The sequence below is a fragment of the Arthrobacter sp. Y3224055 genome, from assembly GCF_059090825.1.
The window spans coordinates 1-906,515 of record NZ_JBNHGB010000001.1 but is presented as its reverse complement, the minus strand read 5'-3'; the positions used below and the strand labels follow the sequence as shown (position 1 = coordinate 906,515).

Genomic DNA, 906,515 nt, shown 5'->3' with positions numbered 1-906,515 from the left:
GTGCGCGTTCCAGCGCCGGGTGGATCTGGGTGAGCAGACCGCGGATCCGGTTGCTGGTCGCAGTGATCTGGGCGGCGAGGTCGTCGTCGAAGCCGCAGAGCACGCCGAGTTCGGCAATGGCTTCATCGCCGAGCGCGATCGAACGCAGCGTATGCGGCATTGTTCGTGCTGCGTCGGCGATGATCGCCGCATCGCGGGCATCGGTCTTGGCTTGTCCCGGATGCAGGTCCGCGATCCGGCGCATCGCCAGGCCGGGCAGATAACCGACCGTTGCGCCCATCTCCCGTGCGACGGCCACGGGCAGCGCGCCGATCGTGGCAGGCTGGTCGACGACGAGCAGGACCTTGCCATGCCGGCCGAGGCCGGTGAGGATTTCACGCAGTCTGGTTTCATCGTTGGGCAGGGTTTTGTCGTATAGCCGTTTGCCGGATCGGTTCAGGGCGACGGCGTGGTGATCGGATTTTCCGACGTCCAGGCCGACGAAAACGTCGATGTCCTGCTGGTCAAGAAGCACTGCGTACCGCCTTCCGAAGAGCCGTCATCTGCTGCCTGTGCCGGCCGGACCATGGCGGCAGCCGTCGGCATCCACGTTACGAATGACCCGCAAACCGTGCCTCTATCAGCGATCAACTCCCGCCGCGCCGGTCCCGGTGACAACACCCCCTGATCATGAAACGACTGGGGGCAACAACCATGCCGGGACCAGCCGGCCAGCACACCCTAAATCCTGCAACAGGAACGGGCTACGAAAAAGACATCTGATGGGACTAAGAGGTCAAGCAGCGGCCATCGCAAGGGTGTTGGGGAAAGCGGCTGATTCGTCGTATTCCGAGGCAGGGGCCGGTGGGCGTGGCGGTCGGTGCGCAGGATGTTGGCCAGTGCCGCGGCGTCTTGGGCGTCGGATTTCTTGCGGGAGACCGTATGCCGTTCGCGGTACCGGGCCACAGCCATCGGGTTGATGGCGTAGACCTCCCGGCCGCTTGAGCGCAGAGCTGCGACGAGGAGGTCGCGTGTGGTTTCGATGGCCACCGGAACCCGGTCGCCGGTTGGTCTCCATGGGTGCAGAGCAGGTCCAGCAGTTCCGCCAGACCAGCCGCCGTATCTTCAATTCTTCGCGAGGCCAGCAAGCGGCCCTGTTGGTCCACGAGTGCGATGTCGTGGTGTCCCTCTGCCCAGTCAATACCGCAGAACACTTCCGTCATTTGGCTGTTCCTTCCCCTGTCATCGGTAGCTGCAAAGGACCGTCTCGACTTGGGACAGTTGCGACCTAATGGAAGAGCTCGACGGCTCGACATCTGATTGGCATTCACGTCCCTGTCGGATGCTGCCGGGGCCGGGTCTTAGTGTGAGAACTCTGGGTTCGCGTTCCTGGTCGAGACGTTGGCCGGCAGCAAGCCCCCGGAGGTCAACCTACGTTCCGTGGTGTGAGGGAGCCAGAGGGACTATCTTTTTCGACGGCTCCAGGCCACGGTGACGGGAAGTCCTCATCTGGCTACCTCACGTCCCATTAGGTAACGGGGGAACTAGTGAGGCCAGCCCCACCCCGGTCGGGAGCCGGGTACTACAGTGGGTGCATGGCTGCCAGCCGCAATCCGCTCGACGACCTGCGCGAAACCATCGGCCATCTGGCCGATCAGCTCAAGCTGCACGGTTCGGAGCGCGTCGACGACCTGGTCGGCGATCGCATCGGTGCGAGGCCCGGGCCAGCCCGGCCGCTGTCCGAAGTGCAGGCCGAGCTCGACACACTGGTCGGACTGGGGACCGTGAAGGAACAGGTGCGGGCCCTCGTCGCACTGCTCCAGGTCCAGGCCCGCCGTAAGGCGCACGGCCTGCCGGAGGTGGCCACATCACAGCATCTGGTGTTCCTCGGAAACCCGGGCACGGGCAAGACCACCGTGGCGCGGCTCCTGGCCGAGATGTACCGTGCGGTCGGTCTTCTGCAGAAAGGCCACCTGGTCGAGGTCGACCGTTCGGGCCTGGTGGGGCAGTACGTCGGCGCCACCGCCATCAAGACGGACCGGGTGATCCGGCGTGCGCTGGACGGCGTCCTGTTCATCGATGAGGCCTACGCGCTGGCCCCGGACGACGGCCGGGCCGACTTCGGCCCCGAGGCGATCGAGGTCCTGCTCAAGCGGATGGAGGACCACCGCCACCGCCTGGTCGTGATCGTGGCCGGGTACCCGCAACTGATGGAGTCCTTCCTGCTCTCGAACCCCGGACTGCGATCCCGATTCGCCCGCGAGATCACGTTCCCCGACTACTCCATCGACGAACTCCTGACGATCTTCCACCGGATGCTGGCCCAACACGAGTACACACTGGAGCCGGGTGCGGACCAGATGCTGCGCCGCATCTTCACCGGGCTCCACGCGGGCGAGGACTCCGGCAATGCACGGTTCGCCCGCACGTTGTTCGAGCAGGCGCTCAACCGTCAGGCGCTGCGGCTGTCGCTGGACGGAGAACAAAGTTTCGATGCGCTCGATCGTGAGGCCGTCATGACGCTCACCGAGGACGACATCGTCGAGGCCGCGCTGGCCTTGGGCGAGGAGCCGGAGCCGGAACCAACGCCGGAACCGGAGCAATCACGCTGGCGGCGCTGGCTGGCCTGACCGGATCTGCGGCGGCTGCCAGACAAAATTCCGCACCAAAGGTAGACGGAAGGCCCGCGACGTTGCGGGCCTTCCGGGCGTAACTACTTCCCATGAATACCGAGGCGTCCTTGCCTCGGGTCTGCTGTTGTGGCCAAGGCCGGCTATCCTCCCGGGTGTACCGGCGGTGGTGGGCGGCCGCTGAGCCGCCTCACCCTGGGTGTCAGCCGCCGAAGAGCGGGGCGACCGACTTGACCAGCTGCTGGATACCGAGAACGCCGAACAGCAGGGCACAAATGCCCAGCGCGATGTTGGTATGCAGGCGGTTGGCCCACGCCTTGGGCACGCGGCTGCCGTTGAGCAGGCCGAGCAGGGTCAGGGCAAGGAACGGCATGAACAGCGAGCCGAGGACGCCGTAGGCCAGGATCAGCGCGATCGGCTTGCCCATGATGAACAGCAGCATGGGCGGGAAGGTCAACCAGAGCACATAGAACTTGAAGTACTTGCCCCCAATGCGGGTGTCCGGATGGCCGGAGGGCTTCTTGCGCATGTGGCCCCAGAAGTCGGCAAACATCAGGGACACACCGTTCCAGACGCCGATGATGGAGGAGAACGACGCCGCCCAGAAGCCGATCAGGAAGGTGGTGCCGACGACCTCGCCGTAGCGATCGTTGAGGACGTTGCCCAGATCCAGCAGGCCTTCATCGCTCCCGCTGATGGAGACTCCGGCCGAGCGGACGACCTCCGCGCCGACGATCAGCATGGCAATGACGAAGATGCCGGTCATGACGTAGGCCATGGAGTTATCGATGCGCATGACACGCATCCACTTGGGGGTGTACCAGCCCTTTTCACGCAGCCAGTAGCCGTAGGCTGCCAGCGTGATGGTGCCGCCGACGCCGCCGGCGAGGGCCAGGGTGGACAGGAGGCCGCCTTCGGCCGGGATCGAGGGGATCAGCCCCTTGAGCATTTCGGGGATGTTGGGAACGGCAATGATGGCCAGGCCCACGACGGTGACGAACATGATACCGACCAGCACTGCGGTGATTTTCTCGAAGGTGGCGTACTTGCCGAACCAGATCATGACGAAGCCGGCCAGGCTATTCAGGATGGCCCACGCCCATAGCGGGAGCACCGGGAACATGGCGGCCAACGGCAGCGCTGCCGCGGAGGTGGCGGTGGCGCCGTAGACGAAGCCCCAAATGATGATGTACGGGCCGAAGTACCACGTGGTCCAGCGGCCGAGCGTCAGCCAGCCTTCGAAGATGGTCTTGCCGGTAGCCAGGGTGTAGCGTCCGGCGCCTTCGACCAGGACGATCTTCATGACGACACCGACGATGACGGCCCAGAAGAGCTGGTAACCGAATTGGGTGCCGGCCACCAGGGTGGCGACCATGTCCCCTGCCCCCACGCCGGTGGCCGCTACGACGAGCCCGGGGCCGACAATTTTCCATTTGGCGGGCTTGCCGCCGTCGTCGTCAATCCGGTCGGCGTGGTTCACCGCTCCGGTTGGCGCGTTGTACTCAGACATTTGGATTTCCTGTTCTTGGAAGAATTGGTGCAATCGACGTGAGGCTTGTTCCGTCAGGGCAGCCTCTGGTTCTTTCCCCTTTCTCGATCGGGCTCGCAGCGGGCAGGTGTCAGGACGCCTGGGGTTCCAGCCGCCGGCAGAAAAGAGCCATCAGGAGAACCAGGGCGGTGGGAACGGCGAGGGCCGTGAGGCCGGCAAAGGGTACGACGGCCGCACCGACGATGGCGCCGCCCAGCATGCTTCCCACGGCTGCCAGCTGGCGTGCCGAAACACGCCGTTTGCGCCAGGTTCGGCCCGCTCCGGCCTCGGCGAAGAATTGCGAGAGGGTGGAGGTGACGACCACGGTGTTGATCTCGGGGACCGCCAGAAGTCTCGCGGCGAGGCTCTGGCAACCCATGGCCACCCCGATGAGGGCGGTGATGACCAGTCCCAAAGACCCGCTCCCATTCATGAAAGCGAGGGCGGTGCTCACGGCCAGGAGCACCCCGGTGGTGAGGAACAGCATCCGTGGGGCCGGGGATCCCCGCTTCCTTGCCTCCAGCAGCCTGTTGCACAAGCCCGCCACCATGCATCCGACGCAGAACGCGAGGAGGGCGACCAGCGGGTGGATCAATTCGGCCCAGTCCCCGCTCAGTCCGATCCCCACCAGAATCAGGTTTCCGGTCATATTGGCACCGAAAATGCGGTCCAGTCCGAGGTAGGTCAGGGCATCCAGGAAGCCCGTGCCGAACGAGAGCACCGTCAAGAGGAGCGGATCGGGAAGCAGCCAGGCGCGCCGGGCACTCTTTGCCGGGCGCCTTTCCGTCAGCGTCATCCGAGCTGTCCGTAGCGTCCGGATCCGTCCGATCGGGGATCGCTGGCCGCCACCGGAGCGCCGGCGGAATCCACCGTGACCAGCTGCATGTGCCCCAGCCCGTCGGTGAAGTCCGGCTCCATGCGGGTCCGGCCGAGACTATCCGCCAAGTGCTCCCGCGTCCCGGCATCCACGGACTGCTCAATGACAGCAACATCGGCACCCTGGTCGTCCTGCACGATCATCCAGCGCGGGCCCAGCAGCGCAGACGCCGGCGATTCGCCCGCCCACTGCCTCAGCAACACCTGGGCGTGGATCTGCGGCTGCGCTTTGCCGCCCATGGTCGACTGGATGTAGCGGATGCGTTGCTGCTCGTCGGTCACCATGACCGGCATCAGCGTGTGCGGCGGCATGGCTCCGCCCCGGAAGGCGTTCGGCTGCGAGTCGTTCAGCGAGAACATAGAGCCCCGGCACTGCAGGATGACGCCGGTAGCCGGATCCATCAGGTACGAGCCGAAGGCCGAGTACAGGCTCTGGATCCAGGACACGCTCAACCCCGTGCTGTCCACGCACGAAATTCCGACCGTGTCTCCGTCGGCCCGGGCCGAGGCGAGTGCGGGAGTTCCGGATGACGGAAGGTCCTCCAGGCCGTAATCGCGGTAGAAGTACGGTTCGGAGTCTTCGCTGAGGATGTTGTCCCGGAGGTGGTTGCAGATCCGGGCATTGACCTGCATGGCCTCGACGACATCCGGCGAGGTCACCGCGTGGCCCGTGGCCGCGGACAGGTTCTCCAGCAGCCGGATCAGTGCGAAGCCCTGGGTGGGCGGCGGGCTGGTGTACACGGTGTGGCTTTCGCCGCGGTGTGACAGCGGCGCGGCGGTGACCGGGACGACCGATGCGAAGTCGTCGGCACTGAATTCGGCGCGGTGGCCCTGCATGAACGAGAGCAGTGACTCGCCCGTCGTGCCCCGATAGAACTCCTGAAACCCCTCCGAACCCATGCGGCGCAGCGTTTCCGCCAGCGCCGGGTTCGACACGCGCTTGCCCGGCTCAAACGAGGAACCAAACAACGCGGAGACCAGGTCGGCACTTATTCCGCCGGCAGCTGCTGCTTTGACCGCTGCCATCGTCACCGACCGGGACAGCTGATAGCCGCCGGCGAGTTCCGCCGCCTTTTCGAGAAGGGTCGAGGGCGCCAGCCGTCCGTACCGCTCATGCAGGTGCTGCCAGCCGGCGGGGGCTCCGGGAACCGTGAGGGTCGCCGGTCCCCGGGCAGGCATCTTCTCGCCAAACCGATCCCTCATGTCCGCCAGGCGGCCGGCACCGGGGGCTCGGCCTACGGCAAGCACGCACTCGGGCTTTGCATCGGGTTCCTTCACCAGCGCCACCAGATCGCCGCCGATGGAACAGTTGTGTGGGTAGACGACGGACAGGACGGCGGCCGCGGCGATCGCCGCGTCGACGGCGCTTCCGCCTGACTGAAGAACGGCCCACCCCGCCTCCGTGGCCAGGTGGTGCGGCGTTGAGATTGCTGCTTGATTCATTGCTGGGGCTTCCTCTGCTAGTTCACAGAACCGGTAGGGTGGTTGGACCACTTTGGGTAGCATAGTGAGGTGAGTCACTAAACCACAAGGTGTGGCACCGGGAAATACACTTTTAATTGCCGGAACTTTTGCGGTCAGGGGGAAACCCGCTCACCGGTACCCACAGAGAGGACGAATATGCGGAGCCTGAGGCAGGAGCCCTTATTGGTATTCAGCGATCGCGTAGACGTCCTCGCCGAGGCAATTCGGACCCGGATTGAGGACGGTACCCTGAGCCCCGGAGCTAAACTTCCGAGCGAACGGGAAATTGCCGAGAATTACCGCTTGTCCAGAAATACGGTGCGGGAAGCCCTGCGCGAGCTCGAGGCTGTCGGCCTGCTGTACCGCCGCCCCGGCAGCGGCACCTACGTAGCCGACGAACCGCTTTTGGCCTTCGGCTCCTCGTCGCTGACCGGTAGCACCGGTGCCGGAGACCCGATGAATCACGTCATGGACCTCCGCCTTGTCATCGAACCGGGGATCGCCAAGCGGGCGGCCATCAGGGCACGGGGCCAGGTGTCCAAATTGCGGTCGATCCTCGATGCCGCCACCAAAGAGGCGGCCCGCCCCCAGCCCTCGAACGCCGAGCTGAGAAAACTCGACTTGGATTTCCACGCGGAACTGGCGCGGCTCTCCTTGAATCCACTGCTGACCGAATTGTTGGCGATGTCCAATGACCTGATGGCACCCTCGCGTGCCGACGAATTCCTGACGTTGGAACGCGTCCGGAGCTCTGTGATGTGGCACGGCCGCATTTTTGAGGCTGTTTTGGCGCGCGACGGAGACGGGGCCTTTAATGCCATGGAGGAGCACCTGATCGACATCAAGGGCCATACCGAAAAGGGACAGTGAATACCGGGCAAGACCGCCGCCCGTGGATTGTCGCCGGATCGGGATGCGCCTAGCATTCGACGACGTTGACGGCCAGGCCTCCCATCGCGGTTTCCTTGTACTTGGAGCTCATGTCCTTGCCGGTTTCGCGCATGGTGATGATGACTTCGTCCAGCGAGACGCGGTGCGTCCCGTCGCCCCAGAGCGCCATCTTCGCCGCGTTCACGGCCTTGGCGGCGCCGATGGCGTTGCGTTCGATGCAGGGGATCTGCACCAGGCCGCCGATCGGGTCGCAGGTCAGCCCCAGGTTGTGCTCCATGGCGATCTCGGCGGCGTTTTCCACCTGCGCGGGGCTGCCGCCCATCACCTCGGCCAGTCCCGCTGCAGCCATCGAGGACGCGGAACCCACCTCGCCCTGGCAGCCGACCTCGGCGCCGGAGATGGAGGCCTGCTCTTTGTAGAGGACCCCGACGGCGGCGGCAGCCAGCAGGAACTTGACAATGACGTCTTCCTTGTCCGCCTGCGTCGCCTTGTCCATGCCCGGCGCGTAGTGGGTGGCGTAGAACATGACCGCGGGGATGATGCCGGCCGCGCCGTTGGTCGGTGCGGTGACGACGCGGCCGCCCGAGGCGTTCTCCTCGTTCACGGCCAGGGCCACCAGGTTGACCCATTCCTGCCAGTATTTGTGGTCCCGGTCCTTGTCTTCCTTGAGCAGCCGCTCATGCCAGTCGGGGGCACGGCGCCGGACGTTCAGCCCGCCGGGCAGAACACCTTCGCGCTTGATGGCGGAGTCCTTGCATTCCTCCATCACCTGCCAGATGTGGAGCAGGCCTGCGCGGATGTCCGCCTCGGAGCGCGAGGCCTTCTCGTTGAGCATCATGATGTCGCTGATGCCAAGGCCGGTGTTGCGGCAGTGTTCGAGCAGTTCCGCCGCCGTCCGGAAGGGGTAGGGGAGCTCGTCCTTGCTGGCATCCAGGTCTTGGGCTGCCGCACCTTCCTCGCCGTCGCGGACCACGAAGCCGCCGCCCACGGAAAAGAACGTGGCCTCGTGAAGGACCGTGCCGGCGTCGTCGGTCACCTGGAATTTCATCCCGTTAGTGTGCCGGGGCAGCACGGTAAGCGGGTGCTGCACCATGTCCTCGACCCGGTAGTCCAGAACCCGTCCGGCCGAGCCCTCGACCCGCGCGCACAACTGCAGCTCGCCGGTCGAGGCCATCTCCGCCAGCCGGGTTTCGACGTCGTCCGGCAGGATCTGCTCGGGTTGAAAGCCTTCCAGCCCGAGCATCACCGCCGTGAACGTTCCGTGGCCGCGGCCGGTGGCCGCGAGGGACCCGTACAGGTCCACCCGCAGGCCGGCGACCCGATCCAGCACGCCGGTTGACACCAGTTCCCCGGCAAAGACCGCGGCCGCCCGCATCGGGCCGACGGTGTGCGAACTGGAGGGACCGATGCCCACGGTAAAGAGGTCGAAGACGCCTACGGCCATGATGGCTCCTCAGCGCCCTTCGGTGGGCGTGGAAACCGGTGCCAGGTCCGGGTAGAGCGGGTGCGCCTCGGCCAGTGCTTCCACCCGGGCCTTCAGGCCGGACAGGTCAGCGGCCGGCCCGGCGATGAGGGCCTCGGCGATGATGTCCGCGACCTGGCGGAACGCCTCGTCGCCGAAGCCGCGGGTGGCCAGCGCCGGCGTGCCGATGCGCAGGCCGGAGGTGACCATGGGCGGCCGCGGGTCGAACGGCACCGCGTTGCGGTTCACCGTGATGTCGATGGCGGCCAGAAGGTCCTCGCCCTGCTGGCCGTCCAGCTCCGAATTGCGCAGGTCAACCAGGACCAGGTGCACGTCCGTGCCGCCGGTCAGCACCGTGATGCCCTTCTCCGCAACGTCCTGCTGCGACAGCCGCTCGGCCAGGATCCGTGCGCCCGCCAGCGTACGCTGCTGGCGGTCGGCGAATTCCTCGGAGGCGGCAACCTTGAACGCCACGGCCTTGCCCGCGATGACATGTTCGAGCGGCCCGCCCTGCTGGCCGGGGAACACCGCGGAATTGATCTTCTTGGCGATGTCCGCCTCGTTGGTCAGGATGATGCCGCCGCGCGGACCCGCCAGCGTCTTGTGCGTGGTGGACGTGACCACGTGGGCGTGCGGCACCGGGCTGGCGTGCAGGCCGGCGGCCACCAGGCCGGCGATGTGTGCCATGTCCACCATCAGGTACGCCCCGACGTCGTCGGCGATCCGGCGGAATTCCGCGAAGTCGAGCTCGCGCGGATAGGCGGACCAGCCGGCGATGATCAGCTGCGGCTGGTGCTCGTGCGCCAGCCGCTCCACCTCGGCCATGTCGACCCGGTGGTCCTCCTCGGAGACGCCATAGGCGGCCACGTTGTAGAGCCTGCCGGAGAAGTTGATCTTCATGCCGTGGGTCAGGTGTCCGCCGTGGGCCAGGTTCAGTCCCAGGATGGTGTCGCCGGGCTTGATCAGGGCGTGCATTACCGAGGCGTTGGCCTGCGCGCCGGAGTGCGGCTGGACGTTGGCGAAGCCGGCGCCGAACAGCTCCTTGACCCGGTCGATGGCCAGCTGCTCGATCACGTCGACGTGCTCGCAGCCGCCGTAGTACCGGCGCCCCGGGTAACCCTCGGCGTATTTGTTGGTTAGCACCGAGCCCTGGGCCTGCATGACGGCGACGGGGGTGTGGTTCTCGGAGGCGATCATTTCCAGCCCGGACTGTTGGCGGCGCAGCTCGTTGTCGATCTGGGCGGCAATTTCCGGATCGAGGACACCCAGGTCCGCGTTCAGGCTGGTGCTGGCGACCGCCGTCATTGCCGCGCTCACGCTACTTCACCACCGTTGGCGGAGGCGTACTCCTCGGCGGAGAGCAGCGGGCCCTCCTCCGACACCTGGACGGTGAACAGCCAGCCGGCACCGTAGGGGTCATCGTTGATCACGGCGGGGTCGGCCACGGCGTCGCCGTTGACTTCGATGACCTCACCGGTCACCGGGGAGTAGAGGTCCGAAACGGACTTGGTGGACTCGATTTCACCGCAGGTCTCGCCGGCCGTCACGACTGTACCGACCTCGGGGAGATCCACGTACACGATGTCGCCCAGCGCCTCGGTTGCCACGGCAGAAACGCCGATTTTGGACGGGCCGGAACCGTCGGCGGCCACCCACTCGTGCTCCGCGGAGTATCGTAGTGCGGCGTTGACTTTGCTCACTGTGATGCCTTTCTTAAACACGCTTTTTTGTTGAGGAGATGAGAGGAGGTCGCCTCGGCCCCTGTAGTGCACCCGTTTTGTTCGCCTTGACGCTTCGTGGGCGGAAGCACGTGCGGACGGCGATCATGGCTTCGATGAAGCTGTGGATGGCGGCCGGATCCCCGGACTCCTTGGCTCGAGGATCAGGGCGCCGGGCACCGGGGAACGACGGGGCGGGAATTAAGGTGGGGCCAGGGCCGGCAACCAAGTCTTTGAGCGATGGCTGCGGAGGACGCGCCGCTGCAGGTCAGAAGTCATGAGGAACTCCAAGATTGGGCCGGCGCGAGGGCTCGGCTGGGATTTGGGTTCCTCCCCGCTCTGTATTTGACCTGAGAGATTCCGCGGAGTGTGTTCCGCTTGCACCGTCGGTGAGCCAGGCTGCTGCCTGACTGCTTTCCAGAGTTGCCTAGCCGCGGCGGTACATGAGCCTGAGAGATTCCTGGGGAGGATTTGCTCCTACGGCGCCTGCCCGGATGGTGTGCGGAGAGGACTCTCCCGCCACGGTTCGAAAGGCATTCAGTTGTGGGTGATTCGCCTCACACCCTACACACAGTGCCGGTGGGATCCCAAATTCCCGCCGCCAAACATCGGGCCCCTTCGCCGCTCAAGGGTTGCGCCGGCCGCCAATTCAGGGCCCCGTCCCGCCGACCGTTACTCTCCGGTCCCGGCGGCCGCCACTCTCCGATCTCACCGGCCGCCGCTCTCCGGAAGTCCAGCCGGCAGTCACTCCCCGTCCCGGCACGTCCAGGGCCAGTCCGCCGCTGCGCCTGCGGCCGAAACGCTGGCGCCTACACAATAAATGGATTCATCAGTATGCTTTGCGTTGATGTCGCCGAGAGGAAGGCTGATGACCGAGGCGCCGGTACCGCCGGGCCGTTGACAAGAATCGACAGGTTTCGACAACGGGTTGGAACGAAAGGCGCTTTGCGCCGGAGACGGAGATTTTGATGAGCAACGACATGGGACGCACCCCGCTTTCGCCGGAGGAACTCGAATCCCAGTCCGGGACCGCGCTGCCGGACAAGGAAGTCGCGTCCATCCTGGATCTAAACGCCGATCTCGACCTGGCCATCGACGCGGCCGCGCCGATCGACCTGGCCGTCGCGGCCAACGCCAACGTGGCGGCCCCCATTGATGCCGCCGCCTCGGCCAACCTCCTCTCGTCCGGCTCCACGGCGCAGGCCCTGTCCGACCAGGGAGTCATCATCAATCAGGGCATCACCGCCGACGCGACCGCCGAGTCGACCCAGGACAGCACCATCGACCAGGGCAATGACACTGTGGGGGACGCCGGGGCAACGGCCGGTTCCGCTGGCGCGACGGGTGCCGCCGTCGGCGATTCCGGCCTTGCCCAGGAGGCCACCGGGCAGGAGGCAACTGCTCCGGCGCTGCTGCCCGACGGCACCCTGCCGGACGGGACCCTGCCGGACGGGACCCTGCCCGACACCGGATCCGTCACGGAAGGCCTCGGGTCGACCCTCGACGGAAACCTGCTCAACGTCAACGTCGATCTGGCCGCGGACGCCGATATTGCCGCCCCGATCAACGGCGCCGTGGCAGCCAACGCCAACGTTGCCGCGCCGATCGACGCCGCGGTGGCGGCGAATATCGGCTCGATCGACAGCAACGCCGTCGCGGTGGCGCAGCAAGACGCCATCATCAACCAGCAGATTGACGGCAGCGCCGAGGCCAGCGCCGGCCAGCAGTCCGATCTCGAACAATAGCCCCTGAATGAGCATCAGCCCGAGCCGGCCGCCGGCCACGAGTGACCCGCTGCCCGGCGGCCGGTCGGCTGCCCCTTTGATTGACGTCCCGGCGCTGGCCGACGGGGTGCAGCTCCTCGGACCGGCGCGGGGATCCGGCTACCGGGAGCCGCCCGCGCTGGTCCGGCGCGCGGACGGCCAGACGCTCCAGCTCACCCCGCTCCTGTATGCCATTCTGGAGGGCGTCGACGGCTCCCGGAGCCTCGACCAGATTGCCGAGCACGCCGGCGAGAAGTCCGGCAGGCTGATCACTGCCGGAAACGTGCAGACCCTGATCGACAAACAGCTGCTGCCGCTGGGCCTGCTGCGGCTCGCCGACGGCTCGCAGCCCGACGTCAAAAAGGCGAGCCCGCTGCTGGGCATGCGCTTCCGCTACACGGTCACGGATCCCGCGCTGACCCGGAAGCTGACGGCTCCGTTCGCCGTCCTGTTCCATCCGCTGATCGCCCTGCCCGTGACCCTGACCTTCCTGGCGGCGTGCTGGTGGGTGCTCATGGTCAAGGGCCTCGGCTCGGCAACCCATCAGGCCTTCGCCAACCCCGGGTTGCTGCTCCTGGTTTTCGCCATCACCATTCTTTCGGCCGGCTTCCACGAGTTCGGCCATGCGGCCGGGGCGCGCCGCGGCGGCGCAACGCCGGGAGCCATGGGCGTGGGCCTGTACCTGATCTGGCCGGCCTTCTACACCGATGTCACCGACTCCTACCGCCTGGGACGCGGTGGCCGGCTCCGCACGGACCTGGGCGGCCTGTACTTCAACGCCATCGTCGTGGTGGGCACGATAGGCGCCTGGTGGCTCACCGGTTTCGACGCGCTGCTGCTCGTGGTGGTGACCCAGATCCTGCAGATGGTGCGCCAACTGCTGCCCCTGGTCCGCTTCGACGGCTACCACATCCTCGCCGACGCCACCGGGGTTCCCGACCTGTTCCAACGGATCAAGCCCACCCTCCTGGGGCTGCTGCCCTGGCGGTGGTCCGACCCCGAACCCAAGCTGCTCAAGCCCTGGGCCAGGGCCGTCGTGACCGCCTGGGTCCTGATTACGGTGCCGCTGCTCCTGTTTTGCCTGGCCATGATGGTGGTCTCGCTTCCCCGGGTCCTGGGGACGGCCTGGGCCAGCATCATGGACCAACACAGGCTGCTGGCCGATGCCGGTTCGGACGGCGACGTCGCCGGCATGGCCGTGCGTGTCCTGGCGATCACCGCCGTCGCGCTTCCCGTTCTCGGGATTGCCTACATCCTGCTGCGCCTGGCCCGCCAGCTTGGCACGGCGGCCTGGGCGAAAACCCGTGGCCGGCCGCTCCGGCGGGTGACCGCCATGGCCGCCGCCGCAGCCGTTCTGGCCGGCCTGGCCTGGGCCTGGTGGCCCGACGACGGCGCCTACCGCCCGGTGCAGCCCTACGAACGCGGAACCCTGTTCGATGCGGCGGCTTCCTTCGCCCCGATGTCACCGCCAGGGCTGGCAGAAGGCGGCGCAGGACAAACGGTGGCGGCATGGCCCTCCGGCACCGACCTGCCCACGGCGGAGGAACCGCAACTGGCGATGGTCCTCGTTCCCCGCGAGCTGCAGGCCGGGCACCAGAAGACCGCTGCGGCGGACACCGCCGAGGATTTACAGAACGACGGCGGTTCCGGCACCACCGTTACTGAGGCCGGCGCCGGCACACCACCGGCCTGGGTCTTCCCGTTCGACCGGCCGCTGGCCCCCGAGGAGGATGGTAACCAGGCCCTGGCCGTGAACGTTGAGGACGGATCCGTGGTCTACGACGTCGCCTTCGCCCTGGTGTGGGCCGAAGACGGGCCGGTAGACGCCACGAACGAGGCCTACGCCTTCGCTTCCTGCCGGGGCTGCACCGCCGTCGCCGTCGGCTTCCAGGTTGTCCTGATCCTCGGCCAGGCCGACGTCGTCGTCCCCCAAAACCTTTCGGCGGCGGCCAACTACAACTGCGTCGAGTGCCTCACCTACGCCCTCGCCAGCCAGCTTGTCCTCACCCTCGACGGTCCGCTCAGCGACGCAGGCATGGAGAAACTGGCAACCCTGTGGGAAGAGATCGCGGCCTACGGCCGGTCGCTCGAAGACGTTCCCCTGGACGAGATCCAGGCCCGCCTGAACGACTACAAGGTGCGCATCCTCGGCATCATCGAACAGGACGCCGCCATCGGTGACGGCAGCGCCGACACAGGCACCGACGCGGCGTCCGAAACAGACGAGACCGCCGACACTGGCTTGTCTCCCGAGGCAACACCTCCGGCGGACACCGGCAGCGGATTGCCACCCGCCCCGGCAGAGGCACCCGCCGGTGAGCCCGAGCCCGGAACGGCGACGACATCCCCGGCACCGATGGCCACCGGCACGCCGCAACCCGAACCCGCCCCCGTGCAGGAACCTGCCCCCGCACCCACTCCCGCCGACGAGCCCGCTCCGGCGCCGAGCGGGTGACACCGGGCAGGTTGCCGCCATAACGTGGCGAGCGGCTACGGCCGGGGCCCCGCAGCGCTTGATTACCGCCGGTGCCCCGCTGCGCCTGGGTAGCCCCGGGGCAGCAGGGTCACCGGGTGGCGCCGGACGGTTCGTCCTCGAGGTCCTCCGGCGCCCGGAGGTCCATCTCAAGCAGCGGCACCATCTTGGACTTGGTGATGAAGCGGTGGGCCAGCCATAGGGCGATGAAGACCGGCAGCCCGATGTAGGAGGAAAGCACCTCCATGCCCCGTCCGGCAAGCACGGCCTCGTAGTTCTGTCCGGCGATCACCAGGACCAGCATGGCGAAGGCCAGCAGCGGGCCGACGGGGAACAGGGAAGCCTTGTACGGCAAGTCGCTGACCTTGTTGCCCTGCGCCAGAAAGCCGCGCCTGAAGCGGTAGTGGGAGATGGCGATTCCCGCCCACACGATGAAGCCGCACAGGCCGGACATGTTCAGCAGCCAGGAGTAGGCCGCGCCCTGACCGACGATCGCTGAGAGGAACCCGAAGAGTCCCACGGCCGCGGTGGCCAGGAGCGCCGGAATCGGCACGCCGCGCGCATTGGTACGTTGGAAGATTTTCGGGGCCTTGCCGTCATGGGCCATGGCGTAAAGCATGCGCGTGGAGGCATACAGTCCGGAGTTGCCCGCCGAGAGGATGGCGGTCAGGATCACCGCGTTCATCAGAGCCGCCGCGAAGGCAATCCCGGCGCGCGAGAAGACGAGCGTGAACGGGGATACTGCGACATCGGCCTCGCCGGAGGCCAGCAGACTCGGATCGGTGAACGGGATGAGGCAGCCGATGATGAAGATGGCGCCGATGTAGAAGAGCATGATGCGCCAGAAGACCGTGCGGATGGCCTTCGGCACTTCGCGGCGCGGGTTCTTGGCTTCGCCCGCGGCCACGCCCACCAGCTCGGTGCCCTGGAAGGAGAACCCGGCGATCATGAAGACCGAGATGATCGAGACCCAACCGCCGTGGAAAACTTCATCGCGGTTTTCCCAGTTGCTCAGGCCTGGGGAATTATCCCCGAGGATGCCGAAGATCATCAGCACGCCGGCGATCAGGAAGAGCACGACTGCGGCGACCTTGATCAGGGAGAGCCAGAACTCCGACTCCCCGAAGGACTTGGCGGAGAGGGCGTTGAGCCCGGTCAAGACGAGCAGAAAGATCCCGGCCCACACCCAGCCCGGGACTCCCGGGAACCAAAAGTCCATGATGATTCCGGCGGCGACCAGCTCAGCGGCCACCGTGATGGCCCAGTTGAACCAGTAGTTCCAGCCGATCGCGAACCCGAAGGACGGCGAGACAAAACGGGTGGCAAAGGTCTGGAAGGAGCCGGCGACCGGAATCTTGGCCGACATTTCGCCCAGCGACTGCATCAGCAGGAACACCATCAGTCCGACCAGCGCATAGGCGGCCAAGGCTCCGCCGGGACCCGCTTGGGAAATCGTGCCGCCCGAGGCCACGAACAGCCCCGTGCCGATCGCACCGCCGATGGCGATCATTTGCAGGTGGCGGCTGCTCAGCCCGCGCTTGAGTTCGTTGTCGGCCCTGCCGGAGGTGCGGCCCGCCCCTGACCCTGGAAAGGATCCGCGTCGTGTTTCTGCAGCTGGTGTGGGCGCCACAGCACTGTCGTCTGTATGCGTGGGGGAGCTGAGTCCCATTGTGCCTCCGGAAGGTAGCAGCGGTGGTTCAGCTTTCCGGGCGGGCCGCCGGAAAGGACGGTGATCAAGCTAACACGCGCAGAAAATGAGTCGTTAAGCAGGGCGGATGTTGCTGACAAGAACTTCAAAATCTTACGAGTACCGGCGTCCCCCGCACGAAAAGCAGCAGAGTTGCTAATCCGGTCGCGCTTTTGGGTAGATGTCTCTTGTTCATCTGGTAGGGGCCGTGCTGGATGCCCGGTGGCTGACATGCAGGTTCAGCGGCGTCCTTGGAAGGCTTGCCATGTCAGCTCGGCCAGTGCGGCCTGGCCGGCGGGGCCGGGGTGGAAATAGTCCAGTGTGCTGATCTCGTGGGCGGAGAACTTGTAGGCGTACACGGCGCCCCGGTCCCAGTGGCAGTTCCCGTACCGTGCACACGTCTCCGCGAGGATCTCATTGAAGGCCCGCTCGCGGGCAACCACTTCCTGCCGCTGGTTCTCGGTGAGCTCGGCGCCAAGCACGGAGGGGCAGGTTCCATTGGCCGCCCAGACCCGTCTGGCCTCCTGATCGGTGCGCAAAACGGACCACAGGCGATGAAGGTCGGGAATGCTGCTGACGTAGATGCGGGCCCGCGGCAGCCCGCGGTGCAGCGAATTGAGGGCAGCCGCGACGTGCCTGGCGAAATCGGCGGTGGACGTCATCGCTGATGCCGACGAGGCGCACAGGTCGTTGGCTCCGATGAGCAGGGTGATGTAGTCCGCCTTCTGGGCCACGGCCATGGACGCCTGTCCAGGAAGATCTGCCGCCTTGGCGCCGCTTGCCGAGTCGTTGAAGTTGTTGTTGTTGATCTGGGGGTGCAGCGCCGCCAGCCGCTCGTAGTGGCTGCGGATGTCGTCGGACCGCCCGTCGCCGGTTGACCAGGACTTGGCCGGGTAGTTGCCGGGCCGGCAACAGGTGTTTGCGGCCTGGGTAATGGAATCTCCGAGTCCCGCAATGGCACTTGGATACGTTCGCGGGGCGACGGATCCAGGCAGAGCAAGCAGCGCCAACAGCATCAGCGGCAGGATCAGGAACCGGACGGTGCTGCCCACGGAACCCCTTCCATGTCGAAGACTCTAACCACCGGCAGCGACTGTCGCCATAGAACCGGGACGGTAGATGAACATCCCGAGCGTGACCGAAGTTGAGCAGGCCGGCACCAAGCGGCAGATGGCGCGTGTCTTGGCACCGGGAGCGGCCTGTCCACGTAGGGTCGAGTCATGGATGGGCACCAAGCGACCGAACTGGAAGGGCAGACGACGATCAACGAGTTGCTTGACGAGCCGGTCGGCGTTGCACCGATCCAAATGACACTGCCGATCTATGTCCAGCTTGCGGCGGGAGAGTTCCGCCGCCTTTCCTGAATTCCTCACGCCGTCTGAGTGCTATCGACATCGGCTAGGTCCAGCGCGAAGCCGCCGGCCGGCGCCGCCAAGCACTGATCAAAAGCCAGATACTCCAGACGAGGCTCGCCGCGATGCCAACCAGGGTCGGCAGGGCGTTATTCGGCGAAAATCCTTCGGCACCAATGACCCAACCCTGCACCAGGTAAGCCAAACCGGTCAGCCCCAGCAAGGAGCCCACGAACCTTGATACCCGGCCGCTCCAGATAATAGCGACGGCAAACAGCACAAACGAGAGCCCCAGCAACAGACTTTGGTAACCGCGGGCGCCCCATTCCAGCCAACGAATCCCTTCCGCGACATCGAAGCGGGCGGCCTTCTCCGCCTCCGGCGCGGCTGCCCAGGCATCCACCGCCTGCTTCAGGGCAACGCCGTCAACGGCTTGAAGGACCGCATAAAGCGGCAGCGCCGCTGCCGCGGCGACGCCGGCAAACCGTGACACCCAGGAAGCCGCGCCGCGGTGGATGTCCAGGGCCGCGAACAGGACCAGCAGCCCGGCAATCAAGATTGTCATTCCCACGAACTGGCCCACATGAATCCCGGTCCAGGCAGCACTGTTCGCGTACTCGGAGAAGGCTGCTGCATGATCATTGGCGTTGGCAGCGCCAGGGTGGAATATTCCGGCCAGCAAGGAGACCAGCACCCCGGCAAAGAGCAGAGTTGCGGCCAGCCGCAGCCGCGAGCGGGTGGGCACTGGTGAATCCTGCTCATCTGCGCGAGTGGGCCGGACGACGCCGTCTTGATCCATGATCCGCCTCCCGACGGCGGCCCGGCTGCGTCTGCTGTCTTGAGGGGTCTGCCTTGGGCCGCCACTATGCAACGGGGTAAAGCCCTCGTATTGCCAACAGTGTGCTCCGGACTTCGGCACTTGTCGAGACGGCGGGAGCGGCAGCGGTAGGGTGCCCGCAAGGGACGTTCAGAGGGCCACAGGGCAAGCCGGGTCGGCATCCGCTGCTCTACACTCGGGGCCGCTACACTGGCGCCATCGACGGTTGCCGGCGGGTCTTTGGTGCCGACGGCGGCGCCCGGACGTCGCCGGACGAGCAGGGCACCGCCGTCGCGATGGTTTTGACGAAGTGAGGCGGACGGCGCGATGGCGATGGACAAAACGGCACTGGTAACCGGAGCGTCTTCCGGCATTGGGGAACACACCTGCCGGGAACTGGCACGCGGCGGCTTCACCGTCTACGCCGCCGCGCGCCGCGTGGAGCGGATGCGCCCGCTGGAAGCGCACGGGATCCGCGTCCTCGAGATGGACCTGACCGACGACGCGTCGATGGTGCGCGGGGTGGAGCAGATCCTGTCGGAGCAGGGACGGCTGGACGTGCTGGTCAACAATGCCGGGTACGCCTCCTACGGCGCCATCGAGAACGTGCCGCTGGAGGACGCCCGGCAGCAGTTCGAGGTGAACCTGTTCGGGCTGGGGCGGCTTATCCAACTGGCGGCCCCGGCCATGCGGGCCCAGGGCAGCGGGCGGATCATCAACGTCTCCTCGATCGGCGGCGTCTTCTACGAACCCCTCGGCGGCTGGTACCACGCGGCGAAATTCGCGGTCGAAGGTTTGTCGGACTGCCTTCGCGTGGAGCTCAAGCCCTTCGGCATCGACGTGGTGATCGTCGAGCCCGGGCCGATCCTGACCGAGTGGGACGCCATCGCGGTGGAGAGTCTGCAGCGGAGTTCCGAAGGCACGGCGTATGCGCAGCAGGCGGAGAGCGTGGCGCGGGCGATTGGCGGGGCCTACACGGAACGCACGGGAACGCGGCCGGAGGTCGTTGGCCGCCGCATTGCCCGGGTGGCGGGCGCGCGGCGCACGCGCAGCCGGTACCCGGTCGGGAGGGGCGCGCGGACGATCATGGGCGCCCGCCGGCTGCTGCCCGACCGGGTCTTCGACGCCGTGCTCGCCAGAATCTACCAGCGCTGAGCCTGCGCCTCGCAGCCTTGGGTGGGGGATGCGGACCGTTACTGCTCTGCGGGGAGCATGCTGCCCGTCTCCACGAAGCGCTGGTGCCACGACAAGGCCTCCCCGAGCAGGTGCGGGGTGTGCTTGCCGAAGCTGTCCCGGCAGGCGCGGTCGAAGTAGTCCTGCAGCATCGGGCGGTAGTCCGGGTGCGCGCAGGTCTCGATGATCTTGCGCGCCCGCTGCTTCGGCGCGAGGCCGCGCAGGTCGGCCAGCCCCTGCTCGGTGATCACGATCATCGTGTCGTGCTCGGTGTGGTCGACGTGGCTGGCCATCGGCACGATGCTGGAGACCTTCCCGCCCTTGGCCATGCTGGGGGACATGAAGACGGACAGGTAGCTGTTCCGGGCGAAGTCGCCGGAGCCGCCGATGCCGTTCATGACCTTGGTGCCGGCCACGTGCGTGGAGTTGATGTTGCCGTAGATGTCCGCCTCGATCATCCCGTTGAGTGAGATGCAGCCCAGTCGGCGGACCAGCTCGGGGTGGTTGGAGATCTCCTGGGTGCGCAGGATGATGCGCTCGCGGTAGTAGTCGACGTTGGCGTTGAACTCCTCCAGGCCCGTGCGGCTGAGCGAGAAGGACGTGGCGGAGGCCATGCGCAGCACACCCTCCTTGAGCAGCTGCAGCATGCCGTCCTGGATGACCTCGGTGTAGGCGGTGAGGCCGCGGTAGCCGCCGGCCGCCAGGCCCTCCAGCACGGCGTTGGGGATATTGCCGACGCCGGACTGCAGCGGGAGCAGCTGCTCGGTCAGGCGCCCGCGCCGGACCTCGTGGTCCAGGAAGTCCAGCAGGTGGCCCGCGATCTGCTGCGACGCGTCGTCGGGCGGGTTAAAGGGGGAGTTCCGGTCCGGCGCGTCGGTGTGCACGACGGCCACGATCTTGTCCGGATCCACCTGCAGGTAGAGTTCGCCGATCCGGTCGTCGGGGTGCTCGAGCGGGATCGGCCTGCGCTCCGGCGGCAGGGCGGTGCCGTAGTAGACGTCGTGCATGCCCTCGAGACCCACCGGCTGGGCGTTGTTGATCTCCACGATGACCTGGCTGGCCTGCCGGAGCCAGGTCATGTTGTTGCCCACCGAGGTGGACGGGATGAGCCGTCCGTCCTCGAGGATGCCCACCGCCTCGACCACGGCCAGGTCGACGTCGCCGAAAAACCCGAACCAGGTGTGCTGGGCGACGTGGCTGAGGTGCATGTCGATGTAGTCCAGCTCGCCGGCATTGATCCGTTCGCGCAGCGCCGGGTCCGACTGGTAGGGCAGGCGCAGCTGCATCCCGTCGACCTTGGCGAGGGCGCCGTCCAGCTCGGGGGCCGTCGAAGCGCCGGTGAGTACGCGGATTTTGAACTGCTCCCCGGCCGCGTGCGCGGTTTCCATCCGTGCCGCGAGCGCCTGCGGCACCGCCTTCGGATAACCGGCGCCGGTGAAGCCGCTCATGGCCACGGTCATCCCGGGTTTAATCAGTTCAGCCGCCTGCTCCGCGCTCATCACGCGCTCGAGCAGGCGGGCGTTGCGAATGCGGTCTTGCATCGTGCCCCTTCGTCTGGATCTCCCCCTCCACTGTAGGGGCCGGGCACCGCTGCCGGGGCTCGGGGCCGAGAAAACGGCGCCTTTGGCGGCGGGCGGAGGCGCCGCGCGCGGCAGGATTTCCGGGCGCGGGGCTAGTGCTGCCGCAGCTGTTCCCGGGCGGTCTGCCGAACGCAGGCAGTCAGTTCGTCCAGGACCGGCGAGCTGATTTTCCAGCGCTGCCAGTACAACGGCACGTCCACCGGCAGGTCGGGTGCCAGTTCGTGCAGCGTCCCGTCGCGGACGTCCGCCAGGCACTGTTGCTCCGGCAGCAGGGCCCAGCCAAGGCCCAGCCGGACCGCAGCGGCAAACTCCGCCGACGCGGGCAGATAATGCCGCGGCGCCCCCAGCGTAACGCCGGTCAGTTCCCGGTAGAAGCGCTCCTGCAGGTCGTCCTTGCGGTCAAAATCCAGCACCGGCGCGCCCGCAAGCCACGCCAGGTCGTCGTGCCCGGTCCCGGCTGGCCGCCAGTGCTCCAGGTAGGCCGGGCTCGCCACCGCCCGGTAGCGCAGCGCGCCGAGGGCCTCCACCGAGCAGCCCTGAACCGGTTCCGGCGTCGCCGTCACCGCCGCCGTCACCCGTCCGGCCCGCAGCAGGGAGGTCGAATGCTGCTCGTCTTCGCGGTGGACTTCGAAAAACACGCCCCGCTCGCGCGGCATGCGGGCCAGCGCGCCCAGGAACCACGTGGCCAGCGAATCCGCGTTCACCACGAGCGGCAGGGCCACGCCGTCACCGTCGCCGCCGAGTTCGCGCTGCGCATCGTCCTGCAGGACCCGCACCTGCCGCGCCAGCCGCAGCACCACGTCTCCGGCCGCAGTCGGCCGCACCGGAGCGGTGCGCTGCAACAGGACCTGCCCCGCCGCTTGCTCCATCGCCTTGATCCGTTGGGACACCGCCGAAGGCGTCACGTGGAGCACGCGGGAGGCGGCATCGAAGCTGCCCTCCTGAACGACGACGGCGAAGGTCGCCAAGTGGTCGAATTGGAAGGGCTGCATAAGGCTAGCTTATGTAACGCAAGTTTCTTTAGCTGTACTGATGCTCGGGTTGTCAGTAGCGTCGACTGTTGTGACCACCGCTATTGCTCCCACCGTTATGTTGGGCCTGGGAACCGGGCTGGCCCTGATCGTCGCCATCGGGGCGCAAAACGCCTTCGTGCTGCGCCAGGGCATCCGCGGCGAGCACATCGGCGTCGTCGTTCTCATCTGCGCGGTGTCCGATGCAGTGCTGATCACCGCCGGCATTGCCGGCATCGGTGCCGTGATCCGTGCCGCTCCGGCGGTTGTGGACGTCATCCGCCTGGGCGGGGCGGCGTTCCTGCTGGCCTACGCGGTGTTCGCCGCCAAACGGGCGATCAGGCCGGGGGTGCTGACCGCCTCGGCCAATCGCTCCGGCGGGGGACTAGCCGCAACGGCTGCCACGGCGCTGGCCCTGACCTGGCTGAACCCGCACGTCTATCTGGACACGGTCCTCTTGCTCGGTTCCATCGCCAACACCCAGGGGCCGGAACTGCGCTGGTATTTCGGCGCCGGCGCCGTGGCGGGCAGCCTCATCTGGTTCGGCGCCCTCGGCTTCGGCGCCCGGCTGCTGCGGCCCTTCTTCGCCCGGCCCGGCTCCTGGCGCCTGCTCGACGGGCTGATCGCCGTCGTCATGCTGGCGCTCGGGCTGCGGATGGCCTTCGGCCTCTGACCCGATATGCGAGGATGCCGGTATGGCCACCTCATTGCTGCTGCTGGCGGACACCCACGTGCCGAAGCGGGCGCGGCACCTCCCGGACCAGGTGTGGGACGCGGTGGAGACGGCCGACGTCGTCTTCCACGCCGGCGATTGGGTCACCGCCGGGCTGCTCAACGACCTGGAAGAGCGGAGCCGGCGGCTGGTCGGGGTGTACGGCAACAACGACGGCGATGACCTGCGCGCGCGGCTGCCGGAGATTGCCCGGGCGACCATCGCCGGGATCCGGTTCGCCATGGTGCACGAAACCGGGGCGGCAAAGGGGCGCGAACAGCGCTGCCAAGCCCGCTTCCCGGATGCCGACGTGCTGGTGTTTGGCCACAGCCACATCCCCTGGGACACCACGGCGCCCGGCGGCCTGCGGCTGCTGAACCCGGGTTCGCCCACGGACCGCCGCCGCCAGCCGGTCTGCACGTACATGACCGCGACGGCCGACGGCGGCCGCCTCTTCGACGTCGAGGTGGTGCCGGTGGACAGGGCTGCCGGCCGAGGGCGCTAGTTGCCGGCTACCGCTTTGCTGACCTCGGCCGGGCTTTCGTACTGCTTGTCGGGGAGATTCTTGAGCGCCGAGAGGACGTCGTCCCCGGCTCCGGATTGTTCCGCCTTCTTCACCAGGTCGGCGGCGGATGCCGGGTAGTCCACGCCGCCCAGCGCCTTCTGGATGTCAATGGGACTGGGATTTTCTGCCATGGGAAAACCTTCCGATCGAATAGGAATCCCCACGCTACGTGCTGGGCCGGGCAGTGGGAAGGGCCCATAGGGGCGCGGGCGCGCCTAGCCGTAATTCGAGCCGCCGCGCGCACCGACACGCTGGTGGCAGATCACGGTTTTGCAACGTTGGTTACTTTACGGTAACGTGCAGTTCGTGCGCGGGCGAGATGACCGTGCCAGGGGATGCCGGAACTTCCGGCATGAACTACCCATGGAATGCCCGGACGCTGCCCACGCCTTTCGCCGTCAGAATGGCAGACGTCCACATGACCTCGATTATGCGAGTGGCTGACGGCGGTGCGGAGACGTTCGGGGACGGACTGAGCACAAGGCGGCCTCAACGGAGCATTGTGAATCCAAACAAAAACCTGAACCTCAGCCGTGCCCTGCGTGGCGGCCTCGCCGCCGTCGCCCTGACAGGAGCCAGCGTTGCGCTGGTCGGACCGGCCGCGAACGCCGCCGACGGGGCAACCTGGGACGCACTGGCCCAGTGCGAATCCGGCGGCGACTGGAACATCAACACCGGCAACGGCTACTCGGGCGGCCTGCAGTTCGCCCCGGGGACGTGGGCGGCTAACGGCGGCAGCGGTTCTGCCGCTGATGCAAGCCGCGCCGAGCAAATTGCCGTGGCCGAGAACGTCCTGGACAGCCAGGGCTGGGGCGCTTGGCCCGCCTGCTCGTCCAAGCTGGGCCTGGCCGGCGGCGGCGGAGGGTCGCAGGTGAGCAGCCAGTCGGCCCAGATCCAGCAGGCACCCGTCCAGCAGGCACCGGTCGCCCAGGCGCCGGTCCAGCAGGCCCCGGTCGCCCAGGCTCCGGCCCCGGCACCGACCGCACCCGCGGTCCAGGCACCGGCGGTCAGCGGCGAAACCTACACCGTGCAGCCCGGCGACACCCTCGGCAAGATCGCCGAGAACATGGGCCTTCAGGGCGGATGGCAGGAGTTGTTCGCCGCCAACGCGGACACCGTTTCCGATCCGAACCTGATCTTCGTGGACCAGGTTCTGCAGCTGCCCGCGCAGTAATCCGGCATGTACCAGCAGCGCCCCGTTCTCCGTCAGGAGGGCGGGGCGCTGCTGGTTGGGCCCAAAAGACGCGCCCTAGACTGGTAGCAACCGAGTGAGAGGACGTGTCACTGCTGTGTCCACCGTTGAGAATCGCCCGTGGCTGCAGAACTACCAGCCAGGCGTGCCGGCCGAGATCGACGTACCGACCGAATCCCTGTCGCACATGCTGGAAGACTCGGTCCGCCGGTTCCGGAGGAAGACGGCCCTCGACTTTTTCGGCGCCACGACCAGCTATCGGGAACTGGGCCGGCAGATAGACCGGGCGGCGGAAGGCCTGCGCCGGCTCGGCGTAGGCCCGGGCAGCCGCGTGGCCTTGATCCTGCCGAACTGCCCCCAGCACGTGGTGGCCTTCTACGCCGTGCTGCGTCTGGGCGCCGTCGTCGTCGAACATAATCCGCTGTACACCGAGCGCGAACTCCGCCACCAGTTCGAGGACCACGGGGCGACGGTTGCCGTTGTCTGGAACAACGTGGTGGCCAAGGTGCAGGCGTTTCCGCCGGACATCGAGGTTAAGGCGATCGTGTCGGTGGACCTCGCCCGGGCGATGCCCCGGGCCAAGCGCCTGGCCCTGCGGCTGCCCGTCCCGGCGGCCAGGACCGCACGGAAGGCGCTGACCACCCGGGTTAAGGGAACTGTGACGTGGGAGAGGCTGCTGCAGGCCAGGCCGCTGAAGAAGTCGCACCCCCGGCCGGCGGTGACCGACCTGGCGGCCATCCAGTACACCTCCGGCACCACCGGCAAACCCAAGGGCGCCATGCTCACGCACCGGAACCTGCGGGCCAACGCGGAGCAGGGCCGCGCGTGGATGCACGGCGTGTCCGAGGGCAAGGAGGTCATGTACGCGATCCTGCCGATGTTCCACGCCTTCGGGATGACACTGCACCTGACGTTCGGGGTGCTCATCGGCGCGCGGGTGGTCCTGTTTCCCAAGTTTGACGTGGATCTGGTGCTGGCAGCGGCGAAGAAGACCCCGCCCACCATCTTCTGCGCGGTGCCGCCCATCTACGAGCGGACCGCCCGGGAGGCCAGGAAGCGCCGGGTGGATTTGGGGTCCGTGCGGTTCGCCATCTCGGGTGCCATGAACCTGCCGCAGGCCACCGTGGACCTGTGGGAGGAGACCGCCGGCGGCCTGCTGGTGGAGGGTTACGGGATGACGGAGACCTCGCCGGTGGCCCTGGGCAACCCGTTCGCGCCGACGCGGCAGAACGGCACGATCGGTGTCCCGTTCCCCAGCACGGAGATGCGGGTGGTTGACCCGGAGGACCCGGCGCGCGACGTCGCGCGGGGACAGCCGGGCGAACTCCTGATCCGCGGCCCGCAGGTCTTCCAGGGGTATTGGGGCAAGCCGGAGGAAACGGCGGAGGTCCTGCTCGACGGCGGCTGGGTGCGCACCGGCGACATCGTCACCGTGGACGCGCAGCACAACGTCCGCATCGTCGACCGGGTGAAGGAACTGATCATCACCGGCGGCTTCAACGTCTCGCCGTCCGAAGTCGAAGACGCCCTCCGCTCACACCCCGACGTCGTGGAGGCCGCGGCGGTCGGCCTTCCGCGCCCGGAGGGCGGCGAGGAGGTGGCGGCCGTCGTCGTGCTTCGCCCCGGAGGCGCCGTCCGGCTGGACGAACAGGGGTTGCGGGACTACTGCCGCGGCCGGTTGGCCGCGTACAAGGTCCCGCGCCAAATCGTCGCGGTTCAGGAGCTGCCCAAGTCGATCCTGGGCAAGGTGCTGCGCAAGCAGGTCAAGGAGCAACTCGCCGCCCGGTGAGGGCGAGTGCTGGCGGGCCCGGCAACAAGGGGGCGACGACGAGCAGAGTGGGTGGCGTGAACCAGCGGGGGCGGGGGTGACGCGAACAAGGGGTGACGCGCGAACCAGTGGGGGCGGGGGTGACGCGAACAAGGGGTGACGCCAACAAGTGGGTGACGCGTCACATTTCGAACGCGCGGCAGGCGTGCGGTGTGAGCCGTGACATAGTGGTCCCCGGTGGCAGCGCAAGGACCGCGCTCTCCGGTTGGGGGAGATCCGCGGGCACTGTCACTTGATTTTTTCGAACTGAGGAAGTGACATGAAGCGAACATTCCTGACGCTGCTGGCCGGTGTCTCCGCGCTTGGCCTGGCGGCTTGTGGATCCGGATCGCCCAGCGGCGGCGGAGGCAACGAGGCCGGGGGGAACGAATCCGCCGGCGCCGGCGACCTGACCAAGGTGACCGTTGGCGTGATCCCGATTGTGGACACCGCCCCGCTGTGGCTCGGTGACTCGAAGGGTTTCTTCGAAGAAGAGGGCCTGGACCTGGACATCCAGAACGTCGCCGGCGGCGCGGCGGCCATCCCCGCCGTGGTCAGCGGCGGGTTCGACTTCGCCTTCGGCAACGTCGTCTCGGTCATGGTTGCCAACGACAAGGGCCTGGACATCCAGCTGGTGGCCAACGGCAACTCCACCTCGGGAGACACCTCGCACGACTTCGGCGGGGTGGTGGTGAAGGGCGATTCGGACATCAAGTCGCCCAAGGACCTGGCCGGCAAGACCGTGTCCGTGAATACCCTCTCCAACATCGGCGACACCACGATCCGCAGCGTGATCGAGGCCGACGGCGGCGACCCCGAGAGCGTGAAGTTCGTCGAGATCGGTTTCCCGGACGCCCCGGCCGCGCTGGCCAACGGTCAGGTTGACGCCGCGTGGATCCTGGACCCGTTCCTGTCCCAGTCCGTCGAGGACGGCGGCCGCGTGGTCTCCTACAACTTCGCCGACTTCGACAAGAACCTGGACATTTCCGGCTACTTCGCTACCGGCGAGACGGTCTCCGGCGATCCGGAGCTGGTCAAGAAGTTCCAGGCCGCGATGAACCGCTCGCTGGAGTACGCGCAGGAGAACCCGGACGAGGTCCGCGAGATTGTGGGCACCTACACCAAGATCGACGAGGACGCCCGCGCGGAGATGGCCCTGCCCACGTTCCGCAAGGACTTCAACATGGAGGCGGCGCAGAAGCTCGCCGACGCCGCCCTGAAGTACGGCACGCTGCAGAAGCCGGCGGAACTGGACAAGTTCTTCCCGTAGGCTTCAACGTCTTACCCCGGTACGACGGCGGGACCTCCCGGCCGTCTGCTGCCCACGACAGCGCCTCTCCCGGACGGGAGGGGCGCTGTCTGCATTCCGCTGAGGCCGCTAGATGCGGCTGCGCTCGCCGGGGTCCCGCCACTTGCGCACCGGCGGCGTCCAGTCCTCGATGGCGTCCAGCAGTTCGGCGGCGGAGCCTGCCACGATGACCGCATCCCGGTAGTCCTGCTTGAGGAAGCCGCCTGCGACCAGGCCGTCGATGGTCGCCAGCAGCTGGTCCCAGAAACCGTTGATGTTCAGGAAGGCCACCGGCTTCTCGTGGATCCCGAGCTGAAGCCACGTCCAGGCCTCGAAAATTTCCTCCAGCGTTCCGATGCCGCCCGGAAGCGCCACGAAGGCGTCGGCCAGGTCCGCCATCATTTGTTTGCGCTCGTGCATGGAGTCCACCACGTGCAGGGTGCTCAGCCCGACGTGCCCCACTTCGGTCTTGTCCAACGATTCGGGGATCACGCCCACCACGTCGCCGCCGGCTGCCACCGCACTGTCCGCGACGACGCCCATCAGGCCTACCTGCCCGCCGCCGTACACGATACCGATGCCGCGCGAGGCCAGTTCCGTGGCGAACCGCTCCGCCTCCCGCGCGTAGACGTCGTCCCTGCCGCTGGCCGATCCCGTGAAAACTGCAAGTCGCATGCGGCCATTATTCCAGTGCCGCTAGACTCGCTGACCATGAGCGACGTGGACGAGCAAGGCCGCACCGACCCTCCGCTGGCGGCGGGGGAGGCGGAGACCCTGCTGGGTTTCCTGGAGTTCCACCGCGCCACCTTCGAATGGAAGTGCGCCGGCCTGGGTGCCAAGGAGTTGGCGGCGCGGCTGGCTCCGTCGAGCATGACGTTGGGCGGGATGCTCAAGCATCTGGCGTTCGTCGAAGACTACTGGTTCTCCGTACGGTTGCACGGGCAGGACCCGCAGCCACCCTGGGACACTGTGGACTGGAAGGCCAGCCCGGACTGGGACTGGCAGTCCGCGGCCGAAGACACACCGGAACAGCTCCGCCGCATGTGGAAAGCCGCCGTGGCACGCTCCCGCTCCCTGACCGCTGAAGCCCTGGCCGACGGGGGCCTCGACGGGGCCGGCTCGGCGGCCGGGTCCACTGCCGGGGTTCCCGGCCTGCGGTGGATCCTGGTCCACATGATCGAGGAGTACTCGCGGCACAACGGGCATGCCGACCTGCTGCGCGAGGCAGTGGACGGACTGGTCGGGGAGTAGCGGGCGGCGCGCCTTGGCCGCTCAGGGCCGATTCGGGTAACCGCTGCTACTCGGCTTCCCCGCGCGGATACTCGTCGTCCTCGTCGGACTTGACCAGTTCCAGCTGCTCCTGCAGGTCCGCCTCGTTCGCCTCCCAGGTGGAGGTTATCTCCGGGGATGCTTCGTGTTCCAGGTCGTCACTGCGGACTGGAAGGGCCTGTTCCTGCACGTCCGCCTCGTTGGCTTCCGTGATGTCTGCTTCGTGCTGGCTGTTGCTGGTCATCGGGTCCCTCCTCCAAGTTGCGGCGGCTATTGGTACACCATTGTCGGCTTAATCGTCGATCCTATCCACCGGCGACGGACTGGATAATCAGCAGTTCCTGGCCAGGTTCCACGAGCGTCGCCGGTCCCTGCAGCGTGCGGATGTCCTCGCCGTCGAGATACAGATTGACGTAGCGGCGGATGGCACCGGTTTCGTTGCGGACCCGGCGGTTGAAGACCGGGTAATCGCCGGCCAAGGCGTCCAGGATCTCCGCCACTGATCGGGGGCCGGATGCCGGCACGGTCAGCTCCCGCTGCTCGCCGGTCACCTTGGCCAGCAGGCTGGGCACGACGACGGTGACCGCTTTTTCTGCCACACCCACCACGGCATTCCTCCTTACAGGGTGGCCGCGCGGACGCACAGGACGTCCGGCAGCCCCGAGGCCACTTCCACGAAGACTTCGCCCTCGTCGGCACTGGCGTACACCGAGCCGCCGCGGGTGCCGAAGTAGACGCCGGCCGGATCGCCGGTGTCCACGGCGGCCGCGTCGCGCAGCACCACGTTGTAATCCTGGTCCGGCAGCCCGGTGGCGAAACGCGCCCAGGTGGCGCCGCCGTCGTCGGTCCGGTGCACGGCGAGATGCCCGTCCGGCGGAATCCGCTCGCCGTCGGCCTTGATCGGGACCACCCATGCGGTCCGGGACCTGCGCGGATGGGTGAGCATGACGAAACCGAAATCGGTGGGCAGCCCGTCGGCAATGGACTGCCAGTTGTCGCCGGAATCGTCCGAGCGGTAGACGCCGTGGTGGTTCTGCGCGAAGAGCGTGGACGGATCAGCGGCATCCCGGGCGATCTTGTGGACGCACTGGCCCACCTCGGGATTCGGATCGGGCATGAAGTAGGCGCTGATGCCGTGGTTGCGTGCCTGCCAGCTGGCGCCGCCGTCGGTGGTCCGGTACACGCCCCCGGTGCTCATCGCCACGTGCACGGTGTCCGGATCCTTGGGGCTCGGCAGGACCGAATGGACCGCCGCTCCGCCGTAACCGGCCCCCCACTGGTCCTTGTCCGGATGGTCCCACAGGCTGCGGTTGAGCTCGAAGTGCTCGCCGCCGTCGGTGGACTTCCAGACCGAAATCGGTTCGCAGCCGGCCCAGACAACGCCCGGCCGGTCCGCGGCGTCCGGCTGGATCTGCCAGATCCGCTCCACCGCGGCGCCGTCGTTGTCGCCGAAGCGGATGGCGCCGTTCTCCGGTTCGGTCCAGGTCTCGCCGAGGTCCTCCGAGCGGAAGATTGTGGGCCCCCAGTGTTCGGAGCGGGCTCCCACCAGCAGGCGGGTCGGGCCGCCGCGCTGGTCGATCCCGATGCTGGGGATCTCGTTCATCAAAAAGTGCGGGCCGGACAGGGACCAATTGGTCCGGTCGCGGCTGGTAGCCAGCCACAGCCCTTTCTTGGTCCCGATCGCCAGGACCGTCTCCCCAGTAGCCATGCCACCCATTCGACCACCGGGGCACCGGCTGCGCAACGGTTTTGCGACGAACGGCCGGGCGCGGGGCAGAATGGGGAGGCCGGCCGTACTTCAGGAACGAGGACATGAGCACGCATCCGCCGAACCAGCCCGGCTCCCGCCTCTGGCTTTGGGTCCTGATGGCGGCCGCCGTGCTGACCCAGACGTCCCTGAACGTGTCGCGGCCGGTGGTTTCGTACAAGCTGCTGGCCCTGGGCGGAGACGCGGCAGTCATCGGCGTGGTGACCGCCGTCTACGCCGTGCTGCCGGTGGTGGCGGCGCTGTGGCTGGGGCGGGTGAGCGACCGGATTCCGTCGCTCAAGGGCATGGTCGCGTTGGGTGCGGCCCTGCTGGCGGTGGCTACGCTGGGGCTGGCCTTGGCACAGGGGTTCGCGGTCATCGCGATCTCGATGGCCCTGCTCGGGGTGGGACACCTCGTGTTCACCATTGCCGGCCAGTCCGCCATCGGGCGCTATGCGCCGCTGAAAAAGATGGACAGCGGTTTCGGCTGGTTCACCGCAGCGTTTTCGCTGGGCCAGTTGGTCGGCCCGCTGTTGGCCGGGCTGCTGCTGGGCAGCGAGACCGCGGGAGTGGGGCCGAGCTGGCTTGGCGCCATCGACCTGACCCTGCTGCTGGCGGCCGGCATTGCCGCAGCCGGGGCGCCCGTGATGCTGATCGGCGCGCATCCCGGCGCCGCGGCCCGGCGGCTCCGCCGCGGCAAGAACGACGGCGGCGCCGCGCGGGAACCGGTGGTGAAGGAGCCGGTGAGCCAGATCCTGCGGCGGCCCGGCGTGGCCTGGAACATGCTCGCGTCCATGGCGCTGCTCTCGGTGATCGACATCCTGGTGGCGTTCCTGCCGCTGGTCGGCGAGGAACTCGGGGTGCCGCCGCTCTGGGTGGGCGTCCTGCTGGCCGTGCGGGCGGGCGCGTCGATCATCTCGCGGATCCTGCTGCCCTGGCTGGTGCACCGGTGGACCCGGATCCAGTTGCTGGTGGTTAGCCTGCTGGGCTCCGGCGCGGCGATCGCGGTGACGCCGTTCGTCCTGGAACCCTTCTGGGTGGCCGCGGCGGCGCTGTTCGTGGGCGGCTTCCTCCTGGGCCTGGGCCAGCCGCTGACCATGACGCTGATCAGCCACGCGGTGCGGCCGGAATCCCGGGGGTCGGCGCTGGCGCTGCGGCTGCTGGGCAACCGGGTGGGGCAGGTCGTGCTGCCGCTGGCGGCGGGTCTGGTGGCCGCCCCGCTAGGCCCGGGCGGCGCGATCTGGTTCTCCTGCGCGGTGCTGGGGGCCGCCGCCGCGGCACGGCTGACGGTGCGCACCGGCGGTGGCGGCGGCGGCCGGAAGCCGGCCGACTGAAGCCGGCCTGACTGCTCCGGTTCGGGCGCACGCTCCAATTCGGGCGACTGCTCCGGTTGTTTAGTGGAGCAGGCGCCCGAAACGGAGCGACGACGGCGCCAGCCCAGCACCGCCGTCGTGCTTGGAGTGTTGGGAAGTTTCCGGGATTAGACCCCGAGCGTCTCGCGCAGGCGTGCGACGTGGCCCTTGGCGTCCACGTCGTACTCGGCGTGCTTGATGGTTCCGTCGGGACCGATCACGAAAGTGCTGCGGAGCGTGCCGGTGAAGACCTTCCCGCCGAAGGTCTTGTCGCCGTAGGAGCCGTACGCCTTGGCCACGGCGAAGTCGGGGTCGGAGAGCAGCGGGAACGTCAGGCCCTCGGCGTCGCTGAACGCCTGGATGGCCTCGCGACCGTCCGGCGAGATGCCGATGACGTCGTAGTTGGCGGCCTGCAGGGAGTTGAGGCTGTCGCGGAAGTCGCAGGCCTCGGTGGTGCAGCCGGGGGTGGCGGCCTTGGGGTAGAAGTAGACCACCACGTTCCCGCCGGCGTAGTCGGACAGCGAGACCTTCTTGCCGTCGGCGTCGGAGAGGGTGAACTCGGGGGCGGACATGCCGGGTTGGAGCTGGGACAAGAAGATCCTCTTTCGTGGGAGGTAACAGTGGAAACTGTGGGTAACAGTGGAAACTGTGCCTTCGTCACCGAGTCTAATGGCGAGGCCGGCCGGAGCATGCTGCTGCCCCATCAATGCGTGAGGCATCGAGCGCTCCGGATGTATGGCCCGGTGTTAAACACCGGCCAGGGAGGGGCGGAAGCCCGGGGCCGGCTCAGATATCCAATACCAGACGCCTGCCCTTGCAGCGCGAGACGCAGATCATCATGGTGTCCCCGGCGGCGCGCTCCTCGTCCGAGAGCAGGCTGTCCCGGTGATCGGGCTCGCCGGAAATGACCGGGGTCTCGCAGGTGCCGCAGATGCCCTCGCGGCAGGAGTTAAGCACCGGAATGCCAATGTCCATCAAGGCCTGCAGGATGGTGGTGCCGGCGGGGACGGTGACCTCGGTGCCGTCAGCGGTCTCGACCACGAATTCGCTGTCTGCTTCCGCCGCGGCCGGCACGGGGGCGGGACCGGTAGCAAAGCGCTCGAAGTGGTACCTGCCCGGTTCCGCCCAGTCCGCTGTGAGTTTTTCGAGCGCGCCCAGCAGCGGACCGGGTCCGCACGCATAGACGTGGGCGGCGGCGTCGAGTTCGGCCAGCAGCGGTCCGAGCGGGAAGAGGCCGGACTCGTCGTCGGCGTGGAAGCGGACGCGCTCGCCGTAAGCGGCCAGTTCGTCCTGGAAGGCCATCGAGGTGCGGCTGCGGCCTAGGTAAACCAACGTCCAGTCCGCGCCGGCGGCCTCGGCCTGCCGAACCATCGCCAGGATCGGGGTGATGCCGATGCCGCCGGCGATGAACAGGTAGCTGCCGGCCGGTTCCAGGGCGAAGTTGTTCCGCGGGCCGCGCACCTGCAGCTTGGTGCCGGGCCGCAGCTCGTCATGGATCCAGGCCGAGCCTCCGCGTCCGGCCGGCTCCCGCAGCACGCCCAGGCGCCAGAAGTCGTCCTCCGGCCGGGAGCAGAGCGAGTACTGCCGCAGCAGTCCGTTGGGCAGCAGCACATCAACGTGCGCGCCGGCCTGCCACGCAGGCAAAGCCTCGCCCCGGGGATGCTGTAGCCGCAGCGCCACCACCGAGTCGGAGGCGGGCTCGATCCGGGTGACCTCGACGTCGAAGAAGCCGTCGTGCGGTGCGGTTTCCATAAAGTTTTCTCCTTGATGAAGCGGCCGGCGGATGCCGGTGGCTGGTGGTCAGGGCGCGGCAGGCGCCGGGATCTGTGTGGCCAAACCCGGGACGGCGTCGACGGCGGTGAGCACGGCCGCCGATGCCTCCCGGCCGGCGAGGGTGATGCGCACGCCGTCGCCGTCGAAGGCCCGGACTGACACGGACCTCTGTAGGCAGGCGGCCTCAAGTTCGCGGGCACGGGTGCCGGCGGGAATCCACACGAAGTTTCCGCCACTGTCCGGAACGAGGATCCCGCGCCCGCTCAGCTGGGCGGTCAGATCTTCCCGTTGGGCCACGATGTCCGCCACGGTCGCGGCCGTGCGCTCCGGTTCGGACCAGGCAGCCACCGCGGCCGCCTCAGCCACCCGGCTGAGGGGGAACGGCAGGGCGGCGCGCCGGAGCATCGCGGTGATCTCCTCGGATCCCGCCATATAGCCGGCACGCAGCCCGGCCAGTCCGTAGGCCTTGGAAAAGGTACGCAGGACGACCAGGTTGGGGAAGGCTGCCAGCAGCGACACGGCGTCGTGTTTCGGGAGGGAGAATTCGCGGTAGGCCTCGTCCAAAATGATCAGCACGTGCGGCGGCACCTGGTGCAGGAACTGCAGCATTTCGGCATCGGTGACAGTGGTGCCAGTGGGGTTGTTGGGGCTGCACACGATTACGGCGCGGGTCGCGGGGCCGATCGCGGCGGCCATGGCGTCCAGGTCGTGCCGGGCGGCGGCGTCGAGCGGGACCTCGACGGCTGCCGCTCCGGCGACCCCGGCGAGGATGGGGTATGCCTCGTAGCTGCGCCAGGCATAGACGACCTCGTCCCCCGGGCCGGTGTACGTGGACAGCAGCAGCTGCAGCAGCGCCAACGAACCCGCCCCGGCCAGCACCTGTTCGGGACCGAGGCCCAGCCGGGCGGCGACCGCACCGACCAGTTCATCCCCGGCCAGGCTCGGATACCGGTTGGCCGCAGCTCCTCCGGCGGCGATGGCTGCCTGCACCGCCGGCGACGGCGGCACCGGTGACTCGTTGGACGAGGCGATCCAGCGCACGGTCGCTTTCCCGGCCGACCGGGAGTATTCCGGCAGCGTGGCGATGCCCGGACGCGGTTTCGGGGCAATGGAGCCGTCCGGCGGCGCGAAGGTGTGCCGGGGACTGCCCATAGTTTCACTCACCCTGTTCCTTTCTCGGTTCATGGCCTGGCCGGGATCGGTCCGGGCGCCGGTACTTGGGGCGCGGCGGTCCCGGCTCCAAGGTCGAGCAACTCGGGGCCGCGCCGGCGCAATTCCGCGGTGCTGGTGACCCCCAGCAGCGCCAGCGTGCGTCGGAACTGGCCTATCAGCAGCTCGGCCAGGCGGACGACGCCGGGTTCGCCGGCGGCAGCGAGCGCCCACAGGTAGGGCCGCCCGACCATGGCCAGATCGGCACCCAGGGCGACTGCGGTCGCGATGTCCGCCCCGTGGCGGATGCCGGAATCCACGACGACGGCGAAGTCCTCGCCGACGGCCTGCCGAACCGGAGCGATCAGCTCGACCGGGGCAACCGTCTGGTCCAACTGCCGCCCGCCATGGTTGGAAAGATGCACGCCGTCCACCCCCAGCTCACGCGCCCTGAGCGCGTCGGCCGGCCCCACCGGCCCTTTCAGCAGCAGCTTGCCGGGCCAGGCGGCCCGCAGCTGGGCCAGGTCGGCCCACGTGACTGCCGGGTCGAACTGGGAGCCGATGTTCTCGATCGTGTAGCCGGATTCGGCCGGGCCGTCGGTGAGGTTGGCGAACTGCAACCCGGGGGCGCGCAGCATCTTGGTCCAGTAACCGGGCTTGGCCCCGATGTCCAACAGGCTGTTGGCGGTGAGCCGGGGCGGGATCGTGAACCCGTTGCGCACGTCCCGCAGCCGATTGCCGGAAACCGCGGTGTCCACGGCCACTTCCAGGACGCGGTAACCCGCGTCGGCCGCCCGGCGGACCAGTTCGAAGGTCCTGGCGCGGTCCTTCCACACGTAGAGCTGGAACCAGCGGTCGGCCGCCGGGTCCGCCGCCAAATCCTCGAGCGCTGTGGTGGCCATGGTGGAGAGTACGTAGGGCAGCCCGGCCCCGGCCGCCGCTCGGGCAACGGCGGGTTCGCCGTCCGGGCTGATCATCCGGGTGTAGCCGGTGGGAGCGAAGCCCAGCGGTGCGGCGACGTGCCGGCCCAGGACGGTGGCAGCGGTGTCCGGGGCGCTGACGTCCGCCAGCACAACCGGGGTGAACCGGCGTCGGGCGAAGGCCTCGGTATTGCCGGCCAGGCTGTGCTCGGCGTCGGCACCGCCGTCGATGTAGTCCAGCACGGAGCCCGGCAACCGGCGGGCGGCGAGCCGCCGCAGGTCCTCGACGGTGTGGCAGCGGGCGAGGGCACGCTCGCTCCGGGAGCCCTGCGGAATCTTGAACGAGACCAAGCCCAGGGCCTCGGTCAGCTTCACGGCAACACCTTTCCGGGGTTCCTGGTGTTGCCGTGAGGCCCCGCGACGCCGGGCCTCACAGGCGGTCCGGCGCCGCGGCACGGGCATAGGGCGGCCTCGGAGCGCAAGGGGGCAGCGCTCATGCCAGCACCTTGGACAGGAACGCCTGGGTCCGGGCCTCGCGGGGGTTCTCCAGCACCTGGCGGGGCTCACCGCTTTCGACCAAGCATCCATCGGCCATGAAGTGCACAACGTCCCCCACCTCCTTGGCGAAGCCCATTTCATGGGTCACCACGATCATCGTCATGCCCGACGCCGCGAGCTGCACCATCACCTCCAGCACCTCGCCAACCAGCTCCGGGTCCAGTGCCGAAGTCGGTTCATCGAAGAGCATGACCGAGGGCTTCAGCGCCAGGGCGCGGGCTATGGCCACCCGCTGCTGTTGGCCGCCGGAGAGCTGGCCCGGGTAGTGGTTGCGCTTCTCCGCAAGGCCCACCCGCTCCAGCAGGGCCATCCCTTCCTCGAGGGCGCGGGCCTTGGGCCGGCGCTGGACGATCGTGGGGCCCTCGATCACGTTCTCCAGCGCGGTACGGTGCGGGAACAGGTTGAACTGCTGGAACACCATGCCCACCGACGCCCGCTGCCGGGAGGTCTCGTGCTCTTTCATTTCGCGCAGACGGTTGCCGGTGCGCCGGTAACCGATTCGTTCGCCGTGTACCCACAGCTGCCCGCCGTCGATCTTCTCCAGATGGTTGATACAGCGCAGGAAGGTGCTCTTGCCCGAACCCGAGGGACCCAGCAGGCACGCAACCTGGCCGGCCTGCACGTCCAGGCTAATGCCCTTGAGCACCTCGACGTTGCCGAAGGACTTACGTACCCCTTGGGCGCTGACGATCGGATCATTCATTTCAGGGTCTCCAGTTCGACGGCGGGGGAGGCACCGGCCGGCACCAGTCCGGCAGGCTCGTTATGACGGGCACCCTTGGTCGGCCGGACCGGGGAAAAACCCCGCTCAAAGTGGCGTTCGACGTAGTACTGGCCGACGGAGAGCACCGCGGTGACGGCCAGGTACCAGATGGCAGCCACGATCAGCAGCGGGATGGTTTGGAAGGTGCGCGAGTAAATGATCGAGACCGAAGTCAGCAGCTCGCTGTAGCCGATGACGATCACCAGCGAGGTGTACTTGAGCATGCCGATGGTTTCGTTGCCGGTCGGCGGGATGATCACGCGCATGGCCTGGGGCAGCACCACCCGGCGCATGGTCTGGGTGCGTGACATGCCGATGGCCTTGGCGGCCTCGGTCTGGCCTTGGGGAATGGCCCGAATGCCGGAGCGGACGATTTCGCCCATGTAGGCGCCCTCGTTCAAGGCCAGCCCGAGCAGGGCGGCGGTGAAAGGCGAGATGACGGAGTTGGTGGCGATCTCGAAGAAGCTGGGACCGAACGGGATTCCGATCACGATCTTGGGCACCAGCGCGGCCAAGAAGAACCATAACAGCAGTTGGACCATCAGAGGCGTGCCGCGGAAAAACCAGGAATAGGCCCACGCCGCGTAGGACAGAATCGGATTCGCCGAGAGCCGACAGACGGCGACGGCGATGCCAAGCACGATGCCGATGGCCATGGACACCGCCGTCAGCAGCAGGGTCTTGCCCAGACCGGCAAGCACCGGCGGGGCGAACAGGTACTGGCCGACGACGTCCCACTGGAAGCGTTCGTTGGTGACCATCGAATACGCGACCAGCACGGCGCCGGCCAAGACCAGCCCTGCAGCCACCCAGCGGCCGGTGTAGCGGGCCGGCAGAACGGTCAGGTCCTCCTCCTGCGCGCCCGGCTTGGTCCCGGTCACTCGGTGACCCCGTTGATCGGGAACTCGTCCATGGCGTGGTCGGACATCTCGTACTTGGCCAGGATTTCCCCGTAGCTGCCCTCGTCCTTCATGGCGACCAGTGCCTTCTGCACGGCTTCGGTCAGCTGCTTGCTGTCCTTCGGGAAGACGATGCCGAAGGCCAAGTCCTGGTAGCGCGGTCCCTGGACCAGTTGGCCGTTGCTCTCGGCGGCAATCACCGACCCGGACGTGGAATCCACTAGGAAGGCGTCTACACGCCCGCTCTGCACGGCCAGCACAGCCTGGTTCTGGCCGGCGAAGATGGTGACCTGCAGCGGGTCCTTGCCGGCTGCCTTGCACTTCTCCGACTGTTCGGCGGCGTCGGCATCCTCGGTGGTGCCCTTGACGATACCGACCGACCTGCCGCACAGGTCGTCGAGGGTCTTAATGCTCTCGGCGTTGGCGGTGGCGGTCATAATGCCGCCGCCGGCGGAGAAGTAGTCGACGAAATCCACCTGCTTCTGCCGTTCCACGGTGTCGGACATGGCGGACATGGCCATGTCGTAGCGGGCCGAGACCAAGCCAGGGATGATCGCGTCGAAGGCGATGTTGTTGAATTCCAGCGTGACGCCCAGCTGTTTTTCAAGCTCGTCGGCGATCTCGCGGTCGATGCCGACGATGGTGGTGCCATCGGTGTCGAAGGACTCGAACGGGGGGTATTCGACGTTGCTGGCGACGTTGATCTTGCCGGCCTCTTGGATGGCTTCAGGCAGTTCGCCGAACAGGGGCGCCTTTGCCCCCGCGGCCGCGGCCGGTGTGGCTGCCCCGGTCCCGCCGCTGCCGGCATCGGCACTGCCGGCACAGCCCGCCAAGGCGAGGGCCGCGGACAGCCCCAATGCCGCCAGAAGGGGCTTACGTGGGGAGACTGTCGAAAATACCATTTTCCTACACTCCTGAAATAGTTGTATGGCTTGCTGCAAATGAATGGTAAATATTCGAAACCGTTCGGTAATTATCGGTTGCCCCCACAGCATAAGGAGAAGGTGGAGACTGATACAAGCCCTTTTATTCGTCCAATAAATCCCAGTAGCAAACGCTTTCGAAGCGCGGGCCGGCGGGGTAAACGCTTGTTTTTGAGCGCGGCAAAACAATCAAGATAATAGGCATTAAAACGCCTGTTATCGCCGGGCATTCCCATCGTTGACCAAAGGTTTATAGGGAGGAATACAATCCACGGCGATTCCCGCTCTCCGAAATAAAGTCCGGTTCCGGCGGCCTATTCCCACCGCCGGGCCGAACGGCTTCCCAACCTAGGCCGAGCCGGACAGCACCTCATTGACCGCAGTGACGACGGCGCCGCCGTGGACGAGTTCCCGGGCGGTGCGGACGCGCGGGTACATCACCACGTCCCTGTTGATGTGGTCCACCGCCCGGCCGTCGGCCGACCTGGACGAACGGACCATCTCCAGCACTGCCCGGCTGGCCGGTGCCAGCGTGGCGGACGCGGTCTCCGGCTTCGCCAACCGCAGTTCCAGGGCCTGGCAGGCCATGAGAAGTTCGATCCCCACCACAGTCTCGATGTTCGCCACGACCTGCCGGGCGTGCCTGCCGGCGTTGTTGGCCATGGAGACATGGTCCTCCTGGTTGGCGCAGGTGGGGATCGAATCCACACTGTCCGGATGAGAGAGGGTCTTCGAGTCTGAGACGAGAGCAGCGGCCAGGTACTGCGGAAGCATGTAGCCGCAGTCCATGCCGGTCTGCTCGCTGTCGATCAGCATGTCCGGCAGCCCGCGGTTGAGGGTGCCGTCGTCAAGCCGGAAGAGCCGGCGCTCGGTGATGTTCCCGATCTCGGTGACCACAATGGAGATAAAGTCCGCGGCGAAGGCCACGTATTCGGCGTGGAAGTTGCCGCCGGAGACTGCCTTGAGGGAGCGGCTGGCCGGAAGCGCCGGAAAGATCAGCGGATTGTCGGTGGCGGCGTTGATTTCGTTGCCGATGATCCCGGCAGCGAACTCCAAAGTGTCCTTGACCGGGCCGAAGACCTGCGGCACGCAGCGCAGCGAGTACGCGTCCTGGGGCGGCTGGCGCACAGGGTCGGCCTCGGCGCTGCCATCGACCAGGGAACTGCCGGCCAGCAGTTCCCGGATTCGGGCGGCCACCTCGATCTGGCCCTTTTGGCCGCGGGCTTCATGCAGTTCGGCGATGAAGGCGTCGCCGAAACCCATCAGCGCCTCGATGGTCATGGCGGCCGTAATCTGCGCGGTTTCCAGCAGGTTCTGTGCGTCGAACAGGGCAAGAGCCGCCTGAGCGCAGGAGAAGGAGGTGCCGTTGAGCAGTGCCAGGCCGTCCTTGGCACCCAGCGGCAGCCGGTCCAGACCGGCGGCGGCCATCGCGTTCTTGCCGCTGGTTATGGCGCCGTCCAGGAAAGCCTCGCCGGAGTCCAGTTCCTCGTCTTCGCCGGCGTGCGGGCGGGTCATCACAATGGCCACGTGCGCCAGCGGAATCAGGTCCCCCGAGGCGCCCAGCGAGCCGTACTCGGGGATGGCAGGGCAGACACCGCGGTTGAGCATTTCAGCCAAGGTGGTGACGATCTCCGCCCGGATGCCGGAGTGGCCCTGAACCAGGCTCACGATCCGGATGAACATGGTCGCCCGCACCACTTCCTCGTCCACATAGCGGCCGACGCCGGCGGCGTTTGACAGGACCAGTCGGCGGGACAGCTCCGCAGTGTCGGAAGCCTCGTCGAAGGCCCTGCGTCCGGCGAGGGAACCGAAACCGGTATTGATGCTGTAGATCGGCGCGGTAGGGTGGCCGGCTTCCATCTGCTCCACCACCGATCCGAGCCAGGCCCGGCTTGGTTCCATCCGGGCCAGCGCCTCGTCGGAGATCTCCACCGGCCGGCGGAACCGCGCCACCTGGATCACATCTTCGAGCGTAGTGCGGCTGATCCCCACTACGACGGGGGTTTCAGTGACGGTCTGGGTGTTCATCGGCGATCTCCCTGGTTGATTGAAAACTGGTCGTGGACTCGAGCGATTCGGTGAGGTTCCGGGCGGCGCAGCCCAAGGCGTTGAGCGCGGAATTGATCCAGGCTGTGGTGCCGCAACGGCTTTCGGGGCCGGCGACGTTGAGCGAACTAACCACCTCGCCGCGGCAGAAGACCGGCACTGCGACGGATACCGAGCCCGAATCGAGCTCGCCGCGTGAGACGGCGCGGCCCGCGGCGCGGATCTGCGGCAAGGCCGCCTGAACCTGCTCGGCCGTCGGAGTGTGGTCCGTGAACCGCGGCAGCTGGCGGTCCAGCACTTGGCGGACGACGTCCTGCGGCGCCCAGGCCAACAGGATCCGCTGCCCGGCCCCGGCATGCAGCGGCAGCATTTCGTTAATGGCGAAGGTGTATTTGAGCGACTTATCCGGCTCCACCCGTCGCAGGCACATGGCCTGGGTGCCTACCCGGATGATCAAGACGGCCGTCTCGCCTACCGCATCAACCACATCTTTGAGCACTGCCGTGCCCACCTCTGCGAGGTGGGACTGAACGTGGTGCCGCCCGGTGAGTTCCAGCAGGGCCCGCCCGGGCCGGTAGCGCCCCCCGTCTTCCTGGACGAAGCCGCGGTCCTTGAGCGTTTTGAAGTACCGGTAGGCGGTGCTTTGCGGGATGCCCAGCTTGGTGGCCACCGCGTCGATGGTGGCATCGCCGTCGGCAGCGACCTCGGCCAAAATGGCCAGTCCGCGCTCGAATGATGTCAACCCAACCTCCTCACAGACCTTCCGGCATCCAGGGCACTCCAGCGATGCTCCACCGAGGCTGGCCCCACCGGCAATTGCCATTCTCACAGTATGAGAATGGAATTCCGCTTCAGTCTCAAAACACCGCTACCTTGAGGCCATTCCCTGCCGCAACCTGAGTGAGGCCTTTAATGACAACCGACTTGCCGGTGGCAGCAGCCCCCGCCATTTCCGACGATCCGTATTCCGACCCGAACCTGACCGACCCGTATCCGCTGTTCGAGCGGATGCGACAAGCCGGACCTGGGGTGTGGCTGGACAAGTACGGTGTGCCGGCGTTCACCCGTTTCGGTGCGTGTAAGGACATCCTGGACGACCACGCCACCTTTATTTCCGGTGCCGGCGCGGGGCCGAAAAACCTGCACCACGAACCGTCATGGCGTCCGCAGGGCATCATGGAGTCCGACCCGCCCCTCCACACCGCCATGCGCCAGGCGATGGCCGGCGTGATCTCCCCCAAGGGGACCCGGGCGCTGCGCGGGCAGTTCCAGGAATTCGCCGACGAGCTGGTGGAGCAGGTGCTGCAGCTACGCGAGTTCGACGCCGTGACTGACTTCGCTCAGGTCTTCCCGCTGCGCGTATTTGGCGACGCGGTGGGAATTCCCCGCGCGGGGCGGGCCGAGAACCTGCTCGCGCTCGGTGCGATGAACTTCAGCACTTTCGGCCCGGACGACGAGCGGTCCAAGGAGTTCTTCCGCCTGGGCGCCGGCACTAATGACTGGGCCATGGCCAATACAGCCCGGGAGCGCCTGGCGGAGGGAAGCTTGGGGGCACAGATCTGGGACTACGCCGACCGCGGCGAGATCACCGAAGCCCAGGCCGCGCTGCTCGTGCGGGCCATGCTCTCGGCGGGGCTGGACACCACCATCTTCTCGATCGGCAATACGCTGGCTGCGCTGGCACAGCATCCGGGGGAGTGGGCCAAGGTCCACGAGAATCCCCGGCTGACCAAATTCGCCATCGACGAGGCCTTCCGGTACGAGTCACCCTTCCAGTCCTTCTTCCGCACCACCAGCCGCGATACTGTCTTGCACGGTCTCGAGCTGGCGGCCGACACCAAGGTGGCGGTCTTCGTCGGCGCGGCCAACCGCGATCCGGAGCACTGGGGACCCGACGCCCACGAGTACCGGATTGACCGGCAGGCCGGCGGTCATTTGGGATTCGGCATGGGAATCCACCAATGCGTCGGCCAGCCTATCTCGCGGCTGGAAATGGACGTGCTGCTGACCACTCTGGCCAAACGCGTGAAGACCATCGAGTTCACCGCCGAACCCGTGCCCTTCCTGCACAACACGCTGCGAGGCTGGCAATCCATTCCCGTGCGCATCATTCCGGCCTAAGGGGGCGGCTGCGGCGGACTGCAACCTCGGGAGGGGACCGTACAACTCCTGCCGGCGGTGGCCTCCGGCATAGCATCGAAGGCGTGAGCGACGCGGAACAAAACTGGGCAGGCCACCCGAAAGGCAGCCGGGGATACCGCAACATGCTCCTGGCGCTGCTCTTCGGCGGCTTCGCCACGTTCGCCCAACTGTATTCGGTGCAGGCGGTGCTGCCCGGCATCGCCCGAACCTTCCAGGTCAGCGCGGCCGATGCCGCGCTCAGTCTTTCCGCCGCCACCATCGGCCTGGCCCTGGCCGTCATGCCCTGGTCCGCGGTGGCGGACCGGGCCGGCCGCAAGCGCACCATGACGTGGGCGATCAGCGCCGCCGTGATCCTGGGCCTGGCGCTGCCGCTGGCGCCGAATTTTCCCGCCCTGCTGGCGCTGCGCTTCCTGGAGGGCGCCGCGCTGGGCGGCATCCCCGCCGTCGCACTGGTCTACCTGAACGAGGAGGTGCAGCGGCTGCACGCGGCGGTCGCGGCCGGCACCTACGTGGCGGGCACCACCGTGGGCGGCCTGACCGGCCGCCTCATCGCCGGGCCGGTAGGGGAGTGGGCCGATTGGCGCGCCGGCGTGCTGGCTGTCAGCGCCGCCGCCGCGCTCGCCGCCGTGCTGTTCGTCCGGCTGGCACCGGCCCCGCGCGGTTTCCTGCCGGTCGTGCGCGGACAGGGGCCCGGGCTGGGGCAGCGGATCCTGGCGAACCTGCGCTCGACGCCGCTACTGGCGCTCTATGCCCAGGGATTCCTGCTCATGGGCGGATTCGTCGCCGTCTACAACTACCTGGGCTTCCGGTTGGAGGCGCCGCCGTTTTCCCTGCCCGCGTCGCTGGCCTCCCTGCTGTTCCTGGCCTACCTGGCCGGCACCGTGAGCTCCCGGGTGGCCGGCGGCCTGACGGCGCGGACCGGCCGGCTGCCCGTGCTGCTGGGCGGGATCCTGGTCAGCATCGCCGGGCTGGCGGTCACCCTCGTCGACTCGCTTCCGTTGATCCTGCTGGGGCTGCTCGTGTTCACGGCCGGATTCTTCGCCGCCCATTCGGTGGCGTCGGGCTGGACGCCGCGGCTGGCGACGGTCGGCGCGGCCCAGGCGTCCAGCCTGTACAACCTCTTCTACTACGCCGGGTCCAGCCTGTTCGGCTGGGCCGGCGGCCTCTTCTTCGGCCGGTTCGGCTGGACCGGCGTCGTCGCGTTTACCGCCGCGCTCGCCGTCATCGCCGGTACGACGGCGGTGCTCGCCCTGCGTACGCGAGGCGCCGGATAACGGGAGCGCCAGGAAGCCTTGTACAAGTGCATGCATAATGCATGCACGGTGGCTAAGAGCTCCAGGGCCGCGTTGCCGGTTCGTCACGCCGGAATCCGGGCTGCAAGGGGCCTAAGCTGGTGGGCGTGAACCCGGAGAAGACAGCCGTACAGCGGCAGGGACGGAGCCTGAACCGGCAAATCCTTGCACTCGCCATCCCCGCCTTCGGCGCCCTGATCGCCGAGCCGCTGTTTTTGGCGGCCGATTCGGCCATCGTGGGACACCTCGGGGTGGCGGAGCTGGCCGGAATGGGGCTGGCCGCCACCGTGGTGCAGACCGTCGTCGGACTGATGATCTTCCTCGCCTACTCCACGACGCCGGCGGTGGCTCGGCTGCTGGGCGCCGGCCGGATGGCGGATGCATACGGGGTCGGGAGGGACGGCATCTGGCTGGCGCTGGCCGTCGGCGTGGTGCTGGCCGCCGCCGGCTGGGCTTTCGCCCCGGACCTGACCGCGGCCATGGGGGCCAGCGGGCAGGTGCAGGGGTTCGCGGTGGACTACCTGCGCTGGTCGATGCCCGGCCTGCCGGGCATGCTGATCGTGCTGGCGGCCACCGGGGTGTTGCGCGGCCTGCAGGACACCAAGACCCCGCTGCTGGTCGCCGGCATCGGCTTCCTGGCCAACATCGGCCTGAACTTCCTGCTGGTCTACGGGATGGGGCTCTCGGTGGCCGGGTCCGCCATGGGCACCAGCCTGGTCCAGTGGGCCATGGCGGCGGTCTACCTCGTCATCGTCTACCGCGGAGCCGTCAGCCACCGCGTGCGGCTGCGGCCCACCTGGGTCGGCCTGAAGGCCACCACGCACGTGGGCTCCTGGCTGATGCTCCGGACCCTGAGCATGCGGATCGCCTTGCTCGCGACGGTCTTCGTGGCCACCTCGCAGGGACCGGTAAGCCTGGCCGGCCACCAGCTGGTGATGACGATGTACAGTTTCCTGGCCTTCGCGCTGGACGCCATCGCGATCGCCGCGCAGGCCCTGATCGGGAAGGAACTCGGGGCATCGAACAAGGCGCTGGCACACTCGCTGACCCGCCGGATGATCGTCTGGGGAGTGGGATTCGGCGTGGTGACCGGCCTGCTGCTGGCGGCGGTGGCGCCGGTGCTCGGCTGGGTGTTCACGTCCGACCCGGCCGTCCATCAGGCGTTCACGGCCGCGATCTGGCTGCTGGCCCTGAGCCAGCCGATCTGCGGTCTCGTCTTCGTCCTCGACGGCGTGCTGATCGGCGCCGGCGACGCGCGCTACCTGGCCATTGCCGGCGTGGTGAACCTGCTGGCGTACGCGCCCCTGCTGGTGTGGGTGGCCACGGCCGGGCTGACCGGCACGGCGGGACTCGTCTGGCTGTGGGCGGCCTTCGGGCTCGGCTACACCGCGGCCCGCGCGGTCACGCTCGGCTGGCGGGTCCGCAACGATGCGTGGATGGTCACCGGGGCACACTAGGCTTGAACCGTGACGATCCCGAGTACTACCCAGGCGGCCGTGTTCTGGCAGCCGGTCCTGATCCGCGCCCTGGTGGCCGCCGCCTTTGGCGCCACCACCATCTTCTGGCAGGAACCCGACCGCACCGTGATGGCACTGGCCGGCGGGCTGTTCCTGCTGCTCAGCGGCGGGGCGGTCTGGCTGCTGGCGCGCAAGCCGGCCGCTGCGGCCCACCGCCAGCTGCTGCTCCTGCAGGCCGCCGTACTCGCGGTGGCCGGCATCCTGACCTGCGCCCTGCAGACGGTGCCGATGTTCACCGTGCTGGCCACCGCGGCGCTGCTGGTCTCCGGCGGGGCCGAGCTGATGCTCTGGTGGAGCAACCGCCCGACCGGCGGCCGCGAGGTTCCCGGGAACCCGGCGGCTGCCCCGCCCGCGACGGGTGAGGCCGGCTCCGTGCTGGCCCGCGACTGGCTGATCACCGGTGCCGTGTCCGTGGGCTTCGGCCTCGCGCTGCCCTTCTTCGCACGCCTGGGCCCGCATGCGCTGCTGGGGGTGCTGGGCGGGGCGGCGATCATCATCGCCGTCGTCCTGCTGATCGCCGCCCTCAGCCTGCGCCACGACGCCAGACAGCCCGCGGCCGGCTGAATACAGCCCGCGGGTGTGGTCCCCGCCACCGGCACCTGCGCGGCAACTTCTACAGTCGGTAGACTGGATGCAGGCTTTATCCGTCAGCAGGAGGAAATCATCGTGGGCAAGAACGCGTCTGGCCGTCCGGACGAAGGACGGATGTCCGTCAAGGGCCCGCTGATCTTCTCGGCGGTACTGGCCGTGATAGCGGGCGCACTGACCATGGTCTTTGCCACCGGCGGGTCCGGAAACCTGCTGCGCTGGGACCTCGGCGTGACCGCGGCCGGCATCGCCTTCATCGCTTCGCTGCTGATTGTGGCGGTGCTGACCATGTCCACCAAGGAGAACCCGAGCCACCTCAGCGAGGGCTCCGGGATCCATCGGGTCTCCTCGAAGATCCCCGGCGGCGCCGGCACCGTTCCGGCCCCGGGCACGCCGCAGAGCCGGGCCCAGGTGGAAGAACAGCAGGCGGCGGAGGCCGCCGCGAACCCCGAGGCCACCAACCGTCTCTCCGGGAACGACGACGACGGCGACACGCGCCGCTGATGCCTGGCGCCGGCGGGCCGGACCTGACGAGCGTGGCAGCATGACTTACGGCCAGCCTTCCCCGCACCTGCCCGTCCCGGCAGATCCCGGCGACACCGCGGCGACCGGCGGCGGACAACCGCCCGAGGCCAAGACCACGGTGGCCGCGGAGCTGTGGTACCGGTCGGATCCCCTGCTCTTCAGCGAGGAACTCCAGGCGCGGTTGGCGGAGGAATTCCCCGGCGCCTCCTTTTCCGACGGCGTAGCCCTGCTGCCGCACGCCGCGCACTCCTTTGACATCAACGGCGTCTCCGGCGTGAAAACGATCCGGCTGAGCACCGGAGTGGCCGTTCCCCGCGGGCCGCTGTCCGCGGCCGAGGCGCTGGCGGCAACCCCCGCGGACCAAAGCTGGTCCTGGCCCGCCGCCGAGCAGCAGGTTCCCGGCTGCACGCACCGCATCCTGGTCACGGAGGTGGTGGCCAGCGGCTTCGAACCCAAGCCGCGGGTCGAGTCTTTCCAGCGGGTGCTGCGCCTGCTGGCCGCCGAGACGCGGCCGGCGGCGGTCCGGTGGCTGCACAACTCGCACTGGCGGGACCCCCTGGAGCTTGAGGCGGCCCACCCGCTGGCGGGCCCGGTGAACATGCGGTTCTTCCTGGTCAGCAACGACGAGGGCGCCATGGTGGTGGACAGCCTGGGCATGTACCAGCTGGGCCTGCCGGACGTGCAGGTGCACTTCCGCGACAAGGATCCGAACCAGATGGTGGAACTGGCCTTCAACGTGGCAGCGTACCTTTACGAACACGGGCCGGTCATCGAATCCAACAGCCGGCTGAACGGCCCGGACGACCTGGTGTTCACCGCTAGCTGGGAAGATTCGCTGCTGCCGCCGCTGCGGACGGTCATCGACCTCGATCCCGGCCCGCCCTACTCCGCCGGCAGCCGCTAGTACCGTCCTCCGGTCAACCGTTGGCGGCCGACTTGCGGGCCCGATAGGCGGCCACGTGCGTGCGGTTGGCGCAGTTGCCGGTATCGCAAAAGCGCTTCGACCGGTTCTTCGACAGGTCCACCAGCACCGCGGTGCAGTCGTCCGCGGCGCAGGTCCGCAGCCGGTCCAGCTGCTTCTCGCGGATCACGTCCACCAGCGCCATCGCCGCCTCCACGGCCATACGGACCTCCAGCGGCGCGTCCGGGCTGGTGGCATGCAGGTGGTAGTCCCACTGGTCGTGCTTGACCAGCTGCGGGATGGCGCCGGCGTTGGCCAAGATCGTATTGACAACGACGACGGCGCGGTCCTCCGTCGCGGACCAGACCTCCTTGAGCACGGGGCGCAGGGCGCGGACCGCCTCCAGCTCCGCCGTCGTATGCGTGCGCGAGCCGGTGAAGCCGAAGTCCGCCACGAGGGCATCGAGATCCGCTACGCTGGCGAGGGTGTCCGGGAAGACCTCGGCCGTATTGATCAGCCGGGCCGCATCCACCAGCGAGTGCTCGGTGTCATGAGCAAAGACCACATTGACCCCTGACAGTGGCGGCGATATTGTCAGTAGTATACCGCTCATGACTCCTGACACACCTGTTCTGCGCCGGGAGCGAACCCGCACTTCCCCAAGGATCCGTCATGGCCTCCACCGCCGCCGAACAGCGTACCCAGACAGCCCCGCCGCGCCCCGGCTCCGCCGTGGCCGGCGTCGGCATCGCCCTGGCCTCTTCGGCGATCTTCGGACTCTCGGGACCCTTCGCCAAGTCGCTTCTTGAGGCCGGCTGGACGCCGGGCTCGGCGGTGGCGGTGCGCATGGTGGCCGCGGCGCTGGTGCTGTCACTGCCCGCCGCGTTCATGCTGCGCGGCCGGTGGGACCAACTGCGGCAAAACTGGAAGACCATCGGGCTGTTCGGGCTAATCGGCGTGGCCGGCTGCCAGCTTTTCTACTTCAATGCCGTTGCCAGCCTCTCAGTGGGGGTGGCGCTGCTGCTGGAGTTCCTGGCGCCCGTGCTGATAGTGTTGTGGCTCTGGCTGACCAGCCGCCGGCTGCCGCGGCCCGCGACCATCACCGGTACCGTGCTGGCGGTGGCCGGCCTCATGCTCGTCCTCGACGTCTTTGGGCCGGTCAAGCTGGACGTTGCCGGCGTACTGTGGGGGCTGGGTGCCGCCGTCTGCCTGGTGGTCTACTTCTTCATCACCGCCAAGCAAAACGACTCGCTGCCGCCGCTGGTGCTGGCCGCCGGCGGCCTGCTGGTGGGCGGTGTGGCCATCGTCGTCCTGGGCGCCGTGCAGATCCTGCCGATGTCCTTCAGCACGGCCGGCGTCGAGCTGGCCGGCTGGCAAACCCAGTGGTGGGTGCCGCTGGTCGGACTGGTGCTGCTGTCCACCGTGCTGTCCTATGTCACCGGCATCATGGCAGCCCGGGCGCTGGGTACCAAGGTGGCTTCCTTCGTCTCGCTGACCGAGGTGCTCTTCGCCGTCATCTGGGCCTGGCTGCTGCTGGGCGAGCTGCCCGCGGCCATCCAATTGGTCGGCGGCGCTCTGATCGTGGCGGGCGTGGTGCTGGTCCGGGCGGACGAGCTGCGCGGCCCTAAACCGGCGGTGAACCGGAAGTATCTCCAGCGGGCTGGCGAACGATCTTGAAGTTGAAGCGGGGCGTGCCGAGCGCGCTCCAGAGGCGGAGCCAGGCGGGCAGGAGCATTTCGGCGCCGCGGGCGGTAGTGATGTCGCCGAGGTCGATCACGTCCTGATGTCCGAAGGCCTTTAGGAGCTCGGTGACCGTGATCTTGGCGTTGGCGTCGTTGCCGGAAACGAAGACCGTTCCGGGGTCGGAGAGCAGCCCGGGGCGGGCCTGGAGGTCGGCGGTGAGCGTGTTGAGGGACTTCACGACGCGCGCGGCCGGGAAGGCACGCTGAATCTGTTCGCCGAGGGAGTCAGTGTCCTTGACGAAGAGGGTCGGGGGCATCCCGGTGCTGGGGTCCAAGGGGTTGGCGATGTCGAGCACGACTTTGCCGTCGAGGTTCTCGGCCCCGGCCTGGGTCAGCACGTCCAGGGAGGCGCTGCCGTTGGTGGCGTTGATGATCAGCTCGGCCCCGGCTGCGGCGTCGGCGAAGCGGGTGACTCCGATGCCGGGGTTGTTGGCCGCCCAGACGGTGAAGGGCGGGGTGCCCATGCCATCTGTCTCGGTCCTGGACAGCGTGGCTTCGGGATCGCGGGTTCCGATCGTGACGGCGTGGCCGAGCTCGACGAGGCGGGCCGCGATGGTTTGGCCGACCCTGCCGGTTCCGAGGACTGCTGTTTTCATGATGGTCTCCTGTCCAGCTCGGGTTGCCCCGGTCGAGTCTGACTCCCTACCACTTACTGTGCTCCTTCCGAGGGTGGCGGGCCAGTGGTCGAGGAAGCCGGAGGCGGTGCCCTGCCGGGGTGGTGCGATAACGCGGCGGGGGAGCAAACTGGAACCAGCCAGCATCCACGATCCGAACCGGAGGTTCGACATGTGCCGGAATATCCGCCAGCTCCACAACTTCGAGCCCGCCGCCACGAACGCCGAAATCGAGGCCGCCGCGTTGCAGTACGTGCGCAAGGTCAGCGGCAGCAACAAGCCGTCGAAGGCGAACGAGGAAGCATTCAACCGGGCGGTGCACGACATCGCGCACATCACCGCCCACCTGCTCGACGACCTGGTGACCGCGGCGCCGCCGAAGAACCGTGAGGAAGAAGCCGCGAAGGCCCGTGCCCGCGCCGCCGTCCGCTACGGGGCCGCCGTCTAGGCCCGGCGCCGGGAGGCGGCCCGCGGGGAGGCGGGTCCGCCGGGAGGCTGCTGAGCCGCCCGGCGGGTTGCCGCCCCCGCCCGCTACCGTCCGAAGCGGCGCAGGCGCAGGGAGTTGGCCACCACCAGCACCGAGCTGGCGGCCATCGCGGCCCCGGCGATCATCGGGTTGAGCAGCCCGAGCGCTGCCACCGGGATCCCGAGCGTGTTGTAGGCGAAGGCCCAGAACAGGTTCGACTTGATGGTGGAGAGCGTCCGGCGGCTGAGTTCGATGGACTGCACCACCTGGCCGAGGTCGCTGCCCATCACGGTCAGGTCCGCGGCCTCGATCGCCACGTCGGTGCCGGCGCCCATGGCGATGCCCAGGTCGGCCTGGGCCAGCGCGGCGGCGTCGTTCACGCCGTCGCCCACCATTGCCACCGTCTTGCCCTCGTCCTGCAGCCGCTTGATCGCGGCCACCTTCTCCTCGGGGAGTACGTCGGCGAAGACGTCCCCGGGGGCGATGCCGACCTCGGCGGCCACCTCGGCGGCCACCGCTGCGTTGTCGCCGGTGAGCAGGATGGGGTGCAGCCCCAGGTCCTTGAACCGTGCGATGGCGGCCGCCGAGTTCTCCTTCACGGTGTCCTGCAGGCTGACAATCCCGGCGATGGTGCCGTCGACGGCAACCCAGACCGCCGTGGACCCGGCCTGCTGCTGCTCCAGCAGGGTTCCGCGGTGGGCGTCGGTGAGGGCGATGCCGTTCTCGTCCATCCAGTTGTTGCGGCCGACGACGACGGTGCTGGCGCGTCCGTCGCGTTCGGTGATGCTGCCGCGGACGCCGCCGCCCGCCGTGCTGTGGAAGTCGGAGAGGGCGGGCAGCGCATGCTCGCCGGCCGTCTCGCCGGACGGCGTGGCGGTGCGGGCCGCGACCTTGCGGGCCGCTTCAACGATGGCCAGCGCGATCGGGTGTTCGGAGCCGGCCTCGACCGCGCCGGCCAGCAGCAGGACCTCGTCTTCGCCGCGGTCCGCCAGGGCCAGCACGCCCTCCACCGCTTGCCGCCCGGTGGTCACGGTGCCGGTCTTGTCCAGCACGATGGTGTCCACGTGCCGGGTGTCCTCGAGGATCTGCGGCCCCTTGATCAGGATGCCCAGCTGGGAAGCCCGGCCGGTGCCGGTGAGCAGTGCGGTAGGCGTGGCGAGCCCGAGCGCACAGGGGCAGGCAATCACCAGCACCGTCACGGCCGCGGTGAATGCCGCCTGGAGGTCGCCGGTGAAAACCATCCAGAGGATGAAAGTGACGACGGCGATGACCAGCACCACCGGGACAAAGACGGAGCTGATCCGGTCGGCCAGTCGGGCAATCGGGGCCTTGCCGGCCTGCGCCTGGCTGACCAGCCGGCCCATTTGTGCCAGCGTGGTGTCCGAGCCGACGCGGGTGGCACGGACCAGCAGGCGGCCGGAGGTGTTGATGGTGGCACCGGTGACCGTGTCGTCCACATCCACTTCTACCGGCACGGATTCGCCGGTGAGCAGCGACGCGTCGACGGCGGAGTGACCGTCCACCACGTAACCGTCGGTGGGGATCTTTTCGCCCGGCCGGACCACCATGATGTCGCCCGGGACCAGGTCGGCGGCCGCCACTTTCACCTCGGCGCCGTCCCGCAGCACGGTAGCGTCCTTCGCGCCCAGGTTCAGCAGCGACTTCAGGGCGTCGCCGGCCCGCTGCTTGGCGTTGGCTTCCAGATAGCGGCCCAGCAGCAGGAAGGTGACCACGACGACGGCCACCTCGAAGTACAGTTCGTGCTCGGACATGTTGCCGCCCACGTGTTCGGTCAGCATTGGATCCATGACCAATTGCCAGGCGGAGAAGAAGAAGGCGGCCAGCACGCCGAGGGACACCAGCGTGTCCATCGTGGAGGCGAAATGCCGGGCGTTGATCGCCGCGGCGCGGTGGAACGGCCAGGCCGCCCAGAACACCACCGGGATGCTGAGCGCGAAGGCCACCCAGCCCCAGTGCGGGAACTGCGCGCCGGGGATCATCGAAATGATGAAGATCGGCAAGGTCAGGACGGCGGCCGTCCAGAGGCGCGGACGCAGCTGGCCGGCGGTGCCGCCGTGGGCCATGTGGTCCTCACCCTCCACGTGATCGGCGTGGGCGGCGTGCTCGCCGTCGTCACCCCGGCCGGCGTCCCCGGAGTGGTCGTGGTGGTCCTGATCGCCGGGGCCGGTGCCGTGGTCCGCCTCCGGGTTCCCGTCGAGCCCGTGGCCCCTATCCCCGTGCCGTGGGGCGGGCGCGGAGTGCGGCTGCGGCTTCACCCGGGCCTTGTAGCCGGTGGCCTTCACCGTGTCCACCAGCTGCTGGTTCGTGACGCCGTCCGGGACGAGCACGACGGCGGACTCCAGGGGCAGATTGACGCTTGCCTGGACTCCTTCGATCTTGCCGAGCTTGCGTTCCACCCGGTTCACGCAGGAGGCGCACGTCATGCCCTCGATCGCCAGTTCGACGGTTCTGGTCGGGTTCGGTTTTGCTTCAGGATCCATGGTGCCGGGATGGGAGGACATCGGTTGGTTGTCTCAATTCTGCGTGGGACGGTGCGGGGGCAGCGCGTCCGCTGGTTCGCGAAAAAAGGGGGGGCCGACGGCGGCCGGAGGGCACCGTCGTCGCACTGGCCAAAGGCCGTCTGGCCTGAAGCGATCTGGAGCTAGGCGTTCTGCGCGACGACGGTGTACCCGGCCTCGGCGACGGCCTCGCCAATCTGGGCCGGGTCAAGATCCGCCTCGGAACTGACCGTCGCCGTGGAGATTCCGCCCTTGTTGAGTTCGATGCTGACGCCGCGGACGCCGTCGAGGGCCTGCAGTTCTTCCGTGACGGCGTCCACGCAGTGGCCGCAGGTCATGCCGTCGATGCTGATGGTGGTGGTGCTCATGACTGTCTCCTTGGGGTTGGGTTCGCGGGGAAGGTCAGCGCAGCAGCCGGCCGATGGCGTCCGAGGCTTCCTTGACCTTGTCCTCGACGATTTGCGGGTCGCCGCTGAGTTCGGATTCCTTAGCGGCGCCGATGACGCAGTGTCCGATGTGGTCTTCGAGCAGGCCAACGCTCACCGCGTGCAGGGCCTTGTTGACCGCGGCGACCTGGGTCAGGATGTCGATGCAGTACTTGTCGTCCTCCACCATGCGGGCGATGCCGCGGACCTGGCCCTCAACGCGCTTGAGCCGGCGCAGGTACGCTTCCTTGTCCGACGTGTAGGCGTGCCCGATGTGCTCGTCGGCGGGGGAGGTGACGGTTTCGGTTTCCGCAGGCAGTGCTGTGTGGCTCATGGCTTCCTCAATCGGTGGGCTATGCCACTAAGCTATACCCCCTAGGGGTATCACGCAAGGGCGCCGGCCGCGCCCCGAGTCACTGGTGCTGCGGGACGCGCAGCGTTCGGAAGGCGAGCCAGGCTGCCGCGACCATGAGAACCGCGGCCAGTCCGGCGGTGACGGTCACGCCGCTGTCGAAAGCATGGACCGCGGAATCCAGCAGGGCGGCCCCGGTGCGTTCGGGCAGCTGCCCGGCAACGGTGATGGCGCCGCCGAGGGTCTCGCCGGCGGCTTGCTGCTGTTCGGCGTCCAGCCCGGCGGGCAGGGCGATGTTCCGTCGGTAGGCACCGACCAGGATGCTGCCGAGCACGGCGGTCCCGAAGACAGAGCCCACTTCGTAGGCCGTCTCCGACACGGCGGAGGCGGCGCCGGCCTTGGCCGCGGGGACGCTGGACAAAATGAGGTCGTTCGAGAGCGTCTCGGAGGCGCCGACCCCGGCGCCGAGCAGCGCGAAGGCCGCCATCAGGGTCACCGCCGGGGCGTCCGGGGACGACGCCACCAGGGCGTAGGCCGCCGCGGACAGCAACAGGGCGCAGGCCACCAGCCGGTGCGGGGCAATCCGGCGCACCAGCGGCACCGCGAGCAGGCCGGCCGTTATGGTGACCGCCAGGCCGGGCAGCAGTACCAGGCCGGCCCGCAGCGGGCTGAGGCCGAGGACCAACTGGAGATGCTGGGAGACGAAGTACAGGAAGCCGACCAGGGAGAACACGGCCAACAGGTTGACCAGCACGGCGCCGGTGAAGGGGCGGTGGCGGAATAGCCGGACATCCAGCATCGGGTTCGCGCGGACCAGCTGGCGGCGGACGAACAGCCAGCCGGCCAGGATGCCGAGGGTGAACGTTGCTGCCGCAAGGGCGGGATTTCCGCCGCCGGCCAGCTGCTTGATGGCGTAGACCACGGGGAGCAGGGCGGCGACGGAGAGCAGGATGCTGGCCGCGTCGATAGGACCGGGCTCGGGATCGCGCGACTCGGGCACGAACGCCGGCGTCAGCACCAGCATGGGCAGCAGCATGGGGACCGCGAGCAGAAAGACCGAACCCCACCAGAAGTGCTCCAGCAGCAGGCCGCCCAGCAGCGGGCCGAGGGCGGCGCCGGCGGAGAAGCCGGCGGCCCAGATGGCGATCGCCAGGCGCCGCTGCGCCCGGTCCGTGAAGATGTTCCGGATCAGGGACAGGGTGGCCGGCATCAGCATGGCCCCGAAGATGCCCAGGCCGGCGCGTGCGGCAACCAGCAGTTCGGCGCTGGGGGAGAACGCGGCCAGCGCGGACAGTGCGGCGAAACCGGCCGCGCCGATCATCAGCATCCGGCGCCTGCCAAACCGGTCGCCCAGGCTGCCCATGGCCACCAGCAGGCCGGCAAGTACCAGGGGGTAGATGTCGATGATCCACAGGAGGGTGGTGCCGCTGGTGCTGAACGCCAGGGAAATCGCGGGCAGCGCGAAGCTGAGCACCGTGTTGTCGACGGCGACCAGCAGGACCGGAAGCATCAAGACCGCCAGGGCGGTCCATTCTCGGCGCCCGGCGCGCTGGGTGACGGTAAGCATGGTGGGTCTTTCGGAATCGGGGAAGTCGGATCTACTGTACCGTCTGGACGGTTTACCTGCAAAGCGGCAGCTCCGCGGGCGGGGGGGAGTCCTAGGATGGGTGAATGGCCAGTGCGAGAGACCGGATCCTCGACAACTTCGAGGACATCCTGATCAAAGAGGGCGAGCGAGCCGCCACGATGGACGCCGTCGCGGCGGCGGCCGGGGTGTCGAAGGGCGGGCTGCTGTACCACTTTCCGTCCAAGGAGGCGATGGTGGACGCCCTGTGCGAGCGGCTCTCCGCGCTGACCGCCGCCGACGCGGAGCAGATCATCAGTGCCCCGGAAGGAGCGGCCCGCTACTACGTGCGCACGTCCAGGTTCGTCGATTCGCCGCTGGACCGGGCCATCGTGGCCGTGGCGCGCCTGGTCCAGCAAGGCCACCCGTCCGCGGCGAGGACCTTTGCCGGGATCCAGGAACTCTGGCTGGATGCCTTGGAGCAGGCGCTTGGCAGCCGGCCGCTGGCGCAGGCCGTGAAGCTGATCGGCGACGGCCTCTACTACAGCGCAACCTTCTTCTCGCCGGATGCGCAGCAATACCAGTTGGCCGACGGCGAGATGGACGCCTTGCTGGAACAGGTCGACACGCTGGTGGGCCGGGGCTGATCCGCGGCCGCCGGACATAGGGTGTTCGGTGGGGACGATAAATCGTTTACGCACCCGATGAGAGGAACCACATGTCTACTCCCACTGGCCACGGGGAGCATCCCGAGCCCGCGGCTTCCCAGCAGCCGCAGTCCACGCAGGGCGCCTACCCCGCCCACCCGCAACAGGACGCCTACCCCGCCTACCCGCAACAGGGCGCCGGCCAGGCATACCAGCAACCAAACGAGCCTTACGGGTACCCGGGACAGCCCGGTCCCGGGCAACCCGTTCCCGGCAGGACCATGGGGATCGTCGGCTTTATCCTGTCCCTGCTAGGACCGCTGACGGTGGCAGGGCTGATCGTCAGCATCATCGGCATGGTGCAGTCCAAGCGCGCGGGTGCCAAAAACGGCTTTGCGCTCGCCGGCATCATCATCGGCGCCGTGGGCACGGTGCTGTTGATGCTGTTCATCATCATCGCGCTGGCAGGCGTCGGTTACCTCATGGAAGCCTGTGGCGAGCTGGGACCGGGCACGCACGTCGTGGACGGCGTCACCTACACCTGCAGTTAACGCGCCACCTGGCGGGGCCGGGAGCCGGGATGGACGGGCCGAATTTTGCCGTGTCCGTACCTGGGTCTGGTCAGTACACTGGAACGCATGACCGAGCAGGAACCGGGACCTGCCGGGGCCCCGGCTCACCAGGAGGGTGCGGGTCTTACCGCGGGGGCGGCCGGTACTTCGGTGCCGGTCGGGGACGGCGAAGCACCGAACCTCGTCGATCCAGCCGCAGTCGACACGACCCTGCGCAGCCCTGCACAGCGGTACCGCACGTTCATGGGGATCCTGGTGAATACGGCCTTGGCCAACATCACCACCAGCTACCTGTGGTTCGCGTTGACGTTTTGGGTGTACCTGGAGACGCGCAACGTCATCGCCACCGGAGTGATCGGCGGGGCGTACATGCTGCTGATTGCGCTTTCCAGCATCAGCTTCGGCACGTTCGTGGACCGCTACCGCAAGCTGGCCGTGATGCGCTTCGCCGCCGTATTCACCTTGGTGATGTTCCTTCTGTCCGGGGCCATGTTCCTGCTGACCCCCCAGGCCTGGCTGCTGGACCTCGCCCGGCCGTGGTTCTGGGTCTTCTCCCTGATCATTCTGATCGGCGCGGTGGTGGAGAACATGCGCAACATTGCCCTCTCCACCACGGTGACGATCCTCGTCGACCCGGAGCGGCGGGCCAATGCCAACGGGCTGGTGGGCATGGTGCAGGGCCTGGCCTTCATCGTTACGTCGGTGCTATCGGGGCTGTCGGTAGGCCTGCTCGGCATGGGCGGGACGATCGCGGTCGCCCTGGTGCTCACGGCGCTCGCCTTCCTGCACCTGCTCACCCTGCGCATGCCGGAGGAGGTGCGCGCGGCCGCCACGGACGCACGCGGCGGCTTCGACCTGCGCGGTTCCATCGCCGCCGTGCTGGCCATCGCCGGACTGTTCGCGCTGATCCTGTTCTCCACCTTCAACAATTTCATCGGCGGGGTTTACATGGCGCTCATGGATCCCTATGGGCTGGAACTGTTCCCCGTGGAGCTGTGGGGTGCGTACCTCGCGCTCGGCTCCACCGGATTCATCGTGGGCGGCGCGGTGATCGGCAAGTTCGGGCTCGGGCGTAATCCGCTGCGCACCATGCTCGTCGCGGTGATCGTGATGGGGGCCCTCGGCGCGGTGTTCACGCTGCGCGAGTGGGCCTGGCTGTACATTGCCGGGATCTGGCTCTACCTGGCGCTGGTGCCTTTCGTGGAGGCCGCCGAGCAGACGGTCATCCAGCAGGTGGTTCCGCTGCAGCGGCAGGGCAGGGTGTTCGGATTCGCCATGGCCTTCGAATCCGCGGCTGCGCCGATCACCGCGTTCCTGATCGCACCGATCGCGCAACTCTGGATCATCCCGTACGCGCGCTCGGGTGACGGCGCCGCCACCCTCGCACCGCTCCTGGGCGAGGGCACGTCCCGCGGCATCGCCCTGGTGTTCCTAGTGGCCGGGATCGTCATGATCGTGGCCGCCCTGCTGGCCTTCCTGACCCCGGTCTATCGTCGGATCTCGGCCTCGTACGCGGAGGCGGCGAGTGAGGCGCCTGCCGAGGCGCCGGGGACGTGAGCCCGGCCGCGGACAGGCTCCGGCATCCAGTCTGGCGTCCCCGTGCGGGCTCTTCTGCCGTGCGTGCTCTACTGCGCGTCCGGGTGCAGGGCCGGCTGCAGTTCTGACAGCAAGTGCTGGACCCGGTGCTTGATGTCGTCACGGATCGCCCGCACGCCGGCAGCGTCCCGGCCTGCGGGGTCGTCCACGTCCCAGTCTTCATAGCGCCGGCCGGGGACCACCGGGCATTCGTCGCCGGAACCCAACGTGACCACCATCTGCGCCTTGTTGACCGATTCGTGGGTGACCGCCGTGGGACGCACGGCGGACAGGTCGATGCCCTCTTCGGCCATGGCCTCGACGACGGCGGCGTCCAGCCGTCCCCTTGGCCGGGTTCCGGCCGACCGGGCCTCGATGCCGCCCTCGGCGAGCTGGGAGAGGTAGGCGGCGGCCATCTGTGAGCGGCCGGCATCCCGCACGCCCACGAACAGGACGGTCGGGCGGGTGGTGCCCGTTGTTGAGGCTGTCATGGCGGACCTCCGCGTCGATCGGCTCCCGGCCCGCTGCCGGTGCCGGCTGCTTCTCTTCACTGTGCCAGAACTTCGAGCCGACCCATAGGTTCGCCGGGCAAGAAAGCCGAGCGCCGGCAGCGGGAGCCAGCCGCCATCCCCCGGGCACTCCGCGCCCGGGGATAAATCCAGGACATTTTCGGGATGCGGCCGGCCGGCAGGGAAACCGGGCCGCGCGGAAGCTACTGCGCCCCGTCGGCGTTGCCCGCCGCGGCGTTCTGCTCCGCGACTGCCTGCATCGCCTCCGGTGACATGTGCATGATCTCCCAGACGTGTCCGTCCGGGTCCGCAATGGCGGCCCCGTACATGCCCGGCATCTCTTCTTCCGCCGGCCGGTAGATGGTCCCGCCGCCCGACGTCGCGTTGGCCACGAACCGGTCCACCTCCTCGGGCGACTCGGCGCTGAGGGCCACCAGCACTTCCTTGGCATCCGAGCCCAGATGCGGAGTGCCGTTCCGGAGGAACTTGCCGAAATGCTCCTGGGTCAGCAGCATCACCACGATTGTGTCGGAAATGACCACCGACGAGGCATCCGGCGAGGAGAAGTCCTGATTCAGCGTATAACCCAGCCCGGTGTAGAAGTCCGTGGCCTTCTTCAGGTCGCTGACGGGCAAGTTGATGAAAACCATGCGGTCCATTGGCTGTTCCTTCCAGGCGGGCCCGCGGCCGGCGCGGCGCAACGGGAGTGCGGACGAGGTCCACTGTGGCACTCCGGCCGGTACGAGCCAACAACTACCGGCAGAGGTAGTTGTCGCCGCTGCCTGCGGCACCCGCGTGCAGGCCTCCCTTGTCCGCGGGAAACCACACACCTACGGTGGAAGTAGTAGCGGCGAGATACAAGGAGGCGCGAGATGGCGGAATTGCGGATTGAACAGTGGTGGCTGAAGCTGCCAACCGGCCACAAGCAGTGGTTCCGGGAAAACCTGAGGGCAGACGTCGTGGACGCAGATGCGGCGGCGGCGGTCTACGAGGCGGGCGGCCCGGACCTGAAGGAAGCAACGCTGCCGGAAGAAGATTGGGAGTTCATCGAGACCCAGTCGGAGTTCGTGGACTGATAACGACGACGGCGACCCGCGGCTCCCGGCGGATCGCCCACGCGGCGGGTAAGTTGGTGTGAAACGGCCCACGTGGCCGCCAGACGACGTGCTCGAAGGGGTGGCCCGATGGCCGGAATCATCATCGTAGGAGTAGACGGCAGCGATACCGCCATGAAGGCGGCGCGCACCGCGGCTAAACTCGCCGCGTCGATGGGCGCCGAGCTCCGGGTGGTTACCGCCCACGAATCCGATGCGACCGAAGTCGTGGAGATCGGCAACGACAAGTGGTTCATCCACGAGTCGGAGCGGGCCGAGAAGGTAGCCAGGGACGTCGCGGCAGAACTGGGCGCGGAGGGCCTGAGGACCAGCTACACGGCGGTGCTCGGCAAGCCCCAGGACGCGCTGGTGGCAGAGGCGGAACGCGTCAACGCCCGCCTGATCGTGGTCGGCAACGTGGGCATGCAGGGGCTGGGCCGGGTGCTCGGCAGCGTGGCCAGTTCCGTGACCCACAAGGCCGCCTGCGACGTCTACATCGCCAAGACCGCCGGTACCGCCGGCTGATTCTGAGGATCGTGAACGAACTGCAGGTGGCCGGCCGTGCCCAGGTGCCGCCGTTCCAAGTGATGAGCATCCTGGACCGGGTCGCGCAGATGCGCGCTGCCGGCCGGGACGTGGTGTCGTTGTGCGCGGGGGAACCTGCGGGCGGCGCCCCGCGGGCAGTGTCCGAGCGGGCCGCCGAGATCCACGCCTCCGGCCGGCCGCTGACCTACACCAGCGCGCTGGGCATCCAGGAGCTGAGGGCAGCGATCGCGGGCCACTACCGGCGCTGGTACGGGTTGGACGTGGCGGCGGAGGAAGTGGCCGTGACCACGGGGTCATCCGGGGCCTTCATGTTGGCGTTCCTGAGCGCGTTCAATGCGGGCGACCGGGTGGCGCTGGCGCGGCCGGGCTATCCGGCCTACCGGAACATTCTGCGAGCGCTCGGCTGCGAGGTGGTGGAGATCGACTGCGGTCCGGAAGCCCGCTACCAGCCGACGCCGGAACTGCTGGCCGCAGCGGCGGCGGCCCATGGGCCGCTGGCCGGCCTCGTGCTGGCGTCGCCGGCCAACCCCACCGGCACCATGGTGTCGCGGAGCGAGCTCGCCGCGCTCACGGCCTGGTGCGCCGAGCATGGGGTTCGCCTGGTCAGCGACGAAATCTACCAGGGCATCACGTATCCGGCCGATCCCACGGAACCGGATGCCCGCGGAACCTGCGCCTGGGAACTGGACCGCACCGCCGTCGTTATTTCTTCCTTCTCCAAGTACTGGGGGATGACGGGGTGGCGGCTGGGCTGGGCGCTGATGCCGCGCGACCTCGCGCCGGCCTTCGATGCGCTCGCCGGAAACGTGGCGCTGTGCCCGCCGGCCCCGGCCCAGCTGGCGGCACTGGCGGCGTTCGAGGCGGACTCCTACAGGGAGGCGGAGGCCGCGGTGGCCGCGTTCGCCGAGGTGCGCGCCCTGTTGCTGCAGAACCTGAGCCGGCTCGAGTGGGGGAGCGCGGCACCGGCGGACGGGGCCTTTTACCTGTACGCCGACCTCGGGCGGCAGTTGGAGGGCTTCGCCGACTCGGCCGAATACTGCCGGGCGCTTCTGGAGGAAGAGGGCGTGGCACTGGTCCCCGGCGCCGACTTCGATGCCGTCAACGGCACGCGCTCCGTCCGGCTGTCCTTTGCCGCCGGTGCCGACGCCGTGGCCACGGCCATCGAGCGCATTGTGCGCTTCCAGGAGCGCCGGGGCCGCTAGCTGTATTGACCGAACACGTTGGCCGACCCCTTCAGGTTGTACGTGCAGTTCAGTTGGTTCGAGAAGCCGCTGACCGGATGGCCGTGGCGAGGTCGCGGGGACGGCTCCACATAGGCCAGTGCCCCGTCGGGAGGTCAAGGACGTCGAGGTGCTCGATGTTCGCGACTTCGGCAAACATGGCATGGCCTGCGCGGGCCAGTTCCAGCACCTGCGCGCTCGGGATCGAGCAGCACACCAGGGTGGTCCGGACCTTGCGGCGGGCATCGTTCGTGAGCTCGACGGGCTGACGAAGCACGGGTCCGGGCTCCGGGACGGCCCGGGCCTGAAAACGCTCGAGGACCTCGGGGCTCAGGCCTTCGAGGCTCGCCTGCTGTGCGAGCACGTCGAGGGGCGGCAGCGGAAGCTCCTTCAACTCCTCCGGGAGGTCCGGGGCGAAGGCGCTTCCCGTCGCCACGGGGCCGGAGTCGACCCACACCACTCGATGGACAAGCTCAGGGCGCCGGTCGAGGACGAGGCTGACGGGGGCGTTCGCCCCGCTGTGGGCGACGAGAGTTGCGGGCTGATCCTTGGAGACCCCGAGTTCAGTGAAGACGTCCAGGACCGCCGTGGCTTGATCGTCGAGAGTCTTCGCCGCACGCTCGGGATCGTCCCCGTCGAGACCGGGCAGCGTCATCGCGATTGCGCGGGAGCGGTCGGCCGTCAGGTGTTCAAGGACTTCATCCCACGCCCAAGCGCCCAGCCAGTGGCCGGCGATGAGAATGATGGTCGGAGTGCTCGTAGTAGTTGTCATGGCACTACCCTCGCAGGCGCTACGGACAAGGGTATGTCACTATTTATGTCATGATTTTGTCGGCGTCTGAACGGTGAAGCGAGTCGAGCGGCTCCATGCCCTGTCCGAGATGTTGCGCCGCAGCGGCGCACGGGGGGTTTCCGCCGACCGGTTGGCAAGAGAGTTCGCGGTATCCGTGCGCACTATTAAGAGAGACCTCGATGCGTTGGAGAACAGCGGTGCGCCTGTATGGTCTCGCCCGGGTCCCGGCGGTGGCTACGGATTGGCTACAGGCGCGTCGCTGCCGCCCGTCAGCCTGTCCCCGGCGCAGGCCGTGGCGCTTATGGCAGCCGTGTCCGCTGCACCCGATGCCCCCTACGCCGATCTGGCAGCAGCAGGTATCCAGAAGATCCTGGACGTCCTCGATCCCAAAACCCGGGCACGGGCCGACGAGCTGGCCGACCGCGTCTGGGTCAACGCGCTTCCCTCCTCGTCGCGCTCCATCAAGTCGGCACTGGAGGAGGCGATGGCCGAGCAGCGGGTGATCCGCATCCGCTACACCTCGAAAGACGAGACCACGACCACCCGCGACGTTGAGCCGGTGCTGTTCGCCTCCACGAACGGCCAGTGGTACCTGGTCGGGTGGTGCCGGCTGCGCAACGCCATGCGATGGTTTACCGTGTCACGCATCGAGCGGGCCAGCGTAACCAAGACGGCTTGCAGCGGCCATACCATCCACGAGGTCGGAGAACCCCCGGCAAACGCCAGGCCGGTGCACGGTCGGGGCGATTGAGTCACTCAATTAACCACTCCGCTCGATACAACTGGCCTCCGACTCGGCCATGTCCGGGCCGGCCGCGTTCACGCGGGCGGGCCGGAAGGCGTCACACCGGCCGTTCCCAATCCTCCACCGGTCCCTCGACCGTGGTGAACAGCGGATGCGGGTCGGGGACCCGGCCGGGGCTTTGCCGCTCCAGCCCCTGGTTCAGGACCACGGCGTGGGCCGGGTCCCGCACCGCGATTTTGGCGATCAGATGCCGCAGTTCGAAGCTGAGCTGTTCCGAATGGACCGGCAGGCGAGGCTGCCGCTGCCTTGCGGCGGCACCGGCCGCCGAGGTTCCCGGGCACCGGATCAGGCTGGTGTTGAACGCATATCCGCGGGCCGCAGCCTCGGCCGCCAGCCCCTCCAGATAGGCGCCGATGGCTGCCATCGGGTCCTCCGCGGCACGGAACCGCTGCAGTTGCGGGTGGTTGCGGTAGCCCTTGGTTTCGCCTGCGAGAACCTTTTGCGCCAGCAGGGCCTCCCGCCAGCAGGCCACCAGGCCCCTCCGGTCGAGCAGCCGGGGGTGCAGGCTCCATATCCGCATTGGACCAGAATAAGCACAGCTCGCCCGTCCGGGGCGGCGGCCGAGCGGCCGGCAGCAGCCGTGACCCCGGCCCGCCGGCGGCGGAGGGAGAACTATATCGTGCCTGTGAGACAATAGGTGGCAATGTCTTCGCAGATTTCTTCCCCCCAAAAAACTTCCGACCGGCCCCAGGTGCGTCCCGCCGCCGAGGGCTGGAACCAGGCCGTCACCAGCGAGGGCCGTCCGCTGCTGCAGTTCAAGTCCCCGCGGGTCACGCAGCCGCCGGTCCACCTGGCCGACATGACGCTGGCCGAGCGGCAGGACAAGATGAAGGAGCTGGGACTGCCGGCGTTCCGGGCCAAGCAGCTGTCCACGCACTACTTCCAGCACTACACCACCGACCCCGAGCGCATGAGCGACCTGCCCAAGGAGCGGCGCGCGGAACTGGCCGAGGCCTTTTTCCCCACCCTCCTCACCGAGGTCAAGCGCCTGACCACCGACAACGGTGACACGATCAAGTTCCTCTGGCGGCTCTTCGACGGCTCGCTGGTCGAATCGGTCCTGATGCGCTACCCGGGCCGGGTCACGCTCTGCGTGTCCAGCCAGTGCGGCTGCGGCATGAACTGCCCGTTCTGCGCCACCGGCCAGGCCGGCCTGACCCGCAACATGTCCACCGCGGAAATCCTGGACCAGATCGTTCAGGCCAACCGGGTCATCGCCGAGGGCGGCCTCGGCGGCAAGCGCAAGGACGCCGGCCCCGACGCGGGCCGGGTTACCAACATCGTCTTCATGGGCATGGGCGAGCCGCTGGCCAACTACAAGCGCGTGATGAATGCCGTGCACCGCATGGTGGACGAGGCGCCCGAGGGCCTGGGGATGAGCGCCCGCGGCATCACCGTCTCCACCGTGGGCCTGGTCCCGGCGATCAACAAACTCGCCGACGAGAACCTCCCCTTCACCTTCGCGCTCAGCCTGCACGCCCCGGACGACGAGCTGCGCGACGAGCTGATCCCGGTGAACTCCCGCTGGAAGGTCGACGAGGCGCTGGACGCGGCCTACGGCTACTACCAGCGCACCGGCCGGCGCGTCTCCATCGAGTACGCGCTGATCAAGGACATGAACGACCACGCGTGGCGGGCCGACCTGCTGGCCAAGAAGCTCAACAAACGCGGCCGCGGCTGGGTGCACGTCAACCCCATCCCGCTGAACCCCACCCCGGGCTCCATCTGGACCTCGTCCGACCCGGACGTCACCCGCGAGTTCGTGGCCCGGCTCAACGACGCCGGCGTCCCCACCACGCTGCGCGACACCCGCGGCAAGGAGATCGACGGCGCCTGCGGCCAGCTGGCGGCGACGGAGTAACCCCTCACAAACAACGACGGCGGCGGGCCGGGTCCTCGGACCCGGCCCGCCTACTGCATCCCTTCGGATTGAGCCTCGCGGAGCGCGGCCAGGCTGGTGGGGTCGCCCGTCGTGTCCGGTTCCGGGGCGCGGCCCCACAACCAGCGATAGATAGCTTCCGCAGACCCGCTGACCCTTGCCCCGACCGCGCCGCCGGACGTGAGAACGACGCCGGGCTTGTCGTAGGACGTTCCGGATTCACCCCTGCCTCTCCAGCGGCCGGGCTGCAGACGCCAGACGGAGGCATTGTCGGAGGCTGCCAGTTCAACCACATCCGCCACCGGCGTGAACTCGAAGCCGGGCAGGGTTCCCCACCAGGCCCACATCACCTCCACTGCATGGGCAATCCCGTCGGCGGCCATATGGGGATCGACCGGTGCTGAGTCTGCTCCGGTGGTGAGCTCGGCGTCGATGCGGTGCATCGTGGCCTCGTGAGCCTGCATGCGCCGAATGGAACCCACCGTTTTGGCCGGCTCCAGCCAAAACCATGCCGGATCACTGTCGCGGCGTTTGTGGAGTTCGGCGAGAAGATCGGCCGTGTGCTGCCCGAACAAGCCCAGTACGGCGCCACGGCTGCCGGGATGCTGCGGTTCCTGCGCCTCGAGGCGTTCGGAGTCGGCATCCGTCTGGGCCTCGTCGCGAAGTATTGCCGCCCAAAACGCATGCACCGTGGTCAGGTGCCACAACAGATCGTCCGAGGTCCACCCGGGGCACGTCGGCACCGCCGCATGCGGATCGCTGTTCCGCAGGGTGTCAATGAAGCGGTCCGACTCGTCGGCGATGACGTGCATGTAATCGGTCATGGCCGTCATTGTTCCACCGCATGCGGGGAACGAACAGGCCCGGATCCCCGCTGCCGGTTGTCCTCCACAGATGCGCGTTCGCTGCACCCGTCCGGAACTGTGCACCCGCGTTCCTTGTGCCGGTGCACCCGGCCTTAAGGGCTGCTGTCGGGTACCGAGTCCAGGTGCTGCCGGGGAACTCGGTCGCGGGTGTACGTGATCTCGGTGAAGCCGTGCGGTGCGGGCTGGCCGTCCTCGCCCAAATTCACGAACACGATCTTCTCGATGGTCAGGATCGATTGGCGCGTGAACATGTTCCGCACCTCGGCCCGCATCGTCAGGGACGTCCGGCCGAAATGCGTGGCCTTCAGGCCCATCTCGATCAGATCGCCCTGGCGGGCCGAGCTGACGAAGTTGATCTCCGACATGTACTTGGTCACTGCCTTGCCGTTGCCCAGCTGGACGATGGCGTAGATGGCCGCCTGCTCGTCGATCCACCGCAGCAAGCTGCCGCCAAAAAGGGTGCCGTTGGCGTTAAGGTCTTCGGGACGCACCCACTTGCGGGTATGGAAGGAAATGTCGTCGGTGCCCATGCAACGACTGTATCGGAACGGGGCCGGCGGCTCGTCGGGAGTCAATGGGCCGCCGAGACGCCGGCCGGCGCTCCTAGGATTCGTCGAGCTTCTCGACGTCGTCGGCCTTCTTGGGCACGTGCGGAATCGACTCGGTCGTCGGCGGCACCACGGGGGTGAGGACGGAGGCGTAGGCGTGTTCGCTGGAGTACTTGAGGAACGCCAGGTGCGCCTCGTACCGGTCGAGGACGTCGTTGATGACCTGTTGCTGGGTCAAACCCATGAGGTCGTAGCCCTCGCTGCCGGTCTGGGTGAACACCTCGAGCCGGTAGTACGTGTCGATCTCGCGGGGCATGCTGCGGCCGCCGAAGGTCGGAACGGGGGCCTCGACCGCGGCCACTTGGTAGTGGAAGTCGCGGTGGTCGTCCATATTCACCACGAGGATGTGCTCGTCGATGCCGGTCTTCGGGTTCGGCGTCGTCGTCATCTCTGCCTCGTAGCCGAGTTCGGTGAATTCCTTGGCGACGTCCTGCAGCGCCGGCTGCACGACCCGCTCGGCGAACTGTGCCACGGCCTTGTTCGACGGGTAGGACCGCAGCCGCGCCAGGCGCTGCCGCCAGGTCTTCTCCGGTATCTGCCCGCCATGGGCGGCAGCAGTGCGCCGTCGCAGCACCTGCCCCTCGCGCTCGGCCCGTTCCATCCTGAGCACCTTCGAGAAGGAGGCCATCACCAGATACGCGATGACGGTCACCGGCAACGCGAAGATCAGGGTTGCGTATTCCATGGTTGTCACGCCGCCGGCCACCAGCATGGCCACCGTGAGGAACGCGGTGACCAGGGCCCAGAAGATGCGCAGCCACTTGGCGCCGTCCATCGCCGGATCGGGGATCATGGAGGAGAAGTTCGACATCACCATCGCACCGGAATTGGCGCTGGTGAGGTAGAACAGCAGACCCGAGAGGGTGGCCAGACCGATCAGGAACGGGGCGCCCGGGAACATTTCCAGCAGCGCATACCACCCGTGCTCGGGGCTGTTGATGGCCTCCTGGGCAAACTCGGTATTGCCGGCGAGCACCTCGCTCATGGCGCTGTTGCCGAAGATTGAGACGATGAAGAAGTCGCAGAGGACCGGGGCGGTGATGGCCGCGATGACGAATTCCCGCAGGGTCCGGCCGCGCGAGATCCGTGCCAGGAAGAGGCCGACGAACGGGCCCCAGGCCAGCCAGAAGGCCCAGAAGAAGAGGGTCCAGCCGGCCATCCATGCCGAACCGTCCTCCTCGTAGGCCAGGGTCTGCAGGGTGCGCTCCGGCAGCGAGAAGATGAAGCGGCCGATGTTCTCGACCATGGCGTTCAGCAGGAACGAGGTCTTGCCCGTGACCAGGATGTAGAGCATCATCGCTCCGGCCGCCCACAGGTTCAGTTCGGAGATCCACCGGATCCCCTTGTCGACGCCGGAGGTACAGGCCGCCACGGTCATGACGACGGCGACGAGCACCAGGGCAATCTGCAGGGCCAGGCCCTCCGGCAGGCCGAACAACCAGCTGAAGCCGACGTTGAGCAGGACGACGCCGATGCCCATCGACGTGGCGACGCCGAAGACGGTGCCGACCAAGGCGAAAATGTCGATGACGTCGCCGGTCGCCCCGCGCACGCGCTTACCCAGCAGCGGGTAGAGCGCGGCCCTGATGGACAGCGGCATGCCCCAGCGGTAGGCGAAATACCCCATCGCCATGCCGAGAAGGGCATACATCGACCAGCCGGCCACCCCGTAGTGGAACATGGTCCAGACGACGGCGTCCTGCGCGGCTTCCGCCGATTCGGGCGCGGCGGTGGGAGGGTTGATGTATTGCGTGATCGGGCCGGTGACGGAGTAGAAGAGCATGTCGATGCCCACGCCGGCGGCGAAGAGCATGGCGACCCAGGTGAAGAGGTTGTACTGGGGGCGCGAGTGGTCGGGGCCGAGCCTAACGCTGCCTTCCTTGGAGAGGGCCACCCACAGGACGAAAAGAATGACCAGGGTGACGGTCAGGACGTAGAACCAGCCCAGGTTGGTGGCGATCCAGCCGACCATGGTGTGCATCGTGCCGGCCGCGTTGCCCGGGGCCATGATGGCCCAGATCGAGAACGCGAGGACGATCGCCGACGAGATGATGAAAACCCGCCAGTTGACCCGGGGGCCGCGGTTCTCGGTGAGTTCGGCGGGTCCCTTGCTCAGTTCCGTGCTCGATATGGGCGGGCGCTTGGCCTCGGAATCGGCATCGGCGGGCTTGCGCCGTTCCGCCACGCCGAAGCGACTGCGTTCGACGAGTGGTTTCAGCGCCTCATTGTTCGAGATGCTGTCGTCTTCGGCGTTAGCCATCGGATTCTCCTTCTCTCGCGGGCGGCGCCTGCCGCTTATGTCAGCGGCACGTCGCCCAAAAAACCGTGGCGGTGAACAGCGTAGACCTCCCAAGCCTGTCCGTGCCCACCTGCGGGGGAGCAATTTTTCCGGGCCCCGCCTCCGTCTCCCCGCCCGGACGCCGCTGGGGACAAACCCGCGGCGCGGCTCCGCCATGCGGTGCTCCTGGCCGCGCGCTGCTGCCCGCCGTTGGTCGGCGGCCGGGCTGCTGCCCGTGGTCGTTCGGGTCCGTCTTCGGGCGCTGCCAGCTGGTTCCGGGCTGCGCTCCGGCAGGGGAGTAGGCCAAAAAAGTGGGACCCCGGCCTGAAACAGGCAAGGGTCCCACTAGTAGTTGCGGGGGTAGGATTTGAACCTACGACCTCCGGGTTGTGAACCCGGCGAGCTGCCGAACTGCTCCACCCTGCGGCGTTTCTGACTGTAGACCCCCCAGTGGCCAAATGGCGAATTTGGTGAGGAGCGTCACCGCACGCTCCGGGGAAACCTGTGATTCAAGTGCGACGGCGGCCGTGCCACGTCGGCCCGGTGGTTCGGGTCTTATCGCATGGCGCCTTCGGTTACTGGAGCACTCCGAGGGTGCCCCGCGGCCGGGGTGTGCGCACTGGGTACCTGCCGAGGTGGTGGGCCCTGTGCCAGGGTCTCGGCGGAGGGGAACCAGCCCTTGTGCCGGACGAGGATCCGCGTGGCCGCCACGATGATCGCCGACGCGGTTCCGGCGATCAGGTCCGTCATGGTGTCGAAGTTGGTGATCTGGGCTTCGGTGCCGAGCACGGCATCGGAGGCGAACTCCGCGATCTCCCACAGCAGGGCGACGAAACCGCTGAACGCGACGATCATCACCGCTGCGAGCCAGGGCGGCATCGAGAACCCGTAGCGGCGGCCGGTGATGGCCAGGGCAAAAACGATCCCGAGCGCGACGACGAATCCGGAGTAGAAGTGCACGACCGTGTCCCACGGTGTCCAGATGGCGTAGAAACCCAGTTGGCTTCCCAGGTACGGGCCGCCGAGCAGCAGCACTGCGTAGAGCCCCTGTAGGCGTGCGGGGATTTCAACGCGCGCCCACCGCTCCACCAGCAGAACCGGGAACGAGGCCAGTAGCAGTGCGACGGGGATGACGGCTGCCGTGGGCTCGCCGCGCATGAGCGCGCTGAGTGCAGAGAATGCGAAGAGGGCTTCGGCCGCGATCAGTGGGGCGTGGCGCCTGAGCGTGCCGCTGGACGTCACCGTTTCTTGTATATCGTTGCTTTCACTCATTCAGTCAACCTTCACAAAGTTCATGGAGCAATTTGGGTGCGGTGCCGAAAGGCACGGCAGTGCCCTCCGGCGAGGACAGCAGTTTGAGAGCACGAAACACCTCCCCGACGCGAGTGGAAGACGTCGCGGAAATCTCGGCCCGGGGGGTTGCTCTAGGGGTTGGGGGTTCTTTCCGGGTCGTGGGCCGGAGGAATGTCGGAGGGGGCTGACGCGGTGTTTTGGAAGAGCCGGGGCATGGCGGCGGAGAGCTCGTTGGCGAAGCGGACCAGCATGGCTCCGAGGATTTCCCTGTCTTCCGGTGACCAGCTGGAGAGTATTTCATCGAACGCTGCCGCGCCGGCGGCGCCGATCTGCTGTTGCAGTTGAATACCGGCGGCGGATGTCTGTAGGAGGGTCGCCCGCCGGTCGGCGGGGTCCGGCCGGCGGTCGATCAATTCCCTGGCTTCGAGGCGGCGGATTTGCGGGGTCATGGTGGATTTATTCACTCCCCACTGCGCAGCCAGGTCGGATAGCCGCATCGGGCCGCTCCTGGTCAGGTATTCCAGCAGTGCCGTGTCGGTGGGCGAGAGGTCCTCGGCTTCGGGGCCGAAGACGTATCGGCGGATCTTTTTCCTGCTGGCCCATTGGAGCAGCAGAGCGAAGCCGTGGCGGACCTGCACCCCCGGTGTTGGCTGCTCGCCGCCAGTCTCATTGCCTCTGGAAAGATCTGCCATGAAACCAACCTAGCAAAATCAGTTCGGTTCGACTAACCGAACTGTTTTTCGTTAGGCTGGGGCTGCGCGGTCCTGAGCAGGCAACTCCAAACACTCCAGCCCCAGTATCTGTCCGGGCCCGTCGCGCAACCCGACTGGACAGGCTCCGCGCCGGATCTGCACCATCGAAAATATGGATGATTATCTCTACCTGATCCAGCCGGCGACAGTAGTGCTGATCGCCGTTGCCTCAGCACTGGTGATCACCGCGCTCTTGCGGGTTGCAGTGAACCAGCTGTTCCGGCGTGTGCCCAACATCCGGGATGTTTCGGCCCGCGGGCGCAGCCCCTTCCGGGCGGCGCTGGCCGTCATCGGAATCCGGGTGGGCCTGCGTATCACGTCCGCCGGTGAGCCGTGGCACGCCGCCGTGGACTTCGTCCTGATCGTGGTGCTCATAGCTGCGCTGGCCTGGTTCGCCGTCGTCGTACTCCTGGTCATTGAGGCGGCCATCCTGGCCAAGTACCGCACGGACACCAAGGACAACCGCCGGCTGCGCCGGCTCAAGACGCAGGTGATCCTGGGGCGCCGTGTGGCCGTGGCGCTGATCGTGACGATCGCGGTCGCGTGCGTGCTGCTGACCATTCCCCAGGTCCGGGCCCTCGGTGCAGGTATCCTGGCCTCCGCCGGCGTCCTGTCCGTGGTCGCCGGCCTCGCGGTGCAGAGCTCCCTGACCAACGTCTTTGCCGGCATGCAGTTGGCCTTCACGGATGCCATCCGGGTGGATGACGTCGTGGTGGTCGAGAACCAATGGGGCACGGTGGAGGAGATCACCATGACCTATGTGGTGGTCCACATCTGGGATGACCGGCGGCTGATCTTGCCCTCCACCTACTTCACCAGCACGCCCTTCGAGAACTGGACCCGCCGGACCGCCGCCCTGCTGGGAACGGTGGAGCTGGACGTGGATTGGCGGGTTCCCCTGGATGAGCTGCGCGCGCACCTCAAGGCCGTGGTGGAGGCGGCCGAGATCTGGGACGGACGCACTGCCATCCTGCAGGTCACCGACGCCGTCAACTCGCTGGTCCGCGTGCGCATCCTGGTCAGTGCCGGGGACAGCGGCACACTGTTCGACCTTCGCTGCCTGGTGCGGGAATCCATGGTTACCTTCCTGCAGCGCGAATACCCGCAGGCGCTGCCTCGGCAGCGGTGGGAAGCCGTCGGCCCGGCGGAGAGCGGCGAGGCCCCCGCCGGCCGCCGCCGTCCCGCGGCCCCGGCGATGGCCGGCGCGGGCGACTCTCAGCTGTTCACCGGCTCCATCGACGCCATCGAGCGCAACCAGGCGTTCACCGGTCCCGGCCACGAGGCCTACGAGGAACGCGAGCGAAAGGCGAACCAGGGCGGGTAGGCACACATCCTCGTCGCAGCTCCTGAGGGTGCGCCGGTTTGTCCGGCGCTGATGCGGGGCCCGCGGGCTGCGCGTCCATTCGGTGACCTTTCGTGACCTTGAGAACTGTTGCGTGTGTCACAACCGCTTGTGTCCGGGAGCTCCTCCGGACAGCCTTGGGCATCACCTCTTTTACCCACAGCGCCTTGGAGCGCATGGCCCAAAAGGAGCATCATCCATGACTGACGTTCTGTGGTTTTCCGAAGTTGGCCTGTCCGACCTTGACCAGGTCGGGGGCAAGAACGCCTCGCTGGGCGAGATGATCGGAAACCTGGCAACGGCCGGAGTAAAGGTCCCGGACGGCTTCGCCACCACCGCCGACGCCTACCGCCGCTTCCTGCGCGAATCCGGCCTGGAAGCCGGCATCGAGACAGTCCTCGCGGGCCTGGACAGCGACGACGTGACGGCCTTGGGTGCCGCCGGAGCAAGGATTCGGGAAATGATCCGCCAGGCACCGTTCCCGGCCGGTTTCGAGGAGCAGATCCGCGCCGCCTATACGCAACTGGCCGGCAACCACGGCGAGGACGTGTCCTGGGCCGTCCGCTCCAGTGCCACCGCCGAGGACCTGCCCGACGCTTCGTTCGCCGGCCAGCAGGAAACGTTCCTGAACGTGCGCGGCATCGGGAACGTGCTGGCCGCCATCCGGGACGTCTTCGCCTCGCTCTATAACGACCGCGCGATCGCCTACCGGGTCCACCACGGGTTCACCCACTCCGAGGTGGCCCTCTCGGCGGGCATCCAGCGCATGGTCCGCTCCGACGTCGGCTCCTCCGGGGTCATGTTCACCATGGACACCGAGTCCGGCTTCCGCGACGCGGTCTTCATTACCTCCTCCTACGGCCTGGGCGAGGCCGTGGTCCAGGGTGCGGTGAACCCCGACGAGTTCTACGTCTACAAGCCCGCCCTGGCCGCCGGCCGGCCGGCCATCCTCAAGCGCGGCCTGGGCGAGAAGGCCGTGCAGATGACCTACGCGGCATCCGCCGAGCCCGGCCGCACCATCGAGTTCGCCCCGGTGCCGGTTTCGCAGCGGCGGCGCTTCAGTCTCACGGATGCCGAGGTGGAGCAGTTGGCCCGGCACGCGGTGGCTATCGAGGCCCACTACGGCCGCCCCATGGACATTGAATGGGGCAAGGACGGCACCGACGGCCAGCTGTACATCCTGCAGGCCCGCCCCGAGACCGTCGAGTCCCGCAAGGCGGCCGGCACCCTCTCGCGCTTCACGCTCAAGGAGCGCTCCGCGGTGCTGGCCGAGGGCCGGGCCATCGGCCAGCGCATTGGCGCCGGCCAGGTGCGCGTGCTGACCTCGATCGACCAGATGTCCTCCTTCCAGCCCGGCGACGTGCTCGTGGCCAACATGACCGACCCGGACTGGGAACCGATCATGAAGAAGGCCGCCGCCATCGTCACTGACCGCGGCGGGCGCACCTGTCACGCGGCCATCATCGCCCGCGAGCTGGGCATCCCGGCCGTTGTCGGCACCGGCAACGCCACCCAGGTGCTCACCGAGGGCACCCCGGTGACCGTTTCCTGCGCCGAAGGCGAGGCAGGTCTGGTCTACGCCGGGCTGCTGGACTACACCTTGGAGGAGACCGCCCTCGACACGATGCCGGAAGCACCGGTGAAGATCATGATGAACGTCGGCACCCCCGAACAGGCTTTCAGCTTCTCGCGGCTGCCGCATCGCGGCGTGGGCCTGGCCCGGCTGGAATTCATCATCAACCGCCAGATCGGCATCCACCCCAACGCCCTGCTGGCCCTGGCCGGGGAAATCGAGCGCCCCGCCGCGCTGTCCGACTACACGGTGCAGCAAATCCAGGAGAAGATCGCCGCGTACGACGGGCCCCGGGATTACTACGTCCGCCGGCTGGCCGAAGGCATCGCCACGATCGCGGCCGCCTTCGCCCCTGAACCGGTGATCATTCGGCTCTCGGACTTCAAGTCCAACGAGTACGCCAACCTGCTCGGCGGCCCGGCCTTCGAGCCCGAGGAAGAGAACCCGATGATCGGCTTCCGCGGCGCCTCCCGGTATCTCTCGGACTCGTTCCGCCAGGCGTTCGAACTCGAGTGCGAGGCCCTGAAGCTGGCCCGCACGCAGATGGGCCTGTCCAACATCAAGGTTATGGTCCCCTTCGTGCGCACCCTCGACGAGGCCCGCGGGGTGACCGAGCTGCTGGCGTCAACGGGCTGGTCCGCGGCGAGGACGGGCTGGAAATCGTGATGATGTGCGAACTGCCGGCCAACGCCCTGCTGGCCGATGAGTTCCTGGAGTACTTCGACGGCTTCTCCATCGGCTCCAACGACCTGACCCAGCTCACTCTGGGTTTGGACCGGGACTCGGCCCTGGTCTCCGGGGGATTCGACGAACGCAACCCGGCGGTCACCAAGCTCCTGGAGATGGCGATCGGTGCCTGCCGCGCCCGCGGCAAGTACGTCGGCATTTGCGGCCAGGGCCCCAGCGACCACCCGGACTTCGCCGAATGGCTGCTGGCACAGGGCATCAGCTCGATCTCGCTGAACCCGGACGCCGTGACCGACACCTGGCTGCGCCTGGCCCGCGGTCGTGAGACCGCAGTCCGGGGATGAGCTTGCCCGGAACCGCACGGTGAGCGGAAACCTTCCCCGGAACACCACGGGGGCGGGCCACGGCCCCGGCCCCGTGGTGTTCTTCCTCTCCGACAGCACCGGCATCACGGCCGAGACGCTGGGCAACACGCTGCTGACCCAGTTCCCCGGGCCGCGGCTGGAGCGGCGCACCATTCCCTTCATCGGGACGGAGGAACAGGCGCGCGAGGTCGTCACCATCATCGACAGCGTCGCCGCGGCCGGGCAGCGGCCGATCGTCTTCTCCACCGCCGTCGGCAGCGACATCCGTGCGATCCTGGCCGGGAGCAAGGGACACTTCGTGGACCTGTTCGGTGCCCACATCGGCCAGCTCGAGCAAGCCCTGCAGGCCTCCGCCACCGGCGAGCCGGGCCGGGCGCACGGCGTCGGCGACGCCATCCGCTATCAATCACGCATGACCGCCGTCGAATACGCCATCGAGCACGACGACGGGCAGTCCATCCGCGCTCTGGAACGGGCGGAACTGATCCTGATCGCGCCCTCGCGCTGCGGCAAGACCCCGACGACGATGTACCTGGCGCTGCAGCACGGCATTTTGGCCGCCAACTTCCCGCTGATCGAGGAGGACTTCGCCCGCCGCTCGCTGCCGGAGCCGTTGCGGCCCTTCGTGCGCAGATGCTTTGGGCTGACATCGCTGCCGATCCGGCTAAGCCAAATCCGCCAGGAGCGCCGGCCGGACAGCACCTACGCCTCGCTGGCCCAGTGCAGCTTCGAGCTGCGCAGCGCCGAGGACATGTACGCCGTCAATGGGATCCCGTACGTCAACTCCGCATTCATGTCCGTGGAGGAAATCTCCGCGACCATCCTGCAGCGGATGCGGCTGCAACACTGACCCAGCAAGCACTGGCCCCTGCACAGCGGCCGCGAGTGCAGTTGCAGCGGAGTACTGAATCCAGCCAATAAGAAAGGCCCCCTGACCGGGATAATCCCTAGTCAGAGGGCCTTCATTCGTTGCGGGGGTAGGATTTGAACCTACGACCTCCGGGTTATGAGCCCGGCGAGCTACCGAACTGCTCCACCCCGCGGCGTAGTAATGACTCTAGACCCACCCATCACCAAACGACGAATTTGGTGAGTGGGGTCACTGATCCGGGCCATCAGCCATGGTCCTGCAGACGACGACGACGGCGGCGGTCGCCTTCCCCGCGGAAGGCGACCGCCGCCGTCGTCGGCAGAACCAGCGGAGGGTCAGTGCAGGTGGTCCACCAGCTTGCCGGCGATGCCGTTGTAGTTGGCCGGGGTGAGCGCGAGCAGGCGGTTCTCGGCGTCGGGGGAGAGGCCCAGGCCGGAGACGAACTCCTTCATGCGCTCGGCGTCGACGCGGTGGCCGCGGGTGAGGTCCTTCAACCGCTCGTACGGGTTCTCCATGCCTTCGACCCCGGCGATGGCTTCGGCGCGCATGACCATTTGGATGGCCTCGCCGAGCACCTCCCAGTTCTGGTCCAGGTCCGCCGCCAGCACCTCGGCGGGAACGCTGAGCCGGTCCAGGCCCTTGGCAACGTTGGAGATGGCCAGCAGCGAGTGCCCGAAGGCGACACCGATGTTCCGCTGCGAGGACGAGTCGGTGAGGTCGCGCTGCCAGCGGGAGGTGACCAGGGTGGCCGCCAGGGTGTCCAGCAGGCCGTTGGAGATCTCCAGGTTCGCCTCGGCGTTTTCGAAGCGGATCGGGTTGACCTTGTGCGGCATCGTGGACGAGCCGGTGGCTCCTTCGACGGGGATCTGGGCGAAATAGCCGATGGAGATGTAGCTCCAGATGTCCGTGCAGGCGTTGTGCAGGATCCGGTTGAAGCGGGCGATGTCGGAGTAGAGCTCGGCCTGCCAGTCGTGCGACTCGATCTGGGTGGTCAGCGGGTTCCAGGCCAGGCCCAGGCCCTCGACGAAGCTCTTCGAGACGGCCTGCCAGTCCGCCGAGGGAACAGAAGCGTAGTGCGCCGCATACGTGCCGGTGGCTCCATTGATCTTGCCCAGGTACTCGGTGCGGGCAATCCGGTCCAGCTGGCGGGTGAGGCGGTGGGCGATGACCGCCAGCTCCTTGCCGAGCGTGGTGGGGGTGGCGGGCTGTCCGTGGGTGCGCGAGAGCATCGGCACGTCGCGGTGCTCGCGGGCCATGGCCGCGAACTGCTCGACCAGGGCGCGGGCGGCCGGCAGCCAGACCTGTTCCACGGCCCCCTTCACTCCCACCGCGTAGGAGAGGTTGTTGATGTCCTCCGAGGTGCAGCCGAAGTGCACCATGGCGGTGAGGTTCTCGATGCCCAGCTGGCCGAGTCGGCGGCCGATGAAGTACTCCACGGCCTTCACGTCGTGGACGGTGACGGCTTCGATCTCCGCCAGTTCGCGCACGGCATTTCCGTCGAAGTCGGTGACGATTTTGCGCAGCGCCGACTGCTGCTCCCCGGTCAGCGGTCCCGCCCCGGGCAGTACGGACTGGTTGGCCAGGTGGATCAGCCACTCCACCTCCACATGCACGCGATCGCGGTTCAGCGCGGCTTCGGAGAGGTAGTCAACCAGCGGCGCAACCGCCTGGTGGTACCGCCCGTCCAACGGACCGAGTGCGATAGCGGGGGTGACTTCTGCCAAGGGAACACGGGAAGTTTCAGCCATGGCCCTATTCTTTCATGTCCCATGCCGCCGCTTTCCGTGCGACTTCGCCTGCACAGCGGCGCCGCGTTCTCCCTCATGCACATAGCCGGTCTGCGTCAGGCCCCGCGGACGACGCGGCCCTAGCCTCGGAGGAAGTCGAGGCGCAAAGGAGGCCAGGGTGATGTTTTGGCAAACGGCGACGGCGGAGGCCGGGCCGGGCGGTTCGGCGGACCCGGGATGGGGGCCGGCCCCCGGCCGGCTGCTTTCCTGTGAGCAGGAACTGCTGTCCGTGCGGGCGGACCTGGCCGGCGCGGCCGCGGCCTGGGTCTCGCCGGCCGGCAAGGCCTTCAGGGCGCGGCTGTACGAGTACCGCACCGGGATGGCGGAGGCGGCAGAACTGCTGAGGCTCGCGGCAGCGGCCGTCGGTGCGGCGGAGGCGGCTGCCGGCGCGGCCCAAACGGCGGCGGCCGCGATGTACGGCCCCCGGTCGTGACGTCCGGGATCCGGACGGCCTGTGCCGGAGATGCACGATGGCTGACGACGACTGGCTGCCCGGCGGGGCCCGGTGGTGGGAAGGCGGCACCGGGTCCCGCCGGTACGCCGGCTATCGGGTTGCCGGCGGCATCGGCGGCATCGCGTTTGAGTGGGAGGAGCTGGCGTCGGCAGCCGTCCGGCTGGAGTCGGCCGCCGCCACCATCGGCGACCTGTGGCGCGAGCTCCTGTCGGTGCAACTGCTGCTGGCCGATCCGCGCTGGACGCTGCTGCCGGAGCGGTGGGCGGCCGAAACGGCAGTCCAGGCCGCCGCGGGATCGTTGGCGGCCCTTGCGGACAGCGTTGGGGCTTTAGCCGGAAAGGTGCGGTTGGCACACGGGACCTATTTGGCAACCGAGCAGGCCGTCTCCGCCGCGCTGCAGGCGGTCGACTCGGCCACCTGGTGGGCGACGGTTCCGCTCGGCATGGCCGTCAACGAGGGGCGGCCGACCCGGGCGGGCGGCGAACGGCTGCTCGGCCAGTTTCCGGCAGCGGTGACAGGAGCGCTGGGCGGCCCGGCGGCTGGGATGCTGCTGCGGGACGGCCGGCAGGGCGGTCCGTGGAACAACCCGGCCACCGAACACCTGGCCCCGCTGCTGGTCGCCGCGGCGCGGCAGGCGGGGCTGCTCCGGGCCGACGCCATCAAGGTTGCACGCGCGGCCCCGGCGACCGAAGAGATCGGTCCCGCGCCGGCGTCCCTGGCCGGGCTGCTCCACCGGACGGCCAGCGCGGACGGCGCCGGTGACGGCACCGTGGAGGTGCTCGAAGTATCCGCCCCCGGCGGCCGGAAGCGGTGGGTCGTCGCGTTGCCGGGCACCCAGGCCGCGGGCTTGGCCGAGGCAACCGCCAACCCGTTCGATGAGACCGGCATCGCCGAAGCGGTCGCCGGCAGGAGCGCGTTCGTCTCGGCCGCCGTGTCGCAGGCCCTCGGGGAAGCCGGGGCCGGCGCAGAGGATTTGGTGATGCTGGTCGGATACAGCCAGGGCGGCATCCATGCCATGAACCTTGCCGCCGATCCCGCCTTCCTGGCCAATCACAACGTGGGCTTCGTCCTGACGGCCGGCTCGCCGGTGGCCGGCATCAACCCCGGCCCGGGCGTCCGGAGCGTTCACCTGGAGCACGCCCAAGACTGGGTGCCGGGCACCGACGCCAGGCCGAATCCGGACCGGCGCGAACGGGTCACCGTGACCCTGACCGATCCCGCGGCCACCCCTGCGGGCGAGGGCGCCGGGCTGGGACCCGGGCATGACCTCGGGAACTACGTGCGGGCGGCCCGCAACATCGACGCCAGTCCGGATCCGTCGGTGCGCGACGCGACGGCATTCCTGGGCGCTGCGCTCGCCGGCGGCACCGCCCGGCAGCATCTGTTCAGCCTGCGCCGGTCGCAGCTTGACGGGTCAAAGCCGTCCCGCGCCGCCATCCCGGGCCGCCGCAAGGGGCCGCCGCCGGCAGGCGGGGGCGGGCAGGGGTAGGTGCCGCCCCGGAGTCAGCGGCGAGTCAGCGGGTGCGGGTCAGGGTGCCCACTACCAGCGAGACCAGGCTGATGATCAGCGAACCGAGGATCGCCGTCCAGAAGAAGGAATCGACGACGAACTCGACCGGCGTGAAGCTGGACAGCCAGGCCGTCAGCACCAGCATCAGCGCGTTGATGACGATGGTGAACAGGCCCAGCGTCAGGATGGTGACGGGCAGCGAAAGGAAGGAAATGATGGGCCGGACAATAGCGTTGACCAGGCCGAAGATCAGACCGACGAAAAGGTAGGCCAGCACCGTGCCCAGGGACTCGTTGCCGGCGACGTCGGCCGCTGCGGAGGCCTCGATGGCCAGGCCGGGCAGGATCCAGCTCGCCACCCACAGCGCCAGCGCGTTGACGAGGACCCGCACAATGAACTTTCCCATGCGTGTATGCTGCCACATCCAGGCTGCAGCGGCGCGGAAAACCCGGTCAACGGCGCACGTATCCTTTAAGGCATGACTCCTCCTGAGAACCCCATCAAGGAAGCTGCGGTTCCGGCAGCAGGTGCGTCGGGCCAAATCCACCCCCGGCCCGTGCTCGACAGGCTGCCCAAATATGCTGCCGGCAAACCGCCGGCTGCGATCCAAGGACTGCAATCCTACAAATTGTCCTCCAACGAAAACCCGCTGCCTCCGTTGCCAGCCGTGCTGGAAGCCGTGAACGCGCAGACGACGGGCATCATGCGCTACCCCGATCCGTTGTGCACCGCGCTGCGGACCGAACTCGGCCGGTTCCTGAATGTCCCGGCCGACGACGTGGTCACCGGCGCCGGAAGCTTGGGCGCCCTGGTGCAGATCCTGCAGACGTTTGCCGGACAGCACGAGGACGGCACCGAAGACGAGGTAATTTACGCGTGGCGGTCCTTCGAGGCCTACCCGATCATGGTCGGCCTCTCCGGTGCCCGCAGCGTGCAGATTCCCAACCGGTCCGACGGCTCGCATGACCTGGACGCCATGTTGGATGCCGTGACCGACCGGACCAAGGTCATCCTGCTGTGCACGCCGAACAACCCGACCGGACCGGCCCTGACGGCGGCGGAAGTGGAAGGCTTTGTCCGCAGCGTGCGGGACGACATCATCGTGGTCGTCGACGAGGCCTACACGGAGTTCGTCCGCGACCCGGAGGTGGTGGACGGCGTGGCCATGTACAAGAAGTACCCCAATGTGGTGGTGCTCCGGACCTTCTCCAAGGCCCACGGTCTGGCCGGCCTCCGGGTGGGCTATTCCATCTCGCAGCCGGAGATCACCCGGCACCTGCGCGTGGCTGCCACCCCGTTCGCCGTATCGAGCCTGGCCGAGCATGCGGCCATCACCTCGCTGCGCCACTACGACGAAGTTGTAGAAAGGGTACAAAGCCTCGTCGACGAACGGGACCGCGTGGTCGCCGGGCTGAACATGCTCGGCTGGAAGATCCCGGAGACGCAGGGCAACTTCGTCTGGCTGCCGCTGGGCGATCGGGCGCAGGAGTTCGCGGAGCTGGCGGGCCGGCAGGCACTGTCCGTGCGGGCCTTCGCGGGCGAGGGCGTGCGGGTCAGCATCGGTGAAGTCGAAGCCAACAGCCGCTTCCTGGCGCTCTGTGAGAACTATACAAACGGCCCGGGCGTTTCCTGACGGTAATGTGACCGGTCCGCACGGCACCTGCCATTAGGCTAGGACGAGATAAACGACAGATATATGCCGGGTCAGGAATGTATTCCCGGCCCGGCATATATGAACAGCGAAGATCTCTGCCGCAGGGCAGCGGATCGGCGAGGAGTTCGTATGGGCGCTGAGCACCTGCCCGCCTCGGAATTCGACATCGAAGAACTGGAACAGTCGCTGGTATCCAGCGACCCCTCGGACGCGCCCGCGCTGGTGCAGCTGATGGCCCCAGACGGAACCGTCCGGGACGATGCGAAGTACAGCCCCTACGCAGCCCACCTCGACGGCGAGGCGCTTCGCGGCATGTACCGCGATATGGCGCTGGTCCGCCGGTTCGACCAGGAAGCCACCGCCCTGCAGCGGCAGGGCCAGCTGCTGCTCTGGCCACCCCTGCTCGGGCAGGAAGCGGCACAGATCGGCTCCGGCCGCGCGCTGCAACCGCAGGACTATGTGTTTCCGACCTACCGGGAGCACGGCGTCGCCCTCACCCGTGGCCTGGACCTGTCCCGCGTGCTCAAGCTCTTCCGAGGCGTCAGCCAGGGCGGCTGGGACCCGCGGGAGACGAACTTCCACCTCTACACGCTGGTGCTGGCCGCCCAGTCCCTGCATGCGGTCGGCTACGCCATGGGCATCCAGCGCGACGGCGACGACGGCGTGGCCGTTGCGTACTTTGGCGACGGGGCCAGCTCGGAAGGCGACGTCCACGAATCAATGGTGTTCGCCGCCTCCAACCAGTCGCCGGTGGTGTTCTTCTGCCAGAACAACCACTGGGCCATCTCCGTGCCGACGGAAGTTCAGTCCCGCGTTCCGCTCTCCAACCGTGCCACCGGCTACGGCTTCCCGGGCGTCCGGGTGGACGGCAACGACGTCGTGGCCGTCCACGCGGTCACCCGTTGGGCCGCTGAACATGCCCGCTCGGGCAACGGGCCCGTGCTGATCGAGGCGTTCACGTACCGGATGAGCGCCCACACCACCGCCGACGACCCGACCAAATACCGTGAGGCCGCCGAGGAAGAGGGCTGGCGGGAACGCGACCCGTTGCTCCGGCTGGAACGGTACCTGCGCAGCACCAACACTGCCGGCGACGAATTTTTCGACGAGGTCTCCGCCGAAGGCGACAAGCTCGCCGCAACCACCCGCGCCGACGTCCTGGCCATGGAGGCCCCGGACTTCGAGGACCACTTCGCCAACGTCTATGCCGATCCGCACCCGCTGGTCCGCGAGGAACTGGAATGGCACCGGCAGTACCAGGCCGGTTTCGCCGATTACGCCACCGAAGACAACGCCGCCGGGGAGGCCCGCTGATGACCACCATGACGATCGCGAAGGCCATCACCAGCGGGCTGCGCGAGGCCCTGGCCAATGATCCGAAGACGCTGGTCATGGGCGAGGACATCGGCAAGCTCGGCGGGGTCTACAGGGTCACCGAAGGACTCCTGGCCGAGTTCGGCGCCGACCGCGTGGTCGACACCCCGCTGGCCGAGTCCGGCATCCTCGGCACCGCCATCGGGCTGTGCTTCCGCGGCTACCGGCCGATCTGCGAGATCCAGTTCGACGGCTTCGTCTTCCCGGCGTTCAACCAGATCACCACCCAGTTGGCCAAGATCCGGACCCGCAGCTCCGGACTCCTGTCGGCCCCCGTCGTCGTCCGCATCCCCTACGGCGGCGGCATCGGATCCATCGAGCACCACTCGGAGTCCCCGGAGGCGCTCTTCGCGCATACTCCCGGCCTGCGCATCATCACCCCCTCGAACCCGCACGATGCCTACTGGATGACCCAGCAGGCAGTGGCCAGCCAGGACCCGGTCATCATCTTCGAACCCAAGCGCCGCTACTGGCTCAAGGGCGAGGTGGACACCGAATCGGCCGGCCGCGACGCCTTCAGCGCCCAGGTCGTCCGCGAAGGCACCGACGCGACGATCGTCGCCTACGGGCCGCTGGTACCGGTCGCCCTGGCCGCGGCGAAGGCGGCGGAAGAGGACGGCAACAGCGTGGAGGTCATTGACCTGCGCTCCATCTCGCCGATCGACTTCGAGACCATCACCGCGTCGGCGGAGAAGACCGGGCGCCTGATCGTCACGCACGAAGCCCCGACCTTCGGCGGCATCGGCGGGGAGATCGCCGCGCGGGTCGGCGAACGCGCCTTCCTGAGCCTGGAGGCGCCGGTGCTGCGGGTCGGCGGCTTCCATATGCCTTACCCGGTGGCGAAGGTGGAGGAACAGTACCTGCCGGACATCGACCGCCTGCTCGAGGCCCTCGACCGTTCGCTCGCCTACTGATATCGGAGTTTCCATGTCGAACACGCAGATTTTCAACCTCCCGGATGTCGGCGAGGGACTGGTCGAAGCCGAAATCGTGTCCTGGAAGGTCAAACCGGGGGACACCGTGGCGGTCAACGACGTCATCGTGGAGATCGAGACGGCCAAGTCACTGGTCGAGCTGCCCAGCCCCTACGCGGGGGTGGTGTCGGAGCTGCTCGTGCCGGAGGGGCAGACCGTGGAGGTCGGCACCCCGATCTTCGCCGTCGCCGCCGAAGGCGCCGCCCGGCAGTCGGCCGTCCCGGAGCGGCCTGCCGCTCCGGTGCGCCCCGCGGCCCCCGTTCCGGACCAGCCCGTGCCCGAGGCCACCGCCGAGGGCGGGCCGTTGGTCGGCTCCGGCCCCAAGGCCGATCCGGTCAGGCGGCGCCCGCGCCGCGGCAGCGCCTCCGCGTCCCCTCCCACTACGACGACGGCGGCGCGCCCTTCCGCGGCCCGCTCCGGCGGCGGGGACGTACCCGCCGCGGAGATCCATCTGCCCGAGCCGCACGGCCAGGCCCAGCACGTTCCGCCGGTTCCCGCCGACGACGACTCCGCGGTTCCCGGAGCGGCTCCCGCCGTCGGTGCCGGGCATGCCCGAGGCGAAGCCGTCCAGGCAGTCGTCACCCGGCTGCTGACCCGGGTGCTCGCCAAGCCGCCGGTGCGCAAGGCCGCCAAGGACCTTGGCATCAACTTGGCGGACATCACCCCCACGGGCAAGGGGGGCGAGGTCACCAAGCAGGATCTGCTCAGCTACCAGGCCCAGCGCGAGGCCGAGCAGGCAGCTGCGCCGACGTTCTGGGCCCCGCGCAAGGGACTGGACAACCGGATCGAGCGGGTCCCGGTCAGGGGCGTGCGCAAGGCGACCGCCAAGGCCATGGTCGAGTCGGCCTTCAGCGCCCCCCACGTGAGCATCTTCGTGGATGTGGATGCCTCGCGGACCATGGAGTTCGTCCAGCGGCTGAAGAAGTCCCGCGACTTCGAAGGCGTCAGGGTCTCGCCGCTGCTCATCCTGGCCAAGGCCGTCATCTGGGCCGCCGCACGCAACCCGAACGTCAACGCCAGCTGGGTGGAGACGGAGTCCGGCGACGAAATCCACGTCAAGCACTTCATGAACCTCGGCATTGCCGCCGCCACCCCCCGCGGCCTGCTGGTTCCGAACATCAAGGACGCCCAGGACCTCTCGCTCAAGGAGCTCGCGGTAGCCCTCAACGACCTGGCGACCACGGCCCGTGCCGGCAAGACCAAGCCCGCCGACATGCAGAACGGCACCCTCTCCATCACCAACATCGGCGCGCTGGGAATCGACATCGGCACCCCGATCATCAACCCGGGCGAAGTCGCCATCGTCGCGTTCGGCACCATCCGGCAGAAACCGTGGGTCGTCTCCGGCGAAGTCATTCCCCGCTGGATCACCACGCTGGGCGGATCGTTCGACCACCGCGTGGTGGACGGCGACCTTTCCGCCAGGTTCATGGCAGACGTCGCCGCGATCATGGAGGAACCGGCGCTGCTGCTGGATTGACGGTGCGCCGCGGCATGCTGGGTTAACGGCGCCGCCGCCGCATGCCGGAGGGACTCAGTCCCGCGCGCGGACGCCCGCCGGGCCGCGGTTGGTTATGATCGCGGTGTGGCGAGGAGGAGCACCATCAGGTGATTGAGACAGCGGGCAGCGCAGCGACCCACGGGGCAGAACCTACAGTGATCCCGACGGCGGACCTGTACGACCAGCGCGGCGACGAACTGGCGTCGCTGTCGCTCCAGTTCGGCAACTTCGGCGGCCGGGCGTCGTTCAGCGGGCCGGTCCGCACCATCAGGTGTTACCAGGACAACGGGCTGGTGAAATCCGTCCTCAACTCCCCGGGCCACGGCGCCGTGTTGGTGGTCGATGGCGGCGGTTCGCTGGAGACGGCCCTGATGGGGGACATGATCGCCGCGGCCGCCGTGGCCAACGGCTGGTCCGGGGTAATTATCAACGGGGCGATCCGGGACCGGGCGGCCCTCGCGCGGCTGCCGCTCGGCGTCAAGGCGCTCGGCAGCAACCCGCGGAAGAGTGCCAAGGACGCCAGCGGGGAAGCAGACGTTCCCGTCGAGATCGGTGGCGTGCTGTTCCGGCCGGGCGCCACGGTCCACGCCGACCTGGACGGCATCCTGGTCTGCGCCTGACCGCGGCCGTGGTGTCTCCTCGGAGGACGGCGTCCGGGATCCGCTCTGCAGCGATCAACGACCTCCTGCCCTGACGGACCGCCAAGGGTGGCGTTCCGGCTGTGAAAGACTGGGAGCATGAGTAACAACAGGCCCTCGGGTCAGCGCAACGACTCAGGCGTGCCCAGGATCGACTGGAAGGGCACCCTGTGGGCCATGGCGGCCGTCTTCCTGCTCAGCTACGTCATGATCTGGCTGATGCCGGGACTGCACCCCATCCTGCGGATCCTCATCGTGATCGGCCTGTATTTCGCCGGCCGCTACGCGTACTACCGCTATTTCAAGAACCGGCGCCGGCCATAGCCTTTGCGAGGACGGGCGCAAGCCGCCGCACGCCCTCGCGAATGGCCTCTTCGGGCACGGCGCTGAAAGCCAGCCGCAGCTGGCGTGACGGCTCCTCGGAGGGACTGAACGCCGCCCCCGGGATGAAGACCACGCCGGCCTCGATCGCGTCGTAGAGCAGCGGGTAGGTGTCGACGCCCTCCGGAAGGGTGATCCAGACGAAGAAGCCGCCGTCGGGTTCGGTCCAGGTGGTCCCGTCGGGCATGAATTCGTCCAGCGCCGACAACATGGCGGCGCATCGGGTGGCGTACAACCGTCGGTAGGTATCGATCTGCCCCACCCAGTCGTGTTCCTCCAGGTAAGCGGAAATCAGCATCTGGTTCAGGGTGGGCGGGCACAGGGTGACGGCCTCGTTGGCCAGGTAGAAGCTCCGCTGCAGGTGGTCGGGCAGCAGCGCCCAGCCGATCCGCAGGCCCGGTGCCAGAATCTTGGAAAAGGAGCCCAGGTAGACCACGTCGTCGGGATTGTCCGCGCGCAGCGGCCGCAAGGGCTCGCCGTCGAAGCGCAGCAGGCCGTAGGGATTGTCCTCGAGCACCAGGACGCCGGCCTCGCGGCAGATGTCCACGATCTGCTGCCGGCGCTCGGCGGCCAGCGTGATGCCGGAGGGATTGTTGAAGCTGGGGATGGTGTAGAGGAATTTAATGCTGCGGCCCTCGCCCTGCAGCTCTTCGATGCGGCGCTGGAGTTCCGAGGGGACGAGACCGTGTTCGTCCATTAACACCGGCTCCACCTGGACCTCGTAGGCCTCAAAGGTGTTCAGCGCGCCAACGTAGGTGGGATCCTCGCACAGCACCACGTCGCCGGGGTTGCAGAAGACTTTGGCGGCCACGTCCTGTGCGGACTGGGAACCCGCCGTGACGACGACGTTCTCCGGATCCACGCCGGTGATGCCTTCGTGCGCCATGACCTCGCAGATCTTTCGCCGCAGGTCCTGGGTACCCTGGCCGCCGCCGTATTGCAGGGCGGTCATCCCATGCTCGGCGATCAGCCGCTGCGCCATGCCGGCGATCTTCTCCAGCGGCAGGGACTGCAGGTAGGGGTTGCCGCCGGCCAGGGAAACCAACCCGGGGCGCATCGAGATGTCGAAGACGTCGCGGACGGCCGATTGTTTGATGTTGGCGGCGCGCTGGGAGAACAGGTGCTGGTGCCGGTGCGCCGCAGTGGCGCGTTCCAGCGCCACTTCCGTTTCGGTGGGCAGGGTTTCGGAAAGGTCTGCATCCTGTGAAGTCACTCACACAGGATAGCCCGGGACGTTACGGGATAGGAAACAGAAGTTTTCTATTAGTGCTGCCCGGGCTAGAGCCAGCCGGCGTCCCGGGCCTTGAGCGCGGCCTGGAATCGGCTTTCCGCGCCGAGCTGCTCCAGCATCCAGGCAATGTGGCGTCGGCAGGTGCGGACGCTGATGTCCAGCCTCCGGGCGATCACCTCGTCCGAGTACCCGGCGGCCATGGCGTTGAGGATGGAGTGCTGGATGCCGTTGAGATCCGAGGCGCCGTTTTCCTGCCCGTCCACAACGTAGGGATCGGCCAGCTCCCAGGCCACGTGGAACAGGTTGATGAAGACCTGGATCAGGTTGAAGTCGCGCACCACCAGCGCGCCGCGGTCTTCCGGATGCAGTTGGCGACCGATCAGGGCGAGGTTGCGGTCGAAGATCATGATCTTGAGCGGCACGTAAGGCAGGGTTCGGTACTCGCCGCCGGCCGGCGAGATCGCGGCGACCGCCTTGCGCGTGGGCACGTGGTCCAGGGTGCTGGCGTGGCTGATGTTCTTGCGGACGACCCCGCGGTTGAGGAGTTCGATGTCCTTTTGGATGCCCTCTTCGTGGACATCCGCGGAGGCACCGGAGCCCGGCTGGCTGATCAGCACCTGCTCGGAAACGTCCCGGCCATAGTCCACCAGCAGCTTGCGGATTACCCCCGGGTCTTCGAGGACCTCCACGGAGGAGTCCAGCGACACCCGTTTGCGGGCTGCCAGGTAGGTGGGCACGAGTGCCGCCATGTCCGCACGGTGGCCGCTGATCTTGGTGCGCAGGTCGATCAGCAGCCGCTCGTCGGAATCTACCAGTTGCGACAGGGCGACGTCGGGGGAGATGGCGACATAGCATTCGACATTCGGTGCCGGCTGCTGCAGCAATTGCCTGCTGACCAGCTCGCCGATGGCGATGTTAAGGTCGCGGATGGTGTAGCCGAGTGCCGTGGACATGCTTTCTTTGGTCCAGCCGGGGTGGGCCACGGCGTATTCATAGACCTCGAATGCCGTCCCGCTCAGCATAGGGCGCTCCTCCGGTTGATCCATTTACGTATCACGCAGGGCCTGCTGTTTCCTGTGCGGTGCGGCCGCTCTTTGGCCAGTCTAAAGCACTTCTTCGGCCCATCTTGCGTCCTTTATGACCGGCCACTTCCTGCCATGGCCACATTATGCCATCACCTCGCGGCCTTTGAGTGACGATCCTTGGGAGGCGCTCCTTTCCCCGGATTTCCGGGGCGGCAGGCGGTTTTGACTACCTGTCCGGAACGTGACAGCACAAGCCGTGAGGCACGATCATGGCATGTCCGGATGTTGCAACGAGTTTGGCTGGACAGGCGCAGCAGAAGCACGGAACTCTTGAACATGTCGGGGGCGAGCAACCCGGCTGGATTTGTCACTGTACGAACCTAAGGCATGTGAAGGGAATGACATGTTCAAGAAGATCGCAAGCATCGCGGCAGGTCTGCTGGTTGCTTTGGGGGCGGTCTCTGCGGCCACTCCGGCAGTAGCCGCCGATCTAGGACCGGTTCCCCATTCTGAAAACGCCACCGCTTCCGCCTATATCTGGGACTGGTAAAAAGCCGCCCCATCTCATCGGCATTGTGCTGATTCCGTAACCAGGATGACGCCGGCTATCCCTCCCCAACCACCAGCACATCGAACCAGGAGTAGCGCATGAGCCAGCTGACAGCCATCCGCCCAACAAGTTCGGTGAACGTTAAATCGTACTGGTGGGTTCTGTCTATTTACACGGGTAGGCAGGACGTAGTCGACGCAGTCATAGGAGAACTGGTTACACCGCTGGTCGCCCACGCTCGCCGCGAAGGCGTGGGCCGCTGGTACTTCAACCACAGTGCCGACCAGATGGGGCCTCACCTGAAGGTCCGGTTCCTGGGCCGCCGCCCAATCCTCGACAGCCTCCAAAGGTTCGAGCTGGCGGCCCGGGACCGGGTCCTCGACATCCTTCCAGGCATCACGACCCAGGAAAGCTTCGTATTGCCTTTCGGCAGCGGGGATTCCATTCAGTTTTCGCCGGCCGATGCCGCCGTCCCCGTACCCGAAGCGGACTTGGACCGTTTTGGGGGACCCGATGGGCTGGAGCTCGCGGAGGAGGTATTCGAACTTTCCTCCGAACTGGCCATGTGGGCCACGCAGCGTTTCAGCAAGGCCCAAGGACGTTCGGCGCTCGCCTCCCTGCTCCTCTGCGACGCGGCGTGGGCCATGATGTATGGGCCGAAGGCGCAACAGTGGCCGGACCGCGGCAGGCTGTCCTGGGACTACTGCTGGGACAACCATCTTCGCGTGTCCACTGCCGAGCTGGGCCGTTCGGCTCCCAAGGCGCGCCACAGCCTCACCGCAGGACTGGTTGCCCGCACCGCACCGATGCACCGCCTGATGGCAGCGACAGCGGACGAAAGCAGCGTCCAGAACTGGCGCCGCCGCTGGATCAGGACCCTTGACTCGTACCTGTACCGGGCGGACCGGGCGCGCGTTAGCCGCAGCGCGCAGCAATTGACGTTTTCCCAAGCCCACCTGCTGATGAACCGGTTGGGGTTCACGACGTGGGAAGAGGCGGCACTCGGCGTCTACGCCAGGGCCTGGTCGCCGGAAGTCGAATCCTCGTTGTTGGAGAAGAGGACAAAATGAGCCCGTTTGGTTTCTCGTCGATTGGACCCGAATCCATCAAGGATCCGGATGTCAAGAACGAAGGAACAGCATCATCACTGGATCAGGTCGGGGTGCTGGGTGCGCACGCCCAGGATGATGACCTCTGGAACCTCACCGGCAGCAACTACTCGCGCGACGCCGCGTGGGCAGACCAGGCGTGGCAATAGGTGAAAGCCCGCCGGCATCTGCGTCGGTGCCCACATCCTTCCTCCCCCAACAGGATCAGGCCGGAGCGACCCCCAACGCTCCGGCCTGATCCTTTTCTTCGCAATTCAGGGGCTGTTTCCACCCATCACGCCGTGATGCGGCGGGCAGGCCCGCATGCCCTGATCAGTTGTAGAGCATGCCGCCGTCCACCAGCAGCACCTGGCCGGTGACGTAGTCGGAGTCGGGGCCGGCGAAGAAGGACACGATCTTTGCCACGTCTTCGGGCGTCTCGATCCGGCCGAGGGCGATGCCCTCCACGTTCTCCTTGAGGTTCTGGCCGATCGGCTTTCCGTTGATCTTGCTGAGTTCCTTGTCGATGAGCTCCCACATGCCGGTTCCGACAATGCCGGGCGCGTAGGCGTTGACCGTGATCCCCTTGGGTGCCAGCTCCTGTGCCGCCGCCTGCGTAAAGCCGCGCACGGCGAACTTGGAGGCGGAGTAGGCGCTGAGGATCGGGAAGCCCTGGATGGCCGCGATGGAGGCAGCCGAAATGATCTTGCCTCCGTGGCCGAGCTCTTCAAACTTGGCGGCCGCAGCCTGGATGCCCCAGACCACGCTGTTGACGTTCACGTTGAAAATCTGGTCGAGTTCCTGCTCGCTAATTTCAAGAACTGGCTTGACCTGGGCAATGCCTGCGTTGTTAACGATGACGTCGAATCCGCCGAGCTGGTCGGCTGCCGTGTCGACAGCCGCGACGACGTCGTCCCTCTTGGCGACGTCGGCTGCCACGAAAACGGACTTGCGCCCGAGGCCTTCGATCTCCGCCGCGACAGCCTCGCCCTTGGCGCGCTGCGGCTCGATATCGGCGATGGCGACGTTGAAGCCGTCTTCGGCCAAACGAAGAGCGATGGCCCGCCCAATGCCTTGGCCGGCGCCGGTTACGAGAGCGACCTTGTCCTGCACAGTCATTAATGTCTCCTTTGTACTGCTTCCAGCCCGCCGTTGCGGTTATCCAGCGCCACGACCGGCTGCGGTGGACACCGTCGAATTACAACCGGTGTCACTAGGCGCAACACAGACCCGTCAGAATTCATTCCTTTGCATATTAATGCGTGCCGGTGCAGGCCAAGCCGAAGCAGCGCCGCCTAGGCCGTCCAGCGGCCGCCTAGTGGCCGAAAATGTCCGCGTCGGTGATGTCCGCGGTGCCCCGGTCCAAGGCGGAGATCCGGGCCAGTTCGCCGGCCTCCAGCATGAAGTCGAAGATGGCGAAGTTCTCGGCCAGCCGGTCCGGGTGCGCGGACTTGGGGATGGGCACATGCCCCAGCTGGGTGTGCCAGCGGAGCACGATCTGGGCCGGGCTCTTGCCGTACTTGCCGGCCAGCGACTGAACCGCCGGCTCCCGCAGCAGGTCCCCGCCTTTCCCGAGCGGGCTCCAGGACTCCGTGACGATGCCGCGCTGGCGGTGTAGCTCCACCAGATCCCCGCGGGTGTGCCGGGGATTCAGCTGAATCTGGTTGACCTCGGGTACCAGTCCGGCGTCGAAGAGCCGTTGCAGGTGCGCTGGTTTGAAGTTGGACGTGCCGATGGCCCGCACGCTCCCGTCCTCCAGCAAACGGGTGAGCCCCTCGAAGGCCTCTACGTAGCGGTCCTGCCCGGGGTTTGGCCAGTGGATCAGCAGCAGGTCCACGTAGTCGACGCCCAGCCGGCGGGCGCTGGCCTCGCAGGCCTGCCGCGCGCCGTCGACGCTATGCCACCGCTTATTGAACTTGGTGGTGATGAAGACTTCCGAGCGGTCAAGCCCGCTGCGGCGGAACCCCTCGCCGACGCCTTCCTCGTTCCGGTAATTTTCCGCGGTGTCGAACAGCCGGTAGCCCAGGTTGAGCGCAGTTTCGACCGTCCGGGCGGCTTCCGCATTGTCCAGGGGCCAGGTTCCCAGTCCCAGCAGCGGCATCTTGGCCCCGTTGCGGAGGGTCACGAGCGGAGCAAGCAGGTCGGCCACGGTCACAGTCTCCTCTGGTTGTCCTTCAGGACCCGGTCCCGGGCCCGTGGCACCCAGCCTAGGGGTGATCGTGTCGGCTGTGCACCCCGGGTGCCGGCCGCAGCCGGCGGCAGACGGAGAAGCGGATGCCGCAGGGCGCTGATTCCCCCGGGCCAAGCGGGAAGAGTCCGCTAACCCGCGGAGGCGGCGTCGGCAGAACCTGCGTCGCGTGCGGCGGTCCGGGTCTCCAGCCAGGCCAACACGTCGGAGAGCAGGATCCGCCGGTGCGTCCCGCGGTACTGGACCGGAATGGTCCCGGCGTCGGTCAGGCGGCGCATGTAGGTCAGCGACACGCCGGCCACCTCCGCCGCCTGCGAGGTGTTCAGCAGTTCGACTGCGGAGCTGACCATCACCGCATCGCCGTGGGCAAAGCGGCGGAGCATATCGACGACGGCGTCCGCGGCCTGGGCGGGCAGCTTCACCGTGGTGCCGTTCACGAAGACGGTGACGTCGGCGCTCTCGTCGAGCGCCCGCTGCAGCCGCTGCGCCTGGGCGGCCGGGAGGGCATCGGTGGTGCGGGGAGTCAGCTGGGCCATGGGGACAGCGTAAGACACTTCCCGGCCCGCACCGGGGAAGGCGTGCGGCGCCGTCGTTGTTGGCGTGGACGTGTCTGCCGGCAGCCGTTGGGATTCCCCGGCGGCCCGGCGGCGGGCGTTGACCTTCCCCCGACGACCCGGCTGCGGCCATGGACATTCCCCGACTACCCGGCGTCAGGTAAGCGTAAACTGCTGTTCGCGACGGACAGCGTGCGCCGTCCGCGGAAGTGAACATCCGCCGACTCCCGAGGAGACCATCGTGGGCAGACCGTTCTACGCCGGATTGAGGGGCGCTGCGCACGCCGCGCACCGGCCGGTGCCTGCGACCTGACATGGAGCACATCGCCAGCCTCCCCTTCGGATACGCGGTCAGCGCGCTGTTCGTGATCGTGATGCTGCGCGCCAACGCCACGTACTGGGCCGGCAGGGGAGTGGCCGCCGGCGGGCGGCACACCCGTCTGGTCCGGCAGTTGGATTCGCCGGCCATGCGCCGCGCGGAGGCTTTTATCGCCCGCTGGGGAGCCCTCGCCGTCGCGCTCTGCTTCCTGACGGTGGGCGTTCAGACCGCGGTCAACGCGACGGCCGGCCTTGGCCGGATGCCGCTGCGCAGATATTTGCCGGCCGTCGTGGTCGGCTCGGTGCTGTGGGCGGTGCTGTACGCCACCGTGGGCCTGGCCGCCCTCAACGCCTGGCTGGCCGCGGCCGCCGGGTCCCCGCTGGGCATGGCCGTCGTAGTGCTGCTGGCAGCAGCGGTGGTCGCCGTCATCGTTCTGGCCCGCCGGCGGCGCGGACGCCGCCCGGCTCTCTCTGACGGCGGTTAACCTCCGGCGCGGGCGCACGTGGCGCCTGCCTCATCGGCATTCGCCCCTGCATTGGTGGCCCCGGCGGCGGAAACATTAGGCTAGGGGTATGTCCGCTTTAAGAAACCGCCGTGCTGCCGCCCTTCCCGCAAAATTGTCTCGCTCCTGGCTTTTGGCTTCGGCGGCGGACGAAGCGAATTTCGGGCCGGCGCTCGCCTCTGAAGCAGACTCCGTCATTTTCGACATGGAAGATGCCGTGCCGGCGGAGGGCAAGGCCGCGGCGCGGGAACGGGTGGTGGAGGCCCTGTCCACCGGCATGACCGCCTGGGTGCGCGTGAACGGCATGGAAACCGACTACTGGGCGGACGACCTGGCCGCTCTGTCCAAGGCGCCGGGCCTGCGCGGCGTCATGCTGGCGATGACGGAAAGGCCCGAGCAGGTCACGCACACGGCCATGCGGCTGCAGGCCGGCACCCCGGTGCTCGCCCTGATCGAATCCGCCGTCGGCATTGAGAACGCCACCGACATCGCCCGCGCGCCGGGCACCTTCCGCCTCGCCTTCGGCGTGGGCGACTTCCGCCGCGACACCGGGGCCAGCGATTCTCCGATGGCCCTGGCGTATGCCCGTTCCCGGCTGGTGGTGGCCTCCCGCGTGGGCCAACTGCCGGGCCCCATCGATGGCCCGACCGTCGGCGCGCTCGGCGAGGAACTGCTGGAAGCGTGCAAGGTGACGGCGTCCATGGGCATGACGGGCAAGCTCTGCCTGCTCACCGACGCCGCCGACACCATCAACAAGGGACTCTCACCCAGCGAGTCGGAGATCAAGTGGGCGCACGAACTCCTCGACGCGCACGCCGCCGGCGCGGTGGTGGGCGACGGTTCCTACCTGCCGCGGCTCGCCCGCGCCGAAAAGATTTCATCGCTCGCGGACTCCTACGGACTCTGGAACGCCTAAGCTCCACGTTCACGCTCCACGTTCAGGGGCGCGCAGGGTTCCGGGCGCGGGCTTCCGGGCGGCACCGTCGGCGCCTGCCCGGGTGTTGGTTCAGTCGCGGACGCCGGTTCAGTCGTGCAAAACAGCTCCCGCAGTTCAGTCGCGGACGCCGAACAGCTCCCGCAGGCTCAGCGCCGGCCGCCCGGTGAGCAGGTCCACGTCGTGGGTCACCAGGTCCAGTTCCCCGGCGGCAATTGCCGTGTAGGTGCTGACCCAGGCATCCAGCTGCCAGTCCGGCGCGCCGTAGTGCGCCCGGCTCGCGTAGGCCTCCTCCACCGTTTCGTTGAGGAATGACGTCGGACGGCCCGTTGCCTCCGCGATGGCCGCCGCCGCCTCGGCCAGGGTCACCGACTCCGGGCCGGTCAGCTCATAGGTGAAGCCGGCATGGGGCATCGGTTCGGCCAGGATGGTCGCGGCCGCCCTGGCTACGTCCTCGCGGGCCACGAAGCCCGCCTTCCCGTCCCCCGCCGGACCACGAATCAGGCCCGATTCGTCGGCAAATGACGGCAGGACGTCTGCGTAGAAGTTGTTGCGCAGCAGCGTGTGCTTCAGGCCGGTTCCGCGCAGTTTCTCCTCGGTCGCGTAGTGGTCCCTGGCCAGCGTGAACGTTGCGTCCTCGGTCGCACCGATGAACGAGGTGTAGACAATGTGCTGCACGCCGGCGTCGATGGCGGCATCGATGAAGGTGAAATGCTGCTGCAGCCGGTCCTCGGCTTCGGCGGCAGACACCATGAACACTGTCTCGATACCTTGCAGCGCGGCGACGACGGCGGCCTTGTCGCCATAGCCGGCAGTCGCCGTCGTCGACCCGGGCAGCTGCGGTGCACGCGACGGGTCGCGGACAATCAGCCGCTGTGAAAGGTTCTGCTCCGCCAGCATCCTGGCGACCATGCCGCCCAGCTCGCCGGTGGCACCGGTGACGGCAATCGGGGTTTCCATGCGGGAGTCGGGTGTGCTCATGGCACCAGCCTAATAGGCGCGGCAACACCCCGGCGGGCGGGGAGCGGCCTGCTACCGTGGGGACGTGCCAGCAGCAGCCCAGAGTCCCGCCGGTCGGTTCGCGCCCAGCCCCTCGGGTGAGCTGCACGTCGGCAACCTGCGCACCGCGCTGCTCGCCTGGCTCTTCGCCCGCGGCACCGGCCGCCGCTTCCTCATACGGGTGGAGGACCTGGACCGTGCGCGGGCCGGGTTCGAGGCCCGGCAACTGGCGGATCTGGCGGCCATCGGCCTGGACTGGGACGGCGAGGTCGTGCGCCAGACCGACCGCGCCGCGGTCTACCGCCACGCGCTCGGACAGCTGGCGGAGGCCGGCCTGCTCTACGAATGCTTCTGCACGCGGCGCGAGATCGCCGAGGCTCCCAGCGCGCCGCATGCTCCGGAGGGGGCGTATCCGGGAACCTGCCGCAACCTCACCGACGCCGAACGCGAGGAACGCCGCCAACTCCGCCCCGCGGCGCTGCGGCTGCGAGCTTCCACCGCCAGCTATACGGTGCCCGACCGGCTGCACGGCGACTACACCGGCGCCGTTGACGACTTCGTGCTGCGGCGAAACGACGGCGTCCCCGCCTACAACCTGGCGGTGGTGGTGGACGACGCAGCCCAGGGCGTGGACCAAGTGGTGCGCGGCGACGACCTCCTGACCTCCGCCCCGCGGCAGGCATACCTCGCCTCGCTGCTGGGGCTGCCGCCGGTCGAATACGTACATGTGCCGTTGGTCCTCAACGAACGACGGCGGCGCCTGGCCAAGCGCGACGGCGCGGTGACCTTGGGCGCACTCGAGCTGGCCGGGCTGGACGCGGCCGCGGTGCGCGGCCTGTTGCTGGCCTCGCTGGGCTTGCCGGACGTCCCGCTGCCCAAGCTGCTGTCCGAGTTCCGGCCCGATGCCCTGCCGGTTGAGCCGTGGATCTTCGAGCCGCCGGAGCTGGTTCCCGACCCCAGCTGACGGCAGGCGGGAAACTGCCCGCTCGCCCGGGACTCATAACCGCGGACAACCTGGCCGGCACAGCGGCGGACTTCACCGCGTGTTTGCCGGTGCGTCGCCCGGCGCCGCTAGTCTTCGGCAGATGGGCGGACTATTCGTGGCGCTGGGCGACAGCTTTACCGAGGGCGTGGGGGACTACAACGCCAATTTTCCCAATGGCGTGCGCGGCTGGGCCGACCGGGTGGCCAAGCAGCTGGGCAAGCAGGACCCGGACTTCCGCTACGCAAACCTGGCGGTACGCAGCAAGCGGCTCCACCAGATCATCGCGGACCAGCTGGAACCGGCCATCGAGATGCAGCCAACCCTGGTCTCCTTTTATGCCGGCGGCAACGACATTTTGGAGCTTAAGCGGAGCATGCCGGAACTCCTGGCGGAGTACGAATCCGCCGTCCGCCGGCTGGCCGAAACGGGTGCGCGTTTGATCCTTTTCACCGGCTTTGAGGTCATGCTCCCGCCCGTCCTAGAGCCGATGCGGCGGCGCAACTGGGTGTTCAACGAGGCCGTCCGGGACCTGTCCCGGCGTTACGGGGCGGTGCTGGTGGACCACTGGGCGTTCGACCTCTATCAGGACCGGAGGATGTGGGACACGGACCGGCTGCATATGTCCGCGCTGGGGCACAAGTACATGGCGGCCAGGGTCTTGGAGGCCCTCGGCGTGGCGCACACACTCAGGCTGAAGCGGCCGGAACCTCCGGTGCGGGCGGGCTGGCGCGCGGCACTCCGGCGCGAGCGCGACTGGCTGCAGGAATGGGTGGTCCCGATGTTCGGCCGCAAGCTCAGGGGCGTCACGCTGGGGGACAATCTGGCGCCGCGCTGGCCGGAGCCGGTCCAGGTCTCGCACGGGCTGAAAAAGCTGGCCAGACAGCGTGCCGCTGCTTCCGCCGGCTGACGTCCCGCGCAGTCGTCAACCGGCCGCCGCAGGAGGGCGCAGGTTGCGCTCTCACGTGCCACGTCCTGGATATCAGCCGGCCACCGCTGCGGGTTACTGCCGGCAGCCGCGGCATGGTCTTACCGGCCGGCGCGGCGGCGGCTGTACGCTGTTGCAACAACAGGGACCGCGGTCAGGCCGCGCCGTCGGTGAGGAGGGTTGTCGCCATGTCCGTCCAGGAACCGCGCGATCCTGTGCCGGCGCTCGACCTTCCCGCGGCGTTCCGGGAACCCACCACCAAGGTCCGGCCCGGCTGGGTCACCGCCGTCGTGCTGACCAACCTGGGCATCAATGCGGCGTTCTTCGGCCCGCTGCAGGTGCTGCTGGCCCAGCAGTCGCAGGCGTTCGATGCCGTGAACAAGGAAGCCGTCCTGGCGATGGCCACCGGCTTCGGCGCCGCCGTGTCCCTGGTCGCCAATCCGATCTTCGGGGCGCTGAGCGACCGCACCACCTCCCGGTTCGGACGACGCGTGCCGTGGGCGCTGGCCGGCGGCGTCCTGGGCTTCGCCGCGCTGTTGCTGCTGTCCGGCGCCCCCAACATCGCGGTGATGGTGATCGGCTGGTGCCTGGTGCAGGCCGGGTGCAACGGCGCCTACGCGGCCGTTACGGCCAGCATCCCGGACCGCGTGCCGCGGCGGCAGCGCGGCCAGATCGGCGGGCTGGCCGCCATTGGGCAGACGCTGGGCATTGTGATGGGCGCGGTGCTGGCCAATCTGGCCGGCGGCTTCGTCCTCGGTTACATCTACTGCGCCGTTTTCCTGCTGGCCAGCATCATGCCGTTCGTGATTGCCGGCCGGGACACCCCGTTGCGGAAGGCCGACCGCCCGCCCTTCGCCTGGCCCGGCTTCCTGAAGGGCTTCTGGATCTCCCCGGCCAAGCACCCCGACTTCGGCTGGGCGTGGCTGACCCGCTTCCTGGTCAATCTGGGCAACAACATCTTCACCCTCTACTTGTTCTTCTTCCTCCAGGACGCCGTGGGGCATCCGGACCCGGCCGCCGGCGTGCTGCTGCTGACCGGAGTCTATGCGGCCATGGTGGTGGTGATGGCGGTCGTGGGCGGACCTCTGAGCGACCGGGTGGGGCGCCGCAAGCCGTTCGTCATCGCGTCCTCGGTCACCATCGCAACTGCATCGGTCATCGTGGCCATCACGCCCGCGTGGCCGGCCGTGGTCGGCGCGGCCATGGTCCTCGGCGCGGGCTTCGGCATGTTCCTGGCCGTCGACTTCGCCCTGCTCACGGAGGTGCTGCCGAGCGCCGCCGACCGGGGCAAGGATATGGGCGTCATCAACATCGCCGCCTCGTCGCCGCAGGTGATTGCCCCGTTGATCGCCGCCCCCACCGTGCTCTACCTCGGCGGTTACACGGCGCTGTTCGTGCTGTCGGCCGTGATCGGGCTGCTCGGCGCGGTCTTCGTGGTCAAAATCAAAGGCGTGCGGTAGCCGCGAGCGCACGTCGCTGGGCCGACACCGCCGCCTCTGCGGCCTCAGGCAGCCCCGCGCACGGGCCGATGCGCCGACACCGCCGCGGAGCGGCTAGTCGATGAAGGCTGCCTTCGAGCTGTACTCCTGATAGAGCCGCGCTGCGTCGCCCACCGGCAGTTGGCCGTACTTCAGGGCCGTCAGCAGCCCGTCGAGTTGCGCGCTGGCGGACTCGGCCGTCGAGATCTGATCCGCGCTGTTGCGGGAATTGGCAAGGCCGGACGCAATCGCGGCGGCAAGGGAGAGGATCGACGCCAGGATGCAGATGACCTGCCAGACGATCGACGTGCTGGATAGCGAGAAAGCGCCCGCCACCGCCGTGTTGAAATTGTTCTGGCCGAAGCCCGGGCCCGCCGTCAACGCGGCGACGACCGAGCTCCCGACGACGCTGACATTGGTCAGGCGGTTGCGTTTGGGACGGGCACGGCGAAGAAAAGCCCTGATCTCATCACGGCGCTGGTCGATTTGCCGGGTCAGGTCCTGGCGGTTCTGTGCGTCGTCCATGATGTCCCCGCGCCTTCCGTTAACCAGCCCCGCCCCTGTAGCCGCGAGGTATCGCTGCACCGTATATCAGATTGCCCGCCGACGGCTACGTTTTTCACGGACCGAGCAGAATTGGAGAAGCCCGCGCCCCCAAGCGGCTGCTACTGTCGGTCGTGATTCGTACAAGGGAGATCGAGATGAGCGCCAACCAGAAGTCCGATGCGGGCGGCTTCTCGGAGGCCGAGCGCGCCGCCATGAAGGAGCGGGCCCAAGAGCTGAAGGCGCAGGGGCGCAGCGGCCAGAAGAAGGCCGACAACGAGCGCGCCGTGCTCAACGCCATCGCCGAGATGCCCGACGCCGACCGCGTCCTCGCGGAACGCATTCACGCGCTCGTCACCGCGAACGCGCCCGGGCTTCTGCCCAAGACCTGGTACGGGATGCCTGCATACGCCAACACGGACGGCAAGGTCGTCTGCTTCTTCCAGGGCGCGGCCAAGTTCCAGGCCCGCTACGCGACCTTCGGATTCAACGATGCGGCCTCGCTCGACGACGGACCGATGTGGCCGGTCTCGTTCGCGCTAGTGGAGTGGACCCGGGCGGTGGAGGAGAAGGTCGGGGCGCTCGTCAAGGCCGCGACCGCCTGAGGGCCCTCTCCGACCGGCGGAAACCAGCGACGGCGGGTGGCTGCGTCAGGCGACCACCCGCCGTCGGATGTGAGGCAGGGTTACTCGACGACCTCAAAGGTGATGGTCTCGGTGAACTCGCGGCCGTGCACGTCGGTCGCGGTAACCGTGGCGGTGTGCTCGCCGACGGCCAGGTTGGCCGGGAGTTCGAGTCGCCACAGGTGGGAGGTGCGGTCGTGCAGGCCGCCGCCGTGCACAAACTGCTCGATGGTGGCGGTGGGATCGGTGTACTCGGCACCAATCAGCGGGACGTCGTCGGCGGTCATCGACTGGGTGCGCGTGGCTTCGGTGCTTTCGGCGCCGTCGATGGAGACCTTCACGTTGGAGCCGGTGGAGCCCATCCAGAAGTTGGTGGTCAGCCAGGTCTCCCCGAGTTCGCCCTGGGCCACCGCGTTCGGGTTCTCCGGGGACGGGGCTTTGCCACGCTGGTTCTTGTATTCGTCGAACCAGGCACGGTAGGCGGGGGAGTTGATGCCCAGAGCCATCTGGTCGGAGCCATCGTCGCCGGTGGCTGTGAAACGCTCGCGGACCTCCGTGTTCTTGATATCCAGGGTCAGGATGCCGGGAGGGGTCCCGTCACGCTGGATGGCGGTGGGGAAGCCCTCCGCGAGCACCCGGCCGTTGTACCAATGGCCGGACACTGCCGGGACGGTCAAGTGGGTGAACGGCAGCCCCGTGTCGCCGAGCTCGTCGCGCCAGCCGGCCATGAGGTCGCCCTCCCGGAGGTTCTCCGACATGTGGGTGTGCCCGCCCAGGGAAACGACTTCGCGGCCCTCGAGTATCCCGTAAATCGCCTGGAGCTGCTTCGTGGTGTGAGAGTCGCTGTAGTAGAACTCGAGCAGCGGGCTGTGGCCGGCCAGCACGATCACCCGGTCCTTGGGCACCTTCGCGATGTCCTGGCGCAGCCATTCAAGCTGGCGCTCGCCGAGGGCGTACGTGTAATTGCTCTTCTTCGCGGGGATCGCCGTCGGATATTCGATGTTGCTCAGGGCGACGACGTGGGCCTTGCCGGCGTCGTACGAGTAGTATTCCGGGCCGAACTGGCTGCGGTAAGTGTCAAACTCGTGCTCGCCGTCGAGGGCGTCGAAGTCGAGGTCGTGGTTGCCGGGCAGAAAGCGGGCCGGGCCGTTAAGCTTGGCGGTCAGTTCCCGGGTCTGCTCGAAGAGGGACAAGTCATCGCCCACAATGTCGCCGATGAAGAGCGCGCCGCAGCCGGCATAGTCTGAGCGGGCGGCCAGGTCGGCGAAGGCACCGTGCTGCGCGAACTCCACCTCTTTTTGGTTATAGGTTTGTATGTCGGCCCCGAATGAGCAGTGTTGCTCCGGGGACTGAGTGAGCTTGCTTTTGGCCAGCGGGAAGTTAACCTTGTCAGGCAGCGCCCCGGTCGGGGCGATGCCGCCGAACTTCAGGTCGGGGGATCCCTCCGGCAGGTGGTGGTAGAAGAACTGGGCGACGTTGTCGTCGTCCACCGGCACCTGGTAGCCGCGGGGCTGGGTGACGAAGACGGTCATGTTGTCGAACGCCGGCAGTTCGTAGCGGCCATGGCTGTCCGTGGCGACGACGTCGCGGCCGTTCGAGACGGTGACACCGCGCAGGCCCGGTTCGTTGACGTCTTGCTTGGAGTTCTTGTTCTTGTCATCAAAGACGGTGCCGTCGAGGGTCTGCTGGTCGGCATCCGGGGCATCAACGACGTCGATGCCTCCCCGGTAGGCCGAGGTAGCCCAGTCGGTGTCGACGGGGGCGGGAGCGGCGGTGGCGGCGGGGCCGAGCATGGAGCCGGCAGCCAGCAGGGCCAGAGCCCCGCCGGTCAGGCGCAGGGGCCGGGACAGCCAGGCTGGTTTCGGAGTTGGGGACGCGTGCACGAATTGGACCTCCGGTTGAATGATGGCCGGCCGTTGGAGGTGGCCGGCCCCTCAACTGTTGCCCGTGCGAATGAACGGGGATCGAAGGGGAAACGAGGTGCGCGCCACGTTTTAGTGACACACCCAGCCAGCCGCGCAAGCGCCGCCCACACGTGTGCCCGTCCGAATCCACCCGCCTACCCCAGTAGGCTGGGTGGGTGGAAGCCCAGATACTCGCGACCGTCTTTTGCGGCCTGCTCATCGCCGTCGGCATTGCCGGCATCGTCGTCCCCGTGCTGCCCGGCACCATCACCATCGGCATCAGCCTGCTGGTCTGGGCCATCGTCCTGCAGAGCACTTTGGGCTGGGTGGTCTTCGCGATCGGCATGGTTTTCGTGGCCGCCGGCATGCTGGCCAGCCTGGTACTCACCGGGCGCCGGCTGAAACAAAGGCAGGTGCCCAACTGGTCAATCCTGGCGGGCGTGCTGGTGGGTGTGGTCGGGATGTTCGTAATTCCCGTCGTCGGGCTGTTCATCGGGTTTGCCGCCGGGCTACTGCTCAGCGAATACGCACGACGGCGGGACTTTGGCCAGGCGGTCGGGGCCAGTTGGGCGGCGCTCAAGGCCGTGGGCCTGGGCATGCTGGTGGAGCTCGGCTGCGCCTTTGCCGCCGGCGCCGTCTGGGTGATCGGTGTGCTGGCGCATTTCTTCTTCTAGCTGGCCCCGGGCCGGCTATCCGAGCCACCGGCTCTTTTAGGCCGGCGCGGCGGTGCGGCGGTGCCGCTCTGGCTTCAGGCGATCAGTCCTGCTTTAACAGGCCCGTGGTGCGGTAGGGGATCACCTCGCGCAGGAACATCTGCGTGGAGGTGCGGGTGATGCCCGGGCAGAAGCGGATTTCTTCGCTTACCCGGTACAGATCGTCCGGGCTGCTGGCCACCACTCTGATCAGCAAGTCCGTATCGCCCGCAGGGGCGTGGCATTCCAGCACTTCCGGGATCTTCCTAAGCGCTTCCACCGCATCGTTGAGCTTGCTCTGATCCAATTCGGCACTCACCATGGCCATCACCCCGCGGTTCAAGGCTTCCGGCAGCACCCGGGCCGAGTGCGTGCGCAGACAACCAGAGGCCGCCAGGCGCTCCAGCCGTGAATGGACCGTGCCGCGGGCCAAGCCGAGCCGCTGGGCCAGCATCATCACCGGAATCCGCGGGTCCTCATCCAGCGCCAGCAGGATCCGACGGTCCGTCGCATCGAGTTGCTGCAAAATGACCACTTCCTGTCGAACGCCGTGCGACCGTTTGAACACTCTGATCAATTGTAAGCCCCACGCTTGCACGGATTGTCGGGAAGGTGCTCTGATACCTATCAGATCGGGCGAAGCCACAAGCTGCCAGTCCGTTGAGGTGCACGGTTCAGGCCCACGAAGCCGGAGCAGTGTCTGCGGGCCCGCGAAGCCCCGACCTTGTTGTTCACACAGCTGAAGACCCCTGCCAGTCCGGATGCCGGACCGCCAGGGGTCTTGCTGTTCGCCACGAAAACTTCAGGCCTTATCACCGGGCGACGGTAGTTCCCATTCCCAAGCGTCCTGCCCGTATACGGACATGACCAGTGTCCCCTGCGTTTTTGGAACATCGAGCAGGACCAGGCCAGTTGCCTACTCCGAAGCTAACGCCTACTGCAGACGTTTTGTCGTCCTCTTTGGTTACTGCGCGGAGCCGCGGCAGCCGGAGGAGGCGACGCCCACCTGCGGGGTCAGCTCCTCAAGGTCGGAATTGAACGTCTTGAGGCGGGCGCTGATGGACTCGATAGTGGCCACGTCGCCCTCCATGCCTGCCATTCCGGACTCGTAGATCATGCCCGGCAGCGGTGTCATAAGATCGATCGCTTCCATGGCAAGGTCCAGTGCCTCGATGCAGGAGTCCGGGGTGACCTCCACACGCTCGGTGATGGTTTCGGTGACGGGCTCAGCCTCGACGGTGACGGTGGGCCCGGGGACCTTGACCTCGACAGTCTCCGGGGGGCCGCCGGCGGCCGCGGAGCCCATCATGATGCCCACGACGCCGCAGGCAACGGGCAGCACCCACGCCTTCTTGTACCAGGGCTTCTTGGGCTTCTGCTCGGTCTGCTGCGGGGCGCCGAACGTGGTGGGCGGGGTGGGCTGCTGCGGGGTGCTGGAGGAGTAATCCATGGCCGGTTGTTCCTTTGCTGTTGGCGTGAGAACGGCGGGCCCCATGGTGGAGCCCGCCGGTGGTGCTATTCGGTTGGTCTTTGTTGATAATCGGCGTAAGTGCTGGGAATGTAAGCCAGCGCCCCGCGCCTCCTAGTAGCGGGTAAGCTGTTTGCCCGCCTTGAGGCGGTTCAGTTCGTGCGGGCGCAGCTTGCGGCACCGCTTCCAGTCCCGGCGGGCAACACCATGGTGGGCGCGTAGACGAAGCCGTTTTCGTCATGCTTGGCAATTGGCGCTGAGAAGTTGCTCGAGCTATTTCATGGAATGAATGAATTTGCGAAAGGTCGGACAAGGCTTTGCGAGGAAGACCAGCGATGAGAACCCCGGCCTGATTCTTCAGGCCGGGGTTCTCGCTAGTCGAGGTGGACCAGCAGTTTTACCAACTCGACGATCAAACGCAGTAACCGACGAGTAAGTGTCCACATGCTCGGGCACAAGGACGCCTCGGTTACGCTCAACGTCTACGCGGACCTGTTCGATGATGATCTGGACTCGGCGGCTAACACGCTCGACACTGCTCACCGGAAAATTCTGTGATCATTTGGTGCTCAGGCGGGCCGATGCGTTACCCTTACAGACGTGTGACTGCGCGTGAACTCGCGCATCCGGGGCTTTAGCTCAGTTGGTAGAGCGTTTCGTTCGCAATGAAAAGGTCAGGGGTTCGATTCCCCTAAGCTCCACTGAAGACGCGGGACTTCGACGCCCTTTCCACATACTTTGGCAGTGATAAGGGCCTTGAGGCCAACGTCCGCTCTAGCCGTCATGCCGCTAGATGAGGCATAGAAACCCGCTGGCGCACCGGTCGCGCTGGTGCTCGCAGCCGCCAATCGCGGCCCTGCGCATGTGCCGGAACCCGACCGCTTCATCGTACAGGGCTGCCGTAACGGCCCAGCCCCATACTGCGCATACCGCTGCATTTTGGAGATCGACGTTCGACGTTTCATGACCCGGTCCCTGCTCGCTCCAGCCCTTGACGGACGGCCCTGGGCGCTGTGGACTGGGCGGATGCGGCGGGGGCGCGGCCGCCAACGACGGAAGGCCGAAACATGGACAAGCACCATCAAATAGTGGTTGTCGGCGGCGGCAATGCGGGAATCTCGCTGGCCGCGCGGCTTCGCCGGTGGAAGGTCGAGGACATCGCAATCATCGAACCTCGGGATCAGCACTACTTCCAACCGCTGTTCTCCCATATAGGAGCCGGGGCTGCACGGATGGCCGAAGCGGTCCGACCCCAGGCAGATGTCATGCCGCAGGGGGTTGACTGGATCCGCGGGGAGGCGGCCGATGTGCGGCCGGAGGAGAACGTCGTCGTCCTGGCCGGAGGCGATCGTGTTGGCTACGAGCACTTGGTGGTCTGCCCGGGCCTGCAGTTGGACTGGGGCGATGTCCCGGGGCTGGCCGAGGCCATGGTTTCGCCGCACGGCTCGTCCAACTACGACGCCGCACTTGCCCCCAAGACATGGGACCTGGTGCGAGGGCTGCGCTCCGGCACGGCGGTATTCACCCAGCCGCCGGGGCCCGCAAAGTGCGCAGGCGCCGCCCAAAAAATTGCCTACATGGCCTGTGACTACTGGCGCCAACAGGGCGTGCTGAAGGACATCGACGTCCAAATGGTGGTCCCGACTCCTACCGTCTTCGGGATGCCGGAGGTGGACCGGGAGATGCAGCGCAAGATCGACGAGTACGGAATCACGTTGAGGACCTCCACCACCGTCGCCTCGGTCAACCCCGCGGCGCAGACACTGGTGCTGGACGGCGGGTCGGGGAACCGGGAGGTCCGGTACGACCTGCTGCACGCGGTTCCGCCGCAGTCGGCGCCGAACTGGTTGAAGGCCACGTCGCTGCCGCAGAAAGGGAGCAGTGGCGGCTTCGTCGAGGTGGATCCGGAGACCCTGCGCCATCCGCGATTTCCCAACGTCTGGTCCCTCGGCGACGCCGCCGGAACACGGAACTCCAAGTCCGGCGGGGCGCTCCGCAAACAGACCACGGTACTGGCGAAAAACCTCACCGCTGTTCTGGGCGGGCGCGCGCCTGACGCGCGTTACAACGGCTACTCAGTCTGCCCGTTCACGCTGAGCCGCCGCACCGCGTTCTTTGCTGAGTTCGACGACCAATATCGCCCCCAACCGAGCTACCCGGGCCTGAGGATGGCCAAGGAGCGGCGCTGGCAGTGGGTGATGGACCGGCGGATCCTCCCGCAGGTCTACTGGCATCTGATCCTGAAGGGACGGGCCTGAGTATCTCGCAGCGAGGCAGGATACAGGCGGCCGGACCGCTGCCGACAGGACGGAGCGGTTCTGGCCGGTTTTTGCGAGCCAGCCTCGTTATGACGTTCGGATAGAGCGCTTCGATAGCGGCAACTGGCACGCTTTCCCGAGATTCCTTACGGATGAGCCCTTACGTCCGATTGCATCCCTTAGCACCCGTGCCCGCATTCGCGCAGTGCGGCAGCACTATGAACGGATCCAGTTTGATGAAGGCCCTCATCCGCGCGCTCCTGGGAGCAGTCCTCGGGACGACTGTGCTCGCATCAGCCCTGGTTGTCAGCACTCCGGCCCAAGCCGCGGCACCGCTCAGCGCGACCTACCAGACCTACACCGCTCCAAACGGTGTCAGCAGCAAATACCACGTCTCCTCGAAGAAAATCCAACAGCGAATCACTGTAGGTGTAGGCGGCTGGAACGGCCTGAAGATCGGCTCCTAGCTGGGAGTGCCCCGGGCCCCGAGTCCCGGGCCGGCGACAGGCGGCTGCCGCCTGCAGCGAGATAAGAGGTGGGCCGGCCTATTTGGAAGCGCCGCTTCCCAGCGAGGCCAAGAGTTCGTCACAGGCGCGTTCACACCGGCGGCAGCCTCCGCGCAGACCTTGCAGTGTTCGTGCATCTCCGCGTGCTGCCCGCATTCGTCGGCGCAGGCCTTGCAGGCAGTCCGGCAGGCCTCCAGAAGTGCTTTGGTGATATTGGCGTCGTAGCCGGTGTGGCGCGAGAGGACGCGGCCGGTGGCTGCGCAGATGTCGGCGCAGTCCAGATTGGTGCGGATGCACTTGGTGAGGTCGGCAACCATGTCCTCCGAGAGGCACGGCTTACGTTACCTTGACAGATACCCCTGGGGGGTATAGCTTCAGTCTCACCGGAACAAGCGTCACGAGCCCGACAGGGCTTCAACGCAGTGAAGGTCCTCACCGGCTTCGGCGGCGGAGCGTCATTCCAAGGGTCTGGCGTTCCCACTTCCCGCAGCCAGCACCGATGATGTGTGAGGAGAACACCATGGCCGAGTCCCTAAACCGGGAACTGTCCCTGACCGCCAAGTCCGCCCAAGGATGCTCCTGCTGCGCCCCGACCGGCGTCTCGAAAGAACGGACCGCCCGCCGCGAGCCGGAAGCTTTGTCGATGGTGCCGGCCGTTCAGGCAGAGTACCGGGTGGCCGGCATGACCTGCGGACACTGCGCCTCCAGCGTTGCGGACGCGTTGGGCGCTCTCGACGACGTGAGGGACGTTCAGGTCGCCCTCGTTCCCGGCGGCATTTCCACCGTCACCCTTCTGGCGGTATCGCCCGCCAGCGACCCCGCCGTTCGGTCGGCCATCGCCGACGCCGGCTACGAGCTTATTGCCTCCTGAAGATCAGGTTTCCCGCGAAGGGCCGCCCCGACTTCAAAGGCAGGGGCGCCCGCGAAAGAAGAGCCATGAAAAGCGAGCATTCGCAGCACCTCGACAATTCAGGCCAGCACACCCAAAGACCTGGCCCGGAGCATCGGCATCAGGGCCAGGGTCCGATGATGACCGACCATGAAACGCACGGGCAGGCCATGCCGGACGGACCCGCACATTCGGCGGTGGACGAAGAACATGCCGTCCATACGCATGGCCAGCACGCCGGGCACAGCACGGCCATGTTCAAGAACAAGTTCTGGCTGTCCCTGGTCCTTTCGGTCCCGGTGGTGTTCTTCAGCCCGATGTTTGCCATGCTCCTGGGATACACCGTCCCGGGGTTCCCAGGGGCGGCGTGGATCCCCCCGGTACTTGGCACCATTATTTTCTTCTATGGCGGCACCCCCTTCCTGAAGGGCGCGGCGAATGAACTGCGGTCCCGGCAGCCGGGCATGATGCTGCTGATTGGGATGGCCATCACGGTCGCGTTCGCCGCCTCTTGGATCACGACCCTGGGCATCGGCGGGTTCGACCTGGACTTTTGGTGGGAACTGGCGCTGCTGATCGTGATCATGCTGTTGGGCCACTGGATGGAAATGCGTGCCCTGGGCTCCGCGCAGGGAGCGCTCGACGCGCTGGCTGCCCTGCTGCCGGACGAGGCGGACGTGGTCAACAGCGATGGAAGTGTCCGCACCGTGCCGGTCGGGTCCCTCGCCCCCGGCGATATCGTGCTGGTGCGCTCAGGTGCCCGCGTGCCCGCAGACGGGCGGATCATCGACGGCGGGGCCGAGTTCGACGAATCGATGATCACCGGGGAATCCAAAGCCGTCGGCCGGGCGACCGGCGATACGGTGGTCGCCGGCACGGTCGCCACGGACAACTCGGTGCGGGTCCAGATCACTGCCGTGGGCTCCGACACGGCGCTGGCCGGCATCCAGCGCCTCGTGGCCGAGGCCCAGGCATCGTCGTCCCGGGCGCAGGCCCTGGCCGATCGGGCTGCTGCCCTGCTGTTCTACTTCGCGCTGGTGGCCGGCATCATCACCTTTGGCGCCTGGCTGCTGCTCGGAAGTCCCGACGAGGCCGTCGTTCGCACGGTGACCGTTCTGGTCATCGCCTGCCCGCATGCGCTGGGCCTCGCGATCCCGCTGGTCATCGCTATCTCCACCGAACGCGCCGCCCGCTCCGGCGTGCTGATCAAGAACCGCATCGCCCTGGAGCGGATGCGCTCCATCGACGTCGTCCTGTTCGATAAGACCGGCACCCTGACCGAAGGCGAACACGCGGTCACCGCCGTCGCCGCAGTGGAGGGCGTGACTGAAGGCGAGCTGCTGGCCCTGGCTGCGGCCGCCGAATCCGACAGCGAACACCCCGTCGCCCGCGCGATCGTCCGGGCTGCTACCGAACACGCCGAGGCGGCACGACTGGGTCTGGCCGGCCGCAACTTCACCTCCAGCACTGGCCGGGGCGTGCGCGCCGTGGTGGATGAGGCCGACATCTCCGTGGGCGGGCCGAACATGCTCCGGGAGTTGCATCTGGCCGAGGCGGCGGACGTAGCCCAAGAAACCTCGGCCTGGATGGATCGGGGTGCCGGTGTGCTGCATGTGGTCCGCGACGGCAAGATTATCGGGGCGCTGGCCCTGGAAGACAGGGTGCGTCCCGAGTCTCGGGCGGCAGTCAGGGCCTTGCAGGAGCGTGGGCTCAAGGTCGCCATGATCACCGGGGACGCCCGCCAGGTCGCAAACTCCGTGGGCCGCGACCTGGGCATCGACGAGGTCTTCGCCGAGGTCCTGCCGCAGGACAAGGACAAGAAGGTCACCGAACTGCAGCAACGCGGCCTGAAAGTGGCGATGGTCGGCGACGGCGTCAACGACTCGCCCGCCCTGGCCCGCTCCGAAGTGGGCATCGCCATCGGAGCCGGCACCGACGTGGCGATGGAATCTGCCGGCGTCGTGTTGGCGGGCAACGACCCCCGGTCCGTGCTGTCGATGATCGATCTGTCCCGGGCCAGCTACCGCAAGATGATCCAGAACCTGATCTGGGCTACCGGCTACAATATCATCGCCGTGCCGCTGGCCGCGGGTGTGCTTGCCTTCGCCGGGGTCGCCATCTCCCCGGCCATCGCGGCGATCCTGATGTCCGTTTCCACCATCGTGGTCGCCCTCAACGCCCAGGTGCTGCGGCGGATTGACCTAAACCCGGAGCGAATACAGTAGCCAAAGCCTCTGCCTGCGCGGAAACGTGAAATAGGCCGAGCAGGAAGTGAAACAGGGTACCCGCAGGCCAAGGAACTGGCACACACCATCATCGAGGACCAAAAAGGCGAAACCCAGGAAATGCAGGACCTGTTCGCCAGCCTTTGACAGCTCTCCCGGCGGTGACCCATTGCCGCCCGGGACGGCTTGTGCAATTATCTGCGTATGAATGCAGATAAGAAGGGTTGCAGGCTCGACGTAGACAGCCAGTATGTTGAGCTGGCCGTCGAGGTCTTTGCGATGCTGGCCGACGCCACCCGCGTGCGCATCATCCTGGCCCTGCGGGATACCGAGCTGCCGGTGAACGAACTGGCCGAGACGGTGGGAAAGTCGCCGGCCGCGGTATCGCAGCATCTCGCGAAACTGCGCCTGGGGCGCATTGTGGCGACGCGGCAGGAGGGCACCAAGGTGTACTACCGGCTGGAAAACGAACATGCCCGGCAGCTGGTTGCCGATGCTGTTTTCCAGGCGGAGCATTCGCTCGGTGGTCTTCCGGCCCACCACAGCAACCCCCGGCCGCAGGCATCATGAGCGCGCATCCGCAGGCCGGACACTCTGCAGCCGGCGAGGCCGAAGAGGCAGCAGACGAGCACGGGCGCGACCACGGCGGTCACGGGCCCAGCGACGATGACCACGACCACGGCAACCACGGGCACGGCCAGAGCCACGGCGAGCACCCGCACAGCCACGACCACAGCCACCCGACGGGGCTGAAAGGGTTTTTTCACGGGCTTTTTGTCCCGCACAGCCACGACACCGCCGACTCCATCGACGATGCGCTGGAATCCAGTGCGAAGGGCATCCGCGCGGTAAAGCTGAGCCTCGCAGGGCTCGGCGCCACCGCCGTGCTGCAGCTGGTTGTCGTGGTGATCAGCGGCTCGGTCGCCCTGTTGGCCGACACGATCCATAATTTCTCCGATGCGCTGACCGCCATCCCGCTGTGGATCGCCTTCATTCTGGGGACGCGGCAGCCCACCCGCCGCTATACGTTTGGCTTTGGCCGGGCCGAGGACCTTGCCGGGCTGTTTATCGTGGCCATGATCGCGCTTTCGGCCCTGGGCGCCGGCTGGCAGTCCATTGACCGGCTGCTGAACCCGCAGCCCCTGCACAACCTGGGCTGGGTCCTCGCGGCAGGGCTCGTCGGTTTTGCCGGCAACGAGTTGGTGGCCATCTACCGGATCAGGGTCGGGCGGAGCATCGGCTCGGCCGCCTTGGTGGCCGACGGCATCCACGCCCGCACCGACGGCTTCACGTCGCTGGCCGTGGTTCTGGGTGTCATTGGGGTCTGGCTCGGTTTCCCGCTGGCCGACCCCATCGTTGGCCTGGTCATCACCGCCGCGATCATTGTTCTGCTCTGGGGCACCGCCCGGGACATCGGCCGCCGCCTGCTCGACGGCGTGGAGCCTGAGCTCGTCGACCGTGCCGAACAGATCCTGCTGGCCGAGAGCGAAGTCAGGGGACTGTCGGAGGTGCGGCTTCGCTGGAATGGCCATCGGCTCAATGTTTCCGCCACGCTTGTGGTGGACCCGGCCATGACCGTCGACGGTTACCATCTTCTCCGGCGACGCCTGACCGCCAGACTCCGCGAGGCGCTTCCCGGAATCGGCTATCTGTCCCTGACGCCTACACCCGCCGAAGCCCTCCGCCCGGGCTCTGGGTTCAGCGGGCAGGCGTAAATGAGTGTCGTCGGGAAGGAGCAGGGCGTGGGTTTCACATCGGCCGACCGCAGGTACGAGCCCTACGTCCGTCCAATCGATCCGTCGGTTGAACGGCGCGCAGAAACCTGGGCCTGGCGCGGGTGGGACGTACACGTGGAACACGTCGGGGCCCCTGAAGCGCCGGTGCGGATGCTTCTGGTGCACGGCGGGGGAGGGAACGCTGCCGCCATGTGGCCCTTTGCGGCGCATCTGTCGCAACTGGGAGCCGTCGTCACGCTCGTTGACCTTCCGGGCTATGGAGGTACGCGTCCCCGCGGAAGCGCGCACATTTCGTACCAGGATTGGCAGCGGCTTCTGGCGGACCTTGTGACGCGGATCGCCGACCAGAGGCCGCTGCTGCTCCTGGGCGCCAGTATGGGCGGCATGCTGGCGCTGGATGCGGCTGCCTTGAGCGGCAGGGGTGACCGGGTGATCGTGACGTGCCTGCTCGACGGCACCGACCCCGGCGTTCAATCGGCCGTCGTGCGTGCCCCGTGGATGGCCCGTCTCGCGGCGCCCTTCCTCAGGACCATCAGCGGGCCGCTTCAGCGGATACCTTTTCCGCTGCGGTGGGTCGCCCCGATGCGGAAGATTTCCAACGACCCTGGGCTATCCGCCCAGGTCCTGCGCGATCCGCGCGGCGGGGGAGGCTCCATGCCGCTGAGTTGGTTCCGGTCGTTCCTGGAGGCCGGCCCGGCAGTGCCGCCGGAGTCATACGGCGGACCGCCCGTCCTGCTGGTCCATCCGGGCGAGGATCGGTGGACCCCCTCAGGGATCAGCAGCCGGTTCCTGAGCCGGCTTGCCGGGAACCATCGGCTGGTCGAACTCGAGGGATGCGGACATTTTCCAGTGGAAGAACCGGGGTTCCAGAAGTTCCTCGACGTCGTCCGCGTGGAAGTCGAAACCGTGTCCGGGGCCTGACCCGCACCCGCCGCCAAGTAGTTCAACTGAGTTGACGCCGGAGGCCCAACAGCGCGGCAAGCCGCCGGTCGGTGTCGGCCAGCGCGGTCGTGTCGAAGGTGTTGGTGGTGACCATGAGCTCGTCGGCACCGGTCACCTCCAGCAAGCGTCCGAGCCGCCGGCCCACCTGGTCGGCGGTTCCGTGCACCGAGGCGGCCAGAGACTCGGCCACCACGCGCTCCTGCCGGGAGGTCATCGGAGCTGACCGGACGGAGTCGGCGGGCGCCAGCGGCGGGAACTCCCCGCGCGTGCGGGACTGCGCCATTGCCCACGCCTCCGGCAGCAGCAGGTCCCGCGCCTCGTCGGCGGTTTCGGCAACGGCCACGGTGGCGGAGGCGATCACGTACGGTTCGGGGCATGAGGCGGAGGGTCGAAAATTTTTCCGGTAGCGAGCCAGAACCCCGCGGGCCGGTTCCGGATTACTACCGGTAAAGGCAGGACCGCCCACCACGACGGCGAGGCCGGCCTGGGCGGCATTGTCCACCCCCTTGCCGGTGGCCAACACGAAAAGCGGCGTCGCACCGCCGTCGTACGGGCGGGCGGTGACGGCGGCGCTGCCGTCGAGATAGGCCATCAGTTCTGCCAGGTCCTCGCCGAAGCGGTCCGCGGCGCCCTTCTCCTGCCGCAGCGCCGAGCGTACCGCCGGCGTGAATCCGACGGAGCGTCCTATCCCGAGATCGATCCGGCCGGGAAAAAGTGCCTGCAGGGTGGCGGCCTGTTCGGCCACCACCAGCGGTTGGTGGTTGGGCAGCATCACTCCGCCGGAGCCGACGCGGATGCGTTCGGTCTGCGATGCCACCGCGGCCATCAGCACCGTTGGAGCCGAACCGGCGATCCCCGGCACACCGTGGTGCTCGGCCACCCAGAAGCGGTGGTAGCCCAACTGCTCGGCATGCCGGGCCCGGCGGATGGTGGCGCCCAGGGCCGCGGACGCCGAGGTGCCCTCACGGGCGTTGGCGCGGTCCAGGATGGAGACCGGAAGGGAGGCAGGCTGCATACCAGTCACAACGTGGCCGGCAGGCTGGTATTCCATCCCCGCCCGGTCCTGCCGCGCTCAGTGACGGCCCAGCCACCGGCCCCGGCGCATGACGCCGGTGACCGCCAGCGCCTCATCGATGATCACGAGGTCGGCCAACCTGCCGTGAGCGAGGGTGCCGACGCTGCCGGCCAGGCCGATGGTCCGGGCCGGGACCACGGTGGCCGACCGGAGGGCCTGGTCGAAGGGCACTCCGGCCTCGACGGCGTTCCGCACCACGTCCATCATGCCGGCGGTGCCTCCGGCGATGGCTCCGGAGGCCAGGCGGGCCACTCCCGAGTGCACCCGCACCTCCGCCGGTCCCAGGGAGTACACGCCGTCGGATAGTCCGGCGGCCGCCATCGAATCGGTGACCAGGGCGATGTTGTCCGCGCCCAGCAGTTCGAACATGGTCACGACGAGGTCGGGGTGCAGGTGGATGTTGTCCGCGATGAGTTCCACGACGGCGTCGCCGGCGCGGGCGGCTCGGAGGCACGCGCTCACGGCGCCGGGGGAGCGGTGGTGCAGCGGCTCCATTCCGTTGAACAGGTGCGTCACCGTGGGCACCGCCGGCCCCTCGCCAGGCCTCAGGGCGAGGGCAGTCCGTGCGTGGCGCAGGGAGCCGGCCGCGACCGCGGTCTCCGCCGCGGTGTGTCCCAGCGAGGGGACCACGCCGTGGCCGGCGAGCAGTTCCACGAGTTCGTCGGCGCCGGGCAGTTCCGGCGCGTACGTCATGGTGCGCAGGAAGCCGCGGCCGCCGGCGAGCAGCTCCCGTGCCAGGCCGAGGTCCGGTTCCAGCAGCCAGCGCGGGTCCTGGGCGCCGCAGCGTGCAGGTGACAGGAACGGCCCCTCCACGTGGATGCCGGCTATCTCGCCGTCCGCGGCGATCCGCGCGAGGACGTCGAGTCCGCCGAGCAGATCCCGGGGCGGAGCGGTCACCAGGCTCGCCAACAGGGTGGTGGTGCCAGCAGCTTGGATGCCGGCCGCCGCGCGGCGCGCGTCCGCTTCGGGAGCGGTGGTGAAATCGACGCCGAAGGCACCGTGGCAGTGCAGGTCGACCAGCCCGGGGATCACCCACTGACCGACGGGAACGTCGACGACCGTGTCCGCCTCGCCAGGCGGCAGGGCTTCCGCCGGCCCCACGTAGCTGAGCTCCGCGCCGGACACCGCAACGGCTCCGTCCCGCAGTTCACCCTCGCCGGTGTGGATTCTGCCCCTGAGGATTGTCCGGCCGCCCGGCCGCGGAGCACGTTCCGCCTCGCGGAACGGGACGGGGGAGCCGTTGGTGCTGCCGGCGCCGTGGCGTGTCATGGCGGGAATCGAGGCCTATCCGGCGGAAAACCGGAAGCCTGCCTCGACATCGGTGAGGACGGTGACGTCCGGATGCAGCTGGAGCACCGAGGCCGGGCAGTCCCGGTCGACGGGCCCGGTCAGCGCGCGGTGAAGGATGTCGGCCTTGTCCCGGCCCTGCACCAACAACAGCAGCCGCCTGGCATCCAGGATGGTGCCCAAGCCCTGCGTGATGCAGCGGGTGGGGACGTCGTCGAGCGACGGGAAGAACCGGGCATTCGCCCGGCGCGTCGTCATCGTCAGCTCCTCGACCCGGGTCCGGGAATCCAGGGCCGAGCCGGGCTCGTTGAAGGCCAGATGGCCGTTGTGGCCGATGCCCAGGATCTGCAGGTCGATCCCGCCCGCCGACGCGATGGCCGCTTCATAGTCCGCCGCGGCCCGGTCCACGTCGGCCCGGTCGGCGTCCGGCAGCAGGACCGACGCCCGGTCGAGCCCCAGCGGCCGAATCACTTCCCGGTCGATCACCTGCGCGTAGCTCTCCGGGTGCCCGGCCGGAAGTCCCACGTATTCGTCCAGCGCGAACCAGCGGACCCCGGACAGATCCAGGCGGCGCCGCGCCAAGGACTGATACAGCGGCAGCGGCGAAGAGCCGGTGGCCAGCCCGATGACGGGACGGGGCAGCTCGTCGAGGAGGCCGGCAACGATGTCGGCGGCCAGCGCGCCGATGTCTTCAGCGTCGTGGTGCGAAACCTGGAGCTTGCGTTCCTGCTCGGCCAACGGGGTCATAGGAGTCCTGTCTGTCGGATGAGTCCGCCTGGACGGATGCGCGCCGCGCTGCACGTGCTTTGCGGCAAGGGCAAGTCAAACTTCATGCGCTTTCCCTTGTGGGACGGGTCGGAGCCTCCGGGTGTGCCGTCAGGGCCTGCACCCCGGAGAAACGTTGGAGCAAGATTACCGGATGCCACCGGCCCAAACCGGTAGATGCGGGCGCACCATGCCGAGAGCGAATTCCAACGTGTGCGCACGGCGCATGTGTCAGAGCACGACGTCGAAGCCCGCCTCGGGCGACAGCGTTCCGTTGGCCTGCACTTGGACGAGGTGCCGGCCGGGGTAATGCACGCGCGTGGTCATCTGGCGGAAGGCGTGGGCTTTGCGGAACTGCCGGGCCTCGCCCGCGGCGAGGTCGGCCACCGCCAGCTTGAAGACCTTCGGAGCCAGCGAACCGTTGGCCTTAACGTAGTGGACCACATAGTCCACCGCCACGCGGGCCGGGGCGTCCGCTTCATTGCGGATCTCGACGGCGAAGCCGAGCTCCGCGGGCAGGTGGACAGTCTCCCGGTCGAGTTGCGGGACGGCCACCGAGAGGGCGTTGGAGGTGAAACCCAACGCTGCGAGCGCACCGGGATGGGCCTTCTTCACGAGCGTGCGCAGCCCGTGCCGTACGACCCGGGCGGTGTGGGCACCAGGGGCGGCGTTCCACCGGGCCGCGGTCGCCACCACGTCCTCCGGGGCGTGGCGCGAGACATCGTTCAGGTGGTTGGCCACCGAGCGGCGGACGGCGTCGCTCTCGTCCTGGAACAGCTCGTCGAGGATCGGCAAGGTGGATGCCGGCCGGTCGACGATGCCGGGTACCCGGACGGCCCACGGCAGGTACGGCCGTGTCCCTTCGCTGGCCAGCCGCCGCACCTGGTCATCCGGGTGGGCCGTCCAGTCCCGGATGATTCCCAGCGCCCGGTCCAGGTCTCGGATCAACAGCCGGCGGATGGCGAACTCGCTCGTCATCCGCGGAGTCAGTTCCGCGAGCAGCGCCATCGCGTCGTCGAAGGCCCGCTGACTCCCGTCTTCCAAGGCGCGGGTCACGGCCGCCTCACCCACCGGCCAGAGCATCCAGCCGGTGAAGGCGCCGTCGTCCAGCGCCGCGCGGATCACGGCGGCGGCCGGTTCGTAACCGGCAGCCAGGTCGACGAGGAGCGCTTCCGCCAGCACGTCGGCGCGGGCCCGCAGGGGCAGCGGCTCAAGCCGACCTCCCGCTTCCCGAAGCGCCGGCCACGCAGATTGGTCACCGGTTCCGGCCAGGCAAGTGCCCAGTTGCTCGACGGCGGCCGGCCCCAGCAGGTCGTTCATGATTCCCATGCGGTCCTCCGGGTCGGGCCAATAAGCTTTCCGAAGCCAGCCTATGGCTCTTCGGGCAGGCGGGCCGCCGCCGTGCTCCTCCGTGTGCCGTCTCAGGGACCGTGGCTGTCCTGAATTCCGCCTCAAGGGTGTTCGGGGTCACGGTCGGGCACTAGAGTCACCTGACATGGACATCATCCTGGTACCCGGATTCTGGTTGGACGCATCCTCGTGGGCGGAGGTGACCCCGCCGTTGGTCTCCGCCGGGCACCGGGTACACCCGCTGACCCTGCCCGGACTGGAAGCGCCGGATGCGCCGCGCGCGGGGATCGGACTGCGCGACCACATCGACGCGACCGTCAAGGCAGTGGACGGCTTGGACGGGCCGGTGGCCCTCGTGGGCCACTCCGGCGGCGGGGCCATCATCCACGGCGTGGTGGACCAGCGGCCGGACAGGATCGCCCGTGCCGTCTACGTGGACAGCGGCCCGCTGGGCGAAGGCGGCGTGATTAATGACGAGCTGCCCGCCGAAGGGGACGAGGTGCCGTTGCCGGACTGGAGCCTCTTCGAGGAGGAAGACCTGGTGGACCTCGACGAGGAGCTCCGCGCCGCGTTCCGTGCCCGGGCCATCCCGCAGCCAAGGGGCGTCGCCTCCGATCCGCAGCACCTCTTTGACGAGCGGCGTTTTAACGTGCCGGTCACGATGATCACCTGCGAGTTCACGCCCGAACAGTTGCAGGGCTGGATCGACGCCGGCGCACTTCAGGTGGTTGAACTGGCCAGAATCCGGGACGTGGAGTACGTGCACCTGCCCACGGGGCACTGGCCTCAGTTCACCAAACCGGCCGAGCTCGGCGAAGCCATCCTGGCCGCCGTGACCAAGACCGTTGAGGCAACCGGGGCGCAGTGAGCACGGCCAAACTGCTGCCCGCCGTCGAGGCAGCGCTCGCCGGGAACGGGCTCGCTTACGAGGTCCTCGACTGCGACCCGGATCTGGCGGACACGGCGGCGTTTTGTGCGCATTACGGCTTCGCCCTGGAGCAGTCGGCCAACACCATCTTGGTGGCGTCGAAAAAGGTGGAACCGGCCAGGTACGCGGTGTGCGTGGTGCTGGGGACCGCCCGGCTGGATGTGAACAAGACGGTCCGCGAACTGATGGGCGTCAAGCGCGCGTCCTTCGCCGACGCGGAGACCACGCAGGCGGTGACCGGCATGGAGATTGGGGGAGTGACAGCCGTCGGGACCTCCGGCCACCCGATCTACATCGACGCGGCCGTGCTGGACCATGAACGCGTGGTGATGGGCGGCGGCAACCGCTCCAGCAAGCTGCTGCTCAAGCCGGAGGAGCTGGCCAAGCTGCCCCTCGCCGTCGTGATTGAAGGGCTGGCGAAGCCCGGCGTGCCGCTCAGCGCCACCGACAGTTCAGGGAACGGGTAGCAGAGGCTTCCCTAATCTTGGCTTGCCTTACCTTGCTGGCGGGGATACAGGCCGGCGCCTAATCTGGTGCCATGGGACTCACAGGAAAACTCGCAGAAGCGTTTAACGACCAGGTCACGCTGGAACTCCAGGCCTCCGTGGTCTACCGCCAGCTCGCCATCGAGATGGATGCCATCGACCTGCCCGGGATCGCCGGCTGGTTCCGCGCCCAGGCCGAGGAAGAGGTGGTCCACGCGAACAAGTTCATCGAGCACATGATGGACCGCGGCGCCCACCCCAAGATCCAGGCCATCACGGCTCCGACAATTTTCGCCGAGACTGTACTGCAGGCGTTCGAAGCCTCGCTGGCACACGAGAAGAAGGTCTCCGAGTCGATCCGCGACCTGTACCGGCTCGCCCAGCAGGAGGGCGACATCGACTCCATCCCGCTGCTCAACTGGTTCGTCGACGAGCAGTTGGAGGAAGAAGCCACGGTCGGTGAGATCATCGGCCGGGTCAAGCTGGTCAACGACGACGGGCCCGGCCTGCTGCGCCTGGACGAGCAGCTCGGTTCCCGCACCGGCGAAGCCAGCAGCTAGCAAAGCGACAGGCGGCGTCGGTGCCCAAGCGGGCGCCGACGCCGCCTGCTCGTGTCTGCCATCAAACGTGCTGGTCGACGATGACCGGGTTGCCGTCCGGGTCCTGCAGAACAAAGCTGGCAGGACCGGTGGTTGCCTCGTCTGCTTCCGACAGGAATTCCACGCCCTCCGCTTTCAGCTGCCGCTGGAGGTCGCGCACATCTGCGAATGAGTCGAGGGTCTGGGCGTCCTGATTCCAGCCCGGGTTGAAGGTCAAGGCGTTCTTGTCGAACATTCCCTGGAAGAGCCCGATGACGGCCTCACCGTTTTTCAGGATCAGCCAGTTCTGCGTGATATCACCGCCGTGCTTGCTGAACCCGAGCTTTTCGTAAAACGCGGCGGAAGCCGCAATGTCCTTCACTGCGAGGCTGAGCGAAAAAGCGCCGAGTTGCATGTGTTGCTCCATTCTCCGAAATCCTGGACTTCTCGCATCATAGCCACGGGGTGTCCGGGGTGGAGCACATAGACGAACGGACCCCGGGCCCGGACAGCGGGAGCGACTATCCATGCTCCGGCAGCCCGGAGCTAGGGCTCCGGGTTGTGCCGGTGGTCCTTTCGGCCGCGGACACGCTGCTCGTGCTCCAGTCGGCGGTGTTCCTCGCGCTCGTGTTCGAGTGATATCAGCTCCGGATGGTTCAGCCGCGAATGCTGGCGGCCGTAGAGGAAGTAGATGGCGAAGCCGATAAGCAGCCAGACAGCGAAGCGCACCCACGTGAGCGTGGTCAGGTTCAGCATCAGCCAGAAGCACAGCACCGCGGAGAGGATCGGCACCACGGGCGAGCCCGGGACACGGTAGGCGCGGGGCAGATCCGGCCGCTTCCTCCTGAGCACGACAATGCCGATGCTCACCAGCACGAAGGCCGAGAGGGTGCCGATGTTGATCATTTCTTCCAGAACGTCCACGTTGGTGAAGCCCGCCACCAGGGCAACCAGAGCCCCGGCCAGGATCTGCACCCGCGCCGGGGTCTTTTGATGCTCGGTGGTGTGGCTGAGCCATCGCGGCAGCAGGCCGTCACGGCTCATCGCGAAGGCAACCCGGGCGAGGCCCATCAACAGGACCATGATGACGGTGGTGAGCCCGATCAGGATGCCCACCGAAATGACCTGTGCGGCCCAATCCGCCCCGACTCCGATGAACGCCGTGGCCAGCGAGGCCTCGTCGGCTTCCGCCAGCTCCCGGTAGGACACCATGCCCGTCAGGGCCAGGGTGACCAGGATGTACAGCACGGTCACGATCGCCAGGCCGCCGAAAATGCCCCGCGGCAGCGTCTTTTGCGGGTTGCGCACCTCTTCGGCGCTCGTAGCCACGACGTCGAATCCAATGAAGGCGAAGAACACCAGTGCCGCACCCGCCAGGATGCCCACCACGCCGTACTGCTGGGGCTCGGCGCCGCTGAGGAAGGAGAACAGCGACTGCGTCCAGACGTTCCCCCCGGCGCTCGCCGTGGCGACCGGCTCCGGCACGAACGGCGTGTAGTTTTCTGCCCGTACGTACGTGAAGCCGACAACGATCACGAACAGGACAATGGCAACCTTGATGATGGTGAAGACATTGTTTACCCGCGCCGACAGCTCGGTGCCAAGAACCAGCAGGGTCGTGAAGACAGCAACGATCAGCAGCGGACCCCAGGTGAGCTCCAGACCGAAGACATTCACCGTGGTCGGGACATTAATGTCGAAGAGCAGGAAGACGTTGCTGAGATAGATCCCCCAATACTTCGCAATGACGGCCCCCGCCGTGAACAGCTCCAGAATCAGGTCCCAGCCGATGATCCAGGCCAGCAGTTCGCCCAGAGTTGCGTAAGTATAGGTGTAGGCGCTGCCGGCCACGGGAATGGCTGACGCGAACTCGGCGTAACACATGATGGCCAGCGCGCAGGTGATGGCCGCCAGCACGAAGGACACGGTCACGGCCGGGCCTGCGTAGCTGCCGGCGGCCTTCGCGCCGACGGAGAAGATGCCCGCCCCGACGGCGACTGCCACACCGAGGACCATCAGGTCGAAGGTGCTCAGCGTGCGCTTCAGCTCCCGCCCTGGCTCCGTCATGTCCGCAATGGACTGCTCGATTGACTTGGTCCGAAAGAGGCTCATGGGACCAGTATTCTCAGGATGGACTACCCCGAAAACCCCACCCGGGGCTGAGGGGGCGAACAGCCCGGAGAACGGGTAGGGGATGGCGCCTCGGAGCCAATCCGGGCCGCCCACGACAGTGTTATGACGGGACGGTGTAGCGGCGCGCCATGAGGGCGGGACGCGGGTGAAGCAGGTCAGCCGACGGCCACCAGATCCGGCGGGTTCGCTGCCGCCCCGTCGGTCGGTGCCGGGAGGGCGGAGGCGCATGTTCCGGCAGCTGCGGCAACCAGCTCGGCAGGCACTCCGGAGGCCAGCGCCGCGGCTGTCTGCTCGTGGAAGACGGCCTTCGCCTGGTCCAGGGCCCATTCCGCCGCCTCGACCTGTCCCGCGCGGACAGTAACGGCCTCCAGCGCTTTCTTCTGCCCCGGGGTCAGGTCGGAAACTGTCTGGACCTGCCCTCCAGGCAGTGCCGCCGTTGCAGCTGGCCGTCCGGTATAGATCGTGGAGTCCAACTCCGCGATCGACAGGGGCAGCGTATTGGTATCGGTCACGGAATCCATCGATGTCCCTTTCCAAGGGAAAAAGGCAGCGCTTGGTCGCTCGGTGAGAGAGCGCGTGCTGCGTTCTGGAGACAGACAGACCTGCCTCCTAAATCGAAGCCTACAGCACCGTTGCAATACGACAGATGCCGGGGCCGGGCTTGGCCCGGGCAGAGCGGCTCCACGGCAACCTGACCGCGGCTTATCCTTCAGGGGTCGTACGGGTTGGCCTTTCGACGGGGCAGCGCGGTGCCGACTGGGTCGCCGGCATCGCGCTGGGCAGAAATAAAGGCCTATTCTGCTCTCCGCTGTGGATAAACCATTGACCTTAGGAAGATCAGTTTGCTTATAATTCTGCATGCCTGATCTATCCAAGTGGCACATGCCCCGGCTTCTCTCCACAGCAGCGAGGCTTGTCGAATACGAGTGGAACGAGCGGCTGGCCTCCCTCGGCTTGACCCATGCGGGTGCGACTGTCCTGGAGATCCTTGCCGCGGAGGGGGCGATGGCCCAAGCACAACTGGCGAAGCGGGTGCGGGTGCAGCCACAGACCGTGGGCAAGACCCTGGCACGGCTGGAAGCGACTGGTCACATATCCCGCGTCCGCGGCGAGAACGACCGGCGCGAGCAACGGGTCAACATCTCCGAACGCGGCAAGGAGACCTTCCACCAGGTGGTGAAATTGGGACAAGAGCTTCTGGGCGAGGACGACGAGACCGAGCAACTCAAGAATCAACTCATCGGTGTCGTCCGGGACCTCGGCAACGACAGGTTCGGCACCAAGAGGCCATTGCGCCCCGGCTAAACCGGCGGACCAACGACGGAACCTTTTCCGTGGCTGGTGTGGTTGGGCCTCCGATGATCTTGACCGATGGCCGTGGAGCAGGGACGCCCTCAGCCTGGCGGATTAGCTGAAGGGAATGGTCTGAATACCAGTTGAAAGCCGTCGTCGAACTGGAAACGGCTGACCCCGATCTTGTACACCGGCTCAAGGTTCTCCGGGACCAGCACCTCGGACGGTGTGCCGGCTGCGACCACCCGGCTTTCGTGGAGTAGCAGGACGCGGTCGCAGTAGGCAGCGGCGAGGTTGAGGTCGTGCAGGACCACGACGACGGCATGGTTGCTGGTCCCCGCCAGGTCGCGCACCAGCCTGAGGATCTCGTGCTGATAGCGGATGTCCAGATGGTTGGTCGGTTCATCGAACAGCAGGTGCGTCGCTTCCTGCGCCAGCGCCCGGGCGATCAAAACACGCTGCCGTTCCCCGCCGGAGAGCAGGTCGAAGCTCTGGTCCGCCCGGCCCAGCATGCCGACCCGTTCCAGTGCCCGGGCCGCGGCCTGTTCGTCCCGCGCCTTACGCCGGCCCAGCCGCGGTTGGTGCGGGGTGCGGCCGAGCAGCACCATGTCGGAAACCAGCAGGGGCAGGTCGCCCGGTGTCTCCTGCACGACCACTGAGACCGTCCGGGCGCGCTCCTGCGCGTTGAGCTGGCGCAGTTCCTTATGGTCCAGCATGACCGTTCCGGTGTGCGGGGCCAGCGATCCGTACAGGATCCGCAGCAGGGTGCTCTTGCCGCTGCCGTTCGGTCCCACCAGGCCCAGGACTTCGCCGTGCCGGGCGTGGAGGTCAACGCGGTCCAGGACGTCGCGGGAGCCGTAGGAGAAGGAGATGCCGGAGCCGGAAATCACTGGCCGAACCGCTCGACGATCCGCTCGAGTCCGGTGACCGACAGCGGTGACGGCGGCTCGGTGAAGTTGAACAGTTGCACGAGGATGTCGTCGTTGGCCACCGCGGTCATGGAGGAGGCTCCCTTCAAAGATGTGACGGCGTCGGCCACTCTGCTTGGGTCCCCGGCGGAGTGGAGCAGGATCAGGACATCGGGGTTGCGGCCGATGAGTTCCTCGCGGGTGACCTCGAAGACCCGCTGGTCGACGTCGTCGAAAACGTTTTTCAGCCCGGCGGCCTCCAACTGCGGTTGGGCCATGGACCTTGTGCCGTAGGCGTAGGTGCTTCCGCCGCCGACCGTCGGGTAAAGGACGGCCGCAGTGCGGCGGCCGGTGTTGGCCGTCTCGGAGGTGATCTGCTCCACCTGGGCCTTGAGCTCGCGGGCTGCTTCTTCGGCCCGTTTTTCGACGCCGAAGATCTTGCCGTAGGTGCGCAGCTGATCCGCAACGGTGCTGAATTCCGGGGTTTCCGAGGCGTTGGGGCAAAAGGACGGTTCCTGCAGCATGGGGATGCCCGCGGCGGCTAGTGTTTCACGGTTAAGGTTTTCGGCCGTGCCGAGGACCAGATCCGGTTGTTGCGCCAACACGACTTCCTGCGAAATCTGCAGGTGGCCCGTGGTGTCCAGGCGGTCGGTCAAGAGCGGAATGCGGGCGAGTTCGCCTTGCGTGGCCGGGTCGAAGTATTCGGCCGGGTAGACGCCTGCGCGGGCCACTACTGTGTCCATGACACCGAGTGCGGCCAAGTAGGAGACCGGTGAACTGTCCAGCATGACAACCCGTTCCGGCGGCGCGTCCAGGGTGACCGCGGCGCCGCAATTGGTGATGGTCAGCGGGTAGCCATCGGCCTCGGGTGCCGCAGGTGTTCCGGCGTTCCCGGCGTTCCCGAAAGTGTCGGCGCAGCCGGCCAGACCGAGGGCGAATGCCGCCGCGGCTGCAGCGGACAGCAGGTGGGCGGCAGCTTTCATGAATTCTCCTCGGGCTAGTGGATGTGGGCGATAACGCGGACGTGGGGTGACACTCAGCCCGCCGGGCGCATCCTGCGGATGAGGTAGAGCAGGAAGGGAGCGCCGATGAAAGCCGTGATGATCCCGATCGGCAACTCCTGCGGCTGCAGCAGCATCCGTGCGAGCAGGTCGGCCCAGATCAGGAAGATGGCACCGAGCAGGGCAGAGACCGGGATGACCCGGGAGTGGGCGGCACCGACCAGCCTGCGGGCGAGATGCGGAACTACCAGTCCAACGAAGCCGATAGATCCGGAGGCAGCGACGACCACACCGATGCACAGGGAGATGACGATCAGCAGCTGGGTGCGGAACCGGCCGGGTGCAACGCCGACGATGTGAGCGGTTTCGTCGCCGATGGCCAGCGCGTCCAAGCGCCTTCCGGCAAGGGTCAGCAGGCAGCTGGCAATCAGGACCACCACGACGACGATGGCCAAGGTGCTTCCCCACTGGGCCAAAGCCAGGGACCCAAGCAACCAGAACATGACGGACCGGGCGCCCTCTGCCGAGCCGGAGGCGAAGACCAGAAAGCTGGTCACGGCGGTCAGCGCGTATCCGATCGCAACGCCGGCCAGCAGCAGCCGCATTGAGGTCACCCGTCCGGCCGAGCGCGCGATAAGGAAGACCATCATCGACGCGGCCAGCGCGCCGATGAAGGCGCTGGCGGGCAGAGCGTGTTCGCCCACCCCCAGACCGACGCCGAACAGGATCATGGCTGCCGCACCGCTGGAGGCTCCGGAATTGATGCCGAGCAGGTAGGGGTCGGCCAGCACGTTGCGCACCATTGCCTGCAGCGCTGCTCCGCACACCGCCAATCCGGCACCTACGACGCATCCGAGCAGCACGCGAGGCATCCTGACGTCCCAGACGATCGTCGAGGCTGTCGGATCGGGCTGATACCCGGACGGCTGGCCCGGCATATGCGACAGGATCACTTGGACCACGGTCGCGGTATTCAGCATGACAGGCCCGGTCGCCACAGACAGCACCATTCCGGCGACGAGAAGCGCGGCCAGCGCCACTACCCAGAAGAGATGACGACGCCGGAGCCTTGCCCGCAGCAGCGGGTCCCCGCCGCGTGGGGTCTGGCCGTCGCGCACGTCGCGTGCGCGTGGGGTAGGGTCCGATGACGGAAAGATGATCAGTGCCTCCAACAAGGCTGGGTCAGTACTTGCGAAGATTCAGTGGTTGCTGGCCGAACCAGCGGTGGCGGAGCAGGTCGACGGCGGCGTGCAGCATGGCGTTCAGCGTGTCGGTGCTGCGGGACAGGGCGCGCAGGGCGAATCCGGGGCCGTTGAGCAGAGACAGGCCGAGCTGCCCGCCGGGATCCATGGGGGCCAACCGGTCCTGCAGCTCGCGCACCAGGTCGCCGTCCACCCGCGGGTCCACCACGAGCATCGAGCCCAGGTGCGAATAGTCTTCGAGGAAGAGCATGCTGGAGAGCGGCGCGTCCGGATCGCCGGGGCGGATCAGCAGGTTGTCCAGGGCGAGCAGGCGGCCGTCGCGGTAGATGTCGTTGCGGATGCGCACCTCCTCGTACCGGAAGGGCCTGCCGTCCGGGGACCAGCCGGGAGTGACCACGTCACACATCACCAGGGAGGAGTCCGCGGCGAGCTCGACGACGGTCTCCTGGCGGTAGGTGGCCTCCCGGTACGCGATGAGCTGGTCGGGCAGGTACTCCAGGCTGGCGCCGGGGCCGAGGCGGAACCGGGTGCGCTGCACGGCCGGTTCGCCCGGCGTCCGATAGATCTTGGTGGCGGACTGGGTGGTCAGCAACAGGCGGGCCTGGTCCTCGACCTGGACGTCGACCTCGTAGACATCCCCGCCAAGGTAGCCGCCGCCCGGATTCACGATCGTGTAAGCGACCTGCGCGGACGCGTCCAGGTAATGGGGTCGGATAACCCGCAGCGCGCCCTGGTGGTATTGCGAGGTGGCGACGCCGCGGCCGCCGCGCAGGCCCACCGTCAGGCGCAGCTCACCGGTGGGAAGCTGCACGCCCGCCGGCTGGGCCGCGCTCACTGCGCCAGGTCCTGCATGAGCACGTCGCGGCGCAGCCAGTCGATGACCTTGTCCAGGCCCTCGTCCGTCTTCAGGTTGGTGAAGCAGAACGGCTTGTCTCCACGGAATTCCTTCGAGTCGGACTCCATGACCGACAGATCGGCACCCACGTGCGGCGCCAAATCGGTCTTGTTGATGATGAACAGGTCCGACTTGATCATGCCCTGGCCGGCCTTGCGCGGGATCTTTTCGCCCTGCGCCACGTCGATGATGTAGATGGAGAAGTCCACCAGTTCCGGACTGAACGTCGCCGAGAGGTTGTCGCCCCCGCTTTCGATGAACACGACCTGCAGGTCCGGGTGCCGCTTGATCAATTCCTCCACGGCGGAGGAGTTCATCGAGGTGTCCTCGCGGATGGCGGTGTGGGGGCAGCCGCCGGTTTCGATGCCGATGATCCGGTCCAGCGGCAGCACGCCGTTGGCGGCCAGAATCTTCGCGTCTTCAATGGTGTAGATGTCGTTGGTGATGGCGGCCATGGAGATTTCGCCGGACAGGTGCCGGGTGAGGCGTTCGACCAGCTGGGTCTTGCCGGCGCCGACGGGGCCGCCGATACCGATCTTGATGGGTTCCATTGTCTTACTCCTTGTTCCGTGGGCCGGCCGCGGTGCGGCCGGGTCTTGTTGCGTGCGACGGCGGGTCAGGACATGAACATCCGGGCCCGCTGCCGCTCGTGGCGCATTTGGGCGATTTCCAGTCCCGGGGCGGCGGCGCCGAAGTCGCCGCGTCCCAGTTCGGCGATCCTCGCCGTTGCGACGGTGATCTCCGGATGGGCCTGGCGCAGCACCCGCTGCCCGGCGTCCTGGCCGATCGGGATGCCGCGGATGGCATTCTGCGTCAGCGAGGTCGCCGTCGAAAACAGGTAGGTGCCCAGCAGTTCCGGCAGCGGAACGTGCAGGCTTCGCCCGGCGATGGCGAACGCCAGCGCCGGATGTCCGCTGCATTCGCCGCTCTCGACGTCTTCGCGGTACTGCTCGATCTCGTCGCTGTCGAGGATGACCGAGGCAATCTGGAGCATCCGCGCACCCATTTTCACGCCCGCCTCGCGCACCTGCCGCGGCAGGGCCTGCGCCGCCAGCATCGCGTCCAGCTCCCGTAGTTCCGCCGTCGAGCGGGCTTCCAGGGCCAGCCGGATGGCAAGGCCGTCGCTGTACGTCAGCTGGGTGTGGATGAACTGGCCGAGCCAGACCGCAAAGGTCTTCTCGTCGCGGACCAGCCCGCGTGACAGGAACGTCTCCAGCCCGAACGAGTGGCTGAAGGCGCCCGTGGGCAGGGCGGAGTCGGCCAGCTGCAGCAGGGGCAGCAGGTACGACGACGGGTGGCGCCCGGGTGCCTCAGTGCGTGTGTTCGGCATGTCGAAACGGCACGGGCATGACCCGCTCCTGCCGGGAGTAGGGCACCTGCATGTGCTGCAGGTAGTCTTCGACGGTGTGGTCGTACTGCACCACCATGACCTCCGCCCGGTAGTCGCTTCCGGCGTCGAAAAATTGCGCCTGCAGGTGCCTGTTGCCCAGGCTGTGGGCCACCACGCCCATTTCCCGGATGGTGCGCGGGGCGATCACCAGCACGTCCGTGGGCAGGACGCTGACGACGATGACGTTCGACTCGTCACGGAACAGGATGTCGCCGTCGCGCAGGTCTCCCGGGGTGGCCAGGCGTATGCCGATTTCGCGGCCGTGATCGGTGGTCACGCGCTGGACGCGTTTGACCAGTTCGCTGCTGGGAAGTGCTACCTTCTCCTCGTGCAGGCCGGCAAGCTCCGTGTGCGGAAGATCGTGCCGGTTGGCGATGACGCGCTCAATGATCATTGACTACGTCCTTTCAAGGTATGGCTCGGTTTAGAACAGGAAGTAGCGCTGGGCCATGGGGAGCACGGTCGAGGGCTCGCAGGTGGCTACTTCACCGTTGACCGTGACGGTGTAGGTTTGCGGGTCGACCTGGATGTCCGGCGTCTCCCCGTTGTACTTCAGGTCTGCCTTGGTCAGGGTGCGGATGCCGTGGGCCGCGCGGACGGTCCGGCGCAGGTTCAGTCGGTCCGGGATGCCCTCGTCGATGGCGATCTTCGGCATGAACGTGATCGAGGACGAGTGCACGGCGCTGCCCAACGCCCCGAAGTTGTGCCGCAGAGTCCGCGGCTGCGGGGTAGGGATGGAACCGTTCGCATCGCCCATGATGGACTGCACGATTTGTCCGCCCTTGATCACCATTTCCGGTTTGACGCCGAAGAAGGCCGGGTCCCACAGCACCAGGTCGGCGAACTTACCCACCTCGACGCTGCCGACGGAGTCGGCGATGCCGTGGGCGAGCGCGGGGTTGATGGTGTACTTGGCGACGTAACGCTTGAGCCGGAAGTTGTCGCCGATTTCCGGGTCTTGCTCGAACTTGCCGCGCTGGCGCTTCATGGCATCCGCCACCTGCCAGGTCCGCAGCACCATCTCGCCGACGCGGCCCATGGCCTGGGCGTCCGAGCTGGTGATCGAGAAGACGCCGAGGTCGTGCAGCACGTCTTCGGCGGCGATGGTCTCCTTGCGGATCCGGGAGTCGGCGAAGGCTACGTCTTCGGGGATGTCCGGGTTCAGGTGGTGGGCGACCATGAGCATGTCCAGATGCTCGTCGAGCGTGTTGGTGGTGTAGGGCAGAGTCGGGTTGGTCGAAGCCGGCAGGACGTTGGGCAGCCCGGCGACGCGGATAATGTCCGGGGCGTGCCCGCCGCCGGCGCCTTCGGTGTGGAAGGTGTGGATCACGCGGCCGTCGATGGCGCGGATGGTGTCCTCCACGAAACCGCATTCGTTGAGGGTGTCCGCGTGGATGGCGACCTGCACGTCGAACTCGTCGGCGATCCGCAGCGACATGTCGATCGAGGAGGTTGTGGCGCCCCAGTCCTCGTGCACCTTGAAGCCGATGGCCCCGGCCCGGATTTGCTCGGCCAGCGGACCGCGCGCGCTGGCGTGGCCCTTGGCAAGCAGTCCGATGTTGATCGGCAGGTCGTCCACCGCCTGCAGCATCCGGCCGATGTGCCACGGCCCCGGCGTCACGGTGGTCGCCTTGGAGGCATCCGACGGCCCGGCGCCGCCGCCGATCAGGGTGGTGACGCCGTTCGCCAGGGCCACCGGCACCTGGTCGGGGCTGATGAAGTGCACGTGCGTATCGATGCCGCCGGCGGTGAGGATCTTGTGCTCCCCGGCGATCACGTCCGTCGCGGCACCAATGGTGATGTCGACGCCGTCGGAGATGTCCGGGTTGCCGGCCTTGCCGATCTTGAAGATGTGCCCGTCCCGCAGTGCCACGTCGGCCTTGTAGATGCCGCTGTAATCCAGCACGACGACGTTGGTGATGACCGTGTCCGGAATATCCTGGTCGCGGGTGCGCTGTCCGTTCTGGCCCATGCCGTCCCGGATGACCTTCCCGCCGCCGAAGACAACTTCCTCGCCGTAGCGGGTGTAGTCGTGTTCGATCTCCAGCAGCAGGTCGGTGTCCGCCAGCCGGATCGCATCGCCGGTAGTCGGCCCGTACATCTCCGCGTAGTGCCTGCGGTTCATCTCGAAGCTCATCGCTGTTCCTCCCCGCCGCCGTCGGTCTTCTCCGCGGCAGCTTGCCCGGTCTTCTCCGCGGCCTCGCCGCGCCCGCCCGCCTTCTTGGCGGCGCCGCCGGCCTTCGGGCCGCGGGATTCGTCAACCAGGTCCATGCCGTACGTGGTGTGGAAGCCGGCCGCCTCGACGCCGACGTTGGGCAGGTCGATGTCGTATTCGGCCGCCAGTTCGGGCTCGGCCTCGGCGTTGATGCCGGCGGTGCCGCCGATGGCGTCGGTGTAGGCCGGGGGGACGCTGGCGCCCAGCGACCCGTTCATGTGGTTCCGGAAGCCGTAGACCTCGCGGTTCCCGGCGATCTCCACCAGGTGCACGCTGCGCGCGTCACCGGGCTCGAATCGCACGGCCGTGCCCGCCGGAATGTCCAGCCGAAAGCCGCGCGCCGCGACCCGGTCCATATCGAGCGCCGGATTAACCTCGGCGAAGTGGTAATGCGAACCGACCTGAACCGGCCGGTCGCCCCGGTTGGTCACGTTCATGATGCGGGTCTCGGCGCCCTCGTTGCAGATGATGGGCTCGCCACGCAGGATGTATTCTCCCGGTTTCATGGGTCTCTCCTCAGGCTCAGCGGATCGGGTTATGGACGGTGACCAGCTTGGTGCCGTCGGGGAAAGTGGCCTCGACCTGCACATCGGCGATCATCTCCGGCACGCCATCCATGACGTCGCCGCGGGAGAGGATCGTGGTCCCGTAGCTCATCAGGTCCGCGACGGTCCGGCCGTCGCGGGCGCCCTCGATCAGTTCATAGGTGATCAGGGCCACCGCTTCGGGATGGTTGAGTTTCAGGCCGCGCTGCTGGCGCCTTCGGGCAAGGTCGGCGGCGACCACAATCATGAGTTTTTCGTGCTCACGGGGCGTTAAATGCATGTAGAACTCCCTAGTCCGTAACAAAAAGAAGTGTCCACCCGTTATCTACAACCGGTCAGAGACTAGACCGGGAGGCCCGTGGATAAGGCAAGGATAGCCACGGAGATTGCACCCGGCAAATTGGTGGGAATCCGGTGGCATCACCGCCTCACAATTGCTTGACATCGAGCTTCCCGGTGTCCTTCACACCCGGTCGGCTCGTCCTGCTGAAGCGACCGCGACCAAGGTCACACGGTCTCGGACCGGTAGCCCGGAGCAGGCGGGAGGGCTTCCGCCCCGTCCCACCAAGCGAGCGCGCGCGTGGCGTAGAACGTAAGCCACTTGGACGGCTCACCCGGCGGCACGTCGACGTCGAACCATACGCGGCCGGGGTGGCGGCGTTCCTGCAGCCAGGTGCTGTCCGGCTGGCGCGCGGCACGGATCACCTGCACGGCGTCGGCGAGCCGGGGATCGGGAGCCGTGCCGTCGTGGAGCGTGGCCGACCTGAAGTAATCCACGGCATTCAGTGCGCTGTAGAGCCAGCGGAACGGGTAGGCGAAATGCGCGGCCCAAGGCCCGACGAGTTCGCCGGTCGACCGGGTGTACAGCAGCCGGCGTTCCCGCAGGTATTCCTCTCCGGCGTGGCGGGCGGCGCGGAGATCGTCGGAGCCCCCGGCGACGGACTCGTAGTACAGCAGCCCTTTCAAGGTGTTGAGTGTGGAATGGAAGGACGAGCGGGTGGAACCTTCGATCCATTCGCAGTTCCAGCCGCCGTCGGGCAGTTGGTGCTCGATGAACCAGGTGGCGATCCCGCCCACGTCCGCACCCAGCCAGGCGCCGTTGGCCAGGGTGAAGGCGTTGATGCAGCAGTCCACCTCGCCGTCCCAGTAGGGCAGGTTCTCGTATTCCCAGCGGCTGTTGGCGGCGAGCAGGTCGGCCGTGCCGGCGAGCGCTGTTGCGTCGAGGCCCCAGTCCCGGAGGTAATTGAGCGACCAGGTGGTGGCGGTCCACGGCTGTCCGGCGCCCTCGGCCGCTTCCGGCCCCTGGAAGTCGAAGTCGCTGGGGAAATAGGCCCCGCCCGCCCACTGTCCATCGGGGTCTTGGTGCGCGAGCAGCCGCGCGCCGAAGCCCTCGGTGGCCACCTTCGCTTTTGTCGCGGCCCACCGTCCGGGGGGCGCATGTGCGAGGTCCCGTTCGACCTGCCAGCGCAGTGCCGGATCGGAGTCGAGCAGCCAGCCGACCAACGCCGCCTCGGGCTTCATGATCAACAGAGTAGCGGCCCCCGTAAAAGAACAACATGGCTTCGGTTCCCCGCGCCGCTCGGGGAGGGGAACCGAAGGACTGCGCTGGGCGGGCACGACGTCGTGGCCGGAGACCGCCGCCGCGGAAAAGTGGGCCAGAGGCGGTCACAATGGGTGAATGCGATCACAGAGGTGGGAGGCCCGGCCGGGGCAGCATGTTGAAGCCACCGTGGACAATGCGGGACGGTTGTCTCTCCAAACGGCGAACCAAGAGATCCCGGCTGCGCTGGTGCGGTACGCCCGTGGTTTTCTGCTCACCAATCGGTCGTCCGTGAAATTCCTGTACCGCCACCGGGGCCAGTGGCTGGCGGTGTCGCTGGAACGAGTACGCAAAGATGCCGGCAGGCAGGACCACACACAGCTCAGCTACGGGCCCACGGAACCACCGCAAGGCATCACGGCTCGCGAGTTGGAAGTCCTGACCTTGGTCGCCCTGGGATTGACGAACGCTGAAATTGCGGCGCGCTTAGGTACGCGCCCGCGTACAGTCTCGACCCAGATTGAACGGCTTTTGCAGAAGCTGGGCCAGGCCGGGCGGGCAGGTCTGGCCTCACTGGTGGTGGACGCCGACCTCATAGTCCTGCCAATCCCCGGCGGCATCTCCGGCGTCGCGCAAATTACCCCTGCGGCTGTCCAGGGATTTGCTCACAGTATGGACCAGACCCAGATATCAAGCGGGTTGCTGCAGGAGCTGTCGCCGCAGAAGCGGCCGTTCATCATCGGTACGCTGGCGCCCCTGTCCGGGCGTGCCGCCGCAGACGGCGAAGAATTGGTCCGCGGGGCCGCCCTGGCTATTGAGAATCTCAACAGCCAGGGAGGAATAGCGGGACGACGGCTTGAGCACGCGGTCGTCGACGCTGACATCTTTGACCCCGGCCGGGTCCGGGAGGCGATGGCGGAACTGTGCGCATTAAATGTTCAGGCCATCACCACCAGTTATGCCAGCGGTGAGAACCCTTTCCTGATCGAGATGGCGGCCGACTATGGCCGTCCTTTCCTGCACACGGCCACATTTGAAAAGCAGGTCGACATGGTGCGCAGGAATCCCACCAGATACGGAATGGTTTTCCAAACCTGCCCGTCTGAAACCTACTATGCCAAGGCATTTATCAGGTTTCTTGGAGAACTGGAATCGGCAGCGGCCTGGCGCCCCGACTTCCGCAAAATTGCGGTCGTTGAATTGGAATCCGACAGCACGAGAATTGCCACGACCGAGTTCGTGGACTCAGCAGCGAAGAACGATTGGGCTATTTCCTCCAACTTTTCAGTCCCTCTGGATAATCCCGCCTGGGAACAAATCGTGGAGCACATCAAGCAAGAGAACGTATCACTGGTATTGGTCGCCCACTTTATTCCAGAAGAAATTGCACGCCTTCAGGCGCTACTGCGGGCGAGCGGCTTCGACGGCCTTACCTATTACATCTACGGTGCTTCTATTCCCCGGTTTGCCGAACTGTTGGGCCCCCGCGCCGACGGGGCGGTCTGGAGTTCGGTCACGTCCCGCTACAACGATGCGTTCTCCGAAAACTTCCTGCGGGCATACACGCTGCGTTACGGAATCGAGCCGGGCCTTTCGCAGGCAAGCGCTGCCTACGACCAGGTACGGCTGTTGGCACTGGCATGGGCGGAGCTGGGCTCAGCCGACCCGAAACAGACTGCGGCGCTCCTGCGCACCAGCGCCTACCGGGGGCTCAACGGTATCTATTATTTCGGCGACGGCCAGTCGGCACAAAGCTATCCCGATGGGACGAACGATCCCACCCTGGGGCAGGTGCTGGTCACTTACCAGTTCCAAAACGGCGCATCGGTGGCCCTGACGCCCGCGCCCTACGGCGCCATCTCACGGTTCGTGCCGCCGCGACCGTCTTGACGCAATACGTCGAATGACGCATGACGGACGAGTCGGCGATCCCAAGAATGGGAAATCATCCGCGCGGCAATTGTCACCTCTGATCGTCAGGAAAAACATGTCCACTGCAACAAGCACCGAACAAGGGACGGGACTGAAGAAAGTCCTTCGCCTGCCTTCGGCCGTTCTGTTTGGTCTCGCGTACATGATCCCGCTGACCGTATTCACCACCTACGGCATCGTGAACCAGCTCACCGAGGGTCACATCGTTTCCTCCTATCTGGTCACTTTGGCGGCGATGCTGTTCACGGCGGCCAGTTACGCAAAGATGGTCCGGGCCTTCCCCCAAGCGGGTTCCGCGTACACCTACACGCGCAGGACACTCGGCGACAACGTCGGCTTCCTGAGCGGCTGGACGCTGTTGCTGGATTATCTGCTGATGCCGATGATCACCTACCTGGTGATCGGGATTTACATGAGCGCCAGTTTCCCGTCCATTCCGCAGCCCGTCTGGATCATCCTGTCCCTTGTCCTGGTCACGGTCCTTAACGTCCTCGGCATCAAATTCGTGTCCAAGACCAGTAGCATCCTGCTGGGCGTGCAGGCGGTCTTCCTCGTGGTGTTCGCCGTCATGGCGCTAAGCGCTGCGTCCGGGAATCCGATGCCGTCCATCGTGGATATGCTGATCGGCCAGGGCCCCGGTACGGCGGTCATCTTCGCCGGTTCCGCCATCCTGTGCCTGTCGTTCCTCGGCTTCGACGCGGTCTCCGCGCTGGCAGAGGAGACTGTCGATGCGCGCCGGGTCATCCCGAAGGCCATCATTCTGGTGACCCTCACCGGCGGACTGCTCTTTGTGGTCATATCGCTGATCGCCAATCTGGCCTTCCCGGACTGGAACGCTTACTCCAGCGTGGACTCCGCGGCCTTGGATGTCATGGCAGTCGCCGGTGGCAGCTTCCTCGAGGCGTTCTTCACAGCCGCTTACATAGCCGGCTGTTTCGGTGCGGTCCTGGCCTCACAGACGACCGTGTCGCGCATCCTCTATTCCATGGGGCGCGACGGACTCCTGCCAAGAAAAGTCTTTGGCTACCTTCACCCACGGTTCCGCACTCCGGTTTATGCCATTCTGATCGTCGGCGCCATCGGCCTGGTCGCACTGTTCATCGATCTGACGCTGGCGTCTTCGCTCATCAGCTTCGGTGCCTTGGCCGCCTTCACCACGGTCAATATCGCCGTCGTCAAACACTACTTTGTCGACGAACGCCGTCGTTCGGGATATGACGCCCTCCGTTACCTGGCTGCGCCGCTGGTTGGCGTCGCATTGTGCGCCTGGCTCTGGACGAGCCTTTCCGGTACGGCCTTCACCGTGGGCATCGCATGGATGATCGTGGGCGCCCTGTACCTGGCCGTCATAACCCGCGGTTTCCGCAAGGCACCGCCTGAGCTGGAGCTGGCTGAAGCCTAGGCCGGCAGGAACCATCACTGCTTTCCCATATTCACAGTGGCCTCACGGCCTCCGTGCCGCTCGAGCACGCCCAAAAAAATAAGGATCTTCATGTCTCCACACCCGTCCTGGACCGTCAGCATCGATGCCGGCGGAACTTTCACCGATGCCATCGCCCGCTCCTCCGACGGTGCCTCGCTTGTGGCCAAGACTGCCTCCACTCCCCAAGACCCGTCCCGGGGCCTGACCAACGCCGTGGCGGAGCTGGAGGCGCAGGGCCTGAACCTGGACGACGTCGCCCTCATCTGCCACGGCACCACCGTGGCCACCAACGCCACGCTGACCGGAAACCTGGCGAAGGTCGCCCTGATCACGACGAAGGGTTTTCGGGATGTGCTCGCCTACCGCCAAGGCAGCCGCCCGAACGTGTACAGTCTTTCCCCCGAGCGTCCCCGCGAACTTGTGGACCGCTTCTCGCGGTTTGAAGTCGACGAGCGGATCGGCAGCGACGGCAACATCCTGACCGCCTTGCGAGACGATGACGTCGCGGCCGTCGTCGACGCCGTGGCCCAAGTGGAGCCAGAAGCCATCGCCGTCAGCCTGCTGTTCAGCTACCTCAATCCGGCGCACGAGGAAAAACTTCTGGCCGCGCTGGCAGAACGGTTCCCGGACACCCCTATCAGCATTTCCAGCCACATCGCGCGTGAGTTTCGCGAGTACCCGCGAACGGCAACCACCGTGATCAATGCCGCGCTACGTCCCGTGGTGGCCGCCTACCTGCAACGCGCGGCCGACGCGCTGGCGGACAGGGGCGTCACGTCCCCGTTCCAGGTAATGCAGTCCAACGGAGGCTCCGTGCCCGCGGAACGGGCAGGACGCCAGGCGCACCGGCTGATTCTTTCGGGCCCGGCCGGCGGCGTGAGCGGGCTGATCCGCGCAGCAGAACAGCATGGACTGGCAAACGTCATCAGCCTCGACATGGGCGGCACAAGCGTCGACGTGTGCCTGATCCGCGACTCCCAGGCGCCCTACACGAGCATGCAGCATGTCCAGGACCACGTCCTGATCGCTCCCACCGTAGACATCCACACCATTGGAGCCGGCGGCGGCAGCATCGCCTGGGTGGACCGCGCCCAGCGCCTGCGTGTGGGCCCGCAATCCGCCAAGGCAGTCCCTGGGCCCGCCAGCTACGGCCGCGGCGGCACCGAGGCGACGCTTACCGATGCGCACGTGGTGCTGGGCACGCTGGGCACTGAAAGCCTGGCGGGGGACCTGCGCCTGGACAAGGCCGCCGCGGAAAGGGCGGTCAAGGAGATCGCCGGGCAACTGGGCATGGACGTGAGCGAGGCCGCCGAGGCAATCTTGGCCATCGCGCTGGCCCATATGGTTCGAGCGGTGCGGAAGGTCAGTGTCGAACGCGGACTGGACCCTCGCGACTTCACGCTTTTCCCCTTTGGCGGCGCCGGTCCGCTGCACGCGGGCATGCTCCTGCGCCATCTGGGGCTGGCCAGCGTGGTGGTGCCGTTGCAACCGGGGCTCTTTTCTGCAGACGGACTGCTCGCCGCCGGGCTGCGCGTCGATGATGCCCAGACGGTGCTTAAGCCCTTCGGCCCCGCGGCACTGCCGCCAATCGCCGACTGGCTGCAAGATCGGCGGCAGGCCCTGACCGCGCAGGTCGTCGAGGACGGGGCCTCCGCGGACACCGTCGAAGTCCTGGTGACTGTGGATGCCCGCTACTTGGGGCAGGGCTATGAACTGACGGTGAATTTGGAGGGCACGGACGTTGAGAGCCTCGCGCAGATCGCGGACAGGTTCCACCCGGCGCACCGTGAACTCTACGGTCACAGCTCGCCGGAAGAAACCGTGGAAATAGTGACCGTACGCATCGCCGTTACCGGCCGCTTCGAGCACCAGGAAGACGGCCCGGTTATCCCCGAGGGGCCCGAACAGCCCGAGCCGGACGCCGTCGTCGGGTCCCGGCTGGTCCGCCTGCCCGGCAGCGGAGAGATACCAACCGCCATTTTGGACCGGACCAAGCTCAGGGCCGGCAACGTCATCGCCGGCCCCGCCATCATCACGCAAATGGACGCCACGACCGTCATGCTCGCGGGGCAGACCGGCACGGTCGCCGCCAACGGCGACATCGTCATCACGGAGGACCAGAAGTAGCCATGACATCAACCAAGCAGCAGACAACAGTAGACACCGTGACTTTCGAAGTCATTTCCTCGGCGCTGCATTCCATCGCCGAGGAAATGGGGGTGATCCTCAAACGCTCAAGTTACAGCCCGATCATCCGCGACATGGACGACTTCTCCTGTGCCTTGTTCACCCCGGAGGGGGACCTCGTGGCCCAGGCGGACTATATTCCGGCGCAACTCGGCGCAATGTCGCTAGTGGTCAAGGCAATTATTGAGCGTTGGGAGGGGCGAATCAGCGACGGCGACGCGTTAATCTGCAACCACCCATTCCTGGGTGCCATGCACCTGCCCGACGTCAACGTGGTCACGCCGATTTTTATCGACGGCAAAATCGAAGGCTGGAGCGGCACGGCAGCACACCATATCGACGTTGGCGGGGTCAATCCCGGCAGCGAAGGCCCGGAACTGGAAGACATCTATGCCGAGGGCCTCATCCTGCCCCCGGTCCGGCTGTCGATCGCCGGAGAGGAAAACCCCGACGTCATCTCCATCATTACGGACAATATCCGGGATCCGCTGAGCACGGTCAGCGATCTGCGGGCGCAGCGGGCGGCTTGTGTGCTCGGATACCAGCGGCTCAACGAACTGGCGGATCAGTACGGCATGGAGGTTGTCTCCACCGTCATGGTCAAATCCCTCGACGTTGTCGAGAAGGCCGTGCGGAACTCACTGTCGGATCTGCCGGACGGTACCGGCGAGGCCGAGGGCTTCCTGGACGACGACGGGATCGACGGGCCACCCACCCGGATCCATGCAAAGGTCAGCAAGCGGGGCGACACCTTGACCATCGACCTGAGCGGCTCCAGCGCACAGGTCCGGGGAGCGATGAACGTTCCCTGGGCAAGCGCCCGCGCCGGCATCGTCTATGCTGTCCGCGCCGTTGTTGCCCCGGATCTGGGCGCCAATGACGGCTTGCTGCGGGCCGTGGAGGTGATCGCGCCCAAGGGCAGCGTGCTAAACCCGGAGGCTCCCGCAGCGGTGTCGATCCGCCACAACACATGCCAGCGCTTTGCGGACACGCTGATTCGCGCGCTGACCGATTTGTGGCCGGAGGAAGCCGTCGGCAGCAGCACTGTCAGTTTTTTCTGCATGAACGTGGGCAGCACGTCACCCGTCACCGGCCGCCCCGCGGTCATGGCTGACGTGGTCGGCGGCGGCACCGGAGCTACAAGATTCAGCGACGGCGTTGACGGCGTGGATACCTACATGTCGAATGTGGGCGTCATGCCCGCTGAGGTCGTGGAGACGAACTACAGGATCCGCATCCTTAAGAACGAGTTCGTGCCCGGTTCCCAAGGTACGGGCAAGTTCAACGGCGGCATGGGTCTGCGGCGCGAATATGAGATTCTCGACCATCCTCAGCGTGCCACCTTCTACGCGGAGCAGACCAACGGCAGCTTCGCCCCGGAGGGGGCAGCAGGTGGCTCGGCTGCCCAACCGACCCGCATCACCGTTGTCGCCCCGGACGGCACCGAATCTGTGGTCGGCACCAAAACCTCGACCACGCTGCAGGCAGGCACTATTGTCCGTGTGGAGACCGCCGGTGGCGGTGGCTTCGGACCGGCAGCCGAGCGGCCGGCCGAGCTGGCAGCGGCGGATGTACGTGACGGACGATTGGTGCAGGCATGACGGCCACCGTCACGAGCAGCCATCGGGCGGAGCGGTCCCTGGCACAGGCGAAGTATTCCTCCGTTTGGTTCGAGGGCGTGGAGGAATGCTCCGGGGAGAAGATGGTCGGACAGCACCGCTGCGACCTGCTGGTGGTCGGGGCCGGCTTCGGCGGGCTCTGGGCGGCGATGCGCGCGAGAAAACGGCATCCGGACTGGGCCATCACGGTAGTAGACACGCATAGCGTTGGCCATGCGGCCTCCGGGCGCAACGGCGGATTTGTTTCATACAGCATCACCCACGGCCTGGCAAACGCCCTTGCGCGCTGGCCGCAGGAAGCCGACGTGCTGGAACGAATCGGTCTGGAAAACCTCCGCGACTTCAAGGCGGAGCTGGACGAGGCCGGGATTGACGGCGGTCTGAGCACCGCCGGCAAGCTCCAGGTGGCCCTCCAACCACACGAGTTGCGGGACCTGGAGGCAGCCGTGGAGCCGGCCCGGCGCTTCGGCCGGCCGCTTCAACTGCTGTCCGCGGAGCAGACTCGGGAGCGGATCAACTCGCCGGTATTCATCGGCGGCGTCTTCGACCCGGTAGGAACGTATCTGGTGGAGCCGTACAGCTTGGCCCGCGGCATGCGGCAACACCTGGAAGGGGAGGGAGTGACGTTCTTCGAGCACACTCCTGCGGAGGCACTGACAGAGGCGGGCGACCGGATGGAAGTCAAAACCCCGTACGGCTGCGTGACGGCCGCCCGTGTCATCCTCGCCACCAGCGCCTTCCCGTCCCTGCTGCGACGCAACCGGCTCACTTCGGTCCCGGTGTACGACTATGCGCTGGCCACCGAGCCGCTGACCGGAGAGCAGTTTGAAGCTATCGGCTGGGCGGGGCGTGAAGGACTGACCGACGCGGCCAATCAGTTCCACTACTCACGTGTTACCGCGGACGGACGGATTCTCTGGGGTGGCTATGACGCGATCTATCACTACGGGAGCCGGATATCGCCGGAGCTGGAACGCCGTCCGGAGACTTTTCGGCTGCTCGCTGAGCAGTTCTTTCAGACCTTTCCACAACTGGACGTGAAGTTCAGCCACGCATGGGGCGGGGTCATCGATACGTCTACGCGGTTCTCCGCGGCCTACGGCACCGCCTGCGGACAGAAGGTCGCCTACGCCATTGGCCATACCGGACTGGGCGTCGGGGCCAGTCGCTTCGCGGCCGATACTATGCTGGACCTTTTGGCGAACATGCGAACGGAGCGAACCGAATTGAAAATGGTACGGCGCCCCGCTATTCCCTTCCCGCCCGAACCGGTGCGCGCCGCGGGGATCAACCTCACCCGGCACGAGTTAGCACGCGCCGACCGCAACGAAGGCCGGCGGGGCCTATGGCTGAAAACATTGGATGCGCTCGGATTGGGGTTTGATTCCTGATGAACACACTGATTCCCGGATTGCCGCTGAATATCACCGACCTGACACTGGACCATCTGCCCGTGCCGGCTGCCCAAGTGGCCGAGGGCGCGCCGACTACCGGCCTGCATGGCCTGGGCCGGCTGGGCGACCTCGGCGTTGGCGTCTGGGAAATGTCCACCGGCAGCATGAACGATACGGAAGCCGACGAACTGTTTCTGGTCGTCTCCGGCAGCGCCACCGTGGCGTTCCACCATGACGACGCCCACGACGCCGCCGGGACGGCGGTCCCGTTGGCCCCGGGCTCCCTGATGCTGCTGTCGGCAGGCATGCGCACCACGTGGACCGTGCACGAAACCCTGCGGAAGCTCTATCTCACACCAGAGCGGGAGTCATCCGAAGCAGAATGATGCATCCGACTGCTCCGTCCTGCCGGTCAGCTTCTCCGGAGATGGTCTTGAAGCAGTGTGCGGCGGCCGTCGGAGCCTTGCGAGAGAAGAAAGGCGACGTCGGTGCCCGGGTGAGCACCGACGTCGTCCCATAATCCCCGAAGCTACTTGACCTTGTCCTTGAGGAACTGCACGGACCGGCTCCAGGCCAGCTTGGCCTCCTCCGGACGATAGTTGCCCTGCGGGTTCTCGTCGTTGTGGAAGGCGTGCGGGGCGTCGTAGAAGTAGTAGGTCACTTCCGCGCCGGACTCGCGGCGGATCTGCTCCTCCTGCGCCTTGGCCTTCTCCACCGGGTAGGACTTATCCTGTTCACCGTAGTGGCCCTGGATGGCGGCGCGGACCCCTTCGTACGATGTGGGCACGCCCTGGCCGACGCCGTAGAACGGCACGGCCGCGCTGATGCGCCCTCCCTGCTGCGCGGCCAGCGCCAGCACAAAGCCGCCGCCCATGCAGAAACCGATGGCACCCACCGTGGAACTGGTGACTGACTCGTGGGCCAGCAGGTAGTCCACGGCGCCGGCCAGCAGCCGGGCGCCTTCCTCTTCCGGCAGCTTGGACATCATCGCGGCGGCTTCCTTGCCGTCGTGGGCGATGCGTCCGCCGTAGAGGTCCGGTGCCAGCGCGACAAAACCTTCGGCGGCGAGGCGGTCGGCAACATCGCGGATGTGGTCCACCAGGCCCCACCACTCCTGGATGACGATGACGCCGGGGCCCGACCCGGACTCGGGCACGGCCAGATAACCATGGGCCTCGGTGCCTGCTGATTCGAAGGTGACGTTCTGGTACGTCGGGTTGTCGGCCAAAGTCCTACTCCTGATCACTCGGGGGCATTCGTTGCCAGTCTAGGACAGCGGCGCATGTTGTCGTGCTTGCCGGGCGGCGGAGGGCCCGTGGCATGGCCAAGCCGGTTGTCGGGGCGGAGAATCGGTCTATGGAACAGCTGAGGAAGACTTTCACCGCCCTTTCGATTGCTGCCGGGCTGGCCGTTACAGTGTCGGCCTGTGACGCCACCGGAGACGACATATCCCAGCCCGAACCCGGCCAGGCCCAGCCGGCCGAAACCCCGGCCGGGGCCGGCAACCCGAGCCCTGGCGGCACCGGGTCTGCCATGCCCGGTGAACGCAATGCGCGGGCCGCGGTCGAAACCGCGGTGAATGCCGTCCGCGGCAGTTCCGCGATCGAACTCGACTACAGCGACCGGCTTCAGGCCTGGGAGGTGGACGTCTTCGACGTCGATGCCGAGCTCGAGGTGCAGGTCTCGCCGGACGGCAGCGAGGTGCTTGAGCAACGGGAATCCGGGGGTGCCGAACCGGAGCAGGCCCGAGAGTTGGAGCAAACCAGGGTTTCCATGTCCGAGGCCCTTGTCACCGCCGCGGAAGCCGAACCGGGGAACGTGGACGAAGTGACGCTGGGGGATGAGGACGGCCTCCCGGTGTGGGAGATCGAGATCGACCGCGAAGACGGCTCCAGCGCCGACGTGTTGATCGACGCCGTCACCGGTGAGCAGATCCGCTAGAGGGCGAACCTTTCGAAGGCCAATCGGGTGCATCATTGCCCTCGGGCCTTTTACCCGGGGCCGAATCTGTCGTGGTGGCCACCTCTTATGCCCATGCCTGCTGGCGGTAGTGCACGGCGCGTCCGCCCACCATGGTCATGGCGGCAGCCACGGTGTGCAGGTCTTCTGAAGCCAGATCGAAGGGCTGGCGGTCCAGTACCACCAGGTCCGCCAACGCGCCCACCCGGAGCAGGCCGCCCTGATCAAGGCGGTTCAGCCTTGCTGAACCGGAAGTATAGGCGGCCATGGCAATCTCCAAGGCCAGGGCCTCGCTTGGTATGAGAGGCTCTTCCCCCGACATTTCGGGGCCGCGGCGGTTGACGGCCACATGGATAGCCTGCCAAGGGTCGGGGGTGGAGACCGGCCAATCCGATCCCATTGCCAAAGCGGCGCCGGAGGAGACGAGGGAGTTGAAGGGGTATTGCCAGCCAGCCCTCTCGAGTCCGAGGATCGGCAAGGTCAACTCGGTCATCTGCTCGTCATTCTGCGCCCAGAAGGCCTGGGCGTTGGCTGTGACTCCGAGCCTGGCGAAGCGCGGCACATCCTGCGGGTGGACGATCTGGATGTGTGCCATATGGTGCCGTCTGGCGGTGCCGCCTGTGTTGGTGTTGCGGGCGTGCTCGATGGCATCGAGCCCGTCGCGCACCGCGCGGTCTCCAATGACGTGCATGTGCAGGTCAAAGCCCGCACCGTCCAATGCTGCGACCGCATCGAGGAGCACTTCCCTGGGCATATACGTCAGGCCGCGGGAGTCCGCTGCGCCGTGGTCGTTGGAACCTCCGGTGCAGGTGCACGGGCGCAGGTAGGGATCCAGCATCGCCGCTGTCTGATTCTCAGCCACCCCGTCCACCATGATCTTGGCGCTCGTGGTGGTGAAGCCCGCAGCTCCGTTCTCCCGTCGCCGTTCTTCGAATCCTTCCACCAGCTCGGCGAGGTTGCCCGACGTTGTGGTGCGCGGCACCCACAAAGCTCCTGTGGCCCGTGCGGTGAGCATGCCGTTTCCGGCCAGCTGCCGGTATATCCGGCTGACGTCCGGGTAGCCCGCATAGTCCCCAAGGATCGCTTCCTGCCAGCCCGTGACGCCTTGCGCGTGCAGGAATCGCTGTGCCTCGAGCAGTGCTTCGGCCAGTTCCGCATCGGTGGGTTCCGGCACCAGCTTGCCCACAAGGTCCATGGCGCCCTCATGCAGAGTGCCGGTGGGGTTACCGTCGCTGTCCCGCTCCAGCCGCCCATCAGCAGGGTCCGGTGTTCGGGCATCGATGCCGGCCAGCTGAAGGGCCCGGGAGTTGACCCAGGCCCCGTGGTGGTCTCGGTTAAGGAGAAACACCGGCCGGTCTGCAACGACCTCGTCCAACTGCTCCTTGCGAGGGGCGCCGCCGTGGAAGTCGGCCATTGACCAACCACCCCCGGTGATCCACTCCTTGTCGGGATTAGCTGCGGCGTATTCCCGCACAGTGGCGAGCGCGGCCTTTGCCCCTGAGACCTCCGACAGGTCACAGCTGAGTCGTTCAATCCCGCCGTAAACGGCGTGTACGTGGGCGTCGGTGAAACCCGGGCACAGCAGCCTTCCGCGCAGATCTACCGTTTCCGCCGCTTTGCCGGCCGCGGCACGCACCTCATCGTCCGTGCCGACGTCCGTGATCCGCCCGCCGGTCACGGCGACTGCGGTAACGTCCGGTCGCAGGCGCACCCCGTCGAAGATTCTGCCGGAGTGGAATACCCAGTCGGTCATGCTGCTCCTTTGCGGTCCTTTCCTGGCCGGCGGCTTTTCCTCGACCCGCTGCTCGTCTCCGCCGGGGATGGTGTCAGGTGCGAATGATGAGCAGGTGCACATCATAAGACAGGCAACAGCCGCAAAGTCAACACCGTTGACTCTGCTTGTCTTACACTCCTCGGGCCCGCGGCGCGCCCGGGGCGCAACTGTGATCCAGATCACAGCCGGGACTGTTGTGGTGAGGTGGGCCACTATGCCACTCTTCAGTCAGCGCCGTTGACAACGCCGTTGACTTTACCCACAGGTGTCGATCGCTCCACTAGCCATACCCCTCGAAGGGAAACACATGCTTCCGACCAGTTCCATCCCGCCTCTCACGCCCAGGGTAGTTATTGGATTTCTTGGCACCTGGGTGATGGCTCTGCTTGCGGCCAACCTTGTACCCGTGCTGATCGGGGCGCTCATTGCGGACCTCGGCATGTCCATCACTGCGGCCTCTGCGCTGGCCACGGCAATGTCACTGGGCACCGCAGCAAGCATTTTTGCCTGTACCAAGTTGGTCGCGAAGGGAGACCGTCCCAGAGTTGCCCGAATAGGCCTGCTGGTTATGGCCCTCGGTTTCGGTGCGGGTGCCGCGACTCTGAACGAGACCGCCGTTGGCATCGGTATTGTGCTTGCGGGCATCGGCGCCGGCACAGTGGTGGCTGCCGGTACCGCAGCTTCCGCTGCTACCCGTGATCCCGACAAGACCGTCAACATAGTCATGATCGTCAACCGCCTGGCTGCGGCGGCACTTCTGGCTATCGTGCCGGTCCTCGGCAGCGACCTCCGCACGATTCTGCTCATCCTGACGGCAGTAGGGCTGGTCGGACTGCTCGCCGCTGGAGGGTTGCCCAACGTGCCCATCGAGGTAGCCCAGAAACCCGTCTCGGGGCGCCAGTTCGGGATCAAGGCCATCATTTTGGCGTTGGTTTTTGGGCTTTGGAGCATGACCGAAGACCTCGTCTACGCCATCTCCGGTGTGATTGGCACTGAACATGCCGGGATGACACTCGAGGACCTTTCCCTCGTCCTTTCGCTCAGCGTTGTCGGCGGTCTCGCGGGCGCGCTGCTTTCCCCGCTTGCCCTGAAGCTCCTGGGCAGATCCCTGGCCATCGGACTGATAATCACCATCGGATCCATCTGCAAATACCTGGTCTTGACAGCCGACGGATCAGCCACACTGTCGACAGGACTTGTAGTGGCTGGAGCGATGTACGGCGCCGTGCTGGCGCTGGTCTTCGCGCTTGCCGCGCGGATGGATCTCTCAGGCCGCGTGGCAACCCTTGTCACCGGCGTTTACATCGTGGGCGTTGCACTGGGACCGGTCGTCGGCGGCAGCCTGATCGGCATCATCAGCACGGACGCTTTGGGGCTGGCCATCGGTATTCCCAGCCTCATTTTCGGAGCGCTGCTGTACGCAGTATCCCGCGCCAGCGGTGTTGCGGAGCGTGGTGGTGAAATCGTCGAGTCAGTGAAAACCCAACAGGACGCAGTCGTGTAGCCGGGGAACAGGGAACGGCGAGAATCCGTCTCCGCCCTCCTCCACCTGACACCACGGCATCCGATGTGCGAGGCTACAGGTGTGGCGCACATCTTGGGGCGGGAAACCTAATGGGGGCAGAGGCGGGACTCGCTAATCCCCGGCAGCGGGCAAAAGGGCTCAATCGCGAAATCATCATCGATACCTGCCTGCAGCTGACTGACGAGTCCGGTGCTTCCGCACTAACGTTCCGCCGCATCGGGCGAGCCCTGGGCGCGGACCCCACCGCACTGTACAGACACTTTAAAGACAAAGACGAACTGCTTCTGGCGCTGACGGACCGTCTGATCGGCGAAGCCCTCCGTGATTTTGAGCCAACCCAATCCTGGCGAGAGGACATCCGGGAGTTGCTCATTCGCGGGCGCAGGGCCTACCTGGCACATCCCCAAGTGGCTGCCCTCGCCGCCGTGCGTGTGACACGGCAAGAGTCCGAGATGCGCTTCGTGGAGACGATTCTCGCCACCTTACGAAAAGCAGGATTCGAGGGTGACGACGTTGTCAAAATTTACCGGGCTTGCGCCGACTTTATGCTCGCCTGGACAGGTTTCAGTGCTGCCCTGAAGTTACTGGGCGAGAAGTCGGCAACGGACGTTCGGGCTTGGGCAGAAGCCTACGCCCAAGCTCCGGCCGGCCGCTTCCCGAACGCTGCGGCTGCTGCAGCCTCCATGTCAGCTATCGACGACGACGAGAACTTCCTATTCTCGCTGGACCTGCTGCTTGACGGCATTGAAGCCCGCTTAGCCGTGTAGCGCCCTGCTCGTTCAGGATCCTGCGGGCGCCGCGAAACCCAGCGTCTTGTCGATGATGTTCTCCAACGGCTGCTGCCGGGTGTAGCGGGCGAAATTGTCCGCGAACTGCCCGGCCAGCTGGGGCAGCCAGCCACGGGCATCACCGCTGAGGTGCGGCGAAATGATCACGTTGTCCATCTTCCAGAGCGCGTGGTCGGCCGGCAGCGGCTCGGTTTCAAACACGTCCAGTGCGGCTCCGGCGATGGCGCCGGATCGCAGCGCCGCCACCAGGGCGTCGGTGTCCACGCACGCCCCGCGGCCCACGTTCACCAGCCGGGCCGTGGGCTTCATGGCCTCCAGCACGGCTGCGTCGACGAGGTGCCGGCTCTCTTCGGTCAGCGGTGCCACCATCACCACCCAGTCGAAGGTTCCGACGACGGCGGCGAGTTCCGACGACGCGTACACCTCGCCGAAGTCCGCGTCGTCGCTGCGGGCAGTGCGCCCGGCCCCGGCAACGTGCAGGCCGAGGGCCTTGAGCACGCGCGCGATCTCGCGTCCGATGGCACCGGTGCCCACGATGAGGGCGCGGCCGGACTCCAGTCGTTCGGTCTCACGGTGCCGCCAGGTGCGCTCCCGCTGCAAAGACAGCAGACCTGGCAGGTCCTTGGCGAAGGCGAGCATCCCGGCGAGGACGAATTCGGCGATCGGCCGGTCGAAGATGCCGCGGGCGTTGGTAACCACCACGCCTGAATCCCGCAGTTCCTGGAACAGGAGCTTGTCCACGCCGGCGGCGGCCACATGAATCCACTCCAGCGAGCCGGCCGCATGCCAGGCGTCCTCCAGTGCGGGGGAGAAAAAATCCCAGAGGAACAGCACCTGGGCGCCGTTCAAGGCTTCCTCCAGGTCGTCCGCGGTGGCGTAACGCACCTCCGCGGCGGCCTCCACGTCCTCCATGCCCGGCGGCAGGTGGTCTTTGTACAGGACGGTGACGACGGGTCTGGCCGCTGCGGCCATCAGGCTTCCGGCGCCTTGTTGCGCCGCGACTTCAGCGCGCCCAGCTGGTCGTCAACTTCCGTGCTGGCCTCCAGCCATTCGAAGGCCTCCTGCACTTGCGGCGAGTCCGGGTCCGACCATGCGATTTCGTTGCGGGCGGATGCCTCGGCCTCGATGCGACGGGTCTCCCGCTCGGCATCCCGGGCAGCGGACTGCATTCCGGTTGCGCTGCCGGCTGCCGCCGAGGCGGCCTGCTGCATGCCGAGCGTGGCCTGAGCGACGTTGTGGCGTGCCTGAAGGGTCTGGTACCGCAGGCGGCTCTCGTCTATCCGCGAGGACAGGCGGGCGAGCTCCCCGTCCAACCGGCGCCACTGATCGGCCATGCGCTCATATTGCCGGGCGAGGGTTTCCACGCGCTTCGACGCCGTAATGCTCCGGTGCAGGAACTCGCGGGCCCCGTCGTCGTCGCCGCGGGCCACGCACTCTTCGGCCTGGCGGTCGCAGTACGCCTGCTCTGCTTTGGCCTCATCCAACAGCAGCCCGATGCGGCGGCAGTCGGCCGCGATGTCCGCGACGCTGCGGCGGGCTTGGTCCACCGCTTCGGACTGCTGCTGCTGGCTGGCCTCTATGGCCGCCAGGGGATCGACCGGAGTCTCCCTGGCCGCGCGGTTGGCGCGGATGATGCGTCCAAGGCGGTGCTTGATGGACACGTTAGCTCCTCATGGGATCGGGCCGACGCCGCGCCGGGGCGGGCTGGCGGCGCGGCGGGCCGGACCGGGGGTGGGGCGGGACGGCGGGGCTGCGCCCGTCGCGGACACCGCGGTAGGCCGAGGACCATGCGTGCAGCGCCTCGATCTCCCGGGACAAATGCCGGCCGGCCAGTTCCAGCTGTTCGGCGTCGGCAGAGTACCCGGCTTCCACCAGGTGTTGCCGCAGTTGGCCCGACAGCCGGGTGAGTTGTTCGGTCCGCCCGCCCAGGCTGGCGGCGAGGGAGCGTTTGACCTCCGGGACCGGCTCGCCTTCCGCCAACTTCAGCTGTTCGTCCAGGGACCGGGAAGCCGTTTCAAGCCTGGCGGCCACCAGCGGCAGCTCCCCGACGGGGCGGCCCTCCGCCCGGGCGGAGGCGAGTGTCCGTTCCGTCGCTTCCGCCGAGCGCTGCAATCCGAGCCGCTGGCGGGCCAGGCGGCGGCCGGCGGCGTCCTTGCTGAAACTGCGGACGGTGAGCGACCCCCGGCGCAGCCCGTTCCGCAACCGGCGGGAGCGCCGGATCCTGCGGATCACCAGCCAAACGGTCACCGCCGCGGCCGTCCCGACGCACAGCACGGCGATGCCGGTGAACATCAGGATTTGCATGACCATGTCGGCCAAAAAGGTTCCGGTACTGGCGGGCACTGGTGTCAAGGGCATGCCTCAAGTTTGCCCCCGGATGAGCGATTCCTGCCAGTGGGAGTGAATTGCCGGGTAAAACGGCGGGGCAAAACAGCCGGGCACAACAATGGAGCCGGTTCCCGTACGGGAACCGGCTCCATTGGAAAAGACTAGAGCGGCGTTGCCGCTGCCGTCTTAGAGGCCGCGGATGTTGGCAGCCTGCAGGCCCTTGGGGCCCTGCACGGTTTCGAATTCGACCTTCTGGTCTTCACGCAGTTCGCGGTATCCGCCACTGTTCTCGATAGCCGAGTAGTGAGCGAAGACGTCGGCCGAGCCGTCGTCCGGAGCGATGAAGCCGAAGCCCTTTTCAGAGTTAAACCACTTGACGGTTCCAGTTGCCATTTTGTACTCCTCCGAGTATTTACACGGCCCGCGGACTTCACGGGTCGCTTGCAGCGGTGTTTTTCGTCCGCCGTTCAGAGAAGCACAAACCCTTCGGTGAAGGGCCTGTTGCTCAAAATCAAATGCGCAACACAACAACTACAAAAATTACTGTACAGGACTTTGGCCGGGAATCCGAACGGCGCTACCACGGCACCCCCTGTTCAGGGCGCGTTCAGGTTGTTATCGTAAAGTGATCTTCATCTACGGGGCATTCGCCCTATTCCGCGGCTGGGAAGTCGGACCCGAACCACTGAAGGCTGCATGAGCATATCTGTATCTCCACCGACAACTTCTACCCGTAGCAAGCGCGGTTCTTCCGCCGCCAGCGGCTACTCCCAGCTGTTGAGCACCGTGCGGGATGCAGGTCTGCTGCGAAAGCGCAGGGGGTTCTACATCAGCCTCTTTGTTGCACTGGCGCTGGGGCTGGCGGGCGCGGTCACCGGATTCGTACTGCTTGGCGACAGCTGGTTCCAGCTGTTGATTGCCGGCGCACTGGGCATCCTGTTCACGCAGTTGGCGTTCCTGGCCCATGAGGCCGCCCACCGGCAGGTCTTCGAAACCGGTCCGGCCAACGACCGCGCCGGAAGGTTCCTGGCCAACGCCGTCGTGGGCATCAGCTACCAGTGGTGGATGAACAAACACACCCGGCACCACGGCAACCCGAACACCATCGGGAAAGACCCGGACATCGAGCAGGACACCGTCTCCTTCCTGCCCGAACAAGCTGCCGAACGCCGCGGCCTGATGGCCTGGTTCACCCGCCGGCAGGGCTACCTGTTCTTCCCGCTGCTGATGCTCGAGGGCATCAACCTGCACGCCACCTCCATCAGGTCGCTGTTTGCACGCGGCCCCGTCAAGGGCCGCAAGAGGGAAATTTCCGTGCTGTTCGCGCGGCTCACTCTTTATATCGCGGCCATCTTCTTCTTCCTCCCGCCGGGCATCGCGTTCGCGTTCCTCGGAGTGCAGCTGGCCGTCTTCGGGGTCTACATGGGTGCGTCCTTCGCGCCGAACCACAAGGGCATGCCGCTGATCCCCAAGGACTCGAAGGTGGACTTCCTCAGCCGCCAGGTCCTGACCAGCCGCAACATCGTTGGCCGCACCCCCGGGGGAAGCGGCGCCATCAATGCGCTTATGGGCGGGCTCAACTACCAGGTGGAGCACCACCTGTTCCCGAGCATGCCGCGGCCCAACCTGGCCAAGGCCGCCCGGATCGTGCGCGAATACTGCGCCAGCCACAGCATCCCGTACACCGAAACGTCGCTGCCCAAGTCCTACGGCATCGTGGTCCGGTACCTGAACAAGGTTGGCCTGTCGGCGCGGGACCCGTTCGACTGCCCGATGGTGGCCGAGTACCGCCGGCTCTAGCGCTCAGCAGGTTCCCTACAGTTGCCGGTGTCCAACGCGGACACCGGCAACCGTCGTTCTAGAGCTGCGTGAAGGCGGCCGTGGCCGGGTCCGCGCCGATGCGACCGCCGGCGTCAAGCGCCGTGATCGCGGCCAGGTCCTCCGCATCGAGCGTGAGCCGTGCCGCGGTCAGGTTTTTCGCTATCCGGCCCGGGTTGGCGGACTTGGGGATCACGATGTTGCCGTTGGCCAGATGCCAGGCGAGCACCACTTGGGCCGGAGTCGCCAGATACTTTGCCGCGATGGCGGTGACCGTCCGGCTCTCCAAATCGGCGCCCTGGCCCAGAGGGCTGTAGGCCTCGACGGCGATGCCGTGCCGGCGGCTGAGCGCCGCCACTTCGCGCTGCTGGAAGGTCGGGTGGATCTCGATCTGGTTGACCGCCGGCACCATGCCTCCGGCGGCCAGCAGGGTCTGTAGATGCTCGGACAGGAAGTTGGAGACGCCGATGGCCCGGCTGAGGCCTTCGGCGTAGAGTTCTTCGAGCGCCTGCCACGCCTGCACGTACAGGTTCTGCGAGGGCACCGGCCAGTGGATCAAGTACAGGTCCACGAAGTCCAAGCCGAGTTCGCGCAGGCTGTTATCAAAAGCCCGGCGGGCGTCGGCCTGTTCGCCGTTGCGGAGCTTGGTGGTGATGAACAGTTCCTCGCGCGGGATCCCGCTGGATCTGATCGCCGCGCCCACGCCGGACTCGTTGCGGTAGGCGGCGGCGGTGTCGATGTGGCGGTAACCGGCCTCCAGCGCAGCTTCAACGGCCCGCTGCGTTTCAGCCGGTGGCACTTTGAAAACGCCGAAGCCCAACTGCGGGATGCTGACGCCGTTATTGAGATCGATCGCGGGCACTACGGCCATCGGGAATACTCCTTCGGTGCAGGGGGGGCGGAACTACTTCTTCGGGACCAGCACGCCGTAGACGCGCATCTCGGCCAGATGCTGGCCGTCATGGTCGTGAATGGAGATATCCACGATGTTGTTGCGGCCATAGCGGGTGCGTTCGACGCCGGTGGCCACCAGGCGGGCTTCGGCCGCGCCGGGCGCGATGTACGTTATTTCCGCCTGGCGGGAGACCGACGGCCGGCCCAGCGACTCGCAAACGAACGCGAAGCACGTATCGCCGAGCGTAAACAGGTAGCCGCCGTGCAGGATGTGGTGACCGTTCAGCATGTAGTCCTGGACGCCCATGGACATCACTACACGGCCTTCTTCGGCCTCCAGCACCTCGATGCCAAGGTGCTGCGACGCCTTGTCTGAGGCATAGCGGTGGCGGACAAGCTCCTCGACGGTGGAAAACTGCTCGTCGGTGGCGGGGGTAGTCAACAGAGCCTCCGGATGTGGCACGGATCATGGGCGTGACCAACGCTACCAATATCCACACCGGTCGATGCTCATCGGCGGGCTGCAAAACCGGTTTGCAGCGGCGCGGGGCGGGCTCAGTCGTCGCTGGAGTGTATTTTCCGCCGCGTGCTGAGCAGGTCCACGCCGGGGCGGTAGGCAATGTAGTTCTCGGCCGTGTCCAGCACCTGGACCACATGGGCCCGGTCGCCGCCTACCAGCCCGATGCCCAGTTCGGCCCGCCGGTAGAGGTTCTGTTGGCCGACTTCCGCCACTGAGACATCGAACCGCTTCCGGACCTCGGCGATGATCGGCCGCAGCACGGATCGCTTTTCCTTGAGCGAATGCACGTCGCCCAAAAGCAGGTCGAACTCAATCCAGCCGATCCACATGCTGACGAGTCTAGGGCAGGTGGTCCATCGCCTCACACGGGCTGGAGTTCGGCTGCGCGCGGTGGATTCCCATGGCCAACACCTCGACCAGGGCGGAAAGCGTGCGCACGTCCTCCGGCGACAGGCCGGAGAGCAGGTCCTGCTCGGCACGTGCGACGCGGACCTCGAGCTCCGAGAGTGCGGCGCGTCCCTGCGCGGTGGGAACAATTTTCCGTGCACGCCGGTCGTTCGCGGCGGGGACGCGCTCCACCAGCCGGGCGGCCACGAGCTTGTCGAGGATGTAGGTCAGGACAGTGCGGTCGATCGCCAAGTGCGACCCGAGGGCCTGTTGGTTCGGCGGGTCCCGATGAACGACGGCGGAGAGGATTTGGTAGCCGCGGATGCCTTCCGGCATGCCGGCGACGGCCTCCTCGAATTTTGACTGGTACCCGCGCAGGACCATGCCGAGGTTCCAGCCGAAGTCGCCGGGAACCGGGCTGTGCGTCCTGTCCGCTGTGGCGGCTCGTTCTCCTGTCATGACTCTCATGATAACGAATCATGCGAAGTTGCACAGATAATCTGTAATGAATATAGTCTGTCGGACAGCATATTTGCAGACTGGAGTTGGAATGAAGCGTGGCACCGTTGGCATCCTGGGGGCTGGCCGGGTGGGCACCGCCGTCGCGCGACAGGCGCTCACAGCCGGCTACCGGGTGAAGATCGCGACGTCCAAGCCGGCCGCAGACATCGCCTTGCTGACCGAAATCATCACGCCGGGGGCGGAGCCGGTCGACGCCGCGGAAGTGGGGGAGGCGGACCTGGTTCTCGCCGCGATCCCGCTGCACCGTTACCGCACGCTGGATCCGGGCCGGTTGGCCGGCAAGACCGTGATCGATGCGATGAACTACTGGGCACCGACCGACGGCGTGATCAGCGATTTCGAGAACGACCCGCGCGGCAGCAGCGAGGTCGTTCAGGATTTCCTGGCGGGCGCGCGACTGGTGAAAACCCTGAACCACATCGGGTACCGGGAACTCGAAGAGGAGGGCCGCGATCCGGGTTCCGCCGGCCGCCGAGCCTTGGCTCTTGCCGGCGATCACGACGACGCCAAATCCCTGGTCGCGGCCTTCATCGATCGCCTGGGTTACGACCCGGTCGATGCCGGCCCGCTCTCGGCCGGCCGCGCCTTCCAGCCGGGGACCCGCATTTTCAACGCCGCCCATGCCGCCGACGAGCTCCGCGGCCTCTTGGCGGAGGCCACCGAACCGGCGTGTCGATGACGGCATCAACAGGCAGAAAAGGACAAGACATGGAAATCGGTGCCTACAGCTTCGGCGACACGCAACTCAATCCGGACGGCAGCCAGCGGGAGACGTCGGAGGCCATCCGTAACCTCTTTGAGGCGATCCTCCACGCCGACACGGTTGGCTTGGATTACTTCGGGATCGGCGAGCACCACACCACCAGCATGCCCGCGTCCTCGCCGGGCGCGATCGTCGCCGCGGCCGCGGCCGCCACGCAGCAGATCCGGCTCGGGAGCGCCGCCAGCATCATCTCCACGGACGACCCCGTTCGCGTGTTCCAGCAGTTCTCCACGGCGGACGCGATTTCCGGGGGCGGCCGCGTCGAGATCACCGCGGGCCGCGGTTCCTCGGTGGAAACATTTCCGCTGTTCGGCTACGACCTGGGCGACTACGACGAGTTATATGCGCAGAAGCTGGATCTGCTGATGGCCATCAACAACAGCCGCGCCCCAGAAGTGACGTGGAGCGGATCCCGGCGGCCGCCCATCGCGGACCTGGCCGTCGTGCCGCGCCCTGCCGCCGGGCCGCTGCCCATCTGGCTGGCCACCGGGGGCAACGCCGGTTCTTCCGCCCGGGCCGGGCAGCTCGGACTGCCCGTCTCTTACGGGATTATCGGCGGAGCCCCGCACCGGTTCGCTCCACTGGCCGAGCTTTACCGGCGCACCGCGGCCCAGGCCGGCCACAGCGGTCCGCAGATCAAGGTTTCCGTTGCCGCCCTCGGGCTGGTGGCGCCGAGCAAGCAGGAGGCCCTCGACCGGTTCTACCCCGGCTGGCACAACCTCAACGTGGAAATGGGCCGGCTGCGCGGCTGGCCCGCGCCCGACAAGCGCGCTTTCCTGGCCCAAACCGAGGCCCCGGGCGCCTATTACGTCGGCGATCCGGACGACGTGGCCGAGCGGATTGCCCACCTGCACGGATACCTCGGACATGTGCGCCACTTCCTGCAGACCGACATCGGCGGGCTGCCGCACGAGCACCTGATCGACTCCATCACGCTGCTGGCCACCGAGGTCAAGCCGCGGGTTGAGCGGCTGCTGTCCCGGAAGTAGGCACGACACGCCGCCGGCGCGCCCCGCTGGCCTTATCTATCCGCGGCTCGAAGCGACGCCTCCGCCGCCGTCCTAAGCTAAGGGCGTGGATAAAGCGGTGGACAGACAAACGGACCAGGCAGAGCTGGCGGCAACAGTCATCCTGCTGCGCGACGGCCCGGAGGGACTGGAAGTCCTGATGCTGGAACGCCCCGGCGGTGGATCCTTCGCGGGGGCCTGGGTATTCCCCGGCGGCAAGGTGGACCCGGGGGACTACCGTGCAGCCGAAGCCGAAGCCGAAGCCGAAGCCGAAGCCGAAGCCGAAGCCGACGCCGAAGCCAAACCCGAACCCGACGCCGACGCCGAAGCGGGCACCGGCACAGAGGCCGGCGGCGCCGTCGAACGTGACCAGGGTCGGCAGCTGGCGGCGGCAAGGATCGCAGGGGCGCGCGAGACCTTCGAGGAGACCGGCCTGCGGATCGCCGGCCAGGACCTGGTACACCTGTCCAACTGGGTGCCCCGCCACAGCCTCGTCCGCCGCTTCCAAACATGGTTTTTCACGGCAGTGGCCCCGGTCGGCGAGGTCGTGCTCAACGACGGCGAGCTGGCCGGCTTCGCCTGGATGCGGCCCGGCGAAGCGCTCCGCCGGCATGAGACGGGGCTGATGCGGCTGGTCCCGCCGACCTGGGTCACCCTGCATGAACTGGGCCGCTTCAACACCGTGGCGGACGCACTGGAAGCCGCTCGGAACACGGAGCCTTTCGACTATGAGAGCCACGTGCTTGACGACCCGGCCAGCGGACAGGTCATCGTGTGGGCGGGCGACGCCGCCTACCCCGGTCCCGGGCCGGCGGCGGCCGCCGGGGCCAGGCACCGGCTCTCCACCGCCTCGCTGCCCTGGCGGTACGAAAGGAACCGTTAGTCCCCTGCGTCGCCGGCCCGGCACGCCTACACTTGAGGCACCTGCTGCCACAACCGACCGGGAGGCCGCCATGAAGAAAGCCATGAAGAAGAAGTCCTTGAGGGATTTGAGCGGGGGGCAGCGGCTGCGTGTCGCCACCATGGCCGGGCTGCAGCTTGTCTTGCAGACGGCCGCTCTGAAGGACCTGAAGAAGCGCCCGGCAGCCCTGGTCAACGGGCCGAAGCCGGTGTGGTTTGCCGCGTCCTTCCTCAACTTCATCGGCCCTGCGGCCTACTTCCTGCTCGGCCGAAAGCGCTGAGCTCCTCAGCACAAACCGTTGATCTATTCAATTCAGCGGTGCTAAAGACCGTCGCGCAGTGTTGCCCGCGTAACGATGGCTTAGAGTGTTTGACGTCACCAAGTGGCGTCGACCACACTTGAGCTAGTGAACGCATGTTCGGCTAGCGAACAGCGCGGTCTGTATCCCCGTTCTCCTCGGGGCAGAAGGAGTGGAAATGAAATGTGCGCTGCATAGGGCGCCGCACCTCGTCGGGATGCTCCCATGAGCGCCCCCGCGGTGACAACTGACAGCAAGGGGCCGGCGGCCAGCCGGTCCCGCCGGCGCCCGTCGAAGAAGCGTCCCACCAAGCAGCTGCTGGGCCTCGCCGGGATCCTTGCATTCCTGCTGGTGTGGGAACTGGTGCCGCGGGTGGGGATTGTTGAGGCCCGCTTCCTGCCTCCTGCCTCCGAGGTGCTCGCCGTGCTGTTCAACGATTTCGGCCTGGCGGCGTTCTGGCTCGCGGTGGGCGAAACCATGCTCGCGTGGTTCCTTGGCCTGCTGATGGCGGTGCTGCTGGCCGTGGTACTTGGCTTCATCATCGGTTCGTCAAACTTCCTGCGGAAATTCACGAACTCCACGGTGGAGTTTTTGCGCCCCATCCCGTCGGTCGCGTTGATTCCGCTGGCCGTGCTGCTGTTCGGCGTGAAGATCGAGTCCTCGCTGATGCTGATTGTCTACGCATCGTTTTGGCAGGTCTTCATCCAGGTGCTGTACGGAGTGGCCGACGTTGACAACGTGGCGATGCAAACGGCGAAGTCCTACGGCTTGGGCCGATTCGCCCGGGTCCGCCACGTGGTGTTCCCCACCGCCCTGCCGTACCTGATGACCGGGGTGCGCCTGGCCGCAGCGGTGGCGCTGATCCTGGCCATCACGGCCGAACTGGTGATCGGTTCCCCGGGCCTGGGCAGGGAAATCGCGCTGGCGCAGTCCGGTGGCGCGATCGCGGGCATGTATGCGCTGGTGCTGGCCACGGGGCTGATCGGCGTGCTGGTCAACCTGGTGATGCGCTTCATTGAGCGCAAGACCCTGTCGTGGCATGAATCCATCCGTTCCGAGGTGATCGCGTGAAAGTCCTGAAAAGCGTTGCCTACGCGCTGGCGCTGCCGGTCATCCTCGTGCTGATCTGGTGGGCCTCGACGCTGGGCGCGACAAACTTCTTCGTGCCCACGCCGGCACTGCTCGTCGACGCGTTTGCCGAGACCTGGTTCGGAGAACGGCTTTTGTCCGACGTGCTGCCCTCGATCGGGCGGCTGATCATCGGGGTGGCCGCGGCGATCATCCTGGGCATCGTCGCCGGCCTGCTGATCGGCTCGATCAAGTGGCTGCGTGACTTCACCGAGCCGGTGCTGGAGTTCTTCCGCGCCATCCCGCCGCCGGTGCTGATTCCGGTACTGATGCTGCTGATGGGCATCACCGACACGATGAAGATTGTGGTCATCATCTCCGGCTGCATCTGGCCGGTGTTGCTGAACACCATCGAAGGCGTCCGCGCCATTGATTCGGTGCTTTCGGACTCGGCGCACACCTACGGCATCGGCGGCATGGCCCGCGTGCGTCACCTCGTGCTGCCCTCTGCGGGTCCGCAGATCATGGCCGGCGTCCGCCAGTGCCTGTCGATCGGGCTGATCCTGATGGTCATCTCCGAGATGTTCGCCTCGTCCTCCGGGCTCGGCTTTACCATCGTGCAGTTCCAGCGTTCCTTCGCGATCCCCGAAATGTGGTCCGGCATCGTGGTGCTGGGCCTGATCGGTGTTGCCATGTCATTCATCTTCCAATGGACCGAGCGCAAGATCCTGCGCTGGTACCACGGCCTGCGAGAGGTAGAAAATGCAGCCTGAAACCACCCCGGTTCCGACCGGCAAAACCCTGCCCGAAGGGCAGGCCATGCTCTCGGTGCGCGGCGTCAAGAAGGTCTACCACACCGACGGCGGCGACATCGAGGCGGTGCGCAACCTGACCTTCGACCTGCGGGCGGGGGAGCTGGCCTGCCTGGTCGGCCCGTCCGGGTCCGGCAAGACCACCTTGCTCAAGTGCATCTCCGGCCTGCTGGCCCCAACCGAGGGTGAGGTGCTGCTGGACGGCGCCCGGGTGACCGGCCCGCCCAAGAAGATGGCCGTGGTGTTCCAGGAGTACGGCCGCTCACTGTTCCCCTGGATGCGGGTGCGCGAGAACGTGGAGCTGCCGCTGAAGAACGCCGGCATGGGCAAGGCCGAGCGCGACAAGCTCGTGGACGACGCCCTCGAGGCTGTGGGCCTGGACCACGTGCCGCAGTCCTACCCGTGGCAGCTCTCCGGCGGCATGCAGCAGCGCGTGGCCATCGCCCGGGCAGTGGCTTACCAGCCCGAGGTGCTGCTCATGGACGAGCCGTTCGCCGCCGTCGACGCCCAGACCCGGGCCGACCTGGAGGACCTGATCCGCACGGTCTGGAAGAAACTGGGCGTCACCGTCCTGTTCGTCACCCACGACATCGACGAATCGGTCTACCTGGGCCAGCGCGTGATCATCCTGTCCTCCTCGCCGACCGTGATCCAGGAAGACCTCGAGATCGACCTGCCCGACGAGCGCGACCAGCTCAACACCCGGGCACTGCCGCGGTTCACCGAACTGCGCCACCACGTCTACGAACAGATCCAGCTTGCCAAGCAGGGCCACCGCCCCGCCGCCGCCACCCAGGCCGGCAGCGCCGGCTAGCAGGAGGCAGTGGGGCGCCGGCCGCATCCTGGGCAAGGGGTGCGGCCGGCTCCGATTTTTAACCAGTGCGCCGGTCCCGCCCGCCCTCCGAGATCGACCGCTCAGATAACGCCCTCCTCAGCGCTGAAAAGGGCGTTATCTGAGTAGTCGAGGGGGTGGGGTTGAGGGAGGGGCTTGGGAAGAGGGGGTAGCCGGGCCTGCGGCGCCCGGTGCGCGGCGCCCGTCGCGGCCGGTTAGAAGGTGATGCGGCGCAGCAGGTCGCGCAGAACGCGGCGCCCGTCTCGGCCGGTCAGAAGGCGATGCGGCGCAGCAGGTCGCGCAGCGTTTCCCGTTCCTGTTCGTTCAGCCGGGCCAAGGACTCGTCCGACGCCTCGCGGATGATCGCTTCGGCCTGCTTGTACAGCTTCCGGCCCGATGCCGTCGCAACGATGACCTTGGAGCGGCGGTCGCGCGGGTCGGCTTCACGGGTGACGGCGCCGCGCCGCTCCAACTGGTCCACCAGGGCCACGATCTGGCTGGGGTCCAGGCTCAGGAAGTCGGCGAGTTCGCGCTGCGACGGGTTCTCCCCGCTGCACGCCAGCGACAGCACCGAGTAGGACCGCACCTTCAGGTCAAGCTCGGCCAGCATGTTGTTGGCCAGGCCGGACCCCAGCGAACGCGCCCGCGCCGTGAGGAACTCGATTTCGTTGGCCAGATGGGTGCCGTACAGCCGTTCAAGGCCGGCGGTCGCCGACGGGCGGACGGCCGTTGTTGCTGCGGACATGGTTCCTCGCTAGAAGTAGGTGCTGCCCAAAATGATTGACTTTTTCAATCATGTGGGTTGTCATGGGTTCTAGACCAGCATAAACCGCAACGCACCTCCACCGTGCGGGACGAAGGAGCAGCAGATGTCTTTGGCCGGAAAAACAGCGATCGTCACCGGAAGCGGCCGGGGCCTCGGCCTGGCCTACGCGCAGGAGCTTGCCCGCCAGGGTGCCTCCGTTGTGGTCAATGACGTGGACGCGCAGGTCGCGGAGGAAGCCGTCGCCAGTATTACCGGCGCCGGCGGCCAGGCCACGGCCGTCGTGGCCCCGGTGGGGCCCACCGAAACTGCCCGCCAGCTGGTGGCCGCCGCCGTCGAGACCTTCGGCCGCCTGGACATCCTGGTGACCAACGCCGGAGTGCTGCGGGACAAGTCGCTGCTGAAGATGACCGACGAGGACTTCGACCTGGTGATCAACGTGCACCTGCGCGGCACCTTCACCTGCGTGCGCGAGGCCTACGCCTACTTTAAGGAGAACGCTGTCGCGGGACGGATCATCACGATCGGTTCGCCTACCGGCCAGCGCGGCAACTTCGGCCAGACCAATTACGCCGCGGCGAAGGCCGGCATCGTCGGGATGGTCCGGACCTGGGCGCTGGAGATGAAGAAGGCCGGCGTCACCGCCAACGCCGTGATTCCGGTGGCAGCCACCGCGATGACGAAGACCGTGCCGTTTTTCCAGAAGGCCGTGGAGGCGGACGAGCGCGGCGAGGCCATGCCCGACTTCTTCCGCAAGGAGCTGGGCTTTGGAACGGCCGACGACGTTGCCGGGCTGGTTGCCTACCTCGCCTCCGATGCGGCAGCCAACGTGACCGGCCAGGCGATCGGGGTGGGCGGCGACCGGCTGCAGTTGTGGTCCCATCCGGAGCCCGTCGCCACCGAGTTCCTGGACGGCGGCTGGACCTACGAAGCGCTGAGCGAGCGCTTCCAGGACCTGTTCGGCGGCCGGCTGCAGAGCGTGGGCGAGACGTTCCCCGAGCTGCCGGCGGAACTGCAGCCCGAGTCGGCGGCGAAATAGCCATGCCTGCCACGCGTTACGAACCGGCGCTCGATGTCGCGTCGCTGGCGGCGATCGACATGCATGTTCACGTCGAGATCGACGGCCACGGACACCTCTCGCTGCCGCAGGAGCTGATGGACGCGTCGAGCGCGTACTTCAAGGCGGAGGAGCGGACGCCGTCGCTGGATGCGATCGCCGAAACGTACCGGGAACAGAAGATGGCGGCCGTGGTGTTCACCGTGGATGCCCGCACCCGCCTGAAGCACGAGCCGAACAGCATCGAGGACATCGCCGAGGGCGCCGCCCGCAACAACGACGTGCTGATCCCGTTCGGCTCCGTCGATCCGCTGACGGGTCCGGAGGCCATCGACCGGGCCAAGTCCCTGGCCGAGGACTACGGGGTGCGGGGCTTCAAGTTCCACCCGAGCCTGCAGGGCTTCAACCCGGCCCACGAGCGGTTCTACCCCCTGTGGGAAGCCCTGCAGTCGCTTGGCCTGCCGGCGGTGTTCCACACCGGCCAGAACGGCATGGGGGCCGGAACCCCGGGCGGCTCCGGAATTAAACTCGGCTACTCGAACCCGCTGCTGCTGGACGAGATCGCCGCCGACTTCCCGGGATTCCGGATCATCATGGCGCACCCCTCGGTGCCCTGGCAGGACGAGGCCAACTCGATTGCCACGCACAAGTCGAACGTGTTCATCGACCTGTCCGGCTGGTCGCCAAAGTACTTCCCGGAATCCCTGGTGAAACTCTCTAACTCCGTCCTGCAGGACAAGGTGCTGTTCGGCACCGATTACCCGCTGATCACCCCGCAGAAGTGGCTGGGCGCGTTCGCGGACCTGCCGATGAAGGACGAGGTCCGGCCGAAGATCCTCAAGGACAACGCGGTGCGCCTGCTCGGGCTGGGCGGTGGGCAGGCATGAGCACGGTGGCCCAAGAGAAGGCCGGCACCGCGGCCGGACCCTTCTATCCCTCCGACCAGTACGGCTACGCCGCGCTGCTGACCGACGCCGAACGCACCGTGCTCGGCCGGCTGCGCGGCGTGCTCGAGGAGCAGGTTCAGCCGCTGCTGGCGGACTACTGGGAACAGGGTGAGTTTCCGTATCAGATTGCCCAGCCGCTGTATGACCTGAACCTGATGGCGCCGGCCGAACTGACCGACGGCGGTGCGAAGCCCTCCGGACTCTACGAGGGCTTCCGCAACTTCGAGCTTGCCCGAACAGACGCCTCCGTCGCCACCTTCTACAACGCCCAGTCAGGACTGTTCCGCACGGCCGTGACTCTGGGCGGCAGCGCCGGGCAGGCTGCCGAGCTGGACCCGAAGATCCGCAGCTTCGAGTTGAAGGGCGTCTTTGCGCTGACCGAACCGGAACACGGATCGGACATCGCCGGCGGGCTTGAGACCAGCGCCCGCCGCGAGGGAGACGAATGGGTGATCGACGGCGCCAAGCGCTGGATCGGCGGGGCCGCCGCTGCCGACGTGCTCGCCGTCTTCGCCCGCGACCAGGCGGACGGACAGGTCAAGTGCTTCCTCGTCCCGACCGATGCCCCCGGGGTCGGCATCGCCAAGATCATGCGAAAGACCTCGCTGCGCATGATGCAGAACGCCGACATCGCCCTGGCCGGAGTCCGCGTACCGGACTCCGCGCGGCTGCAGAACGTCAACTCGTTCGCGGACGTGGCCTCGCTGCTGCGCAACATGCGCTCCGACGTCGCCTGGATCGCCGCGGGCGTCCAGGCCGGCGCCTACGAGGCTGCGCTGCGCTACGCCAAGGAGCGGCGGCAGTTCGGCAAGCCACTGGCCGGATTCCAGCTGGTTCAGGAGAAGCTGGCCACCATGCTCGGCAACCTCACGGCCTCGCTCGGGATGGCGGTGCGGCTGACCCAGCAGCAGGAGGACGGCATCTACAAGGACGAGAACTCGGCGTTGGCCAAGATGTTCTGCAGCGCCCGCATGCGCGAGACCGTTGCCCTGGCCCGGGAAGTCGTGGGCGGCAACGGCATCACCCTGGACACCGACGTCGCGCGGTTCCATGCCGACGCCGAGGCCGTCTATTCCTATGAAGGCACGCACGAGATCAACGCCCTGATAGTCGGCCGGGCAATCACCGGCACGGGCGCATTCCGCTAGAACCATCCATCTTTCCAAGGAGCCTCTATGAGCAACACCGTCGTCAACCTCGAAGAACTGCCCAACCTGGTCGGCAAGGACCTGGGCTACACCGACTACCGTGAAATTACCCAGGACCAGGTCAACACCTTTGCCCATGCCACCGATGACCACCAGTGGATCCACACCGACCCGGAAAAGGCCAAGGAAGGACCGTTCGGCGCGCCGATCGCCCACGGCTTCCTGACCCTGTCGCTGGTCATCCCGCTGTGGAGCGAATTGTTCGACGTGGAAGGCGTCACGACCAAGGTCAACTACGGCCTGGACCGCGTGCGGTTCACCAGCCCGGTGAAGGTCGGCTCCAAGGTGCGCCTGCATTCGGTGATTTCCGAGGTCACCGAGGTGAAGGGCGGGGTCCAGATCAAGACCAACAACACCATCGAGATCGAAGGCGAGGAGCGCCCCGCGGTCATCGCGGAGTTCTTGGCCCGCTTTTACGCCTGACGCCGGGCCGCTCCTTGTCCTGCCGGCTGCACAAATCCAACCTAACTGTTGATTTCTTCAACTATTGTATCTACATTGTATTTAGGTGTGGCGCCGATCACAGTCAGTCTCCCGACGGCGGGGGCGGCGGCGCCTAGGACCGCGAGGAGCATTTCATGAAGAAGCACTTGGCGAAGTTGTTGGCCGGTGGCGCGATTGCCGCGATGGCATTGACCGGCTGCGGCTCCGGTTCCCCCTCCGGGTCGAACGAAGCGCCGGCGGAACAGTCCGGCGCCGCCGGCTCCGGGCTCACCAAGCTCACCGTAGGCGTGCTGCCGATCGCCCCGTCGGGAGCCATGCAGTACGGCATCGATGAGGGCATCTTCGAGAAGCACGGCCTGGAACTGGAGTTGCAGGCCGGGCAGGGCGGCGCTGCCATGCTGCCCGCCGTTTCCACCGGCACCCTGAACTTCGCCGTCGGCAATCCGCTGTCGGTGATGACGGCGGTGGACAAGGGCCTGGATATGAATATCGTCACGGGCTACAGCAACTCCAAGGCCGAGGGCGAGGATATCAACGCCGTGATCGTCAAGGCTGATTCCGGGATCGAGGACTTCGCCGATCTGGAGGGCAAGACCACCGCCGTCAACACACTCAAGACCCAGGGCGACCTCACCATCATGGAATCGGCGGCGATCGACGGGGGCGACCCGTCCAAGCTGAAGTTCAGCGAAATGCCGTTCCCGGACATGGAAGCCCAGCTGGAGCGCGGAAACGTTGATGCCATTTGGGTGCCTGAACCCTTCCAGTCGAAGGCGTTGGCCAACAAGGACTACAAGCTGCTGGGCTACCCGAACCAGAAGGCCTTGCCGGGCCTGCCCACCATGGTGACCTTCACCAGCGGCAGCTACGCCGACCAGAACGCGGAGATCGTGGCCGACTTCAAGGCAGCCGTTTCGGAAACCCTGACGGCCGCGGAAGCGGATCCGGCCGGCGTCCGTGCCGTCCTGCCGGACTTCATGGGCATGCCCGAAGAAGTGGCGAAGGGCCTGAAGATGGAAACGTTCGACGCCGAGCTTCCGGTGGATGTTCTCAGCGACATGGGCGAGCTGATGGTCAAGTACGGGTACGTGGACAAGGCTCCGGACGTGCCGGCCATGGCCGTCCAGTAGCCTTCGTTCTTGGCCTCAGGCGGCGGGGCGGTTCCCGGGATGCGGGAGCCGCCCTGCGGCCTGTTGCAGGGGTTCCCGTCGTTGACGGCCTCCACTATGTCCGTAGATACTGTGACCTAAGGCACACTCTTGCTGCATGGGGCGGTGAGTGGGAGAGGGACCCGTGAAGAGAATTGGAACGGCGGTTGCGCTGGCGGCAGTGCTGGCGGTAACGGGCTGCGGTGGGGGCAGCCCGTCCGGTGGCGGTGATGCGGCCCCGACCGGCGGCACCGAAGCCGCCGGCGGAATGACTCCCATCAAGGTTGGGGTCATCCCGATCGTCGACGTGGCTCCCATCTATCTGGGCGACCAGGAGGGATTCTTCGAAGAAGAGGGGCTGGATCTCGAACTCGTCCCGGCGCAGGGCGGCGCGGCCATCATCCCGGCCATCACCAGCGGTCAGATGGATTTCGGCTTCAGCAATGTCACGTCGCTGGTGATTGCCCGCTCCAAGGGGCTGAACATGCAGATGGTGGCCAACGGCGCTTCAACCACCGGCAACCAGGATGAGGATTTCGCGGCCGTGATGGTCAAGCCGGACAGCGGGATCAAGGAGATTGCGGACCTGACCGGCAAGCGCATCGGCGTGAATACCCTGAACAACATCAGCGACTCGACGATCCGTGAGGCGGTGGAGCAGGCCGGCGCGGACTCGTCGGACCTGAATTTCGTCGAGATGCCCTTCCCAGACATGCCCGCGGCGCTGGCCAACGGCAATGTGGACGCGATCGCCGCCGTCGAGCCGTTCGTGACCATCGTCGAAGGCGATGGTGCGGTGCCCGTGTTCTCCAACTATGCCTATCCGGTGGAAAACCTCACGGTGGCGACCTACTTCACCTCGGACGACATTGCCGAGGAGAAACCGGACGTCACCCAGGCCTTTGTTCGGGCGATGAAAAAGTCGTTGGCGTTCGCCGACGAGAATCCGGACCGGGTGCGCGAGATCCTGCCCGAGTACACGCAGCTTGATCCCGCGGTCATCGAAAAGCTGACCCTGCCGAAATTCCCGCAGGAGGTCAATGCCGAGTCCATCCAGGAGATCGCCGACATCTCCCTGAAGAACGGCCTGATCGAGGAGATCCCGGACATGGAGGCGCTCCTGCCGCGGCAATAGGCGTCCACCGGCCTGCGTTGGCCGACGTGTTGCTGAGGGTCTGGCGGTGCGGCTAGGGGCGGGCCGTCGGCGGAAACGCCTCTCCGCGCTCGCGGAGGGGCGTTTCACTGTTCCCGGGCGGGTCGAACGGCTGCCTTTTGTGGCGGGACACCGCCGGTTGTGGTGCGGTGAAGGCCGATGGTACACCCAGATCTTCAACTATTGACTTTCTCAACTAAAACGCCCTAGGTTGGAGATGTTCGCTGTGATCTGATTCACCGCTGAGCCGTGAGTCCGGCCCCAGCCCGCGGGCTTGAGGGTCGGGGCCGCTCGCGGGGCTGTCCAGACCCGCTCGCCGGGTACGTCGGAAGGTATGTCACCATGCACAATCAAGGTCTTGGGGCCTGGATCCACAAGCGCCGCATGAAGTCCGCCGCGAAAACCGCCGTCATCAGCAGCGCGGGTGAACTGAGCTACGGGGAGTTCGCCGGGCGGGTGGACCGCCTGGCCAACGCCCTGGCGGACCGCGGCGTCGGCCGCGGTGACCGGGTGGCCTACCTGGGGGAGAACCACCCGGCGTTTTTGGAAACCTTCTTTGCGTGCGGGACCCTGGGCGTTATCTTTGTTCCGCTGAACACCCGGCTGGCCCCGCCCGAGGTCCAGTTCGCCCTGCAGGACTCCGGCAGCCGCATCCTGGTCCACGCCCGCAGCCTGCAGACGCTGGCTGACCGCGGCAGTGCGCTGCTGGGGCTAAACCGGCGGATCGTGGTGGAAGATACCCCGGCGGGAACCGTTGCCGAGGCGGCCGAGCCGGGCACCGTCGTCGAACTTTTGGAGGAAGTCATTGCCTCCGGCGGCACAGAACGCCGTGATGAGGCAGTGTCGCTGGATGACCCGGCCATGATTCTCTACACATCCGGCACCACGGGCCGGCCCAAGGGGGCGCTGCTCACGCACGGCAACATGACCTGGAACAGCATCAATGTGCTCGTGGACTTCGACATGGCCAGCACCGACGTGGCCCTGATGATCGCCCCGATGTTCCACGTGGCATCCCTGGGCATGGGCGTGCTGCCGGCCCTGCTCAAGGGGGCCACCGTGGTGCTGGAGCCCAAGTTCGATCCGGGGCGGACCCTGATGCTGATCGAGAAGTACAAGGCCACCAGCATCAGCGGCGTGCCGACCACCTACCAGCTGCTGTGCGAGCACCCGGACTGGGACAAGACGGACATCAGCTCCCTGAACAAGCTGACCTGCGGCGGATCGGCCGTGCCCATGCGGGTGCTGGAGGCCTACGAGGCCCGCGGGCTGTCCTTCACCAACGGCTACGGGATGACCGAAACGGCGCCGGGAGCCACCACGCTGGCGGCGGAGAAGTCCCGCCCGAAGGCCGGTTCCGCCGGGCTCCCGCACTTCTTCACGGATATCCGGATCGCCGATCCGCTGGGCGAGGTCCTGCCCCCGCGGGAGGTCGGTGAGATCCAGATTTCGGGTCCCAACGTCATCCGCGAGTACTGGAACCGGCCCGATGCCACGGCCGAGAGCTATGCCGACGGCGTATGGTTCAAGTCCGGCGACATGGGCTACGTGGACGACGAAGGCTTCCTCTTTATCTCCGACCGGCTCAAGGACATGATCATCTCCGGCGGCGAGAACATCTACCCGGCCGAGGTGGAGCAGGTCATTTTGGAGCTGGAGGCCGTCAGCAGCGCCGCGGTCATCGGCGTCCCGGACGAGAAATGGGGGGAGGTGCCGCGCGCGGTGGTCACGGTCCGCGAGGGCTTCTCGGTGTCCGCCGAGGAGATCCAGCAGCACCTGGACGGGCGGTTGGCCCGCTACAAGATCCCCAAGTCCGTGGTGTTCGTGGAGGACCTGCCGCGGACGGCCAGCGGAAAGATCCGCAAGGCCGACCTGCGGAAGGAATACTCGAACTAGACGGGGCTGCCCCCGGGCGCGGGCTACTTGCGGGCGCCGAACTGCCTGCGGGCCCGGGCTACTTGCGGGCGCCGGCCGGCTGCGGCGACTGCGGCTGCTGGACGCCCGGCTGGTCGGAAAGCCGGTCGATGAGCGCGAGGCCGCGGCGGGCCCAGGTAATCTCCTGTTCCGCACGGGCCACGAGCCCTTCATAGGTAAAGCGCTTGAAGGCCTTGACCCGCGTCCGTTCGCTCGCCGGGGTGCCAGCCAACCGGCGATTGAGCATCTCGCTGCTGTCGTCGTCGATCTCACGGATCCGCTGCTCCCACTGCTGCCGGAGCGCGGTGTGGTGCTCAATGTGCGCGCGCATCTGTTCGCGCGCAGCGTCCGGTTCGGCCCACTCAAGGTAGGCCGCCTTCAGGTGGGCTGGATCCCGCACCCGGGTGTAGTCGAGCGTGGTGTTCATCCACTCCCGGAAGGCCTGTAGTCCGGCGGCGGTGATGTGGTAGCGGCGCTTCCTCCCGCGCTGGCCCCAGATGACCTCCTCCCCGTCGAGCAGCCCTTCCTGCTCCATCCGCCGCAGCTCCGGATAGATCTGGGAGTCGGGCGCGTGCCACACATTCCCGACGGACGACTCGAATTCCTTGTAGAGGTCGTAACCGGTCATGGGTTCGACGCTGAGCAGCGCCAGCAAGGCGTAGCGGAGACTCACTGATTCAACTTCCTTTTCAGTGTTGTGTTGCCAATCACTATATCCATCGGTAGTCGGATGGCCACGCGAAAATCGATGTTGATCGTGGATCGTGGTCCCGAAACCGTTGTTTACGGGACGCCGGGCGCCCCGCCCGCCCGACCTCCGTGCCCCGCCAGCTCTGCGCCCGCCGGCTCCGCGCCCGCCCGGTCGTGTGGTCGGCCGCGCTAAGTGCGCGCCGGCCCCGCCGGTTCCAAAGTCCGGTCCAGCGGGTGCTCAAGCTCGTCCTTCAGCATTCCGCCGAAAATGAGCGCCAGCACAGCCAGGAGCGGCAGGGCGAGGCCGATCAGCAGGAAAATCAGCCAGATGGGCACGACTTCGCCCAACGGCCCGGCGAGCGCCATGGAGACCGGCATCAACGCCAGCGAGACGAAGAAGTCCAGGCTGGAGATCCGACCGAGCAGGTGCGGCGGCACGCGGCGCTGCAGCAACGTGCCCCAGATGACCTGGCCCGCGCTGCCGGTCGCGCCGACTACGAACAGTGCTGCGGCCATCCACCAAAAACTGCCGGTGAAGCCGATGACGGCGATCGGCAGGGCGCCGGCGCCCCAGAACAGCAGCATCACGGTCAGGTAGCGCCGGGGCAGCCGCAACGAGGCGGTGGCCATCGCCCCGGTGGCGCCGCCGATGCCGAAGATGCCAAGCAGGAAGCCAAACGTGCGCGAGTCCCCGCCCAGTTGGTCTGCAACCGCAAACGGCAGCAGTACCTCAATGGGGCCAATGAAGATGAGCACGCTCACGACGGCCCACAGCAGCGTCCAGAGCAGCCAGGGAGTCTTTAGCGTATAGGCCACGCCCTCGCGCAGATCCGCCAGCACGGAGCCGCGCTTGCCCGGGGGCTCGTCTGAAGCGGCGACCGACGCCGTCGTCCCTGCATCCGGAGCCAGTTCCTGTCCGAGGAAGTTCAGGATGATCAACGCGGACAGATGGCACAGCGTGATCCACCCGATGGCCGCCCCGGGGGAGAAGGAGGCGACGATCATGCCAGCTGCCGCCGGTCCGGCGGCCTGCTGCAGCAACGGCCGCATGGTGCCCTCCATGCCGTTGGCCGCCAGCAGGTCCTCGGCCGGCAGGATCCTCGGCAGGATGGCCGAGTAGGCGGGAAAAAAGAACGCGGCACCGACTCCCAGCAGGAAGGCGGCTGCGGCCAGGTGCCACAGTTGCAGCAGCCCGGTCATGGCCAGCAGGGCCACCGCGCCGATGGCCACCAGGTTGGCCGCCTCCACGCTGATAATCAGGCGGCGGCGCGGAAGACGGTCCGCCGCGATGCCGCCGAGCAGCACGAACGCCAACAAACCGACGCTGGCGCAGGTGGCGACGAGCGACAGCTGAATGGGTCCGCCGCCCAGGGCGATGACCTGATACACCATGGCTACGGCCCACATGCCGGCGCCGAAGACCGAGATGGCCAGGGCCGAAATGAGGATGCGGTAGTTGCGATGGGCGAAGGGCCGCAGCGCGCGGGGCGTGGACATGGTTGTTCCTGGGATTAGAAGGAAAGGCTCACATAGTATCCACCCAGTGATTGAGAAATGCAAACCACTTATCACCCCCTATGTTGGTAGTGGCTTTCCGGCTAGACTCGCTGCAGGTCGGTCAAGGGTGACCGGCACCACACGAGGAAGGAATTCCGACTATGGCCGACCCCAAGCACGCGCCGTCCCAGGCGGCCCGGACATTGCTCGACGACTTCTCGCTCGAGATGACCGGCAAGGATGTTCCCGCGCTGGAAGATGCCGCCGGCACGATTCCGGCGGGAACGCGGATCAACGTCACCTTCCTGGGAAACGAGGACCTGCCGACGCGGGTTGCGGCGGCGGCCGCCGTCAAACGGCACGGCTTCTTGCCGGTACCCCATGTCTCTGCCCGGCGGTTGGCGTCGCGGGCCGAGTTGGAAGACTTCTTGCAGGCGTTGTCCGCCGATGCGGCACCGGAGGACGTCTTCGTTGTCGGCGGCGACCCGGCCGAGCCGATGGGGCCTTATCCGGACTCGCTCGAGGTCATCCGCAGCGGGCTCCTGCCCCGGTACGGAATCCGCCGCGTGGGCATCAGCGGCTACCCGGAGGGGCATCCGGACATTTCCGGCGAGGTGTTGTGGAAGGCGCTGGAAGACAAGCATGCCGAACTGCAGCGGCAAGACCTTGAAGCGGTCATCATCACGCAGTTCGGCTTCGACACGGATCCCGTCTTCGACTGGCTGGCCGAGGCCCGCCGCCGCGGGATCCACGCGCCGGTGCGCATCGGCATCCCCGGGCCGGCCGGGGTCAAGAGGCTGCTGAACTATGCCAAGCGGTTCGGAGTGGCCTCGTCCGCCGGGATCGTGCACAAGTACGGCTTCTCCCTGACCAACCTGCTGGGGACGGCCGGGCCGGACAAGTTCCTGGAGGAATTCGCCGGCCGTTATGACCCATCGGTGCACGGCACGGTGAAGCTTCACTTCTACACGTTCGGCGGAATGAAGGCCACGGCGGACTGGGTCAAAGACTTCCGCGCCGGACGGTAGCGCTGCGCGAACGGAAGCTCATCGGGGACGGTGACTCCGCGCCGCGGCGATGCCCAGCCGGCTTCCGGGGGCTGCGCTGTCCACGTTCAGACGGAAGTGTCCATCTTTTGGTGCGCCATGGCGCCCTGACAGGGGACGATGCTTGAACAGGTTCTAATACTTGGGCAGCGCGGCTCCTGAGCGGCGCTCGCTCGCGGGAGTCAGGGCCGGATCGGGCCGCCGGCGTGGCCCCGCCCAGGTTGGCTGATGGAGCCCTTGAGAGCGTGGTGCGCGGTTCCCGGCCCTGTTGCGCGCCGCCGCTCTGTGATTAGGTGAAGACAGGGCGCACCAGCGCTTGAGGGAAGGAGATTCATGAGCGAGGAAATCAACAACCCGGACCGCTACGACCGTACGGAGCGCGAAGAGAACCAGGGCGGCGAAACCTCCCGGGACGAGGAATTGCTCCCGCCCGGTGAGTTGCCTGCGGATGCCAAGAAGGGTCTGGCCAACGTCTACGGCGATGCCGACCGGACGGCTATTGACGATCCAGTCAGCGCGCCCGGCCCCGAAGACGCCGCGGCGATCGAGCACATGGAGCAGCACTTCCGCGTCGGCGAGACCGAGTCGGGCGAGCGGTACATCGAAGAAACCGGCAGCCAGGAAAACAGCAGCTGACGGCGGTCCCGTCTGAGCGGCGGCGCCAGGAGAGCGGCAAACGGCGGGGAAAGTGCCACAGGCACTTTCCCCGCCGTCCGTCGTCGTGCTGCCTAGCGCGGCGGCTGGCTCAGGCCTTGCGGCCGGAGCGCCAGCCGCCGGGGTAGTCCTGCCGAACTGCCTGGGAGTACGGCACCGGGCTGACGACGGCGCGCACGTTCAGCTGCCGGTGCGACTCCACGGTGGTCTTGCGGGTACCGCCGTCGGGCTCGCCCCAGAGCACCGTGACCTCGGTGCCCTCCGGCACGTCGGCGTCCACCGTGGCCAGGGACAGCGCCCGGTTCTCGTTGGCGGAGTAGCCGGTGAACATGGACAGGCCGATCGTCTCGCCCGCGGCGTCGAGCACCGCGTCGTAATTGGACGAACCATAGTTGGCCAGCGGCAGGTCAAAGTACTTGTACGGCGTGCCCTCGGTGTCGAAGAGCGAGGCGAAGATCTTCGCCATGTCCTCGGCATTCCATTCGAGCGTGACCTTCTTGCGCTGGTCGGCCGGGTCGATCTTCTCCAACGCCTCGCGACCAATGAAGTCGTGGTCGAACTTCACCATGTGGCCGTACCCAAGCTCCCATGGGTTGAGATAGTAGTCCTCGATCTTGTCCGAAACGAAGCTGCCGGCGACCGCGTTGACCGCCTCGTAACTGTCGGCGCCGAGCCATTCGCGGTAGGGGCGCAGCTCCTCGCCGGTGTAGATGGCGGGCAGCGGGGAGGGGATCCAGCCCGATTCCAGGGTGTTGGACGGGTAGGCGCGCGAACCGACGGCCAGCAGGCCGAACTCCTGGCCGGCCTCCAGGATGGTGTCGCGGACCTGGTCGTACGTCTCGTACGGTCCCCAAATCTCCAGCCCCGGTGCGCCGGCCATGCCGTGGCGCAGGGTCTGGACCTGCCGGCCGGCGACCTGCATCTGGTCCATGTTGAAGAACTTCAACTGTTCAACCTGGCCGCCGTTGACCTTTTCGATGATCTTCCAGGCGTTCGGGCCCTGGATCTGGAAGCGCCAGTACTTGCGCTTCACCGGCTGTCCCATGGGCCGCGACGGTGAGCGCCGGTCCACCTCAATGTCCACGTCGTAGCCGCCGGTCTCACCGTGATAGATCAGCCAGTTGGCGGCGGGGGAGCGGCCCACGTAGACGTACTGGTCCTCCATTTCGTGGAACAGGATGCCGTCGCCGATGACGTGCCCGGCGGGCGTGGTGGGCACGTACTGCTTGGCCTTGTTCACGGGGAAATTGGCTACCGAGTTGATGGCGGTGTCCGAAATCAGCTTCAGGGCGTCCTTGCCCCTGATGAACAGGTTGTCCATGTGGTGCGACTGGTCGAACAGGACCGCGGACTCGCGCCAGGCGCGCTGCTCGCTGCGCCAGTTGGTGAATTCCGGGGCGACGACGGGGTAAATGTAGGCGCCGATCTGCGAGTTGCGCAGCATCTCGACGGTGTTGCCGGACTGGTCCAATACTTCCTGAAGATTCTTGGCGCTCATGGGTTCTTGTCCTCCTCGATGGCGGGCCGGAGTGTGACGCATTGCACATTTCCAAGATACTCCGACTCTATACCTATGGAGATAGTTATGTCGACCGTTGAGGGCGGAATTCTTGCTGAAGGCCCTACGGCTGCCGGCCGGCCGCTGGTTCTCGCCGGCGCTGGAAATCACGAGCCCGGGCGGCGGAGCGCCAGGCCTGCCGGGCAGCGCATGGTGTACAAAGCGAAAGGGTGCCCTTCCCGACGTCGGAAAGGGCACCCTTTGCAGTCCGTTGACCGGGAGGTGGGTCAGCGCTCTCCGGCAGCCACGAAGGGCTTCCCCGCGGTTGCGCGGCTGACGGCTTCGGCGAACTCTGTCTCGATGTCCGGCTGCGGCTTGTGCGTGAAGAGGCTGACGACGACGGCGACGGCGACGTTGAGGATGAAGCCCGGAACGATCTCGTACATGGTGGCCGAGAGCGCCGAGGTGCCCCAGATGAACACCGTGACCGCGCCGGCCAGCATGCCGGAGAGCGCGCCGGCGACGGTGAGCTTGCGCCAGAACAGCGACAGGATGATGGTCGGCCCGAACGATGCACCGAAGCCGGCCCAGGCGAAGGCCACGAGCCCCAGGATGGTGTCGTTGCGGCTCCAGGCCAGGAGGCCCGCCACGAGGGCGACGACCAGCACGCCCAGGCGGCCAAGCATCACCTGGGTCTTCGCCGGGGCGTCCTTGCGGGCGAAGATCTTGTACAGGTCCTCCACCAGGGCAGACGAGCACACGATCAACTGGGAGGAGATGGTGCTCATGATCGCCGCCAGCACCGCGGCCAGCACGAAGCCGGCGATGAACGGGTGGAACAGGATCTGCGCGAGGTCCAGGAACACCGATTCGGCAGACTTGGCGTCAGTGAGGGTGGCGCCCGGGTTCTGCTGGAAGTAGGCCACGCCCACCATCGCGGTGGCAACGGCGCCGAATACCGTCATGAGCATCCAGCCGATGCCGATCCGGCGGGCGGCCTTGGCCTCGCCGGGCGTGCGCAAGGCCATGAAGCGGACGATGATGTGCGGCTGCCCGAAGTAGCCCAGTCCCCAGGCCGCGGCGGAGATACCGGCGACTGCACCCCCGGTGAACAGGCTGAGGTGGCTCGGGTCCACCTGCTGGATGGATTCGACGGTCGCAGCCAGGCCGCCGGTGGCGAACACACCGACGATCGGAACCAGCAGCAGGGCCGCGAACATCAACAGCCCTTGGGCCACGTCGGTATAGCTGGCGCCGAGGAAGCCGCCGAACAACGTGTACAGGACGGTGACGCCGCCGACCACGAGCATGCCGACCCCGTAGGTAGAGCCGAAGGAGGATTCGAAGAAGACGCCTCCGGCCACCATGCCGGAGGAGACGTAGAAGGTGAAAAAGACCAGGATGATCACGCCGGAGACTATCCGCAGCAGCCGCGAGCGGTCCTTGAGCCGGTTCTCCAGGAAGCTGGGAACGGTGATGGAGTCATTGGATACCTCCGTGTAGGAGCGCAGCCGCGGGGCCACGAACTTCCAATTGAGCCAGGCGCCAATCGTCAGGCCGATGGCAATCCAGGCTTCGAACAATCCGCCGACGTAGAGCGCCCCGGGCAGGCCCATCAGCAGCCAGCCCGACATGTCCGAGGCGCCGGCGCTCAGTGCCGCGACGCCGGGCTTGAGGCCGCGGCCGGCAAGCATGTAGTCGTCCAAATCGCTCGTGCGCCGGTAGGCCCACCAGCCGATGGCCAGCATGCCTGCCATGTAAATCAGCATGGCGATGATTTGGAACATCTGGTCGTTCACGAGGTTTCCTCCGCCGTGTCTCGGTTTGGTGCGCCTCAGTCTTCCAGCGGGGTACAGGCGTGGCCAATTGCCGCCGCTTTGTGTCGCCCGGGACGAAGAACGGCAAGGGAACCGGCGGGCCGCTGAAGGCCGGGAAAGAAGTTCATCTGCCGTGGGTTACAGCGGCTCGGGCCAAGGTGTAGCCTCTATCTGGCCTCAATCCACCCTTTCGCCGAAAGTTGCGTCACGTCCCGATGCTGCTCCGCCTCATCCGCCATTACGGCCGTCCCTACCTTCCCTCCGTGTTCGCCGTGGTGGTGCTGCAGCTGATTGCGACCATCGCCGCGCTGTACCTGCCCAGCCTGAACGCCCAGATTATTGACGAGGGCGTGGCCCGGGGCGACACCGACTACATCTGGAACACCGGCGGCCTCATGCTGGTGGTCAGCCTTATCCAGGTGGCGGCCGCGATCGCCGGGGTTTATTTCGGTTCGAAGGCAGCGATGGCCATGGGCCGCGACCTCCGCCGCGGCATTTTCCACAAGGTCACCGGGTTCTCCGCCCGGGAGGTAGGACGATTCGGCGCGCCGAGCCTCATCACCCGCGGCACCAACGACGTCCAGCAGGTGCAGATGCTCGTGCTGATGGGCCTGAACTTCATGGTGATGGCACCCATCATGTGCGTCGGCGGCGTCATCATGGCGCTGCGCGAGGACCTGCAACTGTCGTGGTTGGTGTGGGCATCGGTGCCGCTGCTGTTCGTCGTCGTCGGTTTGCTGGTCTGGAAGCTGATGCCGCTCTTCCGCATGATGCAAACGAAGATCGACAACATCAACGGGGTGCTCCGTGAGCAGATCACCGGCATCCGCGTGGTCCGGGCGTTTGTCCGCGAGCCCTACGAGGCCAAGCGCTTCGAGAAGGCCAACCGCGAACTGACCGATGTCTCGGTCTCGGTCGGCAACCTGTTCGTTTTGATGTTCCCCTCGATCGGCATGATCCTTCACCTGGCCACGGCGGCGGTGCTGTGGTTCGGCGGACTCCGCGTGGACGCGGGCGAGATGCAGGTCGGTGCCCTGACGGCCTTCCTGCAGTACCTGCTGCAGATCCTCATGGCGGTGATGATGGGCACCTTCATGGCGATGATGATCCCGCGGGCCTCGGTCTGTGCCGAACGTATCGGCGAGGTGCTCGACGTCGAGCCCTCCGTGCATGAACCCGCCGAGCCGCAGCAAGCCCGGGAACCGGCCGGCGTCGTCGAGTTCCGCGACGTCACCTACTCCTATCCCGGCGCCGAGGAACCCGTGCTGCGCAACGTCAGTTTCACGGCGCGGCCGGGGCAGACGACGGCGATCATCGGCAGCACCGGCGCGGGCAAGACCACCTTGATCAGCATGCTCCCGCGGCTGTTCGACGCCGACAGCGGCGAGGTGCTCATCGACGGCGTTCCGGTCACCCGGATGGAGCGCACCGACATCACGGACCGCGTGGCGCTGGTGCCGCAGCGGCCGTACCTGTTCTCCGGCACGGTGGCACACAACCTGCGGTTCGGCGATCCGCACGCCACCGATGAAGAACTCTGGGAGGCGCTGCGCGTGGCCCAGGGCGAGGACTTCGTCCGCGCCAAGGACAAAGGGCTTCAGTCGGCGCTCTCGCAGGGCGGCACCAACGTGTCGGGCGGCCAGCGCCAGCGGCTGTGCATCGCGCGCGCCCTGGTGGCCAAGCCCAAGGTCTACCTGTTCGACGACTCATTCTCCGCGCTGGACGTGGCAACCGACGCCAGGCTGCGGGCTGCCCTCAAGGGGACCACCGGCGACGCGACAGTCATCATCGTCGCCCAGCGCGTCGCCACCATCATCGACGCGGACCAGATCCTGGTGATGGAGCACGGACAGATCGTGGCCCGCGGCACCCACGGGCAGCTGCTGGAGAGCTCGGAGACCTACCAGGAAATTGTTCAATCCCAGACTGCGGTGGAGGAAGCGGCATGACGCCGGACAAGGAAGCCCCGGCCGAGGTGGCCACCGGGCCGGACCCCGTGACGGCGCCAACGCCGGGAGCCGCCGCTGAAGCCGAGGCCGAGGTGTTGGACGAACAGTTCCAGCCGGGCGAGGCCGACCAGGACTTCATGACCGGGACGCCGGTCCGCAAGGCCCAGCACTTCTGGCCGTCCGCCAAGCGCCTGTTTGGGCTGCTGAAGCCGGAGAAGGCCGGGATCATCCTGGTGCTGGTCATGGTGCTGGTGGCAGTGGTGCTTAACGTGATTGCGCCCAAGGTGCTGGGCAACGCCATGGACGTCATCTTCAGCGGCGCGATCGGCGCGAACCTGCCCGCCGGCGCCAGCCAGGAAGAAGTCATCGCCGGGCTCCGCGCCCAGGGCCAGGACCAGTTTGCCGACATGCTCAGCGGCATGGAACTGGTCCCCGGCGTCGGCATCGACTTCCAACTGCTGGGCAACCTGATCCTGCTGGTGCTGGGGATGTACGTGGTCGCGTCGCTGTTCATGTGGCTACAGGGTTGGCTGCTGAACCAAATCGTCATGCGGGTGGTCTTCGGGCTGCGCCGCGAGGTGGAAGCCAAGCTGAACCGGCTGCCGCTGAACTACTTCGACACCCGCCAGCGCGGCGACATGCTCTCCCGGGTGACCAACGACGTCGACAACATCCAGCAGGCGCTGCAGCAGGCGTTCGCGCAGCTGATCATGTCCGCGCTGAGCCTGCTCGGCATCACCATCATGATGTTCATCGTCTCCTGGCAGCTGGCCCTGATCGCCCTGATCGCCCTGCCGCTTTCCGCCGTGGGCGCCGGCCTCATCGGCACCCGCAGCCAGAAGCTGTTCACCGCGCAATGGAAGAACACCGGAGCGCTCAACGGGCACATCGAGGAATCGTTCAGCGGCCATGATCTGGTCCGCGCCTTCGGCCGCGAGCAGCAGTCGGTGGAACAGTTCGACGAAAAGAACGAGGAACTCTACAAGGCCTCGTTCGGCGCGCAGTTCGTCTCCGGCATGATCATGCCGGTCATGCAGTTCATCTCCTACCTGAGCTACGTGGGAATCGCCGTGGTGGGCGGCCTGCGCGTGGCATCCGGCTCCATGACCCTGGGCGATGCCACCGCGTTCATCCAGTACTCGCGTGAATTCAACCAGCCGCTGGGCCAGATGGCGGGCATGGCCAACATGCTGCAGTCCGGCGTCGCCTCGGCCGAGCGCGTCTTCGAACTGCTCGACGCCGACGAGCAGGCCCCGGACACCGCCACCGAATCGCTGCCCGCCCAAACCGAAGGGCAGGTCCGGTTCCACAACGTCAGCTTCAGCTACAGCCCCGACAAGCCGCTGATCGAGGACCTCTCCTTCGCGGCGCGGCCGGGCGAGACGGTGGCGATCGTGGGGCCGACGGGCGCGGGGAAGACCACCCTGGTGAATCTGGTAATGCGCTTTTACGAACTGGATGCCGGCCGCATCACCCTCGACGGGGTGGACATCATCGCCCTCAGCCGGGCCGAACTGCGGTCCAAGGTGGGCATGGTGCTGCAGGACGCCTGGTTGTTCGGCGGCTCCATCTACGAGAACATCCGCTACGGCAACCTAAACGCCACCGAGGAAGAAGTGATGGCGGCGGCCAAGGCCACCTACGTGGACCGCTTCGTGCGGGCGCTTCCGGACGGCTATGACACGGTGATCGACGAAGAGGGCAACAACGTCTCCGCCGGTGAGAAGCAGCTGATCACCATCGCGCGCGCGTTCCTGGCGAACCCGTCCCTCCTGATCCTGGATGAGGCGACCAGCTCGGTGGACACCCGCACGGAACTGCTCGTCCAGCACGCCATGGCCGCGCTGCGCACGGACCGCACCAGCTTTGTCATTGCGCACCGGCTCTCCACTATCCGGGACGCCGACGTGATCCTGGTGATGGAGGACGGCAAGATCGTGGAGCAGGGCAACCACACGGAGCTGCTGGCGGCCGAAGGCCCGTACTACCGGCTCTACATGTCGCAGTTCGCGGCGGCCGCGGATCCGGTGTCCTGATCCCCTGAACGGGAGGACGACGACGGCGGCGCCCGCTTTGGCGGGTCCCGCACCGCGTGCGGGCCCGCCCGGAGGCGCCGCCCCCAGGTTCCAGGCGCAGGCACCGCCGCCAAGCGCCGCCCACAGGCCCCGCCCACAGGCCCCGCGCGCCGGCACCGCCGTCGGGCTCTTAGCGCGTGGCGCTTTCGGCGATCCGCTCCGCCGCGCGGCGCAGCAGCGGGAGGTGGCTGGCGATGGCCGTCTCCAACGTGTCGGGGGTGCCCAGCATATTGACGCCGACGGCGGCGAGCACCGTGCCGCCGCTATCCCTCACGGGCACGGACAGCGTGCGGTGGCCCTGCTGCAGTTCGCTGTTGTTGACCGCGTAGCCCTGCCGCCGGACCTGCTCGATCTCCTGGCGGAAACGCCAGGTGCTGTCGATGGTCTGCTCGGTCAGCCTGCTGAGGCCGCCGTCGACGGCGGACCGGAGGCCTTCCTCGGACAGCCCGGCCACCAGCACCTTGCCCATCGACGAGGCGTGCGCCGGAATCTTGGCGCCGACGGTCAGCCCGGCGCGGATCATGCGCGGCACGCGGGTGGCCGCGATGCAGATGACGTCGCCGCCGGCCAGCACGCCCGCCGTGCACGGTTCGTTGAATTCCCCGGTCAGCCACTGGACCGCCCCGCGGGAGGCCCGGACGAGCGGAGAGCCCGCGACGTAGCCGTGGCCCAGCTCCAGGGCCTGATGGGCCAGCGAGAACAGATCATCCCGGCAGCGCACATAGCCAAGGCTGACCAGCGTCCGGAGCACCCGCGCGGTAGCCGCACGGTTCAGGCCGGCGCGGGCGGCAACCTCGGCCGCCCGCATCTGCGGATGACCGTCATCGAAGACGCTTAACACCGACAGGCCGCGCGCCAGGGTGCGTGCGGACGGCTCTGTCAAGGCCCTGGCCGCGGGCGCGTCGGAGGTGATGCTCATCACCGTCGAGGATACCCGGCAGGCCGCCGGATCGTGACGGCGGCTGCCTGCGCAGCGCTACTCGGTGGCGCCGGACTGGTCCTCGAGGACGCCGCGGACGGAGGACTCGGGAACCCACATCACGTCCCCGTGCTCGGCGTTGGCCACCCGGGCCATCACGAAGAGCAGCCCGGAGAGCCGGTTGAGGTAGCGGCCGGTCTCGGAATTCACCACGTCGCCGTACTCATCCAGGGCCGCCCAGACCGCGCGTTCGGCGCGGCGCACCGCCGTGCGGGCCTGGTACAGCAGCGCAGCGGAGAGGGTTCCGCCCGGCAGCAGCATGCCGCTGAGGTCCTTGGCTTCCTGCCTGAAGTGGTCGATGGCGCGTTCCAGCCGCTCCACATGCTCGGGGATGATGCGGGCGTCCGCCGCCTGATTGCCGCGATACGGCACCAGCAGGTCGGCCATCAGGTCGAACAAGTCGTTTTGGACGCTGACCAGCATGGCGCTGACCTCCGGGGACACGCCCCCGCTCGCCATGGCCACGGCCACCGCGGCGTTGGCGGCATCCACTTCGGCATGCGCGACCACCCTCGGGTCGTTCTTGGACACCTCGCCGTGGCTGCCGAAGGCGGTGTACCCGGTGTCACCATAGTGGTCCATCCGCGTCTGATCATCGCTTTGAAAGTCGCCATCTCCACTCATGCCTGCCATCATACTGACGGGACGTTTGACATCGAAGAGCCGCAGCAAGCCCGGAACGCCGCACGCGTACAGCCGGTGACAACAGTGAGGATCAGTGATGAGCAGCGAATTTACCGGCCCCTTGCCGACTGTCTCCCGGGATACGGGTGATGACGGGCAGCGGGGCTGGAATACCGTCGACAAGACGGTTTTCTTCGTTTCAGGCAGCATTATTGTTGCCATTTGCCTGCTGGGTGTTTTCTTTACCCAGCAGGTGACCGAAGTAACCGGATCAATTCTCGGCTGGGTGACCAACTCCTTCGGTTGGTTGTTCATCCTCGGCGCCACCGGCTTCGTAATCTTTTCGCTGGTGCTGGCCTTCGGCCGGTATGGCAACATTCCGCTCGCGCAGGAAGGCGAAACCACCGAATTCTCCACGTTGTCGTGGATTGCCATGATGTTCAGCGCCGGCATGGGCATCGGCCTGATGTTCTTCGGCGTCTACGAACCGGTCACTCATCTGGCCTCGCCGCCGCCCTTCGTGGATGCCGCTCCGGGATCCCCCGAGGCCGCGAACAGCGCGATGGCCTACACGCTCTTCCACTGGGGTCTGCACCCGTGGGCCATCTACTCGGTGGTTGGCCTGGCCCTGGCCTATTCGACGTACCGGATGGGCCGCGGCAACCTGATGAGTTCGCCCTTCCAGGCGATCTTCGGCAAGGAGCGGATTGAGGAAAAGGGCTGGGGCAAGCCGATCGACATCCTGGCGATCATCTGTACGAAATTCGGTTCAGCGACCTCGCTGGGCCTGGGGGCGCTGCAGATTGCCGCCGGATTGGCGCTGCTGCGGACCGGCCGGTTCGAGGAGAACCCCGGCGTCGTGGCTCCGATCCTGATCATCTGCGTGCTGACGGTGGGTGTGGTGATTTCGGCGGCCAGCGGCGTTGCCCGCGGCATCAAGTGGCTGAGCAACACGAACATGGTGCTGGCCGCGGTGCTGCTGGTGTTCGTCTTCGTGGTGGGTCCCACCGTCTTCATCCTGGATCTGGTCCCCGCCGCGATCGGCGACTACCTGGCCAACATCGTCCCCATGAGCTTCCACTCGGCCGTCTTCGGCGGCACCGAGTGGCTGGCCAACTGGACCATCTTCTACTGGGCGTGGTGGATCTCCTGGACCCCCTTCGTGGGCACGTTCATCGCCAAGATCTCCCGCGGGCGGACCATCAAGGAATTCGTCCTGGGCGTGCTGCTGGTCCCCACCGCCGTGAGCGTGGTCTGGTTCTCGGTGTTCGGCGGTGCGGGCATCCACCTCCAGCTGGGCGGTGAAGATATTGCCGGGACCGGAGACGAGGCGGCCGGTTTCTTCGCAACCCTGCAGAACTATCCGTTCTTTTTCGGCGCGGCCATCGTGGTGATGGTGCTGACGGCGGTGTTTTTCGTCAGCGGCGCCGACGCCGGCGCCGTCGTGCTGGGAACGCTTTCCTCCCGCGGCCGAAAGGAGCCGTGGAAGCCGCTGGTCATCCTCTGGGGCGTTCTCACCGGTACCGTCGCGGCCGTGCTGCTGTTCGTCGGCGGGCTCGACGCGCTGCAGACGTTCACCATCCTGGCGTCAACGCCCTTCGTGCTGATCATGGTGGGACTCTGCCTCTCGCTGTACGTGGACTTGCGCCGGGATCCGCTGCGGCAGCGGCGCATGGGTCCGGTGCGCGGAGCCGTCAGCGTCCCCAGCACCGTGCCGTTCGCGGTGCCGGTGACGTCCGAGACGCCGGTCGTCCAGCCTGGCCAAGCCGGGCGCATCAATGGTTCCGGCGGCCCCGACCATCCCGCGGGCGGACTGCCGGAGGACCTCGGGGACGGCAAAAAACACGGACACCACGCGTAGCCGGGACTAGCTGGAAGGTGGCGGGACCGGCGCGGCTTAGCCGGTCCCGCCCGCCCGGCAAGTTACCACCGGGTAACATGGCGGCATGCACCTGATCTTCCGCACCCTCCTGCTGCTGCTGACGGCCCGCCGCCGTCCTGCCCTGGACATATGGGATTCGTCCACGCTGTCCCTGCGCGTGCTGCCCACCGACATCGACATCGCCATGCACGTCAACAACGGGATGTATTTCTCCCTGATGGACCTCGGCCGCTTCGAGCTGATGGTGCGCGCCGGCGTGTGGGACACCTTCCGCCGCAAGGGCTGGTCGCCGGTGGTCGGCGCGGAGACCATTTCCTTCCGTAAATCGCTCACACTCGGCCAGCAATACAGCATCGAAACCCGGATCATCGGATTTGACGACCGCGCCATCTTCTTCGAGCAGCGCATGGTGGCCGACGGCGAAATCCATGCCCGGGCCTACATCGCCACCCGGCTGGTTTCCAAGCAGGGACCGGTCTCCAATGAGGAGATCTTCGCCGCCGTCGGCCAGCGGCCGCCGGCGGACCTGGTTTTGCCCGAATGGCTGCACGAGTGGCGGGAGAACAACGCCCTGCCCAGCACCCGACGGCCCGCCCCGCACCGCTGGGTGCGCTGACTCTGGTCGGCCGCAGCCCGTTCCCCTAGGCTATGGGAAAGGAGGTGAGCGGTCATGATCGCAGCACCCGGAGACCGCATCGTCATCAGGGGCAGGACGGTGGACTCGGCTGACCGGCACGGCGAAGTCATCGAGGTCAGGGGCGACGGCGGAGCCCCGCCCTACTTCGTGAGGTTCGACGACGGCCATGAGAGTGTCGTCTTCCCCGGCACGGACTGCAGCATCGAGCACGCTGCCGGGTAAGAAGCCGCTGCCGGGTCAGAAGCCCGCTGCAGGTCAGGCCCGAGCCGGCTAAACGGCCAGCCGGCGGGCGCGCAGGACGCTGTCCGTGATCGTGGCGGTCTGCCCGTCCGGGCCCGTGACCTCGCGGGGGACGGAGTCGAGCGTGTCGAGGGCCCAGTCCGGGGAACCTAGTCCGAGTGCATCGGCCAGCTCCCCGGCCGTGGGCAGAGGTTCCTCGGGTTCCGGATGTCCCGACCAGGGCGGAAACGATTCGTGGCCGACAACCAGCAACGTGCCGCCGAGTGCTACCGCGCGGGCCGCCGTAGCGAGAATGGCGTTCCGCGGCAGCTCGACCGGCGAATGCAGGAATTGGGCGCAGACCAGATCGTAGCTTTCCTGTGGTTCCCAGCGGGCCAGGTCCTGTTGGAGCCACCGGATGCGGTCCGCAACACCGGCTTCGTCGGCGTGTTTGGACGCCCGTTGCAGCGCGAGCCCGGACATGTCGAGGCCGGTGACCGTCCACCCCTTGCCGGCGAGCCAGATGGCGTCCGCGCCCTCGCCGCAACCCAGTTCCAGGGCGGTGCCGGGCGGCAGGCCGGAGACCTCGCGGACCAACATGGCGTTCGGCCGGCCGCTCCACACCTGGTCCCGTTGGCTGTAAAAGGACTCCCAGAACTGGTCGGGCTCTTCCCGGCGGTCGTGATGATGCTCCATGCCTGGAGACTCTACGCCCGCGAGGTGACGGCGGCGACTGCCCGGCGCCGGCCCCCCACGGGCGGGGAGGGAAGAAATAAAGACGGGCACCGCCGTCGTTGTGCAGGATGTGTGCCCGCGGCAACCACCCCGGGCGTCCCGCGACGAAAGGCCCCGCCGACGTGAACGTACCTCTGTCCATCCTTGACCTGGCAACCATCGGCACCAACGAAACCGTGGGCGAAAGCCTGGCCGGCAGCGTGTCCCTGGCGCAGCGGGCGGAGGAACTGGGCTACCGGCGGGTGTGGTACGCCGAACACCACAACATGGCGTCGATCGCGTCCTCGGCCACCAGCGTGCTGATTGCCCACGTGGCGGCGCATACCAACAGCATCCGCCTGGGCGCCGGCGGCATCATGCTTCCGAACCATGCCCCGCTGACCATCGCCGAGCAGTTCGGCACGCTGGAGGCGCTCCATCCGGGGCGGATCGATCTGGGCCTGGGCCGCGCACCGGGCAGCGACCAGAACACTTTGCGGGCGCTGCGCCGTGATCCGATGAGCGCCGATTCGTTCCCGCAGGACGTGCTGGAGCTGCAGGGCTACCTGACCGGACAGTCGCGCATCAAGGGCGTGGATGCGACACCGGGCAAGGGCACCAACGTGCCGCTGTACATCCTGGGCTCCTCGCTGTTTGGCGCGAAGCTGGCCGCGGCGCTGGGGCTGCCGTACTCGTTTGCCTCGCACTTCGCGCCCAACGCGCTGCAGGACGCCGTGTCCGTCTACCGCCGCGAGTTCCAGCCGTCGGAGCAACTCGCCGAACCGTACGTGATCGCCGGTGTGAACGCCATCGCCGCGGACAGCAACGAGGAAGCGCAGGAGCAGTTCCGGATTGTCCGGCGCAGCCGGGTCTCGCTGCTGTTCGGCCGCGACCGGAGCTTTACCGATGAGGAAGCGGATCTCATCCTGGACTCGCCGCAGGGCCAGCACGTGGAGCAGATGGTGAAATACTCGGCGGTCGGGACGCGCGAGGCGGTGGCGGAGTACCTGGAAGGCTTCGCCAAGCATGCCGGCGCCGACGAGCTGATCGTGGCGTTCCAAGCCCCGATCGTCGCACAGCGGCTGCGCGCGCTGGAGCTGACGGCCCAGGCCGTCGGGCTGGCCGCCTGAGCCGCCGTCGTCGGGTTATTGTTTGGCCGCGATGTAGTAGGCGTTGAACGGGTCCTGCTCGACGTCCTTGACGACCGTTCCGGAAAAGCCCGCATCCGCCAGCATGGACAGGGCGAGCTGCTGGCCCCAGGCCGTGCCCAGTCCCGCACCGCCCTGGCCCAGCGAAACGCTCATGCAGTGCATCACCGAAATGGTGTAGAGGAAGCCCGCCCAGGGCAGCGACACGTTGTCCTCCACGTTGCTGGAGGCCTTCATATCCACCATCAGGAAGGTCCCGCCGGGCCGCAGGGCCGCGTGGACCTCGGCGAGCACGCGCGCCGGCTGGGCCTGGTCATGGACGGCGTCGAATGCGGTGACCAGGTCGAACCGTCCCGGTTCCTTCAGCTCGGCGACGTCCCGGACCTCGAACGAGGCATTCTGCAGGCCCATGCGCGCCGCTTCCTGCCGTGCCCGGGCGATTCCCTCCGGCGAGAAGTCGTAGCCGGTGAACCGGCTGGCGGGAAACGCCTGCGCCATCAGGTTGATGGCGTGCCCGCTGCCGCAGCCGACGTCGGCCACGTCGATGCCCCGGCGCAGGCGTTCGACCAACCCGTCGGCCAGCGGCAGGATCTCCTCGATCAGTCCGGCGTCGAAAACCGCCGAGCTTTCCTCCGACATCAGCTGGTGGAAACGCGGATAGTCGGCATAGGACAGCCCGCCGCCCTGGCGGAATGCGGCGACGACCCCCTCCTCCACGCCGCCGAGCAGGGGGATGTACTGAAGCAGCCGCGCTAGGTTGTCGGGGCCGGCGGCCCTGGTCAGCGAGGCGGCGTGTTCTGCCGGCAGCCGGTAGGTGCGGGAAACCGGGCCGTAGGCCACCACTTGCGACGCGGCCAGGCCGTTGAGCCATTCGCGCACGTAGCGCTCGTCCAGTTCTGCGGCGTCCGCGATCTGCTGGCTGGTGGCCGGCGGCAACGCCGCCAGGGTGTCGAACAGCCCGGTCTGGTGACCGATGCTGGCCAGCATGGCCAGCGCGCCGTCGTTCAGGATGGTCAGGCAGCGCTGCGCGAACGCTTCGGCGGCCTCGGTGTCGAACTGCCCGGCAGCTTCCTGGATGGTGGTCATGGCTTCTCCCGTGGTCCGGAAGCAGGCACCTGTTGCCTGCTGAATCTCACGGTAGGGAGCCGGCGGCACCGGGAACATCGGGCAAGGTCTGTGGGCTCGGGCGGCGCGGATGGGGCAAAAGATGCAGGCGTCAGGCTCGGGCCAGCCATGCGGGCGTCAGTGCCTGCCTCCGTTGCAGGCGTCAGGGTCTAGCCAACGATGCAGGCGTCAGCGCCGCGTCAAGGGAGCGGTAACGTCGTGCTCGTGGGCCCACGCGGCGGCCGCGGTGCGGGACGAGACACCGATCTTGAGGAAAATATTGGCCAGATGCCTGCCGACCGTCTTCTGGCTGATGAACAGTGCGGCTGCCGTTTCCTTGTTCGTGGCACCGCGGGCGATGCAGGCAAGTACCTCCGCTTCCCGATCCGTCAGGCCGCCCGGGGACCTTTGGCCGTCCAGGCGGCGCACATCCGGCTCCGCCCCGAGCTCCCGGTAGATGGCCAGGGCCGTCGCCTCTTCCGACGCCGCGGTCTCCGGCTGGCCCAGCTCGCGGTGCACGGCCGCGAGCAGTTCGTACACCCGCGCGGTGTCGTGCCGGTGATGCAGGGAACGATAACCCTGCAGCGCGGACCTCAGCACGGAGAGGGCCTGCGCGGCCTGGCCGCCGGAAAACAGCAGGACCCCGCGGGCATGCCGTGCCCAGGCCAGGAAACCGGGGCTGCTGAAGTCACCGGCAGATTGCTCCAGTTCGCGGCAGTATTCCTCGGCTTCCGCCGTCAACTTCAGTTGCACGGCGAGTTCTACCGCGGGGAGCAGCATTTGTGCCCGGGTCAGCCGATCGTTGGACTCCAGTGCTGCCGACAGGCCGGCCCACGCGGCGTCGAGATGTCCGCGCGCGGCCAGCAGTTTGGCCTCGCCGGGCTGTGGCTCAACACCTAAGTCCCGCGCCCTGGCGTAGGAGTCGGCGGCGCCCTGCAGGTCACCGCGCAGCCGCCGCAGCTCGCCGAGTTGGTAGTACCCTTCACCGGCGGCCCACACGTTTCGGTCCGCCAGTTCCGAGCTGCTTTGGGCAATCTCGCGTTCCACTCCGTCCCAATTGCCTTCTATGCTGCGGATTTGGAGCCGGTGGATGTGGCACACGCCGGAAAAGACCATGCCGCCCGCCAATTGCTCGCACCAGCGCTCGGTGGCTTCGGTCCATGCCCGCATCCGCGGCAGGTCGGCCAGCTGGTAGCAGGCGTGGAGTACCGTGCAATAGATGTCTCCCGACCAGGTTGGGGGCACCTGCCCGGCGAGGACCGGGAGCATCGCCTCGTCCAAGGCCGCGAAGCCCGAGGCCGTCCGCCCGGCCCGCAGATCGGCCAAACCTGTCAGGGTGAGGCTGAAGGAATGCAGCACGGGCGCGTTGAACCTCCGCCCCATCTGTTGCAGCTCCTCGGCGGCGGCCAAGGCCGGCTCCGGGTCTTCGGCAAACAGCAGCGCGTTGACGGTGTCCAGATACAGCAGGTAGCCGTGGACGGGGCTCTGCGGGGCATCCAGCAGCATGCGCCTGGCGCGGTTGATCCAGCCGGAGGCGATCATCAGGTCCCCGCGCAGCGTCCACAGCAGACCCAGATCCAGAGCCTTCATGGCGGCAGCGAGTTTTTCGCCGTCGTTCTCGTAGCGGTGGAAGACTTCCTCGGAGTCCATTACCGATTCGCGGACATCCCCCACCCACCAGGCGGCGTCGCCCAGCCGGGCCAGATCCTCCACGTCCAGTGGCGAGAGGCTGCGGGCCTGCTCGAATCCGTCATAGGCTGGGCGCCATTCACCGCGCGCGTAGGCATCGCGTGCAGTAGCCAGCAGTGTTTCGATTGGCTCCATAGCGCTCCTGCATTTCAGGGTAGTCCTCCCGCAGCCGGCAGGGAACTGCGTAATCATCGCCATAATCGGCTTTGCAGCGGAGGGCTGCCGGTACAGTGGTGCCGAAACCGGACCACAGTTTCCGCAAGGAAATGTCCCCGAGAAGGAGCAAACATGAGTTCAGCCGCCGTTGCGCGACAGGGTGTCCTGGCCGACGCCCTGGTCCCGAGCACCGCCTTGGCCAACACCGCGCTGGTTTTCGCCGGGGCAGGCCTGACCGCCGTCATGGCGCAGCTGGCCGTGCCGCTGTGGCCGGTCCCGATCACCGGCCAGACCCTGGCCGTCCTGCTGGTCGGCAGCACGCTGGGCCCGGTCCGCGGCATGCTGTCGATGGCACTGTACTGGGTGGCCGGCGTGGCCGGCATGCCGGTGTTCAGCGATGCATCCTCCGGCCTGGCCGCCGCCGTTGGCCCGACCGGCGGCTACCTGGTGGGCTTCATCGCCGCCGCGGGGCTGACCGGCTGGCTGGCCAAGCGCAACTGGGACAAAAAGTTCCTGGGCGCCACCGTTTCATTCTTGGCGGGCACCGTGATCACCTTCGTCTTCGGCATGGCCTGGCTGGCCATTTCCCTGGGCGCCGACCTGCAGCAGACGCTCGAGTGGGGCCTGTACCCGTTCATCATCGGCGGCATCGTGAAGTCGTTGATCGCGGCAGCCGCCATGCCGGCAGCGTGGAAGCTGGCGGCCCGACTGCCCAAGGACTCCGCCCGCGCCTAGCGGCTGGGTGGCTAAGCGCCTGGGCGGCGGGCGGCGGGCTTTCGCGCGCTGCAGCCTGACAACTTCACAGCGCGACGCCGGTGCCCGGGTGGGGATTCTTCCTCGCCCGGGCACCGGCGTCGTTGTCTGTGGTGTCGGCCGGCGGGCCGGGTGACACCGGTTTTCCCTCTCCCACGCCTGGTCCCACCAGCGTTCACCGACATGATTCCCATGCGCACTCGACACGCATTCCCGCGCACTGGGACACTTATTCTCCCTGCACACTCGAGTGGTGAGAAGATGCAGCGAACCGGGCCGTTTCGCTGCATCTTCCCGCCACTGGATGGTGAGCGATCCGGGTTCGCGGGTCCAGGTTCCACCGTCGCCTCGCTGATCGCATAGGTTGGGATGGTGACGGCGCAGCAGGAAATCAGGGACTTTGTGGTGCGGCTGGGGGAGTTCGAGACGGGCCCGGCGAGCCGCAACTTCTTCTCGGCATCGGTGCCGGCGAACGCACCGCGCCGGCACAACATCGCCAGGTACTTGGAACAGATGCTGGAACGCCGGCCCAAGGTCCTGCTGGTCGGGGAGGCCCCCGGGTACCGCGGCATGACGGTGACCGGAGTCCCCTTCACCAACAAGGCGCTGATTTCAGGGCGTGACCCGTTCGGCATGTTCGGCCCGGGCAACGGTTACGTGGTTCCGCCGGAGGTCCTGACCGTGCCGGCGGAGCCGACGGCAACGGTGATGTGGAACGTGCTGGCTGAACTGGACTTCCTGCCGCTGCTGTGGAGTGCCTACCCGTTCCATCCGCACCAGCCCGGGCGGCCGCAGTCCAACCGCACCCCATCGGCGCCGGAGATCGCGGCCGGCACGCTCTACTGGCAGGATCTGGCCCGGCTGTTCAGCATTGACGCAGTCGTCGCAGTGGGGAACATCGGGCACCGGAGCGTGACCGCCAGCGGGTTGGACGTGCCCAAGATCCGCCACCCCGCCCATGGCGGCAAGGAACTGTTCCGGCAAGGCCTGCAGGACCTGCTGGACACCGGCGTCATCCGGAGGAACCAATGACACCGTCGGCAGCTCCGGGCCCGGATGCTCTGCGGGCGCTCCGGCGCTGCGGTCAATGAATCGGCCGCCCGGGTGACGACCAAAAGGACTGCGCCGATCTGGCCCATCCAGGGCTTCCGGAAGGGCCAGATCGGCGCAGTCAATGGATGGGGGACTGCCGGTCGGGCTAGACGGCTTCGAGCACGCTGACGTAGTTGGCGATCGCCAGGCCGCCCATGTTGTGCACGGCCGCCCGCCGGGCGCCCGGGAGCTGCATGTCGCCGGCAGTGCCGGACAGCTGCATGGCGGCCACCACGTGCTGCGAGACGCCGGTGGCGCCGACCGGGTGGCCCTTGGCCTTCAGCCCGCCGGACAGGTTCACCGGCAGCTTGCCGTCCCGGTACACCCAGCCTTCCTCGATGGCGCGGCGGCCCTCGCCGGCCGGGGTCAGCCCCATGACCTCATACATGATCAGCTCGGCGATGGTGAAGCAGTCGTGCACCTCCGCCAGGTCCAGGTCCTCCAGCCCCACCCCGGCCATATCCAGGGCGCGCTGCCAGGCGGCGCGGCTGCCGGCGAAGGCGGTGGGATCGCGCTTTTCGGCCGGCATGAAGTCGTTCGCGTGGCCGAACCCTGCCAGCCGGACTGCAGCCGCCGCGGCACCGGAACGCGGCGACTCGGTGCTGAGCACCACGGCGGCGGCACCGTCCGAGACCGGAGAGCAGTCCGTGCGGCGCAGCGGCTCGGCGACCACGGGGTTCTTGTCCGAGACCGTCCGGCAAAACTCCTCACCGAGATCCTTGCGCAGCTGCGCGTAGGGGTTGGCCACACCGTTGCGGTGGTTCTTCGCGGCAATCGAGCCGAGGACGTCGCCCACCTCGCCGTAGCGCTTCTGGTAGTGCTTGGCGGTCTCGGCAAACAGGCCGGCAAACCCGGTGGAGCTCGGCTTGCCGGCGGCCTCGTAGTCGGCGCCCAGCAGGGCAGCGCCCACCACGTCGGCGCCGGCATGGGTCATCTTCTCGGCGCCGATCACCAGCACGTTGTGCGCCGTGCCGGCCAGCAGCGACTTGGCACCCTGCTGAACGGCCGCCGAACCGGACGCGCAGGCGTTCTCCACCCGGGTTGCCGGCACGTTCGCCAGATCGTCGGAGACCTGCAGGGCCAGCGAGGACGCAAAGCCCAGCGGCACCATGCCGGAGTTGAACTGGCCCAGGTAGATCTCGTCGATCTGCCCCGGCTCCAACCCGGCGTTGGCGATGGCCTCCCGGGCCACCCCGACAATCAGCGATTCCAGCGTCTCGTCGGCCAGCTTGCCGAAGGGGGAGTGCCCCCAGCCGGTCAGCAGGATGTCCCGGCCGAAATGTTGCTTCAGGCTCATCAGTGAGTTCCTTCCAGCGCTGTTTCCCGTGCGCCGGCCGGTTCGGCGGCGGCTTCGTCCAGTTCAGGGGCGACGGCGAAGTCCGGCTCGGTCTTCTCCCGCACCTCGGCCACGGTGACCCCCGGCGCCAGGCGGACCAGCCGCAGCGGGAGGGCACCGCCGTCGTCGTCAATGTCGAAGACGGCGAGGTCCGTGATGATCCGGTTGACCACCTTCACTCCGGTCAGCGGCAGCGAGCATTCGTTGACGATCTTGGGCGTGCCGTCCTTGGCGACATGCTCGGTGAGCACCACCACGCGCGGGGTACCGGCGACCAGGTCCATGGCGCCGCCCATGCCCTTGACCATCTTCCCGGGGATGGTCCAGTTGGCCAGGTCGCCCACGGCGGAGACCTGCATGGCGCCCAGGACAGCGGTCTTCACGTGGCCGCCGCGGATCATGCCGAAACTGGTGGCCGAATCGAAGATGGAGCCGCCGGGCAGCACCGTGACGGTCTGCTTGCCGGCGTTGATCAGGTCGGCGTCCTCGTCGCCCTCGTACGGGAACGGGCCCATCCCCAGCAGGCCGTTTTCGCTCTGCAGCACCACCCGCACGCCTTCCGGCAGGTTGTTGGCCACCAGCGTGGGGATGCCGATGCCCAGGTTGACGTAGTCTCCGTCGTTCAGTTCGGCGGCCGCGATGGCCGCCATCTCGTCACGTGTCCAAGCCATGATGTGCTCCTTCTGGTCTGAAATCTCAGGCGCCGACGGCGGCGGGGCGGGGGCGGACGGTACGCTGCTCGATGTCCTTGGCGCGGTCCGAGGCCTGCACGAGGCGCTGGACGTACACGCCCGGGGTGACGATGTGGTTCGGGTCCAGCTCTCCCGGCTCCACGATCACCTCGGCCTCGGCGATGGTGACGCGGCCGGCGGTGGCCACCACCGGGTTGAAGTTGCGGGCGGTGTAGCGGTAGACCAAGTTGCCGTCCGTGTCGGCGGTGTGGGCGTGGACGAGGGACAGGTCGGCTACGATCCCGCGCTCCTGCACGTAAAGCTCGCCGTCGAACTCCTCGTGCGGCTTGCCTTCGGCGATCACCGTGCCCACCCCGGTCTTGGTGTAGAAGGCCGCGATGCCCGCGCCGCCGGCGCGGAGGCGCTCGGCGAGCGTGCCCTGCGGGTTGAACTCGACCTCCAGCGTGCCGGCCAGGAACTGCTGGGCGAACAGCTTGTTCTCGCCCACGTAGGAGGCCAGCACCTTGCGGACCTGCCCGGCCTCGATCAGCACGCCCAAACCCTTGCCATCGACGCCCATGTTGTTCGAGACCACCGTCAGGTCCTTGACGCCGGAATCGCGCACCGCGTCGATCAGGTCCGCGGGGATGCCGGAGAGCCCGAATCCTCCCACCGCGATCGTCATCCCGTCATGCAGTACGCCGGCCAGCGCGGCGGCCGGTCCTGCCGTCAGTTTGGACATTGCTTCCTCCTCGTTGAGTGCCGTCCGCAGCCACTCGTCCTGACCTGGCGCGGAACTTGTCCATCTTGTGGACAGCTGTTATCCGGCAGACTAGTGGTGCCGCGGCGCAACCGTCAACGGGCGGCCAAGAACTGCATTCACAGTGTGGACAGCGGCGGGTAGACTGTCCACATTGTGGATCGGCGGGGCGGCATAACCGACCCGGCCCGGCCGCCAGACCGCCAGGAGGACAATTGCCGGACAAGCAGGTACAAGGAGCCCAAGTGGTCGGCCGGGTAGCCCGGCTGCTGCGGATCGTCGGACGCGCCCCGGAGACCGGCGCGGCCCTGGCGGACATCGTCCGGGCCTCGGGCCTGACCCGGCCCACGGTCTACCGGCTGCTGAACTCCCTCGCCGCCGAGGGCCTGCTGGACCATCATGCGGAGACCGGCACCTGGCATCTGGGCCCGGAGCTTTATGTGCTCGGGTCGGTGGCCGCTGGCCGCTTTGCGATCGAGGACCTGGCCCGGCCGCGCCTGCAGCGGTTGGCGGACGAAACGGGCGAGAGCGCCTTTCTGTCCATCCGGCGGGGCGACGAAACCGTCTGCCTGGTCCGGGTGGAAGGCAGCTTTCCGGTCCGCTCCTTTGTGCTGCACGAAGGCGTCCGCTTCCCGCTGGGCATCGCTTCGGCCGGGCTGGCCATCATGGCCTTTCTGGAGGACGGGGAAATCGACCGGCTGCTCGACGACGGCGGTGCCCGGGTTGAGCGCTTCGGCCCGGCGCATGCGCCGGACAAGATCCGCGCGAACCTGGCCGAAACCCGGCAGCGGGGCTATACCGTCAACCCGGGGCTGATCCTGGAGGGCAGTTGGGGGATGGGCGCGGCCGTCTTCGACCGGCACGGCCAGCCGGCCTGGGCGCTGTCGCTGACCGGCATCGAACAACGGTTCCGGTCCGACCGGCAGGAGTTCCTCGGCAAGCTGCTCCTGGAGGAGGCGCACATCCTCACGCAGCAGTTGCGTGAACAGCCCCAGGTCCGCCGTTAGGCTCGAGGCAGCCGGGCACTTTCGGCCGGCACCAGAACACCCTAGGAGCAACGATGGCCGGGCACCACCCGCTGCGCACCGCCGTGATCGGCTACGGACTCTCCGGCAGGGTCTTCCACGCGCCGTTGCTGGAGGCCGCGGGCGGGTACTCGCTGGACGCGATCGTCACGGCCAACCCCGAGCGGGCCGCACAGGCGGCGGCCGGGCACCCGCGCGCCCGGATCGTGGCAACGGCGGAAGAACTCTTCAACGCGCCGGAGCCGCTCGACGTCGTGGTGGTGGCCACCCCGCCGGCCAGCCACTACGCGCTCGCCGACGCCGCGATGGACCGCTTCCTGCACGTGGTGGTGGACAAGCCCTTCGTCCCCGCATCCGCCCAGGGCGACGCCCTGCTGGCCAAGGCCGGACGGGCCGGCGTGGTGCTCTCCGTCTTCCACAACCGCCGCTGGGATTCGGATTTCCTGACCCTGAAACAGCTGATCGGCGACGGCGAACTCGGCCGGGTCCACACCTTCGAGTCCCGCTTTGAGCGCTGGAAGCCGGAGGGTCTGCGGGCCTGGAAGGCAACGGCCGGCGTCGCCGGTGGCGGCGGCATCCTCTTCGACCTCGGCGTCCACCTGATCGACCAGGCGCTCACGCTCTTCGGGCCGGCCGCCACGGTCTACGGCGAAACCGCGCGCCACACCGCCCCCGCAGCATCCGCCGCCGACGAGGATGCCTTCGTCTCCCTGCTGCACGAATCTGGGGTGCGCTCGCGGTTGTCGATAAACCTCATCTCAGCGCTGCCCGCGCCGCGGTTCCATGTGCTCGGCTCGGCCGCCGCCTTCACCTCCTGGGGGCTGGACAGCCAGGAGGCCGCGCTGGCGGCGGGCGCGGTTCCCGGAGCAGCCGGATACGGCGAGGAGCCCGAAGAGCGCTGGGGAACCCTCGGCACGCCGGGCCACACCCGCAGGGTTCGCTCCGTCGCCGGCGCCTACCCGGAGTACTACCGGCAGCTGGCCGCGGCCATCCACGAGGGCGCCCCGGTTCCCGTCGAGCCCGCGGACGCCGTGGCAGCCATCCGCATCATCGAGGAGATCCACCGGCAAAACCGGACATAAGGGCGGGCAGCGGCGCCGACACAAGATGCCCCAGAGCGGCCGTGGGCCCCCAGCCGCGGCTTCCGTCCGGCCGCCGCGTGGGGCCAGGGCCGCCGCTTCCGTCCAGCCGCCGCAGCCGTCCCGCCGCGGCTTCCGCCCAGCCGCGGCTTCCGCCCAGCCGCGGCTTCCGCCCAGCCGCGGGTGTTCCCTGATCAGCCGTCGTCCTGCGGCAGGCGCGATACCGGGGCCGCGTGCGGAATGTGCCAGCCATAGTGCAGGGAGACCACACGGAGCCCGAACACCACCGCGGCCACGCCGACGGCGGCCAGCGTTCCGTAGACCCCGGCAAACCACAGCACCACCACCAAGGCCGAACCCAACATGGCGGGCACGGCATACAGATCGTCCGGGCTGAACAGTTGGGGCACCCGGTTGGCCACGACGTCACGCAGTATGCCGCCGCCCACGGCAGTGGTCAGGCCCAGCAGCGCCGAGGCGACAGGGTTCATGCCCAGGCTCAGGGCCTTGACCGTCCCGGTGATGCAGAACAGTGCCAGCCCGCCGGCGTCGAAGATCAGCAATGGACGCTGCATGCGTTCCACGCTGCGGAACAGGAAGAAGACCACCAGCGCTGCCACCACCGGCGGGACGAAGTACAGCGGATTGTTAAAGGCACTGGGGACGGTATCCAGAATTACGTCCCTGATGATGCCGCCGCCCAGACCGGCCAGGGAGCCAAGGAACACGGAACCGATGATGTCGAATTTCCGGCGGGCCGCCAACAGGCAACCGGACATGGCAAAAAAGAAGGTGCCGAAAAGATCCAGTACCAAGCCAACGGTCATGCCTGCCATCCAATCATTGCCCGCCCCTGTTCCTGCCTTTGCCCGCCGTTGCGCGGCCACAAAAACCAGTCCGGTGGTGCCCCGGACCGGCCGACGGCCCCGCCCTGAGTCACCCGGCCCGGCCGTAACGGTGCTCTGGGCGCCCGGTGCTGCCATAGCGCAAATGGATTTCGACGGCGCCGTCGTCCGCCAAAGCAGACAGGTACCGCTGGGCAGTGGCCCGGGAGATGCCAACCGTCTGCGCTACTTCCGCCGCGGACCGCTGCAGCCCGGGTGCCAACGACTCCAGTACGGCGGCCTCCGTGGCCGACCGGGTCCGGGCCGCCACGGCGGCCTCGGCCGGGTGCAGGGCGTGCAGCGCGCGGTCCACCGTATCTTGGTCCACGGCCGGCTGCTCAGCCAAGAGGCGGCGGTAGCGCGCGTAGGCACGCAGTTTTCTCGCCAGCTGCTCCGACGTGAACGGCTTGATCAGGTAGCCGAGCGCGCCGCGGCGCAGTGCTTTGCGGATGGACGCTGCGTCAGCTGCGGCGGTCAGCATGATCGTGTCCACGTCGACTTTCCGCAGCAGGTCCAGTCCCAACGCATCGGGAAGGTACACATCCAGCAGCATCAGGTCCGGTGCCTGGCCGTGAGCCGAGCGCAGCGCCTGCTCGGCGCTTCCGACAGGCGCCAGCGCGCTGAACCCGGGGACGGAATCAACGTATCCGGCATGCAGGCGCCCCACGTGAAAATCGTCGTCGACAATCAGCACCTGTAGATCAGTCATGGTTCCCTCCTGGTGGTACAGGTTCGACCGTGCCCGGCAGACTCGCGCAGAATACGGCTCCCGGCCCGAACGTGCGCCCTGGATCTGCCACCCAGACGTCCCCGCCGCGGCGCCGAGCCAGCCGGCGGCTCAACGACAGCCCGAAGCCTTGGCCGTGGATGTCGGGCAGGCCCGACACGTCGTCCGGCGGCGCGGTCTTGATCGATGGGTGGTCTCTCGAAGGGTCTGCCGTCGAGTAGCCCTCGGCGAAGATCTGGTCAATGCCGGCGGCCGCTTCTCCGGCGGCCGGGTGGTCGGCGGCGAGGCCGGACAGCCCGTCTCCTGAATCTGCCACCACCAGGTGCAGCGTTCCACCGTCTTCCGTTAACTCGTCCATGACCTCGACTTCCACCCAGCGGTCCGGGTTGCTCCCGAGCACAGCGGCCCGGACGGCGTTGTCCACCAGGTTCCCGATCACCGTGGTGACATCCTGCGGGTCGGTGACCCGGCCGCGCACCAGCGTCTCGGGACCGACCCGGAGCACCACGCCGCGCTCGGCCGCCTCCATGCTCTTCGCTCCGATGAAAGCCTGCAGGTAGGCGTCCCGCAGCAGGTCGGCCTGTTCGGCCGGGTAGTTCAGCGGTCCGGTCTGCATGATGGACGTGAGGTATTCCTGGGCGCGGTCCGGGTGCCCCGTGGCGAGCAGGCCGGAAATGGTGTGCAGCCGGTTGGCGAATTCGTGCCGCTGTGCCCGCAGCGCGGTGCTCAACGCGCCCACGGCGTCCAGCTGGCGGGTCAGCGACTGGACGGCCGTGCGGTCGCGCAGCATGATTACCCAGCCCAGTTCGGGTGCACGCGGAACTACGGCGCCGGTGCCCGTTCCGGGACGGTAGCCGCGCCTGCCCGGGGTGCGGCTGGCCTGGACTTCGCGCGCGGATAGGATCAGCACCCGGGAACCAACCACCAGCTCCACGGTGGGCGATTGCGGATCGGCGGCGTCCAGCAGCCCGGCCAAGGCATCGGGCAGCACAGATGCCCCGGCGCCGGGGATCTCCAGCTCGGCCAGCGGCCGGCCGACGAGGTCCGCGTCGATGGGAAAGCCCAGCAGCCGTTTGGCCTCGCGGTTGAACACGGTGATCCTGCGGTCCGCGGAAACACCGATGACGCCCTCGTCCACGCCGCGAAGCACCGCCTCCTGGTCCTGGGCCAGCGCCGCGATCTCCTCCGGTTCGAGTCCGAGAGTCAGGCGCTTGAGCCTGCGGCCCAGCAGCAGGGAAGCGGCCATCCCCAGCGCCAGAGCCCCGGCAGTCGTAAGCGCGATGGGCAGGATGCTCCGGGCCAGGGACTGCAGCACGTCCTGGCTGGAGAAGCCCACACTGACTTCGCCCACCACGGATGCGGACCCGGGAGCGTACACGGGAACCTTGGCCCGCGCGGAATGCCCCAGCGTGCCCTGTTCCTGTTCGGTGACCTCGCGGCCGGCCAGTGCTTCCGATGGGTCGGTGCTGACCATGCGGCCCAGCTCGGCCGGATTGGGGTGGGCCAGCCGCAGGCCTGTGTCGTCGGTGATCACAACGAACAGGGCTCCGGTCCGGAGCCGGACGTCCTCGGCCAGTGCTTGGAGCGGTCCGTTCTCCAGCGCCCTTGCGGACAGCTGATCGGGCCCGGCATCGACCAGCGCGGCGGTCTCGGCGCGGACGTCGCCGGACGCCGCGACGGCCCGTGCCGCGGCGAGGGCCTGGCCTTCGGCGTCTTCGCCCAGCCGCTGGTAGGTCAGCCAGCCCAGAACGGCGGCGGAGAGAAGGAGCACCACGGCCACGACGGCCAGTTGGAGGAACAGCATGCGGGCCGAAAAGCCCATCCGGGGCGGTCGCCTGCCCCCGTTCTCCATGGTGCCTCCCGGGTGCGGCCCTCGGCCTGTGAGCTAAATGAGCAAAACGTGCTCAATAAGCAGTATGCACCTGAAGGGCGTTTAACCGCCATTCGTGACCCGGACCACCCTAATGTCTGTAAAGCCGGTCACACCGGCTGCATTAGACAAAGGAGTTGCTGTGCTGGTTTTCCTCGGCTTCGCAATGATCGCGGTCTTTATGGCGCTGATCATGACCAAGAAACTGACGCCTGTTTTAGCCCTGATCATTGTGCCGACTGTTTTCGGCCTCTTCGCAGGGGCCGGCCTCGGCCTGGGCGACATGATCCTCGAGTCGATGAAGTCGTTGACATCCACAGCGGCGCTGCTGATGTTCGCCATCATCTTCTTCGGCCTGATGATCGATGTCGGACTGTTCGACCCACTGGTGCGCTTCATCCTGCGCACGTTGGGCAACGACCCGGCCAAGGTTGTGCTCGGCACCGCGGTGCTGGCCGCCGTCGTCTCGCTGGACGGCGATGGTTCCACCACCTTCATTCTGACGACGGCGGCCATGCTGCCGATCTACCTGCGGCTGGGCATGAGCCCGGTGGTGCTCACCTGCGTCGCCGGCCTAGCCAACGGCACCATGAACATTGTTCCATGGGGAGGTCCGACGGCACGCGCTGCTGCCGCCCTGGATGTCTCCCCGACCGACGTGTTTGTGCCGATGATTCCATCCCTGCTGGCAGGCATCCTTGTCGTGATGGTCTTCGCCTGGACGCTCGGTTTGAGCGAGCGCAAGCGGTTGGCGGGCGGCAATCCCAAGGCCACCGCCAAGGGCAAGCCCGATCTGTGGACGGATGCTGCCCGGGACGACGACGGCGGTGCCGGCAGCTCCGCTGGAAACTCCGGCGTTGGCAGGGGCCGCGGCAGGCGCGGAGCCGGGTCCGGGAAGCCCGTCCCGGGTACCTCGCCGGTCGGCGCTCCGGCCGGTGGCTCTGTCGCTGTTCTGGAGGCTCCAGAGGAAGGCCCGGTGGGCGGATCCCTGACCGACTCCGCCCTGGACCCCAACCGGGCCACCCTGCGTCCGCATCTGTTCTGGTTCAATCTGGCCCTGACCGTGGCCGTCATGGTGATCCTGGTGCTGGACGTCGTTCCGCTGGCCTACGTCTTCATGGTCGGGGCCGCCATTGCCTTGGTGGTCAACTTCCCGAACGTCAAGGAACAGGCCAACCAGTTGGTCGCGCACAGCAAGAGCATCGTCGCCGTCGTCTCCATGGTGATGGCAGCCGGGGTCCTGACCGGCGTGCTGAACGGCACCGGCATGGTCGACGCCATGGCAGCCTGGCTGGTGGACATCATTCCGGACTCGATGGGGCCGTTCATGGCCGTGATCACCGGGGTGCTCAGCATCCCCATGACCTTCTTCATGAGCAACGACGCCTTCTACTTCGGTGTGCTGCCGGTGCTGAGCGAAACTGCCGCCCACTTCGGCATCGCCCCCGCCGAGATGGCACGGGCCTCCATCACAGGCCAGCCCGTACACATGCAGAGCCCGCTCGTCCCTGCGATCCTGCTGCTGGTGTCGCTGGCCAGCGTGGAACTGGGCGACCACCACAAGAAGGTGCTGTGGCGTGCCACCGTCGTTTCGCTGGTGATGCTGGCCGTCGGTGTCCTGCTGGGCGCCATCCCCTGGGGCTGAGCCGCCAGGGAAATACGACGCGGCGCCGCCGTCTGGTTTCGACCACCGGACAGTGGGCGCCACCGCTCAACCTTGCAGAAAACCGGTCCCGATAATTGTCCGGAAAACCGGTTCCGCGGTCGCAATGAAGGAGGCCCCCAACCAAGAAAAGGAGAAAGCCGAGAAGTGGGCCGCTGTGACCACGGTGAAGGCTACACGGGCGTTGGCGAGCAAAGACCAGACGCAGCTGAGGTAGGGATCGCTGGCCTGGAGTGCCTAAGGTTCCGGCCCGTCTTGAGCCGCTGCTCGCCGACGCCGGGATAGACCAGACCATGACATCAAGGTCTATCCCGGCGCCGGCCGCGGCTTCCTCAACAACCATGGCCCGTCGGAGCTGACATTCGGGGACAAGGTGCTCGCCAAGCTGGTTGCCGCTGGCTATCACGAGCCGTCTGCCGAGGACGCGCGCAGGCGCATCCTCGCCTTTTTCCAGGAACGCCTGCACCCTGGCCTGAGGGGGGAAGCGCGATGACATACCGCAGCCTGAAGGGAGCGCTACGGGCAGCGCGGGCTGCAGCCGGTTTCACCGCCGGCTACCCGTCAGTTGTGCGGCCACGCCGGCTCCCCTTGGGTCATGCAGACCCGTCAGGTCTTGAACCTCCAACGCCTCGCCGAGTCCACGAGCGTCCGAGTTCCGCCGGAGGGCTCAGCCCAGCAGCAGGGCGACCAGCAGGACGGCGGGCAGCGAGAGCAGGGAGCTCAGGAAGATGATGTCCCGCACCAGCGTGGACTGCATGCGGAACTGGCTGGTGAACAGGAAGACGTTCTGCGCCGTCGGCAAGGCCGCCATGACGACCACGCCCAGCAGCGGGACGCCGCCGACATCGAACACGAAGTGCGCCAGCGCCCACGCGATGGCCGGCATCAGGGCCAGCTTGACCACGGAGCCCAGCGCGACGTCGGCCCGCAGGGCGCGCTGGGTCAGCGGCTTTTGCCCGCGCAGGCTCATGCCGAACAGCATCAGCAGCAACGGAATGGACGCGTTGCCGAGCATTTCCACCGGCGTCCAGAGCACTTCCGGCAGGCGCAGCCCGGTCACGGAGATGAGCGCCCCGACGGCGGTGGCGACGGTGACCGGATTGAGGATGGACTTGATCACGGTGCGCCAGAGCGGGACAGCCGCGGCAGCACCGCCGTCGTCCGGTGAAAGCTTTCCCGCAGCCGCCTTCCGCTGGCACCAGGCGAAGACGGTCAGGTACACGGGCGCGATGACCAGCAGCTGCGCCAGCAGCACCGAAACGACCGGGTCGGCGCTGCCCACGGCGTAGAGGGCGATCGGCACCCCGATGTTTCCCGCGTTGACGTAGGTGGAGGCCATGGCGCCACCGGCCGTCTGCGCTGCCGGGCGGCGCAGCACGAAGCGGCTGAACAGCGCATAGACCGCTCCCGCGAGGGCGGCGGTCATCAGCGCGATCGGAGTGTAGACGCCGACGACCGACGCGAGATCCGCCTCGGACAGCAGCACCAGCATCAGCGCCGGATTGGTGATGTAGTAGATCACCGGCGTCAGTCCGCGCTGCATCTCCGGCGCCTTCTGCGGGACGATGGCTGCGGCGGCAAAGCCGACGGCAACAATCACCAGCACCACGCCGAAGCCGAGCAGCACACCTTCCACGGAACCTCCAGAACTCACGGCTCTGCCCGGGCCGGCGCAAAACGCGCGGCCGGGCAGAGGTCAAACGGCGGGACACAAGAAGACCGCCCGCCCCGCAGGGTGCGGAGCGGGCGGCGGGTACTAGCGGACCAGGCAGGGGCGCTTGGGATCGAACTCCCAGCCGGGCACCAGGTACTGCATGGAGACGGCATCGTCGCGGGCGCCGAGGCCGTGTTCCAGGTACAGGGCGTTGGCCTCGGCCAGGCGTTCGCGGTCCAGTTCGATCCCGAGGCCGGGGGCTTGCGGGACTTTGATCTCGCCGTCGCGGATCAGCAGCGGTTCCTTGGTCAGGCCCTGGCCGTCCTGCCAGATCCAGTGCGTGTCCAGCGCGGTGATTTCGCCCGGGGCGGCGGCGCCGACCTGGGTGAACATGGCCAGTGAGATGTCGAAGTGGTTGTTTGAGTGCGAGCCCCAAGTCAGACCGAACTCGTGGCACAGTTGTGCCACGCGGACGGAACCGGCCATGGTCCAGAAGTGCGGATCGGCCAGCGGAATGTCGACGGCGTTGGTGCGCACGGCGTGCGCCATTTCGCGCCAGTCAGTGGCGATCATGTTCGTGGCGGTCTGCAGTCCGGTGGCGCGGCGGAACTCGGCCATCACTTCGCGGCCGGAGAACTTGCCTTCGGCGCCGCAGGGGTCCTCGGCATACGCCACCACGGCCTGCATGCGCTTGCCCAGCCGGATGGCGTCCTGCAGCAGCCAGCCGCCGTTCGGATCCAGCGTGATCCGGGCGTCCGGGAAGCGCTGTTTGAGCGCGGTCACCGCATCGACCTCCAGGTCCCCGGCCTGCACCCCGCCCTTGAGCTTGAAGTCCTGGAAGCCGTAGCGGGCCTGCGCGGCCTCGGCCAAACGGACCACGGCCTGCGGGGTCATGGCCTCTTCGCGGCGCACCCGTTCCCAGTCGTCCGCGCCGTTGGGCTCGCGCAGGTACGGCAGGTCGGTGGCGTCCGGGTTGCCCACGTAGAAAAGGTAGCCGAGCATCGGCACCGCGTCACGCTGTTGGCCGTCGCCGAGCAGTTCGGCCACGGGAACGCCCAGGAACTGGCCGTGCAGGTCCAGCAAAGCGGATTCGACGGCGGTCACGGCGTGCACGGTGGTGCGCAGGTCGAAGGTCTGCAGCCCGCGGCCGCCGGCGTCGCGGTCCGCGAAGGCCGCGGCGATTTCCCGCAGCAGGCTGCGGAAGCGGGCCACCGGGCGGCCGGTGATCAGGGCGCCGGCGTCTTCGATGGTGGTGCGGATTTTCTCGCCGCCGGGGACTTCGCCCAGGCCGGTGCGGCCGTCGGAGTCGGTCACGATGACCACGTTGCGGGTGAAGAACGGCCCGTGCGCGCCGGAGAGGTTCAGCAGCATCGAGTCGTGCCCGGCGACCGGGACCACCTCGACGGCGGCAATGGTGGGTTGGTTGCTCATGCCTGCCCTCCGGCCAGTTCCAGCGCGCCGTCGATCCGGCGGTTCAGCTTCCAGGGGTTCTCCTGCTGCACCGGTGCCGGCAGCAAGGCATCGGGAATGTTCTGGTAGGCCACCGGGCGCAGGAACCGCTCGATCGCCAGGGTGCCCACCGAGGTGGTGCGGGTGTCGGAGGTGGCCGGGAAGGGGCCGCCGTGGACCATCGCGTGCCCGACTTCGACGCCGGTCGGCCAGCCGTTGGCCAGGATGCGGCCTGCCTTGCGCTCGAGCACAGGCAGCAGCGGGGCCACGGTGGCGTGGTCCTCGTCGCTCATGTGCAGGGTGGCGGTCAGCTGCCCTTCGAGCCGCTTGGCCGCAGCCAGCAGGTCCTGGCTGGAGGTGTAGCGGACCAGCAGCGAGGCCGCGCCGAAGATTTCCTCGTGCAGCACCTCATTGGTCAGGAAGGTGCGGACGTCGGTGCCGAAGACCGCGGGCGCGGGGGCGTTCTGCGTGGCGCCGTCCTGGCCGCGGGCCACCAGGTCCACCCCGTCCTGCTTCCCGAGGGAGTCGACGCCGGCGGTCCAGGAGTCGGCGATGCCGCGGGTCAGCATGGTCTGGCCGGCGGCCGGGGCCAGGGCCCGTCCCACCGCGGCCGCGAACGCGTCCCCGGCCTCGCCGGCGGGCACGAAGGCAAGCCCGGGAGCGGTGCACAGCTGGCCGCTGGAACCGGTGACCGAGCCGACGTAGGCGGCGGCCAGCGCGTCCAGGTCGCCCTGGAGCGCGCCGTCGAAGAAGAACACCGGGTTGATCGAGCTCATCTCCGCGTAGACGGGGATCGGTTCCGGCCGTGCTGCGGCGGTGGCCACCAGGGCGGTGCCGCCGGAGCGGGACCCGGTGAACCCGACGGCCTTGATCGCCGGATCGGCGACCAGCGCCTGACCGATCTTGGCGCCGGGACCGTAGACCAGGGAGAACACGCCCGGATGCAGGCCGGCCTCGGCCACGGCGGCGGTGATGGCGTGGCCGACGATTTCGCTGGTGCCCGGGTGGGCGTTGTGGGCCTTGAACACCACCGGGCAGCCGGCCGCCAGGGCGGAGGCGGTGTCGCCGCCGGCGGTGGAGAAGGCCAGCGGGAAGTTGCTGGCACCGAACACGGCGACCGGGCCCAGCGGGACCTTGCGCTGGCGGATGTCGGCCCGGGGCATCGGCTGGCGGTCCGGCTGGGCCGGATCAATGCGCACGCCGCGGTGGTCGCCCTGGCGGATTACCGCGGCGAACAGGCGCAGCTGGCCGGTGGTGCGGCCGCGTTCACCGTTCAGCCGCGCGGCGGGGAGGCCGGTTTCGGCCATCGCGCGTTCGACCAGCTCTTCACCGACGGCTTCGATGTTGTCGGCGATCTTCTCCAGGAAGGCGGCATGCGTTTCCGGCTCCAGCGTGCTGAAGGAGGCGAAAGCTTCCTCCGCCGCGGCAGTGGCGGTCGCCAGCTGGGCCGCGTCGATCAGGCTGTAGGCCGGTTCGAGGACGTCATTGGTGGCAGGATCGAAACCGTTGACAGTGCCGCCGGTACCGGTCACGGCTTCGCCGGCGATGATCGAATGGCCTGTCAGAGTTGTCTGCGTGCTGGGCATCGGATGCTCCTTCTGGACTGGGGATGGTCTGCGGTGGCTGCTGGGCGGAAAGCGGCCGCCCCGTGGAGGGCGGCCGCTTCCCTGGCGCGGAACCTAGGCGTTCTGCCGGACGTCTGCCGGGCGGATGCCGGCGGCCTCAATCAGGGCCGACAGGTCGGCGATGTCCTTCTCGGTCAGGTCCTGCAGCGGCGGGCGGACGAAGCCTGCGTCGCGGCCGACGGCCTTCAGGCCGCCCTTGACGATGGATACACCGTATCCCTTAACCCGGTCGCGGATGTCCAGGTAGGGGAGCACGAAGCGGTTCAGCTTCTCGGTCACGGCATCGCGGTCTTGGTTGCGGACGTCGCGGTAGAAATCCAGGGCGAACTCCGGCACGAAGTTGTACATCGCCGAGGAGTAGGTGCTCATGCCCAGCTGCAGCAGCGGCAGGGCAAAGGTCTCAGCCGTCGGCAGCCCGCCCAGGTAGAACAGCCGGTCGCCGTTCTTGGCGTAGACCTTGGTGAGGTGCTCGATGTCGCCCAGGGCGTCCTTGAAGCCGATGAAGTTCGCGTGCCGGTCGGCCAGGGCCGCCACGGTGTCCGCGGCGTAGATGGCGTTCGCCCTGTTGTAGACGATGACGCCGATGTTGGTGGCGGCGCATACGGCCGAAACGTGCGCCAGCAGGCCGGCCTGGTCGCATTCGGTCAGGTACGGCGGAAGCAGCAGCAGGCCCTCGGCTCCCGCGGCCTCCGCGTCCTTGGCGTTCTGGATGGCTTGGGCGGTGGAGCCGCCGGCCGAAGCAAGCACCGGAACCCGGCTGCCGGCTTCCTCAACGGCCATCCGGACCACGCGGGCGGACTCGGCCGGAGTCAGGCTGAAGCCTTCGCCGGTGCCGCCGGCGGCAAACAGGCCTGCGACATCGAAGCTGGACTGCCAGTCCAGGTGGTTGCGGTAGGCGGCTTCGTCGATGTTCAACTCTGCATCAAACGCCGTCACTGGGAATGACAACAGCCCGTCCTTGAGCTTGTCTGCGAGTTCATGGGGCGTGTACTGGGCCACGTGCATCTTCCTTTGCGATGGTGCCGCGGGCGGCGGGTTGAATGCGTTGGCTCCACCCTAGGAAGACAACGTGATGCCTGTCCAAGCCCTCTTTTGTATGGATTGATGCACTAAGAGTATTGACGTTCGGAGGCGCGGTGGTGGTCGGCTGGCAGCTAGGAGGCTTTGGCCCACACGCTCTCCAGCATCCTGCGTAGCGCGGGATTGTGCGAGTTCCGGTTCCAAATGGCATGCAGTTCCACCGAGTCCGGCGCGAGTTCGGGCAGATGCAAGTAGCTGACGCCATCGACTCCCAGCAGTTGTGCCGATTCGGGCACGAAGGCCACACCTCGGCCGGCCGCCACCAGCGCCACCATGGTCAGGATCTGGCTGACGGTGTGCACGACGTTGCCGTGCTCGATCGGGATTTGGCGCACCACCAGATCGTAGAAATAGCGCGCCTTGATCGGTGAATGCATGATGAGCGGCACGTCTTTGAGGTCGGCCACGGCCAGCGGACGTGCCAGTTGATCCAGCGGGTGCCCGCTGGGAACTGCGAGCATCAGGTTTTCCGACAGCATCAGGTGCGATTCGAAGAGGTCTGTGTCGAAGGGCGGGCGGGCCAGCCCCAGGTCAAGGTCGCCGTCCATAATCGCCTGGACCTGCTCCCCGGTCACCAGTTCCTCGAGTTCGACGTCGACATCGGGCAGTTCCAGTGCAATCTCGCCGAGCAGGGGTCCGAGTACGCTGAAGGCGGTGGCGGCAGTGAAGCCGATCCGGATCTCACCCGCCCGGCCGGCGGCGATGCGGCGTGCCGTTCGGGGCGCCCGGTCTGCCGACACCACCAGCTTCCGCGCCTCGGAGAGAAAGGCGTGTCCGGCGGCGGTCAATGCCACCTTGCGGTTGTCCCGCTCCAAGAGTTCGACGCCGATGCTGCGCTCCAGTTTCTGGATCTGCCTGCTGAGCGGGGGCTGGGTCATGCTCAGCCGCTCGGCGGCTCGGCCGAAATGCAACTCTTCGGCGACAGCGATGAAACTTCGGGCCTGGTCCAGGGTGAACATGATGCCTTTCAAGTATCATTCAATGCACTAATGGGCTTGGACATGCATCATAGTCTCTTTCTAAGCTCGATGTCCGAGCCACTAGTGACCTGTCTCATATGAGTCGGGTCACGGCCGAGACCCGTTCGAACATCGCTGTTCATCGAGCAAGGAGCCCGAAGTGAAAGCACTCTCCATCCGCCGGACCGTTCTAGGTCTGACCGCTGCCTCTGCTGCGCTGGCGTTGACCGCTTGCGGCGGCAACGTTGGGGGCGGCACTGCCGCCGAGGGGGACAGCTTCCCCAACGGCCCCATTACTCTGACCGTCGGCCAGGCTCCGGGCGGGTCGACCGACCTGATCGCGCGCACCGCGGCCGAAGGTATGGCCGACGAGCTCGGCGTCGCTGTTCCGGTGGTGAACAAGCCCGGTGCCAACGGCGCCCTGGCAACGCAGGAAGTCGCGGCAATGGAGCCCGACGGACAGAACCTCGTCCTGCTGAATGCCTCGCTGATCACTATCACTCCGCTGGCAGTATCTGAAGACGAAGCCGTCAGCCTTGACGACCTGGATGTCATCAAGGGCCTCTCTCAGGACGACTACGTGTTGGTTGCCAGCGCCGAATCCGGTTTTGAAAACCTGGACGATATCAAGAACAGCTCCAAGAAGCTGACCTTCGGCACCACCGGCGTGGGCACCGGCTCACAGCTGTCCCAGGCCATCTTGTTCGCCCAGGCCGAGATCAAGGGCACCGCGGTGCCGTTCGATTCGGGTTCCCCCGCGCTGACCGCTGTCATGGGCAACCAGGTCCAGCTGGCCACCATCCAGCTGGGTGAAGCCAAGCCGCAGATCGACGCCGGCAAAGTCAAGCCGATCGTTGTCTTCTCCGACGAGCGCAACACCTTCCTGCCGGACGTCCCCACCGCCATCGAAGAAGGCTACGAAGTCCCGGTCTCCCAGTACCGCGCCCTGGCTGCCCCGAAGGGACTGCCCGAGGATGTGAAGGCCAAGCTGGTCGAGTCGGTCGAGGCCGCCCAGGCCACCGACACGTACAAGGCCTTCAACGAGAAGAACATGCTGACCCCCAAGGAAATCTCCGGCGAGGAAGTCGTCCAGCAGTGGAACGACTTGGCTGCCAAGTACAAGGAGCTCACCGAGAAGTACGACATCTCGCTGGCCGGCGAGTAGCAACACCCACGTGAGGCCGTCCGGCCTCCACAGCGAATCGAGTTAAACCATGACGCCCCACCGCGAGACGCCAGCAGAAGGCACTGAGTCAGTCGACGTCGTCGACGATGACCTGACACCGGAGGAATTGGCTGCCCAATGGGAAGCCGAGGCCGCGCCGCCGGCAGGGCCCATTGCCAACCTCGCATCATCCCTCGTGGTGCTCGCGCTGGGCGTGGCGGGGCTCGTCATGTCGCTCGGTCTGGGGCTGGGAACGCCCTCCCAGCCCCGGCCCGGCATGTGGCCGTTCGTGGTCAGCCTGATCATCGCTGTCCTCGCGCTCGCCCAACTGGTTGTTGGGCGGCGTGGGGGCCGCGACGGGGAAAAATTCTCCAAACTGTCCTGGCTTGCGGCCATTGGGTTTGTGACCCTGCTGATCATGGTGTTGCTGATGCCGCTGATCGGCTTCGAGGTCCCTGCACTGCTCCTCTGCCTGGTCTGGATGAAGTTCCTCGGCGGTGAATCCTGGCGTGGCGCCATCATCTACTCGCTGCTGATTGTTGCCGCGTTCTACGCCATCTTCATCCTTGCCCTGGGAACGTCGATTCCCCACCTGTTCTAGCGGGTTGTGCACTCCCACGGTGTCGGCTTTGCCGCCAACGTGGGACCCTCGCGCCCCACCCTCGCCCACTGATCCAAAGGTTCTCGCATGGATTTCCTGCAACCGGTCATGGACGGCTTCGGCGTCGTCCTAGAGCCCTCCAACCTGCTGTACTGCCTGCTGGGCGTTGTTATCGGCATGCTGATCGGCGTACTGCCTGGCCTCGGTCCGGCAGCCACCATCGCCATCCTGCTGCCGCTGACCTACGGGATCGAGCCCGTCACGGCCATCATCATGTTGGCGGGCATCTTCTACGGCGCACAATACGGCGGCACTATCACCTCGGTGCTGTTGCGACTTCCGGGCGAAGCCAGCTCCGTCGTCACCGTCTTCGACGGCTACCAGCTCGCCAGGAAGGGCAAAGCCGGAACGGCGCTGGGCATCGCCGCCATCGGCTCCTTCATCGGCGGCACGGTGGCCATCATCGGTTTGACCTTCCTCGCCCCGCTGGTGGCAGGCTTCGCATTGGACTTCGGCCCGCCCGAGTACGCAGCCTTGGCCATGGTCGGCATCCTGCTGGTCGCCACGATCAGCAACGGCGCCAAAATCAAGGCATTGATCGCCGCCGCCTTCGGACTTCTGCTGGCCACCGTGGGCCGCGACATTTTCACCGGTGCCGAACGCTTCACGTTTGGCAACCTGAGTCTGGCCGACGGCATCGACTTTGTCCCGGTGGCCATGGGCTTGTTCGGCGTCGGCGAGATTCTCTACAACCTGGAAGAACGCCACCGCGCGGCCCAAGCGCCGGCAACAGTGGCAAACGTTTGGCCGTCCAAGAAGGACCTCAAGCAGTCGGCCGGGGCTATCGGGCGCGGCTCTGTGCTCGGCTTCTTCCTGGGCATCCTGCCTGGCGGCGGCGCCACGATCTCCTCGCTCGCCGCCTACGCCGTGGAGAAGAAGCGCGCCAAGAACCCGGAACGCTTCGGCAAGGGCGCCGTGGAGGGTGTTGCCGGTCCGGAGACCGCCAACAACGCCGCGGCGACAAGCTCCTTTATTCCGCTGCTGACCTTGGGTATTCCCGCCAATGCCACCATGGCGATCATCTTCGGCGCGCTGCTCATTCAGGGCGTGACCCCGGGCCCGCAGCTCATTGTCGAGAACCCGGATCTGTTCTGGGGTGTGGTCAACTCGATGTACATCGGCAACATCCTGCTGCTGATCATGTCCATCCCGCTGGTCGGCTTGTTCGTCCGCATCCTGCGGGTGCGCGCCGCCATCCTCGCTCCGATCACCGCACTGATCACCTTGCTTGGCGCCTACACCATCCGCAACTCGATGTTCGACGTGCTGCTGGTGGTCCTCTTCGGCGCCGTCGGGTACCTGATGAAAAAATTCGGATTCGAGCCTGGACCGCTGGTGTTGGCCTTCGTGCTCGGTGCGCTGCTCGAGTCCAGCTTGCGGCGTTCGCTGTTGGTGCTCGACGGAGACGTCGCCGGATTCATGGGCCGGCCGATCTCCGGCACGCTGGTAGTTCTGTTCGTGCTGGTCGCTGTCTGGCCGATGGTCAAGTCCGCCATAGAGCGCCGGAAAAACTCCCGTACCCAAGCTCGCACCGAAACCAAGGAGAACGCATGAGCATCCTCGTCGGCTATGTACCCACCCCCGTGGGAGAGGCAGCCGTGTCCGCCGCCATCGCGGAAGCCAAGCTCCGCGGTGAAGACCTGCTGATCGTCAACTCCACCCGTGAAGGGGTGCTGGTGGATAAAACCGTGGCGTCGGAGAACGACCTCCTCCGCCTGAAGTCGGCAGCCAATGAGGCGGGCGTGGCCGCAGAAGTGCTTCGCCCCACCCACCGCGACGACCTGGCCGACGAGATCCTTGAGCTCGCCAGCGAACGCGAGGTCTCGCTCATTGTCATCGGTCTGCGCCAGCGCACGCAGGTGGGCAAATTCATCATGGGTTCGCACGCTCAGCGCATCCTGTTGCAGGCAGACCGGCCGGTGTTGGCCGTCAAGGCAGCCGAGTAGCCACAGCCGGTTCACCCCCGCAACAGCGAAGCGGCAGCAGACTTTGGTCTGCTGCCGCTTCCGTATCCGGACCCAGTGACCTTACGGCGGGTGCAGTTCCCGGGGTAATCAGTGCCCGGATTCGCTCTCCAACCGCAGCCGCGAATTGACCAGGTGGGTGCGCATGGCGGCAGCCGCGGCCAGTCCATCGCCGGCTTCCACTGCGGCCAGCACCGCCGCATGTTCGGACGCCACGGCCGAGAGACGGGACGTTTCGGCTTCGGATCCGCTGGCCTCCAGCCGGTAGCGGGGCATGGCAATCATGGCCGGGCCGAGGGCCGCGATCGCATCCCGAAAGTAGGGGTTGCCGCTGGCCTCGGCGACGGTGCGGTGAAACTCGAAGTCGTGGGATAAGGCCGCGGCCGGGTTGGAACCGGAGCGAGAGAAGTCAGCGTTTGCGGCGCGCAGGGCCGCCAACTGCTGGTCGGTCCGCCGGACGGCGGCCAAGGCAGCGGCTTCGCTTTCCACGCCGGTGCGGAACTCCACCAGCGCCCTCCGGTCCTCCAGAGTCCGCACGGGCCGGAGGCCGCGGGGGCCTTCCGCTTCCGCCGGTGGCGTCAGCGCGAAACTCCCGCTGCCGCGCCGGGTATGCACCAGCCCCTCCGCCTGCAGCCGGGTGATGGCCTCGCGCACCACTGTGCGGCTCACGCCGTGCTCTGCGATCAGCGTGTTCTCGCTGGGCAGCTTGTCGCCGGGAGCGATATCGCCGTCGACAATGCGCCGACGCAGGTCGTCAACCAAGGTGACCGTCAGGTTCGGTTTCAACAATCGCTCCCGTTTTCTCTAGGGCAGGGTGAGAGGGGAACGACGACGGTGCGCGGCACCGTCGTCGTCATGGGATAAGGCTAGGCGCGGCCGAACTCCACGCTGTCCGTGGTCCAGGCGCGCGCCTGTTCGCTGAAGGTGAAGCCGAGGCCCGGACGGTCCGGGACGATCATCCGGCCGTCGCGGGTCTCGAGGCGCTCGTTGAACAGCGGGTCCAGCCAGTCGAAGTGCTCCACCCAGGGCTCGCGCGGGTAGGCGGCGGCCAGGTGGAGGTGGATCTCCATCGCGAAGTGCGGCGCGAGGTCCAGCCCGGCCTGGTCCGCCAGCGTGGCCAGGCGCAGGAACTGCGTGATGCCGCCGACCCGGGGAGCGTCGGGCTGGATGATGTCGCACGCGCGGGCGGCGATCAGGCGTTCGTGTTCGGCCACCGAGGCCAGCATCTCGCCGGTGGCAATCGGGGTGTCCAGGGCAGCGGCCAGCGCGGCATGGCCTTCGGCGTCGTAGGCATCCAACGGTTCCTCGATCCAGACCAGGTCGAACTGCTCCAGGCGGCGGCCCATCCGGAGGGCGGTGGCCCGGTCCCACTGCTGGTTCGCGTCCACCATCAGCGGCACGCCGTCGCCGATGTGGTCGCGGACCGCGGCGACACGGCGCAAGTCCTCGGCCGAGTCCGGCAGGCCGACCTTGATCTTGATGCCGCCAATGCCGTCGGCAAGGGAACGGCTCGCGCGGTCCTTGACCTCGTCGATGGAGGCGTTGAGGAAGCCACCGGAGGTGTTGTAGGTCCGGACCGAGTCCCGGTGCGCGCCGAGGAACTTGGCCAGCGGGAGCCCTGCCCGCTTGGCCTTGAGGTCGTAGAGCGCTATGTCGAGCGCGGCCAGGGCCTGGGTGGCGACGCCGGACCGGCCCACCGACGCGCCTGCCCAAAGCAGCTTGTTGTAGAGCTTGGCGATGTCGTTGGGGTCCTCGCCGAGCATCGCCTCGGCGACTTCCGTCGCGTGGGCGTATTGCGCCGGGCCGCCGGCCCGTTTCGAATAGCTGAAGCCCAGGCCCTCGTGTCCCTGCACGGTGGTGATTTCGGCAAAGAGGAAGACGACTTCCGTCATGGGCTTCTGGCGCCCGGTAAAGACCTTGGCGTCAGAGATGGGCGTGGCCAGCGGCAGCGTGGCAGTGGAGAGCTTGACGTGCCGGATGGCATCGGCGGTGTAGGGCATGGCGGTCCTTACGCGGGGATGGCTACTGCGACTGATTGTACAAGTCGCGCACTTGTCATACAAGTATTGCTCCAGGGTGACGCTTGCCAGAGCCAACCCCGGTCTTACCCCGCGTCGAACCCCCCCCCGGATTTCCCGGCGCCGGGCCGGGCACGGGGTTAGCCGATCGGGGTTACCAACGAGCCGTCGCGCAGGTAGCTGCGCAGGTTCTCCAATGTCAATGCGGCCATGTCGGCGCGGGTCTCACGGGTGCCGCTGCCGATGTGCGGTAACAGGACCACGTTCTCCAGCTCCATCAGTTCGGCCGGCACATGCGGTTCGTCGGCAAAGACGTCCAGCCCTGCGCCCGCCAGGCGTCCTCCGGCCAAGGCGGAGACCAGGGCATGTTCGTCCACAATGGTGCCGCGAGCGATGTTGATCAGGTAGCCTCCCGCGCCGAGCTTGGCCAGCACCCCGGCGTCGACCAGGTTCACCGTCTCCGGTCCTCCGGCAGCCGCGATGACGAGCACCTCGACGGCCTCGGCCAGTTCGGCGGGGGAGGAGTGGAACGCGTAGCCCGAGTCTTCGACGGCGCGGCGGCTGTGGTAGTGGATCTCGCAGTTAAACGCTTCCAGTCGCTTGGCGATGGCCTGGCCGATCCGGCCCAGGCCGAGGATGCCGACCTTTCTGCCGGAGGCCCGCGTGGTCAGTGGGTAGGACGTGGTTGAGGCCCATCCGCCGAGGCGGACGAACCGGTCGGCGGCGCTGGTTCGGCGCAGTACATCCAGATAGAGGGCCAGCGCGGTGTCGGCCACGCAATCGGTGAGCACATCCGGGGTGTTGCTGACGTGGATGCCGCGTTCGTTTGCCTGCTCGACGTCGGTGGCGTCGTAGCCGGCGCCGAAGTTTACGATGGCTTCGAGGTTCGGCAGCCGGCGCATCAGGTCGGAGCCGACACCATGGCGGCCGGAGCACACCGCCACGCGGATGCCGGGGGCGTGCCGCAGCAGGAAATCGCCGCGTTCCGGGCCGTCCGGGAGCAACAGTGCGCCGAACTCATCCGCCAAGGCGGCGGTGACAACGGGGTTCACCGGTCCAACCTGAAGGACCTGCCGGCCGTCGGAGGGTGTGGGAGCAGCGGCGCGCACGGCCGTACGGGTGGTCATGCCAGAAGAGTAAGGACCTTCGCGGAGGCGCGTCCAACACGGATACTGCATGGACCGATACCCGGCGGGACACGTTCCATCCGTCCCGCGGAACCGCCGGCCGTTTTCGCGGGCGGGCCTTTAGGGAACAAGGGGCCCCGTCGCCTGCTTCGCCGGCCGGGTGTCCGGCTGGGCCGTATGAGCGGCGGCCCGGCGCGATGCCGTCCGGAACCACGCCAGGGGGCCAAGGATGGGCACCGCGAGCACCAGCAGGGACCAGCCGGCTTTCGCCGACCGCTGCCGTTTGCTCCGCCCGATGCTGACCAGCGCTCCGACCGCCAGGAAGAGGGCAAATGGACCGGCACAGACGGCAGCCGATATCCACGTGACCGAGTCGAACAGCATAGGATCCCCCTTCCTTGGCCGTGACCGGCCGCCGGCCATAACAAGGCCGCAACAAACACGAGTCTAGAATCGCACCGGCGCCGCGGCTATCCGCCGGGAGGATGAGTTCGGGCGGTTCCACTCCTCCCCCGGTAGCAGGGGCCGCCTCAGCCCTCCGTGCGGAACCTGGCCAGCATCTTGTGCAACGTGTTGAGGTTCCTGGTGGTCGTCACCGGCTTGTACATCGTTTTGGCCATTTGCTTGGACAGTTTGGACTCCAAAGTGTTGCCTTTGGGCACCTCCCAGTACAGGACGTCGCCCCCCGGAGACGCCCGTTCTTCGGGCGAAAGTTCCGGGCAGTCCTCGAGCAGTTGTTCCACAACATCCTCACCCGTGGTGAGCACCGCGTAAGCGTGCCGGGGAACGCCGTCGTCGGCCGGGGTGAACGGATAGCCCTCGACGATGGCGGCCAGCTCGCTGGGAGTCTTGACGATGACCCAGGCGTCGTAGCCGAAAGCCGTCCGCAAGCTCGCTTCGACTCTTTGCTTGACCACGCCGGGGTCTTGGGTCTCCGCGCGCAGCACGACGTTGCCCGAGGCGAGGACGGTCTCCACCTGCCCGAAACCGGCTTCGGTGAGGACCCGCTGCAAGTCCTTCATGGCAATCCGGACGCCTCCAACGTTGATGCCGCGCAAAAACACGCCATAAGTCCGTAAGGAACCGGATTCGCCGTATTTATTTTTCATGGTGCTCCGGGGTCGGATGGACAGGAAATCATTGTATGCACCGGCCGTGATCGCTTCACGGTCTACCCATTCAGGGACTAGGCGAGGCAAGGTACGCGACTTCGCATATGTATCACCAGGGAGCTGCAAAATCGAGGAAATAGGCCGTCGAAGGACTAAACCATTCACCAAATTTTCGTGTTGCTCATGCCTGTTAAACGGGGGATCCATTCCCTTGTCTAAGCACGTCACCCCTCCTAGGCTGAATGTAACGGAACGGCTTTCTGAAGGACGCCGGATCCAAGTGTGGGGAACTGCGGTTGGCGGCGGCTGAGGGCGTCATTTAGCAGCGGCTTCATGGGGACACGGGCGGATGGATACCGCCCGCCTAGGGGGAATCAGAGCATGACTCTGGAGACAGTATAAAGAAGCGGTGTGGGACGTTCCTTGCTGGACGTACCTGAGGGGATTCATGGCTTATGTACTGAGTGTCGATGTCGGCACAAGTTTCACGGCAGCAGCGACAGCGCGATACGGGAGCGGAGACCGAAAGCCTCAGCAGCCGCAGGCTGTCCACTTGGGTTCACGTGCGGCGGCCGTGCCGTCGGTGATCTATGTAGGCGAAGACGGCGCAGTTCTGGTCGGAGAGGCAGCCGAACGGCGGGGCACGACGTCCCCTGACCGGGTGGTTCGAGAATTCAAGCGGCGGATCGGCGACTCGGTGCCGATGATGGTCGGAGACCTGTTTGTCGCACCTGAGGACATTTTCGCCGCCGTGGTCCGGTGGGTCGTAGACCGCGCCCAGGAACGTGAAGGCGAAGCTCCGGAAGCCGTAGTGGTGTCGCATCCGGCCAGCTGGGGTGACTACAAGACCGGACTGATCCGTGACGCCTTGGCCGGCGTAGGGCTCGCCGACGTCATGTTGTTGAGCGAGCCGGAAGCAGCCGCGCTCCATTACGCCTCCCAAAACCGCGTGGGAACGGGGAGCCTGGTCGCCGTCTATGACTTCGGCGGCGGTACCTTCGACGCGGCAGTCCTGCACAAGGGTGACGCAGCCTCATTCACGCTGCTGGGCAAACCGGAAGGTTTGGAGCGGGTGGGTGGAGCTGATGTCGACGACGTCGTCTTCGCGCACGTCGTCGCCAGCCTGGACGGCGGGCTGAGCGCGGTGGATCCCACCTCGACGCAAGCACGCGTGGCGCTGGACCGTATCCGGCGGGAATGCGTGGAAGCCAAAGAAGCGCTTTCGGCCGATTCCGAGGCAACAATCCCTGTGTTGCTGCCGGAGCTGCAGACAGGCGTCCGCCTGGTGCGGTCCGAGTTTGAGGGCATGATCGAGGAGCTGGTGCGGGACACGCTCCACTCCCTGCGCCGGGCCCTCGACACAGCGCAAGTGGCTGCCGAGGACCTCACCGCCGTCCTCTTGACCGGCGGCTCGTCCCGCATCCCCTTGGTTGCCCAATTGCTGTCCGCCGAACTGAACCGTCCCCTCGCGGTGGATGCGGACCCGAAGGCCGCCATCAGCCTGGGGGCCGCGTACTTCGCGGCCCGAAACAGGCTCGCGCTGCCATCCGGACACGCTGAGGAGCGGGAGCCCCGGCCGGTGCCGGAAGCCGTCGCGGCCGAAGGCCGCGCCTTTCCGCAACCACACTTCCACGCCCACGCCGCGTCCGCGGTGGAAGGCGCCGGCACCGCACGGAAACCCGTGCTGGCCATGCGCGCCGCTGCCATAACAGTGGCGGTCGCGGCCCTCACGGCGTTGACGGCAACCGCCGCCCAGAGCCCTCACGAATTCGGTTTGTTCGGTTCCCAACCGGGCGTCGCGCAAGGCAGCGCCGCGGAGCGGAACGGCCACGTACCCGGGGGAGCTCCGGAGGAAAGCGAAGGGGCCGGGCCGGCCAATTCCGTGATGGCGGCTGAACCGGCGCAGCCTGGCATGAGTCCCGTGGTCTTTTGGGAGAACTCAGCTGCAACGTCCTCCGGCACAGCGGCTCCGAGCCCGGAAGGCTCACCGGGCTATGGCGGCACCGCGGGCTTCGCTCAGGAGCAGGTGACCTACGCGCAGGACCGGGCGACGACGACGACGCCGAACGGCCAATCGTCGACTCGCCCGGGGGGCGTGTCTACGCCGGCCGGTGATTCCGGGCAGGGCCCGGGATCGAAGCCGGACAACGGCATCAACACTCCTGCCCCGGGACCCACGGGAACCCCCGAGCCGCCCGCGGCTCCCCAGCCAGGCACCACTCCCCAACCTCCCGCCCCCGAGCCGGAACCGAGTGTTCCGGCTGTGCCGACAACGACACCGGAACCGGATCCGGTGCTGCCGCCTCCGGCCACCGACCCCGCGCCGCCTCCGGCCCCCGACCCGGCGCCGGAACCTGTTCCGGAGCCCGTGCCGGAGCCCTCATCAACACCGTCAGAGACGGTGGTTGTCGATCCTCCGCCGACCGCGCCAGCCTGGGTGGAACCGACGCAGCCGCCGGCACCGCCGGGTGACGCCACCGATGCGCCTGCTCCGGGGCCGGCATGACAGGTGCGACACCGGCGCAGCCAGCGGCACGCCGTTTGGTGAACCGGGATGCCGCGCAACTGCTGACGGAAGCCGCGACGGAACCCGCGTCGCGTTTACTGGCTACCGTGTCCGGTCCGGGAGGATCGGGCAAGAGCCTGCTGCTGGAAAACTTGGCGGCGGCCTATGAGGAAGCAGGCGTCCCCGTCAGCTCGGGCAGGCACGCACTGGGGAAAGACCCTGTGGACGAAGGAACCACGGTACTGATCGACGACGCCCACCAGTTGGACGACGCCGAACTGGAGCGCGTCCATCGGTTGGTCGACGGGCAGAACGTGAACCTCGTGGTCGCCTACCGGTCGTGGCCGAAGTTGCCGGCGTTGCAGCGGCTGACGGCGGTGTTGGAGGCGCACCGGCGGCCGGTGTTGTTGGGGCCCTGGACCCGTAACGATATTGCCCGGCACGCAGCAGCTGTCCGCTCTGACCGGCTTCCTGCTCCCGTCCTTGATCAGGTCTTCCGGCTGACCGGGGGCCTGCCTTGGCTGGTCCAGCATGTGTTGGAAGCGATCGACGATGCCCGCCCAATACCGTCAGATCCGGTGAAGTTCGGCGGGTTGGTCAACCATGTGGGCCACGAGCTCGACCGGCTGGAACCCAACCTTCGGGAGCTGCTGCTGGCCCTGGCCATCGGTTTCGATCCAGCCGGGCCGCTGCCTTCCGGACTGCGGGAGCTGCCCGGCGGAATCGGGCCGCTGATGTCGCAGGCCACGGCCGCAGGGTTGGTGTTGCCCGAGGGAAACCTTGCTCCGCTCATGCGCAACGTCCTGCTTCATGTCACCCCGCAGCACCACGTCCGGGCCTTCCAGCGGGCCCTGGCCGACTGTTTAGCCAACAACACCGCATCGGCGCCCGTGGACGTGGCCCGCGGACTGGTTCGGGGCGGACTCCAGGATCCACGCGTGGCCCGCGTCCTTGAAGACGCCGGCGACGGCGCCCTGGCTTCCGAGCCCCGGGTGGCCGCGACACTGTACGGTGAAGCGGCGGCAGCCGGCGCCGACGAAGCGGCAACGGCGGCGCGCCGGGCCCAGGCGGCACTGGCCTCCGGAGACCTCGAAGCAGCCGGCCGCATCCTTGACCGTCTCCTGGCCCGGCCGGAGGCACCGGACAGGCTCCGTGCAGCGGACGTGGCGGCGTCGCTGTGGGCGCAGCGGGGCATGCTGGCGCGCAGCGCCCAGGTCTACCGGTGGCTCGGATCACCCGCCACGGAGGCGTCCAGGGCTCTGGCCGCCGTCGTCATGATCGGTACGGGTGACCCCGACCAGGCTCGAAGCCTGCTTGCCGGCAACCACGCCGACAACTCGCCAACCCTGACGAACGTGGCCGTCTCGTTGATGGGACAAGGCATCGTCGCGTCGATCGGCGAGCACACCGAGCAGGCGCTGCCGGCCCTAGTGCGGGCTTCCGACATGCTCACGGCCTCCGGCGCCGCCATTCCGCTGCCGGACAGCCCTGCGGCCCTCGCGGCCTTGGTGGCCCTGCACAGCGGTGAGCTCCCCGTAGCGGCAGCCGTCCTCGACGACGCTCTGCGCGGCCGCCAGGGAGGCCCGGCCGCCCGCTTGAGGCTGCTGCTCCTGCGGGCCTGGGTCGCCATGCTGCAGGACCACCCGGACAGCGCCGGGGCTGCCATCGCAGAGGCGACCGCCAGCGGAATCCGTCCCACCCCGCGCGACGAATTGTTGCTGGACGCCCTGCAGGTCGGGCTGGCGCGGCGAACCGATGACACCGCTGCCTTGGTGCGCGCCTGGGACCGGGCGCGGGGCCGGCTGCTGCACGTCGCCGTCGATCTCTACAGCCTTTTGCCGCTCGGCGAACTGGCAGTAGCCGCTGCCCGCCTGCGTGATTCCGCGAGGCTGCAGCCGCATTTGACGGAGGCTTGGGCGCTGCTGGGCAGATTGGGCGAACCGGCGCTGTGGTCTACCTCGCTGCATTGGTATGCGGTCCAGGCGGCCCTTTTGGCGGACAGCCCCAGCGAGCTCGCCCCGCATGCCTCGGCGCTGGTCCGGGCCTCGGGGACGTACCGACTGGCGGGCGTGCTCGCGGCGGCCGGCCGGGCGTGGGTAACGGTGCTGGCCGGCAGGATCGATCCGAAGCTGGTGGAGGAGTCCGCCCGGGCGCTCGCATCCGTCGGCCTCACCTGGGACGGGGCGCGCCTCGCCGGGCACGCGGCAGCGCACGCGGACGAGCGCAAGGACATGAGCCGCCTCTTGGCTTGCGCCAGGGACCTTCATCCCGGCACGCGCGGGACCATGGACGCGCCAGCCGACGTCACCGTCACCGAGCCCGGCGGGCAGGCAGCGGTCCCCGCCGGAGCAGCACAGGGACAAGAAAGCGCCGTCTTGAGCGAGCGGGAGCGCGAAGTCGCCCGGTTGGTGCTGGAGGGCAAGACGTACCGGGAGATCGGGGCCGCGATTTTCATTTCGCCGCGCACCGCCGAGCACCACATAGCGCGTATTCGACGGCGGCTAGGGGCTTCGAACCGTGCCGAACTCCTGACCCAGTTGCGGCTTGCGCTCGGCGAAGACAGTTCCCCGCAGTAATTCCGCGTACTTCCGGGCTTAAGGCCCCTCCCTACCTAGTCCCCGTCCACCGCGATCCCCCTGGAGGGGGCGGGCGGCGGGGGAGGAAGCCCCGATGCGGGCGACAGCAGCCCGGCCGTAGCTTTGAACCAAGCCAAGCAACTCAGCTCGGCGGGCCACCATCCATAATTTTGGCCAGATCCAGTAGGAATAAGAATGGGGATTCACATAATGCCTACGCTCGCAAGCTCTCTACTCGAATTCATCATGAATCTGCTCCGTGATCCGCGCGCAGCCGCCGAATTCCAGGCAGACCCGGAGGCCGCCCTCGCCGAGGCCGGCCTGGGCGACGTGTGCTCCGATGATGTGGACGCCATCATGCCGGTCATCCTCGACTACGCTCCCGTGGATGCCAGCTCGTCCTTCGACCGCGAGTACAACACCGGCGGCAACCACTCCGGCGGCGACACCGGCGACTGGTCCAGCGACAACTCCGGCAACAATGGCGGTGGCTGGGGCGGCGGCGGCCACGGTGGCGGGGGCCACGGTCACGACGGCGGCCATGGGGGTGGCGGCCATGACGACGATGACCACGGTCACGGCGGCGGCAGGGGCAACGATCATGATGACCACGCCCACGCTGTGCAGCAACTGACGCACATCGTGAACAACTACTCGTACACCTCTACGATCGACGATCGGGACACCATCACGGATCAGTCTGTCAACCAGAACATCTGGGCCGACGGCGACGTGAACCAGTGGTTCGACAACGACGCCGTGATTGCCTCGGGCGACGACTCTGTTGCGGCTGGCGGGGACGCCACCGTGGATAACTCGACGGATAACTCCAACGACTACTCGAAGGATTACTCGACCGACAACTCCACCACCGTGACAACCGGTGACATTGAGGGCGATGTGACCGTCGGGGATACCGACATCTCCGTCGAGGACTCCTTCAACGTCGAGGACTCCTACAATGAGGATTCCTACAACGAGGACTCTTACAACGAGGACTCCTACAACACGGATGTCGACCTGGACGTCGAGGTGGAAGACTCCTTCAACGACAACTCCGACCATTCGAAGGATTACTCGACCGACAACTCCACCAACGTGGAGATCGAGGACTCGTACAACGGCAATACCACCGAGATCGAGGTCGAGGACTCGTTCAACGAGGACAATTCCACCACCGACATCAATGTGGAGGATTCCTTCAACGAGGAGGTCGAGATCGAGGATTCGTTCAACGAGGTCGAGGTGGAGGATTCGTTCAACGACAGCTCCACGAACACGGACGTGCAGGTGGACGACATCAACGCCGAGTTCACCGACAACTCCGTCAACGACTCCGTCATCGTCGCGGACAACGAAGTGGACATCGAAGACAGCGTTGTTGCCGAAGAGGTCGACTTCTAACCGACCCGATAACTGAATCACGACAGATCAGCTGTCCAGCAGGAGGCCGGGGACCTCCTGCTGGACAGTGTCACGGTCCGGCCGCGGGGCCGGAAGTCAAAAGGGGATACGGTGGTCGAGCTCGTCAAGCTGGTGGATCAGGGCCAGGAATTGGCCAAGAAGGGTGAGCGCGCAGACTTGCAGCGGCGCCTGGAACAGACCCGCAAGCGATTGCAGGATCCGACCACCCGGGTGATCGTCGTCGGTGAATTCAAGCAGGGTAAAAGCCAGCTCATTAACGCCCTGGTAAATGCGCCGGTTTGTCCCATCGACGACGACGTCGCCACCTCGGTGCCGACGGTGGTCAAGCACGGGGAGCCTGCCTCAGCCGTGATCCTGGTTCCGAAGGAACGCGCCGACTCCAGCGACGGGGACGTTGAACTGGAGCGTCGCCCGGTCGCCTTGGACGAGCTCGCCGAGCACGTCTCGGAACGGGGGAATCCGGGTAACGAGCGCCGGCTGGCAGCCGCGGAAGTCTCCCTGCCCCGGAAGGTTCTGCACGGCGGACTCGCCCTGGTGGATTCGCCGGGGGTCGGGGGACTGGACTCGGCCCATACCCTCACCACGCTGACGGCATTGCCGACGGCGGACGCCGTGCTGTTGGTCTCGGACGCATCCCAGGAGTTCACCGAACCGGAGATCCGGTTCCTGCGGCAGGCGCAACGGATTTGCCCCAATGTGGCCGGCGTCCTGTCCAAGACGGATATGTACCCGCAATGGCGGCGCGTGGCCGAACTGGACAGGGGCCATTTGAAGCGGATCGGGGCAGACATGCCGCTGATTCCGGTCTCCTCGGAACTTCGCCTCCGGGCGGCCGAAATGCGTGACAGCGAACTGAACGCCGAATCGGGATTTCCGGAGCTGGTGGCCTACCTCCGGCAAAAGATCCTGGGCCAGACCGAGCGGCTCCAGCGGCGGTCCGTGGCGCAGGACCTGATTTCGGCCATGGACCATCTGCGGCTGTCGCTGAAGTCCGAACTGAGCGCGCTGGAGAATCCGGACGGCACCCCGGAGATGCTGGCCGAGCTGGAAACGGCCAAGGAACGCGCCGACGAGCTCCGCCGTCGTTCTTCCCGCTGGCAGGTCACGCTCAATGACGGCATGAGCGATCTCATCGCCGATATGGAATACGACTTGCGAGACCGGCTGCGCAGCATTTTGCGGGACGCCGAGCAGTCCATTGATGCCGGGGATCCCGGTCCGCAGTGGGAACAGTTTGTGCACTGGCTGGAACAGCGTGTGGCCGCGGCCGTGTCCGACACCTTCGTGTGGACGAACGAACGGTCGTTGTGGCTGGCGGAAAAGGTCGCCGAGCACTTCAACCAGGACGACGTGACCCTGCCGTTGCTGCAGGTCGATTCCACGGAGAACGTGCTCGACCCGGTCGAGGAAATCCCGGATCTGGATGCAGGACGCCTTGGAACGGTCCAGAAAATACTGATTGGCATGCGGGGTTCGTACGGCGGTGTGTTGATGTTCGGCCTCCTCACCGGGATCGCGGGCATGGCGCTGATCAACCCGATCTCGGTCGGCGCCGGCCTGCTGCTGGGAGGCAAGGCCTACCGCGAAGACAAGGAAGCCCGGTTGAAGCGCCGCCAATCGGAGGCCAAGGCCCTGGTCCGGAAACAAGTCGATGAGGTCGTGTTCCAGGTGGGCAAGCAGCTCAAGGACCGGCTCAGGATCGTCCAGCGGGCCACTCGCGACCACTTCACCGAACTGGCCGAAGAGCACCATCGCTCGCTGGCGGATTCGGTACTGGCGGCACAGAAGGCGGCAAGCCGGTTCCACCAGGAACGCGACCTGCGGATCAAGGAGCTTAAGGCGTCCCTTGCACTCGTGGAGTCGCTGCGCCAGCAGGCGTTGGCGCTGGACGCTGCACCGCAAGTGGCTGGACAGGCATGAATACCGCGGCAGCCGGAGCGGACGTCGAAGCGGCGCGCGGGCTGGTCCAGGAAGCGATTGCAGCCTACCGCGACGAACCGGCCGTGTGTCAGGTGTTGGAGGAGTATGCGCGCCGCCTCGAGGAGCCGCTGCGGATCGCCATTGCGGGCATGGTCAAAGCGGGCAAGTCAACCCTGCTCAACGCCATTATCGGCGAAGAGATTGCCCCGACCGACACGGGAGAGTGCACCCGGGTGGTCACCTGGTACCGCTTCGGCGACACTCCGCGGATTACCCTGCACCCGCGTTCTGGAGCGCCCCGGGACCTGCCGACCAAGCGCACCGACGGCCGGTTGGTGTTCGAGCTCGGCGGGGTCCAGGCAGAGGACGTCGACAGGCTCGTGGTGGACTGGCCGTCCCGAACCCTGCGGGACGTGACGTTGATCGACACGCCGGGCATTGCCTCGCTCTCCCGGGACGTGTCGGCCCGCTCCACCGATTTCCTGACGCCGGCCGACGCGCCCTCGGAGGCCGACGCGATCATCTACCTGCTGCGGCACCTGCACGCGTCCGACCTGGGTTTCTTGGAGTCCTTCCGTGATACCGCGGCCGGCCAGAGCGGTACCGTCAACGCACTGGCGGTATTGTCCCGTGCGGACGAGGTTGGGTCGGGCCGGATCGACGCCATGCTCTCCGCCCGGGACATCGCTGCGCGGTACCGCCGTGACGGCGCGTTGCGTTCACTGGCCCTCGGGGTAGTGCCGATCGCCGGCCTGCTGGCCCAGTCGGCGCGCAGCCTGCGGCAGGCGGAATACGCCGTCCTCGTCGAGCTCGCTTCCTTGGACAGGCGGGAACGGGAGCTGCTCCTGCTGTCCGCCGACCGCTTCGTCCGTCCGGGAGGCCCGCTGTCCGCCACGCCGGAAGCGCGGGCCAAGTTGCTGGACAGGTTCGGGCTCTTCGGGCTCCGGCTGGCAGCCGCGCTGCTCCGTGGAGGCATCTCGGAGCCGACCGCGCTGGCCCACGAACTGGCCCGCCGCAGCGGGCTGGACGAATTGCTGGCCGTGATGACCGGGCAGTTCCAAGCCCGGGCCGGACAGTTGAAAGCCCGGACGGCCCTGGTCGGCGTCGAAAAGCTGCTGAACGATCACCCCCGCCCGGGCGCCGCGGGAGTCGCGGCCGGCTTGGAACGGCTGCTCGCCAGCGCCCACGCCTTCCGTGAACTGCGTCTGCTGGCGGCCGCCCGCACCACCGGGCTGCCGTTGGAGCCGGAGTTGGCCGCCGAAGCTGAACGGATGATCGGCGGCGAAGGCGTCTCGGCGCCCGAACGCCTGGGGCTTCCGCGTGACGCCCGGGGCGAGGTCCTGCGGGAGCACGCCGTGGCGTGCCTGAGACGTTGGCACGCCGTGGCCGGCGACCCGCTGCGCGGCCGTGCCGTCGCCGAGGTCTGCCAGACCGTCATTCGCAGCTGCGAGGAACTGTTGGCCGGAATGCAGCCTGCTTCAGGCAGGCGGCCTGCCTCGCCGCCCCTGGTGCTCGGCACGGAACCATTGGTTGGCCCCGCTCAGGACGCTGGCGATTACCGCCGCGCCGGCTAGCACCAGCTGCAGAACCAGCATGATCCTGATGCCCAATTCCTGATCGCCGGGAGCGGCCAGGAATTCGTCGGCCAGCAGGGTCACCGCCCCGTGGACGAACAGCATGGCGAGCAGCACGAAGCGCACTTTGCCATGCCGGCGCATAAGGGCCCGCAGCAGCACGGCCTCGATCAGCATGACGAGCGCCAGCACGCCCAGGGTTCCCCAGAAAACCACGACCGCGAGCGCTTCCACGGTCTCCTCGTCGGCGCCCTGCTCCAAACCGTCGATGAGCCCGCGCAGGTGCTTGAGGATCTCCTCCTGCGCGAAATACGCGAAGATCCCCGCAATCAGTCCCGAAACAAAACTGAGGATCCACAAGGCGCGGACCCTCTTGACAGCAGGCGGCGGCACCAAAGTCCCGATGATCGGAGGCGGCGTGAGGTCGGACATCTGCGGACGCGGTGGCGCGGGACGTTCCGGTTCGCCGGACATTCCCCCGGTTCCCTGAGCTCCAGGCGCCCCCATCCCTGGTTCCTGAGACATGGAGATAATCTAGCCGCCACCCAAAGCGACCGCAATGCTCGTGCCCGGGCGTGACCGCCCTCCGGCCGCCGTGCCCACGACGACGGCGGCGTGCGGCATCTCAGCGGTCAGGGCGGGCTTCCGCCGCCGCTATCCGCCCACATGGATCCCGGGCCGGTGGGCAGGGTCAGGCTCATTCTGCCTGATGATTTCGCGCACTACGGGAGCCGTGTCTCCCTCTCCCAGGAGCAGATAGCGGAAGAGGTGGCCGAGCGGATTGCCTTCAGACCATTCGAAATAGGCATGGGGGCGAACACCCGTTGCGTCCCGCACGGCCAGGAGGATGGCGGCAATAGCATTCGGGGCCGCGGGGCTTTCCGCACGAAGCACCCGGTACCCGCCGACGTCGATGCCGCGGACGCGAAGCACCTTGGCGAAGGCCGAAGGGTCCACGATGTCGATTTCGAGGAACAGGACGTCCGCCGTCCCCGGGACCGGATTCATGTGCCGCTGCGCGTCTTCCTTGGCACTGTAATCGTCGTGGTTGCCGGGCCGGCGCTTGGCGATGACGTTCAGCGAGCCGTCGTTGTCCAAGGAATCGCTGATGAACCGCCGGGCAGTCTGGTCGAATTCGATACGTTCGGCGCGGAGTTCTATGGTGCGGGCGACGCGGGAGACGAGCGAGACGCCGACCATGCCGACGATGAACAGCCCGCAGATGCCGATGCCCTCGGGTTTTTCCAGGACGTTGGCCAGCAGTGCGTAGAGCAGCACCAAACTGAGGGCGCCGTACCCGGCAGCGGTGCGGCGTTTGTGGCGGCGTGCAGTCGTGACGGCGACAGCGACGGCCGCCGACACCATCATGGCCAGGATGCCTGTGGCGTAGGCTCCGGCCTGGGCGTTGACATCCGCCCCGAAACTCACGGTGAGCAGGATGCTGACCCCGGTGTAGACCAGGACGACGGGCCGGATCGCACTGGTCCATTCGGGGGCCATTCCGAAGCGCGGCAGGTAACGCGGGACGATGTTGATCAGCCCGGCCATCGCCGAGGCTCCCGCGAACCACAGGATCAAGACCGTTGCCGCGTCATAGATCGTGCCGAACCCCTCGCCGAGCAGTGCGTGCGCAAGATAGGAGAGGGCCCGGCCATCCGCGGGGCCGCCTGCGGCGTAGGCCTCGGGCGGGATGAGGACGGCCGTCACGAAGCTGCTGCCCATCAGGAAACCGCTCATAACAGCCGCAGCACACGTCAGCATCTTCCGCGTATTGCGGACCCGTGAGGCGAGGCGTTGTGCGGGAGTGTGCCCCTCGGACGCCACGAGCGGCATCATGCTCACGCCGGTCTCGAATCCAGACAGGCCCAGGATCAGCAGAGGAAATGCCAGCAGCAGGGACAAGGTTAGGTTGCCGGGGCCGGGGCTGGCAACGGCCATGGCCTGCGCCCAGTCGCTGATGCGGCCGGGGTCCTGCGCGATGAGCGACAGGCCGGCCATGATGACGGCCGCATTCAGGATCACAAACGCGGTCACCAGGGGCACGGCAATGGCTACAGCCTCGCCGAATCCGATCAGGAAGATGCCCCCGAGGACCAACAGCAGCACGACGGTGACTGGAACCGGGTGGCCCTGCAAGAAGCCGGGAGAGTAGGGATTCTCGAGCAAATGCACCGTTGCGTCGGCGGCCGAGAGTGTGATGGTGATGATCCACGATGTGGCAACGAAACCGAGCAGGACGAGGATAACAACCTTCCCCTTCCAAAACGGCAGGAGCCGGTCGAGCATGGCCACCGAGCCTTCGCCGTGCGGGCTCTCCGCCGCCACGCGCCGGTAGAGCGGGAGCATTCCCAGCAAGGTGAGCCCCACAATGAGCAGCGTTGCCAGCGGCGACAGCGGTCCCGCAGCGATCAGGGCAATTCCGGGCAGGTAAGAGAGCGTGGAGAAGTAGTCAACGCCGGTCAGGCACACGACCTTCCACCAGGGATGGGGCGTCCCGCGCGCTGCGCTTTCGCGGCCCACCGGCGGAACTTTGTCCATCAACAGCCAGCGGCTAAGCGCGCGGCGAAGCGGCGGCGGGGGAGCCGGCCTCGGGACAATAGCCGGGACCGTATGTTCGAGCGACCAGCGCACCGATTTTCTCCTGTCGCCCCGGCCGGGCGGGCCCCGTTGCCCGGGGCCCTGTCGCAGGGCGCTCCCACAGTATAGATCCGTCATTGACCGGGAACGAGAGAATTTTGTGGATTCCGCATCCGGTTCCCCGCAATGGCGGGCCTGCTGATTTTCACCGTGATTGGTCCTGGTTTCAGCGTGGCCGGGGGATGGCCGCAGGGGCCGGGTTACAGTGCATCGAGGCTCAGGGCCGTGACGAACCCGAGCGCTGCCGTGAGGCCGGTGAGGATGTGATGCTCTTCGAAGGCCTCGGGGATCATGGTGTCGGCGACCATGGCCAGGATGGCGCCCGCCGCCAGCGCGTTGATGAACGCCACGAGCTCTTCCGGTGCGTCTTGCAGCGCAAGGTAACCGACCAGTGCGCTGGCTCCGGAGAGCACGGCGATGGTGCCCCACACGCCAAAAACATAGCCCGCGCCCCGCCCGGCCTTCTTCATGCCGGCGCTGCTGGAGAGCCCTTCGGGGATGTTGGAAATGAACACGGCTCCCAACATTGCGGGGCTGACTGTTCCCCCGGCGACGAGGCCGAGGCCCAGCACGAGGGATTCAGGGATACCGTCCAGCAGGGCGCCGGCGGCGATCGCCAGGCCGCTGCCCGGGGTATCTCCCTCGGCGGGCTGCTGATTGCCGGACCGTTTGCGGTGCCTGGCCCCTTTTGTGGCCAGCAGGGCGTTCGTTGCTACGAAGAGACAGGCGCCGACGAGGAAACCTCCGATGGTCGCGCCGATCCCGCCGGTCGTTACCGCTTCGTCGACCAGTTCGAAGGCGAGCGCCGAAATAAGGACGCCGGCGCCGAAGGCCATGACCGTCGAGACAACCTTGACGGGAATGGCCCATTTCCAAGCGACGGCACAGCCGAGCACCAGCGCGGCACCGCCCATCGCCCCTACGGAAAACGCGGTCATCCACAACGGCATGGCTGTTCCTCCCGTCCAGGCTCAGGCTAGCCGCGGGAAGGCGCAGCCGCCATGGCGGGAGAGGGATTGTTTAGCCGGATGGGAGGGATGGACGGCCGGGCGCCGGCGGTGCCGGCGAGCCGGGTCGCAGTGCTACTTGGCGGGCCGGCCCAATCCGGTGCGCGCCATGGCGTCGGCATAGGCTTCGTGCATCGCGTCCAGCCATTCCTGCTGGCGTGCCGGCGAACCCGCGAAGGCCCGGCCGCTGAGCGCCCGAACCTTGTAGGTCTTGAAGCCGCGCCGCCAGAGCAGCGGGTTCTCGGTCTTCAGCAGCAAGCCGGCGAGCCGCTGGGCTTCGGTTCCGTGTGCCACGAGCACCGAGGCCCGCGGCACCAGCGTCAGCATCTTCAGCAGCGGCTTGAGGCCGGCGTTGATCTGGTCGGGGGTGAGCTTGCCGTTGGCCTCGCCCGGGGTGAACCACGGATGCACGTTCCACGGCATCACGTATTGGGGCCGCAGGCCGAGCTGCCACTGCAGCCCGAGCATCCGCGTCGTTGCCTCCTGGTCTCCCGGCCAGATGAAACCCGTGTCCGAGGCGTGCCCGATGTTCGAGTAGAGCGAGACGATCCGGCATTCATCGGCGTCGTGGATCGGATCCACGTAAGGGACCTCGGTACCCGGCTTCAGGTCCCGCAGTTCGTCGCAGAGACGGTTAATGTCGGCGACGCCAGAGTCGTACCTGCGGTCCATGAGGTCCTTGTGCTGATCGGATACTGCCGGGCTGGTCATCGGGGTGCGGGTCTCCTGGAGGGAAGGGAAGGTGAACGGTAGGAAATCGGTGCGCCGGGGAACGACGGCGGTGCCGCCGTGGGAACGGGCAGCCGCCTGCGGCGACGGGAGGCGGCTATTGAGCATAGCAACCGAAGCTGGGCGCCTCCTGCAGACCGGCGGCGGAATCCCGGGCATCCGGCGCGGGTCCTGTGACGAAGATGACCCGGCGGTTAAGCAACGGTGAAATCAACGCTGTGCCAGCCGGTGGCGCCATCCGGAGCAGGCGGTGCCGCCGCCTCGGTCTGCAGCGTTCCGTCGGCCTCCCAGGCGCGCACCCGGAGCCGGTGCGGCCCGGCCGGAACGTCGTCCTGCACCGAGTACCACTGGCGCCAGGTGTCCACGGAAGCCTCCGCCGCCAGTTGGGCGTCCACCCAGTCGCCGTCGTCCAACTGCACCTGGACCTTTGACAGGCCCCGGTGCTGGGCCCAGGCCGTTCCCCCAAAGGCCAGCGTCCCGGCGGGCAGGCGGGCTCCGGGCCGCGGCACCTCGATTCTCGAGGCCGTCTTGATCGGACCGCGGTCCGACCAGCCGCGGGTGGTCCAGTAGGCGGCCTTGTCCGCAAACCGCGTGAGCTCCAGGTCAACCACCCACTTGGTCGCGGACACGTATCCGTACAACCCCGGCACCACCATCCGCACGGGGAAACCGTGCTGCAGTGGCAGGGGCTCCCCGTTCATCCCGACCGCCAGCAGCGCGTCCCTCCCGTCGGTGAGCACTTCCAAGGGGGTCGAAGCAGTGAAGCCGTCGACGCTGGTGGACAGGACCATGTCCGCTTCCGGCAGGGGGCGCGCACGCGCCAGCAAGTCGCGCAGCGGATACCCCAGCCAGCGGGCGTTGCCGGCCAGGTTCCCGCCCACCTGATTCGAAACGCAGGTCAGCGTGGTGTAGCTCTCCACAAGGTCGGCCTTTAGCAACTCCTGGAAGTTAATGCTGAACTCTTCCTCAACCAGTCCGTGAACGCGCAGCTGCCATTGCCCCGGATCTACCGACGGGACGATGAGCGCAGTGTCGATGCGATAGAACTCCTCGTTGGGGGTTACGAAGGGAATCACCCCGTCCACCGGTGCCTGCACATCCTCCGGCAATGGCCCGGCAGGCCGCGCGGGGACCGGCAGCCCCAATGCCTGGCGCACCTGCCGTGCGCTGTTCCGCGCCGCCGAAACTGCGCCGGCCGCGATCCCCATGACGACGGCGACACCCGCCATCGCCGCGGCGTTCGCCAGGAAGCGGCGGCGGTCCGGAACCTCCGGCATGATGGCCGCGTCGCCCACGGACAAGGGCGCGGGCCGGGGCAGGAGCCTGATCAGCCGACGCAGGCAGAGCAGGCCAGCCGCGGTTCCCAGCGCCGTCGGAATGGCATCGGCCGGCACAGCCCCGGCGCGGGTGAGCACGCAGGCCGCCATGCCCGCCGCGAGCATCACCACCACCAGCGCGCCGGCGGTCCAGCGCCGGGCTGCGAGCAGGCCGGCCGCGGCGGCGATCAGCACCGCAACGATCACCATCGCAATGAACAGCACGAGTTTGTCCGCCGTCCCGAAAGTCGAAATGGCGAATTCGGTCAGCCAGGTCGGGGATAGTTCCACGACGGCGGCGCCCACCGAGCCGAAGGGGGAGGCGGCCGGGCCGAAAAAAGCTGCCGCCAGTTCAGCCGTGCCAAAGAGCGCGGCCGCGGACGCGACGCCCGCCAGCATGGCCGGCGACCACCCGGTCAGCGTGGCCTTCGTGGCTGGCGGTGCTGCCATGCCGTGTCCTTCGCTCGATGACGGGCCGGATGTCTCCGAACGGGTGGCATCGTGCCCTGCTCCGATCATCTACCCGAAGCAGGGCGCAGGACAACCACCGTGGGTGTTGGCAGGGCGGCCTCCCGCGCCGGGCGAAGCAATGTTGCCTGCCGTTCACCGGCCATTAGTTGACTCTTCAACTATCAGCTGCTACGGTAGATGCATAAGCATGAAGTTCACCCGGGCTTCACATCCTAACTTCAACCAGGAGGCACTAAATGGCCGTACAGCTCACCCCCGGAACCTGGAATCTCGACCAGTCCCACACCGAGGTCGGCTTCTCCGTCCGCCACGCCGGCATCAGCAAGGTGCGCGGCCAATTCACCGACGCCGACGCCACCCTCGTGGTCGGCGACAGCCTGGCCACTTCCTCCGTCGAAGCCGTCGTGAAGACCGCCTCGTTCGACTCCAACGATGACAACCGCGACGCCCACGTCAAGGGCGAAGACTTCTTCAACGTGGAGCAGTACCCGGAGATGACCTTCAAGGCCACCAGCGTCGAAGGCACTCCCGAAGAGTTCCGGCTGGCCGGCGAGCTGACCATCAAGGACACCACCAAGCCGGTGGTCTTCGATGTCGAATTCGGCGGCATGGCGGTTGACCCGTTCGGCGCCACCCGCGCCGGCTTCTCTGCCACCACGCAGATCTCCCGCAAGGAATTCGGCATCACCTGGAACGCCGCCCTGGAAGCCGGCGGCGTGCTGGTGGGCGACAAGGTCACCATCACGGTTGACTCGGCCTTCGTGCTGCCGGCCAACTAACCCAAGCGACACCCAAAGGCAGGGCCCGGATCCGCTCCGGGCCCTGCCTGCTGCGTTAACGCCCTGCGCGTAACTGCGCTGATCCGGAGCTTGCCCGGCTGCGCAGCTCAAAGCACCCGGCACCGCGCCCGCCAAGCCGGGGCTCCCCGGCTCTCCCGGGCCCCGGGCGGATACGCTGGCATCGTGAAGATCGCCATCCTCGATGACTACCAGGACGTCGCACTGGGCAGCGCCCCGTGGGAGCAGTTGCCGGCGGGCATCGCCGTCGAGCGTTTCACGGACCATTGTGACGACGTCGGCGTTCTCGCCGCGCGCTTGGAAGGGTCGCAGGTGGTGGTCACCATGCGCGAGCGGACACCCATCACCGCCGAGCTGATGGACCTGCTGCCCGGCCTGGAGCTGGTGACCACTACCGGCATGCACAACGCATCGATCGACCTGGACGCCGCGCGCGCCCGCGGGGTGACCGTGTGCGGGACACAGAAAACGACGCAGGCTCCGTCCGAGCTGGCCTGGGCGCTGGTGATGGCTGTGGCCCGGGAAATCCCGCAGAACGACCGGGACGTGCGGGCCGGGATCTGGCAGGCCCGGATGGGGGTCGACCTGGCCGGGTCCACCCTCGGGCTGCTGGGCCTGGGCAGGCTGGGGCAGCTGATGGCCCGCTACGCGCAGGCGTTCGGAATGGACGTTCTGGCGTGGAGCCCGCACCTGACCCGGGAACGCGCCGCCGGCCACGGGGCGGAGTGGGTGTCCAAGCAGGATCTGTTCCGGCGCTCGGACATCGTCAGCGTCCACCTGAGGCTGGCGGAGTCCACCCGCGGGATTGTCGGCGCCGCCGAGCTGGACCTCCTGGGTTCCGGGGGCCGGCTGGTCAACACCTCGCGCGGACCGCTGGTGGACGAGGACGCCTTGGTGGCTGCGCTGGCGGGACGGCGGATCGCCGGCGCCGCGCTCGACGTCTACGACGTGGAGCCGCTGCCGCAGGACAGCCCGCTGCTCGACGTGCCTAACCTGATCCTCAGCCCGCACGTCGGCTTCGTCACCGAGGAGGCCCACAGGCGGGGGTACACGCAGATGCTCGAGGACATCCTGGCCTACCTCGACGGCGCGCCCATAAACGTCCTCACCTGACCGGCGACGGCACGCGGGAGGCCGCCGTTTCCGCCAGCTTCGGGGAAGTCTCCTACGAATCGCGCCTAGCTCGCCGCCATGCCGGCCGGGACAAGTTCCATGGCGTGCTCCTCCACGTAGTCCAGAGCCAGCCGCACGGCTCCGGTGGCCACAATCGCATCGCCGAACCCGGAGACCGCCACCCGCGGCGGCGTCGCGGTGAGCTTGGGGAGTTCCCGGTTGATGGTGGGCAGCAGGGCCGACGCCGAGGCGGCCACCGCACCGCCGATCACCACGAGTTCCGGGTTGAGGAAGGTGCCCAGTATCGCGACCACGCGGGCCATCCGTTGGCCGATGCGCTCCAGGATTTCCTGCGCCACCGCGTCTCCCCGGGCCGCGGCCTCGAAGACGAAACGGGCCGACACGCGCGTGGTGCCCGGCCCCACCAGTTCGCGGATCAAGGTGGGCCTGCCGGAGGCCAGGGCCTCGTTGCCCCAATAGCGGGCCAGCCGCGCGATGCCGTCTTGGCTGCCCACCCCGTCCACCAGTTCCAGGGTGCCCACTTCGCCGGCGCCGCCGTTGCAGCCGTGCAGCAGCCGGCCCGATTCGATCAGGCCGGTGCCCAGCCGCTCGCCGGCCAGCATGACGGCCAAGTCGTCGACGCCCTTGCCGGCGCCGCTCCAGCGCTCCGCCAGGGCCGCCAGGTTCGCGTCGTTCTCCAGCAGCACCGGCCAGCCGTAGCGGGCAAAGACCTCGGTCTGCAGGCCAATGTCGAAGTGCTCGGAGAGTTCATGTCCGGGTGCCACGTTGCCGTGGCGATCGACGACGGTGGACACCCCGATGGCCGTCGCCAGCACCGATTCCGGCGGCAGTCCGGCCTCGGCCAGGGCGGCGGCTACTGCCCGCTTAATCGTGGAGCGGCGCGAGTCCGCCGGAGCCGGCGGCTTCTCGAACCGCTCTGAGATGCGGGCCAGCACCAGGCCGTTCAGGTCCGCCACCAGCACGGTGGCGGTGGCCATGCCGACGTCCAGTCCCAGCACGCAGCCCGCCCCGGGGTTGAACTGGAACCGCCGGGCCGGCCTGCCCTTCGCCGTGCCGAGCACGCGTTCGCCGGCCACCTCGCGGGCCCAGCCCCGGGACACCAGGTCGTCGCAGACCGCGATGACCGTGGCACGCGTCAGCCCGGTCGCCTCGATCAGGTCGCTCCCGGTCACTGCGCCGTTCTCGCGCATCACTGACAGGACGGCTTTCAGGTTGGTCAGCCGCAGGACCTGCGGAGTGGTGGCGGTGGTGCTCACATCGATCCCCTTGACCTCGTCCGGCAGTATCAGGATAATAATAATGGAACATAAATTTAGAGGCTAAATAAAAGGAGTTCCCATGGCAGTACGGATTGGCATCAACGGTTTCGGGCGCATTGGCCGCAACTACTTCCGGGCGGCCATGGCGCAGGGCAAGATCGGTGCAGACCTCGAGATCGTGGCGATCAATGACCTCGGCTCGCCGGAAACCCTGGCGCACCTGCTCAAGTACGACTCCGTGGTCGGCCGGCTGGGCGCGGACGTCAAGGTCGCCGACGGCGACCTGGTGGTCGACGGACGGACCATCAAGGTGCTGGCCGAGCGCGACCCCGGAAACCTCCCTTGGCGCGAGCTCGGCGTAGACATCGTGATCGAGTCCACCGGGCGCTTCACCAGCTCCACGGATGCCGAAAAGCATTTGGTCGCCGGCGCCCGCAAGGTCCTCATTTCCGCTCCCGCGAAGGGCGATGTGCTCAGCGTTGTAATGGGCGTCAACGACGGCGAGTACGACGACGGTGCCCACCACCTCGTCTCCAACGCCTCCTGCACCACCAACTGCCTGGCCCCGCTGGCGAAGGTGCTGCACGAGAACTTCGGGATCGAGCAGGGCCTGATGACCACCATCCACGCCTACACCGCGGATCAGAATCTGCAGGACGGGCCGCACCGCGACCTGCGCCGGGCCCGGGCGGCCGCGATCAACATGGTTCCCACCTCGACCGGGGCAGCGAAGGCGATCGGGCAGGTGCTGCCCGAGCTCAAGGGCCGGCTGGACGGCTTCGCCATCCGCGTGCCGGTGCCCACCGGTTCCGCCACGGACCTCACCGTCACGGTCGGCCGCGAGGTAACGGTGGAGGAAGTCAACGACGCGTTCAAGGCGGCAGCCGCGGATCCCCGCCTGGCTGGCATCCTGACCTACACCGAGGACCCCATCGTCTCCTCGGATATTGTCACCGACCCGGCCTCGGCCATCTTCGACTCCGGCCTCACCAAGGTCATGGGCAACCAGGTCAAGGTCGTGGGCTGGTACGACAACGAATGGGGCTACTCCAACCGCCTGGTGGACCTGACCTCGCTGGTGGCGTCCAAGCTCTCCTGATTCCGCTCCGATCCCGCTCCCGGACACTGACTCCGGACTGACTATTCAGCAGGCGCCCTTTCCAGTCGTGAAAAGGGCGCCTGCTGATTCTTTGATGGGACTAGGGGGGCGAGAGCGCCGGCCAGCCAGAACTTCCGGGGCGCTCTGATGTCCGAAGTGCTCTCTAGCCGGTATCAGGTGTACATCAGCGAGCCGGGTGTGGTGAGTTTCTCGCCGGTCTCCAACCACGTCTTGAGGCCGGACAGGACCATCGGCCAGCCGCCGTACACCTGCTCGTTGGCCCCCTCGCGCAGCTGATCGTGCGTCACGGTGAGGCGGCAGGAGTCCTCCACCTGTTCGATCTCCCACGTCACCCGGGACGTGCCTTCGGCCGCGACGTCCTCGCCCCACAGTGCGCGCATCGTCTGGACCAGCCGGCGCGGCGGATCGACTTCCAGGTTCTCGCCTTCGCTCAGCGGCGCATCGGCCCGCGGGTTGGTCACCGCGTACCCGGACCCTGGCGTCCAGTCCGTCTCGATCCGGTTGCCGAACTGGTACTTGCTTCTGGTCTCGCTGTCCGTGATGGCTTCCCAGAGCTGTTCCGGGGTGGTGCGGATATAGATCTCGAAGATTTTCTCCATGGGACTTTCCAATCGGGATTTGAGGTCGCTGAGGGCAGCGGCCCATGGTTGTGCATACTTGCTCACCCAGCGGTCGTGGATGAGCCGGATGGGCACCGGATTCAGGAAGTGCAGTTTCTCCCGGCCGCGGCGGCGGGTCACCACCAGGCCGGCCTCTTCCAGTTGCTTCAGGTGCTTCATGACGCCGAAGCGCGTGATGCCGAACCGCGCTTCGAGTGCGGTGAGGGTCTGCCCGTCCTCGCGGAACAGTTCGTCCAGCAGCCCGCGCCGGGTGGGATCCGCCAGGGCCTTGAACACGGCATCCATGCGCCCATAATAGGTGACTGTTTAGTCACATGTCGAGAGAGCCCGCTCAGGCATCGGGGATGAGGACCGCTTTGACCAGCGGCCGCCCGACGGCGTCGGTGCTGGCTTCGGCTGTCAGCCGCAGCGCTTCGACGGCCCGGCCCATGGGGTAGGTCGTAATGAGGCGCTCGCCCAAATCCGGACTGGTGGCAAGGAACGCCAGGGCCTCCTCGAAATCCGGCCGGGTGGAGATGAAGCTATTCAGGACCGCAAGGTTCTTGCTGGTCCGGACCACGGGCGCAGGGGCGGTCCCGGTGGCGTACATCGCCACCATGACCAGGCGGCCCAAGGGCCGCAGTTCCTGAACGGCACGTGCCAGGTTGATACCAGCACCGGTCGCTTCAATCCATACATCGTAGGTGCTGGGTTGCTGCTCGGTCGTGCTGCCCAAGCCAAGGCCTTGGGCCAACTCAACCCGAGCCGCGTGGCCGGGACCTTCACGGCCAATCATCGTCACCTCGGCGCCGGCGCGCTGCGCCATCAGGCCGGCGAGCAGGCCGATGCTGCGGGTGGTCGAGACTGCCACGCGCTCGCCGGGCTGGATGCGGGCGACAGTAGAGACCGCGCGCCAGGCGATGGACGCGGGCTCTGCTAGAACTGCCGTGGTGTCCGGAACCGACTCCGGCACCGGCACCAGGTTGCGCCACGGAACGAGAGCCCGTGAAGTGGCTTGGCCATGCTGGGTCAGCCCCAGACCGGAGCGCTCGGCGCAAAGATGCGGCTGGTCCGCCCGGCACGCCTCGCAGTCGCCGCAGCCCACGGTGGAAATGGGCACTACCCGGGTGCCCGGCGCGAGCCATTCGGGAACCAGCAGCCCGGTGCGGACCACCGTGCCGACCGACTCGTGCCCGAGCACCATGCCCAGCGGAACCGGCGCCGCTGCCGCGTCGGCACGGTAGACGATAACGTCCGAGCCGCACAGCCCGCAGAGGCTGACCCGCAGTTCCACCTCGTCCGCTGTCGGCGCCCGCAGCAGGTGGTCGATCAGCCCGACGCCCCCGTGCGTGTGGGAAATCCGCGCCAGCGCCCGAACGGTCGGTTGCCGGCCGGAAAGATTGCTGGAGACAGTTGCCACGTCTTGTTTCCTCGAACTTCTGTGGAGCCTCAAACGGCCGTGGAGTCCCAGCCCTGAGAGCCTTTGGCGGCGTCGCCGGTTAGTCCGTTTTGCGCAGCGCCGAGCCCTTGTGGACAGCCAAGTGGTCCGTCTTGTCGCTCTGGACTTCGTACTGTGGCTCATCCTCGGAGCAGCGCCTCGTGCGGCCCCGGAATTCAAAGTCCTTGGTGTGGATCTTGGTGACTCTGCCGTGGATTTCGCCGGCCTCTGAATTCCAGCGCACTCTATCCCCAACCTTGAATGAAGCAGCCATGGTCAAGTCTTAGCATTTTTAGCCGAAGGACGCTTCCCCAACCAGCAGTTGCTGCACCTCGCCGCGTAGGACGGCGGCGCTTTAGGTGGGCTGTGAAACCCGCCCAAGCGCCGCCGTCGTTCTGCGGAGGATCAGTAGCTGGCCGGGGTGCCGGCCGTGCCGTTCCCGTCGGAGGGGATGTACTTGGCCGCGAGGGCTTCGGAGCCGCGGGCCAGCAGCGCCACGTCGGCGCCGACGCCGACGAAATCGGCGCCCCACTCCATGTAGCGGCGGGCGGAGGCTTCGGCGAAGGCGTTGACCCCCACGAACTTGCCGGCCGCCTTGGCGGCCTTCAGCGCCTTCTCCACGCCGGCGACCACGTCCGGGTGCTCCTGCTGGCCAATTACGCCCATCGAGGCGGCCAGGTCGGACGGGCCGATGAACACGCCGTCCACGCCGTCCACCGCGGCAATCTCCGCGGCGTTCTCCACGGCCTCGGCGGACTCGATCTGGACGATGACCGTGAGCGTCTCCTCCGCGCGGGTGAGATAGTCCGGGATGCGGTTCCAGCGGGCCGAGCGGGCCAGCGCGGAACCGACGCCGCGCACGCCGGCCGGCGGGTAGCGGGTGGCCGCGACGGCGGCGCGGGCCTGTTCGGCCGTGTGCACCATCGGAATGATCAGTGACTGCGCGCCCAGGTCCAGGTACTGCTTGATCAGCACGGTGTCGTTGACGGGCGGGCGGACCACGGGAATGCCGGGGTAGCCGCGCACGGCCTGCAACTGCGCCAGCACAGACTCCAGCCCGTTGGGGGAGTGTTCGGCGTCGATGAAAATCCAGTCGAAGCCGGCCCCGGCGCAGAGTTCGGCCACCAGGGGCGAGCCGGAGCAGACCCAGATGCCGGCCAGCGGCCGGTCGGCGGTGGACAGGGCGTCCTTGAAGGACGGATCGGGCTCTACTCGAAACGGCACGTGATGGTTCCCAACTGTCCGTAGTCGGCGAAGACGGTGTCCCCCTTGTGGACCCACATCGGGCGGGTGAAGGACCCGGCGAGGATGGTTTCGCCGGCCTTGAGGTGGTCGCCGTGCGGGGCGATCTTGTTGGCCAGCCAGTAGACGCCGGCGGCCGGGTGGTTGAGCACGCCGGCGGCCACGCCGGTCTCCTCCACGGTCTGGTTCTTGTACAGGATGGCGGAGATCCAGCGCAGGTCCACGTCCTGCGGGCGGACCGGGTTGCCGCCGATCACCATGGCGCCCATGGCGGCGTTGTCGGAGATGGTGTCAACGATGGTGCGGCCCTCCATCTCGATCCGCGAGTCCAGGATCTCGAGCGCGGGAACCACGTACTCGGTGGCGTTCAAAACGTCGAAAATGGTGGCGTTGGGGCCCTTTACGTCGCGGTTGAGCACGAAGGCCAGTTCCACTTCGATGCGTGGGTGGGTGTACTGGTCCCACTTCACCGTGCAGCCGTTCTCCAGGATCATGTCATCGAAGATGATCCCGTAGTCCGGCTCGCTGATGCCGGTGGCGTACTGCATGGCCTTGGACGTCAGGCCGATCTTCCGGCCCGCCAGCGAACGGCCCGCGGCCTCGCTGCGCTCGCGCCACAGGTTCTGCACCTTGTAGGAGTCCTCAATGGTCATCTCCGGGTAGCGGGCGGTCAGCCGTTTCACCGGCGTCCGTGTCCGGCCGGCCTCCACCAGCTCGTCGGCGATGGACTCGATCGTTGACGGGTCAAGCATCCTTGGCACCACTTCCTAGTTCTTCGCAGACCGCAGCCGCCCGGGGCGGGCGTTCGGCAGTCCGCGGCGCCGCACGGGAAGGGCGCCAGCACCATCTTACGGCGGCGCCTGTCACGGCCCGGAAGTTGGTTACAGGGGGAGCGGACAAGGACGGCGACCGCGGGCAGGAACTGCCGTCATCCGGCCCGACTGTTGCGCCGCAAACCGTATCGGGCCGGGTAAGCGGGCGGGCCGCGGCTAGGGTAGGCGGGTGAACTACTTCCTCCGCAGGCCGTGGACCGGGCGGATCGGCGCGCTGCTGGGCATCCTGCTGATGGCGCTGAGCCTGCGCGCCGCGGTCTCCGCCGTCGGTCCGCTGCTGGGCCAGCTTGGCCCCGAACTCGGCTTCGACGCCACCAGCATCGGCGTGTTGGCGATGCTGCCGCCGCTGGTGTTCGCCGCCGCCGGCCTGGGCACCCCGGCGCTGATCCGCTGGCTCGGGCTGGAAAAGGTGCTGGTGGCCGCCGTGCTGCTGGCGGTCGCCGGCCAGTTAGGCCGCGCCGCCGTCGACGGCGTGTGGCCGTTTCTTTCCCTGAGCGCGGTGGTGATGGCGGGGTACGGAATCGGCAACGTCGTGCTGCCGCCGCTGGTCCGGAAATACTTCCCGGACCGGGTGGGCGTGGTGACCGCGGGCTATGTGACCCTGCTGGCGGTCAGCACCGCGATGAGCCCGCAGCTGGCGGTCCCGGTGGCGGACGCCGCGGGGTGGCGGACATCGATCGCGCTCTGGGCCTCGGTCAGCGCCGTGGTGCTCATCCCGTGGGCGGTGCAGGCGGCACGGGACCGCCGCAAGCGCCGAATGGACGACGCCGGCGGGCGGGCTGCGGCGGCCTCGCCTGGACCCCGTGCGGACGAGGGCCCGCCCGGACCGGTCCGCGGCGACGGGCCTGCCGTTCGCGCCCGCGAAGCCGCGGCGGGGCCGGTGAAGCTGAATCCGTGGCGTTCACCGGTGGCCTGGGGCCTGGCCATCTTCCTGGCCGGCAACTCCGCGCAGACGTATGTGTACTTCGCGTGGCTGCCGCCGTACCTGACCGAACACGGCATCGACGCCGCGACGGCGGGGTCGGCGCTGGCGTACTTCGCCATCCTCGGGCTGCCCGCCAGCCTGCTCGTGCCATTGATCGTGCCGCGGCTGAGGCACCCCATCGCCGCCATCCTGGTGTTCACCGCCTGCTGGGTGGGCGGGCATCTGGGCCTGCTGCTCTTGCCGGAGAGCGGCACCTGGTGGTGGATGACCCTCTCCGGGCTGGGCCAGGGCACCTTCGCCACCGCGCTGCTGATGGTGAACCTTCGCTCGCGCACCACGCACGGCTCGGCGGTGCTGTCCGGCTTCAGCCAGGGCATCGGCTACGCCGGCGCGGGCGTCGCCCCGCTGCTGTTCGGCGTGGTGCACGAGGCCACCGGCTCCTGGACCGCTTCGTTCGCCATGCTGGGCGCCTGCATCGTGGTCATGCTGGTCGGCGCCGTCATGATCAACGGGCCCAGGAACATCGAAGACCCGCCCGCGGCCGGCGGCCGGCGCAGGAACCCGCGCTACCGCGCCAACGGCAGGGTGCCGCCGAAGGCTGCGTCGGCCGGCACCGGGGGAACAGGGCGGGCAGGCTAGAGGGCGGCCGCCTTCGCCGGGCCCGGCTCAAGCCGGCCACTGATCGTCGCCCCGCCGCGGGAAGGCAAGGCGATGAGGCATGGCTACCTGGGCTCCCACGCATCGTCGCGCGAACTGCGCCCGGTGACTTCTGCGGGCAGCTGACCGGAGGCAAGCTGGTCCAGGGTAACCGACTCCAGAACTTCGCGCAGGCTGCTGCGCGCGGCAATCCAGACCGGCTGGAGAACCGCCGCCGGGTCCTCGTATTGAACCGCTTCGGGCCGCACCCCGTGCACGCTCACCAGCGGCCCGTCGACCGCGCGGATGATGTCGGCGACGGTGATCTCCACCGCGGTGCGGGCCAGGTGCCAACCGCCGCCCTGGCCGCGGCGGCTGCGCACAATGCCGCTGCGCCGCAGGTCGGCGAGAATCGACAGCAAGTAGTTGTGCGGGATGTCCTGGGCGGCCGCTATGGCCTCGGCCGCCAGCGTCCCGGTCTGCGCTTCGGACGACCGGGCGATGACGATCAGGGCGCGCAGGGCGTAGTCGGATTTGGCGGTGATGTGCACCCGCCCATTGTCTCAGGCGCCGGCGAGCTCCAGCTCAGGCTCCTCCTCGCGGCGTCGGCGCAACTCCCTGCGGACGGACTGCGTGATCAACAGGCCGGCCGCGACCGCCAGGACTGCCAGCGTGAGCCACACCGGGGCGGAGTTCTTTTCCGCCCCGCCCCACGTCTCCATCATGGTCTTGGCGTTGGTCAGGATGATGAGGCTTCCGGCTGCTACGCCGAGGACCGCCGCGGCCAGGTGTCGAACCAGCCACGCCGAGACGGGGGCCGCGATGACGCCGCCGGCGAGCAGGGCCAGAACCCAGGCGAAGTTAATGCCCTCCCGTCCGAGCGCGAGCAGGAAGCCCAGCGAGGCACTGACCGCAACGATGAACTCGGTGGCGGAGATCGAGCCGATGACCTTGCGGGGTTCGATCTTGCCGGTGGACAGCAGCGAGGTGGTGCCGATCGGCCCCCAGCCGCCGCCGCCGATGGCGTCCATCGTGCCGGCGACGAGGCCAAGCGGCATCAGGACGACGGCCTTGACCTGACCCTTGAACTGCGGCCGGCGGCCGGACAGGATCAGGAACCGGAACAGGACGTAGGCACCGAGCAGAAAAAGCAGCAGGGCAACCCACGGCTTGGCGACGTCGGCCGGCAGGCTGACCAAGAAGTTGGCTCCCATGAAGGCGCCGATGCCCCCCGGGACCGCCATGATCCCGACGATGCGCCAGTCGACGTTGCCGAACTTGTGGTGGGCGAATCCGGAGATCAGCGCCGTGCCGACCTCGGAGAGGTGGACTGCTGCGCTGGCCGCAGCGGGAGCGATGCCCACGGCAATCATGAGGCTGGACGAGGTCACGCCGTATCCCATGCCGAGTGAGCCGTCGACCATCTGGGCGAGGAGGCCGACGATGGCCATGAGGAACAAATTGCGCATGTGAGTGCCTTTCCCCCAAAACACTAGTAAGTCACTAGAGTTTGGAGTGTATGGACACCACGGGTCCGTGTCGATAGCAATCCGTCGTGAGCAAACATCCCTGAGGAAATCTTGAGGAAGGTGCGCGGTTGCCCGTGCCGCTCCCGCGGAAACGCAGGACGGCGCGTGGACTGGGAGGCACAACACGGTTCGCCTGCATGGCGGCGCGGCTGGTGCTGCCGGCCCTCTGCGCCTGATTGTCGGCATGTCGGTGATCGAGGCGCCGCTGAAGTTTCAGGCGCCCTGCATCACCATTCCGCTGGGGCTGGGTATCGGCCGGGGCAGAACCGGAGTTGCCCTGGCGTTGATCCTTCCGCCGGTCGCCGTCACCACTCGCCCGGCAGCGTGTAGGGCCGGGACCAGAGCGCGATCTGCAGGACCACTGCCTTCAGCCATGCCTGCATCATGGCGTCGACCTTCTCGACGGGATCCCCGCCGCTGGCCAGGAACGGCCGCATCGTGGTGACCACCGGCCCGATCAGCGCGATGAGGTGGCGCAACGGGACGACCTGAGTGGACCCCACGTGGTCGGTTTCGTTCTTGTGTTCGGGGGTGTGCCGCAGGGCGATTTCGTTTTGGTAGTCCAGCCACTCCTGGTCGTAGGGCTTGGTACAGGTATCCCTGATCCACTGGCCAAACCGGCGGCGGACCGCATTCAGGTAGTCCTCAATGGGCGGGCCGTCGGGCCGGGAGAAGTGCGCGACCAACTGGGGTTGGCCGCCGACGAATCCGTACCAGACGTCGAGCACGTCCTCCACCTGGCCGTCAAGGATCTCGCCGGCCCGGTGCAGCAGGGCGGCGTCCTCGTCGCCAAACATGGCGCTGGCCTTGAGCTCATCGAGCTCGGCCAACGTGACCGGTGAATGCGCCACCGTGCCGTACTCGTAGCCGGGGATGTCTGAACCGCTGGATGCATGGACCGACATGGCAGTGCCTCCGCTGGAAGGTTTGGGACCGGCGCCTTGAACGGCCATTTATACTCCGCGACGCCGGTGGGGTCAACGATGCCTAGTTGCCGAAGGCCGGCGGCGGGACCACGTCCGGCCGGGCCTCTTCCTCCTCCTTGCTCCTGGTGGCGGGGACCGTGACGATAATCGAGGCGATGGCGACCACGACCATGAAGACGTTAAACAACAGCCCGACCGCCCCGCCGAAGCGCAGCGCCACGTTGTCCTGGCGGCCGATGAACAGGCCCCAAGACTGGATGAGTTCCGGGTTCACCGCCTGTGCGGCCACATACAGTGCCGCGGAGATGGCCACGCCGATGGCATTGCCCAGCGAGGACGCCATCTTGTAGATGCCGGACGCCGCACCCACCTGGGCGTCCGGGACGTTGGACAGGGCGGCGTCGGTGGACGGGGTGGCGTAGAACCCCAGGCCGACGCCGAACAGGGTGAACCCGATGACGGTGAGCACTATGTACTCTTCGATGTGCAGGAACGTGGTGGAGCACAGCAGGATGCCGACGCCAGTGATCATGCTGCCCCACAGCATCGGCTTCTTCGGGCCGAAGCGCTGCAGCAGCTTCTCGCCCACCCGGATGGTGGCGAGGATGGCGATCAGGTAGCCGAGCGTCAGCAGGCCCGATTGCAGCGAGCTCAACCCGGCGGCCACCTGCACCAGTCCCAGCGAAACGATCAGCGTGCCCGCGGCTCCGTTGAGCAGGAAGTTGGACAGCGTCGCGCCGGTGAAGGTGCCGTTCCTGAACAGCTTCAGGTCCACGAACGCGAAGTGGCGGCGGCTTTCGATCTGCAGGAACAGCAGGCCGAACACCACGAAAGCGGCCACCAGCGCGACCCCCGGCCAACTGAACCAGCCAATGGCCGGCCCCTGGGAGATGTACACGTTGATGGCCACCAGCATGACGATGAAGCAGGCCAGCCCGCCCCAGTCGAAGCGGTGCCCGGCGGCCTCCGGATCGGCTGCCGCCCGCGACTCGGGCGTGCCCCGGAGCAGGAACAGCGCCAGCACCGACAGCACGATCGAAATCCAGAAGATGGACCGCCAGCCCAGGAAGGAGGTGGCCATCAGGCCGCCGAACAGGGCGCAGAAGCCCGAGCCGCCCCAGGAGCCGATGGACCAATACGAGAGTGCCCGCTGCCGGTCCTTACCCTCGTAGTAGCTCTTGATCAGCGCCATGGTCGAAGGCATGATGCACGCGGCGGACAGGCCTTGGATGGCGCGGCCGCCCAGCAGCATGAAGTCGGTGAGGCCGCCGAGGTTTTCCGGTGTCAGCGCGATGAGCAGGGAGCCGAGAATGCTGAGGTAGATCCCGGCGTACATGATCTTGGCCCGGCCGATCCGGTCGGCGAGTCCGCCCGCGACGACGATGAAGATGCCGGAAAACAGCGACGTGATGGAGACGGCCAGGTTGGCCAGCGTCTGTTCGACCCCAAGCTGGTCCCGGATCCCCGGGATGACGTTGAGCAAAGTCTGCGCGAAGAGCCAGAAATTGATGACGGCCAGGACGATGCCCAGCAGCCACTTGTCGGTAGGTTTCCAGTCCGTGCGGACTGTGGCCGTGGTGGATTCGGTCATGGCAAACGACCCCTTACATTGCCTTACTTTGCCAGGTACTCCAGAGCTGCAACGGCCTGCGCCTGGGTGGCGACGGAGAGCGTCGGGTCGATGGCGGGAGCGAAGAACGGTGAGTGGTTGGCCGGAATGTTTTCGGAGACAGTGCCGTTCTCCACGGCTTCCCGGTAGACGTCGGCCGGAACGGAGCCGACCGTCCAATAGGTGTAGGGCACCCCGAGGGCATCCGGAATCCGGCTGAAGTCCTCGGAAGCCGTGACGGGTTCGGCACGGTAGACCTGATCGCCCCCAAAATGCCGGCTGAAGGCGGCCGTGATACGCTCGGTCGTTTCGGCGTCGTTGCTGGTCAACGGGAACTGGTCGTAGTACTCGAACTCAGGGTCGCGGGGCGATCCGGCGGCCGCACACTCGCCGCGGACAATCCGTTCGATCGATGCCATGATCCGTTCCCGCAGGCCCAGGTCGTACGTGCGCAGGTTCAGCAGCAGCTCGGCACGGTCCGGGATGATGTTGGACTTGGTGCCCGCGTTGGAGGCGCCGACAGTCACCACCGCGAATTCGCCCGGCTTGGTCTCGCGGGACACGATGGTCTGCAGCCGCAGCACGATCGATGCGGCCAGCACCACGGGGTCCACGGCGTTGTGCGGCATGGAGCCGTGGGCGCCGCGCCCGTAGACCGTAATTTTTAGGGAGTCGCCGGCCGAGAGGATGGGGCCGGCCGTGGTGCCGATCTTCCCGGCCTCGGTGGGCATCACATGCTGGGCGAAGGCGACGTCCGGTGTAGGAATCCTGGCGGCCAGGCCGTCGTCGACCATTGCCCGGGCTCCGGCGGCAGTCTCCTCTCCCGGCTGGAAGAGCGCCACGTAGGTGCCCGCCCAGCGGTCCCTGTGTCCGGCCATCAGCTTTGCCGCACCCAGCAGGGACACGATGTGCATGTCGTGGCCGCAGGCGTGCATGACGCCGGTGGTCCCGCCTCCGGGAAGCTTCGCGGTGGTTTCTGCGGCGTAGTCCAGGCCGGTGGCCTCGGCGACCGGCAGCGCATCGATGTCCGCCCGTGCCAGCACCGTGCTGCCGGAACCGTTGGCGAGGACCCCGACGACGCCCGTCCCGCCGATCCGCTGGACCTCGTAGCCGAAGCCGGTCAGCTCCCGCGCGATCAGGTCGGCGGTGTGGTGTTCTTCCATGCTGAGCTCGGGGTTCCGGTGCAGGTCCTTGTACAGGTCCCGCTGCCAGCCCAGCTCCCGCTCGAGTGAGCCGGCGAGGCCGTCCGTGATCGCCATGGTTGCCCTCCTGGTCCGCCGGCCGAAGTGGGGGCCGGCTGGTTAGGCGTGCTTCCTCCAACGGTAGGACCTGGACCGTTCAGACACAACGACGACGGCGGTGTCCCGGCCACCTGCGATTCCGCATCCGAGGCACGGGCGCCGCGCACGGCGGGCCAAAGGCCGCGGCTCGCGATTCAACCGGCTGACATTTCCACCGGCCAGGCGGTCAGCTCCACCACGGACCCGCCGCGCAGCACGGCCAGCGGGAACTCCACGCCGATGGCATCCGCGAAAAGCAGCCGCTGCAGGCTCTGCGCACTGGCCACCGGCTGCCCGGCGGCCCGGATCACGAGGTCGCCCGGCCGCAGTCCGGCCTGCTCGGCGGGGGAGCCGGGCAGCACCTCGACCACCCGCAGCGCGTTCCGCTCGCCGGTCCGCATGATGTCCCGCGGGGACAACGGCAGCGGCGTACTCACCAGGCCGAGGTAGGCGCGCCTCACGCGCCCGTCGGCCAGCAGCGCGGAGATGATCCGGCGGGTCGTGGCGTTGATCGGCACGGCCAGGCCGAGCCCGATCCCGGCAACGGCCGTGTTGATCCCGACCACCCGTCCAAAGGCGTCGGCCAAGGCGCCGCCGGAACTGCCCGGGTTCAGTGCGGCGTCCGTCTGGATGACGTCCTCAATCACCCTCCGGTTCCTGCCCGCGGCCACGGGGATGGAGCGGCCCAGCGCGCTGACCACCCCGGCCGTCACCGAGCCGGAGAGGCCCAGCGGGCTGCCGACGGCGACGACCAGTTGGCCTACGCGCAGTTTGGACGCATCGCCCAGCTCGACCGGGCGCGGCACCGTGAGCCGGCCGCGCAGAACGGCGAGGTCGGAGAGCGGATCCGCGCCGACCACGTCTACGTCCGTGCGTGACCCGTCCGCGAAGGCCGCATGGCCGCCGTCGGAGTTGGCCACGACGTGCGCGTTGGTGAGCAGGTAGCCGTCCTCGGTGAACACCACGGCCGAGCCGCCGGACGGGAAGCTCCTGTCCCGGCGTCGCACGTCCATCTGAATGCCCGCCACGTGCGGCGTGACGGTCTCCGCTATGCGCACCACGGACGCCGAATACGAGTCCAGCGGGTCCTGGGCGGCGTGCGCCGCCTGCGGGTCGGCATGCGGTTCCGGGATCGTGTTCACGGCCCACCTCCGGGAGCTTTGCTTGCTCACTATGGAACCGCAGAATGGCCCGGTTTAATCCGGCTGCCGCTACGCCTTCAGTGAACCCGGAGTTAACCACGCAACGGCGGGCGGCCGGCTGGTTGCCGGCCGCCCGCCGTCGCGGGACTCAAAAGGGGATCAGAACGGGTACTGCGCGATGTCCGGGCGGACGGTGAGCCATTGGGTCTCGGTGAAGGAGTCCATGTTGGCTTGGTGGCCGCCGATGCGGGAGCCGTTGCCGGAGTTCTTCGTGCCGCCGAACGGGGAGTTCGCCTCGTCGGAGACGGTTTGTTCGTTGATGTGGACCTTGCCGGAATCGACGCGGTCGGCGATCTGCATGGCCAGGCCCACGTCGCCGAGGATGGACAGGGAGAGCCCGTACTCGTTGGCGTTGGCCAGTTCCACGGCTTCGTCGACGGTGGAGAACTTCATCACCGGGGCGACCGGGCCGAAGATCTCGTCCTTCCACGCGGTGTTGGCCGGGTCGAGGTCGGCGAGCACGGTGGGGGAGTAGAACGGGCCGTCGTTGGTGCCGCCGGCGGCCAGCCGGGCGCCGGCGGCGACCGCGTCCTGAACGATCGAGTCGATGCGCTTGAGCTGGTGCTCGTCGATGATCGGGCCGAGCGCGACGGTGCCGGTCTTGGGGTCGCCGACCGGCAGGTTCTTCGCCTTCTCGGCCAGCGCGGCGACGTAGTCCTCGTAAATGTCCTCGTGGACGATGTGCCGGCCGGTGGTCATGCAGATCTGGCCCTGGTGCATGAACGAGCCGAACGCGGCGGCGGACGCGGCCTTGGCCAGGTCCGCGCCGGGCAGCACGATCATGGCGTTGTTGCCGCCGAGTTCCAGGTGCGCGCGCTTGAGGTTCCGGGCGGCGGATTCGCCGATCTTCCGGCCGGCGGCGGTGGAGCCGGTGAAGGAGATGACCCGGACTTCGGGGGCTTCGACCACGGCCGCGCCGATGTCGGCGCCGCCGGGCAGCAGGGAGAGCAGCCCGGCGGGCAGGCCGGCTTCTTCGAAGACGCGCATCAGGCTGACGCCGCCGCAGACGGCGGTGCGGGGGTCGGGCTTGAGCAGCACCGCGTTGCCCAAGGCGAGGGCGGGGGCGACGGCGCGGATGGAGAGGATCAGCGGGAAGTTGAACGGCGCGATGACCGAGACCACGCCGACGGGGCGGCGCCGGGCGAAGGACCAGCGGTCCTCGTTGGAGGTGAGCACGTCGCCGGCCGGCAGCGAGGGCAGCGCCGCGGCTTCGTAGCATTCGTTGGCGGCGATGTGGGTTTCCAGGCCGGCCTTGGGGCCGATGCCCCCGGATTCGCGCACGATCCAGGACTGGATTTCCTCGGCGTGTTCCTCCCACAGCGCGCCGGCGCGGCGCAGCACGGCGGCGCGTTCTTCCGGCTTGCGGGCGGCCCAGTCCTTTTGGGCAGCGGCAGCTACTGCTGCCGCTTCCTTCACGTCCTCGACCGAGGCCAGCCCGTAGCGACCCAAAGTCTCGCCGGTGGCGGGCTCCACCGAAGCGGCGGTGCCGGCACCGCCGTCGCGCCAGCCATTGACATGGATCTTGCCCTCCCACAGGGAGGCATCAAGCAGGGACATATCCCGTCCTTTCAGGGTTGATTGCATGGTTGTGCGGGCCGCGGCGCGGCGGCCGGGCAGGGAAGGGTTTTCAGTCGGCGGCTTTCAAGACGGCCTTGATGGTCCCGCCGGCGGTGGAATCGGCTATGGCCGTGTCGATCTGGTCGAACCCGTAGTACTTCACCAGCTTGTCGAAGGGGAACCGTCCGGCCTTGAACAGGGCGATCAGTCCGGGAATCAGCTGGGCGGAGGTGCTGGAACCGCCGAGGGTGCCGATGATCCGCTTGCCCCAGAGCGTGCGCAGGTGGTCCACCGAGAACCGCGCCTGCGCCGGCGCCCCGCCAATCAGGATCAGCGTGCCCAGCATGCCCACGGCGTCCGCGGCTTCTTCAACCACCTTGATGTTGCCGGTGCATTCGAGCACGTAGTCGGCCGGGCCGCCGCAGATGCGCTGGATCTCCTCGAGGGCGTTGGTGTTGCCGGAATTGATGGTGTGGGTGGCACCGAGTTCGCGCGCCAGCTCCAGCCGCGAATCGTGCAGGTCGATGGCGATGATCGTGGCCGCGGGCGTGTTCTTCGCGGCCATGATCGCGGCCAGGCCCACGGCGCCGGCTCCATATACGACCAGCGACTGGCCGGGTTCGGGCTTGGCCGTGTTGAACACCGCGCCGGCACCCGTCGTGATGCCGCAGGCCAGCGGCCCGAGCAGTTCCAGCGGGATCTCCTTGTCCACCTTCACCAGCGACGACGCCAGTGCGAGCGAGTAGTCGGCGAAGGACGACTGGCCGAAGAAGTGGCTGGACACCTTGCCTCCGTCGGCCCGGGTGTAGGCGGACTTGCCGGCGTCGGGACCCTTGAACCGGGCACCACTCACCAGCGCCTCGCCCAGGCGCAGGCAGTACCGGTGCTCGCCGCGCAGGCAGTTCTTGCATTCGCCGCAGTAAGCCCAACCCATGATGACGTGGTCGCCCACGGCGACATTGGTCACGCCGTCCCCGACGGCCTCCACGACGCCGGAGCCTTCATGGCCCAGCACGCCGGGCAGCGGCAGCGGCATGTCTCCGGCCTGGGTGATCAAGTCCGTATGGCAGAGGCCGACGGCGGCCACCTTGACCAGCACTTCGCCGGGCCCGGGCTCGTCCAGCTCCAGCTGCTCGGGGACAAACGGGGCATCCTTTTCTTCGACTACCAGCGCATTGATCTTCATTGCCATGCTCCTAACGGTCTTGCCGGCTATGTTGACGTGTCATCTAGTCGAACGTTTCACAACCACGGAAAAGTCCCGGGCTGCACCTACGCCGTCGTTCCGAGTTCCGCTTCCATGTCGGCGGCGCTCATCACCCGGCCGAAGAAGGTGCCGATAGCGTCCAGGGTGGCGGCCTGGGCAGCCTCCGACCGGCCCCCGGTGGCGTCCGAGAGGAACGCCACCTTGTAGTCGTTCATGAAGGCACTGCGCGCGGTCGATTCGCAGCACACCTCGGTCAGCGTGCCGGCGATGATCACGGTGTCTATCGTGTTCAAGCCGCGGATGGTCGACAGGACACTCTTCAGTTGCGTGTTGTGGAACGCGTCGTAGCGGTGCTTGTCCAGCACGTAGTCGGCGGCTTCGGGCTTGAGTTCCTCGACGATCTCAACTCCGCTGGTTCCGCGGCGCATCCCGGCCGCCCGCAGCCGCTGGTTGTAGGTAGTCTCCAACGGCGAAACGTCGAATGTATCCAGCAGAACGTGGCGCGTGTAGATGACCGGGATGCCTGCCTGCCGGCATGCCGCGGCGGCGGTCACCATTTCCGGCAGCCGGTGGCGTGCCATGGGCACTTCCATCGGCGCGCCTTCCAGCACGAAATCGTTCTGCATGTCGGTCATCAGCAGTGCGGTCCTGGCCGCATCAATGCGCCACATGTTTGCCCCCTGTCGGCTCCGGCCGGTCCGGGCATTCCGCCCGGGCCGGACTTGAGACCTAGGCTACATGTTCCCTCGCGTCTCGCTGCCCCGCTGACTTGCTGCCCTGCGGCGGCTGCCGCGAGAAGACTATTCCTGCTCGGCCAACTCCCGCCGTGCCGCTGCGGCGGCCTTGCGCGTCCGATCCGCGGTCTTGGCCGCGGACACCAGGTCTTCCTCGGCAGCCTCCATCTTGCGATCGGTGGAGGCGACCTCCCGTTCCAGGTCCTCGATGCGCCGCTTCAGTTCGGCGAGCTCGCCCACGAGTTCGTCCCGCCGGTTCTGCAGTTGGTCAAGCTTGTCCAGCACCTTCTGTTCCGATGCTTCGGCGTCTTCCTTGCGCTGCTCCGCCTTGTCCAGCGCCGCCCTCGCCTGCCGGCGCCGCCGCTCGGCCTCTTCGGCTTCCTGCTTGGCAGCCCGTTCGGCCTTGGCGGCCCGGCGCTCGGCGAGTTCGTCCCGCGAGGACCGCTTCGGCTGGAGGCGTGGCGCCGGCTCGGCAGCAGCATCCGGGGGAGCGCCCACGCCCGGCAGGGCCACCCGGCCGTCCAGGTCCACCGGGTCGATCCCGTTCGACGACAGCGACTCGGTCAGCAGGCCGCTGGTTACGGCCGCCGCCGCACCGGCATCCGCCATCGCCGCATGCAGCGTCTGCTCCGCCTCGGCGACCGCCGCGGCACTCACCTTTTGCCCGAGCTCATCGGCCAGCTTCCGGCCCTCCGCCGCCACGGCGGCCAACAGTTCCCGGCGCTGGTCACCCAGTCGGCGCAGTAGTTGCGGATCGAGCTGTTCCTGGGCTTCGCTCATGGCGTGGCCCAGTTCCACGATTCCCGCGATGTCAGCGCTCCGCTGCCGGCTCAGGAGATTGACCAACCAGGCCGCGGTCGACGGTTTTGCCAGCGCTTTGATTTGCCCGGCGAGTTCCTTGTGGCCGTCCTGGGCTGCCTCCTTGGCCCGAGCGTTGCGGGCGGCGGTGAATTCGCCGGGCAGCAGCGCGTACAGCTCCCGTGCCGCGCTCTCCAGGTCCATGTGCCCAGCCTAATAGGAGCGGCTGAAGCCCCGTTGTTTCCGGCCAAGCCCGTGGTGCAGCCGTGCCTTGGGGGCCAGGGGCGGGCGCCCGCACCCATCACCCGGAGTCCGGCGGCGGTGATCACCTCGGCCGGCAAGCCGGCGGCAGAAGCGGGGTCCTCGGCAGCTACCGGGCCTTCCTGGTCTCCCGGTCGTTGGCCTTGCGCAGCGCATCGACGAGCTCCGACTTGTCCATCTTCGATCGGCCGGGGACGTCGAGCTTCTTGGCCAGATCGTAGAGGTGCTGCTTGGAGGCGTTTGCGTCCACCCCGCCCTTGGTTTCCCGGGAGGTGCCGGCGCCGCCCTCGGCCTGCGGGTCGGAGGGGCCCTTCTTTTCCTTCGGTTCCCAGTGGTCGCCCACCTTCTCGTGCGTGTGCTTGAGCGCGCTGTAGGCCACGCGGTGGGCACGCTCCTCGTCGCCGTACGTTTCGGCGGCGGAATCATGGGCTTCCGCGAACGTCTCCTGGGCCTTCTTGCCCGACCGCTGCAGCGTGCTGGGCAATTCGCTCTGCTTCGGCTTGCCGCTCTTCGTCGTCTTCGGCATCTGAACCACGTCCCTTCAAAAAGGATTGTTCGCCATTCCACCTCCAACGTGGCACAGTTCGTCGGCGCTGCCAAGGGAGATTCGCCGGGGTCTGGAAGCGCGAACAACGACGGCGGGACGGCCGCCTGCCGACGGGGAGAGGCGGCGATGCCGGAGGGCACGACAGGCACCGGCACAATGGAAGGGTGAGCCAGCCAATCCCGCAGGAACCCGCGCACCGCCACGTCCTTTTCGACCTGGCCGCGATGGGCGAAGGCCTGGTCTTCGCCGAGTCACTGAATCACCTGGCCGCAGCCCTGACGGGCAGCCCTGGGGACGAGGAACCCGCAACCGCCGGCACCCGGGCGGGCACCGCCGTCGTGCAGGCCCCGCCGGGCACGGGCAAGACCACCCTGGTTCCGCCGCTGGTCGCCAACCTCGTGGCCGCTGCAGCGGCTGGCGGCCGTCCGCGCATCGTGGTCACCCAGCCCCGCCGGGTCGCCGCCCGTTCCGCCGCCAGGCGCCTGGCCGCGCTGGATGGGAGCCGGCTGGGCGAACGCGTCGGCTATACGGTGCGCGGGGAACGCCGGGCGGGCCCGCAGACGCTGATCGAATTCGTCACGCCGGGAATCCTGCTGCGCAGGCTGCTCACCGATCCCGGCCTGGACGGGACGGACGCGGTGATTTTGGATGAAGTGCATGAGCGCGGCCTGGAGACCGACCTGCTGGTCGGCATGCTCGGCGAGGTCCGCCAGCTGCGCGGGGATCTCACGTTGGTGGCGATGTCGGCCACCCTGGACGCGCCGCGCTTCGCCGCCTTGATCGGCGCGGACGACGGCGAAGGGCCGGCCCCGGTGGTCGACTGCCCTTCGGCGCTGCATCCCCTGGACGTGCGGTGGGCTCCCGCCTCGGTGCCGCGGCTGGACGGGCGGGGAGTGGCCCGCGGTTTCCTGGACCACGTCGCGTTCACCGCGGCGGCCGCGCACGCCGAGGCGCTCGCGGCCGACTCCTCGGTGGACGCCCTGGTCTTCGTGCCGGGAGCCTGGGAAGTGCAGCAGGTGGCCGCGGCGATCCGGGACAGGGTCCGCGGCGGCACGGGCGGTGGCGGCACCGGCACCGAGGTGCTGGAGTTGCACGGGCAGGCGGATCCGGCCACGCAGGACCGCGCCGTTTCCGGCCGGGAACCCGGCGGGCCGCCGCGCATCATCGTCTCCACCTCGCTGGCCGAGTCCTCGCTCACCGTGCCGGGCGTGCGGTTGGTCGTCGACTCCGGGCTGTCGCGCGAACCCCGCCGGGACGCCGCCCGCGGCATGTCCGGTTTGGTGACGGTGTCGGCCTCGCGCGCTTCCGCCGACCAGCGCGCCGGCCGCGCAGCCCGCCAGGGGCCGGGCACCGTGGTGCGCTGCTACGAGCCGAAAACCTTTGGCGCCGCGCCCAACCATCCGACCCCGGAGATCGCCGTCGCCGACCTCACGGGTGCCGCCCTGGTGCTGGCCTGCTGGGGTGCCCCGGGTGGCGAGGGGCTGCGGCTTCCGGACGCGCCGCCGGCGCCGGCCATGGCGGATGCCGTCCGCACCCTGCATGAGCTGGGCGCCATTGACGACGGCGGGCGGGCCACCGATGTGGGGCGTGTCCTCTCCCGGGTTCCGGCCGACCCCCGGCTGGGCCGGGCACTGCTGGATGGTGCGGCGGTGGTGGGCCGGCCGGTGGCCGCCGAAGTGGTCGCCTTGGTCTCCGGCGAGGAACGGGCACCCGGGGCCGACCTCACGGTGCTGCTGTCCCGGCTGCGTTCGGCCGGCCGCGCCGACCCCGCCGCCCGGCGCTGGCGGGAGGAGGCGCAGCGGCTGGAGGGCATCGCACGGCAGGAGGCCACCGCCGTCGTGCCTTCCACCGGTGAGGTGCTCCCGGCGGAGCATGCCGGCTTCGTGGTGGCGCTGGCCTTCCCCGAACGGGTCGCCCGCCGCGTGCCCGGTCCCGGGCAAACCTACCTGCTGGCGTCCGGAACCCGGGCCGGGCTTCCGTCCGGCAGTGCCTTGGCCGGGCACGAGTGGCTGGCTGTGGCCGAGGTGTCCCGCGCGCAGGGCCGCGACGCGGCAGGCACGGGGGCGGTGATCCGCGCCGCCGCCCCGTTGGCGGGCGAAACGGCGGCAGCGGCGGCACGGCATTTGATGACCGACCGGGTGGAGGCTCGCTTCGAGTCAGGCAAACTCGCGGCCCGCCGGGAACGCAGGCTTGGCGCCATCGTGCTCTCCTCGGCACCGGTCAGGCCGTCGCGGGACGAGGGCCGGGAGGCGGTAGCCCGGGCCCTGGGAGAGCGCGGGCTCGGCATCCTTGGCTGGTCGGAGGCAGCCAAGGGGCTGCGCCGCCGGCTGGCCCTGCTGCACCGCGAGCTGGGCGCGCCCTGGCCGGACGTCGCGGACGCAGCCTTGCTGGGGCGGCTGGCCGATTGGCTGGCGCCGGAACTGGAGGCACTGGCCGGCGGGAAGCCGGCCGCCGCAGTGGACCTGGCCGAGCCGCTGCGCCGGCTGCTGCCCTGGCCGGAAGCGGCGAGGTTCGATGAGCTCGTGCCGGAGCGGCTGGAGGTTCCCAGCGGCTCACGGGTGCGGATCGACTACCCGGAACGGGACGGGGGAGAGCGCCCGGTAGTGGCGGTCAAACTGCAGGAGTGCTTCGGTTGGGCGGACACGCCCCGGCTGGTGGGCGGTCGGGTCCCCGTGCTGTTCCACCTGCTCTCGCCCGCGGGCAGGCCGCTGGCCGTCACCGATGACCTGGCGTCTTTCTGGTCCGGTCCCTACGCGCAGGTCCGCGCCGAGATGCGCGGCCAGTACCCGAAGCACCCGTGGCCGGAGGACCCGTGGACCGCGCCGGCCACCGCGCGGACCAAGCACCGAAGGTAACGGCCGGACAGTGCCGGCTGGGTTGGGCGCCGGACGCGCGGTTCGGCACGGTCCGGCGCGTTCCGCCCCGACCGGGCGGACCGCCCCGGCGGCTCGACCTGGCGCCGGACGCGTCGCGCCCCGGCGGTTCGGCATGGTCCGGCGCGTGCCGCACACAGCCGGGCGGACTGCTGCCGTCAGCGGGTCTTGTCCGGCCGGTTTCAGTCAGCGGATGAAGTGGCGGGAGATGAGCAGCCGCTGAATCTGGTTGGTGCCCTCGAAGATCTGCATGACCTTGGCCTCGCGCATATACCGCTCGGCCGGGAAGTCCCGGGTGTAGCCTGCCCCGCCCAGCACCTGCACGGCGTTCGTCGTCACGCTCATCGCGTTGTCGGTGGCCACCAGCTTGGCGATCGAGGCCTCCCGGCCGTAGGGAAGGCCGGCGTCCTTCAGCCGCGCCGCCGCCAGGTACATGGCGCGCGCGGTTTCCACCTCCACCGCCATGTCGGCGATCAGGAAGGCCAGCCCCTCGTGCTCGATCAGCCGCTTGCCGAAGGCCTCGCGCTCGTTGGCGTAGGAGGCGGCTAGGTCCAGCGCGGCCTGGGCCAGCCCGGCGGCCACCGCCGCAATGCCCAGCCTGCCCGAGTCCAGCGCCGCGAAGGCGATCGCCAGGCCCTGGCCTTCCTCGCCGATCAGGCGGTTGGCCGGGACGTACACGTCGTCGAAGTTCATCGTCGCCGTGGTCGAGGCCGTCAGCCCCATCTTGTGCTCGGGCGGCGCCGCGCTCAGTCCTTCGGCGTCGGCCGGAACCAGGAAGCAGGAGATCCCGTGCCGGGGATCGTCGGACGTCCTGGCCATCACCGTGTAGAAATCGGCCTCGCCGGCGTGCGTGGTCCAGGCCTTCGCACCGCGGATCACGTAGCCATCGCCCTTCCGGACGGCGCGGGTGCGCATCGCCGCCGGGTTGGAGCCCGCGTGCGACTCGGAGAGGCAGTAAGCACCCAGCGTGTCGCCCGAGAGCATGTCCGGCAGCCAGGTCTTGCGCTGCGCATCGCTGCCGAAATGCACCAGCGGGAAGCAGGAGAGGGCATGGACGCTGACGCCCACCGCCACGCTGCCCCACGCCGCGCCGAGTTCTTCGAGGACCTGCAGGTAGACCTCCGCCGGCTGGCCGCCTCCGCCGAACTCCTCCGGGTAGGGCAGGCTGAGCAGCCCGGCTTCCCCCAGCATCCGGAAGACCCCGCGCGGGAATCGTTCGGCGGCCTCGGCCGCGGCCGCCTGCGGGAGCAGCTCGCTGTCCGCGATGTCGCGGACCAGTTCGATCAGGTCCTGCGCTTCCTCCGTCGGCAACAATCGTTGCACAACCATCGCCACTCACCCCTCCGGCTACCGGCCTGGGTGTCGGACCGGCGCCTGGATTGCCGCAGCCAAGCCGGGTTCGCCGGGACGCTGCGGTGCGTCCATGTCATTGCGTGAGTCAACTACAACACGGCAACAGGGGCCTGACAAGCATGATCCCCGGCGTGTGTGCGGGCCGGTGTGGGGGCCGGTGTCGCGGCCGGTCGGACCGCGCTGCCGAGCAACAGGAGCAGTCGCTGGACATCGGCGACGGCCGCAGACCTCGAGAGCGGCCGAGCTGTGCGAGAGCGGCCTTCCGCGACGGGCCTGTGTCGATTATCGGCCGCTCTGGAACTTGCCGCGGAACGACAGCCATCTTTCGGGGCCCGTGTCGACGATCGGCCGCTCGGAGCTCGGGCCGGCGGGAGGCGGGCGTTCAGACCGGCATCCGGTGCCGGCTTCGCTGGGACTGGTGACCCGGCGAGGCGGGAAGCGTAGGCTGGGAAGCGAGTCCTGCAGCAGAAAAGGTGATGTGCCATGGACCGGACGTGGAAGCGCTGGCTGCCCGCCGCCGTCGTGCCCGCAGTCATTGCCGGCGGAGTGCTCACCGGTTCCCTGCAGGCCAACGCCGCAACCGATCTGCCGGACAAGACCCCGCAGCAGCTGCTGGAATTCGTGGCGGACAGCGACGTCCGGGAACTCTCCGGCACGCTGGAACAGGACTCCGCGCTGGGGCTGCCGGAACTTCCCGAGGACCTGCCCGCCGACGAGGGCGGACAGGTGGCCGAGGCGCTGGAACTGCTGACCGGTTCCCGCACCGCGCGCGTCTACCTGGACGGGCCGGACCAGGCCCGGCTGCAGCTCTTCGACCGCTTTGCGGAGCGCGACGTGATCCGCAACGGCACCGAGGCCTGGGTCTACAGCTCCAAGGAGAACGAGGCGGTCCACCTGACGCTGCCCTCCGGTGCGGACAGCGGAAAGAATCACGACGGCGGTGCGCGGCATCCGGGCGGCGCCTACACCCCCGAACAGCTCGCCGATCACCTGCTGGCCAAGATCGGCCCGGAAACGAAGGTGTCCGTCGGCGCCGATACCGAGGTCGCCGGCCGCAGTGCCTATCAGCTGCTGGTGGAGCCGAACACCGCGGACACGCTGGTGGGATCCGTGACCGTCGCCGTCGATGCCGAGACCGGCCTGCCGCTCAGCCTCCGGCTCGCTGCCCGGGGACAGCAGGATCCGGCGTTCCAGCTGGGCTTCAGCAAGCTAAGCCTCGAGGCCCCGGACCAGGGCCTGTTCGAGTTCACCCCGCCGGCCGGTGCCAGCGTCACCGAAAAGGCCGTGCCGCGGCACGGAGAGCAGTCACCGTCCGGACGCCATGGCCGGCACGGCGGTGGCGCTGCCGCGCTGCGGGATGACGTCACCCTCCACGGCTCCGGCTGGGAGACCGTGGCGGAAGTCCCCGCCGGGGCCCTGCCGGAGGGCTGGGAAGACTCGCCCCTGCTGGCCCAGGCCACCGAAGCGGTGGACGGCGGCCGGCTGATCTCCACCGCCCTGGTCAACGTGTACCTGACCGACGATGGCCGCGTTCTGGCCGGCTCGGTCCCGTTCGAGTCGTTGCAGGCAGCCGCGGAGGCCCGGTGAACGGCAGCGGCAACCCTGCCGCGCTGGTCATCGAGACCTCCGGACTGACCAAACGCTTCGGCCGGCAAACCGCCGTCGACTCCCTTGACCTGGCCGTCCCGCACGGCTCCGTCTTCGGCTTCCTGGGCCCCAACGGCTCGGGAAAAACCACCACCATCCGGGTCATGCTCGGGCTGGCCGCCGCCACCAGCGGGAGCGTCCGGATCTTCGGGCAGGACATGCCCGGGTCGTTGCGGGACGTGCTTCCGCGGGTCGGAGCGCTGATCGAAGGCCCGGCGTTCTACCCCTTCCTGTCCGGCGCCGCGAACCTGCACCGGCTGGACACCGCGGACCGCCATGCCCCGTCAGAGACTCGGCGGGCGAGGATCCACAGAGCGCTGGAGCGGGTCGGCCTGACCCATGCCGCGGACAAGAAGGTGCGCGCCTACTCGCTGGGCATGAAGCAGCGGCTGGGCATCGCCAACGCCCTGATGATGCCGCGCCAGCTCCTGGTGCTGGACGAACCCACCAACGGGCTCGACCCGCAGGGCACCCGCGAAGTCCGCAGCCTGGTCCGTTCGCTGGCGGGGGAGGGCACCACGGTATTCGTCTCCAGCCACCTGCTCTCCGAGGTGGAGCAGATTTGCACGCACGCGGCCGTCATGCGCGCCGGCCGGCTGGTGGCGCAGGGGGCCCTGGACGAGGTGCGCCGGGCGGGGCTCACCCACGTGAGCGTCCAGACCCCGGACATCGAAGCCGCCCGCGGCGTGCTGCGCCGATTGGGCCTGGAACCCGAGGTCCCGAGCACCGCACTCGACGGACACGTGAACGCCCCGATGAACCAACGCGGTCTGTTGCCTGAGCACATCGCCGCCGCCCTCGTGGCGGACGGCGTCCGGATCCGCGGGTTCGCCGTGGAGGCAAGCAGCCTCGAGGACCGGTACGTGGAGCTGACGGGGGAGGGATTCGACGTTGTCCAGTGAGCAGCAGCCGAGCAGGGGTGGCGACCGCCGGCCGGGGCCGGAAATCGTGGAAGTCGAGGCCGCCGACGAGGAAAATCCCGGCGCCTCGGCGGCCGCTCCGGCCCAGGGACGGGAAAACGGGAAGTCCGCCGGATGGGCCTTCTTCGGTTCCGAGCTCAGCGTGCTGTTCCGACGCGGCCGGACGTGGGCCATGCTGCTGGCCTTGGCCGCCGTACCGACGCTCATCGCGGTGGTGGTCCGGTTCGCCGCGGACGAGGGAGGGCCCGGCGGCGGTCCACCGTTCCTCAACCGGATCACGGACAACGGGTTGTTCGTGGCGCTGACCGGGCTGGTGGTGTCCATCCCGTTGTTCCTGCCGCTGACCGTCAGCGTCGTTTCCGGGGACACGATCGCCGGCGAGGCGGGCCACGGCACGCTGCGCTACCTGCTCAGCGCCCCGGCCGGCCGGCTGCGGCTGCTGGCCGTCAAGTACGGTGCGGCCGTGGCCTTCTGCATGGCGGCGGCGCTCGCCATCGCGGCCACCGGCGCGCTGATCGGCGGCCTGCTCTTCGGCGTCGGACCGGTGACCCTGCTGTCCGGCGACACGATCGGCGTCGGCGAGTCCTTGGTTCGGCTGCTGCTCGTAGCCGCCTACGTTGCCGTGTCGCTGGCCGGGCTGGCGGCCATCGGGCTCTTTATCTCCACTCTCACCGAGGTCCCCGTCGGCGCCATGGCGGCGACGGCAGTGCTGGCCGTCGTCACCCAGATTGTCGGCGCGCTGCCGCAGCTGGAGTGGCTGCACCCGTGGCTGTTCACCCACCACTGGCTGAGCTTCGCCGACCTGCTGCGCCAGCCCATCTCCTGGGACGCCCTCGGAGCCAACGCCGTCCTACAGGGCGCCTACATCGCCGTATCCTGCGCCCTGGCCTACGGCCGCTTCAGCACCAAGGACGTGCTGTCCTAAGACGTTCGCCGCCGGAGATGGACGGCGGCTGTCCGCCGCCGGAAGTCTGGTTACGACATCCCGGCCTGTTCGTCGGGCTGATGGATGCCGATGGTGTTGTTTTCGGTGTCCAGGTAGTAGCCCTGCCACGCCATTCCGGGTAGTGCGTACTTCGGCAGGGCCGTTTGGCCGCCGGCCTCCAAAATTTTCCGTTCGGTGGCGTCGTAGTCATCCACCTCCATGGTGACCACCCAGGCGTTGGTGCCCTGGCCGCTGTCCGGGGTGGGGGCGGGGCGCTGCATGAGGCCGCCGTTGATGCCGGGCTGGTCCTCCGGGCCGGTCACGACGCCGTAGTAGGGAGTGCCGGTGACCTGTGAATAGTCCTCGAACGTCCAGCCGAACACGGTCGCGTAGAAGTTTTTGGCTCGTTCCAGGTCTTCTGCCTGGATCTCAAAGTGCACGGGACGGGCCATGGCGGGCTCCTTCGCTGGACGCGGATGCTGATGGTGTGGTGCCGGTGCTGATTAAGCGAGGCGGTGGCGGCCGGTTCCACGGCTCCAGGGAAGCCAGCCGCGGGTGCGGCGCGGCCGGCTTAGGTGGCCTTCCTTTTCCAGCGGATCGGCAGCATCATCCGGAAGACGCCGATCCTCGCCGGCCACAATGTGCCCTGTTCCGGGGCCGGGTATCTGGGCCGCTGCCAGATTCGGCATCCCCGTGCTGTCCCCGGATCCGTGGACAGGCTTAGGTCCCATCCGCTCCATGTCCGTCACCGGATTGGCTTCCGGTCGTTTGTGATTTTTCCGCATGATTGGCCCCCATCGCCACTCAGTTAATCCCCTGCGGCCTAGAGTAAACCGGATAACCAGAAAATGGGGGGAGAATCCGGAAAAATTTGTTGGCTTGGAAGGGCCGGCTGCTGCGACAGCGCTGTCAGGTGGGCGACCAAACGACGGCGGTGGGCCGGCTCCGAGAGCCGGCCCACCGCCGTCGCGCTTGGGGTTTTGGAAGTTTAGAGCTGCGTGCCGATGGGGCCGCTGTCCTTCACTTCTCCGCGCCAGGCGCCGGTTTCGGCGCCGCGGGTTTCGATGAACTCCTTGAACTTGCGCATGTCCGACTTCACTTGCTTGTCGTCGATATTCAGGGCGGCGCCGACCTTCTCGGTGAAGGTTTCGGGATCCCACTCGAAGCGCACCGAGACCTTGGTGCTGTCGGCGCCCAGCCGGCTGAACGTGACGACGCCGGCGTGGGACTTGCCGTCGACGCTGCGCCAGGCGATGCGCTCGTCCGGCTGCTGCTCCACGATCTCGGTGTCGAACTCGCGCTCCACGCCGCCGACCTTGGTCTTCCAATGGTTGGTGGTGTCGGTCAGCTGGGTCACGGACTCAACGCCGGACATGAAGTTCGGAAAGGATTCGAACTGCGTCCACTGGTCGTACGCTGTGCGGACCGGAACGGCTACATCAATGGTTTCTTCCACGGTTTGCATCAGTTGCCTCCTTTGGAATCGGGCCAGGGCCGCTGGTGCGCCCCTCGAGGTGGCCTCGTGGCCTACGCTACACAGACTGGTGAAACGTGACAACTCGATAGACAGCTTGCTGACCATTTTCCGCGGTGCGTAGGGTGGCGTGTGTAGCTATCGCAGAGTCAACCGGCAGGAGTGAATCATGCGCGCTGTAGTGTTCGAGGACTTCAAGACTTTTCCCACCATCAAGGACGTGGAGCGGCCGAAGCCGCGGGCCGGGGAGGTGCTGCTGAAGGTCGCCGGCGCCGGAGCCTGCCACTCCGATGTCGCCATCTACAACGACTTCGAGGCCGGCGGCCCGGGGGCGGTGCCGCCGCCGTTTACGCTCGGCCACGAAAACTCCGGGTGGGTCGAAGAGCTCGGGGAGGGCGTGGAAGGCTTCAACATCGGCGATGCCTATCTGGTCTATGGGCCGATTGGCTGCGGGCACTGCAAGGCGTGTTCGCGCGGCCAGGACACTTACTGCGAGAACGCGGCCAAGATGCCCTACCTCGGCGTGGGACTGGGGCGCGACGGCGGGATGGCCGAGTACGTCACCGTGCCGGCGCGGAACCTGGTGCCGCTCGGCGACGCCGATCCGGTGGCCGCGGCGCCGCTGGCCGACGCTGCGCTGACTCCGTACCACGCCATCAAGCAGTCGCTGCCGCACCTGGCCGGCGGCGGCAAGTACGCGTTGGTCATCGGGCTGGGCGGCCTGGGCCAGATCGCCGTGCAGATCCTCAGGGCGCTGACCGGCGCCACCGTCATCGCCACCGACATGAAGGAAGAAGCGATGCGCAAGGCCGAAGAGGCCGGCGCCGTGACCGTTTCCGGCGGCGAGGGGCAGGCCGAGCGGATCCGTGACATCACCGGCGGCCGGGGCGTCGATGCCGCGTTCGACTTCGTGGGCGTGGGCCCGACCGTCAAGACCGCCGCCGCTTCCATGGCCCGGCTGTCCAGGTTGACGGTGGTGGGGATCGCCGGCGGCACGCTGGAGTGGAGCTTCTTCACTAACCCGTACGAGTCCGTCATCACGAACACCTACTGGGGCACCATCGAGGACCTGCACGAAGTGGTGGACATGTACAAGGCCGGGCAGATCGTTCCGGAGATCGAGCGCTACAGCATGGACGATGCGCTGGAGGCCTACCGCAAGCTACAGGCCGGCGAGCTCAGCGGCCGAGCCGTGGTGGTTCCGCACGGGAGCTAGGGAATTGAAGTGCCGGCGGCGGGGTTGTGGCGGATATGAAGCGCATCGGTTTCCTGTCCTTCGGCCATTGGAGCCCCGCCGTCGGCTCGCCGGTTCCCACCGCCGCTGAAGGGCTGCTGCAGAGCATCGAGCTCGCGGTTGCGGCCGAGGAAGTTGGGGTGGACGGCGCGTATTTCCGCGTGCACCACTTCGCGCGGCAGCAGTCCTCGCCGTTTCCGCTGCTGGCAGCGATCGCCGCGAGGACCAACCGGAGCGAGATCGGCACCGGCGTGATCGACATGCGCTATGAAAACCCGCTCTACATGGCCGAAGAGGCGGCGGCCACGGACCTGATCAGCGGCGGGCGGCTGCAACTGGGGATCAGCCGCGGGTCACCCGAGCCGGCGCTGAACGGTGCGGCGGCCTTCGGGTACCGGCCGGCCGAGGGCGAGACCGATGCGGACATGGCCCGGCGCCATACCGCGGTGTTCCGCCGGGCCATCACAGGTGCGGGCATGGTCCCCGCCGACCCGAACCACCTCCAGGGCAGGCATGCCGGCATGCTTCCCGTGGAGCCCACGTCCCCGGGGCTGCCGGAGCGGATCTGGTGGGGTGCGGGCTCCCGCGCCACCGCCGTGTGGACCGCGGAGCAGGGCATGAACCTGATGAGCAGCACCCTGCTGATCGAGGACACCGGCGTGCCCTTCGACCAACTGCAGGCCGAGCAGATCCACCTGTTCCGCGAGGCTTGGCAGAAGGCCGGCCACGCGCATGTTCCGCGGGTGTCGGTCAGTCGCAGCGTGATGCCGATTGTCGACGACGAAGACCAGCGCTACTTCGGGCTCCGCGGCCAGGCCGACCAGCACGACCAGGTCGGCATGCTCGACGGTACGCGCTCGCGGTTCGGCAGGAGCTACATCGGGGATCCGGACAAAATCGGCGCCGAGTTGGTCCGGGACCAGGCGGTGCAGGCCGCGGACACCGTGCTGCTGACGGTGCCGAACTACTTGGGCGTGGAGTACAACGTGAAGATGCTGGGCAACATCGTGCAGCACGTGGCACCGGCCGCCGGCTGGCGCTGAGAAACCAGGCCGCCGTCGGCTCGTCGCCGGGGTGGCTGGCCGACGGCGGCGGGCCGCTGGGACTGAGTCCCGGCCCGGCGCGCTACAGCAGCACGTCGTTCAGGTCGTAGGAAACCGGCTCGTCCAGTTGCCCGTAGGTGCACGACTCCGGATCACGGTCCGGCCGCCAGCGGACAAACTGCGCGGTGTGCCGGAAGCGCTCGCCCTCCATGTGGTCGTATTTGACCTCCAGCACCCTTTCCGGGCGCAGCGGCACGAAGGACAGGTCCTTGCCGCCGCTCCAGCGGCTGCCCTCCGTGGTCAGGGGTGTGCGCTCGCCGGCCTCGTGCTGTTCCCGGTTCCAGGGATGGCCGTCCGAATCGGCAATCAGCGGCTGCAGCTCCTCAAACAGTTCCTTGCGGCGTTTCATGCTGAACGCCCCGGCCACGCCCACGTGCACCAGGGTTCCGCCGTCGTTGTACAGGCCCAGCAGCAGCGAGCCCACCAGGCCCGGCCCGCTCTTATGCACGCGGTAGCCCGCGACCACGCAGTCGGCAGTGCGCTCGTGCTTGATCTTGAACATGCTCCGCTTGTCCGGCTGATACTTTCCGTCCAAGGGCTTGGCCACCACGCCGTCCAGCCCGGCCCCCTCGAACTCTCCGAACCACCGCTCGGCCACCACCGGGTCGGTGGTGGCCCGGGTCAGGTGGATGGGATTGACGACGGCGGAGAGCGCCTTCTCCAGCGCGGCCCGCCGTTCCTCGAAGGGGCGCGAGGTCAGATCGTCGTCGCCGAGGGCGAGCAGGTCGAAGGCCACGAACCGGGCGGGAGTCTGCACCGAGAGGAGCTTGACCCGGCTGGCCGCCGGATGGATGCGCTGCTGCAGCATCTCGAAGTCGAGCCTGTCGCCGCCTTTGCCCACCAGGATGATCTCCCCGTCCACGACGCAGCGCTCGGGCAACTGCTCACGGAACGCGTCCACCAGTTCGGGGAAGTAGCGAGTCATGGGCTTCTCGTTCCGGCTGCCGATCTCCACCTCGTCGCCATCGCGGAAGATGATTGACCGAAAGCCGTCCCATTTCGGCTCGTACGTCATTCCGCCGTCGGGGATCTTGGCCACGCTTTTGGCCAGCATGGGCGGAACGGGTGGCATCACGGGCAGGTCCATGCGCCCATTCTCTGTGCTGGCCCAGCCGGTGTCCATGCCAGCGCAGACAGGGAGGACGCCCCGGGCGCAAGGAATCCGGGCCCGCGCGGGCTCAGACCCGGCGGTAGATATCCGCCACCGGACAGTGGAAGGGATCGGAGGCGGCTATTCCGACGGCGCCCAGGTAGCGGACTATCGCCGCATAGGAGGCCAGCAGGCTGGTCTCCGTGTACGGGATCGAGTGCTCGCGGCAGTATTGGCGGACCATCGGCGCCGCCTTGCTCAGGCAGGGACGGGGCATGTCGGGGAACAGGTGGTGTTCGACCTGGCGGTTCAGACCGCCCATCAGCAGGTCCATCATCCAGCCGCCGCGGATGTTGCGGGAGGCCGTCACCTGTCGGGTGACGAAGTCCGGCCGGCTGGATTTCGAATAGATCGGCATGCCTTTGTGGTTCGGGGCAAACGACGCGCCCATGTAAAAGCCGAAGACCGCCATCTGCACGCCGATGAACGCGAACGCCTGCCCCAAGGGCAGAAGCCAGAAGACCACGGTGAGCAGCACGGCGGCGCGGGCCGCGAGGATGCCCAGCTCCAGCCAGCGGTGCTCCACCTTGGCCTGCCGGACCAGGTACTTGAAGGAATCCGCGTACAGGCTGAAGCCCAGGAACGGCAGCAACGGGAACAGCAGGTAGCCCTGGAGCCGGGTGACACGGACCATCGCGCCGCGGCGCCCGGCCGCAGCGTCCGGGTGGAAGGCGATGGACCCAGTCCTGATGTCCGGGTCCTTGTCCACGGTGTTGGGAAACCCATGGTGCTTGGTGTGTTTGCGCATCCACATGGCGTAGCTGATGCCCACCAGGCAGGTGCCAACCAGCCGGGCAGCCCATTCGTTGACCCGCTTGGATTTGAATACCTGCCAATGGGCCGCTTCGTGCGCCAGGAAGGCGAATTGGGTGAACAGTATCCCCATCCCGGCCGCGATCAGCAGTTGGAACCAACTGCTCCCGAGCAACGAAAACCCTGTCCACGCCGCGGCCAGCAGCATCATGAGCACAGCGAAGAGGGTGATGTAGTAGCCCCTGCGGCGAGTCAGCAGACCGGCCGATTTCATGCGGGCCATGAGCGCCAGGTATTCGGCCGCGATACTGTTCGGTGCCCGGGACGGGCGATCCAGTTCGCGAGCGGAATTGGGTTGGGGAGCCGTATTGGTCTGGGGCTCGGGCTGAAAGTCCATGACGTGCCTTGCGTCCGGCGGGGTAAATACAGTCGGTGCAGCCGGCCGTAAAGCTTCAGCACCAGTCTTGTGAATGTACCGGCGCTGCGCGAATCTGTCATCGGTAGGAGGCGTCCCGGCCATCATCCGGGCCGATTTAAATATTGCTTGGCGGCAAGGGACTGTTGCGGGGGGACTGCGGCGGCACCCTTAAGCCCTGTTGCGCCGCCATGCCAAACCCTGGCCGTCTCAGAAAGCAAAGATCAGCAGGCGCCCTTCCCTCGAGCGGGAAGGGCGCCTGCTGATCAGTCGATGCCGGACCGGTTAGTCGGCGATGTAGAACAGGCGCTTGTTGACGAATTCGTCCATGCCCAGCGGGCCAAGCTCCCGTCCGAAGCCGGAGCGCTTCACGCCGCCGAACGGAATGTCGGCGCCTTCACCAACGCCGTTGACGTTGGCCATGCCCACCTCCAGCTGCTGGGCGATCTTGCGGGCGCGCTCCTCGTCCTTGGAGAAGACGACGCCGCCGAGGCCGTAGTCGGTGTCGTTGGCCAGTTCCAGGGCTTCCTCGTCGCTGCTGACCTTGTAGACCACGGCGACCGGGCCGAAGAGCTCTTCACGGTAGGCGCGCATCTCCGGAGTGACGCCGGTCAGGACGGCCGGGGCCAGGTAGGCGCCGGGGCCATCGTGCAGGGTGCCGCCGGCGTGCAGCGTGGCGCCCTTGTTGACGGCGTCCTTGAGCTGCTCCGCCAAACCTTCGGCCGCCGCCCGGGAGGAGAGCGGAGCGAAGGTGCCCTCGGCCTCTTCCGCCGGGTCGCCGGGCTTGAGGTCCTTCGCCAGGTTGGTCAGCTCGGCCACGAAGTCGTCGTAGATGTCCTCCATGACGATCATGCGCTTGTTGGAGTTGCAGGCCTGCCCCGTGTTCTCGATGCGGGTGGCCCACGCCTGCTCGGCGGCCGCCTTGACGTCGTCGGTGTCCAGCAGCACATAGGGATCGGAGCCGCCCAGTTCCAAGACGGCCTTCTTCAGGTTCTTGCCGGCGAGTTCGCCGATGATGGCGCCGGCCCGCTCGGAGCCGGTCAGCGAGACACCCTGCACGCGCGGGTCGGCAATGATGTCCGCGATCTGCTCGTGGCTGGCGAAGAGGTTGATGTAGACGCCCTCGGGCACGCCGGCGTCGTCCATGATTTTCTGGATGGCCAAGGCGGAGCGGGGGCAGGTCTCGGCGTGCTTGAGGATGATGGTGTTGCCCAGCATCAGGTTCGGCGCGGCGAAGCGGGCCACCTGGTAGTAGGGGTAGTTCCACGGCATAATGCCCAGCAGCGGGCCGACCGGCAGCTTCTGGATCATGGCGCGGCCGCCGCCGATGGCCTTGATTTCCTGGTCCGCCACCAGGTCGGGGCCTTCAGTAGCGAAGTAGCTGAAAATGTCGGTGCAGAACTCGGCCTCGCCCTTGGACTCGGACAGGGGCTTGCCCATTTCCTCGGTGATGATCGCGGCGAGCTCGTCGGCCCGCTCGGTGAACAGTTCCGCAATGCGGGACACCACCTTCGCGCGGTCCGTGATCGGCGTGGCCTTCCACGCTGTGTAGGCAGCCTGGGACCTGGCGAGGGCGTCCTTGACCTCGGCGTCGGTGGCAGTGGGGAATTCCTCGACCACCTCGCCGGTGGACGGGTTTTGGACCCGGTAGCCCGGCTGAGTGGATGAAGCGGCGTGGGAAGTGGTGGTCACAGCCCTGATCTCCTTCAGATAATGACATAGCAGCGGGACGGCGGCGCGGCCGTCTCCTGTTCCCATCTTGTACCGTCCGGCCGGTTATGTGAAGTGAGTTACGCTCACGGCATGGAAGTAAGAAGCCCGGCACGGCCTGGGTTGGCCGTCAACGCAGGCGGGGCGGTGCAGCACCGGGCCCGTCAGGCCACCGAATAGCTTCCAGGGTTTCCGGTCTGAGCGGCCGCCGAGGCGCGGCCGGGCTCCCGTTCCCAGGGACCACCGAAGTGCTTCCACGCTCCCGTTCCTAGCGGGGGCCGCGCAGCCTGTCCATCTCCCGCCGGTCCTTCTTAGTCGGCCGGCCGGCACCCCGGTCGCGCTGCGGGATTCCGAGCGAGGGCATCGCCGGGCGCGGCGGCGTGTGGTCCGTGAAGCAGTGCGAGGCCGCCTCGGCTCCTACCCGTTTGGCGATCAGCCGGCGCACTTCCAGGATCCGTTCGTAGCCGGGCTGCCGCACGCGCAGGGTGTCGCCCGGGACCACCGGCTGGGAGGCCTTGACCGGGTTGCCGTTAAGCCGGACGTGTCCGGCACGGCAGGCGGCGGTGGCCGCGGAGCGGGTCTTGTAGGCGCGGATGGCCCACAGCCACGCATCGACGCGCACCGAGCTCGGGGTATTGGCGGAAGTGTTCATGCCCCTCCGAGTCTAGCGTCGCCGCGGCGGCGTCCCTTGGCGGTCCCATAGCGTTGTCGCCGCGCCCCGGCCCTCGGTGGTGTTTCCTTTCACCCCGAGTTCACAGCCAGTTGGCCCGCAGGTTCACTGGCGCTGTGAAGCTCGATGGCGGGGAAACCCGACAACCACTACGAAGGGCGTCATATCCCATGGCATCTCGCCTGCTCAGAACATTGACCACCTCCGCCGCGGCCGTCGCCGTCGGCGCTACCCTCGTGGCCGCCCCGGCGGCCGGCGCGCAGAACAACCCGGGCGGGCAGGATGAAGCCCCGCTGCTGATCGGCCACCGCGGGGCCGCCGGCACCGCCCCCGAAAATACGGTTGCGGCCTTCAAGGACGGGCGCGCCTCCGGCGCCGACTTCTTCGAGATCGACGTCCAGCTCAGCGCCGATGGCGTACCGTTCCTGTTCCACGACGACACTCCGGCCCGGACCACCAACGTGGAGGAGGTATTCCCCGAGCGTGCCGGGGACCCCATCACGTCCTTTACTTGGGATGAATTGCAGCAGCTCGACGCCGGATCCTACTTCGGCGCCAAGTACCAAGGGGAGCGGATCCCGCACCTGGATGACGCGGCGAAGATCGCCACGGTGAAGACCGGCGTGTTCATCGAAATCAAGTCGCCGAAGAACTCCCCGGGCATCGAACAGCTCGTCGCCGACGAGCTCCGCACCGATGCCGCCTGGACGAAGCTTGTTGCCGCCGACAAGGTCCAGGTCCTCGGCTTCGACGAGGCCTCCAACCGCACCTTCGCCGGCCTGGCCCCCGAGATCGCGCTGCAGCAGCTCTCGAGCACCGTCCCGGGTCCGGCCACGCTGGAATCCTGGGCGGCCTTTGCCGATTCGATCGGCACCAACTACCGCACCCTGACGGCGCAAAATGTTGCAGACGCCAAGGCCGCCGGGCTGGTCGTCGGCGTCTACACCGCCAACTCGCCCGAGGCCGTCCAGCACTCCATCGACCTCGGCGTCGATGCCGTCACCGGTGACTTCCCGATCCAGACCATGCGCTATCTGGACGGGCAGAAGCCCTTCCCCGCGGGCACCGGCCTGGAAATCGCCGGCGCGGTGAATGACCCCGCCGGCAGCGACGTCCAGTCGGAGACCGGCGAGCACGTGGTGCTGCGCAACACCGCCAACCACAGCATCGACGCCAGCGGCTACATCATCCGCGACGGGGCGAACAATATCCTGGCTGTGGGCGAGGGCTACGTGCTTGCCCCCGGCGCGGAGCTGCGGGTCTACACCGGTCCCGGCACCAACAGCGTCGAGGCTTACTACAACAATGGCACCGTGTCAGTACTGAACAACACCGGCGACTCGATTGCGCTGTGGGCCCCGCAGGGCACGCTGCAGGACGTCTTCGCCAACTAGGCGGCAGGATCTGCAGCTCCTACGCCGGCACCTCGGGCGGCCTTGCCCGAGGTGCCGGCCTCGTTAATCGCGTTGCCCAAACGCGCGCCCGAAGCTGCGACGGCGAAGCTCTCGCCGGGCGGCGGGAGGACGGACCGGTCGTCCCCCAAAGTACCGACGGCGGTGCTCTCGCCGCGTGCCATTCCGGCCGGCCCTGCTTGGCGGCCCGCGCATTTTGGTGCTCAGACATCAAACGTCTAACGTTTAGAGAATGATTTTGGAGCGACGGCCCAGCGGCGGCAGCAGCAGCGACCACGCGCCGGGCGGCGACCACGCGCCGGGCGGCGACGAGGCTCCGGGGGAGTTCGCCGAGGCCCTGGTGCCGGAGCTCAATGTACAGGAGCCTGCCCCGGCGCCCGCCGCCGCGCACCGCCGCTGGTTCATCGCCGCGGCCGTAGCCGCCGTGATACTCATCGGGTTGAACCTCCGGGCCGGTATAGCCAGCGCGGCCGCGCTCTTCCACGACCTGCAGCAGCTGCTCGGGTACGGGCCGCTGGTCGCCGCACTGCTGCCCACCGTTCCCGTGCTGTGTTTCGCCGTGGCCGGAGCCGCGACCGCCTGGCTGAGCAGCCGCATGGGGCTGGAACGCGCCATCGCACTTGCGCTGACACTGCTGATTGCGGGCTTGGGCCTGCGCGGGGTCGAATCCGTCGGGATGCTGCTGGCCGGCACGGTGGTGTCCATGTCCGGACTGGCGGTCTGCAACGTGGCGCTGCCGGCGTTCATCCGCAAGTACTTCGCGCACCGGCCGTCAACGATGACCGGGGCCTACACCATCTCCATGTCCGTCGGCGCCACCCTGGCCGCGGCCATCAGCGTCCCTCTGGCCGCGCAGTTGGACTCGCCGTCGCTCGCGCTGGCCGCGTGGGCGCTGCTGGCCGTCGTCGGGCTCGCGGTGTTCCTTCCCATGGCCGTGGCCGGCAGGCGCGGTTCGGGCACGCGGACCCGGGACCACTCGTCGCCGTGGCCGCTGCTGCTCACGCGCAAGGGCGCGCTGCTCACCGGCCTGTTCACCATCCAGGCGCTGCTCGTCTATTCCGTGATGGGCTGGCTGCCGTACATCCTGATCTCGCGCGGGGTGGATGCCGCGGCCGCCGGGCAGCTGCTCGCGCTGGTCCAGCTGGTGTCCATCCCCGCCGTCGTCCTGCTGTTGTCCATGGCGGCGCGCCCGGGCCTGCTGCGGCCGGCCTTCATGATCACCTGCGCGGCGTCGCTGGCGGGCTACCTCGCCCTGCTCGTGCTGCCCGCCGAGCTCGCCGTGCTGCCCGCGGTTTTGATCGGACTGGGTTTCGGGGTTTTCCCGCTGCTGATGCTGGTGATCAGCCGCAGCGGTTCCAGTGCGGCCGAGACCACCGCGCTGTCCACGCTGGCCCAATCGGTGGGCTATCTCTTCGCCGCCCTGGGCCCGTTCGGCCTGGGTCTGCTGCACGATGCACTCGCCGACTGGACCGTACCGCTGGTGCTCCTGGTGGCCGGCGCGGCGATGCAACTGCTGCTGGCTCACGCGGTCAGCGGCCTGGTGCGGAAGGCGCGGGCGTGAGGTCCGGCCCGCTCCAGCGGCCGCCGTTGGCGGAGGAAGTCACGTCCAGGCTGCGGGAGTCCATCGCGGCGGGGCTGTGGCAGCTGGGGTCCCGGATCCCTCCCGAGCCGGAACTGATGGCACGCCTGGGCGTCTCCCGCGGCACGCTGCGCGAGGCGGTCAAGGCCCTGGCCCACGCCGGGATGCTCGAGGTGCGCCGCGGCGACGGCACGTACGTGCGCGCCACCAGCGAGATCAGCGGCACCGCCCGCCGCGCCTACCGTGAGTACGACGACGAGGACGTGCTCCAGGTGCGCTTCGCGCTGGACACCCAGGCGGCGCGGCTGGCGGCGCAATCGGCGCGGTCCGAGCCGCCGGCCCCCGGGGGCGCCGTGGAGGCGCTGCGGGAGATGCTGGCCCGGCGCCGGCATGCGTGGGCCGAACAGGACCTGGAAGGCTGGATCGCCGCGGACTGGGACTTCCACCTGGCCGTGGCCGAGGCCTCCGGCAACCAGCTGCTGCACGAGCTGTATGGCAGCTTCGGCGATGTGTTCCACGGGACCAAGATGGCCCAGCGGTTGCGGGACGGCTTCGATGGATGCCTGCGCGCCGGACACGAGGACCTCGCGGACGCCATCGCGGCCGGAGACGAAGAAGCTGCGGTGCGGACCGTCACCGCCAACCTGCGCTACTGCCTGAAATGGATGCCGCAGCACGGCCATTAACGCCATGCTCACGCCGTGCTGCGGCGGGCTCTGGCCGCCGCGGCCGCGCGTGTGGCACAATGCCGCCCCGCCGGGGTACCTTGAATCACGAAGCCCGGACTGACGGGACGTAGGGAACGAGGAAAGCTGGCGATGTCCACTTCGACGAAACCGTCCGGGAGCACCCGAAAGACGTGGCTGAAGATTACCGCGGCGGTGGCCGGCGCCGTCGTCGTGCTCCTGCTGTTGGTGTTGCTGGCCAAATGGCTTCGCACAATGCCGGGCGTCCAGGACTTCCTGGCCGCCTACCCGGGCCGCTCCGAACTGCCCGAATCCGCGCCGGTCGGGCTGCCCGCCTGGCTGGGCTGGCAGCACTTCCTCAACTTCTTCCTGATCGTGTTGATCATCCGCACCGGACTGCAGGTACGGGCCGGCACCCGCTCGCCGGCGTACTGGACACGCAACAACAAGGGCCTGGTGAAGACCAGGAACGCGCCCACCAAGATCACCCTGAACCTGTGGTTCCACCTGACGCTGGATGCGTTGTGGGTGCTGAACGGCATCGTCTTCATGGTGCTGATCTTCGCGACCGGGCACTGGATGCGGATTGTGCCCACCAGTTGGGACATCTTCCCGAACGCGCTGTCCGCGGTGCTGCAGTACGCCTCGCTGGACTGGCCGCTGGAGAACGGGTGGGTGAACTACAACGCGCTGCAATTGCTGACTTACTTCGCGACCGTCTTCATCGCCGCCCCGCTGGCCATCGTCTCCGGCCTGCGCACCTCGGCCGCCTGGCCCAAGCGGGCTGCGGTCAACAAATATTTCCCGATTGAGGCGGCCCGGGCCATCCACTTTCCGGTGATGGTGTATTTCGTGCTGTTCATCATCGTGCACGTGACGCTGGTGCTGGCCACCGGCGCGCTGCGCAACCTCAACCACATGTATGCGGCCACGGACGACGGCGGGTGGACCGGTTTCTGGATTTTTGCCGCCTCCGTCGCGGTGACCGTGGCGGCCTGGTTCCTGGCCCGGCCGATCTTCCTGCGCCCGATCGCCTCGCTGACGGGCAAGGTCACGAGCCGCTGACCGCGCGGCCGCCCGATCGCCTCGCTGACGGGCAAGGTCACGAGCCGCTGACCGCGCGGCCGCCTGATCGCCGGCCGCTGACCGCGTGGCCCGCGTGGCCGCCGCCTTACCGCCAGCCGCTGACCGCCTGACCGCGGCTGAAGGCTGCACCGCTACACTGCTCGCCATGATCACCGTTGCGGCCATCGCCGCGTGCCTTGTCTTCGCGCTGTTGGCCGTCTTCCAGATCCTGCTGGCCGCGGGCCTGCCGCTGGGCCGGTTCGCCTGGGGAGGAAGCCACCGCATCCTGCCGGCGAAGCTGCGCATCGGGAGCGCGGTCTCGGTGCTCCTGTATGCGTTCTTCGTGTTCGTCATCATGGACCGCGCGCAGTTTCTCGACGCGTTGCCGGAGACCGCGTCGCTCGTTCTTGGCTGGGTCCTGACCGCGTACCTGTTCGTCGGCGTCCTGATGAACGCCATCTCGCGCAGCAAGCCCGAGCGGTGGACCATGACGCCGGTCGCCCTGGTCTTGGCCGCGCTGAGCCTGGTGGTTGCCCTCGGTTGACGTGGTTTCCCGCCCTTGGCGGGGAGCTGCAAGGCTTTTCGTCGGTGGGCCGTCCAGCCGTTTGCGGGTCTCACGTCCCTTCGCGGGCGGGGGGTTCCGACGGTTGACGGTCAGGCAGGGGAGGGGCTTGCCCCGCGGGCGGGGCGGGCTCACGATTGGTTCACTACCGGCCGATCGGAGGAAGCCATGCAGGTCCGTATCCGCCGCGCACTGACAGCAGTTGCCGTGCTCGTCACCGTCCCGGCGGCCCTTGCCGGCGGCCTGGTCCTGTGGCTGCGCTTCAGCCCCCGGCCGCTTGCGGTGCTGCTGCGGGTGCTGTCGGAACGGGACGGCCGGCGCACGGCCCGCGCGATGGCCCGGCACGTGCCGGACGGAATCAGCGAAGTATTGGATCAGGAATACCTCAGCAACCACGGGCATACCCGCCTGGACGTGTTCTTCCCGGACAAGGCGGCCGAGGATTCGCTGCGCCTTCCGACAATTGTCTGGATCCACGGCGGGGCCTGGATCTCCGGCACCAAGAACGACGTCGCCAATTACCTGCGGATTCTCGCCTCCTACGGCTTCACCGCCGTGGGAGTGGACTATTCGCTGGCCCACGTGCGCCGCTACCCGGCGCCGGTGCGCCAGACGGCCGCCGCGCTGCGCTACCTGGAACACAACGCCGACCGGCTGCACATCGATACCGAGCGCATCGTGCTGGCCGGGGACTCTGCGGGCGCGCAAATTGCCGCACAACTGGCGCTGGTCATCGCCGATCCCGACTATGCCAAAAGGCTCGGCATTGCCTCGCCCATGAAGCCGGAGCGGCTGCGCGCGGTGCTGCTGCACTGCGGGGCGTACGACCTCTCGCTCGCCGGGGCGGACCAGGCCGGGAACCAGAACTACCTGCGCACGGTGCTGTGGTCCTACACCGGGGCCAAGGACTATCTGGAGCGTCCCTACGTCGCGCTGGCCTCCGTGGCCAAGCACGTGGGCGCCGGCTATCCGCCGGCTTTCGTGTCAGCGGGCAACACGGACCCGTTGCTGCCGCACTCGCTCGGGCTGGTCGAAGCGCTGCGGATCAAGGGCGCGGCCGTGGAGGAGTTCTTCCCCCACACGGAGGCCGGCCTAGGGCACCAGTTCCAGTTCAACCTGGAGTTGGAAGCGGCGTGGCAGGTGCTGGAGCGCAGCGTGGCGTTCCTCCGTCGCCACACCGGCTGATGCCACCCGAGTTGAATCGGCGCCCCGCTACGAGGGGTGTTCTTCGGTGTCTGCATCACCCGGGGCCGGCGCCGATGCCTCCCCCGGGCACCGCCGTCGTACGCTGGAAACCTGCCCAGCGAAGGGGGAACTATCAATGAACGACGCCGGCTCGCGCCTCATTTTCGGCTGCATGGGGTTGGGTGGGGGCTGGGGGAGCGGGCCGCTGGAAGCGGCCGATGTGGCGGCCGCGCACGCGGCCGTGGCGGCGGCGCTGGAGGCCGGGATCACGACCTTCGACCACGCCGACATCTACGCCCACGGCAAGGCCGAGGCCGCGTTCGGGCGGGTGCTGGCGGAAAGTCCCGAGCTGCGCGACTCGATCCGGCTGCAGGGCAAATGCGGCATCCGGCTGCCGGTCCCCGGCATGGTCGGGCACTACGACTCCTCGCGGGAAGCCATCCTGGCCCGCACCGACGAAAGCCTGCGCCGGCTGCACACCGATCACCTGGATACGCTGCTGATCCACCGGCCCGATCCGCTGACGCCGGCCGAGGAGATCGCCGCGGCGTTCAACGAGCTTCGGATGGCCGGGAAGGTACGCCGCCTTGGTGTCTCGAACATGTCCGGCGAACAGATGCGCTGGCTGCAGTCGGCGCTGGATGAACCGCTGGCGGTGAACCAGCTGGAAATGAGCCTGTACCGACGCGACTGGCTGGAGTCGGGGGTGCTGGTGAACCACCCGGAGGGACCGGGGATCAGCTTCCCGCACGGCACCTTGGAATACTGCGCCGCCCACGGGGTGGAGCTGCAGGCCTGGGGCGCGCTGGCCCAGGGCCGGTACAGCGGGCGTGCGGCAGCGGAGGCCGCGACACCGGATGCTTCCGCGCCCGCGGATGCCTCACCCCCGGCGGATCATGCAGCGGCAGCCCTGGTCACGGAACTTGCCCGGGACAAGGGGTGCCCGCCCGAGGCCGTGGTGCTGGGCTGGCTGCTGCGGCATCCGGCAGGCATCCGGCCGGTCGTCGGTACCAGCAGCCCGGACCGGATCCGGGCCTGTGCCGAGGCGGAAGCGGTTGGAGCATCGATGACCCGCGAGGAGTGGTACTCCCTGTGGGTGGCGGCCCGAGGCAGGCCGCTGCCTTAGCTGCCCCCGCCCGGCCCCGCCGGCTGCCGGCGGAAGCCGGGACCGTGGGTCCTAGACGAAGGCCGGCTGTTCCAACCGGCGGAACGCGGAATCGTGGAAGACCAGGGGCTCGTGGGTGCCGTCGTGCGTGGACAGTCCGTGCACCTGCAGCAGCACGACGTGGTGGTCCCCGGCCGGGACCTCCTGGTGCACCGAGCAGTCCAGCCAGAGCGCCGCGTCGTTGAGGAAAAGCGCGCCGTCGTCCGTGCCGTGCAGGCTCAGGCCGGCAAAGCGGTCACCGTTCCTGGACGCGATCTGGCGGCAGACGCCGTCGTGTCCGGTGCCGAGCACCGAGACGCCGATCCGGTTGGCCCGGCGGACCAGCGGCCAGGTCCGTGAGGTGTTTTGCACGGCGAACATCACCAGCGGCGGCTCGAGGGAGACGCCCACGGTGAACGAGGAGGCGACGATGCCCTGCGGCTCGCCGGCGACGGTCGCGCACAGCGCCGCGATGCCCGAGGGGAAGCGGCCGAAGGCGGAGCGCAACGTGTGGGGGGTCAGGTCATGGTGTAGCGACATGGCGTCCTTGGGGCTTGGGCGCATCCGCTGCGGCCGAGCTGCTGCGGGTGGATACGCGTACTTGCCTGCCGACATACCCGGCGGGCCGAATCATCACCTGGAGCACCCCGCTACGGTAGAGGGTTGCCGGCCAACCAGCCAGGGCTGTGAAGTTGGCGCTCTTGATTCGTCTCCACGCTAAGAGCGGGGAAGGGCCTGGGTCAAACGCCGGTAACAGTTCGTCAAATGCAGCGTTTTACTTCCGGGCGCCGCGAGGTGTCTGCTGCCCCGACGGGCGGCCGTGCGACGGCTGCTGCCCCGAAGGCTACTGTCCGACTGCTGGTCCCACGGCTACTGCGCGGCGGCGCCCGGGCGCACGGTCCGCTGCCGGAACGGATGCGCCGGGTAGACGCCCAGGATGCGGATTTCGGTGGTGAAGAAGTCCAGTTCCTCGAAGGCGTGGACCATGGCCGGATCGTCCGGGTGGCCTTCGACGTCCACCATGAACATGGTGGCGGCAAACTCGCCGCCCACCATGTAGCTCTCCAACCGGGTCATGTTGATGCCGTTGGTGGCGAAACCGCCCAGCGCCTTGTACAGCGCGGACGGCACGTTCCGCACGCGGAACACGAAGCTGGTTACGGCCGGACCGGGAAGTTCCTCGCGGGACGGGACCGGCCGGCGGTCGGCCAGCACCACGAACCGTGTGGTGTTCGTCGGATCGTCTTCGACCTTTTCCGCGAAAACCTCCAGACCGTAGAGTTCGGCGGCCATCGGCGGCGCCAGGGAGACCTTGGTCGGGTCGTTCCATTCGGCCACCTCCCGGGCCGAACCGGCGGTGTCGCCTGCGATGACCGGAGTGAGCCCGAGCCTGCGGATCAGCTTGCGGCACTGGCCCAAAGCATGGATGTGGCTGTGCACCTCCCGGGCCTGCTCCACGGTGGCCCCGCGTACGCCCAGCAGGCTGAAACGGATGGGCAGGAAGAATTCCTCCACGATCTGCAGGGTGGTCTTCGGCAGCAGGGCGTGGATGTCCGCCACCCGGCCGGCGATCGAGTTGTCGATGGGGATCATGGCCAGTTCCGCCTCGCCGCCGGTGACGGCAGCGAACGCATCCTCGAAGCTGGCACACGGCACCGCTTCCCAACCGGGGCGCACTTCCAGGCAAGCCATGTGGGAGTTCGAGCCGGGTTCACCTTGGTACGCAATCGCTGGAGCCATGGGCGAAATTATCCCACCGGGGCGGGCCGGCGCTTCATTCCGGGCAACCGGGCGGCGTCATATAACCGGGACCGGCCCGCCAACCGCTTAGTACAGATGCGATTCCTGGGTGATGCCGTAGGGCACGTCGTCGCTCAGCTCCACCGTAAACTGCCCGGGGCCGGTGCGAGTGACCAGGATGCCGCAATCGCCGTCGATGGCGGCGAGCTTTTGCAACTCTTCGACCGCAGCATTCAGGAGATCGTGCGCTTCGGAAGCCGTCTGTGCGGTCAACGACTTGGTAGCCAGGGAAGTGGCCATGGTTCTGCCTTTCGTGGCCGGAGGTTTCCGCGCAGGAGAAACGCGGGATGGAAGCTTCCGGCCGGAACGAGCCTGCCATGCGGAACGGTGCATGGAACTTTACATTCTGCCATCCCAGATGACATCAGATGAATTTCGCACCGGCGTGGCGTGCGCCACACCCGGCGCGGCGGTGTGGTGCTGGAAGCAGGTCAGGCGGGACCGCCGCGCGTGTTGGAAACCGGTCACGCGGGACCGCCGCGGATGCTGGAAGCGGTCGGGGGAGGGCGGGCCAGCCGGAAGTGAACCCGGTCCTAGAACGGGTTGAGCAGCCGGTGGACGAACTGCCGGGTGCGCTCCTCCCGCGGTTCGCGCAGCACCTGTTCGGGGTGTCCGCGTTCCACCACCACGCCGCCGTCCATGAACACCACTTCGCTGGCCACTTCACGGGCGAAGGCCAGCTCGTGGGTGACCAGGGCCATGGTCCAGCCCTCGTCAGCCAGTTCCTTGATCACGTGCAGCACGTCGCCCACCAGTTCAGGATCCAGTGCGGACGTGGGCTCGTCGAACAGCAGCAGCGAGGGTTTGAGCGCCAGCGCCCGGACAATGCCGACCCGCTGCTGCTGTCCGCCGGAGAGCTGATGCGGGTACTGGTCTTCCTTGCCGGAGAGCCCGACACGGTCCAGCAGCGACCTGGCCTCGCGCACCGCTTCGGCCTTGGACCGCTTCTGCACCTGGACCGGGCCCTCGATGATGTTCTGCAGCACGGTCATGTGCGGGAACAGGTTGTAGTGCTGGAACACCATGGCGCTGCGGTCGCGCAGGGCGGCGATCTGTTTTCGGTTCACCGGCGAACCGAAATTCACGGCCGGCCCGCCCGAAAAGGCGACCCGCCCGCCGTCGGGGATTTCCAAGCCGTTCAGGCAGCGCAGCACGGTGGTTTTGCCCGACCCGGAGGGTCCGATCAGGGCCAGTACCCCGCCCGTCTGGACGGAGAGGTCGATGGACTTGAGCACCTGGTTGCTGCCGAAGGACTTTCGCAGCCCCTCAACGGAGAGCACCGGCCCTGCGGCGGAGCCGGGCTGCGAAGCGGCGGCGGAGGGGGCGTCAGTGGGCGACATAGCGGTCCAGCCTCTTCTCCAGTCGGGACTGCCCGGCGGAGAGCACCAGGCAGAACACCCAGTAGACCGCCGCGGCCTCAATGTAGAGCAGCATGAACTCCTGGCTGAACGCCGCGATTTCCTGGGCGGCCCGGAACGCCTCAGTGACCAGGATCAGGGAAGCGAGGGAGGTGTCCTTGACCAGCGAGATGAAGGTATTGGACAGCGGCGGCACCGACACCCGCGCGGCCTGCGGCAGGATGATGCGGCGCAGGGTGGTGGTGCCGGCCATGCCGATGGTGTGGCCGGCTTCCCACTGGCCCTTGGGGACGGACAGAATCGCGGCGCGGATGATTTCGGCCGCATAGCCGCCCACGTTCAGGGAGAACGCGATGATGGCGCTCGGCCACGGTTCAAGCACCACGCCGATCGACGGCAGGCCGTAGAAGATCACGAACAGCTGGACGAGCAGCGGGGTGCCGCGGATCACCGACACGTAGGCGCGCGCGATGCCGGCCAGGATCCGGTTGCGGCTCAAGCGCATCAGGGCCACGACGAGCGCCAGCAGCAGGCCGATGGCGAAGCTGGCCAGCGAGAGGGGGATGGTGCCGGTCAGCCCGCCCTGGACTATAGGCCAGAGCGAACTGCCGACGAGCTCCCAGTCGATGTCCATACGGTTACGTTAGCGTCTCCCTTTGAAGCGGCCGGATTTACTTGCTGACGTCCGCGCCGAAGTACTTCTCGGAGATCTTTGCCAGCGTGCCGTCGGCGCGCAGCTCCTCCAGCGCCGTGTTGAAGGCCTCGACCAGGTCGTCGCTGCCCTTCTGGAAGGCGAAGGCGCTCTGCGTTTCCTCGTCCGTTTCGGCGGCTACCTTGATGTCCTTGTTGTCGTTGGTGGCCTGGTAGTCCAGGTAGGTCAGCTTGTCGTTGACCGTGGCGTCCACCCGGCCCTGCTCCAGCAGCGAAACCGCCTGCGCCCAGCCCTCCACGGCCTCGACATTGGCTCCGGCGCCCTTGGCCAGTTTGTAGAAGTTGCTGGTCAGCGACTGGGCGGACGTTTTGCCCTCCAGATCCGCCAGGGAGGAAATGTCGTTGTTGTCCGACTTCACGACGACGACGCCGGTGCTGACCGTGTACGGGTCCGAGAAGTCGTACTTGGCCAGGCGGTCTTCGTTGATCGAAACCTGATTGGCGATTACGTCGAAACGGCCCGCCTCCAGCCCCGCGAAGATGGCGTCCCACTGGGTCTCTTCAAACCGCACGTCGACGCCGAGCTTGTCCGCCACCGCGGTGACGACCTCTACGTCGTAACCGGTCAGGTCGCCGGTGCCGTTCTCGTGGAAGGAGAACGGGCGGTAGGTCCCCTCGGTCCCCACGGTGATCACGCCTGCGTCCTGGATCTCCTGCAGCGTGGTCGCGGCGGAGGAGGTCGCCGGCTCCGACCCCGACGGCGAGGACGTGCTGCAGCCGGCCAGCACCAGGGCGGCGGCTGCGGCGGCACCGAGGACGGACAAACGACGACGAATCATGGTGGAAAACCCCTTGTGATGTGGGACGACGAGCCAACCGGCGGGTGGCCGGCAAACGCTGAAGCTACCACGTGCAACAACGGGTACCTCAAGATATGTTCCGAACTGTGTCGGCAATGTGAGCAGCCGCACTCCCGGCGGCGCGCACCGGCGTCGTTATTGTTCTATTCGGGTGCCACCCGCACCACGAGTGCGCCCGGATCGACGCGCATCATCAAACGGGACCCCATGCCAATATGGTCGCCGTCCAGCTGCATCTCCTGGGGCCGGCCGGCGTGGATCTCCACGTGCTTGCCCTGGTAGTAGTCAACCGAAGGATCCACGCTCCGGCCGCGTTTGGCGAGCCCGGCCAGCACGCCGAGCCAGCCCAGCCGGCCACGCGGGGAGATGGTCATGACGTCCAGCAGGCCGTCGTCGAGCTGCGCACCGGGGAACATCTCGAATCCGCCCTGGATCTTGCCGCAGTTCCCGCCCATTACGCTGCGCATCCGCACGGTCATGGGCTTGCCGCCGTCTATGGTGACCGTGGCACGGACCGGCTTGCCCGGAAGGTTGCGCAGGCCGGCTTCCACGTACGCCAGCCACCCGATGCGGTCCTTGAGGCCGTCGTCGGTGCCGCCAATCACGGCGGCGTCGAAGCCGAGGCCGGCCATGACCAAAAACACGGAGTCACCGCCCGACCTGTCCACGGTGGCCCGGACCACGTCGATCCGCCGGTCCCGGCCGGCCAGCGCGATGCCGGCAGCGGTCTCCGGGTCGTCAACCGGCAGGTCCAGGTTGCGGGCCAGCAGGTTGCCGGTGCCCAGCGGGATCACGCCCAGCGGCATGTCGGTCGCCGCCAGCCGGCCGGCCACCCGCCGCACCGTTCCGTCACCGCCGGCGGCGATGACCAGATCGACGCCCGCTTCCAGCGCCTGGTGCGCCTGGCCGGCGCCCGGATCTTCGAGCGTGGTCTCGAGCCAGAGCGGCGGCTGCCAGCCGGTCTCGGCGCACAGGCCCTCGACCAGCGCCACCAGGTCGAAGTTGAACTTCTTGGACGGGTTCCAGACCACCGCGGCACGGCGGGAAGCTGGGGGAGCGGATTCGGTCATGGTGTCCTTACTGTCCTGTTTGCCGGCTGAAGGCCGACGTCCCGACGAACCCATTCAAGCACCATCCCGCCGGTGCCGCCCGGCTCGACATCGCTGCTGGCCGCTTATAGGTTCTAACAGGACACCCTCGGATCCGGGAGAAGAATTGCTTCGGCGCGCACTTGCATCAATCACCGCCCTGCTGCTGACGGTAGCGGTCTCTGCCTGCGCTCCGGAGCGGGAATCGCCGGAACCGACCGCCCGGGCACTGGCGGAAGCGTTGGCTGCCAACGACGTGTCGAACGTGGCCTTCGCCGATGCCACCGGCGCCCAGGTGCAGGAACAACTGGCCGCGCTGACCGAGGGGATGGACCCCTTGGAGCCCGAAGTCACCGTGGAAGGCGTCGAAGAGGTCGAATCCAACCTCTTCCGGGCCACCCTTTCCTATGACTGGCCGGTGGCCGATGCGGAGCAGGGCTGGAGCTACACCACCAGGGCCGACCTGCACTACGCCGAGGACGCCTGGCACGTGCGGTGGAAGCCCGAAATCCTGGAGCCCTCGCTTGCCGAGGGCGAACGGCTGGTGCTCTCCACCCAGGAACCGCGGCGCGGCCAGATCCTCGACGCCGAGGGAGAGGCGATCGTGAAGAACCGCCCGGTCAGGGTCGTTGGCATCGACAAGACAGGCCTGGACACAGCGACCGCCGAGGACTCCGCGCGCGCGCTGGCCAAGCTGGTAAACATCGATGCCGCCGCTTATCTGGAAAAGGTTGAAGCCTACGGGCCCAAGGCATTCGTGGACGCCATCACGCTGCGTGAGGACGCCTTTGACAAGTTGGACCAGAAGAAGCTGAAGGACATCGAGGGCTTCCTGGCGGTAGGTGACCAGATTCCGTTGGCGCCCAACCGCACCTTCGCCGCGCCGGTGTTGGGATCGGTCCGGGAGGCCACGGCCGAAGACATCGAGAAGTCCAAGGGCACCGTGGCCGCGGGCGAGACCGTAGGCTCGTCCGGCTTGCAGGAAGCCTTCAACACCGAGCTCTCCGGCACGCCGGGAGTCACCGTCTCCGCCGTCGGGCAGCCCGCCGAAGAGGGCGGCGAAGCGCCGTCCCGCCAGCTGTTCCGCCAAGACCCGGTGGACGGCGAAAACGTGAAAACCACGCTCGTGCCGAAGTTGCAGTCGGCGGCCGAGGACATCCTGGCCGACATCGACTCGCCGAGTTCGATCGTCGCGCTGCGGCCGTCGACCGGTGCCGTCCTGGCGGCCGCGAACGGTCCGGACAGCGAAGGCTACAACACCGCGTTCCTGGGCCGGTACGCCCCCGGTTCCGCCTTCAAGATCGCCACCGCGTTGGGCATGCTGCGCAACGGCGCGACCCCCGAGTCGGCCGTCACCTGCGACCCGGAAGTGGTCGTGGACGGCCGAAGCTTCGAGAACGCGGACAGCTACCCCGCCGAGTTCACCGGCCGGATCACCTTGACCGAGGCCATCGCGCACTCCTGCAACACCGCGTTCATCGCCGAGCACCGGGAACTCTCCCAGGACCAGCTGGCTGATGCCGCCGGCGCCCTGGGCGTCGGCATGACCGCGAGCCCCGGCATCGAGGCCTTCATGGGCAACGTGCCGCGGGAGGACACCAAGGGGACCGCGCACGCGGCCTCGCTGATCGGCCAGTCACGGGTGCAGGCGTCGCCGCTGGCGCTGGCCACGATGATGGCGGCCGTGGTGGAAGGCGGTTCGGTCGTGCCGACGCTGGTGGACGGTCACGACCCCAAGGCCGAGCTCCCGGACGTGCCTGAACTGACCGCCGGGGAAGCCAAGCAGTTGCGCAGCATGATGCGCTCGGCCGTGGTGGACGGCTATCTGGCCAACCTGGCCGACCTGCCCGGGAAGCCCGCCATCGGCAAGACCGGCACCGCAGAGTACGGCTCGCAGGACCCGCCGCAAACCCACTCCTGGGTGATCGCCGGCCACGGGGACCTTGCCATCGCGGTGTTCGTGGAGGACGGCGAGCTGGGCTCCGAAACCGCCGGCCCGCTGGCCGAGGCTTTTCTGGAAGCCGCCGCCGGCTAGGCCTTAAACGACGACGCCGGCGCCCGCCAAGGTGCCTGAAGGCACCGAAGGCGGGCACCGACGTCGCCACCGGCCGGCCAAGGCCCGGCCTTCGCCTGCCAGCCGCCCGGCCCTGCAGAGTTCCAGGCCTACCAGCGGTGGGCCACGTCAATCACCAGGCGGGACATGCTGCCCGGGCCGTCCAGGGTGAAGACCCGGAACGGCAGGCGGGCGCGCACGCCGAGGCCGATGGTGGTGTACCCCTCGAAACTGCCGCCCCAGGAGAGCTGGCGGAAGGTGGTGTAGCCGGTGACGTTCACCAGCTCCTTCGGGTGGGCAGGCCGGTAGGTGCCGCGCCCGTTGGAGTCATACGCCGGAGCCTTCACGACCACGGCCAGATCGGCGCCGCCGCGCAAGGGGATTACATGGCCGGATCCTTGGGCCCGCACCGTCCCGTACCTCACCGAGTAGCCGGCCACGTCGCCGCGCAGGTCCACAACCATGCGGTCGAAACAGGCGTGCCGGCCGGTGCGCACGTTGGTAATGGGCGCGGTCGTGGTCCCCGGCGCGGACTCCGGCGTCGAGCCCCAGGTGATGCCGCAGTAGGGCGCCGCGGTGGCGGGGCCGGGCGCCACCAATCCCAGGCCGAGAACCAACAGGATTACGGACAGCCATGTGGGGAGCTTGCGCATGGCACACCGCCTTTCATGGGGGTGACAGATGCACTCAGGATAGGGGCGTTTTCCGCAACGGGACCCGGCACGTCCGCGATAACGCCGCAACCGTTACGGCACGCGGCCCGGGCACGCTTTTCTTGATCCTTCGGTAATCGGAAACGCACTCCGCCCGTGACCAAACACGGCGAGGAGAAGTGTTACGACGTTTCGTAACATAAATCACAGTGCTGCAATTTAAAAGCGCGGCCAGTGGCATAATTCCAGCATTAGCCGGTTCGGACCCCCACGTTTTTGCCGGGCCGGCGATCCCCCAAAGAGCCGGTCCCGCGTGAACATGCCGCGGGGCCGGCTCGATTTAAACGTCACACCATCGGCGCCGCCCGCAGGCGTCCCCGGTGCCCCTGCAGCCCAGTGCAGACCCCTTCAGCCCACTTCGAAGGTCCTGAACCCGCCGGTGGGCGGGCCGTACGTCGCTTCGACCGCGTCCACCCGCCCCGGCGCCGTGCCGGACTCGAACGCGGCCGCGAACTGCCGCACCGCATCGCGCGGCCCCTCTGCCACCACGCCCACGGTGCCGTCCGCCTGATTCACGGCCGAGCCCACCAGCCCCAGGCGTTCGGCGCGTTCCCGTGCCCAGTACCGGAAGCCCACTCCCTGGACCCGGCCGCTCACCGTCGCGCTCAGGCGGACGTTCCCGGTGGGTTCCTCTTGCATGCTTCGCTCCTGTCCGCACATCGGTCCAGCGTACGACGGCGCCTCGCTTCAGGCAGCGCCGGAACCGTAGGGGCGCGTGATGGCCTCCAGAAAGTGGCCGTTCGGGTCGGTGAAGTACACGCCGCGGCCGCCGTCGTTGCGGTTGATTTGCTGGGGCCGGCTGCGGCCCGGGTCTGCCCAGTAGGCGATTCCGGCCGACCGGATGCGCGTGAGGATCCCGTCGAAGTCGTCCTCGGCGACCAGGAAGGCGTAATGCTGGGGCTGCACGTTCCCGGCGGTGTCCGCGTAGTCGAGTGCCACGCCGCCCTCCAGCAGGACCGTCATGAAGTGTCCGAACATCGGCTGCGGCGGATCGAGGCCGAAGATCTCCGCAAAGAATTCCGCCGACGCCGTTTTGTCTGCGGCGTAGACGATGGTGTGGTTGAACGAGACGGCCATGGCATGCTCCGAAGGCGGTGGCCGGGACGGACGCCGGCCCCAATGCTGGCTCCATTCAACTCCGGCCAGGCCCGCCGGACAAGCGCAGAACCCGGAAGGTCCGGGTTAACGAAGCAACGGACGACGCCGGCGCCGTGTGGTCGCCGAAGCCGTCCGCTCCGTTGGGGTGGCTGTGCCGCCCCGTGCTGATGTCAGCCCTTCTGCGGCAGCCGCCAGACCGTGCAGTCCTGCGTGCTGATGGCGCGGCGCGAGCCGTCCGACTCATCACGGATCCACACCAGGCCGACGCCGGGCGCGGTACGGTCGACGCGGCCCCGGTACTGGACGGCATTGTCCATGCGGGCCTCGACCGAATCGCCGCGGCGCAGATGTCCGAGATTGCGGATACGGGTGGGGGTGGAATTGACCAGCGGGGACTGACCGGGTGCGGATAGTGTCATCCGTGACCTCCTGTGTTGTGGCGGTAAGGGCGTGCTGTGCCAGGCGGATCAGCTGTGGGGCCGACCCTGCCGTGGCATTGTTCGGGGACTGCTCGTCAGGCGTGAAGCGCCGGCTCCTGCCGGGTGGCGGCGAGCGCTGACGACAGGGGCTGCGAGGCGGCAGGGCGCGGGAAAGAGCTTCTCCGCTGATCCCTGCTGCAAACTTGTTGGTGGTCCCTCAGCTGTCCGTTGGCAGTCTCACTTTAAGGAACACCTTTGGAGGGCCGGATTATTCCGCCGGAGCAGGAAAAGTTTTTTGGGCCCTCGCCGGTGGTCGCAGGCGGAGCCAGGCTGCATCCACGGCAGACGGCGGGCGGTTTCCCGCGGCGCTGCGGCGCCACGGGCCAGGCCCGGAAGCCTCAGGGGCCAGCACGCGAGCGGCAGGTTAGTCCCTGGGCGGCAGCTGCTGCAGCGCCCAGGTGTTGCCGTCCGGATCGCTGAAGTAGACGAACTTACCCCACGGCTGCGCGTCCACGTCGCTCGCTGCGACGCCGCGGCTGAGCAGTTCTTCCCGGGCCGCTTGGGCATCGGCAACGACCATCTGGAGCCCCTGCTGCGAGCCGGGTGCCATCTCCGTGATGCCCTCGCCGATCACGATGGAACAGGCCGAGCCGGGCGGCGTGAGCTGCACGAACCGCAGGCCGTCGCTTACCCGGTGGTCGTGGTCGGCGTGGAAGCCGACCTGCTCAACGTAGAAATGTTTGGCCCGGTCGACGTCGGTGACCGGCACGGCCACCAGTTCGAGTTTCATCTCCATGCCGGACACGCTAGCGCCGGCAGGCACCCGGCGGTAGGGTCCGGCGCGGGATCGCGGTCATGCCCTGTCCGCAACCCGAGGGAGCCTGCGCCCCTCGGACTTTTCGAACAGACGGCGCGGGTGGGAGCCAGGCGGCACGGGTGGGAGCAACTGTGGCCAGCCAGAGATGATGCACCCGATGGCGGCCGCGGCCAGCTAATCCCCGAAATAGCCGCGCTCCAACAGGGAGCCGGGGTGGTACAGGCAAACGGACGTGCGATCACCCGAATCCCAATCCGCTTGCGTAGGGAACAAGAGCCGGTGCGTGCCGTCCGGAATCAACCGGGCTTCGAGAAACTGGGACATCACCTCGCCGCACCGGGGTCCGGCCTCGCGTTCCAGTGCTGACTGACCCGGATACAGCTCGCCGGGGTGGGTGATGGTGCCGAATATCTCGCCTTCATGCGGTTCCTGGCAGGGCACCTGAAACAACGCGGTGGTCGTGGGGCCGGAGGAATATTCCCAATCGAAGAACACACAGTCGCCGACGGCTGCCTCACTCAGGGCCGAGGGCTCCACGCCGGAAGACCATTGCGTGGCGAGGAAGTCGTCGATGTAGGCACTAGTGCCCTCCGGATCCGCTGCTCCCACGGTCTCCGCGGGTGCCATGGTCGGGCGACCCGGCGGGGGAGAGGCCAGCCGGACGGGTCCCTGGGATGTGCCGGCGGCAGGACCGCTGGCGTACCCGCCGCCGGAGGCTGGCGGAGTGGCACCCGCCGTGGCCGGGGATGCCGCTCCAGCTTCCGCGCCCGGTTCCGTGCAGCCCGCGAGCAGCAGCGCGAATAGCGCCATGAGGGCGGCCGTCGGCCTATTCCGCATGTTCCCCCGATGCCGGCTCTGCAGCCGCCCGACCGGCGGCTGGAATTGTGAGCAGCCTAGCAGGCTGTGCCGGCGGGCCGGGCGCGCCCCGCCCACGGCCACAGTGCCAGCGGACCCATCGGTCCGGCGGCTTGCGTCGCGGGGCCTTGCCGCCGTGCCGGGCGGACCAGCCGGGCTTTAGACGGCGGCGGCAGCAGCGGCGTCGGCCGTCTTCTTCCGGTGGATGGCCAGGAAGGAGGAAATCCTGCGGACCGCCTCCTCGATATCCTCCACCGACGGCAGGATCACGAACCGGAAGTGATCCGGCGTGGGCCAGTGGAAGGCGCTGCCGTGCGAAACCAGGATTTTCTCCTCCTCAAGCAGGTCCAGGACAAACTTTTCGTCGTCCTCGAACGGATACACGGCAGGATCCAGCTTGGGGAACAGGTACATCGCCCCAGCCGCGGGCACACAGCTAACGCCCGGGATCTGGTTGAGCAGCCGGCAGGCCAAGTCGCGCTGTTCGTGCAGCCGGCCCCCGGGCTTCACCAGGTCCCCGATGGACTGGTAGCCGCCCAGCGAGGTCTGGATGGCGTGCTGCGCCGGGACGTTCGAGCACAGCCGGAGCGAGGCCAGCAGTTCCAGTGATTCGCGGTAGGCTGCGGTCTCGGCGCGCGGCCCGCTGATGGCCACCCAGCCGGCGCGGTAGCCGGGCATCCGGTACGCCTTGGAGAGCCCGCTGAACGTCAGCACCGGCAGGTCCGGGGCCACCGAGGCGGTGTGGACGTGCACGGCGCCGTCGTAGGTGATCTTCTCGTAAATTTCGTCCGAGAACAGCACCAGATCGTGCTTGCGAGCCAGGGCCGCGAACTGTTCCAGCACGTGCCGCGGGTAGACGGCGCCGGTGGGGTTGTTCGGGTTGATCAGCACGATCGCCCGTGTCCGGTCGGTGATTTTGGCTTCGACGTCCGCCATGTCCGGCCACCAGTGGTTGTCCTCGTCGCAGAGGTAGTGCACGGCCTTGCCGCCGGAGAGGGTGACCGACGCGGTCCACAGGGGGTAGTCGGGCGCGGGGATCAGCACCTCGTCGCCGTTTTCGAGGAACGCTTGCAGCGTCATGGAGATCAGCTCGGACACCCCGTTGCCGATGAAGATGTCCTCAACGCCGATCTGCATCAGGCCCTTGGTCTGGTAGTACTGCGAAATGGCCGTGCGGGCGGAAAAGATGCCCTTCGAATCGCTGTAGCCTTGGGCGCCGCGCAGGTGGTGGATCATGTCCACCACAATCGACTCCGGCGCCTCCAGCCCGAACGGTGCCGGATCGCCGAGGTTCATCCGCAGGATGCGGTGGCCCTCCGCCTCCATCTTCTTGGCCGCGTGCAAAATCGGGCCGCGAAGTTCGTACCGGACGTTCTGGAGTTTGCTGGAATGTTGCATGGGACGCATGCCCTATTTTTTCACAGAGTGCATCGGGCGTTCATGTGGGCTTCACCACTGCGCGGGTCTGGTGCCCGGTGCTGCATCGGCCTACCGTGGTTACGCTCCCGCACGGGCACCGGCACGCGGTGCCGGTGCCGTGCGCCCCGAACCGGAAAAACGGAGGAAAGCCAATGGCTCTCACGCACATTAATCCAGCGGGCATGTTCCGCAGTCCGGCCTTTTCCCAGGGCGTGCTCGTGGACGGCCCGGGCCGGCTGCTGATCGTCGGCGGCCAGAACGGGATCAACGCTGACGGCGAGATGGTCAGTGACGATCTTGCCGGCCAGACCAGGCAGGCGATGCGCAACGTGCTCGCGGTCCTCGAGGAGGCCGGTGCAACGCAGCAGGACGTGGCCAAGCTGAACATCTACCTCGCTGCCGGGCAGGACGCGAACGAGGGGTACGCCGCGGCCGCGGAGGTGTGGGGGCCGGTGCCAACGGCAATCACCGTCCTGCAGGTGGGGTCCGCGCGGCCCGGCGTGCTGGTGGAGATCGACGCACTCGCCCAGGTCCCGCCGCAGCCCGAGTAGCCGCGGCCTGCGTAGCCGCTGACAGGACCGCAGCCACCGCCGTCGTGCGCTGCCCTGCCGCCCTGGCGCGGTGGCGGCCTGCCCGGCCCGGGTTGCCTACGAACGGACCGGGTGCTTGCTGACGATGGAGACCCGGTTGAAGGCGTTCATCGCGACGGTGATCCAGCTGACCGCGGAGAACTCGTCGTCGGTGAGTTCCTCGCGGGCGGCGGAATAGGCTCGCTCCTGGCTGTGGTGGTCCGGCAGTTCGGTCAGCGCCTCGGCCAGGGCCAGCGCGGCCCGTTCCTTGTCCGTGAAAACCTCGGTGTCCCGCCAGGACGGAAGCACGGAAAGCCGCTGGGCCGTCTCGCCCTCGCCCAGGGCCAGCCGGGTGTGCATGTTCAGGCAGTACGCACAGCCGTTGATCTGCGAGATGCGCAGGTTCAGCAGTTCCACCAGCTTCCGGTCCAGGCCTGCCGCTTCGGCCGCTTCGCCGACCTTGAGCGCCAGTCCGTTGAGCGCGCGATAGGCTGCCGGCGTCTGCTTGTCGATGTAGAACTTGGCGGGACGATTGTCGGAACTCACTCATGCCTCCTGTGTTGCTGGTCGGCCTTCATTCTCTCAGCACTGCCGACGGGAGCCGCGGAGGAGTAGCGTGTGCCCCATGGAATTCGATGCACCCTTCACGGAACCCACTGCACGGCGGATCCGGGTGCGGCTGGGTGGAACCCTGGTGGCCGACAGCACGCGGGCCAGGCTGATGGTCCAGTATGGCCGGGACGGTCTGCCGACCTACTATCTGCCGCGGGAGGACGTCGCGGCAGGGGCGCTGGCCAATGCGCGCCCCGGGCCGGCGGGCCAGCAGCTCTGGGATGTGGCCATCGGCAAGAAGCGCGCGGAGGCCGGGGCGTGGGAGCATCCGGAAGCGCACGGTTCGATGAGCGACCTGGCCGGCCACGTGACTTTCTCCTGGCGGCAGCTGGAGTGGTACGAGGAAGACGAGCGGGTGCTGGTCCATGCCCGCGATCCCTATAAGCGCGTAGATACCCTGCGCAGTTCGCGGCGGGTGCAGGTCTACCTCGCCGGCGAGAAAGTGGCGGACAGCATCCGGCCGCTGCTGCTGTTCGAAACCCACCTGCCCACCCGCTACTACTTGCCGGCCGAGGACGTGCGGACCGACCTGCTGGAGTCCAGCGACACCGTCACGAGCTGCCCGTACAAGGGCGAGGCCCGCTACTGGTCGGTCCGGGTAGGCGAAGACGTTGTCCGCGACGTTGTCTGGAGCTACCCGAACCCGATCCCGGAAAACCCCAAGATCCGCGATCTCTTCTGCTTCTACAACGAGAAAGTGGACCTCGTGGTCGACGGCAAACCCCAGGAGAAACCCGACACGCCCTGGGCGTGATTTCCGCCCCCGTTTCGCTCCGGGCCCGCGCTGCCAGCGAGAGCGGCTGATACCCGACGCGGGCACGTCAGGGACGGCCGTTCCCGCACGGCTCGGCCGCTCTGGATGATTTCGGCTGCTGCCGCTCTCCTCCGCCCTCCCGGTGGCCCGGGCCCCGGTCGGAACGGCGGCTGCTTATACCTTCTCCTCCCGGGAGAAGAAAAGACTTTTGCGCATTTTTTCACCGTTCGCCTGTTGCATAATCAGCATGCTTATGGTCTCTTGGGGGAGAAGCGCTTCTGGTCCGCGCTTCCCGGATAGAGAGTGGGCCTCTGGTGCAATACAACGACAAGGATGACAAAGAGATACAGGTCTTGTTCCGCAAGGCGAGACGCGCCAAGGGGTCCCTGCGCGCCGCCTTGGAAGAGGAGTTGGTGCTGGGGCACCTGGGCATTGCCGAGGGGATCGCCCGCAACTATTCGGGCCCGGGCAGGGAGCTCGATGACCTGAACCAAGTTGCGCGGCTGGGGCTGCTCAAGGCGGTCCGCGGCTTCGACCCCGACCACGGCGCCGATTTCCGTGCCTACGCGGCTCCCACGGTCCACGGCGAACTGAAGCGCTATCTTCGGGACAGCTCGTGGATGATCCGCCCGCCGCGTCACCTTCAGGACCTGCGGACGGCGGCGATCAAAATGACCTCCGAACTCGCGCAGCGGCTGGGCCGCGAGCCCGGGCTGCAGGAGTTGGCCGACGCGCTCGCCGAAGACCCGGAAACGGTCGCCGAAGCCCTCAACTGCCACGGCAGCCTGCGGCCGGAATCACTGGAAGGGACCCCCGAGGGACAGGGCCTGGCGGAGACGCTGGCTGCCTCCGACGGCGGGACCGAACGGACCGAGGAACTGCTGATGCTTCGCGGCGCCATCCGCGAACTGGAGCCGCAGGAACGGCAGTTGCTCTTCTACCGGTACTTCCAGGAAGAGTCCCAGCGCCGCATCGGGGAGCGCATCGGCATGACCCAGATGCAGGTGTCCCGCGCGCTCGCCAGGATCCTGGTCAAGCTCCAGCGCCGGGTGCTGGGGGAACGGCAGACCCCCGGGCGGCAGCGGATGCGGACGGCGTAGCGACCGGCAGTTGTGCGACGGCGGCCAGGACGTCGTCCGGGCCGACGGCCAGCAGGGCAGGGTCGGGGTCGGCGGAGAATGTGTCGCCCAGGCGCAGGCTCTCGTCGGTCAGGACCGTATGGGGTCCGGGTGGCGGACCCCATACGCTGACGGGCGCCGGGCCGAAAATGACCACCGACGGCCGGGCATAGGCCGACGCCAGATGGGCGGCACCGGTATCGGCGGAAATGACGAGCGCGGCCTCGGCGATCGCTGCGGCAAACTCCGCCAGTGGCAGCGTCCCCGCGACGACGGTGTCAGGACCCAGCCCGGCCAGTTCGGCCACGGCCTGTGCCCGGGGCCGTTCCGCCGCGCTGCCGGTGAACAGGATGCGGTGTCCCTGGGCTGCCAGTTCCCGGGCGACCGCGGCGAACCGCTCGGCGGGCCACAGCCGGCTGCCGTAGGCGGCACCGACATGGAGTACCGTCGCTCCCGGGCAGGGGCTCTGGACGGCGGGCTTGTCCAGCCGGTAGTCGAGCGGATCCGCGTCGATTCCGTGCCACTGCAGCAGCCGGGTCCAGCGCTCGCGTTCGTGCGCGCCTTCCAGCCATGAGGGGCCGTCCCACCCGGGGGCGCGGTGGCCAATTCGCCTGGCGGGCTGCAGGGCTTCCAGGCGGCCGCGGCTCTCCGGCCCGTTGCCGTGCAGGTTCACGGCCATGTCTACCCGGCCGGGTGCCAGCGCCAGGGGAACATCGAGGCCATGGGTGGCCAGCAGGTCGTCTACCGAGCCGGTCAGTCCGAGGATGGGCCGCAGCCAGGCCTGGGCGGCGTAGATAATCCGGTGTTCCGGGTAGGCCGCGCGCAGTGCCCGCAACGCCGGAACCGCGACCAGCAGATCGCCCAGTTTGAGCGCCCGGAGCACCAGCAGCTCCGGGCGTCCGTCCCGTTCGAGTCCTTCAGCTTCTGCCACTGCACCCATCCTTCCTTCCGGCTGTGCCCATCCTCCCAGATGCCCGCACCGTGCGCCTCCCGCGGCGGCGGTTGCCGTGGCGGGAAGTGGGCGACACAAAAGTAGTAGCAGGAGAAGTGTTTAGGTCGGAGCCGCGCTGGGAACAGTGCTGGTATGAGCACAACTGCTGCACACCCGCTGCGGGCCATCCTCTTCGACCGGGACGGCACGCTGGTCACGGACGTGCCCTACAACCCGGACCCCGCGAAGGTCCGGCCGGTAGCCGGCGCCCGGGCGGCCGTTGACGCGGTCCGGACCGCCGGGCTGCCCTGCGGGGTGCTCACCAATCAATCAGGCATCGGCCGGGGCTTGCTGAGCCGGGAACAGGTCGACGCCGTCAACCGGCGGGTGGAAGAGCTGCTGGGACCGTTTGACGTGTGGGAGATCTGCCCGCACAACCCGGACGACGGATGCCCCTGCCGGAAACCGCAGCCCGGGATGATCCTTGCGGCCTGCCGCCGGCTCGGGCTCGCTCCCGAGGAGGTGGCCTACGTCGGGGACATCGGGGCCGACGTCGAGGCCGCTGCCGCCGCCGGCGCCACCGGCGTCCTGGTACCGACCCCGGTGACCCGGCGCGAAGAGGTCGAGGCCGCCGCCATGGTCGCCGAAGACCTCCCCGCCGCGGTCTCGCTGCTGCTGGAGGGCCGGCGATGAGCCGCGTACTGGTGGCGCGGCTGGACAGCGTCGGAGACGTACTGCTGGCGGGCCCGGCGGTGCGGGCAGTTGCGGCAGGCCACGACGGCAATCCGCGCGACGTTATGATGCTGTGCGGCCCGCAGGGCAAAGCCGCCGCGGAATTGCTGCCCGGCGTCGCAGGCGTGTTCAGCTGGGCCAGCCCGTGGATCGTCGACCCCGCCCCACCGGCGACCCGGGAGCAGGTGGCCGCGCTGACGAACTGGGTCCGGGCCTCAGAGATCTCCGAGGCCGTCATCCTCACGTCCTTCCACCAGTCGCCGTTGCCGCTGGCATTGCTGCTGCGGCTGGCCGGCGTCGAACGTATCACCGGCGCGTCCGTCGATTACGCCGGGTCGCTGCTGGATCAGCGGCTGCGCCCCGGCGAGGACTTCCCGGAGGACCAGCCGGAGGCCGAACGGGCGCTGCAGATCGCCGCGGCCGCCGGGTACCGGCTTCCGCACGACGACGACGGCCGGCTGCAGGTGCAAGGCATCCCGGACACCACCGACCTGACCGGCGGCGAACCCTACATCGCCGTGCACCCCGGCGCCTCCGTCCCGGCGCGCGCGTGGCCGCCCCTGCACCACGCCGCCGCCGTCGAACTGCTGATCGGCGCCGGCTACCGGGTGGTGGTCACCGGGGGCCCGCAGGAGCAGGAACTGACGGCCACCGTCGCCGTCCCCGGCGCGCTGGACCTGGGCGGGCAGACCGACCTGCGGAGCCTGGCGGGGGTCCTGGCCGGCGCGTCCGCCGTCGTGACCGGAAATACCGGGCCGGCGCACCTGGCCGCGGCCGTGGGCACGCCGGTCGTGTCCCTGTTTGCGCCGGTGGTTCCGGCGGTCCGCTGGGCACCGTACAAGGTCCCGGTGGAGCTGCTCGGGGACCAGCAGGCGCCTTGCCGGCTGAGCCGGGCGCGCAACTGTCCGGTTCCCGGCCATCCCTGCCTGTCCCAAGTGGCCCCCGAAGAAGTGCTCGAGGCTGTACAGCGGCTGACCCGCGGCGTGACGTATTTGTCCGCCAGGAGAAAGACGAGGAACGCATGAAGATCTTGCTTTGGCATGTCCACGGCGGCTGGACCGACGCTTTTGTCCGCGGCCGCCACGAATACCTGTTGCCCGCGACGGCGGAGGGCGGGCCGTGGGGCCTGGGCCGCGCCGGCCGCGACTGGCCGTCGTCGGTCCGGGACGTGCACCCGGACCGGCTGCGGGACGAAGAACCCGACGTCGTGGTGCTGCAGCGGCCCGAGGAAATCGAGGAATGCGAGCGGCTGCTGGGCCGCCGGCCGGGACGGGACATCCCGGCGGTGTTCCTGGAGCACAACACCCCCAAGGGGGACGTGCCCAACTCGCTTCACCCGCTGGCCGACCAGCAGGACATGACCGTCGTGCATGTCACCCACTTCAACCGCCTCTTCTGGGACTGCGGAACAGCCCGGACCACCGTGATTGAGCACGGCATCGTGGATCCCGGTCCGCTCTACACCGGGGAACTGGAACGCCAGGGCGTGGTGGTCAACGAGCCGGTCCGCCGCTGGCGGGTCACCGGAACGGACCTGCTGCCGGCCTTCGCCGAGGCAGGACCGCTGGACGTGTTCGGCATGGGCACCGACCAGCTGGGCGCGGCCACCGGGCTGGGCCCGGACAAGCTGCGCGTGCGCGGCGACCTGCCCGGTCCGCTGCTGCACGCCGAACTGGCCCGCTGCCGCCTCTACCTGCACCCGCTGCGCTGGACCTCGCTGGGCCTGGCGCTGCTGGAAGCCATGCATCTGGGCATGCCGGTGGTGGTGCTGGCCAGCACAGAGGCCGCCCGGGCCGTGCCGCCGGAGGCCGGCGCCATCTCGTCCGATGTGCACCAGCTGCGCCGCGAAGCGGCCCGGCTGCTGAAGGACCCGGACGAGGCCGCTGCGCGCGGAGCAGTCGCGCGCGAGGCGGCGCTGCGGAACTACGGGCTGCAGGCATTCCTGGACAACTGGGACAGCCTGCTGGCAGAGACCACCACGGGCGCCGGACGGGTCATTGCCGCCAACGAGAGGAGAGAGCCGTGAGGATATCGATGGTTTCCGAACATGCCAGCCCGCTGGCGGCGCTGGGTGGTGTGGACGCCGGCGGCCAGAACGTGCATGTAGCGGCCCTCTCCGCCGCCCTCGCCCGGCGGGGGCACAGCGTGAGCGTCTACACCCGCCGCGACGATCCGATGCTTCCCGCCCGCGTCACGATGCGGCCGGGAGTTGAAGTGGTCCACGTCAACGCCGGACCGCCCGAACCGGTCGCCAAGGATGAGCTGCTGCCCTACATGGGCCAGCTGGCCGACGGGATCAGCGCCGACTGGGCGGACAGCCCGCCGGATCTCGTACACGCGCACTTCTGGATGTCAGGGGTGGCGGCCCTCGACGCCGCGCGCCGCCCGGGAAGCCCCCAGGTGCCGGTGCTGCAGACCTTCCACGCGCTCGGCACCGTGAAACGGCGGCACCAGGGCGCGCAGGACACCAGCCCGGCCGAACGGGCCTGGCTGGAACCGTCCGTCGGCCGCAGCGTGGACCGGATCATCGCCACGTGCTCGGACGAAGTGTTCGAACTGGCGGCCATGGACATCCCGCGCGGCAATATTTCCATTGCCCCCTGCGGCGTGGACCTGGGACTTTTCAAGGCCGACGGGGAGGTCGAACCGCGCGGCCGCACCCACCGCATCGTCACGCTGGGCCGCCTGGTTCCGCGCAAGGGCATCGACCTGGCCGTCCAGTCCCTGCGATTGCTCAAGGACCGGGGACTGGACGACGTCGAACTGATCGTGGTCGGCGGCGCCTCCGGTGCCACCGGGCTGGCGGCCGACCCCGAGGCCCAGCGGCTGCGAGGCCTCGCCCGTGAGCTCGGCGTGGAAGACCAACTGGTGCTGCGCGGCCAGTTGCCCCGGGAAGAAATCCCTGCGGTGCTGCGCAGCGCCGACGTCGTCGTCTGCGCGCCGTGGTACGAACCGTTTGGGATTGTTCCGCTGGAAGCAATGGCGTGCGGCGTTCCGGTGGTCGCGGCCTCGGTCGGCGGGCTGATCGACACCGTGGTGGACCGCAAGACCGGCCTGCACGTGCCGCCGCGGGACCCGGAGGCGGTGGCCGAAGCCGTGGCCGAGCTGCTGACGAATCCCCAGCTGCGCCGCGACCTTGGCCGCGCCGGCCAGCAGCGCGTGCGGAACCGCTACTCCTGGGACCGGGTGGCCGCCGACACCGAAAAGGCCTATCACCTGGCGGTCAGCAGGAGCGCGGGCGCCGTCCCCGCCGGCGTCCGGCAGTTGGAAGGGGAAGCACTGTGAAGCGCCCAGCCGCCATGGCCAAGACAGCAGCACGGACCACGGCACTCGCCACCGCCGCGGCCCCAGCCGACCCCGCCGGCCCGGCCGGCACGGAGGCTTACCTGCGGCCGCCCGCACCGGGACCCGCCCTCGTCCCGGTGCCCGCGACCGGCCGGGAGCCGGCCGGGACCCACGCGGTGGACGCAGTCCTGGCGCACCTGCAGGCGGTGGCACCGGCGGTGGAGTCGCTGCGCGCCCAGGCCGGCCAGCTGGCCGGTTGGGGGACGGAGCTGGCCCGGCGGCTGACGGGCGGCGCGCGCCTGCTGGCGGCCGGCAACGGCGGCTCCGCGGCGGAAGCCCAGCACCTCACCGCCGAACTCGTGGGCCGCTTCGACGGCGAACGCCGGGCCTTCTCCGCCATCTCGCTGCACGCGGAAACCTCGGCGGTCACGGCCATCTCCAATGACTACGGCTTCGACCAGCTGTTTGCCCGGCAGGTGCTGGGCCACGGGCGTGCCGGCGACGTGCTGCTCCTGCTGACCACCAGCGGCAAGAGCGGGAACCTGCTGCGCGCGGCCGAAGCTGCCCGCAGCATCGGCGTGACCTGCTGGGCGCTGACCGGCCAGGCGCCGAATCCGCTGACCGAGTTGTGCGACGACTATGTGGCAGTGGAGGCGCTGCCGGCCAATGTGCAGGAGGGGCACCTCATGGCGCTGCATGCCCTCTGCCGGGCGTTCGACGCCGAGGTGGCGCGCCTCGAGGGAGGCGCCGCGGGCGGGCGCGGGCAGGGAGGCCGGCCATGAGGATCGTGGTGGTGGGTGACGTACTGCTGGACGCGGACGTGGAGGGTGCGGCAACCCGGCTGAGCCCGGACGGACCGGTGCCGGTGGTTGACGCGGCCGAAACAACCTACCGCGCCGGAGGAGCCGGGCTGGTGGCACGGATGCTGGCCCGCGACGGCCGGGACGTCCTCCTGGTCACGGCACTGTCCGACGACGGCGCTTCCTCCCGGCTGCGCGACGCCCTGGACGGCGTCCGCGTGGTCGCCGGGCCATCCGGCGCCCCCACGCCGGTGAAAACCCGGATCCGTGCCGGCGGGCAGTCGGTGGTCAGGGTCGACGAAGGCTGCGCCCCGGCGCCGGTGCCGGTACCGACACCGGACATGCTCGACGCGCTCGAAACGGCCGACGCCATCATCGTGGCGGACTACGGCCGCGGCTTGGCGGCCGCACCCGGGCTGCGCGACGCCCTGGCCTCGCTCGTGCACCGGATCCCCGTGGTATGGGATCCGCACCCGGCCGGCCCGGTCCCGGTCGAGGGCGTGGCCGCGGCGACGCCCAACCTGCCCGAAGCCCTGCGGATCGCCGGCCTGCGGGACAACGGAACCCGGGAGGCTGCGCTGGCCGCGGCGGAACTGCGGACACGCTGGAACAGCCGCGCCGTCGTCGTCACGCTGGGCGGGGAAGGGGCCCTGATCCAAGCCGACGGCGGCCTGCCGCAGGCCGTACCAGCCCCCACGCTCGACCCGGCCGACACCTGCGGCGCGGGCGACCGGTTTGCCGCCTCCCTGGCGGTGGCGCTGGCCTCCGGACGGCCGCTGGCCGAGGCGGTGGAAGAGGCCGTCGGCCAGGCGGCAGCCTTCCTCGCCGCAGGCGGGGTGGCATCGCTTCGTCGGGAAACGGCCCCGGTCCAGCTGCGCGGTCCGGGGGTAGACGCCATGCGGGTCGCGGCGCAGACCCGCGAAGCCGGCGGCACGGTGGTAGCCACCGGAGGCTGCTTCGACTTGCTGCACGCCGGGCACGCCAGAACCCTGGCCGCCGCCCGGAAGCTGGGCGACTGCCTGATCGTCTGCCTCAACTCGGACGATTCGGTCCGCCGCCTCAAAGGCGAAGAGCGTCCGATCATGAACCAGGAGGACCGCACCGAACTGCTGCTGGCGCTGGAGTGCGTGGATGCGGTGCTGGTCTTCGACGAAGCCACCCCCGAAGCGGCGCTGGAAAGGCTGCGGCCGGACATCTGGGTCAAGGGCGGGGACTACACCGCGGACCAGTTGCCGGAAGCACGCCTGCTGCAATCCTGGGGCGGGCAAACCGTCACCGTGCCCTACTACCCGGCGCGTTCCACCACCGGCCTGGCCGCCGCCCTGGCCAAGGTCGGCTGACACGCCGGACTGCTCCGCAGATCCGGCGCGCCCTGAACTGAAGAATCCCGAACCTGAGGAGGAAACCATGAGCATTGCCCCAATGAACCCCGGCCGCGTCCTGGTCACCGGCGGAGGCTCCGGCCTGGGAGCCGCCGTCGTGGAGGCGGTCCTCGCCGCCGGCGGCACGCCGGTCGTGCTGGACCGTGACGTCAGCCGGGTGGGTCGGGCCAAGAGCATCGAGGTGGACGTCGCCGACCGGGCCGCCGTCGAGGCGGCCGTGCAGCAGGCCGCCGACACCCTCGGCGGGCTGGACGCCGTCGTGACGGCGGCCGGGATCGACCGCTGCGGGCGCCTGGAAGACGTGCCGGCCGAGGAATGGGAGAAGGTCATCGGGGTCAACCTGATGGGCACCGTCTCCGTGGTGCGCGCGGCCCTGCCGCACCTGATGTCCTCCCACGGGCGGGTCATCACGGTCGCCTCGTCGCTGGGGATCAAGGCCGTCTCCGACGCCACCGCCTACTGCGCCTCCAAGTTCGGCGTGGTCGGCTTCAGCCGGGCGCTGGCGGCCGAAACCCGCGGTCAGGTCGGAGTGACCACCATGATTCCGGCCGGCATGAAGACCAGGTTCTTCGACGACCGGACCGAACAGTACAAGCCGCAGGACGACTCCCGGCTCAACGATCCCGAGCGGGTGGCCGATGCCATCATCTTCGCGCTGTCACAGCCGAAGGGCTGCGAGGTGCGCGAGATGGTCATTTGCCACGAAGAAGAAGACTCGTGGCCCTAAGCTCGCGCAGGTCCGCGTAGACATCCTCTGCGCGGACCTGGTCCGTCAGGGAGAATTCGTGGCTGCAGCGTCCGGCGGTCCAGCCCACCTGGGTCAGGTCGGAGCCGCAGGCCGGGCACTGCGTCATCCAGGACATGTGGATCCGGTGCAGGGTCCGGCCCAGCGCCCCGGCCATGATCATGTTGCCGGCCCAGTAGATGCCCACCGTGGGCGTTCCCACCGCCTGCGCCAGGTGCCGCGGCCCGCTGTCGTTGCCGACCATCACGTCACTGGCGCGCAGCACGGCGGACAGTTCATCCAGTTCCAGCCGGCCGGCCACGGAATTGATGCTGCCCCCGCCGCCGGCACCGGACGCCCCGCGGGCCAGGCCCACTACCTCCTCGGCCAGCGCCACGTCGGACTGATCGCCAACCACCAGGACCTGGCATCCGTCGTCGGCCGCCCATGCGGCCACCTGGGCGAACTCCGACGCCGGCCACCGCCGCCGCGGGTCCGTGGCGCCCGGGTGGATGGTCACCAGCGACGGCCGGCCTTCCTCGAGGAGCCCGGCCAGCAACGCCTCTTCATCGGCGAGGGGCTGCAGTTCCGGCTGCAGCGCGGCCGGAGCCGCGCCGGCCAGGCCCACCACCTCCAGCGCGCGCAACACCTCGTGCTGGTAGTACAGGTAGGGGATTGTCCGCTCGAGCGCGGCCGCGTCCGGGGTCCGGGTGCCCACCGTGTGCCGTGCGCCCAGTTCCAGCAGGAACGGGTTCGAGTTCCGGCCGCCGCCGTGCAGCTGCACGGCCAGGTCGAACTGCTCGCCGCGCATCCGCTGGTGGAACCGATCGATGGCCTGCGGATCCTCCGGCCCCGGGCGAACCCCGTGCGCGAACGGCAGCGGTTCCACCCGGTGCACCGGGCCCGGCCGGCCGCGGAACAGGGCGGCATGGGCCTCCGTGCCCAGCAGGGTCACCCTGGCCTCGGGATAGGCGGCAGCCAGCGACTCGAGTGCCGGAACCGAAAAAAGCACGTCGCCCAGCCCTCCGCCCCGGAGCACCGCAATCTTCCGCACCCCCTCGAAGGGCTCCAACACCGGCCCAATGCCCCGGCCATGCCGGGCCTCGGTACTGAGCCTCTGGCCACCGAAAGCGGCGCCGCCTGTGGGAGAACCAGCCATCTCCACCTCCTGGATTAACGTTCCGCGTGCGGCGCAGCCACCCGGCGCGCGGGTGCCGTGCCTGCCGCAACCCCCTGGGCCCGCCCCCGCGGGCCCCTCGTGAACTTCACCCTAAGGTGCATTCGAGCCGCTGGCCAGAGCCGGAACCGGGACCGGAGGCAGGAACCGGCCCGCAGGAACCGCCCGCACCGGGCGTCCTGAAACCGGCAGCGTGTCTGAAACCGGCGGCGTGTCTGAAACCGCGCGATGGGGGGTAGGGAACCAGTACCACGCATTGTTGCCGGTGTTGCGTGCCCGCGATGGGCACTGCACCGCCGCCGCGTGACAGTGGACTTTGGCCAGACACCAATGGGCAGGCCCAGGCCGCCTTGGAGGGGAGGAGCAATATGACCACCGATTCCGATACCGCCCGGGACCTTGCCTTACTGGAGGTGCACGACCCGCGGGACGGCAGCCTGGTGGGCGTGCTGGAGGAAACAAGCTCCGACGAGGTGCGGGCGGCCGTCGCCGCCGCCAAGGCTGCCCAACCAGGCTGGGCAGCCACCGACGCTGCCGCCCGCGGCGAACTGCTGGAAGCGGCCGCGGCGGCGTTGCAGGAGCACTCGCAGGAGCTGGCCGCGATGAACGCGCGGGAGACCGGTCGGCCGGAACATGAAGCCCTGGAGGGCGTGCTGGCCGGGGCCGGGACCCTGCGCCAGTACGCCCAGCTTGGCCCGGTACACCGCGGCCACAGCCTGCGCGGCGGTTCGCTTGCCGCCGACTACACCGTGAACGAACCACGGGGCGTGGCCGTTGTGCTCACGCCTTGGAACGATCCGGTGGCGGTGGCCGCCGGGCTGCTGGGTGCCGCGCTGGCGACGGGAAACACGGTGTTGCACAAGCCAAGCGAACGCTGCCCGCATCTGGGTGAGCTGCTCGGCCGGATTCTCTCGGAGGTGCTGCCGCCGCAGGTCATGACCACGTTGACCGGCGGCCCGGCGGTCGGGGCGGCGCTGGCCGGCCACCCGGATGTCGATGTGATCGCGCACGTCGGATCGAGCCTCACCGGCGCCAGGATTGCCCGGGCCGCGGCGCTCACCGGCGCCCATGTCATCCGCGAGAACGGCGGAAACGATCCGCTGATCGTCGACGCCGGCGTGGATCCGGCGTGGGCGGCGGAGCAGGCGGCCATCGGGGCGTTCGCCAACAGCGGCCAGATCTGCACGTCGGTGGAGCGCATCTACGTGCACCGCGACGTCGCGGGCCCGTTCTGTGAGGCGCTCGCCGCCGAGGCGCGCAAACGCAACGACGGCGGGGCGATGGCGCCGCTGGTGGACCGCAAGCTCCGGGACAGCGTCAACGCCCAGGTGGCCGAGGCGCTCGCGCTCGGGGCGACGGCCGCCGAGGGCGGCTCGGTGCCAGAGGGGCCGGGCGCCCATTATCCGGCCACCGTGCTGCTGGACTGCACGGACCGCATGACCGTGATGCAGGAGGAGACTTTCGGCCCGGTGGCGCCGGTCCGGGTGGTGGACAGCTTCGACGACGGACTTCGGTTGGCGGCGGAGGGCCGGTACGGCCTGGCCGCGACGGTGCTGACCGCGGACCTGGAGCATGCGCACCGGGCAGTTGCCGCGCTCCAGGTGGGCACGGTCAAGGTCAACGCCGTCTTCGGGGGCGCCCCGGGCGGCTCCGCGCAGCCCCGCCGGGACAGCGGCGACGGGTTCGGCTACGGCCCCGAACTGCTGGACGAGTTCTGTGCGGTGAAGGTGGTCCACAGGGGCCTCCCCGGCGGGGTGCGGCCATGAGCACGCCCCTGTCGGACGTTTCCGGGCTGGCCGGTTGGCTGCCGTCCCGGCTGGCGGAGGCCGCCCCGCGGGTCACCGTGGTCGGTGACGTGATGCTGGACGGCTGGTTCAGCGGCCGGATCGAACGGTTCTGCCGGGAAGCCCCGGCCCCGGTAGTGGACATGACCAGGCGGGAGTACGCGCCGGGCGGCGCCGCCAACACGGCCATGAACCTCGCCGCACTCGGCGCCCGGGTGCGCATTCTCGGCCTGGTCGGCGGGGACGACGCCGGGCGACGGCTCGCTGCCCTCCTGCAGGGTGCGGGGGTGGACATTTCGGGGCTGGTGGAACACGAAGACGTCCTGACCACCACCAAGTACCGCATCATCGGCGGCGACCAGATCATGCTGCGGCTGGACGAGCGCACGGAGCGGGTGCCGGAAGCGGCGCAGGAGCGGCTGGCCGCAGCAGTTCCGGACGCGCTCGCCGGCAGCGACGCCGTGGTGGTCTGCGACTACGGTTCCGGCGCGTTGGGCGGTGCCGTGCGCAGCGTGCTGGCCCGTCACCGCGGCGGCCGGCTGTTGGTGGTCGACGCCCACGACCCGCGGCCCTGGTCGGAGGTTGCGCCGGACCTGGTCACGCCGAATGCCGCCGAAGCTGCCGCGCTGCTGGGCGTGACGCTGGATCCCGACACGGACCGGGCCGCCGCCATAGCCGATCACGCCGGGGAACTGCTGGAGGCGACCGGGGCGGGCGCCGCCGTCGTCACCCTGGACAAGGACGGCTCCTTCCTGCTCACGCCCGACGGCGGGACCCACCGCACGTGGGCCACCCCGGTCACCGAGAAGCAGGCTTCGGGCGCCGGCGATACCTACGTGGCCTGCCTGACCCTGGCGCGGGCCGCGGGGCTGCAGCTGAGCACCAGCCTGGACCTGGCCCAGGCCGCCGCGGACGTCGTGGTGCGCCGGCGCGGCACGTCGGTCTGCAGCACCACCGACCTCGCCTCGCACCTGGGCACCTTCTCCGATGCGGCCCTGGATGCGGAGGCGCTCGGGCAGGCGATCGCCGCCGAGCGGGCCTCGGGCAAGCGCATTGTGCTCACGAACGGGTGTTTCGACGTGTTGCACCGCGGCCACACCCGCTACCTGAACCAAGCCAAGCAACTGGGCGACGTGTTGGTCGTGGCGCTGAACAGCGACGCATCTGCCCGGCGGCTGAAGGGACCGGACCGGCCGATCAACCCGGCCGCCGACCGGGCCGGCATCATCGCCGCGCTCAGCTGCGTGGACTACGTGACCGTGTTCGACACGGACACGCCCATCCCGCTGATCGAAGCGATCCGGCCCGACATCTACGCCAAGGGCGGGGACTACTCCCCGGAGATGCTCGAGGAGACGGCGGTGGTGGAAGCCTGCGGCGGTGAGGTCTGCATCCTGGACTATGTGTCCGACCACTCCACCACGGCGGTGGTCCGCCGGATCCGCGGCTCGGCGCCCCCGGCGGAAACAGGTCCCGCGCCGGCCGCGGGAGCGAATCCGGCCTCGGGACTTGATTCGGCGTGAGCCGCAGGAGTTCGGCCAGCTGGGCCCTGGCTGCACCGGAAACAGGGCCGGAGCTGGACGTGTTGGTGCCCAGCTATGGCCGGGAAGCGGAGCTGGCGGTGACGCTCGCCGGGTTGGCGGCGCAGGACGGCCCGGAGTTCTCGGTCATCGTCAGCGACCAGACCGACGGCGCCCCCGCCTGGGAGCACCCGGCCGCCGGGGCGATGATCCGGGTGCTGGAAGCCCAGGGGCGCCCGGTCCGGCTGGAGCGGAATCTGCCCCGGCGCGGGCTGGCCGAGCAGCGCGACTTCCTGCTCCGGCTTGCCACGGCTGAACTCGTGCTGTTCCTGGACAACGACGTGTGGCTGGAACCGGGCATGCTGGTCCGGATGACGGCGGCCATTCGGGAGGCGGGCTGCGGATTTATCGGTGCAGCGGTGCAGGGCATGTCCTACCTGGACGACGTGCGGCCGGGGGAGCAGGAACCCTTCGAACTGTGGGACGGCCCGGTGCGGCCCGAGCGCATCCGCCGCGAGGACCACCGGTTCGGCCGCTGGCAGCTGCATAACGCGGCAAACCTCACGCACATCGCCGCCGGGTTGGGCATTCCGGACGGCGGCTGGCGGCTGTACAAGATCGCGTGGGCCGGCGGCTGCGTGCTGTACCGTCGGAGCGCGCTGCTGGAGTGCGGCGGGTTCGGATTCTGGCAGGAACTGCCGCCGGCCCACGCCGGGGAAGACGTGGTGGCGCAGCTGAGGGTCATGGAACGCTACGGCGGTGCCGGCATCCTGCCATCCGGCGCCGTCCACCTGGAATCGCCCACCACGGTCACCGATCGCTCCACGGAAGCCGCGGACGTGGTGCTGCGGGATTAGCCCCGGCGCAACCTAGCCCGCTTCCTGCCACCCGCCGCCGACCGTGTAGCTGGCGACCAGCGTGCCCGCCCCGGGCTGCATCGAGTCGTCGGGATCGTCGTAGAGCTGCGCCGCGTCCGCCTTGCTGTTGGACAGGATGGACTCCGCCGCTTCCTTGGCCTCGGCCAGCGAGGCCCCGAACACCTCGCTGCGGGCAGGCAACTGGTCGGTGCGGACGATTTCCGCATCGGTTTCGCTGAGCGGGACCGTATAGCCGCGGTGCTCGTCGCTGACCGGGAACTCGAAGCTTTCCCCGTCCGGCGCGGCCGGAATGGTGTACTCCAGGTAATAGGACATGGCGGTGCTCCTTTCGGCGCTGTCGGCCGCCGGTCAATCACCGCGGCGGCCCGGGCCCCCAGCCTGTCACAGCCGAAATGCGGTGCATAGGCCGCAGGAGTCCAACCCCCTCCGGCGGGGCGTTCCCGTCCCGGCCGCCCCGGATTCGCCCGCGGCCGGTTAGCCGTGCAGCGTCGTCGTCGTTAGACTGGCAGTTGCGTAAGGGAGTATCCAGATGCGCTGCAGCCGTCAACACGTAGGGCGCCGACGCCCGGCCGGTTGCAGTGGCCGGCCGTGCCGGAGGAGAGACTTGCGGGCTCACCGCTACCCGCTTACGGAAGGAAACCCATGAGCGTTTCTCCCCTGATTTGGGGCCTCACGATCGCCGTGATCCTCGCGTTACTCGCCTTCGACTATTTCTTCCACATCCGCAAGGCGCACGTGCCCTCGCTGAAGGAAGCGGCCATCTGGTCCGCCTTGTACGTGGGCATCGCCATCGTCTTCGGAATCCTGGTGCTGATTTACGGCGGCGTGGACATGGGCTCCGAGTACTTCGCCGGCTACATCACCGAGAAGGCGCTCTCGGTGGACAACCTGTTTGTCTTCCTCATCATCATCGCCAGTTTCAAGGTGCCGCGCGAAGACCAGCAGAAAGTGTTGCTGTTCGGCATTGTGTTCTCGCTGATCGCCCGCACCGGGTTCATCTTCCTGGGCGCGGCGCTGATCAACACGTTCGCCTGGGTGTTCTACGCCTTCGGCCTGATCCTGATCATCACCGCGGGCAACCTGCTCAAGCCCGGACACGACGGCGGCGAGGCGGACAACTTCATCATCCGGCTGGCCAAGCGCTTCTTCCACACCACCGATTACTACGACGGCGACAAGCTGTTCACCGTCAAGGACGGCAAGAAGGCGATGACGCCGATGCTGCTGGTCATGGTGGCCATCGGCGGCACGGACATCCTGTTCGCCCTCGACTCCATTCCCGCGATCTTCGGCCTGACGCAAAACGTCTTCATCGTCTTCACCGCCACCGCATTCTCGCTGATGGGCCTGCGCCAGCTGTACTTCCTGATCGACGGCCTGCTGGACCGGCTGATCTACCTGTCCTACGGCCTCGCAGCAATCCTGGCCTTCATCGGCGTGAAGCTGATCCTGCACGCACTGCACGAGAACAACCTGCCCTTCGTCAATGACGGCAACCCGGTTCCCGTGGTCGAGATCACCACCGGACTTTCGCTCACCGTCATCATCGGCATCCTGGTGGTCACCGTCGTCGCCTCGCTGCTGAGCAAGGCCGGCAAGGCACAGAACGCCATCAACAACGCACGCCGGCACGCGGTCAACTACATGGATCTCTCCTACACCGCTGACCCGGCAGAACGTGAACGCATTTACCGGCTGCTGGTGGAAGAAGAGCGCCAGATCGTGCAAATGGATCCGAAGTACCGCAACAAGGCCAAGGACGTGGACATCATCCGCGAACAAGTGGCCGAGGCCCACCGCCAGCACGCGGAATACCAGCGGAGCTAAGGCCGCCCGGGCCGCCCGGGCCGGTCGGACAAACGTCGGCTGACCGGCCCGGCGCACTGATTCGCCGGGCCGGTCGGGACAGGACCGGCCCCCCTTCAAGGGCAAAACGTCCGGTGCTACCGTGAGTCTACTGATCAAGAAAACCCGCAGTTCCAATAGCAGGGAAGGTGATCACCATGACCGAGCAGGTCAACACGACCCACGCAGCCAACAAGAGGTACGCCGAGCTGTACAAGAAGCCGGGACCCTGGATCACGGTCTACGTGGACGCCAGCACGGGGACCGTGGACTCCCTGCGGGCAGGCGATGTGCTGCCGGACAGGCTGCGGGAATCGCTCGGGAAGCAGGGCGCCGCGAAAGCGGACATCGAGGCCGTGATCGACGCCGTTTCGCCGGCCACCGGCGTTCCGTCTCCGGTCTCCCGCTTCGTCCTGGTGCGCGGCGGTGAGGCCGAAATCAACGAGGTGCTCCCGGGCGAAATGTCCGGCCCGGAGGTGGTTCACACCGGCCCGATTCCGGACCTGGTTCCCCTGTTAAAGGCCCGCGGCGACGATTTCCCGTACGTGGTGGCCGAAGTGGGCCGGGACGGCGGCGAGGTCCACCTGCAGTACGCTCGCCGGAACGGCGTGGTGGAAACGAGGACGGTGGAGGGCGAGCGGGAGAACCTGACCAAGGTTCCCGGCGGCGGCTGGTCCCAGGGCCGCTATCAGCACCGCACCGAGGAAATCTGGCGCAAGAATGCCGATGAAATCGCCGCCGAGATCGACCGCGTGGTGCAGGCCAGCAAGGCGCGGCTGCTGATTGTGGCCGGCGATATACGGGCCCGGGAACTGGTGGTCGACCAGCTTTCCGAAGCCAGCCGGGCGATCGAAGTCACCATCGAGTCGCACACCCGCACAGGCGGCGCGGACAAGGACGCGCTCCGTGCCGAAATAGCCGCCCGGGTGGCCCATGTGTGGACGGAACAGCGCAAAGCCATCCTCGACCGCCTGGCCAACCAAACCGGGCAGGCCCATCCGGAGTGGACGGCGGGTTTGGGCGAGTGCGTCCGGGCTCTGCAGCAGGCGCAGGTCGGCACGCTGCTCATGAACGACGACGCCCTCGCCGATCACAACGTGCATGCCCTGACGGCCGAACCGTGGATCGCTACGGCGGGGGAGCAAGCCGTCAATGGCGACCTGCTGGCCAAGGTGCCTGCCCCGGCGGCGCTGGTCCGGGCAGCGGCGCTGACCGACGCGCGGGTGACCATGGTCCCCGAAGGAGCCCTGCCGGGAGGCAAGAGCATAGCGGCGCTGCTGCGCTGGCCCACCGGCCCCGACGTGCCGCGCGGCTAAGGTCCGGCCAGCGGGCGAGGGGGCCAGCGGGCAGCCGGGCGGCTAGACGGCCGAGGCGCTGAATCCGCCCAGTGCCAGCGCCACGGGCACCGCGGCGGCGGCTGCCCCGGCGTGCGGCCGGCAGGCGGACGGATACGGCAGCGCCGGCCGGACCTCGACCGCGGCCTGCCCGCTGAAGAGTTCCGGCAACCGGTAGCCGAATCCCTCGGCCGCGTCGAGCAGTCCTGCCGCCAGCTGTGCGGCCTGTTCCTGGAAGCCGGTGCGCAGCAGCCCCATCACAATCCACGCGGTCTCCTGCGTCCAGACCGCCCCCGAGCGGCGGCGGGTGGGCCAGAACCCGGGGTTCGCCGTCGACAGGGTGCGGACGCCGTAGCCGGAGAACAAGGTCCGGTCCATCAGCCGCGCGGCCACCGTCCGGGTCTCCTCGGGGTTCAGCAGCCCCGTGCCCAGCAGGTGTCCCATGCCGGACCCGACGCCGTCCACCCCCTGCTTCCGTTCGTCGAGTGCCATCGCCGGGTACGGTCCGGCGTCGTCGGCGCACCAGAACCGGCTGCGGAAGTTCTCCGCCAGCCGCGACGCGTAGTCGCGCCACTCGGCGCCGGCGTTCATTTCGCCGAAGTAGTCGAGCAGCACGGCCGCGGCACGGGCCGCCTCATAGGCGTAGGCTTGGAGTTCGGCCGAGGCGACCGTTCCGGTGGCCGGCCTGCCGTCCAGATAGTGGTAGGCGGCCCGCGTGTCGCCGGACCCCTGGTGTCCCGGACCCTGCCGGGCGGGAACCGGCGTCTCCAGGAAGCCGTCGCCGTCGGGGTCGCCGTCGATGCGCAGCCAGTCCAGCGCGGCCTCCAAATGGGGCAGCAGGTCCCGGACGGCATCCTCCGGCATCCCCGAGTGCCAGGCGTCGTGCAGCAGCACGATCCACAGCAGCGTGGCGTCGGGCGACCCGTACAGGACCGGGGGCAGTTGCCGGACCACGGCGTCCGCGGGCATCGACAGGCGGCGCTGCCGCACCTCCTGGACCATCAGGCCGGGCTGTTCGCCCGATTCCGCCGACTCGGCCGTGCCCTGCCAAGCTGCCACTGCCCGCAGCGTCCCTTCCGCTACCGCGGCGTCGACCGGCAGCAGCAGCCTGGCGGCGACCAGCGCCTCCCGGCCGTACAGCGTCAGGAACCATGGGGCCCCCGCGGCCAGGAAGACGTCGCCGGGGGCTTGGCGCCCGGCCATCCGCAGGCTGTTAAGGTCGGTCATGGAGCGGCTCATCAGTCGTTGGAGCCGGGGATCCCCGGCCAGCGACGGCGTGCGCAGCGGGGGCGCGGCCGCGCCGGTCAGGGGAGCCTCGGCGTCGTCAAGCTCCAGGCTCCAGGACAGGACGACGACGGCGCCCGGCTTGAGCAGTTCCGTCCACTCCAGCCGGACCAAGCTGCCGTCGAAACTGACCCGGGCGCCTTCGGCCGTCAGCGCGGCGCGTGTCTTGTCCCGCCAGCTCCAGATGGCGCCGCCGGGGGCCACCGAGCCGGCCTCGCCCGCGGCCCCGGCCCGCACCTGCTCCAAGGGAATGGCATCGGCCACCAGGTCGACGCGGACCTGGAGTTCCAACTCGTCCTCGAGGGCCGACGTGAACGTCAGCGCCTCGGCCAGTCGGCCGCCTTCTGCCGCCCGCGAGCGGTTCAGGGTGACCAGCGGATCGGCCCCGTCCTCGGCGGTCCGGATGAAGGAGAAGAAGTCGGCGCGCCCGGCCGAGCGCGACTGGGTGGAAATCCACTCCGGTTCCTGCCCGTTCACCGCCAGCAGGCACCGGGCCAGCACCCGGTCGTCCCCGCAGTAGACCCCTTGGGCACCGGTACCCCGGATCTGCCCGTGGGGCTCGCTCCAGGCTTGGACGGGTGCTGCAAATACTCCCGTGAGATCGTGCAGGTACGGCTGGCGGTAGACCATGGAATCATCTTGGCAGCATCGGCTGCGCGGGAACAATCTTCGGCAGGCCGGACACCGGCCGGATGGATTCAGGCGACGGTGCCGGAGGCGTCCCGCCCGCCGGGTGTCCAGGACAGGTGGATCAGGACCCCGTCCGTCGTCTCTTCGATCACCAAGCGCAGCTCGTCGCCGTAGAGCTCCCGGGGCCCGGAAGGGCCTTCGCTTTGCTGGACCAGATCGACCAACGCGGCCGCCATCGCCCGCCCCCAGTCTTGGTGGTTCTTGCTGTTGGCGGTTGCGGTGGCGGTATAGGTGGCGTTCATTCTGCGCACGTCCTGACTGCACGTTTAGAACCTGCCGCACGACGCTGTGCCGCAGGTCCCATCAGAGTAGCCAGCACCAGTGACCCCGATCTACCTTTTCGCGTACATTACTCGTATGTGACGTCGGTCATACGCGGCAGGGGGGTCATGATGAGGGGCAGCGGTCCCGGGGGAGCGGGCCGCGACGAAGCGGTCCGCAGGCTGCGGGAGGACATCCTGGCGGGCGGTTTGGAGCCGGGCTCCAGGGTGACCGTTGCCGGGATCGCCGGCCGCATCGGTGCGGAGGAAGCCTTGGTGCGCGACGCCGTCGGCGATCTCACGCAAGAAGGCCTGATCGAGGCCACCGGGCACGAACACCGGATCGCCAATCCCGGTCCCCAGCAGGCCATCCAACTCCTGGATGTGATGGGCGTGGTGCTGGTAGCGCTGTTCGAGCGGGCAGCCCCGCGGCTGTCGCCTCAGGAGATCGACACCATGGCCACGATGGCGGACGACCTTCGGGCGGCGACCGACCGGGAGGACATCCTGGGCGCCTACCGCGCCGCCGGCAGCCTGGTAACCGTCATCCTGGGGGCGGCGGATCACCAGGAACTGAGGGCCGTAAACATGCACATCCTCGACCGTTCGCTGGCCCGGTTGCACCTGTTCCAACACGCCCTCGCCTATCCTCTCTGGGCCGACGGCTGGCGCGAGACCGTGCAGTACCTCCAGCGGGGCCAGCATGAGGCGGCGGTGGAGCGGCTGCGCCAAACATTCTGGATCCTCGCCGAAGGGCTGGGCCAGGAGGGTTCCTAGCCCGCCTGCCGGGCAGCCGGGCCGCGACGGGATAAAGTGATTCCCGGCCGGTTTTGATCCCGGCCGCCCGCCCGGCCTTTCGACCCATGGACCACGCTTGCCCTCGCCCGCACAACTGACCGCCGACGCCCCACCGAGCCCGGATTCCCCACCGCCTCAGGGTGCCAGCCCCGCCCCGCGGCGGCCTGCCCCGCTTGCCGGCCGGCTGACCGTGCTCGTCGGCGTCCTGCTGCTGGCGCTCAGCCTGCGGCTGGCCGTCTCCGGCGTGTCGCCGGTGCTGGCGGATATTGCCGCGGATCTGCCGTTCGGCACGGCCTCCGCCGGTGTGCTGGGCATGCTGCCGACCGCCGCCTTCGCCGCTGCCGGGTTCGCAGTTCCGTTGCTGATGCGCCGGATCGGCATGGAAGCACTGCTGCTCGTGGCACTGGGCATGGCCGCCGTCGGCCAACTGGGCCGTGCGCTGGCCTCCGACGTGCCGGCGTTCCTGGTCCTGTCCGGCCTCACCATGGTTGGCTACGGGATCGGCAACATTTTGCTGCCGCCGCTAGTGAAGCGCTATTTCCCGGACCGGACCAGCCTCATCACCGCGCTTTACGTGACCTTGCTGGCGGCCAGTACGGCGCTCAGCCCGCTGCTTGCCGTGCCGCTTGAGCAGGCTGCCGGCTGGCGGTTCTCGATCGGAGTGTGGGCGGCCGTGAGCGCGGCCGCCCTCGTGCCGTGGCTGATGACCGCGTGGACGGAACATTGGCGCCGCCGCACCGCGCGCCTGGTGCTGCAGCCCTACCGGCCCGGCGGCCTGGACATCCTCCCGCCCGATGAGGGCAGCGCCCGGCAGCCGGCCGGTTCCGGGCCTGCCGTGAGTCTCGGTACGGGAGTCGGCCCCGGCGCTGCCGGCCCCAGGGCGGTGACCGTCCCCGGGCCTGCGGCCGGCCCCGCAGGAGCCGACGGGCCGCCCGCTGCGGAAGCCTCGGGGCCCGCAGCGGGAGCTGAGGCCGGTTCCGTCGGGACGACGTCGGTCCGCGTCTGGCGCTCGTCGGTCGCCTGGGGCCTGGCCCTGGTGTTCGCCGGGACCTTGTCGAACACGTTTGCCATGTTCACGTGGTTGCCGCCGTTGCTGGTGGACAGCGGGATGCTGCCCCCGACGGCGGGCACCATGCTGGCCTACTACGCCATCCTGGGCCTGCCCACCAGTCTGTTGGTGCCGCTGATCGCGGGGCGGCTGCGCAATCCCCTGGGCCTGGGCCTGCTGTTCATCGGCTTTTACACGGCCGGATACGCCGGGCTGCTGCTGTCACCCTCGTTCGGCACCTGGTTGTGGATCACCCTGGCGGGGCTCGGCCAGGGCACCTTTGCGCTGGGCCTGCTGCTGGTGAACCTCAGGACCCGCACCACGGCCGGCGCGGGGCTACTCTCCGGGTTCGCGCAAGGCATCGGCTACACGGTCGCCTGCGCCGGCCCGCTGATGTTCGGGCTGCTGCGCGAGGCCAGCGGCGGCTGGGGTGCTTCCTTCGGCCTGCTGGGCGGTGCCTTGCTCATCCTGGCGGTGGGCCTGGTCATCGTGGGCCGGCCCCGCTATCTGGAGGATTCGGCTGGGATGGATAGCGGCCGCTGAGGCACAGCCCGTGGTTGGATGGGGAAATGCCGAGCCATGCCCTTGTGTCCCCACCCAAGCTTGAGCCCGGTGACCGGGTCGCGATTCTCTCCCCGTCCTTTGCTGCCCCCGGGTTCGCGCCGGATGTCCACGAGCAGGCGATGCGTCGACTCAGCGCCGAAACGGGACTGGTCCCTGTGGAATACCCGACGACCCGGAAGCTTGGCGCTTCCGCCGCGGAACGCGCCGCGGATCTGCACGCCGCTTTGTCCGACCCGGCCATCCGGGCCATCCTCGCGACCATCGGCGGCGACGACCAGGTAGCTCTCATTCCCCATCTGGACGCCGGTCTCGCCGCCGGGAACCCCAAGATCTTCATGGGCTACAGCGACAACACGAACCTCTTGAACTGGCTGTGGTCGGTCGGGATAGCAGGCTACTACGGGGGCTCGACCCAGGTGCACCTCGGAGCCGGGCCGCACATTGACGACCAGCACCTCGCGTCGCTGAAGGCAGCGCTCTTGACGGGCGGTGCGCTGGAGATTGTTGACCCAGGCGAGTCCGAGGACTTCGGGCCGGACTGGTTGACGCCACAAGCCCTTGTCGACTTCGGTGAACGGGAACCCACGCAGCCGTGGACGTGGGCGGGGCCCGAGCGGGAAGCGACCGGCCGCACCTGGGGCGGGTGCCTGGAAGTCATCGATCAGCTGGCCATGGCCGGTCGGCTGCCGCCCCTGGGAGCCCTCGAGGGGTCGATCCTGATTGTTGAAACCAGTGAGGAGTTGCCTCCGGCAGCGTGGGTCAAGAGATGGGTCCGGGCATTGGGGGAACGGGGCGTCCTCTCGGCGGTGGAAGGAGTGATCGTCGCCCGGCCGCCGGTGAGCAGTCACGGTACCGTCCCGCCAGCGGAGGAGCGTGACCGGCTCCGCGTCGCGCAACGCGATGCAGTCCTCGCCGAGATGAAACGCTACAACGACCACGCCGTCGTCTGCATCGGAGTCCCGTTCGGCCATACCCGTCCGCAATGGATCGTGCCCTACGGCGGGACAATGCGGCTCAATGGCCGGGATCGAACCATCACGGCCGATTACAGTTGACCGCGGTGGCAGGCGGTCCGGGCGACGGATGCGCGGCTGCGTGACCGTCCCCGCGCCTGCAGGCAGGCACGCATTCCTCGCCGCGGCCCCGCCCGGTAAGCTGGCGCCACAGTCGACCCGCGGGAGGCGCCATGAAGTTCAACGACCTGCTCGCAGATGCCTACGGCAGGATCCAGGAGCGCGTCCACTCCGTGCTGGACGGGCTGGACGCCGGACAACTGGCCGCCCGGCCCGGCGGTGACAGCAACTCGATTGCCTGGCTTATCTGGCATCTGACGCGCATCCAGGACGACCATATTGCCGATGTCGCCGGCACGGACCAGTACTGGCTGACCGGCTGGGCGGAGCGGTTCGACCTGCCGCTGCCCCGGAAGGACCATGGCTACGGCCACACGTCGCAGCAGGTGGCGGCCGTCCGGGTCGAATCGGCCGACCTGCTGCGCGGCTACTACGACGACGTCCATGCCGGCACCCTGGAGTATCTGGCCGGACTGAGCGAGGATGACCTGGACCGGATCGTGGACACCCGGTGGGACCCGCACGTCAGCCTGGGGGTGCGGCTGGTCAGCGTCCTGGACGACTGCCTGGAGCACGTCGGACAGGCCGCCTACGTGAAGGGCATGCTCTCGCGCACCGATGCCTAGCGGCGGCCACGCGGGTTCCGGCGCCCCCGCGGCGGCCGCAAGCCGCGCCGTCGGGCGTTGCCGCCTTGTTGCGCGCCAGCCGCTGGACTACCATTCAAGGAGTCAGTACAACTGCATACAGCCTTCGACATGCGGCGGGAGAGTCCTGCTGGGTACCAGTCAGCAGGCGCCGTAGGAGCAATACCTCCCCAGGAATCTCTCAGGCCCCTGTACCGCCGCGAAGAGGCAACTCTGGAAAGCAGCCGGACCGTTCAGGACCGGCTCACCGACGGTGCAAGCAGGAGGCGGCCCCTTGGGCCACAGCCTGCGGAATCTCTCAGGTTCAGTCACAGAGTGGGGAGGAACCCTTCACTACCGGCATGGTCAGCCCAGCCGGGGATAACTGGAGTTCCTCACATGACGGCTAAGTCCACCAGCGCTACCCGGCCCGGCAGCGCCTCCTTCACCGACCGACACATCGGTCCGCGCCGGAACGACGCGGAAACCATGCTCAAGCAGTTGGGCTACGGCAGCATCGACGAGCTGGTGGACGCGGCCGTGCCCGCCGACATCCGCCAGCAGGAACCGCTGGCGCTGCCCGCCGCCCGCAGCGAGTCCCAGGTCCTGGGGGACCTGCGCGCCCTCGCCGCGAAGAACGTGACGGCCGTGCAGATGATCGGCCAGGGCTACTACGACACCATCACGCCGCCGGTGATCCGCCGCAACGTGGTGGAAGACCCGGCCTGGTACACCGCCTACACCCCGTACCAGCCGGAAATTTCGCAGGGCCGGCTGGAGGCGCTGCTGAACTTCCAGACCATGGTCCAGGACCTCACCGCGCTGCCGATCGCCAACGCCTCCCTGCTGGACGAAGCCACCGCAGTGGCCGAAGCCGTGCTGTTGATGCGCCGGTCCAACAAGTCCAAGTCCGCCGGCAAGACCGTGCTGGACGCGGACCTGCTGCCGCAGACCATCGCCGTCGTCAAGGGCCGGGCCGAGGCGCTGGACTTCGACGTAGAGGTTGCCGACCTCTCCGCCGGCCTGCCGGACGGCGACATCTCGGGCATCGTGCTGCAGCAGCCGGGAGCCTCCGGCCGGGTGTTTGACCAGGCTCCGGTCATCGCGCAGGCCAAGGAGCGCGGCGCCTTGGTCACCGTGGCCGCCGACCTGCTGGCGCTGACCCTGATCACGCCGCCGGGCGAGCAGGGCGCGGACATCGCCGTCGGCAACACCCAGCGTTTTGGCGTGCCGCTCTTCTTCGGCGGCCCGCACGCCGCCTACATGGCCGTCCGCAAGGGGCTGGAGCGTTCCTTGCCCGGCCGCCTGGTGGGGGTCTCGAAGGACGACGCCGGCCGCCCCGCCTACCGCCTGGCGCTGCAGACCCGCGAGCAGCACATCCGCCGCGAGAAGGCCACCTCCAACATCTGCACCGCGCAGGCACTGCTGGCCGTCGTGGCCAGCATGTACGCCGTCTACCACGGCCCCGAGGGCCTGAAGGCGATCGCGCAGCACGCCAATGAGGCCGCCCGCACGCTGGCAGGCGTGCTCACCGGCGCCGGGTACGCGCTGGCGGCAGACCGGTTCTTCGACACCCTCACAGTGAAGGCTCCGGGCAAGGCCGCCGAGATCGCCGCCGCCGCCGAGGCCAAAGGCGTGAACCTGCGCCGCATCGACGCCGACCACGTCGGCATTTCCGCCGATGAAACGACGACGGCGGAGCACCTCGCCCTGGTCGCGGAGGCCTTCGGCGTGGAGGACCCCGCCGGCAAGACCGCCGAAACGGCCGGGAACGCCGGCTTCGAGCTGCCGGACGAGCTGCTGCGCAGCTCCTCCTACCTGGACCATCCGGTGTTCCACAGCCATCGCTCCGAGACCCAGATGCTGCGCTACCTGCGCCGCCTGTCTGACCGAGACCTGGCCCTGGACCGGACCATGATCCCGCTGGGCTCGTGCACCATGAAGCTGAACGCGACGGCGGAAATGGAGGCGATGACCTGGCCGGAATTCGCGTCCATCCACCCGTTCGCCCCGGCCAGCCAGACCGCCGGCTGGCGCGAGCTGATCACCGATCTGGAGGAACGCCTCGCGGCGATCACCGGCTACGCCGGCGTCTCCATCCAGCCCAACGCCGGTTCGCAGGGCGAATACGCCGGCCTGCTCGCCATCCGCCGCTACCACCTGGCCAACGGCGACGACCAGCGCGACGTCTGCCTGATCCCCGCCTCCGCGCACGGCACCAACGCCGCCTCGGCCGTGCTGGCCGGCATGAAGGTTGTCGTGGTCGCCACGGCACCGGACGGCACCATCGACCACGCCGACCTGCGCGCGAAGATCGACCAGAACGCCGACTCGCTTTCGGCCATCATGATCACCTATCCGTCAACGCACGGCGTGTACGACGCCGACGTGCGCGACGTCTGCGAGGCGGTCCATGCCGCCGGCGGGCAGGTGTACATCGACGGGGCCAACCTCAACGCGCTGGTAGGACTCGCGCAGCCGGGCAAGTTCGGCGGCGACGTCTCCCACCTGAACCTGCACAAGACCTTCTGCATCCCGCACGGAGGCGGCGGCCCCGGCGTCGGGCCGGTAGCGGTGGCCGAACACCTGGTGCCGTTCCTGCCGGGCAACGCCGCGCTGGCCGAACACGAAGGCAAGGGCGTGCCCGTCTCGGCCAGCGAGTACGGCTCGGCCGGCGTGCTGCCGATCTCCTGGGCCTACGTGGCCATGATGGGGGCCGAGGGCCTGACCGAGGCAACGAAGAGCGCCCTGCTGGCCGCGAACTACGTCGCCGCCCGGCTGAACGAGCACTTCCCGGTGCTCTACACCGGCAACGACGGGCTGGTCGCGCACGAGTGCATCCTGGACCTGCGCGAACTCACCGCCAAGTCGGGGGTGACCGCCGAGGACGTGGCCAAGCGCCTGATCGACTACGGCTTCCACGCGCCCACCCTGTCCTTCCCCGTGGCCGGCACCCTGATGGTGGAGCCGACCGAGTCCGAGGACCTGACGGAGATTGAGCGGTTTATCGACGCGATGATCGCGATCAAGGGCGAAATCGACCAGGTGATCGCCGGCGACTTCCCGCTCGACGCCAGCCCGCTGCGCCTGGCCCCGCACACCGCCGCCGCCGTGGTCAGCTCCGACTGGGACCGGCCGTACACCCGGGAGCAGGCCGCCTTCCCGGTACCGGGCCTGCAAGTGGACAAATACTTCGCCCCGGTGGGACGGATCGACGGCGCCGGCGGCGACCGCAACCTGATCTGCAGCTGCCCGCCGCCCGAAGCCTTCGAGAACTAGAGAGGTCAGCACCGCATGACTACCGAGACCACCACCATGCCCCGCCACACCGCGCTCTACGAGGAACACGAGCGGCTGGGTGCCTCCTTCACCGACTTCGGCGGCTGGATGATGCCGCTGAAGTACAGCAGCGAACTGGCCGAGCACCGCGCCGTGCGCAACAGCGCCGGCCTGTTCGACCTCTCCCACATGGGCGAAGTCTGGGTCACCGGCCCGGAGGCCGGGAAGTTCCTGGACTACGCACTCGTCGGCAAGCTCTCCGCCGTCACCGAGGGCCGGGCCAAGTATTCGCTGATCTGCAACGCCGACGGCGGCATCATCGATGACCTGATCATCTACCGGCGTCCCGCCGACCAGCACGGGGACCGTTACCTGGTGGTGCCCAATGCCGGCAACGCCCCGACGGTTGCCGCGGAACTCGCCGCACGGGTCGAAGGTTTCGACGCCACGGTGGAGGACGCCACGGCCGAGACCTCGCTGGTGGCAGTGCAGGGACCGAAGTCCGTGGAAATCCTGCTCCAGCTGGTGCCCGCCAACCAGCATGGCACGGTGCGGGACATGAAGTACTACGCCGCCGACGAGGTGGACTTCACGGTGTCCGGGGCGCCGCTGAAGCTGCTGCTGGCCCGGACCGGGTACACCGGCGAGGACGGCTTCGAGATCTACGTCCCGAATACCAACGCGGCCGCGCTCTGGAACGCCCTGCTGGAAGCCGGACGGGGCGCCGACCTGCTGCCGGCCGGGCTGGCCTGCCGCGACTCGCTTCGGCTGGAGGCGGGCATGCCGCTGTACGGCAACGAGCTCACCCTCGAGACCAGCCCGTTCGACGCCGGCCTGGGCGGCGTGGTGGCGCTGAAGAAGGACGGCGACTTCGTGGGCCGCGGCGCCCTCGAGGCGCAGAAGGAGAAGGGCTCGGCCCGCAAGCTCGTGGGACTCAAGGGGCTTGGCCGGCGCGCCGGCCGCTCCCACTACCCGGTGCTGAAAGACGGCCGGACCATCGGCGAGGTCACCTCCGGCCAGCCCAGCCCCACCCTCGGCTATCCGGTGGCTCTGGCCTACGTGGACGCCGAGTATGCCGAACCCGGGACCAGGGTGGACATCGACCTGCGCGGCAAGCCCGAACCGTTCGAGGTTGTAGGGCTGCCGTTCTACCGGCGGGAGAAGTAGTCCACACCCGCTTTCAGGGTGCCGCCGTCCCCGCGGCCGCGGGGACGGCGCCGCCGCACCTCTCCACTCAAACAGGAAAGGGATGACATGGCCGTAGGCGTTTTCGACCTTTTCTCCGTAGGCATCGGTCCCTCCAGCTCGCACACGGTCGGCCCGATGCGGGCCGCCTCCGCGTTCGTGCGGGAGGTGGCCGACGCCGGCCTGCTCGACAGGGTTAACGGGCTGCGCGTGGACCTGTACGGCTCCCTCGCCGCCACCGGTCGCGGGCACGGGACGTTCACCGCCGTGCTGCTGGGGCTGGAGGGCTTCGAACCGGAGCACATCCTGCCCGACCAGGTGGAGGAGCGGCTGGCAGACATCGCCGCGTCCGGCCGGCTGCGGCTGGGGGCGGAACTGCCCGGCGCCGCCGCCCGGCTCCTGGACTACGGGGTGCAGGACATGGTGCTGCACCCGCTGACCGTGCTGCCCCGGCACACCAACGGCATGAGGTTCCAGGTGCTGGAATCGAGCGACGACGGCGAGGCACGGATCCTGCACGAAGCCACCTTCTTCTCCGTGGGCGGCGGCTTCATTGTCCGCGGCGGCGAGGAGGAAGCCGCCCGGGAGGAGTTGGAGTCCTCCAAACAGCAGCTGCCCTATCCGTTCCGCACGGCGGCGGGGCTGCTGGAGCACTGCCGCAGCACCGGCCTGGCCATCAGCGACATCATGATGCTCAACGAGGAGGCCTCCCGCCCGCGGGAAGAGATCGAGGCCGGACTCGTGCACATTTACAACGTGATGGAGGAGTGCAAGGACTCGGCCATCCGCCGCGAGGGCGAGCTGCCCGGCGGACTCAACGTCCGCCGTCGGGCCCCCGCCTGGCATGAGCGGCTGCGCAAGGAAGACCCGGACCGGGACCACAAGTACTGGCAGGAATGGGTCAACCTGGTGGCGCTGGCGGTGAACGAGGAGAACGCCTCGGGCGGGCGGGTGGTCACCGCGCCCACCAACGGGGCCGCCGGCATCATCCCCGCCGTGCTGTTCTACGCCACGCACTACGCACCCGGCATGGAACAGGCCAGCCGCGAGGACAAGGAGCAGGTGGTCGTGAAGTTCCTGTTGACCGCCGGTGCCATCGGGGTCCTTTACAAGGAGCAGGCTTCCATCTCCGGCGCCGAGGTCGGCTGCCAGGGCGAAGTCGGCTCAGCCTCGTCGATGGCTGCCGCGGGACTGGCCGAAATCCTCGGCGGAACTCCGGCCCAGGTGGAAAACGCGGCCGAAATCGCGATGGAGCACAACCTGGGGCTCACCTGCGATCCGATCGGCGGGCTGGTGCAGATCCCGTGCATCGAACGGAACGCCATCGGTGCCGCCAAGGCCGTGAACGCGGCCAAGATGGCGCTGATGGGGGACGGCACGCACCGGGTGTCGCTGGACGAGGTCATCATCACGATGCGCGAGACCGGCCGCGACATGAGCGACAAGTACAAGGAAACCGCCACCGGCGGCCTCGCCGTCAACGTCGTGGAGTGCTAGGAGGCCACGTCCTCCAGGTCCTGTCCTGACGGGCGCACGGCCGGCGGGCCCGCGGGACGCCGCGGCGGCATCGGCGGCCGGCGCGGGACGACCGGCTTTCGGGCACCGAGCAGGTCGGCGGACGGGCGTTCGGCGGGCTGCGGCCGGGTAGGTGCGGGCTGCGGCGCACGCGGTGTCCCCGGCCGGTGGCCCGCGACGCCGCGCCACTGTCCGGCACCGGCGCGCAGCCGCCCCGTACCGGACTTGGCAGCGGCGCCAATCCTGCGCGAAGCGGGAGCAATCTTGCCGCCCAACTCCTTGGCACGACCCGCGGCCTCCGCCCATGGCAGGGCGGAGATCGCCAGGCCGGCGGCGCGTGCCGCGGCCGAAAGCCGTTCGGCAGCCCGGCGCCGGCCACCCGCCTCGGGCCGGTTGAGCACCATCAGGATGGCCGCGAGCAAGGCGACCGGGATGGAGACCAACACGGCAACGGCGCCGGCATACATGGCCAGGAAAACCTTGGCGGGGGAATCAAACAGGCCGGTCACGAAGGCCGCGGCTCCCAGCAGCAGCCAGAGCCAGAAAACCATGACGCCGCAGAGCGTGGCGCGGGCCCGGCGGTAGGTGCGGAGCGACCGCCCGCGCACGGTGTGCTTAGCCGCCTCCACGCTTCCTACTCCCCAACGACAGCCCCACGAATAGGGGCACCTGAGCACATTGTAGGCAGCCGCGTGCGCCCGGCGCGCAGGGCACGCCGGGGGAGCGGGCCGGCGAATGCGGCCCTGCCGGAAGCGGGGCCCGACCGAGGGTTCAGCTGCGTCTGGGGCGGTGCTAGTCTGGCCGCAGGCCAGCCCCGCACCTGCCGGCGAAGGATGCACCAGGACCACCGAATCACTGTCGACAAACAGGGAGGAAACCTGGACCATGACCAATTCAGCGACGCCCCACATACTCATCCTGGGCGGCGGCTACGTCGGCCTCTATACTGCCTGGGGAATCCGCAAGCGGCTGGGACCGTCGTCGGCACGGATCACGGTGGTTGAGCCCAACTCCTACATGACGTACCAGCCGCTGCTGCCGGAGGTGGGCGGCGGAGAAATCGAACCGCGGATCGTCACGGTCAACCTCCGCAGCGCGCTGAAGAAGGTGGACATCGTCCGCGGCAAGCTGGTTTCACTGGACGTCCAGGCGAAGAACGCCCGGCTGCTCGAGCTCGGCGGCGACCAATTTTCGGTGGCCTACGACCATGTGGTCTTCGCCGTCGGTGCGGTCACCAGGACCTTCCCCACGCCTGGGCTGGAGCAGCACGGCATCGGGTTCAAGACCGTGGAAGAGGCCGTTTACTGCCGTGACAAGGTGCTCGACAACGTGGCCCTGGCCGCCGGCACGAGCGACCCGGAGGAACGGGCCAGGGCACTCACGTTCGTGGTGGTCGGCGGAGGGTATACCGGCGTCGAGGCCCTGACCGAGTTGAGCGACCTGTCCAAGCTCGCCGTGGACGCGCATCCGGAGCTGGACCGTTCGCAGTTGCGCTGGGTGCTGGTCGAGGCGCTGGACCGGGTTGCCCCCGAGGTCGGACCGAATCTCTCGGAGTGGACCCTGGGCCAGTTGCGCCAGCGCGGCATCGATGTGCGGCTGAACACCACCATGCCGTCCTGCGAGGATTCGGTGGCCGAGCTCAGTACCGGCGAGCGCATTCCGGCCGGTCTCATCATCTGGACGGCCGGCATGAAGCCCAATCCCGTGCTGGACGACACAAACGTGCCGCGCGGCCCGAAGGGACACGTGAACGCCAACGCCCGGCTGCAGGTCATCGACGATGCCGGCCAGGTAGTGCAAGGCGCATGGGCCGCCGGCGACTGTGCCCAGGTACCCGATCTGGAAGCGGAGAAGCAGCCGGCCTACTGCCCGCCGAACGCCCAGCATGCGGTCCGCCAGGCCAAGCTGCTCGCCCAAAACGTGGTCAACGCCGTGCAAGGCCGGCCGCCGGCCGAGTACCGGCACAAATCGCTGGGCACGGTCGCGACCTACGGCGTCGGCCGGGGCGCCGCGAAGATCTTCGGCTACGAGCTAAAGGGCAAGCCCGCCTGGTACGCCGCCATGGGCTACCACGCCTTGGCGCTGCCCACCTGGATCCATAAGTGGCGCCTGCTGGCAGGCTGGAGCCCGCTGGTGTTCGGCGGCCGGGACATCACATCGATGGGCGCGACCCAGCACCCGCGCCGCGCCTTCGTGGAGGCACACGCCGGCACGCAGAAGGGCCGGACGTAGGCCCCCGGGCAAGCAGGCGGGCCGGCAGGCCGCAGGAAGGGCCCGGGCAAGAGCAAGGTGTCGGACAGGCCGCAGGCAGGGCGCTGGCCCGGGCTGCCGGCTGAGTTGGTGCCGGGTCGCCGCCGGTGGCTCCGCGGCTGCCCGCCGGCTGTGCGGAAGCCCCCTCCATGCCCGCGCCCTCCCGCGTCCGCCCTGGCACCACGAGGGCGGCCGAGTCCAGCCGGCGCCGCCAAACGTGAGCCAACTCTCCATTGTTACGGCGGGAGACCCTTCTGCTGCGAAGCCTGCCGCCGGAAGTTCGGCGCGGGGAGTAGCCTGCTGGACGGAGCCCCACCCGGGCAGCGAGGAGAGCAGTATGTCCAAACACCCCAGTGGCGCACTGCTTTTCGTCCTGACCTGCGCCATGGGCGTCGGCCCGCTGCTGAACTACGGCCTGAGCACCGTCAGCCCGCTGGTCATTGACGACCTGGGCATCAGCGAGGGCCAATTCGGCCTGCTGGCCACGGCCATTTTCGCCAGCGCCGCGGTCTCCAGCATGTGGCTGGGCAAACTCAGCGACCGGATTTCCAGCCGCGCCCAGCTGATCCTGATCTTCGCCGGCACGGCGGTGGCCCTGGTGGTCGCCGCACTGTCCCACCACTACCTGGTCCTGGTGATTGCCGCGCTGCTGGCCGGCCCCGCGCAGGCCATTTCCAACCCGACCACGAACCGGATCATCATGACCCAGGTTCCGGCACCCAAGCGCCCGGGCTGGATCGGGGTCAAGCAGTCCGGCGTCCAGGGCAGCCAGCTGTTCTCGGGCTTGTTCTTCCCCGTCGCCGCGCTCTGGGCCGGCTGGCAAGGCGCCACCGCCCTGGCGGCCGTCGTCGCCGTCGGGCTGCTGCTCTACGGCCTCCGCCACCTCCCGGAACGGGGCACCGAAACGACGGCGGCGAAGGGGCCTCCCGCCCACGCGGCGCCGTCCGCCACACCGCCGGGCGATACCCCAGCCCCACCTGGCGCAAGCACCGCGGCGGCCCCGCCGGGACGCACGGGCCGCACGAAGCAAACCGAGGACGCCGGCGCGCCGGCCCGGTTCCCGCTCTCGGTGTGGCTGTTCGCCGGTTACGCACTGCTGTCCGGCCTGGGCATGCAGGCCACCAATGTCTACCTGCCGCTGTTCACCGTGCGGGAACTGGACTTCAGCCTTGTCATGGGCGGCGTGGCAGCCGGCGTCTCCGGCGTCGTCGGGGTGACCTCCCGGGTGCTGTGGGGGCGGCGCATGGCCAAGGGCGTGCGGGCCTCCACGCTGCTCATCCTGCTCGGCATCGGGGCGCTCGGCGGAGCGGGGGCCTTCCTGGCCGCGGGGTCGCTCGGAATCCCGGCGTTGCTCTGGGTGGGCGTCGTCCTGCACGGGGCCACCGTGCTGGGCACCAACGTGGTGGTGATCGCCGGGGTGATGCGCGTGGTTGCGGCCGAACGGGTCGGAGCAGCCTCCGGGATTGTCTCGATGGGGATGTATGCCGGGTTCGCCGCCGGTCCGCTGCTCATGGGCCTGTTGCTGGAGGCCACCGGCAGCTTCGATACCGGCTGGCTGCTGGTGGGCGCCGGTTACCTGCTGTGTTCGGTGCTGGCCGTCGCCCTCCGCACCTACGGTAACCGCGCCGGCGTCGTACGCTGACCTGCCTGGCCCGACCGGTCCGGGGCAGCCGACGGGTCGCCTCGGGTAGCTTGGTGAATGGTTAGATTTGTAATTGCAGGAAGGCACATGGTGAAAAAGCGCGCGCTCGGACGGTCGGGATTGCACGTCTCGGAACTGAGTTTTGGGGCCGGCGGGTACTGGGGCATGAAGGCTTTCCCCGAACGGCAGGCGGCGCATCTGATCGGCCAGGCGCTCGACGGCGGCATCACCGCCTTCGACACCGGCCCGAATTACAGCCGCGGCAACGCCGAAGAGCGGCTGGGCCGGCTCCTCAAGGGCCGCACCGAAAATCTGGTGATCTCCACAAAGGTCGGATCCCACTGGATCAACAACCGGAATGTGAAGGATTACTCGGCCCGGGCCATCGAAAGGAGCGTGCACGGCAGCCTGCGGCGGCTCCAACTGGACCACCTGCCCCTGCTGCACTTCCATGGTTTCCCCCGTCCGGCCGGTCCCGCGATCGACACCGTGTTGAAGCTGAAGGAACAGGGGAAGGTCGGGGCGCTCGGCGTCTCCACAGGTCGCGGCGGGGCAGCGAAGGCGCTGAAGCTGGGCATTTTCGACGCCCTCATGCTGGAATACAACATCGTGGACCGGTCCCTGGCGCCGGTGATCTCCGAGGCGCAGGAAGCCGGAGTGGGCGTCAAGCTCAAGTCACCGCTGGCCCAGACCCTCTACTCGCGCGACATCTTCAAGATCACCGGCCCCAGCGACGTCTGGTACCTGTTGCGGGCGCTGAAGAACCACCGGCACAAGTTTGTGCAAGGCCGGAAGTACCGGTTCATCAACGACGTCGACGGCCTCTCCGCGAGCGAGATCGCACTGGCCTTCGTGCTCAGCCATCCAGGGGTCTCCAGTGCGGTGATCGGCACCGTGAAACCGGAACACCTGCGCTCCAACCTCATGGCGCCGCAGGTCCGTTTGCCGGCGGAGCTGTTGGAACGCATTGAGCAGGCAGGCTCTACGGCCCGGGGATGAGGGTGCACGCCCCGGAGCCGAAGCGGCCGGAAGGAATCGCCGCTTTCGCCCCTGCACGGGCCGCCGGTGCAGGGCTTTGCTAAGGCAGGTACGCCGAGGCGGTCCAGAGATGGAAGACGGCGTAGGCCCGCATCGGCGACCAGGGCCGGCCGAGCGCGCGGGCCTCGGCCGCGGTTTTCACTCCGAGGGCCCGCCGCAGCACCAGATCGCCGTCGGGATAGGCATCGCGGTCGTGCAGCGCCCGCATGGCGAGGTATTCGACCGTCCAAGGGCCGATGCCGGGCAGCGCCAGCAGGCGGCGGCGGGTGTCTGCGTGGTCCGTATCCGGAGAGAGGTCCAGCCCGTCCGCGCAGGCTTCGGCCAGGACCTGGACGGTCCGGGCGCGGGCGCCGGTCAGGCCGACGGCTTCGCGGAGGGCGTCGGGGCCGGCGGCGGCCAGGGCCTCCGGAGTGGGGAAGAGCGCCAGGCCGGTGCCGGTCCGCGGGCCGAAGGCAGCGACCAGCCGGGCCGTGAAAGTGCGGGCCGCGGCGAGCGAGACCTGCTGGCCGATCACGGTGGAGACGGCACCTTCGAAGCCGTCCGGGTACCCAAGGATCCGCAGCCCGGGGCGGTCGGCGAGCAGGGGCCCGAGCACCGGGTCGGTGCCCAACGCCGCCGCCACCCGCTCCGGTTCCAGGTCCAGGTCGAGCCAGCCGCGCACCGCCGTCGTAATCTCCCTCACGGCGGCGGGGGAGTCGCTGCCGACGTCCAACTCGACGGCGTCGGGCGACAGGGTGGCCGTGACCGGCACCGGCCCGGTGCCGGTGTTGAACAGGCGGGTGCAGGTGCCCGCGGTCACGTCGACGGTTTCCAGGCCGGGTACCGCATGGGCGGCCAGGGCAGCCAGCGCGGCCCGGGAGTCGAACGGCGGAAGCAGCGGCAGGCCGACCTGCATGGGTCAGCGGGCCTTGACCGCCAGGACCGGACAGTCGACGGTCAGCAGGATCTCCTGGGCGGTGCTGCCCATGATCAGCTTGCCTACCGGGGAGCGCCGGCGCAGGCCGATGACCAGCAGCGAGACCGAGAGCTCGTCAACCAGTTCCACGATCTCGTCCACGGCGTCCTTGCCGCGGACATACTGCTTGAACTCTGCCTGCAGGCCGGAATTGTACAGTTCCTGCTGCACCCAGGCCGCGTCGTGGGCGTCCGAGAACGACTCGTCCTTCTGCGCCCCGCCCGGACTGGCGTTGACGACCACCAGCTTCTCATTGTTCTGCGTGGCCATTTGAATGCCCTTGCTCAGGGCCGCACGGCCCTCGGGACGCGGGGCGTAGGCAACAAGAATCGTCAACGTGCTCTCCTTACCGGATAACTCCTGCGGTGCCGGGCTCCAGGTCGAACATGCACGTCCGGTTCCCCGAGGCCAGCGGGTGCACATCATTGTGGCACGCATCCCACGGTGCGGCGGATGCGTGAAGTGATTGTGAAAGCCGGTGTCAGTTCCAGATGCCGGAGGAGCCGCGGCGGTGGCTGTCCACCAGGTGGGTGTCGATCATGCCGATGGCTTCCATCAGGGCGAACATGGTGGTGGGGCCGACGAAGGCAAAGCCGCGCTTGCGCAGGGCCTTGGACAGCGCGACGGACTCCGGCGATGTGGTGGGCACGTCCTGGATGTGCCGCGGCGCGGGCGTCTCCTTCGGCTGGAACGACCAGACGAAGTCGCTCAGGCCGCCTTCTGCGCGCAGGTCGATGGTGGCCTTCGCGTTGGTGACGGCGGCGCGGATTTTTGCCCGGTTCCGCACGATTCCGGCGTCCTGCATCAGCGCCTCGACATCGTCTTCGGTGAACGCGGCGACGGTATCCACGTGGAAATCATGGAACGCTTGCCGGAAGGCGGGACGTTTGCGCAGGATCGTGGCCCAGGAGAGCCCGGCCTGGAAGCCCTCCAACGTGATGCGCTCATAGACGCCTTGCTCGCCGCGGACGGGCATGCCCCATTCGGTGTCGTAGTACTCGCGCAGCAGCGGATCCGTGGCGGCCCACGTGGGCCGGGCCAGGCCGTCCTCGCAGAGGACTACGCCGGAAGCGGTTGTCTCCATGATTCGATTCTCTCCTACCGCGGCGCAGCCCGCAGGCCCGCCCCACTTACTGTGGAAACCGTCCCTCATACTGTAAAAAAACCGCGAACCCTCAGGTCAGGCCGGTCACCCGCATGGTCAGGTTCAGCCGGCCGCCGGTCAGCCCGCAGGCGGGATCGGCCGTGCCCGGGTAGATCCTGGGCACGCCGTGGTAGGCGAACCGGGCCGGTCCGCCGAAGACGAACAGGTCGCCGGAGCGCAAACGGACGTCCGTGTACGGCTTGGTCCGCGTTTCGGTGTTGCCGAAGCGGAACAGGCAGTCGTCGCCCACGCTGAGCGAAACCACCGGGAAGTCCGCCTGTTCGTCCTTGTCCTGGTGCATGCCCATCTTCGCGGTGTCGTCGTAGAAGTTGATCAGGGCCGTGTCCGGCTCGTAGCCTTGCGCCGCGGCCGGATCCCCCGATGCGTCGGCCAGCGCCCGACGGCCCCACTCGGCCAGCCAGCCGGGAAACTCCAGCACGCGCGCGCCGTTCACGTCGTCTGCGGTGCGGGTGTATTTGTACGGCGCCCAGTGCCAGCCCAGGCACAGCGTCCGCACGCTCATTTCGTGGCCGCCCGGCAGCTTGGCGGCACGGTAGGGGACCGGCCCGCGGCCAAATTCGCGGCACGCTTCGACCAGTTCCCGCTGCTGCTCCACGGCCAGCCAGCCGGGCACATGCACCGCGCCCGGCGCGATCTCGCGCGGGCCGGCCGGAGCGTCCTCGAACAGTGTGCTCACGCCGCTGCCTCCAGCCCCAGCAGGTAGGCCTTGGCCTCCGGCCCGCCCAGGTACCCGCCGAAGGCGCCGTCCGAACGGAGCACTCGGTGGCAGGGCACGACGACGGGCAACGGGTTGGTGGCGCAGGCGCTGCCCACCGCGCGCACGGCCTTGGGATTTCCGACGGCGGCTGCCACCTGCGCGTAGCTCTCGGTCCGGCCATACGGGATCTCGGGCAGGTGGTTGAGCACCTCCGCGCGGAAGCCCTTGGATAGCCGCCGGTCCAGCGGTAGGTCGAAGGAGCGCCGCCGGCCCGCGAAGTACTCGTCCAGTTGCCGGGCGGCGGCCTCAAGCCGGGCCGGAGCATGCAGGATCCGGGGGCTGACGCTGGCTGCCAGGCCGGCCAGCACGGCATCGTGGTTTTCGCCCTCGAAGGCCACGCGGACCAGTCCTTCCTCCGTGGCGGCCAGCAGCAGCTGCCCCAGCGGCGTGTCGGCGGTTGCGTAGGCCAGGTCGAGGGTGCCTTCGGCGGCGGCCTCATGTTCCAGCCTGGTGTGCAGCCGCTCCAGCAGCGTCGGATCCAGGCGGGTCAGCACGTCGAGCCCGGGTCCGGGCGCGGCGGCCCGGGCCGTCGATTGTGCGTTGGTCATCGCAGAACTCCTTCACTCGCGTGGTGTGCGGCCGCTCCCGCGTCCTGCTCCCGGCCGCCGCGGTACGACGCCCGCAGCTTGGCGATGCCGTCGGCGGCCGCGCGGCGGACGGCTCCGGTGGTGGAGCCGGTCAGTGCGGCGGCTTCGGCGTACGGCAACCCGGCCAGGTAATGCAGCGCGACCGCTTCGCGCTGCCTCAGGGGCAGGCCAGCGACGGCCTGGTGCAGTTCGTCGTCGTCATTCCCGGGGATTCCCAACGTCGACGGCGACTCGGGCAGATACCCTGCCGGCACCGGAGCGCGCTCCCGCCGCCGGACCACGTCGATGGCCTTGCGGTGGGCGATGGTGACCAGCCAGGCCTCATGGTTCGCGGCGGCGGGCAGCCCCGGATAGGCCCTGAGCGCGGACAGGAAGGTCTCCGACCAGGCATCCTCGGCGTCCGGCCCGGGGCCCAGCACCACCCGGCAGACGCGCAGCACCGTGGCGCCGTGGTCGCTGACCAGTTGCTCGAAGGGTTTCATCTGCACACCCTGTAGACGCCCGCGGGGCGCATTCCGTGAGGCGGGCATCAGAAAAGCTTGCCCGCTTTCTGGTCCGCCGGCTCTTCCAGCTCCAGCAGGAAGCGTTTCCGTTCCAGCCCGCCGGCATAACCCACCAGCGATCCGTCCGCTCCGACCACCCGGTGGCACGGCACCACGATGGACAGCGGGTTCTGGCCGTTGGCATGGCCGACGGCCTGGGCCAGGTGCGGGTCGCCCAGCTCGGCCCCCAGCTGGCCGTAGGAGCGGACCTGGCCGTAGGGGATGTGACGCAGCAGGGCCCACACCTTCTGCTTGAAGGGGTCGCCCTTCGGCGCCAGGGGCAGGTCGAACTCCCTGCGCCCGCCGGCAAAGTACTCGTCCAGTTGCGCAGAGGCTGCTGCAAAGACTGCTTCGCGGCCGACGGCGGTGCGCTCGCCGAACGTGTCGGCAGCCGGCAGCCGCTTGTGGCCCGGGAAGTAGAGCGCGGTCAGCGACCCGTCCTCGGCGACGGCCGTCAGTTCCCCAAGCGGGGTGTCGATGAGGGTGTGCACGCGGGTCATGGCGCTCCTTCGTCCGCTTTCATTCTCTCCCGTGCAGACGTTCCGGCGCGCGTTAAGGTGAGCCCCGCGCTACTGTTCCCGCTTCCTACGGGCGGCGGCAGCCCAGGACGACGTGTCTCCGCGACGGCGTGCCGCCGGGTGCCGATCAGCCGCGGTAGCGGAACACGGTGTCCTGCCATTCCTTGTGCGCGGCCGGGTCGCTGCCCATGCTCACGTGTTTAATGTTCGTGTAGTCCTCCAGCGAATAGGCGGACATGTCCTTGCCGAAACCGGACGCCTTGTACCCGCCGTGCGGCATTTCGGAGACGATCGGGATGTGGTCGTTGATCCAGACGCAGCCGGCCTGGATCTCGGCCGATGCGCGCAGCGAACGGGCCAGGCTGCTGGTCCACGCGGAGGCAGCCAGCCCGTACTGGGTGTCATTGGCCAGTGCGAGGCCCTCGCCGTCGGTGTCGAACGGGATCGCGGTCAGCACCGGGCCGAAGACCTCCTCGCGGACTATTTCCGCGTCCTGCCCGATGCCGCTGACCAGCGTGGGCCGGTAGTAGGCGCCGTCCGCCAGGTCGGCGCCGGGAGCCGCGCCGCCGGCCAGGATCTTCGCCCCCGCGTCCCGCGCCCGGTCCACGAAACCCGCCACCTTGTCCCGGTGGGCTCGGCTGATCAGGGAGCCCATGTCGGTGGCATCGTCGGTCGGGTCGCCCACCACTACCAGTTCCATCAGCTCGGCGACCCGTGCGGTGAAAGCGTCGAACAGCGGCCGCTGGATGTACGCCCGGGTGGCGGCGGTGCAGTCCTGGCCGCCGTTGATGGTGCAGCCGGCCACCGCCCCGTGCGCGGCGGCTTCCAGGTCCGCGTCGTCGAACACCACGAACGGTGCCTTGCCGCCCAGCTCCAGGTGCACGCGGTTCCCCCGCGCCGCGGCCAGCGCCATGATGCGGCGTCCGACGGCGGTGGAGCCGGTGAAGGACGTCATGGCCACATCCGGGTGGGTCACCAGAGCCTCGCCCGCTTCCCGGCCGCTGCCGGTGACAATGTTGACCACGCCGTCCGGTATTCCGGCCGCGGCAGCGGCTTCGGCGAAGATCAGGCTGGTGCCAGGCGTGAGCTCGGAGGGCTTGAGCACAATGGTGTTGCCGGCGGCGATCGCCGGAAGGATCTTCCACGCGGCCATTTGCAGCGGGTAGTTCCACGGCGCCACGGAACCCACCACGCCGATCGGCTCGCGCCGGATCATCGAGGTGCCGCCGGTGCCGTATTCACCGGCCGCCACTCCCTGCAACTGGCGCGCCGCGCCCGCGAAGAACGCCGCGTTGTCGACCGTCCCGGGAACGTCGAATCCGGTGGCCAGGCGGATGCTCTTGCCGGTCTGCGCGGTCTCCACCGCCGCCAGTTCCGCGGCCCTGCGGTCCAGTTCGGCCGCCAGCTTCAGCAGGGCCTCGGAACGTTCCGCGGGCGTCGCGCCGGCCCAGGCCGGGAAGGCGGTCTTGGCCGCCGCCACGGCGTCGTCCACGTCGGCCCCGGAGGCATAGGCGATGGCCTCAGCAGCCTCGCCAGTGGCCGGGTTCACGCGCGTAACGCGTTCTCCGCGGCCCTCGCGAAGTCCGCCGTTAATGTACTGGTGCATCCTTTGTCTCCTTTACGAGTCGAAGCCCATGCCGGCGGCGTCCATGGCTTTCAACCAGGGGCCGCGTCGTCCCCGGTTGCGGTCGGCGCGGATCAGGGCGGCGGTGGTGAGTTTGATGCCGAGCCAGGCGAGCGGCTCGGGCGGGAACGGCAGCGGCTTCCGCCGCACCAGCTCCAGCTCCGTCCGTTCGGTCGGCCGGCCCGACAGCAGGTCCAGCATCACGTTGGCGCCGAAGCGCGACGCTCCCACGCCCAAGCCGGTGAAGCCGGCGCAATAGGCCACCCGGCCGGCGTAGGCGGTGTCGAAGAAGGAGAAGAAGCGGCTGCAGGTATCGATGGCACCGCCCCAGGCGTGGCTGAAGCGCACGTCGGCCAGTTGCGGGAAAGTGGCGGCGAAGTGGGCGGCGAGGCGGCGGTACGTTTCCGGGCGGTGGTCGTAGCCGTGCCGGAGCGACCTGCCGTAGTGGTAGACGGCGTCGTAGCCGCCGAACAGCATCCGGTCCTGCCCGTCGGCGTCGGTGGTCAGCCGGTAGTAATGGAAACGGTTGTCGTTGTCGGCGATGCCGAACCGCTCGGACCAGCCCAGCGATTCCCGTTGCCCGCCGGTCAGCGGTTCCGTCATCAACGCGTAGTCGTACACCGGGACGGTATGCAGCCGGGTGCGCGCCAGCAGCGACGGGAAGGCATTGGTCGCCAGCGCGACGCGTCCGGCGGCCACGGAGCCGGCGTCGGTGCGCAGCAGGATGGACCCCGCCCGCCGGGACAGGGAGCGTGCCGGCGTGTGTTCATACATCTCGACGCCGGCGCGCAGGCAGGCGTCGCGCAGCCCCCAGGCGAGTTTCGCGGGGTGCACCATCGCCGTTCCCCGCCGGTCCCGCAACCCTGCCCGGTAGGCGGGGGAGGCCACCTGCTGTTGGACGGCGGCCTGGTCGAGGAACTCGAGCGAGGGGTCCTCGGCGGCCTCCTCGGCAAGCCAGCCGACGTGGTGCTCTTCGGTGGCCACGGACAGCGTGCCGGTGCGTTCAAAGCCGGCGTCGATCCCGTACCGGGCCAGGCTCTCTTCGATCTCGTCCAGGTTCTGCAAACCGAGCTTGTCCAGCAGTTCGTTTTCGCCCGGGAGGTGTCTTTGCCCGTTCGCGCTCCCATGGGTCAGGCTGGCCTCGCAGAAGCCGCCGTTGCGGCCGGACGCGGCCCAGCCGATGCGATTGCCCTCCAAAAGCACCACCGAGCGGTCCGGGTCGCGCTCCTTGGCCAGCAGCGCGGTCCACAAGCCCGTGTAGCCGCCGCCGACCACCGCCAGGTCCGCCGTTACCGTGCCGCGCAAGGACGACAGCGGTGCGGGGCGCGAGGGATCATCCAGCCAGAACGGCGTCGGGGACGCCCCGGCCAAGGCGGCGTCGAGGCGTGCGGCCGGGATCTGCTCTTCGGCACGGTCGTAGAACGTTTTCATGCCGGCGCCCCCTGCCGTTCGAAAACCGGTTGGCCGGCCACCAGTGTCAAATCGGTGCCGACGGTGTGCAGTTCCTCCGGGGGCAGGCTGAACGGGTCGAGGGTCAGCACGGCCAGGTCGGCCGGCGCTCCGGGAGCAATGCGGCCGGCGTCGTCCTCGCGGTTCAGCCACGCCGAGCCGGAGGTATAGGCGGCCAGCGCGGCCTGCAGGGACAGCGCCTCGCCCGGAAGCAGCGGCCCGTCGGAGCCGTCGTCCGGGTGCCGGCGGTTCACCGCCACGTGGATGGCCTGCCAAGGATCCGGGCTGGACACCGGCCAGTCCGAGCCCATCGCGAGCCGGGCGCCGGAGGCGGCCAGGGAGGCGAACGGGTACTGCCAGCCGGCCCGTTCCTCGCCGATCAGCGGCACGGTCAGCTCGCGCATCTGGGCATCGTTGCAGGCCCAGAGCGCCTGCAGGTTCGCGGTGACGTCGAGTTCGCCGAAACGGGCGACGTCGGTTGGGTGGATGATCTGCAGATGCGCCATGTGGTGCCGGCCGCTGCCGGGGCCGTTCGCGCGCCGGGCATGCTCGACGGCGTCGAGTCCCTCCCGCACGGCACGGTCGCCGATTACATGCAGATGCAGGTCGAATCCGGCGTCATCCAGCGCCGTCACCACTGCCACCAGAACGTCCTCGGGAAGATAGGTCAGCCCACGGCCCGCCGACGGACCGTCCGCCGCGTTGCCCGCGGCGGCAGGGCCTTCGTGTCCCGCCGCGCCGGCACAGGAGCAGGGCTGCAGGTACGGCTCCAACATGGCGGCGGTCCGGTTCTCCGGCACCCCGTCCACCATGATCTTGGCGCTGGTGGTGCGGAAACCGGCCGCCGCATTTTGCTCCCGGCGGGCGATGAAGTCTGCGACCAAGGCGGGGACCGTGGCCAGGCTGGTGCTCCGCGGCACCCAAAGGGCTCCGGCGGCGCCGCCGGTCAGCAGGCCCTCGTCCAACAAGGCCCGGTACGCGGCGCTGGCCTCCGGATAACCGGCGTAGTCGCCCAGGATCGCTTCCTGCCATCCGGTGACGCCTACCGAGTGGAGGTAGCGCTGGGCCTCCAGCAAGCCGGCCCGCATGTCCTCGACCGTCGCCCGCGGGATGACCCGGTTGACCAGGTCCATGGCACCTTCGTGCAGGGTTCCGGCCGGGTTTCCGAAGGCATCGCGCTCCAGCAGGCCGTCTGTCGGGTCGGGGGTGGCGGCATCGATGCCGGCCAACTCGAGCGCGCGGCTGTTGACCCAGGCGCTGTGGTGGTCCGCGTTGACCAGATAGACGGGGCGGTTCGGGACCACCGCATCCAGCGCCTGCCGGGTCGGATAGCCGCCCGGAAAATCCGCCTTGTGCCAGCCGCCGCCGGTGATCCACCCCCCGTCGGTGGAGGAGGCGCACGCGGCTATCCGGGCCAGCACCTCGTCGGCACCCGCGCACAGGGACAGGTCGCACCCCAACCGTTCCATCCCGCCCATCACGGCATGGACGTGGGCGTCCGTGAAGCCGGGCGCCAGCAGTCGGCCGCGCAGGTCCACGACGGTGGCATGAGGTCCCGCCGCCGCCCGGGCTTCGGCGTCCGTTCCGATGGCGGTGATTACCCCGCCCGTGACAGCAACCGCCGGGGTTCCGGGCAGCAGGCGGCGTCCATCGAAGATCCTGCCGGAGTGAAAGATCCAGTCCGCCGCCATGGCCGCTCCTCTGACCCGGCGGATGCCGGAAATGAATGGGTTTCACTTATGACACAGTGGCCGGGTCCCTTTGTCAACGGTTTTGGCCCGGTTCCCCGGTACGTGACGGCGCCGGTCCGGCTTTGCCGGCAGCCCGGGAGCTCCGGCGTCGAAATACGCAACGAAGTAGTTGCTTAATCCGCGTGAGCGTAGGCTACCCTTACTTTTGTTCCCGTTCCTTGATCCGAGGAGGCCCGAGTTGGCCCTTTCACGCATGCGCGGATTGGCTGCCGCCGCCGCCGTCGTCCTGATGTCCCTGACCGCCTGTTCCACCGGTCCCGCGGGCGGAGGTTCCGAGGGCGGCCCGTCGGCCGCGGCGTCGGACCAGTTCCCGGTGACGGTGGAACACGCCTTCGGCGAGACGGTGATCGAGGAGCAGCCCGAACGCGTGGCCACCGTGTCCTGGGTTAATTCCGATGTGTCGCTGGCGCTGGGCGTGGTTCCGGTCGGCATGCCCAAGGAAGACTGGGGCGGAAACGAGAACGGGTCCACCCCGTGGCGGGACGCCAAGCTGGAGGAGCTGGGCACCGCGATCGGCAGCGAGAATGCGCCCACCCTGTATTCCGAGGCGGACGGCATCGCCTTTGACGAGATTGCCGAGCTGGCCCCGGACGTCATCCTTGCCGCCTACTCCGGGTTGACCCAGGAGGACTACGACACGCTCAGCAAGATTGCCCCGGTCGTCGCTTACCCGGAGACTCCCTACGGCACGGACTGGCAGGACTCCACCCGGCTGATCGGTCAGGCGCTCGGGCGCAGTGCGGCTGCCGAGGATCTGGTGGCCGACACCGAGCAGACGATCGTGGCCAAGGCCGCGGAGTACCCGCAGCTGGCTGGCAAGAGCTTTATTTACGGCAACCTGGAACCGGCCAAGGGCGACGGCGTGAACGTCTACACCGCCAACGACAACCGGCCCAAGTTCCTCACCAGCATCGGCATGGTCCAGGCGGATGTTGTCACCGAGGCCACCGCCGGCTCCGACGAGTTCTTCATTCCCTGGTCGGCCGAGAAGGCCAACGAACTGGAATCCGATGTGTTCGTGACCTGGGTGCCGGACGACAAGACCGCCCGGCAAATCACCAAGGACCCGCTGCTGGGCCAGATCCCGGCGATTAAGGACGGCGCGCTGGTGGCGGACTCGGACAATACGCTGACCCTGTCCATTTCCGCCGCGTCGCCGCTGAGCCTGCCGTGGGCGCTGGATACCTTCCTGCCCATGCTCGCCGAGGCCGCTGACGCGGCTGACGCCGCCGCCGCCAAGTAGCCCGCGGCCGCCGATCCCCAGGACGACGGCGAGGGGCCACGCTCCGCGCAGCGTGAGCAGTGCCGGGGGTGCCCCTTTGCCTGTCCCGTCGCATAAGGTTTCCGGAGATTGCCTAACGCGGAAGGGGTGGGGCGGTGAAGACCCGCGGGACCAGCCAGTCGTTGTCCGCCGGGCTGCTGATCGCCGGCATCCTGCTGGTGGCAGCCAACCTGCGCCCGGTGCTGACCAGCGTGGGCCCGCTGCTGGACCAGATCGGCGCGGACACGGGACTGGGCACCACCGCCCTGGGCGTGCTCGCCGCGATCCCGCTGCTGGCCTTCGGCGCGGTGTCCCCGCTGGCGCACGGGTTGAGCGAGAAGTTCGGCGTCGAGCGCACGGTTTTCGGGGCCCTGATGCTGTTGGTGGCCGGGACGTTCCTGCGGCCGGTTCCGGGCGCCATCGCGAATTTGTGGATCGGCACCTTCCTGGTCGGTGCGGCCATCGCCGTCTGCAACGTGATGCTGCCCGCGCTGCTCAAGCGGGACTTCCCGGAACGGATGGCCTCGCTGACCGGCGCCTATTCGGCGGTGCTGGGCGGCTGCGCCTCCCTCGGCGCCGGCCTGGCGGTGCCGCTGGCGCTCCTTCCGGTGGGCGGCGGACCGGCCGGCTGGCGCTTCGCCCTGGCGGCGTTCGTGGTGCTGGCGGTGCCGGCCGTGCTGCTGTGGCTTCCCCGCCTGCGCGGCGGCACCGCGGCCGAAGAGCGGGCCCGTGCCGCCGCCGCGGCCCCGGCGCTGGTGCGCGGTTCGGTGTGGAAGTCCGGCCTCGCCTGGCATGTGACGGTGTACATGGGGTTGCAGTCGATGACCTTCTACATTCTCATCACGTGGCTGCCCACTCTGGAACGTTTTCACGGCCGCGGGGACCTGGCCTCCGGCTGGGACCTCATGTTGTTCCAGCTGATCGGCGTGGTATCCAGCCTGCTGACCCCCGTTGCCCTGCGCGGGCCGACCCAGCGCCTGGCCGCCTCGCTGCCGCCCCTGGTGGTGGTGGCAGGCGGCCTGGGCATGATGCTGATGCCGCAGGTCATGCTGTTCTGGGTGCTGGTGGCGGGCTTCGGCTGCGGCAGTTCCCTGGTCACCGCGCTCTCGCTCTTCGGCTTGCGCACCCGCACCCACCGCGAAGCCGGCGCCCTCTCCGGGATGGCCCAGTCGATCGGCTACCTGCTGGCCGCCGCCGGTCCGCCGATTTTCGGCGGGCTCTTCGCCGCCACCGGGGCTTGGGAAACCTCCCTGGCGCTGCTGTGCCTGATTGCCGTGGCGCAGGCGGCCATCGGGCTGCTGGTTGGACGGGACCGCTTCGCCTTCACCCCGGTGAGCCCCACAGCGCCGGCCGCGTGAGCCCCGCAGCGCCGGCCGCCTGAGCCCCGCAGCGCCGGCCGGGTGAACGGGCAAGCGACCTGTCGGGCGGCCGCCTACATGCCCTGGCGGTAGGTCTCCAGCTGCCGGAACCGGCGCTGCAGCGACTCGCGCCGGTGCTCGTCCTCGCCGGCGGTGAGCTCGATGTGGCGGCGGCCGAAGCGCCACAGCAGCAGATCGTCCAGCAGGCGGTCCGGTCCGGGGGAGTAGCGGTGTTCCAGGGCGGCGCGGACATCCGTGATGGTTTCCGGATTCAGCAAGGCCGCCAGCTCGGTCGTGGTCTTCAGGCCGTGCGCCGCCAGCAGCTCCGCCGCCCAGCCCCAGTCGTCGTCGGACTTGCGGTCCACGTGCGGCAGCAGGGTCTGCCAGACCTCGCGGACCCGGCGGGGGGTCAGCGGCGCGGCGCCTTCGCCCTCTTCGTCCCAGTAGCCGGTGACGGTTTCGTAGCGATCGTGGAGTTCGGCGAAGGCCGATTCGACCGCTTCCAGCATGGCGGCCGTGGCCGTGAACTGGCGGTCGAAATAGGGGCTCCAGGCACGCGGGTCAGCGGACTTGAAGCGGATATCGTGCTCCAATTCCGACCAGGCGTGCGAAAGGATCGTACGGATTTGTACTTCGAAGAGGTAGCTGCCGGTGGCGCGGGCAGGTTCACCCAGGGCCTGCTGGTACGCCTTCACCGCGTTGTTCTGCAGCGTGCGCAGGATCAGGTGTCGGCTGGCGTACCCATAGGTGCCTGACTCGATCGAGCCGATATCCTTCTCCCGGTCGGCACGGCAGTCGAAGTCGCTGCGCTGGCGCTTGATCAACGCTGCGGCCTGCCGGATCTGGTGCGGCAGGCTGACGATCACCCGCACGCCCACCAGATCCTGGATTTCGCGCAGCGGATCGGGGAATTCCAGCGCCGGGGCGCCGCCGGGTTCGGCCGGCTGGAGCATCCGCGACGCCTTGTCGCGGAAAGACTCCACGCTCTTGGTCCGGGCCGTGACGAACAGCGGCGTGAGTTCGGCGGTGCGGAAGATGTTGCGGATGTCCGACTGCAGCTGCGAGGTGACCGTTTCCAACGCCGGGCGAACCCGCTCGTAGTGCGCCGTGCTGGCTTCCACCTGCGGGCGCAGTTGCTCATCCAACCGATCCCAATGCATGCCCATGCTCCTGGCTCTCCTGCGGTAGCTTCATGCGGTAAGTGAACAACCTACCAAGACAGCGGCCGCGGAACGTATCCGCAGGATGCCGGGAGCGGACCGCAGGCCGCGGCCCGTCCCGGCAGGCCCGCGGCGAACGCGCATAGCCCCGGCGCGCCCGCCGCGCCCGCTCAGCCCGCCGCGTGCGTGTCCGCCAGCTCCAGCACCTCGTCCAGGACGGCCAGGCCGGTGCGCGCATCCTCCGCACTGATGTTCAGCGGCGGCACAACATGGATCCGGTTGAAGTTGGCGAACGGCAGCAGCCCACGGGACTTGCAGGCCGCGATCAGCTCGTTCATCTCCGGGCTGGAGGAACCGTACGGCGCCAGCGGCTCGCGCGTGGCCCGGTCGCGCACCAGTTCCACCGCCCAGAAGGCCCCGACGCCGCGGACCTCGCCGACCGACGGGTGCTTGGCCGCCAGCTCGGCAAGCCCCGGGCCGAACACCGTGGTGCCCAGGTCCGCTGCATGCTCGACCATCTTCTCGTCCCGCATCGCGTTGATCGTGGCCACCGCCGCGGCGCAGGCCAGCGGGTGCCCGGAATAGGTCAACCCGCCGGGGTACGCGCGGTGGGCGAAGGTCGCGTAGATCTCCTCGGAGATCGCCACGCCGCCCAGCGGCACGTAGCCGGAGTTCACGCCCTTGGCGAAGGTGAGCAGGTCCGGCACCACGCCGGCGTGGTCGATGGCGAACCACTTGCCGGCACGGCCGAACCCGGCCATCACCTCGTCGGCGATGAACACGATCCCGTATTTGGTCGCCAGCTCGCGGACACCCTGGAGGTAGCCGGGCGGGGGCACCATGATCCCCGCCGTTCCCGGAATGGACTCCAAAATGATCGCGGCAAAGCGGTCGGCGCCCTCCAGCTGGATCGTGGTTTCCAGATGTTCCAGCGCGCGCTGGCATTCCTGCGCCTCGTCCGCGGAGTGGAACTGGCTGCGGTACAGGAAGGGTGCGTGGAAGTGGACCGTGCCGGCGTTGCCGTAGTCGTTCGCCACCCGCCGCGGGTCGCCGGTGATGTTGACCGCCAGCGCCGTCCCGCCGTGGTAGGAGCGGTAGGCGGAAAGCACCTTGTAGCGGCCGGTGTGGAGCCGGGCCATCCGGACCGCGTGCTCCACGGCGTCCGCGCCGCCGTTCGTGAAGAAGACCCGGTTCAGGTCCCCGGGGGTCAGCTCGGCGATCAGGCGCGCGGCCTCGGACCGGGCGGCGTTTGCATGCTGGGGTGCCACGGTGCACAGCAGCCCGGCCTGCTCCTGGATGGCCGCGACCACCTTGGGATGCTGGTGGCCGATATTGGTGTTGACCAGCTGCGAGGAGAAGTCCAGCAGCCGGTTGCCCTCGCCGTCCCAGACCCAGGACCCCTCCGCCCGGGTGACAACCATGGGCGTGATCTGTTCCTGGGCGGACCAGGAATGGAACACATGCTGCCGGTCCAGCTGATAGGCGCGGCGGCCGGCTTCCAGTTCCGCCGGGCTCAACGGTGTGCCTGTGGTGGTGGTCATGGCTCTCTCCTCCTAGATGTTCTGCGGGAAGCCGAGGTTGATGCCGCCGTGGCTCGGATCCAGCCAGCGCGAGGTCACAACCTTGCCGCGGGTGAAGAAGTGCACGCCCTCGGAACCATGCGCATGGCTGTCACCGAACAGCGAGTTCTTCCAGCCGCCGAACGAGTAGTACGCCATGGGCACCGGGATCGGCACATTGATCCCCACCATACCCACCTGCACCTCGTTCTCGAAGCGGCGGGCGGCACCGCCGTCGTTGGTGAAAATCGCCGTGCCGTTGCCGTACTGATTCCCGTTGATCAGCGCCAGCCCTTCGTCGTAGCCCGGCACCCGCACCACCGACAGGACCGGTCCGAAGATCTCATCCGTGTAGATGGACATCTCCGGTGTCACCCGGTCGAACAGCGTCGGGGCCAGGAAGAAGCCGTCGCCCTCCGCATCCGGCTCCACGCTGCGCCCGTCCAACACCAGTTCGGCGCCTGCTTCAACGCCTGCCGTGATGTAGCCGGCCACCTTGTCCCGGTGAGCCGCCGTGATCAGGGGGCCCATGTCCGTGCCGCGCAGGCCGTCGCCCACGCGCAGCTTTGCGGTCCGCTCGGCGATCTTGGCCACCAGTTCGTCCGCGACGGACTCCACTGCCACCACCGCGGAGATCGCCATGCAGCGCTCGCCGGCCGCGCCGTAGCCGGCGTTCACCGCGGCATCCGCGGCAAGGTCCAGGTCGGCATCGGGGAGCACGAGCATGTGGTTCTTGGCCCCGCCCAGCGCCTGCACCCGCTTGCCGGAGGCCGTGCCGCGCTCATACACGTAGCGGGCGATCGGCGTCGATCCGACGAAGGAAACGGACTTGATCTCGGGGTGCTCCAGCAGGGCGTCCACGGCTTCCTTGTCGCCGTGCACCACGTTGAAGACGCCGTCGGGCAGCCCGGCTTCCTTCCACAGCTCGGCCATCCAGTTGGCGGCCGTGGGGTCCTTTTCGCTGGGCTTCAAAACCACGGTGTTGCCGCTGGCGATCGCCACCGGGAAGAACCACATGGGTACCATCGCGGGGAAGTTGAAGGGGGAGATGATCGCCGCCGGCCCCACCGGCTGCCGGATCGAGTGCACGTCCACTTTGGTGGAGGCGTTCTCCGTGTAGCCGCCCTTCAGCAGGTGCGGGATGCCGCAGGCGAATTCCACAACCTCCTGCCCGCGCGACACCTCGCCGAGCGCGTCGTCCAGCACCTTGCCGTGTTCGGCGGTGATGATGGCGGCCAGTTCGCCCTTGCGCGCGTTCAGCAGCTCGCGGAAGTTGAACAGGATCTGCATGCGGCGGGCCAGCGACGTGTCGCGCCAGGCCGGGAACGCTGCCGCCGCCGCCTGCACCGCTTGATCGACGACGGCGGTGCTGGCGAGGGCGACGCGGGCGGAGACTTTGCCGGTGGCCGGGTTGCTCACGTCGCCGAGTCGGCTGTCGGGCTGCGGGGCCGTGTAGGTCCCCTGGATCCAGTGCTGGATGGTCTGCATGGTTCTCCTTGTTTCGAGTTGTTGCCCGCACTTGGCCCCCGGCCAGGAAGTGAACGGGGACACGTGCGATGGGTCTTCCCCTATCCTCGGGTGCCCCGTCCGCCCGTGCCACTGACACTCTGTCGGAAGATACGCGTTGGGGCTTACACTGTGTCAATGCAGCTGAGCGTGCGGGACGTACTCGACCTCGAGGTGGTGCGGGCCGGCGAACCCGAGGTCCTCTCGGGCGCCGACGCCTTGGCCTCGCCCGTCCGCTGGGTCCACGTGGCCGAGTTGCGGAGCCTTGCCGGCCTCCTGGAGGGCGGCGAGCTGGTCCTGACCACCGGCCTGGCGTTCGAGGACTCCGCCGCCGAAGCCACCCGCTACCTCGCCGAGCTGGCAGCGGCAGGGGCCGCCGCCGTCATCGTCGAAATCACCGCCCAGAGGCCCCGGGCCGCCGCCGCACTGCGCGAGGCCGGCCGCACCGCCGGCCTGCCGGTCATCCTGGTGACCCGCCGCATCCGATTTGTGGAGGTCACCGAGGTGGTGCACCGCATGCTGGTGGCCGGACAGCTGGCGCAGCTGGAGCGATCGCGCCAGGTGCACGAGGTTTTCACCATGCTCAGCCTGGAGAACGCCCCGCCGGAGGAGATTGTGGCCCGGGCCGCCGAACTGATCAATGCTCCCGTGGTGCTGGAAGACGTGGCCCATCTGGTGCTCGCTTTCGCCCCGGCCGGCATGCCTGCTTCGGAACTGCTCGACGGCTGGGCCGAACGCTCGCGCCTGGTGCACTATCGCGAGGAGACGGCCCGTGCCGGCTCGGCAGGCTGGCTGCAGGCGCCGGTGGGACTGCGCGGCCAGCGCTGGGGCCGCCTCGTGGTGCCGGTGGCAGGCGAACCGTTGGCCGGCGGGCGGGCGGACGGGACTGCCGAAACCGCCGACGCCGACGCCGCCATGGTGCTGGAACGGGCCGGCCAGGCCCTGACCATCAACCGCATGGCGGAACGGGACCAGCGCGAACTTGCCCATCAGGCCCGCTCCGGCCTGCTGCACGAACTCCGCCGGCCCGGCGCACTGGAAGAGCCCGAGGCCCTGGCCCGAGCTGCGGCCCTGGGGCTGGCGTCCGCTCCGGTCTACCTGCCGGTGGTGTTCCAGCTGGCGCGGCCTGCCGCCGAAGAACCGATCGAACTGCAGCGGCGGGAGCGGGCGCTGCTGGACTTGCTGAACAGTGTGGCCGCGGCCGCCCGGGTGTCGGTGCTGGCAGCCAGCCTGCAGGCCGGCTCCATCGGGCTGCTGGTCTCGGTGCCGGCCAGGCAGCTGGAAGACCCCGTGCTGGAACGGCTGTGCGGCCAGTTGGCCGAGCAGACCAGCCCCGACTGGACCGTGGGGGTTGGCCGCGGCCGGCAGGAGCTGCTGGCCGCTGCCGCGGGGATGGACGAAGCGGCACATGTGGCCGAGGCCGCGGCCGGGCTCGGCACCGGCAAACGGTTCTACCGGTCTTCGGACGTCCGGTTGCGCGGCGTGCTCTCCCTGCTGCGCGACGATCCGCGCGTGGCCGCCTTCGCCGACGCCGAACTCGCCGCCGTCGCCCACGACCGCGACGCCCTGGACCTGCTGCAGCGGTACCTGGAGGCCGGTGGCAACAAGGCCCGGCTCGCGCGCGACGGTTACCTCAGCCGCCCCACGCTTTATGCGAGGCTGGCGCGCCTGCAGGAGCAGCTCGGCGTCCCGCTCGAGGACGCCGAGTCGCGGACGTCGCTGCACGTGGCCCTGCTGCTGCACAGGATGCGCGGATGACCGACCGGCCCGGCGCAGGCTAGGCCGGCAGCGAACCCTTGCCAGCGGTGGCCGACCGGCCGATATGGTGGAGGCATGAGCCAGAGCAGCGACACGGCGGAGTTCAGCACCAAGGGCGCCTACGTCCACAGCGGCGAAGAGTTCGACCGGGACACGAACTACATCGAGGACCGGATCGTGGCCGATCCCGATGCCGTGCGTGCCTCGGACGGGCCGACCGGCGGCACCATCGGCAACCCGAACGGCGGCCTCGGCGACGGCGCCAAAGCCTGGCCGGTTGAGGCCGGCCGCTACCGCCTGGTCGCCGCCCGCGCCTGCCCCTGGGCCAATCGCGCCATCATCGTCCGGCGCCTGCTCGGGCTCGAGGACGCCATTTCACTCGGCCTGCCCGGCCCCACCCACGACGCCCGTTCCTGGACCTTTGACCTGGATCCCGGCGGCCGGGACCCGGTTTTGGGCACCGAGCGCCTGCAGGAGAACTACTTCAAGCGCTTCCCGGACTACCCCCGCGGCATCACCGTGCCGGCCATCGTGGACGAGGCGAGCGGCGCCGTCGTCACCAATGATTACCCGCAGATGACCCTGGACTTCTCCACCGAGTGGAAGGAGCACCACCGCGAGGGCGCGCCGGACCTGCTGCCGGCCGACAAACTCGAGGAGATGCAGCCGGTCATCAAGCGCATCTACACCGAGGTCAACAATGGCGTCTACCGCTGCGGTTTCGCCGGGTCGCAGGAAGCCTACAACGCCGCCTACGACCGGCTCTGGGCGGCCATGGACTGGCTCGAGGAGCGCCTCACCAGCCGGCGCTACCTGATGGGCGACACGATTACCGAAGCCGACGTCCGCCTCTTCACCACGCTGGCCCGCTTCGACGCGGTCTACCACGGCCACTTCAAGTGCAACCGGAACAAGCTGACCGAGATGCCCGCGCTGTGGGGCTACGCCCGTGACCTCTTCCAGACCCCGGGCTTCGGCGACACCACCGACTTCGTGCAGATCAAGCAGCACTATTACATCGTGCACGAGGACATCAATCCCACCCGGATCGTCCCGCAGGGCCCCGAGCTCTCCGGCTGGCTGACCGATCACGGCCGCGAGGCCCTCGGCGGCAGCCCCTTCGGGGACGGCACCGCACCGGGTCCGGTGCGCGAATCCGAACGTGTCACCGCCGGCCACAACCCGCTCTACCCCGCTTAGCAGCATGTCCCGCGGGGTGCATGACGACGGCGGTGCCCGCCTGGGCGCGGGGACCGTCGAGGACCGCCCCGCGGGCGGCGTCCGCCTCGACGCGGGCGCCCTCGATGACGGCCCCGCGGGCGTAGCCCGCGCCGAGCCGCGCGACGCCGGCCGTTCCGGCCACCGCACCGCCCGGCCCCGCATTGCCGTCAGCTACGCCCGGGACGCCGCGTCGCATCCCGTCTGGTTCTCTGACGTCCTGGCCTCTCTGGCCCGGCACGCGGCCGCAGGCCTGGAAGCCGCCGGCGCGAATCCCGTCGTCGTGAATTCCGCGTCGGGCCACGTCTTCAGCGCGCTCGACTATGACGGCGTGGTCATCCTGGGCGGCGGGGACGTGGACCCGGCCCGCTACGGCGGCGACACCGACGAAAAAACCGTCCACGGCGTGGACACGGCCGCCGACGAGACCGAGATCGACCTGGTCAAGGGGGCTATTGCCAACGGCCGGCCGGTCCTCGGCATCTGCCGCGGACTCCAGCTGATCAACGTCGCCTTCGCCGGCACCCTCTTTGAGGATCTGGGCCCGGAGTCGTTCCACAAGATACATCGGCCGCAGCCGCCCATGGCCAGCCATCCGGTGCGGATTGCCCCCGACAGCCTGCTGGCGGCGGCGCTCGGCACCGGCGAAGTCGCGGTCCAGTCCGGCCATCACCAAGCGGTGCGCCGGTTGGGTGACCGGCTCCGCGTCGTGGCCACTGCGGCCGACGGCGTGGTGGAAGCCGTGGAACTCGCCCGCCCCGATGAAGGCTGGCTGCTGGCGGTCCAGTGGCACCCCGAAGAACCCGGGTCGCCCGAAGGGCAGTTACAGGCGCTGCTCAAGCCCTTCGTCGAGGCGTGCCGGAAGACGACCGCCGGCCTGGGCTGACAGGGGCCGGCACTAAGCCAAATGCCTCTCGGCGTAGGCCTTCATGGCATCCCGCACGAAAGACGCGCCGGCCTCGCCGCCGTAGTTGGCGCCGAACCGCGGGTCGGCCACGTACATCTCGCCCAGACCGGTGAAGTAACCGTAGGACACCTGCTGGCCGCCGTTGGCACTGGAAAGCCAGTCGAACTGGCGCTGCGCCAGGGCCTGAGCCTCCGCGCTGTGGGCGGCTACCCCGGCCTGGCTGGCCGCGACCCAGTCGGCCATCAGCTGGCGGGACCGTTCCGTCCAAGCCTTCCGCTCCGCGTCGGACATCCCGCGCCACCACTTGTCGCCCTTGGCATACGCATCCTTGCCCCAGCGCTCTTCGACCTCCTGCTTGTACTGCGTGTGGTCGAATCCGTCGAACATTTCACTGGCCACGAGATCCTCACCCCTTTCTGTCTTGTCGATGGTGGTCTTGACGGAGGCGATCTGCCGTTCCAGGCGATCGCGCTCCTGCAGGAGCAGTTCCAGGTGAACGCGCAGGGCGGCCGACGCGTCCCGGGTGCCCTCGAACACCTTGCCGATCTCCGGCAGCCCCAACCCGAGCTCCCGCAGCAACAAAATGCGCTGCAACCGAAGGAGGGCTCCGTCGTCGTAATAGCGGTAGCCGTTGTGGCCGATACGGCTCGGCTCAAGCAGGCCAATGTCCTGGTAATGCCGGAGGGTTCTGCTGGTTGTTCCCGCCGCCTTGGCGACCTCCTGGATCGAGTATTCGCCCCGTCCAACCTGCGGTGCTGTTCCCATGGCAACCACTATGGAGCTTGACGCAGCGGCAAGGTCAAGTGGTCCGGTGCGGCGGTTCCCTGGCCGTCCGGGATAGCATCGGCAGGTGCACACCGACCGGCCCGCAGATTCTCCCCGAGGCCCCGGCGGCGGTGCCTCCCCGCCCGGCGGGCAGAACGTGGCGCACCGCCAAGGCATTCGGATATCAGCGCCGCTGGCGTTGTTCCTGGCGTCGTTGGCAGGGGTCGGACTGGCCATGCAGAGCCGCCTCAACAGCCAGTTGGGCATCGAGCTGGGGGACCAGGTGGGAGCGGCCCTGGTCAGTTTCGGTACCGGGTTGGCGGCCGTTCTGCTCTTCACACTCGTGCACCCGTCGGTGCGGGGCAAGCTGCGCGCCGTTCCCCGGCTCCTGCGGCAGCGGGCCTATCCGCGCTGGTACCTGGGGGCCGGGTTGGTCGGCGCCTTCTACGTGTTCGCCCAGGCGGCCACCGTCGGGCCGATCGGGTTGTCGCTGTTCACCATCGCCATTGTGTCCGGCCAAATGGCTTCCGGCCTCCTGATGGACCGGTGGGGGATCGGGGCCGGACGGAAAATCGCGGTCAGCGGCGCCAGGTTCGCCGGCGCGGCGCTGGCTTTCCTGGCCTCGCTCATTGCCGCCAGCGCCCACCTCGGAACGTCAAGGACCGCGGGGCTGCTCGTACTGTTCATGCTGATCCCGCTGGTGGCCGGGTTGATGCAGAGCGTGCAGCAAGGCGTTCTCGGCCAGGTCGGCGCGGCACACGGCAGCCCGGTGATTTCCACGCTGCTGAACTTCGGGGTGGGGACGGTCGCCCTGCTGGCGGTCTGGGCCGCCCAGGCGCTGATGACCGGGCGAACCGACCTGATCACCGGCGACTGGTGGCTGTACCTGGGCGGGCCGCTCGGAACCTTGATCCTGGCCGCCGGCACCGTCGCGGTGGCCAGCACCGGCGTGCTGCTGACCACACTGACGGTGATCGGCGGGCAACTGGTGGGTGCGCTGGTGTTGGATCTCTTCTGGCCCTCCGCGGGGAGCGCGGTCGGGCCGCAGACGCTGGTGGGCATCGGGCTGACGGGCGCCGGGCTGCTGATTGCTGCCCGTTCCGGCCGCGCACGCCGTTCCGGCCGCGTTCGCTAGGTAGGTCGGGCGCCGCGGGCGGACCGGCAGCGCACGTCAGGAAGGCCGGTGCCGCGGGCGGCCTGGCGACGCAAGACAGGAAGGCCGGTGCCGCGGGCGGCCCGGCGGTGGGCGGCGCTACCATGGCCCAATGGACGACGGCGGTGCCTCCTGCGGCCCGGTGCGCTCGGTCTTCGGAGCGGATCCGGAGAGCCGAGCGGCCCTGGCCGTCCTGCAGATGCTGCGCGACCTTGAGCCATGGCTGCTGCGGGACGGGGCCGCCGTCGAGCAGGGGTCCGCGCTGGCGCTGCTGGACGATCAATTCGCCGCGGTCCACAGCGTGAGCAGCCTGCTGAACCAGTCCTTGGCCGCGGCGACGGACAATGTGCTGGCGCTGCGCCGGCTGCTGTTCGAGGAACCGGGGGAGCACGGAACAACGTCGTACCGGGTGCACACGCACTCGCCGTACTCGCTGGTGCGGACGGTCATCGAATGCACCTCCACGGTGCTGTGGGCACTCCAGCCGGAAGAAGGCACGGAGCGGGCGCGGCGTGGCCTGGTTCTCATTGCCCGCGACGTCTTCAACGCCGCGTCGTTCTGGGATGCGTATCTGGGTGACCTGCGGCCGGAGCGGCATGCCCGGGCCATGGATTACTTCGACGGGCTCCGCGGCGCGGTCAACGAGGCCGCCGAGTCGCTGCAGCTGCCGCCGATTTTCGCCGCCAAGGCCGACGGTTCTTGGGGCTACGCCACCAAGAACCGTACGCAGACTTCGATCCTGAAGGACCTGCGGGAGGGGGACCTGCCGCCGTCGTTGATGTATGTCTGGCAGTTCTGCAGCGGGCATTCGCACGGGCTTCAGTGGGCATCCGCACAGGGGGTCCGGTACCCGGATCCGTTCAGCGACTCCGGGATCGAGGAGTTCCGCCCAGGGAGCATGCAGCAGCTGCGGCGGATGTGCGAGGTGTCGCTGGGCCTGGTGCCGCGGGCCTGGGACGTTTTCGACAGGGAGCGCCGGGTGTGGCCCTTGCTCTGACCCCAGACGGGGAATCAGCGGTAGGAGCGGTGCAGGTTTTCCTTGGCGGAGGCGCCGCCCGGGCGCCCGGAAATCCACGGTCCGGTGCCCTCGGACGGGTCCAGCACGCCGGTTTCCAGCCAGGTGTAGTCGCCCGCGAGCACGTGCGAGGCCAGCCGGCCGTCGCTGGAATCGGAATTGCGCCAGAGGTCATCGAAGAGGTGGCCGATCCGTTGCCGGGCCTGCAGGCAGAAGGCGTCGGCCAGCTGGTAGGCCGACCTGCCCTGGGCGGCGTCCCGGCTGCGCAGCATTTCGGCGTGGCTGCAGCAGGCGGCCATGGCAAAGAGTTCGGCGCCGATATCCACGATCCTGCCCAAAAAGGCCTGCCGCTTTTCCAACCCGGCCTGCCACCGGCCCATCCCGAGGAACGTCTGCCGGGCCAGCCGGCGGGAGGACCGTTCGATGAACCGCAGGTGCCGGGCCAGCAGGCCGAACTCGCTGTACGACCGCGGGTTCATGCCGCGGCCGGCGAGCAGCCGGGGAAGCCAGCTGGCGTAGAAGCCGCTGGCGCCCAGGGCCGCCTTCGCCTTGGCCCGGGCGTCTGCGTCGGGCGAGGCCAGGTCGCCGGCCGCGGCCAGGTGGGCGTCGACGGCCTCGCGGGCAATCAGCAGGTGCATGATTTCGGTAGAGCCTTCGAAGATCCGGTTGATCCGCATGTCGCGGAACGCTTGTTCCGCCGGAACGGCGCGCTCGCCGCGGGCAGCCAGAGACGCGGCGGTCTCGTAACCCCGGCCACCGCGGATCTGGACCAGTTCGTCGGCAATCCTGAAGGCGGATTCGCTGGACCACAGCTTGGCCAGCGCCGCTTCAATCCGGATGTCCTTCATGCCGGCATCCGCGAGCCCGGCAGACAGCTCAAAAACCGCGTCGAGAGCGAAGGAGCCCGCGGCGATGAAGGCGATCTTCTTGCCGACCGCTTCGTGCTTGCCCACGGGTTTGCCCCACTGGACCCGCGCATTGGACCATTCGCGGGCGATCTTCAGGGACCACTTGCCGTTCGCGGCGCAGAGCGCGGGAATGGACAGGCGCCCGGTATTCAGCGTGGTCAGGGCGATCTTCAGGCCCTGGCCTTCACGGCCCAGGCGGTTGGCTGCGGGGACGCGGACGTTGTCGAACCGGGTCACGCCGTTTTCGATGCCCCTCAGGCCCATGAAGGCGTTGCGGTTTTCCACCGTGATCCCGGGGGAATCCGCTTCCACCACGAAAGCGGAGATGCCGCCGCGCTGGCCGTCATGCTCCGGCACCTTGGCCATCACCACTACCAGTTCCGCGATCACGCCGTTCGTGGTCCACAGCTTGCTGCCGTTGAGCAGGTACGCGTCGCCGTCCTCGGTGAGGGTCGCGGTGGTGCCCAGGCGGGCGGGGTCGGAGCCGACGTCGGGCTCGGTCAGCAGGAACGCCGTCACGGCGCCGGCCGCGCAGCGGGGCAGGTATTCGCGCTTTTGCGCCTCGGTGCCGAAGACTTTTACCGGCTCGGGCACGCCAATGGACTGGTGGGCCGAGAGCAGCGCGCCGAGCGAGGGGTGCACAGAGCCCAGCAGCATCAGGGCGCGGCCGTAGTACAGCAACGACAGCCCGAGGCCGCCGTATTCGACCGGGATCTTGATGCCAAACGCGCCGATCCTGGCCAGACCGGCGAGGTACTCGTCCGGGATTTTCGCGTCACGCTCGATCCGCGCCCCGTCCATGCTCCGGACGAACTCCGCCAGCGTCGCCAGGAACGATTCGCCGGCCTCGCGCTCGGACGGAGTCGGCAGCGGATGTGGATGGATCAGGTCCAGGTCGAAGCGGCCCATGTACAGGCCCTTGGCGAAACTCGGCCGGTTCCATTCGGTTTCGCGGGCTGCCTCGGCGAGTTCCCTCGCCTCGCGCTCGCCGGTCTCGGCCGGTCCGGCTGTCCCTGCTTCGGCCGGCAATGGTCCCGCGTCGGGCGCCGTGCCGGCGTTCCCGGCCTTCGCTCCCGCAGCGGCTGTGCGGGCGGCAGTTGTCTGGTCGGTCTCGGCGCTCATGGCAGTCCCCTTCGACGCGGGCCTGCGGGCGCCAGGCCCTGTGCTGTCCCCTCATGTTACTGCCCGGTAGCGCTTTTGCCGAGGGAGGATTTTGAGAACGGGAATAACTGCGAATAGCTGAAGCTTCAAGTAATTAGTTATTGCACGCAACCCCGGGAGCACCATGGACTTCGGCATTTTTACCTTCGGCGAATTAACGCGCGGCCCGGGCGGGGAGTCGCTGTCGCCCCGCCGGCGCCTGGAGGAACTGGTCCAGCTGGCCAAGATTGCCGACCAGGCGGGCATCTCGTTCCTAGGGCTGGGCGAGCACCACCGCAAGGACTTCGCCATTTCGGCGCCGGAAATCGTCCTGGCTGCCATCGCCCGCGAGACCACCAACCTGCGTCTGGCCACGGCGGTGACCGTGCTGTCCACCCAGGACCCGGTGCGCCTGTTCGAGCAGTTCGCCACGCTGGATCTGCTCTCCGGCGGACGCGCCGAGGTCATTGCCGGCCGCGGCGCCTTCACCGAGTCCTACCCGCTTTTCGGGTATGACACGGCCGACTATGACGGACTGTTCGAAGAGAAGCTTCAGTTGCTGCTGGCCGCCCGCGGACAGGAGAACCTGACCTGGAACGGCACCTACCATCACAACATCCGGGGCATGGACGTGTCGCCGCGGCCGCTGCAGGAGAGGCTTCCGGTCTGGGTCGGCGTGGGCGGCACGCCTTCTTCCTTCGAGCGGGCCGGACGCCTGGGGCTGCCGCTGTACCTGGCACTGCTCTCCGGTCCGCAGCACTTCGTCCGGCACATTGAGTACTACCGTGAGTCCGCCGCGGCGCACGGGCACGACCCGGCCGCGCTGCCGGTGGGAACGGGCGGCCACTTCTTCGTGGCTCCGACCTCGCAGCAGGCGCGCGACACGTTCTACCCGTACTACCGCGCATACTTCGAGCAGAACATGCCGCGGCCGGCCGGACACTTCCCGCGCGAGACCTTCGAAGCGTGGGCCGGCCCGGGCGGCGGCCTGCTCGCCGGGAGCCCGCAGGAAGTGATCGACAAGATCATGGAGCAGTACCAGCTGTTCGGCCATGACCGCTACATGGCCCAGGTGGGTCTTGGCGGGCTGCCGTTCGCGGACACCGCCCGGTCCATCGAACTCCTGGCCACCGAGATCATGCCGGTCATCCAGCGGGAGACGCATCCGGCCAAGCAGCCCTAGCGCCCTCGCTGACGGGCCGGGGCGTGGCGAGGCCAGGGTCAGGCGCCGCGCTCGGCGGACTCCGCGTGGCGCAGGACCGCGTCGGCGCAGGCGCCGGGCTGCTCCCAGTGCACCATGTGCCCGGCGTCCTGCACGGCCACGTGGTGCCAGTGCGGGTGCCGGGCCAGGAAGTCCGCGACCGCGGCGGGCGGCCGGGTGGAATCGCGGGTGCCGGTCACCACGAGGGCGGGAGCGGCCACCAGCGCCGCGACCTCGGGTGCGGCCCCGGCCAGCCCCGCGGGCAGGCTACGGCGCACGACGTCGGGGTGCCGCCTGAAAGGGGCCCGGAATGTTTCGCGGTCCGCGCCCTGCGGCTCGTTGCCGCCGCTAAACCACCCGCGAATCAGCTCCTCGCCGGCGGCCAGGTCCGCGGCCGGATCGGAAGATGTCCCGCCGATCAGGCGGCTGAGCTTGTCGACGGTTGCCGCCGACGGCGGCACCGGCACCATCCCCACCACGGTGAGCGACGCCGTCGTCCGCGGGAAGCGCGCCGCGATGGTGGCGGCGATGTTGCCGCCCAGGGAGTGCCCGACCCAGTGCACCGGCCCGCCGCCGAAGCGGTCGACCAGGGCCGCGGCGACGTTCTCCACGGTCCAGTCGAAGCCGGCGGGCGGACCGCTGCCGTAGCCGGGAAGATCTGGGGCCGCGACGTCGCGGCCGCCGGCGGAGAGCCGGGCGGCCAGCGGTTTCCAATAGCCGGCGGAGCAGGCCCAGCCGTGCAGCAGGACAATCGGATGCGTCATGGCTCGATTATGCCCGGCAGTCCGCCGTGAACCGGGCGGCTCGGGCGACGGGTGTGCGGGCGGGTGCCGCGCTGTCCGGGCGCGCGGCCTGCGTGCGGGACCGGCACCGCGGGCGGGAGATACGGGCGGGTGCAACGCTGTCCGGGCGCGGCCTGCGTGCGGGACCGGCGGCAATTAGGGCAGGAAAGCGGTTCTTAATCGCGGAGAACATAGGTTAGCCTTACTTGAGTCGCTTTTTCCGGCCCGAGGGGGTATGCGCATGCCAGCTGATCCGGCGGCGACGGCACCTTCCCATCCGGCGCCCGGGCCTCGGCTGGCCCGCGCTTCGGGCGGCGACAACGGGACCGGCAGGCCGTCCTCCACTGCTCCCGGTGCGGCACGGCTGCCGCGCAGGCTGCTGGTGGGTATCCCGGCCGCCCTGGTGGTGCTGGCGCTGATCTGCTGTGCCTCGCTGGCCCTCGGGGCGCGCCCCATCGGCGTGGAGACGTTCATCCAGGCCTTCGTTGCCTTCGACCCCGCCAACGGAGACCACGCCGTGGTCCACTCGCGCATTCCGCGGACCGTCACCGGGCTGCTGGTGGGAGCGGCCTTAGGCGTCGCCGGCGCCGCCATGCAGGGCGTGGCGCGTAACCCGCTGGGCGATCCCGGCATCCTGGGCGTAAACGCCGGGGCCGCGCTTGCGGTCGTGGCGGGCATCTTCCTGTTCGGCGTGACGCAACTTTCCGGCTACGTCTGGTTCGCGTTCGCCGGTGCCGCGCTCGCTGCCATGCTGGTCTACGGGGTGGCCAGCATGGGACGGGAAGGCGCCACCCCGATCAAGCTGGCGCTGGCCGGCGCCGCCCTGTCCGCGGGGCTGAGCTCGCTGATGTACTCGGTGCTGGTGACCAACCAGGACACGCTGGAGGGGTTCCGCTACTGGCAGGTGGGATCGGTGGCCGGCCGCGGCTGGGACCTGATCGGCCAGGTGGCCCCGTTCATCGCCGTCGGACTGGTGGTCACGCTGTTCACCGGAAGGATCCTGAACAACTTGTCGCTGGGCGACGACGTGGCCCGGGGCCTGGGCCAAAAGGTGGGCCTGTCCCGTGCCATCACGGCGCTCGGCGTCGTGATCCTGTGCGGCGCGGCGACCGCCATCGCCGGCCCGATCGCCTTCGTGGGCCTGATCATCCCGCACATGGTCCGCGCCCTGACCGGACCCGACTACCGCTGGATCCTGCCCTACTCCATGGTGCTGGCCCCCGTGCTGCTGGTCGGCGCCGACGTGGCCGGTCGCTTCCTTGCGCCGCCCGGCGAGATCGAAGCCGGCATCACCACCGCAGTGATCGGCGCGCCCGTGTTCATCTGGCTGGTCCGGCGGCGGAAGGCGGCCGGGCTGTGAGCAAGGTGGACACCCCGCGCGGAAAGCGCCCGGAATCGGCGCAGCAGGCGGCCGACGCCGCCATGCCCCAGGCCGCCGAGCCCCAGGCCCCGGACCGGCCAGTGCAGGGTTTATCGTCGAGGGCAGGGTATATGGACGGTGCACTCGAAGAATTACCCCGCACCCGCGGAGGCGGCGGCCAGCGAGCCGTGGCTTCCGTCAGGGCCGGACGACGCAGCCGGCGGCGCGCGGCGCTCATCGCCGCCCTGACTGGCATCGTCGTCGTCCTGTTTTTTGTCAACGTCCTGCTGGGCAGCTACACCGTGACCATCCCGGACTTCTTCCGGCTGCTGGCCGGGGAACAGATCCCCGGGGCCAGCTTCATTGTGATGGAGCACAAACTGCCGCGGGCCGTGATTGGCGTGCTGGTCGGGCTCGCGTTCGGCCTGGCCGGCAGCATTTTCCAGACCATGCTGCGGAACCCGCTGGCCAGCCCGGACATCATTGGCATCAGCTACGGGGCCAGCGCCTCCGCCGTGACCGCGATCGTCGTGTTCGGCGCGGCCGGCGCCGCGGTCTCCGCCGCCGCCATGGCCGGGGCGCTGGTGGTGGCGGGGGGAATCTACGCGATTTCGTACCGCTCCAGCACGGTGTCCGGGGCGGCCGGCTCGCGGCTGATCCTGGTGGGCATCGGCTTCGCCGCGGTGATGCAGGCGCTGGTCAGCTACCTGCTGACCCGCACGGATATCCGCACCGCCCAGGGCGCGCTGGTCTGGCTGAACGGGTCGCTGAACTCCAGCAATTGGGACCGGGCCACGGTCCTGGTGGCCGGGCTGGCCGTGCTGTTCGTGGCCGTGGCACTGTTGGCGCGCAGCCTGCACGGCCTGGAAATGGGCGACGACGCCGCTGCCGCGCTGGGTGTCCGGGTGGCCCCGGCCCGGCTGGGCCTGATGGCGGTGGGGGTGCTGCTGGCCGCCGCGGCCACTGCGGCGGCAGGTCCGGTCGCGTTCATCGCGTTCCTGTCCGGGCCGATTGCCCGCCGGTTGCTGGGCGGTGCGGCATCGCTGCCGGCGGCCGCGCTGGTGGGCGCCCTGATCGTGCTGGCCGCCGACTTCGCCGCGGCCAACCTGATCCCGATGTATCTGACCGACGGCGCCTCGCTGCCGGTCGGGGTGGTGACCGGCGCGCTGGGCGCGCCGTTCCTGCTCTGGCTGCTGGTCACCACCAACCGCCGAGGCCAAGGAGGCTAAGTGCGCACGCTCGAATCCCGCGACCTGACGCTGGCATATGACCGGCGCACCGTGGTGCAGGACCTTACCGTCCGGCTGCCGGAAGGCAAGGTGACGATCATCGTCGGGGCGAACGCCTGCGGCAAGTCGACGCTGCTGCGCGGGCTGGCTCGGCTGCTCAAGCCGGGTGCCGGGTCCGTGCTGCTGGACGGCAAGGACATCCACCGGCAGTCCACCCGCGACGTGGCGAAGGTGCTGGGCCTGCTGCCGCAAAGCCCGGCGGCCCCCGACGGAATCACCGTCGCGGAGCTGGTGGGCCGCGGCCGGTATCCGCACCAGGGCTGGTTCCGGCAGTGGACCCGGGAGGACGACGACGCCGTCAGCGCGGCCTTGGCGGCCACCGACACCCTGGAACTTGGCGACCGGAACGTGGACGAACTCTCCGGCGGCCAGCGCCAGCGGGTTTGGATCGCGATGGCGCTGGCCCAGGAGACCGACGTGCTGCTGCTGGATGAGCCGACCACGTTCCTGGACGTGGCCCACCAGGTGGAGGTGCTGGATCTGATCACGGACCTGAACCGGCGCCGCGGCACCTCCGTGGCCATCGTGCTGCACGACCTGAACCTGGCCGCCCGCTACGCCGACCAGCTCGTGGCGATGAAGGATGGCCGGGTGGTGGCCGAGGGCGCCCCCGCGCAGGTGGTCACCGAGGAGCTGGTGCAGACGGTGTTCGGACTGGAGTCGCGGGTGATCCCGGACCCGGTGTCCGGAACGCCGATGGTGGTTCCGGTCGGCCGCCACCACTGCGAGGCGCCCGCCCCGGCCGAAGACGACGCCGATCCGGTCCTTTCCACGCCGGACCTCAAGCACGAAGAACCCGCGGCGTGAGCGAGGCCGGCCGGCGCCGAAACCGCCCGCACAGGGTCCCGGCGGCGCCGGGAGGAAAACCCGGCGCGCAGCCGAAGGAACGGACATGGAGAACGGAGCACGATGACCGCCGTAGCAACTGAAACATCCGCCGTAGTGCCGGTGCTGGCCTTCGGCGTAGCCGTCGCCCGGGTAGAGGACCTTTCGCCGAGCTACCGGCGGGTCACCTTTTGCGGGGAGTCGCTCCGCCGTTTCGGCGTGGACGGGCCGACGCTGGATCTGCGGATCAAGGTGATGATCCCGTCCACCGGCGCCGGCGGGCGTCCGCTGCCGCTGCCGGCATTCGGCGGGCCCGCGCGCCCGGCCGGTCCCGAAACATCGGCCGGCCAGGAAACCATGGCCGGCACGGACACCGCCGTGGAACTGGGCGGCGGCTGGTACCAGCAGTGGCTGGCCATGGACCCGGCCCGCCGCGGCTCCATGCGCACCTACACCGTGCGCGCCTTCCGGCCGGCGGAAGGCGGGCGGGGGCCCGAACTGGACGTGGACTTCGTGCTGCATTTCGACGCCGACGGAAACGGCGGTCCGGCGTCGTGCTGGGCGGCCGCCGCCGTCCCCGGCGACGAGGTCACCATCATCGGCCCGAACGCCGCGGCGGCCAACTGCGCGACGGCGAAGAGCTACGGCGGCATTGAGTGGCGGCCCGGGCTGGCTTCGCACGTGCTGCTCGCCGGCGACGAAACCGCCGTTCCCGCCATCGCGTCCATCCTGGAGAGCCTCCCGAAGCACATGACGGGCCACGCCGTGCTCGAGGTCCCCGACCCGGCGGACTTCCAGGACATCCGGTCTGCGGCGGACGTGCAGATCTCCTGGCTGGCGCGGGGCGGCCGCCCGCACGGCGAACTGCTGGACGAAGCGGTGCGCGCCGCCGTCGTTGTGCCCGGAGCAGGCCTGACGCCGGCGACGGGGGAGGACCCCGAAGAAGTGGACATTGACCAGGTGATCCTGTGGGAAACCACCGCCGGCTCTACCCGGCCGTTCTACGCCTGGATTGCGGGGGAGGCGGCGGTCATCCGCGGGCTGCGCCGTTACCTGGTCCGGGACGTGGGAGTGGACCGCAAACAGGTGGCGTTCATGGGCTACTGGCGGGCCGGCAAAGCCGAACTGTAGGGCGCCGGCACCCGCCTGTCCCTCCTGGCGGCGGCATTGCCGGCCGGGGACACGGGCGTGGTGCACGCGCCCGCCGGGGCCACGGCGCCCGCGGCTAAAATACCCGGGCGAAACCGGGCAGGCCGCTGCCATACTTGCTCCATGGGCGTTGAGGGACAGCGGGACCAGGACGGATTTTGGGCCATCGTGGCCGAAGGGGAGCAGCGCATTCGGGAGACTTTTCCGGAGTTGCCGTGTTTCGGCCTGCGCGGGTGGGACGGCGGCGTCATGGTCGGCGAATGGATTTTCGACGGCGGCCCGCACGGGCTGCTGCATGGCGACCCGGGGCTTGGTTCGCCGTATGCGCAGGTCCTGACCACGGCCCACGAGGTAAACCAGAGCATTCGAACCATGCGGCTGGGCGCCCGCGCCGTGGTGGAGGACAAGGACGCCTACCTGCGGCAGCTGGACGAGTTGGACCGCCAGGAACCGCGCATGGTGGGCATCGCCGTCGACGGCGAACGGGTGGAATTCGCGCTCTGGCAGGACGGCGGCAAGTGGTGGGCCGGTGCCGAGCGTGGGCGTTACGGCATCATCATCGAGGCGGCCGGGCTCGAGGCGCAGGCGGTGGCGCTGGAAAGCGTGGCCGACATCGAGCCTTGCCTGGCCGCGCGGCGTCAGTGGCTGCGGCAGGTCCGCGGCGAAGCCGAATGAGGGCGGTGGGTGGCCCCGCCCCCCCCCCCCCCGCCCTCACCGTTTCCGGGAAAGAGCCCTCCCCGGGATTCCTGCTGCCGGTCAGAGGTGGTTCATGCCCTCCGTGAGGACGGAGCGCAGGATCTGCTCGATCTGGTCGAATTCGCGCTGTCCGATGGTCAGCGGCGGAGCGAGCTGGACTACGGGGTCTCCACGGTCGTCCGCCCGGCAGTACAAGCCGGCGTCGAACAGCGCGTTGGACAGATAGCCGCGCAGCAGGTGCTCCGACTCTTCGTCGTTGAACGTCTCCTTGGTGGCCTTGTCCTTGACGAGTTCGATCCCGTAGAAATAGCCCTCGCCGCGGACATCGCCGACGATCGGCAGGTCCAGCAGCTTTTCCAGCGTCTTGCGGAAGGCCGGGGCGTTCTCCTTGACGTGGTTGTTTAGGCCTTCGCGTTCGAAGATGTCCAGGTTGGCCATGGCAACGGCGGCCGAGACCGGGTGCCCGCCGAAGGTGTAGCCGTGGTAGAACGTCGTGTCGCCATGCTTGAACGGTTCGAACAGGCGGTCCGAGGCGATCATCGCGCCGATCGGCGAGTAGCCGCTAGTCATGCCCTTGGCGCAGGTGATCATGTCCGGCACGTAGTCGAAGTCGGTGGAGGCGAACATGGAACCGATCCGGCCGAACGCGCAGATGACCTCGTCGGAAACCAGCAGAACGTCGTACTCGTCGCAGATTTCCCTCACCCGCTCGAAGTACCCGGGCGGCGGCGGGAAACAGCCGCCGGAATTCTGCACGGGTTCCAGGAACACCGCGGCCACGGTGTCCGGGCCTTCGAACTCGATGGCTTCCCCGATCCGGTCCGCGGCCCAGCGGCCGAAGGCCTTCGGATCTTCCAGGCCCGCAGGGGCGCGGTACTGGTTCGTGTTGGGGACGCGGAACGCGCCGGGCACCAGCGGTTCGAAGGGTGCCTTCATGTCCGGGATGCCGGTGATCGAAAGCGCTCCCTGCGGGGTGCCGTGATAGGCGACGGCGCGGGAGATCACCTTGGTCTTGTTGGGCTTGCCCTTCAGCTTGAAGTACTGCTTGGCCAGCTTCCACGCAGATTCCACGGCTTCGCCACCGCCGGTGGTGAAGAAGACCCGGTTCAGGTCGCCCGGGGCGTGGTGGGCCAGGCGTTCGGCCAGTTCAATGGCCGCCGGGTGGGCATAGGACCACAGCGGCATGAAGGCCAGTTCCTTGGCCTGGCGGGCGGCCGCCTGCGCAAGTTCCTCGCGGCCGTGGCCCACCTGGACCACGAAGAGCCCGGCCAGGCCGTCGATGTATTCGCGGCCCTGGTCGTCGTAGATGAGGTGGCCCTCGCCGCGGGTAATCACCGGTACGTTGCCGCCGGCAACCAGCGGTGAGTGTCGGGCCATGTGCATCCACAGGTGGTCGCGGGCCGCCTGCTGGCGGTCCGTTCCCATCGGAGTGGTGTAGGTCCGGCGCATCGGGGCGTCGGTCGTGGTGCCGGCGGGTGTGCCTTGGCCCGGGATGCTGGTGCTTGGCGATGCTGATGTCTGTGTCATCGGGTTCCCCAGTTGTATTCCTGCTTGCGCAGGGAGAGATACATGAATGTTTCGGTGCTCAGGACACCGGGAATGCCGCGGATCCGGTTGACCAGCCGCAACAAATCCTGGTCGTTTTCGCAAATGATTTCGGCCAGAATGTCGAACGAGCCCGCGGTGACCAGGCAGTAGTGCACCTGGTCCAGTTCGGCGATCTTGTCCGACACTTCCAGCAGGTCGGCAGCGGTCTTGATGCCCAGCATGGCCTGCCGGGCAAAGCCCAGTTGCAGCGGATCGGTGACCGCGACGATCTGCACGACGCCGGAGTCGATCAGCTTCTGCACCCGCTGCCTGACGGCCGCTTCGGAGAGCCCGACCGCCTTGCCGATGGCGGCGTAGGAGCGCCGGCCGTCCTCCTGCAGTTGCTCGATGATGGCCTTGGAGACCTCGTCCACCGCAGGGCTGTGGCCGTTGCCGATGAGGCCGTGGCCGGCACTGGGCAGCAAGGTCAAGCGTATCCACCTCCTAAGCGAATACCCGCCACCGGCAGGGATTGCTGACTATTGAATCCGTTGTCTGATGAGAGCGCAAGTGCTGAATCCGAAAAGATTCGCGGCGGAGGCTATCGATATACGCAGAACTAGAGGCTACTATCTGTTTGTGAAGCAGCTCACTTCAGCTTTCACGTGCGGCCCTTCCGTCCGCCGGGTGCATACTTCGCGGGTGCGCCCTTAGGGAGGGGACAATCCACGTGCAGGCAGCGGGGCATGCTTCGGATTTCGTCGTGTAACCAAAAATTTACAACTGAAACTATTGTCGGGGTCTCCGCGGTCTGCAAGTATCGACGCACCAGCGAGGCCCGATCCGTCAACAGGAGCACCAGATGCCGAAACGACTACCTGAAGACCCACGCCTGCGACGCCTGATCGCTGCGCAAATGTCCCGCCGGAACGTCCTGATGGGCGCCGGCGGACTGACTTTGGCCGGCCTGCTCGCGGCGTGTGGAACGGGCGGCACGGGCGGCTCGTCGAACACCGGCTCGGCCGGTGCCCTGTCCCCGGCGGAAGACCTGTCGGACCAGGAAAAGGAAGTCAACTGGGCCAACTGGACCCTGTACCTGGACTACGACGACTCCAGCCAGACCTACCCGTCGCTGGAGGCCTTCACCAAGAAAACCGGAATCCAGGCCAACTATTCCGAGGATATCGACGGAAACGACACGTACTTCGGAAAGGTCCAGGGCCAGCTCGCCGCCGGGCAGGACATTGGACAGGACATCATCACGCTCACCGACTGGATGGCGGCACGACTGATCCGGCTCGGCTACACCCAGGAACTGGACCACGCGAACATCCCGAACGCGGCCAACCTGTTGGAGACCCTGAAGAACGTGGACTTCGACCCGGACCGGAAGAACTCCCTGACCTGGCAGTCCGGATACGCGGGCATTGCCTGGAACAAGGAAGCGGTCCCGGGCGGGCTGCGGACGGTATCCGATTTGTGGAAGCCCGAGCTCAAGGGACGCGTGGAAGTGCTCGACGAGATGCGCGACACCATGGGCCTGCTCATGCTGGACAACGGCGTGGACATTTCCGGCGACTGGGGCACGAGCGAATACGACGCCGCCCTGGAGGTCCTGCAAAAGCAGATCGCCGACGGCCAGATCCGCCAGGTCAAGGGCAACTCCTACAAGGAAGACCTGATCTCCGGCGACGCGCTGGCGGTGATCTGCTGGTCCGGCGACATCACGCAGCTGAACTTCGAGGAGGGCGACAAGTGGCAATTCGCGCTTCCCGAGGCCGGCGGAACCCTGTGGTCGGACAACCTGCTGGTGCCGATCGGCTCGCCGCACAAGAAGAACGCGGAAACGCTGATGGACTTCTACTACGATCCGGAAAACGCGGCGACCGTAGCGGCTTACGTGAACTACATCTGCCCGGTGCAGGGAGCCAAGGAAGCCATGGAGAAGATCGACCCGGAACTGGTCGACAACCCGCTGATCTTCCCGACGGACGAAGACCTGGCCAAGGTCAAGGTCTTCCGCAGCCTGGAGGCCGACGAGGAAACCGACTTCGGCAACCGTTTCCAGCAGGCGATCGGCAACTGATGACCCAGGCACCACTGAGGACAGAGCACGCCCACGCAGTCGGCGAAGACAGCGGCGCGGATCTGGTGCTGTCGTCCGTGACCAAGCGGTTCGGCGATTTCGTGGCCGTCGATGACCTGGACCTGACCATTCCGGCGGGCCAGTTCTTTGCCCTGCTCGGCCCCTCCGGCTGCGGCAAGACCACCACCCTGCGGATGGTAGCCGGGCTGGAACAGCCCACGTCCGGCAGCATCAGCATCGGCGGCAAGGACATCAGCAAGGCCAGCCCGCACCAGCGGCCAGTCAACACCGTGTTCCAGAACTACGCCCTGTTTCCGCACATGAGCGTGCTGGACAACGTGGCGTTCGGGCTGCGCCGGCGCAAGGTCCGCGACGCCCAGGAGCAGGCGAAGAAGGCACTGGCGCTGGTGGAGCTGTCGCACCTGGGCGCACGGCGGCCGGCCCAGCTCTCCGGCGGTCAGCAGCAGCGCGTGGCGCTGGCGCGGGCCATCGTCAACCAGCCGGCGGTGCTGTTGCTGGACGAACCGCTGGGCGCGCTGGACATGAAGCTGCGCCGGCAAATGCAGGTGGAACTGAAGAAGATCCAGACCGAGGTCGGACTGACCTTTGTCCACGTCACCCACGACCAGGAAGAAGCCATGACCATGGCGGACACCGTGGCCGTCATGAACGCCGGCAAGGTGGAGCAGATGGGTGCTCCCCGCGAGCTGTATGAACTGCCGCGCACCGTGTTCGTGGCCAACTTCCTGGGCAAATCCAACCTGGTCGCCGGGGAGATCATCGAGGACCGGGGCGACGCCGTCGTCGTCAATGCCAACGGCAACCGGCTGGCCGTGCTGAAGGAGCGCGCGACCGTGCACCGTGGCAAGGCGCTGATCGGGATCCGTCCGGAGAAGCTGAAGATGATGTGGCCGGACGATGCGCCGGCCGAAGCCGCCAACGTCCTGCGCGGAACCGTGCTCGACACCTCGTTCACCGGGGTCAGTACCGAGTACCTGGTAGAGGTTGCCGGGATCGGCACGGTGGGCGTCTTCAGCCAAAACCACGGCCAACAGCTGGCCCAGCCGGGCGACGCCGTCGTGCTCAGCTGGGACACGGAACACGCCTTCGGCCTCGACGGCGACGAGGAACCGCAGTACGGGGCGCCCGAGGACGGTGTCTGATGAGTGCGCTGGCCACCGCAGACACGTCATCGGCGCCGGATCAGGGACGCGGCAGCGGCGAGCTTAAGGAGGAACGCCGCCGGGGGCGGATGGGCTATTGGCTGATCCTGCCCGGCTTCTTCTTCCTGTTGCTGTTCTTTGTGCTCCCGGTGTTCTCGCTGCTCGCGACCTCGCTCTACACGAAGCCGCCGGGGGCCGACATCGGCCAGTTCGTGCCGGCGCTGGAGTTCAACAACTACGTGCGGGTGCTGGGCAGCTACTGGCCGGAGTTGCTGCGTTCCTTCGGGTTCGCGCTGGTCGCCACCGCCGCGGCGCTGCTGATCGGCTATCCCATGGCCTACCTGATCGCGGTCAGGCTGCGCGGGCGCGGCCTGCTGCGGGGCATCCTGCTGGTGCTGATCATCGCCCCGTTCTTCACCAGCTTCATCCTGCGCACGCAGGCCTGGAAACAGATCCTCGCCGACGAGGGCCCGGTGGTCTCCGTGCTCAGGGCGTTCGCCTTGCTTCCGGAGGACGGGCGGCTCACGGCCACCGCCTTCGCCGTGGTCTGCGGCCTGACCTATAACTTCCTGCCCTTCATGACCCTGCCCATCTACGCGAACCTGGAGCGGCTGGACACCCGGCTGATCGAGGCCGGCAACGACCTCTACGCGAACGGTTTCACCACCTTCAGGACGGTCACGCTGCCGCTGTCGATGCCCGGGGTGATGGCCGGAACGCTGCTGACCTTCATTCCGGCTGCCGGGGACTACATCAACGCCTCCCTGCTGGGCAACAACCAGAACACGACCATGATCGGCCAGGTCGTCGACTCCCGGTTCTTCCGCATCGTCGACTACCCGGGCGCTTCGGCACTGTCCTTTGTGCTGATGCTGGCCATCCTCGCCCTGGTCTTCATCTACGTGCGCCGTTTCGGCACCAAAGAACTGCTGTAGGGGGCTCTGACGTGAAAAACTCCTTCGGCCGCTGGCTGGTCCCTGTGTTCGGCGGCCTGGCGTTCGTCTTCCTGCTGGTCCCCATCGCCTACGTCTTCGTGTTCTCCTTCAACGACGCCGGGCGCACCAACCTCACCTGGCGCGCCTTCACGTGGGACAACTGGACCAACCCGTGCGGCGCCCCGGCAGTCTGCCAGGCGCTGGGCAACAGCCTCCAAATAGGCGCGGTTGCCACGGTGATCGCCGTCCTCCTGGGCACGGCCATCGCCATCGGGCTGGTCCGCTACCGGTTCCGGTTCAATTCCACCGCCAACATGCTGATATTCCTTCCGCTGGCCACCCCGGAAGTAGTCCTCGGCGCCTCGTTGCTGGCGCAGTTTCTGAACGTGGGCGCGGAGCTGGGCAAGGGCACCATCATCATCGCCCACACCGTCTTCTGCATTTCCTTCGTCGTGGTCACCGTGAAGGCCCGGGTCGCCAGCCTCGACCCGAAGCTGGAGGAGGCGGCGGCCGACCTCTATGCCTCCCCGATGCAGGCGTTCTGGCGAGTCACCTTCCCGCTGCTGCTGCCGGGGATCGTGGCGGCGGCCCTGCTGAGCTTCGCGATCAGCTTTGACGACTTCATCATCACCAACTTCAACTCCGGCAACGTGGATACCTTCCCGAAGTTCATCTACGTGGCCGCCACCCGCGGCATCCCCGCCCAGGCGAACGTGATCGGCTCGGCGATGTTCATCATCGCGCTGCTGATCGTGATCGGCGGGCAGATCCTCGCACACCGCCGCGCCAAGATGCTGGCGGCACGCTGACCCGCCCGACCCGCTGACTAGGAGCCCTTCATGATCGACCGGAACCGGCTGGCGGTGCTGTTCGCGCGCGAACTGCAGGACTTCGAGGCCAAGCATCCCCAGTCCAAGGCACTGTACGACGGCGCGTCCCACCTCTTCGGGAAAGTCCCGATGACATGGATGAACAAGAGGGCGGGCAGCTTCCCCCTCTACCTCGCCCGGGCCCGCGGCTGCCGGGTGTGGGACGTGGACGGACTCGAATACGTGGACTTCGCGCTGGGCGACACCGGCGCGATGGCCGGCCACTCCCCGCAGCCCACCGTCGAGGCGATGATCCGGCGTGCCGCCGACGACGGGGGACTGGCCACCATGCTGCCCACCGCGGACGCCGAGTGGGTGGGGGCGGAGCTGGCCCGCCGGTTCGGCGTGGAGCGCTGGAGCTTCTCGCTCACCGCCACCGATGCCAACCGGTGGGCCATCCGGCTGGTCCGGGCCCTGACCGGCCGGAGCAAGATCCTGTTCAACCCGTACTGCTACCACGGGTCGGTGGACGAATCGCTGATCGTGGCCGGACCCGACGGCGAGGGCATGAACCGCCCGGGCAATGTCGGGGCACCGGTGGACGTGACGGAGACCAGCAGGGTCGCCGAGTTCAACGATCTTGCCGCCCTGGAGCGCCAGCTGGCCTACGGAGACGTGGCAGCTGTGCTGATGGAACCGGCACTGACCAACATCGGCATCGTGCTGCCGGAGCCGGGCTACCTGGACGGCGTGCGGGAACTGACCCGCCGGCACGGCACGCTGCTGATTATCGACGAGACGCACACCTTCTCCGCCGGCCCCGGCGGGGCGACCGCGGCGTGGGGGCTCGAGCCGGACGTGGTGGTGATCGGCAAATCCATCGGCGGCGGCATCCCCTGCGGCGCCTACGGGCTCAGCGCGGAACTGGCCGAACGGGCACTGGGCCGGGCCGATTTGGACCTGGTGGACATGGGCGGCGTGGGCGGCACCCTGGCCGGAAACCCGCTGTCCGTCGCGGCCATGCGGGCCACGCTCGAACACGTGCTGACGGACCAGGCCTTCGCCGCGATGACCGCGCGTGCCACGGAGTTCGCCACCGGCGTGCAGCGGGTGATCGATACGTATTCGCTGCCGTGGTCGGTGTCCCGGTTGGGTGCGCGGGCCGAATACCGCTTCGCCAACCCGGCGCCCCGCAACGGCACGGAGTCGGCGGCCAGCCACGACGGCGGGTTGGAGGACTTCCTGCACCTATACCTGGCCAACCGCGGCATCCTGCTCACCCCGTTCCACAACATGGCCCTGATGTGCCCGCAAACCACCAGCGCCGACGTCGAACGGCACCACGAGGTCTTCGAAGAAGCCGTCCGGGAACTGACCGGCGGCTGAGGCGGCGGGCGCCGAGCCGTCGGCTTGGGATACTGAATGGATGACGATCGCCAAATCCGCCATCCTGTTTGTCCTCGCCGCCGTCGCGGAGATCGGCGGCGCCTGGCTGGTCTGGCAGGCGGTGCGCGAAGGCCGGGACTGGTGGTTCGCCGGCTTGGGAGTGATGGCCCTGGGCCTGTACGGTTTCATCGCCGCCCAGCAGCCGGATGCGAACTTCGGCCGGGTGCTGGCCGCGTACGGCGGAGTGTTCATCGCCGGATCACTGGCCTGGGGCATGCTGCTGGACGGTTTCCAGCCGGACCGCTGGGATTTCATCGGCGCCGGCCTCGCGCTCGCCGGGGTCGCCGTCATCATGTACGCACCGCGCAGCGTCGCGTAGCGCCGCGCCGGGCCGCTGCCGGAACGGTTTCTTTGTTAATCTGGTCCGGTGACTTTCGCGCAGCGTTTTGTGGCCTTGGGGGATTCGTTCACCGAGGGGGTGGGAGACAAGGATCCCAGCCTGCCCAATGGTGTACGCGGCTGGGCCGACCGGGTAGCCGAGCAGCTGATGCTCGCCGATGCCGGCTGGGGCTATGCCAACCTTGCCATCCGCGGCAAAAAGATCACCCAGGTACTGAACGACCAGATCGACGCCGCCGTAGCGCTCCGGCCGACCCTGGTCACCCTCTATGCCGGCGGCAACGATCTCCTGCGCCCGCGGGTGGACATCGACGCGCTGATGGCAGGGTACGAAGCCGGCGTGGCCAAGCTGGCCGCCACCGGTGCCGACGTCGTGCTGTTCACCGGCTTTGACACGGTGGCCTCGGCGGTCTTCAGCAAGACCCGCGGCCGCACCGCCATCTACAACGAGTGGGTGCGCGAGATCGCCGACCTGCACGGGGCGAAAATCGTTGACTACTGGCGGATGCGCGAGTTCCGCGACTGGCGTTACTGGGACGACGACCGCCTGCACATGTCCACGGCCGGGCACACGCTGATGGCCAAGAAGGTGTTGGAAGTGCTGCAGGCCGAGGACATCATCGACCTGCCGGCGCTGCCGGACCTGGCGGCGCTGACCCGCCGGCGCGCGATGGCCGCCAATGTCCGGTGGGCCCGGGAGCACCTGGGCCCGTGGATGGGACGCCGGCTGCGCGGCACGTCCTCGGGGGACTCGCTCACCGCGAAGTACCCGCAACTCACGGGGCTCCACACCACCGGACGGGTCTAGTGCCGCGCGGGCAGAAGCGGAAGTGCCGGCCCGCCGGCCCTAACAGTTGAAGCCTCAAGTTTTATGGCAGAATAGAGGCATGACTTCTGCACGCTGGCTCGACCCCGAAGAACGCCAGGCCTGGCTGGCCTTGCTGGCGGTGTCCACCCTGTTGCCGGGCAACCTCGACGCCCCGCTGTACCGGGAGGGCAAGCTGACGCTCTTCGACTACAACGTGCTGGCCATGTTGTCCGAGGCTCCGGACCGGTCGCTGCCCATGAGCGAGCTGGCCTCCCGCACCTATTCTTCGCTGTCCCGGCTCTCGCACGTGGTCAAGAAGCTTCAGGGCCGCGGCTGGGTGACCCGGGCGCAGTGCGCCGATGACGCCCGGGTGACCATGGCGTTGCTCACGGATGCGGGGATGGACGCGATCGTGGCCCTTGCGCCGGGGCACGTCGAAACCGTGCGGCAGGCGGTTTTCGACGGACTGGACCGCCGGGATGTGCAGGACCTGGAACGCATCGGCAAGAAAATCGTGCAGCAGTTGGAGCCCAACAGCTGGGTGCTGCGCGAACCGCGGCTGAACAGCTGAGCCTTGCTCCCGGAGCCGCGGTTCGCTGTCGCCGTCGGGGGCCGGCCGTTGGTTTGATCCAAACCGCCGCTGCCCCTAAGATGGAAAGGCGTTAAGTCACGCAACTTGGCACCTCCTTGCCCAGGCGGGGGGTGGCGACGTTGCGTGGCGTCCGTGTTTACCTAGAATTGAGGGTCGCGGATAGGCCGCGCCTCCCCCGGGAGGCAAGCGGCTTATTGCACCTGACTTCACCGTCTTCCCCGCGGCGAGGCACTTCGGCTGGATCTCACCCCGCCAGGTTCACCTCCGGAAAGTCGCAGTAATAACGGTGTCACAACTGGTGGCGGGCGCTCTTACACGCAGATTCGCAGGCGCTTTACTTACGTTTCTGCGTCAAGTCCGTCAATATTTACTACAACTGGAGGAGAGATCATGGCAGCACACTGCCAGGTGACCGGAGCCGAGCCCGGCTTTGGCCACAGCATTTCGCACTCGCACCGCCGCAACAAGCGCCGGTTCGATCCGAACATTCAGAAGAAGCGCTACTGGGTTCCGTCCCTGCGCCGCAACGTGACGCTGCAGGTTTCGGCCCGCGGCATCAAGACCATTGACGTCCGCGGCATCGACGCTGTCGTCGCCGAGCTCCTCGCGAAGGGTGTGAAGCTTTAATGGCCAAGGACAAGGACGTACGTCCCATCATCAAGCTGAAGTCCACCGCCGGCACCGGCTTCACCTACGTGACCCGGAAGAACCGTCGTAACGACCCGGACCGCATTGTCCTGAAGAAGTACGACCCGGTCATCCGCAAGCACGTCGAATTCCGAGAGGAGCGCTAAACATGGCCAAGAAGTCCAAGATTGCTCGCAACGAGCAGCGCAAGGTCGTTGTCGAGCGTTACGCCGCGAAGCGTGCCGAGCTGAAGAAGACCCTGGTCGACGCCAACGCGACCGACGAGGCCCGCGAAGAGGCCCGCCTGGGCCTGCAGAAGCTGCCCCGCAACGCGTCCCCGGTCCGCGTCCGCAACCGCGACCAGATCGATGGCCGCCCCCGCGGCACGCTCCAGAAGTTCGGAATCTCGCGCGTGCGTTTCCGTACCATGGCGCACAACGGCGAACTGCCGGGCATCAAGAAGTCCAGCTGGTAGAAATCCGGCCGGCTTCCCGGTGAAGCTGCATCAAGGCGGCGGTCCAGCAGGGCCGCCGCCTTTGCCATGCCCGGAGCGCTCCGGCAGGCAGCGGGGAGAACGAGGGCCGTGATCGACCGCTGGAACAGTCCATCGCCGTAGCTCCCACGCTGAAGCGGTGATCGTGTCGCGCCAGCCGTGCCACACGAAACCGGGGCAGCCGCGGCGCGCGGAAACGGCCCATCATATGCTCTCGGCGCAAAAAGCGGACCCCGCGGGGCTGAATCGGCCCGAAATCGGGGTATTTCGCTAAAAATTCCGCCAGATTCCGCGGATTTTGCCGGATCGGGGCGGCCAAGCTGGTAAGTTTTCGCTCAGTAGCTTTTCCGCAGCCTGCGGAGGCTCTGACCAAACCGAAGCAGTCCAGGAGGACAAAAATTGGCTATCAATCGCAGTGAACTTGTTGCAGCTGTTGCAGAGAAGGCCGGCACCAGCCAGACCGCAGTGAACGGTGTCCTGGACGCCGTGTTCGACATCTTCGCGACCTCCGTCGCCAAGGGCGAGAAGATCACCATCCCGGGCTGGCTCGCCGTCGAGCGCACCGACCGCGCGGCCCGCACCGGCCGCAACCCGCAGACCGGCGAATCCATCCAGATTCCGGCCGGCCACAGCGTGAAGCTGACCGCTGGTTCCAAGCTGAAGGCTGCTGTCGCCAAGAAGTAGTTTTCCCACCAGGCTTCCGCAGGACCGTCACCGGCAACCGGTGGCGGTCCTGCTCTTTAACGCCTTAACTTCTACCGGCGGTAAAATAGCCGGGCGGGGCGTGCGCCACAGGCACGCCCGGAAGCATCGGGACGGAGGACTCGGCATGGTCCAGCGGGAAGCGCGGCTGCTGCGCGGCTGGCTCGGCGCTGCCGTGGCCACCTCCGCCGCCGCGTTGTCGCATCTGGCCGGCGGGGGACATGCGCCCGCCCTGGCCGTCTGGTCCCTGTCCCTCGCCCTCTCCGGGCTGGTCTGCGTGGGCCTGGCCGGCAAGTCATTGTCCTGGCCGCGCCTGCTGGCCGCGGTGGGGGGCAGCCAGGCCATCTACCACCTGCTTTTCCGGGCGGGCCACGGCGCCCCGGCGGGGATGACCCCCGGCGCGGGAGCCCATGCCGGCCACGGCCCGGCGCTGCCTCCCGGCGACTGGGTGGCGGCCGCACCGGCCCCGCCGGCCGGGGCCGAGGATCCGGCGATGCTGGCAGCCCACCTTGCCGCTGCCGTTGCAACCGTCCTGCTGCTGCGCCGCGGCGAGCAAGCTGCAGCGGCCCTGGCCGGAACCGTGCTGTTGGCAATCCCGCGCCGGCTGTACGGCTGGCATCCGGTACCGCGGGCCAGGCTGGCCAGCCCCGGGGCACGGACTGTCCGTACCCTCGCCGCGCTTGGAGTGCCGCTGCTTTCGCTGCGGCACCGGGGGCCGCCCCTGCATCACGCTTTCTGACCGGCGCCATCCGCGCATCCCCCGACGAAAGAACGTGATGAACCCCCTGATGAACACCCCTGCACCCGTCCGCGTTGCCGCCTCCGGGTCTTCGGCAGCCAGGCAGCGCCGTGACGACGCCCGACGCCTCGCCCGGCAGGCGGCCCTGCGCCGACTGCTCGCGGCCGCCTTGGCCGCCATGCTGCTGTGGCTTTCGGCGGCGCTGACGCTGGCGCGCCCGGCCGCGGCCCACGACGAACTGATCGGATCCACCCCGGAAAACGGCGCCGTCCTCGACGTCCAGCCCGAGAGCATCGTGCTGGAATTCAGCGCGAATGTGATGGATATCGGCACCACCACCCAGGTCCTGGACAGCGCCGGCACCGACTGGGCCGCCGGAGCACCCGTGCTCGGCGGCCGTGAGGTCACCATTCCCCTGCAGGACGGGATGCCCGACGGCGACTACCAGCTGGGCTGGCGGGTCGTCTCCAGCGACGGCCATCCGATCGAAGGAACCACAAAATTCTCCCTTGCGGCCGGCGGCACGGCCTCGGCCCCGGCATCCGCAGCCGCGGCCGGCGGCACCGCCGAGGCAGCCGGGGAAGAGGACGGTGCCGGCGGCGCCGGACTGTTCCTCGCGCTGGGCGCCGGCACGCTGGCTATCCTGGCCGGACTGGCCGCCTTCGTGATGAGCAAGCGGGGCGGAGGCGCTGGCGGTCGTGGCTGAGCGGCTGACCCCTGCGGCTGACCGGCGTCCTGCGGCGATCACCGCCGACGGGATCGGCAGGGGATGGCTCCTAGCCGGTGCGGTCGTCCTGGTCCTGGCGCTGGCGGCAGCCCTGCTGTACTCCGGGGCGGCCGCCACCCGCCAGCTCTCCGACCCCGGCGCCTTGACCCGATGGGCGCTGCCAGTGGCCAAGGCCGCCAACAACACGGCTTTGGCAGCCGTCATCGCAGCGCTGCTCTTCGCCGTCGGCATCCTTCCCCGGCAGTTGCGTCCCGGCCGCAGGCCGGGCAACGGCGACCAGGGCCCCGAGCATCCCGCCTTCACGGCCGCGCTGCGGCTGGCCGCGGTTGCCGCCGTCGTCTGGACGCTGGCGGCCATGGCCGTGCTGGTCTTCAGTTTCTCCGACGTCGCCGGGCTGCCCGTGAGCGGGGACGCCAACTACACCGCCGGATTCATCGGCTTCATGACGGACATCGGGACCGGCCAGGCCTGGCTCGCCATCACCATAGTGGCCGCCGTCGTGGCCACGCTGATCTTCGGCCTCCGCTCCCTCCCGGGGCTGGCCACCACCTTGGCGCTGGCCACCATCGGCGGGCTGCTGCCGATGGCCCTGATCGGGCACTCGGCCGGCGGCGACGATCACTACGGGGCCGTCAACTCGATCGGGCTGCACCTGCTGGGTGCCTGCCTCTGGGTGGGCGGAATCATCGTCCTCGCGGTCATCTCCGGCACACTGGGCACCAGGGACATCACCGGGCAGGTGCTGCGCCGCTACTCATCGCTGGCACTGATCAGCTTCGGCCTGGTGTTCTTCTCCGGCATCATCAACGCGTCCATTCGGATCACCTCGCTGGACCAGCTTTCCACGCCCTACGGGGTGCTCGTGGTGATCAAAGCCCTCGCCACGCTGCTGCTGGGGGCCATCGGCTTCATGCACCGGCAGTGGATCATCCCCGAACTCGCAACGAAGTCCGGCAAGCGCGTCCTGTGGCAGCTCATCACCGTCGAACTCCTCATCATGGCGGCGGTCTTCGGCGTGGCGACGGCCCTGGCCCGCACGGCGCCGCCCACGCCCGAGGAACTGCCGCCGGACGCGTCCCCGGCGCGCATCCTGACCGGTTACGAACTGCCGCCGGAACTGGTCGGGAGCAGCTGGCTGACCGTCTGGCGGTGGGACTGGCTGTGGGTGACGTTCGCCCTGGTCACCGGCATCGCCTACCTGGTCGCGGCCGCCAGGCTGCGCCGGCGCGGCGACGGCTGGCCGGTGGCCCGGACCATCAGCTGGATCGTCGGCCTGCTGGCGCTCACCTATGTCACGTCGGGGGCGCCGGCAGTCTACGGGATGGTGCTGTTCAGCGCGCACATGCTGGACCACATGGCCCTGACCATGGTGGTGCCGCTGTTCCTCGTCCTGGGCTCGCCGGTCACGCTGGCGCTGAAGGCGCTGCCGCCGCGCCGCGACGGCAGCAAGGGCCTGCGCGAATGGATCCTCTGGCTGGTGCATTCGAAGTATTCCGCGGTCATCACCCATCCGCTCTTCGCGGCGGCGAACTTCGCCGGTTCGATCATCATCTTCTACTACTCGCCGCTGTTCGGCTTCGCCCTGCGCGAGCACGTGGGGCACGAGCTGATGAACCTGCACTTCCTGCTCACCGGCTACCTGTTCATCCTCTCGATGATCGGCCAGGATCCGCTGCCGCGGCGCGCGCCCTACCCGTTGCGGCTGTTGCTGCTGTTCGCGACGATGGCCTTCCACGCATTCTTCGGCGTCGCCCTGACCAGCTCCACGGCCCTGATCCAGGCCTCCTGGTTCGGCAGCATGGGACGCGAGTGGGGACTGCCGGCCATGGACGACCAGCAGCTGGGCGGGGCCATCATGTGGGGCATCGGGGAAATACCCACCCTCTGCATCGCCGTCGGAGTGGCCATTGCCTGGTCGCGGTCCGACGCGCGGGAAACAAAGCGTAAAGATCGTTCGGCCGATAGGAATAACGACGCCGAACTGGCGGCTTATAACGATATGTTTGCCAAGATGGCCCGGCAGGATGCACGCCTGGTCCCGCCGGGGGCAGCACGGCCTGCCGCGGGGCCCGGCACGGACTCGGGCGACCATGAACTTCCGACAACCACCACCGGGCAGCCGCCCGTTCCGGAACCGGATGACGCCGGCCGGACACAAGGAGAAACCAGATGACTGAGGCAGCCGACACCATCCGCAGCAACTACCGGGTCCGCGCCTCGGACCTGGTGGGGCGCAACTGGCTGAACACCGGCGGCAAGCAGTTGGGGCTGGAAGACCTGCGGGGCAAGATTGTGCTGCTGGACTTCTGGACCTTCTGCTGCATCAACTGCCTCCACGTGCTGGACGAGCTGAGGCCGTTGGAGGAAAAGTACAAGGACGTGCTGGTCACCGTCGGGGTGCACTCCCCGAAGTTCGAGCACGAAGCCGACCCCGTGGCGCTGGCCGCGGCCGTGGAGCGGTACGAAATCCACCACCCGGTGCTCGACGATCCGGAGCTGGACACCTGGCAGGCCTACGCCGCCCGGGCGTGGCCGACGCTGGTGGTCGTGGACCCCGAGGGCTACATCGTGGCGCACCTGTCCGGAGAGGGCCACTCCGGCGGCCTGGCGTCGCTAGTGGAAGAGCTGGTGGCCGAACACGAAGCCAAGGGCACGCTGCACCGCGGCGACGGGCCGTACGTGCCCGCGGAAACCACCGCCGGCGACCTGCGCTTCCCGGGCAAGGCCATTCCGCTGCCGGACGGCGTCGGCTCCGCCGGCGGGTCCTTCCTGGTCAGCGACACCGGCCACCACCGGCTGGTGGAACTGGCCGCTGACCTGTCGACCGTGCTCAGGACCTACGGTTCGGGCGTGAAGGGCTGGCAGGACGGGCCGGCCGATGCCGCGCAGTTCAACGAGCCCCAGGGCGTGGCCCTGCTTCCGGAAGGAATCCGCGGGAAGGCGGGCTACGACGTCGTCGTTGCCGACTCCGTGAACCACCGCCTCCGCGGCCTGTCCCTGGCCACCGGCGAGGTGACTACGATCGCCGGCAGCGGCGTGCAGCGGCTGCTCGATGCCGGCTCGCAGCGCACCGCGCCGGGGCTCGCCGAAGCCGGTCCCGGATCCGTGGCGGACGAAGCGGCTTCCGGGGAAGCGCTGGGGGAGGAACTGGCGGAAGCCATCGCATCGGGCCGGGAGCAGCTTCCCGCCGACCCGCTCGCCGTCTCGCTCAGCTCGCCGTGGGACGTCCTGTGGTCGACCAGGTTGGAGGCCGTGGTGATCGCCATGGCCGGCGTGCACCAGATCTTCACCTTTGACCCGGCCTCCGGCGCCGTCGCCATCCTGGCCGGTACAGGGCTGGAAGGCCTGCAGGACGGCGAGGCCACCGCGGCCTGGTTCGCCCAGTCGTCGGGCCTGGCCGAGGACGCGGCAGGAGGCATTTGGGTCGCGGACTCGGAGACGTCGGCCCTGCGCAAGATCTCCTTCGTGGAGGTCAAGGGCGAGCAGCGGGCGCACGTCTCCACCGCCGTCGGCACCGGTCTCTTCGACTTCGGATTCCGCGACGGGGAGGCAGCCGAGGCGCGGCTGCAGCATCCGTTGGGCGTGGCCGTCCTGCCGGACGGTTCGGTGGCCGTGGCGGATACCTACAACGGGGCGGTACGCCGTTACGACCCGGTGAGCGGGACCGTCTCCACCCTGGCGCGCGGTCTGGCCGAGCCGTCCGACGTCATGCTGGACACCTCTGCCGTGGCCGGGGGAGGCGAGCCGCTGCTGCTGGTGGTGGAAGCGAACAAGCACCAGCTTGTGCGGCTTCCCGTCCCCAAGGAAGCCCTGAAGGTGGACGAGGGGGCCTCGCAGACGCAGCGGCCCAAGACCGAGGTCTCGGCCGGGCCGCTGGCGCTGACCGTCCGCTTCGCGGCCCCCACCGGTCAGAAGCTGGATGACCGCTGGGGAGACCCGACGCAGCTGAAGATCTCTTCTTCGCCGGAGAAGCTGCTGGTTTCCGGCGCCGGCACCTCCGTGGGGCTGGTGCGCGAACTGGTGCTGTCCGACGAGGTCGCGGAGGGCGTCCTGCACATCACCGCACGGGCGGCGGCCTGCGACGGCGAACCCGGCGGCGAAATCCCGGACCATGCCGCCTGCCACCTGTACCAGCAGGACTGGGGCATCCCCGTGGTGATTGGCTCCGGAACCGGCGAGATGACCCTGGACCTGCGCGGGCTGAACTAGGCGGCCGCGCGGCAGGACTGACAACGCCGGAGGCGGACAGGACAGCCTGTCCGCCTCCGGCGTCTGGTTAGGAGCGGACTCAGTACTCCACGACGGGGGTCAGGGTCACGTTGCCGTCGATGACGGACAGCCGGCCGGTGAAGCCGAATTCCTGCTCGATCTCCCGCTCGACGGAGGCGCCGGTGAACAAGTCGATTTCCACGACGTTCAGCTTGGCAACGCCGGTCAGCGGGCTCAGCACCCAGCTGCCCTTGAAGGGTTCTACCTTGACGTCCGGGTACTTCACGATCGACCAGTTGATGGTGTCGTCCCGGACGCGGTCCATCGCGGCGCTGAACGGGCAGCCTGAGGGCTGCAGCACGCGCTGCTCCGCGCACGAGTCGAGGAAGGCGTTGACCTGGGCGCTTAGGTCCTGAACCAGCTTGGGGGTGGCCGCCGTCGCCAGCGAGAGTTGGGCGTCCGGCGCGTTTTCCGGGCCGGTCAGCACGGATTCCACGACCGGGGCGGCGAAGTAGTCGCTCGCGTAGTGCGCCTCGAAGGTGCCGGGATAGAACACCGCAAAGGAATTCCTGCCTTCCGGCAGCGCCACCCGGGTACCGTTCAGTGAGGCCTCGTTCTCGTTGATCACGTCCACGCTGATGGTGGGAAGAGTGCTGGGCACGAAGGACCACTGGTTGAAAAAGAACCACGTCGTGCCGGTCTTTTCCAACGTGAACGTCGAGGTGTGCGGCGCCCCGCCAACCGTGTAATGGACGGGCAGGTCCACCTTGTCCTCGCCCGCCGGCACCGGATCGCCGACTTCCAGGTCTTCGATGTCCTCCACCGAGGCCTTGAGCGCGGCGCCGTCGAGCATGGCGGCGTTGGCATCCGGCACGGTTGCGTGAAGCAGACCGAGCGCCGCGCTGCCGTCGCCGTCTTCCAGCGCTTTGAAGTACGCCTTCACCTGGTGCTGCGGGCTGAACACGAACGCATTGACCAGCATGATCGTCATGGCGGCAGCGGCCACGGCAAGCATTAGGCACAGCAGCCACGTGGCCACGGTCCTGAGCACTGTCGAATTTCCCACCCGCCCTACGTTACCTGCTGAGGGCGTCCGTTACCTGTCGGCGCGGTTCCCCGGACCGGTGTCAGCTGCGTTACATGCCGGCGGCCGGCCGCTCTGTCATAATCGGCCCATGGAACTGGCAACCGAGGACCTCAGGCATCTGCGGCGCTGCGTTGAACTGGCCCGTGAAGCGTTGGACGACGGCGACGAGCCGTTCGGTTCGGTGCTGGTCGACGCGGGCGGCAACGTCGTGTTCGAGGACCGCAACCGGGTCAAGGACGGGGACCACACCCGGCACCCGGAGTTCGAGATTGCCCGTTGGGCCGCCAGGAACCTTCCACCCGGGGAACGCAGGGCGGCAACCGTCTACACCTCGGGCGAGCACTGTCCGATGTGTTCGGCGGCGCACGCCTGGGTGGGCCTCGGACGGATTGTCTACGCAGTGTCATCCGAACAGCTGGGCCGGTGGCTGGCGGAGTGGGGCGTCGGGCCGGCGCCGGTGGCCGCGCTGCCGATTCAGCAGGTGGCGCCGGGAACCTTGGTGGACGGGCCGTCCGGCGAACTGGCGGACGAGGTCCGCGCGCTGCACCGGCAGTACCACCGGCGCTGAGCGCCGCCGGGGACGGTTACTTGACCGCGAACGGCGGGCGCATCAGCCCGTCGTCCACGGACTCCGCCGGGTCGGAGCCCAGGTCCACGATCCTGTTGCCGGCGTCCACGTGCACCACCGACGGCACGAAGGACCTGGCCTCGTCGTCGGTCATGTCGGCATAGGTAATCAGGATGACGAGATCGCCTTCGTGCATCAGGTGGGCGGCGGCACCGTTGATGCCCAGCACGCCCGAGCCGCGTTCGCCGGCGATGGTGTACGTCTCCAGCCGGGCGCCGTTCGTGACGTCCACGATGGAGACCAGCTCGCCGGGAAGGATATCGGCGGCGTCCAGCAGGTCGAGGTCCACGGTCACGGACCCGACGTAGTGGAGATCCGCGTGCGTGACCGTGGCACGGTGGATCTTGGACTTGAACATTTTGCGCATCATCGCCTACCAGTTTAGTCCCCGCCCCGGCCGCCCCCGAAAGGGTTCCCGATCTGGCCCGCCGCCGGCGGCAGGTCTAGGGTGTACCCACAGGGGGCAACAACCTGCTTCAGCGAGGGCGATCGACGCAGGAGGCATGTGATGAGTTCGGAAATCGGCAGCAGCCGGCGGGACGGCGGGGTGCGGCCGGGCGACGATGTTCCGGCTGCCGCCCGCGAACCGCGGGACGGCGGGACCGAGCCCGCGCAGGCCGAACCCCCGCCGACCGAGGCCATGCCGGTGGCGGGCCAGGACCGCACCCGCAACGACCCTCCGGAGACGGCCGTGTTCGGCCGCCGGCCCACGGCGGACGACATGGACCCGGACGCCGCCGGCGGGAGCCCGGATGACGGGATGTATACCGAGCGGGGCTACCGGGACACCAGCGCCTACCGGCCCGAACCAACCCTCGACGAGGACTTGCTGTACCAGCGGCAGCACAATGCCTACGGCGGGCTGAGGCTGGGGTCTGCGTTCTTCGGCTGGCTGGCCGCCACGGCCATGATCGTGTTGCTCACCGCGGTCGCCGCCGGTGCCGCCGCGGTTTTCGGCCTCGCCAACGAGGCCGACGTGCGCAGCAGGCTGGACGACATCTCCGCCGGCAACGGGCCGGACGCCATGATCGCGGGGGCGGCACTGGCGGCCGGCATCCTGATCGCCTATTTTGCCGGCGGCTACGTGGCCGGACGGATGGCGCGCTTCGATGGCGTCCGGCAGGGCTTCGCGGTCTGGCTTTGGGGCCTGGTCATGGCGGTCATCGCGGGCGTGATCGGGCTGTCCGCCGGCGGGCTCGGCCTGCTGACGGGACCGGCGCCGGTGATCGACCGCCCCATCGGGCAGTTGGCGGTGCCGGGCCTGGTGGCGCTGGCCGTGGTGCTGCTGGCGAGTCTCGCCGGGTCGCTTCTGGGCGGTGCCGCGGGCATGCACTACCACCGGGCCATCGACCGTGCCGGCTTCGTGGCGGACGACGACGAGTAGGACGGCCGCTTCCCGCAGGGATGGGACAAACAAAGGCACCCCGGTCCGAGGGGCCGGGGTGCGCAGTGCGTGTGGAGCGGGCGACGGGAATCGAACCCGCGTATCGAGCTTGGGAAGCTAGCGCTCTACCATTGAGCTACGCCCGCACAGGATCCGCCGTGCAGGCGGATCCGGTCAACAACGAAACCGAGTTTACCCCAGTTCTGCGGCTGGCCGGAATTCAGGCCGGCTGGCCGGCCGTGGAGGCTTCCCGTTCGCGGGCTTCGGCGATTTCCTCTGCCCGGGCACGGTTGGCTTCCTCCGTCAGCGCCGCGCCGGCCGAGGCATCACGGGTCAGGTTTTCACCGGTCTCGGGGTCGAACAGATGCATCTTTCGGGTGTCCAGCCACAGTTCGGCGGAGCGCCCGCCGCGAATCCGGCTGGCGGCGTCCAGCGTGACCACGATCTGCGGCCGCAGTTCCTCGGCGTCCATCTCGCTGGCCAGCGAATTCAGCAGCTCCCGCACGGCGGGGTCCGGGTCGAAGTTGATGTAGCCGTACTGCTCGTTGCCCAGCCACTCGGTGTGGGTCAGTTCGGCCATGAACGTGGATCCCCGGTCCTTCTTGTGTTCTTCCACCAGGGAGGCGTCCTCAAAGAACTCGGGCCGCAAACCCGCGAGCACCACCTTCCTGCCTTCGGCCGCCCTGGCCCTGTCACCGGACACGGGGATGTCGCCGATCGGCGTCTTCAGGACGTTGCCCTCCAGGGTGGCCGGCAGGAAATTCATGGAGGGCGATCCGATAAAGCCCGCCACGAACAGGTTGACGGGCTGCTCGTAGAGTTCCCGCGGGGAAGCGATCTGCTGCAGCAAGCCCTTTTTCAGCACCGCCACCCGGTCGCCAAGGGTCATCGCCTCGGTCTGGTCGTGCGTGACGTAGACGCTGGTGACTCCCAGCCGCCGTTGCATCTGCGAGATCTCGGAGCGCATCTGGCCCCGCAGCTTCGCGTCCAGGTTGGACAGCGGCTCGTCGAACAGGAAGGCATCGGCCTGGCGCACGATCGCCCGGCCCATGGCCACGCGCTGCCGCTGGCCGCCGGACAGGTTCCCCGGCTTGCGCTCCAGGTGGTCGGTCAGTTCCAAGGTCTTCGCGGCGTCGGTGACGCGCCTCCGGATATCGTCCTCGGTGAACTTACCCTTGGCCAGGCGCAGCGGGAACGCGATGTTCTCGAACACGGTCAGGTGCGGGTAGAGGGCATAATTCTGGAACACCATGGCCAGGTTCCGGTCCCTGGGGGCCTTCTCGTTGACGCGCTCGCCGTCGATCAACAGGTCGCCGGAGGTGATGTCCTCCAGCCCCACGATCATGCGCAGGAGGGTCGACTTGCCGCAGCCGGACGGGCCCACCAGAATGATGAACTCGCCGTCGGCGATGTCGATGCTGACGTCGTTGACGGCGGCGAAACCGTCGCCGTACTCCTTGACGAGGTTCTGCAGCGTGATCGATGCCATGGGATTTCCTTTCCTGCCGCGGGCTCAGCCCTTGACGGCGCCTTGGGTCAGGCCGGAGACGATTTGGCGCTGGAACAGCAGGACCAGCAACACGATGGGAATGGTGACGATGATGGCCGCCGCGGAAATAGCGCCGACGGGGGATTCGAACTGGGAGGCGCCGGTGAAAAAGGCCAGCGCCGCGGGAACCGGCCGCGCCGCTTCGGTGGACGTCAGCGAAATGCCGTAGACGAAGTCGTTCCACGCGATGAAGAAGGCGATGATCGCCGTCGTGAAGACACCGGGTGCGGCCAGCGGCACGATGGCCTTGCGGAACGCCTGCCAGGTGGTGGCCCCGTCAACCTGTGCGGCCTGTTCCAGTTCCCACGGAATCTGGCGGAAGAACGCGGCCAGGGTCCAGATGGAGATCGGCAGGGTCAGCGAGAGGTAGGGGATGATCAGCCCGGGCCAGGTGTCATAGAGGCCGATGTTCCGCCAGATGTTGAACAGCGGCGTGACGATCGAGATCACCGGGAAGATGGACACCGCCAGCGCGGTGGTCAGGATGACCTTCTTGCCGGGAAAATCCAGCCGCGCGATGGCGTAGGCGCACAGGGTGGCCAGCACGACGGCGATGAAGGTCGCAATCAGCGCGATGCCGATCGAGTTCCGCAGCGAGCTCAGGAACAGCTCCTGCGCCGAGCCGACCAGGATCTGCTCGTAGTTCGAACCCGTCCAGGTGTTGGGCAGGAACTGTCCGGAGGTCAGTTCGCTGGGCAGCTTGAACGAGGTGGCCAGGATGGACGCCACCGGGAACAGCGCATAAATAAGCACCAGCACGGAGATGATGGTCCAGATGACCCGCTCCTTGGTCCGCGACGCTCTCATCACTTGCCTCCTCTCTGGCCGGCGAGGTCCACTTTGAACAGCTTGACGGCGATAAAACAGATCAGCAGTACGCAGACGAAGAGCAGCACGGACACCGCCGAACCCAGCCCGATTTCCAGCCGCCCGATCGAGGTCCGGTAGGCCAGCAGCGACAGCACCTCGGTGCCGAACGCACCGTTGGTCATGATGAACACGTTGTCGAAGATGCGGAACGCATCCAGCGCGCGGAACAGCACGGCCACCATGATCGCCGCCTTCATGTTCGGCAGGATCACGCGCCGCATCCGCTGCCACCAGGTGGCGCCGTCGACCTCCGCCGCCTCGGTGAGTTCGTCGGGAACCTGGGCCAGGCCGGCGAGCAGCAGCAACGAGATGAACGGCGTGGTCTTCCAGATCTCGCTGGCCATGATCACGCTCAGCGATGTTCCGGTGTTGGCGAACCAGTTCAGGTCGGGATCAATCCCGGGCACCCAGTCGAACCATGAGTTCACGAAGCCGGAGTTGATATCGAACATGTAGAACCAGGCGAACGCGGACACCACCGTGATGATGCCGTACGGGACCAGGATCGCGGTGCGCAGCCAGCCTCGCACCGCCTTCAGCGCCTTGTGCATGACCAAGGCCAGCGCGAAGCCCAGGACGAGTTCGACGACGACGGTCACCACGGTGATCAGCAGCGTGACGCCCAGGTCCCGCCACCAGACGATGTCCGTGAGGATCACGCCGTAGTTGGCCAGCCCGATGAACTCGCGCTCGTCCGGCGCGGTGAGGCGGTAGCTGAAGAGCGAGTCGAACACGGCCTGCAGGATCGGGTAGGCGGTGACGGCCAGCATGATGACGAAGGCGGGACCGGCCAGCAGCCAGCCCAGCCGCCGCTCGGCCTTGGCTCGGTCGCTGTACTGCTGGACCGCGCGCCGCCGTCCGGCCCGTCCGGTCCCGCTGGCGGGCTGGGTGGGGATTTCGGTCGAGGTGCTCACAGCAGGTTCTCCCCCCGTAGAACGGAGACGATGAAGTTTGAGGTTTCCTGCGGCGTCGTGGCCGGATCCACTTGCGACGGCGGGGCGAAATTCTGCTGCAGGCTGGTGGAAACTTCGTTGTAGAAGACGGTCTGCGGCCGCGGCGCGGACAACTCCAGGGACTCGCGGATGGTGTCCGCCATCGGGAAGGACTCCTCGATCCGCGGATCCTCGTAGGCCTCCGTATTTGAAGGCGGGTTGCCGTTGGTGATGAAGTACTCGGCCTGGTTCTCCGGGGTGACGATGCACTCGATGGCCGCGTAGGCCAGGTCGGGATGCTCGCTCGCGGCGCCGACGCCCAGATTGATGCCGCCCAGCGGCGGAGCGGCGGGGTCGGTTTCGTTCATCTGCGGGTACAGGGTCCAGCCGATGTCCTCGATCAGCGTGGGGTCCACCGTGCCTTCTTCCGCGGCGGTGTTCGTGGCCGGCCAGACGAACGGCCAGTTGACCATGAACGAGCCCTCGTCGCCCTGGAACAGGATCATGGAGTTGTTCTCGTCCTGGGTCGGCAGCCCCGGGCCGCCCAGCCCCTCCCGGCCGATGGTGGAGATGACCTCCGCCGCAGCCGTCCCGGGATCGCTGGCCAGCCCCAGCTCTATCTGATCGGCGTCCGCCTCGGGGTTCTCCAGGATCTGACCGCCCGCCGACTCGACCAACGCGTTCAGCCACACGGTCATGGACTCGCCGCGCTGGCCCTGGACGCCCAGGAACTTCTCCTGCTCGGCCGCGGCATCCATCAGCTGCTGCCACGTGACCGGCTGCGTCATGTCCAGGCCGGCGGCTTCGGCCACCGACTTCCGGTACCACAGCAGTTGGGTGTTGGCCCAGAACGGGACGGCGACCAGCTCGTCTTTCCACGTGGCCCCCGCGAGCGCGCCTTCCACCACGTTCTGCGTGGTGCGCTCCGCAACATCGTCCGGGACCGGCGCCAGGAACCCGGGCTCGGCCAGTTCGGGGATGAACGGCGGGTCCAGGCTCATGATGTCCAACGACGAATCGCCGGCCGCAAGGCGCCGGGCAAGCTGCTCCCGCTGGGAGGCCGCGTCATTGGGCAGCAGCGACGTCTCGATCCGGTACGCGCCGTCCGCCTGATCGGTGCACAGTTCCGCGATCGTCGCCTGCCCCCCGTCGTCGGGGTTGATGTACCAGGTCAGGGTGGGAGTTCCATCCTCGGGGCTGCAGCCCGCCAACAGCGTGGCTCCCAGCGCCAGCGTCACCGCCGCCCCCACGCGGGCTGTCGCGCGCCGGTGGCGCCGCCGGTTTTCGTCCTTGGGCATCGGCATGAGCCTCCCATTCTGGTAGACGCACTGGCCGCCCGGCTTCCGTTGCGCTTTGTGCCACGCAGCCTTGTGAAATAGAGCGTATTCTCCTGCAGGCGAATGCGCCATGGTTCGGCGGAGGTCAGGGACTGCGGGCCGGGGAATACCGCACGGCGGGCGGCACGTTGTGCCCCGTACTGCCGGAGTGCCCGGCAATTGATTTGAGGGACGGCGAGCATGACCACTCCACGCGACGAGACCCGCCGGCGGGAAAGCTGGCTCCGGTTCAGGGACAACCGGAACCAGGCGCTGGCAGCGGAGCACGGCTGGCTCACGCTCACCTCGCTGCAGTGGCTGCCGGCCGAGCCCGCGCCGCTGGAAAAGATCACCGGCCTGTGGAGCGCCAACGGGCCGGCATCCGGCGGCGGCCACGCCTCGTTGACGGCGAGCGCCGAGGACGGCCTGTATCTGGCGGACAGCGGGGAGCCGGCCACCGGCACCTTGACCGCATCCCTGGGAAACGAGGAGTCGCTGCTCTGGGTGCGCCGCGGCAGTATCGCCGTCGAATTGGCCGTCCGGGGCGACCGGTACGCCATCCGGACGCGGGACAACGACTCGCCCAAGCGGCGGGACTTCGACGGGGTCCCGGTTTTCGATTACAACCCGGACCTGGTGGTGGCCGGCCGGTTCCAGGCGTATCCGGAGCCCCTCGCGCTGCAGATAGCCACCTCGAACCCGGCGGTGGGAGGCATCGCCACCGCCGTCGGCACGGTCAGCTTCGAATTGGGCGGAACCGTCCATACCTTGGTGGCGGAGCAAGAGAAACTGGGCGCCTTGTCGCTGAACTTCCACGACGAAACCAACGGAGACAGCACCGCCGGCTGGCGTTCCGTGGTGACCCGCCGTCCCGGCCCCGACGGCACGGTGCTGATCGATTTCAACCGGGCCACCAACTTCCCCAGCGCCTTTACCGCTTCGGCACCTGCCCGATGCCGGTGGAGGGCAACATCATTGCGGCACCGGTGGAGGCCGGGGAGCGCCGCATGGGCTGAGCATCGCCGGGAACGGTGGCGCTTGCCGCTCCTCTGCGGCAGGATCAGTGGATGGACCTAACGGCGGGAGACTTCCGCACCATCACCGATGACCTGGCCGGCCGCTTGGCGGAGCTCCCTGACGATGCCTGGGACGACCCCGCGCTGGAGCTGGAGTGGAGCTGCCGCGAGACGGTGGCCCACATCATGGACGACTTCGCGTTCTACGCCCTGCAGCTGTCGGGGCGGAACCCGCCGCAGGACGGCTACGTGGCGCTGCTGGACCCGCCGCCTTGGCGCCCGGGCGGGCCGCAGATCCTGTTCTGGCCCGACCCTGCCACGGGAACCGCCGGCATCGTCGGTTGTTTCGATGCCGCCGCGGGACTGCTGTACGCGGTGACGGCCACGGCCACCCGCACCCACCGCGGTTACCATCCGGCCGGGACCTCGGACGCCTCCGGTTTCGCGGCGATGGGCATCGCCGAAGCCGTGTTGCACGGATTCGACATACTGGCCGTCCACGGGGTCGGCTACCGGCCTGACGAAGCCGTGTTGAGACGGGTGCTGAACCGCATCTTTCCGGCCGCACGGCGCACCGACGATCCTTGGCAGGATCTGCTCCACGCCAGCGGCAGGACGCCCGAAACCCGCGGCCGGAAGTGGCGGTGGGACTCCTCGGTCCGCTGCTGAGGACCCAAGCGCGGCTGCGGAGCATTCACGGCGCCGGGGCCGTAGGCTGGTAGCAGGCCTGCAACGAGGCAGGAGGACCGACGGAAGCCGCCATGACCGTAGACAAGAACACCCGACGTCTCGAGGACGACATCGAGACTGATTTCTCGGACAAGATGAGCTATGGCTCCTACCTGTCCCTGGGCCAGTTGCTCTCCGCCCAGCACCCGGTCAGCCGCCCGGAGCACCACGACGAGATGCTGTTCATCATTCAGCACCAGACGTCCGAGCTGTGGTTGAAGCTGGTGCTGCACGAGCTGCGCACCGTCCGGCAGCAGCTGCGCGACGACGACTTGCGGTTCGCCATGAAAGGCATCGCCCGGATTAAGCACATCCAGCGCTCGCTGACCGAGCAATGGTCCGTGCTGGCCACGCTGACGCCTTCCGAATACGCCGAATTCCGGGGCGATTTGGGTGCGGCGTCGGGCTTCCAGTCCTACCAGTACCGTGCCGTGGAGTTCCTGCTGGGCAACAAGAACAAGGGCATGCTGGCCGTCTTTGCGGACGATCCGGCCGCCCAGGCCATGCTGGGCGAGCTGTTGGAACAAAGCAGCGTGTACGACGAATTCCTGGCTTACCTGCACCGGCACGGCTACCCGGTTCCGGCGGAGCTGCTGGACCGTGACGTGACCGAGGCCCACGAGTTCAACCAGGAACTGGTGGGGACGTTCAAGGCGGTCTACGAGAATGCCGGCGCGAACTGGGACGTCTATGAGGCCTGCGAAGAACTGGTGGACCTGGAGGACAACTTCCAGCTCTGGCGCTTCCGGCACCTGAAGACGGTGGAGCGGACCATTGGGATGAAGCATGGCACCGGCGGCTCCTCCGGCGCCGGCTTCCTTCGCCGGGCGCTGGAGCTCACCTTCTTCCCGGAGCTGTACGCGGTGCGCACGGAAATCGGCAAGGCCTGACCGCCGGCTTCTAAGCTGCCGGCGGAGGCCGTTCGTTCCCCCGCCGACAGCGGCCCGGTGGCCGCCACCGAGAGAGCTGCGGCCCGCCTGGTTCAATCGTCGCACCGCTGACACCGTTCCGACCAGAGGCCCGGTGCAAGTGCCCGGGCGAAGGCCGCGTCATGCGTCGGGGGAGAGCGCCGGTCCCGTGTATTTTTGAAGGGTGCTGATCTCCGACCGCGATATACGTGCCGAACTGGACTCCCAACGCATCGTCCTGGATCCGTTCCAGCCGGACATGATCCAGCCCTCAAGCGTGGACGTGCGGCTTGACCGGTTCTTCCGGCTGTTCGACAACCATAAGTACGCCCACATCGACCCGGAGTTGGAGCAGCCGGAGCTGACCCGGCTGGTGGAAGTGGACCCCGAGGAACCGTTCGTCCTGCATCCCGGCGAATTCGTGCTCGGCTCCACGTACGAGACCGTGACGCTGCCCCATGACATCGCGGCCCGGCTGGAGGGCAAGTCCTCGCTGGGGCGGCTGGGCCTGCTGACCCACTCGACCGCAGGGTTCATCGATCCCGGTTTCTCCGGGCACGTGACGCTGGAACTCTCCAATATGGCGACGCTGCCGATCATGCTCTGGCCGGGCTCCAAGATCGGCCAACTGTGCTTCTTCCGGTTGTCCTCGCCGGCGGAGCATCCGTATGGTTCGGGCGTATACGGCAACCGCTACCAGGGCCAGCGCGGCCCCACGGCTTCGCGCAGCTACCAGAACTTCCACCGCACCGTCATCGAACGCTGACCCTGGCCGGGCGTCTCAGGCGCGGGGCGTACTGGCGCGCTGGATCCGTGCCGGTGTCTTGACCGGCAGCAGCGCCAGCAAGCCGGCGACCAGCACGATGAGGATGCCCAGGATGCCGTGGCGCTGTTCGCCGAAGACGGTGATGGACAGCGCAAACAGGGACGGGGCCAGGAAGCTGACGGCGCGCCCGGTGGTGGCGTAGAGGCCGAAGAATTCGCCCTCCTCGCCGCGCGGCGCGAGCCGGGCCAGGTAGGCCCGGGACGACGACTGGGCCGGCCCCACGAACAGGCACAGCAGCAGGCCGAAGACCCAGAACGTGGTGTCGCCGGTCCAGGCGTTGCCCAGGAACACGTGGTTGCCCGGGCCCAGCGCGAAAATGGCGACGGCGGCGACGATCAGCCCGACCAGCGCCCCCACGATGACGTTCTTCGGGCCGATGCGGTCGTCCAAGACCCCGCCCGCGACGGCGCCGACCGCTGCGACGACGTTTCCGGCGATGGCGAAGACAATTACTTGGCTGAGCGAGAAGCCGAAGGTGCCGGCGGCGATCACCCCGCCGAAGGTGAACACCGCCGCGAGCCCGTCGCGGAAGATGGCGCTGGCGATCAGGAAGAAAATTGTGTGCGGGCTGGAGGTGAAGATCGCCTTGATGCGGCGGAAGAGCAGCCCGTAGGACGCAAAAAAGCTCAGCGACGCGGCGGCAGGCTGGCGCGGGATCTCCGGGACGGCGAACAGTACCGGCAGCGCGAAGGCCATGAACCACACGGCGCAGAACACCGCCACCAGGCGGATGTTCAGCCCGTTCTCCGCCGTCGCCCCGAACCAGCCGGTTTCGGGCAGGACAAACCCGACCAGCACCAGGGCCAGCGCCACGACCCCGCCGACGTAACCCATGGCCCAGCCGAAGCCGCTGACCTTGCCGATGGTCGACGGCGTGGAGATCTGGGTGAGCATCGCGTAGTAATTCACGTTCGCGAACTCGAAGAAGATGTTGGCCAGCGCGATGAGTCCCACGCCCAGGAAAAGGAAGCCGGGGGAGGGGAAGACGAAGAAGCACAGGCCGGTCAGTACCGCGACGGCGACGCTGTTGAGCCCGAGCCACAGCCTGCGGCGGCCCCCGGTGTCGGAGCGTTGCCCGGTGACCGGGGCCAGGAGGGCGATGGCCAGCCCGGCGATAGCCAGCCCGTAGCCGAGGATTTCGGACGCGAAGGCCTCGCCGCCGAAGGCATCGCTGGTCAGATAGACGGTGAACACAAAAGTTGTCATGACCGCGTTGAAGGCGGCGGAGCCCCAGTCCCAGGAGGCCCAGGCCAGGACGTGCTTTTTATTCAACCGCTCCGCGGCCACGCCGCCCGCCGTGTGGGTTGCCGGAATGCCGGCCGACTCAGTCATACCGCGATGCTATCCGTTTCGCCTGCTGCGAACTTTGAGCAGCGCCGGGAGCCGCGTGAATCTTTGGCGAACAGCGGGATCACGAGCCCGCCGCGGCCTTCCCGGCCGCTGTCCGCGGCCCTCCCGGCGGCTGTCCGCGGCCCTCGGCGGGCGCCGCGCCGTCTATGCCATGGGTAGAATGGACCTTGGCCCTGTCCGTCTAAATCCTTGGCAAACCCGAAGGAAGTTCCGGAGTATCCTCGTGCTGATTGTGCTCACCCTGCTTTTTGCGGTGGCCTTTATAGCGCCCTTAATTTTCCGGAAGCTCGGCCGCTCAACGTTCTATATCCTCGCCGCGGTTCCCGCCGCCGGATTCGTCTGGCTGATCGCCACGTTCGACAACTACACCGGGTCCAGCCAGGCGGCGCTGGACGGCGCTCCGAACGCCCCGCCGTCGGAGGTCTTCGCCTGGGTCCCGGGCCTGCAGCTGGAACTGGCCTTTCGGATGGACACCCTCGCGGCGGTGCTGTGCATCCTGATCCTGGGCGTCGGCGCCCTGGTGCTGTTCTACTGCGCCCGCTACTTCAAGGCCGACGATCCGGACATCGGACCTTTCGGCGCACAGCTGCTGGCCTTCAGCGGCGCCATGTTCGGCCTGGTCACCGCCGATGACCTGATCCTGCTCTACATTTTCTGGGAACTCACCACCGTCCTGTCCTACCTGCTGATCGGGTACGCCAGGCACCGCCTCTCGGCGCGCCGGTCCGCGTTGCAGGCCCTGATGGTTACCACCCTCGGCGGGCTGACCATGCTGGTTGGCCTGCTCATGATCGGCCAAACCGCCGGCACCTACCGGATCTCCGAGATCCTCGCGGCAGCCGGAACGCTGATGGCACACGGCCAGATCATCGACATAGCCATCCTGCTGGTACTCATCGGCGCGATCAGCAAGTCCGCGTTGGTTCCCTTCCACTTCTGGCTCCCGGCGGCCATGGCGGCGCCGACCCCGGTCAGCGCCTACCTCCATGCCGCCGCCATGGTGAAGGCCGGCATCTACCTGGTGGCGCGGCTGTCACCCGGATTCTCCAGCACCGACTACTGGCACGGCGTCGTGCTGGGGCTCGGGCTGCTGACCATGCTGGTGGGCGGCTGGCAGGCCATGCGCCAGAACGACCTGAAGCTGATCCTCGCCTACGGGACGGTCAGTCAACTGGGCTTCCTGACCCTGGTGGTCGGGCTCGGTTCGCAGGAAGCCGCGCTGGCCGGAATGGGCCTGTTGCTGGCCCACGGTTTCTTCAAGGCGACCCTGTTCCTGGTGGTGGGCATCATCGACCACCAGGCCGGAACGCGTGACATCCGCGAACTGTCGCACCTGTACCGCAAGGCCCCAAAACTGTTCCTGGTCGCGGTCATCGGTGCCGCGTCGATGGCGGGCCTGCCGCCCCTGCTGGGCTTCGTCGCCAAAGAGTCGGTCTACGAAGCCTTCATCCACCGGGCCGAAGTCTCCGGCTGGGTGGGGGGCCTGCTCCTGGCCGGCGTGGTGGCCGGATCCATCCTGACCTTTGCCTACAGCGCCCGCTTCGTCTGGGGCGGGTTCGCGGCCAAACCCGGCCGCGCGGCCATCGAGTTCAAGCCAATTCCGTGGGCCTTCCTGGCGGCTCCCGCCGTGCTCGCCGTAGCCACCGTGGTGTTCGGGCTCTGGCCAGCCCCGGTGGAAGCCGCCGTAGCCCCCTACGCCGGTCTCTTCACCCTGGACACCGCAGCCACGCACCTGGCGCTGTGGCACGGGGTGACGCCGGCTCTCGGGCTGACCGCCGTCACCATCGCCGCCGGTGTCGCCCTGTTCCTGCTGCGCACTCCGATAGCGGCCTTCCAGGCCAGGATCAGCTTCATCCCGGACGCGGACCGGATCTACCGCGGCATCATCGGCGTGCTGGACGAGGTGGCCATCTGGGTCACCGGCCGGACCCAGCGGGGCTCGCTGGTCTTTTACCTGTGCGTGATCCTGATCGTGGCGATCGTGACTCCGCTGAGCGCCATCGTCCTGATGGACGCTCCACTGCCCGAGAGCGTGGTGTGGTTCGATACTCCGGCGCAGGCCATCGCGGGGCTGATCGTGGCGGCAGGAGCGCTGGGTGCCATCCGCGCGAACAAGCGCTTCATGGCGGTGCTGATGGTCTCGGTGGCCGGCTATGGCCTGGCCTTCATCTTCGCCATGCAGGGGGCGCCGGATCTGGCGCTGACCCAGATGCTGGTGGAAACAGTCTCCCTGGTGGCCATCGTGCTGGCCCTTCGGTCCCTGCCGGCGCGGCTGTGGCTGCGCACGCCGGGGCGCTTCAAACTGCTGCGCGCCATCATCGGCGCCGCTTTCGGCCTCACGATGATAGTGATCGCGATGACGGCGATGGCGGCACGCACGGCCGATCCGGTGTCCCTGGCCCTGCCGCAGTTGGCCTATGAGGGCGGCGGCGGCAAGAACATCGTCAACGTCATCCTGGTGGACATCCGGGCCTGGGACACGTTCGGCGAGATTTCCGTGCTGGCCCTGGCGGCTACCGGCGTGGCCAGCCTGATCTTCATCCGGAGCCGCGGGGAGAAGCGTCCGGAGCCCGTGGACGCCGTCGCCAGCGGATCCGTGGGTCGCGGCTACGAGACCGTGGCGCACTCGGACCGCGAGGCGGCGGCCCTGGCGACGGCCCGCAAGTTCGCCGTCGTCCCGCGCGACGCCTGGCTGGTGGCCGGCCGCACCCTGGCGCCCGAGCGCCGCTCCATCATCTTCGAGGTGATCACCCGCCTCCTCTTCCACTCGGTGATGATCTTCTCCGTCTACCTGCTGTTGACCGGCCACAACCTCCCCGGCGGCGGGTTCGCCGGCGGCCTGCTGGCCGGCATCGCGCTGACCGTCCGCTATCTGGCCGGCGGACGGATCGAACTGGCCGAAGCCACGCCCATCAGCGCCGGCCTGCTGCTGGGCCTGGGGCTTGGCGCCGCGGCGCTGACCGCCGTCGTCCCGCTCTTCCTGGGCGGCCAGGTCTTCCAGAGCGCGATCCTAGAATTCAGCCTCCCGGTCTTCGGCGACCACAAGTTCGTCACGTCGACGATCTTCGACATCGGGGTCTACCTGGTGGTGGTGGGCCTCGTGCTGGACGTGCTGCGCAGTTTCGGCGCCGAGATCGACGAACGCACGGAGGAACGGACCCACGGCCGCCGCAAGACCGCCGAGCTGCAAGTGCCCGCAACGATCGAGGAGGAGGTGTCCCGGTGACCGTGAACCTGACGCTGCTGCTGGTGATGGGCGTGCTGTTCGCCGTGGGCGTCTACCTGATCCTCGAACGCAGCCTGACCCGGGTCATGCTCGGCCTCATGCTCATCACCAACGGCGCCAACCTGCTGCTGCTCAGCACCGGCGGGCCGGCGGGCCTTGCCCCCATTTTCGGCAGCGACATCCCCGCCGACGCCTACAGCGACCCGCTGCCACAGGCGTTGATCCTGACCTCCATCGTGATCTCCTTCGCCGTCACCGCTTTCATGCTGGCCATCATTTACCGCTCCTGGGTGCTGGGGCGGCAGGACGAGGTCCAGGACGACATCGAGGACCGCCGGGTGGCCAACCAGCCCACCTTCGACGCCGAGGACGACGCGGAAATCCCGGCCGAGACCACCGAGTTCGTCCCGCCCGACGAAGCCGAGGAAACGCCAGCCACCACCAGGTCACGGATGGAGAGAAAGCAGTGAACGCCGCCACCATCGCGCCGCTGGCAGTAGTCCTGCCGCTGCTGGGTGCTGCCCTGGCGTTCGTGCTGATCCGCCACCCCAACGCGCAGCGCCGGACCGGCGCCATCACGCTTACGGTGACGCTGGCACTGGAAGCCGTGATGCTGGCCTCGGCCTGGGCCAACGGCGCGCAGGCGGTGAACCTCGGCGGCTGGCTTCCCCCCTTTGGCATCACCCTGGTGGTGGACGAGCTGTCCGCCCTGATGCTGGTGGTCTCCTCGGCCGTCAGCCTGGCGGTGCTGCTGTACGCCTCCGGCCAGGGCATGACCGACGGCGACGAAGAAGGCCCGGTCTCGATCTTCCACCCGACCTACCTGATCCTGGTGGCGGGCGTTTCCAACGCGTTCCTGACCGGCGACCTGTTCAACCTGTACGTCGGCTTCGAAATGCTGCTCACGGCCAGCTACGTGCTGATGACGCTGGGCGGCACCAGCCCCCGGATCCGCGCCGGGGTGACGTACGTCGTCGTCAGCGTCATTTCCTCGGTGCTGTTCCTGGTCTCCATCGCGATGATCTACGCCGCCACCGGGACCATCAACATGGCCGACCTGGCGATCAAGCTCGGGCAGTTGGATCCGGCCACCCAGATGACGCTGCACCTGATGCTGCTGGTGGCCTTCGGCATCAAGGCGGCGGTATTCCCCCTGTCCTTCTGGCTCCCCGACTCCTATCCGACGGCGCCGGCACCGGTTACCGCGGTGTTCGCCGGCCTGCTCACCAAGGTGGGCGTCTACGCCATGATCCGCACCGAGACACTGCTGTTCCCCGGCGACCGGCTGAACACGTTCCTAATGATCGTGGCCGTGCTGACCATGGTGGTGGGCATCCTCGGGGCCGTGGCCCAGATCGACATCAAGCGCATGCTCTCTTTCACACTGGTCAGCCACATCGGCTACATGGTGTTTGGCCTGGCGATGTCCTCGGTGGTGGGGCTCGGCGCGGCGGTCTATTACGTGGCGCACCATATTACGGTGCAGACCAGCCTGTTCCTGGTGGCCGGGCTGATCGAACGACGCGGCGGAACCACGAACATGGACCGGCTGGGCGGCCTGGCCAAGCTGTCGCCGCTGCTGGCCATCCTGTTCTTCGTCCCGGCCATGAACCTGGCCGGGATCCCGCCGTTCTCCGGCTTCCTGGGCAAGATCGGCCTGGTGCAGGGCGGCGTGGAACTGGGCACCCCGGTCGCCTGGGTGCTCGTGGCGGGCAGCATGGTCACGTCGCTGCTGACCCTGCTGGCCATGGCACGGGTCTGGAACCGCGTGTTCTGGCGCCGCCCCGAAGACGCCGAGCACCCGGACCCGGTCCTGGTGGCTACCAAGCCCGACGGGTCCGCACTGCGGACCACCCGCCACGTGGAAAACAAACCGCACGGGCGGTTCACCGGCCGCGGCGTCGTCCAGCTGCTGCCGCTGCCCATGGTCTGGCCGACGGTCGGGCTGGTGGTGATGGGCGTTGCCCTGACCGTGTTCGCCGGGCCCCTGTTCGAGCTCAGTGACCAGGCGGCGCGGGAGATGCTGCAGCGCACCCCGTACGTCGAGGCCGTCCTGGGTGAGGGCGCAATGCAGGAGGTGGGCCAATGAGGAAACCGCGCATCTCCATCTGGGTCGAGCTGCCGCTGCTGGCCTGGCTGGTCATCCTCTGGGGCTCCCTCTGGCAGGATTTCAGCCCGGGCAACCTGATCTTCGGCCTGTTGATCGCGCTGCTCATCGTGAACCTGTTCTACCTGCCGCCGGTCGAACTCAGCGGGCGCTTTAATCCGCTGGCCGCGGGAGTTTTCGCCGCCACCTTCGTGTGGCAGGTCGCGGTCGCAAGCGTCGAAGTCCTGTGGCTGGCCCTGACCCGCGGCCCGACGCTGCGCAACGCGGTGGTGGCGGTCCGGCTGCGAAGCCACTCGGATTTGCTGGTGACTGCCACCGGGCATGCCATTTCGCTGATCCCCGGGAGCTTTGTGGTGGACGTGGACCGCTCGACGTCCACGCTTTACCTGCACGTGATCGACGTTGACACCGAGGAGGCCGCCGAGCGTTTTCGCGCCCAGGTGCGGCGGATCGAGGCCGGCCTGATCCGGACGATGGGCACGAAGGAAGAACTGGCGATGGTCAAGGCCGAAGGTACCGGCAGGGGAGGTGCAGTGTGAACGGGGACGTCATTCCGGTCGCGCAAATCGTCGTGAGCGCAGTGCTGGCCGGGGCCGCTGTACTGTCGCTGATCCGGCTGGCCCGCGGGCCGTCGCTGCTGGACCGGCTGCTGGCCATAGACGTGCTGCTGGCGATCGTCTGCGCCGGACTCATCGTGGACATGGCCGCCGGCGGCCACATGAACAATCTGACGCTGGTCGTCGTTATTAGCGTTGTCGGCTTCATCGGCTCGGTCGCCGTGGCTCGTTTCGTGACGGACGGGCGGCCCCGTGAACACTGACTTGATACTCGACATCGCGACCGCCGTCTGCCTGATCGCCGGCGCGGGGATGTCCCTGGCCGCGGCCATCGGCCTGCTGCGGTTTCCCGACCTGCTCTCGCGGATGCATGCGGCCACGAAGCCCCAGGTCTTCGGCCTGCTGCTGCTGCTGACTGGACTGGGATTGCAGCTGCGCAGCTGGGTGGCGGTGCCCGTGCTCCTCATAGCCTGGCTGTTCCAGTTGCTGACCGTGCCGGTGTCCGCCCACATGGTGGGCCGGGCCGGCTACCGCACCAAACACCTGCGCAAGGAAATCCTCAGCGTGGACGACCTCGACGCGGTGGTGGAGGCGGCGGCACGGGAAGACGCCGCGGCGTCCTCAGATGACGCACCGCTTGCCGGTGCCGGTGCCGACGGCGGCAGCCGTGCTGTGGCCGGCGGGCAGGACACCGGGAAGCCGGGGGAACGGCGCACCGCGGGGGCGGCGGCCGTTCCCGGGCGGACCGACCGGGGCGGCGCCGGGCCCGCGGACGCTCCGTAACCTGCGGACCAAGGGGGGGCGGTAACTTGCCGACCAACGGGGGCGCGTGCCTTGGGCGGGTGCCGGCGGCCGGTAACAGAACGCGATGGGGGACGGGCCCGTGGCCCGTCCCCCATCGGAATCCTCGAGGGACCGCTTAGACCATTTCCCGGGTCTTGTCGTAGCGGATGACCGCCTTGGCGGTGGCGCGCTTGGTCAGCACCTGGATCACGCGCGCCACGGTGCCGGACACCACGGCGAAGGCTACCGCCGCCCGCAGGCTGTTCTCCAGGTCATCGTCGCTCTTCGGCGCATCTTTTCCGGTGATCATCTTCCAGACAAGCCCCAGCAACTGGCTGGCTGCCAGGCCCGCGCCGATACTCACCAGTGTGCCCAAGAGCCTCAACACAACGCTCATGCCCGCTCCCTTCCTGGGCCGCAGCCCCGTCTCAACTGCTGTTCCGGTTCCCAGCCTACTGCCCGGCACCCGCCCGGGCCGTGTGCCGTCGTGCATTTTCCCCGGGTCTGCGCCCCGAATGCCGCGCCGCCGCGGGCGAGTGTAGACTGGTGCGTGCTGCCAGACAGCATCTAGTGACGACAGGGGAGCGTCCGACCGGCCGGTGCACACCGAGACCGGGAGGGACGCTGAGAGTGCGGATAGACCGCAGACCCTCGAACCTGCTCCGGTTAGTACCGGCGAAGGGAGTCGAGTTCTCGGGGCGCGCCGCGTGGCCGCCCTCCCCTCCTGCAACCAGGAGGATTCCAATGAGTACCGTTTCTAATGCACCCGCCACACCCACCCCTGCCCGGAAGCAGCGTTACGGCTGGCGGGTAGTGGACATCGTCGTGGCCTCGGTGGTCGCCGTGGCCGTCGGCGTCATCTTCTGGGCCTGGTCGGCGGGCTGGCCGCTGATCGAGGGCCTGACCATAGCCTTCCCGCCTTCCGCCGGGCTGTACACCGGCGGCTGGCTGATGGCGGGCGTGCTGGGCGGGCTGATCATCCGCAAGCCCGGGGCCGCCATCTACTGCGAGATGCTGGCCGCGGTTGTCTCCGCGCTGCTGGGCACGAGCTTCGGCATGACCGTCCTGGTCTCCGGCCTGATCCAGGGCCTGGGCGCCGAGGTCGTCTTCCTGCTCTTCCTGTACCGCAGGTTCAACCTGGGCGTGGCGATGCTGGCCGGCCTGGGCGCAGGCCTGGCGCTGTCCATCAGCGAGAACATCCTCTACAACATGCTCTGGGCCGCCGAGTGGCAGCTGGCGTACGTGGGCTTCGCCGCCGTGTCGGGCGTGGTGATCGCCGGGCTGCTGCCGTGGCTGGCGGTCAGGGGCCTGGCGAAGACGGGTGCGCTGTCCTCCTTCGCCGCGGGACGCACGGCAGACGCCTGAGCCGTTTGATGGGAGCGCAGAGTACGACGGCGGCGCCCGGCCCGGTGCCGGTCCTCGCCGAGGGGTGGGGCTGGCGGCATGCCGGCCGCAAGGATCCGGCGGTGCGCGCGGCCAGTTTCAGCATCGCCCCGGGCGAACGGGTACTGCTGCTGGGCGCCTCCGGGGCCGGCAAGTCCACGCTGCTGCACGCCATGGCCGGCGTCCTCGGCGACGAGGGCGAAGGCGAGGAGACGGGCCGGTTGAGCGTGGCGGGGGTGCGTCCCTCCGAGGCCCGCGGCCGGGCCGGCCTCGTGCTGCAGGATCCGGAGAGCCAGCTGGTGCTGGCCCGGGTGGGCGACGAGGTGGCCTTCGGGGCGGAGAACCTGTCGCTGCCGCGCGGGCAGATCTGGGACCGGGTCCGCGAATCCCTGGCCGATGTCGGCCTGGCCGTGCCGCTGGACCATCCCACGTCGGCGCTTTCCGGCGGCCAAAAACAGCGGCTGGCGCTGGCTTCCGTCCTGGCCATGCGACCGGGGCTGCTGCTGCTGGATGAGCCGACCGCAAACCTGGATCCCGCCGGGGTGCGGGAAGTACGGGACGCCGTGGCCCGGGTGCTGGACCGCACCGGCGCCACCCTGGTGGTGGTCGAGCACCGGGTGGCGGTCTGGGCGGACGTCGTGGACCGCGTGATCGTGCTCGCGGCCGGCGGCGGCGTGCTGGCCGACGGGCCGCCGGGCAAGGTGCTCGCCGAAGGCGCCGCCCGCGACCGGCTGATCGAGGCCGGCGTCTGGGTTCCCGGTCATGCCCCGCGGCTGGAGCTGCCCGCGGCGCCGGCCCCGGGCGGGCCGTTGCTGCGGGCGGCGGCATTGGACGTGTCGCGGACCCGGAAAGCCGCGCCGGTGCTGCGCGGGGTGGACCTGGACCTGTTGGCCGGGCAGGCGCTCAGCGTCACCGGCGCGAACGGGGCCGGCAAATCCACCCTGGCCCTCACCCTCGCCGGCCTGCTGGCACCCGCGGGAGGGGATCTCTCGGCGACACCGGCCTTGCAACGCGGTGCCGGCCTGTCACCGGCGAAGTGGAAGTCCGCGCAGCTGGTGACCCGGATTGGCAGCGTCTTCCAGGAACCTGAACACCAGTTCCTCACCGGCACGGTGCTCGACGAACTGGAATTCGGTCCCCGCCGCGTGGCCAAACTGCCCGAGGCGACCGTCCGGCAGCGCGTGGACACGATCGCCGAGCGGCTCCGGCTGACCCGCCTGCTGCAGGCCAACCCGTTCACCCTCTCGGGCGGCGAGAAACGCAGGCTGTCGGTAGCCACCATGCTGGCCACCGGCCCGGACATCCTGATGCTGGACGAGCCGACCTTCGGACAGGACGCCAACACCTGGGCCGAACTGGTCACGCTGCTGGCCGAGCTGGTGGCCGAGGGCCGGAGCGTGGTCTCGGTGACGCACGACGACGACTTCACCGCCGCGCTCGGCGGCGCCGTCATCCGGGTGGCGGACGGCGGCGTTCGCCCGGCCCAGCCGCTGGGGAGGGCAGCATGAGCATGGACCTGATGAACCCGCGGCTGGCCGCCTCCCCGTTCAGCCGCGCCAACCCGGTATCGAAGCTGGCCGCCGCCGCCCTGGTCACCGTGGTGGTCATGCTCAGTGTGGACTGGGTCAGCGCCTCCGTGGTGCTGGCCGCCGAACTGTTGCTGATGCCCGTGCTGGGTGTCAGCCCATGGCTGCTGCTGAAGCGCGGCTGGCCGCTGTTGGCGGCGGCTGCCGTCGGGGCCTGGGCAACGGCCTTGCTGGCCGAGAAGACCGGGGCCGTGCTGTTCCGGTTCGGTCCGCTTTTCTTCACCGAGGACTCGGTGGCCGGCGGCGTTGCCATCGGCCTGCGGTCGCTCGCCGTTGCGCTGCCGGGCATTTTCCTGCTCCTGACGACCGACCCGACGGACCTGGCGGACGCCTTGGCGCAGAAGCTGAAGCTGCCCCACCGGTTCGTGCTGGGAGCACTGGCCGCCATGCGGCTGGTGGGGCTGCTGGTGGAGGAATGGCGCACCCTCGGTCTGGCGCGCCGCGCCCGCGGTGTCGGGGCGGAGAACCGGCCGCTGGCCAAGGCGGGCGCGTTCGCGGGCCAGGCGTTCGGCCTGATCGTGCAGGCCATCCGCCGGGCCACCCGGCTGGCCGTCGCGATGGAGGCCCGCGGCTTCGGCGCCGGGCCCCGGACCTGGGCGCGCGAATCCACCTACAGCATGGTGGATGTGTGGGTGTTGCTGGGCGGCGCGGTCGTCGCCGGCGGCGCCGCCGCCGCCGCCGTGGCAGCCGGGACCTGGAACTTCATCTTCGTGTGAACCGGCCCCCGGCGGACCCCGGCGATCGACGATCCATGACGGCCGGGGTCCGCCGATCCATACAGGGCTAAGGCTTGAGCACCACCTTGATGCAGCCGTCCTCCTTCTTCTGGAACTTCTCGTACATCTCCGGCGCCTGCTCCAGCGGAACCTGGTGGGTCGCCAGGTCGAGCACGCCCAGCGGGTCCGACGGGTCGTCGACCAGCGGCAGCAGATCGTCGATCCACCGCTTCACATTGCACTGGCCCATCCGCAGCTGGAGCTGCTTGTCGAACATGGTCAGCATCGGCAGGGGGTCCTTCATCCCGCCGTACACGCCGCTGATCGAGATCGTGCCGCCGCGCCGGACGGCGTCGATGGCGGTGTAGAGCGCGTCGAGCCTGTCCACCCCTGCCGCCTCCATCGCCTTGCGGCCCAGTGACGACGGCAGCAGCCCCACCGCCTGGTGGACCGCGCCGGCCACGGGCGAGCCGTGCGCTTCCATGCCCACGGCGTCCACCACCGAGTCCGGCCCGCGGCCGTCCGTGCGCTCCCGCAGCTCGTCCGCGACGTCGCCGTGCAGGTCCAGTGTCTCGATGCCGTGGCGTTCCGCCATTGCCCGCCGCTCCGCGACGGGGTCCACCGCGAGCACCCGGTAGCCGAGGTGCCGGCCGATCCGGGCGGACATCTGGCCGATGGGGCCCAGGCCGAGCACGGCCAGGGAGCCGCCCTGCGGCGGGGCCGCGTACTGCACGGCCTGCCACGCGGTGGGCACTACATCGGAGAGGTACAGGTAGCGCTCGTCCTCACCGGCGTGGGGCACCTTGATGGGTCCGTAGTCCGCGTGCGGCACACGCAGGTACTCGGCCTGTCCGCCGGGCACCGAGCCGTAGAGCCGCGAGTAGCCCAGGAACTGGGCATTGTTGTTGTACTCGCGGACCTGGGTGGTCTCGCACTGGGACTGCAGGCCCTGCCGGCACATGAAGCAGTGGCCGCAGGAGACGTTGAACGGGATGACCACCCGGTCCCCGGCCTTGATGTGCGTGACGGCCGAGCCGACCTCCTCCACGATCCCCATGGGCTCATGTCCGATGATGTCGCCCTTGTCCATGAAAGGAGTGAGCACCTCGTAGAGGTGCAGGTCGGAGCCGCAGATGCCGGTCGAGGTGATCCTCACGATCGCGTCCGTGGGCTCCTGGATCCGCGGATCCGGGACCTCCTCCACGCTGACCGAGCGCTTCCCTTGCCACGTCAGAGCCTTCATTGTCCTCCTTCTCAGGGCTGCCGCCCGGACGGAACGACAGCATGCTGATCTTTCGGTCCAATCGACCCTAACACTGCACTAACGCGGTGGTCGAAGCGGGTATCGACCCCGGAAGGCGTCCAGGCCGAGGGGCATTTTTCATCAGTCCGACGGCAGGACGGCGTCCTATGAACCGACCAGGACGAAGACGTTGCCGTCGGGCGCACGCATCACGGCCACATGCCCCGACTCGGTGGCGAAGGGCGCCTCGATCCATTCCACTCCGCCGTTGGAAGACAGCTCCTCGTAGGCGCGCCGGACATCGCCCACGAAGACTTCGACCTCGAGGCGCCGGTTGTCGGGATTGTCGCTGAGGACGAGTTCGGAACTATTCCCGTCCGGGAAACGCATGCCCACCAGGGTCCATGCCAGTCCCGCCGGCGTCTTGCGGTTGATCCGCCAGGACTCCCGCATCCCGAGTCCGGCATAGAACCTGACGGAGGCCTCAACGTCGAGGGTCGGCATGCAAACGCATTCAAGCTTCATGAACATGGGCGGTGGTTCCTCGGAAGACTCGGTCGGGGCAGCGTCAAACGCGATGTTTCCTCACCGGTTACTCCTCCTGGCTGCCCTGGGCCAGCAGCGCCGTCAGTTCCTGGGTCAGATCGGGGGAGACGGGGATTTCCTTACCGTCGATGCTCTTGACCGGGGCAAGCAGGCGGATGCTCGAAACCAGCCAGACGGCGTCGGCTTCGTAGAGGTCGTGCGGCTCCAGCGGGCCGTAGCCCAGCTGCCACCCGGCGGCTTCTGCCGCCTTGAACAGCACCGACTGGGACGTGCCCGGCAGGATGCCGCTCTCCAGCAGCGGCGTCACCAGCGTCTTCACGCCGTCGCGCACCCGCGCCATCAGCACCGTGGACGTGGGCCCTTCCAGCACGCGGCCGTCGCTGGACGTGAAGATGGCGTCGTCGGCGCCGTTCTTGTGCGCATAACGCAGCGCCGCCATGTTGACCGCGTAGGAGAGAGTCTTGGCCCCCATGAGCAGCCACGGGGCGCGTTCGGCCAGCGAGCTGTCGTACCCGCGGTCGAGCAGCAGCACGGAAATGCCGTCGGTGCGCTGGCGCCGTCCTGCCGCCGGCGGCAGCGAGGCCTGGACCCAGGCCGTGGGTGTGGGTGAACCTTCCACGCCGCGGGTCACCAGCAGCTTGATTACCAGCTCCTCGGCCGGCGGGTGCTCGGCGATTGCCGTCGCGATGGCACGCTCCCAGGCGTCCGGGGAGGGAAGCTGCAGGTCCATGGCCCGGGCGGAGCCGGCAAGCCGGTCCAGGTGCGCCCGCAGCTTGCGCGGGACCCCGTTGACCGCCAGCAGGGACTCGAAGATGCCGTCTCCGCGGGTGGCCCCGAGATCGGTGGCCATCAGCTGGGGCCGGGAGGCATCTGCGACACGTCCCGCCTCGTGGGCAGGGTCCAAAAACACCAGAACTGTCATGGCTCCAGCTTAGTGAGTCTGCCCCCAAACGCCGGGTAGGCTGGGAGGATTGCGCCGGCACACGGCGGGAGGGGAGGAACAGCCGCGTGCTGTGGTCGTTTGCGGGGCTGGGCACATTCCCCGAGTGGGCCGTCGTGATTCTGGGCGTTGTGGATATGGCCATCCGCGTCATCGCCCTGGGCGTGATTCCCGGGAACCGCCGCCCCAATACCGCCATGGCCTGGCTGTTGGCCATCTTCTTCATCCCGCTGATCGGGCTGCTGCTCTTCTTCATGTTCGGCCGGTACCGCCTCTCGGAGCGCCGGATCGCCAAGCAGTCGGAGATCAACGGCCGGGTGTGGGCCGCCACCCGCAACCTTAAGGAGCCGACCAGCGAGCAGGAAGCCCCGGCCTGGGTGCATTCGGCTGCAGAGTTGAACCGGCGGCTCGGCGCCTTCCCCATGGTGGACAGCAACCACGTGGAGCTGTATCCGGGTTACGACGAGTCCATTGCCGCGATGACCGAGGCCGTGCGCGAGGCGCGTGAGTTCGTGAACATCGAGTTCTACATCATGAGCCGCGACGAAACCACCGGCAAGCTCTTCACCGCCCTGGAAGAAGCCGCCGCCCGGGGTGTCCGCGTGCGCCTGCTGTTCGACCACATCGGCACCCTCCGCGTCGCCGGCTACCGCAAGTTCCGCCGCTGGCTGGAGACCACCGACATCGACTGGCGCCGCATGCTGCCCGTGCTGCCGGTCCGGGGCCAGTGGCGCCGGATCGACCTGCGCAACCACCGCAAGATCCTGGTGGTGGACGGCCGGGTGGCGTTCACCGGGTCGCAGAACCTGATCGAGCCCGGCTACCGCCGCACGTCCAGCCATAAGATCGGCCGCAAATGGGTGGAACTGATGGCGCGCTACGAAGGGCCCATCGTCACGGCGCTGAACGTGGTGTTCGCCACCGACTGGTCCAGCGAAACCGACGACACGCTCGAAGGCGAGCTGTTCACCCCGGCCCCCTTCCGCGAGCCCGGCCCCATGACCTGCCAGGCCCTGCCCAGCGGCCCCGGCTTCGCAACCGAGAACAACCTGCGCTTGTTCAACACGCTCATCTACGCGGCGGTGGAGCGGCTGTCCATCTGCAGCCCGTACTTCGTGCCAGATGACTCGCTGCTCTATGCCATTACGACGGCGGCCCAGCGCGGCGTCGAGGTCGAATTGTTCGTATCCGAACGCGGCGACCAGTTGCTGGTCCATCACGCCCAGCAGTCCTACTATCAGGCGCTGCTGGAGGCCGGCGTGCGGATCTACCGCTACCCGAAGCCGCTGGTGCTGCACGCCAAGCACTTCACCGTGGACGATGAGGTCGCGGTCATCGGCTCCAGCAACATGGACATGCGCTCCTTCTCCCTGAACATGGAGGTCTCCGTCATGATGCTCGGGGACCACATCGTTGAGCAGGTCTCGGAGATCCAGGACAGCTATCGGGTCATTTCCCGGGAGCTCACGCTCGAGGAGTGGAGGCAGCGGCCCCGCTGGCAGCGCTACGTGGACAACGTGGCCAGGCTGACGGCCACGCTGCAGTAACCGGGCCCCGCTCGGGGCGGTGCTTGTTGCCCTCCATGAACGCCGCCAGGATCTGCCGCTTGAAGTCCGGCCGCGGGTGCGCCGCGGTGGACTGCGTTACTCCGGAAACGTTGCCCCGAGCGCCGAGAGCACCCCGTAGGCCTTGGCGCGGACCTCGTCCCATTCGTCTTCGGGCACGGAATCGGCCGTGATCGCGCCGCCAACGCCCAGGCTCAACCGGTTGCCGTCCATCACGAGGGTGCGGATCACCACGGACAGGTCCGCGGCCCCGTCCAGCGAAAAGTAGCCCACGGCACCCGAGTAGACGCCGCGGGGTCCGGTCTCCAGCCGATCCAGGATGTCCATGGTGCTGATCTTCGGGGCGCCCGTCATCGATCCGGCGGGAAAAGCAGCGGCCACGGCCTCCGCCCGCACCGCCCCGGGCAACAGCTGCGCGTCGATCGTGGACACCATCTGGTGCACCGTCGCGTAGGACTCTATGGCGCACAGCCGGCTCACCTGCAGCGAGCCCGGCACGGCAAAGTGGCTCAGGTCGTTGCGCAGCAGGTCCACGATCATGATGTTCTCGGCGCGGTCCTTGGCGCTGCCGGCGAGTTCCTCTACGACGGCGGCATCGGCGTCGGGATCCTGGAGGCGGCGGCGCGTGCCCTTGATCGGTTCGGCCCGCAGCCGGCCACGGGCGTCGAGGCCCAGGAACCGCTCGGGCGACGTGCTGGCCACGGTGAGCCGCCCGAACCGCAGGAGGCTGGCAAAGGGCGCGGGGTTGCGGCTGCGCAGGGCCAGGTAGGTGTCCAGCGGATCCAGCGGTTCCGCCGCAGTCGCCTGCAGCTCCGTGGTCAGGCAGACCTCGTAGGTGTTTCCCTCGGTGATTTCCGCCTGCGCTTCCCGGATTTTGGCCAGATAGGCCTCGCGCGTGTCGCGGGAACGGAATTCCGGCGCCTGTGGCGGCGCGGCCGGAGCCGGGGCGGGGCCGGCGGCCGGGGACAGTCCGCTGACCACCGCACCGGTAGCGGCGAGCCAAGCGTCGGCGTCGTCCCCCGCGGACGGGCCGGCCAACGCGAGGAGCCACGTGCACTGCCGCCCGTGGTCGAGCACGACGGCCCGGCCGGCGAACAGCAGAGCGGCATCCGGCGCCCCGTCCGGCACCTCTGCACCGGCGTCCGAGCCCCCGGTCTCGCGCTTGAGCCCGTAGCCCAGGTAGCCCAGCCAGCCCAGGGCGAAGTTCCCGGGGACCCCGGCCGGCAGGGTGACGGTGCGGCGTCCCCACACGGTGTCCAGCCAGCGGAAGAAACCGCCACGGATCCGGGCGGTGGCGTTGCCCTGGCCGACCACGGTGGTGCCGTTGCGGTGTTCGGCCCAGGCGCCGAAGGCTCCGCCATCGTCGGCCAGGACGCTGATCCGGTTCCGGTCGGCGGATTCACGGGTATTTGAACTGTCCAGCCAGACGCTGCGGCCGGAGCCGGCGTACAGGCGCCGGTAGATGTCTTCGGCGTCCGGATAGGCGGCCAGGCGTTCGGCGACCAGGCGGACGCCCTCGCGGGCCGCGCGCTCCGGGGCCAAAGCGTGTTCCAGGGCGGGCACCGAGGCCAGCGCGTGGAGCACCTGCCGGGGATCGGTGCCGGAGGGACCGGCTTCGACGACGACGTCGGCGGCCGCCGCGACGTCGTCGCCGGCCAGCCAGGCCTCTTCCTGCTCCGCCCAGACGTCCCAGAACGGTTCATACGCAGCGCCGTCCCGGGACAGGGCGCGGGTGCGCCGGTCGGCGGAGGGCGCCTGCAGCCAGATCACGGCGTCGAGCAGCCCGCGGGCAGCGGCATGGGCGGCACCGACGCCCTCGAACACCACCACGTCGGCCGGCTCCGTGGTGCGGGAGGCGCCGTCGCCGTTTGCTTCCCAGTCCCAGGCGGTCCAGTGCGCGCTGTCCCCGGCGGCCAGGGGCCGCAGCACGGTTTCCAGGTACCGCTGCTGCCCGCCGGCCAGGCCGTGCCAGCCGGGGTAGATGTCCTCCAGGTGGAACAGCGATACCGTGCGGTGGACCCGCAGCATCGCTGCCAGTTCCACGGCCAGCGTGGTCTTGCCGGCCCCCGAGCGCCCGTCGACGGCGATCAGTACGGGCTTAGTGCGCACGGATTTCCCCGCATCCGGTCGCGGCGGCGGCCCGGACCGGGGGATGCCCCCGGACGGGACCGCGGCGGCAGGGGCAGCCGGCGCTGGCGGCGATGATGCGGTACATGTCCTTGAGTCTATGAGAACCGGGCTACAGGAACGCCAGCATGAGGCCGACGGCGATGAACAGCGTGCCGAAGACCCGGTTCATCATCATCAGCCCGCGCGTGGTCCGCGTGAAGCGCTGGAAGGACCGGGCCGCGGCAGCGAAGAAGAACCACATCACGAGGATATCCACCACCACCACGGTGGCGATCAGGACCAGGTACTGCGGCAGCTGGGGCTGGTCCAGCCGGATGAAGCCGGGCATGAAGGCCAGGAAGAAGACGATCGCCTTCGGGTTGAGCAGGTTGACCCAGAGTCCGCGCCGGAACATGGAGAAGGCGGGCTCGTTGCGCCGCGACTCTTCGATTTCCGCGGTGCCCGTCGGCTTGGCGAAGAACTGCCGCAGGCCCAGGTAGATCAGGTACACCGCGCCGGCGTACTTGATGGCGGCGAACAGCATCGGCGAATTGGATACCAGCAGGCCCAGGCCCAACGCCACGATCACCACGTGGATGACCAGGGCGGCCTGCTGGCCCAAAATCCCCCAGATGGAACGGCGGAAGCCGGCGTTGAGCGAGTTGCTCATGGTGTTGATGGCGCCGGCGCCGGGGGTGAAGCTGATGACCAGGGTGGCGCCGAGCAGCGCCAGCCATAAGGAGATTTGCACCAGATGATCCTACGGTGCGGACCGGAAGATTTCGGTCAGCGGGACTCGAGCACGGCAATGGCCGCGTTGTGGCCGCCCAGGCCGCTGACCCCGCCGCCGCGCCGCGCGCCGGCCCCGCAAAGCAGGATCCGCCCGTGCGCCGTGCCCACGCCCCAGCGCCGCGCCGGGGTGTCGAGCGGTTCGTCGTCTTCGGCGAACGGCCAGTCCAGGGGACCGTGGAAGATGCTGCCGCCGGTCAGGTTCAGCTCCCGCTGGAGGTCCAGGGTGGTCTTGGTTTCGATGCACGGCTCTCCGCGTTGATCGCGCAGGATGCAGTCCTCGATCGGCTCGGCGAGCACGGAATTGAGCGAGGCGAGCACGGCGTCCTGCAGCCGCTGCCGCATCGCGTCGTTGTTCTCTTCGGTGATCAGCCGGTGCGGGGTCTGCAGCGTGAACACGGTGAGCGTGTGGGCTCCGGCTGCCTGCAGTTCCGGCGAGAGGATGGAGGGGTCGGTCAAGGAGTGGCAGTAGATCTCGGCGGGCAGCGGATCCGGCACCCGGCCCGCGGCCGCTTCGGCTGCGGCCCCTTCCAGCTGCGAGTACAACTCGTTGATGTGGAAGGTGCCGCCGAACGCCGCCTCCGGCGCCACCAGGCCATCGCGCAGCTTCGGCAGCCGGGACAGCAGCAGGTTCACCTTCGCCTGCGCGCCTTCCGGCGCCGCTTCCGGCCGGGTGGCCGGCCCGGCGCCGGCGGCGGCGAGCAGCCCGTTGAGGACGGCGGGGGAGACGTTGGCGAGCACGCGTTCCGCCGAGACGACGACGCCGCCCGCGCCGCCGTCGTCGTACGTCACCTCTCCCTCGGGAGAGACGGAGGTGACCCGCGCCCGGGTCCGCAGCTCCGCGCCGGCGCTGCGGGCCGCCTTTTCCAGCGCCGCGCTGACCGCACCCATGCCGCCTTCGGGCACGTCCCAGTCACCGGTCCCGCCGCCGATCACATGGTAGAGGAAGCATTTGTTCTGCTGCAGCGAGGCGTCGTGGGCGCCGGCAAAGGTGCTGATCAGGGCGTCGGTGAGCACCACCCCGCGGACCAGATCCGAGCCGAAACTGCGCTCGAGAACCTCGCCGATCGGCCGGTCGATGAAGTCGTGCCAGGCCTCGTCGTCGCCGACCCTGCTGCGCGCCTCGGAGCGGCGGGGCAGCGGTTCGGTGACGGAGGGCCAGAGGGCCCGCGCCAGCCGGCCGGTGCGCTGATAGAACCCGGTGAAGGGCTCGAAGTCGGTGGCCGCGCCCACGGCGGCGAAGGAGGAGCGGGTGGCGTCCGGGTCCTGGTTGTCCACCAGCAGGCCCGCCGCGGTCCCGGGCAGGGGAGTGTATGACGAGAAGCGCCGGCGCAGCAGCCGCAGGTCCAGCCGGAGGTCCTCGATGATGCGACGCGGCAGCAGGCTGACCAGGTAGGAATAGCGCGAGATGCGGGCCCCGGTGCCGGGAAAGACTTCCGCCGAAACCGCGGCGCCGCCGACCTGGTCTTCGCGTTCGAGCACGAGGACGCTCCGCCCGGCGCGGGCAAGGTAGGCGGCCGCCACCAGGCCGTTGTGGCCGCCGCCGGCGATGATCACGTCGTAGTGCCCGGGCATATCAGTCCTTCCGTCCCGCCGGCGGGATCAGGGTTTGCGGGCCAGGATCTCGCCGTTGGGAATCAGGAACCACGCATCCGGGGCAGCGGCCCACGTCAGCCATCCCCGGGCTATCCGTTCCAGTCCGGCCCGGTCGATCAGTCCGCGCTCCAGCGACTGTTCCGCGTAGCCGGAATGCAGGACCCGCTCCGACCAGACTTCGCCCTGCCAGCGGCGCTGCTCCTCGGTGGCGTACAGCCAGTTGGACGACGACGGAGTGATGTCGTGGAAACCGGCCGCCTGCGCCCAGGCGATGAGGTGCCGGCCGGCGTCCGGTTCGGCGCGGTTGCCGCGGGCAAGCTGCTGGTAGGTCTCCATCCAGTCGTCGAGTTCGGGCAGTTCCGGGTACCAGCTCATGCCGTGGAAGTCGGCGTCCCGGACGGCCACGATGCCGCCCGGCTTGACCACCCGCCGCATCTCGTAGAGCGCGGCCACCGGGTCGGTCAGGTGCTGGAGGACCTGGTGGGCGTGCACCACGTCGAAGGTGTCGTCATCAAACTCGAGGTCGTAGATGTTGCCCGCGACGAAGGTGGCGTTCTCGATTCCGCGCAGGGCGGCGAGTTCGGCCGCCTGGGTCAGGACATCGTCGGACCGGTCCAATCCAGTCACCTGTCCCGGGGCCACCCGCTCGGCCAGATCAACGGTGATGCTGCCCGGGCCGCAGCCCACGTCCAGCAGCATCATGCCCGGCTTGAGCTCCGGCAGCAGGTAGGCCGCGCAGTCCTCGGCGGTCCGGATGGCATGGGCTTTAACCACGCTTTTGTGGTGGCCGTGGGAGTAGACCTCGTCCTTCATAGTGGGAGACTACTCCGCGCCCCCGCGGGCAGGCGGCTGCCATGCCGGAATGTTGCGCTATTTGTCGGCCGACGCGACTTCGTTCGATGCGACTTCGGCCGACGCGACCTCGGCACAGGCGGTTTCGGTGGCGGCGATGATGTCCGCCAGGAACGCCGCGAGCCGCTGCCGGTCTTCCGCCGGATAGTCGGAGAGCACCCGGCCGATGTTGCGGGCCAGCGGCGCGAACATGGCGCCGCCGGTGGCGCGGGCCAGGTCCGTCAGCTCCAGGTGCACCTTGCGGCGGTCGGTGTCGCTGCGGGTCCGCTTCACGTGGCCGGAGCGGTCCAGCCGGTCCACCAGCGCGGTGGTCGCCGGCGAGCTGAGGTGCAGCTCGTTCCGCAGGCTGCCCGGGGTCACCGTGCGGCCCTCGGCGGCCGCCCGGACCATCGCGGCCAGGGCGTTGAGGTCGGTGCGGTGCAGGGCGTCCCGCTCGCTGACCGCTTCGATGTAGCGTTCGCTCTCCAAGACGAACTGCTGCAGCAACAGCAGCAGCCGCTCTTCACTGTGCGCCACGTTCCTCCCTCCGGCAACCTCTCCAAGGATAGTTCACCCGAGACTTATCTCCACGTTGGAACTACTCTATAGTGGAGCTTGTTTTAGTCCGTCGACTGACAGAGGTCCGGTTCCCATGGCCCGTTGGCTCAGAATGCTCCTGCCCGCCCTGGTTGCGGTTGCCTGGCTCGCCGCCGCGAGCCTGGGCGGACCGACCTTCGGCAAGCTCTCCGAGGTCTCCACCAACGACCAGGCGGGATTCCTTCCGGCCGGCGCCGAATCCACCGCCGTGGGCGAATGGCAGGAGCGGTTCCTGGATGCCGATGCGGTCCCGGCCATCGTGGTGGTCGAATTCGACGACCCGCTCCAGCCGCAGCAACTGGCCGAGTATGCCCCGCTGGCCGAACAGCTGTCGGAGGCCATCGGGACTGCGGGAGGGGGCGCCGCCGGGGTGGTCGGCCCGATTCCGTCCGAAGACTTCGAAGCGGTGCAGTTCATCGTCCCGGTGCCCGAGGACCTGGATACCGGCGAGGTGGTCGCCGGCCTGCGCGCCGTGCTGGCGGCCGAACTCCCGGTTTCCGCCACCGGCTATGTGACCGGACCGGCCGGGTTCATCGCCGACCTGGTGGAGGCCTTCGGCGGGATCGACGGGCTCCTGCTGGCCGTGGCGCTGGGCGCCGTGTTCGTCATCCTGCTGCTGGTCTACCGCGCGGTCCTGCTGCCGTTCCTGGTCCTGCTCACCTCCGTGTTCGCCCTCTGTGCGGCCATCCTCGTGGTGTACTGGTTCGCCCTGCAAGGCTGGATCCGGCTCAGCGGGCAGAGCCAGGGGATCCTGTTCATCCTGGTAATCGGCGCCGCCACCGACTACGCCCTGCTGCTGACGGCCCGCTACCGCGAGGCACTGGGCGGGCAGGAGTCGAAATGGGCGGCAATGAAAACCGCCTACCGGGGGTCCGTCGAGCCGATCGCAGCCTCCGGCGCCACGGTGATCCTGGCCCTGCTCTGCCTGCTGTTCTCGGACCTTAACTCCAACCGCAGCCTCGGGCCGATCGCCGCGGTCGGCATCGTGTTCGCCGTCCTGGCCGCGCTGACCTTCCTGCCCGCCGTGCTGCTGCTGGCCGGCCGCGCCGCCTTCTGGCCGATCGTGCCCCGCCCCGGCCACCACCTGCACCGCGCGCGGCCCGACCGCCCCGTGGCCGGCACCGAGGGCCTCCGCGGGCTCTGGCTGCAGGTGGCCCGGCTGGTTGCCCGCAGGCCGCGGGTGACCTGGCTGGCTTCGGTGCTGGTCCTGGTGGCCGGGGCGCTGGGCGTGCTGCAACTGCAGGCGCACGGCGTGCCGCAGTCGGAGCTGGTGATGGTGCAGACGGATTCCGCCGACGGGCAGGAGGCCTTGGGCCGGCACTTCGACGCCGGCACCGGCAGCCCCGCCGTCGTCGTCGCCGATGCCGCGGCGCGGGACGAGGTGCTGGACGTGGTCCGCAACCAGGAGGGCGTGGCGTCCGCGCAGTTTTACACCCGCGGCGACGCGGTGGTGGAACTGGACGGCCGGGTGCTGATCAATGCCACGCTCCGGGACGTGCCGGACTCCGGCGCAGCCGAGGGTGCCGTGGCCGACCTGCGCGGCGCGCTGGACGGCGCCGATCCGGGCGCGCTGGTCGGCGGCGTCACCGCGGTGGCGCTGGATACCAACCTGACCGCGCAGGCCGACCTGCTGAAGATCACCCCGATGGTGCTGGGCGTCATCCTGCTCATCCTCATCCTGCTGCTGCGCTCGGTCCTGGCCCCGGTGCTGCTGGTCCTGTCCGTGGCGTTGTCCTATCTCACCGCCCTGGGAGTCTCGGCGCTGATGTTCAACCATGTCTTCGGCTTCCCGGGGGCGGATGCGTCGGTGCCGCTGTTCGGCTTCGTGTTCCTGGTGGCGCTGGGCATCGACTACAACATCTTCCTGATGACCCGGGTGCGCGAGGAATCCCTGCGGCTGGGCACCCGGCCCGGCATCCTGCGGGGGCTGGGCTCCACCGGCGGCGTCATCACCTCGGCCGGCGTGGTGCTGGCGGCGACCTTCGCCGCGCTCGCGGTGATCCCGATCCTGTTCCTGGTCCAGCTGGCGTTCATCGTGGCGTTCGGGGTCCTGCTGGACACGGTCCTGGTGCGGTCGCTGCTGATCCCGGCGCTTTCCTACGACCTCGGACCGAAGATCTGGTGGCCGGCCAAGTTGTCCCGGCGAGGCCTCCCACGGGACCCGGCGGAGCAGAAGTTGAGTCTGGTGCGCTCAACTTGATTGACAAAGCCTGTCGTCCGAGTAAACTTGAGTGCAGAAGGCTCACATCGGCTGCCGCCCACCGCGGCGCCACCCGGATACTCCGGGGGTCGGGCCGCCCACAGTAATCCAGGCCGTTGCGGCGGCCGCAAAGGAAGGACACGCGTATGTCTCGTGCAGTAGGTATCGACCTCGGAACCACCAACTCCGTTGTTTCAGTTCTGGAGGGTGGCGAACCCACCGTCATCGCCAACGCCGAGGGCGGCCGCACCACGCCGTCCGTCGTCGCGTTCTCCAAGTCGGGCGAGGTGCTGGTCGGCGAGATCGCCAAGCGCCAGGCCGTCAACAACATCGAGCGCACCATCGCCTCGGTCAAGCGCCACATGGGCACCGACTGGAAGGTGGAGATCGACGGCAAGAACTACACCGCCCAGGAAATCTCCGCCCGCATCCTGCAGAAGCTCAAGCACGACGCCGAGTCCTACCTGGGCGAGAAGGTCACCGACGCGGTGATCACCGTGCCGGCGTACTTCAACGACGCCGAGCGCCAGTCCACCAAGGAAGCCGGCGAAATTGCCGGCCTGAACGTGCTGCGCATCGTCAACGAGCCCACCGCGGCGGCCCTGGCCTACGGCCTCGACAAGGGCAAGGAAGACGAACTGATCCTGGTCTTCGACCTCGGCGGCGGCACGTTCGACGTGTCCCTGCTGGAAGTCGGCAAGGACGAGGACGAATTCTCCACCATCCAGGTCCGCGCCACCTCCGGCGACAACCGTCTCGGCGGCGACGACTGGGACCAGCGGGTGGTTGACTTCCTGCTGCAGCAGGCCAAGTCCAAGGGCGCCGACCTGTCGAAGGACAAGATCGCCCTGCAGCGCCTGAAGGAAGCGGCGGAGCAGGCGAAGAAGGAACTGTCATCGGCCTCCTCCACCAACATCTCCCTGCAGTACCTCTCCGTCACCCCGGAGGGACCGGTGCACCTGGACGAGCACCTGAGCCGGGCCAAGTTCCAGGACCTGACCGCGGACCTGCTCGAGCGCACCAAGAAGCCGTTCCACGACGTGATCACGGAAGCCGGCATCAAGGTCTCCGACATCGACCACATCGTGCTGGTCGGCGGCTCCACCCGCATGCCCGCCGTCGTCGAACTGGTCAAGGAAATGGCCGGCGGCAAGGAGCCGAACAAGGGCGTGAACCCCGACGAGGTCGTGGCCGTTGGCGCCGCCCTGCAGGCCGGCGTCCTGAAGGGCGAGCGCAAGGACGTCCTGCTGATCGACGTCACCCCGCTGTCGCTGGGCATTGAGACCAAGGGCGGCGTGATGACCAAGCTGATCGAGCGCAACACCGCGATCCCGACCAAGCGGTCCGAGACGTTCACCACCGCGGATGACAACCAGCCCTCCGTGGCCATCCAGGTCTTCCAGGGCGAGCGCGAATTCACCCGCGACAACAAGCCGCTGGGCACCTTCGAGCTGACCGGCATCGCGCCGGCGCCGCGGGGCGTGCCACAGGTCGAGGTCACCTTCGACATCGACGCCAACGGCATTGTGCACGTGTCCGCCAAGGACAAGGGCACCGGCGCCGAGCAGTCGATGACCATCACCGGCGGCACCGCGCTGTCCAAGGATGACATCGACCGCATGGTGCGGGAGGCCGAAGAGCACGCCGCCGAGGACAAGAAGCGCCGCGAGGCCGCCGACGTCCGCAACTCGGCCGAGCAGTTGGCCTACTCGGTGGACAAGCTGCTCGCCGACAACGATGACAAGCTGCCCGAAGAGGTCAAGACCGAGGTCAAGGCCGACGTCGACGCCCTGAAGTCCGCACTGGAAAAGCAGGACAACGACGACGAGGTCAAGGCCGCGTTCGAGAAGCTGCAGGCATCCCAGACCAAGCTGGGCGAGGCCATCTACTCGCAGGCGCAGGCCTCCGGCGCGGCCGGTGACGGTGCGGCTGCCGGCGACGGTGCCTCCGATGCCGGCTCCGGTGCGGCCGACGAGGACATCGTGGACGCCGAAGTGGTCGACGAAGACGAGAAGAAGTAACCATGGCCGAAAAAGGTAACGAAGAAGAACACCAGAGCGAGCCGGTGAACTACCGCGACAACCGCAAGATCGATCCGGAAACCGGACAGGTCCGCGGTGCCGCGGGAGCAGCCGGGAACGCCGGGCAGGCCGCGGAAGCAACCGCCGCGGCCGGCCAGGGCGCCGACGCCGACGCGCTGGCCCAGGCGGAGCAGATCCTGAACGGGGCCGAGGTCCCGGCCGGGGAATCTGTTGCCCAGGGGAGCACGTCGCAGGAGGCCGAGGAGTTGAAGAACGACCTGCTCCGGCTGCAGGCGGAGTACGTGAACTACCGCAAGCGGGTGGAACGCGACCGCGCCGTGGCCGGCGAGATGGCCGTCATCGGCGTGCTGAACTCGCTGCTGCCCGTTTTGGACGACATCGATGCGGCGCGCCAGCACGGCGATCTCGCGGACGGACCGTTCGCGGCCATTGCCACCAAGCTGGACGGTGTGCTCAAGACCTACGGCCTGGCCCGCATCGAGGAGACCGGCGTCGAATTCGACCCGAATATCCACGAGGCCTTGATGCAGCAGCCCGACGCCGAGGTGGAGTTGGACACCGTCAGCCAGGTCCTGCGCCTGGGCTACCGGGCCGGCGACCGGGTACTGCGCGCCGCCCAGGTAGTGGTAGCCGTACCGGCAGAATGACACCGGCAGCGGGCGCCACGGCGCCCAGCCCCTGATGACGGGTTGGCCTTCGGACGCTCGGAGGCCAACCCGTCCGTCCGGGGGCGCCGGTGCCCATAGACTTTGTGACAACTGAAAGGAGGCGCCTGCATGGCTAGCCAGGACTGGGTCGAGAAGGACTTCTACAAGATCCTCGGTGTCTCCAAGGACGCATCCGACGCGGACATTAAGAAGGCGTACCGCAAGCTCGCGCGGACCCACCATCCGGATACCAACCGGGGGGACGAAGGTTCGGAAAAGAAGTTCAAGGACATCTCCGAGGCCTACTCGGTCCTCTCGGACCCGGGGGAGCGCGAGCAGTACGACGCGATCCGCGCCATGGGCAGCGGCGCGCGCTTCAGCGCCGGCGGTCCCGGCAGCGCCGGCGGGCCGGGCGCGGGCGGCTTCGAGGACATCTTCGGCAACCTGTTCGGCCAAGGCACCCGCACCCGCACCGGCTCCGCGGGCACCGTGCCGCCGGAGTTCGCCGATCTGTTCGGCGGTTTCGGCGGTTTCCCGCAGCAGCAGCCCCCGCGCAGGGGCGCCGACCGCACCGCAACCACCAGCATTTCCTTCGCCGGTTCCATCAACGGCACCACCATCGGGCTGCGCGAACCCAGCGGCGAAGTGATCGACGTGCGGATTCCGGCCGGGATTAAAGACGGCCAGAAGGTCCGCGTCCGCGGCAAGGGCCAGGCCGGCCCCGCCGGCGCGGGCGACCTGATGGTGACCGTCAACGTCAAGCCCCACCCGTTCTTCCAGCGCGACGGCGACAACATCCGGATCCACGTCCCGGTCACGTTCCCGGAGGCCGCGCTGGGCGCGCAGATCGACGTGCCGACCCTGACGGGTGAATTCGTCAAGGTCAAGGTGCCGGCAGGAACACCCTCCGGCCGAACGCTCCGCGTGAAGGGACGCGGGGTGAAGACCTCGAAGAACACCGGCGACCTGCTCGTGACCATCGACGTGGTGGTCCCGCAGAACCTTGGGAAAGAGGCCGAAGACGCGGTTAACGCCTTCGCGGCGGCGACTGCCGGGTCCGACCCGCGCGGGAATCTTGCCGCCAAGGCCAGGCTGTAGCGGGAAATTACGACAGGTCGGGACAGTCCGGACGGGAAACGCGCGAAGCGCAGGAGGGAGAGCACCATGAGCATCGATATGAACGCGCCGATCTTCGTGATTTCGGTGGCGGCCGAACTGGCGGACATGCACCCGCAGACGCTGCGCCAGTACGACCGTCTCGGCCTGGTCTCTCCGTCGCGCCAGCGGGGCAGGCAGCGCCGCTATTCGCAGAAGGACGTGAACACCCTGCGTGAGGTCCAGCGGCTGTCCCAGGAGGGCGTCTCGCTGGAAGGGATCAAGCGCATCCTCCAGCTGGAAAACGAGGTCGCCGCGCTCAAGGCCCAGGTCCGGGACCTCTCCGAGGAACTGATGGCACGGCAGCGCCGGGGCACCGACTCCAGCCGGGTGTTCGCCGCCGGCCTCGCCGGCGACGTGGTGACGCTGGCCCGCGGCCAGCGGCCGCGTCCGCGCAGCCAGGCGCTGATGGTCTGGCGGCCGCAGCGCTGACCCGTCCGGCCGGCGCCTGTGATCGGACGCCCGCAGCTGCCGGCCCCGGGCAGGCGGCTGCGGGCAGGATGGCGGCGTGGAGCTACTTGATCATTTCGCCGTCGGGGGCGACCACAAACCAGACGTCGTTCACGCCCTGTCCGGTCGTGTCTCCCGGGGCCTTGTCCTGCGCCCAGTAGTAGATGGGCATGCCGTTCAGCGTCACCTGCTGTTGCCCGTCCGGGGTGTCGATGAGGCCCACCTCCGCGGTGACCCCGTCGAGTTCCGGTTCTTCCTCGGCCAGCACGGGCGGCCACGCGGCCAGGCAGTCGCCCGTGCAGGCGCTCTCGCCTGAGTCCGGGACGTCCTTGGTGAAGTAGTAAACGGTCATGCCTTCGCCGTCCACCACGATTTCGCCCAGGTCGGATTCGGCCGTCGTGAGGGTAGAGGCGGCGCCGGATGCCTGCGCGCCGCCGGTCTCCCCGCCGTCTGTCTTCGGCGCCGCCGGCGTGGTCATTCCGGGGGCGCCCGTCGTCGGCGCCTCGCCTGCCGGCGGCGCCTCCGGGCCGGCAGGCGTTTCCGTACCCGAGCCTCCTCCGCACCCGGCGAGGCCCATCATGGCGGCGGCCAGCAGGGCTGCCGCGGCTGTCTGCGTGATTCTCATGGGGTTCCTTTGCGGTCTCCCGGGCGGTGCCCGGAACGTCGTGCCGCGGGGCGCGCGGCCCGCTATTGGCAAAGACGCCGGCCGCACCCACAATGGTTCAACGTCGGGCGGAGTGGATCCCGCGGGCTGGATGAACCGGAACGCCGCCGCCGTCGTCGTACCCGGTAGGACGCCGCGTGGGACGCTGCACGGGGACGTCCGCCGCCGGCGGGGCGGCCGGGGCTGCCGGGAGGAAGGAGGCGGCCGTGGCATTGGACGACGAGGCCGTGGCCCGCCTCTACCGCGACCACGCCACGGCGCTGCGCCGGTTCGTGCGCGCGGCGACCTCCGACGCGGACCAGGTGGAGGACGTGGTGCAGGAGACGATCCTGCGGGTGTGGAAGCGCGGCCCGGAAACCGACAACATGCGCGGCTACCTCTACCAAACCGCCCGTCACGTCATTATCGACGGCTACCGGCGCCGCACCCGGCGGCCGGGCGAGACCGGCTTGGGCGAGGACGAGCCGGCCAGCGAAGAAGACCAGCTGGAGCGGCTCCTGCTCCGTGTGGTCATGGAGGAAGCGCTGGCTCGCATCAGCCCCGAGCACCGCAACATCATCCTCGCCCTGCACTACCAGCGGCTCACGTCGTCCGAAGCCGCCCGGTCGCTGGGCATTCCTCTGGGCACTGTGAAGTCGCGGGCGTTCTACGCGGCCAAGGCCCTGCGGGCCGTACTGGACGAGATGGGGGTGGGGCAGCAGTGAATGCCAACGAGGAACAGCACCAACTGCTCGGCCTCTATGTGCTGGGCGGACTGGACCGCCGCGAACGGGCGGGCTTCGAAGAACACCTGGCCTCCTGCCCCGCGTGCCGCCGGGAGGCCGCGGAGCTGGAAACGCTGCCCGATCTGCTGGACGCGCTGCCACGCGACGCCGCCTTGGAGCTGGCGGCACCGCCGCAACACGAAGTCGAGGAACGCACCCGGGAACTGGTGGACGAACTGGCCCGCCGGCGGCGGAAGGAGCGACGGCGGTGGGCCGGGTTGGTGGCGGCCGTGGCGGGCGTGTGCCTGGTCGCCGGGGCGGCCATCGGGCCGTTGCTGACGCAGCAGCAGCAGCCGCCGGCGACGGAGAGTTATGTGATGACCGCCGACGGCGGCCTGCAGCTGGAGCTGGCGCTGGTGCACAAGGCGTGGGGCACCGAGATGCAGGTAGCGGGGGAGCAGCTGCCGCGGGACGGACTACTCACCCTCTGGGTGACAGGAGACACCGGCTACACCTATCAGGTGGCCTCTTGGCAGGCGACGCCGGCGGGCCGCGCCACGCTCACCGCAGCCTGCGCCATGGCCACCGACGAAATTGTCCAGGTGGAGCTTCGCAACGGGGCGGACACAACGCTGGCGGCAGTGGCCACGGACTGAGCCCGCGGGGTCCAGTGCGGTTTAGCTCAGGCGGGGATCAGTTCCGGCGGTAGGCCAGGTCGAAGATCATCCGCCCGGCGTCGTGGGCCTTCTGCTCGAAGCTGGTCATGGTCCGGCCGTCGAAGCGGGGCGCCCAGCCGCCGTGCTCATCCATGCCTTCACCGGTGCTGGCATTTCCGGTACTGACCGGGATCTTGCCTTCGCGCACCGGGGCGCCGCCCACCACGCCTTCCACGCCGCTTTCCCAGACCTGGGTCAGCGGGCTGTTTTTGCCGGTGCGCTCGCCGGCATGCAGGTTGCGGAAGTCCGGCGAGGCGTCGGCCACCCGGCGCATCTGGATCGCGTAGTCGGACCAGTCGGTGGCCAGGCGCCAGATTCCGCCCGGCTGCAGGACGCGGGCGGCGAGGTCCGCGAAGCTCTCCTGCACCAGCCGCCGCTTGTGGTGGCGGGTCTTGTGCCACGGGTCGGGAAAGAACACCCAGAGCTCGGCGACCGAGGACTCGGGCAGCATGGTCGCGAGGGCGTCAGGCGCGTTGACCTGCGCCACCCGCACGTTGGACAGGCCGTGCTGGCCGATCCGCAGCAGGGTCTGCGCCAGCCCCGGCCGGTAGACCTCCAGGGCCAGGAAGTTCCACTCCGGATGCTGCTCCGCCGCATGGCAGACGGCCTCCCCGAGGCCGGATCCGATCTCCACCACCAGGGGTGCCTCGCGTCCGAAGGCTGCCGCCGCGTCGAAGACATAGTCCGGGTCCACGGTGGTGTCGCCGCCGTGGCGCGGGAGGTCCACGGCGAACCTGGGGCCGTATTCGTCCCAGGCCTGCTGGCGGCGGCCCTGCAGCCGGGATCCGCGGCGCACAAAGCTGACCGGACGGGCGAGGTGGGTGGGCTGCGCGAGGCGCGCACCGTCGTCGTTCGCGGGAAAATCAGGGGTGGGGGAGTCGCTGGTCATCCCCACCAGAGTATCGCCCGTGCGCGGGCGGCCCGGACGTGCTGCTAGACTGGTGCTACTCGGAGGCGCAGTTTGACGCGTTTCCCTGCGTCGATGAACGCTTTCAATTGCGCCGCCGCTTTCCGTCTAACGACGTGACCGGACAGGTCCGGGCGGTTGGCACTGTCTGATTTTTCTTCGGCGACCCTGGGCTAACCTGCCGCGGGGACACTGACCGGAAGACATTCTCACTTTCTTATGACTACTTTTGTTGCCCTTGGCGTGCCCAAGGCCCTTGCTTCGAAGCTCGCTGCCGATGGCATCGACGCCCCGTTCCCCATCCAGACCGAGACGCTGCCCGATACGCTGGCCGGCCGGGACGTGCTGGGCCGCGGCCGCACCGGCTCCGGCAAGACGCTCGCGTTCGCGCTGCCGCTGGTCGCCAGGCTGGCCGAGCGCGAGGCCGCCCATTTCCGCAAACCCGGACGCCCGCTGGGCCTGGTCTTGGCGCCGACCCGTGAGCTGGCCACCCAGCTCAATGCCACCATTGAGCCGCTGGCGTCGGAGCTGGGCCTGAACACCACGGTGATCTACGGCGGCGTCTCGCAGCAACGCCAGGAAAAGGCGCTGCGCGCCGGCGTCGACATCGTGATTGCCTGCCCGGGCCGGCTCGAAGACCTGATGAAGCAGAAGATCATCACGCTGGAATCGGTGGAAATCACCGTCCTGGACGAGGCCGACCACATGGCCGACCTGGGCTTCCTGCCCGTGGTGAAGAAGCTGCTGGACACCACCCCGGCCGGCGGGCAGCGCATGCTGTTCTCCGCGACCCTGGACAACGGCGTGGACAAGCTGGTGCAGCGTTACCTGTCCAGCCCGCTGACCCACTCCGTGGACGACCCGCAGGCCGCGGTCACCACCATGGAACACCATGTGCTCGTAACCCGCGATGCCTCCGAAAAGAAGCAGGTGCTCAACCGGCTGGCCGCCGGAGCCGGGCGCCGCGTGCTGTTCACCCGCACCAAGCACCACGCCCGGAAGCTGGCCAAGGCCCTCACCGCCGCCGGCATCCCGGCGGTGGACCTGCACGGCAACCTGTCGCAGAACGCCCGCGACCGCAACCTCGCCGAGTTCTCCTCCGGCCATGTGCGCGTGCTGGTCGCCACGGACGTGGCCGCCCGCGGCGTGCACGTGGACGAGGTGGAACTGGTGATCCACGTGGATCCGCCCACCGAACACAAGGCGTACCTGCACCGTTCCGGCCGTACCGCCCGCGCCGGTTCCGACGGCACCGTCGTGACCCTGGCGCTGCCGGAACAGCGGCTGGAAGTCGGCAAGCTGATGAAGGCGGCCGGCGTGGACGTAGCCTTCGAAAGCGTCACCGCGTCCTCGGACCTGCTGGTGAAACTGGTGGGCGAGGTGGCCGCACCGGTCGATCCGCAGTTGCGGGCCCAGCAGCAGGCAGCGAACCTGCCGCAGCACGGCGGCGGCACTTCCACCGGCGCCAACGCCCAGCGCAAGCGGGCCATGCGGTCCGGCGGCCGCGGCGGACGGACCCGCTCCAGTGAAGCCCGCCAGGCCTCCGGCGCCGCACGCGCCGGCGGTCCGGAGAGCGGCCAGCGCCAGCCGGCCCGCGGCGAAAACCGCGGCCAGGCCGGCCGGGACGTTGCGGCCCGCAGCCACGGCAGCCATCGCAGCGCCGCCGGGGCGGATACCGCCGGGCGCCGCGGCCAGTCGAGCACCGCGGCAGGCGGCCGCAGTGCGGGGCCGGCGCGTTCCGGCGGCCCGGCCCGGTCGGGCGGCGCGCCGCGCACCGCCGGCGGTCCGCAGCGCTCTACGGCCGGCGGCACCCGCCCGGTCTTCCGGTCGGAGACTCCGGCTTCCGAGCGTCCGGCCCGCCGCGGCCCGCGCCGCGCCACGGCGCCGGCTTCGCAGGAAAAGCGCCGGACCAGCTAGGCCGGGCGCAGAGCCGAAGGCCGCAGGGCGGCCCCTCCGTACGGAAGGGGCCGCCCTGCGGCCTTTAATTTTCGACAGGGAAGTCTTGTCGTGCCGGGGGCCGCGCTGCGGTGCTCCACCGACGACCCGCGCCTCAACGGCACATCGGGGGCCACTCAGGGTCGTCCCGTATGGCGGCCGGGCGCGTCCGTGGCCAGAATGGTGGGATGAAGGCACTCCTGAACGTTATCTGGCTCCTGTTCGGCGGCATCTGGCTGGCGCTGGGCTACTTCCTGGCCGGCATCGTCTGCTGCCTGCTGATCGTGACGATCCCGTTCGGCATTGCGTCGTTCCGCATCGCGGGCTATGCGCTGTGGCCGTTCGGCCGCATGGTGGTCGACCGCGGCGGGCGCACCTACTTTATGTCCACGCTGGGAAACATCATCTGGCTGCTGGTCGCCGGCATCTGGATCGCGATCGGGCATGTGCTGACGGCGGTGGCGCAGGCGATCACCATCATCGGCATCCCGCTGGCGATCGCCAACCTCAAGATGATTCCGGTGTCCCTGACGCCGCTGGGCAAACAGATCGTGCCCACCGACCGGGCGTTCCCGGGCTACATTCCCGGCTATCAGCCGGGACCCGTTACCTGGCGCTGACCCGTCGGTGCGGCCGGCCGGCCAGGCGGGCGGCTACTCGATCTGCAGCCGGCGGCTGTCGCTGAGCCCCGGCGTGCGGCGGGCCGATGCCGGCACCACAAAACGCCGTCCGGTGACCACCGTGGGAACGATGCGGACGAAATTGTTCTTTTCGCCCGACTGCCAGGGGAACAGCGGCAGCATTGCCGATTCCAGGACGTCCTCAATGCTGTTCATCCGCTGGGCGCTGCCGCGCGCGACGGCGCTCCAGGCGACGCCGGTGGCCGGATCGAAGCCGTCCACCTCCAGAACCACTTCGCCGGCGAGGGCGGCGTCGAGCTTGGTTCCCGGGGCGGAGCGGAACACGATGCTGCCGTGATCCACGACGTAATTGACCGGAAAGATCTCCGGGTGGGAATCGACGACGACTCCGAGCCGGCCGAAGTCAGCGCTGCGGAACAATTTCCAGCAATCGGCCACAGGCAGCTGTGTCGTCGATGAAGGCATCTCGTTCGCGGTGGTCATGGCATCAGTCTATTGACCGCTGACAGGCTGGGATAGGGCGCGGATTCCGCCGGTCGGGTGCCGTTCCGGGGTCGCCGGGGCGGCCCCGGAATTCAGGCGCCCAGGTGGTGCACTGCGTCCCATTATGTGTTGGAATTACCACACGAGCCGCATGCGGCTGAAGGAGACGGCCGGGCGCATCCATCTGGCTTTGGGGAAGGCAGTGCCTGTGCCAGAGGAGGAGCGCTGCCATGTCCGAACTATCTCCTGATCTGTCCGGGGAGTGGCGGTTCGACCCGGCCCATACCCGGATCGGATTTTCCACCCGCCATGCCATGGTGACCAAAGTCCGGGGCGCGTTCAACGACGTGGAAGGCATCATCCAGGCCGACGTGGACAACCCGGCCAACTCGTCCGTCAAGGTCACGATCAAGGTCGCCAGCATTGATACCCGCAGCCCGCAACGCGACGAGCATCTGCGCACGAACGACTTCTTCGATGCGCCGAACTATCCGGAGATTACGTTCGTCAGCACCCGCATCGATCAGGTGGCAAGCGCAAACTTCATTGTGAACGGCGACCTGACCATCCGCGGCATCACCAAGCAGGTTGCGGTTCCGATCGACTTCATCGGCGTGGAGCGGGACCCGGGCGGGCAGCTCCGGGCGGGCTTTGAGGGCTCCCGGCGCATTGACCGGCAGGAGTTCGGGGTCAAATGGAACACGGCCCTGGACTCGGGCGGCATGCTCGTGTCGGACCGCGTGATGCTGGAGTTCGAGGTCTCCGCGGTCAAGGTCGAGGACGCCGCCGCGCAGTAGGGAACCGGCGCAATGAGGAGCCGGCTCCGGCGGCCCGGCGCCCTCAGGGCCCGGCCGCCTCAGTCCCCGGCGGGATAGACCGACACCAGTGCCGCGAACCCGCGGCCGCTGACCTCGGCCGCGACCGAGCCGACCACGGTGTCGTAGGGATGCAGCGGCTGGGCGGTGCCGTCAGCCGTCGCCTGGGCCTGGCCCTGCAGCAGCACCAGGTACTGTCCGTCCGACAGCCGCAGCGGCTGTTTCTTCGAGAGCTCGACGATCAGCAGGCCGGCGCCCCAGGCCCCGCGGCGGGTCATGACGTTCAGCGCGCGGCACGGCCCGGTGGGCAGGCTGCAGTCCGCGCTGCTCCCGCCGTCGAACCGGAACGGGCGGTAGCGTTCCATCCGGTGCTGGCTGCCGTCCACGGTCAGGAAGGCGACGTCGCCGTCCACAATGGTGAATATTCGGTCCACGCCCGGATATTCGGAGAAGCTGCCGTCCGAGCTGATGTCCGCCAGGCTTAACCGCCAACCGGGGAGCCCGTCCGTGCCGACGTCACCGGCCGCCAGTTCCCTGGTGACGCCGCCGCCGTTCCGCCACCGCTGTTCCTTGAGCGCGGCTGCGCGAATGATCTCCACTGGGACTCCTTGACCGGATGTTATAGCTGCCGGTCCCAGTTCAGCACATAAGCGTCCTGGTAGCCGTCCGGGCCGCTGACCGCCGCGGCCTCGTTCCGTTCGAACCCCAGCGACGTGACGATGCGCCGGGACGCGGTGTTGGCCGGATGGACCAGCGCCAGGATCGGCGGCAGTTCCAAGAACTCGTTGACATGGGCGACGACGGCGGCCACCGCCTCGCGCCCGTAACCGCGGTGCCACACGGCGGGGTCGAAACGGTAGTAGAGATTCAGCACCGGGCGCCCGGACAGCGCCACGTGCTTGACGCCGGCAAACCCGATGGCGTCTTCGCGGCCGGGCAGGCGGACGGCGAAGTAGCCCACGCCGTGGTCCTCCCACTGCCTTTCCCAGCGCTGGAACAGGCCCTCGGCTTCCTCGTTCCAGATCAGCGCGTCGGAAGGATTGAACCGCGTGGTGCGCCGGTCGGAGAGGATCCGGAACATGGCGCTGATGTCCTCCGGCGTCGGCTGGTTCAGCAGCAGCCGGGCAGTTTCCAACATGGTTTCCGTCAGGGCCACCTCCGTCCGCCTCCTGCACGTCCCCGCTACAGCCTATTCGCCGGACGCCCTTCCGGGCAGGGGCGCCGGGGCGACAAGATGGAGGCGGGCAAGGAGGCTTCGGGGGCGGGGGAGCAGAGCTCCGGGGGCGGTGATCCTGCGCTCCGCAGCCTGTGGATAACTTTACATTCAAAGTTGAGTGGAATACACTCAACTTAGTTTCAGGGCCGGCACTCACGGGGCTGGCCAGATCCATTCCGGAGCGAACGGAGAGATGCGTTGGACGCTAAATTCACCACCAAAAGCCAGGAAGCGCTGTCGGCCGCGGCGATGAACGCCTCGACGGCGGGCAATCCGCAGATCGAGCCCGCCCACCTGCTCAAGGCCCTGATGGACCAGCGCGACGGCGTGGCCGTAGCCGTGCTGAAGTCCGCCGGGGCCGATCCGGACTCGGTGAGTGTCCAGGCGAGCACCGCGATCAAGGCCCTGCCGTCGTCGTCGGGATCCTCCGTGGCGCAAGCGCAGTACTCCCGGGGCCTGCTTCAGGCGGTGAAGGCCGCCCAGCAGGAGGCGGAGAAGCTGGGGGACTCCTTCGTCTCCACCGAGCATCTGCTGCTGGGCCTCGCGGCGGACAACGCCGCCGTCGGGAAGATCCTGCGCGACGCCGGCGCATCCCACGAAGCACTCCTCGCCGCCCTGCCGGGGGTGCGCGGAGACCGGAAGGTCACCAGCGCCGACCCGGAGAACACGTTCCAGGCGCTGGAGAAGTTCGGCACCGACCTGACCGCCATCGCGCGCGCCGGGAAGCTGGATCCGGTGATCGGCCGGGACGCGGAAATCCGCCGCGTGGTCCAGGTGCTCTCGCGCCGCACCAAGAACAACCCCGTGCTGATTGGCGAACCCGGGGTCGGCAAGACCGCCGTGGTGGAGGGCCTGGCCCAGCGGATGGTGGCCGGCGACGTGCCCGAATCGCTGCGCGGCAAGACGCTGATGTCGCTGGACCTCGCGGCCATGGTGGCCGGCGCCAAGTACCGGGGCGAGTTCGAGGAACGGCTGAAGGCCGTGCTGGAAGAGATCAAGAACTCGGACGGTCAGATTGTCACCTTCATCGACGAGTTGCATACCGTCGTCGGCGCCGGGGCATCCGAAGGCTCGATGGACGCCGGCAACATGCTCAAGCCGATGCTGGCCCGCGGCGAGCTGCGGCTGATCGGCGCCACCACGCTGGACGAATACCGCGAGAATATCGAGAAGGATCCGGCGCTGGAGCGGCGCTTCCAGCAGGTCTACGTGGGGGAGCCGAGCGTCGAGGACACCATCGGTATCCTGCGCGGGCTCAAGGAGCGCTACGAGGCGCACCACAAGGTATCGATCGGGGACTCTGCCCTGGTGGCCGCCGCGACGCTGTCCAACCGCTACATCTCCGGCCGGCAGCTGCCGGACAAGGCCATCGACCTGGTGGACGAGGCCGCCTCCCGGCTGCGGATGGAGATCGATTCGGCGCCCGAGGAGATCGACCAGCTGCGCCGCGCCGTCGACCGGCTCACCATGGAAGAACTGGCGCTGGCCAACGAGACCGACGCGGCCTCCCGGGAACGGCTGGAGGCGCTGCGCGCCGACATGGCAGACAAGAAGGAGCAGCTGGCGGCCCTGAACTCCCGGTGGGAGGCGGAGAAGGCCGGGCTGAACCGGGTGGGCGACCTGAAGGCCAAGCTGGACGAGCTGCGCTCGCAGGCCGACAAGTCGCAGCGCGAGGGCGACCTGGCCGAGGCCTCCCGGATCCTGTACGGGGAAATCCCCACGCTCGAAAAGGATCTGGCCCAGGCGCAGGCGGCCGAGGAACAGGGCGGCGCGGGCCGGGACCAGATGGTCTCCGAGGAGGTCACCGCCGACGACATCGCCGAGGTCATCTCCGCGTGGACCGGCATCCCCGCCGGCCGCATGCTGCAGGGCGAGAGCCAGAAGCTGCTGCAGATGGAGGAACACATCGGCTCGCGGCTGATCGGCCAGTCCAAGGCGGTTGCCTCGGTCGCGGACGCGGTACGGCGCGCCCGGGCGGGCATCAGCGACCCGGACCGGCCCACCGGCTCGTTCCTCTTCCTGGGTCCCACCGGCGTCGGCAAGACCGAGCTGGCCAAGGCGCTGGCGGACTTCCTGTTCGACGACGAACGGGCCATGGTCCGGATCGACATGAGCGAGTACTCGGAAAAGCACTCCGTGTCGCGCCTGGTCGGCGCCCCTCCGGGCTACGTGGGCTACGAAGAGGGCGGCCAGCTGACCGAGGCCGTCCGGCGCCGTCCCTACTCCGTGGTGCTGCTGGACGAGGTGGAGAAGGCCCATCCCGAGGCCTTCGACATCCTCCTGCAGGTACTCGACGACGGACGCCTCACCGACGGGCAGGGCCGCACCGTGGACTTCCGCAACGTGATCCTGGTGCTGACCTCCAACCTCGGCTCGCAGTTCCTCGTGGACCAGACCATGGACGCGGACACGAAGCGCGAAGCGGTCCTGAACGTGGTGAACGCCAGCTTCAAGCCGGAGTTCCTCAACCGGCTGGATGACGTGATCATCTTCGACCCGCTGAGCATCGAGGAACTCTCGCGGATCGTGGATCTGCAGGTGGCGGCGCTGGCTGCGCGGCTGGCCGAACGCCGGCTGACCCTCGAGGTCACGGACGCGGCCCGCGAATGGCTGGCCCTGACCGGCTTCGATCCCGCCTACGGCGCCCGGCCGCTGCGCCGGCTGGTCCAGCGCGAGATCGGCGACAAGCTGGCCCGCGGCCTCCTCGCGGGCGCGATCAGCGACGGCGACACCGTGCTGGTGGATGTGCCGGAGATCGACGTCGACGGCGGGGCCGGCGGCCTGAGCGTGCAGTCGAAGGTGGGGGCGGTCCGGGGCGGCTGACCTGAGCAGCCCGCAGAGTCCCGGGAGAAGTCCGGCGGTCCCGCCAAGGCGGGGCCGCCGGACTGTTTTATGTCGGGTTACTAGTCCACCAGCGAGCCGGTGATCTCCTGGCCCTCCTCGACGATCTTGAAGCAGTCGATCCTGCGATCGCCCTGCGCCTCCCACGTCTCCTTCGAAGGCATGCCGTAGGAGTCCTTGAGATCCGGCTGGTCGGCCGCGGAGTCGTTGAGGGCAACGGCCGTGCAGACCTCCTGGGCCTTGATGTTCAGTTCGTCGGCGCCCGGGAACTCTTCGTCGTCCCCGTAGGAGAAGGTGCCCACCAGCTGCGCCGTATGCGGCGTGTCGCAGGTGACGACGGTTGCCTCCTGCATGACGGCCTCGAAGTCGGTGAAGCACTGACCCTGCTGGAAATCGAACGGCGAGACGTTCTCCGCGACGACGCCGTCCCCGTTAGGCGTCTCGGCGACGGTCTGCGACGATGCCGGACTTGCCGCCCCGCCGGCGGGTGAGCCGCTCGTCAGGCTGGAGACGATCATGGCGATAATCACGATGGCCACAATGACGACCGCGCCGATGATGACCAGCGGCTTCCAGTCCATTTTCCGCGCCGGGCCCGCGGCGGGATCGCCGGACGCTTCGTCACCGGCCCCGCTGCCGCGCAGGCCGTCGGCGGCGGTGGAGTACCACTTCTTCTCCGGCGCGGAGCCGTCGGTGCCGGACGGCGCGGACTCCCAGGCCGACGGCGGGACGGCCGCAGCCGGTGATGCCGGCGCCCCGGTCGCGGCGGCGGCCCCGGGGTCGGGGTTGCGAGCGGCCCCGGGGTCGGGGTTGCGAGCCGCGTCGGGCTTCGAGGTTTCCGGCGTGCCAGTGACCGCGGTGGCCCCGCGGGCAGGTTGCGGCGCGTCGGGCGCCGGTGCTCCCGGCGCGGCGGCCCCGCGGGCGGGCTTCGGAGCCGCGTCCCGTACCGGGGTTTGCGCCGCTGTCGGGTCGCCGGCCGGGGCCTCGCCCGCCGGGCCCTGGTCGCCGGCGGGTGCTCCCGCGGGCGCGGTGCCGCGGGCCTTGATGGCGCGGTCCTCGCGGGTGCCGCCCACCAGTTGGCCGGCGGCATCGGCTTCCTTCTCCACCTCTTCGGCTTCGGCGGCAGCTTTGGCCAGGTCGGCCTCGGTGGCGGCATCCTCGCTGATGCGCGCCTGTCCCAGTGTTGGCTCGGCCAGCTGCACCTCGTCCGCGCTGACGTGCAGGCTGGGGTCGGGTACCTCGAGGCTCTCGAGGCTCTCGGGGCGCTCCAGCGGAGGCCTCCCGTCGTCGTCAGGCCGCTTGTCCTGTTCGCTCATGGGGAAACTTGCCTTCCGTGCGTGTTGTCCTCCGGGAGAAGGGGAGAACCGGTCCACGATGACTTTAGCCAACAATCCCGCGTCGCCGCACGATTTAGTCGTTTCGGGGTCCGGGCGGGCCCCCTCGCGGGCACTGTCCGCGTGCCACGAGCGGTCGTGAAAACCATGTACCCTATAGGTACGACAGAATTGATCAATTATTCCGGGACCTCGTGCGCCAGTCGTGCGACCACTTCCGGATCGACGTACAAAGGGGGTCACGCCATGGGGCGCGGCCGTCAGAAGGCAAAAGCAACCAGGCAGGCCCGGGACATGAAGTATTTCAGCCCGGCCACTGACTTGACTGCTCTCCAGCGCGAACTCGGCGCTGCGAAACGCCATAACTCCGACACGTTTTCCGAGGAGCCATATGAGCCGGACTACTCGGACTACGAGGACAAGTACGCGGATCAGTACGACGACGACGAAGACCACGGCAGCCGCAACGTAGGCTAGCCGGCTCGGTCGTTTCTTCCCGGACGGGATCACTCACCAGCCTCACCCTCATGGGGTGGTCGATCGGTGGGTGCGCATGGCGTGCGCGGAAGTGCCTGCCCAGACTCCCGGACTCAGGCGCCGGACCGCTGCGGCTCCGGGGCGTCCGTCAGGGCCCACACGTCGATCACCCGGCGATGCCTCGGGTCTCCGTCCGGACGCATGTCCACCAGCGCCGCCTGGCCCACGTGGACGATGTCGCCGGCGTGGAGCCGGCCTTCTGCCTGATGGCTGACGTGCGGGCGGAAGTTCTCCCGCAGGTAGTGCGGACTCAGCAGGTGGACCTCATCGCCCAGCGCGTCGAGCAGGCTGTCGTGCAGCAACTGCAGTTGTGGCTCCGGCTCGACGAGCGAGACCGGCACGGATCCGTCCCGGCCGAAGAACGCGTCGGCACCGATGCGCACGTCACACCCCGGGCAGCCGGAGAAAGCCCGGCCGACGCGTTCCCTGACGGCCACGGCCGGCTCCCGCGTATCGAAGCGGGCCAGCGTGATGTGCAGCGGCCACCGGCTGCGCGGGAACGTGTAGCCGGCGGTCACCGGCCTGACGAACGCCACCACCACGTACGCACCCATCCGTCCAGTGTGCCACCCGGGCCAGCCGGCCGGTATGCCGGACAAAACCGCCCCCGCACCGTCGCGTTCGCGGTGCAGGGGCGGTCCGGTGTGCGGGCGGGCTAGGCGTAGGAGTTCACCAGGTGGACGGCACCGCCGTCGACGCCCTTGGCGCCCTGGACATAATCGATGCCGCCGAGGGACGGATCGGCGGGACCGACCTGGCCCATCACCCACGCGGGCACGCCGCGCTCATTCAGGCGCTGCAGGGCGGCATCGGCACCGGCGCGGTCCACAATGGCAACCATGCCGACGCCGAGGTTCAGCGTCCGTTCCAGGTCGGCCTGCGGGACGTTGCCCAGTTCGCCGATGAGCTTGAAGATGGCCGGCAGCTCCCAGGTGGAACGGTCCACGGTGGCCATGAGTCCCTGCGGCAGCACGCGCGCGAGGTTCGCGGCCAGGCCGCCGCCGGTGACGTGGCTGAAGCCGTGGACGCCGGCTGCTTCGTAGCGTGCCAGGTCCAGGCAGTCCGCCGCGTAGACGCGGGTGGGCTCCAGGAGTTCCTCGCCCAGTGTCCGGCCGAATTCGCTGACCTGCCGGTCCAGCGCCCAGCCGGCGTGGTTGATCACCCGGCGGACCAGCGAATACCCGTTGGAATGGAGGCCCGAGGAGGCCATGCCGATGACGACGTCCCCGTCCTTGACCCGCTCCGGGCCCAGCAGGTCGTCGGCCTCGACCAGGCCGGTGGCGGCGCCGGCAACGTCGTATTCGTGTTCGCCCAGCAGACCGGGGTGCTCGGCGGTCTCCCCGCCCACCAGCGCGGTGCCGGCCACCTCGCAGGCGGCGGCGATGCCGCGCACGATGTCGGCGATCCGTTCCGGGACCACCTTGCCGCAGGCGATGTAGTCGGTCATGAACAGCGGCTCCGCCCCGACCACCACGATGTCGTCCACCACCATGCCGACCAGGTCGAAGCCGATGGTGTCGTGGATGTCCATGGCCTGGGCGATGGCGACCTTGGTGCCCACTCCGTCGGTGGAGGTGGCCAGCAGTGGCTTGCGGTACTTCAGCAGTGCCGAAACGTCGTACAGGCCGGCGAAACCACCGACCCCGCCGATGACGTTGGCGTTGTGAGTGGCCTTGATGGCCCCCTTCATCAGCTCGACGGCCTTGTCTCCGGCCTCTACGTCGACGCCGGCGCTGGCGTAGGTGATCTGGCCCTGTTCGGGGGAGGTCATACTCGCTCTTTCTTGTCGTCGGCGGTCAGGAGCTTCTCCAGTTCCGAATCCGGCCCGGGGTCGCACGAGCCGTGTTCCTGGTCCGCCTCGCCGCGTTCCAGCAGGTTCTTGCCCAGGCGGTCGGCGGTGGGCAGTTCGATCGGATACTTGCCCGTGAAACACGCGGTGCACAGCCGCTCGCGGGGCTGTTCGGTCGCCTCGATCATGCCCTCTTCGGAGATGTATCCCAGGCTGTCGGCGCCGAGTGACGCCCTGACATCTTCGACCCCGATGCCGTTCGCGATCAGCTCGGCCCGGCTGGCGAAGTCGATGCCGTAGAAGCACGGCCACTTAATGGGCGGAGACGAGATGCGCACATGCACCTCGGCCGCACCTGCTTCACGCAACATCCGGACCAGGGCCCGCTGGGTGTTGCCGCGGACGATCGAATCGTCAATCACCACCAGCCGTTTGCCCTGCACCACCGACCGAAGCGGGTTCAGCTTCAACCGGATGCCGAGCTTGCGGATGGTCTGGCTGGGCTGGATGAAGGTCCGGCCCACGTAGGCGTTTTTAACCAGTCCCTGTCCGTAGGGGATGCCCGACGCCTCGGCATAGCCGATGGCGGCCGGGGTCCCGGATTCCGGCGTCGGAATCACCAGGTCGGCCTCGGCCGGGTGTTCCTTGGCCAGCTTCCGGCCCATTTCCACGCGGGCAGCGTGGATGCTGCGGCCGTTGATGGACGTGTCCGGGCGGGCCAGGTAGACGTATTCGAAGACGCAACCGGCAGGCTTTTTCTCGGCGAAGCGCTGGGAGCGCAGGCCGTTCTCGTCGATGGCGATGAATTCGCCGGGTTCGACTTCGCGGACGAAGGATGCACCCACGATGTCCAGCGCCGCGGTCTCGGAGGCGACCACCCAGCCGCGCTCCAGCCGGCCCAGCACCAGCGGGCGGACCCCGGCCGGGTCGCGGGCGGCGTACAGCGTGCCTTCGTCCATGAAGGTGAAGCAGAAAGCGCCGCGCAGCTTGGGCAGCAGCTCGAGCGAGCGTTCCTCGAGGGTCTGGCCCTCCTGGCCGGCCATGAGCGCGGTGACCAGCGCGGTGTCCGTGGTGTTGCCCTGGGCCAGCTCGCCGCGGTCGGGCTTGCCGAACTTTTCCAGCACCTTCTCGTACAGCTCGGCGGAGTTGGTCAGGTTGCCGTTGTGGGCCAGCGCGACGGTGCCGGTGGCGGTGGCGCCCAGCGTCGGCTGCGCATTCGCCCACGTGGAGCCGCCGGTCGTGGAATAGCGGCAATGGCCGACGGCGATGTGCCCGCTCAGCGTGTTGAGGGTGGTCTCGTCGAAGACCTGAGACACCAAGCCCATGTCTTTGTAGACGTTGATGCGTTTGCCGTCGCTGGTGGCAATACCGGCGGACTCCTGTCCGCGGTGCTGCAGGGCGTACAGGCCGTAGTAGGTAAGTTTTGCTACTTCTTCTCCGGGTGCCCAGACGCCGAAAACGCCACAGGCGTCCTGGGGTCCCTTTTCGCCGGGGAGAAGTTCATGGGAGAGTTTTCCGTCACCGCGTGCCACCCGCCCATTCTCTCATGGGCCAGGCGCGCGGGCGCACCGAGGTGACGGGCATTACGGGTGCCTGCCGGCAGGTTACGCCTGGCGTTCGCCCTCGGTCCCGCCTTCGGTTGCGCCCCCGGTTTCGCCGTCCGGGTCGCGGGGAACGGCGGTGCTCCCGCGCCGTTCACCGGGCGTCTCCGGGAGGCCGGCGGGGCCCGGGTCCGCGGCGGAGTCCGCGGAGTCTTCCTGCTCGGGTTCGGCAACTGCCGTCACGTGCTTCGCGCGCTTGACGCTGGCCCGGTCGATGAGCAGGAACAGGAGCGATCCCACCAGGATGCCGGCCAGGCTGAACAGCACGGCCAGGAAGGCGAAAACGGTGCCGCGCGTGAACTCCGCGTTCTCCGGCCCGGTGTAGGCAGACACGGCGGCCAGCACGACGCCCAGCACGGCCCAGACGGCGATGAAGGGCGCGTACTTCGGCGCCCGGCGAACGGTGACGTCGCGGCGCTCCGGCTCGATGGGTCTGCGGTCGCGAGCCGGTTCTTGCTCAGAAGTCATACGATCCAGCCTACCGGGCGAAGAGCGGCAGCTTGTCCGCCAGTTCGGCCCGCAGCCCGGAGGCAGCGACCCTGCCCTCGGCGATGGCGGTGTCCCATCCGAGCGCCCCCGTCACCAGGGCAAGCCAAGTGGCGGGGTCGGTTTCCACTACGTTCGGCGGTGTGCCCCGGGTGTGCCGGGGGCCCTGGATGCACTGGGCGACGCCGAACGGCGGCACCCGCACCTCCACGCTGTTGCCGGGGGCACGCTCGGCCAGTTCCTCCAACGCGTACCGCACCGCCGTGGCAGTGGTCTTCCGGTCCGTGGCGCCGCCGCGCCACGCACCCACGGCGGCGTCGCCCTCCGGAGCCGGGATCCGGCGTCGTACTCCCATCGATTAAGGTCCTTCCGGGGCTCAGTCCAGCAGCGCGACCATGGGCGGTGCCAGCCGCAGCCTGCCGACCGGGTGGCCGCCGCCGAGGACGGGCTTGACCACGTCCTCCAGCACCTGGCCCACCTTCTCCACGTCGACGGCGCCGCAGGCGGCCAGCAGGGTCAGCGCGATCAGGGAACCGGCGCGGCCACTGCCGTCCAGGATCTTCACCGCCACCGAGACGCCGTTGGGCGTGGCCATCACCATCACGCCCTCGGCGCCGGACTTGGCAACGACCCCCAGGTGCTCCATCACCACGGTGTTTTCCTGGCCCCAGCCGTGCACCGCCCACGGGTAGTCCAGCATGGCGGTGGCGATGGTGGCGGCGCGGGCATCGGCGTTCTTGTCCGCGGGCGCCTTCGCCAGCTTCCCGACGGCGCGGGCCAGTCCGGTCAACGACAGCGCGGGTGCCGGGGCGCCGCAGCCGTCGACGGCGATGTGCTCGATCTTTTCTTCGGCGTACTCCTCGATGACCTCCATCACGCGGCGCTGGAGGGGGTGGTTCGGCTCCAGGTAGGTGTGGGTGTTCCAGCCGTTCTCCACGCAGGCCCAGAGGAAGGCGGCGTGCTTGCCGGAGCAGTTGAAGGACAGCCGCTGCTGGCCGCGTTCGGTGCGGACCAGCCAGCCGCGCGCCTGCTCGTCCTGCGGCCAGGCCGGCGGGCAGCGCAGATCGGCGTCGGTCAGGCCGGCGGCCTTGAGCATGCCCTCCACCACGTCCATGTGCTCCAGCGACCCCACATGGCTGGCGCAGGCCAGGGCCACCTGGTCGCCGCGCAGCGGGACGCCGGACTGCATGGCGGCCAGGGCCTGGAACGGCTTGAGGGTTGAACGCGGGAAGATCGGTGCGGTGATGTCGCCGAGTTCGGTCACCACGGTGCCGTCGGCGGCCATGACCACCGCGGAGCCCAGATGGCGGGACTCGATGAAACCGTTGCGTTCAACGACGGCCAGTTCCACGGCGTCCGCGGCTTTGAATGTCTCGGGCATGGACTTAGTTTAGGGCCGGTGCAACAACTTCGAGGCTCCGCCCCGCGACCAGTAGGCTAGTTCCTTGTGAAGGTACTTGTGATCGGCCCCGGCGGCCGCGAGCACGCAATAATCCGTTCCCTGCTGGCCGATCCCTTTGTCACCGAGGTGCACGCCGCCCCCGGCAACGCCGGCATCGCGCAGCTGGTGCCCACGCACCAGGTGGATGCGGGCGACCCGGCGGCGGTGACCGAGCTGGCCCGGCGGCTGGAGTCCGACCTGGTGGTGGTGGGCCCGGAGGCCCCGCTGGCCGCCGGCGTGGCCGACCCGTTGCGCGCGGCGGGGATCCCGGTGTTCGGCCCCAGCAAGGAAGCGGCCAGGCTCGAAGGCTCCAAGGCCTTCGCCAAGCAGGTCATGGCCGCGGCGAACGTGCCCACCGCCATGGCGCATGTTGCCACCAACGCCGACGAGGCGGCCGAGGCCCTGGATTCGTTCGGGGCCCCCTACGTGGTCAAGGACGACGGGCTGGCGGCCGGCAAGGGCGTGGTGGTGACCGAAGACCGCGATGCCGCCCTGGCGCACGCCCAGGCCTGCTTCGACGCCGGCGGTTCCGTGGTCATCGAGGAATTCCTCGACGGCCCGGAAGTCTCCCTGTTTGTGATTTCCGACGGCGAACGCGCCATCCCTCTGGTACCGGCGCAGGATTTCAAGCGGATTTTCGACGGCGACGAGGGCCCGAACACCGGCGGCATGGGCGCCTACACGCCGCTGACCTGGCTGCCGCCCGGTTTCGTGGACGAAGTCATGGACCGCGTCGCGCTGCCGACCATCCGCGAGATGGCCCACCGCGGCACCCCGTTCGTGGGCGTGCTGTTCTGCGGGCTGGCCGTGACCGGCCGCGGCCTGCGGGTGATCGAATTCAACGCCCGCTTCGGGGACCCGGAAACCCAGGCGGTACTGGCCCGGCTGCGCACACCGCTGGGCGGGCTGCTGCTGGCGGCCGCCAAGGGGGAATTGGACGACACCGAACAGTTGGTCTGGTCCAGGCGGTCCGCCGTCACGGTGGTGCTGGCGGCAGAGAATTACCCGGGAACTCCGCGCACCGGGGATCGGATCCGCGGCCTGAAGAAGGCCAATGCCTTGACCGACGTGCACGTGATCCATGCCGGGACCGCCCTGGACGGGAACGGCAAGGTGGTCAGCGCCGGCGGGCGGGTGCTCGCCGTCGTCGCCCTGGGTGAAGACCTGGTGGAAGCCCGCGAACGTGCCTACGAGGGCATCGACGCCATCAGCCTGGAGGGGGCGCAGTACCGCAGCGACATTGCCCTGCTGGCGGCCGAGGGCAAGATCAAGGTGCCCGCGTCCGGCACGAACTCCCGGGCCGGCGCACAGAGAGACTGAGGACGTCAACCATGGCATTTGCCCCCGAAGTACTCGAACTGCCCGGCTGGAAGCACGTCTACTCCGGCAAGGTCCGCGACCTGTACGTCCCGGCCGCCCCGCAGCAGGTGGAAACGGCCAGCGACGACATCGCCGCCGAAGGCCTGTTGGACCGGCGCAACGACACCGTGCTGGTGGTGGCGAGCGACCGGATCAGCGCCTACGACCACGTGCTGTCCAGCGAGATCCCGGACAAGGGACGGATCCTCACCCAGCTGAGCCTGTGGTGGTTCGAACAGCTCGCCCAAGGGGACAACCCGGTGGCGCACCACGTGGTGTCCACCGAGGTGCCCGACGCGGTCGCCGGCCGGGCGATGGTCTGCAAGAAACTGGACATGTACCCGGTGGAATGCATCGCCCGCGGCTACCTCACCGGGTCCGGCCTCGCCGAGTACCGGCAATCCCGGACCGTGTGCGGGTTGCCGCTGCCCGCCGGCCTGGTGGACGGCTCCCGCCTGGAGCCCGCCATCTTCACCCCCTCGGCCAAGGCCGAGGTGGGCGAGCACGACGAGAACATCACCTACGACGCGGTGGTCCAGACCGTCGGGGCGGAGACCGCGGCCCGGCTGCGCGATAAGACGCTGCAGATCTATACGCGCGCCGAAGCCATCGCCCGGGAGCGGGGAATCATCCTGGCTGACACCAAGGTTGAGTTTGGCGTCGATCCCACGACGGGGGAGATCACGCTCGGCGACGAGGTGCTGACCCCCGACTCCTCGCGGTTCTGGGACGCGGACACCTACGAGCCGGGCCGGGCGCAGCCGTCGTTCGACAAGCAGTTCGTGCGCGACTGGCTGACGTCGCCCGCCTCCGGCTGGGACAAGAACTCGGACGCCCCGCCGCCCGCCCTGCCGGAGGACATCGTGCAGAAGACGAGGGCGCGTTACGTCGAAGCCTACGAACGGCTCACCGGGCGGACGTTCGCCTGATCGGCAGCGGCGCGGGGCCGGGCCGGGTGCTCCCGGCCGCGCCCATGGGGTCGGGCAGAGGGCCGGCCGGCAGCCCGCTGGCCGGCAGAGGGCCGGCCGGCAGCCCGGCCGGGCCCGCGGGGGAGCCGGGAGCGGTTTCCGGGAGGCGGCCGGCCGCGAGCTCGGCGGCCGCCAGCCGGGCCGCGGCTTCGGCGACGGCCGCGGGATAGCCGCCGGCACCGCCGTCGTCGGCCGGACCTAGGGAACGCAGCGCGTCCGCACGTTTCAGGGCGCGGAGCATGGCAGCGGTGGCCGGGCGCGAGACGTCCGACATGTCCGGGTAATCGATGGCCAGCGCCGGATCCAGTTCATAGGCCAGCCAGCGGGACCGGAGGCCGTCATGCCGGGCCGCGGCTTCATGCCAGTCCCGGCTGTCCTGGTAGCGGATGGCGGCGGCGGCCGTACGGCTGATCCGCCAGACGGCGGGCGCGGCGCAGCCGGCAGCGAGCAGCAGCCAGAGCGGCACGGCGGACGGGAAGACGGCCGCGGCGGCGAGCACCACGGCCAGGGCGCAGCACAGCCCGGAGAAGCAGTACCAGAACGCGGTGTCCGGATCGGGGCGGCGGCGCAGGCCGCGTTCCACCGTGTAGGAGGTCAGGAAAACCACGGCAGCCAGCACGGCCGTGGCGACGGCCAGCTGCGCGAACTCTGCGAGGAACATCGGCACCCCTGCTGACGGAGTTATCTTCCATTCCAATACGGGGCGCGGGCAGAGTCAATGGTGAGGGCGAGGCGGCGCCTACGGCTCACTTGTCGACGCGGCCGACGACGTCGTCCAACTGCTTGAAGACCAGGGCCTGCGGCGCCTTGCTCATCACCGTCCGCTGGAGCTTCTGCTTCCACGGCTTCTGCTGCCGTGCCATGGCCGCCATCTTGCGCGAGCGCTCGACCACCTTGGCCGTGCGCGGGCCCCGCGCCCGTTCGTAGTTGCGCAGGGCCGTGGTGATGTTCCAGTCGGCGTTCAGCGCGCCGGCCAGCGCGACCGCGTCCTCGAGGGCCTGGCTTGCGCCTTGGCCGAGGAACGGCAGCATGGGGTGCGCGGCGTCGCCCACGAGGGTGGCGTGGCTGCCGGACCAGACGGCGGCGGGTTTCCGGTCGAACAGTTCGTGCGCCATGATGTCCTGGCTCTTGGTGGCGCCGATGACCGCCCGGACGGCCGGGTGCCAGCCCTCGAAGCGCTGCAGGGCCAGGGTGCGCCAGAGGACCTCGTCGTCCTGCGCCAGCACGTGGTTGGGCATGGTGGCGTACCAGTAAATGAGGCCGCCCGGCAGCGGGATCATGCCGAAGACCTCCCCGTTGCCCCAGGACTCGCCCCAGGGCAGCCAGCCCGGATCGAGGTCGCCGATCGGGCAGACCGCGCGCATGGCGGTGATGCCGGAGGCCCGCGGGGCGCCGTCGCCGATTAGGTCGTGGCGGACCAGCGAGCGCAGGCCGTCGGCGCCGACCACCAGGTCCGCGTGCAGGGAGCCGCCGTTGTTCAGCGTGACCGTCCCGCCGTGCTGATCGCGCCGGAACTTCACCGCCTGCAAACCCAGATGCACCGTGTTGACGTAGAGCGAGTCGTTCAGCAGCGTGGTGAGGTCCGAGCGGTGGATGGAACGCAGCGGGTGGCCGTAGCGCTGCCGGAGGTCGTCGCTGCTGAACGTGGACACCACGTTGCCGAACTGGTCGTGCGAGCTGCCGCCGACCGGGAGGGAGGCCTCTTCAAAGGCGTCCAGCACGCCGAGCCGCTGCAGGGCGCGCGTCCCGTTGGCCCAGATCGTCAGCCCGGTGCCCAGCTGCTGCAGCGTTCCGGCGCGTTCGACCACGTGGACTTTCCAGCCGGTTCGTTGCAAGGCCCGCGCAGTGGCGAGCCCGCCGATTCCGGCCCCTACGATGAGCGCCGAGCGCTGCAGAGACCCCATGGGTCCATACTTCCCGCTTTTGGGCCGGGTTCACAACTTTCGTCCGGTACAAACCGGTTCCGGGAGCGGAAAAGCAAGAACTCCCGCCGCTCCGAAGAGCAGCGGGAGTTCCCGGTGATTGGTCGGGGTGACAGGATTTGAACCTGCGACCTCGTCGTCCCGAACGACGCGCGCTACCAAGCTGCGCCACACCCCGATACCGTCGCCCCCGCCGTCGTCGTGACGGCCGCGAAAGCAACTGTTCAAGGATAGCGGAGACAGCCCCCAAAGGAGAAATCGGCGAGGGCCCGGGCAGGCCTCGGTCAGACCGGACGCGGCCCGGCTAGGCCTCGGTCAGACCCGGCCCCGGTCAGACCAGCGAGTCCTTCCACGCGGCGTGCAGTTGGGCGAAGCGGCCGTCGCCGGCGATCAGTTCCGCCGGCGGCCCATCCTCGACCACCCGGCCCTCGTGGATGACCAGCACCCGGTCGGCGATCTCGACGGTGGAAAGCCGGTGCGCGATGATCAGTGCCGTGCGGTTGCCCAGCAGCGTCTGCAGCCCCTCCTGGACCTGGCGCTCGCTGGGTATGTCCAGCGACGCGGTGGCTTCGTCCAGGATCAGCACCGCCGGGTCGGCCAGGAACGCGCGCGCGAAGGAGATGAGCTGCCGCTGGCCGGCCGAGACGCGGCCGCCGCGCTTGTTCACGTCGGTGTCGTAGCCCTCGGGCAGAGACAGGATGAACTCGTGGGCGCCGACGGCCCGGGCGGCGTCCTCGATCTGCGCTCGGCTGGCCTCCGGGTTGCCCAGGGCGATGTTCTCCGCGACGCTGCCGCTGAACAGGAACGCTTCCTGCGTGACCATCACGACGGCGCGGCGCAGGTCTTCGTTGGACAGCTGCCGCAGCTCGATCCCGTCCAGGGTGAGCGACCCGGAGGTCAGGTCATAGAAGCGGGCGATCAGTTTGGCCACGGTGGACTTGCCGGCCCCGGTTTGCCCGACGACGGCGACGGTCTGGCCGGCGGGAATGTCCAGGTTCAGCCTGGGCAGCACCACCCGCCCGTCGCCGTAGCCGAAGACGGCATCGCTGAACCGGATTGCCCCGCGGGCGTCCTTGAGCGGGACCGGGCGGTCCGGGGGGACGATGGTTGGTTCTTCTTCCAGCAGCCCGGAGACCTTCTCCAGCGCGGAGGCCGCGGACTGGAAGGAGCTATAGAACATGGCGATCTGTTCTGTGGGGCGGAAGACCTGCTTGGTGGCCAGCAGCACCGCGACCAGGGTGCCGATGGCAAGATCGCCGTCAAGCACCCGGAAGCCGCCGATCAACAGCACCACGGCCACGGTCAGGTTGCCGACGCCGTTCAGCACCGGCTGGAGCACGCCGAAGTACCTGATGTTCCGCAGGGTCGCGCCGCGGTAGTCGGCGGCCAGCTCGTTGTAGCGGTCGGAGTTGTCGTGCTCGCGGCGGAAGGCCTTGACGGCCCGGATGCCGGTCATGGTTTCCACAAAGTGCACGATCAGCCGGGCCGACACCACCCGGGAGGCGCGGTTGGCGAGCTCGGAGCCCTTTTGGTACCACCGGGTGACGAAGGCGATGGGTATGGCGGCGACCAGGATGATCAGCCCGCTCTTCCAGTCCAGTCCGGCGATGCTGATGGCGGTGAAGAGCATGAACATCACGCCGGAGGTCAGCTGGGTGACGCCGTTGTCCAGCAGTTCCCGCAGCGCCTCCAGGTCTGATGTCTGCCGGGAGATGATCCGGCCGGAGGTGTAGGTTTCGTGGAACTCCAGGCTCAGCCGTTGGGTGTGCCGGAAGACCCGGACCCGCAGGGCCAGCAGCATGGCCTGGCTGAGCCGGGCGGTGACGTAGATGTAGGCCGCCAGCAGGGATCCACCGGCGATTGCGACGGCGGCGTAGGCGGCGCCGACCAGCGCCAGGGGCATGGTGTCGCCGCCGGTGAAGGCCGGCAGCGCATTGTTGATACCGAAGGCCACCAGCACAGGACCGGCCGCCCGGGCGGCGTTGCTGGCCACCACCAGCACGATGGATAGCGCGAACAGCCGCTTGTGCGGGGACACCAGTTCGCCCAGCAGCCGCAGGGAGCGCCGCCTGACGGCTCTGCGGTCGGTTTGGTCCAGGTTGATGTTGTCTTCGCCGGCGACCCCGGTCATGGAACTCATCGGGCTTCCTTTGCGTCCAGGACGTCTTCAACCGTGGGCTCGGCCACCAGCGAGGCGATCACGTACCGGTAGTGTGTGCTGCTGCGCAGCAGCTCCGAGTGGCTGCCGACCGCCGTAATTTGGCCGTCCTGCAGCAACGCCACCCTGTCGGCCAGCGCCACGGTGGAGGGCCGGTGGGCCACGATCACGGTGGTGGTGCCGCGCAGTTCTTCCCGCAGCCGCTGCGTCACCGCTTCTTCGGTCCGCACGTCCAGGGCCGAGAGCGGGTCGTCCAGCACCAGCACGGCCGGTTGCGCGGCGATGGCCCTGGCCAGGGCGATCCGCTGCCGCTGCCCGCCGGACAGGCTCAGTCCTTCCTCGCCGATCCGCGTGTCCACGCCCTGCGGCAGGTCATAGGCGAACCCGGCCTGCGCCACCTCGAGCGCCCGCGAGAGGAGGATTTCGGGATCTTCGCGGCCCGGGCGGGCACCGAGCAGCACGTTGTCGCGGACCGAGGTGGAGAACAGCGTGGAGTCCTCGAAGGCCACCGACACGCGGGCGCGCAGCTCGGCCAGCGGGAGATGACGGATATCCGTACCGTCCAGTAACACGGCGCCGGAGGTGACGTCGTACAGCCGGGGAATCAGCTGCAGCAGGGTGCTCTTGCCCGAGCCGGTGACCCCTACCAGCGCCAGGGTTTCACCCGCGCGCACGTGCAGGTCCACGCCGTCGAGAACCGGGGCCGCGTCCGCGGCGGCGTCGGGATAGCGGAAGACTACGTTGGACAGGCGCAGTTCCCCGCGCACGGGGCCGGCCGGTGCGGGAACGTCCGGGTCGATGATGGTGTTCTTCGTATCCATCACGTCGAAGTGCCGGTCCAGGGCGGTCTTCGCCGTCAGCGTCATGCCCATCAGGGAACCGATCGCTTCCACCGGACCGGCCACCACGGCGGCGGTGGCAAAGAAGGCGACCAGGTCGCCCACGGTCATGTGCCCGCCGGAGACCTGCATGATGCCGATGACCAACGCGGCGCCCAGCACCAGATCGGGCAGTGACACGACGGTAGCGAGGAACTTGGACAGCGTGCGGGCCTTGGCCAGTTCGGTCTGACGCAGTTCTTCGGCCTGGCCGTGGAAGTTCTCCAGCGCGTACTTGCCGCGGCCGAAGGCCTTGAGCACCCGGATCCCGTGCACCGATTCCTCCACGGTGGTGGCGAGGTCGCCCGCCTGGTCCTGGCTCAGCCGGGAGGAAGCGCCGAACGCGGTACGGAAGCGGAACCCCTGCCAGACGAGGGGCACGGCGGCGGCCAGGAAGATCAGTCCCAGCAACTGGTTCAGCGCGAACATCAGCGCCAGCCCCGCGACCACCGTCACGAAGGAGACCACCAGCATGAGGGAGCCGAACGCCAGCCAACGCCGGATCAGGCCCAGGTCCGCCATGGAGCGGGAAAGCAGCTGGCCCGAGCCCCAGCGGTCATGGAAGGCGGCCGGCAGATGCTGCACGTGCCGGTAGAAGCTGGTGCGCATGCCCATCTCCACGTCCGTGGCGGGCGCGATCACGAACACGCGCCGCAAGTACACCAGGCCTGCCTCGGCCACGCCCAGCACCGCAATGACGACGGCGGGGCCCCAAACTTCCGAGGGGCGGCCGCCGGTATGGATGGTGTCCACCAGGCCGCGCAAGACCTGGGGAATGGCCAGTGCCACCAGGCTGGCGCCGAGGGCGCTGAAGAATCCCAGGATCAGCCGGGGGAGGATGGGCCGGACATAGTGTTTGAGCCGGGCGATCGAGCGCCAAAGGGATAACTCAGTCATGTGGTCGATTCGTTGCAGTGGTTCGGAGGGCTTCGTGTACTGCAGCAACTATCCTAGCGACCGCATTGAGGTGCTGGTCACTGTTGGCCCGGGCCGAGCCGACGCGTTGGGAAACCGATGCTTGCTAGGCTGTGCGGAACCATTCACCAACGGGGGCGGGCATGGATCTGACGGACGTCGCGAACGGCTTCGGGGTGTTCCTGTGGATGTCAATGCTCTTTCCGCTGCTGCGGGTGGCCGGCGTCCTGCTCTTGGTGCTGCGGAAACCGGCCGGCTGGCTGGTGCTGCTGGCGGAACCGGTCCTGTCCATGGTGTTGATGGGCGTGGCTGGCGCATTTAGCCTGGCCGTCCTGATGTTGCCTGCGGTGGCCGCCTACGGATGGTGGCGGTGGCGATGGGGCCGGCGGTCGCGCCGACAGCGGGCGACCGGCGGGGTTCCGGTCCACCCGGTAGAGCGGTCCGACTGGCTGGCCGCGGCCGGGCTGATCGTGCTCGTCCTGCTGTTCTTCGGCATCGACGTGCTGCCCATGATGCTGATGCACATGGCGGACCCATGGGCGATTGTTGAAGCGGCGGTCGTTAGCCTCCTGACTCCGCTGCTGTACCTCGGTCTCGCGCGCGGCGTTATCGAAGCGTGGTGGATCGGCGTCGCCCTCTCGCTGATGGGGCTGACCAGACTGGCAGCGAACGCAAACCCGCAGGTCCTCTTTGCACTTGACGCCATCGTGTTCACCGTCCTGCTGGGAATTTTGAGTCTGTACGGCTGGTCCAAATGGCGCGAGGCGCACGCGGAGACGACCGCTTCGACGTAGCATCGCGGCGCCGTCCTTCGGCTTGGCGCCGTGCTTCCCCCAGCATTGTGCTTCGGCTTGGACCGCGGCCCTCGGGCACTACTCCTACACACTGGGCCCTTTTGATGGCTATCGAATCTGTGTACGAATAAAATCGTGGTATGGCTCTTGCACCGTTGGAACGCACCGGGGAGATGGAAGCATCTCTGGACCAGGCGTGTGTCCTGCTGCAGGATGTCGCCGACCGCTTCCCCGTTGAGTTGTCGTCCCTGTCTACCCGGGACCTGGCCAACACGGTGGCGGCGGTCGAGGGTGCTTCGAAGCTCGTGGAGTTCCTGCAGGCCGTCGGCGCCCACGCGGTGGAGCGGGCGGACATCGCCGCCAACGGGGAACATGCAACGGTGTCAGGACTCGGAGCAAGCGCCGGGGCCGGCGCAGAGCCCGGTGCCGCCGCGTCGGGCACCGCGGGGGCGGGGGAGTGGGCGGACCCGGCGGCGGCGATCAGCACCGGCGGCGTGGACGCAGCGGCCCCGGAGGGGTCCGGGTCCAAGCGGGTGCGGCGCCGCCGCAAGACGGAGTTCGCGAACACGGCGGAGTATCTGCGCTCCCGGCTGGGAATCGGGATTGTCGAGGCGCGGCGCCGGCTGCGGGTCGGCAAGGCGATCACCGCGCCGGTGCGGTTGAACGGGGAACCGGGTGCGCCGGCGCTGCCGGTCTTGGCCGAGGCCATGGCCGGCGGTGAGGTCAGCGGCCAGTCCGCGGCCCTGGTGGTCGATTCCCTGGACCGGGCCCGCCACGCCGGTAGCCCGGAGGCGTTGCAGGCGATGGAAGCGTCGCTGGTCCGGCAGGCCGTGGACGCCGATGCGGACACCCTGGTGATGGTGGCCAGAGCGTGGGAAACCGTCGTCGACCAGGACGGTGCCGAACCGTCCGAGGAGGAACTGCGGGCCCGGCAGGGCATGTTCTACCGCGGCCGGCGCCGCGGGCTGCACCAGTTCGTCATCAACACCACCGACGCCCAGTACGAAGCCCTCGCCACCGTGATGAACAGCGCCGCGAACCCAAGGATCCGCCCCGACGCCATCGAAGCCGCCGCCAACGGCGGAACAGAAGGTGACACGGCAGGATCCGCCGGCGCCGGCACCGGGGGAAACACCGATGCAGGCACTGACGCTGCCGGCCCTGAAATGACCGCGGCAGAAGATGCTGCGTCTGCACGGGCTGATGGCCGCGGGGCAGTGGATTCGGCCGTGGTGGAGGCGATGGATGACGCCACCCGGGCGCAGAAGCTGCTCGCGGGCCTGGTCGGGGCGTGCCGGATCGCGCTGAACACCGCCAGGCTTCCGGACTCGGGCGGGCACCGCACCCAAGTGATCGTCACCACCGGGTACGAGCAGCTGGCCGGGCTGCTCTCCGGCGGCGGCAGCGCGGTCTTCACCGGCCCGGTCTCGGCCACCACGGTCCGCCGGATGGCCTGCGACGCCGAGATCATCCCGGCGGTCCTGGGATCCGAGGGCGAGATCCTGGACCTGGGCCGGTCCCAACGGTTCTTCAACCGCGCCATCCGCCGGGCCCTGGTCGCCCGGGACAAGGGCTGCGCCTTCCCCGGGTGCAGCATGCCCGCGTTCTGGACCGAAGCCCATCACATCATCCCGTGGTGGGCCGGCGGCCGCACCGACGTCAACAACGGGGTGTGCCTCTGCCTGCTCCACCACGACCTGATCGAGCAAGGCAACTGGGACATCAACGTCGTCGACGGCATCCCCTGGTTCACCCCGCCGGACTACATCGACCCGCGCCGCAAACCGCTGCGCAACTCCTACTGGCACACCCACGTCCCACCCCAACCACTCCTAGCCTGACCTAGCGATTCGGCGCGGGCGGGCGCACAGGGCACATCTGAGGAAGTCTCAGCGGGCGGGCGCGCAGGGCGCTGCTGAGGAAGTCTTAGCGGGCGGGCACACGGGGCGCATTTAACGATGCATTAGTGGGCTGCAGAGAAGAAGGTCAGAGCTGGTGTGAGACCAGCCGCACAGCGTGCTTCTGTGCTCAGCTGAGCCCGGGGCCGGGCCCGGTGGGGCGGCCTTCGGCAGGGACTTCGCCGGCCGGATTAGCCGGTGTCAGTGTCAGCAGCACAGCCTCCGGGCGGCAGGCGAAGCGCACCGGAGCCAGACGCGACGTTCCCAACCCGGCCGACACGTTCAACGGGACGCTACGCCCCTCGTGCTCCCAGTACGTCAGCCCCCGGGCGCGCCACGTGGGCAGATCGCAGTTGCTGGTCAAGGCCCCGTAGCCGGGTAAGCGGACCTGGCCACCATGGGTATGCCCGGCCAGCATCAGGTCGGCGTCGTCGGCAGTGAACCGGTCCAGCACCCGCTGGTACGGAGCGTGGGCAACCGCGATCCGCAGAAATGCGGCCTCATCGGCGGATGTCGAACCGTTGGGGAAACCCGAATATTGGTCGCGCTGCAGGTGCGGATCGTCAACCCCCGTGAAGTCCAGCCGCACCCGGTCCACCACCACCGACTGGTGCCGGTTGGTCAAGTCGATCCAGCCCGCGGTGCCGAAAGCCGCATGCATCTCCCGCCAGGGCAGTTCACGCTCCGCGTAGTCCTTGGGCTGAGTGGAGGGGCCGGTGAGGTAGGAGAACGGGTTCTTCATCACCGGGGAGTAGTAATCGTTGGAGCCCGGGACGAACACGCCCGGAACATCCATGAGCGGTGCCAGCGAGTCCAGCAGGGGCTGCACCGCCTGATGATGGCTGAGGTTATCGCCGGTGTTGACCACCAGGTCCGGTTCCAGCGACGCCAGCTGCCGCAGCCACCTCTGCTTCAGCGTCTGCCCGGGAGTCATGTGGATGTCGGACAGGTGCAGGATCCTCAGAGGGCCTCGTCCGGCGGGCAGGATGGGCAGCGTTTCTTCGCGGACCTTGAAGAGGTTCCGCTCGATAACGGAGCCGTAGACGAGCGCGGCCCCGCCCGCAGCCGTGGCCCCCAGGGCCAGCGTGCCTGCGGTCCGGAGCCGTGCCCGCAACAAGTCAGTGTCCACGGTTAGTCGTTGCCTCCTCCGCCGTTGCCTCCGCCGTTTCCGTTACCCCCGCCGTTGCCGTTGCCTCCGCCGTTTCCGTTGCCGGAATCGCCGGAGTCACCGGAACCGCCGGAGTCACCGGAGCCGCCGCCCGAATCCCCGTCGTCGCTGCTGTTGCTGGAATTCGAGTTGTTGTTCGACTCGGCGGGTGCCGGGGTCTGGACCGGTCGGGGCGGATACATCATGCTGCTCGGCGCGGAGCCGAACTCGCCCGTCTTGTACAGGCCGGCGACCTTCTCCATGTAATCGGTCCACTGCCCGCCGGCAATGGTCGCACCGTCCACGTAGTCGCGCGTCACGCCGTTGATGGGGATGTTGTTGATCGATTTGTAGGCATGAGGGTTGCCCACCCAGGAAGCAGTGGAGATGCCCTTAGTGTAACCCACCGTCCAGGTGTACTCAGACTTGTCGGTCGTGCCGGTCTTGACAGCGGCGGGAACACCAATCGGATGGATTCCTCCCAGCTGCAGGTTGACCAGGTTCTCCAGCGGGACGCTGACGGCAGCAGCTACTTCCTCCGAGATCGCCCGTTCGCAGGACTTCTTCGGCACCTCGTACTTGTTGCCCTGGGCGTCCGTCACGGAGGTCAGCGCGATCGGCTTGCAGTACACGCCGCCGCTGGCGAACGCCGCGAACGAAGCCGCCATCGTCATCGGGGACACGTTGGTCGTGCCGATGATGAAGGACGGGTGCTCAATGCTGATCGGTTCCTTGTCCGTCGCCGTCCGGACGCCGAGGCGCGTTGCCGCATCCCGGATGTCGCAGAGGTCCAGCTGCGCGGCCATGGCTGCGGTAGCGGAGTTGATCGACCACGTCAGGCCCTGGCTGGCGGTCATGGTCCGCTCGAAACCTGGCAGCGCATTCTGGAAGTCCCACTCACTGAACCACGCGTCCGGGGGCAGGCAGCTCGCGTTCCAGTTGTACTGCGCCGGGTACTCCGTCCGGCGCGCGTCGACCGACGCGTTGAGCGCCTTGCCCGCTTCGAGCCAGGCGACCATGGTGTAGGGCTTCATCGTGGAGCCAGGCTGCCAGCCGTTGCCGCCGCCCATATCGGCGTCGACGTTGTAGTTCAGCTCCGTATTGGCCGCGCCGTCTTCGGGGCTGTAGTTGGTGTTCTGGGCCATCATCAGGATGTTGCCGGTGCCCGGTTCAATCGAGACCATGGACGAGCCGACGCCGGACTCGTCGCCCACCGGGACTTCCTGCTCGATCTGCTTCTGGCCTTCCTTCTGGAGGCGGGAGTCGAGCGTCGTCTTGATGGTGAGGCCGCCGCGGGCCAAAAGCTTCGCCCGTTCGGTGGAGTCCGCACCGAACGCGTCGGACTGCATGATGGCGTGCTGCACGTAGCTGCAGAAGTAGTCGGCGAAGTTTGCCGCGACACAGCCGGAACGTACCGGCTTGAGATTCAAGCCCAGATCGCTGGCAACGGCTTCGTCGTACTCCGCCTGGGTAATCTTTCCCGCGTTACGCATGGCCGCCAGCACCGTATTGCGGCGTTCCACCGTGGCTTCCGGGTTGTTCACCGGATTGAAGTAGTTGGGCGACTGCACCATGCCGGCCAGCATGGCCGACTGCTGGATGTTCAGCTTGGCGGCCGGAACGCCGAAAAAGGTCTTCGCAGCGGCTTCAATGCCGTACACCTGGCCGCTGAACAACACGATGTTCAGGTAGCCCTGCAGGATCTCTTCCTTGCTGAATTCCTTTTCGACGGCGATGGCCAGCTTCGCCTCGCGCAGCTTGTCGCCGATGTCCTTGGTGCCGCTGATGGTCAGCTCTTCGGCCCCCTTGCCCGCGGAAGCGCCGGCGTCGATCAGCACGTTGTTCACATACTGCATGGTCAGCGTCGACGCGCCCTGCAGGTCCCCGCCGGCCATGTTCGTCACCGCGGCGCGCATGATGCCTTGGGGGTCCACACCGTTATGTTCGTAGAAACGAACGTCCTCGATGGAGATGATGGCGTCCTGCATGTGCTGGGAGACCTTGTCCAGGGTCACCGGGACGCGGTTTTCGGCGTAGAACGTGGCAATCAGCTTGCCGTCGGCGGAGAGGATCCGCGACGGCTGGGACAGCGGCTGCGTCTGCAGTTCGTCCGGCAATTGGTCGAAGTATTCGATCGATGAGGTTGCCCCGACACCGGCCACGGCTGCGGCCGGAACCAGCAGACCGGCTGCGAGCACGCCGCAGAGCGCACTGATACCCAGGAAGCCAACAACTTTGCCTAGGGTGGTCGCAGTGTCGAAGAAGGGGGATTTGCGAGCGGCCATGGGGTTCAGTTTACAAGCAAGCGCTACCCTTTGAGTTATGACCAAATGGGAATACGCGACAATTCCGCTCATTATCCACGCGACCAAGCAGATTCTTGACCAGTGGGGGGAGGACGGCTGGGAGCTCGTCCAGGTGTTCCCCGGCCCGAACGGAACCAATCCGGTCGCCTATTTGAAGCGGGAGAAGCAGTAGCCATGACGGAAACCACTGAAGCCCGGAAGTCCACCGTCGAAGAGCGGCTGGCCGGCTTGGGACTGTCCCTGCCGGACGTGGCAGCTCCGGTGGCCGCCTACGTCCCGGCGGTCGTCTCCGGGAATTATGTGTACACCTCCGGGCAACTGCCGTTCGTCAACGGCGAACTTCCGGCCGCCGGCAAGGTGGGCGACGGTGCCGGCCTGGTCAGTGCCGACGAGGCGAAAAACCTCGCCGCGACGGCCGCCGTGAATGCCCTGGCAGCGGTCAAGAGCGTCATCGGTGACCTGGACCGGATCACCCGGGTGGTCAAGGTCGTCGGTTTCGTGGCCTCCGATCCGGCATTCACCGGCCAGCCGGGCGTGATCAACGGCGCCTCCGAGCTGCTGGGGCAGGTCCTCGGCGAGGCCGGCGCGCATGCCCGGTCCGCCGTCGGCGTGGCCGTGCTGCCGCTGGATTCGCCGGTCGAGGTAGAACTGATTGCCGAATTCAGCTAGTCCGCTGCGCGAGGAGCAGCGGCTCTTCCCCGTGGTACCGGACCAGCTGGGCGCGGCCCACAGCTGGTTCCACCACGGGGAACGTACGCCGCGCAAGCCCCGGATGGCCTCCTCGGTCGTCCTCGTTCGGGACGGCGCGGCCGGCACGGAAACGTTCCTCGGCTACCGGTCGGGCTCCTCTCCGCTGGGCACGGTGGCCTTTCCCGGCGGCAGCGTGGAGGAGAGCGACGGCGACCCGGTGACCTGGTACGGCCCCTCGCCGAACAAATGGGCCGAGATGCTCGGGCTGGACGACCACCGCCTGGCCCACGCCCACGTCGTGGGGGCCATCCGCGAGCTGTTCGAGGAAACCGGCGTGTTGCTGGCCGGTCCGGATGAATCCACCCTGCCGGAGTCCACCTCCGGCGCCGACTGGATGCGGACCCGCGAGGCCGTCGCCGCCCAGGAGGTGTCCTTCGGCGAAGCGCTCGGCAAGCGCGGACTCGGCGTCCGTACCGACTTGCTCAAAGCCGTGGCCCACTGGCTCAGCCCCGATTTTGCCCATCGCCGCTTCGACACGCGCTACTTCGCTGCGGCCCAGCCGGCCAATCAACGGCCGTCCCTGCTGGAAAGCAAGGGCGTGTGGGCCTCCTGGCTGCCGGCGCAGGAGCTCGTGGCGGGGAGGACGACCACGACACTGGGCGATCTGGTTGACCAGCCCGACACCCGCGGGTTGACGTTCAGCGAGGTGACCTCGCCCGCGGTGGAAATCATCGTGGAGAAGATCGCCGGCGCCCGCGGCTGCATCGCCTACCTCTCGCACAAGCGCCCGCAGCGGCTCTACCACCCGGAACTGATCCAGGTTGACGGCGTGCCCATGCTGCAGGTCGCGGCCAACGCGGCCACCGAAGGCGGTGCCGCCCCGCGGGGACGCTGAGCCGCTCCGCCAACAGGGACCCCAGCCCCGACGGCCCGCGCCGGACGGCCGACGGCACCCACCATTTCAAGCCACCACGACGGCGGGGGCCCACCATCGGTGAGCCCCCGCCGTCGTACTTATGTGGCGAAGATCAGCGCGAACGCTGGCGCAGCCGCTGGATGTCCAGGATGACTACCGCGCGCGCTTCCAGGCGCAGCCAGCCGCGCTGAACGAACTCGGCCAGCGCCTTGTTGACGGTTTCGCGGGAGGCGCCGACCAGCTGGGCCAGCTCTTCCTGCGTCAGTTCGTGTGCCACCAGGATGCCGTCCGTGGCGGGGCGGCCGAAGCGGTCGGCAAGGTCCAGCAGGGCCTTGGCTACGCGGCCGGGAACGTCGGAGAAGACCAGGTCGGCCAGCGAGTCATTGGTGCGGCGGAGGCGGCGGGCCAAAGCCTGCAGCAGCTGCGCCGACACCTCGGGGCGGGTCTCCAGCAGGCCGCGCAGGTTCTCGTTCTTGAGCCCGGCGAGGCGGGTCTCGGAGACGGCGGTCGCGGAGGTGCTGCGCGGGCTCGGGTCGAAGAGGGCCATCTCACCGAAGAGTTCGCCCGGGCCGAGGATGGCCACCAGGTTCTCGCGGCCGTCGGCAGCGGTGCGGCCCAGCTTGATCTTGCCGGAGACGATGAAGTAGAGCTGGTCGCCCTGGTCACCTTCGCGGAACACCGATGCGCCGCGGGACAAGTCGACCTCGGTCAGCTCGTCGGTCAGCGCGGCGAAAACGTCGTCGTCAAGAGTGGCAAAAAGAGGTGCGCGGCGAAGGATCTCTACGTCCATGAATTCTCCAAGTTAGTACTGTTCGGCTGGGGTTCAAGCTGCTCTCCCGTGGGGGCACTGTTCTCCATTTTGCCGTATGTAAAGCCCGTGTGACATCTTCCACAAGGCTTTTCGCTCCCAGAGGAGGAAAGCGCGGCATCGAGCACCGGCACGGGCTGCCGGAGGTGACAACCCGTAACGGCGGTTAATAATTCCCGCGGGCGGACCGCCTAGACTGATGCACATCCCACCGCAACGGAGAATGAGTGATTTTCGGCCTGACCATCCTGGACGTTGTCCTGCTGCTGATCCTCTTGGCGTACCTGGTCTCAGGTCTGCGCAAGGGGTTCCTGCTCACCCTCGGCGGCATTGCCGGCATCGCCCTGGGAGCGGTGGCAGCCTTCTTCGCCATCCCCCTGGTCAGTGAATGGGTCCCCGACAGCGCCTGGCGGCTGACCGCAGCCATTGCCGTGGCCATGTTGCTCGTGGTGCTCGGGCACGCCCTGGGAACGGGTATCGGCGCGGCCATCCGGCGCCGGATGGACTTCCCGCCGCTGCGGCCGCTGGACCGGCTGCTGGGCGGCTTGATGAATCTCGCCGTGACCGCGCTGGTGATCTCCATGCTGGCGTTCAGCCTGGGCACCATGGGCGTGCCGTTCATCTCGCAGCAGATAGCCGCGTCCAAGGTGATCGCGTCGATCGAAAACCTCACCCCGGATCCGGTGAAGGCGTGGGCGGCGCAGGTGCGCTCGATCGTTGTTGCGGACGGCATCCCGCTGGTCCTCGACCCGCAGGTGCCGCAGGAGTCGGCGCCGGTTCCCGATGCCAGCACCGATACCGCGGCCCTGAACGAGGCGGCGGCCTCCGTGCTGCGGATCGCGGGGACGGCCTTCCAATGCGGGCAGAACCAGACCGGGTCCGGCTTTGCGGTGGCCCCGGACCGCGTGCTGACCAACGCCCACGTGGTGGCCGGCGTCAACGAACCGGTGGTGGAGATCCCCGACGGCCGGGTGCTGCCCGGACGGGTCGTGTTCTTCGACCCGGTGCGCGACCTGGCCGTCCTGGCCGTGGACGGGTTGGACGTGCGGCCGCTGCCGCTGGCGGGCGAACTGTCTGAAGGCGACCTGGCGGCGTTCCAGGGCTACCCGGCCGGCGGTCCCTTCCAGAGCAAGCCGGCCACCGTGCAGGGCCGTTCGCAGGTGCTGGTGCAGAACATTTACGGTGCGGACCCGTCATCGCTCGAGGTCTACACACTGGCGGCGAACGTGCAGCAGGGCAATTCCGGCGGACCTTTGCTTGATGCGGACGGAAACGTGGCCGGCGTGGTCTTCGCCAAGTCCACGGAGGACGTGCCGGTGGGCTACGCCCTGACCCTGGCGGAGGTCCAGCCGGTCGTCGACGCAGCCCTCGGTTATCAGGAGACGATCTCCGCCGGCCAATGCGTGACCCGCTAGCGGCTCTCCTGCGGTAGCCAGTCCAGAAACTGGCCGTGCGGGCCGCTGACCGCCACGGGCCGCCCGTTGTGCGAGAGCAGGAAGCGGCCCCGGCGGGTCCGGTCGTCCAAGCCGGGAATGCCGGAGTCACCATCCGGCAGCGGCATCACGCCGGGACCTTCGTGCGCGAGCCAGTGCACGCCCCGCTCACGGATGAGCCCCTCCACCAGGGTGCGGAACCGCCGACGGTCCGGCTCGGGCAGGTAGGCCAGCACTGCCGAATGGAAGACGACGACGGCGGCATCCCCGGGCGCCCGGGCCACCAGTGCCGGCAGCTGCTCGGTCAGGTCGCCGGCCACCAGCCGGGCCGGTGTGCGGCGGGCAACCTCGATGGCCTGGTGCAGCCGACGGACGCGGAACTCCTGCCCCGGCCAGATCAGGGCCTCGAGCCAGGCGACGTCGTCGGCATCGTTAATGTCCAGCGGATTCAGGTCGATTCCGGCGCGCCAGCCGACTTCGGGCAACGACTCGGGCAGCGGCGGCCGGCCGGAGGTGGAGCATTCCAGCAGCGGAGGCTGCGCTTCACCGCCGGCGGACGCGGCTTGCGCCCCGGCCCTGGAGGACGCCGTTTCCGCGCCGGCCCGGGAGGACGACGTTTCCGCGCCGGCGGACGAGGCATCCGCTCCGGCCCGGGCGGCAGGCGAGGACCGCGGCGCGAGGACCGCACCGGCGTCGTACTGGTAGCGGTACAGGTCGGGGTAGAGCAACAGCCCCGCCGAGGCGCCCACCTCGATCAGCGCCAGCGGCTTGGCTTCGGAGGCGGCGATGGCCGCCAGGGGCGGCAGGAACACGGCGCAGCGGCCGGGTTCATTGGTCTGCGTGGTGCGGGCCAGAGCCACCTCCCGGACCGCGTCCCACCGCGACAGCAGGAAGTCTCGGAAGGCCGCGTACTCCGTCGCGCCGGCACCAAGGGAGCGCGCGGCCGCCAGGATCAGGTTGGGCTGGCGCTTCGACGCGGGCAGGGCGTCGATCAGCGCCAGGACCTCGGGATCGTCGCTGATGCCCAAAGCCCATTCGACGTAAACCGGGGACTGGCCGGCGGCCTCGTGCACCCCGAAGTTCCGGTACCAGCCGGCGGTGTCCCCTCGCTGCCCACCCATCGTCGCCGCGGCCGTTCCGCTACAGGGCCTCGGCGAGGTATTCGACCGCCAGCCGGTAGCCGGTGATGCCCGCGCCGGCGATGACGGCGTCCGCGATGCCGGAGATGTAGGAGTGGTGGCGGAACTCTTCACGCCGGTGGATGTTGCTGATGTGCACTTCGACCACCGGGAGGGCCACGCCGGAGAGGGCGTCGCGCAGTGCCACCGACGTGTGGCTGTAGCCGCCGGGATTGATGACGATCGCATCGGCCGTGCCGCGGGCGGCGTGGACCGCGTCGATCAGCTCCCCTTCATGATTGGACTGCACGCACTCGGCGGTCCAGCCGCGGGCGGCCGCGGCGTCGGTGGCGAGCCGCTCGACGTCGGCCAGCGTGGCGGTGCCGTAGACGTCCGGTTCCCGCGTGCCCAGCAGGTTCAGGTTGGGGCCGTTGAGGATCAGGACGCGGCGGGTGCCGGGGATATCTGCAGTCATGCCTTTTACTATGCCTCAATCGCGTCTCGGGGGAGCTGACCTGTTCCAGCGGGGCGTCCTGGCCTCGCGGTGTGATGCCGTGGCCCGCCCGCCGCCAGGGGGCGGGAGGGCCACGGCATTCAGCCGACTGTCCGGGCGTCAGGCCTTCAGCGAGGTCGCGATCTGCTGCATGACGGTGTTGTCCGCCAGGGTGGTGGCGTCGCCGACCTCGCGTCCTTCGGCCACGTCCTTGAGCAGGCGGCGCATGATCTTGCCGGAGCGGGTCTTGGGAAGTTCCGGCACCACCAGGATGGTGCGCGGCTTGGCGATGGGTCCGATTTCCTTGCCGACGTGGGCGCGGAGCGTGGCGACGATGTCCGGGTCTTCCGCCGCGCCTCCTCTCAGGATGACGAACGCCACGACAGCCTCGCCGGTTGTTTCGTCCTTGGCGCCGACGACGGCGGCCTCGGCGACGGCGGGATGGGAGACCAGCGCCGACTCGATTTCGGTGGTGGAGAGGCGGTGGCCGGAGACGTTCATGACGTCGTCGACCCGGCCGAGCAGCCAGATGTCGCCGTCCTCGTCCTTCTTGGCGCCGTCGCCGGCGAAGTACATGTTCTCGAAGCGGGACCAGTAGGTTTCCTTGAACCGTTCCGGGTCGCCCCAGATGCCGCGCAGCATGGCCGGCCAGGGCTCGCGGATCACCAGGTAGCCGCCGTGGCCGTCCGGGACGGAGTCGCCAAGTTCGTCCACGACGTCGACGGCGATGCCGGGGATCGCCACCTGCGCGGAACCGGGCTTGGCGGCGGTGATTCCGGGCAGCGGGGCGATCATGTGCGCACCGGTTTCGGTCTGCCACCAAGTGTCCACGATCGGTGCCTTGTCGCCGCCGATGACCCGGCGGTACCACATCCAGGCCTCCGGGTTGATGGGTTCGCCGACCGAACCGAGCACCCGGATGGAGGACAGGTCGTATTTGGCCGGGATCTCCTCGCCCCACTTCATCATGGTGCGGATCGCCGTCGGGGCGGTGTAGAGGATGGAGACCTTGTACTTTTCCACGATCTCCCACCAGCGGCCCTGGTGCGGGGAATCGGGGGTGCCCTCGTACATCACCTGGGTGGCGCCGTTGATCAGCGGGGCGTAGGTGACGTAGGAGTGGCCGGTGACCCAGCCGATGTCCGCGGTGCACCAGAACACGTCCGTCTCCGGCTTCAGGTCGAACACCACCTTGTGCGTGTAGGCGCACTGCGTCAGGTAGCCGCCGGTGGTGTGCAGGATGCCCTTGGGCTTCCCGGTCGTGCCGGAGGTGTAGAGGATGAACAGCGGGTGCTCGGCATCGTGCGGCACCGCCGTGTGCTCGGCCGAGGCGGTCTCCACCGTGTCCGCCCACCACACATCGCGACCCTCGTGCCAGTCCACCGGCTCGCCGTTGCGCTTGACCACCACCACGTTGGTCACCGTGTGGCCGGGGGTGGTGAGGGCCTCGTCCACGGCGGGCTTCAGCGGCGACGGCTTGCCGCGGCGCCAAGTGCCGTCGGCGGTGACCACCAGTTTGGCCTCGGCGTCGTCGACGCGGGAGCGCAGCGCGTCGGCGGAGAAGCCGCCGAACACCACCGAGTGCACCGCCCCGATCCGGGCGCAGGCCAGCATGGTGATCACGGCCTCCGGGATCATCGGCAGGTAGACGGCGACCCGGTCGCCCTTGGCCACGCCGAGGGATTCGAAGGCGTTGGCGGCCTTCTTCACTTCCTCGGTCAACTGGGCGTAGGTGTACGTGCGGGTGTCGCCGGGCTCGCCTTCGAAGTGGATCGCCACCCGGTCGCCCAGCCCGTTCTCCACATGCCGGTCCAGCGCGTTGTAGGCCGCGTTCAGCTCGCCGCCGACGAACCACTTGGCAAACGGGGCGTCCGACCAGTCCAGCGCCCGGGTGAAGTCCGTGTCCCACGAGAGGACCTCGCGGGCCTGCTTGGCCCAAAAAGCCGGGCGGTCCGCCACTGCGTCCGCGTAAACGTCCTGTTTGGCTACGGCTGCGGCGGCGAATTCAGCGCTGGGCGCAAATCTACGCTTCTCGTGGAGCAGGTTTTCCAGGGCGTCGCCGGTGGCGGCGGTCGACTGCGTTCCGTTGGCTTCAGACATGTGGGGGCCCCTTCGTCGTGCTGGGTCATTGGCGTGCCCCCGGCTTGTCAGCCGGGCGCACCTGCTGCTTGCCAGCCTAATCCTTTGTGCGCCGTCGGCGGTGTTGAGCGTCACACTGCACGATGTAAATGGAGGTGAATCTGCGGTGAACGGCACCCGGTGGCGCCGTCGCCCGCGGGAATCCGGCTAGTGAAGGGTGGGTTCCTTGACTACGCTGAGACCAGCGCCAGAAGGTTGCGCGGCGGCCCAAGCCCGCGGTGCAACCCGCAACGACCCACGGCGGGCCCGGCCCGCGCTGCAACCGTAAACGACCGGAGGATCGAAGATGTCCCAGAGCTCCCAGACCCACGGCACGGCAGGAACTGCGGTGGCCGGCCCGTTCACCGTGCGAGACATGGTGGTGGGCGCCGGCATCGTCCTGCTTTTCCTCTCGTCGGTGATGCCCCTGCAAGTTCTCCAGGGCATCGGCGTGAACCTATGGAATTCGGGCGGCCTGTTCCAACTGGGGCTGGGCATCCTGCTTCCGGCGGTGGTCTTGGTCCTGTTTGTCGTGCGGCGGCTGGCCCCGCAGACGCCGCTGCGGGTGGGCTCTTTGTCGGTCGACCAATTCGCCTCGGTGGTCGCTTCGCTGGCGCTGGCGTTCTACTTCCTGACGATCGTTACCGTCTTCAGCGTTAGCGGAGTCATCGGATTCATCGGCGCGGTGGTGCTCTTTGCGGGAACCGTTTGCGCGCGCTGGATTCCGCAGCTTGCCGTCGATTTCGCCGGCCGTCCCGAGGCCGTCGCCCACCCCGTGGCGCGCGACGCTGTTCCGGCTGCACCCCGGCCGAAGCAACCCAAGCCCGCCACCGGGCAGCCCGGCGCGAACCAGCCCGGCGCGAACCAGACGGGGGTCGGACAACCGGCCGGCCACAGCGGAGCCGCCCGCCAGGGAACGGCCAGGGCAGGTGCCGTCCGGATTGACGATGCGGCGGAAGCGCGCGGCGCAGGGGTCCCCGCCGGTTCCGCAGCACCTGCTCCGTCCGCCGCACACTACGCCGGAGCGCAACAACCTTCCACCGGGCAGTTCGCTGCACCCTCGGGTAAGGGAGCGGCCGGAGTGGCAGGCGCCGCCGCGGCCGCCCACGCCATGAACTCGCCGGAACACGGAACCGGCACCGGCACCGCGACGATCGCGTCGGGACGGGACACCGACGCCAGCCCGATCAGCACGCAGCGGGCCGAGGACCTTGAACCGGAAGATTCCCTGTCGCCGGGGGCGGCAGACGGTGAGGCCGTCGGCATCCCCGTGACCGCCGATGCGAGCGGATCCGCAACGGCGCGCGCCGCCGCGTCCTCGGCGAGCGGCGTGGCCACGGACGTCGGCTACTCCGCCGGAACGGTGGTGGGCGGGTCTGCCGCGTCCGCCGGCGGCCGGCAATCCCGGGAGCCTGCCACAACGGGCCGCACCGGAACCGCGGATCTTGCCGGCGGCACAGGCGAGCATGGCGCAGCCGAACGGCAGGACGAGTCGGCCGTTCCCGCCGGCGGGCCGGTCGGTGGTGCAGCCGCCGAACCGGCCGCCGGTGCGGCCGTCGGCGGTGCAGCCGCCAAGCCGACCGGGGCCGGAGCCAGTGCCGCCACACCCGCCGACCAGACGACGACGGCAGCCACCACGGCCATGCCGTCGGTCGGGGAGAAGGTCACCGCTCGCGCCGTCGCCGACGCTGCCTCGGCTTCTGCTCCCATCAGCGCCACCAGGGAACACTACGAGGACGAGGAAGCAGAAGGGGAATACGAGGCCTTTTGGTTCGCCGTCGGGCGCACCCGCCCGGTGCTGGACGAGAACACCGGCCAGGCCATGTTCACGGTGGAGCCCGGGTCGTGGATCCTGGCGCTGCAGGACCGCGGCGACGAATTCCTGGTGCAGCACACGGACGGCCGGGTGGGCGTGTTGAGGGACCTGACGAACATTGAGCGTGCCTGATCGGGCGCCGGCCACCCGCCGGCGCAAGACCGAGGAGTCCCTGCTGGCGCGCAAACGCCGCGCCCGGCGGATCAACAAGGAGCTCGCCGAACACTACCCGTATGCGGTGGCGGAACTGGATTTCTCCAACCCCTTCGAACTGCTCGTGGCGACCATCCTCTCCGCGCAGACCACCGACGTTCGGGTCAACATGACCACTCCGGTGCTCTTCCAGCGCTACCCGGACGCCCGCGCCCTCGCAGCAGCCGATGAGGCCGAACTGCAGGAGCTGATCAAGCCCACGGGCTTTTTCCGGGCCAAGGCCCAGAGCCTGCTGAAGATGGCCAACCAGATCGTCGACGAATTCGACGGCGAGGTCCCGGGAAACCTGGACGACCTGGTCAAGCTCGCCGGCGTCGGCCGAAAGACGGCGAATGTGGTGCTGGGCAATGCGTTTGGGATCCCGGGGATCACCGTGGACACGCATTTCCTCAGGTTGTCCCGCCGCTTCGGGTGGAGCGAGTCGACCGACGCGGTCAAGGTGGAATTTGATGTTGCGGAGCTGTTCGAGCCCAAGGACTGGACCATGCTCTCGCACCGTGTTGTTTTTCACGGCCGCCGGGTGTGCCACGCCCGGAAGCCGGCGTGCGGCGCCTGTCCCGTCGCCCAATGGTGCCCGTCCTACGGCGAGGGAGAGGTGGACCCGGAGAAGGCGCGGAAACTGCTGAAGTATGAACTCGCGCCGGGACGCGAAGAACTGCTGGCCCGGATGATGGCCGGGGAGACGAGGCGGGAGCTTCGCGCAGCGGGCTTTCCGCTGGGAGCCTGACGATGAGCGCCAAGCAGGACCTGCAGCGGCTGGTGGAGCTGCCGATGGACCAGCGGCTCTCCGTCCGCGAACGGGAGCGCTGGTACGACGTCGCGCTTGACCAGGGGACGGCGCGCCCGGCCGCGGTGCTCCTGCTCTTCGGCGCCCTGGACGACGCACCGGCCCACTTCCACGATTCGGCCGTCCCGGATGATCTTGACCTGCTCTTCGTGGAACGCGCCGCGGGCCTCTCCTCGCATCCCGGGCAGGTGGCGTTTCCGGGCGGCCGCATCGACCCCGACGACGACGGACCCGCCGCCGCGGCGGTCCGCGAAGCGGTCGAGGAAACAGGCCTGGACGCGGCCGGCGTCGAAGTCCTGGGAGTCCTGCCGGACATCCCGCTGTCGGTCAGCAACTTTTTGGTGACGCCGGTCTTGGCCTGGTGGGCCGCTCCCTCGCCGGTCGACGTGGTCGACTTTGCCGAGTCGGCGCAGGTCTTCCGTGTGCCGGTCGCCGACCTGCTGGATCCTGCCAACCGGCGGATGTCGGTGCTCCGCCGCGGCGGCCAGGTTTTCCGCAGCCCCGCGTTCCTGGTCCACGGAGTGGTGGTCTGGGGCTTCACCGCCATACTGCTCAGTCACCTGTTTGACGACCTGGGATGGTCGTTGGACTGGGACAGGTCGCGCGAAATCCCGGCACCGATCGCCCCGCGCCCTGCGGCCGGCTGACGGCTGCCCCGCCCGCCCTGTAACCGGCAGACGGCTGCCCGGCGCCCCTCCGGCCGGGCTGACGGTCATGGTCCGCGCCCTGTGGCCTGCGGCCGGCTGACGGTCATGGTCCGGTGGCCTGCTGGGGGAGGCACGCTGCCTTACTTGGCGTCGGCGTAGGAATCGACCACCGCCACACTGACCGGGAAGGCCACAGGGATGGCGCCGAAGACCAGGCGGGTGGCGGCAGCTGCGGATTCCTCCACCAGCCGGCAGGCCAGTTGGGCACGGTCCTCGCGGACGTGCAGCATGACCTCGTCGTGAAGGAAGAACACCATGTCCCCCACGAAGGTTCCTTCCGCCGCGAAGGCGCGCAGCCGCCGTCGTAATTCCGCCAGCCAGCACAGCGCCCATTCAGCGGCCGTGGACTGCACCACGAAGTTGCGGGTGAAGCGGCCGCGGCTGCGGGCCAAGGTATCGGCCCGGCGCTGCTCTTCGGCCGTGGAGGTGCGTTGGGAGGCCAGCCAGCGTTCCGACGGCGGAGGGCAGCTGCGGCCCAGGTAGCTGCTGACCACCTGCCCCGCCTCGCCGGCCCGGGCCGCGCGCTCGACCACCGCGATGGCCTGCGGATACGTCCGGGTGAGCTGGGGCATCAGCCGGCCGGACTCGCCGGTGGTCGCACCGTACATGGCCCCGAGCATCGCGATCTTCGCCTTGGCACGGTCGCCGCCGAATCCGGCGTCGGCAATGCCCTGGTAGAGATCCTTGCCCCGGCCGGCCGCTGCCAGGGCCTCGTCCTGCGCCAGCACCGCCAGCACCCGGGGTTCCAGCTGCGCTGCGTCCGCGACGATGAGCTTGTGGCCGGGGTCAGGGCGGACGGCGTCCCGGATCTGGCCGGGTATCTGCAGGGCCCCGCCGCCGCGCGAGGCCCATCGCCCGGTGACCACGCCGCCCACCACGTACTCGGGCCGGAAGCGGCCGTCCCGGACCCAGGCGTCCAACCACGCCCAGCCATTGGCAGTGAACAGGCGGGCGAGCTTGCGGTATTGCAGCAGCGGCTCGATTGCCGGATGGGTGTGCTGCTTCAATTCCCAGGAGCTGGTGGTTTTGACCTCGATGCCGGCCCGGTGCAGGGCGCGGATGAGCTGCTGCTGGGAGTCGGGGTTGAACGTGGGATTGGCCAGCTCCTGTCCGAGCCTGACGGCGAGCTCCTCCAGCTTGTCCGGCCGCTGGCCTTCCCGCGGGCGTGCCCCCAGTTGGTCCTTAAGGATGGCCAGGTGCACGTCCTCGCGCCACGGCACGCCGGCGTGCTCCATCTCGGTGGCGATCAGGGCGCCTGCCGATTCGGCCGCCAGCAGCAGCTGCAGCCGGCCGCGGTGGACGGACGCGGCCACGGCAGCCAACTGGTCCTGCAGCTCGGCCACGAGGTCCTCCAGCTCGGTGCCGCCGGGCTGTGGTTCGTCAAAGAGGGTGAACTGGTCCGGGGACTGCTGCGGAGGCGGCAGCTGACGGGGCAGCTCTTCGTCCTGGTGCGCGGCCGGCGCCTCCCGCAGCGCGCGGACATACCCGGTGTCCGGGGCGTGGACCGACAGCGCCAGGATGTTGCGGGCGAGCGTGAGATCGTGGCTGCGGTCCACGCGGGTGCCGGCGGCCAGCAGCGGCTGATACGCGGCGCGCGTGGCTTCGAAGACCCAGCGGGGTCCCTCGCCGTCCAAACTTCGGACCGTCGAGGCGAGTCGTCCCTGGGGCACGACGACGGGCGGCCCGGAGGGGGTGCCATGCGCGTCGGTGCGCTGCAGGTAAGCGACGGGTTCTGTGCCCTCCGGCACGGAAATGTTCCGCGCGGCGGAGGCCAGGACCATGTACACACCTCAATTCTGCACCGACCGGTCCTCCACACGCCCCAAGCCGTCCCTTGCGGCCCACATCCGGAGTTGGCGTGGCGGGCGCGGGCCGGGAGTTCAGCGAAGATCGGGGCATGCCAGGACACCACACCGCCGCCGAGCGGTCCCGCTGGAGACCAGCGGAAGCGACGGACGTCGTCCTCGTCGGCGGCACCGACCGGCTGCGGGATGAAGTGGCCAGGATCGCCGCCGCGGCCGGGCTGGCACTTCGCCCCGACGGACGCCCCGACGGATTGCAGGGGGCCCCGGATGCCGCTCGTGGGGCCGCCCCGATGCTGCTGGGCACCGCCGGGCATCACCGGGTGCAGCGGACCAACGGGGACATCATCGTGGTCGGATTCATCGACGAGGCACCGGCCCTCTGGGACCTGGCGGCCTCCACGGGGGCCGGGCGGGTGGCGGTGCTGCCCGAGGGTGCGGTGTGGCTGGCGGAATACCTGAGCCGGACCTGGCGGCGTGAAACGGCCGGGAAGGTGGTTGCCGTGCACGGGGCCAGCGGTGGAGTAGGGGCCTCTGCCCTGGCCGCCTGGCTGGCCGCGGAGGCTGCCCGCTCGGGAACGGCCACGGTCTTGGTGGACGACGACCCGCTCGGCGGAGGGCTCTCGGCGGCCCTGGGTGCCGCCGACGTCCCGGGCCTAACCTGGCCGGATCTGGCGGCGGTGCAGGGAACGGTGAACCCGGTCCAACTGGCGGCGTCCTTGCCGGCGACCGGCGGATTCTCCCTGCTGTCTTGGCCGGGGACAGGGGACCCCGTCCTGCACGGCACCCCGCAGGACGGGGCGGCGGCGGAGATTATGGCGGCCGCGTCAGGCGCTTTCGGCTTGGTGGTTGTCGACACCGGACGGCTGAGGAGACCGCCCCAGACCGGGCCTCCGGCCAACGATACTGTGCTGCTGGCCCGGACGGACAGCCGCTCCCTGCGGGCCGCGGCGGCCGCGGCGGCAGCGGCCGAAGCCGGAACGAACCTGCACTTGGTGGTGCGGGGACCGTTGCCGGCCGGAGCCGACGAACAGCTGATCGCCGGCGAGCTGGGGGTGCCGTTGGCCGGCTATGTGCCGCACCTGCGCGCGGTCCCGGCGGCACAGCGGGGAGGGCGTCTGCTGGATCTGGCCTCGAACAGGCGGATCCGCGCGTTGTGCGCCGGCCTGCTGGCGCGCCTGAACCCCGCACCGGGGCAGGGCAGCGGGTCATGAACGGGGCGGGACGCAGGCGGGCTGCCCCGGCAGCGGTCTCCGCCATCGGATTGGAGCCCTTCCGCCGCGCAGTGCTCTCCGATCCATCGCCGGTGACGGGGGTCCGACTGGCAGCAGCCGTTCAGTCGAGCGGCCGTTTGCTGGGAACGGCCGGTACGCTGCAGGCGGTGGACTCGCTGGCCGCAGACTTGCGCGGGCTGGGGCCGCTGCAACCGCTGGCGGACGCGGGAGCCACGGACATCTTGGTAAATGGCCCGCAGGACGTCTGGACCGACGGCGAACGCGGTCTGCTCCGTGCCCCCGTCGCTTTCGCCGGCGACGCCGAGGTGCGGGCTCTGGCCGTACGCCTGGTAGCAGCCGGCGGGCGCAGGCTCGACGACGGGAACCCGTGCGCGGATGTGCGCCTTGCGGGTTACCGGGTCCATGCCGTGCTGCCACCGGTTTCGACCGGCGGGACGCTGCTCTCGATCCGGCTCCATCGTCCGCGCCGCTTCACACTCGCGGAACTGCTCACCGCCGCGCCGCAGTGGCAGCCCTATCTCGAAGCCGTCGTCGGGCAGCGCCTGAACTTCCTGATCTGCGGAGCCACCGGGTCAGGCAAGACGACCTTGCTTTCGGCGATGTTGGGGGTCGCCGGCCCGCAGGAACGGATGGTCTTGGTCGAGGATGCCGCCGAACTGGACCCGGACCATCCGCATGTGGTGGGCCTGCAGAGCCGGACCAGCAACGTCGAGGGCACCGGGTCGATCGGCATGGCGGAACTGGTTCGGCAGGCCCTGCGGATGCGGCCTGACCGGCTGGTGGTCGGAGAGTGCCGGGGCGCCGAGGTTCGCGAGTTCCTTGCGGCGATGAACACCGGCCACGCCGGAGCCGGCGGCACCATCCACGCAAACTCCGCCGCGGCGGTCCCGGCCAGGCTGGCAGCCATGGGCGCGCTCGCCGGGATGAGCGCCGAAGCGGTCGTACTTCAGGCGGCTAGCGCACTGGACCTGGTGATCTCGATGCACCGGACCGGGGAAGGGCGCTGCGTGCGGGAGATTTGCCTGCTGCGGCGCGATCCTTCGGGTGGCTTGCAGACCATTCCGGCGCTGGTCGCTGACGGAGCCGGCATCAGGCACTCGCCTGGATCAGACGAACTCAGCGAACGGTTGTTCCCGTGACCGGCCTCGCGGTATTCCTGTTGAGTGCGGCCGCCTGTCTGTTGCTGATGCCGGGTCGCGGATCCCGGTCGGCGGAGGTGCGCCGCGGCCCCAGACGTACCCTGGCCGGCAGCGGGACGCGGCGCCGGTCCGCCGGCGCCGAATTGGACCTGCTGCCCCTCTTCGTGCGGCAGCTGGCCGCGCTGTTGAGTTCCGGGCGCACGCCGGCCCAGCTCTGGCCGGACATGCTCTCCGTCTACGCGGCGGCGGGACCGCCCGACCGGTCCGCGCCCGGCTCAAGACGGCGGGATGGAACAGGGCCGGCGTCGGGTGCGGCAGCGCGGGAAGTGGGGCTGTTGCTCCCGACCCTTGAGGCGGCAGCACAGGCCGCGGATTTGGGGCTGGGAATAGGACCGGTTCTGCGGAGGCAGGGGCCGGGCGACGGCCGGCGGGTACGACCCGAGGCCGCCGCCGTGCAACGGATGTGGCATGATCTGGCTTCCTGCTGGGAGGTTTCCGAGAGGACCGGGGCACCACTGTCCCTGCTGCTGGAGAATTATGCGCGGCACCTGCAGCATCGGCTTGATGCCAGGGCTGCGCGCAGAATCGCGCTGGCGGGACCCAAGGCCACCGCGGCCCTGCTCGGGTGGCTGCCGCTGCTGGGACTTGGGCTCGGCGCCGCGATGGGTGCCGACCCCGTCGCCACGCTGCTGCTGTCACCGACGGGGTGGCCGGTCCTGGTCACCGGGGCGGCGCTCATGGTCGGCGCACGCTTCTGGTCACAGCAACTCGTGCGCCATGCTGCCGGAAGGGAGGGCCTGTGATTCCGGTGCTGACCGGTGTACTGCTCTTTGCAGCCGCCTGGCTGTTGTATCCGGGACTGGTCGGTGCCCGCCCCATCCCCGCGAAGCGGCCGCTCGTTTCAGGCGGAACCCGGAAGGGTGGCGGCAGGGACGAAGCGGCCGATCCTGCCCTGCACCTGGACTTGTTGGGCGCGATGCTGGCAGCGGGACTTCCCTTGCCTCACGCAGTGGCTGCCCTCGCTGCCACCAGCCAGGGAACGACGAAGACGGCTTTGGACCAGGTCGCCTCGGCGTTGTTGCTCGGCGTGGAATGGCAGGAGGCCTGGGCGCTCGCAGAGGGCGGCTCCGGACTGCACGTGTTGCGTGACTCCCTGCGCTTCGGTGCCGCAACGGGTGCGCCCTCGGCGGCGGTGCTCTTTGCCCAAGCCGACCAGCTGCGCCGGCGCGGACATCAGGAAGACCAGCAGCGTGCGGCCGCGCTCGGCACCCGGCTTGTACTTCCGCTGGGGCTCTGCGCCCTTCCCGCCTTCATCGCGCTGGGCGTCGTGCCGGTGCTCGTCGCCCTCGTGCCCAAGCTGTAAGCACTCCTCCACAGCGCAGGCTTCATCCCGGAGTGTGCACCGGGACCAAGCCGGCAGTGCCGGCTCCTGGCGCGGTCGGGGAAGCTCGAATAACCGCAATCCGGCGGTCTCATCCAGGGAGGAAAACATGTTGTCACTGGCCGAAATCCGGGACCGCACACCACGTTCGCTGCCGCCGAACCCTGCAGTGCAATTACCCGGGGACAAGACGGCGAGACCGTTCGCGACGGCGCAACCACCCGGGGCCACGGCGAGGCAACCGTCCGCGGCGGCGCAACCACCCGCGCGGGCTCAGCCGACCGCGGTGACGCAACCATCCCCATCAGCGGAACCGACGGGGAACGCCGCGGCACAACGGCCTGCGGCGGCACTACTGCCCGCGGCGCCAGACGGCCCCGGCAGTCAGGCGGATGTCATCGACTTCCCGGCAAGCGGTCGGAACAGGCTCGCCCGGAGAAACTGGCGGCACCTGACCGGCTCCGAAGCCGGAATGGCCACCGCCGAGTATGCCATCGCGACGCTTGCCGCGGTGGCGTTCGCCGGTCTCTTGGTCCTGATCCTGCGAAGCGGCGAAGTCCGCGGCATGCTCACGGATTTGGTGGAGCTGGCGCTGAGGGCGGTCTGACCGATGTCTGTGTGCCGCCCCGCCTGCTCCAGCACCGGCCGGCGTGCCCCGGCCGCCCAGCGCGCCGGCGAGCGCGGCAGTGTCACGGCGGAGTTCGCCGTTGTCCTGCCCTCCGTCGTCGTCGTGCTGGCTTTCCTGCTGGCCGGTGCGGCCGCCGGAGCAGCACAGCTGAATGTGGAGAAGGCCGCACAGGCGGCGGTCCGGCAGCTCGGCCGCGGCGAGCCGGAGACAGCAGCCGCCCACACGGTCCGCTCCATCGCCGGGGACGGCGCTACGTTGGCGTCCGGCAGCGGCGGCGGCTGGGTTACGGTCCATGTCACTGCTCACGTATCCGGTCCATGGCCCGGGGTTGGCGGCTGGACGCTGGAGGCCCGGGCAACCGCGCCTGCCGAGCCGACCGGCGGGCCGGTGATTCCGTCAGGCGCAGGACATGGAGCCGGCTAAGCGACGGCCGGCGCCCCGTGCCGCACCACCCGGTGCGGGTGCCGGTTTCGGAACAGCCGGACCGGACAGCACTGACCACGGCGACGGCGCCGGCGCTGGCGTCACCGGACCGCACGGCACGGACCACGGCGCCGGAACGGTGCTGTCGGTGGGGCTGGTGCTCATGCTGTGCCTGATGCTGGCGGTGCTCGTCACGGTGATGCAGGCGGGCTTGGCATCGGCGCGGGCGGGGAAGGCGGCCGACCTGGCTGCCTTGGCCGGCGCCGATGCTGCCCGCGGCCTGCTGGCCGGCGAACCATGTACCCTGGCCGCAGACGTGGCACGCAAGCAGGACGCCGAGCTGCTGGCGTGCCGCCGTTCCGGACCCGGCGGTGTGGTGGTCGACGTCCGGACCCGAACCCGGCTGCCCGACGTGCTGGGGTGGCTTGACGGACAGTGGACGCATGCAGAGGGCCGGGCACGTGCGGGGCCACCACCGGGCGGGTAAGCCATCAACAGCGTGGGGTGGGCAGCCCCAAGGCGATAACCATCGGCAGCGCGGACGAAGCACTGTTTCCCACCTGGCGCGTGCAGTGTATGCCGAGTCAGGCGGGCGGCGGTGCCCCTTGGTTAGGCGACGGCCGCCTGGTGCCTGTCGGCAGGGGCAGGGCCAGCTTGGGAAAGCAGAGCCTCGATCAGCGTGACCGCCCCCGACTTGTCCAAGGGATTGTTCTTGTTGCCGCATTTGGGGGACTGCACACAGGAGGGGCAGCCCGTTTCGCACTCGCAGGACCGGATGGCGTCCCGGGTGGCCGCCAGCCAGATCCTGGCTGCCTCAAAGCCCCGCTCGGCGAAGCCTGCGCCGCCGGGATGCCCGTCGTAGACGAAGATGGTCGGCTTGCCGGTATCGGCATGCAGTGCCGTCGACACCCCGCCGATGTCCCACCGGTCGCTGGAGGCCACCAGCGGGAGAAGCCCGATGCCGGCATGTTCGGCCGCATGCAGGGCACCGGGTACACGGGCCGCGACCAACCCCGCCGACGTTAGTTGCTGCTCGCCGATGGTGAACCAGACGGCCTTGGTGAACAGTTCCCTGGCACCAAGATCCAGCGGCTCTTCGCCCAGGATCTCGTTGGAGATGAAGGCCTTGCGCTGGAAGGAGACGACTTTGGTGGTGACCTTAACGTCGCCGAAACAGGCATGGACCTCGCCCCACTGCTCGGTTCGCTGCGCGCCGAGCACTTCGATCTGCGTGACGTCGCGGGCCTGGGTGTAGTAGTCCGGATTGGCCCGGGTCACCATCGCGCAGTGGTCCTGCTCGTTCAGTTCATCCACGACGTATGTCGTGCCCTGGTGCACGTACACGGCGCCGTTGTGTGCCTGATAGTGCGACTGCGGAGAGTCCATGGTCCCGAGCAGTGTCCCGGATTCCGTTTCGACAATGCTGATGGGGCCGCCGCCGTCGGCCCGCAGGTTCACCATGGCCGCCGCGCTTTCCGGATGGGTCCAGTACCAGCCGGCCGGCCGGCGCCGGAGATAGCCGTCGGCCGTCAACTGGTCGAGCAGGCCGGGAGCCGCGGCGCCGAACAGCCCGATGTCCGCGGGCGTCAACGGAAGCTCCTGGGCCGCGGCGCACAGGTGTGGTCCCAGGACGTAGGGGTTCGACGGGTCGAAAACGGTCGCCTCCACGGAGACGTCGAAGACGGCCTCGGGGTGGTGGACCAGATACGTGTCCAGCGGATCGTCGCTGGCCACGAAGGCAGCCAGCGCGTCCTGCCCGGACCGGCCGGCGCGGCCGATCTGCTGGAACAAGGAGGCGCGGGTGCCCGGCCAGCCCGCGACCAGGACGGCGTCCAGCCCGGAGATGTCGATGCCCAGCTCAAGCGCCGACGTGCTCGAGACGCCCAGCAGCTGCCCCGACCTGAGCTTGGCTTCCAGCTCGCGGCGTTCCTCCGGCAGGTAGCCGGAGCGGTAGGCAGCCACCCGCCCGGGCAGCGAGGGGTGGACGTCGTCCAACAGCCGTTTGGTGATGGAGGAAATCGTCTCGGCACCCCGGCGGGACTTGATGAAGGCGATGGTACGCACCTGCGCCGCGACGAGATTGGCCAGCAGGTCGGAGGTCTCGGCAACCACCGTGCGCCGTTCCTTGGCGCCGTTCTCGCCTTTGAGCTCGGTGAGCTGAGGTTCCCAGAACGCTACGGTCGTGGAGCCGTGCGGCGAGCAGTCTTCGGTCACCGCCTCTGCTTCCGCGCCGATCAGCCGACCGAAGGAGGTTGCGGGGTCCGCGGAGGTGGCGGAAGCGCCGATAAACACGGGGTCCGCCCCGTAACTGGCGCAGACGCGGCGCAGCCGCCGCACGAGATTGGCAACATTCGAGCCGAAGACACCGCGGTAACTGTGCGCCTCGTCAATGATCACGAAGCGGAGCCGGCGGAAGAACCGTGCCCACCAGGCGTGGTTGGGCAGGATCCCGAAGTGCAGCATGTCCGGGTTGGCCAGCACGAAGTTGGCATGGTCCCGGATCCAGCGGCGGGCACCCGGATCGGTGTCGCCGTCGTAGGTTTCCGCCCGCACGGTGGGCAGCTTCAGCGCCTTGATCGCCGCCAGCTGGTCGGCCGCCAACGCCTTGGTCGGGGCCAGGTACAGGGCGACGGCGCCGCTCTGCTCGAGACTCACGGTGTCTGCCAGGGCCGTCCGGTGGATGGCGTCCAGGGCCGGCACCTGGTAGGCCAGCGACTTTCCGGAGGCAGTTCCCGTGGCAATGATCGTATGGCGGCCCTGATGGGCACCCTCGGCGGCGCGCACCTGATGGCGCCACGGCTCGTGCACACCGAGCGAGGCATAGGCGGCACGGATATCACCGTGGACCCACTCCGGCCACGGCTCGACCACGGCCTCCCGGGCCGGAAGCTCGCGGACATGCACCAGTTGCTCTGGCTCCGGACCGGAGCCGAGCAGCGGAATCAGGGAATCGTGCAGGGCCACCCGAACATTGTGTCACCACACCGGGGCGCGGGGGGCAGCACCCGCAGCAGGGCAGCTGCGGGCCGTGCGGGCCGGCTGCACGGGTGAGCCGGCCGCACCTATCGGCTAAGCAGCACGGGTGGGCCGGGCTGCAGGGGTGGGCCAAGCAGCACGGGTGGGCCGGCCTGCATGGGTGGGCACGCGGCACCGGTGTGCCAGGCAGCAGGCGGTCAGCCCTCCGCCACGGGCTTGAGGATCATCACATCGCAGACCGTGTCCCAGCCCAGGTGCCGGTACAGCATCTGGCCGTCGTGCGAGGCGATCAGCAGCCCGGTGTCCACCATGTGCTCCAGCACGGAGGCGATCAGCGCGCGCATCACGTGCGTGGCCAGCCCGCGCCTACGGTAGTTAAGGTCCGTTTCGATGTGGTCGAAGACCGCGAAATTGTCGACGGCGGCGGCGACGCCGTGGGCGGCCTCGTTTCCTTCATGCACCACCCGGACCTTGTGGACGTTCCCGTGCTTCTCGACCTCGGTCTTGTAATCGGGGTCGCGGTACCACGGGTCCTCGGCGTCCTGGCCGGACATGTCGGTGACCATCAGCGACTGGGCGTTGTGGTGCACCCGCAGCCCATGCTGCGGCGCCAGCTGATGGATCCGCTGCGCGTCGCGCGTGAGCACGGTGAAGATCCGTCCCGGTGACTTGGTGGTGTCGCGGGCCACGGCGGCGAATTCCTCGTCGCCGGGTTCGAACGCGAAGTACTCCCAGTCCCCGGTCTTGTCCGCCAGCAACACGGCCGGGTGTCCGTCGACCTCTTCGGCGGAGTAGCCGCGGCAGGCCGACCAGCCGGCGACCCAGGCGGCAAGGACGTCGTCGGGGACGTCAGTCGTATATTCGTGACCCATAGCAGGACTGTACCGAACAGCGGGCGCGGGCGGCATGCCTAATCGATGACAACCCTGTCACAATCCCTGATTACCGGCCACCGCGTAACCTTGATGCGTGGCTTTGAACCGGATTGTGCTTTATTACGCTTTCACCCCGTTGCCGGACCCGGACGCCGTCCGGTTCTGGCAACGCGCGCTGTGCGAGAAACTCGGCCTGCGCGGCCGGATCCTGATCTCCAAGGACGGCATCAACGGCACCGTCGGCGGAGAGCTGAACGCGGTGAAGCAGTACGTGAAAACCACGCGCGAATACCCCGCCTTCCGCGGCCTCGACGTGAAGTGGTCCGAGGGCGGGGCGGAAGACTTCCCGCGGCTGAGCGTCAAGGTCCGGGACGAGATCGTATCCTTCGGTGCCCCGGGGGAGCTCAGGGTGGACCAGGGCGGCGTGGTCGGCGGCGGGACGCACCTGCGCCCGGAGGAACTGCACCAGCTCATCGACGCAAAAAAGGCGGCGGGCGAAGACGTGGTTTTCTTCGACGGCCGCAACGCCTTCGAAGCGCAGATCGGCAAGTTCAAAGACGCCATCGTGCCGGACGTGGCCACCACCCACGACTTCATCAAGGAACTGGACTCCGGCAAGTACGACGATCTTAAGGACAAGCCCGTGGTGACGTATTGCACCGGCGGCATCCGCTGCGAGGTGCTGTCGTCCCTGATGGTCAACCGTGGCTTCCAAGAGGTCTACCAGCTCGACGGCGGAATCGTCCGTTACGGCGAAACCTTCGGCGACGCCGGGCTGTGGGAAGGTTCGCTCTACGTCTTCGATCAGCGCATGCACCTGGAGTTCACGCCGGACGCCAAGACCATCGGGGAATGCGTCCGCTGCCAGGCGCCGACCAACAAGTTCGAGAACTGTTCCAATCCGGACTGCCGCCAGCTGACGTTGTACTGTTCCGCGTGCGCAGCGGATCCGCAAACCCTGCGCTGCCCGGACGGCTGCCCGGAGCCTGCCGCCGCCTGACTGCCGCCGCCTGACTGTCGCCGCCTGACTGTCGCCGCCTGACTGTCGCCGCCTGACTGCCGCCGCCTGACTGTCGCCGCCTGACTGTCGCCGCCTGACTGCCGCTGCTGACTGCCGCCGGCCGGCTCCCGTTGTGTGGCCCGGCGGCATCCGGGCCGTCCGTCCCCGGGCAGGGGAGCGTCCCGGAGCTGTTTTGTGGACGTCGCGGGCTACCCAACGGCATCAGGTTCCGCGGCGGGTCAGGCGTTCGCGGTCTCGGGCCACAGGCCCGCGGTGGCATCCTGCGGTTCGGTGTCCTCGACCTCGGTCTTGAACACGCTCATGCCCCGCGCCTGGTAGTTGGCCACGGCCGCCGGCCCGTCCAGCGAACAGGTATGCACCCAGACGCGCCGCACCGGCGGAAACCCGTCCCAGCGGCCATGCAACTGCCAGGCCTGCCGGATGCCTTCGGTTAGCAGGGCACCGCCGAAGCCGCGGCCGATCGCCTCGGGGAACAGGCCGAAGTACATGATTTCGACGTCGGTGCCGGTCTCGCCGGGCCGGCCCAACAGTTCCACGTAGCCGGCCGGAGCGTTGCCGGTGTACAGCACCCAGGTTTCCGCCCCGGGGGCACGCACTGCCTGTTCCCATTCGCTGCGCGTGAGCACCAGCCGGTCGGCCCAGTTCCAGCTGCTGCCCACACTGCGGTAGAGGAACTTGCTGAACTCGGGGCTGATCTGCCGCACCCGCACCACGGCGGCATCATCCGGCAGCGGGCGCGAGCCCGGCACCAGTTGCGCCGGATCGGTCTGTTCAAGGTGGGTGGTGGTGACGAGCATGAGGTCATTTAACCATCAGGGAACCGCCGCGGAGGCACGGGCAGCAGTGACCTGTGAGCGCTGAAGGGCCGCGGGCACCTTGGCCGGCAGGTCCGGGGCGTGTCTGTCCGGGTTACTAGACTTGGGCCGTGGATAGTGCAGATTTCTCCGACCTCCCCCATGCGCCCGCCAGCAGCGACCGGCGGCTGCTGGCGGACCTGGCCGCCGACCTGACCACCCTGGATTACAGCGTGGACGGCGTCGCGGCGCTGCTCGGAACCGAGGCGTGGGAGGCCTTGGACCGCGACCAGCTGGTTCCGGCCGTGCTGGCCACCGCCCGCCTGCTGGAGGATCCGGCACAGGGCCGCCTGGCCGCCGTCGTGCGCCTCTGGCTGTTGGGTCGGAGCGTGCCGCCCGGGCTGCTGGCGCGGGCGTTCCCGCGCACCGGGGTGGACGGGCTCACCGCCCTCCGGCTGGCCGAGCGCGACGGCGCTGAGTGGCGGGCCGCCGTCGACCTCCGCCCGTACGCCTTCGGCGAGACCGAGCTGTGGGTGGCCAGCGACCTCGGGGCGCACCAGCGGCCCGGCGTCCTTCGGCACGATCACGTCCTGGGCATCGGCCAGGCCTCGCTGACGCTGGCCCAGCTGACCGTCCGCACCGAGGTGGAACGGGCCCTGGACCTTGGCACCGGGTGCGGGATCCAGCTCTTCCACCTGCTGGGCCACGCCCGCCACGCCACCGCGACGGACATCTCGGAGCGGGCGCTGGCCTTCACCCGGTTCAACCTCGCCCTCAACGCCGGCGCCCTCGGGCTGGACCCGGACCACCTGGAGGAGCGGGTCAGCCTGCGGCTGGGCAGCCTGTTGGAGCCGGTGGCGGGGGAACGGTTCGACCTCGTGGTATCCAACCCGCCGTTCGTGATCACGCCGCGTCGCCCGGCCGAACGCGCCGACGAGCAGTTCACCTACCGCGACGGCGGACTGCCCGGCGACGACATCGTGGCCACCCTCTTCCGCTCCCTGCCCTCGGTGCTGGCCGACGGCGGCGTCGCACAGATGCTGGGCAACTGGGAAATTCCGGCGGGCGCGGGCAGCTGGCACGCCCGGTTGGAGCAGTGGCTGGCGCCGGACACCGACGCCTGGGTCATCCAGCGCGAGCAGCTCAGCCCGGCGCAGTATGCGCAGACGTGGCTGCGGGACGCCTCGGTGAACCGCGACCCCGAGCTGTTCGAATCCGCGTACGCCGCCTACCTGGACGATTTCGCGTCCCGGGACGTGGAGGCCCTCGGCTTCGGGCTCGTGTGGCTGCGCCGCTCCCTGCCCGACGCCGCGGCCGCCGCTGCAGGCGCAGGATTGCTGCGGAGGTTCGAGGAGATCACCTATCCGATCGAACAGCCCATCGGCCCGCACCTGGCCGCGGCGGTCGAGCGGGCCGATTGGCTGGCCGAGCACGCCGCGGACTTTGGCCGCCAGCACCTGCGGGCGGCCGAGGACGTGACCGAAGAGCGGCACCAGCGGCCGGGCGCCGAACATCCCGGCGTCATCTTGCTGCGCCAGGGCGCGGGGCTGCGCCGGACCAACCTGATGAGCACCGAGTTGGCCGGGTTCGTTTCCGCGTGCGACGGCGAGCTGGGCGTGGACCAGATCATCGGTGCGCTGGCGGCGCTGTTGGGCCGCGAGGAGCCGGACTTCGCCGGGCAACTCTCCGCCGAAGTGCGGAACCTAGTGGCAGACGGCTTCCTGGTGCCTGCCGGCGAATAGGAAATTGTTGCCGGATTGCAGTCCGGGATTGGCCGGCAGCCCCGCCCGGGAGCGGTGACCGGCATTACACTTACTGATCATGACTAAGGCTTCAAGCACGACGACCGGCCGGGCGGCCACGGCAGCGGCGGCCACTCCGGCCGAGCCGGCGGCCGGAGACAGGGTCAATATCTCCGATGCCCGCGCCATCCGTGCGCTGGCCCATAACGTGCGGCTGAAGGTCATCGAAGAGCTCTTTGATACGCAGCAGCCGGCCACCGCCACGGAGTTGGCGCAGCGGCACGGGCTGACACCCAGCGCCATGAGCTACCACCTGCGGGCGCTGGAAAAGTGGGGATTCGTCAAACGGTGCGTGAACCAGGGCGACGGCCGGGAACGGCACTGGCAGGCCGCCGCCGGACGCCTGGACGTGACCAGCGTGGCGGACAGCCGTGCCGCCACCATGGGCGTGGTGGATGTGGAACTGAACGACCTGCGCGAACGCCTGTCCAAGTACGTTAAACGGGACAAGCAATTGCCGAACCCGGACACCTGGCGGCAGGAGGGGCACCTGGCTGCGCTCAGCACGGGGCGGTTCTACCTGACCGAGGAACAACGGAAGGACCTCGGCCGGCGGATCGGCGAGATCCTGCTGGAATACAGCCCGACGACCAATCCCGAAAACCGGGGAGAAGGGGCGGAAAAGCTTTACTACGTCTTCTCCTTCCTGCCCGGTGACATCGACAACGATTAGGGCCTTGCCGCGGGCATCGGCAGCGGTCCGTTGCCGCGGAGGCAGCCGGCTGCACGCGCTGGCGTTTTCTGTTTCGCGGTACTGTTGCGGCTAACCTAGTGCTGACGGTCCTCCACCCCGCCGGGTTGGGGGACGTATTTACAAGCGCATCAACACCCTTTCTTTACGTAGGAGCACAGTGCCAGCCAAGGCCCGCGAAAAAACCGGTAAGAAACTCGTCATCGTCGAGTCCCCGGCCAAGGGCAAAACCATCGCCGGGTACCTCGGCGAGGGCTTTGAGGTCACGGCTTCCATGGGGCACATCCGTGACCTGCCCCAGCCCTCCGATCTGCCGGCCGAGCTGAAAAAGACGTCGGTCGGCAAGTTCGCGGTGGATATCGAGAACGATTTCGAGCCGTATTACGTGGTGTCTCCGGACAAGAAGAAAAAGGTGTCCGAGCTCAAGTCGATGCTCAAGGACGCCGACGAACTCTATCTGGCAACTGACGGTGACCGCGAGGGCGAAGCCATCGCGTGGCATCTGCTGCAGGTGCTGCAGCCCAAGGTGCCCGTGCACCGCATGACGTTCAGCGAGATTACCCGCGAAGCCCTGCAGCGCGCCCTGACCGAGGTCCGCGAGGTGGACACCGACCTGGTCGACGCCCAGGAGACCCGCCGGATCGTGGACCGGCTCTTCGGCTACGAACTCTCGCCGGTGCTCTGGCGCAAGGTCAAGGCGGGGCTCTCCGCCGGACGCGTGCAGTCCGTGGCTACCCGACTGGTCGTCGAGCGCGAGCGCGAGCGGATGGCGTTCCGGGCGGCCTCCTACTGGGACCTGGTGGCAACCGTGGCGCCGGAGGACGCGGCCAAGGGCGGGGTGTTCAAGGCGAAGCTGGTCTCGGTCGACGGCAGCCGGGTCGCCGCCGGCAAGGACTTCAACGATCTGGGCCAACTCAAGGCCCGCTCCGCCGTCCATTTGGACGAGGCGGCCGCCACCGCGCTGGCAGACTCCCTGCGCAGCGCCAGCTTCTCCGTCCGCGCGGTAGAGAACAAGCCCTACACCCGCCGGCCGGCGGCGCCGTTCACCACCTCCACCCTGCAACAGGAGGCGGCCCGCAAGCTTCGGTTCTCCGCGCGCTCGACCATGCAGGTGGCGCAGAAGCTGTACGAAAACGGCTACATCACCTATATGCGTACCGACTCGCCGGCGCTAAGCGATCAGGCCGTGAACGCCGCGCGGCGCCAGGCCTCCGAGCTGTACGGGCCCGAGTATGTCCCGGATGCCCGCCGCGTTTACAAGGGCAAGGACAAGAACGCCCAGGAAGCCCACGAAGCCATCCGGCCCGCCGGTGATTCTTTCCGCACGCCCGGCCAGGTGCGCAGCCAGCTTTCCGGCGACGAGTACCGGCTGTACGAGCTGGTCTGGAAACGCACGGTGGCCTCGCAGATGGCCGACGCCAAGGGATCGACGTCGACCGTGCGGCTCGGCGCCACGGCCGGGGACGGGCGGGACGCGGAGTTCACCGCATCCGGCACCGTCATCACGTTCCCCGGTTTCCTGGCCGCCTATGAGGAGGGCAAGGACGCCGGACGCGAGGACGAGGACGATGCCACCGGCGGGCGCCTGCCGAACCTCGCCAAGGGCGACGCGCTGGACGCGCAGGCGGTCGACGCCGTGGGGCACGAGACATCGGCACCGCCGCGCTACACCGAAGCATCGCTGATCAAGACGCTGGAAGACCGCGGCATCGGCCGTCCGTCCACCTACGCCGCCACCATCTCCACCATCATGGACCGCGGCTACGTCCGCACCCGCGGCTCCGCCCTGGTTCCGAGCTGGATCGCGTTCTCCGTGGTACGGCTGCTGGAGGAGTACTTCAGCGACTACGTCGACTATGACTTCACGGCGGAACTCGAAGAGGACCTGGACCGCATTGCCCGCGGCGAGGCCAGCCGGACCGAGTGGCTCTCCGGCTTCTACTACGGGGACCGCAAGGAAACCGGCCTGAACACCGTGGTAAACGACCTGGGCGAAATCGACCCGCGCCGGATTAATTCGATCGAGATTGCCGAGGGAATCACCCTGCGGGTGGGCAAGTTCGGCCCGTATCTGGAACGCAACGGCGAGGGCGACGGCGAGGAGCCGGAGCGGGCCAATGTCCCCGACGACCTGGCTCCGGACGAGCTGACCCCGGAGAAAGCCCTCGAGCTGATGGAAACCCAGGGGCCTGGCGAGCGCGAGCTTGGAAAGGACCCGGAGACCGGCCGGACGATCGTGGCCAAGGAAGGCCGTTACGGCGCCTACGTCACCGAAGTGATCCATGAGCCGACGGCCGAGGAACTGGCCGCGCAGCCGGTGGAGTATTACAAGAACGGCAAGCCCAAGCCGCCGAAGAAGCCCACCAAGGTCAGGCCTCGCACCGGTTCCCTGTTCAAGTCGATGAGCGTGGACACCGTCACCCTCGAGGACGCGCTGAAGCTGCTGAGCCTGCCGCGGGTGCTTGGCACCGATGCCGAGGGCACCGAAATCACCGTGCAGAACGGACGCTTCGGCCCGTACCTGAAGAAGGGCAGCGATTCACGGTCGATCGGCTCCGAGGAGGAAATCTTCACCATCACGCTGGAACAGGCGCTGGAGATCTACGCGCAGCCGAAGACCCGGGGCGGCCGCACCGCTGCCGCACCGCTGGCCGAGTTTGGCGTGGACCCGGTGTCGGAGAAGAACATCGTGGTCAAGGACGGCCGGTTCGGCCCCTACATCACCGACGGCGTCACGAACATCACGGTGCCGCGCGCCACCAGCATCGAAGAGCTGACACGCGAGCAGGCCATCGAACTGCTGGCGGAGAAGCGCGCGAAGGGACCGGCGAAACCGGCGGCGAAGAAGCCGGTACGGCGCAAGGCCGCCGCCAAGAAGTAGCGGCCGCCCCGGCCGCCGCCGCCCGCCGCGGTGGGGGCCGGACCCGGTGCCCGTTTGCGGTGCCCGTGCCGCAGGCCTGCATAATATGAACATGCGTCTGGGCGTTCTCGACATCGGTTCCAACACGGTGCATTTGTTGTTGGTGGATGCCCGCCCGGGTGCCCGGCCGGTGCCATTCGCCTCGCACAAGCGGCCGCTGTCGCTGGTGGCGTATCTGGATGCCGACGGCAGTATCAGCGAAGAGGGCCAGCAGGAACTCATCGGCTTTATCCGAGAGGCCTGGCGGTTCGCCGGGCTGCACGGAGCCGAAGACATGCTGGCCTTCTGCACCTCCGCCATCCGCGAAGCGACCAACGGCAGGGCAGTATTGGACCGGGTCAAGGCGGAAGCCAATGTCACGCTGCAGGAGCTGACCGGCCCCGAGGAGGCCGGCATGACCCTGGTGGCCGTCCGCCGCTGGTACGGCTGGGGGTCGGGCACCATCCTGGACCTGGACATCGGCGGCGGCTCCTTCGAGATGGCCATCGGCCATGACGAACTGCCCGAACACGCCGTGTCGGTGCCGCTGGGAGCGGGCCGGCTGACCCGGGAGTGGCTGCCCGAGGACCCCCCGAGCGTGAAGAGCATCAAGGACCTGTACGGGTATATCCGCGAGACGCTGGCTCCCGCGGTCGAAGAAATTTCTGCCCACGGCCGGCCGGACATGGTGGTCGGAACCTCCAAGACCTTCCGCTCGCTGGCACGGATCGCCGGGGCCGCACCCTCGGCCGCCGGCCCGTACGTGCGGCGGGAACTGCACCGCACGGACCTGTCCCTGTGGACGCGGCGGCTGGCCGCCATGCCGGTCAGCGACCGTGTCAATCTTCCGGGTGTCTCGATGGTGCGGGCGCCACAACTGCTCGCCGGGGCGATGGTCGCCGAGGCGGCGATGGAGATGTTTGAGACCGAGACGCTGCAGATCTGCCCGTGGGCGCTGCGCGAGGGGCTGATCCTCAAACGCTTCGATCACCTGCTCTACGACAGCGACGCCCCGGTCAGTCCCGTGGGCACCATGCTGGTGCGGCAGGCGCTGGAGCCGGCCCCCGCCGTCGAGAAGGTGGGCAGTTAGCAGCCGCGGCGCAAAACCGCGGACACGTCACGCGGCGGGGCTACGGTGGAGGGCTTAAATGGCGACGCCGGCGAACGTTGCGGTCGGTTGGGGGAGTCAACCGCTGTTCGCCGGCGCCTAGACCGGAACCAGCAGATCCGGTCCATCATCACTCGCACCTTGATGAGGTGTTTAAGACACTAGACGGGGACCTTGGGACAACGCCGTTAAACACCTGAACGGCACCTGTGAGTTCTTCCCCGCGGGTGTGCGCGGGCGCCCGAACGGCAGCACGCGCCGGATGACGGCACCATGATTCAATGGCAGACATGACTGCTGACGCCACGGAAACACCAACCGCACGCCGCATCGCTTTCCTGGGCTGTGGGTCCATGAACGAGGCCATCCTGGCCGGGCTGCTGGCCTCCGGAACACCGGCAGAAAACGTGACGGCGACGGTGCGCCGCAGCGAACGCGCCGCGGAACTGCGCGGACGTTATCCCGGCCTGACGGTGCTGGCGGAACAAGACGACCCGGGGGCCAACGCCCATGCGGTGCTGGGCGCCGACGTAGCCGTGCTGGGGGTGAAGCCGGCGGGCATCGCGGAACTGTGCCGGACCATTGCGCCGGCTCTGGATAAGCGGACCGTCGTGGTTTCCGTGGCCGCGGCAGTCACCGTTGCCGCCATGGAAGCTGCCCTGCCGGAAGGCCAGCCGCTGGTGCGCAGCATGCCCAACACGCCGCTCAAGGTGCGCCGCGGGGCGGTCGGGGTCTCCGCCGGCAGCCACGTGAGCGATGCCCAGCTGGAGGCCGCCCGCGAAGTATTCGCCGGCGCCGGCACCGTCGTCGTGGTTCCGGAACACCAGCTGGACGCGGTGTCCGCGGTCAGCGGTTCCGGCCCCGCCTATGCTTTCTACCTGGCCGAAGCGATGGCCGCCGCCGGCGTGGAGCTGGGCCTGGAACCGGAGCTGTCGATGACGCTGGCCCGCGAGACCGTGGCCGGCGCGGGCATCATGCTCGCCGCGCCGGATGCCGACCCGGGGGCCATGCGCCGTGCCGTCACCAGCCCGAACGGCACCACGGAACGCGCCATCGCCTCCTTCGACGACGACGGGCTGCCGCAGGTGATCGCGCGCGGTGCCGCGGCCGCTGCCGAACGGGCGGCCGAACTGTCGCGCGAGCTGGCCTGAGCCGTAAGGGGGCCTGGGTCCGCTGGACTTGCGGGCGGCCCCGCTACGGGCGGCCCCCCTACGGGCGGGCCGCGAAACGCTCCAGCAGGTCCACGTGCCCGGAGACGATCAGCATGTCCCGGCTGGAGACCTTGGTTTCGGGCCGCGCATAGGTGAAGTCTTCGCCGGGCGACTTCACGCCCACCACCGTGACGCCGTACCTGGAGCGCACCTGCGACTCACCCAGCGTGAAGCCCTGGGTCTCCTTCGGCGGGTACATCTTGACGATGGCGAAACCGTCGTCGAACTCGATGAAGTCCAGCATCCGGCCGCCCACCAGGTGCGCGGCGCGGCGGCCGGCGTCGGCCTCCGGGTAGATGACATGGTTGGCGCCGATGCGCGAGAGGATCTTGCCGTGCGACGGTGTGATGGCCTTGACCCAGAGGTGCTCGATGCCCAGGTCCACCAGGTTCACGGTGATCAGCACCGAGGACTCGATCGAGGTGCCGACACCGACGACGGCGGAGCTGAACTCCTGGGCGCCCAGTTGGCGCAGCGCGTCGATGTTCGTGGCGTCGGCCTCCACCACGTGGGTCAACTGCCCCGACCACTTCTGCACCAGGGCCGGATCACGTTCGATCGCCAGCACCTCGCGGCCCTGCTTGACCAGTTGTTCCGCGGTCGAGGAACCGAAGCGGCCCAGACCGACCACCAGCACGGGGGCGTTGTGGGCGGGACGTCTGTTCGATGCGGACTTGTCAGCCAATGATGGGCCTCTCTTCGGGGTAGTGGAACAGCTGGCGGCGTTCGCGCAGCGCCAGGGCGGCGGCCAACGTGATGGTGCCGACGCGGCCGGCGAACATCAGGGCGCAGAGCACATATTTGCCCTCGGGCGGCAGCTCGGCGCTCAGGTTGGTGCTGAGCCCGACGGTGGCGAACGCGGAAATGACCTCGAACAGCACTCGGTCCAGGCTTTCGCCGGTGAGGGCCAGCAGCAGGCCGGCGGCGAAGGCCACCAACGTGGCACCCATGACGATCACCGAGATGGCCACCCGCATGGCGCCTTCGGGGATGGTCCGGCCATGGACCTTCACGTCCCGGTCGCCGCGGGCCTCGGCTGCGATGGCGAGGAACACGATCGCGATGGTCGTGACCTTGATGCCGCCCGCGGTCGAGGCGGAACCACCGCCGGCGAACATCAGGGCATCGGAAAAGAGCATGGTGGACGGCTCGATGTCGTTCATGTCCACCAGGTTGAAGCCGAGCGAGCGGGTCATCACGGACGCGAACGTTGCGTGCAGGACCTTGTCCCAGGTGCTCATGCCGCCCAGGGTCTCCGGGTTGCTCCACTCCATGGCGCCCCAGACCAGGGCGCCTACCACCAGCAGGATCAGGGACACCTCGACCGTGAGCTTGGTGTGCAGGTTCCATTTGCTGAAGCGCCAACCGCGCTCCAGGAGCACCATGACCACCGGGAACCCGAGGCTGCCCAGGAACCCGCCGACCATCAGCGGCAGCAGGATCCACTCGTCGGTCTCGTAGGGGACCAGGCCATCGGAGTGCGGGGTGAACCCCGCATTGTTGAACGCCGAGATGGCATAGAAGATGCCGTGCCAGGCGGCCTGGGGAAAGGATTCGCCGAGCATCAGGAAACGGGGGATCAGCACCAGGGCGAGCACCACCTCGATGATCACCGAGGTGGTGATCACGATGCGCAGCAGCGCGCCGACCTCGCCCAGGCGGCCCGCGTTGCTCATGGCGGACTGGGCGATCAGCTTGCCGCGCACGCCCAGCCGCTTGCTCACCATGAGCGCCAGCAGCGAGGCCAGCGTCAGCGTGCCGAGGCCGCCGATGAAGATGCCCAGCAGGATCACGGCCTGGCCGAGGAAGGTCCAGTGGCCGGCGGTGGACACCACGGTCAAGCCCGTGACGCAGACGGCCGAGACTGCCGTGAAGAAGGCGTCGTGCAGCGGCGTGATGACCCCGTCGCGGGCCGCGGCGGGCAACGACAGCAGCCCGGTGAAGACCAGGATCACCGCCACGTAGACGATCAGCGCCAGCCGTGCCGGGGAACTGTTGGCAACGCTGTCCACGAAGTCGCGGAGCGTGCGCAAAAGCGAGAATCGTTCGTGTTCCCGCCCGGCTAGCCATGACGGCTGCTGTCTGGTCATCCCGATCGCTTCTGTCCGGCTCCGAAATCGCTGACTTGCTCCTTGCAGTAGTAAATCATCAATTGATCGCACGGGGCGCGGGAAGAATGCGCGCGCACCGGTGGTTTCGCGTAGCCTGTCTGTGATGTCAGCGACCCCAGTTCCCGCGGTTCCCACTCTGGCGGTGTGGAGTGAATCCGTCTTGGCCTACAATTTCGGCGCGCATCATCCCATGTCCCCGATCCGGTTGGACCTGACGGCCAGGCTGGCTGACGAATTCGCCATCTTCCACCGCCCGAACGTCACGCTGGCCGCAGCCGAAATCGCCGGCGACGCGGCGCTGCAGACCGTGCACGACCCGGCCTACGTGGCCGCCGTGAAGGCGGTCAGCGAAGACCCGGACGCCATCGACGACGAGCGGGGCCTGGGCACGGAAGACGATCCGGTGTTTCCGGGCATGCACACCGCCAGCGCCCGAATCGCCGGGGCCTCGCTGCAGTCCGCGGCCGCGATCCTGGACGGCTCTGCGCTGCATGCGGTGAACTTCGCCGGCGGCATGCACCACGCCGCGCGCGGCAAGGCCAGCGGGTTCTGCATCTACAACGATTGCGCCCTGGCCATCCAGCACCTGCTGGATAACGGCGTGCAGAGGGTGGCGTACGTCGACGTCGACGCGCACCACGGCGACGGCGTCCAGTCGATCTTCTACAACGACCCGCGGGTGCTGACCATCTCCCTGCATGAAACCGGCACCCACCTGTTCCCGGGGACGGGCTTCGCGAACGAGAGCGGGGGCCCGGAAGCGCCGGGCAGTTCCGTCAACGTCGCCATGCCGCCCCGCTCCGGCGACGCCGCCTTCCTGCGGGCCTTCCACGCGGTGGTGCCGCAGCTGGTCAGGGCCTTCGCCCCCGAAGTGATCGTCAGCCAGCACGGCTGCGACAACCATGCCCGCGACCTGCTGAGCAGTCTTCGGCTGAGCGTGGATGCCCAGCGGCAAATGATGCTGGACACGGCCGACCTGGCGCGCGAGGTCTGCGGCGACCGCTGGATCGCCACGGGCGGCGGCGGCTACGACGTCTTCAATGTGGTGCCCCGGTCCTGGACGCACATGCTCGCCATTGTTTCCGGCAGGGCCATTCCGTTGCACAGCGAGGTGCCGCAGTCCTGGCATGACTACGTCGAGGTGCGGTACGGCCAGCAGGCACCGCTGTACATGGGCGACGACGCCGACCTGTGGTGGCGCTCGTGGGAGGTCGGCTATGACCCCAACGACGGCGTGGACCGCACCGTGATGGCCACCCGCAAGGAAATTTTCCCCTACCACGGGCTCGATCCCTGGTTCGACTAGGCCGTTACTGGGTTCGCCAGGCCCCCAGCGGGTGGGGCGGCAGACCCTGGCCGGGCGGCCGCGCCAGACGCAGTCGTCCACTGAACCCCGTATAGAGATTCTGCCCTGCCCGGCGCCGGGACCAACGCCGGGGGTGTGCCCCGGAGCATATATGCGGTTAGGGTAATGCAATGGCCATCGATGATGTCTTTGCAGTGATTGCCGAAGGTACCCGCCGGGACATACTCGGCTCGCTCCGTGACGGCGACAAGGCGGTTGGCGAACTGGTCGAAGAGCTGGAGGTGAGCCAGCCGACCGTCTCCAAGCACCTGAAGGTGCTGCGCGAAGCCGGACTCGTGTCCATGCGCGCCCAGGGCCAGAAGCGCTACTACTCGCTGCAGACCGGGCCGCTGCAGCATGTGGCCGACTGGATCATCGGGTTCGGGGTCGATGTCCTGCCCGCCGCCGAGGCGGGGCCAGTGTCGCCCGCGGTGGCAGCCGCCGTCGTCGCCCCGCAGGAACCCGCGCATGCGGTGACGGGGCGGAGCCTCGAGGTTCCGGTTCCCGCCAACCTCAGCCGGTCGCTCGGCCAGGCGGCCAACAAGGCGACGACCAAGGCCGCGGACATCTTCGCGCATCTGCCCAAACTGCCGCGCCGCCGCCGCGGCTGAGTGGCGGCCACGGTGCCGATGTGAGCGGCGGCCCCGGGTGCCGGTGCCCGGCGACCCCGGAGCCGTTGCGCGCGGCAGCCCGGCCTGGACTCAGACGACGCCCGGAGGAGCCCGGCGGCCCACGAGGCGGCAGCCCGGCGGAGTACCAGAGGGGCCACCCGTGCGGGACGCGGAGGGCCCCCGGGCCGTGAGGAGCCGCACATTCGGGTCCCGACGGGCGGGCGCGTTTGCCCGTGACGGCCGGCACTTTCCGCCCCGCCACCGCGCCCAGCGGTGCCGGAACTGACCGGTTCAGTGCGACAAACCGGCGGACTGTACCGCCGTCCGGCGCGTTACGAGGCGGTTCGGCGATGTGTCAGGTGTGTTTCTTAGATCCCGCTTCTTATGGTTTTCTGTGTGAGGGCCCGCAGCAACCTGAGTGCCCCCATACGTCAGCTAGTGAAGGGACGCACCCATGGATGCCCACCTGCTTGAAGTCCGCGACGAAGTCTTCCGGCGCAACCCAGGCGAAACGGAATTCCACCAGGCCGTCACCGAAGTCTTCGAAACCCTCGAGCCGCTGTCCGCCCGGCACCCCGAATATTCCGACGCCGCCATCCTGCAGCGCATTTGCGAGCCCGAACGCCAGATCATCTTCCGCGTGCCCTGGGTGGACGACGCCGGCAACGTCCAGATCAACCGCGGCTTCCGCGTGGAGTTCAACTCCGCGCTTGGCCCCTACAAGGGCGGCCTGCGCTTCCACCCCTCGGTCTACCTGGGCATCATCAAGTTCCTCGGCTTCGAGCAGATCTTCAAGAATGCCTTGACCGGCATGCCCATCGGCGGCGGCAAGGGCGGCTCCGATTTCGATCCGCGCGGCCGGTCCGACGGCGAGGTCATGCGCTTCTGCCAGTCCTTCATGACGGAGCTCTACCGCCACATCGGCGAATACACCGACGTTCCGGCCGGGGACATGGGCGTGGGCACGCGCGAAATCGGCTACCTGTTCGGCCAGTACAAGCGCATCACCAACCGCTACGAGTCAGGCGTCCTCACCGGCAAGGGCATCGGCTGGGGCGGCTCGCTGGTCCGACCCGAAGCCACCGGGTACGGCGCGGTGCTGTTCGCGCAGGAAATGCTCAAGACCCGCGGGCAGAGCCTGGACGGGCAGCGCGTGGCCATCTCCGGCTCCGGCAACGTGGCCATCAACGCCGTCGAAAAGGCGCAGGAACTCGGCGCCACGGTCGTCACCGCCTCCGACTCCGGCGGCTACATCGTCGACGAGGCCGGCATCGACGTCGAACTGCTGCGCCAGATCAAGGAAGTCGAGCGGGGCCGCATTTCGGAGTACGCCGAGCGCCGCGGCTCTGCCGTGCACTACGTGGCCGACGGCAACATCTGGGACGTCGACTGCACTGTGGCGCTGCCGTGCGCCACGCAGAACGAGCTGGACGAGAAATCCGCCCGGCGCCTGGTGGAGTCCGGGCTGGTCGCCGTCGCCGAGGGCGCCAACATGCCGTGCACGAGCGAAGCGGCCTCCATCTTCCAGGACGCGGGCCTGCTGTTCGGCCCGGGCAAGGCCGCGAATGCCGGCGGCGTGGCCACCTCCGCCCTGGAGATGCAGCAGAACGCCAGCCGCGACGCCTGGACCTTCGAGTACACGGAGCAGCGCCTGGCGGACATCATGGTCGGCATCCACGACCGCTGCGCCGAGACCGCCGAGGAATACGGCATGCCCGGCAACTACGTGGCGGGCGCGAACATCTCCGGCTTCAAAAAGGTAGCCGACGCCATGCTCGCCCTGGGCCTCATCTAAGGCAGCCCACACAGCCAAGCACTGATGACGACGACGGTGCCCGCCACGGCGGGCACCGTTTCGTTGTGGTGCACGGGTCATCCGCTGGGTCCGGGCAGGCTTGACGGACGTTCCGGCCCGGCCTCCGCGGCGGCGGGACGCCCCGAGTAAGCTCACCCCATGGTGCAAAGACTCATCGGGCTGGACATCGGCGGCAGCAAGACACACGGCATCCGGCTGGACGACGGCTTGCCGGTCGCCGAAGCCACGGCGGGCAGCGCCAACGTGCAGAACGCCAGCCCCGCGCAGGCCGCCGCGGCCCTGGCCGAGGTCTTCGGCCGGCTCGGCGCGCCAGCGATCACGGCGGTCTATGCAGGGGCGGGCGGGATCGACACCGAGGGCGACGCCGCGGCGCTGCGCGCCCTGATCGCCCCGCTGGCCCCCGGGGCGGTCGTCCATGTTGTCCACGACACCCGCCTTGTACTCGCCGCCGGACGCCTCCGCACCGGGATCGGCGTGGTCGCAGGAACCGGATCGTCCGTGTGGGGCATCAACGAGGCCGGGCTTGAGGTCCGCGCCGGCGGCTGGGGGCACCTGTTGGGCGATGAGGGCAGCGGCTACTGGCTGGGGCGGGAAGCCGTCCGGCACGCACTCGCCCGCCTGGATGCGGGCCTGCGGCGGGACCGGCTCACGGACCTGCTGCTGGACGACTGCGGGCTGCAGGAGCCGGCCGAGCTGATAGCGCTGTTCCACTCGGCGAAAACCGACCGGCGGTTTTGGGCGGGCAAGTCCCGCCTGGTGGTGGCCGCCGCCGACAGCGCCGATCCGGCGGCAGAGGCGATCGTCGACCGCGCGGCCGCCGACCTGGCCGGCCAGATTGCCCTGGTCGCCCGGCGGCTGGGCATGGGCGGCCCGGTGGTGCTCGGCGGCGGGCTGGGCATGAACGTCCCGCGGTTCCAACGCTCGCTCGCCGCCGCACTGGAACCGCACGGGATCGCAGACCTCCGCACGCTGGACCGGGAGCCGGTCTTCGGCATCGATGTGCTGGCCGGCCTGGCCTGAGCGCGGCCGGCGCCCCACACCTGCGGCTGTAGGGACCGGGCGCCCCGCCGTCGTCATAATCTGTCATGTCCCGGGCCCGCGTTTTCCTTCCCCCGCGGATCGGGCGTACAGTTCCGGGTATGACGACTCGTTGGTATGCGTATTTTGCGTTGGCTCTGGAGGGGCCTGACGTAACCGCTTAGCGCCTACGCATACCAACCTTCAGAGCCAACAGGGCAGAGATGATTCTCTGCCCTTCGCCATTTCTCCGGCGGGTTCTGTAGCGAAGTCCCGCCGCCAACAGACGGGACACCGACCATGAATTCAGCAGCCAACCAGCTTTTGGAAACCGAAGCGCCGACGCCGGCCGGCGTCGAGGCCGCCGACCCGGCCTCGCCGCGCAGCACGAACAACCTGCGGGTGGGCGGCTTCAGCCCGCTGCCGTCACCGGGCGAGGTGCTGCAGGAACAGCCCTTGACCGCCGAGGCGGCCGCCGTCGTCGCCCGCGGCCGGGAGGACGTCCGGGCGGTCATGGACGGGGTGGACGACCGGCTCCTGGTGATCGTGGGACCGTGCTCGATCCACGACACCGCGGCGGGCCTGGACTACGCGCGCCGCCTGGCGCAGGTGGCACGTGAGCACCGCGAAGAGCTGCTGATCGTGATGCGCACGTACTTCGAGAAGCCGCGGACCACGGTGGGCTGGAAGGGGCTGATCAACGACCCGCGGCTGGACGGCTCCCATGACATCGCCGCCGGCCTGCGGCTGGCGCGGACGTTCCTGCTGGAGGTGGCGGAGCTCGGCCTGCCGGTGGCCACGGAGTTCCTGGAACCGATCAGCCCGCAGTACCTGGCGGACCTGGTCAGCTGGGGAGCGATCGGTGCGCGCACCACCGAAAGCCAGATCCACCGCCAGTTGGTCTCGGGGCTCTCCATGCCGGTGGGGTTCAAGAACGGTACGGACGGCGGGCTGCAGGTTGCGCTCGACGCCTGCCACGCAGCGGCCGCGGCACAGGTGTTCCTGGGGATCGACGGCGAGGGACGGGCGGCGCTGGTCTCCACCAACGGCAACCCCGACGCCCACGTGATCCTGCGCGGCGGCGCAAGCGGCCCGAACTACGGAGCCCAAGAGGTGGCGGCGGCGTCCGCGGCGCTGGCGGAAGCCGGCCTGAATCCGCGGTTGATCGTGGACGCCAGCCACGCCAACAGTGGCAAGAGCCACCACCGCCAAGCCGAGGTGGCGCTGGAGATCGCCGCGCAGGTCGAAGCTGGCGGCAGCGCCATCGCCGGCCTGATGCTGGAGAGCTTCCTGGTGGGCGGGGCACAGAAACTGGAGGTGTCCCAGGACGGCGGGGGAGCGGCGTTGGTTTACGGGCAGAGTGTCACGGATGCCTGCATGGAGTGGGACGTCACGGCGGATGTGCTGGCCCAGCTGGCCTCGGCCGCGGGGAATCGCGCCACGAAAGCGGCCTGAGGGTAAAAGGCCGTGCTTGGTTAAAATGCTTAAGCTACAGTGTGCACTTTCACTTTTGCCACAACAGCCTCTAAAGTATCTAGGAAGACGGTTGTTGGGGCGGGGCAAGGCGGCACGCCGCCGGTGTTGCTTACAGTAAAGGAACAGTGCGTAATGGCTGACGAGAACAATTTCTCGAGTGTGCGCTTCTTGACGGTGTCGGAAGTGGCCGCGGTCATGCGCGTGTCCAAGATGACCGTTTACCGCTTGGTGCATTCGGGCGAGATGCCCGCCGTGCGCTTTGGACGTTCCTATCGGGTGCCCGAATCGGCCGTGGAGGAGTACCTGCGTGGCGCCGTGATCGACCGGGAGACCGGGACGGCCTGACGCTCCGGAGTGGGCCGGCTGCCGTCCGGCGGTCAAAGCGGGGGGCGCGGAGGCGGTACCCTGTTAAGGAACGTTTTACGTCATCGTCGAAAACCGTGAGTTGACGTGTGCCCCGCCGGGCACCGGCAGCTGACGAAACTATCAGTGAATGAGGGACTCGTGGGTTCAGTTATCAAGAAGCGCCGCAAGCGTATGGCCAAGAAGAAGCACCGTAAGCTGCTTCGCAAGACCCGTCACCAGCGCCGCAACAAGAAGTAGGACCGACAACCGGTTCCCTTTTCTTCCAAGGCCCGCCAGGAAACTGGCGGGCCTTGTGCCGTTAACCGGTTTTCATCCCCGCCGGCGTGGGTCCGGCCGTTACGCCGCCGGTCGCCGGAATCTGTTGACCCCGCGCCAGAGACCGTAGACCGCGCCGGCACCGGTGGCGGCCTTGAGGCCCAAGGTGGCCGCCCGCCGGCCGCTCCTGTAGTCGTAGACCGGCCAGTTGTTCTCCCGGGCGTGCCGGCGCAGCCTGGCGTCCGGGTTGATCGCCACCGGGTTGCCCACCAGGGTCAGCAGCGGGACGTCGTTGTAGGAGTCGCTATAGGCCCAGCAGCGCGCCAGGTCCAAGCCTTGGCGGATGGCCAACTCCTCGACCGCGATAGCCTTGGCCGGCCCGTGCAGGATGTCCCCGATGAGTCGTCCGGTGTAGGCGCCGTCTTCGGTTTCACCCACCGTGCCCAGGGCGCCCGTCAGGCCCAGCCGGTCGGCGATGACGGCGGCCACTTCAACCGGCGTGGCCGTGACCAGCCAGACCTTGCGGCCCACCCGCAGGTGTTGGTCCGCCAGGGCCCTGGTCCCGGGCCAGATCTTGGAGGCGATGACTTCGTCGTAGACCTCGTCGCCCAGTTGTTTGACGTCGTCGCTCAGCAGGCCGGTGGCAAGGGCCAGTGCCGTGTCGCGGATCGACTGGATGTCCTTGAGGTTCTCACCCCGCATCAGGAAGCGGGCCTGTTTGAAGCCGAAACCGGCAGCGTCGCGCATCCGGAAGGCGCCGCTCTGATACATCTTGCGGGCCACGTGGAACAGGCTGGCGCCGCGCATCAGGGTGTTGTCGACGTCGAAAAATGCCGCTTCCGTCCCCGGGTCCGTGGAGACCGAGGCGCGCTGTGCATGGCCGGCGGCGGTCTTGGGCATGCTTCGAGTCTAACGAGGCGCCGGAGATTGTCCGTTCAGCGCCACCGGCCGCTACCGTGGAAGGCATGACTGGATCCGACACGCGCCCCGGGCACGAACTGGTGCTGCTGACCAAACCCGGCTGCCATCTGTGCCAGGCGGCACGGGAGACCGTCGGGAGCGTTGCGGGGGAGCTCGGTCTCGCCTGGGAAGAGAAGAACATCCTCGAGGACCCCGAGCTCGAACGGCGCTTCGCCGAGGAGATCCCCGTGGTCATGATCGACGGCGTCCAGCGGGACTTCTGGCACATCGATCCGGACCGGCTGCGACGGCTGCTCACACAGTAGTCCGGGGCGGCCCGGCCGGCGTCACAGGAGTTGGAGAGCGGCGCGGGGGAGCTTAATCTTGGGGGGACACAAGCCTGCGGTTGGACAGCCGCCGGCGGCACCCAGGACCCGGAACGGCTGGAAACGGCACGGCCGGAGCCCCGCAGCAGGCATCGGAGCGACAACAGTGACCCACCTCCCGGATACCGAGGCTGCCAAGCCATCCGGCCACGAGATCCCGCCGGCCGCGCTCGCACGCCTGACCATCTACCTCCGGGCCCTGAATTCGCTGGTGTCCGAGGGCACGGAACGCATATCGTCCGAGCAACTGGCCGAGGCCGCCGGCGTGAGCCCGCCCACCCTGCGCAAGGACCTTTCCTACCTCGGGTCGTTCGGTACCCGCGGCGTGGGCTACGACGTGCGGCTGGTCGGCCAGGAGATTGCCGCGGCCCTGGGGCTCACCCAGGACTGGAAAGTCGCGATTGTCGGCATCGGCAACCTGGGCCGGGCCCTGGCCGGTTACTCCGGATTCACCACCAAGGGCTTCGGAGTCGTGGCGCTCTTCGACGCGGATCCGCAGGTCATCGGGTCGGAGGTCTCCGGGATGCGCGTCAGCCCGATCGGTGACTTGGAACTTATCCTGCGCCAGACCGGCACCAACATGGCGGTCCTGGCCGTGCCCGCCGGCGCGGCCCAGGGGCTCTGCGACCGGCTCGTCGAAGCCGGCGTCACGAGCATTCTCAGCTTCGCGCCGGCGGTGCTGCAGGTTCCGCCATCCGTGCAGCTGCGCAAGGTGGACATGGCCACCGAACTGCAGATCCTGGCGTACCACGCGCAACGGGCGCAGACGACGGAGCACGGCTGAACACTGCTGCGCCCCGCCGGGTTCCGGCCGTCAGGCGGCCGGAACCCGCTCCCGGTCAGCGGCCGTAGACGCCGAACTTGTGCGCCTTGGTGGCCTGGAAGAACCTGTTCGACGCCGGCAGGAACAGCAGCACGATCGCCGCGATGCCCAGCAGCACGGACAAGGTGCCGAACCAGATGTTGAAGAGTCCGAACAGCGAGAGCGCGGCGAACACCGCCCCGGTGATGCGGGCCCAGTTCTTGCCCGCCTTCACGCCGAAGGCCACCATCAGGTACAGCCCGACGGCGATCACCGCGGTGATGACGATGAACACTCCTGCCGTACCGCTCATCATTTCCGCCAGCTCGGCGTCGGAGAACTGGCCGCCCTGCTCGCCCAGGGCTTCGCGGACCGACGGGTCGTTGAGCACCATCGCCATGGTGCCGTCCAGATTCGCCAGTTCCGTCAGCATTTCAATGGCGGTCAGCACGGCGGCAGCAATGATCAACCAGAAGGCAATGACGACCTCGCGCGGCGCCGTGGGTTTGGCGGCGGTCTGCGCCTGCCCGCCGGGGTAGCCGTACTGGCCGGGCACGGCGTTCTGGTAGCCGTACGGGGACTGCCCGTACTGCTGGCCGTACGGGGACTGCCCCTGCTGGCCCTGGCCGTAGGGCTGCTGCCCGTACTGTTGTCCATACTGGGGTCCGGACTGCGGCGGGTTCTGCCCGTACTGTCCGTACTGCGGGGCGTTTTGCCCGTAGGGAGGCTGCTCCGAGCCGGGCTGCTGAGGCGCGTTCTGGCCGTATTGCGGCAGGTTCTGCCCGTACCGGGGCTGTTCCTGGCCTCCGGGCCGGCCCTCCCCGTCACCGGGCTGGTTCGGTTCGTTTACTGGGGTGCTCATGGCCGGTTCCTTTTCATCTCATCCACACGGGTCGCCCTCGGTGCGGCCGGCCTGCGCGCCGGCCGCAGAGGTGCTTGGCAGCTGTTAAGGCAACACTACAATGCAGGCCAGTGCCGCGACGGTCGGCCGGAAGGATGATTTTCTTCCCGGCCAGCCGGCGGGGCCAGACACTACACCCCCACGGGCGGACAGCGGGGCTTTTGGGCAAACACCGGCGGTTTGAGACACTTGTACCCATGCCCGAAGCTACCGTCCACCTGCTCCGCCACGGCGAGGTCCACAACCCCGACCGCGTGCTTTACGGCAGGCTGCCGAGCTTCAGGCTGTCCGCGCTGGGCCAGGAAATGGCCGAGTGTGCCGCGGGCTACTTTTCCGAACGCCGCGACGACGGCGCCAGGATCAGCTACCTGGTGGCCTCGCCGTTGGACCGGGCCCAGGAGACCGCGGCCCCGACCGCCAAGGCGCTTGGCCTCGAGATCGTCACCGACGAGCGGATCATCGAAGCCGAGAACCACTTCGAGGGGCTGGCGGACATCCGCTCGCACCTGAACCAGCCCCGGCACTGGCCGCACCTCTACAATCCCTTCCGGCCGTCCTGGGGGGAGCCGTACGCGGCGCAGGCCGCCCGGATGCGCGAGGCCATCGACGACGCCCGCCGGATAGCCGTGGAACGCGGCGGGGAGGGCGCCGAGGCGGTCCTGGTCAGCCACCAGCTCCCCATCTGGGTGACCCGGCTGGCCGCCGAGGGCAAACGGCTCTGGCATGATCCCCGCCGCCGCCAGTGCACGCTGGCCTCGGTGACTTCCCTGGAGTTCGACGGCGGCCGCCTCGCCGGGGTGCGCTACGCCGAGCCGTGCGCCCACCTCCTGCCCGGTGCGGCGAACCTGCCCGGAGCATAATAGAATTACTACGCGTTGTAGAAGTGGGACACCCCCAACCCCACGAAGAAAAGTGTGACTGTGACTGCCGATAACCCCCGTTCGTTCAATCGCCGTACCGCGTTCAAAGTCGGTGCGGGGCTGCTGGGCGCCCTGTCGCTCGCCGCCTGTTCCGTCGAGGATCCGTTGGCCCAGCAGGCCAACGCCGGCGACAACAAGAACTACATCGCCGGCGACGGCTCGGTCACCGAGTACGCGCCCGACTCGCGCGGCGAACCCGTCCAGCTGACCGCCAAGCTCTTTGACGGCACCACCGTCGATGCGGCCGACTGGGCCGGCCAGGTGACGGTCCTTAACTTCTGGTACGCCTCCTGCGCGCCCTGCCGGCTGGAAGCTCCGGACCTGCAGGCGCTGAGCGAGGAATTCGCCGACGGCGCCCGGTTCTACGGCGTCAACATCCGGGACGAGCGCCCCACGGCAGAGGCCTTCGAGCGCAACTTCGGGGTGACGTACCCCAGCTTCATGGACAAGAACGGCGACGTCCTGCTGGCGATGACCGCCTACGTGCCCCCGCAGGCCGTGCCCACCACGCTGGTGCTGGACAAGGAGGGCCGCGTCGCCGCCCGGATCCTGGGCGTGGCGGACAAGGGCACGCTCCGGGCCCTGATTAAAGACGCAGTGGCCGCCTAGCAATGGGGTGGGCGACGGCCGCGCTGCCGATGACTGTGGGCGGCGCCTTCGGCGACACGGTGCTCAACGGCTCCGTGCTGCTGGCAATCCCCGTGGCCATGTTGGCCGGGCTGGTCTCCTTCCTGTCCCCGTGCGTGCTGCCGCTGGTGCCCGGCTACCTGGGCTATGTCACCGGCCTGACCGGCGTGGATCTTGAACGCCAGCGCCGCGGCCGGATGTTCGCCGGCATCGGCTTGTTCGTGTTGGGCTTTTCCATCGTCTTCGTGATCATCGGGGCGATCTTCGGCCAGCTCGGAGCCTGGTTGAAGGGAAGCGAAGCCGGCTGGGTCACCCAGGTGCTGGGCGTCGTCGTCGTCGCCATGGGCATCATCTTCATGGGCGGGCTGTCCTACTTCCAGCGGGACCGCAAGATCCAGTCGCGGCCGCCGGCCGGGCTGTGGGGGGCACCGGTCCTCGGCATGACGTTCGGGCTGGGCTGGGCGCCCTGTATCGGCCCCACCTTCTCGGCCGTGCAGGCGCTGGCCTACTCGGGAGGCGCGGATGCGGCCAAGGGTGCGTTCCTGGCCTTCGTGTACTGCCTGGGACTGGGGGTTCCGTTCCTGCTGATCGCGCTCGGCGTGCGGCGGGGGATGGGCGCCATGGCGTTCTTCCGCCGGCACCGGTTGTTCCTGCAGCGGGCCGGCGGCGCCATGCTGGTGGTTTTGGGCCTGCTGATGGCCAGCGGGTTATGGGGAGACTGGGTGACGCAATTGCAGGACTGGTTTGCAAATGAAGTGAGGCTCCCGATCTGATGAGTCAGACACCCGAAGGCGCTGGACGCCACGACCAAGCCGGTGCCCAAGCAGCGGCCGGACCGGGGACGGATCGCGGCGGCCGGACCGTGAAGGACCGCCGGCCCGCCGACGAACGGAAACGCAACCGCGGCCGGGACGACGTTGCCGTCCCCGCACTGGGTCTCGCCGGCATGCTGCGCTGGGCCTGGACCCAGCTGACGAGCATGCGCACCGCGCTGTTCCTGCTGCTGCTGCTGGCCGTGGCCGCGGTGCCCGGCTCGCTGTTCCCGCAGCGCCCCGCCAACCCCGCCGTCGTGACCCAGTACATTGCGGACAACCCCGCGGTCGGGCCGTGGCTGGACCGCTTCCAGCTCTTCGACGTCTACTCCTCGGTGTGGTTCTCCGCCATCTACCTGCTGCTCTTCCTGTCGCTGATCGGCTGCGTCATCCCGCGCGCGATCCAGCACTACAAGGCCATGCGGTCGCAGCCGCCCAGGACTCCCCGCCGGTTGTCCCGGCTGCCCGAGTACGGGTCCATGGCGGTCCCCGCCGACGCCGGCGTTTCCGCCCGCTCCGCCGTCGAGGACGCCGCCCGCTTGCTGAAGCGCCGCGGGTACCGGGTGGATGTGCGCGACGCGGACACCGACCGGCCCTCCGTCGGAGCGGAGCGCGGCTTCACCAAGGAGATCGGCAACCTGGTCTTCCATACCTCGCTGATCGGCGTGCTGGTGTCCGTCGCCATCGGCGGGCAGTTCGGCTACACGGGCCAGCGGATCCTGGTCGAGGGCGAAACGTTCGTGAATTCGCTCATCGGCTACGACACCTTCAATCCGGGAACCGGGTTCACCGAGGACCGGCTGGAGCCGTTCTCCATGCGCCTCGACGAGTTCGATGTGGTCTTCGACCGGGAATCACCGACCCACTACGGCCAGCCGCTCGACTTCACCGCCACCCTGACCGTGCGCGCCGAGCCAGGGGCGCCCGAGGAGCAGCAGGTGCTGAAAATAAACCACCCGCTGACACTCGGCGGAACGAACGTGTACCTCATGGGCAACGGCTACGCGCCGGTCGTGACCATCCGGGACGGCGAGGGCAACATCGCCCACCAGGGTCCCGTCATCGCCATCCCGAACGACGGCGCCTACACCTCCACGCTGGTGATCAAGGCGCCGGACGCGCAGCCGGAACAGCTGGGCTTCGTGGGGTTCTTCCTGCCGACCGCGATGGAGGGCGAAGACGGGGTGGCCTACGGCAGCGACCCCGATCCCATGAATCCCCGGTTGTACCTGAACTCCTACTACGGGGACCTGGGCCTGGACAACGGCGACCCCAAGAACGTCTACGTCCTGGACACGACCGAGCTGACCGTCCTCAACGACCGCAACCAGGAGGACGGGGGCATCGAACTCGCCGCCTACGAAACCGCGGAACTGCCCAACGGGATGGGCAGCGTCACGTTCGACGGCCTCGTCCGCTATGCAGCGCTGGACATCCACCATGATCCCGGCAAGGTCGGTGCCCTCGTGTTTTCCTCGCTGGCCCTGGCCGGCCTGGGCGCCTCCCTGTTCATCGGCCGCCGCCGCGTCTGGGTGCGGGCCGGCACCCACGAGGACGGCCGCACCATGGTCGAATGGGGCCTGCTGGCCCGCGGCGAGGACCACCGGCTGGCCCCGGAAGCGGCCGCCCTCAGCAAACTCTTCCGCACCCAGTGGCTGACGGATGCCGCCCCCGGGGCGCACAATAGCAAGAGCGCCGCCGGCGTTGACAACCACTAAGGACATCTCTTCCCATGCCCACGATTGACCAGACCATGGCCCAGTACAGCGAGCTGTTCATCCTGCTCGGTGCGATGGCCTTCACCGTCGCCTTCATCGCCTTTTGCTGGGATTTGGTGACATCCAGCAAGACCATCAAGGCGGTGGAAGACCGGCTGGCCGCCGGGCACGACGCGGCCGAGCAGGGCGTGCTCGTCGGCGCCGCCGGTGCGGCGTCGACAGCTGCAGGCGCGAGGGCGGCCGGCGCGGGCGCCGGGGCCGGCGTCGAGATGGCCGCGGACTCGATGAACTACGGCAAGGAACGGCGTGCCGCCGCCCGGATCGGCGTGGCCCTGAGCGTGCTGGCTACCGTCATCCTGGCCGCCGGCGTGGTGGCCCGGGGCCTGGCCGCCCACCGCGTGCCGTGGGGCAACATGTACGAGTTCTGCACCACGGGGGCGCTGATGGTGGCAGTGGTCTACCTGATTGCGCTGACCCGCAAGGACCTTCGCTTCCTCGGCTCGTTCGTGATCGGCCTTGTAGTCGTCATGCTGATTGCCGCGTCCATCGGGTTCCCGACGCCGGTGGCCCACCTCGTGCCCGCCCTGCAGAGCTACTGGCTGATCATCCACGTCTCGGTCGCCGTGCTCGCCTCGGCGCTGTTCACGTTGACGTTCGCCATGTCCGTGCTGCAGCTCGTGCAAGCGAAACGCGAGGCCCGCGGCCGCGCCGGCAAGGCGGACAAGCTGGCCTTCATGCGGCTGGCTCCCTCGGCACTGACACTGGAGAACGCCGCCTACCGGCTCAACGCCGTCGGCTTCGTGTTCTGGACCTTCACGCTGGTGCTCGGCGCGATCTGGGCCGAACAGGCCTGGGGCCGTTACTGGGGGTGGGACACCAAGGAAGTGTGGACCTTCGTCATCTGGGTGGTCTACGCCGGCTACCTGCACGCCCGCGCCACCCGCGGCTGGACCGGCACCCGCGCCGCCTGGCTGTCCATCGTCGGTTACCTGTGCGTGGTCTTCAACTTCACGATCGTGAACGTCTTCTTCGCCGGCCTGCACAGCTACGCCGGGGTCTAGGACAAGCCGCCGGCATCGGCCGAAGGCCGCGGCCCCGAATCAAGACAAAGGACCGCAGCCTCCGAATCAACAGAAGGCCCGCAGCCCCATCGGGGCGGCGGGCCTTCTGCCGGTCCGGGGACCTGCGGGGACCTGCGGGAGCCGGACGCCGGCGTCAGGTCAGCGGGCGCCTAGCGGGGGCCGTTCTCCGGGTCGTCTTCGCTCAACTGGCGGTCGTCATGGGCCGCGGGCTTGTCCTCGCCGCCGTGCTTGGGGTCCTCGCGCTTCTTGAGCTCCTGCTCCTTGCGGTTCAGTTCCTCTTCACGTTGTTTGGCGCGGCGCTGCGCATCGAGCGTGCGCAGGAAGGCGATGTCATCGTCCGGGGCCACCGGGCGGGGAGCCTGCTGGGCCTGCCGGCCGCCCGTCCTGGGGCGGCCCCACACGAACCACATCAGGGCTCCGATCAGGGGCACCAGGATGATTGTGAGGATCCATCCCGGTTTTGAGATACTGCGCACCTCGTGCGGCCGCGACCGGATGCACTCGATGAGGGCATAGATCACCACCGCGAGGGCCAGTACCGCGAGCAGGACATAGAGACGGACCATGAGTCAATTGTAGGTGAGCGTTAAGCCGGGGGCTGATGAATCTTCGGACCGGCCGGACGATCTCGCGGGCAGCGTAAACTTGAGGCGTGGCTTTTTGGAAATTCAGCGCCCTGCGTCTCGGCATCATGGCCGTCATCTTTGTCATCTGCCTGTTTTTGAGGCTGGGTGTCGTCTACTCGGCCCTCGCCGCAGCGATCATGGGCTGGTGCATCACGTACCTGTTCTTCCGCAAGATGAGGGACGAAGCGGGGGCGGCACTGGCGCGCCGGTTCTTCGCCGGCGCCAAGGCACCGAGGACCTCGACGGAGATTTCGGACGCGCTGGCCGAGGACGCAGCCGTCGATCAGCACGGCGAACTGAACGTGGATTCCTACCGCAGGACCCGGGACTCCGGGCAGGAGCCGGACGGCACCCGGCCCGTGGACCGGGGCTGACCCGGCTTCGGGCGAGCCGCCGCCGCGGCTACCGGCCGGGAGGCGGCTACGACAGCCGGCTCAGCACCACGCCGAGCGCGAAGGCGGTGGCGAACCCGAGGTTGATCATCCCGGTCTGCTTGAGTACCGGGATGAGGCTTTCGCGCTTCTTGCCCTTGAGCATCAGCCAGCTCGGCGTCAGGCACGCCGGCACCAGCAGCAGCACCAGCAGGATCCACGGGAAGTCGTAGACCATGATGAGCGGCAGCAGGAGCGCCACCGCGAGCATCATGACGTAGCTGACGCGCGCCGCCTCGTCGCCCATCCGGACGGCCAGCGTCAGTTTCCCCACCTCGCGGTCCGTCGGGATGTCGCGGACGTTGTTGGCCATCAGCAGTGCCGTGGCGATCAGGCCGGTCCCGACCGCGCCGAGGAAGGACGGCCAGCTGACCTGCAGGGCCTGCGTGTAGGTGGTCCCCATGGTGGCCACAATGCCGAAGAACAGGAACACGTACACTTCGCCCAGCCCCCGGTAGCCGTAGGGGTTGTTGCCGCCGGTGTATCCCCAGGCGGCAATCACGCAGCCGACGCCCACCAGCAGCAGCGGCCAGGTCTGCGACAGGATGATCAGGGCGAGCCCGGCCACCATGGCCAGCCCAAAGCTGGCGAACGCGGCGGCCTTCACCGCTTTCGGCTTGGCCAGCCCGGACCCGGTCAACCGCAGCGGGCCCACCCGCACGTCATCGGTGCCGCGGACGCCGTCCGAATAGTCGTTCGCGTAGTTCACGCCCACCTGAAACAGGACAGCGATGAGCGCCGCGAGGAGGGCATGCAGCGGCCGGAAGGAACCCAGGTCGTAGGCGGCCGCGCTGCCGATGATCACCGGAGCGACCGCCATCGGGAGGGTGCGGGGCCGTGCCCCTTCGAACCATTGCCCGGCTGTAGCCACTGTGGAGAGTCCTTACCTGTGGGGGTTCATGCATCGTTGGCTGCGGGCAGCCGCAGCACCGGTCTATTCTCGCCCATGGAAGCGGAAGGCCGGTGCAGCCGTCGCCGCAGGAGTGGCCGATGTCACGGCGACGGCGGTTTCCCGCCACGCGAGCCGCGGTCGTGGCCGGCGGCCTCCGCCGCCGCACGGCGCAGGAGATCGGCCACGGCCAGCCGGTCCGGCTTGCCGTTGGGCAGCAGCGGCAGCGCTTCGAGGCGCACCAGGTGGCGCGGGACGGCGGGGGCGCCCAGCGCCCGGCGCACCCGGGCCTCGATGTCCGCTTCCGCGGCGGAGCCCACGACGGCGGCGCAGACTCTGGTGCCCCACTCGGGATCGTCAATCCCCGCCACCAGTGCGGCCTGGACGCCCGGCAGCCCCTCGATCGCCTCGGCGACGGCCGCCGCGGACACCTTGACGCCGCCGGTGATCAGCACGTCGTCCGCGCGCCCGATGACGGTCAGCGCGCCGGCGTCGTCCGTCTCGCCGAGGTCCTCGGTGCGGAACCAGCGCGTGCCGCCGGACGCGCTGAAATGGGCGTCGGTCAGCTGCGGATTGTCCAGGTAGCCCCCGGCAACCACGTCGCCGCCGATCAGGACCCTGCCTCGCTCCAGCCGGAGGGTGACTCCCTGGAGCGGGACGCCGTCGTACACGCAGCCGCCGCAGGTCTCGCTCATGCCGTAGGTGCGCACGATCTTCAGCGACTGTTTGGCCGCCTCCGCCCGCAGCGCCTCCGGCATCCGGGCGCCGCCGAGCAGGATGGCATCGAACCGGCGCAGCGCCTTGAGCGTTTCGGGCTCCGCCGCGGCGAGCAGCCGGTGCAGCTGGGTGGGCACCAGCGAGGTGATCCGGAACCGGTCGGTCAGGGCGGCTGCCGCGTCGGTGAACGCGCGGGCGGTGAACCCGCCGGACAGGTCCATCGCCCGGGGCCGGGTGCCGGCGTAGAGGGAGCGGACCAGAACCTGGAGGCCGGCCACGTAGTTCGGCGCCAGCGTCAGCAGCCACTGCCCCTCGCCGCCCAGCCGCAGGGCGGTGCCCATCGACGACGCGGCCAGCGCGTCGATCCCCAGCATGGTGGCCTTGGGCGTGCCGGTGGACCCCGAGGTCCGCACGACCGCGGCGGTCCCGGGAACCAGTCCGGGCGAGGACACCGGCACCGGGGTGCCGTCCGGGGCGAGTTCGACGGTGGGGCCCTCGCCGCCCAGCGCCGCGGTCAGCGCTGCCAGTGCCGGCTCGATGTCCATGCCGCCCGCCCTAGAAGTAGTAGGGGAACGACGACCAGTCGGGGTCGCGCTTGGCCAGGAAAGCTTCCTTGCCTTCGACGGCCTCGTCCGTCATGTACGCCAGGCGGGTGGCTTCACCGGCGAAGACCTGCTGGCCGGCCAGTCCGTCGTCGGCCAGGTTGAACGCGAACTTCAGCATCCGGATGGCCTGCGGGGACTGCCGGGCAATGTCCGCCGCGTATTCCAGCGCCACCTCCTCGAGCCGCTCATGGTCCACCGCCTCGTTGACGGCGCCCATGCGGACCATGTCCTCGGCCGAGTACTCCCGGGCCAGGAAAAAGATCTCGCGGGCGGCCTTCTGGCCGATCTGCCGCGCCAGCAGTGCCGAGCCGTAGCCGGCGTCGAAGCTGCCGACCGTGGCGTCGGTCTGCTTGAACTTGCCGTGCTGCCGGGAGGCGATGGTCAGGTCGGACACCACGTGCAGGGAATGTCCGCCGCCGGCGGCCCAGCCGTTGACGACGGCGATGACCACCTTAGGCATGGTCCGCATCAACCGCTGGACTTCCAGAATGTGCAGCCGGCCGGCGCGGGCCGGGTCGATGAATTCGGCCGACTCGCCGGCCGCGTTTTCCACCGGGTACCGGTAACCGTCGCGGCCGCGGATGCGCTGGTCGCCGCCGGAGCAGAACGAGTGGCCGCCGTCCTTGGGCGAGGGGCCGTTGCCGGTGAGCAGCACGGTGGCCACGTCGGGCGTCATCCGGGCGTGGTCCATGGCGCGGTACAGCTCGTCCACGGTGCCGGGCCGGAAGGCGTTGCGCACTTCCGGCCGGTTAAAGGCGATGCGCACCGCCGGCAGGTCGCGCACCACGTTGCCGCTTGCGTCGCGCTCCACCTGGCGGTGGTAGGTCATGTCCTGGAAGTCGAAGCCTTCCACCACGCGCCACCGCGCCGGGTCGAAGAGGTCGGAAACCTTCTCCGGCAGGGCAGGCTGCGCCGGGACTCCGGCGTGGCCGGCGGTAGTGTTGGCGGTACTGGCTGGGGCGGGGCTCTCGGAAGTCACCCTTCGAGTTTATCGTTGCCGTTCCGCGGCTGCGCCGGGAGCAGCCCCTCCACTAGGCTGTTCGAAACCTGACTCCTTCCGAAAGAGCGACCGTGGGCCATCACCTTGAAATAGTCCGGCACGTCAACGCACCGGTCGACGCCGTGTGGCGCGTGATCACCGACATCCCCGGCTCCGCCCGGACGCTGAGCTCCGTGACGCGGGTCGAGATCCTGACGCCCGGCGACTACGCCGAGGGCTTCCGGTGGCGCGAAACCCGAAAGATGATGGGCAAGGAAGCCACGGAGGAGATGTGGGTGGCGGACGTCGACGCGCCGGCGTCGACGACGGTCAAGGCGGCATCGAACGGCGCCGACTACACCACGAGGTTCACGCTCGCGCCCGTGGACGGCGGCACCCGGCTGGCCATGTTCTTCGGGGCCGAGCTGGAGAACCCGGGAACGCTCTCGAGGCTGATGATGGCGCTCTTCGGAAAGCTGGGACTGCGCGTGGCGCGCAAGCAGATGGCCAAAGACCTGGAAGAGATCGCCGCCAAGGCCGAGGGCCGGGACGAAACCGCCGGTTGAGCCGGCCGGGTTCCGTCGGGGCGCTGCCTCGGACCTTCTGCGTCACGGCAGTTGACCCCTCCCCGGCCGCGTGGGACTCTTTATAGAACGGTCGGTCGGTAATTTTAGTCGCCTGCGGCAGCCGAAGCGACCGCTCATCGTCACCGTTGAACGATCAAGCGCGAGGGATTATTTCTATGGCTGAGGCATTCCTGATTGGCGGGGCGCGGACCCCGGTTGGCCGCTACGGAGGGGCGCTCTCGGCGGTCCGTCCCGACGACCTGGCGGCGCTGGTCGTCAAGGAAGCCGTGGTCCGGGCAGGCATCGATCCGGATGCCGTCGAGGAGGTCATCCTCGGCAACGCCAACGGGGCGGGCGAGGAAAACCGCAACGTGGCCCGCATGGCCTGGCTGCTGGCGGGCTACGGCGACCACGTTCCCGGCATCACCGTTAACCGGCTGTGCGCCTCCGGCCTGAGCGCCATCATCCAGGCGTCGCACATGATCAAGGCCGGCGCCGCGGACATCGTCATCGCGGGCGGCGTCGAATCGATGAGCCGCGCACCCTGGGTGCAGGAGAAGCCGGGCAAGGCCTTCGCCAAGCCGGGCGAGATCTTCGATACCTCCATCGGCTGGCGCTTCGTCAACAAGCGCTTCGCCAGCGGCGACCTCAGCCGCGACGGCAAGATGACCTATTCCATGCCGGAAACCGCCGAGGAAGTCGCCGACGTCTACGGCATTTCCCGCGAGGACGCAGACGCCTTCGCCGTGCAGTCCCACCAGCGGGCCATCGCCGCCATCGAGGGCGGCCGGCTCAAGGAAGAAATCGTCCCGGTGACGGTCAAGGGGCGCAAGGGCGACACCGTCGTCGACACCGACGAGGGACCCCGCCCCGGCACCACCCTCGAGGTCCTGGCCGGCCTGAAGCCCATCAACCGCGCGGACGGCGTGGTGACCGCCGGCAACTCAAGTTCGCTCAACGACGGCGCCTCGGCCATCGTGGTCGCCTCCGAGGCCGCCGTCAAGAAGTTCGGCCTGACCCCTCGGGCCCGCATCGTCGACGGCGCCTCGGCCGGCGTCGCACCGGAGATCATGGGCATCGGGCCGGTGCCGGCCACCCGCAAGGTGCTGGACCGCGCCGGCTGGAGCATCGACGACCTCGGCGCCGTGGAGCTCAACGAGGCCTTCGCCACCCAGTCGCTCGCGGTGCTGCGCGACCTGAAGCTGGACCAGTCGATCGTGAACAACGACGGCGGCGCCATCGCCTTGGGGCACCCGCTCGGTTCCAGCGGATCGCGCCTGGTGGTCACCCTGCTGGGCCGGATGGAGCGCGAAGGCGCACAGCGCGGCCTGGCCACCATGTGCGTGGGCGTCGGCCAGGGCACCTCCATGATCGTTGAGCGGGTCTGATGCTCTTCGACGACTACTCCTTCAGCACGCTGCGGCTGGACGAGCGGGAGGACCGCGTCCACCTCGCGCTGAACCGCCCGGAGGTCCGCAACGCCATCGACCAGGCCATGGTGGACGAACTGCATGCCGTCTGCGCCGTCCTGGAACGGGCGCCGAGGATCCTCATCCTGTCCGGCACCGAGGTCAACGGCAAGGGAATATTCGCCTCCGGTGCGGACATCTCCCAGCTGCGCGAACGCCGTCGTGATGACGCCTTGGCCGGAATCAATTCCACGGTATTCCACCGCATTGCCCAGCTGCCGATGCCGGTCATCGCGGCGCTCGACGGCTTCGCGCTGGGCGGGGGAGCGGAACTGGCCTACGCCGCCGACTTCCGCATCGCCACGCCTTCCGTCAAGATCGGGCAGCCCGAGGTCGGCCTGGGCATCATGGCCGCGGCGGGGGCCACCTGGCGCCTGAAGGAACTGGTGGGCGAGCCGCTGGCCAAGGAGATCCTGTTGGCCGGCCGCATCCTGGACGCCGAAGAAGCGCTGGCGGCCCGCCTCGTCACCGAGATCCACGAGCCGGCCGCGCTCCTCGACGCCGCGCATGCGCTGGCCGACCGGATCGGCAAGCAGGATCCGCTGGCCGTGCGCATCACCAAGTCGGTGTTCCATACCCCGCGCGAGGCGCACCCGATGATCGACACCATCGCCCAGGGCATCCTGTTCGAGTCGCAGGCCAAGTTCGACCGGATGCAGGCCTTCCTAGACAAGAGCGCGGCCAAGAGCGCGGCCAAGAGCGCAGCCCGCAGTGCGGTCAAGACGGCTGCCGCCGCCCCGGACGGGGACGCCGTCCGAAGCCCCGGCGCCGCAGAGCAGCAAGGATCGAAGTGAGCGAGATGAATTCTGTGCAGACTATTCCCAACAACGTCGGTGTCCTCGGCGGCGGGCGCATGGGCGCCGGCATCGCCCACGCGTTCCTGACGGCGGGAGCCGACGTCGTCGTGGTGGAACGCGACGAGGCCGCCGCCGAGGCGGCCCGCGAGCGCGTGACGGGGGCCCTGGCCAAGAGCGTGGAGCGCGGCACGGCCACCGAACCCCTGGACGCGCTCAAGTCCCGGCTGTCGGTCTCCGTCGACTACGGCTCGTTCGCCGCGTGCGGGCTGGTCGTGGAAGCGGTGCCGGAGGACTTCGAGCTGAAGGCCACCGCGCTGAAGGCCGTCGAGGCCCAGCTGTCCCCGACGGCCTGGCTGGCGACGAACACGTCCTCGCTGTCCATCGCCAAGCTGGCCGACCAGTTGCAGCGCCCGGCGAACTTCTGCGGCCTGCACTTCTTCAACCCGGTTCCGGCCTCGCAGTTGGTCGAAGTGGTGCTGGCCCCGAAGACGTCGGAAGAGCTCGCCGCCGCCTCCAGGAGCTGGGTCGAGGCACTGGGGAAGACCGCCGTCGTCGTCAACGACGCGCCGGGGTTCGCCTCCTCCCGGCTGGGGGTGGCCATCGCGCTGGAAGCCATGCGCATGGTGGAAGAGGGCGTGGCATCCGCGGCGGACATCGACGCCGCGATGGAGCTGGGCTACAAGCACCCGGTCGGCCCGCTCAAGACCACCGACATCGTGGGGCTGGATGTGCGCCTCGGCATTGCCGAGTACCTCCATTCCACGCTCGGAGACCGGTTTGCCCCGCCGCAGATCCTCCGCGACAAGGTGGCCCGCGGCGAACTCGGCCGCAAGTCCGGCAAGGGTTTCTTCGACTGGGAGGACTAGCCGGGCGGCTGTAGGCTGCTGCAATGTCGTCCGAACAGTCCCGCGATGCCGGCGCTGTTGCCTGGGAAGGCGCGGTCAACGCCCGCAGGGTGGCGGGGGACATCTTCCGCATGGGCCGCGCCGAATGGCTGACCGCCGCGGGCTGGCAGCAGGCGTACGACGACGGCGTGCGCACCATCGTGGACCTGCGGAACCCGGGCGAGCGCTCGCGCCGGCCAACCGATCCGGTGGTGCCGGCCGGGGCGCTGGAAAAATTCACGGTGCTCAACCGGCCGACCGAAGAGCCCGGGCACGCGGAGTTCGCCAACAGCGCCCCGTACATGAACCACCCGCGTTTCTACCTGGACAACGTGCGGGTCTTCCCGCACCTGATCGCCGAGGTGTTCCGCACCCTGGCACACGCGGAGGGCGCCGTCGTCGTCCACTGCTCCGCCGGGCGGGACCGCACGGGCATGGTCTCCATGATGCTGCTGCAGCTCGCGGGTGTCCCGGCCGAGCGGATCGCCGACGCACACGAGCTGGGCATCCGGGGCATCAACGACTGGCACAGGGTCAGCCCCTACCCGCATCCGGTGGAGCGGTACGTTGGCGGCGACGAGCTGGAGGCACGGGTGGCGGAGATGCGCGGGTCCCTGCTGCAGGCCTTGGCCCAGCTGGAGGTGGAGCCGTTCCTGCTGCGCCATGGCCTGACGCCCGCCGACGTCGACGCGCTCCGCCGCCGGCTCGCCTGAATCCTTCGGCCGGCGGACGCCATGCGGTCACCGAAAAGGGGGCTGTGCCGGCTGCGGCTGTCATGTAGGCTGGATACGTTACCGACCGACCGTTCAGTATTTTATGTCCCGCCCCATCCTGCGCCAGCACCGGGGCCGGGCGAAGAAAGGGCTGTCAACGATGACCTCTACCGCCGTTGATGTCGAAATTGTTCCCAGCTACATCCAGGATGCCTGGTGGACCCCCGAGGGCGATGTGTCCGGCACCGAGGTCCGCGATGCCAGCACCGGCGCCGTGCTCGCCCGGGTCAGTACGGACGGCCTCGACCTCGCCGCAGCCGTCGAACATGGCCGCACCGTCGGCCAGGCCTCGCTGGGCCGGCTGACCTTCCACCAGCGCGCGCTCAAGCTCAAGGAGTTGGCCCAGTACCTGAACGCGCGGCGCGATGCGCTGTATGAGGTTTCGCACCGCACCGGCGCCACCAAGATCGACAACATGATCGACATCGACGGCGGCATCGGGGTGCTCTTCACCTTCGGTTCCAAGGGGCGGCGCGAACTGCCGAACTCTCAAATCGTGGTGGACGGCCCGGCAGAGGTGCTGGCGAAGGACGGCTCGTTCATGGGCCAGCACATCTACACCCGGATTCCCGGCGTGGCCGTGCAGATCAATGCCTTCAACTTCCCGGTGTGGGGCATGCTCGAGAAGTTCGCGCCGGCCTTCATCGCCGGCGTGCCCACCATCGTCAAGCCGGCCACTCCCACCGGTTACGTGGCCGCCGCCGCGGTGAAGCTGATCATCGAGTCCAACATCCTGCCGGCCGGTTCACTCCAGCTGATTTCCGGTTCTGCCCGTGACCTGCTGGACCATTTGGATTACCGCGACGCCGTGGCCTTCACCGGGTCCGCCGACACCGCGAACCTGCTGAAGTCCCACCCGAACGTGGCCCAGGGCGGCATCCGTTTCACCGCCGAGGCGGATTCGCTCAACGCCGCGATCCTCGGGCCCGACGCGGTGCCGGGCACCCCGGAGTTCGACGCGTACATCAAGTCGCTGGTCACCGAAATGACGGCCAAGGCGGGCCAGAAGTGCACCTCGATCCGCCGCGCCATCGTCCCCAAGGACCGCATGCAGGACGTCGCCGACGCCGTGCGTGCCCGGATCGAACAGCGCGTCGTCGTCGGCGATCCGAGGGCCGAAGGCGTCACCATGGGCGCGCTCGCCTCGGTGGAGCAGCTTGACGACGTCCGCGCAGCCGTCCAGGCCATGATCGATGCCGGCGGCGAGCTCGCCTACGGCACGCTCGATTCGCCCCAGGTCACCCGCGCCGACGGGACCGTGGGCGACTCCGAGGGCGCCTTCATGTCGCCGGTGCTGCTAACCTGGGCCGATGCCGAGGCCGACGCCGTGCATTCGCTGGAAGCCTTCGGCCCGGTTTCCTCCGTCATCGGCTACGAGGACCTCGACGACGCCGTGCGGCTGGCCGCCAAGGGCTCCGGTTCGCTGGTGGCCACCGTCGCCACCAACGACCCCGAGGCCGCCCGCGTGCTGGTCACCGGGATCGCCGCCCACCACGGCCGCGTGCTGGTGCTCAACCGCGAAGACGCCAAGACGTCCACCGGCCACGGTTCCCCCGTGCCGCACCTGGTCCACGGCGGACCGGGCCGCGCCGGCGGCGGCGAGGAATTGGGCGGCATCCGCTCGGTGCTGCACCATATGCAGCGCACCGCCATCCAGGGTTCGCCGAACATGCTTACCGCCGTGACCGGCGTGTGGCATACCGGCGCCGACCAGTATTTCGACGACGTGCACCCGTTCCGCAAGAACCTGGCCACACTGCGGATCGGCGACGCCATCCGTTCCGAGCTCCGCCAGGTCACGCTGGAGGACATCACCGCGTTCGCCAACGAAACCGGCGACACCTTCTACGCCCACACCAACCAGGAGGCCGCCGCCGCCAACCCGTTCTTCCCCGGCATTGTGGCGCACGGTTACCTGCTGCTCGCCTGGGGTGCCGGGCTGTTCGTGGAGCCGGCACCGGGACCGGTGCTGGCGAACTACGGCTTGGAGAACCTGCGCTTCATCACTCCGGTGGCAGCCGGCGACTCGATCCGGGTGACCCTCACCGCCAAGCGCATCACCCCGCGCGAGACGGACGAATACGGCGAGGTCGCCTGGGATGCGGTGCTGACCAACCAGAACGACGAGATCGTCGCGACCTACGACGTGCTCACACTGGTGGAGAAGTAGCCGGAGCTCCTCCTCCTGCCGCGTCCCCGGCGGCCCGGGCCCCGGGGACGGGCAGGAACACCACCGTGTGCCAACGCCAGAAGGCGAACAGCACCAACAGCACGGTGGCGCCGTACAGCAGCTGCGGCGTCGGCTGGCTGGGAAAGACCAGCGAGGTGGCCAGCTGCACCACGGCAAAAGCCAGCCACAGCCACCAGGCCTCATAGATCCGGTGCGCCAACCCCAGATACACCACCGTCATCACCGCCGCGTAGAACGCCTGGAGCAGGAGGACGGTCAGCAGGCCGCCCTCCAAGGGAAAGCCCGCCTGAATGTCGCTGGCCACGAAAACCACCGTGGCGGCGATGAGGACCAGCACGGCGGCCGCCCAGGTTCGGCCCGTTGCCCGCTGCACCCACACCGCCGGACCGGCTGCACCCGGCGCAAGGAGCGGGGCGGCGGACCGCCAGCGCCACGCGCCGTAGCAGGGCAGCAGCAGCGCCACGCCTATCGAGGCATCGACGAAGAACCCGCCGCCGCCGTCGAAAGCCGGCGTGAGCAGCAGCAGGAAGACCAGGGCCTCCTGCACCAGCAGCACGGGCCAGGCCCAGCGGGAGTGGAGGCCGAACAGGAAGACCGTCAGCAGGCCCACCGACGCCTGCAGGTAGCCCACGGAAACCAGCGCGCCGGCAGGACCGTCCAAAACCTTCAAGGCCATGATCCAGTCCATGCCGCCGCCCTCCCGTTAGCTGGTTATGCGGCCCGTCCCGCCGGGCCCGGCCCGGGAGCGGCCGGACGACCGGGAGCGGCCGGACGCCCCGGATGCACCGGCGCCAACCGGTGTTTGCTCCGCACCGGCCGCCGCAAGGCCGCCTGCCAGCCCAGGTAACCAAAGACCTGGAGGCCGGCCGCTATCGCGCCGTACAGCGAGACCCAGACCGGTGCGTCCCGGATGGCGGAGAGGAACATGGTGGACAGCGAGAGCGCAACGCCCAGCCACCACGACTGCAGGATGCCGTGGGCGAAGCCCAGATACATGACGGCCGGGAGTGCGGCCAGCAGGGCGTTGAACAGGTACAGGGGGCCGATCTCGGCAACCGGGGTGACGCCGGCGAACCCGTTGAGCAGGAACAGCAGCAGCAACAGCCCGGCGCCGATTCCCCACTCACGCCCGTGGGCGGAGCGGAGCGGGACACGGACGCCTTCCCGCCGGAACTGGGTCCACTTCCACAGGCCGTAGAGGGCAGCAGCCAGCACAAAAACGGTGCTGGTGTTCAACCGGCCGTAGGGGATCCCGGTGGCCAGCAGCACAGCGGTTGCGGCCACCGGCAGCAACCAGGCCCACGGCACGCGGTAGGCGAACAGGACAATGGCGGCGATCGTGAGCGCCATGCTGAGCGCCGAGACCCACCCGAACTCCCCATCCATATCGATCACGTCCCCATAACATCGAATGGTGAGGTCAGCCTAGCAGGGGAGGACGGCGAATTCAGCAGGTACGCCGGCTCCGTCGGGCGGCCGCGGATCCGCGAGGGTGCGGCCGGCGCTGCCGCCGGAAATCAGGCGTTGGTGCGGACCCGCGCTGCGCCGGGAGTCAGGCGATGACGCGGGCCGCGGCAGGCAGGTGGAGGCCGTCGAACATCATGGCGATCAGGTCGTCGGCGAGCTTCTGCGGGGACAGCGATCCGCCCGGTTTGTACCACTCGACGATGGAGTTGATCGTGCCGAACAGCAGCCTGGCCGTGGTCCTCGGGTCGATGTCCCCGCGCAGGGAGCCCTCGGCCCGGGCGGCGTCCACCAGGTCCGCCACCTTGTGGTCGAACGCGCGCCGGCGGTCCAGCGCGTCGCGTTCGATCTCGGTGTTGCCGCGCAGGCGCAGCAGCAGGGTGACGTAGGGCAGTTTTTCGCACAGGACCTGGACGGTGCCGCGGAGCACGAACTCCAGGCGCGCATCCGCCCGGCCGGCGGAAGCCGACGGGTTTTCGAGCACGCCTTCCAGGCTGCCGAGGGCCTCATCCAGGGCCAGGCGCAGCAGGTCGCCCTTGGAGGGAACATGATGGTAGATGGCGCTCTTGGAGATGCCCAGGTTCTCGGCGAGGATGCCCATGGAGGTTGCCTCGTAGCCGTGCTTGTTGAACACGGCGACGGCGACGTTCAGCACCGACTGCTGGTCGTAGCCCGGGCGGCCGCGGCGGGCGGTCTCCTGGGTCCTTGTTTTCGCCATGGTCCTATTCTCCCACGACCGTTAGGTCAGTTATGCGGCGGGCGGCGCCTGCACAGGCCTGCTGCCGCCCGCCGTTCCCACATCCGTCAGGCGTTGTCGCGCAGGTCGTAGACCCGGCGCAGCTTGCCGCTGGACCGCGCGAGGGTGCCGGGGTCGGCGACCACGATCTTGCAGCTGGAGCCGACGTGGATCTTGATCTGGCGCTGCAGCTCCCGGGCCGCTTCGGTTGCCTTGGCGGGGGTGCAGTCTTCGCGGCGTTCGATCTTGACGGTCAGCTCGTCCATCCGGTGCGGCCGGCTGATTTCCAGCTGGAAGTGCGGGCTCAGGCCGGGGATGCGCAAAGCGATCTCCTCGATCTGGGTGGGGAAGAGGTTCACGCCGCGCAGGATGATCATGTCGTCCGAGCGCCCGGTGATCCGGCCGATGCGGCGCATGTTCGGCCGCCCGGTGCCGGGCAGCAGCCGGGTGAGGTCGTGCGTGCGGTAACGGATCACCGGCATGGCCTCCTTGGTCAGCGACGTGAACACCAGCTCACCGGACTCGCCGTCGCCCAGCACCCGGTCGGTGAGCGGGTCGATGATTTCCGGCCGGAAGTGGTCCTCCCAGATGGTGGAGCCGTCCTTGTAGTCCACGCATTCGCCGGCGACGCCGGGGCCCATGACCTCCGAGAGGCCGTAGATGTCGCAGGCGTCGATGTCCAGCTTGCCCTCCAGCTCGTGGCGCATCTCATCGGTCCACGGCTCGGCGCCGAGCACGGCGACCTTCAGCGACGTCTTCGCGGGATCGACGCCGGCGTGCTCCATCGCGTCTACGATGGTGAGCAGGTAGGTGGGGGTGCAGAGAATGGCGTCCGGTTCGAAGTCCTGGATCAGCTGGATCTGCTTCTCGGTCTGGCCGCCGGACATGGGGATGACGGTGCAGCCGAGCTTCTCCGCGCCGTAATGTGCCCCGAGCCCGCCGGTGAACAGGCCATAGCCGTAGGCATTGTGGACCTTCCAGCCCTTCTTGACGCCGGAGGCGCGGATGGAGCGCGCGAACAGCGTCTCCCAGTTCTGGATGTCCCGGCGGGTGTAGCCCACCACGGTGGCGCGGCCGGTGGTGCCCGAGGAGGCGTGGATCCGGGCCACCTCCTCCTGCGGCACGGCAAACATGCCGAACGGGTAGGACCGGCGCAGGTCTTCTTTGTCCGTGTAGGGGAACTTGGCCAGGTCGGACAGTTCCTTGAGGTCCTCCGGCCGGACCCCGGCGTCGTCGAACTTCTGCTTGTACATGGGCACGCGCTCATACGCGTAGGCGACCGTGTGCTGCAGGCGCTTCAGCTGGAGGGCTTCCAGCTCGTCCCGGCTCATCAGCTCCTCCGGGTCGAGGGTGTCCTCGGCGGCGGGAGTGGTCTTGCGGGCTTTCGTACCGGTGGTGGTCGTCATGGGAACGGTCCTTTAATGCGGGTCGGGCAGTGCTGTCGGTGAAGGCTGGGGGGCGTCGCTGTCGAAAGCTGCGGCGCAGTCAGGGCTTTCGCTGGTTGCGGGCGGGGTTGGGGACGGTGCGGGAACGGCCGCGGAATTCGAGCAGAACGTCGGCACCGCCGTCCGGTTTCTCCTGGGTGACGGTGATGTCGTACAGGCCGCTCCGCCCCGTCTGGTTGACCAGCCGGGCGGTTGCGGTCAGCAGCCGGCCGGCGAATCCCGGGTTGAGGAAATTGACGTCGACGCCGGAGGCCACCGTGATGGTGCTGCCGTCGCCGTCGGGGTCGTTGCAGGCCAGCGCGAAAGCCACGTCGGCGAAGGCGAACACCATGCCGCCCTGCGCCATGCCGAAGCCGTTGAGCATCTCTTCGCGCAGCCGCATCTCGATCACGACGTCGCCAAACTCCGCCTTCACGACTTCCACGCCCATCCAGCGTGCGGCCTGGTCGTTGACGAAGGCCGGGTGCACGGGCCGTTCGCCCGGCTGCAGCTCGTTGCTTTCCGCCGGAACGTCCCGGGAAGTGTCGACGTCGATGTCCGTCATGGAAGCCCCTCGCTGTTCATTACCGAATGTTCATTAGGTAATCCTGATTTGTGATTCAAGTCAAGGCGGCCGGGCAGCGCCGGGCGGGTCAGGCCGGCTCGCTGGCGCCGATCGCGTCGAGGGCGAAGGCGTAATCCCAGGCCCGGTCCTTCCAGGCTTCGTACCGTCCGGACGCGCCGCCGTGGCCGGCGTCCATCTCGGTCTTGAGCACGATCGGTTCGGTGCCGGTTGTGGCCTCCCGCAGGGCCGCCACCCACTTGGCCGGCTCCACGTACAGCACCCGGGTGTCGTTGAAGCTGGTGACCGCGGCGATCTTCGGATACGCGGCCGGCCGGACATTCTCGTAGGGCGTGTACGACTTCATGTACGCGTAGACCTCCGGGTCCGTGATCGGGTTGCCCCACTCCTCCCACTCCAGCGCCGAAAGCGGCAGGTCCGGGTCCAGGATCGAGGTCAGCGCGTCGACGAAGGGCACCTGCGCCACGATCGCCGCGTACTTCTCCGGCGCCAGGTTGGCGACGGCGCCCATCAGCAGGCCGCCGGCGGAGCCGCCCATGGCCGCGATCCGTCCCGGATCCGCCCAGCCCGAGGCCGCCAGCCACTCGGTGGCGGCGACGAAGTCCGTGAAGGTGTTCTTCTTGCGCAGCTTCTTGCCGTCCTCGTACCAATGCCGGCCCATCTCGCCGCCGCCGCGGACGTGCGCCACCACGTAGACCACGCCGCGGTCCAGCAGCGACAGCCGCGCCGTGCTGAACGCCGGGTCCATGCTCACCTCGTAGCTGCCGTAGGCGTAGACCAGCGCCGGGTTGCTGCCGTCACGCCGCACCGAGGCCTTGCGGACCACCGACAGCGGAATCCTCGTGCCGTCCGCCGCGGCCGCCCACTCCCGCCCGGCCACGTAGTCCGCCGGGTCGTAGCCGCCGAGCACCGGCGTTTCCTTGCGCAGGTGCAGCGTGCCGGTGGCCAGCTCGTAGTCGTAGATCCGCGGCGGCGTCAGGAACGAGGTGTAGGCCAGCCGGATCACCGGCGCCTCGTAGTCGGAACCGCCGACGCCGGCGGTGAACAATTCCTCGTCGAATGCCGGCTCCGCCGGGGCAGCCTGCGCGGCCGTGCCCAAACCGGCCAGGGGCAGCACCTGCACGCGCTCGATGGTGTCCTGGCGGATGGACAGCACCATATGGGTGGCGGTCACCCCGGCCCCGTTGACCCGCACGGCGTCGTCGTGCTCCACCACGGTGTCCCAGTGCTGCTCGGCCAGGGGCTTGGAGAACTCCGCGAGGACCGCCAGCGAGACCATCGAGTTCACCGCGTCCTTGTTGTGGGTCAGCAGCACCTTCTCGGCACCGTCCAGCAGGAACGGCTCGGCGTCGTACAGCACCCGCTCGCCGCGCGGGATGAGCGTCCGCAGCCCGGCTTCCGGGTCGGAGAAGTCCAGCAGGCGCGTCTCGGAGTATTCGGAACAGCCGATCCCGATCACCAAATGCCGGCGGTCGGAGGACAGCTCGAACCCCATCCACATGGCCGGGTCGTCTTCCTGGTAAATCACGACGTCGGAGGCCGCCGGTGTGCCGATGGTGTGCGCCTTGATCTGGAACGGGCGCCAGGACTCGTCGACCACCGTGTAGAACACGCGGCTGCCGTCGGGATCGAACGCCAACGAGTAGAAGACGTTCTCCACGACGTCGTCCAACAGGTCGCCGGTGTCCAGGTCCTTGATCCTCAGGGTGAAGCGCTCGTCGCCGGCGAAGTCGGCGGCGTAGGCGTAGAGGCTGCCGTCTTTGGTCACGGCAGAGCCGCCCAGCGAAAAGAACGGCTTTCCCTCGGCCTCGGCATTGCCGTCCAGCAGCACCTGCTCGCCGGGCACCGGCCGGCCGGCGTCGACCTGCGGGGGCGTCCAATCGGCTGCCCGGTCTCCGGTGTCCGCGGCCCGGACCCGGCACTGGATGCCGTACTGCTTGCCCTCTTCCATCCGGCCGTAGTACCACCAGCCGTCCTTGCGGACCGGAACCGACAGGTCCGTTTCCTGCGTGCGGTTCTTGATTTCATCGAAAATGGCCTCGCGCAACGACTGCTGGTGCCCGGTGACCGCCGCCGTGTAGGCGTTCTCCGCCTCCAGGTGCGCAACCACCTCCGGGCTCTCCTTGTCCCGCAGCCACTCATAGTTGTCCACGAAGACGTCGCCGTGATGGGAGCGCTCGACGGGAACCTTGCGGGGCGACGGCGGTTCCGGCAGGGCTGCGGGGGAGGAGGCGGGGACGGTTTCGGCGGGGCTGTGCGTCATGCCACCAATATATAGAGCCCGCCCGCCCCGCCGGACGGGTTCGGCTGAGGGTGGAAGCACCGGGCCGGAAGTTATCCCGGCTGTTCCCTGACGGCCGCCCTTGGCCTTGACGGTTGCGGAAAATGCGCTATATCCTGAACGAACGGTCGGTAATTATTTCGCGGCCGGATTTCGTACAGTGAGGTGACCATCGTGGCAACGCAGACCCAGGCCGGCGACTCCCAGTTGCACGCCGTGCCGTCCCCCGAGGACGAGGCCGGGAAGGCCTACTTTGACAAGATCATTGCCGAGGATTCCCGGATCGAGCCGGCCGACTGGATGCCGGAGAAGTACCGCAAGACACTGGTCCGGCAGATGTCCCAGCACGCGCACTCCGAGATCATCGGCATGCAGCCGGAGGCGAACTGGATTACCCGCGCGCCCAGCCTGAAGCGCAAGGCCATCCTGATGGCCAAGGTGCAGGACGAGGCCGGCCACGGCCTGTACCTCTACTCCGCCACCGAGACCCTGGGCACGCCCCGGCACGTCCTCAACCAGCAGCTGCTCGAGGGCAAGGCCAAGTACTCCTCGATCTTCAACTACCCGGCCAACAGCTGGGCGGACATGGGGGCCATCGGCTGGCTCGTCGACGGCGCCGCGATCGCCAACCAGGTGCCGCTGTGCCGGGCCTCCTACGGCCCCTACGGCCGGGCGATGGTGCGGATCTGCAAGGAAGAGTCCTTCCACCAGCGGCAGGGCTTCGAGATCCTGCTGGAACTGGCCAACGGCACCCCGGCGCAGAAGCAGATGGCCCAGGACGCGGTCAACCGCTTCTACGCCCCGGCGCTGATGATGTTCGGCCCCACGGACACCGACTCCCCGAACTCGCAGCAGTCGATGGCCTGGAACATCAAGCGCTTCTCGAACGACGAGCTGCGCTCGCGGTTCGTGGGGATGATCCAGGAACAGGTCAAGGTCCTGGGCCTGACCCTGCCCGATGACAAGATCCGCTACAACGAGGAAACCGGCATGTGGGAGCACGGCGAACTCAACTGGGACGAATTCTACGAAGTCCTCGCCGGCCGCGGCCCCTGCAACGCGCAGCGGATGGAACGCCGCCGCGAGGCACACGAGAACGGCGCCTGGGTGCGCGAAGCAGCAGCCGCCTACGCGGACAAGAAGGCACAGAAAGCACAGGTGGCCTGAATGGCAACTGGAGACCAGACCGCAATGGCCCGACCCGTGGAGACGGCGACGGCGGAAGCCGCGTCGTCCGACAAGCAGCCCTGGCCCCTGTGGGAAGTATTCGTCCGCTCCTCGCGCGGGCTCTCCCACGTGCACGCCGGTTCGCTGCACGCCCCGGACGCCGAGATGGCCGTGCGCAACGCGCGGGATCTTTACACCAGGCGCAACGAAGGCGTCTCCCTCTGGGTGGTGCCGGCGTCGGCCATCGTGGCCAGTGATCCTGACGCGAAGGGCGAGTTCTTCGAATCGCCCAAGGGCAAGGATTACCGCCATGCCACGTACTACACGAAGAGCGAAGGGGTGAAGCACCTGTGAGCGGCGAAAGCGCCACCCGGATCACGCCGGGCGACGCCCTGCGCCCGGAGGACATCGCCGCGCAGGTGACCGAAGGCACGAAGGCCAGCCACGACGTCGGCGAGTACGCGTTGCGCCTCGGCGACGACGCCCTGATCCTGGCCCAGCGGCTGGGCTGGTGGATCTCCCGCGCGCCGGAGCTGGAAGAGGACGTCGCGCTCGCCAACATCGCGCTGGACCAGATCGGCCACGCCCGGTCGTTCCTGACCTACGCCGGCTCCGCCTGGGGCAAGTCCGAAGACGACCTGGCTTACTGGCGCGGGGAGAACGAATTCCGCTCCAGCTACCTCGTCGAACAGCCCAACGGCGACTTCGGCAGGACGATTGCCCGCCAGTTGGTCATCGCCACGTACCAGCACGAGCTGTACTCGCGTCTGGTCGATTCACAGGACGAGACCCTGGCGGCCATCGCGGCCAAGGCGCTGAAGGAAGTGGACTACCACCGCGACCACGCGGCGCAGTGGACGCTGCGGCTGGGCGACGGCACGGAAGAGTCGCACCGGCGCATCGCCGCCGGCTTCCTCTCCATCTGGCCGTACGTGGAGCAGTTGTTCCTGGACGATGAGCTGATCGACCGGCTGCCCGGCATCGCGGTGCGCCCCTCGGAACTGCGCGAAGGCTTCGACGCCTTCATCGCGGACGTCTTCGCGGAGGCGACCCTGGAGGTCCCGGACGTCCAGCCCGCCATGACCGACAAGACCCGCGTCAAACACAGTGAACACCTGGGCTACCTGCTGGCTGAGATGCAGGTGCTGGCCCGCGAACACCCCGGCGCCACCTGGTAACCAGGCCGGCCATCGGAGTAACGGAGCTATTCATGTCCACCAATACGGCCCAACGGCCGGCAGGAACCGAAGCGGCGCGCGTCTGGGACGTCGCGGCCACCGTCTGTGACCCGGAGATCCCCGTGCTGAGCATCGAGGACCTGGGCATCCTGCGGTCCGTGTCGGTGCTGGATGAAACGGACGACGGCGGGCGGCCGGCCGTCGAGGTGACCATCACCCCGACCTACTCCGGCTGCCCGGCCATGGACGCCATCCGCGACGACATCGTCGCCGCGCTGGCGTCCGAGGGCTACGCCGACGTCCGGGTGAAGCAGGTGCTGGCCCCGGCCTGGACCACGGACTGGATGACCGCCCAGGGCAAGGCCAAGCTGAACGAGTACGGCATCGCCCCGCCGTCGGGCATGGCGCCGGTCCGCACCGGACCGGTCAGGCTGGGCCTGAGCGTCAAGTGCCCGCGCTGCGATTCCCTCAACACCCGCGAGCTGTCCCGCTACGGCTCCACGTCGTGCAAGGCGCTGTACCAGTGCAACGACTGCCATGAACCCTTCGACTACTTCAAGGTGCTCTAGATGACTACTTCCACCCCGGAGGCCACGGCCGTCAAGCGCCGCGCCACCTTCCACCCGCTGACCGTCGCCGAGGTCCGCAAGCTCACGGACGAAGCCGTCGAGGTCACGTTCGAGGTGCCGGAGGAACTGCACGGCCAGTACGATTACGTGCCCGGCCAGTACGTGGCGCTGCGCACCACGCTCGAAGGTCAGGAAATCCGGCGCAGCTACTCCATCTGCGCCGAGCCGAAGCCGGGCGAAATCCGGGTGGCGATCAAACGCGACATCGGCGGATTGTTCTCGAACTGGGCCAACGACCACCTCAAGGCCGGGGACGTCCTGGACGTCATGAGCCCCACCGGTGCGTTCATCTCCAAGCACCAGATGACGGAGATCAACCACCCCGAACAGATCAACGCCGACGCCGGGGCCACCTTCGTGGCGTTCGCCGCCGGGTCCGGCATCACGCCGGTGATCTCGATCGCGCGGACCGTGCTGGCCGCCAGCGACAGCGTCCGGTTCGACCTGGTCTACGCGAACAAGGCCGCCATGGACGTCATGTTCGTGGAGGAACTGGCCGATCTGAAGGACAAATACCCCACCCGCTTCGCGCTGCACCACGTGCTCTCCCGCGAACAGCGCATTTCGCCGCTGCTCTCCGGCAGGATCGACGCCGGGAAGCTGACAAGCCTGTTCGACAACGTGCTCCGCACGGACGACGTGGACGAATGGTTCCTTTGCGGCCCCTACGAACTGGTGCAGCTGTGCCGCGACACCCTGGCCGAACGCGGCGTGCCGGCCGAGAAGATCCGCTTCGAGCTGTTCAGCACCGGCGAGCCGACCAAACCGCAGGGCAACATCGGCCGGCCGGTGCAGCTCGACCCCAGCGCGGACAACTACGAGATCAACTTCCGGCTGGACGGGCTCTCCGGCACGGTCGCTTCGCCCAAGCACGCGCGCGAGTCGGTGCTCAACGCCGCGCTGCGCGTCCGCCCGGACGTTCCGTTCGCCTGCGCCGGCGGCGTCTGCGGCACCTGCCGCGCCAAGGTGGTCTCCGGCACGTTCACCATGGAGGAGAACTACGCGCTGGAACCGGACGAGATCGAGCGCGGCTACGTGCTGACCTGCCAGACCCACCCCACCGGCGACGAAATCACCGTCGACTACGACGCCTGACCGATCTTAAACAGCACCGACCCCGAAGGAGTCCCATGAGCATGATTGAGCTGTCCATCCAGGACAACATCGCCGAAGTGGTGCTCAACGCACCGGGCAAGATGAATGCCCTGGACGAACAGACGGTCCATGATCTGGGCAAGGCGTACGACGACGCCGCCGCCGCCGGCGTCCGGGCGCTGCTGCTCCGCGGCGAGGGCCGCGGCTTCTGCGCCGGCCGCGACATCTCCGCGGTGGACCCGGCCACTGACGATGCCTACGGTTACCTGTCCGGCGTCGTCACCCCGGTGCTGCGGAAGATGGCGGAGTTCCCCGCGCCGACCTTCGCCGCCGCGCAGGGGGCGGCGCTCGGCGTCGGGCTCGGCCTGCTGATCGCCACCGATGTGGTGTACGTGGCCGACAGCGCCAAGATCGGCTCGCCGTTCGCCAACCTGGGGGCCACCCTGGATTCGGGCGGGCACTGGCTGTTCACCGAGCGGCTCGGTGCGCACCGCACGCTGGACCTGATCTACACCGCCGAGCTGATGAGCGGCGAGGAAGCGGTGAGGGCCGGGCTGTTCAGCCGGGCCATGCCGGCGGACGAGCTGCTGGAGACCACCCGCGGCATCGTGGGCAAGGTGGCCCAGGGCGCCACCGGCGCGTTCCGCGCGTCCAAGGATCTGGTGGCGAACATCCGCGACCAGCGGCTGGGCCTGTGGCTCGCCACCGAAGAGGAAAACGCCGCGCAGGGCCGGCTGTGCAAGAGCGACGACTACGCCGAAGGCTTCAAGGCCTTCCAGGAGAAGCGCAAGCCGGTCTTCAAGGGCTGACGGCGGGCCGAGGCCGGTGCCGCGCGGCTAGTCCGGCGCCGCGCGATGAGGCTGTGCCCGCGCGGACGAAGGGTAGGCTTCCAGGCGAAGCCGGGACCTGATGGCCGCCCTGGAACCCCTGCCCGAGGGGATCCGCACCGTCTATTGGGATTTCGACGGCGACCCCGAGGACGCGCGGCCCGAACAGATCGAGGCCGTGGTGCTGCCGTACCTGGACATGTCCCGGGCCGTCGCCCGCCTGCCGAAGCTGGCGAACCTGAGGCTCGTGCAGGCCCAAACCACCGGGGTTGACGGGATAGCCGCCGTCGTCGGACCGGACGTCGCCATCGCCAGCGCGGCGGGAGTGCACGCCGCCGCCACCGCCGAACTCGCCGTCGGGCTCGTGCTTGCCTCCTTGCGGGGGATCGACGTCGCCGCGCGGGACCAGCCCGAGGGCCGGTGGCGCCACGTGCGACGGCCGTCGCTGGCGGACCGTAAGGTGCTGCTCGTCGGCGTGGGCGGCATCGGCCGGGAAATCGCGCGGCACCTGGAGCCCTTCGACGTGCAGCTGACCCGGGTCGGGACCCGCGCCCGGGACGACGGCGACGGCCACGTCCACGGCACGGACGAGTTGACCGAGTTGGCGGCGTCCCACGAGGTGCTGATCCTCATCACACCCCTGACGGAAGCCACCCACGGGCTGATCGATGCGGCGGTACTGGCGGCCCTCCCGGACGGTGCGCTGGTGGTCAACGTGGCGCGCGGGGCGGTGGTCGACACGGCGGCCCTGACCGCGGAAGTCGTCTCCGGCCGGCTGAGGTGCGCGTTGGACGTCACCGATCCCGAACCGCTGCCGCCGGACCACCCGCTGTGGCGGGCCGGCAACGCGCTCATCACCCCGCATCTGGGCGGCGACACCACGGCGTTCGAACCGCGGATCGTCCGACTCTTGAAGAATCAGCTGGCGGCGGTCGCAGCCGGCCGGGCGCCGCAGAACCTGGTGCAGCCGGGCCGCTTTCGGCCCTGAGTCCCCGAAAGCCCCGCCCGTGGCCGGCCGAGGCGTCCGGGTCTGGACAACCGGCCCGGCCCGCGGGCAGGATGAAGGCGGCGCGTCGGCAGCGGTGTTACGCGCCGGGAGGGAAACCCATGGGCATCATCGTGGCCAACATGTTCCTCACCCTCGACGGCGTGTACCAGTCGCCGGGCGCCGCCGACGAGGACCCGGAGGGCGGCTTCGACTACGGCGGCTGGCAGGCGCCGTTCTTCGACGAAGCATCCGGCGAGGCGATCGGGGCGGTCATCGACCGGATCGACGCGCTGCTGCTCGGGCGGAAGACCTACGACATCTTCGCGTCCTACTGGCCCAATGCCGGCGAGGACTCTCCGATCGCGGTGAAGTTCAACGCGGTGCCGAAGTACGTCGTGTCGACCACGCTCACCGAGCCCGCCTGGGCGGGCACCACCGCGTTGCACGATGCGATGGCGGCCGCCCACCTTCGCGAGCGGCACGACGAGGTGCACGTGTTCGGCAGCGGCGACCTGTTGCAGTCGTTGTTCACCGAGGACGTGGTCGGCCGCCTCAACCTCTTTCTGTATCCGCTCACGGTGGGCAGCGGGAAGCGCCTCTTCGGCTCCGGCACCATCCCGGCATCCTTCCGCCTGGCCGGCCCCGCCCGCTCCTTCGAGAAGGGCGCGGTGGCGCTGGTATATGAGCGTGCGGGCGGGGTCGAGACGGGCAACATGAACGAAGTCGCTGCGCCCCCGGACGGGAACGGCGGCTGAGCGCGCCGGCAGGGCGTCGGGACCCGCGGGCCGGCGGCATGTCCCGGTGGCCCGCCGGCCGGTTCAGCGGGTGTCGAGGTCCTCGAATACCAGGAAGGTCTGGGTGTCGAGGATCCCGGGCATGGACTGGATCTGGTCAAAGATGACTCGGCGCAGGTCCACGTTGTCCACGGCACGGACCAGCAGGATGACATCGAAGTTCCCGCCGACCAGGGCAATGTGGTGCACCTCGGGAATGGCGCGCAGGGCTTCGCGCAGCTCGCGCCAGGAGTGCTGGCGCAGCTTCAGGGTCACGTAGGCGGATGCCTTCAGTCCCGCCTTAATCGGGTCCACCAACGCCGTGAACTTGGTCAGCACGCCCGCCTCGGTCAGCCGGGCGATGCGCGAGTAGGCGTGGGCGCGGGAGATGTGCACGTTTTCGGCGACCGCGGTCACGGACAGCCGGCCGTCCCGGGTCAGCTCCGCCAGGATCCGGCGGTCGATCTCGTCCAGCTGCGGGACCTTTGCGGCGGCACCGTTGGCCATGTGTCTACACCTCGCGGGGTTATCCAGCTCACATTAACAATTCGTCTCCAAGACTACGGCCAGACTGGCAAATAATCCACGTTTTCCTACATAAGTGGATACGAAAAGTAGCCGAATCCATACTAAAGCTACACAGTTTCTTCACCAGAGCCGCCCGCGCCGTGCGGGGCGGCAGGCAACGGCGCCCGCCGACCAAGGATTCGAGGGAGACACCATGACCATCTCAACCGGTAACCCGATCGAGGGTTCGATGTCCGACCCGTCCGGCCGCCCCGGCATGGATGATCAGGTCACCGCCGAGGCCTACATGCTGCCCTCCGGGCAGCCCGTGCAGCTGGTGGACCCGGACGGCCGGCACGTGCACAACGACAAGTACCCGCTGCCCGACGGCGAGGCCCTGCTGGGCGCCTACCGCGAACTGGTGGTCGGCCGCCGCGTCAACGACCAGGCCAACGCCCTGGTCCGCCAGGGCAGGCTGGCGGTCTACCCGTCATCGCACGGGCAGGAGGCCTGCCAGGTGGCGGCGGCCCTGTGCCTGGGCCGGGACGACTGGCTGTTCCCCACGTACCGCGACACCGTCGCCGTGATCGCCAAGGGCGTCGACCCGGTGCAGACCCTGACCCTGCTGCAGGGCGACTGGCACGGCGGCTACGATCCCTACGAGCACAAGGTGTCGATCCAGGCCACGCCGCTGGCCACCCAGCTGCTGCACGCCGTCGGCGTCGCCCACGCCGCCAAACTCAAGGGCGAGGACACCGTCGTCGTCGCGCTCTGCGGTGACGGGGCCACCAGCGAGGGCGACTTCCACGAGGCGCTGAACTTCGCCGCCGTGTTCCACCTCCCGGTCGTGTTCTTCGTGCAGAACAACCAGTACGCCATCTCCGTCCCGCTGAACAAGCAAACGGTGGCGCCATCGCTGGCGCACAAGGCCATCGGCTACGGCATGCCGGGCGAGCGGGTGGACGGCAACGACACCGCCGCGTTGCTGTCCGTGCTCGGCAAGGCCGTGACCCGCGCCCGCGACGGCGGCGGCCCCGCCCTGGTCGAGGCACACACGTACCGGATGCAGTCGCACACCAACGCCGACGACGCCACCCGCTACCGCACCGACGACGAAGTGGCCGAGTGGGCACCGAAGGACCCGCTGGTGCGCCTGCGGACATACCTCAAGGAACTGCACCTCCTGGACGAGGCCCTCGAAGAGGGAATCGCCGAGCGGGCGGAAACCGTGGCCGCGCAGATGCGCGACGGACTCAACGCCGAGACCGACGTGGACCCGGAGGACCTGTTCCGCTTCGTCTACACCGAAAAGACCAGCCAGCTGCGCGAGCAGGCCGCCATGCTCCGCGACGAGCTCTCGCGCGAGTCGGCCTGAGCGCCGCCGCCGACTAAAAGGACACAGCATGAGCACAACAATGACGTTCGCCAAGGCGCTGAACACGGCCCTGGCCGATGAGATGGAAGCCGACCGCTCCGTCGTCGTCTTCGGTGAAGACGTAGGCCCGCTGGGCGGCGTCTTCCGCATCACCGACGGCCTCACCAAGCGGTTCGGCGAGGAACGCTGCTTCGACACCCCGCTGGCCGAATCCGGCATCATGGGCATGGCGATCGGCATGGCGATGAACGGCCTCCGCCCGGTGGTGGAGATGCAGTTCGACGCGTTCGCCTACCCGGCGTTCGAGCAGGTGGTCTCGCACGTGGCCAAGATGCCCAACCGGACCCGCGGCAGGGTCAAGCTGCCGATGGTGATCCGGATTCCCTATGCCGGCGGGATCGGGGGAGTGGAGCATCACTGCGACTCCTCGGAGTCCTACTACGCGCACACGCCGGGCCTGACGGTGGTGGCGCCGGCCACGGTGGAGGACGCCTACACCATGCTCCGCGAGGCGATCCGCTTCCCGGATCCCGTGGTGTTCCTGGAGCCGAAGAAGCTCTACTTCTCCAAGGAGCAGCTGGACCTCGAAGCGCTGCAGTCACAGTGGGCCGCCCCCGCGACCGCGCAGGGATCCGGGGCGGGGCAGGCCGGCACCGCGGGGTCCGGTGCCCCGGCGTCCGGCACCGCCGGGTCCGGAACCGGCCGCGCCGCCGGGTCGGGCATCGGGCGCGCCGTCGTCGCCCGCGAGGGAACCGACGCCACGCTGATTACCTACGGTCCGTCCGTGCCCACCGTCATGCAGGCCGCCGCGGCCGCCGCCGAGGAGGGGCGCTCGCTGGAGGTCATTGATATCCGGTCGATCGTGCCGTTCGACGATGAAACCGTGATGGCCTCGGTGCGCAAAACCGGCCGCGCCGTGGTCGTCGCCGAAGCCCCCGGTTTCGCGTCCGTCGCCTCAGAGATCGTGGCGCGCGTGCAGGAGCGCTGCTTCCACTCGCTGGCCGCCCCGGTGCTGCGCGTGACCGGTTTCGATATTCCGTATCCCGCGCCGAAGCTGGAGCGGCACTACCTGCCCAGCGTGGACCGCATCCTGGACGCGGTGGATGAACTTCAGTGGGAGGACGCGTAGCCATGTCGCGACAGGTATTCAAACTGCCCGACCTCGGCGAGGGCCTGACCGAGGCCGAGCTGGTCAACTGGCTGGTCAAGGTCGGCGACGAGATCCGCGTGGACCAGCCGGTCGCCGAAGTGGAGACCGCCAAGTCCATGGTGGAGGTGCCCAGCCCGTTCGCGGGGACCGTCGCTGTGCTGCACGGCGCGGCCGGCGACACTCTGGACGTGGGCAAGCCCCTCATCTCCGTCGACGCGCCGGGCTACGTGCACGACGACGGCGCCCAGGCTGCCGCGCCGCAGGCACCCCGGGCGGGGGAGGCCGCCGCCGCTGTCGCGGCGGGAGACGCTCCCGACCCGGACCGCGCGGGGCCAGGCGCCGGCCATCCCGACGGCGAGGCCTACCGGAGGGAGGAGCGCGCCGGCATCCAGGAGCCGGCGGAGTCCGGGTCGGGCAACGTGCTGATCGGCTACGGCACACCCGGCGGGTCGGCGGGGTCCAAGCGCACCCGGAAACCGAAGACCGGCCGCGTTGCCGTGGCGACCCTCCCGGTGGCCGCCCCGGCGGTGGTGGCCTCCCCGACGGCGGTGGCGTCCCCGGCGGTAGCTCCGACGACCGCGGCAACGCAGGAGGAACCCGTGCCGGCCGCGAGCGGACGGGCCCCGCTGGTCATCTCGCCCCTGGTCCGCAAGCTGGCCCGCGACTCGGGTCTCCGCTTGACCGACATCGCCGGCACGGGCCCGGACGGCATGGTGCTGCGCAAGGACGTGGAGGCCGCGCTAGCCGGAGCCCCGGCCCCCGCCGGCGCAATGGCCGAAGCCGCGGCCCCCGCCACCGGTGTCGCCGGAGCCCCGGCGGAGGGTCGCACGGCGGGTGCCGCCGATACCGACGCCCGTACCGGCCTGGGCATCGCCACCCGCACCCCGATGAAGGGCGTGCGGAAGACCGTGGCTCAGGCGATGTCGCGCAGCCGCAGCGAAATCCCCGAGGCCACCGTCTGGGTGGACGTGGACGCCACCGCCCTGCTGCAGATGCGCGCCGACCTCAAGCGCCGCGACCCGGAGAACACCCCGGGGCTGCTGGCCTTCATCGCGCGGTTCGTGCTGGCCGGCCTGGCCAAATATCCGGAGTTGAACACCCGGGTGGAAGGCGAGGAGATCGTCGGCTTCGACGGCGTGAACCTCGGCTTCGCCGCCCAGACCGACCGCGGTCTGATGGTGCCCAGCGTACGCAACGCCGACAAGCTCAGCGCCCGGCAGCTGGATACCGAGATCAGGCGGCTCACCGCCGTCGCCCGCGACGGCAAGGCCACGCCGGCCGAGCTGACCAGGGGCACCTTCACGCTGAACAACTACGGCGTGTTCGGCGTGGACGGCAGCGCCGCCATCATCAACTACCCGGAGGTGGCGATCCTCGGCGTCGGCCGGATCATCGACAAGCCGTGGGTGGTGGACGGACAGCTGGCGGTCCGGAAGGTGACCGAACTGGTGCTGGCCTTCGACCACCGCGTCTGCGACGGCGGCATCGCGGGCGGTTTCCTGCGCTACGTGGCGGACGCGATCGAAAACCCCGGCAGCGTCCTCGCCGACCTGTAGCAGCTCCCCGCCGGCCGGCGCCCGACCGGCCGGCGGCAGCCCGAATTTATCCCTAGCTGGCCCGTCCCGCCGGCGCTACCCTTAGGGCATGGTCACTCTGCCAGAGGCGTACAAAAAGTACCTCTCCCGCCTGTCTGCACACCATGCCGAGGCGCTGCGGCCGGTGTTCCTCGAGTCGGCTGCCGAAGGGGAACACGGCGTGATGGTCCGTGGCATGGGCTCCAAGCATGTGCAGGCGTACGTCGACGACTCCGTGCCGTTCGGCGAGGTGCGCGAGGTGCTTCGCTCCGTTCACGAACTCTAGCGCGGGACGCTCGCCAGGAGGCCGCAGCCAGTCGGCCGCGGTCTGGTGGCTGGGTGTGCCGGAGTGGTCGGCACGGTACCGTGGCAGGATCAGGCTGCGCCGTCTGCGCGGCCGGTGTTCGACGCGACGGAGGGTGACGACCCGGATGAGCGATGCCGCCCGATCAGAGGACAAGGCCGGAGGGCCGGGGGACATGCCCGGGGAGCCCGCGGAATGTGTGCAGGTGGCACCCGGCAATTACGTGATCAAGACCCGGGAGTATCTGTTGAACTCCGGGCTGGTCGTCGGCAGGAACAAGGCCTTGGTGGTGGATACCGGTGCCGGGCCGCGGCAGGCACGGCGGATCTACGCGGCCGTACGCGCGCTGACCAAGCTGCCGCTCGTCGTCGTGAACACGCATTTCCACTTTGACCACGTCTTTGGCAACGCCTACTTCGCGGCCCAGGGCGTGCAGGACTTTTACGCCCACCGCAATTGCGCGCACGACGTCGCAGAGAACGGCGTTCTCCAGCGCGAGGCAGTCGGGGAAACGGAACCCGAAATGGCGGCCGGCGACGGGGAGCATACCGGGATCAAGATGCCCAACAAGCTGGTGGACACGGAAACCACCGTCGACCTGGGCGAGGTCAGCGTCAAGCTCTTCCATCTGGGCCGCGGCCACACCGACGGTGACCTGCTGGTCGGTTCGCCCACCACGCTTTTTGCCGGCGATCTGGTGGAGCAGGGTGCCCCGCCCGCCTTCGAAGATTCCTACCCGCGAGACTGGGTGGAAGCGCTGCGCCGGATCTCCGGGCTGCGGCACGAGTACGACGTGCTGGTGCCCGGCCACGGCCAGACCGTCAGCGACGCTTTCGTGAAGAACATGTGCGAGACCATGACCCTGGCCGTCCGGATGGGGGAACAGGCCAGCCGCGACACTCCCGCGGACTCCACCAAGGCCATCCCGATCCTGCCCTACGGGCCCGTGCAGTCCCGCGCCCTGCTGCAGCGCCTCACCGCCAACCGGTAAGGGGAGTGGCGGCGGCGAGCGGGGGCGCGGCGTCGGAAAGGAGCGGATGCGGATGCGGGGGGCGGCGTCGGAAAGGCGTGCGTCAGCCCAGTTCCAGCCGCATGAGCACGCGCGGGAACCCGTTTATCACCGAGTCGGTGTCTGCCGCCTTCGTGAAGCCGGCCTGTTCGAAGAGCCTTCGAGTGCCGACGTAGGCCATGGTCAGGTCGACCTTCTTGCCCTCGTTGTCGACCGGGTAGCCCTCAATCGCGGGGGCATCGTGCCGGCGCGCCAAGTCGACGGCGCCCGCGAGCAGATGGTGCGAGATCCCCTTGCCGCGATGCCCCGGCCGCACCCGGATGCACCACGCCGACCACACATCGACGTCGTCCACGTGCGGGATCTTTCGGTTGCGCGCGAAGGCCGTGTCCGCCCGGGGATGCACGGCGGCCCAGCCAACCACCTCGTCGCCGTCGTAGGCGAGCACCCCCGGCGGCGGGTCCTGCCCGCACAAGCGCTCGACGAAGGCCGCTCGATCCTCGCCCCGCAGCGAGGCGTTGTCTTTCGACGGAAGGCGGTAGCTGAGGCACCAGCAGACGTTGGCATCGGCGCGCTTTGGCCCCAGCATGGCTTTCACATCGCCGAAGACCGTTGCCGGACGCACCTCGATGGCCATGGGATCACACTGCCACCGCCATCCTGTGCTGGCAACGCTCCGGGCCCGGGCGCTGAGCAATGCTTGAGCGCGGCCGCTGCCAATGCTCCGGGGCCCCGCCCGCCGGCCGGCCCCGAGCCCGGCCGCCGCTGCCGTTCCCACGCGTGGCCTAATGCCGGCGCGACTGGAGGCCGAACAGCCAGGTCAGCAGGGCGCTGAGCAGCATCCCGGTGCCGGTGATCAGGCCCATGCCGGCCCAGAAAAACAACGGGAGCCTGCCGGTGCCGGGGACGGGTGCCGCGCCGGCCTGTTGCGCCAGCAGGTAGAGTCCCGCGGCGGCGCCGATGCCCAGAACGGCCAGCAGCCAGCACAGCCGCGGCCACCACGCGGACGCCGCCCAGAAGCTGCCGTAGCCGGACCAGATGTTCCAGTCGCTGCCGCGCCGCAGCACGACCGGGCCGGCGGCCAGCACCCAAAAGCCGGCCACCAAAAAGGCCGCCACCACGTCCGCCGGGCGGTGCCAGCCGTTGATCAAGGTAGCGGCACCGGCCAGCACGGCATACAAACCACCCGCGGCCGCAGCGAACGGCCGCCAGCGGGGCGAGACCACCAGGAAAATGGCCAGGGCCGCAGCGGTGGCGATGGTGGTGTGCCCCGACGGCAGCGAATTGTGTTCCAGCGTGGGCACGCCGCGGTCGGGCCGGTCCAGAACAAGGTTCTTCAGGATCCACGTCGTCGCCGCCGACGCCGCGACCACACCGACACCGACCACCGCCGGCCCCCACCGGCGTCGTACCAAGGCCGCCACCAGCAGCACGACGGCCGCCACGGCGACGGAGATATCCGGCAGCAAATCCAGGAAGTCCAGGAAAACGCCGCGGCCCAGCCGCCAGCCGGAGTCCGCCTCCGCCCAAGCCGATTCGTCGGCGAACTGCCCGGTAGTGGTGCGGACGAAGGCGTAGTAGTTCAGCACAAAGGCTCCCGCGCACAACAGCGCTCCCAGCCAGAACAGGGCAGGAGCGTGCGCCGCCGGACGGCTGGGCGCGGGCCGGGAGCGGACACGGGAACGCTGCGGAGTCATCGATTCTAGGGTCGCACACAATGCTGACAGCTTCCGGGAAGGGCGGCCGCCGTACAGTTGGAGGTGATGACACCGCACCAGATTCCCGATGTTCCCGGGCTTTCCGACCGGCCGGAGCTCCCCGACCTCGCCGACCTGCTCGCCACCGCACGCGCGGTGTCGCTGCCGATGAAAGTCCGCTTTCGCGGGGTGATGCAGCGCGAGGTGCTGCTGTTGGAGGGCCCGGCTGGCTGGGCGGAGTTCTCGCCCTTTCTTGAGTACGACGACGACGAAGCCGCCGCGTGGCTGGCGGCCGCGGTGGAGGCGGGCTGGCGGGGTTTCCCGACCCCGGTCCGGGACAGCGTCCCCGTCAACGCCACGGTGCCCGCGGTGGCGCCGGCGGAGGTACCCGGCGTGTTGGCCCGCTACGACGGTGCGCAGACGGTGAAGATCAAGGTTGCCGAAACCGGTCAGGACATCGACCAGGACGTGGCCCGCGTCGCCGCGGTGCGTGCCGCAGCCCCGCACGCTGCGCTCCGGGTAGATGCCAACGGCGGCTGGGATGTGCCCGCGGCGGTGGAGGCGTTGACCCGGCTGGCCGGGTATTCGCTGGAGTACGCCGAGCAGCCTGTCGCCGACATCGCCGGGCTGCGCGCCGTGCGGACCGAGCTGCGGCGGCGCGGGATCGCCACCCCGATCGCGGCCGACGAAAGCGTGCGCAAGGCCGCCGACCCCCTGCGGGTTGCCCGCGAAGACGCCGCCGACCTGATCGTGGTCAAGGTGCAGCCCCTCGGGGGCGTGCGGCGGGCGCTGGAGATCGTCGCACAAGCCGGGCTCCCCGCCGTCGTGAGTTCCGCCTTGGACTCCTCCGTGGGAATCCGTGCCGGCGTGGCGTTGGCGGCGGCGCTGCCGGAACTTCCCTTTGCCTGCGGGTTGGCGACGGTGTCCCTGATGGACGCGGACGTGGCGGCGGAACCGCTCGTGCCGGTGGCCGGCCGCCTCCCGGTGCGCGACGTGGTGCCCGACGCGGACCTTTTGGATCGTCTTGCGGCGCCGGAGGACCGGTGGCAATGGTGGCTGGAACGGCTGGCGCGGACCTACCGACTGCTGGAGCCGTGACGGAGGGTCGGGGGAACGGCTCCCTAGGGGGACCGTCCCGGCGGCCGGGGGACGTGCCGAAAGAGCAGGGGGATTGGCAGCGCCATCGACCTCGCCTGCGGGCCCGCTGGAGCAGTGAAGCGCCTGTGCTCCTGACGTGCTTCGGGGCTGCGGGAAGCAGCCCCTACAGCAACCTCAGGGGCTGAGGCCCGGTTACGCACGCTATGCCGCTCGCTTGAGGCTGAATTCGCGGCTCAATCGTGCGGTGAGCCCGTCTGGCCTTCTCGATTCCCTGCACCGCTGGCATGAGAACGAAGCCCTCAAACTGTCCGAGGCGGCCGGTAGCGTGTGGGTATGGAGGGCGACGAGCTTCGGTTCCCGGTTCCGGGACAGGGACTGGTGATGGACCTTGGCGTGCCTTCGCGTCCGGACAGTTCCCTGCTGGAAGCGCTGCTGCAGCACGTGGTGGCAGAGGCACTGCTCCGGCGGTATGGTATCGGCCCTGATCGCGCCGGTTTCTTTCCCGCGGCCGCTGAACCTGGCGCGCCTGCCGCCGCCGCGGCGGCCGACACTGCAGAGACTCCCTCACCGACCGAAGCCGCCGGCGGCGGGCAGCCAGCCATGCCCGAGGATCCCGGAGTATCCCAGGGATCTGCCACCGGACAGCCGACGGCCGGGACCACCAAGGAGGGGATAGGTCTGCCCGTGGTGCCGGAGGACGCCGATGGTAAGCCTGTGATGCCCGAGGGTGGGGTGGGGGTGCCTGCCGTGCTGGCCGGTTTGTTGGCGGTCGTGGAGCCGGCGGAACTGAATGACGTGCAGACCATGGATTATCTTTTGGCTGCGGCGCGGGTGGAGGCCTGGGTGCAGTCCTGCCGGGTGAAGGCGTTGGACCGCTTCGCCCGGCTGCGTCCCGGGACGGGCGGGGACCGGGACCCGGAAGGCTTTTCCCGCTTCGCGCCACAAGAGATCTCGGCGCACCTGTGCACCGGTGACGCGGCGGCGCGGGCCATGCTGGCCGACGCCCGGCAGATCTGCACGCACCTGCCGGACACTCTCGAGGCGATGGGCCGCGGCGACCTGGACTTGCCGCGGGCGAAGGCGCTGGCCCGCGGCTGCGCGGACCTGCCGGCCGAATGCCTGCAGGATTTCGAGGCCGCGGTGCTGCCCGGCGCCGGGGACGTCACACTGGATACCGTGCGGTCCCGTGCCCGGCGGATGCGGGACCGGCTGCACCCGGAATCCCTGGCGCAGCGGCACCGGCGGGCCAACGAGTCCCGCGACGTGCAGCTGACCGACCAGGACGACGGGATAGCCGAGTTGTGGATCCGCACCGGCGCGGACAAGGCGCATCTGGTCTTCGACCGGCTCCAGGCCACGGCCCGCTCCCTCCAAGGCCCGGGGGAGACCAGGACCCTGCCCCAACTGCGCGCCGACGTGTTCTGTGACCTCATGCTGGCCGGCCGCACCTTCCCGGCCGGCGGGGCGGAGACTACGACGGCGGAAGACGCGGGACCGGCAGTACCGGAGCCGGCCGCGGCACCGACAGAACCGGCCGCGGCATTGGCACCAGCCGGCAGCGGAAGCGGCAGGTTCGCTGAAGACTCCGTGGGGAACGGCGCTGTTGCGGCCCCTCCGCCGGCACCGGTCGGCGGAGGTACTCGGACCGCACCCGGCGGCGGTAACTGTGGTGGTGGTGCGGGGCTGGGGATGCTGGTCACGGTGCCCCTGGCCACGCTGTTGGGACTGGGCGAGGAGCCCGGGGACTTGGCCGGGCACGGCCCGATCCCGGCAGACATGGGACGGGAACTGGCGCAGCTGGCCAGGTCTTGGCTGCCGGTGCTCACCGACGACCACGGCCAGGCGATCGCGGCCGCACGGAAGCTGCGGATTCCGCCCGAATGGCTCAAACGCCTGGTCCGTGTCCGGGACCGGCACTGCCGCTTCCCCGGCTGCCGCCGCGCGGCCAGGTACTGCGAGATCGACCATGTCCGCGGGTGGGACGACGGTGGGCCAACTGTGCCGGAAAACCTGCAGTGCCTGTGCAGCGCCCACCACGCGGCGAAGACCGGCGGGCACGCCCGGGCCGAGGCCGGCCCACACGGTCAGATCACGTGGACCACGCGCACCGGCCACCGCAAGACCACCCACCCGGACGAGGGCTGGGACACCCTCCTGCCCCGGCCGAAGGAAACGGAAGCGGCAGCCACCGGCGAAAACGAAGACAACACCCGCGGCGCCAAAGGCGCAGGCGGAGACACCGACGATGGCGCCACACAAGCAGCCGACGGCGCCGCCGCCCGCGACATCAGCGACCAAGCACCACAAAAACGTACGCTCGGCGGCATCGAACTGCCCGACGACAACACCGACCCCAACGCACCACCCCCATTCTGACCAGGCGCTGCAATGCGCCTAGCCGATTCTGCGGGTGACACCTCTGATGCCGAGGCCAGCCGTGAAGAAACTCGTTGCCTCGCCCTGGAAGAACGCGAAGCCTCGCGGTCCCGGCCCAGCCCGGCAAGGTGTTTTGCCTGCCGTTGGCCGAAAATTCACCACTGCTCGGCCTGCCGGTCGACTTCGATCAGCACACTGGAGGACGATCCGACAGTTCAATGCAGAAGGTGAAAACGTGACCGAAACCAAGAAGCGCTACCTGCCAATGCTGGGCCATGTGTCCGGAAAACGCAGCGCCGTGACCTGCGCGCTCAAGTGCGACAACGCCTGCGCCAAGGGCGTCTGCAACACCTCGGACAATAACTACTTCCGGGACATCGTCTCCGCTGAATACTCCCGCCGCCGGATGATGGGGCTGGGCGGCGCCGGCGCGCTGGCGCTGATGTTCGGCGGCGGGGCTGCCGCCGAGGAACAGGTTGGGCTGGCCCCGGCCGCCAAGCCCGGGCGCGGACCCGGCAACCCAAGCAAGCTGAAGTTCGACGGCATCAAGGCCGTGCCCAACAACGTGGACGACGTCGTGGTACCCAAGGGCTACAACTGGAATCCGGTCATCCGCTGGGGCGACCCCCTGTTCCACGACAGCGCCGAATTCGATCCGGAGAACCAGACCAAGGAGTCCCAGTCGGGCCAGTTCGGCTACAACAACGACTACCTGGACATCATCGAGATCCCGGGTAGCAACGGCAAGCGTGCGGTCCTGTTCGCCAACCACGAGTACACCAATGAGGGCATCATGTTCCCGCCGGACATGCCCGTCGAACGCCAGCGCGAGGTAGCCATGGCCGCGCACGGGCTGTCCGTCGTGGAACTGGAGCGCAAGGGCAAGGGCCAGCCGTGGACCTACGTCCGCGGGGCCAGGCTGAACCGCCGCTTCCTGATGGACACCGAATATGAACTGACCGGCCCGGCCGCCGGCTCCGACCTGCTGAAGACGCAGGCCGATCCCACCGGCCGCATCGTGCTGGGGACGCAGAACAACTGCGCCGGCGGCACCACCCCGTGGGGGACGGTGCTCTCGGGCGAAGAGAACTTCAACCAGTACTTCAAGGTGTCCGCCCCGACCGCCGAGCAGCGCCGCTACGGCCTGACCAGCGCCGACCCGTCGCGCGGCTGGCACATCCCGGAGCCGCGCTTCGACACCGATCGGCCCGAGGGCAGGAACGAAGACAACCGGTTCGGCTGGATCGTCGAGGTGGACCCGTTCGATCCCACCTCCACCCCGCGCAAGCACACCGCCCTGGGACGGTTCAAGCACGAGGGCGCCAACGTGACCATCGCCGCCTCCGGCCACGCGGTGTCCTACTCCGGCGACGACGAGCGCTTCGACTACCTGTACAAGTTCGTCTCCAAGGGCACCTATCGCGAGGGCGACAAGAAGCACAACATGACCCTGCTGACCGAGGGCGACCTCTATGTGGCCAGCTTCAAGGGCAATTCCCCGCAGAACCAGATCGACGGCTCCGGCGTGCTGCCCTCCGACGGCGCGTTCGACGGCACCGGGCACTGGATCCAGCTGACCCGCGACGGCGAATCGCTGGTGCCGGGCATGCGGATCGACCAGGTGCTGGTGTACACCCGGCTCGCGGCCGACGCCATGGGTGCTACCAAGATGGACCGCCCGGAGGACGTGGAGATCAACCCGGCGACCGGCAAGATCTACATGGCCTGCACCAACAACACCGCCCGGACCCGCGCGCAGGTGGACGAGCCCAACCCCCGGGCCAACAACCGCCACGGCCACATCATCGAAATGACCGAGACCGGTGACCAGACCTCCACCGAGTTCACCTGGCAGCTGATCCTGGTGGCGGGCGATCCGGCGGTGGACGATTCGGTCTACTTCAGCGGCTACCCGGCCGACCAGGTGCAGCCGATCTCCTGCCCGGACAACCTGGCCTTCGACTCGGCCGGAAACCTGTGGGTCTCCACCGACGGGCAGCCCGGCACCATCCAGCGCAACGACGCTCTCTTCCGCGTCACGCTGGAAGGACAGGAACGCGGCAAGGTGGAGCAGTTCATGGCCGTGCCGATCGATGCCGAGACCTGCGGCCCGCTGATCCACGACGACGACGGGCTGGTGTTCGTCGCCGTCCAGCACCCGGGCGAGGACGGCAGCTGGGGAGCCCAGCGCTCCCTGTTCCCGGACTACGTCGGGGACGGGCGCCGCGCCAAGCCGGGCGACGCCGCGATGCCCCGGCCGTCCGTGATCCAGATGTTCAAGGGCAAGAACGGGCACATCAAGCGCTAGCCCGGCCACGCCGACGGGAAGCCAGCCGGCCGCGTCCCTCGGGGCGCGGCCGTCTGCTTACCATGAGGGGGTGACTGCGCAGCTGAGCTCGATGGATACCGCCCGACTGGCCGTGAAGGCCTTGGTCTGGGGCGGAGTGCGCGACGTCGTCATCGCGCCGGGTTCGCGCAGCGCCCCGCTGGCGTACGCGCTCGCCGAGGCCGAAACACACGGCGACCTGCGGCTGCACGTCCGCATCGATGAGCGGGGCGCGGCGTTTACCGCGCTCGGGCTCTCGCTGGGCTCGTTGCGCCCGGTTCCGGTGGTCACAACCTCCGGAACGGCGGTGGGCGAGCTGTTGCCAGCGGTGATGGAAGCCAATCACGCCGGCGTTGAGCTCGTGGTGCTCTCCGCCGACCGCCCGGCCGAAATGCGCGGCACCGGTGCCAACCAGACTACGGTGCAACACGGACTGTTCGGCATCCACGTGCGCTCGGCCGTGGACATCCCGGCCGGAGACGACCCGACGGACGCCATCCGCACCAGCCTCCTGAACGCGAAGGGCATCCCGCCGGCCCCGGCGGCCGCGACGGCCGACCTGCTCTCGCTGGCGGCCACGCCGTCGGCGGCTAACGCAGCGACCACGGCGGCCGAAACGGCGGCGCATCCGGGTGCGGTCGGTCCCGTGCACATCAATCTCGCGTTCCGCGACCCGCTGTTCCCGGATACGGACACGGCTACTGACCACGCCGCGGCGCCGGTGCGGGCAACGGACGACGGCGGTGCCTCGGCACCCGGGGCGATAGCACCCGGGCGGGCCACCAGTTGGAACGCGGGCCAGACGGAACCGCCGATCCACGCGACCGAGGAACGCCGCACCGTAGTCGTGGCCGGACACGGTGCGGGAGCCGGAGCCGAAGCCTTCGCGCGTGCACACGGGCTGCCGCTGCTGGCCGAACCGTCCTCCAACGCGAGGTTCGGCCCGAACGCCATTGGCCCCTACCGCCTGCTGCTGGGCCACCTCGGGTCACAGATCGAACGGGCCGTGGTCTTCGGCCGCCCGACGCTCTCGCGGCCGGTGTCCGCCCTGCTGGCACGGGAGGACGTCCAGGCCGCGCTGTTCCAGCCGGATCCGGTCCCCTGGTACGAGCCCGGGCGCCGCCGGGAGCGGATGATCTCCGAGCCGGCGGACCTGTCGATCTTCGCCGGCCGGGGGCCCGGCGCGTGGTTGCGGCTCTGGCGGGACGCCGCCGATGCGGCCGATGCGGCCCTGATCAAACGCCTGGACGTCGAACCGGAGCTGACGGGCCTGCGGGTCGCACGTTCGGTCTGGCTCCACACCCGCGGCCGGCTGGTGCTCGGTTCGTCCAACCCGATCCGCGACGTGGACCTGGCCGGGACGCCCACCGACATTCCGGACGCTTTCGTGCACGCCAACCGTGGGGTGGCCGGCATCGACGGCACCGTGGCGACTGCGGCGGGCATCGCGCTGGGAGCACGAACCGGAACCCGGGCACTCATGGGCGACCTGACCTTCCTGCACGACGCCGGATCGCTGCTGCTCGGACCCGGGGAGCCCGAACCCGACCTGCAGATCGTGGTGGTCAACGATTCCGGCGGCGGGATCTTCTCGACCCTGGAACACGGAAAGGTGGGGGAGCACGCGGCGTTCACGTCCGCCGTCGAACGCCTCTTCGGCACCCCGCACCGCGCGGACCTTGCCTCGCTGGCGGCTGGCTACGGGGTCCGGCACCGGCTGGTCAAGGACGCGGACGAACTGGACGCCGTCCTCTCCGAGCCGGTGGCAGGGCGCAGCGTGGTGGAGGTGCGCACCGACCGAAGCCGGCTGCGGGCCGTGCACGCGGAAGTGGCGGCCGCCGTCGCGACCGCCACCTCCCGTCTGCTGGGGTGAGCCTGCCCGGTGTGCTGCGTTGAGCCTGCCCGGTGTGCTGCGTTGAGCCTGCCCGGTGTGCTGGGCGAGTCTGCCCAGATTGTTGTGGGAGCCTGCCCGGTGTGCTGGTAAGCCTGCTCAGAGGACCTTCGAGAGGAACGCCTTGGTGCGTTCGTGCTGCGGGTTGGCCAGCACGTCCTCGGGCTTGCCCTGCTCCACCACCACGCCGCCGTCCATGAAGACCACGCGGTCACCCACCTCGCGGGCGAAGCCCATCTCGTGCGTGACCACCATCATGGTCATGCCCTCGTCGGCCAGCTTGCGCATGACCTCCAGCACGTCGCCCACCAGTTCCGGGTCCAGCGCCGAGGTGGGCTCGTCGAAGAGCATCATGTCCGGGTTCATGGACAGGGCGCGAGCGATGGCCACCCGCTGCTGCTGCCCGCCGGAGAGCTGGGCGGGGTAGGCGTTCTCGCGGTTTGCCAGCCCCACCTTCTCCAGGTTCTTCCGGGCGACTTCCATGGCTTCGGCCTTGCCGCGCTTCTTGGCCCGGCGCTGGGCCAGGGTGAGGTTGTCCAGGACGTTCAGGTGCGGGAACAGGTTGAACTGCTGGAACACCATGCCGATCCGGGTACGGACCCGGTCCAGGTCCGTTTCCGGGTCGGTGATGTCCACGCCTTCCACCAGGACGGTGCCGCTGGTGGGCTCCTCGAGCCGGTTCACGCAGCGCAGCAAGGTGGACTTGCCGGAGCCCGAGGGCCCGATCACGCAGACCACTTCGCCCTGGTTCACATGAAAGTCAATGCCCTTGAGGACCTCGTTGTTGCCGAAGTTCTTGCAGAGGTCCTTGACCTCGATGGCCGGCCTGTCGTGGCGCAGCGATTCTTCAGTCATGGGGTTACCGGCTCCTGTTGTTGCGCTTCTCCAGCCAGGCGACCAGCTGGGTGAGCGGCAAGGTGATGATCAGGTACATGAGCGCCGCGGCGACCAGGGGAGTGGCATTGGCGAACTGGGAGACGCCGTCGCGGGCAAAAGTCGTGAGTTCCCGATTGCCCAGGGCCATGCCGGCGATGAAGAGCAGAGAGGTGTCCTTGATCAGGATGACCAGCTCGTTGGTCAGCGGCGGCGTGACGATGCGCACCGCCTGCGGCAGCACCACGGAGACCATGGTCCAGCTCGGGTTCATGCCCAGCGAGCGGGCCGCCTCCCGCTGCCCGGCGGGGACGGCCTCGATGCCGGCGCGGAGTGTCTCGGCAATGTAGGCGGCGGAGACGACGATCAGACCGATCAGCCCGGCCCCGGTGCTGCCTCCCGGCGGACGCCACTGGAACGCGATCGGGACCGCGAAGGCGAAGCCGAAGATGACCAGCAGGGCAGGCAGGCCGCGGAACAGCTCGATGTAGGCGGTCGCCACCCACCGGTAGGGGGCCACGGGCGAGAGCTTCATGAGCGCCAAAAGGAGACCGAAAAGCAAGCCGCCGACGAAGGCGATCAGGGTGTAGACGACCGTGTTCTTGGCCGCCGTGACGATGATGGTGGGGAACTGCTCACCCAGGACTTCCGGGTTCAGGAAGCTCGTGCGGATGGCCTCCCAATCGGCCACCAGGGCGACGGCGGCGACGGCGGCGATGAAGATGGCGTAAAGGACCCCGCGGAAAAGTCGGCGGCGGGTCGAAGGTTTCACTGGTGATGCCTTCCAGCTGTAAGTCGGCGGCCCCCGTTCCCGCTGCTTCACGCACGGGAACGGGGGCCGGAGGGCTTGCTACTCGGTGAAGTACTTGTCGTAGATTTCCTGGTACTTGCCGTTGTCGCGCAGCGTCGAGAGGGCATCGTTGACGGCCGAGACCAGGGCCTCGGACCCTTCCTTCTTCGCCGCGAAGCCGTAGGACTCGTCGGTCTTGTACTCCTCGACGATGGTGAACTTGCCGTCCTCGGTGTGGCCGATGTTCACCGGCAGGTCCTGCAGCAAGGCGTCGACCTGGCCGGCCTGGATGGCCTGGTACATCTCGGCATCGGACGGGAAGGCGACGACTTCGGCGTCCTCCGGCGCGTTTTCCCGGGTGTAGGCCTCGCCGGTGGTGCCCTGCTGGACGCCCACCTTCTTGCCGGAGAGATCGCCCACGGCCTTGATGTCGGAGTCCTTCGGGACCAGCAGCGACTGCAGCGAGTCGTAGTAGGGGTCGGAGAAGGCGATGTTCTTCTTGCGGTCCTCGGTGATGGTCATCGCGCTGGCGCCGAGGTCGCACTGCCCGGCGGCCAGGGTGACGCCCGACTGCAGGGCGTCGAAACCGACGTCCTGGATGGCCACCTCAAGGCCCATCTCCGAAGAGATCTCCGTGATCAGGTCGATGTCGAAGCCCGTGTACTTGCCGCCCTCTTCGAACTCAAACGGGGGGTAGGGGATGTCGGAGCAGACGGTCAGCGTGCCCGGCTGGACGAGGGGCAGCTCGGATCCCGCGCCGGCGGTGCCGGTGCCGCCGTTGCCGCCGGCGTCGTCCGAACCACCGCACGCGGTCAAAGCGAGTGCCGCCACGGCCAGAAGGGAGAACCCCTGGACCGCCTTGGATGCGTTTTTGCGCATAGTTACTACCTTTGTCTCGTTGGAAATCCGGCTTAAGTGTAACGGGAATGCCCGCAACAGGTGATATGCACCACAGGCTACAGTCATTGCCTATTGGAAAACAGCGTAGTCGGCGGGAGGTCGGTTGGCCCCCGGCCGTGCCGATTGTCAGTGAATAGTTATCTGCGGCGCAAACCGAGCGCCTCGATCATCGGCCGGAACTTGGCCCAGGTCTCCGCCAGCTCGGCCTCCGGATCGGAGCCGTCCACGATGCCGCAGCCGGCATAAAGCCGGACCCGCTGGGGACCCTCCACCACGGCGCCGCGCAGCGCGATGCCCCATTCACCGTTGCCGGCGCCGTCGGTCCAGCCCACCGGGCCGGCGTACGGCCCGCGGTCCATCTGCTCCAGTTCGCGGATCAGGGCGCCGGCGACCTCGGTGGGGGTGCCGCACACGGCCGCGGTGGGGTGCACAGCTTCGGCCAGTTCCAACGACGACGGCGGCTGCCCGCCGTCGTGCGCCAGCTCGGCCGAGACGTCGGACGCCAGGTGCCATACGTTGGGCAGCTCCAGCACGAACGGCTCGCTGTGCGAACTCATCGCGGTGGTGAAGGGCTCGAGTTTGCGGGTGAGTGAGTCGATGGCGATCCGGTGCTCGTGCAGCTGCTTCTCGGAGCCGGCGAGCACGCGCTGGGCGTAGTCGGTGTCCGATTCGCCGGCGTGGCCGTGGGCCCGGGAGCGGTCGAGCGTGCCGGCCAGCACGCGGGCGCGCGCCACGTTATTCTCCACCTTGATCAGCATCTCCGGCGTGGAGCCGATCAACCCGTCCACCGAGTACGTCCAGCAGTCCTTGTACCGCGCCGCGAGTTCGCGCAGCACCTGGGCGGTGGCGATGGGCGCGGCGAGATTGGCCACCACGTCCCGGGCCACGACGAGCTTGCTCAGGTTCCCGGCCTGGATGCGCTTGACCCCGGCCGCGACGGCATCCATGTATGCCTGCTCCGAGACCTGTCCCGGAACGAGGGAGTCGGCGGGATCGGGGCTGCGCTCTACCGAGATTTCTTCCAGCCAGCCCGCGAGCACGGCCTCGGCCGTCTCGGCGCTGAGGTGCGCATCGGCGTCGTACGTCAGATAGGTGAGCCAGGCGCGGTCGCCATCCAGGCCCACCAGCACCTCCGGCACCACCAGGCGGGAGCTGTGGGTCGAGGTGTAGGAGAACGCGAAGGAGCCGAAGGCGACCGGCCCGGTTCCCGGGCCGCCCACCCGGTTGTCGATGTCGGCGGTGGCCTGGATCCCGCGCCACCATGCGGCCGCCTGCCGGAAGCGGTCCGGCCCGCTGGCCGTGAACCGCGCGATCTCGCCGAAGCCGGCGAGCCCGCCCTCGCGCCGCACCCAGCAGAGCACGTCGTCACGCACCAGATACTCCATGAGCCCTTGGGTGTCGGGCACCGCGGGCCACTCGACCGTGATGCCGCGCAGGGTCCCGCGGGGCAACCGGTCAGCGGCCTCCGGTTCCGTGCGGCCGGCCGCTGCGGCAGGCCCGGTTCCGGGCAGGCCGGACGAGGGGGACAGGGGGGAGGTCATGGTCATTAAGCCTACTCTGCCCGGCAAACGCCACCGCCCGCGAAGCCCGGGTTCGCGGGCGGCCGCCGGTCTTTGAGACAATGGCCCAGTGAATCGTGCATCGCTGGAGAAGCGCCCGGATGAAGTAGCCGCCATGTTCGATGACGTGGCGCCGAAGTACGACCTGGTCAACGATGTGCTGTCGATGGGCCAGACCCGCCGGTGGCGCCGGATCGTGGTGGACGCGGTGGGCGCCGAACGTGGCCAGAAGGTCCTGGACCTGGCCGCCGGGACGGGCACCTCCAGCGAACCCTATGCCGATGCCGGCATCCACGTGGTCGCGTGCGACTTCTCCCTGGGCATGCTGCGCGTCGGCAAGCGCCGCCGCCCCGACATCGACTTCGTGGCCGGGGACGCGACCAATCTGCCCTTCGCGGACAACTCCTTCGATGCCGTGACCATCTCCTTCGGCCTGCGCAACGTCAGCGATCCCAAACTGGCGCTGCGCGAAATGCTGCGCGTGGCCAAGCCCGGCGGCCGGCTGGTGATCGCCGAGTTCTCGCACCCCACCCTCCCGGTCTGGCGCACCGTCTACACCGAGTACCTGATGCGCGCGCTGCCGGCGATCGCGTCCAAGATTTCGTCCAACCCCGACTCCTACGTCTACCTGGCCGAGTCCATCCGCGCCTGGCCCAACCAGGACCAGCTGGGCGAGTGGATCACCGGCGAAGGCTGGCAGGACGTGGCCTACCGCAACCTGTCCGGCGGCATCGTCGCCGTGCACCGGGCCGTCAAGCCCGGCCGCGACGAGGCGGCCAACGCCCGGGCGCAGGCCGCGCTGCGGCGCCAGAGCAGCAGGCACACCCTGTAGCCATGTCAGTTCTCATTGTTGGGGCGGGGCCGGCCGGATCCACGGCCGCGTACTACCTCGCCCGCGCCGGCGTGGACGTGACCGTGCTGGAAAAGACGGCCTTCCCGCGCGAAAAGGTCTGCGGCGACGGCCTGACGCCCCGCGCCGTGCGCGAAGTCCAGCTGCTGGGACTGCCGCACGAGGAATCCGCCGGCTGGCGCCGGAACCGGGGGCTGCGGCTGATCGCCGGCGGCCGGCAGCTTGAGCTGCCCTGGCCGGAACTGAGCGACTTCCCGGACTACGGCCTGATCCGCACCCGGATGGGCTTCGACGAGCAACTGGCCCGTCACGCGGCGGCCGCCGGCGCCGTCGTGCTGGAACGCCACTCCGTTTCCACCGCCCTCCGGGACGAGGCCGGACGGGTCACCGGGGTCCGCGCCAACGTGCTGGACGGGCGCGGACGCAAGACCGGGGAGACCAAGGACTTCTTCGCCGACGTGGTGCTGGCCGCCGACGGCAACTCCACCCGCACCGCCCTGAGCCTGGGCATCGAGAAGCGCGACGACCGGCCGCTGGGCGTGGCCGTCCGTACCTACTTCACCTCGCCCCGGCACGACGACGACTGGATGGAGGGATGGCTGGAACTCCCCGACGCGGCCGGCAACCCGCTGCCCGGCTACGGCTGGGTCTTCGGCGTCGGCGACGGCACATCCAACGTGGGCCTGGGCATCCTCAACTCGTCCAAGTCCTTCGGCAAGCTGGACTACCGGCAGGTGCTCCGCGAGTGGACCGCCGGCATGCCGGCGGAGTGGGGCTTCACTGAGGAAAACCAGGTGGGACAGGTCCGCGGGGCGGCCCTGCCGATGGGGTTCAACCGGACGCCGCACTACAGCCCCGGCCTGCTGCTGCTCGGCGACGCCGGCGGCATGGTCAGCCCGTTTAACGGAGAGGGCATCTCCTACGCCATGGAGTCCGCCCGCTACGCGGCCGAGCTGATCGCCGACGCACACGGCCGCTTGTCCGGGACCGGCGGGCAGCTGCTCAGCATGGCCGGCTTTGACGCCGCGATGGCCCGCTACCCGGACATCATCCGCGGGCACTGGGGCAGCCACTTCACGCTGGGCCGGATCTTCGCCCAGCTGATCGGCAAACCGGCCATCATGAAACTGGCCCTGCGGACCGGAATGCCGGTCCCGCCGTTGATGCGCTTCGTAGTGCGGATGCTGGCGAATTTGACCGACTCGGGCGGCAAGGGATTTGAGGATAGAGTTATTCATCTGCTGGAGCAACTGACGCCGCCGGCATCGAACCAGGCCGGCGGCCACAAACCGGCCGGCCATACCGCCCCCACGATTAGTTAGTGTTGAACAGTGACTGACGCCAAACCGAGTTGGACTCCCGCCGGCCAGAACCCGCCGCAGTCGCCGGAGCTGGATACCGCGACTGCCGCCCTTGCCACAAGCCTGAACCTGCCGGACGGCTTCGCCCCGGTGGCCCAGGACGCCGAGCTCGGTCCCGCGGTTTCCACCGCCCTGGCGCGCGTGGAGAAGCAGTTGCGCGCGGCCATCGCACACTCCGACCCGTTCGCCGACGCCACCAGCCGCCATCTCGTGGAAGCCGGCGGGAAGCGGATCCGTCCGCTGCTGACCATCCTGGCCGCGCAGCTGGGCAACGGCTCTGTTCCCGACGTGGTGCAGGCCGCCGTCGTCGTTGAACTGACGCACCTGGCCACGCTCTACCACGACGACGTGATGGATTCCGCGCCCTACCGCCGGGGGGCGCCGACCGCGCACGAGGTGTGGGGCAACCAGGTGGCCATCCTCGCCGGCGACCTGATCTTCGCCCGCGCCTCGCTGCTGGTGTCCCAACTGGGGCCCGAAGCAGTCGGCATCCAGGCGCGCACCTTCGAGCGGCTCTGCCTGGGACAGCTGCACGAGACCGTCGGCCCGCGCGAGGACGAGGATCCGGTGGAACACTACCTCTCCGTGATCGCGGACAAGACCGCCTCGCTGATCGCCACGTCCGGCCAGCTCGGCGCCATGTTCTCCGGAGCCGGCGAGCAGGCCGTGAACGTGATGCTGGAATACGGCGAGAAGGTGGGCGTGGCGTTCCAACTGGCCGACGACGTGATCGACGTGACCGGCCTCAAGGCCAAGTCCGGCAAGACCCCGGGCACCGACCTGCGTGAGGGCGTCCCCACCCTGCCGGTCCTGCTGCTGCGCCAGGCCGCGGCCGACGGCGACGCGTCCGCCGCCGCCGTGCTGGAACTGGTGGACGCGGACCTGACGTCGGACGAGGCCCTGGCCGACGCCGTCTCCGCGCTGCGCGGGCATCCGGTCACCGCCCAGGCCTGGGCCATCGCGGGCGAATGGGCCGACGCCGCCAAGGCCTCCCTTGCCCCGCTGCCCGAGAGCACGGTCAAGGCCGCGCTGACGGCCTTCGCCGAGGCCGTCGTGGACCGCGAGGTCTGACCGACGGGCCCACCGTGACCATGCCAACCCTGCCGGCGCCGTCCTTCGGGGACTAACGGGTGACCGTAGAACAAGCACTGTTGTCCTTCGCCCTGGTGGCCGGCCTGCTGACGCTGGTTCCCGGGATGGATACCGCTTTGGTGCTGCGCTCAGCCGTCAGCCAAGGCCGGGGCAGGGCGTACGCGACGGCGTTGGGCATCAACACCGGAGCCTTGGCCTGGGGCATCGCGGCCGCGGTCGGGGCGTCGGCCCTGTTGGCCGCCTCGGAAACGGCGTTCACGGTGCTGAAGGTGGCCGGCGCCGCTTACATGGCCTGGCTGGGCACCCGGATGCTGTGGAGGTCGTTCCGAAAACCTGCCACGCGCCTCGCAGACCCCGGCGCCCCGGCCGCTCCGGCGTCGTACGTCAGGGCGTGGCTCACCGGCGTCGGGACGAACCTGTTGAACCCGAAGGTCGGCGTCTTCTATGTGGCGATGATCCCGCAGTTCATCCCGCCGGGCGTCTCCCCGGCGCTGATGGGCATTCTGCTGGCCCTGGTGCACAACCTGGAGGGGCTGGTGTTCTTCTCGGCCATCATCTGGGGCACGCATGCGGCCCGGAAGTGGCTGCGCACTCCGGCCGTGACGCGTTCCATCGACCGGATCACGGGCATCGTGCTGGTCGGTTTCGGCGTCGCCCTGGCGGCCGAGAGCCGCTGAACCGGCCGGTGGCTCAGTCTTCCTCTTCGTCGTCGTCGCCGAAGACCCACTCAAACATCTCGAAGACAAACTCGCTGAAGGTCGCCTCCTCGCTCTGCCACTGCGGCTTCGGGCCGTTCGTGCGGATCCAGACGATGGGGTCCGGCACGTCCAGGTGTTCGGTTTTGAAACCCCAGTTCGCTTCTTCGTCCATCTCGTCCAGGAACAGCAGGTAGCCGCCTTCGATCTCCAGTTCGTCCGGGTCGAAGAAGAAGTCGTGCGCCTCCATCAGGTCTTCGCAGCCCCCGAGCGCGTGGTAGAACTCCACCAGCGCCTGCGGGACCTGGAACTTGTGGGCGCCCAGCAGCCCTTCGAGTTCGTCGTAGGAGAGGCCGTCGTCCTCGGTCCACTTCCGGTCCAGGTACTTGGGCACGAGGGCACGGAATTTGTCCACGAACATTTCGGGCATGGTTTCTCCCTGGAACGGTTGATTGGAGGGCTTGGTCCCATCCTATGCGGCGGCACCGACTGCGCTGGACGGCGACGGCGGCACACACGGCCCGCCCGTGCCCTCGGACGGCCCGTCGTCAGTCGCGGCGGCGGGTAGCCAGGCCGGGGTAGTCGATGACGATGCCGTCCGAATCCACCACGATCTCGGCGCTGAAGTCCCCGGAGGTGTAGGTGACCGCGGCGGTGCCCGTGCGGTCGTCGTAGGCGCGGGAGCCGCTGTAGATCTGTTGTTGGCCGAGCACGCGCAGGCTCGGCATCTCCACCCACGCGACCGTCAGTTCCGCGGCGGCCTCGGCGTCGTGAACCAGGCCCAGCCGCAGGATCGGCATCGTGTTGGTGGCCGGGCACAAACCCAGGTCGCAGTCCACCGCCCCGACCAGGGAGTCCGGATCGGCGATCCCCGGTTCCGGCAGGTCGCTGTCCCCGGACACCCTGGTCGCGGCGCTCCAGTTGCCGTCGGGCGCGCGGTCCAGCACCAGATGCCGGCTCCAGCCCCGCCCGTGGACGGAAACCGTGAGGCTTTCGGTGAACCAGTTGCCGGTGGTCGTGAGGGACCAGCTGGCGGCGTAGCCCGCGGTGCGGGAGGCGCCGTGGGCGCTCAGGCGCTCCGGTTCCAGGTTCAGGGTCGCCGTGTCGGCGCGCTGCGGATCGTCGCTTCCCAGCCAGGTGACCGTCCGGCTTTCGTGCGTCTCGTGTCCCATGCCCCCAGCCTTGTGTCTGCGCCGAGTGTTGGCAAGGGACCGGCCGGCTAGCCCTTCGTCCGCGACACCGAACCCAGCCGCCGCACCGTCAGGGCAAGCCACAGGTGCACCCGGTCCGCGGTGAGGGCGGGATCGTAACCGGTCAGCTCCACGATCTGGGACAGCCGGTAGCGCACGGAGTTCCGGTGCAGGCCCAGCTCCTCGGCCACGGCCGCCACCGAGCCGTTGAGCTCCAGATAGGCCTGCAGCGTGGGCAGCAGCGCCGCGTCGTGGGCCGCGTCGAACTCGGCCAGCGGGTCGAGTGCCTCGGCCGCAAGATCGGCCAGCGGCACGTCTTCCGAGGCCAGCAGCAGGGAGGTCAGGGACAGCCGCTGCGGCACGTTCAGCCGCTCGCCCCGGCCCACCGCTTCCTTGGCCTCGAAGTAGCTCCAGCGCAGCCCGTTCGCCTGCGCATAGCTGCCGCCCACCCCGACCGTGGCGGCGAAGCCCGCGTTCTGCAGGTACGCACTCAGCTCCCGGCCCAGCGCCTCGCCCGATTCGGCGCCCTGCACCACCAGCACCAGCCGCTCGTCGACCAGGCCGGTGACCACGCCGTCGAACGCGGCGGGCAGCGGCAGCGTGGGCAGCGCGCGGCGCTGGGCGGCGGCCACCTGCACCATGACCACCAGCTGGCGCCGTCCGGCGTCGATCCCCACGTTGCTCAGCCGCAGGGAGGCGTCACCGCCCTGCAGCACCCCGCGCACCACGTCCAGCAGCACCTGGCCCACGGAACTGCGGTCGGCCGCGCGGCGGTGCGCCTGGTTGCTCAGTTCCAGGCTGATCAGGCTCTGCGCGTAGTCCACGATGGCGTTGCGCTCGTACGGCTTGCCCAGGGCCAGCGTGCAGCGGTCCTTCAGGCCGGTGGCGATGGGAAGCTCGTGCCAGCCGTTTTCCTCGCCGCCGCCGGTTCCGTACAGCCGGGTCCCGTATTGGGAGAGCACGACGTCGGTGTCCACCATCGCCGACAGGGTGCGCAGGAGCGCGGGGAGGCCGCCGCCGCCCAACAGCGAGGCGGCCAGCGCCTGGTGGTCCTTGAGGAGGTGCTCCAGGCGGTTGTAATGGTCGGCGGAAATGGCGTCGGCGACCATCTTGCTGATCGCCACGAAGGGTGTCTCGTAGGGAACTTCGAAGACCGGAAGCTCCAGCTGGTTCGCGGCGGCGAGCACGCCCGCCGGAACCCGGCGGTGCGTCAGCCCGAGCGCGAAGCCCATGCCGACCGCGCCGGCCTCGTGCACCCGCTCCACGAACCGGCGCTGCGCGGCCGCGGTCTTCTGGCGAAGGCCGGTGGTCAGCACCACTTCGCCGCCCGTCAGGAAGGGCAACGGGTCCTCGAGCTCGGTCGAAGCCACCCAGGTGATCGGCGCGTCCGGGTCGCCCTGCGCGGTACCGACCAGCTTCAGGTGCAGCGCGGGGGAGGCCAAGAGTTTGGCGAGAGTGACAGCCATGCCTTCACTATACGGGCCGCCGTTGTGCAGGTGCACTATTCGCCCAATAGCTGCCGCGGAGCGGTCGCCGGGCGGCCGGAGCGGCATCGAGCCGTGCGCGCTCTCGCGTCGCGCCAGGGGCCGTGCCGGTTTTCGGGGCAGCCGCCCCACGGCGCTAGGATGGTCCGCGGCGTCACACGCGTCACACCACTGCCAGCCCTACACCGTGAGGTCCCTTCATGAGTACCCGTACCCCGCAGGCAGCGTTGGGCGCCAAGCCCAAGCGCGAGATGTGGTCCACCCGCAAGGTCTTCATCCTCGCGGCGATCGGCTCCGCCGTCGGCCTGGGCAACATCTGGCGCTTCCCGTACGTTGCCTACGAAAACGGCGGCGGCGCCTTCATCATTCCCTACCTGGTGGCGCTGTTGACCGCGGGCATCCCGCTGCTGTTCCTGGACTACGCCGTCGGACACCGCCACCGTGGCTCCGCCCCGCTGGCCTACCGCCGGCTGGCGCGCGGCGCCGAAGGGCTGGGGTGGTGGCAGGTGGCCATCTGCTTCGTCATCTGCGTCTACTACGCCGTCATCATCGCCTGGGCGGCGATGTACATGATCTACTCCGTCACCGAGGAGTGGGGGGACGACCCCGCCGGATTCTTCATGGAATCGTTCCTCCAGGTGAGCAAGGACGTGAACATCGGTTTCGACTTCGTGCCCACGGTCCTCATCCCGCTGGTGGTTGTCTGGGCGGTGGTGCTGCTGGTGCTGGCCGCGGGCGTCCAAAAGGGCATTGGGCGGGCGAACATCGTGTTCCTGCCGCTGCTGCTGGTCATGTTCCTGCTCCTGGTGGTCCAGTCCCTGTTCCTGCCCGGTGCGGCCGACGGGCTGAACGCGCTCTTCACTCCCGACTGGGGTGCGCTCACCAACACGACGGTGTGGGCCGCGGCCTACGGCCAGATCTTCTTCTCGCTGTCCGTTGCCTTCGGCATCATGGTCACCTACGCGTCCTACCTCAAGCACCGGACGGACCTGACCGGATCCGGGTTCGTGGTGGGCTTCGCGAACTCCGGCTTTGAGATCCTGGCCGGCATCGGCGTCTTCGCGGCGGTCGGCTTCATGGCCTTCAGCGCCGGCGCCGAGGTCGGCGACGTTGCCGCCGGCGGGATCGGGCTGGCGTTCGTCGCTTTCCCGACCATCATTTCGGAGGCCCCGCTGGGCGGACTGCTCGGCGTGCTCTTCTTCGGCTCGCTGGTGTTCGCCGGATTCACCTCGCTGATCAGCATCATCGAAGTCATCATCTCCGCGGTCCAAGACAAGCTCGGCATGAGCCGGGTCAAGACCACGTGGTGCGTCGGCATCCCGCTGGCGTTGATTTCCATCCTGCTGTTCCCGACCACCACCGGCCTGAACCTGCTGGATGTCACCGACGCCTTCGTCAACAGCTTCGGCATCATGGCCTGCGCCCTGGCGACCGTGCTGCTGGTGACCTACGGATTCCGCAAGCTGCCGCTGCTGGGCGGACACGTCAGCGAGGTCTCGTCCATCAAGCTGGGCCTGGGGTGGCGGATCATGGTCGGCATCGTCTCGCCGATCGTGCTGGGCTACATCTTGATCAGCGAACTGATCAAGAGGATCCAGGAAGGCTACGGCGACCCGCCCATGCCCGACTGGTTCGTGAACGTCTTCGGCTGGGGCATGGCGGGGTCCCTGATCGTGGCCGGCTTCATCCTGTCGCTGATTCCCTGGAGCAAGAAGTCGGCGGCCAACGACCCGGAGCTGGATGCCCACACCCTGAAGGAGACACAGCCGTGAGTACCGCAGCAATTGTCATGCTGATCATTTCCATCCTGACGGTCTGGGGAGGCCTGGCGTTGGCCTTGGTCAACCTCAGCCGCCACCCCGAAGACGAGGGTGCCCTGCCGGCGGACCGCGCACCGGAACTCTAACCCGACGGCCCGCCGCGGCGGCGTCCTGCGGCCTCCGTGCCGGCGGGCGCCGCCGTCGCTGCCTCTGGCCATCTGCACGGCAACATTGCACATTTGCTGTGCGGGGCGCCATAGGCAGCTGCGGGCCGGGAACCGTAATCTCGCTGTAGAGCTCGGCGTCCCGTGGCCCGGCCTGTCCGCCGGTCCCCCGCGAAGCTGCCGCTGCGATGCGAGTGTGCGGATCCTCCGGGCTGTCCGCTGCATTCCCACCCTCAACGTGAAAGGCACATCATGACCACTCAGACGACCCAGCCCCAGTTCCGGCTGGAGCAGAAGCGCGACGTCTCGGCCGGTTTCCCCGGCCCGAAGTCCGCCGAACTGGCCGCCCGCCGCAGCGCCGTGGTTGCCGGCGGCGTCGCCTCCGGCGTTCCGGTCTACGTGGCCGACGCCGACGGCGGCATCATCACCGACGTGGACGGCAACTCGTTCATCGACCTGGGCTCCGGCATCGCCGTGACCAGCGTCGGCGCCTCCGACCCCGCCGTCGTCGCCGCGGTGCAGGAGCAGGTCGCCAAGTTCACCCACACCTGCTTCATGGTCAGCCCCTACGAGGGCTACATCGCCGTCGCCGAGAAACTGGCCGAGCTGACCCCGGGCGACCACGAAAAGCGTTCCGTGCTGTTCAACTCCGGGGCGGAAGCCGTGGAAAACGCCGTGAAGGTGGCCCGCATTGCCACCGGCCGCACCGCCGTCGTCGCCTTTGACCACGCCTACCACGGCCGCACTAACCTGACGATGGGCCTGACCGCCAAGGCGACCCCGTACAAGTCCAGCCCGGCCGGCAGCTTCGGCCCCTTCGCGCCGGAGATCTACCGGGTGCCGATGAGCTACCCGTACCGCGAGGAAGCCGACATCAAGGGCGAGGACGCGGCACGCCGCGCCATCACGATGATCGAGAAGCAGATCGGCGCCGAGAACGTGGCCGCGATCCTGATCGAGCCGATCCAGGGCGAGGGCGGCTTCATTGTCCCGGCCGAGGGCTTCCTCCCCGCGCTGGCCCAGTGGGCCAAGGACAACGGCGTGGTGTTCATCGCGGACGAGGTCCAGTCCGGGTTCGCGCGCACCGGTGCCTGGTTCGCTTCCGAGCACGACGGCGTGGTGCCCGACATCATCACGATGGCCAAGGGCATCGCCGGCGGCATGCCGCTGTCCGCCATTACCGGCCGCGCCGAGCTGATGGACGCCGTGCACCCGGGCGGACTGGGCGGCACCTACGGCGGCAACCCGGTGGCTTGCGCCGCCGCGCTGGCTGCCATCGACACCATGCAGACCCAGGACCTCAACGCCCGGGCCCGCCACATCGAAGAGCAGGTCATGGGCCGGCTGCGGAAGCTGGCCGAGGAAGTCGACATCATCGGCGACCTGCGCGGCCGCGGCGCCATGCTGGCCATGGAGTTCGTCAAGCCGGGCACCGGCGCGACCACCAAGGAGCCCAACGCCGAGGCCACCAAGGAAATCGCGGCCGCCTGCCTGCAGGAAGGCGTCATCATCCTCACCTGCGGCACCTACGGCAACGTGGTGCGCCTGCTCCCGCCGCTGGTCATCGGCGACGAGCTGCTGGCCGACGCCCTGGACGTGCTGGAAGCAGCCATCCGCAAGGTGGCGGCGGCCTAGTACCCGGGCAGCGTCCGAACGGGCGGCTGCCGGATTCCCTCGCCAGCGAGGGTTTCCGGCGGCCGCCCGCGGCCGTTCTGGAGGCCGCTCCGGCCGCCCGCCCCGTCCTGCTCCCGGCCTGTTGCCGCCGGCGGTCTCGGGTTAGAGTCGGAACCATCATCGCGTCACGGGGTGCGGATGTTGCCGGCACCGTCGCATCCGCTGCCCCACGGACAGGGACAGGGGTAGTTTGCATGCGTTATGTGGTGGGATACCAGCCGGACGAGCGGGGAGCCGATGCCGTGGCATTGGCCGTGGCAATCGCCCGGACCCAGGGGACGGGGCTGGATATCGTCTATGTGGTGGCAGACAGCGCCCCCTACGTGGCGTTGAACCCCGAAGGCAGCCGCGTCAGCGCCAGCGAGCAGGAAGTCCTCACCGCCCGCCGCGAGGCCCTGAAGCTGGTCCCGGCAGACGTCAACGCCGAATTCAAGGTACGGTCCGCCGAATCGTTCGCCGAAGGGCTGATCGCGGCGGGCGAGGAAGCCGGCGCCAGGTTGATTGTCATCGGTGCCAGCAGCAACAGCCTGTTTAAACGCTTCACGGTGGGCAGCGTGGCAAATGCCCTCCTGCACGCGTCGCCGATTCCGGTGGCGTTGGCGCCCCGCGGGTACCAGCGGACAGAGCCGCTGACCCGGCTGACCGCGTTCATCGGCGAGCGGCAGGGCGCGCAGGCCGCCCGGGACGTTGCCCTGAACGCGGCCTCGCGCCGCGGCCTGCAGCTGCGCCTGGTTTCCCTGGTCTCCCTGGACACCCGTGAAGCGCCGGACAGCGGCGAGGCTATCCACAGTGCCCACCTGCACGCGAACTCCGTGCTGGCCCAGGCCGCCACCGAACTGCCCCCCGGCAACGCCACGGTGACCGTGGCCCATGGGCGGAACATCGAAGAGGCCATCGATTCGCTGGACTGGGACGACGGCGAACTGGTGGTCATGGGATCCAGCCGGCTCGCCCAGCACAACCGCCTGTTCCTCGGTGCCACGGCATACAAGGTCCTGCGTTCGCTGCCGGTGCCCATGGTGGTGGTTCCGCAGGAAGTGGACGGGGTGCGGGACTAAGGGGTGCGGGGAACGCGGGGGATCGGCGGGCGGTTCCGGACCAGACCGCCGGCAGGCCGCTGCCATGACTGTTGCGGCGCCGGGGGCTCCGGTCTCCGCCCTGGCCGCCGGTAGCGGCCGTGTCTTGTCCGGGCGCCGCCATCCGGCACTGGTAACCTCCGTCACAAGCGGGTGTTTGTCTTACGTCATGTGTCAGCTTCCCGCCGTGACGCGCCTCAGGCGCACGTCGACGAGGGGGGATCCTGCATGAGTGCTGTGCGCCGCTACGTTCTGCCGGTGGTTTGGCTGGCGATTTTCGCCGTCATAGCTGCCGCGCTCTTCAAGCTCGCTTTCGTGGATGGCATGCGCGCGGAGGCGGTCGACCAGCAGCCTTCGGCCCGCCTGGTCACGCCCAGCGTACCCGCGGCCGTGGGCACGGTGATCAACGTGGTCCAGCTCGAGGGATCGGTTGCCGGCGACCCGGCCGTGACCGTGCGCAGCACGGCGGAAGGCACGGTGAACCACCTCTTCGTAGAGGCCGGCGCGAACGTGGCCAAGGGTGATGCGCTGTTCCAGGTGCAGAAGCCGGTGGAACCCGACGCCGTGCAGCAGGTTTCGCTCGAACCGGATCCGGAGGACGAACCGGCCTTACCGGCTGCCCCGGCGTATACCTACGTGAACGTGGTGGCCCCGGCCGCCGGCAAGCTGACCGACCTGTCCGTGCTGGTGGACCAGCAGGTCTCGGTCGGTGCCGAAGCAGCCGTCATTTCCCCGGGCACCTTTTCGGTGACCGGGACACTGACCGCCGAGCAGCAGTTCCGGCTGCTCGACCGCCCCAGTTCCGCCACCGTGACCGTCATGGGCGGTCCGGCTCCCTTCGAGTGCAAGGCCGTGACGGTCGGGGAGAGCCCGGCAGCCGGGGCCCCGGGACCGGTACCGGAGCAGCCCGGGGATCCGTTCGGGCCGGCGGCCCCCGCGGCGACGGGCACTGTCAACTGCGCCGTACCGGCCGATGTCAGGGTTTTCCCCGGGTTGGGCGCGACGATCGATATCACGGCCGGAACCGCCGAGAACGTGATCGTGGTGCCCACCACGTCGGTCCGCGGATCGGTGGACACCGGCCTGGTGTGGGTGGTGGAGGACGACGGCGGGGCGCCGGTTGAGCGCCCGGTCGCCCTGGGACTGACCGACGGGATGCAGGTGGAGATCGTCGACGGGCTGGACGAGGGCGACTTGGTCCTGCAGTTCATTCCCGGCGCGCCGGGGGACCAGATGATGCCCGGGATGGAAGGCGATTTCGGCATGGTGGGCGGATGAGCGCTGCGGCGGCGGGGGCCCCGCTGCTGGAGTTGCAGGGCGTGACGCGGAGCGTGCACATCCCGGACCGCGGCCCGCTGCACATCCTGCAGGGCATCGAGCTGAGCATCGGTACCGGCGAGCACGTGTCGATAGTCGGCCGGTCCGGGTCGGGAAAGTCCACCCTGCTGAACATCCTGGGCCTGCTGGATGTGCCGAGCACCGGCGAGATGTTTTTCGAGGGGCGGGCGGTTTCGTCCCTCGGGGAAAAGCAGCGCGCCATGGCCCGCGGTGCCCGCGTGGGATTCATCTTCCAGCAGTTCAACCTTCTGCCGGGCCGTACAGCACTGGAAAACGTCATGACCCCGCTGCTCTATGCCCGCGGCCGGCAATTCTGGCGGCGCGAGCGGCTGGCCGCCGAAATGCTCGATCGGGTCGGCCTGGGCGACCGGCTGGGGGAGAAACCGCACAAGCTCTCCGGCGGTGAGCAGCAGCGGATCGCCATCGCGCGGGCGCTGGTGCGCTCGCCCAGGCTGATTCTTGCCGATGAGCCTACCGGCGCCCTGGACATCGAAACCGGGCAAAACGTGATGGCCCTGCTGGACGAGGTGGTTCGGGAGTCGGGTGCGGCCCTGGTGACCATCACGCACGATGCAAACGTGGCGGTCCTGGCCCAGCGGCACTATCGGCTGGGCGACGGGATTCTGCACGCTTCGGAGCAGGCGGCATGACCGGCGCCGTTGCCCTCCTGGTCGAGGCATGGGCCGAGCTGCGCATCCACAAGACCCGGGTCCTGCTGGCCTTGATCGGCGTGGCGCTGTCCGTCGCGGCCCTGACCACCGTCGTCGGGCTCGGCAACATGGCCAGGGAAGGCATCGTGCAGGGGCAGGAACAATCCGGAGGCCGCGCAGCGACCGTGACGGCTGAGGTCCACCTGCCGACAGGAACCGAAGAACCGGCGGTCCTGCAGGCCGCCTTCGAGGGGCTCGTGGAACGCTACGGCGTGGAATACGCGAGCCGCCGGGCCTTCGCCCAGGTTCCGTTCCAGTTCCCCCACGGCGTCATGACGGCCGAGACCACGGTGGTGGACCGCAGCTACGGCGAGATGCGGCGGGTCAACCTGGTCACCGGCCGCTGGTTCACGGAAGCCGACGCCGCGGCGCTTGCGCCGGCGGTGATCATCAACGAAGCATTCCACCGGCAGCTGGGTGCACCGGATCTGGCGCTGAACCCCGTGGTGCAGATCTTCCAGCAGCGGCCGATCGCGGCCACCGTGGTGGGAGTGATGCCGGACTTCCACCAGGAAGCCATGGCCCAAGCCATGATGCTCACCAACCAATACGAGCGTTGGGGCCTCGGCGGGGAGGCAGGTCCTCCTCCCGTGCTGGAAATGTGGCTCCCGGCCGAGCTCGAGCCGGGCCTGAGCGCGGCGATCGCCGGTGACCTTCAGGCCCAGTTCCCCGATGCCCAGGCGAATGTGTACCGCAGCGACTATGCCGCCTGGGGTGACCCGTTCGAGGGCATCCAGTGGGCGGTAGGCGGCATCGCCGGCCTGGTGCTGCTGCTGGGCGCCGTGGGACTGCTCAACATTTCGATGGTGACGGTCAGGTACCGGGTGCGGGAAATCGGCATCCGGCGCAGCTTCGGGGCGACCTCCGGCCGGATCTTCTTCGGCGTCATGCTCGAATCGGTGGTCGCGACGTTCGTGGCCGGCGTGGCGGGGGTGATGCTCGCCGTCGCCGTGGTGAAGAGCCCGTGGATCCAGGACCTGATCGCCCAGGGCATCAGCGAACTGCCGCCGTTCCCGGTGGAAGCGGCGCTGCTGGGCATCGGCGCCGCGACGGCCGTCGGCGCGCTGGCCGGCCTGATCCCGGCGGTGGTGGCCGTGCGGGTCAAGGTGATCGACGCGATCCGCTACTAGTGGGGCCTGCCCGGCGGGCCGGACCGAAGCGGCAGAGCCCGAAGTGCCCGAGGGTGCGTTAGCCTCCGGGTATGCCTCTCCTAAGTCGTGCCGTTCACGCGGCGAAGGGACACGTGTCCCACAGGTGGTCCATGCCGGTGCCCGCGGCCCGCCTTTGGTGGGGGCTGACAGACCCGGAAGCCTTGCCTCATTGGCTGGGGAAGTTAACTTCCGGGCGGTTCGTCGGCGGGGATGTGGTGACCATCCAGCACGCGGAAAACTATTGCTGTACCAGCCGGATTCTGGAATGTGAACCGGAAAAACTGCTGCACATGACGTGGGACTTTCCGGACGAGCCGCCTTCGCAGGTGCGGATCACCCTCACCCCGGTCGGCAGTACGACCACCCTGGACCTGGCCCACGACGGGCTGGGGAGCGAAGCGGTCAATTACCTGCCCGGTTGGCACGCGCATCTTCTCTACTTGGAAGCGCTCACCCTGGGCCGGCCCCGACCCATGTCCGACTTCTGGTTAACGCACGACGGGCTGTCCGATCGCTAAGCCGCCGCACCCCGCTAGGGTGCCTGGGCGGCCGCCGGCTCCCCGCCGGCCTTGGGCGCCCGCTTCACGGCCACGGCCATGTCCGTGGTGAGGATGGCCAGGGAGAGCCAGACCAGGCCGAAGCCGATCCAGCGTTCCAAGGGCATGGGCTCGTGCAGGAAGACGAGCGCGATGATGAACTGCAGTAGCGGGGCCAGGTACTGCAGCATGCCGACAGTGCTCAGCGGCAGCCGGCGGGCGGCGGCGCCGAAGAACAGCAGGGGCAGAGCGGTGATCAGGCCGCTGGCGGCCATCAGCCAGAAGTGGCCGCCGCCTTCGGAGAGCAGGGTTGCCTGGCCGCCGGCCATCAGGATGAGCATGACGGCCACGGAGACCGGGGTCAGCACCAGCGTTTCCACGCTCAGGCTGGTGACGGCGTCGACGCGGCCGCCGATGTTCTTCTTGACCAGGCCGTAGAACCCGAAGCTGAGCGCCAGGATCAGGGCAATCCACGGAACATTGCCGTACCCGAAGGCAAGCACTAGCACGGCGGCGAAGGCCACGCCCATGGCGGCCCACTGCGCCGGGCGCAGCCGTTCCTTCAGCAGGATGACCCCCAGCAGGACGGAGACCAGCGGATTGATGAAGTATCCCAGCGCGGCCTCGATGGCGTGTCCGTTCAGCACCGCGAACACGTAGGTCAACCAGTTGACCGCGATGAGGCCCGCGGCCAGGGACAACGTCCCGAAGGTGCGCCTGTTGCCCAGCGCGGCGCCGAAGGTGCGCCAGCCGCGCAGCGCCGTGATCAGCAGGAAGCAGAACAGCAGCGACCAGACAATCCGGTTGGCGACGATCTCCAGCGGGCCGGCGGGTATCAGCGCGGTGAAGTACAGGGGGAGGATGCCCCAGAGGCCGTAGGCCGAGAGGCCGTAGGCCATGCCGGCCCGGGTCTCGGTGTCCCGCCCCCCGGGGGACGCAGCGCTGGCGCCGCCATCGGGGCTCCCGGCCACGCGGGCGGGGGAAGAGGGCTCCGAGGTGGCACCGCCGTCGTTCTTGGACACGCTGGAGACAACCTCCGGTCGGTGGGTTCTATTCCACCCACCGTACCCCCGTGCGGCCGCGGCCGTCAGAACTTCCCGCCGGCCAGCTTTCCCACCAGGTCGCTGAATTCGTCGAGCGGATGCTGGCGGCCCCCGGAGGGATCGCGGTGGTACGTGACGGCCAGCGACTGCAGCGGCGGGACGCCCACCAGCCGCGCGCGCTCGCCGGCGGCGGCCAGGGCCTGCTGCGGGCCGAACTGCGCCAGCGCCTCCGGCCCGAAGAACGAGCAGGCGGGGACGCTGACGCCGGTGAAGCGCGCGGGAAAGGCCAGCCGGTCCAGCAGCATGGTGTGCCCCGCGAGCGCGGTGCGGGCGTGGGCGCGGTGCATGGCCGAACCGAAGGAGGCCAGCTCGTCGTCGCTGAGCGGGTCCACCGATTCGCAGAACAGCTCCACCGACTCGTGCACACCCGTCGACGAGCGCGTCACGGTGAGCACGCCGATGGACGGCACCTCCGTGCCGGGGCGGGGACGGCCGACCACGACGATGTTGCCGGTCATCGGCGCGAGGCGGAAGCAGTAGTCGGTGAGGCCGGCAACGTCCCACGGTTCGCTGACCGGCTCGTGGATGCCCCAGCCCGCCGGCGCGGCGCCGGTCAACTCGGTGAACAGCGCGGCGGTGAAGTCGCCGATGCGGGTGGATGCGCTGGCGGGATGCAGGATCTCGCCGCGGGCCTGGATCACGCCGTCGGATCCGGCCGGTGCCTGGAGGTAGTCCGGTGCCAACTGTTCCTCGGCGGCGAAGACGTCCCCGCCCCAGCGATACTGCTGGCCGGTGAAGCCGTTGTAGAACGTGCCGTCCGCGGCGCTGGCCATCCAGATGCAGCCCTCGCGCTGCAGCAGTTGGTAGAGCGGCAGCGTCAGCTTGCCGGTGCTGGGCGTCATCACCACGAACTGGCGCTCCGATGCGCGGGCGGCCACGTAGGCGCGGGTGAGGGCGGGGGAGAGGAACGCCAGCGGCTTGTCCTGGAAGACGACGGCGGTTCGTTCGGTGTGGAAATCGAAGGTGGAGGCGTGCATGCCCATCCCTATTCTCCGGAGTTGGGCAGTTGGTGGGTGACGACGGCGCCGCGGCACCGCACGGCGATGTTCTGCGCCACCCGGTAGCCGAGGGAGTCGCCGTCGGGGATGCCGTTGCGGACGGTGATCTCCTGCCACCACAGGTCCTGGTGCTCCGGCTCGACGAAGTCCGGGTGGTCGGAGAAGATCGACGGGATCGGGGTGCCCTCGATGGCGTTCACGGTGGCGCCGGCGAGCAGTCGGGACACCTCGCCGGGAACCCGGACCAGGCGCGGCAGCTCGACGGCCAGCAGGGTGGTGCCGTTGGCGTCCTCGACCTCCAGCAGGGCGTTTCCGGCGGCCTCGCGGACGTACTCCTGCGGCACCACGGCCAGCAGCGAAACCATGACCACGTCCTGGCCCGGCTCATCGAGCGCGACGACGGTGACGGTGTTAGACATTGGCGGTCGCCTCCAGCGGGGTCCACAGGGTCTGTACGGTCTGCACGGGCCCGCCGGAGCGGACCAGCAGGCCGCGGCCGGGCGGCAGCCGGCGGGCGCGCACGTTGTTGAGCAGGCCGCCTTCGGAGCGGTCGCCGGAGAGGATCAGGCCGGTGCTGCCGGAGTCCCGCAGCGCGGCGAAGAACTGTTCGTACATGCCGCGGCCGGCGCCGCGCACCCGGCGGGTGAGGATCACGTTCAGCTGCAGTTCCGGGCCCATCGGCAGGTATTCGATCAGCGAGCGGAGCGGGCCGGCGCCGCCGGCCGTGAGGATGTCGTAGTCATCGGCCAGCAGGACGATCCGCGGAATGCTGTCCGCCTCGCCGATGCTGTCCTGCATCGCGTCGCCGCCGGTGGTCCGCTTGGACAGCTCCGAGGCGATCGCGTTGGCCAGCGGCTCGGCCTGGGCGGCGCTCGGCGCGTAGCCGCCCAGGTAGGCGTCCGGGACCACGTCGGCCAGCGCCCGGCGGGGATCGAAGACGGCGAAGACCAAGTCCCGGGACGGGTACTGCGCCACCAGCGAGGCGACCAGGGAACGGACCAGGTTGGTCTTGCCGGACTGTTCGTCGCCCATCACGATCAGGTGGTGCTCGCCGCGGACGACGTCCAGCATTTCGGGGCCCAGGTCGGTCTCGCGCAGGCCGAGCGGCAGCAGGCCCTGGAGCGCCGGGACCTCGAGCTGGGCGGCTTCCACCACCTGCGGCAGGATGCGCACCTGCATGGCGCGGGCATCGGTGGAGGCGGCGACGGCGGCCACCATGTCCCGGGTGCCCTGCGTGGCCGTGTCCGCGTCGGCGACGCCGTCGATACGCGGGAGCGCGAAGTGGCCGAAAAGCCTGGCGTCGGTCAGCGCGCGGCCCGACCGGTCGGCGGGCATGGTCTCGGCCAGTTTGCGGCCGTAGGAGGAATCTGCTGGATCCGCCAGGCGCAGCTCGATCTTGGTGCCGAAGAAGGACTGCTGGGCCAGCCGGATCTCGTTTTGCCGGTTGGCGGTGGTGATCACGTGGATGCCATAGCCGCCGCCGCGGGCGATCAGCGCGTGCACGGCCGGTTCGATGTCCTCGAACTCGTCGGTCAGCAGGCCGTAGCCGTCCAGGACCAGCACGACGTCGGCGCTGGGCAGCTCGGGAATCTTGCCCTGGGCGCACAGCCTGCGCAGGGTGGCCAGCGAATCCACCTGGTACTTCTCAAAGACGATCTCGCGCTCGCCGAGCATGGCCAGCAGTTCTTCCACCGTGCGGCGGACCACCTCGCGGTTGGTCCGCACGGCCACGCCGCCCACGTGCGGCAGGCCCTCCAGCGGGATCAGCGAGTTTCCCAGCAGGTCCACGCAGTAGATGCCCACTTCCTGCGGGCTGTGCGTGAGGGCCAGCGAGGCCGCGATGGTGCGCAGCGCGGTGCTCTTGCCCGACTGCGGCCCGCCGATGATGGCCACGTTGCCGCCCGCCGACTTCAGGTCCAGTTCCCACACGCCCTGCCACTGTTTGGCCGGGTCATCGAGCAGGCCGATCGGGACCTTCAGCCCGCCGCCGGAGGCGAGCCGGATGCCCTGGCTGGTGGTGGTCACCGAACCGGCGGCGGTGTCCAGAGCCAGCGCCGCCGGCAGCGGCGGCAGCCAGATGGGATCCACGGCGCGCGGGAATCCGGCCAGGGTGGCCATCAGCGTGGACAGGACGGTCGGACCGGTGGTGCGCTTGGACGCCCCGGTACGCGCCGGCCTGGCGGCAGCAGCGCCGGCGTCGTCCGCCCGCTCCAGGCTGGCCGCATAGGTCGGCATCGGCAGCACCCGGGGGCCGTCGTCGCCGGCGGTTTCCTCCGCCTCCTGCACCTGGACATCCTCCAGCGGGCCCGACACGTAGCCGGCCTTGAACCGGGTGTAGACGGTGGTATCCACCTTCAGGTAGCCGTAGCCGGGGACCGGCGGCAGGTGGAAGGCGTCCGGCGTGTCCAGCACGGTGCGGGATTCCGATTCGGAGAGCGTGCGCAGCCCGATCCGGTAGGACAGGTAGGTCTCCAGGCCGCGCAGCTTGCCGGACTCGATCCGCTGGCTGCTCAACAGCAGGTGCACGCCGATGGACCGGCCGATCCGGCCGATGGAGAGGAACAGGTCGATGAAGTCCGGCCGGGCGGTGAGCAGTTCGCCGAACTCGTCGATGATCACCACCAGGTGCGGCAGCGGCTCCATGGCCTCGCCGCGGGCGAGCCGTTCCTGCCGGTGCAGCTGGTAGTCGGTGATGTTGGCGATGTTGCCGGCGGCCTTGAGCACTTCCTGCCGCCGGACCACCTCGCCGTTGAGGCTGGAGTAGATGCGTTCGATCAGGCTCGCGTCATCGGCCAGGTTGGTGATCACGCCGGAGACCTGCGGCGCGTCGGCGAAGGGAGCGAACGTGGCGCCGCCCTTGAAGTCCACCAGCACCATGGACAGCAGCTCCGGCGGATGGGTGGCCAGCAGTCCCAGCACCAGCGACCGCAGCATCTCCGACTTGCCGGACCCGGTGGCGCCGACGCAGAGCCCGTGCGGGCCCATGCCGAACTGCGCCGATTCCTTCAGATCCAGCAGGGCCGGCCGGCCGCGGTCGTCGGGGCCCAGCGGGATCCGCAGGAAGTCCACTTCGCTGCGCGGCTTCCAAAGCCGCCTGATGTCCGCCTCGTCCAGCGCCGGGCTCAGGCCGAGCATGTCCAGGAAGCTGTCCGAGCTGGCGGCGGTGTTGTGTTCCAGCGAGTCCGCCGAGAGCCGCATCGGTGCCAGTTCCCGGGCCAGCGCCTCGGCGGTCGGCACGGCCAGGGGGTCCAAAGTTCCCTGTTCCACGACCGGCTCGACCGGATCCTCGCGGTAGTTCTGGATCGTGAATCCCGAGTCCGACGGCGGGGCGCCGGAGACCGCGGCCGCGTCGGCCTGCGTGACGCGCACGCTGACCTCGCCGGGCTCCTGGCCGCGGTCGGCCACCAGATAGACCACCGTGATGCCCAGGTGGGCCAGTCCGGCGTGCCGGTCCGGCAGCACGAGTTCTTCGGGCAGCCCGCCGTAGCAGTCGGCGAGCACCAGCAGCCGCGGCAGGTGCTGGCTGGCGCCCCGGGCGTTCTTGGAGGATTCGGCAGCCACCACCGCGCGGCGGTTCAGCTCGTCGGCGAGCACGGCACCGAGTTCGTCCAGGGACCGGGCCATCCGGCGGACCGGGCCGGTGGCGTGGGCCTGCTTCTGGTCCGCCAGATGCGGCAGCCACAGGGCCCAGTCCCAGTCGCCCAGTCGGTCTTCGCCGGCCGCGATTCCCACGTGCAGGTCCTCGGGCGAGTGGAAGGCACAGGCCTCGGCGAGCAGGTTCCGGGCGGCGTTGAGCACGAACCCGCGGGAGCCGATGATGCTGACGTTGCCGGCCGAGTCCAGCGGCAGGGTCAGCGGCAAATCCGGCGACGTCTCATACCGCCGCTGCAGGATCCGGACCTCGTTGTCCATGAAGGTGTCGCGCTGGGCCGTAACCGGGCCCTGCTCGTTGATGGTGATCTGCCGGCTGATCCGCTCGCCGGAACCGATCCGCACGTGCAGGAAGTCCTCGTTGCCGCGCCGCCGCTCCCAAAGCCGCTGCGTGTTGCGGACGATGTCGAAGAGGGCAGTGGGCTCCGGGTTGCTGGTGCGCGCCGTGGTGATGGTGCGCTGCTCGTCGGCGCGGAGCGTGGCCCGGGACTCCTCCAGGTATTCCAGGTAGCGGTCGCGTTCTTCGGCCCGTGCGCGGGCCGCCCGGCCGCGCTGGCCCAGCATCATGACGATGGACGCGACGACGGTCACGATCATCGCGATGGCGCCGACGGCGGCCAGGCTGTTGCCGCGGAAGAGCATCATCACGGTCATGGACAATCCGGCGCCCAGCAGGGGGATCAGCGCCATGGCGTTCATCCTGCCGGCCTTCTCGCCCATGGGCGGCGGGGCCTCCAGGCTGAAGGGGGCAGCCTCGCGCGCCGGGGCGGTGGTCCGGGCCGGCCGGTGGAAGATCTTCACGCTCATCGGCCGGTGTGCTCCATTGCCAAAGCCAGCGCGGTGGAGGCCAGCTCGGCCGCCTGCAGCCGGACGGCGCGGGACATCAGGGCCGGATCGAGTTCCACTCCGCCGGCCAGGTGCCGATCGTAGCCCAGGGGCAGCACGGAGATTCCGTCCCGCGCGAGCAGCTTCGCTTCGGTCATCGGGTCCAGCGGGGCGTCGGCATCCGTCCGGGTCAGTACGGCCAGCAGGCCGGTCCCGGCCAGCTCAGGGGTGGCCGCCCACGCGGCCGCCGTGCGCCGCACGTCCTGGACCCCGGCCACCGAGGCGGGGGCCACCAGCACGGCCAACTGTGCGACGCCGATGGCCCAGTTGGTGTCCGGGTTCTCGCCCGGGCCGGTGGCGCAGTCGTAAACCGCCACCGGGCAGTACCGGGAGATGTTCTGGCCGGCCGCCGAGAGCGCGGGATTGTCGGCATGCCCGCCGAGCGCACGTTCCCCGGCCACCCAGAGGTTGGGCCCGGCGGCGGCCAGCTGCCGGCGCAGGTCGTCGGCGCTCCCGGCGGGGGAGTAGTGCAGGACGGCGGCGGCGTCGTCGATGGCCGGCGCGTCCGGCACCCCGAGCCGCAGCGCCAGGGTCCCGCCGGCGGGCGCCAGATCGACGGCCGCGATGGTGTCCTGCCGGGCCGCCGCATACAGCGATGCGAGCAGCGCCGCCGTCGTGGTCTTCCCGGCCCCGCCCCTGCTGCCGATCACGGCGATCCGGCGCCCCGTGCTGACCGCGGCCTGCGCGCCGGCCGTGGCGGCGACCAACCGCCGCGGGTAGTCGTCGGAGGAGAGCAGGCCCCTCGCCGCCAGGACGGTGCGGACCAGCCAGGGCTCGCCGCGCCGGCCGCGCAGGCGGCGGCGCCGCTGTTCGGCATCGGACTCGAACGGGCCGGGCCCGGCGGGTTCGGCGGCCGGAGCCGGCGTGCTCCACGGGTCGGCCACCTGTGTCCGGCCGGGCAAGCCCGCACCGGACGGGGCGGCAGGGGGCACGGAAGCCTGCCGGGGCGGGCCTGCCGGGACGTGCCCGGTGGCGGTATTCTCCCGGGCGATCAGGTCCCTGCGCGACATCGGTTCCATGGAATCGGTTCCAACCTGTCTCAGTCGAAGGTGGTCAGCAGCGAGGCGAAGACGCCGAACAAGCCGATGACCAGAGGGACGGCGGCCAGGATGGCCAGCGTCTCCAACCGGTTGGCCAGCAGGCGCAGTTTCGCGGCGGAATGGTCGGCCAGCGTGACGGTCAGCGAGATCACCACGGCGATGGCCAGCACCAGCAGGCCGGCCGCCACGAACCAGCCGTGCCCCGGAGAGAAGGCCAGCACCGAGCGCGCCAGGGCCAGCGTGCCGACGGCGGCCGCCAGGTACAGCGCGATCCGGTCGGTGGCCAGAGGAAAGGCGCGCGCCCGCAGCCCGGTGGCGAGGGCCAGGCAACCGATCAGCGGCATCGTCCAAGCCTGCCGCTCGGTGTCTGTTCCCAGGATCCACAGTCCGGCGGCCACCGAGAGCGCCGCCAGCGCGGTGCCGAAGCTGAGGCCGCGGTGCGCCGAGCCGATGGCCACGTGGACGTCGGTGCGGCCGATGCGGCCGCCCTTGGCCCGCCGGTCGTCCAGCGTGGCCAGTCCGGACGCGGAGAGGGCGATCTGCGGCAGCAGGCCGAGGGTCGCGCAGCTGAGCAGCGCGGCCACGCCGGCGGCCAGCACCGGGGCGCCGAAGAGAGCCAGCGAGGCAGCCCAGAAAACGGTGAGCAGGGCGAGCAGGCCCGCGGCAGACATCAGCGCCCGCGGACGCTGCGAGATCAGGCCGGCACCGACCAGTGCCACGGCGCTCGCCGCGGCGGCCAGCAGCACGTGCGTCCCGGGATCGGCAGGCAGACGCAGCACGCCGCCCACGGCCAGCAGCCAGCCGGTGCCCACCAGCAGCGGGCCCAGCACCGTGGCGGTCACCCGGCCCAGGTAGATGCCGGCGCCCAGCAGCACCGCGGCCAGCGCGAAGAAGACGGCCGCGGCCATTGCCGTGGCGGCGCCATCGAGCAGCAGGTGCACGCCCAGGTACAGTCCGACGGCGGCGAAGACGGCGCCCGTCCCGCGGCGGACCCGCTCGGTCCAGCGGCCGCCGATGTCCTCGGTCTGTTCCACCACGGCGTCGGTGATGTCGTACACCACCGGTGCAGGCGGGGCCTCGGAGACATTCACCAGCCGGAGCATGGCGCCGTCGGCAATGCCCGCGTCGGTCAGCGACGCGTCCTCGCGGACCGGATCGCCGGCGGGGGTGATCAGCGTTTTCACGGCGACGGCGGCGGCCGGCTGGTCATCGAGCAGGTCCAGGACCTGCGGCAGTAGCAGGCCGACGGGCGTTTGCGACGGGAGCAGGACGTCCACATGGCGCTGCGGCCCGGCCACGGTCACGCGGGTAAAGGTTTCGGCCATGCTCAAGCGGCTCCTCGGTGGGGGACGGGCGGCAGGCGGGCGCCGTCGTCGTCCGCCGGATGGCCACCGAGGTGGAGGACGACGGCGGACTGCGAGCGCTGCTGCCGTTCCTGCCGCAGGTCTTCCAGCAGGTTGGTCACGAACGAATAGCCCACGCAGACGGCGGCGATGACAGCCGCCATGGCGATGCTGAAGAAGAAGGTGCGCACGCTGGACTTCCAGCGCCGCTGGAGCGGGTTCGCGCCGTACAGCAGCGCCGTGGTCAGCCGGGCACGCCGGACAGCCACTGATTCGATGAGCTGGTTGTCGTAATCGTGAGCCACGTCTCTCCTCCCAAGCGGTGCGTCGCCTACCGAGCTTATCGCTCCAAACGATGGATAAATTCCCGCGTGTCCCGCTCAGGATGGGGAGATGTACCCATTAACGTCGATTGACGCGGTGCGAGCCAGCGCGTTCTATGGTAAAGGCGGGGAACCGCTCGAAGACAACCGGCCGGGCGGCAACCCGGCGCACCGCGGACGCAGCAGGCGTCCGCCGGCGGAAGCGGAAGCTACAGCCCCGTGACGGGGCACGGAGGTGGAGCAATGAGCGGCAACCAGTTCATCAAGATGGAAAAGAGCGCGTTTGTCGACGCCGGGAAGGCCAGCGCGGCGGCCGATACCGAACTCCAGGCGCTGATGAAGGAGCTTGAGGCAGTTCCCGAGCCCATGCGCGGCAACACCGCCGGCGACTTCTGGGAGAAGTTCAAGGGCATCATGGGCCGGGCCAACATGGTGGCGTCCGGGCTGCAGAAATCGCTGGTTTCCATTCAGCAGGGCCAGTCCGAGGTCAACACCACCATGCAGCTGGGCGAGCAGCAGCAGGCCGACGACGCCGATGCCACCGAGGGCAAGGCGGCCTGGGACGACGCCGTCTTCCGCAACCGCGGCTAGCCTGCACCGGAAGCAGGCAGCCTCCCGCCCCTCAAGCGGCAATGACCCACAGACGATCTTTTTCCGGCCGAGGCCGGGCATGAGGAAGGAAACATCATGGCAGACCAGAATTCATTCGCCTTCTCCGACGGCGGAGCATCGCAGGCCCAGGACAACCTGGACCGGGTGAAGAAGAAGCTTAACGCGCTGGTGGAAACCCGCAAGAAAGACGCCGCGGACCTGCAGGCCAAGTTCCAGGCCACCGACATCGCAGAGCAGTACGACCGGGTGGAGCAGGCCTGGGCAGACGCGGGCTTCGCGTTCGCGGGCATCATGGCGGACGTGCACAAGCTGCTGGAGGATGCCAAGAGCACCGCCGGCAACACCATCAAGACGGCCGGCGCGAAGATCGCCAACATCTAGACCGGCAGCATCCAGATCGCATCCAGTCCGCCAAGGTCCGGCACGAAAGGCAAACAGCAGTGGCACTCGACGGCTGGGACATCGAACCCACCAAAGTCCAAACAATCGTCACCACCGCCAGCGGGCGGGCCGACAGCTTTGAGAAGGATTTCCCGGCCCTGGGTACCGCCGTCAGCGACATCGTCGCTGCCGCCAAGTCCGGCCCGGTGATGGACGCGCTCAACGGCTGGGCGGAGAAGACCGTCCAACCGGGCCTGAACAGTGTTGCCGGACGGCTGCAGACCACCTTCCAGGGCACCATGGACGCGGTGAATTCCTACGTCATGGGGGACGCGCAGATGGCGTCGGATGCCCAAAACCTGATCGGGACGCTGCCCGAGGAGGCAGACGCCTCGCTTCCGCACCGGCCGCACGGACCCACTCCGCTGGCGCTCTGATCGACCGGTCGCGCCACTTTCACGAACATCAAGTCTCACGCACCGAATAAGGGGAAGCAATGACGGCCTGGGATCCCTACGCCGAGGAATACCCGCAGCGGCCCGACGCGGAACTGCTGCGCACCCACGCCAAGGCGCTGGACGACAAGGCCGAAGACATTGACGACGCCGTCGAACTGATCGAGAGCGACTGGAGCGGACTGGAAGCGGTCTATAAGTCACCGGAAGCCCCGCAGGTCTACGTCGCGGTCAAGCCGATCAGGACTACCACCGAGGACATCAAGTCCGACACCGCGGCCATCAAGTCGGCCATCGAGGCGTTCGCCGACTGGGCGGACACCTTCACCTCGCGCTACGACGCGCTGGTGGCCCGCTGGCACGGCGTGCGGGCGCGGATCGCCGACGAAGGCAGCGACTGGCGCAAGGACGAGGACCTGGTCAACGACGACAACCGGATACTCAGGGACGCCAACGCGCTGGCGGCCGAGCACATGGCGGCCGAGCGAACCTGCGCCAACGCGATTGCCGCACTCTACGGCGGCATCACCCTAGTCGAAACCACGCAGGACGGCCCCGGCACCGGCCAGCAGGCCTACGGCTACTCGGCAGAACAGCTTGATTCGGCGACCGGCGAGGGCCACATTCCCTGGGGCAAGCCGACGGAGTGGGACAAGCCGTGGTACGCGGACGCCTGGGACGGCATGGTGTCCTTCGGCAAGGGCGTCTGGAGCGGGGTCACCGGCACGGTGACCGGCCTGTGGAACATGGTCAACTTCACCGACGGCGAGACCTTCGCGGCCACCTGGAAGGGCATCGGCCAGATCGCCCTGAACGTGGCCATCGTCTCCAGCCCGATCTCCGCGCTCGTGGCCGAGAAGATCGGCGGCCCGGGCACGGTCAAAAAGGCAGGCGAGGAACTGCTGGCCGTCGGCAAGGCGGCCATCCACTGGGACGACTGGCAGCGCGACCCGGCCTACGCCGCCGGCGCGACGGCGTTCGATCTCTCCGCCATCCTCCTGACCGCCGGCGGCGGCGCCGTGGCCAAGGCCGGCGGCGTGGCCAACAAGGTCACCGCGGTCAGCCGGGCCGGCGGGGCAGCGGCCAAGGTGCTGGACTTCTCCGGCCTGTCCAAGACCGCGGGCCTGACCACCCGCGCCATCGATTTCTCCACCAACTTCAAGTTCACTGCCATCGATGTCACGACCAGCGGCTTCAAGACGGTCACCGGCACGGTCCGCCCCTACGTCAGCACCGCCGGCCACGCTTTCACCGACGGGCTGCGCAACGCCGCCTCGGGCCTGCGCGCCGGCGCGGACAACTTCACGACGTCGCTGCGCACCGGCACGGACAACCTGGCGAACGCGCTGGGCGGCCCGCGCCTGGCTACCGCGGGCGGCGGTTACACCACCGGGCACCGCTTCGATGTGGAGGCGCCGTCCGGCCGCAACGCCAACACCATCATGAACTTTGACGCGGACGGACCCAAACCGTCGTCGCGCACCGGCGGCTACACCGTGCCGGAACGTCCCGGCCCTCCGCAGTACGGCCAGCGGATTGAGACGCCGGAGGCCAAGCCGGCGCCGTCACGCACTCCCGACGCCGGAGCCGATGTCTCAGGCTCAAGGGCCCCGGAACCCGATCCCATTACACCCAAGGCGACCGCTGCGGGGTCCGGCGACGGCATCAACGCCTACGACGTGAACGGACAGCGAGTCAACGACAGCTTCCGCCATCCGCAGGAACCGCAGTACGGCACCGCTGTGCCCGACGCGATCCAGAACCCGGAGGCACACGCCAGATATGGCCAGCACCGGGCCGATGACCTCTACCAGGACGTGGAGATGCCGGACTGGGCGGACCTGCCCAAGGACCAGCACGGCCGCCTGGACATCAACAGCGACCTCGACGCCATCGTGGACCGCTCCCAGCCCGCCTACGGCACCGACGAGCTCGGGAACCCCTTGGATAGAGCCGAGTACGCGAACCGGTACAGCGAGTTGGACGAGTTCCGCCCGGACGAGTACCGGGCGGCCTATCCGGACAACGCCGGGGCGGTCGAAGGAACCATCCGGACGTACTCGTCGTACGACGAGCTGCAGTCAGACTTTGGAAATGTCCAGCTGGACCGGATCGGCCCCAACGGCGGAGCCTACCTGGCCATCGAGGGAACCCCGTGGCACATGCGCGGCCTGCCGGTCGATACCCTCGGCAAGGAGCTGCACCACTTCGAGCTTGGACGCCTGCCCGAGGGCGTCAAGGTCGAGGTCTCTGAAATCGCCCCGGCTTTCGGGCGCCCGGGCGGCGGAACCCAGCTGCGGTTCCTCGACACCACCCAGGGGACCGATCCCAAGGCCATTGGCGTCGACGAACTGATCCGCAGGGAGGGCCTCCACGAGACCGGGCCGCGCCAGTTCGACCCGCCGTGGGCGCGCAACGCCGGCGACCCGGTGGACCTGCTGGCCAAGCACGACCTCGACTTGTCCGCACGGAAATCGGTTATTGACGCGGTCGAAGAGCAACGCATCACGCTGGAACCCACGACCGTGTACGAGGTGGATGGCCGCGGCAAGTTTTACACGAACTCCGCCGGCCACATCCAGCAGATCGAGGCTCCCAGCGGAACCAAGGGCAACTGGAATCCCGAGTTGAACAACCCGCGGCCCAACGTCCGCTACCACATCGACGGCAACATCGTGGTCCACACCGACGGGTTGGGGCGCCCGACGGCACTGCACGCCCACGACCTCGAGTACTTCCCCAAGGAGCAGGCCGACACCTGGCGGCATCCGGGCAACCAGACCCACGTCGGAGGGCACGGCGGCGGCGACTACGACGGCGGCCACCTCCTCGCGGCCATGTTCGGCGGACCGGGGGAGAAGATCAACCTGATTCCCCAGCTGAACATCCAAAACCGGAATCTCGGCCTGGGCGCCCTGACGCCCATCGAGCGGTTGCGGCTGACGGGGGCCGCCGACACCTGGTATGACACCGAGCTTTGGATCCGCGACCAACTCCGCAACGTGCCTCCCGGGGGCAGCAAGCCCTCGGTCACCTGGGACGTCCGCCCGATCTACGATGCTGGTGGGGGAAACCGTGTTCCACATATGGTGGAACTCAAGGTAACGGTTAACGGCCAAACCCGGCGCTTCGACTTCGAAAACTAAGGAATGTACTCCCCGTGACATCACAGCTGCTCTCCGACGAGTTTTTGTCGGCCATGGCAACCGAGGCCTCTTCGCGGTTCCGGACCTATCAGGAGATCCGGCTGGAGTTCGAGATCTACGGTGCAACCGTCTCCTGGACGGAGATGGCACAAACGGCGGAAGGCGCATGGGTCAGCATTAACTTCTCCGACGCCGTGCCGCTGGACCGCAGGGCGTTGAAGTCGGACAAAGCCGCCAGCTACACCAAAGGCAAGGGCACATGGTTCGCCGCCCGGCTGACCCTGGTCCCTGACGAAGAGCCGCGGTTCGAACGGTTCGACACGGAGCCGTTGGAACCTGCCCCGGGCGCCCTCCAGATGCCGGTACCTCCCGCTGCGGTCCAGGCCGAGCTGGCCCTGTTCCCGCGCGAACGGGAGCGGGTTCCCGGCTGGATGCGCGACATCCTCGAAAGCAACGGTTTGGACGTGCCGTATCTCGACCCGGCAACCGAAGAGCTGGTGCTTGGCAGTGAACGGGCTCCCTTCCAGGATCCCGCCCAGTAGCTCCCCCGCACCCTCCCGGAAGAAGGAACCCACTCCATGTCCGAACAGACGCCTGTGCTGCTCCGCCAACAGCAGTTGGCCGAGATACTCGCCGGCTGGATGCTGCAGGCGGTCAACTCCGAGCCCGGCTGGGACCGGATGGTGCTGGAGCTGAAACCATCCGCCGACGCCATGCTCATGCGGATCACTCAAGACCGCGGGGGCATGGCCGCGGCCAATGCCGGCGCCCTGCAGCCCGGCACCGCGCCCTTCGACGCCGCCGTCGAACTGCACAGCCTTAGCGCGGGGGAGAACGGAGAATCCTGGCGCTCGGCCGCCGTGAACCTCTCCGCACGGGACTGGCCGGAACCGAAATACTCCCTGGACACCTACTTCAATTTCGACCAGCCCGCCCCCGATTTCGGTCTGGGAGAACCCGCCGACCAGGGGCCCGCACCAGAAGCGGAGAAGGAACACGACGGCCGGCGCGGGCTGGACAACCGCCTGGTCGCCGACGCCGTGGCGAAGTTCAGCGAGAATCCGGGGAAGGCTGCGGCAGTCAATGTGTTGCGCCACCTGATTGGCAGCGAAGTGTTGCTCGATGCCACCGACAACGCCGGGCGCCCAGGCATCAGCGTCGTCGAAGTCCACGGTTCGCCTGCCGTGCTCGCCTTCACCTCACAGGAGAAGCTGGCCGAATTCCGTGCCTCCACGGGCCGGCCGGGAGCACCGGTGTCTTGGGTCCAGCCCGGCGAGGACCTGTTGAAGTTCGTCGACGGCCACCGGGACATTGCCTACCTCTACATCAATCCCGCGGGCCCCGCCTGCGCCCTCGGTCGTCCGGAGATCGGCTTCGCGGCCGGGAGCCTGGCCAATGTCGGCCTGAAGCGGGCCGTGGCGGGCCAGGGCGGCACCGACGCCGTCGCGGAAGAGCTCAAGCGGCCCGGCGCCGTCGTTCTGGCGGTTGACCGTTCGGACGAGAGTGGCTCCGACGGGGGTCCGATCCTGCTCAAGGGCCAGGACGGCGGGCCAATTCTTCCCGTGTTCTCGTCCGGGCCGGAAGTCGCCGCTTTCCGGCCGGCGGCGCAATTCAGGGAAGTGCCGGCAACCTGGGCCATCGACATGCTGCGCCAGAGGCCCGAACTGTCGATGGTGGTGGACCCCGCCGGCCCGGAAGCGCTGCTCCGCGCCTCGGACTTCTGACATGGCAGCCCACCTGGGGCAGCTGGATGAAGCCCTGCTGACGACAGCTGCAGAGTGGTTCGGGGGCAGCAGTTCCCTGGAGGACGGCGCTTGGACCGTCCGGAACGACTACGGCGTCCGGATGTCCATCGCCGCCGAGGCCGACGGCTTCGTCTTTCGGGACGTCATCGCGCCTTACTGGCCCGGGAGACCGGAATACGTCCGCACCACGGACCCGGAGGCCCTGCTGCGCTGCCTGTTGTTCCGGGCGGCGTTCTGGCAGCGCAAACGCCGCGGCCTGCGCTTTCTGGCTCTCTCCGACCAGGGGATGGATGACGCCGGCGGCTGGACGCTTCGCAGCAAGCCGCACAAGTCGCCCGCCGTGCTCGAACGTACGGGACCCGGCGGCACCGTCACCGCCGGCTTTCCGGTGGCACGCGACGCGCGGATCTTCACCCGGTATGCTGCACTTCCGCTGGGGTCCCTCGTGGTGTCACTCGTCGCGGCGGACGGTGCCCCGCTGTTCGGGCCGGGCAGGCCTGGCCACGTTCTCCAAGGGCTGCCGGGGCGGCTGGCGGAACTGCCGCCTGAACGGATGGACAAGGCCGTCCAGTACGCCGCCATAGCCGAACCGCTGATCCGTGACGATCAGTGGGCGTTCATGAACGCGGCCGGAGAGCGCACGACCGTCAGCGCGACCGCCGACGGGTACATCCTGGACTTTGAAATGCCGCACGACAACGCGGACCGGAAAAGGTCCTACGTGCGCACCGAGGACCCGGACATACTTACGCGTTGCCTGTTGTTCCTCAGCGGCCGGGCCAACCGGTTCCTGGAGGCAGCGGACGCCGGGGACGGTTTCCTGCCCTACACCGACCGATACGGTTGCCGGGTCGAGGACCCCGACCAGGCCTACCCCGTCACCCTCGCCGGCACCAGCGAGCGGGGGGAGTTCCGGGCCTTCTTCCCGGCCGGCACCGGGGCGCGCCACCTGACCTATTACTCCGGGGCGCCCATCGAGGAGCTGCTGGCGTCGATCGAGTCGGACGACGGCTCGCCGCTGTTCGGTCCGGATCGGCTGGGAGCCGCCGGCTGAGGGCCGGACGATGCGGCAAGACTGACGAGCCGCACCGGTCCCTGGCCCCCGGCGATGCACGTCGGCGCCCGGGCGCCAGTGAGATACGCGGCACACTGTTAGGAGGGAAACCGGCGGGCATTTAGAATAGGAAACTGTGCGCTTATTGCGCAGGAGGATTCCCGAAGAAGAAGGACTGCCCGTGTCTAACTCTGCCGAGGCCATCACCCAGCGTCCCCTGAGGGTGGCTATCGTCGGCGCCGGACCAGCCGGCGTTTACGCCGCCGACATCCTCACCAAGGCGGAGCGGGATTTCGAGGTCAGCATCGACCTCTTCGACCGCTACCCCGCGCCCTACGGGTTGATCCGCTACGGCGTGGCCCCCGACCACCCTCGGATCAAGGGCATCGTCAACGCCCTGCACAAGGTGCTGGACCGCGGCGACATCCGCTTCCTGGGCAATGTCGACTACGGCCGGGACCTGACCCTGAGCGACTTCCGGCACTTCTACGACGCGGTGATCTTCGCGACGGGAGCCATCCAGGATGCCGAGCTGGACATCCCCGGCGTTGAGCTCGAAGGATCCTTCGGCGCGGCCGACTTCGTGTCCTGGTACGACGGCCATCCGGACGTGCCCCGCGACTGGCCGCTGGAGGCCAAGGAAATCGCTGTCATCGGCAACGGCAACGTGGCGCTGGACGTGGCCCGCATGCTCTCCAAGCACGCCGACGACCTGCTCAGCACGGAGATCCCGGACAACGTCTACCGAGGCCTGAAGAACTCTCCCGTCACCGATGTGCACGTCTTCGGCCGGCGCGGTCCGGCGCAGGTGAAGTTCACCCCGCTGGAGCTGCGCGAGCTTTCGCACTCGCGCGACGTGGACATCGTGCTCTACCCGGAGGACTTCGACTTCGACGAGGGCTCCGACGAGGCGATCCGCTCCAACAACCAGACCAAGACGATGGTCAACACCCTGACCAACTGGCTGGTGGAAGAACAGGACACCGGCGCTTCCCGCCGCCTGCACCTGCACTTCCTGCACACGCCCGTGGAAATCGTGGAAGGCAGCGGCGACGGCGCCGGGCACGTGGCGGCGATCAGGTTCGAGCGCAACGAACTGGACGGCACCGGCAACGTCCGCGGCACCGGTGAAATCGTCGAATACCCGGTCCAGGCCGTCTACCGGGCCATCGGTTACTTCGGCTCCGAGTTGCCCGAGGTCGGCTACGATGCCCGCCGCGGCGTCATTCCCAACGAGGGCGGGCGCGTGCTGGACGAGGACGGCAACCCGGTGCCGGGCATCTATGCCACCGGCTGGATCAAGCGCGGGCCGGTGGGCCTGATCGGCCACACCAAGGGCGATGCGCTGGAGACCATCGGCTTCCTGCTCGAGGACCGGCTGGACCTGCCCGCGGCCTCCGACCCCGCCGAGGATGCGATCATCAAGCTGCTCGAGGAGCGAGGCGTCGCCTACACCACGTGGGAAGGCTGGTTGAAGCTGGATGCCCATGAGCGTGAGCTCGGGGCCTCCTTCGTCCCCGAAAACAACGACGGCGATGTTCCCGCCGTCGAGCGCGAGCGCGTCAAGGTGGTCCCGCGCGAAGAAATGGTGAAGATCTCGCAGCACTGATCCGCGGAACCGGGTACTCGGTTCCGCGCGGGGTGCCCGCCCGACCCGGCGCCGCGTCGGCGCGCGTTGTGCGGCGCGCGGCTAGCGCTTGAGGTAGAAGCGCAGGACGTCGCCGCCGGGAAGTTCCACGCGGACCTTGTCGTCGCCGGGCGTGCTGAGGCGGGCTTCGGGATAGGTGGAACGCAGGCAGCTGAGCAGCGCCTGGTAAGGATCCGGGAGCGAAGCATCCGGTCCTCGTGGGCTTCCCGGTTCCGGGCGGTGGAGCCAGGTCCGGAAGCGGCCGCCGCACCGCTGCAGCAGGGACTGTACTGGAGCCACCATCGCCATCCTCGCCCGCTTCACTGCCGGCCGCCGGCCGGTCTGATTCCGCGTTTCTGCCCTTTCGCCCAGTATGGGAGCCGGCGGCCCTTTATCTGCGAGGCGTCCCGGCATGTCGCGGAAGGACGGGTGTTGGGCCCGCAACGACTATGCTGAAGCCGAGCCGGTGGCCGGCCGCATCCACCGGCGCCCGATCCGCGTCGGGCGCTTGAGGTCCCACGCAGAAGGAGGCAGGGCACACATGGCCAGACCGCAGAACCCGCAGCGCAAGCCGCAGCTGCTCGAGGACATCCTGGCCTATCTGCAGGACAAGAACCTCGCGGACCTGTCCTTTCGCCCGCTCGCCGAAGCCCTGGGCATCAGCAGCTACATGCTGGTCTATCACTTCGGGCACCGGGAACAGCTGCTCGAGGAGATTGTGCAACGGGTCGAGGGCGATCTCTCCGCGCCGTCGCCGGAGCAGTTGGCCGGCCTGGCGGTTCCGGAGCTGCGGCAGTTGCTGCTCCAGGTGTGGGAGCACTCGCAGACCCCGCACAGCCGCGCCCTGCAGCGCCTGGGATTCGAAGCGGCCATCCAGCAGGCGGCCGCCCGGCACACCACCCATCCGGTGCCGCCGGCGCGGCCGCCCGGGTTCGTCCGCTGGCGCGATGCCGCCACCGGGTGGCTGCGGGCCCGCGGGGCAGGGGAGCAGACGGCGGCGGCCGAAGGAACGCTCTTCGCCGCCGGCGTGTGCGGCCTGTGGTTCGGGCAGGTGGTTGCCGACCAGACCGGGGAGCCGGCGGCGGCGTTCAACCTGCTCCTGGAACGTTTCCTGGCGGCCGCCGCCTGAGAAGTCCGCGCGGCGCCGTGGTGACACCCTGCGGGAGCCGCCGCTGGACGGAAGGGGCGCTCCGCCGTCGTGATTCGGCAGGGGCTCGCATACTCTGGGGGAGTGACGAACGATATACCGCTGAACGAAGAACAGACCCGACGCGTGGTTGCGCTCGCCATGGACCTGGCCCGCGAGGGCAAGACCGGCGAGCTCGCGGAATTCCTCGACCACGGGCTGCCCGTGGACGCGCTGGATTCCGACCACAACACCCTGCTGATGCTGGCCGCCTACCACGGGCAGGAAGAGACGGTGGGCATGCTGCTGGAACGCGGGGCCAATCCCGATATCCGCAACGTGCGCGACCAGTCGCCGATCGCCGGCGCCCTGTTCAAGGGCGAGGACGCCGTGGTGTCCAGGCTGCTGGCGGCTGGGGCGGACCTGGATGCCGGCACGCCGTCCGCGCGCGATGCGGCCAAAATGTTCGGCCGCGAGCATCTGCTGGACAAGTAGCAATCCACTAGAACGAAAAAACTGCCCGGGACCGGCCGCAAGGGCTGGTTCCAGGCAGTTTTATGCCGTCAGGCGGGGCAGTTACGCCGAGTCGGTGTTCACGTCGACCGGGGAGATCTTGCCGGCCTGCAGGGCCTCGATGGCCTTGCGCACGCCTTCGCCGTAGGCCGGGTCGGCCTTCGTGCAGTTGGCGATGTGGCGTTCGATGGTCGCCTGGGAGGCGCCGTCGATGGCACGGGCGGTGTTCTCGAACAGTACCTGCCGCTGCTCGGCGGTCATCTTCTCGCGGAAGAGGATGCCGGGCTGCTCGTAGTAGTTGTCGTCGTCCTCGCGGAAGTTGAACCGGTCGGCGACGGCGCCCACGGCCTGGGCCGGGTCGCGGTAGGCCGGCTGTTCCTGCCAGCGGCCGTAGCCGTTGGGATTGATGCCAGGGGTCGCGCCCTGGTTCCCGTCAACGCGCATGGCACCGTCACGGTGGAAGGAGTTGACCAGCCCGGCGCCGCGCGGGTAGTTGACCGGGATCTGGTGGTGGTTGACACCCAGGCGGTAGCGCTGCGCGTCGCCATAGGAGAACAGGCGTCCCTGCAGCATGCGGTCCGGCGAGAAGCTGATGCCCGGAACCACGTTGGCCGGGGTGAAGGCAGCCTGCTCGACGTCGGCGAAGTAGTTCTCCGGGTTGCGGTTCAACTCCCACTCGCCAACCTCGATCAGCGGGTAGTCCTTCTTGGACCAGACCTTGGTCAGGTCGAACGGGTGGTACTTGTAGGTCTCCGCGTCGGCCTCGGGCATGATCTGGACCATGAGCTTCCACTTCGGGAAATCGCCCTTGTCGATGGACTCGAGCAGGTCGCGCTGGTGCGACTCGCGGTCCACGCCGACCAGCGCGGCGGCCTCGGCATCGGTGAGGTTCTTGATGCCCTGCTGCGTGCGGTGGTGGAACTTCACCCAGTAACGCTCGCCGGCGTCGTTGATGAAGCTGTAGGTGTGCGAGCCGAAGCCGTGCATGTGGCGGTAGGACGCCGGGATGCCGCGGTCGGACATGACGATGGTGACCTGGTGCAGGGCCTCGGGCAGGTTGGTCCAGAAGTCCCAGTTGTTCTCGGCGCTGCGCAGGTTGGTGCGCGGATCACGCTTCACTGCGTGGTTCAGGTCCGGGAACTTCAGCGGGTCGCGGAAGAAGAACACCGGGGTGTTGTTGCCCACCAGGTCCCAGTTGCCCTCTTCGGTGTAGAACTTGACCGAGAAGCCGCGGATGTCACGCTCGGCGTCGGCCGCGCCGCGCTCGCCGGCGACGGTGGAGAAGCGGGCGAACAGTTCGGTCTTCTTGCCGACCTCGGAGAAGATCTTGGCCTTGGTGTACTTGGTGATGTCGTTGGTCACCGTGAAGGTGCCGAAAGCACCGGAGCCCTTGGCGTGCATGCGGCGCTCGGGGATGACCTCGCGGTCGAAGTGGGCCATCTTCTCCAGGAACCAGACGTCCTGCAGCAGCATCGGGCCGCGGGGACCCGCGGTCAGGCTGTCCTGGTTATCGGCTACGGGCGCGCCCGCAACAGTTGTCAACGGCTTGGTGTTATCAGCCATTTAGTTATCGCTCCTTGTCGGATCTTCCAATTGAAGGTCTTTCGTGGCAGTGCAGGCGGGGCAGGTGCCCCAGAAGGTGACCTCGGCTTCGTCGATCGCGAAACCGTGGCCCTCGGCCGCCGTCAGGCACGGTGCCTCGCCCACGGTGCAGTCGACGTCGGCAATATTGCCGCACGACCGGCACACCACGTGGTGGTGATTGTCGCCGACCCGGGCCTCATAGCGCGCCGGGGACCCCGAGGGCTCGATCCGGCGCAGCAGCCGGGCGTCCGTCAGCGCCGCCAGCACGTCGTAGACGGCCTGCTTGGAGACGCCGCCGAGTTCGTCCCGCACCACACCGATGATGGTGTCGGCGTCGGCATGCGGGTGCGCGCGGACTGCTTCCAGCACCGCCGCCCGCGGACGGGTCACGCGCAGCGACGCCTCGCGCAACAAGTCCTCCGGATCCCTCATCTCGACCATGAAACGATTCTGCCACCTTTTTTGGACTGAGTCCAGAAAATTATCTGGACTCAGTCCAATCACTACGACGGCGGCGCCGGCCGCCGGGAGGCACCTCGCCCTGGGCATGCTGCCCGCCGGGGCGCCGCGCCGGCAGCCGCGGCGCCGGCTGCAGGGCTCCCGACGCCCGGGCGCGCTGGCCGCCGGCCCGCCGGGCCGCCACGCCGGCTGCCGGGGCTCAAACCGCCCGGGAAAGGTGCTGCGGGCAACTAGAATCTCCGCCATGCCCAAGTTGTTCGCCGATACGGCGCCGCTCAAGGAGAGCCCGGATTTCCGCCGGCTGTGGATCGGAACCTCGCTCTCCGCGATCGGCGCGCAGTTGACGGCTGTGGCGGTAAGCCTGGAGGTCTACCAGCTCACCGGGTCGACCTTGGCCGTGGGCGGCGTCGGCGTCGTCGGGCTGATCCCGCTGGTGCTGGCCGGCCTCTACGGCGGCTCGGTGGTGGATGCCTACGACCGGCGCAAGGTGGCGCTCTATTCCGGCCTGGTGTTGTGGGCCTGCACCGCCGTGTTTGCGCTGCAGGCGTGGTTCCGGTTGGAACAGGTGTGGCTGCTGTACCTGGTGATCGCGGTGCATTCGGCCGCGGCCGGGCTCAACCAGCCGGCCCGCAGCGCCATCGTGCCGCGGCTGGTCCGGCGTGAGATGCTGCCGGCCGCCAATGCCCTGACCATGATGACGTTCGGGCTCGGCATGACCATCGGTCCGCTGGCGGCCGGGGTGCTGGTGGCAGGGGTGGGCTTCGGCTGGACCTACACCCTCGACGTCCTCACCTTCACGGCGGCCATCTGGGCGGTGGTCAAGCTGCCGCCCATCCCGCCCGAAGGCGAGGTCCGGAAGGCCGGCCTGCGCTCGGTGGCCGAAGGCTTCCGGTTCCTGCGCACCCGTCCCAACATCCGCATGACGTTCCTGGTGGACATGGCCGCGATGGTCCTGGCCCAGCCGCGCGCCCTGATGCCCGCCATCGGTGCGGTCATCATCGGCGGCGGCGAGGCGACGGCGGGCATCCTGCTGGCCGCTGTCGCCGCCGGGTCGTTCATCGCCGCGGTGTTCTCGGGGCCGCTGGGAGGCGTCCGCCGGCAGGGGCTGGCGGTGCTGTGGTGCGTGGTGGTGTGGGGGATAGCCGTCGCGGGGTTCGGCGCCGTCGTCGTCATGGCCGGGCAGACAAACGCCGCGGCCGCCGGGGACGTGAGCGGATGGCTCGTGCCGGCGGCCCTCTGCCTCGCGGCGGCAGGTGCGGCCGATACGGTGAGCGGCGTCTTCCGCAACACCATCCTGCAGGCGGCGACGCCGGACGCCATGCGCGGCCGGCTGCAGGGCATCTTCATCGTGGTGGTGGCCGGCGGCCCGCGGCTCGGCGATGCCGTCGCCGGCGGCGGCGGTCAGTGGCTGGGCGAAGGTTTTGCCGCGCTCGCCGGCGGTGTCGCCTGTGTCTGCGCCGTCGGGCTGCTGCACAGGTTCCAGCCGCGGTTCTCCCGCTACAACGACAGGCACCCCGAGCCCTAAGCGCCTGGGCGGAACATGGCGCCGGACTCCAGCGTTGGAATAAGTGACCGGTGGATACACTGAAAGACGGAGCCCTGTGCCTGCATGGCACGGGGCCGATGGGCGCGGGAGAGGACTCATAAGCGGTGCACAACCACTTCAATGGACTGAAAACGGCCGGCCTGCTCGGTGGGCTCTTTGCCCTCCTGCTGGCAATCGGCGCGCTGCTGGCCAGCGGGACCGGCAGCGCCAACTGGATCTGGATCATGGCCCTGATCGGCGTGGGCACAACCGCCTACAGCTACTGGAACAGCGACAAGCTCGCCATCCGCAGCATGCAGGCCTACCCCGTGACCGAAGCCGACCAGCCGGGCATGTACCGGATCGTCCGTGAATTGTCTGCGCGGGCGAACCAGCCGATGCCCCGGCTCTACGTGTCCCCGACGATGGCCCCCAACGCCTTTGCCACCGGCCGCAATCCCAAGAACTCGGCCGTGTGTTGCACCGAGGGCATCCTGCGCCTGCTGGATGAGCGCGAATTGCGCGGCGTGCTGGGCCACGAGTTGATGCACGTCTACAACCGCGACATCCTGACCTCCTCCGTGGCCGCCGCGGTGGCGGGCGTGATCACGTCGGTCGCGCAGTTCCTGTTGTTCTTCGGCGGCCGCGACCGCAACGCCAACCCGCTTGCGCTGATCGCCATGTCGCTGCTGGCTCCGCTTGCCGCCATGCTGATCCAGATGGCCGTCAGCCGCACCCGCGAGTACGACGCGGACGAGGACGGCGCCACGCTGACCGACGATCCGCTGGCCCTGGCGTCGGCGCTACGCAAGCTGCAGTACGGCACGCAGCAGGCGCCGCTGCCGCAGGACCAGAGGCTGGTCAATACCAGCCACCTGATGATTGCCAACCCCTTCAAGGGCGGCGGCGCGAAGAAGCTGTTCAGCACCCACCCTCCGATGGACGACCGCGTGGCGCGGCTGGAACGGATGGCCGGACGCCCGCTGGGCTACTGAGGCAGGCATGCGGCTGCTGCTGATCCGGCACGGGCAGACCCACTCCAACGTCCGCGGGCTGCTGGACACCGGTGCCCCCGGGGCTGAGCTGACCGACCTGGGGCAGGCACAGGCGCGGGCGCTGCCGCAGGCGCTCGACGGCGAGCCGATCGACGCCCTGCTCGCATCCACCCTCGTGCGCGCCCAGCTCACGGCGTCCCCGCTGGCCGCCGCCCGGAAGCTTGAGACGGACGTGCGGGACGGGCTGCGCGAGATCTCGGCCGGCGAGCTGGAAATGCGCGGCGACCGCGATTCCATCATTGCCTACATGACCACGGTCTTCGCCTGGGCGGCGGGCGACCTGGAGCGCCGGATGCCGGGCGGCCCGGACGGCCACGAAACGTTCGGACGCTTCGATGCCGTGATTGAAGAAGCCCGATCCTCCGGCATCGGCACCCTGGCGGTGGTCAGCCACGGCGCCATGATCCGCAGCTGGGCCGGCGCCCGGGCGTCCAATCTGACGGTCCCGTTCGTGGCCCGGAACCAGTTGAGCAACACCGGGGTGGTGGTGCTCGACGGTGGTCCCGACGCGTGGAAGGCGCTCACCTGGATGGGCCAGGCCGTTGGCGGGCCCGAACTGGCCGACCCGCTCACCGACGGCCCGACCGCCGATCCGGTCAACCCCGGGAGCGTCCCCTCCGGCCCCGACTCCCGGGACTGACAAACAAGAAAACCGCGCGGACCCGGAGCGGCCGCCGGCCGATGTCACACATGTGCCGGCGGCGGTGTCCTGTCTCTGTAACCACACACGAGAGGGAGTTCACGGTGAGCGCTAAGCATCGGATTGTCATCATAGGGGCGGGCTACGCCGGAGTCATGGCCGCAAACCGGCTCGCCGGCAGCAAGGAGCTTGCGGGCAGGATCTGCGTGAGCGTCGTGAACCCTTCGGCCGACTTCGTCGAGCGGATACGGCTGCATGAGGTCGCGGCGGGAGGCCGGGCATCGGCCGCCGTTCCGATGGAGTCGCTGCTGCGCCCGGAGGCCGCCCTGGTGGTCGGCACGGCCTCCCGGATCGATCCCCGTGCGCGCACCGTCCACTTCGACGACGGCCGGGCCGCGCTGGAGTATGACTTCCTGGTCTACGCTCCCGGGAGCGCGAGCCAACCCGTCCCTTCGGGATCAGTCGGCTTCACGCTGCAGGACGCATCCTCCGCCGCCCGCCTGCAGCACGCGTTGCAGCAGTTGGATCCCGGCGCCGTCGTCAGCGTCATCGGTGGTGGCCTGACCGGCATCGAGGCAGCTGCCGAAATTGCCGGGGCGCTTCCGCGATTGAAGGTGCGGCTGGTCTCGCGCGGGCGGACAGGTGCGGACCTGTCCGAGCGGGGCCGCCGATCCCTGCTGGCACAGCTGGCGGACATCGGCGTCGAGGTCATGGACGGAACCCGGGTGGACCGGTCGGACGCGCAGCGCATCATCCTGTCGGACGGCACCGCCCTGGGCTCAAACTGCACCGTCTGGGCGGCCGGTTTCAGCGCTTCCGGCCTCGCCGAAGCGAGCGGGTTGGCCACCGATGACCACGGCAGGCTGCTCGTCGACTCAACGCTGGCCTGCCCCGGGTACCCGGAGATCGTCGGCGCCGGAGACGCCGTCCGCCCCCAGGACACGGTGGCCTCGCACCTGCGGATGGGCTGCGCCGTGGCCATGCCCATGGGTGCCCACGCCGCAGAGAACGTCATCGCCCGGATCCGGCAGCGCTCCCCTCAGGAGTTGTCCGTCGGGTTCATGGTGCGCTGCATCAGCCTGGGCCGGCGGTCCGGACTTGTCCAGCCGGTGCATGCCGACGACACCCCGCGCCGGTTCGCCCTGGGCCGCAGGGGCGGCGCCCTCGTCAAGGAACAGGTGTGCCGCATGACCCTGTCGTGGATCCGGGGCGAGCTCAAACGCAGCGGTTCGTACAGTTGGCCCCGCGGCCCCCACACCGCCGCGGCACGGTAACCGCAGCACTCGGAGGGGGCCGAGGGGCGCGACCGCGTACTCGGTTTCCGCGGGCCTGATTACCGGCGGGAGCGGGGCAAATACCCGGCTTCCGGTGGGCAAACACGGGGATATATCCGGCCCACTACTCGACTCTTTCGGATCCGCCTGAGTTTCGTTGCCGCCGGTTTAGTCCGCCTGTTAGTGTCGCCGGATCCGCGCCGCGCGGGGTTCAGTTGGGGGAAGAGAGTTCATCATGCGTTTTTCGTCATTGGTGGCCGCGACGACGTTGGGGCTCGTCGTCGCATTGGCGCCAGCCGGTCCGGCGCTCGCCGGCCCAGCCGAACGGCAGGCCGCCTGCACAGCCCTGGGCGGAACGCTCAGCGGCAACGGCAATAATCAAACCTGCACCGTGAAAACCGTCGTCGTAGGTCCGGATGTTCCGTCAGGCACTCCGACGACCACGTTCAGCCCGGACCGGCCCGTGGGCGACCCTGTCACCGTGGACACGTCCCTTCCATCCCGGCAGCCGGATCCCACGGTGACAACCGAGGAGCGCAATGTCGGCGACGCGACCGTCGTCAGGACCGAGCGGGCCGGCACCCCGGTCGTGACCGAGGAAGAGCGCGATGCCGGCGAGGCCGTCAGCGAGGACGTCGTTGTTCCCGGCACTCCGACGTCGACAACCCGGACGGAGCGGGGCACGCCGACGAGCACCGAGACGCCCGCGACTACCAACTGCCGCAGGGTGAACAACGAGCGGGCGGCGAAGCCCGTGGAGAGATGCGAAAGGGCCGTCCTGACCACGACGACGACGCCCACAACGATCGTCACCACGACGACCACCCCGCAGGAACGGGTCACCACGACGACCCAGCCGCGGGAAACGCTGATTACCACGACGACGCCGTTCACGGAGGTCTTCACCAGCACCCAGCAGCGTGAAATGTGCACCACGGCGACCTACCAAACGGTGATCGCCACCGCGACGACGCAGCAGACGGAGCGCACGGCGACGACTACGCAGCCGACAACGCGGACCACCACCACGACGATCACCACGTTCAACTTCCCGCGCGGCACCGACGTCCCCACCCCCACCGGCGTGCCGGTGGTGACGCAGGAAACGGAACCAGGGACTCCTGTGGTGACGGAAGCAGTGGTTCCCGGCACGCCGATCGTGACCACCGGAACCCGGCCGGGCGACGAGGAATCGGAGACCGAGTGCGCGCCGATCGCCCCCGTGGTGACGGTCACCGAAGGGGAAACGAGGCAGGAGGTTACGACGGCGACCGTGCCCGCAGAGCCGGTTGTCACCGTGACCCGTGAGGACATCGAACCGCTTGTCGTCGAGACCGAGGCCCCGGGGGCGCCGATCGTGACGACCGACGTCCGCAGCACCGGCGAGACCTGCTACAACAACCCCTCCAACGCAGAGCAGAGGAGCAACCGCTGCGCGGCATAAACTCCTAACCGGGTCTGACGGCTGCCGCCTTCCCTCCGGGAGGGCGGCAGCGTCATGCGCTCATGCCAAAGCCGGACGGCTACTGCAGGCGGCTAGAGCCCGTGCACCAGGAGGTTCCGGTGCGGCTGCACCCAGCCTTTGGCCAGTGCTGTTTTCGCATCGTATCCGTCGGCGATTAGCTTGGCCTTGATTCCGGAGGCTTCGAGTCCAAGTGGGCCCGTATGCTCGAGCCGGCCACATCCGGCGGCATAAACACCGAATGCCGGGTTGTCCATTATTAAGCACATTTCGCGGGGGTCGGGGGTGTCCATCAAGGCGGTGTAGAACGCGTAGCCGTCCTTTTCCGCCAGGAAACGAACGCTGTCCGAAACTACGCCCAGCCCTTCTAAGCGCTCCGCCGGTATGTCGTCCTCGGTACTGGAAGGGGCAGACAGTGCTGACACCCGGGGAGCCTGGTGGTTGGTGCAGCCTGCCAGCGCCAGCAGTACCGCGGCTGCAACGCTCAGTCTGGTCAGCGTGCGCATGATCTTCCCGTCTCGGCTGAAGCAATGTTTGCCTCACGCTAAGCGGGAAATGATCAGTAAAGGACGAAACGAATGTTGCGATGCGGTAACTAAAGCACCAAGGAGTGGGATTGGGCGGAATTGAGGATCTTATGGCCGAGTCCAGCGAACGTTGGGCTAAAGCGGCGAAAAGAGCTCAGGGGTTGGCAGACAACGGACTGGGCGCCGCGGTGAAGGTCTACTACACGCGATTCTGGCTAGTGGGCGTGATCGTCCTGATCCCGATTGGTTCCCTGGCGGCGGCTTTGGCCTTTGGGGCTTCTAATGGCGACTGGCCAACGTACCTAACGTTCGGCTGCATGCTTGCGGGGCTAGGGACCATGATCGGAGGTCTGATCTTCAATTCGAAAAGGCTCGTACCGGCAGCCGAATATGGAAACGTCGACGTGACCCTGTCGCTAACGAGCGAGGAACGAAAGCACGTCCGCCGGCAGGTAGCAGGCAAGGCGGCAGTCGTTCCAGAGCATCTCACGGTAACGCGCGGCGCGGCTGTGCAGATACGAAAGGCTCTTGCGACGCAGCTGTTGATGATGCCGTTCTACCCTTTGTTTCTCATGGCTCAAGCCATCAACGGCGTGGGACGGAATGATCCATTCGGCTGGGTCTTTGCCGGAATGGCATTCCTCTCACTGATCGGGCTCCTTTTTCTCATAAGAGATTTCCGCCGCACGGGTCAATTCCTCGCACGCACGGCTGATCAGCCTTGAGGGTGCCCTTGCCATCCGTCATCAGGCAAGCCGCTGCGGTGGGGTGGCGTCAGGGCCCATGACAAGACAAGGACCGCAGCCGCTGGTCTTATGGCTGCGGTCCTTGGCACTCCTACGGACTCTCTACGGACTAACGCCTGGTAACCACCTGAGCCAGGCGTTTCGTTCCCGGACTACCGGTAGTTGATGAACTGCAGGTCGACGTCCAAGTCGGAGCCCTTGAGCAGCGAAATGACTTCCTGCAGGTCGTCCCGGGACTTGGAGGTGACGCGCAGTTCGTCGCCTTGAATCTGGGCCTTCACACCCTTGGGGCCCTCGTCCCGGATGATCTTCGAGATCTTCTTGGCCTGGTCCTGGGCAATGCCCTCCTTGACGCCGGCCTCGATCCGGTACTCCTTGCCGGAAGCGAACGGCTCACCGGCGTCCAGCGACTTCAACGAAATGCCGCGCTTGACCAGTTTCGACTGAAGCACGTCCAGAACGGCCTTGACCCGTTCCTCGGAGTTGGCCTTCATCAGGATTTTTTCGCCGCTGAAGTCAACCTCGGCGCCGACTCCCTTGAAGTCATAGCGCTGCGCGATTTCCTTCTGCGCCTGGTTCAACGCGTTGGCGACTTCCTGCTTGTCCACCTTGCTGACGATGTCGAACGAAGAATCGCTGGCCATGGTTCCTCCTGGGTCGGGGCGTATGTGTCTTGCCACCAGCCTACTGAATCGCATCCGATGGCGCGGCTTTCCCAGCTGGGACGCAGGTTCCGTCCATTGTTCCTTCATCCGGGTTGGCGAGAATCGAGAAGCCGTATCGACACCAATCTTCAGGAGAAGCACACACATGGCAGCCCGCCCGCAGTACATAGTCACTTCGATGAGGGTTGCCGCTGGTTCGTTCCTGACCGTAACGGCCGTCGCCACAGTGGTTGTGATGGGCTCCGCGCCGGCCTCGGCGGCCACTGCCTCCCTGGCGTCCGCACAGGCGCCCGCCGCGGCGGCCGGCGCCGCGACGATGATCCGTCGGGACACCCAAGAGCTGGAGCGTGAACTCCGCCAGGACCTCGCGGCCGGAGCCGTCTTCGATGGTGCCACCGGCGATGGCGGGTTGGCAGGCCTGGGCGACCCGTCCAGCGCCGCGGGCGCCGACTCCAGCGCCGCGGGGGAGAGGAATGGTTCCGGGCCCGCTGCCAGGTTGGACGGCATCCGCCGCGAGATGGATCAGGCGGTGCGGATGCAGCTGGTCACCGCGGAGCAGGCAGAGCGGTTCGTCGGGCAGATGGAGGAGCGGATTTCCCGGGGTTTGTAGACCCCGCGGAGCCCGATTCGATTCTTGGACCGATCTTTGTGTAAAGTTGTCTTGCTTCCTCACGGGGAAGCGGTCTTCTTCTGAAGAAGGCGTTCGGCAGATTACCCGAGCGGCCAAAGGGGGCTGACTGTAAATCAGCTGGCATTGCCTACGGGGGTTCGAATCCCTCATCTGCCACCGAACGGGAAACCCCGTCTGACCAGGTGCATCACTGGTCGGACGGGGTTTTTCCGTACCTGCCGGCCATGCCGGCCGCCGCTGGTTCATGCCCTGGCACAGGGTTGGGGACCGGCGTCGATAGACTTGACCGCGGATGTGACCGGCGACGACCAACTGCCACGACGAGGAGTTTTCTTGCGACAATTCACCGCCCGCTTCGCGACGCCGGAGGAAATCGAGGCATGGGACAGCCATGTCACGGCCAACCCTAACGGCGGCAACATGCTCCAAGCCAAGGCCTACGCCCAGGTCAAGGCGGACCACGGGTGGAAGCCGCTGTACCTGGCGTATGAGACCGAGGACTACACCAGCTACAACCTGGTGTTGGAAAAGCACGTTCCGTTGCTGGGCAACTACTGGTACATGATCAAGGGTCCCGACGTCGCCTCGCCCGAGGACCTGCCCGGCATCTTCGAGGCCAACCGCAACTTCTGCCGGGAGCAGGCACGCGGCGTCTTCGCGATCCGGATCGAGCCGGATGTCGAGGCCACGGACGGAACCCGCGCGCTTCTAGCGCGCGAAGGCCTGGTCAAGATGCCCGACCTGCAGCCGAACGACCACACCGCAATCGTCGACATCTCCCCGGAGCCGGACGTCGTCCTCAAGAGCTTCTCGTCCCGCGGGCGCAACGCCGTGCGCCGCGCCATCCGAGAGGGCGCCGAAGTGGTGACTGCCGAACCGACGGAAGAGAACTTCCGGGCGATGTTCAACCTGATGGGACAGGTGCAGCAGGGCCAGAAGAACGTGCAGGTCCGCTCTTTCGAGTACTTCAAGGCGTTCTGGGGCAACTTCATTGCCGCCGGGCAGGGCCGGCTGCTGTTCACGTACGAAGACGGCAAGCCGTCGGTGGGCGCGTTCGTGGTCAACTACGGACGCAAGGGCACCTACAAAGACGGCGGATCGCTGCCGCGCCGGAAGCAGTACGGCGACTCCCACCTGATCCAGTGGACGGCCATGAACCAGCTCAAGGAGCTGGGCATTACCAGCTACGACCTGTGCGGGACTCCGCCGTCGTCGGAACTGAAGAACCCCGAACATGAGTACTACGGGCTGGGCCTGTTCAAGACCAGCTTCACCAAGACCATCACCGACTTCGTCGGCTGCTATGACCAGGTGATCTCCCCGTTGAAGTACAAGCTGTGGTCCGCTGCCGGTGAAAAAATCGCCCGCGGGCTCTACGTGCGCCGCCGAAACCAGCCCTTCTACTGAGCGGCGCCGCCGGCCCGAGCGAGGCACTTCGCAACAGCCCGCCCGGCCCTGTAGCTGCCCTGACAGCGAGCGCTCAGGCCGCTTCGGCCAGCGGCAGCGGATGGATGTCCCAGAGGAAGCAGTACGTTTTCGGCCCGGAATGGTGCATCACGTTGTAGTACAGCCACTGCCAGGCAGTTGCGCCGTTATGGTCTGCCGGAGCAGGCGGACAGTCGGCTGGCGTGTACCACCGCCCTTCGCTCCAGATGCAGTGCAGGTCGCCCACGTAGGTTGCCGCCGGTCCGGCGCCGGGCCTGCCGTGCGGGAGCCCGATCCTGCCCTTCAGCGCGGCGCCCTCACCCACGGCGTACAGCTCGTTCCGTGACGGGTCGTGGGCAAACGGCAGGTGTTCCTCCAACTCGTCCATCACGGCGATGCTCTTGGAAATGGCGGCGTCGAGTTCCAGTCCGTCGGTGACAATCAGGACGGTGAAGCGGTTCATGTCGAATCCTCCGGTCGCGGTTTCTGGTGGAATCGACCTTAGGGATCCGGCAACGGCGGCCGGTAGCCCCGGCGGGGGATTGTGGATAACGGCTGGGGCGCCGGCTCATGCGCTGAGCGAACAGGGGGCGACAGGCCGCAACCCGGCGCGTTAGCGTGGAGGTATGGCAACCATCGATATCACCGAGGCCCAGTTCCCGCAGACCATCGAAGAGAACGACATTGTGTTCGTTGACTTCTGGGCCGACTGGTGCGGCCCGTGCAAGCAGTTTGCCCCCGTCTACGATGCAGCGTCCGAGGAACACGGCGACATCGTCTTCGCCAAGGTGGACACCGAAGCCGAGCAGGGCCTGGCCGCCGCGGCCGGCATCACCTCGATTCCGACGCTCATGGCCTTCCGCGAAAAGGTGCTGGTGTTCTCCCAGCCCGGCGCCCTGAACTCCAGCCAGTTCGGCCAGTTGGTGGACGCGGTCAAGGGACTGGACATGCAGGAAGTCCACGCCCAGGTGTCGGCCCAGCAGCAGGCGGCGCAGGACGGCCAGGCCTCCGAATAGCTACAACGGTCAAGACTCCGGAGGGGGCGGGGCGCATGCCCTGCCCCCAGGGCTTTAAGGCGAGCGGTGTTTCCGGCGTCAGTGCCGCGTCGGTGCAGCGTTAGTGCCGGCGGTGGTCCTGCGGCGCCAGCCGCGGCCCGAACGCGGGCTTGCGGAAACCGCTCAGCACCAGCATCCGGACCACCCGCTGGCGGTGGCCCCGCCACGGTTCCAGGAGTTCGAGCATGCCGGCGTCGTCCGTCTTGCGTCCGGTGAGGGCGAAGCCGACGAACGCCGCCAGATGGAAGTCGCCCACCGACACCGAGTCCGGATCCCCGTGCGTGCGCTGCGCGGTCTCGGCCGCGGTCCACGGTCCGATCCCCGGGACGGTGCACAGCTTGCGGGCCAGTTCTTCGCCGGCCGGCAGCGAGGCCAGCCGTTCCAGGGCGCCGGCCGAGGAACAAACCCGCATGATGGTGCCCGAGCGCTTCGAGTCCACCCCCGCCCGGTGCCAGTCCCAGGACGGGATGCGCCGCCACCCCTGCGCCGTCGGCGGGACCATGAGCCCGCTCGGTGCGGGCCCCGGCGCCGGTGCCCCGTGGCGGCGGACGAGGTATTTGTAGGAGTAGCGTGCCTCGATGGTCGTGATCTTCTGCTCCAGGATCACCGGCACGAGCGCATCGATCATCCGCCCGGTCGCCGGCAGCCTCAGCCCGGGATGTCGTCGGCGCGGCTCACGCACCAGCCGGGGCAGGCCGGTATGGAAATCCGGGGTGTCGAACCCCGACCAGTCATCGTCCGCCCCCAGCAGCGCGGGGAGCCCGGCCAGCGCTTCCTCGGCACCCGGCCCCCAGGCCCGTCCCATGACGACGGCGGTGCCCCGGCTGCCGTCGTGCCCTCCCGGACCGCGGGTGAGGCGCAGGGTTGCCGCGCCGGAGGAGGTATTCAGCGTCAGCCAGGCACCGGCGTCGTCAATCCGGGCGGTGGGATCCTGCGTGCCGCGGGACAGGATGGACAGGGTTCCGCGCAAGTCATACGGCTCCGGAAACTCCACCAGTGCGGTGAGCCCGGTGCCGGGCGCGGTGGCGGTGGACAGCATGGATTAATCGTCCCACGCGCTCCGGACCGTTCTTTCACCCGGGCCTGTTCGGGCAAGCCCCTTTCGGGAAAGCAGCCGCGCAGGCGCGGCCCACGGTGGCCGCAGGCGGGCCCCGGGCATGAACCCGTCTTACGCCGGATGTGCCCCCGGATACGCTGGCGGGTAGATTTGGGCCCATGAAATATGCCAATTCCGTTCTGGACCTGATCGGCAACACCCCGCTGGTCAAGCTGAACAAAGTGACCGAAGGTCTTGCCGCCACCGTCCTGGCGAAGGTGGAGTATTTCAACCCGGGCGGTTCGATCAAGGACCGCATCGCGGTGAAGATGATCGAAGAAGCCGAAAAGGACGGGCGGCTGAAGCCCGGCGGCACGGTCATCGAACCCACCAGCGGCAACACCGGGGTGGGTCTGGCCCTGGTGGCGCAGCAGAAGGGCTACAAGTCCATCTTCGTGACCCCGGACAAGGTGGGCCTGGAAAAGCGCGACGTGCTCAGGGCCTACGGCGCCGACGTCGTCGTCACCCCGACCTCCGTGGCGCCGGACAGCCCGGAGTCCTACTACGGCGTCTCCGACCGGCTGGTGACCGAGGTCGACGGCGGCTACAAGCCGGACCAGTTCAACAACCCGGCCGCGCCGGCCAGCCACTACGAGTCGACCGGCCCGGAGATCTGGCGCGACACGGACGGCCGGGTCACCCACGTGGTGATCGGCGCCGGCACCGGCGGAACCATCACGGGAACCGGCCGCTACCTCAAGGAAATTTCCGCCGACCGCGCCGGCGGTCCCGTGAAGATCATCGGCGCCGACCCCGAGGGATCGGTCTACTCCGGTGGCAGCGGACGGCCGTACTTCGTCGAGGGCGTCGGCGAGGACATGTGGCCGGACAACTACGACAAGTCCGTCCCGGACGAGGTGCTGGCCGTCAACGACGCCGAGGCCTTCGCGATGACCCGGCGGCTGGCCCAGGAAGAGGGGCTGCTGGTCGGCGGTTCCTCCGGCATGGCCGTGGTGGCAGCGCTCAAGGTGGCCGAGGGGCTGGGGCAGGACGACATCGTGGTAGTGATCCTGCCGGACTCCGGACGCGGCTACCTGGGCAAGATCTTCAACGACGACTGGATGAAGTCCTACGGCTTTATCGCCGGCGGAGACGAAGCGACAGTGGGCGAGGTGCTGCGGGGCAAGAGCGGCACGCTGCCGGACCTGGTCCACACCCATCCCTACGAGACGGTGCGCGACGTCATCGGGATCATGAACGAGTTCGGCGTCTCGACCCTGCCGGTGCTCTCGCAGGAGCCGCCGGTGGTCATGGGCGAGGTGGTCGGCGCAGTGAACGAACGCGAACTGACGGCCAAGCTGTTCAAGAACGAAGCGAAGCTGACAGACAAGGTCGGCGACCATCTGAGCGCGGCCATGCCGCTGGTCGGGGCGCTGGAACCGGTCTCGGCCGCCCGCGAGAAGCTGCAGGCGGTCGACGGCGTGCTGGTGACGTTGGCCGGTGCCCCGGTGGGCGTGTTGACCCGCCACGACCTGCTGTCCTACCTGACGAGCTGAAGGAGAGAAGAATGAGCGCAGAGAACACCCAGGGCTTCAACACCCGCGCCGTGCATGCCGGCCAGGTGCCGGACGAGGCCACCGGCGCGGTGGTGCCGGCGATCTACCAGTCTTCGACCTACGCGCAGGACGGCATCGGCGGGCTGCGCAACGGCTACGAATACGGCCGCGGCACCAACCCGACCCGCGATTCCCTGCAGGTGCAGCTGGCGGCGGTGGAGGGCGGCAAGCACGCCTTCTCCTTCGCCTCCGGGCTGGCAGCCGAAGATGCGCTGATCCGTGCCCTGCTGTCCCCGGGCGACCACATCGTGCTGGGCAACGACGCCTACGGCGGAACCTACCGGCTCATTGACCGCGTGCTCGGTTCCTGGGGGATCGGCCACACCGTGGTCGACATGTCCGACGAGTCGGCCGTGGCCGCCGCGGTCAACGAGCACAAGGCCCGGTTCCTCTGGGTAGAGACCCCGTCCAACCCGATGATGAAGGTCACCGACATCGCCGCCCTCGCCGAGCTGGCCCACGCCGCCGGCGCGCTGCTGGTCGTGGACAACACCTTCGCCTCTCCGTACCTGCAGAACCCGCTGGCCTTCGGCGCCGACGTCGTGGTGCATTCGACCACCAAGTACATCGGCGGACATTCGGACGTGATCGGCGGGGCCGTGGTGCTCAACGACGACGCGCTCGCCGAGAAGGTCGGTTTTGTGCAGTTCGCGGTGGGAGCCGTCTCCGCGCCGCTGGACGCTTTCCTGACCACCCGCGGGCTGAAGACGCTGGGCGTGCGGATGGACCGGCACTCGGCGAACGCCCAGGCCGTGGCCGAATGGCTGCAGGGCCGGGCCGAAGTCGAGGCGGTCTACTATCCTGGCCTGCCCGAGCACCCCGGCCACGAGCTGGCCAAGAAACAGATGCGCGGCTTCGGCGGCATGGTCTCCGTTTCCTTCACGGGCGGCGAGGCGGCGGCCCGCAAGGTGGCCGAGTCCACCGAGGTGTTCACGCTGGCGGAATCGCTGGGCGGCATCGAGTCGCTGGTCAACTACCCTGCGGAGATGACCCATGCCTCGGTGAAGGGCACCGAACTGGCGGTGCCGGAGAACCTGATCCGGCTGTCGGTGGGCATCGAGGACATCGATGACCTGATCGCGGACCTGGAAAAGGCCTTCGGCCAGCTCTAGTCACCCATGGAGGCGGCGGTACCGGCAGGCCGGTCCGCCGCCTCTGGCGCGTCCGGGGCCGGAAGAGAATACTGTGTCCATGGATGCGAACAAGCAGTACCCTCCGGCCAGCGTCGTCGCCGGTCTGCAGTCGCGCAAGGCCCACGAACTGATCGAGTTCCTGACCGGGGCCATGGGATTCATCGAGCATGCACGGTTCGAGGAGCATGGCCTGGTGGTGCACGCCGAGTTGCTCTGGCCCGAGGGCGGGATGGTGATGGTCTCCAGCCACGCGGAGGGGACCCTGTGGGCCCGGGAACCCGGTTCGGCCCAGCTGAACGTCTATACCCGCGACCCGGACGGTGCGTACGAGCGCATGAAGGCGGCCGGGGCGTCGATCATCCGGGACCTGCAGGACACCGACTACGGCGACCGAGGCTTTGGCATCAACGACCCGGACGGAAATCTGTGGGCCATCGGAAAATACCGCGGGCAACCGCTGCCTGCCGACTCGGCCAAGGAACAGGACGTCAGCTACGAGGGCCACGCCTGAGCCAGCACCGGACGCACTTATGATTGCCCCATGAAATCCGGATCCCTGCTGGCCCTCTGCCGGCTGCACGCCTTGAAGCCCGATGCCAGCAAGGTGGGAATCACCGGGATCGACAAGCGCCCGGTCGACGGACGGGTGCCGGTCCACCCGATGGGGCTGCGCGCCGATGTCCAGGCGGATCGCAAAAACCACGGCGGAGAGCTCAAGGCCCTCTACGCCTATGCCCAGGAGGATGCCGACGCGTGGTCGGCCGAGCTCGGGCGCGACATCGCGCCGGGGCTGTTCGGCGAGAACCTGCGGACCACCGGCCTGGACGTCAGCGGGGCGCTGGTGGGGGAGCGGTGGCAGGTGGGCCCCGACGTCGTCGTCGAAGTGACGATGCCGCGGATACCCTGCGCCACCTTTGCCCGCCACATGGGCGAGCCCCGGTGGGCCAAGCGTTTCCTGCACAAGGGGTTGCCCGGCGCCTATCTCAAGGTCATCGCCACCGGCTCGCTGGCGGCCGGTGACAGCATCGAGGTCCTTTTCCGCCCGGCGCACGGCGTCAGCGTGGCCGACTCCTCGCTGGGGCTCAGCCCCGGGCAGGCGCAGGCGCTGCGGGCCTCCGAGACCAGCGGCGAGATTGCGCTGCACGGCAACGTCGCCAAGGCGGTCCGGAGGGTTCTGGATCGGGGCCGGCTCCACGCCTGAGGACGCAGGCCGCGCTCCTTCGGGCCCCGGTTGTCCGGCGCCGCCCCGGACCGTAAGCTTTATGCAACTTGTTGTGCAAAGGAGTGCATCGTGGCCGTGGCCTACCCGAAGTTGTTCGAACCGCTGGACCTCGGCTTCACGGTCCTGCCCAACCGGGTGCTGATGGGGTCGATGCACGTCGGGCTGGAGGAACTGCCCGGAGGCTTCGAGCGCATGGCCGCCTTCTACGCCGAACGCGCGCGCGGCGGCGTCGGGCTGATCGTGACGGGCGGCTTCGCCCCCAACGCGGCCGGCCGGCTGCAGCCCGGCGGCGCCATGATGACGACGGCGGAGGAGGCCGCCCGCCACACGATCGTTACCGGCGCCGTCCACGCCGCAGGTGGGCGGATAGCGCTGCAATTGCTGCACGCCGGACGTTACGCTGCGCATCCCGAGCCGGTAGCGCCCAGCCCGTTGCAGGCCCCGATCAGCCCGTTTACGCCCCGCGGGCTCAGCGAACCGGAGATCGGGCAGACCATCGAGGACTTCGCGGACGCGGCCGCGCTGGCCCGCGAAGCAGGATACGACGGCGTCGAAATCATGGGGTCCGAGGGCTACCTGATCAACGAGTTCATCGCCGCCCGCACCAACCGGCGGACCGACCGCTGGGGCGGCAGCTACCGGAACCGGATCCGCTTCCCGCTGGAGGTTGTCCGCCGGACCCGCGAACGGGTGGGCGAGGATTTCATCATCATCTACCGCCTGTCCATGCTGGATTTGGTGGAAGGCGGTTCCACCTTCGAGGAAGTCGCCGAACTGGCCCGCGGAGTCGAAGCGGCGGGGGCCACCATCATCAATACCGGCATTGGCTGGCACGAATCCCGCGTGCCGACCATCGCCACCTCGGTGCCGCGTGCCGGCTTCTCCTGGGTCACCCGCCGGCTGATGGGCGCCGTCGGAATTCCGTTGGTAGCCACCAACAGGATCAACAGCCCCGATACCGCCGAACAGCTGCTGGCCGACGGATACGCCGACATGGTGTCCATGGCCCGCCCGTTGCTCGCCGACCCGGCATTCGTGCTCAAGGCCTCGCGCGGACGGGCCGACGAGATCAACACTTGCATCGCCTGCAACCAGGCCTGCCTGGACCACACCTTCGTCGGCAAGACCACCTCCTGCCTGGTCAATCCGCAGGCCTGCCACGAGACCGAACTGCTGATCGCGCCCGCCGCCGCGCCCAAATCGCTGGCCGTGGTCGGGGCCGGGCCGGCCGGGCTGGCCTGTGCCGTCACTGCGGCCAGGCGCGGGCACCGCGTCACCCTCTTTGAAGCGGCGGACGGCATCGGCGGCCAGTTCAACCTGGCCAAGCAGATTCCGGGCAAGGAAGAGTTCCACGAGACCATCCGCTATTTCAGCCGCCAGCTGGAACTGCTCGGCGTGGAGGTGCGGCTGAAGACCCGGGCCACGGCGGCGGCCCTGGCCGAAGGCGGGTTTGACGAGGTCGTCCTCGCCACCGGCGTGCTGCCGCGGGTCCCTGACCTGGACGGCGTGGACCACCCGAGCGTGCTCGGCTACCTGGACGTGCTGCGCGACCACCGGCAGCTCGGTGAAACCGTGGCGGTGCTGGGCGCCGGCGGCATCGGCTTCGACGTCAGCGCGTACATCACGCAGGCCGGTCCCAGCGCCACCCTGGATCCGGGCCGGTTCCGCGAGCACTGGGGGGTCGACGACGACCCCGCGGCGCGCGGCGGCCTGGCCGCTCCGCGGCCCGAACGCCCGGCCCGCAGCGTTTACCTGCTGCAGCGCAAGGAATCCAAGCTCGGCGCCGGGCTGGGCAAGACGACCGGGTGGATCCACCGGGCCGAGCTCAAGAGCCGCGGGGTGCAGATGATCCCGGCGGTGACCTACCGCAGGATCGACGACGACGGACTGCACCTGACCGTCGACGGCACCGACACGGTGCTCGCCGTCGACAACGTGGTGCTCTGCACCGGCCAGGAGCCGCAGCGGGAGCTGCAGGAGGCGCTCGAAGCTGCGGGGCTGCCGGTCCACCTGGCCGGCGGCGCCGACGTGGCGGCCGAACTCGACGCCAAACGCGCCATCAACCAGGCGACCCGGCTGGCCGCGGCGCTGTAACGGAGCGAGCCCTCATGTCCTTGCCGCACGCCATCCTCACCGCCTTGCTGGAGCGGCCCGGGTCCGGGGCGGAACTGGCCCGCCGCTTCGACAAGTCGTTCGGCTTCTTCTGGCCGGCGACGCACCAGCAGATCTACCGCGAGCTCGCCAAGCTGGAACAGAACGGCCTGGTCGAATCAACGGGCCGCGACTCCAGCCGCGGGCGCGCCAAGGAGTACCAGGTCCTTGCCGTCGGCCGGGAGGAACTGCGGCGCTGGACCGACGAACAGCAGAACCCGCGCCCCGTCCGGGAAGAGCTGATGATCCGCCTCCGCGCCTCCTCGGTGCTCGGAGATGTCCCGATTCACGGCGAAATCGAGCGGCATCTGGGCCTGCACCGCGCGCAACTCGCGGCCTACCGCCAGCTCGACCAGCGGGGCACCTGGACCGACGCCAACCGGCTGCAGCGGGCCGTGCTGCAGGCAGGCATCATGTTCGAGCAGGCCTGGATCGAGTGGGCCGAGCAGACCCTGCAGGGGGAGTAGGAACACGACCCGGGGCTCGGCGCCGGGTGCCCTGCTGTGCCAAAGGTCACCGCCCGCCGTCGTGCTCCCCGTCCCCGCCCACCCGGAGCGTGCCGTACACTGGATACATCCCCCACTGTCGGTATTCCCTTAGTTCTGCGCGATAATGCCGTTTACGGTCTTGTCGAAGCGTCTGATTGTGTGTGGGCCCGCCTCTATGCGGCGGGCAGTTTCATGTTTGGGAGCGCCGGCTAAAGAAAACGCCGCCAGGTCTCTCCGCAGCTTGCGGGTGGCCAGCGAAGCGGCGGAAAGCCCTGCCACGGGATTGTAATAGCGCCGGGCTTTGAGTCAGAGGACCGCGGACATCAATGTGCCGCGGCCACCGGTCCCCAGCTGAATACGAGGAACTGCCCCGTGTCCGAAAACACTGTTAACACCCTGCCCGAAAACACCGACGCCGCCCCGGCCGTCGAAGACGAGAACACCGTACTCTTCACCGACTTCGGCCTCGACGGCCGTGTCCTGGCCGCGCTGACCGACGTCGGCTACGAAAAGCCCTCGCCCATCCAGGCCGCCACCATTCCCGTCCTGCTCGAAGGCCGCGACGTCGTCGGCCTGGCGCAGACCGGCACGGGCAAGACCGCAGCCTTCGCTGTTCCCGCCCTCTCCCGGATGGCCGAACTGCCGCCGACCAAGAACACCCAGATCCTGGTGCTGGCCCCCACCCGCGAGCTGGCCCTGCAGGTGGCCGAGGCCTTCTCCTCCTACGCCGCCCACATGGACGACTTCACCGTGCTGCCCGTCTACGGCGGCTCCGCGTACGGGCCCCAGCTGGCCGGCCTGCGCCGCGGCGCCCAGGTGGTTGTCGGTACCCCCGGCCGCGTGATCGACCACATCGAAAAGGGCTCGCTGGACCTGTCCGAACTCCAGTACCTGGTGCTGGACGAGGCCGACGAGATGCTGCGCATGGGCTTCGCCGAAGAGGTCGACCAGATCCTCTCCAAGACCCCGGAAAGCAAGCAGGTTGCCCTGTTCTCGGCGACCATGCCGACCGCCATCCGCCGGATCGCGAAGAAGTACCTGAAGGACCCGGCCGAGATCACGGTCAAGGCCAAGACCACCACGGGCACCAACACCCGCCAGCGCTACCTGCAGGTCATGGGCCCGCACAAGCTGGATGCCATGACCCGTATCTTGGAAGCCGAAGATTTCGACGGCGTCATCGCCTTCGTGCGCACCAAGATGGCTACCGAGGACCTGGCCGACAAGCTCAAGGCCCGCGGCTATCGCGCCGCCGCCATCAACGGCGACATCCCGCAGCAGCAGCGTGAGCGCACCGTCGAGGCCCTGCGCGACGGCAAGATCGACATTTTGGTCGCCACGGACGTCGCCGCCCGCGGGCTGGACGTCGAGCGCATCACCCTCGTGGTCAACTACGACATCCCGCACGACACCGAGTCCTACGTGCACCGCATCGGCCGCACCGGCCGTGCGGGCCGCTCGGGCGACGCCATCCTGTTCATGACCCCGCGCGAGAAGTACCTGCTGCGGGCGATCGAGAAGGCCACCCGCCAGCCCGTCGAGCAGATGCACCTGCCCTCGGCGGAGACCATCAACAACCTGCGGATGCGCAAGTTCGCGGAACAGATCACCGAGACCCTGGCGTCCGAGGACGTCTCGATCTTCCGCGACCTGATCGCGAACTACGAGACCGAGCACGACGTGCCGGCCGCCGAGATCGCGGCCGCGCTGGCGGTCATGGCCCAGGGCGGTCGCCCGCTGCTGGTCCAGGACCTGCCCGAGGCACCCAAGGGCCAGCGCGAGCGTGCCGGCGGCGGACGCGACGCCATGAATTCGCGCGGCCCGTCCCGCACGCTGACCGAGGGTAACGCTACTTACCGGATTGCCGTGGGGCGCCGGAACCGCGTGATGCCCGGGTCGATCGTCGGCGCCATCGCCAACGAGGGCGGCCTGTCCGCCGCGCAGATCGGCGGCATCGACATCCGCTCCGACCACTCGCTGGTCGAGCTGCCCGCGGACCTGAGCAAGGACCAGCTGCGCGCGCTGTCCAAGACCCGCATCGGCGGCGAGCTGATCCACCTGGAGCTGGATGGCGGCCGCAAGCCGCGCCGGGACCGCGACGACGTCGCCGGCGGACACCGCGGCGGCTTCCGCAGCGACCGGGGCGACCGGCCGTTCAAGAAGAAGTTCGAAAGCGACCGCCCCTACAAGAAGAAGTTTGAGGGCGACCGTCCGTACAAGACCGACGGCGAACGCAGCTTCAGCGGCGACCGCTCCGACCGTGGATTCGGCGGGGAGCGCAGCGACCGCGGCTTTGGTGCCGCGCGCAAGCCGCGCCACACCCGCGGCTAGCCTCCGCGCAGGCCGCGCCACACCCGCGGTGCTCGCCTGGCCGGTTTGGCTCTCAGCCAGGAACCCCTCCCGGGGCACTTGTCATTGCACAGGTGCCCCGGAGGCATTTAACGTCCCTGCCGCTTTCATGCAACGGCCCCGCCACGTTCAACCAGCCGGCCGGGTGCCGGAAACCACCGTGGAGGCGTGCTCCTCGGAACGGGCGATGGCCGGAACCAGTCCGCGCGCTTCGAAGGCCCCGGCCGCTGCCTCCGCCTGCCGCTCACTCGTTTCCACCAGCACCGACCCGCCCGGCGCGAGCCAGTCCGGCGCCCCCGCCGCGACCCGCCGCATGACAGCCAGGCCGTCAGGGCCGCCGTCGAGCGCCCACGGTGCTTCGTGGAGGCGGGCTTCGGGCGGCAGCAACGTGATCTCCTCTGTGGGCACGTAGGGGACGTTCGCCGCCAGCACGTCGACGCGGCCGCGCAATGCCGCGGGCAGGGCCGCGTACAGGTCGCCCGCGTGCACCTGTGCCCCCGGCAGGTTCGCGCGCGCGCACGCCACCGCCGCCGGATCCACATCTGCGGCGTGCAGTTCGCTGGGCCTGAGCAGTGCGGCCAGTGCCGCCGCCACGGCCCCCGAACCACAGCACAAATCGACGACGACGGCGGTGGGCACAGGGGCCAAGGCCGCGGCCTGCCGGACCAGGAACTCGGTCCTCCGCCGGGGGACGAAAACCCCGGGGGCAACGCGAATGCGCAGGCCACAGAACCCGGCCCAGCCCAGGACTTGTTCCAGGGGCGTCCCGGCTGCCCGCTGTTCCACCCTGGCGGAAATTTCTTCCCGGGGACCGCCCTCGGCGAGCAGCAGGTCGGCCTCTTCCTCGGCGAAGACGCAGCCTGCCGCGCGCAGCCGGGAGGCGATGTCGTCCCGGCCCCATGGCTGGGAAACCTGCATGTCGAGTCCTTTCGAATGACGCCAGAGTACCCTTTCGTCCGCGTCCGCTGGCCGCCTCGGTGTGATCTTGGCTGCAGTTCATGCGCCCGAAACGCCACCGGGGACAGGCCGCCCGGGGCTGTCCGCGGAGGAGACCGCCGTCGGACGTGTGGCCTTCACCACGGGGCACCATTTCGATTTCTTCCAGAGGGGAATTGCTGGTAATGTATTTCTCCGTTGCCCCCCTAGCTCAGTGGTAGAGCGCGTTCTTGGTAAGAACGAGGTCACCGGATCGATTCCGGTGGGGGGCTCTGAATGGCAAAGCCCGCGTCTGCGTCGCGAGACGCAGCGCGGGCGCTGCCATTCGTGGCGGTGTAGCTCAGCTGGTTAGAGCGCACGACTCATAATCGTGAGGTCCCCGGATCGAGTCCGGGCACCGCTACCAAGACCCTGAGGGGCCCGATCGGAACTTTGGTTCCGGCCGGGCCCCTCGGCTGTTAAACGCCCCCGCTGGCCCCGAAGGCCGGCCCCGCGACCGCAGCCGGCGGGGTCAGGGGAACTCTCACGTCGTTTACTAGAGTGGACGCCATGCCCGCCCTGTATCTCGCCCACGGCATCGCCTGGACCCCCGCGGGCCCCCGGCTGCGCCTGGCAACTCCGGACGGCACGCCGAAAGACCTGCCCGTGACGCAGGGGTCGAGGCTGGGCTTCCGCGTGATGGACCCCCAACGCTACTGCCTGGGCAGCCACCGGGTACTTTCCGCCGCGGAGCGCACGCATGTGCCGTGCCGGCTGCAGGCTCCGGCGGAGCGGGGTCACCAATGTGTGAACTGCTTCCTCAATGACGACCTGCGCTTCATGCATGACAGCCACCGTAGCGGCCGGGCTCCCGAGGGGCTGCTGGCCTACCTCGCCCAACCCCATTGGCTGTATGTGGCGACGTTTGCCAACGGTGCCAGCAAGGTGGGCACGGCGGCTCACGTGCGGAAATCGTTGCGGCTGGCCGAACAAGGCGCGGTGGCCGCCCGTTACGTCGCCCGGGCGCGCGACGGACGGGTGGTGCGGGTACTTGAGGACGCGGTCTCGGGAAACACCGCCCTGACGCAAGCCGTGCGCAGCGCCGCCAAGTTCACCGGGCTGCTGGCGCCGCTGCCGGTGCCCGAGGTGGACCGGCTCAACTCCGGCCATGCTGCCGCTGTGCGCGAACTGCTGCCTGCCGTTCAACTGGAGGGCTTCGACGTCGTCGACGAACAATGGCAGGTCCCGGAGCTGGCGGCACCGGTGCTGGAGGAGGGCATCAAGAGGGGCTATCCGGGTAGCTTTGCCTCGGGCGACCACGGGTTCATCGTGGAGGGCCTCCTGGGCAGCGTCGCGGCCGCGCGGCTGCAGGATGGCGGCCCGCTCTTCTTGGTGGACCTGGGCGGGGTGAAGGGCCGCCGCATCGCCGTCGGCGACTTCGCCTCGGAGCAGCCCGTCATCCAGGAACAGCTGTTTTAGGCGATCGGCAGGCGTTGCCCGGAGTCCGCAGTCCCGCACGGCTCCGCGGTTCGGCTGGCAGGGGGCGTGGCCGGTAACCTTGACGTATGAATCCTTGGGATCTTGGCTCGCCGCTGTACCGCAAGCTGGTCATCTCTGCCATGGTGCTGATCGGCGTCGGGATCCTCCTGTCTGTCATCGCCGCGTCGGCGAGCATCCAATGGCTGATCTGGGCTGCACTGGCCGCCATCATCACGGGTTTGCTGACCCACCTGGCCGGGCTGCTGGTCCGGTTCCGCGACGCCCGGGCCCGGCAGGCAGCCGCCCACCCGCGGGGCACACGGCCAGCGAAGCGTCGATAGTCCCATCCACTCCATCTGAAGGAGATCCATGTCCGAACATGCCGGGGTCAACCCCGACCTCGCCGGCCGCACCTACCCGGCCGGCCCCGCCTACATCGTGGGCCGCGAGAAGATCCGGGAGTTCGCATCGGCGGTCAAGGCCACGCATCCAGCGCACTTCAACGTCGAAGCCGCGCAGGAACTGGGCTATGTCGATCTGGTGGCTCCGCCCACCTTCGCCATCATCGTGGCCCAGCGTGCGGACGCCCGGCTGATCGAGGACCCGGATTCCGGGATCGATTTCTCCCGTGTGGTCCATGCTGACCAGCGGTTCGTGCACCACCGGCCGATCGTCGCCGGCGACGAACTGGTGGCCGAGTTGCACGTTGACCAGGTGCGAGCGATGGGCGGCGGCGCCATGATCACCACCCGGGCGGAAATCAGCACCGTCGCCGGCGAGAAAACGGCCACCACCACGTCGTCGATCCTGGTGAGAGGGGAAGGCCAGTGAGCGTTGAACTGAACGAACTGACTGTTGGACAGGACATTGGCTCACGGAGCATTGAGGTTTCCCGCGCGGACCTGGTCAGGTATGCCGGAGCGTCCGGCGACTTCAACCCGATCCACTGGAACGGACGCTTCGCCGAGCAGGTAGGCCTCCCCGGCGTCATCGCGCATGGCATGTTCACCATGGGTGCCGCGGTGCAGCTGGTGACGGACTGGATCGGCAACCCGGCCGCCGTCGTCGACTACCAGACGCGCTTCACGAAGCCGGTCCTCGTGGAAGATCTCGACGGACCCGGCGCCACAATCGACGTCAGCGGCGCCATCGGGGCCATCGACCAGGACAACGGCACGGCGCGGGTCGACCTCACCGTAACCGCTGCAGGCGTGAAGGTGCTGGTCAAAGCCCAGGCGGTCGTCAAGATTTGGTAAACCGCACCGCGCCCACAGCGGGTGGGAGGCCCGCACCGTGACTGAAACGATTCTTGCGCCGCTGACTACGGTCGGTGTGGGCGGTCCAGCCCGGCAATTCATTGAAGCAGGCTCCGAGTCCGAGATCATCGAGGCCGTCCGTGCCGCCGACGAGTCCGGAGACCACCTGCTCGTCATTGGCGGCGGGTCCAACCTCGTGATTTCCGACGACGGTTACCCCGGCACCGTGGTGGCCATCGCCAACCGCGGCTACAGCGTCCGCGAGGATGACGGCGCCGTCGGACTAACGGTGCAGGCGGGCCACCCATGGGACGAGCTGGTGGCGCTGACGGTCGACAACGGGTGGGCCGGGCTGGAGGCCCTCTCCGGCATTCCCGGACTGACCGGGGCAACGCCCGTTCAGAACGTCGGCGCTTACGGATCCGATGTCTCGCAGACCATCGTCCGGGTGCGAACCTGGGATCGTAAGACCGGGTCCGTCCGGGAATTCGCGAACCGCGACCTCACCTTCGGCTATCGGGATTCGGTCCTGAAACAAAGCACGTCCAATGGATCTCCACGCTTCGTGGTACTGGAAGTCGAGTTCCGCCTGGCCCCCAGCCGTCAGAGCCTTCCGGTCCGTTACGCCGAGCTGGCACGCGTGCTGGGTGTCGACGTCGGAGGCGTGGCCAAGGCCGCCGACGTTCGCCGTGAGGTACTCCGGCTCCGCGCCTCCAAGGGCATGGTCCACGATTTAGCCGACCGGGATACGTTCAGCACGGGCTCGTTCTTCACGAACCCCATCGTCGACATGGACACGGCGGCGAAGCTGCCGGCTGATGCGCCACGCTGGCCGGCCGAGGACAAGGCCAAGCTAAGTGCTGCCTGGCTGATTGACCACGCGGGCTTTTCGAAGGGCTTTGGGCTTTCGGGAACGTCAAACGGTCCCCTCAGCGGCTACGAGGTGGCGGGCGGCCGCGCCTCGCTTTCGACCAAACACACGTTGGCGATTACCAATCGCGGCGGTGCCAGCGCCGAGGATATCCTCGCGATTGCACGCGTAGTCCGGGACGGAGTTGAACGGTCCTTCGGGATCCGGCTTCAGCCTGAGCCCCTTCTGATTGGCTGCAGTCTGTAGCTGCAGTTCTCTTGGTCGCCTGGCTGCCGGTTTAGTCCACGGCACGTTGTGAGCGCCCGGGGCGCCGGCTGTCCGCCCTCCGCCCTCCGGACACCGGGTGTTGCGCGGTGCCCGCATGAGTGCGCCTATGAATGCCCGGCCGCTTCGGACACGAGGTCGTCGTCCGCCAGCGCAGGTTCCTGCCGCGTGAGGTGGGTGAAGTAGGCCGCTGTGCCTGCCAAGGCCACGAGGCCTCCGCGTGCGAAGGCCTCGCGCTGGAACCGGGAGCCCGTGCCTCGCGCCTGGACCTCCTGGCATAGGAGCCCGATGTCGGTCTCGTCCCCGGCGTCGGCAAGGGCCTGCCGGGTGTGCTCCAAGAGCAGGGAGATCACGGTGTCGGCACGGCAAGGAACGCCGGTGAGTGGATGCAGGAGATTGCCGGCGATGCCCCAGCGGCTGGCTTGCCAAGCGGACAACCGGAGTACCGACGCCGGAACCGGTGCAGGGGGCAACCCGGACCTCCACTCTCTCGTCGCCGTCTCCACGAGTGCCCTGGACAATCCGGCGATCAACACTGTGTCGCTGGCCTGAAGGCAGACATCGGCCACCCGGATCTCGACCGTCGGGTGCTTGTGGGACAGCCGCGCGTCGAGATAAAGCATGGCGTGGTCGAGTACGACGCCGCTGTCCAAGGCACGCCGGAGCGAGCGGTGGTAGGCGGCAGCCGAGCCGAATATTTCCGAAGGCCCGGTGCCCGGCCAGCGCAACCAAGCCTGGGTTCTGAAACCGGCATACCCAGTGTCGCGGCCCTGCCAGAACGGGGAATTGCTGCTGAGGGCGGCGAGTACGGGAAGCCAAATCCGAATGCGGTCCAGCACAGCTACGCCCTCCTCCTCAGAATCCACGCTGACGTGGACATGGCAGCTGGAGGTCAAGGACTCTTCTGCGGTCAGCCCGAACTGCGCCCTCAGTGCCTGGACGCGGGTATCAGGAGCTGGATGCGGTGCGGCCGGCGACGGCGATGTGGCCAGCGCAACGGCCCTTGCTCCGGACGCGCGGGCACAAGCGTCGGCCAAGGCTCGTCCGGCCAGAATCTCGGCTGCCAGATCGGACAAGGCTGCGCGGGGCGGGGAGATGACCTCGATCTGTTCCTGCTGGAGTTCGGTTGCGAGCGTCGGGCCGGTTGAGGCAGAGGCAGCAGCGACTTCCTTTTGCCCAGATTGCTGGGCTTCTCCCGCTGTGAGCCGATACTGGTCCATGACGGCTGCCGAGCGCGGCACAGACAGGCCCGTGGCGGGGTCGACCAGCAGTAGCTCCTCTTCGACACCGAAAGTGCGCATGCAACCACCTTTCGCCGGGCTTGTGTTGAGGGTGACGGCCGGGATGCCGCTGCTTAGCCGGGCTCACCAAGAGAGTACGTGCGGGAAGCCGGGCGGTCCACAGCGGCAACCGAACCTCGCCTCACTTCGTTGGCGATCCCCAAGAGGTGTGTGCGGACTCGGCGTCGTGCGTCCAGCCGCGCCGAGCGGGAGGTCCTCGGACATTCGGCGACCCTGTCTGGCGAGGCATGCTCCTAGGGAAGGTCTTCCCGTCCGATCGTCGCGTCAGCCTGCGGGTCTTCGACCTGCGGCGCTCCTGCCGGTCGTGGAATGCGCTGCCGTTCGGCGCGGCGCTTGGAATGTGCGGAAAGCTCGTCATGCCGAATCATGAAGCGGATGATGCTCGGGCGAAGCGCACGAAGATTGACCAGCCCGCTGCCGCAAAGCCAGCAGACCAGTCGGTAGCTGTGGTTCACTTGGACCAACCGGTCGGTACCGTGGTCCATGAGCCAATCGGGCGACAAAAACTCATGCATGGGTGGCAGCAAATGATCGGCGGGCAGTAGCCGCGCGAACGCATCCCGCGGTTCGAAGCACTGTTCCAACTGGAGCATCATCCACCATTCTTCGGAGAGGTAGGCAGGACCGCAGGTCTCCAGGAAGCGCCGAAGGTGAGCCTCCAACCTGAGTGAGCGGTCGAGCTGGATTGGTCTTACCTGACGTTGTTGGACGAAGAACTCCCGTAGCACGTCGTCGACTCGCGCCTTGGGCCTCGCATACCTGGTCACTGTTGAATCCTCTTGCTATGGGTTTCGCTTCATGTCGGTTGGAGCAGTGGGGCGTTTAGAACGGTGGCGGGGTGTTGTCCCATGGGCCGTCCGTGGCTTCGTCGACGCCATCACCGCTGGTCTCATTCCGCGGACTGATTGCCCCGTTGGCTCCGTTTTCCGTGGCTTCTTCTGCGCCGGGGGCTGAGGGGAGCGTGAGCGTCCAGCCTTCGTCGGGGGTGGTGGTGTGGGTGTGGCCGGAGCGGGTGGTGAAGTGGAGGGTCCCGTCGGGGTCCTGGGTGACGGTTCCGCCGCCGTGGTGTTTGGTTTTGTGCCCGGGTTTGCATCTGGCGCTGAGATTTTCGATGACTGTTTTGCCGCCGTCTTCCCAGGCGATGGTGTGGTCGATGTCGCATTGGTCGGCGGGGACGGTGCAGCCGTAGTCGCGGCAGTGGCGGTCGCGTAGCCGGACGAGGCGTTTGAGCCATTCGGGCGGGTGGCGCAGGTCTTTGGCGACGGCGGCTGCCTTGCCATAGTCATCGGTGAGCACGATCAACCAGGACTTGGCGAGCGCGGCAAGGTCGCGGGTCATGCCGGGCGGGATCGGCCCGTAGCCGGTGAGGTCGCCGGGTTCTTCGGCGAGCCGGAGCAGGGTGTGCAGGGGCGCGGTGACGGCGACCGAGGCGGTCACATTCCCGGCACCGCAGGTACAGGGCCCCTGCCCTGCCGTCCCTCCGGCTGCCGTGTTTCGGGCGGTGCACGCCGCAACTTCCGCGTCCGGGATTTTTGGGCCGGTTTTCTCGGGGGCGCCAGGTGGAGCGGCTGCCGTTGTCATTGCCGTTGCGTTCGTTACAGAGCCGAGCACGGTCCCGGATCCGGCAGCAGTTCCGGAACGGCTTGCTGCTCTCGGTCCGGCTGCTCCCTGGTTGGCGACTGTTTCGCCGCCGGTGATTCCGGTAGTTGCCGCGGCTGTGTCGCCGGCGGCGGTTCCGGTTGTGAAGGTGTCTGTGGCGGGCTGGTAGGCGTGGCCGGGGTAGCGCAGGAGCATGTCGGTGAACACGTCGGCGCGGAGTTGGCCCAGGGTGCGGGTTTCGTCGACGGTTTGGAGTTTGCGGGCGTGGGCCTGCATCAGGTTGTAGGCGAGCAGCGCTTTGTCGGCGCTGGTGCGGATGTAAAGTTCGGCCATCCCGTCGTCCTGGGGCTGGTAGTGGACGGTGCGGCGTTCCATCGCGGCCCGGTGCCGGATCTCGAGGGGTTCGGGGTGCAGCCGGTCGCGGACTGTGCGGGCCCTGGCCTGGACGGATTCCAGGGTGATAATCCCGGCGCCGGGAACAACGCGGGCCTCGTAGCCGGCCAGGACCTCGGGCGGCAGGCCGGCGCCTTTGCGGGCGATGGCGGTGGCGCGGGGCAGGTCGAGGTCGCCGGCGTCGAGGGCGGTGAGGGTGGCGGGCAGGCAGGTGGCGATCTGGTGTGCGTCGGCCAGTTCCGCGGCCGCGCGTTGGCGGGGCACGGCCAGGATGGGTGCGAGCTCGGCGGCGGCGTGCCGGCAGATCCCGTCCGGTGCCCCGGCGTCGGGCCCGGTTGCCGGGCGGAGCACGGCCAGGCGGTGCACGGCCCGCAGCCGGCGGGACTGGGTCCAGGCCTCGTGTTTGCGCACCGCCTGGAGGTAGTCGAGGGTCGACCAATCGTCCAGGGCCGCGGGGTCGGTGCCGGCGAGCAGGCCGGCCAGTTCCGCCGGTCCCAGGTCCTGCCAGTCGTCCGCCCACCCCCGCGGGACCGGTGCCGGTTCGGCGGAACCATTGTCCGGCGCGGCACCATCGTCGGACGCGGCAGGGGTACCGGAGGATTCCTCCGGCTCCTGCGCATTGTCCAACGGTTCCGCTGCCATACTTCAACGCTACGCAGCCCACGCCGCGGGTAGAACGGGTCTTCGATGAAAGTGCACAACCTGCCGTCGACACCTGCCTGTGTAGGACAACTCAGCCGGCGGATGGCTGAACGGGGAACCGTCATTCCCCTGTGTAGGACAACTGAGCAGGCGGACGGCTGAACGGGGAGCCGACCTTGCCCGTGCAGGACAAGTCGGAAGGCGAACGATTCGAAGCGGAGCCGTCCACTGCCTGTGGAGGACGGCGTCCCCTGCATAGTGTCCTGATGTGGACAGCTCAGGATACGGCGTAGCGGGACTTCCATGGGCAGCCTGCGCCGCCGGAAAAGCGAACTGCCACCAGCGGGAGCCCACCCCTACAACAGCAGGAGCCCGTCCCCAAAGGGACGGGCTCCTCGTGGCTCATGGCTTCCGCCGGCCTCGGGCGGCAGGTCCTAAAGGTTGCCGGTGGCGATGCGCAGCATGCGGCGCAACGGCTCCGCCGCGCCCCACAGGAGCTGGTCGCCCACGGTAAAGGCGCTGATGTACTCGGGACCCATTTCCAGCTTGCGGATACGGCCTACCGGGATCTCGAGCGTGCCGCTGGCCGCCACCGGCGTCAGGTGCTCCATGGTGGCTTCCTTGGTATTGGGAACCACGCGGGACCACTCGTTGTCGGCGTCGATGATCCGCTCGATTTCGGCCACCGGCAGGTCCTCGGTGAGCTTCAATGTCAGGGCCTGCGAGTGCGACCGCATGGCGCCGATGCGGACGCACAGGCCGTCGAACGGGATCCGCTTGTCGTCGCTCAAGCCCAGGATCTTGTTGGTCTCGGCGGGGGCTTTCCATTCTTCCTTGGACTGTCCGTTGCCCAGGTCCTTGTCGATCCACGGGATCACGGAACCGGCCAGCGGCACGCCGAACTGGGAAGCATCCAGTTCGGGGCTGCGCTGCTGGGCGAGGATCTTGCGGTCGATTTCCAAGATGGCGGAGGAGGGCTGCGCCAGCTCGTCGGCCACCGCGGCGTTCAGCGTACCGAACTGGTTCAGCAGTTCGCGCATGTGCCGGGCGCCGCCGCCGGAGGCCGCCTGATAGGTCATGGACGTGCCCCACTCGACGAGGCCGTTCTTGAACAGTCCGCCCAGGCCCATGAGCATGCAGGAGACGGTGCAGTTGCCGCCGATGAATTCCTTCACGCCCCGCGCCAGGCCGGCGTCGATCACGTCGCGGTTGACCGGGTCCAGCACGATGATGGAGCTGTCCTGCATCCGCAGGGTGGACGCCGCGTCTATCCACAGGCCGTCCCAGCCGGCGTCGCGCAGCTTCGGGTACACCTCGGCGGTGTAGTCGCCGCCCTGCGCCGTCAGGATGATCGGCAGCTTTGCCAGCGTCTCGATGTCGTACGCGTCCTGCAGCTTGCCCGCACCCGCGGCGAAGGACGGAGCGTCGCCGCCGGCGTTCGACGTGGAGAAAAACACGGGGTTGATGAGGTCGAAGTCGCCTTCATCCTGCATGCGCTGCATGAGGACGGAGCCGACCATGCCGCGCCAACCGATCAGGCCGACGGACTGGGCAGATGAAGTGGCTGCTGGGGAAGTCATGCATTCCATTTTACGGACCGGGTCAATTTAAGCGCTGTGAGTTACACAAGGTAGGCGCTGCGGGTTACACAAAGTAGGCGCGGCGGCTTACACGAGGTGGCGCTGTGAGTTGCACAGAGTGGGTGGAGCGCAAGCGTCACCATGACGACGGCGTTGCCCGGCGCCGGCAATTCCATAGGCCCGGCCTGTCCGCTCCGGCCGGGCCTACACGTAGGGCCTTAGCGCTCCTACTCCGGGCCGCGGACCCAGAGCGAGATGCGGTAGCGGGTGCCGTTGGCCGCGGTGTGCCAGTCCTCGGTGGGGCTGACGCCCTCGAACTTCCATTCCGGGCCGAGCTGGGGGGCGTACGTGTCGCCGTCCGTCTCCAGGTCGATGACCGTCACCGAGGCCGCGTTCGCGTGCTGCCTGGCGAGGTTGAAGATCTCGCCGCCGCCCAGGATCCAGATTTGGTCGCTGCCCGGGCTGGCCGCCGCCTCCGCCAGGGCGTCTTCGATGGTTTCGACGACGACGGCGCCCGCAGCGGCCAGCTGCCCGCGCAGTTCCGGCCTCCGGCTGACCACGATGTTGGTGCGCCCCGGCAGCGGCCGGTACTTGTCGGGAAATGACTCCCAGGTCTTGCGTCCCATGATCACCGGATGGTTCAGCGTGGTCCGCTTGAAGTGTGCCAGGTCCTCGGGCAGGTGCCAGGGCATGCCGCCGTCGCGGCCGATGACGCCGTTGCTGGTCTGTGCCCAGATCATCCCGACCACCGGAGCGGAGAGCGCCCCGGTCCGTCCGGCCCCGAGTACGGCTTCGGCGACGCTGTCCGGGTACGGGCGCGCGGCTGGGTGGTCGGCGCTCATACGGCCACCGGTGCCTTAATGGCCGGGTGGTGCTGGTAGCCGGCCACCTCGAAGTCCTCCAGCGAGTAGTCGAAGATGCTCTCGGGCTTCCGCAGGATGTTGAGCGTGGGGTAGGGGTACGGGGCGCGCGACAGCTGCTCGCGGACCTGGTCCACGTGGTCGTCGTAGACGTGCACGTCGCCGCCGGTCCACACGAAGTCGCCCGGTTCCAGGCCCACCTGCTGGGCCAGCATCAGGGTGAGCAGCGCGTAGGAGGCGATGTTGAACGGCACGCCCAGGAACATGTCGGCGCTGCGCTGGTACAGCTGGCAGGACAGCCGGCCGTCCGCCACGTAGAACTGGAAGAACGCGTGGCACGGCGGCAAGGCCATGTTCTTGATCTCGGCCACGTTCCACGCGGATACGATGTGGCGGCGCGAATCCGGATTGTTCTTCAGGTCATCGACCAGCTGGGCGATCTGGTCGATGTGTCCGCCGTCGGGCGTGGGCCAGGACCGCCACTGCACCCCGTAGACCGGGCCGAGCTCGCCGTCGGCGTCCGCCCATTCGTTCCAGATCTTGACCCCGCGCTCCTGCAGCCATTTCACGTTCGAGTCGCCGCGCAGGAACCACAGCAGCTCCAGCGCCACGGACTTGAAGTGCACGCGCTTGGTGGTGATCAGCGGGAACCCCTGGGCCAGGTCGTAACGGAGCTGGCGGCCGAAGACGCTGCGGGTGCCGGTGCCGGTGCGGTCGAATTTGGCCCGGCCGTTGGCCATGACGTCGCGCAGCAGGTCCTCGTACGGGGTGGGAATCGCGTTCACAGCGTCCAGTGTAGTTGAGGGGTGCTGCGGCGGCTGCCGAGGGACGGCAGGCTCACGGTGCGTCCGGTGCGTCCGGTGCGAACCCGCGCGGGCGCCGCAACTGGCCGCGAACCAGGTTCAGGACCGTCTCATCGTCCAGTCCCGCGTCGCGGGCGGCGCGCACCAAATGTACGACGGCGAGGCCCACCTCGGCGGATCCCGCTGCGGTTTGGTGCGTGGCGGCTGCCGTGTCAGCCACGGTAGTGCCATGGCGCCGGCGGCTGACGAGCAGGCCCGCGGCCTCAAGCTCCTTGTACGCACGGGCCACGGTGCCGGCGGCCACACCCAGATCTGCGGCCAGGCTGCGCACCGGGGGCAGGCGTTGTCCGGCAGCCAAGGTGCCGACGGCGATGAGCGAGGCGACCTGGCTGCGGATCTGTTCGTACGGGGGAGTCGGTGCCGCCAGATCCACCCGGATCTGGGTGCTCACGGTGTGCGGTCCTGGCGAACAGCGGGCTCGTCGCGGTCCCGGCCGAGGTCGCGCGGCCCGCCGACGGCGTTGCCGGAGGGCTGCGTGACGGGGTGGCCGACATAGCTGGCCATCGAACGGCGCGGCCGCGATGCTCCCGGTAGAAGCGCCAGCACGATGGCGGCCAGGTAGAGCACGGCCGTGGTGATGCGGAGCGCTGTATGCAGGCCGGGGGAAAGCTGGTGGAGGTAGGACGAGATGCCGCCGTCCAGGAACCAGCCCCAGGCCGCCGGATGGGCGTTGAGCAGTTGGGCGGTCAGGGCGAACAGCCCGCCGGCGGTCATCCGCGCAACGCGGAAGCCGGAAACGCAGCGGAGCAAGTTGTCCGCCTCCGGCGTTGCCTCGAACAGCGGGGGACGGCGGTGCACCAACAGGACGGCCGCTGCCCCGAGCATGGGCAGGGCAAGACCGGCCACGGCGAAGGCTGCCAGCAGGTCGGGCTGTCGGCCCGGGGCGGCGGCGTTGAAGCCGATGGCGACGGCCAGCAGCACCGCGCCGGCGGCAACGGCGGCAAGGAGCGGGCGCGGAACCAGCCGGGTCGCAGGCATCATCCGGTCGTAAGAGGGCGGGCCGGAAGTGGCTTGGTCGGACGATCTGGTGTGGCCGCGCCAGAGCCGAACTTCCCCGGCTGCGACAACGGCCAAAAACACGGCCACCGGCACCGCAAACGCCAGAGGCAGCAATAGTAAGGGCGAAGCAGGGAAGATGGGGTTCCCGTCGTCGGAGACGGTGGCCGGCTGGACCGCGAAACCGGCCCACCCACCGACAGCAACCAGCGCAACTGCGGTGAAGACCATCGCGACGGTATGCATGGACTCCGTGATCTCCTGCCCCGCGGCATAGCTGCCGCGGTAGATGACCGGACGGCCCGGAGTGCCGTCGGGGGCCAGCTGGGGAGGGCGCCACAGGGCCATGGCGATCATCAGCGTGACCGTGAGCCAGCCTGCCAGTTGCTGGGCGGGTTCCCAGCCGGTGGCCGGTGCCGGTCCGTCGAGGATGAGGGCCGGCGCCTGGTGATTGGCGAAGCTGACTGCCATGGTGCCGAGCGTGGCGAAGAGCAAGGTGGCCGTGCGGAACAATCGATTGATGAGGATGCGCCGCAAGATGTCGTTGTCCTCGCGGTTGAGCGAGTCCACGGAGCGTCTGCGCACGACGACCGCCGTCGCCGCGGCGACGCCGGCCGCGAGCGTCAGGATGCCGATCAGCAGGATCGGGGCAAAGTAGCTGCCGGGCTGGCGGCCGTTGTGCCCGCCGGAGACCTCAACACCGGCGAAGGATTGGGAACCGCTGAATCCGTCGATGCCCGGCAACTCCCGGACGACGATCGCCGCGATCACGGCCAGCACGGCCGCCGAAATCATGACTGAGAGCAGCGCCGAGGGGATGTAGTCGCGGATGCGCCGGATAGTGATGTCGGCGCGGCGGACCCTGCCGCGGGGCTTGGGCCAGGTGTATTGGCCGATGATGTAGATTCCGGCCAGGCTGACCAGCGGCACCAGGACGGTCAGCAGGTCAGCCGGCCAGGAAGGCGCCGGTGTATGTCCGGCGTAGTAGGCGGCCGGAATATCGCCGACCTTCGAGGCCGCAGACAGCCCGCTGGCGAAGAACGCGATGAGGGCCGTCCAGAACGCATGCATCCGGGCGGCGTCCAGTCCGGCCCCGTCCGATGGATCGGTGTCCACGCCGGAGCCCGCCTCCGCGAGGATGGCTGCACTGGCGCCGGCCCTGCCAGCGATGATCCGCAGCACGCCGTAGATGATGACGGCGCCGAACAGCAGGCCGGTGATGGTGCTGGTCAGTAAGTCCACGATCCCCCTCGTGCTGTATCAATGGATCAAGTATTTGATACAAAGCGGCAAGGGGTCAAGGGTGGGGGTTGCCGGGCGGCGGCACGAGCACTCGTCAGGTGCCGCTAGTCGTCGTAGGCGTCGAGTATTTCGAGCGCGACGATCCGCCCGCCCCGGTGCTTGGCGATGTGGCAGACCAGCACGGCTCCCGGCCGCAGGTAGGGATCGTCCGTGGGCAGCTGCGCGGCGAGTTCGGGATCCATCCGGTCCGCCAGCACCTGGAACAGGTTCGGCAGCACCGGCCGGTGGCTGCAGACGGCGGTGGGCTTACCCTTGTCGAGCATCTGGATGAGGGCGGCCCGGGCCTTCTTCGGGTTGCGCTCGTTGTTGTGTTCGGTGATGGCCTCGACGGTCCGCAGCTTGGTCTGGGTGTGCAGCACGTACGGGGTGACGGTCTGGACGCAGCGCAGCCAGGGGCTCGAGACGATCCGTTTGGGCTTCCACACGGACAGCATTCGGCACACGGCCAGCGCCTGCCGCCGCCCGGTGGCGACCAGCGGGCGCTCGCCCTCGGCCTGCGACCAGGCAGACCGCGGTTTGGCCTTGGCATGGCGGACGACGACGAACGGATAGGTATCGAGTTCGTCCCGCCGGTGCGCGGCCTCCAACGCGTCCAGCGGTTCCACGTCGGAACGGTTGGTCAAGAGTTCACGGGCCCGGGCGGGCGGACACCACAGCACGCGGTCCACCTCGTCGCCGTCGGGCACGGGGTCCTGTTTCTCCAGCTTGGCGGCCCAGTACACCACCTGCTTGAGTCCGGCGCTGACCCGGTAGCGGATGGTGGGCAGCGGGATGCCCAGGCGCACCTGGACGCCGATTTCCTCGTGGACCTCGCGGACCGCGCACTCGGGCGTGGTTTCGCCCCTGTCCAGCTTGCCCTTGGGCCAGGACCAGTCGTCGTAGCGCGGCCGGTGGATGAGCAGCACTTCCAGCCGGCCCTGGCGGACGCGCCAGCACAAAGCCCCGGCGGCGGTGATCCTGGCGCCCGGGGGAGCGCCGGCGTCGCTGGTCTTGCTCTGCGTCATCAGCGGCGGGTGGCGGTGCGCTGGCGGGAGCGGGAGGCGAGCAGCCAGGACTGGATATCCGAGAGCGGGTTGCCGTCGTCGTCCTTGTGGTGCCTGGTCCACGCGCCGTCGCTGTCCAGGTGCCAGCTGGCGGTTCCGGGGTCCATGTAGCGGTCCATCAGGGACAGCAGGTCGTTGATGTCCTCGCGGGAGTTCAGTTGCACCAGCGCCTCCACGCGGCGGTCGAGGTTGCGGTGCATCATGTCGGCGGAGCCGATGTAGACCACCGGTTCGCCGCCGTTGGCAAACCCGAACACGCGCGAATGCTCCAGGAACCGGCCGAGGACGGAGCGGACCCGGATGTTTTCGCTCAGCCCGGGGACGCCCGGACGCACCGCGCAGATCCCGCGGACGATCACGTCGACCCGCACGCCGGCCTGCGAGGCGCGGTAGAGCGAGTCGATGACGGCCTCGTCCACCATCGAGTTCACCTTGATCACCACGCGCGCGGCGCGGCCGGCCTTGCTGTTGGCGATCTCCTTCTCGATCCGGTCGATCAGGCCGGAGCGCACCGACCGCGGGGCCACCAGCAGCCGCTTGAACGTGGATTTCGGGGCGTAGCCGGAGAGCTGGTTGAACAGCTTGGACAGGTCCTCGCCCACCTGGTAGTTCGCCGTCAGCAGGCCCAGGTCCTCGTAATAGCGGGCGGTGCGCGGGTGGTAGTTGCCGGTGCCGATGTGGCAGTAGCGGCGCAGCCCGTCGCCTTCCTGGCGGACGACCAGCGAGAGCTTGCAGTGCGTCTTCAGGCCCACGATGCCGTAGACCACGTGGACGCCGGCCTGTTCCAGCTTCCGCGCCCAGTCGATGTTGGCCTGCTCGTCGAACCGGGCCTTGATCTCCACCAGCGCCAGCACCTGCTTGCCGGCTTCGGCGGCGTCGATCAGCGCGTCCACGATCGGCGAGTCACCCGAGGTCCGGTACAGCGTCTGCTTGATCGCCTGCACCTTCGGGTCGGCGGCGGCCTGCTCGAGGAAGGCCTGCACGGAGGTGGAGAACGAGTCGTACGGGTGGTGCAGCAGGATGTCGCGCCGGCGCATGGCCGCGAAGACGTTGGCGGCCTTGGACGTTTCGCTTTCGTTCAGGTGGCGGCTGGTGTGCGCCAGCTGCTTCGGATACTTCATGTCCGGCCGGTCGATCTGGTAGATCGCCTCCAGCCCGCGAAGGTCCAGCGGCGCGGGCAGCGCGTACACCTCGGATTCTTCGACGCCGAGTTCGCGCACCAGCAGCTCGCGCACGCTGGGGTTGATGTCCGTGGCCACTTCCAGCCGCACGGGCGGCCCGAACCGGCGGCGCAGCAGTTCCTTCTCCAGCGCCTGGAGCAAGTTCTCGGCGTCGTCCTCTTCGACTTCCAGGTCCTCGTTGCGGGTCACCCGGAACGTGTGGTGCTCCAGCACTTCCATGCCCTGGAAGAGCAGGTCCAGGTGCTGGGCGATGACGTCTTCCAGGGTGATGAACCGGGCCGTGCGGCCGGGGATCGAGCCGGCGCGGGGGCCGTCCACGGGGATCAGCCGCGAGAGCTGGTCCGGGACCTTGAGGCGGGCAAAGAGTTCCTTTTCGCTCACCGGATTGCGCACGATCACGGCCAGGTTCAGCGAGAGCCCGGAGATGTAGGGGAAGGGGTGGGCCGGGTCCACGGCCAGCGGCGTCAGGATCGGGAACACCCGCTCCCGGAACATCACGGACAGTTCGGTCCGCGCCCCCTCGTCCAGTTCGTCCCAGCGCACGATGTGGATGTGTTCGTAGGCCAGCGCCGGGCGGATCTGCTCGGCGAAGATCCGGGCGTGGCGCTGCTGCAGCTTGTGCGCGGCGACCTTGATTTGTTCGAGCTGCTCGATCGGGGAGAGCCCGGCGGCGGACGGCACGGCCAGCCCGGTGGCGATCCGGCGCTTCAGGCCCGCCACCCGGACCATGAAGAACTCGTCCAGGTTGGAGGCAAAGATGGAGAGGAAGTTCAGCCGCTCCAGCAGGTAGAGGTCCTCGTCCTCGGCCAGTTCCAAGACCCGTGCGTTGAAGTCCAGCCAGCTGATTTCCCGGTCGAGGAAGCGTTCCAGCGTGAAGTCCCCGTCGGGCGCCAGCGAGGGCGCGAATTCCGGAATGTCGATGCGGTCCTGGGTGGCGCGGGCAGGGACCATTTCCGAGGAACCCAGCCGGGGAATGGCTGCGGCTTCGGGTTCGATGACCATGCTCTCTCCTGGGGCGTTGGGGCGGGCCGGACTCACCTCATCGTAGAGGCCTCCGGTAGCTACAAGGTTACCGACTGTTGCCCGCCGGCCTCTTCCTGCGGTGCGTACATCACATCCGCGTCCCAACGGGTGAAACCCAGCTTGCGGTAAAGCCCGACGGCGGGCTCGTTGTCCGCGTCGACGTAGAGCATGATGGCGTGCTCGCCGGCGTCCTGCAGGTGCTTGATGCCGGCGATGGTCAGCGCCTTGCCCAGCCCGGTGCCCTGCGCCTGCGGCGTGACGCCCACGACGTACACTTCGCCGATGGACGGGTGGCTGCCGGAGCGCGGGTGGACCTTGGTCCAGTGGAACCCGACCAGGCCGCCGCCGTCCTCGCGCTCGGCCAGCAGGAAGCCGGCCGGGTCGAACCAGTCCTCGGCCATCCGCGCCTTCAGGTCGGAGAGCGTCATCGCGCCCTGTTCGGGGTGGTCGGCGAAGGCAGCGGCGTTGGCGGCCAGCCACGCCTCCTCATCCCTGCCGGGCACGAAGGAACGGATGGCCACGCCGGGCGGCATTTCGACGGCGGGCAATCCGGTCGGGTGGGTCAGGCGCATGCGCCACAGTTCCCGGACCGGGGCGAAACCGAAGCGCGCGGCCAGCCGCCCCGCGGCCTCGTGGCCGCCGTGCGACCAGGCCTTGAGGCCCGTCAGCTCGGTGTGTTGCCGGACGGCCTCGACCAGCCGGGTCCCCACCCCTTCGGCGCGGTAGGAAGGGTGCACCACCAGTTCCAGGACGTTGTCGGTGCCGGCAGCGGTGGTAAGGCTGACGACGGCGACGCCGGCCAGCGCCGTCGCGGTGGCGGGATCGGAGCGCTCTTCGCCCGCGTAGGTCGCCAGCACCAGCACGTCGGCCGACTCCGCAGCCCGCAGGTTCACCCACGTCTGCTCGGAGAGCGGGGGATTGCCGTCGGCCTCCTCGGCGGCGGCGGCCAGCGCCTTGATGTCCGCGAGGGTCTCGGCGTCGGGGGCGCCCTTGATGGTCAGCACGGGCCAGAGGTCCGAATCCGATGCAGTCATGAGCACAGACTATCCGAGCGGCCTCCGGCGGCGGGAGGGCGCCGCGGTCCGGCGCAGACCGGGCCGCCTCAGCCGACGCCGCTGGGTTCTTCTTCCGCCTCGCGTACCAGCGTGAACCGGTAGCCGACGTTGCGGACCGTGCCGATCAGCTGCTCGTGGTCCGGGCCCAGCTTCGCCCGCAGCCGCCGCACATGCACGTCGACCGTGCGCGTGCCGCCGTAGTAGTCGTAGCCCCAGACCTCGTGCAGCAGCTGGTCGCGGGTGAACACCCGGCCTGGGTGCTGGGCCAGGTACTTGAGCAGTTCGAATTCCTTGTAGGTCAGGTTCAGCGGCTGTCCGCCGACGCGCGCGCTGTAGCTGGCCTCGTCGATCACCACGCCGGATGCGTGGATCTCCGTGCGGGTGTCCTGGTCGCCGGCACGGGCGCGGGCGATGACCAACCGCAGCCGCGCCTCGACTTCGGCCGGTCCGGCGGTTGCCAGCACCACGTCGTCGGCAAGCCAGTTGGCGCTGACGGCGGCCATGCCGCCTTCGGTGAGCACCAGCATCAGCGGTGCCCCCAGGCCGGTGGCCTTCAGCAACTGGGTGAGCGAGCGCGCCCCGGCCAGGTCCTTACGGGCGTCAACCATGACCACGTCGGCCGGGTCGGTTTCCAGCAGGGCGGTCGGTTCGGCCGGCAGGATGTGGACCTTGTGGTTCAGCAGCTCGAGGGCGGGCAGGACGTCGATCGACGAGCCGGAACTGTTGGTCAACAGCAGAATGTGCGGCATGGTTCCTCCAGGGGTTTCGCGGCGCACATCATCGGGCCGGGCCCGGCAGGTCCTCACACGCGCAGGCGCAGCCTGCCGGACGGTGGCATAAGTATAGCGCCGCGCCCCGCCGGGCCGCGGTTTCTCGCCCCGCCCCTGCGTCATAGGGCAGTATGACTAGCGTGAAAACGTGGATCGTCGCCGCAGCCGCTGCCGCCGTACTGTGCGCCGTCATCGGCGCCTCCTACCTCTCCCTCCCGGTGCTGACGGCGGCGGTATGCGTCGCCGCGGTGGTGATCGGGATCGGCTGGCCGGTGTTGCTGGGCGTGCCCGCCAAGAAGACCCTTGCCGCCGTCATCTCCCTGGCCGGGATTGCGACGGCGGTGCTCGCCGGGATCGCGCCCGCCGGCATGCCGCTGCTCTGGATGGCCGTGGTGATTGCGCTCGGCGTGATGGCCGTCTTCCTGATCCAGCTGCTCCGCGGCACCGGCCAGCCCCGGCGGCTCGAATCGACCTTCGGCGCCAGCGCCGGCCTGGTGCTCACCTCGCTGGGCGCCGGCTGGGTGGCCGCCGACCGGCTCTCGGCCAATGCAAACAACGGCGGAATGATGCTGGTGACCGGGATCAGCATGCTGGTGGCCATCGGCGTCTGCCTGCTGCCCTGGCCCGACCGGATCGTCGCGCCGCTGGGCGTGGTCCTGGCCCCGCTGGCAGGGGCCCTGGCCGCCCCCTTGTTCTCCACCGTCCACATGCTGCCCGCCGCGGCGGTGGGCGCCGTCGCCGGCATCATCCTGGTCAGTTTCCGCCGGCTCGTGCTGGCCGACGGCGGTCCCACCCGGCTGCCGGCGATGCTCGCCGTCGGCGCTGCCCCGGTCATGGCCGCCGGGTCGCTGGTCTACTTCCTGGAGCGGATGCTGCTGCGCTGAAATGAGCGGGGCCGCCTAATGAGCGAGGTCACAGTGCGGGCCGGCGTCATGGGCAGGCATCCTGCGGCCGGGGCCGTTACTATGGAGCCATGTCGTATCTCGGTCTTGAAATTTTCTACCTGTCCCTGCTGGTCCTCGCCGGCCTTGGCATCGCGGGCTTTGCCTCGCTGGTGGTTTACCGCCTGTTCAAGGGCCAGAAGTAAGCGACCAAAGCTTAACGATGCCGATTGAACTCCCGACGGAGCTGACCCCGGAACTGGTGCCGCTGTCCTGGCTGCTGGGTACCTGGGAAGGTGCCGGCCGGTTGGGTGCGGGCGAGGAGGGGGACGAACATTTCGTCCAGAAGGCCACGTTCACGCAGAACGGCCTGCCCTACCTGCAGTACACCGCCGAGAGCTGGCTGACCGACGAGGATGGCAACCGGCTGCGCCCGCTGTCCGTGGAAACCGGCTTTTGGGCACTGGACCGCAAGCTCAACGACGCCGACGTCGGGCCGGGCCTGGTCCCCGCCGAAATCGTGCCGGCCCTGAAGTCCGCGGACGAGGTCGAAGAGCTGCGCAACGCCGACGGCGGCTTCGATATCACCGCGACCATCGTGCACCCGGGCGGTATCTCCGAGCTCTACTACGGGCAGATCAAGGGCCCCCGCGTGCAGCTGAGCACCGACATGGTGATGCGCGGTTCGCAGTCCAAGGACTACAGTGCGGCCACGCGCATCTTCGGCCTGGTCAACAACGATCTTTACTGGCGCTGGGACGTGGCCGAGGCCAAGGGCAAGGACCTGGCCCCGCACGCCTCGGCGATCCTGGCCAAGCGCGCCTGACCGGGGAGGGAATTTGGCACGGCCGCCGGGAGTTGACGCCGGTATGACCTACCGCAGCCCTTTGCTCCTGCAACACGGCGCCGTCGAAGCCTCCGGGGCCGACGCCGGCGTCGCCGCCCACTACTCCGACCCGCTGCGCGAACAGCGCGCCCTGGCCCGCGGCGAGGCCGTCACGGACCTTTCCCACCGCGGGGTGGTGACGGTGGCCGGCGAAGACCGGCTGAGCTGGCTGAACACGCTCTCCTCGCAGCTGCTGCTGAACCTGAAGCCGGGCCAGTCCAGCGAAGCGCTGCTGCTCACCGTGCAGGGCCGGATCGAATACGACGCCCGCATCGTCGACGACGGCGAACGCACCTGGCTGATCGTCGAATCCTTCGAGGCGGCGCCGCTGGCCGCATGGCTGGACAGAATGAAGTTCATGCTGCGGGTAGAGGTTGCCGATGTCTCCGCCGACTGGGCCGTGGTGGGTTCGGTCAGGCCGGTCCCGGCCTTCGAGGGGCGCCTCGTGTGGCAGGATCCGTGGCCGCAGATCGGTGCCGGCGGCTATGCCTACACCGGCATCGAGGAACCCAAGCACCCCGGCCTGGAACGGTCCTGGTACGAATACCTGCTGCCGGCGGCCGACCTGGAAGCGGCCGTCTCCGGGCTGCAGCTGGCCGGGGTCTGGGCCGCCGAGGCGCTGCGGATCGCCGCGTGGCGGCCACGGGTCGGGGCGGAGACCGACGAGAAGACCATCCCGCACGAACTGGACCTCATCCGCACCGCCGTGCACCTGGAGAAGGGCTGCTACAAGGGCCAGGAAACCATCGCCCGCGTGCACAACCTGGGCCGCCCGCCGCGCCGGCTGGTGTTCCTGCAGCTGGACGGCTCGCAGCACACGCTGCCGGTCCCGGGCAGCGACGTGATGCTCGGCGACAAGCGCGTCGGGGCGGTCACGTCCGCGGCGCAACACTACGAGATGGGACCGATTGCGCTGGCCGTGGTCAAGCGCTCGGTCGATCCGCAGGCGCAGCTGACCGTGCTGGACGACGGCGAGAGCTACGACGCCGCCCAGGAAGTGATTGTCACTCCCGATGCCGGCCAGGTGGTCGGCCGCCAGACCGGGTTCCTGCGCCCGCCGCGCTAAGCCGCAGTCGTCAGTTCCGCTTCTGCAGAATCACCGAGGTCTGCGTGCCCGCGTCCCAGAATCCCAGGCTCGCGGCCAGCGCGCGGGAGGCCCTGTTCTCTTCGTGCGAGCGCCACTGCGGAATGAGTCCGGAGGAGAGCGCCTCGTGGCCGGCGATCGCCGCGATCAACGCGCCGGCTCCGCGGCGCCGGTAGGCGGGGGCGGTCAGCACGCCAACGTGGCCGAGGATCTGCTGCCACTCCTGGTAGCCGGCGCCGGCCATCGGGGTGCTGCCGTCCAGCAGCACGAACGACTTGTCCATGCCGGCCAGCGCCGCTTCGTGCGTGTCATCGGGCGGGCACCTGTCTTCCAGCCGGGCGACGTCGCTGCCCGCGGTGGACACCAGGGCCTCCCGTTCGGGCTGGACCACCGGCAGGTCTTCGGCGTAAGACAGCACGGCCTTGCCCAGCCCGTGCCCGCCGTGCTCCCGGCTCAGCAGCATCAGCGTCTGGTGTTCGGCCAGGTCGTCGTCCGAGTACCGGGCGGCCGCGGCGAGGGCCCATTCCGGTCCCACCAGCGCTGAGCGGCCGAACAAGCGCACGAAGGTGAGCGTCCCGGCGTCCTCGTTGATCCTGGTCAGCCGGTCGCCGGCCGCGGTGAAGGCGTTGTCGGAGAATCCGAGCAACCGCGCCCACGCCAGCAGCACAATGTCAGCCGTCCCTGCGTCCAATCGCATACCTGCCACACTACTGAACGCTTAGCCGAAGAGAACCCTTGCCTCGTCGTAACGATGCTGGGGGACGGTTTTTAGATTGTTCAGCGCCGACTCGAAGCCCACGTGCACGACGTCCGTGCCCTTCAGTGCCACCATGGATCCCCAGCGCTTCTCCACCACCGAGTCCACGGCTGCCATGCCCAGGCGGGTGGCCAGCACGCGGTCGTAGCCGGAGGGGACCCCGCCGCGCTGGATGTGCCCCAGCGTGGTGGCGCGGGTTTCGATCCCGGTGCGGGCCTCCAGTTCGGGGGCCAGCCGCTCGCCGATGCCCCCGAGCCTCGGCCGCCCGAAACTGTCCACGCCGCGCTCGGCGTGCGGGCCCAGTTCGCCGTCGGGCACCCAGCCCTCGGCCACCACCACCAGCGGCGCGCGGCCGCGCTTCTGCGCGTGCAGCACCCAGTCGGATACCTGGTCCATGCTCACGCTCTGCTCGGGGATCAGGATGGCGTGCGCGCCGGTGGCCATGCCCGCGTGCAGCGCGATCCAGCCCACGTTGCGGCCCATCACCTCGGCGATCATGCAGCGGTGGTGCGATTCGCCGGTGGTGCGCAGCCGGTCGATCGCCTCGGTGGCGATCTGCACCGCGGTGTCGAAACCGAAGGTGTAGTCGGTGGCTTCCAGATCGTTGTCGATGGTCTTGGGCACGCCGACGATCTTCAGCCCGCTTTGGGTGAGCCGGTAGGCGCCGGCCAGGGTGCCCTCGCCGCCGATCACGATCACCGCGTCCACGCCCAGCCGGTCCAGCGTCTGCTGGATCTTCTCCGGCCCGCCGTTGGGGCCCTCGAACGGGTTGGTGCGCGAGGTGCCCAGGATCGTGCCGCCCTGCTTGGAGATGCCGCGCACCTGGTGCCGCGGCAGTTCCATGATGTCGCCCTCCAGCACGCCGCGCCAGCCGTCGCGGAAGCCGACAAACTCGTGCCCGTGCGCGGTGATGCCCTTGAGCACGATGCCGCGGATCACTGCATTCAGGCCGGGGCAATCCCCGCCGCTGGTCATGATGCCAATCCTCATGGGTACTCCTTCTCGGTTGCTGGCCGGTCGGCGCGAGCACCCCATTGAGCCCGCCTCAATCCTATGCAGGAACCGGGGCCCGAGTCATTCCGGCCGCGAGCGGCTCCGGCGGCGGGGAGCCCTGCCGGGCGGGACGGCGCCTCAGGCGGGCAGCAGGCCGTGCTGCATGGCGACGACGACGGCGCGCGTGCGGTCGTCGACGTCGAGCTTGGCGAAGATCCGCAGCAGGTGCTTCTTCACCGTGGTCTCGGCGATGAACAGCCGGGCGGCGATTTCCGGGTTGCTCAGGCCGTCGGCCACGGCCCCCAGCACCTCGGTCTCCCGGGCCGACAGCGCCGGCGGCGCGGGCGAGCGCAGCCGGGAGACCAGCCAGGACCGTTTCGCCCCTACCGTGGCCGGAACGTCCGTCCTGCCGACTCTCTTGTCCTCCGGCCGGTGGACAGCGGATCAGGATTTGCGGGCGAGCAGCTTCTCCAGCGCGATGCTGCCGTCGTACTTCGGCAGCAGCAGCCACAACACCAGGTAGGTGCCGATGCCGACGCCGGGGAACAGGAAGACCAGCAAGGTGGCGATCCGCACCCACATCACGTCCCAGCCGAACCTGGCGGCGATGCCGCCGCAAATGCCGGCGACCCAGCGGTCGGGGCCGCGGCGGACGGGGCTGGAGCGGAGCACTCGGTAGAAGGTATCCATGGCACCATGCTTTCGTGTTCGGGAGCTGTTGTCACTGCCGGTTCGTCGAAGGCGGCCCGCGCGGGTGGCGCGGGCCGCCTTCGTTGTCGGTCTGGGTGGGGGTGTGGTCCTGTCGGTCCTTGGGCTGGCGGTCCCGGGTTAGCGGTCCCGGTTGCGGGTGGCGCTCAGGACGCCGGCGACCACCAGGGCGATGCCGGAGCCGATCAGCAGGGCGATCATCACGTAGGCCCAGTTGAAGCTGATGTCCCACCAGGTCCCGGCGAGCACCAGCAGGCCGACGGCCACGGCGATCAAGCCCCAGATGATGGTGCCGACGCGGGGACGGCGATCCTGGTCGCGGTTCAGTTGGCTGCTCATCGGATTTCCTCCAGTTCGCTGACGGTCACGATGTCGACGTTGCTGGCCACGCCCCGGACGGCCAGGACGATTTCCGGCGCTCCGCCGTCGTCGTTGATGGTGTAGCTTCCCGGCTGCCAGAACCCGGACTGCCGGCCGCTGTCCGCGCCGGTGACGTATTCGACGTTGCCCAGCGCCATCTGCGTTTCCACCTTCACCGGGACGTCGTCGGGGATGATGACGGTGATGGAGGAGGCCACGGCGTTGACCGGGACGACGACCGGGCCGCCGAAACGGGAACCGGAGACGGCGCGCAGGTCCACGGTGCCGTCGCCGGCCACGACGCTGTAGCCGTCACCCTGGGCCGGGGTCGCGGTCGAGGTCCAGGTGCGGCTGGAGGCGATGGCGTAGTTGGAGGCCGTCCACTGCGTTCCCGCGGAGAAGGCCAGCGCCAGGACCAGTCCCACCGCGGCCAGGAAACCGAGGACGCCGGAGGTTCGGCCGACGGCGCCCAGCACCACGACGCCGATGCCGATCACGACCAGCGCCGCGGCGATGGCGACGGGCACGACATTCCGGCCCAGCTCAACGAATTCCAGCGCGTTGAGCCCCAGGACCACGCCGGCGGCCAGCATGGCGGCGCCCAGGGTCAGGGCGATGGCCGCACCCGAGGGGCCGCGGGGGGCGGGCTTGTAGGGCCGCGGCGCGGGCTGGGGATACGGGCGCGGCTGCGGATAGGCCTGCCGCGGCGGGCCCTGCTGGCCGCCGTGGCCCGCGTTGCCGTATCCGGTCGCGGAAGCCGGCGTCGAACCGTAGGCGGCGCCGGTGGTGCCGGAGGTGCCGGGGGCGCCGTAGTAGGCGGAGGTACCGCTGCCGGTGGCCGGCGCAGGCGGGAAGCCGTCCGCTCCGGTCGGTGCCGAATCCGGTGCGCCTGCCTTGTTGCGCGTGGCGAGCCAGTAGATGAAGAACCCCACCGCGCCCAGCCAGATCACGGCCCAGACGAAGCCGCCGAAGCCCCAGCCGCCGTCGTTGTTGAACCCGAAGATCCAGCTGAACGGGCGGCTGAACACGCCGAGGGCCGTGAAGATCACCGCGCCGGTCATGCCTGCCGTCCAGTTGCTGCGGCCGGCTTCTTCCGCATGGATCCGGCCGTCCGGCTCGGGCAGCAGGGCCCAGGCCACGCCGTAGAGCAGCACGCCGATGCCGCCGAAGACGGCGAGCAGGATGAACAGCCCGCGGACCAGGATCGGGTCCAGCCCGATCCGGTGTGCGACGCCGGAGGCCACCCCGCCGATCCAGCGGTCCTGCCCGCGGGAAACGCCGAGGTTGCGGAACCAGCTGAAGAACGCGTTGCTGTGCGCGGGGAAGCCGCCGGCGGGCGGCGGGGGGTAAGCGCCGGCGCTGCCCGGAGGCGGCGGGAAGTTGCCGCCGCCTCCGTCACGGCCGGCGTAACCGGTCCCGTCGGCCCCGGCCGCGTTTGCGTAGCCGGGATCGTGGTGGCCCGCGCCCAGCGGCAGGGTGGGGTTGGTGCCCGGAAGGATGGGCTGGGTCGGATTGGCGGGTGCGTCGTCGTCCTCTGCCGCCTGGACGGTCCGGGGCTCGTCGGGAACGGGCGCCTGGGGCGCTGCCGGGGCGGATTCCTGCCCGGATTCGGGAACTGCCGGTTGCTGGTCCGGTTCGTCTGTTCGGTCGCTGCCGTCGTTATCCGACGGGCTCGGTGCGTGTGAGGTCATGGTTTGATCATTCCAACCGGCAGCCCGCTCCTCTATGGGGTGCCACCCTGACCCTTCCCTGACCGGCCGGCCGGGTTCCCCTGATTCGGCGCCACCCGGTAGGTCGGGTGCGCCCGCGCGTGCTTGGATTGACCCATGAGAGAACCACTCGTCCGCTCCACCGAGGACCGCATTATCGCGGGCGTGTGTACCGGCCTGGCCCGGCACCTGGGCACCTCGGTCGGGATCGTCCGGGTCGGCATGGTGGTCCTGGCGATCGCCGGGGGAGCGGGTGTGCTGCTCTATGTCTGGCTTTGGCTGCTGGTGCCGACCGCGGCCGACGAGGCCCTGGCAGCCGAGCGCGCCTTCAATCCCCGCGGCATCGCCGAGAACTTCGCACGGGGATTCGGCCCGCCCCGTCCCGGCCAGGAGGGGAACGGCCGGCCGGTCGTGCAGGCGGCCGGCCTGCCGGTGGGCCGCCCCGTCGCGCAGCCCGGCCCGCCCCCGCGCCGCCCGGGCGGGCAACCCGGAGCGCTTCCGCAGGCCGCGGTCGGCGCCCCGCGGCTGATGCAGCGCGGCGGCGGCAAGGAAATCCTGATCGGCGCGGCCCTGGTCCTCGCGGGCGGCGCCGTCGTCGCCCAACTGGCGGGCATCAACCTGCCGTGGGGGACCTGGCTGCCGGTCCTCGCCATCGCGGCCGGCGCGGTGATCGCGTGGATGCAGCTGGATGATTCCCGGCGCAGCGGCCTGATGGACCGCGCCGGGGCGACCGGGGCGCAAGGCGCCGTGCGGTTGCTGGCCGGGCTGGTCCTGGTGGTGGCCGGCATCGTCACCATGGTGTCCGGTTCGATTACCTGGGAGGCCATGTGGCCCACGCTGTTTGCCTCGCTGGCCGTCCTGGCCGGGGTCCTGCTGGTTTTGGCGCCGTGGGTGCTGAAGTACTGGCGGGACCTGGAGACGGAACGCTCCGGCCGGATCCGGGAAACCGAACGCGCGGAGATCGCCGCGCACCTGCACGATTCGGTGCTGCAGACGCTCGCCCTGATCCAGAACCGCGCCGGTTCGGAACACGACGTCACCCGGTTGGCCCGCGCCCAGGAACGGGAACTGCGCGAATGGCTCTACCGGGACAGGCGGCAGGAAGAGGGCAACCTGGTGGACCGCGTGAAGGCGGTGGCCGCGGAAATCGAAGACGCCTACGGGCATCCCGTGGACGTCGTCGCCGTGGGCGACAGCGACATGACCGACCGGCACGAGGTCCTGGTGCATGCCACCCGGGAGGCGGTGCAGAACGCGGCGAAGCACGCCGGCGGCCCCATCTCCGTCTACGTTGAATGCACGCCGGGCAGCAGCGAAATCTTCGTCCGGGACCGCGGTCCCGGGTTCGAGCCCGCCGCCGTGCCGCCGGACCGGATGGGCGTGCGCGAATCACTGATCGGCCGGATGGAGCGGCACGGCGGCCAGGCAAAAATCCGCAACACCGGCAGCGGCACCGAAGTCCATCTCAGCCTGCAGCACCCCCAGGAAGGAACCGCATCGTGACCGAACCCATCCGCGTGGTCGTCGTCGACGACCACGCCATCTTCCGTTCCGGCTTGAAAGCGGACCTGGACGGGCGGATCGAGGTGGTCGCCGAGGCCGCGACCGTGGAGCAAGCGATCGCGGCCATCCACGAGCAGCGGCCCGCGGTCGTCCTCCTGGACGTGCACCTGCCCGGAGGCAGGGGCGGCGGCGGGGCCGAGGTTGTCGCGGGCTGCGCCGACCTGCTGGCGGAGACCAAATTCCTGGCGCTGAGCGTGTCCGACTCCGCCGAAGACGTCGTCACCGTCATCCGGGCCGGCGCCCGCGGGTACGTCACCAAGACAATCTCCGGCGCCGAAATATCCGACGCCGTGGAGCGCGTGGCCGGAGGCGACGCTGCCTTCTCGCCGCGGCTGGCCGGGTTCGTCCTGGACGCCTTCGGCACCGCAGCCGTAGCCAACGTTGACGACGAACTGGACAAGCTCTCCGCGCGCGAACTGGAGGTCATGCGGCTCATCGCCCGCGGCTACCAGTACAAGGAAGTAGCCAAGGAACTGTTCATCTCCATTAAGACCGTCGAAACGCACGTCTCGTCCGTGCTGCGCAAGCTCCAGCTGTCCTCCCGGCACGAACTGACCCGCTGGGCTGTTGACCGCCGGATCCTATAGCAGGGGCACCGGGCCCTGTCGTACCCCCAGGCGCCGGTGGTAGCTTGGGGGAACTGTCAGGACCGACGAGCGCAGGAGGATTCATGACCGACTCCCCACGGCACGACGAACTTCCGCTGCCGGACTACGACCACATACCCCTGGGCACGCTCCCGACCCGGATCACCGGGCTGGACGAGCAGGGAATGACGGAGCTCCTGACCTACGAGCGGGAGCATGGAAACCGGCTCCCGGTCGTCCAGGTCCTTGAGCGCCGGCTCGAGGAGTTGCGTGCCGGAGCAGAGCCAAGCGGCACCACGGTGCCGGACATGCCCGAGGTCGGCGGAAGCCAAGGCGGCTCCGCGGCGCAGCCGGAAACCTCGGGCCCACGGGTCGTGCCGCCGTTCCACGGCAATCCGGCCCACCAGTCCCAGCCGGAAAAGTAGCCGGAACGCCACGGCCGGCCGGGCTGCCCCTGGGCAGTCCGGCCGGCACCGTTTCGGGCGGCTACTTGGCCTTCGCCAGGAAATCCTGCAGCCGGCCGACGCCGGTGGCCAGGTCTTCGTCGCCAAGGGCGTAGGACAACCGCACGAAGCCGGACGGCCCGAAGGCCTCGCCGGGAACGACGGCGACCTCGACCTCGTCGAGGATCAGCGAGGCGAGCTCGGCGGAGGTCGCCGGACGGATGGTGCCGTCCGCCGTCGGGAATTCCTTGCCCAGCAGCCCGCGGACGTCGGCGTAGGCGTAGAACGCGCCCTCCGGCGTCGGGCATTCGACGCCGGCGATGGCGTTCAGGCCCTCGACCATGGCCTTGCGGCGCCGGTCGAAGGCAACCTTCATCTCGTCCACCGCGGTCAGCGGTCCGGACACGGCGGCCAGCGCCGCCATCTGGGACACATTGGCCACGTTGGAGGTGGCGTGGGACTGCATATTGGTGGCGGCCTTGACCACGTCCTTCGGGCCGATCATCCAGCCCACCCGCCAGCCGGTCATGGCGTAGGTCTTGGCCACGCCGTTGAGGATGACGACTTTGTCGCCCAGCTCCGGCGCGGCCGTCGCGATGGAGGTGAAGGGCACGCCGTCGTAGGTGAGGTGCTCGTAGATCTCGTCGGTGATGACCCACAGGCCCTTGGACGCGGCCCACCGGCCGATCTCGGCAACCTGTTCCGGCTGGTAGACGGCACCGGTCGGGTTGGACGGGGAGACGAAGAGCAGCACCTTGGTTTTGTCGGTCAGCGCGCCTTCGAGCTGGTCGACGGTGACCAGATAGCCCTGCTCCGGCCCGGCGAAGACCTCCACCGGGACGCCGCCGGCCAGCCGGATCGCCTCGGGGTAGGTGGTCCAGAACGGCGTGGGGACCAGGACCTCGTCGCCCGGATCCAACAAGGTGGCGAAGGATTCGTACACGGCCTGCTTGCCGCCGTTGGTCACCAGCACCTGGGCCGGGTCCACCCGGTAGCCGGAATCGCGCAGCGTCTTGTCCGCGATGGCCTGCTTCAGTTCGGGCAGGCCGCCGGCGGGGGAGTAGCGGTGGAAGCGCGGCTGGCGCGCGGCCTCGATGGCGGCCTCCACGATGTAGTCCGGGGTCGGGAAGTCCGGTTCGCCCGCCCCGAAGCCGATCACCGGGCGCCCGGCAGCCTTCAGCGCTTTTGCCTTGGCATCGACGGCGAGGGTGGCGGATTCGGCGATGGACGCAATGCGCCGGGAGACGCGGGCGTTGGCAGGCATGGTGTTCCCGTCTTCAGTAGCGTGTAGGACTGTTCCCTAGTCTAGGTGCAGGCCGAGTCCGGGTGCAGCCCGTCGGAGGTACGGCCCGTTGCCGGGTGCCCGCACGGCCCCTTGGTCAGCGGGCCGGCGGAAATGTTGCATAATGGATCAGTCGCCTTGTGGGCGGCAAACGGGGTTCGGTTCGACGTCGGCGCATCGCTGGCGTAAACTGGATCTTCGGTGTTGAAAACGCCATGATGTTCCATGCCCGCGCGGCGGGGCATCCGGCGGTATTCGGCTCCATAGGGTAGTGGCGCAATTGGTAGCGCAGCGGTCTCCAAAACCGCAGGTTGCAGGTTCGAGTCCTGTCTGCCCTGCGCAGAACCGCCGCAGACATAGACTGCAGCAGTTCAGCATCCCAGCACGAAGCAGCGGTCCAGGCCGGCCGAGGCCGTCCGGGGGCCGGACACCGGACAGAATGAGTGAGGCCAGGTTGACCGATACGTCTTCCAGCAGTCCCCAGGGACGCCCCACCGGACGAAAGACCGAGAAGCGCGGTCTCTTCGCCCGGATCATTTTGTTTGTCCGCCAGGTCGTTGCCGAACTCAAAAAGGTCGTCACGCCGACCCGCAAGGAATTGCTGAACTACACGCTGGTGGTGATCGCTTTTGTGGCGGTCATGATGTTGATCGTCACGGCACTGGATCTGGTTTTCGGCCAGGGCGCGTTCTTCGTCTTCGGAGACGGCATACCCGAACAGTAACGTCCGCGTTGCGGCAGCCGTACGGATGGATACGACGACGGCGCAAAGCCGCCGCGAGTCAAGTGAGCTGAAGAAGAAAGCAGGAAGCTAAGTGTCCGACCAGGAACTCGAAGCCCAGAACTCCGAAGAGAACGCGGAGCTGGAAGCCGACGAGCAGGTTACCGGGACCGGCACCGACGAGGTGCCGGCTTTTGGCGTTGACGCCGCAGAAGAGGCTGCCGGTGCCGATCTGGCGAGCGAGCTTGACCAGGCCGCCGACGACGCCCCCGTCCTCGACGAGGCCGCCGAAGCCGCCGCCGAGGCGGACCTGACCGAAGCCGAGGCCGCCGACGGGGCCCCGGAGGAGACCGGGCCGGCCGAAGAAGCCGAAGAGGTTGAGCAGACCGAAGAGGAAGCCCTCGAAGCCTTCCGGGCCAAGCTGCGCCGCCAGCCCGGCGACTGGTACGTCATCCACTCCTACGCCGGCTACGAAAACCGTGTGAAGGTCAACCTGGAGACCCGCATCCAGACCCTGAACATGGAAGACTTTATCTACGAGATCCAGGTCCCGATGGAAGAGGTCGTGGAGATCAAGAACACCACGCGCAAGCTGGTCAAGCGCGTGCGCATCCCGGGTTACGTGCTGGTCCGGATGGACCTGACCGACGCCTCATGGGGCGCCGTCCGCCACACCCCCGGCGTGACCGGGTTCGTCGGCAACGCCCACAACCCGGTGCCGCTGAGCCTGAAGGAAGTTGCTTCCATGCTGGAGCACACCATCACGGGCACCAAGACGGAAGCCGGCGGCAAGGCTGCGGGCAAGTCGACGGCACCGAGCACGCCGATCACCGTCAACTTCGAGGTCGGCGAGTCCGTCACCGTCAACGACGGGCCGTTCGAGACGCTGCCGGCAACGATTTCCGAAATCAAGCCGGAATCCCAGCAGCTGGTGGTGCTGGTGACCATCTTCGAGCGCGAAACCCCGGTGACGCTCTCGTTCAGCCAGGTCACCAAGATCCACTAACCAAGACTTCGTGCGGATACGGACCCGCTTTGTCCGAATCCGCACGGCCGGCCGCCAAGCCATGGCGGCCAACCACCGCCGGCACGCTCCTGTGCCGCCGGTACGTAATGTGAGAGAAGGACCCGATATGGCCCCCAAGAAAAAGGTCACCGGCCTCATCAAGCTCCAGATCCAGGCAGGCGCCGCCAACCCGGCCCCGCCGATCGGTCCGGCGCTTGGTCAGCACGGTGTCAACATCATGGAATTCTGCAAGGCGTACAACGCCGCCACGGAATCCCAGCGCGGAAACGTGATCCCGGTTGAAATCACGGTCTACGAAGACCGTTCCTTCACCTTTATCACCAAGACCCCGCCGGCCGCCGAGCTGATCAAGAAGGCCGCAGGCGTGCAGAAGGGTTCGGCTACCCCGCACACCAACAAGGTTGCGAAGCTGACCCAGGCGCAGGTCGATGAGATCGCCGGCACCAAGATGGCTGACCTCAACGCCAACGACATCAAGGCTGCCGCCAAGATCATCGCCGGCACCGCCCGTTCCATGGGCATCGAGGTGGAGGGCTAAACACCCTCAACCCGGAGGCCGCAGGACAGATGTCCAGCAAGGCCTTCACCAAGACAATTCACAAAACGACGGCGACACAGCTCGCCACAGGTGGGAACACCGCCGTCGTTGTGGCAGGGCCGGGCGCGGTCCGCAGACCACAACTGCACAAGGAGAAAAAGCAGATGGCAAAGCGCAGCAAAGCATATGAGGCAGCTGTAGCCAAGATCGAGGCGGACAAGGTTTACGCCCCGGTCGAGGCAATCACTCTCGCCAAGGAGACCAACCCGTCCAAGTTCGACGCGACCGTCGAGGTGGCTTTCCGCCTCAGCGTCGACCCGCGCAAGGCAGACCAGATGGTCCGCGGCACGGTGAACCTGCCGCACGGCACCGGCAAGACCGCCCGCGTGCTGGTCTTCGCCACCGGCGACAAGGCCGAGGCCGCTATCGCCGCGGGCGCCGACTTCGTTGGCTCCGACGACCTGATCGAAAAGATCCAGGGCGGCTGGACCGACTTCGACGCCGCCGTGGCGACCCCGGAACTGATGGGCAAGGTCGGCCGCCTGGGCAAGGTCCTCGGCCCCCGCAACCTGATGCCGAACCCGAAGACCGGAACGGTGACCCCGGACGTTACCAAGGCCGTCAACGACATCAAGGGCGGCAAGATCGACTTCCGCGTCGACAAGCACGCCAACCTCCACTTCATCATCGGCAAGGTGTCCTTCGACGCCAACAAGCTGGTGGAGAACTACGCCGCCGCCCTGGAAGAGGTGCTGCGCCTGAAGCCCTCGGCCTCCAAGGGCCGGTACATCGCGAAGGCCACCATCACCACCACCTTCGGCCCGGGCATCTCCGTGGACCCGAACGTCACCAAGGTGGCCGTGGAGGCCTAACCGGGACTTCAGGTTCGCCGGCAACGGCGGACACTTCGGCTATGGCCGCAGCAGATGCTGCGGCCATAGCCCGTTTAAGCGGGAGATAGTGCGGCGCGGCGGGATGCAGTAGTGTGATTGGCACTACTCAATCACTGCCTCGCGCCGAGGAGCACGCATGCCCACGACCTCGATCACGATCGCGCCGCTGCCGATCCCGCCCGCCCTTCAGGGCCCGGGCGGTGCGGACTTTGCCGCCTCCGCCGAGCTGGCCAACCTGGTCAACGGGCTGATCTGGGGCAACAACGATTTCTGGGTGAGCCCGGCAGTGAGGCTCGAGGGGGCGCGGCCGAACGACTACTCGGTGACGTATCTCTGGGCGGCCAGGGACGGGGACCGGCACGTCGGGCGCGCCCTGCTCGAGCTGTCGCTGCGGGACAACCCGCGCAACGGGTACGTCTTTGTGGCCGTACATCCCGACTACCGGCGTCGGGGCGTGGGAAGCAGGCTGCTGGCCGAAGCCGAGGCCTGCGCCGCCCGCCGGGGCCGGACCACCCTGCAGGCCTGGAGCGAACATCCTGCCGGATTCGATCCAGGAGGCCCGGACATGCTCCGGCCGGGGACCGGGTCCGGGGCCCTGCCGGCGTCCGCGCCGGCCGTGCGCTTCGCGCTGGCCGGCGGCTTCCGGCTCGAACAGGTGGAGCGATGCAGCAGGATGCCGCTCCCCGCCGACCAGGACAGTCTGGCGGCCCACGCGTCGGCGGCTGCCGGGAAGGCCGGCGCGGACTACCGCCTGGTCGAGTGGGCCGACAGTTGCCCGCCGGACTGGGTGGACCAGTACGCGGCCCTGCGGCAGCGGATGAGCACCGACGTCCCGCTGGGTGACCTGGACTACGAGGAAGAGGCGTGGGATGCCGCCCGCGTCCGCCACCATGAGGAGGAGCTGCGGCGCAAGGGCGGCCGCTGCCTGGTGGTCGCGGCCGGGCATGTGCCCAGCGGCCGGCTGGTGGGCCATACGGTGCTGGAATTCTTCCCGGAGCAGCCCGAGGTGGTCTTCCAGGAGGACACGTTGGTGCTGCGGGCCCACCGCGGCCACGGCCTGGGCCTGTGGATCAAGGCCCGCAACCTGCAGCGGGTGGCGGAGGCGTGGCCGCAGGGGCGCCGGCTCTACACCTGGAACGCCGACGAAAACAGCCACATGCTGGACATCAACACCGCCCTCGGCTTCGCGCCGGCGGGGTACGAGGCCGCCTGGCAGAAGAAGCTGCGTCCGGGGCCGCAGGCCGGGGAGACCCGCCCGGCCCGCGCCGCGTGACGGCGTACCGGACGTGTTCGTACACATGTCGCCGGCGCGTCATGCTACGCGCCGGTAACCGGAAGTCGCGGTTACGATGTCAGCGCGCCGGCATGCTGCCGGGTGTGGCGGGAGGGCCGATGGAACGCAGGACGCTGGTTGACACGGTGGCGGAAGACCTGCTGGAGCAGATCATCGCCGGCCGGATGGCGCCCGGCGACGCGCTGCCCACCGAAGCCGAGATCGCCGCCCGGTCGCAGGTCAGCCGGCTGACTGTCCGGGAAGCCCTCACCATGCTGCGGGCGATGAACGTGATCAGCATCCAGCGGGGCCGCGGCACCTTTATCAATCCGCCCGGGTCGTGGACCTCGGTCGAGGCCGTCGTCCGCGCCGCGGCGCACAGCATGAGCGACTCCGCCGCCTCGCGGCAGTTGCTCGAAGTGCGGCGCCTGGTCGAGTCCGGGGCCGCCGCGCTGGCTGCGCTCCGCCGCACCGCTGCGGACCTGGAGTTGCTGCGCGGGGAGCTGGAGTCGATGGCCGCCGCGGACACCGCGGGTGACGCGGATGCCTTCGTCGAAGCCGACCGGCTGTTCCACACGGGGGTCCTCAAGGCGTCCGGCAATATCCTCTTTCCGGCGGTCTTCGTGCCGATGGGCCGGGTGCTGGCCGATGCGCGGCGGGAAGCATTTGGGGCGCAGGCCGTGCGCACCCGCACCCTCGCCATGCACCGCAGGGTACTCGCCGCCGTCGAAAGCGGGGACGCCGACGGAGCCCGCCGGGCGATGGAGGACCACGTGGACCAGGTCCAGGACGACCTCGACGGCGATGCCGCCGGCCCGGCAAGAGCCTCCGCGCTGCGGTCGGCCGCCGGCTGACCCATCCGGGAGTGCGGCCGTGGGCGCGGCTGCGGGCCGCCGATTTGGCGTCCGGCGGCAGGATCCCGTAACCTTGAAGAACCAAAGACCGTCGGTCGTTGAAATCCTCTACGTTTTCAACCGAAAGTCCCATGCCCGGGACGGCCTGCGCAGGTGAACGAAGCATTGCCCCGCCGCCGTAACTCCGGTGCGGGAACCAAGCCCCGTGCGCCTGCATGGGGCGTTTTTTATGCGTGCGACCCGAACCACCGGCACTATTCCCCGGAAGGAGGGTTATGGCAACGCCAACCAAGGTGGCAGCCGTTGAAGAAATCACCAGCGATTTCAAGGAATCCAGCGCTGCAGTCCTAACCGAATACCGCGGGCTTACCGTTGCACAGCTCAAGGAGCTGCGTGTTTCTCTCGGCCAGGACACCAAGTTCTCGGTCGTCAAGAACACCCTGACTGGCATTGCAGCCAAGGAAGCCGGCATCGACGCGTTCGAAGGCCAGCTTTCCGGACCCACTGCTATCGCCTTCATCAAGGGTGACGCCGTTGCAGCCGCCAAGTCCCTGACGGATTTCGCAAAGTCCAACCCGCAGCTCATCATCAAGACCGGTATCTTCGAGGGCAAGGCCCTGGATGCAACCGCCGTTGCTGCGCTGGCCGCTCTCGAATCCCGCGAGCACCAGCTGGCCCGCGTCGCCGGTGTCCTCAAGGCGCCGATGTCCGCACTGGCCCGCACCCTCGATGCGCTGCGCATCAAGCAGGAGGAGAACGGCGGCGCCGCTGCCGAAGCTCCGGCCGAAGCTGCCGAAGCCGAAGCTCCCGCTGCCGAAGCAACCGAGGCCCCGGCCGAGGCTGCCGCCGAAGAGCAGTAAGACTCTTCACCAACCAACTCTTGGTGCGGACACACCAGCCGCATCACCTATCAGGAAGGACGCCAACCATGGCGAAGCTCACCAACGAAGAGCTCATTGAAGCTTTCAAGGAACTGACCATCATCGAGCTCTCCGAGTTCGTCAAGCTGTTCGAGGAGACCTTCGACGTCACCGCTGCAGCCGTTGCCGTTGCGGGCCCCGCAGCCGGCGGCGCCGGCGAAGCCGCTGCTGAGGAGCAGACCGAGTTCGACGTCGTCCTCGAAGCTGCCGGCGACAAGAAGATCGCAGTGATCAAGGAAGTCCGCGCGCTGACCTCCCTGGGCCTCAAGGAAGCCAAGGACCTGGTCGACAGTGCTCCGAAGGCCGTCCTCGAAGGCGCCACCAAGGAAGCCGCCGACAAGGCCAAGGAAGTTCTCGAGGCTGCCGGCGCGACCGTCACCCTCAAGTAAGCTCTCTTTAGCTTCTGCAAAGCCCCGCCGCCCCACCGGGCGGCGGGGCTTTGTGCTGTGCGGGCCGGACGCCGCAGGCCGGGCCCGGCGGGCTCAGGCCGGGTCGGAGATGTCGGCGACGGTGGCGCCGAGCGCGGAGGTCAGCGCATCGGCGTCGACGAAGGCGGAGTAACCGTGTTCCCCGGCGCCCAGCGATATCCGCCGGCCGCGGATGGACTCGTCGGCGTACACCGGCCAGGCCGTGCTGCTGCCCAGCGGGGTGATGGTGCCGCGCCGGTATCCCGTTGCCGTGTAGGCAACATCGGCGTGCGGCAGCGAAAGTTTGTTGACCCCCAGCAGCGAGCGGAGCTTGGGCCAGGAGATCTGCCGGTCGCCGGGGATGAGGGCGAACAGGAACGAGCCGTCCTTGTGCTTGATGACCAGGGTCTTGACGATGTCGGCCTCGGCGATGCCCAGCAGCTGCGCGGCCTCCGCGAGGCTGCGGGCGCCGGCGCGTTCGGCGACGTCGACCTTCAGGGAGTGGGCTTGGGCGCCGGCCAGGAAACGCTGCAGGCCGGCCGGCAGGGCAGGGGCACCGGAGTCGTTGCTCATGCCCGGTTCAAGCCCCGGCGCCCGCCCGGTATTCCCGGCCGGGCCGCCGGGGGCCGCCCGGAACCGCTAGTCCCGGTAGAGCAGCAGCGCCTCGCCCTGGCCGCCGCCGCCGCACAGGGAGACCGCGGCCTTGCCGGTGCCGCGCCGGCGCAGTTCCAAGGCGGCCGTCAGCGCCAGCCGGGTGCCGGAGGCGCCGATCGGATGGCCCAAGGCGATGGCCCCGCCGTGGATGTTGCACTTCTCCAGCGGGTAGTCCAGGTCCTGCAGCGACTGAACCGCCACGGCCCCAAAGGCTTCGTTGATCTCGATGAAGTCCAGGTCGGCCGTGGTCCAGCCCGCACGCTTGAGCGCCTGGGCGATTGCGTTGGACGGCTGCGACTGCAACGAGGTGTCCGGTCCGGCCACCTGCCCCGGACGGCCGACGACGGCGAGCCAGTCCAGGCCGTTGTCCTCGGCAAAGCCGCGGGTCGCGACCACGACGGCGGCTGCGCCGTCGGACAGGGGGGAGGAGTTGCCGGCGGTGATAGTGCCGTCCTTGGCAAACGCCGGGCGCAGCGGGGCCAGGCTTTCCACGCTGGTCTGCGGGCGGACACCCTCGTCGCTGTCGACCACCAGGTCCTCGCCCTTGCGCTGCGGCACCGCGACGGGGACGATCTCGTCGTCGAAGACCCCGTTCTTGGCGGCGGCGGCGGCGCGCTGGTGGGAGGCGGCGGCCACTTCGTCCTGCGCTTCGCGGGGAATGCCCAGCTCGGCGTTCCGGCGCTCGGTGGAGACGCCCATCGACTCGTGGTCGAAGGCATCGGTGAGGCCGTCGTGGGCGGTGGCATCGAGGGCGGTCAGGCTGCCGTAGGTCCAGCCCTGGCGGGAACCGGGCAGCAGGTGCGGGCCGTTGGTCATCGACTCCTGCCCGCCGGCCACCACCACCTGCGCCTCGCCGCAGCGGATCAGCCGGGCGGCGTCGGTGACGGCGGCCAGCCCGGAGAGGCAAACCTTGTTGATCGTCACGGTCGGCACGTTCCAGCCCAGTCCGGCGGCGATGGCCGCCTGCCGGGCGGGGTTCTGGCCGGCGCCGGCCTGGATGACGTGCCCCATGATGACCGCGTCCACCTGTTCGGGGGCGACGCCGGAGCGGTCCAGCGCCGCGGCGATCGCTTTGCCACCGAGTTGGACGGCGGTGAAGGACGCGAGCTGGCCGTTCAGTCGTCCCGTGGGCGTGCGTGCGCCGTTCAGGATGACGACGTCGTCGCGGCTGCTGTTGTTCTCGGCCATGGTGTCGATGCCTCTTTTCCGCGCCTGTGGCCTGCGCAAACAGGGGCCACATGGCTGCTGCCGTGGGTATGATCTGCTTCACAGATTACCCGTGTTTGGGCAACTCGCCTGGAGCGCGGGCCGGAAATTGCCGGCAGGCCGGTATATGCTGGTGGCGTTGTCCCGGGGAAGACAACCGCGAAGACGCCCCTTTCGCACCGCGTTTCGCACCGCAGGCCGCTCGCATCCCGATGGCGGGGGAGCGGTGACTGGTGCCTGCCCGGCATGTTGGACAAGCCGCGACGCGGTGCCGTACACTAAGTATTTGCGTCTTCCCTCAAAACCTTTGGCCTTCATATAGCGGTGGGCTTCGCCACGCCCTATCTGTGTTTAACTGCAGATCGTGCGGCGGGCAAGGATCATATAGCGGATCCAGGTGATGTCCGGACCCCATTCGGGGAGCCGGCGGTGCGGAAGCGCAGGACAAGCCTGAAGGTCTGTGGAAGGATCCCTCTTGGTCGCCTCGAGCACCTCTAATACCGATACCGCTAACAGCCTGCTGGACGCCTCGTCGAACGACGGAGCAACCCGGCGGCTCTCATTCGCCAAGATTCACGAACCTCTTGACGTTCCCAATCTGCTCGCCCTTCAGACCGACAGCTTCGACTGGCTGGTCGGCAACGAACGCTGGAAGGCGCGCGTAGCCAAGGCCCAGGAAGAAGGCCGCCAGGGTGTGGCCGGCACCTCCGGCCTCGCCGACATCTTCGAAGAGATCTCCCCGATCGAGGACTTCCAGGGCACCATGTCCCTGAGCTTCTCGGAGCCGGAGTTCGCCGATCCGAAGTACACCATGGCCGAGTGCAAGGACCGCGACGCCACGTACTCCGCGCCGCTGTACGTCAAGGCCGAGTTCATGAACAACAACACGGGCGAGATCAAGCAGCAGACCGTGTTCATGGGCGACTTCCCGCTGATGACCGACAAGGGCACTTTCGTCATTAACGGCACCGAGCGCGTCGTCGTCTCGCAGCTGGTCCGCTCGCCGGGCGCCTACTTTGAGAAGACCGCCGACAAGACCAGTGACAAGGACATCTTCACCGCGAAGATCATTCCGTCCCGCGGCGCCTGGTTCGAGCTGGAAATCGACAAGCGCGACCAGGTCGGCGTCCGCCTCGACCGCAAGCGCAAGCAGTCCGTGACCGTGCTGCTCAAGGCCCTGGGCTGGACCGAGGGCCAGATCCTGGAGACCTTCGGCGAGTACGACTCCATCCGCGCCACGCTGGAGAAGGACGCCACACAGACCCAGGAAGAAGCCCTCCTGGACATCTACCGCAAGCTGCGTCCGGGCGAGCCGCCGACAGTCGAGGCTGCCCAGTCCCTGCTGGACAACCTGTACTTCAACCCCAAGCGCTACGACCTGGCCAAGGTCGGCCGCTACAAGATCAACCGCAAGCTGGGCATCGACAAGCCGCTGACGGATCCGGACGCCTCGGTCCTGAACAATGACGACATCGTCGCCATGATCAAGTTCCTGGTCGCCCTGCACGCCGGCGAGACCACCATCCCGGGCAAGCGCGACGGCGCCGACCACGACGTCCGCGTCGAGATCGACGACATCGACCACTTCGGCAACCGCCGCATCCGCGCGGTCGGCGAGTTGATCGAGAACCAGGTCCGCACGGGCCTCTCCCGCATGGAGCGCGTGGTCCGCGAACGCATGACCACGCAGGATGTCGAGGCGATCACGCCGCAGACCCTGATCAACATCCGCCCCGTGGTGGCAGCGATCAAGGAATTCTTCGGCACGTCGCAGCTGTCCCAGTTCATGGACCAGAACAACCCGCTGGCCGGCCTGACGCACAAGCGCCGCCTGTCGGCGCTGGGCCCGGGCGGCCTGTCCCGCGACCGCGCCGGCATGGAAGTCCGTGACGTGCACCCCTCGCACTACGGCCGCATGTGCCCGATCGAGACTCCTGAAGGCCCGAACATCGGCCTGATCGGCTCGCTGGCCTCCTACGGGCGGATCAACGCGTTCGGTTTCATCGAGACCCCCTACCGCAAGGTCGTCGACGGCCAGGTCACCGACCAGGTCGACTACCTCACGGCCGATGACGAGATCGAGTGCGTGATCGCCCAGGCGAACGCCCCGCTCACCGAGGACCTGCACTTCGAAGAGGACCTGGTCCTCAGCCGGGAGCGCGGCGGCGGCGGCGAGCCGGTGCTCGTGCCGGCCACCGAGGTCGACTACATGGACGTTTCCCCGCGCCAGATGGTGTCGGTGGCGACCGCCCTGATTCCGTTCCTGGAGCACGACGACGCCAACCGCGCGCTGATGGGCGCGAACATGCAGCGCCAGGCCGTGCCGCTGCTGCGTTCGGAAGCCCCGCTGGTCGGCACCGGCATGGAGCGCTACGCGGCTGTCGACGCCGGCGACTCCGTGGTTGCCGCCAAGCCGGGCGTGGTCACCGAGGTCTCCGCGGACCTGGTCACCGCCCTGAACGACGACGGCACCGAGACCCGGTACCCGATCATGAAGTTCGCCCGCTCCAACCAAGGCAACGCGTACAACCAGCGCGTCCTCGTCTCCGAGGGCCAGCGGCTGGAAACCGGCAGCATCATCGCCGACGGTCCGTCCACCGACCAGGGCGAACTGGCGCTGGGCAAGAACCTGCTCGTGGCCTTCATGTCCTGGGAGGGCCACAACTTCGAGGACGCGATCATCCTGTCGCAGCGCGTGGTCTCCGACGACGTGCTGACCTCCATCCACATCGAGGAGCATGAGGTTGATGCCCGCGACACCAAGCTCGGTGCCGAGGAAATCACCCGCGACATCCCGAACGTGTCGGAGGAAGTGCTCTCCCAGCTGGACGAGCGCGGCATCATCCACATCGGCGCCGAGGTCGACGCCGGCGACATCCTCGTCGGCCGCGTGACCCCCAAGGGCGAGACCGAGCTGACCCCGGAAGAGCGCCTGCTGCGTGCGATCTTCGGCGAGAAGTCCCGCGAAGTGCGCGACACCTCCCTGAAGGTCCCGCACGGCGAGTCCGGCACGGTGATCGGCGTCCGGATCTTCGACCGCGACAACGACGACGAGCTGCCCCCGGGCGTGAACCAGCTGGTGCGCGTGTACGTGGCGCAGAAGCGCAAGATCACGGACGGCGACAAGCTCGCCGGACGCCACGGCAACAAGGGCGTCATCTCCAAGATCCTGCCGGTCGAGGACATGCCGTTCCTGGAAGACGGCACCCCGGTCGACGTCGTGCTGAACCCGCTGGGTGTTCCCGGCCGCATGAACGTGGGCCAGGTGCTGGAAATCCACCTCGGCTGGGCCGCGAAGCAGGGCTGGAACATCGAGGGCAACCCGGACTGGGCCAAGGACCTGCCGAACCTGCCCCGCCAGTCGGGTCCGACGACGGTGGCCACGCCGGTGTTCGACGGTGCCAGCGAGTTCGAGATCACCGGGCTGCTGGATGCCACCAATCCGACCCGCGACGGCGAGCGCCTGATCGGCGCTTCCGGCAAGGCCCGTCTGTTCGACGGCCGCTCCGGCCAGCCGTTCCCGGATCCGGTGTCCGTGGGCTACATGTACATCCTGAAGCTGCACCACCTGGTGGACGACAAGATCCACGCGCGTTCCACCGGCCCGTACTCGATGATCACCCAGCAGCCGCTGGGCGGCAAGGCGCAGTTCGGCGGCCAGCGCTTCGGCGAAATGGAAGTGTGGGCCCTGGAGGCCTACGGCGCCGCGTACACCCTGCAGGAACTGCTCACCATCAAGTCCGACGACATCCACGGCCGCGTCAAGGTCTACGAGGCGATCGTCAAGGGCGAGAACATCCCGGAGCCGGGTGTTCCCGAATCCTTCAAGGTGCTGATCAAGGAAATGCAGTCGCTCTGCCTGAACGTGGAAGTACTTTCCACCGACGGCACCGCGATCGAAATGCGTGACTCGGATGAAGAAGTCTTCCGGGCCGCGGAAGAACTGGGCATCGACCTTTCCCGGGCCGAGCCGAGTTCCGTCGAAGAGGTCTAGCCGCGCCGGCCGGCCGCCGGTGCCTTGGAGCACCGCGGCCGGCCCGCCGCACGGCGACCCTCTGTCCGTAACCCGACAGACTTTCAGATTTAGAGAACAAGAGAGAACAGGGACCATATGTCCAGCGAATCCTCCTTCGGCCTCATGCGCATCGGCCTTGCCACCGCGGACGACATCCGCGACTGGAGCTACGGCGAGGTCAAGAAGCCGGAAACCATCAACTACCGCACCCTGAAGCCCGAGAAGGACGGCCTCTTCTGCGAGAAGATCTTCGGACCTTCCCGCGACTGGGAGTGCTACTGCGGCAAGTACAAGCGCGTGCGCTTCAAGGGCATCATCTGTGAGCGCTGCGGCGTCGAGGTCACCCGTGCCAAGGTCCGCCGCGAGCGGATGGGCCACATCGAGCTGGCCGCCCCGGTCACCCACATCTGGTACTTCAAGGGTGTCCCCTCCCGCCTGGGCTACCTGCTCGACCTGGCGCCGAAGGACCTGGAGAAGGTCATCTACTTCGCCGCCTACATGATCACCAGCGTGGACGAGGAGCGCCGCCACGAGGAGCTGCCCAACCTGCAGGCCGAGCACGACCTGGAGAAGAAGCAGCTGGCCGATACCCGCGACTCCGACATCGCGGCGATCGCCAAGGACCTCGAGGACGAGCTGACCCGGCTGGAGGGCGAGGGCGCCAAGGCCGCCGAGAAGAAGAAGGCCCGCGACTCCGCCGACCGCCAGATGGCCAACGTGCGCAAGCGCGCCGACGCCGAGATCGAGCGCCTCGACATGGTCTGGGACCGCTTCAAGAACCTCAAGGTCGCCGACCTCGAGGGCGACGAGGGGCTCTACCGCGAGCTGCGCGACCGCTACGGCCTCTACTTCGAAGGCGCCATGGGTGCCGAAGCCATCAAGAACCGCCTCGAGAACTTCGACATGGCTGCCGAGGCCGAGTCCCTGCGCGACATCATCAAGAACGGCAAGGGCCAGCGCAAGACCCGCGCCCTGAAGCGGTTGAAGGTGGTCAACGCTTTCCTGACCACCACCAACTCGCCGCTGGGAATGGTGCTGGACGCCGTTCCGGTGATCCCGCCGGAGCTTCGCCCGATGGTGCAGCTGGACGGCGGCCGCTTTGCGACCTCCGACCTGAACGACCTGTACCGCCGCGTGATCAACCGCAACAACCGCCTGAAGCGCCTGCTAGACCTGGGCGCGCCGGAAATCATCGTCAACAACGAAAAGCGGATGCTGCAGGAAGCCGTGGACTCGCTGTTCGACAACGGCCGCCGCGGCCGTCCGGTCACCGGACCGGGCAACCGTCCGCTGAAGTCGCTGTCCGACATGCTCAAGGGCAAGCAGGGCCGCTTCCGGCAGAACCTGCTGGGCAAGCGCGTCGACTACTCCGGCCGTTCCGTGATCGTGGTCGGCCCGCAGCTGAAGCTGCACCAGTGCGGCCTGCCCAAGCAGATGGCGCTGGAGCTGTTCAAGCCGTTCGTCATGAAGCGGCTGGTGGACCTAAACCACGCGCAGAACATCAAGAGCGCCAAGCGGATGGTGGAGCGCTTCCGCCCGCAGGTGTGGGACGTGCTCGAAGAGATCATCACCGAACACCCGGTGCTGCTCAACCGTGCACCAACCCTGCACCGGCTGGGCATCCAGGCGTTCGAGCCGCAGCTGGTCGAAGGCAAGGCGCTGCAGCTGCACCCGCTGGTGTGCGCCGCGTTCAACGCCGACTTCGACGGCGACCAGATGGCCGTGCACCTGCCGCTGAGCCCCGAGGCCCAGGCCGAGGCGCGCATCCTGATGCTCTCCTCGAACAACATCCTGAAGCCGTCGGACGGCCGTCCGGTGACCCTGCCCTCCCAGGACATGATCATCGGCCTGCACCACCTGACCACCAAGCGCGAAGGCGGAACCGGCGAGGGCCGTGTCTTCGCCAGCCCGGCGGAGGCCATCATGGCCCACGACGCCGGCGAGCTGCACCTGAACTCCGTCGTCAAGATCCGCGTGCCCGGCTTCGTGCCCAGCGCGGACCAGCCGGCACCGGAGGGCTGGGAAGAGGGCCAGGAAGCGCTGATCGAAACCTCGCTCGGCCAGGTCATCTTCAACGACACGCTGCCCGATGACTACCCCTGGGTGGCGCGCGTGGCGGACAAGGGCCAGCTCTCGGCGATCGTGAACGATCTGGCCGAGCGCTACCCGAAGGTCGTCACCGCGGCGACGCTGGACAACCTCAAGGACGCCGGGTTCTACTGGGCGACCCGTTCCGGCGTGACCGTGGCGATCTCCGACATCGCGGCCCCGGCCGAAAAGGCCGCCATCATGGAGGGCTATGAGACCCAGGCCGCCCGCGTCGAGTCCCAGTACAACAAGGGCCTGATCGCCGACGACGAGCGGCGCCAGGAACTGATCGACATCTGGAACAAGGCGACCAACGAGGTTGCCGACGCGATGCGGAAGAACCTGACCAAGGAGAACACCATCAACCGCATGGTGTCCTCCGGTGCCCGTGGCAACTGGCTGCAGGTCCGCCAGATCGCCGGTATCCGTGGTCTGGTGGCCAACCCGAAGGGCGAGATCATCCCGCGCCCGATCAAGTCCTCCTATCGCGAGGGCCTGTCGGTGCTGGAGTACTTCATCGCCACGCACGGTGCCCGCAAGGGCCTGGCCGATACCGCGCTGCGTACCGCCAACTCGGGTTACCTGACCCGCCGCCTGGTGGACGTCTCGCAGGACGTGATCGTGCGCGAAATGGACTGCGGCACCGAGCGCGGCCTGAACACGGTCATCGCCGAGGCCGACCACAACGGTGAACTGCGCCGGCACGAAGAGGTGGAGAACTCCGCTTACGCCCGCACGCTGGCCACCGACGTGGTGAACTCCGAGGGCACCGTGGTGGCCACGGCAGGCGCCGACGTCGGCGATGTGCTGATCCAGGAACTGATCGACGCCGGCATCACCGAGATCAAGGTGCGCTCCGTGCTCACCTGTGAGTCCGCCGTCGGTACCTGCGCGCTCTGCTACGGCCGCTCGCTGGCCACCGGCAAGACCGTGGACATCGGCGAGGCGGTCGGCATCATCGCCGCCCAGTCGATCGGCGAGCCCGGTACCCAGCTGACCATGCGTACCTTCCACACCGGTGGCGTAGCCTCCGCGGAAGACATCACCCAGGGTCTGCCCCGTATCCAGGAGCTCTTCGAAGCCCGTACCCCCAAGGGTGTCGCGCCGATGGCCGAAGTGGCCGGACGCGTGTCCATCGAGGACGGCGAGCGCCAGATGCGCGTCATCGTCACCCCTGATGACGGCTCGGAAGAGATCGCCTACCCGGTGCTGCGCCGTGCACGCCTGCTGGTCGAAGACGGCCAGCACGTGGACGTCGGCCAGCAGCTGGTCACCGGTGCCAAGGACCCGAAGCAGGTGCTGCGTATCCTCGGCCCGCGCCAGGCGCAGAAGTTCCTGGTGGACGAGGTCCAGAGCGTGTACCGCAGCCAGGGCGTCGGCATCCACGACAAGCACGTGGAAGTCATCGTCCGCCAGATGCTGCGCCGCATCACCGTGATCGAGTCCGGCGAGACCGACCTGCTGCCGGGCGAGCTGGCCGAGCGGAGCCGCTTCCAGGCGGAGAACCGCAAGGCCGTCTCCGAGGGCAAGCAGCCGGCCAACGGCCGTGACGAGCTGATGGGCATCACCAAGGCCTCGCTCGCCACCGAGTCGTGGCTGTCGGCCGCGTCCTTCCAGGAGACCACCCGCGTCCTGACGCAGGCGGCCATGGAGGGCAAGTCCGACCCGCTGCTGGGCCTGAAGGAGAACGTCATCATCGGTAAGCTGATCCCGGCCGGCACCGGCCTGGACCGGTACACCCAGGTGTCGGTGGAGCCGACGGAGGAAGCGAAGGCCAACCTGTTTACCGGCCCGAGCGCCTTCGGCGACTTCGATTACGCCGGCGCCGACGGTTCGCTGACGCCCGAGTTCCACGCCATCCCGCTGGATGACTACGACCTGGGCAGCGACTACCGCTAGCCGCCAGCACGGAACCGCCTCCTGCTCCCCGATACCGGGGCAGCGGGGGGCGGTTTCCGCGTTTAATGGCCGCGGCGGCCGCCGAGCACGTGAGATTCTGGGAACATGGCCAATTCCCCGTCCGGTGACTCGATGCTGGACCGGCTGGTGCGCATCCTGTCTGCGTTCGAGCCGGACAAGCCGGCGATGAACGTCGCCACGCTCTCCCGCCGGGCGGATGTGCCGCTGGCAACGACCTACCGGCTGGTGGAGGCGCTGTCCCGCCACGGGCTGCTGACGAAGGAGGGCCCCGGCGAGATCCGGCTCGGGCTCCGGCTGTGGGAGCTGGCCAACCGGAGCTCGCCCGCCGTCGACCTGCGGCAGGCCGCCATGCCGTTCATGGAGGACATCCAGTCCGTGGTGCGCCAGCACACCCAGCTGGCGGTGCTGCGCGAGGACGAAGTCCTGGTGATCGAGCGGCTCTCCAGCCGCGGCTCCGTGGTGAACCAGGCCCAGATCGCCGGCACCATGCCGGTGCACCGGACCTCGATGGGCATGGTGCTGCTGGCCTATTCGCCCAACCACGTCCAGGAGTCCTACCTGACCCGGCATCCGGAGGCCGTCACATCGGCCGACCCGGTGTCCTTCGACCTGCGCCGGCACCTGGCCGACATCCGCAAGCGGGGCTACGCCGCGTTCGACGGGCGGATCGACGTGGACACCACCGGCATCGCCGTCCCCGTGCTCGGCCCGGCCGGCCGGCCGCTGGCCGCCCTCGGCGTGGTGGTGCCGCTGGGCTTCGAGAACTTCCACGCCGTGGTGCCGGCGCTGATGACGGCGGCGCGCGGCATCTCCCGGGCCATGGGCGTCGCGCTGTGACCGCGGCGGCCACCGCCGTCGTAATTCTCATTCAATAAGAACGCCGGGGCGGAACGTGTGTCGCCGGGCTCACACTGGTGAAGAGACGGCTTCCTCTTCGACCCAGGAGACTCACCCATGGCGCAACCGCAGATCATCAAAACCAAGGTAGGAATCGTCGGCGGGGGACCGGCCGGCCTGATGCTCAGCCACCTGCTGGCCCGGCACGAGATCGACAACCTCGTGGTGGAATCCCGTGACCACGACACCATCCACAACACCCACCGGGCCGGCATCCTGGAGGCGGGCTCGGTCAAGATGCTCACCGACACCGGCGTCGACGGCCGGGTGCTGACCGAGGGCGACGAGCACGCCGGCATCGATCTGCGCTTCAACGGAGAGTCGCATCCGCTGGACTTCAAGGACCTCGTGGACGCCACCGTGACCCTGTACGCGCAGAACGAGGTGTTCCTGGACCTGGCCGCCGCCCGCAGGCGCGACGGTGGCGACGTGCGCTACGAGGCCGAGGTTACCGAGGTGCTGGACCTGGAGACCACGACGCCCAAGTTCAGGTTCACGGACAAGGACGGCGCCGCCTTCGAGGTGCACTGCGACATCCTGGTGGGTGCCGACGGCTCCCGCAGCTTCTGCCGCCGCGCGGTGAAGGGGGAGCAGGACTACAAGATCGAGTATCCGTTCGCCTGGTTCGGCATCCTGACCGAGGCCCCGAAGAGCGCCCCGGAACTGATCTACGCGAACTCGCCGCACGGCTTCGCGCTGATCTCCCAGCGCAGCGAGACCGTCCAGCGCATGTACTTCCAGTGCGATCCGGCCGAGAACGTGGACGACTGGAGCGACGACCGGATCTGGGCCGAACTGCAGAAGCGGGTCGACGGGCCGGACGGCTTCCAGCTGAAGCAGGGACCGATCTTCGACAAGACCGTGCTGGCCTTCCGCTCCTTCGTGCGGGAACCCCTGTCCCACGGGCGCATGTTCCTGGCCGGCGACGCCGGGCACACGGTGCCGCCCACCGGGGCCAAGGGCCTGAACCTGGCCTTCGCGGACGTCAAGGTGCTCTTCGAGGCCATCGACTCGTTCTACTCCACCGGCAGCGACGCACTGCTGGAGGGCTACTCCGACCTGGCGCTGCAGCGGGTCTGGAAGGCGCAGAACTTCTCCTACTGGATGACCAGCATGCTGCACACCCGCACGGATGCCTCGCCCTTCGAGACCAAGCGTGCCCTCGGTGAACTGGCCACCGTGACCGGTTCCCGCTTCGGGCAGCAGTATCTGGCCGAGTCCTACACGGGCTGGCCGCACAAGTGACCGCTCCGCCCGCACCACGCCGGGCGCGCAAACCCTTAAACCATCCATAGCCACAACGGAAAGGAGTCCCGATGAGCGACGCACAAGCTCCGGACGAGGCTTTCGAGGACGAGACGTTTGACGACAGCCACCTGCTGGATCCTGCCGCCACCGCGGATTCGCAGGAAAAGATCAGCCAGGAAATTGCCGACAGCCACGAGGCGTACCGCAAGAGCGTGGAGGCCGGCGGCGCCGAAGAGACGCAGCCGCGCATCGACTTTGCGCCGTACCGCTCCTCGCTGCTGCGCCACCCCACCAAGGACCTGCACCACGCGGACCCGGAGACCATCGAGCTGTGGAGCCCGGCCTTCGGCGAGCGTGACGTGCACGCCCTGGAGTCGGACCTGACCATCCAGCACAACGGCGAGCCGATCGGCGAGCGGATCATCGTGCAGGGCCGTGTCCTGGACGGCGACGGACGCCCGGTGCGCAACCAGCTGGTGGAGGTCTGGCAGGCCAACGCCGCCGGCCGCTACGTGCACAAGCGCGACCAGCACCCGGCCCCGATCGACCCGAACTTCACCGGCGTGGGCCGCTGCATCACCGGGCCCAACGGCGAGTACAAGTTCACCACCATCAAGCCCGCCCCCTACCCGTGGAAGAACCACCACAACGCCTGGCGCCCGGCACACATCCACTTCTCGCTGTTCGGCACCGACTTCACCCAGCGCATGATCACCCAGATGTACTTCCCGGGCGACCCGCTGTTCCCGCTGGATCCGATCTACCAGTCGATCACCGACCCGGCGGCCCGCGACCGCCTGGTCGCCACCTACGACCACTCGGTCACCAGCCACGAGTGGAACACCGGCTACCGCTGGGACATTGTCCTTTCCGGCAGCAACCGCACCTGGATGGAAGAAGGCGAGGAGCACTGATGAGCGAGTCCACCACCAAACTGGTGCCCACCCCGGGCCAGACCATCGGCCCGTTCTACGGCTTCGCGCTGCCCTACGAGAAGGACAGCCAGCTGGTCCACCGCGCGCACCCCGGGGCCATCCGGCTGCACGGCGTGGTCTACGACGGCAACGGCACCGTGATCCCCGACTCCATGCTGGAGATCTGGCAGGCCGACGAGCACGGCAAGATCTCCCGCGAAACCGGTTCCCTGGTCCGCGACAACCACACCTTCACCGGCTTCGGCCGCGTGGCCGTGGACAACGTGGGCCACTACACCTTCACCACGGTCAACCCGGGTGCCACCGAGCCGGGCAAGGCCCCGTTCATCTCCCTGGTGGTCTTTGCCCGCGGCCTGCTGAACCGGCTGTTCACCCGGATCTACCTGCCGGAGGACACCGAGGCGCTGGCGAACGACCCGCTGCTGTCCTCGCTGCCGGAAGAGCGGCGGAACACGCTGATCGCGGAGCGCGAACCGAACGGCGACCTTCGCTTCGACATCCGGCTGCAGGGTGACGGCGAGACCGTCTTCCTGACCTACCCGGGGATTTAGGCCTGTATGAATCCGGCGGACCACGCTGATTTCGGGCTGCTGTCTCCGGCCTCGGCCGGGACAGCAGCGTCCCGTTTAACCAGCGATTACCAATTCATCCAGGCCATGCTCGACGTGGAGCTCGAATGGACCCGCGTGCTGGCCGACGCCGGCCGGGTGGCCGCCGAGGCCGTGCCGGCCGTCGAGCGGGCCTCGCACGCCGACCTCTACGACGCCGCCGGGCTGGCCGAGCGGGCCCAGGGCGGCGGCAACCCGGTCATCCCGCTGCTGGCCGACCTGAGGGCGGAGATCAGGAAGCACGACCCTGCCGCCGTCCCGGCGATCCACCGGGGCGCCACCAGCCAGGACATCCTGGACAGCGCCCTGATGCTGATGGCCCGCCGCGCGCTGGCCGGGATCGTCACCGACCTCAAGTCCGCCGCCGCGGCCCTGGGCCGGTTGGCGGACGAACACCGCTCCACCGTCACGGTGGCCCGCACCCTGACCCAGCATTCGCTGCCGTCGACGTTCGGGCTCAAGGCGGCCAACTGGCTCTCCGGCGTGGCCCAGGCCGGCGTCCGGCTGGAGCGGGTGGCCGGCGGACTGCCGCTGCAGTGGGGCGGCGCGGCCGGCACCATGGCGGCGCTCACCGACCTGGCCGACCTGCCCGCCCGCCCGGCGGCGGAGGGCGCCGGGCAGGACGACGACGGCGGTGCGTTGGCCTTGGCGGCGCGCCTCGCCGGGCGGCTGGGGCTCGCCGATCCGGTGGCACCGTGGCAGACCAACCGGCTGCCGGTCACGGAGCTGGCCGCCGCGCTGGCCGATGTGCTGGCGGCCGCCGGCAAGGTCGCCAACGACGTGCTGCTGCTGAGCCGGCCCGAAGTGGGCGAGGTCTCCGAACCCGCCGCCGACGGCCGCGGCGGCTCCTCGGCCATGCCGCAAAAGCAGAATCCGGTGCTGTCCGTGCTGATCCGCAGCGCCGCCCTCGCCGCCCCCGGGCACCTGGCCCAGGTCCAGGCCGCCGCGGCCGGGGCGGTCGACGAGCGGCCGGACGGCTCCTGGCACGTGGAGTGGCAGGCGCTGCGCCAGTTGCTCCGGCTCGCCGGCGGGGCAGCCGCCAAGCTGGCCGAACTCTCCGAGGGCCTGGTGGTCCGCCCGGAGAAGATGCGCCGGAACCTGCAGATCACCGGCGAGCTGGTGGTCAGCGAACGCGTCATGGCCACGGTGGCGCCGATGCTGGACGGCGGAACCCCCGGCGCCGGCAAGGCGAAGGTCCAGAGCCTGGTCAACCAGTCGCTCGCCGGCCAGGGCAGCCTGTCGCAGCTGCTGCGCGAAGCCGTGCCCGGCGACGTTCTCTCCGACACGGCGCTGGCCGAACTGCTGGACCCGGCCGGGTATACCGGCCAAAGCAGCGGCCTGATCGACCGGATCACGTCCCACTACGCAGAATGGAGCCATTCGTGACCGTTCCCGACATCACCCCCACCCTCCTGTCCGAGGGCAAAGGCAGGCCGGTGCTGCTGGCGGGCGCCGGATTGGGGACCGGCGCCAAGGCGCTCTGGGCCGACGCCGTGGAGCACCTGCAGGACTTCCAGGTGGTGGGCGTGGACCTGCCCGGCCACGGGGCCAGCCCGGCCTCGACCGGACCGTACACCATGGCCGAACTCGGCCAGGCGGTCGTGGCGATGCTGGACAAGCTGCGCGAAGCCGGCGACATCGACGCCGGCGCCAAGGTGTACTTTGCCGGCGTCTCGATGGCCGGTGAACTGGCCCTGCAGCTGGGCCTGGACCACCCCGACCGCTTCGCCGGCCTGGGCGTGGTCTGCTCCGCCGCCAGGATCGGCGAACCGGCCGCGTGGCTGGAACGCGCGGACACCGTGCGCCAGGCGGGAACGCCCACGATGGTCACCGGCTCGGCGCAGCGCTGGTTCGCCCCGGGCTTCATCGAGAAGCACCCCGAGCGCACCACCCGGCTGCTGCACACCCTGCAGAACGCGGACCGCTTCGCCTACGCCCACGCCTGCGAGGCCCTGGCCGGCTTCGACGTCCGCGGGCGGCTCGGCGACATCGCCACTCCGGTGATTGCCGTCGCCGGGGCGCTCGACCAGGTGTGCCCGCCCGAGTTCGCCGAAGCAGTGGCCGCCGGCGTGCAAAAGGGGAGCTCCGCCGTCGTTGACGGCGTGGCCCACCAGGCGCCCGCCGAGGCACCCGCGGAAACCGCCGCACTGCTGCGCGATTTCTTCCTGGCCGCCTGAAACCGCAGCCGGACCGATGACTGAACAACCAAGGAGTACACACCGTGAGCGATAACCGCACCTTCGATCCTGCCCAGACCCAGCAGGAAGTGTACGACGAGGGCATGGCCGTGCGCCGGCAGGTGCTCGGCGATGCCCACGTGGACCGCGCGAACAGCTCGATCGATGAGTTCACCCAGGACTTCCAGGAACTGATCACCCGCTACGCCTGGGGGACCATCTGGACCCGGGAGGGGCTGCCGCGCACCACGCGCAGCGCCATCACGCTCACCGCCATGATCGCCAAGGGCCACTGGGAGGAATTCGCCATGCATGTCCGGGCGGCGCTGACCAACGGCATGACCCGCGACGAGATCAAGGAAGTCGTGCTGCAGTCGGCCATCTACTGCGGCGTCCCGGACGCCAACGTCGCGTTCAAGGTGGCCAAGGGCGTCTTTGCCAGCCTTGACGAGGATCACAAGGGCTCGATATAGTTCATATAACGTACATGCGTTCGTGTAGCGAACACTTCGGCAGGAACGGAAGCGCCCGCGACGGTTCCCGCCGAAACGGTATGTTCCGCGCGGACCCCCGTGTCGACGGAGCGGTCCGGTCCGGCCTGAGCGCCGGGCCGGACCGTTTGCTGTAACCCAAAGGCGCACCCCGGAAGTGCGCCGCGAAGGAGCCTCGAATGAACCAGGCATATCTGTATGACGCCGTCCGCACCCCCTTCGGCAAGTTCGGCGGTGCGCTGGCCGGCGTCCGCCCGGACGATCTGGCGGCCGAAGTCGTCAGGGCGGAAGTTTCCCGCGCCCCGGGCCTGGACCCGGAACGCATCGACGAGGTGGTCTTCGGCAACGCCAACGGCGCCGGGGAAGAGAACCGGAACGTGGCGCGCATGGCCACGCTGCTGGCCGGCCTGCCCACCTCGATCCCGGGAACCACCGTGAACCGGCTGTGCGGCTCCAGCCTGGACGCCGCCATCATCGCCTCCCGGCAGATCAACGCCGGCGAAGGCGACCTGGTGCTGATCGGCGGCGTCGAGTCGATGAGCCGGGCGCCGTGGGTGCTGCCGAAGACCGAGAAGCCCTACCCGGCAGGCGACATGACCCTGGCGTCCACCACCCTGGGCTGGCGCCTGGTGAACAAGAAGATGCCGCGGGAATGGACCGTCTCCCTGGGCGAGGCCACCGAGCAGCTGCGCGAGCGCCACGGCATCAGCCGCGAACGGCAGGACGAGTTCGCCGCCGCCTCGCACCGCCTCGCCGACGAGGCCTGGAACGCGGGCAAATACGACTCGATGGTGGTGCAGGTTCCGGGCACCGACCTGATCCGCGACGAGTCCATCCGCCCCACCAGCACCGTTGACGTCCTGGCCGGGCTGAAGACCGTCTTCCGGCCGGCGGGCGAGGGCCCCGAGGGCGGCACGGTCACGGCCGGCAACGCCTCGCCGCTGAACGACGGCGCCTCCGCGGCGTGGCTGGGCAGCGAGGCCGCCGCCGGGCTGCTGGGGACCGGGCCGCTGGCCCGGATCGCCGGCCGCGGCGCCTCCGCCCTGGAGCCGCAGTACTTCGGGTTCGCGCCGGTGGAGGCAGCCAACCAGGCCGTCCGGCGGGCCGGCATCGGCTGGTCCGACGTCGCCGCCGTCGAGCTCAACGAGGCCTTCGCCGCGCAGTCGCTGGCGTGCATCGACAACTGGGACATCGACCCGGCGATCGTGAACGCCTGGGGCGGGGCCGTGGCCATCGGCCACCCGCTGGGCGCCTCGGGCATCCGCATCCTCGGCACGCTGGCCCGCCGGCTGCAGGAATCGGGCGACCGCTGGGGCGTGGCCGCCATCTGCATCGGCGTGGGCCAGGGCCTCGCCGTCGTGCTGGAAAACGTCAACTCAACCAAGAACTAAGGAGGTAAACGGGTGCCTACATTCGCTGCTACTGCCCGGGACGCCGTGGCCGGCATCCAGGACGGCGCCACGGTGCTGATCGGCGGCTTCGGCAACGCCGGCCAGCCGATGGAGCTGATCGACGCGCTGATGGACTGCGGCGCCACCGACCTGACCGTGGTGAACAACAACGCCGGGCAGGCGGACGCCGGCCTGGCGCTGCTGATCAAGGAGCGCAGGGTCAAGAAGATCATCTGCTCCTTCCCGCGCCAGTCCGACTCCTGGCACTTCGACACCGCCTACCGCGCCGGCGAAATCGAACTGGAACTGGTCCCGCAGGGCAACCTGGCCGAACGCATCCGCGCCGCCGGCGCCGGGATCGGCGCCTTCTTCACGCCCACCGGCTACGGCACCATGCTGGCCGAGGGCAAGGAAACCCGGATGATCGACGGGCGCGGCTACGTACTCGAGACGCCGATCCACGGCGACGTCGCGCTGATCAAGGCGCTGACCTCCGACCGGAAGGGCAACCTGGTCTACCGCAAGACCGCCCGCAACTTCGGGCCGATCATGGCCGCCGCCGCCAAGAAGAGCATCGTGCAGGTCTCCGGCATCGTGGAGACCGGCCAACTGGATCCCGAGGTCATCGTGACTCCGGGCATCTACGTGGACACCGTCGTCGAAATTGCGCCGCAGGCCGCAGAGGGAGAGGCAAACCAGTGAGCGAGAAACTCAGCCGCGAAGACCTGGCCAGGCTGGTGGCCCGGGACATCCAGCCCGGTTCCTTCGTCAACCTCGGCATCGGCCAGCCGACGTCGGTCTCCAACTACCTGACCGCCGAGCAGGACATCACCCTGCACACGGAAAACGGCATGCTGGGCATGGGCCCGGAGGCGCAGGGCGACCAGATCGACCAGGACCTGATCAACGCGGGCAAGGTCCCGGTCACCGAGGTGCCGGGCGCGTCCTACTTCCACCACGCCGACTCCTTCGCCATGATGCGCGGCGGCCACCTGGACGTCTGCGTGCTCGGCGCGTTCCAGGTCTCCGCCACCGGCGACCTGGCGAACTGGCACACCGGTGCACCCGACGCCATTCCCGCCGTCGGCGGCGCGATGGACCTGGCCACCGGGGCCAAGGACGTCTACGTGATGATGTCCCTGTTCACCAAGGACGGCAAGCCGAAGCTGGTGCCGGAATGCACCTACCCGCTCACCGGAGTGGGCTGCGTCACCCGCGTATACACTAATGACGCGGTCTTCCTGATTACCGAGGAAGGCGTGCGCGTGCGCGAGACGTTCGGGACCACGCTTGAGGAACTGCAGTCCAAGATGGACATCAAGCTGCTTCCGCCCACTGAGTAAAAGGAACCATGACCGAGACCAAGACGCCGGGCGACCAGTTCGTCCAGTCGCTGGCCCGCGGATTGACCGTGATCAGGGCCTTCGACGCCGACAACGTCACCATGACGCTCAGCGAGGTCTCCAAGAGGACCGGCCTGACCCGTGCCACGGCGCGGAGGTTCCTGCACACCCTGGTCGACCTGGGCTATGTGCGCACGGACGGCCGCGTCTTCGAACTCACCGCTCTGGTGCTCCAGCTGGGGTATTCCTACCTCGCCGGGCAGAGTCTGCCCCAGCTGGTGCAGCCATTGCTGGAAGAGCTTTCCGCGGAGCTGCATGAATCCACCTCCGCATCGATTCTCGACGGCGATGAGATCGTCTACATCGCCCGCATCCACACCCGGCGGATCATGACCGTGGGCATCATGGTGGGCACGCGTTTCCCCGCCTACGCCACGTCCATGGGCCGCGTGCTGCTCGCCGGCCTGCCCGCCGGCCGGCTGGAGGACTATCTGGCCTCGGCCGAGCTGAAGCCGTTGACGTCACGGACCATCTCCGACCCGGACAAGCTTCGGGCGGAGCTGGACAAGGTGCGGAGCCAGGGATGGGCCCTGGTGGACCAGGAACTGGAGATCGGCCTGCGCTCGGTGGCCGTTCCGGTCCTGCATCCGGACGGTTCCGTGGCCGCCGCCTTGAACATGTCCATGCAGGCATCGCTGGCAGACGGCACCCGGGACGTGGACGCCGTCGTCGCGGAAGCCCTGCCGAAGCTGCAGGCCGTCGCCGCCAAGGTCACCGACGCGCTGCGCGCCCAGCAGTAGGTCCCGAAGGCGGGCGCGCCGGCCCCGCCGCCGGCAGGAATCGAGTTCCCCAGGGAGGATTGCGCATATGGGAAAACGTCAAACCATGTTTTCGCTCCGGGCCGCCTCCGGCCTGGCCGGCGAACTGCTCGTGACCCTGGGAGCCATCGTCCTCCTCTACGTCGTCTGGCAGCTGTGGTGGACCAACCTGGACGCCCGGGCGGCGCAGCAGGACGCGGTCACCGCCCTGTCCCGGCAATTCGAAGGCCCCGCCGTGAGGGCCGCCGCCGAGGACTTCGGGCCGCCGCAGCCGGGCGGGCAGCCCCGGGACGGCGAGACCTTCGGGATCGTCTACGTCCCGCGCTTCGGCGATGACTTCACCGTGCCGGTCTCGGCGGGGGTGGGTCCCGAGATCCTCGATTCGCTGGGGCTGGGCATGTACGACGGCACGGCGATGCCGGGGGAGGTCGGAAACTTCGCGGTGGCCGGCCATCGCCAGACCTACGGCAAGGTCCTCGACAACATCGACGCGCTCCGGCCCGGGGACCGCATCCATGTGCGCACTGCCGACGGGTACTTCACCTACGTCTTCGAGGAGCACACCATCGTGACGCCGGACCGGACGGATGTACTGCTGCCGGTGCCGGAAAAACCAGGGGCCGAACCTGTCAGGGCGATGATGACCCTGACCACCTGTCATCCACGGTTCGGCGACCGGGAGCGGTACATCGCGTACGCCGCGCTGGAATCATGGCGCCCCGCCGAGGCGGGACCGCCTGCCGACATCGCCGGCCTGGTCGCCGCGCAGGCAGGAGCCTGAGGTGTACGCCTGGATCTTCCGCAACCTGCCCGGCCCGTTCGCCGTGCGGATCATGCTGTCGCTGATGCTGCTGGCGGCGGTCGTCCTGGTGCTCCTGGAGTTCGTTTTCCCGTGGATCAGTTCCCTCGGGCTGCTGGAAGGCGAGGCAACACTCAGCCAGGGCCGGGCAGACGGCGGGGCCGGGGAGCGGTCAGGGTAGGACGACCCGCGTTGCCGCGGACCCGGCAGGCGCGCCGGATTAGCGGATGTGACCTGCATCATTTATATTTCTGCAAGGGCCGGTAAATGCCGGCCGACGCAGGGCACCGAAGCAATCGGATCGGCGCGATCTCCGCCCTGCCAGGACAGCCGAGTTGGGGACAGGACATTTCACGTGACATCACGACTGCGCGCTGCGCTGCTCACCGGCACTGTTGCCGCCGCTCTCGCCCTGGGCAGCGTTCCCGCCCACGCCGGCAGCCAGGATCCGGCCGGGCAGCCGGGCCCGATCCCCGGTGACACCGCTCCCGAGCCCGGCCCGGACGCGGTTGCCGTAGGGACGGTTGGGTCGGAAGCGACGGTGAACGAGCCGGTTGAAGAAACTGCCCCTGCCGAGCCGGTTCAGGCGGAGCCGGAAGAGGCCCTGACTGGCGCCGTGGTTACCCTACTGGTCGAGGCTCCCGCAGCTAACGACGGCGGACCGATGGACGGCGCCGACGGCACCGACGGGGCCGCGGGCGCGATCGAATTTCCCGCGGATGGCGAAGAGGTGGCCTCCGCGGAAGGCGCCTCGGCCGAGGACTCAACTCCGGCACCGGAAACCATACCCACTTCTCCCGCCGCCGATCCGTCCGCCCCTGCCGTGGAGCCCCCCACGGAGGCTGCGCCCGCACCCGCAGCTCCTCCGGCGGCAAAACCCGCTCCCGTGATCGAGCCGATTGTGGTGGGCGGACGTACCCTGACCCACAGGGACTTCAACATCCCGGATGACATCGCCGCCGGCGACGAGGAAACCGTCATGCGCTGGATGGAAGAGAACATGGACCTCGTGCTCGAGTCCGAGGGCATGACGTACCTGATGAACCTCATCATGGAGTACCTCATGGCGGGCGACCTGGACGGCCTGGCCGCGCTGATCCGGGAAATGAGCGCCTCCGATCCTGCAGCGGGGGAGGAGCTCATCCTGTGGATGTACGAGCTGTTGGACGGAATCGGTGAATGGCCGGGCGACTTCGGCGAGTGGCCGGTTGTCGATGAGCCCGGACCGGAGCAACCCGCCAAGGAACCTGCGGCAGTTATCATCCCGGCCTCGCAGCCCCAGCCGGCAGCGCCGTCTAACGTGCTGCCGGTGGCCGTCCCGGCCGGGGCGCTGGCGGACACCGGTGCCGCCGGCACCGCCTGGCTCGCCTCGGGCGGAGTGGGCCTGTTGATGCTCGGCTCGGCCCTCCTCTGGTGGCGGCGCCGCACGGCCTGAGGTAGCCGGCCCGGTCCTGCACCCGGGCGTTCACCCCGCCGCCAACTGTCGTTGACCTTGGCATGGCTGAATGTCCTGCGATGGATCCTGAGACAACGCCGCGGCGGAAATTCCTGCCCGAAATCCAAGCCCTGCGCGCCCTTGCGGTGCTGTTGGTGGTGGCCTACCACCTGGAGCCGCGCTGGCTGCCCGGCGGCTACGTCGGAGTGGACGTCTTCTTCGTCATCTCCGGCTTCCTGATCACCGGCCACATGCTCCGCGAGGCGGCGGCCACCGGCACGCTGTCCCTGAGGTCATTCTGGGCCGCCCGCATCCGGCGCATCCTGCCCGCGGCGCTGCTGACCGTTGCCGTCGTCCTGGCGGCCACGCTGGCGCTGCTGCCCATGAGCCAGTGGGAGCGCATCGGGGGCCAGGCCCTGGCCTCCACCCTCTATGTCCAAAACTGGGTCCTGGCCGCCGACTCCGTCGACTACCTGGCCGCGACCGAGACGCCGACGCCGCTTCAGCACTTCTGGTCCCTGGCCGTCGAGGAACAGTTCTACCTGCTGTGGCCGCTGCTGGTCCTGCTGGCCGTCTTCGCGGCGCGCCGAACGAAGCAGGGCCGCCGGGGGATCGCAGCCGCGATCTTCGCCGCCGTCGTCGCGGCGTCGCTGGCCTATGGCATCTGGGCCACCGCCGGCGGCAGCCCGGCCGCCTACTTCATCACGCCCACCAGGATCTGGGAACTCGGGCTGGGTGGGCTGCTGGCCGCCCTGCACCGGGACACGCGCCGCTGGCCGTACCTGCGCAGCCTGCTGGCGGCAGCGGGCCTGGCCGCGATCACGGCCTCGGCGTTCCTCTTTAACGCGAGCACGCCTTTTCCCGGGGCGGCGGCACTGCTCCCGGTGCTGGGCACCATGGCCGTCATCGCTGCCGGACGGACCGGCGGGCCGCTGTCCCTGCACCGCCTGGTGGACTGGCGGCCTGTCCAATGGACGGGGAATGTCTCCTACTCGCTCTACCTCTGGCACTGGCCCCTGATCGTGTTTTTCACCATCCTGGCGGATCGGGAGCCCGGGCCGCTCACCAGCCCGCTGCTGCTGGCCTGTTCCTTTGGCCTGGCCGCCCTGAGCTACTACTTCGTGGAGACACCGGTGCGCCGCTTTGGCTGGTTCAGCGCCAACTCCTGGCGGCCGCTCGCCGCAGGCGCCGCGGCCACCGCGCTGGTCGGCACGCTGGCCTTCGTGCCGGCCAACCAGCAGGAACGCATCCTGGCCCAGCGTGCCGAGGCGACGTCCGCGCTGCTGGCCGCCCCGCCGCCCGGCTTCGGCGTCGCCTCGATCACGGAGGACGGCCACCGCGCCTTCGCCACCGAGACCCCGCTGGTGGTCCCGGATCCCGCCCGGGCCGGAGCCGACCAGTCCGGCCTCGGCGATTGCGCCGTCACCTCGATGGCGGCCGAAACCAAGGAATGCACCTACGGGGACCCGGAGGGGGACTTCACCCTGGCGCTGGTGGGAGACTCGCACGCGGGGCAGTGGTTCAAGGCCTTGGAGCCTGTCGCCCGAGAGCGGGGTTGGCGCCTGCTGACATACATCCATCATTCCTGCCCGTTCAACGCGGAGCAGCGCAAGCTGGAAGCCAAGGGGGAGTCCGTCTGCCGCGGGCCCAACGAACAGACCATGGAACGGCTGACCAGCGGCGGCGTGGACGCGGTCCTGACCTCGTACTACGCGGAGTCCTCCTTCGTGGACTCGGGCACCGGCCAGCGGCCCGGCGCGGCGGGCTTCGCCGAGTACTGGAACCAACTCGCCGACGCCGGCATCGACGTGTACGCGCTCAAGGACACGCCCCGCCCGCGTGAGGGCGCGATCGCCCGGGACTGCGTGGCGGTGAACTACGACGACCCGGCCGAATGCGGCCAGTCGCGCCGCGACGGCCTCGACGGGAAGGACCTCACCGAGGATGCGGCCATGCTGGCCCCGCGGGCGCGGGTCATCGACCTGTCGGCGCACTTCTGCGACCGGGAGACCTGCCCGGCGGTGATCGGCAACGTCCTGGTGTACCGGGACCTCAACCACGTCTCCGGCACCTACATGAAAACGCTGGCCCGGCCGCTGGAAACGGCCTTGCTGCTGGCGATGAACGGCCGTGACGCCGCGGCCGGCCCGCCGTGCAGCAACCGTTGGGCAGCCGCCGGGCCACCGCGTCGTGCGCGACCCGCATACTCTGCTAGACTTATGTTCGATTGTTTTTGTGTGGCAGTGGATGAAGGCCGTTTCGGATGATAACGGAACGGGGCCTGTTTCCGGTCCGCGGGGTTCTTGCGCGGAGAATGCCACACTTTTGCACGCCTACGGTCGCTTCGATTCCGCAGCGGGTGCGAAGACGACCGACAGTGCCTGGCCCTGCATGACAGACGGGGCAAAGCCCAAGAAAAACGGAGAACACGAAAGTGCCTACGATTAACCAGCTGGTCCGCAAGGGCCGCTCACCTAAGGTGAATAAGACCAAGGCGCCTGCCCTCAAGGGCAGCCCGATGAAGCGCGGCGTTTGCACCCGCGTTTACACCACCACCCCGAAGAAGCCGAACTCCGCGCTCCGTAAGGTAGCCCGCGTCAAGCTCGCCGGCGGCATCGAAGTGACTGCCTACATCCCCGGTGTGGGCCACAACCTGCAGGAACACTCCATCGTGCTGGTGCGCGGCGGCCGTGTGAAGGACCTGCCCGGTGTCCGCTACAAGATCGTCCGCGGCGCCCTCGACACCCAGGGTGTCAAGAACCGCCAGCAGGCCCGCAGCCGCTACGGCGCGAAGAAGGAGAAGAAGTAATGCCCCGTAAGGGTCCGGCCCCCAAGCGGCCGCTCGTAGTTGATCCGGTACACGGCTCGCCGCTGGTTACCCAGCTGATCAACAAGGTTCTCGTTGATGGCAAGAAGTCCACCGCGGAGCGCATCGTGTACGGTGCCCTCGACGGTGTGAAGGCCAAGTCCGGCGGCGATCCCGTTGCCGCCCTCAAGAAGGCCATGGACAACGTCCGCCCGACCCTGGAGGTCCGGTCCCGCCGCGTCGGCGGCGCCACCTACCAGGTTCCGGTCGAGGTCAAGCCGGGCCGTGCTACGGCCCTGGCCCTGCGCTGGCTGGTCGGCTACTCGAAGGCCCGCCGCGAGAAGACGATGACCGAGCGTCTCATGAACGAGATTCTGGATGCGTCAAACGGTCTCGGTGCCGCTGTGAAGCGTCGCGAAGACACCCACAAGATGGCCGAGTCCAACAAGGCCTTCGCCCACTACCGCTGGTAAAGAGTCGATACGACGACGGCGCCAACCGCCGTCGTCGTATCCCTCACCTACAAAGGGAGACATTGTGGCACTGGACGTGCTAACCGACCTCACGAAGGTCCGCAATATCGGCATCATGGCCCACATCGATGCCGGCAAGACCACCACTACCGAACGCATCCTGTTCTACACGGGTGTGAACCACAAGCTCGGCGAAACTCACGACGGTGCGTCGACCACTGACTGGATGGAACAGGAAAAGGAACGCGGCATCACCATCACCTCCGCCGCGGTGACTTGCTTCTGGAACCAGAACCAGATCAACATCATCGACACCCCGGGCCACGTGGACTTCACTGTGGAGGTGGAGCGTTCGCTGCGCGTCCTCGACGGTGCCGTTGCTGTCTTCGATGGTAAGGAAGGCGTGGAGCCGCAGTCGGAGACTGTGTGGCGCCAGGCCGACAAGTACGAAGTTCCGCGTATCTGCTTCGTCAACAAGATGGACAAGCTCGGTGCTGACTTCTACTTCACGGTAGACACCATCATCAAGCGCCTGGGCGCAAAGCCGCTGGTCATGCAGCTGCCAATCGGCTCCGAGAACGACTTCATCGGCGTCGTCGACCTGATGACCATGAAGGCACTGGTATGGGAAGGCGACGCCAAGGGCGACGTCACCATGGGTGCTGCCTACGAGACCCGGGAGATCCCCGCGGACCTGCAGGCCAAGGCCGAGGAATACCGCGCGCAGCTCGTTGAGACCGTGTCCGAGTCCTCGGACGAGCTCATGGAGAAGTACCTCGAAGGCGAAGAGATTTCGATCGACGAGCTGAAGGCCGGCATCCGCAAGATGGTCGTCAACTCGGAGATCTACCCGGTCTTCTGTGGTTCCGCGTTCAAGAACCGCGGCGTGCAGCCGATGCTGGACGCCGTCATCGACTACCTGCCGTCGCCGGTCGACGTCCCGTCGATGATCGGTCACGATCCCAAGAACGAGGAAATCGAGCTGACCCGCAAGCCGAGCGAGGACGAGCCGTTCTCCGCTCTGGCGTTCAAGGTTGCCGCGCACCCGTTCTTCGGCCAACTGACGTTCATCCGCGTCTACTCCGGTAAGGCCACTTCCGGTACGCAGTTGCTGAACACCACCAAGGGCAAGAAGGAGCGCATCGGAAAGCTGTTCCAGATGCACGCCAACAAGGAAAACCCGGTGGAAGAGGTGCACGCAGGCCACATCTACGCGGTGATCGGCCTGAAGGACACCACCACCGGCGACACCCTGTCGGCCGTCGATGCACCCATCGTGCTCGAGTCCATGTCCTTCCCGGAGCCGGTGATCTTCGTGGCCATCGAGCCGAAGACCAAGGGCGACCAGGAAAAGCTCTCCACGGCGATCCAGAAGCTCTCCGCCGAGGACCCGACGTTCACCGTTTCGCTGAACGAAGAGACCGGCCAGACCGAAATCGGCGGCATGGGCGAGCTGCACCTGGACATCCTGGTGGACCGCATGCGCCGCGAATTCAAGGTCGAGGCCAACGTGGGCAAGCCCCAGGTTGCCTACCGTGAAACCATCAAGAAGGCTGTCGAAAAGGTCGACTTCACCCACAAGAAGCAGACGGGTGGATCCGGCCAGTTCGCGAAGGTCCAGGTCTCCTTCGAGCCGCTGGACACCAGCGACGGCACCTTCTACGAGTTCGAGAACAAGGTCACCGGTGGCCGTATTCCGCGCGAATACATCCCCTCGGTCGACGCTGGCATCCAGGATGCCATGCAGCTCGGCATTCTGGCCGGCTACCCGCTGGTCGGTGTCAAGGCCATCCTGCTCGACGGCGCATACCACGACGTCGACTCTTCGGAAATGGCCTTCAAGATCGCTGGTTCCCAGGTCTTCAAGGAAGGCGCACGCCGCGCCAACCCGGTCCTGCTCGAGCCGCTGATGGCCGTCGAGGTACGTACCCCTGAGGAATACATGGGCGACGTGATCGGCGACCTGAACTCCCGCCGTGGACAGATCCAGTCCATGGAGGACGCTAGCGGCGTGAAGGTTGTGCGCGCTAACGTTCCGCTTTCCGAGATGTTCGGCTACATCGGCGACCTGCGTTCCAAGACGCAGGGCCGCGCGGTGTACTCGATGCAGTTCGAAAGCTACGCTGAGGTCCCGAAGGCTGTTGCCGACGAGATCATCCAGAAGACGCGCGGCGAGTAAACCCCAGGGTGGCGGGTCCTTATCCGTAAGGATCCGGCACGCCGTGCAGGCGGCCGGTCGGCTCACGCAGCCGGCCGCCGGCACAACCCACTGACGGAACCGCGCAAGTTTTTGCCGGTACCTGACGGAACCAGTAATTTCACCAAATACAAAAGCCCGAAGTAGACTTGTTCAAGTTTCGGCCGTGACAATCGCGTCCGAAGAGCAAATCTTCTCAACACGTTCTAGGAGGAACCCGTGGCGAAGGCAAAGTTCGAGCGGACTAAGCCGCACGTCAACATTGGCACCATCGGTCACGTTGACCACGGTAAGACCACGTTGACCGCTGCCATTTCCAAGGTGCTTGCTGACAAGTACCCCGATCTCAACGAGCAGCGTGACTTCGCAGCTATCGACTCTGCCCCGGAAGAGCGCCAGCGCGGCATCACCATCAACATCTCGCACGTCGAGTACCAGACCGAGAAGCGCCACTACGCACACGTGGACGCCCCCGGCCACGCCGACTACATCAAGAACATGATCACCGGTGCCGCCCAGATGGACGGCGCAATCCTGGTGGTTGCCGCGACTGACGGCCCGATGGCCCAGACCCGCGAGCACGTTCTGCTGGCCCGCCAGGTTGGCGTTCCGACGCTGCTGGTGGCCCTGAACAAGTCGGACATGGTTGAGGACGAGGAACTGCTCGACCTGGTCGAAATGGAAGTCCGTGAGCTGCTCAGCTCGCAGGAGTTCGATGGCGACAACGCACCGGTCATCCGCACTTCCGGCCTGAAGGCTCTGGAAGGCGACGCTCAGTGGGTCAAGTCCGTCGAGGACCTGATGGACGCCGTTGACGAGTACATCCCGGACCCGGTCCGCGACAAGGACAAGCCGTTCCTGATGCCGGTTGAAGACGTCTTCACCATCACCGGCCGCGGCACCGTGGTGACCGGCCGCGCCGAGCGCGGTACCCTCGCCATCAACTCCGAGGTCGAGATCGTCGGCATCCGCCCGGTCCAGAAGACCACGGTTACCGGTATCGAGATGTTCCACAAGCAGCTCGACGAAGCATGGGCAGGCGAGAACTGTGGCCTGCTGCTGCGCGGTATCAAGCGCGAAGACGTGGAGCGCGGCCAGGTTATCGTGAAGCCGGGTTCGATCACCCCGCACACGGATTTCGAGGCCAACGTCTACATCCTGTCCAAGGATGAAGGCGGCCGCCACAACCCGTTCTACTCGAACTACCGTCCGCAGTTCTACTTCCGCACCACCGACGTGACCGGCGTTATCACCCTCCCCGAGGGCACCGAAATGGTCATGCCGGGCGACAACACTGAGATGACCGTTGAGCTCATCCAGCCGATCGCCATGGAAGAGGGCCTCGGCTTCGCTATCCGTGAAGGCGGCCGCACCGTTGGTTCGGGCCGCGTCACCAAGATCACCAAGTAACTCTGTGATCTGCTGACCGGAGGTTTCCGGTCGGAGGCAGGAGAACCCCCGCCGTCTCAGGACGGCGGGGGTTCTTCTTTTAACGGTGCGCCGGGTGTGATGCTGCGCGCACTCCGGGCGCGCCTTCGGTCATGGTCCTTCCGTTTTAGATGTTCTGGTGCAGGCAGAGAATGTTGCCTTCCGTGTCCGGGAACCAGGCGCAGCGCTGGTGGCCGGTCACCGCGATGTGGTTCTCGGTCTTGAGGCCCGGCAGGTCGTAGTCCGCGAAGTCGACGCCGCGGCCGGCCAGTTCGGACATCTCGGTTTCCAAATCGGCCACCTCGAAGCTGATCGAGGTGTGGTCCGACGTGTCGGCGTCCGGTCGGACGATGAGTTCTACCGCGGTGGAACCGTCGCTGGAGAAAAGGAACGAATCCTCTCCGAGCGGGCCGACCGGCTGCAGGCCGAGGGAATCCTGGTAGAACGCGCGCGCCCGGTCCATGTCCTTCACGGGCAGAACCGTCGTCATAGTTTTGGTGCTGAGCATGGTTGTCCGGCTTCCTGGGAGCATCTGCGGTGGACACTCCCAGAATAGTCTCGGCCGGGGCCCCGGGAACTGGCGGACGGGCACGAATTTTGACCGCCGACCAGTAGGATCAGACCATGGAATGGCTGATCGTGTGGATCGTCCTGGGGCTGGTTGCCGCGGTGGTCGGGGCGGTGTCCTGGGGCAGGCGGTACTTCCGCCACGAACTGGACCGTGCCCGCCGCATCCGGCGCGCCGACGGCGGGCGGTAGCGAAGCGCCGGGGACCGTTGAACGCGCCGGCGGGCCGTCAGGCCTGACCCGGTGCTGCCACCGCCGGCTCGGTCTGCCCGGCCGCCTCGCCGGCACCGGCACGAGTGCGGCGCGCGGCCACATCCTTCAGCCAGTGGAAGGACGCCTTGCGGATCCGCTGCTGGGTGGCGAAGTCCACGTACACCAGGCCGAAGCGCTGGCTGTATCCGGCCGCCCATTCGAAGTTGTCCATCAGCGTCCACACGTAGTAGCCGCGCAGGTCGATGCCGGCTGCGGGCCCGTCCGCCGCCGTCGCGGTGAGCGCGGCCTCCAGGTGCGAGGCCAGGTAGTCGATCCGCCGCACGTCGGCGACCGACGGCTCCTTGGTCAGCGCGTCGCGGACCACCACATCCTTGAAGCTGGCGCCCCCCTCGGTGATGTAGACCGGCGGCAGATTGGGGTAACGCCCGGCCATCTGGGTTAGGGCGACCTGCAGGTAGTCGGGTGCCACGGGCCAGCCGAATTCTGTCCGGTCATACCCCGGCCACGCGGCCAGGTGGAACGGCAGCTCGCCGCCCTGCTCCCAGAGCAGCTCGGGCAGGCCGTCGGGGATCGCCTCCGGCCCGGTCAGCGGCCCCGGGCCGATGCCGATCCTGGTGGGGAAGTAGTAGTTCAGCCCGTAGAAGTCCAACGGCTGGCTCATCACCGCCAGGTCCTCGTCCGGAATCTCGCGCAGGTACTGGAGTGCGGGCTTGAGCACCGGGTTGAACGTTGGGTAGCGGCCCAGCAGCACCGGGTCCGAAAACATGCCGTTGTGGAGCACGTCGTACAGTTCCACCAGCACATCGTGGGCCAGCCCGTCCTTGGCGCCCACCACGGGGGAGTAGACGTTCGTGATGCCCGCCTCGCCCGTGATCCCGCCGGCCCGCAGGGCCGAGAGGCTGAGTCCGTGCGCGAGGATGAGGTGGTGCGCGGCCGGCAGGGCGTCGAAAAGCCCGGCCTGGCCGGGAGCATGGACGCCGAGGCCGTAGCCGTTGAGGGTGACGGTGGTCGGCTCGTTGATCGTGACCCAGCGGTCCACCCGGTCGCCGAACTTGTCCGCGGCGATCGCCGCGAAGTCGGCGAGCCGGTACGCGGTATCCCGGTTGAGCCAGCCGCCGCCGTGCTCCAGCGGCAGCGGGGTGTCCCAGTGATAGAGCGTGCACATCGGGGAGATGCCCCGGGCGAGCAGTTCATCCAGCAGGCGGTCGTAGAAGTCGATGCCGCGCTGGTTGACCGGCCCCTGTCCGCCGGGCTGGATCCGTGGCCAGGACAGCGAGAACCGGTACGAGTCCACACCGAGCTCGGCCATCAGCGCGACGTCCTCCGGCATCCGGTGGTAGTGGTCGCAGGCCGCGTCCGCCGTCGCACCGCCGGCAATCCGCCCGGGCTCGTGCGAAAACGCGTCCCAGCCGGAGGGTCCGCGGCCGTCTTCGGCCACGGCGCCCTCGATCTGGAATGCCGCCGTCGCCACTCCCAGGGTAAAGTCGGACGGGATCATTGCCGCCAGGCGTCCGCTGTCCATTGCCATTCGCTGCTGTCCTCCTGAAACCTGGTCTCCCGTGTGCGGCGCCCGCCGGAGCGGGCTGGCACCAGCATCGCACTGCCGGCTGGTCCGCGCCATAGCAGGGCGGCGGGGGAGCGGGCACCGGCCCGGGGGCCGATTCGCAATCAGGGCCGAAGTCTGCCACACTAGATGAGTTGTTCAAGCGCTTTTGCATGTCTTCGTGCGAAGCTGGGTCCCGCCCGGGATAATGCCCGGGGCAGGGTCAGGCTCCACGGATTTCAAAGAAGCCCAAATATAACCCACCCTCCATTTTGAGCGGGCGGAGTGCGCAGAATGTTCGCGACACGCCCGACCGCGGGGGTCGGAGCCTCAGCAGGGTGAGGAACCCGGATTTATCCGGATTCAGTCTGCCGGAGGAGCGCCAGGCCAGGAGTGATCCAGCCGTCGGGGCGCATCAGGAGAAAGTCAACAGAGCAGCACTGAGAAAGAGAGCGGAGACGCCATGGCGGGACAGAAAATCCGCATCCGTCTGAAGTCATATGACCATGAGGTCATTGATGTTTCAGCACGGAAGATCGTTGAGACGGTCACGCGTGCAGGCGCAACGGTAGTGGGCCCCGTGCCGCTGCCCACCGAGAAGAACGTGTACTGCGTTATCCGGTCGCCGCACAAGTACAAGGACAGCCGGGAGCACTTTGAAATGCGCACCCACAAGCGGCTGATCGACATTATCGATCCCACGCCCAAGGCCGTCGATTCGCTGATGCGGCTCGACCTGCCGGCGGACGTGAACATCGAAATCAAGCTGTAGGGGAGTGAGTATTTTGTCTACCACTACACGCCAAGTAAAGGGACTGCTGGGCACCAAGCTCGGCATGACCCAGGTCTGGGACGAGAACAACCGGCTCATCCCGGTCACGGTCGTCAAGGCCGACTCCAACGTCATCACCCAGCTGCGCTCTGCGGACGTCGACGGCTACACCGCCGTCCAGATCGGCTACGGCCAGATCGACCCGCGCAAGGTGACCAAGCCGCTGGCCGGCCACTTCGAGAAGGCCGGGGTTACCCCGCGCCGCCACGTGGTTGAGCTGCGCACCGCCGATGCCGGCTCCTACGAGCTGGGCCAGGAACTCTCCGTGGAACTGTTCGAGACCGGCCAGAAGGTCGACGTCGTCGGAACCACCAAGGGTAAGGGCTTCGCCGGTGTCATGAAGCGTCACGGCTTTGCCGGTGTGGGTGCCTCGCATGGCGCGCACAAGAACCACCGCAAGCCCGGTTCCATCGGTGGCGCGTCCACTCCGGGCCGCGTTTTCAAGGGCATGCGCATGTCCGGCCGCATGGGTGCCGTCCGCCAGACCACGCTGAACCTGACGGTTCACGCTGTGGACACCGAGAACTCGCTGCTCTTGATCAAGGGTGCCGTTCCCGGTGCCCGCGGCTCGGTCGTTCTCGTCCGTTCCGCTGTGAAGGGAGCCTAGTTCAATGGCCAACACGCTCAAGGTTGACCTGCCTGCAGAGATCTTCGACGTCCAGACCAACGTGCCGCTGCTGCACCAGGTCGTCGTCGCCCAGCTCGCTGCTGCCCGGCAGGGAACCCACAAGACCAAGACCCGCGCCGAGGTTTCCGGTGCCGGCCGCAAGCCGTTCAAGCAGAAGGGCACCGGCCGCGCCCGCCAGGGTTCGATCCGCGCCCCGCACATGACCGGCGGCGGCGTCGTGCACGGCCCGACCCCGCGCGACTACAGCCAGCGCACCCCCAAGAAGATGAAGGCCGCTGCCCTGCGCGGCGCCCTCTCGGACCGGGCACGCAACGGCCGCATCCACGTCGTGGAGGCACTGGTTGCCGGCGACAAGCCGTCCACCAAGGCCGCTACCGACGCCCTGCGCGCCATCACCGACCGCAAGAACCTGCTCGTAGTCATCGAGCGCGCCAACGATGTGGCGGCCCTGAGCCTGCGCAACATCGAGGCTGTTCACACCATTTACGTGGATCAGTTGAACACCTACGACGTGCTCGTTTCCGACGACGTGGTCTTCACCCAGGCCGCCTACGAGGCATTCATCGCAGCTAAGGCAACTGCCAAGGAGGACGCCAAGTGAGCGCGACCACCACAAAAGATCCCCGCGACGTGATCCTTGCTCCCGTCGTTTCGGAGAAGAGCTACGGCCTGATCGACGAAGGTAAGTACACCTTCCTGGTCGACCCCCGCTCGAACAAGACCGAGATCAAGCTGGCCGTGGAGAAGATTTTCTCCGTCAAGGTCGACTCGATCAACACCATCAACCGTGCCGGTAAGCGCAAGCGCACCAAGTTCGGATGGGGACAGCGCAAGGACACCAAGCGCGCAATTGTCACCCTGAAGGAAGGCACAATCGACATCTTCGGCGGTCCGCTTTCTTAAGCGGAGACCACTTTAACGAGGAATTGAACTATGGGAATCCGTAAATACAAGCCGACTACACCGGGCCGTCGCGGCTCGAGCGTAGCCGACTTCGCTGAAATCACGCGATCGACGCCGGAAAAGTCGTTGCTGCGCCCGCTGACCAAGTCAGGTGGACGTAACAACTCCGGCAAGATCACTACCCGCCACAAGGGCGGCGGACACAAGCGCCAGTACCGTCTGATCGACTTCCGTCGCCACGACAAGGACGGCGTGCCCGCCAAGGTCGCTCACATCGAGTACGACCCGAACCGCACCGCGCGGATCGCCCTGCTGCACTACGTTGATGGCACCAAGCGCTACATCCTGGCTCCGGCCAAGCTGAAGCAGGGGGACACGGTCGAGGCCGGCGCCAGCGCCGACATCAAGCCGGGCAACAACCTGCCGCTGCGCAACATCCCCGTCGGTACGGTCATCCACGCCGTGGAGCTGCGCCCGGGCGGCGGTGCCAAGATGGCCCGCTCCGCCGGTGCCTCCGTGCAGCTGGTGGCCAAGGAAGGCAAGTACGGCCAGCTCCGGCTGCCGTCCGGCGAAATCCGCAACGTTGATGTGCGCTGCCGCGCAACCATCGGCGAAGTGGGCAACGCCGAGCAGTCCAACATCAGCTGGGGCAAGGCCGGCCGCATGCGCTGGAAGGGCGTTCGCCCGACCGTCCGCGGTGTGGCCATGAACCCGATCGACCACCCGCACGGTGGTGGCGAGGGCAAGACCTCCGGTGGCCGTCACCCGGTCAACCCGAATGGCAAGCCCGAGGGCCGCACCCGCCGCCCGAACAAGGAAAGCGACCGCCTGATTGTGCGTCGCCGTCGTACTGGCAAGAACAAGCGATAGGAGCCTGGGAACATGCCACGCAGCCTGAAGAAAGGCCCCTTCGTCGATCAGCACCTCTTCGTGAAGGTAGCTGCAGAGAACGAAAAGGGCACCAAGAACGTCATCAAGACGTGGTCCCGCCGTTCGATGATCGTGCCCGACATGCTCGGACACACGATTGCCGTACACGACGGACGCAAGCACATCCCGGTGTTTGTCACTGAGTCGATGGTCGGGCACAAGCTCGGCGAATTCGCCCCGACGCGGACCTTCCGCGGCCATGTGAAGGACGACCGCAAGGGCAAGCGCCGCTAGGCGCTGCTCTTACGGCAGAAGACGAGAGAAGGAAAGCAATGGAAGCCAAGGCTATTGCGCGCCATATTCGCGTGACGCCTATGAAGGCCCGGCGCGTCGTCAACCTTGTTCGTGGCAAGCAGGCGAATGAGGCTCTGGCAATTCTGAAGTTTGCCCCGCAGGCAGCTTCGGAGCCGGTCAGCAAGGTACTCGCGTCGGCAGTCGCCAACGCCCGCGTTATCGCGGACCGCGACGGCGTCGCCTTTGACGAGAGCGACCTGTACATCAGCGAAGCATTCGTAGATGAAGGCCCCACCATGAAGCGGTTCCAGCCGCGCGCCCAGGGGCGTGCCTACCGCATCAAGAAGCGGACCAGCCACATCACGCTTGTTGTCGCTACCCCGGAGAAAGAGGAGGACCAGTAAGTGGGACAGAAAGTAAACCCGCACGGATTCCGACTCGGTATCACCACCGACCATGTCTCCCACTGGTTCGCTGACAGCAACAAGGCCGGCCAGCGCTACAAGGACTTTGTCCGCGAGGACGTGAAGATCCGCCAGCTGATGTCCACGGGCATGGACCGCGCGGGCATCGCGAAGGTTGAGATCGAGCGTACCCGTGACCGCGTGCGTGTGGATATCCACACCGCCCGCCCCGGCATCGTGATCGGCCGCCGCGGCGCCGAAGCGGACCGCATCCGCGGCGAGCTGGAGAAGCTCACCGGCAAGCAGGTGCAGCTGAACATCCTCGAGGTCAAGAACCCGGAGATCGAAGCGCAGCTGGTTGCCCAGGGCATCGCCGAGCAGCTGACTTCCCGCGTGGCCTTCCGCCGCGCCATGAAGAAGGCTATGCAGTCCGCCACCCGCGCCGGCGCCAAGGGCATCCGTGTCCAGTGCTCCGGTCGCCTCGGCGGCGCCGAAATGAGCCGCTCGGAGTTCTACCGCGAAGGCCGTGTGCCCCTGCACACGCTGCGGGCGAACATCGACTACGGCTTCTTCGAGGCCAAGACCACGTTCGGCCGCATCGGCGTCAAGGTCTGGATCTACAAGGGCGACGTGACCGCGAAGGAACTGGCGGCCCAGCAGGCTGCCGCTCCGTCCTCGCGTGGCCGCGGCGACCGTCCGGGCCGCCCTGCCGGTGGCGAGCGCCGTCGTCGTAATGACCGTCCTGCCGCTCCCGCCGCAGGCGAGGGCGCAGCCAAGGCCGAGGCACCTGCCGCTGAGGCAGCAGCGCCGGCGGCAGAAGGAGGAGAAGCTTAAATGCTTATCCCACGTCGAGTTAAGTTCCGTAAGCAGCACCACCCGGGTCGTTCCGGCGCTGCTTCCGGCGGCACCGAGGTCAGCTTCGGCGAGTGGGGTATCCAGGCTCTGACGCCGGCATACGTCACCAACCGCCAGATCGAAGCGGCCCGTATTGCGATGACCCGCCACATCAAGCGTGGCGGCAAGGTTTGGATCAACATTTATCCGGACCGCCCGCTGACCAAGAAGCCGGCCGAAACCCGCATGGGTTCCGGTAAGGGTTCGCCGGAATGGTGGGTCGCCAACGTCAAGCCGGGACGGGTTCTGTTCGAACTGTCCGGTGTCAATGAAGAGGTAGCTCGCGAGGCCCTGCGCCTGGCGATCCACAAGCTGCCGTTGAAGGCACGCATTGTGCGTCGCGAAGGTGGTGAATAGAAATGGCAGTTGGTTCAAAGGAACTGGCAACCGATCAGCTCGAGACTTTCGATAAGGACCGTCTCGCAGAGGAGCTGCGCAAGGCCAAGGAGGAGCTGTTCAACCTCCGTTTCCAGTCCGCCACCGGTCAGCTGGAAAACCACGGCCGCCTGAAGGCCGTCAAGCGGGACATCGCGCGCATCTACACCGTGCTGCGTGAGCGCGAGCTGGGCATTCGTCCCGAGGTCGTTGCTTCTGCGGAGGCTCCGGTTGAGGAGAAGAAGGCCAAGAAGGCTAAGAAGTCTGACAAGGCCGAAGCCGAAACCGCCGGGACCGAAACCCCCGCTTCGGAGGATGAGGCCAAGTGAGCGAAAACACGAACAAGGATGCAACTGTGGAAGAAGCCACTCAGGCTCGCGGTTACCGTAAGACCGCCCGCGGCTACGTCGTCTCGGACAAGATGGAAAAGACCATCGTGGTCGAGGTTGAGGACCGCGTGAAGCACGCGCTGTACGGCAAGGTGATCCGCCGGACCGAGAAGCGCAAGGCCCACGACGAGCAGAACTCCGCCGGCATCGGCGACCTGGTTCTGATCGCCGAGACCCGGCCGCTGTCCGCCACCAAGCGGTGGCGCCTGGTCGAGATCATCGAAAAGGCCAAGTAGGACTTACGTCCTGCGCGGGGCCCGCCTGCCGAGCGGGCGGGCCCCGCACCCTTAAGTTTCCCTTCCGGCACAAGAGGATCCCGGTCCGCCGGAGCAGCCGGAAGGGTTTGGAAGGGACCGTGGCTTCGGCCGCGGACCCTTTGAAAAGCACAAGCCCCTGGCCGTGATTTCACGTCCGGGGTGTCTTGGTCATAAACTAGTAATCTTGCCTGTGCCGTTTGGAAAGACCATCCATCCTTCCGCATGGACAGAATAGGCAAATTCCCGCAACCGCCTTCGGACCGCACACGCGTGCGGCCAGGGGGAGTTACGGTGCGGGCTACCCATATCCGTTCCGCAAGGCTCAGCAATGAGAACCGGCGCGACGACAGGAGTAATAAGTGATTCAGCAGGAGTCGCGACTGAAGGTCGCCGACAACACGGGTGCCAAGGAAATCTTGACCATCCGCGTTCTCGGTGGATCCGGCCGTCGCTACGCAGGCATTGGCGACACCATTGTTGCCACCGTCAAGGATGCAATTCCCGGCGGCAACGTCAAGAAGGGTGACATCGTCAAGGCTGTCATCGTTCGCACCAAGAAGGAACGCCGCCGTGCGGATGGTTCCTACATCAAGTTCGATGAGAACGCAGCCGTGATCCTCAAGAACGACGGCGACCCCCGCGGTACCCGTATCTTCGGCCCGGTCGGCCGTGAGCTTCGCGACAAGAAGTTCATGAAGATCATCTCGTTGGCTCCGGAGGTGCTGTAGTCCATGGCTAAGTACAAGATCAAGAAGGGTGACCTGGTTCAGGTCATCACCGGTGCCAAGGCTGAGCGCGGCGGCGACCGCGGCAAGCAGGGCAAGGTCCTGAAGGTGTTCACGGAGTCCAACCGGGTGCTGGTCGAAGGCGTTAACCGCGTCACCAAGCACACCAAGGCCGGGCAGTCGGAACGCGGCACGAAGACCGGTGGCATCGAGACCGTTGAGGCCCCGATCCACATCTCGAACGTGGCGATCGTCGATCCCGAGACCAAGAAGCCGACCCGCGTTGGCTACCGCACCGAAACCGTCGAGCGTGATGGCCGTGAGCGCACTGTGCGCATCCGCGTGTCCAAGGCCTCCGGGAAGGACCTCTAATGACTGAGACTGTCACCAAGATCGTCCCCCGCCTGAAGACTCGCTACGCCGGCGAGATCAAGCAGGCTCTGCGGGACGAGTTCAAGTACGAGAACGTGAACCAGGTTCCCCGCCTGGTCAAGGTCGTAGTCAACATGGGTGTTGGAGATGCAGCCAAGGACTCCAAGCTCATCGACGGCGCCGTGCGCGACCTGACCCAGATCACCGGTCAGAAGCCGCAGATCACCAAGGCCCGCAAGTCCATCGCCCAGTTCAAGCTGCGCGAAGGCATGCCGATCGGCGCCCACGCGACGCTGCGCGGCGACCGCATGTGGGAATTCGTGGACCGCCTGGTCACCCTGGCCCTGCCCCGTATCCGCGACTTCCGCGGCCTCAACGGCAAGCAGTTCGACGGCAACGGCAACTACACCTTCGGTCTGACCGAACAGTCCATGTTCCACGAGATCGATCAGGACAAGATCGACCGCGTGCGCGGTATGGATATCACCGTAGTAACCACTGCAAAGACCGATGACGAGGGCCGCGCGCTGCTGAAGGCGCTGGGCTTCCCGTTCAAGACCGAAGATTAATTAGCTACGTGAAAGGTCCCGCCCCGGCGCCCAGCGCTGACCGGAGCGAGGAAACCGTTACGAGGAAGGGCAAGAGCCCACAATGACTATGACAGATCCTGTCGCAGACATGCTCACGCGTCTGCGCAACGCCAACTCGGCATACCACGACTCAGTGTCGATGCCGTACAGCAAGCTCAAGGCTCGCGTCGCCGACATCCTGAAGGCCGAAGGCTACATCGCCGGCTGGAAGGAAGAAGAGGCCGAGGTTGGCAAGAAGCTGACCCTGGAACTCAAGTTCGGTCCGAACCGCGAGCGTTCCATCGCCGGCATCCGCCGCATCTCCAAGCCCGGTCTGCGCGTTTACGCGAAGTCCACCAACCTGCCGCACGTACTCGGTGGCCTGGGCATCGCAATCCTGTCCACCTCTTCCGGGCTGATGACTGATCGTCAGGCCGGCAAGAAGGGCGTGGGCGGCGAAGTCCTCGCTTACGTCTGGTAACGGAAAGGAAGAGATTAAATGTCACGTATTGGACGTCTCCCCATCACCGTTCCCGCAGGCGTTGAGGTCAAGATCGACGGCAACGTCGTCTCCGTCAAGGGCGCCAAGGGCGAGCTGAGCCACACTCTGGCTTCGCCCATCACGGCTTCCCTGGACGAGAACACCATCACCGTCTCCCGCCCGAACGACGAGCGCGAATCGCGGTCCCTGCACGGCCTGACCCGCACGCTGATCAACAACATGATCGTCGGCGTCACCGAAGGCTACAAGAAGAACCTTGAGATCGTCGGCACCGGTTACCGCGTGCAGGCCAAGGGCTCGGACCTCGAGTTCGCCCTCGGCTTCAGCCACCCGGTGGTCGTCAACGCACCCGAGGGAATCACCTTCGCCGTGGAGGGCGCCACCAAGCTCTCCGTTTCCGGTATCAACAAGCAGCAGGTCGGCGAAGTTGCTGCCAACATCCGCAAGCTGCGCAAGCCCGACCCCTACAAGGGCAAGGGCGTTCGCTACGCCGGCGAGCAAATCCGCCGCAAGGTCGGAAAGGCTGGTAAGTAAACCATGGCGATCAGCATTAATAAGAAGCGGACCTCGAAGTCCAAGTCCGCAGCACGCGGCCGCCGCCACCTGCGCGTCCGCAAGCGCATCACCGGTACCGCGGTCCGTCCGCGCCTGGTGGTCAACCGCTCCGCACGCCACATCTTTGTCCAGGTTGTCGATGACAGCAAGGGCATCACCGTGGCTTCCGCTTCCACCATGGAAGCCGACCTGCGGGCGCTCGACGGCGACAAGTCCGCCAAGGCAAAGCGCGTCGGCGAGCTCGTTGCCGAGCGTGCCAAGGCTGCCGGTGTTGAGGCCGTGGTCTTTGACCGCGGCGGCAACCGGTACCACGGCCGTATCGCAGCGGTTGCCGACGGCGCACGTGAAGGTGGGCTGGCACTGTGACCGCTGAGAACAACGAAAAGGAAACTCAGGTGACTGAAGCAACTGAGACCGCTGCCGCGGGATCCGCTGAAACCACCGCTGCTTCCGGCCAGGAGGACCGCCGCGGCGGCCGTCGTGGCGAACGCGGTGGCAGCGACCGTGGTGGCAACGACCGTGGCGGCCGCGGCCGTGGCCGCGACAACGCCCGCGACGCCGAGAAGGACAAGTTCCTCGAGCGCGTCGTCACCATCAACCGCGTGTCCAAGGTCGTCAAGGGCGGCCGCCGCTTTAGCTTCACGGCCCTGGTAGTTGTCGGCGACGGCAACGGCATGGTCGGCGTGGGCTACGGCAAGGCCAAGGAAGTTCCGGCGGCGATCGCCAAGGGCGTGGAAGAGGCCAAGAAGTCCTTCTTCCGCGTGCCGATCATCGCCGGCACCGTTCCGCACCAGGTGCAGGGCGAAGCCGCTGCAGGCGTTGTCATGCTGCGTCCGGCTGCTGCCGGTACCGGTGTGATCGCCGGTGGCCCGGTCCGCGCCGTGCTCGAGTGCGCCGGTATCCACGACGTGCTCTCCAAGTCGCTCGGCTCGGCCAACGCGATCAACATTGTGCACGCTACAGTCGATGCGCTGCGTCGCCTGGAGGAGCCCCGCTCCGTGGCTGCCCGCCGTGGCCTGCCCCTGGACGAGGTTGCTCCGGCTATCCTGCTGCGCAACATGCAGAAGGCAGGTGCGTAATGACCACACCCAAGAATCTGACTCCGTCGGATGCGCAGTTGGAAATCACGCAGATCAAGTCCGTCATTGGCGGCAAGCAGAACCAGCGCGACACGCTGCGTTCACTGGGCCTGAAGCGCATCGGACACACTGTTGTCCGCAGCGCCGATGCAGTGACCGTCGGCATGGTCAACACTGTTTCTCACCTGGTGAAGGTTGAGGAGGCGAAGTAAAGATGGCAGAAGAGAACAAAACTCTGAAGGTCCACCACCTGCGTCCTGCCCCCGGTGCCAAGACCGCCAAGACCCGTGTCGGTCGTGGTGAAGGCTCCAAGGGCAAGACCGCCGGTCGCGGTACCAAGGGTACGAAGGCCCGTTACCAGGTCAAGGCTGGCTTTGCCGGCGGCCAGCTGCCGCTGCACATGCGCCTGCCGAAGCTGCGCGGCTTCAAGAACCCGTTCAAGGTGGAATTCCAGGTCGTAAACCTGGACAAGCTCAACGAGCTGTTCCCCGAGGGCGGCGAAGTGACCGTGGACGCCCTGGTGGCCAAGGGTGCGGTTCGCAAGAACCAGCCCGTGAAGGTCCTGGGCACCGGCGACATCACCGTCAAGGTCGATGTGAAGGTTGACGCCTTCTCCGCCAGTGCCGCTGAAAAGATCGCCGCCGCCGGCGGCACCGTGACGGCGCTCTAGCAGCCCGTGACTGGTGGGGTCTTTTAGCAGCCTCTGACTGAACTCGTGGTGGCCGGTTTACGCCGGCCGCCACGAGTTCAGCCGCTTTAAGGCACACCACGTATTCTTAACCCGTTTAATGCGAACGGGCCGAGCCGATAGACTCGGATCTTGTGACTTGCCGCGCAGCGGCATCAAAAACTTCTTGGGAGGACGCTTGCTTAGCGCAATTGGCCGGGCATTCCGGACGCCGGACCTGCGGCGCAAGTTGCTGTTCACGCTCGGCATCATGACGGTCTACCGCATGGGCGTCTTCATCCCCGCCCCCGGCGTGGACTACGGCAACGTGCAGCAGTGTCTGGCGCTGGGCAACACCAGCGGCGGGCTGTACCAGTTCGTCAACCTCTTCAGCGGCGGTGCGCTGCTGCAGGTGTCCATCTTCGCCCTCGGCATCATGCCGTACATCACCGCCAGCATCATCGTGCAGTTGCTGCGCGTCGTCATTCCCCGGTTCCAGGAACTGCATCAGGAAGGCCCGCAGGGCCAGTCCAAGCTCACGCAGTACACCCGTTACCTGACCATCGCGCTGGGCCTGCTCAACGCCACGACGCTGGTGTCGCTGGCGCGGACCGGCGCCCTCCTGGGGGACTGCCCGGTCCCGATCATCCCCGAGGACAACCTGGTCACGATCTCCCTGATCATCCTGACCCTGACCGCAGGCACCGGCCTGATCATGTGGATGGGCGAGCTGATCACCGAAAAGGGCGTCGGCAACGGCATGTCCCTGCTGATCTTCATCTCCATCGCCGCCGGTTTCCCGAGCTCGCTCGGCGAGATCTGGAACACCCAGGGCGTGAACGTGTTCCTGGGCGTGCTGATCGTCGGCCTGCTGACCGTCGCCGCGGTGGTCTTCGTGGAACAGTCGCAGCGCCGCATCCCCGTGCAGTACGCCAAGCGCATGGTGGGACGCCGCACGGTCGGCGGCACCAGCACCTACATTCCGATCAAGGTGAACATGGCCGGTGTCATCCCGGTAATCTTCGCGTCGTCGATGCTGTACCTGCCGTCCCTGATCGCCCAGTTCAACACGCCGGCCGACGGCACCACCGCGCCGCCGGAGTGGGTCAACTGGATCAACACCTACTTGGTCAGCGGGGACTCGCCCTTCTACATGGCGGTTTACTTCGCGCTGATCGTCTTCTTCACCTACTTCTACGTGGCGATCACGTTCAACCCCGAGGAAGTCGCGGAGAACATGAAGAAGTACGGCGGCTTCATCCCGGGCATCCGGGCCGGCCGCCCCACGGCCGAGTACCTGCAGTACGTGCTGGCCAGGATCACGCTGCCCGGCGCGCTCTACCTGGGCATCGTCTCGCTCATCCCGCTGATCGCCCTGGTACTGATCAACGCCAACCAGAACTTCCCGTTCGGCGGCGTCTCCATCCTCATCATGGTTGGTGTGGGCCTGGAGACCGTCAAACAAATCAACGCACAACTACAGCAACGTCACTACGAAGGACTTCTGCGATGACACAAATGCTCATTATCGGCCCGCCCGGATCGGGCAAAGGCACCCAGGCCTCCCGCATCTCCGACCGGCTGGGCATCGTCGCGATCTCCACCGGAGACATCTTCCGCGCCAACGTGAAGGAAGAGACCCCGCTCGGCGTCGAGGCCAAGAAGTACATCGACAAGGGCGAGTTCGTGCCGGACAGCGTCACCAACAACATGGTGCGCGACCGGTTGAAGCAGCCCGACGCCGCCGACGGCTTCCTGCTGGACGGCTACCCCCGCACCAGCGGCCAGGTCGACGAGTTGGACAGCATCCTGGCCGAGGCCGGCTCGCAGCTGGACATCGTGCTGCAACTGACCGCCGACGACGAGGAGCTGGTCAAGCGCCTGCTCGGCCGCGCCGCGCAGGAAGGCCGCAGCGACGACAACGAAACGGTGATCCGGCGCCGGCTGGCCCTGTACCACGAGCAGACGGAGGCCGTGGTGAGCCGTTACGCTGACCGCGGGATCGTCGCGACCGTTGACGGCATCGGCGACATCGACGAGGTCACCGAGCGCATCATGTCCGCGCTCAAGTCCGTCACGGCCTGACACCCCGCCAGAGAGTTAGAAGAGGCAGCCCATGGCCTTCGGCCAGCCCAGCATCGAATACAAGACCAAGGACCAGATCCGGAAAATGCGGACCGCCGGCCTGGTGGTCAGCCGCGCCCTGGACGCTGCGGTTGCCGCCGCCGTCCCCGGCGCGACGACCGCGGATGTGGACGCGGCCTTCGAAGCGGTGCTGAACGAGGCCGGGGCCAAGAGCAATTTCAAGGGCTACCACGGCTTCCCCGCAACGGTCTGCGTGTCCGTCAACGAGGAAGTGGTCCATGGAATCCCGGGCGGCAAGGTGCTCGGCGACGGGGACATTATCTCGATCGACGGGGGCTGCAGCATTGACGGCTGGCACGGCGACTCCGCCCGCGGCGTGATCGTGGGCACCGCCGATCCGGAAGACCAGCGGCTGTCGGACGTCACGGAGGAGGCCATGTGGCACGGCATTGCCGCCCTCGCCACCGGCCACCGCGTGGGCGACATCGGCAACGCCATCGACGACTACGTCTCCTCGGTGCCGGGCAAACCGTTGGGCATCCTGGAGGACTACGTGGGCCACGGCATCGGCACCGCCATGCATCAGGCCCCGGACGTGCTGAACTACCGGACGAACCACCGCGGCCCGAAGATCCGTCCCGGGCTCTGCCTGGCCATCGAACCCATGCTGGTGCGCGGGGACATCGAGACCAAGGTGCTGGACGACGACTGGACCGTCGTGACCACGGACGGCTCGCGGTCCTGCCAGTGGGAGCACACCGTGGCAGTGCACGACGGCGGCATCTGGGTTTTGACCGCCGAAGACGGGGGAGCGGCCAGGCTGGCTCCGCTGGGGGTTACCCCGGTACCGCTGGACTAAACGCCCCCTGCCACACCCTTGGCCTGACGTCATCGAAAGGCCGGGTCCCGCTGGATCCATCGTCCAGCCGGCCCGGCCTTTAGAGGTTAATCCGCAGCCCGCAGCCACGATCCCTGCCCTGGGCCAGCCGACTGGCTCCGCACCCTGATCCCGGCTCGCCGCGGCCAGCCGACTGGCTGCGCCCGGATACCGCACTACCCACCCTGGCCTGTCAGTCGATAGGCTGCGCGCGGACGCCGCACTCCCGAAAGGACCTTGCCCATCATGATGGGAGCCCACCACGCCCTCTCCGGCGCCGCCGCCTGGATCGCGGTCACCAGCCAGGTCCACATACCGCTGGATGCCCTGACGACGCCGATGGGCTGGGGCGGGCAGAGCCTCACCCTGGGCTGGGGGCTGCTGGACGTGGGGCCGCTCGGCCTGATTACCGGTGCCATGGTGACCGCCGGCGCCGCACTCGTCCCGGATGCCGACCACCGCCACGCCACCATCGCCCGCTCGCTGCCGCCGCTCTCCAACGCGGTCTGTGCCGGCATTGGCGCCGTGGCCGGCGGGCACCGCAGGGGCACCCACTCGCTGATCGGCCTGGCGGCGTTCGTCGCGATCGCGTGGGTCGCCGGGCTCTGGACTGCCGAGACCGAGCGGTTCGGCACGGTCTACCCGGGCGCCGGCATTCTGTGCGTGTTGCTGGTGGCCTTTGCCGCCAAGGCCCTGAAGTTCCTGCCCGACGGGCTGCAGAAAATACCGTGGGCCGTCGGCCTGTCTGTGGCGGTCTTCATCGCCCTGTACGCCCCGGAACAGCACAACTGGTTCCCGCTGGCCATGGGCATCGGCGTCGTCATGCATGTGCTCGGCGACATGCTGACCACCGGGGGAGTGAATTTGCTGTGGCCGCTGCGGATCAAGCCACCGAAGGTGTGGCGCAGGATCCCGTTGCTCAACGCCATTTGGCGGCGGAACGGCTACTTCGCCCTGCCGCTGCTGGGCAATGCCGGTTCGGCACGCGAGTGGGCGCTGCTGGTCCCGGTCAGCGCCTATGTGGTGGTCCTACTCCTCGGGGCGTGCCTCGACGTCGGGCAGCAGAGCCTGGTGGCCATCGGGGCCGGCTAGCTGCTAATCGCCGGATTCGAGAAGAGTCTGAGGGCCTTCCCCGAGCGGCAACGGGCTGGCCGCTTACGCCGCTTTGGTGTCGGGCGGCGGGGTGCCCGGCGGTGGCGGCGCGGTGTTGGTGTAGGTGTGCCCGGTGGGGGTAGTGGTCTCGACCTGATGCCGGGGCCCGGCGACTGTCCGGCTGGACCAGCTTTCGGCTTCTTTGTCTTGGTTACAGCGTTCGCACAGGCCCTGTCCGTTGGTGATGGTGGTTTTCCCGCCGTCGGACCAGGCGACGATGTGGTCGATGTGCCGGATCGGGGCGTCGCACCAGGGGCCGGAGCAGACCTGGTCGCGGGCGATGACCATCCGGCGTAGTCCGGCCGGGAACCTGCGGGCTTTCGAATCCATGCCGAGCAGTTGCCCGGTGCCGGGGGCGGTGTAGAGGCGGCGGATCCAGACGTCCGCAACGCCGCCGGGTTTCAGCTCTTTGCTGCGTCGGGCGGCCTGCCGTGCGGTCTTCCAACCAGGTTCGGTGCCTGCCGGCGGCGCGTTCTGTCGGGGCGCTTGGCCCTGCGGCTCCTGGTCGGTCAGCGTTCCTGCCGGTGCGCTTTGGTCGGGTGGCCTCTTGCCGGCCAAGCCCGCTGCGTGGCCGATGCCGGCCCTGGCGGTGCCGGTTGGTACGGGCGGGTTTTGCGGGAGGCGGATGAGGTCTCGGGCGTACTGAGCCGGGACGACGCCGTAGCCTGTGAGCCAGGCCGGTTCGCTGTCGCCTTGGAGCAGGGCGCGGTCGGTCATGACGAGCTGTATTTCGGTGCGGGCCGGGTCGGCGGTGGAGGCACCGGTGACGCGTTCGAACATGGTATCGGCCATGGCCTGGCCGCGAGTCCTGACATCGCCGTTGTTGCGCAACCGGTCGGCTTCGCGGTGCAGCGCGGCCATCAGGGCCACGCCCTGGACGACGGGCAGCAGTGTCCGGACGGCCACCATTGTGTCGGGTTGGGGGCGGGCGGAGACGTGCCGGTCGGCTTCGGCTTTTGCGGCGCGGTGCACGACGGCGCGGGGGTCCAGACGGTAGGCGATCCGTTTGGCTTCGGCTTCGAGTTGCCGGTTGCCCAGCCCGTGAAGGCGGGCCGGGTTGCCGGCCAGTTCCTGGTCCACCGCGGCCCGGTCCTCCTTGGTCAGACACGCGGTTTCGCGGACCAGGGTCGCTGCGCGCCACTCGTTCAGGTGCCCGGTGGCCAGGGCGTTGAGGGTGTGCGGCATTTCAGTGACCAGGATCTTCGCGACGCCGAGCATGAGTGCGGCGCGGTGCGGGGATTCCCGCCGCGCCAGCCCGATCTGCTTCGCGATGCCCTGGCCCTGCCGGTTCTTCGGGACCCCGGCGGCGGCGCGCCGGGCCCGCGTGGCCTCATCCAGGGCTACCTGCAGTTTGGCTTGGGCGGCGGCGGCCGCGTCCTTGGCGTTTTCCAGCGCGGTGATCCGGTCCACCAGGTCCTGTTCGGAACCGAGCAGGTCGACCCGGGCCAGGGCACCGGCGAAGGCGTTGATCCCGGGCGTCCGGACCGGCCCACCCTGTTCGGCGTGCGCAGGCCGCGCTCCCCGCGCTCCCCGCGCTGGATGCGCTCCCCGCGCTGGATGCGCTGCTTCGCGTGCCTCGGCTGCTGCTGGTGGCTCGGCTCCGGCCGGATCAAACATGTCGGCGTCTCAGTCTTCGGCGTGCCCGCGGCACGGCTACGACTACGAGAGGTCATGGAACAAGGTCCACAGACGCCGCCGAGACCTCCGTCCCGATGGCCAACGATGCTGCTGAACTACTAGGAACAGGCTATTAGCCGGGTACGACAGTTTCGGAACCCGCAGCGGACCGGTGGGCAGGGGAGACGTGCCGAGCGTGCTTACCGCTGCGCCTCATCCTTGCCCATCCCCATCCTCCGGGTGAGGATGAGGCCATGGCTTCTTCCATTACCGACGTGCCCGGCGTCCGCGTGGGCCAGGTCCAGAAGATCGGCGACGGCTGGCTCACCGGCGTCACCGTGGTGCTGCCGCCCGCCGGGACGGTCGGCGCAGTGGATGTCCGCGGGGGCGGGCCGGCCACGCACGAGACCGACGCGCTCGATCCCACCACGCTGGTGCCCACCGTGGATGCCGTGGTGCTCGCCGGGGGCAGCGCCTTCGGGCTGGTGGCCGCGCACGGCGCGCAGCGCTGGCTGGAGGAGCAGGGGCGCGGCTTCCGCACCCAGAATGCGGTGGTGCCGATTGTCCCGGCCGCTGCCCTCTACGACCTGGGCCGCGGCGGGGACATCAGGGCGCGGCCTGATGAGCAGATGGGGTACGACGCCGCTGCCTCCGCCGGCGCGATGGAGGACTTTGGTGTGGTGCAGCGGGGTAATGCGGGCGCCGGCACCGGGGCTGCGATGGGCTTCCAGCAGTACAAGGGGGGAGTGGGGACCGCCTCGCTGCGCATGAGCGGCGCGAACGAGGGAATCGTGGTCGGCGCGCTCGCGGTGGCCAATGCCGCCGGCAATCCGTTCCATGGGACCAGGGGAGCATCGCCCGCGGCGCAAGCAGAAGAACCGCTTGGCACACCCGGCGCGGCAGGAGGGTCCGGAGCACCGGGAGCGGCAGGAGCACCGAGAGGAAGCGGCTCACAGGGAGCCGGGCCGCTGAACACCACCCTGTGCGTGGTCGCCACCAACGCCGTGTTGGATCCGGCGCAGGCCAAGCGGACGGCCTCCGCCGCGCACGCCGGATTGGCCCGGGCGGTTAGCCCGTCGCACACCCTGATGGACGGGGACGTGATCTTCGTCCTGGCCACCGGGGCGCAGCAGCTGGTGCAGGACGGGCCCATTGATCCCCGGGCGGAACTGCACGTGCTGGCCGCGGAAGCGGTCACCGCGGCCATTTGGGACGCGGTGGCAAGCGCCGAGCGGTGGGAGGGCTCCGGCGTCGTACTGGAGAAGTATCCGCACCTCGGCTGAAGTCTGCCGCGCGCGGGCCCCAGGCGTTACCCGGATTTAACTTTATCCGGCTTCCGGAGTACAGTTGTCTGTTGGTTGTCTCTACTTTCATGCCCATCTTCGGGTGCATGGCGCCCGCGAAAGCCTGCCGGAACGTACGGCTCAGTGGGAGTGTAGCGGCAAGCGAAACCCTAAAACTAGCCACCGCTCCGGCGATGGTTACTGACGTTAGCGGAGGATATGGCTAAGAAAGACGGTGTCATTGAGATTGAAGGCACTGTGCAGGAGGCTCTGCCCAATGCGATGTTCCGCGTTGAGTTGACCAACGGGCACGTTGTGCTGGCTCATATCTCGGGAAAGATGCGTCAGCACTACATCAGGATCCTCCCCGAGGACCGCGTTGTGGTGGAACTCAGCCCGTACGACCTCTCACGGGGCCGTATCGTCTACCGCTACAAGTAAAGGCTTATGCCGCAGGCAACTGTGGAGAACCGTAAGTAGTTACAAGGCAGCATCAGCTAACAACGCAAAGGAAAACCATGAAGGTCCAGCCGAGCGTCAAGCGGATTTGTGACAAGTGCCAGGTGATTCGTCGCAAGGGCAACGTCATTGTGATCTGCGAGAACCCGCGCCACAAGCAGCGCCAGGGCTAAGACTCCTGCTTCAAGCAGGGGCAGCACGCCCACGCGTAGTAACTCAAGATAAAGGCAGCGCAGCAGGGCAACCTGCACACCCCCGGCACGGAGGCCGGGGACCCGAACAACGGGGCCGCGCTGCTTCAGACCTCCGGATACAACAAGGAGAACCGCCACTATGGCTCGTCTCGCTGGCGTAGATATTCCCCGCGAAAAGCGGGTAATTATCGCCCTGACTTACATCTACGGCGTGGGTAAGACCCGTGCAGAGCAGGTTATCGCGGAGACCGGCATCAGCCCGGAAACCCGCGTCAAGGACCTCACCGACGCTGAGCTCGTGCAGCTGCGTGACTTCATCGAGGGCAACTACAAGGTAGAAGGCGACCTCCGCCGCGAAGTTGCAGCCGACATCCGCCGCAAGGTTGAGATCGGCAGCTACGAAGGCATCCGCCACCGCCGTGGCCTGCCCGTCCGCGGACAGCGCACCAAGACCAACGCTCGCACCCGCAAGGGCCCGAAGCGCACCGTCGCCGGTAAGAAGAAGACCCGCTGATTCCCAGCCGGTCAGATAGCTACCAACCAACTTTGTAGGAGAAGCAATGCCCCCCAAGACTCGTGGAGCGGTACGCAAGCCGCGTCGCAAGGACAAGAAGAACATCGCGCTGGGCCAGGCGCACATCAAGAGCACCTTCAACAACACCATCGTGTCCATCACAGACCCGACCGGTGCCGTCATCTCGTGGGCCTCGGCCGGCGAGGTTGGCTTCAAGGGCTCCCGCAAGTCCACCCCGTTCGCCGCGCAGATGGCTGCCGAATCGGCCGCCAAGCGTGCCCAGGAGCACGGCCTGAAGAAGGTCGACGTCTTCGTGAAGGGCCCGGGATCCGGACGCGAGACCGCAATCCGTTCGCTGCAGGCCGCTGGCCTCGAGGTTGGCTCCATCCAGGACGTCACCCCCAGCGCGCACAACGGATGCCGTCCGCCGAAGCGCCGCCGCGTCTAAACAGCCCAAGGATACTTTTGGCCGCCGCACAGATTCCTCCCACTTTCGCGGGAGACTCTGTCGGCGGCCGAAAGTTCCACGCTGGAGGCTGACCAGCCGCCCTTTTCCACCAATTCGTGCTGCGTCATATAGCGGATGCTCGCTGAAAGGAAATCTAAGTGCTCATTGCACAGCGCCCCACCCTTACTGAAGAAGTAGTGGCCGATAACCGTTCCCGGTTCGTCATCGAACCGCTGGAGCCGGGCTTTGGCTACACCCTCGGAAACTCCCTCCGCCGCACGCTCCTGTCCTCGATTCCGGGGGCTGCCGTCACCAGCATCCGCATCGACGGCGTGCTGCATGAGTTCACCACCGTGCCGGGTGTGAAGGAAGATGTCACCGAGATCATCCTGAACATCAAGAACCTGGCTGTCTCCTCCGAGCACGACGAGCCCGTGGTTGCCTACCTGCGCAAGCAGGGACCCGGTGTCGTCACCGCCGCGGACATCGCGCCGCCGGCCGGCGTGGAGTTCCACAACCCGGACCTGCACATCGCCACGCTGAACGAGAAGGGCAAGTTCGAACTCGAGCTGACCATCGAACGCGGCCGTGGCTACGTGTCGGCAGCCCAGAACAAGTCCGGCGACCAGGAGATCGGCCGCATCCCGGTCGACTCCATCTACTCGCCGGTGCTGAAGGTGACCTTCAAGGTTGAGGCAACCCGTGTTGAGCAGCGCACCGACTTCGACCGCCTGATTGTCGACGTCGAAACCAAGGCCTCCATTGCACCGCGCGACGCCGTCGCCTCTGCCGGAACCACCCTGGTTGAACTGTTCGGCCTGGCCCGCGAGTTGAACACCGCCGCCGAAGGCATCGAGATTGGCCCGAGCCCCACGGACGCCGCCCTGGCTGCCGACATGGCCCTGCCGATCGAGGACCTGGAACTGACCGTCCGTTCCTACAACTGCCTTAAGCGTGAGGGCATCCACACCGTGGGTGAACTCGTAGCCCGCTCCGAGGCCGACCTGATGGACATCCGCAACTTCGGTGCCAAGTCCATCGACGAGGTCAAGGCAAAGCTGGTGGAACTGGGTCTGTCGCTGAAGGATTCGCCCCCTGGGTTCGATCTGGCTGCCCGCGCCGCAGCCATCGACGAGGACGAAACCTTCGAGGACGAACTCTAAAACGCAAGAATTCTGCCGCCACGGCGCTCGGGAGCGCACAGCGGCACCATTGAGGAGAAAACATAATGCCTACCCCCGCTAAGGGTCCGCGCCTCGGAGGCGGTCCTGCCCACGAGCGCCTGATGCTCGCCAACCTGTCCGCCGCGCTCTTCGAGCACAAGCGGATCACCACCACGGTCACCAAGGCCAAGCGCCTGCGCCCGTTCGCCGAGCGCCTGATCACGTTCGCCAAGCGCGGCGACCTGGCCTCGCGCCGCCGCGTGCTGGCAGTGATCAGCAACAAGGGCATCGTGCACGAGCTGTTCACCGACATCGCGCCGGTGATGACCAACCGCGACGGCGGGTACACCCGCATCACCAAGATCGGCAACCGCAAGGGCGACAACGCCCCCATGGCCGTCATCGAACTGGTGATGGAGCCGGTGTCCCCGAAGCAGGCCGTCGTGAACGAGGCCGAGAAGGCCACGGCCAAGGCTGCCCCGGCTCCGGTCGAGGAAGAGACCGCTTCGGCCGAGTCCGCTGACTCGCCCGAGTCGGCGCAGTCCGGCGATTCCGCAGACTCTCCCGAGTCCGCAGAGTCCGCTCCGTCGGCCGAGTCCGCCGAGGAAGCTGCCGAAGAGAAGAAGTAGTTCTTCGCCTTCACTGCTTGAAGCCCGCCGTCTCCTTCCGGGGCGGCGGGCTTTTGCGTATCTCAAAGTCCCTCATGACGACGCCGGGGCTCGCCGCGGGGAGCGGGGTCCGTTCCCGCGGGAGCTTGGTGCGGCCGGTTCGCCGCGACGCGGTTCAGCGTCGTGGACGGGAATCGGCCGGCTGGCCAGCGGCATGCGCCGGGGCCGCCACGTCGACACCAGCGCGAAGGCCAGCAGCAGCTCGGCAACGTCTCCGCCGTAATACATCAGTTCGCCGGCAAGCCTCAGCTCGGCGGCCGGCGCCGGGACCTGGACGAACAGCCCCGCGTAGAGCAACTGGGACAGGACCGCATGGCCGGCGATGGCGACGCCCAGCACCACCAGCCGCGCCGGCACGGAGGGCCTGCGCGGTGCCGGGTCCGGCCCGGCGATCACCCAGGCGAAGAGGCAGCCGGCGGCCAGGAAGTGCAGGTGGACGGCGTGGTGCAGCAGCGGGGTGTCCGCCGCGAGGCTGTAGAGCGGCGTGAAGTACAGCCCCGCCAGCCCGCCGAGGGTGAGTACCAGCGCAGTCACGGGGTTGGCCACCAGATGGGCCGGGTGTGAGCGCAGCACCCTTCCGATCACCCTGCCGCAACGGCGCGGCACCGACCTCAGCAGCAGAGTCACCGGCGCACCAAGCACCAGGCCGATCGGCGCATACATGCCAATCAGCAGGTGCTGGACCATGTGGGCCGGCAGCCCGCCCGGCGGCAGCGGCATCAGCTGCGGCGCGAGGCCCAGCGCCAGCAACAGCGCGCCGGCGAGGAAGGAAACGGTCCGCCGGCGGCTCCAGCCGCGGTCCTCGCGGCTCCGCAGCCACGCCAACGCCAGGTAGGCGACGGCTGCCGCCGCCACGAGGGCCGGTAGCAGCACGCCGTCGAACGCGGCCGGCTGATGGTTGTGGACCGAGTGGGCGCCGATCACGCTGGTTCCCGCCCGGGGGTGCCAGCCCTCAGGTCTACCACCCGCCCGGACCGTTGCAGCAGCCAACCGCCGATCACCAGCAGTGCCCCGAAGATCAGGAAGAGAATGTCGGCCAGCATCTGGTACTCGCCGCCGATGACGTGGTGAATGGCGAGGATGTGGTGGTCGATGATCCCCTCCACGAGATTGAAGAGTCCCCAGCCGAGCAGCATCCAGCCCCAGAGGGTCCGGGATGCCCAGACCCGTCCGCGCGAGGTCGTCACCCGCGAGTACAACAGGCCCAGCCCGATCAGCACGGCCAGCCAGGTCACCGTATGGAACAGCCCGTCCCACAGCGTGTTCATCTGCAGGCCGTGGACGGTGTTCGCCGGGAACGAACCTACGTCGATGTTCGCGGTGTCCGCGCTCGTGAGCATGTGGTGCCACTGCAGGATCTGGTGCAACAGGATGCCGTCCACGAAGCCGCCGAGCCCCACCCCGAGGACGATCCCGGGCAGGGCGATCCGGCGGTTGTGATCCGTGGTGGTTGCCGTTCCGGGGCTGCCTGCCATCGCTCCTCCGAACCTCGCGGTCCCGCCCGTGTGTGCGGGCGCTGTCCCAGCAACATAGACCGAATGCCCGCCCCCGTCGACAGTCCGCCGATGCCTGGCAGGTCGCCGCCTGCAACCAGCCGCGGGCGCCGGCGGCATCCGGAGGACTCGGGGGCTCCCGGTAGCATGGAATCCATGCCTCCGACTGTTTCCCCCGTCCCAGGCCGGGACGGCGGGCCCTTGCGTGTCCGCCTGGATCTTGCGTACGACGGCGGCCCCTTCAGCGGGTGGGCCGTGCAGCCCGGCCGGCTGACCGTGCAGGGCGCGCTCGAGGAGGCGCTGGCAATCATGATCCGCCGGCCGGTCCGGCTGACGGTTGCCGGCCGCACCGACGCGGGGGTCCACGCCCGCGGGCAGGTGGTGCATTTCGACCTGGACCCGGGGGAGTGGCACGGCTTGGCCCGCGGCCGCGAGGTCGATCCCGCCGAAGCCCTGGTCCGGCGCCTGCGCGGCGTGCTGGCCAAGGTGCTCGGCGGCCGCGTCGGCGCCCCGGTACCCTATCGGGACCTTGCCGGGGCCATCGAGGTTAAGCGCGCCGTCCTCGCCCCCCACGGGTTCGACGCCCGGTTCTCCGCCCTCTGGCGCCGCTACAGCTACCGGATCGCGGACCGGGCCGAGACGTGGGACCCGCTGTCTCGCAACACCACGCTGTGGCACAAGCACGCCGTCGACGTCGATCTCCTGAACCGCGCAGCCGCCAAGCTCCTGGGCATCGGCGACTTCCTGGCGTTCTGCAAGCCCAGGGAAGGCGCCACCACCATTCGGGAGTTGCAGAAGTTCGAATTCGCCCGAGGAGCCGACGGCGTTGTCACGGCCACGGTGCAAGCCGACGCGTTCTGCCACAACATGGTGCGTGCCCTGATCGGCGCATCGTTGTTGGTGGGCAGCGGCGAGCAGGCGCCGGAGTGGCTGCGCGACCGGATGCTGGCGAAGGTAAGGGACTCGAAGAGCAAGCTGGCTCCGCCGCACCCGTTGGTGCTGGAAGAGGTGCTCTATCCCGACGGCGGCGAACTGCTGCTCCGGGCAGAGCTGACCCGGGCAAAACGCGCGGATCCGGACGAGGGGTGAGGGTGGTTGCTTCCGGCGGTTCCCCCATAAGCCGCCGGAAGCCATAACCGGTGATTCCGGATCCCCCAGCAGGTCCCTTGGACCGTGGGCATAACTCTTGCACGGTAGCCGCCGTCAGCTCAAGAGTTTCAGACGTCTGACTTCTTCAGCCGTTACCGCCGTGTCACGCGATCGGGGGGTGAAGCTAGGCGGCCTGCGGTGTCAGTTCGGCACGGAGCGGCCAGTCCTGGCCTTCCAGAATGACTTGGGCGCTGACGCCGGTGTGCACGTTGACCACGATCGGGGCCATCAGGTTCACGGTGGTGCCCGATTCGCCGGGGTTGGCCACCACCAGCACCATGGCGTCCTCGGAGGCATTGAGGTCCAGGGCGGCACGATCGTCGTCGGAAATCACGGGGGTGTACTGGTTCAGGTAGGTCGCCGCGTCCAGGACGAAGAGGCGCTTGCCCGGTTCGGCCACGGGCTGCAGGGAGTACAGGCCGGCCGCTCCCGCGATCTCGTCGAGGGTGAAATCGACCAGCGGTGCCAGTCCCGGGGGAGGGGCCACGAAGGTCAGCGCGGCGCTCATCGCAGGAAGTCCATGAGCGTCGGCTGCAGCACCCGCGCGGTTACCTGCAGGGCGGCCTGATAGGCCACTTCCTGCATCTTGAGGTCCAGGATGACCTTTCCGATATCCGGATCCTCGATTCCGGAGCGGCGGGCTTCAAGCGAAACAGCTTCGTCCAAGTTCGTCTCCTGGGCTTTCAGGATCTGGGCGTGGCGGGTACCGACCTCGGCGCGTGCGTTGATCACTGTGTCCAGCCGGGCGTCGATGGCGTTCAAGTCTTCGCTGACGCTGCCAGTGCCGTTGAGCTTTGCGATCATCGAATCCAGCAGGGCGAAGACCGACGGGCCCGTGCCCGTGGAATCGTCGCCGAAGACCGCAGCAGCGCTGGCATCGACGCGTACCGTCTGGTGTGCCCCGGGTCCGATGCGACGCTCCACGCCGGTGGCGGCCGGTTCGGTCACGGTGTACGGCGCGGTTAGGGAGTCTTTATATACGTCCGGTTTGTCGGAGTTCCCCGCAAACACGTTGCGTCCCAGGTACTGCGTCCGAGTCGCAGCCAAAAGGCTTTCCTTGATGCTTCCGAGCTCCAAGGCGACGGCCTCGCGTGCTGTCTGTGAGATGGAACCATTGGAAGCCTGGATCGTCAGGTCGCGGGCCTTGTTGAGCAAGTCGGTGACCGTGCCCAGCGCGGAGTCGGCGGTCGTGAGCCAGCCATTGGCGTCGTCGATGTTGTGCTTGTATTGCGCGTTGGCGCGCATATCCGCACGAGTGCGCATGGAATCAGCGGTGCCCGTCGGATTGTCCGAGGGGCGGGCAATCAGCGACTCGCCGGCGGCCAGCTCCTGCAGCTTGGCAATACGCGCCATGTTGTCCTGCAGGTTGCGCTGCGCGAAGCTGCTCATCGTCTGGTTAGTGACTCGTGAAATCATGGCTACCTCCCGACCAATCCGGTGCGGTTGATCAACGTATCGAGCATTTCATCAATCGCCGTCATGACTCGAGCCGCGCCCTGGTAGGCGTGCTGGTATGTCAGCAGGTTAACGTTCTCTTCGTCCATGTCCACCGACGCGTTGGACAACTGCAAGGTCTTGGCGGACTGGGACGCGATATCCGCGAGGTTGGACTGCTGCAGCTCCGTCTTCGCCGCTACACCGATGGTCGTGACGATGTTCTCCCAAAATCGATCCGGAGATTCGGAGCCGATGCCGAGCTGGGCCATCTTGTCTGCATTTGAACCGTCGAGGCTGCCGCCCGAGGCCGCGGAACCGGTGGCCAACTGTGCGACGCCGGTGACTGATACGGAGATCCCCAGCGCGGCAGGCACGCCGTCACTCGATGGGGGAAAGCTGAAGAAATCGCTTCCGGCCGCACCGCCACGCGTTACGCCTGTTTTGTGGACTTCGTTCACAACGCGGGCCAGCTCGCTGGCGAAGTCGTTATAGTCCTTGGCTGCGCTTCGCAGCGGGCCGCCATCGGTGCCGCTCAGCATGGACATCGCGCCTGCGATTTCGCCGCCGTCGAGAACCACCGGCATGCCGACCCGACTCGGACTCGCCCACTCAAGACGCACGCCCTTGGTGCCGGAAATATCCGTATCGGAGTCCGCCGTGACGGCGATTCGCTGGGCACTGGAACCGGTGACAATCGCATTGCCGCCGATCAGCACATCCACCTGCCCGTCGCCGCCGTGGCGAACCGTGGCTCCGGTGAGGGCAGCCAGCCGTTCGGTCAGCAGGTTGCGGTGGTCCATCAGCTCGTTGGCGGACCCTCCGTTGGCGACGGCAAAACGAATCTTCTCGTTGAGGTTGGCTACCTGGGACGCAGCGCCGTTGACCTCCGCGGTCATCGTGTCCACATCGGAGCGCAGGCGGGAGAACTGCTCGCGAACCTCCTGGTAACCGCGCTTGACCATGTTGGCCAAGATGTTCGCCTCTTCCAGCACCACCGCGCCGGCGGCGCCGTCATCCGGCCGGTTCGACAGGGCCTGCCAGGAGGCCCAAAACTCCTGAAGCTGCGTCGAGATGCCGTATTGGCCCGGCTCGCGCAACGACGCTTCCAGGCCGGACATCGTATCGGCGCGCACTGCAGAATACCCGGCGACACCGGCCGAGAACCGGACGCGCGTGTCCAGGTGCATGTCACCCAGTCGCGCTATCGCGTCCACCGAAACGCCCTGGCCGATCTGCACTCCGCCGGTCAGCAGCCCGGTGCGGTCAAGGGCGCCGATGGACGAGGTGCTGACCCGCTGGCGGGTGTAGCCCTCAGTATTGGCGTTGGCGATGTTCTGGCCCACCACGTTCAAACCTTGGCGGGCGGCCACCAGACCGGTGTACGCGGTGTTCAGGCCGCTGAAGGTACTCACTGCGAAAACCTCAGATCGTTGTGTCGAACAGCTGGGAGCGGTTGCCCGAAAGCCCTGCCGTCCCCTGCGAGTCGTAGGTCCCGGCATCGGGATTGAAATTGGCCAGCGTTTCCTGGGTGGAGCGGGCCGCCGCACGCAGGAACTTCTCGTTCACGTCGCGCAGTTCGCGGATCTGCAGGGTCAGCTGGGTCAGCGCCTGCAGATGTCCCGTGAAGATCTCGCCCCAAGGACCCACCGGGGCCTGTTCGGTCAGCTCCCGCAGCGTGGCGCCCTCCGGCGTACCCCACTCCCGGGCCAGTGCGGCCACCTCCACCGTGCGGGCCAGGCCGGCGTCGCGAAGGCGCTCCAACACCTGTTCCACCTCCCGGGTGGCATGCTGCAGCCACCGGGACTTGCCGGCGGTCAGGAGCAGTTGCTCCTCCTCGAGTTTGAAGACCAGCAGTTCAAGAAGTTCGCGTTCGTGCCACAGCATGGCGGACAGTTCATGGGCTCCCATGTCAGGCACCTCCCCTGGTTGATTCTGCGGACACAACCCCCGCGGGTCCGCGTCAAAAAGCCGCACTGGATGAACAAGTAGTAACGGCATGGCTACATTCCTATCTATCGGCCGCACATACCCTTGCGTAAGGAGCATTTGATGGTAGGTTTCACCAAGAGATGAATCGTTCATTCCGGGGCCGCACCCCTCGGTAGCAGGATCGATCGTCGACGTATTTCTGGGCACGGAGGGGGACATGTCAGTGAATCGTGCTGACCGTAATGCACTGGTGGTTGAGAACCTCCCGCTCGTCGGATATCTGGTCTCCGAAGTGTGTGCCAAAGCCACCCACCTCTCCCGCGACGACCTCGCCTCTGCCGGCTCGGTAGCCCTCATCACCGCCGCCGACGCCTTCAACCCGGATCTGGGCGTCCCCTTCGGCGCCTTTGCCCGCCGTCGCATCATCGGCGCCTTTGCCGACGAGATGCGGGCCATCGACTGGGCTCCGCGCTCCGTCCGCAAGCGGATCAAACAAACGCTGTCCGTCCGCGAAACCCTGACCGCCGAACTCGGGCGCTACCCGAGCGTTGACGAATTGGCTGCCGCCCTCGGGGTTGACCGCGAGACCGCGGAAGCCGCCATAGACGATGCCTCCCGCACCGTCTCCGCCCTGGACGACACCACGGCCGAATTCCTGGTCTCCGAGACGGCGTCGCCCGAAGGCTCGCTCCTCACCGAGGAGCGGCTCGCCTTCCTGAAGGCCGCCGTGCACCACCTTCCCGCGAAGATGCGCTACATCGTGGAGCAAATTTACTTCGAGGACCGCACCGTCAAGGAAATCGCCGAGGAGCTCGGCGCTACCCACTCGGCCGTCTCCCAGCAGCGCTCCGAGGCCATCCGCCTCCTCCGGGACGGCCTGCACACCCACTATTCCGACGACGACGGCGCCAGCCATGTGCCCGAGTCACGGATCGCTCCCTCCCGCCGGAAGGCATACCTGACTGCGCTGGCCGACCAGACCATCGGCGGGATTACACGCTTCGCCGCCACGCAGCCACGGGCCGCGGTTTCTTGACCTGTTCGCAGCAGCCGGCCCCGGCGGCCCGCACCGCGAAAAATTCTTTGCACTTCTCCTAACGGATCCTCGTAATCCTCCGATAGCTACAAGTGCCAGCCCATGGACGGGCCGGTGAATTTGTACCATCTCATGGAGGAGTTTCATCATGGCTTTCGCCATTAACACCAACGTTGCGGCCCTGAACTCGTACCGCAACCTGTCGAACACCCAGAACGACATTTCCAAGTCCCTGGAGAAGCTGTCCACCGGCCTGCGCATCAACCGCGCTGCCGATGACGCAGCCGGCCTGTCCATCTCCGAGGGCCTGCGCTCGCAGGTCAACGGCCTGAACGTTGCCGCCCGCAACGCCCAGGACGGCATCTCCGTCATCCAGACCGCTGAAGGTGCACTCACCGAGGTCCACTCCATCCTGCAGCGCATGCGTGACCTTGCCGTTCAGGGTGCGAACGATTCGAACAACGCTGACGCCCGCACCGCCATCGAAAAGGAAGCCGGCGAGCTGTCCAAGGAGCTCTACCGGATCACCGAGTCCACCAACTTCAACGGTACTAATCTCCTTAAGGGAGGGACCCTCTCCTTCCAAGTTGGCGCCGACGGTAACGAGAACAACTCCATCGCGGTGAGCCTGGCCAATGTCGCGCTTTCGGTGGATACCCTGGCTTCTGCTGATGGAACCGCCGTAGGTGATGGTTTCGATGTAACCGGCGACGGCACGGAGGGTGCGGGTCACGCTGCAGCGCAGGCGACCATCACGAGCATCGACGGTGCGATCAAGGCCATCTCTGCCGAGCGTTCCAACCTGGGTGCTTCGCAGAACCGCTTTGAGACTGCGATCAAGAGCATCAACATCTCTGCGGAAAACCTGTCGGCTGCGGAGTCTCGTATCCGCGACACTGACATGGCTTCTGAGATGGCTAAGTTCACCAAGAACCAGATCATGTCCCAGGCCGGCACCGCGATGCTGGCTCAGGCCAACCAGATCAACCAGGGTGTGCTGCAGCTCCTCGGCTAAATCCGGGTAGCTAACGGCTGAATGCGGCCCGGCAGCGAGGCGAACGAATTGGACCTCACACTCTTCGCTGCCGGGCGTCAGCATTTCTTCTAGTAAACAGGCTTCTTTCAGGAGGAACTGGCGTGGCGTTTTCGATCGGCGGCATGGTCAGCGGTTTGGATACCGCCACCATGATCAATCAGCTCATGCAGCTGGAAGCGCGCCCGCAATCACTCCTGAAAAACAAGGTTTCCAGCACCCAGACGCTGGTGAGCGCTCTCCAAGCGCTGAACACGCGGATCGCCGATCTCGGAAAAACGGCCACCGAGACGTCCAAAGCCAATTCTTTGAACATCTACTCCGGCACCAGCAGTTCGGAGAAGATCTCTGTTGCAGCTGCCGAAGGAGCTTCGGCCGGTGGCATTGACTTGGAAGTCGTCCAATTGGCGAAGGCTCAGGTATCCGTCTCGGCTTTGTTGAGCGACTGGCCTGAGACGGCTACACGTCTCACCATTGCCCTCCAAGACGGCAAAGTGGAAGTTGATACTGCTGGGAAGACCCTTGACCAAATCGTTGGTGAGATCAACCAATCCGGGGTTGGAGTTACAGCGACAAAGGTGTCAGTCGGAACAGACCCAGCGAACCCCCAATATCGTCTGCAGTTCGCGGCAAAAGAAACGGGCGAAGCAGGTGGATTCTCCATCGCATTCCAGGGAACCCCGGTCGTATTTGAGGAAGTCACACCTCCTGTGGATGCGAAGGTGTCCATCTGGGGTGGCCTGCAGACAATCTCCTCGTCCACTAATACGTTCACTGACCTCCTGCCGGGTGTAAGCGTCACCTTGGGGGCTGACGCGGTTTCCGGGGATAAGTCGACTATCACGATCACCCGCGACGATGAAGCCGTGACCGCAAAGGCCAAGGCGCTGGCCGACGGCTTAAAGGATCTGTTCGCCTTCATCTCCAAGAACTCATCCGTGAACGTCTCCACGTCCACCGGGTCAACGACGACCAAGGGCGGGATCTTCACCGGGGACAGCAGCGTCCGCGATATTCAGCAGCGCATGATGACCGCTGCAACGAGCCCGATCGACGGACGGTCGCCGTCGGAAATAGGCATCAGCATCACCAAGGACGGCTCGATTGAGTTTGACGCCGAGAAGTTCGGCAAGGCGATGACGGAAGACTCCGCGTGGGTCGAGAAGGTGGTCCAGACGATCGCCGGTCGCGTGGCTAGTGCTGCGACGGATGCCTCGGACAAGTACGACGGCGCCATCACCAAGCGAATCCAGGGCCAGGAATCACTGGTCCGCAGCATGAATGGCCAAGTTGCCGAGTGGGATACCCGGTTGGCGATGCGCCGCTCCACACTCGAGCGTACCTGGGCCCAACTTGAAGTAACGTTGAACGGCCTGCAGTCGCAGGGGGACTGGCTCAACTCGCAGCTGGCCACCCTGCCCTCATGGGGGAGCACGAAGAAATGACACTGACATATGGACCGGGCTTCGGAGCCCAGGCCAAGCGCAACCAGTTCCAGCGTGACGCGATCATGTCCGCCACGCCCGCCCGGTTGCTGACTATGTTGTATGACCGGCTGCTCTTGGACCTGAACCGGGCGGAGGCCGCGCAGCAGAACCAGCACTGGTCGGTGGCGTCCGAGAACTTGATCCACGCGCAGGCCATCGTGTCCGAGCTGATGTCGTCGCTGAAGACGGACGTGTGGGACGGGGGAGAGGGCCTGAAAGCGCTCTACACCTACACGCTGACCGCGATGATGAACGCGAACATCCACCGCGATGCGGCCCGGACCCGCGAATGCATTGAACTGCTGCAGCCGCTGCGCGAGGCCTGGCACGAGGCCGCCGGGCAGCTACCGGCACAGCCGGCACGTGGCGTCGGCCTCGGTGGGGAACTGGGCATTGCCTGACATGCCGGAGGGCGACGTTTCCGCGCTGGAGCGCTGGACGGCCGTGCTGGACGAACTCGAACTGGCTCTCGCCGCGGCCGCCGAGACCCGCGGCCAAGGCAGCGGACCCACCGAAAATGCCGGAGCCGGGCACGGCAGCGGACTCGCCGATACCGCCGAGACCGAGGGCCACGCCAGCGGAGTCACCGGAACTGCCGAGACTGGGGTCGGTGGCAGCAGACGCACCGAAACGGCCGAGACCGGGGTCCAGGGCAGTGCGCCCGCCTACGCTGCGGACCCCGGGGACAAGACCGTTGAAGCGGCGGTGAGCAGCCCGCGCACCGCCGTCGCGCGGTGGAAGGCCCCGCAGGGGCTGGGACCGATTCCGGACGAGCTGGTGGAGCGGGCGACAGAACTCGCGGCCGCGCAGCAGGAAGTGATCCGTGAATTGCGCGCAGAGATGCGGCAAAACCGGCAGGAATCGGCGCTCTTGGATGCCGTCCCCACCCCAGGAACTTCGGGGCGTTCCGTTTACCTCGACGTAAACGGTTAACCAATCTCAAGATTTACCTAACGACTCCCGTCTCCGTGCCGATAACTGGTTAGTGAGCACGGATCGCTCACAGAACAGGCCATGGATCGGCCGCCCACATGCCAGTAGTAAGACGGGTCTTTGCTGTGTTCGAATCTGTGACGGGGGCTGCCATGCAGAGCGCCCTGGACGGCCTCGCCATGCGTCAGCGTGCCATCGCCAACAACATCGCGAACGTCAATACCCCCGGCTACCACGCGCAGCGCGTCCAGTTCGAGGATGCACTGGCCACATCGGTGGCCCGGGGGAACGGCAGCGCCAGCGCCACGATGGAACGCTCGCTGGAGCCCACCCGGCTCGACGGCAGCAACGTCAACCTGGACACCGAGACGCTCTCCAACATTGAAACAGTGCTGCGCTACCAGTTTGCAGCCCGGGCCGCCGAGAGTCCTTTCAGCGGCGTCCGCACGGCGATGAGGACCAACTAATGACTTTCGACGCCATTGGAATCGCCGGGACCGGCCTGACCGTCCACCGCAAGTGGCTGGATGCCGTCTCCGACAACCTCGCCAACGCGAACAACGCCACCAGCACCGACGGCGCGGCCTTCCAGGCGCGCTACGTGATCGCCCAGGAAGGCCAGGGCGTCTCCGGCGTGTACGTGGCCGGGGCCGAATTCGGCGAGGCCGAGGGCCGCATGGTCCACGAGCCCGACCACCCGCTGGCGGATGAGGACGGCTACGTCCGCTACCCGGACATCGACCTGTCCCAGCAGATGGGCAACCTGATCCTGGCCCAGCGCGGCTACCAGGCCAACGCGGCCGTGGTGGACCGGGCGAAGACGACCTACGAGGCCGCCCTCCAGATTGGACGCAACTGATGCCGCTCTCTTCCATTCCGCCGATCCAGGGCGTCGCCGGCACCGGTTACCTGCCCGCCGCCGAAGCTCCGCAGGCCACCAACGGCGTCGGCTTTGCCACCTCCCTGACCGGTGCCATCGACAACCTGCAGCAACTGCAGTCCACGTCCAACGAACTGGCCATCCAGGCCGTTACCGGCGACCTGAACGACATCCACAACGCCACCCTGGCCTCCACCCGCGCCGCGGTGACGCTGGAACTCGTGGCAGCCGTCCGGAACAAGGGCGTTGACGCCTTCAATGAGATCATGAGGATGCAGGCCTGATGCCCGGCAAGGTCTCCTCCTGGTTCTCGCGGCTGGGCAAAACCGTCAGCGAGTTCACCGTCGCCCAGCGCACCATCGCGATCATCGGCATCGCCGTCGTCGTGCTCGGCATTGCCGCCCTGACGACGTGGGCATCCAAGCCCTCCTACACCCCGCTGTTCTCCGGTCTGGCCGCGGCCGACGCGAACACCATCGTGGAGCAGCTGCGCACCGACGGCGTGCCGTACGAGTTGACCAACGGCGGCGGGACCATCCTGGTGCCGGAAGACAAGGTCTACGACCAGCGGCTCAAGGCCGCCGCGGCCGGCCTGCCGAGCTCGTCCACCGGCGGCTACTCGCTTCTCGACGACATGGGCGTGACGTCCTCGGAGTTCCAGCAGTCGGTCACCTACAAGCGGGCCCTGGAAGGCGAGCTGGCCTCCACCATCGAGGCGCTCGACGGCGTCAAGACCGCTTCCGTGCGGCTGGCCATTCCGGAGGAGACGGTCTTCGTCGCCGAGAAGGGCGAGGCCACCGCCTCCGTGTTCGTGGACACCGAAAAGACCACCCTGTCCGCCGACCACGTGCAGGCCATCGTCCACCTGACCTCCGCCTCGATCGACGGCATGAGGCCGGAAAACGTCGCCGTCATCGACGCCGCCGGCACCGTGCTCTCCGCCGTGGGCGTGGGCGCCACCGGCTCCGCGGACAAGCAGGCCTCCGACTACGAGGAGCGCGTGCGCGCCTCGGTGCAGAGCATGCTGGACCGCGTGGTCGGGCCGGGCAATTCCTCCGTGGTGGTTGCCGCGGACATGAACTACGAGTCCGCCGAGCGTGTGGAAGAGACCTTCACGACGCCGGACGGCGCGCCGGCCCTGAACGAGTCCGCGCAGACCGAAGAGTACGAGGGAACCGGCGGGGGAGCGGCCGGTGTGCTGGGCCCGGACAACATCGCCGTGCCGGGCAACACCGGCGGCGACGGGACCTTCACCTCCGAGTCGGAGACCAAGAACAACGCGCTGAACAAGGTGACCGAGACCCGCGCGATCCCGGCCGGGGCAATCAACCGGCAGACCGTGTCCGTGGCCCTGGACGCCGACGCCGCCGGGGCCCTGAATGTCGGCAACATCGAGGACCTGGTGACCACCGCCGCCGGCATCAACGCCGACCGCGGGGACGAGGTCACGGTGGAACTCGTGCCGTTCAACACCGCCGGCGCGCAGGAGGCCGCCGAGGCGCTCGCCGCCGCGCAGGCCGCCGAGGAAGCCGCGCGCCAGGCCGAACTGATCCGCACCGCCATCATCACCGCCGGCATCATCCTGCTGGTGATCATCGCCCTGCTGATTTACGCCCGCTGGTCCCGCCGGCAGAACCGGGAGCCGGTGGACCTGGGCGAGCTGCAGGATTTCCAGCCCGAGATCGAGGCGCCGCAGGAGCTGCAGCTTCCCGCGAAGCCCATCATCGTGCCGGAGCCGATCCCCGTGGTCACCGGCCCGAACACCACCGCGCTGGAGCTCGCCGGCCCCCCGGAGCTGTCCGACGAGCAGAAGGACATGAACCGCAAGCGGGCGGAGATCGACGCCCTGGCCGCCCAGGAACCGGACAAGACCGCCGACTTCCTGCGCTCCCTGATGGATGACAAGCAGAACGCATGAGCGAGTTACTGACCACGTTGACCGGCACCCAGAAGGTGGCGGTGGTGCTGATGCAGATGGAACAGGCCCGGGCCGCCGAGGTCATGAAGCGCTTCAGCGAGGCCGAGGCGGAGTTGATCACGGCCGAGCTCGTGAGCATGGGCCGAGTGGACCCCGAGGCTGCCGAGGAAGCGTTCAAGGAATTCCACGACATGACGGTCAAGGGCCGGCGCCGGCCCCGCGGCGGCAAGGAGTTCGCCGCCGGACTGCTGGCCGCCTCCTTCGGCGCGGAAAAGGCCGCCGGCGTGCTCGACCGGCTGGCCACGTCCATGGCCGGGAAACCCTTCGAGTTCCTGGATGACGCCGACCCCACCCAGCTGATCACGCTGCTGAACGGCGAGATCCCGCAGACCATCGCGCTGGTGCTGGCGCACGTGCGCCCGGAGTTGGCGTCCACGGTGATCGCCGGGCTGGAGGATTCGGTGCGGCCGGAGGTGGCGCAGTGCATCGCCACCATGGGCACCGCCACCCCCGAAGCCGTGTCGATCGTGGCGGACACGCTCAAGGTGAGGGCCGGCGCCGTCGTGCCCCGCCAGCAGGTGGAAGTAGTGGGCGGCGTCGGGCCGCTGGTGGACATCATTAACCGCGCCGACGTCGCCACCGAACGCGCGCTCCTGGAGGCGCTGGAGGAACGCGATCCGGAGCTGGCGGAGGAAGTCCGCTCCCGGATGCTCACCTTCGAAGACATCACCAAGCTGGAACCGCGCGACGTGCAGCAGGTGCTGCGCGGCATCGAGATCGCGGTGCTCGCGGTGGCTATGAAGGGCGCGAGCGAACCGGTCACCGAGCTGATCCGCAAGAACGTCTCCGAGCGCAACCGCGACATCCTCGACGACGAGATCAAGGCCACCGGCCCGCTGCGCATGTCGCAGATCGAGGAGGCCCGCGCGGACATCGTCCGCTCGATCCGCGAGCTCGAGGCCAGCGGCATCATCACCGTCCAGCGCGGGGCGGAGGAGGACGAATATGTCTACTGACGCCGCGTTCTCCAGGATGAGTTTCCCCGAGCTGAACACCGGGTCCGGGGCCTTCGCCAAGCTGCGCTACACCGAACTGCGCAATGACGACTCGCAGGACAAGGCGCTCGAACAGGCCAGGGTCCGCGGCCACTCCGCCGGCTACACCGCCGGCATGCGCGAAGGCGCCGAGCTGATGCGCGAACGCCAGCTCGCGATGGAGCAGGACCACGCCGACGCGATGGCGGACGCGCGTGCCCGCCTGCAGCACGCAGTGGCAGCGCTCGGCGCGGCCACGCGTGCGCTGGAGGAGCGGACCGCGCCGGTACTTGCCGCCGCGCAGGACACCCTGGCCGCCGCGGCCATGGAACTGGCCGAAGCCATCCTGGGCCATGAACTGTCCGACGGCGCGGCCTCCGCCCGTTCGGCCCTCACCCGGGCGCTGGCCGGGGTTGATGCCTCGCGCGTGCACACCGTGCGGATGAATCCGACGGACCTGACCATGCTGGCGCCGGAGACGCGGCAGCAGGCCGGCGTGAGCTTCAGCCCCGATTCGTCGCTCGCGCCCGGGGACGCCGTCACCGAATTCGCCGACGGGTTCCTGGACGCGCGGATCGGCGCCGCGCTGGCCCGCGCCAAGGCCGCGCTGCTGGAGGCCCGGCAGTGACCGCCGTCGCCTGGCGCCCCCGCGCCGACCGGTTCGCCGGCGCGCTGGCGGCAGCCCGGCCCCCGCGCTACGGGATGGTTTCCTCGGTGGTGGGCCTCGGCGTCGAAATTATTGGCCTTGATTGCGCCATCGGCGACCTGGTGCTCATCGGCGACGGACTGGGCGTGGAGGCAGAGGTTGTGGCGACCGGCCGGGACAGCATCCGCTGCATGCCGCTGGGCCGGCTCACCGGGATCAATACCGGCACCCCGGCCAAGGCCAAGGGGGCGCCGGTGCTGGTGCCCACCGGCAACGGGCTGTTCGGCCGGGTGTTGGACGGGATGGGGCGGCCGATCGACGGCAAGGGGCCGCTGGTCTTCGACTCGCTGGTCCCGCTGGACAACGACACCCCGTCCGCCATGCACCGCGCACGGATCGAGACGCCGCTGCAGCTGGGCGTGCGCGTGCTGGACACGCTCACCACCGTGGGCAAGGGCCAGCGCATGGGCCTGTTCGCCGGCTCCGGCGTGGGCAAGTCCTCGCTGCTGTCCATGATCGCCCGCGGCACCGACGCCGAGGTCTCCGTGATCGCGCTGGTCGGGGAGCGCGGGCGTGAAGTCCGCGAGTTCCTCGAAGACGACCTCGGCGAGGCCGGCCTGGCCCGGTCCATCGTGGTGGTCTCCACCTCCGACGAGCCGGCCTTGATGCGGCTGCGCGCCGCCTTCACCGCCACCCGGATTGCCGAATCGTTCCGCGACCGCGGGGCGGACGTGATGCTGATGATGGACTCGCTGACCCGCGTGGCCATGGCCCAGCGCGAGATCGGCCTCTCCGTCGGCGAGCCACCGGCCACCCGCGGGTATCCGCCGTCGACCTTCTCCCTGCTGGCCCGGCTGCTGGAACGCGCCGGAACCGCCGAAACAGGTTCCGTGACGGGGATGTACACCGTACTGGTGGACGGCGACGACCACAACGAACCGATCGCCGACTCGGCCCGCTCCATCCTGGACGGGCACGTGGTGCTGGACCGCAAGCTCGCCGTCTCCGGGCACTACCCATCCGTGGACCCGCTCGGCTCGATCTCCCGCGTGGCGTCCAAGGTCAACAGCCCGGAGAACTCCCGCGCCGCGGGCGCACTGCGCAAGGTGCTGGCGGCCCGCACGGCCGCGCAGGACCTGCTGGACGTGGGCGCCTACCAGCCCGGTTCCAACCCGCTGGTGGACGCGGCCGTCCAGCATGAAGACGACATCAACCTGTTCCTGCAGCAGCGGATGGATGACCAGACGCCGGCCGCGCAGTCGTGGGAGCAGCTGCACCGCCTGGCCCGCACCCTTGGAGGTATGTAGAGATGACACGATCCTTCCCCCTGGCCGGGCTGCTGCGGCTGCGCCAGCTTCAGCAGGACCAGGCCGCCGGCAACCTCGCCGCCGCGAACCATCGCGCCCGCGAATCCGGCGCCCGGGTGGTCGCTGCCCGCGGCGAGTTGGGCGAGATCATCAGCGAAGTCTCCGATGCGGCCACGCTGCACGCGGTGGCCGCGGCCCGCTCCGCCTCGCGCAGCATGCTGGCCGACCTGGAGAACCTGGACCGGGCCCGGCAGAACGAGGCGCAGCAGGCCCAGCAGGAGTTCCTCGCCGTGCGCAAGCAGTCCGTGGGCCTGGAGAAGCTCGAGACCCGGCACCTCGCGGCCGAGGCGTTCGAGGAGCTGCGGCGCGAACAGCTGGTGCTGGACGAGCTGTCCACCGGCGCCCGGGGCGGCGACGGACGATGAGCATGACCGACACCCTCGGGCGGATCCAGCAGATCCAGTCCACGCTGACCCAGCTCGCCCAGCCCGCCGCCGCCGCGGAAGCCGCGGCCAGGGCCACCGCGGCCGGCAGCACCGGCGGCGCCACGGCAAGCGCGTTCGCCGACGCGCTGACGGCGGCAGCCCAGGCCCCCGCCGCCGGCGCCGCTTCCGGGATCGGCGCCGCGAACGGAACCGGCGCCGCGACCGGGACCGCCGCCGAGCTGATCAAGGCCACGGAGAAGTACGTGGGCCTGCCCTACGTCTGGGGCGGCAACGACGCGTCCGTCGGCCTCGACTGCTCGTCCTTCGTGCAGCACGCCTTCCGCGACGTCGGCATCGACCTGCCGCGCGTCACCTGGGACCAGATGAAGGAAGGCACGCCGGTGGCTTCCATGGCCGACGCCAAGCCCGGCGACCTGCTCTTCAGTTTCGACGGCGGCCACGTGTCCATCTATCTGGGCAACGGCAAGGCCATCGACGCCCCGCAACCCGGCGACACGATTAAGGTCCGGGACGCCTGGGAGAACGACTCCAACCTCACCACCATCCGCCGCATCCTGCCCGAGGAGTCCTCGGTCCAGGCCGCGGGCGCCGGTTCCGGGGTGGCTGCCGGCGCCGCCGGGTTGCGCGCGGACCAGCAGAGCGCGCTGACCGAACTGATCGGCGCAGCCCAGCTCTCTACGTCCACTGGGCTGAGCTCCATGCTCACCGGGCAGAACGGCACGGCCGGCGCGATCACCGCCATGCTCTCCGGCCAGACCGGAAACACTGGACTGGCCTCGATCAACGGCGGCCAGGGCTCCGGCGCCGCCGGACAGCTGACCGACCTGCTGGCCTCCGCGCAGGCGGCCATGGCGAGGGGACGAACCGCATGAGCCTGCCCGTGAACTCCCTGCCCGTCGCCCCTGCGTCCTCCGCCCGTTCCGGCGGGCCGGCTGCCGCGCGCTCCTCTTCTCCCGGCTTCGACGCCGCCATGCAGGATGCGCTGAGGCACGGTTCCGCTGCTTCCGCCAAGCGTTCCAAGCACGACGGCGGTGCCTCCGCCGGGGGCGGTGCCGAGGCTGCCGCCGGTGCCGCGGGTGCCGCCGAGTCAACCGGGGCGGCTGAAACTGCCCGGGGTGAAACCTGTCGCGGTGCAGCATCGCAACCAGGCAACGGCACGGCCGAGTCCGCCACCGGTCCCGCTACTGCTCCTTCCCGCGACGCTGCAGCCACTGATCCGGCGGCCGCAGTCGCCGGTCACGGCGGCGCTAAGGCACCTTGGCCGCTCCTGGCCGGGCAAGGCCTCACCGCCGGCGATCCGACCAGCGTGGGTACGCCGATCGGCGAAGTGGGTGCCGACGCGGCTCAGTCCCCGGTGACGGCCGATGCTGCCGCCGGAAGCCAGCAGGACGCCGGTGAGGGCGCTTCCGATGGCCGCGGTGGCTTCGGGATGTCAGGTGCAACCGGTGCATTTTTCGGTACTGGCGGCTGGCCCTCCTTTGTCGACGGCACGGCAGGCGCCGGAGCATCCGCTGGGGCCAGCTTGGTTGGCCCGGCAGCTTCCGACTCCGCAGCAGCCGCAACCCAGGCTGGTACTGCGTCCGCCGCTGGCCCTGTTGACGGCGGGAGCGTCGCCGGGGAACGCGCAGGAAGTCCGGCTGCCACCTTGGCACGTGCTGCCGCAACAGACACCGGTGCACCCGGGCCGGGCGCTGGAGCAGCGACAGCCGCCGCGACAACCCCCGCGGCCGGAACCGGCGTGGTGCCGGTGGCCGGGACAGGCGACGCTGCGCAGAACCAGCCGGCCGGCCCGGTGGGGCTGGTGGTTCCCACCCAGCCCGCAGCCCAGGCGACCATTCCCACGCAGCCGACCACCGGCGTCGTGCTTCCCGGACAATCCGTACCGGGCGCTCCTGCCGGCGGGGCCGCGACTGGTGTGGCCGCAGCGACCGCCACAGCCGCCGCCGCAGCGGGGCGCGGCGAGAGCGAACAGCTGCAGCCGGGCCTCCAGGTGCCGGTCGCCGGACAGCCGGTCCCGGTGTCCCAGCCGACGGCTGCCGCCCCCGCCACGGCGCCCGCTCCCGTCCCGCCGCACCAGCAGCTGCCGTTCGCCGCGCAGGTGGCCCGCCCGCTCTTTACGCTCTCGCAGGCCAAGCCCGGCGAGCACGTGATGACCATCAGCGTCACCCCTGACAACCTGGGCCCGGTCACCGTCCGCGCCCACGTGACGGGCGAGGGCGTCCGCGTGGAGCTCTTCGCCCCGAACGACGCCGGCCGGGACGCCTTGCGCGTCGTCATGGCCGACCTGAAGCGCGATCTTGCGGCCACCGGCCTGAACGCCAACCTTGACCTGTCCAACCAGAACCGCCCGAACGATGCGCGCCCCGGCATGCAGTTCGGCCCCGACGGCCGGCCCTCCGGCGGCCCCCAGGGGCAGGAAGGCCGCCCCGGCGCGGCCACCGGAACCACCGCAGACGCGGCCCCGGACACCACCGACCCATCCGCCCTGAGACGTCCCTACGGGATATCGACCAGCCTCGACGTGTTGGCCTGAGACAAGGAGAACCATGCCCACCGACTCAGTCGCGCCCGTTGGCACAGTCGCCCCGACGTATACCGCCCCGCCCGTGCGCGCACCGAAGCAGTCCATGGACGGCGAGATGTTCATGCACCTGCTGGTCACCCAGCTGCAGAACCAGGACCCCAGCTCGCCGATGGACACCAACCAGATGATCTCCCAGTCCACGCAGCTGGCCATGATGGAAAGCATCGCGACCATGACCACCACCAGCGAGGAGAACTTCTCCCTGCAGATGCGTGGCGTAGCCGCGGCGCTGGTGGGCCGCGAGGTCAGCTACTACGGCGCGGACGGTTCGCTCGTCACGGGAACCGCCACTTCGGTGTCCTATGCCGGGCCGGTCCCGCAGGTGATCGTGGACGGCCGGGAAATCCCGCTGGATCTGGTCGCCGGGATCACCGCGGCCGGCGCCCCGGGGGAGTCGGGTTCGGGTGAAGCCACCAACGACGCCGGCGCCTCCGGCTTGGGTGCCAACGACGCCGGTGCTGCCTCGGGTGCCAGCGGCACCGATGCGCCGGGCGCCAACGGCGCGGCCAGCGACGCCGGTACCACCGGGGGTGCCGCCGCCTGAGATGCTGCCCCCTAAGCCGGCTTATGCCGCCACCAAATTTTCCCAATCACTGAATTACCCGTCCGTTCCACGATCCGAAAGGCGCTGATCATGCTCCGCTCCCTCTACTCCGGAATCTCCGGACTTCGCTCCCACCAGACCATGCTTGATGTCACCGGCAACAACATCGCCAACGTCAACACCACCGGCTTCAAGGCCTCCTCGGTGCAGTTCCAGGACACCCTGTCCCAGATGACGCAGGGCGCTGGCGGCCCGCAGGCCCAAGCCGGCGGCACCAACCCCGCTCAGGTGGGCCTCGGCGTGCAGGTGGCCGGCATCTCCACCAACTTCACCCAGGGCTCCTCGCAGGCCACGGGCAAGGCCACCGACATGATGATCTCCGGCGACGGCTTCTTCGTCACGACCAAGGGCGGCGAGCAGCTTTACACCCGCGCCGGCGCCTTCGAACTCGATTCCATGGGGCGCCTCGTCTCCCCGGACGGGGCAATCCTGCAGGGCTGGATGGCCAACGGCGGAGCGGTGACCACGGGTGGCCCGGTCACCGCTATCGATCTGTCCCCGTCGGCAATCTCGCCGGCTAAGGCGACGACATCAGCGGTGATGGCTGGCAACTTGCCCTCCGAAGCTGCCGACGGCGCGGAACTGTTCCGCGACATTGAGGTCTTTTCCCAGGACGGGACGAAGGGTACCCTGCAGTTGAAGTTCACCAAAGAGTCCGGTTCTTCTTGGACTGTGACTGACGGGACTGCCACCGCGACCCTTGCCTTCGGTGCGAATGGCAAGCCGACGGCTGCGTCCGCTGCCGCATTGGCAGGCAACATTCCCGTCAACCTATCCGCCCTGACCGGGTACGCCGGACTCAGTACGGTGGCCTTCGACAGCCAGGACGGCCACGCAGCCGGTTCGCTCGAATCCTTCACTATGTCGCCCGACGGCACTCTGATGGGTTCGTTCAGCAATGGCGGGCAGGCCATCGTTGCACAGGTCGCCATGGCCAACTTCACCAACCCGGGAGGCCTTGAAAAGGCAGGCTCGTCGTCGTACCGTGCAACTGCCAACTCTGGCCAGGTCGAGCTGGGTACCGCCGGAACGGGCGGCCTTGGCACGCTGGCCGGTGGCTCGCTGGAGATGTCGAACGTGGACCTGTCGCAGGAGTTCACCAACCTGATCGTCGCGCAGCGCGGCTTCCAGGCCAACGCCCGCATCATCACCACCTCCGACGAAGTGCTGCAGGAACTGACCAACCTGAAGCGCTAAAATTTCGGAACTTTTACCCTGTCTCCTAACAGACACAGGAAAATAGCCCCGGTTCGATAGGTTCGGACCGGGGCTATCTCCTATTTGTGTGACCTGCATTACACTCGTCCCAATACCGGGGGGGCAGGTTCATGTCGAGGACACGCATCTAATACGGCGGCGGGCGGGATCCGATCGTCGTCGAGCAGGAGCTCGGCGTGCCCTCGCTGGACATCCCGCCCGTCCTCTCGCCGGTGCTCACCGTGGACGGACTGTAGTGGGGGCTGCTGCGGCTCCGCTAGTGGTTGGGCCGTGGTCTCCGCGGGCACCGAGCATCGGAGCTGCGGACCCTTGTTAAAGTGCAGTCAGCCCAAGCGAATCGAGGCAGGGCATGCGTAAGAGGCAGCACATCGCTGTATATATTTCCATGGCGATCTTTGCACTGTTGGCGGCGCTATACGCCGCGCTCGTTTTGGATTCGAGTCAAGCCGTTCCTAGAGCGGCTATCCTTCTATGCGCTGTTGTATTGCTCGCGACTGCAGTTTGGGGATACGTAATGAATGTTCAACGAAGGTGACGCTTCAGACATCCATCGCCGTTGCCCAAACCCCTACCTCTTCAAGCAAGCCATTCATGCCCGCGCCACCGGCTGGGTCAGGTTCGGTGTCCGCTACTACAACCCTGACACTGGACGTTTCGCCCAGCAGGACACCCTCGACACTCCCCTCGAGCGGGGTCGCCGCTTCCATTGCCCTCGGATTGGGCACTCTGAGCGGGGGATGGGGGACCGTCATTCCTCGGAGCCAGTTGCGCGCTGAGCGTTACTACAGGTATTTTTTGCAGAATTTAGTAACGGACAACCCAGCAGACGCCATGAGCATAGAAATGGTCTGAACTATCTTGCTTTCCTCGGAGACTTGGCGCGGATAGGTAACGCCCTTCGTTAGATTGGAGTGACAATGTTCCCGAAAAGAGGGCAGGTCTGGACTTACCGTGAAAGAGGGCGATTCCTTACTCTCATGATGGGCATACCGCTAGTCCTGATGCTGGTTGCTGGCATCTACTTCATGATTACTGAGTCGAATTGGACACTCATCCTCGTAACCATACTTGGCCTCATGTTTTTGGCTATGTTCTTATTCGACAGCGAACGCAAGCATCGTGGAGAACCTTGAATTGGGCGCCGAACGCGAACCGGCCCTGGTTTCGAACATGGCCGTCTGGGAACCCTCGCATCTGTAGTGGGAGCCGTCGGAGGGCTGGGTGTGTGTGGGCATTGGGTTACACAACTTATGAGGACTCGTGATGAAACTAAGAGTTGCCGTTATCACTCCCGCCCTCGTACTGATGCTTGCGATGTGTGGTTCTTCTGGCAACGGCCGCCTTCGTCCTGACGATGACGGCCCTGGCACTGACCGTGCCTTCGGATCTGCTGCCCCTTCTTTTAATCGCCACGATCGTCGCAGCGGTTGCGGCGGGGGGTGACTGCACTCCTTCTGGAGCGCCGGTCGAGGCAGTAACGTGCGGCTCCGGGTGCGGCCGCGGCTGGAACGGGAGTGGGATGAGCGTGACCCCTACTCCGGCTGAGCGGAGATGGATCCAAGCTTCTTTTTATCGGATCAGGCCTGCGATCTAGAGGGGCACTGCCTACAGGATGGTAGAGAGATTGCAGACCATTTCCTCATCGTCACCCCTAAGATTACGTACCGCCCTTGTCGGATTCCGCCGCGCTGCCGAAAGGCGCGCCCGGTCCCGGAAACGTTCACACGTGAGCATTCCGACGGTCACAGGGGATGACCCTCCGGTTGCGGTCCGCCTTCCCGGAGCTGCGAAATGATTACCACCGAAGTGCAGCTGCCCGACGGTTCGCGGGCAGCTGCAGCGGCCGCCTGCACCGTTCGCAGGCGGCCGCTTTTTCTTTGCCGCGAAATCAAAGCTCGTGCACCAGTTGCTTGAGTGGCGTGCCACTACTCCTACACATTGGCGCCTTTTGATGGCTATCGAATGTGTGTACGAATAAAATTGTGGTATGGCTCTTGCACCGTTGGAACGCACCGGGGAGATCGACGCATCCCTGGCTCAGGCGTTTGTCCTGCTGCAGGATGTTGCCGACCGTTTTCCCGCGGAGTCGGGGTCCCTGCGTACCCGGGACCTGGTCAATACGGTGGCGGCGGTCGAGGACGTTTCGAAGCTCGTGGAGTTCCTGCAGGCCGTCGGCGCCCACGCGGTGGAGCGGGCGGACATCGCCGCCACCGGGGAACAGTCGACGGAGCCTGGAGCCAGTGCCGAGGCCGGAGCTCGGGCCGGGGCGGAGGCGGGTGCCGTCGCGTCGGTCACCGCGGGGGCGGGGGAGTGGGCGGACCCGGTGGCGGCGATCAGCACCGGCGGCGTGGACGCAGCGGCCCCGGAGGGGTCCGGGTCCAAGCGGGTGCGGCGCCGCCGCAAGACGGAGTTCGCCAACACGGCGGAGTATCTGCGCTCCCGGTTGGGGATCGGGATTGTCGAGGCGCGGCGCCGGCTGCGGGTGGGCAAGGCGATCGCCGCGCCGGTGCGGTTGGACGGGGAGCCGGGTGCGCCGGCGTTGCCGGTTTTGGCCGAGGCCATGGGCGGCGGTGAGGTCAGCGGCCAGGTCGCGGCCTTGGTGGTTGATTCCCTGGACCGGGCCCGCCACGCCGGTAGCCCGGAGGCGTTGCAGGCGATGGAAGCGTCGCTGGTCCGACAGGCCGCGGACGCCGACGCGGACACCCTGGTGATGGTGGCCAGAACGTGGGAAACCGCCGTCGACCAGGACGGTGCCGAACCGTCCGAGGAGGAACTGCGGGCCCGGCAGGGCATGTTCTACCGCGGCCGGCGCCGCGGGCTGCACCAGTTCGTCATCAACACCACCGACGCCCAGTACGAAGCCCTCGCCACCGTGATGAACAGCGCCGCGAACCCAAGGATCCGCCCCGACGCCATCGAAACCACCGCCACCGGCAGCACCCCTACAGACACAGGCGAAGCAGACGCAACCGGCAACGCCAACACCGCAAAGGCGGGTCCGGCCGGTTCTGGGGAGTCCCACACCGAAAGTGACGGAACCACGGTCGCCGGCACGGCCAGCAGCGGCGGTAACCACGATGTTCCCGGCACCGGTCCCGGCACCGGTCCCAGCGCCGGTGCCGCGGAGGCAGGCAGGGGCGGAGCCGGTGCCGCTGAGGGTGACCGCGGCTACCTAACCGGCGCGAGGGGCGATCTCTCCGGGGCCGAAGCCAGCAGCGATAGTTCCGCCGGTGTGGATCCGACCGTGGTGGAGGCGATGGATGACGCCACCCGGGCGCAGAAGCTGCTCGCGGGCCTGGTCGGGGCGTGCCGGATCGCGCTGAACACCGGAAGGCTCCCGGACTCGGGCGGGCACCGCACCCAGGTGATCGTTACCACGGGATATGACCAGCTGGCCGGGCTGCTCTCCGGCGGCGGCAGCGCGGTCTTCACCGGCCCGGTCTCGGCCACCACGGTCCGCCGGATGGCCTGCGACGCCGAGATCATCCCGGCCGTCCTCGGTTCAGAAGGCGAGGTCCTGGACTTGGGCCGGTCCCAACGGTTCTTCAACCGCGCCATCCGCCGGGCACTGGTCGCCCGGGACAAGGGCTGCGCCTTCCCGGGGTGCAGCATGCCCGCGTTCTGGACGGAGGCGCACCACATCATCCCGTGGTGGGCCGGCGGCCGCACCGACGTCAACAACGGGGTGTGCCTGTGCTTGCTCCACCACGACCTGATCGAGCAAGGGAACTGGGAGATCAACGTCGTCGACGGCATCCCCTGGTTCACCCCGCCGGACTACATCAACCCCCGCCGCAAACCGCTGCGCAACACCTACTGGCACACCCACATCCCACCCCAACCACTCCAAGCCACTGGATGATGAGGCAGGCCTCCCGCGATGCCCGCTGTCCAGTCTTGCTACGGGAGCTACGGGATGAATCACCACCCAGACAGCAGCTGGGGCCTTCTTTAGGGTCGCTGAGTGAATGTCTTGCTGCGGCAAGACCCGGAATCAGGACCAACTCCAGCCACTCTCCGCGTGACGCGCGCGACAAGTGGGCTGGGCAGCTAACCGCGGGGCGCGCGCGGCCGAAGGTAGTAGGTAGCGGCTCACCGGAGCCCTCGAGAGACCTGGGACGGGGCCAATGATCGTAGTAACGCGGCTGAATGACAGCCAGTTTGCGGTCAACCCTGACCTGATTGAGCGCGTCCATTCCAACCCGGACACCACTTTGGTGATGGTTGACGGCGCCAAGTACATCGTCATCGAGACGATGAGCCAGGTCATCGAGATGATCGCCAGCTACCGCGCCTACGTGCTGCACCTGGCCCGTGAGTTGCCGCCTTCAGTCCACCAGCACGGTCACCCCCAGCTCGGCCTCGTGCCACCAGCCGCCCCGGCCCCCGGAGACGACTCCGCGGACCCCGGCAACACTGTGCCGCTGCGCCCTAGGAATACGTAAATGGATCCCGCAACACTTATTGGCCTCCTGCTGGCCTTCGGCTCGCTCTATGCCATGATCACCCTCGAGGGCGCCCACGTCTCGGCGCTCCTCATCCCGGCTCCCATGATCCTGGTCTTCGGTGCAACTATCGCCGTGGGCTTGGCCAGCACCACCCTCAGGGACGGCCTGCACGCCTTCAAAGCGTTGCCCCGGGCTTTCACCGGCAAGGTGGCGAAGCCCCAGACGGTCATTGACCGAGTCGTCGAGCTGGCCGAAAAGGCGCGCAGCGAGGGGCTGCTGGCACTGGACGCAGAGGCGACCGAGGAGAAGGACCCGTTCATGCAGCGGGCGCTGCAGAACATCGCCGACGGCACCGACGGCGAGGAACTGCGGATCCTTCTCGAAGACGAGATCAGCACGAAGGCGCGCGCCGATCGCCAATCCTCCAAGTTTTTCATGGGCATGGGCGGCTACGCCCCGACCATCGGCATCATCGGCACCGTCGTATCGCTGACGCACGTGCTGGAAAACCTTTCCACACCGGACACCCTCGGACCGATGATTGCGACGGCGTTCGTTGCCACGCTGTGGGGGTTGCTCTCCGCCAACTTCATCTGGCTGCCGATCGGCGGCAAGCTGAGGCGCTTGGCCGACCTGGAAACCGAGCGCATGACCCTGCTGATGGAAGGCATGCTTGCCGTCCAAGCCGGCAGCCAGCCTCGGCTGTTGGGCGAACGCCTGCGCGCCATGGTTCCGGAGCATGAGATGGGCGCGGGGAAGCCGGCCAAGGAAGGCAAATCCGGGAAGTCCGACGACAAGCCTGCGGTCAAGGCAGCATGAAGTCGCGGCGCCCGCGCCGGCCTCTCGGCGCGGAAGAGGACGAGCACCCGGACGAGCGGTGGATGGCCTCCTACATGGACATGGTCACCGTGCTGATGTGTATGTTCATCGTGCTCTTCGCCATGTCCACGGTGGATGCGGCGAAGTTCGAGAAGCTGGCCAACTCCTTGGCCACCGGTTTCGGCGTGGAACGCACCCAAGCGGTCGACACGGCCGAAGGGGTAGTGGTCCCGTCTGAACTCATTGACGAGGAGGGCCAGGGGTTTACCAGTGGCGACGCCGAAGAGGACACGGAGGGTGAACTGAAAACCGATCTCGACGTGGCCATCAAGGAAGTCAACGACCTGCGCAACATCCAGGCAAAGATCACCAAGGGGCTGCAGGAAGAAGGCCTTGAAAAGGCTGTCCGCTTTCAGCTTGACGAGCGCGGCCTGACCGTTCGCCTGATCGGCAGCGAGACGTTCTTCGAGCCCGACTCGCCGGTGCTCACCCGGCAGACCATCAAGATCCTGAACGTGGTGGGTCCGGTGCTGAAGCCTGTCGGCTACGAGCTGAAGGTGGAAGGGCACACGGCCCAGGTGCGCCACCTGGACCCGAACGCACTGGACTGGGAGCTCTCCTCGGAGCGTGCCGTGAACGTGCTGCGCCATCTGGTGGAAGACAGCGGCGTGGTTTCGAACCGCATCTCCGCGGTCGGGTTCGGCGAATCCAGGCCGCTGACCCGCAGCGGGAGTGATGCAGATCTCGCCATGAACCGCCGCGTGGACATTGTGGTGCTCTCGGGCCAGCCGGAGGCCATCCGCAACCTGATTCCCGAAGTCATGAAGGATCCTGCCGGTGCCGCTAAAGAGGCCGCCGCGGAACGTGCGGAATTGGCCAAGAAGGCCGCTGAAGCTGAATCTGCGGAAAAGGCGGAGGCCGAGTCGGCTGAAACCGAAGCCCCTGAGGACAAACCTGCCGAGCGCGTAGCAGGCGAACCGGGTAAAAGCTCCGGGCGCGACGTGGTCACCGGTAGTGGCCGAAGCGGCGGCCCGGGGCCGGACGCCACCTACGCGCCGGCGCCCGGCGGGGCATCCTCCGACCACTGAGCGCCCGCCTCTGGCATAGGCCGGCCGGCGTTGGTAGTCCTCCCACTGAGCGCCCGCCTCTGACACGGCCGAGTTGGACGTGCGGCGGGGCACCCCACCCGCATTATCCAAACTCCTAACATGCCGAACCACGCTGCCGATAGTGCCTGCTGTGACGGTCCAGGAACATGCGCACTCTAGCGCGCCCGAAAAGCCGGCCAGAGCCGTCGAAGTTTACGACTTCCGGCGGCCGACCACCCTGGCGCGCGAGCATTCCCGCGTGCTGGAGTTGGCCTTCGAAACATTCGCCCGACAGTGGGGCACCCAGCTGACTGCCAAGGTCCGCGTGATCTGCACGGTCACGTCGGAGCAGGTCCAGATGCAGACCTACGACGAGTACGCGGCCTCGTTGCCGGCCAGTACTGCGATGGTTCTCTGCGCCCTCGATGACATCACCGGCAAGGCCGTGATCCAGTTTCCGACCAAGGCCGCGATGACGTGGGTCGACCATATGCTGGGCGGCAACGGCAGCCACGACTATCCGGACCGCAAGTTCACGCAGATTGAACAGGCCCTGGTCAGCCGGTTGATGGAGGATGCGCTGGAGGACCTGCGCTACTCGCTGGGTTCCCTGCTCACCACGCCCATCAGCCTGGACCAGATCCATTACAACTCACAGTTCGCGCAGGCGGCGGCCACCAACGACCTGATGATCGTCGCCACCTTCGAAATCCGTGTCGGCGACCTGTCCGCGCCCGCCACGGTCGCCATCCCGGCCGAGGTACTGCTGACCCAGCTGCGTGATTCGTTCGCGATGAGCAGCCCGGCCAACGCGCGAAAACTGCTGGAGACCCAGCTGGTGCAAATCCCGGTGGACGTATCCCTGCAGTTCGCCCCCATGCGCGTCCGGCCCGGCCAGGTCCTGGACCTAACCATCGGCGACCTGCTGCCGCTGCCGCACCCGCAACACCGCCCGCTGGATGTTGCCGTCAACGGCGAACGGCTGGCACACGCCGCCGTTGGCGCCAACGGCAACCGCCTGGCCGGAGTCATTGTTACAACCGAGGAGAACGCCCGATGACACAGACCCAGACCCTTCAGGCTGCTGCCGCCGACGCGCTCCTGGGGCTGCTGCCCACCAACACGCCGCTCTACGCGGTGCGCCAGGATGAAGGCGGGCCGCTGCCGGGGCAGGTGGCCTCCGCCGTCGTCGGGTCCTTCGTGGGCGGAACCTCGGCCGACGTGGCCTTGGTGGTGGCCGACCAGGCCGCCCTGTCCGCAGCCGCGGGCACGGATTCCCCCTTGGTGTCTGCCGCCGACCTGTTGCGCCCGGCGCTGGAAGCTGCCACATCCGTGCTCGGCGCCGGTGTGCTGGGCGAGGCACGCGTCGGCAACGCCGCGGCGCTGTTCTCCGATCCGGAAGCCGCCGTCTTCAAGCTCACCGGCGGCGACGGCGAGGCCGGCGGCTGGTTCGCCATCCGGCTGCGCGAGAACCCGGCCGGGCACGGCGCCGACGACTCGGTGTTGGCCAAGCTGGGCCGCATCAACAACGTCGAAATGGCCCTTACGGTGGAAATCGGCCGCACGCGGATGTCCGTGCGCGATGTGCTGAACCTGGAACCGGGCGGCGTGATCGAACTGGACCGCTCGGCCGGCGCCCCCGCCGACGTGTTGCTCAACGGCCGCCTGATCGCCCACGGCGAAGTCGTCGTCGTCGACCAGGACTACGCCGTGCGCATCACCAAGATCCTCGACGTGCCCGAAGGACTCCTCTAAATGGAGACAGTCGTCCTTGCCGTGCGGGTAGCGCTCTCGCTGGCCGTGGTGCTGGGGCTGCTCTGGGTGCTGCAGCGGCGCTTCAGCCGCGGCGCCCGCACCGGCGCCCGCAAGCTGGTGCGCGTGGTGGAACGCCAGACCATCGGGCCCAAGGCCGCCGTCGTGGTGGTGGACGCCGACGGCCAGCGCTTCGTGCTGGGCGTGACGGATCAGGCGGTGCACGTGCTGGACAGCCGCGAAGCGCCGGTCGAAGAGGCGGCCGAGCCCGCCCACCGCGCCCCACAGACCGCGGCGGACAGCTTCTCCCGGCTGCTGGAACTGGCCACCGGCCGCGCATCGGGCCAGGTCCAGTCCGATGGGGACGTCGCGGCCCCATCCGGGTCGGTCGACGCTGCCGTCGCCGCCCGTCCGGCGACATTTTCCGACGGCGACGCCGGTGTCCCGCGCCGCGCGGCCCGTCGTGCCGCCGCTATGCCCGAGCAGCCCGTCGAACAAACGTTTCAAGAGCACCGTGACGTCGCGCAGGAGTTTGACGAGCCGCACCACGACGGCGACGTCATTCCCCTCCGGCAGGCCGGGCTGTATCCGATCGACGGCGGACGGCGTTCCGTTCGCACGGGCCGCCGGGCGTCGCGTCCGGCCGGCCGGCAGGAGCAGGTGGCGGATTCCCCGCTGGCCGGGTCCATCTTGTCGCCGTCCACCTGGAAGCAGACCGCCGAAGCCCTGAAGCAGGTCCGTTCGCGTTGAGAAGCACCGGCATCATGGCCGTGACCGCGGGCCGCTGGCCCCGTCTGGCCACCGCAGCATTGCTGGCATTACTGCTGGCAGTGGCCTTTGCCGTCGCCGCCGCCATCCTGAGTGCGCCGTCCGCCTTCGCGTCGCCGGTCGCCCCGGTTCCCCCCGTTGACCCGCTGGCCCCCGTCGAACCGGGCTCGCCGGACGGCGACGGCGGGTTCTCGGTGGAGATCAACGGGCCCAACGGCACGCCGTCGTCCGCCGTCATCACGCTGCTGGGCATCACGCTGCTGTCGGTGGCCCCCGCGCTGCTGCTGATGATGACGTCCTTCACCAAGATCTTCGTGGTGCTGGCGATGACCCGGAACGCGCTGTCCCTGCCCTCCATCCCGCCGAACCAGGTGCTGGCCGGGCTGGCACTGTTCCTGTCGCTGTTCATCATGTGGCCGGTGCTGACCCAGGTGAACGAGCTGGGCGTCCAGCCGTATATGGAAGGGACCACGGACTTCACGGATGCGGTGGGCGCCGCCGCCGCTCCGCTGCAGAACTTCATGCTGGCGCACACCCGCGAAGAAGACCTGGCGCTGATGATGCGGGCCGCCGACCTGCCCAACCCGGAGAATCCCGAGGCCGTGCCGCTGCAGACCCTGATCCCGGCGTTCATGATTTCCGAGTTGCGCGCCGCGTTCATCATCGGGTTCGTCATCTTCGTGCCGTTCCTCGTGATCGACCTGGTGGTGGCCTCGGCGCTGATGTCCATGGGCATGATGATGCTCCCGCCGGTGATGATTTCGCTGCCGTTCAAGATCCTGCTCTTCGTGCTGGTGGATGGCTGGGGCCTGATCATCACCGCCCTGGTCGGAAGTTACGGTACCTAGCCGTGGATACAAACGCCGTCCTCGACATCGGCCTGCAGGGCCTGCTGGTCGCCGCCAAACTCTCCGCCCCGGTGCTGGTCACCGCGCTGGTGGTGGGCTTTGCCGTCTCCCTGGTGCAGTCCATGACACAGATCCAGGAAATCACGCTGTCCTTCGTGCCCAAGGCCGTGGCCGTGGCCGTGGCGCTGCTGATCTGCGGACACTGGATGATTTCCGAGATGGTCTCCTTCACGCAGGAAATGTTCGAGAAAATCCCCGGCCTGCTCGGCGGCGGATAATGAACATCCCGCTCGACCAGGCGTGGATCGAGGCCACCATGCTGGCAGGTGTCCGCATGGTGGCTTTCCTGCTGATTGCCCCGCCGTTCTCCTACGGAGCCATCCCAACCCGCATCAAGGCGATGCTCGGCGTCGGACTGGCCCTGGCGGTGTCCCCGCGGGTGGCCAACGGGTACGAGCCGATGAGCACGGCGGGATTCTTCGGCGCGCTGGTGCTGGAGATCCTGGTGGGCGCCCTGCTGGGGTTCCTCGTGCTGGTGGTGTTCTCCGCGGTGCAGTCGGCGGGCACGTTGATCGACCTGTTCGGCGGCTTCTCCATGGCGCAGGCGTTCGACCCGCAGTCCATGGTCAACGGCGCGCAGTTCACCCGGCTGTTCCAGATGGCCGCGCTGGCGCTGCTGTTCGCCTCCGACGGCTACCAGTTGATCATTGGCGGGCTCGCGCGCAGTTTCACCGCGCTGCCGCTGGGCGGGGGAGTCGACCTGGCCGAGCCGGTGCAGCTGATCATCACCGGTGTGACGCAGATGTTCCTGGCGGCGGTGCAGATTGCCGGACCCCTGCTGGTGGTGCTGTTCCTGGCCGACGCCGGCCTGGGCCTGCTCACCCGGGTGGCCCCGGCGCTGAACGCGTTTGCGCTGGGTTTCCCGTTGAAGATCTTCCTGACCCTGACCCTGGCCGGCGTGGTGTTCGTGGCGCTGCCGCGGATTGTCTCCTCGCTCGCCGGGCAGGCCGTGACGGCGCTGACGGGGGTGGTGGGCTAGATGTCGCAGGACACCTCCGAAGAACGGACAGAGCAAGCCACCGCCAAGCGGATGAAGGAAGTCCGGCAGAAGGGCCAGCTCTCCAAATCCCAGGACCTCACCGCCTGGCTGGGCGTGGGCGCGGCCGCGTTGATGCTGCCGATGACCATCGGCCGGGCCTCCCAGGCCGGCACCGACCAGATGTTCACCGTCACGCGGATGATCCAGTCGCCGGACCCGGGGCTGGTGGTCAAGGCGCTCGAGGACGGCCTGGGCACGATCATGTACACGCTCACGCCGATGTTCCTGGCCGTGGTCGCCGTGATCATCGCGGGTGCGGCGCTGCAGGGCGGCATCCACTGGAAGAAGTTCAAACCCGAGACCCAGCAGTTCAACCTGGTCAACGGGCTGAAGAAGGTGTTCGGCCTGCAGGCTCTCTGGCAGGGTGCCAAGGCGCTGCTGAAGACCGTGGTGGTGGGACTCGCTCTCTACTTCGTGATCCAGGGCCTGGTCCCGGTGCTGATGACCGCCGGCGGGCTCTCGGTCGGCTCGCTGCTCGAGGCTGCGGGCGGCGGCACCGCCGGGCTGCTGCAGACCGCAATCATCGCCGGCCTGGTGCTGGCCGCGCTGGACGTGATGGTGGTAATCCGGCGCAACCGCAAGAAAACCCGGATGACCAAGAAGGAAGTCCGCGACGAAAACAAGAGCTCCGAGGGCGACCCGTTGATCAAGTCGCAGCGGCGCTCGCGGCAGTTGGCGATGAGCCGCAACCGCATGATCGCCGCGGTGGGAGGCTCCGACGTCGTGCTGGTCAACCCGACCCACTACGCGGTGGCGCTGAAGTACGAACCGGGAAAGTCCGCGCCGCGCGTGGTGGCCAAGGGGGCGGGCAACATTGCCGCCCGCATCCGCGAGGAAGCCGAAACCACCCGCGTGCCGGTGGTGCGCGACGTCCCGCTGGCCCGGGCGCTGCACGGCGCCTGCGAGATCGGCCAGGAGATCCCCCTGGAGCTTTACAACGCCGTGGCCCGCGTGCTGGCCTTCGTCATGAGCCTGAAGGCCCGCGGCGCCTCGGCCGGTACAGCCGCGGGCGTCCACACCATGGCGGAGCCGGCGATGACCGACGCCGACGCTGCCGCCCACGCTTCAACCCGGCAGGGCCGCCGAGCCTTGTCCCTACCGTCACCCGGAGGTGACTGATGAACCGCAACCTCTCCAAGCTCGCCGTCCCGATCGGCGTGGTGGGCATCGTCCTGCTGCTGGTGGTGCCGATTCCGGCTGGACTGCTGGACGTGCTGATCATCGTGAACATCCTGCTGGCGCTGGTGATCCTGCTGACCACGATGTTCGTGAAGAAGCCGCTGGACTTCTCCGTGTTCCCGTCGCTGCTGCTGGTGGCCACGCTGTTCCGGCTGGGCCTGAACGTGGCGTCCACCCGGCTGGTGCTGGGCGACGGCTACGCCGGGCAGGTGATCGAGGCCTTCGGCCACGTGGCCGTGGGCGGCTCGATCATCATCGGCGCGGTGGTGTTCCTGATCCTGGTGGTCATCCAGTTCGTGGTGGTCACCAAGGGCGCCGAGCGCGTGGCCGAGGTGGGAGCGCGCTTCACGCTGGACGCAATGCCGGGCAAGCAGATGGCGATCGACGCCGACCTGAACGCCGGGCTGATCACCGACGTGCAGGCCCGGGAACGCCGTGCCGCGGTATCCGCCGAAGCCGACTTCTACGGCGCGATGGACGGCGCGTCCAAGTTCGTCAAGGGCGACGCCATCGCCGGCATCATCATTATCATCATCAACATCGTCGGCGGCATCGCCATCGGCATGCTGCAGCGCGGCATGGAAATCGGCGACGCGGTCAGCACCTACACCCTGCTGACCATCGGCGACGGCCTGGTCACGCAGATCCCGGCGCTGCTGATGGCCGTGTCCACCGGCATGGTCGTGACGCGTTCGAATGCCGACTCCGAAATGGGTTCCGACGCCTCCGACCAGCTGACCCAGTCCCGGCAGGCGCTGATGATCGCCGGCGGCGCGGCCATTCTGCTGGCCCTGATCCCGGGCATGCCCAAGATCCCGTTCATCCTGGTGGGCGCGTTCCTGATCTTCATGGCGCAGCGGCTCAAGGCCACCGAGGCGGCCAAGGCCAAGGACGACGACGCCGCCGCCGCCGAGGCGGGTCAGGCGGCTCCCGCTTCGGAGACTACCGAGGACCTGATTGAACAGATGCGGGTGCACGCGCTGGAGATCCAGCTGGCCCCGGACCTGGTGGATTTGGTCTCCGGCGCCTCCGACGACTTGCTGGCGCGGGTGCGTGCGCTGCGCCGGAAGATAGCCATGGAACTGGGCGTCGTGGTGCCGCCGGTGCGCACCCGCGACAGCATCGACCTGCCGATGTCCACCTATGTGATCCGGATTGCCGGCGTGGAGGCCGGCCGCGGCGAGGCCCCGGCCGGCAAGGTGTTGGCGCTGGGGGACAACCTGGAATCGCTGCCGGGCATCGCCACGGTGGAGCCGGTGTTCGGGTTGGCCGGCAAGTGGGTCCCGGCGGAGATGCGGCACAGCGCGGAGATGGCGGGAGCCACCGTGATCGACCGGGTCTCCGTGCTGGTCACCCACCTGTCCTCGTTGATCTCCGCCAACGCCGCCCGGCTGCTGACCCGTGAGGACGTGCGCGTGCTGACCGAGGGTGTGAAGTCGGTGAACCCGTCCGCGGTGGACGAACTCACCCCGTCGCTGCTGTCGCTGGCCGAGGTGCAGCGCGTGCTGCAGGGGCTGCTGGCGGAGCAAATCCCGATCAACGACCTGCCACGCATCTACGAGGCGCTGGCGCTGAAGGCCAAGTCGTCCACCGACCCGGAGGGGCTGGTCGAGGCGGCCCGGCAGGCGCTGGGCCCGGCCTTGACCGCGCAGTACGTGGACGGGCAGTTGCTGAGGGTGATCATGATCGATCCCACGCTGGAGCAGTCCATGCTGGAGGGCATGCGCCCGTCCGAGCACGGCACTCAGATCCTGCTCTCGGTCGAACGGACCGAAGCCGTGCTGGCCTCGCTGCGGGATGCGCTGGAGAAAGTGGAAGCTAACGGCCTCACCGCGGTGCTCGTGTGTGCGCCCGCGCTGCGCCCGGCCATCCGGCGGCTCGTCTCGGCGCAGGCCGGGGGACTTCCGGTACTGTCCTATCAGGAGGTCACCTCCGCCAGCGTGAAGATCGAGACCGTGGGGGTAGTACGTGTCGGCCAGACGGCTGCAGCTTAAGGGCGCTTCCCTCCAGGAACTCAAGGCCAAGGTCCTGGCCGACCACGGACCCGACGCGAAGATTGTCGCGGCCGAGAAGGTCACGGTCGGCGGCATCCGCGGCTTCTTCGCCCGCGAGCACTACGAAGTCACGGTGGAACTGCCGGCCTCGGCCGTGCGCGGCCAGCATGCCCTGGACCAGAAGGCCCGAGCCGGAATCGCGGCGCTGCTGGCCGACGCCGAGCGCACCGAATCCAGGCTTCACGGCAAGGCACCGGAACTGCACGTCTCCACCCACACCGACCAGTTCGCGGTCATCATGGACAACCTGACCCTTAACACGGCGCGGCCCACCCGCCTGCCCAAGGGCGCCAGACTGGAGGAACCGCCGCCGGAAGCTGCCGGGCAGGCGGAGCGCCGCGGAGCCGCGGCGGCAAGGCCCGGCTGGGGGCGGCGGCGGAACGACCCAAAGCCCCCGAAGGACGCTGCAGCAGATTCCGGCGGCGCAACCGCGCCGGGACCCGGGGCCGGGGCAGGGGCCCTGGAAGCCCCCGCCACGGCGGTCCCTGTTGCGGAAGGCTCCGCCTGGGCAGCGGCAGCCACAACCCCAGCCTTGGAGGCAGCCTCGGAGGCTTCGGCGCTGCCCGCGGCAGCCCAAGCTGACGACTCCCGGGAGGCCGCCGGACCCGCCAACCCGACGGCCGGGACGGGTCGGCGCGCGGCGGCCCGAGCCACTGCGGCCGGGGCGTTCGAGGCAGAGCAGGCCGGGCAGACGGGGCAGGACGATGAGGCCGGGCAGGCAGGGCAGGCCGGGCAGTCGGGCAGGGCAGCCACCGAACCGGCTGCCCAGCGCTCGCCTCTCACCGGCGGCGACGCGGGCTCCGGCACAGGCTCCGGCGTCATCGTTGGTGCCGTCTTGGAGGATGGGCAGCCGCCGGCAGTGGAGGCACAACCCGCCGCCGCCGAAAGGGCGCGCCAGCCGGCCGTTCCGGTGCCGCTCTACGGGCCGGGGGACCTGGTGCTGGTAATCGGCCAGGATGATATTGCCCTCGAGGCCGCCAACTCCATGGCCGCCGCGGCCCCGGCGGTCAACGGTGCGCCCTCGGAGGCCGCCGACTGGATATCGGGCGGCGGCAACATGGTGAAGATGGCCGGCGCGCATGCCGCCGATGTCCGGCGACCGGTGCAGGACCGCAACAGCGCGATTGGTGCCCGTGCCCGGGGCGTGGAGCGGGGACAGAGCGTCTTCGTGGCCTTTGGCCTGGGCCAGGCGCTCACGCCGCCTGTGGAGATGCTCGCGCTGCTTCCCGCTTTGGGAGCGGACCAGATCTGGCTGGCGGTGGACGCCCGGCGAAAGGCCGAAGACACCGACCGCTGGGTGCAGGCCGTGCAGCGGGTGGTGGTTCCCGACGGCCTGGCGGTCACCGGAACGAGGCACACCGGGACGCCCAAGACCGTGAACACCCTGGGAGTGCCGGTGGGTTGGGTGGACGGCGCGCCGTCCGAGACCGCCTGGCTCTGACTGCCTCGGCGGGTCGAGCGGGCCTGCCCGGGCGCCGAGTTCAGCTGCGATAGAGTTGACGCGTGCTGGTGCTGACGCGAAAACCCGGAGAGCGGATCCTGATCGGTGACGACATCGTCGTCACCGTGCTGGACGCCCGCCGCGACGGCGTCCGCCTAGGCATCGAGGCCCCGCGCGGCGTGAAGATCCAGCGTGATGAGGTGGTCCAGGCGGTCAGCGAGGCCAATATGGCTGCCGCCCAGAGCGGCCCGGAGGCCGAGGAACGCATCAAGGCCCTGCTGGGCCTGAACCTCCCCGGCAGCAGCGGCCCCGGCGGCCCCGGCAGCTGATCCGCTCGCCGGCGGCCCCACCGGCGCCGGCCAGCTAAACCCGTTCACGGGCGGGGCCAGGGGCGGCGGCAGGCACCGGCGTCGTCGTGCTGTTGTGGCCTTTTTGACCTAACCCGGCACGGCAGGATAACCTTGGTAGTCGTTGTGCGTGTCCAACCTCGATACGCTATGTCCGTGTGGCGGCCCAGTTGCAGGGCCAACCTGGTCCACGGAAATAGCCGAGACTTTCTGGGCCACTGGTTACATTTCAGTCCTCACCTGAAGTTCCGGTAGCGCATCACCAACTTTGCGCGTGTGTTCTGTGAAGAATGCGCCGCTACCTTAGAACACCAAACGAAGGCAAAAACCGTGCGTACGTACACTCCGAAGCCCGGCGATATCAACCGCCAGTGGCACGTCATTGACGCCACCGACGTCGTCCTGGGTCGTCTTGCCAGCCAGACCGCAACACTGCTGCGCGGAAAGCACAAGCCGACCTTTGCTCCTCACATGGACATGGGCGATTTCGTCATCATCATCAACGCTGAGAAGGTCGCCCTGACCGGCGCCAAGCTCGAACAGAAGCGTGCCTACCGCCACTCCGGGTTCCCGGGTGGCCTGTCCTCCGTCAACTACGCCGAACTGCTGGAGAAGAACCCGGTTCGTGCAGTTGAGAAGGCCATCAGGGGCATGCTGCCGAAGAACTCCCTGGCTGCCCAGCAGCTGTCCAAGCTGAAGGTTTACACGGGTGCCGAGCACCCGCACGCTGCCCAGCAGCCGAAGACCTTCGAAATCACCCAGGTCGCCCAGTAGCGCCGGCCACCACTAGAAACTTAATTCAAGGAGCATCGTGGCTGAAGAGCTGAACACCGCTGCTGAGGGCGAAACCCTCACCAGCTACACCTCGGAATCATCCGAGGTCACCGAGACCGCCAAGAAGGAACGCCCCGCCCTCACCGTAGGCGGAGGCGCCGTGGGTCGCCGCAAGCAGGCGATCGCCCGCGTACGCCTGGTTCCGGGTGCCGGCAACTGGACCATCAACGGCCGTGAGCTGGCGAACTACTTCCCGAACAAGCTGCACCAGCAGGAAGTGAACGATCCGTTCAAGATCCTGGATCTGGAAGGCGCGTACGACGTCATCGCCCGCATCCACGGCGGCGGCCCCTCCGGCCAGGCCGGTGCGCTGCGCCTGGGCGTTGCCCGTGCGCTGAACGAGATCGACCGCGAGAACAACCGCCCGACCCTGAAGAAGGCCGGTTTCCTCACCCGCGACGCACGCATCATCGAGCGCAAGAAGGCAGGCCTCAAGAAGGCCCGCAAGGCGCCGCAGTACTCGAAGCGCTAACCGCTTCCGAAGCTTCTGCTTCCACGCGAGGTCCCGCAGCATGGCTGCGGGGCCTCGCGTGTGTTTAAGCGGCCTGTTGCGAGGGGGCGGACCGGGGTGTAAGACCGCTTGCGGCGGGGTCAGCGGCTAAAACAGGGCGCAGCACGCGACCGCCGGCGGGAGGTGAACCGGCTCCTTGGTGCGCTGCCGTAAAATAGGTCGCGATGTCTAGATTATTTGGTACCGACGGAGTCCGCGGACTGGCCAACGGATTGATCACTGCAGAGCTGGCGCTCGAGGTCGCGCAGGCGGCCGCAGTGGTCCTTGGCCACCGGCAAGTTGAAGACGGCAAGCGCCCGACGGCGGTGATCGCCCGCGACCCGCGCGCCAGCGGCGAGTTCATCAGCGCCGCCGTGGAGGCCGGCCTCGCCAGTGCGGGCGTCGATGTCTACGACGCCGGGGTGCTGCCCACCCCTGCGGCCGCTTACCTGGTGGGGGACCTGGCGGCCGACTTTGGCGTGATGATTTCCGCCTCGCACAATCCGGCCCCGGATAACGGCATCAAGTTTTTCGCCCGCGGCGGGCACAAGCTGCCGGACGAGGTCGAGGACGCGATCGAGCAGGAGATGGCGCAGCCGCGCGTCCGGCCCACGGGCGCAGAGATCGGACGTATCCAGCGTTTCGCAGACGCCGAAGACCGCTACATCCTGCACCTGCTGCAGACCCTGCCTTCCCGCCTGGAGGGCCTGAAAGTGGTTCTCGACTGCGCGCACGGCGCGGCCAGCGGCTGCTCGCCGGAGGTGTTCCGCGCCGCCGGTGCGGACATTGTGGTGATGGGTGCCGAGCCGGACGGGCTGAACATCAACGACGGCGTGGGGTCCACCCACCTGGAGAAGCTGCAGGCAGCCGTCGTCGAGCACGGCGCCGACCTGGGCATTGCCCACGACGGTGACGCCGACCGCTGCCTGGCCGTGGACGAGCGCGGCGACGTCGTGGACGGCGACCAGATCATGACCATCCTGGCGTTGGCCCTGCGCGACGCCGGCCGGCTCAAGGACGATGTCCTGGTCGCCACGGTCATGAGCAACCTCGGGATGAAGCTGGCCCTGCAGGATGCCGGCATCCGCATCCAGGAAACCGCCGTGGGCGACCGGTACGTGCTGGAATGCATGCGCGCCCACGGATACTCGCTGGGCGGCGAACAGTCCGGGCACGTGATCTTCTCGGAGTACGCGACCACCGGCGACGGCGTCCTGACCGGGCTGCAGTTGGCCGCACAGGTGGCCAAGTCCGGCAAGCCCCTTTCGGAGCTGTCGCAGCGGATGGTCCGGCTTCCCCAGGTCCTGATCAATGTCAAGGACGTGGACAAGTCCGGGGTCGAAACCAACCGGCCCCTCCAGCAGGCCGTGGCTGCCGCGTCCGCCGCGCTGGGTGGGACCGGACGGGTGCTGCTGCGCCCCTCCGGCACCGAGCCGGTCGTGCGCGTGATGGTCGAAGCCGCTGACATGGAAACCGCCCAGGCAACCGCCGAGGAGCTGGCCCGGACCGTGAAGGCGCACCTGTCGCTGGAGGCGGCCGCCGCCGAGTAGGGGCGCCGCCGCAGACTGGGCGGGCGGGAAGCCGGTCCGGCGGCCGGCGGACCTGCCGGGACCCAAGCACCGCGTGCGGGGCAGCCATCAGCGCCGGGCCTTCACCAGCACCACCTCGTAGCTGTCCGCCGTCGGCGGGTTCCCGGTGTCGAACTTCGCGTTCACGACGGCGAGTCGGCGGCCGAACAGCGCGGCGGTGGTCGGGGTCTGGAAAGCGTCACTGGTGATCACGGACCGGACCTCCCCGGAGTCAATCCGGCGGTCCAGCCTGATCACGCTGATCTGGTTGTCCATGTTTTGGACCGCCCAAAGCCAGCGGCCCTTCAGCACCAACCCGTCGACGTTGGGGACGCTGACGCCGGAGATTTCGGCGCTGGCACCGGTTTCCGGGTTCACGGTGTACAGCGCAGCGTTGGCCGAGTGGGCCACAATCAGCTGCCGCCCGTGGTCGGCCGCCACTATGCCGTTCAGGTTGAACGCCGCGGGGGTTTCCGCGGCAGGGCCGCTCAGTTGCAATGTCCGCGGGCTGCCCAGCTGCCCGCGGTGACCGACCGGCACGAAGTACAGCTCGCCTTCGCGCGAGTTCGTAAACCAGGCGCCGCCCCGGCCAAGGGTTACGTCGTTGATGAAGGAGCCGGCGGGGTCGTTCAAACGGAACTCGGCCACAGGTTCCGCGGTCCGGGTGTTGTAAACATAGCCCTTGCCGGTAGGTCCGCCGGCCACGAAGAGCAGGTTCCGCCGCGTGTCGGCAGCCATGCCGACGGCGAACCGGCCGTCCGGGGCGTCGATGAACTTCTCGGCGGTGCCCCGCCGTACGTCGCCACGGAAGATATCGCCCGCCAGCAGGTCGCCGGCGTAGAAGGTGCTGCCACGGCCGGCGGCGATGCCCTCCGCGGACGTCGCGTCCGGCAGGTCGATGATTCGGTCCGTACACTCCGGTGACGAGCCGTGGGTGCCGGAGACAACGTGGCCGGCGGAAGCCGGCAGCCCCGTCAGCATCAGGGCGACGGCGGTCAGCAGGGCGGCGGCACATCGAGCCGCCAGGGAAAGGGGGAGGTGGGGTCGCATGGAGGTCACCTGATTCTTGCGTGATGGTGTCGGGAGTTCCCTCCAGCAGGCTCCCGATGGTGATGCTCATAGCGTACGCCGGGCCGGCGGAAACGTCAGGCCCTCCCGGAGGCGCTGCCCCAACGGCCCGCAGCGGCGGTAGCGGCCCGCTTCCGGACATCGCCCTTACGCCTGATTGCGTGCCTGCAGTGCGTCCCGAATCTCGGTGAGCAGCGCGACCTGAGGGTCGACGGCCTCTTCCTCCTTGTTGATCCCCAGGCGGCGGTTGCGCCGCTCGATCATATGGTTCATCGGTGCCACGATGACGAAGTAGATCGCCGAGGCGATGAGCAGGAAGTTCACGATGGCGGTCAGCAGGACGCCGAACGCGACGTCGTTCCCGTTGAAGTTCCAGAGCAGGAAACTGTCGAAATTCGGCGAGCCGACCAACCCGGCGATGAACGGCATCAGCACGCTGTTGACCAAGGCATTGACCACGCTCCCGAAGGCCCCGCCGATGATCACGGCCACGGCAAGGTCAATGACGTTGCCCTTCATTATGAACTCTTTGAATCCGTTTATCATGTGGCCAATGTAGCGCCTCGGGGCAGGGACCTGGGGGCGCGGGGGCAGGGGCAGGAGGCCGCCGGGGGATGGGGACGCCGCAAGATGGGGCCGCCGCGGGCGCGGCTGCGACCGCTCACGAATAGCGGGCGGCTCCGGGCAACCCGAAGTACTCCTCGAGCGTCTCGATGCCCCGTCTGGCCATGTCCGCGGCCACCTTCTTTCCCACGTAGCGCAGGTGCCAGGGTTCCGGCGAATAACCGGTCATGGCCTCGGCACCGGGCCGGTAGCGGATGATGAATCCGAAGCGTGCGGCGTTGTGGGCCGCCCAGTTGCCCGCCGCCGTCTCGGCGAAACACTGCTGCAGGTTGCAGATCCCGGTGGCGTCGCCGATGTCCAGGGACAGCCCGGTTTGGTGCTCCGAATAACCGGGCCGCGCCGAAATCATGTCCGCGGCGGCCTCGCTGCCGTGTTGCCGGACCCAGTGGTTGTAGGTGCTGGCCTGCGTCGCGTAGGACCGGAACCCGCTGATCATGATCATGAACGCGCCGTCGGCGGCGGCCGCGTTGAACATGTCCTCGGTGGCAGTTGCCACAGCGTCCCGCAGCAGCGCCGATTCCCCGCCCGCGCCCAGGGCCACCGCCGGCTGGCGCAGGTCTCCGGGGTAGTAGTCCAAGGGATCGAGCGGACGGGCCTTGTTGACGACGACGGCGATGCTCGCCGGATCCGTGTGGTCCTCCCCGGCGGCCGCGGCGCCGTCCTTCTTGCCGCCGCCCGCGCCGTCCTTCTGGCCGCCGCCCGCGGCCCCGCCCTTGCTTCCGCCGTCCTTCCGGCCGCCGCCGGTGGCGTCGCCGTCTTTCTTCGGAGCCTTCGGGCTTTGTTCGGGGACCGGAAGGGACGTGGTTTCCTCGGCCGGGGTCGGTGCCGGTGCAGTCGGTGCGGCCGTCGCCGTGCCGGCGGACGCGGCGGGAGGCGGAGCGGTTTCCCCCGCCGGGGCGCAACCGGTGAGCAGGGCCAGCGCGGCGGCCAGGCCGGCTGCGAGCACCGGCGCCCTCAGAACGGCCATGTCAGGTTTTCCGCAGCAGCATTCTGCGGATCGAGTGGTCCGCGTCCTTGGTGAGCACCAGCTGTGCCCGCCCGCGTGTCGGCAGCACGTTCTCCCTCAGGTTCGGTTCGTTGATCCGCCGCCAGATGCCCAGGGCCGTCTCGGTGGCCTCCTCGTCCGTGAGTGAGGCGTAGCGGTGGAAATAGGATTCCGGATCCGTAAAGGACGTCCGCCGCAGTTTGTGGAAACGGTTGACGTACCACTGCTCAATATAGGACGTCTTGGCATCCACATAAATGGAGAAGTCGAAGAAATCGCTGAGCGCCAGCCCGGTGCGTCCGTCCGCCCGCGGGCGCGCCGGAGCCAGGACGTTCAGGCCCTCCACGATCAACACATCCGGACGGTGGACCACCACTTCCTTGTCCGGCACGATGTCGTAGGTCAGGTGCGAATACCAGGGCGCATGCACTTCCTCTGCCCCGGACTTCACCTCGGACACGAACCGCAGCAGCGCCCGCTGGTCGTAGGACTCGGGGAAGCCCTTGCGTTCCATCAGCCCGCGCCGCGCCAGTTCGGCGTTGGGGTAGAGGAAACCGTCGGTGGTGACCAGCTCCACGTTCGGGGTGTCCGGCCAGCGCCGCAGCATCTCGCGCAGCACGCGGGCCGTGGTGGATTTCCCGACGGCGACCGATCCGGCCACGCCGATCACGAACGGTGTGCGGCGGCTGGTTTCGCCCAGGAAGGTGGTGGTGGCCTTGTGCAGCTCGCCGGCCGCGCCCACATACAGGTTGAGCAGCCGGGAGAGCGGCAGGTAGACCTCGCGGACCTCGTCCAGGTTCAGGGCATCGCCCAGGCCCCGGAGCCGCTCGATATCGTCCTGGTCCAGGGGCTGTTCAATCTCGTTGGACAGCCGGGACCAGGTCTGCCGGTCCAGCTCCACGAATGGTGTGAAGTTACTCTCACCGTTGGACGCCGTCGTCTTCGGTGTCGCATCAGTCACCTATGAATTGTGCCTGCTGCGGGATTCAAATCCCAAAAGGCGCCCCGCTGCGGCGCGGCGGATTGCCCCGTCCCGCCTCCCATCGGCCGCCGGGACGGCGTGCGGAACCCTCTGTCGGTGACGGTCCCGCGGGCAGGTACCCTTAATCCCATGTGTGGAATCGTAGGTTATGTTGGCCGCCGCGACGGCGGGGCCGGAGTCAGCGCTGCTGATCACAGCGCCCTGGACGTCGTTCTCGAGGGCCTTCGCCGCCTGGAATACCGCGGTTACGATTCCGCGGGAGTGGCAGTCATCTCCAGCTCCGGAATCGAGGCGCGAAAGAAGTCGGGCAAGCTGAGCAATCTGCTGGACGAGCTCGAGTCCGCCCCGCTGCCCGAGTCGCTGACCGGCATCGGGCACACCCGCTGGGCCACGCACGGCGGCCCCACCGACGAAAACGCGCACCCGCACCTGGCCGACGGCGACAAGCTCGCCGTGATCCACAACGGCATCATCGAGAACTTCGCCGAGATCCGTGCCTCCATGCTGGCCAAGGGCCACACGTTCCGCTCGGAAACGGACACCGAGGTGGCCGCGGTGCTGCTCGGGGACCTCTACCGTTCCCTGGTCGCCGAGGATCCCGCCACCGCGACCCTGGCCAAGGCCATGCAGCTCGCCTGCCAGCGGCTGGAGGGCGCCTTCACCCTGCTGGCCATCCACCAGGACCAGCCCGACGTCGTCGTTGCCGCGCGCCGTAACTCGCCGCTCGTCGTCGGACTGGGCGAGGGCGAGAACTTCCTGGGCTCCGACGTCTCCGGCTTCATCGACTTCACCCGCCGCGCCGTGGAGCTGGAGCAGGACCAGATCGTGACCATCACCCCCGACTCCTTCGAGATCACCGACTTCTTCGGCAATGCCGCCCAGGGCACCGAATTCGAGGTGAACTGGGATGCCGCCGCCGCGGAGAAGGGCGGCTACCCGTCCTTCATGGAGAAGGAAATCAATGACCAGCCCGAGGCGGTCGGCCAGACCCTGCTGGGCCGCTCGGACCTGCACGGCCGGCTGACCCTGGACGAGCTGCGGATCGACCCGGAGCTGCTCAAGACCGCCAACAAGATCATCGTGCTGGCCTGCGGCACATCGGCCTACGCCGGCCAGGTGGCGAAGTACGCGATCGAGCACTGGTGCCGCATCCCGGTGGAGGTCGAACTCTCGCACGAGTTCCGGTACCGTGACCCGATCGTGGACGCCAACACCCTGATTGTGGCCATCTCCCAGTCCGGCGAGACCATGGACACCCTGATGGCCGTCCGGTACGCCAAGGAGCAGGGAGCCAAGGTCCTCGCGATCTGCAACACCAACGGTTCGACCATCCCGCGCGAGGCCGACGCCGTGCTGTACACCCACGCCGGACCCGAGATCGCCGTCGCCTCGACCAAGGCCTTCCTGGCGCAGATCACCGCAGCCTACCTGCTGGGCCTCTACCTGGCGCAGCTGCGCGGGAACAAGTTCCAGGGCGAGATCAAGGACATCCTGGCCGACCTTGGCAAGATCCCAGCGAAGATCCAGAGCGTGCTGGACAACGCCAAGGACATCAAGGACCTGGCCGTGCTCATGGCCGAGAGCAAGTCGGTGCTGTTCCTGGGCCGGCACGTCGGCTTCCCCGTCGCCATGGAGGGCGCGCTGAAGCTTAAGGAGTTGGCCTACATCCACGCCGAAGGCTTCGCCGCAGGCGAGCTCAAGCACGGGCCGATCGCCCTGATCGAGGAAGGCCAGCCGGTCTTCGTGGTGGTACCTTCGCCGCGCGGCCGCAACTCGCTGCACGCCAAGGTCGTCTCGAACATCCAGGAAATCCGCGCCCGCGGCGCCAAGACCATTGTCATCGCCGAGGAAGGCGACGTCTCCGTCAAGGATTTCGCCGAGTTCGTCTTCTACGTTCCCGAGACGCCTACGCTGCTGGCTCCGCTGCTCACCACGGTCCCGCTGCAGATCTTCGCCTTGGCACTGGCGACGGCCAAGGGCTACGACGTGGACCAGCCGCGCAACCTGGCCAAGAGCGTCACCGTCGAGTAGCAGGCAGTTGGCAGGCATGTCCACCCGGTTGCTCTTCGCGGCGCCCCGGTCTCCGTACAACAGGATCGGGGCCTGCTCCGTTCCCAGACGTCCAGTCCGCGCCCGCCACGCGGCGCTCCGGCGGCGCGTCCGGCTGCTGTCCGTGCCGCCCGTGCGGTGCACCCTGATTTCCACCGGGGAGCCGGTCCTGGCTCCGCGGTGCGCCCGCTCGCCGTGGTCGGTTCGGGCGGGAGCCGAAGAATGATCGTGGGCATCGGCGTGGACGTGGTGGAAGTTTCCCGGTTCCGCCGGCAGTTGCAGCGCACCCCGGCCTTGCTGGAGCGACTGTTTACGCCAGCGGAACGCGAGCTCACTACCCGGTCCTTGGCCGCCCGCTTCGCGGCCAAGGAAGCGATCGCCAAGGCACTGGGGGCTCCGGCCGGCATGAACTGGCAGGACTGCACCATCTGTGTCGACGCGGGGGGAGACCCCTACCCGGAATTCACCGGCACTGTCGCCGCGGCGTCCGCGGCCAGGGGTGTGAAGTTCTGGCACCTGTCCATGAGCCACGACGGCGACCTGGCAACTGCCATGGCGGTCGCCGAGAAGTAGCGGCCGGCAGCCGGGCGCGCGTCGAGCCCGGGCTAACGTTCCACCCGATAGTGCAGGTACACGACGCCGTTGCCGAAGCGGCGCTCGTCCAGCAGTTCGAGCCCGACTCTCAGGTCCTCCGCCAGAAAGCGCTTCCCGCCGCCCACCACGACCGGCGAGACGAAAAACAGGCATTCATCGACCAGTCCCGCCGCGAAGGCGTGGCCGGCCAGGTCGGGCCCGCTGATGCTCAGGTCCGCCGCTGCCGAGGCCTTCAGGCGCCGCACCGCCTCCGGCTCGAATTCCCGCTCGATCCGGGTTCGGGCGCTTGAAACCGTCTGCAGGGTCCGGGAATAGACCACCTTGTCCTTCCGCAGCCACGACTCCGCGAAGGCCCGCTCGACCGGGGAAACCTCCGGGCCGTCGGGCACGGTTTCCCAGACGGCCATCACCTCGTACATGCGCCGGCCGAAGAGATAGGTGCCCACCCGTCCCTCCAAGTCGTTGACGAAGGAATGCACCTCCTCGTCGGGAACGCTCCAGTCGAAGTTGCCGTCCCGGTCGGCAATGTAGCCGTCCAGCGACATGATTGCGGAATACAGCAGCTGTGCCACGATGACTCCTGGGCTATTGGGCAGGGCGGGGGAGCGTCCGCCCATTGTTCCCCAACCTTGCGCATCGGCGGAAGGTCGGGGCTGTCGTTCCGGCCCGCTGCGCTGTTCCGGATCGCTGTGCTGTGCCGGCTCACTCCGCCGTCGCGATCGCCGTCGGGGGGACCGGTACCCGGCCCTGTTCCGGGCAAAGCGTGCGATGTATCCTGACAGCCGGCGCCCGCCGCTAGCCGCACATTGAGGGGGAAGAGCCGTGCCAGCATCGGAGCAGTACGCCAGCGTCCGCTACCTCGTGGACGACGTCGGGGCGGCCGTGGACTTCTACACCGGTCATTTCGGCTTCACCGTCAACATGCGCTCGCCCGCCTTCGCCGACCTGACGCGGGGGCCGCTGCGGCTGTTGCTCTCCGGGCCGGCAAGCTCGGGGGCGCGCGCGACCCCACCGGATTATCCGGCCGCCGGGCGCAACCGCATCCACCTGGTCGTGCAAGACCTGGACGCGGAGATCGACCGGCTGCGCGGGGCGGGACTGTCGTTCCGCAGCGAAGTGGTTGCCGGTCCCGGCGGACGTCAGATACTGCTCGCCGACCCGGCTGGAAATCTGGTGGAACTGTTCCAGCCCGCAGGGCAGGGGGCAGGGTAACGGCGCCCGTCTTCAGCTGCCGCCCAGGCTTTTGACGTACGCATACGCCTCGTCGACGACGCTGAGCCACTGTTGCCCGGCAGCCGACGCGTCGCCGGCCGCCGACGCGTCGTCGGCGATCGCCGGGAAGGCCACCCATTCCTTCATCGTCCGGCGTCCCATCGTGACCGGTTCCGCCGCTCCGGAAGCAACAAACTCTTCCGCGCGCTGCCGCGGAACCTTCACGATCAGCCGGCCGCCGTGGCCGAGGAACGCGAAGATCTTTCCGGCCACCCTCAGCCCGTCACTGCGGAACATGGTGCCGCGTTCGACCAGCGGGTCGTCCGCAAACCGGCGGGCGAGAGTCTCCAGCAGGACGAGACCCTGGTCGCCGTCTGATGGGGAGGCAGGCGTCATGGCTTCGTCCCGGCGTCAGGCTCGGATGAAGATGGCGGATGCGGCCGCGGATTCGACCATGAGGTCGCTCATGCCGACCACCACGTACCAGTACGTGCGTCCCCGGACGGCGCCCGTGTCCACGAACCTTTCGGGATTGCCGCGGCGGCGGTGCACGCGCCGGAGGGCTCCCGCCTGCGAGGGAATGAACGCCGCCGCGGCGCCGTCGGACTCCCAGCGGTAGATGGCATAGTGCCTCGGCAACGTCCCGCTCGTCGCCCCCCGCCAGACGAGCTCGACGCCGGTTCCGTTCCACCGGGCGCTGGCGATCAGCGGCGCGTAGGGTCGCTGGGCGCCCAGGTGGGACATCACCGGGGTCATCGCCACGCGCCGGTAGAACTTGTCCTGGACGAGGCCGATGCCGCCCAGCCGATTGGCCCGGACGGACTTGGCGGAGAAGTAAACCTGGCCGCGCACCGCCGGCGTGGCCCGGCATTTCGCCGTGTGGTTGTAGAGCTCGCGGGGGTCCTGCCAGTCGGCCCCCTGGGCGGGGTCGCCCACCTTGTAGGCCGCCTCGCCGATGTAGAGCTTGCAGGCCGTGCCGCCCACCTGAGCCGCCCACCAGTTGACCAGCGTGTTGTAATCGGCAGCCGGGTTCCCCTGGTGCCAGTACAGCTGCGGGACCACGTAGTCCAGCCAGCCTTGCTTGACCCAGAGCCGGGAGTCGGCGTACGTGGCGTCGTAGCTCTGCAGGCCGGAGGTGGCGGAGCCCAGGCTGTCGGTCGATCGGTTGCGCCAGATGCCGAAGGGGCTGATGCCGAACAGCATCCGGGGTTTGGCCGCGAAGATCGCGGCGCTGAGGTCGCGGACGAAAGCATTGACGCTGCGCCGCCGGAAATCCGCCACGCTCTCGCCGGCCAACCGGTAGGCATTGTAGGCAGCCGAGTCCGGGATGGTTTGCCCCGCGACCGGGTAGGGATAGAAATAGTCGTCGAGGTGGACGCCGTCCACGTCGTACTTGGCAACGACTTCGGTGATCACCTTGATGATGTAGCTGCGGACGGCGGGGATGCCGGGGTTGTAATAGCGCCGGCCGCCGTAGGCGAAGCTCCAGCCCGGGTTTTTCCGCGCCGGATGCCAGGAAATCAGGTCCGCCGGGTCCGCCGTCATGGACACACGGAACGGGTTGAACCAGGCATGCAAATGCAGGTTGCGGGCATGCGCCTGGCCGATCGCGTAGGCCAGCGGATCGTACCCGGGATTGCGCCCCTGGGTGCCGGTCAGGTAGCGGGACCACGGCTCTCCCGCCGTCGACGGCCAAAAGACGTCAGCTGCGGGACGGACCTGCAGCAGCACGGCGTTGAGGTTCCGGCTGCGGGCAAGGTCCAGCCAGCTGCGCAGTTCGGCCTGCTGAACGGCCGCCGACAGGCCGGGGCGCGACGGCCAATCGATGTTCAGCACGGTGGAGAGCCAGAAGCCCCGGAACTCGTGCTTGGGCGCGTCCGTGACCCGCGCCCGTTCACGGGCGGTAATGCGGTAGACCCGGTTGATGACCGCCGCCGCGAGGCTGACCTCCAGCGGACCGCCGGGGGCCGTTGCCGCGCGGGAGAGGCCGCCGCCCAACAGGCCTGCCGCGCCGAGCACGGTGAGGGCGGTCGCCGTCGTGAATTGGCGCCGGGAGACAGCGCCTGGGGAACCGGAACCGCTGCCAGTCATGGCCAGCCCTGCCTCACGCGAACCTGATGGTAGCTCCACGATACGCCCGCATTCGTGCCGCCGACAGTGGCGGAAACCGTGATGCCGACAGTGGCAGAGACCGTGACGCGGGCCGGCGGGTTGGCCGTGGCCGGGCCGGCGCCATGGTGTGCCGCAGCCCGTGTGTTCAACGCAACGAGCGCCGGGGCAGCGGGCCGGAAACGCCTGCCGCGCCGGCTCGGGTTGCCCGCCGGGCGGACAACCGGGGGATATCCATTGTCAGGACCATGGGGTATGAAGGGAACAGGGACCACAACCGATCATCAGGAGTTTGCACATGGAAGTTTGGCCGGGAGACGCCTATCCGCTGGGGGCCACGTATGACGGCAACGGCACCAATTTCGCCGTGTTCAGCGAGGCAGCGGAGGCCGTTTTCCTGTGCCTGTTCGACGACGACGGGGCCGAGACCAGGATCGAGCTCAAGGACGTCGACGGCTACGTCTGGCACTGCTACCTTCCGCAAGTCCAGCCGGGACAGAAGTACGGCTTCCGGGTGGACGGGCCGTACGACCCGGGCCAGGGGCAGCGCTGCAATGTTAACAAGCTGCTGCTGGACCCCTACGCGAAGGCCGTCAGCGGCCAGATCGACTGGGCCCAGCCACTGTTCGGCTACAACTTCGGGGACGAGGACTCCCGCAACGACGAGGACTCTGCCGGGCACATGATGCTCGGCGTCGTCGTGAATCCGTTCTTTGACTGGGACGGCGACCGCAAGCCGCGCACCCCCTATCACCGCTCGGTGATCTACGAGGCCCACGTGAAGGGCCTGACCCAGCTGCACCCGGAAATCCCGGAAGAACAGCGCGGTACCTACGCGGGCATCGCGCATCCGGCGGTCATCGGGCACTTGCAGAAGCTGGGCGTCACCGCGATCGAGCTGATGCCGGTGCACCAGTTCGTCAACGACAGCACGCTCCAGGAGAAGGGGCTGTCCAACTACTGGGGCTACAACACCATCGGCTTTTTCGCGCCGCAGAACACGTATTGTTCCTCCGGCGACACCGGGCAGCAGGTGCAGGAGTTCAAGGCAATGGTCCGGGAACTGCATCTGGCGGGCATCGAGGTGATCCTCGACGTCGTGTACAACCACACGGCCGAGGGCAACCACCTGGGCCCGACGCTGTCCTTCCGCGGACTCGACAACGCGGCCTACTACCGGCTGGTCGAGGACCAGCAGCAGTACTACATGGACTACACCGGCACGGGAAATTCGCTGAACGTGCGCCACCCCCATTCGCTGCAGCTGCTGATGGACTCGCTGCGCTATTGGGCATCGGAAATGCACGTGGACGGCTTCCGCTTCGACCTTGCCTCCACCCTGGCCCGGGAGTTCTACGACGTGGACCGGCTGTCGACCTTCTTCGAAATGGTGCAGCAGGATCCGATCGTGTCCCAAACCAAACTCATCGCCGAACCGTGGGACATCGGCCCGGGCGGCTACCAGGTGGGCAACTTCCCGCCGCTGTGGACCGAGTGGAACGGCCTGTACCGGGACACGGTCCGCGACTTCTGGCGGGGCGAGCCCTCAACGCTCGGCGAATTCGCCTCCCGCATCACCGGCTCTTCGGACCTGTACGAGGCCACGGGGCGGCGCCCGGTTGCCTCCATCAATTTCGTCACCGCCCACGACGGGTTCACGCTGCGGGACCTGGTGTCCTACAACGAGAAACACAATGAGGCCAACGGCGAAGACAATAACGACGGCGAATCGCACAACCGCTCGTGGAACTGCGGGGTGGAGGGGCCCTCCGACGACCAAGCGGTCCTCACCCTGCGCGCCCGCCAGCAGCGGAACTTCCTGGCCACCCTGCTGCTGAGCCAGGGCGTGCCGATGATCGCGCACGGGGATGAGCTGGGACGCACGCAGCAGGGCAACAACAACGTGTACTGCCATGACTCGGAATTGTCCTGGGTGGACTGGAACAACGTGGACCAGCCGCTGCTCGAGTTCGTGGCCACCGTCAACCGGTTAAGGGCCGAACACCCGACCTTCCGGCGGCGCACGTTCTTCGACGGGAAGCCGGTCCGCCGGGGCCAGGGCGAGCCGTTGAGCGACGTCGTCTGGCTGACCACGGAGGGAACACCGATGGAGCCCGAGGACTGGGACGAGGCCCTCGGCCGCTGCATCGGCGTCTTCCTCAACGGCCAGGGCATCCGCGGGCGCGACGACCGCGGGCAGCGGATCACGGACGAGCACTTCCTGGTGTACTTCAACGCCGCCGACGACGACGTGCCGTTCGTGCTGCCGCCGCGGGAGTACTCGTCGGCCTGGGACATCATCATCGACACGGCCGGCGGCGACCAACTGCCCGGCCCGCTGACGGCCGGAACGAAGGTGCCGGTCGCCGCCAAGTCCACGGTGGTCCTCAAGGCCCACACGGCGCCGGAAGAAGAGCCCGACCACTCGGTCGCCGCCTCCGTTGCCGCGATGGCCGAGGCGGAGCGGACGGCCGGGGCCGAGCCGGCCGCGGCCGAGCCGGACGGGGAACCCGGGCAGCAGGGCGCCGGGAGCGAGACGGGGCAGGCGAAAGGATGAGGGCCCCGGCTTCGACCTACCGGCTGCAGATCAGGGAATCGTTCACGCTTTATGACGCCGCCGAGCTGCTGCCCTACCTGCACCGGCTCGGCGTCGACTGGGTGTACCTGTCGCCCCTGCTGACCGCGGAGCCGGGGTCCGACCACGGCTACGACGTTGTCGACTTCAGCGCGGTGGATCCGGCCCGGGGCGGGATCGACGGGCTGCGGACGCTCTCCGCCGCCGCCCGGAAGAACGGGATGGGCGTCCTGGTGGATATCGTGCCGAACCACATGGGCGTGGCCACCCCGGCCAACAACCGCTGGTGGTGGTCGCTGCTGTCGGAGGGCCGCGGCTCCCGCTATGCGGAAGCGTTCGACATCGACTGGGATGCCGGCGGCGGCAAGCTCCGGCTGCCCGTGCTGGGCGACGGCGACGCGGAACTCGAGGCGTTGGAGCTGGCGGACGGCGAGCTGCGCTACTACGACCACCGCTTTCCCCTCGCCGAGGGGACCGGCGACGACGGCGCTACCGCCCGCGAAGTCCATGAGCGCCAGCACTACCAGCTGGTGAACTGGCGGCGGGCCGATGCCGAACTCAATTACCGCCGGTTCTTCGGCGTCAACTCCCTGGCCGGGGTCCGGGTGGAAGTGCCGTGGGTCTTCGACGAATCCCACGCCGAGATCAAGCGCTGGTTCGACGAGGGCCTGGTCGATGGGCTGCGCGTGGACCATCCCGACGGGCTGGCCGACCCCAAGGGCTATCTGCAGCGGCTGCACGAGTTGACCGGCGGCGCCTACGTCCTGGTCGAGAAGATCCTGGAGCCGGGGGAGGAGCTGCCGGCCGACTGGGCCTGCGCGGGCACCACCGGGTACGACGCGCTGGCGGACGTGGACCGGCTGCTGGTCGATCCCGACGGGCGGGAGCGCCTCACCGACGCCGCCCCCGTCCAGCCCTACCAGCACATGATCCACGACACCAAGCGGGGCATTGCCGACGGTATCCTGCGCTCCGAGGTGCTGCGCCTGGCCCGGCTGGTTCCCGCCGGCACCGGCCTGGATTTCGAGACAGCGGCCGATGCGATCGCGGAACTGCTCAGCTGCTTCCCGGTGTACCGGAGCTACCTCCCGGTCGGCGCGCAGTACCTCGAGGAAGCCGGAATCGCCGCCCAGGTCCGCCGTCCCGACCTTGCCGACGCCGTCACCACCCTGCTGCCGCTGCTGAATCCGCAGGGAGTGCTCACCGAACTCGCGGTGCGGTTCCAGCAGACCTCCGGCATGGTGATGGCCAAGGGAGTGGAAGACACCGCGTTCTACCGCTACACCCGCCTGACCTCCCTGAACGAGGTGGGGGCGGACCCGTCGATCTTCGCGGTGGAGCCGTTCGAGCTCCACACCCGGTTGATCCGCCGGCAGCAGGAACAGCCGCTCGCCATGACCGCGCTGTCCACCCACGACACGAAGCGCAGCGAGGACACCCGGGCCCGCATCTCGGTGCTCGCGGAACTGGCGGACCAGTGGCCGGATTGGCTGGCCGAGCTGGACCGGCTGGCACCCTTCGGGGACCTGCCGTTCGCGGACCTGCTCTGGCAGGCGGCGCTGGGCGCGTGGCCGTTCAGTCGGGCACGGGCCCACGCCTACGCGGAGAAGGCCGCCCGGGAAGCGGGCAACAGCACCTCGTGGATCGACCCCGACCATGACTTCGAAAAACAACTCCACGCCGCCGTGGACGCGGCCTTCGACAACCCGGAGGTGAACCGGCTGCTGGTCAATCTGGCGGAGAGGATCAAGCCCTTCGGCTGGAGAAACTCCCTCTCGGCCAAGCTCATCCAGCTGACCATGCCCGGAGTGCCCGACGTCTACCAGGGCACCGAGTTCTGGGACCATTCGCTGGTGGACCCGGACAACCGCCGGCCGGTGGATTTCACCGCCCGCCGCCGGGCGCTGGACAACCTGGACCGGGACGGGACGCCGCCGGTGGACGACGGCGCGGCAGCCAAGCTGCTGGTGGTCGCCCGGGCGCTTCGGCTGCGCCGCGACCGGCCCGAGCTGTTCACCGGCTACGAGGTCGTCCCGGTCCGGGGCGCGGCGGCCGGCCACGCCTTCGGCTTCGACCGCGGCGGCGCCATCACGCTGGCCACCAGGCTCCCGGTGCGGCTGCAGCGCGACGGCGGGTGGCGGGACACCGCCGTCGTCCTGCCCGCCGGACGATACCGCGATGTGCTGAGCGGGCGGAGCCATGCCGGCAACGGCGTCCTGCCGTTGGCCGGCGTGCTGACGGAATTGCCGGTGGCGCTGCTGGTGCGCGAACAGGAGGAGACGTCATGAGCCGGGACTTCGCGCTGTGGGCCCCGCGTGCCGGAAGGGTGGAACTGCAGGCCGGCGCCGCACGGCTGCCGATGCAGGGCCCGGACGACGCCGGCTGGTGGCGTCTGGCAGACCCCGCGGCCGCGCCCGAGGGGGAGAGCGACTACGGCTATCTGCTGGACGGCGGGGACGCGGTGCTGCCGGATCCACGCTCGCGCCGCCAGCCGGACGGGGTGCACGGGATGTCCCGGACCTTCGACGCCGGGGCCCACGCCTGGCAGGACCAGGACTGGGTTTCGCCGGGGCTGGGCGGGGTGATCTACGAACTGCACATCGGCACGTTCACCTCCGAGGGGACGCTGGATTCCGCCGCGGCCAAGCTCGACTACCTGGCCGGGCTCGGGGTGGATTATGTGGAACTGCTGCCGGTCAACGCGTTCAACGGCACCCACAACTGGGGCTACGACGGAGTGCTCTGGTACGCGGTGCAGGAGAGCTACGGCGGGCCGGCCGCCTACCAGCGGTTCGTGGACGCCGCGCACGCCAAGGGCATCGGCGTCATCCAGGACGTGGTCTACAACCACCTGGGCCCCAGCGGAAACTACCTGCCGCGGTTCGGGCCGTACCTGAGCAGCGGCAGCGCCAACACCTGGGGCGAGTCCGTGAACCTGGACGGACCCGGATCGGACGAGGTCCGCCGCTTCATCATCGACAACGTGCTGATGTGGTTCCGCGACTACCACGTGGACGGCCTGCGACTGGATGCGGTGCACGCGCTGCGGGACGAGCGCGCCGTGCACATCCTCGAGGAGATCGCGGCTGCGACGGACGAGTGTGCCGCCGAGCTGGATAAGCCGTTGTTCCTGATCGCCGAGTCGGACCTCAACAATCCGCGGCTGATCGAGTCCCGGCAGGTGAACGGCTATGGCCTGGCCGGCCAGTGGAGCGATGACTTCCACCACGCCGTGCACGTGAACCTCACCGGCGAAACCAGCGGCTACTACGCCGACTTCGCCGGACTCGGAGCGCTGGAAAAGGTGCTGCGGGACGGCTTCTTCCACGACGGCGGCTATTCCTCGTTCCGGGAACGCCACCACGGCCGGCCGATCGACAAGGACCGGGTGACCGCCCGGCAACTGGTAGTCTGCACCCAGAACCACGACCAGATCGGCAACCGTGCCGCCGGAGACCGGCTCACCGGCACCCTCGGCTACGGGCAGCTGGCACTGGCCGCCGTGCTGAACCTGATGTCTCCGTTTACGCCGATGGTGTTCATGGGCGAGGAGTTTGCGGCGTCCACCCCGTGGCAATTCTTCACCTCCCATCCCGAACCGGAGCTCGGCGAGGCGACCTCCGCCGGTAGGCTCAAGGAGTTCGAGCGGATGGGCTGGGATCCCGCGGTAGTGCCCGATCCGCAGGACCCGGCGACGTTCCACAATTCCAAACTGGACTGGACCGAGCCCGCCACGGGCGACCATGCCCGGCTCCTCGAGCTCTACACCCGGCTGATCGCCCTCCGGAAGCAGCATCCGGAGCTGACGGAACCGGACTTCGCGTCCGCGTCGGTGGAGTCCCACGCGGAGGAGGGCTGGCTGATCCTGCGGCGCGGCTCCTTCGCGATCTGCTGCAACTTCTCCACCGAGCCGCGGCGGCTGCCTGTCGGGCCGGGCACACTGGTCCTGGCCACCGACGACGGCGCCACGCTCGCCGCCGGGGACAACGGCGGTCCCGCCGCCGGGGACGGCGCCGGCACCGGCAGCACCGCCGGCATCGCCGGCACAGCCGGCGGGACCGGGTCCGCTGAGGCCGCAGCAGTCGGCCGGCTGATGCTGCCCGCATACTCGGCCGCCATTGTCCGCAGCGTGCCCACCCGCTGAACCGAGGGGATTGCATGATCCGTGCCTGGTCCCCGGAGGACATCCGCGCCGCCGAACGGCCGCTGCTGGACGCCGGGCAGGGGCCGCTGCTGATGGCCCGCGCCGCGGCCGGGCTTGCGGCCGCCGTCATCCGGGAGCTGAAGCGCGTCCGGGGCCGGGTCTATGGCGCCCGGGTGGTGGTGCTGGCCGGCAGCGGCAACAACGGCGGCGACGCCCTCTTCGCCGCTGCCTCGGTGGCCCGTCGCGGTGCCATGGCGACGGCGGTGCTCACCTCGGAGCGGGTGCATGCGGCGGCGCTGGCCGCGTTCGAGAGGGCAGGAGGATCGGTGCTGCGGCTGGCGGCGGAAGGAGCCGGCGAGGGCCCGGCCCGCCAGGCCCCGAAGGCTGGTGAGGCTCCGCAGCTTCGGGAGGCTGCACGGGTCATCGGCGAGGCGGCCGCGACCTGTTGTGCCGCCGACGTGTTGGTCGACGGGATGTTGGGCACCGGCGCGTCCGGGGCACTGCGGGGACCGGCCCGGGAGCTGGTTCAAGCGGTCCTCGAACCGGAGCCGGGCCGCCGCCGCCCGCCGGTCGTGGCGTGCGACTTGCCCAGCGGCGTCGACGCCGAAACCGGCGAGGTGAACCACCCCGTGCTGCCGGCGGACCTCACGGTCACCTTCGGCGGAGCCAAGACCGGCCTGATGCTGGATCCCGCGGCGGCGCTCGCCGGCCGGGTGGAAACGGTGGACATAGGCATCGCGGACCTCCTTCCGGCGCCGCGGCTGCGGCGGCTCCAGGTACAGGATCTGGCCCGCTTGTGGCCCGTGCCCCGCCGAACCGACCACAAGTACACCCGCGGGGTGCTCGGTGTCGCCGCCGGCTCTGCGTCCTATCCCGGGGCTGCCCTGCTCGCGACCCAGGCTGCCACGGCAACCGGCGTGGGCATGATCCGCTACCTCGGCCCGGCCGAGGTGTGCCGCCAGATCAACGTGCGGACCCCCGAAGCCGTCTGCTCGCAGGAGTCCGTCGCCGCCTCCCGCGTCCAGGCGTGGCTGGTGGGGCCGGGAACCGACGGTGACGCGGAGCAGCACCGGCGCACCAGGGACGCCCTGGCGTCCGGGCTGCCGGTGATTGCCGACGCCGGTGCCTTCGACGTGCTGCCCGCGGAGCCGGGACCCCGGGTGGTGCTGACGCCCCACGCCGGCGAACTGGTGCGCATCCTCTCCGCCCAGGGCGTGGAGACCGACCGGGAGCACATCGAGGCGGCCCCCGCGGAGTTCGCCGCGCTGGCCGCCGGGCTCACCGGGGCCACCGTCCTGCTCAAGGGCTCCGTAACGGTGATCGCCGCCCCGGACGGCGCCCTGTTCAGCCAGGACGACGGCCCGGTATGGCTGGCCACGGCCGGTTCGGGCGACACCCTGGCCGGGATCCTCGGCGCGCTCGCGGCGACCGTCCGGACCGAAGACCTGGAGGCGGCCGGTTTCGCCGCGGCCGAGCACGGGGCGGTGGTGGCTGCCATGGCCGCCTGCCTGCACGGGCTCGCCGCGACGGAGGCATCCACGGAGGCATCCATGCGGGACGGCGCCGGTCGGGAGGCCCGGGCCCGGCCGCAGCCTCGGGGGACGGAAGGCCGCCCCGCAGGGCGGGAGTCGCCGCCGTCGTCACCGGGTGCGCCCCTGGCCGCCTCCGCTATCAGCGCCGCCCTCCCCGCGGTTGTGGGCAGGATCATTGCCGGTAGGGACCAGTAGCCGCACGATGGCATGATGAGGGGATGGCGTATGAGGCTGCAGAGAACCGGTACCAGAACATCCCCTACCGCCGGGTGGGCCGCAGCGGGCTGAAGCTGCCCGCCGTCTCGCTGGGCCTCTGGCACAACTTCGGCGACGACAAGCCGTTCGAAGTGCAGGGCGCGATCCTGCGCCGGGCCTTCGACCTGGGGGTGACGCACTTCGATGTGGCCAACAACTACGGCCCGCCGGAGGGCAGCGCCGAAACCAATTTCGGCCGGCACATGCGCCAGGATTTCCTGCCCTACCGGGACGAACTGGTGATCTCCACCAAGGCCGGCTACCTGATGTGGCCCGGCCCGTACGGCGAGTGGGGTTCGCGCAAATACCTGCTCTCCAGCCTGGACGCCTCGCTGAAGCGGATGGGGCTGGACTACGTGGACATCTTCTACAGCCACCGGCCCGACCCGAACACGCCGCTGGAGGAGACGATGGGCGCGCTGGACCAGGCCGTCCGGTCCGGCAAGGCCATGTACGCGGGCATCTCGTCCTACACCCCCGAGCAGACCCGGGAGGCCGCACGGATCATGCGCGCGCTGGGGACCCCGCTGCTGATCCACCAGCCCTCGTACTCGATGCTCAACCGCTGGGTGGAAGGCGGCAGCCCGAACCTGCTGGAAGTCCTGGAAGACGAAGGCATGGGTTGCATCGCGTTCTCGCCGCTGGCCCAAGGCATGCTCACCGACCGCTACCTGAACGGCATCCCCGGTGACTCCCGCGCCGCGCAGGACAAGTCGCTGTTCCCGCAGATGCTCTCCGACGAGAATCTGGACCGCGTCCGCGGGCTGAACCAGTTGGCGGCGGACCGAGGCCAGTCGCTGGCGCAGTTGGCCATCGCCTGGGTGCTCCGCCGGCAAGCCAAGGGCGCCCCGGTCACCTCGGCCTTGATCGGGGCCTCGAGCGTGCAGCAACTGGAGGACAGTCTCGCCGCCGTGGCCAAACTGGACTTCACGGCCGAGGAAGCAGACGCGATCAACCGGTTCGCGGTGGACTCCGACATCAACATCTGGAAGCCGCAGGGCTAGGGGCGCCAAGGCCTCCAAATGCGGTATCCGATCCGACTGGCCGAGGATTTCATTGATCAGGGGAAAAACCGCGTGACGGGGTACCCGGCGATTCCTGTTTCCACTACGCTGTAGGGGTGCCGACCGCACCGCAGGGGCACGGCGCGGGGCACCGGAGGCAGGATCCTCCCGAGGGATGGCAACCTCAAGTAACCACTGTTGGGCCGGGGGCAGTCCCGTCTTTTTTCCGGCACCAGTGAGCGGCAGCGGCGATAGGAAGCCGGGGGGCCCGCCAGGCCGCTCATCGATGACAGGCGGACGCGCCTTCCGCGTTCCCGGCCTCCCGGAAAAGCACGGAAGCACTCTCAGTAATGAAAACTTCAGCAAGACTGCGCGTGTGGTTGATGATGACCGGCGTTCTCCTGGGACTTCTCGCGTCAATCGGCGTAGCGGCACCGGCCGGTGCCAGCAGCGTGGCCGTACCTGCTTCGCATTCCGACCACGATTACGGCGACCACCACGACGACGACGCCACCCTGAAGCTGCGCATTTATGATGACGGCGATTACCGGGTAAGGGGCGAGGACTACGAAGCGAGGCGCGTCCACGTGTGGATCATCAACGTTTCGCGGGACCGCGTTGTGGATCATTTCTACGTCCGGACCCATGACGGCGACTTCACCATCCGTGGCGACGACCTGCGCTGCGACAGGACGTACAAGGCCGTCAGCTACAGCCGCGCCGACGGATGGGTGTCGAGCGACCGCGTCAAGTTCCGGTGCGACGACGACAACGGCCACGGCCACCACTAGGAGATCACCCTTAAGGTAGGTATCCCGCCAGGGGTGCCTTAACGGTGGGGAGGGACGGGGATCTCCCGGACCTCCCCACCGTCCTGAGCCACAGCATCACTAAAACGGCAGTGAGGAGCCGCAGGCCCGAAAACGGCGCCGGCGGCTCCTCACCGATGTGGTCCGGTGGTGACCCGGTTCTAGGCGAACCAGGTATCCGGCGGACCCATGTAGAGCAGCAAGCCGAAGACGGCGGCAACGGCTGCTATGACGACGGCGATGGCCGCCAGCGGGCGGGCGAGCACCGCCGCCTGCAGCTTTTCGAGGGTACCGTGCGGGGCGTCACCGCCTGCGCCGAGCCGCCAAACGTCGCCGAGCAGGCCGTGGCGGTCCATCGACTTCTCGACGGGAATCGTCGCATACGGAATGGCGGCGGAGGCCACGGCCAGGATGCCGCGGCCTGCGGACCACCTCTGGTTCACCCAGGTGAAGCAGGTGCTGACGACGTAGCAGAGGAAGACAAAGCCGTGCACGCCGCCCGCGATACTGACCGCCAGGCGTGCTTCCGGCACCAGCGACCGCAGGAGCAGGGCCAGTAACAGCAACGTCCACGTCACCGCCTCGGCGAAGGCGACGGTACGGAACAGGGTACGCGGAGACATGCACGTCCTAGGAGACTAGTTGGCTTCGGCACTGGTGCCATCGGGTGTCCTTGGGGGCACCCCCACTAATTTAGCCGAGGACCCGGCCACACCTGAAATGTTTCTGCACACGAGGCAACTTTGCATGGTGTGCAACTTGTCCCTACACTGGCCCGATGAGCGCAGAAACTGCGGTTCCCCTGGAAGGGCTCCGTGAACGAAACAAGGCGGCCACGCGCGGCGCCATCACCGCGGCCGCCTTGCGGCTGACCAGGGAACAGGGGCCGGGCGGCTTCACGGTGGACCAGGTGGCAGCAGAGGCGGGCGTTTCGCGCCGGACCTTCTTCAACTACTTCCCCTCCGTCGAGGCGGCGGTCACGCGGCCGGTGGAAGAATTTTTGGCCGAGTCCTTTAAGCGGCTCGATGAGCGCCCGGACGACGAACCGATCATGGACGCGGTCCTGGCCACTTTCGGCGGGGAGATCAGTCAGGGACGGCTTGCGCTGCTGTGCGAGATCTACCAGATGGGTATCGACGACGCCCAGTTGGAGCGCGTGCAACTGCAAGCCTGGAGTCAGGCCAGGCAGTCGCTCGAAGACGGACTGCGCCCCCGGCTGCCGGAGAACGCCGGCGAGCTCATGGTCACGGCGCTTGCCGGTTCGCTGATCGCCTGCGCTCAGGCTGCCATGCGCATGGCCGCCACCCAAACCCCCGCCGGCGGGGCACCCGAACCGTCGGCCTTCCGGCAGCAGTTGCTCGAGAGCCTCACCATGCTGCGCAGCGGCTTCAACCCCCACTCCAAGGACTGACCCCATGGCCTCACTGCTCTACAGACTCGGTAAGCTCGCCGCGCAGAAACGCTGGTGGTTCGTCTCCGCGTGGCTGGTGGTCATGGTCGCCGTCGGCGGATCCGTCGCTGCCTTCATGGGCACCCTCTCCAACAGCTTCACCATTCCCGGCACTCCCGCCCAGGCGGTTGCGGACGACCTGCGGGAGAAAATGCCGGCCGCCTCGGGCGGCCTCGGCACCATCGTGTTCACGACGGCGGATGGTCGGGCGTTCACCGCGGGACACCAGGACGCCATTGCGGCCATCGCCGCGGACCTCACGAAGCTGGACGCGGTCAAGAACGCCACAAACCCGGTGGAATTGCAGGCCGCCCTGGACAATGCGCCACGGACGATCGCCGTCGGCGAAGAGAAGCTCGACGCCGCCGCGCAACGGCTTGAGGACGCCCAAGCCGAGCTGGACGCGGGCAAGGCGCAGTTGGAGCCGGGCCTGCAGCAGCTGAAGGCGGCCGAGGCGCAGATCGGGCAGCTGGAGGCAGCCGGCCAAGCGGCGATGGCCGAGCAGGCACGTGCCCGGCTGGAGCCGCAGCGGGCGCAGCTGGAAACGGCACGGGCCCGGTTGGCGGAAGCCGAACGCCAGCTGGCAGACGGCCGGGCGGAGCACGAGTCAGGCGTCGCCGATCTGGAGGCGGGGAAGCTGCGGCAGCAGTCCTCCGAGGGGCTGCGGTTCGTATCCGGGGACGGCTCGGCCGCGTTCATCCAGGTCCAGTTCGAGCAGGGCATGATGGAGGTTTCCAAGGAGGACCGCGAACAGGTCCAGGAGGTCACCGAGGCCGGCCTGGTGCCGGGACTGCGGGCGGAGTACAGCAAGGACATCGTCGAGGACATCTCCAGCCTGTTCGGAGCCGCCGAGATCATCGGCATCGCGGTCGCCGCCGCCGTCCTGGTGCTCATGCTCGGCACGCTCATCGCGGCCGGACTGCCGCTGCTGATGGCGATCGTCGGCGTCGGGGTCGGCGTGGGCGGCACCATGGCGCTCAGCGGTGTCATCGAGATGAGCTCGGTTTCGCCGGTGCTGGCGCTGATGCTGGGCCTGGCCGTGGGCATCGACTACTCCCTGTTCATCGTCAACCGCCACCGCACCCAGCTGCTCTCCGGCGTGCCGCTGATCGAATCGATCGGCCGGGCCACCGGCACCTCCGGCAACGCAGTGCTCTTTGCCGGGCTCACCGTGATCATCGCCCTCGCCGCGCTGGCGGTGCCGGGCATTCCGTTCCTGACGGTGCTGGGACTGGCCGGAGCCGCAACGGTGGCGGTCGCCGTCGTCGTCGCCTTGACCTTGACCCCGGCGATGCTGGCCATCATGGGCAGGCGCATTCTCTCCCGACGCGCATGGGCCAAGGCCGGCCTGCCCGGCCCGGCCGCCGCCGACGCAGAGACCACGACGAGGGTGGCGGACTTCCACAACGACCCCAAGCGCAGCTGGGGCAAGACGGTGACGAAGCACCCGTGGCTCGCGCTGGCCGCGGGCGTGGCGGTGCTGGGCCTGATGGCGGTGCCGGCCGCCGAGCTGCGGCTGGGCCTGCCGGACGGCAGCTCCGAGCCTGCGGACTCTACGGCCTACCAGTCCTACCGCCAACTGGGCGCGAGCTTCGGCGAGGGAATAAACGGCCCGCTCATCGTGGTGGCCGACCTCCCTGCGGGCCTGGAAGGGACCGGGACCGACGAGGCGCTGCTGCGGCTATCGCAGGAGCTGCGGTCGATGGACCACGTCGCCGCAGCCGTTCCGACCGGCACCAGCGGGGACGGGCGCACCGCCGTGCTCCAGGTCGTTCCCGCAGAGGGCCCAGCGGCCGAAAGCACCGAGGAGCTGGTCCATAACCTCCGGGCGCAGGCCGGCGCACTCGAGCAGGAGACCGGCGTCGCGATCTCCGTGACCGGGCAGCCGGCGATGCAGATCGACGTCTCCGACAAGCTGGCGGACGCCATGCCGGTCTATCTGGCCATCGTGATCGGGCTCTCGCTGATCCTGCTGCTGCTGGTCTTCCGCTCCGTCCTGGTGCCGCTGCTGGCCACCGCGGGTTTCCTGCTGTCACTCGGGGCCAGCTTCGGCGCCGTGGTGGCGATCTACCAGTGGGGCTGGCTGGGCGGCATCTTCGACGTCCACGACCCCGGGCCGATCCTGAGCTTCCTGCCGATGATCATGATCGGCGTGCTGTTCGGCCTGGCGATGGACTACCAGATGTTCCTGGTCTCCGGCATGCGTGAATCCTATGCGCACGGCGAGGACGCCAGGGCCGCCGTGGTCAGCGGCTTCAACCACGGCGCCAAGGTAGTCACGGCCGCGGCAATCATTATGGTCTCCGTGTTCGCCGGGTTCATCTTTTCCCACCTGACCATGGTCCGGCCGATCGGCTTCGCGCTGGCCCTGGGCGTGCTGCTGGACGCGTTCGTGGTGCGGATGACGCTGATCCCGGCGGCGATGCACCTGTTCGGCAAGGCGGCCTGGTGGATGCCGGCGTGGCTGGACAGGGTGCTCCCGGACGTGGATGTGGAAGGCGCCAAGCTGGCGCAGCACGCCCGGCGGCCCGAGCAGGCCGAGGCGCAGCCCGCCGGGGCGCGCTAACGTCCCGGACGGGCCCGGGGGTGCCGGCCTCCGGCGAGCCGGAACGATTCGTCGAGCAATTCTTCGAGATGGCCGGGTTCGACTTTGTCCAGGCGCATCAGCACCAGCAGCCGGGAACGCTCGTGGTGCGGGGTCCAAAAGAAGACGTCCGGAGCCGTCGCGGCCAGGGCGTCGCGCTCGTCGGACTTGACGGTCAGCACGCCCGGCTCCCACATCCGCGCCATCAGCGACTTGGCGAACCAGGCGGGCTGGCCCCAGCTGGGCCGCTCGGTGACGCCGGGCAGGGCCAGACAGAGGCGGCGCACATCGTCCTCGGTGGGCATGTCCTCACCCTGCCACGTGCGGCGCCGGCGGACCAGCCTCCCCGCCCGGCCGGCCTTACCGGCCGGCCGGCCGGGGCCGCGATCAGGCCCGGTCAGTTCCAGCGGTATCCGTGGGCCTGTTCGTAGGCCGCGAGCAGGCGGTGGGCCACATGGCCGGAGGTAATCAGCGGATGGATCATGAAGGCCCGCAGGGCCGCCGCGCGGTCTCCCTGCCCGCCGCGGATGACCTCCTGCTCCACGGCCTTGAGCTGCGTCATCAGTCCGGCCTGGTGCAGGGTCAGCGGCTTTACCGGCAGGGGACGGGCGCCGTCCGCATCCACCACCGACGGAACCTCCACGACGGCGTCGTCCGGCAGTTGCGGGATGGTGCCGGCGTTGCGCACGTTGAGGATCAGCTCCGTGCGCTCGCCGGACAGCAGGGCGCGCATCACGTCCAGGGCCACCTGCTCGTAGCCGCCGGCGGCCAGGTCCTGTTCGTCGCGCGAGACGCCGATCTCGCGGGCCTCGGAGAGATAGCCCTCCTCGCGGCGGCGCAGGGCGTCCTCCCAGTCCGCGTAGGGGGTTCCGGAAGCCTGCAGCCTGGCGTACAACTCCTGCTGCAAGTCGTGGATGGACTCGCCGCGGGTCTGGGCGGCGCCGGCCAGGGCCAGGGTGGCCTCCCGGCGGAAGTAGTAATAGAACAGGTAGGCATTCGGAATGGCGCCGAGCACCTGCAGTTCGCGCGTGCCGAAGATCCGGCCCTCTTCGAACGACTGGAGCCGCCCCGGCTCGCCGAGCAAACCGGGAAGCCGGTCCCGGCCCTCGTGCTCCAGCCCGCGCAGCCACCCCAGGTGGTTGAGGCCCGCATAATCCACGCCCGCCAACGAGCCGCGGCGCAGCGTGACCCCGGCGGCCCTCGCCGCGCGGCGCACCAGCCCGATGGGCGTGTCGCAGATCCCGACCACCCGATGGCCGAGCAGCGGCAGCACGGCTTCGGTGACCAGCCCGGCGGGATTGGTGAAGTTAATCAGCCACGCGCCCGGGCACAATTCACTCATCCGCCTGGCGATGTGCAGGGCGGCGGGGACGGCGCGCAGGCCGGCGGCTATCCCGGCGGCGCCGGTGGTCTCCTGGCCCAGCAGGTTCAGCCGGGTTGCCACCCGTTCGTCCAGCGTCCTGCCCAGGGTGCCGCCGGGACGGATGGCCGAGAAAACGACGTCGGCGCCGGCCAGGGCGCTATCCAGGTCGCGGGCGGACTCGATCTTCGGCGGCCGGCCGGCCCCGGGCAAGGGAGCATCCTCCAGCACCCGGACGATCGCCCGCTGCCGGCTGGCGTCTACGTCGTGGAGCACCAGCCGGTCCACCAGGCCGGCCGCGGATCCGTTGGCCAGTGCGCGATAGACCAGCGGCACCCGGAACCCGCCGCCGCCCAGTATGGCAAGTGTTGCCACTGCTCCCCCCGAACCATTGACATTGGATAACGATCGGCCGCCCGCGGCCCGGGACCCGGCCCTTGCTTGTATTGTGCCAGCATGGGCCAACCACAGGCCCAGGCGGCTGAACCTGCGCCCGCGCCGAAGATCGTCGGCCGGTGCCTTCGCTGCTGTACGTTCGACGCGGTGCCTTCCGCCCCGCGGCGCAGGCCTTCAGCCGGAAGCATGCTTCGGATGGGAGAATGGATCCGTGAGCTCTACAACGTCACTGCTGCCCTATGACCGCCAAGCCGTCATTGACCTGGCCGCCATCCGCGCCAACGTGCGTCACCTGCGCGAGGTCGCGGCTCCGGCCCGGGTGATGGCGGTGGTCAAGGCGGACGCCTACGGCCACGGCGCCGTCCCGGTGGCCCGGGCCGCACTGGAAGCCGGTGCGTCCTGGCTGGGCGTTGCGCACTTCACCGAGGGGCTGGCCCTGCGCGCGGCGGGCCTCGACGCGCCCATCCTGGCCTGGCTGCACACCCCGGACACGGACTTCGCCGCGGGCATCGAGGCCGGGATCGACGTCGGCGTGTCCGGTTGGGAACTGGAGCCGGTGGTCAAGGCGGCCCGGCGGCTCGAACGGCCGGCACGCGTGCACCTGAAGATCGATACCGGGCTGGGGCGCAACGGCTGCCCGCCGGCGCTCTGGGAGGACCTGGTCAACCGGGCCGTGGAGTACCAGGAACAGGGGCTGCTGCGGGTGGTCGGCGTCTTCTCCCACCTGGCGGTCGCCGATGAACCGCACCGGCCGGAGACGGACGAGCAGGTGGACCGTTTCCGCGAGGCCGTAGCGGTGGCCGAGAACGCGGGGTTGGACCTGGAGGTCCGCCACCTGGCCAACACGCCCGGTACGCTCAGCCGCCCGGACGCGCACTTCGACATGGTCCGCGTGGGGCTGGGCATTTACGGGCTCTCGCCCTTCGAGGGGCAGACCCCCGAGGAACTCGGGCTGGTGCCGGCCATGACGTTGCGCGCACGGGTGGCGAACTGCAAACGGGTGCCCAGCGGCCAGGGCGTCTCCTACGGGCTCAGCTACCTGACCTCCGGGCCGAGCACGCTGGTGCTGGTGCCGCTGGGCTATGCGGACGGCATCCCGCGCAGCGCCGCCAACGTCCAGGTGTCCATCCGCGGCCGCCGCTATGACGTGGTGGGCCGGGTGGCCATGGACCAGTTCGTGGTGGACCTGAGGACCAACGACGCCGAAGACCTCGTGGGTGAGGAAGTGATCGTTTTCGGGCCGGGCCGGGACGTCCCGGACGCCCAGGACTGGGCGGCGGGCGCCGGCACCATTAACTACGAGATTGTCACCCGCGTCAGCCAGCGGGTCCCGCGCTACTACACCGGAACCGCCGACGAACGGGAGGGCGGCGAGGCCGGCACTGAAGCGGCCGCGGCACCCGGAGTCACGGCGTCCGCGGCCGAGCAGGCAGCGGCGGCGGCCCAGGTCCGGGCAGCGCTGGCCGCGATCGACGACCGGAACACCGACAGCGCCGGGGATCCCGGCGCCGTGCTGGCATGAAGGCCGTGCTTACATGAAGGATGACACCGACCGGACAGGGGGAGCACCTGCCATGACGCAGCAGCAACCGGCCGCGCCGGTGTGGGAGCGCGAGTTCCACGTGGGCTCGGCCGAGGAAACGCAGGCGCTCGCCGCCCGGCTGGGCAGGATTTTGCGGGCAGGCGACCTGGTGGTGCTTAGCGGCGGGCTGGGGGCGGGCAAGACCACCTTCACCCAGGGGCTGGGAGAAGGACTCGGCGTCCGTCCCGGCATCATTTCCCCCACCTTCGTGCTGGTCCGCAGCCACCCCAGCATGAACGGCGGGCCGGATTTGGTCCACGTGGATGCCTACCGGCTGCAGTCGGACGGGGAGATCGACGACATCGACCTGGAAAACACCATGGACCAGGCCGTGACCGTGGTCGAGTGGGGCCGCGGCCGGGTGGAGCACCTCTCCGAGAGCTGGTTGGACATTTCGCTGGTCCGGGCCACCGGGGCAGACCTGGCAAAGCGGCCAGCCGAGGGAGCGCAGGACGGGCGGCTGGGTGCGGCACCGGGTGCCGCCGTGCCGGGCGACGCCGCCGTGCAGGCCGCCGGGGGTGGCGCCGCGGAAGCGCAGCGGAGCACCGGCGTCGTGCTCGACTTTGACGAGCCCGACGACGGCGAGCCGCGGCTGATCCGCATGGCCGCCTACGGGCCGCGCTGGGCCGCGTACATCTTTGCCTGACCCGCAGCGGATGTTCCCGTCGCGCCGGTTGCGGAGGCGCCGCCGGGCCTGCGGGCACCGCCGTTTCATCGGCGCGGGTGAATTCAGCCGGACGGGGACCTCGGGGAGCCCGCGGTCTTCACGGCCCCCTGGCGCAGGTCCATAATCGATGGCGTCATCAGACCACGAGGAGGCCCGCCATGGAGACCAAGCTGAACCCGTACCTGGGATTCCGCGACCAGGCCAGGGAAGCCATGACGTTCTACCAGTCGGTGTTCGGCGGCGAATTGACGCTGAACACCTTCGGCGATTTCCAGGCCAGCGACGACCCGGCGGAGACCGACAAGATCATGCACTCGCAACTGTCCACCGAGCGCGGGCTGGTGCTCATGGCAGCGGACACCCCCGCCAGCATGGAATACACCCCCGGGTCCAGCCACTCGCTCTCGCTCAGCGGCGACAACGAGGCCGAACTGCGCGGCTACTGGGAAAAGCTGATCGACGGCGCCGACGTCACGGAGCCGTTGCAAAAAGCGCCCTGGGGCGACACCTTCGGCATGTGCACGGACAGGTTCGGCATCCAGTGGCTGGTCAACATCGCCGGCACGCCGCAGGAAGCCGGCACACCGCAGGCGTGAGCGCCGCCCAACATGGCCCGCCTGCGCGGCCGCCGAGGGGCCCTAACCCTGTCCCGGCCGCGGTGCGGCGCCTCCTGATCGGCGCCCGACAGGCACCCCGCGTGCCTCAAGTAAAATTGATGCGTGCTCATTCTCTCCATTGATACCTCCGCCATCGCCAGCGCCGCGTTGCTGGCCGGACAAGGAGAGACCCTGGCCGCGTTCGCCACCGAGGACACGCGCACCCATGCCGAGGTGCTGGCCCTCGGGATCAGCAAAATCATGACGACGGCGGACGTCACCGGCGCCGAACTCGACGCGTTGGTGGTGGGTGTGGGCCCGGGACCGTTCACCGGCCTGCGCTCCGGCATCGCCACCGCGCGGGCGCTGGCCTTCGCCTGGGGCAAGCCGCTGCACGGGGCGATGAGCCTGGACGCCATCGCCGTGGACGCCGCTCCGGACGCGTGGCGCGCCGGCGTGGACGAGTTCGTGGTGGCCACCGACGCCCGGCGCAAGGAAGTGTACTGGGCGCGCTACCGCAGTACCGGCGGCACGCACGAACTGCTCGACGGCCCGCATGTCGGCGCGCCCTCGGACGTTCCGCGCCTGCCCGCCTACGGCATGGGTGCCGGGCTGTATCCGGATCAACTGCTGGCCGTCACCGAGTACAGCGGCACCCAGCCGACCGCCGAAGCGCTGGGCCGCACCGCCGTCGCCCGCCTGGACAAGGGGCTTGCCCTGCCGGATACCACGCCGCTGTACCTGCGCGAGTCCGATGCCAAGGTTCCCGGTCCGCGGAAGCGCGCCCTGTGACCGCCCGCACGCCGCGGCCGGCGGGCGGCATCCGGCCGATGACCGAGGCCGACGTGCCGGCCGTGGACGCGCTGGAACGGAAGCTGTTCCCGGACGACGCGTGGCCGACGGAAATGTTTTACGAGGAACTGGCACAGGACACCCGCAGCTACTTCGTGGCCGAGGACGCGCTCGGCACGGTGATCGGCTACGCCGGGCTGATGTGCGTGCGGCCGATCGCCGATGTGCAGACCATTGCGGTGGTCCCCGAGCGCGAGGGGCAAGGCATCGGCACCACGTTGCTGACCCTGCTGATCGACCTGGCACGCAGCCAGCGGGCCGACGACGTCTTGCTGGAAGTGCGCGCGGACAACCCCCGGGCGCAGCGGCTCTACCGCTGGTTCGGCTTCGAGCAGATCCATGTGCGCCCGCGCTACTACCGGGGCGGCGTTGATGCCCTGATCATGCGGCTGCGCCTCAAGGACTGGGCAGGTGCTCCCGGCACCGATGCCCAAACCGGCACCGACAGCGGCACCGGCACCGACGGCGGCACCGGGACCGGCCGGACAAACCACGAACCCGAGACGACGGAGGACACGCCATGAACCGCACCGAACCGCTGGTGGTGGGCATCGAGTCCTCCTGCGACGAAACGGGCGTGGGCATCGTCCGCGGGGATACGCTCCTGGCCAACACGGTGTCCTCCTCGATGGAGGAACACGTGCGCTTCGGCGGAGTGATCCCGGAAATAGCCTCCCGCGCCCACCTCGATGCCTTCATCCCCACGCTGGAACAGGCGCTGGACACGGCCGGGGTCACCCTCGGCGAAGTGGACGCGCTCGCGGTGACCTCCGGCCCCGGGCTGGCCGGCGCCCTGATGGTCGGGGTGTGCGCGGCCAAGGCCCTGGCGCTGGCCACCGGCAAGCCGCTGTACGCCATCAACCACCTGGTCGCCCATGTGGGCGTCGGCGTGCTGGACGGGGGAGCGCTGCCGGAGAACCTGGGCGCGCTGCTGGTCTCCGGCGGACACACGGAGATCCTGCGCGTGCGCTCGCTGACCGACGACGTCGAACTGCTCGGCTCCACCATCGACGACGCGGCGGGTGAAGCCTACGACAAGGTGGCCCGCATCCTGGGCCTGGGCTATCCCGGCGGCCCGGCGATCGACAAACTGGCGCGGGAGGGCGACCCGGGGCGCATCCGGTTCCCCCGCGGACTGAGCCAGCCCAAATACATGGGCTCGGCCGAGGCCCCCGGCCCGCACCGCTATGACTGGTCCTTCTCCGGCCTGAAGACGGCCGTGGCCCGCTGCGTGGAGCAGTTCGAGGCCGCCGGGGAACCCCTGCCGGTGGCCGACATCGCCGCGTCCTTCCAGGAAGCCGTGGCGGACGTCATCACCGCGAAGGCGATGCTGGCCTGCACCGAGAACGGCGTTACCAACCTGCTGCTCGGCGGCGGCGTTGCGGCGAACTCGCGGCTGCGGGCGCTGACCGAGGAACGCTGTGCGGAGCACGGCATCACCCTGCGGGTGCCGCCGGTTTCCCTGTGCACGGACAACGGGGCGATGGTCGCCGCGCTCGGCGCCCAGGTGGTTATGGCCGGCGGCAGGCCCTCCGGCCTCGAATTCGCTCCGGATTCGTCCATGCCGGTCACCAGCGTGCACCTCTAGGGCGATCCGGCCCGCGCCCGCCGCGCAGGCCGCACACCGTCTATCCCAATCCGCGGCGGGGTCCTAGGCTGAAATCACGGCGGGGCACGCCGGCCCCTCCTCACAACTCTCCCATCCGGTCGGACGGCGGAACGACGGAGGTCAACGTCATGGGTTCATTAGCCGGACGAATGAAACTGCCGGCGGCGGTGGCCGTCACGGCGGCGCTTTTGCTGACGTCCTGTTCCCGCACGGGTGAAGAGACGGGGGAGGGGCCGGAAGCGGGAGGCGCCGGAGGGTTCGAGAGCGGCTCCTTGATCGGCGTGTCCCTCTCCGCCGACACCGCGTACGCCGAAGCGCTGTTCACCGAACAGATCGAGGGCTCGAACTTTGAACCGAATGTCCAGGTTGCCGAAACCGCCGCTGAACAGCAGCAACAAATCAGCACCATGCTCGAGGGTGAACCGGAGGTGCTGATCGTGGACCCGGCAGACCCGGCAGGCCTGGGGGAGCAGTTGGCCGCGGCGCAGGAGGCGCAAATCCCGGTCATCGCATTCGGCACCATGGTCATGGGCACCGGCGCGGTCGGCTACCTGGTGGGCGCGGATGCCTTCCAAACCGGTGAGCTCCAGGCCCAGGCACTGCTCGATGGGCTGGCCGAACGGCAGGGCGAAGGACCCTACAACGTCGAGCTGTTCAGCGGCCACCCGGACGACGGCGGCGCGCGCCTGGCGTTCGACGGAGCCATGAGCGTGCTGCAGCCCAAGATCGACGACGGCACCGTGGCCGTGCTGTCCGGGCAGACGGATTTCGAGGCAACCGCCGGCAAAAACCCGGATGCGGCGGCAGAACGGCTGGCCGGCCTGTTGCAGGAGGAATATGCCTCCGACGACGTGCACGGCATCCTGGCCGCCGATGACGCCACCGCCCAGGCCCTCATCCGGGCCGCCGAAGACGGCGGGCAGGACTCCGCCGTCGTCGTCGGCAGCGGATCCGCCCCGGAAGCCGTGGAATCAATCATGGCCGGCAAGCAGTACGCCACCACCTACGCCGACCCAGCGGCCATGGTGGGGGAGGCCCTGACGGTCGTCAAAGGGTTCGCGCAGGACGATGCACCCGAGGCCGACGAGGAAGAGTTTTACGGCAACGCGCAAACCAGCGTGGCCGCCTACCTGACCGAAGCGGAGCCGGTCACCAAGGAGAACGCCGCGGAGGTCTTCGCCGACAACCAGGAACTGCTGCAGCTCGTCAAGTAGACGCCGCGGGATCTTCCCGTTCAGGCGCGCAGGCGCCGGGCCAGGCCCCTGGCCGCCAGCGCTGCCAGGCCGCCTGCCGCCAGCCAGGGACCGGCCACGATGACCGGGTCGAGCCACTGGTGGCTCAGGTCGGCACGCTTAGCCCCGGTCCGGGAGGCCAGCCCGTGATGGCTGAACTCGCTGCGCACACCGGATTCGGTGACGGGATTGTCCGGACGCAGGGTCGCGAAGGAGCGGAGGTGGCTTTCCCAGGCATCGACCCGGTCGGCGGCCAGCAGGATCACCCAGTGGGCCGCCCGCGCCTCGCTGTACTTCCGGTAGGAGTACCGCCGCAGGGCGCCCGAGAGTCCCTTGGGCGGCGTCGACGTGCCGAAGACGGGCGTCAGCATGCGGTGCTCAAGGGATCGCTCGCGCGACCATTTCTCCTCCTGGCGGTCGGGAAAGTCCCAGTGTGCGCCGGTGGCTCCGGGATCGAAGCGTTCCTTCGGCACGGCCGGACGGTCCTTCGGATCCAGGTCGGCACCCCAGCCCGGGATCCGGGCGCGGAGTTCTTCGCTGGTATGCCTGCGCTCGGGTTTTTCGGCTCTGTAGGGCATCGGGGGTCTCCTAGCCGGCATCGGGCACGATGAGCGGCTTGATGCAGCCATCGAGTTTCGACGAGAAAATGTGATAACCGTCGGAGATATGCTCCAGCGGTATGCGGTGGGTAACGATGTCGTTGGGTTTCAGGTAACCGTTGCGGATGTGCTCGAACAGCCGCGGCCACTGGCGCTTGACCGGGCATTGGTTCATCCGCAGCGTCAACCCTTTGTTCAGGGCGTCCCCGAACTTCACCGCGCTGAACATCGGACCGTAGGCGCCCATCACGGAAATGGTCCCGCCCTTGCGGACCGAATCGATGGCCCAGTTCAGGGCGACGGGCGAGCCGCCCTGCAGCTTGAACTTGGCGGAGGTGAGGTGCTGGGTCAGGTTGCCGTCCGCCTCGGCGCCCACGGCGTCGATCGCCACGTCCGCCCCCAGATCATCCGTCACCTTCTTCAGGTGCACCACGATGTCGTCATGCTCGACGAAGTTGTAGGTCTCCGCCTGCGCGAAGGAACGGGCCATCTCCAGCCGGTACTCCAGGTGGTCGATGACGATCACGCGCCCTGCTCCCATGAGCCAGGCGGACTTTGCGGCAAACAACCCCACCGGTCCTGCCCCGAACACCACCACGGTGTCGCCTTCGACGATGTCGCCCAACTGCGCCCCGAAGTAGCCGGTGGGCAGGGCGTCGGTGAGCATCACGGCGTCCTCGTCGTCCATCCAGTCCGGGATCAGGGCGGGGCCGACGTCGGCGAAGGGCACCCGGACGTATTCGGCCTGGCCGCCGTCGTAGCCTCCGCAGGTGTGGGAGTAGCCGTAGATGGCGCCCACCGCCGTGGCATTCGGATTCACGTTGTGGCAGTTGGAGTACAGGCCCCGCGCGCAGAAGTAACAGGAACCGCAGTACACGTTGAACGGCACCATGACCCGGTCGCCGGGTGCGAGGTTCCGGACCGACGGCCCCACCTCGTGGACCACGCCGATGAACTCGTGGCCGAAGGTCATCCCGACCCGGGTATCGGGCATCATGCCGTGGTAAAGGTGCAGGTCCGAGCCGCAGATACCGGCCAGCGTCACCCGGACTATGGCATCGTTGGGGTGTTCAATGGCGGGAATGTCTTTTTCTTCTACCCGGGTCTTGTAGGGCCCGCGGTACACCATGGCTCTCATCGGTGCCTCCTGGGGGAAGCGGATAGTCGAGTGCCCGCAAGCTTCACACGCCCGGCAAGCAACGGTCAAGGCCCTCAGGCGTCCGGGAGGCCCCCGCCCGGGAGACCGTGTTGCCGGAGACCGGCGTGGCCGGTCCTAGGCGCCGTCTTCCGGGTCCCGCGGGGAGGCCGGTTCCTTGTCCCCGTCTTCCGCCCGGTCCTCGGGCCCGCGGTCGACGTCCGGTTCGATGGCGGCAGCCAGGCCGGCCGAGCCGGCGTGCGGCGGCGCGTCGGAATCCTGCTCCGGATCCGGGGCGTCCGCCTGGTACAGCGCCTCGTCGTCAGCGTGCTTGTCCCCGGCCATGCCCAGCCCTTTCCCGCATCCGGCTCTGTATTCCCTGGGGCAGAGCCTACGCCTGTTCGGGACCAAACGGGACCGGTTTCCGGCTCTCAGTTGCTCCCGCGAAGCTGGCTGACCACGTCGAGGACGACGGCGCGCAGGTCGCCGCCGTGTTCCGCGGCAACCCTGCGCTGGCGCTGGTAGCCGGCGCCGGCTTCGAGGATCTTCTCCACGTCTGCCAGTTCGTCGCTGCAGCCAAGCTTTCGGGCGACCGGTTCCAGCCGGTTCAGCACGTGTTCGCGCAGGTGCTCCGTGACCGGCATTTCCTTGCCGGCGGCGTTGAGGATGATGATGGCGTCCATGCCGTAGCGGGCGGCACGCCACTTGTTCTCCTGCACGTGCCACGGCGGCATGGTGGGGATGGCCCAGCCGTTGTCCAGGGCGGTGGAGAACTCGTCCACCAGGCATTGCGTCAGCGCGGCCACGGCCCCGACGTCCTGCAGGGTGGACAGCCCGTCGCACACCCGCATCTCGATGGTGCCCAGCGCGGGAACCGGCCGGATGTCCCAGCGGATCTCGCTGATCGTGTCGATCACCCCGGTGGTGAACATGTCCTCGACGTAATCCTCGTACACCGCCCAGCTGGGGAACTGGAACGGCAGCCCCGCGGTGGGCAGCTGCTGGAACATCAGCGCGCGCTGCGAGGCGTAGCCGGTGTCCTCTCCCGCCCAGAAGGGGGAGGAGGCGGAGATCGCCTGGAAGTGCGGGAAATAGTTGACGAGCCCGTCCAACACCGGCAGGGCCTTGTCCCGGTGGTCCAGGCCCACGTGCACGTGCACGCCGTAAATCACCATCTGGTGCCCCCACCACTGGGTACGGTCGATCAGCTTGGCGTACCGTTCCTTGTCGGTGACCGGCTGCAACCGCGGCGCGGCAAACGGATGGCTGCCCGCGCAGAAAAGCTCCACCCCCATCGGGTCGGTGACGTCGCGGACGGCCGCCAGGGCGCTGCTCAGGTCCGCTTTGGCCTCGCGGACGGTGTTGCAGACGCCGGTGACCAGCTCCACGGTGTTCAGCAGCAGCTCTTGCTTCACGTGCGGGTGCTCGTCATCGTCCCGCAGCTCCGGATGCCCGGCGCGGACGGCGTCCAGCACCTGCTCGGCCACCGAGACCAGTTCGCCGGTCTGGGCATCCACCAGCGCCAGCTCCCACTCAACCCCGAGGGAGGATTGGGCGGACCGTGCGAAATCGATGTACAAACGTTGCTCCGTCTTTGGCTGGACCGGCTGCCGCCGGAGGTATGCGTCTGCTGGGGCCGCGGGGCCAGACACAGCTTGATTCTAGTGCGTCAGGGCCTGGCGCTGCGCTCGCGGCTGCGGGCGCCGGCGGCGGGAACGGGCTCGACGACGATGGCGATCCGGTCCTCGCCGACCCTCGTCAGCACCAGGGTCGCCTTGTTCGGCCCCTTGCCGGAACCGGTCAACAGGGTCTTGCGCAGCTCGTCCGGTGCAACCGACGTGCCGCGCTTCTTGATCTCCAGCGTGCCGATCCGGCTCGCCTTCACCCAGGCCTTGAGCTTCTTGACGTTGTACGGCTTGACCTCCAGCACCCGGTACGCCCGGGCGAACGGCGATGGCTGCAGCTGCGGGGCGCAGATGTAGGCGATGTGCTCATCCAGCAGGTGCCCGCCCAGCCCGCGGGCCAGGTCGGCCACCAGCCCGGCGCGGATCACGGCGCCGTCGGGCTCGTACAGGTACCCCGCCGCCGGTCCGATCGCCACGTCCTGGTTGGCCGGGTCGTAGCCGACGGCGCTGGTCAGCTCGGCGGCGCCGCCGGCTCCGGTGACCAATGCCGCCCGCCGGATGCCCGGCCGCGCCAGCCGGTTGAACCACAGCGCCGCCTCGACCACCTCGCCGTCGACGGATACCCATTGGGCCTCGCAGTTGTCGGGCAGCGCCTCATGGGGAATCCCCGGGCCGAGCTTGACCCCGACCGGCATTCCCCGGTCAGCCAGCCCCTCCACGAAGGACAGCGGCGGAGAAAACGCCTCCGGGTCGAAGATCCGGGTGGTGCCCGAGGCCGTCGTCGTCCGCCGCGCCGGGTCCAGCCACACGCCGTCGATCCCGGTGAGGTCCAGTCCCTCCGCATCGGCATTGACCACGGTCGCGGTCGGCCACGGCATCAGGTTGATGGTGGCCACCGCGGCGGTGGTCTCGTCCCGTTCCACGGCGGTGACTCTGCGGTCCAGGCTGGCCAGCGCCATGGCGTCCGCGCCGATTCCACAGCCCAGGTCCGCGACGTGCTCCACCCCGGCGGCCTGGAACCGCCGCGCGTGCAGGGCCGCGATGTTCAGCCGCGTGGCCTGTTCCAGCCCCGCCGTGGTGAACAGCATTTTCTCCGCGAACGGACCGAACTTCGCCTTGGCCTTCGCACGCAGGCGGGACTGTGTCATGGCGGCTGAGACCAGTTCGGGGGAGTGGCCGGCCTTGCGCAGTTCGGTGCCGGTGTGCAGGCTCTCCGCTTCGGAATAGGGGCCGAGCGAATTCAGCAGCTCCCAGCCTTCCGGAGTGAGAATCGGTGCAATGCTCTCGGCGTGGGTCTCGGGTGCCATGGTTTCAAGCCTAGTGCAGCGGATTCAGGCGGCGACGCAGGCAGGCGGACCGGCCGATTCGTGCCTTTAAAGCGGCGATGGGTAGTTCTCCCCATGGCGGGATATGCTGGGACTCCGTAGGGTCGGTAAGGAAGCTTACTGTGAGGAGGCGTGCATAATGTCCACATCCATCGACGGGTACGACATTGATACAGACGCTTGCCAAGCCGAGATTGAAGCGGAACTTGGCGAGCTGATCGAAGCCGGCAACAGGGCACACCGGGGCTGGCAGGCCCTCTGGGATGACGTCGCCGCAGGCGTCGCTGCACCTGCCCCGGGCTGGAAGCCGGAGCTGCGGCGCCTCGCCTGAACGACTCCTGCAATCATTCCCGGCCGGACCGGTTAGGACGAAGGGGACGCTGGTCGCGGCCGCCTGCCGGCCGTAGCATGGGCGCATGATCGAATCGGCGGCAACGTTCCTGTCCGCGGGCCGGTACTTCCGCGAGGTGCTGGCAAACGTGCCGCCGACCGCATGGAACGCACCCGGGCTGGACGATTGGAGCGTCCGGACGCTCGCCGGACATACCAGCCGGGCGCTGTCCACGGTGCTGACCTACCTGGGGCGCCCCGCCAAGACTGTCCAGGTGGAATCGGCCGCGGACTATTACCTGGCCACCGGACTGGCCAATGATCCCGGCGTCACCGAACGGGCCGTGGCAGCCGGCAAGGAGTTGGGCCCGCACCCGGTGGATATGGTGGACCGGCTGCTGGCGCAGCTGGAAAACACGCTGCCGCTGACCGAGGACCGGGTCATCGAGACGGCCGCCGGCGGGATGCGCTTCAGTGACTACCTGCCCACCCGGATCTTCGAACTTGCGGTGCACACGCTCGACCTGTCCCGGGCCTGCGGCCTGGTGGCGGAGCTGCCGCGCGGCGTGGAGCTGGAAGCCGGGCGGCTGGCCATGGAGATTGCCGCCGAACGCGGCGACGGAGCGCAGGTGCTGCTGGCCCTGACCGGGCGAACCATGCTGCCCGGCGATTTCTCCGTGGTCTGACGCCCTGCCGGCCTCGCCGGCCGGGCCCTCCGGGGCCGTGGCCGGCAACAACTCCGCCGTCCGGCGTCAGGCGAAGTAGACGCCGATCCTGTTGCCCTCGATCTCCTCGATGCGGATGTCGATGTCGTACACGTCGCGCAGCACGTCCGGCTGCATGATCTGCGCCGGCGGGCCCTGGTGCACCAGGCGGCCGGAGCGCATGGCGATGATCGAGTCCGAGTAGCAGGACGCGAAGTTGATGTCGTGGATGACCAGCACCACGGTCTTGCCCAGCTCATCGGTCAGCCGGCGCAGCAGCCGCATCATCTCCACCGAGTGCTTCATGTCCAGGTTGTTCAGCGGTTCGTCCAGCAGCAGGTAATCGGTGTCCTGGGCCAGCACCATGGCGATGAACGCCCGCTGCCGCTGGCCGCCGGAGAGTTCGTCCACGAACTTGTCCGCCATCGACGTCAGGTCCAGGTACGCCAGCGCCTGCTCGATCTGGACGAGGTCGGCCGGGCCCGGCCGACCGTTGTTGTGCGGGAAACGGCCGAAGCCCACCAGGTCCCGAACGGTCAGGCGGACGGTCAGCTGGTTGTCCTGGCGCAGGATGGCCATCTTGCGGGCCAGTTCCTTGCCCGCGGTCTTGCCGACGTCGAGCCCGTCGATGGTCACCGCCCCGGCGTCCATGGGCAGCAGCCGGGAAACCATGGACAGCAGCGTGGACTTGCCGGCGCCGTTCGGCCCGATGATCGAGGTGATGCCGCCGTCCTTGATGTAGCAGCTGACGTCGTCCACCACGGTCTGCGTGCCGTAGGTCTTGGAGACTCCGGAGACGTGGATCATTTGATGGAGCCTTTCAGCAGCAGGGCGATGAACAGGATGCCGCCGGCGAATTCAATGACGATGCTCAGCGCGGTATCGAAACTGAACACCTGCTCGAGGACCAGCTGGCCGCCGACCAGGGCGATGGCGCCCAGCAGCACGGCGATGGGCAGCACGTACACGTGCCGGAAGTGCGAGCACAGCAGGTAGGCCAGGCTGGCCACCAGCAGGCCAAAGAACGTGATCGGTCCCACCAGCGCGGTGGATACGGCCACCAGGATGGCGCACAGCATCAGGACGGTGGTGACGGCCCGCCGGTGGTCCACGCCCAGGTTCAGCGCCGTGTCCCGGCCCAGCGCCAGCACGTCCAGCTGCCGGCGCATCCGCCAGACCGGGACGGTGGCCGCGGCCACGGCCACCGCGGACACGGCCAGCAGCACGCCGTCCACGTTGTTGAAGCTGGCGAAGAACAGGTCCTGCAGGATGATGAATTCGCTCGGGTCGATCAGCCGCTGCAGCAGCGAGGAGATGCCGCGGAACATGGTCCCGAACACGATGCCCACCAGCAGCATCAGGTGCAGGCTCTTGCCGCCGCCGGTGAACAGCCAGCGGTAGATCAGGAAGGAGAAGCCCACCATCAGCATCACTTCGATCACGAAGCGCACCGGCGCGCCCAGGCTCAGCAGCGCCTGCCCGCCGATCGCGAAGGTCAGCCCGGTCTGGATCAGCATGTAGAGGGCATCGAAGCCCATGATCGACGGAGTCAAAATCCGGTTGGCGGTCACCGTCTGGAACAACACCGTGGACACGCCCACGGCGTACGCCACAAGCAGCATCGAACCGACTTTGATGGCACGCCGGGGCAGGATGTAGCCGAGGTTGCCGCGCAGGTCGATGGTCATGAACACCGCCACGAGGGCGGCCGTCAGCAGGCCCAACAAAATAATCCAGGTCCGCGGCCGGACCGTGGTGAGGGTGCGGCGCTTGCGATGCGTCAGCGCGGCGGGAAGTACCGAATCAGCCATTCTTGCGGGTCCTCAGCAGCAGGTAGAGGAAGACGGCGCTGCCGACGGCGGAGACGATCACGCCCACCGGGATTTCGTAGGGGTAGCGGATGGTGCGGCCGATGATGTCGCACAGCAGCACAAAGCCCGCACCGAAGACTGCGACCCAGGGAACCGCGCGGCGGGCGCTGTCGCCGAACGCCAGCGACACCAGGTTGGGCACCACCAGCCCCAGGAACGGAATGGCGCCGATGTTGACCACCACCACGGCGCTGATCAGCGAGACGATGACCAGCCCGAGCGTCAGGATCCGGCCGTAGTGCAGGCCCAGATTGGTGGAAAATTCCTGCCCCATGCCGGCCATCGTGAAGCGGTCCGCGCACAGGTAGCCGATCACCGCGAGCAGCGCGACAATCCAGAGGAGCTCGTAGCGGCCGCGGAGCACGCCGGAGAAGTCGCCGATCATCCAGCTGTTCAGCGTCTGCAGCAGGTCAAAGCGGTAGGCAAAGAACGTGGTCACCGCGGCGATGACGCCGCCCAGCATGATGCCCACCAGCGGCACGATGAGCGTGTTGCGCAGCGGGATCCGGCGCAGCACCAGCAGGAACAGGCCGGTCCCGGCGGCCGCGAACACGGTCGCCACGGACATCTTGGCCAACAGGGTGGCACCGGGGATCGCCACCGTGACCACCAGGATGCCCAGCGAGGCAGACTCCACGGTGCCCACGGTGGACGGCTCCACGAATTTGTTCCGCGCCATCAGCTGCATGATCAGCCCGGCAATCCCCAGCGCCGCGCCGGCCAGGATGACCGACAGGGTGCGCGGCAGCCGGCTGATCCAGAAAATGTCCCAGGCCTTCTGGTCGCCGGCCAGCAGGGCAGGCAGCGACACATCGCTGACGCCCACAAACATGCTGGCAATGGCCAGGACGACGACGGCGGTGGCCGCCCAGGCGAGCTGGGAACCGGATCCGCGGGCGCGGGAGCGTCCCGTCGCGGCTGCTGCCGCCGGGGCCGGACTGGAAATCGTGGAGGAAGCCATGGGTCGGGCCACCGCGCAGGCCGCCGGCGGGACGCCGGCGGCCGTACGGGTGCTACTTCGTGACGGCTGCCTGGACGGCGCTGATCATGGCGTCCGTATTATTCAGGCCGTAGCCCACCAGGTACCAGGAGGCCGAGTCCAGATAGGTAATGCTGTCGTTCTTGGCGGCGCTGGTGCCGTTGACCAGGTCGTTGTCCAGGACGGCCGCAGCGGCTTCCCCGGATTCGCCGACGGCGGAGTCGCGGTCGATCACGAACAGGTGGTCCGGGTTGGCCTCGGCGACGAATTCGTGCGAAATGGCCTCGCCGTGCGGGCCCTCGGACTTCACATCCGCGGCCGTCTGCACGCCCAGGACATCGTGCACGATGCCGAAGCGGGACCCCGAGCCGTAGGCCGTCATCTCGCCGCCGCTCGTCATCAGCACCAAACCGGTGCCGGCGTCGGCAGCTGCGGCCTTGGTGTCCTCGATCCGGGTGTCGATGGCCGCCAGCTTTTCTTCAACTTCGGCTTCCTTGCCGAAGATCTCGCCGAGGGTCGCGGAGACTTCCTTGAAGCTCTCGATCGGAGCGGCGGTGTCCACGCTCAGGTCGATTGTCGGGGCGATTTTGCTCAGCTCCCCGTAGGCCTCGGCGGTGCGGCCCGAGATGATGATCAGGTCGGGTGCGCCTTCGCTGATGGCCTCGAAGTCGGGTTCCTTCATGGAGCCGATCTTGGTGTATTCGTCGCCGGCGTACTGCGCCAGCGATTCGGGGAACACGGCCGCCTCCGGGACGCCGTCGACCTCGACGCCCAGGGCGGTGAGGCTGTCCAGCACCCCGAGATCGAAGGTGTAGACCGTCTCCGGGTTCACCGGCACGTCGGTGGTGCCGGAGGCGTGCTCAACGCTGATCGTCTCGGCGCCGGTGCCTGCCGCGGCGTCGGTCTGCTGGCCGCAGGCGCTCAGGGCGAGCATGGAAACGGCTGCGGTCATGGCCACCAGGCCGGACTTCAGGGGCTTTTTCACTGACTCTCCATTGTTCGTCAACGCCGTCCCGGGCGGGGACCGGCATTAGGCAACATAAACGTTTGCTATTTGCGCGCAGCTTGAAAGCTACCGGGTTAGGTTAGCCTAACGCAACTTGGCCGGTGGACGGCAGAGCCGATCTTCGTCACATAGGCGGCGGCCACGGAAGCCGGAGGGCCCGCCGCTGGCACTCGCCTTGACCGAGTGCTAATCCTTCTCATAGAGTCGCAGTTAGCACTCACCCCGTGTGGGTGCTAATACAAGGAACCGCCTGCCGGCACCGCGACGACGGCAGACATCTCCTTGGCCAACCTATTCGTAGCGCATGAAAAGGAGAGAGCCGAGTGTCGGTCTCCATTAAGCCTCTTGAGGATCGTATTGTTGTCCAGCCGCTCGAAGCAGAGCAGACCACGGCCTCCGGCCTGGTCATTCCGGACACCGCCAAGGAAAAGCCGCAGGAAGGCAAAGTTGTCGCGATCGGCCCCGGCCGCGTCGATGACAATGGCAACCGGGTTCCCGTTGACGTAGCCGAGGGTGACGTCGTCATCTACTCGAAGTACGGCGGAACCGAGGTCAAGGTCGGCGGGGAAGAGTACCTGGTGCTCTCCGCCCGCGACGTGCTGGCCATCGTCACCAAGTAAGGCCCATCAGCTGAGTCCGGCGGCTCGGGCGCGCGCAGTCGACGCCCGCAGCCGGAATCACGGACAACCGAAATGCCCCGGCTGCCTCCTCTAGCAGCGCAGCCGGGGCATTTTGCGTGAAAGGAACAAATTCATGGCAAAGCAGTTGGAGTTCAACGACGCCGCCCGCAAGGCGCTGGAAGCCGGCGTCGACAAGCTCGCCAATACCGTCCGGGTCACCCTCGGCCCGCGTGGCCGTAACGTGGTCCTGGACAAGAAGTGGGGCGCCCCCACCATCACCAACGACGGCGTGACCATCGCCCGCGAGGTGGAACTCGACGATCCGTACGAGAACCTCGGCGCGCAGTTGGCCAAGGAAGTCGCCACCAAGACCAACGATGTTGCCGGTGACGGCACCACCACGGCTACCGTCCTGGCCCAGGCCTTGGTGAAGGAAGGCCTCCGCAACGTGGCCGCCGGCGCCGCCCCCGGGGCCCTCAAGCACGGCATCGAGGTAGCGGTCGAGGCCGTTGCCGCCCGCCTGCTGGAGAACGCCCGCGAGGTCGAAGGCAGGGTCGCCGAGGTCGCCACCATCTCCGCCCAGAGCCCCGAGGTCGGCAAACTGCTGGCCGAAGCGTTCGACAAGGTGGGCAAGGACGGCGTCATCACCATCGAAGAGGGCTCCAGCATGGAGACCGAACTGGTGCTCACCGAGGGCATGCAGTTCGACAAGGGCCTGCTGTCGCAGTACTTCGTCACCGACCAGGAGCGCCAGGAGGCAGTCCTCGAGGACGCGCTGATCCTGATCTCCCAGGGCAAGATCTCCACGGTGCAGGAGTTCCTGCCGCTGCTGGAAAAGGTGCTGCAGGCCAACAAGCCGCTGTTCATCATCGCCGAAGACATCGACGGCGAGGCCCTGTCCACCCTGGTGGTCAACAAGATCCGCGGCACCCTCAACGTTGCCGCCGTAAAGGCGCCGGGCTTTGGCGACCGCCGCAAGGCCATGCTGCAGGACATCGCGGTGCTCACCGGCGCCCAGGTCGTGTCCGCGGACCTCGGCCTGAAGCTGGACCAGGTGGGCCTCGAGGTGCTGGGCACGGCACGCCGCATCACCGTCACCAAGGACAACACCACCATTGTTGACGGCGCCGGCTCCGAGGCCGACGTGGCCGACCGCGTGTCCCAGTTGCAGGCGGAGGTGCTGCGCACCGATTCCGATTGGGACCGCGAGAAGCTCCAGGAGCGGCTGGCCAAGCTGTCCGGCGGCATCGGCGTGATCAAGGTCGGCGCTGCCACCGAGGTCGAAATGAAGGAGAAGAAGCACCGGATCGAGGACGCCGTGTCCTCCACCCGCGCTGCCCTGGAAGAAGGCATCGTGGCCGGCGGCGGCACCGCCCTGGTGCACGCCGCCCAGGCTCTGGACACCGACCCGAACGTGCTGGCGCTCGAGGGCGACGCAGCCACCGCCGTCGGCCTGGTCCGCCGCGCGCTGGCCCAGCCGCTGCGCTGGATCGCCGAGAACGCCGGCCACGAGGGCATGGTCGTTGTCTCCAAGGTGGGCGACATGGAGCTCAATAACGGCTTCAACGCCGCCACCGGCGAATACGAGGACCTCGTCGCCGCGGGCATCATCGACCCGGTGAAGGTGACCCGCTCGGCGCTGCGCAACGCGGCCTCGATCGCGGCACTGGTGCTGACCACCGAAACCCTGGTCGTCGAGAAGCCGGCCGAAGAGGACGGGCACAACCACCAGCACTAGCGCACGCCGCCGGCTGTTGGTCGGGCCTCGCCCGTCCGGAGGGGATCCTGCCCGTGCAGGGTCCCCTTCGTCGTCGTGGGGTCCGGGGTGGTGGAAGCCCCGGAGCCGGGCGCGCACGTTAGCTCCGCCACATCGGTTGCCGCGGGAAATAGTGGGCAGGGCGGAATCGTTTTAGGATGTAACCAACCCCGGAACCCGATCCCCGCTGTCGGTGACCGGCGGCCGCCACCGGTATCGCTCGAAAGGCCCTGCAGTGTCCGAAGAATTCAATCCGTTCGCTTTCGAGGGTCTGACCTACGACGACGTGCTCCTGCTGCCCGGCCCGACGGATGTGATTCCGTCCGAGGCCGATACCAGCTCCCGCCTGACCCGCCGCATCACGGTCCAGACCCCGCTCCTCTCCGCCGCCATGGATACCGTGACGGAATCGCGGATGGCCATCGCCATGGCGCGCCAGGGCGGCCTGGGCGTCATCCACCGCAACCTGTCCATCCAGGACCAGGCCGAGCACGTGGACCGGGTCAAGCGCAGCGAGTCCGGCATGATCACCAACCCGGTGACCATCGCCCCGGACGCCACGCTGGCCGAACTGGACGAACTTTGCTACAACTACCGCGTGTCCGGACTGCCCGTGGTGGACTCCGAGGGCAAGCTGGTGGGCATCTGCACCAACCGCGACACCCGGTTCGTGCCCCGCGCCGACTATCCCACCACCAAGGTTCACGAGGTGATGACCTCCACGCCGCTGATCACGGGCAAGGTGGGCATCAGCCGCCCGGAAGTCATCGAACTGCTGGGCAAGAACCGGATTGAGAAACTCCCGCTGGTGGACGACGCCGGTATGCTGCAGGGCTTGATCACCGTCAAGGACTTCGACAAGGCGGAGCAGTACCCGCTGGCCACCAAGGACGACGACGGCCGCCTCCGCGTCGGCGCGGCGGTCGGCTTCTTCGGCGACGGCTACGAGCGCTCGATGACCATGATCGAGGCCGGCGTGGACGTCCTCGTGGTGGACACCGCCAACGGCCACAGCCAGGGCGTGCTGGACATGATCGCCCGGCTGAAGAAGGACCCGGCCGCGGCCCACGTGGACGTGATCGGCGGCCAGGCCGCCACCCGCGAGGGCGCGCAGGCACTGGTCGACGCCGGCGCCGACGCCATCAAGGTGGGCGTGGGCCCGGGCTCCATCTGCACCACCCGGGTGGTGGCAGGCGTTGGCGTACCGCAGATCACGGCGATCTACGAGTCGGCCAAGGCGGCCATCCCGGCGGGCATCCCGGTGATTGCCGACGGCGGCCTGCAGCACTCCGGCGACATCGGCAAGGCCCTGGTCGCCGGCGCGGACACGGTGATGCTCGGCTCGCTGCTGGCCGGCGCCGCGGAATCCCCGGGGGACCTGGTGTTCGTCAACGGCAAGCAGTTCAAGGCCTACCGCGGCATGGGCTCGCTGGGGGCCATGCAGACGCGCGGGAAGAACACCTCTTATTCCAAGGACCGCTACTTCCAGGCCGACGTGCCCGACGACGAGAAGCTGATCCCCGAGGGCATCGAAGGCCAGGTGCCCTACCGCGGCCCGCTCTCGGCCGTCGCGCACCAGCTGGTCGGCGGCCTGCGCCAGACCATGTTCTACACCGGTGCCCGCAACATCGCCGAGCTGAAGGCCAAGGGCAAGTTCGTGCGGATCACCGCGGCGGGGCTGAAGGAGTCCCACCCGCACGACATCATGATGACCGTGGAGGCACCGAACTACAAGCGGTAGTCCCGCAGTCGTCGACGGCGCCGTTCCCCGCACCAGGGGAGCGGCGCCACTCGCGTTAACCAGCGGCAGGACCTTCGCCGGCGCCCCGCGACCAGCCCCGCGTATGGACGGGACAGCGCCTCGGCGCGTGGGCCCGGGCGTGCGCGCGGCCACCGACCGCGACGCGGGTGAGCCAACGGAGCCGGCGTCGGAAGATCAGGAGCGCGATGAGCACGAGGGCCGCGGTGTCAGGCCAGCGCGGCGCCGGCCAGTTGTCCGGCGCGGGCGGATACGCCCCATCGGCCAATCCGGCGGCCCGCTCAAAGTGGTTGCGCGAGGAGGGGAACAGCGCCCCGTCGATGATGTACGCCGCCGGAAATGCGAACGGGCCGGCGAGCAGATTGGCAACGGCCCACTGGTCAACATGCCGCGACTCGTGGAGGGCGAGGGCCTCGTCCCCGGTCCGGGTCTGGGAGATGTTCGGGCCGTAGCGGACATACTGGCCTTCATCGGCAATGCCATATCCGTTGACGCTCAGTGGACCGGCCGGGTCCACCGGCGGCATCCACGCAACGAACACGTCCCCGAGCATTGTTCCGCCGCCGCTGGTGCGCGGCGGGGGCCAAAACATGACCAACAGCGACGGTCCCGAGCACGCTTCCATATCAAGGCTGCGCCCCGTCAGGACCCCGACGCCGCTGATGGGGGCGACCAGAAAATTCCGGGTGATGCGCCACGGGGCCGGGGGTGAAATCTGCAGGCGCGGCTCGGGCTTGATCTGCCCGTCGGCAGTGATATGGCTGTGGCAAACGATCTGCGGGGAGAGCGCCTCCTGAACGCGGGCTCCGGCTCCGGCGACCAAGAGGGCCGCCACCACAAAGAGAGCGGTGCCGCGTACCCGCTGGTGGGAAGCGCAAACGGTGCACGATGCGGCTCTCCGCAACCGGCGCGCATGAAGGGAGGGCATGGACCAGACCAGCCCGGCGATGCCAAAACACAGGGTGGCCGCCAAGCCGCTCGCGAACGGTCGCACGCGCCCGACGGACCGCCGGAATCTTCCTCCCATGACTGACCACTTCCCGCTCCGGCTGCCTGCGGCCGGCCCGCGGCAACCGTCAAGAGAGAGGGCCTGCGGTGCGCTTGCCGGCCGTGCGGCAGGTCGAGCGTACCGCCTGCGCCGGGACGACGCCAGCAGTCGGAACAGGAGAGCCGTGCAGCCGTCACGAGGGGGTCCGCCCTGTCCGCCAGGCGCCGGCGAAAGTCCTCTCCCTGCCCGTTCCAAGGTGAAGCGTTCCAGTGGTGGGATAACCTAGAGCCGTGACTTACGAGATTGAAATTGGCCGTGGCAAGCGTGGGCGCCGAGCCTACTCCCTCGATGACGTGGCGATCGTCCCCTCGCGCCGGACGCGCGATCCCAAGGATGTCTCGGTCAGCTGGCAGATCGACGCCTACACGTTCGACGCGCCGGTCATCGCCGCGCCGATGGACTCGGTCATGTCGCCCGCCACCGCCATCGCGCTGGGCAAGCTCGGCGGCCTGGGCGTCCTCAATCTCGAGGGCCTGTGGACCCGGTACGAGGATCCGCTGCCGGTGCTGGACGAGATCGCCGCGCTGGGCACGGAGAACTTCAGCCCGGCCGCGACCAAGCGGATGCAGGAGCTCTACTCCGCCCCCGTGCAGCCGGAACTGATCACCTCCCGGCTGGCCGAGATCCGGGAAGCCGGGGTGACCGTGGCCGGCTCGCTGACGCCGCAGCGCACCCAGGAGTTCTACAAGACCGTGGTCGCCGCCGGCGTGGACATCTTCGTGATCCGCGGCACCACCGTCTCCGCCGAACACGTCTCCAAGACGCAGGAACCGCTGAACCTGAAGCAGTTCATCTACGAGCTGGACACGCCCGTGATCGTCGGCGGCGCCGCCGGCTACACCCCGGCGCTGCACCTGATGCGCACCGGTGCCGCCGGCGTGCTGGTGGGCTTCGGCGGGGGAGCGACGACGACCACGCGCCGGGCGCTGGGCATCCACGCCCCGATGGCCTCGGCGATCTCCGATGTGGCGGCCGCGCGCCGGGACTACATGGACGAATCGGGCGGCCGCTACGTGCACGTGATCGCCGACGGCGGCGTGGGCTTCAGCGGCGACATCGTCAAGGCCATCGCCATGGGGGCGGACGCCGTGATGCTCGGTTCCGCGCTGGCCCGGGCGGAGGAAGCGCCGGGCCGCGGCTGGCACTGGGGCCAGGAGGCCCACCACGACGAACTGCCCCGGGGCGACCGCGTGAACGTGGGAACCGTCGGACCGCTGGAGCGGGTGCTGCACGGCCCGTCCAACCACACCGACGGAACCTCCAACCTGGTCGGTGCGCTGCGCCGGTCGATGGCGACCACCGGGTACTCGGACCTGAAAGAGTTCCAGCGCTGCGAAGTGGTGCTGGCCCCGATCCAGGCCCGCGACTGATCCGATCATGCTGGGAGGCTGATAGGCGATGACCACCGGAGCCCTGAGTCCCGAGAGCCGCGAGCAGGCGCTGGCCGCGCTGCGCGCCACACAGGAGCGCGGGGCCGAGCTGGACGTGCTGATCGTCGGCGGCGGGGTGGTGGGCGCCGGGGCCGCCCTGGACGCGGTCACCCGCGGGCTGGACGTGGGCATCGTGGAGGCCCGGGACTGGGCCTCGGGCACGTCGTCGCGGTCTTCCAAGCTGATCCACGGCGGGCTGCGGTACCTGGAGATGCTGGATTTCGCCCTGGTCCGTGAGGCGCTGCAGGAACGGGGACTGCTGTTGGAGCGGATCGCGCCGCACCTGGTGCGCCCGGTGCCGTTCCTGTACCCGCTGACCAGGCGGTACGTGGAGCGGCCCTACGTCGGCGCCGGAGTGGCCTTGTACGATGCCCTGGCCATCGCCTCCGGGCGCGGCCGCGGCGTCCCCTTCCACAAACACCTCTCCCGGCGGGGGACCCTCCGGGCGGCACCCAGCCTGAAGAAGGACGCCATGGTGGGGTCCATCCGCTACTACGACGCGCAGGTGGACGACGCCCGGCTGGTGGTCAACCTTGTCCGCACCGCGGCGGCGTTCGGGGCGCACGCGGCAAACCGGTTGGCGGTGGTCGACTTCCTGCGCGAGGGCGAACGCGTGGTCGGGGCCCGGGTGCGGAACCAGGAGGACGGCAGCGAGTTCAACATCCGGGCCAAGCAGGTGGTCAACGCCACCGGCGTGTGGACGGACGAGACCCAGGCCATGGTGACCGAACGGGGCCAGCTGAGCGTCCGTTCTTCCAAGGGAATCCACCTGGTGGTGCCGCGGGACCGGTTCCAGTCCACGGTGGGGCTGATCCTGCGCACCGAGAAGTCGGTGCTGTTCGTGATTCCGTGGGGGCGGCACTGGATCATCGGCACCACCGATACCGACTGGAATTTGGACAAGGCCCATCCGGCGGCCTCGTCCAAGGACATCGACTACCTGCTGGAACACGTCAACCGGGTCCTCCAGCGCCCGCTCACCCGGGAGGACGTCGAGGGAGTCTACGCCGGGCTCCGGCCGTTGCTGGCGGGCGAGAACGATTCCACCGCCAAGCTCTCGCGCGAACACGTGGTGGCGCACCCGGTCCCCGGGCTCGTGGTGGTGGCCGGCGGCAAGTACACCACGTACCGCGTGATGGCCAAGGACGCGGTGGACGAGGCGGCACGGGCCCTCGACGAGCGCGTCCCGCCCAGCTGCACCGACACCATCCCCCTGCTCGGCGCCTCCGGTTTCAAGGCGGCCTGGAACAGGCGCAGCCGCATGGCGGACCGCACCGGCATCCACGTTGCCCGGGTGGAACACCTGCTCAACCGGTACGGAGCCATGGCCGGCGACGTGCTGGACATCATCACCGAACGGCCGGAGCTGGCCGAACCGCTGCCCGGCGCCGACGACTACCTGGCGGCCGAGGTGGTCTATGCGACCACGCACGAGGGAGCCCGGCACATCCACGACGTGCTCACCCGCCGGACCCGGATCTCCATCGAGGCCTGGGACCGCGGCGTCTCCGCCGCCCCGGTCGTCGCCCGACTGATGGCGCCCCTCCTCGACTGGAGCGAAGGACAGGTGGAACGCGAGGTGAAGCACTACCTGGCCCGGGTCGAAGCCGAACGACTCAGCCAGGAGCAGCCCGACGACGTCACGGCCGACAGCGCCCGGATGGGCGTCGACGACATCGTTCCGCTGGCCTGAGGGCACCCGGCAGGATTCGTTTTCTACATGGTTGCGAAGTACCTTTAATGGGTGCTCAAGACTGCCCTGAAACCCCGCTGGATAGCGGCCCTGGTGCTTGCGCTGGCGCTGTCCACGGTGTTCGTGCTGCTGAGCCAGTGGCAGTTTTCCACGTCGCAGAGCGAACCGCCCCCGCCCCCGGGCGAGACCGAAACGGTCAAGCCGCTCACCGACGTCTTTGAACCGGGCATCCCGATGACCGCCGCCACCGCAGACCAGATGGTCACCTTCGACGGCAGCTTCGTCCAGGGCGGGCAGGTGCTGGTCCAGAACCGCCTGCAGGACGGCGAAGAAGGCCTCTGGGTGGTCGACCCGTTCACCGTGGACGGCGTGGAGCAGTTTGGCGAAGAAGTTGTCATCCCCGTGGTGCGCGGCTGGGTCGAGGAACCGGCGGATGCCGTTCCCGCCCCGGACGGTGAGGCCACCGTCGTCGGGCGGCTGCTGCCCACGGAAGCCCCGCTGCCCGGAAGCCTGCCCGCCGGCCAGGTGGCTTCGCTGTCGGCGGCCGAGCTGATCAACCGCTGGAACGCGCCCGGCTACTCCGGCTTCGTGGTCGGGACCGGCTTCACCGTTGGCGGCACGGACCTTGGCACCGCGACCGAGGGGACCTCGATGCACCCGGCGGTTGTCGGACCGCAGCCGCAGGAAGCGCCGGTCAACTGGATGAACGTCTTCTACGCGGTGGAATGGGTGGTGTTCGCCGGATTCGCCATCTTCCTCTGGTGGCGGCTGGTAGCCGACGACTACCGCCGCGACCTGGAGGCGGCCGAAGACGCGGCCGAAGCGGCCCGCCATGCAGCCGAATCCGGGCGGGGGAGCGCGGCAGGTCCCTCCGGCGCCCGCCAGGGCGGCGACGCCGCCGCCGACCAGACCACACCCAGCTCACCCCACACAACGAGGTAGTCCACGTGACCGAAAACGCCCCCGACCGTTCCGCCGCGACCCAGCGTCCTGTCAAACGCCGCTTCGGCGGAACCCACGCCCAGATCCGCTCCGCCCTGACCTTCTACAAGGTCACCTCCTACATCACCGGCATCATGCTGCTGCTGCTCTGTGTGGAGATGGTGTTGCGGTACGGTTTCAACCTGTTCCTGTTCGCCGGGGCCACCAACACCCTGACGGGCGAGACGTTCGCGCTCGGGCTGGCGCAGGCCGAACCGTCCGTGATCGACGGCCTGAACCTGTCCATCGCGGTGCTGATAGCGCACGGCTGGCTGTACGTGCTGTACCTGATTGCCGACTTCCGGCTCTGGTCGCTGATGCGCTGGCCGTTCAGCAAGTTCGTGCTGATCGCCCTGGGCGGCGTCATCCCGTTCCTGTCCATCATCCTGGAACGCAAGGTGCACCGCGAGGTGGAAGAAGAACTGGCCGCCCACCCCGAAGCCGCCAAGCGCTACTGACCGGAGCCTGGCGTGCGCTACCTCACGCAGCGGGGGCGGACGCCGGAGTGCGAGGCGCCGGACCCGGCGACTATCCTGTAAGGGTGACTACTCCTCCCCCCGCCACTACGGACCACCGGCCCGTCCTCGTCGTCGACTACGGGGCCCAGTACGCGCAGCTGATCGCCCGCCGCGTGCGCGAGGCCAACGTGTATTCCGAGATCGTTCCGCACACCTACACCACCGAACAGCTGATGGCCAAGAACCCGGTGGCCATCATCCTCTCCGGCGGGCCCTCCAGCGTCTACGCCGAAGGAGCGCCGAGGATCGGCGCGGACCTGTTCGAAGCCGGCGTCCCGGTGTTCGGCATCTGTTACGGCTTCCAGGCCATGGCGAACGCCCTGGGCGGCAAGGTGGCCAGGACCGGGCTGCGCGAGTACGGTGCCACGGACGCCACCGCGGTGGGGGAGGGCCGGTCCATCCTGGCCGGGGTGCCCTCAGTCCAGAACACCTGGATGAGCCACGGCGACTCGGTGCAGGAGGCACCTGCAGGCTTCGACGTGCTGGCCAGCACGGCCGGCGCCCCGGTGGCCGCCTTCGCGAACGACGAGAAGAAGCTGTACGGCGTGCAATGGCACCCCGAGGTCAAGCACTCGGCCCACGGCCAGCGCGTGTTGGAGAACTTCCTGTTCCGTGGTGCCGGGCTCGAGCCCAACTGGACCACCGGCAACATTGTGGAGGAGCAGGTGGAGCGCATTCGCGCCCAGATCGGCGACTCCCGCGTGATCTGCGGGCTGTCCGGCGGCGTGGACTCCGCCGTCGCCGCGGCCCTGGTGCAGCGCGCGGTCGGCGACCAGCTGACCTGTGTCTTTGTGGACCACGGACTGTTGCGCGAGGGTGAAGCCGAGCAGGTGGAGCGTGACTTTGTCGCGGCCACGGGCGTGAAGCTGTACGTAGCCAACGAACAGCAGCGCTTCCTGTCCGCGCTGGCCGGCGTCACCGACCCGGAGACCAAGCGCAAGATCATCGGCCGCGAGTTCATCCGCGCCTTTGAAGCCGCCGAGAAGGCCGTGCTGGCCGAGGCGGCCGCCGAGGGGGAGTCGGTGAAGTTCCTGGTGCAGGGCACGCTCTACCCGGACGTGGTCGAGTCCGGCGGCGGCGAGGGCGCCGCGAACATCAAGAGCCACCACAACGTGGGCGGGCTGCCCGAGGACCTGCAGTTCGAGCTGGTGGAACCGCTGCGGACGCTGTTCAAGGACGAGGTCCGCGCGGTCGGTGCCCAACTGGGCCTGCCGGCCGAAATCGTCGGACGCCAGCCCTTCCCCGGCCCGGGTCTTGGCATCCGGATCATCGGCGAAGTCACCCAGGAGCGGCTGGACCTGCTGCGCAAGGCGGACGCGATCGCGCGCGCCGAACTGACCGCTGCGGGCCTGGACCAGGAAGTCTGGCAGATGCCGGTGGTCCTGCTGGCCGACGTGCGCAGCGTGGGCGTTCAGGGCGACGGCCGCACCTACGGACACCCGATCGTGCTCCGTCCGGTCTCCTCCGAGGACGCGATGACCGCAGACTGGTCGCGGCTTCCCTACGACCTGCTGGCCAGGATCTCCAACCGCATCACCAACGAAGTGGACGGCGTTAACCGCGTGGTGCTCGACGTGACGAGCAAACCGCCGGGAACGATCGAGTGGGAGTAGCCACAACGGGCGACCGCTGCCCGCCCGCAGCGCGGCTGCGGGTGAACTGCGAGGCAATTTCGCCGAGCAGTGTTGCGGTCGCCCGTTTGGCGTTTAAAGTCCGATACCTTGTTTGACATGCCGTTGTGGTCGAGGCAAGTCGCCGAGAGTGAAGTAAAGGGGGCAGCCGTGTCGCTGGCCAGCGTAGCTGAGGCTGCTGAAGACGTTGTGGCATCGTGGCTGGACAACCTGGGCGATCTCGCCGGGTCGGACACGCTGCTGCGGTTCGCCCCGACGTCGTCGAACAGCATTGACCTGACGCATGCCCACCCTTCCGGCCTGGCGCAGTTGCTGGCCGGCCGCCGCACCCGTCTTTCCACCCTGCTGCGCGAGCCGAACCAGTACGCCGCGGCCATGCGTACCGCCCGCAGCCTGCGCGCCAAAATCTACGAACTGGGTTCGGACCGCGGTATCGACGTCGGGTATCTGGCCGCCGGAACGGCCTCCTGGCGGGTTCCCGACATCGGCCGGTCGGAGTCCCTGAATGCCCCGGTGATGCTGATCCCGGTGGCGCTGACCGTCCGCCCCAGCCAGGACGACTTCGAACTGCAGTTGACCGACCGCGCCCGGCTGAACCCGGCGCTCGTCCGCCACCTCTCCGCGGAGCAGGGGATCGGTATCGACGCCGAGGCGACCGCCCGGCTGGCCTACAGCACCGCCCGCCTGGATCCGCACCCGGTGCTGGAACGGCTGCGCCTGCTCACCGCCGGCGTGCGGAACATGACCATCGAACACCATTTGCTGGTGTCGACCTTCGCGGACCTGGAAGCAGTCACCGACCCGGTCCTGCTCGATGCCGGGCACCCGGTGATCCGCGCGCTGGCCGAAGCCGGCGCGGGATCCCAGGCCGGTCCTCGTCCCCGGGCCGGCCGGAACGCCGTGCCCGTGCCGGAGGTGGAGCTGCCGCCGATCGACGAACGCGATCCGCAGGATGAGTTCCTGCTGCTCGACGCAGACGCCGCGCAGCAACGGGTGCTGGACCTGGTCCAGGCCGGGCATTCGCTGGTGGTTTCGGCGCCGCCGGGCACCGGACAAACCCAGACGGCACTCAACGCTGCGGCCGCCCTGGCCTACGAGGGCAAGAGCGTGCTGGTGGTCGCGGAACGCCGAGGCACGCTGGTCGAATTCACACAGCAGTTGGAAACCGTGGATTTGGGGTCGCTGGCCCTGCAGTTGAGCGCGGACCTGACGCCGGAGCAGCTGCGCCGGGCGATGATCCGCGCGATCAGCCGCAACGAAAAGGCGCAGGAGCCGCAGCTGCAGAAGCTGCACACCACCCTCACCGAGCACCGGCACAAGCTGATGGAGCATGTGAAGTCGCTGCACAATGTGCGCAGCCGGTGGCGCTGTTCCCCCTACCAGGCGATGCAGTCGCTGGCCAAGCTCACCTCGCTCGATCCGGCTCCGGCGACCACCGTGCGGCTGAAGCGGTCTGTGCTGGACAACATCACCGACCGGGCGGAGCTGGCGGCACGGCTGGTCCGGGCGGCCGAGTTGGGCAGCTTCAGCAAGTCCGCGACCACCAGCCCGTGGTTCGGTGCCAAGCTGCTCAACCGCAAGGAGACCGAAGACGCCCACCAGCTGGCCGCAGACCTGGCCAAGGACGTCCCGCGGCTGCGCGAACGGATGAACAAGGTCGCCGAACACTCGCAGATCGCCCTCGCCGGGACGTTCCGCGAGTGGGGGGAGCAGCTCCAGCTGCTGGTGGAGGTCCGCGGCAGCCTCGACAAGTTCACCCCGGACATCTTCGACCGGCCGGTCACAGACCTGATTTCCGCGACCGCGCCGAGTTCCTGGCGGCGCGACCGCGGAATCGAAATGAGTTCGATGACGCGTTCCCGGCTGCGCAAGGTGGCCAAGGAATACATCCGCCCGGGCGTGCACATCTCCGACCTGCATGAGTCCCTCTTCGAGGTGCAGCAGCAGCGGACAAAGTGGGCCGACTACGCAACGTCGCAGCGGCATCCGGCGGTGCCCTCCGGGCTGGCGGACCTGAACGGCTTTTACCGGGAGGTGGCGCAGCGCCTCGAGAAACTGGCCGCCCTGCTGGCACCGGTGCCCGAAGACCGTGCCCTCGCGGCCCTGCCCGACGGCGAACTGCAGGAACAGCTGGACGCCCTGGCAGCGGACCGCGAAACGCTGGTGAACCTGCCCGAACGTACGCTGCTGCTGGAGCAGATGCGCGAACACGGACTGACCGAACTGCTGGACGATCTGGCCACACGCGAAGTCGGCGCGGGCGAGGTCAGCGCTGAACTGGACCTGGCGTGGTGGCAGTCGGCGCTCGAAGCGATGATCAGCGGCGACGATTACCTGGCCATGTCGGACGGCGACAATCTCCGCAAGCTCGAGGCGGTCTACCGGCTCGCGGACAACGCGCACATCGCGTCCGGGCCCGCCCGGCTGCGCTGGGAACTGGCACAGAACTGGCGGCATTCGCTCAAGAGCAAGCCCAAGGCGGCGCAGCGGTTGCGCGACCTGCTCAAGGCCGGCGAACCCACCCTGGCCGCGTTGGGACAGCAGTCGGAGTCGCTGGTTTCGGCGCTGTTGCCGATCTGGACTGCCTCCCCGCTGGTGCTGCCGCTCCTGCTCCCGGAAGGCAAGCACTTCGATGCCGTCATCATCCTCGACGCCGAGGCCACCAGCCTGCCGTCGGCGCTGACCGCGGTCTCCCGGGCGCATCAGGTGGTGGCGTTCGGCGACGGCGAGTTGGGCCGCGCCGAGCCCTTCGAAGTCAACGTGGACCGGCGGAACGACCCCGTCACCGGCGAAGCACCGCAACCGTTGGCCAGCTGCTTCCACGCGCTCTCCGAGGTGCTGCCGGTGGTGGCGCTGACCACCGCCTACCGTGCCGTCGACCTCGACCTGACCCGCTCGCTGAGTGAGAAGTTCTACGGCGGATCGCTGTCCCGCCTGCCCGGCGCCAGCTCCATCCGCGGGGGCGGCCTGGAAGTGGAATATCTGCCCGACGGTACCGGGATGCCCGGCGCCGGACACGAAGGCGTGGAGAGCGTCCCGGCCGAACTCAACCGGGTGGTGGACCTTGTCTTCGAGCACATCAGCCTTCGGCCGTCGCGGTCGCTGGCGGTGGTGACGGCCAGCGCCCGGCACGCCGCCCGCGTGGCGGAGGCCATCCGGCTGCAGATGCCCAATTATCCGGCGGCGGCGGACTTCTTCAACCGCCGGCAGGAACCCTTCCGCGTGGTTCCCGTCGAACGCGCGTCCGGATTGGTCCGCGACGATGTGATCTTCTCGCTCGGCTTTGGCCGGACGCCGCACGGGCGGGCGGTCCACGACTTCGGCCCCCTGTCGGCGCCGCACGGGCGGTCGCTCTTCGCGACCGCGGTCACCCGTTCCCGGCAGTCGCTGCACGTCCTCAGCTGCTTCCGCCCGGAGGATCTGGACCCCGAGCGGCTGCGGCATGGGGCCGCCGACTTCCATGACCTGCTGGACCGCCACCTCGGCGACGGCCGGTTCGCGGCGCCCGAACTGTCTCCCGGGATCGACGACCCGCTGGTCGCGGACCTCGTGGAGCGCATCCGCACCCGCGGCGCACGCGTTTGGGACCACTATTACGGGGTCATCGACATCGCCGCCAGCACCGGAACGGTGCAGTATTCGCCGGATATTGAACCGACGCTGCCCGTGGCTTTGGAGTCTGACGGCAGCCCGCAGTACCAGGAGCTGACGGTGCGGGAGCGCAGCCGGCTGCGCCCGCAACAGCTCGAGCGGCTGGGCTGGCGGCCGCTGACGCTGTGGACCATCGAGGTGTTCACTGATCCGGAGAAATGCGCAGACCTGATCGGAGGCTACTTGGGACTGCAGAAGCCGGAAGAACCGGCAGACAAGGACGACCGTCCCGCCAGCGCACGGGGACCGAAGCCGGCGGCGGAGCAGACCCCGCGGGCGGAGGAGTCCGCGCACTCGGCGCACTCCGCAGGCTCGGCGGACGAGGCCGGCGAGGCGGGCGACGACCGGTTGCGGCCGCGCCGGGCCAGGCGGAACCAGTCGCCGACGCTGCCGACCAAGGCAGCGGAGGACGACCCCCGTGCGTGGGGCGACCGGGACGAGGACCGGGACGCCTGGCTGCGGGAGCAGCGGCCGCCGCACTGGGGCTAGGCCGGGAGCCGGTCCGGGGCAGTCATCAGCCGACCAACACGAGGAAGACGTTGCCGCGGCTGGAGGCGCCGGCCAGCGCGGTTGCGTCGGACGGTGCCGCCGCCACCACCACGAGCCCGTCGGGCTCGCCCGCGCCGAGCAGGCCGGCCGCGGCAGCGCCGTCGTCGGCCTTCCACAGCACCGGAACGGCCCGCGCCAGGACCGTGGTTGCGGCAGGCTCTTCGAACCCGTTGCCGCTGCTGAGCACGATGTCCACCAACTGGCCCGGCGACACCAACTGGACGGTGGAGGGGTCCGCGGGGCGCACGGGCACGGCCACCGTCCCCGGCGGCGCCCCGGTCAACAGGCCGGGGCCGACGATCGAGGTGTCCACGACCGGAGAGCCGGCGCGCAGCGCCGTCGCCAGCCGCTGGCCCACTACCAGGGCCGGACTGTCGGCAGTTCCCTCGGGTACGGAACCGGCCGGCAGCTCGCCCAGCACGACATCGTCGGCGGACAGGTGGGCGCCCGCCGGGAGGTCGGACGCGGCGACCACCACGGAGTCGGTGGGGTCCGGCGCAGGGGTCAGCTGCTGCACCACCAGCGCCGCGGCCGCACAGAGCAGCAGGGCGGCCAGCAGCCGGTAATGCCGGCGCAGCAGGCGGCGCGGCGACAGTGCAGGGCGGGCGGTGCGGGACGCGGCAGCAACGGGCATGCGACTACGCTAGATGCATCCGGCCCGCACGGGTCAGCGGGGCGGGCCCGCCTGTGGATCAGCGCCGCCGCCGCTTCGCGGTGTAGGAGCGGCCGCCGGCGTCCGATGCGGCTAGCTGGCGGCCGCCGGGGCCGGGGCGGCGGCAGGCTTGGAGGCTTCGGCCGCAGCGGGCTTCGCCGCCTCGGAAGAGGCGGTTGACCCGGTGCCGGCGGATCCCGAGGCGGCGGCGGGGACGGAACCTGCCGAGGAAGAGTCGCGCGAATCGGTGCGGTAGAAGCCCGAGCCCTTGAAGACGACCCCGACGCTGTTGAACTTCTTGCGCAGGTTGCCGCCGCACTCGGGGCAGACGGTCAGCGATTCATCGCTGAAGGACTGCTGGATGTCGAAGGCATGGGCGCAGTCTTTGCAGGCGTAGGCGTACGTGGGCACAGTAATTCCTCCTGAAAAAAACTTGGCAGGAGCAGGAAGCGCCCGGCCAGGCGTTGGCACTCACCCGCTCAGAGTGCCAATTCTACACCGTCCGGCGGGGGAACCACGTCCAGCCGTCGGGCGACACGGCGCCGTCCAGCGGCGCGTCGAGCGCCGTGGACTCGAAGGCTCCCGCCGCCACCACCTCGTCGGCGTAGAAAACCCCGACAAACCTCGGGCGGTCTTCGCCGTCGCCAAGCGACGCCAGGAACCGGTCGTAATAACCGCCGCCCTGGCCCATCCGGTTGCCCTCGGAGTCGACGGCCAGCCCGGGCACGAGCACCAGCGGCAGGCCGTCCATGATTTCCGCTCCAAAACGTTCTCCGACCGGCTCGTCGATCCAGGCCCGGGGACTGCGGACCAGCTCCACGCCGCTAAACCAGCGTGCCCACCTGAGCCGGTAGTCCGGTTCGCAGATCGGGACCACCACCTGGTAGCCGGCCTCCTCAAGGGCCGGCAGCAGCATGCGCGTGGACGGTTCGGAACCGACGGACAGGTAGGCCGGCACGATGGTTCCGGCCGGGACGTTCAGCCGCCGAAGACCGTCCAGCACCTGGTGCGCCAGGGCGGTCCCGGCCTTGATCTGCTCTTCCTCGGGGCGGGCCCGGCGGCGTGCCCGGAAGAATGCGCGGGCGGTTTCCTTGTCCATGCCGGTTTGCATCTCCATGGCCGACATCGTAGTTGCTTCCCCCCGGATCGGCTTGCTTCGCACCTTCGTTCGGTAGTCTGAACCCATGACGTCTCATCGCACGGTACGCAAAGCTGTCATTCCGGCCGCTGGTTTGGGAACGCGTTTCCTGCCCGCCACCAAGGCCATGCCCAAGGAAATGCTCCCCGTGGTGGACAAGCCGGCCATCCAGTACGTGGTCGAGGAAGCCGTGCGCGCAGACTTGAGCGACGTCCTGGTCATCACCGGCCGCAACAAGCGCCCGCTGGAAGACCACTTCGACCGCGTGCCCAACCTCGAGCAGATTCTGGAGGAGAAGGGCGATCTGGAGAAGCTCGCCGCCGTACAGGCAGCCTCGGAACTGGCGGACATCCACTACCTGCGCCAGGGGGATCCGCTGGGCCTCGGCCACGCAGTCCTGCGGGCCCGCCAGCACGTGGGCGACGAACCGTTCGCCGTGCTGCTCGGCGACGACCTTATCGACGAACACGACGACCTGCTGACCCAGATGATCGCGGTCCAGCAGCAGACCGGCGGCTCCGTGGTCGCCCTGATGGAGGTGGACCCCGCCCAGATCAGCGCCTACGGCTGCGCGGACGTTACCCCGATGGGCGACGGCGGCTACGTGCGGATCAACGAACTGGTGGAGAAGCCTTCGCCGGACGAGGCCCCGTCCAATCTGGCGGTCATCGGCCGCTACGTCCTGCACCCGTCCGTCTTCGACGTGCTGGAGGACACCAAGCCCGGCCGCGGCGGCGAAATCCAGTTGACCGACGCGCTCGAAGTCCTGGCCGGCCGCGAAGGCGAAGGCGGCGGCGTCTACGGCGTGGTCTTTTCCGGGCGCCGGTACGACACCGGCGACAAGCTCAGCTATCTCAAGGCCGTCGTGACCATCGCCTCCGAACGTGAAGACATCGGGACGGAACTGCGGACCTGGCTGAAGAGTTTCATCGACGGCTCGGGCGACTGAGCCTCGTCGCGACCGCTAAGAACTTCACATGGGGTACGGACCGGCAATCTGGCCAGCGACGCTGGCATGCGGGGACTTGTCGCTGCGCCCGATCCGGTACCGGGACCGGAGCGAGTGGACGGCCGTGCGGCGCCGCAACGCCCGCTGGCTGGAACCGTGGGAGGCCACGAACCCGGCTCCGGACGGGTATCTGCCCTCGTTCTCGGAGATGGTCCGCTCGCTCAAGCACCAGGCACGACTTGCCACGGCCCTGCCCTGGATCATCACCGAACTGCAGGAGGGGAGGCCCCGGCCGGCGCTGGTCGGGCAGCTTACTGTCTCCAGCATCGTCTGGGGCTCTGCAATGTCGGCCACTTTGGGGTACTGGGTGGATGAGGCGCGTGCCGGCCGCGGGATAGCGCCCACGGCGGTGGCCATGGCGACCGACCATTGCTTCCAAACGCTCGGGCTCCACCGGATGGAGATCAACATCAGGCCGGAGAACCGCGCCAGCCTGCGCGTCGTGGAGAAGCTCGGCTTTCGAGACGAAGGACTGCGTCCGCGGTACCTGCACATTAACGGGGCCTGGGCAGACCACCGCAGCTTCGCGCTCACTGCCGAGGAGGTTCCCGGCGGCCTGCTGGACCGCTGGCTGGAGCACGGCGACGTCGGGCCGACACCATAAGGCAGCGCCGCACGGAATCGTTATCCGACACACCGTGATGAATGCCGCGTACGGCATGCTTGAGCTTCTACGGTTTTGAGAGTGGACATTCAGAGCTCTGTGATCTTGGCGGTCATCGTCGGGCTGTGGTTTGTCTGGGTAGGACCGTACGTGCTCCGCGGAGCATTCCGTCCCGCGCTGGCTGAACCGGCGCCGGGGCATGCAGCACCACTAGTTTCAGTACCCGCAACCGCCTCGGGCGGCAACCAGGGGATCATCATGGAATACAACGCCCAGCCGGCACCCTCGACATCGTCGCCCGTGCCCCCGCCCGCCCGGCAGCCCGAGTTCCGCATCCGCTACGGCCGGACCGCGCTGGCACTTGCCGGGGCCTCCGCCCTGTTGGTGTTCGTCGTCGGCGGCGCCCTGGCGCTGGCCGGCGCAGTTTCGGGCCGCGTGCCGGGCTTCGCGCTGCTGACGGTGGGCGCCGTCGTCGTTATCCTGCGCTCCCTGGCGGTCCGCGACCGCAGCAAGCGCGCCGCCGCACGCGCCCGGCAGGCCTCCCGCGCGGCATCGGCATCGCAGCCGGCGGGAGCCGCGAAGAATCCCCGGAAGCCCACCGAACTGTTTGACGGGGCCGCGGGGGACACCGGGGCCGCGCAGCAGGCCGCCCAGCCCGGTCCGGCGCCGCTGACGGCCGCCGAGCTCCGCGAGGAAGCCTTGAAGGTCGCCGCCGACGCCGGCGACACCGCCGCGCCGGGTCAGCCGTCCGGCACTCCCTGGCAGCCGGTCGACGTGCCCAAACCGACGTATGTCGCGGCGGCCAAGGCCACCCGCCCGGCTCCCGCGCCGCTGCCGGTCCCCGAGGTCAAGAAGCCGCAGACCAAGACATCGATCAAGCAGACCGCCGCGCAGCGGACCGACGAGGCCGCCGCCCGGACATCAGAGAAGACTGCCGCCACGCAGCAGCCAGCGGACGGCGCCTCGGCCGCCGAGGCATCCGCCCATCAGTCGGCCGCGAACCGGCTCAATCTGGACGACGTTCTGCAGCGCAGGCGGGCCTGACCCGAGGCGCCCGGCAGGTTGGCTGCGTCCCGTCCACACCGGACGGGCCGCAGCCTTTTCCGGTCTGTGGTTCCGAGCGTTCCGGGCCGCGATGGTGTGCAATGGAGACATGGACGCAGCGAACGTTGACCTGATGGCCACCGAGACCGCCGGCATCGACGTGTTGGAAAGTCCCGGCATGCGCGAAGCGCTGGAACTCGCCGTCGGCACCGTCGGCGGGACGCTCCGGTCCTGGCAGCTGGCGAAGCTGCAGCACCGGCCCGGGGCCGGCGCGACCGGGATCTACACCGTGCGGTTCCGCGGGCACGACGGCGGCGAGCGGACCGAGTACGTCTGCGTCACCACGGCGCCGGTGCCCGACTGCGGGCTTCCGCTGGTACGTCTGGACGGCGGGCCCGTCCCGCTGACCGCCTGGCTGTATCCGTCCGACCCGGTGCTGGTCGGACTGCCCGCGGCGTGCGACCCGGCTGCGGTGGGCCGCAGCGTTTTCGGCGGGGGAGAAGCGGACCTGAAAATGGTCAGCTACCGGCCGCTGCGGCGGGCCGTGCTGGAAGCCGTCCAGGACGGACATCGGGTCTTTTTGAAGGTGGTCCGTCCGGACCGGGCGGCGCAGCTGATCCTCCGGCACCGGCTGCTGACCGACGCCGGGCTGCCGGCCCCGGTTGCCTCCGCCGGACCGGCCGACGGCGTGGTGGTGCTCACGGAGGCGAAGGGGGTGCCGCTGGCCCAGGCTTTGATGGACGACGGCGCCGCCAGCCTGGCGCCCGAAACCCTCCTGGCGCTGCTGGATGAGCTCCCGGCCGGTGTGCTGGAACTCTCGCGTCGCCCGGCCTGGGCCGACCGCGCAGCCGACTACGCCAAGGCAGCGGCGGCCGTGCTCCCCGACGAGCAGGAGCGGGTGTTTAACCTGGCCGATCGGGTGGAACAGCTGCTGGCGGCCACCGACGCCGGCCCGCTGGTCCCGACGCACGGCGACTTTTACGAGGCGAACCTGCTGGTGGACGGCGGGAAGATCACCGGACTCATGGACGTGGACTCGCTGGGTCCGGGCCATCTGGTGGACGACCTGGCCTGTTTCCTCGGGCACCTGGCCGTGCTGCCCGCCGTGCACCCGGGGTACGTGCATGTCCCGGCGGCGCTGGAACGTTTCGCTGCCGCCTTCGACACCGTGGTGGACCCGGCGGCGCTGCGCGGCCGGGCCGCCGGCGTGGCGCTGTCGCTGGTGGCCGGGGCGAAGACCCCCGGGGAGGGTGACGGGTGGCAGCAGGACGCCCGGCAACGGCTTGCCATCGCCGAGGACCTGGCCGCCGGCGCGGCCTGATCGGGCCCTTCCCTCAGGCGTCGGCGACGAGGCGGTAGCCCATGCCGCGCACGGTGGCGAACTTCTCCGCCCCGAGCTTATTGCGCAGGTAGCGGACGTACACGTCCACCACGTTGGAGCCGGGGTCGAAGTCGTATCCCCAGACCCGCGAGAGCAACTGCTCGCGGCTGAGCACCTGGCCCGGATTCCGCAGGAAGGCCTCGGCGAGGGCGAACTCCCGGGCGGAGAGATCCACCTCCCGGCCGCCGACGCTGGCCCGCCGGGTCCGCAGGTCCAGGCTCAGCGTGCCGCTGCCGAGGATGGCCAGGTCGGCCGGCTGCGCCTCGGAGCGCAGGCGCAGCCGCACCCGGGCCAGCAACTCCTCGAACCGGAACGGCTTGGACATGTAGTCGTCCGCGCCGTTCTCCAGCCCGGCAACGGTGTCGTCCACCGAGCTGCGGGCGGTGAGGATGATCACCGGGATGTCGTTGCGGCCCTCACGCAGGCGGCGCAGCACGGTGAAGCCGTCCTGGTCCGGCAGTCCCAGGTCGAGGATGGCCAGCTCGAAGTCCCCGGTCATGGCCAGATGGTAGCCCTCCCGCCCGGTGCCGGCGACCGTGGGCGCGTAGCCGGCGGCCTTCAGGCCCTTGGCGATGAAGGAACTGATCCTGTCCTCGTCCTCAATGATCAGAATCTGACTCACGCGCTCTCCTCCTTGTCTGCGCCCGCCTCCGGGCCGCTGAGCACGACGGTGAAAGTGGATCCGGCGCCCGGGGCCGAGGCCAGTTCGACGCTGCCGCCGTGCGCCGCGGCGATGGCGCTGACGATGGTCAACCCCAGCCCCGAGCCTTCCGCCCGCGTCCCGTTGCTGCCGCGTGCGAAACGGTCGAAAATCCTGTTCTGGTCCTCCGGGAGGATGCCCGTTCCCTCGTCCCTGACCCACAGCCGCAGCTCATTGCCGCGCACGGCCGAACCGATCGCCACCGTGGACCCGGGCTCGGAGAATTTCACGGCGTTGGCCACCAACTGCAGCCAGGCCTGGGTAATCCGCCGCCCGTCGAGCGGCCAGCGGGTTTCGGCCCGTGCATCAACGGTCCAGCGTTTGGCGCCCAGCGGCCGGGCCTTGTCCAGCACGTCGTCGGTCAGCTGCCCCACCTCGACGTCGGACGGGTTCACGAAGCCGGGACGTTCCGCCTTGGCCAGCAGGACCAGGTCGTCGACGAGCAGCCGCATCCGGTCCAGCTCGTCCAAGGCGATGCCGCGCACCGACTCGACGTCCGCCGGGTCACGCGGGTCCTGCAGTTCCAGGTGGCCCTGCAGGATGGTGATCGGGGTCCGCAGCTCGTGCCCGACGTCATCCAGCAGCTGCCGCTGCGCCGTCATGGACGCCTCCAAGCGGTCCAGCATGTCGTTAAAGGTGCGGGAGAGTTCGGAGATGTCGTCGTTGCCGCCCACCGGGATGCGCTGGGTCAGGTCCGCGTCGGTGATCCGTTGTGCCGTTTCGCGCACCAGCCGGATGGGTGCCAGCAGCCGGCCGGCCACCTGCCAGCCGACGACGCCGATCAGTACCAGCGAACCGAACCCGATCAGTGCGTAGGTCAGGAAGATATCGTCAAGTTGCTGCAGCTCGGCGTCGTAATCGTAGGCCAGCACGAACGTGCTGTGGGCCGGGTCGGAGGAGAGTTGCACCGGCACGGTGACCACCCGGTACGTCGTGGTCGACGTCTCCATAGTGCTGAGCACCACCCGGTCGGACGCAGTTGCGTCCGGGCCCAGCAGGGCTACGAGTTCGGCATCCCGCTCGAGCCGGAGCCGCACGGACGGGCTCGCCGTGTATGTCACCTTCCCGTCGACGAGGCCAAGCATGCCTTCGTTGGCGGAGGGAAGCGTCCGCTCCATCGCCAGGAAGACCAACCGGCTGGCTTGCGTGAAGGGTTCGCCCGTGTCCGGGTCGATGCCTGTCTCCGCCAAGGTCTTGAACTCGCTGACGCTGCGCTGGAGCGAGTCGTCCACCCGCTGGATGATATGGGACCGCTGCAGCGCGAACGCCACCGAGCCGGCAACCAGCAAACCCAGGGCCGAAAGGGCGAGCACGGCGGCCAGTACCCGGACGCGGACGGACGGCCCGCCCGACGGCCTACGCACGGCCTTCGGAAAGGATGCGGCCGCCAGCCGGAGCGCCGCCGCGGTGCGGGCTGCCGGCGCCACGCGGAGCGCCACCGCCGCGCGGGCTGCCGCCACGCGGAGCTCCGCCGCGGTGCCGAAAGGCGTGGGGGTGTGGGGACAGGGGTGCGGACTCAGTCATCGTCCCCGCCATCGTCGTCCCAGTCGTCCGTGTCATCGTCGTCGTAGTCCTGTGGCGGCGCCGGCTGGACCGGAACCGGTCCCTTGCCTTCCTGCGGGCGGGTCGGAGCGGCCGGGGACGAGGGGGCGGTGGGCGTGGGCGTGGGGGACGGCTGCTCGCTGCCGGCCGGAGCAGGGTCGCCGGCAGGGGACGGTGGCCCGGACTGCGTGACGGTAATGGACGGGCCCAAGTCGGTGGGCCCGGGCTCGCGCAGGGTAGCGGCCAGTGCGGCCCCTCCGGCACCCAGCCCGAGCAGCACGGCCAGCGCCACCAGGACGGTGCGGATGGCTGTACGGGGCATGACACCAGTATCCACGGCGCAGATGAGACCAAGATGAGAACCCTGCCCCGCGGCCCAACCCCGCGGCGCAACGGGCCGCGTCGGCCGCCGGTCAGTCGGAACTGTCGGCCGCGGCGTCCGCGGCACGGCGGGCGATGTCCGCCTCGACCGTCCGGCCCAGGGCGTCCAGCGCCGAGGCCAGCCCCAACTGCGCCGCGACGCGGAGTGTGCGGCTGACGTCGGGCTCCTGCAGCACCAGCTTGAACATCGGCACGGCGTCGTCGGCCCGCCCCATCTCGGCCAGCACATGGGCCGCGAAGAGTTCCGCGTTGCCGGCCGAGGCTGCGTCGTCGGCAGCGGAGTAGAGGTCCGCCGCCTGCAGCGCCGCCGAGACCGCCCCGGTGCCGTCCTCCAGTGCCCACAGCCCCCTCGCTCGCGTGTCGCTGTAGTCCGCCTCGTACCACCGGGCCCCGTAGAGGTGCGCCAGCCGGATTGCCTCGTCCAAGACAGTGAGCCCGTCCGGGTCGCCGGCCTCGCACAGGGCATGTCCCAAGGCGTGCAGGGCCTGCGGCAGCGCGGCGTCGTCGTCCTCGGCCTTGCGGGCCGCGGCCACCGCCGCCTCGAAGCAGACCAGCGCGTCGGTGTCGCGGTCCTCCCGGGAGAGCAGCGTGCCGGTCGCCAGCAGGCCGCGGGCCGCCTCGCCGAATTCGCCGCCGTGGCTGAATTCGGCCACCGCCCGGCGCCAGCAGTCCAGGGCGTCGGCCGTCCGGCCGGCGTGCCGGTGGGCGTGGCCCAGGCTCATCAGCGCCCGCGCCACCTGCGCATGGGGCGCCTTGGTGTGTTCCAGCCGCGCCAGCAGCTTGGACAGCACCTCGCCCGCCAGTTCGTACTCTTCGGCCTCCAGCAGCTGGTTTCCCAGCGCCAGGCGCAGCGTGAGCTCTTCCTGGACCTCGCCGCGTTCGGCCTGGGCGACCGCCGCCTGCCAGGCCAGCACCGAGTCCTCATAGTCGCCGATGCCGGCACAGAGCCGGGCCAGCACGACGGCGGCACTGATGGCACCCTTGCGGACCCCGGCAGCCGCATACAGTTCCAGCGCCGTCAGCGCTTCCTCCAGCCCGGCCGCGCCGTCGCCGCCGGCGGCATTGGCCTTCAAGAGCCACATGCTGGCGGTGGTGGCGCGGTTGCCGGGCAATGCCAGCATGCGGTCGGCAACTGCGGTGGCCCGTTCCGGCTGGTCGGCCTGCAGGTAGGTGTTGGCCAGGTACATCAGCGCGCCGGACAAGCTGTCCGTCCGGCCGGAATGCTCGTAGCCGGCCACCGCGTCTTCCAGCAGCGCGATCGCCTGCTTCGCTTCCCCGCGCTGGGAACGGACGACGGCGATGGCCAGCTGGACGTCCGCCGTCACCGATCCCGGGGCACGGGCCTCCAGCAGGCGGTCAAGTTCTGCCTCCAGGAGCGGGAGGTCGTCGTCGCCGGCTTCGCGGAACAACGCCGTTCCCAGCCGCTCACCGGCCGCGGCCTCGGCTTCCAGCCCGTGGCTGCGGAGCAAGGCGATGCGGGCGTGGAGATATTCCCGGGCCTGCTTCTCTTCGCCCGCCAGCTGGGCGAGCGCAATCAGCACCGAGTACAAGCCCAGCCGGACGTCAAGTTCGGTGTCCGAGGACCGGGCGAGTCCGGCCTGCGCCAGGGCGCGGGCGCCCGCGTGGTTCTCGGCATAGGCTGCCTCGTAAGCGCGGTCCAGGCAGTCCCTGGCTGACGACGGGAACCGTGCCGGGTCGGGGCCGGCGCTCTCCAGCACGGCGCGCAGGCGGTCGGCGATCAGCCCGCGCGGCACCGTTGCGGCGGACTCAGGCACGGCCGCCCCGCCTCCGCAGCGCTGTGCCGTGGAACCCAGCTGGCGCGTTCCCCATGGTCTTAGTTCTAGCCGCGAACAGGGGTGGGCGCAATGCCCCGGCGCTCCCCGAACGGGCGCGCCGGAACCTCGCCTACAGACCGCCGGCCGGCACGACAAGTATGCAAAGGAAGCATTGCAAAGAAACGCTTGCAAAGAATTGTTTGCACCGCTACGCTGGTGCCCATGGAGCAGCAGAGAGAGCAGGAAAGCGAGCCCGGACGCGGCGGCTACGGCGACGAACGCCACGTAGACGTGGTCGCGCTGAAGGCCCTCGCGCATCCGCTCCGGGTGCAGCTGCTCAACGCGCTGTCCCAGTACGGCCCTCAAACGGCCAGCGGACTGGCGGAACGGTTGGGGGAGTCCAGCGGCGCCACCAGCTATCACCTGCGCCAGCTGGCCAGGCACGATTTCGTCCGGGAGGTCGAAGGCCGGGGCACGGCCCGCGAACGCTGGTGGCGACGCACTCCCGGCAGCCTGACCATCAGCGCCGGCGATCTGTCCGGCACTCCGGCCACCCGGGAGGCGGCCCGCCTGGTCACCCGCGAATTCGAGCGCAGCCGCGCCGACCTGCTGGCCGACTTCATGACCCGCGGCGCCGACCTGTTGCCGCAGGAATGGCTGGAGGCGTCGGTGGCCAGCACCATCAACGTCCGCCTGACCCGTGAACAGCTGGCTGACATCGCCGAACAGGCAGCCGCCTTTGTGCGGAAACTGGCCGAACCCTACCTGGAGCAAAATGCCGAGGGCGCGGAGGACGTCCGCCCGGTTCAGCTCCACGTCAATGCCTTTCCCATCATCGACTCCCGGTCGGACCGGCCGGCACATCACCTGTGAGAGCCCATCATGACAACTGTCCCCACCCAGCCGTACCGCCCGCCGTCGTCAGCCCTCGCCGGCATCCGGACACCGGTCTTGGAGTCGCTGCTGATCCGCGCCGGACGCGCACTGGTGCGGGCCGGGGAGCGGCGGGCGCGGCTGAAAGCGCAGCGCCTGCGGCCCGGCCCGTGGGCCGCCGCGGTGGCGCCGCGGGAACGTCGGGACGCGTTGCTGCGCGCCCGCGACGAACTGCGCACGGATGCGCAGGCGGCGGCGCACAGCGGCCTCCGCGTCCGATAGCCGCCTCGCCCGCCGCCCTACACTAGCCGCCCCCCTACACTGGGGGACATGGAATTCGACACGCGCGTGGCCGCCTACGGCGTGATCGTTGCCGACGGCGCCGTGCTGCTGGTCCGCTGGACCGGCGCAGGCTGGCCGCGCTGGACTTTGCCCGGCGGCGGCCTGGAATACGGCGAAGACGCCGCAACCGGCGCGGTCCGCGAGATCCGGGAAGAAACGGGCTACGCCGCCAGGCTCGAGCAGCTGCTGGGCGTGGACAGCAAACACATTCCGGCCGCGAAGCGCCTGCACGGGCACCGGCCGCTGCACGCCTTCCGCGTCATCTACGCGGCCAGCGTTGTCGGCGGCGAACTGACCGACGAGGCCGACGGCTCCACGGACCTGGCCCGGTGGATCCCGCTCCATGAGGTTCCGACGCTGGACCGGGTCGACCTGGTGGATCTGGGGCTGCGCCTCTACTTCCCGGACGGCGTCCCGGCGGGCCATTCCGCAAACGGCCGGTGAGCGCTATGCTGATCCAGTTGCCGGGCTGACCAGCCCGCCGGACAACCCCGAGGAGGTGGGTGTGATGACCGTTTATCCCGCAGATCCTGCTGCCATCACCAGCCCAGCCTCCGTACCCCGCCCGCGCCGCGGCTAGCGGCCGGAACGTCCCCGCGCGGAGGCCTCACGCCCCGAGGTAACCGTCGTGACCGACACCCATCACCCGCACTCCTTGCTGCGCAGCTACGGCTACACCCGACACACCGCTGCACAGTTCACCCTCCATTTTCCCGACCCGGCGCTCCGCCCCGCCCGGGTGGTGCGCACCGACCGCGGCCGCGTCCTGCTGGCGGCCGACGGCGGCCTGCTCCACCTGGCCACCGCAGGCCGCAGCCCGCAGCCGGCCACCGGTGATTGGGTGGCATACGACGCCGCCCGCCCGGCTTCCGCCGGCGGCCCTGCCATCGCCGGGCTGCTTCCGCGGTTTTCCGCCCTGTCCCGCAAACAGGCCTACGACCCGCTGGCGGCCGAGCAGATCCTGGCCGCCAACATGGACCTGGTCGGCATCGCGGTGCCCTTCGACCGGCCGCTGTCGGCCAACCGGCTGGAGCGCACCCTGGTGGCCGCGTGGGATTCCGGGGCGCTGCCGGTGGTCATCCTGACCAAGGCCGACCTGAGCGGCCGCCATGACGAGGTCGCCGCCCAGATCGTCGAGCAGGCCGCCGGCGCGGACGTCTTGGCGACGAGCGCGGAAACGGGCGACGGGCTCGATGCCGTGGCCGAATACCTGGGCCCCGGCCGGACGATGGTGCTGCTGGGGCCCTCGGGCTCGGGCAAATCCAGCCTGATCAACGCGCTCGCAGGCCGGGCGGTGCAGGACACCGGAGCCGTCCGGGCCGGCGACGGGAAGGGCCGGCACACCACCACGGCGCGCGAGCTCATTCCCCTGCCCAACGGCGCCGTGCTCATGGACACGCCGGGCATCCGCGGCTTCGCGCTGTGGGACGCGGAGGAGGGGCTGGCGACCATGTTCGGGGACATCGAAGACCTGGCCGCCGGCTGCCGGTTCAATGACTGCGCCCACGACGCCGAGCCCGGCTGCGCCGTGCGCGAGGCCCTCGCCGCCGGGAGCCTGGAGCAGCGGCGCTGGGACAGCTACCGGAAGATGGAACGCGAGCTGGCCCGCCTGCACCTGCGGCAGAACGTGGCAGAGCAGCGCCGGGCCGGCCGGCAGTTCGGCAAGGCGGCCAAGGCCGCCGCACAGGCCAAGGGCCATCGCGGCAGGCGCTGACCGGGTGCTCGCGGGCCGCGCCGTTGACTAGACTCGGTGGCAGCACCTGTGGGCCTGCCGGCCGCAGGACCCCCCCCACGGAAGGTTCAGCATGCCCGAGCCCACGAGGCCGGCCGCCCGGCCGGATGAGCTGCCGGCCGAACGCTCGGCCGGAGCCGGTGCCGGCCCCATGGTGCAGTTCCGCGCCGTCACGAAGACCTACGCCGGACAGGCGGCGGTCCAAGACCTGACGCTGGACATCGACCGCGGCGCGATCACCGTCTTCGTGGGCCCTTCGGGCTGCGGCAAGACCACCTCGCTGCGGATGATCAACCGGATGGTGGAGCCGACCTCCGGCTCCGTCCTCGTGGACGGCCACGACGTCTCCGGCCGGCCCGCAGCGGCCCTGCGCCGGTCCATGGGCTACGTCATGCAAGCTGCCGGGCTGCTGCCGCACCGCACGGTGCTGGACAACATCGCCACCGTGCCGCGGCTGAACGGCGTCCGCCGGGCCGCGGCCCGCAAGCGGGCCGACGAGCTGCTCGCCGTCGTCGGGCTGTCCCGGGAGCTGGGCGGCAGATATCCGGCCCAACTCTCCGGCGGCCAGCAGCAGCGCGTCGGAGTGGCGCGGGCGCTCGCGGCGGACCCGCCGATCCTGCTCATGGACGAGCCGTTCAGTGCGGTGGATCCGGTGGTCCGTGCCGAGCTGCAGCAGGAACTGCTGCGGCTGCAACAGCAGTTGGCGAAAACCATCGTCTTCGTCACACACGATATCGACGAAGCGGCCCTCCTCGGGGACAAGCTGGCCGTCTTCGCCACCGGGGGCCGGCTGGCCCAGTTCGCCCCGCCCGAGGAGGTCCTGCGGGCGCCGGTGGACGATTTCGTCGCCGGTTTCGTCGGCCGGGACCGCGGCTTCCGCTCGCTGTCCTTCAACAGCGCGCACGGGCTGCCGCTGCTGCCTGCCCGCACCGCGACCGCGGACAGCGTCGGCGAGGCGTCCCGGGAGGGCTGGCTGTTGCTGACCGACGACGACGGCGCACCGGCGGGGTGGCTGCCGCCCGGGGAACGCGACCCGGCCCGGGCCCGCATCGGCGGGTCGCTGTTCACCGTGGGGTCCAGCCTGCGCCAGGCGCTGGATGCGGCGTTGTCGTCGCCGTCCGGGGCCGGCGTCGCCGTCGACGCCGACGGGCGGGTGGCCGGCCTGGTCGATCCCGCGGCCGTGCTGCAGAGGCTCCAAGCGGGCGGCAGCTGATGGAGTGGTTCCTGGCGAACCTGCCCTATGTGCTGGAGCTGAGCGCCCTCCACTTGTTCCAGTCCGCGCTCCCGCTGGTGCTCGGGCTCGTGCTGTCGCTGCCGCTGGGCTACCTGGCCTGGCGGGTCCGCGCAGTGCGCGGCGTTATTCTGTCCGTCTCCTCGGTGCTGTACACGATTCCCTCGCTCGCCCTGTTCGTGATCCTGCCGGTCATCCTGGGTACCGGGATCCTGGAAATGTCCAACCTGATCGTGGCGCTGACCGTGTACTCGGTCGCGCTGCTGGTCCGCGCCGTGGTGGACGCGCTGAACTCCGTGGACGACGGCATCCGGCAGGCCGCGGTGGCCATGGGCTACCTGGCGGTCCGCCGGTTCTTCAGCGTGGACCTTCCGCTGTGCATTCCGGTGCTGGTGGCCGGGCTGCGGGTGGTCTCCGTGAGCAACATCTCGGTGGCCAGCGTCGGCGCGCTGATCGGCGTCCGGAACCTCGGTTTCCTGTTCACCGACGGGCTGCTGCGCTATTTCATGACCGAAATCGTGGTCGGGATCCTGATGACCCTGGTGCTGGCGGCGCTGATGGACGTGCTCCTGCTGGCGCTTGAGCGGGTGCTCACGCCGTGGCAGCGCCCGGGTGCGGCCGCCGGCGGAACAGGGCCGCGGACGCGCGGCGCGACCGGCGCGCTGCCGGCGGCCGGCGGTGCCGGGGCGGGCTCCCTTGCCGCCGCAGGGGAACGGCCGGACGCCGCGGAAGCGGCGGTGCGCGGATGAACCTGTTCGAGGAAACCGCGGCGTGGCTGGCGGATCCGGTCAACTGGGCCGGTCCGGCGGGCGTGCCGGCCAGGCTGGCCGAGCACCTGTACTACAGCGGCCTGACCCTGGTGATCGCCGCGGCCATCGCCGTGCCGCTGGGGCTGTTCGTCGGCCACACCGGAAGGGGGCGCCTCGCCGTCGTGGGCATTGCCAGCGGACTGCGGGCCATGCCCACGCTGGGCCTGCTGACCCTGTTCGTCATCCTGATGGGCCTTGGCCTGATGCCGCCGATCTACGCCCTGGTGATCCTGGCCATTCCGCCGCTGCTGGCCGGCACCTATTCGGGGATCGCCGCCGTCGACCGCCAGCTGGTGGACGCCGCCCGGGCGATGGGCATGACCGAGTGGCAGGTCCTGTTCCGCGCCGAATTGCCCAACGCGCTGCCCGTGCTGCTGGGCGGTGTGCGTGCCGCCGTGCTGCAGGTCATCGCCACGGTGGCCGTCGTGGCCTACATCAACCTGGGCGGCCTGGGCCGGTATCTGATCGACGGGCTGGCGGTCCGCGACTCGGTGCGGCTGTTTGCCGGTGCGCTGCTGATCGCGGCGCTGGCACTGGTCGTGGACGCCTTGCTGGCCGCGGTGCAGAAAGTCGCCGTGTCGCCCGGCCTGCGCGGCTTGAGGGGGCGGGCTGAAAGGCAGAACAAGTAAGGTTGGAACAGCCAGTGCCGGCACATGAGGAGATGAGCATGAAGGACCACCCCGGGAACAACGCCAGCAACCGCGGACACGACAAAAACCCGGCCGCGCGGCGCAGCGTGCTCGCCGCAGGGGCGGCCGCCCTCGCCCTGGTGCTCGCTGCCTGCGGCGGGGGATCCGACCCCCTGCAGGACGCGACGCCGGCACCCGAAGGCAGCACCGGCGGGTCCCTGGTGGTCGGTGCCAGCGGCGGCACGGAGAGCCAGATCATCGCCGAAATCTATGCGGGCGCCCTGACCTCCGCCGGCTACGACGTCACCACGAAACCGGGCATCGGCTCGCGCGAGGTCTACGTCAGCGCCGTCCAGGAAGGGTCTGTGGATATCATCCCGGACTACAGCGGCAACCTCCTGCTGTTCTTGGACACCGAGGCGACGGCGGCCTCCGCCGGGGACGTCATGACAGCCTTGGCTGATGCCCTGCCCGAGGGACTCGGCGTGCTGGAGCCCGCATCGGCGGAGAGCAAGGACGCGATGGTGGTGACCAAGGCTACGGCGGAGGAATACCAGCTGACGTCGATCGAGGACATGGGCCCGGTGTGCGGCGAACTGGTGCTCGGAGCCAACCCCGAATTCGCCGAGCGCGAGTACGGGCTGCCGGGGCTGGAAGCCAACTACGGCTGCGTCCCCAAGTCCTTCGAACCGATCAACGACTACGGCGGACCGACCACGCTCAACGCCTTGATCACCGACAAGATTCAGGTGGCCGACATCTACACCACCACCCCGTCCATCGAGGACAACGACCTGGTGGTGCTGGAAGACCCGAAGAACAACTTCATCGCCCAGCAGGTGCTGCCGCTGATCCGCAGCGACGCCGTGGACGAGCAGGCGGCCCGGGTGCTCAACGAGGTTTCGGCAGCGCTGACCACCGAAGACCTGATCGACCTCAACCGCCAGGTCAGCGGGGACGAGAAGCGCAACCCGGCCGACGCCGCCGCGGACTGGCTGGCGGAAAAGGGCCTGGCCGGCTAGGGTCCCGGCTCCCGTTCACGCGCCGCTTCGGTCTCCGGGGCGGCGCGTGCCGTGTGCGAAGATCGTTGGATGGCCCAGTACAAGCAGTCCAACAAGCTCCACAACGTCCTCTACGACATCCGCGGTCCGCTCCTCGAGCATGCCCAGCGGATGGAGGCCGAGGGCCAGCGCATCCTCAAGTTGAACATCGGCAACCCGGCGCCGTTCGGATTCGAAGCTCCGGACGCCATCCTGGTGGACATGATCCGCAACCTGCCCACCGCGCAGGGCTACAGCGATTCGCGCGGCATCTTCTCGGCCAGGACCGCGGTGTCGCAGTACTACCAGACCCGCGGCATCCAAGAGATCGGCGTGGACGACGTGTACCTGGGCAACGGGGTCAGCGAGCTGATCACCATGAGCCTGCAGGCGCTGCTGAACAACGGCGACGAAGTGCTCATCCCGGCCCCCGACTACCCGCTCTGGACCGCGTCGGTGTCGCTGGCCGGCGGCCACCCGGTGCACTACCTCTGCGTCGAGGAAGAGGGCTGGCTGCCGGATCTCGAAGACATCGAACGGAAGATCACGCCCAACACCAAGGGCATCGTGATCATCAACCCGAACAACCCCACCGGCGCCGTCTATCCGCGGCACATCCTCGAGGGGATGCTGGAACTGGCGCGCCGGCACAACCTGGTGGTGTTCTCGGACGAGATCTACGAGAAGATCCTGTACGAGGATGCGGAGCATGTGAACACGGCGCTGTTGGCCGACGACGTGCTGATCATGACGTTCAGCGGCCTGTCCAAGGCCTACCGCGTGTGTGGCTTCCGCAGCGGCTGGATGGCCATCTCCGGGCCGAAGCACCTGGCCGCGGACTACATCGAGGGCATCAACCTGCTCACCAACATGCGGTTGTGCGCGAACGTGCCCGCCCAGCATGCCATCCAGACCGCCCTGGGCGGCCACCAGAGCATCAACGACCTCATCCTGCCCGGCGGCAGGCTGCTCGAGCAACGCAACAAAGCCTATGAGCTGTTGAACGCCATTCCCGGCGTCAGCACGCAGCAGGCCAAGGGTGCGCTCTACCTGTTCCCCAGGCTCGACCCGGAGGTCTACGGGATCAAGGACGACGAACAGTTTGCGTTGGACCTGCTCAAGCAGCAGAAGATCCTGATCTCGCACGGCCGGGCGTTCAACTGGACGCAGCCGGACCATTTCCGGCTGGTCACGCTGCCCAACGTGGACGTGCTGACCGAAGCCGTGGGGCGGATCGAGGAGTTCCTGGCCGGATACCGGCAGTAACAGCCGCGTCTGCGTAGCCGCGCCGCCGGCGGCTCGGTAGGCTGTCGCCACCCGCACCGCCGGCCAAGCCGGCCGGGCCGAACAGGAGGACCAGGTGGAACAGACCGGATTGCCCGAGTTCACGCGGACGCCGTCGGAGATGCTGCGGGTCGGCCCGGGATTCGGCCTGGCCGGTGTCGATACCGGCTCCACCCCCGGATTCCTCGGCGGCAGGACCGAGGGAAAACTCCTGCTCAGGGCCTCGGACCGCCGGCTGTCCGAACTGCAGGAACGCCTCTTCGCGCAGAGCCGCGCCGGGGCGCCGGACGCGGTCCTGCTGGTGCTGCAGGGGATGGATACCTCCGGCAAGGGCGGGATCGTCCGGCACGTGGTCGGAGCCGCAGACCCGCAGGGGATTTCCCACCGGGCCTTCAAGGCGCCGACGCCGGAGGAGCTGGAGCACGATTTCCTCTGGCGGGTGGAGCGGGCCTTGCCCGGTCCCGGCATGATCGGAGTGTTTGACCGGTCGCACTACGAAGATGTGCTCATCCACCGCGTGCACGGGCTCTCGCCCTTGGCGGAGGTGGAAGCACGCTACGGGCAGATCAACGCCTTCGAGGCGATGGTCGCCCGCCGCGGCATCCGGATGATCAAGGTCATGCTGCACCTGGGCAAGCGCGAACAGGGCAAACGGTTGCGCGACCGGCTCGACCGGGCCGACAAGCACTGGAAGTACGATCCCGGCGACGTGGACGCGCGGCGGCGCTGGGACGAATACCAGCAGGCCTACCAGGTCATGTTGGAGCGGACCAGCACCGTCGACGCGCCGTGGTTCGTGGTACCGGCCGACCACAAATGGTATGCACGGATCGCCGTCCAGGAGCTTCTGCTGCAGGCGCTGGAAGACATCGACCCGCAGTGGCCGCCGGCGGGCTTCGACGTCGAGGCGGAAAAGGCCCGCCTGGCTGCCTCGTAACGCACGCCCGCCGGGTTCGCCGGTCCGATGCCCGGGAACCGGGCTGGCCGGGGCGGACTAGAGGGGTGACACCGGGGACGCGGCGGTTCCGCGGCGGACTAGAGGGGTGATACCGGGGACGCGGCGGTTCCGGGGCTGCCCGGGCTGGCCGGCGACGGCTCGGTCCCTGCCGCCTCGCGTGCCGCGTCGAGCCGCTGCCGTGCGCCTTCCAGCCATGCCTCGCAGCGGGCCGCCAAGGCCTCGCCGCGCTCCCACAGTGCCAGGGACTGTTCAAGGCTGGCGCCGCCGGCTTCCAACTGGCTGACGACGGCCACCAATTCCTCGCGCGCCTGCTCATAGGAGAGGGAGGCGACGTCGGGCGGTGCGGGCTGCTCTGTCATGGGGTCTCGCTTTCGGTGCCGGTGTTGTGTGGTGGTGTCTGGGATTCCGGGAACGACGTCAGGGAAGGGCTTCGGCGGAGACTTCGCCGACGGCCACCCGGAGCCGCAGCCGTGTTCCGGCCGGTGCGTCCGCCGCGTCGCGCAGCACCCGGCCGTCGGGCAGCTGGGCCACGGCATAGCCGCGGTCCAGGGTGTTCTGGGGGGACAGTGCGCGCACCTGTGCCTTCAGGTGGGCGACCCGGTCGCTGTCACGGTGCACGGCCGCCGAGACGGCCTGGTGGGCCCGGGAGACGAGCCGGTGGAGATCTTCCGCCCGGACATCCACGATGCCCGCGGGGTTTGCCATCACCGGGCGGCTGCGCAGCGCGGCCAGGCGTTCGGTTTCGCGGTGGACCATCTGCTCCACCCGGCGGGCAAGCAGGGCGCGGGCCTGCCCGATGCGATGCAGTTCCTCGCTGACGTCAGGGACGATGCGCTTGGCGGCGTCCGTCGGCGTGGAGGCACGCAGGTCCGCGACGTCGTCGAGCAGGGGCCGGTCCGCTTCGTGTCCGATGGCGCTCACCACCGGCGTGGCGGCGGCGGCCACCGCCCGGACCAAATCCTCGTTGCTGAAGGGCAGCAGGTCCTCCAGTGAACCTCCGCCGCGGGCGATGACGATGACGTCCACATCGTTGCGGGCGTCGAGCTCGGCGAGTGCCTGCATCACCTGCGCCACGGCATTCACTCCCTGGACGGCAACTTCCCGGACCTCGAATTCGACGGCGGGCCAGCGCAGCGAGGCATTCCGGATGACATCCTTCATGGCGTCGGAATCGCGTCCGGTAATGAGGCCGATGCGGTGCGGCAGCAGGGGCAGCCGCCGCTTGCGGGACGGATCGAAGAGGCCTTCGGCGGCCAGCGCCCGGCGCAGCCGCTCCAACCGGACCAGCAGGTCGCCGAGCCCCACCGGCCGGATGTCCCGGGTCTGCATGGTCAGCCGCCCGGTCTTGACGTAGAGGTCCGGTTTGATCTGGGCCACCACCCGGGAGCCCGGTTCCAGCGGCAGCTCCAGACGCGCCATCACGCTGCCCCAGACCACCAGGCTGAAGGATGCCTCGGCGTCGGTGTCCCGCAGCGTCAGGTAGGTGGTGGCGTTCCGGCGGTTAAGCTCAATGACCTGGCCTTCGACCCACGTGGGCGGCACGCGGTCGATGTGCATCTTGAGCTTTTGGGACAGCAGCCGCAGCGGCCACGGGTTGTCCGCCGTCGTCTGGTTGGCAGTCGGGGGCAGGGTCGATTGTCCGGTGCCGGCGCCTTGGACCGCGCTTGACTCCATGAATTGCCCCTTCCGGAGGTGTGATTCCGACGGCTGCCGGAGACCCTACATTCTTACCAGTTATCCCTGTCAATCGGATTCTCTGTTGTACTGGGTAGGCGTAGGCGGCGCTCCTCGAGCCCCGCCGGATCTGCCTGAAGCAAGCAAGGAAACGGAGGAGACCGTGCGGACGTTGTTGGCTGCGGTCGGCGGGATGTTGGCCGTGCTCCTCGCCGGGGCCGCGCTCTGCGGGGCCTGGGCCGACCAACGGGTGCTCGACCGGGCGGGCTTCGTGTCGCTGGCCGCCCCGCTGGGCGAGGACGCCGGGTTCCGGTCGGCGCTGGCCGCCACCATCACGGAAGAAGTTGCCGGCAGTGCCGAGTTGCCGGCTGGCCTGCAGGAACTCGTGCGGCCCATCGTGGAGCGAACCGCTGGAGCGATGACCGAACTGGCCGGATTCCCGCGGGCCCTGAACGAGTCGCTGGCCCTGTCGCACGCGCATACGTTCTCCGGGACTTCCGGGGGAGAGGCGGCCGTCACGCTGGATATCGCCCCCATGGTGGCGCTGGCGGTTTCGCGGGTAGCGGACGCGCTGGGTACTAATATCCGGAGCCCCGAGCAGGTGTTGTTGCCGCTGGGCTCTGCGGAGGCAGGCGGCGTCCTGGCCTGGGTGCGGGACCTGCCGTCGCTGTGGTGGGTTGCGGCGGTGGCAGCGGCTGCGGCACTGGTGCTGATGCTGCTGGCCGCCCGGCGTCCCGCCACGGCGCTGACCTGGGCCGGTATCGGCGCGGGATTACTGGGCGCGGTCCTCTGGCTGGCCGCCGGGCTTGCACCGCCGCTGGCAGTGAACGCGGCGGGCGAAAGTGCGTTGGCCCAGGTGTTCCTGGGGAGGCTGGTCGAGTTGGCCGTTGCCGACTTCCGGCCCTGGGCCGCCGTCTTTGCCGGCGCCGGAGTGGTGGTCGCGGTGGCCGGTTTCACTCTGCGGGCGGTGCTGGGCGGGGCCCGGCGGGCCGGGCCCACGGGCTAGCATAGAGGCATGGCCAGTACTGCTGTTTCCCTTTCCATGCCTACCATTCCCCGCAAACGCCGCACCCCGGACGAGGTCTGGGCTGCCGCACCCGTGGACGGTGACAAGAAGGTGCTGCTGGCGGCCCCGCGTGGATACTGCGCCGGCGTCGACCGCGCCGTGATCGCGGTGGAAAAGGCGCTGGAGCATTATGGCCCGCCCGTCTACGTGCGCAAGCAGATCGTCCACAATGTGCACGTGGTCTCCACACTGGAGGAAAAGGGCGCGATCTTCGTCGAAGAGACCGACGAGGTTCCCGAGGGCGCCCTGGTCGTTTTCTCGGCGCACGGCGTTTCGCCCGCCGTGGTGCAGTCAGCCGAGGACCGCCAGCTGCGGACCATCGACGCGACCTGCCCGTTGGTGACCAAGGTGCACCGGGAAGCCGTGCGGTTCGCCCGCGACGGCAACGAGATCCTGCTGATCGGTCACGAGGGACACGAAGAAGTCGAAGGGACCTACGGGGAAGCGCCGGACCACACCACGATCGTCAACAACCCGGACGAGGCGCGGACAGTGCAAGTGCGCGATCCGGAAAGGCTGATCTGGCTGTCGCAGACGACCCTCTCGGTCGACGAGACGCTGGAAATCGTGTCCATCCTGCGGGATCGCTTCCCGGCTCTGCAGGATCCGCCGAGCGACGACATCTGCTACGCCACCTCTAACCGCCAAGCCGCAATAAAGAAGATCGCACCCCAGGCGGACCTGGTGATTGTGGTCGGCTCCGAAAACTCATCCAACTCCGTGCGGCTCGTCGAGGTTGCCCTCGAATACGGCGCCAAGGCGGCCTACCGCGTGGACTTCGCCAACGAGGTTGACGAGTCCTGGTTCGAGGGCGTGGCCACCGTCGGCGTGACCTCCGGAGCCTCCGTGCCGGAGGTCCTGGTGCGCGAGGTGCTGCGCCTGTTGGGCGACTACGGCTACGGCGACGTGGAAGAAGTGGTCACCGCCCAAGAGGACATCCTTTTCTCGCTGCCAAAGGAACTGCGCGCCACGCTCAAGGAACGCGGCGACGAATCCCGCGGCCTCGGCGGACGCGTCACCCGCCCGGCCCGCTAACCCTGGCATTCGCTGCGCAGGGTGGCCCCAATGGGCCGCCCTGCAAGGCGTACCGATTGCCCTGCTAGGCGGCCGGGTCCCGGCCTTCAATCAGTTCGGGGGCCGAGAGCAGCCGGGGCGTGTTCTCAAGGGCCGCCGGGGCCGCGGGTTCCTCCAGGGACGTGCCGTCGAAGGCGTAGATCTTCCGCGCGGTCGGCAGCACCCTTGATTCCAGCGTCCCCACAAACGAGTTGTAGCGCTCGACCGAGCTCTTGAGCGACGAGCCCAGCCGGGTGACATGATCGCCCAGCGTGCCGAGCCGCTCGTAGAGCTGCCGCGAGAGGTCGAAGATCTCGCGTGCGTTGTCCTTGAGCACTTCCTGCCGCCAGGTAAAGGCCACCGACTTCAGCGTGGCCAGCAGCGAGACGGGGGAGACCAGCGCAACGCTGCGGGCAAAAGCGTGGTCGAGCAGGCCTGGATCGGCATGCAGGGCGGCGGAGAGCACCGCCTCCGAGGGCAGGAAACAGAGCACCAACTCCGGGGAGGCCTGCAGGCTCTCCCAATACTTCCGCGCCGCCAGGGCATCCACGTGCGCGCGCACCGCCTTGGCATGCGCGTTCAGCAGATCCACCCGTTGCTGCTGTTCCGCGGCCGATGCGGCTGCCGGGATTTCCTGCGCCTGCAGGTAGGCGCGCAGCGGGACCTTGGCATCCGCGACGATGGACTTTCCACCCGGCAGCCGAATGATCATGTCCGGGCGGCCGGTCCGGTCCGCGCCGGCGAGGTGCACCTGCTCGTCGAAGTCCACCCGGGCGAGCATGCCGGCAGCCTCCACCACCCGGCGCAACTGCACCTCGCCCCACTGGCCGCGGGCGGAATTGGACTGCAGCGCGGAGGCGAGCGTCTGCGTGGAACGCATCAGCGCCTCGTCGCTGCGCTGGGCCGCACGCAATTGTTCGGCCAGCTGGCCGAACTGCTCCACCCGGTCCCGTTCCAGCAGGCTGACCTGCTGCTGGACGAGCTTGAGCTTCTCACCGACCGGGATCAGGGCGCGCAGCACGGTGTTCTCTTGCTCATCATGGGCGTAAAGCTGCGCGTTCTGCTCGGCGAGCATCCGGCGCTCCGCCTCCGCCCCGGCGAGGCGGGCCGAGAGCTCTGCCAGCCGGTCGCCGTCGTCCTTCGCGGCGTCCTGCAGATCCGCCAGCCGGCGGCGGAAAAGGACGGCCACGGCCGCGGCGCCGGCGGCGGCGCCCACGAACAGGGCCAGAAGGGCGAGAAGTACATGCGATGCATCCATACCTTCACCATGCCAGCCGCCTCGGACAAAATACGGCACGCGGGTCGATGTGTCCGGGCCACGGTATCCTTGACTACCGTGGCTCTAACTATTGGCATCGTCGGACTGCCCAACGTCGGCAAATCAACTCTCTTCAACGCATTGACGCGCAACAGCGTGCTCGCGGCTAACTACCCGTTCGCCACCATCGAGCCGAACGTTGGCGTGGTCTCGCTGCCGGACCCGCGGCTGGAGAAGCTGGCGGAGATCTTCGGGTCGCAGCGGATCCTGCCCGCGACCGTGTCCTTCGTGGACATTGCCGGCATCGTCAAGGGCGCTTCCGAAGGTGAGGGGCTCGGCAACCAGTTCCTGGCGAACATCCGCGAAGCGCAGGCGATCGCCCAGGTCATCCGTGTTTTCGACGACCCCGACGTGGTCCACGTGGACGGCAAGGTCGACCCGCGTTCGGACATGGAGACCATCAACACGGAGCTGATCCTGGCCGACCTCCAGACCTTGGAGAAGGCCCTCCCGCGGGTGGAGAAGGAAGTCAAGATCAAGAAGCGCGACGCCGCGGAGCTGGCTGCCCTGCAGGCGGCGCAGAAAGTCCTGGAGCGCGGCGACACCGTCTTTTCCTCCGTCGAGAGCGACAAGCTGGACATGGAGAACCTCCGGGAACTGAGCCTGCTGACCGCCAAGCCGTTCATCTATGTGTTTAACGTGGACGACGCCGTGCTCGGCAGCCCCGAGCGGCAGGCCGAGCTGCGCGGGCTGGTGGCACCCGCCGACTGCGTGTTCCTGGATGCCAAGCTGGAGGCGGACCTCGTGGAGCTGGACGAGGAAGAGGCCCGCGAGATGCTGGAGATGAACGGCCAGGACGAGTCCGGGCTGGACCAGTTGGCGCGGGTGGGCTTCCACACGCTGGGTTTGCAGACCTATCTGACGGCCGGGCCGAAGGAAGCGCGCGCTTGGACCATCAACCGGGGTGACACTGCTCCGCAGGCCGCCGGCGTGATCCACTCGGACTTCCAGCGCGGCTTCATCAAGGCTGAGGTGGTTTCGTTTGCCGATCTGGTGGAGGCCGGGTCCATGGCCGAGGCCAAGGCCCGCGGCAAGGTGCGGATCGAAGGCAAGGACTACGTCATGGTCGACGGCGACGTGGTTGAATTTAGATTTAATGTTTAAAATCTCGCTTTAGCAGTGCGATAACGCAGCTCAGTCGATTGGATTCGACTGAGCTGCGTTGTTTTGTGCCCCCACCCCCAGGGGTGAACTCTTCCCACCTGGGAAGGCCTCCTCGGATTGGGATCCTAAACCCGCTCTCTTCCATAGAGCCGAATCGAGAAGCTTGATGGGTTCGATGCCCATCCCGTCGAATTTTCGCCGACGATTGGACGTCCTGCCAGGGAAGCACGCGGGAAGCTTTGATGGAGAGTTTACGATAAAGGGACTGACTGCTGGGAGATGAATTGTTGGAATTGAGCCGCGTCGACCTGAACCTGCTGGTGGCGTTCGACGCGCTCATGACGGAGCGCAACGTCACCAAAGCGGCGGCCAGGCTTTCTGTAGGGCAATCGGCCATGAGCGCGACCCTTGGTCGGATCCGGAGACTTTTCGGAGATCCTATTCTCGTCCGTCAAGGCCGGGAATTCGCCGCCACGCCGTTCGCGGAGGAGTTGGCCGGTCCTGTAAGGGAAACGCTCGCGAATCTCCAAATGTTGTTGGAACGCCGTGCCGAGGAATTCGATCCGGCCACCGACTCACGACAGTTCACAATCATGGCCAGCGACTACGTCACCTTGATTCTCTTGCACGAGATGTTGGTCCGGCTCACCGAAGACGCCCCTGGGGTCCGGCTTCACATTCAGCCGTTGGGCGCCGATTTTGCGGAACGGATTGCAGGGAACGAGGTGGACCTGCTCATTGTCCCGGCAGGCGCGCTGCCGGACTACACGAAGTATCACCACGCGCCCCTCTTTAACGATCGCTACGTTTGCGCGGTCGCGGTCGATAATCCGGACGTTGGCGAGTCAATAACTGCCGAGGAATTCTCCGCGCTGCCCTACCTCGCCACGCGGGTTGGCGGTCTCCCGTCGCTGGCCGAGATGCAGCTTAACGCGCTCGGCATCGGCCGCAATGTCGAGTTGACTACCAGCATGACCCTCGCCCCGTTCCTGCTGCGCGGTACCCGTTTGATGTCCCTAATCCACGAGAAGCTTGGGCTCCTAGTGGCAAACGAAGTTGAACTACGCCTGCTTGAACCACCGATCCAGCTTGAACCGGTACGGGAAATCATGGTGTGGACGGAGCGACATGAAAGCGACCCGGGGCACCGTTGGCTGCGGGAAACTTTGACGCATCTCGTGGACGACATATCGGGGCGCCCGTCCCGGCGCCGGGGCCGACCACATCGCGATGGTGGTCGGCCGGGCACCTGACCGTCGTTCGCCGGTTTCACGTATTACCGCGGCGACCGAAATGTCTCGTCGGATGGTGAGCTTCCGTTAGGGTCACGCCGGGGTTCTTCGGCGGCCGAAGTAGGTTGAGAGGGCGATTGCTCCGACAAGGGCCACGCCGTTGAAGACCGGCCCGACCCATGCCTGTGCTCCCGCAATACTCAGTCCGCTCACGGTGAAGGCCACGAACAGGACGCCGATGATGGTTCCCGACACGTTGGCCTGTCCCGGACGGATCGTTGTCTTGCCAAGAAAAACGGCGGCCAGGACGGGAAACATCAGCCCGGGGCCTGTCAGCGGGTCGGCGCCTCCCGAGCGGGCTGTGAGCAAGACTCCGGCGATTCCGGCAATGGCGCCGCTGAGAAGGAAGCTGGTCCAGATTACGCGCTTGGTCCCGATGCCAACCATGTGGGCCGCCCGTGGATTTGAGCCGATCGCAGTCAGCTCGCGGCCGAAGGGCGTGTGTTCAAGCAGGTACCAGGCGATCACGATGACCGGAATGAGCAGGAATACCAGGCGCGGGATCCCGAACCACGTCAACGAGCCGAAGTCCTGTAGGGCCAGCGACAGGCCTGTGGTGATGGGCATTCCGCCGGTGTACCACTGAAGGATCCCGGAAAGAATGGTTGCCATGCCTAACGTAGTGATAAAGACGTCAAGCTTCGCGACGGTCACTAGGAAGCCGTTCAAAGCTCCAACCAAAATCCCTGACAGCACGCCGGCCGCGATGGCTCCCCATAAGGGCAGCCCGAAGTGTGCCATGCCTGCGGCCGTCACGACGGAGGCGACACCGATATTGGCGCTAACGGACAGATCGAGGAAACCAGCCCGAAATGGGATGACGGTGGCAAGCGCTGCCAAGGCGACGACTGACGAGTTGCCGATTGTTGTAGTGATGTTTGCTTGCGATGGAAAAATGCCGGCGGTCTGGCCGTAGAGGCAGAAAAAGACGAAGACGATGATCGAGACTCCGACCAGACCGTAGTTTTCTACGATTTGGTGTCGGGTGCGGCCCCAAGTGCTGATCGGACGTTGCGCCGGCTTGCGGTGATTCGCTGCAGTCGTGGTGGCGGTCATGCTGTCCTGCTTTCGTCATGGTTGAAGCAAAGGCGGGTCAAGTTGTTTGCCGTCAGTTCGCTACCAGCCACTCCGTGGATGATGCGGCCGTTGTTGAGGATCAGCACCCGGTCGCAGAGGTTCGCCAGTTCTTCAAAGTCGGAACTGACGACAAGGGCGGTCGCTCCGGCGTCCGTTTGGGATCGAATCATGCGGTAAATTTCGGGACGGGCGCCCGCGTCGACGCCTTGCGTTGGTTCATCGAGCAGCATGACGCGCGGGAACCTGCGCAGCCATCGGGCCATAATCAGTTTCTGCTGGTTGCCCCCTGACAATGAGGACAGAGGTTGCTCCTGAGAGTCTGATTTCACAAGGTATTCGGCCAGTAATGCAGAAGATTCCGTCCGCTCACGGCGGGCATCGAGCCTGAGCTTGCGCCAGTAGCGGTCTGTCTGGCCAGCCGAGAGGTTTTCCCGTAGCGAGAGGCCAGGGAACCCCGCCACGCCGAGCCTGTCCTCGGGAACCAAGGCTATACCGGCGTCCATGGCCGCCCTGATGTCACAGTCGGGAACGCGTCGCCCGTCGACAATGACGCTGCCGTTATACGGAGCCGACCCGAAAAGGCATTCCAACAAGTGGCTGCGCCCGCTGCCAAGAAAGCCTGCAATTCCTAGTACCTCCCCTGCGTGGGCGGCGAACGAAATGTCCTGAAGCCCGGGAGCGGACAACCCTTCGAGTGTCAGGACCGGTTCTGCCGGTGCCGCGGCAGGCCTCGGGTAGACCTCGCCCAGTGCCTGTCCAGCGATGTGCTCGGTCAGGTCGTCGAGGGAGTCCGCCTTGTAAGGCCCGGTATGGACCCTCGCCCCGTCTCGCATGACGGTCACAGTGTCGGCGGCCTGCTGGAGCTCGTGGAGCCGGTGCGTGATGTAGAGGATTGATGTCCCTTTATCCGCCAGAGTGCGTACGTAGCTCAGCAGAAGGTCGGCCTCCGTGGCGGAGAGTGATGCCGTCGGCTCATCAAGGACCAACAAATGGCCGGCGTTCGCGTCATCGAGCTCGTCCTGGAGCCCCCGTGCGATGGCAACCATCGTCCGTTGGGCAGGACCGAGTCGCCCGATTTTTGTCTCAGGCGAGCAATCGAGGTCGAAACGGTCGATCAGGGCCCCGGCCCGCTGCTTTAGAGCCGACCAGGAAACACGTCCTAGGCTTGTCTGATAACCATGGCCGAGGGCCAGATTTTCCATTACCGACATTGTGGGAAACACTGCGGGATCCTGGTGAACGAAGCGCAGTCCCAGGTTCTTCGACTCTTGCGGGGTCACATTCCGTGCTGCCAGTTCCCGGCCTGCCAGGCAGATGGTCCCGGCGTCAGCGGTTGTCACGCCCGCCAGAATTTTGACGAGCGTGGACTTCCCTGACCCGTTGGCACCCAACAGGGCATGGACCTCCCCGGCCCCTATCTCGAGGCCGAGGTCATCCAGCGCAATTGTGTTCCCGTAAGCCTTTCGTAAACCATGAAGAGCGAGACGGGGCGCTGTCACTTAACGTTCCAGGCGGTCCGGTAGTCGGCGCGGAAGTCATACGCCGATTTGTAAGCCGATTCCCCGTCGGGCGTGTTGTGCGCGGCGTCCACCGTCTGCCAGCCCAGGCCTTGGACCTCCTGTTCCTGTCCGACGAAGGCGCGTGCCAGGACGTCTACAGTGGCCCATCCCAACCACTCGGCGTCATAGGCGACGGCTGCGCTTTGGCCTCTGCCTTCCTTGATGAAGCCCATATTGGGCGCCAGGCCCTCGCCGCCCATGGCGGCGATCGTGGCACCCCGGCCCGAAGAATTAATGGCCTGGGCCAGACCGGACGCGCTCATCCATCCGTCGAAGAGAGCGTTGGTGGCGTTCGCCGTCGGATTCGCGGTCAAGGCTGCGGAAAACTTCTGGCGCAAGACACCGGAGGCGATGTCGGAGTCGGCGACGTGTACGTCCTCAAGGATTTCGCACTTGCCGCACTCGGCAAGTTGTTCGGTGAAGCCCTTGTTGGCGTGGTTGCCCAGGATCTTACCGTCGAAGACAGTGTTGATGATTTTGGCTTCGCCATTCGTTTCGGACATGATCCACCGGGCCTTGGCAGCGCCCCATTCCTGCATCCAGCTTGCCAGATCCGGGTGTTCCTCGGTCATCTTCATGGAGGCCGCGAACAATGGCTCCCCACCGACCTGTGGGTCGTCACAGTCGAAGGAGAAGGCCTGGACGACGGGAATCCCTGCGTCCTTGGCTTCCCGAAGCGGCGCCTGGATGAGGTTGCAGTCAACACTCACGACGATGATCGCGTCGGCCTTGGCTGCGATGGCTTGTCGGACTCCATTTGAATAGGCGCCGCCAACGCCGAATGCACCGTCGTAGACTGTGGTTTCCCATCCGAGCAGCTCGGCTGCCTCTGTCGCGGCAGCGCTGACCGTGGCGCATCCCTCGGACATCTGGGAGCAGGACAGGATCCAGACGTCCTGGCCGGGCTCCGTCTCGACCGTGGCTGTCGGGGCCTTTCCGCTTGTGCCGGCGAAATCCGCGTCCGCGATCGTAGCAAAGTTGGTGTCCGGGCCGCTCGCTTGCCCATTTGGTGTCGCCGCCCCGGAGGAGCTGCAGCCTGCGGTGCTGAGTGCCACGGCCGTGAATGCCGCTGCGAGCCAGATCTTTTTGTGCATCATTGGATTCCTTCGTTCGTCGTTGAACAGGTGATGTAGCTGGTGGAACCTGGCACGCCCGGTGAGCGTGCCTCACGGCCCCGTCCACTGAGCAGATCAGGCGGGCGGGCCGAGAGCTTACTTGTTTAGGCGGGAGCGGGTTCTGCGAGCAGGGCCCGCAACTTCTCGGGGAGGGGAGAGGGCTTCCCTTCGGATCCGACGTGGACAACGGTGTGGTGGCCGTCAATGCACGACTCGCCGTTGTGGAGGATCGTCCAGTCGTAACCGATCGAAGTGTTCCCGATGCGGGCCATCCGCAGTTCGATTTCGATACGGTCCCCCGCAGTCAGCTGCCGCCGGTAGGTGGCGCCAACGCTGAGGCGGGGGAGTGACCGGATGTGATCTCCGAGCCCTGCCGTCCGGTAAGCGTTGTGCTCCACTGCCTCGACCCAGCGGAAGGCAGAAGTGAAGTGGATCCGACCTGATGCATCGGTATCGACCCAGGCGACGGTGGTTTGTCCGCGCAGGCTCCCAGGATTTTCCATCGCTCAGCCCGTCACTGCACTGGCGGTGTCCCGCTCCAGGGCGGGCAAGCCCATAAGGGTGCGGGCTTCTGCGGGGGTTGCCGGTTCCATGCCGAGTTCACGGATGATGCGCACCATACGCTCGACCAGCGCGAGATTGGTGGCCGGGACGCCCTTTTCATAGGAGAGGTTGTCCTCAAGGCCGACCCTGACATGCCCTCCCAAAAGCAAGGCGTGGACCGTGGCCGGCAGCTGAGCGGGGCCGATGGCGCTGACGTTGAAGATGGATCCTTCCGGGAGGTGTTCGACCATGCTCTGCAGCAGCTTGGGGGTGTAGGGCAGTGCGCCCTGGAATCCCTTATGCGCGCCGAGGACCATGTTGATGAAATGCGGTGCCTCGTCCAGACCCTCCTCGATCAGTTCCGTCACGTCCTGGATGATGTGCGCGATGCTGAAGACCTCCCATTCGGGCTTGATTCCGCGCGCCCTCATCTGCTCGGCCAGCCAGCGCGAACGCGACGGCGTGGTGGTCACCAGCAGTTCCCTGCCGCCGCCGTGGGCGCAGACCGTGTGCGCGTCCAGCGTGCACATCTCCGCTCCGGCGCCGTCGAGTCCCTTGATCCTTTCGTTGAAGTCGATCTCCCACAGGCCGTTGTCCAACTGGTGGATCATGTCTCCGTGAATGCCACCCCCGGTGGAATTGTTCAGCACAATGTCGCAGCGGGACCGGATCAGGGAGTTGATGCGGGCATACGTGTCCGGGTCGCAGGTTGCCAGGCCATCGGGGCGGCGGGCGTGGATGGCGGCAACGCTTGCGCCGGCCTCGTAACAGGCGACGACGTCGTCGGCGATTTCTTCCGGGGTGACGGGCAGGTTCGGGACTTTGTCTTTGGTCGCCATCCCTCCGGTGGGAGCGACGGTCACGATGACCTTGCGCGGGCCGAATTCGGCGTTTTTGGCCATGTCAGTTCTCCTCTGTGGTGATTGCCAGATCGGCAGTGATGCCGGAGGCGAGGTCTAGTTCGAGGTCGTGGAAGGGCTCTTCGGCGACCAGGTGGATGTCAACGGCCAGCAGGGCGCCGCTCGTCGGGCAGAGCCAGCCGGTGGCCTTAAGGTCCCGGTGCAGGGTTCTGCCGACACGATGGGGGAGGGGTAGATCGATGCGCATGGCCCCGTCGCGCCACCTGGTGGACCCGATGGAGAGTACGGTGCCGGAGAGCGTCTGCACGCGCCACTGTCCGGCTGCGGAGACGACGGCGCGCAGCCGGTCGCCGAGCGCGAGCCAGCGCTCCCCGGCGGCGATCCCCTGGGGAACGATACCGGGACCCACTGCTTCGGCGGCCAGGGGAAGCGTCCCCGGATCAACATCCAGACGCTGCGCCCGAAGGTCGCGCCGCAGTTGGAGCGTGCTGTCGGCGTCCCAGCCGGAGGGCCGGCCGGTGTCTGCACCGATGAGAACGACGCCGTAGGTCTCCCGGGCAGCCGCCACGCTGACGACGCCGCGGCGCACGTCGGCCAGCACATCGACGGGATCGCGGTCCAGCGGGTCGCCGATCCCGCCGCCGCCCTGCCAGGTCACGGCGAAGACATCCGTGTCACGCATGGGGAAGGCACCGGGTTTCGAGCCCAGGTCCCGGAACGCTTCCGGGACCTGCACCGAGGCGTTCAGCTCGGCGGATGGATCCTCGCGGTCCAGGAACCCGGGCGCGAATGCCTGGCTGATGGTTCCGCCCGGAAGGCCGCCGGAGAGGCCCGCGGAGTTGGGTACCTCGGCGCCGTGGGTCATCACCAGTGCCTCGGCTTCCGGGATGGACACGGTCAGGGCAACTTCCGCGGCGACGCCGCCCCGGCGGCGGCCCGCGCCGCCGGTGTCTTGGGCCAGACGCCGGTATTGGTAGACCAGCGGAGTCTTCTGTTCGTTGACCTCCACGTCCGCGATGGACGGGCAGGGCGCGTTGATGGGACCGGCCGCGTCCTGCCCGTCATGTGCAGTGAACGCACCGAACCCGCCCGCGAGTGGATCCATCAGGTGCAGGCCGAACTTCTCACCGTACTGGTTGATGCCGCTTAGGTTGAAGGTGGCCATGGTGCCGCTGCTGATTCCCTGGGCGCGGTGCCCGTGCTGAGGGGCTGCCGTGAGCAGCCTGTTGAGGGCAGCCGAGACGACGTTGCTGACCACCCAGATGGTCTCGACGGTGGCGCTGCCCACCGGGGCAGGTGCCATGGCGGTGCAGATCAGCCGGTCGGGCGCCGTGACCTCGACGGGGCGCAGGAGCCCGTCGTTCCAGGGCAGGCCGAAGCCCAGGGTGGGGATCAGCGCGCCGGCCACGCCGCCCATTAGGCCTGCGCGTGAGCAGTTCACGAATCCCTGGGCCTGCGGCGAGGATCCGGAGAAGTCCAGAATGAGGGAGTCACCCTTCTTCGTGGCCAGGAGGTCGACGGTGTAGAGCTTGTCGGTGTGGCCGTCGTGTTCCAGAAAGTCGCGTGTATGAACCACACCGTCCGGAATTTCACGCAGGCGTTGGCGCATGCGCTGCTCGGAGTCGGCCACCATGGCGACCATCACCGCCTGCACTACGGGGGTTCCGTAGCGGCGGCAGAGCTCGGTGAGACGTTCCGCGGCAACGTTCAGTGTGGCGATGAACGCGCGGATGTCCAGGCCAACCTGGGCCGGCAGGCGGGTAGCGGCGAGGATCATATCGAGGACATCGTCGCGCAGGACACCGCCGTCGACCAGCTTCACCGCGGGGATGCGCAGTCCCTCCTGCCAGATCTCCTTGGCTTTCGGCGACCACGACGCGAAGTCCATGCCGCCCATGTCGGTCTCGTGGGCCATCACCCCGGCCCAGGCGACGATTTCGCCGTCGACCACCAAGGGGGCGCACATCTGCACGTCGTTCTGGTGCAGTGCTCCGATGAACGGGTCGTTGCCGATGATCCGGTCGCCGTCGCGCAGTATCATGTTGCTCTGGCGCAGGTGCCGGATCAGTGCCCCGACGGGCGGTGCTTCGAACGTTACCTGGTGGCCCATGGTGGCGAAGGACCCGTCCGGCAGGTAGAGGCCGGTGAAGAAGTCACTGGCCTCGGTGACGGTCGGGCTGCCGCTGACCGACTGCAGCGCGACGCGCATCTGGTCGGTAATCGCGACGAGCCGGCTGCGCACGACCTGTGCGGTGACGGGGTCGGTTCCGGGGACCGCTGCTGCGGCTACGGGGATGGTGGAGGTCTCGAGGAGGCTCACTGGTTTCCTACTTTCACATGGATGACGCCGGCGTCGTCGGTTTCGGCGGAACCACCCGGCGGCACTACAACGACGCAACCGGGCAGATGGATCAGGCACGGTCCGGCGAGTTTTTGGCCGCCGGCCGGCCATCGGCACCCGTAGACACGGGTGTTCTCGGGGGTATCCGGGTCGTCGAAAACGACGGGACGAACTCCGCGGTCCTCGAAGGCTTCACCGTTCGAAGCGGAGGCCAGAACTTCGGCGGCACGGGATGCCACGGAGCGGACCGAGAGGATCTCGAATCCGGCCTCCCGGAATCCGGAGCCGGCTCCAAAGAGCAATTCGTAGTCGGCCTCGAATCGGGACAGCATGTCGGCGACGTCCTGCGCGTCCGGGGACTGTTGCAGGACCACATCCAGGTGATGGGCCTGGCCGTGGTAGCGGACTGCGACAGTATGGGTGACCGCAGCGTGGTCGGGATCGGGGATGGCATCCAGGACGGCCCGGGTGGTGGCTGCCATGGCTTGGGTGAGCGTTTCGGCGTGCTGGGTGGTGGGGGCGGCGCCGCTGGCAAGCCGGATGTAGCTGGTGCGCGACGAGGTGGTCTTCAGGTCGCTGGTTCCAGCCCCGTACGCGGATTGGGCGGTGGCGGTAGCCGGGACCAGGAATCCTCCCAAGCCCAGTTCGCGGCACAGTGCCCAGGCATGAGAGGGGCCCGAGCCGCCGCCAGCTACCAGCGTGAATTCGCGGGGGTCGTGGCCACGCTCAATCGTGACCGACCGCAGCAAGTCAGACATCGTGGTGTCGAACACCACGCGGATCGCGCGGGCGGCTTCCATGGCATTCAAGCCCAGCGGGCGGCCGACCTGCTCCTCGATGGCCCGGGCCGCGGCCTCGCGGTCCAAGGTGATGCCACCGGAGCCAAAGGCATCCGGGTCCAGGATTCCGAGCACCAGGTCAGCGTCGGTGGTGGTCGGCTCCGTGCCGCCCTTGCCGTAGCAGACGGGGCCCGGGACTGCGCCGGCACTGCGCGGGCCGACGCTGAGGATCCCTCCGTCGACAGCCGCGATGGAACCGCCGCCGGCGCCGACACTGGCGATGTCGACCGAGGGAACGCGCATGTCCGCTCCGCCAAATGTAACGTCTTCGCGGAGCAGCGGCACGCCGTCGACGACGACGCCGACGTCGAACGAGGTGCCGCCGACGTCCATGGTCAGGATGTTCGGGCGGTCCTGTTCTTTGCCCAGGGACTGCCCAGCGACGACGCAGGAGGCCGGACCTGACAGCAGACCGTTGACCGGGGACGAGGTGATCGTTCCCGCCGGGACGACGCCGCCGGCATTGGTGGTCATCATGATCGGTGCGTTCATGCCGAGGGCGCGCAGCTCGCGTTCCAAGTTGAGCAGGTAGTGCCCGGCGATGGGTCCCAGCGCGGCGTTGGCAGTGGTGGTGGATGCCCGGGCGTACTCGCCGACGGAGGGCGCGATGACGTGGGACGTGCTGACGAACGCGTCGGGGAGGACCTCGGCGATGATCTCGGCGACAGCCTGCTCGTGGCCGGGGTATTCGGTAGCCCACAGCAGGCAGATGGCCACGGCTTCCACCCCCTCAGCCTTCAGCGTTTCCGCTGCCTTGCGAACGGACTTGATGTCGATTGGGGTGAGCACGCCGCCGTTGGCGTCCACCCGTTCAGTGACCTCGACAACAAGTTCACGGGGGACAAGCGGGGGGACCTGTCCGCGCAGGAAGTAATCCCCCAGGTCCAGGCCCTTGAGGCTGGCGGTGCCCCGCCGCAACCGGCCGATTTCCAAGACGTCACCGAAGCCACGGGTGGTGATGAGTCCGGTCTTGGCGGAACGGCCGGTGAGCAGTGCGTTCAAGCCGACAGTGGTGCCATGCCCGAACCGCTGGACCTGCCCGCACAGTTCCCGCGTGCTGAGTCCGGCCAGCTCGGCGGCCAGGTGGATGGCATTGATGACGCCGGTGACGACGTCTGCGGTGGTCGGGGACTTGCAGACGTAGGACTCGCCGGAGGGGGAGCGCAGCCACAGGTCAGTAAACGTTCCGCCTACGTCGGTGCCGATGGCCCAACCGTGGGTCGTCTCGGCCGGCACAGCGCCGGGAAAATCGGTGGTGAGGGTCAAGGTCCATCACTCCTTTGGATAGTGGTTGGTGTCGAAGTTGGTATGGGTGCCCGCGCAGGACCAGCCCGTTCAGGCGCCGGTGGTGGCCGGCAGAGTTTCGGGATGTTTCTGCGTGTCCTGGGTCCGGGCGTAGCGTTGTTCGCGGGGCAGGGCCAGTACGACCGCGGAGCCCGCGGCCAGCAATGCCGCGACGGTGATGAGGGCGCCGTCGTAACTGCCAGTCCGGTCGAAAAAGGCTCCGGCCCAGATCGGGCCGATCGAGATTGCCACGGAGAATGCGGCGTAGATCAGGCCGTAGATGAAGCCGTAACTGCGGAGGCCGAAGTAGTTGCCGCAGAAGAATGCGATGAGATCGGCCTCGGCTCCGAACGAAAGCCCCACCATGAACGCGGCCACAGGGGCCATGAGTGGTCCTCCCCAGAGCAGCAGCAGGCATCCCAGTGCGGTCAGCAGGAACAGCGGTGCGGCGACGAAAGGGGCATGGAACCGATCAACGAGGGCGCCGATGCACAGCCGCCCGATGATGACGCCCAAGCCGATGAGTCCGGCGATGCCTGCGGCGGCTTGAGGTGTGAGGCCCGCGTCGGTGAGGAGCGGGACCATGTGCGGGATGATGGCGGGGACGGAGCCGCCCACCAGCAGGAAGCCGGCGAGCAGCATCCAGAAGGTGCGTGAGTTCAGTGCCTCCCGGCGCGTGGCACCGACGGCCTGAAGGGGCGCAAGTGGTGCCGCCGGATCCGTCCGGAAACCGAAGAACACGAACGGGATGACCAGCAGCGAGAGGGCTGCGAGGGCCAGGAACCCGGCCCGCCAACCGAAGGGCTGCACGACGGCGGTGACGAGCGCGGGGAGCGCCAGTGCCGCCACGCCGAGGCCGGCGAGACTGATGCCCAGCGCCATTCCGCGCTTGGCGAAGAACTTCGAATTCAGGGCTTTCGTGTAGACCACCGAGGTGGTTCCTGCCCCGAGCAGTCCGGCCAGGCCGAAGAGCAGGTGGAAGGCCGTCAGTCCGCCGTGGAACTGGCTTAGCAGCAGCAGCGAAACCGTGAGTCCCGGAACTGACACCAGCGCGATGCGTCGCGGCCCGAACCGGTCGAGCAGCCAGCCGAGCGGTGCAGCCATCACGGTCAGGGCGATGGTCGTGTAGAGGAAAGACGACGAGACCTGTGCCCGGCTCCACCCGAACTCCGCACCCAAGGACGACGTGAAGGATCCGAGGCTATAGAACAGGAGGGCAGTCACACCGACGGCGGACCCGACGGTCACCGACAACAGTGTCGGCCAACCTGTGCTGAACTCCCGATAAGGGCTGATTTTTGCCATGGCTTCTCCAGAGGATGGTGGAACCCGCTTGTGATGTGGACGTGGTGCTGCGGGCTGCGCCGGCGGTTGTGGCCGGCCTGCGCAGCCCGCGAGGGGGTTAGGAGTTGACGAGTGCCTCGTACATATCCGGGTGGATCCCTTCTTCGGTGGCGGTCAGGCCGTCCGCGGCCGGGAAGGACTGGAAAATCGAGTCGGGGATCGGTGCGTTGCGGTAGAAGTTGCTGCCGCCCCGGCTGGGCGTCCAGGTGTTGGCCTCCCAGTCCGGCACGTAGTTCCGGTAGCCGCCGGAGTTAAGCTCGACGCGCAGGCCGCTCGGTTCGCGGAAGTACAGGTACTGCTGCTCGCCGATACCGTGCACGCCGGGGCCGTGCTCCATCGGGGTGCCGTTTTCCATCAGTACGTCGGCGGTGATGAGCAGTTCCTCGTGGGTGTCGACCCAGAAAGCGATGTGGTTCACGCGGCCGGGCGTCGTGGAGTGGTCCAGGACGACGCCGAGGTCGTGGGACTTTTCGTTAGTGGTCAGCACGGAGAAGACACTGACGTTGGTGTCGTCGAGCTGGGTGCGCGCCATCAGGCGGAATCCCAGAACATCGCGGTGCCATTCGGCGAATCCGTCGACGTCGGTGCTGGCAATGGTGACGTGGTCCAGGAAGCGGGGGGCGGCGGCATGGCTGGAGCGTTTCTCGGGACGGTCCGGATAGATCGAAGCGAACTCCGGCCCGGACTCGAAGCGGTCCAGCTCCCAGAGCAGGCGAACGGGGTGTCCGAAGGGGCCAACGAATTCGAAGGCACGGCCGTGGCCGTTGCCCCCTTCGACCCAGGCTCCTTCGATGCCGGATTCCTGCACACGTGCCGCCGCGACCTCCAGTGCCTCTGCGCTTTCGGTCCGCCAGGCCATGCGGGTCAGTGCGGGGGCCCGGCCTTCGCGGACCACGAGGCTGTAGCGGTAGTAATCGCCCCAGCAGCGCAGGTAGACGGCGCCGTCGATACGGTCGACGATCCGCAGACCGAAGTGCTTCTCGTAGAACTCGGCTGAAGCTTCGACATCCGGGCTGGCGATTTCAAGATGGGCAATGTGGGAGAGGAGCTTTTCCACGGGTGTTCTCCTGATTGGTGGTTTCTTCCGCCGGCACAGCGGGCGGCTAGTGCGCTCCGATTCGAGCGTTGGTTCAACTGTCGTGCAGGTCACCATCGCCCCGGAAGGGACCGAAAACACATGACTGTCATTGATGTGATCAATGCGTACATCACGAACAATTTGAGGAGACGGGTTCGACCGGGCGGACACTCCGACGGGCAGCACTAAGAGCCCCGCACCGGGCTCCTCCGTTGGTGCGGAGGAGGCCGGCGCGGGGCTCGTCGTCGTGGCGCGGGCAGCGCCGCAAAGGAGGTCTAGATGTTTTCTGAAACCCAATCGGCGATGAAGTTCGTGGCGACCGGCTGGTTGTCCGCGCTCACATGCTCCACACCGCCCTCCCGGGGCGTGAAAATCTTGAGTTCACGCTTGGGGCTGTTCACCGCGTGGTCGTATTGCGCCTGCGCATATTCCAACGGGATCTGCCGGTCGTTCTGGCCATGAGTGACCAGGAACGGGACGGTAATGTGCTCCACCACCCCTTCCAAGGTGACACGGGGAGCGAATTCCATGAACTCCTCGACATTGTCCTGTCCCCAGACCCAGAGCACGTGGTCCCAGTAGTGGGGTACCGGCCGGTCGCCCTCACGCTTGAGCCGCCGTTTTTGCAACTCACCCCAGTTATAGTTGGCGCCCCAGGCCACGCAGAGGCTGAACCGTTTCTCGAAGGCTGCCGCCCGGGGAGCGAAGTACCCTCCGAGTGACCAGCCCATCATTCCGATCCGCTTCGGGTCCACGTCCTGGCGTTGCTCAAGGAAATCCACACAGGCCGAGGCCCAGCGCTCACTATCATGGATGGCGGTGAGCCCTTGCAGTCGCAAGGCACCGCCGGTACCCGGTTGGTCCACCATGAGCGTGGAGACTCCGCGGCGGGCCAACTCCTGGCCGATGCCAGACCAGTAGATCATCTCCTTGCTGCTATCCAAGCCGTTGCAGTGCACCATCACCGGTGCCGGCCCATCAACGTTTTCCGCACGGATTATCAACGCCGGAAGCGTCGAGTCGCCGTAGGGCACCTCTACCAATTCGCAATTCTCCCGGCCGAGGCGAACAGAATCGGCGAAGGCCGCGAGCATCTTCTTGTAAGCACCTTCACGGGGCGTAAACCAACGGCTCTGCATGCGCTCCGATATTTGGTAGTAGATCGCGGCTCGCCGCAGGCGGGTGGCAGCGCTGAGTTCCCGCCCGGCATGAATGTTCTCGTGCGCCAGCTCGACCTGCCGGTCAGCGACCGTTTGCCACGACTCGAAAAAGGCTTCCGTCCCTGGCTCCTCACCGCGGTTCTGGGCCTCGACGAGGGGGCGGCAGGCCTCGAGGATTTCCTCGATTTCCCCGCCGCTGCTCAGTGCAATGTTGGCCGACAGGTTCCACACGTACTTCTCGGGAAAGATCTCAAACACGGCAAAACGCCTCTCTGCGTAGGTCTGGGCTCTGCACAGATGGAGGTCCGTGCGCGGAGCGCTTCTACCCTGCACGCTATGAGGCGCGGCAGTGACCCGGAAGTGGTCGATACGGCATGCGTGGCATTGACTCGGTCAATGCCCGGGCCGCTAGACCATCCGTTTCTCTGGAGCGGTTAGCTCGCCTGCAACTTCCAACAAGCGCTCGCGAAGCCACTCATGGCCGGCATCGGTGTTGTGCCGCGGAGTCCACACCATCACCTGTTCCAGCCGGCGGAGCGGCATGGGCGGTTCCAGCAGCCGTAGCCGGTGCTGTTGGGCCAGGAGCCGCCCGAGCTGGTAATGGGCCAACAGGATCAGGCGCGTCCCCCGAAGGAGCAATGGTGCGATCAGGAAGGATTGGGCTGTTACTTCCACGTTCCGACGGATTTGCAGCTGGTCCAGCTGCAGATCGGCCAAGGAGGCCCGCCCAGCGGACTGATAGGCGAGGTAGGGCAGCGTGCTGAATTGATCGATGCCGATCTCGCTTCCGACGTCCGGATTGTCCGCGTCCACTGCGACGACGTACTCATCCGAGAACAAGGGGGCCTGCGCGTAGCCTGTCTGTGCCGGAAGCAGCTCCCTAGGAACAATCAGCAGGTCCGCTTGTTCCCGCCTCAAATCCTCGGTGTAGTCTCCGGCGGACACCGGGATAATGGTCACCCGCACATGCGGTGCTTCCTTGGCCAGTTTTTCGATCAAGGGCCGCAGCAAAACCAGCGTGACGTAGTCACTGGCGCTAATTGTGAAAGTACGGTGGTCGATAGCGGGGTCGAAGCTGCTGCGCACGGTCAGGACCCCTTCGATGATGCCAAGGGCCTGGCGCACCGGGTCGATGAGCGTTTCTGCCAACGGCGTCGCTGCCAACCCCCGGCCCTCCCGCACCAGTAAAGGGTCGTCAAACAGACGCCGCAGTCTCGCCAGCGTCGAACTCATGGCCGACTGGCCCACCAGCAGGCGTTCGGCCGCGCGCGTCACGTTACGCTCTGCCAGCAACGCGTCCAAGGCTACCAACAGGTTCAGATCCATGTTGGCCAGGTTTTTCGCCATACTCTGCTGCCTTTCGGGAAGGGGAGACGGGCCAGTCAAGGCTGCCGGGAATCCACGTTTCGCCGCACCGGCGGACGCATAAACTTCAGGTATTGACCGCCGCGATGCCTCTCATCGACAATATCCCGTTCCGAAGCCAGGCCGGCGCGCCTAGTGTGCCAACTACCGTACGGAAACTGGAACACCAAAAGAAAGCGGTGGTCGGATTGCCTGTAAAAAAATATCTGGTGGTGGGGGCAGGGATCGGCGGCTTGGCGGCTGCCGCTGCCCTCGCACGCAATGGCGCCGAGGTGGACGTCGTCGAGCTCAAGCCGGACAACGCGGTCGTCGGTGTGGGCATCAACCAGCCCGGCAACTCGCTGCGGGCTCTCGACGCTCTGGGCGTTCTTGAGCAATGCCTGGAGGTCGGTTTTGCGTTCGACCGAAACACCCACTACGACTGGCAGGGTTCACCGATTATCGAGACTGTTTGCGGGCTCGGCAGTGAGCGGGTACCGCCGAATAACGCGCTTAGACGCTCGGCCCTCCACGACATATTGACCGATGCAGCGCTCGGTCACGGAGCCGTGATCCGTTACGGAACCACGGTGGAAGATTTCCACGACGACGGAGTCCGCGTTGCTGTGCGATTCACGGACGGAACACGCGCAGAGTATGTCGCCGTTGCCGCCTTTGACGGAATACGCTCCCCGATGCGCCGACGCCTGTTCGGTGACAGATACGAGCCTGCCTACACCGGATATGCCGTGTGGCGCGCGATGCTGCCACGGCCCGCAGCCGTGGACCACACGATGCTCTTCCACGGCGATCGTTCAAACACCGGCCTCATCCCTCTGTCGTCGACACAGATGTACCTGCTGCATGTCTGCGCGGAGCCCGAGAACGCCCGCTACGCGGCCGCCGACTTCAAAACATTCCTCGACCAACGCCTCGCCGGCTACGGCTGCCTCATAGCCCAACTGCGCGAAATGCTTCCGGATGACGGAATCGTGTACAGCCCCCTCAGCGAAGTCCATTTGCCGCCGCCGTGGCACCGCGGCCGGGTCATGGTGCTCGGCGACGCCGCGCATGCCTCCGCCCCGAACCTTACCCAGGGCGCCGCCATGGCATTGGAGGACGCCGTCGTTCTGGCCGACGAGCTCGCAGTAGAACGTCCGGTCGAGGAATCCCTCGGCGACGTCACAGCGCTCCGCGCCCCACGGGCACAGTTGGTCCAAGAAGTCTCCCACCGCATTCTCATGGCGGAGATGGCTGTTTCCGCCGACCACCTCCCGCAATTCGCGGACGGTCTGCGTACCCATCTGCCCGGACAGGCGGCGTTCGTCGAAGAGCAGCTCAACCGCCCGTTCCGCCGTCTGGAGGGCGCGCCGCTACCCAGCTGAGCCGTGAGGCTGTCAGAGGGGCCCCGCGCCATCCGAACTATCGATTTGAATGATGGCAGGCATCGCGAACGTTCACTTCCGGTGGTAGCTCTAGGCTCCCTAAACTGATCGGACAGCAATGGATGTGACCCCCGGCACAGGGTTAAAAAGGTGCCGGTGCCGATTCATGCAATTCATTACAGGGGACTTTCGTGCGGCCCGCAGGGCCACAACATGTCGAAGGAGACAACCGGACATGACGCAAACAGATACTTTTCCTCCGCAGACCCCGTCCAGGACGCTGGACGCGATCCTGGACCGGGTCGAGGAAGGGCTCGCGCAGGACCTGGTGCCGGCAGAGATCTTCAATGACGAAACCGTTTTCCAGGCGGAGATCGACCGGATTTTCACCAACAACTGGGTCTTTGTCGCACACGAGACCGAGATTCCCAACGCCGGTGACTTCGTGCAGCGACGTATCGGAGTGGACCCGGTCATCGTCACCCGGGACGGTAAAGGCGGCATAAATGTCCTGTCGAACTTCTGCCGGCACCGCGGCACCCAGGTTTGTCAGACGGACAGCGGCAACGCCCGGTTCTTCAAATGCCCGTACCACGGCTGGACTTACAACAGCAAGGGACAGTTGGTGGGTACTCCCCACATGCAGGACGCTTATGGAGAGCGGTTGGACCCCGATGACTGGAGCCTGATGCGTGCACCCCGCGTCGACACGCGCCAGGGCTTCATCTTCGCGTCCCTGTCCGAGGACGTTCCGCCGCTGGACGAATACCTGGGCGGAGCCGGCTGGATGCTCGACGCTACCGTCGGCCTCCACCCGCAGGGCATGCGGGTTGCCGGCCCGCCGGATCGCTACAAGGTCAAAGCCGATTGGAAGACCGCGGCGGAAAACTTCTCCGGAGACGTCTACCACCTCGATGTGTTGCACTGGGGTACCCAGGAGATCCAGGTCTCCCAAGGTCTGGAGTTCTCTTGCGAAATCGCACGGGCCTACCACTTCGGCAATGGCCACAACTTCGTCGGCCACGCCTGGACCAAAGCCATTCACCCCGGTTTCACCTTGTGGGGGTACCCGGACGAGATCAAGTCGCAGTTCGATCTGTCCGGTCTCGACGAGGCTCAGCTGAACATGGTCAATCACGAGCCCCCGACGGTCGGCACCATCTTTCCGAACCTGTCCATGATCCGGTTCGCGACACCGGCCGTGCCCGGCGGGCCTGTCTCGGTGGTCACAAGCTTCCGGCAGTGGCAACCGATCGGTCCCGGCGAGATTGAGCTGTGGAGCTGGCAGTTTGTGTGGGATTTTCAGTCCCCGGAAGAGGTTCAGGAGACCTACACCACCGGCCAGTTCGTGTTCGGTTCGGCAGGGATCTTTGAACAGGACGACACGGTTGCCTGGGAAGGAATCCCACGCGCCGCAGCCAGCCCATGGGCACGGAAAACCGGCATGAAGTTCAACTTCCAGCAAGGAAACAACAGCGAGGTGGATCAGTCACCAAACCCGGACTGGAAGGGACCCGGCATCCAGCGGCAGACCGGCTACGGCGAGCACAGCCAGCTGGCGTTCTACCGCCATTGGCTGAACGTAATGCGCGGGGAAACATCAGCCCCCGCGCCGGCTGCCACGACCACCGAGGAGAAGTAGCTCCATGACTGTCACCGACAACCTTAACCTCCACACCGACGCGGAATTGCGTGCCGTGATAACCCAGTTCCTTGCCACGGAGTCACGCCTGCTCGACGAGGGCCGCGAAGGGGAATGGCTGGACCTGCTTGACGAAGACCTGCTCTACGAAGTGCCGATCCGCCAGGCATCGGAGCCGCGCAGCCAGGAATACGCGCAGCCGGGGTACCGCATGCGCGACACCAAAGAGCATCTGCGTACGCGCATTGCCCGCCTGAACACCGGCATCGCATACTCGGAGGTCCCGCCGTCCCGGACCATGCGGCTGGTGGGCAGCATCGAAATCTCCCCAACCGACCGTCCCGACGTCATCGCAGTCGCCAGCGCCCTGTTGCTGTACAGGCAGCGCGGCATCGACCCCTACTTCGATCTGGTCCCTGCCCGCCGCGAAGACACCATCCGCCTCACCTCAGAGGGGCCGAGGCTGCTGACACGGCGGGTCCTCAACACCGAAACCTCGCTTGAAACCCCGAACCTGGCGGTGATCCTGTGACAGGGGTATCCACCGACGTAAAGCAAGACGGGGCGATCCGGGTGCATCTGGACACGGCCAAATGCCGTGCCTACGGAATCTGCGTCGGCCTGGCCCCGGACGTCTTCGAGCTGCCCAAAGGCAGCCCCGCAGCCGTACTGCATCGCCAGATCATTAATGAAGAAGACCGCGAGGATGTCGAAGAGGCCGTTTTCGCCTGCCCGGCGCAGGCCCTGAGTCTGTCCGGGCCCGAGGGAGGATCATGACCGGCCTGCCCCGGAACATCGTCATCGCCGGTGCGTCCGTGGCCGGGGTTACCGTCGCGGACACATTACGGCAAGGCGGCTTCGACGGATCCATTACCCTGCTCTCCGACGAACGGCACCTGCCGTATGACCGGCCGCCGCTGTCCAAGCAGTTGCTGACATCCCATGAGGAACCCGAAGCCGTCCCCTTGCGCGACCCGGGGCATTTCGCCGAACTGGGCATCGATCTGATGCTGGGACAGGGAGCAGCCGGGTTGGACATCGACCGGCACTACGTCATCACCACGGACGGGGATCCGCTGCCCTGGGACGCCGTCGTGATCGCCACGGGCAGCCGTCCCCGCAGCGTAACCACTGCAACCGGAGAGCCGCTACCCTCATTGCGTACCGTCGAAGACGTACTTGCGCTGCGCCGTGCGGCTGCAAACTACGGACGCATAACTTTGATTGGCTCCAGTTTCATTGGTCTTGAGATCGCTGCCTCTCTGCGCACCCGCGGCATTGATGTCACAGTTTTCGGTGCCACAGACCTGCCGCTTAATCAGAGTGTGGGACCGGAGGTGGCATCCGACCTGAGGGACCTGCACCTGATCCAGGGCACCGACCTGCGGATGGGCGCCCTCGTCGTCGCGGTCGAAGGCGGCCCGGGGGACTACACCTTGACCTTTTCCGACGGTGCCGTGCACCAAACGCCGTACGTGGTAGCCGGCACCGGTATCCAGCCGAACACCGAATGGCTCATCGGATCCGGCGTCGAACCCGACGAAACCTTTGGCGGCGTCGTCTGCGATGCTGCCGGGCGCACCATTGTTTCCGGCGTTTGGGCGGCCGGCGACGTCGCCCTGTACGACCATCCGCTGCTCGGTCCGCGCACCCACGTCGGACACTGGACCAACGCCTCCCAGCAGGCCCGGCACGTCGCCGCAAACATCCTTGCCGGGCGTGAGGATCCCTACACCGCAGTGCCGTACTACTGGACGGACCAGTTCGACCGGAAAATTCAATGCTACGGACGCCGCCATCCAGAGGACGCCTCTGTGGTGGCCGAGGGCTCGGTCGAATCGAGCGAGTACCTCGTGCTCTACGGAAGCGCCGGAGCGTTCCACGCAGTACTCTCGTGCGGGCGCGACCGCTCTTTGCGAAAGTACCTCAAACTATTGCGCCGCCAGGCCAGCTGGGACGAGGCCCTGGCCGCAGCAGGTGACCTGCAGGCCTCCAGCACCTGACCACCAAAATTTTCTCAACCAATACAGGGAGCACCCGTGCAACTGCTAGACAACCACGTCGTTCTGATTACCGGCGGAGGCTCCGGCCTGGGCCTCGGCGTAGCGCGCCAATGCCTTGCCGAAGGCGCCGACGTCGCCATCCTTGAAGTCTCGGCCGCCAAGGTCGCCGACCTTGAAGCCGAATTCGGCGACCGCATCCTGATCCGCCAGGGCGACGTCCGCAGCATCGAAGACCTGCAGACGATGCGGGCTGCCATCGAGAACCGCTACGGTAAGCTCAACGCCCTCATCGGATCCCAGGGCGTCTTCGACGGCAACCTTCCCCTGGCGAAGACACCGCTCGAGAAGATTCCCTCGCTGTTCGACGAGCTTTTCCACGTCAACGTCCTGGGCTACGTCCTCTCGGCCAAGATCTTTGTGGACCTGCTGGAACAAAATGACGGCGCTATCGTGCTGACCGCTTCCACCGCGGCCTACGCTGCCGACGGCGGCGGCCTCTTCTACTCCGCGAGCAAGGGCGCCGTACGCAGCGTCGTGAACCAATTGGCCTTCGAGTTCGCGCCCCGCGTGCGGGTCAACGGGATCGCCCCCTCCGGCATCGCGAACAGCCAGCTGCAAGGACCCCGCGCGCTGGGGATGGACCACATGAAGCAGTCCGACATCCCCAAGGAAAACTTCCTGGCCCAGTTCCAGGAACTCATGCCGCTCAAACACCTGCCCACGCCGGAAGAATACGGTTGGCTTTACGCGTTCCTCGCCTCCCGCCACAACACCCTCATGACCGGGCAGACGATCGTCGCCGACCAGGGCTTGTTCAACCGCGCAGTCCTCACCCAGGATCTGCCCGGCGCCGAAAGCGTGGCAGGCGGGATCGGCACGCCGGAAGTGGCAGGCGTCTGACCTAAACGCTCTGCCCTTCCAGGTCTGCCAGCACGAGCGATCACAAGTGTCCGGCTCCGGCTGGGGCCGGACACTTCTTTTCTGCAACCCCACGCGAACCTCCAGAGAGGCGAATTTGCTATGTGCAGCATCATCTCGTCGGCCCTAGAAGGCCTTCCCGTTGCTTCCCGTCGTCAATTGCTTCAAGGCGCCGGACTGGCAACGCTTGGCACCATCGGAGCCGCCCTGGTGGCCACCCCAGCTCCTGCCCATGCTGGACCGGGAAAGAAGAAGGCCCGAACACGGCTTGTGCTGCTCGGCACCGCAGGCGGCCCCAACATTCTCACGGACGAGCGCCTTGGAGTATCCACAGCAGTGGTTTACGAGGACAAGGTGTACCTCGTCGATCTTGGCCATGGCTCACAGGTCCGGCTCCTTTCGGCCGGTCTGGCCGGAGAAGGCTTTGGCGGGAACGCATTCAGCAATATCCGCGGCGTGTTCTTTACCCATATGCACAGCGACCACGTGGCGGAGTGGCCAGCGATGTACTCCACCGGAAGCATGAACATGATCAACGGAACCAACGCTCCCGTGCAGGTGTTCGGACCCGGCAACCGCGGATCAATGACCCGCGTATTCCCGCCCAACCGTCCCGAGCCGGAACCATTCAACCCGGACAACCCGACGCCCGGCATCACGGACATGACCGGCTACCTTCGCCAGGCGTTCTCCGCCGACTTCAACGACAGAGCCCGGGACAGCAACGTTGCCTCGCCGGACACCAGCTTCGAAGTCCACGACATAGACCTCGGCTCACTCTGGGAAATCGATCCAGCAGGCATACCCCCGCGGCTTCAGACACCGATCCACGTCTGGAAAGACGGAGAGGTTACCGTCACTGCCACGCTGGTGGATCATCGTCCCACCGCACCGTCGTTTGCATATCGGTTCGACACCCCCGACGGATCAGTAGTTGTATCCGGGGACACCTGCGTCAGCGAGAATCTGATTGATCTGGCCAAGGACGCCGATTACCTGGTGCATGAAGTGATCGATCCCGATTTCGCAGACCAACTGGCTGCCTCACTGCCTCTTGAATGGGGCCAGGCAGTGAAAGAGCACCTCCTTGCTTCGCGCACCACGATCGAGCAAGTCGGTCGTGACGTGGCAGAACGGGCAGGCGCCAAGAACCTCGTGCTTTCGCATCTGGTTCCCGCGACCACTCCCGACCGCCGCTGGAGGGAAGCCCGGCACGGGTACAAAGGGAAACTGCATGTAGGCAGGGACCTCATGGAACTAGAGGTCAAAAGCCGCTGACCGGTCGGCTTTGCTCTTCAGACCGCTAGTTACACCAGCTATATCGACTTCAGTACATAAAGGACCTCCTAATGACCGACAATCAGATGCTCGCTCCGGCACCTACTGCCGAGGAGCAAGAGCAGTTGGACCAGCTGTATAAGGACTTCGACGCGGAGAACCTGATCCCGTTGTGGACGGAAATCGGCGATTTGATGCCGATGCATCCGAGGCCCCAAGCCGTTCCGCACGTATGGCGGTGGAACAACCTGCTGCCCATGGCACAGCGTGCAGGGGACCTGGTCCCGGTGGGCCGAGGCGGAGAACGCCGTGCCATCGCCCTGGCGAATCCCGGGCTGGGCGGGCGCCCCTATGCGACCCCGACCTTGTGGGCTGCGATCCAGTACCTCGGCGGACACGAGACCGCTCCCGAGCACCGTCACTCGCAGAATGCCTTCCGGTTCGTCGTCGAGGGTGAGGGCGTCTGGACCGTTGTCAACGGCGATCCGGTACGTATGTCCCGCGGGGATTTCCTGCTGACCCCGGGCTGGAACTTCCACGGCCACCACAACGAGACAGATCGGCCGATGGCCTGGATCGACGGCCTGGACATACCGTTCGTGCACTACACGGACACAGCGTTCTTCGAATTCGGCACCGAGCGGGTCACGGACGAGTCCACCCCGGACATCTCCCGCTCCGAACGGCTTTGGGCCAATCCGGGCCTGCGCCCGCTCTCCGGGCTGGACAACACCGTCTCTTCCCCAATCGGCGCGTACCGGTGGGAACACACCGACCGGGCACTGGCCGAGCAGCTCAAACTTGAGGACGAAGGCCATCCGGCCACCGTTTCCCAAGGGCACGCGGCCATACGGTTCGTGAATCCGACGACCGGCGGCGATGTCATGCCGACCATCCGCGCCCAGTTCCACCGGCTCCGGGCCGGCGCACAGACCCAGACCACCCGAGAAGTCGGCTCAAGCGTTTACCAGGTCTTCGAAGGACGCGGCGCCATTGTGATCAACGGCGAAACCACCTCTCTCGAAAAGGGCGACCTGGTCGTCGTCCCGTCTTGGGCTGCCTGGTCGCTGCAAGCCGAAACCGAATTCGACCTCTTTCAGTTCGGCGACCACCCCATCATCGAACGCCTGAACTTCAACCGCACCTACATCGAAGGAACCACCAAGTGAAGCTCGCCACCCTCCGCATCAACGGATCCACCCGCGCCGCCCGCCTGGACGACGAAACATATACAGAAATTCCCGGGTTCGCCGACGTCGGAGAACTCCTCACCAACCCTGACTGGCGCAACCTTGCCGCTACAGCAACCGGCCGACAGCATCCGGCCGCCGGCGCGGACCTGGCCTCCGTGGTAACCAGGCCGGGCAAGATCGTCTGCGTGGGCCTGAACTACCGCACCCACATCCTCGAGATGGGCCGCGAGCTGCCCGAATACCCCACCCTCTTCTCCAAATACGCCGAAACCCTCATCGGCGCCAACGACGACATCGAACTGCCGTCCGAGGACACGGCCATAGACTGGGAAGCCGAACTCGCCGTCGTGGTTGGAAAATCCGGCCGCCGCATTAGCGAAGCCAATGCCGCAGAACACATCGCCGGCTACTCGATCTGTAACGATGTGTCCATGCGCACCTGGCAGTTCCGCACCAAGGAATGGCTGCAGGGCAAGAACTGGGAAAACTCCACACCGCTCGGGCCCACCCTGGTCACCACCGACGAATGGACCCCCGGCGGAACCATCCGCACCACCGTGGACGGCGAAATCATGCAGGAAGCCTCCACAGGCGACCTGGTCCACGGCCCCGAATTCCTCGTCTCCTACATCTCCACGATGATCAGCCTCAACCCCGGCGACGTCATCATCACCGGCACCCCCGGCGGTGTGGGCCACGCCCGCAACCCCCAGCGCTACCTCACCGACGGCCAGACAGTAGAGACCTCCATCGACGGCCTCGGCGCCCTGCGCAACAGGGCAATGGCAGTGGTTCCCGCCATCGTCTAGCAGCAACACGGATATCCTGGCGTGGCCCGTCACTGCGCGGGCCGCGCCGCACCGATCTTCCACGCCTCCCCGAAGGAGTACCTATGGTCGCACGGCAGGACCTCACCCAGGACCCGGAGCTGAAGGCAGCTCTGCTCACCGCCCGCCGCGGCGCTGCGTTCTTCGGCCGCAAGCTCAACGAACTCTCCGATGACGAACTCGGTGCACCCTCGCTGCTGCCCGGCTGGACCCGCGCGCACGTCATCGCGCATGTCGGCTACAACGCCCGCGCGATCGCCCGCCTCATGGAGTGGGCCAATACCGGCATCGAGACCCCCATGTACACCTCCGCCGAGGCACGCAACCATGAAATCGACTACGGTGCCACCCTGTCCCCGGCCGCACTGCGCAATCTCTATGAACACTCCGCCATCCACCTCAACGTGGAATGGCGCGACACCCCGTCCGCAGCCTGGAACCATGAGATCAAAACCGCCCAAGGCCGCACGGTCCCCGCTTCGGAAACGGTATGGATGCGCACTCGCGAAGTTTGGGTACACGCGATCGACCTAGACAACGGAGCCAACTTCGACCAAATCCCTCCAGACGTCCTCGAACGCCTGCTCAGAGACATCACCGGAGCATGGAGGGCGCGCGGGCAGGACAAGGATCTGCTCTTGAAAATCGCCGGTGCCCCCACCGTCACTGAACTCGGCGACGCAGCCTCTACAGACCCAGACATCATTTCCGGCACCTTGTCGGACATCACGGCGTTCGCCTGCGGCCGCTCCCGGAACGGCGTGTTCTCCAGCAAAAATGGGACGCCAGCAGCACCACGCTGGATCTAATAGTCATCTACCAGTCAAAGCAGAAACCGGTCCGACCGGCCCGTAGCCGGAAGAACATCTATAAGAAAAGGCAGGTCAAACATGAAAATAACCGCTGCCCACATCACGGTAGCGGCGGCCACAAGCTCCGAAGCCGATGAGAAGCTAAACGCCTCGGTACAGGAGCTTCAATACGTCGCCAGAAACAACCCCACCAGAGGCATCTTGGTGACCAAATTGGCTCCGGGCCGGTTCACCGTCGAGTTGAGCACCAAGGTCCCCTACGGGCTCACCTTGGAATCAGGGCAATATCATGGCGGCCAAGATTGAACACGCCGCCACAGTAGGCAAATACAAGTAGTGCGCTCAGCGCTTGAATGGACGAAAGATCGCACTCCGTGTTCGAGGATATCCACTACTCACCTAGCTCGATTTCTCAAGATGCCTACCTCAGTGTGTTCCGTCATATGTTCGAGAAGACAGGGCAGATGGCGCACTACGCCATGATGCTGCATGGCAAATCGAGTCTCGAGGCCGTTTTCGAGTCCGAGGATCTAAAGGGGCCCGAAACATCTAATCCGTTAGCACGGAAGGGGCTGCCGCATGACCTGCTCAAGCTCTGGTCTCCTAGTCGGGTAGTGAACAGCATTGTCATAGAGTCGGAGATGGTGTGGCACGGCCCCTGCCCGCAAAGAATTCATGGCAGAAGTGAAACTGCTTCGGCTTGGATAACAGGCCGAACGCATAGGCGTGCACCACAGGTTTTTTCATTGGGTGGCCGCCCCGTACGGCCTTTGGGCAGTTGTTATGTCAGAGGTTATTAGGTGCTGTCACAGCGATGCAATTGACTGCTCGGGCGCTCCAATCTGCACGCGCCGGCCGGGAGGCCCGTTGAGTTCGGCGCGGGCGGTCCATCGACACATCGACGCGGTTGCGAAGCTAGTCGGCTGTGTCGGATCAACGAGGTAGATTTCTGACATGAGCATCCGAAAGCCAAACCAACACTCGGGGCCCATGGCTGGCCATGTGAAAAAAGGCCGCGTGTTCAAGTCTCCTCTAGCAGCGACCGGCATGTTAATTCTGGGGAACTGGATCAAGGACGACTTCCCGGATCTCCTCTGGCCCGCACTCGTACTTGCAGAGCAAGGCGCTGACAGCTTCCGGCAGTTCGTGAAATGGCAGAAAGCTGTACAGGAAGGGCTCGCCCATCATGGAGAGGTGGCGTGGGTCGCAGAGGCGTTGGACGGCCGACTCTCGCATCTGGCTGCCCTGGACGCCAAGTTCTCCGATGCATCCGAAATCGTCGTCGACGAGGCCAGCCGACATGGCCTGCTTTCTGAAGGCGTCCGCAGCGCGCTGGCATCGTACCCGTATCTGCCGGCCCCGTGGCTTGTCGGTGACGTCGAGGTCACACCACCGAAACAACGAGACTTGGAACTGATCCGGGATGCGCTGCTCTCTGTCCTTCGGGACGGCCATCATGAGGCACTGCTGAAATGCTTCCGTACTTGGAGCACCGTCCAGGCCGGAACGTTCAGGTCAAGCGGCCCCACGATCGATCTGCTGAAGAACTACCCGGGTGACCTCGCCACCCGTGCGTCGGCTGACACGACGGTGCGTGCGATGTGGGGTGCACACAAAGGGGTGGTGCAGGCCGATGATCCAAACCACTTCGATGAAGCGATCAAGTGGGCACGCGTGTTCTGGGGAGCGAACTCGATGACATCCAGATGCATTCGGAAGCGGGACGCCGAAAGCCCCGACGGCGGCCCCGCGGAACCAGCTGACAGCCGACAGGATGGGCGGGTTGCATCGTCCGTCCACCCCGATGAAGCCGAGCCAACTTCCATGCCCGATGGCGGTGAGAACCTGCGCCGATTCACTTTGGACGTGCTGAGCAGCTTCGTCGAGGCGCTGGAAACTGCCCCGGCCCACCTGTACGCGAACGAACGACAGGAAGTTGTTTCCGGGCTTGTGGCCCGTGCCGGTCGTGATCTCGTGGCGGTGCTGGGTGCTCCCGATCTGTGGTGCCTGGAACACGGCGCACACATCGGTCGCATGTTGGTAGAGACCAGGATCTACCTTCACTGGATGGCGCAGCAGGACCCAACTATCTATAGGCAGTTCCAGGAATATGGGGCCGGCAAGGCGAAGCTCTACGCACGCATCTCAGACGAGTTGCCTGACGAAGCGCGAGCCGCTGGCTTTCGCGAAAGCATCGACGAACTCCAGCGTCTAAGCCACAACGATGACGTGCTCGATCACCGAACAGTCGATACTCGAGACACCTTCGCTGACGGCAAGTCTATCCGCGACATGGCTAAAGAAACTGATCTCCTGGACTTCTATCGGCAGACGTACTCGCTCTCTAGTGGGGTAGCGCACTCTGAATGGTGGTCAGTGGAAACGCATGTGATGGAGCCCTGCTTGAATGTTCTCCACGGGATGCACCTCATTCCCAGTTTGTCGCTAAACATGGAAGGAAACGTCGAGTTGGCTACAGCCTGGGTGGACCAGTTCTACTCGCTCGCACGCACGGGACTGCGCATCCTCAAGACTGACGAGGCTGCAGTATCTGCAGCCTTCGCCTGGGTAGACGACGCCGACGACTCGTCAGAGGCACCTGCTGATGAGGATCTGGTCTCCTGACGTTTCTACGTGTGGCGATGCGGTGAGTCCTAGCTTTGCTGGCGGTACTTCGCCCCCCGGCTAATCTCGTGGCCTTCGGCATCGCGATCCAAACAGGTCCGCTGGTCCATGACGGCCTAGCTCAGGGAGGCCGTACCCTGAGGTTATTCAGCTACGGAACGTGGTTGAATTCCGCTTCAATGTCTGACGGTCTGCCGGCTTGCCCGGAGTGCCACGAGGCGTTCACCTACGAGCAGGGCCCCTTGCTGGTGTGCCCGATGTGCGGCCATGAATGGCCGAAAGACTCGGCCGAGACCACGCCCGAGACCGCTTCGTTCACGGATGCCGTTGGCAATGTGCTCGCCGATGGTGACACAGTCACGATCGTCAAGGACCTCAAGGTCAAGGGCGCCGGTGGCGGTGTCGTGAAGGTCGGCACGAAGGTGCGCGGCATCCGACTCATTGAGGACGGCGTGGGCGATCACGACATTGATGCGACTGTTCCTGGGTTTGGGCGGATGCAACTAAAGTCCAGTGTGGTGAAGAAAGTCCTCTGACCCGCGGCCATTGCCCATGGATAGGGGTTTCGTCGTCGACGATCCTGTTCACAACTGGATCATCGAAACCAGTCGATGCGTCGTCCGCTGCGCTATCTGCGGCCGGGCCTCGGCGCCGGCCAACCTTTGGCGAGGAAACGGTCCGCCGCCCTGACACGCTTTTTAGCCGGACTGCTTGCGCAGTGCTGCCCAGGCTTGGAAACCGCCGATAAGGTCGCTCGCACGGGTCAGTCCCAGCCGTTGCAGGGTGTGGGCAGCGAGGCTGGAGCTGTAGCCCTCATTGCAGACGACCACGATCCGTCGAGCGGGGTCGTCAGCGATCGGGAGCCGGTGGGGGCTGGAAGGGTCGAGCCGCCACTCGAGAACGTTTCGGTCAATGACGACCGCTCCCGGCAGATCTCCGTCGCGTTCTCGCTGATCGACCGGCCGTGTGTCAACAACAAGGGCGCCCCCAGCCATCTCCCGCTCAAGATCCGAAGCGTGAACACGCTCGAGCCCGATGCGGCTCTCAAGGAGTAGTTGGTCGATCGTAAGAGCCCCGGGGGAATCGTCGGGATCTGGACTGCGTTGGCAGGTCACGCCGCCGTCGTCGGAGATGTGACGCTGCTTCACCGTTTTCCTCGCTTTGCCTGCTTATCGGTCGGTCGTTCCAAGCGCAATGATGAGCTACTTTGGTCGTCAATTCCAAGGGTATGTCGTTGGCCGCAGCGCTCGGCACCGACTCGACCGCGTATGTGAGTCCTTGCTGTTGGTCACGGAAATGTCCGGCAGGCTTGGACAGGGCTGAATGTCCAAGGACAGAAGCGCCGTTGCCGGCGTTCTCCGCCTGGCGGCTAAACGGTGCTGGTTCTAGGCCTGCGTGGCCTGTTCATGATGAAGTGGGACCATGGCAGCTGTCCGGGCGGCGAGGCGGATTCCGGGGCTGGCCTTGTATTTTCGACGGGGTCGGTGCACGGTGGGCATCCACTAGTTTTTACTGGAGTGCGTGATGGATTCTGCACGGAGCTTTGAATCGATTGTCATCATCTTCAATCCCAACAGCACCGGTGATGCACCGAAGTTGGCGGAGCAGTTGTGCGACGGGTTGAGGGAGCTGTTGTCCTATGCCCCGGATATCAGGCTGCAGCCAACGGGGCATGCGGGCCATGCCGTCACGCTGGCGCGTGAGGCGGCTGCCGGAGGCCGCGACGTGCTCATCGTGTCCGTCAGCGGTGACGGCGGGTACAACGAAGTGGTCAACGGTGTCATGCAGTCCGGCAACCCTAACGCGGTGTGTGCTGTGATGGCGGCTGGAAACGCGAATGATCACCGGCGGACCACGGGCACGATGCCGCTGGCAGAAGCGATCGCCCAGGGCCGGGTGCGGCATATCGACCTGCTGCGCATCCACACCGGCCAAGGGCCGGACGCTCCGGATGAATACGCGCACTCCTATGTCGGATTCGGTCTGACGCCGGTGATGGCGATCGATCTGGAAAAGGGGAGCAAAGGCGCCCTCAAGGAGATGTTCTCCGTGGTGCGGACATTTTCGAAGTTTCAACCCTTCGCAATCCTCCAGAGCGACGGCAAGCGCCGGAAGTTCGACAGCATCGTCTTCGCTAACATTGCCGAGATGGCGAAGTACGCCACGCTCAGCGAGGCCGACGACAAGCTCTCGGATGGAAAATTCGAAGTGGTTATCTTCCCGCACATGTCCAAGTGGCGGGTCCTGCTGAAGGCCCTGCGCGCCACCACCCAGGGGCTCGGGGACCAGCCCAGCGTAAGCAGCTACGAGTTCACCACGCTCAAGCCCCTGCCCTATCAGATCGACGGTGAAGTGAAGTCCGTAGACGCCGGCACCTTCGTCAAGGTCGAGAGCGCACCCTCGGCCCTGCCGATTCTCGGCTAAACACGTTGCTTAGGCCGTCCCGCTACCCGCGGACGCGCCTGAGTCTGCGCGGCTTGCCTGGTGGGTGAACCTTCGCGGCCCCGAGTACTCCGCGGTCCCGATGACCTGGACCGGCCGTGATAGCGAACGTGAAGTGTCCAGGGCTACCGGGCAAGCCCGAGCGCTGCAGGGCAGCAGGGTCAAGCGCTGAAGCCGACTGCTTGGCTCCAGCGCAGCTTTCATCCTCCCTCCCGTTGTCGGAGGCCCCGTTAAGATTCCGTATTGGATAGCTTCGAAGGTTTAGGTACGGTAGGTCCGGGAATAAGTGGTGTCCGATCTGCCGGCCCGGTCTGCTCCTTCCCGTAAGGTGACCTGATGGATCCCAAAAGCGCAGAAACTCCAGCCGCGGCTGGAAGGCGCGGCACGCGCGGAACCCCGGGTGGGGACGCGGACACCAGAATATCGGCAAGGATTGTGACCACCGGCCGTTGGGACGCCCATGTTTACTCTCTGGCCGGGCCGCACGCCACGTCGGGAAACCCTGTTTTCGTGTTGCTGCACGGTATCGGCATGTCCCACCGCTACTACCGCAGGCTGCAGCGGATCTTGGCGGGACACGGAGAAGTCCATTCCTTCGACCTACCGGGATTCGGTGCTGCCGCGAAGCCGGACCGGCAGATTTCCGTCGCAGAGTATGCTGCTGTCATCGCGGGCACCCTCGTTGAGCTGGGCACCGGACCGGTCGTGGTGGTCGGGCATTCCATGGGAACGCAGTTCGCCACCGAACTTGCCCTGATACGGCCTGACCTGGTCTCGCACGTTGTGCTGATCGGCCCCGTTGTCGATTCAGCACGCCGAAGCGTCTTACTCCAAGCCCTCGCCCTGGGGGCCAACTCGCTCACGGAAAGCCCGGTGGGCAATGCCATCGTATTCACCGACTACGTGCGCTCCGGCATACGCTGGTACCTGACCGAACTTCCGGTGATGATGTCCTACGATCTGGAAGCGAGAGTGAGCCGGATCGCCCAGCCCGTTCTGGTAGTCCGCGGCTCACGCGATCCGGTGGCGCCCCGGTCCTGGTGCCAAAAACTGGCAGCCATCGCTGCGCACGGCCGCTTCCTGGAAATACAGGGCAAGCCGCACATCGTCCAGCACGGAGCGGCAACCAGAATGGCAGCCGGCATACTGGCATTCACCCGCTCCTAAGACCCGACCAAACCTGGGAAAGCGAACCTGATGAAGAAAGGGGCGCTCAGCATCAAGGAAACGGCAGGCCGTGAAACTGTCCCTGTTCGTGCCGACCCTGGCCGCATCCTGGCTGTTCTTCGTTATGTCCGGGTTCTATCCGATCTTCGGCCCCTCCTGCTCACCGCGGTGCAGTGGGTGCCGCTGACACTTTTCATCGTATCTCCTGTCTATCGGGGGCAGCCGGTGCGGGCTGGCACTGAGTTCCTGCTCTCCTGCTTGGTCATTACGGTCGCACTGACCAAGCCGTCCACTGACTGGACCTCGTCGGAAGGCTTTGCCGGGGCGGCGGTGCTGACAGGACTCCTGATGGCGGCCTGGGCCGGGCGCAGCAGCCCGTAAACATGCAAAAGGGCTGGTCGAACGCAGCGCCTGCGAGAAGGGTTGTACATAGAGAGTTCCCTTATGCTCGCTCTACCCTTGGCAAAGGCTAAGACCCGTTGAGGGGTACATAATAGCGAGTCGCCGCCGTTATCCGCTCCGGTTCGCCCAGGCTGGGTCCGCGGCTCGTCCGCGCCGCGGACCTGTTGGCCCAGGCGCTGGCGGATTCAACAATTCGGGAAAATACTCATTTTTGGTGGTTGCTTTCGCCTGGTTGGCGGGGCGATCCGCCTAGACGGAGAGCGAGGCCTCGGGCCGAAAGCGAGTCACTGGCCAACAGTCCTTGAACCGGGGATCCCGGAATGGCAGACGCTGCTGCCCGGCGTTCCGACACTTAGAAGGACATCGGGTGCCGGGGTTAGCTCGACGTCGTACCCGAGTGGAGCCTCTCCGCCTCCTGCCAGAACTCATCCACCCGCGCGTTCCAGGCGTCCGGGACCTCTTGGAAGGGCTGGTGCGCTTCCTCCTCCATTACCTCGAACCGGGCTCCGGGGATCTCATCGGCCACCGCCTTACCGAGCTCAGGGCGGCTCATCCTGTCGGCGCCGCCGGCGAGCACCAGTACTGGAACCTGAATGGCGTTCAGTCTGCCGGCCGTTACGTGCCGCGCGCAGGCGTCGGCGAACGCGAGGAAGTCCTCCGTGCTCTGCTTGTACGGGAAGGCCATGGCGTCCTCGATGAACCGGTCGACCGTCCCGTCATTGTGGGCCCTGGCGGTGTAGACCCAGATGAAGAACCCCTCCAGGAAGTCACGCTCGCTGAGCGCCAGCTCGGCTTGCCAGTGGAAGGCCCGGATCATCGTCTTCATGAAGTCGTCCATCGCTGACCACGTGCTTTGCAGCACCATGCTGCGGACGGCTTCGGGGTGGCGCAGCGCGAGCTCCTGGGCAATGATGCTGCCGCCGGAGAACCCGGCCACATGGGCCGAGGAGACTCCCAACGAGTGCAGCACCGCGGCAGCGTCGTCAGCCATCGCCTCCACGGTCGGCTGCCCCTGGGGCATGGCCGTCCGGCCAGCCCCGCGGTTGTCGAAAGCCGTCATCCGGTAACGGTCCGCCAGCCCGTCCAGCTGGAACTGCCAGGACTCCACTGTGTCCCCGAGCCCGCCGATCAGCAGCACGTCGGGGCCCTGGCCGACCTGCTCCGTCCAGGACTCCAGCTCCCCGGCCTTCACATGCTGTCCCATACGACCCTCCAAACTAGGCGGTTGCCGGCTGGGCGGTCCCTGGCAGTGGCGGCGCCAGCCCTTGCCCGGCATCTCCCGGGTGATCCATTTCGGTATGCTACTCCCGCTCTGACCGGGCTGCCTAGGGGTTGTCGTTTCCTGCATGATGATGCGGACGGCGGCTTCCCGGACCACCCTCAGCTTGTCTGAGTAGGGCGGAGGGGTGCTCCATGTCAGGGTCTTCAGGGAAGATCGGCCAATTCGCTCTTCCTTGAAAAGCAGGCACTCCGGTGGGTCTGTTGTCCGGTGACTCGGGCGAATCTATACTTGAGGCCACCACGCGCTGTTCCAGTGCATTGTCGGCTGGACCGTATTCCCGGGCCGGAACACCTCAGGGCGCGTCCTGGGCAGGTACCGCCCGGGCATCGCCGGCACCGGCGAATTTTAATCCACTGCTGGATTAAGGGACGTCAAACCCCCGCGTCAGGGAAGCAACAGACCAATGAACACAATGGATCATGGCGACCAGGACGGCGAAACCGACCGCGCCCTGCAGGAGCTGCGCAGCCATCTGGCCGGGTCGGTGGTTGAACCGCAGGATCCGCTCTTTGACGAGGCCCGAGCAGTGTGGAACGGGATGATCGACGTGCACCCGCGGGCGGTTATCCGGGCGGGCACGGTTGCTGACATCGACCACGTCCTGGACATGGCGCGGAGCACCGGGCTGCCGCTGGCTGTGCGCGGGGGCGGGCATAACATCGCCGGCCATGGCACGGTCGAAGGCGGCCTGGTGCTGGATTTGGGCCAGTTGCGCGGTGTGGAGGTCGAAGCAAGGCAGCGGCTTGTGACCGTCGGACCCGGTGCGACTTTGGCGGACGTCGACCATGCCACTGTTCCGCACGGACTTGCCGTCCCGCTCGGGGTGATCAGCGCGACCGGGGTCGCCGGGCTGACCCTTGGTGGCGGTGTGGGCTGGCTGACCCGGTCCTACGGGCTGAGCTTGGACAACCTTGTCTCCGCCGACGTCGTCACCGCCACAGGCGAGCACTCGCAGGTCAGCGAGGAGCAAAACCCCGAGCTGTTCTGGGGCCTGCGCGGTGGGGGCGGGAACTTCGGAGTGGTTTCATCTTTCACCTTCCGGGCCCGTCCGTTGCCGGCTGCCGTACTGGGGGGAAATTTCTTCTACCGCCCGGAGCGTTGGAGAGACGCCCTGCAGGCCTTTGATCGCTGGACCCAGGACCTGCCCGATGAGATGAACCCGATCATCTCGATCCTGGTGCTGCCGCCCGACTTCGAGATGGGGGAGGAGCCGTGGATGATCATCGGCTTTGCCTGGGCCTCCGAGAACCATCAGCCAGGGCTCGAGTTGATTGGGCAGCTGCGGGAAGCGGCACCCCCGGACGAGGAGGAAGTGGGGCCCGCGGCCTGGCTGGAGTGGCAGTCCGCCATGGACAGCCTCTTTCCCAAGGGAGCCCGGGGGTACTGGAAGAACGTGTCATTCTCCAGACTGGATGAAGAGGCCGTCGATGTCCTGGTCGGCTTCGCCTCCGAGGTGACGTGGTTCGGAACGGGGATCGACATCCACCACATGCAAGGGGCCTTCGGACGTGTGCCCGAGGATGCGACAGCGTTTCCCAACCGTTCGGCGAAGTACTGGCTGAATGTCTACGGCTTCTGGAAGGACCCAGCGGAGGACGAGCGGCTCAGCGGGTTCGCCCGGAAGGCCTACGCCAATATGCAGCCGCTTGCCGAGCACGGCCAATACGTCAACTTCCTCGGTGCAGAAGTCGGTTACGACGCCACCGACGCCGCGCGCCAGGCCTACGGGCCGAAAACGTACGACCGGCTGGTGGCCCTGAAAAACCGCTTCGACCCGCAGAACCTGTTCCGCCTCAACCACAACATCGTGCCGACGCCCTCAACGGCGGGGTCCCGGCCCTCTACGTCGCCATGAACTGGGGCGAGATGGCATCGAGTGCGCCCCGCCGCGTGTAGTCAAGGTGATTGCGGCGACCGTAGATTTCAAATGGTCGAGCCGGCCACGTAAGTCTCCGGCGTTATTTGCCATGGAGCCGCCCACCTGTTGGACTGTTGGCCCGCGCCGAGAACCGCATGTCGGACGCGTCGTAGGCGCCATCCGTCCAGTAACCCAGACCTGCACATCGGAACGGTCCACGCACGATGCCTGCCAAGTTGAATCTGCGGCATGGACGTCGCCAGCAATAATCCAAAAGGGAACCCTCGACCCCCGGCCCGAGCGCCTGTTCCCGAAAAAAGAATCCGGCGGGTCGAGGTTCGCTACGCCAACGTCCCGTCGCGGCTCTGTCGCGGCGAAGCAGAGGTTAGCTAATACCGGGGTCTTCCTGTGGTGTGGGCGCGGGATCAGTTGCCCAAGTGGGGCAGGATAGGAAGCATGCGATTTATTCCGAAGCGTCAGGCATCGACCGCTCGCTCGGTGTCGAGCACTCTCAAGGCTGATCCCGAGGCGGTGGAATCCGCCACCGGACCCGGAGTGAAGCCGCAGGAACCGCGCGGGATTTTCGCCGCCGGCGTTGACCGCACGGCTCTGTGGACTGGACGGGCCGTTGTCATCGCTATCGGTTTAGTGCTGGCCTGGTGGCTGGTCCGTTCGCTGTGGTCGGTGGTTTTCCCGACGATCCTGGCCCTGCTGCTGGCCAGCATCCTGTGGCCGGTGAACCGCCTGGCCCGCCGCCTCATGCCCAAGGCGCTGGCGGCCTTTGTCACCGTGCTCGCTGCGCTGGCTGCCGTCGTCGGAGTGCTGATACTGGTAATTCCGTCGCTGGCCTCGGGAACCGCGGGGCTGGCCGGGAAGGCACGCGAAAACCTCGGGCAGATCACCCAGTTCCTGGCCGGGCCACCGTTCAATCTTGAAAACGCGGACCTGAATACCCTGGTGGACAGCGCGGTATCCCAGATCCGCGAGCACGCCGGAGACATCGCCTCCGGGATCACCACCGGACTGGGGGCCATCACTTCGGGCACCATCATCTTTGTGCTGGTCCTGGTCTTCACGTTCTTCTGCCTCAAAGACGGCGACCGCTTCCTCGCTTGGACCAGCCGATGGACGGACGCCAAGGTCTACGTGCACGCCGCCGCCGTGACCTCCCGGGCCTGGCAGACTCTGTCCGGCTACATCGCGGCGCAGGCCGCCGTCGCCCTGGTCGATGCTGTCTTCATCGGCGCCGCCCTTTTCATCCTGGGCATTCCGCTCGCCTTGCCGCTGACCATCCTGATCTTTATCGCGGCCTTCATCCCGGTCGTCGGTGCGGTGGCAACAGGTTTGCTCGCCGCCCTGATCGCGCTGATCTCCCACGGCTGGGTCACGGCCCTGATCGTGCTCGGCGTGGTGATTGTGGTCCAGCAACTGGAGAGCAACCTGCTGCAGCCGTTCCTGGTGGGAACTAAGCTGAAGATCCACCCGGCCGTGGTGCTGGCCTCGGTAACAGTCGGCGGCACCCTGTTCGGCATCGTCGGAGCTTTCCTATCGGTACCAACAACAGCGGTGGGAATTGTGGTGCTGCGTTATCTGCGGGACGTAGTCTTCCCCGTCCAACCGGAAGGGAAAGCAGAGGTAGACGGTTCTAACAGCAGCCGGCCGGAAGCCAAGGCAACCGTGGCAGGCGCGCAGGGCTAACCGCAGACCTAACCCGCCGCACCCTCCAGCGGCCAGGTGTGCACCGCCCCGTTGGTATGCATGTTGTGCGAATTCTGCCGCGTCATCTCGGCCTGCGCTGCCGGACGGTCCAGCCCGCCTCCTACAAACAGCCGCAGGGTCATGATCTGCCAGCTGGCGCCGTTTTGTTCCGTCTAGGCGCGGGCGCGCAGGATCTCCATGTACCTGTCGATCAGATCCGGGCCCACACGAAGATCGGCCAGTCCGTCGGCGGCCAGCGGCAGCAGGCGGCGGACAATCAGCTCCACCACCTCGAATATCTCCGACACGGAAGGTGGATTGAATTCCGCTTCAATGTCTGACGGTCTGCCGGCTTGCCCGGAGTGCCACGAGGCGTTCACCTACGAGCAGGGCCCCTTGCTGGTGTGCCCGATGTGCGGCCACGAATTGTCAAAAGACTCGGCCGAGACCACGCCCGAGGCCGCTTCGGTCAAGGATGCCGTGGGCAATGTGCTAGCCGATGGTGACACGGTCACAATCGCCAAGGACGTTAAGGTCAAGGGCGCCGGTGGCGGTGTCGTGAAGGTCGGCACGAAGGTGCGTGGCATCCGACTCATGTAGGACGGCGTGGGCGATCACGACATGAATGCGACAGTTCCCGGGTGTGGGCGGATGCAACTGAAGTCCAGCGTGGTGAAGAAGATCCTCTGACGCGCGGCCATCCAGTGGGTAAGGGGTTTCGTCGTTGACGAGCCTGTTCACGGTACGACGCCCTGACACGCAGGGATGAAGTCGTCCTGAGATTTCGTATCCTCGATGGCTCCAGCGCGGGCAAGATATTTAGTCGGACTGCTTGCGCAGTACTGCCCAGGCTTGGAAACCGCCGATGAGGTCGGTCGCACAGGTCAGGCCCAGAGGGCGGCTCAACGGCGCACAGCCCGCGAAGCCCGTAGCCCCAATCCCCTTAGAACAGCGGCCAGGGCACCGCGGACATCTCACCGCTCGGAGCCGGAAACCGCCCTGCCAAGCGCAACTTGGCGCAGCGCGCGGCGAGCGATGTGATTTCTTCGGCGCTGAGCAGGTCTGCCAGGTTTCGGCCCAGCCCGCCGTGCAGTCCTTCGCTGACACGGTCTATGCCGTCGCGTTCCTCGGCGGTTAGAGCGTCTCCCAACCATCCCCACAGCACCGTGCGCAACTTGTGGTCACGATGAAAGGTCAGCCCATGGTCCACGCCGTGCCGGTGTCCGTCCGTCATGGCAAGAATGTGGTCGCCTTTGCGGTCGGCGTTGTTGACGATGATGTCGAACACCGCCATGCGTCTCAGCGCCGGCGAGTCTTCGTGAACGAGGGCGACCATCCGTCCGTTCTCATCTCGACCCCTGAGAACGTGTCTCCAGCCCGTCTCCGGCACCTGGTCCGCCGCGACCAGGTCGACGGCGCTTTGGGCGGGGTCTTGCTCCTGCCAGAGCTGTACCATTCCTTCGCCCAACGGACCATCGCGCAGCCAGGTGTGCGGCACGATGTCCCAGCCGAAGGCCTTCGAGACCAAGTAGGCGGCCACCTCCCGGTGAGCCAGGGTGCCGTGGGGAAAATCCCACAGCGGACTTTCCCCCGCTATCGGCTTATAGACCACGGCCACGTCGCCGATGCTGCCCAGAAATGTAGCGTTTGAAGCCGTCGTGATGCGTCCGGTGAGCGTCAGCTCGGCGGTCACCAGGTCCGGCGCCGGCATCAGGCCTCGGGAAGGGTACAGGTGTGCCCGTCGGCGTCTATGGGGTAGCCGCAGAGCGGGCACGTCGGACGTCCGGCGCCCACGATCTCACGGGTGCGCTTGGTGAATGCGCGGGCGGTGCCGACCGGCATGCGCACCAGCAGCATTTCGGCCGCCTGAGCCCCGCCCTCATCAAGCGCTTCGTCGTCGTCGGCATCGACGTCGGTGATGGCGTAGGCCTCTATCACGACCTGCGCGGTCGTCGGGTCCCAACCTAAGCTCATGGAGCCGGTGCGAAACTGCTCCTGAACTGCCTCAAGCTGATCATTGTCAACGAGCTCGGTGGGAGTACTCGCGGGAACGCTGAAGGGGTTGCCTTCGAGGGCCATGAGCTGGTCGAGAATTTCGTCGATCTTCTCTGCGAGCAGGGCCGACTGCTGTTTCTCCAGGGCAATACTCACGATCTGCGTCCCCGCACGCACCTGCAGATAGAACGTGCGCGCCCCCGGAAGGCCTATGGTGCCAACGACGACCCGATCGGGCCAGGCGAACTCGTGAACACGTGCAGGCATGTCAGTATTTTAGGCACATGAGGTTCATGGCTCCTGCTGCCCTGCACCGCCGCCCACCGGCGCACCGGCAGAGCGGATGCCGTTCGACAGCCACGACAGATCACCGGCGTCGGTGTTGGTCGCGTAGACGCTTGGCCGACTAACGCCGTAACGCACGATTGATACGGACCCCGGGCCCACGGTGATTCGCTGGAACAGGTCAAGGTGCATGCCGAGCGCGTCGGCGAGGATCGACTTGATGATGTCACCGTGACTCACCGCCACCCATACGGCCCCTGGCCCGTATTCCGTCTCGAAGGCTGCATCGTGGCGTCGAATCGCTGCCACCGACCGAGCCTGCATCGAGGCCAGGGATTCACCGCCGGGAAAGACGACGGCGGACGGTTGCGACTGCACGACCGGCCACAATTCCTCGGTCTCAAGATCACTGATCGTGCGGCCCTGCCACTCGCCGTAATCGCATTCGGTGAGGTCGAGGTCGATCGGCGCGTACGGCGAGCCAGCCTGGCGGTCGAGGATGAATTGCGCGGTCTGCCGACAACGCTCCAGAGGGCTCGACACCACCCCGACTACGGGCACCGCCGCGAGCCGGTCTCCGGTCAGGGCTGCCTGGTCGCGCCCGACCTGGTCGAGGCAGACGCCGCCGGCCCGACCGGCCAGCAGGCCGGTGGCATTGGCTGTGGTGCGGCCGTGCCGCACGAGGATGACTGTCGCCATCCACCCAGCCTAACCACCCGTTCGACGGCGGTGTGAACCGTAGAGGGTCGCGCGTCGAACAGACCAATCACGCTTTCATGAAAGGACAGACCAACCTGAGGTCTGCGTCCACGTCGAACTGTGGACAAAGTTTGACTGGGTGTGTACCTATTGAAGGTCCGGGCAGCAGACGGGCGTTCTTACCGGATCTGTCGGTGAGTTCCAGCCGGTTCCCACGGCTCCGGGCTCATTCACCATCCACGCGGGGACTCTGGAGGCACGTTGAAGCTCTTGCTTACCTCTGGCGGCGTGACGAACCCGAGCATTCACTCTGCGCTCGTGCAGCTTCTCGACAAGCCGGTGTCGCAGTGCCGCGCCCTGGTCGTCCCGACAGCGCAGTGGGGTCACCCGCTGTGCGGACCGGCATCGGTGCGGAACCTCCTGGCCGCCGAGAATGACTTCCGTCATTTGTCCGGCCTGGGCTGGGCGTCGCTCGGGGTTCTCGAGCTTACCGCGCTGCCCACCATTGGCGCGGATCGGTGGGTCCCGTGGCTTCGGGAGGCCGACGTGCTCTTGGTCGACGGCGGCGAGGCGACGTACCTGTCCCACTGGGTGCGGGAGTCCGGGCTGGCCGAACTGCTCCCGTCACTTCCCGACATGGTGTGGGTGGGAGTGAGTGCCGGAAGCATGGTGATGACGCCCCGGATCGGGGAAGTCTTCGTTGAGTGGCCGTCCGCTCCGGATGACCGGACTCTGGGGGTGGTGGAATTTTCAATCTTTCCGCACCTGAACGCTTTCCCGAGCAACACCCTGGCCCACGCAGAGCGGTGGGCCGCCGACATAGGCGCCCCTGCCTACGCCATCGACGAACAGACAGCGATCAAGGTAGTCGACGGCTCCGTCGAGGTGGTTTCCGAAGGACAGTGGAAGAGGTTCGAGTGATAAGTGCCCAGCATTTGTGAGGTCGCGTGGCTTTTGCCCAGCAGGGACGGGACGAACAGGAATTGGCGAAGGACTAACGGTTTAACATCATGTTCCCGACAGCTCTGGTGATGCAGGCCGGGTACTGGTGCGTGCGTCCAGAACCTGCCCGATGGTCTTCGCGATCAAGTGAACGTCCTCGTCGCTCACGACGAATGGCGGGCTGATTTGGAGGGTGTTGCCGCGCAGGGGCCGCACGACGACGCCGTTGTCGATGCATGAGTTGGCCACAGCCTCGGCGTCCGCCTGGTCTGCGAGCTGGACGCCGGCGAGAAATCCAACGCCGCTGCGGATTTCCTGCACGAGAGGATGCGAGGCAAGAGGTGCAAGGGCCTTATCGAGGACGGATTCCAGTTCCAAGGCCCGCGCAACGAGATTTTCGTTCTCGAGGATGTCGAGGTTGACGTGTGCAACTGCGCAAGCTGTGGCGTGCCCCGAGTACGTCATGCCGTGCCTCGAAACGGGGGCGTCCTGTCCCTGATAGAACCGTCCCCAGATCCGGTTGGAGATGAGGACCCCGCCCAGCGGGGCGTAGCCGGATGTTATTCCTTTGGCCAGCAGAATCATGTCGGGCTCGAGATGGAACCTTTCGGAGGCGAACATCAAGCCTGCCCGGCCGAATCCGGTGATGACTTCATCGACGATCAGAAGAATGTCGTTCTTCCGGGCAATTTGCTGCAGGCCTTCAAGATAACCGGGGGCAGGCGGAATCACCCCACCGGTCCCTATGATTGGCTCGGTGAAGATGGCGGCAATATTCTCCGGCCCGATGTCGTCGACGACTGCCTGTACGCCTTCAAGATCGTTGGTCGGAACGAGGGCCGTCTCGGGGACGAGGGAATCCGTCCCGTAGCCGTCCCTATTGAAATCAAGCCCGGCGATACTGGTGCCAAAGGCGTGGAGCCCGTGGTACGAGTATGTACGGCTGAGGATGGTTTTCTTGTCCGGCATGCCCTCAAGCTGCCAATGGCGCCGCGCAATCTTGCAGGCCAGGTCGACGGAGTCAGACCCGCCGCTGTTGAAAATTATCTTGGCGTCCGGGATCGGACCCATGGCCACGAGCCGGTCGGCGAGGGAGAGTGCCACATCGTTCGAGAACCGGCCAAAAACGTGGTAAGTCTCCAGTTTGCACATCTGGTCATAGGCCGCTTTCGCCACTGATTCCCTGCCGTGGCCGATGTTTGCGTGCCACAGTCCGGCGGTGGCATCCAGCAGGTGCTGGCCGTCCGAGGTTGTCAGGTATGCGCCGTGGCCTTCGGTAATGACGATGCGGCGTTGCAGAACGGAGGGCATGTGCGCCTGGGCGCTCCACAGTGACTCGCCCACGAGTTTGGTAGGGTTTGCCGGATCAAGAACGGTTGCGTCGGTAGCCATTGTTTTTCTCCTAGGCAGGCCAATAGGGGTCGATTCCAGGTAGAAGACACCGCCGGACTGCCCTGTACCTCGTGGGCAGCCCCCGGTTTTGCATCGGTTGCGGGAGTCAGGCGCGGAGCCAGCTTTCGTTCAGGTGAAATTGCACAGGAACATCCGGTTGCGGCATGTGCTGGCGCCGGTTAATCGAGGACGGCGAGTAGCTGCCCTTCCGTGACCGCGTCTCCCTCTGACACGGAGATGTCCGCAACAACACCCGATTCGGGCGCTTCAACCGGAATCTCCATTTTCATGGATTCGAGGATCATGATGGTTTCGTCTTCCTCAACAGACGCTCCCGGCGCCACGAGGATTTTCCAAACGTTGGCAGCCAGATCCGACCGTACTTCGCTCAATTCTTGTTCCTCCTCGAATAGCCCGGCCTTTAAGGTGTTGTGTTCGTCGTGGACCGGCGGCGCTGGCCCGTGTGGTCCATGTGTTTCTTAATCTGCTCGTCCAGGTCCTCAATGTTTCCACCTTCCACGTTTGCCAAGAGCTCCTGGTGTTCGGCCGCTATCTCTTCCGGATGGGGATACAGGTTCTCCAGCATCATGAGCGACAGGCGCGTTTCAGTGAGGAGGGTCTGATAGAAAACCGTGAGGCGTTTGTTACCGAGACTCCCGACCAAGACCGTGTGGAACGCCAGGTCCAAGTCGACCAGATCCGACCACGGATGACCTCTTTCCGAGGCTTCCTTCATGTCGACGACGATGCTGCGAAGTTCATCGAAAATCTGTTTCCTTGGATTCTTCGCCAGCTCCTCGGCTGCTGCCTTTTCAACGGAATGGCGGGCGACGGATATGTCATCCATATCCGCCTCGGACAGTTCCAGGACAAAAACCCCGCGGTTGCGTACCCGGTGCAGGAGGCCTTCCTGTATGAGCCGCTGCATTGCTTCGCGCACCGGCGAACGGCTGACGTTCAGCTGCCGGGCAAGACTGGTTTCGCGCAGCTGTTGGCCGGGCCTGTAGGCGCCCTTTTCGATCGCGCCCCGCAGCCGGTTGACAATGGTGTCCACCGTCCCGTCGATGAGGATCGGCTCCAGTACAGGCTCACTCAACTCGTTGCTCCTACCTATCCGGCGGTCAGCTCGATGCACACCGGGATCAGTCCGGTGCCGGCGCCGCGTTTTCGGCTTCCGTCAACGGACGCACAGATATGCCGGCATCCTGCAAGGACTGCCAGACCGTGCGGATAACCTCCACTGAGTTCGGCGCGTCCCCGTGCAGGCAAATGCTTTCCGGGGAGATTTCAAGATCCCGCCCGGAGACGGTGGCTACTTTCCCTTCCCGCACGAACCTGATCGCACGTGAGGAGACGAGTGCCGGGTCCCAAGCGAGCTTTTCCCGCTCGATAAGGAGGTTGCCGGCGTCGTCATAGCCGAGGTCGACAAATCCTTCCTGGACCAACCGGACGCCGTAGCGGGCGGCGAGCTCCGTGTGGCGCTTGTCGAAGCAGTAGAGAGGCAGGGAGCTGTCTATTTCGGCGACCGCCGCGATGACAGCTTCGGCCAGCTCTTCGTCCTCCAGCGACATCAGGTACATGACCCCGTGCGGTTTCACATGCGATAGTTTCGCCCCTTCAGCCTCCACGAAGCCCTTCAGGGCGCCAATCTGATAGAGCGTGTAGTCCTGAAGCTCTTCTGCCGAGACCGCTATTCGTCGTCGTCCGAAGCCCAGAAGGTCCGGCAGCGCGACGTGCGCTCCGATCTGGAGGCCCTGGTCGACCGCCGCCCGGACGGTGCGGCGCATGGTTCTTGGGTCCCCGGCATGGAAGCCGCAGGCGATGTTGGCGGCGCTGATATAGGGCATGAACTCCTCGTCCGGCGCGAAGCGCCAGCGGCCGTAACCTTCTCCCATGTCGCAGTTGATTTCGATGGCTGTGTTCATTTTCCGGTTCCTCCTGCTGCAGACATGAGCATGGAACGTTCCTCGTCCAATGCATAGGCGTCGTCGATGGAAATGGGCTTGAACCGGATCGTGTCGGTCCCCGGCCGCATCTGGCCGGTTTTCCATAGGCTCGCCTTCGGCACGACTCCGAAGACGACGAAGCCGCCGGAAGTGGGCCCGTCAGGTCCGAGGATCACGGGAGTGTCACCATTGAGGTTGATTCCGCCGACAGGGTAGCCGGTGTCGAGGATGTTGGATGGATGTCCGCCGGCAATCCCGCCGTCGGGCCGGGCCCACTGCAACCTCACTGGGTCCAGCCTGATACCGGTACGGTTTGAATTTTGGTCAACCGTCCAAGAGCGAGCAAAGAAGTTTTGTACGTCCGTTTCCGTGAAGAACTCGGGTGAGGCAAATGGCCCTGGCACTACTTCCAGTTCCCAGTCGTGCCGATACTCGGGGATCCGTTCCTGCGGCAGTTCCGCTATGGATGAGGTATCCGAGCTTCCGATGTCCAGGACGTCTCCCTTGACGAGCGCCCGTCCTTCCACTCCTCCGAGTGAACCCATGGTGTAGGTGGACCGGGAACCGAGGATTTGGGGGACATCGATTCCGCCTCTTACCGCCAGATAAAACCTGAACCCGGATGACGCCAAACCGATTTTCAGTTCGGCACCCGCGGGAACGTCAACGGCAGCCCATTGTGGCACCGGGCTTCCGTCGACGGTCACTTCACCTGCGGCGCCGGATACGGCCACCGTGGCGGGGGACCGGAACCGGAATTTGGTCTTGCCCAGTGTGATTTCCAGGCCCGCAGCGTCGGGGCTGTTGCCGACGGCGACATTGCCGAGCCGGAACGCGAAATCATCCATCGGACCGGCGGGGAAATAACCGCGTGACAGCATTCCGATTCGTCCAGGCCAGTCCTGGACGGTTGTCTGGATGCCGGGTTGCGCAACTTCAATGGACATACGTGGCTCCTCACGGGACGGCGGTTGCGGCGGCAGCGGTGTCCCGCTTGGCGGTGAAGTCTGCGGCCTCGGCCACGAGCGAAGCACACCAGGCGTTATAGCCGGCGACGTCAAAGTCTTCGTCCTGTATGTCGTAGACGTATTCGCCCCGGTGGACGGCTTCGAAGGAATCGGTCAGTTCCTGCTCGGAAACGGCATGGAATCTGACCCGGTCGCAGGGGCGCAGCAGCAGAGGCGACTGGGCGAAAGCAGGGTTGCGCTGTTGGATGTCGTACACGGGCAGGGTTCTGCCGAGCAGTTGGTATCCGCCAGGCGATTCCACGGGGTAGATCGAGTAGCACGGTCCGCCCAGGCCGATAGCTCCTTCCGCTGTCCAGGTACGGGTCGGGTTGTATTTGGGCGCGAAGAGAACCTTCCGCGGATCCAAAGGAAACGTGAAGGGCAGCCCGGGGAAGAACCCGATGAATCCGACCCAGAGGTCGGTCCCGGTGACGACTTCGACCAGCTCGTCGACGTCCCGAAGCCCGTTGTAGGCGATCGTGTAATCGACGTTGTTATCGTTCATGCAGTTGGGGGCGTCGGAGCGGATGCTGCGCACATAGCGGGCAACGGCTTCCTTGGAGGTCGAATCGTGAAACGCGGCAGGAAGATTCACTCGTCGGCTGGGAAGGACCAGGTTTTCCGTACCGGCTGCGTTGTCATAGGCCTCGTCCAATGCCGAAACGAGGTTCGCCACGTTTGTTTCCGCCGGGTTGTAGGAGAGCAGTATGGAACGGAAACCGGGGGATGTTTCGACCAGTCCAGGTGGGCGGGACCGGTTCACCTCGGTGTTGATGTTGTGGACAAAGAAGTTCAGGTTCAGGTCAAAATGCATGTCACCGAACTCGGCGAGGAGGTAACTGTCGCCGGCGAGGCGGTACGTGAGCGCGGGTTTGCCATCGGTGGCCGCCCGGCGCTCGTAAAGTGCGGACGGGACTCCTGCCCAGCGTTCCGAGATGTACTGTTTGGAAACCTCGTGCGGCTTCATCGTGCGTGCTCCTCCTGACCTGTTTCGCCCCGTGCTTTTGATTCGGCGGCCCGGTGCTGGACTTCGGTCACGATGCCGGTGCTGTAGCGGCCCGACTTGAAGGCCGAATCGTTGAGAAGCATCCGGAAAAATGGAAGGTTGGTTTTTAGCCCGGCCACCTGGAAGGCTTCGACGGCGGATCCGGCACGTGCGAGTGCTTCTTCCCGGTCCTGCCCCCAAACGATGAGTTTTGCCAGGAGCGGATCGTAGGCCGTGGTCACGGTATTGCCGGCTGCATAGCCGCTGTCGACGCGGACACCTTCTCCTGCGGGTTCCGTCCACTCACTGATGAGCCCGGGCGACGGCAGAAAGCGTTGCGGATCTTCGGCATAGATCCGCATCTCGATGGCATGTCCTGTCGGTTGGAGGTTGCCGGCGTCGAAGCTGACGTCCTGGCCGGCGGCTACGCGGAGTTGTTCCTCGACAAGGTCGATGGAGAACACGGCTTCGGTGACAGGATGCTCCACTTGCAGCCGGGTGTTCATCTCCAGGAAAACAAAAGACTGCCGCACTGGATCGACCAGGCATTCGACCGTACCGGCATTGCGATAACCGACCGCAGTCCCCGCTCTTACCGCGCCGTTCAGCATGCGGGATCTTAGTTCCGGTGTGATGCCCGGCGACGGCGACTCCTCGGCGACCTTCTGGTGACGGCGCTGGACCGAGCAGTCCCGCTCTCCGAGCGCTATCACCTTGCCGCTCGCGAGTCCGAGGATCTGGACCTCGACGTGGCGGGCGTGTTGAATGAACTGTTCAATGAGGATCCGCGAGTCCCCGAAAAAGCGCTCTGCACGCGACCGTGCAGTGTCGAAGGCTGCCCGCAGGTCTTCGTCATTGTCGGCGACTATCATTCCGATGCCACCGCCGCCTCCGGATGGTTTAACGATGACCGGGTAGCCGACAGAATTGGCGATCTCTACTGCCTCAGCGGCGTCGCTTACCGGTTCGGCCGATCCTGTCGCCACCGGCACGCCTGCGGCCTGCATCAGGTTGCGGGCGTTGATCTTGTCCGCCACCATGTCCATGGAGTCCGGTGAAGGTCCCACCCACGTGATGCCGCTTTCGATAACCCGCCGGGCGAAGCCGGAATTTTCGGCGAGGAAACCGTAGCCAGGGTGGATGGCCGAAGCCCGGACGGTACGGGCTGCTTCCATCAGTTTGTCGACGTTCAGGTAGGATTCGGCAGGATTGGCCGGACCCAGGGAGAAAAATTCCGAGGCTTCCTTTACGAAGGGCAGCTCTGTGTCCACATCCGAGCAGACGGCGATGGTCCGGATTCCCAGGGCGTTCGCTGTGCGGATGATGCGCCGGGCGATCTCGCCGCGGTTGGTGACCAAGAGGGATTCAAATAACGGCGTGGTCATGATTTGACGACTCCTTTGGCGATGAGGCGCGCCTTGGCCGAGGCGCGGAAGCGGTCTGCAAGGACCGCGAGAACGAGCGCCAACCCCAGGGCGATGCTCTGCATGTTGGTATCGAGCCGCATGAAGTTCATTCCGTTGCCCAGCAGCATGATGAAGATGACGCCCAGGACAGTGCCGCCGACGCCGCCGCGGCCGCCCTGGAGCGAGGCGCCGCCGATGACGGCCGCGGTGATGGATTGAAGCGCGAATGCTCCCCCAAAGGTCGGTTGCCCTGAGCCGCTGCGGGCAGTCAGGAGGTAGGCCGCGATAGAGGACAGAACGGCGCAGATGATGTAGGTGGCAATCAGGTTCCGCCGCACCTGGATGCCCGCGGTTTTTGCTGCCAGGGCATTTCCGCCGATGGCATACAGGTGGCGGCCGAACGTTGTCCATTTCAGTGCGACGAAAACAATTGCCAGGATCGGCAGTGCTACGAGAACCAGGTTGGGTATGCCCAGGGTGAAGCCTGACCCGAGGCCGACTATGTAGTCCCTCGGCAGGCCGGACACGGTGGCGCCCCCGCTGTAGACCAGCGTGATGCCCGTGACGATGGTGGCGGTGGCAAGTGTCACGATGAACGGGTTGACCTTCAGGAAAGCCACGCCGAGGCCGTTGGCCATCCCGACGACCAGTCCGACTGCGATGCAGACGACGAAACCCATGATCATGGACTGGCCTGAGAATTCCGGTATGCCGCCATAGACTTTCTGCATCATCGTGGCAGACACGATGGAAGACAGCGCGACGGTTGCCCCTACGGACAGATCAAATCCGCCCGTTACCAGTACCAGCATCTGTCCCAGGGAAATCAGTAGGAGCGTGACGGATTGCTGGGAGACGGATAGCAGGTTGTCGGGCTGCAAGAAGCGGTCGTTTGCCACGGCAAAGACGACCACCATGACGATCAGCAGCGGCGGCAGCGGTCCGACGCTGCTGAAAAACCTGAGCCAGAACTGGCGGTTTGGTTTCTTGGTACCTCGGACGGCGGTCGCCGGGCCCTTGACTTCGGTTGTTGACATGGCAGTCCTTATGCTGATGCGCCTACTGCATGCCCAAAGGCACCAGCGACAACGGCTTCGTTTGTGATTTGGTTGCCAACGAGCTCGGCCTGAACGCGCCCGCCGTTCATCACATAGACCCGGTCGGCAAGTCCGACGACCTCCTCGAGGTCGGAGGAGACCATGAGGACGCCGGCACCGTCACTGCACAGTTTGCGGAGATTGGCATATATCTCCTGGCGGGCCCCGACATCCACCCCGGAAGTAGGCTCGGCCACCACGAAAACCTTCCGTTCCCGTGTCAGGGCGCGGGCCAGAACGACCTTCTGTTGATTGCCGCCCGACAGGGCCCGGGCCTCGGCAGTTACGGACCGCGGCCGGATATCGAGCCGCTCGGCCAGTGCCTGCGCGAGGGAACGGATCCGTGCTCCGTGGATAAGCCCCAGCGTGCTGTACTTCTTAATCCGGTTGACTTCAAGAGCAATGTTCTCCTGAACGCTGAGGTCAAGCGCCAGGGCTTCCCGCCTGCGGTCCTCCGGCATGAAGCCGATACCCGCCTGGATCATCTGGCGGGGGTTGGGGCGACTGAATTTCCTGCCGTTGACCGAGACGGAACCGCTGGACAGGGGGATGAGACCGAGGACGGCCTTTGCGAGTTCACTTTTGCCCGAACCCACGAGCCCGGCCACGGCGACAATCTCACCCCGACACACCCGCAGGGATGCATGGGCGACCTTGCCGTCGGCCGTGGATGCATCCTCGATCTCCAGCAGGGGTTCACCCTTGGTTTCGGCCTTTTCCGGATAGACGGCCGCGAGCTCCCGGCCGACCATGTCGGTGATCAACTGCTCTTCGGAAACTTGGTCGAGGGTATGGGTCGAAATGAAGGTGCCGTCCCGCATCACGGTGACCCGGTCGCCCAGGCGCCGGACCTCCTCCATCCGGTGGGTGATGTAGAGAAGCGCCCAGCCCTCGTCCCGGAGCCGGTCTATGATCCGGAAAAGCCGGTCCGCTTCCCGTTCGCTGATGGCAGCCGTGGGCTCATCGAGAAGGAGGATGCCCGGTGTCCCGAGCAGCCCTTTCGTGATCTCCACGAGCTGCTGTTCGGCCCTTGGCAGCGTCCCAACCTCAGCGTCCGGGTCGATGGCTGCCCCAAGCTGGCCGACCTTCTCCCGGGCAATGGCCCGCATCTTGGTGCGGTTCACGAACCCAAAGGTTTTCACCTCACGGCCGAGGAACAGATTCTCGGTGACGGACAGCGTTGGAGCCAAACTGAAATCCTGCAGGACGACGTTGATGCCCAGTTTCCGGGCATTCGCCGGTGAGTGGTGGGCGACGTCCGAGCCGCGGACGGTAATGGTGCCGCTGTCCGGCTGGTAGTTACCGAGGAGGATGTTCACAAGCGTGGATTTTCCCGCGCCGTTCTCGCCCAGCAGGATGTGTACTTCGCCGGGGTAAAGGTCGAGGGACATCCCTTTGAGTGCCCTCACGGGCCCGAAGGTCTTGACGATATTGCCAAGTGCAACGATCGGATGCTGTTCCAATGCCAGCTTCACTCCCTTCAGATGCGAGTGCCCACGAACCGGGAACCCACGCGGGGCGCGGCCCCGCGTGGATGAATCAGCTCTTCGGTGTCCAGCTCGTCACCGTCTTGAAGTCCCGCGGCGCGAACATCTCGTTGTAGGGCACGTCGGCGGCGTTCTCCTGGGTGATCATCTTGGGCACCGGTCCGGAGGTGGGCGCCTCCAGCTTCTCGCCTTCCAGCATGCGGACGGCTTGGTCAACGGCCATACGTCCCTGGATGGTGGTGAAGTCCGTTGGCGAACCTACGGCGTCGCCGGCCACGATCGCGTCGTACACGGGCGGGATGATGTCGAAGGCGTAGACGTCAACTTTTCCCGTCATGTTGGCGTTCCGCACCGCATTCACACCGGCTTCGGCAGCAATATCAACTCCCACGATGTGGGTGATGTCGGGATGGACCTTGAGGGTGTCCTCAATGAGGTTCTGCTGGATCTCCAGGCCCGGATCGGCGCGCCGCATCTCCGCCATCTTGACGTTGGTTCCTTTGATGGTGTCCTGGAAACCCTTGACTGCCGCATCGGACCATCCGGCGCCTTCCGGCCCGGGGAAGAAACCCACCAGGGCGGGTGACCCCTTGGTGTCGTCGATGATGTACTCGGCCGTCGTCACTGCCAGATCATGGAAGCTCACGAGCGCGTGGGAGAAGAGGGGATTGTCCTTGGACTCGGGGCAGTCCGTACCGTTGATGAAGTCCACCACCGGTATTTTCTTTTCCAGCGCGGCGGCCACCTGGGGGCATACGCCCGTTGCGTTGATGGCGCCCAGAACGATCGCGTCGTAGCCGCCGTTGATGCAGTCCTGCATCTGGCTTAGCTGCTTGTCGAGGTTGGTATAGCCTCCAGCCTCGAACATGCTGTACTCAACCTTGTCCCTCTGTGCCTCGATCAGCGTCCCGTAGTTCGTGGCGGCCCAGTAGGAATCCTTCATGTGAGGGAACAGGACGCAGATCTTCCACTGCTTGGTAATTTTGTCGTTTGCAATGGGCTCATAGGTGGTTTCCGTCGTCTTGCCGTTCAGAGCCGTATTGAGGGCGGGCGTAGTCCAGTTCTCCGCGGAACCGGTGCCCGTGGCTTCCCCGGTCTGCCCGTCTCCGGAGCCTCCCATTGCCCCGCACCCGGTTGCCGCCAAGGTGGCGGCCAGTGCAAGCGCGCCGATGGTGTTGGCTTTCCTGTTCAGCTTCATGTGTTTCTCCCAGCGCCGATAGCCGAAGGCCCGCCCGGCAGAGGCCGATTAAGTCGATTGCCTTTTGTACACAATCTGCAGCGGGTGTTGCCAGCATAGTCCGTGACGGGGATCACATCAACACTTTTCGCGCTGTTTCTCGCATCGCTTGAAGTTCAGTGCTGAAGTACGGCCTGGACCTGCCGCACCTATCGCGAGCGCTTCAGGTCTCGCCGGGCCGGCCGGGCGGACCCCTGCCAATCGCGCTTTCTTCGCGCCGCCCGGCAGGCTTTCCGGGCCAACTCCGGGCTACGGAGTAAACTATGCAATTGTCGACTAAAGACATCTGACATGGACAGCGATGGTTTCGGGTTCGACCAGAACGAGTTGGTGGGGCTCAATGGCAGCGAGGATGGAAATCAGGATGAAAAGGGGAGTGCTCGACCCGATAGTGCAGGAGTCTACGCCGGCCATTATTGCCCGCCGTATCCGCGATGCAATCGCCCGAGGTGATTTCGCTCCAGGCCTCCAACTCGGTGAAGCCGAGCTTGCCAAAGAACTGGGGGTCAGCCGGGGGCCCCTGCGGGAGGCCATGCAGCGGCTCACCCAGGAAGGGCTGCTCGTCAGTTACCGGAACAGGGGCCTCTTCGTCGTCAGTATGGACGAGGACGATTTTCGGGACATCTACCTGGCCCGAACCGCGGTGGAAGCAGCCGCCATCCGCCGCCTGGTCAGCACAAACCCGGAGGACAGCGCGGCCCAGCTAATGAAAGCCGTGCATGCCATGGAGGATGCGGCGGAAAGCCCCCGCGGCGAAGCCATGACCGAAGCGGACATGAGCTTCCATGCCCTCCTGGTTGAGCTCGCCGGCAGCCCTCGCCTGAAGAAGATGCACGACACTCTCCTGACGGAAACACGGATGTGCCTCAATGCCCTGAAAAGCACGTACGCTACCGCCGACAAGCGCATCGCCGAGCACAAACGCATCGCGGAAGCCATCTCCAGGGGAGATTCAGACCTCGCCGAGAAGCTGATGGCCGAACACATGGAGGACGCACTGATGCGGCTGATCCCCTAGCCGTCCCCTCGGGTTGCGCCAGTGCTCCCTCACCTTCCATATTTCCCGCCGATGAGTGGGGGAGCCATTCGCGAGGCGGCGTCGTGGGACGAGGTTGCCAATCCCTAGACCCGCGGGATGGCCATGTACTTGATCTCCAGAAATTCATCCAAGCCCACGCGCCCGCCCTCGCGGCCCAGACCGGAGGCCTTGATGCCGCCGAACGGCGCCGCCGGATTCGAAACGATGCCCGTGTTAAGGCCGACCATGCCCGACTCCAGACCCTCGCCGACGCGGAAGGCGCGGTCCAGGTCCTGGGTGAACACAAAGCTGGCAAGGCCCCAAGGGGTGTCGTTCGCCCACCGCACCACCTCGTCTTCGGTGTCGAAGGGGATGACGGGCGCCACCGGGCCGAAAATTTCTTCGTTCATCAGCGCGGCGTCGGGGCCGACGTCCGCAAGCACTGTTGGGGAGTAGAAGTAGCCGCTGCCCTCCGGGCGGGAGCCGCCGCAGACCACCTTGGCGCCCTTGGAAACGGCGTCGTCCACAAGTTCCTGGACCTTGTTGAGAGCCTTTTCCTCCACGAGCGGGCCGACGTCCGTGCCGCTCACTGCGCCGTCACCGACCTTCAAGGCGCTCAGCCGCTGGGCGAGGCGGACGGAGAAGTCAGCGGCCACGGAGCGCTGCACGAAGATCCGGTTGGCGGCGGTGCAGGCTTCACCCATGTTGCGCATCTTTGCGGCGAAAGCTCCCTCAACGGCGCGGTCCAAGTCCGCGTCATCAAACACAATGAGAGGGGCGTTCCCGCCCAGTTCCATGGAAGAACGCATGACGTTTTTGGCAGCCTGCTCCAATAAGCGGATGCCCACGCCGGTGGACCCGGTGAAGCTAACCTTTCGGGCAATGCCGCTTTCCATCCATGGGGTGACCACCTCGGAGGCTTTGGAGGTCGTGACCAGGTTCAGCACACCCTTGGGCAGGCCAGCCTCTGCCAGGACGTCTGCCAGTGCCAGCGAAGACAGTGGAGTGAGGTTGGCAGGCTTGAAGACCATGGTGCAGCCGGCCGCAATGGCAGGGCCGATCTTCCGGGTGCCCATCGCCAGTGGAAAGTTCCAGGGCGTGACCAAGACGCAGGGTCCAACGGGTTCCTTCGAGACGAGGATGCGGTTCTTGCCGTCGCCGCTGGTGGTCAGATCTCCGCTAATGCGGACGGCTTCCTCCGAGAACCAACGGAAGAACTCGGCGGCGTACGCCACCTCGCCTCTTGACTCGGCAAAGGGTTTTCCCATTTCCGTGGTCATAATCAATGCCAGTTCGTCTTGGCGGGCCATGATCAGGTCGAACGCGCGGCGCAGGATTTCGCTGCGCTCCCGGGGCGGGGTCTTGGCCCACTGTTTCTGGACCCGGCCGGCGGTTTCGATCGCCCGGCGCGCGTCTTCGGGGCCCCCGTCGGCGACGCTGGCGATGACTTCCTCGGTGGCAGGATTGACGACATCGAACCGGGCACCGGACGATGCTTCGGTCCACTCCCCGTCAATGTAGAGGTTCGTGCTGACCTTTGCGACGGCGTTGAGCGCCTTTTGTGACGTTCGGGAGCCGGCTGACTGAATGCTCATGAGCGATCCTTTTCTTGGTTGGAGGTGTTGTGGCCGGCGTTGCGTTGGGAAATCAATGCTGCTCATTCGCCGGGGTCCAATAGTTGGGCCAGGTGACGACCCGGCCGGGAGCCATCGATCTGTTTCACCTGCATGGCGCAGGAGAATCCGTCAGTAAGGATCACCGAGGAGGAATCGGTCTGACGCAGGGCCGGGGCCAGCGCTTGCTCGGCAACCAGCATGCTGATGCCGTAGTGATCCTTCTCGAAGCCGAAGTTTCCGGCCACGCCGCAGCAGCCGGGCGCATCCACCACACTCTTGACGCCCGCGGCCCTGAGTGCCGAGCGCTGGACACCGGCTCCGAAGACCGAGTATTCGTGGCAGTGCGTCTGCAGTACCACTTGTTCTGGAAGGGGGCGGGCCGGCGCTGGTTTCCATCCGGCATTGGACAGCTCGTCGACGTACGTCGCAAAGCTTCGCACCCGGGCGGCAACCCGGCGGGCCCGTTCCGTGTGGACCAGCTCGGGCAGGTCCTTGCGCAGCGCCGCCGCGCAACTGGGTTCCACCACCACGATGGGCCGATCGGTCCCGTCATCCAAAACCTCCGCTGCCGAGGCCATGTGCTTTTTTGCGGTGTCCAGCTGGCCGGTGGAAATCCAGGTCAGGCCGCAGCAGGACTCGGCTGAGCATTCCACGGAGCCCGAGCCGGCCAGAACGCGGGCAGCGGAACCGGCCACCTCCGGCCGGAAGCCGCGGGTGAAGCTGTCCACGAAAAGCACCACGCCGTGTTCATCCGGAGCAAGGCCGCCGCTGTGGTCGGTTGCCGGACCGATGCCGGCGGCCGCTACTTCGCGACGCCACTCGCCGGCTCCGGCGAAACGTGGCATCGCACGCCGGGTGGTCAGCCCGCCCAGGACGGAGGCGACCTTCGCCAGCGGGGTGGACATCACGGCGTTGACCAGAGGCGCGGAGCGGCCGGTGAGCTTAAGCCAGCGGGGCAGCCAGCCCAGGGAGAAGTGGGAAATGGGGCGGAGTCTGCCCTTGTAGTAGTGCGAGAAGAATTCGGATTTGTAGGTGGCCATGTCGACGCCCGTGGGGCAGTCGGTGGAGCAGGCCTTGCAGGAAAGACAGAGATCAAGCGCCTCGCGGACCTCCTCGGACTTCCAGCCTTCCTCCACGGTGCGGGCGCCGCGGACCATGTCCTGGAGTACCCGGGACCGGCCCCGGGTGGAGTCCTTCTCGTCCTTCGTGGCGCGGTAGCTTGGGCACATCACGCCGCCCGCGTCCGTGCGGCATCGTCCCACCCCTATGCAGCTTTGAAGCGCGTGGACCCACGGATCCGTACCGCTGCCGGTGGAGGTCTCGGGGGAGTCGGTTTCGGCGGTCGCTCCGCCACCGGCGGTGACCGGGCGCAGGTCGAAGCTCGTGCGCCAATGCCGCTCGGGAATGCCTTGGAGCGCCAGATTGACGTCCAGGGGGTCAGGATCGGTGAGGGATCCGGGATTGAGGATTCTTGCCGGGTCCCAGGTGCGCCGGTACGCGGCGAAGGCCGCCAGCAGGCGCGGGGAGTACATCAGGGGCAGCAGTTCCGATCGTGCCCTGCCGTCGCCGTGTTCGCCGGAGAGCGAACCGCCGTGGCGGACCACCAGCCGGGCAGCTTCCTGTGTAAAGTCGCGGAAGACGCGGCGGCCGGCTGGGGTGCGCAGGTCGTAGGTGATCCGGATGTGCATGCAGCCGGCACCGAAGTGTCCGTACATTACGCCCGTCAGGTCGTAGCGGCCCAGAAGGTCGCGGAAGTCTGAGAGGTACTCCGCAAGGTTCTCGGGTGCGACTGCAGAGTCTTCCCATCCTGGCCAGGATTCTCCACCGGTGGAGAGGCGGGCTGAGAGCCCGGCGCCGTCCTCGCGGACACGCCAAAGAGCGGCTCGCTCCTGCAGGTCCGGCACGGCGTGCCCATCCACCAAGCGGCCGTTTTCCCTGAGTCGGGCGAGCAGTCGGTCAGCTTCCGCCCTGACCTGGTGCGGATTCCCGCCGTCGAGGTCCACGTACAGCCAGGCTTTGCCTGTGGGCAAACCCGTCACCGAGCCCTTGCCGCGGCGGAAGCGCATGGTGTCCACGATCGCCTCATCGATACCTTCGACGGCAGCCGGGGAGAACTCCAGGATGGTCATGACGTCCCGAGCCGCGTCGACTATGTCCGCATAACCCAGGCACACCAGCAGGGCGCTGGCCGGCTTAGGCACAAGCTTCATCCGGGCGCCGACAATGATGGCGCAGGTCCCCTCGGACCCCGCGAGGGCTCGGGCGATATTGAACCCGTTTTCCGGAAGAAGATGCGCCAGATGATAGCCGGAGACTTGACGTCGGATCCGTTCGAGTTCCAGGCGGAACTCGGACAGGTGACTGCGGGCCAAGTCTTTAAAGGAGGCGGTCAGTGCACCCGCGCGCGCTGCGGAGTCGTTGTCGCCGGGATCTGTGGCACGCAGCCCGCCGGCCGTGGCCGTCAGGCGCGCGCCATCCGAAGTGACGACGTCAATCTCCACGACGTGGTCGGAGATCCGGCCGTAGCGAACGGAGTGGTTGCCGCACGCATCATTGCCCAGCGAGCCGCCCACGGTGGCACGGTTCTTGGAGGACGGGTCCGGGGCGAAGGTGAACCGGTCACCGGTGGCCTTCTCCACCTCGTGGGAGAGGACCGCGAGCACGACGCCGGGCTCGACGCTCACGGTGCCCTCCACCTCGTCGATCTCGTGGATCGCGTTCATGTGGCGGGAAAAGTCAAGTATCACGCCTGGGCCCATGGCGTTGCCCGCCATGGACGTCCCGCCGCCGCGCCCGATCAGCGGGGTTGCCGTTTCCCGGCATGCAGCAACGACCGCGAGCACGTCCTCGACCGTCCGGGGGAACACCACGGCAAGCGGGGGTACCCGGTAGTTGGAAGCGTCATAGGAGTATTCCGCCACGCGGCGTGGCGAGACGTCGGCAGCCACGCCCGCGGATGCCAGGCGTGCAAGCACCGCGGGGAGGCCTGCATCCGGTGCGCCTGTTCGGCGGGTGCCCGTTGCCGGGCCTGCGGGGGAGCGAACAGCATCCGTCATGGGTGGGCTCAATATTTCGAGGAAACGGCCGCGGTGACGGTGGCGACGGCGTTTTCGAAGCGTTCGAGGCCGGTGGCGATTTCTTCGGCGGTGACGATAAGGGCGGGGATCAGTCGGACGACATTGCCTGCGGGCCCGCACGTGAGGGTGAGCAGGCCGTGGCGGGTCGTGGCCTGTTGGACTGCTGCCGCGGTGGCGCCGTCGGGGCCGCCGGCTTCGGTGGTGAATTCAATGCCTTGCATCAGGCCCTTGCCGCGGACGTCGCCAATGGCGGGGACGCGGGCCTGGATTTCCTTTAGTCCGGCCTGGAGTTGCTCGCCGCGGATCCGTGAGTTTTCCACTAACCCTTCGTCACGAATGACATCGAGGGTGGCGACGCCGGCGGCGGCAGAGACCGCATTACCGCCATAGGTCCCGCCCTGGGACCCGGGCCAGCCCCTGGACATCAGTTCGGTGGAAGCGGCGATTGCGGAGATCGGAAATCCGGAGGCGATGCCCTTCGCAGTGATGAGGATGTCCGGGGTGGCGGCGGAGTACTGGTGCCCCCAGAACTTGCCCATGCGGCCTACGCCTGTCTGGACTTCGTCGAAGATCAGCCGGATGCCGTGCCGGTCGGCACGTTCGCGCAGTCCCTCCAGGAACGCCGCCGGGGTGGGCAGGTACCCACCCTCGCCCAGGGCCGGTTCGATCAGGAATGCTGCGGTGTCGTTGGGCGCGGTGCGGGTTTGCAGCAGGTAGTCCAGTTCCTTCAATGCGAATTCCACGGCGGCCGCCTCATCCCAGCCGTACCGGTAGGCGTAGGGGAAGGCGGACATGTGCACCCCCGGCATCAGCGGGGAGAACCCTGCGGAGAACTTCGTTCCGGCGGTGGTCAGTGACGCCGCCGCAACCGTCCGACCATGGAAACCGCCCTGGAACACTACGAGGTTTGGCCGGCCCGTGGCCATTCTGGCCAAACGGATCGCAGCCTCCACCGCCTCCGATCCGGAATTGGCATAAAACACCGAGTCCAGACCTTCCGGCAGCACCTCGCCAAGCTTCTCGGTCAACGCCAGCAACGGCTTGTGCATCACCGTGGTGTACTGGGCGTGAATGATCTTTCCCACCTGACCGCGGGCCGCCTCCACTACCCGCGGGTGGCAATGACCCGTGCTCGTCACCCCGATGCCGGTAGTGAAATCAAGGTACGTTTTTCCATCGGTCGCGTAGATCCAACTGCCCAGGGCGTGATCGACTGTCAGTGGGGTCGCCTGCTTCAAGAGAGGGCTAAGGGAGGCCATGCGTCCCATGATGCGCGTCACATTATTTTATTGTCAACAATCGTCGATCAAGTTTAGTGTCAGAGGTGGGATACCGCGGATTTGAGCGGAGGCACTGCTTAATCCGCCGGGGCGCCCGCGGTTCTTGATGATTTTCCGCAAAACGCTAGGAGCAACCATGAGCACAGCATCAGCCGCCGTTGCGCGACAGGGTGTCCTGGCCGACGCCCTGGTCCCCAGCACCGCCTTGGCCAACACCGCGCTGGTTGTCGGCGGGGCAGGCCTGACCGCCGTCATGGCGCAGCTGGCCGTGCCGCTGTGGCCGGTCCCGATCACCGGCCAGACCCTGGCCGTCCTGCTGGTCGGCAGCACGCTGGGCCCGGTCCGCGGCATGCTGTCGATGGCACTGTACTGGGTGGCCGGCGTGGCCGGCATGCCGGTGTTCAGCGACGCCTCCTCCGGCCTGGCCGCCGCCGTTGGCCCGACCGGCGGCTACCTGGTGGGCTTCATCGCCGCCGCGGGGCTGACCGGCTGGCTGGCCAAGCGCAACTGGGACAAAAAGTTCCTGGGCGCCACCGTTTCATTCTTGGCGGGCACCGTGATCACCTTCGTCTTCGGCATGGCCTGGCTGGCCATTTCCCTGGGCGCCGACCTGCAGCAGACGCTCGAGTGGGGCCTATACCCGTTCATCATCGGCGGCATCGTGAAGTCGCTGATCGCGGCAGCCGCCATGCCGGCCGCGTGGAAGCTGGCGGCCCGACTGCCCTAGGACTCTGCCCGCGCCTAAGGGACTCGACCCGCCCGCTTGGAGTGCCCCTGCTCGAGGACGTGATGCCACCTGAGGATACTCGTATCGTGTCCACTTGAATTCCGGGCTCCCTCAATGCTTGTTCCAACAAGACGCCGCCGCTGCACCCAGTCCAGTTCAGGTGTCGTCCGGGAATGCTGAGTAGCGGTCCGGTCGGGATCCTGTTCGGCGCCCCTTAGCGCGTGCCCCGCTTTGTTGGTAGAGCGCCAGGACGACGGCGAGCATGGCTGCGGCGGCGATCTGCTGCCACTCTCCCTCGAACGCCTTGAGCTTTTCCGAGCCGGAGGCGTTGAAGGACCCGTGAAGGAGGCCGACGATGAGGATGCTTCCGCCCGCGCCCAGATACACCATGCCTGCCAGGAGCCTGAAAATCGGGGCGAAGAGAAACAGGACCGCCCAATAGAAAAGCACCTCCCGGACGGGCGTCCCCGTGAAGCCTTTGTCCGCGAAGGCGAGGGGGAGGTGGATGAGGGCAAAGGGTAAGGCTGTCAGCAGCGAGCCGGCGATCAGGCCCCACCGCTCCATCAGCCGGTGCTGTACCACGGCGGTCCAGGCCAGCTCCTCCCAGATATTCGCCAGCACAGCCCCGACGAGGATGGCATTGAGGAAATAGTTGCCGGTTTCAGCGGCCCAGCCGGCTTCCGGTTGCCGAAAAGACCCGGTCGCCGCGGCGATCAGCAGGGTCAGCACGGGTATGGCGAGCAGGGCGGCGATATACCAGCCGACGCCTACCCGCCAGCGGACAGCCTGCCGAAAAAGGCCCCGGACCGCCTTCCCGCCGCCGGAGGCTGCGGTCACGAGGACCGCAGTACCCAGCAGGATCAGCAGCTCTGCCAGGAGCCCGGGCACAACGTTGCCCAGCAAAACGATCGATATCGCCTGCGCCGCCCACGTCAGCCCGATCGCAATGACCACAAAGGCAGTTACCGGATGCCGGGCGATCAGGCGTCCCGCAGGACCTCCGCGGGGAGATGGCGCCGGTTCGGCTCTCGAGGCACCGTTACCCATGCTCACCCCATTCCATGATCAGGCGGCCAAGCCCGGCTCCCGGGACTGCAACGGGTGGCGGCTGCAGGGGGAGCGGACGGTATGGCCGACACTTTTCTCCGCTGCCGGATTTGTGTCAAGCGCTGAAGTCCGACCGGCCGCGGGCACCGGAAGCATCCCCGGGGATGCCGAAAAAAGGGAGCGCAGTCGGGCCGGTCAATCGTCGGAGAGAGGCCCCCCAGCGATCGACGCAAAATGGTCAGCTTATTCGGAGTTTGGGCGCCTGCGGTTGCGCTTGGTCTCCGAGCGCAACCGTTTCGATTCGAGCCGGCGGCGCCGCGAGCCAGCCGTGGGCCGGGTTGCGCGCCGGACGACCGGCGGAGTCACCGCGTCCCGCAGGAGTGCTACGAGGCGTTGCCGCGCCGCAGCCCTGTTTTGCCGCTGGGAGCGGTGTTCGGAGGCGCTGATGGTGAGCACCGTGCCCGAGATCCTCTCGGAGAGCCTGGCGACGGCGCGTTCGCGTTGGATCTCGCTGAGCGCCGTCGTGGTGCCCAGATCGAGACTGAGCTGCACACGTGAGTCGGCGGTGTTGACGCTCTGGCCGCCGGGGCCCGAGGCTCGGGAGAACTGCTCGACCAGCTCTCCCGCCGGCACCCGGAGGCCTCGGGGCGCGCCGGGTCCCGGGGGCACATGCAGGTCGTCCACACGATTTATTGTGCCGCAACTCCGACGGGGCGCAGCCGGCGGAGGGCTTCTTTTTTGTCCTCCCGGCTCGCTAGCATGTCGCGCATGGCCATCAAACTGGAGAACGTCGGCATCGCCGTTCGGGACCTCGAAGCAGCGATCGCCTTCTTCACCGACCTCGGCCTGACGGTCCTCGGCCGCGACACGGTCAGCGGTGACTGGACCGACACCGCCGTCGGGCTCGATGGCAACCACGCCAACATCGCGATGCTCCAGACCCCGGACGGCCACGGCCGGCTCGAGCTCTTCGAGTACCTCCACCCCGAAGCGATCGAGTCGACGCCCACCCGCCCGAACGAGATCGGCATGCACCGCGTCGCTTTCTCGGTCGACGATTTGGACAAGGCCCTCGAAATAGCCGCGAAACACGGCTGCCGGCCGCTTCGCGGGGTGGCGACTTACGAGGACGCCTATAGGCTCACGTACGTCCGCGGTCCCAGCGGCATCATCGTGATGCTCGCCGAGGAACTGAAGAAGAACTGACCGGTGCCGGTGTCGCCGTGGGAACCCGGCACACCCAGCGTGAAGGGGCGGAACGATCATGGGAACCCTCGCCTTTGTGGCAACGACGTCCATCGACGGCTACGTCGCCGATGCCGACGGCGACTTCCAGTGGACGGGCCCGAGCGATGCCGTGTTTGCCGTGCACCTCGAGCGCATGGCGGAGGTGTCCACCGAGGTGCTCGGGCGGAGAACCTATGCGTTAATGGGGTACTGGGACACCTATCCGGACGGCGAGGACCGTCCTGTGGCTGAGCGGGAGTTCGCCCGGCGCTGGCGGGGCCTGGACAAGGTCGTGGTGTCGTCGACCATGACAGTCGAAGAGCTCACCTCGGACCGGGCACGCATCGTGCCGCGCCTGAGCCTGGTCGAGCTGCAGCGGGTCGTGGAGCGTGCGAAGGGTGTAGTCGAGATCTTCGGGCCCACGGTCGCGGCAGACGCGATCCGTGCGGGCCTGGTTGACGACTTCCGGTTCTTCGTGGTGCCAAAGATGGTGGGCGGAGGCCTGCGCGCCCTGCCCGACGACGTGCACCTCGACCTGAGCCTTACCGAACACAGAATCTTCGACAACGGCATCGCGTACCTGCGATACGTGCCTCGACAACCCGCGAAGGCACGGTAAGGATGCTGGACCTGCTGGGTGGCGCGGACGTGAAAAGGTGCCGAGGACGGCACCTGCACCCTGCCCCTCGGGGGGTTCGGCTGCAAGTGGTTGCGCCTGCAGCATCCCGAGGACCGGCGGCTCCCATAGGCCTTCGCGAAGGACGACGGCGACGCGCTTTAGGGCCCGAACACCATCCGTTGTACTGCGCCGCGTGAGCAGGTTGCGGCTGCAAGTAGACCTGCCGCTGACGAAGGGCAAGCATTATTGTCGAGTCCCGGTATTGTCCACAGGCGCTGACGGGTGCCTACTGGTGGGAGGAGCCCGAACCAGCGGTATGGCTTGCCGAGAGGTTGTGCACAGCCTCGAAATTGCGCCCCTAATATGCAGCGGCAGGCGGGGCTCCGGCTGATAAACCATTGGAGGTAGCCATGTTCGCACGAGTCAGCACTTACCGAGGCAGCCAGGACACTTCCGGCGGGCCCCCGGAGGATCTCGTCACCCGGGTGCTGGAACTCCCCGGTTGCCGGGGCTTCTATTTCCTGAATGGGAAGGGGAACGGGAAATCTTTATCCATCGCGCTGTACGACACGGAAGAAAACCTGGCTGGAAGTAAGGAAAGGGCGAAGAGTCTCCGCTCTGAGGCAAGCAACTCCCTATCGTTGGAGATCCTCGAAGTCGAAGAGTACGAAGTCGCCACCGCCGAGCTCAACGACTAGCGAGCTTAACGACTAAGCGGCTGCCTTCAAGCGTCGGATGACCCGGGTACGGCCCGGTGGCGCGGGCTGTTTGGGTTCATGAGTGAGTGCTTGCGGCTGTAGAACAGGTAGATGGCCAGGCCGATGATCAGCCAAACCACGAAGCGCAGCCAGGTTTCCCAGTGCAGTTGGAGCATCAGGAAGCCGGAGGCCAAGACGCCGAAGGCCGGGACCACAGGCATCCACGGCAGCCGGAAAGTCCGCGGCACCTCGGGACGGGTGCGCCTCAGCACGATTACGGCCACACAAACCACCACGAAGGCGGCCAGGATGCCGATGTTCGTGAGGTCCGCCACGGCCCGGATGGGGAACACTCCGGCCAGCAGCGCCGACGCGATGCCGGCGATCCAGGTCACCCGCTGCGGGGTGCCGTGCCGGTCCGTCGCCGCAAACCAGGACGGCAGCAGCCCGTCGCGGCTCATGGAGAACCACACCCGGGTCACGCCCAGCAGGAAGGTGAGCATCACGGTCAGGATCGAAACAACGGCGAAGGCGGCAATGATCGTGGCCACGACCGGCAGCCCGACCGACTCGAAGGCGGACGCGAACCCCGCCGTGGGGCTGATGTCCCTGTAGTTCTGCATGCCGGTCAGCACCAGCGTGGCCAGCACATAAAGAGTCATCGCGATGGCCAAAGACAGCAGGATCGCCTTTGGCATGTGCTTCTTGCCGTCGACGGATTCCTCCGCCGCCGTGCTCATCGCGTCATAGCCGAACACCGCGAAGAACACGGTGGCGGCTCCGGCCAGCACCGGACCGAATCCGGAGGGCATGAACGGGTTGTAGTTGCCCGGGTTCACGAAGAAGAACCCCAGCCCGATGATGAAGAGGATCAGCAGGATCTTCAGCCCCACCGCTATCAGTTCGAACCGGCCGAAGGTGCGGGTCCCGCGGCTGAGGATCCAGGTAATCAGCAGGCAGACCACGATGGCCGGCAGGTTGACCACGCCGCCCTCGACCGTGTCCGCGGTGCCCTCCATCCACGCCGGGACCTGGACGCCGATGCCCTCCATAAAGGCGCTGAAATAGCCCGAGATGCCAATGGCAACGACGGCGACGATGGCCGTGTATTCCAGCAGCAGGTCCCAGCCGATGAACCAGCCGATGACCTCCCCCAGGGCCACATAGCCATAGGTGTAAGCCGAGCCGGCAAACGGGATCATGCCCGCGAATTCCGCGTACGACAGGGCCGCCGCCGCGCTGGCCAGGCCCGCAATGAGGAAGGAAATGAGCACCGCCGGACCGACCGGAGCCGCCTCGGGGCCGCCGTTGGCCACCAGCCCGGCCAACGTGAAAATGCCGATGCCGATGATCCCGCCGACGCCGATCGCGGTCAGCTGCCACACGCCCAGGCTTTTGGACAGATGGCTTTCCCCGCTCTCCTCCGCCAGCTCCGTGATCGGCTTGCGCCGGAGGAGGGACTGGGAACCGCTCCAAGTAGCCATGCCAGACTCCGATGTTCGCGCCTGCATCTGCGGCCGGAGCCGACGCAAGGGGCGGCTCCGCCCTGCCGATGCCCCGTACGTGTCCGAGTATGGACCGCGCGCTGCCCGCAGGGAATACCATGCCGGTCCTCACGTGCAAATCCGGCAAACACCGGCCCCGGTCTGGCCCGCGGCGGGTAGCTTCGAGACAGGGACAAGCCGAAGACCGTGGACGAGTACCTGGCGGCGTTCCCCGCAGGCGCCCGCTCGCTGCTGGGGGAGCAGCCTGTGCCCCGGAGCTGCTCCTCCGCCGTCGTCGTTTTCCCCTGTTGTAGAGAAATTGGATGGGTTAGGGTGGGCCCATGTCGCGGTTCAGCTTCCTGGAGTGGCCGGTGGTACGGCAGTTCCGCACGAGTGATTCACTCGGGCGGGGCGAGGCCGTGACCTCGCGGCGGACCCGTGAAATCGCTCCCCGGACGTCCACCGCGGACCGCGTGGTGCAGAGCGTGTGTCCATACTGCGCGGTGGGCTGCGGCCAGCGTGTCTTCGTCAAGGACGAAAAGGTTGTCCAGATCGAGGGCGACCCGGATTCGCCGATCTCCCGCGGCCGGCTCTGCCCCAAGGGATCCGCCAGCGAGCAGCTGGTCAACGCGCCCGGCCGGCAGACGAGGGTGCTCTACCGGGCGCCCCACGCCAAGGACTGGCAGCACCTTGACCTGGACACCGCCGTCGACATGATTGCCGACAGGTTCCTCGAAGCCCGCCGGAACACGTGGCAGCAAAGCGATGAGCACGGCCGGCCGCTCCGGCGGACCATGGGCATCGCCGGGCTGGGCGGGGCGACCCTCGACAACGAAGAGAACTATCTGATCAAGAAACTCTTCACCGCTGCGGGCGCCATCCAACTTGAGAACCAAGCCCGCATTTGACACTCCGCAACGGTTCCCAGTTTGGGAACCTCGTTTGGACGCGGCGGCGCGACGCAGTCGCTGCAGGACATGGCCAACGCCGACTGCATCGTCATCCAGGGCTCCAACATGGCCGAGTGCCATCCCGTGGGCTACCAGTGGGTGACGGAAGCCAGGGCCCGCGGCGCGAAGGTCATCCATGTGGATCCGCGGTTTACCCGCACCAGCGCGGTGGCAGACAGGCACGTGCCCATCCGGGCCGGTTCGGACATCGTGCTGCTGGGCGCCCTGATCAATTACGTGATCAGCAACGATCTGTGGTTCAAGGATTACGTGCGGGCCTATACCAACGCGGCGACCCTGGTGAACCAAGAGTTCCGTGACACCGAGGACCTGGACGGGCTGTTCTCCGGATTCGACCCGGAAACGGGCCAGTACGACCTCGCGTCCTGGGCCTATGAACGGAAGCCGGAGGCAGGAGAAGCCGGCGGCCACGAACACGGCGCCGACACCGCGGACCGGGCGGCCGGGCACCAGTACGGCAGCGGAGGGCCGACCCTGGCCCACCCCGATTTCGAGCAGGACCCCACGCTGGAGCACCCGCGGACGGTGTTCCAGATCCTGAAACGGCACTATGCCCGGTACACCCCGGAGATGGTCCGGGACGCCTGCGGCATTTCCCTGGCGGATTTCGACTACCTGGCGCGGGCGGTCACGGAGAACTCCGGACGCGACCGGACCACCTGCTTTGCGTATTCCGTCGGCTGGACCCAGCACACCGTGGGCGCGCAGTACATTCGGACCGCGGCGATCCTGCAGCTCCTGCTGGGCAACATGGGCCGGCCGGGCGGGGGAATCATGGCGCTGCGCGGCCATGCCAGCATCCAGGGCTCCACCGACATCCCGACCCTGTTCAACCTGTTGCCCGGCTACCTCCCCATGCCGAAGGCCGAGATGGAGACGTTGCAGGACTACCTCGGCGGCATCGCGTCGCCGGACCAAAAGGGCTACTGGGCCGACGCCGATGCCTACACCATCAGCCTGCTCAAGGCCTGGTGGGGCGACGCGGCCCGTGAGGACTCGGACTGGGGCTACGGCTACCTTCCGCGCATCAACGGCCCGCACGGGACCTACCAGACAGTCATGGGCATGCTTGCCGATGAGGTCGAGGGCTACTTCCTGTTCGGCCAGAACCCCGCGGTCGGATCCGCCAACGGGCGCATGCAGCGCCTTGGCATGTCCCATTTGAAATGGCTGGTGGTGCGCGACCTGAACCTCATCGAGTCGGCGACGTGGTGGAAGGACGGCCCCGAGATCGCCACGGGCGAGCTGCGGACCCAGGACATCGGCACCGAAGTCTTCTTCCTGCCGGCGGCGACGCACGTGGAAAAGGCCGGAACCTTCACGCAGACCCAGCGGCTCCTGCAATGGCGGCACCAGGCCATTCAGCCGCCGGGGGACTGCCGCAGCGAACTGCAGTTCTTCTACGAGCTGGGCCAACGCCTCCGGGCAAAGCTGGCGGATTCGACCGATGAACGGGACCGGCCGCTGCTGGACCTCACGTGGGACTATCCCACCGACGAACACGGCGACCCCGACGGCGAGGCGGTGCTCGCGGAAATCAACGGCCGGCATCTCACCGGTCCCCGCGCCGGCATGCCCCTCTCGTCGTACACCGAGATGCGCCCCGACGGCTCGACCTCGGGAGGATGCTGGATCTACACGGGCGTGTATGCCGACGGCATCAACCACGCCGCCGACCGCAAGCCGGGCCAGGAACAAGGGCCGGTAGCCTCCGAGTGGGGCTGGGCCTGGCCGGCGAACCGGCGGATCCTCTACAACCGCGCGTCGGCGGACCCCGACGGCAAGCCCTGGAGCGAACGCAAGAAGTACGTCTGGTGGGACCCGGAGCAGAACCGGTGGACCGGGGAGGACGTCCCCGATTTCCCGCTGGACCGCGCTCCCGGGAGCAGGCCGGATCCGACGGCCGGCGGCGCCGCCGGGCTGGCCGGCGACGACCCGTTCATCATGCAGGCCGACGGCAAGGGGTGGCTGTTCGCGCCCAAGGGCATGGTGGACGGGCCGCTGCCGACCCACTACGAGCCACAGGAATCTCCGGTCGCCAACCCGCTCTACGGGCAGCAGCAGAATCCCGCCCGGCTCACCTTCCCGCGCGCAGACAATCTCAGCGCGCCGAGTGCCAACGTGCCCGGTGCGGACATCTACCCCTTTGTGTTCACCACGTACCGCTTGACCGAACACCACACGGCCGGCGGGATGAGCCGGTGGCTGCCGTACCTCTCGGAGCTGCAGCCGGAGATGTTCTGCGAAGTGTCGCCGGAATTGGCGGCGGAACGCGGCCTGGAACCGTACGGCTGGGCGACGATCGTCTCGCCGCGGGCAGCCATCGAGGCCAAGGTGCTCGTGACCGAACGGATGAAGCCGCTGGTCGTCGGCGGGCGCACGGTGCACCAGATCGGGGTGCCCTACCACTGGGGCGTCGGACAGGAAGCGGTCATCAGCGGGGACGCAGCCAACGATCTGCTGGGCGTGACCCTCGACCCCAACGTACAGATCCAGGAATCCAAGGCCGGATCGTGCGACATCCTCCCGGGCCGCCGTCCCCGGGGCCCGGAACTGCTCGCCCTGGTCGCCGAATACCAGGCCCGCGCCGGGGTGACGCCCGAGACCGGCAGCGACAAGATCACCCACCCCGGCCCCGTGCCGGGCGATGACACCACGAGGGAAGGCTTATGAACCGGCTGACCGAAGCGCCCGGGGACATTCCGCACACCGGACACCCGCGCAAGGGCTTCTTCACGGACACCTCGATCTGCATCGGCTGCAAGGCGTGCGAGGTGGCCTGCAAGGAATGGAACCGCAATCCCGCCGACCCGCAGCACGAGCTGCTGCAGTCCTCCTACGACAACACCGGCTCGCTGGGAGCCGACACGTGGCGCCACGTCGCCTTCGTCGAGCAGGACCGCGGGCGGATCGAAAAGGCGCGCGACTCCGGGCGCGCACTCGTCAGCCTCGGCATGCCCGGCATCGGCCCGCCGGGAAGCGCGGCTGCAGCAGGGAAGCCTCCGGGCCTGGATACCACGCCCCCCGATACGCCCGATTTCCGCTGGCTGATGTCCTCGGATGTGTGCAAGCACTGCACCAACGCCGGGTGCTTGGACGTGTGCCCCACCGGTGCGCTGTTCCGCACCGAGCACGGCACCGTGGTGGTGCAGGACGACGTCTGCAACGGTTGCGGCACCTGCGTCGCGGGATGCCCGTTCGGCGTGATCGAACGGCGCAGCGACGGCACGGCAGGACCGAAGACACAGCGCGACTTCACCCCGGGGGAACAGGCCCCGACCCGCAACGTCGGTGTCGCCCAGAAGTGCACGCTGTGCTACGACCGGATCACCGACGGCCAGACGCCGGCCTGCGCCCAGGCGTGTCCCACGACGTCGATCAAGTACGGCGAGCGCGAGGAAATGGTGGCCACCGCGAAGCAGCGGGTAGCAGAACTCCACTCGCAGGGGCTGACCGAGGCACGCCTCTACGGGGCCAACGATGCCGACGGCGTTGGCGGCACCGGTTCCGTGTTCCTGTTGCTCGACGAACCGGAGGTGTACGGGCTGCCGCCGGACCCGCGGGTGCCCACGGCGGACCTGCCGCGCATGTTCAAACGGGCCGGCATCGCCGCGGCCGGCATGTTGGCCGCGGCCACGGCCGCCTTCCTGACGGGAGGCCGCGGGTGACCGTCTCCGACTTCGACAGCTACCGCCCGCCCGAGCCGCCGCGCCGCTCCCAGCGCGGCGGCAAGCGGCGCCGCGCCGGGACCGGAGACGGCTCGGGCGAAATGCCGGTGGTGCCGGAGGCACGGTTCGCCTCCTACTACGGCCGGCCGGTGGTCAAGCCGCCGCCGTGGGGAGACCCGATAGCCCTCTACCTCTTCCTGGGCGGCGTGGCCGGCGGCTCGGCGCTGCTCGGACTCGGCGGGCAATTGACGGGCCGGCGTGCGCTGTGCCGCAACAGCCGCCTGTCCGCCCTCACGGCAGTCGGGTTCGGTGCCGTGGCGCTGATCGAAGACCTGGGCCGGCCCGAGCGGTTCCTCAACATGCTGCGCACCATCAAGCCCACCTCGCCCATGAGCCTGGGCTCCTGGATCCTCGCCGCCTTCAGCGCCGGTGCCGGGATTTCCGCGGCGTCCGAAATCGACCGCCTGACCGGCTCCCGGCTGCCGCTGGGGCCGCTGCGCCCGGTGCTGCGCCTGCTCGAGGGCCCGGCGGGCGTAGGGGCCGCGGTGTTCGCGGCACCGCTCTCCGCCTACACCGCGGTTCTCTTGTCGGACACGGCGAACCCGACCTGGAATGCCGGGCGTGACAACCTGCCCTTCGTTTTCGTCAGTTCTGCCAGCCTCGCCGCGGCCGGTCTTGCCATGATCACGACCCCGGTCCGCGAAGCCGGGCCCGCCCGGGCGCTCGCGGTCCTGGGCGTCGCCGGTGAGGTCATCGCCACCCGGGCACTGGAACGCGGCATGGACCCGGTGGCCGCAGAACCCCTCCACGAGGGTGCCCCCGGGCAAATGCTCAAGTGGAGCGAGCGGCTGGCCGTCGCCGCCGGCGTGGGGGTGCTCGCCGTCGGCAGGCACAGGCCGGCGGCCGCGGCCTGCGGCACGGCGCTGCTGGCCGCCTCGGCGCTGACGCGGTTCGGCATTCTGCGTGCCGGCATCCGCTCGGCGGAGGATCCCCGTTACACGATCGAGCCGCAGAAGAACCGGCTCGCGGCCCGACGACGCGCGGGCACCATCCACGATTCGATCACGACCGCCGGCTAAGCCGGCCGGCCGCGGGTCTAGCGCACCTCGATCCCGGGTCCCGGAACGGTCTGCCCCACCACCGGGTGCCCGGGCAGTTCCCCGACCACGAGCAATCCGCCGGAAGTCTGCGCGTCGGCCAGCAGCAGCAGGTCATCCTCCGTGATGCCTGCCCCCGGCCGCAGGTGCGGGCGGACCCATTCGAGGTTGCGCCGGGTGCCGCCGGAGATGTAGCCGTCCCGCAGCGCCTCCCGCGCGCCGGCGACGAGCGGCACGGCCTTCCGGTCGATGACCGCACCCACGCCGGAGGCGCGGCACATCTTGTAGAGGTGCCCGAGGAGGCCGAACCCGGTGACGTCGGTCGCCGCGCGGACGCCGCCGCGCACGGCCGCGTCCGCGGCCTCCCGGTTCAGCTGCGTCATCACCGCGACCGCCTCATCGAAGACCTCCCCGGTCCTCTTGTGCCGGTTGTTGAGCAGGCCGAGGCCGATCGGCTTGGTGAGCGTGAGGGGCAGCCCGGGCCGGGCCGCGTCATTGCGCATCAGTTTGCCGGGATCGGCGATGCCGGTCACCGCCATCCCGTACTTCGGTTCCGGGTCGTCCACCGAGTGCCCGCCCGTCACCGGACAGCCCGCCGCGGCAGCCACGGCGAGCCCGCCCCGCAGCACCTCGGTCAGCAGTTCCATCGGCAGGACGTCACGGGGCCAGCCGACCAGGTTGATCGCGCTGACCGGGCGGCCGCCCATGGCATAGATGTCCGAGAGGGCGTTCGCCGCCGCGATCCGGCCCCAGTCATACGCGTCGTCGACCACGGGAGGGAAGAAGTCCGCCGTCGAGAGCACCGCGAGGTCCCCGCCGACCCGGACGGCGGAGGCGTCGTCGCCGTCGTCGAGCCCCACCAGGACGTCGGGGTTGGTTTGGCCGGTCAGGCCGCGGACCACGTCCTCGAGCTCGCCGGGCGGAATCTTGCAGGCGCACCCTCCGCCGTGTGCATATCCCGTGAGCCGGACTGCTGCTGCGGACTCTTCTGCGACGCCGGTGATCCCGTTCATGGTCACAGCATAGGAGCGGCGGGCCGGTGTTACCATGCTCGTGGAGGCGTCCGGGTCCTGGTGGGCCCCCCGGTCTTCAAAACCGGTGAGGCCGAGTACCTCGGCCTGGCGGGTTCGATTCCCGTCCGCTTCCGCCAGCTGCACAGCTGAAGGTGACCCGGAAGGAGGGCCGTGGGCCAGAACGACCCGCGCCGGCACATTCCGCGCACCGACCAGCTGCTCGCCCACCCGGAACTTCTCCACGCACGCGTGCGCCTCGGCGACGACGTCATCCGTTCCACCGTCCGGGACGTGCAGGACCAGGCGCGCCGCGGCGACCTTGCCCCGGAAGACGTCGAGGCGACGGTTCTGACCGCGGTGGCTTCCCGCACGGCCAGCTCGTTGCGGCCGGTGCTGAACGCCACCGGCGTCATCGTCCACACGAATCTGGGACGCGCTCCGCTCTCCGGGTCAGCACGCCAGGCGGTGCTGTCGGCGGCCGGCTATGTCGACGTCGAGATGGATCTGCCGACCGGCGGACGGTCCCGGCGCGGGGCCGGTGCGCGGCAGGCTTTGCTGGACGCCTGCCCGGCCGCCGAGGAAGCGCTGGTGGTCAACAACGGCGCCGCGGCCCTGGTGCTGGCCACTACCGCCCTGGCCGGGTCCCGCGAAGTGGTCATCAGTCGCGGCGAGCTCGTCGAGATCGGGGCCGGCTTCAGGCTTCCCGAGCTGATTGAATCGACCGGTGCCCGGCTGCGCGAGGTGGGCACCACCAACCGGACGCACCTGGAGGACTACGCCTCGGCGATCGGCGCGCAGACCGGCTGCCTGCTCAAGGTGCACCCGAGCAATTTCCGGGTCAGCGGGTTCACCGCGGACGTCGGCATCGGCCGGCTCCGGTCCCTGGCCGAGGAACACCGGATCCCGCTGGTCGTGGATCTGGGCAGCGGCCTGCTCCAACCAGACCCGGTGCTGCCCCGGGAACCGGACATCTCCGGTGCGCTCGCCGCCGGCGCCGACGTCGTCATCGCCAGCGGTGACAAGCTTTTCGGCGGCCCCCAGGCGGGACTGCTTTTGGGCCGGGCCGCGGTCATCACCCGGCTGGCCCGCCATCCGCTCGCGCGGGCGATGCGGGCAGACAAACTGACGCTGGCCGCGGTGGAGGCGACGCTCACCGGAGAACAGTCGCCGGTGGCGGCGGCCCTGCACGCCGATCCCGGCCGGCTGCGGCAGCGCACGGAGCGCCTGGCGGCCAGCGCCGGCGGCCGTGTGGTGGAGCACGACGGCAGGGTCGGCGGCGGGGGAGCGCCCGGGGTGCCGCTGCCCGGGTGGGCCGTCCGGCTGCCCGAAGGGGCCGCCCGACGGCTGCGGACGGGCGACCCCGTGGTGTTGCCCCGGGTCCACCGCGGTGCGTGCCTGGTGGACCTGCGCTGCGTGCCCGAGGCCGACGACGAGCGGCTCGCCGCCGCCGTGCGCTCGGCGCTGGCGCATATCGACGACCAGCAGCGAACCACGGGCTCCTGACATGTTCGTGGTGGCCACCGCGGGACACGTCGATCACGGCAAAAGCACCCTCGTGCGCGCGCTCACCGGAATGGAGCCCGACCGCTGGGCCGAGGAACGGCGCCGCGGCCTGACCATCGACCTGGGTTTTGCCTGGACCGTGCTCCCGTCGGGCAGGGACGTGGCGCTCGTGGACGTGCCCGGGCACGAGAAGTTCCTGGGCAATATGCTGGCCGGGCTCGGCCCCGTTCCCGCCGTGTGTTTCGTCGTCGCCGCGGACGAAGGCTGGCAGGCCCAATCCAGCGACCACCGGGACGCCGTCGCGGCGCTGGGCATCAACCACGGGCTGGTGGTGCTGACCCGCAGCGACCGCGCCCCGGGCCGGGCCGACGAGGTCCTCGCGCGGGTGCGGGCGGAGCTGGCGGGCACCGGGCTGCGCGACGCGCCGGCGGTCGCCGTGTCCGCGGTCACGGGAGCCGGCCTCGACGAGCTGCGCAAGGTACTGGATACGACCCTGTCCTCCCTCCCCGCAACCGACCCCTCGGGCCGCGTGCGGTTGTGGATCGACCGATCCTTCACGATCAGCGGCGCGGGAACGGTAGTGACCGGAACGCTGACAGCCGGCTGCCTGGCCGTGGGCGACCGCTTGCAGCTCGCGGGCCACGGCAGCCTCCGGCCGGTGTCGGTCCGGGGCCTGCACAGCCGCAACGAAGCCTTTCCGACCATTGGTCCGAGCAACCGGGTCGGCGTCAATGTGCGCGGCATGGCCGCCGGCGGCATCCGTCGCGGCGACGTCCTCCTGTCCGAAGACGCCTGGCTCCTCGTGGACGGCATCGACGTCCGCCGCACGATGGGCGCGGCGTTCCCCGACGGGCCGCGGCACCTGCTCGCCCACATCGGCACCGCAGCCGTGCCGTGCCGGGTGCGCCCGTTCAACGAGGACCACGCCCGGCTGACCCTCGACTGGCGGCTCCCGCTCGCGGTCGGGGACCGCCTGGTGCTGCGGGCCGACGGCAGCCGGTCGGTGCTGGCCGGAGTCCAAGTCCTCGACGTCGACCCGCCCGCGCTCGACCGCCGCGGGGACAGCGCCAGGCGCGCCGAAAGCCTGACGGCGATGCCTCCCGCCGGCGACGCGCTCATCGAGGTGGCCCGCCGTGGTGCCGTCCGCAGTGAACACCTCCGCCGGATGGGCGTCTCGGCGCCCAACAAGGTCCCCGGCGACGTCCGGGCGTTCGGCGAGTGGTGGGTGCACGCAACCGTCTTCGACGACTGGCGGCGGCGGCTTCGGGCCGCAGTGCTGGAACTGGGGGAGCGGGACCCGCTGGCGGCCGGCCTCTCCCGCGGAGCCGCCGTTGACCTGCTCGGACCGGCAGGAAACGCGGTTCTCGACGCGGCCGTCCGGGAGGCCGGGCTGGAACAGGTCGGCGGATACGTCCGGCTGCCAGGCCGGCACGGCGGCCTCGGCGCCGCCGAGGACGCGGTCAGCACGCTGGAGCGCCGCCTCAGATCCGAACCCTTCGCCGCCCCCGAAGCCCACGACCTGAGGGCCCTGGGTCTCGGCAACCGTGAACTCGCCGCCGCCGAACGCAGCGGGCGCCTGCTCCGGTTTGCCGGCGGGGTTGTGCTGCTTCCGCAGGCGCCCGCCCTGGCGATGCGGGAACTGGCCCGCCTGCCCGAGCCCTTCACGGCCAGTGAGGCACGCCGGGCTCTGGGCACCACCAGGCGGGTGGTCATCCCGCTGCTCGAACACCTCGACGCACGTGGTTGGACACGACGGCTCGACTCCGGCCAGCGGACCCTCGTGCGGCGGGCCCAATCGACGGGCTAAGGGGCCGCGGCGGTCGGCGACCCGGACACGAATCGGTTAGCCGCCGATAACTGAAACTTGTCTGAGGCAACCGTTTCCGGCGGTGCCCCCAGCCCTCCAACAGGCCGGGATCGCCGTGTTTCCGGGCATCCGGCCCCGACTCCCGCCCGGGGTCAAAGTTTTCGCCCCGTGGCGGCCCGTGGTTTTAAGGTTGCATCTCGGTAACAACCGGATATGAAGCGAAGTTTTTATACCCAAGCCGAGGGGTTCCGGTTTACGCTCTATTGCGTGTGAGACATGCCACGTTCGGCGGGAAGCTCGTTGAACTTCAGGCGACGCGGTCTATGTCCGTCCCCTGCAGCACTGCAGGGGACCTTCCAAAGACAGAAACAAGGAGGCGGAATGCGTTTCGGACGTACTTCCAAAGCTATCGGGGTCGCGGCTGTTGCAGCCCTGGCCCTGAGCGCCTGCGCGACTTCGGGTGGCGGAAATTCCCCCGAGGGCACAGGCGATTCCACCGCGGCTGGAGCCGGTGGTTCCATCAGCGTCGCTGAAGTGAACGCCTTCAGCTCCTTCAACTCGGACACGGCCGTCGGCAACGTCGATATCAACTCGAAGATCTCGTACCTGACCCACGCGGACTTCAACTACATCGACAACGAACTCAACGTGGTCAAGAACGAAGAATTCGGCACCTACGAGAAGGTCAGCGAAGACCCGCTGACCATCAAGTACACGGTCAACGAGGGCGTCGCTTGGTCGGACGGCAACCCGGTCGACGCCGGCGACCTGCTGCTCGCCTGGGCCGTCTACTCCGGCCATTTCGACGATGCCACCTACAACGACGAGGGTGAAGTCGACAAGGGCACTGCCTACTTCTCCTACGCCGGCGACACCTCCGGCCTGGGCCTGACCGACAAGCCCGAGATCAGCGACGACGGCCGCTCCATTACGCTGAAGTACTCCAAGCCGTTCGCCGACTGGGAGATCTCCTACGGTGTCCTGGACAGCCCGGCCCACGTGGTGGCCGAGAAGGCCGGACTGGCAGACGAGCAGGCACTGGTCGACCTGATCAGCGAGAGCCCCAAGGGCAACCCGGACAAGCCGGCCGAGAACAAAGAGCTCAAGGCCGTCGCCGATTTCTGGAACACCGGTTTCGACAGCAAGACCCTCCCGTCGGACGCCAGCCTCTACCTCTCCACCGGCCCGTTCATCGTGGACAGCATCACTCCTGATCAGTCCATGACCCTGGTACGCAACGAGGCCTACGAATTCGGACCGATGCCGAACGTGGAGGAAATCACCATCCGCTACATCGGCGCCGCTCCCGATCAGGTCCAGGCGCTGAAGAACGGCGAAGTGGACATCATCGCCCCGCAGGCGTCCGCCGACACCGTGGAACTGCTCGAAGGGCTGGAGGGCGTGACCGTCAACCGCGGCGAGCAGCTCTCCTATGACCACATCGACCTGAACTTCTCGGGCGTCTTCAAGGAAGCCAACGTCCGCGAAGCGTTCATGAAGGCCGTGCCGCGCAAGGCCATCGTCGACCGCCTGATGGCTCCGCTGGATCCGGAGGCCAAGCCGCTGGATTCCCAGTTCTTCGTGCCGGCGCAGGCCGGGTACGAGGACTCCGCCGCCAACAACGGCTCCGAGAACTACCAGGAAGCCGACATCGAGGGTGCCAAGGAGCTGCTGGCCGGCGCCACGCCCGAGGTCCGGATTATGTACAACAAGGACAACCCCAACCGCGTGGACGCCTTCACGCTGATCGAGGAATCCGCCTCCAAGGCCGGCTTCAAGATCGTCGACGGCGGCCTGGGCGGCTCCGACTGGGGCTCGGCCCTGGGCGGCGGCACCTACGATGCCACCATCTTCGGCTGGATCTCCCCGGGCGTGGGCGTCAGCGGCGTGCCGCAGATCTTCCGCACCAAGGCCGACTCCAACTACAACGGTTTCTCGAGCAAGGAAGCCGACGCCCTGATGGACGAGCTGATCGTCACCACGGAGCCGGAGAAGCAGGACGAACTCATCAAGCAGATCGACAAGATCGTCTGGGATTCGTTCTACGGCCTGCCGCTGTTCCAGCCGGTCGGCATCGATGCCTACAACAGCGACCGCATCGACGGTGTGAAGTACATGCCGAACCAGACCGGCGTCTGGTGGAACTTCTGGGAGTGGAAGGTTAAGTAACCGCCCCGCCTGTTCCTCGGCAGATAGCATGCAAGGCGTCGGGACCTTGAGTACCACGGTCCCGGCGCCTTGCGCCATTTACCACCGGATTTGCCCGCATAAGTGATTGGGATTTCCCAAATTCCGCTCGTGTGTAACCTGCATTACACTCACTGTGAAAATGCCGGATCCACAAGATCCGCAGACACATACCAACGAGGTTAAAAACGCTATGGTGACCTACATTGTACGGCGGTTATTCACCGCCGTGCTCATTCTCCTAGGTGCCTCTTTCCTGGTCTATCAGTTGACGGCGCTGTCGGGTGATCCCCTGCACGACCTCCGGGAAAGCAATGCCGCGAACAAGGAGCAGCTCATGCAGCAGCGCATCGCGCTGCTCGACCTGGGCACACCGGCACCCATCCGGTACTTCGGCTGGCTGGCAGGCGCCGCCAAGTGCGTCGTCCCGTTCGTGGCGCAGTGCGACCTGGGCTATGCCGTCAACGGCCAGCCGGTCACCGTCGAACTGGGCCGGGCCATGGGCATGACCATTCTGCTGGTCACGGCGGCAACAGTCCTCGCCATCATCATTGGAGTTTCCCTGGGCATTGTTTCGGCACTGCGCCAGTACAGCGCCCTGGATTACGGCATCACCTTCATGGCGTTCCTATTCTTTTCACTTCCCGTTTTCTGGGTAGCCGTCCTGCTGAAAGAATTCGGTGCCATTGGATTCAATAACTTCCTGAAAAACCCCGACATACCGCTGCAATCCATCCTCATCATCGGGTTGGTCAGCGCGGCCGTGTGGTTCGTCTGCGCCAACGGCAGCTACAAACGGAAATTGGGCGCCGCCGGAATCGGTTTCCTGCTGGCTGCCGCAGTGTTCTGGGGTCTGTCGGTCACCCAGTGGTTCAAGACTCCCGGGCTCGGCCTGGTGGTTATCGCCATCAGCGGCGTCGGCATCGCCTTCGGCATCACCCTGCTGGCCGCGGGCCTGAAGAACCGCAAGGCGCTCTACTCTGCGCTCATCAGCGTCGGCATCGGCGTGATCATCTACTTCCCGATCCAGCCGCTCCTCGCCCAGGCCACCGGGCTGATGATCTTCCTGCTGGCCCTTGCCGCCGTCCTGGTCGGGCTCGCGGTCGGCTGGTTGATGGGCGGCTATGACCGCCGCCAGAGCATGAATGCCGCGGCGATAACCTCCTTCCTGGTCGGATGCCTCATCGCGCTCGACCGCTTCATGCAGGCATGGCCCGCCTACTTCACCAACGGGCGTGTCAACCAGCGGCCCATCGCCACCATCGGCTCGGAAACGCCGAACCTGAAGGGCGACTACTGGGTCCACGGCCTCGACACGTTCACCCACCTGCTGCTGCCCACCGTCGCGCTGCTGCTGATTTCCCTGGCGTCGTACAGCCGCTACTCGCGGTCGTCAATGTTGGAGATCATGAACATGGACTACATACGCACCGCCCGGGCCAAGGGCCTGGGCGAGCGCACCGTGGTCATGCGCCACGCGTTCCGCAACGCGCTGATTCCGATCGCCACGATCGTCGCCTTCGACATCGGCGGGCTGATCGGCGGCGCGGTGATCACCGAGCAGGTGTTCGCGTTCGCCGGCATGGGGCAGCTGTTTATCCAGGCGCTGCAAAGGGTCGACCCGAATCCGGTGATGGGTGTCTTCCTCATCACCGGCATCCTGGCACTGGTCTTCAACCTTGTCGCGGACCTGGTCTACTCCGCGCTTGATCCGCGAGTGAGGGTAAAGGCATGAGCGCCACAGCAACGAAACCCGTCGCAGCCACCAACGAGAACAAGGCCGGCCTCAGCCAGGGCCAGATCGTCCGCAGGCGCTTCATCGGCAATACGGCTGCCGTCGTCAGCCTGGTGGTCTTTGGCCTGATCCTGCTGATCGCCTATTCGTCCAGCGGGATGTTCGGCCTGCCCGGCTGGTGGAAGTACACGCACAACGGCGTCAACGACATGGTGAACTCGGGAGCGCCCACCCTGCAACTGTTCCCCTTCAGCCTGGGCGAACATCCGTTCGGACAGGACCGGCTGGGCCGCGATACTTTCGCCCAGACCATGCGCGGCATACAGATCTCCGTGGCGGTAATGTTCATCATCGGCCTGGTCGGCGGCGCCATCGGGGTGGTCATCGGCGCACTCGCCGGCTACTTCCGCGGCTGGGTCGAAGCGGTGCTGATGCGGCTGACCGACGTCGTCATCGTCATCCCGCTGATCATCATCGCGGCGGTGCTCGGCCAGGTCGCCGGGCGGGCCGTCGGGCCCGGCATCCAGCCGTATTTCCTGGGCCTGTTCGTCGGCTGCGTGATCTGGACCGGCCTGGCCCGACTGGTCCGGGCGGAATTCCTGTCCCTGCGCGAGCGCGAATTCGTCGACGCCGCACGGATCGCCGGCGCCTCCAGCGCCCGGATCATCTTCAAGCACATCCTGCCTAATGCCGTGGGCGTCATCATCGTCTCGGTGACCCTGAGCATGTCGGCGGCGATCCTGCTGGAGACCAGCCTGTCCTACCTGGGCCTGGGCGTGAAGGCACCGGACGTCTCGCTGGGCCTGCTGATCAGCCAGAACCAGGAAGCGTTCCAGACCCGCCCGTGGCTGTTCTGGTGGCCGGGCATGTTCATCGTGGCCATCTGCCTGTGCATCAACTTCATCGGCGACGGACTGCGCGACGCGTTCGACCCGCGGCAGAAGAAGTTCAATGCCAAGCGGGCGAAGGCGGCAGCGGTTTCCGCGCACCCCGAGACCGGAACCACCGCGACGACGGGTGTCTAGGATGGGCACCCGTCGCCTGCCCGGCCCCGTGAGGCCCGGCTCAGCGGGCCAGCGTTACGACGCTGAGTACCGCGAGCGCCGTCCCGACGGCGAGGACCGCCCAGTTCGGTGTCCGTCCCACCGGGACGTTGTCGGCATCTCCGATGCTGATGCTGCCAGCAGCCAGCAGCTCCGCCCAGCGCTTGCGGACGTAGTACGCGGCTGCCCCGGAATCGGTGTTCGCGAGATCGCCGGGGCGGACCGACTGCGCCGGCCCGTAGGTGGTCTCCGGAAGCCCCTGGACGTGATCGGCGCGGGCGCGGTGGACGCCGAACATGCCGGGAGCCGGTGCCGCCCACGAGGTGTACTTGCGGCGCGGGGTAACCAACGTCAGCGCATACTTGGTGTCCACCGTCGCCAGGGCTCCCCAGGGCACGGAGACGGTCCGCACGGGGTTGCGCAACACCACGCCGTCGTCGCCGATAACGACGGCGGGATACCAGGCCAGCCACCAGGTCAGATAGGCAATAGCGAGCAGCGGCCAGGAGTCGAGCAGGCTGCCCGGGCCGTGCGTCAGCACCGAGGACGCCAGGCTGACCGCCACGATCGCCCAGACGCTTCCCGTGAACCAGGTCGCGGAGCGCGGACGGAAGACCGTGGTGCCGGCGGCAGCAGACGTTGTCATGCCCCCATAGTTTCAGGACCGGGTACCGGTTCTCCAGTAGCCACAACCAACTGCGACAGGTTGGAAGGGAAAGACCAGCTATGACTGAAATCATCGATCCGACGCTGCCGGCAGGAAAACTGGAGACGGCCGGCGGAACACCACCCGTCCTGGAGGTCACCAACCTCAGCGTGGATTTTGGCGTGGACAAGGAGTGGGTGCCGGCCGCGATTGGCCTCACCTACGATGTCAAGGCCGGCGAGGTCCTGGCGATCGTGGGCGAATCCGGTTCCGGCAAGAGCGCCAGCTCGATGGCGTTGCTGGGCCTGCTCCCGGCCAACAGCCGTGCCACCGGAAGCGTCAAGCTCAACGGCCGGGAGATCCTGGGCCTCAGCAGCGCCAAGCTCCGGCAGGTGCGCGGCAAGGACGTCGCCGTGATCTTCCAGGAACCCATGACGGCGATGAACCCGGTGTACACCATCGGGTTCCAGATCGTGGAAACGCTGCGGCTGCACTATGCCATCTCGCCCAGCGAGGCGAAGAAGCGGGCACTGCGGCTGCTGGAGCTCGTCGAGCTGCCCGACCCGGAAAAAACCTTCCGGTCCTACCCGCACCAGCTGTCCGGCGGCCAGCGCCAGCGCGCCATGATCGCGCAGTCGCTCTCCTGCGACCCCAAACTGCTGATCGCCGATGAGCCCACCACCGCCCTGGACGTTACCGTCCAGGCCGAAATCCTGGACCTGATGCGCAACCTGCGCAACAAACTGGACAGCGCCATCGTGCTGATCACCCACGACATGGGCGTGGTCGCCGACCTGGCCGACAAGATCGCCGTGATGCGCCGCGGCCGCATCGTGGAGGCCGGCACCGCGTTGGAAATCTTCAACAACCCCCGGCACGAATACACGCAGGCCTTGCTGGCCGCCGTGCCGCACCTGGGCGGGCGCCCCGAGGACGGAACGGAAGTCGACCTCACGGCGGCGCTGGCCGCCGCCACCGGGGTCTCGCTGAGCATCGACGAGACCGAGCTGCAGCGGCGCGAACGCGAAAACGCCGAAGCCCTGGCGCACTCACGCCATGAATCGGCCAAGGGCGACCCCGTGCTCCAGCTGACCAATGTGGCCATCGAATATCCCAAACAGGGCCGGGTGCCCGCCTTCCGCGCCGTGGAGGGGGCCAACCTGTCCATCTATCCGGGACAGGTGGTCGGGCTGGTCGGAGAATCCGGATCGGGCAAGACCACGATCGGCCGCGCCGCCGTGGGACTGCTGCCCGTCGCGGAGGGCTCCCTGCGGGTGGTGGGCCACGAGATCGCCGGCGCCCGGCCCAAGCAACTGCACGCGCTGCGCCGCCACGTGGGCATGGTGTTCCAGGACCCGTCGTCCTCGCTGAACCCCCGGCTGCCGATCGGAGAGAGCATCGGCGAACCGATGTACCTCGCCGGTGTCGCCAAGGGTGCCGCCCTGCAGCGGAAGATCGAGGCGCTGCTGGACCAGGTGGAGCTGCCGCGCGCGTACCGCAACCGCTATCCGCACGAACTCTCCGGTGGCCAGAAGCAGCGCGTGGGCATCGCCCGGGCACTGTCGCTGGAGCCGAAGCTGATGGTGGCGGACGAACCCACCTCCGCGCTGGACGTGTCGGTCCAGGCCACCGTGCTGGACCTGTTCCAGAACCTGCAACAGGAACTGGGCTTCGCCTGCCTGTTCGTCACCCACGACCTGGCTGTCATCGACGTGCTCGCGGACCGCATTTGCGTGATGCGCCACGGCCGGATCGTTGAGCAGGGCACCCGGGACGAGATCCTGCGCAACCCGCAGGAACTGTACACCCAGCGGCTGCTGGCGGCAGTGCCGTTGCCCGATCCGGAAAAGCAGCGCGAGCGCCGCGAGCTGCGCGCCCAGCTGCTGGCCGCCGGCGACTGACAGACCGGCAAGCCCGCCATCCACGGGCCCGGGCCCCCGCCCATGATGAAATGGCGGCAGGGGCTTGGCCGCCCCTGGCCGGTGCGCTGCCGCGACGGTGCCGCCGGCCATCGCGCAATCCAGGAGGTTTAGTGGTACGCAGCATGAATATCGAGGCGATCGAAAAGGGCATCGGCGTCAGCTGGGCCGAGGTGGAGGAGTACCTGGCCGGAATCGGCGCCAAGGAACTCAGCCACAAGGAGATCGCCGCTGCCTTGCACGAGTCGGGGCTCGCGAACGGCTGGTGGGCGCAGACGGCCACCGTCGCCTACGAACAGCAGATCGGCCGGCGCCAGCCCGGCCAGGACTGCGACGGGGAGTTCCAAACCTCGGTGAGCAAGACCGTCACCGGAAGCATGGATGAGGCGCGGAACAAGTGGGTGGCCGTGGTGGGTGCGGCGGAGGAATTCTCGGGCATCGCGGTCACCCGCGGACCCGAGTTGAGCGACACCGCCAAGTGGCGGTACTGGCGCTGCGGCTTGGCCGACGGCTCCCGGGTCAGCGTGCATATTTATGAGAAGCCTTCGGGCAAGTCCTCGGTGGGAGTGCAGCATGAACGGCTCGAGTCGACCGAGCAGCTCGACCACTGGCGTGCCTACTGGAAAGCGAAGCTCGCCGAGCTGTCCTGAGCGGACCGAGACCGGTCCGTTGCCGTCGCCCCGGTAGGGTTCGTGGCCGTGTCGGTCCCGGCACACCGGCCCGGAAACCTGGGCAGCGGCCGCGTTAGCACCTCTTTTCACCAAATCGCAACCCAATTGGAAGCAAGGCCTGTTATCAGCGTCACAGTTGGCGCCTATGCTGGTGCCACCTGAGCCCGCGCGGCTGAGATCCATGCCGGCGCGGAAAGGTCCGGCGTCACAAGCCGCCGGATGGAGCACGGTACCTGAGGAGGCGGCATGCGTTTCGCTCGAACATCCCGACTGGTTGGACTGGCCGCCGCGGCAGCGCTCGCGGTCACGGCCTGTGGGGGCGGCGGTGGCGGCGGCGGCGGCGGCACGGAGGCCGGCGGCGGCAATGCCGAGGCGGTGATCACGGCCAACAGCACCGAGCCGCAGAACCCGCTGGTCCCCACCAACACCAACGAGGTCGGCGGCGGCCGCGTGGTTGACCTCATCTTCGAGGGGCTGATCAGCTACGATCCCGAGGGCAAACCGGTCAACGGGGTGGCGGAATCCATCGAGACCGAGGACTCGCAAAATTACACGATCACCCTGAAGCCGGACCAGACGTTCACCAACGGCGACCCTGTCACCTCCAGCTCCTTCGTGGACGCCTGGAACTACGGTGCCGCCGTCGAGAACGCCCAGCTGAGTGCCTATTTCTTCGAAAGCATCGAAGGATACGACGAGGTCAGCTCCGAGGGCGCGACCACGAAGGAGATGTCCGGGCTCAAGGTCGTCGATGACACGACCTTCACCGTGGCCTTGAGCCAGCCCGAATCCGACTGGCCGTTGCGCCTGGGCTACACGGCCTTCGTGCCGCTGCCGCCCGTGGCCTTCGAGGACATGGAGGCCTTCGGGGAGAACCCGGTCGGGAACGGTCCCTACATGCTGGGCGGCGACGGCGCGTGGCAGCACGACGTGCAGATTGAGCTGGTGCCGAACCCGGACTACCAGGGCACCCGGACCCCGCAGAACGGCGGGATCACCTTTAAGTTCTATTCGTCCTTTGAGGCGGCCTACCAGGACCTGCTCTCGGACAACCTGGACGTGCTCGACACCATCCCGCCGAGCGCGCTGGCAAACTTCAAGACCGACCTCGGCGAGGGCCGCTGGCTGGAAAAGCCGTATGCCGGCAACCAGACCATCGTCATTCCCCAGTACCTGGACGAATGGACCGGCGAGGCCGGGCAGCTGCGGCGCCAGGCCATCTCCATGGCGATCAACCGTGACGAGATCACCCAGGTGATCTTCCAGGGCGGCCGGCAGCCGGCCACCGAGTTCACCGCCCCCGTGCTCACCGGCTACAGCGACAGCATCCCGGGCAACGAAGTGCTGCAGTACAACGAGGAGGAGGCCAAGCGGCTGTGGGCGGAAGCCGACAAGATCGAGCCGTGGGGCGACAAGACATTCACCATCGCTTCCAACGCCGACGGCGGCCACAAGGAATGGATCGAAGCAGTCGTTAACGGCCTGAAGAACGTGCTCGGCATCGACGCCCAGTTCGAGTCGTACGCCACCTTCCCCGAGCTGAGGACCAAGGTGACGGCGAAGGAAATGACCGGCGCCGCGCGTGCCGGCTGGCAGGCCGACTACCCGTCGCTGTACAACTTCCTCGGCCCGCTGTACGGCACCGGAGCGGGTTCCAACGACGGCGACTACTCCAACAAGGAATTCGACCAGAAGCTGCGTGACGGGCTGGGGGCGGCCACGCCGGAAGAGGGCAACCAGATCTTCAACGAGGCGCAGGAGATCCTGATGCGGGACCTGCCCGCCATCCCGCTGTGGTACCAGGTCCGGCAGGTCGGCTGGAGTTCCGTCGTCGACAACGTGGACACCGCCTGGAACGGGGTGCCGATCTACCACCGGATCACCGGCAAGTGACCCCGGGCGTTGCGGGGCCTGGCCACGGCCGGGCCCCCGCAACGCGCCCCAGCTCCCGATCCCACCGAGAGGCAGGATTGATGATCCATCACTTGGCGGCACGCCGGGCGCAAGGAGGAAGCTAGTGCTCTGGTACATCTTCCGCCGCTTCCTGCAGATGATCCCGGTGTTCTTCGGCGCCACGTTCCTGGTCTATTTCCTCGTTTTTTCGCTGCCGGGTGATCCCATCCAGGCCCTGTTCGGCGACCGGGCCGTCAACCCCGCGGTGGCCGCCCAGCTCCGGGCGCAGTACAACCTGGACCAGCCGTTCCTCATCCAGTACGTCCTCTACCTGAAAAACCTCGTCACCTTCAATCTCGGCAACGACTTCTCCGGCAGGCCCGTCGCCGAGGTGCTCGCCCAGATCTTCCCGGTCACGGTCAGGCTCGCCATCCTCGCGCTGATCTTCGAAGCCGTCTTCGGCATCCTCTTCGGATTGATCGCCGGGCTGCGGAAGGGCCGGATGTTCGACGGCACCGTGCTGGTCGCCTCGCTGATCGTCATCGCCATCCCGATTTTCGTCCTCGGTTTCGTCCTGCAGTTCCTCGTCGGCGTCAAGCTCGGCTGGGCCAGACCCACGGTCGGCGCCCAGGCTGGCTGGTCCGACCTGATACTCCCCGCCGTCGTGCTGGGCCTGGTGTCGCTGGCCTACGTGCTGCGCCTGACCCGAACCTCCATCATCGAGAACATGAACGCCGACTACGTGCGCACCGCGATGGCCAAGGGATTGTCCCGGCCGCGGGTCGTCGTCGTGCATATCCTGCGGAACTCGATGATCCCGGTCGTGACGTTCCTGGGCGCCGATCTCGGAGCCCTGATGGGCGGGGCCATCGTGACCGAGGGCATCTTCAACGTCCCCGGCGTCGGCCAGCGCCTGTACCAGTCGGTGCTGCGGGGCGAGGGCCCCACCATCGTGTCCATCGTCAGCGTGCTCGTGCTCGTGTACATTCTGGCCAACCTGCTGGTGGACGTGCTCTATGCCTGGCTCGACCCGAGGATCCGTTATGCCTAGAGAACCGCTGGAACGCGACAACCAGGCCATCGAGCATTTCGTGGCGCCCCTGGACGAAACGCCGCTGCTGGCGACCGACAAGGTCGACGAGGATGTCCAGCCGCTGAGCCTGTGGGCCGAAGCCTGGCGGAACCTGCGGAGACAACCGCTCTTCATCATCTCGGCGCTGCTGCTGGTGCTGGTCATCGTCGTGGCGCTCTTCCCGTGGATCTTCACCCAGACGCCGCCGGCGCAAAACTGCCTGCTGGCCAATTCCGACGGCGGACCGGCGCCCGGGCACCCGCTGGGGTTCACCAAGCAGGGCTGCGACGTCTATTCGCGCATCATCTACGGGACCCAGGCGTCGCTGACGGTGGGTATCTTCGCCACGCTCGGCGCCCTGCTGATCGGCGGGACGCTCGGCGCCATCGCCGGGTTCTACGGCGGCTGGCTGGACTCGGTGATCGCCCGGATCGGCGACGTCTTCTTCGCGCTGCCGCTGATCCTGGGCGCCATCATCATCATGCAGTTGCCGTTGTTCCGGGCCAACCGCAACGTCTGGACGGTGGTCATCACGCTGGTGGTCTTCGGCTGGCCGCAGGTGGCCCGCATCACCCGGGGCGCTGTCATTTCCGTGCGGAACGCCGACTTCGTCACGGCGGCCCGGTCGCTGGGCGTCTCCAGGCTCGCCGCCCTGGTCAAGCACGTCATTCCCAACTCGCTGGCGCCCGTCATCGTGGTGGTGACCGTGAACCTGGGCATCTTCATCGTCGCCGAGGCCACCCTGTCCTTTTTGGGCATTGGGCTGCCGCCCGACGTGATGTCCTGGGGCAATGACATCTCCACGGCCCAGGTGTCGCTGCGCTCCAACCCGGCCAGCCTGCTCTGGCCGGCACTGGCGCTGTCGGTCACCGTGCTGAGCTTCATCATGCTCGGCGACGCCCTCCGCGACGCACTTGACCCGAAGGCGAGGAAGCGATGACGCACATCCGCGAAGTCGAGGGCGCCGCGCCCCTGCTGCAGATCAAAGACCTGGCGATTACGTTTCGAACGTCCACCGGCGACGTGGAAGCGGTCAAAGACGCCCACCTGACCGTCATGCCGGGGGAGACCGCGGCGATAGTGGGCGAATCAGGCTCGGGCAAGTCGACCACCGCGCTGGCGGCCATCGGCCTGCTCCCGGAGAACGGCCGGGTCTCCGGCGGGCAGATCGTCTTCGCCGGGGAAGACCTGGCCGGCGCCAGCAGCCAGCGGATCGTGGAACTGCGCGGCAATTCGATCGGCATGGTGCCCCAGGACCCCATGTCCAACCTCAACCCGGTGTGGAAGATCGGCTTCCAGGTCAGGGAAACGCTGCGCGCCAACGGGCTCCGGTCCGATAACGCCGCGGTGGCCAAAGTGCTGGCCGAGGCGGGGTTGCCCGATGCCGCCAGCCGTTCCCGGCAGTTCCCGCACGAGTTTTCCGGCGGCATGCGCCAGCGCGCCCTGATCGCCATCGGCCTGTCGTGCCGGCCGCGGCTGCTGATTGCCGACGAACCCACCTCGGCCCTCGACGTGACGGTGCAGCGCCAGATCCTGGACCACTTGGAATCGATGACCCGGGACCTCGGCACCGCCGTCCTGCTGATCACGCATGACCTGGGCCTGGCCGCCGAACGTGCCCGCAAGGTGGTGGTGATGTACAAGGGCCGGGTGGTGGAGTCGGGTCCTGCCCTGCAGATACTGCAGAACCCGCGCCACCCCTACACCCGGCGGCTGGTCGAGTCCGCGCCGTCCCTGGCCTCGCGGCGGATCCAGTCGGCGAAGGCCGCCGGCATCGAAACCACGGAACTGCTGGCCCCGGTCGGCCAGGAGGCCCAAGCCACGGACAATGTCATCGAGGTCAAGGACCTGACCAAGGTCTTCAAACTGCGCAGCGGGTTTGGGAAGTCCACCGACTTCACCGCCGTGGACAACGTGTCCTTCAATATCAAGCGCGGAACCACGATGGCGGTGGTGGGGGAGTCGGGATCCGGCAAGTCCACGGTGGCAAAGATGGTCCTGAACCTCGAGTCGCCGACCAGCGGCCGCATTGTCTTCGACGGCGTGGACATGACCGGGCTCAACGCCAAGGCCCTGCTGGCCTTCCGTCGGCGGGTCCAGCCGATCTTCCAGGATCCCTACGGATCGCTGGACCCCATGTACAACATCTTCCGCACCATCGAGGAGCCGCTGCGCGTGCACAACATCGGCGACCGCAAGAGCCGCGAAGCCAAGGTCCGGCAGCTGCTGGACCAGGTGGCGCTTCCGGCCTCCGCCATGCGCCGGTTCCCGAACGAGCTCTCCGGGGGCCAGCGCCAACGGGTCGCCATCGCCCGTGCGCTGGCCCTGGATCCCGAGGTCGTGATCTGCGACGAGGCCGTCTCCGCGCTGGACGTGCTGGTCCAGGCCCAGATCCTGGACTTGCTGGCGGGCCTGCAGCAGGACCTGGGGCTGAGCTACCTGTTCATCACGCACGACCTGGCCGTGGTCAGGCAGATCGCCGACCACGTCACCGTGATGGAAAAGGGCAGGGTGGTGGAGGCCGGCACCACGGACGGCGTCTTCGATTCTCCGCAGCAGCGGTACACGCAGGAGCTGCTGGCCGCCATTCCCGGCGCGAGCCTGGAGTTGCCGCCGGAGGTGGCCTGACACGGGATTCCGGCCCCGTCGCCGGCCCGCGGTCCGGGCCCCGTTAGGCCATGAGTGGCGTTGCGGATTACAATGGAGTGCCTACCCGCATCCGGGCACGGCGCTGGCTGTCCGATATTAGGCCCAGGTTCCATGTAATCCACGGAAGAGTAATCCCGCATGTCTGAAACCACCGCATCGACGCAGAGCGCCGTCCGCAGCGACCTTCGCAACGTCGCGATCGTAGCCCACGTCGACCACGGGAAGACCACCCTCGTGGATGCCATGCTGAAGCACACCGGTGCCTTCTCCAGCCACGGCGAAACCGAAGAGCGCGTCATGGACTCCGGGGAACTGGAACGTGAAAAGGGCATCACCATCCTGGCCAAGAACACCACCGTGTTCTACTCCGGTCCGGCCGCCCAGGGCGAGACCATCACCATCAGCGTGATCGACACTCCCGGCCACGCCGACTTCGGCGGCGAGGTGGAGCGCGGCCTGTCCATGGTGGACGGCGTGGTTCTGCTGGTTGACGCTTCCGAGGGCCCGCTGCCGCAGACCCGTTTTGTGCTGCGCAAGGCGCTGGCCGCCAAGCTCCCCGTCATCCTGGTGGTCAACAAGACCGACCGCCCGGACGCCCGCATCGACGCCGTCGTTGCCGAGGCGATGGACCTGCTGCTGGGCCTGGCCTCGGACCTTGCCGACGAAGTCCCCGATCTGGACCTGGACGCCGTCCTCAACGTTCCCGTTGTCTACGCCTCCGGCAAGGCCGGCCGGGCCTCGCTGACCCAGCCCGCCGACGGTACCCTGCCGGAAGACGAGGACCTGGAGCCGCTGTTCGCCACCATCATGGAGCACGTGCCGGCCCCGTCCTATGACCCCGAGGGCGTGCTGCAGGCCCACGTGACCAACCTTGACGCCTCCCCGTTCCTGGGCCGCCTGGCGCTGCTGCGCATCTACAACGGCACCCTGCAGAAGGGGCAGACCGTGGCCTGGGCCCGCCAGGACGGCCAGCTGAAGAACGTCCGGATCTCCGAACTGCTGGCCACCAAGGGACTGACGCGCGTGCCGGCCGAATCCGCCGGCCCGGGCGAGATTGTCGCCGTCGCCGGCATCGAGGACATCACCATCGGCGAGACCCTGACCGACGCCGAGAACCCGCAGCCGCTGCCGCTGATCAAGGTGGACGACCCGGCCATCTCGATGACCATCGGCATCAACACCTCGCCGCTGGCCGGCAAGGTCAAGGGCGCCAAGGTCACCGCCCGCCAGGTCAAGGACCGGCTGGACAAGGAACTGGTGGGCAACGTCTCGCTGAAGGTGCTGCCGACCGAACGCCCGGATGCCTGGGAGGTCCAGGGCCGCGGCGAGCTGGCACTGGCCATCCTGGTGGAGCAGATGCGCCGCGAGGGCTTCGAGCTGACCGTGGGCAAGCCCCAGGTGGTCACCAAGACCATCGACGGCAAGGTGCACGAGCCGATGGAGCACATGACCATCGACGTGCCCGAGGAGTACCTCGGCGCCGTCACGCAGCTGCTGGCCGCCCGCAAGGGCCGGATGGTCAACATGGCCAACCACGGCACCGGCTGGGTCCGGATGGAGTTCATTGTTCCGGCCCGCGGACTGATCGGTTTCCGCACCCGGTTCATGACCGAAACGCGGGGCGCCGGCATCGCCGCGTCCATCTCCGAGGGCTACGAGCCGTGGGCCGGACCGATCGAGTACCGCACCAACGGTTCGATGGTGGCCGACCGGGCCGGCGTGGTCACGCCCTTCGCGATGATCAACCTGCAGGAACGCGGCTCCTTCTTCGTCCAACCCACCTCGGAGGTCTACGAAGGCATGATCGTGGGCGAGAACTCGCGCGCTGACGACATGGACGTGAACATCACCAAGGAGAAGAAGCTCACCAACATGCGTGCCGCTTCCTCCGACAGCTTCGAGAACCTCACCCCGCCGCGGAACCTGACCCTGGAGGAGTCCCTCGAATTCGCCCGCGAGGACGAGTGCGTTGAGGTCACCCCGGAGGCGATCCGCATCCGCAAGGTGGTCCTGGACGCCAACGAGCGGCTCAAGGCCGCCCGTGCGCGCGCCCGGGCATAAACTGGACCCTATGACAGAGCAGAGGCAACCCGCCGGAGACCGCGGCGGGTTGCCTTCCGCTGTTTCCGGGCAGGGCCCCGAACGGCGCGCGGCACGACGGCGGCGTCCCGCCTTCCACGGGTGGGGCACGGCCGTCTTCGGCGCGGTGGCGACGGCGGTCGCGGGCACGGCCCTGCACTCGCAGATTCTCTATGCCGGGGAGTCCGGGTATCCGTGGGGCGCCGCGGCAGCCCTGCTGTTCGCCCTGGCGGTGATGGTCTGGGCCGGACTCAAGACGCACAACGTCCTGATGGCCGGCCTCACGGGCGTCCTCTCCTACGTCCTCGTCGGGCTGATGGCGATGGCTCCCGGCGGCGAGCCGCTGATCGTCACGGGAACCACGGCGGCGGTGGAACTGCCGATCGCCGTGGCGGGCCGGATCTGGATGATCGGGCTGGTTTTCGCCACCATCGCGGCGCTGCTGGCCTGCGCCTGGGCGCTCAAGCCGCGGCGGGCCGGCGCCTGACGGGCCTCGCCCGCGCGCCGGGCGTCAATTCGCCGTCTGGTCCAGATGGTGCGCCATGAAGATTGAGGTAGCGGTCCCGTCCTCGTCGGCGGGCAACATCGCGTATTCCTCGAAGATTGCACGGATCTTCGCCAGCATCTCCTCGCGGTGCGCGTCGTTGAGCTTAATGCCCATCCGCGTGGTTTCGATCTCGTCCGGGGCCAGGCCGTCGATTTCCTGCAGGAAGGTCTCCACCAGCACCGGTGCCGCGTCCGGCATCTTCGCGCCCCAGGACATCCGGGTGGCGCGGTAGGGGACTTCCTTGGCCCCCCGGTTGCCCTTCCGCGGTTCCTCGGCCTCCAGGAAGCCGGTGTTGAGCAGTGTGCGCACGTGGTGCAGCGAGGTGGCCGGATTCAGGCCGAGCAGCTCCGCGATCTCTTTATTGGTCCGGGACCGGTGGAGGCAGAGCCGGAGAATGCGCAGCCTTACCGGGGAGCTGAGCGCCCGCCCGGCGGCTTGCAGGTCCTGATCCGTAGGCATGTCTCCAGCATACGACACCGGGCACCTAATGATTGACTTTCCCCAATCGCTACCCGAGACTGTGACCTGTGACCCAGCTACCCGCGCCCGGGGCCTCCGGAACCGCCCCGGCGGCCGGCGCCGCCCACCCGGGCGGGGCATCGCCGTCGTTATGGCGGGACCGGAACTTCCGCACCTTCTGGTCGGCCCAGGCGCTCAGCCAGGTCGGGGCCCAGATCGGCCAGCTGGCCGTCCCGGTGCTCGCCGTGGCCGTGCTCGGGGCCAGCGAATTCCAGGTGGGTGTCCTCAATGCCAGCGCCACCGCCGCCTTTCTGCTGATCGGGTTGCCGGCGGGGGCCTGGGTGGACCGCTGGCTCAAACGGCGGGTCATGATCACGGCCGACCTGGTCCGTGCGGCCGCGATGCTGTCCGTGCCGCTGCTGTGGTGGGCGGGCGTGCTGCAGATGTGGCACCTGTACGCGGTGGCGGCCGTGATCGGCTGCGCAACGGTGTTCTTCGACGTGGCCTACCAGAGCTACATCCCGGTCCTGGTGCGCGGCGACCAGGTGTCGTCGGCGAACTCCAAGCTGGAGAGCACCGCGCAGCTGGCGAGGATGGGCGGACCCGCCGCGGGCGGCGGCCTGCTGCAGGTGATGGCGGCTCCGCTGCTGTTCCTGGCGGATACGCTCGGCTACCTGTTCTCGGCCCTGTTCCTGGTCCGCACCTCGGACCGGGAAATGCCTGCTCCGCGGCACGGCCGGAGGCCGCTCGCGGTGGAAATCCGGGAAGGGCTCGGCTTCGTGGTCCGGCACCCGCTGATCAGCCGGATAGCCGCGTGCACGGGCCTGACAAATTTCTTCGCCGGACTGGCCTTCACGCTGTTTCCCATCCTGGTGCTGCGCGAACTGGGTCTGGGCCCGGCCGCGCTGGGGCTGGTCTACTCGGTCGCCGCGGCCGGCGGGCTGCTGGGAGCGGTGGCGGCGCCCCGGCTGGCGAAGCTGACCGGCGAGGGGGCCCTGATTCCGCTGGCCAGCGTTGCCTCGGCGGTCTTCCTGGCGGCGATGCCGTTGTCGGTGCTGATGCCGGACTCCGCCTCGGCACTGTTCCTGCTGATCGTCGGCGAGGCCGGCGTCTCCTTCTGCTCCCTGGTCTACAACGTGATGCAGGTGACGATGCGCCAGCGGGTCTGCCCGCCGCGGCTGCTCGGGAGGATGAACGCGTCGATCCGCTTCGCGGTGTACGGTGTGTTGCCGCTCTCCGGGCTGCTGGCGGGCCTGCTCGGCGGAACCATCGGGTTGGTGCCTACCCTGTGGATCGGTGCGGCCGGGTCCGCGCTTGCCGCGGCGCCGGTGCTGTTCTCGCCCCTGTGGGCCCTGCGGAAACTGCCGGACAGCTACGAGGGCTGACCGCCGGCCCGCGGGCGGCGTCGCGGCGGGGCGGGCGGCACCTGCTTGGCCGCGGCCACGGCCGGCAACGGGACGACGACGTCTCCGCGCCTGGTGCCTACCGTGCAGCTGTCGGCGTCGACGGCCCGCAGTTCGCCGAGCACGTCGGTGAAGCCGCCCTCGATCCGGTACCGAACCACCACGCGCGTTCCCGGTGCTGCTGCGGCCAGGAACGCGGCGGGGGTAGCGGGTATCACGTGACCATCTTAGGCGGGCCGCGCCCGGCTGGGGAGATAATGGTCCCAACGGATACGCTAGTGGGAACTGTTCAGAAAGGTGCTGACGGACGTGACGTACGTAATCGCACAGCCGTGCGTGGATGTAAAAGACAAGGCATGTATCGAAGAATGCCCGGTGGACTGTATCTACGAAGGCGAACGGTCCCTGTACATCCACCCGGATGAGTGTGTCGATTGCGGCGCCTGCGAACCGGTCTGCCCGGTCGAAGCCATCTACTACGAGGATGACACCCCCGAGGAGTGGGCGGACTACTACAAGGCCAACGTGGAGTTCTTCGACGATCTGGGTTCCCCGGGCGGTGCCGCCAAGCTGGGCAACACCCACAAGGACCACCCGCTGATCGCCGCGCTGCCGCCGCAGAACCAAGACTGAACTCGATGAGTCCTTTCGGCCTGCAGCTGCCGGAATACCCGTGGGACGCCATGGCGCCCTACGCGCAAAAAGCGGCCGGGCACCCCGGCGGCGCGGTGAACCTGTCCATCGGCACGCCGGTTGACTCCACTCCGGCCGTCGTCCGGGAGGCCCTGGCCGCGGCCGCCGATGCCCCGGGCTACCCCACGACCCACGGCACCGCCGAACTTCGGGAAGCGATCACGGATTGGTTCGGCCGCCGTCGCAACGTTCCCGGCCTGGATCCGGAAGCGGTCATGCCCACCGTCGGTTCCAAGGAGCTGGTCGCCTGGCTGCCCACCTTGCTGGGACTCGGGGCGGGCGACGTGGTGGTGCGCCCCGTCGTGGCGTATCCGACCTACGACATCGGCGCCATCCTCGCCGGCGCAACCCCGGTGGCGGCGGACAACCTGGCGGACCTGGATGCGCAGACCAGGAGCCGGGTGAAACTGGTGTGGGTCAACTCGCCGGGCAACCCGACGGGCATTGTCCGGGACCGGGCAGAGCTGCGCACCCTGGTGGAGGACGCCCGCGGCCTGGGCGCCGTGGTCGCTTCCGACGAATGCTACGCGGAGCTGGGCTGGGGCGCCTGGGACACCGCCCGCGGCGGGCAGGCCGTGCCGAGCGTGCTGGACCCGTACGTCGCGCAGGGCTCGCACGAGGGCCTGCTGTGCGCATACTCGCTCAGCAAGCAGTCAAACCTTGCCGGGTACCGTGCCGCGTTCCTGGCCGGCGACCCGGCGCTGATGCCGAACATCATCAACAGCCGCAAGCATGCCGGCATGATCGTGCCGTTCCCGGTCCAGGCCGCGATGCTCGCCGCCCTGCGCGATGACGCCCACGTCCAGGAGCAGAAGGACCTGTACCGGAGCCGGCGCGAGCGGCTGTTGCCGGCGCTGGAGAATTTCGGCGTGCAGATCCGCCATTCCGAGGCCGGGCTGTACCTGTGGGGGAGCGCGGGGGAAGATACATGGACCACCGTGGGCCGTCTGGCCGAGCTGGGCATCGTCACCGGACCCGGCGTGTTCTATGGCGAGGCCGGCAACGGCCACATCCGGGTGGCGCTGACCGGCAGCGACGAACGGATCGACGCCGCCGTCGAGCGGCTTTCCTGACCCGGCCCGGCAGCGCCCTGACTGTGGATATGAACAAAAATATATGTCGCGGATTAGATATATCCGTGACTCTACGGGTAGCGTTTTACCCGAGTATGTGCATGCTCAGTGCCACAAGCGCCCGGCGTGCCGTAAGCTTCTAAACCTCCTGAAGGGGACTCAATGACTGAGCAGACCGGTGCCAAGCTGCACTTCGATGGCGGCGAACTCGAACTCCCACGGCTCAAGGCCGCCGAAGGCAACGACGGTTACGACGTATCCAAACTGCTGAAGCAGACCGGCGCGGTCACCTTCGACCCGGGGTTCATGAACACGGCGGCGACCACCTCGGCCATCACCTACATCGACGGCGACGCCGGTGTGCTCCGCTACCGCGGCTATCCGATCGAGCAGTTGGCCGAGCACTCGAGTTTCCTCGAAGTGTCCTACCTGCTGATCTACGGCGAACTGCCCACCCCCACCGAACTGGAGGAGTTCGACCACAAGATCCGCCGCCACACCCTGCTGCACGAAGAACTCAAGGGCTTCTTCGGCGGGTTCCCGCGCGACGCGCACCCGATGCCGGTGCTCTCCTCGGCGGTCAGCGCGCTGTCCACCTTCTACCAGGACTCGCTGGACCCGTTCGATGACAAGCAGGTGGAGCTCTCCACCATCCGCCTGATGGCGAAGCTGCCGGTGATCGCCGCCTACGCGCACAAGAAGTCGATCGGCCAGGCACTGCTCTACCCGGACAACTCCATGAACCTGGTGGAGAACTTCCTGCGCCTGAGCTTCGGCCTGCCCGCCGAGCCCTACGAACTGGACCCGACGGTGGTCAAGGCCCTGGACCTGCTGCTCATCCTGCACGCTGACCACGAGCAGAACTGCTCCACGTCCACCGTGCGCCTGGTGGGCAGCTCCAACGCCAACATGTTCGCGTCCGTCTCGGCCGGCATCAACGCGCTGTTCGGCCCGCTCCACGGCGGCGCCAACGAGGCGGTGCTGAACATGCTCCGCCAGATCCAGGCCAGCGGCCAGGAGCCGGAGCAGTTCATGGAGAAGGTCAAGAACAAGGAAGAAGGCGTGCGCCTGATGGGCTTCGGGCACCGCGTCTACAAGAACTACGATCCGCGCGCCCGCCTGGTCAAGGCCACCGCGCACGAGATCCTGGGCAAGCTCGGCGGCAACGACGAGCTGCTGGATATCGCCATGCGCCTGGAAGAGAAGGCGCTGGCGGACGACTACTTCATCGAGCGCAAGCTGTACCCGAACGTGGACTTCTACACCGGCCTGATCTACAAGGCCATGGGCTTCCCGGAGAAGATGTTCACGGTGCTGTTCGCCATCGGGCGCCTGCCCGGCTGGATCGCCCAGTGGCGGGAAATGATCAAGGACCCGCAGACCAAGATCGGCCGCCCGCGGCAGCTGTACACGGGCGCGCAGGAGCGCGAGTACCCGGCCCGCTAGTACGACGGCGGAGCACGCCATAACGCCGACGGCCCCCGGAGCGATCTGAACTGCTCCCCGGAAGTTGGACTGAGAAATTCAGTTCCGACTCCTGGGGAGCAGTTTTATGCATGCATGTAGTTCGTTATCCGAGGATCAGCGCG

At 68.0% G+C, this 906,515-nt stretch carries 858 protein-coding genes, 10 tRNA genes, 6 pseudogenes and 4 riboswitches (1 of these 878 running past the window's edge); of the genes and pseudogenes, 514 read left to right on the top strand and 360 right to left on the bottom strand.

Going from position 1 to position 906,515, the window contains the following annotated elements:
• Window positions 1-514, bottom strand: the 5' portion of a protein-coding gene (locus AC5RTY_RS04370) for an IS110 family RNA-guided transposase (RefSeq protein ID WP_494139042.1). The gene continues 692 nt to the left of window position 1, outside the view; the window shows 514 of its 1,206 coding nt (coding positions 1-514); the start codon lies at window positions 512-514; its stop codon lies off the left edge, out of view.
• Between the two features lie 308 nt (window positions 515-822).
• A pseudogene (locus AC5RTY_RS04365) lies at window positions 823-1,202 on the bottom strand (IS110 family transposase); the annotation flags it as partial.
• 372 nt (window positions 1,203-1,574) lie between these two features.
• Here AC5RTY_RS04365 and AC5RTY_RS04360 point away from each other — a divergent pair.
• Window positions 1,575-2,609 carry an AAA family ATPase gene (locus AC5RTY_RS04360; RefSeq protein ID WP_494065292.1) on the top strand — a complete coding sequence of 345 codons (1,035 nt, stop codon included), beginning with the start codon at window positions 1,575-1,577 and terminating at the stop codon, window positions 2,607-2,609.
• 202 nt (window positions 2,610-2,811) lie between these two features.
• Here the strand turns inward: AC5RTY_RS04360 and AC5RTY_RS04355 are convergent, their stop codons facing one another.
• The 3 genes from AC5RTY_RS04355 to AC5RTY_RS04345 all read right to left on the bottom strand — a co-directional run bounded on the left by AC5RTY_RS04355 (window position 2,812) and on the right by AC5RTY_RS04345 (window position 6,456).
• Window positions 2,812-4,119, bottom strand: coding sequence for an Nramp family divalent metal transporter (locus tag AC5RTY_RS04355; RefSeq protein ID WP_494139041.1), 1,308 nt, complete (start codon window positions 4,117-4,119; stop codon window positions 2,812-2,814).
• A 109-nt stretch (window positions 4,120-4,228) separates the two neighbouring features.
• On the bottom strand, window positions 4,229-4,933 hold the full coding sequence (locus tag AC5RTY_RS04350) for a YoaK family protein (RefSeq protein WP_494139040.1): 705 nt from the start codon (window positions 4,931-4,933) through the stop codon (window positions 4,229-4,231).
• Complete coding sequence (locus AC5RTY_RS04345; protein WP_494139039.1) at window positions 4,930-6,456, bottom strand: gamma-glutamyltransferase; 1,527 nt, start codon at window positions 6,454-6,456, stop codon at window positions 4,930-4,932. The genes AC5RTY_RS04350 and AC5RTY_RS04345 overlap by 4 nt, the downstream gene beginning before the upstream one ends.
• Before the next feature lie 177 nt (window positions 6,457-6,633).
• Here AC5RTY_RS04345 and AC5RTY_RS04340 point away from each other — a divergent pair, with 177 nt between their 5' ends.
• Complete coding sequence (locus AC5RTY_RS04340) at window positions 6,634-7,347, top strand: FadR/GntR family transcriptional regulator (RefSeq protein WP_494139038.1); 714 nt, start codon at window positions 6,634-6,636, stop codon at window positions 7,345-7,347.
• Window positions 7,348-7,396: 49 nt separating this feature from the next.
• Here AC5RTY_RS04340 and AC5RTY_RS04335 read toward each other — a convergent pair whose 3' ends face one another.
• From AC5RTY_RS04335 to gcvH, 3 genes are read right to left on the bottom strand one after another with little or no spacing between them, the layout of a single operon-like run.
• Entirely contained in the window at window positions 7,397-8,812 is a 1,416-nt protein-coding gene (locus AC5RTY_RS04335; RefSeq protein WP_494139037.1) for an L-serine ammonia-lyase, read from the bottom strand.
• A gap of 9 nt (window positions 8,813-8,821) precedes the next feature.
• Window positions 8,822-10,135, bottom strand: coding sequence for a serine hydroxymethyltransferase (gene glyA, locus AC5RTY_RS04330; RefSeq protein WP_494100670.1), 1,314 nt, complete (start codon window positions 10,133-10,135; stop codon window positions 8,822-8,824).
• A gap of 8 nt (window positions 10,136-10,143) precedes the next feature.
• Window positions 10,144-10,530, bottom strand: a complete 387-nt coding sequence (gene gcvH, locus AC5RTY_RS04325) for a glycine cleavage system protein GcvH (protein WP_494024070.1) — start codon at window positions 10,528-10,530, stop codon at window positions 10,144-10,146.
• Between the two features lie 445 nt (window positions 10,531-10,975).
• Window positions 10,976-11,077, bottom strand: a riboswitch (glycine riboswitch).
• Window positions 11,078-11,516: 439 nt separating this feature from the next.
• Here gcvH and AC5RTY_RS04320 point away from each other — a divergent pair.
• Both AC5RTY_RS04320 and AC5RTY_RS04315 read left to right on the top strand, forming a co-directional pair.
• Complete coding sequence (locus AC5RTY_RS04320) at window positions 11,517-12,293, top strand: peptidoglycan-binding protein (protein ID WP_494139036.1); 777 nt, start codon at window positions 11,517-11,519, stop codon at window positions 12,291-12,293.
• 7 nt (window positions 12,294-12,300) lie between these two features.
• The gene (locus AC5RTY_RS04315) at window positions 12,301-14,766 is read left to right on the top strand and encodes a hypothetical protein (RefSeq protein ID WP_494139035.1); all 2,466 of its coding nucleotides are present in this window, start codon (window positions 12,301-12,303) and stop codon (window positions 14,764-14,766) included.
• Between the two features lie 109 nt (window positions 14,767-14,875).
• Here the strand turns inward: AC5RTY_RS04315 and AC5RTY_RS04310 are convergent, their stop codons facing one another.
• Complete coding sequence (locus tag AC5RTY_RS04310) at window positions 14,876-16,453, bottom strand: amino acid permease (protein WP_494139034.1); 1,578 nt, start codon at window positions 16,451-16,453, stop codon at window positions 14,876-14,878.
• 257 nt (window positions 16,454-16,710) lie between these two features.
• Complete coding sequence (locus AC5RTY_RS04305) at window positions 16,711-17,523, bottom strand: SGNH/GDSL hydrolase family protein (RefSeq protein ID WP_494139033.1); 813 nt, start codon at window positions 17,521-17,523, stop codon at window positions 16,711-16,713.
• Between the two features lie 168 nt (window positions 17,524-17,691).
• On the opposite strand from AC5RTY_RS04305, the gene AC5RTY_RS04300 reads away from it, so the two are divergent.
• Window positions 17,692-17,835 (top strand): hypothetical protein, encoded by a 144-nt coding sequence (locus AC5RTY_RS04300; protein WP_494001112.1) that lies wholly within the window; start codon window positions 17,692-17,694, stop codon window positions 17,833-17,835.
• Between the two features lie 34 nt (window positions 17,836-17,869).
• On the opposite strand, the gene AC5RTY_RS04295 is transcribed toward AC5RTY_RS04300, so the two are convergent.
• Complete coding sequence (locus tag AC5RTY_RS04295) at window positions 17,870-18,622, bottom strand: hypothetical protein (protein ID WP_494139032.1); 753 nt, start codon at window positions 18,620-18,622, stop codon at window positions 17,870-17,872.
• A 351-nt stretch (window positions 18,623-18,973) separates the two neighbouring features.
• On the opposite strand from AC5RTY_RS04295, the gene AC5RTY_RS04290 reads away from it, so the two are divergent.
• Window positions 18,974-19,795, top strand: coding sequence for an oxidoreductase (locus AC5RTY_RS04290; protein WP_494024298.1), 822 nt, complete (start codon window positions 18,974-18,976; stop codon window positions 19,793-19,795).
• Window positions 19,796-19,833: 38 nt separating this feature from the next.
• Here AC5RTY_RS04290 and scpC read toward each other — a convergent pair whose 3' ends face one another.
• On the bottom strand, window positions 19,834-21,354 hold the full coding sequence (gene scpC / locus AC5RTY_RS04285; RefSeq protein ID WP_494139031.1) for a succinyl-CoA:acetate CoA-transferase ScpC: 1,521 nt from the start codon (window positions 21,352-21,354) through the stop codon (window positions 19,834-19,836).
• A 131-nt stretch (window positions 21,355-21,485) separates the two neighbouring features.
• Window positions 21,486-22,385, bottom strand: a complete 900-nt coding sequence (locus AC5RTY_RS04280) for a LysR family transcriptional regulator ArgP (protein WP_494139030.1) — start codon at window positions 22,383-22,385, stop codon at window positions 21,486-21,488.
• 40 nt (window positions 22,386-22,425) lie between these two features.
• Between AC5RTY_RS04280 and AC5RTY_RS04275 the strand changes: the two genes are divergently transcribed.
• Together AC5RTY_RS04275 and AC5RTY_RS04270 are read left to right on the top strand one after the other, a co-directional pair.
• A complete protein-coding gene (locus AC5RTY_RS04275) occupies window positions 22,426-23,076 on the top strand; it encodes a LysE/ArgO family amino acid transporter (RefSeq protein ID WP_494139029.1) in 651 nt (216 codons plus the stop codon).
• A gap of 22 nt (window positions 23,077-23,098) precedes the next feature.
• Window positions 23,099-23,620: a metallophosphoesterase family protein gene (locus AC5RTY_RS04270; protein ID WP_494024078.1), complete on the top strand. Its 522-nt coding sequence runs from the start codon at window positions 23,099-23,101 to the stop codon at window positions 23,618-23,620.
• Here AC5RTY_RS04270 and AC5RTY_RS04265 read toward each other — a convergent pair.
• Complete coding sequence (locus tag AC5RTY_RS04265) at window positions 23,617-23,811, bottom strand: DUF2795 domain-containing protein (RefSeq protein WP_493979809.1); 195 nt, start codon at window positions 23,809-23,811, stop codon at window positions 23,617-23,619. The two genes, AC5RTY_RS04270 and AC5RTY_RS04265, sit on opposite strands and share 4 nt — an antisense overlap.
• Window positions 23,812-24,182: 371 nt before the next feature.
• Between AC5RTY_RS04265 and AC5RTY_RS04260 the strand changes: the two genes are divergently transcribed.
• The 3 genes from AC5RTY_RS04260 (at window position 24,183) to AC5RTY_RS04250 (ending at window position 27,949) form a co-directional block, all read left to right on the top strand.
• Window positions 24,183-24,854 (top strand): transglycosylase family protein, encoded by a 672-nt coding sequence (locus tag AC5RTY_RS04260; protein WP_494139028.1) that lies wholly within the window; start codon window positions 24,183-24,185, stop codon window positions 24,852-24,854.
• 115 nt (window positions 24,855-24,969) lie between these two features.
• Window positions 24,970-26,661 (top strand): long-chain-fatty-acid--CoA ligase, encoded by a 1,692-nt coding sequence (locus AC5RTY_RS04255; protein WP_494139027.1) that lies wholly within the window; start codon window positions 24,970-24,972, stop codon window positions 26,659-26,661.
• 298 nt (window positions 26,662-26,959) lie between these two features.
• Window positions 26,960-27,949, top strand: a complete 990-nt coding sequence (locus tag AC5RTY_RS04250) for an ABC transporter substrate-binding protein (protein ID WP_494025072.1) — start codon at window positions 26,960-26,962, stop codon at window positions 27,947-27,949.
• A 108-nt stretch (window positions 27,950-28,057) separates the two neighbouring features.
• Here the strand turns inward: AC5RTY_RS04250 and AC5RTY_RS04245 are convergent, their stop codons facing one another.
• Window positions 28,058-28,642: an LOG family protein gene (locus tag AC5RTY_RS04245; protein ID WP_494025073.1), complete on the bottom strand. Its 585-nt coding sequence runs from the start codon at window positions 28,640-28,642 to the stop codon at window positions 28,058-28,060.
• Between the two features lie 36 nt (window positions 28,643-28,678).
• On the opposite strand from AC5RTY_RS04245, the gene AC5RTY_RS04240 reads away from it, so the two are divergent.
• Window positions 28,679-29,218: a DinB family protein gene (locus AC5RTY_RS04240; protein WP_494139026.1), complete on the top strand. Its 540-nt coding sequence runs from the start codon at window positions 28,679-28,681 to the stop codon at window positions 29,216-29,218.
• Window positions 29,219-29,264: 46 nt separating this feature from the next.
• Here the strand turns inward: AC5RTY_RS04240 and AC5RTY_RS04235 are convergent, their stop codons facing one another.
• The 3 genes from AC5RTY_RS04235 to AC5RTY_RS04225 form a co-directional block, all read right to left on the bottom strand.
• Window positions 29,265-29,480: an Rv3202a family protein gene (locus tag AC5RTY_RS04235; protein ID WP_494127652.1), complete on the bottom strand. Its 216-nt coding sequence runs from the start codon at window positions 29,478-29,480 to the stop codon at window positions 29,265-29,267.
• Window positions 29,481-29,541: 61 nt separating this feature from the next.
• Window positions 29,542-29,841, bottom strand: a complete 300-nt coding sequence (locus AC5RTY_RS04230) for a MoaD/ThiS family protein (RefSeq protein ID WP_494074564.1) — start codon at window positions 29,839-29,841, stop codon at window positions 29,542-29,544.
• Window positions 29,842-29,855: 14 nt separating this feature from the next.
• Complete coding sequence (locus tag AC5RTY_RS04225; RefSeq protein WP_494139025.1) at window positions 29,856-30,953, bottom strand: WD40/YVTN/BNR-like repeat-containing protein; 1,098 nt, start codon at window positions 30,951-30,953, stop codon at window positions 29,856-29,858.
• 95 nt (window positions 30,954-31,048) lie between these two features.
• Here AC5RTY_RS04225 and AC5RTY_RS04220 point away from each other — a divergent pair, with 95 nt between their 5' ends.
• Window positions 31,049-32,317, top strand: a complete 1,269-nt coding sequence (locus AC5RTY_RS04220; RefSeq protein ID WP_494139024.1) for an MFS transporter — start codon at window positions 31,049-31,051, stop codon at window positions 32,315-32,317.
• A 146-nt stretch (window positions 32,318-32,463) separates the two neighbouring features.
• Here the strand turns inward: AC5RTY_RS04220 and bcp are convergent, their stop codons facing one another.
• From bcp to AC5RTY_RS04175, 9 genes are all read right to left on the bottom strand, one after another.
• A complete protein-coding gene (bcp, locus tag AC5RTY_RS04215; protein ID WP_494139023.1) occupies window positions 32,464-32,928 on the bottom strand; it encodes a thioredoxin-dependent thiol peroxidase in 465 nt (154 codons plus the stop codon).
• Window positions 32,929-33,121: 193 nt separating this feature from the next.
• Complete coding sequence (locus tag AC5RTY_RS04210) at window positions 33,122-34,087, bottom strand: PDR/VanB family oxidoreductase (protein ID WP_494139022.1); 966 nt, start codon at window positions 34,085-34,087, stop codon at window positions 33,122-33,124.
• A 48-nt stretch (window positions 34,088-34,135) separates the two neighbouring features.
• Window positions 34,136-35,272: a histidinol-phosphate transaminase gene (locus AC5RTY_RS04205; RefSeq protein WP_494139021.1), complete on the bottom strand. Its 1,137-nt coding sequence runs from the start codon at window positions 35,270-35,272 to the stop codon at window positions 34,136-34,138.
• 17 nt (window positions 35,273-35,289) lie between these two features.
• Window positions 35,290-36,552 carry an alpha-hydroxy acid oxidase gene (locus tag AC5RTY_RS04200; RefSeq protein WP_494139020.1) on the bottom strand — a complete coding sequence of 421 codons (1,263 nt, stop codon included), beginning with the start codon at window positions 36,550-36,552 and terminating at the stop codon, window positions 35,290-35,292.
• Between the two features lie 118 nt (window positions 36,553-36,670).
• Entirely contained in the window at window positions 36,671-37,438 is a 768-nt protein-coding gene (locus AC5RTY_RS04195; protein ID WP_494024091.1) for an amino acid ABC transporter ATP-binding protein, read from the bottom strand.
• Window positions 37,435-38,379 (bottom strand): amino acid ABC transporter permease, encoded by a 945-nt coding sequence (locus AC5RTY_RS04190; RefSeq protein ID WP_494139019.1) that lies wholly within the window; start codon window positions 38,377-38,379, stop codon window positions 37,435-37,437. Before AC5RTY_RS04190 ends, AC5RTY_RS04195 begins: the two co-directional genes overlap by 4 nt.
• Complete coding sequence (locus AC5RTY_RS04185; RefSeq protein WP_494074570.1) at window positions 38,376-39,299, bottom strand: ABC transporter substrate-binding protein; 924 nt, start codon at window positions 39,297-39,299, stop codon at window positions 38,376-38,378. Before AC5RTY_RS04185 ends, AC5RTY_RS04190 begins: the two co-directional genes overlap by 4 nt.
• 369 nt (window positions 39,300-39,668) lie before the next feature.
• Complete coding sequence (locus AC5RTY_RS04180; RefSeq protein WP_494102107.1) at window positions 39,669-41,348, bottom strand: HAL/PAL/TAL family ammonia-lyase; 1,680 nt, start codon at window positions 41,346-41,348, stop codon at window positions 39,669-39,671.
• Window positions 41,326-42,108 carry an IclR family transcriptional regulator gene (locus AC5RTY_RS04175; protein WP_494001095.1) on the bottom strand — a complete coding sequence of 261 codons (783 nt, stop codon included), beginning with the start codon at window positions 42,106-42,108 and terminating at the stop codon, window positions 41,326-41,328. The genes AC5RTY_RS04180 and AC5RTY_RS04175 overlap by 23 nt, the downstream gene beginning before the upstream one ends.
• 170 nt (window positions 42,109-42,278) lie before the next feature.
• On the opposite strand from AC5RTY_RS04175, the gene AC5RTY_RS04170 reads away from it, so the two are divergent.
• From AC5RTY_RS04170 to AC5RTY_RS04145, 6 genes are all read left to right on the top strand, one after another.
• Complete coding sequence (locus tag AC5RTY_RS04170) at window positions 42,279-43,487, top strand: cytochrome P450 (RefSeq protein WP_494139018.1); 1,209 nt, start codon at window positions 42,279-42,281, stop codon at window positions 43,485-43,487.
• 143 nt (window positions 43,488-43,630) lie between these two features.
• The gene (locus tag AC5RTY_RS04165) at window positions 43,631-44,782 is read left to right on the top strand and encodes an MFS transporter (RefSeq protein ID WP_494139167.1); all 1,152 of its coding nucleotides are present in this window, start codon (window positions 43,631-43,633) and stop codon (window positions 44,780-44,782) included.
• Window positions 44,783-44,901: 119 nt separating this feature from the next.
• The gene (locus AC5RTY_RS04160) at window positions 44,902-46,257 is read left to right on the top strand and encodes an MATE family efflux transporter (RefSeq protein ID WP_494139017.1); all 1,356 of its coding nucleotides are present in this window, start codon (window positions 44,902-44,904) and stop codon (window positions 46,255-46,257) included.
• Between the two features lie 9 nt (window positions 46,258-46,266).
• Window positions 46,267-46,881, top strand: coding sequence for a hypothetical protein (locus AC5RTY_RS04155; protein WP_494139016.1), 615 nt, complete (start codon window positions 46,267-46,269; stop codon window positions 46,879-46,881).
• A 102-nt stretch (window positions 46,882-46,983) separates the two neighbouring features.
• On the top strand, window positions 46,984-47,409 hold the full coding sequence (locus tag AC5RTY_RS04150; protein ID WP_494024098.1) for a hypothetical protein: 426 nt from the start codon (window positions 46,984-46,986) through the stop codon (window positions 47,407-47,409).
• A 40-nt stretch (window positions 47,410-47,449) separates the two neighbouring features.
• A complete protein-coding gene (locus tag AC5RTY_RS04145; protein WP_494139015.1) occupies window positions 47,450-48,334 on the top strand; it encodes a DUF4261 domain-containing protein in 885 nt (294 codons plus the stop codon).
• A 13-nt stretch (window positions 48,335-48,347) separates the two neighbouring features.
• Here AC5RTY_RS04145 and AC5RTY_RS04140 read toward each other — a convergent pair whose 3' ends face one another.
• Window positions 48,348-48,896 carry a CGNR zinc finger domain-containing protein gene (locus AC5RTY_RS04140; protein WP_494025089.1) on the bottom strand — a complete coding sequence of 183 codons (549 nt, stop codon included), beginning with the start codon at window positions 48,894-48,896 and terminating at the stop codon, window positions 48,348-48,350.
• 107 nt (window positions 48,897-49,003) lie between these two features.
• Here AC5RTY_RS04140 and AC5RTY_RS04135 point away from each other — a divergent pair, with 107 nt between their 5' ends.
• Window positions 49,004-50,008 (top strand): EamA family transporter, encoded by a 1,005-nt coding sequence (locus AC5RTY_RS04135; protein ID WP_494139014.1) that lies wholly within the window; start codon window positions 49,004-49,006, stop codon window positions 50,006-50,008.
• Here the strand turns inward: AC5RTY_RS04135 and AC5RTY_RS04130 are convergent.
• Entirely contained in the window at window positions 49,956-50,669 is a 714-nt protein-coding gene (locus AC5RTY_RS04130) for an NADPH-dependent F420 reductase (protein ID WP_494025091.1), read from the bottom strand. The two genes, AC5RTY_RS04135 and AC5RTY_RS04130, sit on opposite strands and share 53 nt — an antisense overlap.
• Before the next feature lie 190 nt (window positions 50,670-50,859).
• Here AC5RTY_RS04130 and AC5RTY_RS04125 point away from each other — a divergent pair, with 190 nt between their 5' ends.
• Window positions 50,860-51,135, top strand: a complete 276-nt coding sequence (locus tag AC5RTY_RS04125; protein WP_494101803.1) for a DUF2277 domain-containing protein — start codon at window positions 50,860-50,862, stop codon at window positions 51,133-51,135.
• Between the two features lie 83 nt (window positions 51,136-51,218).
• Here the strand turns inward: AC5RTY_RS04125 and AC5RTY_RS04120 are convergent, their stop codons facing one another.
• The 4 genes from AC5RTY_RS04120 to AC5RTY_RS04105 form a co-directional block, all read right to left on the bottom strand.
• A complete protein-coding gene (locus AC5RTY_RS04120) occupies window positions 51,219-53,675 on the bottom strand; it encodes a heavy metal translocating P-type ATPase (RefSeq protein ID WP_494139013.1) in 2,457 nt (818 codons plus the stop codon).
• Between the two features lie 140 nt (window positions 53,676-53,815).
• Complete coding sequence (locus AC5RTY_RS04115) at window positions 53,816-54,040, bottom strand: heavy-metal-associated domain-containing protein (RefSeq protein WP_494001083.1); 225 nt, start codon at window positions 54,038-54,040, stop codon at window positions 53,816-53,818.
• A gap of 34 nt (window positions 54,041-54,074) precedes the next feature.
• On the bottom strand, window positions 54,075-54,431 hold the full coding sequence (locus tag AC5RTY_RS04110) for a metal-sensitive transcriptional regulator (RefSeq protein ID WP_494013572.1): 357 nt from the start codon (window positions 54,429-54,431) through the stop codon (window positions 54,075-54,077).
• A 79-nt stretch (window positions 54,432-54,510) separates the two neighbouring features.
• Window positions 54,511-56,016, bottom strand: a complete 1,506-nt coding sequence (locus AC5RTY_RS04105) for an MFS transporter (RefSeq protein WP_494074579.1) — start codon at window positions 56,014-56,016, stop codon at window positions 54,511-54,513.
• Window positions 56,017-56,120: 104 nt separating this feature from the next.
• On the opposite strand from AC5RTY_RS04105, the gene AC5RTY_RS04100 reads away from it, so the two are divergent.
• From AC5RTY_RS04100 to AC5RTY_RS04090, 3 genes are all read left to right on the top strand, one after another.
• On the top strand, window positions 56,121-56,660 hold the full coding sequence (locus AC5RTY_RS04100; protein WP_494001080.1) for a TetR/AcrR family transcriptional regulator: 540 nt from the start codon (window positions 56,121-56,123) through the stop codon (window positions 56,658-56,660).
• A gap of 71 nt (window positions 56,661-56,731) precedes the next feature.
• The gene (locus AC5RTY_RS04095) at window positions 56,732-57,211 is read left to right on the top strand and encodes a DUF4190 domain-containing protein (protein ID WP_494076575.1); all 480 of its coding nucleotides are present in this window, start codon (window positions 56,732-56,734) and stop codon (window positions 57,209-57,211) included.
• Window positions 57,212-57,475: 264 nt separating this feature from the next.
• On the top strand, window positions 57,476-58,789 hold the full coding sequence (locus AC5RTY_RS04090) for an MFS transporter (RefSeq protein ID WP_494076640.1): 1,314 nt from the start codon (window positions 57,476-57,478) through the stop codon (window positions 58,787-58,789).
• A 68-nt stretch (window positions 58,790-58,857) separates the two neighbouring features.
• Here the strand turns inward: AC5RTY_RS04090 and AC5RTY_RS04085 are convergent, their stop codons facing one another.
• Window positions 58,858-59,298: an arsenate-mycothiol transferase ArsC gene (locus AC5RTY_RS04085; RefSeq protein WP_494001077.1), complete on the bottom strand. Its 441-nt coding sequence runs from the start codon at window positions 59,296-59,298 to the stop codon at window positions 58,858-58,860.
• A 221-nt stretch (window positions 59,299-59,519) separates the two neighbouring features.
• On the bottom strand, window positions 59,520-59,975 hold the full coding sequence (locus AC5RTY_RS04080) for a VOC family protein (protein WP_494024105.1): 456 nt from the start codon (window positions 59,973-59,975) through the stop codon (window positions 59,520-59,522).
• A gap of 213 nt (window positions 59,976-60,188) precedes the next feature.
• Between AC5RTY_RS04080 and AC5RTY_RS04075 the strand changes: the two genes are divergently transcribed.
• From AC5RTY_RS04075 to AC5RTY_RS04065, 3 genes are all read left to right on the top strand, one after another.
• Window positions 60,189-60,392, top strand: coding sequence for a hypothetical protein (locus tag AC5RTY_RS04075; RefSeq protein ID WP_494001075.1), 204 nt, complete (start codon window positions 60,189-60,191; stop codon window positions 60,390-60,392).
• A gap of 108 nt (window positions 60,393-60,500) precedes the next feature.
• Window positions 60,501-60,935, top strand: coding sequence for a universal stress protein (locus tag AC5RTY_RS04070; protein WP_494001074.1), 435 nt, complete (start codon window positions 60,501-60,503; stop codon window positions 60,933-60,935).
• Between the two features lie 62 nt (window positions 60,936-60,997).
• Window positions 60,998-62,158, top strand: coding sequence for an aminotransferase class I/II-fold pyridoxal phosphate-dependent enzyme (locus AC5RTY_RS04065; RefSeq protein WP_494139166.1), 1,161 nt, complete (start codon window positions 60,998-61,000; stop codon window positions 62,156-62,158).
• 49 nt (window positions 62,159-62,207) lie between these two features.
• Here AC5RTY_RS04065 and AC5RTY_RS04060 read toward each other — a convergent pair whose 3' ends face one another.
• Window positions 62,208-62,948: an alpha/beta fold hydrolase gene (locus tag AC5RTY_RS04060; protein ID WP_494139012.1), complete on the bottom strand. Its 741-nt coding sequence runs from the start codon at window positions 62,946-62,948 to the stop codon at window positions 62,208-62,210.
• A gap of 73 nt (window positions 62,949-63,021) precedes the next feature.
• Here AC5RTY_RS04060 and AC5RTY_RS04055 point away from each other — a divergent pair, with 73 nt between their 5' ends.
• Window positions 63,022-63,720, top strand: coding sequence for a helix-turn-helix transcriptional regulator (locus AC5RTY_RS04055; RefSeq protein WP_494139011.1), 699 nt, complete (start codon window positions 63,022-63,024; stop codon window positions 63,718-63,720).
• A gap of 91 nt (window positions 63,721-63,811) precedes the next feature.
• Here AC5RTY_RS04055 and AC5RTY_RS04050 read toward each other — a convergent pair whose 3' ends face one another.
• On the bottom strand, window positions 63,812-64,294 hold the full coding sequence (locus tag AC5RTY_RS04050; protein WP_494139010.1) for a pyrimidine dimer DNA glycosylase/endonuclease V: 483 nt from the start codon (window positions 64,292-64,294) through the stop codon (window positions 63,812-63,814).
• Between the two features lie 123 nt (window positions 64,295-64,417).
• Between AC5RTY_RS04050 and rlmN the strand changes: the two genes are divergently transcribed.
• Window positions 64,418-65,635 carry a dual-specificity RNA methyltransferase RlmN gene (gene rlmN / locus AC5RTY_RS04045; protein WP_494139009.1) on the top strand — a complete coding sequence of 406 codons (1,218 nt, stop codon included), beginning with the start codon at window positions 64,418-64,420 and terminating at the stop codon, window positions 65,633-65,635.
• A 50-nt stretch (window positions 65,636-65,685) separates the two neighbouring features.
• On the opposite strand, the gene AC5RTY_RS04040 is transcribed toward rlmN, so the two are convergent.
• The 6 genes from AC5RTY_RS04040 to AC5RTY_RS04015 all read right to left on the bottom strand — a co-directional run bounded on the left by AC5RTY_RS04040 (window position 65,686) and on the right by AC5RTY_RS04015 (window position 71,390).
• Window positions 65,686-66,477 (bottom strand): maleylpyruvate isomerase family mycothiol-dependent enzyme, encoded by a 792-nt coding sequence (locus AC5RTY_RS04040; protein ID WP_494001069.1) that lies wholly within the window; start codon window positions 66,475-66,477, stop codon window positions 65,686-65,688.
• Window positions 66,478-66,611: 134 nt separating this feature from the next.
• On the bottom strand, window positions 66,612-67,049 hold the full coding sequence (locus AC5RTY_RS04035; protein WP_494139008.1) for an acyl-CoA thioesterase: 438 nt from the start codon (window positions 67,047-67,049) through the stop codon (window positions 66,612-66,614).
• A gap of 73 nt (window positions 67,050-67,122) precedes the next feature.
• Complete coding sequence (betT, locus tag AC5RTY_RS04030) at window positions 67,123-69,387, bottom strand: choline BCCT transporter BetT (RefSeq protein ID WP_494139007.1); 2,265 nt, start codon at window positions 69,385-69,387, stop codon at window positions 67,123-67,125.
• Between the two features lie 370 nt (window positions 69,388-69,757).
• Window positions 69,758-69,831, bottom strand: a tRNA-Val gene (locus AC5RTY_RS04025).
• A 129-nt stretch (window positions 69,832-69,960) separates the two neighbouring features.
• Complete coding sequence (locus AC5RTY_RS04020) at window positions 69,961-70,677, bottom strand: DUF2238 domain-containing protein (protein ID WP_494139006.1); 717 nt, start codon at window positions 70,675-70,677, stop codon at window positions 69,961-69,963.
• A gap of 152 nt (window positions 70,678-70,829) precedes the next feature.
• The gene (locus tag AC5RTY_RS04015) at window positions 70,830-71,390 is read right to left on the bottom strand and encodes a MarR family winged helix-turn-helix transcriptional regulator (protein ID WP_494139005.1); all 561 of its coding nucleotides are present in this window, start codon (window positions 71,388-71,390) and stop codon (window positions 70,830-70,832) included.
• A gap of 172 nt (window positions 71,391-71,562) precedes the next feature.
• Here AC5RTY_RS04015 and AC5RTY_RS04010 point away from each other — a divergent pair, with 172 nt between their 5' ends.
• The 3 genes and pseudogenes from AC5RTY_RS04010 to AC5RTY_RS04000 all read left to right on the top strand — a co-directional run bounded on the left by AC5RTY_RS04010 (window position 71,563) and on the right by AC5RTY_RS04000 (window position 76,267).
• On the top strand, window positions 71,563-72,774 hold the full coding sequence (locus tag AC5RTY_RS04010; RefSeq protein ID WP_494139004.1) for a mechanosensitive ion channel family protein: 1,212 nt from the start codon (window positions 71,563-71,565) through the stop codon (window positions 72,772-72,774).
• Window positions 72,775-72,991: 217 nt separating this feature from the next.
• Window positions 72,992-75,396 (top strand): annotated as a pseudogene (ppsA, locus tag AC5RTY_RS04005) (phosphoenolpyruvate synthase).
• Window positions 75,397-75,415: 19 nt separating this feature from the next.
• Window positions 75,416-76,267: a pyruvate, water dikinase regulatory protein gene (locus AC5RTY_RS04000; protein ID WP_494139003.1), complete on the top strand. Its 852-nt coding sequence runs from the start codon at window positions 75,416-75,418 to the stop codon at window positions 76,265-76,267.
• Window positions 76,268-76,386: 119 nt separating this feature from the next.
• Here the strand turns inward: AC5RTY_RS04000 and AC5RTY_RS03995 are convergent.
• Both AC5RTY_RS03995 and purB read right to left on the bottom strand, forming a co-directional pair.
• A tRNA-Met gene (locus tag AC5RTY_RS03995) sits at window positions 76,387-76,460 on the bottom strand.
• Window positions 76,461-76,623: 163 nt separating this feature from the next.
• Window positions 76,624-78,036: an adenylosuccinate lyase gene (purB, locus tag AC5RTY_RS03990; RefSeq protein WP_494139002.1), complete on the bottom strand. Its 1,413-nt coding sequence runs from the start codon at window positions 78,034-78,036 to the stop codon at window positions 76,624-76,626.
• A gap of 157 nt (window positions 78,037-78,193) precedes the next feature.
• On the opposite strand from purB, the gene AC5RTY_RS03985 reads away from it, so the two are divergent.
• Together AC5RTY_RS03985 and AC5RTY_RS03980 are read left to right on the top strand one after the other, a co-directional pair.
• Complete coding sequence (locus AC5RTY_RS03985) at window positions 78,194-78,508, top strand: hypothetical protein (RefSeq protein ID WP_494074590.1); 315 nt, start codon at window positions 78,194-78,196, stop codon at window positions 78,506-78,508.
• Between the two features lie 37 nt (window positions 78,509-78,545).
• Window positions 78,546-80,018, top strand: coding sequence for a hypothetical protein (locus AC5RTY_RS03980; protein WP_494074591.1), 1,473 nt, complete (start codon window positions 78,546-78,548; stop codon window positions 80,016-80,018).
• Window positions 80,019-80,043: 25 nt separating this feature from the next.
• Here AC5RTY_RS03980 and AC5RTY_RS03975 read toward each other — a convergent pair whose 3' ends face one another.
• The gene (locus tag AC5RTY_RS03975; RefSeq protein ID WP_494000983.1) at window positions 80,044-80,445 is read right to left on the bottom strand and encodes a phage holin family protein; all 402 of its coding nucleotides are present in this window, start codon (window positions 80,443-80,445) and stop codon (window positions 80,044-80,046) included.
• Window positions 80,446-80,517: 72 nt separating this feature from the next.
• Here AC5RTY_RS03975 and AC5RTY_RS03970 point away from each other — a divergent pair, with 72 nt between their 5' ends.
• From AC5RTY_RS03970 to AC5RTY_RS03945, 6 genes are all read left to right on the top strand, one after another.
• A complete protein-coding gene (locus AC5RTY_RS03970) occupies window positions 80,518-81,672 on the top strand; it encodes a histidinol-phosphate transaminase (protein ID WP_494074592.1) in 1,155 nt (384 codons plus the stop codon).
• A 150-nt stretch (window positions 81,673-81,822) separates the two neighbouring features.
• Window positions 81,823-83,007, top strand: a complete 1,185-nt coding sequence (gene pdhA / locus AC5RTY_RS03965) for a pyruvate dehydrogenase (acetyl-transferring) E1 component subunit alpha (RefSeq protein ID WP_494025108.1) — start codon at window positions 81,823-81,825, stop codon at window positions 83,005-83,007.
• Window positions 83,007-83,981: an alpha-ketoacid dehydrogenase subunit beta gene (locus tag AC5RTY_RS03960; protein ID WP_494074593.1), complete on the top strand. Its 975-nt coding sequence runs from the start codon at window positions 83,007-83,009 to the stop codon at window positions 83,979-83,981. The genes pdhA (AC5RTY_RS03965) and AC5RTY_RS03960 overlap by 1 nt, the downstream gene beginning before the upstream one ends.
• A 13-nt stretch (window positions 83,982-83,994) precedes the next feature.
• Window positions 83,995-85,521 (top strand): dihydrolipoamide acetyltransferase family protein, encoded by a 1,527-nt coding sequence (locus AC5RTY_RS03955; protein ID WP_494074594.1) that lies wholly within the window; start codon window positions 83,995-83,997, stop codon window positions 85,519-85,521.
• Window positions 85,522-85,649: 128 nt separating this feature from the next.
• Window positions 85,650-86,162, top strand: a complete 513-nt coding sequence (gene rraA, locus AC5RTY_RS03950) for a ribonuclease E activity regulator RraA (RefSeq protein WP_494074595.1) — start codon at window positions 85,650-85,652, stop codon at window positions 86,160-86,162.
• 117 nt (window positions 86,163-86,279) lie between these two features.
• Window positions 86,280-86,504, top strand: a complete 225-nt coding sequence (locus AC5RTY_RS03945) for a hypothetical protein (RefSeq protein ID WP_494000977.1) — start codon at window positions 86,280-86,282, stop codon at window positions 86,502-86,504.
• Here the strand turns inward: AC5RTY_RS03945 and AC5RTY_RS03940 are convergent.
• Together AC5RTY_RS03940 and AC5RTY_RS03935 are read right to left on the bottom strand one after the other, a co-directional pair.
• Entirely contained in the window at window positions 86,482-87,774 is a 1,293-nt protein-coding gene (locus tag AC5RTY_RS03940) for an aminotransferase-like domain-containing protein (RefSeq protein WP_494074596.1), read from the bottom strand. The two genes, AC5RTY_RS03945 and AC5RTY_RS03940, sit on opposite strands and share 23 nt — an antisense overlap.
• Before the next feature lie 65 nt (window positions 87,775-87,839).
• On the bottom strand, window positions 87,840-88,814 hold the full coding sequence (locus AC5RTY_RS03935; RefSeq protein WP_494074597.1) for a helix-turn-helix transcriptional regulator: 975 nt from the start codon (window positions 88,812-88,814) through the stop codon (window positions 87,840-87,842).
• A gap of 406 nt (window positions 88,815-89,220) precedes the next feature.
• Between AC5RTY_RS03935 and AC5RTY_RS03930 the strand changes: the two genes are divergently transcribed.
• From AC5RTY_RS03930 to AC5RTY_RS03920, 3 genes are all read left to right on the top strand, one after another.
• The gene (locus AC5RTY_RS03930) at window positions 89,221-89,367 is read left to right on the top strand and encodes a hypothetical protein (RefSeq protein WP_493979969.1); all 147 of its coding nucleotides are present in this window, start codon (window positions 89,221-89,223) and stop codon (window positions 89,365-89,367) included.
• Between the two features lie 98 nt (window positions 89,368-89,465).
• A complete protein-coding gene (locus tag AC5RTY_RS03925) occupies window positions 89,466-90,437 on the top strand; it encodes a lantibiotic dehydratase C-terminal domain-containing protein (protein ID WP_494074598.1) in 972 nt (323 codons plus the stop codon).
• On the top strand, window positions 90,434-90,625 hold the full coding sequence (locus tag AC5RTY_RS03920; protein WP_494000973.1) for a hypothetical protein: 192 nt from the start codon (window positions 90,434-90,436) through the stop codon (window positions 90,623-90,625). Before AC5RTY_RS03925 ends, AC5RTY_RS03920 begins: the two co-directional genes overlap by 4 nt.
• 163 nt (window positions 90,626-90,788) lie before the next feature.
• On the opposite strand, the gene AC5RTY_RS03915 is transcribed toward AC5RTY_RS03920, so the two are convergent.
• The 3 genes from AC5RTY_RS03915 to AC5RTY_RS03905 form a co-directional block, all read right to left on the bottom strand.
• Window positions 90,789-91,574, bottom strand: coding sequence for an acetoin reductase (locus AC5RTY_RS03915; RefSeq protein ID WP_494074599.1), 786 nt, complete (start codon window positions 91,572-91,574; stop codon window positions 90,789-90,791).
• A 196-nt stretch (window positions 91,575-91,770) separates the two neighbouring features.
• Window positions 91,771-92,604, bottom strand: coding sequence for an aldo/keto reductase (locus AC5RTY_RS03910; protein WP_494074600.1), 834 nt, complete (start codon window positions 92,602-92,604; stop codon window positions 91,771-91,773).
• A gap of 170 nt (window positions 92,605-92,774) precedes the next feature.
• On the bottom strand, window positions 92,775-93,179 hold the full coding sequence (locus AC5RTY_RS03905) for a helix-turn-helix domain-containing protein (RefSeq protein WP_494024139.1): 405 nt from the start codon (window positions 93,177-93,179) through the stop codon (window positions 92,775-92,777).
• A 332-nt stretch (window positions 93,180-93,511) separates the two neighbouring features.
• On the opposite strand from AC5RTY_RS03905, the gene AC5RTY_RS03900 reads away from it, so the two are divergent.
• Together AC5RTY_RS03900 and AC5RTY_RS03895 are read left to right on the top strand one after the other, a co-directional pair.
• A complete protein-coding gene (locus tag AC5RTY_RS03900; protein WP_494074601.1) occupies window positions 93,512-94,000 on the top strand; it encodes a DedA family protein in 489 nt (162 codons plus the stop codon).
• 88 nt (window positions 94,001-94,088) lie between these two features.
• The gene (locus AC5RTY_RS03895) at window positions 94,089-94,934 is read left to right on the top strand and encodes an HpcH/HpaI aldolase/citrate lyase family protein (protein ID WP_494000968.1); all 846 of its coding nucleotides are present in this window, start codon (window positions 94,089-94,091) and stop codon (window positions 94,932-94,934) included.
• Between the two features lie 135 nt (window positions 94,935-95,069).
• On the opposite strand, the gene AC5RTY_RS03890 is transcribed toward AC5RTY_RS03895, so the two are convergent.
• Window positions 95,070-95,933, bottom strand: coding sequence for an SDR family oxidoreductase (locus AC5RTY_RS03890; RefSeq protein ID WP_494074602.1), 864 nt, complete (start codon window positions 95,931-95,933; stop codon window positions 95,070-95,072).
• 64 nt (window positions 95,934-95,997) lie between these two features.
• Between AC5RTY_RS03890 and gluQRS the strand changes: the two genes are divergently transcribed.
• The 3 genes from gluQRS (at window position 95,998) to AC5RTY_RS03875 (ending at window position 99,321) form a co-directional block, all read left to right on the top strand.
• Entirely contained in the window at window positions 95,998-96,915 is a 918-nt protein-coding gene (gene gluQRS, locus AC5RTY_RS03885; RefSeq protein WP_494139001.1) for a tRNA glutamyl-Q(34) synthetase GluQRS, read from the top strand.
• A 121-nt stretch (window positions 96,916-97,036) separates the two neighbouring features.
• Window positions 97,037-97,843: an SGNH/GDSL hydrolase family protein gene (locus AC5RTY_RS03880; RefSeq protein ID WP_494139000.1), complete on the top strand. Its 807-nt coding sequence runs from the start codon at window positions 97,037-97,039 to the stop codon at window positions 97,841-97,843.
• Between the two features lie 206 nt (window positions 97,844-98,049).
• On the top strand, window positions 98,050-99,321 hold the full coding sequence (locus AC5RTY_RS03875) for an MFS transporter (protein WP_494138999.1): 1,272 nt from the start codon (window positions 98,050-98,052) through the stop codon (window positions 99,319-99,321).
• Between the two features lie 93 nt (window positions 99,322-99,414).
• Here the strand turns inward: AC5RTY_RS03875 and AC5RTY_RS03870 are convergent, their stop codons facing one another.
• Window positions 99,415-99,864, bottom strand: coding sequence for a hypothetical protein (locus AC5RTY_RS03870; RefSeq protein WP_494025118.1), 450 nt, complete (start codon window positions 99,862-99,864; stop codon window positions 99,415-99,417).
• 176 nt (window positions 99,865-100,040) lie between these two features.
• Between AC5RTY_RS03870 and AC5RTY_RS03865 the strand changes: the two genes are divergently transcribed.
• A complete protein-coding gene (locus AC5RTY_RS03865) occupies window positions 100,041-100,487 on the top strand; it encodes an iron chaperone (RefSeq protein ID WP_494025119.1) in 447 nt (148 codons plus the stop codon).
• Window positions 100,488-100,567: 80 nt separating this feature from the next.
• Here AC5RTY_RS03865 and AC5RTY_RS03860 read toward each other — a convergent pair whose 3' ends face one another.
• The gene (locus AC5RTY_RS03860) at window positions 100,568-102,388 is read right to left on the bottom strand and encodes a calcineurin-like phosphoesterase C-terminal domain-containing protein (protein ID WP_494138998.1); all 1,821 of its coding nucleotides are present in this window, start codon (window positions 102,386-102,388) and stop codon (window positions 100,568-100,570) included.
• A gap of 197 nt (window positions 102,389-102,585) precedes the next feature.
• Here AC5RTY_RS03860 and AC5RTY_RS03855 point away from each other — a divergent pair, with 197 nt between their 5' ends.
• On the top strand, window positions 102,586-103,083 hold the full coding sequence (locus AC5RTY_RS03855; protein WP_494024148.1) for a DUF456 domain-containing protein: 498 nt from the start codon (window positions 102,586-102,588) through the stop codon (window positions 103,081-103,083).
• 82 nt (window positions 103,084-103,165) lie between these two features.
• Here AC5RTY_RS03855 and AC5RTY_RS03850 read toward each other — a convergent pair whose 3' ends face one another.
• Window positions 103,166-103,627 carry an Lrp/AsnC family transcriptional regulator gene (locus AC5RTY_RS03850; RefSeq protein WP_493989860.1) on the bottom strand — a complete coding sequence of 154 codons (462 nt, stop codon included), beginning with the start codon at window positions 103,625-103,627 and terminating at the stop codon, window positions 103,166-103,168.
• A 438-nt stretch (window positions 103,628-104,065) separates the two neighbouring features.
• Window positions 104,066-104,551: a hypothetical protein gene (locus AC5RTY_RS03845; protein WP_494024149.1), complete on the bottom strand. Its 486-nt coding sequence runs from the start codon at window positions 104,549-104,551 to the stop codon at window positions 104,066-104,068.
• Window positions 104,552-105,197: 646 nt separating this feature from the next.
• On the opposite strand from AC5RTY_RS03845, the gene AC5RTY_RS03840 reads away from it, so the two are divergent.
• The 3 genes from AC5RTY_RS03840 (at window position 105,198) to AC5RTY_RS03830 (ending at window position 107,294) form a co-directional block, all read left to right on the top strand.
• A tRNA-Ala gene (locus AC5RTY_RS03840) sits at window positions 105,198-105,270 on the top strand.
• A gap of 366 nt (window positions 105,271-105,636) precedes the next feature.
• On the top strand, window positions 105,637-106,827 hold the full coding sequence (locus AC5RTY_RS03835) for an NAD(P)/FAD-dependent oxidoreductase (protein WP_494074622.1): 1,191 nt from the start codon (window positions 105,637-105,639) through the stop codon (window positions 106,825-106,827).
• 236 nt (window positions 106,828-107,063) lie between these two features.
• Window positions 107,064-107,294: a hypothetical protein gene (locus AC5RTY_RS03830; protein ID WP_494074623.1), complete on the top strand. Its 231-nt coding sequence runs from the start codon at window positions 107,064-107,066 to the stop codon at window positions 107,292-107,294.
• Between the two features lie 78 nt (window positions 107,295-107,372).
• Here the strand turns inward: AC5RTY_RS03830 and AC5RTY_RS03825 are convergent.
• Window positions 107,373-107,665 (bottom strand): annotated as a pseudogene (locus AC5RTY_RS03825) (four-helix bundle copper-binding protein); the annotation flags it as partial.
• Between the two features lie 188 nt (window positions 107,666-107,853).
• On the opposite strand from AC5RTY_RS03825, the gene AC5RTY_RS03820 reads away from it, so the two are divergent.
• From AC5RTY_RS03820 to AC5RTY_RS03800, 5 genes are all read left to right on the top strand, one after another.
• Window positions 107,854-108,204, top strand: a complete 351-nt coding sequence (locus tag AC5RTY_RS03820; protein ID WP_494138997.1) for a heavy-metal-associated domain-containing protein — start codon at window positions 107,854-107,856, stop codon at window positions 108,202-108,204.
• 158 nt (window positions 108,205-108,362) lie between these two features.
• Window positions 108,363-110,447: a heavy metal translocating P-type ATPase gene (locus AC5RTY_RS03815; protein WP_494138996.1), complete on the top strand. Its 2,085-nt coding sequence runs from the start codon at window positions 108,363-108,365 to the stop codon at window positions 110,445-110,447.
• Window positions 110,448-110,651: 204 nt separating this feature from the next.
• The gene (locus AC5RTY_RS03810) at window positions 110,652-111,017 is read left to right on the top strand and encodes an ArsR/SmtB family transcription factor (protein WP_494138995.1); all 366 of its coding nucleotides are present in this window, start codon (window positions 110,652-110,654) and stop codon (window positions 111,015-111,017) included.
• Complete coding sequence (locus AC5RTY_RS03805) at window positions 111,014-112,162, top strand: cation diffusion facilitator family transporter (RefSeq protein ID WP_494138994.1); 1,149 nt, start codon at window positions 111,014-111,016, stop codon at window positions 112,160-112,162. The genes AC5RTY_RS03810 and AC5RTY_RS03805 overlap by 4 nt, the downstream gene beginning before the upstream one ends.
• A 27-nt stretch (window positions 112,163-112,189) precedes the next feature.
• Entirely contained in the window at window positions 112,190-113,104 is a 915-nt protein-coding gene (locus AC5RTY_RS03800; protein WP_494138993.1) for an alpha/beta hydrolase, read from the top strand.
• A gap of 22 nt (window positions 113,105-113,126) precedes the next feature.
• Here AC5RTY_RS03800 and AC5RTY_RS03795 read toward each other — a convergent pair whose 3' ends face one another.
• The 4 genes from AC5RTY_RS03795 to AC5RTY_RS03780 all read right to left on the bottom strand — a co-directional run bounded on the left by AC5RTY_RS03795 (window position 113,127) and on the right by AC5RTY_RS03780 (window position 117,581).
• Entirely contained in the window at window positions 113,127-114,176 is a 1,050-nt protein-coding gene (locus tag AC5RTY_RS03795; protein ID WP_494138992.1) for an LLM class flavin-dependent oxidoreductase, read from the bottom strand.
• A gap of 21 nt (window positions 114,177-114,197) precedes the next feature.
• Window positions 114,198-115,469 (bottom strand): N-acetylglucosamine-6-phosphate deacetylase, encoded by a 1,272-nt coding sequence (gene nagA, locus AC5RTY_RS03790; RefSeq protein WP_494138991.1) that lies wholly within the window; start codon window positions 115,467-115,469, stop codon window positions 114,198-114,200.
• 15 nt (window positions 115,470-115,484) lie between these two features.
• Window positions 115,485-116,234, bottom strand: coding sequence for a glucosamine-6-phosphate deaminase (locus AC5RTY_RS03785; RefSeq protein ID WP_494138990.1), 750 nt, complete (start codon window positions 116,232-116,234; stop codon window positions 115,485-115,487).
• Window positions 116,235-116,483: 249 nt separating this feature from the next.
• On the bottom strand, window positions 116,484-117,581 hold the full coding sequence (locus tag AC5RTY_RS03780) for a DNA alkylation repair protein (RefSeq protein WP_494138989.1): 1,098 nt from the start codon (window positions 117,579-117,581) through the stop codon (window positions 116,484-116,486).
• A 166-nt stretch (window positions 117,582-117,747) separates the two neighbouring features.
• On the opposite strand from AC5RTY_RS03780, the gene AC5RTY_RS03775 reads away from it, so the two are divergent.
• The 3 genes from AC5RTY_RS03775 (at window position 117,748) to AC5RTY_RS03765 (ending at window position 119,575) form a co-directional block, all read left to right on the top strand.
• On the top strand, window positions 117,748-118,470 hold the full coding sequence (locus tag AC5RTY_RS03775) for an alpha/beta fold hydrolase (protein WP_494000947.1): 723 nt from the start codon (window positions 117,748-117,750) through the stop codon (window positions 118,468-118,470).
• Window positions 118,467-118,997, top strand: a complete 531-nt coding sequence (locus AC5RTY_RS03770) for a YbaK/EbsC family protein (protein WP_494000946.1) — start codon at window positions 118,467-118,469, stop codon at window positions 118,995-118,997. The genes AC5RTY_RS03775 and AC5RTY_RS03770 overlap by 4 nt, the downstream gene beginning before the upstream one ends.
• 71 nt (window positions 118,998-119,068) lie before the next feature.
• Entirely contained in the window at window positions 119,069-119,575 is a 507-nt protein-coding gene (locus AC5RTY_RS03765) for a ferritin (RefSeq protein WP_494000945.1), read from the top strand.
• Window positions 119,576-119,636: 61 nt separating this feature from the next.
• Here AC5RTY_RS03765 and AC5RTY_RS03760 read toward each other — a convergent pair whose 3' ends face one another.
• From AC5RTY_RS03760 to AC5RTY_RS03750, 3 genes are all read right to left on the bottom strand, one after another.
• Window positions 119,637-120,020 carry a VOC family protein gene (locus AC5RTY_RS03760; RefSeq protein WP_494000944.1) on the bottom strand — a complete coding sequence of 128 codons (384 nt, stop codon included), beginning with the start codon at window positions 120,018-120,020 and terminating at the stop codon, window positions 119,637-119,639.
• A 119-nt stretch (window positions 120,021-120,139) separates the two neighbouring features.
• Window positions 120,140-121,705: an amino acid permease gene (locus AC5RTY_RS03755; RefSeq protein ID WP_494074638.1), complete on the bottom strand. Its 1,566-nt coding sequence runs from the start codon at window positions 121,703-121,705 to the stop codon at window positions 120,140-120,142.
• Between the two features lie 176 nt (window positions 121,706-121,881).
• Complete coding sequence (locus AC5RTY_RS03750) at window positions 121,882-122,238, bottom strand: hypothetical protein (protein WP_494000942.1); 357 nt, start codon at window positions 122,236-122,238, stop codon at window positions 121,882-121,884.
• A 346-nt stretch (window positions 122,239-122,584) separates the two neighbouring features.
• Here AC5RTY_RS03750 and AC5RTY_RS03745 point away from each other — a divergent pair, with 346 nt between their 5' ends.
• Window positions 122,585-123,031: a MarR family winged helix-turn-helix transcriptional regulator gene (locus tag AC5RTY_RS03745; protein WP_494013663.1), complete on the top strand. Its 447-nt coding sequence runs from the start codon at window positions 122,585-122,587 to the stop codon at window positions 123,029-123,031.
• A gap of 89 nt (window positions 123,032-123,120) precedes the next feature.
• Here AC5RTY_RS03745 and AC5RTY_RS03740 read toward each other — a convergent pair whose 3' ends face one another.
• From AC5RTY_RS03740 to AC5RTY_RS03690, 11 genes and pseudogenes are all read right to left on the bottom strand, one after another.
• Window positions 123,121-123,909 carry an ABC transporter ATP-binding protein gene (locus AC5RTY_RS03740; protein ID WP_494000940.1) on the bottom strand — a complete coding sequence of 263 codons (789 nt, stop codon included), beginning with the start codon at window positions 123,907-123,909 and terminating at the stop codon, window positions 123,121-123,123.
• Window positions 123,906-124,910: an ABC transporter substrate-binding protein gene (locus tag AC5RTY_RS03735; protein WP_494000939.1), complete on the bottom strand. Its 1,005-nt coding sequence runs from the start codon at window positions 124,908-124,910 to the stop codon at window positions 123,906-123,908. Before AC5RTY_RS03735 ends, AC5RTY_RS03740 begins: the two co-directional genes overlap by 4 nt.
• A gap of 53 nt (window positions 124,911-124,963) precedes the next feature.
• The gene (locus AC5RTY_RS03730; protein ID WP_494138988.1) at window positions 124,964-126,103 is read right to left on the bottom strand and encodes a FecCD family ABC transporter permease; all 1,140 of its coding nucleotides are present in this window, start codon (window positions 126,101-126,103) and stop codon (window positions 124,964-124,966) included.
• A gap of 7 nt (window positions 126,104-126,110) precedes the next feature.
• Entirely contained in the window at window positions 126,111-126,965 is an 855-nt protein-coding gene (locus tag AC5RTY_RS03725) for an urease accessory protein UreD (protein ID WP_494000937.1), read from the bottom strand.
• Complete coding sequence (gene ureG / locus AC5RTY_RS03720; RefSeq protein WP_494000936.1) at window positions 126,962-127,576, bottom strand: urease accessory protein UreG; 615 nt, start codon at window positions 127,574-127,576, stop codon at window positions 126,962-126,964. The genes AC5RTY_RS03725 and ureG overlap by 4 nt, the downstream gene beginning before the upstream one ends.
• A 65-nt stretch (window positions 127,577-127,641) precedes the next feature.
• Window positions 127,642-128,355, bottom strand: a complete 714-nt coding sequence (locus AC5RTY_RS03715) for an urease accessory protein UreF (protein ID WP_494138987.1) — start codon at window positions 128,353-128,355, stop codon at window positions 127,642-127,644.
• The gene (ureE, locus tag AC5RTY_RS03710) at window positions 128,336-128,809 is read right to left on the bottom strand and encodes an urease accessory protein UreE (protein WP_494025142.1); all 474 of its coding nucleotides are present in this window, start codon (window positions 128,807-128,809) and stop codon (window positions 128,336-128,338) included. The genes AC5RTY_RS03715 and ureE overlap by 20 nt, the downstream gene beginning before the upstream one ends.
• 30 nt (window positions 128,810-128,839) lie before the next feature.
• The gene (gene ureC / locus AC5RTY_RS03705; RefSeq protein ID WP_494000933.1) at window positions 128,840-130,552 is read right to left on the bottom strand and encodes an urease subunit alpha; all 1,713 of its coding nucleotides are present in this window, start codon (window positions 130,550-130,552) and stop codon (window positions 128,840-128,842) included.
• Between the two features lie 149 nt (window positions 130,553-130,701).
• Window positions 130,702-131,136 (bottom strand): annotated as a pseudogene (locus AC5RTY_RS03700) (urease subunit beta); the annotation flags it as partial.
• A 16-nt stretch (window positions 131,137-131,152) separates the two neighbouring features.
• Window positions 131,153-131,455, bottom strand: coding sequence for an urease subunit gamma (locus tag AC5RTY_RS03695; protein WP_494101598.1), 303 nt, complete (start codon window positions 131,453-131,455; stop codon window positions 131,153-131,155).
• 227 nt (window positions 131,456-131,682) lie between these two features.
• Window positions 131,683-132,696: a squalene cyclase gene (locus AC5RTY_RS03690; protein ID WP_494109502.1), complete on the bottom strand. Its 1,014-nt coding sequence runs from the start codon at window positions 132,694-132,696 to the stop codon at window positions 131,683-131,685.
• Window positions 132,697-132,853: 157 nt separating this feature from the next.
• Between AC5RTY_RS03690 and AC5RTY_RS03685 the strand changes: the two genes are divergently transcribed.
• From AC5RTY_RS03685 to AC5RTY_RS03660, 6 genes are all read left to right on the top strand, one after another.
• Window positions 132,854-134,605 carry an ABC transporter substrate-binding protein gene (locus tag AC5RTY_RS03685; protein WP_494109501.1) on the top strand — a complete coding sequence of 584 codons (1,752 nt, stop codon included), beginning with the start codon at window positions 132,854-132,856 and terminating at the stop codon, window positions 134,603-134,605.
• A 13-nt stretch (window positions 134,606-134,618) separates the two neighbouring features.
• Window positions 134,619-136,049 carry an APC family permease gene (locus tag AC5RTY_RS03680; RefSeq protein WP_494109500.1) on the top strand — a complete coding sequence of 477 codons (1,431 nt, stop codon included), beginning with the start codon at window positions 134,619-134,621 and terminating at the stop codon, window positions 136,047-136,049.
• Between the two features lie 90 nt (window positions 136,050-136,139).
• Complete coding sequence (locus AC5RTY_RS03675; RefSeq protein WP_494013673.1) at window positions 136,140-138,197, top strand: hydantoinase/oxoprolinase family protein; 2,058 nt, start codon at window positions 136,140-136,142, stop codon at window positions 138,195-138,197.
• Between the two features lie 2 nt (window positions 138,198-138,199).
• Complete coding sequence (locus tag AC5RTY_RS03670) at window positions 138,200-139,858, top strand: hydantoinase B/oxoprolinase family protein (protein ID WP_494138986.1); 1,659 nt, start codon at window positions 138,200-138,202, stop codon at window positions 139,856-139,858.
• Window positions 139,855-141,267: an NAD(P)/FAD-dependent oxidoreductase gene (locus AC5RTY_RS03665; protein ID WP_494025148.1), complete on the top strand. Its 1,413-nt coding sequence runs from the start codon at window positions 139,855-139,857 to the stop codon at window positions 141,265-141,267. Before AC5RTY_RS03670 ends, AC5RTY_RS03665 begins: the two co-directional genes overlap by 4 nt.
• Window positions 141,267-141,656: a cupin domain-containing protein gene (locus tag AC5RTY_RS03660; RefSeq protein WP_494138985.1), complete on the top strand. Its 390-nt coding sequence runs from the start codon at window positions 141,267-141,269 to the stop codon at window positions 141,654-141,656. The genes AC5RTY_RS03665 and AC5RTY_RS03660 overlap by 1 nt, the downstream gene beginning before the upstream one ends.
• Window positions 141,657-141,799: 143 nt before the next feature.
• On the opposite strand, the gene AC5RTY_RS03655 is transcribed toward AC5RTY_RS03660, so the two are convergent.
• A complete protein-coding gene (locus AC5RTY_RS03655) occupies window positions 141,800-142,498 on the bottom strand; it encodes a dienelactone hydrolase family protein (protein WP_494138984.1) in 699 nt (232 codons plus the stop codon).
• 128 nt (window positions 142,499-142,626) lie between these two features.
• Here AC5RTY_RS03655 and AC5RTY_RS03650 point away from each other — a divergent pair, with 128 nt between their 5' ends.
• Complete coding sequence (locus tag AC5RTY_RS03650; RefSeq protein ID WP_494049311.1) at window positions 142,627-143,211, top strand: PepSY domain-containing protein; 585 nt, start codon at window positions 142,627-142,629, stop codon at window positions 143,209-143,211.
• Between the two features lie 85 nt (window positions 143,212-143,296).
• Here AC5RTY_RS03650 and AC5RTY_RS03645 read toward each other — a convergent pair whose 3' ends face one another.
• Window positions 143,297-144,982, bottom strand: coding sequence for an amidohydrolase (locus AC5RTY_RS03645; protein ID WP_494138983.1), 1,686 nt, complete (start codon window positions 144,980-144,982; stop codon window positions 143,297-143,299).
• A 328-nt stretch (window positions 144,983-145,310) separates the two neighbouring features.
• Between AC5RTY_RS03645 and AC5RTY_RS03640 the strand changes: the two genes are divergently transcribed.
• On the top strand, window positions 145,311-146,507 hold the full coding sequence (locus AC5RTY_RS03640; protein WP_494024174.1) for an MFS transporter: 1,197 nt from the start codon (window positions 145,311-145,313) through the stop codon (window positions 146,505-146,507).
• A 110-nt stretch (window positions 146,508-146,617) separates the two neighbouring features.
• Window positions 146,618-147,295 carry a TetR/AcrR family transcriptional regulator C-terminal domain-containing protein gene (locus AC5RTY_RS03635; RefSeq protein ID WP_494024175.1) on the top strand — a complete coding sequence of 226 codons (678 nt, stop codon included), beginning with the start codon at window positions 146,618-146,620 and terminating at the stop codon, window positions 147,293-147,295.
• A 12-nt stretch (window positions 147,296-147,307) separates the two neighbouring features.
• On the opposite strand, the gene AC5RTY_RS03630 is transcribed toward AC5RTY_RS03635, so the two are convergent.
• The 4 genes from AC5RTY_RS03630 to AC5RTY_RS03615 all read right to left on the bottom strand — a co-directional run bounded on the left by AC5RTY_RS03630 (window position 147,308) and on the right by AC5RTY_RS03615 (window position 150,037).
• Entirely contained in the window at window positions 147,308-148,288 is a 981-nt protein-coding gene (locus AC5RTY_RS03630; protein WP_494024176.1) for a D-2-hydroxyacid dehydrogenase, read from the bottom strand.
• Entirely contained in the window at window positions 148,288-148,977 is a 690-nt protein-coding gene (locus AC5RTY_RS03625) for a PspA/IM30 family protein (protein ID WP_494025156.1), read from the bottom strand. The genes AC5RTY_RS03630 and AC5RTY_RS03625 overlap by 1 nt, the downstream gene beginning before the upstream one ends.
• A 1-nt stretch (window position 148,978) precedes the next feature.
• Window positions 148,979-149,674, bottom strand: a complete 696-nt coding sequence (locus AC5RTY_RS03620; protein WP_494013682.1) for a hypothetical protein — start codon at window positions 149,672-149,674, stop codon at window positions 148,979-148,981.
• Between the two features lie 156 nt (window positions 149,675-149,830).
• A complete protein-coding gene (locus AC5RTY_RS03615) occupies window positions 149,831-150,037 on the bottom strand; it encodes a cold-shock protein (protein WP_127512299.1) in 207 nt (68 codons plus the stop codon).
• A 303-nt stretch (window positions 150,038-150,340) separates the two neighbouring features.
• Between AC5RTY_RS03615 and AC5RTY_RS03610 the strand changes: the two genes are divergently transcribed.
• Window positions 150,341-151,444 (top strand): fatty acid desaturase family protein, encoded by a 1,104-nt coding sequence (locus tag AC5RTY_RS03610; protein ID WP_494074649.1) that lies wholly within the window; start codon window positions 150,341-150,343, stop codon window positions 151,442-151,444.
• A 58-nt stretch (window positions 151,445-151,502) separates the two neighbouring features.
• Here the strand turns inward: AC5RTY_RS03610 and AC5RTY_RS03605 are convergent, their stop codons facing one another.
• The 4 genes from AC5RTY_RS03605 to AC5RTY_RS03590 all read right to left on the bottom strand — a co-directional run bounded on the left by AC5RTY_RS03605 (window position 151,503) and on the right by AC5RTY_RS03590 (window position 153,722).
• Window positions 151,503-152,333: an aldo/keto reductase gene (locus tag AC5RTY_RS03605; protein ID WP_494024179.1), complete on the bottom strand. Its 831-nt coding sequence runs from the start codon at window positions 152,331-152,333 to the stop codon at window positions 151,503-151,505.
• Between the two features lie 33 nt (window positions 152,334-152,366).
• Window positions 152,367-152,798 carry a hotdog fold thioesterase gene (locus AC5RTY_RS03600; RefSeq protein ID WP_494013685.1) on the bottom strand — a complete coding sequence of 144 codons (432 nt, stop codon included), beginning with the start codon at window positions 152,796-152,798 and terminating at the stop codon, window positions 152,367-152,369.
• Between the two features lie 113 nt (window positions 152,799-152,911).
• Window positions 152,912-153,205 (bottom strand): DUF503 domain-containing protein, encoded by a 294-nt coding sequence (locus tag AC5RTY_RS03595; RefSeq protein WP_494000918.1) that lies wholly within the window; start codon window positions 153,203-153,205, stop codon window positions 152,912-152,914.
• 10 nt (window positions 153,206-153,215) lie between these two features.
• The gene (locus tag AC5RTY_RS03590) at window positions 153,216-153,722 is read right to left on the bottom strand and encodes a MarR family winged helix-turn-helix transcriptional regulator (RefSeq protein WP_494109491.1); all 507 of its coding nucleotides are present in this window, start codon (window positions 153,720-153,722) and stop codon (window positions 153,216-153,218) included.
• Between the two features lie 46 nt (window positions 153,723-153,768).
• Between AC5RTY_RS03590 and AC5RTY_RS03585 the strand changes: the two genes are divergently transcribed.
• The 7 genes from AC5RTY_RS03585 to AC5RTY_RS03555 all read left to right on the top strand — a co-directional run bounded on the left by AC5RTY_RS03585 (window position 153,769) and on the right by AC5RTY_RS03555 (window position 159,448).
• Window positions 153,769-154,464 carry an NADPH-dependent F420 reductase gene (locus AC5RTY_RS03585; RefSeq protein ID WP_494138982.1) on the top strand — a complete coding sequence of 232 codons (696 nt, stop codon included), beginning with the start codon at window positions 153,769-153,771 and terminating at the stop codon, window positions 154,462-154,464.
• A 29-nt stretch (window positions 154,465-154,493) separates the two neighbouring features.
• The gene (locus tag AC5RTY_RS03580; RefSeq protein WP_494127596.1) at window positions 154,494-155,537 is read left to right on the top strand and encodes an LLM class flavin-dependent oxidoreductase; all 1,044 of its coding nucleotides are present in this window, start codon (window positions 154,494-154,496) and stop codon (window positions 155,535-155,537) included.
• Between the two features lie 97 nt (window positions 155,538-155,634).
• Entirely contained in the window at window positions 155,635-156,438 is an 804-nt protein-coding gene (locus AC5RTY_RS03575) for an NUDIX hydrolase (RefSeq protein ID WP_494138981.1), read from the top strand.
• Between the two features lie 70 nt (window positions 156,439-156,508).
• Complete coding sequence (locus AC5RTY_RS03570) at window positions 156,509-156,736, top strand: PLDc N-terminal domain-containing protein (RefSeq protein WP_494013690.1); 228 nt, start codon at window positions 156,509-156,511, stop codon at window positions 156,734-156,736.
• Window positions 156,737-156,979: 243 nt separating this feature from the next.
• Window positions 156,980-157,825, top strand: a complete 846-nt coding sequence (locus AC5RTY_RS03565) for an ABC transporter permease (protein ID WP_494000912.1) — start codon at window positions 156,980-156,982, stop codon at window positions 157,823-157,825.
• Window positions 157,822-158,595 (top strand): ABC transporter permease, encoded by a 774-nt coding sequence (locus AC5RTY_RS03560; protein ID WP_494024182.1) that lies wholly within the window; start codon window positions 157,822-157,824, stop codon window positions 158,593-158,595. The genes AC5RTY_RS03565 and AC5RTY_RS03560 overlap by 4 nt, the downstream gene beginning before the upstream one ends.
• The gene (locus tag AC5RTY_RS03555) at window positions 158,585-159,448 is read left to right on the top strand and encodes an ABC transporter ATP-binding protein (protein ID WP_494000910.1); all 864 of its coding nucleotides are present in this window, start codon (window positions 158,585-158,587) and stop codon (window positions 159,446-159,448) included. The genes AC5RTY_RS03560 and AC5RTY_RS03555 overlap by 11 nt, the downstream gene beginning before the upstream one ends.
• 289 nt (window positions 159,449-159,737) lie before the next feature.
• Here AC5RTY_RS03555 and AC5RTY_RS03550 read toward each other — a convergent pair whose 3' ends face one another.
• Complete coding sequence (locus AC5RTY_RS03550) at window positions 159,738-160,211, bottom strand: MarR family winged helix-turn-helix transcriptional regulator (protein ID WP_494138980.1); 474 nt, start codon at window positions 160,209-160,211, stop codon at window positions 159,738-159,740.
• 124 nt (window positions 160,212-160,335) lie between these two features.
• On the opposite strand from AC5RTY_RS03550, the gene AC5RTY_RS03545 reads away from it, so the two are divergent.
• The 7 genes from AC5RTY_RS03545 to AC5RTY_RS03515 all read left to right on the top strand — a co-directional run bounded on the left by AC5RTY_RS03545 (window position 160,336) and on the right by AC5RTY_RS03515 (window position 168,082).
• Complete coding sequence (locus AC5RTY_RS03545) at window positions 160,336-161,268, top strand: SDR family NAD(P)-dependent oxidoreductase (protein ID WP_494138979.1); 933 nt, start codon at window positions 160,336-160,338, stop codon at window positions 161,266-161,268.
• 2 nt (window positions 161,269-161,270) lie between these two features.
• Entirely contained in the window at window positions 161,271-162,173 is a 903-nt protein-coding gene (locus AC5RTY_RS03540; RefSeq protein ID WP_494138978.1) for an amidohydrolase family protein, read from the top strand.
• The gene (locus AC5RTY_RS03535) at window positions 162,170-163,381 is read left to right on the top strand and encodes an acyl-CoA dehydrogenase family protein (protein WP_494138977.1); all 1,212 of its coding nucleotides are present in this window, start codon (window positions 162,170-162,172) and stop codon (window positions 163,379-163,381) included. The genes AC5RTY_RS03540 and AC5RTY_RS03535 overlap by 4 nt, the downstream gene beginning before the upstream one ends.
• 27 nt (window positions 163,382-163,408) lie before the next feature.
• The gene (locus AC5RTY_RS03530) at window positions 163,409-163,864 is read left to right on the top strand and encodes a MaoC family dehydratase (protein WP_494138976.1); all 456 of its coding nucleotides are present in this window, start codon (window positions 163,409-163,411) and stop codon (window positions 163,862-163,864) included.
• A gap of 155 nt (window positions 163,865-164,019) precedes the next feature.
• Window positions 164,020-165,015, top strand: a complete 996-nt coding sequence (locus AC5RTY_RS03525) for an ABC transporter substrate-binding protein (protein WP_494000904.1) — start codon at window positions 164,020-164,022, stop codon at window positions 165,013-165,015.
• Between the two features lie 163 nt (window positions 165,016-165,178).
• Window positions 165,179-166,168, top strand: coding sequence for an ABC transporter substrate-binding protein (locus AC5RTY_RS03520; RefSeq protein WP_494025169.1), 990 nt, complete (start codon window positions 165,179-165,181; stop codon window positions 166,166-166,168).
• 360 nt (window positions 166,169-166,528) lie between these two features.
• A complete protein-coding gene (locus AC5RTY_RS03515) occupies window positions 166,529-168,082 on the top strand; it encodes an acyl-CoA synthetase (RefSeq protein WP_494138975.1) in 1,554 nt (517 codons plus the stop codon).
• A 58-nt stretch (window positions 168,083-168,140) separates the two neighbouring features.
• On the opposite strand, the gene AC5RTY_RS03510 is transcribed toward AC5RTY_RS03515, so the two are convergent.
• Window positions 168,141-168,773: a PadR family transcriptional regulator gene (locus AC5RTY_RS03510; protein ID WP_494000901.1), complete on the bottom strand. Its 633-nt coding sequence runs from the start codon at window positions 168,771-168,773 to the stop codon at window positions 168,141-168,143.
• 206 nt (window positions 168,774-168,979) lie between these two features.
• Window positions 168,980-170,287: an MFS transporter gene (locus AC5RTY_RS03505; protein WP_494138974.1), complete on the bottom strand. Its 1,308-nt coding sequence runs from the start codon at window positions 170,285-170,287 to the stop codon at window positions 168,980-168,982.
• Window positions 170,288-170,448: 161 nt separating this feature from the next.
• Between AC5RTY_RS03505 and AC5RTY_RS03500 the strand changes: the two genes are divergently transcribed.
• A complete protein-coding gene (locus tag AC5RTY_RS03500; RefSeq protein WP_494013701.1) occupies window positions 170,449-171,315 on the top strand; it encodes a methylenetetrahydrofolate reductase in 867 nt (288 codons plus the stop codon).
• Window positions 171,316-171,666: 351 nt separating this feature from the next.
• Window positions 171,667-171,969 (top strand): hypothetical protein, encoded by a 303-nt coding sequence (locus AC5RTY_RS03495; RefSeq protein ID WP_494024192.1) that lies wholly within the window; start codon window positions 171,667-171,669, stop codon window positions 171,967-171,969.
• Between the two features lie 109 nt (window positions 171,970-172,078).
• On the opposite strand, the gene ligM is transcribed toward AC5RTY_RS03495, so the two are convergent.
• Window positions 172,079-173,485, bottom strand: a complete 1,407-nt coding sequence (gene ligM, locus AC5RTY_RS03490) for a vanillate/3-O-methylgallate O-demethylase (protein WP_494138973.1) — start codon at window positions 173,483-173,485, stop codon at window positions 172,079-172,081.
• Window positions 173,486-173,772: 287 nt separating this feature from the next.
• A complete protein-coding gene (gene putP, locus AC5RTY_RS03485; protein WP_494109483.1) occupies window positions 173,773-175,284 on the bottom strand; it encodes a sodium/proline symporter PutP in 1,512 nt (503 codons plus the stop codon).
• Window positions 175,285-175,517: 233 nt separating this feature from the next.
• On the opposite strand from putP, the gene AC5RTY_RS03480 reads away from it, so the two are divergent.
• On the top strand, window positions 175,518-177,251 hold the full coding sequence (locus AC5RTY_RS03480) for an ABC transporter ATP-binding protein (RefSeq protein WP_494138972.1): 1,734 nt from the start codon (window positions 175,518-175,520) through the stop codon (window positions 177,249-177,251).
• Window positions 177,248-179,287 (top strand): ABC transporter ATP-binding protein, encoded by a 2,040-nt coding sequence (locus tag AC5RTY_RS03475; RefSeq protein ID WP_494138971.1) that lies wholly within the window; start codon window positions 177,248-177,250, stop codon window positions 179,285-179,287. The genes AC5RTY_RS03480 and AC5RTY_RS03475 overlap by 4 nt, the downstream gene beginning before the upstream one ends.
• Window positions 179,288-179,456: 169 nt before the next feature.
• Here the strand turns inward: AC5RTY_RS03475 and AC5RTY_RS03470 are convergent, their stop codons facing one another.
• Both AC5RTY_RS03470 and AC5RTY_RS03465 read right to left on the bottom strand, forming a co-directional pair.
• On the bottom strand, window positions 179,457-180,245 hold the full coding sequence (locus tag AC5RTY_RS03470; protein WP_494138970.1) for an IclR family transcriptional regulator domain-containing protein: 789 nt from the start codon (window positions 180,243-180,245) through the stop codon (window positions 179,457-179,459).
• A 57-nt stretch (window positions 180,246-180,302) separates the two neighbouring features.
• On the bottom strand, window positions 180,303-180,929 hold the full coding sequence (locus tag AC5RTY_RS03465; RefSeq protein ID WP_494138969.1) for a cob(I)yrinic acid a,c-diamide adenosyltransferase: 627 nt from the start codon (window positions 180,927-180,929) through the stop codon (window positions 180,303-180,305).
• A gap of 97 nt (window positions 180,930-181,026) precedes the next feature.
• On the opposite strand from AC5RTY_RS03465, the gene AC5RTY_RS03460 reads away from it, so the two are divergent.
• The 3 genes from AC5RTY_RS03460 (at window position 181,027) to AC5RTY_RS03450 (ending at window position 183,670) form a co-directional block, all read left to right on the top strand.
• The gene (locus tag AC5RTY_RS03460; protein ID WP_494000891.1) at window positions 181,027-182,790 is read left to right on the top strand and encodes a BCCT family transporter; all 1,764 of its coding nucleotides are present in this window, start codon (window positions 181,027-181,029) and stop codon (window positions 182,788-182,790) included.
• 85 nt (window positions 182,791-182,875) lie between these two features.
• Window positions 182,876-183,427, top strand: a complete 552-nt coding sequence (locus AC5RTY_RS03455; protein ID WP_494000890.1) for an acyl-CoA thioesterase — start codon at window positions 182,876-182,878, stop codon at window positions 183,425-183,427.
• A 54-nt stretch (window positions 183,428-183,481) separates the two neighbouring features.
• Complete coding sequence (locus AC5RTY_RS03450) at window positions 183,482-183,670, top strand: DUF1918 domain-containing protein (RefSeq protein WP_494025179.1); 189 nt, start codon at window positions 183,482-183,484, stop codon at window positions 183,668-183,670.
• A gap of 48 nt (window positions 183,671-183,718) precedes the next feature.
• On the opposite strand, the gene AC5RTY_RS03445 is transcribed toward AC5RTY_RS03450, so the two are convergent.
• Window positions 183,719-184,363 (bottom strand): SAM-dependent methyltransferase, encoded by a 645-nt coding sequence (locus AC5RTY_RS03445; protein WP_494138968.1) that lies wholly within the window; start codon window positions 184,361-184,363, stop codon window positions 183,719-183,721.
• Between the two features lie 161 nt (window positions 184,364-184,524).
• Between AC5RTY_RS03445 and AC5RTY_RS03440 the strand changes: the two genes are divergently transcribed.
• Window positions 184,525-185,511 (top strand): LLM class flavin-dependent oxidoreductase, encoded by a 987-nt coding sequence (locus tag AC5RTY_RS03440; RefSeq protein ID WP_494138967.1) that lies wholly within the window; start codon window positions 184,525-184,527, stop codon window positions 185,509-185,511.
• 15 nt (window positions 185,512-185,526) lie between these two features.
• Here the strand turns inward: AC5RTY_RS03440 and AC5RTY_RS03435 are convergent, their stop codons facing one another.
• Window positions 185,527-186,615 (bottom strand): class I SAM-dependent methyltransferase, encoded by a 1,089-nt coding sequence (locus AC5RTY_RS03435; RefSeq protein WP_494138966.1) that lies wholly within the window; start codon window positions 186,613-186,615, stop codon window positions 185,527-185,529.
• A 207-nt stretch (window positions 186,616-186,822) separates the two neighbouring features.
• On the bottom strand, window positions 186,823-188,457 hold the full coding sequence (locus tag AC5RTY_RS03430) for a LuxR C-terminal-related transcriptional regulator (protein WP_494013711.1): 1,635 nt from the start codon (window positions 188,455-188,457) through the stop codon (window positions 186,823-186,825).
• A 153-nt stretch (window positions 188,458-188,610) separates the two neighbouring features.
• On the opposite strand from AC5RTY_RS03430, the gene AC5RTY_RS03425 reads away from it, so the two are divergent.
• Together AC5RTY_RS03425 and AC5RTY_RS03420 are read left to right on the top strand one after the other, a co-directional pair.
• Window positions 188,611-189,213, top strand: coding sequence for a biotin transporter BioY (locus AC5RTY_RS03425; RefSeq protein ID WP_494013712.1), 603 nt, complete (start codon window positions 188,611-188,613; stop codon window positions 189,211-189,213).
• A gap of 390 nt (window positions 189,214-189,603) precedes the next feature.
• Window positions 189,604-190,263, top strand: a complete 660-nt coding sequence (locus AC5RTY_RS03420) for a uracil-DNA glycosylase (protein WP_494013713.1) — start codon at window positions 189,604-189,606, stop codon at window positions 190,261-190,263.
• 166 nt (window positions 190,264-190,429) lie between these two features.
• On the opposite strand, the gene AC5RTY_RS03415 is transcribed toward AC5RTY_RS03420, so the two are convergent.
• Genes AC5RTY_RS03415 through AC5RTY_RS03405 form a run of 3 tightly spaced genes read right to left on the bottom strand, consistent with a single transcriptional unit; the run spans window position 190,430 to window position 193,072 of the window.
• Window positions 190,430-191,620 (bottom strand): acetyl-CoA acetyltransferase, encoded by a 1,191-nt coding sequence (locus AC5RTY_RS03415; RefSeq protein ID WP_494127580.1) that lies wholly within the window; start codon window positions 191,618-191,620, stop codon window positions 190,430-190,432.
• Window positions 191,620-192,330 (bottom strand): CoA transferase subunit B, encoded by a 711-nt coding sequence (locus tag AC5RTY_RS03410; RefSeq protein ID WP_494127579.1) that lies wholly within the window; start codon window positions 192,328-192,330, stop codon window positions 191,620-191,622. Before AC5RTY_RS03410 ends, AC5RTY_RS03415 begins: the two co-directional genes overlap by 1 nt.
• A 25-nt stretch (window positions 192,331-192,355) precedes the next feature.
• On the bottom strand, window positions 192,356-193,072 hold the full coding sequence (locus AC5RTY_RS03405) for a CoA transferase subunit A (RefSeq protein WP_494049327.1): 717 nt from the start codon (window positions 193,070-193,072) through the stop codon (window positions 192,356-192,358).
• 263 nt (window positions 193,073-193,335) lie between these two features.
• Here AC5RTY_RS03405 and AC5RTY_RS03400 point away from each other — a divergent pair, with 263 nt between their 5' ends.
• Both AC5RTY_RS03400 and AC5RTY_RS03395 read left to right on the top strand, forming a co-directional pair.
• Entirely contained in the window at window positions 193,336-194,097 is a 762-nt protein-coding gene (locus AC5RTY_RS03400; RefSeq protein WP_494013716.1) for an IclR family transcriptional regulator, read from the top strand.
• A 53-nt stretch (window positions 194,098-194,150) separates the two neighbouring features.
• On the top strand, window positions 194,151-195,197 hold the full coding sequence (locus tag AC5RTY_RS03395) for a Gfo/Idh/MocA family protein (protein WP_494138965.1): 1,047 nt from the start codon (window positions 194,151-194,153) through the stop codon (window positions 195,195-195,197).
• A gap of 191 nt (window positions 195,198-195,388) precedes the next feature.
• On the opposite strand, the gene AC5RTY_RS03390 is transcribed toward AC5RTY_RS03395, so the two are convergent.
• From AC5RTY_RS03390 to AC5RTY_RS03380, 3 genes are all read right to left on the bottom strand, one after another.
• Window positions 195,389-196,021 carry a trimeric intracellular cation channel family protein gene (locus AC5RTY_RS03390; RefSeq protein WP_494000878.1) on the bottom strand — a complete coding sequence of 211 codons (633 nt, stop codon included), beginning with the start codon at window positions 196,019-196,021 and terminating at the stop codon, window positions 195,389-195,391.
• Window positions 196,022-196,130: 109 nt separating this feature from the next.
• Window positions 196,131-196,787 carry a response regulator gene (locus AC5RTY_RS03385; protein ID WP_494000877.1) on the bottom strand — a complete coding sequence of 219 codons (657 nt, stop codon included), beginning with the start codon at window positions 196,785-196,787 and terminating at the stop codon, window positions 196,131-196,133.
• The gene (locus AC5RTY_RS03380; protein ID WP_494138964.1) at window positions 196,780-198,657 is read right to left on the bottom strand and encodes a sensor histidine kinase; all 1,878 of its coding nucleotides are present in this window, start codon (window positions 198,655-198,657) and stop codon (window positions 196,780-196,782) included. Before AC5RTY_RS03380 ends, AC5RTY_RS03385 begins: the two co-directional genes overlap by 8 nt.
• A 160-nt stretch (window positions 198,658-198,817) precedes the next feature.
• On the opposite strand from AC5RTY_RS03380, the gene AC5RTY_RS03375 reads away from it, so the two are divergent.
• Entirely contained in the window at window positions 198,818-200,320 is a 1,503-nt protein-coding gene (locus tag AC5RTY_RS03375) for a CitMHS family transporter (protein ID WP_494127576.1), read from the top strand.
• 316 nt (window positions 200,321-200,636) lie between these two features.
• Entirely contained in the window at window positions 200,637-200,831 is a 195-nt protein-coding gene (locus tag AC5RTY_RS03370; RefSeq protein ID WP_494013782.1) for a hypothetical protein, read from the top strand.
• 174 nt (window positions 200,832-201,005) lie between these two features.
• On the opposite strand, the gene AC5RTY_RS03365 is transcribed toward AC5RTY_RS03370, so the two are convergent.
• The 5 genes from AC5RTY_RS03365 to AC5RTY_RS03345 all read right to left on the bottom strand — a co-directional run bounded on the left by AC5RTY_RS03365 (window position 201,006) and on the right by AC5RTY_RS03345 (window position 207,105).
• Window positions 201,006-201,992, bottom strand: a complete 987-nt coding sequence (locus AC5RTY_RS03365; protein ID WP_494076487.1) for an AEC family transporter — start codon at window positions 201,990-201,992, stop codon at window positions 201,006-201,008.
• Window positions 201,993-202,094: 102 nt separating this feature from the next.
• Window positions 202,095-203,423, bottom strand: a complete 1,329-nt coding sequence (locus AC5RTY_RS03360; RefSeq protein WP_494138963.1) for an enolase C-terminal domain-like protein — start codon at window positions 203,421-203,423, stop codon at window positions 202,095-202,097.
• The gene (locus AC5RTY_RS03355) at window positions 203,420-205,027 is read right to left on the bottom strand and encodes an aldehyde dehydrogenase (NADP(+)) (protein WP_494138962.1); all 1,608 of its coding nucleotides are present in this window, start codon (window positions 205,025-205,027) and stop codon (window positions 203,420-203,422) included. Before AC5RTY_RS03355 ends, AC5RTY_RS03360 begins: the two co-directional genes overlap by 4 nt.
• A gap of 93 nt (window positions 205,028-205,120) precedes the next feature.
• On the bottom strand, window positions 205,121-206,065 hold the full coding sequence (kdgD, locus tag AC5RTY_RS03350) for a 5-dehydro-4-deoxyglucarate dehydratase (RefSeq protein WP_494000869.1): 945 nt from the start codon (window positions 206,063-206,065) through the stop codon (window positions 205,121-205,123).
• A gap of 155 nt (window positions 206,066-206,220) precedes the next feature.
• Window positions 206,221-207,105: a LysR family transcriptional regulator gene (locus AC5RTY_RS03345; protein WP_494138961.1), complete on the bottom strand. Its 885-nt coding sequence runs from the start codon at window positions 207,103-207,105 to the stop codon at window positions 206,221-206,223.
• Between the two features lie 160 nt (window positions 207,106-207,265).
• Between AC5RTY_RS03345 and AC5RTY_RS03340 the strand changes: the two genes are divergently transcribed.
• The 4 genes from AC5RTY_RS03340 to AC5RTY_RS03325 all read left to right on the top strand — a co-directional run bounded on the left by AC5RTY_RS03340 (window position 207,266) and on the right by AC5RTY_RS03325 (window position 210,877).
• On the top strand, window positions 207,266-208,270 hold the full coding sequence (locus AC5RTY_RS03340; protein WP_494013724.1) for a tripartite tricarboxylate transporter substrate binding protein: 1,005 nt from the start codon (window positions 207,266-207,268) through the stop codon (window positions 208,268-208,270).
• 49 nt (window positions 208,271-208,319) lie between these two features.
• Window positions 208,320-208,871: a tripartite tricarboxylate transporter TctB family protein gene (locus AC5RTY_RS03335; RefSeq protein ID WP_493939986.1), complete on the top strand. Its 552-nt coding sequence runs from the start codon at window positions 208,320-208,322 to the stop codon at window positions 208,869-208,871.
• Window positions 208,872-208,958: 87 nt separating this feature from the next.
• The gene (locus AC5RTY_RS03330) at window positions 208,959-210,485 is read left to right on the top strand and encodes a tripartite tricarboxylate transporter permease (RefSeq protein ID WP_494000866.1); all 1,527 of its coding nucleotides are present in this window, start codon (window positions 208,959-208,961) and stop codon (window positions 210,483-210,485) included.
• Window positions 210,482-210,877, top strand: coding sequence for a universal stress protein (locus AC5RTY_RS03325; RefSeq protein ID WP_494000865.1), 396 nt, complete (start codon window positions 210,482-210,484; stop codon window positions 210,875-210,877). Before AC5RTY_RS03330 ends, AC5RTY_RS03325 begins: the two co-directional genes overlap by 4 nt.
• 108 nt (window positions 210,878-210,985) lie before the next feature.
• On the opposite strand, the gene AC5RTY_RS03320 is transcribed toward AC5RTY_RS03325, so the two are convergent.
• The 5 genes from AC5RTY_RS03320 to AC5RTY_RS03300 form a co-directional block, all read right to left on the bottom strand.
• Window positions 210,986-211,681 carry a FadR/GntR family transcriptional regulator gene (locus tag AC5RTY_RS03320; protein ID WP_494049337.1) on the bottom strand — a complete coding sequence of 232 codons (696 nt, stop codon included), beginning with the start codon at window positions 211,679-211,681 and terminating at the stop codon, window positions 210,986-210,988.
• Window positions 211,682-211,761: 80 nt separating this feature from the next.
• On the bottom strand, window positions 211,762-212,895 hold the full coding sequence (locus AC5RTY_RS03315; protein ID WP_494013725.1) for an L-talarate/galactarate dehydratase: 1,134 nt from the start codon (window positions 212,893-212,895) through the stop codon (window positions 211,762-211,764).
• A gap of 158 nt (window positions 212,896-213,053) precedes the next feature.
• Complete coding sequence (locus AC5RTY_RS03310; protein WP_494024216.1) at window positions 213,054-214,040, bottom strand: 2-hydroxyacid dehydrogenase; 987 nt, start codon at window positions 214,038-214,040, stop codon at window positions 213,054-213,056.
• Window positions 214,041-214,160: 120 nt separating this feature from the next.
• On the bottom strand, window positions 214,161-214,424 hold the full coding sequence (locus AC5RTY_RS03305; RefSeq protein ID WP_494024217.1) for a PLD nuclease N-terminal domain-containing protein: 264 nt from the start codon (window positions 214,422-214,424) through the stop codon (window positions 214,161-214,163).
• A gap of 146 nt (window positions 214,425-214,570) precedes the next feature.
• Window positions 214,571-215,149 carry a DUF1697 domain-containing protein gene (locus AC5RTY_RS03300; protein ID WP_494024218.1) on the bottom strand — a complete coding sequence of 193 codons (579 nt, stop codon included), beginning with the start codon at window positions 215,147-215,149 and terminating at the stop codon, window positions 214,571-214,573.
• A gap of 556 nt (window positions 215,150-215,705) precedes the next feature.
• On the opposite strand from AC5RTY_RS03300, the gene AC5RTY_RS03295 reads away from it, so the two are divergent.
• The 5 genes from AC5RTY_RS03295 (at window position 215,706) to AC5RTY_RS03275 (ending at window position 225,153) form a co-directional block, all read left to right on the top strand.
• The gene (locus AC5RTY_RS03295; RefSeq protein ID WP_494138960.1) at window positions 215,706-217,658 is read left to right on the top strand and encodes an Hsp70 family protein; all 1,953 of its coding nucleotides are present in this window, start codon (window positions 215,706-215,708) and stop codon (window positions 217,656-217,658) included.
• Window positions 217,659-217,765: 107 nt separating this feature from the next.
• Window positions 217,766-220,234 (top strand): LuxR C-terminal-related transcriptional regulator, encoded by a 2,469-nt coding sequence (locus AC5RTY_RS03290; protein ID WP_494024220.1) that lies wholly within the window; start codon window positions 217,766-217,768, stop codon window positions 220,232-220,234.
• A 195-nt stretch (window positions 220,235-220,429) separates the two neighbouring features.
• Window positions 220,430-221,638, top strand: a complete 1,209-nt coding sequence (locus tag AC5RTY_RS03285; protein WP_494138959.1) for an IniB N-terminal domain-containing protein — start codon at window positions 220,430-220,432, stop codon at window positions 221,636-221,638.
• A gap of 111 nt (window positions 221,639-221,749) precedes the next feature.
• A complete protein-coding gene (locus tag AC5RTY_RS03280) occupies window positions 221,750-223,579 on the top strand; it encodes a dynamin family protein (RefSeq protein WP_494024222.1) in 1,830 nt (609 codons plus the stop codon).
• A complete protein-coding gene (locus AC5RTY_RS03275; protein ID WP_494024223.1) occupies window positions 223,576-225,153 on the top strand; it encodes a dynamin family protein in 1,578 nt (525 codons plus the stop codon). Before AC5RTY_RS03280 ends, AC5RTY_RS03275 begins: the two co-directional genes overlap by 4 nt.
• On the opposite strand, the gene AC5RTY_RS03270 is transcribed toward AC5RTY_RS03275, so the two are convergent.
• From AC5RTY_RS03270 to AC5RTY_RS03250, 5 genes are all read right to left on the bottom strand, one after another.
• The gene (locus AC5RTY_RS03270; protein ID WP_494013732.1) at window positions 225,058-225,627 is read right to left on the bottom strand and encodes a hypothetical protein; all 570 of its coding nucleotides are present in this window, start codon (window positions 225,625-225,627) and stop codon (window positions 225,058-225,060) included. The genes AC5RTY_RS03275 and AC5RTY_RS03270 overlap by 96 nt on opposite strands.
• Before the next feature lie 180 nt (window positions 225,628-225,807).
• On the bottom strand, window positions 225,808-227,673 hold the full coding sequence (locus tag AC5RTY_RS03265) for an APC family permease (RefSeq protein WP_494024224.1): 1,866 nt from the start codon (window positions 227,671-227,673) through the stop codon (window positions 225,808-225,810).
• A gap of 317 nt (window positions 227,674-227,990) precedes the next feature.
• On the bottom strand, window positions 227,991-228,740 hold the full coding sequence (locus AC5RTY_RS03260) for a ZIP family metal transporter (RefSeq protein WP_494024225.1): 750 nt from the start codon (window positions 228,738-228,740) through the stop codon (window positions 227,991-227,993).
• A gap of 132 nt (window positions 228,741-228,872) precedes the next feature.
• Window positions 228,873-229,508: a uracil-DNA glycosylase family protein gene (locus AC5RTY_RS03255; protein ID WP_494001311.1), complete on the bottom strand. Its 636-nt coding sequence runs from the start codon at window positions 229,506-229,508 to the stop codon at window positions 228,873-228,875.
• Between the two features lie 212 nt (window positions 229,509-229,720).
• The gene (locus AC5RTY_RS03250) at window positions 229,721-231,292 is read right to left on the bottom strand and encodes a molybdopterin-dependent oxidoreductase (RefSeq protein ID WP_494024226.1); all 1,572 of its coding nucleotides are present in this window, start codon (window positions 231,290-231,292) and stop codon (window positions 229,721-229,723) included.
• 257 nt (window positions 231,293-231,549) lie between these two features.
• Between AC5RTY_RS03250 and AC5RTY_RS03245 the strand changes: the two genes are divergently transcribed.
• Both AC5RTY_RS03245 and AC5RTY_RS03240 read left to right on the top strand, forming a co-directional pair.
• Window positions 231,550-232,092, top strand: coding sequence for a YceI family protein (locus AC5RTY_RS03245; RefSeq protein ID WP_494000850.1), 543 nt, complete (start codon window positions 231,550-231,552; stop codon window positions 232,090-232,092).
• Between the two features lie 183 nt (window positions 232,093-232,275).
• A complete protein-coding gene (locus AC5RTY_RS03240) occupies window positions 232,276-233,223 on the top strand; it encodes a D-2-hydroxyacid dehydrogenase family protein (RefSeq protein WP_494024227.1) in 948 nt (315 codons plus the stop codon).
• Between the two features lie 65 nt (window positions 233,224-233,288).
• Here the strand turns inward: AC5RTY_RS03240 and AC5RTY_RS03235 are convergent, their stop codons facing one another.
• The gene (locus AC5RTY_RS03235) at window positions 233,289-234,500 is read right to left on the bottom strand and encodes an ROK family protein (protein ID WP_494024228.1); all 1,212 of its coding nucleotides are present in this window, start codon (window positions 234,498-234,500) and stop codon (window positions 233,289-233,291) included.
• Between the two features lie 82 nt (window positions 234,501-234,582).
• Here AC5RTY_RS03235 and gap point away from each other — a divergent pair, with 82 nt between their 5' ends.
• A complete protein-coding gene (gene gap / locus AC5RTY_RS03230; RefSeq protein ID WP_494024229.1) occupies window positions 234,583-235,602 on the top strand; it encodes a type I glyceraldehyde-3-phosphate dehydrogenase in 1,020 nt (339 codons plus the stop codon).
• Window positions 235,603-235,775: 173 nt separating this feature from the next.
• On the opposite strand, the gene AC5RTY_RS03225 is transcribed toward gap, so the two are convergent.
• The 5 genes from AC5RTY_RS03225 to hpaH form a co-directional block, all read right to left on the bottom strand.
• Window positions 235,776-236,528: an ArsR/SmtB family transcription factor gene (locus tag AC5RTY_RS03225; RefSeq protein ID WP_494000846.1), complete on the bottom strand. Its 753-nt coding sequence runs from the start codon at window positions 236,526-236,528 to the stop codon at window positions 235,776-235,778.
• Window positions 236,529-236,574: 46 nt separating this feature from the next.
• On the bottom strand, window positions 236,575-237,642 hold the full coding sequence (locus tag AC5RTY_RS03220; RefSeq protein WP_494024230.1) for an alcohol dehydrogenase catalytic domain-containing protein: 1,068 nt from the start codon (window positions 237,640-237,642) through the stop codon (window positions 236,575-236,577).
• A 79-nt stretch (window positions 237,643-237,721) separates the two neighbouring features.
• On the bottom strand, window positions 237,722-237,934 hold the full coding sequence (locus AC5RTY_RS03215) for a hypervirulence associated TUDOR domain-containing protein (protein WP_494000844.1): 213 nt from the start codon (window positions 237,932-237,934) through the stop codon (window positions 237,722-237,724).
• 131 nt (window positions 237,935-238,065) lie between these two features.
• The gene (locus AC5RTY_RS03210) at window positions 238,066-238,884 is read right to left on the bottom strand and encodes an HpcH/HpaI aldolase family protein (RefSeq protein WP_494024231.1); all 819 of its coding nucleotides are present in this window, start codon (window positions 238,882-238,884) and stop codon (window positions 238,066-238,068) included.
• Window positions 238,869-239,654: a 2-oxo-hept-4-ene-1,7-dioate hydratase gene (hpaH, locus tag AC5RTY_RS03205; protein ID WP_494024232.1), complete on the bottom strand. Its 786-nt coding sequence runs from the start codon at window positions 239,652-239,654 to the stop codon at window positions 238,869-238,871. Before hpaH ends, AC5RTY_RS03210 begins: the two co-directional genes overlap by 16 nt.
• A 250-nt stretch (window positions 239,655-239,904) precedes the next feature.
• Here hpaH and AC5RTY_RS03200 point away from each other — a divergent pair, with 250 nt between their 5' ends.
• Window positions 239,905-241,299: an MFS transporter gene (locus tag AC5RTY_RS03200; RefSeq protein ID WP_494024233.1), complete on the top strand. Its 1,395-nt coding sequence runs from the start codon at window positions 239,905-239,907 to the stop codon at window positions 241,297-241,299.
• Between the two features lie 83 nt (window positions 241,300-241,382).
• Here the strand turns inward: AC5RTY_RS03200 and AC5RTY_RS03195 are convergent, their stop codons facing one another.
• The 11 genes from AC5RTY_RS03195 to AC5RTY_RS03145 form a co-directional block, all read right to left on the bottom strand.
• Entirely contained in the window at window positions 241,383-241,847 is a 465-nt protein-coding gene (locus AC5RTY_RS03195) for an RrF2 family transcriptional regulator (protein ID WP_494013745.1), read from the bottom strand.
• Between the two features lie 12 nt (window positions 241,848-241,859).
• Window positions 241,860-242,765: a sulfite exporter TauE/SafE family protein gene (locus AC5RTY_RS03190; RefSeq protein ID WP_494024234.1), complete on the bottom strand. Its 906-nt coding sequence runs from the start codon at window positions 242,763-242,765 to the stop codon at window positions 241,860-241,862.
• Window positions 242,766-243,130: 365 nt separating this feature from the next.
• Complete coding sequence (locus AC5RTY_RS03185) at window positions 243,131-243,730, bottom strand: protoglobin domain-containing protein (RefSeq protein WP_494013747.1); 600 nt, start codon at window positions 243,728-243,730, stop codon at window positions 243,131-243,133.
• A gap of 82 nt (window positions 243,731-243,812) precedes the next feature.
• Window positions 243,813-245,342, bottom strand: a complete 1,530-nt coding sequence (locus tag AC5RTY_RS03180; protein ID WP_494024235.1) for an MFS transporter — start codon at window positions 245,340-245,342, stop codon at window positions 243,813-243,815.
• Between the two features lie 23 nt (window positions 245,343-245,365).
• Window positions 245,366-246,619, bottom strand: a complete 1,254-nt coding sequence (locus tag AC5RTY_RS03175; protein ID WP_494024236.1) for an amidohydrolase — start codon at window positions 246,617-246,619, stop codon at window positions 245,366-245,368.
• Between the two features lie 176 nt (window positions 246,620-246,795).
• Window positions 246,796-247,782: a S1C family serine protease gene (locus AC5RTY_RS03170; protein WP_494024237.1), complete on the bottom strand. Its 987-nt coding sequence runs from the start codon at window positions 247,780-247,782 to the stop codon at window positions 246,796-246,798.
• Window positions 247,783-247,941: 159 nt separating this feature from the next.
• Window positions 247,942-249,399, bottom strand: a complete 1,458-nt coding sequence (locus AC5RTY_RS03165; protein ID WP_494024238.1) for a benzaldehyde dehydrogenase — start codon at window positions 249,397-249,399, stop codon at window positions 247,942-247,944.
• Between the two features lie 70 nt (window positions 249,400-249,469).
• Window positions 249,470-250,585: an NAD(P)-dependent alcohol dehydrogenase gene (locus AC5RTY_RS03160; protein WP_494138958.1), complete on the bottom strand. Its 1,116-nt coding sequence runs from the start codon at window positions 250,583-250,585 to the stop codon at window positions 249,470-249,472.
• Window positions 250,586-250,671: 86 nt separating this feature from the next.
• Window positions 250,672-251,277, bottom strand: coding sequence for an isochorismatase family protein (locus AC5RTY_RS03155; protein ID WP_494024240.1), 606 nt, complete (start codon window positions 251,275-251,277; stop codon window positions 250,672-250,674).
• Window positions 251,278-251,406: 129 nt separating this feature from the next.
• Window positions 251,407-252,342, bottom strand: a complete 936-nt coding sequence (locus tag AC5RTY_RS03150; protein ID WP_494024241.1) for a transposase — start codon at window positions 252,340-252,342, stop codon at window positions 251,407-251,409.
• A 166-nt stretch (window positions 252,343-252,508) separates the two neighbouring features.
• Window positions 252,509-252,925: a ChaB family protein gene (locus AC5RTY_RS03145; RefSeq protein WP_494024242.1), complete on the bottom strand. Its 417-nt coding sequence runs from the start codon at window positions 252,923-252,925 to the stop codon at window positions 252,509-252,511.
• A gap of 245 nt (window positions 252,926-253,170) precedes the next feature.
• On the opposite strand from AC5RTY_RS03145, the gene hrpB reads away from it, so the two are divergent.
• A complete protein-coding gene (hrpB, locus tag AC5RTY_RS03140) occupies window positions 253,171-255,801 on the top strand; it encodes an ATP-dependent helicase HrpB (RefSeq protein ID WP_494024304.1) in 2,631 nt (876 codons plus the stop codon).
• Between the two features lie 204 nt (window positions 255,802-256,005).
• On the opposite strand, the gene AC5RTY_RS03135 is transcribed toward hrpB, so the two are convergent.
• A complete protein-coding gene (locus tag AC5RTY_RS03135; RefSeq protein WP_494024305.1) occupies window positions 256,006-257,148 on the bottom strand; it encodes an acyl-CoA dehydrogenase family protein in 1,143 nt (380 codons plus the stop codon).
• 507 nt (window positions 257,149-257,655) lie between these two features.
• Between AC5RTY_RS03135 and AC5RTY_RS03130 the strand changes: the two genes are divergently transcribed.
• Genes AC5RTY_RS03130 through AC5RTY_RS03120 form a run of 3 tightly spaced genes read left to right on the top strand, consistent with a single transcriptional unit; the run spans window position 257,656 to window position 260,664 of the window.
• On the top strand, window positions 257,656-258,759 hold the full coding sequence (locus AC5RTY_RS03130) for a LolA family protein (RefSeq protein ID WP_494024243.1): 1,104 nt from the start codon (window positions 257,656-257,658) through the stop codon (window positions 258,757-258,759).
• Complete coding sequence (locus AC5RTY_RS03125; RefSeq protein WP_494138957.1) at window positions 258,756-259,721, top strand: ABC transporter ATP-binding protein; 966 nt, start codon at window positions 258,756-258,758, stop codon at window positions 259,719-259,721. Before AC5RTY_RS03130 ends, AC5RTY_RS03125 begins: the two co-directional genes overlap by 4 nt.
• Window positions 259,711-260,664 (top strand): ABC transporter permease, encoded by a 954-nt coding sequence (locus AC5RTY_RS03120; RefSeq protein WP_494024245.1) that lies wholly within the window; start codon window positions 259,711-259,713, stop codon window positions 260,662-260,664. The genes AC5RTY_RS03125 and AC5RTY_RS03120 overlap by 11 nt, the downstream gene beginning before the upstream one ends.
• A gap of 50 nt (window positions 260,665-260,714) precedes the next feature.
• Here AC5RTY_RS03120 and AC5RTY_RS03115 read toward each other — a convergent pair whose 3' ends face one another.
• Both AC5RTY_RS03115 and AC5RTY_RS03110 read right to left on the bottom strand, forming a co-directional pair.
• Complete coding sequence (locus AC5RTY_RS03115; RefSeq protein WP_494138956.1) at window positions 260,715-261,116, bottom strand: VOC family protein; 402 nt, start codon at window positions 261,114-261,116, stop codon at window positions 260,715-260,717.
• 536 nt (window positions 261,117-261,652) lie between these two features.
• Complete coding sequence (locus AC5RTY_RS03110) at window positions 261,653-262,129, bottom strand: SRPBCC family protein (RefSeq protein WP_494024247.1); 477 nt, start codon at window positions 262,127-262,129, stop codon at window positions 261,653-261,655.
• 178 nt (window positions 262,130-262,307) lie between these two features.
• Between AC5RTY_RS03110 and AC5RTY_RS03105 the strand changes: the two genes are divergently transcribed.
• The gene (locus AC5RTY_RS03105) at window positions 262,308-263,354 is read left to right on the top strand and encodes an NAD(P)-dependent alcohol dehydrogenase (protein ID WP_494000823.1); all 1,047 of its coding nucleotides are present in this window, start codon (window positions 262,308-262,310) and stop codon (window positions 263,352-263,354) included.
• Between the two features lie 35 nt (window positions 263,355-263,389).
• Window positions 263,390-264,415 (top strand): LLM class flavin-dependent oxidoreductase, encoded by a 1,026-nt coding sequence (locus AC5RTY_RS03100; protein ID WP_494024249.1) that lies wholly within the window; start codon window positions 263,390-263,392, stop codon window positions 264,413-264,415.
• Window positions 264,416-264,497: 82 nt separating this feature from the next.
• Here AC5RTY_RS03100 and AC5RTY_RS03095 read toward each other — a convergent pair whose 3' ends face one another.
• The 4 genes from AC5RTY_RS03095 to AC5RTY_RS03080 form a co-directional block, all read right to left on the bottom strand.
• Window positions 264,498-265,562 (bottom strand): ATP-dependent DNA ligase, encoded by a 1,065-nt coding sequence (locus AC5RTY_RS03095; RefSeq protein ID WP_494012967.1) that lies wholly within the window; start codon window positions 265,560-265,562, stop codon window positions 264,498-264,500.
• Window positions 265,563-265,653: 91 nt separating this feature from the next.
• Window positions 265,654-266,775 carry a fatty acid desaturase family protein gene (locus AC5RTY_RS03090; protein WP_494024250.1) on the bottom strand — a complete coding sequence of 374 codons (1,122 nt, stop codon included), beginning with the start codon at window positions 266,773-266,775 and terminating at the stop codon, window positions 265,654-265,656.
• A 303-nt stretch (window positions 266,776-267,078) separates the two neighbouring features.
• Window positions 267,079-268,485, bottom strand: a complete 1,407-nt coding sequence (locus AC5RTY_RS03085; protein ID WP_494024251.1) for an NAD-dependent succinate-semialdehyde dehydrogenase — start codon at window positions 268,483-268,485, stop codon at window positions 267,079-267,081.
• Window positions 268,486-268,771: 286 nt separating this feature from the next.
• Window positions 268,772-269,155: an RNA-binding S4 domain-containing protein gene (locus tag AC5RTY_RS03080; protein WP_494000818.1), complete on the bottom strand. Its 384-nt coding sequence runs from the start codon at window positions 269,153-269,155 to the stop codon at window positions 268,772-268,774.
• A gap of 188 nt (window positions 269,156-269,343) precedes the next feature.
• Between AC5RTY_RS03080 and AC5RTY_RS03075 the strand changes: the two genes are divergently transcribed.
• Window positions 269,344-270,567, top strand: coding sequence for a glycerophosphodiester phosphodiesterase family protein (locus AC5RTY_RS03075; protein WP_494024252.1), 1,224 nt, complete (start codon window positions 269,344-269,346; stop codon window positions 270,565-270,567).
• On the opposite strand, the gene AC5RTY_RS03070 is transcribed toward AC5RTY_RS03075, so the two are convergent.
• Window positions 270,564-270,749, bottom strand: a complete 186-nt coding sequence (locus tag AC5RTY_RS03070) for a hypothetical protein (RefSeq protein ID WP_494024253.1) — start codon at window positions 270,747-270,749, stop codon at window positions 270,564-270,566. The genes AC5RTY_RS03075 and AC5RTY_RS03070 overlap by 4 nt on opposite strands.
• Before the next feature lie 68 nt (window positions 270,750-270,817).
• On the opposite strand from AC5RTY_RS03070, the gene AC5RTY_RS03065 reads away from it, so the two are divergent.
• From AC5RTY_RS03065 to AC5RTY_RS03040, 6 genes are all read left to right on the top strand, one after another.
• Complete coding sequence (locus AC5RTY_RS03065) at window positions 270,818-272,146, top strand: MFS transporter (RefSeq protein ID WP_494024254.1); 1,329 nt, start codon at window positions 270,818-270,820, stop codon at window positions 272,144-272,146.
• Window positions 272,143-272,850, top strand: a complete 708-nt coding sequence (locus AC5RTY_RS03060) for a FadR/GntR family transcriptional regulator (RefSeq protein WP_494024255.1) — start codon at window positions 272,143-272,145, stop codon at window positions 272,848-272,850. The genes AC5RTY_RS03065 and AC5RTY_RS03060 overlap by 4 nt, the downstream gene beginning before the upstream one ends.
• Before the next feature lie 132 nt (window positions 272,851-272,982).
• Complete coding sequence (locus tag AC5RTY_RS03055; RefSeq protein ID WP_494024256.1) at window positions 272,983-273,915, top strand: cytochrome b/b6 domain-containing protein; 933 nt, start codon at window positions 272,983-272,985, stop codon at window positions 273,913-273,915.
• A gap of 166 nt (window positions 273,916-274,081) precedes the next feature.
• Complete coding sequence (locus tag AC5RTY_RS03050) at window positions 274,082-274,459, top strand: hypothetical protein (protein WP_494000813.1); 378 nt, start codon at window positions 274,082-274,084, stop codon at window positions 274,457-274,459.
• Window positions 274,460-274,645: 186 nt separating this feature from the next.
• The gene (locus AC5RTY_RS03045; protein ID WP_494138955.1) at window positions 274,646-275,662 is read left to right on the top strand and encodes an alpha/beta hydrolase; all 1,017 of its coding nucleotides are present in this window, start codon (window positions 274,646-274,648) and stop codon (window positions 275,660-275,662) included.
• 136 nt (window positions 275,663-275,798) lie between these two features.
• Window positions 275,799-276,788, top strand: a complete 990-nt coding sequence (locus tag AC5RTY_RS03040; RefSeq protein WP_494024258.1) for an aldo/keto reductase — start codon at window positions 275,799-275,801, stop codon at window positions 276,786-276,788.
• A gap of 51 nt (window positions 276,789-276,839) precedes the next feature.
• Here AC5RTY_RS03040 and AC5RTY_RS03035 read toward each other — a convergent pair whose 3' ends face one another.
• The 7 genes from AC5RTY_RS03035 to AC5RTY_RS03005 form a co-directional block, all read right to left on the bottom strand.
• Window positions 276,840-277,346 carry a flavin reductase family protein gene (locus AC5RTY_RS03035; RefSeq protein WP_494024259.1) on the bottom strand — a complete coding sequence of 169 codons (507 nt, stop codon included), beginning with the start codon at window positions 277,344-277,346 and terminating at the stop codon, window positions 276,840-276,842.
• Window positions 277,347-277,398: 52 nt separating this feature from the next.
• Window positions 277,399-277,513: riboswitch (SAM riboswitch) on the bottom strand.
• 163 nt (window positions 277,514-277,676) lie between these two features.
• Entirely contained in the window at window positions 277,677-278,546 is an 870-nt protein-coding gene (locus tag AC5RTY_RS03030; RefSeq protein WP_494024260.1) for a prephenate dehydratase, read from the bottom strand.
• A gap of 87 nt (window positions 278,547-278,633) precedes the next feature.
• On the bottom strand, window positions 278,634-278,846 hold the full coding sequence (locus AC5RTY_RS03025) for a hypothetical protein (protein ID WP_494000808.1): 213 nt from the start codon (window positions 278,844-278,846) through the stop codon (window positions 278,634-278,636).
• A gap of 293 nt (window positions 278,847-279,139) precedes the next feature.
• Window positions 279,140-279,946, bottom strand: a complete 807-nt coding sequence (locus tag AC5RTY_RS03020; protein ID WP_494138954.1) for an amino acid ABC transporter ATP-binding protein — start codon at window positions 279,944-279,946, stop codon at window positions 279,140-279,142.
• Window positions 279,933-280,592 carry an amino acid ABC transporter permease gene (locus AC5RTY_RS03015; RefSeq protein WP_494001307.1) on the bottom strand — a complete coding sequence of 220 codons (660 nt, stop codon included), beginning with the start codon at window positions 280,590-280,592 and terminating at the stop codon, window positions 279,933-279,935. Before AC5RTY_RS03015 ends, AC5RTY_RS03020 begins: the two co-directional genes overlap by 14 nt.
• 43 nt (window positions 280,593-280,635) lie before the next feature.
• Complete coding sequence (locus AC5RTY_RS03010; protein WP_494049376.1) at window positions 280,636-281,454, bottom strand: amino acid ABC transporter substrate-binding protein; 819 nt, start codon at window positions 281,452-281,454, stop codon at window positions 280,636-280,638.
• 164 nt (window positions 281,455-281,618) lie between these two features.
• On the bottom strand, window positions 281,619-282,545 hold the full coding sequence (locus tag AC5RTY_RS03005; protein WP_494000805.1) for a diacylglycerol/lipid kinase family protein: 927 nt from the start codon (window positions 282,543-282,545) through the stop codon (window positions 281,619-281,621).
• A 145-nt stretch (window positions 282,546-282,690) separates the two neighbouring features.
• Here AC5RTY_RS03005 and AC5RTY_RS03000 point away from each other — a divergent pair, with 145 nt between their 5' ends.
• Window positions 282,691-284,598, top strand: a complete 1,908-nt coding sequence (locus AC5RTY_RS03000) for a penicillin-binding transpeptidase domain-containing protein (RefSeq protein ID WP_494138953.1) — start codon at window positions 282,691-282,693, stop codon at window positions 284,596-284,598.
• Window positions 284,599-284,726: 128 nt separating this feature from the next.
• Here AC5RTY_RS03000 and AC5RTY_RS02995 read toward each other — a convergent pair whose 3' ends face one another.
• The 7 genes from AC5RTY_RS02995 to AC5RTY_RS02965 all read right to left on the bottom strand — a co-directional run bounded on the left by AC5RTY_RS02995 (window position 284,727) and on the right by AC5RTY_RS02965 (window position 289,925).
• Window positions 284,727-285,269: an AMIN-like domain-containing (lipo)protein gene (locus AC5RTY_RS02995; RefSeq protein WP_494049378.1), complete on the bottom strand. Its 543-nt coding sequence runs from the start codon at window positions 285,267-285,269 to the stop codon at window positions 284,727-284,729.
• A 408-nt stretch (window positions 285,270-285,677) separates the two neighbouring features.
• A complete protein-coding gene (locus AC5RTY_RS02990) occupies window positions 285,678-285,968 on the bottom strand; it encodes an acylphosphatase (RefSeq protein ID WP_494049379.1) in 291 nt (96 codons plus the stop codon).
• A gap of 48 nt (window positions 285,969-286,016) precedes the next feature.
• Window positions 286,017-286,406, bottom strand: coding sequence for a VOC family protein (locus AC5RTY_RS02985; RefSeq protein ID WP_494012963.1), 390 nt, complete (start codon window positions 286,404-286,406; stop codon window positions 286,017-286,019).
• Between the two features lie 191 nt (window positions 286,407-286,597).
• Window positions 286,598-286,846, bottom strand: a complete 249-nt coding sequence (locus tag AC5RTY_RS02980) for a hypothetical protein (RefSeq protein ID WP_494000800.1) — start codon at window positions 286,844-286,846, stop codon at window positions 286,598-286,600.
• A gap of 424 nt (window positions 286,847-287,270) precedes the next feature.
• Window positions 287,271-287,642, bottom strand: coding sequence for a glyoxalase superfamily protein (locus AC5RTY_RS02975; protein WP_494000799.1), 372 nt, complete (start codon window positions 287,640-287,642; stop codon window positions 287,271-287,273).
• Window positions 287,643-287,837: 195 nt separating this feature from the next.
• Complete coding sequence (locus AC5RTY_RS02970) at window positions 287,838-288,272, bottom strand: septum formation family protein (protein WP_494138952.1); 435 nt, start codon at window positions 288,270-288,272, stop codon at window positions 287,838-287,840.
• A 405-nt stretch (window positions 288,273-288,677) separates the two neighbouring features.
• The gene (locus AC5RTY_RS02965) at window positions 288,678-289,925 is read right to left on the bottom strand and encodes a pyridoxal phosphate-dependent aminotransferase (RefSeq protein WP_494000797.1); all 1,248 of its coding nucleotides are present in this window, start codon (window positions 289,923-289,925) and stop codon (window positions 288,678-288,680) included.
• A gap of 164 nt (window positions 289,926-290,089) precedes the next feature.
• Here AC5RTY_RS02965 and AC5RTY_RS02960 point away from each other — a divergent pair, with 164 nt between their 5' ends.
• Entirely contained in the window at window positions 290,090-290,488 is a 399-nt protein-coding gene (locus AC5RTY_RS02960) for a RidA family protein (protein WP_494049381.1), read from the top strand.
• Between the two features lie 96 nt (window positions 290,489-290,584).
• Here the strand turns inward: AC5RTY_RS02960 and AC5RTY_RS02955 are convergent, their stop codons facing one another.
• Window positions 290,585-291,052 (bottom strand): carboxymuconolactone decarboxylase family protein, encoded by a 468-nt coding sequence (locus AC5RTY_RS02955; RefSeq protein WP_494138951.1) that lies wholly within the window; start codon window positions 291,050-291,052, stop codon window positions 290,585-290,587.
• A 79-nt stretch (window positions 291,053-291,131) separates the two neighbouring features.
• On the opposite strand from AC5RTY_RS02955, the gene AC5RTY_RS02950 reads away from it, so the two are divergent.
• Both AC5RTY_RS02950 and AC5RTY_RS02945 read left to right on the top strand, forming a co-directional pair.
• On the top strand, window positions 291,132-291,872 hold the full coding sequence (locus tag AC5RTY_RS02950; RefSeq protein WP_494138950.1) for a DUF427 domain-containing protein: 741 nt from the start codon (window positions 291,132-291,134) through the stop codon (window positions 291,870-291,872).
• Between the two features lie 314 nt (window positions 291,873-292,186).
• Window positions 292,187-292,972, top strand: a complete 786-nt coding sequence (locus AC5RTY_RS02945) for a sigma-70 family RNA polymerase sigma factor (protein ID WP_494138949.1) — start codon at window positions 292,187-292,189, stop codon at window positions 292,970-292,972.
• Here AC5RTY_RS02945 and AC5RTY_RS02940 read toward each other — a convergent pair.
• Entirely contained in the window at window positions 292,905-293,930 is a 1,026-nt protein-coding gene (locus AC5RTY_RS02940) for a glycosyltransferase family 9 protein (protein WP_494138948.1), read from the bottom strand. The two genes, AC5RTY_RS02945 and AC5RTY_RS02940, sit on opposite strands and share 68 nt — an antisense overlap.
• 144 nt (window positions 293,931-294,074) lie before the next feature.
• Here AC5RTY_RS02940 and AC5RTY_RS02935 point away from each other — a divergent pair, with 144 nt between their 5' ends.
• From AC5RTY_RS02935 to AC5RTY_RS02905, 7 genes are all read left to right on the top strand, one after another.
• Complete coding sequence (locus AC5RTY_RS02935) at window positions 294,075-294,614, top strand: D-glycero-alpha-D-manno-heptose-1,7-bisphosphate 7-phosphatase (protein WP_494138947.1); 540 nt, start codon at window positions 294,075-294,077, stop codon at window positions 294,612-294,614.
• Window positions 294,611-295,678 (top strand): glycosyltransferase family 9 protein, encoded by a 1,068-nt coding sequence (locus AC5RTY_RS02930; protein ID WP_494138946.1) that lies wholly within the window; start codon window positions 294,611-294,613, stop codon window positions 295,676-295,678. Before AC5RTY_RS02935 ends, AC5RTY_RS02930 begins: the two co-directional genes overlap by 4 nt.
• Complete coding sequence (locus AC5RTY_RS02925) at window positions 295,675-296,679, top strand: glycosyltransferase (RefSeq protein ID WP_494024276.1); 1,005 nt, start codon at window positions 295,675-295,677, stop codon at window positions 296,677-296,679. The genes AC5RTY_RS02930 and AC5RTY_RS02925 overlap by 4 nt, the downstream gene beginning before the upstream one ends.
• On the top strand, window positions 296,676-297,938 hold the full coding sequence (locus AC5RTY_RS02920) for a glycosyltransferase (protein ID WP_494138945.1): 1,263 nt from the start codon (window positions 296,676-296,678) through the stop codon (window positions 297,936-297,938). The genes AC5RTY_RS02925 and AC5RTY_RS02920 overlap by 4 nt, the downstream gene beginning before the upstream one ends.
• Window positions 297,935-298,720: a D-sedoheptulose-7-phosphate isomerase gene (locus AC5RTY_RS02915; protein ID WP_494138944.1), complete on the top strand. Its 786-nt coding sequence runs from the start codon at window positions 297,935-297,937 to the stop codon at window positions 298,718-298,720. Before AC5RTY_RS02920 ends, AC5RTY_RS02915 begins: the two co-directional genes overlap by 4 nt.
• Window positions 298,717-300,078: a PfkB family carbohydrate kinase gene (locus tag AC5RTY_RS02910; RefSeq protein ID WP_494138943.1), complete on the top strand. Its 1,362-nt coding sequence runs from the start codon at window positions 298,717-298,719 to the stop codon at window positions 300,076-300,078. Before AC5RTY_RS02915 ends, AC5RTY_RS02910 begins: the two co-directional genes overlap by 4 nt.
• A 67-nt stretch (window positions 300,079-300,145) precedes the next feature.
• The gene (locus AC5RTY_RS02905; protein ID WP_494138942.1) at window positions 300,146-300,847 is read left to right on the top strand and encodes an SDR family oxidoreductase; all 702 of its coding nucleotides are present in this window, start codon (window positions 300,146-300,148) and stop codon (window positions 300,845-300,847) included.
• Here AC5RTY_RS02905 and AC5RTY_RS02900 read toward each other — a convergent pair.
• Window positions 300,813-302,003 carry a glycosyltransferase family 9 protein gene (locus tag AC5RTY_RS02900; protein ID WP_494138941.1) on the bottom strand — a complete coding sequence of 397 codons (1,191 nt, stop codon included), beginning with the start codon at window positions 302,001-302,003 and terminating at the stop codon, window positions 300,813-300,815. The genes AC5RTY_RS02905 and AC5RTY_RS02900 overlap by 35 nt on opposite strands.
• 386 nt (window positions 302,004-302,389) lie before the next feature.
• Between AC5RTY_RS02900 and AC5RTY_RS02895 the strand changes: the two genes are divergently transcribed.
• Genes AC5RTY_RS02895 through AC5RTY_RS02885 form a run of 3 tightly spaced genes read left to right on the top strand, consistent with a single transcriptional unit; the run spans window position 302,390 to window position 306,182 of the window.
• Window positions 302,390-303,787, top strand: coding sequence for an aldehyde dehydrogenase family protein (locus AC5RTY_RS02895; protein WP_494138940.1), 1,398 nt, complete (start codon window positions 302,390-302,392; stop codon window positions 303,785-303,787).
• A complete protein-coding gene (gene rfaE2 / locus AC5RTY_RS02890; protein ID WP_494000782.1) occupies window positions 303,784-305,328 on the top strand; it encodes a D-glycero-beta-D-manno-heptose 1-phosphate adenylyltransferase in 1,545 nt (514 codons plus the stop codon). The genes AC5RTY_RS02895 and rfaE2 overlap by 4 nt, the downstream gene beginning before the upstream one ends.
• Entirely contained in the window at window positions 305,325-306,182 is an 858-nt protein-coding gene (locus tag AC5RTY_RS02885) for a glycosyltransferase family 2 protein (protein ID WP_494024282.1), read from the top strand. Before rfaE2 ends, AC5RTY_RS02885 begins: the two co-directional genes overlap by 4 nt.
• A 12-nt stretch (window positions 306,183-306,194) precedes the next feature.
• Here the strand turns inward: AC5RTY_RS02885 and AC5RTY_RS02880 are convergent, their stop codons facing one another.
• A complete protein-coding gene (locus AC5RTY_RS02880) occupies window positions 306,195-306,518 on the bottom strand; it encodes a hypothetical protein (RefSeq protein WP_494000780.1) in 324 nt (107 codons plus the stop codon).
• A 327-nt stretch (window positions 306,519-306,845) separates the two neighbouring features.
• On the opposite strand from AC5RTY_RS02880, the gene AC5RTY_RS02875 reads away from it, so the two are divergent.
• On the top strand, window positions 306,846-308,030 hold the full coding sequence (locus AC5RTY_RS02875) for a TerC family protein (protein ID WP_494025261.1): 1,185 nt from the start codon (window positions 306,846-306,848) through the stop codon (window positions 308,028-308,030).
• A gap of 176 nt (window positions 308,031-308,206) precedes the next feature.
• Complete coding sequence (locus AC5RTY_RS02870) at window positions 308,207-309,364, top strand: baeRF2 domain-containing protein (RefSeq protein ID WP_494012948.1); 1,158 nt, start codon at window positions 308,207-308,209, stop codon at window positions 309,362-309,364.
• 42 nt (window positions 309,365-309,406) lie between these two features.
• Here AC5RTY_RS02870 and AC5RTY_RS02865 read toward each other — a convergent pair whose 3' ends face one another.
• Both AC5RTY_RS02865 and AC5RTY_RS02860 read right to left on the bottom strand, forming a co-directional pair.
• Window positions 309,407-311,296, bottom strand: coding sequence for a glycogen debranching N-terminal domain-containing protein (locus AC5RTY_RS02865; RefSeq protein ID WP_494138939.1), 1,890 nt, complete (start codon window positions 311,294-311,296; stop codon window positions 309,407-309,409).
• Window positions 311,297-311,364: 68 nt separating this feature from the next.
• A complete protein-coding gene (locus AC5RTY_RS02860; RefSeq protein ID WP_494138938.1) occupies window positions 311,365-311,598 on the bottom strand; it encodes a hypothetical protein in 234 nt (77 codons plus the stop codon).
• Window positions 311,599-311,748: 150 nt separating this feature from the next.
• On the opposite strand from AC5RTY_RS02860, the gene AC5RTY_RS02855 reads away from it, so the two are divergent.
• From AC5RTY_RS02855 to AC5RTY_RS02825, 7 genes are all read left to right on the top strand, one after another.
• Window positions 311,749-312,393 (top strand): GntR family transcriptional regulator, encoded by a 645-nt coding sequence (locus AC5RTY_RS02855; RefSeq protein WP_494138937.1) that lies wholly within the window; start codon window positions 311,749-311,751, stop codon window positions 312,391-312,393.
• 97 nt (window positions 312,394-312,490) lie between these two features.
• Window positions 312,491-314,005: an MFS transporter gene (locus AC5RTY_RS02850; protein ID WP_494138936.1), complete on the top strand. Its 1,515-nt coding sequence runs from the start codon at window positions 312,491-312,493 to the stop codon at window positions 314,003-314,005.
• 26 nt (window positions 314,006-314,031) lie between these two features.
• Window positions 314,032-315,081 (top strand): S66 family peptidase, encoded by a 1,050-nt coding sequence (locus AC5RTY_RS02845; protein WP_494138935.1) that lies wholly within the window; start codon window positions 314,032-314,034, stop codon window positions 315,079-315,081.
• A 131-nt stretch (window positions 315,082-315,212) separates the two neighbouring features.
• Entirely contained in the window at window positions 315,213-315,725 is a 513-nt protein-coding gene (locus AC5RTY_RS02840; protein WP_494012944.1) for a mycothiol transferase, read from the top strand.
• Between the two features lie 125 nt (window positions 315,726-315,850).
• Window positions 315,851-315,950, top strand: a riboswitch (glycine riboswitch).
• Between the two features lie 171 nt (window positions 315,951-316,121).
• A complete protein-coding gene (gcvP, locus tag AC5RTY_RS02835) occupies window positions 316,122-319,001 on the top strand; it encodes an aminomethyl-transferring glycine dehydrogenase (protein ID WP_494138934.1) in 2,880 nt (959 codons plus the stop codon).
• Between the two features lie 15 nt (window positions 319,002-319,016).
• Window positions 319,017-320,168, top strand: a complete 1,152-nt coding sequence (gcvT, locus tag AC5RTY_RS02830; protein WP_494012942.1) for a glycine cleavage system aminomethyltransferase GcvT — start codon at window positions 319,017-319,019, stop codon at window positions 320,166-320,168.
• Window positions 320,169-320,255: 87 nt separating this feature from the next.
• Window positions 320,256-321,683, top strand: coding sequence for an L-serine ammonia-lyase (locus AC5RTY_RS02825; protein ID WP_494138933.1), 1,428 nt, complete (start codon window positions 320,256-320,258; stop codon window positions 321,681-321,683).
• Here AC5RTY_RS02825 and AC5RTY_RS02820 read toward each other — a convergent pair.
• Complete coding sequence (locus AC5RTY_RS02820; RefSeq protein WP_494138932.1) at window positions 321,680-322,330, bottom strand: hypothetical protein; 651 nt, start codon at window positions 322,328-322,330, stop codon at window positions 321,680-321,682. The genes AC5RTY_RS02825 and AC5RTY_RS02820 overlap by 4 nt on opposite strands.
• A 256-nt stretch (window positions 322,331-322,586) precedes the next feature.
• Here AC5RTY_RS02820 and AC5RTY_RS02815 point away from each other — a divergent pair, with 256 nt between their 5' ends.
• From AC5RTY_RS02815 to AC5RTY_RS02805, 3 genes are all read left to right on the top strand, one after another.
• Window positions 322,587-323,933 (top strand): NAD(P)/FAD-dependent oxidoreductase, encoded by a 1,347-nt coding sequence (locus AC5RTY_RS02815; RefSeq protein ID WP_494076420.1) that lies wholly within the window; start codon window positions 322,587-322,589, stop codon window positions 323,931-323,933.
• Window positions 323,934-324,288: 355 nt separating this feature from the next.
• Window positions 324,289-325,593 carry an MFS transporter gene (locus tag AC5RTY_RS02810; RefSeq protein ID WP_494012938.1) on the top strand — a complete coding sequence of 435 codons (1,305 nt, stop codon included), beginning with the start codon at window positions 324,289-324,291 and terminating at the stop codon, window positions 325,591-325,593.
• Between the two features lie 87 nt (window positions 325,594-325,680).
• Window positions 325,681-326,592 (top strand): aldo/keto reductase, encoded by a 912-nt coding sequence (locus AC5RTY_RS02805; protein WP_494025271.1) that lies wholly within the window; start codon window positions 325,681-325,683, stop codon window positions 326,590-326,592.
• Between the two features lie 79 nt (window positions 326,593-326,671).
• On the opposite strand, the gene AC5RTY_RS02800 is transcribed toward AC5RTY_RS02805, so the two are convergent.
• The 10 genes from AC5RTY_RS02800 to AC5RTY_RS02755 all read right to left on the bottom strand — a co-directional run bounded on the left by AC5RTY_RS02800 (window position 326,672) and on the right by AC5RTY_RS02755 (window position 335,919).
• A complete protein-coding gene (locus AC5RTY_RS02800) occupies window positions 326,672-327,526 on the bottom strand; it encodes a DNA-3-methyladenine glycosylase family protein (protein ID WP_494138931.1) in 855 nt (284 codons plus the stop codon).
• 3 nt (window positions 327,527-327,529) lie between these two features.
• Window positions 327,530-327,922 carry a universal stress protein gene (locus AC5RTY_RS02795; protein ID WP_494012935.1) on the bottom strand — a complete coding sequence of 131 codons (393 nt, stop codon included), beginning with the start codon at window positions 327,920-327,922 and terminating at the stop codon, window positions 327,530-327,532.
• A gap of 145 nt (window positions 327,923-328,067) precedes the next feature.
• Window positions 328,068-328,670 (bottom strand): DNA-3-methyladenine glycosylase I, encoded by a 603-nt coding sequence (locus AC5RTY_RS02790; RefSeq protein ID WP_494025273.1) that lies wholly within the window; start codon window positions 328,668-328,670, stop codon window positions 328,068-328,070.
• A 91-nt stretch (window positions 328,671-328,761) separates the two neighbouring features.
• Window positions 328,762-329,427 (bottom strand): alpha-ketoglutarate-dependent dioxygenase AlkB family protein, encoded by a 666-nt coding sequence (locus tag AC5RTY_RS02785; RefSeq protein WP_494129066.1) that lies wholly within the window; start codon window positions 329,425-329,427, stop codon window positions 328,762-328,764.
• Window positions 329,424-330,056, bottom strand: coding sequence for a methylated-DNA--[protein]-cysteine S-methyltransferase (locus tag AC5RTY_RS02780; RefSeq protein WP_494129065.1), 633 nt, complete (start codon window positions 330,054-330,056; stop codon window positions 329,424-329,426). Before AC5RTY_RS02780 ends, AC5RTY_RS02785 begins: the two co-directional genes overlap by 4 nt.
• A complete protein-coding gene (locus AC5RTY_RS02775) occupies window positions 330,053-330,577 on the bottom strand; it encodes an RNA polymerase sigma factor (protein ID WP_494129064.1) in 525 nt (174 codons plus the stop codon). The genes AC5RTY_RS02780 and AC5RTY_RS02775 overlap by 4 nt, the downstream gene beginning before the upstream one ends.
• Window positions 330,578-330,624: 47 nt before the next feature.
• On the bottom strand, window positions 330,625-331,137 hold the full coding sequence (locus AC5RTY_RS02770) for a methylated-DNA--[protein]-cysteine S-methyltransferase (protein WP_494138930.1): 513 nt from the start codon (window positions 331,135-331,137) through the stop codon (window positions 330,625-330,627).
• A gap of 145 nt (window positions 331,138-331,282) precedes the next feature.
• Window positions 331,283-332,761 carry a gamma-aminobutyraldehyde dehydrogenase gene (locus AC5RTY_RS02765; RefSeq protein WP_494000757.1) on the bottom strand — a complete coding sequence of 493 codons (1,479 nt, stop codon included), beginning with the start codon at window positions 332,759-332,761 and terminating at the stop codon, window positions 331,283-331,285.
• 12 nt (window positions 332,762-332,773) lie between these two features.
• Window positions 332,774-334,210 (bottom strand): NAD(P)/FAD-dependent oxidoreductase, encoded by a 1,437-nt coding sequence (locus AC5RTY_RS02760; protein WP_494000756.1) that lies wholly within the window; start codon window positions 334,208-334,210, stop codon window positions 332,774-332,776.
• The gene (locus tag AC5RTY_RS02755; RefSeq protein ID WP_494138929.1) at window positions 334,207-335,919 is read right to left on the bottom strand and encodes an amidohydrolase; all 1,713 of its coding nucleotides are present in this window, start codon (window positions 335,917-335,919) and stop codon (window positions 334,207-334,209) included. Before AC5RTY_RS02755 ends, AC5RTY_RS02760 begins: the two co-directional genes overlap by 4 nt.
• Before the next feature lie 253 nt (window positions 335,920-336,172).
• Here AC5RTY_RS02755 and AC5RTY_RS02750 point away from each other — a divergent pair, with 253 nt between their 5' ends.
• Together AC5RTY_RS02750 and AC5RTY_RS02745 are read left to right on the top strand one after the other, a co-directional pair.
• The gene (locus tag AC5RTY_RS02750) at window positions 336,173-337,222 is read left to right on the top strand and encodes an iron-siderophore ABC transporter substrate-binding protein (RefSeq protein WP_494001306.1); all 1,050 of its coding nucleotides are present in this window, start codon (window positions 336,173-336,175) and stop codon (window positions 337,220-337,222) included.
• 134 nt (window positions 337,223-337,356) lie between these two features.
• The gene (locus AC5RTY_RS02745; RefSeq protein WP_494000754.1) at window positions 337,357-338,598 is read left to right on the top strand and encodes an MFS transporter; all 1,242 of its coding nucleotides are present in this window, start codon (window positions 337,357-337,359) and stop codon (window positions 338,596-338,598) included.
• A gap of 74 nt (window positions 338,599-338,672) precedes the next feature.
• On the opposite strand, the gene AC5RTY_RS02740 is transcribed toward AC5RTY_RS02745, so the two are convergent.
• The 3 genes from AC5RTY_RS02740 to AC5RTY_RS02730 all read right to left on the bottom strand — a co-directional run bounded on the left by AC5RTY_RS02740 (window position 338,673) and on the right by AC5RTY_RS02730 (window position 342,805).
• Window positions 338,673-339,764 (bottom strand): GTP pyrophosphokinase, encoded by a 1,092-nt coding sequence (locus AC5RTY_RS02740; protein ID WP_494000753.1) that lies wholly within the window; start codon window positions 339,762-339,764, stop codon window positions 338,673-338,675.
• 164 nt (window positions 339,765-339,928) lie between these two features.
• Window positions 339,929-341,299, bottom strand: a complete 1,371-nt coding sequence (locus tag AC5RTY_RS02735; protein ID WP_494000752.1) for an aspartate aminotransferase family protein — start codon at window positions 341,297-341,299, stop codon at window positions 339,929-339,931.
• Window positions 341,300-341,311: 12 nt separating this feature from the next.
• Window positions 341,312-342,805 (bottom strand): CoA-acylating methylmalonate-semialdehyde dehydrogenase, encoded by a 1,494-nt coding sequence (locus AC5RTY_RS02730; protein WP_494000751.1) that lies wholly within the window; start codon window positions 342,803-342,805, stop codon window positions 341,312-341,314.
• A 156-nt stretch (window positions 342,806-342,961) separates the two neighbouring features.
• Here AC5RTY_RS02730 and AC5RTY_RS02725 point away from each other — a divergent pair, with 156 nt between their 5' ends.
• The 3 genes from AC5RTY_RS02725 to AC5RTY_RS02715 all read left to right on the top strand — a co-directional run bounded on the left by AC5RTY_RS02725 (window position 342,962) and on the right by AC5RTY_RS02715 (window position 346,685).
• A complete protein-coding gene (locus AC5RTY_RS02725) occupies window positions 342,962-344,581 on the top strand; it encodes a PucR family transcriptional regulator (protein ID WP_494000750.1) in 1,620 nt (539 codons plus the stop codon).
• A 75-nt stretch (window positions 344,582-344,656) separates the two neighbouring features.
• Window positions 344,657-345,781 (top strand): glutathione S-transferase family protein, encoded by a 1,125-nt coding sequence (locus tag AC5RTY_RS02720; RefSeq protein WP_494000749.1) that lies wholly within the window; start codon window positions 344,657-344,659, stop codon window positions 345,779-345,781.
• 4 nt (window positions 345,782-345,785) lie between these two features.
• Window positions 345,786-346,685 carry a gamma-glutamyl-gamma-aminobutyrate hydrolase family protein gene (locus AC5RTY_RS02715; protein ID WP_494000748.1) on the top strand — a complete coding sequence of 300 codons (900 nt, stop codon included), beginning with the start codon at window positions 345,786-345,788 and terminating at the stop codon, window positions 346,683-346,685.
• Between the two features lie 12 nt (window positions 346,686-346,697).
• On the opposite strand, the gene AC5RTY_RS02710 is transcribed toward AC5RTY_RS02715, so the two are convergent.
• On the bottom strand, window positions 346,698-347,471 hold the full coding sequence (locus AC5RTY_RS02710) for a MerR family transcriptional regulator (RefSeq protein ID WP_494000747.1): 774 nt from the start codon (window positions 347,469-347,471) through the stop codon (window positions 346,698-346,700).
• Window positions 347,472-347,556: 85 nt separating this feature from the next.
• On the opposite strand from AC5RTY_RS02710, the gene AC5RTY_RS02705 reads away from it, so the two are divergent.
• Window positions 347,557-348,606, top strand: a complete 1,050-nt coding sequence (locus AC5RTY_RS02705) for a DMT family transporter (RefSeq protein WP_494000746.1) — start codon at window positions 347,557-347,559, stop codon at window positions 348,604-348,606.
• 130 nt (window positions 348,607-348,736) lie between these two features.
• Window positions 348,737-349,621, top strand: coding sequence for a hypothetical protein (locus AC5RTY_RS02700; RefSeq protein WP_494128506.1), 885 nt, complete (start codon window positions 348,737-348,739; stop codon window positions 349,619-349,621).
• Between the two features lie 14 nt (window positions 349,622-349,635).
• Here AC5RTY_RS02700 and AC5RTY_RS02695 read toward each other — a convergent pair whose 3' ends face one another.
• Window positions 349,636-351,669, bottom strand: a complete 2,034-nt coding sequence (locus AC5RTY_RS02695; RefSeq protein ID WP_494000744.1) for an acyl-CoA dehydrogenase family protein — start codon at window positions 351,667-351,669, stop codon at window positions 349,636-349,638.
• Between the two features lie 163 nt (window positions 351,670-351,832).
• Between AC5RTY_RS02695 and AC5RTY_RS02690 the strand changes: the two genes are divergently transcribed.
• Window positions 351,833-352,870 (top strand): LLM class flavin-dependent oxidoreductase, encoded by a 1,038-nt coding sequence (locus AC5RTY_RS02690; RefSeq protein ID WP_494138928.1) that lies wholly within the window; start codon window positions 351,833-351,835, stop codon window positions 352,868-352,870.
• A gap of 38 nt (window positions 352,871-352,908) precedes the next feature.
• Here the strand turns inward: AC5RTY_RS02690 and AC5RTY_RS02685 are convergent, their stop codons facing one another.
• Window positions 352,909-353,652, bottom strand: a complete 744-nt coding sequence (locus AC5RTY_RS02685; RefSeq protein ID WP_494022318.1) for an alpha/beta fold hydrolase — start codon at window positions 353,650-353,652, stop codon at window positions 352,909-352,911.
• 253 nt (window positions 353,653-353,905) lie between these two features.
• On the opposite strand from AC5RTY_RS02685, the gene AC5RTY_RS02680 reads away from it, so the two are divergent.
• From AC5RTY_RS02680 to AC5RTY_RS02660, 5 genes are all read left to right on the top strand, one after another.
• The gene (locus tag AC5RTY_RS02680) at window positions 353,906-355,030 is read left to right on the top strand and encodes a FecCD family ABC transporter permease (protein ID WP_494138927.1); all 1,125 of its coding nucleotides are present in this window, start codon (window positions 353,906-353,908) and stop codon (window positions 355,028-355,030) included.
• Window positions 355,027-356,259, top strand: a complete 1,233-nt coding sequence (locus AC5RTY_RS02675; RefSeq protein WP_494138926.1) for a FecCD family ABC transporter permease — start codon at window positions 355,027-355,029, stop codon at window positions 356,257-356,259. The genes AC5RTY_RS02680 and AC5RTY_RS02675 overlap by 4 nt, the downstream gene beginning before the upstream one ends.
• Window positions 356,260-357,126 carry an ABC transporter ATP-binding protein gene (locus AC5RTY_RS02670; RefSeq protein ID WP_494138925.1) on the top strand — a complete coding sequence of 289 codons (867 nt, stop codon included), beginning with the start codon at window positions 356,260-356,262 and terminating at the stop codon, window positions 357,124-357,126.
• Window positions 357,127-357,228: 102 nt separating this feature from the next.
• The gene (locus AC5RTY_RS02665; protein WP_494138924.1) at window positions 357,229-358,275 is read left to right on the top strand and encodes a siderophore-interacting protein; all 1,047 of its coding nucleotides are present in this window, start codon (window positions 357,229-357,231) and stop codon (window positions 358,273-358,275) included.
• Window positions 358,276-358,416: 141 nt separating this feature from the next.
• Complete coding sequence (locus tag AC5RTY_RS02660; RefSeq protein WP_494022323.1) at window positions 358,417-358,968, top strand: hypothetical protein; 552 nt, start codon at window positions 358,417-358,419, stop codon at window positions 358,966-358,968.
• 81 nt (window positions 358,969-359,049) lie between these two features.
• Here AC5RTY_RS02660 and AC5RTY_RS02655 read toward each other — a convergent pair whose 3' ends face one another.
• On the bottom strand, window positions 359,050-360,438 hold the full coding sequence (locus AC5RTY_RS02655; protein ID WP_494001304.1) for an aspartate aminotransferase family protein: 1,389 nt from the start codon (window positions 360,436-360,438) through the stop codon (window positions 359,050-359,052).
• A gap of 74 nt (window positions 360,439-360,512) precedes the next feature.
• Complete coding sequence (locus AC5RTY_RS02650) at window positions 360,513-361,007, bottom strand: Lrp/AsnC family transcriptional regulator (protein WP_494000737.1); 495 nt, start codon at window positions 361,005-361,007, stop codon at window positions 360,513-360,515.
• Window positions 361,008-361,378: 371 nt separating this feature from the next.
• Here AC5RTY_RS02650 and AC5RTY_RS02645 point away from each other — a divergent pair, with 371 nt between their 5' ends.
• The 16 genes from AC5RTY_RS02645 to AC5RTY_RS02570 all read left to right on the top strand — a co-directional run bounded on the left by AC5RTY_RS02645 (window position 361,379) and on the right by AC5RTY_RS02570 (window position 376,191).
• A complete protein-coding gene (locus AC5RTY_RS02645; protein ID WP_494000736.1) occupies window positions 361,379-362,602 on the top strand; it encodes an ABC transporter substrate-binding protein in 1,224 nt (407 codons plus the stop codon).
• On the top strand, window positions 362,602-363,765 hold the full coding sequence (locus AC5RTY_RS02640) for an ABC transporter ATP-binding protein (protein ID WP_494000735.1): 1,164 nt from the start codon (window positions 362,602-362,604) through the stop codon (window positions 363,763-363,765). The genes AC5RTY_RS02645 and AC5RTY_RS02640 overlap by 1 nt, the downstream gene beginning before the upstream one ends.
• Window positions 363,765-364,700 (top strand): ABC transporter permease, encoded by a 936-nt coding sequence (locus tag AC5RTY_RS02635; RefSeq protein WP_494000734.1) that lies wholly within the window; start codon window positions 363,765-363,767, stop codon window positions 364,698-364,700. Before AC5RTY_RS02640 ends, AC5RTY_RS02635 begins: the two co-directional genes overlap by 1 nt.
• An 11-nt stretch (window positions 364,701-364,711) precedes the next feature.
• Window positions 364,712-365,509, top strand: a complete 798-nt coding sequence (locus AC5RTY_RS02630) for an ABC transporter permease (protein ID WP_494000733.1) — start codon at window positions 364,712-364,714, stop codon at window positions 365,507-365,509.
• Between the two features lie 30 nt (window positions 365,510-365,539).
• The gene (locus tag AC5RTY_RS02625; protein ID WP_494000732.1) at window positions 365,540-366,895 is read left to right on the top strand and encodes a transaminase; all 1,356 of its coding nucleotides are present in this window, start codon (window positions 365,540-365,542) and stop codon (window positions 366,893-366,895) included.
• 40 nt (window positions 366,896-366,935) lie between these two features.
• Window positions 366,936-367,274 carry a YnfA family protein gene (locus AC5RTY_RS02620; protein WP_494000731.1) on the top strand — a complete coding sequence of 113 codons (339 nt, stop codon included), beginning with the start codon at window positions 366,936-366,938 and terminating at the stop codon, window positions 367,272-367,274.
• A 48-nt stretch (window positions 367,275-367,322) separates the two neighbouring features.
• Window positions 367,323-368,102 carry an SGNH/GDSL hydrolase family protein gene (locus AC5RTY_RS02615; RefSeq protein ID WP_494138923.1) on the top strand — a complete coding sequence of 260 codons (780 nt, stop codon included), beginning with the start codon at window positions 367,323-367,325 and terminating at the stop codon, window positions 368,100-368,102.
• Between the two features lie 79 nt (window positions 368,103-368,181).
• Entirely contained in the window at window positions 368,182-368,673 is a 492-nt protein-coding gene (locus AC5RTY_RS02610; RefSeq protein ID WP_494012910.1) for a MarR family winged helix-turn-helix transcriptional regulator, read from the top strand.
• Between the two features lie 411 nt (window positions 368,674-369,084).
• Complete coding sequence (gene rpmB / locus AC5RTY_RS02605) at window positions 369,085-369,321, top strand: 50S ribosomal protein L28 (protein WP_136785732.1); 237 nt, start codon at window positions 369,085-369,087, stop codon at window positions 369,319-369,321.
• A complete protein-coding gene (rpmG, locus tag AC5RTY_RS02600) occupies window positions 369,321-369,488 on the top strand; it encodes a 50S ribosomal protein L33 (protein ID WP_127512989.1) in 168 nt (55 codons plus the stop codon). The genes rpmB and rpmG overlap by 1 nt, the downstream gene beginning before the upstream one ends.
• Before the next feature lie 2 nt (window positions 369,489-369,490).
• Window positions 369,491-369,796, top strand: a complete 306-nt coding sequence (gene rpsN, locus AC5RTY_RS02595) for a 30S ribosomal protein S14 (RefSeq protein ID WP_127512988.1) — start codon at window positions 369,491-369,493, stop codon at window positions 369,794-369,796.
• A 417-nt stretch (window positions 369,797-370,213) separates the two neighbouring features.
• On the top strand, window positions 370,214-370,498 hold the full coding sequence (locus tag AC5RTY_RS02590; protein ID WP_136785733.1) for an HU family DNA-binding protein: 285 nt from the start codon (window positions 370,214-370,216) through the stop codon (window positions 370,496-370,498).
• 145 nt (window positions 370,499-370,643) lie between these two features.
• Window positions 370,644-371,255, top strand: coding sequence for a hypothetical protein (locus AC5RTY_RS02585; protein WP_494000728.1), 612 nt, complete (start codon window positions 370,644-370,646; stop codon window positions 371,253-371,255).
• 37 nt (window positions 371,256-371,292) lie between these two features.
• A complete protein-coding gene (locus tag AC5RTY_RS02580) occupies window positions 371,293-371,961 on the top strand; it encodes a copper resistance CopC family protein (protein ID WP_494000727.1) in 669 nt (222 codons plus the stop codon).
• Complete coding sequence (locus AC5RTY_RS02575) at window positions 371,954-374,155, top strand: bifunctional copper resistance protein CopD/cytochrome c oxidase assembly protein (protein WP_494012908.1); 2,202 nt, start codon at window positions 371,954-371,956, stop codon at window positions 374,153-374,155. Before AC5RTY_RS02580 ends, AC5RTY_RS02575 begins: the two co-directional genes overlap by 8 nt.
• Window positions 374,152-376,191, top strand: a complete 2,040-nt coding sequence (locus AC5RTY_RS02570; protein WP_494012907.1) for an NHL domain-containing thioredoxin family protein — start codon at window positions 374,152-374,154, stop codon at window positions 376,189-376,191. The genes AC5RTY_RS02575 and AC5RTY_RS02570 overlap by 4 nt, the downstream gene beginning before the upstream one ends.
• Before the next feature lie 79 nt (window positions 376,192-376,270).
• Here the strand turns inward: AC5RTY_RS02570 and AC5RTY_RS02565 are convergent, their stop codons facing one another.
• A complete protein-coding gene (locus tag AC5RTY_RS02565) occupies window positions 376,271-377,257 on the bottom strand; it encodes a hypothetical protein (RefSeq protein ID WP_494101415.1) in 987 nt (328 codons plus the stop codon).
• Between the two features lie 109 nt (window positions 377,258-377,366).
• Here AC5RTY_RS02565 and AC5RTY_RS02560 point away from each other — a divergent pair, with 109 nt between their 5' ends.
• On the top strand, window positions 377,367-377,846 hold the full coding sequence (locus AC5RTY_RS02560) for a nucleoside deaminase (RefSeq protein ID WP_494000723.1): 480 nt from the start codon (window positions 377,367-377,369) through the stop codon (window positions 377,844-377,846).
• Window positions 377,847-377,862: 16 nt separating this feature from the next.
• Here the strand turns inward: AC5RTY_RS02560 and panD are convergent, their stop codons facing one another.
• Window positions 377,863-378,276, bottom strand: a complete 414-nt coding sequence (panD, locus tag AC5RTY_RS02555) for an aspartate 1-decarboxylase (RefSeq protein WP_494138922.1) — start codon at window positions 378,274-378,276, stop codon at window positions 377,863-377,865.
• A gap of 138 nt (window positions 378,277-378,414) precedes the next feature.
• Between panD and AC5RTY_RS02550 the strand changes: the two genes are divergently transcribed.
• On the top strand, window positions 378,415-379,290 hold the full coding sequence (locus tag AC5RTY_RS02550) for a hypothetical protein (RefSeq protein ID WP_494073980.1): 876 nt from the start codon (window positions 378,415-378,417) through the stop codon (window positions 379,288-379,290).
• A 72-nt stretch (window positions 379,291-379,362) separates the two neighbouring features.
• Here AC5RTY_RS02550 and AC5RTY_RS02545 read toward each other — a convergent pair.
• The 5 genes from AC5RTY_RS02545 to AC5RTY_RS02525 form a co-directional block, all read right to left on the bottom strand.
• Window positions 379,363-379,436, bottom strand: a tRNA-Gly gene (locus AC5RTY_RS02545).
• 74 nt (window positions 379,437-379,510) lie between these two features.
• Complete coding sequence (locus tag AC5RTY_RS02540) at window positions 379,511-380,779, bottom strand: ABC transporter ATP-binding protein (protein WP_494000720.1); 1,269 nt, start codon at window positions 380,777-380,779, stop codon at window positions 379,511-379,513.
• Between the two features lie 24 nt (window positions 380,780-380,803).
• Window positions 380,804-381,646 (bottom strand): carbohydrate ABC transporter permease, encoded by an 843-nt coding sequence (locus AC5RTY_RS02535; RefSeq protein WP_494022333.1) that lies wholly within the window; start codon window positions 381,644-381,646, stop codon window positions 380,804-380,806.
• The gene (locus tag AC5RTY_RS02530) at window positions 381,646-382,605 is read right to left on the bottom strand and encodes a carbohydrate ABC transporter permease (RefSeq protein WP_494013010.1); all 960 of its coding nucleotides are present in this window, start codon (window positions 382,603-382,605) and stop codon (window positions 381,646-381,648) included. Before AC5RTY_RS02530 ends, AC5RTY_RS02535 begins: the two co-directional genes overlap by 1 nt.
• A gap of 14 nt (window positions 382,606-382,619) precedes the next feature.
• Window positions 382,620-383,939: an extracellular solute-binding protein gene (locus AC5RTY_RS02525; protein ID WP_494138921.1), complete on the bottom strand. Its 1,320-nt coding sequence runs from the start codon at window positions 383,937-383,939 to the stop codon at window positions 382,620-382,622.
• 219 nt (window positions 383,940-384,158) lie between these two features.
• Here AC5RTY_RS02525 and AC5RTY_RS02520 point away from each other — a divergent pair, with 219 nt between their 5' ends.
• From AC5RTY_RS02520 to dcd, 4 genes are all read left to right on the top strand, one after another.
• Window positions 384,159-385,034, top strand: a complete 876-nt coding sequence (locus AC5RTY_RS02520; RefSeq protein WP_494138920.1) for a DUF1684 domain-containing protein — start codon at window positions 384,159-384,161, stop codon at window positions 385,032-385,034.
• Window positions 385,025-385,642 carry a DinB family protein gene (locus tag AC5RTY_RS02515; protein ID WP_494138919.1) on the top strand — a complete coding sequence of 206 codons (618 nt, stop codon included), beginning with the start codon at window positions 385,025-385,027 and terminating at the stop codon, window positions 385,640-385,642. The genes AC5RTY_RS02520 and AC5RTY_RS02515 overlap by 10 nt, the downstream gene beginning before the upstream one ends.
• A gap of 92 nt (window positions 385,643-385,734) precedes the next feature.
• The gene (locus AC5RTY_RS02510; protein WP_494138918.1) at window positions 385,735-386,592 is read left to right on the top strand and encodes a tryptophan 2,3-dioxygenase; all 858 of its coding nucleotides are present in this window, start codon (window positions 385,735-385,737) and stop codon (window positions 386,590-386,592) included.
• A gap of 202 nt (window positions 386,593-386,794) precedes the next feature.
• Window positions 386,795-387,376 carry a dCTP deaminase gene (gene dcd / locus AC5RTY_RS02505; protein WP_494000714.1) on the top strand — a complete coding sequence of 194 codons (582 nt, stop codon included), beginning with the start codon at window positions 386,795-386,797 and terminating at the stop codon, window positions 387,374-387,376.
• Between the two features lie 15 nt (window positions 387,377-387,391).
• Here dcd and AC5RTY_RS02500 read toward each other — a convergent pair whose 3' ends face one another.
• Window positions 387,392-388,768, bottom strand: coding sequence for an MFS transporter (locus tag AC5RTY_RS02500; protein ID WP_494025307.1), 1,377 nt, complete (start codon window positions 388,766-388,768; stop codon window positions 387,392-387,394).
• A gap of 241 nt (window positions 388,769-389,009) precedes the next feature.
• On the opposite strand from AC5RTY_RS02500, the gene AC5RTY_RS02495 reads away from it, so the two are divergent.
• The 6 genes and pseudogenes from AC5RTY_RS02495 to mnhG all read left to right on the top strand — a co-directional run.
• On the top strand, window positions 389,010-392,012 hold the full coding sequence (locus AC5RTY_RS02495; protein ID WP_494138917.1) for a Na+/H+ antiporter subunit A: 3,003 nt from the start codon (window positions 389,010-389,012) through the stop codon (window positions 392,010-392,012).
• Window positions 392,009-392,482: a Na(+)/H(+) antiporter subunit C gene (locus AC5RTY_RS02490; protein ID WP_493989594.1), complete on the top strand. Its 474-nt coding sequence runs from the start codon at window positions 392,009-392,011 to the stop codon at window positions 392,480-392,482. The genes AC5RTY_RS02495 and AC5RTY_RS02490 overlap by 4 nt, the downstream gene beginning before the upstream one ends.
• Window positions 392,479-394,101: a Na+/H+ antiporter subunit D gene (locus AC5RTY_RS02485; RefSeq protein ID WP_494138916.1), complete on the top strand. Its 1,623-nt coding sequence runs from the start codon at window positions 392,479-392,481 to the stop codon at window positions 394,099-394,101. The genes AC5RTY_RS02490 and AC5RTY_RS02485 overlap by 4 nt, the downstream gene beginning before the upstream one ends.
• On the top strand, window positions 394,098-394,658 hold the full coding sequence (locus tag AC5RTY_RS02480) for a Na+/H+ antiporter subunit E (RefSeq protein WP_494138915.1): 561 nt from the start codon (window positions 394,098-394,100) through the stop codon (window positions 394,656-394,658). Before AC5RTY_RS02485 ends, AC5RTY_RS02480 begins: the two co-directional genes overlap by 4 nt.
• The gene (locus AC5RTY_RS02475; protein ID WP_494000709.1) at window positions 394,655-394,939 is read left to right on the top strand and encodes an MrpF/PhaF family protein; all 285 of its coding nucleotides are present in this window, start codon (window positions 394,655-394,657) and stop codon (window positions 394,937-394,939) included. The genes AC5RTY_RS02480 and AC5RTY_RS02475 overlap by 4 nt, the downstream gene beginning before the upstream one ends.
• Window positions 394,929-395,306, top strand: a pseudogene (mnhG, locus tag AC5RTY_RS02470) (monovalent cation/H(+) antiporter subunit G); the annotation flags it as partial. The gene AC5RTY_RS02475 and the pseudogene mnhG, both read left to right, overlap by 11 nt.
• Window positions 395,307-395,595: 289 nt before the next feature.
• Here the strand turns inward: mnhG and AC5RTY_RS02465 are convergent.
• On the bottom strand, window positions 395,596-395,856 hold the full coding sequence (locus tag AC5RTY_RS02465) for a DUF4235 domain-containing protein (protein ID WP_494138914.1): 261 nt from the start codon (window positions 395,854-395,856) through the stop codon (window positions 395,596-395,598).
• A gap of 171 nt (window positions 395,857-396,027) precedes the next feature.
• Window positions 396,028-396,160, top strand: a riboswitch (TPP riboswitch).
• Window positions 396,161-396,203: 43 nt separating this feature from the next.
• Between AC5RTY_RS02465 and AC5RTY_RS02460 the strand changes: the two genes are divergently transcribed.
• The 3 genes from AC5RTY_RS02460 to AC5RTY_RS02450 are packed head-to-tail and all read left to right on the top strand — an operon-like array spanning window position 396,204 to window position 399,144.
• Window positions 396,204-396,824, top strand: a complete 621-nt coding sequence (locus AC5RTY_RS02460; protein ID WP_494138913.1) for an ECF transporter S component — start codon at window positions 396,204-396,206, stop codon at window positions 396,822-396,824.
• A gap of 8 nt (window positions 396,825-396,832) precedes the next feature.
• Complete coding sequence (locus tag AC5RTY_RS02455; RefSeq protein ID WP_494138912.1) at window positions 396,833-398,350, top strand: ABC transporter ATP-binding protein; 1,518 nt, start codon at window positions 396,833-396,835, stop codon at window positions 398,348-398,350.
• Window positions 398,347-399,144 carry an energy-coupling factor transporter transmembrane component T family protein gene (locus tag AC5RTY_RS02450; RefSeq protein WP_494138911.1) on the top strand — a complete coding sequence of 266 codons (798 nt, stop codon included), beginning with the start codon at window positions 398,347-398,349 and terminating at the stop codon, window positions 399,142-399,144. The genes AC5RTY_RS02455 and AC5RTY_RS02450 overlap by 4 nt, the downstream gene beginning before the upstream one ends.
• Before the next feature lie 67 nt (window positions 399,145-399,211).
• On the opposite strand, the gene AC5RTY_RS02445 is transcribed toward AC5RTY_RS02450, so the two are convergent.
• From AC5RTY_RS02445 to AC5RTY_RS02435, 3 genes are all read right to left on the bottom strand, one after another.
• Entirely contained in the window at window positions 399,212-400,387 is a 1,176-nt protein-coding gene (locus AC5RTY_RS02445) for a zinc-dependent alcohol dehydrogenase (protein ID WP_494049435.1), read from the bottom strand.
• A 165-nt stretch (window positions 400,388-400,552) separates the two neighbouring features.
• Window positions 400,553-400,891, bottom strand: a complete 339-nt coding sequence (locus AC5RTY_RS02440) for a VOC family protein (RefSeq protein WP_494138910.1) — start codon at window positions 400,889-400,891, stop codon at window positions 400,553-400,555.
• Between the two features lie 88 nt (window positions 400,892-400,979).
• Window positions 400,980-401,855, bottom strand: a complete 876-nt coding sequence (locus AC5RTY_RS02435) for an aminodeoxychorismate lyase (protein WP_494022342.1) — start codon at window positions 401,853-401,855, stop codon at window positions 400,980-400,982.
• 86 nt (window positions 401,856-401,941) lie between these two features.
• Between AC5RTY_RS02435 and cls the strand changes: the two genes are divergently transcribed.
• Window positions 401,942-403,420, top strand: coding sequence for a cardiolipin synthase (gene cls / locus AC5RTY_RS02430; RefSeq protein ID WP_494073988.1), 1,479 nt, complete (start codon window positions 401,942-401,944; stop codon window positions 403,418-403,420).
• 96 nt (window positions 403,421-403,516) lie between these two features.
• On the opposite strand, the gene pabB is transcribed toward cls, so the two are convergent.
• From pabB to AC5RTY_RS02405, 5 genes are all read right to left on the bottom strand, one after another.
• Window positions 403,517-405,547, bottom strand: coding sequence for an aminodeoxychorismate synthase component I (gene pabB / locus AC5RTY_RS02425; RefSeq protein ID WP_494138909.1), 2,031 nt, complete (start codon window positions 405,545-405,547; stop codon window positions 403,517-403,519).
• Window positions 405,548-405,677: 130 nt separating this feature from the next.
• Entirely contained in the window at window positions 405,678-406,298 is a 621-nt protein-coding gene (locus tag AC5RTY_RS02420) for a LysE family transporter (RefSeq protein ID WP_494022345.1), read from the bottom strand.
• Between the two features lie 35 nt (window positions 406,299-406,333).
• A complete protein-coding gene (locus tag AC5RTY_RS02415) occupies window positions 406,334-407,911 on the bottom strand; it encodes a phytoene desaturase family protein (protein WP_494138908.1) in 1,578 nt (525 codons plus the stop codon).
• A 27-nt stretch (window positions 407,912-407,938) separates the two neighbouring features.
• Window positions 407,939-408,745 (bottom strand): class I SAM-dependent methyltransferase, encoded by an 807-nt coding sequence (locus AC5RTY_RS02410; RefSeq protein ID WP_494000697.1) that lies wholly within the window; start codon window positions 408,743-408,745, stop codon window positions 407,939-407,941.
• Between the two features lie 57 nt (window positions 408,746-408,802).
• Window positions 408,803-409,300, bottom strand: a complete 498-nt coding sequence (locus tag AC5RTY_RS02405) for a MarR family winged helix-turn-helix transcriptional regulator (RefSeq protein ID WP_494138907.1) — start codon at window positions 409,298-409,300, stop codon at window positions 408,803-408,805.
• A gap of 115 nt (window positions 409,301-409,415) precedes the next feature.
• Between AC5RTY_RS02405 and AC5RTY_RS02400 the strand changes: the two genes are divergently transcribed.
• The 5 genes from AC5RTY_RS02400 (at window position 409,416) to AC5RTY_RS02380 (ending at window position 415,836) form a co-directional block, all read left to right on the top strand.
• Window positions 409,416-411,560, top strand: a complete 2,145-nt coding sequence (locus AC5RTY_RS02400; protein WP_494138906.1) for an MMPL family transporter — start codon at window positions 409,416-409,418, stop codon at window positions 411,558-411,560.
• Between the two features lie 146 nt (window positions 411,561-411,706).
• Window positions 411,707-413,581: a molecular chaperone DnaK gene (gene dnaK / locus AC5RTY_RS02395; protein ID WP_494000694.1), complete on the top strand. Its 1,875-nt coding sequence runs from the start codon at window positions 411,707-411,709 to the stop codon at window positions 413,579-413,581.
• A gap of 2 nt (window positions 413,582-413,583) precedes the next feature.
• Window positions 413,584-414,249: a nucleotide exchange factor GrpE gene (locus AC5RTY_RS02390; protein WP_494138905.1), complete on the top strand. Its 666-nt coding sequence runs from the start codon at window positions 413,584-413,586 to the stop codon at window positions 414,247-414,249.
• 129 nt (window positions 414,250-414,378) lie between these two features.
• A complete protein-coding gene (locus tag AC5RTY_RS02385; protein WP_494138904.1) occupies window positions 414,379-415,347 on the top strand; it encodes a DnaJ C-terminal domain-containing protein in 969 nt (322 codons plus the stop codon).
• A gap of 66 nt (window positions 415,348-415,413) precedes the next feature.
• Window positions 415,414-415,836 carry a heat shock protein transcriptional repressor HspR gene (locus AC5RTY_RS02380; protein WP_493978112.1) on the top strand — a complete coding sequence of 141 codons (423 nt, stop codon included), beginning with the start codon at window positions 415,414-415,416 and terminating at the stop codon, window positions 415,834-415,836.
• An 82-nt stretch (window positions 415,837-415,918) separates the two neighbouring features.
• On the opposite strand, the gene AC5RTY_RS02375 is transcribed toward AC5RTY_RS02380, so the two are convergent.
• Window positions 415,919-416,479: a COG4315 family predicted lipoprotein gene (locus AC5RTY_RS02375; RefSeq protein ID WP_494138903.1), complete on the bottom strand. Its 561-nt coding sequence runs from the start codon at window positions 416,477-416,479 to the stop codon at window positions 415,919-415,921.
• 245 nt (window positions 416,480-416,724) lie between these two features.
• On the opposite strand from AC5RTY_RS02375, the gene AC5RTY_RS02370 reads away from it, so the two are divergent.
• On the top strand, window positions 416,725-417,222 hold the full coding sequence (locus tag AC5RTY_RS02370; RefSeq protein ID WP_494000690.1) for a sigma-70 family RNA polymerase sigma factor: 498 nt from the start codon (window positions 416,725-416,727) through the stop codon (window positions 417,220-417,222).
• Entirely contained in the window at window positions 417,219-417,878 is a 660-nt protein-coding gene (locus AC5RTY_RS02365) for a zf-HC2 domain-containing protein (protein WP_494138902.1), read from the top strand. The genes AC5RTY_RS02370 and AC5RTY_RS02365 overlap by 4 nt, the downstream gene beginning before the upstream one ends.
• Before the next feature lie 37 nt (window positions 417,879-417,915).
• On the opposite strand, the gene trmB is transcribed toward AC5RTY_RS02365, so the two are convergent.
• Window positions 417,916-418,827, bottom strand: coding sequence for a tRNA (guanosine(46)-N7)-methyltransferase TrmB (gene trmB, locus AC5RTY_RS02360; protein WP_494138901.1), 912 nt, complete (start codon window positions 418,825-418,827; stop codon window positions 417,916-417,918).
• A gap of 237 nt (window positions 418,828-419,064) precedes the next feature.
• Here trmB and AC5RTY_RS02355 point away from each other — a divergent pair, with 237 nt between their 5' ends.
• Together AC5RTY_RS02355 and AC5RTY_RS02350 are read left to right on the top strand one after the other, a co-directional pair.
• Window positions 419,065-420,762, top strand: coding sequence for a DEAD/DEAH box helicase (locus AC5RTY_RS02355; protein WP_494138900.1), 1,698 nt, complete (start codon window positions 419,065-419,067; stop codon window positions 420,760-420,762).
• 206 nt (window positions 420,763-420,968) lie between these two features.
• Window positions 420,969-421,400: a YccF domain-containing protein gene (locus AC5RTY_RS02350; protein ID WP_494000686.1), complete on the top strand. Its 432-nt coding sequence runs from the start codon at window positions 420,969-420,971 to the stop codon at window positions 421,398-421,400.
• A 33-nt stretch (window positions 421,401-421,433) separates the two neighbouring features.
• Here the strand turns inward: AC5RTY_RS02350 and AC5RTY_RS02345 are convergent, their stop codons facing one another.
• Complete coding sequence (locus AC5RTY_RS02345) at window positions 421,434-421,904, bottom strand: pyridoxamine 5'-phosphate oxidase family protein (protein ID WP_494012875.1); 471 nt, start codon at window positions 421,902-421,904, stop codon at window positions 421,434-421,436.
• Window positions 421,905-422,134: 230 nt separating this feature from the next.
• On the opposite strand from AC5RTY_RS02345, the gene AC5RTY_RS02340 reads away from it, so the two are divergent.
• Window positions 422,135-422,701 (top strand): YceI family protein, encoded by a 567-nt coding sequence (locus AC5RTY_RS02340; protein ID WP_494012874.1) that lies wholly within the window; start codon window positions 422,135-422,137, stop codon window positions 422,699-422,701.
• A 59-nt stretch (window positions 422,702-422,760) separates the two neighbouring features.
• Here the strand turns inward: AC5RTY_RS02340 and AC5RTY_RS02335 are convergent, their stop codons facing one another.
• Window positions 422,761-423,318, bottom strand: a complete 558-nt coding sequence (locus tag AC5RTY_RS02335; protein ID WP_494049444.1) for a HutD/Ves family protein — start codon at window positions 423,316-423,318, stop codon at window positions 422,761-422,763.
• A gap of 20 nt (window positions 423,319-423,338) precedes the next feature.
• Window positions 423,339-423,875: a GNAT family N-acetyltransferase gene (locus AC5RTY_RS02330; protein WP_494012872.1), complete on the bottom strand. Its 537-nt coding sequence runs from the start codon at window positions 423,873-423,875 to the stop codon at window positions 423,339-423,341.
• A 258-nt stretch (window positions 423,876-424,133) separates the two neighbouring features.
• Here AC5RTY_RS02330 and clpB point away from each other — a divergent pair, with 258 nt between their 5' ends.
• Complete coding sequence (gene clpB, locus AC5RTY_RS02325) at window positions 424,134-426,758, top strand: ATP-dependent chaperone ClpB (protein WP_494138899.1); 2,625 nt, start codon at window positions 424,134-424,136, stop codon at window positions 426,756-426,758.
• Between the two features lie 80 nt (window positions 426,759-426,838).
• Here clpB and AC5RTY_RS02320 read toward each other — a convergent pair whose 3' ends face one another.
• Window positions 426,839-428,092, bottom strand: coding sequence for a septum formation family protein (locus tag AC5RTY_RS02320; protein ID WP_494138898.1), 1,254 nt, complete (start codon window positions 428,090-428,092; stop codon window positions 426,839-426,841).
• A gap of 264 nt (window positions 428,093-428,356) precedes the next feature.
• Here AC5RTY_RS02320 and AC5RTY_RS02315 point away from each other — a divergent pair, with 264 nt between their 5' ends.
• Window positions 428,357-428,587, top strand: coding sequence for a DUF3073 domain-containing protein (locus tag AC5RTY_RS02315; protein WP_493978099.1), 231 nt, complete (start codon window positions 428,357-428,359; stop codon window positions 428,585-428,587).
• Between the two features lie 113 nt (window positions 428,588-428,700).
• Here the strand turns inward: AC5RTY_RS02315 and AC5RTY_RS02310 are convergent, their stop codons facing one another.
• The 6 genes from AC5RTY_RS02310 to AC5RTY_RS02285 all read right to left on the bottom strand — a co-directional run bounded on the left by AC5RTY_RS02310 (window position 428,701) and on the right by AC5RTY_RS02285 (window position 433,904).
• Entirely contained in the window at window positions 428,701-429,201 is a 501-nt protein-coding gene (locus AC5RTY_RS02310) for a 2'-5' RNA ligase family protein (RefSeq protein WP_494138897.1), read from the bottom strand.
• 101 nt (window positions 429,202-429,302) lie between these two features.
• Entirely contained in the window at window positions 429,303-430,418 is a 1,116-nt protein-coding gene (gene purM / locus AC5RTY_RS02305; RefSeq protein WP_494012868.1) for a phosphoribosylformylglycinamidine cyclo-ligase, read from the bottom strand.
• Complete coding sequence (purF, locus tag AC5RTY_RS02300) at window positions 430,415-431,968, bottom strand: amidophosphoribosyltransferase (RefSeq protein ID WP_494138896.1); 1,554 nt, start codon at window positions 431,966-431,968, stop codon at window positions 430,415-430,417. Before purF ends, purM begins: the two co-directional genes overlap by 4 nt.
• Before the next feature lie 72 nt (window positions 431,969-432,040).
• Window positions 432,041-432,505, bottom strand: coding sequence for a hypothetical protein (locus AC5RTY_RS02295; RefSeq protein WP_494138895.1), 465 nt, complete (start codon window positions 432,503-432,505; stop codon window positions 432,041-432,043).
• Between the two features lie 10 nt (window positions 432,506-432,515).
• On the bottom strand, window positions 432,516-432,878 hold the full coding sequence (locus tag AC5RTY_RS02290) for a sterol carrier family protein (protein ID WP_494138894.1): 363 nt from the start codon (window positions 432,876-432,878) through the stop codon (window positions 432,516-432,518).
• A 21-nt stretch (window positions 432,879-432,899) separates the two neighbouring features.
• The gene (locus AC5RTY_RS02285; RefSeq protein WP_494138893.1) at window positions 432,900-433,904 is read right to left on the bottom strand and encodes an asparaginase; all 1,005 of its coding nucleotides are present in this window, start codon (window positions 433,902-433,904) and stop codon (window positions 432,900-432,902) included.
• A 66-nt stretch (window positions 433,905-433,970) separates the two neighbouring features.
• Between AC5RTY_RS02285 and purD the strand changes: the two genes are divergently transcribed.
• Together purD and AC5RTY_RS02275 are read left to right on the top strand one after the other, a co-directional pair.
• Window positions 433,971-435,284, top strand: coding sequence for a phosphoribosylamine--glycine ligase (purD, locus tag AC5RTY_RS02280; RefSeq protein WP_494138892.1), 1,314 nt, complete (start codon window positions 433,971-433,973; stop codon window positions 435,282-435,284).
• Window positions 435,285-435,295: 11 nt separating this feature from the next.
• Window positions 435,296-436,252 carry a phosphoribosylaminoimidazolesuccinocarboxamide synthase gene (locus tag AC5RTY_RS02275; protein ID WP_494074003.1) on the top strand — a complete coding sequence of 319 codons (957 nt, stop codon included), beginning with the start codon at window positions 435,296-435,298 and terminating at the stop codon, window positions 436,250-436,252.
• On the opposite strand, the gene AC5RTY_RS02270 is transcribed toward AC5RTY_RS02275, so the two are convergent.
• The 5 genes from AC5RTY_RS02270 to AC5RTY_RS02250 all read right to left on the bottom strand — a co-directional run bounded on the left by AC5RTY_RS02270 (window position 436,230) and on the right by AC5RTY_RS02250 (window position 442,146).
• Window positions 436,230-436,952 carry a hypothetical protein gene (locus tag AC5RTY_RS02270; protein ID WP_494138891.1) on the bottom strand — a complete coding sequence of 241 codons (723 nt, stop codon included), beginning with the start codon at window positions 436,950-436,952 and terminating at the stop codon, window positions 436,230-436,232. The genes AC5RTY_RS02275 and AC5RTY_RS02270 overlap by 23 nt on opposite strands.
• Before the next feature lie 85 nt (window positions 436,953-437,037).
• Complete coding sequence (locus tag AC5RTY_RS02265; RefSeq protein WP_494138890.1) at window positions 437,038-438,195, bottom strand: FAD-dependent monooxygenase; 1,158 nt, start codon at window positions 438,193-438,195, stop codon at window positions 437,038-437,040.
• 119 nt (window positions 438,196-438,314) lie between these two features.
• A tRNA-Pro gene (locus AC5RTY_RS02260) sits at window positions 438,315-438,391 on the bottom strand.
• Window positions 438,392-438,544: 153 nt separating this feature from the next.
• Window positions 438,545-440,353, bottom strand: a complete 1,809-nt coding sequence (locus AC5RTY_RS02255; RefSeq protein ID WP_494138889.1) for an ABC transporter ATP-binding protein — start codon at window positions 440,351-440,353, stop codon at window positions 438,545-438,547.
• Window positions 440,350-442,146 carry an ABC transporter ATP-binding protein gene (locus tag AC5RTY_RS02250; RefSeq protein ID WP_494138888.1) on the bottom strand — a complete coding sequence of 599 codons (1,797 nt, stop codon included), beginning with the start codon at window positions 442,144-442,146 and terminating at the stop codon, window positions 440,350-440,352. The genes AC5RTY_RS02255 and AC5RTY_RS02250 overlap by 4 nt, the downstream gene beginning before the upstream one ends.
• Before the next feature lie 161 nt (window positions 442,147-442,307).
• On the opposite strand from AC5RTY_RS02250, the gene AC5RTY_RS02245 reads away from it, so the two are divergent.
• A complete protein-coding gene (locus AC5RTY_RS02245; RefSeq protein WP_494138887.1) occupies window positions 442,308-442,958 on the top strand; it encodes a nicotinamide mononucleotide transporter in 651 nt (216 codons plus the stop codon).
• A gap of 140 nt (window positions 442,959-443,098) precedes the next feature.
• Entirely contained in the window at window positions 443,099-444,799 is a 1,701-nt protein-coding gene (locus tag AC5RTY_RS02240) for an HNH endonuclease signature motif containing protein (protein ID WP_494138886.1), read from the top strand.
• A gap of 187 nt (window positions 444,800-444,986) precedes the next feature.
• Here AC5RTY_RS02240 and AC5RTY_RS02235 read toward each other — a convergent pair whose 3' ends face one another.
• Both AC5RTY_RS02235 and AC5RTY_RS02230 read right to left on the bottom strand, forming a co-directional pair.
• Entirely contained in the window at window positions 444,987-445,985 is a 999-nt protein-coding gene (locus tag AC5RTY_RS02235; protein ID WP_494138885.1) for a metallophosphoesterase, read from the bottom strand.
• Window positions 445,986-445,987: 2 nt separating this feature from the next.
• Window positions 445,988-448,288 carry a transglycosylase domain-containing protein gene (locus tag AC5RTY_RS02230; protein ID WP_494138884.1) on the bottom strand — a complete coding sequence of 767 codons (2,301 nt, stop codon included), beginning with the start codon at window positions 448,286-448,288 and terminating at the stop codon, window positions 445,988-445,990.
• Window positions 448,289-448,325: 37 nt separating this feature from the next.
• Between AC5RTY_RS02230 and sp36 the strand changes: the two genes are divergently transcribed.
• From sp36 to AC5RTY_RS02215, 3 genes are read left to right on the top strand one after another with little or no spacing between them, the layout of a single operon-like run.
• Window positions 448,326-448,481: a Sp36 family protein gene (gene sp36 / locus AC5RTY_RS02225; protein ID WP_493978079.1), complete on the top strand. Its 156-nt coding sequence runs from the start codon at window positions 448,326-448,328 to the stop codon at window positions 448,479-448,481.
• A 2-nt stretch (window positions 448,482-448,483) separates the two neighbouring features.
• A complete protein-coding gene (locus tag AC5RTY_RS02220; protein WP_494012854.1) occupies window positions 448,484-448,978 on the top strand; it encodes a RidA family protein in 495 nt (164 codons plus the stop codon).
• Window positions 448,962-449,894 carry an NUDIX hydrolase gene (locus AC5RTY_RS02215; RefSeq protein WP_494138883.1) on the top strand — a complete coding sequence of 311 codons (933 nt, stop codon included), beginning with the start codon at window positions 448,962-448,964 and terminating at the stop codon, window positions 449,892-449,894. The genes AC5RTY_RS02220 and AC5RTY_RS02215 overlap by 17 nt, the downstream gene beginning before the upstream one ends.
• Window positions 449,895-450,027: 133 nt before the next feature.
• On the opposite strand, the gene AC5RTY_RS02210 is transcribed toward AC5RTY_RS02215, so the two are convergent.
• A complete protein-coding gene (locus AC5RTY_RS02210) occupies window positions 450,028-450,705 on the bottom strand; it encodes a Crp/Fnr family transcriptional regulator (protein ID WP_493966729.1) in 678 nt (225 codons plus the stop codon).
• A 248-nt stretch (window positions 450,706-450,953) separates the two neighbouring features.
• On the opposite strand from AC5RTY_RS02210, the gene AC5RTY_RS02205 reads away from it, so the two are divergent.
• Window positions 450,954-452,138 (top strand): MarP family serine protease, encoded by a 1,185-nt coding sequence (locus tag AC5RTY_RS02205; protein ID WP_494001302.1) that lies wholly within the window; start codon window positions 450,954-450,956, stop codon window positions 452,136-452,138.
• Here AC5RTY_RS02205 and AC5RTY_RS02200 read toward each other — a convergent pair.
• From AC5RTY_RS02200 to acs, 3 genes are all read right to left on the bottom strand, one after another.
• Window positions 452,135-453,277, bottom strand: a complete 1,143-nt coding sequence (locus AC5RTY_RS02200) for a DUF2332 domain-containing protein (protein ID WP_494138882.1) — start codon at window positions 453,275-453,277, stop codon at window positions 452,135-452,137. The genes AC5RTY_RS02205 and AC5RTY_RS02200 overlap by 4 nt on opposite strands.
• 19 nt (window positions 453,278-453,296) lie before the next feature.
• Window positions 453,297-453,749 carry a type II 3-dehydroquinate dehydratase gene (gene aroQ, locus AC5RTY_RS02195; RefSeq protein WP_494012851.1) on the bottom strand — a complete coding sequence of 151 codons (453 nt, stop codon included), beginning with the start codon at window positions 453,747-453,749 and terminating at the stop codon, window positions 453,297-453,299.
• Window positions 453,750-453,887: 138 nt separating this feature from the next.
• Window positions 453,888-455,867 (bottom strand): acetate--CoA ligase, encoded by a 1,980-nt coding sequence (gene acs, locus AC5RTY_RS02190; protein ID WP_494138881.1) that lies wholly within the window; start codon window positions 455,865-455,867, stop codon window positions 453,888-453,890.
• A gap of 325 nt (window positions 455,868-456,192) precedes the next feature.
• Here acs and AC5RTY_RS02185 point away from each other — a divergent pair, with 325 nt between their 5' ends.
• From AC5RTY_RS02185 to AC5RTY_RS02175, 3 genes are read left to right on the top strand one after another with little or no spacing between them, the layout of a single operon-like run.
• Complete coding sequence (locus tag AC5RTY_RS02185) at window positions 456,193-457,833, top strand: hypothetical protein (RefSeq protein ID WP_494049463.1); 1,641 nt, start codon at window positions 456,193-456,195, stop codon at window positions 457,831-457,833.
• Window positions 457,820-458,641, top strand: coding sequence for an endonuclease III (nth, locus tag AC5RTY_RS02180; protein WP_494138880.1), 822 nt, complete (start codon window positions 457,820-457,822; stop codon window positions 458,639-458,641). Before AC5RTY_RS02185 ends, nth begins: the two co-directional genes overlap by 14 nt.
• 2 nt (window positions 458,642-458,643) lie before the next feature.
• Window positions 458,644-459,348 carry an NUDIX hydrolase gene (locus tag AC5RTY_RS02175; RefSeq protein ID WP_494025346.1) on the top strand — a complete coding sequence of 235 codons (705 nt, stop codon included), beginning with the start codon at window positions 458,644-458,646 and terminating at the stop codon, window positions 459,346-459,348.
• Between the two features lie 140 nt (window positions 459,349-459,488).
• On the opposite strand, the gene AC5RTY_RS02170 is transcribed toward AC5RTY_RS02175, so the two are convergent.
• Window positions 459,489-461,189, bottom strand: a complete 1,701-nt coding sequence (locus AC5RTY_RS02170) for a bifunctional 3'-5' exonuclease/DNA polymerase (RefSeq protein WP_494139165.1) — start codon at window positions 461,187-461,189, stop codon at window positions 459,489-459,491.
• 116 nt (window positions 461,190-461,305) lie between these two features.
• Between AC5RTY_RS02170 and ssd the strand changes: the two genes are divergently transcribed.
• The 7 genes from ssd (at window position 461,306) to AC5RTY_RS02135 (ending at window position 466,503) form a co-directional block, all read left to right on the top strand.
• Window positions 461,306-462,424 carry a septum site-determining protein Ssd gene (gene ssd / locus AC5RTY_RS02165; protein WP_494049465.1) on the top strand — a complete coding sequence of 373 codons (1,119 nt, stop codon included), beginning with the start codon at window positions 461,306-461,308 and terminating at the stop codon, window positions 462,422-462,424.
• Window positions 462,421-463,584 carry a TadA family conjugal transfer-associated ATPase gene (locus tag AC5RTY_RS02160; protein ID WP_494049466.1) on the top strand — a complete coding sequence of 388 codons (1,164 nt, stop codon included), beginning with the start codon at window positions 462,421-462,423 and terminating at the stop codon, window positions 463,582-463,584. Before ssd ends, AC5RTY_RS02160 begins: the two co-directional genes overlap by 4 nt.
• On the top strand, window positions 463,581-464,387 hold the full coding sequence (locus tag AC5RTY_RS02155; RefSeq protein ID WP_494049467.1) for a hypothetical protein: 807 nt from the start codon (window positions 463,581-463,583) through the stop codon (window positions 464,385-464,387). Before AC5RTY_RS02160 ends, AC5RTY_RS02155 begins: the two co-directional genes overlap by 4 nt.
• Window positions 464,384-464,947 (top strand): type II secretion system F family protein, encoded by a 564-nt coding sequence (locus AC5RTY_RS02150; protein WP_494049468.1) that lies wholly within the window; start codon window positions 464,384-464,386, stop codon window positions 464,945-464,947. Before AC5RTY_RS02155 ends, AC5RTY_RS02150 begins: the two co-directional genes overlap by 4 nt.
• Window positions 464,948-465,437: 490 nt before the next feature.
• A complete protein-coding gene (locus AC5RTY_RS02145) occupies window positions 465,438-465,572 on the top strand; it encodes a DUF4244 domain-containing protein (protein WP_494049469.1) in 135 nt (44 codons plus the stop codon).
• 3 nt (window positions 465,573-465,575) lie between these two features.
• Window positions 465,576-466,016, top strand: coding sequence for a TadE family type IV pilus minor pilin (locus AC5RTY_RS02140; protein ID WP_494049470.1), 441 nt, complete (start codon window positions 465,576-465,578; stop codon window positions 466,014-466,016).
• Window positions 466,003-466,503: an Rv3654c family TadE-like protein gene (locus AC5RTY_RS02135; protein WP_494049471.1), complete on the top strand. Its 501-nt coding sequence runs from the start codon at window positions 466,003-466,005 to the stop codon at window positions 466,501-466,503. The genes AC5RTY_RS02140 and AC5RTY_RS02135 overlap by 14 nt, the downstream gene beginning before the upstream one ends.
• Window positions 466,504-466,625: 122 nt before the next feature.
• On the opposite strand, the gene AC5RTY_RS02130 is transcribed toward AC5RTY_RS02135, so the two are convergent.
• Window positions 466,626-468,980, bottom strand: a complete 2,355-nt coding sequence (locus AC5RTY_RS02130; protein ID WP_494138879.1) for a DEAD/DEAH box helicase — start codon at window positions 468,978-468,980, stop codon at window positions 466,626-466,628.
• A 209-nt stretch (window positions 468,981-469,189) separates the two neighbouring features.
• Window positions 469,190-469,864: a GNAT family N-acetyltransferase gene (locus AC5RTY_RS02125; RefSeq protein WP_494000646.1), complete on the bottom strand. Its 675-nt coding sequence runs from the start codon at window positions 469,862-469,864 to the stop codon at window positions 469,190-469,192.
• Window positions 469,865-469,961: 97 nt separating this feature from the next.
• On the opposite strand from AC5RTY_RS02125, the gene trhO reads away from it, so the two are divergent.
• Window positions 469,962-470,867: an oxygen-dependent tRNA uridine(34) hydroxylase TrhO gene (trhO, locus tag AC5RTY_RS02120; protein ID WP_494049473.1), complete on the top strand. Its 906-nt coding sequence runs from the start codon at window positions 469,962-469,964 to the stop codon at window positions 470,865-470,867.
• A gap of 239 nt (window positions 470,868-471,106) precedes the next feature.
• Here the strand turns inward: trhO and AC5RTY_RS02115 are convergent, their stop codons facing one another.
• Window positions 471,107-471,685 carry a GNAT family N-acetyltransferase gene (locus AC5RTY_RS02115; protein WP_494138878.1) on the bottom strand — a complete coding sequence of 193 codons (579 nt, stop codon included), beginning with the start codon at window positions 471,683-471,685 and terminating at the stop codon, window positions 471,107-471,109.
• Window positions 471,686-471,813: 128 nt separating this feature from the next.
• Between AC5RTY_RS02115 and AC5RTY_RS02110 the strand changes: the two genes are divergently transcribed.
• From AC5RTY_RS02110 to proC, 5 genes are all read left to right on the top strand, one after another.
• Window positions 471,814-473,424 carry a DUF7059 domain-containing protein gene (locus tag AC5RTY_RS02110; RefSeq protein WP_494138877.1) on the top strand — a complete coding sequence of 537 codons (1,611 nt, stop codon included), beginning with the start codon at window positions 471,814-471,816 and terminating at the stop codon, window positions 473,422-473,424.
• Between the two features lie 79 nt (window positions 473,425-473,503).
• Window positions 473,504-474,157, top strand: coding sequence for an ArsR/SmtB family transcription factor (locus AC5RTY_RS02105; RefSeq protein ID WP_494000642.1), 654 nt, complete (start codon window positions 473,504-473,506; stop codon window positions 474,155-474,157).
• Between the two features lie 178 nt (window positions 474,158-474,335).
• Entirely contained in the window at window positions 474,336-477,056 is a 2,721-nt protein-coding gene (topA, locus tag AC5RTY_RS02100) for a type I DNA topoisomerase (protein WP_494138876.1), read from the top strand.
• 91 nt (window positions 477,057-477,147) lie between these two features.
• Entirely contained in the window at window positions 477,148-478,164 is a 1,017-nt protein-coding gene (locus AC5RTY_RS02095) for a Ppx/GppA phosphatase family protein (protein WP_494025356.1), read from the top strand.
• Window positions 478,165-478,472: 308 nt separating this feature from the next.
• Window positions 478,473-479,333 carry a pyrroline-5-carboxylate reductase gene (proC, locus tag AC5RTY_RS02090; RefSeq protein ID WP_494138875.1) on the top strand — a complete coding sequence of 287 codons (861 nt, stop codon included), beginning with the start codon at window positions 478,473-478,475 and terminating at the stop codon, window positions 479,331-479,333.
• Window positions 479,334-479,391: 58 nt separating this feature from the next.
• Here the strand turns inward: proC and AC5RTY_RS02085 are convergent, their stop codons facing one another.
• A complete protein-coding gene (locus AC5RTY_RS02085; RefSeq protein ID WP_494001300.1) occupies window positions 479,392-480,030 on the bottom strand; it encodes a potassium channel family protein in 639 nt (212 codons plus the stop codon).
• 40 nt (window positions 480,031-480,070) lie between these two features.
• The gene (locus AC5RTY_RS02080; protein ID WP_494000638.1) at window positions 480,071-481,483 is read right to left on the bottom strand and encodes a TrkH family potassium uptake protein; all 1,413 of its coding nucleotides are present in this window, start codon (window positions 481,481-481,483) and stop codon (window positions 480,071-480,073) included.
• A 124-nt stretch (window positions 481,484-481,607) separates the two neighbouring features.
• Here AC5RTY_RS02080 and AC5RTY_RS02075 point away from each other — a divergent pair, with 124 nt between their 5' ends.
• From AC5RTY_RS02075 to AC5RTY_RS02045, 7 genes are all read left to right on the top strand, one after another.
• Entirely contained in the window at window positions 481,608-482,810 is a 1,203-nt protein-coding gene (locus tag AC5RTY_RS02075; protein ID WP_494025358.1) for an acetoin utilization protein AcuC, read from the top strand.
• A gap of 170 nt (window positions 482,811-482,980) precedes the next feature.
• On the top strand, window positions 482,981-483,460 hold the full coding sequence (locus AC5RTY_RS02070) for an ArsR/SmtB family transcription factor (RefSeq protein ID WP_494012833.1): 480 nt from the start codon (window positions 482,981-482,983) through the stop codon (window positions 483,458-483,460).
• A 454-nt stretch (window positions 483,461-483,914) separates the two neighbouring features.
• The gene (gene gdhA, locus AC5RTY_RS02065) at window positions 483,915-485,255 is read left to right on the top strand and encodes an NADP-specific glutamate dehydrogenase (RefSeq protein ID WP_494138874.1); all 1,341 of its coding nucleotides are present in this window, start codon (window positions 483,915-483,917) and stop codon (window positions 485,253-485,255) included.
• A 159-nt stretch (window positions 485,256-485,414) separates the two neighbouring features.
• On the top strand, window positions 485,415-486,296 hold the full coding sequence (locus tag AC5RTY_RS02060) for an N-acetylglucosamine kinase (RefSeq protein WP_494138873.1): 882 nt from the start codon (window positions 485,415-485,417) through the stop codon (window positions 486,294-486,296).
• 297 nt (window positions 486,297-486,593) lie between these two features.
• Entirely contained in the window at window positions 486,594-487,748 is a 1,155-nt protein-coding gene (locus AC5RTY_RS02055) for a 3-deoxy-7-phosphoheptulonate synthase (protein ID WP_494074027.1), read from the top strand.
• A gap of 153 nt (window positions 487,749-487,901) precedes the next feature.
• Window positions 487,902-488,114: a helix-turn-helix domain-containing protein gene (locus AC5RTY_RS02050; protein WP_493978048.1), complete on the top strand. Its 213-nt coding sequence runs from the start codon at window positions 487,902-487,904 to the stop codon at window positions 488,112-488,114.
• 159 nt (window positions 488,115-488,273) lie between these two features.
• Window positions 488,274-488,372, top strand: a complete 99-nt coding sequence (locus AC5RTY_RS02045) for a 30S ribosomal protein bS22 (protein ID WP_003792170.1) — start codon at window positions 488,274-488,276, stop codon at window positions 488,370-488,372.
• Window positions 488,373-488,471: 99 nt separating this feature from the next.
• Here AC5RTY_RS02045 and AC5RTY_RS02040 read toward each other — a convergent pair whose 3' ends face one another.
• Window positions 488,472-489,290 (bottom strand): HAD family hydrolase, encoded by an 819-nt coding sequence (locus tag AC5RTY_RS02040; RefSeq protein WP_494000632.1) that lies wholly within the window; start codon window positions 489,288-489,290, stop codon window positions 488,472-488,474.
• Between the two features lie 65 nt (window positions 489,291-489,355).
• Here AC5RTY_RS02040 and AC5RTY_RS02035 point away from each other — a divergent pair, with 65 nt between their 5' ends.
• Complete coding sequence (locus AC5RTY_RS02035; RefSeq protein WP_494022395.1) at window positions 489,356-489,616, top strand: glutaredoxin family protein; 261 nt, start codon at window positions 489,356-489,358, stop codon at window positions 489,614-489,616.
• A 166-nt stretch (window positions 489,617-489,782) separates the two neighbouring features.
• Complete coding sequence (locus AC5RTY_RS02030) at window positions 489,783-490,460, top strand: redox-sensing transcriptional repressor Rex (protein WP_494074028.1); 678 nt, start codon at window positions 489,783-489,785, stop codon at window positions 490,458-490,460.
• Window positions 490,461-490,515: 55 nt separating this feature from the next.
• Here AC5RTY_RS02030 and AC5RTY_RS02025 read toward each other — a convergent pair whose 3' ends face one another.
• Window positions 490,516-491,340 carry a hypothetical protein gene (locus tag AC5RTY_RS02025; protein ID WP_494000629.1) on the bottom strand — a complete coding sequence of 275 codons (825 nt, stop codon included), beginning with the start codon at window positions 491,338-491,340 and terminating at the stop codon, window positions 490,516-490,518.
• Window positions 491,341-491,576: 236 nt separating this feature from the next.
• Here AC5RTY_RS02025 and AC5RTY_RS02020 point away from each other — a divergent pair, with 236 nt between their 5' ends.
• Genes AC5RTY_RS02020 through ccsB form a run of 5 tightly spaced genes read left to right on the top strand, consistent with a single transcriptional unit; the run spans window position 491,577 to window position 496,517 of the window.
• Entirely contained in the window at window positions 491,577-492,239 is a 663-nt protein-coding gene (locus tag AC5RTY_RS02020) for a histidine phosphatase family protein (protein WP_494012827.1), read from the top strand.
• A 54-nt stretch (window positions 492,240-492,293) separates the two neighbouring features.
• Window positions 492,294-492,908, top strand: a complete 615-nt coding sequence (locus AC5RTY_RS02015) for a TlpA family protein disulfide reductase (protein WP_494000627.1) — start codon at window positions 492,294-492,296, stop codon at window positions 492,906-492,908.
• Between the two features lie 2 nt (window positions 492,909-492,910).
• The gene (locus tag AC5RTY_RS02010; RefSeq protein WP_494000626.1) at window positions 492,911-493,699 is read left to right on the top strand and encodes a cytochrome c biogenesis CcdA family protein; all 789 of its coding nucleotides are present in this window, start codon (window positions 492,911-492,913) and stop codon (window positions 493,697-493,699) included.
• Window positions 493,699-495,456, top strand: a complete 1,758-nt coding sequence (gene resB, locus AC5RTY_RS02005; RefSeq protein ID WP_494138872.1) for a cytochrome c biogenesis protein ResB — start codon at window positions 493,699-493,701, stop codon at window positions 495,454-495,456. Before AC5RTY_RS02010 ends, resB begins: the two co-directional genes overlap by 1 nt.
• A gap of 14 nt (window positions 495,457-495,470) precedes the next feature.
• Window positions 495,471-496,517: a c-type cytochrome biogenesis protein CcsB gene (gene ccsB, locus AC5RTY_RS02000; protein ID WP_494022400.1), complete on the top strand. Its 1,047-nt coding sequence runs from the start codon at window positions 495,471-495,473 to the stop codon at window positions 496,515-496,517.
• A gap of 170 nt (window positions 496,518-496,687) precedes the next feature.
• Here the strand turns inward: ccsB and AC5RTY_RS01995 are convergent, their stop codons facing one another.
• Window positions 496,688-497,104: a PLD nuclease N-terminal domain-containing protein gene (locus AC5RTY_RS01995; RefSeq protein WP_494012825.1), complete on the bottom strand. Its 417-nt coding sequence runs from the start codon at window positions 497,102-497,104 to the stop codon at window positions 496,688-496,690.
• Between the two features lie 86 nt (window positions 497,105-497,190).
• On the opposite strand from AC5RTY_RS01995, the gene AC5RTY_RS01990 reads away from it, so the two are divergent.
• Entirely contained in the window at window positions 497,191-497,538 is a 348-nt protein-coding gene (locus tag AC5RTY_RS01990) for a DUF4229 domain-containing protein (protein ID WP_494074030.1), read from the top strand.
• A gap of 46 nt (window positions 497,539-497,584) precedes the next feature.
• Here AC5RTY_RS01990 and AC5RTY_RS01985 read toward each other — a convergent pair whose 3' ends face one another.
• From AC5RTY_RS01985 to AC5RTY_RS01975, 3 genes are all read right to left on the bottom strand, one after another.
• Window positions 497,585-498,466, bottom strand: coding sequence for a 1,4-dihydroxy-2-naphthoate polyprenyltransferase (locus tag AC5RTY_RS01985; RefSeq protein WP_494000622.1), 882 nt, complete (start codon window positions 498,464-498,466; stop codon window positions 497,585-497,587).
• A 122-nt stretch (window positions 498,467-498,588) separates the two neighbouring features.
• Window positions 498,589-499,746 (bottom strand): AMP-binding protein, encoded by a 1,158-nt coding sequence (locus tag AC5RTY_RS01980; RefSeq protein ID WP_494022402.1) that lies wholly within the window; start codon window positions 499,744-499,746, stop codon window positions 498,589-498,591.
• A 10-nt stretch (window positions 499,747-499,756) separates the two neighbouring features.
• Window positions 499,757-500,707: a 1,4-dihydroxy-2-naphthoyl-CoA synthase gene (locus AC5RTY_RS01975; protein ID WP_494023277.1), complete on the bottom strand. Its 951-nt coding sequence runs from the start codon at window positions 500,705-500,707 to the stop codon at window positions 499,757-499,759.
• A 170-nt stretch (window positions 500,708-500,877) separates the two neighbouring features.
• On the opposite strand from AC5RTY_RS01975, the gene AC5RTY_RS01970 reads away from it, so the two are divergent.
• From AC5RTY_RS01970 to paaZ, 6 genes are all read left to right on the top strand, one after another.
• Window positions 500,878-501,351 (top strand): SRPBCC family protein, encoded by a 474-nt coding sequence (locus AC5RTY_RS01970; protein WP_494000620.1) that lies wholly within the window; start codon window positions 500,878-500,880, stop codon window positions 501,349-501,351.
• A 176-nt stretch (window positions 501,352-501,527) separates the two neighbouring features.
• Window positions 501,528-502,739: a thiolase family protein gene (locus AC5RTY_RS01965; protein WP_494000619.1), complete on the top strand. Its 1,212-nt coding sequence runs from the start codon at window positions 501,528-501,530 to the stop codon at window positions 502,737-502,739.
• On the top strand, window positions 502,739-503,614 hold the full coding sequence (locus tag AC5RTY_RS01960) for an enoyl-CoA hydratase/isomerase family protein (RefSeq protein ID WP_494138871.1): 876 nt from the start codon (window positions 502,739-502,741) through the stop codon (window positions 503,612-503,614). The genes AC5RTY_RS01965 and AC5RTY_RS01960 overlap by 1 nt, the downstream gene beginning before the upstream one ends.
• A gap of 5 nt (window positions 503,615-503,619) precedes the next feature.
• Window positions 503,620-504,483 carry a 3-hydroxyacyl-CoA dehydrogenase family protein gene (locus AC5RTY_RS01955; RefSeq protein WP_494139164.1) on the top strand — a complete coding sequence of 288 codons (864 nt, stop codon included), beginning with the start codon at window positions 503,620-503,622 and terminating at the stop codon, window positions 504,481-504,483.
• A 23-nt stretch (window positions 504,484-504,506) separates the two neighbouring features.
• The gene (locus AC5RTY_RS01950; RefSeq protein WP_494138870.1) at window positions 504,507-505,214 is read left to right on the top strand and encodes a tyrosine-protein phosphatase; all 708 of its coding nucleotides are present in this window, start codon (window positions 504,507-504,509) and stop codon (window positions 505,212-505,214) included.
• Between the two features lie 160 nt (window positions 505,215-505,374).
• Window positions 505,375-507,444 (top strand): phenylacetic acid degradation bifunctional protein PaaZ, encoded by a 2,070-nt coding sequence (paaZ, locus tag AC5RTY_RS01945; RefSeq protein ID WP_494000616.1) that lies wholly within the window; start codon window positions 505,375-505,377, stop codon window positions 507,442-507,444.
• On the opposite strand, the gene AC5RTY_RS01940 is transcribed toward paaZ, so the two are convergent.
• The 6 genes from AC5RTY_RS01940 to AC5RTY_RS01915 all read right to left on the bottom strand — a co-directional run bounded on the left by AC5RTY_RS01940 (window position 507,425) and on the right by AC5RTY_RS01915 (window position 513,935).
• The gene (locus tag AC5RTY_RS01940; protein WP_494022407.1) at window positions 507,425-508,141 is read right to left on the bottom strand and encodes a nicotinamide mononucleotide transporter; all 717 of its coding nucleotides are present in this window, start codon (window positions 508,139-508,141) and stop codon (window positions 507,425-507,427) included. The two genes, paaZ and AC5RTY_RS01940, sit on opposite strands and share 20 nt — an antisense overlap.
• Before the next feature lie 35 nt (window positions 508,142-508,176).
• On the bottom strand, window positions 508,177-508,851 hold the full coding sequence (locus AC5RTY_RS01935; protein WP_494139163.1) for a nicotinamide mononucleotide transporter: 675 nt from the start codon (window positions 508,849-508,851) through the stop codon (window positions 508,177-508,179).
• 166 nt (window positions 508,852-509,017) lie between these two features.
• Entirely contained in the window at window positions 509,018-509,647 is a 630-nt protein-coding gene (locus AC5RTY_RS01930) for a TetR/AcrR family transcriptional regulator (RefSeq protein ID WP_494000614.1), read from the bottom strand.
• A gap of 86 nt (window positions 509,648-509,733) precedes the next feature.
• On the bottom strand, window positions 509,734-511,071 hold the full coding sequence (paaK, locus tag AC5RTY_RS01925) for a phenylacetate--CoA ligase PaaK (RefSeq protein WP_494000613.1): 1,338 nt from the start codon (window positions 511,069-511,071) through the stop codon (window positions 509,734-509,736).
• A 79-nt stretch (window positions 511,072-511,150) separates the two neighbouring features.
• Complete coding sequence (locus AC5RTY_RS01920) at window positions 511,151-511,654, bottom strand: hotdog fold thioesterase (RefSeq protein ID WP_494000612.1); 504 nt, start codon at window positions 511,652-511,654, stop codon at window positions 511,151-511,153.
• 88 nt (window positions 511,655-511,742) lie between these two features.
• Window positions 511,743-513,935 (bottom strand): S9 family peptidase, encoded by a 2,193-nt coding sequence (locus AC5RTY_RS01915; protein ID WP_494138869.1) that lies wholly within the window; start codon window positions 513,933-513,935, stop codon window positions 511,743-511,745.
• A gap of 192 nt (window positions 513,936-514,127) precedes the next feature.
• Here AC5RTY_RS01915 and paaA point away from each other — a divergent pair, with 192 nt between their 5' ends.
• The 8 genes from paaA (at window position 514,128) to AC5RTY_RS01875 (ending at window position 520,592) form a co-directional block, all read left to right on the top strand.
• Entirely contained in the window at window positions 514,128-515,120 is a 993-nt protein-coding gene (gene paaA / locus AC5RTY_RS01910; RefSeq protein ID WP_494000610.1) for a 1,2-phenylacetyl-CoA epoxidase subunit PaaA, read from the top strand.
• Between the two features lie 24 nt (window positions 515,121-515,144).
• Window positions 515,145-515,474, top strand: a complete 330-nt coding sequence (gene paaB, locus AC5RTY_RS01905; RefSeq protein WP_494001295.1) for a 1,2-phenylacetyl-CoA epoxidase subunit PaaB — start codon at window positions 515,145-515,147, stop codon at window positions 515,472-515,474.
• Window positions 515,471-516,298 (top strand): 1,2-phenylacetyl-CoA epoxidase subunit PaaC, encoded by an 828-nt coding sequence (gene paaC, locus AC5RTY_RS01900; protein ID WP_494138868.1) that lies wholly within the window; start codon window positions 515,471-515,473, stop codon window positions 516,296-516,298. Before paaB ends, paaC begins: the two co-directional genes overlap by 4 nt.
• Window positions 516,299-516,330: 32 nt before the next feature.
• A complete protein-coding gene (gene paaD, locus AC5RTY_RS01895) occupies window positions 516,331-516,867 on the top strand; it encodes a 1,2-phenylacetyl-CoA epoxidase subunit PaaD (protein WP_494138867.1) in 537 nt (178 codons plus the stop codon).
• Entirely contained in the window at window positions 516,868-518,022 is a 1,155-nt protein-coding gene (gene paaE, locus AC5RTY_RS01890) for a 1,2-phenylacetyl-CoA epoxidase subunit PaaE (protein WP_494138866.1), read from the top strand.
• A gap of 41 nt (window positions 518,023-518,063) precedes the next feature.
• Window positions 518,064-518,831, top strand: coding sequence for an enoyl-CoA hydratase/isomerase family protein (locus AC5RTY_RS01885; RefSeq protein WP_494139162.1), 768 nt, complete (start codon window positions 518,064-518,066; stop codon window positions 518,829-518,831).
• A 100-nt stretch (window positions 518,832-518,931) separates the two neighbouring features.
• Complete coding sequence (locus AC5RTY_RS01880; RefSeq protein ID WP_494138865.1) at window positions 518,932-519,837, top strand: 2-hydroxyacid dehydrogenase; 906 nt, start codon at window positions 518,932-518,934, stop codon at window positions 519,835-519,837.
• Between the two features lie 119 nt (window positions 519,838-519,956).
• Window positions 519,957-520,592, top strand: a complete 636-nt coding sequence (locus AC5RTY_RS01875; protein WP_494138864.1) for a dihydrofolate reductase family protein — start codon at window positions 519,957-519,959, stop codon at window positions 520,590-520,592.
• Between the two features lie 63 nt (window positions 520,593-520,655).
• Here the strand turns inward: AC5RTY_RS01875 and AC5RTY_RS01870 are convergent, their stop codons facing one another.
• On the bottom strand, window positions 520,656-521,117 hold the full coding sequence (locus AC5RTY_RS01870; protein WP_493978019.1) for an Lrp/AsnC family transcriptional regulator: 462 nt from the start codon (window positions 521,115-521,117) through the stop codon (window positions 520,656-520,658).
• Window positions 521,118-521,367: 250 nt separating this feature from the next.
• Between AC5RTY_RS01870 and pdhA (AC5RTY_RS01865) the strand changes: the two genes are divergently transcribed.
• From pdhA (AC5RTY_RS01865) to AC5RTY_RS01845, 5 genes are all read left to right on the top strand, one after another.
• Window positions 521,368-522,492 (top strand): pyruvate dehydrogenase (acetyl-transferring) E1 component subunit alpha, encoded by a 1,125-nt coding sequence (pdhA, locus tag AC5RTY_RS01865; protein ID WP_494139161.1) that lies wholly within the window; start codon window positions 521,368-521,370, stop codon window positions 522,490-522,492.
• Window positions 522,493-522,520: 28 nt separating this feature from the next.
• Complete coding sequence (locus AC5RTY_RS01860; protein WP_494138863.1) at window positions 522,521-523,621, top strand: alpha-ketoacid dehydrogenase subunit beta; 1,101 nt, start codon at window positions 522,521-522,523, stop codon at window positions 523,619-523,621.
• Between the two features lie 2 nt (window positions 523,622-523,623).
• The gene (locus AC5RTY_RS01855; protein WP_494138862.1) at window positions 523,624-525,198 is read left to right on the top strand and encodes a dihydrolipoamide acetyltransferase family protein; all 1,575 of its coding nucleotides are present in this window, start codon (window positions 523,624-523,626) and stop codon (window positions 525,196-525,198) included.
• Between the two features lie 88 nt (window positions 525,199-525,286).
• Entirely contained in the window at window positions 525,287-525,502 is a 216-nt protein-coding gene (locus AC5RTY_RS01850) for a hypothetical protein (RefSeq protein ID WP_494000602.1), read from the top strand.
• Between the two features lie 223 nt (window positions 525,503-525,725).
• The gene (locus AC5RTY_RS01845; protein WP_494138861.1) at window positions 525,726-526,511 is read left to right on the top strand and encodes an MBL fold metallo-hydrolase; all 786 of its coding nucleotides are present in this window, start codon (window positions 525,726-525,728) and stop codon (window positions 526,509-526,511) included.
• A gap of 82 nt (window positions 526,512-526,593) precedes the next feature.
• Here AC5RTY_RS01845 and AC5RTY_RS01840 read toward each other — a convergent pair whose 3' ends face one another.
• Window positions 526,594-527,166 (bottom strand): GNAT family N-acetyltransferase, encoded by a 573-nt coding sequence (locus AC5RTY_RS01840; RefSeq protein WP_494012808.1) that lies wholly within the window; start codon window positions 527,164-527,166, stop codon window positions 526,594-526,596.
• A 148-nt stretch (window positions 527,167-527,314) separates the two neighbouring features.
• Window positions 527,315-528,226, bottom strand: coding sequence for a phosphatase PAP2 family protein (locus AC5RTY_RS01835; protein WP_494000599.1), 912 nt, complete (start codon window positions 528,224-528,226; stop codon window positions 527,315-527,317).
• Between the two features lie 66 nt (window positions 528,227-528,292).
• On the opposite strand from AC5RTY_RS01835, the gene AC5RTY_RS01830 reads away from it, so the two are divergent.
• From AC5RTY_RS01830 to menD, 4 genes are all read left to right on the top strand, one after another.
• The gene (locus tag AC5RTY_RS01830) at window positions 528,293-529,324 is read left to right on the top strand and encodes an o-succinylbenzoate synthase (RefSeq protein WP_494012807.1); all 1,032 of its coding nucleotides are present in this window, start codon (window positions 528,293-528,295) and stop codon (window positions 529,322-529,324) included.
• 333 nt (window positions 529,325-529,657) lie between these two features.
• Window positions 529,658-531,700: an HNH endonuclease signature motif containing protein gene (locus AC5RTY_RS01825; RefSeq protein ID WP_494138860.1), complete on the top strand. Its 2,043-nt coding sequence runs from the start codon at window positions 529,658-529,660 to the stop codon at window positions 531,698-531,700.
• Between the two features lie 235 nt (window positions 531,701-531,935).
• On the top strand, window positions 531,936-534,008 hold the full coding sequence (locus AC5RTY_RS01820; RefSeq protein ID WP_494138859.1) for a PhoX family protein: 2,073 nt from the start codon (window positions 531,936-531,938) through the stop codon (window positions 534,006-534,008).
• Between the two features lie 70 nt (window positions 534,009-534,078).
• Window positions 534,079-535,899: a 2-succinyl-5-enolpyruvyl-6-hydroxy-3-cyclohexene-1-carboxylate synthase gene (gene menD / locus AC5RTY_RS01815; RefSeq protein ID WP_494138858.1), complete on the top strand. Its 1,821-nt coding sequence runs from the start codon at window positions 534,079-534,081 to the stop codon at window positions 535,897-535,899.
• Window positions 535,900-536,016: 117 nt separating this feature from the next.
• On the opposite strand, the gene AC5RTY_RS01810 is transcribed toward menD, so the two are convergent.
• The 4 genes from AC5RTY_RS01810 to AC5RTY_RS01795 all read right to left on the bottom strand — a co-directional run bounded on the left by AC5RTY_RS01810 (window position 536,017) and on the right by AC5RTY_RS01795 (window position 539,865).
• Complete coding sequence (locus tag AC5RTY_RS01810) at window positions 536,017-536,772, bottom strand: amino acid ABC transporter ATP-binding protein (RefSeq protein WP_494000594.1); 756 nt, start codon at window positions 536,770-536,772, stop codon at window positions 536,017-536,019.
• A 4-nt stretch (window positions 536,773-536,776) separates the two neighbouring features.
• Window positions 536,777-537,562 (bottom strand): amino acid ABC transporter permease, encoded by a 786-nt coding sequence (locus AC5RTY_RS01805; RefSeq protein ID WP_494000593.1) that lies wholly within the window; start codon window positions 537,560-537,562, stop codon window positions 536,777-536,779.
• 78 nt (window positions 537,563-537,640) lie between these two features.
• On the bottom strand, window positions 537,641-538,459 hold the full coding sequence (locus tag AC5RTY_RS01800; RefSeq protein ID WP_494012803.1) for a basic amino acid ABC transporter substrate-binding protein: 819 nt from the start codon (window positions 538,457-538,459) through the stop codon (window positions 537,641-537,643).
• A 158-nt stretch (window positions 538,460-538,617) separates the two neighbouring features.
• A complete protein-coding gene (locus AC5RTY_RS01795; protein ID WP_494023279.1) occupies window positions 538,618-539,865 on the bottom strand; it encodes an isochorismate synthase in 1,248 nt (415 codons plus the stop codon).
• Between the two features lie 244 nt (window positions 539,866-540,109).
• Here AC5RTY_RS01795 and AC5RTY_RS01790 point away from each other — a divergent pair, with 244 nt between their 5' ends.
• From AC5RTY_RS01790 to AC5RTY_RS01775, 4 genes are read left to right on the top strand one after another with little or no spacing between them, the layout of a single operon-like run.
• Window positions 540,110-540,871, top strand: a complete 762-nt coding sequence (locus AC5RTY_RS01790) for a demethylmenaquinone methyltransferase (protein ID WP_494012802.1) — start codon at window positions 540,110-540,112, stop codon at window positions 540,869-540,871.
• Between the two features lie 2 nt (window positions 540,872-540,873).
• Window positions 540,874-542,211: a geranylgeranyl reductase family protein gene (locus tag AC5RTY_RS01785; RefSeq protein ID WP_494000590.1), complete on the top strand. Its 1,338-nt coding sequence runs from the start codon at window positions 540,874-540,876 to the stop codon at window positions 542,209-542,211.
• 9 nt (window positions 542,212-542,220) lie between these two features.
• Window positions 542,221-543,321 carry a polyprenyl synthetase family protein gene (locus tag AC5RTY_RS01780; protein ID WP_494049501.1) on the top strand — a complete coding sequence of 367 codons (1,101 nt, stop codon included), beginning with the start codon at window positions 542,221-542,223 and terminating at the stop codon, window positions 543,319-543,321.
• 59 nt (window positions 543,322-543,380) lie between these two features.
• Entirely contained in the window at window positions 543,381-544,019 is a 639-nt protein-coding gene (locus AC5RTY_RS01775) for a LysE family translocator (RefSeq protein WP_494074050.1), read from the top strand.
• A gap of 13 nt (window positions 544,020-544,032) precedes the next feature.
• On the opposite strand, the gene AC5RTY_RS01770 is transcribed toward AC5RTY_RS01775, so the two are convergent.
• The 3 genes from AC5RTY_RS01770 to AC5RTY_RS01760 form a co-directional block, all read right to left on the bottom strand.
• The gene (locus tag AC5RTY_RS01770; RefSeq protein ID WP_494000587.1) at window positions 544,033-544,467 is read right to left on the bottom strand and encodes a hypothetical protein; all 435 of its coding nucleotides are present in this window, start codon (window positions 544,465-544,467) and stop codon (window positions 544,033-544,035) included.
• Between the two features lie 118 nt (window positions 544,468-544,585).
• A complete protein-coding gene (locus AC5RTY_RS01765) occupies window positions 544,586-545,209 on the bottom strand; it encodes a putative glycolipid-binding domain-containing protein (RefSeq protein WP_494101256.1) in 624 nt (207 codons plus the stop codon).
• A gap of 47 nt (window positions 545,210-545,256) precedes the next feature.
• Entirely contained in the window at window positions 545,257-546,693 is a 1,437-nt protein-coding gene (locus tag AC5RTY_RS01760) for a PucR family transcriptional regulator (RefSeq protein WP_494138857.1), read from the bottom strand.
• A 218-nt stretch (window positions 546,694-546,911) separates the two neighbouring features.
• Between AC5RTY_RS01760 and AC5RTY_RS01755 the strand changes: the two genes are divergently transcribed.
• The 8 genes from AC5RTY_RS01755 to AC5RTY_RS01720 all read left to right on the top strand — a co-directional run bounded on the left by AC5RTY_RS01755 (window position 546,912) and on the right by AC5RTY_RS01720 (window position 555,102).
• Window positions 546,912-548,483, top strand: coding sequence for a sodium-dependent transporter (locus AC5RTY_RS01755; RefSeq protein WP_494022429.1), 1,572 nt, complete (start codon window positions 546,912-546,914; stop codon window positions 548,481-548,483).
• A complete protein-coding gene (locus tag AC5RTY_RS01750) occupies window positions 548,480-548,617 on the top strand; it encodes a methionine/alanine import family NSS transporter small subunit (protein ID WP_494000583.1) in 138 nt (45 codons plus the stop codon). Before AC5RTY_RS01755 ends, AC5RTY_RS01750 begins: the two co-directional genes overlap by 4 nt.
• A 270-nt stretch (window positions 548,618-548,887) precedes the next feature.
• The gene (gene gabT, locus AC5RTY_RS01745) at window positions 548,888-550,270 is read left to right on the top strand and encodes a 4-aminobutyrate--2-oxoglutarate transaminase (RefSeq protein ID WP_494012796.1); all 1,383 of its coding nucleotides are present in this window, start codon (window positions 548,888-548,890) and stop codon (window positions 550,268-550,270) included.
• A 233-nt stretch (window positions 550,271-550,503) separates the two neighbouring features.
• Window positions 550,504-551,367: a universal stress protein gene (locus tag AC5RTY_RS01740; protein ID WP_494012795.1), complete on the top strand. Its 864-nt coding sequence runs from the start codon at window positions 550,504-550,506 to the stop codon at window positions 551,365-551,367.
• Between the two features lie 246 nt (window positions 551,368-551,613).
• Window positions 551,614-552,663 (top strand): efflux RND transporter periplasmic adaptor subunit, encoded by a 1,050-nt coding sequence (locus AC5RTY_RS01735; RefSeq protein ID WP_494138856.1) that lies wholly within the window; start codon window positions 551,614-551,616, stop codon window positions 552,661-552,663.
• On the top strand, window positions 552,660-553,373 hold the full coding sequence (locus tag AC5RTY_RS01730; protein WP_494074056.1) for an ABC transporter ATP-binding protein: 714 nt from the start codon (window positions 552,660-552,662) through the stop codon (window positions 553,371-553,373). The genes AC5RTY_RS01735 and AC5RTY_RS01730 overlap by 4 nt, the downstream gene beginning before the upstream one ends.
• Complete coding sequence (locus tag AC5RTY_RS01725) at window positions 553,370-554,563, top strand: ABC transporter permease (protein ID WP_494138855.1); 1,194 nt, start codon at window positions 553,370-553,372, stop codon at window positions 554,561-554,563. Before AC5RTY_RS01730 ends, AC5RTY_RS01725 begins: the two co-directional genes overlap by 4 nt.
• 71 nt (window positions 554,564-554,634) lie before the next feature.
• Complete coding sequence (locus tag AC5RTY_RS01720; protein ID WP_494138854.1) at window positions 554,635-555,102, top strand: SRPBCC domain-containing protein; 468 nt, start codon at window positions 554,635-554,637, stop codon at window positions 555,100-555,102.
• 14 nt (window positions 555,103-555,116) lie between these two features.
• Here the strand turns inward: AC5RTY_RS01720 and rarD are convergent, their stop codons facing one another.
• The 7 genes from rarD to AC5RTY_RS01685 all read right to left on the bottom strand — a co-directional run bounded on the left by rarD (window position 555,117) and on the right by AC5RTY_RS01685 (window position 564,445).
• Window positions 555,117-556,142, bottom strand: coding sequence for an EamA family transporter RarD (gene rarD, locus AC5RTY_RS01715; RefSeq protein WP_494138853.1), 1,026 nt, complete (start codon window positions 556,140-556,142; stop codon window positions 555,117-555,119).
• A gap of 65 nt (window positions 556,143-556,207) precedes the next feature.
• Window positions 556,208-557,206, bottom strand: coding sequence for a DUF6177 family protein (locus AC5RTY_RS01710; RefSeq protein ID WP_494138852.1), 999 nt, complete (start codon window positions 557,204-557,206; stop codon window positions 556,208-556,210).
• Window positions 557,207-557,208: 2 nt separating this feature from the next.
• Window positions 557,209-557,640 carry a hypothetical protein gene (locus tag AC5RTY_RS01705; protein WP_494138851.1) on the bottom strand — a complete coding sequence of 144 codons (432 nt, stop codon included), beginning with the start codon at window positions 557,638-557,640 and terminating at the stop codon, window positions 557,209-557,211.
• Window positions 557,633-561,679 (bottom strand): type VII secretion protein EccCa, encoded by a 4,047-nt coding sequence (eccCa, locus tag AC5RTY_RS01700; RefSeq protein WP_494138850.1) that lies wholly within the window; start codon window positions 561,677-561,679, stop codon window positions 557,633-557,635. Before eccCa ends, AC5RTY_RS01705 begins: the two co-directional genes overlap by 8 nt.
• Window positions 561,676-562,776 (bottom strand): nucleotide-binding protein, encoded by a 1,101-nt coding sequence (locus AC5RTY_RS01695; protein ID WP_494138849.1) that lies wholly within the window; start codon window positions 562,774-562,776, stop codon window positions 561,676-561,678. Before AC5RTY_RS01695 ends, eccCa begins: the two co-directional genes overlap by 4 nt.
• 20 nt (window positions 562,777-562,796) lie before the next feature.
• The gene (gene eccD, locus AC5RTY_RS01690; RefSeq protein WP_494138848.1) at window positions 562,797-564,122 is read right to left on the bottom strand and encodes a type VII secretion integral membrane protein EccD; all 1,326 of its coding nucleotides are present in this window, start codon (window positions 564,120-564,122) and stop codon (window positions 562,797-562,799) included.
• A 2-nt stretch (window positions 564,123-564,124) separates the two neighbouring features.
• Window positions 564,125-564,445: a hypothetical protein gene (locus tag AC5RTY_RS01685; RefSeq protein ID WP_494049513.1), complete on the bottom strand. Its 321-nt coding sequence runs from the start codon at window positions 564,443-564,445 to the stop codon at window positions 564,125-564,127.
• Window positions 564,446-564,706: 261 nt separating this feature from the next.
• Between AC5RTY_RS01685 and AC5RTY_RS01680 the strand changes: the two genes are divergently transcribed.
• From AC5RTY_RS01680 to AC5RTY_RS01645, 8 genes are all read left to right on the top strand, one after another.
• Entirely contained in the window at window positions 564,707-565,054 is a 348-nt protein-coding gene (locus tag AC5RTY_RS01680) for a hypothetical protein (protein WP_493939538.1), read from the top strand.
• Between the two features lie 96 nt (window positions 565,055-565,150).
• Window positions 565,151-565,456: a hypothetical protein gene (locus AC5RTY_RS01675; protein WP_493939539.1), complete on the top strand. Its 306-nt coding sequence runs from the start codon at window positions 565,151-565,153 to the stop codon at window positions 565,454-565,456.
• Window positions 565,457-565,515: 59 nt separating this feature from the next.
• Complete coding sequence (locus AC5RTY_RS01670; RefSeq protein WP_494138847.1) at window positions 565,516-565,893, top strand: DUF6507 family protein; 378 nt, start codon at window positions 565,516-565,518, stop codon at window positions 565,891-565,893.
• 59 nt (window positions 565,894-565,952) lie between these two features.
• Entirely contained in the window at window positions 565,953-569,057 is a 3,105-nt protein-coding gene (locus AC5RTY_RS01665; protein ID WP_494138846.1) for a glycohydrolase toxin TNT-related protein, read from the top strand.
• Between the two features lie 14 nt (window positions 569,058-569,071).
• Window positions 569,072-569,599, top strand: a complete 528-nt coding sequence (locus AC5RTY_RS01660) for a hypothetical protein (protein WP_494138845.1) — start codon at window positions 569,072-569,074, stop codon at window positions 569,597-569,599.
• A 36-nt stretch (window positions 569,600-569,635) separates the two neighbouring features.
• Window positions 569,636-570,781 carry an SseB family protein gene (locus AC5RTY_RS01655; RefSeq protein WP_494025391.1) on the top strand — a complete coding sequence of 382 codons (1,146 nt, stop codon included), beginning with the start codon at window positions 569,636-569,638 and terminating at the stop codon, window positions 570,779-570,781.
• A gap of 1 nt (window position 570,782) precedes the next feature.
• The gene (locus AC5RTY_RS01650) at window positions 570,783-571,856 is read left to right on the top strand and encodes a hypothetical protein (RefSeq protein WP_494138844.1); all 1,074 of its coding nucleotides are present in this window, start codon (window positions 570,783-570,785) and stop codon (window positions 571,854-571,856) included.
• A 181-nt stretch (window positions 571,857-572,037) separates the two neighbouring features.
• A complete protein-coding gene (locus AC5RTY_RS01645; RefSeq protein WP_494025393.1) occupies window positions 572,038-573,465 on the top strand; it encodes an FAD-dependent oxidoreductase in 1,428 nt (475 codons plus the stop codon).
• Window positions 573,466-573,546: 81 nt separating this feature from the next.
• Here the strand turns inward: AC5RTY_RS01645 and AC5RTY_RS01640 are convergent, their stop codons facing one another.
• The gene (locus tag AC5RTY_RS01640) at window positions 573,547-573,786 is read right to left on the bottom strand and encodes a hypothetical protein (RefSeq protein WP_494025394.1); all 240 of its coding nucleotides are present in this window, start codon (window positions 573,784-573,786) and stop codon (window positions 573,547-573,549) included.
• A 238-nt stretch (window positions 573,787-574,024) separates the two neighbouring features.
• Between AC5RTY_RS01640 and AC5RTY_RS01635 the strand changes: the two genes are divergently transcribed.
• Window positions 574,025-574,612 (top strand): TetR/AcrR family transcriptional regulator, encoded by a 588-nt coding sequence (locus tag AC5RTY_RS01635; protein WP_494138843.1) that lies wholly within the window; start codon window positions 574,025-574,027, stop codon window positions 574,610-574,612.
• Window positions 574,613-574,771: 159 nt separating this feature from the next.
• Entirely contained in the window at window positions 574,772-575,104 is a 333-nt protein-coding gene (locus tag AC5RTY_RS01630; RefSeq protein WP_494013001.1) for an ankyrin repeat domain-containing protein, read from the top strand.
• Window positions 575,105-575,185: 81 nt separating this feature from the next.
• On the opposite strand, the gene AC5RTY_RS01625 is transcribed toward AC5RTY_RS01630, so the two are convergent.
• Complete coding sequence (locus tag AC5RTY_RS01625; RefSeq protein ID WP_494012777.1) at window positions 575,186-576,685, bottom strand: catalase; 1,500 nt, start codon at window positions 576,683-576,685, stop codon at window positions 575,186-575,188.
• Window positions 576,686-577,147 (bottom strand): Fur family transcriptional regulator, encoded by a 462-nt coding sequence (locus AC5RTY_RS01620; protein ID WP_494000561.1) that lies wholly within the window; start codon window positions 577,145-577,147, stop codon window positions 576,686-576,688.
• A gap of 262 nt (window positions 577,148-577,409) precedes the next feature.
• Between AC5RTY_RS01620 and AC5RTY_RS01615 the strand changes: the two genes are divergently transcribed.
• The 5 genes from AC5RTY_RS01615 to AC5RTY_RS01595 all read left to right on the top strand — a co-directional run bounded on the left by AC5RTY_RS01615 (window position 577,410) and on the right by AC5RTY_RS01595 (window position 583,103).
• Window positions 577,410-578,690 (top strand): MFS transporter, encoded by a 1,281-nt coding sequence (locus AC5RTY_RS01615; protein ID WP_494138842.1) that lies wholly within the window; start codon window positions 577,410-577,412, stop codon window positions 578,688-578,690.
• 125 nt (window positions 578,691-578,815) lie between these two features.
• The gene (gene htpX / locus AC5RTY_RS01610) at window positions 578,816-579,685 is read left to right on the top strand and encodes a zinc metalloprotease HtpX (protein WP_493979860.1); all 870 of its coding nucleotides are present in this window, start codon (window positions 578,816-578,818) and stop codon (window positions 579,683-579,685) included.
• Window positions 579,686-579,692: 7 nt separating this feature from the next.
• Window positions 579,693-580,385 (top strand): histidine phosphatase family protein, encoded by a 693-nt coding sequence (locus AC5RTY_RS01605; protein WP_494138841.1) that lies wholly within the window; start codon window positions 579,693-579,695, stop codon window positions 580,383-580,385.
• A gap of 104 nt (window positions 580,386-580,489) precedes the next feature.
• Window positions 580,490-581,659, top strand: a complete 1,170-nt coding sequence (locus AC5RTY_RS01600; RefSeq protein ID WP_494138840.1) for an NAD(P)/FAD-dependent oxidoreductase — start codon at window positions 580,490-580,492, stop codon at window positions 581,657-581,659.
• A 235-nt stretch (window positions 581,660-581,894) separates the two neighbouring features.
• On the top strand, window positions 581,895-583,103 hold the full coding sequence (locus AC5RTY_RS01595) for a hypothetical protein (RefSeq protein WP_494138839.1): 1,209 nt from the start codon (window positions 581,895-581,897) through the stop codon (window positions 583,101-583,103).
• 92 nt (window positions 583,104-583,195) lie between these two features.
• Here AC5RTY_RS01595 and AC5RTY_RS01590 read toward each other — a convergent pair whose 3' ends face one another.
• Window positions 583,196-583,627, bottom strand: coding sequence for a hypothetical protein (locus AC5RTY_RS01590; protein WP_494138838.1), 432 nt, complete (start codon window positions 583,625-583,627; stop codon window positions 583,196-583,198).
• Between the two features lie 110 nt (window positions 583,628-583,737).
• Here AC5RTY_RS01590 and AC5RTY_RS01585 point away from each other — a divergent pair, with 110 nt between their 5' ends.
• Window positions 583,738-584,373, top strand: a complete 636-nt coding sequence (locus AC5RTY_RS01585; RefSeq protein ID WP_494138837.1) for a hypothetical protein — start codon at window positions 583,738-583,740, stop codon at window positions 584,371-584,373.
• A 173-nt stretch (window positions 584,374-584,546) separates the two neighbouring features.
• Here the strand turns inward: AC5RTY_RS01585 and AC5RTY_RS01580 are convergent, their stop codons facing one another.
• Window positions 584,547-585,038 carry a YajQ family cyclic di-GMP-binding protein gene (locus AC5RTY_RS01580; protein ID WP_494000553.1) on the bottom strand — a complete coding sequence of 164 codons (492 nt, stop codon included), beginning with the start codon at window positions 585,036-585,038 and terminating at the stop codon, window positions 584,547-584,549.
• A 199-nt stretch (window positions 585,039-585,237) separates the two neighbouring features.
• Here AC5RTY_RS01580 and AC5RTY_RS01575 point away from each other — a divergent pair, with 199 nt between their 5' ends.
• The 3 genes from AC5RTY_RS01575 to AC5RTY_RS01565 all read left to right on the top strand — a co-directional run bounded on the left by AC5RTY_RS01575 (window position 585,238) and on the right by AC5RTY_RS01565 (window position 587,097).
• Window positions 585,238-585,669, top strand: a complete 432-nt coding sequence (locus AC5RTY_RS01575) for a hypothetical protein (protein ID WP_494012771.1) — start codon at window positions 585,238-585,240, stop codon at window positions 585,667-585,669.
• A gap of 95 nt (window positions 585,670-585,764) precedes the next feature.
• A tRNA-Tyr gene (locus AC5RTY_RS01570) sits at window positions 585,765-585,846 on the top strand.
• Between the two features lie 177 nt (window positions 585,847-586,023).
• Window positions 586,024-587,097 (top strand): lipid II:glycine glycyltransferase FemX, encoded by a 1,074-nt coding sequence (locus AC5RTY_RS01565; RefSeq protein WP_494025401.1) that lies wholly within the window; start codon window positions 586,024-586,026, stop codon window positions 587,095-587,097.
• A gap of 73 nt (window positions 587,098-587,170) precedes the next feature.
• Here AC5RTY_RS01565 and AC5RTY_RS01560 read toward each other — a convergent pair whose 3' ends face one another.
• The gene (locus tag AC5RTY_RS01560; protein WP_494138836.1) at window positions 587,171-587,578 is read right to left on the bottom strand and encodes a hypothetical protein; all 408 of its coding nucleotides are present in this window, start codon (window positions 587,576-587,578) and stop codon (window positions 587,171-587,173) included.
• Window positions 587,579-587,741: 163 nt separating this feature from the next.
• Here AC5RTY_RS01560 and AC5RTY_RS01555 point away from each other — a divergent pair, with 163 nt between their 5' ends.
• The gene (locus AC5RTY_RS01555) at window positions 587,742-588,131 is read left to right on the top strand and encodes a thioredoxin family protein (RefSeq protein WP_494138835.1); all 390 of its coding nucleotides are present in this window, start codon (window positions 587,742-587,744) and stop codon (window positions 588,129-588,131) included.
• A gap of 100 nt (window positions 588,132-588,231) precedes the next feature.
• Here AC5RTY_RS01555 and AC5RTY_RS01550 read toward each other — a convergent pair whose 3' ends face one another.
• A complete protein-coding gene (locus tag AC5RTY_RS01550) occupies window positions 588,232-589,209 on the bottom strand; it encodes a DNA-3-methyladenine glycosylase family protein (RefSeq protein WP_494138834.1) in 978 nt (325 codons plus the stop codon).
• A gap of 176 nt (window positions 589,210-589,385) precedes the next feature.
• On the opposite strand from AC5RTY_RS01550, the gene AC5RTY_RS01545 reads away from it, so the two are divergent.
• The 7 genes from AC5RTY_RS01545 (at window position 589,386) to AC5RTY_RS01515 (ending at window position 598,147) form a co-directional block, all read left to right on the top strand.
• The gene (locus AC5RTY_RS01545; RefSeq protein WP_494138833.1) at window positions 589,386-590,762 is read left to right on the top strand and encodes a cystathionine beta-synthase; all 1,377 of its coding nucleotides are present in this window, start codon (window positions 589,386-589,388) and stop codon (window positions 590,760-590,762) included.
• Window positions 590,763-590,773: 11 nt separating this feature from the next.
• A complete protein-coding gene (locus AC5RTY_RS01540) occupies window positions 590,774-591,934 on the top strand; it encodes a cystathionine gamma-synthase (RefSeq protein ID WP_494138832.1) in 1,161 nt (386 codons plus the stop codon).
• 79 nt (window positions 591,935-592,013) lie between these two features.
• Window positions 592,014-592,466 carry a VOC family protein gene (locus tag AC5RTY_RS01535; RefSeq protein ID WP_494000545.1) on the top strand — a complete coding sequence of 151 codons (453 nt, stop codon included), beginning with the start codon at window positions 592,014-592,016 and terminating at the stop codon, window positions 592,464-592,466.
• 30 nt (window positions 592,467-592,496) lie between these two features.
• Window positions 592,497-593,156 carry an MOSC domain-containing protein gene (locus tag AC5RTY_RS01530; protein WP_494138831.1) on the top strand — a complete coding sequence of 220 codons (660 nt, stop codon included), beginning with the start codon at window positions 592,497-592,499 and terminating at the stop codon, window positions 593,154-593,156.
• 90 nt (window positions 593,157-593,246) lie between these two features.
• Window positions 593,247-595,271: an FAD-dependent oxidoreductase gene (locus tag AC5RTY_RS01525; RefSeq protein WP_494138830.1), complete on the top strand. Its 2,025-nt coding sequence runs from the start codon at window positions 593,247-593,249 to the stop codon at window positions 595,269-595,271.
• A gap of 14 nt (window positions 595,272-595,285) precedes the next feature.
• Complete coding sequence (locus tag AC5RTY_RS01520; protein ID WP_494076310.1) at window positions 595,286-595,795, top strand: PadR family transcriptional regulator; 510 nt, start codon at window positions 595,286-595,288, stop codon at window positions 595,793-595,795.
• A 393-nt stretch (window positions 595,796-596,188) separates the two neighbouring features.
• The gene (locus AC5RTY_RS01515; RefSeq protein WP_494012762.1) at window positions 596,189-598,147 is read left to right on the top strand and encodes a DEAD/DEAH box helicase; all 1,959 of its coding nucleotides are present in this window, start codon (window positions 596,189-596,191) and stop codon (window positions 598,145-598,147) included.
• 147 nt (window positions 598,148-598,294) lie between these two features.
• On the opposite strand, the gene AC5RTY_RS01510 is transcribed toward AC5RTY_RS01515, so the two are convergent.
• Window positions 598,295-599,083 carry a putative protein N(5)-glutamine methyltransferase gene (locus AC5RTY_RS01510; protein ID WP_494049522.1) on the bottom strand — a complete coding sequence of 263 codons (789 nt, stop codon included), beginning with the start codon at window positions 599,081-599,083 and terminating at the stop codon, window positions 598,295-598,297.
• A 218-nt stretch (window positions 599,084-599,301) separates the two neighbouring features.
• Between AC5RTY_RS01510 and AC5RTY_RS01505 the strand changes: the two genes are divergently transcribed.
• From AC5RTY_RS01505 to AC5RTY_RS01475, 7 genes are all read left to right on the top strand, one after another.
• Window positions 599,302-599,373, top strand: a tRNA-Thr gene (locus tag AC5RTY_RS01505).
• A gap of 57 nt (window positions 599,374-599,430) precedes the next feature.
• A tRNA-Met gene (locus AC5RTY_RS01500) sits at window positions 599,431-599,507 on the top strand.
• A gap of 143 nt (window positions 599,508-599,650) precedes the next feature.
• Window positions 599,651-600,559: a DUF2797 domain-containing protein gene (locus AC5RTY_RS01495; protein WP_494012760.1), complete on the top strand. Its 909-nt coding sequence runs from the start codon at window positions 599,651-599,653 to the stop codon at window positions 600,557-600,559.
• A gap of 86 nt (window positions 600,560-600,645) precedes the next feature.
• The gene (locus tag AC5RTY_RS01490; RefSeq protein WP_494000538.1) at window positions 600,646-600,900 is read left to right on the top strand and encodes a hypothetical protein; all 255 of its coding nucleotides are present in this window, start codon (window positions 600,646-600,648) and stop codon (window positions 600,898-600,900) included.
• Between the two features lie 28 nt (window positions 600,901-600,928).
• A complete protein-coding gene (locus AC5RTY_RS01485; RefSeq protein ID WP_494012759.1) occupies window positions 600,929-601,390 on the top strand; it encodes an FAS1-like dehydratase domain-containing protein in 462 nt (153 codons plus the stop codon).
• Window positions 601,387-601,815, top strand: coding sequence for a MaoC family dehydratase (locus AC5RTY_RS01480; RefSeq protein ID WP_494000536.1), 429 nt, complete (start codon window positions 601,387-601,389; stop codon window positions 601,813-601,815). Before AC5RTY_RS01485 ends, AC5RTY_RS01480 begins: the two co-directional genes overlap by 4 nt.
• 37 nt (window positions 601,816-601,852) lie before the next feature.
• On the top strand, window positions 601,853-602,932 hold the full coding sequence (locus tag AC5RTY_RS01475; RefSeq protein ID WP_494012758.1) for a UDP-N-acetylmuramate dehydrogenase: 1,080 nt from the start codon (window positions 601,853-601,855) through the stop codon (window positions 602,930-602,932).
• Between the two features lie 125 nt (window positions 602,933-603,057).
• Here the strand turns inward: AC5RTY_RS01475 and AC5RTY_RS01470 are convergent, their stop codons facing one another.
• The 12 genes from AC5RTY_RS01470 to AC5RTY_RS01415 form a co-directional block, all read right to left on the bottom strand.
• Complete coding sequence (locus AC5RTY_RS01470; RefSeq protein WP_494012757.1) at window positions 603,058-604,251, bottom strand: carboxylate-amine ligase; 1,194 nt, start codon at window positions 604,249-604,251, stop codon at window positions 603,058-603,060.
• Between the two features lie 233 nt (window positions 604,252-604,484).
• Window positions 604,485-604,847 (bottom strand): hypothetical protein, encoded by a 363-nt coding sequence (locus AC5RTY_RS01465; protein WP_494012756.1) that lies wholly within the window; start codon window positions 604,845-604,847, stop codon window positions 604,485-604,487.
• Window positions 604,848-605,073: 226 nt separating this feature from the next.
• Window positions 605,074-606,885 (bottom strand): HNH endonuclease signature motif containing protein, encoded by a 1,812-nt coding sequence (locus AC5RTY_RS01460; protein WP_494012755.1) that lies wholly within the window; start codon window positions 606,883-606,885, stop codon window positions 605,074-605,076.
• A 434-nt stretch (window positions 606,886-607,319) separates the two neighbouring features.
• Entirely contained in the window at window positions 607,320-608,465 is a 1,146-nt protein-coding gene (gene asd, locus AC5RTY_RS01455; protein ID WP_494000531.1) for an aspartate-semialdehyde dehydrogenase, read from the bottom strand.
• Between the two features lie 227 nt (window positions 608,466-608,692).
• Window positions 608,693-609,307 (bottom strand): dihydrofolate reductase, encoded by a 615-nt coding sequence (locus AC5RTY_RS01450; protein WP_494012754.1) that lies wholly within the window; start codon window positions 609,305-609,307, stop codon window positions 608,693-608,695.
• On the bottom strand, window positions 609,304-610,065 hold the full coding sequence (locus AC5RTY_RS01445) for a thymidylate synthase (protein WP_494074922.1): 762 nt from the start codon (window positions 610,063-610,065) through the stop codon (window positions 609,304-609,306). The genes AC5RTY_RS01450 and AC5RTY_RS01445 overlap by 4 nt, the downstream gene beginning before the upstream one ends.
• A gap of 97 nt (window positions 610,066-610,162) precedes the next feature.
• Window positions 610,163-610,579: a GntR family transcriptional regulator gene (locus AC5RTY_RS01440; protein ID WP_494012753.1), complete on the bottom strand. Its 417-nt coding sequence runs from the start codon at window positions 610,577-610,579 to the stop codon at window positions 610,163-610,165.
• Window positions 610,576-612,426, bottom strand: coding sequence for a hypothetical protein (locus AC5RTY_RS01435; protein WP_494138829.1), 1,851 nt, complete (start codon window positions 612,424-612,426; stop codon window positions 610,576-610,578). Before AC5RTY_RS01435 ends, AC5RTY_RS01440 begins: the two co-directional genes overlap by 4 nt.
• A gap of 104 nt (window positions 612,427-612,530) precedes the next feature.
• Window positions 612,531-613,490: an NUDIX hydrolase gene (locus AC5RTY_RS01430; RefSeq protein ID WP_494000527.1), complete on the bottom strand. Its 960-nt coding sequence runs from the start codon at window positions 613,488-613,490 to the stop codon at window positions 612,531-612,533.
• Window positions 613,490-615,712 (bottom strand): RNA degradosome polyphosphate kinase, encoded by a 2,223-nt coding sequence (locus AC5RTY_RS01425; RefSeq protein ID WP_494074894.1) that lies wholly within the window; start codon window positions 615,710-615,712, stop codon window positions 613,490-613,492. Before AC5RTY_RS01425 ends, AC5RTY_RS01430 begins: the two co-directional genes overlap by 1 nt.
• Window positions 615,713-615,771: 59 nt before the next feature.
• Window positions 615,772-616,767: a mycothiol synthase gene (gene mshD, locus AC5RTY_RS01420; RefSeq protein ID WP_494138828.1), complete on the bottom strand. Its 996-nt coding sequence runs from the start codon at window positions 616,765-616,767 to the stop codon at window positions 615,772-615,774.
• 68 nt (window positions 616,768-616,835) lie between these two features.
• Complete coding sequence (locus AC5RTY_RS01415) at window positions 616,836-617,537, bottom strand: winged helix-turn-helix transcriptional regulator (RefSeq protein WP_494000524.1); 702 nt, start codon at window positions 617,535-617,537, stop codon at window positions 616,836-616,838.
• A gap of 152 nt (window positions 617,538-617,689) precedes the next feature.
• Here AC5RTY_RS01415 and AC5RTY_RS01410 point away from each other — a divergent pair, with 152 nt between their 5' ends.
• The 3 genes from AC5RTY_RS01410 (at window position 617,690) to ygfZ (ending at window position 620,391) form a co-directional block, all read left to right on the top strand.
• On the top strand, window positions 617,690-618,442 hold the full coding sequence (locus AC5RTY_RS01410) for a hypothetical protein (protein WP_494000523.1): 753 nt from the start codon (window positions 617,690-617,692) through the stop codon (window positions 618,440-618,442).
• 220 nt (window positions 618,443-618,662) lie between these two features.
• A complete protein-coding gene (locus AC5RTY_RS01405) occupies window positions 618,663-619,265 on the top strand; it encodes a nitrobindin family protein (protein WP_494101682.1) in 603 nt (200 codons plus the stop codon).
• Window positions 619,266-619,308: 43 nt separating this feature from the next.
• Window positions 619,309-620,391: a CAF17-like 4Fe-4S cluster assembly/insertion protein YgfZ gene (gene ygfZ / locus AC5RTY_RS01400; protein WP_494138827.1), complete on the top strand. Its 1,083-nt coding sequence runs from the start codon at window positions 619,309-619,311 to the stop codon at window positions 620,389-620,391.
• A 10-nt stretch (window positions 620,392-620,401) separates the two neighbouring features.
• Here ygfZ and AC5RTY_RS01395 read toward each other — a convergent pair whose 3' ends face one another.
• The 6 genes from AC5RTY_RS01395 to AC5RTY_RS01370 all read right to left on the bottom strand — a co-directional run bounded on the left by AC5RTY_RS01395 (window position 620,402) and on the right by AC5RTY_RS01370 (window position 624,918).
• On the bottom strand, window positions 620,402-621,106 hold the full coding sequence (locus AC5RTY_RS01395) for a GNAT family N-acetyltransferase (RefSeq protein ID WP_494138826.1): 705 nt from the start codon (window positions 621,104-621,106) through the stop codon (window positions 620,402-620,404).
• Between the two features lie 21 nt (window positions 621,107-621,127).
• Window positions 621,128-622,156 carry a 6-phosphofructokinase gene (locus tag AC5RTY_RS01390; protein WP_494000520.1) on the bottom strand — a complete coding sequence of 343 codons (1,029 nt, stop codon included), beginning with the start codon at window positions 622,154-622,156 and terminating at the stop codon, window positions 621,128-621,130.
• 141 nt (window positions 622,157-622,297) lie between these two features.
• Complete coding sequence (locus AC5RTY_RS01385; RefSeq protein ID WP_494139160.1) at window positions 622,298-622,489, bottom strand: response regulator transcription factor; 192 nt, start codon at window positions 622,487-622,489, stop codon at window positions 622,298-622,300.
• A gap of 114 nt (window positions 622,490-622,603) precedes the next feature.
• A complete protein-coding gene (locus AC5RTY_RS01380; protein WP_494012743.1) occupies window positions 622,604-622,849 on the bottom strand; it encodes a PspC domain-containing protein in 246 nt (81 codons plus the stop codon).
• A 138-nt stretch (window positions 622,850-622,987) separates the two neighbouring features.
• Window positions 622,988-623,206 carry a hypothetical protein gene (locus tag AC5RTY_RS01375; protein WP_493980168.1) on the bottom strand — a complete coding sequence of 73 codons (219 nt, stop codon included), beginning with the start codon at window positions 623,204-623,206 and terminating at the stop codon, window positions 622,988-622,990.
• Window positions 623,203-624,918 (bottom strand): PspC domain-containing protein, encoded by a 1,716-nt coding sequence (locus AC5RTY_RS01370; RefSeq protein ID WP_494012742.1) that lies wholly within the window; start codon window positions 624,916-624,918, stop codon window positions 623,203-623,205. Before AC5RTY_RS01370 ends, AC5RTY_RS01375 begins: the two co-directional genes overlap by 4 nt.
• A gap of 135 nt (window positions 624,919-625,053) precedes the next feature.
• Between AC5RTY_RS01370 and AC5RTY_RS01365 the strand changes: the two genes are divergently transcribed.
• The 3 genes from AC5RTY_RS01365 (at window position 625,054) to AC5RTY_RS01355 (ending at window position 627,511) form a co-directional block, all read left to right on the top strand.
• Window positions 625,054-626,439, top strand: a complete 1,386-nt coding sequence (locus AC5RTY_RS01365; RefSeq protein ID WP_494012741.1) for an ATP-binding protein — start codon at window positions 625,054-625,056, stop codon at window positions 626,437-626,439.
• The gene (locus AC5RTY_RS01360) at window positions 626,436-627,086 is read left to right on the top strand and encodes a LuxR C-terminal-related transcriptional regulator (RefSeq protein WP_494000511.1); all 651 of its coding nucleotides are present in this window, start codon (window positions 626,436-626,438) and stop codon (window positions 627,084-627,086) included. The genes AC5RTY_RS01365 and AC5RTY_RS01360 overlap by 4 nt, the downstream gene beginning before the upstream one ends.
• 83 nt (window positions 627,087-627,169) lie before the next feature.
• Window positions 627,170-627,511, top strand: coding sequence for a DUF8129 domain-containing protein (locus AC5RTY_RS01355; RefSeq protein WP_494012740.1), 342 nt, complete (start codon window positions 627,170-627,172; stop codon window positions 627,509-627,511).
• A 61-nt stretch (window positions 627,512-627,572) separates the two neighbouring features.
• Here the strand turns inward: AC5RTY_RS01355 and AC5RTY_RS01350 are convergent, their stop codons facing one another.
• Window positions 627,573-628,793, bottom strand: coding sequence for a pyridoxal phosphate-dependent aminotransferase (locus AC5RTY_RS01350; RefSeq protein WP_494012739.1), 1,221 nt, complete (start codon window positions 628,791-628,793; stop codon window positions 627,573-627,575).
• 283 nt (window positions 628,794-629,076) lie between these two features.
• Here AC5RTY_RS01350 and AC5RTY_RS01345 point away from each other — a divergent pair.
• From AC5RTY_RS01345 to rplL, 9 genes are all read left to right on the top strand, one after another.
• Window positions 629,077-629,149 (top strand) — tRNA-Trp (locus AC5RTY_RS01345).
• Window positions 629,150-629,265: 116 nt separating this feature from the next.
• The gene (secE, locus tag AC5RTY_RS01340; protein ID WP_494000508.1) at window positions 629,266-629,535 is read left to right on the top strand and encodes a preprotein translocase subunit SecE; all 270 of its coding nucleotides are present in this window, start codon (window positions 629,266-629,268) and stop codon (window positions 629,533-629,535) included.
• Between the two features lie 91 nt (window positions 629,536-629,626).
• Window positions 629,627-630,538, top strand: a complete 912-nt coding sequence (nusG, locus tag AC5RTY_RS01335; RefSeq protein ID WP_494012738.1) for a transcription termination/antitermination protein NusG — start codon at window positions 629,627-629,629, stop codon at window positions 630,536-630,538.
• A gap of 127 nt (window positions 630,539-630,665) precedes the next feature.
• On the top strand, window positions 630,666-631,097 hold the full coding sequence (rplK, locus tag AC5RTY_RS01330) for a 50S ribosomal protein L11 (RefSeq protein ID WP_493979247.1): 432 nt from the start codon (window positions 630,666-630,668) through the stop codon (window positions 631,095-631,097).
• 164 nt (window positions 631,098-631,261) lie between these two features.
• On the top strand, window positions 631,262-631,969 hold the full coding sequence (gene rplA, locus AC5RTY_RS01325) for a 50S ribosomal protein L1 (protein ID WP_494000506.1): 708 nt from the start codon (window positions 631,262-631,264) through the stop codon (window positions 631,967-631,969).
• A gap of 157 nt (window positions 631,970-632,126) precedes the next feature.
• The gene (locus tag AC5RTY_RS01320) at window positions 632,127-633,263 is read left to right on the top strand and encodes a GNAT family N-acetyltransferase (RefSeq protein ID WP_494138825.1); all 1,137 of its coding nucleotides are present in this window, start codon (window positions 632,127-632,129) and stop codon (window positions 633,261-633,263) included.
• A gap of 119 nt (window positions 633,264-633,382) precedes the next feature.
• A complete protein-coding gene (locus tag AC5RTY_RS01315) occupies window positions 633,383-634,117 on the top strand; it encodes a FadR/GntR family transcriptional regulator (RefSeq protein WP_494138824.1) in 735 nt (244 codons plus the stop codon).
• Between the two features lie 275 nt (window positions 634,118-634,392).
• Window positions 634,393-634,977 carry a 50S ribosomal protein L10 gene (gene rplJ, locus AC5RTY_RS01310; RefSeq protein WP_494012736.1) on the top strand — a complete coding sequence of 195 codons (585 nt, stop codon included), beginning with the start codon at window positions 634,393-634,395 and terminating at the stop codon, window positions 634,975-634,977.
• A 68-nt stretch (window positions 634,978-635,045) separates the two neighbouring features.
• Window positions 635,046-635,426 carry a 50S ribosomal protein L7/L12 gene (gene rplL, locus AC5RTY_RS01305; protein WP_494000502.1) on the top strand — a complete coding sequence of 127 codons (381 nt, stop codon included), beginning with the start codon at window positions 635,046-635,048 and terminating at the stop codon, window positions 635,424-635,426.
• Between the two features lie 93 nt (window positions 635,427-635,519).
• On the opposite strand, the gene AC5RTY_RS01300 is transcribed toward rplL, so the two are convergent.
• Together AC5RTY_RS01300 and AC5RTY_RS01295 are read right to left on the bottom strand one after the other, a co-directional pair.
• Window positions 635,520-636,017: an aminoacyl-tRNA deacylase gene (locus tag AC5RTY_RS01300; protein ID WP_494000501.1), complete on the bottom strand. Its 498-nt coding sequence runs from the start codon at window positions 636,015-636,017 to the stop codon at window positions 635,520-635,522.
• 66 nt (window positions 636,018-636,083) lie between these two features.
• Window positions 636,084-637,286: an acetyl-CoA C-acetyltransferase gene (locus AC5RTY_RS01295; RefSeq protein ID WP_494138823.1), complete on the bottom strand. Its 1,203-nt coding sequence runs from the start codon at window positions 637,284-637,286 to the stop codon at window positions 636,084-636,086.
• 493 nt (window positions 637,287-637,779) lie between these two features.
• On the opposite strand from AC5RTY_RS01295, the gene rpoB reads away from it, so the two are divergent.
• From rpoB to tuf, 21 genes are all read left to right on the top strand, one after another.
• A complete protein-coding gene (gene rpoB / locus AC5RTY_RS01290) occupies window positions 637,780-641,298 on the top strand; it encodes a DNA-directed RNA polymerase subunit beta (protein WP_494000499.1) in 3,519 nt (1,172 codons plus the stop codon).
• A gap of 117 nt (window positions 641,299-641,415) precedes the next feature.
• Window positions 641,416-645,306 carry a DNA-directed RNA polymerase subunit beta' gene (locus AC5RTY_RS01285; RefSeq protein WP_494012733.1) on the top strand — a complete coding sequence of 1,297 codons (3,891 nt, stop codon included), beginning with the start codon at window positions 641,416-641,418 and terminating at the stop codon, window positions 645,304-645,306.
• A gap of 105 nt (window positions 645,307-645,411) precedes the next feature.
• Entirely contained in the window at window positions 645,412-646,164 is a 753-nt protein-coding gene (locus tag AC5RTY_RS01280) for an IclR family transcriptional regulator (protein ID WP_494000497.1), read from the top strand.
• Window positions 646,165-646,281: 117 nt separating this feature from the next.
• Window positions 646,282-647,469, top strand: a complete 1,188-nt coding sequence (locus AC5RTY_RS01275; RefSeq protein ID WP_494000496.1) for a 4-hydroxybenzoate 3-monooxygenase — start codon at window positions 646,282-646,284, stop codon at window positions 647,467-647,469.
• Window positions 647,470-647,540: 71 nt separating this feature from the next.
• Window positions 647,541-648,386 (top strand): protocatechuate 3,4-dioxygenase subunit beta, encoded by an 846-nt coding sequence (gene pcaH / locus AC5RTY_RS01270; protein ID WP_494012731.1) that lies wholly within the window; start codon window positions 647,541-647,543, stop codon window positions 648,384-648,386.
• Window positions 648,386-648,958 carry a protocatechuate 3,4-dioxygenase subunit alpha gene (pcaG, locus tag AC5RTY_RS01265; protein WP_494012730.1) on the top strand — a complete coding sequence of 191 codons (573 nt, stop codon included), beginning with the start codon at window positions 648,386-648,388 and terminating at the stop codon, window positions 648,956-648,958. Before pcaH ends, pcaG begins: the two co-directional genes overlap by 1 nt.
• 6 nt (window positions 648,959-648,964) lie before the next feature.
• Window positions 648,965-650,401 carry a lyase family protein gene (locus AC5RTY_RS01260; RefSeq protein ID WP_494138822.1) on the top strand — a complete coding sequence of 479 codons (1,437 nt, stop codon included), beginning with the start codon at window positions 648,965-648,967 and terminating at the stop codon, window positions 650,399-650,401.
• Window positions 650,398-651,192: an alpha/beta fold hydrolase gene (locus AC5RTY_RS01255; RefSeq protein ID WP_494138821.1), complete on the top strand. Its 795-nt coding sequence runs from the start codon at window positions 650,398-650,400 to the stop codon at window positions 651,190-651,192. The genes AC5RTY_RS01260 and AC5RTY_RS01255 overlap by 4 nt, the downstream gene beginning before the upstream one ends.
• A 44-nt stretch (window positions 651,193-651,236) precedes the next feature.
• Window positions 651,237-651,665 (top strand): 4-carboxymuconolactone decarboxylase, encoded by a 429-nt coding sequence (pcaC, locus tag AC5RTY_RS01250; RefSeq protein WP_494000491.1) that lies wholly within the window; start codon window positions 651,237-651,239, stop codon window positions 651,663-651,665.
• Between the two features lie 197 nt (window positions 651,666-651,862).
• Window positions 651,863-653,074 carry a thiolase family protein gene (locus AC5RTY_RS01245; protein WP_494138820.1) on the top strand — a complete coding sequence of 404 codons (1,212 nt, stop codon included), beginning with the start codon at window positions 651,863-651,865 and terminating at the stop codon, window positions 653,072-653,074.
• Window positions 653,075-653,086: 12 nt separating this feature from the next.
• Window positions 653,087-653,776 carry a 3-oxoacid CoA-transferase subunit A gene (locus AC5RTY_RS01240; protein WP_494022486.1) on the top strand — a complete coding sequence of 230 codons (690 nt, stop codon included), beginning with the start codon at window positions 653,087-653,089 and terminating at the stop codon, window positions 653,774-653,776.
• Window positions 653,773-654,417: a 3-oxoacid CoA-transferase subunit B gene (locus AC5RTY_RS01235; RefSeq protein WP_494000488.1), complete on the top strand. Its 645-nt coding sequence runs from the start codon at window positions 653,773-653,775 to the stop codon at window positions 654,415-654,417. The genes AC5RTY_RS01240 and AC5RTY_RS01235 overlap by 4 nt, the downstream gene beginning before the upstream one ends.
• Window positions 654,418-654,425: 8 nt before the next feature.
• A complete protein-coding gene (locus AC5RTY_RS01230) occupies window positions 654,426-655,217 on the top strand; it encodes an IclR family transcriptional regulator domain-containing protein (RefSeq protein WP_494000487.1) in 792 nt (263 codons plus the stop codon).
• Between the two features lie 67 nt (window positions 655,218-655,284).
• Window positions 655,285-656,016: a class E sortase gene (locus AC5RTY_RS01225; protein WP_494000486.1), complete on the top strand. Its 732-nt coding sequence runs from the start codon at window positions 655,285-655,287 to the stop codon at window positions 656,014-656,016.
• Window position 656,017: 1 nt separating this feature from the next.
• Window positions 656,018-656,215: a hypothetical protein gene (locus tag AC5RTY_RS01220; RefSeq protein ID WP_494000485.1), complete on the top strand. Its 198-nt coding sequence runs from the start codon at window positions 656,018-656,020 to the stop codon at window positions 656,213-656,215.
• 174 nt (window positions 656,216-656,389) lie between these two features.
• Entirely contained in the window at window positions 656,390-657,469 is a 1,080-nt protein-coding gene (locus AC5RTY_RS01215) for an LPXTG cell wall anchor domain-containing protein (RefSeq protein WP_494138819.1), read from the top strand.
• Between the two features lie 80 nt (window positions 657,470-657,549).
• The gene (locus tag AC5RTY_RS01210) at window positions 657,550-659,736 is read left to right on the top strand and encodes an acyltransferase family protein (RefSeq protein ID WP_494138818.1); all 2,187 of its coding nucleotides are present in this window, start codon (window positions 657,550-657,552) and stop codon (window positions 659,734-659,736) included.
• Between the two features lie 167 nt (window positions 659,737-659,903).
• Window positions 659,904-660,278 (top strand): 30S ribosomal protein S12, encoded by a 375-nt coding sequence (rpsL, locus tag AC5RTY_RS01205; RefSeq protein WP_493979224.1) that lies wholly within the window; start codon window positions 659,904-659,906, stop codon window positions 660,276-660,278.
• Window positions 660,278-660,748: a 30S ribosomal protein S7 gene (gene rpsG, locus AC5RTY_RS01200; protein WP_127511056.1), complete on the top strand. Its 471-nt coding sequence runs from the start codon at window positions 660,278-660,280 to the stop codon at window positions 660,746-660,748. Before rpsL ends, rpsG begins: the two co-directional genes overlap by 1 nt.
• A gap of 64 nt (window positions 660,749-660,812) precedes the next feature.
• On the top strand, window positions 660,813-662,927 hold the full coding sequence (fusA, locus tag AC5RTY_RS01195) for an elongation factor G (protein ID WP_494012721.1): 2,115 nt from the start codon (window positions 660,813-660,815) through the stop codon (window positions 662,925-662,927).
• 237 nt (window positions 662,928-663,164) lie between these two features.
• Window positions 663,165-664,355, top strand: coding sequence for an elongation factor Tu (gene tuf, locus AC5RTY_RS01190; RefSeq protein ID WP_493940539.1), 1,191 nt, complete (start codon window positions 663,165-663,167; stop codon window positions 664,353-664,355).
• A 145-nt stretch (window positions 664,356-664,500) separates the two neighbouring features.
• Here tuf and AC5RTY_RS01185 read toward each other — a convergent pair whose 3' ends face one another.
• The gene (locus AC5RTY_RS01185) at window positions 664,501-664,881 is read right to left on the bottom strand and encodes a VOC family protein (protein ID WP_494138817.1); all 381 of its coding nucleotides are present in this window, start codon (window positions 664,879-664,881) and stop codon (window positions 664,501-664,503) included.
• A 116-nt stretch (window positions 664,882-664,997) separates the two neighbouring features.
• On the opposite strand from AC5RTY_RS01185, the gene AC5RTY_RS01180 reads away from it, so the two are divergent.
• On the top strand, window positions 664,998-665,132 hold the full coding sequence (locus tag AC5RTY_RS01180; protein ID WP_494000480.1) for a hypothetical protein: 135 nt from the start codon (window positions 664,998-665,000) through the stop codon (window positions 665,130-665,132).
• A 37-nt stretch (window positions 665,133-665,169) separates the two neighbouring features.
• Here the strand turns inward: AC5RTY_RS01180 and AC5RTY_RS01175 are convergent, their stop codons facing one another.
• Complete coding sequence (locus tag AC5RTY_RS01175; protein WP_494138816.1) at window positions 665,170-666,681, bottom strand: glycoside hydrolase family 1 protein; 1,512 nt, start codon at window positions 666,679-666,681, stop codon at window positions 665,170-665,172.
• Window positions 666,682-667,159: 478 nt separating this feature from the next.
• Between AC5RTY_RS01175 and rpsJ the strand changes: the two genes are divergently transcribed.
• From rpsJ to AC5RTY_RS01055, 24 genes are all read left to right on the top strand, one after another.
• Complete coding sequence (rpsJ, locus tag AC5RTY_RS01170) at window positions 667,160-667,468, top strand: 30S ribosomal protein S10 (protein ID WP_003803825.1); 309 nt, start codon at window positions 667,160-667,162, stop codon at window positions 667,466-667,468.
• 13 nt (window positions 667,469-667,481) lie between these two features.
• On the top strand, window positions 667,482-668,135 hold the full coding sequence (gene rplC / locus AC5RTY_RS01165; RefSeq protein ID WP_493979219.1) for a 50S ribosomal protein L3: 654 nt from the start codon (window positions 667,482-667,484) through the stop codon (window positions 668,133-668,135).
• Between the two features lie 4 nt (window positions 668,136-668,139).
• The gene (gene rplD / locus AC5RTY_RS01160; RefSeq protein ID WP_494067518.1) at window positions 668,140-668,757 is read left to right on the top strand and encodes a 50S ribosomal protein L4; all 618 of its coding nucleotides are present in this window, start codon (window positions 668,140-668,142) and stop codon (window positions 668,755-668,757) included.
• Entirely contained in the window at window positions 668,754-669,059 is a 306-nt protein-coding gene (gene rplW / locus AC5RTY_RS01155; RefSeq protein WP_493941555.1) for a 50S ribosomal protein L23, read from the top strand. Before rplD ends, rplW begins: the two co-directional genes overlap by 4 nt.
• A 30-nt stretch (window positions 669,060-669,089) precedes the next feature.
• Window positions 669,090-669,929, top strand: coding sequence for a 50S ribosomal protein L2 (gene rplB, locus AC5RTY_RS01150; RefSeq protein ID WP_493979217.1), 840 nt, complete (start codon window positions 669,090-669,092; stop codon window positions 669,927-669,929).
• 12 nt (window positions 669,930-669,941) lie between these two features.
• Entirely contained in the window at window positions 669,942-670,223 is a 282-nt protein-coding gene (rpsS, locus tag AC5RTY_RS01145) for a 30S ribosomal protein S19 (protein WP_074701289.1), read from the top strand.
• A 38-nt stretch (window positions 670,224-670,261) separates the two neighbouring features.
• Complete coding sequence (gene rplV, locus AC5RTY_RS01140; protein WP_136784918.1) at window positions 670,262-670,627, top strand: 50S ribosomal protein L22; 366 nt, start codon at window positions 670,262-670,264, stop codon at window positions 670,625-670,627.
• Entirely contained in the window at window positions 670,628-671,461 is an 834-nt protein-coding gene (gene rpsC, locus AC5RTY_RS01135) for a 30S ribosomal protein S3 (RefSeq protein WP_494101425.1), read from the top strand.
• Window positions 671,462-671,878, top strand: coding sequence for a 50S ribosomal protein L16 (gene rplP / locus AC5RTY_RS01130; protein ID WP_493979215.1), 417 nt, complete (start codon window positions 671,462-671,464; stop codon window positions 671,876-671,878).
• Between the two features lie 2 nt (window positions 671,879-671,880).
• The gene (gene rpmC, locus AC5RTY_RS01125; protein WP_493979214.1) at window positions 671,881-672,225 is read left to right on the top strand and encodes a 50S ribosomal protein L29; all 345 of its coding nucleotides are present in this window, start codon (window positions 671,881-671,883) and stop codon (window positions 672,223-672,225) included.
• Window positions 672,222-672,521 carry a 30S ribosomal protein S17 gene (gene rpsQ, locus AC5RTY_RS01120; RefSeq protein ID WP_493979213.1) on the top strand — a complete coding sequence of 100 codons (300 nt, stop codon included), beginning with the start codon at window positions 672,222-672,224 and terminating at the stop codon, window positions 672,519-672,521. Before rpmC ends, rpsQ begins: the two co-directional genes overlap by 4 nt.
• A 380-nt stretch (window positions 672,522-672,901) precedes the next feature.
• Window positions 672,902-673,270 carry a 50S ribosomal protein L14 gene (gene rplN / locus AC5RTY_RS01115; RefSeq protein WP_127511069.1) on the top strand — a complete coding sequence of 123 codons (369 nt, stop codon included), beginning with the start codon at window positions 672,902-672,904 and terminating at the stop codon, window positions 673,268-673,270.
• Between the two features lie 3 nt (window positions 673,271-673,273).
• The gene (gene rplX, locus AC5RTY_RS01110) at window positions 673,274-673,639 is read left to right on the top strand and encodes a 50S ribosomal protein L24 (RefSeq protein ID WP_493979212.1); all 366 of its coding nucleotides are present in this window, start codon (window positions 673,274-673,276) and stop codon (window positions 673,637-673,639) included.
• The gene (rplE, locus tag AC5RTY_RS01105; protein WP_493989348.1) at window positions 673,639-674,208 is read left to right on the top strand and encodes a 50S ribosomal protein L5; all 570 of its coding nucleotides are present in this window, start codon (window positions 673,639-673,641) and stop codon (window positions 674,206-674,208) included. The genes rplX and rplE overlap by 1 nt, the downstream gene beginning before the upstream one ends.
• An 82-nt stretch (window positions 674,209-674,290) precedes the next feature.
• Window positions 674,291-674,689 carry a 30S ribosomal protein S8 gene (gene rpsH / locus AC5RTY_RS01100; protein ID WP_136784914.1) on the top strand — a complete coding sequence of 133 codons (399 nt, stop codon included), beginning with the start codon at window positions 674,291-674,293 and terminating at the stop codon, window positions 674,687-674,689.
• Window positions 674,690-674,707: 18 nt separating this feature from the next.
• Complete coding sequence (gene rplF / locus AC5RTY_RS01095) at window positions 674,708-675,244, top strand: 50S ribosomal protein L6 (protein WP_494000475.1); 537 nt, start codon at window positions 674,708-674,710, stop codon at window positions 675,242-675,244.
• A gap of 3 nt (window positions 675,245-675,247) precedes the next feature.
• Window positions 675,248-675,631, top strand: coding sequence for a 50S ribosomal protein L18 (gene rplR / locus AC5RTY_RS01090; protein ID WP_127511074.1), 384 nt, complete (start codon window positions 675,248-675,250; stop codon window positions 675,629-675,631).
• Window positions 675,628-676,344 (top strand): 30S ribosomal protein S5, encoded by a 717-nt coding sequence (gene rpsE / locus AC5RTY_RS01085; RefSeq protein ID WP_493989347.1) that lies wholly within the window; start codon window positions 675,628-675,630, stop codon window positions 676,342-676,344. Before rplR ends, rpsE begins: the two co-directional genes overlap by 4 nt.
• Window positions 676,344-676,556, top strand: coding sequence for a 50S ribosomal protein L30 (gene rpmD, locus AC5RTY_RS01080; protein WP_127511076.1), 213 nt, complete (start codon window positions 676,344-676,346; stop codon window positions 676,554-676,556). Before rpsE ends, rpmD begins: the two co-directional genes overlap by 1 nt.
• Window positions 676,557-676,558: 2 nt before the next feature.
• Window positions 676,559-677,014, top strand: coding sequence for a 50S ribosomal protein L15 (rplO, locus tag AC5RTY_RS01075; RefSeq protein ID WP_493979208.1), 456 nt, complete (start codon window positions 676,559-676,561; stop codon window positions 677,012-677,014).
• A 196-nt stretch (window positions 677,015-677,210) separates the two neighbouring features.
• Window positions 677,211-678,524: a preprotein translocase subunit SecY gene (gene secY, locus AC5RTY_RS01070; RefSeq protein ID WP_493979207.1), complete on the top strand. Its 1,314-nt coding sequence runs from the start codon at window positions 677,211-677,213 to the stop codon at window positions 678,522-678,524.
• Entirely contained in the window at window positions 678,521-679,096 is a 576-nt protein-coding gene (locus AC5RTY_RS01065; protein WP_494022495.1) for an adenylate kinase, read from the top strand. Before secY ends, AC5RTY_RS01065 begins: the two co-directional genes overlap by 4 nt.
• A 31-nt stretch (window positions 679,097-679,127) precedes the next feature.
• Window positions 679,128-679,955, top strand: a complete 828-nt coding sequence (map, locus tag AC5RTY_RS01060) for a type I methionyl aminopeptidase (protein WP_494138815.1) — start codon at window positions 679,128-679,130, stop codon at window positions 679,953-679,955.
• A 264-nt stretch (window positions 679,956-680,219) separates the two neighbouring features.
• Window positions 680,220-681,065, top strand: coding sequence for a metal-dependent hydrolase (locus AC5RTY_RS01055; RefSeq protein ID WP_494128401.1), 846 nt, complete (start codon window positions 680,220-680,222; stop codon window positions 681,063-681,065).
• Between the two features lie 63 nt (window positions 681,066-681,128).
• Here AC5RTY_RS01055 and AC5RTY_RS01050 read toward each other — a convergent pair whose 3' ends face one another.
• A complete protein-coding gene (locus AC5RTY_RS01050) occupies window positions 681,129-682,742 on the bottom strand; it encodes an HNH endonuclease (protein ID WP_494138814.1) in 1,614 nt (537 codons plus the stop codon).
• A 254-nt stretch (window positions 682,743-682,996) separates the two neighbouring features.
• Between AC5RTY_RS01050 and AC5RTY_RS01045 the strand changes: the two genes are divergently transcribed.
• The 7 genes from AC5RTY_RS01045 (at window position 682,997) to rplQ (ending at window position 687,432) form a co-directional block, all read left to right on the top strand.
• Entirely contained in the window at window positions 682,997-684,025 is a 1,029-nt protein-coding gene (locus AC5RTY_RS01045) for a P1 family peptidase (protein WP_494138813.1), read from the top strand.
• Window positions 684,026-684,244: 219 nt separating this feature from the next.
• The gene (infA, locus tag AC5RTY_RS01040; protein ID WP_005267757.1) at window positions 684,245-684,466 is read left to right on the top strand and encodes a translation initiation factor IF-1; all 222 of its coding nucleotides are present in this window, start codon (window positions 684,245-684,247) and stop codon (window positions 684,464-684,466) included.
• A 77-nt stretch (window positions 684,467-684,543) separates the two neighbouring features.
• Window positions 684,544-684,657 (top strand): 50S ribosomal protein L36, encoded by a 114-nt coding sequence (gene rpmJ, locus AC5RTY_RS01035; protein WP_005267758.1) that lies wholly within the window; start codon window positions 684,544-684,546, stop codon window positions 684,655-684,657.
• Between the two features lie 160 nt (window positions 684,658-684,817).
• Window positions 684,818-685,192 (top strand): 30S ribosomal protein S13, encoded by a 375-nt coding sequence (gene rpsM, locus AC5RTY_RS01030; RefSeq protein WP_493979201.1) that lies wholly within the window; start codon window positions 684,818-684,820, stop codon window positions 685,190-685,192.
• Between the two features lie 46 nt (window positions 685,193-685,238).
• The gene (gene rpsK, locus AC5RTY_RS01025; RefSeq protein WP_005267760.1) at window positions 685,239-685,640 is read left to right on the top strand and encodes a 30S ribosomal protein S11; all 402 of its coding nucleotides are present in this window, start codon (window positions 685,239-685,241) and stop codon (window positions 685,638-685,640) included.
• 158 nt (window positions 685,641-685,798) lie between these two features.
• On the top strand, window positions 685,799-686,803 hold the full coding sequence (locus AC5RTY_RS01020) for a DNA-directed RNA polymerase subunit alpha (protein ID WP_493979200.1): 1,005 nt from the start codon (window positions 685,799-685,801) through the stop codon (window positions 686,801-686,803).
• Between the two features lie 65 nt (window positions 686,804-686,868).
• Window positions 686,869-687,432 carry a 50S ribosomal protein L17 gene (rplQ, locus tag AC5RTY_RS01015; protein WP_494022499.1) on the top strand — a complete coding sequence of 188 codons (564 nt, stop codon included), beginning with the start codon at window positions 686,869-686,871 and terminating at the stop codon, window positions 687,430-687,432.
• A gap of 72 nt (window positions 687,433-687,504) precedes the next feature.
• Here the strand turns inward: rplQ and AC5RTY_RS01010 are convergent, their stop codons facing one another.
• Window positions 687,505-688,395, bottom strand: coding sequence for a cytochrome c oxidase assembly protein (locus AC5RTY_RS01010; RefSeq protein WP_494022500.1), 891 nt, complete (start codon window positions 688,393-688,395; stop codon window positions 687,505-687,507).
• Entirely contained in the window at window positions 688,392-688,946 is a 555-nt protein-coding gene (locus tag AC5RTY_RS01005; RefSeq protein WP_494000468.1) for a DUF2243 domain-containing protein, read from the bottom strand. Before AC5RTY_RS01005 ends, AC5RTY_RS01010 begins: the two co-directional genes overlap by 4 nt.
• Before the next feature lie 174 nt (window positions 688,947-689,120).
• Between AC5RTY_RS01005 and AC5RTY_RS01000 the strand changes: the two genes are divergently transcribed.
• The gene (locus tag AC5RTY_RS01000) at window positions 689,121-690,053 is read left to right on the top strand and encodes a tRNA pseudouridine synthase A (RefSeq protein WP_494000467.1); all 933 of its coding nucleotides are present in this window, start codon (window positions 689,121-689,123) and stop codon (window positions 690,051-690,053) included.
• 184 nt (window positions 690,054-690,237) lie between these two features.
• Here the strand turns inward: AC5RTY_RS01000 and AC5RTY_RS00995 are convergent, their stop codons facing one another.
• Genes AC5RTY_RS00995 through AC5RTY_RS00980 form a run of 4 tightly spaced genes read right to left on the bottom strand, consistent with a single transcriptional unit; the run spans window position 690,238 to window position 693,458 of the window.
• Window positions 690,238-690,621 carry a flagellar assembly protein FliW gene (locus tag AC5RTY_RS00995; RefSeq protein WP_494000466.1) on the bottom strand — a complete coding sequence of 128 codons (384 nt, stop codon included), beginning with the start codon at window positions 690,619-690,621 and terminating at the stop codon, window positions 690,238-690,240.
• Window positions 690,618-691,529: a flagellin N-terminal helical domain-containing protein gene (locus AC5RTY_RS00990; protein ID WP_494022501.1), complete on the bottom strand. Its 912-nt coding sequence runs from the start codon at window positions 691,527-691,529 to the stop codon at window positions 690,618-690,620. Before AC5RTY_RS00990 ends, AC5RTY_RS00995 begins: the two co-directional genes overlap by 4 nt.
• 2 nt (window positions 691,530-691,531) lie before the next feature.
• A complete protein-coding gene (gene flgK / locus AC5RTY_RS00985; protein WP_494022502.1) occupies window positions 691,532-692,962 on the bottom strand; it encodes a flagellar hook-associated protein FlgK in 1,431 nt (476 codons plus the stop codon).
• 10 nt (window positions 692,963-692,972) lie between these two features.
• Window positions 692,973-693,458: a flagellar protein FlgN gene (locus tag AC5RTY_RS00980; RefSeq protein WP_494000463.1), complete on the bottom strand. Its 486-nt coding sequence runs from the start codon at window positions 693,456-693,458 to the stop codon at window positions 692,973-692,975.
• 244 nt (window positions 693,459-693,702) lie between these two features.
• On the opposite strand from AC5RTY_RS00980, the gene AC5RTY_RS00975 reads away from it, so the two are divergent.
• From AC5RTY_RS00975 to glmM, 35 genes are all read left to right on the top strand, one after another.
• Window positions 693,703-694,515, top strand: coding sequence for a sigma-70 family RNA polymerase sigma factor (locus tag AC5RTY_RS00975; RefSeq protein WP_494023282.1), 813 nt, complete (start codon window positions 693,703-693,705; stop codon window positions 694,513-694,515).
• 148 nt (window positions 694,516-694,663) lie between these two features.
• A complete protein-coding gene (locus tag AC5RTY_RS00970) occupies window positions 694,664-695,530 on the top strand; it encodes a flagellin N-terminal helical domain-containing protein (protein ID WP_494022503.1) in 867 nt (288 codons plus the stop codon).
• A 122-nt stretch (window positions 695,531-695,652) separates the two neighbouring features.
• Window positions 695,653-696,993, top strand: a complete 1,341-nt coding sequence (gene fliD / locus AC5RTY_RS00965; RefSeq protein ID WP_494022504.1) for a flagellar filament capping protein FliD — start codon at window positions 695,653-695,655, stop codon at window positions 696,991-696,993.
• A complete protein-coding gene (gene fliS, locus AC5RTY_RS00960) occupies window positions 696,990-697,436 on the top strand; it encodes a flagellar export chaperone FliS (protein WP_494022505.1) in 447 nt (148 codons plus the stop codon). The genes fliD and fliS overlap by 4 nt, the downstream gene beginning before the upstream one ends.
• Complete coding sequence (locus AC5RTY_RS00955) at window positions 697,429-697,968, top strand: hypothetical protein (protein ID WP_494138812.1); 540 nt, start codon at window positions 697,429-697,431, stop codon at window positions 697,966-697,968. Before fliS ends, AC5RTY_RS00955 begins: the two co-directional genes overlap by 8 nt.
• Before the next feature lie 125 nt (window positions 697,969-698,093).
• Window positions 698,094-698,435: a flagellar basal body rod protein FlgB gene (locus tag AC5RTY_RS00950; RefSeq protein ID WP_493979253.1), complete on the top strand. Its 342-nt coding sequence runs from the start codon at window positions 698,094-698,096 to the stop codon at window positions 698,433-698,435.
• Window positions 698,435-698,827: a flagellar basal body rod protein FlgC gene (locus tag AC5RTY_RS00945; protein ID WP_493979188.1), complete on the top strand. Its 393-nt coding sequence runs from the start codon at window positions 698,435-698,437 to the stop codon at window positions 698,825-698,827. Before AC5RTY_RS00950 ends, AC5RTY_RS00945 begins: the two co-directional genes overlap by 1 nt.
• Complete coding sequence (gene fliE, locus AC5RTY_RS00940) at window positions 698,827-699,132, top strand: flagellar hook-basal body complex protein FliE (protein WP_493979187.1); 306 nt, start codon at window positions 698,827-698,829, stop codon at window positions 699,130-699,132. The genes AC5RTY_RS00945 and fliE overlap by 1 nt, the downstream gene beginning before the upstream one ends.
• Window positions 699,132-700,766 carry a flagellar basal-body MS-ring/collar protein FliF gene (gene fliF / locus AC5RTY_RS00935; protein WP_494022507.1) on the top strand — a complete coding sequence of 545 codons (1,635 nt, stop codon included), beginning with the start codon at window positions 699,132-699,134 and terminating at the stop codon, window positions 700,764-700,766. The genes fliE and fliF overlap by 1 nt, the downstream gene beginning before the upstream one ends.
• A complete protein-coding gene (gene fliG / locus AC5RTY_RS00930; RefSeq protein ID WP_494138811.1) occupies window positions 700,763-701,782 on the top strand; it encodes a flagellar motor switch protein FliG in 1,020 nt (339 codons plus the stop codon). The genes fliF and fliG overlap by 4 nt, the downstream gene beginning before the upstream one ends.
• Window positions 701,772-702,428: a FliH/SctL family protein gene (locus AC5RTY_RS00925; protein WP_494012699.1), complete on the top strand. Its 657-nt coding sequence runs from the start codon at window positions 701,772-701,774 to the stop codon at window positions 702,426-702,428. The genes fliG and AC5RTY_RS00925 overlap by 11 nt, the downstream gene beginning before the upstream one ends.
• Window positions 702,425-703,753 carry a FliI/YscN family ATPase gene (locus AC5RTY_RS00920; protein ID WP_494012698.1) on the top strand — a complete coding sequence of 443 codons (1,329 nt, stop codon included), beginning with the start codon at window positions 702,425-702,427 and terminating at the stop codon, window positions 703,751-703,753. Before AC5RTY_RS00925 ends, AC5RTY_RS00920 begins: the two co-directional genes overlap by 4 nt.
• A gap of 2 nt (window positions 703,754-703,755) precedes the next feature.
• Complete coding sequence (locus AC5RTY_RS00915) at window positions 703,756-704,178, top strand: flagellar FliJ family protein (RefSeq protein WP_494012697.1); 423 nt, start codon at window positions 703,756-703,758, stop codon at window positions 704,176-704,178.
• Window positions 704,179-704,180: 2 nt separating this feature from the next.
• A complete protein-coding gene (locus tag AC5RTY_RS00910; RefSeq protein ID WP_494012696.1) occupies window positions 704,181-705,071 on the top strand; it encodes a C40 family peptidase in 891 nt (296 codons plus the stop codon).
• A 773-nt stretch (window positions 705,072-705,844) separates the two neighbouring features.
• Complete coding sequence (locus AC5RTY_RS00905) at window positions 705,845-706,732, top strand: flagellar hook-length control protein FliK (RefSeq protein ID WP_494012695.1); 888 nt, start codon at window positions 705,845-705,847, stop codon at window positions 706,730-706,732.
• Between the two features lie 13 nt (window positions 706,733-706,745).
• Window positions 706,746-707,327, top strand: a complete 582-nt coding sequence (locus tag AC5RTY_RS00900) for a flagellar hook assembly protein FlgD (protein WP_494012694.1) — start codon at window positions 706,746-706,748, stop codon at window positions 707,325-707,327.
• 90 nt (window positions 707,328-707,417) lie between these two features.
• Window positions 707,418-708,584 (top strand): flagellar hook protein FlgE, encoded by a 1,167-nt coding sequence (locus tag AC5RTY_RS00895; protein WP_494012693.1) that lies wholly within the window; start codon window positions 707,418-707,420, stop codon window positions 708,582-708,584.
• A 539-nt stretch (window positions 708,585-709,123) separates the two neighbouring features.
• Complete coding sequence (locus AC5RTY_RS00890) at window positions 709,124-709,381, top strand: RHS repeat-associated core domain-containing protein (RefSeq protein ID WP_494012692.1); 258 nt, start codon at window positions 709,124-709,126, stop codon at window positions 709,379-709,381.
• A 1,211-nt stretch (window positions 709,382-710,592) separates the two neighbouring features.
• A complete protein-coding gene (locus tag AC5RTY_RS00885) occupies window positions 710,593-712,467 on the top strand; it encodes an HNH endonuclease signature motif containing protein (protein ID WP_494138810.1) in 1,875 nt (624 codons plus the stop codon).
• Between the two features lie 265 nt (window positions 712,468-712,732).
• Entirely contained in the window at window positions 712,733-713,050 is a 318-nt protein-coding gene (locus AC5RTY_RS00880) for a flagellar FlbD family protein (RefSeq protein ID WP_494012690.1), read from the top strand.
• The gene (locus tag AC5RTY_RS00875; protein WP_494000442.1) at window positions 713,051-713,872 is read left to right on the top strand and encodes a motility protein A; all 822 of its coding nucleotides are present in this window, start codon (window positions 713,051-713,053) and stop codon (window positions 713,870-713,872) included. It abuts the gene before it with no gap.
• Window positions 713,869-714,960, top strand: coding sequence for an OmpA/MotB family protein (locus AC5RTY_RS00870; protein WP_494012689.1), 1,092 nt, complete (start codon window positions 713,869-713,871; stop codon window positions 714,958-714,960). The genes AC5RTY_RS00875 and AC5RTY_RS00870 overlap by 4 nt, the downstream gene beginning before the upstream one ends.
• A gap of 151 nt (window positions 714,961-715,111) precedes the next feature.
• Window positions 715,112-716,020, top strand: coding sequence for a flagellar motor switch protein FliM (locus AC5RTY_RS00865; protein WP_494014826.1), 909 nt, complete (start codon window positions 715,112-715,114; stop codon window positions 716,018-716,020).
• A complete protein-coding gene (gene fliN, locus AC5RTY_RS00860; RefSeq protein ID WP_493979153.1) occupies window positions 716,017-716,715 on the top strand; it encodes a flagellar motor switch protein FliN in 699 nt (232 codons plus the stop codon). The genes AC5RTY_RS00865 and fliN overlap by 4 nt, the downstream gene beginning before the upstream one ends.
• Complete coding sequence (locus AC5RTY_RS00855; RefSeq protein ID WP_494012688.1) at window positions 716,716-717,462, top strand: FliO/MopB family protein; 747 nt, start codon at window positions 716,716-716,718, stop codon at window positions 717,460-717,462.
• Window positions 717,463-717,476: 14 nt separating this feature from the next.
• A complete protein-coding gene (gene fliP, locus AC5RTY_RS00850) occupies window positions 717,477-718,328 on the top strand; it encodes a flagellar type III secretion system pore protein FliP (RefSeq protein WP_494012687.1) in 852 nt (283 codons plus the stop codon).
• Between the two features lie 2 nt (window positions 718,329-718,330).
• Window positions 718,331-718,606 (top strand): flagellar biosynthesis protein FliQ, encoded by a 276-nt coding sequence (fliQ, locus tag AC5RTY_RS00845; RefSeq protein ID WP_494000437.1) that lies wholly within the window; start codon window positions 718,331-718,333, stop codon window positions 718,604-718,606.
• Complete coding sequence (locus AC5RTY_RS00840) at window positions 718,606-719,367, top strand: flagellar biosynthetic protein FliR (protein WP_494025445.1); 762 nt, start codon at window positions 718,606-718,608, stop codon at window positions 719,365-719,367. Before fliQ ends, AC5RTY_RS00840 begins: the two co-directional genes overlap by 1 nt.
• The gene (locus AC5RTY_RS00835) at window positions 719,368-720,546 is read left to right on the top strand and encodes an EscU/YscU/HrcU family type III secretion system export apparatus switch protein (protein WP_494012685.1); all 1,179 of its coding nucleotides are present in this window, start codon (window positions 719,368-719,370) and stop codon (window positions 720,544-720,546) included.
• Entirely contained in the window at window positions 720,546-722,600 is a 2,055-nt protein-coding gene (gene flhA, locus AC5RTY_RS00830; protein ID WP_494025446.1) for a flagellar biosynthesis protein FlhA, read from the top strand. The genes AC5RTY_RS00835 and flhA overlap by 1 nt, the downstream gene beginning before the upstream one ends.
• A complete protein-coding gene (locus AC5RTY_RS00825) occupies window positions 722,575-724,101 on the top strand; it encodes a hypothetical protein (protein ID WP_494025447.1) in 1,527 nt (508 codons plus the stop codon). Before flhA ends, AC5RTY_RS00825 begins: the two co-directional genes overlap by 26 nt.
• Window positions 724,102-724,163: 62 nt before the next feature.
• Window positions 724,164-724,430 carry a carbon storage regulator CsrA gene (gene csrA, locus AC5RTY_RS00820; RefSeq protein WP_494025448.1) on the top strand — a complete coding sequence of 89 codons (267 nt, stop codon included), beginning with the start codon at window positions 724,164-724,166 and terminating at the stop codon, window positions 724,428-724,430.
• Between the two features lie 348 nt (window positions 724,431-724,778).
• Window positions 724,779-725,222, top strand: coding sequence for a 50S ribosomal protein L13 (rplM, locus tag AC5RTY_RS00815; protein WP_493979145.1), 444 nt, complete (start codon window positions 724,779-724,781; stop codon window positions 725,220-725,222).
• 37 nt (window positions 725,223-725,259) lie between these two features.
• Entirely contained in the window at window positions 725,260-725,754 is a 495-nt protein-coding gene (gene rpsI, locus AC5RTY_RS00810) for a 30S ribosomal protein S9 (protein WP_493979144.1), read from the top strand.
• Window positions 725,755-725,957: 203 nt separating this feature from the next.
• Window positions 725,958-727,322 (top strand): phosphoglucosamine mutase, encoded by a 1,365-nt coding sequence (gene glmM / locus AC5RTY_RS00805; RefSeq protein ID WP_494025449.1) that lies wholly within the window; start codon window positions 725,958-725,960, stop codon window positions 727,320-727,322.
• A gap of 87 nt (window positions 727,323-727,409) precedes the next feature.
• Here glmM and AC5RTY_RS00800 read toward each other — a convergent pair whose 3' ends face one another.
• From AC5RTY_RS00800 to coaA, 4 genes are all read right to left on the bottom strand, one after another.
• On the bottom strand, window positions 727,410-728,390 hold the full coding sequence (locus AC5RTY_RS00800; RefSeq protein WP_494025450.1) for an SMP-30/gluconolactonase/LRE family protein: 981 nt from the start codon (window positions 728,388-728,390) through the stop codon (window positions 727,410-727,412).
• Window positions 728,391-728,555: 165 nt separating this feature from the next.
• Window positions 728,556-728,954 carry a large conductance mechanosensitive channel protein MscL gene (gene mscL / locus AC5RTY_RS00795; RefSeq protein WP_494022525.1) on the bottom strand — a complete coding sequence of 133 codons (399 nt, stop codon included), beginning with the start codon at window positions 728,952-728,954 and terminating at the stop codon, window positions 728,556-728,558.
• A gap of 115 nt (window positions 728,955-729,069) precedes the next feature.
• Window positions 729,070-729,999, bottom strand: coding sequence for a M15 family metallopeptidase (locus AC5RTY_RS00790; RefSeq protein WP_494025451.1), 930 nt, complete (start codon window positions 729,997-729,999; stop codon window positions 729,070-729,072).
• 1 nt (window position 730,000) lies between these two features.
• Entirely contained in the window at window positions 730,001-730,978 is a 978-nt protein-coding gene (gene coaA / locus AC5RTY_RS00785) for a type I pantothenate kinase (RefSeq protein ID WP_494000427.1), read from the bottom strand.
• Window positions 730,979-731,128: 150 nt separating this feature from the next.
• Between coaA and glmS the strand changes: the two genes are divergently transcribed.
• Together glmS and AC5RTY_RS00775 are read left to right on the top strand one after the other, a co-directional pair.
• On the top strand, window positions 731,129-733,030 hold the full coding sequence (gene glmS, locus AC5RTY_RS00780; protein WP_494000426.1) for a glutamine--fructose-6-phosphate transaminase (isomerizing): 1,902 nt from the start codon (window positions 731,129-731,131) through the stop codon (window positions 733,028-733,030).
• Between the two features lie 240 nt (window positions 733,031-733,270).
• Entirely contained in the window at window positions 733,271-733,621 is a 351-nt protein-coding gene (locus AC5RTY_RS00775; protein ID WP_494022527.1) for a holo-ACP synthase, read from the top strand.
• 32 nt (window positions 733,622-733,653) lie between these two features.
• Here the strand turns inward: AC5RTY_RS00775 and AC5RTY_RS00770 are convergent, their stop codons facing one another.
• Window positions 733,654-734,214, bottom strand: coding sequence for a dihydrofolate reductase family protein (locus AC5RTY_RS00770; RefSeq protein WP_494000424.1), 561 nt, complete (start codon window positions 734,212-734,214; stop codon window positions 733,654-733,656).
• Between the two features lie 250 nt (window positions 734,215-734,464).
• On the opposite strand from AC5RTY_RS00770, the gene AC5RTY_RS00765 reads away from it, so the two are divergent.
• A complete protein-coding gene (locus AC5RTY_RS00765) occupies window positions 734,465-734,854 on the top strand; it encodes a VOC family protein (protein ID WP_494138809.1) in 390 nt (129 codons plus the stop codon).
• A 12-nt stretch (window positions 734,855-734,866) separates the two neighbouring features.
• On the opposite strand, the gene AC5RTY_RS00760 is transcribed toward AC5RTY_RS00765, so the two are convergent.
• A complete protein-coding gene (locus AC5RTY_RS00760) occupies window positions 734,867-735,250 on the bottom strand; it encodes a hypothetical protein (protein WP_494074096.1) in 384 nt (127 codons plus the stop codon).
• A 15-nt stretch (window positions 735,251-735,265) separates the two neighbouring features.
• The gene (locus tag AC5RTY_RS00755; RefSeq protein WP_494138808.1) at window positions 735,266-736,945 is read right to left on the bottom strand and encodes a glycoside hydrolase family 10-like protein; all 1,680 of its coding nucleotides are present in this window, start codon (window positions 736,943-736,945) and stop codon (window positions 735,266-735,268) included.
• A gap of 316 nt (window positions 736,946-737,261) precedes the next feature.
• Here AC5RTY_RS00755 and glgX point away from each other — a divergent pair, with 316 nt between their 5' ends.
• The 6 genes from glgX (at window position 737,262) to AC5RTY_RS00725 (ending at window position 747,264) form a co-directional block, all read left to right on the top strand.
• Window positions 737,262-739,520 carry a glycogen debranching protein GlgX gene (glgX, locus tag AC5RTY_RS00750; protein WP_494138807.1) on the top strand — a complete coding sequence of 753 codons (2,259 nt, stop codon included), beginning with the start codon at window positions 737,262-737,264 and terminating at the stop codon, window positions 739,518-739,520.
• Window positions 739,517-741,826: a malto-oligosyltrehalose synthase gene (treY, locus tag AC5RTY_RS00745; RefSeq protein ID WP_494138806.1), complete on the top strand. Its 2,310-nt coding sequence runs from the start codon at window positions 739,517-739,519 to the stop codon at window positions 741,824-741,826. The genes glgX and treY overlap by 4 nt, the downstream gene beginning before the upstream one ends.
• Window positions 741,823-743,682: a malto-oligosyltrehalose trehalohydrolase gene (gene treZ / locus AC5RTY_RS00740; RefSeq protein ID WP_494110128.1), complete on the top strand. Its 1,860-nt coding sequence runs from the start codon at window positions 741,823-741,825 to the stop codon at window positions 743,680-743,682. Before treY ends, treZ begins: the two co-directional genes overlap by 4 nt.
• Before the next feature lie 14 nt (window positions 743,683-743,696).
• Window positions 743,697-745,409, top strand: a complete 1,713-nt coding sequence (locus AC5RTY_RS00735; protein WP_494138805.1) for an NAD(P)H-hydrate epimerase — start codon at window positions 743,697-743,699, stop codon at window positions 745,407-745,409.
• Between the two features lie 23 nt (window positions 745,410-745,432).
• Window positions 745,433-746,473 (top strand): L-glyceraldehyde 3-phosphate reductase, encoded by a 1,041-nt coding sequence (gene mgrA, locus AC5RTY_RS00730; protein ID WP_494012667.1) that lies wholly within the window; start codon window positions 745,433-745,435, stop codon window positions 746,471-746,473.
• Between the two features lie 350 nt (window positions 746,474-746,823).
• Window positions 746,824-747,264 (top strand): hypothetical protein, encoded by a 441-nt coding sequence (locus AC5RTY_RS00725; protein ID WP_494049565.1) that lies wholly within the window; start codon window positions 746,824-746,826, stop codon window positions 747,262-747,264.
• Between the two features lie 179 nt (window positions 747,265-747,443).
• Here AC5RTY_RS00725 and AC5RTY_RS00720 read toward each other — a convergent pair whose 3' ends face one another.
• On the bottom strand, window positions 747,444-747,905 hold the full coding sequence (locus AC5RTY_RS00720; RefSeq protein ID WP_494049566.1) for a DUF3817 domain-containing protein: 462 nt from the start codon (window positions 747,903-747,905) through the stop codon (window positions 747,444-747,446).
• A gap of 155 nt (window positions 747,906-748,060) precedes the next feature.
• Here AC5RTY_RS00720 and AC5RTY_RS00715 point away from each other — a divergent pair, with 155 nt between their 5' ends.
• Entirely contained in the window at window positions 748,061-748,693 is a 633-nt protein-coding gene (locus AC5RTY_RS00715) for a TetR family transcriptional regulator (RefSeq protein ID WP_494049567.1), read from the top strand.
• Between the two features lie 4 nt (window positions 748,694-748,697).
• Window positions 748,698-751,298 (top strand): MMPL family transporter, encoded by a 2,601-nt coding sequence (locus AC5RTY_RS00710; protein ID WP_494138804.1) that lies wholly within the window; start codon window positions 748,698-748,700, stop codon window positions 751,296-751,298.
• Here the strand turns inward: AC5RTY_RS00710 and AC5RTY_RS00705 are convergent.
• Both AC5RTY_RS00705 and AC5RTY_RS00700 read right to left on the bottom strand, forming a co-directional pair.
• Entirely contained in the window at window positions 751,295-751,621 is a 327-nt protein-coding gene (locus tag AC5RTY_RS00705) for an MmcQ/YjbR family DNA-binding protein (protein ID WP_494049569.1), read from the bottom strand. The two genes, AC5RTY_RS00710 and AC5RTY_RS00705, sit on opposite strands and share 4 nt — an antisense overlap.
• Window positions 751,622-751,713: 92 nt before the next feature.
• Window positions 751,714-753,051, bottom strand: a complete 1,338-nt coding sequence (locus tag AC5RTY_RS00700; protein ID WP_494138803.1) for a family 4 glycosyl hydrolase — start codon at window positions 753,049-753,051, stop codon at window positions 751,714-751,716.
• 232 nt (window positions 753,052-753,283) lie between these two features.
• On the opposite strand from AC5RTY_RS00700, the gene alr reads away from it, so the two are divergent.
• The 7 genes from alr (at window position 753,284) to AC5RTY_RS00665 (ending at window position 759,592) form a co-directional block, all read left to right on the top strand.
• Window positions 753,284-754,594, top strand: a complete 1,311-nt coding sequence (gene alr, locus AC5RTY_RS00695) for an alanine racemase (RefSeq protein ID WP_494049570.1) — start codon at window positions 753,284-753,286, stop codon at window positions 754,592-754,594.
• 52 nt (window positions 754,595-754,646) lie between these two features.
• Window positions 754,647-755,300, top strand: a complete 654-nt coding sequence (gene tsaE / locus AC5RTY_RS00690) for a tRNA (adenosine(37)-N6)-threonylcarbamoyltransferase complex ATPase subunit type 1 TsaE (RefSeq protein ID WP_494138802.1) — start codon at window positions 754,647-754,649, stop codon at window positions 755,298-755,300.
• A gap of 179 nt (window positions 755,301-755,479) precedes the next feature.
• A complete protein-coding gene (locus AC5RTY_RS00685) occupies window positions 755,480-755,917 on the top strand; it encodes a VOC family protein (RefSeq protein WP_494012659.1) in 438 nt (145 codons plus the stop codon).
• A gap of 123 nt (window positions 755,918-756,040) precedes the next feature.
• Complete coding sequence (gene tsaB, locus AC5RTY_RS00680; RefSeq protein ID WP_494049572.1) at window positions 756,041-756,709, top strand: tRNA (adenosine(37)-N6)-threonylcarbamoyltransferase complex dimerization subunit type 1 TsaB; 669 nt, start codon at window positions 756,041-756,043, stop codon at window positions 756,707-756,709.
• Between the two features lie 38 nt (window positions 756,710-756,747).
• Window positions 756,748-757,293 (top strand): ribosomal protein S18-alanine N-acetyltransferase, encoded by a 546-nt coding sequence (gene rimI, locus AC5RTY_RS00675; protein WP_494050092.1) that lies wholly within the window; start codon window positions 756,748-756,750, stop codon window positions 757,291-757,293.
• On the top strand, window positions 757,290-758,357 hold the full coding sequence (gene tsaD / locus AC5RTY_RS00670) for a tRNA (adenosine(37)-N6)-threonylcarbamoyltransferase complex transferase subunit TsaD (protein WP_494049573.1): 1,068 nt from the start codon (window positions 757,290-757,292) through the stop codon (window positions 758,355-758,357). Before rimI ends, tsaD begins: the two co-directional genes overlap by 4 nt.
• Window positions 758,358-758,506: 149 nt before the next feature.
• On the top strand, window positions 758,507-759,592 hold the full coding sequence (locus tag AC5RTY_RS00665) for a substrate-binding domain-containing protein (protein ID WP_494049574.1): 1,086 nt from the start codon (window positions 758,507-758,509) through the stop codon (window positions 759,590-759,592).
• 20 nt (window positions 759,593-759,612) lie between these two features.
• On the opposite strand, the gene AC5RTY_RS00660 is transcribed toward AC5RTY_RS00665, so the two are convergent.
• The 5 genes from AC5RTY_RS00660 to AC5RTY_RS00640 all read right to left on the bottom strand — a co-directional run bounded on the left by AC5RTY_RS00660 (window position 759,613) and on the right by AC5RTY_RS00640 (window position 764,276).
• A complete protein-coding gene (locus AC5RTY_RS00660; protein ID WP_494138801.1) occupies window positions 759,613-760,188 on the bottom strand; it encodes a hypothetical protein in 576 nt (191 codons plus the stop codon).
• Between the two features lie 10 nt (window positions 760,189-760,198).
• Window positions 760,199-761,347 (bottom strand): zinc-dependent alcohol dehydrogenase, encoded by a 1,149-nt coding sequence (locus AC5RTY_RS00655; RefSeq protein ID WP_494049575.1) that lies wholly within the window; start codon window positions 761,345-761,347, stop codon window positions 760,199-760,201.
• A 135-nt stretch (window positions 761,348-761,482) separates the two neighbouring features.
• Complete coding sequence (locus tag AC5RTY_RS00650; protein WP_494000401.1) at window positions 761,483-761,689, bottom strand: hypothetical protein; 207 nt, start codon at window positions 761,687-761,689, stop codon at window positions 761,483-761,485.
• An 86-nt stretch (window positions 761,690-761,775) separates the two neighbouring features.
• Complete coding sequence (locus AC5RTY_RS00645; protein ID WP_494000400.1) at window positions 761,776-762,924, bottom strand: glutamate--cysteine ligase; 1,149 nt, start codon at window positions 762,922-762,924, stop codon at window positions 761,776-761,778.
• 89 nt (window positions 762,925-763,013) lie between these two features.
• Window positions 763,014-764,276, bottom strand: a complete 1,263-nt coding sequence (locus AC5RTY_RS00640) for a THUMP-like domain-containing protein (RefSeq protein ID WP_494049576.1) — start codon at window positions 764,274-764,276, stop codon at window positions 763,014-763,016.
• A 157-nt stretch (window positions 764,277-764,433) separates the two neighbouring features.
• Between AC5RTY_RS00640 and AC5RTY_RS00635 the strand changes: the two genes are divergently transcribed.
• Window positions 764,434-764,625 (top strand): hypothetical protein, encoded by a 192-nt coding sequence (locus AC5RTY_RS00635; RefSeq protein WP_494049577.1) that lies wholly within the window; start codon window positions 764,434-764,436, stop codon window positions 764,623-764,625.
• 85 nt (window positions 764,626-764,710) lie between these two features.
• Window positions 764,711-765,310, top strand: a complete 600-nt coding sequence (locus AC5RTY_RS00630) for a maleylpyruvate isomerase N-terminal domain-containing protein (RefSeq protein WP_494000397.1) — start codon at window positions 764,711-764,713, stop codon at window positions 765,308-765,310.
• Between the two features lie 66 nt (window positions 765,311-765,376).
• On the opposite strand, the gene AC5RTY_RS00625 is transcribed toward AC5RTY_RS00630, so the two are convergent.
• Genes AC5RTY_RS00625 through AC5RTY_RS00610 form a run of 4 tightly spaced genes read right to left on the bottom strand, consistent with a single transcriptional unit; the run spans window position 765,377 to window position 769,163 of the window.
• Window positions 765,377-766,135, bottom strand: a complete 759-nt coding sequence (locus AC5RTY_RS00625) for an iron ABC transporter ATP-binding protein (protein ID WP_493979500.1) — start codon at window positions 766,133-766,135, stop codon at window positions 765,377-765,379.
• Complete coding sequence (locus tag AC5RTY_RS00620; RefSeq protein ID WP_494049578.1) at window positions 766,132-767,139, bottom strand: iron chelate uptake ABC transporter family permease subunit; 1,008 nt, start codon at window positions 767,137-767,139, stop codon at window positions 766,132-766,134. The genes AC5RTY_RS00625 and AC5RTY_RS00620 overlap by 4 nt, the downstream gene beginning before the upstream one ends.
• Window positions 767,132-768,160, bottom strand: a complete 1,029-nt coding sequence (locus tag AC5RTY_RS00615; protein WP_494049579.1) for an ABC transporter permease — start codon at window positions 768,158-768,160, stop codon at window positions 767,132-767,134. Before AC5RTY_RS00615 ends, AC5RTY_RS00620 begins: the two co-directional genes overlap by 8 nt.
• A 52-nt stretch (window positions 768,161-768,212) precedes the next feature.
• The gene (locus AC5RTY_RS00610) at window positions 768,213-769,163 is read right to left on the bottom strand and encodes a siderophore ABC transporter substrate-binding protein (RefSeq protein WP_494000394.1); all 951 of its coding nucleotides are present in this window, start codon (window positions 769,161-769,163) and stop codon (window positions 768,213-768,215) included.
• Window positions 769,164-769,507: 344 nt separating this feature from the next.
• Between AC5RTY_RS00610 and groES the strand changes: the two genes are divergently transcribed.
• The 3 genes from groES to guaB all read left to right on the top strand — a co-directional run bounded on the left by groES (window position 769,508) and on the right by guaB (window position 773,301).
• A complete protein-coding gene (gene groES / locus AC5RTY_RS00605) occupies window positions 769,508-769,804 on the top strand; it encodes a co-chaperone GroES (protein ID WP_127511177.1) in 297 nt (98 codons plus the stop codon).
• A gap of 133 nt (window positions 769,805-769,937) precedes the next feature.
• A complete protein-coding gene (gene groL, locus AC5RTY_RS00600) occupies window positions 769,938-771,542 on the top strand; it encodes a chaperonin GroEL (RefSeq protein WP_494000393.1) in 1,605 nt (534 codons plus the stop codon).
• Window positions 771,543-771,795: 253 nt separating this feature from the next.
• A complete protein-coding gene (gene guaB / locus AC5RTY_RS00595) occupies window positions 771,796-773,301 on the top strand; it encodes an IMP dehydrogenase (RefSeq protein WP_494049580.1) in 1,506 nt (501 codons plus the stop codon).
• Between the two features lie 55 nt (window positions 773,302-773,356).
• Here guaB and AC5RTY_RS00590 read toward each other — a convergent pair whose 3' ends face one another.
• On the bottom strand, window positions 773,357-774,157 hold the full coding sequence (locus tag AC5RTY_RS00590) for a hypothetical protein (RefSeq protein ID WP_494049581.1): 801 nt from the start codon (window positions 774,155-774,157) through the stop codon (window positions 773,357-773,359).
• 440 nt (window positions 774,158-774,597) lie between these two features.
• Between AC5RTY_RS00590 and AC5RTY_RS00585 the strand changes: the two genes are divergently transcribed.
• The 6 genes from AC5RTY_RS00585 to AC5RTY_RS00560 all read left to right on the top strand — a co-directional run bounded on the left by AC5RTY_RS00585 (window position 774,598) and on the right by AC5RTY_RS00560 (window position 784,760).
• A complete protein-coding gene (locus tag AC5RTY_RS00585; RefSeq protein ID WP_494000390.1) occupies window positions 774,598-775,737 on the top strand; it encodes a GuaB3 family IMP dehydrogenase-related protein in 1,140 nt (379 codons plus the stop codon).
• 28 nt (window positions 775,738-775,765) lie between these two features.
• A complete protein-coding gene (locus AC5RTY_RS00580; RefSeq protein ID WP_494000389.1) occupies window positions 775,766-777,490 on the top strand; it encodes a glycerol-3-phosphate dehydrogenase/oxidase in 1,725 nt (574 codons plus the stop codon).
• Window positions 777,491-777,541: 51 nt separating this feature from the next.
• Window positions 777,542-778,432, top strand: coding sequence for an SURF1 family protein (locus AC5RTY_RS00575; protein WP_494138800.1), 891 nt, complete (start codon window positions 777,542-777,544; stop codon window positions 778,430-778,432).
• A gap of 5 nt (window positions 778,433-778,437) precedes the next feature.
• Window positions 778,438-778,929, top strand: coding sequence for a DUF3817 domain-containing protein (locus AC5RTY_RS00570; RefSeq protein ID WP_494000387.1), 492 nt, complete (start codon window positions 778,438-778,440; stop codon window positions 778,927-778,929).
• A gap of 83 nt (window positions 778,930-779,012) precedes the next feature.
• Complete coding sequence (guaA, locus tag AC5RTY_RS00565; RefSeq protein WP_494000386.1) at window positions 779,013-780,602, top strand: glutamine-hydrolyzing GMP synthase; 1,590 nt, start codon at window positions 779,013-779,015, stop codon at window positions 780,600-780,602.
• Between the two features lie 117 nt (window positions 780,603-780,719).
• Window positions 780,720-784,760 carry a DUF4011 domain-containing protein gene (locus tag AC5RTY_RS00560; RefSeq protein ID WP_494074113.1) on the top strand — a complete coding sequence of 1,347 codons (4,041 nt, stop codon included), beginning with the start codon at window positions 780,720-780,722 and terminating at the stop codon, window positions 784,758-784,760.
• 25 nt (window positions 784,761-784,785) lie between these two features.
• On the opposite strand, the gene cpaB is transcribed toward AC5RTY_RS00560, so the two are convergent.
• The 3 genes from cpaB to AC5RTY_RS00545 form a co-directional block, all read right to left on the bottom strand.
• Entirely contained in the window at window positions 784,786-785,454 is a 669-nt protein-coding gene (gene cpaB / locus AC5RTY_RS00555; RefSeq protein ID WP_494025470.1) for a Flp pilus assembly protein CpaB, read from the bottom strand.
• 111 nt (window positions 785,455-785,565) lie between these two features.
• Window positions 785,566-785,883, bottom strand: a complete 318-nt coding sequence (locus tag AC5RTY_RS00550) for an FmdB family zinc ribbon protein (RefSeq protein WP_494138799.1) — start codon at window positions 785,881-785,883, stop codon at window positions 785,566-785,568.
• 82 nt (window positions 785,884-785,965) lie between these two features.
• Window positions 785,966-786,589 (bottom strand): 5-formyltetrahydrofolate cyclo-ligase, encoded by a 624-nt coding sequence (locus AC5RTY_RS00545; RefSeq protein WP_494138798.1) that lies wholly within the window; start codon window positions 786,587-786,589, stop codon window positions 785,966-785,968.
• Between the two features lie 67 nt (window positions 786,590-786,656).
• Between AC5RTY_RS00545 and galU the strand changes: the two genes are divergently transcribed.
• The 4 genes from galU to AC5RTY_RS00525 all read left to right on the top strand — a co-directional run bounded on the left by galU (window position 786,657) and on the right by AC5RTY_RS00525 (window position 790,588).
• On the top strand, window positions 786,657-787,559 hold the full coding sequence (gene galU / locus AC5RTY_RS00540) for a UTP--glucose-1-phosphate uridylyltransferase GalU (protein WP_494138797.1): 903 nt from the start codon (window positions 786,657-786,659) through the stop codon (window positions 787,557-787,559).
• Window positions 787,560-787,587: 28 nt separating this feature from the next.
• Window positions 787,588-788,223, top strand: coding sequence for a GNAT family N-acetyltransferase (locus AC5RTY_RS00535; RefSeq protein ID WP_494000381.1), 636 nt, complete (start codon window positions 787,588-787,590; stop codon window positions 788,221-788,223).
• Between the two features lie 81 nt (window positions 788,224-788,304).
• Window positions 788,305-789,267: a hypothetical protein gene (locus AC5RTY_RS00530; protein ID WP_494138796.1), complete on the top strand. Its 963-nt coding sequence runs from the start codon at window positions 788,305-788,307 to the stop codon at window positions 789,265-789,267.
• A gap of 109 nt (window positions 789,268-789,376) precedes the next feature.
• A complete protein-coding gene (locus AC5RTY_RS00525) occupies window positions 789,377-790,588 on the top strand; it encodes a phosphotransferase (RefSeq protein WP_494138795.1) in 1,212 nt (403 codons plus the stop codon).
• A gap of 13 nt (window positions 790,589-790,601) precedes the next feature.
• Here AC5RTY_RS00525 and AC5RTY_RS00520 read toward each other — a convergent pair whose 3' ends face one another.
• From AC5RTY_RS00520 to AC5RTY_RS00505, 4 genes are all read right to left on the bottom strand, one after another.
• Window positions 790,602-791,270, bottom strand: a complete 669-nt coding sequence (locus tag AC5RTY_RS00520) for a response regulator transcription factor (RefSeq protein ID WP_494138794.1) — start codon at window positions 791,268-791,270, stop codon at window positions 790,602-790,604.
• Window positions 791,267-792,808 carry a sensor histidine kinase gene (locus tag AC5RTY_RS00515; protein ID WP_494138793.1) on the bottom strand — a complete coding sequence of 514 codons (1,542 nt, stop codon included), beginning with the start codon at window positions 792,806-792,808 and terminating at the stop codon, window positions 791,267-791,269. Before AC5RTY_RS00515 ends, AC5RTY_RS00520 begins: the two co-directional genes overlap by 4 nt.
• Before the next feature lie 56 nt (window positions 792,809-792,864).
• Window positions 792,865-793,212 carry a hypothetical protein gene (locus tag AC5RTY_RS00510; RefSeq protein ID WP_494128342.1) on the bottom strand — a complete coding sequence of 116 codons (348 nt, stop codon included), beginning with the start codon at window positions 793,210-793,212 and terminating at the stop codon, window positions 792,865-792,867.
• Between the two features lie 91 nt (window positions 793,213-793,303).
• The gene (locus tag AC5RTY_RS00505; RefSeq protein WP_494138792.1) at window positions 793,304-795,046 is read right to left on the bottom strand and encodes a hypothetical protein; all 1,743 of its coding nucleotides are present in this window, start codon (window positions 795,044-795,046) and stop codon (window positions 793,304-793,306) included.
• Window positions 795,047-795,268: 222 nt separating this feature from the next.
• Between AC5RTY_RS00505 and AC5RTY_RS00500 the strand changes: the two genes are divergently transcribed.
• The 10 genes from AC5RTY_RS00500 (at window position 795,269) to AC5RTY_RS00455 (ending at window position 803,923) form a co-directional block, all read left to right on the top strand.
• Complete coding sequence (locus AC5RTY_RS00500) at window positions 795,269-795,919, top strand: ArsR/SmtB family transcription factor (RefSeq protein WP_494000374.1); 651 nt, start codon at window positions 795,269-795,271, stop codon at window positions 795,917-795,919.
• Window positions 795,920-795,928: 9 nt separating this feature from the next.
• Complete coding sequence (locus AC5RTY_RS00495; RefSeq protein WP_494000373.1) at window positions 795,929-796,201, top strand: hypothetical protein; 273 nt, start codon at window positions 795,929-795,931, stop codon at window positions 796,199-796,201.
• A 48-nt stretch (window positions 796,202-796,249) separates the two neighbouring features.
• The gene (locus AC5RTY_RS00490; protein ID WP_494074119.1) at window positions 796,250-796,705 is read left to right on the top strand and encodes an NUDIX hydrolase; all 456 of its coding nucleotides are present in this window, start codon (window positions 796,250-796,252) and stop codon (window positions 796,703-796,705) included.
• Between the two features lie 184 nt (window positions 796,706-796,889).
• Window positions 796,890-797,975 carry a ribosome small subunit-dependent GTPase A gene (gene rsgA / locus AC5RTY_RS00485; protein WP_494138791.1) on the top strand — a complete coding sequence of 362 codons (1,086 nt, stop codon included), beginning with the start codon at window positions 796,890-796,892 and terminating at the stop codon, window positions 797,973-797,975.
• Window positions 797,976-798,144: 169 nt separating this feature from the next.
• Window positions 798,145-799,206, top strand: coding sequence for an ABC transporter ATP-binding protein (locus AC5RTY_RS00480; RefSeq protein WP_494110198.1), 1,062 nt, complete (start codon window positions 798,145-798,147; stop codon window positions 799,204-799,206).
• Window positions 799,206-799,973 (top strand): ABC transporter permease, encoded by a 768-nt coding sequence (locus AC5RTY_RS00475; RefSeq protein WP_494138790.1) that lies wholly within the window; start codon window positions 799,206-799,208, stop codon window positions 799,971-799,973. The genes AC5RTY_RS00480 and AC5RTY_RS00475 overlap by 1 nt, the downstream gene beginning before the upstream one ends.
• On the top strand, window positions 799,970-800,662 hold the full coding sequence (locus AC5RTY_RS00470; protein ID WP_494022565.1) for an ABC transporter permease: 693 nt from the start codon (window positions 799,970-799,972) through the stop codon (window positions 800,660-800,662). The genes AC5RTY_RS00475 and AC5RTY_RS00470 overlap by 4 nt, the downstream gene beginning before the upstream one ends.
• 38 nt (window positions 800,663-800,700) lie before the next feature.
• On the top strand, window positions 800,701-801,684 hold the full coding sequence (locus tag AC5RTY_RS00465) for an ABC transporter substrate-binding protein (RefSeq protein ID WP_494101656.1): 984 nt from the start codon (window positions 800,701-800,703) through the stop codon (window positions 801,682-801,684).
• Between the two features lie 69 nt (window positions 801,685-801,753).
• Window positions 801,754-802,968: a pyridoxal phosphate-dependent aminotransferase gene (locus tag AC5RTY_RS00460; protein WP_494138789.1), complete on the top strand. Its 1,215-nt coding sequence runs from the start codon at window positions 801,754-801,756 to the stop codon at window positions 802,966-802,968.
• 139 nt (window positions 802,969-803,107) lie between these two features.
• Window positions 803,108-803,923, top strand: coding sequence for a PPK2 family polyphosphate kinase (locus tag AC5RTY_RS00455; protein ID WP_494139159.1), 816 nt, complete (start codon window positions 803,108-803,110; stop codon window positions 803,921-803,923).
• A gap of 98 nt (window positions 803,924-804,021) precedes the next feature.
• Here the strand turns inward: AC5RTY_RS00455 and AC5RTY_RS00450 are convergent, their stop codons facing one another.
• Both AC5RTY_RS00450 and xseA read right to left on the bottom strand, forming a co-directional pair.
• A complete protein-coding gene (locus tag AC5RTY_RS00450; protein ID WP_494012635.1) occupies window positions 804,022-804,303 on the bottom strand; it encodes an exodeoxyribonuclease VII small subunit in 282 nt (93 codons plus the stop codon).
• Window positions 804,304-804,361: 58 nt separating this feature from the next.
• Window positions 804,362-805,618, bottom strand: coding sequence for an exodeoxyribonuclease VII large subunit (gene xseA, locus AC5RTY_RS00445; protein ID WP_494138788.1), 1,257 nt, complete (start codon window positions 805,616-805,618; stop codon window positions 804,362-804,364).
• Window positions 805,619-805,781: 163 nt separating this feature from the next.
• Between xseA and AC5RTY_RS00440 the strand changes: the two genes are divergently transcribed.
• Window positions 805,782-806,624 (top strand): hypothetical protein, encoded by an 843-nt coding sequence (locus tag AC5RTY_RS00440; protein WP_494138787.1) that lies wholly within the window; start codon window positions 805,782-805,784, stop codon window positions 806,622-806,624.
• A 9-nt stretch (window positions 806,625-806,633) separates the two neighbouring features.
• A complete protein-coding gene (locus tag AC5RTY_RS00435) occupies window positions 806,634-807,719 on the top strand; it encodes a 4-hydroxy-3-methylbut-2-enyl diphosphate reductase (protein WP_494138786.1) in 1,086 nt (361 codons plus the stop codon).
• Window positions 807,720-807,783: 64 nt separating this feature from the next.
• On the opposite strand, the gene AC5RTY_RS00430 is transcribed toward AC5RTY_RS00435, so the two are convergent.
• Window positions 807,784-808,995 (bottom strand): DNA recombination protein RmuC, encoded by a 1,212-nt coding sequence (locus AC5RTY_RS00430; RefSeq protein ID WP_494138785.1) that lies wholly within the window; start codon window positions 808,993-808,995, stop codon window positions 807,784-807,786.
• A gap of 78 nt (window positions 808,996-809,073) precedes the next feature.
• Here AC5RTY_RS00430 and ychF point away from each other — a divergent pair, with 78 nt between their 5' ends.
• Window positions 809,074-810,159, top strand: coding sequence for a redox-regulated ATPase YchF (gene ychF, locus AC5RTY_RS00425; protein WP_494000361.1), 1,086 nt, complete (start codon window positions 809,074-809,076; stop codon window positions 810,157-810,159).
• Window positions 810,160-810,443: 284 nt separating this feature from the next.
• Window positions 810,444-811,412, top strand: coding sequence for a LysR substrate-binding domain-containing protein (locus AC5RTY_RS00420; RefSeq protein ID WP_494062469.1), 969 nt, complete (start codon window positions 810,444-810,446; stop codon window positions 811,410-811,412).
• Window positions 811,413-811,484: 72 nt separating this feature from the next.
• Here AC5RTY_RS00420 and AC5RTY_RS00415 read toward each other — a convergent pair whose 3' ends face one another.
• The 11 genes from AC5RTY_RS00415 to AC5RTY_RS00365 all read right to left on the bottom strand — a co-directional run bounded on the left by AC5RTY_RS00415 (window position 811,485) and on the right by AC5RTY_RS00365 (window position 825,998).
• The gene (locus tag AC5RTY_RS00415) at window positions 811,485-812,507 is read right to left on the bottom strand and encodes an ABC transporter permease (RefSeq protein WP_494049603.1); all 1,023 of its coding nucleotides are present in this window, start codon (window positions 812,505-812,507) and stop codon (window positions 811,485-811,487) included.
• Window positions 812,504-814,027: a sugar ABC transporter ATP-binding protein gene (locus tag AC5RTY_RS00410; protein ID WP_494049604.1), complete on the bottom strand. Its 1,524-nt coding sequence runs from the start codon at window positions 814,025-814,027 to the stop codon at window positions 812,504-812,506. Before AC5RTY_RS00410 ends, AC5RTY_RS00415 begins: the two co-directional genes overlap by 4 nt.
• Window positions 814,024-815,181 (bottom strand): sugar ABC transporter substrate-binding protein, encoded by a 1,158-nt coding sequence (locus AC5RTY_RS00405; RefSeq protein WP_494138784.1) that lies wholly within the window; start codon window positions 815,179-815,181, stop codon window positions 814,024-814,026. The genes AC5RTY_RS00410 and AC5RTY_RS00405 overlap by 4 nt, the downstream gene beginning before the upstream one ends.
• Before the next feature lie 125 nt (window positions 815,182-815,306).
• Window positions 815,307-815,705: an acyl-CoA thioesterase gene (locus AC5RTY_RS00400; protein ID WP_494062464.1), complete on the bottom strand. Its 399-nt coding sequence runs from the start codon at window positions 815,703-815,705 to the stop codon at window positions 815,307-815,309.
• A gap of 3 nt (window positions 815,706-815,708) precedes the next feature.
• Window positions 815,709-816,647 carry a beta-keto acid cleavage family enzyme gene (locus AC5RTY_RS00395; RefSeq protein ID WP_494138783.1) on the bottom strand — a complete coding sequence of 313 codons (939 nt, stop codon included), beginning with the start codon at window positions 816,645-816,647 and terminating at the stop codon, window positions 815,709-815,711.
• A 1-nt stretch (window position 816,648) separates the two neighbouring features.
• The gene (locus AC5RTY_RS00390) at window positions 816,649-818,925 is read right to left on the bottom strand and encodes a hydantoinase B/oxoprolinase family protein (RefSeq protein WP_494138782.1); all 2,277 of its coding nucleotides are present in this window, start codon (window positions 818,923-818,925) and stop codon (window positions 816,649-816,651) included.
• Window positions 818,922-821,051, bottom strand: a complete 2,130-nt coding sequence (locus AC5RTY_RS00385; protein ID WP_494138781.1) for a hydantoinase/oxoprolinase family protein — start codon at window positions 821,049-821,051, stop codon at window positions 818,922-818,924. The genes AC5RTY_RS00390 and AC5RTY_RS00385 overlap by 4 nt, the downstream gene beginning before the upstream one ends.
• 69 nt (window positions 821,052-821,120) lie before the next feature.
• A complete protein-coding gene (locus AC5RTY_RS00380) occupies window positions 821,121-822,374 on the bottom strand; it encodes an MFS transporter (protein WP_494062460.1) in 1,254 nt (417 codons plus the stop codon).
• Between the two features lie 97 nt (window positions 822,375-822,471).
• Window positions 822,472-823,470 (bottom strand): VOC family protein, encoded by a 999-nt coding sequence (locus tag AC5RTY_RS00375; protein ID WP_494062459.1) that lies wholly within the window; start codon window positions 823,468-823,470, stop codon window positions 822,472-822,474.
• A 296-nt stretch (window positions 823,471-823,766) separates the two neighbouring features.
• Window positions 823,767-824,909, bottom strand: a complete 1,143-nt coding sequence (locus tag AC5RTY_RS00370) for an alpha/beta hydrolase family protein (RefSeq protein WP_494062458.1) — start codon at window positions 824,907-824,909, stop codon at window positions 823,767-823,769.
• A 150-nt stretch (window positions 824,910-825,059) separates the two neighbouring features.
• Window positions 825,060-825,998, bottom strand: coding sequence for a LysR family transcriptional regulator (locus AC5RTY_RS00365; protein ID WP_494062457.1), 939 nt, complete (start codon window positions 825,996-825,998; stop codon window positions 825,060-825,062).
• A gap of 92 nt (window positions 825,999-826,090) precedes the next feature.
• Here AC5RTY_RS00365 and AC5RTY_RS00360 point away from each other — a divergent pair, with 92 nt between their 5' ends.
• The 13 genes from AC5RTY_RS00360 to AC5RTY_RS00300 all read left to right on the top strand — a co-directional run bounded on the left by AC5RTY_RS00360 (window position 826,091) and on the right by AC5RTY_RS00300 (window position 839,214).
• Entirely contained in the window at window positions 826,091-827,380 is a 1,290-nt protein-coding gene (locus AC5RTY_RS00360) for an FAD-dependent monooxygenase (RefSeq protein ID WP_494110100.1), read from the top strand.
• A gap of 235 nt (window positions 827,381-827,615) precedes the next feature.
• A complete protein-coding gene (locus AC5RTY_RS00355) occupies window positions 827,616-829,022 on the top strand; it encodes an aromatic ring-hydroxylating oxygenase subunit alpha (protein WP_494138780.1) in 1,407 nt (468 codons plus the stop codon).
• A 4-nt stretch (window positions 829,023-829,026) separates the two neighbouring features.
• Window positions 829,027-829,554 (top strand): aromatic-ring-hydroxylating dioxygenase subunit beta, encoded by a 528-nt coding sequence (locus AC5RTY_RS00350; RefSeq protein ID WP_494062454.1) that lies wholly within the window; start codon window positions 829,027-829,029, stop codon window positions 829,552-829,554.
• The gene (locus AC5RTY_RS00345) at window positions 829,551-829,799 is read left to right on the top strand and encodes a ferredoxin (protein WP_494062453.1); all 249 of its coding nucleotides are present in this window, start codon (window positions 829,551-829,553) and stop codon (window positions 829,797-829,799) included. The genes AC5RTY_RS00350 and AC5RTY_RS00345 overlap by 4 nt, the downstream gene beginning before the upstream one ends.
• Complete coding sequence (locus AC5RTY_RS00340) at window positions 829,796-831,025, top strand: NAD(P)/FAD-dependent oxidoreductase (RefSeq protein WP_494062452.1); 1,230 nt, start codon at window positions 829,796-829,798, stop codon at window positions 831,023-831,025. The genes AC5RTY_RS00345 and AC5RTY_RS00340 overlap by 4 nt, the downstream gene beginning before the upstream one ends.
• Window positions 831,026-831,061: 36 nt before the next feature.
• Window positions 831,062-831,925, top strand: coding sequence for an SDR family oxidoreductase (locus tag AC5RTY_RS00335; RefSeq protein ID WP_494049616.1), 864 nt, complete (start codon window positions 831,062-831,064; stop codon window positions 831,923-831,925).
• Window positions 831,926-832,045: 120 nt separating this feature from the next.
• Window positions 832,046-833,221, top strand: coding sequence for an MBL fold metallo-hydrolase (locus AC5RTY_RS00330; RefSeq protein ID WP_494138779.1), 1,176 nt, complete (start codon window positions 832,046-832,048; stop codon window positions 833,219-833,221).
• Between the two features lie 71 nt (window positions 833,222-833,292).
• On the top strand, window positions 833,293-834,390 hold the full coding sequence (locus AC5RTY_RS00325; protein WP_494049618.1) for a cupin domain-containing protein: 1,098 nt from the start codon (window positions 833,293-833,295) through the stop codon (window positions 834,388-834,390).
• Window positions 834,387-835,223, top strand: a complete 837-nt coding sequence (locus AC5RTY_RS00320) for a fumarylacetoacetate hydrolase family protein (RefSeq protein ID WP_494049619.1) — start codon at window positions 834,387-834,389, stop codon at window positions 835,221-835,223. The genes AC5RTY_RS00325 and AC5RTY_RS00320 overlap by 4 nt, the downstream gene beginning before the upstream one ends.
• Before the next feature lie 83 nt (window positions 835,224-835,306).
• Complete coding sequence (locus AC5RTY_RS00315) at window positions 835,307-836,050, top strand: maleylpyruvate isomerase family mycothiol-dependent enzyme (RefSeq protein ID WP_494062450.1); 744 nt, start codon at window positions 835,307-835,309, stop codon at window positions 836,048-836,050.
• A gap of 81 nt (window positions 836,051-836,131) precedes the next feature.
• Window positions 836,132-836,359, top strand: coding sequence for a hypothetical protein (locus AC5RTY_RS00310; RefSeq protein WP_494138778.1), 228 nt, complete (start codon window positions 836,132-836,134; stop codon window positions 836,357-836,359).
• A gap of 684 nt (window positions 836,360-837,043) precedes the next feature.
• On the top strand, window positions 837,044-838,678 hold the full coding sequence (locus tag AC5RTY_RS00305) for a DUF5677 domain-containing protein (protein ID WP_494138777.1): 1,635 nt from the start codon (window positions 837,044-837,046) through the stop codon (window positions 838,676-838,678).
• Between the two features lie 179 nt (window positions 838,679-838,857).
• Complete coding sequence (locus tag AC5RTY_RS00300; protein ID WP_494138776.1) at window positions 838,858-839,214, top strand: zinc ribbon domain-containing protein YjdM; 357 nt, start codon at window positions 838,858-838,860, stop codon at window positions 839,212-839,214.
• A 162-nt stretch (window positions 839,215-839,376) separates the two neighbouring features.
• On the opposite strand, the gene AC5RTY_RS00295 is transcribed toward AC5RTY_RS00300, so the two are convergent.
• Window positions 839,377-839,673 carry a rhodanese-like domain-containing protein gene (locus tag AC5RTY_RS00295; protein WP_494050096.1) on the bottom strand — a complete coding sequence of 99 codons (297 nt, stop codon included), beginning with the start codon at window positions 839,671-839,673 and terminating at the stop codon, window positions 839,377-839,379.
• 529 nt (window positions 839,674-840,202) lie between these two features.
• On the opposite strand from AC5RTY_RS00295, the gene AC5RTY_RS00290 reads away from it, so the two are divergent.
• The 3 genes from AC5RTY_RS00290 (at window position 840,203) to AC5RTY_RS00280 (ending at window position 842,668) form a co-directional block, all read left to right on the top strand.
• Complete coding sequence (locus AC5RTY_RS00290) at window positions 840,203-841,102, top strand: diacylglycerol/lipid kinase family protein (RefSeq protein WP_494049624.1); 900 nt, start codon at window positions 840,203-840,205, stop codon at window positions 841,100-841,102.
• Between the two features lie 528 nt (window positions 841,103-841,630).
• On the top strand, window positions 841,631-842,287 hold the full coding sequence (locus AC5RTY_RS00285; protein ID WP_494049625.1) for an alpha/beta fold hydrolase: 657 nt from the start codon (window positions 841,631-841,633) through the stop codon (window positions 842,285-842,287).
• A gap of 30 nt (window positions 842,288-842,317) precedes the next feature.
• Window positions 842,318-842,668: a hypothetical protein gene (locus AC5RTY_RS00280; protein WP_494138775.1), complete on the top strand. Its 351-nt coding sequence runs from the start codon at window positions 842,318-842,320 to the stop codon at window positions 842,666-842,668.
• Between the two features lie 397 nt (window positions 842,669-843,065).
• On the opposite strand, the gene AC5RTY_RS00275 is transcribed toward AC5RTY_RS00280, so the two are convergent.
• Window positions 843,066-843,893: an alpha/beta fold hydrolase gene (locus AC5RTY_RS00275; protein ID WP_494110097.1), complete on the bottom strand. Its 828-nt coding sequence runs from the start codon at window positions 843,891-843,893 to the stop codon at window positions 843,066-843,068.
• A 481-nt stretch (window positions 843,894-844,374) separates the two neighbouring features.
• Here AC5RTY_RS00275 and AC5RTY_RS00270 point away from each other — a divergent pair, with 481 nt between their 5' ends.
• Together AC5RTY_RS00270 and AC5RTY_RS00265 are read left to right on the top strand one after the other, a co-directional pair.
• Window positions 844,375-845,826, top strand: a complete 1,452-nt coding sequence (locus AC5RTY_RS00270; RefSeq protein ID WP_494138774.1) for an FAD-binding oxidoreductase — start codon at window positions 844,375-844,377, stop codon at window positions 845,824-845,826.
• Window positions 845,827-846,285: 459 nt separating this feature from the next.
• A complete protein-coding gene (locus AC5RTY_RS00265) occupies window positions 846,286-847,527 on the top strand; it encodes an AI-2E family transporter (protein WP_494138773.1) in 1,242 nt (413 codons plus the stop codon).
• Between the two features lie 173 nt (window positions 847,528-847,700).
• On the opposite strand, the gene AC5RTY_RS00260 is transcribed toward AC5RTY_RS00265, so the two are convergent.
• Window positions 847,701-847,835 carry a hypothetical protein gene (locus AC5RTY_RS00260; RefSeq protein WP_494067385.1) on the bottom strand — a complete coding sequence of 45 codons (135 nt, stop codon included), beginning with the start codon at window positions 847,833-847,835 and terminating at the stop codon, window positions 847,701-847,703.
• Between the two features lie 25 nt (window positions 847,836-847,860).
• On the opposite strand from AC5RTY_RS00260, the pseudogene AC5RTY_RS00255 reads away from it, so the two are divergent.
• A pseudogene (locus AC5RTY_RS00255) lies at window positions 847,861-848,217 on the top strand (zinc ribbon domain-containing protein YjdM).
• Between the two features lie 253 nt (window positions 848,218-848,470).
• Here the strand turns inward: AC5RTY_RS00255 and AC5RTY_RS00250 are convergent.
• The 3 genes from AC5RTY_RS00250 to AC5RTY_RS00240 are packed head-to-tail and all read right to left on the bottom strand — an operon-like array spanning window position 848,471 to window position 850,506.
• The gene (locus AC5RTY_RS00250) at window positions 848,471-849,238 is read right to left on the bottom strand and encodes an SCO1664 family protein (protein ID WP_494138772.1); all 768 of its coding nucleotides are present in this window, start codon (window positions 849,236-849,238) and stop codon (window positions 848,471-848,473) included.
• A complete protein-coding gene (locus AC5RTY_RS00245) occupies window positions 849,238-849,789 on the bottom strand; it encodes a DUF3090 domain-containing protein (protein WP_494138771.1) in 552 nt (183 codons plus the stop codon). The genes AC5RTY_RS00250 and AC5RTY_RS00245 overlap by 1 nt, the downstream gene beginning before the upstream one ends.
• A 24-nt stretch (window positions 849,790-849,813) precedes the next feature.
• Window positions 849,814-850,506: an MSMEG_4193 family putative phosphomutase gene (locus AC5RTY_RS00240; RefSeq protein ID WP_494138770.1), complete on the bottom strand. Its 693-nt coding sequence runs from the start codon at window positions 850,504-850,506 to the stop codon at window positions 849,814-849,816.
• A gap of 261 nt (window positions 850,507-850,767) precedes the next feature.
• On the opposite strand from AC5RTY_RS00240, the gene AC5RTY_RS00235 reads away from it, so the two are divergent.
• Window positions 850,768-851,427 carry a Type 1 glutamine amidotransferase-like domain-containing protein gene (locus AC5RTY_RS00235; RefSeq protein WP_494138769.1) on the top strand — a complete coding sequence of 220 codons (660 nt, stop codon included), beginning with the start codon at window positions 850,768-850,770 and terminating at the stop codon, window positions 851,425-851,427.
• A gap of 87 nt (window positions 851,428-851,514) precedes the next feature.
• On the opposite strand, the gene AC5RTY_RS00230 is transcribed toward AC5RTY_RS00235, so the two are convergent.
• The 10 genes from AC5RTY_RS00230 to torT form a co-directional block, all read right to left on the bottom strand.
• Window positions 851,515-852,840 (bottom strand): aminotransferase family protein, encoded by a 1,326-nt coding sequence (locus tag AC5RTY_RS00230; protein WP_494138768.1) that lies wholly within the window; start codon window positions 852,838-852,840, stop codon window positions 851,515-851,517.
• 179 nt (window positions 852,841-853,019) lie between these two features.
• A complete protein-coding gene (locus tag AC5RTY_RS00225) occupies window positions 853,020-853,232 on the bottom strand; it encodes a biotin/lipoyl-binding carrier protein (protein ID WP_494000346.1) in 213 nt (70 codons plus the stop codon).
• Window positions 853,233-853,261: 29 nt separating this feature from the next.
• On the bottom strand, window positions 853,262-853,936 hold the full coding sequence (locus AC5RTY_RS00220; RefSeq protein WP_494022597.1) for a GntR family transcriptional regulator: 675 nt from the start codon (window positions 853,934-853,936) through the stop codon (window positions 853,262-853,264).
• Window positions 853,937-853,982: 46 nt separating this feature from the next.
• Window positions 853,983-854,765, bottom strand: a complete 783-nt coding sequence (locus AC5RTY_RS00215; RefSeq protein WP_494074131.1) for a LamB/YcsF family protein — start codon at window positions 854,763-854,765, stop codon at window positions 853,983-853,985.
• Window positions 854,762-855,733, bottom strand: coding sequence for a 5-oxoprolinase/urea amidolyase family protein (locus AC5RTY_RS00210; RefSeq protein WP_494110089.1), 972 nt, complete (start codon window positions 855,731-855,733; stop codon window positions 854,762-854,764). The genes AC5RTY_RS00215 and AC5RTY_RS00210 overlap by 4 nt, the downstream gene beginning before the upstream one ends.
• Window positions 855,734-855,743: 10 nt before the next feature.
• On the bottom strand, window positions 855,744-856,760 hold the full coding sequence (locus tag AC5RTY_RS00205; RefSeq protein WP_494000342.1) for a carboxyltransferase domain-containing protein: 1,017 nt from the start codon (window positions 856,758-856,760) through the stop codon (window positions 855,744-855,746).
• Window positions 856,757-858,163 carry an acetyl-CoA carboxylase biotin carboxylase subunit gene (locus AC5RTY_RS00200; RefSeq protein ID WP_494110088.1) on the bottom strand — a complete coding sequence of 469 codons (1,407 nt, stop codon included), beginning with the start codon at window positions 858,161-858,163 and terminating at the stop codon, window positions 856,757-856,759. Before AC5RTY_RS00200 ends, AC5RTY_RS00205 begins: the two co-directional genes overlap by 4 nt.
• Window positions 858,160-859,221 (bottom strand): ABC transporter permease, encoded by a 1,062-nt coding sequence (locus AC5RTY_RS00195; protein ID WP_494000340.1) that lies wholly within the window; start codon window positions 859,219-859,221, stop codon window positions 858,160-858,162. The genes AC5RTY_RS00200 and AC5RTY_RS00195 overlap by 4 nt, the downstream gene beginning before the upstream one ends.
• Before the next feature lie 8 nt (window positions 859,222-859,229).
• Complete coding sequence (locus tag AC5RTY_RS00190) at window positions 859,230-860,756, bottom strand: sugar ABC transporter ATP-binding protein (RefSeq protein ID WP_494014828.1); 1,527 nt, start codon at window positions 860,754-860,756, stop codon at window positions 859,230-859,232.
• 64 nt (window positions 860,757-860,820) lie between these two features.
• Window positions 860,821-861,966 carry a TMAO reductase system periplasmic protein TorT gene (gene torT, locus AC5RTY_RS00185; RefSeq protein ID WP_494000338.1) on the bottom strand — a complete coding sequence of 382 codons (1,146 nt, stop codon included), beginning with the start codon at window positions 861,964-861,966 and terminating at the stop codon, window positions 860,821-860,823.
• Between the two features lie 403 nt (window positions 861,967-862,369).
• Here torT and AC5RTY_RS00180 point away from each other — a divergent pair, with 403 nt between their 5' ends.
• Window positions 862,370-863,023 carry a GntR family transcriptional regulator gene (locus AC5RTY_RS00180; protein WP_494074133.1) on the top strand — a complete coding sequence of 218 codons (654 nt, stop codon included), beginning with the start codon at window positions 862,370-862,372 and terminating at the stop codon, window positions 863,021-863,023.
• Between the two features lie 104 nt (window positions 863,024-863,127).
• Here the strand turns inward: AC5RTY_RS00180 and AC5RTY_RS00175 are convergent, their stop codons facing one another.
• From AC5RTY_RS00175 to AC5RTY_RS00165, 3 genes are all read right to left on the bottom strand, one after another.
• On the bottom strand, window positions 863,128-864,618 hold the full coding sequence (locus AC5RTY_RS00175; protein WP_494110087.1) for an NAD-dependent succinate-semialdehyde dehydrogenase: 1,491 nt from the start codon (window positions 864,616-864,618) through the stop codon (window positions 863,128-863,130).
• Between the two features lie 62 nt (window positions 864,619-864,680).
• Window positions 864,681-867,695, bottom strand: a complete 3,015-nt coding sequence (locus AC5RTY_RS00170; RefSeq protein WP_494138767.1) for an FAD-binding and (Fe-S)-binding domain-containing protein — start codon at window positions 867,693-867,695, stop codon at window positions 864,681-864,683.
• Window positions 867,696-867,703: 8 nt separating this feature from the next.
• A complete protein-coding gene (locus tag AC5RTY_RS00165; protein WP_494110085.1) occupies window positions 867,704-868,975 on the bottom strand; it encodes an aspartate aminotransferase family protein in 1,272 nt (423 codons plus the stop codon).
• A 157-nt stretch (window positions 868,976-869,132) separates the two neighbouring features.
• Between AC5RTY_RS00165 and AC5RTY_RS00160 the strand changes: the two genes are divergently transcribed.
• On the top strand, window positions 869,133-869,723 hold the full coding sequence (locus tag AC5RTY_RS00160) for a biotin transporter BioY (protein WP_494110084.1): 591 nt from the start codon (window positions 869,133-869,135) through the stop codon (window positions 869,721-869,723).
• Between the two features lie 156 nt (window positions 869,724-869,879).
• On the opposite strand, the gene AC5RTY_RS00155 is transcribed toward AC5RTY_RS00160, so the two are convergent.
• Both AC5RTY_RS00155 and arfB read right to left on the bottom strand, forming a co-directional pair.
• The gene (locus AC5RTY_RS00155; RefSeq protein WP_494110083.1) at window positions 869,880-870,677 is read right to left on the bottom strand and encodes a CPBP family intramembrane glutamic endopeptidase; all 798 of its coding nucleotides are present in this window, start codon (window positions 870,675-870,677) and stop codon (window positions 869,880-869,882) included.
• Between the two features lie 336 nt (window positions 870,678-871,013).
• A complete protein-coding gene (gene arfB / locus AC5RTY_RS00150) occupies window positions 871,014-871,454 on the bottom strand; it encodes an alternative ribosome rescue aminoacyl-tRNA hydrolase ArfB (protein WP_494022600.1) in 441 nt (146 codons plus the stop codon).
• A gap of 84 nt (window positions 871,455-871,538) precedes the next feature.
• Between arfB and AC5RTY_RS00145 the strand changes: the two genes are divergently transcribed.
• The 3 genes from AC5RTY_RS00145 to AC5RTY_RS00135 all read left to right on the top strand — a co-directional run bounded on the left by AC5RTY_RS00145 (window position 871,539) and on the right by AC5RTY_RS00135 (window position 873,314).
• Window positions 871,539-871,976, top strand: coding sequence for a VOC family protein (locus AC5RTY_RS00145; protein ID WP_494012601.1), 438 nt, complete (start codon window positions 871,539-871,541; stop codon window positions 871,974-871,976).
• Between the two features lie 76 nt (window positions 871,977-872,052).
• Complete coding sequence (locus AC5RTY_RS00140) at window positions 872,053-872,616, top strand: dihydrofolate reductase family protein (RefSeq protein ID WP_494138766.1); 564 nt, start codon at window positions 872,053-872,055, stop codon at window positions 872,614-872,616.
• 410 nt (window positions 872,617-873,026) lie between these two features.
• Window positions 873,027-873,314 carry a hypothetical protein gene (locus AC5RTY_RS00135; RefSeq protein ID WP_494000328.1) on the top strand — a complete coding sequence of 96 codons (288 nt, stop codon included), beginning with the start codon at window positions 873,027-873,029 and terminating at the stop codon, window positions 873,312-873,314.
• Between the two features lie 26 nt (window positions 873,315-873,340).
• On the opposite strand, the gene AC5RTY_RS00130 is transcribed toward AC5RTY_RS00135, so the two are convergent.
• Window positions 873,341-874,798 carry an amino acid permease gene (locus AC5RTY_RS00130; protein ID WP_494022602.1) on the bottom strand — a complete coding sequence of 486 codons (1,458 nt, stop codon included), beginning with the start codon at window positions 874,796-874,798 and terminating at the stop codon, window positions 873,341-873,343.
• 341 nt (window positions 874,799-875,139) lie between these two features.
• On the opposite strand from AC5RTY_RS00130, the gene fdh reads away from it, so the two are divergent.
• The 3 genes from fdh to nrfD are packed head-to-tail and all read left to right on the top strand — an operon-like array spanning window position 875,140 to window position 880,516.
• A complete protein-coding gene (gene fdh, locus AC5RTY_RS00125; protein WP_494110081.1) occupies window positions 875,140-878,442 on the top strand; it encodes a formate dehydrogenase in 3,303 nt (1,100 codons plus the stop codon).
• Window positions 878,439-879,437 (top strand): 4Fe-4S dicluster domain-containing protein, encoded by a 999-nt coding sequence (locus AC5RTY_RS00120; RefSeq protein ID WP_494012595.1) that lies wholly within the window; start codon window positions 878,439-878,441, stop codon window positions 879,435-879,437. Before fdh ends, AC5RTY_RS00120 begins: the two co-directional genes overlap by 4 nt.
• Complete coding sequence (gene nrfD, locus AC5RTY_RS00115) at window positions 879,434-880,516, top strand: NrfD/PsrC family molybdoenzyme membrane anchor subunit (protein ID WP_494138765.1); 1,083 nt, start codon at window positions 879,434-879,436, stop codon at window positions 880,514-880,516. The genes AC5RTY_RS00120 and nrfD overlap by 4 nt, the downstream gene beginning before the upstream one ends.
• Window positions 880,517-880,533: 17 nt before the next feature.
• On the opposite strand, the gene selD is transcribed toward nrfD, so the two are convergent.
• A complete protein-coding gene (selD, locus tag AC5RTY_RS00110; RefSeq protein WP_494110079.1) occupies window positions 880,534-881,547 on the bottom strand; it encodes a selenide, water dikinase SelD in 1,014 nt (337 codons plus the stop codon).
• A 42-nt stretch (window positions 881,548-881,589) separates the two neighbouring features.
• Here selD and AC5RTY_RS00105 point away from each other — a divergent pair.
• From AC5RTY_RS00105 to AC5RTY_RS00080, 6 genes are all read left to right on the top strand, one after another.
• Window positions 881,590-881,684 (top strand) — tRNA-Sec (locus AC5RTY_RS00105).
• A 34-nt stretch (window positions 881,685-881,718) separates the two neighbouring features.
• Window positions 881,719-883,050 (top strand): L-seryl-tRNA(Sec) selenium transferase, encoded by a 1,332-nt coding sequence (selA, locus tag AC5RTY_RS00100; RefSeq protein ID WP_494138764.1) that lies wholly within the window; start codon window positions 881,719-881,721, stop codon window positions 883,048-883,050.
• A gap of 1 nt (window position 883,051) precedes the next feature.
• Window positions 883,052-884,857, top strand: a complete 1,806-nt coding sequence (selB, locus tag AC5RTY_RS00095; RefSeq protein ID WP_494012591.1) for a selenocysteine-specific translation elongation factor — start codon at window positions 883,052-883,054, stop codon at window positions 884,855-884,857.
• A 381-nt stretch (window positions 884,858-885,238) separates the two neighbouring features.
• Window positions 885,239-887,026 carry an ABC transporter family substrate-binding protein gene (locus AC5RTY_RS00090; protein ID WP_494000320.1) on the top strand — a complete coding sequence of 596 codons (1,788 nt, stop codon included), beginning with the start codon at window positions 885,239-885,241 and terminating at the stop codon, window positions 887,024-887,026.
• 211 nt (window positions 887,027-887,237) lie between these two features.
• Window positions 887,238-888,779, top strand: coding sequence for an ABC transporter permease (locus tag AC5RTY_RS00085; protein ID WP_494012590.1), 1,542 nt, complete (start codon window positions 887,238-887,240; stop codon window positions 888,777-888,779).
• A complete protein-coding gene (locus AC5RTY_RS00080) occupies window positions 888,776-889,804 on the top strand; it encodes an ABC transporter permease (protein ID WP_494000318.1) in 1,029 nt (342 codons plus the stop codon). The genes AC5RTY_RS00085 and AC5RTY_RS00080 overlap by 4 nt, the downstream gene beginning before the upstream one ends.
• A gap of 40 nt (window positions 889,805-889,844) precedes the next feature.
• Here AC5RTY_RS00080 and AC5RTY_RS00075 read toward each other — a convergent pair whose 3' ends face one another.
• Entirely contained in the window at window positions 889,845-890,468 is a 624-nt protein-coding gene (locus tag AC5RTY_RS00075; RefSeq protein ID WP_494012589.1) for a PH domain-containing protein, read from the bottom strand.
• A gap of 80 nt (window positions 890,469-890,548) precedes the next feature.
• Between AC5RTY_RS00075 and AC5RTY_RS00070 the strand changes: the two genes are divergently transcribed.
• The 8 genes from AC5RTY_RS00070 (at window position 890,549) to AC5RTY_RS00035 (ending at window position 901,238) form a co-directional block, all read left to right on the top strand.
• Window positions 890,549-892,369, top strand: coding sequence for an ABC transporter ATP-binding protein (locus AC5RTY_RS00070; RefSeq protein ID WP_494138763.1), 1,821 nt, complete (start codon window positions 890,549-890,551; stop codon window positions 892,367-892,369).
• 131 nt (window positions 892,370-892,500) lie between these two features.
• Entirely contained in the window at window positions 892,501-893,037 is a 537-nt protein-coding gene (locus AC5RTY_RS00065; RefSeq protein WP_494012587.1) for a hypothetical protein, read from the top strand.
• A gap of 267 nt (window positions 893,038-893,304) precedes the next feature.
• Window positions 893,305-894,951: a peptide ABC transporter substrate-binding protein gene (locus AC5RTY_RS00060; protein WP_494138762.1), complete on the top strand. Its 1,647-nt coding sequence runs from the start codon at window positions 893,305-893,307 to the stop codon at window positions 894,949-894,951.
• A 124-nt stretch (window positions 894,952-895,075) separates the two neighbouring features.
• Window positions 895,076-896,002, top strand: coding sequence for an ABC transporter permease (locus AC5RTY_RS00055; protein ID WP_494000313.1), 927 nt, complete (start codon window positions 895,076-895,078; stop codon window positions 896,000-896,002).
• On the top strand, window positions 895,995-896,963 hold the full coding sequence (locus AC5RTY_RS00050; RefSeq protein WP_494000312.1) for an ABC transporter permease: 969 nt from the start codon (window positions 895,995-895,997) through the stop codon (window positions 896,961-896,963). Before AC5RTY_RS00055 ends, AC5RTY_RS00050 begins: the two co-directional genes overlap by 8 nt.
• Window positions 896,960-898,651 (top strand): dipeptide ABC transporter ATP-binding protein, encoded by a 1,692-nt coding sequence (locus AC5RTY_RS00045; protein WP_494012585.1) that lies wholly within the window; start codon window positions 896,960-896,962, stop codon window positions 898,649-898,651. Before AC5RTY_RS00050 ends, AC5RTY_RS00045 begins: the two co-directional genes overlap by 4 nt.
• Before the next feature lie 159 nt (window positions 898,652-898,810).
• Window positions 898,811-900,733, top strand: coding sequence for a translational GTPase TypA (typA, locus tag AC5RTY_RS00040; RefSeq protein ID WP_494012584.1), 1,923 nt, complete (start codon window positions 898,811-898,813; stop codon window positions 900,731-900,733).
• Between the two features lie 10 nt (window positions 900,734-900,743).
• Window positions 900,744-901,238: a hypothetical protein gene (locus AC5RTY_RS00035; RefSeq protein ID WP_494025514.1), complete on the top strand. Its 495-nt coding sequence runs from the start codon at window positions 900,744-900,746 to the stop codon at window positions 901,236-901,238.
• A 24-nt stretch (window positions 901,239-901,262) separates the two neighbouring features.
• Here the strand turns inward: AC5RTY_RS00035 and AC5RTY_RS00030 are convergent, their stop codons facing one another.
• The gene (locus AC5RTY_RS00030; RefSeq protein WP_494012582.1) at window positions 901,263-901,757 is read right to left on the bottom strand and encodes an ArsR/SmtB family transcription factor; all 495 of its coding nucleotides are present in this window, start codon (window positions 901,755-901,757) and stop codon (window positions 901,263-901,265) included.
• Window positions 901,758-901,825: 68 nt separating this feature from the next.
• Between AC5RTY_RS00030 and AC5RTY_RS00025 the strand changes: the two genes are divergently transcribed.
• Complete coding sequence (locus tag AC5RTY_RS00025; protein ID WP_494012581.1) at window positions 901,826-903,142, top strand: MFS transporter; 1,317 nt, start codon at window positions 901,826-901,828, stop codon at window positions 903,140-903,142.
• On the opposite strand, the gene AC5RTY_RS00020 is transcribed toward AC5RTY_RS00025, so the two are convergent.
• Window positions 903,130-903,378 (bottom strand): putative acetyltransferase, encoded by a 249-nt coding sequence (locus AC5RTY_RS00020; protein WP_494012580.1) that lies wholly within the window; start codon window positions 903,376-903,378, stop codon window positions 903,130-903,132. The two genes, AC5RTY_RS00025 and AC5RTY_RS00020, sit on opposite strands and share 13 nt — an antisense overlap.
• Window positions 903,379-903,469: 91 nt before the next feature.
• Between AC5RTY_RS00020 and fdxA the strand changes: the two genes are divergently transcribed.
• The 3 genes from fdxA to AC5RTY_RS00005 all read left to right on the top strand — a co-directional run bounded on the left by fdxA (window position 903,470) and on the right by AC5RTY_RS00005 (window position 906,372).
• On the top strand, window positions 903,470-903,793 hold the full coding sequence (fdxA, locus tag AC5RTY_RS00015) for a ferredoxin (protein WP_127511272.1): 324 nt from the start codon (window positions 903,470-903,472) through the stop codon (window positions 903,791-903,793).
• A 5-nt stretch (window positions 903,794-903,798) separates the two neighbouring features.
• Window positions 903,799-904,926, top strand: coding sequence for a succinyldiaminopimelate transaminase (gene dapC, locus AC5RTY_RS00010; protein ID WP_494012579.1), 1,128 nt, complete (start codon window positions 903,799-903,801; stop codon window positions 904,924-904,926).
• A 162-nt stretch (window positions 904,927-905,088) separates the two neighbouring features.
• Window positions 905,089-906,372 carry a citrate synthase gene (locus tag AC5RTY_RS00005; RefSeq protein ID WP_494000304.1) on the top strand — a complete coding sequence of 428 codons (1,284 nt, stop codon included), beginning with the start codon at window positions 905,089-905,091 and terminating at the stop codon, window positions 906,370-906,372.
• Window positions 906,373-906,515 lie beyond the last annotated feature (143 nt).

Coding starts and splice junctions, on each gene's coding strand:
- AC5RTY_RS04360 (WP_494065292.1), top strand. CDS start 1,575: ATGGCTGCCAGCCGCAATCCGCTCGACGACCTGCGCGAAACCATCGGC.
- AC5RTY_RS04355 (WP_494139041.1), bottom strand. CDS start 4,119: ATGTCTGAGTACAACGCGCCAACCGGAGCGGTGAACCACGCCGACCGG.
- AC5RTY_RS04350 (WP_494139040.1), bottom strand. CDS start 4,933: ATGACGCTGACGGAAAGGCGCCCGGCAAAGAGTGCCCGGCGCGCCTGG.
- AC5RTY_RS04345 (WP_494139039.1), bottom strand. CDS start 6,456: ATGAATCAAGCAGCAATCTCAACGCCGCACCACCTGGCCACGGAGGCG.
- AC5RTY_RS04340 (WP_494139038.1), top strand. CDS start 6,634: ATGCGGAGCCTGAGGCAGGAGCCCTTATTGGTATTCAGCGATCGCGTA.
- AC5RTY_RS04335 (WP_494139037.1), bottom strand. CDS start 8,812: ATGGCCGTAGGCGTCTTCGACCTCTTTACCGTGGGCATCGGTCCCTCC.
- glyA (WP_494100670.1), bottom strand. CDS start 10,135: ATGACGGCGGTCGCCAGCACCAGCCTGAACGCGGACCTGGGTGTCCTC.
- AC5RTY_RS04320 (WP_494139036.1), top strand. CDS start 11,517: ATGAGCAACGACATGGGACGCACCCCGCTTTCGCCGGAGGAACTCGAA.
- AC5RTY_RS04315 (WP_494139035.1), top strand. CDS start 12,301: ATGAGCATCAGCCCGAGCCGGCCGCCGGCCACGAGTGACCCGCTGCCC.
- AC5RTY_RS04310 (WP_494139034.1), bottom strand. CDS start 16,453: ATGGGACTCAGCTCCCCCACGCATACAGACGACAGTGCTGTGGCGCCC.
- AC5RTY_RS04300 (WP_494001112.1), top strand. CDS start 17,692: ATGGATGGGCACCAAGCGACCGAACTGGAAGGGCAGACGACGATCAAC.
- AC5RTY_RS04295 (WP_494139032.1), bottom strand. CDS start 18,622: ATGGATCAAGACGGCGTCGTCCGGCCCACTCGCGCAGATGAGCAGGAT.
- AC5RTY_RS04290 (WP_494024298.1), top strand. CDS start 18,974: ATGGACAAAACGGCACTGGTAACCGGAGCGTCTTCCGGCATTGGGGAA.
- scpC (WP_494139031.1), bottom strand. CDS start 21,354: ATGCAAGACCGCATTCGCAACGCCCGCCTGCTCGAGCGCGTGATGAGC.
- AC5RTY_RS04280 (WP_494139030.1), bottom strand. CDS start 22,385: ATGCAGCCCTTCCAATTCGACCACTTGGCGACCTTCGCCGTCGTCGTT.
- AC5RTY_RS04275 (WP_494139029.1), top strand. CDS start 22,426: ATGCTCGGGTTGTCAGTAGCGTCGACTGTTGTGACCACCGCTATTGCT.
- AC5RTY_RS04270 (WP_494024078.1), top strand. CDS start 23,099: ATGGCCACCTCATTGCTGCTGCTGGCGGACACCCACGTGCCGAAGCGG.
- AC5RTY_RS04265 (WP_493979809.1), bottom strand. CDS start 23,811: ATGGCAGAAAATCCCAGTCCCATTGACATCCAGAAGGCGCTGGGCGGC.
- AC5RTY_RS04250 (WP_494025072.1), top strand. CDS start 26,960: ATGAAGCGAACATTCCTGACGCTGCTGGCCGGTGTCTCCGCGCTTGGC.
- AC5RTY_RS04245 (WP_494025073.1), bottom strand. CDS start 28,642: ATGCGACTTGCAGTTTTCACGGGATCGGCCAGCGGCAGGGACGACGTC.
- AC5RTY_RS04240 (WP_494139026.1), top strand. CDS start 28,679: ATGAGCGACGTGGACGAGCAAGGCCGCACCGACCCTCCGCTGGCGGCG.
- AC5RTY_RS04235 (WP_494127652.1), bottom strand. CDS start 29,480: ATGACCAGCAACAGCCAGCACGAAGCAGACATCACGGAAGCCAACGAG.
- AC5RTY_RS04225 (WP_494139025.1), bottom strand. CDS start 30,953: ATGGGTGGCATGGCTACTGGGGAGACGGTCCTGGCGATCGGGACCAAG.
- AC5RTY_RS04220 (WP_494139024.1), top strand. CDS start 31,049: ATGAGCACGCATCCGCCGAACCAGCCCGGCTCCCGCCTCTGGCTTTGG.
- AC5RTY_RS04210 (WP_494139022.1), bottom strand. CDS start 34,087: ATGGAAACCGCACCGCACGACGGCTTCTTCGACGTCGAGGTCACCCGG.
- AC5RTY_RS04195 (WP_494024091.1), bottom strand. CDS start 37,438: ATGAATGATCCGATCGTCAGCGCCCAAGGGGTACGTAAGTCCTTCGGC.
- AC5RTY_RS04185 (WP_494074570.1), bottom strand. CDS start 39,299: ATGGTATTTTCGACAGTCTCCCCACGTAAGCCCCTTCTGGCGGCATTG.
- AC5RTY_RS04180 (WP_494102107.1), bottom strand. CDS start 41,348: ATGAACACCCAGACCGTCACTGAAACCCCCGTCGTAGTGGGGATCAGC.
- AC5RTY_RS04170 (WP_494139018.1), top strand. CDS start 42,279: ATGACAACCGACTTGCCGGTGGCAGCAGCCCCCGCCATTTCCGACGAT.
- AC5RTY_RS04165 (WP_494139167.1), top strand. CDS start 43,631: ATGCTCCTGGCGCTGCTCTTCGGCGGCTTCGCCACGTTCGCCCAACTG.
- AC5RTY_RS04145 (WP_494139015.1), top strand. CDS start 47,450: ATGACTTACGGCCAGCCTTCCCCGCACCTGCCCGTCCCGGCAGATCCC.
- AC5RTY_RS04135 (WP_494139014.1), top strand. CDS start 49,004: ATGGCCTCCACCGCCGCCGAACAGCGTACCCAGACAGCCCCGCCGCGC.
- AC5RTY_RS04130 (WP_494025091.1), bottom strand. CDS start 50,669: ATGAAAACAGCAGTCCTCGGAACCGGCAGGGTCGGCCAAACCATCGCG.
- AC5RTY_RS04125 (WP_494101803.1), top strand. CDS start 50,860: ATGTGCCGGAATATCCGCCAGCTCCACAACTTCGAGCCCGCCGCCACG.
- AC5RTY_RS04120 (WP_494139013.1), bottom strand. CDS start 53,675: ATGTCCTCCCATCCCGGCACCATGGATCCTGAAGCAAAACCGAACCCG.
- AC5RTY_RS04115 (WP_494001083.1), bottom strand. CDS start 54,040: ATGAGCACCACCACCATCAGCATCGACGGCATGACCTGCGGCCACTGC.
- AC5RTY_RS04110 (WP_494013572.1), bottom strand. CDS start 54,431: ATGAGCCACACAGCACTGCCTGCGGAAACCGAAACCGTCACCTCCCCC.
- AC5RTY_RS04105 (WP_494074579.1), bottom strand. CDS start 56,016: ATGCTTACCGTCACCCAGCGCGCCGGGCGCCGAGAATGGACCGCCCTG.
- AC5RTY_RS04100 (WP_494001080.1), top strand. CDS start 56,121: ATGGCCAGTGCGAGAGACCGGATCCTCGACAACTTCGAGGACATCCTG.
- AC5RTY_RS04095 (WP_494076575.1), top strand. CDS start 56,732: ATGTCTACTCCCACTGGCCACGGGGAGCATCCCGAGCCCGCGGCTTCC.
- AC5RTY_RS04090 (WP_494076640.1), top strand. CDS start 57,476: ATGGGGATCCTGGTGAATACGGCCTTGGCCAACATCACCACCAGCTAC.
- AC5RTY_RS04085 (WP_494001077.1), bottom strand. CDS start 59,298: ATGACAGCCTCAACAACGGGCACCACCCGCCCGACCGTCCTGTTCGTG.
- AC5RTY_RS04080 (WP_494024105.1), bottom strand. CDS start 59,975: ATGGACCGCATGGTTTTCATCAACTTGCCCGTCAGCGACCTGAAGAAG.
- AC5RTY_RS04075 (WP_494001075.1), top strand. CDS start 60,189: ATGGCGGAATTGCGGATTGAACAGTGGTGGCTGAAGCTGCCAACCGGC.
- AC5RTY_RS04070 (WP_494001074.1), top strand. CDS start 60,501: ATGGCCGGAATCATCATCGTAGGAGTAGACGGCAGCGATACCGCCATG.
- AC5RTY_RS04065 (WP_494139166.1), top strand. CDS start 60,998: ATGAGCATCCTGGACCGGGTCGCGCAGATGCGCGCTGCCGGCCGGGAC.
- AC5RTY_RS04060 (WP_494139012.1), bottom strand. CDS start 62,948: ATGACAACTACTACGAGCACTCCGACCATCATTCTCATCGCCGGCCAC.
- AC5RTY_RS04050 (WP_494139010.1), bottom strand. CDS start 64,294: ATGCGGATATGGAGCCTGCACCCCCGGCTGCTCGACCGGAGGGGCCTG.
- rlmN (WP_494139009.1), top strand. CDS start 64,418: ATGTCTTCGCAGATTTCTTCCCCCCAAAAAACTTCCGACCGGCCCCAG.
- AC5RTY_RS04040 (WP_494001069.1), bottom strand. CDS start 66,477: ATGACCGATTACATGCACGTCATCGCCGACGAGTCGGACCGCTTCATT.
- AC5RTY_RS04035 (WP_494139008.1), bottom strand. CDS start 67,049: ATGGGCACCGACGACATTTCCTTCCATACCCGCAAGTGGGTGCGTCCC.
- betT (WP_494139007.1), bottom strand. CDS start 69,387: ATGGCTAACGCCGAAGACGACAGCATCTCGAACAATGAGGCGCTGAAA.
- AC5RTY_RS04020 (WP_494139006.1), bottom strand. CDS start 70,677: ATGAGTGAAAGCAACGATATACAAGAAACGGTGACGTCCAGCGGCACG.
- AC5RTY_RS04015 (WP_494139005.1), bottom strand. CDS start 71,390: ATGGCAGATCTTTCCAGAGGCAATGAGACTGGCGGCGAGCAGCCAACA.
- AC5RTY_RS04010 (WP_494139004.1), top strand. CDS start 71,563: ATGGATGATTATCTCTACCTGATCCAGCCGGCGACAGTAGTGCTGATC.
- purB (WP_494139002.1), bottom strand. CDS start 78,036: ATGGCTGAAACTTCCCGTGTTCCCTTGGCAGAAGTCACCCCCGCTATC.
- AC5RTY_RS03980 (WP_494074591.1), top strand. CDS start 78,546: ATGGCTGACGACGACTGGCTGCCCGGCGGGGCCCGGTGGTGGGAAGGC.
- AC5RTY_RS03975 (WP_494000983.1), bottom strand. CDS start 80,445: ATGGGAAAGTTCATTGTGCGGGTCCTCGTCAACGCGCTGGCGCTGTGG.
- AC5RTY_RS03970 (WP_494074592.1), top strand. CDS start 80,518: ATGACTCCTCCTGAGAACCCCATCAAGGAAGCTGCGGTTCCGGCAGCA.
- pdhA (WP_494025108.1), top strand. CDS start 81,823: ATGGGCGCTGAGCACCTGCCCGCCTCGGAATTCGACATCGAAGAACTG.
- AC5RTY_RS03960 (WP_494074593.1), top strand. CDS start 83,007: ATGACCACCATGACGATCGCGAAGGCCATCACCAGCGGGCTGCGCGAG.
- AC5RTY_RS03955 (WP_494074594.1), top strand. CDS start 83,995: ATGTCGAACACGCAGATTTTCAACCTCCCGGATGTCGGCGAGGGACTG.
- AC5RTY_RS03945 (WP_494000977.1), top strand. CDS start 86,280: ATGAGTAACAACAGGCCCTCGGGTCAGCGCAACGACTCAGGCGTGCCC.
- AC5RTY_RS03935 (WP_494074597.1), bottom strand. CDS start 88,814: ATGCTGAGCGGGACGGCATTCGAGGTCTATGAATACGCCGTGGCCCAC.
- AC5RTY_RS03930 (WP_493979969.1), top strand. CDS start 89,221: ATGTTCAAGAAGATCGCAAGCATCGCGGCAGGTCTGCTGGTTGCTTTG.
- AC5RTY_RS03925 (WP_494074598.1), top strand. CDS start 89,466: ATGAGCCAGCTGACAGCCATCCGCCCAACAAGTTCGGTGAACGTTAAA.
- AC5RTY_RS03920 (WP_494000973.1), top strand. CDS start 90,434: ATGAGCCCGTTTGGTTTCTCGTCGATTGGACCCGAATCCATCAAGGAT.
- AC5RTY_RS03915 (WP_494074599.1), bottom strand. CDS start 91,574: ATGACTGTGCAGGACAAGGTCGCTCTCGTAACCGGCGCCGGCCAAGGC.
- AC5RTY_RS03905 (WP_494024139.1), bottom strand. CDS start 93,179: ATGGCCCAGCTGACTCCCCGCACCACCGATGCCCTCCCGGCCGCCCAG.
- AC5RTY_RS03900 (WP_494074601.1), top strand. CDS start 93,512: ATGGAGCACATCGCCAGCCTCCCCTTCGGATACGCGGTCAGCGCGCTG.
- AC5RTY_RS03895 (WP_494000968.1), top strand. CDS start 94,089: ATGTCCGCTTTAAGAAACCGCCGTGCTGCCGCCCTTCCCGCAAAATTG.
- AC5RTY_RS03890 (WP_494074602.1), bottom strand. CDS start 95,933: ATGAGCACACCCGACTCCCGCATGGAAACCCCGATTGCCGTCACCGGT.
- AC5RTY_RS03880 (WP_494139000.1), top strand. CDS start 97,037: ATGGGCGGACTATTCGTGGCGCTGGGCGACAGCTTTACCGAGGGCGTG.
- AC5RTY_RS03875 (WP_494138999.1), top strand. CDS start 98,050: ATGTCCGTCCAGGAACCGCGCGATCCTGTGCCGGCGCTCGACCTTCCC.
- AC5RTY_RS03870 (WP_494025118.1), bottom strand. CDS start 99,864: ATGGACGACGCACAGAACCGCCAGGACCTGACCCGGCAAATCGACCAG.
- AC5RTY_RS03865 (WP_494025119.1), top strand. CDS start 100,041: ATGAGCGCCAACCAGAAGTCCGATGCGGGCGGCTTCTCGGAGGCCGAG.
- AC5RTY_RS03845 (WP_494024149.1), bottom strand. CDS start 104,551: ATGGATTACTCCTCCAGCACCCCGCAGCAGCCCACCCCGCCCACCACG.
- AC5RTY_RS03835 (WP_494074622.1), top strand. CDS start 105,637: ATGGACAAGCACCATCAAATAGTGGTTGTCGGCGGCGGCAATGCGGGA.
- AC5RTY_RS03830 (WP_494074623.1), top strand. CDS start 107,064: ATGAAGGCCCTCATCCGCGCGCTCCTGGGAGCAGTCCTCGGGACGACT.
- AC5RTY_RS03820 (WP_494138997.1), top strand. CDS start 107,854: ATGGCCGAGTCCCTAAACCGGGAACTGTCCCTGACCGCCAAGTCCGCC.
- AC5RTY_RS03815 (WP_494138996.1), top strand. CDS start 108,363: ATGACCGACCATGAAACGCACGGGCAGGCCATGCCGGACGGACCCGCA.
- AC5RTY_RS03810 (WP_494138995.1), top strand. CDS start 110,652: ATGAATGCAGATAAGAAGGGTTGCAGGCTCGACGTAGACAGCCAGTAT.
- AC5RTY_RS03805 (WP_494138994.1), top strand. CDS start 111,014: ATGAGCGCGCATCCGCAGGCCGGACACTCTGCAGCCGGCGAGGCCGAA.
- AC5RTY_RS03795 (WP_494138992.1), bottom strand. CDS start 114,176: ATGGAATACCAGCCTGCCGGCCACGTTGTGACTGGTATGCAGCCTGCC.
- nagA (WP_494138991.1), bottom strand. CDS start 115,469: ATGACACGCCACGGCGCCGGCAGCACCAACGGCTCCCCCGTCCCGTTC.
- AC5RTY_RS03785 (WP_494138990.1), bottom strand. CDS start 116,234: ATGACCCCGTTGGCCGAGCAGGAACGCAAGCTCCAGGTTTCGCACCAC.
- AC5RTY_RS03780 (WP_494138989.1), bottom strand. CDS start 117,581: ATGGGAATCATGAACGACCTGCTGGGGCCGGCCGCCGTCGAGCAACTG.
- AC5RTY_RS03775 (WP_494000947.1), top strand. CDS start 117,748: ATGGACATCATCCTGGTACCCGGATTCTGGTTGGACGCATCCTCGTGG.
- AC5RTY_RS03765 (WP_494000945.1), top strand. CDS start 119,069: ATGGGACTCACAGGAAAACTCGCAGAAGCGTTTAACGACCAGGTCACG.
- AC5RTY_RS03760 (WP_494000944.1), bottom strand. CDS start 120,020: ATGGAGCAACACATGCAACTCGGCGCTTTTTCGCTCAGCCTCGCAGTG.
- AC5RTY_RS03755 (WP_494074638.1), bottom strand. CDS start 121,705: ATGAGCCTCTTTCGGACCAAGTCAATCGAGCAGTCCATTGCGGACATG.
- AC5RTY_RS03745 (WP_494013663.1), top strand. CDS start 122,585: ATGCCTGATCTATCCAAGTGGCACATGCCCCGGCTTCTCTCCACAGCA.
- AC5RTY_RS03735 (WP_494000939.1), bottom strand. CDS start 124,910: ATGAAAGCTGCCGCCCACCTGCTGTCCGCTGCAGCCGCGGCGGCATTC.
- ureG (WP_494000936.1), bottom strand. CDS start 127,576: ATGGAACCCATCAAGATCGGTATCGGCGGCCCCGTCGGCGCCGGCAAG.
- AC5RTY_RS03715 (WP_494138987.1), bottom strand. CDS start 128,355: ATGCCGAACACACGCACTGAGGCACCCGGGCGCCACCCGTCGTCGTAC.
- ureE (WP_494025142.1), bottom strand. CDS start 128,809: ATGATCATTGAGCGCGTCATCGCCAACCGGCACGATCTTCCGCACACG.
- ureC (WP_494000933.1), bottom strand. CDS start 130,552: ATGAGCTTCGAGATGAACCGCAGGCACTACGCGGAGATGTACGGGCCG.
- AC5RTY_RS03695 (WP_494101598.1), bottom strand. CDS start 131,455: ATGCATTTAACGCCCCGTGAGCACGAAAAACTCATGATTGTGGTCGCC.
- AC5RTY_RS03690 (WP_494109502.1), bottom strand. CDS start 132,696: ATGAAGCCCGAGGCGGCGTTGGTCGGCTGGCTGCTCGACTCCGATCCG.
- AC5RTY_RS03685 (WP_494109501.1), top strand. CDS start 132,854: ATGCGATCACAGAGGTGGGAGGCCCGGCCGGGGCAGCATGTTGAAGCC.
- AC5RTY_RS03680 (WP_494109500.1), top strand. CDS start 134,619: ATGACGCATGACGGACGAGTCGGCGATCCCAAGAATGGGAAATCATCC.
- AC5RTY_RS03675 (WP_494013673.1), top strand. CDS start 136,140: ATGTCTCCACACCCGTCCTGGACCGTCAGCATCGATGCCGGCGGAACT.
- AC5RTY_RS03670 (WP_494138986.1), top strand. CDS start 138,200: ATGACATCAACCAAGCAGCAGACAACAGTAGACACCGTGACTTTCGAA.
- AC5RTY_RS03665 (WP_494025148.1), top strand. CDS start 139,855: ATGACGGCCACCGTCACGAGCAGCCATCGGGCGGAGCGGTCCCTGGCA.
- AC5RTY_RS03660 (WP_494138985.1), top strand. CDS start 141,267: ATGAACACACTGATTCCCGGATTGCCGCTGAATATCACCGACCTGACA.
- AC5RTY_RS03650 (WP_494049311.1), top strand. CDS start 142,627: ATGGAACAGCTGAGGAAGACTTTCACCGCCCTTTCGATTGCTGCCGGG.
- AC5RTY_RS03645 (WP_494138983.1), bottom strand. CDS start 144,982: ATGACCGACTGGGTATTCCACTCCGGCAGAATCTTCGACGGGGTGCGC.
- AC5RTY_RS03640 (WP_494024174.1), top strand. CDS start 145,311: ATGCTTCCGACCAGTTCCATCCCGCCTCTCACGCCCAGGGTAGTTATT.
- AC5RTY_RS03635 (WP_494024175.1), top strand. CDS start 146,618: ATGGGGGCAGAGGCGGGACTCGCTAATCCCCGGCAGCGGGCAAAAGGG.
- AC5RTY_RS03630 (WP_494024176.1), bottom strand. CDS start 148,288: ATGGCCGCAGCGGCCAGACCCGTCGTCACCGTCCTGTACAAAGACCAC.
- AC5RTY_RS03620 (WP_494013682.1), bottom strand. CDS start 149,674: ATGCCCTTGACACCAGTGCCCGCCAGTACCGGAACCTTTTTGGCCGAC.
- AC5RTY_RS03615 (WP_127512299.1), bottom strand. CDS start 150,037: ATGGCAACTGGAACCGTCAAGTGGTTTAACTCTGAAAAGGGCTTCGGC.
- AC5RTY_RS03610 (WP_494074649.1), top strand. CDS start 150,341: ATGAGCATATCTGTATCTCCACCGACAACTTCTACCCGTAGCAAGCGC.
- AC5RTY_RS03605 (WP_494024179.1), bottom strand. CDS start 152,333: ATGGCCGTAGTGCCCGCGATCGATCTCAATAACGGCGTCAGCATCCCG.
- AC5RTY_RS03595 (WP_494000918.1), bottom strand. CDS start 153,205: ATGTGGATCGGCTGGATTGAGTTCGACCTGCTTTTGGGCGACGTGCAT.
- AC5RTY_RS03590 (WP_494109491.1), bottom strand. CDS start 153,722: ATGACAGGAGAACGAGCCGCCACAGCGGACAGGACGCACAGCCCGGTT.
- AC5RTY_RS03585 (WP_494138982.1), top strand. CDS start 153,769: ATGAATATAGTCTGTCGGACAGCATATTTGCAGACTGGAGTTGGAATG.
- AC5RTY_RS03580 (WP_494127596.1), top strand. CDS start 154,494: ATGGAAATCGGTGCCTACAGCTTCGGCGACACGCAACTCAATCCGGAC.
- AC5RTY_RS03570 (WP_494013690.1), top strand. CDS start 156,509: ATGAAGAAAGCCATGAAGAAGAAGTCCTTGAGGGATTTGAGCGGGGGG.
- AC5RTY_RS03565 (WP_494000912.1), top strand. CDS start 156,980: ATGAGCGCCCCCGCGGTGACAACTGACAGCAAGGGGCCGGCGGCCAGC.
- AC5RTY_RS03555 (WP_494000910.1), top strand. CDS start 158,585: ATGCAGCCTGAAACCACCCCGGTTCCGACCGGCAAAACCCTGCCCGAA.
- AC5RTY_RS03550 (WP_494138980.1), bottom strand. CDS start 160,211: ATGTCCGCAGCAACAACGGCCGTCCGCCCGTCGGCGACCGCCGGCCTT.
- AC5RTY_RS03545 (WP_494138979.1), top strand. CDS start 160,336: ATGTCTTTGGCCGGAAAAACAGCGATCGTCACCGGAAGCGGCCGGGGC.
- AC5RTY_RS03540 (WP_494138978.1), top strand. CDS start 161,271: ATGCCTGCCACGCGTTACGAACCGGCGCTCGATGTCGCGTCGCTGGCG.
- AC5RTY_RS03535 (WP_494138977.1), top strand. CDS start 162,170: ATGAGCACGGTGGCCCAAGAGAAGGCCGGCACCGCGGCCGGACCCTTC.
- AC5RTY_RS03530 (WP_494138976.1), top strand. CDS start 163,409: ATGAGCAACACCGTCGTCAACCTCGAAGAACTGCCCAACCTGGTCGGC.
- AC5RTY_RS03525 (WP_494000904.1), top strand. CDS start 164,020: ATGAAGAAGCACTTGGCGAAGTTGTTGGCCGGTGGCGCGATTGCCGCG.
- AC5RTY_RS03515 (WP_494138975.1), top strand. CDS start 166,529: ATGCACAATCAAGGTCTTGGGGCCTGGATCCACAAGCGCCGCATGAAG.
- AC5RTY_RS03505 (WP_494138974.1), bottom strand. CDS start 170,287: ATGTCCACGCCCCGCGCGCTGCGGCCCTTCGCCCATCGCAACTACCGC.
- AC5RTY_RS03500 (WP_494013701.1), top strand. CDS start 170,449: ATGGCCGACCCCAAGCACGCGCCGTCCCAGGCGGCCCGGACATTGCTC.
- AC5RTY_RS03495 (WP_494024192.1), top strand. CDS start 171,667: ATGAGCGAGGAAATCAACAACCCGGACCGCTACGACCGTACGGAGCGC.
- ligM (WP_494138973.1), bottom strand. CDS start 173,485: ATGAGCGCCAAGAATCTTCAGGAAGTATTGGACCAGTCCGGCAACACC.
- AC5RTY_RS03480 (WP_494138972.1), top strand. CDS start 175,518: ATGCTGCTCCGCCTCATCCGCCATTACGGCCGTCCCTACCTTCCCTCC.
- AC5RTY_RS03475 (WP_494138971.1), top strand. CDS start 177,248: ATGACGCCGGACAAGGAAGCCCCGGCCGAGGTGGCCACCGGGCCGGAC.
- AC5RTY_RS03470 (WP_494138970.1), bottom strand. CDS start 180,245: ATGAGCATCACCTCCGACGCGCCCGCGGCCAGGGCCTTGACAGAGCCG.
- AC5RTY_RS03465 (WP_494138969.1), bottom strand. CDS start 180,929: ATGAGTGGAGATGGCGACTTTCAAAGCGATGATCAGACGCGGATGGAC.
- AC5RTY_RS03460 (WP_494000891.1), top strand. CDS start 181,027: ATGAGCAGCGAATTTACCGGCCCCTTGCCGACTGTCTCCCGGGATACG.
- AC5RTY_RS03455 (WP_494000890.1), top strand. CDS start 182,876: ATGCACCTGATCTTCCGCACCCTCCTGCTGCTGCTGACGGCCCGCCGC.
- AC5RTY_RS03450 (WP_494025179.1), top strand. CDS start 183,482: ATGATCGCAGCACCCGGAGACCGCATCGTCATCAGGGGCAGGACGGTG.
- AC5RTY_RS03445 (WP_494138968.1), bottom strand. CDS start 184,363: ATGGAGCATCATCACGACCGCCGGGAAGAGCCCGACCAGTTCTGGGAG.
- AC5RTY_RS03435 (WP_494138966.1), bottom strand. CDS start 186,615: ATGACCACCATCCAGGAAGCTGCCGGGCAGTTCGACACCGAGGCCGCC.
- AC5RTY_RS03430 (WP_494013711.1), bottom strand. CDS start 188,457: ATGGAGCCAATCGAAACACTGCTGGCTACTGCACGCGATGCCTACGCG.
- AC5RTY_RS03425 (WP_494013712.1), top strand. CDS start 188,611: ATGAGTTCAGCCGCCGTTGCGCGACAGGGTGTCCTGGCCGACGCCCTG.
- AC5RTY_RS03415 (WP_494127580.1), bottom strand. CDS start 191,620: ATGAGCCTGAAGCAACATTTCGGCCGGGACATCCTGCTGACCGGCTGG.
- AC5RTY_RS03410 (WP_494127579.1), bottom strand. CDS start 192,330: ATGGCTTGGACACGTGACGAGATGGCGGCCATCGCGGCCGCCGAACTG.
- AC5RTY_RS03405 (WP_494049327.1), bottom strand. CDS start 193,072: ATGTCCAAACTGACGGCAGGACCGGCCGCCGCGCTGGCCGGCGTACTG.
- AC5RTY_RS03395 (WP_494138965.1), top strand. CDS start 194,151: ATGGCCGGGCACCACCCGCTGCGCACCGCCGTGATCGGCTACGGACTC.
- AC5RTY_RS03390 (WP_494000878.1), bottom strand. CDS start 196,021: ATGACCGTTGGCTTGGTACTGGATCTTTTCGGCACCTTCTTTTTTGCC.
- AC5RTY_RS03385 (WP_494000877.1), bottom strand. CDS start 196,787: ATGACTGATCTACAGGTGCTGATTGTCGACGACGATTTTCACGTGGGG.
- AC5RTY_RS03380 (WP_494138964.1), bottom strand. CDS start 198,657: ATGGAGAACGGGGGCAGGCGACCGCCCCGGATGGGCTTTTCGGCCCGC.
- AC5RTY_RS03360 (WP_494138963.1), bottom strand. CDS start 203,423: ATGAGCAACCAACCCACCATTGCCGCCGTCGAGGTGGTCCCGGTCGCC.
- AC5RTY_RS03355 (WP_494138962.1), bottom strand. CDS start 205,027: ATGCCCAGCACGCAGACAACTCTGACAGGCCATTCGATCATCGCCGGC.
- AC5RTY_RS03345 (WP_494138961.1), bottom strand. CDS start 207,105: ATGTTCACCCTGGACCAGGCCCGAAGTTTCATCGCTGTCGCCGAAGAG.
- AC5RTY_RS03335 (WP_493939986.1), top strand. CDS start 208,320: ATGACGCCCCACCGCGAGACGCCAGCAGAAGGCACTGAGTCAGTCGAC.
- AC5RTY_RS03330 (WP_494000866.1), top strand. CDS start 208,959: ATGGATTTCCTGCAACCGGTCATGGACGGCTTCGGCGTCGTCCTAGAG.
- AC5RTY_RS03325 (WP_494000865.1), top strand. CDS start 210,482: ATGAGCATCCTCGTCGGCTATGTACCCACCCCCGTGGGAGAGGCAGCC.
- AC5RTY_RS03315 (WP_494013725.1), bottom strand. CDS start 212,895: ATGCCCTACACCGCCGATGCCATCCGGCACGTCAAGCTCTCCACTGCC.
- AC5RTY_RS03310 (WP_494024216.1), bottom strand. CDS start 214,040: ATGACCACCCGTACGGCCGTGCGCGCCGCTGCTCCCACACCCTCCGAC.
- AC5RTY_RS03305 (WP_494024217.1), bottom strand. CDS start 214,424: ATGCTGTTCGACTCGGTCACGTGGATATCGGCTGCCGTCTGTGCCGGT.
- AC5RTY_RS03300 (WP_494024218.1), bottom strand. CDS start 215,149: ATGAAAAATAAATACGGCGAATCCGGTTCCTTACGGACTTATGGCGTG.
- AC5RTY_RS03285 (WP_494138959.1), top strand. CDS start 220,430: ATGGGGATTCACATAATGCCTACGCTCGCAAGCTCTCTACTCGAATTC.
- AC5RTY_RS03275 (WP_494024223.1), top strand. CDS start 223,576: ATGAATACCGCGGCAGCCGGAGCGGACGTCGAAGCGGCGCGCGGGCTG.
- AC5RTY_RS03270 (WP_494013732.1), bottom strand. CDS start 225,627: ATGTCCGGCGAACCGGAACGTCCCGCGCCACCGCGTCCGCAGATGTCC.
- AC5RTY_RS03260 (WP_494024225.1), bottom strand. CDS start 228,740: ATGCCGTTGTGGATGACCGCGTTTTCCGTAGGGGCGATGGGCGGTGCC.
- AC5RTY_RS03255 (WP_494001311.1), bottom strand. CDS start 229,508: ATGACCAGCCCGGCAGTATCCGATCAGCACAAGGACCTCATGGACCGC.
- AC5RTY_RS03250 (WP_494024226.1), bottom strand. CDS start 231,292: ATGGCAGCACCGCCAGCCACGAAGGCCACGCTGACCGGGTGGTCGCCG.
- AC5RTY_RS03245 (WP_494000850.1), top strand. CDS start 231,550: ATGGCCGTACAGCTCACCCCCGGAACCTGGAATCTCGACCAGTCCCAC.
- gap (WP_494024229.1), top strand. CDS start 234,583: ATGGCAGTACGGATTGGCATCAACGGTTTCGGGCGCATTGGCCGCAAC.
- AC5RTY_RS03225 (WP_494000846.1), bottom strand. CDS start 236,528: ATGGATGCCGTGTTCAAGGCCCTGGCGGATCCCACCCGGCGCGGGCTG.
- AC5RTY_RS03215 (WP_494000844.1), bottom strand. CDS start 237,934: ATGGCTGCTTCATTCAAGGTTGGGGATAGAGTGCGCTGGAATTCAGAG.
- hpaH (WP_494024232.1), bottom strand. CDS start 239,654: ATGCTTGACCCGTCAACGATCGAGTCCATCGCCGACGAGCTGGTGGAG.
- AC5RTY_RS03190 (WP_494024234.1), bottom strand. CDS start 242,765: ATGCGCAATTTGTTCCTCATGGCCATCGTCGGCCTCCTCGCCCAGATG.
- AC5RTY_RS03185 (WP_494013747.1), bottom strand. CDS start 243,730: ATGTCGGTCCATGCATCCAGCGGTTCAGACATCCCCGGCTACGAGTAC.
- AC5RTY_RS03180 (WP_494024235.1), bottom strand. CDS start 245,342: ATGACCGAATCCACCACGGCCACAGTCCGCACGGACTGGAAACCTACC.
- AC5RTY_RS03175 (WP_494024236.1), bottom strand. CDS start 246,619: ATGGCGATCACGGACGGCCTCGCCGGCTCACTCGAGCGGGAGCTGGGC.
- AC5RTY_RS03165 (WP_494024238.1), bottom strand. CDS start 249,399: ATGTCCCTGCTTGATGCCTCCCTGTGGGAGGGCAAGATCCATGTCAAT.
- AC5RTY_RS03160 (WP_494138958.1), bottom strand. CDS start 250,585: ATGAAGATCAATGCGCTGGTAGTCGAAGAAAAGGATGCCCCGTTTGTC.
- AC5RTY_RS03155 (WP_494024240.1), bottom strand. CDS start 251,277: ATGTGGCGCATTGATGCGGCCAGGACCGCACTGCTGATGACCGACATG.
- AC5RTY_RS03150 (WP_494024241.1), bottom strand. CDS start 252,342: ATGGACCTGGAGAGCGCGGCACGGGAGCTGTACGCGCTGCTGCCCGGC.
- AC5RTY_RS03145 (WP_494024242.1), bottom strand. CDS start 252,925: ATGCCGAAGACGACGAAGAGCGGCAAGCCGAAGCAGAGCGAATTGCCC.
- hrpB (WP_494024304.1), top strand. CDS start 253,171: ATGGGCGAAGGCCTGGTCTTCGCCGAGTCACTGAATCACCTGGCCGCA.
- AC5RTY_RS03135 (WP_494024305.1), bottom strand. CDS start 257,148: ATGGTTGTGCAACGATTGTTGCCGACGGAGGAAGCGCAGGACCTGATC.
- AC5RTY_RS03130 (WP_494024243.1), top strand. CDS start 257,656: ATGGACCGGACGTGGAAGCGCTGGCTGCCCGCCGCCGTCGTGCCCGCA.
- AC5RTY_RS03115 (WP_494138956.1), bottom strand. CDS start 261,116: ATGGCCCGTCCCGTGCACTTTGAGATCCAGGCAGAAGACCTGGAACGA.
- AC5RTY_RS03110 (WP_494024247.1), bottom strand. CDS start 262,129: ATGCAAACCGTGGAAGAAACCATTGATGTAGCCGTTCCGGTCCGCACA.
- AC5RTY_RS03105 (WP_494000823.1), top strand. CDS start 262,308: ATGCGCGCTGTAGTGTTCGAGGACTTCAAGACTTTTCCCACCATCAAG.
- AC5RTY_RS03100 (WP_494024249.1), top strand. CDS start 263,390: ATGAAGCGCATCGGTTTCCTGTCCTTCGGCCATTGGAGCCCCGCCGTC.
- AC5RTY_RS03095 (WP_494012967.1), bottom strand. CDS start 265,562: ATGGACCTGCCCGTGATGCCACCCGTTCCGCCCATGCTGGCCAAAAGC.
- AC5RTY_RS03090 (WP_494024250.1), bottom strand. CDS start 266,775: ATGGACTTTCAGCCCGAGCCCCAGACCAATACGGCTCCCCAACCCAAT.
- AC5RTY_RS03080 (WP_494000818.1), bottom strand. CDS start 269,155: ATGAACACTTCCGCCAATACCCCGAGCTCGGTGCGCGTCGATGCGTGG.
- AC5RTY_RS03075 (WP_494024252.1), top strand. CDS start 269,344: ATGGCATCTCGCCTGCTCAGAACATTGACCACCTCCGCCGCGGCCGTC.
- AC5RTY_RS03070 (WP_494024253.1), bottom strand. CDS start 270,749: ATGGCACGCGGCGAGAGCACCGCCGTCGGTACTTTGGGGGACGACCGG.
- AC5RTY_RS03065 (WP_494024254.1), top strand. CDS start 270,818: ATGATTTTGGAGCGACGGCCCAGCGGCGGCAGCAGCAGCGACCACGCG.
- AC5RTY_RS03055 (WP_494024256.1), top strand. CDS start 272,983: ATGTCCACTTCGACGAAACCGTCCGGGAGCACCCGAAAGACGTGGCTG.
- AC5RTY_RS03050 (WP_494000813.1), top strand. CDS start 274,082: ATGATCACCGTTGCGGCCATCGCCGCGTGCCTTGTCTTCGCGCTGTTG.
- AC5RTY_RS03045 (WP_494138955.1), top strand. CDS start 274,646: ATGCAGGTCCGTATCCGCCGCGCACTGACAGCAGTTGCCGTGCTCGTC.
- AC5RTY_RS03040 (WP_494024258.1), top strand. CDS start 275,799: ATGAACGACGCCGGCTCGCGCCTCATTTTCGGCTGCATGGGGTTGGGT.
- AC5RTY_RS03035 (WP_494024259.1), bottom strand. CDS start 277,346: ATGTCGCTACACCATGACCTGACCCCCCACACGTTGCGCTCCGCCTTC.
- AC5RTY_RS03030 (WP_494024260.1), bottom strand. CDS start 278,546: ATGGCTCCAGCGATTGCGTACCAAGGTGAACCCGGCTCGAACTCCCAC.
- AC5RTY_RS03025 (WP_494000808.1), bottom strand. CDS start 278,846: ATGGCCACTTCCCTGGCTACCAAGTCGTTGACCGCACAGACGGCTTCC.
- AC5RTY_RS03020 (WP_494138954.1), bottom strand. CDS start 279,946: ATGTCGCCCACTGACGCCCCCTCCGCCGCCGCTTCGCAGCCCGGCTCC.
- AC5RTY_RS03010 (WP_494049376.1), bottom strand. CDS start 281,454: ATGATTCGTCGTCGTTTGTCCGTCCTCGGTGCCGCCGCAGCCGCCGCC.
- AC5RTY_RS03005 (WP_494000805.1), bottom strand. CDS start 282,545: ATGACCGAATCCGCTCCCCCAGCTTCCCGCCGTGCCGCGGTGGTCTGG.
- AC5RTY_RS02995 (WP_494049378.1), bottom strand. CDS start 285,269: ATGCGCAAGCTCCCCACATGGCTGTCCGTAATCCTGTTGGTTCTCGGC.
- AC5RTY_RS02990 (WP_494049379.1), bottom strand. CDS start 285,968: ATGCAAGAGGAACCCACCGGGAACGTCCGCCTGAGCGCGACGGTGAGC.
- AC5RTY_RS02985 (WP_494012963.1), bottom strand. CDS start 286,406: ATGGCCGTCTCGTTCAACCACACCATCGTCTACGCCGCAGACAAAACG.
- AC5RTY_RS02980 (WP_494000800.1), bottom strand. CDS start 286,846: ATGACACTATCCGCACCCGGTCAGTCCCCGCTGGTCAATTCCACCCCC.
- AC5RTY_RS02975 (WP_494000799.1), bottom strand. CDS start 287,642: ATGGAGATGAAACTCGAACTGGTGGCCGTGCCGGTCACCGACGTCGAC.
- AC5RTY_RS02965 (WP_494000797.1), bottom strand. CDS start 289,925: ATGCGTCCCATGCAACATTCCAGCAAACTCCAGAACGTCCGGTACGAA.
- AC5RTY_RS02960 (WP_494049381.1), top strand. CDS start 290,090: ATGGCTCTCACGCACATTAATCCAGCGGGCATGTTCCGCAGTCCGGCC.
- AC5RTY_RS02950 (WP_494138950.1), top strand. CDS start 291,132: ATGGAATTCGATGCACCCTTCACGGAACCCACTGCACGGCGGATCCGG.
- AC5RTY_RS02940 (WP_494138948.1), bottom strand. CDS start 293,930: ATGGGTGCAGTGGCAGAAGCTGAAGGACTCGAACGGGACGGACGCCCG.
- AC5RTY_RS02935 (WP_494138947.1), top strand. CDS start 294,075: ATGAGCACAACTGCTGCACACCCGCTGCGGGCCATCCTCTTCGACCGG.
- AC5RTY_RS02930 (WP_494138946.1), top strand. CDS start 294,611: ATGAGCCGCGTACTGGTGGCGCGGCTGGACAGCGTCGGAGACGTACTG.
- AC5RTY_RS02925 (WP_494024276.1), top strand. CDS start 295,675: ATGAAGATCTTGCTTTGGCATGTCCACGGCGGCTGGACCGACGCTTTT.
- AC5RTY_RS02910 (WP_494138943.1), top strand. CDS start 298,717: ATGAGGATCGTGGTGGTGGGTGACGTACTGCTGGACGCGGACGTGGAG.
- AC5RTY_RS02905 (WP_494138942.1), top strand. CDS start 300,146: ATGAGCATTGCCCCAATGAACCCCGGCCGCGTCCTGGTCACCGGCGGA.
- AC5RTY_RS02900 (WP_494138941.1), bottom strand. CDS start 302,003: ATGGCTGGTTCTCCCACAGGCGGCGCCGCTTTCGGTGGCCAGAGGCTC.
- AC5RTY_RS02895 (WP_494138940.1), top strand. CDS start 302,390: ATGACCACCGATTCCGATACCGCCCGGGACCTTGCCTTACTGGAGGTG.
- rfaE2 (WP_494000782.1), top strand. CDS start 303,784: ATGAGCACGCCCCTGTCGGACGTTTCCGGGCTGGCCGGTTGGCTGCCG.
- AC5RTY_RS02880 (WP_494000780.1), bottom strand. CDS start 306,518: ATGTCCTATTACCTGGAGTACACCATTCCGGCCGCGCCGGACGGGGAA.
- AC5RTY_RS02875 (WP_494025261.1), top strand. CDS start 306,846: ATGAGCGTTTCTCCCCTGATTTGGGGCCTCACGATCGCCGTGATCCTC.
- AC5RTY_RS02870 (WP_494012948.1), top strand. CDS start 308,207: ATGACCGAGCAGGTCAACACGACCCACGCAGCCAACAAGAGGTACGCC.
- AC5RTY_RS02865 (WP_494138939.1), bottom strand. CDS start 311,296: ATGGTCTACCGCCAGCCGTACCTGCACGATCTCACGGGAGTATTTGCA.
- AC5RTY_RS02860 (WP_494138938.1), bottom strand. CDS start 311,598: ATGAACGCCACCTATACCGCCACCGCAACCGCCAACAGCAAGAACCAC.
- AC5RTY_RS02855 (WP_494138937.1), top strand. CDS start 311,749: ATGAGGGGCAGCGGTCCCGGGGGAGCGGGCCGCGACGAAGCGGTCCGC.
- AC5RTY_RS02845 (WP_494138935.1), top strand. CDS start 314,032: ATGCCGAGCCATGCCCTTGTGTCCCCACCCAAGCTTGAGCCCGGTGAC.
- AC5RTY_RS02840 (WP_494012944.1), top strand. CDS start 315,213: ATGAAGTTCAACGACCTGCTCGCAGATGCCTACGGCAGGATCCAGGAG.
- gcvP (WP_494138934.1), top strand. CDS start 316,122: ATGACGGCTAAGTCCACCAGCGCTACCCGGCCCGGCAGCGCCTCCTTC.
- gcvT (WP_494012942.1), top strand. CDS start 319,017: ATGACTACCGAGACCACCACCATGCCCCGCCACACCGCGCTCTACGAG.
- AC5RTY_RS02825 (WP_494138933.1), top strand. CDS start 320,256: ATGGCCGTAGGCGTTTTCGACCTTTTCTCCGTAGGCATCGGTCCCTCC.
- AC5RTY_RS02815 (WP_494076420.1), top strand. CDS start 322,587: ATGACCAATTCAGCGACGCCCCACATACTCATCCTGGGCGGCGGCTAC.
- AC5RTY_RS02810 (WP_494012938.1), top strand. CDS start 324,289: ATGTCCAAACACCCCAGTGGCGCACTGCTTTTCGTCCTGACCTGCGCC.
- AC5RTY_RS02805 (WP_494025271.1), top strand. CDS start 325,681: ATGGTGAAAAAGCGCGCGCTCGGACGGTCGGGATTGCACGTCTCGGAA.
- AC5RTY_RS02800 (WP_494138931.1), bottom strand. CDS start 327,526: ATGCAGGTCGGCCTGCCGCTGCTTCCGCCGTTCGACTCCCGGGCCGCG.
- AC5RTY_RS02790 (WP_494025273.1), bottom strand. CDS start 328,670: ATGGAGACAACCGCTTCCGGCGTAGTCCTCTGCGAGGACGGCCTGGCC.
- AC5RTY_RS02780 (WP_494129065.1), bottom strand. CDS start 330,056: ATGACCAACGCACAATCGACGGCCCGGGCCGCCGCGCCCGGACCCGGG.
- AC5RTY_RS02775 (WP_494129064.1), bottom strand. CDS start 330,577: ATGAAACCCTTCGAGCAACTGGTCAGCGACCACGGCGCCACGGTGCTG.
- AC5RTY_RS02770 (WP_494138930.1), bottom strand. CDS start 331,137: ATGACCCGCGTGCACACCCTCATCGACACCCCGCTTGGGGAACTGACG.
- AC5RTY_RS02765 (WP_494000757.1), bottom strand. CDS start 332,761: ATGCACCAGTACATTAACGGCGGACTTCGCGAGGGCCGCGGAGAACGC.
- AC5RTY_RS02760 (WP_494000756.1), bottom strand. CDS start 334,210: ATGAAAACGTTCTACGACCGTGCCGAAGAGCAGATCCCGGCCGCACGC.
- AC5RTY_RS02755 (WP_494138929.1), bottom strand. CDS start 335,919: ATGGCGGCGGACTGGATCTTTCACTCCGGCAGGATCTTCGATGGACGC.
- AC5RTY_RS02750 (WP_494001306.1), top strand. CDS start 336,173: ATGCGCGGATTGGCTGCCGCCGCCGCCGTCGTCCTGATGTCCCTGACC.
- AC5RTY_RS02740 (WP_494000753.1), bottom strand. CDS start 339,764: ATGGGCATGCATTGGGATCGGTTGGATGAGCAACTGCGCCCGCAGGTG.
- AC5RTY_RS02735 (WP_494000752.1), bottom strand. CDS start 341,299: ATGACCACCACCACAGGCACACCGTTGAGCCCGGCGGAACTGGAAGCC.
- AC5RTY_RS02730 (WP_494000751.1), bottom strand. CDS start 342,805: ATGCAGACCATCCAGCACTGGATCCAGGGGACCTACACGGCCCCGCAG.
- AC5RTY_RS02725 (WP_494000750.1), top strand. CDS start 342,962: ATGCAGCTGAGCGTGCGGGACGTACTCGACCTCGAGGTGGTGCGGGCC.
- AC5RTY_RS02720 (WP_494000749.1), top strand. CDS start 344,657: ATGAGCCAGAGCAGCGACACGGCGGAGTTCAGCACCAAGGGCGCCTAC.
- AC5RTY_RS02715 (WP_494000748.1), top strand. CDS start 345,786: ATGTCCCGCGGGGTGCATGACGACGGCGGTGCCCGCCTGGGCGCGGGG.
- AC5RTY_RS02710 (WP_494000747.1), bottom strand. CDS start 347,471: ATGGGAACAGCACCGCAGGTTGGACGGGGCGAATACTCGATCCAGGAG.
- AC5RTY_RS02700 (WP_494128506.1), top strand. CDS start 348,737: ATGGACGACGGCGGTGCCTCCTGCGGCCCGGTGCGCTCGGTCTTCGGA.
- AC5RTY_RS02695 (WP_494000744.1), bottom strand. CDS start 351,669: ATGAGCGCCGAGACCGACCAGACAACTGCCGCCCGCACAGCCGCTGCG.
- AC5RTY_RS02690 (WP_494138928.1), top strand. CDS start 351,833: ATGGACTTCGGCATTTTTACCTTCGGCGAATTAACGCGCGGCCCGGGC.
- AC5RTY_RS02685 (WP_494022318.1), bottom strand. CDS start 353,652: ATGACGCATCCGATTGTCCTGCTGCACGGCTGGGCCTGCTCCGCCGGC.
- AC5RTY_RS02680 (WP_494138927.1), top strand. CDS start 353,906: ATGCGCATGCCAGCTGATCCGGCGGCGACGGCACCTTCCCATCCGGCG.
- AC5RTY_RS02665 (WP_494138924.1), top strand. CDS start 357,229: ATGACCGCCGTAGCAACTGAAACATCCGCCGTAGTGCCGGTGCTGGCC.
- AC5RTY_RS02660 (WP_494022323.1), top strand. CDS start 358,417: ATGGGCGTTGAGGGACAGCGGGACCAGGACGGATTTTGGGCCATCGTG.
- AC5RTY_RS02655 (WP_494001304.1), bottom strand. CDS start 360,438: ATGCGCCGGACCTACACCACTCCGATGGGAACGGACCGCCAGCAGGCG.
- AC5RTY_RS02645 (WP_494000736.1), top strand. CDS start 361,379: ATGCCGAAACGACTACCTGAAGACCCACGCCTGCGACGCCTGATCGCT.
- AC5RTY_RS02640 (WP_494000735.1), top strand. CDS start 362,602: ATGACCCAGGCACCACTGAGGACAGAGCACGCCCACGCAGTCGGCGAA.
- AC5RTY_RS02635 (WP_494000734.1), top strand. CDS start 363,765: ATGAGTGCGCTGGCCACCGCAGACACGTCATCGGCGCCGGATCAGGGA.
- AC5RTY_RS02625 (WP_494000732.1), top strand. CDS start 365,540: ATGATCGACCGGAACCGGCTGGCGGTGCTGTTCGCGCGCGAACTGCAG.
- AC5RTY_RS02620 (WP_494000731.1), top strand. CDS start 366,936: ATGACGATCGCCAAATCCGCCATCCTGTTTGTCCTCGCCGCCGTCGCG.
- AC5RTY_RS02610 (WP_494012910.1), top strand. CDS start 368,182: ATGACTTCTGCACGCTGGCTCGACCCCGAAGAACGCCAGGCCTGGCTG.
- rpmB (WP_136785732.1), top strand. CDS start 369,085: ATGGCAGCACACTGCCAGGTGACCGGAGCCGAGCCCGGCTTTGGCCAC.
- rpmG (WP_127512989.1), top strand. CDS start 369,321: ATGGCCAAGGACAAGGACGTACGTCCCATCATCAAGCTGAAGTCCACC.
- rpsN (WP_127512988.1), top strand. CDS start 369,491: ATGGCCAAGAAGTCCAAGATTGCTCGCAACGAGCAGCGCAAGGTCGTT.
- AC5RTY_RS02585 (WP_494000728.1), top strand. CDS start 370,644: ATGGTCCAGCGGGAAGCGCGGCTGCTGCGCGGCTGGCTCGGCGCTGCC.
- AC5RTY_RS02580 (WP_494000727.1), top strand. CDS start 371,293: ATGAACCCCCTGATGAACACCCCTGCACCCGTCCGCGTTGCCGCCTCC.
- AC5RTY_RS02570 (WP_494012907.1), top strand. CDS start 374,152: ATGACTGAGGCAGCCGACACCATCCGCAGCAACTACCGGGTCCGCGCC.
- AC5RTY_RS02560 (WP_494000723.1), top strand. CDS start 377,367: ATGGAACTGGCAACCGAGGACCTCAGGCATCTGCGGCGCTGCGTTGAA.
- panD (WP_494138922.1), bottom strand. CDS start 378,276: ATGATGCGCAAAATGTTCAAGTCCAAGATCCACCGTGCCACGGTCACG.
- AC5RTY_RS02550 (WP_494073980.1), top strand. CDS start 378,415: ATGAGTTCGGAAATCGGCAGCAGCCGGCGGGACGGCGGGGTGCGGCCG.
- AC5RTY_RS02540 (WP_494000720.1), bottom strand. CDS start 380,779: ATGGCATCGATCACGCTGCAGAACCTCGTCAAGGAGTACGGCGACGGT.
- AC5RTY_RS02535 (WP_494022333.1), bottom strand. CDS start 381,646: ATGAGAGCGTCGCGGACCAAGGAGCGGGTCATCTGGACCATCATCTCC.
- AC5RTY_RS02525 (WP_494138921.1), bottom strand. CDS start 383,939: ATGCCCAAGGACGAAAACCGGCGGCGCCACCGGCGCGCGACAGCCCGC.
- AC5RTY_RS02520 (WP_494138920.1), top strand. CDS start 384,159: ATGACCACTCCACGCGACGAGACCCGCCGGCGGGAAAGCTGGCTCCGG.
- AC5RTY_RS02515 (WP_494138919.1), top strand. CDS start 385,025: ATGGACCTAACGGCGGGAGACTTCCGCACCATCACCGATGACCTGGCC.
- AC5RTY_RS02510 (WP_494138918.1), top strand. CDS start 385,735: ATGACCGTAGACAAGAACACCCGACGTCTCGAGGACGACATCGAGACT.
- AC5RTY_RS02500 (WP_494025307.1), bottom strand. CDS start 388,768: ATGACTGAGTCGGCCGGCATTCCGGCAACCCACACGGCGGGCGGCGTG.
- AC5RTY_RS02480 (WP_494138915.1), top strand. CDS start 394,098: ATGAGGAAACCGCGCATCTCCATCTGGGTCGAGCTGCCGCTGCTGGCC.
- AC5RTY_RS02465 (WP_494138914.1), bottom strand. CDS start 395,856: ATGAGCGTTGTGTTGAGGCTCTTGGGCACACTGGTGAGTATCGGCGCG.
- AC5RTY_RS02460 (WP_494138913.1), top strand. CDS start 396,204: ATGAGTACCGTTTCTAATGCACCCGCCACACCCACCCCTGCCCGGAAG.
- AC5RTY_RS02455 (WP_494138912.1), top strand. CDS start 396,833: ATGGGAGCGCAGAGTACGACGGCGGCGCCCGGCCCGGTGCCGGTCCTC.
- AC5RTY_RS02450 (WP_494138911.1), top strand. CDS start 398,347: ATGAGCATGGACCTGATGAACCCGCGGCTGGCCGCCTCCCCGTTCAGC.
- AC5RTY_RS02445 (WP_494049435.1), bottom strand. CDS start 400,387: ATGAAGGCTCTGACGTGGCAAGGGAAGCGCTCGGTCAGCGTGGAGGAG.
- AC5RTY_RS02440 (WP_494138910.1), bottom strand. CDS start 400,891: ATGCCGACCCTCGACGTTGAGGCCTCCGTCAGGTTCTATGCCGGACTC.
- AC5RTY_RS02435 (WP_494022342.1), bottom strand. CDS start 401,855: ATGACAGTTCTGGTGTTTTTGGACCCTGCCCACGAGGCGGGACGTGTC.
- AC5RTY_RS02415 (WP_494138908.1), bottom strand. CDS start 407,911: ATGCCCGGGCACTACGACGTGATCATCGCCGGCGGCGGCCACAACGGC.
- AC5RTY_RS02410 (WP_494000697.1), bottom strand. CDS start 408,745: ATGAAGGACGAGGTCTACTCCCACGGCCACCACAAAAGCGTGGTTAAA.
- AC5RTY_RS02400 (WP_494138906.1), top strand. CDS start 409,416: ATGGCCCGTTGGCTCAGAATGCTCCTGCCCGCCCTGGTTGCGGTTGCC.
- dnaK (WP_494000694.1), top strand. CDS start 411,707: ATGTCTCGTGCAGTAGGTATCGACCTCGGAACCACCAACTCCGTTGTT.
- AC5RTY_RS02390 (WP_494138905.1), top strand. CDS start 413,584: ATGGCCGAAAAAGGTAACGAAGAAGAACACCAGAGCGAGCCGGTGAAC.
- AC5RTY_RS02385 (WP_494138904.1), top strand. CDS start 414,379: ATGGCTAGCCAGGACTGGGTCGAGAAGGACTTCTACAAGATCCTCGGT.
- AC5RTY_RS02380 (WP_493978112.1), top strand. CDS start 415,414: ATGAGCATCGATATGAACGCGCCGATCTTCGTGATTTCGGTGGCGGCC.
- AC5RTY_RS02375 (WP_494138903.1), bottom strand. CDS start 416,479: ATGAGAATCACGCAGACAGCCGCGGCAGCCCTGCTGGCCGCCGCCATG.
- trmB (WP_494138901.1), bottom strand. CDS start 418,827: ATGACCAGCGACTCCCCCACCCCTGATTTTCCCGCGAACGACGACGGT.
- AC5RTY_RS02355 (WP_494138900.1), top strand. CDS start 419,065: ATGACTACTTTTGTTGCCCTTGGCGTGCCCAAGGCCCTTGCTTCGAAG.
- AC5RTY_RS02350 (WP_494000686.1), top strand. CDS start 420,969: ATGAAGGCACTCCTGAACGTTATCTGGCTCCTGTTCGGCGGCATCTGG.
- AC5RTY_RS02345 (WP_494012875.1), bottom strand. CDS start 421,904: ATGACCACCGCGAACGAGATGCCTTCATCGACGACACAGCTGCCTGTG.
- AC5RTY_RS02340 (WP_494012874.1), top strand. CDS start 422,135: ATGTCCGAACTATCTCCTGATCTGTCCGGGGAGTGGCGGTTCGACCCG.
- AC5RTY_RS02320 (WP_494138898.1), bottom strand. CDS start 428,092: ATGAGCGAACAGGACAAGCGGCCTGACGACGACGGGAGGCCTCCGCTG.
- AC5RTY_RS02315 (WP_493978099.1), top strand. CDS start 428,357: ATGGGGCGCGGCCGTCAGAAGGCAAAAGCAACCAGGCAGGCCCGGGAC.
- AC5RTY_RS02310 (WP_494138897.1), bottom strand. CDS start 429,201: ATGGGTGCGTACGTGGTGGTGGCGTTCGTCAGGCCGGTGACCGCCGGC.
- purM (WP_494012868.1), bottom strand. CDS start 430,418: ATGACCTCCCCCGAACAGGGCCAGATCACCTACGCCAGCGCCGGCGTC.
- AC5RTY_RS02295 (WP_494138895.1), bottom strand. CDS start 432,505: ATGACTTCTGAGCAAGAACCGGCTCGCGACCGCAGACCCATCGAGCCG.
- AC5RTY_RS02290 (WP_494138894.1), bottom strand. CDS start 432,878: ATGGGAGTACGACGCCGGATCCCGGCTCCGGAGGGCGACGCCGCCGTG.
- AC5RTY_RS02285 (WP_494138893.1), bottom strand. CDS start 433,904: ATGCCCGAGACATTCAAAGCCGCGGACGCCGTGGAACTGGCCGTCGTT.
- AC5RTY_RS02275 (WP_494074003.1), top strand. CDS start 435,296: ATGGCATTTGCCCCCGAAGTACTCGAACTGCCCGGCTGGAAGCACGTC.
- AC5RTY_RS02270 (WP_494138891.1), bottom strand. CDS start 436,952: ATGTTCCTCGCAGAGTTCGCGCAGCTGGCCGTCGCCACGGCCGTGCTG.
- AC5RTY_RS02265 (WP_494138890.1), bottom strand. CDS start 438,195: ATGGGGTCTCTGCAGCGCTCGGCGCTCATCGTAGGGGCCGGAATCGGC.
- AC5RTY_RS02255 (WP_494138889.1), bottom strand. CDS start 440,353: ATGAGTTCCATGACCGGGGTCGCCGGCGAAGACAACATCAACCTGGAC.
- AC5RTY_RS02250 (WP_494138888.1), bottom strand. CDS start 442,146: ATGACTGAGTTATCCCTTTGGCGCTCGATCGCCCGGCTCAAACACTAT.
- AC5RTY_RS02245 (WP_494138887.1), top strand. CDS start 442,308: ATGGATCTGACGGACGTCGCGAACGGCTTCGGGGTGTTCCTGTGGATG.
- AC5RTY_RS02240 (WP_494138886.1), top strand. CDS start 443,099: ATGGCTCTTGCACCGTTGGAACGCACCGGGGAGATGGAAGCATCTCTG.
- AC5RTY_RS02230 (WP_494138884.1), bottom strand. CDS start 448,288: ATGGCCGCTCGCAAATCCCCCTTCTTCGACACTGCGACCACCCTAGGC.
- sp36 (WP_493978079.1), top strand. CDS start 448,326: ATGACCAAATGGGAATACGCGACAATTCCGCTCATTATCCACGCGACC.
- AC5RTY_RS02220 (WP_494012854.1), top strand. CDS start 448,484: ATGACGGAAACCACTGAAGCCCGGAAGTCCACCGTCGAAGAGCGGCTG.
- AC5RTY_RS02210 (WP_493966729.1), bottom strand. CDS start 450,705: ATGGACGTAGAGATCCTTCGCCGCGCACCTCTTTTTGCCACTCTTGAC.
- AC5RTY_RS02200 (WP_494138882.1), bottom strand. CDS start 453,277: ATGGGTGGGCAGCGAGGGGACACCGCCGGCTGGTACCGGAACTTCGGG.
- aroQ (WP_494012851.1), bottom strand. CDS start 453,749: ATGACTGCAGATATCCCCGGCACCCGCCGCGTCCTGATCCTCAACGGC.
- acs (WP_494138881.1), bottom strand. CDS start 455,867: ATGTCTGAAGCCAACGGAACGCAGTCGACCGCCGCCACCGGCGACGCC.
- AC5RTY_RS02185 (WP_494049463.1), top strand. CDS start 456,193: ATGTCCCAGAGCTCCCAGACCCACGGCACGGCAGGAACTGCGGTGGCC.
- AC5RTY_RS02175 (WP_494025346.1), top strand. CDS start 458,644: ATGAGCGCCAAGCAGGACCTGCAGCGGCTGGTGGAGCTGCCGATGGAC.
- AC5RTY_RS02170 (WP_494139165.1), bottom strand. CDS start 461,189: ATGGTCCTGGCCTCCGCCGCGCGGAACATTTCCGTGCCGGAGGGCACA.
- ssd (WP_494049465.1), top strand. CDS start 461,306: ATGCCAGGACACCACACCGCCGCCGAGCGGTCCCGCTGGAGACCAGCG.
- AC5RTY_RS02160 (WP_494049466.1), top strand. CDS start 462,421: ATGAACGGGGCGGGACGCAGGCGGGCTGCCCCGGCAGCGGTCTCCGCC.
- AC5RTY_RS02145 (WP_494049469.1), top strand. CDS start 465,438: ATGGCCACCGCCGAGTATGCCATCGCGACGCTTGCCGCGGTGGCGTTC.
- AC5RTY_RS02140 (WP_494049470.1), top strand. CDS start 465,576: ATGTCTGTGTGCCGCCCCGCCTGCTCCAGCACCGGCCGGCGTGCCCCG.
- AC5RTY_RS02135 (WP_494049471.1), top strand. CDS start 466,003: ATGGAGCCGGCTAAGCGACGGCCGGCGCCCCGTGCCGCACCACCCGGT.
- AC5RTY_RS02125 (WP_494000646.1), bottom strand. CDS start 469,864: ATGGGTCACGAATATACGACTGACGTCCCCGACGACGTCCTTGCCGCC.
- AC5RTY_RS02115 (WP_494138878.1), bottom strand. CDS start 471,685: ATGCTCGTCACCACCACCCACCTTGAACAGACCGATCCGGCGCAACTG.
- AC5RTY_RS02105 (WP_494000642.1), top strand. CDS start 473,504: ATGACTAAGGCTTCAAGCACGACGACCGGCCGGGCGGCCACGGCAGCG.
- AC5RTY_RS02095 (WP_494025356.1), top strand. CDS start 477,148: ATGCGTCTGGGCGTTCTCGACATCGGTTCCAACACGGTGCATTTGTTG.
- proC (WP_494138875.1), top strand. CDS start 478,473: ATGACTGCTGACGCCACGGAAACACCAACCGCACGCCGCATCGCTTTC.
- AC5RTY_RS02080 (WP_494000638.1), bottom strand. CDS start 481,483: ATGACCAGACAGCAGCCGTCATGGCTAGCCGGGCGGGAACACGAACGA.
- AC5RTY_RS02075 (WP_494025358.1), top strand. CDS start 481,608: ATGTCAGCGACCCCAGTTCCCGCGGTTCCCACTCTGGCGGTGTGGAGT.
- AC5RTY_RS02070 (WP_494012833.1), top strand. CDS start 482,981: ATGGCCATCGATGATGTCTTTGCAGTGATTGCCGAAGGTACCCGCCGG.
- gdhA (WP_494138874.1), top strand. CDS start 483,915: ATGGATGCCCACCTGCTTGAAGTCCGCGACGAAGTCTTCCGGCGCAAC.
- AC5RTY_RS02060 (WP_494138873.1), top strand. CDS start 485,415: ATGGTGCAAAGACTCATCGGGCTGGACATCGGCGGCAGCAAGACACAC.
- AC5RTY_RS02055 (WP_494074027.1), top strand. CDS start 486,594: ATGAATTCAGCAGCCAACCAGCTTTTGGAAACCGAAGCGCCGACGCCG.
- AC5RTY_RS02050 (WP_493978048.1), top strand. CDS start 487,902: ATGGCTGACGAGAACAATTTCTCGAGTGTGCGCTTCTTGACGGTGTCG.
- AC5RTY_RS02040 (WP_494000632.1), bottom strand. CDS start 489,290: ATGCCCAAGACCGCCGCCGGCCATGCACAGCGCGCCTCGGTCTCCACG.
- AC5RTY_RS02035 (WP_494022395.1), top strand. CDS start 489,356: ATGACTGGATCCGACACGCGCCCCGGGCACGAACTGGTGCTGCTGACC.
- AC5RTY_RS02025 (WP_494000629.1), bottom strand. CDS start 491,340: ATGAGCACCCCAGTAAACGAACCGAACCAGCCCGGTGACGGGGAGGGC.
- AC5RTY_RS02020 (WP_494012827.1), top strand. CDS start 491,577: ATGCCCGAAGCTACCGTCCACCTGCTCCGCCACGGCGAGGTCCACAAC.
- AC5RTY_RS02010 (WP_494000626.1), top strand. CDS start 492,911: ATGGGGTGGGCGACGGCCGCGCTGCCGATGACTGTGGGCGGCGCCTTC.
- resB (WP_494138872.1), top strand. CDS start 493,699: ATGAGTCAGACACCCGAAGGCGCTGGACGCCACGACCAAGCCGGTGCC.
- ccsB (WP_494022400.1), top strand. CDS start 495,471: ATGCCCACGATTGACCAGACCATGGCCCAGTACAGCGAGCTGTTCATC.
- AC5RTY_RS01995 (WP_494012825.1), bottom strand. CDS start 497,104: ATGGTCCGTCTCTATGTCCTGCTCGCGGTACTGGCCCTCGCGGTGGTG.
- AC5RTY_RS01980 (WP_494022402.1), bottom strand. CDS start 499,746: ATGGACATCGAGCCGGCACTGGCAGCGCTGACCGCGGCGCTGGGCGGC.
- AC5RTY_RS01965 (WP_494000619.1), top strand. CDS start 501,528: ATGGCTGAGGCATTCCTGATTGGCGGGGCGCGGACCCCGGTTGGCCGC.
- AC5RTY_RS01960 (WP_494138871.1), top strand. CDS start 502,739: ATGCTCTTCGACGACTACTCCTTCAGCACGCTGCGGCTGGACGAGCGG.
- AC5RTY_RS01955 (WP_494139164.1), top strand. CDS start 503,620: ATGAATTCTGTGCAGACTATTCCCAACAACGTCGGTGTCCTCGGCGGC.
- AC5RTY_RS01950 (WP_494138870.1), top strand. CDS start 504,507: ATGTCGTCCGAACAGTCCCGCGATGCCGGCGCTGTTGCCTGGGAAGGC.
- paaZ (WP_494000616.1), top strand. CDS start 505,375: ATGACCTCTACCGCCGTTGATGTCGAAATTGTTCCCAGCTACATCCAG.
- AC5RTY_RS01940 (WP_494022407.1), bottom strand. CDS start 508,141: ATGGCCTTGAAGGTTTTGGACGGTCCTGCCGGCGCGCTGGTTTCCGTG.
- AC5RTY_RS01935 (WP_494139163.1), bottom strand. CDS start 508,851: ATGGATGGGGAGTTCGGGTGGGTCTCGGCGCTCAGCATGGCGCTCACG.
- AC5RTY_RS01930 (WP_494000614.1), bottom strand. CDS start 509,647: ATGGCGAAAACAAGGACCCAGGAGACCGCCCGCCGCGGCCGCCCGGGC.
- paaK (WP_494000613.1), bottom strand. CDS start 511,071: ATGACGACCACCACCGGTACGAAAGCCCGCAAGACCACTCCCGCCGCC.
- AC5RTY_RS01920 (WP_494000612.1), bottom strand. CDS start 511,654: ATGACGGACATCGACGTCGACACTTCCCGGGACGTTCCGGCGGAAAGC.
- AC5RTY_RS01915 (WP_494138869.1), bottom strand. CDS start 513,935: ATGACGCACAGCCCCGCCGAAACCGTCCCCGCCTCCTCCCCCGCAGCC.
- paaB (WP_494001295.1), top strand. CDS start 515,145: ATGGCCCGACCCGTGGAGACGGCGACGGCGGAAGCCGCGTCGTCCGAC.
- paaD (WP_494138867.1), top strand. CDS start 516,331: ATGTCCACCAATACGGCCCAACGGCCGGCAGGAACCGAAGCGGCGCGC.
- paaE (WP_494138866.1), top strand. CDS start 516,868: ATGACTACTTCCACCCCGGAGGCCACGGCCGTCAAGCGCCGCGCCACC.
- AC5RTY_RS01885 (WP_494139162.1), top strand. CDS start 518,064: ATGATTGAGCTGTCCATCCAGGACAACATCGCCGAAGTGGTGCTCAAC.
- AC5RTY_RS01880 (WP_494138865.1), top strand. CDS start 518,932: ATGGCCGCCCTGGAACCCCTGCCCGAGGGGATCCGCACCGTCTATTGG.
- AC5RTY_RS01875 (WP_494138864.1), top strand. CDS start 519,957: ATGGGCATCATCGTGGCCAACATGTTCCTCACCCTCGACGGCGTGTAC.
- AC5RTY_RS01870 (WP_493978019.1), bottom strand. CDS start 521,117: ATGGCCAACGGTGCCGCCGCAAAGGTCCCGCAGCTGGACGAGATCGAC.
- pdhA (WP_494139161.1), top strand. CDS start 521,368: ATGTCCGACCCGTCCGGCCGCCCCGGCATGGATGATCAGGTCACCGCC.
- AC5RTY_RS01860 (WP_494138863.1), top strand. CDS start 522,521: ATGAGCACAACAATGACGTTCGCCAAGGCGCTGAACACGGCCCTGGCC.
- AC5RTY_RS01855 (WP_494138862.1), top strand. CDS start 523,624: ATGTCGCGACAGGTATTCAAACTGCCCGACCTCGGCGAGGGCCTGACC.
- AC5RTY_RS01850 (WP_494000602.1), top strand. CDS start 525,287: ATGGTCACTCTGCCAGAGGCGTACAAAAAGTACCTCTCCCGCCTGTCT.
- AC5RTY_RS01840 (WP_494012808.1), bottom strand. CDS start 527,166: ATGGCCATCGAGGTGCGTCCGGCAACGGTCTTCGGCGATGTGAAAGCC.
- AC5RTY_RS01835 (WP_494000599.1), bottom strand. CDS start 528,226: ATGACTCCGCAGCGTTCCCGTGTCCGCTCCCGGCCCGCGCCCAGCCGT.
- AC5RTY_RS01830 (WP_494012807.1), top strand. CDS start 528,293: ATGACACCGCACCAGATTCCCGATGTTCCCGGGCTTTCCGACCGGCCG.
- AC5RTY_RS01825 (WP_494138860.1), top strand. CDS start 529,658: ATGGAGGGCGACGAGCTTCGGTTCCCGGTTCCGGGACAGGGACTGGTG.
- AC5RTY_RS01810 (WP_494000594.1), bottom strand. CDS start 536,772: ATGACTGAAGAATCGCTGCGCCACGACAGGCCGGCCATCGAGGTCAAG.
- AC5RTY_RS01800 (WP_494012803.1), bottom strand. CDS start 538,459: ATGCGCAAAAACGCATCCAAGGCGGTCCAGGGGTTCTCCCTTCTGGCC.
- AC5RTY_RS01795 (WP_494023279.1), bottom strand. CDS start 539,865: ATGGAGTATCTGGTGCGTGACGACGTGCTCTGCTGGGTGCGGCGCGAG.
- AC5RTY_RS01785 (WP_494000590.1), top strand. CDS start 540,874: ATGTCAGTTCTCATTGTTGGGGCGGGGCCGGCCGGATCCACGGCCGCG.
- AC5RTY_RS01770 (WP_494000587.1), bottom strand. CDS start 544,467: ATGCCCGAAATGTTCGTGGACAAATTCCGTGCCCTCGTGCCCAAGTAC.
- AC5RTY_RS01765 (WP_494101256.1), bottom strand. CDS start 545,209: ATGGGACACGAGACGCACGAAAGCCGGACGGTCACCTGGCTGGGAAGC.
- AC5RTY_RS01760 (WP_494138857.1), bottom strand. CDS start 546,693: ATGGCTGTCACTCTCGCCAAACTCTTGGCCTCCCCCGCGCTGCACCTG.
- AC5RTY_RS01755 (WP_494022429.1), top strand. CDS start 546,912: ATGAGTACCCGTACCCCGCAGGCAGCGTTGGGCGCCAAGCCCAAGCGC.
- gabT (WP_494012796.1), top strand. CDS start 548,888: ATGACCACTCAGACGACCCAGCCCCAGTTCCGGCTGGAGCAGAAGCGC.
- AC5RTY_RS01740 (WP_494012795.1), top strand. CDS start 550,504: ATGCGTTATGTGGTGGGATACCAGCCGGACGAGCGGGGAGCCGATGCC.
- AC5RTY_RS01735 (WP_494138856.1), top strand. CDS start 551,614: ATGAGTGCTGTGCGCCGCTACGTTCTGCCGGTGGTTTGGCTGGCGATT.
- AC5RTY_RS01730 (WP_494074056.1), top strand. CDS start 552,660: ATGAGCGCTGCGGCGGCGGGGGCCCCGCTGCTGGAGTTGCAGGGCGTG.
- AC5RTY_RS01725 (WP_494138855.1), top strand. CDS start 553,370: ATGACCGGCGCCGTTGCCCTCCTGGTCGAGGCATGGGCCGAGCTGCGC.
- AC5RTY_RS01720 (WP_494138854.1), top strand. CDS start 554,635: ATGCCTCTCCTAAGTCGTGCCGTTCACGCGGCGAAGGGACACGTGTCC.
- AC5RTY_RS01710 (WP_494138852.1), bottom strand. CDS start 557,206: ATGGGCATGCACGCCTCCACCTTCGATTTCCACACCGAACGAACCGCC.
- AC5RTY_RS01705 (WP_494138851.1), bottom strand. CDS start 557,640: ATGTCTAACACCGTCACCGTCGTCGCGCTCGATGAGCCGGGCCAGGAC.
- eccCa (WP_494138850.1), bottom strand. CDS start 561,679: ATGAGCGTGAAGATCTTCCACCGGCCGGCCCGGACCACCGCCCCGGCG.
- AC5RTY_RS01695 (WP_494138849.1), bottom strand. CDS start 562,776: ATGGAACCGATGTCGCGCAGGGACCTGATCGCCCGGGAGAATACCGCC.
- eccD (WP_494138848.1), bottom strand. CDS start 564,122: ATGGCCGAAACCTTTACCCGCGTGACCGTGGCCGGGCCGCAGCGCCAT.
- AC5RTY_RS01680 (WP_493939538.1), top strand. CDS start 564,707: ATGAGCGGCAACCAGTTCATCAAGATGGAAAAGAGCGCGTTTGTCGAC.
- AC5RTY_RS01675 (WP_493939539.1), top strand. CDS start 565,151: ATGGCAGACCAGAATTCATTCGCCTTCTCCGACGGCGGAGCATCGCAG.
- AC5RTY_RS01665 (WP_494138846.1), top strand. CDS start 565,953: ATGACGGCCTGGGATCCCTACGCCGAGGAATACCCGCAGCGGCCCGAC.
- AC5RTY_RS01655 (WP_494025391.1), top strand. CDS start 569,636: ATGTCCGAACAGACGCCTGTGCTGCTCCGCCAACAGCAGTTGGCCGAG.
- AC5RTY_RS01650 (WP_494138844.1), top strand. CDS start 570,783: ATGGCAGCCCACCTGGGGCAGCTGGATGAAGCCCTGCTGACGACAGCT.
- AC5RTY_RS01640 (WP_494025394.1), bottom strand. CDS start 573,786: ATGGTGGCTCCAGTACAGTCCCTGCTGCAGCGGTGCGGCGGCCGCTTC.
- AC5RTY_RS01635 (WP_494138843.1), top strand. CDS start 574,025: ATGGCCAGACCGCAGAACCCGCAGCGCAAGCCGCAGCTGCTCGAGGAC.
- AC5RTY_RS01630 (WP_494013001.1), top strand. CDS start 574,772: ATGGACCTGGCCCGCGAGGGCAAGACCGGCGAGCTCGCGGAATTCCTC.
- AC5RTY_RS01625 (WP_494012777.1), bottom strand. CDS start 576,685: ATGGCTGATAACACCAAGCCGTTGACAACTGTTGCGGGCGCGCCCGTA.
- AC5RTY_RS01620 (WP_494000561.1), bottom strand. CDS start 577,147: ATGGTCGAGATGAGGGATCCGGAGGACTTGTTGCGCGAGGCGTCGCTG.
- AC5RTY_RS01615 (WP_494138842.1), top strand. CDS start 577,410: ATGCCCAAGTTGTTCGCCGATACGGCGCCGCTCAAGGAGAGCCCGGAT.
- AC5RTY_RS01605 (WP_494138841.1), top strand. CDS start 579,693: ATGCGGCTGCTGCTGATCCGGCACGGGCAGACCCACTCCAACGTCCGC.
- AC5RTY_RS01595 (WP_494138839.1), top strand. CDS start 581,895: ATGCGTTTTTCGTCATTGGTGGCCGCGACGACGTTGGGGCTCGTCGTC.
- AC5RTY_RS01590 (WP_494138838.1), bottom strand. CDS start 583,627: ATGCGCACGCTGACCAGACTGAGCGTTGCAGCCGCGGTACTGCTGGCG.
- AC5RTY_RS01580 (WP_494000553.1), bottom strand. CDS start 585,038: ATGGCCAGCGATTCTTCGTTCGACATCGTCAGCAAGGTGGACAAGCAG.
- AC5RTY_RS01575 (WP_494012771.1), top strand. CDS start 585,238: ATGAGGGTTGCCGCTGGTTCGTTCCTGACCGTAACGGCCGTCGCCACA.
- AC5RTY_RS01560 (WP_494138836.1), bottom strand. CDS start 587,578: ATGAACCGCTTCACCGTCCTGATTGTCACCGACGGACTGGAACTCGAC.
- AC5RTY_RS01555 (WP_494138835.1), top strand. CDS start 587,742: ATGGCAACCATCGATATCACCGAGGCCCAGTTCCCGCAGACCATCGAA.
- AC5RTY_RS01550 (WP_494138834.1), bottom strand. CDS start 589,209: ATGCTGTCCACCGCCACCGCGCCCGGCACCGGGCTCACCGCACTGGTG.
- AC5RTY_RS01545 (WP_494138833.1), top strand. CDS start 589,386: ATGAAATATGCCAATTCCGTTCTGGACCTGATCGGCAACACCCCGCTG.
- AC5RTY_RS01540 (WP_494138832.1), top strand. CDS start 590,774: ATGAGCGCAGAGAACACCCAGGGCTTCAACACCCGCGCCGTGCATGCC.
- AC5RTY_RS01535 (WP_494000545.1), top strand. CDS start 592,014: ATGGATGCGAACAAGCAGTACCCTCCGGCCAGCGTCGTCGCCGGTCTG.
- AC5RTY_RS01530 (WP_494138831.1), top strand. CDS start 592,497: ATGAAATCCGGATCCCTGCTGGCCCTCTGCCGGCTGCACGCCTTGAAG.
- AC5RTY_RS01520 (WP_494076310.1), top strand. CDS start 595,286: ATGTCCTTGCCGCACGCCATCCTCACCGCCTTGCTGGAGCGGCCCGGG.
- AC5RTY_RS01510 (WP_494049522.1), bottom strand. CDS start 599,083: ATGCAGGTTTCCCAGCCATGGGGCCGGGACGACATCGCCTCCCGGCTG.
- AC5RTY_RS01495 (WP_494012760.1), top strand. CDS start 599,651: ATGCCCGCCCTGTATCTCGCCCACGGCATCGCCTGGACCCCCGCGGGC.
- AC5RTY_RS01490 (WP_494000538.1), top strand. CDS start 600,646: ATGAATCCTTGGGATCTTGGCTCGCCGCTGTACCGCAAGCTGGTCATC.
- AC5RTY_RS01485 (WP_494012759.1), top strand. CDS start 600,929: ATGTCCGAACATGCCGGGGTCAACCCCGACCTCGCCGGCCGCACCTAC.
- AC5RTY_RS01470 (WP_494012757.1), bottom strand. CDS start 604,251: ATGCGCACTTTCGGTGTCGAAGAGGAGCTACTGCTGGTCGACCCCGCC.
- AC5RTY_RS01465 (WP_494012756.1), bottom strand. CDS start 604,847: ATGATGCTCCAGTTGGAACAGTGCTTCGAACCGCGGGATGCGTTCGCG.
- AC5RTY_RS01460 (WP_494012755.1), bottom strand. CDS start 606,885: ATGGCAGCGGAACCGTTGGACAATGCGCAGGAGCCGGAGGAATCCTCC.
- asd (WP_494000531.1), bottom strand. CDS start 608,465: ATGACTTCCCCAGCAGCCACTTCATCTGCCCAGTCCGTCGGCCTGATC.
- AC5RTY_RS01450 (WP_494012754.1), bottom strand. CDS start 609,307: ATGAGCGCCGACCACCCAGCCGCGCGCCCGTACCCGGACAGCGTCGCC.
- AC5RTY_RS01445 (WP_494074922.1), bottom strand. CDS start 610,065: ATGGCCAACGGCCGGGCCAAATTCGACCGCACCGGCACCGGCACCCGC.
- AC5RTY_RS01430 (WP_494000527.1), bottom strand. CDS start 613,490: ATGACGCAGAGCAAGACCAGCGACGCCGGCGCTCCCCCGGGCGCCAGG.
- AC5RTY_RS01425 (WP_494074894.1), bottom strand. CDS start 615,712: ATGGTCATCGAACCCGAAGCCGCAGCCATTCCCCGGCTGGGTTCCTCG.
- mshD (WP_494138828.1), bottom strand. CDS start 616,767: ATGACTGCATCGGATTCGGACCTCTGGCCCGTGCTGACCATCAAGGGC.
- AC5RTY_RS01415 (WP_494000524.1), bottom strand. CDS start 617,537: ATGCCGCACATTCTGCTGTTGACCAACAGTTCCGGCTCGTCGATCGAC.
- AC5RTY_RS01410 (WP_494000523.1), top strand. CDS start 617,690: ATGACTAGCGTGAAAACGTGGATCGTCGCCGCAGCCGCTGCCGCCGTA.
- AC5RTY_RS01405 (WP_494101682.1), top strand. CDS start 618,663: ATGCCGATTGAACTCCCGACGGAGCTGACCCCGGAACTGGTGCCGCTG.
- ygfZ (WP_494138827.1), top strand. CDS start 619,309: ATGACCTACCGCAGCCCTTTGCTCCTGCAACACGGCGCCGTCGAAGCC.
- AC5RTY_RS01395 (WP_494138826.1), bottom strand. CDS start 621,106: ATGCGATTGGACGCAGGGACGGCTGACATTGTGCTGCTGGCGTGGGCG.
- AC5RTY_RS01390 (WP_494000520.1), bottom strand. CDS start 622,156: ATGAGGATTGGCATCATGACCAGCGGCGGGGATTGCCCCGGCCTGAAT.
- AC5RTY_RS01380 (WP_494012743.1), bottom strand. CDS start 622,849: ATGGATACCTTCTACCGAGTGCTCCGCTCCAGCCCCGTCCGCCGCGGC.
- AC5RTY_RS01375 (WP_493980168.1), bottom strand. CDS start 623,206: ATGAGCAGCCAACTGAACCGCGACCAGGATCGCCGTCCCCGCGTCGGC.
- AC5RTY_RS01370 (WP_494012742.1), bottom strand. CDS start 624,918: ATGACCTCACACGCACCGAGCCCGTCGGATAACGACGGCAGCGACCGA.
- AC5RTY_RS01365 (WP_494012741.1), top strand. CDS start 625,054: ATGAGAGAACCACTCGTCCGCTCCACCGAGGACCGCATTATCGCGGGC.
- AC5RTY_RS01355 (WP_494012740.1), top strand. CDS start 627,170: ATGACCGACTCCCCACGGCACGACGAACTTCCGCTGCCGGACTACGAC.
- AC5RTY_RS01350 (WP_494012739.1), bottom strand. CDS start 628,793: ATGCCTGCCAACGCCCGCGTCTCCCGGCGCATTGCGTCCATCGCCGAA.
- rplK (WP_493979247.1), top strand. CDS start 630,666: ATGGCCCCCAAGAAAAAGGTCACCGGCCTCATCAAGCTCCAGATCCAG.
- rplA (WP_494000506.1), top strand. CDS start 631,262: ATGGCAAAGCGCAGCAAAGCATATGAGGCAGCTGTAGCCAAGATCGAG.
- AC5RTY_RS01320 (WP_494138825.1), top strand. CDS start 632,127: ATGCCCACGACCTCGATCACGATCGCGCCGCTGCCGATCCCGCCCGCC.
- AC5RTY_RS01315 (WP_494138824.1), top strand. CDS start 633,383: ATGGAACGCAGGACGCTGGTTGACACGGTGGCGGAAGACCTGCTGGAG.
- rplJ (WP_494012736.1), top strand. CDS start 634,393: ATGGCAACGCCAACCAAGGTGGCAGCCGTTGAAGAAATCACCAGCGAT.
- rplL (WP_494000502.1), top strand. CDS start 635,046: ATGGCGAAGCTCACCAACGAAGAGCTCATTGAAGCTTTCAAGGAACTG.
- AC5RTY_RS01300 (WP_494000501.1), bottom strand. CDS start 636,017: ATGAGCAACGACTCCGGTGCCCCTGCCCTGCCGGCCGGCCTGCAGCGT.
- AC5RTY_RS01295 (WP_494138823.1), bottom strand. CDS start 637,286: ATGGCCGAGAACAACAGCAGCCGCGACGACGTCGTCATCCTGAACGGC.
- AC5RTY_RS01285 (WP_494012733.1), top strand. CDS start 641,416: ATGTCCAGCGAATCCTCCTTCGGCCTCATGCGCATCGGCCTTGCCACC.
- AC5RTY_RS01280 (WP_494000497.1), top strand. CDS start 645,412: ATGGCCAATTCCCCGTCCGGTGACTCGATGCTGGACCGGCTGGTGCGC.
- AC5RTY_RS01275 (WP_494000496.1), top strand. CDS start 646,282: ATGGCGCAACCGCAGATCATCAAAACCAAGGTAGGAATCGTCGGCGGG.
- pcaH (WP_494012731.1), top strand. CDS start 647,541: ATGAGCGACGCACAAGCTCCGGACGAGGCTTTCGAGGACGAGACGTTT.
- pcaG (WP_494012730.1), top strand. CDS start 648,386: ATGAGCGAGTCCACCACCAAACTGGTGCCCACCCCGGGCCAGACCATC.
- AC5RTY_RS01260 (WP_494138822.1), top strand. CDS start 648,965: ATGAATCCGGCGGACCACGCTGATTTCGGGCTGCTGTCTCCGGCCTCG.
- AC5RTY_RS01245 (WP_494138820.1), top strand. CDS start 651,863: ATGAACCAGGCATATCTGTATGACGCCGTCCGCACCCCCTTCGGCAAG.
- AC5RTY_RS01230 (WP_494000487.1), top strand. CDS start 654,426: ATGACCGAGACCAAGACGCCGGGCGACCAGTTCGTCCAGTCGCTGGCC.
- AC5RTY_RS01225 (WP_494000486.1), top strand. CDS start 655,285: ATGGGAAAACGTCAAACCATGTTTTCGCTCCGGGCCGCCTCCGGCCTG.
- AC5RTY_RS01210 (WP_494138818.1), top strand. CDS start 657,550: ATGGATCCTGAGACAACGCCGCGGCGGAAATTCCTGCCCGAAATCCAA.
- rpsG (WP_127511056.1), top strand. CDS start 660,278: ATGCCCCGTAAGGGTCCGGCCCCCAAGCGGCCGCTCGTAGTTGATCCG.
- AC5RTY_RS01185 (WP_494138817.1), bottom strand. CDS start 664,881: ATGCTCAGCACCAAAACTATGACGACGGTTCTGCCCGTGAAGGACATG.
- AC5RTY_RS01180 (WP_494000480.1), top strand. CDS start 664,998: ATGGAATGGCTGATCGTGTGGATCGTCCTGGGGCTGGTTGCCGCGGTG.
- AC5RTY_RS01175 (WP_494138816.1), bottom strand. CDS start 666,681: ATGGCAATGGACAGCGGACGCCTGGCGGCAATGATCCCGTCCGACTTT.
- rpsJ (WP_003803825.1), top strand. CDS start 667,160: ATGGCGGGACAGAAAATCCGCATCCGTCTGAAGTCATATGACCATGAG.
- rplD (WP_494067518.1), top strand. CDS start 668,140: ATGGCCAACACGCTCAAGGTTGACCTGCCTGCAGAGATCTTCGACGTC.
- rplB (WP_493979217.1), top strand. CDS start 669,090: ATGGGAATCCGTAAATACAAGCCGACTACACCGGGCCGTCGCGGCTCG.
- rpsS (WP_074701289.1), top strand. CDS start 669,942: ATGCCACGCAGCCTGAAGAAAGGCCCCTTCGTCGATCAGCACCTCTTC.
- rplV (WP_136784918.1), top strand. CDS start 670,262: ATGGAAGCCAAGGCTATTGCGCGCCATATTCGCGTGACGCCTATGAAG.
- rplP (WP_493979215.1), top strand. CDS start 671,462: ATGCTTATCCCACGTCGAGTTAAGTTCCGTAAGCAGCACCACCCGGGT.
- rpmC (WP_493979214.1), top strand. CDS start 671,881: ATGGCAGTTGGTTCAAAGGAACTGGCAACCGATCAGCTCGAGACTTTC.
- rplX (WP_493979212.1), top strand. CDS start 673,274: ATGGCTAAGTACAAGATCAAGAAGGGTGACCTGGTTCAGGTCATCACC.
- rplE (WP_493989348.1), top strand. CDS start 673,639: ATGACTGAGACTGTCACCAAGATCGTCCCCCGCCTGAAGACTCGCTAC.
- rpsH (WP_136784914.1), top strand. CDS start 674,291: ATGACTATGACAGATCCTGTCGCAGACATGCTCACGCGTCTGCGCAAC.
- rplF (WP_494000475.1), top strand. CDS start 674,708: ATGTCACGTATTGGACGTCTCCCCATCACCGTTCCCGCAGGCGTTGAG.
- rplR (WP_127511074.1), top strand. CDS start 675,248: ATGGCGATCAGCATTAATAAGAAGCGGACCTCGAAGTCCAAGTCCGCA.
- rpmD (WP_127511076.1), top strand. CDS start 676,344: ATGACCACACCCAAGAATCTGACTCCGTCGGATGCGCAGTTGGAAATC.
- rplO (WP_493979208.1), top strand. CDS start 676,559: ATGGCAGAAGAGAACAAAACTCTGAAGGTCCACCACCTGCGTCCTGCC.
- AC5RTY_RS01065 (WP_494022495.1), top strand. CDS start 678,521: ATGACACAAATGCTCATTATCGGCCCGCCCGGATCGGGCAAAGGCACC.
- map (WP_494138815.1), top strand. CDS start 679,128: ATGGCCTTCGGCCAGCCCAGCATCGAATACAAGACCAAGGACCAGATC.
- AC5RTY_RS01055 (WP_494128401.1), top strand. CDS start 680,220: ATGATGGGAGCCCACCACGCCCTCTCCGGCGCCGCCGCCTGGATCGCG.
- AC5RTY_RS01050 (WP_494138814.1), bottom strand. CDS start 682,742: ATGTTTGATCCGGCCGGAGCCGAGCCACCAGCAGCAGCCGAGGCACGC.
- AC5RTY_RS01045 (WP_494138813.1), top strand. CDS start 682,997: ATGGCTTCTTCCATTACCGACGTGCCCGGCGTCCGCGTGGGCCAGGTC.
- infA (WP_005267757.1), top strand. CDS start 684,245: ATGGCTAAGAAAGACGGTGTCATTGAGATTGAAGGCACTGTGCAGGAG.
- rpmJ (WP_005267758.1), top strand. CDS start 684,544: ATGAAGGTCCAGCCGAGCGTCAAGCGGATTTGTGACAAGTGCCAGGTG.
- rpsM (WP_493979201.1), top strand. CDS start 684,818: ATGGCTCGTCTCGCTGGCGTAGATATTCCCCGCGAAAAGCGGGTAATT.
- rpsK (WP_005267760.1), top strand. CDS start 685,239: ATGCCCCCCAAGACTCGTGGAGCGGTACGCAAGCCGCGTCGCAAGGAC.
- rplQ (WP_494022499.1), top strand. CDS start 686,869: ATGCCTACCCCCGCTAAGGGTCCGCGCCTCGGAGGCGGTCCTGCCCAC.
- AC5RTY_RS01005 (WP_494000468.1), bottom strand. CDS start 688,946: ATGGCAGGCAGCCCCGGAACGGCAACCACCACGGATCACAACCGCCGG.
- AC5RTY_RS01000 (WP_494000467.1), top strand. CDS start 689,121: ATGCCTCCGACTGTTTCCCCCGTCCCAGGCCGGGACGGCGGGCCCTTG.
- AC5RTY_RS00995 (WP_494000466.1), bottom strand. CDS start 690,621: ATGAGCGCCGCGCTGACCTTCGTGGCCCCTCCCCCGGGACTGGCACCG.
- AC5RTY_RS00990 (WP_494022501.1), bottom strand. CDS start 691,529: ATGATTTCACGAGTCACTAACCAGACGATGAGCAGCTTCGCGCAGCGC.
- AC5RTY_RS00980 (WP_494000463.1), bottom strand. CDS start 693,458: ATGGGAGCCCATGAACTGTCCGCCATGCTGTGGCACGAACGCGAACTT.
- AC5RTY_RS00970 (WP_494022503.1), top strand. CDS start 694,664: ATGGCTTTCGCCATTAACACCAACGTTGCGGCCCTGAACTCGTACCGC.
- fliS (WP_494022505.1), top strand. CDS start 696,990: ATGACACTGACATATGGACCGGGCTTCGGAGCCCAGGCCAAGCGCAAC.
- AC5RTY_RS00945 (WP_493979188.1), top strand. CDS start 698,435: ATGACTTTCGACGCCATTGGAATCGCCGGGACCGGCCTGACCGTCCAC.
- fliE (WP_493979187.1), top strand. CDS start 698,827: ATGCCGCTCTCTTCCATTCCGCCGATCCAGGGCGTCGCCGGCACCGGT.
- fliF (WP_494022507.1), top strand. CDS start 699,132: ATGCCCGGCAAGGTCTCCTCCTGGTTCTCGCGGCTGGGCAAAACCGTC.
- fliG (WP_494138811.1), top strand. CDS start 700,763: ATGAGCGAGTTACTGACCACGTTGACCGGCACCCAGAAGGTGGCGGTG.
- AC5RTY_RS00925 (WP_494012699.1), top strand. CDS start 701,772: ATGTCTACTGACGCCGCGTTCTCCAGGATGAGTTTCCCCGAGCTGAAC.
- AC5RTY_RS00915 (WP_494012697.1), top strand. CDS start 703,756: ATGACACGATCCTTCCCCCTGGCCGGGCTGCTGCGGCTGCGCCAGCTT.
- AC5RTY_RS00910 (WP_494012696.1), top strand. CDS start 704,181: ATGACCGACACCCTCGGGCGGATCCAGCAGATCCAGTCCACGCTGACC.
- AC5RTY_RS00900 (WP_494012694.1), top strand. CDS start 706,746: ATGCCCACCGACTCAGTCGCGCCCGTTGGCACAGTCGCCCCGACGTAT.
- AC5RTY_RS00895 (WP_494012693.1), top strand. CDS start 707,418: ATGCTCCGCTCCCTCTACTCCGGAATCTCCGGACTTCGCTCCCACCAG.
- AC5RTY_RS00890 (WP_494012692.1), top strand. CDS start 709,124: ATGTTCAACGAAGGTGACGCTTCAGACATCCATCGCCGTTGCCCAAAC.
- AC5RTY_RS00885 (WP_494138810.1), top strand. CDS start 710,593: ATGGCTCTTGCACCGTTGGAACGCACCGGGGAGATCGACGCATCCCTG.
- AC5RTY_RS00880 (WP_494012690.1), top strand. CDS start 712,733: ATGATCGTAGTAACGCGGCTGAATGACAGCCAGTTTGCGGTCAACCCT.
- AC5RTY_RS00875 (WP_494000442.1), top strand. CDS start 713,051: ATGGATCCCGCAACACTTATTGGCCTCCTGCTGGCCTTCGGCTCGCTC.
- AC5RTY_RS00870 (WP_494012689.1), top strand. CDS start 713,869: ATGAAGTCGCGGCGCCCGCGCCGGCCTCTCGGCGCGGAAGAGGACGAG.
- fliN (WP_493979153.1), top strand. CDS start 716,017: ATGACACAGACCCAGACCCTTCAGGCTGCTGCCGCCGACGCGCTCCTG.
- AC5RTY_RS00855 (WP_494012688.1), top strand. CDS start 716,716: ATGGAGACAGTCGTCCTTGCCGTGCGGGTAGCGCTCTCGCTGGCCGTG.
- fliP (WP_494012687.1), top strand. CDS start 717,477: ATGGCCGTGACCGCGGGCCGCTGGCCCCGTCTGGCCACCGCAGCATTG.
- AC5RTY_RS00840 (WP_494025445.1), top strand. CDS start 718,606: ATGAACATCCCGCTCGACCAGGCGTGGATCGAGGCCACCATGCTGGCA.
- AC5RTY_RS00835 (WP_494012685.1), top strand. CDS start 719,368: ATGTCGCAGGACACCTCCGAAGAACGGACAGAGCAAGCCACCGCCAAG.
- flhA (WP_494025446.1), top strand. CDS start 720,546: ATGAACCGCAACCTCTCCAAGCTCGCCGTCCCGATCGGCGTGGTGGGC.
- glmM (WP_494025449.1), top strand. CDS start 725,958: ATGTCTAGATTATTTGGTACCGACGGAGTCCGCGGACTGGCCAACGGA.
- AC5RTY_RS00800 (WP_494025450.1), bottom strand. CDS start 728,390: ATGCGACCCCACCTCCCCCTTTCCCTGGCGGCTCGATGTGCCGCCGCC.
- mscL (WP_494022525.1), bottom strand. CDS start 728,954: ATGATAAACGGATTCAAAGAGTTCATAATGAAGGGCAACGTCATTGAC.
- AC5RTY_RS00790 (WP_494025451.1), bottom strand. CDS start 729,999: ATGGCCGTTCTGAGGGCGCCGGTGCTCGCAGCCGGCCTGGCCGCCGCG.
- glmS (WP_494000426.1), top strand. CDS start 731,129: ATGTGTGGAATCGTAGGTTATGTTGGCCGCCGCGACGGCGGGGCCGGA.
- AC5RTY_RS00775 (WP_494022527.1), top strand. CDS start 733,271: ATGATCGTGGGCATCGGCGTGGACGTGGTGGAAGTTTCCCGGTTCCGC.
- AC5RTY_RS00760 (WP_494074096.1), bottom strand. CDS start 735,250: ATGACGCCTGCCTCCCCATCAGACGGCGACCAGGGTCTCGTCCTGCTG.
- AC5RTY_RS00755 (WP_494138808.1), bottom strand. CDS start 736,945: ATGACTGGCAGCGGTTCCGGTTCCCCAGGCGCTGTCTCCCGGCGCCAA.
- glgX (WP_494138807.1), top strand. CDS start 737,262: ATGGAAGTTTGGCCGGGAGACGCCTATCCGCTGGGGGCCACGTATGAC.
- treY (WP_494138806.1), top strand. CDS start 739,517: ATGAGGGCCCCGGCTTCGACCTACCGGCTGCAGATCAGGGAATCGTTC.
- treZ (WP_494110128.1), top strand. CDS start 741,823: ATGAGCCGGGACTTCGCGCTGTGGGCCCCGCGTGCCGGAAGGGTGGAA.
- AC5RTY_RS00735 (WP_494138805.1), top strand. CDS start 743,697: ATGATCCGTGCCTGGTCCCCGGAGGACATCCGCGCCGCCGAACGGCCG.
- mgrA (WP_494012667.1), top strand. CDS start 745,433: ATGGCGTATGAGGCTGCAGAGAACCGGTACCAGAACATCCCCTACCGC.
- AC5RTY_RS00725 (WP_494049565.1), top strand. CDS start 746,824: ATGAAAACTTCAGCAAGACTGCGCGTGTGGTTGATGATGACCGGCGTT.
- AC5RTY_RS00720 (WP_494049566.1), bottom strand. CDS start 747,905: ATGTCTCCGCGTACCCTGTTCCGTACCGTCGCCTTCGCCGAGGCGGTG.
- AC5RTY_RS00715 (WP_494049567.1), top strand. CDS start 748,061: ATGAGCGCAGAAACTGCGGTTCCCCTGGAAGGGCTCCGTGAACGAAAC.
- AC5RTY_RS00710 (WP_494138804.1), top strand. CDS start 748,698: ATGGCCTCACTGCTCTACAGACTCGGTAAGCTCGCCGCGCAGAAACGC.
- AC5RTY_RS00705 (WP_494049569.1), bottom strand. CDS start 751,621: ATGCCCACCGAGGACGATGTGCGCCGCCTCTGTCTGGCCCTGCCCGGC.
- tsaE (WP_494138802.1), top strand. CDS start 754,647: ATGACGCAGCAGCAACCGGCCGCGCCGGTGTGGGAGCGCGAGTTCCAC.
- AC5RTY_RS00685 (WP_494012659.1), top strand. CDS start 755,480: ATGGAGACCAAGCTGAACCCGTACCTGGGATTCCGCGACCAGGCCAGG.
- rimI (WP_494050092.1), top strand. CDS start 756,748: ATGACCGAGGCCGACGTGCCGGCCGTGGACGCGCTGGAACGGAAGCTG.
- tsaD (WP_494049573.1), top strand. CDS start 757,290: ATGAACCGCACCGAACCGCTGGTGGTGGGCATCGAGTCCTCCTGCGAC.
- AC5RTY_RS00665 (WP_494049574.1), top strand. CDS start 758,507: ATGGGTTCATTAGCCGGACGAATGAAACTGCCGGCGGCGGTGGCCGTC.
- AC5RTY_RS00660 (WP_494138801.1), bottom strand. CDS start 760,188: ATGCCCTACAGAGCCGAAAAACCCGAGCGCAGGCATACCAGCGAAGAA.
- AC5RTY_RS00655 (WP_494049575.1), bottom strand. CDS start 761,347: ATGAGAGCCATGGTGTACCGCGGGCCCTACAAGACCCGGGTAGAAGAA.
- AC5RTY_RS00650 (WP_494000401.1), bottom strand. CDS start 761,689: ATGGCCGGGGACAAGCACGCTGACGACGAGGCGCTGTACCAGGCGGAC.
- AC5RTY_RS00640 (WP_494049576.1), bottom strand. CDS start 764,276: ATGGCACCCGAGACCCACGCCGAGAGCATTGCACCGATTCTCACTCCG.
- AC5RTY_RS00635 (WP_494049577.1), top strand. CDS start 764,434: ATGTCCACATCCATCGACGGGTACGACATTGATACAGACGCTTGCCAA.
- AC5RTY_RS00630 (WP_494000397.1), top strand. CDS start 764,711: ATGATCGAATCGGCGGCAACGTTCCTGTCCGCGGGCCGGTACTTCCGC.
- AC5RTY_RS00625 (WP_493979500.1), bottom strand. CDS start 766,135: ATGATCCACGTCTCCGGAGTCTCCAAGACCTACGGCACGCAGACCGTG.
- AC5RTY_RS00620 (WP_494049578.1), bottom strand. CDS start 767,139: ATGGCTGATTCGGTACTTCCCGCCGCGCTGACGCATCGCAAGCGCCGC.
- AC5RTY_RS00615 (WP_494049579.1), bottom strand. CDS start 768,160: ATGGCTTCCTCCACGATTTCCAGTCCGGCCCCGGCGGCAGCAGCCGCG.
- groL (WP_494000393.1), top strand. CDS start 769,938: ATGGCAAAGCAGTTGGAGTTCAACGACGCCGCCCGCAAGGCGCTGGAA.
- AC5RTY_RS00580 (WP_494000389.1), top strand. CDS start 775,766: ATGACCACCGGAGCCCTGAGTCCCGAGAGCCGCGAGCAGGCGCTGGCC.
- AC5RTY_RS00560 (WP_494074113.1), top strand. CDS start 780,720: ATGCCGTTGTGGTCGAGGCAAGTCGCCGAGAGTGAAGTAAAGGGGGCA.
- cpaB (WP_494025470.1), bottom strand. CDS start 785,454: ATGCCCGTTGCTGCCGCGTCCCGCACCGCCCGCCCTGCACTGTCGCCG.
- AC5RTY_RS00545 (WP_494138798.1), bottom strand. CDS start 786,589: ATGGAGATGCAAACCGGCATGGACAAGGAAACCGCCCGCGCATTCTTC.
- galU (WP_494138797.1), top strand. CDS start 786,657: ATGACGTCTCATCGCACGGTACGCAAAGCTGTCATTCCGGCCGCTGGT.
- AC5RTY_RS00535 (WP_494000381.1), top strand. CDS start 787,588: ATGGGGTACGGACCGGCAATCTGGCCAGCGACGCTGGCATGCGGGGAC.
- AC5RTY_RS00525 (WP_494138795.1), top strand. CDS start 789,377: ATGGACGCAGCGAACGTTGACCTGATGGCCACCGAGACCGCCGGCATC.
- AC5RTY_RS00510 (WP_494128342.1), bottom strand. CDS start 793,212: ATGCCCCGTACAGCCATCCGCACCGTCCTGGTGGCGCTGGCCGTGCTG.
- AC5RTY_RS00500 (WP_494000374.1), top strand. CDS start 795,269: ATGGAGCAGCAGAGAGAGCAGGAAAGCGAGCCCGGACGCGGCGGCTAC.
- AC5RTY_RS00495 (WP_494000373.1), top strand. CDS start 795,929: ATGACAACTGTCCCCACCCAGCCGTACCGCCCGCCGTCGTCAGCCCTC.
- AC5RTY_RS00490 (WP_494074119.1), top strand. CDS start 796,250: ATGGAATTCGACACGCGCGTGGCCGCCTACGGCGTGATCGTTGCCGAC.
- AC5RTY_RS00480 (WP_494110198.1), top strand. CDS start 798,145: ATGGTGCAGTTCCGCGCCGTCACGAAGACCTACGCCGGACAGGCGGCG.
- AC5RTY_RS00475 (WP_494138790.1), top strand. CDS start 799,206: ATGGAGTGGTTCCTGGCGAACCTGCCCTATGTGCTGGAGCTGAGCGCC.
- AC5RTY_RS00470 (WP_494022565.1), top strand. CDS start 799,970: ATGAACCTGTTCGAGGAAACCGCGGCGTGGCTGGCGGATCCGGTCAAC.
- AC5RTY_RS00465 (WP_494101656.1), top strand. CDS start 800,701: ATGAAGGACCACCCCGGGAACAACGCCAGCAACCGCGGACACGACAAA.
- AC5RTY_RS00460 (WP_494138789.1), top strand. CDS start 801,754: ATGGCCCAGTACAAGCAGTCCAACAAGCTCCACAACGTCCTCTACGAC.
- AC5RTY_RS00455 (WP_494139159.1), top strand. CDS start 803,108: ATGCTGCGGGTCGGCCCGGGATTCGGCCTGGCCGGTGTCGATACCGGC.
- AC5RTY_RS00450 (WP_494012635.1), bottom strand. CDS start 804,303: ATGACAGAGCAGCCCGCACCGCCCGACGTCGCCTCCCTCTCCTATGAG.
- xseA (WP_494138788.1), bottom strand. CDS start 805,618: ATGGAGTCAAGCGCGGTCCAAGGCGCCGGCACCGGACAATCGACCCTG.
- AC5RTY_RS00435 (WP_494138786.1), top strand. CDS start 806,634: ATGGCCAGTACTGCTGTTTCCCTTTCCATGCCTACCATTCCCCGCAAA.
- AC5RTY_RS00430 (WP_494138785.1), bottom strand. CDS start 808,995: ATGGATGCATCGCATGTACTTCTCGCCCTTCTGGCCCTGTTCGTGGGC.
- AC5RTY_RS00415 (WP_494049603.1), bottom strand. CDS start 812,507: ATGACCGCCACCACGACTGCAGCGAATCACCGCAAGCCGGCGCAACGT.
- AC5RTY_RS00405 (WP_494138784.1), bottom strand. CDS start 815,181: ATGCACAAAAAGATCTGGCTCGCAGCGGCATTCACGGCCGTGGCACTC.
- AC5RTY_RS00400 (WP_494062464.1), bottom strand. CDS start 815,705: ATGGAAAATCCTGGGAGCCTGCGCGGACAAACCACCGTCGCCTGGGTC.
- AC5RTY_RS00395 (WP_494138783.1), bottom strand. CDS start 816,647: ATGGCCAAAAACGCCGAATTCGGCCCGCGCAAGGTCATCGTGACCGTC.
- AC5RTY_RS00380 (WP_494062460.1), bottom strand. CDS start 822,374: ATGGCAAAAATCAGCCCTTATCGGGAGTTCAGCACAGGTTGGCCGACA.
- AC5RTY_RS00365 (WP_494062457.1), bottom strand. CDS start 825,998: ATGGCGAAAAACCTGGCCAACATGGATCTGAACCTGTTGGTAGCCTTG.
- AC5RTY_RS00355 (WP_494138780.1), top strand. CDS start 827,616: ATGACGCAAACAGATACTTTTCCTCCGCAGACCCCGTCCAGGACGCTG.
- AC5RTY_RS00350 (WP_494062454.1), top strand. CDS start 829,027: ATGACTGTCACCGACAACCTTAACCTCCACACCGACGCGGAATTGCGT.
- AC5RTY_RS00340 (WP_494062452.1), top strand. CDS start 829,796: ATGACCGGCCTGCCCCGGAACATCGTCATCGCCGGTGCGTCCGTGGCC.
- AC5RTY_RS00330 (WP_494138779.1), top strand. CDS start 832,046: ATGTGCAGCATCATCTCGTCGGCCCTAGAAGGCCTTCCCGTTGCTTCC.
- AC5RTY_RS00325 (WP_494049618.1), top strand. CDS start 833,293: ATGACCGACAATCAGATGCTCGCTCCGGCACCTACTGCCGAGGAGCAA.
- AC5RTY_RS00315 (WP_494062450.1), top strand. CDS start 835,307: ATGGTCGCACGGCAGGACCTCACCCAGGACCCGGAGCTGAAGGCAGCT.
- AC5RTY_RS00310 (WP_494138778.1), top strand. CDS start 836,132: ATGAAAATAACCGCTGCCCACATCACGGTAGCGGCGGCCACAAGCTCC.
- AC5RTY_RS00305 (WP_494138777.1), top strand. CDS start 837,044: ATGGCTGGCCATGTGAAAAAAGGCCGCGTGTTCAAGTCTCCTCTAGCA.
- AC5RTY_RS00300 (WP_494138776.1), top strand. CDS start 838,858: ATGTCTGACGGTCTGCCGGCTTGCCCGGAGTGCCACGAGGCGTTCACC.
- AC5RTY_RS00295 (WP_494050096.1), bottom strand. CDS start 839,673: ATGGCTGGGGGCGCCCTTGTTGTTGACACACGGCCGGTCGATCAGCGA.
- AC5RTY_RS00290 (WP_494049624.1), top strand. CDS start 840,203: ATGGATTCTGCACGGAGCTTTGAATCGATTGTCATCATCTTCAATCCC.
- AC5RTY_RS00280 (WP_494138775.1), top strand. CDS start 842,318: ATGAAGAAAGGGGCGCTCAGCATCAAGGAAACGGCAGGCCGTGAAACT.
- AC5RTY_RS00275 (WP_494110097.1), bottom strand. CDS start 843,893: ATGGGACAGCATGTGAAGGCCGGGGAGCTGGAGTCCTGGACGGAGCAG.
- AC5RTY_RS00270 (WP_494138774.1), top strand. CDS start 844,375: ATGAACACAATGGATCATGGCGACCAGGACGGCGAAACCGACCGCGCC.
- AC5RTY_RS00265 (WP_494138773.1), top strand. CDS start 846,286: ATGCGATTTATTCCGAAGCGTCAGGCATCGACCGCTCGCTCGGTGTCG.
- AC5RTY_RS00250 (WP_494138772.1), bottom strand. CDS start 849,238: ATGCCGGCGCCGGACCTGGTGACCGCCGAGCTGACGCTCACCGGACGC.
- AC5RTY_RS00245 (WP_494138771.1), bottom strand. CDS start 849,789: ATGCCTGCACGTGTTCACGAGTTCGCCTGGCCCGATCGGGTCGTCGTT.
- AC5RTY_RS00240 (WP_494138770.1), bottom strand. CDS start 850,506: ATGGCGACAGTCATCCTCGTGCGGCACGGCCGCACCACAGCCAATGCC.
- AC5RTY_RS00230 (WP_494138768.1), bottom strand. CDS start 852,840: ATGGCTACCGACGCAACCGTTCTTGATCCGGCAAACCCTACCAAACTC.
- AC5RTY_RS00215 (WP_494074131.1), bottom strand. CDS start 854,765: ATGAACACAGCCATCGAAATCAACTGCGACATGGGAGAAGGTTACGGC.
- AC5RTY_RS00210 (WP_494110089.1), bottom strand. CDS start 855,733: ATGTCCATTGAAGTTGCGCAACCCGGCATCCAGACAACCGTCCAGGAC.
- AC5RTY_RS00205 (WP_494000342.1), bottom strand. CDS start 856,760: ATGAAGCCGCACGAGGTTTCCAAACAGTACATCTCGGAACGCTGGGCA.
- AC5RTY_RS00200 (WP_494110088.1), bottom strand. CDS start 858,163: ATGACCACGCCGTTATTTGAATCCCTCTTGGTCACCAACCGCGGCGAG.
- AC5RTY_RS00195 (WP_494000340.1), bottom strand. CDS start 859,221: ATGTCAACAACCGAAGTCAAGGGCCCGGCGACCGCCGTCCGAGGTACC.
- torT (WP_494000338.1), bottom strand. CDS start 861,966: ATGAAGCTGAACAGGAAAGCCAACACCATCGGCGCGCTTGCACTGGCC.
- AC5RTY_RS00180 (WP_494074133.1), top strand. CDS start 862,370: ATGAAAAGGGGAGTGCTCGACCCGATAGTGCAGGAGTCTACGCCGGCC.
- AC5RTY_RS00175 (WP_494110087.1), bottom strand. CDS start 864,618: ATGAGCATTCAGTCAGCCGGCTCCCGAACGTCACAAAAGGCGCTCAAC.
- AC5RTY_RS00170 (WP_494138767.1), bottom strand. CDS start 867,695: ATGACGGATGCTGTTCGCTCCCCCGCAGGCCCGGCAACGGGCACCCGC.
- AC5RTY_RS00165 (WP_494110085.1), bottom strand. CDS start 868,975: ATGGCCTCCCTTAGCCCTCTCTTGAAGCAGGCGACCCCACTGACAGTC.
- AC5RTY_RS00160 (WP_494110084.1), top strand. CDS start 869,133: ATGAGCACAGCATCAGCCGCCGTTGCGCGACAGGGTGTCCTGGCCGAC.
- AC5RTY_RS00145 (WP_494012601.1), top strand. CDS start 871,539: ATGGCCATCAAACTGGAGAACGTCGGCATCGCCGTTCGGGACCTCGAA.
- AC5RTY_RS00135 (WP_494000328.1), top strand. CDS start 873,027: ATGTTCGCACGAGTCAGCACTTACCGAGGCAGCCAGGACACTTCCGGC.
- AC5RTY_RS00130 (WP_494022602.1), bottom strand. CDS start 874,798: ATGGCTACTTGGAGCGGTTCCCAGTCCCTCCTCCGGCGCAAGCCGATC.
- AC5RTY_RS00120 (WP_494012595.1), top strand. CDS start 878,439: ATGAACCGGCTGACCGAAGCGCCCGGGGACATTCCGCACACCGGACAC.
- selD (WP_494110079.1), bottom strand. CDS start 881,547: ATGAACGGGATCACCGGCGTCGCAGAAGAGTCCGCAGCAGCAGTCCGG.
- selB (WP_494012591.1), top strand. CDS start 883,052: ATGTTCGTGGTGGCCACCGCGGGACACGTCGATCACGGCAAAAGCACC.
- AC5RTY_RS00090 (WP_494000320.1), top strand. CDS start 885,239: ATGCGTTTCGGACGTACTTCCAAAGCTATCGGGGTCGCGGCTGTTGCA.
- AC5RTY_RS00085 (WP_494012590.1), top strand. CDS start 887,238: ATGGTGACCTACATTGTACGGCGGTTATTCACCGCCGTGCTCATTCTC.
- AC5RTY_RS00080 (WP_494000318.1), top strand. CDS start 888,776: ATGAGCGCCACAGCAACGAAACCCGTCGCAGCCACCAACGAGAACAAG.
- AC5RTY_RS00075 (WP_494012589.1), bottom strand. CDS start 890,468: ATGACAACGTCTGCTGCCGCCGGCACCACGGTCTTCCGTCCGCGCTCC.
- AC5RTY_RS00070 (WP_494138763.1), top strand. CDS start 890,549: ATGACTGAAATCATCGATCCGACGCTGCCGGCAGGAAAACTGGAGACG.
- AC5RTY_RS00060 (WP_494138762.1), top strand. CDS start 893,305: ATGCGTTTCGCTCGAACATCCCGACTGGTTGGACTGGCCGCCGCGGCA.
- AC5RTY_RS00050 (WP_494000312.1), top strand. CDS start 895,995: ATGCCTAGAGAACCGCTGGAACGCGACAACCAGGCCATCGAGCATTTC.
- AC5RTY_RS00045 (WP_494012585.1), top strand. CDS start 896,960: ATGACGCACATCCGCGAAGTCGAGGGCGCCGCGCCCCTGCTGCAGATC.
- typA (WP_494012584.1), top strand. CDS start 898,811: ATGTCTGAAACCACCGCATCGACGCAGAGCGCCGTCCGCAGCGACCTT.
- AC5RTY_RS00035 (WP_494025514.1), top strand. CDS start 900,744: ATGACAGAGCAGAGGCAACCCGCCGGAGACCGCGGCGGGTTGCCTTCC.
- AC5RTY_RS00030 (WP_494012582.1), bottom strand. CDS start 901,757: ATGCCTACGGATCAGGACCTGCAAGCCGCCGGGCGGGCGCTCAGCTCC.
- dapC (WP_494012579.1), top strand. CDS start 903,799: ATGAGTCCTTTCGGCCTGCAGCTGCCGGAATACCCGTGGGACGCCATG.
- AC5RTY_RS00005 (WP_494000304.1), top strand. CDS start 905,089: ATGACTGAGCAGACCGGTGCCAAGCTGCACTTCGATGGCGGCGAACTC.